This is a genomic window from Enterococcus sp. AZ062 (assembly GCF_051715065.1).
Lineage (GTDB): Bacteria > Bacillota > Bacilli > Lactobacillales > Enterococcaceae > Enterococcus_B > Enterococcus_B mundtii.
The window spans coordinates 800,001-1,722,746 of record NZ_JBIOTB010000001.1; the positions used below are offsets into that span (position 1 = coordinate 800,001).

General features: G+C 38.4%; 852 protein-coding genes, 22 tRNA genes, 4 rRNA genes, 1 other RNA gene, 7 pseudogenes, 6 riboswitches and 2 other annotated features (2 of these 894 running past the window's edge). Of the genes and pseudogenes, 649 read left to right on the top strand and 237 right to left on the bottom strand.

Features of this window, described 5'->3' with window-relative positions; translation table 11 throughout:
- Together rrf (IGJ00_RS03740) and IGJ00_RS03745 are read left to right on the top strand one after the other, a co-directional pair.
- Nucleotides 1-10: ribosomal RNA gene (gene rrf / locus IGJ00_RS03740) — 5S ribosomal RNA — on the top strand (it extends 106 nt beyond the left edge of the window).
- A gap of 12 nt (nucleotides 11-22) precedes the next feature.
- Nucleotides 23-96, top strand: a tRNA-Asn gene (locus IGJ00_RS03745).
- A 131-nt stretch (nucleotides 97-227) separates the two neighbouring features.
- Here the strand turns inward: IGJ00_RS03745 and IGJ00_RS03750 are convergent.
- Nucleotides 228-486 (bottom strand): annotated as a pseudogene (locus tag IGJ00_RS03750) (ISL3 family transposase); the annotation flags it as partial.
- Nucleotides 487-717: 231 nt separating this feature from the next.
- Nucleotides 718-790, bottom strand: a tRNA-Thr gene (locus tag IGJ00_RS03755).
- Between the two features lie 199 nt (nucleotides 791-989).
- On the opposite strand from IGJ00_RS03755, the gene IGJ00_RS03760 reads away from it, so the two are divergent.
- From IGJ00_RS03760 to IGJ00_RS03775, 4 genes are all read left to right on the top strand, one after another.
- Nucleotides 990-1,063, top strand: a tRNA-Asn gene (locus IGJ00_RS03760).
- A gap of 163 nt (nucleotides 1,064-1,226) precedes the next feature.
- Nucleotides 1,227-2,555 (top strand): aminopeptidase C, encoded by a 1,329-nt coding sequence (locus IGJ00_RS03765; RefSeq protein ID WP_023519252.1) that lies wholly within the window; start codon nucleotides 1,227-1,229, stop codon nucleotides 2,553-2,555.
- Nucleotides 2,556-2,731: 176 nt separating this feature from the next.
- Nucleotides 2,732-3,565: a fructosamine kinase family protein gene (locus IGJ00_RS03770; protein ID WP_195273362.1), complete on the top strand. Its 834-nt coding sequence runs from the start codon at nucleotides 2,732-2,734 to the stop codon at nucleotides 3,563-3,565.
- A 14-nt stretch (nucleotides 3,566-3,579) separates the two neighbouring features.
- Nucleotides 3,580-4,329: an acyl-ACP thioesterase domain-containing protein gene (locus tag IGJ00_RS03775; RefSeq protein WP_438844132.1), complete on the top strand. Its 750-nt coding sequence runs from the start codon at nucleotides 3,580-3,582 to the stop codon at nucleotides 4,327-4,329.
- Nucleotides 4,330-4,674: 345 nt separating this feature from the next.
- Here the strand turns inward: IGJ00_RS03775 and IGJ00_RS03780 are convergent, their stop codons facing one another.
- Entirely contained in the window at nucleotides 4,675-5,643 is a 969-nt protein-coding gene (locus IGJ00_RS03780; protein WP_010736088.1) for an asparaginase, read from the bottom strand.
- Nucleotides 5,644-5,786: 143 nt separating this feature from the next.
- Between IGJ00_RS03780 and IGJ00_RS03785 the strand changes: the two genes are divergently transcribed.
- The 14 genes and pseudogenes from IGJ00_RS03785 to IGJ00_RS03850 all read left to right on the top strand — a co-directional run bounded on the left by IGJ00_RS03785 (nucleotide 5,787) and on the right by IGJ00_RS03850 (nucleotide 22,548).
- Complete coding sequence (locus IGJ00_RS03785; RefSeq protein WP_065095652.1) at nucleotides 5,787-6,620, top strand: DUF72 domain-containing protein; 834 nt, start codon at nucleotides 5,787-5,789, stop codon at nucleotides 6,618-6,620.
- 120 nt (nucleotides 6,621-6,740) lie between these two features.
- Nucleotides 6,741-7,580: a Cof-type HAD-IIB family hydrolase gene (locus tag IGJ00_RS03790; protein ID WP_019723569.1), complete on the top strand. Its 840-nt coding sequence runs from the start codon at nucleotides 6,741-6,743 to the stop codon at nucleotides 7,578-7,580.
- A 31-nt stretch (nucleotides 7,581-7,611) separates the two neighbouring features.
- Nucleotides 7,612-8,166, top strand: a complete 555-nt coding sequence (locus IGJ00_RS03795) for an HAD family hydrolase (protein WP_066026447.1) — start codon at nucleotides 7,612-7,614, stop codon at nucleotides 8,164-8,166.
- 203 nt (nucleotides 8,167-8,369) lie between these two features.
- Nucleotides 8,370-10,091 carry a septation ring formation regulator EzrA gene (locus IGJ00_RS03800; protein ID WP_019723567.1) on the top strand — a complete coding sequence of 574 codons (1,722 nt, stop codon included), beginning with the start codon at nucleotides 8,370-8,372 and terminating at the stop codon, nucleotides 10,089-10,091.
- 199 nt (nucleotides 10,092-10,290) lie between these two features.
- The gene (locus IGJ00_RS03805) at nucleotides 10,291-11,433 is read left to right on the top strand and encodes a cysteine desulfurase family protein (protein ID WP_019723566.1); all 1,143 of its coding nucleotides are present in this window, start codon (nucleotides 10,291-10,293) and stop codon (nucleotides 11,431-11,433) included.
- Nucleotides 11,434-11,452: 19 nt separating this feature from the next.
- Nucleotides 11,453-12,664 carry a tRNA uracil 4-sulfurtransferase ThiI gene (thiI, locus tag IGJ00_RS03810; protein WP_066026446.1) on the top strand — a complete coding sequence of 404 codons (1,212 nt, stop codon included), beginning with the start codon at nucleotides 11,453-11,455 and terminating at the stop codon, nucleotides 12,662-12,664.
- 261 nt (nucleotides 12,665-12,925) lie between these two features.
- Nucleotides 12,926-13,579, top strand: a complete 654-nt coding sequence (locus IGJ00_RS03815; protein ID WP_010736081.1) for a redox-sensing transcriptional repressor Rex — start codon at nucleotides 12,926-12,928, stop codon at nucleotides 13,577-13,579.
- 103 nt (nucleotides 13,580-13,682) lie between these two features.
- Nucleotides 13,683-13,895 (top strand) — a binding site (T-box leader).
- 47 nt (nucleotides 13,896-13,942) lie between these two features.
- Nucleotides 13,943-16,588, top strand: a complete 2,646-nt coding sequence (locus IGJ00_RS03820; RefSeq protein WP_438844133.1) for a valine--tRNA ligase — start codon at nucleotides 13,943-13,945, stop codon at nucleotides 16,586-16,588.
- Between the two features lie 121 nt (nucleotides 16,589-16,709).
- A complete protein-coding gene (locus IGJ00_RS03825; RefSeq protein ID WP_142433774.1) occupies nucleotides 16,710-18,023 on the top strand; it encodes a bifunctional folylpolyglutamate synthase/dihydrofolate synthase in 1,314 nt (437 codons plus the stop codon).
- Complete coding sequence (locus IGJ00_RS03830) at nucleotides 18,013-18,666, top strand: HAD family hydrolase (RefSeq protein WP_142433773.1); 654 nt, start codon at nucleotides 18,013-18,015, stop codon at nucleotides 18,664-18,666. Before IGJ00_RS03825 ends, IGJ00_RS03830 begins: the two co-directional genes overlap by 11 nt.
- Nucleotides 18,667-18,729: 63 nt before the next feature.
- Nucleotides 18,730-19,263: pseudogene (radC, locus tag IGJ00_RS03835) on the top strand (RadC family protein); the annotation flags it as partial.
- 754 nt (nucleotides 19,264-20,017) lie between these two features.
- The gene (gene ltrA / locus IGJ00_RS03840; protein ID WP_142433772.1) at nucleotides 20,018-21,937 is read left to right on the top strand and encodes a group II intron reverse transcriptase/maturase; all 1,920 of its coding nucleotides are present in this window, start codon (nucleotides 20,018-20,020) and stop codon (nucleotides 21,935-21,937) included.
- 105 nt (nucleotides 21,938-22,042) lie between these two features.
- Nucleotides 22,043-22,198: pseudogene (locus IGJ00_RS03845) on the top strand (JAB domain-containing protein); the annotation flags it as partial.
- Nucleotides 22,199-22,347: 149 nt separating this feature from the next.
- Nucleotides 22,348-22,548 (top strand): cold-shock protein, encoded by a 201-nt coding sequence (locus IGJ00_RS03850; protein WP_010736076.1) that lies wholly within the window; start codon nucleotides 22,348-22,350, stop codon nucleotides 22,546-22,548.
- Between the two features lie 330 nt (nucleotides 22,549-22,878).
- Here the strand turns inward: IGJ00_RS03850 and rnjA are convergent, their stop codons facing one another.
- Together rnjA and IGJ00_RS03860 are read right to left on the bottom strand one after the other, a co-directional pair.
- Complete coding sequence (rnjA, locus tag IGJ00_RS03855; RefSeq protein WP_010736075.1) at nucleotides 22,879-24,558, bottom strand: ribonuclease J1; 1,680 nt, start codon at nucleotides 24,556-24,558, stop codon at nucleotides 22,879-22,881.
- 1 nt (nucleotide 24,559) lies between these two features.
- Nucleotides 24,560-24,772: a DNA-directed RNA polymerase subunit epsilon gene (locus IGJ00_RS03860; RefSeq protein WP_010736074.1), complete on the bottom strand. Its 213-nt coding sequence runs from the start codon at nucleotides 24,770-24,772 to the stop codon at nucleotides 24,560-24,562.
- Nucleotides 24,773-25,156: 384 nt separating this feature from the next.
- Between IGJ00_RS03860 and efrA the strand changes: the two genes are divergently transcribed.
- The 3 genes from efrA to IGJ00_RS03875 all read left to right on the top strand — a co-directional run bounded on the left by efrA (nucleotide 25,157) and on the right by IGJ00_RS03875 (nucleotide 29,212).
- Nucleotides 25,157-26,887 (top strand): multidrug efflux ABC transporter subunit EfrA, encoded by a 1,731-nt coding sequence (gene efrA, locus IGJ00_RS03865; protein ID WP_010736073.1) that lies wholly within the window; start codon nucleotides 25,157-25,159, stop codon nucleotides 26,885-26,887.
- Nucleotides 26,884-28,644, top strand: coding sequence for a multidrug efflux ABC transporter subunit EfrB (gene efrB, locus IGJ00_RS03870; protein WP_065096102.1), 1,761 nt, complete (start codon nucleotides 26,884-26,886; stop codon nucleotides 28,642-28,644). The genes efrA and efrB overlap by 4 nt, the downstream gene beginning before the upstream one ends.
- 73 nt (nucleotides 28,645-28,717) lie before the next feature.
- Complete coding sequence (locus IGJ00_RS03875; RefSeq protein WP_065096103.1) at nucleotides 28,718-29,212, top strand: gamma carbonic anhydrase family protein; 495 nt, start codon at nucleotides 28,718-28,720, stop codon at nucleotides 29,210-29,212.
- A 77-nt stretch (nucleotides 29,213-29,289) separates the two neighbouring features.
- Here IGJ00_RS03875 and clpP read toward each other — a convergent pair whose 3' ends face one another.
- Nucleotides 29,290-29,883 (bottom strand): ATP-dependent Clp endopeptidase proteolytic subunit ClpP, encoded by a 594-nt coding sequence (gene clpP, locus IGJ00_RS03880; protein ID WP_010736070.1) that lies wholly within the window; start codon nucleotides 29,881-29,883, stop codon nucleotides 29,290-29,292.
- Between the two features lie 243 nt (nucleotides 29,884-30,126).
- Between clpP and IGJ00_RS03885 the strand changes: the two genes are divergently transcribed.
- The 6 genes from IGJ00_RS03885 (at nucleotide 30,127) to glnA (ending at nucleotide 35,567) form a co-directional block, all read left to right on the top strand.
- Nucleotides 30,127-30,591 (top strand): hypothetical protein, encoded by a 465-nt coding sequence (locus tag IGJ00_RS03885; RefSeq protein WP_371740687.1) that lies wholly within the window; start codon nucleotides 30,127-30,129, stop codon nucleotides 30,589-30,591.
- A 134-nt stretch (nucleotides 30,592-30,725) separates the two neighbouring features.
- Nucleotides 30,726-31,460, top strand: a complete 735-nt coding sequence (locus IGJ00_RS03890; protein ID WP_065096104.1) for a glycerophosphodiester phosphodiesterase — start codon at nucleotides 30,726-30,728, stop codon at nucleotides 31,458-31,460.
- 7 nt (nucleotides 31,461-31,467) lie between these two features.
- Nucleotides 31,468-32,391, top strand: coding sequence for a tRNA (adenosine(37)-N6)-dimethylallyltransferase MiaA (gene miaA, locus IGJ00_RS03895; protein ID WP_438844134.1), 924 nt, complete (start codon nucleotides 31,468-31,470; stop codon nucleotides 32,389-32,391).
- Nucleotides 32,388-33,632 carry a GTPase HflX gene (gene hflX, locus IGJ00_RS03900; RefSeq protein WP_071867012.1) on the top strand — a complete coding sequence of 415 codons (1,245 nt, stop codon included), beginning with the start codon at nucleotides 32,388-32,390 and terminating at the stop codon, nucleotides 33,630-33,632. The genes miaA and hflX overlap by 4 nt, the downstream gene beginning before the upstream one ends.
- A gap of 169 nt (nucleotides 33,633-33,801) precedes the next feature.
- The gene (locus tag IGJ00_RS03905) at nucleotides 33,802-34,197 is read left to right on the top strand and encodes a MerR family transcriptional regulator (RefSeq protein WP_010736065.1); all 396 of its coding nucleotides are present in this window, start codon (nucleotides 33,802-33,804) and stop codon (nucleotides 34,195-34,197) included.
- Nucleotides 34,198-34,226: 29 nt separating this feature from the next.
- The gene (gene glnA / locus IGJ00_RS03910; protein WP_010736064.1) at nucleotides 34,227-35,567 is read left to right on the top strand and encodes a type I glutamate--ammonia ligase; all 1,341 of its coding nucleotides are present in this window, start codon (nucleotides 34,227-34,229) and stop codon (nucleotides 35,565-35,567) included.
- Nucleotides 35,568-35,742: 175 nt separating this feature from the next.
- Here glnA and IGJ00_RS03915 read toward each other — a convergent pair whose 3' ends face one another.
- The gene (locus IGJ00_RS03915; RefSeq protein WP_071867011.1) at nucleotides 35,743-36,048 is read right to left on the bottom strand and encodes a DUF898 family protein; all 306 of its coding nucleotides are present in this window, start codon (nucleotides 36,046-36,048) and stop codon (nucleotides 35,743-35,745) included.
- Between the two features lie 361 nt (nucleotides 36,049-36,409).
- On the opposite strand from IGJ00_RS03915, the gene IGJ00_RS03920 reads away from it, so the two are divergent.
- From IGJ00_RS03920 to IGJ00_RS03940, 5 genes are all read left to right on the top strand, one after another.
- On the top strand, nucleotides 36,410-38,020 hold the full coding sequence (locus IGJ00_RS03920; RefSeq protein ID WP_034689095.1) for a CTP synthase: 1,611 nt from the start codon (nucleotides 36,410-36,412) through the stop codon (nucleotides 38,018-38,020).
- Nucleotides 38,021-38,282: 262 nt separating this feature from the next.
- Nucleotides 38,283-39,152, top strand: a complete 870-nt coding sequence (locus tag IGJ00_RS03925) for a class II fructose-bisphosphate aldolase (RefSeq protein WP_010736062.1) — start codon at nucleotides 38,283-38,285, stop codon at nucleotides 39,150-39,152.
- Between the two features lie 173 nt (nucleotides 39,153-39,325).
- Nucleotides 39,326-40,597, top strand: a complete 1,272-nt coding sequence (locus IGJ00_RS03930; protein ID WP_074800108.1) for a UDP-N-acetylglucosamine 1-carboxyvinyltransferase — start codon at nucleotides 39,326-39,328, stop codon at nucleotides 40,595-40,597.
- Complete coding sequence (gene rho, locus IGJ00_RS03935) at nucleotides 40,594-41,889, top strand: transcription termination factor Rho (RefSeq protein ID WP_071867009.1); 1,296 nt, start codon at nucleotides 40,594-40,596, stop codon at nucleotides 41,887-41,889. Before IGJ00_RS03930 ends, rho begins: the two co-directional genes overlap by 4 nt.
- A gap of 96 nt (nucleotides 41,890-41,985) precedes the next feature.
- Nucleotides 41,986-42,249 (top strand): type B 50S ribosomal protein L31, encoded by a 264-nt coding sequence (locus tag IGJ00_RS03940; RefSeq protein ID WP_010736059.1) that lies wholly within the window; start codon nucleotides 41,986-41,988, stop codon nucleotides 42,247-42,249.
- Nucleotides 42,250-42,367: 118 nt separating this feature from the next.
- Here the strand turns inward: IGJ00_RS03940 and IGJ00_RS03945 are convergent, their stop codons facing one another.
- A complete protein-coding gene (locus IGJ00_RS03945) occupies nucleotides 42,368-42,874 on the bottom strand; it encodes a hypothetical protein (protein WP_438844135.1) in 507 nt (168 codons plus the stop codon).
- 692 nt (nucleotides 42,875-43,566) lie between these two features.
- Between IGJ00_RS03945 and IGJ00_RS03950 the strand changes: the two genes are divergently transcribed.
- From IGJ00_RS03950 to IGJ00_RS03960, 3 genes are all read left to right on the top strand, one after another.
- Nucleotides 43,567-44,154 carry a nucleotidyltransferase family protein gene (locus IGJ00_RS03950; protein ID WP_438844136.1) on the top strand — a complete coding sequence of 196 codons (588 nt, stop codon included), beginning with the start codon at nucleotides 43,567-43,569 and terminating at the stop codon, nucleotides 44,152-44,154.
- A gap of 111 nt (nucleotides 44,155-44,265) precedes the next feature.
- Nucleotides 44,266-45,456: an MFS transporter gene (locus tag IGJ00_RS03955; protein ID WP_438844137.1), complete on the top strand. Its 1,191-nt coding sequence runs from the start codon at nucleotides 44,266-44,268 to the stop codon at nucleotides 45,454-45,456.
- 426 nt (nucleotides 45,457-45,882) lie between these two features.
- Entirely contained in the window at nucleotides 45,883-48,102 is a 2,220-nt protein-coding gene (locus tag IGJ00_RS03960) for a M60 family metallopeptidase (RefSeq protein WP_438844138.1), read from the top strand.
- A gap of 139 nt (nucleotides 48,103-48,241) precedes the next feature.
- Here IGJ00_RS03960 and IGJ00_RS03965 read toward each other — a convergent pair whose 3' ends face one another.
- The 5 genes from IGJ00_RS03965 to IGJ00_RS03985 all read right to left on the bottom strand — a co-directional run bounded on the left by IGJ00_RS03965 (nucleotide 48,242) and on the right by IGJ00_RS03985 (nucleotide 53,378).
- Nucleotides 48,242-49,564: a PTS sugar transporter subunit IIC gene (locus IGJ00_RS03965; RefSeq protein WP_019722638.1), complete on the bottom strand. Its 1,323-nt coding sequence runs from the start codon at nucleotides 49,562-49,564 to the stop codon at nucleotides 48,242-48,244.
- Between the two features lie 28 nt (nucleotides 49,565-49,592).
- On the bottom strand, nucleotides 49,593-49,898 hold the full coding sequence (locus tag IGJ00_RS03970) for a hypothetical protein (RefSeq protein WP_438844139.1): 306 nt from the start codon (nucleotides 49,896-49,898) through the stop codon (nucleotides 49,593-49,595).
- A gap of 221 nt (nucleotides 49,899-50,119) precedes the next feature.
- Nucleotides 50,120-50,923, bottom strand: coding sequence for a TPM domain-containing protein (locus tag IGJ00_RS03975; protein ID WP_438844140.1), 804 nt, complete (start codon nucleotides 50,921-50,923; stop codon nucleotides 50,120-50,122).
- Entirely contained in the window at nucleotides 50,920-52,113 is a 1,194-nt protein-coding gene (locus IGJ00_RS03980) for a TFIIB-type zinc ribbon-containing protein (RefSeq protein ID WP_438844141.1), read from the bottom strand. The genes IGJ00_RS03975 and IGJ00_RS03980 overlap by 4 nt, the downstream gene beginning before the upstream one ends.
- A 17-nt stretch (nucleotides 52,114-52,130) precedes the next feature.
- On the bottom strand, nucleotides 52,131-53,378 hold the full coding sequence (locus IGJ00_RS03985) for an SPFH domain-containing protein (protein ID WP_071867001.1): 1,248 nt from the start codon (nucleotides 53,376-53,378) through the stop codon (nucleotides 52,131-52,133).
- A 465-nt stretch (nucleotides 53,379-53,843) separates the two neighbouring features.
- Between IGJ00_RS03985 and dnaX the strand changes: the two genes are divergently transcribed.
- The 10 genes from dnaX to dinB all read left to right on the top strand — a co-directional run bounded on the left by dnaX (nucleotide 53,844) and on the right by dinB (nucleotide 62,066).
- Complete coding sequence (gene dnaX / locus IGJ00_RS03990; RefSeq protein WP_074800128.1) at nucleotides 53,844-55,580, top strand: DNA polymerase III subunit gamma/tau; 1,737 nt, start codon at nucleotides 53,844-53,846, stop codon at nucleotides 55,578-55,580.
- Nucleotides 55,581-55,598: 18 nt separating this feature from the next.
- Nucleotides 55,599-55,910, top strand: a complete 312-nt coding sequence (locus tag IGJ00_RS03995; RefSeq protein WP_010736051.1) for a YbaB/EbfC family nucleoid-associated protein — start codon at nucleotides 55,599-55,601, stop codon at nucleotides 55,908-55,910.
- A gap of 23 nt (nucleotides 55,911-55,933) precedes the next feature.
- Nucleotides 55,934-56,530 carry a recombination mediator RecR gene (gene recR / locus IGJ00_RS04000; protein WP_019722633.1) on the top strand — a complete coding sequence of 199 codons (597 nt, stop codon included), beginning with the start codon at nucleotides 55,934-55,936 and terminating at the stop codon, nucleotides 56,528-56,530.
- 89 nt (nucleotides 56,531-56,619) lie between these two features.
- Complete coding sequence (tmk, locus tag IGJ00_RS04005) at nucleotides 56,620-57,282, top strand: dTMP kinase (RefSeq protein ID WP_071866999.1); 663 nt, start codon at nucleotides 56,620-56,622, stop codon at nucleotides 57,280-57,282.
- Nucleotides 57,279-57,608, top strand: a complete 330-nt coding sequence (locus IGJ00_RS04010) for a cyclic-di-AMP receptor (RefSeq protein WP_010736048.1) — start codon at nucleotides 57,279-57,281, stop codon at nucleotides 57,606-57,608. The genes tmk and IGJ00_RS04010 overlap by 4 nt, the downstream gene beginning before the upstream one ends.
- A gap of 8 nt (nucleotides 57,609-57,616) precedes the next feature.
- Nucleotides 57,617-58,555 carry a DNA polymerase III subunit delta' gene (holB, locus tag IGJ00_RS04015; protein WP_438844142.1) on the top strand — a complete coding sequence of 313 codons (939 nt, stop codon included), beginning with the start codon at nucleotides 57,617-57,619 and terminating at the stop codon, nucleotides 58,553-58,555.
- 39 nt (nucleotides 58,556-58,594) lie between these two features.
- Entirely contained in the window at nucleotides 58,595-59,419 is an 825-nt protein-coding gene (locus IGJ00_RS04020; RefSeq protein WP_071866997.1) for a PSP1 domain-containing protein, read from the top strand.
- Nucleotides 59,412-59,759 (top strand): DNA replication initiation control protein YabA, encoded by a 348-nt coding sequence (locus IGJ00_RS04025; RefSeq protein ID WP_010736045.1) that lies wholly within the window; start codon nucleotides 59,412-59,414, stop codon nucleotides 59,757-59,759. The genes IGJ00_RS04020 and IGJ00_RS04025 overlap by 8 nt, the downstream gene beginning before the upstream one ends.
- A 139-nt stretch (nucleotides 59,760-59,898) precedes the next feature.
- Nucleotides 59,899-60,768: a 16S rRNA (cytidine(1402)-2'-O)-methyltransferase gene (rsmI, locus tag IGJ00_RS04030; protein ID WP_272018098.1), complete on the top strand. Its 870-nt coding sequence runs from the start codon at nucleotides 59,899-59,901 to the stop codon at nucleotides 60,766-60,768.
- 161 nt (nucleotides 60,769-60,929) lie between these two features.
- Nucleotides 60,930-62,066 (top strand): DNA polymerase IV, encoded by a 1,137-nt coding sequence (dinB, locus tag IGJ00_RS04035; RefSeq protein ID WP_177187677.1) that lies wholly within the window; start codon nucleotides 60,930-60,932, stop codon nucleotides 62,064-62,066.
- A 102-nt stretch (nucleotides 62,067-62,168) separates the two neighbouring features.
- Here dinB and nrdG read toward each other — a convergent pair whose 3' ends face one another.
- Both nrdG and nrdD read right to left on the bottom strand, forming a co-directional pair.
- Nucleotides 62,169-62,771 (bottom strand): anaerobic ribonucleoside-triphosphate reductase activating protein, encoded by a 603-nt coding sequence (gene nrdG, locus IGJ00_RS04040; protein WP_071866994.1) that lies wholly within the window; start codon nucleotides 62,769-62,771, stop codon nucleotides 62,169-62,171.
- A gap of 606 nt (nucleotides 62,772-63,377) precedes the next feature.
- Nucleotides 63,378-65,567 carry an anaerobic ribonucleoside-triphosphate reductase gene (nrdD, locus tag IGJ00_RS04045; RefSeq protein WP_019723769.1) on the bottom strand — a complete coding sequence of 730 codons (2,190 nt, stop codon included), beginning with the start codon at nucleotides 65,565-65,567 and terminating at the stop codon, nucleotides 63,378-63,380.
- Nucleotides 65,568-65,889: 322 nt separating this feature from the next.
- On the opposite strand from nrdD, the gene IGJ00_RS04050 reads away from it, so the two are divergent.
- From IGJ00_RS04050 to IGJ00_RS04100, 11 genes are all read left to right on the top strand, one after another.
- Nucleotides 65,890-66,657, top strand: a complete 768-nt coding sequence (locus tag IGJ00_RS04050; RefSeq protein WP_071866992.1) for an ABC transporter ATP-binding protein — start codon at nucleotides 65,890-65,892, stop codon at nucleotides 66,655-66,657.
- Nucleotides 66,647-68,707 (top strand): ABC transporter permease, encoded by a 2,061-nt coding sequence (locus tag IGJ00_RS04055; RefSeq protein WP_074800139.1) that lies wholly within the window; start codon nucleotides 66,647-66,649, stop codon nucleotides 68,705-68,707. The genes IGJ00_RS04050 and IGJ00_RS04055 overlap by 11 nt, the downstream gene beginning before the upstream one ends.
- Before the next feature lie 210 nt (nucleotides 68,708-68,917).
- Nucleotides 68,918-69,067, top strand: coding sequence for a teichoic acid D-Ala incorporation-associated protein DltX (locus IGJ00_RS04060; protein ID WP_010736035.1), 150 nt, complete (start codon nucleotides 68,918-68,920; stop codon nucleotides 69,065-69,067).
- A 10-nt stretch (nucleotides 69,068-69,077) separates the two neighbouring features.
- On the top strand, nucleotides 69,078-70,577 hold the full coding sequence (gene dltA / locus IGJ00_RS04065; RefSeq protein ID WP_065096696.1) for a D-alanine--poly(phosphoribitol) ligase subunit DltA: 1,500 nt from the start codon (nucleotides 69,078-69,080) through the stop codon (nucleotides 70,575-70,577).
- Nucleotides 70,577-71,782 carry a D-alanyl-lipoteichoic acid biosynthesis protein DltB gene (dltB, locus tag IGJ00_RS04070; RefSeq protein ID WP_065096695.1) on the top strand — a complete coding sequence of 402 codons (1,206 nt, stop codon included), beginning with the start codon at nucleotides 70,577-70,579 and terminating at the stop codon, nucleotides 71,780-71,782. Before dltA ends, dltB begins: the two co-directional genes overlap by 1 nt.
- Before the next feature lie 27 nt (nucleotides 71,783-71,809).
- The gene (gene dltC, locus IGJ00_RS04075; RefSeq protein WP_010736032.1) at nucleotides 71,810-72,043 is read left to right on the top strand and encodes a D-alanine--poly(phosphoribitol) ligase subunit DltC; all 234 of its coding nucleotides are present in this window, start codon (nucleotides 71,810-71,812) and stop codon (nucleotides 72,041-72,043) included.
- A 2-nt stretch (nucleotides 72,044-72,045) separates the two neighbouring features.
- Nucleotides 72,046-73,311, top strand: a complete 1,266-nt coding sequence (gene dltD, locus IGJ00_RS04080) for a D-alanyl-lipoteichoic acid biosynthesis protein DltD (protein ID WP_195273372.1) — start codon at nucleotides 72,046-72,048, stop codon at nucleotides 73,309-73,311.
- Nucleotides 73,312-73,532: 221 nt separating this feature from the next.
- Nucleotides 73,533-74,615, top strand: coding sequence for a M42 family metallopeptidase (locus tag IGJ00_RS04085; RefSeq protein WP_065096693.1), 1,083 nt, complete (start codon nucleotides 73,533-73,535; stop codon nucleotides 74,613-74,615).
- Nucleotides 74,615-75,409: a DUF975 family protein gene (locus tag IGJ00_RS04090; RefSeq protein WP_065096692.1), complete on the top strand. Its 795-nt coding sequence runs from the start codon at nucleotides 74,615-74,617 to the stop codon at nucleotides 75,407-75,409. Before IGJ00_RS04085 ends, IGJ00_RS04090 begins: the two co-directional genes overlap by 1 nt.
- Nucleotides 75,410-75,470: 61 nt before the next feature.
- The gene (locus IGJ00_RS04095; RefSeq protein WP_062805527.1) at nucleotides 75,471-76,211 is read left to right on the top strand and encodes an MBL fold metallo-hydrolase; all 741 of its coding nucleotides are present in this window, start codon (nucleotides 75,471-75,473) and stop codon (nucleotides 76,209-76,211) included.
- Between the two features lie 13 nt (nucleotides 76,212-76,224).
- Nucleotides 76,225-77,229, top strand: a complete 1,005-nt coding sequence (locus IGJ00_RS04100) for a lipoate--protein ligase (RefSeq protein ID WP_019723714.1) — start codon at nucleotides 76,225-76,227, stop codon at nucleotides 77,227-77,229.
- A gap of 226 nt (nucleotides 77,230-77,455) precedes the next feature.
- On the opposite strand, the gene IGJ00_RS04105 is transcribed toward IGJ00_RS04100, so the two are convergent.
- A complete protein-coding gene (locus tag IGJ00_RS04105) occupies nucleotides 77,456-79,288 on the bottom strand; it encodes a hypothetical protein (protein ID WP_438844143.1) in 1,833 nt (610 codons plus the stop codon).
- 201 nt (nucleotides 79,289-79,489) lie between these two features.
- On the opposite strand from IGJ00_RS04105, the gene IGJ00_RS04110 reads away from it, so the two are divergent.
- The 3 genes from IGJ00_RS04110 (at nucleotide 79,490) to IGJ00_RS04120 (ending at nucleotide 81,190) form a co-directional block, all read left to right on the top strand.
- Nucleotides 79,490-80,017, top strand: a complete 528-nt coding sequence (locus IGJ00_RS04110) for a signal peptidase I (protein WP_023519280.1) — start codon at nucleotides 79,490-79,492, stop codon at nucleotides 80,015-80,017.
- Between the two features lie 82 nt (nucleotides 80,018-80,099).
- A complete protein-coding gene (locus IGJ00_RS04115) occupies nucleotides 80,100-80,783 on the top strand; it encodes an O-methyltransferase (RefSeq protein ID WP_010736023.1) in 684 nt (227 codons plus the stop codon).
- Between the two features lie 333 nt (nucleotides 80,784-81,116).
- Nucleotides 81,117-81,190: transfer RNA gene (locus IGJ00_RS04120), tRNA-Arg, on the top strand.
- A gap of 116 nt (nucleotides 81,191-81,306) precedes the next feature.
- On the opposite strand, the gene IGJ00_RS04125 is transcribed toward IGJ00_RS04120, so the two are convergent.
- Nucleotides 81,307-81,996, bottom strand: a complete 690-nt coding sequence (locus tag IGJ00_RS04125) for a CPBP family glutamic-type intramembrane protease (protein WP_065096690.1) — start codon at nucleotides 81,994-81,996, stop codon at nucleotides 81,307-81,309.
- 373 nt (nucleotides 81,997-82,369) lie between these two features.
- On the opposite strand from IGJ00_RS04125, the gene IGJ00_RS04130 reads away from it, so the two are divergent.
- A complete protein-coding gene (locus IGJ00_RS04130) occupies nucleotides 82,370-82,720 on the top strand; it encodes a hypothetical protein (RefSeq protein ID WP_065096689.1) in 351 nt (116 codons plus the stop codon).
- A 71-nt stretch (nucleotides 82,721-82,791) separates the two neighbouring features.
- On the opposite strand, the gene IGJ00_RS04135 is transcribed toward IGJ00_RS04130, so the two are convergent.
- Nucleotides 82,792-83,328 (bottom strand): TetR/AcrR family transcriptional regulator, encoded by a 537-nt coding sequence (locus IGJ00_RS04135; protein ID WP_065096688.1) that lies wholly within the window; start codon nucleotides 83,326-83,328, stop codon nucleotides 82,792-82,794.
- Nucleotides 83,329-83,474: 146 nt separating this feature from the next.
- Between IGJ00_RS04135 and IGJ00_RS04140 the strand changes: the two genes are divergently transcribed.
- The 4 genes from IGJ00_RS04140 to IGJ00_RS04155 all read left to right on the top strand — a co-directional run bounded on the left by IGJ00_RS04140 (nucleotide 83,475) and on the right by IGJ00_RS04155 (nucleotide 86,870).
- Complete coding sequence (locus IGJ00_RS04140) at nucleotides 83,475-84,080, top strand: GNAT family N-acetyltransferase (protein WP_438844144.1); 606 nt, start codon at nucleotides 83,475-83,477, stop codon at nucleotides 84,078-84,080.
- Between the two features lie 215 nt (nucleotides 84,081-84,295).
- Complete coding sequence (locus IGJ00_RS04145; protein ID WP_071866976.1) at nucleotides 84,296-84,655, top strand: DUF1304 domain-containing protein; 360 nt, start codon at nucleotides 84,296-84,298, stop codon at nucleotides 84,653-84,655.
- A gap of 123 nt (nucleotides 84,656-84,778) precedes the next feature.
- Entirely contained in the window at nucleotides 84,779-86,413 is a 1,635-nt protein-coding gene (locus tag IGJ00_RS04150; RefSeq protein ID WP_086334415.1) for a SulP family inorganic anion transporter, read from the top strand.
- Between the two features lie 82 nt (nucleotides 86,414-86,495).
- Nucleotides 86,496-86,870 carry a MerR family transcriptional regulator gene (locus IGJ00_RS04155; RefSeq protein WP_010736015.1) on the top strand — a complete coding sequence of 125 codons (375 nt, stop codon included), beginning with the start codon at nucleotides 86,496-86,498 and terminating at the stop codon, nucleotides 86,868-86,870.
- 70 nt (nucleotides 86,871-86,940) lie between these two features.
- Here the strand turns inward: IGJ00_RS04155 and IGJ00_RS04160 are convergent, their stop codons facing one another.
- Nucleotides 86,941-87,585 (bottom strand): uracil-DNA glycosylase, encoded by a 645-nt coding sequence (locus IGJ00_RS04160; RefSeq protein WP_071866973.1) that lies wholly within the window; start codon nucleotides 87,583-87,585, stop codon nucleotides 86,941-86,943.
- A 127-nt stretch (nucleotides 87,586-87,712) separates the two neighbouring features.
- Nucleotides 87,713-87,792: a sequence feature (ribosomal protein L21 leader region), on the top strand.
- A gap of 20 nt (nucleotides 87,793-87,812) precedes the next feature.
- On the opposite strand from IGJ00_RS04160, the gene rplU reads away from it, so the two are divergent.
- From rplU to IGJ00_RS04265, 21 genes are all read left to right on the top strand, one after another.
- A complete protein-coding gene (gene rplU, locus IGJ00_RS04165) occupies nucleotides 87,813-88,121 on the top strand; it encodes a 50S ribosomal protein L21 (RefSeq protein ID WP_019723824.1) in 309 nt (102 codons plus the stop codon).
- Nucleotides 88,122-88,149: 28 nt separating this feature from the next.
- Entirely contained in the window at nucleotides 88,150-88,494 is a 345-nt protein-coding gene (locus IGJ00_RS04170; protein WP_010736012.1) for a ribosomal-processing cysteine protease Prp, read from the top strand.
- Between the two features lie 12 nt (nucleotides 88,495-88,506).
- The gene (gene rpmA, locus IGJ00_RS04175) at nucleotides 88,507-88,800 is read left to right on the top strand and encodes a 50S ribosomal protein L27 (protein WP_010736011.1); all 294 of its coding nucleotides are present in this window, start codon (nucleotides 88,507-88,509) and stop codon (nucleotides 88,798-88,800) included.
- 377 nt (nucleotides 88,801-89,177) lie between these two features.
- Nucleotides 89,178-92,033: a sigma-54-dependent transcriptional regulator gene (locus IGJ00_RS04180; RefSeq protein ID WP_071865917.1), complete on the top strand. Its 2,856-nt coding sequence runs from the start codon at nucleotides 89,178-89,180 to the stop codon at nucleotides 92,031-92,033.
- 163 nt (nucleotides 92,034-92,196) lie between these two features.
- The gene (locus tag IGJ00_RS04185) at nucleotides 92,197-92,688 is read left to right on the top strand and encodes a mannose/fructose/sorbose PTS transporter subunit IIB (RefSeq protein ID WP_066026051.1); all 492 of its coding nucleotides are present in this window, start codon (nucleotides 92,197-92,199) and stop codon (nucleotides 92,686-92,688) included.
- Between the two features lie 100 nt (nucleotides 92,689-92,788).
- The gene (locus IGJ00_RS04190; protein ID WP_071865918.1) at nucleotides 92,789-93,760 is read left to right on the top strand and encodes a mannose/fructose/sorbose PTS transporter subunit IIA; all 972 of its coding nucleotides are present in this window, start codon (nucleotides 92,789-92,791) and stop codon (nucleotides 93,758-93,760) included.
- Between the two features lie 32 nt (nucleotides 93,761-93,792).
- Entirely contained in the window at nucleotides 93,793-94,599 is an 807-nt protein-coding gene (locus IGJ00_RS04195; RefSeq protein ID WP_071865919.1) for a PTS mannose/fructose/sorbose transporter subunit IIC, read from the top strand.
- Between the two features lie 16 nt (nucleotides 94,600-94,615).
- A complete protein-coding gene (locus IGJ00_RS04200; protein WP_019724014.1) occupies nucleotides 94,616-95,530 on the top strand; it encodes a PTS system mannose/fructose/sorbose family transporter subunit IID in 915 nt (304 codons plus the stop codon).
- A gap of 315 nt (nucleotides 95,531-95,845) precedes the next feature.
- Nucleotides 95,846-96,220 carry a DUF956 family protein gene (locus tag IGJ00_RS04205; protein ID WP_071865920.1) on the top strand — a complete coding sequence of 125 codons (375 nt, stop codon included), beginning with the start codon at nucleotides 95,846-95,848 and terminating at the stop codon, nucleotides 96,218-96,220.
- Nucleotides 96,221-96,297: 77 nt separating this feature from the next.
- Complete coding sequence (locus IGJ00_RS04210) at nucleotides 96,298-96,543, top strand: GlsB/YeaQ/YmgE family stress response membrane protein (protein WP_010736004.1); 246 nt, start codon at nucleotides 96,298-96,300, stop codon at nucleotides 96,541-96,543.
- 152 nt (nucleotides 96,544-96,695) lie between these two features.
- A complete protein-coding gene (locus IGJ00_RS04215) occupies nucleotides 96,696-97,760 on the top strand; it encodes a M24 family metallopeptidase (RefSeq protein ID WP_142432944.1) in 1,065 nt (354 codons plus the stop codon).
- A 212-nt stretch (nucleotides 97,761-97,972) separates the two neighbouring features.
- Complete coding sequence (locus IGJ00_RS04220) at nucleotides 97,973-98,398, top strand: Asp23/Gls24 family envelope stress response protein (RefSeq protein ID WP_010736002.1); 426 nt, start codon at nucleotides 97,973-97,975, stop codon at nucleotides 98,396-98,398.
- A complete protein-coding gene (nusB, locus tag IGJ00_RS04225; RefSeq protein ID WP_010736001.1) occupies nucleotides 98,391-98,840 on the top strand; it encodes a transcription antitermination factor NusB in 450 nt (149 codons plus the stop codon). Before IGJ00_RS04220 ends, nusB begins: the two co-directional genes overlap by 8 nt.
- 94 nt (nucleotides 98,841-98,934) lie before the next feature.
- Entirely contained in the window at nucleotides 98,935-99,789 is an 855-nt protein-coding gene (locus IGJ00_RS04230) for a bifunctional methylenetetrahydrofolate dehydrogenase/methenyltetrahydrofolate cyclohydrolase (RefSeq protein ID WP_071865922.1), read from the top strand.
- Complete coding sequence (xseA, locus tag IGJ00_RS04235; RefSeq protein ID WP_071865923.1) at nucleotides 99,786-101,126, top strand: exodeoxyribonuclease VII large subunit; 1,341 nt, start codon at nucleotides 99,786-99,788, stop codon at nucleotides 101,124-101,126. Before IGJ00_RS04230 ends, xseA begins: the two co-directional genes overlap by 4 nt.
- Before the next feature lies 1 nt (nucleotide 101,127).
- The gene (locus IGJ00_RS04240) at nucleotides 101,128-101,355 is read left to right on the top strand and encodes an exodeoxyribonuclease VII small subunit (protein ID WP_010735998.1); all 228 of its coding nucleotides are present in this window, start codon (nucleotides 101,128-101,130) and stop codon (nucleotides 101,353-101,355) included.
- Nucleotides 101,352-102,239 carry a polyprenyl synthetase family protein gene (locus IGJ00_RS04245; protein WP_074800176.1) on the top strand — a complete coding sequence of 296 codons (888 nt, stop codon included), beginning with the start codon at nucleotides 101,352-101,354 and terminating at the stop codon, nucleotides 102,237-102,239. The genes IGJ00_RS04240 and IGJ00_RS04245 overlap by 4 nt, the downstream gene beginning before the upstream one ends.
- Nucleotides 102,240-102,247: 8 nt before the next feature.
- Entirely contained in the window at nucleotides 102,248-103,069 is an 822-nt protein-coding gene (locus tag IGJ00_RS04250) for a TlyA family RNA methyltransferase (protein WP_010735996.1), read from the top strand.
- A gap of 99 nt (nucleotides 103,070-103,168) precedes the next feature.
- Complete coding sequence (locus IGJ00_RS04255) at nucleotides 103,169-103,618, top strand: arginine repressor (RefSeq protein ID WP_010735995.1); 450 nt, start codon at nucleotides 103,169-103,171, stop codon at nucleotides 103,616-103,618.
- 17 nt (nucleotides 103,619-103,635) lie between these two features.
- Complete coding sequence (recN, locus tag IGJ00_RS04260; RefSeq protein WP_071865925.1) at nucleotides 103,636-105,315, top strand: DNA repair protein RecN; 1,680 nt, start codon at nucleotides 103,636-103,638, stop codon at nucleotides 105,313-105,315.
- 856 nt (nucleotides 105,316-106,171) lie between these two features.
- Nucleotides 106,172-108,115 (top strand): hypothetical protein, encoded by a 1,944-nt coding sequence (locus IGJ00_RS04265; RefSeq protein ID WP_272018565.1) that lies wholly within the window; start codon nucleotides 106,172-106,174, stop codon nucleotides 108,113-108,115.
- A gap of 84 nt (nucleotides 108,116-108,199) precedes the next feature.
- Here IGJ00_RS04265 and IGJ00_RS04270 read toward each other — a convergent pair whose 3' ends face one another.
- Together IGJ00_RS04270 and IGJ00_RS04275 are read right to left on the bottom strand one after the other, a co-directional pair.
- The gene (locus IGJ00_RS04270; RefSeq protein ID WP_010735989.1) at nucleotides 108,200-108,316 is read right to left on the bottom strand and encodes a DUF4044 domain-containing protein; all 117 of its coding nucleotides are present in this window, start codon (nucleotides 108,314-108,316) and stop codon (nucleotides 108,200-108,202) included.
- Between the two features lie 71 nt (nucleotides 108,317-108,387).
- A complete protein-coding gene (locus IGJ00_RS04275) occupies nucleotides 108,388-109,344 on the bottom strand; it encodes a magnesium transporter CorA family protein (protein ID WP_010735988.1) in 957 nt (318 codons plus the stop codon).
- A 209-nt stretch (nucleotides 109,345-109,553) separates the two neighbouring features.
- Here IGJ00_RS04275 and IGJ00_RS04280 point away from each other — a divergent pair, with 209 nt between their 5' ends.
- The 17 genes from IGJ00_RS04280 (at nucleotide 109,554) to ileS (ending at nucleotide 127,693) form a co-directional block, all read left to right on the top strand.
- Entirely contained in the window at nucleotides 109,554-109,922 is a 369-nt protein-coding gene (locus tag IGJ00_RS04280; protein ID WP_071865927.1) for a DUF3397 domain-containing protein, read from the top strand.
- Nucleotides 109,923-110,092: 170 nt separating this feature from the next.
- Entirely contained in the window at nucleotides 110,093-110,524 is a 432-nt protein-coding gene (mraZ, locus tag IGJ00_RS04285) for a division/cell wall cluster transcriptional repressor MraZ (RefSeq protein WP_029594184.1), read from the top strand.
- A gap of 21 nt (nucleotides 110,525-110,545) precedes the next feature.
- Nucleotides 110,546-111,505: a 16S rRNA (cytosine(1402)-N(4))-methyltransferase RsmH gene (gene rsmH / locus IGJ00_RS04290; RefSeq protein WP_065095669.1), complete on the top strand. Its 960-nt coding sequence runs from the start codon at nucleotides 110,546-110,548 to the stop codon at nucleotides 111,503-111,505.
- Nucleotides 111,506-111,509: 4 nt separating this feature from the next.
- Nucleotides 111,510-111,908, top strand: a complete 399-nt coding sequence (ftsL, locus tag IGJ00_RS04295; RefSeq protein WP_010735984.1) for a cell division protein FtsL — start codon at nucleotides 111,510-111,512, stop codon at nucleotides 111,906-111,908.
- On the top strand, nucleotides 111,909-114,101 hold the full coding sequence (locus tag IGJ00_RS04300) for a penicillin-binding transpeptidase domain-containing protein (protein ID WP_071865929.1): 2,193 nt from the start codon (nucleotides 111,909-111,911) through the stop codon (nucleotides 114,099-114,101). It begins immediately after the preceding gene.
- Nucleotides 114,102-114,117: 16 nt separating this feature from the next.
- Nucleotides 114,118-115,080, top strand: coding sequence for a phospho-N-acetylmuramoyl-pentapeptide-transferase (gene mraY / locus IGJ00_RS04305; protein ID WP_066026042.1), 963 nt, complete (start codon nucleotides 114,118-114,120; stop codon nucleotides 115,078-115,080).
- 12 nt (nucleotides 115,081-115,092) lie between these two features.
- A complete protein-coding gene (murD, locus tag IGJ00_RS04310; RefSeq protein WP_142432948.1) occupies nucleotides 115,093-116,463 on the top strand; it encodes a UDP-N-acetylmuramoyl-L-alanine--D-glutamate ligase in 1,371 nt (456 codons plus the stop codon).
- Between the two features lie 18 nt (nucleotides 116,464-116,481).
- Nucleotides 116,482-117,570: an undecaprenyldiphospho-muramoylpentapeptide beta-N-acetylglucosaminyltransferase gene (gene murG / locus IGJ00_RS04315; protein WP_071865931.1), complete on the top strand. Its 1,089-nt coding sequence runs from the start codon at nucleotides 116,482-116,484 to the stop codon at nucleotides 117,568-117,570.
- Nucleotides 117,571-117,584: 14 nt separating this feature from the next.
- Nucleotides 117,585-118,757 (top strand): cell division protein FtsQ/DivIB, encoded by a 1,173-nt coding sequence (locus tag IGJ00_RS04320; protein ID WP_115357426.1) that lies wholly within the window; start codon nucleotides 117,585-117,587, stop codon nucleotides 118,755-118,757.
- Between the two features lie 154 nt (nucleotides 118,758-118,911).
- On the top strand, nucleotides 118,912-120,240 hold the full coding sequence (ftsA, locus tag IGJ00_RS04325; RefSeq protein ID WP_019723318.1) for a cell division protein FtsA: 1,329 nt from the start codon (nucleotides 118,912-118,914) through the stop codon (nucleotides 120,238-120,240).
- Between the two features lie 21 nt (nucleotides 120,241-120,261).
- Nucleotides 120,262-121,509 (top strand): cell division protein FtsZ, encoded by a 1,248-nt coding sequence (gene ftsZ, locus IGJ00_RS04330; RefSeq protein ID WP_010735977.1) that lies wholly within the window; start codon nucleotides 120,262-120,264, stop codon nucleotides 121,507-121,509.
- A gap of 15 nt (nucleotides 121,510-121,524) precedes the next feature.
- Entirely contained in the window at nucleotides 121,525-122,211 is a 687-nt protein-coding gene (locus IGJ00_RS04335; RefSeq protein ID WP_071865934.1) for a YggS family pyridoxal phosphate-dependent enzyme, read from the top strand.
- The gene (locus IGJ00_RS04340; protein ID WP_065095674.1) at nucleotides 122,211-122,810 is read left to right on the top strand and encodes a cell division protein SepF; all 600 of its coding nucleotides are present in this window, start codon (nucleotides 122,211-122,213) and stop codon (nucleotides 122,808-122,810) included. The genes IGJ00_RS04335 and IGJ00_RS04340 overlap by 1 nt, the downstream gene beginning before the upstream one ends.
- Before the next feature lie 30 nt (nucleotides 122,811-122,840).
- The gene (locus IGJ00_RS04345) at nucleotides 122,841-123,110 is read left to right on the top strand and encodes a YggT family protein (protein ID WP_071865935.1); all 270 of its coding nucleotides are present in this window, start codon (nucleotides 122,841-122,843) and stop codon (nucleotides 123,108-123,110) included.
- Nucleotides 123,111-123,145: 35 nt separating this feature from the next.
- Nucleotides 123,146-123,928 (top strand): RNA-binding protein, encoded by a 783-nt coding sequence (locus IGJ00_RS04350; protein WP_065095675.1) that lies wholly within the window; start codon nucleotides 123,146-123,148, stop codon nucleotides 123,926-123,928.
- 20 nt (nucleotides 123,929-123,948) lie between these two features.
- Nucleotides 123,949-124,656, top strand: coding sequence for a DivIVA domain-containing protein (locus IGJ00_RS04355; protein ID WP_019722916.1), 708 nt, complete (start codon nucleotides 123,949-123,951; stop codon nucleotides 124,654-124,656).
- Between the two features lie 244 nt (nucleotides 124,657-124,900).
- Nucleotides 124,901-127,693, top strand: a complete 2,793-nt coding sequence (ileS, locus tag IGJ00_RS04360) for an isoleucine--tRNA ligase (RefSeq protein WP_438844145.1) — start codon at nucleotides 124,901-124,903, stop codon at nucleotides 127,691-127,693.
- Nucleotides 127,694-127,784: 91 nt separating this feature from the next.
- Here ileS and zwf read toward each other — a convergent pair whose 3' ends face one another.
- From zwf to IGJ00_RS04375, 3 genes are all read right to left on the bottom strand, one after another.
- Entirely contained in the window at nucleotides 127,785-129,308 is a 1,524-nt protein-coding gene (gene zwf / locus IGJ00_RS04365; protein WP_438844575.1) for a glucose-6-phosphate dehydrogenase, read from the bottom strand.
- Nucleotides 129,309-129,322: 14 nt separating this feature from the next.
- The gene (locus IGJ00_RS04370) at nucleotides 129,323-129,970 is read right to left on the bottom strand and encodes a metal-dependent transcriptional regulator (protein WP_010735969.1); all 648 of its coding nucleotides are present in this window, start codon (nucleotides 129,968-129,970) and stop codon (nucleotides 129,323-129,325) included.
- Between the two features lie 379 nt (nucleotides 129,971-130,349).
- Nucleotides 130,350-130,694 (bottom strand): DUF4828 domain-containing protein, encoded by a 345-nt coding sequence (locus IGJ00_RS04375; RefSeq protein WP_010735968.1) that lies wholly within the window; start codon nucleotides 130,692-130,694, stop codon nucleotides 130,350-130,352.
- 173 nt (nucleotides 130,695-130,867) lie between these two features.
- On the opposite strand from IGJ00_RS04375, the gene sfsA reads away from it, so the two are divergent.
- The 12 genes from sfsA (at nucleotide 130,868) to IGJ00_RS04435 (ending at nucleotide 141,758) form a co-directional block, all read left to right on the top strand.
- Nucleotides 130,868-131,596, top strand: coding sequence for a DNA/RNA nuclease SfsA (sfsA, locus tag IGJ00_RS04380; protein ID WP_438844146.1), 729 nt, complete (start codon nucleotides 130,868-130,870; stop codon nucleotides 131,594-131,596).
- A gap of 15 nt (nucleotides 131,597-131,611) precedes the next feature.
- A complete protein-coding gene (locus IGJ00_RS04385) occupies nucleotides 131,612-132,625 on the top strand; it encodes a Gfo/Idh/MocA family protein (RefSeq protein WP_010735966.1) in 1,014 nt (337 codons plus the stop codon).
- Nucleotides 132,625-133,902: a DEAD/DEAH box helicase gene (locus IGJ00_RS04390; protein ID WP_438844147.1), complete on the top strand. Its 1,278-nt coding sequence runs from the start codon at nucleotides 132,625-132,627 to the stop codon at nucleotides 133,900-133,902. Before IGJ00_RS04385 ends, IGJ00_RS04390 begins: the two co-directional genes overlap by 1 nt.
- A 62-nt stretch (nucleotides 133,903-133,964) precedes the next feature.
- Nucleotides 133,965-136,667, top strand: coding sequence for a sigma 54-interacting transcriptional regulator (locus tag IGJ00_RS04395; RefSeq protein ID WP_071865943.1), 2,703 nt, complete (start codon nucleotides 133,965-133,967; stop codon nucleotides 136,665-136,667).
- Nucleotides 136,668-136,818: 151 nt separating this feature from the next.
- Entirely contained in the window at nucleotides 136,819-137,136 is a 318-nt protein-coding gene (locus tag IGJ00_RS04400) for a PTS sugar transporter subunit IIB (RefSeq protein ID WP_010735963.1), read from the top strand.
- A 26-nt stretch (nucleotides 137,137-137,162) separates the two neighbouring features.
- The gene (locus IGJ00_RS04405; protein ID WP_010735962.1) at nucleotides 137,163-137,483 is read left to right on the top strand and encodes a PTS lactose/cellobiose transporter subunit IIA; all 321 of its coding nucleotides are present in this window, start codon (nucleotides 137,163-137,165) and stop codon (nucleotides 137,481-137,483) included.
- A 109-nt stretch (nucleotides 137,484-137,592) separates the two neighbouring features.
- Nucleotides 137,593-139,053 (top strand): PTS sugar transporter subunit IIC, encoded by a 1,461-nt coding sequence (locus IGJ00_RS04410; RefSeq protein ID WP_074799787.1) that lies wholly within the window; start codon nucleotides 137,593-137,595, stop codon nucleotides 139,051-139,053.
- Nucleotides 139,054-139,161: 108 nt separating this feature from the next.
- A complete protein-coding gene (locus IGJ00_RS04415; protein ID WP_019722908.1) occupies nucleotides 139,162-139,383 on the top strand; it encodes a hypothetical protein in 222 nt (73 codons plus the stop codon).
- A 23-nt stretch (nucleotides 139,384-139,406) separates the two neighbouring features.
- A complete protein-coding gene (locus tag IGJ00_RS04420) occupies nucleotides 139,407-139,589 on the top strand; it encodes a DUF3188 domain-containing protein (protein WP_010735959.1) in 183 nt (60 codons plus the stop codon).
- Nucleotides 139,589-140,002, top strand: a complete 414-nt coding sequence (locus IGJ00_RS04425; protein WP_438844148.1) for a DUF3284 domain-containing protein — start codon at nucleotides 139,589-139,591, stop codon at nucleotides 140,000-140,002. Before IGJ00_RS04420 ends, IGJ00_RS04425 begins: the two co-directional genes overlap by 1 nt.
- A 264-nt stretch (nucleotides 140,003-140,266) precedes the next feature.
- The gene (locus IGJ00_RS04430) at nucleotides 140,267-141,445 is read left to right on the top strand and encodes a GNAT family N-acetyltransferase (protein WP_071865945.1); all 1,179 of its coding nucleotides are present in this window, start codon (nucleotides 140,267-140,269) and stop codon (nucleotides 141,443-141,445) included.
- A 34-nt stretch (nucleotides 141,446-141,479) separates the two neighbouring features.
- Entirely contained in the window at nucleotides 141,480-141,758 is a 279-nt protein-coding gene (locus IGJ00_RS04435; protein ID WP_071865946.1) for a zinc ribbon domain-containing protein, read from the top strand.
- A 295-nt stretch (nucleotides 141,759-142,053) separates the two neighbouring features.
- Here IGJ00_RS04435 and IGJ00_RS04440 read toward each other — a convergent pair.
- Nucleotides 142,054-142,127 (bottom strand) — tRNA-Arg (locus IGJ00_RS04440).
- A 121-nt stretch (nucleotides 142,128-142,248) separates the two neighbouring features.
- Between IGJ00_RS04440 and IGJ00_RS04445 the strand changes: the two genes are divergently transcribed.
- Nucleotides 142,249-142,413: a hypothetical protein gene (locus tag IGJ00_RS04445; protein ID WP_169823209.1), complete on the top strand. Its 165-nt coding sequence runs from the start codon at nucleotides 142,249-142,251 to the stop codon at nucleotides 142,411-142,413.
- Nucleotides 142,414-142,473: 60 nt separating this feature from the next.
- Here the strand turns inward: IGJ00_RS04445 and IGJ00_RS04450 are convergent, their stop codons facing one another.
- Nucleotides 142,474-143,706: an aminopeptidase gene (locus IGJ00_RS04450; protein WP_071865947.1), complete on the bottom strand. Its 1,233-nt coding sequence runs from the start codon at nucleotides 143,704-143,706 to the stop codon at nucleotides 142,474-142,476.
- A gap of 260 nt (nucleotides 143,707-143,966) precedes the next feature.
- Here IGJ00_RS04450 and IGJ00_RS04455 point away from each other — a divergent pair, with 260 nt between their 5' ends.
- Nucleotides 143,967-144,536, top strand: a complete 570-nt coding sequence (locus tag IGJ00_RS04455) for a TetR/AcrR family transcriptional regulator (RefSeq protein ID WP_010735953.1) — start codon at nucleotides 143,967-143,969, stop codon at nucleotides 144,534-144,536.
- Between the two features lie 113 nt (nucleotides 144,537-144,649).
- Here the strand turns inward: IGJ00_RS04455 and IGJ00_RS04460 are convergent, their stop codons facing one another.
- Nucleotides 144,650-145,093, bottom strand: a complete 444-nt coding sequence (locus IGJ00_RS04460) for a flavodoxin (RefSeq protein WP_010735952.1) — start codon at nucleotides 145,091-145,093, stop codon at nucleotides 144,650-144,652.
- Nucleotides 145,094-145,255: 162 nt separating this feature from the next.
- Here IGJ00_RS04460 and map point away from each other — a divergent pair, with 162 nt between their 5' ends.
- The 27 genes from map (at nucleotide 145,256) to IGJ00_RS04595 (ending at nucleotide 176,424) form a co-directional block, all read left to right on the top strand.
- Nucleotides 145,256-146,020, top strand: coding sequence for a type I methionyl aminopeptidase (map, locus tag IGJ00_RS04465; protein ID WP_071865948.1), 765 nt, complete (start codon nucleotides 145,256-145,258; stop codon nucleotides 146,018-146,020).
- A gap of 332 nt (nucleotides 146,021-146,352) precedes the next feature.
- Nucleotides 146,353-147,276, top strand: a complete 924-nt coding sequence (locus IGJ00_RS04470; protein WP_010735950.1) for a YihY/virulence factor BrkB family protein — start codon at nucleotides 146,353-146,355, stop codon at nucleotides 147,274-147,276.
- A gap of 77 nt (nucleotides 147,277-147,353) precedes the next feature.
- On the top strand, nucleotides 147,354-148,484 hold the full coding sequence (locus IGJ00_RS04475) for an MraY family glycosyltransferase (protein WP_071865949.1): 1,131 nt from the start codon (nucleotides 147,354-147,356) through the stop codon (nucleotides 148,482-148,484).
- Nucleotides 148,484-149,284 carry a glycosyltransferase gene (locus IGJ00_RS04480; RefSeq protein WP_142432954.1) on the top strand — a complete coding sequence of 267 codons (801 nt, stop codon included), beginning with the start codon at nucleotides 148,484-148,486 and terminating at the stop codon, nucleotides 149,282-149,284. Before IGJ00_RS04475 ends, IGJ00_RS04480 begins: the two co-directional genes overlap by 1 nt.
- The gene (locus IGJ00_RS04485) at nucleotides 149,284-150,111 is read left to right on the top strand and encodes a glycosyltransferase (RefSeq protein WP_142432955.1); all 828 of its coding nucleotides are present in this window, start codon (nucleotides 149,284-149,286) and stop codon (nucleotides 150,109-150,111) included. The genes IGJ00_RS04480 and IGJ00_RS04485 overlap by 1 nt, the downstream gene beginning before the upstream one ends.
- Before the next feature lie 4 nt (nucleotides 150,112-150,115).
- Nucleotides 150,116-150,826: a glycosyltransferase family 2 protein gene (locus IGJ00_RS04490; RefSeq protein WP_071866072.1), complete on the top strand. Its 711-nt coding sequence runs from the start codon at nucleotides 150,116-150,118 to the stop codon at nucleotides 150,824-150,826.
- Between the two features lie 98 nt (nucleotides 150,827-150,924).
- A complete protein-coding gene (gene rfbA, locus IGJ00_RS04495; RefSeq protein WP_010735945.1) occupies nucleotides 150,925-151,791 on the top strand; it encodes a glucose-1-phosphate thymidylyltransferase RfbA in 867 nt (288 codons plus the stop codon).
- A gap of 13 nt (nucleotides 151,792-151,804) precedes the next feature.
- Complete coding sequence (gene rfbC, locus IGJ00_RS04500; protein WP_010735944.1) at nucleotides 151,805-152,377, top strand: dTDP-4-dehydrorhamnose 3,5-epimerase; 573 nt, start codon at nucleotides 151,805-151,807, stop codon at nucleotides 152,375-152,377.
- A gap of 23 nt (nucleotides 152,378-152,400) precedes the next feature.
- The gene (gene rfbB, locus IGJ00_RS04505) at nucleotides 152,401-153,429 is read left to right on the top strand and encodes a dTDP-glucose 4,6-dehydratase (protein WP_161642157.1); all 1,029 of its coding nucleotides are present in this window, start codon (nucleotides 152,401-152,403) and stop codon (nucleotides 153,427-153,429) included.
- 449 nt (nucleotides 153,430-153,878) lie between these two features.
- The gene (gene rfbD, locus IGJ00_RS04510) at nucleotides 153,879-154,730 is read left to right on the top strand and encodes a dTDP-4-dehydrorhamnose reductase (RefSeq protein WP_142432956.1); all 852 of its coding nucleotides are present in this window, start codon (nucleotides 153,879-153,881) and stop codon (nucleotides 154,728-154,730) included.
- Nucleotides 154,731-154,776: 46 nt separating this feature from the next.
- Nucleotides 154,777-156,792 (top strand): DUF7657 domain-containing protein, encoded by a 2,016-nt coding sequence (locus tag IGJ00_RS04515; RefSeq protein WP_086334433.1) that lies wholly within the window; start codon nucleotides 154,777-154,779, stop codon nucleotides 156,790-156,792.
- Nucleotides 156,793-156,909: 117 nt separating this feature from the next.
- Entirely contained in the window at nucleotides 156,910-158,139 is a 1,230-nt protein-coding gene (locus tag IGJ00_RS04520; RefSeq protein WP_153188051.1) for an EpaQ family protein, read from the top strand.
- Between the two features lie 340 nt (nucleotides 158,140-158,479).
- Complete coding sequence (locus tag IGJ00_RS04525) at nucleotides 158,480-159,286, top strand: ABC transporter permease (protein WP_019722596.1); 807 nt, start codon at nucleotides 158,480-158,482, stop codon at nucleotides 159,284-159,286.
- Between the two features lie 11 nt (nucleotides 159,287-159,297).
- A complete protein-coding gene (locus IGJ00_RS04530; protein WP_010735938.1) occupies nucleotides 159,298-160,518 on the top strand; it encodes an ABC transporter ATP-binding protein in 1,221 nt (406 codons plus the stop codon).
- Entirely contained in the window at nucleotides 160,508-162,094 is a 1,587-nt protein-coding gene (locus tag IGJ00_RS04535; RefSeq protein ID WP_438844149.1) for a class I SAM-dependent methyltransferase, read from the top strand. The genes IGJ00_RS04530 and IGJ00_RS04535 overlap by 11 nt, the downstream gene beginning before the upstream one ends.
- Before the next feature lie 31 nt (nucleotides 162,095-162,125).
- Nucleotides 162,126-164,264, top strand: coding sequence for a glycosyltransferase family 2 protein (locus tag IGJ00_RS04540; RefSeq protein ID WP_438844150.1), 2,139 nt, complete (start codon nucleotides 162,126-162,128; stop codon nucleotides 164,262-164,264).
- Between the two features lie 212 nt (nucleotides 164,265-164,476).
- Nucleotides 164,477-165,868 (top strand): sugar transferase, encoded by a 1,392-nt coding sequence (locus tag IGJ00_RS04545; RefSeq protein WP_115357440.1) that lies wholly within the window; start codon nucleotides 164,477-164,479, stop codon nucleotides 165,866-165,868.
- A gap of 17 nt (nucleotides 165,869-165,885) precedes the next feature.
- Nucleotides 165,886-166,926 carry a glycosyltransferase family 2 protein gene (locus tag IGJ00_RS04550; protein WP_104775517.1) on the top strand — a complete coding sequence of 347 codons (1,041 nt, stop codon included), beginning with the start codon at nucleotides 165,886-165,888 and terminating at the stop codon, nucleotides 166,924-166,926.
- Nucleotides 166,927-166,970: 44 nt separating this feature from the next.
- Nucleotides 166,971-167,687 carry an IspD/TarI family cytidylyltransferase gene (locus tag IGJ00_RS04555; protein WP_010735933.1) on the top strand — a complete coding sequence of 239 codons (717 nt, stop codon included), beginning with the start codon at nucleotides 166,971-166,973 and terminating at the stop codon, nucleotides 167,685-167,687.
- A gap of 13 nt (nucleotides 167,688-167,700) precedes the next feature.
- Nucleotides 167,701-168,759 carry an NAD-dependent epimerase/dehydratase family protein gene (locus IGJ00_RS04560; RefSeq protein WP_115357442.1) on the top strand — a complete coding sequence of 353 codons (1,059 nt, stop codon included), beginning with the start codon at nucleotides 167,701-167,703 and terminating at the stop codon, nucleotides 168,757-168,759.
- Between the two features lie 65 nt (nucleotides 168,760-168,824).
- A complete protein-coding gene (locus IGJ00_RS04565) occupies nucleotides 168,825-169,907 on the top strand; it encodes a glycosyltransferase family 1 protein (protein WP_185953846.1) in 1,083 nt (360 codons plus the stop codon).
- Between the two features lie 12 nt (nucleotides 169,908-169,919).
- Nucleotides 169,920-170,735, top strand: coding sequence for a LicD family protein (locus IGJ00_RS04570; RefSeq protein WP_115357443.1), 816 nt, complete (start codon nucleotides 169,920-169,922; stop codon nucleotides 170,733-170,735).
- 11 nt (nucleotides 170,736-170,746) lie between these two features.
- Nucleotides 170,747-171,730 (top strand): glycosyltransferase, encoded by a 984-nt coding sequence (locus IGJ00_RS04575; protein ID WP_010735929.1) that lies wholly within the window; start codon nucleotides 170,747-170,749, stop codon nucleotides 171,728-171,730.
- A gap of 17 nt (nucleotides 171,731-171,747) precedes the next feature.
- Nucleotides 171,748-172,698, top strand: coding sequence for a hypothetical protein (locus IGJ00_RS04580; protein WP_104775520.1), 951 nt, complete (start codon nucleotides 171,748-171,750; stop codon nucleotides 172,696-172,698).
- A gap of 11 nt (nucleotides 172,699-172,709) precedes the next feature.
- A complete protein-coding gene (locus tag IGJ00_RS04585) occupies nucleotides 172,710-173,771 on the top strand; it encodes an EpsG family protein (RefSeq protein WP_010735927.1) in 1,062 nt (353 codons plus the stop codon).
- A gap of 120 nt (nucleotides 173,772-173,891) precedes the next feature.
- A complete protein-coding gene (locus IGJ00_RS04590; RefSeq protein WP_115357444.1) occupies nucleotides 173,892-175,316 on the top strand; it encodes a lipopolysaccharide biosynthesis protein in 1,425 nt (474 codons plus the stop codon).
- 151 nt (nucleotides 175,317-175,467) lie between these two features.
- Entirely contained in the window at nucleotides 175,468-176,424 is a 957-nt protein-coding gene (locus tag IGJ00_RS04595; protein WP_142432961.1) for an NAD-dependent epimerase/dehydratase family protein, read from the top strand.
- A gap of 114 nt (nucleotides 176,425-176,538) precedes the next feature.
- Here IGJ00_RS04595 and IGJ00_RS04600 read toward each other — a convergent pair whose 3' ends face one another.
- The gene (locus tag IGJ00_RS04600; RefSeq protein WP_071865968.1) at nucleotides 176,539-177,693 is read right to left on the bottom strand and encodes a serine hydrolase domain-containing protein; all 1,155 of its coding nucleotides are present in this window, start codon (nucleotides 177,691-177,693) and stop codon (nucleotides 176,539-176,541) included.
- A gap of 216 nt (nucleotides 177,694-177,909) precedes the next feature.
- On the opposite strand from IGJ00_RS04600, the gene mltG reads away from it, so the two are divergent.
- From mltG to IGJ00_RS04650, 10 genes are all read left to right on the top strand, one after another.
- The gene (mltG, locus tag IGJ00_RS04605) at nucleotides 177,910-179,085 is read left to right on the top strand and encodes an endolytic transglycosylase MltG (RefSeq protein ID WP_066025925.1); all 1,176 of its coding nucleotides are present in this window, start codon (nucleotides 177,910-177,912) and stop codon (nucleotides 179,083-179,085) included.
- Nucleotides 179,086-179,224: 139 nt separating this feature from the next.
- Nucleotides 179,225-179,704, top strand: coding sequence for a transcription elongation factor GreA (gene greA / locus IGJ00_RS04610; RefSeq protein ID WP_010735922.1), 480 nt, complete (start codon nucleotides 179,225-179,227; stop codon nucleotides 179,702-179,704).
- Between the two features lie 180 nt (nucleotides 179,705-179,884).
- The gene (gene liaF / locus IGJ00_RS04615; protein WP_142432962.1) at nucleotides 179,885-180,616 is read left to right on the top strand and encodes a cell wall-active antibiotics response protein LiaF; all 732 of its coding nucleotides are present in this window, start codon (nucleotides 179,885-179,887) and stop codon (nucleotides 180,614-180,616) included.
- On the top strand, nucleotides 180,613-181,686 hold the full coding sequence (gene liaS, locus IGJ00_RS04620; RefSeq protein WP_019723158.1) for a two-component system sensor histidine kinase LiaS: 1,074 nt from the start codon (nucleotides 180,613-180,615) through the stop codon (nucleotides 181,684-181,686). Before liaF ends, liaS begins: the two co-directional genes overlap by 4 nt.
- Nucleotides 181,683-182,315: a response regulator transcription factor gene (locus IGJ00_RS04625; protein ID WP_071865970.1), complete on the top strand. Its 633-nt coding sequence runs from the start codon at nucleotides 181,683-181,685 to the stop codon at nucleotides 182,313-182,315. Before liaS ends, IGJ00_RS04625 begins: the two co-directional genes overlap by 4 nt.
- Before the next feature lie 285 nt (nucleotides 182,316-182,600).
- On the top strand, nucleotides 182,601-185,672 hold the full coding sequence (locus IGJ00_RS04630) for an N-acetylmuramoyl-L-alanine amidase (RefSeq protein ID WP_142432963.1): 3,072 nt from the start codon (nucleotides 182,601-182,603) through the stop codon (nucleotides 185,670-185,672).
- 73 nt (nucleotides 185,673-185,745) lie between these two features.
- A riboswitch (M-box (ykoK) riboswitch) is annotated at nucleotides 185,746-185,921 on the top strand.
- Nucleotides 185,922-186,065: 144 nt separating this feature from the next.
- Nucleotides 186,066-187,457, top strand: coding sequence for a magnesium transporter (gene mgtE / locus IGJ00_RS04635; RefSeq protein ID WP_142432964.1), 1,392 nt, complete (start codon nucleotides 186,066-186,068; stop codon nucleotides 187,455-187,457).
- A gap of 188 nt (nucleotides 187,458-187,645) precedes the next feature.
- Nucleotides 187,646-188,311, top strand: coding sequence for a potassium channel family protein (locus IGJ00_RS04640; protein WP_010735916.1), 666 nt, complete (start codon nucleotides 187,646-187,648; stop codon nucleotides 188,309-188,311).
- A 15-nt stretch (nucleotides 188,312-188,326) separates the two neighbouring features.
- Nucleotides 188,327-188,629: a HesB/YadR/YfhF family protein gene (locus tag IGJ00_RS04645; protein WP_010735915.1), complete on the top strand. Its 303-nt coding sequence runs from the start codon at nucleotides 188,327-188,329 to the stop codon at nucleotides 188,627-188,629.
- Nucleotides 188,630-188,847: 218 nt separating this feature from the next.
- Nucleotides 188,848-189,795: a phosphoglycerate dehydrogenase gene (locus tag IGJ00_RS04650; RefSeq protein WP_071865972.1), complete on the top strand. Its 948-nt coding sequence runs from the start codon at nucleotides 188,848-188,850 to the stop codon at nucleotides 189,793-189,795.
- Nucleotides 189,796-189,860: 65 nt separating this feature from the next.
- Here IGJ00_RS04650 and IGJ00_RS04655 read toward each other — a convergent pair whose 3' ends face one another.
- On the bottom strand, nucleotides 189,861-190,667 hold the full coding sequence (locus tag IGJ00_RS04655; RefSeq protein WP_071865973.1) for a DUF1189 domain-containing protein: 807 nt from the start codon (nucleotides 190,665-190,667) through the stop codon (nucleotides 189,861-189,863).
- 188 nt (nucleotides 190,668-190,855) lie between these two features.
- On the opposite strand from IGJ00_RS04655, the gene IGJ00_RS04660 reads away from it, so the two are divergent.
- From IGJ00_RS04660 to IGJ00_RS04670, 3 genes are all read left to right on the top strand, one after another.
- Complete coding sequence (locus IGJ00_RS04660) at nucleotides 190,856-191,329, top strand: GtrA family protein (protein ID WP_086334450.1); 474 nt, start codon at nucleotides 190,856-190,858, stop codon at nucleotides 191,327-191,329.
- Between the two features lie 80 nt (nucleotides 191,330-191,409).
- Nucleotides 191,410-192,012 (top strand): superoxide dismutase, encoded by a 603-nt coding sequence (locus tag IGJ00_RS04665; protein ID WP_074799770.1) that lies wholly within the window; start codon nucleotides 191,410-191,412, stop codon nucleotides 192,010-192,012.
- A gap of 128 nt (nucleotides 192,013-192,140) precedes the next feature.
- Nucleotides 192,141-192,341, top strand: coding sequence for a cold-shock protein (locus IGJ00_RS04670; protein WP_010735910.1), 201 nt, complete (start codon nucleotides 192,141-192,143; stop codon nucleotides 192,339-192,341).
- 98 nt (nucleotides 192,342-192,439) lie between these two features.
- On the opposite strand, the gene IGJ00_RS04675 is transcribed toward IGJ00_RS04670, so the two are convergent.
- The gene (locus IGJ00_RS04675) at nucleotides 192,440-193,897 is read right to left on the bottom strand and encodes a helix-turn-helix domain-containing protein (protein ID WP_142432965.1); all 1,458 of its coding nucleotides are present in this window, start codon (nucleotides 193,895-193,897) and stop codon (nucleotides 192,440-192,442) included.
- Between the two features lie 516 nt (nucleotides 193,898-194,413).
- Here IGJ00_RS04675 and IGJ00_RS04680 point away from each other — a divergent pair.
- From IGJ00_RS04680 to IGJ00_RS04715, 8 genes are all read left to right on the top strand, one after another.
- Nucleotides 194,414-196,987, top strand: a complete 2,574-nt coding sequence (locus IGJ00_RS04680; RefSeq protein ID WP_438844151.1) for an adhesive domain-containing protein — start codon at nucleotides 194,414-194,416, stop codon at nucleotides 196,985-196,987.
- Between the two features lie 79 nt (nucleotides 196,988-197,066).
- A complete protein-coding gene (locus tag IGJ00_RS04685) occupies nucleotides 197,067-198,740 on the top strand; it encodes a hypothetical protein (RefSeq protein ID WP_142432967.1) in 1,674 nt (557 codons plus the stop codon).
- A gap of 5 nt (nucleotides 198,741-198,745) precedes the next feature.
- Nucleotides 198,746-198,985: a hypothetical protein gene (locus IGJ00_RS04690; protein ID WP_142432968.1), complete on the top strand. Its 240-nt coding sequence runs from the start codon at nucleotides 198,746-198,748 to the stop codon at nucleotides 198,983-198,985.
- A 17-nt stretch (nucleotides 198,986-199,002) separates the two neighbouring features.
- Nucleotides 199,003-200,475, top strand: coding sequence for a Mur ligase family protein (locus IGJ00_RS04695; RefSeq protein WP_142432969.1), 1,473 nt, complete (start codon nucleotides 199,003-199,005; stop codon nucleotides 200,473-200,475).
- A gap of 414 nt (nucleotides 200,476-200,889) precedes the next feature.
- A complete protein-coding gene (locus IGJ00_RS04700) occupies nucleotides 200,890-202,104 on the top strand; it encodes an LCP family glycopolymer transferase (RefSeq protein ID WP_071865976.1) in 1,215 nt (404 codons plus the stop codon).
- A gap of 401 nt (nucleotides 202,105-202,505) precedes the next feature.
- Complete coding sequence (locus tag IGJ00_RS04705; protein ID WP_071865977.1) at nucleotides 202,506-204,260, top strand: carbohydrate-binding protein; 1,755 nt, start codon at nucleotides 202,506-202,508, stop codon at nucleotides 204,258-204,260.
- Between the two features lie 535 nt (nucleotides 204,261-204,795).
- A complete protein-coding gene (locus IGJ00_RS04710; RefSeq protein ID WP_142432970.1) occupies nucleotides 204,796-205,422 on the top strand; it encodes a hypothetical protein in 627 nt (208 codons plus the stop codon).
- A gap of 396 nt (nucleotides 205,423-205,818) precedes the next feature.
- Entirely contained in the window at nucleotides 205,819-206,079 is a 261-nt protein-coding gene (locus IGJ00_RS04715; RefSeq protein WP_074799768.1) for an IS3 family transposase, read from the top strand.
- A gap of 100 nt (nucleotides 206,080-206,179) precedes the next feature.
- On the opposite strand, the gene IGJ00_RS04720 is transcribed toward IGJ00_RS04715, so the two are convergent.
- Nucleotides 206,180-206,662 (bottom strand): TspO/MBR family protein, encoded by a 483-nt coding sequence (locus IGJ00_RS04720; RefSeq protein ID WP_071865980.1) that lies wholly within the window; start codon nucleotides 206,660-206,662, stop codon nucleotides 206,180-206,182.
- Nucleotides 206,663-207,029: 367 nt separating this feature from the next.
- Between IGJ00_RS04720 and IGJ00_RS04725 the strand changes: the two genes are divergently transcribed.
- The 3 genes from IGJ00_RS04725 (at nucleotide 207,030) to IGJ00_RS04735 (ending at nucleotide 210,454) form a co-directional block, all read left to right on the top strand.
- Nucleotides 207,030-208,580: a fibronectin type III domain-containing protein gene (locus tag IGJ00_RS04725; protein ID WP_074799766.1), complete on the top strand. Its 1,551-nt coding sequence runs from the start codon at nucleotides 207,030-207,032 to the stop codon at nucleotides 208,578-208,580.
- Between the two features lie 334 nt (nucleotides 208,581-208,914).
- Nucleotides 208,915-209,523, top strand: coding sequence for a lytic polysaccharide monooxygenase (locus tag IGJ00_RS04730; protein WP_375148118.1), 609 nt, complete (start codon nucleotides 208,915-208,917; stop codon nucleotides 209,521-209,523).
- A gap of 214 nt (nucleotides 209,524-209,737) precedes the next feature.
- Nucleotides 209,738-210,454, top strand: coding sequence for a YcjF family protein (locus IGJ00_RS04735; protein WP_019722749.1), 717 nt, complete (start codon nucleotides 209,738-209,740; stop codon nucleotides 210,452-210,454).
- Nucleotides 210,455-210,568: 114 nt separating this feature from the next.
- Here IGJ00_RS04735 and rlmD read toward each other — a convergent pair whose 3' ends face one another.
- Nucleotides 210,569-211,945, bottom strand: a complete 1,377-nt coding sequence (gene rlmD / locus IGJ00_RS04740) for a 23S rRNA (uracil(1939)-C(5))-methyltransferase RlmD (protein WP_071865984.1) — start codon at nucleotides 211,943-211,945, stop codon at nucleotides 210,569-210,571.
- 105 nt (nucleotides 211,946-212,050) lie between these two features.
- On the opposite strand from rlmD, the gene recX reads away from it, so the two are divergent.
- From recX to ntdP, 3 genes are all read left to right on the top strand, one after another.
- Nucleotides 212,051-212,851, top strand: coding sequence for a recombination regulator RecX (recX, locus tag IGJ00_RS04745; RefSeq protein WP_071865985.1), 801 nt, complete (start codon nucleotides 212,051-212,053; stop codon nucleotides 212,849-212,851).
- Nucleotides 212,844-214,028 (top strand): A/G-specific adenine glycosylase, encoded by a 1,185-nt coding sequence (mutY, locus tag IGJ00_RS04750; RefSeq protein ID WP_071865986.1) that lies wholly within the window; start codon nucleotides 212,844-212,846, stop codon nucleotides 214,026-214,028. Before recX ends, mutY begins: the two co-directional genes overlap by 8 nt.
- Nucleotides 214,029-214,120: 92 nt before the next feature.
- On the top strand, nucleotides 214,121-214,654 hold the full coding sequence (ntdP, locus tag IGJ00_RS04755; RefSeq protein WP_010735893.1) for a nucleoside tri-diphosphate phosphatase: 534 nt from the start codon (nucleotides 214,121-214,123) through the stop codon (nucleotides 214,652-214,654).
- A gap of 60 nt (nucleotides 214,655-214,714) precedes the next feature.
- On the opposite strand, the gene IGJ00_RS04760 is transcribed toward ntdP, so the two are convergent.
- On the bottom strand, nucleotides 214,715-215,149 hold the full coding sequence (locus IGJ00_RS04760; RefSeq protein ID WP_019722746.1) for a GNAT family N-acetyltransferase: 435 nt from the start codon (nucleotides 215,147-215,149) through the stop codon (nucleotides 214,715-214,717).
- Between the two features lie 135 nt (nucleotides 215,150-215,284).
- Here IGJ00_RS04760 and IGJ00_RS04765 point away from each other — a divergent pair, with 135 nt between their 5' ends.
- The 4 genes from IGJ00_RS04765 (at nucleotide 215,285) to IGJ00_RS04780 (ending at nucleotide 220,202) form a co-directional block, all read left to right on the top strand.
- Nucleotides 215,285-216,409, top strand: coding sequence for an AI-2E family transporter (locus IGJ00_RS04765; protein WP_071865987.1), 1,125 nt, complete (start codon nucleotides 215,285-215,287; stop codon nucleotides 216,407-216,409).
- A 126-nt stretch (nucleotides 216,410-216,535) separates the two neighbouring features.
- Entirely contained in the window at nucleotides 216,536-217,912 is a 1,377-nt protein-coding gene (locus IGJ00_RS04770; RefSeq protein ID WP_071865988.1) for a hemolysin family protein, read from the top strand.
- Nucleotides 217,913-218,157: 245 nt separating this feature from the next.
- Entirely contained in the window at nucleotides 218,158-219,738 is a 1,581-nt protein-coding gene (locus IGJ00_RS04775) for a peptide chain release factor 3 (RefSeq protein WP_071865989.1), read from the top strand.
- 242 nt (nucleotides 219,739-219,980) lie between these two features.
- Complete coding sequence (locus IGJ00_RS04780) at nucleotides 219,981-220,202, top strand: flagellar motor switch protein (protein WP_071865990.1); 222 nt, start codon at nucleotides 219,981-219,983, stop codon at nucleotides 220,200-220,202.
- 21 nt (nucleotides 220,203-220,223) lie between these two features.
- Here the strand turns inward: IGJ00_RS04780 and IGJ00_RS04785 are convergent, their stop codons facing one another.
- Nucleotides 220,224-220,544: a DUF1827 family protein gene (locus IGJ00_RS04785; RefSeq protein ID WP_071865991.1), complete on the bottom strand. Its 321-nt coding sequence runs from the start codon at nucleotides 220,542-220,544 to the stop codon at nucleotides 220,224-220,226.
- 194 nt (nucleotides 220,545-220,738) lie between these two features.
- Complete coding sequence (locus IGJ00_RS04790; protein WP_438844152.1) at nucleotides 220,739-222,976, bottom strand: AAA family ATPase; 2,238 nt, start codon at nucleotides 222,974-222,976, stop codon at nucleotides 220,739-220,741.
- Nucleotides 222,977-223,520: 544 nt separating this feature from the next.
- On the opposite strand from IGJ00_RS04790, the gene IGJ00_RS04795 reads away from it, so the two are divergent.
- The 6 genes from IGJ00_RS04795 (at nucleotide 223,521) to IGJ00_RS04820 (ending at nucleotide 229,257) form a co-directional block, all read left to right on the top strand.
- On the top strand, nucleotides 223,521-223,787 hold the full coding sequence (locus tag IGJ00_RS04795; RefSeq protein WP_002287602.1) for a phosphocarrier protein HPr: 267 nt from the start codon (nucleotides 223,521-223,523) through the stop codon (nucleotides 223,785-223,787).
- On the top strand, nucleotides 223,787-225,514 hold the full coding sequence (gene ptsP / locus IGJ00_RS04800) for a phosphoenolpyruvate--protein phosphotransferase (protein ID WP_019723966.1): 1,728 nt from the start codon (nucleotides 223,787-223,789) through the stop codon (nucleotides 225,512-225,514). Before IGJ00_RS04795 ends, ptsP begins: the two co-directional genes overlap by 1 nt.
- A gap of 164 nt (nucleotides 225,515-225,678) precedes the next feature.
- Nucleotides 225,679-226,719 (top strand): glycosyltransferase family 4 protein, encoded by a 1,041-nt coding sequence (locus tag IGJ00_RS04805; protein WP_071865993.1) that lies wholly within the window; start codon nucleotides 225,679-225,681, stop codon nucleotides 226,717-226,719.
- A 23-nt stretch (nucleotides 226,720-226,742) separates the two neighbouring features.
- Nucleotides 226,743-227,966 (top strand): glycosyltransferase family 4 protein, encoded by a 1,224-nt coding sequence (locus IGJ00_RS04810; protein WP_438844153.1) that lies wholly within the window; start codon nucleotides 226,743-226,745, stop codon nucleotides 227,964-227,966.
- An 87-nt stretch (nucleotides 227,967-228,053) separates the two neighbouring features.
- Nucleotides 228,054-228,941, top strand: a complete 888-nt coding sequence (locus IGJ00_RS04815; protein ID WP_438844154.1) for an NAD(P)-dependent oxidoreductase — start codon at nucleotides 228,054-228,056, stop codon at nucleotides 228,939-228,941.
- An 85-nt stretch (nucleotides 228,942-229,026) separates the two neighbouring features.
- The gene (locus tag IGJ00_RS04820) at nucleotides 229,027-229,257 is read left to right on the top strand and encodes a YkuJ family protein (protein WP_010735881.1); all 231 of its coding nucleotides are present in this window, start codon (nucleotides 229,027-229,029) and stop codon (nucleotides 229,255-229,257) included.
- 30 nt (nucleotides 229,258-229,287) lie between these two features.
- Here IGJ00_RS04820 and IGJ00_RS04825 read toward each other — a convergent pair whose 3' ends face one another.
- The gene (locus tag IGJ00_RS04825) at nucleotides 229,288-230,244 is read right to left on the bottom strand and encodes a GIY-YIG nuclease family protein (protein ID WP_074799762.1); all 957 of its coding nucleotides are present in this window, start codon (nucleotides 230,242-230,244) and stop codon (nucleotides 229,288-229,290) included.
- Nucleotides 230,245-230,553: 309 nt separating this feature from the next.
- On the opposite strand from IGJ00_RS04825, the gene fabT reads away from it, so the two are divergent.
- From fabT to IGJ00_RS04960, 27 genes are all read left to right on the top strand, one after another.
- The gene (gene fabT, locus IGJ00_RS04830; protein WP_010735879.1) at nucleotides 230,554-230,994 is read left to right on the top strand and encodes a fatty acid biosynthesis transcriptional regulator FabT; all 441 of its coding nucleotides are present in this window, start codon (nucleotides 230,554-230,556) and stop codon (nucleotides 230,992-230,994) included.
- A gap of 9 nt (nucleotides 230,995-231,003) precedes the next feature.
- Entirely contained in the window at nucleotides 231,004-231,966 is a 963-nt protein-coding gene (locus IGJ00_RS04835) for a beta-ketoacyl-ACP synthase III (protein WP_071865997.1), read from the top strand.
- A gap of 54 nt (nucleotides 231,967-232,020) precedes the next feature.
- Nucleotides 232,021-232,245, top strand: a complete 225-nt coding sequence (locus tag IGJ00_RS04840) for an acyl carrier protein (RefSeq protein WP_034688440.1) — start codon at nucleotides 232,021-232,023, stop codon at nucleotides 232,243-232,245.
- Nucleotides 232,246-232,354: 109 nt separating this feature from the next.
- Entirely contained in the window at nucleotides 232,355-233,275 is a 921-nt protein-coding gene (gene fabD / locus IGJ00_RS04845; protein WP_438844155.1) for an ACP S-malonyltransferase, read from the top strand.
- 10 nt (nucleotides 233,276-233,285) lie between these two features.
- On the top strand, nucleotides 233,286-234,023 hold the full coding sequence (fabG, locus tag IGJ00_RS04850; RefSeq protein WP_071865998.1) for a 3-oxoacyl-[acyl-carrier-protein] reductase: 738 nt from the start codon (nucleotides 233,286-233,288) through the stop codon (nucleotides 234,021-234,023).
- A gap of 12 nt (nucleotides 234,024-234,035) precedes the next feature.
- Nucleotides 234,036-235,271 carry a beta-ketoacyl-ACP synthase II gene (gene fabF / locus IGJ00_RS04855; protein WP_010735874.1) on the top strand — a complete coding sequence of 412 codons (1,236 nt, stop codon included), beginning with the start codon at nucleotides 234,036-234,038 and terminating at the stop codon, nucleotides 235,269-235,271.
- Between the two features lie 2 nt (nucleotides 235,272-235,273).
- Nucleotides 235,274-235,753 (top strand): acetyl-CoA carboxylase biotin carboxyl carrier protein, encoded by a 480-nt coding sequence (gene accB, locus IGJ00_RS04860; RefSeq protein ID WP_438844156.1) that lies wholly within the window; start codon nucleotides 235,274-235,276, stop codon nucleotides 235,751-235,753.
- Between the two features lie 19 nt (nucleotides 235,754-235,772).
- Nucleotides 235,773-236,192, top strand: a complete 420-nt coding sequence (gene fabZ / locus IGJ00_RS04865) for a 3-hydroxyacyl-ACP dehydratase FabZ (RefSeq protein WP_010735872.1) — start codon at nucleotides 235,773-235,775, stop codon at nucleotides 236,190-236,192.
- A gap of 7 nt (nucleotides 236,193-236,199) precedes the next feature.
- A complete protein-coding gene (locus tag IGJ00_RS04870) occupies nucleotides 236,200-237,579 on the top strand; it encodes an acetyl-CoA carboxylase biotin carboxylase subunit (protein ID WP_071866000.1) in 1,380 nt (459 codons plus the stop codon).
- Between the two features lies 1 nt (nucleotide 237,580).
- Nucleotides 237,581-238,450, top strand: a complete 870-nt coding sequence (gene accD, locus IGJ00_RS04875; RefSeq protein ID WP_062805459.1) for an acetyl-CoA carboxylase, carboxyltransferase subunit beta — start codon at nucleotides 237,581-237,583, stop codon at nucleotides 238,448-238,450.
- A complete protein-coding gene (locus IGJ00_RS04880) occupies nucleotides 238,443-239,228 on the top strand; it encodes an acetyl-CoA carboxylase carboxyl transferase subunit alpha (protein WP_438844157.1) in 786 nt (261 codons plus the stop codon). Before accD ends, IGJ00_RS04880 begins: the two co-directional genes overlap by 8 nt.
- A 359-nt stretch (nucleotides 239,229-239,587) precedes the next feature.
- Entirely contained in the window at nucleotides 239,588-239,761 is a 174-nt protein-coding gene (locus IGJ00_RS04885) for a hypothetical protein (RefSeq protein WP_181264994.1), read from the top strand.
- Between the two features lie 468 nt (nucleotides 239,762-240,229).
- Complete coding sequence (locus IGJ00_RS04890; protein WP_066025696.1) at nucleotides 240,230-240,823, top strand: type IV toxin-antitoxin system AbiEi family antitoxin domain-containing protein; 594 nt, start codon at nucleotides 240,230-240,232, stop codon at nucleotides 240,821-240,823.
- Between the two features lie 12 nt (nucleotides 240,824-240,835).
- Nucleotides 240,836-241,693, top strand: coding sequence for a nucleotidyl transferase AbiEii/AbiGii toxin family protein (locus IGJ00_RS04895; protein WP_066025697.1), 858 nt, complete (start codon nucleotides 240,836-240,838; stop codon nucleotides 241,691-241,693).
- Nucleotides 241,694-242,022: 329 nt separating this feature from the next.
- Nucleotides 242,023-242,841, top strand: a complete 819-nt coding sequence (locus IGJ00_RS04900) for a transporter substrate-binding domain-containing protein (RefSeq protein ID WP_071866006.1) — start codon at nucleotides 242,023-242,025, stop codon at nucleotides 242,839-242,841.
- 11 nt (nucleotides 242,842-242,852) lie between these two features.
- Nucleotides 242,853-243,542, top strand: coding sequence for an amino acid ABC transporter permease (locus IGJ00_RS04905; protein ID WP_071866007.1), 690 nt, complete (start codon nucleotides 242,853-242,855; stop codon nucleotides 243,540-243,542).
- A 13-nt stretch (nucleotides 243,543-243,555) separates the two neighbouring features.
- Nucleotides 243,556-244,290 (top strand): amino acid ABC transporter ATP-binding protein, encoded by a 735-nt coding sequence (locus IGJ00_RS04910; RefSeq protein ID WP_071866008.1) that lies wholly within the window; start codon nucleotides 243,556-243,558, stop codon nucleotides 244,288-244,290.
- A 316-nt stretch (nucleotides 244,291-244,606) separates the two neighbouring features.
- On the top strand, nucleotides 244,607-245,134 hold the full coding sequence (locus IGJ00_RS04915) for a YqeG family HAD IIIA-type phosphatase (RefSeq protein ID WP_010735865.1): 528 nt from the start codon (nucleotides 244,607-244,609) through the stop codon (nucleotides 245,132-245,134).
- Nucleotides 245,131-246,240, top strand: a complete 1,110-nt coding sequence (gene yqeH, locus IGJ00_RS04920) for a ribosome biogenesis GTPase YqeH (protein WP_071866009.1) — start codon at nucleotides 245,131-245,133, stop codon at nucleotides 246,238-246,240. Before IGJ00_RS04915 ends, yqeH begins: the two co-directional genes overlap by 4 nt.
- A gap of 15 nt (nucleotides 246,241-246,255) precedes the next feature.
- Nucleotides 246,256-246,567 (top strand): ribosome assembly RNA-binding protein YhbY, encoded by a 312-nt coding sequence (gene yhbY / locus IGJ00_RS04925; RefSeq protein ID WP_019724120.1) that lies wholly within the window; start codon nucleotides 246,256-246,258, stop codon nucleotides 246,565-246,567.
- Between the two features lie 12 nt (nucleotides 246,568-246,579).
- Nucleotides 246,580-247,227, top strand: a complete 648-nt coding sequence (locus IGJ00_RS04930) for a nicotinate-nucleotide adenylyltransferase (RefSeq protein WP_010735862.1) — start codon at nucleotides 246,580-246,582, stop codon at nucleotides 247,225-247,227.
- On the top strand, nucleotides 247,217-247,801 hold the full coding sequence (gene yqeK / locus IGJ00_RS04935) for a bis(5'-nucleosyl)-tetraphosphatase (symmetrical) YqeK (RefSeq protein WP_023519420.1): 585 nt from the start codon (nucleotides 247,217-247,219) through the stop codon (nucleotides 247,799-247,801). Before IGJ00_RS04930 ends, yqeK begins: the two co-directional genes overlap by 11 nt.
- Before the next feature lie 24 nt (nucleotides 247,802-247,825).
- Nucleotides 247,826-248,179, top strand: coding sequence for a ribosome silencing factor (gene rsfS / locus IGJ00_RS04940; protein ID WP_034688417.1), 354 nt, complete (start codon nucleotides 247,826-247,828; stop codon nucleotides 248,177-248,179).
- 1 nt (nucleotide 248,180) lies between these two features.
- Nucleotides 248,181-248,942 (top strand): class I SAM-dependent DNA methyltransferase, encoded by a 762-nt coding sequence (locus tag IGJ00_RS04945; protein WP_066025699.1) that lies wholly within the window; start codon nucleotides 248,181-248,183, stop codon nucleotides 248,940-248,942.
- Between the two features lie 77 nt (nucleotides 248,943-249,019).
- On the top strand, nucleotides 249,020-250,201 hold the full coding sequence (locus tag IGJ00_RS04950) for a nucleotidyltransferase (RefSeq protein ID WP_142432976.1): 1,182 nt from the start codon (nucleotides 249,020-249,022) through the stop codon (nucleotides 250,199-250,201).
- A gap of 98 nt (nucleotides 250,202-250,299) precedes the next feature.
- On the top strand, nucleotides 250,300-251,019 hold the full coding sequence (locus IGJ00_RS04955; protein WP_029594248.1) for a YebC/PmpR family DNA-binding transcriptional regulator: 720 nt from the start codon (nucleotides 250,300-250,302) through the stop codon (nucleotides 251,017-251,019).
- Nucleotides 251,020-251,498: 479 nt separating this feature from the next.
- Nucleotides 251,499-252,137 (top strand): hypothetical protein, encoded by a 639-nt coding sequence (locus IGJ00_RS04960; RefSeq protein ID WP_071866062.1) that lies wholly within the window; start codon nucleotides 251,499-251,501, stop codon nucleotides 252,135-252,137.
- A 199-nt stretch (nucleotides 252,138-252,336) separates the two neighbouring features.
- On the opposite strand, the gene helD is transcribed toward IGJ00_RS04960, so the two are convergent.
- A complete protein-coding gene (gene helD, locus IGJ00_RS04965; protein WP_142432977.1) occupies nucleotides 252,337-254,619 on the bottom strand; it encodes an RNA polymerase recycling motor HelD in 2,283 nt (760 codons plus the stop codon).
- Nucleotides 254,620-254,815: 196 nt separating this feature from the next.
- Between helD and IGJ00_RS04970 the strand changes: the two genes are divergently transcribed.
- The 7 genes from IGJ00_RS04970 to IGJ00_RS05000 all read left to right on the top strand — a co-directional run bounded on the left by IGJ00_RS04970 (nucleotide 254,816) and on the right by IGJ00_RS05000 (nucleotide 264,124).
- Nucleotides 254,816-256,627, top strand: a complete 1,812-nt coding sequence (locus IGJ00_RS04970; protein ID WP_438844158.1) for a heavy metal translocating P-type ATPase — start codon at nucleotides 254,816-254,818, stop codon at nucleotides 256,625-256,627.
- A gap of 110 nt (nucleotides 256,628-256,737) precedes the next feature.
- Nucleotides 256,738-256,917 carry a 2-hydroxymuconate tautomerase gene (locus tag IGJ00_RS04975; protein ID WP_002287649.1) on the top strand — a complete coding sequence of 60 codons (180 nt, stop codon included), beginning with the start codon at nucleotides 256,738-256,740 and terminating at the stop codon, nucleotides 256,915-256,917.
- A 323-nt stretch (nucleotides 256,918-257,240) separates the two neighbouring features.
- Entirely contained in the window at nucleotides 257,241-259,175 is a 1,935-nt protein-coding gene (thrS, locus tag IGJ00_RS04980) for a threonine--tRNA ligase (RefSeq protein ID WP_074799751.1), read from the top strand.
- A 159-nt stretch (nucleotides 259,176-259,334) separates the two neighbouring features.
- Nucleotides 259,335-260,138 (top strand): AraC family transcriptional regulator, encoded by an 804-nt coding sequence (locus tag IGJ00_RS04985; protein ID WP_071866065.1) that lies wholly within the window; start codon nucleotides 259,335-259,337, stop codon nucleotides 260,136-260,138.
- A gap of 42 nt (nucleotides 260,139-260,180) precedes the next feature.
- Nucleotides 260,181-260,585, top strand: coding sequence for a VOC family protein (locus tag IGJ00_RS04990; protein WP_071866066.1), 405 nt, complete (start codon nucleotides 260,181-260,183; stop codon nucleotides 260,583-260,585).
- Between the two features lie 282 nt (nucleotides 260,586-260,867).
- Nucleotides 260,868-261,713 (top strand): MurR/RpiR family transcriptional regulator, encoded by an 846-nt coding sequence (locus tag IGJ00_RS04995; protein WP_034688402.1) that lies wholly within the window; start codon nucleotides 260,868-260,870, stop codon nucleotides 261,711-261,713.
- A 254-nt stretch (nucleotides 261,714-261,967) separates the two neighbouring features.
- Nucleotides 261,968-264,124 (top strand): peptidoglycan D,D-transpeptidase FtsI family protein, encoded by a 2,157-nt coding sequence (locus IGJ00_RS05000; RefSeq protein ID WP_041684181.1) that lies wholly within the window; start codon nucleotides 261,968-261,970, stop codon nucleotides 264,122-264,124.
- Nucleotides 264,125-264,278: 154 nt separating this feature from the next.
- Here the strand turns inward: IGJ00_RS05000 and IGJ00_RS05005 are convergent, their stop codons facing one another.
- Nucleotides 264,279-265,088, bottom strand: coding sequence for a Cof-type HAD-IIB family hydrolase (locus tag IGJ00_RS05005; protein WP_010735846.1), 810 nt, complete (start codon nucleotides 265,086-265,088; stop codon nucleotides 264,279-264,281).
- A gap of 291 nt (nucleotides 265,089-265,379) precedes the next feature.
- Here IGJ00_RS05005 and IGJ00_RS05010 point away from each other — a divergent pair, with 291 nt between their 5' ends.
- A complete protein-coding gene (locus IGJ00_RS05010; protein WP_071866067.1) occupies nucleotides 265,380-266,816 on the top strand; it encodes an NCS2 family permease in 1,437 nt (478 codons plus the stop codon).
- Nucleotides 266,817-266,967: 151 nt separating this feature from the next.
- Nucleotides 266,968-268,164, top strand: a complete 1,197-nt coding sequence (locus IGJ00_RS05015) for a multidrug efflux MFS transporter (protein WP_010735844.1) — start codon at nucleotides 266,968-266,970, stop codon at nucleotides 268,162-268,164.
- A 45-nt stretch (nucleotides 268,165-268,209) separates the two neighbouring features.
- Here IGJ00_RS05015 and IGJ00_RS05020 read toward each other — a convergent pair whose 3' ends face one another.
- The gene (locus IGJ00_RS05020; RefSeq protein ID WP_010735843.1) at nucleotides 268,210-268,404 is read right to left on the bottom strand and encodes a YjzD family protein; all 195 of its coding nucleotides are present in this window, start codon (nucleotides 268,402-268,404) and stop codon (nucleotides 268,210-268,212) included.
- Between the two features lie 222 nt (nucleotides 268,405-268,626).
- Between IGJ00_RS05020 and dnaE the strand changes: the two genes are divergently transcribed.
- From dnaE to pyk, 3 genes are all read left to right on the top strand, one after another.
- The gene (dnaE, locus tag IGJ00_RS05025) at nucleotides 268,627-271,941 is read left to right on the top strand and encodes a DNA polymerase III subunit alpha (protein ID WP_142432979.1); all 3,315 of its coding nucleotides are present in this window, start codon (nucleotides 268,627-268,629) and stop codon (nucleotides 271,939-271,941) included.
- 166 nt (nucleotides 271,942-272,107) lie between these two features.
- The gene (pfkA, locus tag IGJ00_RS05030) at nucleotides 272,108-273,070 is read left to right on the top strand and encodes a 6-phosphofructokinase (RefSeq protein ID WP_034691339.1); all 963 of its coding nucleotides are present in this window, start codon (nucleotides 272,108-272,110) and stop codon (nucleotides 273,068-273,070) included.
- Nucleotides 273,071-273,199: 129 nt separating this feature from the next.
- Nucleotides 273,200-274,984, top strand: a complete 1,785-nt coding sequence (gene pyk, locus IGJ00_RS05035) for a pyruvate kinase (RefSeq protein WP_438844159.1) — start codon at nucleotides 273,200-273,202, stop codon at nucleotides 274,982-274,984.
- A gap of 75 nt (nucleotides 274,985-275,059) precedes the next feature.
- On the opposite strand, the gene IGJ00_RS05040 is transcribed toward pyk, so the two are convergent.
- Nucleotides 275,060-275,950 carry a LysR substrate-binding domain-containing protein gene (locus tag IGJ00_RS05040; protein ID WP_115357469.1) on the bottom strand — a complete coding sequence of 297 codons (891 nt, stop codon included), beginning with the start codon at nucleotides 275,948-275,950 and terminating at the stop codon, nucleotides 275,060-275,062.
- 234 nt (nucleotides 275,951-276,184) lie between these two features.
- Here IGJ00_RS05040 and IGJ00_RS05045 point away from each other — a divergent pair, with 234 nt between their 5' ends.
- From IGJ00_RS05045 to IGJ00_RS05160, 24 genes are all read left to right on the top strand, one after another.
- Nucleotides 276,185-277,150 (top strand): AEC family transporter, encoded by a 966-nt coding sequence (locus tag IGJ00_RS05045; protein ID WP_019723059.1) that lies wholly within the window; start codon nucleotides 276,185-276,187, stop codon nucleotides 277,148-277,150.
- A 175-nt stretch (nucleotides 277,151-277,325) separates the two neighbouring features.
- Nucleotides 277,326-277,895 carry a YceD family protein gene (locus tag IGJ00_RS05050; protein WP_010735837.1) on the top strand — a complete coding sequence of 190 codons (570 nt, stop codon included), beginning with the start codon at nucleotides 277,326-277,328 and terminating at the stop codon, nucleotides 277,893-277,895.
- A 57-nt stretch (nucleotides 277,896-277,952) separates the two neighbouring features.
- Complete coding sequence (gene rpmF, locus IGJ00_RS05055) at nucleotides 277,953-278,132, top strand: 50S ribosomal protein L32 (protein ID WP_010735836.1); 180 nt, start codon at nucleotides 277,953-277,955, stop codon at nucleotides 278,130-278,132.
- A gap of 205 nt (nucleotides 278,133-278,337) precedes the next feature.
- A complete protein-coding gene (gene gndA, locus IGJ00_RS05060) occupies nucleotides 278,338-279,759 on the top strand; it encodes an NADP-dependent phosphogluconate dehydrogenase (RefSeq protein ID WP_142432980.1) in 1,422 nt (473 codons plus the stop codon).
- A 187-nt stretch (nucleotides 279,760-279,946) separates the two neighbouring features.
- On the top strand, nucleotides 279,947-280,633 hold the full coding sequence (locus IGJ00_RS05065; RefSeq protein WP_010735834.1) for a response regulator transcription factor: 687 nt from the start codon (nucleotides 279,947-279,949) through the stop codon (nucleotides 280,631-280,633).
- Nucleotides 280,630-282,132, top strand: coding sequence for a HAMP domain-containing sensor histidine kinase (locus IGJ00_RS05070; protein WP_071866070.1), 1,503 nt, complete (start codon nucleotides 280,630-280,632; stop codon nucleotides 282,130-282,132). Before IGJ00_RS05065 ends, IGJ00_RS05070 begins: the two co-directional genes overlap by 4 nt.
- Before the next feature lie 733 nt (nucleotides 282,133-282,865).
- A 16S ribosomal RNA gene (locus IGJ00_RS05075) occupies nucleotides 282,866-284,426 on the top strand.
- A 230-nt stretch (nucleotides 284,427-284,656) separates the two neighbouring features.
- Nucleotides 284,657-287,571, top strand: a 23S ribosomal RNA gene (locus tag IGJ00_RS05080).
- Between the two features lie 91 nt (nucleotides 287,572-287,662).
- Nucleotides 287,663-287,778 (top strand): 5S ribosomal RNA (rrf, locus tag IGJ00_RS05085).
- Together the 16S, 23S and 5S rRNA genes with 15 tRNA genes alongside form the textbook arrangement of a ribosomal RNA operon.
- 12 nt (nucleotides 287,779-287,790) lie before the next feature.
- A tRNA-Asn gene (locus IGJ00_RS05090) sits at nucleotides 287,791-287,864 on the top strand.
- 39 nt (nucleotides 287,865-287,903) lie between these two features.
- A tRNA-Ser gene (locus tag IGJ00_RS05095) sits at nucleotides 287,904-287,992 on the top strand.
- A gap of 16 nt (nucleotides 287,993-288,008) precedes the next feature.
- Nucleotides 288,009-288,080 (top strand) — tRNA-Glu (locus tag IGJ00_RS05100).
- Between the two features lie 16 nt (nucleotides 288,081-288,096).
- Nucleotides 288,097-288,169: transfer RNA gene (locus tag IGJ00_RS05105), tRNA-Val, on the top strand.
- Nucleotides 288,170-288,178: 9 nt separating this feature from the next.
- Nucleotides 288,179-288,251 (top strand) — tRNA-Asp (locus IGJ00_RS05110).
- Nucleotides 288,252-288,293: 42 nt separating this feature from the next.
- Nucleotides 288,294-288,369, top strand: a tRNA-Phe gene (locus IGJ00_RS05115).
- Nucleotide 288,370: 1 nt separating this feature from the next.
- Nucleotides 288,371-288,451: transfer RNA gene (locus IGJ00_RS05120), tRNA-Tyr, on the top strand.
- A 6-nt stretch (nucleotides 288,452-288,457) separates the two neighbouring features.
- Nucleotides 288,458-288,531 (top strand) — tRNA-Trp (locus tag IGJ00_RS05125).
- A gap of 2 nt (nucleotides 288,532-288,533) precedes the next feature.
- Nucleotides 288,534-288,606 (top strand) — tRNA-His (locus tag IGJ00_RS05130).
- Between the two features lie 10 nt (nucleotides 288,607-288,616).
- Nucleotides 288,617-288,688, top strand: a tRNA-Gln gene (locus tag IGJ00_RS05135).
- A 38-nt stretch (nucleotides 288,689-288,726) separates the two neighbouring features.
- Nucleotides 288,727-288,797: transfer RNA gene (locus IGJ00_RS05140), tRNA-Cys, on the top strand.
- 16 nt (nucleotides 288,798-288,813) lie between these two features.
- Nucleotides 288,814-288,898, top strand: a tRNA-Leu gene (locus IGJ00_RS05145).
- Nucleotides 288,899-288,962: 64 nt separating this feature from the next.
- A tRNA-His gene (locus IGJ00_RS05150) sits at nucleotides 288,963-289,035 on the top strand.
- 9 nt (nucleotides 289,036-289,044) lie between these two features.
- A tRNA-Gln gene (locus tag IGJ00_RS05155) sits at nucleotides 289,045-289,116 on the top strand.
- A 17-nt stretch (nucleotides 289,117-289,133) separates the two neighbouring features.
- Nucleotides 289,134-289,217 (top strand) — tRNA-Leu (locus IGJ00_RS05160).
- A gap of 169 nt (nucleotides 289,218-289,386) precedes the next feature.
- On the opposite strand, the gene IGJ00_RS05165 is transcribed toward IGJ00_RS05160, so the two are convergent.
- A complete protein-coding gene (locus tag IGJ00_RS05165; RefSeq protein WP_071868038.1) occupies nucleotides 289,387-290,898 on the bottom strand; it encodes a helix-turn-helix domain-containing protein in 1,512 nt (503 codons plus the stop codon).
- Nucleotides 290,899-291,491: 593 nt separating this feature from the next.
- On the opposite strand from IGJ00_RS05165, the gene IGJ00_RS05170 reads away from it, so the two are divergent.
- Nucleotides 291,492-292,340 carry a discoidin domain-containing protein gene (locus IGJ00_RS05170; protein WP_142433612.1) on the top strand — a complete coding sequence of 283 codons (849 nt, stop codon included), beginning with the start codon at nucleotides 291,492-291,494 and terminating at the stop codon, nucleotides 292,338-292,340.
- Between the two features lie 3 nt (nucleotides 292,341-292,343).
- Nucleotides 292,344-294,017: a hypothetical protein gene (locus IGJ00_RS05175; protein WP_142433611.1), complete on the top strand. Its 1,674-nt coding sequence runs from the start codon at nucleotides 292,344-292,346 to the stop codon at nucleotides 294,015-294,017.
- 181 nt (nucleotides 294,018-294,198) lie between these two features.
- On the opposite strand, the gene IGJ00_RS05180 is transcribed toward IGJ00_RS05175, so the two are convergent.
- Nucleotides 294,199-295,254, bottom strand: coding sequence for a LacI family DNA-binding transcriptional regulator (locus IGJ00_RS05180; protein WP_066025597.1), 1,056 nt, complete (start codon nucleotides 295,252-295,254; stop codon nucleotides 294,199-294,201).
- A 331-nt stretch (nucleotides 295,255-295,585) separates the two neighbouring features.
- Between IGJ00_RS05180 and IGJ00_RS05185 the strand changes: the two genes are divergently transcribed.
- The 7 genes from IGJ00_RS05185 (at nucleotide 295,586) to IGJ00_RS05215 (ending at nucleotide 302,679) form a co-directional block, all read left to right on the top strand.
- The gene (locus IGJ00_RS05185) at nucleotides 295,586-295,891 is read left to right on the top strand and encodes a hypothetical protein (RefSeq protein WP_181265011.1); all 306 of its coding nucleotides are present in this window, start codon (nucleotides 295,586-295,588) and stop codon (nucleotides 295,889-295,891) included.
- Nucleotides 295,800-297,587 carry a DUF2264 domain-containing protein gene (locus tag IGJ00_RS05190; protein WP_142433610.1) on the top strand — a complete coding sequence of 596 codons (1,788 nt, stop codon included), beginning with the start codon at nucleotides 295,800-295,802 and terminating at the stop codon, nucleotides 297,585-297,587. Before IGJ00_RS05185 ends, IGJ00_RS05190 begins: the two co-directional genes overlap by 92 nt.
- Before the next feature lie 11 nt (nucleotides 297,588-297,598).
- On the top strand, nucleotides 297,599-298,732 hold the full coding sequence (locus IGJ00_RS05195; protein ID WP_142433609.1) for a glycoside hydrolase family 88 protein: 1,134 nt from the start codon (nucleotides 297,599-297,601) through the stop codon (nucleotides 298,730-298,732).
- Between the two features lie 35 nt (nucleotides 298,733-298,767).
- Nucleotides 298,768-300,033, top strand: a complete 1,266-nt coding sequence (locus IGJ00_RS05200) for an ABC transporter substrate-binding protein (RefSeq protein WP_074801828.1) — start codon at nucleotides 298,768-298,770, stop codon at nucleotides 300,031-300,033.
- Between the two features lie 218 nt (nucleotides 300,034-300,251).
- A complete protein-coding gene (locus IGJ00_RS05205) occupies nucleotides 300,252-301,148 on the top strand; it encodes a carbohydrate ABC transporter permease (protein WP_074801831.1) in 897 nt (298 codons plus the stop codon).
- A 13-nt stretch (nucleotides 301,149-301,161) separates the two neighbouring features.
- On the top strand, nucleotides 301,162-301,998 hold the full coding sequence (locus tag IGJ00_RS05210; protein ID WP_074801835.1) for a carbohydrate ABC transporter permease: 837 nt from the start codon (nucleotides 301,162-301,164) through the stop codon (nucleotides 301,996-301,998).
- Nucleotides 301,999-302,010: 12 nt separating this feature from the next.
- Nucleotides 302,011-302,679 carry a DUF624 domain-containing protein gene (locus IGJ00_RS05215; protein ID WP_071868031.1) on the top strand — a complete coding sequence of 223 codons (669 nt, stop codon included), beginning with the start codon at nucleotides 302,011-302,013 and terminating at the stop codon, nucleotides 302,677-302,679.
- A gap of 152 nt (nucleotides 302,680-302,831) precedes the next feature.
- On the opposite strand, the gene IGJ00_RS05220 is transcribed toward IGJ00_RS05215, so the two are convergent.
- Nucleotides 302,832-304,052 carry an MFS transporter gene (locus tag IGJ00_RS05220; protein ID WP_086334473.1) on the bottom strand — a complete coding sequence of 407 codons (1,221 nt, stop codon included), beginning with the start codon at nucleotides 304,050-304,052 and terminating at the stop codon, nucleotides 302,832-302,834.
- Between the two features lie 490 nt (nucleotides 304,053-304,542).
- Here IGJ00_RS05220 and IGJ00_RS05225 point away from each other — a divergent pair, with 490 nt between their 5' ends.
- The 7 genes and pseudogenes from IGJ00_RS05225 to IGJ00_RS05255 all read left to right on the top strand — a co-directional run bounded on the left by IGJ00_RS05225 (nucleotide 304,543) and on the right by IGJ00_RS05255 (nucleotide 308,291).
- A complete protein-coding gene (locus IGJ00_RS05225) occupies nucleotides 304,543-304,920 on the top strand; it encodes a hypothetical protein (RefSeq protein ID WP_071868029.1) in 378 nt (125 codons plus the stop codon).
- Nucleotides 304,917-305,165: pseudogene (locus IGJ00_RS05230) on the top strand (lipase); the annotation flags it as partial. The gene IGJ00_RS05225 and the pseudogene IGJ00_RS05230, both read left to right, overlap by 4 nt.
- Before the next feature lie 25 nt (nucleotides 305,166-305,190).
- The gene (locus IGJ00_RS05235; protein WP_074801841.1) at nucleotides 305,191-305,613 is read left to right on the top strand and encodes a hypothetical protein; all 423 of its coding nucleotides are present in this window, start codon (nucleotides 305,191-305,193) and stop codon (nucleotides 305,611-305,613) included.
- 58 nt (nucleotides 305,614-305,671) lie between these two features.
- On the top strand, nucleotides 305,672-306,073 hold the full coding sequence (locus IGJ00_RS05240) for a hypothetical protein (RefSeq protein WP_074801843.1): 402 nt from the start codon (nucleotides 305,672-305,674) through the stop codon (nucleotides 306,071-306,073).
- Nucleotides 306,070-307,317, top strand: a complete 1,248-nt coding sequence (locus IGJ00_RS05245) for a lipase (RefSeq protein WP_074801846.1) — start codon at nucleotides 306,070-306,072, stop codon at nucleotides 307,315-307,317. Before IGJ00_RS05240 ends, IGJ00_RS05245 begins: the two co-directional genes overlap by 4 nt.
- Nucleotides 307,318-307,326: 9 nt before the next feature.
- A complete protein-coding gene (locus IGJ00_RS05250) occupies nucleotides 307,327-307,632 on the top strand; it encodes a hypothetical protein (RefSeq protein ID WP_074801849.1) in 306 nt (101 codons plus the stop codon).
- Between the two features lie 395 nt (nucleotides 307,633-308,027).
- Nucleotides 308,028-308,291 (top strand): hypothetical protein, encoded by a 264-nt coding sequence (locus IGJ00_RS05255; RefSeq protein ID WP_010735819.1) that lies wholly within the window; start codon nucleotides 308,028-308,030, stop codon nucleotides 308,289-308,291.
- A gap of 207 nt (nucleotides 308,292-308,498) precedes the next feature.
- On the opposite strand, the gene IGJ00_RS05260 is transcribed toward IGJ00_RS05255, so the two are convergent.
- From IGJ00_RS05260 to celB, 4 genes are all read right to left on the bottom strand, one after another.
- The gene (locus IGJ00_RS05260; protein WP_074801852.1) at nucleotides 308,499-309,101 is read right to left on the bottom strand and encodes an alpha/beta hydrolase; all 603 of its coding nucleotides are present in this window, start codon (nucleotides 309,099-309,101) and stop codon (nucleotides 308,499-308,501) included.
- Between the two features lie 20 nt (nucleotides 309,102-309,121).
- On the bottom strand, nucleotides 309,122-310,099 hold the full coding sequence (locus tag IGJ00_RS05265) for a ring-cleaving dioxygenase (RefSeq protein WP_438844160.1): 978 nt from the start codon (nucleotides 310,097-310,099) through the stop codon (nucleotides 309,122-309,124).
- A 251-nt stretch (nucleotides 310,100-310,350) separates the two neighbouring features.
- A complete protein-coding gene (locus tag IGJ00_RS05270) occupies nucleotides 310,351-311,073 on the bottom strand; it encodes a GntR family transcriptional regulator (protein WP_023519447.1) in 723 nt (240 codons plus the stop codon).
- A 303-nt stretch (nucleotides 311,074-311,376) separates the two neighbouring features.
- Nucleotides 311,377-312,648, bottom strand: a complete 1,272-nt coding sequence (gene celB, locus IGJ00_RS05275; protein WP_010735815.1) for a PTS cellobiose transporter subunit IIC — start codon at nucleotides 312,646-312,648, stop codon at nucleotides 311,377-311,379.
- Between the two features lie 153 nt (nucleotides 312,649-312,801).
- Here celB and IGJ00_RS05280 point away from each other — a divergent pair, with 153 nt between their 5' ends.
- The 3 genes from IGJ00_RS05280 to thiD all read left to right on the top strand — a co-directional run bounded on the left by IGJ00_RS05280 (nucleotide 312,802) and on the right by thiD (nucleotide 315,800).
- A complete protein-coding gene (locus IGJ00_RS05280; RefSeq protein WP_071866322.1) occupies nucleotides 312,802-314,199 on the top strand; it encodes a glycoside hydrolase family 1 protein in 1,398 nt (465 codons plus the stop codon).
- 195 nt (nucleotides 314,200-314,394) lie between these two features.
- On the top strand, nucleotides 314,395-314,835 hold the full coding sequence (locus tag IGJ00_RS05285; protein WP_086334483.1) for a universal stress protein: 441 nt from the start codon (nucleotides 314,395-314,397) through the stop codon (nucleotides 314,833-314,835).
- Between the two features lie 149 nt (nucleotides 314,836-314,984).
- Nucleotides 314,985-315,800, top strand: coding sequence for a bifunctional hydroxymethylpyrimidine kinase/phosphomethylpyrimidine kinase (gene thiD / locus IGJ00_RS05290; protein WP_142433608.1), 816 nt, complete (start codon nucleotides 314,985-314,987; stop codon nucleotides 315,798-315,800).
- Between the two features lie 138 nt (nucleotides 315,801-315,938).
- Here the strand turns inward: thiD and IGJ00_RS05295 are convergent, their stop codons facing one another.
- On the bottom strand, nucleotides 315,939-316,376 hold the full coding sequence (locus IGJ00_RS05295) for a hypothetical protein (protein WP_142433607.1): 438 nt from the start codon (nucleotides 316,374-316,376) through the stop codon (nucleotides 315,939-315,941).
- Between the two features lie 108 nt (nucleotides 316,377-316,484).
- Here IGJ00_RS05295 and IGJ00_RS05300 point away from each other — a divergent pair, with 108 nt between their 5' ends.
- From IGJ00_RS05300 to IGJ00_RS05320, 5 genes are read left to right on the top strand one after another with little or no spacing between them, the layout of a single operon-like run.
- The gene (locus IGJ00_RS05300; RefSeq protein ID WP_438844161.1) at nucleotides 316,485-317,267 is read left to right on the top strand and encodes a hypothetical protein; all 783 of its coding nucleotides are present in this window, start codon (nucleotides 316,485-316,487) and stop codon (nucleotides 317,265-317,267) included.
- On the top strand, nucleotides 317,257-318,012 hold the full coding sequence (locus tag IGJ00_RS05305; protein ID WP_104775686.1) for a hypothetical protein: 756 nt from the start codon (nucleotides 317,257-317,259) through the stop codon (nucleotides 318,010-318,012). Before IGJ00_RS05300 ends, IGJ00_RS05305 begins: the two co-directional genes overlap by 11 nt.
- The gene (locus IGJ00_RS05310; RefSeq protein ID WP_438844162.1) at nucleotides 317,991-318,734 is read left to right on the top strand and encodes a hypothetical protein; all 744 of its coding nucleotides are present in this window, start codon (nucleotides 317,991-317,993) and stop codon (nucleotides 318,732-318,734) included. The genes IGJ00_RS05305 and IGJ00_RS05310 overlap by 22 nt, the downstream gene beginning before the upstream one ends.
- 10 nt (nucleotides 318,735-318,744) lie before the next feature.
- Nucleotides 318,745-319,404 carry an ATP-binding cassette domain-containing protein gene (locus tag IGJ00_RS05315; RefSeq protein WP_071866329.1) on the top strand — a complete coding sequence of 220 codons (660 nt, stop codon included), beginning with the start codon at nucleotides 318,745-318,747 and terminating at the stop codon, nucleotides 319,402-319,404.
- Nucleotides 319,391-319,930: a DUF4352 domain-containing protein gene (locus IGJ00_RS05320; protein ID WP_146095542.1), complete on the top strand. Its 540-nt coding sequence runs from the start codon at nucleotides 319,391-319,393 to the stop codon at nucleotides 319,928-319,930. The genes IGJ00_RS05315 and IGJ00_RS05320 overlap by 14 nt, the downstream gene beginning before the upstream one ends.
- A gap of 184 nt (nucleotides 319,931-320,114) precedes the next feature.
- Here IGJ00_RS05320 and cls read toward each other — a convergent pair whose 3' ends face one another.
- A complete protein-coding gene (cls, locus tag IGJ00_RS05325) occupies nucleotides 320,115-321,566 on the bottom strand; it encodes a cardiolipin synthase (protein ID WP_104775683.1) in 1,452 nt (483 codons plus the stop codon).
- A 337-nt stretch (nucleotides 321,567-321,903) separates the two neighbouring features.
- Here cls and IGJ00_RS05330 point away from each other — a divergent pair, with 337 nt between their 5' ends.
- Nucleotides 321,904-324,570, top strand: coding sequence for a cation-translocating P-type ATPase (locus tag IGJ00_RS05330; protein ID WP_438844163.1), 2,667 nt, complete (start codon nucleotides 321,904-321,906; stop codon nucleotides 324,568-324,570).
- 202 nt (nucleotides 324,571-324,772) lie between these two features.
- Nucleotides 324,773-325,495, top strand: a complete 723-nt coding sequence (locus IGJ00_RS05335) for a class I SAM-dependent methyltransferase (RefSeq protein ID WP_074801210.1) — start codon at nucleotides 324,773-324,775, stop codon at nucleotides 325,493-325,495.
- Nucleotides 325,496-325,525: 30 nt separating this feature from the next.
- Here IGJ00_RS05335 and IGJ00_RS05340 read toward each other — a convergent pair whose 3' ends face one another.
- The gene (locus IGJ00_RS05340; protein ID WP_086334489.1) at nucleotides 325,526-326,683 is read right to left on the bottom strand and encodes a hydroxymethylglutaryl-CoA synthase; all 1,158 of its coding nucleotides are present in this window, start codon (nucleotides 326,681-326,683) and stop codon (nucleotides 325,526-325,528) included.
- A gap of 455 nt (nucleotides 326,684-327,138) precedes the next feature.
- Here IGJ00_RS05340 and IGJ00_RS05345 point away from each other — a divergent pair, with 455 nt between their 5' ends.
- The 4 genes from IGJ00_RS05345 to IGJ00_RS05360 all read left to right on the top strand — a co-directional run bounded on the left by IGJ00_RS05345 (nucleotide 327,139) and on the right by IGJ00_RS05360 (nucleotide 334,119).
- A complete protein-coding gene (locus tag IGJ00_RS05345) occupies nucleotides 327,139-329,577 on the top strand; it encodes a hydroxymethylglutaryl-CoA reductase, degradative (protein ID WP_438844164.1) in 2,439 nt (812 codons plus the stop codon).
- 393 nt (nucleotides 329,578-329,970) lie between these two features.
- Nucleotides 329,971-330,138, top strand: a riboswitch (M-box (ykoK) riboswitch).
- A gap of 84 nt (nucleotides 330,139-330,222) precedes the next feature.
- Nucleotides 330,223-331,368: an FtsW/RodA/SpoVE family cell cycle protein gene (locus IGJ00_RS05350; RefSeq protein ID WP_071866336.1), complete on the top strand. Its 1,146-nt coding sequence runs from the start codon at nucleotides 330,223-330,225 to the stop codon at nucleotides 331,366-331,368.
- Entirely contained in the window at nucleotides 331,358-332,497 is a 1,140-nt protein-coding gene (locus IGJ00_RS05355) for an FtsW/RodA/SpoVE family cell cycle protein (protein ID WP_272018471.1), read from the top strand. The genes IGJ00_RS05350 and IGJ00_RS05355 overlap by 11 nt, the downstream gene beginning before the upstream one ends.
- Nucleotides 332,498-332,517: 20 nt before the next feature.
- Entirely contained in the window at nucleotides 332,518-334,119 is a 1,602-nt protein-coding gene (locus IGJ00_RS05360) for a phosphatase PAP2/LCP family protein (protein WP_195513879.1), read from the top strand.
- 122 nt (nucleotides 334,120-334,241) lie between these two features.
- Here the strand turns inward: IGJ00_RS05360 and IGJ00_RS05365 are convergent, their stop codons facing one another.
- The 3 genes from IGJ00_RS05365 to IGJ00_RS05375 all read right to left on the bottom strand — a co-directional run bounded on the left by IGJ00_RS05365 (nucleotide 334,242) and on the right by IGJ00_RS05375 (nucleotide 336,357).
- Complete coding sequence (locus IGJ00_RS05365; protein ID WP_272018473.1) at nucleotides 334,242-334,982, bottom strand: hypothetical protein; 741 nt, start codon at nucleotides 334,980-334,982, stop codon at nucleotides 334,242-334,244.
- 255 nt (nucleotides 334,983-335,237) lie between these two features.
- Nucleotides 335,238-335,483, bottom strand: a complete 246-nt coding sequence (locus IGJ00_RS05370; protein ID WP_071866339.1) for a hypothetical protein — start codon at nucleotides 335,481-335,483, stop codon at nucleotides 335,238-335,240.
- A gap of 22 nt (nucleotides 335,484-335,505) precedes the next feature.
- Nucleotides 335,506-336,357, bottom strand: a complete 852-nt coding sequence (locus IGJ00_RS05375) for an aldo/keto reductase (protein WP_071866340.1) — start codon at nucleotides 336,355-336,357, stop codon at nucleotides 335,506-335,508.
- Between the two features lie 159 nt (nucleotides 336,358-336,516).
- Between IGJ00_RS05375 and IGJ00_RS05380 the strand changes: the two genes are divergently transcribed.
- Nucleotides 336,517-337,521, top strand: a complete 1,005-nt coding sequence (locus tag IGJ00_RS05380; protein WP_142433596.1) for a nucleoid-associated protein — start codon at nucleotides 336,517-336,519, stop codon at nucleotides 337,519-337,521.
- A 130-nt stretch (nucleotides 337,522-337,651) separates the two neighbouring features.
- Here IGJ00_RS05380 and IGJ00_RS05385 read toward each other — a convergent pair whose 3' ends face one another.
- Complete coding sequence (locus IGJ00_RS05385; protein ID WP_438844576.1) at nucleotides 337,652-338,008, bottom strand: YxeA family protein; 357 nt, start codon at nucleotides 338,006-338,008, stop codon at nucleotides 337,652-337,654.
- Nucleotides 338,009-338,249: 241 nt separating this feature from the next.
- Between IGJ00_RS05385 and IGJ00_RS05390 the strand changes: the two genes are divergently transcribed.
- The 3 genes and pseudogenes from IGJ00_RS05390 to IGJ00_RS05400 form a co-directional block, all read left to right on the top strand.
- Nucleotides 338,250-340,133 (top strand): glycosyltransferase family 2 protein, encoded by a 1,884-nt coding sequence (locus IGJ00_RS05390; RefSeq protein ID WP_438844165.1) that lies wholly within the window; start codon nucleotides 338,250-338,252, stop codon nucleotides 340,131-340,133.
- A gap of 407 nt (nucleotides 340,134-340,540) precedes the next feature.
- Nucleotides 340,541-341,728 carry an elongation factor Tu gene (tuf, locus tag IGJ00_RS05395; protein ID WP_019723509.1) on the top strand — a complete coding sequence of 396 codons (1,188 nt, stop codon included), beginning with the start codon at nucleotides 340,541-340,543 and terminating at the stop codon, nucleotides 341,726-341,728.
- Nucleotides 341,729-342,047: 319 nt separating this feature from the next.
- A pseudogene (locus IGJ00_RS05400) lies at nucleotides 342,048-342,437 on the top strand (Fic/DOC family protein); the annotation flags it as partial.
- A 154-nt stretch (nucleotides 342,438-342,591) separates the two neighbouring features.
- Here IGJ00_RS05400 and tnpB read toward each other — a convergent pair.
- The gene (tnpB, locus tag IGJ00_RS05405; RefSeq protein ID WP_071866344.1) at nucleotides 342,592-343,734 is read right to left on the bottom strand and encodes an IS200/IS605 family element RNA-guided endonuclease TnpB; all 1,143 of its coding nucleotides are present in this window, start codon (nucleotides 343,732-343,734) and stop codon (nucleotides 342,592-342,594) included.
- A gap of 16 nt (nucleotides 343,735-343,750) precedes the next feature.
- On the bottom strand, nucleotides 343,751-344,155 hold the full coding sequence (gene tnpA / locus IGJ00_RS05410) for an IS200/IS605 family transposase (protein ID WP_071866345.1): 405 nt from the start codon (nucleotides 344,153-344,155) through the stop codon (nucleotides 343,751-343,753).
- A gap of 163 nt (nucleotides 344,156-344,318) precedes the next feature.
- On the opposite strand from tnpA, the pseudogene IGJ00_RS05415 reads away from it, so the two are divergent.
- Nucleotides 344,319-344,537 (top strand): annotated as a pseudogene (locus IGJ00_RS05415) (protein adenylyltransferase Fic); the annotation flags it as partial.
- A gap of 74 nt (nucleotides 344,538-344,611) precedes the next feature.
- Here IGJ00_RS05415 and mprF read toward each other — a convergent pair.
- On the bottom strand, nucleotides 344,612-347,197 hold the full coding sequence (gene mprF, locus IGJ00_RS05420; RefSeq protein ID WP_195513875.1) for a bifunctional lysylphosphatidylglycerol flippase/synthetase MprF: 2,586 nt from the start codon (nucleotides 347,195-347,197) through the stop codon (nucleotides 344,612-344,614).
- Nucleotides 347,198-347,220: 23 nt separating this feature from the next.
- Nucleotides 347,221-347,937 carry an alpha/beta fold hydrolase gene (locus tag IGJ00_RS05425; RefSeq protein WP_430608359.1) on the bottom strand — a complete coding sequence of 239 codons (717 nt, stop codon included), beginning with the start codon at nucleotides 347,935-347,937 and terminating at the stop codon, nucleotides 347,221-347,223.
- A gap of 210 nt (nucleotides 347,938-348,147) precedes the next feature.
- Between IGJ00_RS05425 and IGJ00_RS05430 the strand changes: the two genes are divergently transcribed.
- From IGJ00_RS05430 to IGJ00_RS05520, 19 genes are all read left to right on the top strand, one after another.
- Nucleotides 348,148-348,777, top strand: a complete 630-nt coding sequence (locus tag IGJ00_RS05430; protein ID WP_104775671.1) for a lysozyme family protein — start codon at nucleotides 348,148-348,150, stop codon at nucleotides 348,775-348,777.
- A 102-nt stretch (nucleotides 348,778-348,879) separates the two neighbouring features.
- Nucleotides 348,880-349,716, top strand: coding sequence for a DUF368 domain-containing protein (locus IGJ00_RS05435; RefSeq protein WP_074801234.1), 837 nt, complete (start codon nucleotides 348,880-348,882; stop codon nucleotides 349,714-349,716).
- Nucleotides 349,717-349,964: 248 nt separating this feature from the next.
- Complete coding sequence (locus IGJ00_RS05440; RefSeq protein ID WP_430608470.1) at nucleotides 349,965-352,334, top strand: cation-translocating P-type ATPase; 2,370 nt, start codon at nucleotides 349,965-349,967, stop codon at nucleotides 352,332-352,334.
- Between the two features lie 168 nt (nucleotides 352,335-352,502).
- Complete coding sequence (gene dnaG / locus IGJ00_RS05445) at nucleotides 352,503-354,344, top strand: DNA primase (protein ID WP_071866349.1); 1,842 nt, start codon at nucleotides 352,503-352,505, stop codon at nucleotides 354,342-354,344.
- 23 nt (nucleotides 354,345-354,367) lie between these two features.
- Nucleotides 354,368-355,477, top strand: coding sequence for an RNA polymerase sigma factor RpoD (rpoD, locus tag IGJ00_RS05450; RefSeq protein WP_010735787.1), 1,110 nt, complete (start codon nucleotides 354,368-354,370; stop codon nucleotides 355,475-355,477).
- A 291-nt stretch (nucleotides 355,478-355,768) separates the two neighbouring features.
- Nucleotides 355,769-357,823 carry a cell division site-positioning protein MapZ family protein gene (locus IGJ00_RS05455; protein WP_438844166.1) on the top strand — a complete coding sequence of 685 codons (2,055 nt, stop codon included), beginning with the start codon at nucleotides 355,769-355,771 and terminating at the stop codon, nucleotides 357,821-357,823.
- 287 nt (nucleotides 357,824-358,110) lie between these two features.
- A complete protein-coding gene (locus IGJ00_RS05460; RefSeq protein WP_071866351.1) occupies nucleotides 358,111-358,974 on the top strand; it encodes a CvfB family protein in 864 nt (287 codons plus the stop codon).
- Between the two features lie 105 nt (nucleotides 358,975-359,079).
- Entirely contained in the window at nucleotides 359,080-359,553 is a 474-nt protein-coding gene (gene fur, locus IGJ00_RS05465; RefSeq protein ID WP_023519469.1) for a ferric iron uptake transcriptional regulator, read from the top strand.
- A 96-nt stretch (nucleotides 359,554-359,649) separates the two neighbouring features.
- Nucleotides 359,650-360,537 carry a site-specific tyrosine recombinase XerD gene (gene xerD / locus IGJ00_RS05470; protein WP_071866352.1) on the top strand — a complete coding sequence of 296 codons (888 nt, stop codon included), beginning with the start codon at nucleotides 359,650-359,652 and terminating at the stop codon, nucleotides 360,535-360,537.
- A 19-nt stretch (nucleotides 360,538-360,556) separates the two neighbouring features.
- Nucleotides 360,557-360,925 (top strand): GNAT family N-acetyltransferase, encoded by a 369-nt coding sequence (locus IGJ00_RS05475; protein ID WP_071866353.1) that lies wholly within the window; start codon nucleotides 360,557-360,559, stop codon nucleotides 360,923-360,925.
- Nucleotides 360,922-361,692 (top strand): segregation/condensation protein A, encoded by a 771-nt coding sequence (locus IGJ00_RS05480; RefSeq protein ID WP_269149416.1) that lies wholly within the window; start codon nucleotides 360,922-360,924, stop codon nucleotides 361,690-361,692. Before IGJ00_RS05475 ends, IGJ00_RS05480 begins: the two co-directional genes overlap by 4 nt.
- Nucleotides 361,676-362,251 carry an SMC-Scp complex subunit ScpB gene (scpB, locus tag IGJ00_RS05485; protein ID WP_074801184.1) on the top strand — a complete coding sequence of 192 codons (576 nt, stop codon included), beginning with the start codon at nucleotides 361,676-361,678 and terminating at the stop codon, nucleotides 362,249-362,251. The genes IGJ00_RS05480 and scpB overlap by 17 nt, the downstream gene beginning before the upstream one ends.
- The gene (locus tag IGJ00_RS05490) at nucleotides 362,251-362,967 is read left to right on the top strand and encodes a pseudouridine synthase (RefSeq protein WP_010735779.1); all 717 of its coding nucleotides are present in this window, start codon (nucleotides 362,251-362,253) and stop codon (nucleotides 362,965-362,967) included. The genes scpB and IGJ00_RS05490 overlap by 1 nt, the downstream gene beginning before the upstream one ends.
- 84 nt (nucleotides 362,968-363,051) lie before the next feature.
- A riboswitch (FMN riboswitch) is annotated at nucleotides 363,052-363,174 on the top strand.
- A gap of 127 nt (nucleotides 363,175-363,301) precedes the next feature.
- A complete protein-coding gene (locus tag IGJ00_RS05495; RefSeq protein ID WP_019723230.1) occupies nucleotides 363,302-363,913 on the top strand; it encodes an ECF transporter S component in 612 nt (203 codons plus the stop codon).
- 553 nt (nucleotides 363,914-364,466) lie between these two features.
- Nucleotides 364,467-365,990 carry a YfcC family protein gene (locus IGJ00_RS05500; RefSeq protein ID WP_065096592.1) on the top strand — a complete coding sequence of 508 codons (1,524 nt, stop codon included), beginning with the start codon at nucleotides 364,467-364,469 and terminating at the stop codon, nucleotides 365,988-365,990.
- Nucleotides 365,991-366,365: 375 nt separating this feature from the next.
- Nucleotides 366,366-367,706 (top strand): M20 family metallopeptidase, encoded by a 1,341-nt coding sequence (locus IGJ00_RS05505; protein WP_430608364.1) that lies wholly within the window; start codon nucleotides 366,366-366,368, stop codon nucleotides 367,704-367,706.
- A gap of 222 nt (nucleotides 367,707-367,928) precedes the next feature.
- Nucleotides 367,929-368,165 (top strand): addiction module antitoxin, encoded by a 237-nt coding sequence (locus tag IGJ00_RS05510; RefSeq protein ID WP_071866356.1) that lies wholly within the window; start codon nucleotides 367,929-367,931, stop codon nucleotides 368,163-368,165.
- A complete protein-coding gene (locus tag IGJ00_RS05515; RefSeq protein WP_071866357.1) occupies nucleotides 368,162-368,569 on the top strand; it encodes a type II toxin-antitoxin system death-on-curing family toxin in 408 nt (135 codons plus the stop codon). The genes IGJ00_RS05510 and IGJ00_RS05515 overlap by 4 nt, the downstream gene beginning before the upstream one ends.
- Nucleotides 368,570-368,848: 279 nt before the next feature.
- Nucleotides 368,849-369,580 carry an alpha/beta hydrolase gene (locus IGJ00_RS05520; RefSeq protein ID WP_430608365.1) on the top strand — a complete coding sequence of 244 codons (732 nt, stop codon included), beginning with the start codon at nucleotides 368,849-368,851 and terminating at the stop codon, nucleotides 369,578-369,580.
- 259 nt (nucleotides 369,581-369,839) lie between these two features.
- On the opposite strand, the gene IGJ00_RS05525 is transcribed toward IGJ00_RS05520, so the two are convergent.
- On the bottom strand, nucleotides 369,840-370,061 hold the full coding sequence (locus IGJ00_RS05525) for a ferredoxin (protein WP_010735774.1): 222 nt from the start codon (nucleotides 370,059-370,061) through the stop codon (nucleotides 369,840-369,842).
- Nucleotides 370,062-370,090: 29 nt separating this feature from the next.
- Between IGJ00_RS05525 and IGJ00_RS05530 the strand changes: the two genes are divergently transcribed.
- From IGJ00_RS05530 to IGJ00_RS05625, 20 genes are all read left to right on the top strand, one after another.
- Entirely contained in the window at nucleotides 370,091-371,110 is a 1,020-nt protein-coding gene (locus tag IGJ00_RS05530) for a helix-turn-helix domain-containing protein (RefSeq protein WP_142433585.1), read from the top strand.
- Entirely contained in the window at nucleotides 371,097-372,488 is a 1,392-nt protein-coding gene (locus tag IGJ00_RS05535; protein ID WP_065096586.1) for a RecQ family ATP-dependent DNA helicase, read from the top strand. The genes IGJ00_RS05530 and IGJ00_RS05535 overlap by 14 nt, the downstream gene beginning before the upstream one ends.
- 84 nt (nucleotides 372,489-372,572) lie before the next feature.
- Nucleotides 372,573-373,208, top strand: a complete 636-nt coding sequence (locus IGJ00_RS05540; protein ID WP_034688017.1) for an SAG1386/EF1546 family surface-associated protein — start codon at nucleotides 372,573-372,575, stop codon at nucleotides 373,206-373,208.
- 126 nt (nucleotides 373,209-373,334) lie between these two features.
- A complete protein-coding gene (gene cmk, locus IGJ00_RS05545) occupies nucleotides 373,335-374,015 on the top strand; it encodes a (d)CMP kinase (protein WP_071866360.1) in 681 nt (226 codons plus the stop codon).
- A gap of 133 nt (nucleotides 374,016-374,148) precedes the next feature.
- Nucleotides 374,149-375,375, top strand: coding sequence for a 30S ribosomal protein S1 (rpsA, locus tag IGJ00_RS05550; protein ID WP_071866361.1), 1,227 nt, complete (start codon nucleotides 374,149-374,151; stop codon nucleotides 375,373-375,375).
- Nucleotides 375,376-375,587: 212 nt separating this feature from the next.
- The gene (der, locus tag IGJ00_RS05555) at nucleotides 375,588-376,898 is read left to right on the top strand and encodes a ribosome biogenesis GTPase Der (protein WP_010735768.1); all 1,311 of its coding nucleotides are present in this window, start codon (nucleotides 375,588-375,590) and stop codon (nucleotides 376,896-376,898) included.
- Between the two features lie 246 nt (nucleotides 376,899-377,144).
- The gene (locus IGJ00_RS05560) at nucleotides 377,145-377,420 is read left to right on the top strand and encodes an HU family DNA-binding protein (RefSeq protein ID WP_002290178.1); all 276 of its coding nucleotides are present in this window, start codon (nucleotides 377,145-377,147) and stop codon (nucleotides 377,418-377,420) included.
- 251 nt (nucleotides 377,421-377,671) lie between these two features.
- Nucleotides 377,672-378,718, top strand: a complete 1,047-nt coding sequence (locus IGJ00_RS05565; protein WP_142433583.1) for a hypothetical protein — start codon at nucleotides 377,672-377,674, stop codon at nucleotides 378,716-378,718.
- Nucleotides 378,719-379,978 carry a tetratricopeptide repeat protein gene (locus IGJ00_RS05570; protein WP_071866363.1) on the top strand — a complete coding sequence of 420 codons (1,260 nt, stop codon included), beginning with the start codon at nucleotides 378,719-378,721 and terminating at the stop codon, nucleotides 379,976-379,978.
- Between the two features lie 5 nt (nucleotides 379,979-379,983).
- Nucleotides 379,984-380,544, top strand: a complete 561-nt coding sequence (locus tag IGJ00_RS05575) for a YpiB family protein (protein WP_071866411.1) — start codon at nucleotides 379,984-379,986, stop codon at nucleotides 380,542-380,544.
- Between the two features lie 728 nt (nucleotides 380,545-381,272).
- A complete protein-coding gene (locus IGJ00_RS05580; protein ID WP_071866365.1) occupies nucleotides 381,273-382,241 on the top strand; it encodes a sensor histidine kinase in 969 nt (322 codons plus the stop codon).
- 13 nt (nucleotides 382,242-382,254) lie between these two features.
- Nucleotides 382,255-382,965, top strand: coding sequence for a LytR/AlgR family response regulator transcription factor (locus tag IGJ00_RS05585; protein ID WP_071866366.1), 711 nt, complete (start codon nucleotides 382,255-382,257; stop codon nucleotides 382,963-382,965).
- Nucleotides 382,966-383,425: 460 nt separating this feature from the next.
- On the top strand, nucleotides 383,426-383,794 hold the full coding sequence (locus tag IGJ00_RS05590) for a DUF7006 family protein (protein ID WP_071866367.1): 369 nt from the start codon (nucleotides 383,426-383,428) through the stop codon (nucleotides 383,792-383,794).
- A gap of 176 nt (nucleotides 383,795-383,970) precedes the next feature.
- A complete protein-coding gene (locus IGJ00_RS05595; RefSeq protein ID WP_157811372.1) occupies nucleotides 383,971-384,120 on the top strand; it encodes a hypothetical protein in 150 nt (49 codons plus the stop codon).
- A gap of 196 nt (nucleotides 384,121-384,316) precedes the next feature.
- Nucleotides 384,317-384,604 carry a hypothetical protein gene (locus IGJ00_RS05600; RefSeq protein ID WP_074801167.1) on the top strand — a complete coding sequence of 96 codons (288 nt, stop codon included), beginning with the start codon at nucleotides 384,317-384,319 and terminating at the stop codon, nucleotides 384,602-384,604.
- Between the two features lie 41 nt (nucleotides 384,605-384,645).
- Entirely contained in the window at nucleotides 384,646-386,820 is a 2,175-nt protein-coding gene (locus IGJ00_RS05605; protein ID WP_108173419.1) for a BspA family leucine-rich repeat surface protein, read from the top strand.
- A gap of 90 nt (nucleotides 386,821-386,910) precedes the next feature.
- A complete protein-coding gene (locus IGJ00_RS05610; protein ID WP_071866371.1) occupies nucleotides 386,911-387,417 on the top strand; it encodes a hypothetical protein in 507 nt (168 codons plus the stop codon).
- A 69-nt stretch (nucleotides 387,418-387,486) separates the two neighbouring features.
- Nucleotides 387,487-388,182, top strand: coding sequence for a hypothetical protein (locus tag IGJ00_RS05615; protein ID WP_071866372.1), 696 nt, complete (start codon nucleotides 387,487-387,489; stop codon nucleotides 388,180-388,182).
- Complete coding sequence (locus IGJ00_RS05620) at nucleotides 388,163-388,510, top strand: LPXTG cell wall anchor domain-containing protein (RefSeq protein WP_375148137.1); 348 nt, start codon at nucleotides 388,163-388,165, stop codon at nucleotides 388,508-388,510. The genes IGJ00_RS05615 and IGJ00_RS05620 overlap by 20 nt, the downstream gene beginning before the upstream one ends.
- Nucleotides 388,511-388,896: 386 nt before the next feature.
- Nucleotides 388,897-389,124 carry a hypothetical protein gene (locus IGJ00_RS05625; RefSeq protein WP_071866374.1) on the top strand — a complete coding sequence of 76 codons (228 nt, stop codon included), beginning with the start codon at nucleotides 388,897-388,899 and terminating at the stop codon, nucleotides 389,122-389,124.
- Between the two features lie 275 nt (nucleotides 389,125-389,399).
- Here IGJ00_RS05625 and IGJ00_RS05630 read toward each other — a convergent pair whose 3' ends face one another.
- Nucleotides 389,400-390,281, bottom strand: coding sequence for a YitT family protein (locus IGJ00_RS05630; protein ID WP_071866375.1), 882 nt, complete (start codon nucleotides 390,279-390,281; stop codon nucleotides 389,400-389,402).
- Between the two features lie 247 nt (nucleotides 390,282-390,528).
- Between IGJ00_RS05630 and IGJ00_RS05635 the strand changes: the two genes are divergently transcribed.
- The 14 genes from IGJ00_RS05635 to lepB all read left to right on the top strand — a co-directional run bounded on the left by IGJ00_RS05635 (nucleotide 390,529) and on the right by lepB (nucleotide 403,496).
- The gene (locus IGJ00_RS05635) at nucleotides 390,529-390,867 is read left to right on the top strand and encodes a nucleotide pyrophosphohydrolase (protein WP_010735763.1); all 339 of its coding nucleotides are present in this window, start codon (nucleotides 390,529-390,531) and stop codon (nucleotides 390,865-390,867) included.
- A gap of 19 nt (nucleotides 390,868-390,886) precedes the next feature.
- Nucleotides 390,887-392,092, top strand: coding sequence for a CCA tRNA nucleotidyltransferase (locus IGJ00_RS05640; RefSeq protein WP_071866376.1), 1,206 nt, complete (start codon nucleotides 390,887-390,889; stop codon nucleotides 392,090-392,092).
- Between the two features lie 265 nt (nucleotides 392,093-392,357).
- Nucleotides 392,358-392,813: a hypothetical protein gene (locus IGJ00_RS05645; RefSeq protein WP_010735761.1), complete on the top strand. Its 456-nt coding sequence runs from the start codon at nucleotides 392,358-392,360 to the stop codon at nucleotides 392,811-392,813.
- A gap of 229 nt (nucleotides 392,814-393,042) precedes the next feature.
- Nucleotides 393,043-393,318 (top strand): hypothetical protein, encoded by a 276-nt coding sequence (locus tag IGJ00_RS05650; protein ID WP_071866377.1) that lies wholly within the window; start codon nucleotides 393,043-393,045, stop codon nucleotides 393,316-393,318.
- 12 nt (nucleotides 393,319-393,330) lie between these two features.
- Nucleotides 393,331-395,427 (top strand): cation:proton antiporter, encoded by a 2,097-nt coding sequence (locus IGJ00_RS05655; protein ID WP_438844167.1) that lies wholly within the window; start codon nucleotides 393,331-393,333, stop codon nucleotides 395,425-395,427.
- Nucleotides 395,428-395,649: 222 nt separating this feature from the next.
- Entirely contained in the window at nucleotides 395,650-397,536 is a 1,887-nt protein-coding gene (locus tag IGJ00_RS05660) for an ABC-F family ATP-binding cassette domain-containing protein (RefSeq protein WP_074801157.1), read from the top strand.
- Between the two features lie 10 nt (nucleotides 397,537-397,546).
- Nucleotides 397,547-398,494: a thymidylate synthase gene (locus IGJ00_RS05665; RefSeq protein ID WP_071866380.1), complete on the top strand. Its 948-nt coding sequence runs from the start codon at nucleotides 397,547-397,549 to the stop codon at nucleotides 398,492-398,494.
- A 14-nt stretch (nucleotides 398,495-398,508) separates the two neighbouring features.
- The gene (locus IGJ00_RS05670) at nucleotides 398,509-399,021 is read left to right on the top strand and encodes a dihydrofolate reductase (protein ID WP_062805396.1); all 513 of its coding nucleotides are present in this window, start codon (nucleotides 398,509-398,511) and stop codon (nucleotides 399,019-399,021) included.
- Between the two features lie 265 nt (nucleotides 399,022-399,286).
- Complete coding sequence (locus IGJ00_RS05675) at nucleotides 399,287-400,129, top strand: DegV family protein (protein WP_071866381.1); 843 nt, start codon at nucleotides 399,287-399,289, stop codon at nucleotides 400,127-400,129.
- 244 nt (nucleotides 400,130-400,373) lie between these two features.
- Entirely contained in the window at nucleotides 400,374-401,270 is an 897-nt protein-coding gene (locus IGJ00_RS05680) for an SGNH/GDSL hydrolase family protein (protein ID WP_074801148.1), read from the top strand.
- On the top strand, nucleotides 401,263-401,919 hold the full coding sequence (locus IGJ00_RS05685; protein ID WP_071866383.1) for a YpmS family protein: 657 nt from the start codon (nucleotides 401,263-401,265) through the stop codon (nucleotides 401,917-401,919). The genes IGJ00_RS05680 and IGJ00_RS05685 overlap by 8 nt, the downstream gene beginning before the upstream one ends.
- 32 nt (nucleotides 401,920-401,951) lie before the next feature.
- Nucleotides 401,952-402,470, top strand: coding sequence for a peptide-methionine (S)-S-oxide reductase MsrA (gene msrA, locus IGJ00_RS05690; protein ID WP_071866384.1), 519 nt, complete (start codon nucleotides 401,952-401,954; stop codon nucleotides 402,468-402,470).
- Nucleotides 402,467-402,694 carry a YozE family protein gene (locus tag IGJ00_RS05695; RefSeq protein ID WP_071866385.1) on the top strand — a complete coding sequence of 76 codons (228 nt, stop codon included), beginning with the start codon at nucleotides 402,467-402,469 and terminating at the stop codon, nucleotides 402,692-402,694. Before msrA ends, IGJ00_RS05695 begins: the two co-directional genes overlap by 4 nt.
- A 250-nt stretch (nucleotides 402,695-402,944) precedes the next feature.
- Nucleotides 402,945-403,496, top strand: a complete 552-nt coding sequence (gene lepB, locus IGJ00_RS05700) for a signal peptidase I (RefSeq protein WP_071866386.1) — start codon at nucleotides 402,945-402,947, stop codon at nucleotides 403,494-403,496.
- Between the two features lie 51 nt (nucleotides 403,497-403,547).
- Here lepB and IGJ00_RS05705 read toward each other — a convergent pair whose 3' ends face one another.
- Nucleotides 403,548-403,946 carry a VOC family protein gene (locus IGJ00_RS05705; RefSeq protein ID WP_071866387.1) on the bottom strand — a complete coding sequence of 133 codons (399 nt, stop codon included), beginning with the start codon at nucleotides 403,944-403,946 and terminating at the stop codon, nucleotides 403,548-403,550.
- Between the two features lie 89 nt (nucleotides 403,947-404,035).
- Nucleotides 404,036-404,503, bottom strand: coding sequence for a hypothetical protein (locus tag IGJ00_RS05710; RefSeq protein ID WP_071866388.1), 468 nt, complete (start codon nucleotides 404,501-404,503; stop codon nucleotides 404,036-404,038).
- A 211-nt stretch (nucleotides 404,504-404,714) separates the two neighbouring features.
- Here IGJ00_RS05710 and IGJ00_RS05715 point away from each other — a divergent pair, with 211 nt between their 5' ends.
- The 12 genes from IGJ00_RS05715 (at nucleotide 404,715) to IGJ00_RS05770 (ending at nucleotide 418,022) form a co-directional block, all read left to right on the top strand.
- Complete coding sequence (locus IGJ00_RS05715; RefSeq protein WP_071866389.1) at nucleotides 404,715-405,359, top strand: helix-turn-helix domain-containing protein; 645 nt, start codon at nucleotides 404,715-404,717, stop codon at nucleotides 405,357-405,359.
- A gap of 773 nt (nucleotides 405,360-406,132) precedes the next feature.
- A complete protein-coding gene (locus IGJ00_RS05720) occupies nucleotides 406,133-406,909 on the top strand; it encodes a phosphotransferase enzyme family protein (protein WP_161642340.1) in 777 nt (258 codons plus the stop codon).
- Nucleotides 406,910-407,029: 120 nt separating this feature from the next.
- Nucleotides 407,030-407,890, top strand: coding sequence for a ribosome biogenesis GTPase YlqF (gene ylqF, locus IGJ00_RS05725; protein WP_074799739.1), 861 nt, complete (start codon nucleotides 407,030-407,032; stop codon nucleotides 407,888-407,890).
- Complete coding sequence (locus IGJ00_RS05730; RefSeq protein ID WP_074799738.1) at nucleotides 407,883-408,650, top strand: ribonuclease HII; 768 nt, start codon at nucleotides 407,883-407,885, stop codon at nucleotides 408,648-408,650. The genes ylqF and IGJ00_RS05730 overlap by 8 nt, the downstream gene beginning before the upstream one ends.
- Before the next feature lie 55 nt (nucleotides 408,651-408,705).
- Entirely contained in the window at nucleotides 408,706-409,563 is an 858-nt protein-coding gene (gene dprA / locus IGJ00_RS05735; protein WP_071866393.1) for a DNA-processing protein DprA, read from the top strand.
- A 126-nt stretch (nucleotides 409,564-409,689) separates the two neighbouring features.
- Nucleotides 409,690-411,768 (top strand): type I DNA topoisomerase, encoded by a 2,079-nt coding sequence (topA, locus tag IGJ00_RS05740; RefSeq protein ID WP_086334565.1) that lies wholly within the window; start codon nucleotides 409,690-409,692, stop codon nucleotides 411,766-411,768.
- Nucleotides 411,769-411,790: 22 nt separating this feature from the next.
- Nucleotides 411,791-413,116 carry an FADH(2)-oxidizing methylenetetrahydrofolate--tRNA-(uracil(54)-C(5))-methyltransferase TrmFO gene (gene trmFO / locus IGJ00_RS05745; protein WP_023519489.1) on the top strand — a complete coding sequence of 442 codons (1,326 nt, stop codon included), beginning with the start codon at nucleotides 411,791-411,793 and terminating at the stop codon, nucleotides 413,114-413,116.
- A gap of 278 nt (nucleotides 413,117-413,394) precedes the next feature.
- The gene (gene xerC / locus IGJ00_RS05750) at nucleotides 413,395-414,291 is read left to right on the top strand and encodes a tyrosine recombinase XerC (RefSeq protein WP_074799737.1); all 897 of its coding nucleotides are present in this window, start codon (nucleotides 413,395-413,397) and stop codon (nucleotides 414,289-414,291) included.
- A gap of 24 nt (nucleotides 414,292-414,315) precedes the next feature.
- On the top strand, nucleotides 414,316-414,864 hold the full coding sequence (hslV, locus tag IGJ00_RS05755; RefSeq protein WP_010735740.1) for an HslVU peptidase proteolytic subunit: 549 nt from the start codon (nucleotides 414,316-414,318) through the stop codon (nucleotides 414,862-414,864).
- 11 nt (nucleotides 414,865-414,875) lie between these two features.
- Nucleotides 414,876-416,273, top strand: a complete 1,398-nt coding sequence (gene hslU, locus IGJ00_RS05760; protein WP_010735739.1) for an ATP-dependent protease ATPase subunit HslU — start codon at nucleotides 414,876-414,878, stop codon at nucleotides 416,271-416,273.
- A gap of 15 nt (nucleotides 416,274-416,288) precedes the next feature.
- Nucleotides 416,289-417,080 carry a GTP-sensing pleiotropic transcriptional regulator CodY gene (codY, locus tag IGJ00_RS05765; protein WP_010735738.1) on the top strand — a complete coding sequence of 264 codons (792 nt, stop codon included), beginning with the start codon at nucleotides 416,289-416,291 and terminating at the stop codon, nucleotides 417,078-417,080.
- Between the two features lie 66 nt (nucleotides 417,081-417,146).
- Nucleotides 417,147-418,022 carry an aldose 1-epimerase family protein gene (locus tag IGJ00_RS05770; RefSeq protein WP_071866394.1) on the top strand — a complete coding sequence of 292 codons (876 nt, stop codon included), beginning with the start codon at nucleotides 417,147-417,149 and terminating at the stop codon, nucleotides 418,020-418,022.
- Between the two features lie 136 nt (nucleotides 418,023-418,158).
- Here the strand turns inward: IGJ00_RS05770 and plsY are convergent, their stop codons facing one another.
- Nucleotides 418,159-418,794 (bottom strand): glycerol-3-phosphate 1-O-acyltransferase PlsY, encoded by a 636-nt coding sequence (gene plsY / locus IGJ00_RS05775; protein WP_071866395.1) that lies wholly within the window; start codon nucleotides 418,792-418,794, stop codon nucleotides 418,159-418,161.
- Between the two features lie 97 nt (nucleotides 418,795-418,891).
- On the opposite strand from plsY, the gene IGJ00_RS05780 reads away from it, so the two are divergent.
- The 7 genes from IGJ00_RS05780 to IGJ00_RS05810 all read left to right on the top strand — a co-directional run bounded on the left by IGJ00_RS05780 (nucleotide 418,892) and on the right by IGJ00_RS05810 (nucleotide 429,519).
- Nucleotides 418,892-419,317: a CoA-binding protein gene (locus IGJ00_RS05780; protein ID WP_086334566.1), complete on the top strand. Its 426-nt coding sequence runs from the start codon at nucleotides 418,892-418,894 to the stop codon at nucleotides 419,315-419,317.
- A gap of 271 nt (nucleotides 419,318-419,588) precedes the next feature.
- Nucleotides 419,589-421,634: a DNA topoisomerase IV subunit B gene (gene parE, locus IGJ00_RS05785; protein ID WP_023519491.1), complete on the top strand. Its 2,046-nt coding sequence runs from the start codon at nucleotides 419,589-419,591 to the stop codon at nucleotides 421,632-421,634.
- 11 nt (nucleotides 421,635-421,645) lie between these two features.
- Nucleotides 421,646-424,096: a DNA topoisomerase IV subunit A gene (gene parC, locus IGJ00_RS05790; RefSeq protein WP_104775644.1), complete on the top strand. Its 2,451-nt coding sequence runs from the start codon at nucleotides 421,646-421,648 to the stop codon at nucleotides 424,094-424,096.
- A gap of 272 nt (nucleotides 424,097-424,368) precedes the next feature.
- A complete protein-coding gene (gene pflB / locus IGJ00_RS05795; RefSeq protein WP_071866397.1) occupies nucleotides 424,369-426,600 on the top strand; it encodes a formate C-acetyltransferase in 2,232 nt (743 codons plus the stop codon).
- Between the two features lie 196 nt (nucleotides 426,601-426,796).
- Nucleotides 426,797-427,558 carry a pyruvate formate-lyase-activating protein gene (pflA, locus tag IGJ00_RS05800; RefSeq protein ID WP_074799734.1) on the top strand — a complete coding sequence of 254 codons (762 nt, stop codon included), beginning with the start codon at nucleotides 426,797-426,799 and terminating at the stop codon, nucleotides 427,556-427,558.
- An 84-nt stretch (nucleotides 427,559-427,642) separates the two neighbouring features.
- On the top strand, nucleotides 427,643-428,569 hold the full coding sequence (locus IGJ00_RS05805) for a manganese-dependent inorganic pyrophosphatase (RefSeq protein ID WP_019724232.1): 927 nt from the start codon (nucleotides 427,643-427,645) through the stop codon (nucleotides 428,567-428,569).
- A gap of 98 nt (nucleotides 428,570-428,667) precedes the next feature.
- Entirely contained in the window at nucleotides 428,668-429,519 is an 852-nt protein-coding gene (locus IGJ00_RS05810) for a DUF1803 domain-containing protein (RefSeq protein ID WP_074799733.1), read from the top strand.
- 164 nt (nucleotides 429,520-429,683) lie between these two features.
- On the opposite strand, the gene IGJ00_RS05815 is transcribed toward IGJ00_RS05810, so the two are convergent.
- The gene (locus IGJ00_RS05815) at nucleotides 429,684-430,295 is read right to left on the bottom strand and encodes a hypothetical protein (protein WP_071866399.1); all 612 of its coding nucleotides are present in this window, start codon (nucleotides 430,293-430,295) and stop codon (nucleotides 429,684-429,686) included.
- Nucleotides 430,296-430,433: 138 nt separating this feature from the next.
- On the bottom strand, nucleotides 430,434-430,982 hold the full coding sequence (locus IGJ00_RS05820; RefSeq protein WP_019724126.1) for a DUF2179 domain-containing protein: 549 nt from the start codon (nucleotides 430,980-430,982) through the stop codon (nucleotides 430,434-430,436).
- A gap of 137 nt (nucleotides 430,983-431,119) precedes the next feature.
- On the opposite strand from IGJ00_RS05820, the gene IGJ00_RS05825 reads away from it, so the two are divergent.
- The 5 genes from IGJ00_RS05825 to IGJ00_RS05845 all read left to right on the top strand — a co-directional run bounded on the left by IGJ00_RS05825 (nucleotide 431,120) and on the right by IGJ00_RS05845 (nucleotide 435,367).
- Nucleotides 431,120-431,506, top strand: a complete 387-nt coding sequence (locus IGJ00_RS05825) for a hypothetical protein (protein WP_071866400.1) — start codon at nucleotides 431,120-431,122, stop codon at nucleotides 431,504-431,506.
- Between the two features lie 8 nt (nucleotides 431,507-431,514).
- Entirely contained in the window at nucleotides 431,515-432,276 is a 762-nt protein-coding gene (locus tag IGJ00_RS05830) for an alpha/beta fold hydrolase (RefSeq protein ID WP_438844168.1), read from the top strand.
- A gap of 160 nt (nucleotides 432,277-432,436) precedes the next feature.
- Nucleotides 432,437-433,405 carry a LacI family DNA-binding transcriptional regulator gene (locus IGJ00_RS05835; protein ID WP_010735724.1) on the top strand — a complete coding sequence of 323 codons (969 nt, stop codon included), beginning with the start codon at nucleotides 432,437-432,439 and terminating at the stop codon, nucleotides 433,403-433,405.
- A 62-nt stretch (nucleotides 433,406-433,467) separates the two neighbouring features.
- Nucleotides 433,468-434,160, top strand: a complete 693-nt coding sequence (locus IGJ00_RS05840) for a hypothetical protein (RefSeq protein WP_142433201.1) — start codon at nucleotides 433,468-433,470, stop codon at nucleotides 434,158-434,160.
- A gap of 151 nt (nucleotides 434,161-434,311) precedes the next feature.
- Nucleotides 434,312-435,367: a zinc-binding alcohol dehydrogenase family protein gene (locus tag IGJ00_RS05845; RefSeq protein WP_086334569.1), complete on the top strand. Its 1,056-nt coding sequence runs from the start codon at nucleotides 434,312-434,314 to the stop codon at nucleotides 435,365-435,367.
- A gap of 79 nt (nucleotides 435,368-435,446) precedes the next feature.
- Here IGJ00_RS05845 and IGJ00_RS05850 read toward each other — a convergent pair whose 3' ends face one another.
- On the bottom strand, nucleotides 435,447-436,112 hold the full coding sequence (locus IGJ00_RS05850) for a YitT family protein (RefSeq protein ID WP_071866403.1): 666 nt from the start codon (nucleotides 436,110-436,112) through the stop codon (nucleotides 435,447-435,449).
- A gap of 511 nt (nucleotides 436,113-436,623) precedes the next feature.
- Between IGJ00_RS05850 and IGJ00_RS05855 the strand changes: the two genes are divergently transcribed.
- From IGJ00_RS05855 to IGJ00_RS05890, 8 genes are all read left to right on the top strand, one after another.
- Entirely contained in the window at nucleotides 436,624-436,839 is a 216-nt protein-coding gene (locus IGJ00_RS05855) for a hypothetical protein (protein ID WP_010735720.1), read from the top strand.
- A 129-nt stretch (nucleotides 436,840-436,968) separates the two neighbouring features.
- Complete coding sequence (locus IGJ00_RS05860) at nucleotides 436,969-438,507, top strand: ABC transporter permease/substrate-binding protein (RefSeq protein ID WP_071866404.1); 1,539 nt, start codon at nucleotides 436,969-436,971, stop codon at nucleotides 438,505-438,507.
- Nucleotides 438,504-439,451 carry an ABC transporter ATP-binding protein gene (locus IGJ00_RS05865; RefSeq protein ID WP_074799730.1) on the top strand — a complete coding sequence of 316 codons (948 nt, stop codon included), beginning with the start codon at nucleotides 438,504-438,506 and terminating at the stop codon, nucleotides 439,449-439,451. The genes IGJ00_RS05860 and IGJ00_RS05865 overlap by 4 nt, the downstream gene beginning before the upstream one ends.
- Nucleotides 439,452-439,864: 413 nt before the next feature.
- Nucleotides 439,865-441,358 carry a helix-turn-helix domain-containing protein gene (locus IGJ00_RS05870; protein ID WP_142433200.1) on the top strand — a complete coding sequence of 498 codons (1,494 nt, stop codon included), beginning with the start codon at nucleotides 439,865-439,867 and terminating at the stop codon, nucleotides 441,356-441,358.
- A 322-nt stretch (nucleotides 441,359-441,680) separates the two neighbouring features.
- A complete protein-coding gene (locus IGJ00_RS05875; protein WP_086334571.1) occupies nucleotides 441,681-443,153 on the top strand; it encodes a helix-turn-helix domain-containing protein in 1,473 nt (490 codons plus the stop codon).
- Between the two features lie 375 nt (nucleotides 443,154-443,528).
- A complete protein-coding gene (locus tag IGJ00_RS05880) occupies nucleotides 443,529-443,867 on the top strand; it encodes an LPXTG cell wall anchor domain-containing protein (RefSeq protein WP_065096554.1) in 339 nt (112 codons plus the stop codon).
- Between the two features lie 41 nt (nucleotides 443,868-443,908).
- On the top strand, nucleotides 443,909-444,511 hold the full coding sequence (locus IGJ00_RS05885; protein WP_071866408.1) for a hypothetical protein: 603 nt from the start codon (nucleotides 443,909-443,911) through the stop codon (nucleotides 444,509-444,511).
- Between the two features lie 98 nt (nucleotides 444,512-444,609).
- Entirely contained in the window at nucleotides 444,610-445,134 is a 525-nt protein-coding gene (locus IGJ00_RS05890; protein ID WP_071866409.1) for a hypothetical protein, read from the top strand.
- Nucleotides 445,135-445,247: 113 nt separating this feature from the next.
- Here IGJ00_RS05890 and IGJ00_RS05895 read toward each other — a convergent pair whose 3' ends face one another.
- Nucleotides 445,248-445,862, bottom strand: coding sequence for a LysM peptidoglycan-binding domain-containing protein (locus IGJ00_RS05895; protein WP_086334572.1), 615 nt, complete (start codon nucleotides 445,860-445,862; stop codon nucleotides 445,248-445,250).
- Nucleotides 445,863-446,262: 400 nt separating this feature from the next.
- Nucleotides 446,263-446,475 carry a DUF378 domain-containing protein gene (locus tag IGJ00_RS05900; protein WP_010735711.1) on the bottom strand — a complete coding sequence of 71 codons (213 nt, stop codon included), beginning with the start codon at nucleotides 446,473-446,475 and terminating at the stop codon, nucleotides 446,263-446,265.
- Nucleotides 446,476-446,685: 210 nt separating this feature from the next.
- Between IGJ00_RS05900 and IGJ00_RS05905 the strand changes: the two genes are divergently transcribed.
- Nucleotides 446,686-447,378, top strand: coding sequence for a DNA-directed RNA polymerase subunit omega (locus IGJ00_RS05905; RefSeq protein ID WP_071867155.1), 693 nt, complete (start codon nucleotides 446,686-446,688; stop codon nucleotides 447,376-447,378).
- Between the two features lie 97 nt (nucleotides 447,379-447,475).
- Nucleotides 447,476-447,751, top strand: a complete 276-nt coding sequence (locus IGJ00_RS05910; RefSeq protein ID WP_019724534.1) for a hypothetical protein — start codon at nucleotides 447,476-447,478, stop codon at nucleotides 447,749-447,751.
- Nucleotides 447,752-447,990: 239 nt separating this feature from the next.
- On the opposite strand, the gene IGJ00_RS05915 is transcribed toward IGJ00_RS05910, so the two are convergent.
- The 4 genes from IGJ00_RS05915 to IGJ00_RS05930 form a co-directional block, all read right to left on the bottom strand.
- Complete coding sequence (locus tag IGJ00_RS05915; protein ID WP_438844169.1) at nucleotides 447,991-449,355, bottom strand: recombinase family protein; 1,365 nt, start codon at nucleotides 449,353-449,355, stop codon at nucleotides 447,991-447,993.
- Nucleotides 449,356-449,474: 119 nt separating this feature from the next.
- Nucleotides 449,475-450,242 carry a LysM peptidoglycan-binding domain-containing protein gene (locus IGJ00_RS05920; protein WP_438844170.1) on the bottom strand — a complete coding sequence of 256 codons (768 nt, stop codon included), beginning with the start codon at nucleotides 450,240-450,242 and terminating at the stop codon, nucleotides 449,475-449,477.
- A 77-nt stretch (nucleotides 450,243-450,319) separates the two neighbouring features.
- Nucleotides 450,320-450,670: an ImmA/IrrE family metallo-endopeptidase gene (locus tag IGJ00_RS05925; protein WP_242695366.1), complete on the bottom strand. Its 351-nt coding sequence runs from the start codon at nucleotides 450,668-450,670 to the stop codon at nucleotides 450,320-450,322.
- Nucleotides 450,671-450,742: 72 nt separating this feature from the next.
- On the bottom strand, nucleotides 450,743-451,054 hold the full coding sequence (locus IGJ00_RS05930) for a helix-turn-helix domain-containing protein (protein WP_077152143.1): 312 nt from the start codon (nucleotides 451,052-451,054) through the stop codon (nucleotides 450,743-450,745).
- A 290-nt stretch (nucleotides 451,055-451,344) separates the two neighbouring features.
- On the opposite strand from IGJ00_RS05930, the gene IGJ00_RS05935 reads away from it, so the two are divergent.
- From IGJ00_RS05935 to IGJ00_RS06230, 60 genes are all read left to right on the top strand, one after another.
- Nucleotides 451,345-451,539 carry a hypothetical protein gene (locus tag IGJ00_RS05935; RefSeq protein ID WP_077152144.1) on the top strand — a complete coding sequence of 65 codons (195 nt, stop codon included), beginning with the start codon at nucleotides 451,345-451,347 and terminating at the stop codon, nucleotides 451,537-451,539.
- Nucleotides 451,540-451,572: 33 nt separating this feature from the next.
- Nucleotides 451,573-451,719: a hypothetical protein gene (locus IGJ00_RS05940; protein ID WP_157799013.1), complete on the top strand. Its 147-nt coding sequence runs from the start codon at nucleotides 451,573-451,575 to the stop codon at nucleotides 451,717-451,719.
- 320 nt (nucleotides 451,720-452,039) lie between these two features.
- The gene (locus IGJ00_RS05945) at nucleotides 452,040-452,795 is read left to right on the top strand and encodes a phage antirepressor KilAC domain-containing protein (protein WP_438844171.1); all 756 of its coding nucleotides are present in this window, start codon (nucleotides 452,040-452,042) and stop codon (nucleotides 452,793-452,795) included.
- Between the two features lie 11 nt (nucleotides 452,796-452,806).
- On the top strand, nucleotides 452,807-452,995 hold the full coding sequence (locus IGJ00_RS05950; RefSeq protein WP_077151697.1) for a hypothetical protein: 189 nt from the start codon (nucleotides 452,807-452,809) through the stop codon (nucleotides 452,993-452,995).
- A 138-nt stretch (nucleotides 452,996-453,133) separates the two neighbouring features.
- The gene (locus IGJ00_RS05955) at nucleotides 453,134-453,265 is read left to right on the top strand and encodes a hypothetical protein (RefSeq protein ID WP_438844172.1); all 132 of its coding nucleotides are present in this window, start codon (nucleotides 453,134-453,136) and stop codon (nucleotides 453,263-453,265) included.
- Nucleotides 453,266-453,490: 225 nt separating this feature from the next.
- Nucleotides 453,491-454,183, top strand: a complete 693-nt coding sequence (locus IGJ00_RS05960) for an ERF family protein (protein WP_438844173.1) — start codon at nucleotides 453,491-453,493, stop codon at nucleotides 454,181-454,183.
- Between the two features lies 1 nt (nucleotide 454,184).
- Nucleotides 454,185-455,069, top strand: a complete 885-nt coding sequence (locus tag IGJ00_RS05965) for a DUF1351 domain-containing protein (protein WP_438844174.1) — start codon at nucleotides 454,185-454,187, stop codon at nucleotides 455,067-455,069.
- A 32-nt stretch (nucleotides 455,070-455,101) separates the two neighbouring features.
- On the top strand, nucleotides 455,102-455,788 hold the full coding sequence (locus IGJ00_RS05970; protein WP_086334522.1) for a putative HNHc nuclease: 687 nt from the start codon (nucleotides 455,102-455,104) through the stop codon (nucleotides 455,786-455,788).
- Between the two features lie 18 nt (nucleotides 455,789-455,806).
- On the top strand, nucleotides 455,807-456,763 hold the full coding sequence (locus IGJ00_RS05975; protein WP_438844175.1) for a phage replisome organizer N-terminal domain-containing protein: 957 nt from the start codon (nucleotides 455,807-455,809) through the stop codon (nucleotides 456,761-456,763).
- Entirely contained in the window at nucleotides 456,753-456,917 is a 165-nt protein-coding gene (locus tag IGJ00_RS05980) for a hypothetical protein (protein ID WP_438844176.1), read from the top strand. Before IGJ00_RS05975 ends, IGJ00_RS05980 begins: the two co-directional genes overlap by 11 nt.
- Nucleotides 456,911-457,231 (top strand): hypothetical protein, encoded by a 321-nt coding sequence (locus IGJ00_RS05985; protein WP_438844177.1) that lies wholly within the window; start codon nucleotides 456,911-456,913, stop codon nucleotides 457,229-457,231. Before IGJ00_RS05980 ends, IGJ00_RS05985 begins: the two co-directional genes overlap by 7 nt.
- Nucleotides 457,218-457,721: a hypothetical protein gene (locus tag IGJ00_RS05990; protein WP_176285272.1), complete on the top strand. Its 504-nt coding sequence runs from the start codon at nucleotides 457,218-457,220 to the stop codon at nucleotides 457,719-457,721. Before IGJ00_RS05985 ends, IGJ00_RS05990 begins: the two co-directional genes overlap by 14 nt.
- A complete protein-coding gene (locus IGJ00_RS05995; protein WP_438844178.1) occupies nucleotides 457,718-458,032 on the top strand; it encodes a hypothetical protein in 315 nt (104 codons plus the stop codon). The genes IGJ00_RS05990 and IGJ00_RS05995 overlap by 4 nt, the downstream gene beginning before the upstream one ends.
- On the top strand, nucleotides 458,029-458,187 hold the full coding sequence (locus tag IGJ00_RS06000; RefSeq protein ID WP_438844179.1) for a hypothetical protein: 159 nt from the start codon (nucleotides 458,029-458,031) through the stop codon (nucleotides 458,185-458,187). The genes IGJ00_RS05995 and IGJ00_RS06000 overlap by 4 nt, the downstream gene beginning before the upstream one ends.
- On the top strand, nucleotides 458,184-458,570 hold the full coding sequence (locus IGJ00_RS06005; RefSeq protein WP_438844180.1) for a hypothetical protein: 387 nt from the start codon (nucleotides 458,184-458,186) through the stop codon (nucleotides 458,568-458,570). The genes IGJ00_RS06000 and IGJ00_RS06005 overlap by 4 nt, the downstream gene beginning before the upstream one ends.
- Nucleotides 458,571-458,582: 12 nt before the next feature.
- Nucleotides 458,583-458,756 carry a hypothetical protein gene (locus IGJ00_RS06010; protein ID WP_438844181.1) on the top strand — a complete coding sequence of 58 codons (174 nt, stop codon included), beginning with the start codon at nucleotides 458,583-458,585 and terminating at the stop codon, nucleotides 458,754-458,756.
- On the top strand, nucleotides 458,753-459,034 hold the full coding sequence (locus IGJ00_RS06015; RefSeq protein WP_438844182.1) for a hypothetical protein: 282 nt from the start codon (nucleotides 458,753-458,755) through the stop codon (nucleotides 459,032-459,034). Before IGJ00_RS06010 ends, IGJ00_RS06015 begins: the two co-directional genes overlap by 4 nt.
- Nucleotides 459,031-459,162, top strand: coding sequence for a hypothetical protein (locus tag IGJ00_RS06020; protein WP_438844183.1), 132 nt, complete (start codon nucleotides 459,031-459,033; stop codon nucleotides 459,160-459,162). The genes IGJ00_RS06015 and IGJ00_RS06020 overlap by 4 nt, the downstream gene beginning before the upstream one ends.
- Nucleotides 459,159-459,557: a YopX family protein gene (locus tag IGJ00_RS06025; protein WP_438844184.1), complete on the top strand. Its 399-nt coding sequence runs from the start codon at nucleotides 459,159-459,161 to the stop codon at nucleotides 459,555-459,557. Before IGJ00_RS06020 ends, IGJ00_RS06025 begins: the two co-directional genes overlap by 4 nt.
- Nucleotides 459,558-460,022, top strand: coding sequence for an SAM-dependent methyltransferase (locus IGJ00_RS06030; RefSeq protein ID WP_438844185.1), 465 nt, complete (start codon nucleotides 459,558-459,560; stop codon nucleotides 460,020-460,022).
- Nucleotides 460,022-460,342 (top strand): hypothetical protein, encoded by a 321-nt coding sequence (locus tag IGJ00_RS06035; RefSeq protein ID WP_438844186.1) that lies wholly within the window; start codon nucleotides 460,022-460,024, stop codon nucleotides 460,340-460,342. Before IGJ00_RS06030 ends, IGJ00_RS06035 begins: the two co-directional genes overlap by 1 nt.
- Entirely contained in the window at nucleotides 460,339-460,671 is a 333-nt protein-coding gene (locus IGJ00_RS06040; RefSeq protein WP_438844187.1) for a hypothetical protein, read from the top strand. The genes IGJ00_RS06035 and IGJ00_RS06040 overlap by 4 nt, the downstream gene beginning before the upstream one ends.
- Nucleotides 460,672-460,686: 15 nt before the next feature.
- Entirely contained in the window at nucleotides 460,687-461,196 is a 510-nt protein-coding gene (locus IGJ00_RS06045) for a DUF1642 domain-containing protein (protein WP_438844188.1), read from the top strand.
- The gene (locus tag IGJ00_RS06050) at nucleotides 461,193-461,534 is read left to right on the top strand and encodes a hypothetical protein (RefSeq protein ID WP_074799454.1); all 342 of its coding nucleotides are present in this window, start codon (nucleotides 461,193-461,195) and stop codon (nucleotides 461,532-461,534) included. The genes IGJ00_RS06045 and IGJ00_RS06050 overlap by 4 nt, the downstream gene beginning before the upstream one ends.
- A 2-nt stretch (nucleotides 461,535-461,536) precedes the next feature.
- Nucleotides 461,537-461,737 carry a hypothetical protein gene (locus IGJ00_RS06055; protein ID WP_074799455.1) on the top strand — a complete coding sequence of 67 codons (201 nt, stop codon included), beginning with the start codon at nucleotides 461,537-461,539 and terminating at the stop codon, nucleotides 461,735-461,737.
- Nucleotides 461,737-462,045 carry a hypothetical protein gene (locus IGJ00_RS06060; RefSeq protein ID WP_074799456.1) on the top strand — a complete coding sequence of 103 codons (309 nt, stop codon included), beginning with the start codon at nucleotides 461,737-461,739 and terminating at the stop codon, nucleotides 462,043-462,045. Before IGJ00_RS06055 ends, IGJ00_RS06060 begins: the two co-directional genes overlap by 1 nt.
- On the top strand, nucleotides 462,042-462,227 hold the full coding sequence (locus IGJ00_RS06065) for a hypothetical protein (RefSeq protein ID WP_077152166.1): 186 nt from the start codon (nucleotides 462,042-462,044) through the stop codon (nucleotides 462,225-462,227). Before IGJ00_RS06060 ends, IGJ00_RS06065 begins: the two co-directional genes overlap by 4 nt.
- Nucleotides 462,227-462,517, top strand: a complete 291-nt coding sequence (locus IGJ00_RS06070) for a hypothetical protein (RefSeq protein WP_074799458.1) — start codon at nucleotides 462,227-462,229, stop codon at nucleotides 462,515-462,517. The genes IGJ00_RS06065 and IGJ00_RS06070 overlap by 1 nt, the downstream gene beginning before the upstream one ends.
- Nucleotides 462,518-463,068: 551 nt before the next feature.
- Nucleotides 463,069-463,536 (top strand): ArpU family phage packaging/lysis transcriptional regulator, encoded by a 468-nt coding sequence (locus IGJ00_RS06075; RefSeq protein ID WP_002343586.1) that lies wholly within the window; start codon nucleotides 463,069-463,071, stop codon nucleotides 463,534-463,536.
- 563 nt (nucleotides 463,537-464,099) lie between these two features.
- Nucleotides 464,100-464,282: a hypothetical protein gene (locus IGJ00_RS06080; protein ID WP_023520218.1), complete on the top strand. Its 183-nt coding sequence runs from the start codon at nucleotides 464,100-464,102 to the stop codon at nucleotides 464,280-464,282.
- Between the two features lie 803 nt (nucleotides 464,283-465,085).
- The gene (locus tag IGJ00_RS06085) at nucleotides 465,086-465,265 is read left to right on the top strand and encodes a hypothetical protein (RefSeq protein ID WP_438844189.1); all 180 of its coding nucleotides are present in this window, start codon (nucleotides 465,086-465,088) and stop codon (nucleotides 465,263-465,265) included.
- The gene (locus IGJ00_RS06090) at nucleotides 465,265-465,492 is read left to right on the top strand and encodes a hypothetical protein (RefSeq protein WP_438844190.1); all 228 of its coding nucleotides are present in this window, start codon (nucleotides 465,265-465,267) and stop codon (nucleotides 465,490-465,492) included. Before IGJ00_RS06085 ends, IGJ00_RS06090 begins: the two co-directional genes overlap by 1 nt.
- Nucleotides 465,489-465,800, top strand: coding sequence for a hypothetical protein (locus tag IGJ00_RS06095; protein WP_438844191.1), 312 nt, complete (start codon nucleotides 465,489-465,491; stop codon nucleotides 465,798-465,800). Before IGJ00_RS06090 ends, IGJ00_RS06095 begins: the two co-directional genes overlap by 4 nt.
- A gap of 67 nt (nucleotides 465,801-465,867) precedes the next feature.
- The gene (locus tag IGJ00_RS06100; protein WP_086334541.1) at nucleotides 465,868-466,269 is read left to right on the top strand and encodes a phBC6A51 family helix-turn-helix protein; all 402 of its coding nucleotides are present in this window, start codon (nucleotides 465,868-465,870) and stop codon (nucleotides 466,267-466,269) included.
- Nucleotides 466,262-467,674: a phage terminase large subunit gene (terL, locus tag IGJ00_RS06105; protein ID WP_438844192.1), complete on the top strand. Its 1,413-nt coding sequence runs from the start codon at nucleotides 466,262-466,264 to the stop codon at nucleotides 467,672-467,674. Before IGJ00_RS06100 ends, terL begins: the two co-directional genes overlap by 8 nt.
- Before the next feature lie 10 nt (nucleotides 467,675-467,684).
- Complete coding sequence (locus IGJ00_RS06110; protein ID WP_438844193.1) at nucleotides 467,685-469,301, top strand: phage portal protein; 1,617 nt, start codon at nucleotides 467,685-467,687, stop codon at nucleotides 469,299-469,301.
- The gene (locus IGJ00_RS06115) at nucleotides 469,273-469,503 is read left to right on the top strand and encodes a hypothetical protein (RefSeq protein WP_438844194.1); all 231 of its coding nucleotides are present in this window, start codon (nucleotides 469,273-469,275) and stop codon (nucleotides 469,501-469,503) included. The genes IGJ00_RS06110 and IGJ00_RS06115 overlap by 29 nt, the downstream gene beginning before the upstream one ends.
- 11 nt (nucleotides 469,504-469,514) lie before the next feature.
- Entirely contained in the window at nucleotides 469,515-470,468 is a 954-nt protein-coding gene (locus IGJ00_RS06120) for a minor capsid protein (protein ID WP_438844195.1), read from the top strand.
- 1 nt (nucleotide 470,469) lies between these two features.
- Nucleotides 470,470-470,739 (top strand): hypothetical protein, encoded by a 270-nt coding sequence (locus IGJ00_RS06125; protein ID WP_104871624.1) that lies wholly within the window; start codon nucleotides 470,470-470,472, stop codon nucleotides 470,737-470,739.
- 283 nt (nucleotides 470,740-471,022) lie between these two features.
- Nucleotides 471,023-471,643: a DUF4355 domain-containing protein gene (locus IGJ00_RS06130; protein WP_347082062.1), complete on the top strand. Its 621-nt coding sequence runs from the start codon at nucleotides 471,023-471,025 to the stop codon at nucleotides 471,641-471,643.
- Between the two features lie 13 nt (nucleotides 471,644-471,656).
- Nucleotides 471,657-472,049: a hypothetical protein gene (locus IGJ00_RS06135; protein ID WP_206855029.1), complete on the top strand. Its 393-nt coding sequence runs from the start codon at nucleotides 471,657-471,659 to the stop codon at nucleotides 472,047-472,049.
- A gap of 14 nt (nucleotides 472,050-472,063) precedes the next feature.
- On the top strand, nucleotides 472,064-473,170 hold the full coding sequence (locus IGJ00_RS06140; RefSeq protein ID WP_438844196.1) for a major capsid protein: 1,107 nt from the start codon (nucleotides 472,064-472,066) through the stop codon (nucleotides 473,168-473,170).
- A 10-nt stretch (nucleotides 473,171-473,180) separates the two neighbouring features.
- Entirely contained in the window at nucleotides 473,181-473,462 is a 282-nt protein-coding gene (locus tag IGJ00_RS06145; protein ID WP_438844197.1) for a hypothetical protein, read from the top strand.
- Nucleotides 473,463-473,501: 39 nt separating this feature from the next.
- Complete coding sequence (locus tag IGJ00_RS06150; protein ID WP_438844198.1) at nucleotides 473,502-473,840, top strand: phage head-tail connector protein; 339 nt, start codon at nucleotides 473,502-473,504, stop codon at nucleotides 473,838-473,840.
- Complete coding sequence (locus tag IGJ00_RS06155; protein ID WP_438844199.1) at nucleotides 473,837-474,166, top strand: hypothetical protein; 330 nt, start codon at nucleotides 473,837-473,839, stop codon at nucleotides 474,164-474,166. The genes IGJ00_RS06150 and IGJ00_RS06155 overlap by 4 nt, the downstream gene beginning before the upstream one ends.
- Complete coding sequence (locus tag IGJ00_RS06160; RefSeq protein WP_438844200.1) at nucleotides 474,159-474,500, top strand: HK97-gp10 family putative phage morphogenesis protein; 342 nt, start codon at nucleotides 474,159-474,161, stop codon at nucleotides 474,498-474,500. The genes IGJ00_RS06155 and IGJ00_RS06160 overlap by 8 nt, the downstream gene beginning before the upstream one ends.
- Nucleotides 474,501-474,896 carry a phage capsid protein gene (locus IGJ00_RS06165; RefSeq protein ID WP_438844201.1) on the top strand — a complete coding sequence of 132 codons (396 nt, stop codon included), beginning with the start codon at nucleotides 474,501-474,503 and terminating at the stop codon, nucleotides 474,894-474,896.
- The gene (locus tag IGJ00_RS06170) at nucleotides 474,897-475,403 is read left to right on the top strand and encodes a phage major tail protein, TP901-1 family (protein ID WP_438844202.1); all 507 of its coding nucleotides are present in this window, start codon (nucleotides 474,897-474,899) and stop codon (nucleotides 475,401-475,403) included.
- Nucleotides 475,404-475,445: 42 nt separating this feature from the next.
- The gene (locus IGJ00_RS06175) at nucleotides 475,446-475,793 is read left to right on the top strand and encodes a tail assembly chaperone (RefSeq protein ID WP_430596333.1); all 348 of its coding nucleotides are present in this window, start codon (nucleotides 475,446-475,448) and stop codon (nucleotides 475,791-475,793) included.
- Between the two features lie 77 nt (nucleotides 475,794-475,870).
- Nucleotides 475,871-476,104: a hypothetical protein gene (locus IGJ00_RS06180; protein ID WP_438844203.1), complete on the top strand. Its 234-nt coding sequence runs from the start codon at nucleotides 475,871-475,873 to the stop codon at nucleotides 476,102-476,104.
- Nucleotides 476,105-476,120: 16 nt separating this feature from the next.
- Nucleotides 476,121-479,051 carry a tape measure protein gene (locus tag IGJ00_RS06185; protein WP_438844204.1) on the top strand — a complete coding sequence of 977 codons (2,931 nt, stop codon included), beginning with the start codon at nucleotides 476,121-476,123 and terminating at the stop codon, nucleotides 479,049-479,051.
- A gap of 9 nt (nucleotides 479,052-479,060) precedes the next feature.
- On the top strand, nucleotides 479,061-479,849 hold the full coding sequence (locus tag IGJ00_RS06190; protein ID WP_438844205.1) for a distal tail protein Dit: 789 nt from the start codon (nucleotides 479,061-479,063) through the stop codon (nucleotides 479,847-479,849).
- Nucleotides 479,846-482,665 (top strand): phage tail spike protein, encoded by a 2,820-nt coding sequence (locus IGJ00_RS06195; protein WP_438844206.1) that lies wholly within the window; start codon nucleotides 479,846-479,848, stop codon nucleotides 482,663-482,665. The genes IGJ00_RS06190 and IGJ00_RS06195 overlap by 4 nt, the downstream gene beginning before the upstream one ends.
- Nucleotides 482,666-482,676: 11 nt before the next feature.
- Nucleotides 482,677-483,720, top strand: coding sequence for a BppU family phage baseplate upper protein (locus tag IGJ00_RS06200; RefSeq protein WP_438844207.1), 1,044 nt, complete (start codon nucleotides 482,677-482,679; stop codon nucleotides 483,718-483,720).
- Nucleotides 483,686-484,780: a metallophosphoesterase gene (locus IGJ00_RS06205; RefSeq protein WP_438844208.1), complete on the top strand. Its 1,095-nt coding sequence runs from the start codon at nucleotides 483,686-483,688 to the stop codon at nucleotides 484,778-484,780. Before IGJ00_RS06200 ends, IGJ00_RS06205 begins: the two co-directional genes overlap by 35 nt.
- A 10-nt stretch (nucleotides 484,781-484,790) precedes the next feature.
- Entirely contained in the window at nucleotides 484,791-487,010 is a 2,220-nt protein-coding gene (locus IGJ00_RS06210) for a BppU family phage baseplate upper protein (RefSeq protein WP_438844209.1), read from the top strand.
- Nucleotides 487,011-487,085: 75 nt separating this feature from the next.
- Complete coding sequence (locus IGJ00_RS06215; protein ID WP_438844210.1) at nucleotides 487,086-487,505, top strand: phage holin family protein; 420 nt, start codon at nucleotides 487,086-487,088, stop codon at nucleotides 487,503-487,505.
- Nucleotides 487,495-487,749 (top strand): DUF5960 family protein, encoded by a 255-nt coding sequence (locus IGJ00_RS06220; RefSeq protein ID WP_207463716.1) that lies wholly within the window; start codon nucleotides 487,495-487,497, stop codon nucleotides 487,747-487,749. The genes IGJ00_RS06215 and IGJ00_RS06220 overlap by 11 nt, the downstream gene beginning before the upstream one ends.
- Complete coding sequence (locus tag IGJ00_RS06225) at nucleotides 487,749-488,741, top strand: N-acetylmuramoyl-L-alanine amidase (protein ID WP_438844211.1); 993 nt, start codon at nucleotides 487,749-487,751, stop codon at nucleotides 488,739-488,741. Before IGJ00_RS06220 ends, IGJ00_RS06225 begins: the two co-directional genes overlap by 1 nt.
- A gap of 65 nt (nucleotides 488,742-488,806) precedes the next feature.
- Nucleotides 488,807-488,880: transfer RNA gene (locus tag IGJ00_RS06230), tRNA-Lys, on the top strand.
- A 72-nt stretch (nucleotides 488,881-488,952) separates the two neighbouring features.
- Here IGJ00_RS06230 and IGJ00_RS06235 read toward each other — a convergent pair.
- On the bottom strand, nucleotides 488,953-489,573 hold the full coding sequence (locus IGJ00_RS06235) for a hypothetical protein (protein ID WP_438844212.1): 621 nt from the start codon (nucleotides 489,571-489,573) through the stop codon (nucleotides 488,953-488,955).
- A gap of 592 nt (nucleotides 489,574-490,165) precedes the next feature.
- Between IGJ00_RS06235 and IGJ00_RS06240 the strand changes: the two genes are divergently transcribed.
- Both IGJ00_RS06240 and IGJ00_RS06245 read left to right on the top strand, forming a co-directional pair.
- A complete protein-coding gene (locus tag IGJ00_RS06240; protein ID WP_023520189.1) occupies nucleotides 490,166-490,312 on the top strand; it encodes a hypothetical protein in 147 nt (48 codons plus the stop codon).
- A 1,260-nt stretch (nucleotides 490,313-491,572) separates the two neighbouring features.
- Nucleotides 491,573-491,908, top strand: coding sequence for a hypothetical protein (locus IGJ00_RS06245; RefSeq protein ID WP_074799475.1), 336 nt, complete (start codon nucleotides 491,573-491,575; stop codon nucleotides 491,906-491,908).
- Between the two features lie 126 nt (nucleotides 491,909-492,034).
- Here IGJ00_RS06245 and IGJ00_RS06250 read toward each other — a convergent pair whose 3' ends face one another.
- The 5 genes from IGJ00_RS06250 to IGJ00_RS06270 all read right to left on the bottom strand — a co-directional run bounded on the left by IGJ00_RS06250 (nucleotide 492,035) and on the right by IGJ00_RS06270 (nucleotide 495,578).
- Nucleotides 492,035-493,327 (bottom strand): D-serine ammonia-lyase, encoded by a 1,293-nt coding sequence (locus tag IGJ00_RS06250; protein ID WP_438844213.1) that lies wholly within the window; start codon nucleotides 493,325-493,327, stop codon nucleotides 492,035-492,037.
- Between the two features lie 47 nt (nucleotides 493,328-493,374).
- Nucleotides 493,375-493,749 carry a hypothetical protein gene (locus tag IGJ00_RS06255; RefSeq protein ID WP_071866059.1) on the bottom strand — a complete coding sequence of 125 codons (375 nt, stop codon included), beginning with the start codon at nucleotides 493,747-493,749 and terminating at the stop codon, nucleotides 493,375-493,377.
- Nucleotides 493,750-494,121: 372 nt separating this feature from the next.
- Nucleotides 494,122-494,427: a DUF5960 family protein gene (locus IGJ00_RS06260; protein WP_071866060.1), complete on the bottom strand. Its 306-nt coding sequence runs from the start codon at nucleotides 494,425-494,427 to the stop codon at nucleotides 494,122-494,124.
- Between the two features lie 94 nt (nucleotides 494,428-494,521).
- Nucleotides 494,522-495,154, bottom strand: coding sequence for an SHOCT domain-containing protein (locus tag IGJ00_RS06265; protein ID WP_081367402.1), 633 nt, complete (start codon nucleotides 495,152-495,154; stop codon nucleotides 494,522-494,524).
- Between the two features lie 340 nt (nucleotides 495,155-495,494).
- A tRNA-Leu gene (locus IGJ00_RS06270) sits at nucleotides 495,495-495,578 on the bottom strand.
- A 116-nt stretch (nucleotides 495,579-495,694) separates the two neighbouring features.
- On the opposite strand from IGJ00_RS06270, the gene IGJ00_RS06275 reads away from it, so the two are divergent.
- The 4 genes from IGJ00_RS06275 to nagA all read left to right on the top strand — a co-directional run bounded on the left by IGJ00_RS06275 (nucleotide 495,695) and on the right by nagA (nucleotide 499,703).
- On the top strand, nucleotides 495,695-495,856 hold the full coding sequence (locus IGJ00_RS06275) for a hypothetical protein (RefSeq protein WP_438844214.1): 162 nt from the start codon (nucleotides 495,695-495,697) through the stop codon (nucleotides 495,854-495,856).
- A gap of 134 nt (nucleotides 495,857-495,990) precedes the next feature.
- Nucleotides 495,991-497,208 (top strand): pyridoxal phosphate-dependent aminotransferase, encoded by a 1,218-nt coding sequence (locus tag IGJ00_RS06280; protein ID WP_019724414.1) that lies wholly within the window; start codon nucleotides 495,991-495,993, stop codon nucleotides 497,206-497,208.
- A gap of 435 nt (nucleotides 497,209-497,643) precedes the next feature.
- On the top strand, nucleotides 497,644-498,480 hold the full coding sequence (locus IGJ00_RS06285; RefSeq protein WP_071867154.1) for a helix-turn-helix domain-containing protein: 837 nt from the start codon (nucleotides 497,644-497,646) through the stop codon (nucleotides 498,478-498,480).
- Between the two features lie 74 nt (nucleotides 498,481-498,554).
- Nucleotides 498,555-499,703, top strand: a complete 1,149-nt coding sequence (gene nagA, locus IGJ00_RS06290; RefSeq protein ID WP_071867153.1) for an N-acetylglucosamine-6-phosphate deacetylase — start codon at nucleotides 498,555-498,557, stop codon at nucleotides 499,701-499,703.
- Between the two features lie 94 nt (nucleotides 499,704-499,797).
- Here the strand turns inward: nagA and IGJ00_RS06295 are convergent, their stop codons facing one another.
- Nucleotides 499,798-500,586, bottom strand: a complete 789-nt coding sequence (locus IGJ00_RS06295) for a MerR family transcriptional regulator (RefSeq protein WP_254905407.1) — start codon at nucleotides 500,584-500,586, stop codon at nucleotides 499,798-499,800.
- 162 nt (nucleotides 500,587-500,748) lie between these two features.
- Here IGJ00_RS06295 and IGJ00_RS06300 point away from each other — a divergent pair, with 162 nt between their 5' ends.
- Nucleotides 500,749-503,340, top strand: coding sequence for an HAD-IC family P-type ATPase (locus IGJ00_RS06300; RefSeq protein ID WP_115357526.1), 2,592 nt, complete (start codon nucleotides 500,749-500,751; stop codon nucleotides 503,338-503,340).
- A 211-nt stretch (nucleotides 503,341-503,551) separates the two neighbouring features.
- On the opposite strand, the gene IGJ00_RS06305 is transcribed toward IGJ00_RS06300, so the two are convergent.
- The 4 genes from IGJ00_RS06305 to IGJ00_RS06320 all read right to left on the bottom strand — a co-directional run bounded on the left by IGJ00_RS06305 (nucleotide 503,552) and on the right by IGJ00_RS06320 (nucleotide 506,511).
- The gene (locus tag IGJ00_RS06305) at nucleotides 503,552-504,424 is read right to left on the bottom strand and encodes an IS3 family transposase (protein WP_142433158.1); all 873 of its coding nucleotides are present in this window, start codon (nucleotides 504,422-504,424) and stop codon (nucleotides 503,552-503,554) included.
- Entirely contained in the window at nucleotides 504,424-505,119 is a 696-nt protein-coding gene (locus tag IGJ00_RS06310; RefSeq protein ID WP_115357196.1) for a helix-turn-helix domain-containing protein, read from the bottom strand. Before IGJ00_RS06310 ends, IGJ00_RS06305 begins: the two co-directional genes overlap by 1 nt.
- A gap of 195 nt (nucleotides 505,120-505,314) precedes the next feature.
- Nucleotides 505,315-505,689 (bottom strand): hypothetical protein, encoded by a 375-nt coding sequence (locus tag IGJ00_RS06315; RefSeq protein WP_074799723.1) that lies wholly within the window; start codon nucleotides 505,687-505,689, stop codon nucleotides 505,315-505,317.
- A 9-nt stretch (nucleotides 505,690-505,698) separates the two neighbouring features.
- The gene (locus tag IGJ00_RS06320) at nucleotides 505,699-506,511 is read right to left on the bottom strand and encodes a DNA/RNA non-specific endonuclease (protein WP_074799722.1); all 813 of its coding nucleotides are present in this window, start codon (nucleotides 506,509-506,511) and stop codon (nucleotides 505,699-505,701) included.
- Between the two features lie 126 nt (nucleotides 506,512-506,637).
- Here IGJ00_RS06320 and IGJ00_RS06325 point away from each other — a divergent pair, with 126 nt between their 5' ends.
- Complete coding sequence (locus IGJ00_RS06325) at nucleotides 506,638-507,162, top strand: NfeD family protein (protein WP_074799721.1); 525 nt, start codon at nucleotides 506,638-506,640, stop codon at nucleotides 507,160-507,162.
- 13 nt (nucleotides 507,163-507,175) lie between these two features.
- Nucleotides 507,176-508,657, top strand: coding sequence for a flotillin family protein (locus tag IGJ00_RS06330; protein WP_438844215.1), 1,482 nt, complete (start codon nucleotides 507,176-507,178; stop codon nucleotides 508,655-508,657).
- A 49-nt stretch (nucleotides 508,658-508,706) separates the two neighbouring features.
- Here the strand turns inward: IGJ00_RS06330 and IGJ00_RS06335 are convergent, their stop codons facing one another.
- Complete coding sequence (locus tag IGJ00_RS06335; protein WP_071867146.1) at nucleotides 508,707-509,303, bottom strand: FUSC family protein; 597 nt, start codon at nucleotides 509,301-509,303, stop codon at nucleotides 508,707-508,709.
- A gap of 109 nt (nucleotides 509,304-509,412) precedes the next feature.
- On the opposite strand from IGJ00_RS06335, the gene IGJ00_RS06340 reads away from it, so the two are divergent.
- Nucleotides 509,413-510,372, top strand: a complete 960-nt coding sequence (locus IGJ00_RS06340) for an aromatic acid exporter family protein (RefSeq protein ID WP_115357529.1) — start codon at nucleotides 509,413-509,415, stop codon at nucleotides 510,370-510,372.
- 64 nt (nucleotides 510,373-510,436) lie between these two features.
- On the opposite strand, the gene IGJ00_RS06345 is transcribed toward IGJ00_RS06340, so the two are convergent.
- On the bottom strand, nucleotides 510,437-511,396 hold the full coding sequence (locus IGJ00_RS06345; protein WP_071867144.1) for a Gfo/Idh/MocA family protein: 960 nt from the start codon (nucleotides 511,394-511,396) through the stop codon (nucleotides 510,437-510,439).
- A gap of 196 nt (nucleotides 511,397-511,592) precedes the next feature.
- Here IGJ00_RS06345 and IGJ00_RS06350 point away from each other — a divergent pair, with 196 nt between their 5' ends.
- The 9 genes from IGJ00_RS06350 to purB all read left to right on the top strand — a co-directional run bounded on the left by IGJ00_RS06350 (nucleotide 511,593) and on the right by purB (nucleotide 519,973).
- Nucleotides 511,593-512,129, top strand: a complete 537-nt coding sequence (locus IGJ00_RS06350) for a hypothetical protein (RefSeq protein ID WP_074799718.1) — start codon at nucleotides 511,593-511,595, stop codon at nucleotides 512,127-512,129.
- A gap of 13 nt (nucleotides 512,130-512,142) precedes the next feature.
- Complete coding sequence (locus IGJ00_RS06355) at nucleotides 512,143-512,943, top strand: M15 family metallopeptidase (protein ID WP_115357530.1); 801 nt, start codon at nucleotides 512,143-512,145, stop codon at nucleotides 512,941-512,943.
- A gap of 9 nt (nucleotides 512,944-512,952) precedes the next feature.
- On the top strand, nucleotides 512,953-513,567 hold the full coding sequence (locus IGJ00_RS06360; protein ID WP_071867141.1) for a glycoside hydrolase family 73 protein: 615 nt from the start codon (nucleotides 512,953-512,955) through the stop codon (nucleotides 513,565-513,567).
- 24 nt (nucleotides 513,568-513,591) lie between these two features.
- On the top strand, nucleotides 513,592-514,269 hold the full coding sequence (locus IGJ00_RS06365; RefSeq protein ID WP_071867140.1) for a hydrolase: 678 nt from the start codon (nucleotides 513,592-513,594) through the stop codon (nucleotides 514,267-514,269).
- 276 nt (nucleotides 514,270-514,545) lie between these two features.
- A riboswitch (purine riboswitch) is annotated at nucleotides 514,546-514,643 on the top strand.
- An 85-nt stretch (nucleotides 514,644-514,728) separates the two neighbouring features.
- Nucleotides 514,729-515,310: a xanthine phosphoribosyltransferase gene (locus IGJ00_RS06370; protein WP_019723458.1), complete on the top strand. Its 582-nt coding sequence runs from the start codon at nucleotides 514,729-514,731 to the stop codon at nucleotides 515,308-515,310.
- A 2-nt stretch (nucleotides 515,311-515,312) separates the two neighbouring features.
- Nucleotides 515,313-516,617 (top strand): nucleobase:cation symporter-2 family protein, encoded by a 1,305-nt coding sequence (locus IGJ00_RS06375; protein ID WP_019723457.1) that lies wholly within the window; start codon nucleotides 515,313-515,315, stop codon nucleotides 516,615-516,617.
- Between the two features lie 441 nt (nucleotides 516,618-517,058).
- Nucleotides 517,059-517,547 carry a 5-(carboxyamino)imidazole ribonucleotide mutase gene (gene purE, locus IGJ00_RS06380; protein ID WP_010735688.1) on the top strand — a complete coding sequence of 163 codons (489 nt, stop codon included), beginning with the start codon at nucleotides 517,059-517,061 and terminating at the stop codon, nucleotides 517,545-517,547.
- Entirely contained in the window at nucleotides 517,540-518,664 is a 1,125-nt protein-coding gene (purK, locus tag IGJ00_RS06385; protein ID WP_179948054.1) for a 5-(carboxyamino)imidazole ribonucleotide synthase, read from the top strand. The genes purE and purK overlap by 8 nt, the downstream gene beginning before the upstream one ends.
- 13 nt (nucleotides 518,665-518,677) lie before the next feature.
- The gene (gene purB / locus IGJ00_RS06390; protein ID WP_074799714.1) at nucleotides 518,678-519,973 is read left to right on the top strand and encodes an adenylosuccinate lyase; all 1,296 of its coding nucleotides are present in this window, start codon (nucleotides 518,678-518,680) and stop codon (nucleotides 519,971-519,973) included.
- Between the two features lie 142 nt (nucleotides 519,974-520,115).
- Here the strand turns inward: purB and IGJ00_RS06395 are convergent, their stop codons facing one another.
- Nucleotides 520,116-520,493 carry a hypothetical protein gene (locus IGJ00_RS06395; protein WP_071867138.1) on the bottom strand — a complete coding sequence of 126 codons (378 nt, stop codon included), beginning with the start codon at nucleotides 520,491-520,493 and terminating at the stop codon, nucleotides 520,116-520,118.
- A gap of 256 nt (nucleotides 520,494-520,749) precedes the next feature.
- Here IGJ00_RS06395 and purC point away from each other — a divergent pair, with 256 nt between their 5' ends.
- The 36 genes from purC to holA all read left to right on the top strand — a co-directional run bounded on the left by purC (nucleotide 520,750) and on the right by holA (nucleotide 567,567).
- Complete coding sequence (gene purC / locus IGJ00_RS06400; RefSeq protein WP_438844216.1) at nucleotides 520,750-521,481, top strand: phosphoribosylaminoimidazolesuccinocarboxamide synthase; 732 nt, start codon at nucleotides 520,750-520,752, stop codon at nucleotides 521,479-521,481.
- A gap of 3 nt (nucleotides 521,482-521,484) precedes the next feature.
- On the top strand, nucleotides 521,485-521,739 hold the full coding sequence (gene purS / locus IGJ00_RS06405; RefSeq protein WP_074799713.1) for a phosphoribosylformylglycinamidine synthase subunit PurS: 255 nt from the start codon (nucleotides 521,485-521,487) through the stop codon (nucleotides 521,737-521,739).
- Between the two features lies 1 nt (nucleotide 521,740).
- Nucleotides 521,741-522,415: a phosphoribosylformylglycinamidine synthase subunit PurQ gene (gene purQ, locus IGJ00_RS06410; RefSeq protein ID WP_019724081.1), complete on the top strand. Its 675-nt coding sequence runs from the start codon at nucleotides 521,741-521,743 to the stop codon at nucleotides 522,413-522,415.
- Complete coding sequence (purL, locus tag IGJ00_RS06415) at nucleotides 522,416-524,638, top strand: phosphoribosylformylglycinamidine synthase subunit PurL (protein WP_272017966.1); 2,223 nt, start codon at nucleotides 522,416-522,418, stop codon at nucleotides 524,636-524,638. It begins immediately after the preceding gene.
- On the top strand, nucleotides 524,623-526,062 hold the full coding sequence (gene purF / locus IGJ00_RS06420; RefSeq protein WP_071867134.1) for an amidophosphoribosyltransferase: 1,440 nt from the start codon (nucleotides 524,623-524,625) through the stop codon (nucleotides 526,060-526,062). The genes purL and purF overlap by 16 nt, the downstream gene beginning before the upstream one ends.
- Before the next feature lie 30 nt (nucleotides 526,063-526,092).
- Nucleotides 526,093-527,136 (top strand): phosphoribosylformylglycinamidine cyclo-ligase, encoded by a 1,044-nt coding sequence (gene purM, locus IGJ00_RS06425; RefSeq protein ID WP_438844217.1) that lies wholly within the window; start codon nucleotides 526,093-526,095, stop codon nucleotides 527,134-527,136.
- On the top strand, nucleotides 527,133-527,711 hold the full coding sequence (gene purN / locus IGJ00_RS06430) for a phosphoribosylglycinamide formyltransferase (protein WP_071867132.1): 579 nt from the start codon (nucleotides 527,133-527,135) through the stop codon (nucleotides 527,709-527,711). The genes purM and purN overlap by 4 nt, the downstream gene beginning before the upstream one ends.
- Nucleotides 527,708-529,240 (top strand): bifunctional phosphoribosylaminoimidazolecarboxamide formyltransferase/IMP cyclohydrolase, encoded by a 1,533-nt coding sequence (gene purH, locus IGJ00_RS06435; RefSeq protein WP_438844218.1) that lies wholly within the window; start codon nucleotides 527,708-527,710, stop codon nucleotides 529,238-529,240. Before purN ends, purH begins: the two co-directional genes overlap by 4 nt.
- Before the next feature lie 15 nt (nucleotides 529,241-529,255).
- Nucleotides 529,256-530,521, top strand: a complete 1,266-nt coding sequence (purD, locus tag IGJ00_RS06440) for a phosphoribosylamine--glycine ligase (RefSeq protein ID WP_071867130.1) — start codon at nucleotides 529,256-529,258, stop codon at nucleotides 530,519-530,521.
- Nucleotides 530,522-530,639: 118 nt separating this feature from the next.
- On the top strand, nucleotides 530,640-531,554 hold the full coding sequence (locus tag IGJ00_RS06445; protein WP_071867129.1) for an aldo/keto reductase: 915 nt from the start codon (nucleotides 530,640-530,642) through the stop codon (nucleotides 531,552-531,554).
- Between the two features lie 105 nt (nucleotides 531,555-531,659).
- A complete protein-coding gene (locus IGJ00_RS06450; RefSeq protein ID WP_438844219.1) occupies nucleotides 531,660-532,781 on the top strand; it encodes a hypothetical protein in 1,122 nt (373 codons plus the stop codon).
- A 239-nt stretch (nucleotides 532,782-533,020) separates the two neighbouring features.
- Entirely contained in the window at nucleotides 533,021-533,998 is a 978-nt protein-coding gene (gene guaC / locus IGJ00_RS06455) for a GMP reductase (protein ID WP_019723828.1), read from the top strand.
- A gap of 111 nt (nucleotides 533,999-534,109) precedes the next feature.
- Nucleotides 534,110-535,546, top strand: coding sequence for a PLP-dependent aminotransferase family protein (locus tag IGJ00_RS06460; protein ID WP_438844220.1), 1,437 nt, complete (start codon nucleotides 534,110-534,112; stop codon nucleotides 535,544-535,546).
- 518 nt (nucleotides 535,547-536,064) lie between these two features.
- On the top strand, nucleotides 536,065-537,174 hold the full coding sequence (gene pdhA, locus IGJ00_RS06465; protein ID WP_010735671.1) for a pyruvate dehydrogenase (acetyl-transferring) E1 component subunit alpha: 1,110 nt from the start codon (nucleotides 536,065-536,067) through the stop codon (nucleotides 537,172-537,174).
- A gap of 2 nt (nucleotides 537,175-537,176) precedes the next feature.
- Complete coding sequence (locus IGJ00_RS06470) at nucleotides 537,177-538,154, top strand: alpha-ketoacid dehydrogenase subunit beta (protein WP_010735670.1); 978 nt, start codon at nucleotides 537,177-537,179, stop codon at nucleotides 538,152-538,154.
- 24 nt (nucleotides 538,155-538,178) lie between these two features.
- The gene (locus IGJ00_RS06475; protein WP_074799703.1) at nucleotides 538,179-539,831 is read left to right on the top strand and encodes a dihydrolipoyllysine-residue acetyltransferase; all 1,653 of its coding nucleotides are present in this window, start codon (nucleotides 538,179-538,181) and stop codon (nucleotides 539,829-539,831) included.
- Between the two features lie 7 nt (nucleotides 539,832-539,838).
- The gene (gene lpdA, locus IGJ00_RS06480) at nucleotides 539,839-541,245 is read left to right on the top strand and encodes a dihydrolipoyl dehydrogenase (RefSeq protein ID WP_010735668.1); all 1,407 of its coding nucleotides are present in this window, start codon (nucleotides 539,839-539,841) and stop codon (nucleotides 541,243-541,245) included.
- A gap of 168 nt (nucleotides 541,246-541,413) precedes the next feature.
- On the top strand, nucleotides 541,414-541,689 hold the full coding sequence (locus tag IGJ00_RS06485; protein WP_019723241.1) for a UPF0223 family protein: 276 nt from the start codon (nucleotides 541,414-541,416) through the stop codon (nucleotides 541,687-541,689).
- Nucleotides 541,690-541,693: 4 nt separating this feature from the next.
- Nucleotides 541,694-542,461, top strand: coding sequence for an inositol monophosphatase family protein (locus tag IGJ00_RS06490; protein WP_074799747.1), 768 nt, complete (start codon nucleotides 541,694-541,696; stop codon nucleotides 542,459-542,461).
- Between the two features lie 345 nt (nucleotides 542,462-542,806).
- Nucleotides 542,807-544,636: a translational GTPase TypA gene (gene typA, locus IGJ00_RS06495; RefSeq protein WP_010735665.1), complete on the top strand. Its 1,830-nt coding sequence runs from the start codon at nucleotides 542,807-542,809 to the stop codon at nucleotides 544,634-544,636.
- A 378-nt stretch (nucleotides 544,637-545,014) separates the two neighbouring features.
- Nucleotides 545,015-550,102 (top strand): LPXTG cell wall anchor domain-containing protein, encoded by a 5,088-nt coding sequence (locus IGJ00_RS06500; protein WP_438844221.1) that lies wholly within the window; start codon nucleotides 545,015-545,017, stop codon nucleotides 550,100-550,102.
- A 435-nt stretch (nucleotides 550,103-550,537) separates the two neighbouring features.
- Nucleotides 550,538-552,325 carry a DNA helicase RecQ gene (recQ, locus tag IGJ00_RS06505; protein WP_071867120.1) on the top strand — a complete coding sequence of 596 codons (1,788 nt, stop codon included), beginning with the start codon at nucleotides 550,538-550,540 and terminating at the stop codon, nucleotides 552,323-552,325.
- An 88-nt stretch (nucleotides 552,326-552,413) separates the two neighbouring features.
- Complete coding sequence (locus IGJ00_RS06510; protein WP_010735661.1) at nucleotides 552,414-552,716, top strand: YlaN family protein; 303 nt, start codon at nucleotides 552,414-552,416, stop codon at nucleotides 552,714-552,716.
- Nucleotides 552,717-552,718: 2 nt separating this feature from the next.
- Complete coding sequence (locus tag IGJ00_RS06515) at nucleotides 552,719-553,885, top strand: FtsW/RodA/SpoVE family cell cycle protein (RefSeq protein WP_071867119.1); 1,167 nt, start codon at nucleotides 552,719-552,721, stop codon at nucleotides 553,883-553,885.
- Between the two features lie 21 nt (nucleotides 553,886-553,906).
- Complete coding sequence (locus tag IGJ00_RS06520) at nucleotides 553,907-557,335, top strand: pyruvate carboxylase (protein WP_071867118.1); 3,429 nt, start codon at nucleotides 553,907-553,909, stop codon at nucleotides 557,333-557,335.
- A gap of 17 nt (nucleotides 557,336-557,352) precedes the next feature.
- A complete protein-coding gene (locus tag IGJ00_RS06525) occupies nucleotides 557,353-558,483 on the top strand; it encodes a CAP-associated domain-containing protein (protein ID WP_074799700.1) in 1,131 nt (376 codons plus the stop codon).
- Nucleotides 558,470-558,901 carry a YlbF family regulator gene (locus tag IGJ00_RS06530; protein WP_071867161.1) on the top strand — a complete coding sequence of 144 codons (432 nt, stop codon included), beginning with the start codon at nucleotides 558,470-558,472 and terminating at the stop codon, nucleotides 558,899-558,901. Before IGJ00_RS06525 ends, IGJ00_RS06530 begins: the two co-directional genes overlap by 14 nt.
- Complete coding sequence (locus tag IGJ00_RS06535) at nucleotides 558,885-559,226, top strand: YlbG family protein (protein WP_034689324.1); 342 nt, start codon at nucleotides 558,885-558,887, stop codon at nucleotides 559,224-559,226. The genes IGJ00_RS06530 and IGJ00_RS06535 overlap by 17 nt, the downstream gene beginning before the upstream one ends.
- 183 nt (nucleotides 559,227-559,409) lie before the next feature.
- Nucleotides 559,410-559,967: a 16S rRNA (guanine(966)-N(2))-methyltransferase RsmD gene (gene rsmD, locus IGJ00_RS06540; RefSeq protein ID WP_115357546.1), complete on the top strand. Its 558-nt coding sequence runs from the start codon at nucleotides 559,410-559,412 to the stop codon at nucleotides 559,965-559,967.
- Nucleotides 559,968-560,459 (top strand): pantetheine-phosphate adenylyltransferase, encoded by a 492-nt coding sequence (gene coaD, locus IGJ00_RS06545; protein ID WP_071867116.1) that lies wholly within the window; start codon nucleotides 559,968-559,970, stop codon nucleotides 560,457-560,459.
- Nucleotides 560,449-561,492 carry a SepM family pheromone-processing serine protease gene (locus IGJ00_RS06550; RefSeq protein ID WP_195514392.1) on the top strand — a complete coding sequence of 348 codons (1,044 nt, stop codon included), beginning with the start codon at nucleotides 560,449-560,451 and terminating at the stop codon, nucleotides 561,490-561,492. The genes coaD and IGJ00_RS06550 overlap by 11 nt, the downstream gene beginning before the upstream one ends.
- Nucleotides 561,493-561,795: 303 nt before the next feature.
- Entirely contained in the window at nucleotides 561,796-562,938 is a 1,143-nt protein-coding gene (locus IGJ00_RS06555; protein WP_229078123.1) for a hypothetical protein, read from the top strand.
- 121 nt (nucleotides 562,939-563,059) lie between these two features.
- Complete coding sequence (locus IGJ00_RS06560; protein WP_071867159.1) at nucleotides 563,060-563,713, top strand: helix-hairpin-helix domain-containing protein; 654 nt, start codon at nucleotides 563,060-563,062, stop codon at nucleotides 563,711-563,713.
- A gap of 19 nt (nucleotides 563,714-563,732) precedes the next feature.
- A complete protein-coding gene (locus IGJ00_RS06565) occupies nucleotides 563,733-564,215 on the top strand; it encodes a ComE operon protein 2 (RefSeq protein ID WP_034689319.1) in 483 nt (160 codons plus the stop codon).
- Nucleotides 564,202-566,484, top strand: coding sequence for a DNA internalization-related competence protein ComEC/Rec2 (locus IGJ00_RS06570; RefSeq protein WP_272018212.1), 2,283 nt, complete (start codon nucleotides 564,202-564,204; stop codon nucleotides 566,482-566,484). Before IGJ00_RS06565 ends, IGJ00_RS06570 begins: the two co-directional genes overlap by 14 nt.
- Nucleotides 566,485-566,520: 36 nt before the next feature.
- The gene (gene holA / locus IGJ00_RS06575) at nucleotides 566,521-567,567 is read left to right on the top strand and encodes a DNA polymerase III subunit delta (protein WP_438844222.1); all 1,047 of its coding nucleotides are present in this window, start codon (nucleotides 566,521-566,523) and stop codon (nucleotides 567,565-567,567) included.
- A gap of 114 nt (nucleotides 567,568-567,681) precedes the next feature.
- Here the strand turns inward: holA and rpsT are convergent, their stop codons facing one another.
- From rpsT to IGJ00_RS06595, 4 genes are all read right to left on the bottom strand, one after another.
- On the bottom strand, nucleotides 567,682-567,936 hold the full coding sequence (gene rpsT, locus IGJ00_RS06580) for a 30S ribosomal protein S20 (protein WP_010735647.1): 255 nt from the start codon (nucleotides 567,934-567,936) through the stop codon (nucleotides 567,682-567,684).
- Between the two features lie 401 nt (nucleotides 567,937-568,337).
- Nucleotides 568,338-568,607 carry a hypothetical protein gene (locus IGJ00_RS06585; RefSeq protein ID WP_010735646.1) on the bottom strand — a complete coding sequence of 90 codons (270 nt, stop codon included), beginning with the start codon at nucleotides 568,605-568,607 and terminating at the stop codon, nucleotides 568,338-568,340.
- Nucleotides 568,608-568,802: 195 nt separating this feature from the next.
- Nucleotides 568,803-568,928: a hypothetical protein gene (locus IGJ00_RS06590; RefSeq protein ID WP_010735645.1), complete on the bottom strand. Its 126-nt coding sequence runs from the start codon at nucleotides 568,926-568,928 to the stop codon at nucleotides 568,803-568,805.
- Between the two features lie 70 nt (nucleotides 568,929-568,998).
- Entirely contained in the window at nucleotides 568,999-569,454 is a 456-nt protein-coding gene (locus IGJ00_RS06595) for a DUF441 domain-containing protein (protein ID WP_010735644.1), read from the bottom strand.
- A gap of 435 nt (nucleotides 569,455-569,889) precedes the next feature.
- Between IGJ00_RS06595 and IGJ00_RS06600 the strand changes: the two genes are divergently transcribed.
- The 6 genes from IGJ00_RS06600 (at nucleotide 569,890) to IGJ00_RS06625 (ending at nucleotide 572,958) form a co-directional block, all read left to right on the top strand.
- Nucleotides 569,890-570,318: a DUF1310 family protein gene (locus IGJ00_RS06600; RefSeq protein ID WP_430604474.1), complete on the top strand. Its 429-nt coding sequence runs from the start codon at nucleotides 569,890-569,892 to the stop codon at nucleotides 570,316-570,318.
- Complete coding sequence (locus IGJ00_RS06605; protein ID WP_430604475.1) at nucleotides 570,305-570,583, top strand: hypothetical protein; 279 nt, start codon at nucleotides 570,305-570,307, stop codon at nucleotides 570,581-570,583. Before IGJ00_RS06600 ends, IGJ00_RS06605 begins: the two co-directional genes overlap by 14 nt.
- Before the next feature lie 130 nt (nucleotides 570,584-570,713).
- Nucleotides 570,714-571,139: a DUF1310 family protein gene (locus IGJ00_RS06610; protein WP_161642383.1), complete on the top strand. Its 426-nt coding sequence runs from the start codon at nucleotides 570,714-570,716 to the stop codon at nucleotides 571,137-571,139.
- Nucleotides 571,129-572,367 (top strand): hypothetical protein, encoded by a 1,239-nt coding sequence (locus IGJ00_RS06615; protein WP_438844223.1) that lies wholly within the window; start codon nucleotides 571,129-571,131, stop codon nucleotides 572,365-572,367. Before IGJ00_RS06610 ends, IGJ00_RS06615 begins: the two co-directional genes overlap by 11 nt.
- 2 nt (nucleotides 572,368-572,369) lie before the next feature.
- Nucleotides 572,370-572,699 carry a hypothetical protein gene (locus IGJ00_RS06620; RefSeq protein ID WP_074799693.1) on the top strand — a complete coding sequence of 110 codons (330 nt, stop codon included), beginning with the start codon at nucleotides 572,370-572,372 and terminating at the stop codon, nucleotides 572,697-572,699.
- 19 nt (nucleotides 572,700-572,718) lie between these two features.
- Nucleotides 572,719-572,958, top strand: a complete 240-nt coding sequence (locus IGJ00_RS06625; protein WP_430604478.1) for a hypothetical protein — start codon at nucleotides 572,719-572,721, stop codon at nucleotides 572,956-572,958.
- Nucleotides 572,959-573,141: 183 nt separating this feature from the next.
- On the opposite strand, the gene IGJ00_RS06630 is transcribed toward IGJ00_RS06625, so the two are convergent.
- Nucleotides 573,142-574,098, bottom strand: coding sequence for a permease prefix domain 1-containing protein (locus IGJ00_RS06630; protein ID WP_430604479.1), 957 nt, complete (start codon nucleotides 574,096-574,098; stop codon nucleotides 573,142-573,144).
- Nucleotides 574,095-574,427: a PadR family transcriptional regulator gene (locus IGJ00_RS06635; RefSeq protein WP_086334599.1), complete on the bottom strand. Its 333-nt coding sequence runs from the start codon at nucleotides 574,425-574,427 to the stop codon at nucleotides 574,095-574,097. Before IGJ00_RS06635 ends, IGJ00_RS06630 begins: the two co-directional genes overlap by 4 nt.
- A 263-nt stretch (nucleotides 574,428-574,690) precedes the next feature.
- On the opposite strand from IGJ00_RS06635, the gene IGJ00_RS06640 reads away from it, so the two are divergent.
- Both IGJ00_RS06640 and abc-f read left to right on the top strand, forming a co-directional pair.
- Nucleotides 574,691-574,825, top strand: a complete 135-nt coding sequence (locus IGJ00_RS06640) for a hypothetical protein (RefSeq protein WP_254905408.1) — start codon at nucleotides 574,691-574,693, stop codon at nucleotides 574,823-574,825.
- 111 nt (nucleotides 574,826-574,936) lie between these two features.
- The gene (gene abc-f / locus IGJ00_RS06645; RefSeq protein WP_161642379.1) at nucleotides 574,937-576,520 is read left to right on the top strand and encodes a ribosomal protection-like ABC-F family protein; all 1,584 of its coding nucleotides are present in this window, start codon (nucleotides 574,937-574,939) and stop codon (nucleotides 576,518-576,520) included.
- Nucleotides 576,521-576,638: 118 nt separating this feature from the next.
- On the opposite strand, the gene IGJ00_RS06650 is transcribed toward abc-f, so the two are convergent.
- From IGJ00_RS06650 to IGJ00_RS06660, 3 genes are all read right to left on the bottom strand, one after another.
- Entirely contained in the window at nucleotides 576,639-577,472 is an 834-nt protein-coding gene (locus IGJ00_RS06650) for an undecaprenyl-diphosphate phosphatase (protein ID WP_071867106.1), read from the bottom strand.
- Between the two features lie 153 nt (nucleotides 577,473-577,625).
- A complete protein-coding gene (locus IGJ00_RS06655) occupies nucleotides 577,626-578,330 on the bottom strand; it encodes a histidine phosphatase family protein (protein WP_019723743.1) in 705 nt (234 codons plus the stop codon).
- A 23-nt stretch (nucleotides 578,331-578,353) separates the two neighbouring features.
- A complete protein-coding gene (locus IGJ00_RS06660; RefSeq protein ID WP_010735633.1) occupies nucleotides 578,354-578,980 on the bottom strand; it encodes an MBL fold metallo-hydrolase in 627 nt (208 codons plus the stop codon).
- Nucleotides 578,981-579,295: 315 nt separating this feature from the next.
- On the opposite strand from IGJ00_RS06660, the gene IGJ00_RS06665 reads away from it, so the two are divergent.
- Nucleotides 579,296-581,644 carry an ATP-dependent DNA helicase gene (locus IGJ00_RS06665; protein WP_438844224.1) on the top strand — a complete coding sequence of 783 codons (2,349 nt, stop codon included), beginning with the start codon at nucleotides 579,296-579,298 and terminating at the stop codon, nucleotides 581,642-581,644.
- A gap of 58 nt (nucleotides 581,645-581,702) precedes the next feature.
- On the opposite strand, the gene IGJ00_RS06670 is transcribed toward IGJ00_RS06665, so the two are convergent.
- Entirely contained in the window at nucleotides 581,703-582,197 is a 495-nt protein-coding gene (locus tag IGJ00_RS06670) for a YajQ family cyclic di-GMP-binding protein (RefSeq protein WP_019723741.1), read from the bottom strand.
- A 174-nt stretch (nucleotides 582,198-582,371) separates the two neighbouring features.
- On the opposite strand from IGJ00_RS06670, the gene IGJ00_RS06675 reads away from it, so the two are divergent.
- The 5 genes from IGJ00_RS06675 (at nucleotide 582,372) to IGJ00_RS06695 (ending at nucleotide 585,775) form a co-directional block, all read left to right on the top strand.
- Nucleotides 582,372-583,301, top strand: a complete 930-nt coding sequence (locus IGJ00_RS06675; RefSeq protein ID WP_071867157.1) for a YitT family protein — start codon at nucleotides 582,372-582,374, stop codon at nucleotides 583,299-583,301.
- Between the two features lie 247 nt (nucleotides 583,302-583,548).
- On the top strand, nucleotides 583,549-583,887 hold the full coding sequence (locus IGJ00_RS06680; RefSeq protein WP_019723739.1) for a metal-sulfur cluster assembly factor: 339 nt from the start codon (nucleotides 583,549-583,551) through the stop codon (nucleotides 583,885-583,887).
- A gap of 324 nt (nucleotides 583,888-584,211) precedes the next feature.
- Nucleotides 584,212-584,637, top strand: a complete 426-nt coding sequence (locus IGJ00_RS06685) for an IS1096 element passenger TnpR family protein (protein ID WP_081308350.1) — start codon at nucleotides 584,212-584,214, stop codon at nucleotides 584,635-584,637.
- A 335-nt stretch (nucleotides 584,638-584,972) separates the two neighbouring features.
- Nucleotides 584,973-585,137: a hypothetical protein gene (locus IGJ00_RS06690; protein WP_019723294.1), complete on the top strand. Its 165-nt coding sequence runs from the start codon at nucleotides 584,973-584,975 to the stop codon at nucleotides 585,135-585,137.
- Nucleotides 585,138-585,361: 224 nt separating this feature from the next.
- Nucleotides 585,362-585,775, top strand: a complete 414-nt coding sequence (locus tag IGJ00_RS06695; protein WP_438844225.1) for a hypothetical protein — start codon at nucleotides 585,362-585,364, stop codon at nucleotides 585,773-585,775.
- Between the two features lie 258 nt (nucleotides 585,776-586,033).
- Here the strand turns inward: IGJ00_RS06695 and IGJ00_RS06700 are convergent, their stop codons facing one another.
- On the bottom strand, nucleotides 586,034-586,537 hold the full coding sequence (locus tag IGJ00_RS06700) for a phosphoribosylanthranilate isomerase (protein ID WP_410301221.1): 504 nt from the start codon (nucleotides 586,535-586,537) through the stop codon (nucleotides 586,034-586,036).
- Between the two features lie 251 nt (nucleotides 586,538-586,788).
- Between IGJ00_RS06700 and IGJ00_RS06705 the strand changes: the two genes are divergently transcribed.
- Genes IGJ00_RS06705 through IGJ00_RS06725 form a run of 5 tightly spaced genes read left to right on the top strand, consistent with a single transcriptional unit; the run spans nucleotide 586,789 to nucleotide 588,563 of the window.
- On the top strand, nucleotides 586,789-587,277 hold the full coding sequence (locus tag IGJ00_RS06705) for an ASCH domain-containing protein (protein ID WP_438844226.1): 489 nt from the start codon (nucleotides 586,789-586,791) through the stop codon (nucleotides 587,275-587,277).
- Complete coding sequence (locus IGJ00_RS06710) at nucleotides 587,267-587,725, top strand: GNAT family N-acetyltransferase (protein ID WP_438844227.1); 459 nt, start codon at nucleotides 587,267-587,269, stop codon at nucleotides 587,723-587,725. The genes IGJ00_RS06705 and IGJ00_RS06710 overlap by 11 nt, the downstream gene beginning before the upstream one ends.
- A gap of 14 nt (nucleotides 587,726-587,739) precedes the next feature.
- Complete coding sequence (locus tag IGJ00_RS06715) at nucleotides 587,740-587,877, top strand: hypothetical protein (protein WP_438844228.1); 138 nt, start codon at nucleotides 587,740-587,742, stop codon at nucleotides 587,875-587,877.
- 23 nt (nucleotides 587,878-587,900) lie between these two features.
- Nucleotides 587,901-588,092: a hypothetical protein gene (locus IGJ00_RS06720; RefSeq protein ID WP_438844229.1), complete on the top strand. Its 192-nt coding sequence runs from the start codon at nucleotides 587,901-587,903 to the stop codon at nucleotides 588,090-588,092.
- 24 nt (nucleotides 588,093-588,116) lie between these two features.
- On the top strand, nucleotides 588,117-588,563 hold the full coding sequence (locus IGJ00_RS06725; RefSeq protein ID WP_438844230.1) for a GNAT family N-acetyltransferase: 447 nt from the start codon (nucleotides 588,117-588,119) through the stop codon (nucleotides 588,561-588,563).
- A gap of 85 nt (nucleotides 588,564-588,648) precedes the next feature.
- On the opposite strand, the gene IGJ00_RS06730 is transcribed toward IGJ00_RS06725, so the two are convergent.
- The gene (locus IGJ00_RS06730) at nucleotides 588,649-589,227 is read right to left on the bottom strand and encodes a helix-turn-helix domain-containing protein (protein WP_074799683.1); all 579 of its coding nucleotides are present in this window, start codon (nucleotides 589,225-589,227) and stop codon (nucleotides 588,649-588,651) included.
- Nucleotides 589,228-589,488: 261 nt separating this feature from the next.
- Here IGJ00_RS06730 and arsC point away from each other — a divergent pair, with 261 nt between their 5' ends.
- Complete coding sequence (gene arsC / locus IGJ00_RS06735) at nucleotides 589,489-589,923, top strand: arsenate reductase (thioredoxin) (RefSeq protein ID WP_438844231.1); 435 nt, start codon at nucleotides 589,489-589,491, stop codon at nucleotides 589,921-589,923.
- Nucleotides 589,924-590,265: 342 nt separating this feature from the next.
- Nucleotides 590,266-590,823: pseudogene (locus tag IGJ00_RS06740) on the top strand (ClbS/DfsB family four-helix bundle protein).
- A 52-nt stretch (nucleotides 590,824-590,875) separates the two neighbouring features.
- On the opposite strand, the gene IGJ00_RS06745 reads toward IGJ00_RS06740, so the two are convergent.
- Entirely contained in the window at nucleotides 590,876-591,490 is a 615-nt protein-coding gene (locus IGJ00_RS06745) for a LysM peptidoglycan-binding domain-containing protein (RefSeq protein WP_074799681.1), read from the bottom strand.
- Between the two features lie 341 nt (nucleotides 591,491-591,831).
- Between IGJ00_RS06745 and IGJ00_RS06750 the strand changes: the two genes are divergently transcribed.
- Entirely contained in the window at nucleotides 591,832-592,266 is a 435-nt protein-coding gene (locus tag IGJ00_RS06750) for a universal stress protein (protein WP_023519554.1), read from the top strand.
- Nucleotides 592,267-592,339: 73 nt separating this feature from the next.
- On the opposite strand, the gene IGJ00_RS06755 is transcribed toward IGJ00_RS06750, so the two are convergent.
- Nucleotides 592,340-592,594, bottom strand: coding sequence for a glucose uptake protein (locus IGJ00_RS06755; RefSeq protein ID WP_438844232.1), 255 nt, complete (start codon nucleotides 592,592-592,594; stop codon nucleotides 592,340-592,342).
- A gap of 170 nt (nucleotides 592,595-592,764) precedes the next feature.
- Between IGJ00_RS06755 and IGJ00_RS06760 the strand changes: the two genes are divergently transcribed.
- Together IGJ00_RS06760 and IGJ00_RS06765 are read left to right on the top strand one after the other, a co-directional pair.
- On the top strand, nucleotides 592,765-593,028 hold the full coding sequence (locus IGJ00_RS06760) for a hypothetical protein (protein WP_071867831.1): 264 nt from the start codon (nucleotides 592,765-592,767) through the stop codon (nucleotides 593,026-593,028).
- Between the two features lie 22 nt (nucleotides 593,029-593,050).
- On the top strand, nucleotides 593,051-593,239 hold the full coding sequence (locus IGJ00_RS06765) for a hypothetical protein (RefSeq protein ID WP_065095892.1): 189 nt from the start codon (nucleotides 593,051-593,053) through the stop codon (nucleotides 593,237-593,239).
- A 156-nt stretch (nucleotides 593,240-593,395) separates the two neighbouring features.
- Here IGJ00_RS06765 and IGJ00_RS06770 read toward each other — a convergent pair whose 3' ends face one another.
- Nucleotides 593,396-593,581 (bottom strand): hypothetical protein, encoded by a 186-nt coding sequence (locus tag IGJ00_RS06770; protein ID WP_071867830.1) that lies wholly within the window; start codon nucleotides 593,579-593,581, stop codon nucleotides 593,396-593,398.
- Between the two features lie 159 nt (nucleotides 593,582-593,740).
- Here IGJ00_RS06770 and IGJ00_RS06775 point away from each other — a divergent pair, with 159 nt between their 5' ends.
- Nucleotides 593,741-594,112: a YxeA family protein gene (locus IGJ00_RS06775; RefSeq protein WP_071867829.1), complete on the top strand. Its 372-nt coding sequence runs from the start codon at nucleotides 593,741-593,743 to the stop codon at nucleotides 594,110-594,112.
- Between the two features lie 92 nt (nucleotides 594,113-594,204).
- Here IGJ00_RS06775 and IGJ00_RS06780 read toward each other — a convergent pair whose 3' ends face one another.
- Together IGJ00_RS06780 and IGJ00_RS06785 are read right to left on the bottom strand one after the other, a co-directional pair.
- On the bottom strand, nucleotides 594,205-594,627 hold the full coding sequence (locus IGJ00_RS06780) for a hypothetical protein (RefSeq protein ID WP_071867828.1): 423 nt from the start codon (nucleotides 594,625-594,627) through the stop codon (nucleotides 594,205-594,207).
- Nucleotides 594,628-594,686: 59 nt separating this feature from the next.
- Nucleotides 594,687-595,436: a C39 family peptidase gene (locus tag IGJ00_RS06785; RefSeq protein WP_086334610.1), complete on the bottom strand. Its 750-nt coding sequence runs from the start codon at nucleotides 595,434-595,436 to the stop codon at nucleotides 594,687-594,689.
- A 272-nt stretch (nucleotides 595,437-595,708) separates the two neighbouring features.
- On the opposite strand from IGJ00_RS06785, the gene IGJ00_RS06790 reads away from it, so the two are divergent.
- Entirely contained in the window at nucleotides 595,709-595,906 is a 198-nt protein-coding gene (locus IGJ00_RS06790) for a hypothetical protein (RefSeq protein ID WP_010735604.1), read from the top strand.
- A gap of 240 nt (nucleotides 595,907-596,146) precedes the next feature.
- Nucleotides 596,147-596,635, top strand: a complete 489-nt coding sequence (locus IGJ00_RS06795) for a hypothetical protein (RefSeq protein ID WP_071867826.1) — start codon at nucleotides 596,147-596,149, stop codon at nucleotides 596,633-596,635.
- 69 nt (nucleotides 596,636-596,704) lie between these two features.
- On the opposite strand, the gene IGJ00_RS06800 is transcribed toward IGJ00_RS06795, so the two are convergent.
- On the bottom strand, nucleotides 596,705-597,301 hold the full coding sequence (locus IGJ00_RS06800) for a nitroreductase family protein (protein ID WP_438844233.1): 597 nt from the start codon (nucleotides 597,299-597,301) through the stop codon (nucleotides 596,705-596,707).
- 372 nt (nucleotides 597,302-597,673) lie between these two features.
- On the opposite strand from IGJ00_RS06800, the gene IGJ00_RS06805 reads away from it, so the two are divergent.
- From IGJ00_RS06805 to pheT, 6 genes are all read left to right on the top strand, one after another.
- Nucleotides 597,674-599,137 (top strand): peptide MFS transporter, encoded by a 1,464-nt coding sequence (locus IGJ00_RS06805; RefSeq protein ID WP_086334611.1) that lies wholly within the window; start codon nucleotides 597,674-597,676, stop codon nucleotides 599,135-599,137.
- 142 nt (nucleotides 599,138-599,279) lie between these two features.
- Nucleotides 599,280-602,810 carry a PD-(D/E)XK nuclease family protein gene (locus IGJ00_RS06810; RefSeq protein ID WP_438844234.1) on the top strand — a complete coding sequence of 1,177 codons (3,531 nt, stop codon included), beginning with the start codon at nucleotides 599,280-599,282 and terminating at the stop codon, nucleotides 602,808-602,810.
- Nucleotides 602,807-606,526 (top strand): helicase-exonuclease AddAB subunit AddA, encoded by a 3,720-nt coding sequence (gene addA / locus IGJ00_RS06815; RefSeq protein WP_438844235.1) that lies wholly within the window; start codon nucleotides 602,807-602,809, stop codon nucleotides 606,524-606,526. The genes IGJ00_RS06810 and addA overlap by 4 nt, the downstream gene beginning before the upstream one ends.
- 66 nt (nucleotides 606,527-606,592) lie before the next feature.
- A complete protein-coding gene (locus IGJ00_RS06820) occupies nucleotides 606,593-606,934 on the top strand; it encodes a winged helix-turn-helix transcriptional regulator (protein ID WP_019724054.1) in 342 nt (113 codons plus the stop codon).
- 308 nt (nucleotides 606,935-607,242) lie between these two features.
- Entirely contained in the window at nucleotides 607,243-608,286 is a 1,044-nt protein-coding gene (gene pheS / locus IGJ00_RS06825; RefSeq protein WP_071867821.1) for a phenylalanine--tRNA ligase subunit alpha, read from the top strand.
- Nucleotides 608,287-608,290: 4 nt separating this feature from the next.
- The gene (gene pheT, locus IGJ00_RS06830) at nucleotides 608,291-610,711 is read left to right on the top strand and encodes a phenylalanine--tRNA ligase subunit beta (RefSeq protein WP_438844236.1); all 2,421 of its coding nucleotides are present in this window, start codon (nucleotides 608,291-608,293) and stop codon (nucleotides 610,709-610,711) included.
- A 70-nt stretch (nucleotides 610,712-610,781) separates the two neighbouring features.
- Here the strand turns inward: pheT and trpS are convergent, their stop codons facing one another.
- Nucleotides 610,782-611,795, bottom strand: coding sequence for a tryptophan--tRNA ligase (gene trpS, locus IGJ00_RS06835; RefSeq protein WP_019724057.1), 1,014 nt, complete (start codon nucleotides 611,793-611,795; stop codon nucleotides 610,782-610,784).
- Between the two features lie 253 nt (nucleotides 611,796-612,048).
- Here trpS and IGJ00_RS06840 point away from each other — a divergent pair, with 253 nt between their 5' ends.
- The 8 genes from IGJ00_RS06840 to cbpB all read left to right on the top strand — a co-directional run bounded on the left by IGJ00_RS06840 (nucleotide 612,049) and on the right by cbpB (nucleotide 618,465).
- The gene (locus tag IGJ00_RS06840; RefSeq protein ID WP_438844237.1) at nucleotides 612,049-612,786 is read left to right on the top strand and encodes an amino acid ABC transporter ATP-binding protein; all 738 of its coding nucleotides are present in this window, start codon (nucleotides 612,049-612,051) and stop codon (nucleotides 612,784-612,786) included.
- Nucleotides 612,787-612,799: 13 nt separating this feature from the next.
- The gene (locus IGJ00_RS06845) at nucleotides 612,800-613,615 is read left to right on the top strand and encodes a transporter substrate-binding domain-containing protein (RefSeq protein WP_019724510.1); all 816 of its coding nucleotides are present in this window, start codon (nucleotides 612,800-612,802) and stop codon (nucleotides 613,613-613,615) included.
- A gap of 12 nt (nucleotides 613,616-613,627) precedes the next feature.
- Nucleotides 613,628-614,275 (top strand): amino acid ABC transporter permease, encoded by a 648-nt coding sequence (locus tag IGJ00_RS06850; RefSeq protein ID WP_438844238.1) that lies wholly within the window; start codon nucleotides 613,628-613,630, stop codon nucleotides 614,273-614,275.
- Between the two features lie 14 nt (nucleotides 614,276-614,289).
- Nucleotides 614,290-614,946 (top strand): amino acid ABC transporter permease, encoded by a 657-nt coding sequence (locus tag IGJ00_RS06855; protein ID WP_010735591.1) that lies wholly within the window; start codon nucleotides 614,290-614,292, stop codon nucleotides 614,944-614,946.
- A gap of 213 nt (nucleotides 614,947-615,159) precedes the next feature.
- Nucleotides 615,160-615,987: a glutamate racemase gene (gene racE / locus IGJ00_RS06860; protein WP_019724592.1), complete on the top strand. Its 828-nt coding sequence runs from the start codon at nucleotides 615,160-615,162 to the stop codon at nucleotides 615,985-615,987.
- The gene (gene rph / locus IGJ00_RS06865) at nucleotides 615,987-617,339 is read left to right on the top strand and encodes a ribonuclease PH (RefSeq protein ID WP_086335223.1); all 1,353 of its coding nucleotides are present in this window, start codon (nucleotides 615,987-615,989) and stop codon (nucleotides 617,337-617,339) included. Before racE ends, rph begins: the two co-directional genes overlap by 1 nt.
- Nucleotides 617,340-617,852: a metallophosphoesterase gene (locus IGJ00_RS06870; protein ID WP_071867816.1), complete on the top strand. Its 513-nt coding sequence runs from the start codon at nucleotides 617,340-617,342 to the stop codon at nucleotides 617,850-617,852.
- Between the two features lie 106 nt (nucleotides 617,853-617,958).
- Nucleotides 617,959-618,465: a cyclic-di-AMP-binding protein CbpB gene (gene cbpB, locus IGJ00_RS06875; protein ID WP_071867815.1), complete on the top strand. Its 507-nt coding sequence runs from the start codon at nucleotides 617,959-617,961 to the stop codon at nucleotides 618,463-618,465.
- A 279-nt stretch (nucleotides 618,466-618,744) separates the two neighbouring features.
- Here cbpB and IGJ00_RS06880 read toward each other — a convergent pair whose 3' ends face one another.
- Entirely contained in the window at nucleotides 618,745-619,662 is a 918-nt protein-coding gene (locus IGJ00_RS06880; RefSeq protein ID WP_010735586.1) for a mechanosensitive ion channel family protein, read from the bottom strand.
- Between the two features lie 177 nt (nucleotides 619,663-619,839).
- Here IGJ00_RS06880 and IGJ00_RS06885 point away from each other — a divergent pair, with 177 nt between their 5' ends.
- Nucleotides 619,840-620,853, top strand: coding sequence for a branched-chain amino acid aminotransferase (locus IGJ00_RS06885; protein WP_071867814.1), 1,014 nt, complete (start codon nucleotides 619,840-619,842; stop codon nucleotides 620,851-620,853).
- A 66-nt stretch (nucleotides 620,854-620,919) separates the two neighbouring features.
- Here IGJ00_RS06885 and fabI read toward each other — a convergent pair whose 3' ends face one another.
- A complete protein-coding gene (fabI, locus tag IGJ00_RS06890; RefSeq protein ID WP_104776853.1) occupies nucleotides 620,920-621,675 on the bottom strand; it encodes an enoyl-ACP reductase FabI in 756 nt (251 codons plus the stop codon).
- A 210-nt stretch (nucleotides 621,676-621,885) separates the two neighbouring features.
- Here fabI and fabZ (IGJ00_RS06895) point away from each other — a divergent pair, with 210 nt between their 5' ends.
- The gene (gene fabZ / locus IGJ00_RS06895) at nucleotides 621,886-622,326 is read left to right on the top strand and encodes a 3-hydroxyacyl-ACP dehydratase FabZ (protein ID WP_010735583.1); all 441 of its coding nucleotides are present in this window, start codon (nucleotides 621,886-621,888) and stop codon (nucleotides 622,324-622,326) included.
- Nucleotides 622,327-622,787: 461 nt separating this feature from the next.
- Here fabZ (IGJ00_RS06895) and IGJ00_RS06900 read toward each other — a convergent pair whose 3' ends face one another.
- Nucleotides 622,788-623,540 carry a peptidylprolyl isomerase gene (locus IGJ00_RS06900; RefSeq protein ID WP_438844239.1) on the bottom strand — a complete coding sequence of 251 codons (753 nt, stop codon included), beginning with the start codon at nucleotides 623,538-623,540 and terminating at the stop codon, nucleotides 622,788-622,790.
- 186 nt (nucleotides 623,541-623,726) lie between these two features.
- On the opposite strand from IGJ00_RS06900, the gene IGJ00_RS06905 reads away from it, so the two are divergent.
- The 9 genes from IGJ00_RS06905 to IGJ00_RS06945 all read left to right on the top strand — a co-directional run bounded on the left by IGJ00_RS06905 (nucleotide 623,727) and on the right by IGJ00_RS06945 (nucleotide 633,705).
- Nucleotides 623,727-624,818 carry a DUF871 domain-containing protein gene (locus IGJ00_RS06905; RefSeq protein WP_071867811.1) on the top strand — a complete coding sequence of 364 codons (1,092 nt, stop codon included), beginning with the start codon at nucleotides 623,727-623,729 and terminating at the stop codon, nucleotides 624,816-624,818.
- 157 nt (nucleotides 624,819-624,975) lie between these two features.
- Nucleotides 624,976-625,908, top strand: a complete 933-nt coding sequence (locus IGJ00_RS06910) for an alpha/beta hydrolase (protein ID WP_071867810.1) — start codon at nucleotides 624,976-624,978, stop codon at nucleotides 625,906-625,908.
- 251 nt (nucleotides 625,909-626,159) lie between these two features.
- On the top strand, nucleotides 626,160-627,473 hold the full coding sequence (gene obgE, locus IGJ00_RS06915; RefSeq protein ID WP_034689254.1) for a GTPase ObgE: 1,314 nt from the start codon (nucleotides 626,160-626,162) through the stop codon (nucleotides 627,471-627,473).
- A gap of 263 nt (nucleotides 627,474-627,736) precedes the next feature.
- Nucleotides 627,737-628,324 (top strand): DUF1269 domain-containing protein, encoded by a 588-nt coding sequence (locus IGJ00_RS06920; protein ID WP_074799742.1) that lies wholly within the window; start codon nucleotides 627,737-627,739, stop codon nucleotides 628,322-628,324.
- A 152-nt stretch (nucleotides 628,325-628,476) separates the two neighbouring features.
- A complete protein-coding gene (gene rnz / locus IGJ00_RS06925) occupies nucleotides 628,477-629,418 on the top strand; it encodes a ribonuclease Z (RefSeq protein WP_071867809.1) in 942 nt (313 codons plus the stop codon).
- On the top strand, nucleotides 629,415-630,203 hold the full coding sequence (locus tag IGJ00_RS06930; protein WP_071867808.1) for an SDR family NAD(P)-dependent oxidoreductase: 789 nt from the start codon (nucleotides 629,415-629,417) through the stop codon (nucleotides 630,201-630,203). Before rnz ends, IGJ00_RS06930 begins: the two co-directional genes overlap by 4 nt.
- A 9-nt stretch (nucleotides 630,204-630,212) precedes the next feature.
- On the top strand, nucleotides 630,213-630,647 hold the full coding sequence (locus IGJ00_RS06935) for a LapA family protein (protein WP_023519574.1): 435 nt from the start codon (nucleotides 630,213-630,215) through the stop codon (nucleotides 630,645-630,647).
- A 233-nt stretch (nucleotides 630,648-630,880) separates the two neighbouring features.
- Nucleotides 630,881-633,178, top strand: coding sequence for a single-stranded-DNA-specific exonuclease RecJ (gene recJ, locus IGJ00_RS06940; RefSeq protein ID WP_438844240.1), 2,298 nt, complete (start codon nucleotides 630,881-630,883; stop codon nucleotides 633,176-633,178).
- A gap of 14 nt (nucleotides 633,179-633,192) precedes the next feature.
- Nucleotides 633,193-633,705: an adenine phosphoribosyltransferase gene (locus tag IGJ00_RS06945; RefSeq protein WP_010735573.1), complete on the top strand. Its 513-nt coding sequence runs from the start codon at nucleotides 633,193-633,195 to the stop codon at nucleotides 633,703-633,705.
- Between the two features lie 202 nt (nucleotides 633,706-633,907).
- On the opposite strand, the gene IGJ00_RS06950 is transcribed toward IGJ00_RS06945, so the two are convergent.
- Together IGJ00_RS06950 and lexA are read right to left on the bottom strand one after the other, a co-directional pair.
- Nucleotides 633,908-634,126 (bottom strand): hypothetical protein, encoded by a 219-nt coding sequence (locus tag IGJ00_RS06950; RefSeq protein WP_023519576.1) that lies wholly within the window; start codon nucleotides 634,124-634,126, stop codon nucleotides 633,908-633,910.
- Nucleotides 634,127-634,303: 177 nt separating this feature from the next.
- A complete protein-coding gene (gene lexA / locus IGJ00_RS06955; RefSeq protein ID WP_010735571.1) occupies nucleotides 634,304-634,927 on the bottom strand; it encodes a transcriptional repressor LexA in 624 nt (207 codons plus the stop codon).
- Nucleotides 634,928-635,078: 151 nt separating this feature from the next.
- Between lexA and IGJ00_RS06960 the strand changes: the two genes are divergently transcribed.
- The 29 genes from IGJ00_RS06960 (at nucleotide 635,079) to IGJ00_RS07100 (ending at nucleotide 673,977) form a co-directional block, all read left to right on the top strand.
- Nucleotides 635,079-635,330 carry a DUF896 family protein gene (locus IGJ00_RS06960; protein ID WP_071867806.1) on the top strand — a complete coding sequence of 84 codons (252 nt, stop codon included), beginning with the start codon at nucleotides 635,079-635,081 and terminating at the stop codon, nucleotides 635,328-635,330.
- 98 nt (nucleotides 635,331-635,428) lie between these two features.
- Nucleotides 635,429-637,423, top strand: coding sequence for a transketolase (gene tkt, locus IGJ00_RS06965; RefSeq protein WP_375148150.1), 1,995 nt, complete (start codon nucleotides 635,429-635,431; stop codon nucleotides 637,421-637,423).
- A gap of 257 nt (nucleotides 637,424-637,680) precedes the next feature.
- Complete coding sequence (locus tag IGJ00_RS06970) at nucleotides 637,681-638,550, top strand: glucosaminidase domain-containing protein (RefSeq protein ID WP_019724201.1); 870 nt, start codon at nucleotides 637,681-637,683, stop codon at nucleotides 638,548-638,550.
- Nucleotides 638,551-638,682: 132 nt separating this feature from the next.
- Complete coding sequence (gene cysK, locus IGJ00_RS06975; RefSeq protein WP_071867954.1) at nucleotides 638,683-639,609, top strand: cysteine synthase A; 927 nt, start codon at nucleotides 638,683-638,685, stop codon at nucleotides 639,607-639,609.
- A gap of 182 nt (nucleotides 639,610-639,791) precedes the next feature.
- A complete protein-coding gene (locus tag IGJ00_RS06980) occupies nucleotides 639,792-640,217 on the top strand; it encodes a Fur family transcriptional regulator (RefSeq protein ID WP_019724202.1) in 426 nt (141 codons plus the stop codon).
- A 373-nt stretch (nucleotides 640,218-640,590) separates the two neighbouring features.
- Entirely contained in the window at nucleotides 640,591-641,943 is a 1,353-nt protein-coding gene (locus IGJ00_RS06985; RefSeq protein ID WP_010735565.1) for an NADH oxidase, read from the top strand.
- A gap of 259 nt (nucleotides 641,944-642,202) precedes the next feature.
- Nucleotides 642,203-642,493, top strand: coding sequence for a DUF5960 family protein (locus IGJ00_RS06990; RefSeq protein ID WP_438844241.1), 291 nt, complete (start codon nucleotides 642,203-642,205; stop codon nucleotides 642,491-642,493).
- A gap of 233 nt (nucleotides 642,494-642,726) precedes the next feature.
- Nucleotides 642,727-643,431 (top strand): DnaD domain-containing protein, encoded by a 705-nt coding sequence (locus IGJ00_RS06995; RefSeq protein WP_438844242.1) that lies wholly within the window; start codon nucleotides 642,727-642,729, stop codon nucleotides 643,429-643,431.
- A gap of 1 nt (nucleotide 643,432) precedes the next feature.
- Complete coding sequence (nth, locus tag IGJ00_RS07000; protein ID WP_074801876.1) at nucleotides 643,433-644,098, top strand: endonuclease III; 666 nt, start codon at nucleotides 643,433-643,435, stop codon at nucleotides 644,096-644,098.
- Nucleotides 644,099-644,496: 398 nt separating this feature from the next.
- Nucleotides 644,497-645,072: a hypothetical protein gene (locus tag IGJ00_RS07005; protein WP_438844243.1), complete on the top strand. Its 576-nt coding sequence runs from the start codon at nucleotides 644,497-644,499 to the stop codon at nucleotides 645,070-645,072.
- A gap of 538 nt (nucleotides 645,073-645,610) precedes the next feature.
- Nucleotides 645,611-647,107: a helix-turn-helix domain-containing protein gene (locus tag IGJ00_RS07010; protein WP_438844244.1), complete on the top strand. Its 1,497-nt coding sequence runs from the start codon at nucleotides 645,611-645,613 to the stop codon at nucleotides 647,105-647,107.
- A gap of 261 nt (nucleotides 647,108-647,368) precedes the next feature.
- Nucleotides 647,369-648,721, top strand: a complete 1,353-nt coding sequence (locus IGJ00_RS07015) for a lytic polysaccharide monooxygenase (RefSeq protein ID WP_438844245.1) — start codon at nucleotides 647,369-647,371, stop codon at nucleotides 648,719-648,721.
- Nucleotides 648,722-649,046: 325 nt separating this feature from the next.
- Nucleotides 649,047-650,507 (top strand): HTH domain-containing protein, encoded by a 1,461-nt coding sequence (locus IGJ00_RS07020; RefSeq protein WP_081367473.1) that lies wholly within the window; start codon nucleotides 649,047-649,049, stop codon nucleotides 650,505-650,507.
- Between the two features lie 35 nt (nucleotides 650,508-650,542).
- The gene (locus IGJ00_RS07025; protein WP_071867948.1) at nucleotides 650,543-652,282 is read left to right on the top strand and encodes a VirD4-like conjugal transfer protein, CD1115 family; all 1,740 of its coding nucleotides are present in this window, start codon (nucleotides 650,543-650,545) and stop codon (nucleotides 652,280-652,282) included.
- Between the two features lie 2 nt (nucleotides 652,283-652,284).
- On the top strand, nucleotides 652,285-652,521 hold the full coding sequence (locus IGJ00_RS07030; RefSeq protein WP_010735554.1) for a hypothetical protein: 237 nt from the start codon (nucleotides 652,285-652,287) through the stop codon (nucleotides 652,519-652,521).
- A 29-nt stretch (nucleotides 652,522-652,550) separates the two neighbouring features.
- Nucleotides 652,551-653,375, top strand: coding sequence for a hypothetical protein (locus IGJ00_RS07035; RefSeq protein ID WP_071867947.1), 825 nt, complete (start codon nucleotides 652,551-652,553; stop codon nucleotides 653,373-653,375).
- A 15-nt stretch (nucleotides 653,376-653,390) separates the two neighbouring features.
- Nucleotides 653,391-653,741, top strand: coding sequence for a PrgI family protein (locus tag IGJ00_RS07040; RefSeq protein ID WP_071867946.1), 351 nt, complete (start codon nucleotides 653,391-653,393; stop codon nucleotides 653,739-653,741).
- The gene (locus IGJ00_RS07045) at nucleotides 653,683-655,992 is read left to right on the top strand and encodes a VirB4-like conjugal transfer ATPase, CD1110 family (protein WP_086334623.1); all 2,310 of its coding nucleotides are present in this window, start codon (nucleotides 653,683-653,685) and stop codon (nucleotides 655,990-655,992) included. Before IGJ00_RS07040 ends, IGJ00_RS07045 begins: the two co-directional genes overlap by 59 nt.
- Nucleotides 655,985-659,284, top strand: coding sequence for a lysozyme family protein (locus tag IGJ00_RS07050; protein WP_438844246.1), 3,300 nt, complete (start codon nucleotides 655,985-655,987; stop codon nucleotides 659,282-659,284). The genes IGJ00_RS07045 and IGJ00_RS07050 overlap by 8 nt, the downstream gene beginning before the upstream one ends.
- A 19-nt stretch (nucleotides 659,285-659,303) precedes the next feature.
- Nucleotides 659,304-660,233: a hypothetical protein gene (locus tag IGJ00_RS07055; protein ID WP_071867944.1), complete on the top strand. Its 930-nt coding sequence runs from the start codon at nucleotides 659,304-659,306 to the stop codon at nucleotides 660,231-660,233.
- A 38-nt stretch (nucleotides 660,234-660,271) separates the two neighbouring features.
- Nucleotides 660,272-664,732: a hypothetical protein gene (locus IGJ00_RS07060; RefSeq protein ID WP_438844247.1), complete on the top strand. Its 4,461-nt coding sequence runs from the start codon at nucleotides 660,272-660,274 to the stop codon at nucleotides 664,730-664,732.
- 20 nt (nucleotides 664,733-664,752) lie between these two features.
- A complete protein-coding gene (locus IGJ00_RS07065) occupies nucleotides 664,753-667,329 on the top strand; it encodes a MucBP domain-containing protein (RefSeq protein WP_438844248.1) in 2,577 nt (858 codons plus the stop codon).
- A 31-nt stretch (nucleotides 667,330-667,360) separates the two neighbouring features.
- Complete coding sequence (locus tag IGJ00_RS07070) at nucleotides 667,361-667,921, top strand: hypothetical protein (protein WP_071867232.1); 561 nt, start codon at nucleotides 667,361-667,363, stop codon at nucleotides 667,919-667,921.
- A gap of 46 nt (nucleotides 667,922-667,967) precedes the next feature.
- Nucleotides 667,968-668,147, top strand: coding sequence for a hypothetical protein (locus IGJ00_RS07075; RefSeq protein WP_071867233.1), 180 nt, complete (start codon nucleotides 667,968-667,970; stop codon nucleotides 668,145-668,147).
- Between the two features lie 67 nt (nucleotides 668,148-668,214).
- Nucleotides 668,215-669,405 carry a hypothetical protein gene (locus tag IGJ00_RS07080; RefSeq protein ID WP_071867234.1) on the top strand — a complete coding sequence of 397 codons (1,191 nt, stop codon included), beginning with the start codon at nucleotides 668,215-668,217 and terminating at the stop codon, nucleotides 669,403-669,405.
- 148 nt (nucleotides 669,406-669,553) lie between these two features.
- A complete protein-coding gene (locus IGJ00_RS07085; protein ID WP_071867235.1) occupies nucleotides 669,554-672,433 on the top strand; it encodes an InlB B-repeat-containing protein in 2,880 nt (959 codons plus the stop codon).
- 54 nt (nucleotides 672,434-672,487) lie between these two features.
- Complete coding sequence (locus IGJ00_RS07090; RefSeq protein WP_071867236.1) at nucleotides 672,488-673,012, top strand: hypothetical protein; 525 nt, start codon at nucleotides 672,488-672,490, stop codon at nucleotides 673,010-673,012.
- Nucleotides 673,013-673,036: 24 nt separating this feature from the next.
- Nucleotides 673,037-673,600 (top strand): hypothetical protein, encoded by a 564-nt coding sequence (locus IGJ00_RS07095; RefSeq protein ID WP_438844249.1) that lies wholly within the window; start codon nucleotides 673,037-673,039, stop codon nucleotides 673,598-673,600.
- A 5-nt stretch (nucleotides 673,601-673,605) separates the two neighbouring features.
- Nucleotides 673,606-673,977 (top strand): LPXTG cell wall anchor domain-containing protein, encoded by a 372-nt coding sequence (locus tag IGJ00_RS07100; protein ID WP_438844250.1) that lies wholly within the window; start codon nucleotides 673,606-673,608, stop codon nucleotides 673,975-673,977.
- Nucleotides 673,978-674,064: 87 nt separating this feature from the next.
- On the opposite strand, the gene IGJ00_RS07105 is transcribed toward IGJ00_RS07100, so the two are convergent.
- Together IGJ00_RS07105 and recU are read right to left on the bottom strand one after the other, a co-directional pair.
- Nucleotides 674,065-676,455: a PBP1A family penicillin-binding protein gene (locus IGJ00_RS07105; protein ID WP_071867239.1), complete on the bottom strand. Its 2,391-nt coding sequence runs from the start codon at nucleotides 676,453-676,455 to the stop codon at nucleotides 674,065-674,067.
- On the bottom strand, nucleotides 676,445-677,086 hold the full coding sequence (gene recU / locus IGJ00_RS07110; RefSeq protein ID WP_071867240.1) for a Holliday junction resolvase RecU: 642 nt from the start codon (nucleotides 677,084-677,086) through the stop codon (nucleotides 676,445-676,447). The genes IGJ00_RS07105 and recU overlap by 11 nt, the downstream gene beginning before the upstream one ends.
- 64 nt (nucleotides 677,087-677,150) lie before the next feature.
- On the opposite strand from recU, the gene IGJ00_RS07115 reads away from it, so the two are divergent.
- From IGJ00_RS07115 to IGJ00_RS07145, 7 genes are all read left to right on the top strand, one after another.
- Nucleotides 677,151-677,690: a DUF1273 domain-containing protein gene (locus IGJ00_RS07115; RefSeq protein WP_010735546.1), complete on the top strand. Its 540-nt coding sequence runs from the start codon at nucleotides 677,151-677,153 to the stop codon at nucleotides 677,688-677,690.
- An 89-nt stretch (nucleotides 677,691-677,779) separates the two neighbouring features.
- On the top strand, nucleotides 677,780-678,193 hold the full coding sequence (gene gpsB, locus IGJ00_RS07120) for a cell division regulator GpsB (protein WP_071867241.1): 414 nt from the start codon (nucleotides 677,780-677,782) through the stop codon (nucleotides 678,191-678,193).
- A gap of 18 nt (nucleotides 678,194-678,211) precedes the next feature.
- Nucleotides 678,212-678,582, top strand: an RNA gene (gene rnpB / locus IGJ00_RS07125) — RNase P RNA component class B.
- A gap of 298 nt (nucleotides 678,583-678,880) precedes the next feature.
- On the top strand, nucleotides 678,881-680,050 hold the full coding sequence (locus IGJ00_RS07130) for a THUMP domain-containing class I SAM-dependent RNA methyltransferase (protein WP_115357591.1): 1,170 nt from the start codon (nucleotides 678,881-678,883) through the stop codon (nucleotides 680,048-680,050).
- An 81-nt stretch (nucleotides 680,051-680,131) separates the two neighbouring features.
- Nucleotides 680,132-680,596: an ASCH domain-containing protein gene (locus IGJ00_RS07135; protein ID WP_071867242.1), complete on the top strand. Its 465-nt coding sequence runs from the start codon at nucleotides 680,132-680,134 to the stop codon at nucleotides 680,594-680,596.
- A 63-nt stretch (nucleotides 680,597-680,659) separates the two neighbouring features.
- Complete coding sequence (locus IGJ00_RS07140) at nucleotides 680,660-682,162, top strand: carboxypeptidase M32 (RefSeq protein ID WP_071867243.1); 1,503 nt, start codon at nucleotides 680,660-680,662, stop codon at nucleotides 682,160-682,162.
- Nucleotides 682,163-682,192: 30 nt separating this feature from the next.
- The gene (locus IGJ00_RS07145; protein ID WP_438844251.1) at nucleotides 682,193-682,867 is read left to right on the top strand and encodes an HD domain-containing protein; all 675 of its coding nucleotides are present in this window, start codon (nucleotides 682,193-682,195) and stop codon (nucleotides 682,865-682,867) included.
- 181 nt (nucleotides 682,868-683,048) lie between these two features.
- Here IGJ00_RS07145 and IGJ00_RS07150 read toward each other — a convergent pair whose 3' ends face one another.
- Nucleotides 683,049-683,375 (bottom strand): hypothetical protein, encoded by a 327-nt coding sequence (locus tag IGJ00_RS07150; RefSeq protein ID WP_019723502.1) that lies wholly within the window; start codon nucleotides 683,373-683,375, stop codon nucleotides 683,049-683,051.
- A 127-nt stretch (nucleotides 683,376-683,502) separates the two neighbouring features.
- On the opposite strand from IGJ00_RS07150, the gene IGJ00_RS07155 reads away from it, so the two are divergent.
- Both IGJ00_RS07155 and IGJ00_RS07160 read left to right on the top strand, forming a co-directional pair.
- Nucleotides 683,503-684,648 carry a VanZ family protein gene (locus IGJ00_RS07155; protein WP_074798930.1) on the top strand — a complete coding sequence of 382 codons (1,146 nt, stop codon included), beginning with the start codon at nucleotides 683,503-683,505 and terminating at the stop codon, nucleotides 684,646-684,648.
- Between the two features lie 75 nt (nucleotides 684,649-684,723).
- Nucleotides 684,724-686,073, top strand: a complete 1,350-nt coding sequence (locus tag IGJ00_RS07160) for a DEAD/DEAH box helicase (protein ID WP_438844252.1) — start codon at nucleotides 684,724-684,726, stop codon at nucleotides 686,071-686,073.
- Nucleotides 686,074-686,182: 109 nt separating this feature from the next.
- On the opposite strand, the gene IGJ00_RS07165 is transcribed toward IGJ00_RS07160, so the two are convergent.
- Nucleotides 686,183-686,611, bottom strand: coding sequence for a GNAT family N-acetyltransferase (locus IGJ00_RS07165; protein ID WP_438844253.1), 429 nt, complete (start codon nucleotides 686,609-686,611; stop codon nucleotides 686,183-686,185).
- Between the two features lie 360 nt (nucleotides 686,612-686,971).
- Between IGJ00_RS07165 and alaS the strand changes: the two genes are divergently transcribed.
- From alaS to IGJ00_RS07185, 4 genes are all read left to right on the top strand, one after another.
- Entirely contained in the window at nucleotides 686,972-689,614 is a 2,643-nt protein-coding gene (alaS, locus tag IGJ00_RS07170) for an alanine--tRNA ligase (protein ID WP_115357597.1), read from the top strand.
- Between the two features lie 167 nt (nucleotides 689,615-689,781).
- A complete protein-coding gene (locus tag IGJ00_RS07175; protein ID WP_071867250.1) occupies nucleotides 689,782-690,378 on the top strand; it encodes an ECF transporter S component in 597 nt (198 codons plus the stop codon).
- Between the two features lie 38 nt (nucleotides 690,379-690,416).
- Nucleotides 690,417-691,556 carry a cation diffusion facilitator family transporter gene (locus tag IGJ00_RS07180; RefSeq protein ID WP_438844254.1) on the top strand — a complete coding sequence of 380 codons (1,140 nt, stop codon included), beginning with the start codon at nucleotides 690,417-690,419 and terminating at the stop codon, nucleotides 691,554-691,556.
- Nucleotides 691,557-692,198: 642 nt separating this feature from the next.
- Nucleotides 692,199-699,692, top strand: coding sequence for a QWxxN domain (locus IGJ00_RS07185; RefSeq protein ID WP_438844255.1), 7,494 nt, complete (start codon nucleotides 692,199-692,201; stop codon nucleotides 699,690-699,692).
- Nucleotides 699,693-699,908: 216 nt separating this feature from the next.
- On the opposite strand, the gene IGJ00_RS07190 is transcribed toward IGJ00_RS07185, so the two are convergent.
- Nucleotides 699,909-700,304 carry a ribonuclease HI family protein gene (locus IGJ00_RS07190; RefSeq protein WP_071867253.1) on the bottom strand — a complete coding sequence of 132 codons (396 nt, stop codon included), beginning with the start codon at nucleotides 700,302-700,304 and terminating at the stop codon, nucleotides 699,909-699,911.
- A 75-nt stretch (nucleotides 700,305-700,379) separates the two neighbouring features.
- On the opposite strand from IGJ00_RS07190, the gene IGJ00_RS07195 reads away from it, so the two are divergent.
- Nucleotides 700,380-700,817, top strand: a complete 438-nt coding sequence (locus tag IGJ00_RS07195; RefSeq protein WP_071867254.1) for an EbsA family protein — start codon at nucleotides 700,380-700,382, stop codon at nucleotides 700,815-700,817.
- Nucleotides 700,818-701,010: 193 nt separating this feature from the next.
- Here IGJ00_RS07195 and IGJ00_RS07200 read toward each other — a convergent pair whose 3' ends face one another.
- The gene (locus IGJ00_RS07200) at nucleotides 701,011-701,217 is read right to left on the bottom strand and encodes a cold-shock protein (RefSeq protein ID WP_071867280.1); all 207 of its coding nucleotides are present in this window, start codon (nucleotides 701,215-701,217) and stop codon (nucleotides 701,011-701,013) included.
- Nucleotides 701,218-701,397: 180 nt separating this feature from the next.
- Here IGJ00_RS07200 and IGJ00_RS07205 point away from each other — a divergent pair, with 180 nt between their 5' ends.
- The 9 genes from IGJ00_RS07205 to IGJ00_RS07245 all read left to right on the top strand — a co-directional run bounded on the left by IGJ00_RS07205 (nucleotide 701,398) and on the right by IGJ00_RS07245 (nucleotide 721,427).
- Nucleotides 701,398-703,068, top strand: a complete 1,671-nt coding sequence (locus tag IGJ00_RS07205; protein ID WP_086334638.1) for a formate--tetrahydrofolate ligase — start codon at nucleotides 701,398-701,400, stop codon at nucleotides 703,066-703,068.
- Nucleotides 703,069-703,318: 250 nt separating this feature from the next.
- Nucleotides 703,319-710,539, top strand: coding sequence for a QWxxN domain (locus IGJ00_RS07210; RefSeq protein ID WP_438844256.1), 7,221 nt, complete (start codon nucleotides 703,319-703,321; stop codon nucleotides 710,537-710,539).
- A gap of 262 nt (nucleotides 710,540-710,801) precedes the next feature.
- Nucleotides 710,802-717,917 carry a QWxxN domain gene (locus IGJ00_RS07215; protein ID WP_438844257.1) on the top strand — a complete coding sequence of 2,372 codons (7,116 nt, stop codon included), beginning with the start codon at nucleotides 710,802-710,804 and terminating at the stop codon, nucleotides 717,915-717,917.
- Nucleotides 717,918-718,212: 295 nt separating this feature from the next.
- The gene (locus IGJ00_RS07220; RefSeq protein ID WP_196768995.1) at nucleotides 718,213-718,407 is read left to right on the top strand and encodes a helix-turn-helix transcriptional regulator; all 195 of its coding nucleotides are present in this window, start codon (nucleotides 718,213-718,215) and stop codon (nucleotides 718,405-718,407) included.
- On the top strand, nucleotides 718,394-718,885 hold the full coding sequence (locus tag IGJ00_RS07225; RefSeq protein ID WP_071867259.1) for a DUF6773 family protein: 492 nt from the start codon (nucleotides 718,394-718,396) through the stop codon (nucleotides 718,883-718,885). The genes IGJ00_RS07220 and IGJ00_RS07225 overlap by 14 nt, the downstream gene beginning before the upstream one ends.
- 96 nt (nucleotides 718,886-718,981) lie before the next feature.
- The gene (locus IGJ00_RS07230) at nucleotides 718,982-719,365 is read left to right on the top strand and encodes a hypothetical protein (protein WP_071867260.1); all 384 of its coding nucleotides are present in this window, start codon (nucleotides 718,982-718,984) and stop codon (nucleotides 719,363-719,365) included.
- A complete protein-coding gene (locus IGJ00_RS07235) occupies nucleotides 719,352-720,050 on the top strand; it encodes a CBS domain-containing protein (RefSeq protein WP_071867261.1) in 699 nt (232 codons plus the stop codon). Before IGJ00_RS07230 ends, IGJ00_RS07235 begins: the two co-directional genes overlap by 14 nt.
- 4 nt (nucleotides 720,051-720,054) lie before the next feature.
- The gene (gene lspA, locus IGJ00_RS07240; protein WP_071867262.1) at nucleotides 720,055-720,519 is read left to right on the top strand and encodes a signal peptidase II; all 465 of its coding nucleotides are present in this window, start codon (nucleotides 720,055-720,057) and stop codon (nucleotides 720,517-720,519) included.
- On the top strand, nucleotides 720,516-721,427 hold the full coding sequence (locus IGJ00_RS07245) for an RluA family pseudouridine synthase (RefSeq protein ID WP_071867263.1): 912 nt from the start codon (nucleotides 720,516-720,518) through the stop codon (nucleotides 721,425-721,427). Before lspA ends, IGJ00_RS07245 begins: the two co-directional genes overlap by 4 nt.
- A gap of 59 nt (nucleotides 721,428-721,486) precedes the next feature.
- Here the strand turns inward: IGJ00_RS07245 and IGJ00_RS07250 are convergent, their stop codons facing one another.
- A complete protein-coding gene (locus tag IGJ00_RS07250; protein WP_256209227.1) occupies nucleotides 721,487-721,609 on the bottom strand; it encodes a hypothetical protein in 123 nt (40 codons plus the stop codon).
- Between the two features lie 58 nt (nucleotides 721,610-721,667).
- Between IGJ00_RS07250 and pyrR the strand changes: the two genes are divergently transcribed.
- The 14 genes from pyrR to IGJ00_RS07320 all read left to right on the top strand — a co-directional run bounded on the left by pyrR (nucleotide 721,668) and on the right by IGJ00_RS07320 (nucleotide 736,799).
- Nucleotides 721,668-722,207, top strand: coding sequence for a bifunctional pyr operon transcriptional regulator/uracil phosphoribosyltransferase PyrR (pyrR, locus tag IGJ00_RS07255; protein WP_029594119.1), 540 nt, complete (start codon nucleotides 721,668-721,670; stop codon nucleotides 722,205-722,207).
- A 14-nt stretch (nucleotides 722,208-722,221) separates the two neighbouring features.
- On the top strand, nucleotides 722,222-723,505 hold the full coding sequence (locus IGJ00_RS07260; RefSeq protein WP_010735517.1) for a solute carrier family 23 protein: 1,284 nt from the start codon (nucleotides 722,222-722,224) through the stop codon (nucleotides 723,503-723,505).
- Between the two features lie 12 nt (nucleotides 723,506-723,517).
- Nucleotides 723,518-724,444 carry an aspartate carbamoyltransferase catalytic subunit gene (locus IGJ00_RS07265; protein ID WP_023519624.1) on the top strand — a complete coding sequence of 309 codons (927 nt, stop codon included), beginning with the start codon at nucleotides 723,518-723,520 and terminating at the stop codon, nucleotides 724,442-724,444.
- Nucleotides 724,445-724,464: 20 nt separating this feature from the next.
- Complete coding sequence (locus IGJ00_RS07270; protein WP_108145820.1) at nucleotides 724,465-725,745, top strand: dihydroorotase; 1,281 nt, start codon at nucleotides 724,465-724,467, stop codon at nucleotides 725,743-725,745.
- Nucleotides 725,746-725,749: 4 nt separating this feature from the next.
- Nucleotides 725,750-726,829: a carbamoyl phosphate synthase small subunit gene (locus IGJ00_RS07275; RefSeq protein ID WP_066025534.1), complete on the top strand. Its 1,080-nt coding sequence runs from the start codon at nucleotides 725,750-725,752 to the stop codon at nucleotides 726,827-726,829.
- The gene (carB, locus tag IGJ00_RS07280) at nucleotides 726,829-730,014 is read left to right on the top strand and encodes a carbamoyl-phosphate synthase large subunit (protein WP_438844258.1); all 3,186 of its coding nucleotides are present in this window, start codon (nucleotides 726,829-726,831) and stop codon (nucleotides 730,012-730,014) included. The genes IGJ00_RS07275 and carB overlap by 1 nt, the downstream gene beginning before the upstream one ends.
- A gap of 86 nt (nucleotides 730,015-730,100) precedes the next feature.
- On the top strand, nucleotides 730,101-730,877 hold the full coding sequence (locus IGJ00_RS07285) for a dihydroorotate dehydrogenase electron transfer subunit (RefSeq protein WP_071867281.1): 777 nt from the start codon (nucleotides 730,101-730,103) through the stop codon (nucleotides 730,875-730,877).
- Complete coding sequence (locus IGJ00_RS07290) at nucleotides 730,874-731,803, top strand: dihydroorotate dehydrogenase (protein ID WP_065095779.1); 930 nt, start codon at nucleotides 730,874-730,876, stop codon at nucleotides 731,801-731,803. The genes IGJ00_RS07285 and IGJ00_RS07290 overlap by 4 nt, the downstream gene beginning before the upstream one ends.
- On the top strand, nucleotides 731,800-732,510 hold the full coding sequence (gene pyrF / locus IGJ00_RS07295; RefSeq protein ID WP_071867267.1) for an orotidine-5'-phosphate decarboxylase: 711 nt from the start codon (nucleotides 731,800-731,802) through the stop codon (nucleotides 732,508-732,510). The genes IGJ00_RS07290 and pyrF overlap by 4 nt, the downstream gene beginning before the upstream one ends.
- Before the next feature lie 3 nt (nucleotides 732,511-732,513).
- Nucleotides 732,514-733,146 (top strand): orotate phosphoribosyltransferase, encoded by a 633-nt coding sequence (gene pyrE, locus IGJ00_RS07300; protein WP_010735509.1) that lies wholly within the window; start codon nucleotides 732,514-732,516, stop codon nucleotides 733,144-733,146.
- Nucleotides 733,147-733,343: 197 nt separating this feature from the next.
- Nucleotides 733,344-733,985, top strand: a complete 642-nt coding sequence (locus IGJ00_RS07305) for a YfbR-like 5'-deoxynucleotidase (RefSeq protein WP_019722833.1) — start codon at nucleotides 733,344-733,346, stop codon at nucleotides 733,983-733,985.
- A 41-nt stretch (nucleotides 733,986-734,026) separates the two neighbouring features.
- Nucleotides 734,027-734,728 carry a carbonic anhydrase family protein gene (locus IGJ00_RS07310; protein WP_071867268.1) on the top strand — a complete coding sequence of 234 codons (702 nt, stop codon included), beginning with the start codon at nucleotides 734,027-734,029 and terminating at the stop codon, nucleotides 734,726-734,728.
- On the top strand, nucleotides 734,725-735,627 hold the full coding sequence (locus IGJ00_RS07315) for a LysR family transcriptional regulator (RefSeq protein ID WP_071867269.1): 903 nt from the start codon (nucleotides 734,725-734,727) through the stop codon (nucleotides 735,625-735,627). The genes IGJ00_RS07310 and IGJ00_RS07315 overlap by 4 nt, the downstream gene beginning before the upstream one ends.
- 236 nt (nucleotides 735,628-735,863) lie before the next feature.
- Entirely contained in the window at nucleotides 735,864-736,799 is a 936-nt protein-coding gene (locus IGJ00_RS07320; RefSeq protein ID WP_438844259.1) for an ETX/MTX2 family pore-forming toxin, read from the top strand.
- A gap of 80 nt (nucleotides 736,800-736,879) precedes the next feature.
- Here IGJ00_RS07320 and efbA read toward each other — a convergent pair whose 3' ends face one another.
- Nucleotides 736,880-738,580, bottom strand: a complete 1,701-nt coding sequence (gene efbA, locus IGJ00_RS07325; protein ID WP_438844260.1) for a fibronectin-binding protein EfbA — start codon at nucleotides 738,578-738,580, stop codon at nucleotides 736,880-736,882.
- 192 nt (nucleotides 738,581-738,772) lie between these two features.
- Between efbA and IGJ00_RS07330 the strand changes: the two genes are divergently transcribed.
- The 12 genes from IGJ00_RS07330 (at nucleotide 738,773) to IGJ00_RS07385 (ending at nucleotide 749,354) form a co-directional block, all read left to right on the top strand.
- Nucleotides 738,773-739,399: a hypothetical protein gene (locus tag IGJ00_RS07330; RefSeq protein ID WP_074798966.1), complete on the top strand. Its 627-nt coding sequence runs from the start codon at nucleotides 738,773-738,775 to the stop codon at nucleotides 739,397-739,399.
- Nucleotides 739,400-739,823: 424 nt separating this feature from the next.
- Entirely contained in the window at nucleotides 739,824-740,849 is a 1,026-nt protein-coding gene (gene trpX / locus IGJ00_RS07335; RefSeq protein WP_023519631.1) for a tryptophan ABC transporter substrate-binding protein, read from the top strand.
- Nucleotides 740,846-741,727: an ABC transporter permease gene (locus IGJ00_RS07340; protein ID WP_019722826.1), complete on the top strand. Its 882-nt coding sequence runs from the start codon at nucleotides 740,846-740,848 to the stop codon at nucleotides 741,725-741,727. Before trpX ends, IGJ00_RS07340 begins: the two co-directional genes overlap by 4 nt.
- A 2-nt stretch (nucleotides 741,728-741,729) precedes the next feature.
- Nucleotides 741,730-742,500 (top strand): ABC transporter ATP-binding protein, encoded by a 771-nt coding sequence (locus IGJ00_RS07345; protein ID WP_065095787.1) that lies wholly within the window; start codon nucleotides 741,730-741,732, stop codon nucleotides 742,498-742,500.
- Between the two features lie 181 nt (nucleotides 742,501-742,681).
- Complete coding sequence (locus IGJ00_RS07350) at nucleotides 742,682-743,542, top strand: shikimate dehydrogenase (RefSeq protein WP_438844261.1); 861 nt, start codon at nucleotides 742,682-742,684, stop codon at nucleotides 743,540-743,542.
- 114 nt (nucleotides 743,543-743,656) lie between these two features.
- Complete coding sequence (locus IGJ00_RS07355; RefSeq protein WP_438844262.1) at nucleotides 743,657-744,805, top strand: LCP family protein; 1,149 nt, start codon at nucleotides 743,657-743,659, stop codon at nucleotides 744,803-744,805.
- 506 nt (nucleotides 744,806-745,311) lie between these two features.
- Complete coding sequence (locus tag IGJ00_RS07360; RefSeq protein WP_438844263.1) at nucleotides 745,312-745,935, top strand: hypothetical protein; 624 nt, start codon at nucleotides 745,312-745,314, stop codon at nucleotides 745,933-745,935.
- A 66-nt stretch (nucleotides 745,936-746,001) separates the two neighbouring features.
- Nucleotides 746,002-746,583, top strand: a complete 582-nt coding sequence (locus IGJ00_RS07365; protein ID WP_438844264.1) for a hypothetical protein — start codon at nucleotides 746,002-746,004, stop codon at nucleotides 746,581-746,583.
- Between the two features lie 142 nt (nucleotides 746,584-746,725).
- A complete protein-coding gene (locus tag IGJ00_RS07370; protein ID WP_438844265.1) occupies nucleotides 746,726-747,346 on the top strand; it encodes a hypothetical protein in 621 nt (206 codons plus the stop codon).
- Between the two features lie 341 nt (nucleotides 747,347-747,687).
- Entirely contained in the window at nucleotides 747,688-748,245 is a 558-nt protein-coding gene (locus IGJ00_RS07375) for a hypothetical protein (RefSeq protein WP_438844266.1), read from the top strand.
- 20 nt (nucleotides 748,246-748,265) lie between these two features.
- Entirely contained in the window at nucleotides 748,266-748,844 is a 579-nt protein-coding gene (locus IGJ00_RS07380) for a hypothetical protein (protein WP_438844267.1), read from the top strand.
- Between the two features lie 54 nt (nucleotides 748,845-748,898).
- Nucleotides 748,899-749,354 carry a hypothetical protein gene (locus tag IGJ00_RS07385; protein ID WP_438844268.1) on the top strand — a complete coding sequence of 152 codons (456 nt, stop codon included), beginning with the start codon at nucleotides 748,899-748,901 and terminating at the stop codon, nucleotides 749,352-749,354.
- On the opposite strand, the gene IGJ00_RS07390 is transcribed toward IGJ00_RS07385, so the two are convergent.
- From IGJ00_RS07390 to IGJ00_RS07400, 3 genes are all read right to left on the bottom strand, one after another.
- Nucleotides 749,332-749,949 carry a hypothetical protein gene (locus tag IGJ00_RS07390; protein WP_438844269.1) on the bottom strand — a complete coding sequence of 206 codons (618 nt, stop codon included), beginning with the start codon at nucleotides 749,947-749,949 and terminating at the stop codon, nucleotides 749,332-749,334. The two genes, IGJ00_RS07385 and IGJ00_RS07390, sit on opposite strands and share 23 nt — an antisense overlap.
- Before the next feature lie 17 nt (nucleotides 749,950-749,966).
- Entirely contained in the window at nucleotides 749,967-750,254 is a 288-nt protein-coding gene (locus IGJ00_RS07395; protein WP_438844270.1) for a hypothetical protein, read from the bottom strand.
- An 80-nt stretch (nucleotides 750,255-750,334) separates the two neighbouring features.
- Nucleotides 750,335-750,583 (bottom strand): hypothetical protein, encoded by a 249-nt coding sequence (locus tag IGJ00_RS07400; RefSeq protein ID WP_438844271.1) that lies wholly within the window; start codon nucleotides 750,581-750,583, stop codon nucleotides 750,335-750,337.
- Between the two features lie 396 nt (nucleotides 750,584-750,979).
- On the opposite strand from IGJ00_RS07400, the gene IGJ00_RS07405 reads away from it, so the two are divergent.
- The gene (locus IGJ00_RS07405; protein ID WP_019722814.1) at nucleotides 750,980-751,546 is read left to right on the top strand and encodes a hypothetical protein; all 567 of its coding nucleotides are present in this window, start codon (nucleotides 750,980-750,982) and stop codon (nucleotides 751,544-751,546) included.
- A 14-nt stretch (nucleotides 751,547-751,560) separates the two neighbouring features.
- Nucleotides 751,561-752,142, top strand: a complete 582-nt coding sequence (locus IGJ00_RS07410; protein WP_019722813.1) for a hypothetical protein — start codon at nucleotides 751,561-751,563, stop codon at nucleotides 752,140-752,142.
- Nucleotides 752,143-752,212: 70 nt separating this feature from the next.
- Here IGJ00_RS07410 and IGJ00_RS07415 read toward each other — a convergent pair whose 3' ends face one another.
- Nucleotides 752,213-754,093, bottom strand: a complete 1,881-nt coding sequence (locus IGJ00_RS07415; RefSeq protein WP_438844272.1) for an RNase A-like domain-containing protein — start codon at nucleotides 754,091-754,093, stop codon at nucleotides 752,213-752,215.
- Between the two features lie 415 nt (nucleotides 754,094-754,508).
- On the opposite strand from IGJ00_RS07415, the gene IGJ00_RS07420 reads away from it, so the two are divergent.
- Together IGJ00_RS07420 and IGJ00_RS07425 are read left to right on the top strand one after the other, a co-directional pair.
- On the top strand, nucleotides 754,509-756,680 hold the full coding sequence (locus tag IGJ00_RS07420) for a DNA topoisomerase 3 (RefSeq protein WP_438844273.1): 2,172 nt from the start codon (nucleotides 754,509-754,511) through the stop codon (nucleotides 756,678-756,680).
- Between the two features lie 76 nt (nucleotides 756,681-756,756).
- A complete protein-coding gene (locus tag IGJ00_RS07425; RefSeq protein WP_010735484.1) occupies nucleotides 756,757-757,071 on the top strand; it encodes a hypothetical protein in 315 nt (104 codons plus the stop codon).
- Nucleotides 757,072-757,108: 37 nt separating this feature from the next.
- On the opposite strand, the gene IGJ00_RS07430 is transcribed toward IGJ00_RS07425, so the two are convergent.
- Entirely contained in the window at nucleotides 757,109-757,597 is a 489-nt protein-coding gene (locus IGJ00_RS07430; protein ID WP_071867032.1) for a GNAT family N-acetyltransferase, read from the bottom strand.
- A gap of 261 nt (nucleotides 757,598-757,858) precedes the next feature.
- On the opposite strand from IGJ00_RS07430, the gene IGJ00_RS07435 reads away from it, so the two are divergent.
- The gene (locus IGJ00_RS07435; RefSeq protein ID WP_438844274.1) at nucleotides 757,859-760,399 is read left to right on the top strand and encodes a cation-translocating P-type ATPase; all 2,541 of its coding nucleotides are present in this window, start codon (nucleotides 757,859-757,861) and stop codon (nucleotides 760,397-760,399) included.
- A 927-nt stretch (nucleotides 760,400-761,326) separates the two neighbouring features.
- On the opposite strand, the gene IGJ00_RS07440 is transcribed toward IGJ00_RS07435, so the two are convergent.
- The 12 genes from IGJ00_RS07440 to IGJ00_RS07495 all read right to left on the bottom strand — a co-directional run bounded on the left by IGJ00_RS07440 (nucleotide 761,327) and on the right by IGJ00_RS07495 (nucleotide 774,395).
- Nucleotides 761,327-762,172, bottom strand: a complete 846-nt coding sequence (locus tag IGJ00_RS07440) for a hypothetical protein (RefSeq protein ID WP_142433043.1) — start codon at nucleotides 762,170-762,172, stop codon at nucleotides 761,327-761,329.
- Between the two features lie 911 nt (nucleotides 762,173-763,083).
- Nucleotides 763,084-764,028, bottom strand: coding sequence for an L-lactate dehydrogenase (locus IGJ00_RS07445; RefSeq protein WP_142433042.1), 945 nt, complete (start codon nucleotides 764,026-764,028; stop codon nucleotides 763,084-763,086).
- 113 nt (nucleotides 764,029-764,141) lie between these two features.
- Complete coding sequence (locus IGJ00_RS07450) at nucleotides 764,142-764,666, bottom strand: hypothetical protein (RefSeq protein WP_142433041.1); 525 nt, start codon at nucleotides 764,664-764,666, stop codon at nucleotides 764,142-764,144.
- The gene (locus tag IGJ00_RS07455; RefSeq protein ID WP_065095801.1) at nucleotides 764,663-765,007 is read right to left on the bottom strand and encodes a hypothetical protein; all 345 of its coding nucleotides are present in this window, start codon (nucleotides 765,005-765,007) and stop codon (nucleotides 764,663-764,665) included. The genes IGJ00_RS07450 and IGJ00_RS07455 overlap by 4 nt, the downstream gene beginning before the upstream one ends.
- 35 nt (nucleotides 765,008-765,042) lie before the next feature.
- Nucleotides 765,043-765,234, bottom strand: a complete 192-nt coding sequence (locus IGJ00_RS07460; RefSeq protein WP_142433040.1) for a hypothetical protein — start codon at nucleotides 765,232-765,234, stop codon at nucleotides 765,043-765,045.
- 162 nt (nucleotides 765,235-765,396) lie between these two features.
- Nucleotides 765,397-765,690, bottom strand: coding sequence for a hypothetical protein (locus IGJ00_RS07465; RefSeq protein ID WP_010735475.1), 294 nt, complete (start codon nucleotides 765,688-765,690; stop codon nucleotides 765,397-765,399).
- Between the two features lie 83 nt (nucleotides 765,691-765,773).
- Complete coding sequence (locus IGJ00_RS07470) at nucleotides 765,774-767,822, bottom strand: beta-galactosidase (RefSeq protein ID WP_142433039.1); 2,049 nt, start codon at nucleotides 767,820-767,822, stop codon at nucleotides 765,774-765,776.
- A 1-nt stretch (nucleotide 767,823) separates the two neighbouring features.
- Complete coding sequence (locus IGJ00_RS07475; RefSeq protein ID WP_438844275.1) at nucleotides 767,824-770,064, bottom strand: alpha-galactosidase; 2,241 nt, start codon at nucleotides 770,062-770,064, stop codon at nucleotides 767,824-767,826.
- A gap of 92 nt (nucleotides 770,065-770,156) precedes the next feature.
- Nucleotides 770,157-770,594 (bottom strand): DUF3284 domain-containing protein, encoded by a 438-nt coding sequence (locus IGJ00_RS07480; RefSeq protein ID WP_438844276.1) that lies wholly within the window; start codon nucleotides 770,592-770,594, stop codon nucleotides 770,157-770,159.
- A 12-nt stretch (nucleotides 770,595-770,606) separates the two neighbouring features.
- On the bottom strand, nucleotides 770,607-771,941 hold the full coding sequence (locus tag IGJ00_RS07485) for a PTS sugar transporter subunit IIC (RefSeq protein ID WP_142433036.1): 1,335 nt from the start codon (nucleotides 771,939-771,941) through the stop codon (nucleotides 770,607-770,609).
- Nucleotides 771,942-772,103: 162 nt separating this feature from the next.
- A complete protein-coding gene (locus IGJ00_RS07490; protein ID WP_086334662.1) occupies nucleotides 772,104-773,141 on the bottom strand; it encodes a LacI family DNA-binding transcriptional regulator in 1,038 nt (345 codons plus the stop codon).
- A 216-nt stretch (nucleotides 773,142-773,357) separates the two neighbouring features.
- Nucleotides 773,358-774,395: a Gfo/Idh/MocA family oxidoreductase gene (locus tag IGJ00_RS07495; protein ID WP_438844277.1), complete on the bottom strand. Its 1,038-nt coding sequence runs from the start codon at nucleotides 774,393-774,395 to the stop codon at nucleotides 773,358-773,360.
- Between the two features lie 212 nt (nucleotides 774,396-774,607).
- Between IGJ00_RS07495 and IGJ00_RS07500 the strand changes: the two genes are divergently transcribed.
- Nucleotides 774,608-775,480, top strand: coding sequence for a MurR/RpiR family transcriptional regulator (locus IGJ00_RS07500; RefSeq protein ID WP_071867043.1), 873 nt, complete (start codon nucleotides 774,608-774,610; stop codon nucleotides 775,478-775,480).
- A gap of 97 nt (nucleotides 775,481-775,577) precedes the next feature.
- On the opposite strand, the gene IGJ00_RS07505 is transcribed toward IGJ00_RS07500, so the two are convergent.
- The 7 genes from IGJ00_RS07505 to IGJ00_RS07535 all read right to left on the bottom strand — a co-directional run bounded on the left by IGJ00_RS07505 (nucleotide 775,578) and on the right by IGJ00_RS07535 (nucleotide 782,340).
- Nucleotides 775,578-776,156: a histidine phosphatase family protein gene (locus tag IGJ00_RS07505; RefSeq protein ID WP_438844278.1), complete on the bottom strand. Its 579-nt coding sequence runs from the start codon at nucleotides 776,154-776,156 to the stop codon at nucleotides 775,578-775,580.
- Between the two features lie 262 nt (nucleotides 776,157-776,418).
- Nucleotides 776,419-777,030 carry a TetR family transcriptional regulator gene (locus IGJ00_RS07510; RefSeq protein ID WP_074798995.1) on the bottom strand — a complete coding sequence of 204 codons (612 nt, stop codon included), beginning with the start codon at nucleotides 777,028-777,030 and terminating at the stop codon, nucleotides 776,419-776,421.
- 18 nt (nucleotides 777,031-777,048) lie between these two features.
- Nucleotides 777,049-777,729, bottom strand: a complete 681-nt coding sequence (locus IGJ00_RS07515) for an ABC transporter ATP-binding protein (protein ID WP_438844279.1) — start codon at nucleotides 777,727-777,729, stop codon at nucleotides 777,049-777,051.
- Nucleotides 777,730-777,736: 7 nt separating this feature from the next.
- Nucleotides 777,737-778,810 (bottom strand): ABC transporter permease, encoded by a 1,074-nt coding sequence (locus IGJ00_RS07520; RefSeq protein WP_071867047.1) that lies wholly within the window; start codon nucleotides 778,808-778,810, stop codon nucleotides 777,737-777,739.
- A gap of 282 nt (nucleotides 778,811-779,092) precedes the next feature.
- Nucleotides 779,093-780,937, bottom strand: a complete 1,845-nt coding sequence (locus IGJ00_RS07525) for a carbohydrate-binding domain-containing protein (protein WP_438844280.1) — start codon at nucleotides 780,935-780,937, stop codon at nucleotides 779,093-779,095.
- Nucleotides 780,938-780,950: 13 nt separating this feature from the next.
- Nucleotides 780,951-781,625 carry a DUF4956 domain-containing protein gene (locus IGJ00_RS07530; protein WP_438844281.1) on the bottom strand — a complete coding sequence of 225 codons (675 nt, stop codon included), beginning with the start codon at nucleotides 781,623-781,625 and terminating at the stop codon, nucleotides 780,951-780,953.
- Complete coding sequence (locus tag IGJ00_RS07535; RefSeq protein WP_071867050.1) at nucleotides 781,615-782,340, bottom strand: polyphosphate polymerase domain-containing protein; 726 nt, start codon at nucleotides 782,338-782,340, stop codon at nucleotides 781,615-781,617. The genes IGJ00_RS07530 and IGJ00_RS07535 overlap by 11 nt, the downstream gene beginning before the upstream one ends.
- Before the next feature lie 141 nt (nucleotides 782,341-782,481).
- Between IGJ00_RS07535 and IGJ00_RS07540 the strand changes: the two genes are divergently transcribed.
- From IGJ00_RS07540 to IGJ00_RS07550, 3 genes are all read left to right on the top strand, one after another.
- Nucleotides 782,482-783,156: a response regulator transcription factor gene (locus IGJ00_RS07540; protein WP_071867051.1), complete on the top strand. Its 675-nt coding sequence runs from the start codon at nucleotides 782,482-782,484 to the stop codon at nucleotides 783,154-783,156.
- Nucleotides 783,157-783,160: 4 nt separating this feature from the next.
- Complete coding sequence (locus tag IGJ00_RS07545; RefSeq protein ID WP_074799000.1) at nucleotides 783,161-784,471, top strand: sensor histidine kinase; 1,311 nt, start codon at nucleotides 783,161-783,163, stop codon at nucleotides 784,469-784,471.
- Nucleotides 784,472-784,720: 249 nt separating this feature from the next.
- Entirely contained in the window at nucleotides 784,721-785,719 is a 999-nt protein-coding gene (locus IGJ00_RS07550) for a tyrosine-type recombinase/integrase (protein WP_086334671.1), read from the top strand.
- A gap of 251 nt (nucleotides 785,720-785,970) precedes the next feature.
- Here IGJ00_RS07550 and IGJ00_RS07555 read toward each other — a convergent pair whose 3' ends face one another.
- The 3 genes from IGJ00_RS07555 to IGJ00_RS07565 all read right to left on the bottom strand — a co-directional run bounded on the left by IGJ00_RS07555 (nucleotide 785,971) and on the right by IGJ00_RS07565 (nucleotide 805,373).
- A complete protein-coding gene (locus IGJ00_RS07555) occupies nucleotides 785,971-795,246 on the bottom strand; it encodes a QWxxN domain (RefSeq protein WP_438844282.1) in 9,276 nt (3,091 codons plus the stop codon).
- Between the two features lie 909 nt (nucleotides 795,247-796,155).
- Nucleotides 796,156-797,766, bottom strand: coding sequence for a hypothetical protein (locus IGJ00_RS07560; protein ID WP_260697498.1), 1,611 nt, complete (start codon nucleotides 797,764-797,766; stop codon nucleotides 796,156-796,158).
- Entirely contained in the window at nucleotides 797,763-805,373 is a 7,611-nt protein-coding gene (locus tag IGJ00_RS07565; protein WP_438844283.1) for a QWxxN domain, read from the bottom strand. Before IGJ00_RS07565 ends, IGJ00_RS07560 begins: the two co-directional genes overlap by 4 nt.
- Nucleotides 805,374-805,875: 502 nt before the next feature.
- Between IGJ00_RS07565 and IGJ00_RS07570 the strand changes: the two genes are divergently transcribed.
- The 4 genes from IGJ00_RS07570 to IGJ00_RS07585 all read left to right on the top strand — a co-directional run bounded on the left by IGJ00_RS07570 (nucleotide 805,876) and on the right by IGJ00_RS07585 (nucleotide 809,439).
- Nucleotides 805,876-807,405: an AMP-binding protein gene (locus IGJ00_RS07570; RefSeq protein WP_438844284.1), complete on the top strand. Its 1,530-nt coding sequence runs from the start codon at nucleotides 805,876-805,878 to the stop codon at nucleotides 807,403-807,405.
- 175 nt (nucleotides 807,406-807,580) lie between these two features.
- Nucleotides 807,581-808,387 (top strand): bifunctional hydroxymethylpyrimidine kinase/phosphomethylpyrimidine kinase, encoded by an 807-nt coding sequence (locus IGJ00_RS07575; RefSeq protein WP_074799005.1) that lies wholly within the window; start codon nucleotides 807,581-807,583, stop codon nucleotides 808,385-808,387.
- A complete protein-coding gene (locus IGJ00_RS07580) occupies nucleotides 808,377-808,874 on the top strand; it encodes an ECF transporter S component (protein WP_115357631.1) in 498 nt (165 codons plus the stop codon). Before IGJ00_RS07575 ends, IGJ00_RS07580 begins: the two co-directional genes overlap by 11 nt.
- 16 nt (nucleotides 808,875-808,890) lie before the next feature.
- Complete coding sequence (locus IGJ00_RS07585) at nucleotides 808,891-809,439, top strand: TIGR01440 family protein (RefSeq protein ID WP_260697501.1); 549 nt, start codon at nucleotides 808,891-808,893, stop codon at nucleotides 809,437-809,439.
- A 65-nt stretch (nucleotides 809,440-809,504) separates the two neighbouring features.
- On the opposite strand, the gene IGJ00_RS07590 is transcribed toward IGJ00_RS07585, so the two are convergent.
- From IGJ00_RS07590 to IGJ00_RS07645, 12 genes are all read right to left on the bottom strand, one after another.
- Entirely contained in the window at nucleotides 809,505-811,145 is a 1,641-nt protein-coding gene (locus tag IGJ00_RS07590) for a glycoside hydrolase family 13 protein (protein ID WP_438844285.1), read from the bottom strand.
- A gap of 179 nt (nucleotides 811,146-811,324) precedes the next feature.
- The gene (locus IGJ00_RS07595; RefSeq protein ID WP_260697503.1) at nucleotides 811,325-813,565 is read right to left on the bottom strand and encodes an AAA family ATPase; all 2,241 of its coding nucleotides are present in this window, start codon (nucleotides 813,563-813,565) and stop codon (nucleotides 811,325-811,327) included.
- A gap of 22 nt (nucleotides 813,566-813,587) precedes the next feature.
- The gene (locus IGJ00_RS07600) at nucleotides 813,588-814,067 is read right to left on the bottom strand and encodes a DUF6530 family protein (protein WP_010735448.1); all 480 of its coding nucleotides are present in this window, start codon (nucleotides 814,065-814,067) and stop codon (nucleotides 813,588-813,590) included.
- Between the two features lie 159 nt (nucleotides 814,068-814,226).
- Complete coding sequence (locus tag IGJ00_RS07605; protein ID WP_019723210.1) at nucleotides 814,227-815,075, bottom strand: DegV family protein; 849 nt, start codon at nucleotides 815,073-815,075, stop codon at nucleotides 814,227-814,229.
- 265 nt (nucleotides 815,076-815,340) lie between these two features.
- A complete protein-coding gene (locus IGJ00_RS07610; protein WP_071867062.1) occupies nucleotides 815,341-816,933 on the bottom strand; it encodes a polysaccharide biosynthesis protein in 1,593 nt (530 codons plus the stop codon).
- A gap of 128 nt (nucleotides 816,934-817,061) precedes the next feature.
- Nucleotides 817,062-817,379 (bottom strand): AzlD domain-containing protein, encoded by a 318-nt coding sequence (locus IGJ00_RS07615; RefSeq protein WP_019723212.1) that lies wholly within the window; start codon nucleotides 817,377-817,379, stop codon nucleotides 817,062-817,064.
- Nucleotides 817,372-818,151 carry an AzlC family ABC transporter permease gene (locus tag IGJ00_RS07620; protein ID WP_438844286.1) on the bottom strand — a complete coding sequence of 260 codons (780 nt, stop codon included), beginning with the start codon at nucleotides 818,149-818,151 and terminating at the stop codon, nucleotides 817,372-817,374. Before IGJ00_RS07620 ends, IGJ00_RS07615 begins: the two co-directional genes overlap by 8 nt.
- Nucleotides 818,152-818,417: 266 nt before the next feature.
- Nucleotides 818,418-819,392 (bottom strand): cation diffusion facilitator family transporter, encoded by a 975-nt coding sequence (locus IGJ00_RS07625; protein ID WP_438844287.1) that lies wholly within the window; start codon nucleotides 819,390-819,392, stop codon nucleotides 818,418-818,420.
- A 30-nt stretch (nucleotides 819,393-819,422) separates the two neighbouring features.
- The gene (locus tag IGJ00_RS07630; protein ID WP_071867066.1) at nucleotides 819,423-819,815 is read right to left on the bottom strand and encodes a DUF4430 domain-containing protein; all 393 of its coding nucleotides are present in this window, start codon (nucleotides 819,813-819,815) and stop codon (nucleotides 819,423-819,425) included.
- A gap of 116 nt (nucleotides 819,816-819,931) precedes the next feature.
- Nucleotides 819,932-821,008 carry a hypothetical protein gene (locus tag IGJ00_RS07635; RefSeq protein ID WP_071867067.1) on the bottom strand — a complete coding sequence of 359 codons (1,077 nt, stop codon included), beginning with the start codon at nucleotides 821,006-821,008 and terminating at the stop codon, nucleotides 819,932-819,934.
- The gene (locus IGJ00_RS07640) at nucleotides 821,008-821,886 is read right to left on the bottom strand and encodes a viral A-type inclusion protein (protein WP_074799012.1); all 879 of its coding nucleotides are present in this window, start codon (nucleotides 821,884-821,886) and stop codon (nucleotides 821,008-821,010) included. The genes IGJ00_RS07635 and IGJ00_RS07640 overlap by 1 nt, the downstream gene beginning before the upstream one ends.
- Nucleotides 821,887-822,077: 191 nt before the next feature.
- Complete coding sequence (locus IGJ00_RS07645) at nucleotides 822,078-822,269, bottom strand: hypothetical protein (RefSeq protein WP_010735437.1); 192 nt, start codon at nucleotides 822,267-822,269, stop codon at nucleotides 822,078-822,080.
- Between the two features lie 159 nt (nucleotides 822,270-822,428).
- Between IGJ00_RS07645 and IGJ00_RS07650 the strand changes: the two genes are divergently transcribed.
- From IGJ00_RS07650 to IGJ00_RS07660, 3 genes are all read left to right on the top strand, one after another.
- On the top strand, nucleotides 822,429-823,931 hold the full coding sequence (locus IGJ00_RS07650) for a DUF1846 domain-containing protein (RefSeq protein WP_074799013.1): 1,503 nt from the start codon (nucleotides 822,429-822,431) through the stop codon (nucleotides 823,929-823,931).
- Between the two features lie 412 nt (nucleotides 823,932-824,343).
- Complete coding sequence (locus IGJ00_RS07655; protein ID WP_065095829.1) at nucleotides 824,344-825,525, top strand: NupC/NupG family nucleoside CNT transporter; 1,182 nt, start codon at nucleotides 824,344-824,346, stop codon at nucleotides 825,523-825,525.
- 169 nt (nucleotides 825,526-825,694) lie between these two features.
- The gene (locus IGJ00_RS07660; RefSeq protein WP_071867071.1) at nucleotides 825,695-826,255 is read left to right on the top strand and encodes a guanylate kinase; all 561 of its coding nucleotides are present in this window, start codon (nucleotides 825,695-825,697) and stop codon (nucleotides 826,253-826,255) included.
- A gap of 30 nt (nucleotides 826,256-826,285) precedes the next feature.
- Here IGJ00_RS07660 and IGJ00_RS07665 read toward each other — a convergent pair whose 3' ends face one another.
- From IGJ00_RS07665 to menB, 18 genes are all read right to left on the bottom strand, one after another.
- The gene (locus IGJ00_RS07665) at nucleotides 826,286-826,792 is read right to left on the bottom strand and encodes a GNAT family N-acetyltransferase (protein ID WP_142433020.1); all 507 of its coding nucleotides are present in this window, start codon (nucleotides 826,790-826,792) and stop codon (nucleotides 826,286-826,288) included.
- 13 nt (nucleotides 826,793-826,805) lie between these two features.
- On the bottom strand, nucleotides 826,806-827,768 hold the full coding sequence (locus IGJ00_RS07670; RefSeq protein ID WP_438844288.1) for a sce7725 family protein: 963 nt from the start codon (nucleotides 827,766-827,768) through the stop codon (nucleotides 826,806-826,808).
- A 9-nt stretch (nucleotides 827,769-827,777) separates the two neighbouring features.
- Nucleotides 827,778-828,467: a hypothetical protein gene (locus IGJ00_RS07675; protein ID WP_066025015.1), complete on the bottom strand. Its 690-nt coding sequence runs from the start codon at nucleotides 828,465-828,467 to the stop codon at nucleotides 827,778-827,780.
- Nucleotides 828,468-828,732: 265 nt separating this feature from the next.
- Entirely contained in the window at nucleotides 828,733-830,190 is a 1,458-nt protein-coding gene (locus tag IGJ00_RS07680) for an amidase (protein WP_438844289.1), read from the bottom strand.
- A 146-nt stretch (nucleotides 830,191-830,336) separates the two neighbouring features.
- The gene (locus IGJ00_RS07685; RefSeq protein WP_066025017.1) at nucleotides 830,337-831,278 is read right to left on the bottom strand and encodes a dihydroorotate oxidase; all 942 of its coding nucleotides are present in this window, start codon (nucleotides 831,276-831,278) and stop codon (nucleotides 830,337-830,339) included.
- Between the two features lie 83 nt (nucleotides 831,279-831,361).
- Nucleotides 831,362-832,003 carry a PepSY domain-containing protein gene (locus tag IGJ00_RS07690; RefSeq protein ID WP_023519688.1) on the bottom strand — a complete coding sequence of 214 codons (642 nt, stop codon included), beginning with the start codon at nucleotides 832,001-832,003 and terminating at the stop codon, nucleotides 831,362-831,364.
- Between the two features lie 180 nt (nucleotides 832,004-832,183).
- A complete protein-coding gene (locus IGJ00_RS07695) occupies nucleotides 832,184-833,350 on the bottom strand; it encodes a class I SAM-dependent methyltransferase (protein WP_438844290.1) in 1,167 nt (388 codons plus the stop codon).
- 176 nt (nucleotides 833,351-833,526) lie between these two features.
- Nucleotides 833,527-834,348, bottom strand: coding sequence for a maltodextrose utilization protein MalA (locus IGJ00_RS07700; protein ID WP_074799020.1), 822 nt, complete (start codon nucleotides 834,346-834,348; stop codon nucleotides 833,527-833,529).
- 12 nt (nucleotides 834,349-834,360) lie between these two features.
- Entirely contained in the window at nucleotides 834,361-835,212 is an 852-nt protein-coding gene (locus IGJ00_RS07705) for a sugar ABC transporter permease (RefSeq protein WP_010735425.1), read from the bottom strand.
- Between the two features lie 2 nt (nucleotides 835,213-835,214).
- Nucleotides 835,215-836,513, bottom strand: coding sequence for a carbohydrate ABC transporter permease (locus IGJ00_RS07710; RefSeq protein WP_010735424.1), 1,299 nt, complete (start codon nucleotides 836,511-836,513; stop codon nucleotides 835,215-835,217).
- A 144-nt stretch (nucleotides 836,514-836,657) separates the two neighbouring features.
- Nucleotides 836,658-837,917: an extracellular solute-binding protein gene (locus IGJ00_RS07715; RefSeq protein WP_115357642.1), complete on the bottom strand. Its 1,260-nt coding sequence runs from the start codon at nucleotides 837,915-837,917 to the stop codon at nucleotides 836,658-836,660.
- Between the two features lie 98 nt (nucleotides 837,918-838,015).
- The gene (locus IGJ00_RS07720; RefSeq protein WP_071867083.1) at nucleotides 838,016-839,782 is read right to left on the bottom strand and encodes a glycoside hydrolase family 13 protein; all 1,767 of its coding nucleotides are present in this window, start codon (nucleotides 839,780-839,782) and stop codon (nucleotides 838,016-838,018) included.
- A gap of 160 nt (nucleotides 839,783-839,942) precedes the next feature.
- Complete coding sequence (menC, locus tag IGJ00_RS07725; protein WP_074799330.1) at nucleotides 839,943-841,055, bottom strand: o-succinylbenzoate synthase; 1,113 nt, start codon at nucleotides 841,053-841,055, stop codon at nucleotides 839,943-839,945.
- Nucleotides 841,046-841,882 (bottom strand): 2-succinyl-6-hydroxy-2,4-cyclohexadiene-1-carboxylate synthase, encoded by an 837-nt coding sequence (gene menH / locus IGJ00_RS07730; RefSeq protein ID WP_142433013.1) that lies wholly within the window; start codon nucleotides 841,880-841,882, stop codon nucleotides 841,046-841,048. The genes menC and menH overlap by 10 nt, the downstream gene beginning before the upstream one ends.
- Nucleotides 841,882-843,594, bottom strand: coding sequence for a 2-succinyl-5-enolpyruvyl-6-hydroxy-3-cyclohexene-1-carboxylic-acid synthase (gene menD / locus IGJ00_RS07735; protein ID WP_438844291.1), 1,713 nt, complete (start codon nucleotides 843,592-843,594; stop codon nucleotides 841,882-841,884). The genes menH and menD overlap by 1 nt, the downstream gene beginning before the upstream one ends.
- Complete coding sequence (locus IGJ00_RS07740) at nucleotides 843,591-844,949, bottom strand: isochorismate synthase (RefSeq protein WP_438844292.1); 1,359 nt, start codon at nucleotides 844,947-844,949, stop codon at nucleotides 843,591-843,593. The genes menD and IGJ00_RS07740 overlap by 4 nt, the downstream gene beginning before the upstream one ends.
- Entirely contained in the window at nucleotides 844,930-846,414 is a 1,485-nt protein-coding gene (menE, locus tag IGJ00_RS07745) for an o-succinylbenzoate--CoA ligase (RefSeq protein ID WP_142433011.1), read from the bottom strand. The genes IGJ00_RS07740 and menE overlap by 20 nt, the downstream gene beginning before the upstream one ends.
- Nucleotides 846,389-847,204 (bottom strand): 1,4-dihydroxy-2-naphthoyl-CoA synthase, encoded by an 816-nt coding sequence (gene menB, locus IGJ00_RS07750; RefSeq protein ID WP_065095843.1) that lies wholly within the window; start codon nucleotides 847,202-847,204, stop codon nucleotides 846,389-846,391. Before menB ends, menE begins: the two co-directional genes overlap by 26 nt.
- Nucleotides 847,205-847,327: 123 nt before the next feature.
- Here menB and IGJ00_RS07755 point away from each other — a divergent pair, with 123 nt between their 5' ends.
- The 5 genes from IGJ00_RS07755 (at nucleotide 847,328) to bsh (ending at nucleotide 850,931) form a co-directional block, all read left to right on the top strand.
- Nucleotides 847,328-847,687 (top strand): PaaI family thioesterase, encoded by a 360-nt coding sequence (locus IGJ00_RS07755; RefSeq protein WP_142433010.1) that lies wholly within the window; start codon nucleotides 847,328-847,330, stop codon nucleotides 847,685-847,687.
- A gap of 234 nt (nucleotides 847,688-847,921) precedes the next feature.
- Nucleotides 847,922-848,770 (top strand): YitT family protein, encoded by an 849-nt coding sequence (locus IGJ00_RS07760; RefSeq protein ID WP_071867088.1) that lies wholly within the window; start codon nucleotides 847,922-847,924, stop codon nucleotides 848,768-848,770.
- A gap of 163 nt (nucleotides 848,771-848,933) precedes the next feature.
- A complete protein-coding gene (locus IGJ00_RS07765) occupies nucleotides 848,934-849,344 on the top strand; it encodes an organic hydroperoxide resistance protein (protein WP_074799053.1) in 411 nt (136 codons plus the stop codon).
- Between the two features lie 55 nt (nucleotides 849,345-849,399).
- Complete coding sequence (locus IGJ00_RS07770) at nucleotides 849,400-849,840, top strand: MarR family winged helix-turn-helix transcriptional regulator (protein WP_142433009.1); 441 nt, start codon at nucleotides 849,400-849,402, stop codon at nucleotides 849,838-849,840.
- A gap of 116 nt (nucleotides 849,841-849,956) precedes the next feature.
- Nucleotides 849,957-850,931 (top strand): choloylglycine hydrolase, encoded by a 975-nt coding sequence (gene bsh / locus IGJ00_RS07775; protein ID WP_142433008.1) that lies wholly within the window; start codon nucleotides 849,957-849,959, stop codon nucleotides 850,929-850,931.
- A gap of 69 nt (nucleotides 850,932-851,000) precedes the next feature.
- Here bsh and IGJ00_RS07780 read toward each other — a convergent pair whose 3' ends face one another.
- Nucleotides 851,001-852,449: an LPXTG cell wall anchor domain-containing protein gene (locus IGJ00_RS07780; RefSeq protein ID WP_438844293.1), complete on the bottom strand. Its 1,449-nt coding sequence runs from the start codon at nucleotides 852,447-852,449 to the stop codon at nucleotides 851,001-851,003.
- A gap of 129 nt (nucleotides 852,450-852,578) precedes the next feature.
- Here IGJ00_RS07780 and IGJ00_RS07785 point away from each other — a divergent pair, with 129 nt between their 5' ends.
- The 4 genes from IGJ00_RS07785 to IGJ00_RS07800 all read left to right on the top strand — a co-directional run bounded on the left by IGJ00_RS07785 (nucleotide 852,579) and on the right by IGJ00_RS07800 (nucleotide 856,522).
- Nucleotides 852,579-854,111: a helix-turn-helix domain-containing protein gene (locus IGJ00_RS07785; RefSeq protein ID WP_086334699.1), complete on the top strand. Its 1,533-nt coding sequence runs from the start codon at nucleotides 852,579-852,581 to the stop codon at nucleotides 854,109-854,111.
- A 136-nt stretch (nucleotides 854,112-854,247) separates the two neighbouring features.
- Nucleotides 854,248-854,598 (top strand): DUF2200 domain-containing protein, encoded by a 351-nt coding sequence (locus IGJ00_RS07790; protein WP_071867413.1) that lies wholly within the window; start codon nucleotides 854,248-854,250, stop codon nucleotides 854,596-854,598.
- 69 nt (nucleotides 854,599-854,667) lie between these two features.
- Nucleotides 854,668-855,195: a DUF308 domain-containing protein gene (locus IGJ00_RS07795; RefSeq protein WP_074799062.1), complete on the top strand. Its 528-nt coding sequence runs from the start codon at nucleotides 854,668-854,670 to the stop codon at nucleotides 855,193-855,195.
- Nucleotides 855,196-855,370: 175 nt separating this feature from the next.
- Entirely contained in the window at nucleotides 855,371-856,522 is a 1,152-nt protein-coding gene (locus IGJ00_RS07800; RefSeq protein ID WP_010735399.1) for a cation:proton antiporter, read from the top strand.
- A 68-nt stretch (nucleotides 856,523-856,590) separates the two neighbouring features.
- Here IGJ00_RS07800 and IGJ00_RS07805 read toward each other — a convergent pair whose 3' ends face one another.
- From IGJ00_RS07805 to IGJ00_RS07830, 6 genes are all read right to left on the bottom strand, one after another.
- Entirely contained in the window at nucleotides 856,591-856,875 is a 285-nt protein-coding gene (locus IGJ00_RS07805) for a hypothetical protein (protein ID WP_086334700.1), read from the bottom strand.
- A gap of 102 nt (nucleotides 856,876-856,977) precedes the next feature.
- Complete coding sequence (gene pbp4, locus IGJ00_RS07810; RefSeq protein ID WP_438844294.1) at nucleotides 856,978-859,011, bottom strand: penicillin-binding protein PBP4(5); 2,034 nt, start codon at nucleotides 859,009-859,011, stop codon at nucleotides 856,978-856,980.
- Between the two features lie 311 nt (nucleotides 859,012-859,322).
- Nucleotides 859,323-860,204 (bottom strand): LCP family protein, encoded by an 882-nt coding sequence (locus IGJ00_RS07815; RefSeq protein WP_142433005.1) that lies wholly within the window; start codon nucleotides 860,202-860,204, stop codon nucleotides 859,323-859,325.
- Nucleotides 860,205-860,267: 63 nt separating this feature from the next.
- Nucleotides 860,268-860,423 (bottom strand): hypothetical protein, encoded by a 156-nt coding sequence (locus IGJ00_RS07820; protein WP_157811373.1) that lies wholly within the window; start codon nucleotides 860,421-860,423, stop codon nucleotides 860,268-860,270.
- A gap of 100 nt (nucleotides 860,424-860,523) precedes the next feature.
- Nucleotides 860,524-860,690, bottom strand: a riboswitch (M-box (ykoK) riboswitch).
- 162 nt (nucleotides 860,691-860,852) lie between these two features.
- Nucleotides 860,853-861,467 (bottom strand): flavin reductase family protein, encoded by a 615-nt coding sequence (locus tag IGJ00_RS07825; RefSeq protein ID WP_142433004.1) that lies wholly within the window; start codon nucleotides 861,465-861,467, stop codon nucleotides 860,853-860,855.
- A 149-nt stretch (nucleotides 861,468-861,616) separates the two neighbouring features.
- Entirely contained in the window at nucleotides 861,617-862,960 is a 1,344-nt protein-coding gene (locus IGJ00_RS07830) for a lytic polysaccharide monooxygenase (RefSeq protein ID WP_438844295.1), read from the bottom strand.
- 439 nt (nucleotides 862,961-863,399) lie between these two features.
- Between IGJ00_RS07830 and IGJ00_RS07835 the strand changes: the two genes are divergently transcribed.
- On the top strand, nucleotides 863,400-864,167 hold the full coding sequence (locus tag IGJ00_RS07835; protein ID WP_074799072.1) for an ankyrin repeat domain-containing protein: 768 nt from the start codon (nucleotides 863,400-863,402) through the stop codon (nucleotides 864,165-864,167).
- A 76-nt stretch (nucleotides 864,168-864,243) separates the two neighbouring features.
- Here IGJ00_RS07835 and IGJ00_RS07840 read toward each other — a convergent pair whose 3' ends face one another.
- The 14 genes from IGJ00_RS07840 to IGJ00_RS07905 all read right to left on the bottom strand — a co-directional run bounded on the left by IGJ00_RS07840 (nucleotide 864,244) and on the right by IGJ00_RS07905 (nucleotide 876,884).
- Nucleotides 864,244-865,797 (bottom strand): bifunctional metallophosphatase/5'-nucleotidase, encoded by a 1,554-nt coding sequence (locus IGJ00_RS07840; protein WP_086334702.1) that lies wholly within the window; start codon nucleotides 865,795-865,797, stop codon nucleotides 864,244-864,246.
- Nucleotides 865,798-865,819: 22 nt separating this feature from the next.
- Complete coding sequence (locus tag IGJ00_RS07845; protein WP_086334703.1) at nucleotides 865,820-867,103, bottom strand: extracellular solute-binding protein; 1,284 nt, start codon at nucleotides 867,101-867,103, stop codon at nucleotides 865,820-865,822.
- Between the two features lie 17 nt (nucleotides 867,104-867,120).
- The gene (locus IGJ00_RS07850; RefSeq protein WP_086334704.1) at nucleotides 867,121-868,401 is read right to left on the bottom strand and encodes an MBL fold metallo-hydrolase; all 1,281 of its coding nucleotides are present in this window, start codon (nucleotides 868,399-868,401) and stop codon (nucleotides 867,121-867,123) included.
- Nucleotides 868,385-869,203: a carbohydrate ABC transporter permease gene (locus IGJ00_RS07855; RefSeq protein WP_086334705.1), complete on the bottom strand. Its 819-nt coding sequence runs from the start codon at nucleotides 869,201-869,203 to the stop codon at nucleotides 868,385-868,387. Before IGJ00_RS07855 ends, IGJ00_RS07850 begins: the two co-directional genes overlap by 17 nt.
- Nucleotides 869,200-870,087, bottom strand: a complete 888-nt coding sequence (locus IGJ00_RS07860; protein WP_086334706.1) for a carbohydrate ABC transporter permease — start codon at nucleotides 870,085-870,087, stop codon at nucleotides 869,200-869,202. Before IGJ00_RS07860 ends, IGJ00_RS07855 begins: the two co-directional genes overlap by 4 nt.
- On the bottom strand, nucleotides 870,087-871,157 hold the full coding sequence (locus tag IGJ00_RS07865) for an ABC transporter ATP-binding protein (protein WP_074799084.1): 1,071 nt from the start codon (nucleotides 871,155-871,157) through the stop codon (nucleotides 870,087-870,089). The genes IGJ00_RS07860 and IGJ00_RS07865 overlap by 1 nt, the downstream gene beginning before the upstream one ends.
- 552 nt (nucleotides 871,158-871,709) lie before the next feature.
- Nucleotides 871,710-871,952 carry a GlsB/YeaQ/YmgE family stress response membrane protein gene (locus tag IGJ00_RS07870; RefSeq protein ID WP_010735387.1) on the bottom strand — a complete coding sequence of 81 codons (243 nt, stop codon included), beginning with the start codon at nucleotides 871,950-871,952 and terminating at the stop codon, nucleotides 871,710-871,712.
- 34 nt (nucleotides 871,953-871,986) lie between these two features.
- The gene (locus IGJ00_RS07875; protein ID WP_019724584.1) at nucleotides 871,987-872,541 is read right to left on the bottom strand and encodes an Asp23/Gls24 family envelope stress response protein; all 555 of its coding nucleotides are present in this window, start codon (nucleotides 872,539-872,541) and stop codon (nucleotides 871,987-871,989) included.
- Nucleotides 872,542-872,553: 12 nt separating this feature from the next.
- A complete protein-coding gene (locus IGJ00_RS07880; protein ID WP_065096371.1) occupies nucleotides 872,554-872,742 on the bottom strand; it encodes a DUF2273 domain-containing protein in 189 nt (62 codons plus the stop codon).
- 12 nt (nucleotides 872,743-872,754) lie between these two features.
- The gene (gene amaP, locus IGJ00_RS07885; RefSeq protein WP_071867427.1) at nucleotides 872,755-873,321 is read right to left on the bottom strand and encodes an alkaline shock response membrane anchor protein AmaP; all 567 of its coding nucleotides are present in this window, start codon (nucleotides 873,319-873,321) and stop codon (nucleotides 872,755-872,757) included.
- A 688-nt stretch (nucleotides 873,322-874,009) separates the two neighbouring features.
- Nucleotides 874,010-874,174, bottom strand: a complete 165-nt coding sequence (locus IGJ00_RS07890) for a cyclic lactone autoinducer peptide (RefSeq protein ID WP_010735382.1) — start codon at nucleotides 874,172-874,174, stop codon at nucleotides 874,010-874,012.
- A gap of 2 nt (nucleotides 874,175-874,176) precedes the next feature.
- On the bottom strand, nucleotides 874,177-874,743 hold the full coding sequence (locus tag IGJ00_RS07895; RefSeq protein WP_086334707.1) for an accessory gene regulator B family protein: 567 nt from the start codon (nucleotides 874,741-874,743) through the stop codon (nucleotides 874,177-874,179).
- Nucleotides 874,744-874,845: 102 nt separating this feature from the next.
- Nucleotides 874,846-875,598 (bottom strand): LytR/AlgR family response regulator transcription factor, encoded by a 753-nt coding sequence (locus IGJ00_RS07900; protein ID WP_071867429.1) that lies wholly within the window; start codon nucleotides 875,596-875,598, stop codon nucleotides 874,846-874,848.
- A gap of 2 nt (nucleotides 875,599-875,600) precedes the next feature.
- Entirely contained in the window at nucleotides 875,601-876,884 is a 1,284-nt protein-coding gene (locus IGJ00_RS07905; RefSeq protein WP_071867430.1) for a GHKL domain-containing protein, read from the bottom strand.
- 585 nt (nucleotides 876,885-877,469) lie between these two features.
- Here IGJ00_RS07905 and IGJ00_RS07910 point away from each other — a divergent pair.
- Together IGJ00_RS07910 and IGJ00_RS07915 are read left to right on the top strand one after the other, a co-directional pair.
- On the top strand, nucleotides 877,470-877,943 hold the full coding sequence (locus tag IGJ00_RS07910; RefSeq protein WP_086334708.1) for a DUF2975 domain-containing protein: 474 nt from the start codon (nucleotides 877,470-877,472) through the stop codon (nucleotides 877,941-877,943).
- An 8-nt stretch (nucleotides 877,944-877,951) separates the two neighbouring features.
- Complete coding sequence (locus IGJ00_RS07915; protein ID WP_019723937.1) at nucleotides 877,952-878,167, top strand: helix-turn-helix domain-containing protein; 216 nt, start codon at nucleotides 877,952-877,954, stop codon at nucleotides 878,165-878,167.
- Between the two features lie 73 nt (nucleotides 878,168-878,240).
- Here IGJ00_RS07915 and IGJ00_RS07920 read toward each other — a convergent pair whose 3' ends face one another.
- The 11 genes from IGJ00_RS07920 to IGJ00_RS07970 form a co-directional block, all read right to left on the bottom strand.
- Nucleotides 878,241-879,677, bottom strand: coding sequence for a helix-turn-helix domain-containing protein (locus IGJ00_RS07920; RefSeq protein ID WP_071867432.1), 1,437 nt, complete (start codon nucleotides 879,675-879,677; stop codon nucleotides 878,241-878,243).
- Between the two features lie 146 nt (nucleotides 879,678-879,823).
- Complete coding sequence (locus IGJ00_RS07925) at nucleotides 879,824-885,010, bottom strand: putative mucin/carbohydrate-binding domain-containing protein (RefSeq protein WP_438844296.1); 5,187 nt, start codon at nucleotides 885,008-885,010, stop codon at nucleotides 879,824-879,826.
- A 480-nt stretch (nucleotides 885,011-885,490) separates the two neighbouring features.
- On the bottom strand, nucleotides 885,491-885,733 hold the full coding sequence (locus tag IGJ00_RS07930; RefSeq protein ID WP_071867434.1) for a GlsB/YeaQ/YmgE family stress response membrane protein: 243 nt from the start codon (nucleotides 885,731-885,733) through the stop codon (nucleotides 885,491-885,493).
- Nucleotides 885,734-885,823: 90 nt separating this feature from the next.
- The gene (locus IGJ00_RS07935) at nucleotides 885,824-886,594 is read right to left on the bottom strand and encodes an Asp23/Gls24 family envelope stress response protein (protein ID WP_071867435.1); all 771 of its coding nucleotides are present in this window, start codon (nucleotides 886,592-886,594) and stop codon (nucleotides 885,824-885,826) included.
- An 11-nt stretch (nucleotides 886,595-886,605) separates the two neighbouring features.
- A complete protein-coding gene (locus tag IGJ00_RS07940) occupies nucleotides 886,606-886,794 on the bottom strand; it encodes a DUF2273 domain-containing protein (RefSeq protein ID WP_010735369.1) in 189 nt (62 codons plus the stop codon).
- A gap of 12 nt (nucleotides 886,795-886,806) precedes the next feature.
- The gene (gene amaP / locus IGJ00_RS07945) at nucleotides 886,807-887,370 is read right to left on the bottom strand and encodes an alkaline shock response membrane anchor protein AmaP (RefSeq protein WP_071867436.1); all 564 of its coding nucleotides are present in this window, start codon (nucleotides 887,368-887,370) and stop codon (nucleotides 886,807-886,809) included.
- Nucleotides 887,371-887,400: 30 nt separating this feature from the next.
- Nucleotides 887,401-888,294 (bottom strand): SDR family oxidoreductase, encoded by an 894-nt coding sequence (locus IGJ00_RS07950; RefSeq protein WP_023519734.1) that lies wholly within the window; start codon nucleotides 888,292-888,294, stop codon nucleotides 887,401-887,403.
- Between the two features lie 64 nt (nucleotides 888,295-888,358).
- Nucleotides 888,359-889,300, bottom strand: a complete 942-nt coding sequence (locus IGJ00_RS07955) for a magnesium transporter CorA family protein (protein WP_071867437.1) — start codon at nucleotides 889,298-889,300, stop codon at nucleotides 888,359-888,361.
- 26 nt (nucleotides 889,301-889,326) lie between these two features.
- A complete protein-coding gene (locus tag IGJ00_RS07960; RefSeq protein WP_071867438.1) occupies nucleotides 889,327-889,677 on the bottom strand; it encodes an iron-sulfur cluster biosynthesis family protein in 351 nt (116 codons plus the stop codon).
- A 44-nt stretch (nucleotides 889,678-889,721) separates the two neighbouring features.
- On the bottom strand, nucleotides 889,722-890,624 hold the full coding sequence (locus IGJ00_RS07965) for a glycosyltransferase family 8 protein (protein WP_071867439.1): 903 nt from the start codon (nucleotides 890,622-890,624) through the stop codon (nucleotides 889,722-889,724).
- Nucleotides 890,617-891,474 carry a glycosyltransferase family 8 protein gene (locus IGJ00_RS07970; RefSeq protein ID WP_071867440.1) on the bottom strand — a complete coding sequence of 286 codons (858 nt, stop codon included), beginning with the start codon at nucleotides 891,472-891,474 and terminating at the stop codon, nucleotides 890,617-890,619. The genes IGJ00_RS07965 and IGJ00_RS07970 overlap by 8 nt, the downstream gene beginning before the upstream one ends.
- A 325-nt stretch (nucleotides 891,475-891,799) precedes the next feature.
- Here IGJ00_RS07970 and IGJ00_RS07975 point away from each other — a divergent pair, with 325 nt between their 5' ends.
- The 5 genes from IGJ00_RS07975 (at nucleotide 891,800) to IGJ00_RS07995 (ending at nucleotide 894,285) form a co-directional block, all read left to right on the top strand.
- The gene (locus IGJ00_RS07975; protein ID WP_071867441.1) at nucleotides 891,800-892,612 is read left to right on the top strand and encodes a Cof-type HAD-IIB family hydrolase; all 813 of its coding nucleotides are present in this window, start codon (nucleotides 891,800-891,802) and stop codon (nucleotides 892,610-892,612) included.
- 13 nt (nucleotides 892,613-892,625) lie between these two features.
- Nucleotides 892,626-893,117 carry an isochorismatase family cysteine hydrolase gene (locus tag IGJ00_RS07980; protein ID WP_071867442.1) on the top strand — a complete coding sequence of 164 codons (492 nt, stop codon included), beginning with the start codon at nucleotides 892,626-892,628 and terminating at the stop codon, nucleotides 893,115-893,117.
- A 235-nt stretch (nucleotides 893,118-893,352) separates the two neighbouring features.
- Complete coding sequence (locus IGJ00_RS07985; RefSeq protein ID WP_071867443.1) at nucleotides 893,353-893,613, top strand: hypothetical protein; 261 nt, start codon at nucleotides 893,353-893,355, stop codon at nucleotides 893,611-893,613.
- Nucleotides 893,614-893,650: 37 nt separating this feature from the next.
- Entirely contained in the window at nucleotides 893,651-893,884 is a 234-nt protein-coding gene (locus IGJ00_RS07990) for a helix-turn-helix domain-containing protein (RefSeq protein WP_438844297.1), read from the top strand.
- Nucleotides 893,885-893,922: 38 nt separating this feature from the next.
- Nucleotides 893,923-894,285, top strand: coding sequence for a TIGR02328 family protein (locus IGJ00_RS07995; protein ID WP_071867445.1), 363 nt, complete (start codon nucleotides 893,923-893,925; stop codon nucleotides 894,283-894,285).
- 122 nt (nucleotides 894,286-894,407) lie between these two features.
- On the opposite strand, the gene IGJ00_RS08000 is transcribed toward IGJ00_RS07995, so the two are convergent.
- Together IGJ00_RS08000 and IGJ00_RS08005 are read right to left on the bottom strand one after the other, a co-directional pair.
- Nucleotides 894,408-894,608 carry a cold-shock protein gene (locus IGJ00_RS08000; RefSeq protein ID WP_010735357.1) on the bottom strand — a complete coding sequence of 67 codons (201 nt, stop codon included), beginning with the start codon at nucleotides 894,606-894,608 and terminating at the stop codon, nucleotides 894,408-894,410.
- Between the two features lie 184 nt (nucleotides 894,609-894,792).
- The gene (locus IGJ00_RS08005) at nucleotides 894,793-895,269 is read right to left on the bottom strand and encodes a flavodoxin family protein (RefSeq protein ID WP_071867446.1); all 477 of its coding nucleotides are present in this window, start codon (nucleotides 895,267-895,269) and stop codon (nucleotides 894,793-894,795) included.
- Between the two features lie 419 nt (nucleotides 895,270-895,688).
- On the opposite strand from IGJ00_RS08005, the gene IGJ00_RS08010 reads away from it, so the two are divergent.
- The gene (locus IGJ00_RS08010; protein ID WP_438844298.1) at nucleotides 895,689-896,369 is read left to right on the top strand and encodes a hypothetical protein; all 681 of its coding nucleotides are present in this window, start codon (nucleotides 895,689-895,691) and stop codon (nucleotides 896,367-896,369) included.
- Between the two features lie 269 nt (nucleotides 896,370-896,638).
- Nucleotides 896,639-896,788 carry a hypothetical protein gene (locus tag IGJ00_RS08015; RefSeq protein WP_010735353.1) on the top strand — a complete coding sequence of 50 codons (150 nt, stop codon included), beginning with the start codon at nucleotides 896,639-896,641 and terminating at the stop codon, nucleotides 896,786-896,788.
- A 741-nt stretch (nucleotides 896,789-897,529) separates the two neighbouring features.
- Here IGJ00_RS08015 and IGJ00_RS08020 read toward each other — a convergent pair.
- Together IGJ00_RS08020 and IGJ00_RS08025 are read right to left on the bottom strand one after the other, a co-directional pair.
- The gene (locus tag IGJ00_RS08020; protein WP_438844299.1) at nucleotides 897,530-900,373 is read right to left on the bottom strand and encodes an endo-beta-N-acetylglucosaminidase; all 2,844 of its coding nucleotides are present in this window, start codon (nucleotides 900,371-900,373) and stop codon (nucleotides 897,530-897,532) included.
- Between the two features lie 337 nt (nucleotides 900,374-900,710).
- Nucleotides 900,711-901,517, bottom strand: a complete 807-nt coding sequence (locus tag IGJ00_RS08025; RefSeq protein WP_438844300.1) for a MerR family transcriptional regulator — start codon at nucleotides 901,515-901,517, stop codon at nucleotides 900,711-900,713.
- A 419-nt stretch (nucleotides 901,518-901,936) separates the two neighbouring features.
- On the opposite strand from IGJ00_RS08025, the gene IGJ00_RS08030 reads away from it, so the two are divergent.
- The gene (locus IGJ00_RS08030) at nucleotides 901,937-902,953 is read left to right on the top strand and encodes a hypothetical protein (protein ID WP_438844301.1); all 1,017 of its coding nucleotides are present in this window, start codon (nucleotides 901,937-901,939) and stop codon (nucleotides 902,951-902,953) included.
- 346 nt (nucleotides 902,954-903,299) lie between these two features.
- Here the strand turns inward: IGJ00_RS08030 and IGJ00_RS08035 are convergent, their stop codons facing one another.
- The 18 genes from IGJ00_RS08035 to IGJ00_RS08120 are packed head-to-tail and all read right to left on the bottom strand — an operon-like array spanning nucleotide 903,300 to nucleotide 918,017.
- Nucleotides 903,300-904,490 carry an acetate/propionate family kinase gene (locus tag IGJ00_RS08035; protein ID WP_272018317.1) on the bottom strand — a complete coding sequence of 397 codons (1,191 nt, stop codon included), beginning with the start codon at nucleotides 904,488-904,490 and terminating at the stop codon, nucleotides 903,300-903,302.
- Nucleotides 904,491-904,514: 24 nt separating this feature from the next.
- Nucleotides 904,515-905,234 (bottom strand): MIP/aquaporin family protein, encoded by a 720-nt coding sequence (locus IGJ00_RS08040; protein ID WP_071867451.1) that lies wholly within the window; start codon nucleotides 905,232-905,234, stop codon nucleotides 904,515-904,517.
- Between the two features lie 14 nt (nucleotides 905,235-905,248).
- A complete protein-coding gene (locus IGJ00_RS08045) occupies nucleotides 905,249-906,364 on the bottom strand; it encodes a 1-propanol dehydrogenase PduQ (RefSeq protein ID WP_438844302.1) in 1,116 nt (371 codons plus the stop codon).
- Nucleotides 906,365-906,375: 11 nt separating this feature from the next.
- Complete coding sequence (locus IGJ00_RS08050) at nucleotides 906,376-907,776, bottom strand: aldehyde dehydrogenase family protein (protein WP_438844303.1); 1,401 nt, start codon at nucleotides 907,774-907,776, stop codon at nucleotides 906,376-906,378.
- Nucleotides 907,776-908,762, bottom strand: coding sequence for a cob(I)yrinic acid a,c-diamide adenosyltransferase (locus IGJ00_RS08055; protein ID WP_086334718.1), 987 nt, complete (start codon nucleotides 908,760-908,762; stop codon nucleotides 907,776-907,778). The genes IGJ00_RS08050 and IGJ00_RS08055 overlap by 1 nt, the downstream gene beginning before the upstream one ends.
- Nucleotides 908,763-908,775: 13 nt before the next feature.
- A complete protein-coding gene (locus IGJ00_RS08060; protein WP_071867455.1) occupies nucleotides 908,776-909,039 on the bottom strand; it encodes a EutN/CcmL family microcompartment protein in 264 nt (87 codons plus the stop codon).
- Nucleotides 909,033-909,518: a PduM family microcompartment protein gene (gene pduM, locus IGJ00_RS08065; RefSeq protein WP_260697535.1), complete on the bottom strand. Its 486-nt coding sequence runs from the start codon at nucleotides 909,516-909,518 to the stop codon at nucleotides 909,033-909,035. Before pduM ends, IGJ00_RS08060 begins: the two co-directional genes overlap by 7 nt.
- Before the next feature lie 9 nt (nucleotides 909,519-909,527).
- Nucleotides 909,528-910,367: an ethanolamine utilization protein EutJ gene (gene eutJ / locus IGJ00_RS08070; protein ID WP_115357683.1), complete on the bottom strand. Its 840-nt coding sequence runs from the start codon at nucleotides 910,365-910,367 to the stop codon at nucleotides 909,528-909,530.
- Nucleotides 910,368-910,383: 16 nt separating this feature from the next.
- The gene (gene pduL, locus IGJ00_RS08075; RefSeq protein WP_074799108.1) at nucleotides 910,384-911,010 is read right to left on the bottom strand and encodes a phosphate propanoyltransferase; all 627 of its coding nucleotides are present in this window, start codon (nucleotides 911,008-911,010) and stop codon (nucleotides 910,384-910,386) included.
- Complete coding sequence (locus IGJ00_RS08080) at nucleotides 911,003-911,284, bottom strand: BMC domain-containing protein (RefSeq protein ID WP_074799110.1); 282 nt, start codon at nucleotides 911,282-911,284, stop codon at nucleotides 911,003-911,005. Before IGJ00_RS08080 ends, pduL begins: the two co-directional genes overlap by 8 nt.
- A 13-nt stretch (nucleotides 911,285-911,297) precedes the next feature.
- Complete coding sequence (locus tag IGJ00_RS08085) at nucleotides 911,298-911,816, bottom strand: BMC domain-containing protein (protein ID WP_115357685.1); 519 nt, start codon at nucleotides 911,814-911,816, stop codon at nucleotides 911,298-911,300.
- Nucleotides 911,813-912,172, bottom strand: coding sequence for a glycerol dehydratase reactivase beta/small subunit family protein (locus tag IGJ00_RS08090; RefSeq protein WP_176285284.1), 360 nt, complete (start codon nucleotides 912,170-912,172; stop codon nucleotides 911,813-911,815). The genes IGJ00_RS08085 and IGJ00_RS08090 overlap by 4 nt, the downstream gene beginning before the upstream one ends.
- Nucleotides 912,165-913,994: a diol dehydratase reactivase subunit alpha gene (locus IGJ00_RS08095; RefSeq protein ID WP_272018321.1), complete on the bottom strand. Its 1,830-nt coding sequence runs from the start codon at nucleotides 913,992-913,994 to the stop codon at nucleotides 912,165-912,167. Before IGJ00_RS08095 ends, IGJ00_RS08090 begins: the two co-directional genes overlap by 8 nt.
- 29 nt (nucleotides 913,995-914,023) lie before the next feature.
- Nucleotides 914,024-914,530 (bottom strand): diol dehydratase small subunit, encoded by a 507-nt coding sequence (locus IGJ00_RS08100; protein WP_086334725.1) that lies wholly within the window; start codon nucleotides 914,528-914,530, stop codon nucleotides 914,024-914,026.
- Between the two features lie 13 nt (nucleotides 914,531-914,543).
- A complete protein-coding gene (locus IGJ00_RS08105) occupies nucleotides 914,544-915,221 on the bottom strand; it encodes a propanediol/glycerol family dehydratase medium subunit (protein WP_074799118.1) in 678 nt (225 codons plus the stop codon).
- A 12-nt stretch (nucleotides 915,222-915,233) separates the two neighbouring features.
- Nucleotides 915,234-916,895, bottom strand: coding sequence for a propanediol/glycerol family dehydratase large subunit (locus IGJ00_RS08110; protein WP_071867465.1), 1,662 nt, complete (start codon nucleotides 916,893-916,895; stop codon nucleotides 915,234-915,236).
- Nucleotides 916,896-916,915: 20 nt separating this feature from the next.
- Complete coding sequence (gene pduB / locus IGJ00_RS08115) at nucleotides 916,916-917,725, bottom strand: propanediol utilization microcompartment protein PduB (protein ID WP_438844304.1); 810 nt, start codon at nucleotides 917,723-917,725, stop codon at nucleotides 916,916-916,918.
- Nucleotides 917,726-917,735: 10 nt separating this feature from the next.
- On the bottom strand, nucleotides 917,736-918,017 hold the full coding sequence (locus tag IGJ00_RS08120) for a BMC domain-containing protein (protein WP_071867467.1): 282 nt from the start codon (nucleotides 918,015-918,017) through the stop codon (nucleotides 917,736-917,738).
- A gap of 280 nt (nucleotides 918,018-918,297) precedes the next feature.
- Between IGJ00_RS08120 and IGJ00_RS08125 the strand changes: the two genes are divergently transcribed.
- Nucleotides 918,298-919,206, top strand: coding sequence for a PocR ligand-binding domain-containing protein (locus IGJ00_RS08125; RefSeq protein ID WP_108173369.1), 909 nt, complete (start codon nucleotides 918,298-918,300; stop codon nucleotides 919,204-919,206).
- A gap of 129 nt (nucleotides 919,207-919,335) precedes the next feature.
- Nucleotides 919,336-919,503: riboswitch (cobalamin riboswitch) on the bottom strand.
- 70 nt (nucleotides 919,504-919,573) lie between these two features.
- Here the strand turns inward: IGJ00_RS08125 and IGJ00_RS08130 are convergent.
- The 8 genes from IGJ00_RS08130 to rpsN form a co-directional block, all read right to left on the bottom strand.
- The gene (locus IGJ00_RS08130) at nucleotides 919,574-920,008 is read right to left on the bottom strand and encodes a EutP/PduV family microcompartment system protein (RefSeq protein ID WP_104871051.1); all 435 of its coding nucleotides are present in this window, start codon (nucleotides 920,006-920,008) and stop codon (nucleotides 919,574-919,576) included.
- Between the two features lie 43 nt (nucleotides 920,009-920,051).
- Nucleotides 920,052-920,402 carry a BMC domain-containing protein gene (locus tag IGJ00_RS08135; protein ID WP_142432987.1) on the bottom strand — a complete coding sequence of 117 codons (351 nt, stop codon included), beginning with the start codon at nucleotides 920,400-920,402 and terminating at the stop codon, nucleotides 920,052-920,054.
- A 268-nt stretch (nucleotides 920,403-920,670) separates the two neighbouring features.
- Nucleotides 920,671-921,105 carry a type II toxin-antitoxin system HicB family antitoxin gene (locus tag IGJ00_RS08140; RefSeq protein WP_071868108.1) on the bottom strand — a complete coding sequence of 145 codons (435 nt, stop codon included), beginning with the start codon at nucleotides 921,103-921,105 and terminating at the stop codon, nucleotides 920,671-920,673.
- Between the two features lie 34 nt (nucleotides 921,106-921,139).
- Entirely contained in the window at nucleotides 921,140-921,325 is a 186-nt protein-coding gene (locus tag IGJ00_RS08145) for a type II toxin-antitoxin system HicA family toxin (protein WP_086334732.1), read from the bottom strand.
- A gap of 262 nt (nucleotides 921,326-921,587) precedes the next feature.
- A complete protein-coding gene (locus IGJ00_RS08150; RefSeq protein WP_086334733.1) occupies nucleotides 921,588-921,995 on the bottom strand; it encodes a NusG domain II-containing protein in 408 nt (135 codons plus the stop codon).
- Between the two features lie 36 nt (nucleotides 921,996-922,031).
- Nucleotides 922,032-922,409, bottom strand: a complete 378-nt coding sequence (locus tag IGJ00_RS08155; RefSeq protein WP_074799133.1) for a hypothetical protein — start codon at nucleotides 922,407-922,409, stop codon at nucleotides 922,032-922,034.
- A 31-nt stretch (nucleotides 922,410-922,440) separates the two neighbouring features.
- Nucleotides 922,441-922,608 (bottom strand): 50S ribosomal protein L32, encoded by a 168-nt coding sequence (gene rpmF, locus IGJ00_RS08160; protein ID WP_071867698.1) that lies wholly within the window; start codon nucleotides 922,606-922,608, stop codon nucleotides 922,441-922,443.
- A 17-nt stretch (nucleotides 922,609-922,625) separates the two neighbouring features.
- Nucleotides 922,626-922,746, bottom strand: partial view of a 30S ribosomal protein S14 gene (rpsN, locus tag IGJ00_RS08165; RefSeq protein WP_065095743.1) — the end only. It continues 149 nt past the right edge of the window; only the last 121 of its 270 coding nucleotides appear in the window; its start codon lies off the right edge, out of view; the stop codon is at nucleotides 922,626-922,628.

The window sequence follows — 922,746 nt, forward strand, 5'->3', positions numbered from 1 at the left end:
GCCGCCACGCTGGTATTATTATTCCGGCATAGCTCAGTTGGTAGTAGCGCATGACTGTTAATCATGATGTCGTAGGTTCGAGTCCTACTGCCGGAGTACTTGAAACACAACAAAATTTGTTGTGTTTTTTTTGTCGTTTTTACATAGAAAATGGCTCTTCGTCAATATGGAAAACGGGGTACGCCTCCTTTAGGGGAGTGAAAAATCTAAGCAATCGATCAATAATAGTTTTTACAGGTATAACGTTGCTTTTTAAGCGTATAATCATTAGCATATGATTGTATTGTTCAAAATGGACAATGATTTCCTTCTTCCCATTTTCACCACAATTGATTTCCCGTTTCCATCTATCACAGTAGAACCACAACTTTTACAGGCACGAGGATCAGGTGAGAGAATAGCATTAATGATCAATGTCTTTTCTTTATGAAAAATCTCATAAGAGAACTCAGTAATCGTCAAATTTTTATCTATTAATCTCAGCATTTTTTGATAGGATCATTCATAGAGCATATCGTCCTCTCAGTTGTTTATTTTGTGGTAATTGAATCATACTAGAGAACGATATGTTTTATTTAAATACATAAAATGCAAATGGGACTGAAGAATCAATTCTGATTCATCAGTCCCATAAATTATAGAGCAAAAGAAAGCAATAAGCTCAAACATCCTGAAGAAATAAAAAAGACAACGTCTAAGTAACGCTGTCTTACAAAAAGCCACTTGACGGGCTTGAACCGTCGACCTCTTCCTTACCATGGAAGCGCTCTACCAGCTGAGCTAAAGCGGCATTTTTACTACCTAAATATGATAACTAATTTATGGTCATTTGTCAATAACTTTTCTCTATGAACAGACGACATTTAAAAGAAATTGAGTTGTTTTTCACAAATATAAAATAACGATGGTTAATTAGTAATTATTTGAAAAATTGAAAAAAAGTATTGCGTTATATGATGAAAATTGATATTATATTTATGTAATTTGATTCCGGCATAGCTCAGTTGGTAGTAGCGCATGACTGTTAATCATGATGTCGTAGGTTCGAGTCCTACTGCCGGAGTACTACACAAAATCCAGAAGAATTCTTCTGGATTTTTTTGTTTTATAATGAGAATAGGTAGATTGAATCGCATGATTGTTCTGAATTTTCAGAATAGCACGTTGTAATTCAAAGGGTTAAAGAGTAAAATGGAGATATATTTTCAATCGGGAAGGATGATTAAATGAACGCAATTACACCAGATATGACAAAAAAATTTGCCGATCAATTTCAAACGAATAAAAAGCAACAAGCCTTACAAAATGCTGTTGTAAAGAATGGGATCACAGCTTCAGCAGAAAATATTGCTTCACATACAAAAAACACACCGGTATTTTCTGTAGATCTAGCGACTGGAAAAGTCTCAAACCAAAAACAATCTGGCCGTTGCTGGATGTTTGCGGCGTTGAATACATTCCGTCACAAATTGTTGAATCAATTCCACTTAAAGGAATTTGAATTATCACAAAATTATACTTTCTTTTGGGATAAATACGAGAAAGCAAACTATTTTTATGAAAATATTCTTGCAACTGGCAATGAAGCATTAGACAGTCGTAAAGTCGCTTTTTTACTGGCTGTTCCCCAACAAGATGGTGGACAATGGGATATGATCGTATCATTATTCCAAAAATATGGTGTCGTACCAAAATCAGTGATGCCAGAAAGCGCGAATAGTTCAAATTCTCGTGATTTGAATAACTACTTGAATAAATTATTGCGTAAAGATGCTGTCAAATTACGTCAATTAGTGGCTGAAGGAAAAACAAATGAAGAGATCCAAGTAGAAAAAGAAAAGATGTTAGCTGGGATCTATCAATTTCTAACAACCTCTTTAGGCACTCCGCCAACTGAATTTGATTTTGAATACCGAGATGAAGAAAAAAATTACCATATCGATCAACAATTGACTCCACAAATGTTTTACGATAAATATATTGGTGTGAATTTAGATGATTATGTAAGTATCATCAATGCACCGACCGCAGACAAACCGTATGATCGCTCTTATACAGTTGAAATGTTAGGGAATGTTGTCGGAGGAAAAGAAGTCAAATACCTTAATGTCGATATGACTACTTTTAAAAATTTAGCAATCGCTCAACTGGAACAAGGAGAATCTGTGTGGTTTGGTTGTGACGTTGGTCAATCTTCTACAAGAGATAGTGGCATCATGGCAACAGATGTTTATGAGATGGATGAATTATTCGATTTAGATTTTTCTATGACGAAAGCAGAACGTTTAGATCATGGCGAAAGCTTGATGACTCACGCGATGGTCCTGACTGGTGTCGATTTAGTTGATGGGAAATCAACGAAATGGAAAGTCGAAAACAGCTGGGGAGAAAAAGTAGGAGATAAAGGGTTCTTTGTGATGAGTGATGAGTGGATGGATGAATATACGTATCAAATTGTTGTCCGCAAAGATTTATTGACGGAAGAACAACTGGCCGCATTTAATGCTGAACCAATTTTATTAGCTCCTTGGGACCCAATGGGGGCATTAGCTTAAGAACAAATCAAAATAGATGCAGAAAACTTTGTAGTTTTCTGTGTCTTTTTTTGTTTATCTCTTGATTTCAGGATTTTATAAATACCTGTGTTATACTTTAAAATGATATAGGAGTTGTTGCGGGTGTACTTGATCGATGAATGATCGATCTTGTGAAATAGCAAGGAGGAGTGAAAATGGATATCCAAGAAGTGTTAACAGAGATTCGTTTAAGTGGTAAGGTGATACCGATTACTGGGGGAGATGTGAATCAAAACTATCGAATTGAAGAACAGCAAAAATCCTATTTTCTAAAAATCCATCCTCATGTGACCAAACGCTTTTTTGAAGCAGAAGTGGATGGTCTGAAAGAACTTGCACCACATGTACGTGTACCTGAAACTTATATGTTAGGCGAAACAAATGAAGGTGCCTATCTATTGATGGAATGGATCGAACCAGGGAAAGGTGATCCTCGAGAACTGGCAAAAGACCTAGTAAAGATCCATCGTTCGACTGCTCCCCAGTTTGGTTTTCGCAAGGACAATTATCTAGGCAGTTTACCACAGCTCAATACATTTGAAGAAGATTGGTGGACCTTCTTTTTCAAAAATCGCTTGGAGGCTCAAATCGACATTGCGGAGAAAAACAATCGATGGAATGAAACACGTGAAAAAGAGTATCAGCGGTTAAAAAAAGAACTACTAAATCGTGACGATCATCGAAAGATTGCGCCTAGCCTCTTGCATGGAGATTTGTGGAGTGGTAATGTTTTCTATGATAAACAAGGAAGACCAGTGTTTATCGATCCAGCAGTTTCTTATGGGAATCGTGAACAAGATATTGCGATGAGTCAGTTGTTCGGTGGCTTTCGTCCTGAATTCCTGGAAGCTTACCAAGAAAGCTGGCCATTGGAAGAGGGCTGGGAGAGTCGTTTACCACTTTATCAACTCTATTACTTGTTGGCGCATCTCAATATGTTTGGAGAGAGTTATGGGACACAGGTCGATCATATATTAATGAAGAAGTAATTGGAGGTTTTCTTTTGGCACAAAAATATACAAAAAAACATGAAGTATCTTATTATGAATGTGATATCAATAAAACAATGACTTTTCCGTCCATGCTAGGTGTGGTCATCAAGACTTCGGAAGAACAAAGTGATCATTTGGGCCTAGGAACCGACTTTGTCAGTAGCTTTGGCTTAACTTGGGTAATCACGAACTATTCGATGAAAATCAATCGCTTGCCTCATGTTGGTGAAAAAATCGCTATTACTACACAAGCGATGCAGTATAATAAATTCTTTTGCTATCGTAATTTTTGGATCCACGATGAAGAAGGAAATGAATTAGTTGAAATCGAATCTGTATTTGTTTTGATGGATCTAGTGAACCGTAAGATGAGTAGCGTGAACGAAGAAATCATTGCACCTTTTGAAAGCGAAAAAATCAAGAAAATCAAACGACAAGAAAAAATCGAGCCAATCGAATCTGGCTTGATGTTGCCATATCGTGTTCGATTTTATGATATTGACAGCAATCAACATGTGAACAATGCGATGTATTTCAACTGGATCATTGATGTTTTAGGTTATGATTTTCTGACAACACATACACCTAAACATGTGTTGATCCGCTTTGATAAAGAGGTTGAATATGGCAATGAGATCGAGAGTCATTATGAACAAACAGTTTCTGGAACAGAGGTAAAAACGAGACATGAGATCAGAATGCAAGAGCAACTTTATTGTGCAGCGAATATCTTATGGGAGAAAAATGAGGAAACAAAATAAATCGAGTGAGACAAGATTGTGACATGTTTTGCTTTGATAAATAAGCGCGAAAAGAGGTTGTGACAGAAGTGTTCAGCTCCGAGAAATAAGCCGAGAAACCCGAAAATTGTTTTTCAAATTTTTGGGTTTCTCGGCTTATTTCCGAAGGAGTTACTTCTGGAACACCGTTTATTCGCTTTTAAGGATAGAAACAAAAATGAATTTTATTTTTGTCTCACTTTCTTTTTCGCGCTTATTTCTAAAGGAGTTTCATTTGGAACTCCGTTTAACAATGATGTGATTGTAGCGTCTATTGAGTTTTCCATATGAAGAGACGAGCAAGCCCTGTATTACTCAATTTGATTTCTATTGTGTCATAAATTTGATCAACTGTTCTTCTGACAAGCCACCGTTAATGGCAATCAAAAGTTTTATTCTAGCTTTTTGGCTATTGATACTATTACAAAAAATAACGCCCATACTTGCGAGTTCTTTTCCGCCACCTTCGTAATCATAGACGGGTTCAGCGATTCCGTTGAAACAACGAGAAACCAAGACTACTGGTATTTTTTGGATCAAGAGTTTCTTTAATGCTGTTAATGCCTGCGGAGGCAGGTTCCCAGCGCCTAAAGCTTCAATGACCAGACCGTCGACTTTCGAATGGGCAAGTGCTTCTAATAAATCACCTTGCATACCCGCATAGGCTTTGACGATTGGGATCGTTCCTTTGACTGATGCGATATCTAGTCTTTGCGCTTCAAGTAATTCTTGCATAAACAATATACGATTTTTAGTGATCAAACCAATTGGTCCTAACGTAGGAGTGCGAAAAGTAGCAACATTAGTCGTGTGGGTTTTAGTGACATAGCGTGCTGAGTGGATCTCATCGTTCATCACGACCAAAACACCTTTGTCTTTTGCTTCATCACAACTTGCTACCCGAATCGCACTTTCAAAATTATATAGACCATCGCTACCTAACTCATTACTTGAACGCATCGCTCCTGTTAAGACGATCGGTAATTTATCACCAATCGTTGAGTCTAGAAAAAATGCTGTTTCTTCCAACGTATCTGTCCCATGCGTGATCACGACACCTTGGATGTCAGAAAGAACGGCTTGATTGATTCTTTCTTTAAGTTGTAACATATGTTTAGGCATGATGTGCGGAGAAGGAAGATTAAAGATATCTTCCATGATCAAATCAACATTTTCTGGAATCGTTACTTCTGCATCTAATAGTGGGTTAGCCACATCTGGACTCACGCCACCTGTTAAAGAATTTTCTTTCATGGCGATTGTGCCGCCTGTGTGTAAGATAAGAATTTTTTTCATTTTCAGAACTTCCTCACGAATAATTTTGCATAGGGTTTCTAGCTTATTGTATACTATATAAAAGAGTTTTGCTATGAATGAATCAAACAGAAAAACTTGGGAACAAAGATAAAATGAATTTAAACGAATGGAAGTGATTCGTCGTGATCAAAATTGGCTTGACTTCATTTAAAGAACATGACAAATTAACAGGAAAAAAGAATAATACTCTTTACGATTATGCGAGTGTCCTTTCATTAGTCGAATTAGATACCGCCTATTATGGTATCCCAAGAAAGTCATCTGTGGAGAAGTGGGTGAATGAAGTACCAGCATCTTTTCGCTTCGTGATGAAAGCTTACCAAGGAATCAGTGGTCAAGGCGACTGGCAGAAGTACTATCAATCAGAAGAAGAGATGATCGAGCATTTTTTAGACGTGATGGCGCCAATGTATGAAGCAGGAAAACTTTTTTGTTTCCTCGTTCAATTTCCCGCTTCGTTCAAGTGTACGAAAGAGAATGTAGCGTATTTAAGAAAACTAAGAAAATGGTTCACCGGCTATCCGATAGCGATCGAGTTACGTGATTATTCTTGGTATAGTGAACAGTTTCTATCTCGAACAAGACAATTTATGACTAAAGCAATGTTTTCCTTAGCAATCATTGATGAACCACAATTATTGAATACGACGATTCCTTTTGATCCTTATGTAACAAATAGGGATTTTACCCTTTTCCGTTTTCATGGAAGAAATGAGCAAGGTTGGCAAGCAAATGATCAGGATTGGCGTAAAAAAAGAACGTTGTATCGCTATTCTGAAGAAGAATTACAGGAATTAGCAGCAGCCATCAAAAAAGTAGATGGTGCAACAAAACATGTTGGGGTGATCTTCAATAATAACTCTGGTGGAGATGCGGCTGAAAATGCTTTGGCATTACAAAAAATCTTAGGGATCGAACCAGATGAGCTTAACCCAAAACAAATCGATTTGTTTTGAAGACCTGGCTGTTGTAACCACTCTATATAAAAAGTAGCAAGCACGCCTTACTAATAAGAAATGAAACTGTTCAACTAGAAATTTTTACTAAATAATAATCGGAAGAGGTGATGGAACGACATGATCAAAGCAGTTTTTTTTGATATCGATGGCACATTAGTCAACAACCAAGCAAAAGCGTTGGCTTCAACTAAAGATGCGATTGATCAACTACAAAAAAAGGGCATATTATGCGGTGTTGCCACTGGGCGCAGCCCTGTAAGAATCAAAGAAGTGATCGATGAACTTGAACTAGACATGTTCGTCGTCTATAATGGTCAATTAGTCTTTGACCGTGATCAAACGATCGTCGACCATCCTTTTGATAAAACAGTATTAGCGGATATCGTCCACTTTTCGGATGCCCATCACCGACAAATCATTTTTGGTGGGCGAGATCAACTAGATGGTTCAACGACAATGATGCTAGGACAATCGATCATCATCAAAAAAATCGTCAATCACTTACCCAAAAAATTCCCTGTACGTCTATTGAAAAAAATCTTGCAAGTGTTCAGTCCCCATCGGCAACGAAAACGATATGAAACATTAGCGATCTTGAACGAGCCGATTTATCAATGTATTTTATTGAGCCAAACATCTGAGCAAGAAAAGCTTGACCAACGATTCCCAGAGTGTTCGTTCCAACGTTCCAATCCTTATACGGTCGATATTATTCCTAAAGGGGGGTCCAAATTGTTAGGAATCCAACAATTTGCGACAAATAAAGGAATTGCATTGTCCGAAATCATGGCGTTTGGGGATCATTACAATGATGTTGAAATGCTAAAAGGAGTTGGAATTGGTGTTGCAATGGGCAATGCGCCAACTGGTGTGAAGCAGCAAGCTGATTTTGTCACGGCTTCGAATGAAGCGGATGGTATTTATAAAGGTTTGAAGCATTTTGGGATAGTTGATTGAATGTGTGTCAGTTAGGAGGACTAGAATCATTATGGAGCCAGAAACACCTTATCAAAAAGTAGAACGATTCCATCGGACGTTCGATCCAAGAATACCAGAGCGACCCACTGCATTTACAAAAAAACATGCCGATGACCGAGCGGGTTTTAAAATCGAAGAGTTAGTTGAATTTGTGGCAGCAGCCAGTGACGGTGATGCAAAAAAATTGCATGATTCCGTCCAATATTTGCATGATGCACTTGATCAAGCAGAAAAAAAGATTCTCACAAAACAAAATTGGGGAGAGGAAAGTCTCGTTGAGCAAGTAGATGCGCTGACTGATTTGCTTTATTTTACGTATGGCTCTTTTTCTTTGCTGGGCGTTGATCCTACGAGGATTTTTGATATTGTCCATCAAGCGAATATGGGAAAACTGTTTCCAGATGGAAAACCTCACTACGATCCTGTTACAAACAAAGTATTGAAGCCAGACAATTGGCAAAAGGATTATGCACCTGAAGAAAGGATCGCAAAGGAAATCAAGGAGCAAATGAAGAAGGCAGAGCGACTAAAGTTTGCCGAAGAAAATTCTTCAACGAGTCTTTGATAAGGACTTCTCATTTTAGTTGGTAGAAAGATAGCAAAAAAGATTTTTTATGTAGGTAGTGTATGACTGAACATAGTATGTTATAATATAAAATAGATGTCTTTTTGCACGAAAGACGTATTTACAATGTTATGCAAATCAGATTCGTCTGATCATAAACAAATAGAGACAGTAGATGCATATTGAAAACGGAGGAACCTTAAATGGGAAATAATGTTATCATCGGGATCGTCATTGCAATCATTATAGTCGCCATTCTGGCTTTTTTGGTTAGTTACGTAATGAAGAAAAAAAACCAAGATCGATTGGACGTCTTAGAAAAACGCAAGGAAGAATTATTCGACTTGCCTGTGATTGAAGAAGTTGACGATGTCAAAAAAATGCATCTAGTGGGGCAAAGCCAAAATACCTTTCGTGAATGGAGTCAAAAATGGAATGACATCTCTACCTCATCATTTGCCGAGTTAGAAAGTCAGATCTTTGAAGTTGAAAATCTCAACGAGAGCTTTAGATTCCTAAAAGGGAAAAAAGCAGTAGAAGAAGCCGAAGCAACCATGAACCAAATGGAAAAAGAAGTTGCGGAGATTCGTGACGGCTTAAAAGAATTGCGTGAAACAGAAGAACGTAATTCCCTAGCTGTTCAACAAGCTTTAGACGTTTATGAGGAACTAAAAGCAACGATCCGAGAAGAAGAACAGCAATACGGTCCAGCTTTACCTGAGTTACAAAAGCAAGTGAAAACGATTGAAAATGAGTTTACACAATTTGTTACGTTAAATACTTCAGGTGATCCAGTTGAAGCCCGTGAAGTGCTGGATAAAGCGGAAAAACACACGTATGAAGTGGATGCGTTAATGAAAAAAATCCCGCCATTATTTGAAGATTTGAATACGACTTTCCCGGCGCAAGTGGAAGAGATCCAAGAGACCTATGACCGCTTAATCAAAGAGGAGTATGTTTTTCCAGAAGAAAACCTGTCTGGCGATATCGAAACGATCAATCGTCGAATCGAACGTTCGTTGATCAATATTGAGAAAACGGAAGTTGAAACTGTTGAATTTGAAAATCGTGAAACGGCTAATCTGATCGATGCATTATACGATATTTTAGAACGTGAGATGGAAGCACAAGTATTTGTGACTAAAAATCAAGCAACGATCGAACAATATATCAAACATGCGACGAAAAACAATCGTCAATTGTTGATCGAATTAGATCATACCGCTCAAAGTTATACATTGAACCATAACGAAATCGGGCGTGTACGTGGTTTCCAAACAGAAGTGGAAGAAATCGAACGTCAAAACGAACAAATCAAACCACAGTTACAACAACATGAAGTGCCTTACTCAGAAGTAAGAACGTTCTATAAGAAAGTCTTCAAAGTATTAGAAGATATTGAAAACCAACAGGTTGAAATCAGCGATTCTTTACACGAACTAAGAAAAGGTGAAAAAGAAGCGCAAGAAAAAATCGACACATTCGAATTTAAATTGCGCAGTCTTAAACGGTTTGTTGAAAAACAACGATTACCAGGTTTGCCAAATGATTATCTAGAGTTTTTCTTTGTGGCAACAGAACGTATCGAAGAATTGAGTACTGTGTTGAATAAAATCAGAGTCAACATGGATGAGGTCGAACGTCTTGTAGCATTATGTGAAGAAGATCTAGAGTTACTCGATAAGAAAACCCACGATCTAGTGGATGCAGCAGCATTAACCGAGCAAATGTTGCAATATGCGAACCGTTACCGTCACACACATGAAGAAGTGAAAGAAGCCATTGAAAAGAGTTATTACTTATTCAATAAAGAATATCACTATCAAGAGGCTTTGGATGAGATCGGCACAGCATTAGAGCGCACAGAACCAGGTGCATTCAAACGAATCGAAGATTTTTACTTCAATCATCCTGATTTAGTATAATCCTGCGATCAAAAAAGACAACACAGGCAAGTGCCGAGTGTTGTCTTTTTTTGGAAGTCATTGATGCGTAACTGTTGGGCAGGGAATACATTGATTCGATCGATTTTTTTATAGAGTCCAACTCGGAGAAAACGCCACTTGAAAGCACAAGGGACAACCGTTATAATAGGTAAGAATTTCAAAAAAAGAAGGTTTAAATATGATATATTTCGATAATAGTGCGACAACACCGATCTATCCGCAAAGTTTGGATGCGTATGTCAAAACAAGTCAACGGATCATCGGGAATCCATCAAGTCTACACGATTTAGGCAATCAGGCGAACCGTCTGCTACAACAAGCGAGAAAACAAATCGCTGAACTGATTGCTGTGTCTCCTGAAGAAGTGTATTTCACGTCAGGTGGAACAGAAGGAAATAACTGGGTGCTTAAAGGAACGATGCTTGAAAAACTAGGTTACGGTAACCACATGATCATATCAGGCGTTGAACATCCTGCTGTCAGTGAAACAGCTGAGCAGTTAAAAAAACTCGGTATCGAAGTGAGTATTGCTCCTGTCGATAAAAGAGGGATCGTCCGCGTAGATGAGTTAAAAAAATTAGTGCGTAAAGAAACGATTTTGGTTTCCGTTATGGCAGTGAATAATGAAGTAGGTGCGATTCAACCAATCAAAGAAATCAGTAGTTTTTTAAATGATTTTCCTAAAATCCATTTCCATGTGGATGCGGTACAAGCGATTGGTAAAGTTCCTTTAGAGGAATGGTTGACTGAACGTGTGGATTTTGCCACTTTTTCTGCCCATAAATTCCACGGGCCTCGTGGTGTTGGTTTTGTTTATTGGAAAAAAGGCCGACGTTTAGCACCGCTGTTCACTGGAGGCGGACAAGAGAAAAATCAACGGAGTGGAACAGAGAATGTGCCGGGGATCGTCGCGATGGCAAAAGCGCTGCGTTTAGCTCTAGATATCAAAGCACAAAAACCAAACCAAACTGCCTATCTTAAACAAGCATTGATTGAAGCTTTACATACGTATGATAAAGTAACGATTTTTTCTGAAGGTGAAGATTACGCACCCCATATTTTGTGTTTTTCATTAAAAGGTATTCGTGGTGAGGTATTGGTCCATGCATTAGAAGAAAAACAAATATTTGTCTCTACGACAAGCGCTTGTTCTTCTAGAAAGCACATGGCAAGTAGTACGCTGCATGCGATGCAAGTACCCAATGATTTAGCTACTTCAGCGATTCGCGTCAGCTTAGATGAAAGCAATACGATGGCAGAAGTCGAACAATTCATGATCATCTTTAAACAGTTGTACAAGAAATTTTCAGTCATCAATTAAGAAACAGAGGAGTGTTTTTGTGAAGTACAGTGAAATCATGGTTCGCTATGGTGAACTTTCAACAAAAGGAAAAAATCGTCGAAGTTTTATTATGCAGTTGGCACAAAATGTCAGACAGGCATTGAGCGATTTTCCTGAAATCAAGATCCACGCAGAGCGTGATCGGATGCATCTACTGTTGAATGGTGTAGACGGAGACTTAGTTATCCCTAAGTTAGCGAAGATATTTGGGATCCAAAACTTTTCACCTAGCGTGCGAGTAGAAAAAGAAGTACAAAGTTTAAAACAAGCGGTTCAGGAAATCATGCAAGAAATCTATACAGGAAAAGAAACATTCAAGATCATTGCAAAACGTAGTGATCATAGCTTTGAATTGGACAGCAATGAACTAAACCAAGCATTAGGAAATGCAGTCATCGATGTTTTTCCGGATATCCAAGTACAAATGAGAAAGCCAGATATTGCGTTGCGTGTGGAAATCCGCCGAGATGGGGCTTATCTTTCCTATGAAACGATCAAAGGAGCTGGCGGTCTGCCTGTCGGTACAAGCGGAAAAGGTATGTTGATGCTTTCTGGAGGGATCGATTCTCCAGTTGCCGGTTATTTTGCCATGAAACGTGGGGTAGAAATTGAAGCTGTCCACTTTGCTAGTCCACCTTACACGAGTGAACAAGCCTTGCAAAAAGCGAAAGACTTAACAGTGAAGCTGACACCCTATGTTGGTAAAATTGAATTTATCGAAGTACCGTTTACAGAAGTGCAAGAAGAGATCAAACGAGTGGTGCCCCAAGGCTACTGGATGACGATCACACGTCGGATGATGCTTCGTTTGACAGATGAGATCCGCCGTATTCGTCATGGACTAGTGATTTTAAATGGTGAATCATTAGGACAGGTGGCTTCCCAAACACTCCAAAGTATGGTGGCAATCAATGAGGTCACGAATACACCGATCATTCGTCCTGTAGCGACGATGGATAAATTAGAGATCATCGAAGTGGCTGAACAAATCGATACGTTTGATTTGTCCATTCAACCATTTGAAGACTGCTGCACGATTTTTGCACCGCCACAGCCTAAGACTCGTCCACGACTAGAAAAAGTGCATCAATACGAAGAACGTTTGGATATCGATGGGATGATCGAACGTGCTTTGGCAGGCTTAAAGATCGAAACGATCCACACAGAAACAGCAAAAGAACAAGTAGAAGAATTTTCTGATTTACTTTAGAAGAATGAATTTGTACTTCTTGTACGAGTCGATCATTCGTAATAAAAGTTCCAGTCTCAAGAAGTAGACAGGTGAAAGAAGTCGAGAAAATTGTTTAGCCTCGAGAAATAAGGCGCCATCCACGGAAATTGTAGGTCAAATTTTTGTGGATAGTGCCTTATTTTTTCTTGTTTTTAAAGGAGTTAAGCTTCCTCCTATTGCGAGGTTCCTTGTTCCATGCTAAACTAAAATTATGTGAAATGATTAACAAGGAGAAACGATATGCGAGAAAAATCAGAAACGTTACCTAAAGCAACAGCGAAACGGTTGCCTTTATATTTACGCTACTTGAACATGTTGAATGATTCTGGTGTGCAGCGGATCAAATCAAATGAATTTAGTGAGATCACACAAGTACCTTCTGCCACGATCCGTAGAGATTTTTCTCATTTAGGGGAATTAGGACGAAGCGGTTATGGGTACGATGTTCCCTATTTGATTGAAGTATTTGATCGAATTTTGAACACAGAAGAAGAAAAAAGAATCGCTTTAGTTGGTTTTGGGAATTTAGGAAAAGCATTGAAACACAATAATTTCAGAAGAAATGCAAATTTGAATATTGTTTGTGTATTTGACAATGATCCAGCCATCGTCGGAAAAGAAATCGAAGGTGTGATGGTTTATCCTATGGATCGCTTTAGTGAAATCGTTGAAAAAGAAGGAATCAAAGTGGCGATATCAACTGTCCCAAGTAAGTATTCACAAGCAGCCATCGACGAAATCGTCAAAGGAGGCATTACTGCGATCTTGAACTTTGCGCCAGATCGTGTCAATGTTCCGCCACATGTCCATATGCAATACATCGATCTGACAACTGAGCTACAGACGTTGATCTATTTTGATGAAAATTATTCGCAAGTCTTTCCTTCCAAGTAAAAACTAAGTGGGAAGATCGCACAAAAATGGAGTCTTTATGTGAATCGAACAGCGATTCGTTAAGAGCTTTTATTGACTTTGGCTACTAACCATTGTAAAATGAGTCAAGATGTTGATCAAGAGGAGTAACTAGTCCGACGTTTAGAGAGAGAGAACGAATGGTGGAACGTTCTTAACGAAAGCTAGTGAAGGTAGCTTGGGAGTTTTTGTCTTGAATCGAGTAGAGATGAACGAGTAGTGATCGTTAACTCACTTTGAGAGGTAATAGGCAACTATTACAAATTAGGTGGTACCGCGTAATTTATACGTCCTAAATACGAAAGTATTTAGGGCGTTTTTTTTATTTCAAAGGAGGAAGACAGTATGACGGAAGAAAAGAATCTATCGACAAAGTATAATCCGCAAGAAGTTGAAGCGGGGCGTTATCAAAACTGGTTAGACGAAGATTTGTTCAAACCTAGTGGCGACAAAAAAGCAAAACCTTATTCAATCGTTATCCCACCTCCCAATGTGACTGGTAAACTCCATTTAGGTCATGCTTGGGATACAACATTGCAAGATATGTTGATTCGTCAAAAAAGAATGCAAGGCTATGATACGTTATGGTTACCAGGGATGGATCATGCAGGGATCGCAACACAAGCAAAAGTAGAAGAAAAATTACGTGAGCAAGGTGTTTCTCGTTATGATCTAGGTCGCGAAAAATTTATTGATCAAGTATGGGAATGGAAAGAAGAATATGCCGGTCATATCCGTGAACAATGGGCAAAAATGGGTTTATCTTTGGATTATAGCCGTGAACGCTTCACCTTAGATGATGGCTTGTCTGAAGCTGTTCGTAAAGTATTCGTTAGCCTATACGAAAAAGAGTTGATCTATCGTGGCGAATACATCATCAATTGGGACCCACAAGCACGCACAGCTCTTTCTGATATCGAAGTGATCCACAAAGAAATCGAAGGTGCCTTTTATCATATGAGCTATGAATTGGCTGATGGTTCAGGTGTGGTGGAAATTGCAACGACTCGTCCAGAAACGATGCTTGGTGATACGGCAATCGCTGTCCATCCAGAAGATGAGCGTTACCAAGCATTGATTGGTAAGAAAGTCATTTTACCACTAGTGAATAAAGAAATACCGATCATAGCAGATGAATATGTCGACATGGAATTTGGAACAGGGGTTGTAAAAATCACGCCCGCACATGACCCAAATGACTTTGAAGTCGGTAACCGTCATGACCTGCCACGAGTGAATGTCATGAATGAAGATGGCACGATGAATGAATTAGCAGGTAAGTATCAAGGAATGGACCGTTTTGCAGCACGTAAAGCGATTGTTGCGGATCTAAAAGAACTTGGTCGTCTGATCAAGATCGAAACGATGATCCACAATGTAGGCCATTCAGAGCGTACAGGGGTAGTTGTTGAACCTCGTTTATCAACACAATGGTTTGTAAAAATGGCACCTTTAGCTGAAAAGGCGATCCAAAATCAAGAAACTGATGATGCAGTTGAGTTTTTCCCACCACGTTTCAACCAAACCTTCTTACGCTGGATGGAAAATGTTCATGACTGGGTAATCTCACGTCAACTATGGTGGGGACATCAGATCCCTGCGTGGTATCATAAGGGAACTGGTGAAATGTACGTGGGCATGGAAGCACCTGCAGACAGTGAAAACTGGTTACAAGATCCCGATGTGTTGGATACTTGGTTCAGTTCAGCGCTATGGCCTTTTTCAACAATGGGCTGGCCTGACGAAGACAATGAAGATTACCAACGTTACTTCCCAACAAGTACATTAGTAACAGGCTATGATATCATCTTTTTCTGGGTAAGCCGAATGATTTTCCAAAGCTTGGAATTTACAGAACGTCGTCCATTTGAGAATGTACTGATTCATGGATTGATTCGTGATGAACAAGGACGCAAGATGAGTAAATCTCTTGGAAACGGGATCGACCCAATGGAAGTCATTGAAAAATACGGTGCTGATGCGTTACGCTGGTTCTTATCGAATGGTTCGGCACCAGGACAAGACGTACGTTTTAGTTACGAAAAAATGGATGCTTCTTGGAACTTCATCAATAAAATCTGGAACGCTTCTCGTTTCGTTATCATGAATGTTGAAGGGATGACCGTAGAAGATATTGATCTTTCAGGTGAGAAAACTGTAGCCGATCGTTGGATTTTGACACGTTTGAATGAAACAATCGCTAAAGTGACTGACTTATTTGAACAATTTGAATTTGGTGAGGCTGGTCGCCAATTGTATAACTTTATCTGGGATGATTTCTGTGACTGGTACATCGAGATGAGTAAAGAAACACTTTACGGTGAGGACGAAGTAGCGAAACAAACGAACCGTAGTATTCTTGTCCATACGTTGGATCAGATCTTACGCTTATTGCATCCGATCATGCCATTTGTTACAGAAGAAATCTGGCAACACATCCCTCATAAAGGAACATCTTTAGTAGTGGCTGATTATCCAGTCGTGCAACCGGAATACGATGATGAAGCAGCTTCAAAAGGGATGGAAGTACTGAAAGAATTGATTCGTTCTGTACGTAATATCCGTTCTGAAGTGAATACACCATTATCAAAACCAATCACGTTACTGATCAAAACAAATGATCCGAAGATCGATCAATTCTTAAATGAAAACACAAGCTATATCGAGCGCTTCTGTAATCCAGAAGAGTTGATGATCTCAAGTGACGTAACTGCACCGGATTTAGCGATGTCAGCGGTCTTGACTGGCGCAGAAATCTTCTTACCTTTAGCAGGGTTGATCAACATTGAAGAAGAAATCCAACGTTTAGAAAAAGAACTAGCAAAATGGACAGGCGAAGTGAAACGTGTACAAGGAAAACTAAGTAATGAGCGTTTTGTATCGAATGCACCGGATGATGTAGTTGAAGCAGAGCGTGCAAAAGAAAAAGATTATTTAGAAAAACAAGCAGCTGTCAATGAACGTATTGCGCAATTAAAATCAATCAAATAAAACGAAAGGGAGAGGTGACGGAAGTTGCCTCTCTTTTTTAAGTAAAAAGAGCTCTTCTGGATTTCATTGTTTCCTACGTAAGCTTTTTTGTTATAATGAAGAGGAATGGGGGGATAGTAACGTGAAAATCGAAGAAGCAATCAATTGGATCCATAGCCGATTACCATTTGGCTCACGTCCTGGATTAGACAGAGTAGAGGCCTTATTAGAGGTAGTCGGACACCCAGAAGAAAAAGTCGAAACGATCCATATTGCAGGGACGAATGGCAAAGGTTCAACAGTGACTTATTTAAGATATTTATTAGAAGAAGCCGGCTTGACAGTCGGAACATTTACCTCCCCATATATCGAATCCTTCAATGAGCGCATTTCGATCAATGGACAAGGCATTCCTGATGAATCATTGATTCGACTAGTAAAGAAATATCAACCGCTAGTTGAGCAGATGGATCAATTTGAAGCAGTAGCTGGCATTACCGAATTTGAAACGTTGACTGCTATGGCATTTGATTATTTCTTGGAAGAACAAGTGGACGTCGCGATCATTGAAGTGGGATTGGGTGGTTTACTCGACTCAACAAACGTAGCGAAACCTTTGTTGACGGGTATCACAACGATTGGTATGGATCATACAGATATTTTGGGCGACACGATCGAAGAAATTGCTGCTCAAAAAGCAGGGATCATCAAACAAAATGTGCCACTGGTCACTGGAAATATCGTACCTGAAGCCTTGGCAGTGATCGAAAAACAAGCAAAATTAAAAAATGCTACACAACACGCATGGGGAGAGGCTTACACAGTCAGTTACAAACATCCGGCAGAAGAGTGGGGCGAAATTTTTTCATTCCAAAATGAGTTTGGCAAAATCCCTAAGTTGACGATCCATATGATCGGGAGACATCAAGTTGAAAATGCGGGTATGGCGATTGAAATGTATCAAATCTATTGTGGAATGATGAATCTTCCATTCCGTGAAAAAGACGTGATCAATGGCTTGAAAAAGGCGCAATGGCCAGGTCGTATGGAACGATTAAGTGAAGAACCCTTAGTGATTTTAGATGGGGCGCATAATACCCATGCGATGGCACGCTTAGTCCAAAATCTTAAACAAGAATTCAAAGGCTATCATGTCCATCTTTTGTTCTCTGCTTTACGAACAAAAGAGGTTGATAAAATGTTACACCAATTACAAGAAGTACCAGATGCAACAATCTACGTCACTACTTTTGATTATCCTAAAGCAATCGAGTTGTCGGATATCCAAGCAACGACTGATGAGAAAGTTACGATTGTTTCAATGTGGCAATTTGGGCTTGCAGAGATCTTGGAGAAGATGACGGCTGAGGATGTTCTTGTAGTGACAGGTTCACTCTATTTTATTTCGGAAGTGCGACGTTTGCTTGTACAGTTGGGAGGAAAAAATGAAAGTTAATGCAGTGATTTTTGATATGGATGGCTTATTATTTGATACAGAGATCGTTTATTATGAGGCATCCCAAACAGTAGCCGATCGGATGGGGTTTCCCTATGACAAAGAGCTTTACTTGCGATTTTTAGGCGTTTCTGATGAAGAAGTTTGGGAGAACTACCATACTATTTTTGCAAGCTTTGGTCGAGAAACTGTCCAAAAATTTATCGACGATTCCTATCAAGAAACGCTTGATCGTTTTGCTTCAGGTCAAGTTGAATTAAAACCAGGTGTTTTAGAATTCTTAAACTTTTTGGAAGAAAAAGATATCCCAAAAGTAGTCGCATCAAGTAATCAGCGACATGTCATTGAACTGTTGCTAGAAAAAAATAATCTACGTCATCGTTTTGATACGATCGTCTCAGCTGAAAATGTCAAACGTGCAAAACCAGATCCAGAAATCTTTTTACATGCCCAGGCGTTTTTAGGTACTGAAAAAGCGGAGACATTGATATTAGAAGATTCACAAAATGGGGTATTAGCAGCGTATGGTGCAGGAATTCCAGTAATCATGGTGCCAGATTTACTAGCGCCTTCTGATGAATTAGCCGCTAAGACAACAGCGATTGTTTCTTCACTTCACGAAGTTCCGGCATTGATCAAATAAAAATAAAATAAATATCCTCCTTTTTCGTATCTTATTTTGAGCGCACGGGAAAGGAGGTTTTTTATGGAAAAAAATTTGCTTCAAACAGTACCCGCTACGTCTCTACCAAGGGAGAGGATGGAGACTTATGGAGAGGATGCGTTATCAGATCAAGAGCTTTTAGCCATTTTGCTTCGGACTGGTCAGCATCCGTATAATGTATTAGAAGTTGCGGGTACGTTATTGAAGAAATTTGGTGGTTTAGCGCTCTTGAGACAAGCAACACTAGCAGAATTAGAAGCGGTTCGTGGGATTGGTCGGGTCAAAGCCTTAGAGATCAAAGCATTGATCGAGCTGGGTCGACGGATACAAGTCGATCAGTTGCGTCAAACGACGACTGTCCATGCGAGTTATGAATTGGCAAAAGAATTGATCCTAGAACTAAAAGATCAAAAACAAGAACATTTAGTTTGCATCTATCTCGATACCAAAAATCAAATCTTACTAAAGAAAACCTTGTTCATCGGGTCATTGGATCAGACAATCGCACATCCACGTGAAGTGTTCCATTACGCAGTCCGCTATTCAGCAGCACGGCTTGTACTTGCTCATAATCATCGTGAGACACGTTCGTAATTGAAAAGATTACGCACGTCCTCTCAGAAATAAGAGAGTCGTGAACTCTTTGCTTGATAGGTGAAATGAAGGAGTAACGTCCTGAAGCGCTTACTCTGATACTCCGACATGCGTCATTTCATATATTGGGAATGAGGTGTGAATCTCGGTGAAGTCGGCTGAAAGATACCGTCTGTTGATTAAAATAGTGAACTGCAACGAAATCTCTCTAGCGGTAGAGGGTGTATCTGATAGGTCGGGAGTCGTTAAACTTGATAAGGTGAGAATGTGGTGAAACACTGACGAACCAGCGAATGAAATATCCATAAGTGGCGAATACCTAGAAATGGGTAAGGCTAACAGTAGGTTAGTTATGTTCCGTGGGCGAGTACCTATGGTGGTTCCGAAAGCTCCATGCACAGTTACAGGCTGTGGAGAGAACATTGGGTAAGAGTTGGCACCTAAGTCAAGACATAAGATAAAGCAAAGGGAACGTGGAAAGCTGTCATCGTGGAGAGAGTATACTCAATGAAGCGATTTTAAGGGGAATCATAAAGAGGAAACTTAAATTTGTGGCAGTGAGAGTGGAGGCACGAGCGAAGAAATTTCTGTAATGGAGATGGAGCAACAGCCTCTAACCGTTAGTTTGATATACTTCAACTCAGTCATAGCAAAGGATTCTGGTATGACTCAAAAGGTCACGTACCTATAAGGAGCGTGATAGACCTTGAAAGAAAGTTTTAAGAAGATCCCTAGAATGAAAAACACACGGTTACGCCATGCGGAATATTATGGTATGACCGAAGTCTTCGATTCAATCTATGAGCGAAGTAATAAGGGCGAAAAATTTAAAAACTTGATGACGATCATCACCTCAACAGATAATATTCTTCTAGCCTATCGAAATATCAAACGTAATAATGGTAGTGCGACACCTGGAATAGATAAGGTGACTATCTACGATATCGAGAAGCTGGATACAGAGGAGTTTGTCAACAAAGTCAGGAAACGTTTCACTCATTACAATCCTCGAAAAGTAAAACGAGTAGAGATTCCCAAGCCGAATGGGAAAACCAGACCACTAGGAATCCCATCAATGTGGGATAGAGTCGCACAACAATGTATCCTACAAGTCCTTGAACCAATCTGTGAACCAAAGTTTTATAAACACAGCTTTGGCTTTCGACCAAACCGTTCAGCAGAAAACGCTGTTTCTACAGCGGCGGGGCGAATTAATCGAGCAAAAATGCAATATGTAGTCGATGTAGACATCAAAGGATTCTTCGATGAAGTCGATCATACAAAATTATTGCGACAGATATGGACATTGGGAATACAAGACAAACAACTACTCGTGATTTTGCGTAAAATGTTAAAAGCACCTATCCAAATGCCTAATGGAGAAACGATCTATCCAACGAAAGGGACACCACAAGGCGGGATTCTTTCCCCGTTGTTGGCAAACATCAATTTGAATGAATTTGATTGGTGGATCGCGAAACAATGGGAAAGTTTCAAGTGTGAAAACATTAATGACTATTACAACGAAAAGGCTGAAAGATGGAATCACCAACATAGATATAAACGGTTGAGAAAAACGTCAACACTAAAAGAAATGTATATAGTCCGTTACGCAGATGACTTTAAAATCTTTACAACTACAAGAGCAAATGCTGAAAAGATTTTTACAGCAAGCAAAATGTGGTTGGAAGAACGGCTAAAACTACCTATCTCTCCAGAAAAATCAAAGATTACAAATCTGAAAAAGAAAAGTAGTGAGTTTCTTGGATTTGAATTGAAAATGGAACGTAAAGGATACGACAGAATGGGACGTAAGAATTATGTTTGCCAATCCCATATTTGTGATAAAGCCAAAAAGAGGATCAAGAAACAGCTCAAAGATCAGATAAAATTGATACAAAAAGCACCAAACGGCAATGATGTTACCCGTCACCTAAACATTTACAATAGTATGGTTATCGGGATTCACAATTATTATCAAATCGCAACACAAGTCAATGCCGATTTGATGCCGATCCAGTATCAATTAACCCAAGTTGAGAAGCACAGATTTAAATACTTGGGAATAAAGAAGACATCAAAATATAAAACTCGTGATAAAGGTATTCGACCGTATCTAAAATCGAAAATGACAAGGTATATTAACGATATACCGATTATACCGATTGGTTTTATAAAGACGAGAACGGCTTTAATGAAGCACAACGGTGTGTGTAAGTATACAGAAGAAGGTAGAAAACTGATTCATAAAAAGCTTCAAGTAGTTTCAGTGCAAGCACTTCAATGGCTTAGAAGCCATCCAGTGATTGGCGAACGAGCAACAATTGAGTTTAACGATAATCGTATTTCTCTATTTGTGACCCAACAAGGAAAATGTGCGGTTACAGGTGAAGAACTGGATGTCATACAAATGCACTGTCACCATAAAATCCCATGGATCAAATCAAAAGATGACCGATACTCTAATCTCGTTTTGATTAGCGATACCATTCATCGATTGATTCACGCAACACGTGAAGACACACTTCTATCTTATTTGCAAGACCTTAACTTGTCGGATTCGGAATTAGAGAAAGTCAATAAATTGCGAGTAGCAGTAGGAAACACAAAAATTTCATTCAGTAATCAATTTAAAACCGGACTGAGACAAACATGAAGTAATGAACTAACGGGGGAACGCCGTGTACGGTGAAAGTCGTACGCACGGTGTGAAGTGGGGGAAAAACTGGCGATAACATCAAAGGTTTACCTATCGCTATCCAGCGGCAACGTTCTTCCGTCCAAGCAAGACATGCGATTGACACGACGCATTCAGGAATGTGGAGAGATGATGGGGATCGAAGTTCTTGACCATCTGATTATTGGCAGCAAACAATACTTTAGTTTGCGTGAAGAAGGATTAATGGAAAAAGAATGATGTAGCTTTCTTGCAAAAAAAAACAACCAAGTGTACAATTATAATGTAATTTTGTTTGGGAATAGAAGTTGAAACATCTGTTGCACCTCTATCGTACACGAGCAATGTTACAATCAAATAAGTGCTTTGGCACGAGGAGGGTATTATTAATGGAAAACGGAACAGTTAAATGGTTCAACGCTGAAAAAGGATTTGGTTTTATCTCACGTGAAGATGGAAGCGACGTATTCGTACATTTTTCAGCAATCCAAGGTGACGGATTCAAAACATTAGAAGAAGGTCAAGCAGTTACTTTTGACGTAGAAGATTCAGATCGTGGCCCACAAGCTACAAACGTTGAAAAAGCGTAATCTATACGAAAATATACTGTTATGAGGCTTGCTTTGTCATGGAGCGAACCAAATAATTGATGACAGAGGTCGAAACCAACGTGTTTCCCTCGAAAAATAAGACGAGACCCACAAAAATTGTTCTTTCACATTTTTGTGGGTCTCGCTTTTTTTTTATAAAAAAACGGGAGTAGGACATTAGTTCTCACCACCTAAAATCGAATAAACGGTGGTAACAGAAGAACCTCTTCGATAAACAAGGCGCCATCCACAAAAAATTGAAGAACAATTTTCGTGGATGGCGCCTTGTTTATCGAGGCTGAACACTTATGTCGCAACCTCGGTTTTAAGTTAGTTTTGATCCGGTGTCATCACCATAGGGATGATCATTGGATGTCTTTCTGTACGATCGAACAAGTAAGGTTGTAATGCACCGACCATCGCTTCTTTTAATTTATGCTCCGAACAGTCGGGGGCATTTAGCACATCACGCAATGCGTGGAACAAAATACGTTGTGCTTCATTGATCATATCCCCTGATTCACGCATATAGACGAAGCCACGAGAAAGGATATCTGGTCCAGCTAGAATCTCTTTTTTCTTGATATCGACAGTTGTCACTGCAAGAACGAGTCCTTCTTCTGAAAGTAAATGACGATCTCGTAAAACAACATTCCCGATATCACCGATTCCACTGCCATCGATATAGACATCGCCAGCGACGAATTTTCCAGCTAAACGAGCAGAATCACTTGTCAATGCTAATACATCACCGTTTTCCATGATAAAACAATTCTCAGCTGGTACACCTGTGTCTTGTGCAAGAGAGGCATGGATCTTCAGCATCCGAAACTCACCATGCACCGGTACAAAATATTTTGGCTTCATCAAGCGAAGCATCAATTTTTGTTCTTCTTGACCACCGTGGCCAGATGTGTGGATATTATTGATTTTTCCATGGATCACTTCAGCGCCAGCTTCAGACAACAAGTTGATCAAATGGTTCACACTTGTTGTATTCCCTGGGATCGGTGAGCTAGAAAAAATCACTGTATCATCTGGCTGGATTTGGATTTGACGATGGGTACCATTCGCAATGCGGCTCAATGCAGCCATTGGTTCACCTTGCGAACCTGTACATAGGATCATTGTTTCATTTGCAGGCAAACGATTGATTTCATGCGCATCGACAAAGGTACCGTCAGGCACTTTGATGTAGCCGAGACGTTGTCCGTTGACGATCGCATTTTCCATACTACGCCCGAAAACAGCAATTTTTCTACCTGTTGCTACAGCGGCTTCCGCTGCTTGTTGTAGACGGAAGATATTAGAAGCAAAGCTGGCAAAAATGATCCGACCTTCGATTTTCTCAAATATTTTCAAAATAGAAAGGCCAATCGTTTTTTCTGATTTCGTAAACGTTGGAATCTCTGCATTGGTACTATCTGAAAGGAGGCAAAGAACGCCTTCTTCTCCGATACGAGCCATTTTATGCAAATTTGCTGGTTCTCCTACAGGTGTAAAATCGAACTTGAAATCTCCAGTAGCCACGATGTTACCAGAAGGTGTTTTGACAACCACACCTAAAGCATCCGGAATACTATGGGTCGTTCGGAAAAAGCTGACGGATGTTTTTCTGAAACGGATCACAGTGTCTTCATTGATTTCATTTAGCACAGCGTCACGAAGTAAGCCATGTTCGTCCAGTTTATTTGTGATCAAAGCTAAAGCTAGAGGGCCAGCGTAGATCGGGATATTTGCTTGCTTTAATAAGTAAGGTATCCCACCAATATGGTCTTCGTGTCCATGAGTGATTACTAATGCTTTGATTTTGTGTATGTTTTGTACGATATAGTTGTAATCAGGAATGACGTAGTCAATGCCAAGCAGTTCATCTTCTGGAAACTTGATTCCAGCGTCGATGATAATGATTTCATCTTGGAATTGTACCCCATACGTATTTTTCCCGATTTCACCTAATCCACCAATCGCAAAGACGCCTGTCTCATTATTTTTGATGGAAAGTTTCATCTTAAAACTCCACTAATGTGAATGCTGGGTTTTCTTTTTCGTATTCTAGATGGTTACCTTCTAGAAGTTGTACGAATTCGATATTGTATGGGGTATTTTCTTCCACTCGTTGGCGTGCTTCAACATCGCTGTTTGCTTCGATGTATAGCGATTGTGTTTCTTCACGTTTTGGGTTACGGATTTTTGACTCTTGATAATAAACTTTGTAAATCATGGTTTATGTCTCCTTTATCTGCTTAAAGCAGTAATTTAGCGTATTTTTTGGACAACACAAAACGAGGGGACAAGCCACCTGTGTTTTTTTATACTTTAAGAAAAATACTTGATTCTCCTTAAAGAGACAAGCCTCGCATTTGCTTATCCAATTGGAATATTTTTTACTCGGATCCTCTGTATGAAACATACAATAGTTAATTGCTATTCTAGCATAAATCAAGAGATAAGTATAGAAAACGGTCACTGTAAAATGAAAAAACGTACGAAGAGAAAATATTTTTCAGAAAAATTTCTTTTTAAAAAATGTAGTGTTCTATAAAGTAGTAGATTGTGCTACTATTGAAAGTAATGGCAAGATAGAATATTTAAAGGAGATGATAAAGTGAAGTTAATGTGGCATTACACCATGCGCTACAAAAAATATTTGGTGTTGAATTTTATTTGTGTGTTCGGTTTTATTCTGATCGAACTAGGTCTACCAACTATTTTAGCACGCATGATCGATGTTGGAATCCTCAACGATGATTTTGACTATGTGAAACAACAAGGACTATTGATGATCGTGATCACTGTGATCGGGATTATAATGAATATATTTTTAGGTTATTTTGGGTCAAGGATCACGACGAATATCGTTGCAGACATTCGTGATGATCTGTTCAAACATATCCAAACGTATTCACATCAAGAATATGAAACACTAGGCGTATCATCATTGATCACTCGTACGACCAATGATGCGTATCAAATCATGTTGTTTCTACAAAATATTTTAAGAATCGGTTTTATGGCACCGATGATGTTTGTTGTTAGTTTGTATATGGTTATGCGAACAAGTCCATCTCTTGGTTTATACGTGATTGGTGCATTGCCATTCTTATTATTAGCTGTTGTTGGGATTGCTAAATTTTCTGAACCTTTATCAAAAATCCAACAAAAGAATTTAGATAGAATCAATAGTATCTTACGTGAAAACCTATCAGGTCTACGCGTTATCCGCGCGTTTGTAAATGAAAAATTCGAAGAAAAAAGATTTGAAAAAGTCAACGAGAACTATGCTTCAAGTTCTAAAAGTCTCTTTCGCTTAATGGCAGTTGCCCAACCTGGCTTTTTCTTTTTATTCAATATCGTGATGATTTTGATTATTTGGAGTGGTACGCTACAAATTGCAGATGGACAGTTGCAAGTAGGGAATCTAATTGCTTTTATTGAATATATTTTCCACGCGTTGTTTTCATTTATGTTGTTTGCGAGTGTGTTTATGATGTATCCGCGCGCAGCAGTCTCTGCTAGTCGTATCCAAGAAGCTTTAAATGCTACTCCTGCTATTGTTGAAGATCCAAATGGCATAGCGGAAACAAAAACGAAAGGCTACATTGAATTTAAAAATGTGACCTTCGCGTACCCTGGACATTCGCAAGAACCAGTGATCCGTAACGTCAGCTTTACTGCTTCACCTGGTGAAACAGTGGCATTTATCGGTAGTACAGGTAGTGGGAAGTCTACATTGATCCAATTGATTCCACGTTTTTATGATGTTACTCATGGAGAGATCCTGATTGACGGTGTAGATGTGCGTAAGTACAAGTTGAGTAAACTAAGACAAAAAATCGGGTTTATTCCACAGAAAGCACTATTGTTTACTGGGACGATCGCTGAAAACTTGAGATACGGAAAAGAAGATGCAACGCAAGAGGAAATGGAACGTGCGGCTGATATTGCGCAGGCGACTGATTTTATTTCTAAAAAAGCGGACGGTTATGATGAACATCTTTCTGAAGGTGGCGCAAACTTCTCAGGTGGGCAGAAACAAAGGTTAGCCATTGCTCGGGCAATCATCCGCCGACCAGAAATCTATATTTTCGATGATAGTTTTTCAGCACTTGATTATCAAACGGATGCAAAACTTCGTGCAAGATTGAAAAAAGAAACAACTGAATCAACCGTATTGATTGTTGCCCAACGTGTGGGTACGATCATGCACGCCGATAAGATCATCGTATTAAATGAAGGAGAAGTAGTAGGTATGGGCACACATCGTGAACTACTAGAAAATTGTCCGATTTATTACGACATTGCCGCTTCTCAATTATCGAAGGAGGAACTAGCATGAAAAAAACCTTCGCTTCTTTTAAACGTTTAGCTCGCTATATCCGTCCTTACCGATTGACGTTTATCTTAGTGCTACTATTTACATTTTTAACGGTGGCTTTCAATGCGGCATTGCCTTATGTCGTCGGGCTTCCAACAACAGAAATCAGCAAAAATCTAGTGAATAATGAGGCAATCAATTTTTCTTATATCATCAACTGTTTGATTTGGATCGCGGTGGTTGGTACAGGTTATAGTATTTCTCAATTGCTTTCTGGGGTATTGATGACAAATGTTGTTCAGAGTGCCATGAAAGACTTGCGTAGAGATATTGAAGAAAAAATCAATCGTTTGCCGGTTTCTTATTTCGATAAAAATCAACAAGGAAATATTTTATCTCGTGTAACGAATGATGTAGATGCAGTTAGTGGTGCCTTGCAACAAGCCTTTATCGGTATTGTCAATGCTATTTTGGGCATCACGATGGCAGCAGCGATGATGTTTTATATCCAACCGGTCATGGCGTTGATTTCAATGATCATGATTCCAGCGTCAATTTGGATATCTAAACGAGTGATCAATGCTTCTCAAAAATATTTCCAAGAAATGCAAAATTCTTTAGGTGAATTAAATGGCTATGTTCAGGAAAACATGACTGGATTCAGTGTGTTAAAAGTATACGGTCGTGAGAAAGAAACATTTGAAGGATTTCATAAGGTCAACCATAGCTTGAAACATTTTGGGTTTCGAGCAGCCTTTATTTCTGGATTGATGATGCCGTTAGTACAATTAACTGCCTACGCTACGTATATCGGTATGGCAGTTTTGGGAAGCTTTTATGTAATTTCTGGAGTCATTGTGGTTGGGCAATTACAAGCCTTTATCCAATATATTTGGCAAATCAGCCAACCAATGGGTAATGTGACGCAATTATCTTCCGTATTGCAAAGTGCATCCGCAGCCACGAAACGGGTATTTGAGATTTTAGATGAACCTGAGGAAAAAGAAAATCAGACCGATGTTCCTTTGCCAGAAACGATCCATGGAAATGTTTCGTTTGAACATGTCGATTTTGCTTATGATCCGAAGAAACCTTTGATCCAAGACTTGAACTTTGAAGTGAAAGCTGGACAAATGGTGGCAGTTGTCGGACCGACGGGCGCTGGGAAAACAACATTGATCAACTTATTGATGCGTTTTTATGATGTGACGCATGGCGCGATCAAAATTGATGGTATTGATACGAAAGCGATGAGCCGAAGTGATGTTCGTTCCATGTTTGGGATGGTACTGCAAGATGCCTGGTTGTACGAAGGAACGATTGCCGACAACATTCGTTTTGGTAAATTAGATGCAACAGATTATGAGATCGTTGATGCAGCGAAAACAGCGAATGTCGATCATTTTATCCGAACGATGCCTGATGGTTATGAAATGGAGATCAATTCAGAAGGAGATAATGTCTCGTTGGGACAAAAACAATTGCTGACGATTGCTCGTGCGGTTGTTTCCGATCCGAAGATATTGATTCTGGATGAGGCGACTAGTTCCGTTGATACGAGACTTGAAGCGTTGATCCAAAAAGCAATGGATAAAGTGATGGAAGGACGAACGAGTTTTGTGATCGCTCACCGTCTATCAACGATCCGTGAAGCCGATCTGATCTTAGTGATGGATCAAGGTCAAATCATTGAAAAAGGAACACATGAAAGTTTATTAGCAAAAGGCGGTTTCTATGAGAAACTTTATAACAGCCAATTTGCTGAAGCAGCGGAATAATGAAAAGCGGGTTTCTAGGGGCGAACAGCCTTCTAGGACCTTTTTTCTTCAATAAATGAAAAGAGGGAAAAAGATGGCAAGGTTTATAGCAGATAATGCAACGGTTATCGGTGATGTAGAATTAGGAGAAGATGTCACAGTTTGGTACCAAGCAGTGGTTCGTGGCGACAGCAATTGGATCAAGATCGGTAAAGGAACCAATATACAAGACGGAACAATCATACACGTTGATCATGATGCACCAGTTGAGATCGCTGAAAATGTCACAGTCGGACACCAATGTATGCTGCATGGTTGTAAAATCGAAAAGGGTGCGTTGATCGGTATGGGAGCGACTGTTTTGAACCATGCAGTCATCGGTGAGAATAGTTTGATCGGAGCAGGCTCACTTGTGACAGAAGGAAAAATCATCCCACCGAATGTTTTAGCTTTTGGTCGACCAGCCAAGGTAATCCGTCCGTTAACAGAAGAAGAAATCCAAAAAAATAAACAGAATATCACACATTATATCGAAATGGGACAAAAACATGCAGATGGATTCTTCAAAGAATGGCAACAATCGTTTTAACACATGTTTTTACAGCAAAAAAAGAAGGTCTGTCATCCAAGGATGAAGGCCTTCTTTTTTTGATCTTGATAGGTTGATTAGCTTAATGAAGCACTGTTTTCCATGACTTCATCGATCAAGCCATATGCTTTGGCTTGTTCAGCAGTCATATAGTTGTCACGATCTGTGTCTTTTTCAATCACTTCGATTGGTTGACCAGTACGTTCCGCTAAGATTTTATTCAAACGTTCGCGGGTTTGTAAGATATGACGTGCAGCGATTTCGATTTCTGTTGCTTGTCCTTGTGCGCCACCAAGTGGTTGGTGGATCATGATTTCAGCATTTGGTAAAGCAAATCGTTTTCCTTTTGTTCCGGCAGTCAATAAGAAACTTCCCATTGAAGCAGCCATCCCCATAACGATTGTTTGGACATCTGCTTTGACAAAATTCATTGTGTCATAGATGGCCATTCCAGCAGTCACAGAACCACCAGGTGAGTTGATATAGATGTAAATGTCTTTTTCAGAATCCTGTGCATCTAGAAATAGCAATTGTGCGATGATTGAGTTTGCTAGATCATCTGTTACTTGTCCACTCAACATGATGATGCGGTCTTTCAATAAACGTGAGTAAATATCGTAGGCTCTTTCCCCACGTGAGGATTGTTCAATAACTGTAGGAATTAAATTCATAATAAGGTTCCTCCTTGATTTGTTTAGAAATAGTGTAACATAAATTGATTTTGATTACCTACAAAGTAGTATACATTTTTGGTCAATAAAGGTCAAATGAAAAAACTTTCCGAGAGCTAGTCTCATAAAGTGAGTTTATGTTATGATAAAAAAGAAATCAATAAGAAGGAGGAACCGTAATTGGTAATTGCTATCACAGGTTTTATCGGTGTATTAGTAGGAGCAATCTTAGTCTACTTAGGGATGGCGATCCAAATGCGTCATCTTGAGAATAAAGAGCAACGTAGACGCGAATTGGAACTGAAAGTCAAAGAAATCGAAACATTGAATCAACTAAATAAAAAAATCAATGAGATTCTCCAAAAGCGTGCGAGCTTGTTGGAAGAATATGTCAGCTTTGATGCTTTTGACGATTGTTATATCACAATCGATGACTTTGCGTATTTGCAATCATTTTCTGCACAAAATAATTTTTATTTACCAAATTATATTTTAGATGAATTATTCCAAAATATCGCTCATCGCAAAGTGATTCTTTCACCGGATGAAACGATGAAGATCGGCGGCTATGCTTACAAAGGTGGGCGTGTCATTTTGGAAAATTTCACAGATAATTTGACCGCAATGATCAATGAGAAAAAATCCCAGTTGAAAAATACAACGAGACAACCAATCGGCTTTTTCTCAAAAGATGATGTGTGGAGCTAAACAAAACATATTGTTTACTCAATGATATGAGAAACTAAACATTTTGATAAAGTAAAAGTTTGGGCACTTACAATGAGTCCAAGCTTTTTCTTTTTTGTTCCTGTGGTAAAATAGGGATGATCGGAGTGAGGACTATGGTACAGATTTATGCACATCGAGGAAGTAAAGGAACCCATCCGGAAAATACATTGCCCGCCTTTTCTGAAGCAGTAAGAGTGGGGGCGGATGGGATCGAGCTAGATGTCCATCTTAGTAAGGACGGTCAACTGATTGTTATCCATGATGAAACCGTTGATCGAACAACCAATGGCAAAGGCCTTGTTCGAGAAAAGACTCTCGAAGAGCTGAAAAAATTGAATGCAGGCAGTTGGTTTAGTAAAGATTTCCCAGCAGCGAAAATCCCTGCGCTAAAAGAAGTACTCTCGCTACTTCTCCAAAAAAATTATCGAGGAACATTGATGATCGAAATCAAAACGGACAAGTATGAGTATGAAGGGATCGAAGCACAAGTATCTGAACTTATGACAAAAAATGAGTGGCCGTTTCGTCATGCTTATTGTAGTTTCAACCTTCGTTCATTAGAACGTTTATCCGTCATCGAACCAGAGGCACAATTGGATCTTTTAATGAGTGATTCAATGAAAAAATTAGATCTAGCTAAGACCTTACCTTTTATTGAAGGTCTTCACCCTAAAGCAACTTGGGCATTTGCGCATCCTCGGGAAATACAGGAGTTTCCAAAGCGTATTCGTCTTTGGACAGTCAATACGACAGAAGAGCTTGAAAGAGGATTAAAGGAACCTGTGGATGCACTCATCACAGACTTTCCTGAACGTGCTTGGTATGTTAAACAATTAATGAAAAAGTAGGAGTCATATGGAAAAAGTATTAGTGATCGTAGGACCCACAGCAGTTGGTAAAACAGCGTTAAGTGTGACACTTGCCCAAAAATTCAACGGCGAGATCATCAGTGGAGATTCCTTACAAATTTATAAACATCTGGATATCGGTACGGCAAAAATCAAGCCAACTGAAAAGATGGGGATCCCTCATCATTTGATTGATGTGATCGAGCCAGACCAGCAGTATTCGGCAGCGGATTTTCAACAGGCAGGTCGCAAGTTGATCAAGGAAATCACCGAAAGAGGACATTTGCCGATCATCGTTGGTGGCACCGGTTTATATATTCAATCGTTATTGTACGATTTTCAATTAGGAGCAAATGAAGAAACGGATGCTACTGTTCGAGAGAAATATGAAAAAATGGCTGAAGAACTAGGAAAAGAAAAACTTTGGGCTTATTTGAATGAACGCGATCCGCTTGCAGCGGGGAAAATCCATTGGAATAATCAGCGAAAAGTGATTCGCGCATTAGAAGTATTTGAGACAACAGGCTATAGTATCATGGCACCGAAAGATAGACCTGAGTGCTTGTATGATTATTATATGATCGGTCTGGATACGGAGCGTGAGTTCCTTTATAGTAGAATCAACCAACGAGTGGATCAAATGCTCACAGAGGGATTGATTGCAGAAGCAAGAAAGGTCTATGAATTAGGGGCGGTTCAAGCCAGTCAAGGGATCGGCTATAAAGAATTCTTTCCTTATTTTGAAGAAAACATCACTCTAGATGAGGCAGTCGAACAAATCAAATTGAACTCTCGGCGCTATGCCAAACGACAACTGACTTGGTTTCGTAATCGCTTGACGGCACATTGGTTCGATCTCTTGAAAAAACCGACAGATCTAGCAGAGATCGAAAATGCCATCGAAGGTTGGCTGAAAGAGGTGAGGACATGAGAGAAGCAAAAGAAAAAGTAATCATTGTTGGTGTGGAAACGGAAGAAAATCAGCGATATTTTGCTGAATCAATGAAAGAATTGGAACAATTGATCGATACAGCAGCTGGTGAAGTCGTATATAGACTCACGCAAAAACGACCGCAAGTGGATCGTCAAACGTTGATCGGTAAAGGAAAGCTTCAAGAATTGACTCAATTAGCAGATGCTTATGAGGCAGATCTTGTCATATTCAACCACGAATTGACTCCGCGTCAAAGTCAGCTGATTACCGATGCGGTAGGGGCGCCGGTCATTGATCGAGTCCAATTGATCTTGGATATCTTTGCGATGCGTGCGCGATCTAAAGAAGGGAAACTGCAAGTCGAATTGGCGCAATTGCAATACCTACTACCTCGTCTCGCTGGACAAGGTGAGTCGCTTTCTCGTCTTGGTGGTGGGATCGGTACAAGGGGACCAGGAGAAACGAAACTGGAAACGGATCGTCGGCATATCCGTAACAAGATCTTAGGCGTAAAAAGAGAGCTAAAAGCAGTGGAGGCCCATCGAGAACGTAATCGGCAAAAAAGACAAAGTAGCGAAGTGTTTCAAATTGGTTTGATCGGTTACACGAATGCGGGTAAATCAACAATCCTTAATTTATTGACGCAAGCTGAATCATATGCGAAAGATCAACTATTTGCCACCCTTGATCCGCTGACGAAAAAATGGCGTTTTGCGGAAGGATTCGAATTGACTGTAACGGATACCGTTGGTTTTATCCAAGATCTGCCCACCCAGTTGATTGATGCGTTCCATTCAACCCTTGAAGAAAGTCAAGGGATGGATCTCTTGCTCCATGTTGTCGATGCAAGTTCTTCTGATCGAATCTTGCAAGAACAAACGGTTTTAAAGTTGATGGATGAGTTAGATATGAAAGAAATGCCTGTATTGACTGTGTATAATAAATCAGACCAGATCGATACAGCAGGGTTTACACCGACTTTATTTCCGAATGTCTTGATTTCTGCTCAGACACAAGAGGGGAAAGAACGCTTGATCGAGGCCATCAAACGGCAGTTGATGGAGTTGATGCTTCCTTATACGAAACTTGTGCCGAGTGACCAAGGACAAACATTAAGTGAGTTGAGACGGCAGACACTTGTATTAGATGAACACTTCATTGAAGAACAAAATAGCTATGAAGTACGTGGGTTTGCGAATAAAAATTCAAAATGGCTAAAAAAAGATGAGTTATTTTAAAAATGAAATAATAAGAAAATACGAGCTTGATCGACTTCATTTAGAAGTGGATCAAGTTTTTTTATAAAAAAAATCGTTCCTTATGTAAGGAAACCTAACATGAGAGGTTGACAGTCTTTTTTGTGATTGGTATACTTTATTCAATTGATAGGACGAAAGGAGACGTCAGATGGGAGAAAAGGAATTACGTCGTTCAATGTCAGTATTTCCAATTGGTACAGTTATGAAACTAACAGACTTGACTGCTCGACAAATCAGGTATTATGAAGAACAGGAATTTGTTCACCCTGAGAGAAGTGAAGGGAATCGACGCATGTATTCACTGAATGATATCGATATTTTATTAGAGATCAAAGACTATCTTTCAGAAGGATTGAATATGGCTGGAATCAAACGGGTCTATGAAATGGCACAGGCGAAAAAACAAGAAGAAAAAAGTAAAAAACCGCTGACCGATCACGACGTTCGTCAAATTTTCCGTGATGAGATATTAGCTCAAGGCGGGTTAGCCAAAACAGGACATTATCAGTCACAAGGCTTGCAACAACGTCAATACTTTGACTGAATGAAATAAAAAAAAGAAAGAGGGATACCATGGTAAAGAAACAAATCACAGGCGAAGAGATTAAACGAATCATTGAGGATGAGAACGTACGCTTTTTACGTTTGATGTTTACAGATATATTAGGAACAATCAAAAATGTTGAAGTTCCAGTGAGTCAAATCGACAAAGTACTTGAGAATAAAATGATGTTTGATGGTTCTTCGATTGAAGGATTTGTCAGAATCGAAGAAAGTGATATGTACTTGTATCCTGATCTTTCTACTTGGATGATTTTCCCATGGGAAAGCGACCACGGCAAAGTGGCGCGCCTGATTTGTGATATTTATAATCCGGACGGTACTCCGTTTGCTGGTGACCCTCGTGGCAATCTGAAACGTTCATTAAATGATATGAAAAAACTTGGCTTTACCTCATTTAATTTAGGACCTGAACCAGAATTCTTCTTGTTCAAATTAGATGAAGATGGTGGCATCACAACGACGTTGAATGACAAAGGTGGTTACTTCGATTTTGCACCAACGGATCTAGGCGAAAATTGCCGTCGAGATATCGTATTGGAATTAGAAAGCTTAGGCTTTGAAGTGGAGGCTTCTCACCATGAAGTGGCTCCTGGACAACACGAGATCGACTTCAAATATGCGGATGTCGTTGATGCTTGTGACAATATCCAAACGTTTAAATTAGTCGTGAAAACCATCGCTCGTAAACATGGCTTGCATGCGACTTTCATGCCAAAACCATTATTCGGGATCAACGGTTCTGGCATGCACTGCAATATGTCTCTATTCAATGAAGATGGAAATGCCTTTTACGATAAAGACGGAGATTTAGAATTAAGTCAAACTGCGTATCATTTCTTAGGTGGCTTATTGAAACATGCGCGCGCGTATACGGCAGTCTGCAATCCAACGGTCAACTCTTATAAACGTTTAGTTCCAGGCTACGAAGCACCTGTTTATGTGGCATGGAGTGGACGTAATCGTTCGCCATTGGTACGTGTACCGGAATCTCGTGGTTTATCCACTCGTTTAGAATTACGTTCTGTCGATCCAGCAGCGAACCCATACCTAGCAATGGCTGTTTTATTACAAGCAGGTTTAGATGGTATCCGAAATGAATTGACACCACCACCGGCTGTTGATCGTAACATCTACGTGATGAACGAAGAAGAACGTGAAGAAGCACAAATCCAAGATCTGCCATCAACGATCCACAATGCCATCAAAGAATTACGCAAAGACAAAGTGATGATCGATGCGTTAGGCAATCATATCTTTGCAAACTTTGTGGAGGCAAAACGTCTGGAATGGGCTGCCTTTAGACAAACCGTTTCTGAATGGGAAAGAGAACAATATTTAGAGCTTTATTGATCTAGTCTGTAGAAAATAATAAAAAATGTAAAATGCCGAATCTATGGAGTAACCATCCATGATTCGGCATTTTTTTATCTACGGAATATGCATTTCTTGTAAGTATATTAATTAGTTTTGCGATGAATTTTAAGGAACTGATTTACTGCTATTTATTTAATATCATATGTAAACATCAATCGATTGTATGTGTGTGTTTCACTCGCCATTGTTCTAATTTAATAGTTAACCAGAAACCATATATTCCTAAAGTAATGAGAGTGAGTAATAACCATTTGATCCAATGACCAAATAATTGCATTGCTGTACCATCGAAATAGAGTCTTTTTCCGTTGATTACAGTATGTTTGATTTTCCAATTATACAAAAAACAAAATCCCCAAGGTGCGCAGATACCTAACGTTAATATGGTGATAAGTGAAGCTAAAATCGATGTACCAATGTAAGTAGCAAGTCCACCATCAAAATAAGATTCTTTCATAAATATTCCTCTTTTCTGGATATATTTTTTAATTCAATATTAATAGTAACATTTTCTGCCTATATTTTCCTAAAATTTCGGTAACATTTCCTATGTTGCCATTTTCCCTCTTACTTTGATCAATTGAATACTAATCAAAGTCTTTTACGAAAGTGAGTGTATCCTTGTTTAGTGAATTTGTTCAATCATAATTGAATACTTGACTTTCGTTTAGATAGCTTGTAATATACACCTTGGGCACCCTTTTAGAGGGTCAGAAGTTTACAGAAATCAACGCTCCCTATTCTTTAGAAGGATAGGGAGCCTTATTTATTTTCTTAGACTTTTCCTGCAGATAAAACAAGAAGGAGTTTTTGAACATATGACAAAATACATTTTTGTGACAGGCGGCGTGGTTTCATCGATTGGTAAAGGGATCGTAGCAGCATCTTTAGGCCGTTTGTTGAAAAATCGTGGATTGAAAGTAACGATCCAAAAATTTGATCCATACATCAACGTGGACCCAGGGACAATGAGTCCATACCAACACGGAGAAGTTTTCGTTACGGATGATGGAGCAGAAACGGATTTGGACTTAGGCCACTACGAACGTTTTATTGACATCAACTTGAACAAATACTCCAATGTGACGACAGGAAAAATTTATTCAGAAGTTTTACGTAAAGAACGTAAAGGGGAGTACTTAGGCGCAACTGTCCAAGTGATTCCGCATATTACGAATGAAATCAAAGAAAAAATCATGCGTGCAGCTAAAATGACTGACTCAGATATCATTATTACAGAGGTCGGCGGCACAGTTGGGGATATTGAATCACTGCCATTCTTAGAAGCGTTGCGTCAAATGAAAGCTGATGTTGGTTCTGATAACGTGATGTATATCCATACAACGTTGATTCCTTATTTAAAAGCGGCTGGTGAAATGAAAACTAAACCAACACAACATAGCGTGAAAGAGTTACGTGGATTAGGTATCCAACCAAATATCTTAGTCGTGCGCACAGAGCAACCTGTATCTCAAGATGTCAAAAATAAATTGGCACAATTTTGTGACGTTGAACCAGAAGCCGTGATCGAATCACCAGACGTAGATACACTATATTCAATCCCGTTATTATTGCAATCACAAGGAATGGATCGGATCGTTTGTGATCATTTGAAGCTCTCAACGCCAGAAGCAGATATGACAGAATGGAAAGCATTAGAAAATCGTGTCTTGAACTTGAAGAAAAAAGTTCGCATTGCTTTAGTAGGGAAATATGTTGAATTACCTGATGCGTATATTTCAGTTGTGGAAGCATTGAAACATTCAGGCTTTGCATTTGATGCAGATATCGAATTGGATTGGGTCAAAGCACATGAATTGACGAGTGAAAATGTGGACGAACGATTGAAAGAGGCAGATGGGATCTTAGTACCAGGTGGTTTTGGTGATCGAGGAATCGAAGGGAAAATCGAAGCCATTCGTTATGCTCGTGAAAATGATGTCCCATTCTTAGGGATTTGTTTAGGGATGCAAATGGCTTGTGTTGAATTTGCTCGCAATGTCGTAGGTCTAGAAGATGCTGCTTCAGCAGAAACAATTCCAGAAACGACAAACAACATCATCGACTTGATGGCAGATCAAGAGAACGTTGAAAATCTTGGTGGAACATTGCGTTTAGGGCTTTACCCATGTAAAGTCAAAAAAGGCACGACTACTGCTACAGCTTATGATGGTGCAGAAGTTGTCCAAGAACGTCACCGTCATCGCTATGAATTCAACAACAAATACCGTCAACAATTTGAAGCACATGGTTTAGTCTTTTCAGGTGTATCTCCAGACAATCGTTTAGTTGAGATCGTTGAGATCACCGAGAAAAAATTCTTTGTTGGATGTCAATTCCATCCAGAATTAATCTCACGTCCGAACCGTCCACAGAAATTGATCAAAGCATTTGTTGGTGCTTCGTTAACGGAACGCGAATCAAAATAAAAAATGCTAGGAATTGATCCGTCAAAATCAGCGGGTGTCAAATTATTAGAATTGTTATTAATAAATATTTTAAATGTTTATAGAGAACCTTTTACCTACGATATTTCAGTGAATTTTATTTATTTAATGAAAAAAGCGTCTTGAAAATTTTCATTTTTATTGATTTTAGTAGAAAACTAGTGAAATGTTTGGTAAAATAGGTTCGTTGGTTAAGGATCATCTTAACAAATTTAGTTTTCACAAAATTTAGGAGGAATTTATTATGCCAGTAGTATCAGGAGCTGAATTTTTACAAGCTGCTCGTAAAGGCGGTTATGCTGTCGGCGGGTTCAACACAAACAACTTAGAATGGACTCAAGCGATCTTAGAAGCAGCTGAAGCTAAAAAAGCACCAGTACTTATCCAAACTTCAATGGGTGCAGCTAAATACATGGGTGGTTACAAAGTATGTAAAGACATGATCACTAATTTAGTTGAATCAATGAACATCACTGTTCCAGTGGCAATCCATTTAGACCATGGTGACTACGATGCAGCATTAGAATGTATCGAAGTTGGCTATACTTCAGTTATGTTCGATGGTTCTCATTTACCATTCGAAGAAAACTTGAAATTAGCTAGAGACGTTGTTGAAAAAGCTCACGCTAAAGGAATCTCAGTTGAGTGTGAAGTTGGTTCAATCGGTGGAGAAGAAGATGGAATCATCGGAACAGGCGAATTAGCAGACATCGAAGAATGTAAACAAATGGTAGCAACAGGTATTGACTACTTAGCATGTGGTATTGGTAACATCCACGGTCAATATCCAGAAAACTGGAGCGGATTAGCATTTGATCACTTACAAGCAATTGCTGATGCTGTAGGTTCAGATGTACCTTTAGTATTACACGGCGGATCTGGTATTCCTCAAGATCAAATCGAAAAAGCTATCTCAATGGGTATTTCTAAAGTAAATGTGAACACTGAATTCCAATTATCATTTGCTGCAGCAACTCGTGAATATATCGAAGCTGGTAAAGACCGCGAAGGTAAAGGATTTGACCCTCGTAAATTATTAGCACCAGGTAAAGCAGCAATCGTTAAAGATGCTGAATCTCATATCGACTGGTTCGGTTCTGCTAACAAAGCATAATCGATTAAAGTTAGATCAAACGAGATAACTGATAGAAGAGAACAATGTGCCGATCCGGCGATTGTTCTCTTTTTTTATTTAAATAAAAGGAACGATACTCGTTTCTTCGTTTCATCTATGATAAAATACAAGCATATGTATAAAATTTGAGGAATAAACAAGGTGGGGAACAAATGAAAAAAATAATCATCGAAGGAAATCGTCCATTGACTGGTGAAGTAACAATCAGTGGTGCTAAAAACAGTGCAGTTGCCTTAATACCAGCAGCGATTTTAGCAGATTCTCCTGTGATCTTGGAAGGTGTACCTGACATTCAAGATGTTCATTCATTGATAGAAATTTTAGAAATCATGGGCGCGACTGTCCGTTTTGAAAACAATGTATTAGAAATCGATCCACGCGGTGTCGTTTCAGTACCGATGCCAAGTGGGAAGATCAATAGCTTGCGTGCTTCTTACTATTTTATGGGCACGTTATTAGCTAAATTTGGCGAAGCAGTTGTTGGTCTACCAGGCGGCTGTTACCTTGGTCCGCGTCCAATCGACCTTCATATCAAAGGATTTGAAGCGTTAGGAGCAAAAGTCACAAATGAACATGGTGCGATGTACCTACGAACAGAAAACAAAACGCTTCATGGAAATCGTGTGTTTATGGATGTGATTTCTGTTGGTGCAACGATCAATATCATGTTAGCCGCAGTGAAAGCAAAAGGACAGACGACGATCGAAAATGCGGCGCGTGAACCTGAAATCATTGATGTTGCGACATTATTGAACAATATGGGTGCCAAGATCCGTGGAGCAGGCACTGACGTGATTCGTATTGAAGGAGTAGAAGAACTGCATGGTTGCCGTCATTTCATGATTCCTGACCGTATCGAAGCAGGGACTTATTTGGCTGTAGCTGCTGCTGCAGGAAATGGTATAAAAATCAAGAATGTGATCTATGAGCATCTTGAAAGTTTTATTGCTAAACTTCAAGAAATCGGTGTGAGCATGAAAATCAGTGAAGATGAGATCGAAGTCTATCCTTCAAAGAATTTAAAAGCCGCGAATGTGATGACTTATCCGTATCCAGGTTTTGCCACAGACTTACAACAACCGTTGACACCGTTATTATTGATGACTACAGGAACAGCTGAAATCATGGACACGATCTATTCCAAAAGAGTGAATCATGTCCCTGAATTAGCACGAATGGGTGCTGATATCTCAGTAGAAGGGAATATGATCATCCTGAATGGGCCGAATAAACTTCATGGCGCGGAGGTCGTTGCCTCAGATTTGCGTGCAGGTGCTTGTTTAGTCATTGCTGGATTGATGGCAGAAGGCACGACAACGATTTATAATGTCGAATATATTTTGCGTGGCTATGATCATATCATCGAGAAATTAACAGCAATTGGAGCAAGTATCAAAATGGTGGAGGAAGTGGAAGCCGAATGAGCGATTATTTGACAATGGCCGAACTGGAAAACAAAACACTAAAAGATGTTTACAGTTATGCAAAAGAATTCAAGATTCCTTATTATAGTAAGATGAACAAAAAGGAATTATCCCTAGCTGTTATTCGAGCTCAGGCTGAAAAACAAGGCTTTTACTATATGGAGGGGATTTTAGATATCGTTGGACAAGACGGCTATGGTTTTTTGCGTCCGATCAACTATGGTCCAAGTGTCGAAGATATTTATATCTCTGCCTCCCAAATTCGTCGCTTCAGTTTAAGAAACGGTGACAAAGTAGCTGGTAAAGCAAGACCGCCTAAAGAATCAGAACGATATTACGGATTGATGCACGTTGAAAGTGTCAACGGGAGAGATCCGGAAGATGCGAAAGAGCGCCCGCATTTCCCAGCATTGACGCCGCTTTATCCGGAGAAGCAACTTCGTTTAGAAACGACACCGCAACAAATCGCAACACGCATGATCGATATTTTCTCGCCGATTGGCTTTGGACAACGTGGGTTGATCGTTGCACCGCCGAAAGCAGGAAAAACATCCATCTTAAAAGAAATCGCTAATGGGATCACTGAAAATCATCCCGAAGTGGAGTTGATCGTTCTATTGATCGACGAAAGACCCGAAGAAGTAACTGATCTTGAGCGTAGTGTCAAAGGGGATGTGGTTTCTTCCACATTTGATCTGCAACCACAAAACCACACGCGGGTTTCTGAATTGGTTTTAGAGCGTGCCATGCGTTTAGTTGAAGATAAACGGGATGTCGTCATCTTGATGGACAGTATCACTCGATTGGCTCGTGCTTATAATCTAGTGGTACCACCAAGTGGTCGTACATTGAGCGGAGGGATCGATCCTGCTGCACTGTACAAACCGAAAAAATTCTTTGGCGCTGCCAGAAATATTGAAGAAGGCGGTAGCTTAACGATTTTGGCTACGGCATTAGTTGATACAGGGAGTCGGATGGATGATGTCATCTACGAAGAATTCAAAGGAACAGGAAACTTAGAATTACAACTCTCTCGTGAACTATCAGAGCGACGTATTTTCCCTGCTATCGACATCAAAAAATCAGGTACTCGTAAAGAAGAGTTATTGATGGATAGTGATCAGCTAGAAGAAATCTGGAAACTCCGTAAGCATATGATTGGCGACTCATTAGAATATACGGAACAATTGATTCGTTTCTTGCGAAAAACTAAAAATAACCAACAATTTTTTAACGATTTCCAAGATGTTTCTTTTGGCAAAAAAAATCCCACAAGAAATTTAAAAAGATAATTGCAAGCTTATAGGAAACATGGTAAGATGTAAATGTTGTAAATCGACAAATCAACTCTGGTTCAGCAAATGAAGCAGGGCAAAGGAGCGAATAGCATGAAAGAAAATATCCATCCAGATTACCATCCAGTCGTATTTTTGGATTCTACAACTGGTTTCAAATTCTTGTCAGGTTCAACAAAAACTTCACAAGAAACAGTTGAATGGGAAGACGGTAATACATACCCAGTCATCCGTGTCGAAGTAACTTCTGACTCACATCCATTCTACACTGGACGTCAAAAATTCACACAAGCAGACGGACGTGTGGACCGTTTCAACAAAAAATACGGTCTCAAAGACGAAAACGCTGCGGAATAATAAAAACATTGTTAAGTCAAGTTTTAGCAGACTATCCCATGAGGATAGTCTGTTTTTTTAAAATTTTTTGTAAATTTCTATGTAAAGCTCATGAACTGGGTATCTATTAAAAAAATCTCTAAATAGTATCGTTAGCCGTTTGATGTATATAATTACTGATTTCTTGAGCTTTCGCAAAATAATAATATGCTTCTGGACTAAATTTTTCAATCTTTCCCATCTTTTTAAAGAGGAAAGCACCGGTTAGTTCAGGCAAAGATTTAGATGAGTCGTAGTGTTCGATAGTTGTATGATTAGATTTTATCAGACAAGCTAAATATGCAGCTTTAGAAGCACTCACCAAAGCTTCTTCTAATATATAGTTTTTGCAAATGATATGAGACTTGTTTCTTCGGATTCCATCTTCTAATTTTAAGAATGTCTCTTTATAACTACTACCACGTCCTCCAATAACACATGCAGTTTTTAGGATATCATCTAAGACGTCATCAGGACTCATGTTACTTAATTCGCGATAGATAAGTTCTTGTTTCGCGCATTTGATGAAAGCGGCTCTTATTTTATCTAAATCATTTGCTTGGTCAAATAAGCTTTCAACGTCAAATAACTGTTTAATAATTTCCATTTCTTTTCCCTTGTTGTAAGGAATACCAGTAGTATTTGGGGCAAACGCAGTTAACTTATCGCCTAGTATGTTTTCGATATCTGGGACGTGAACTTGCTTTGTTTGGTGGTGAAGTAACTACGAAAGGACTATTGATTGGCAGTTCTATTACCTGATTATAGGGAAAGGACTCAAATAAAATATCAAATAATACATAGGATTCTGTACCATCTAATGGTGATGGATAAAAAAACTTAAAATGCTCCTTGGGAATCTCTGTTTGATAACGTGATTGTTCTTCAAATCGGGTAAAGAGAGAACAGGCAATAATTGAAATTTCTGATTTGTTTTAACAAATAATTGGGTGTAAATCAAATTATTACCCTAATATTTGTTTAGTTATCCAGTTTCTAATTTAATAATTTGAACTTATGATAAAATATTCAGTAATAGAATTAGCGAGCCTTCTCTTGAACGTAAAACAAATGTTACTAATCTAATGAAAAAGCATTAAGCTATGAGAATACTTGTTAGTTCAATGATGAAATTATTTGTTTTTTATCCGTACAACTCTATTATAGGATCGCTTTGTTTGCTATTTAATAATCAAACGTGGGAAGCTCTATTGCAGATTGCAACCGCTTCCTGTAAGATTTTATTTAAGAAAATAATCGTTTGAACCGGAACATTATTAAAAAAAGGCGGGAAAAACCATGATAAAAAATGAACTATTGCAGACTCAAAAAGAATCACTCCACGAGATACTAAAACAAGATACTGCTCTTTATCAAATCATCCAAACGGTTTCTAACATGGCGATACCAGAACTATATGTGGGAGCGGGATGTATCGTACAATCCGTTTGGAATCGGCTTTATGGCATGCCGATAGGCTACGGGATAAGCGATGTTGATATTGTTTATTTTGATGAAGAATTAAGCGAAGAAAAAGAGCTGGACACGAGTAAGGAAATTGCAGAGGCAATCGGACATTCAACCTATTCGTTGGATATCATCAACGAGGCAAGGGTCCATCTTTGGTACGAAGAAAGATTTGGCTTTCCGATCCAGGCGTATACTTCTTCAGAAGAAGCCATTTATACATGGCCAACTACAGCTACAGCAATCGCTGTTTCTCTTGATGAGAAGGGACAGTTGCAAGTGTTGTCTCCTTATGGGCTAGATGATGTATTTGAAGGGATCATCCGACCGAATAAAAAAATGATCACAGAAGAAATCTATGATCAGAAAGTTGCAAAATGGATTAAGAAATGGCCAGAGCTCAAAGTCGTTCCTTGGTAGTAACTGCTTTTTAGGAAACTATTTTTGAGGATCGGCCTAAAAGAACTAGGATACAATGAATAGTGACAAACGAATGCTGTTGATTGAATCCACTGATTGAAGGAGAAAAAAATGAAGGATAAAAAAGCTTTTTTGTGTTTGATGTTCGGTCAAGCAGTAGCGAATATTGGTGATACGATCTATACAGTAGCAATCATCAGTGCAGTTTTTTCTTGGACAAATTCAGCATTTGCTTCAGCCGTTGTACCAGTCGTCGTTACAGGAGCAATGATGTTGGCTAGCTTTTTGACACCCTTATTCTCCATGAAAATATCGCTTGATAGAATGTTGAAATGGAGTCAAATAATGAAGACCATTTTTTTGACCGTTCTAGCAGCCTATCTCTCTTATCTGCCTAAACCAATTAACCTAGGCGTGATTTACTTTTTGATTGCTTGTATTGCATTTTTAGATGCATGTGCGGAACCAGTCAGTATGGCACTTATTCCTCGATATATCAAAAAAGATCAGTTGATTCGGGCAAATAGCTTATTTAGCACGATGCTTCAAGTCGTTAATATCGGAAGTTGGGCGGTAGGTGCTTCTCTACTTATCTGGTTTTCTGTTTCTGAGCTAGTTTGGATAGACGTGGGACTATTTTTAGTTTGTTCTGTTTTATTTTTATTTCTACCTAGAGCTGTTGAAAAAGCAGCAAAGCACTCAAAATGGCAAGAGTTGAAAAAAGGTTGGCGATACGTTTGGAGAGAGCCTTTGATACGGATAGTCGTGATCATGGATACAATAGAAGGAATTGCCAATACAGCATGGGCCTCTTCTATTGTGCTGGTTTTTGTATCGGTAGTATTGGAACAACCAGCTAACTGGTGGGGCTATATCAATACTTCTTATTTTATTGGCGCGTTACTCGGAAGTTTGATCGTGATGAAAAGTCCGGCCTTTTTTGATAAAAGTAAAGGAAAAGCAATCGTAGGAGGCTCTTTTTTGGGTGGTGTAGCAACTTTGCTAGTCGTGTTGCTCCCTTATGCGTCATTTGTTTTGCTCTGTACGTTTATGATCGGAATCTTTTTCCAGATAAAAAATATTCCGCAAGCAACGATCATTCAGCAAAAGACTTCAGAAGAAAAGTTACTTTCTGTGTATGCGATATCAGGAGTAATCCATATGGGCACTTTTTCGACTGCGATGCTAGTTATGGGGAAAATTGCTGATCTTTTTGGCGTGAAAGTTGTTTATCTTTGTTCAGGGATACTTCTTATACTCGTGGCGCTCATCGGTCAGTATAAGAAAAATCTATTTGCTTGAAAAAACTAGTATTATTTTAACACGAGATGGGACAGAAGTGTTTAGCCCTGATAAATAAGGTGCCATTGACGAAAAATTGTTCTTCAAATTTTCGTGGATGGTGCCTTATTTCTGAAAGTGTTACTTCTGTTTCCACTGCTTATTCGATTTCAGGTGGTGGGAGAGGATTAATAGCCTAAACATGTTTTTTTATTATTGTGAGAAAATATGGCAAGCGTGTTGTTGTTTATTTATTTTTTACATCATTGTTTGGTAAGGATAGTGGTATAAAAAGCAATTTTATAGGTAATTGTCAGTAGAAACATAAATAAAATAAAAATTTTTTTATTTTTTTCAGATGTGAAGAAAAATTGGTAAATAACACATTCTTGCGGATGTTATAGTTATTTTGTAATAAAAAATGATTTTAGGGGAGTTATTTTAAAAATGAAGAAAAGTTTATTATTTAGCGCTGCACTTTTAGGGATGGTTATGTTTTCTGATGTAACTACCGCAGAGGAAGTTATTCATTCGGGGGATAATGAAAAAGCTACCACTTCTGCAATCGTACAAAACAATCAAAATATTTCTACTAAACTAGAACTCAAACAGAGTGAGAATCTAAATACATATAGATCAACTATTTTAGATAATCCATATGGTCCGAGTACTAATCAATCGACCGGAATATATAAACGTGCGAATGATGTGATCGAGATATACGTAGATGAATCAACTGATCAAACACAACTACCGACGTATACAGTTACTACACCTGCTTTAACGAATTTTTCGGAAGGCTCGGCAAATGGAACACAACTTGTTAAGGGACGTAATGTGATTTCTGGTTCGCAAGTCGGTCTGATCCACATTCGTAATGAATCTGGTCAAACAGCGCAAGGAAAACTAAGTATTGAAATCAAAGGCGGGGTAACGATTCCTCGATTTATTCTTGGTGAAACAACTCAGCAAGAATGGACAAAAATGATTGCCGATAATCCGACAGCAGTAGGCTATGAACTAGTCAGTGACCGTGTGTTAGTGACAGGATCGAATCGAACACTCCAAGATGCAAAGGATCCTGAGACGATTCTTAATGCACATGAGAAAGTCATTACGTTCCATAATCAAACATCTGGTTTAGATGGTAGTTCTGCTGTCCATCGTAAGCCAGTTGGGTTGTTCCAACATTTGCGAGAAACTATCCAGTCTGGCTATTATATGTACGCTTTTTACCAACATACAGCTTATAACAGCACCTCCGATGCAATGAGAGCAGTACTGAATCCTACGACTAGGGGACAATGGGGAATTTGGCATGAACTTGGTCATACCTACCAATTATCACGAATGAATTGGAAAGACTTGACGGAGGTCACAGTAAACATCTATTCTATGCGTGCAGAAAAAGGACTGGGCGTGCGTAGTCGTCTAGAAAGCGATAATCGTTATCCAACTATTTTCAACTATTTGAATGGAACAGGGCAAAAACAATTTGATAGCCAAAACGTTTGGACAAAATTAGGAATGTTCTGGCAATTGGAATTAGCATTTGGTGAAGATTTCTATCCAAACTTACATAAAATGTATCGAAACGAACAACGATCACTGCCGACGGAACAAGACAAACGTCAGTATTTTGTCGTTGCAGCTTCAAAAATCAGTGGTCAAAACTTGCAACCTTTCTTTGAAAAATGGGGCATCCAAGTGACTGCTGAAAGTCGAATCGAAATGGAAAAGCTACCAAGCTTGACTAAAAAAATCTGGGAATACCGAGATGAGATGACAGGTGAAGTAGGGGATATCGATGGTGGTACGAACAATAATGACAAAGAAGCACCGACAATCCCAACAGGTCTTGCAGCGAATGAGGTAACAAGTCATTCTGTTAAATTAGCATGGAACCCATCTTCGGATAACACGAAAGTCAAAGGGTACAATATCTATAGGAACAACGTAAAAGTGGGAACAACGGATAAGCCTGAATATTTAGATGGAAATCTAAAGAGTAACGAAGTATATGTGTATCAGGTGAGCGCTTATGATGAAGCAGGGAACGAATCAGCAAGAACGAGCTTCTTGACGGTCGTTACAAGACAAGAAGAAAAAGATGATGAAGCACCAAGCATCCCAACAGGTTTGACGCAGGGAAGTGTAACGACTAATACCGCGCAGATCATTTGGACTGCTGCGACAGATAATCTACGTGTGGCTGGCTACAATATCTATCGTGACGGTGTAAAAATCAATTCAGTAACAGGTTTGAATTTCACTGATACGAATCTAGCAAGCAATACTAGCTATACTTACCAAGTCAGTGCTTATGATGGAGCAGGTAATGAGTCAGGAAAAAGTCAGGCAGTGACAATCAAGACCAACGAGCAAAATGTTATTCAAGATACTTGGCGCAGTGACCAAATTTACACAGCAGGAGACTTAGTGATTTATAACGGCATCCAATACCGTGCTAAATGGTGGGTCAGAGGAGAACGTCCTGATACATCACAGGCTTGGGAGAAAGTAGATAAAACACAATCAGAAGAATGGGGAGCGAACAAGGCATATTCTGGTGGTGACCAAGTTGTCTACAAAGGAAAGACCTATGAAGCAAAATGGTGGAATACTAATAGCAATCCAGAAACAAGCAGTGTCTGGGTATTGAAGTAATAAGTTAAAACAAATCAGTTTCACTAGAATAAAAAATCAGTAATGAAAAACAGCACCTACTTCTTTCTCTAAGGAAAGTAGGTGCTGTTTTTATGAAATAAAAGAAGTAGACTCAATCTTACTCTAAGTATCTCTCAAATTAGTTAGATAGTGGTGTTTCTTTTGATGTTTCAGTTTCTAAAGCCTGTTCTTTTGCTAATTCATTTTTATCATAAATCTTAACGAATGGATAATACATAAAAATGGAAAGAATGATTAATAAAATGTTCAATACGGCTGCCCGCCAGTCACCACCTGTAGCTAAGTAAGCACCAATAGGACCAGGGAGCGTCCATGGTGCGGTGATGGTAACAGCACTGACTAAGCCTAGTTTAGTCGCAAACCAAGCGATGGTTGCGCAAACCATTGGAGCAAAGATAAACGGAATGATCAGTGTCGGATTCAATACGATCGGTACGCCAAAGATGACTGGCTCATTGATATTGAAAATAGAAGGAGTGATGATTGCCTTACCTAGTTTTGAAGCATATTTTGATTTGGCTGTGAAGGCAAGCAGAATCGCTAAACCGATCGTACAACCTGCGCCGCCGATCCAAACAAACCATTGATAAAAAGGTTCAGCTGCAATATTGGGTAACGCCTCACCAGCAGCTGCTGCAGTTGTATTGGATTCTAAGATCTGCAACCATAAGGGGCGAGCAAGTGAACCAATGATGGATACGCCATGGATACCGAATGCCCAGAAAAAAGTGATTAGAAAAATCAGCAACAATACACTCGGCAACGTATCGGTTGCGCTGATCAAAGGGCTGACAATTTTTGAAACGGCAGTGTGCCAATCAAAGCCGATATAATAGCTGATCGATGCCATGACTAAAATCACGATCAAGGTTGGCGTTAATGCTTCGAAAGAACGTGCAACCGCAGGAGGTACTTGCTCAGGCATTGTGATTTTGAATTTCGATTTATCCGTCAAACGATACACTTCGACTGCAAAAATCGAAGTAATGATTCCGACAAACATCCCACCACCGCCAAGATTGGCCATAGGCAAAACAAAACCAGAAGTGCCAGCAGCTTCCGCAGCCTCAAGAGGAATATTGACAGGGATAAAGGTCAACAAAAAAGCAATCGTAGCGAGTAACCCGCCAGAAACAACATCTAGTTTATAGGTTTTGGCTAAACTGGCACCGATACCAAATGTCGCATATAGAGACATGATATACATGGTCATGCGATAGGGTAATAAAATAGTTGCTGCATTTTCGGACAAGAACTGATAGATCCCCCAACTGGGCGGTAAAGGAGGAAAAGCAATGATCAAGAAAAACGAACCGACGATAATTAGTGGCAATGTAGCGATGATCCCATCACGAATGGCACGTAAATGTCTTTGGTTGGCAATTGTAGCCATTGGACCTGCCAAATAACGCTCAATGATTTCTGTAAACTTTGTTAACATTTCGACACTCCTTTTTTATCGATAGAATTTAGAAGATGATGCCTTGATACAACCATAAGTAAGCGGCGGACATGAGACAGACTGTAGCAATAAGAAATGTTCGGATACATCCTTTAGTAAAGCCTATATTAGTTGAAATAAAATAATAATTGCCAGTGATGACAGCAGCTAAAGAGGGAGGAAGAAAGAGAAAGACCCCCAGTCGAACTTCCCAGTGTAATAAATAGAATAAATAGGGAATGAAGATACCACTCACGATACAAGCAAGAAGCAAGTAACAAGCCGATTTCATCCCAAAATGAATGATTGATGGAGCTGTTTCTTTATTATTCATGGTGCGACCTCCTTTCATTTTTTTGAAACGCTTACATAAGTCAAGTATACATTTATGAAATTAAAAATCAACATATATATCTATTTAACGTAATTTTATTTCTATGACTATTTCAGTATGGGTAAGTGTGTAAGTATTTAATGATAGTATAAAAAAACATGAATCAGATAGAGGGATTCCCTCATAGTCTGATCCATGTTTCGTGTTCTGTTTTCATTGAATTAAAAACTTCGGCCACCGCCGCCAAAGGTACCGCCACCACTCGAATGAGTCGTGCTGCCACCACCACCGCTTCCTGGGGGTGGCGCTTTAGGGATACGACGAGTCGTGACAAAGGAGTTCGTTAAACGATCTGTTTTGTCCGTCAATTTGATGCTTGCCTTTTCACGGAATGGGTATTTATATGTCCCGGATTTCAATTGGTATCGTGAGGCGGTGATCATATAAAAAGCGATGCTTAAGATAGCTGCCAAAGCCACCGCAATCACTATTTCGACGGTAGTCAAAACTTTATACCGAGTGATTTTACCTGTGGCTTCATCTATACGATAATGACCGCCAGGCACTCCTTCATCTACATAAGTAGAAGCTTTGGTCAAATAGGCTTGGGCTGCTGCATAATAGTTTGCATTCGTCATCTGATCATAGACATCATCCAAAATCGAATCGATCCTGCGGTCCGTCAAATAGTCGATCATATTTCCAGAAGTGGAGATATAGATTTCTCGTTGCCCCATATCTAAAAGAAAAACAGAACCATTTTGATCATTTCCTATTGCGGTTCTTAAATAGTTGTCAGCGAAATCTCTCGGTTCTGAACTATTTGAGGTAGTTGTGACGATAAATACTTGTCCTTTGATCTTTTCATTGATTTCTTTCGCTTGTTGGTTCAGTGTGTTGACTTGTTCGCTTGTAAATAAATTCGCGTCGTCATTGATTGTTGGGGTAGCAGCTCCTACGATCGGTGTCCACAGTAAACTAATAGCTAATAAAAAGAAAATGGAGAGACTTTTTTTACTCATCATATCAAATAGCCTCCAATCATAAAGAGGATCGCTAAAACAGTGAATATCCCAAAAGAGGTCAAAGCGAGTTTTTTATGACTGATCGGTAATACACCGCTAACTTTACCCGTTTGGCCATTCATTGCATAATAATAGACTTTCTTGTTAGAATCGTTGCTACGGTAAGTAACAAGCCAGACCGGTAACAAGACATATTCATTTTTTTCGCCAGTGATTTCCGCAGAAGTACGTACTCCGGTCAAAGTAGTATAGCCATTGGCTGTATCTCGCAACAATTTTTCGGAATAATCACGTAACTCATTTTGGATATCTGCTTTGATTGCTTGGTACTCAATGTCACGTTTCTCTGCTTGGAAACCAGCAAGATACTGACTTTTGAATCCGATAGCTTTAGCTAATGGAAATGGTTGGACAGCCTCCACCATTTTTTGTTGTGTATTTTTTGACAAAGCATTTTTTACTAATTCTTTGAAGGAAAGCTTTCCTTCGCGGTGAACCGCATATTGTTTTGTTTCGGTATACTCGATATCACCGACACGCCAGATTCTGACAACTGTCCCGTTGGCTTGTAAAGAACCATCTAGTTCAGCGTCGGTTGCCCAATATGGGAAATAAACGCCAGTTAATTTGTCGATTTGCTCCTGATTGAAAAATGCTTTTGGTACAAACCATTTTTTCTTCGTCCATGCGAGAAACTGTTTGATTGCTTCTTCTTTTTCTACAGCAAAAGGCAGAACTTTATTTGGTAAGAAGTCACCACTTAGTCGTCCGGATAGCACGACTGGATTATGACAGTAGTAACAATAGGTAGCAGCTGTAGTGGCTTCTGTGACGATTTCTGCACCGCAGTTTGGACATAAAAATAGTTCCATGTTGCTTTGTTCGTCAGTAGCCGTCTGTTCAGCTGTTGCCTCTGTATCAGTCATTCCACCAGCATCTGCAAATGCTTGACGTTCTGTTTCATCCATTTGATCGAGCTGTTCTTCTGCTGTAAAGGTGAACTCATCCGTTGCAACTGGTTGATCTTGAGTCCCATTGATGTCGCGGGCCGATTTTTGTTCTTCTTCATATTGACTGACTTCTGCTTCTGTATAAACATTTAAGCAATAATCACAATGAAATTTTTGATCTTTTGGATCGAAGGTCAATGGTCCGCCACAATTGGGGCATTTATGTGTTAAAGCATCCATTCAGGCACCCCTTTCAACTAGTCGAGTGGGATACCTTTGAATGGTTTTCCACAATTTGGACAAAACTTAGGAATTCCATTTGAAAGATCCACTACTTCATGACATTCGCTACATTTCATTTCGAGCTTTGGCTGACTATTCGCTACTGGTTTTGCACCACCACAGTTTGAACAGAATTTACCAGTGTTTTCGGTACCACAGACAGGGCAAGTCCATGTATCATTAGTGCCTTGCGCTGTTTGTTGGTTTTGTTTTTCTTGTTGTTGCTTGATTTGTTCTTGATTATTTTGTGAGGACTGAGCTAAGTAGGAGCCATTGGCATTCATGCCCATTCCCATGCCCATAAAGCCAGTCATTGCACCGGCATCATTTTTACCTGCAGCTTCCATCCCACGAGCAATCGAACCTTGCACATAGCCCTCACGGACACTAGGATCACCTAACATGGCACCTTCATTGCGCATGTTGATGAGTTTGACCGAATCATCTGTGTAAGAGATGCTAGCAACTGCGACAGAAACAATCTCCATCCCACGAAGCTCACGCCAGGAATCGTCTAACGCTGTGCCCATATATTTGCTTAGTTCTAAACTTTTTGATGGGACATAGGAAATACGTTGCCCATCAGCAGACATTTGGTTGATCGCTGATTGAAGAGCAGTCAAAAATTCTGCTAAATATTGTTCATTGATATCTGCAATTTCAACTTGCGTCTTATTTTTAGGAATTGCATTTGTATAGAATAAGATTGGATCGGTGATATGGATAGAGTACGTTCCATGCGCACGTAAGAATAATTCTGCATTATAGAAATTATCAAAGTAATTCAACGGAGCGCTTGTGCCAAATTTGATTCCCTTGATCTCTTGTAGATTGATATAGAATACTTGTTGTTTTTGTGGTGTCACGCCACCAAATTTAAAGCGGTCGAAGGTTTCAGCGATTGCACCTTTCAATGAACCATTGAACATGGAAGGGGCAGCATCATTTTTGATCGTATAATAGCCTTCCTCAGCTGTGTAATCGATGATTTTTCCACCATCTACCAAGAGCATCATCATGTTCGGATAGACATGAACGACTGTGCCATCTGTCAATACATCTTCTGTACCTTTTCGATTGGATCCTCGTTTATCGTCTTTACGTACCTTGACACCTTTTGTCATAACTGTGGTGTCGCTCATATTGTCTGGTTCAATGACTTCGATCCATTGATCTGCTAATCCGCCGCCGATCATGCTAGTTGCTGCTTTAATAAGTCCCATAAAAAGTCCTCCCTGTGAGCAAGTATTTTTTTACTACGTATATGTTTATATTATACCATAGGAGACTGAAAATGCTCTCAGTCGAAAGATGTAGAAAACCAGAGCAACTATTTTCCACGTTCAGCCATACATTTTAGAACTGAACTTTTTTTCAGAATCTGGATAAATACTGTTCAAGACGCAACTCTTTGGACACAGCTCAAAAAAATCAACGATGAAATAGCTATTTTGGATGTTTCTGTCTAATAGTCTAGAGTTTAAGGCTTCTTTCACAACCTAGCCAAACGATGTTCGAAATTGGTATTTAGCCGAAACATCCCAAAATACGAGCAGCTTTTTTGAATGTTAAGACTTATTTCTAAGTGTTGCTCACTTCTGTTACAACCGAATAAAGTATAGTAGTTTTTTTTTGCTAAATCACGTATAATAAAAGTTAGTGAATTTTTCAAAAGAAGGGGGATCCTTATGGCATATCAAGCACTTTATCGTGTGTGGCGTTCACAGCGATTTGAAGATATCGTTGGACAAAAAGCTGTGACACAAACATTGAAAAATGCGATTGTTTCCCATAAAACCTCACATGCCTATTTGTTTACAGGACCAAGAGGGACAGGGAAAACAAGTGCGGCAAAAATATTTGCCAAGGCGATCAATTGCCCAAACAGCAAAGATGGTGAACCTTGTAATCATTGTGAGATGTGTCAGTCGATCACGACTGGGACACAAGAAGATGTCATTGAAATCGATGCGGCAAGTAACAATGGTGTCGAGGAGATCCGTTTCATCAGAGATCGAGCAAATTATGCACCAACAAAAGCCGCTTACAAAATTTATATCATTGATGAAGTCCACATGCTTTCGACTGGAGCGTTCAATGCTTTACTGAAAACACTGGAAGAACCAAAAGAAAGTGTAATTTTTATTTTAGCAACCACTGAACCGCACAAAATCCCTGCAACGATCATCTCTCGAACACAACGTTTTGATTTCAAACGGATCAATGCAGCAGATATTACCGAACATTTAGAATATATCTTGGATCAAACAGAGATTGCTTATGAAGCGCCTGCGTTGACTGTCATCGCACGAGCAGCAGAAGGTGGGATGCGGGATGCGTTAAGTATTCTTGACCAAGCGATTTCTTTCAGTGATGGCACGATCACGTTGGATGATGCGATGCAAGTCACGGGGAGTTTGACGAATGAGATGATGGATGCGTATCTATCCGCTTGTTTTAGCAAAGAGATCCCACAAGCCTTACAAGAATTGAATCAAATTTTAGCGGCAGGAAAAGAATCACGGCGCTTTTTAGAAGATCTGTTGTCTTATTGCCGTGATCTATTGATGTATCAGCAAGCACCAAATCTATTAGAGGAAACCTCACATGTCAAAACAGAAACATTCACGACATTGGCGAAAGAAATACCGGCACAACGCTTGTTTCAAATGATCCAAATTTTGAGCGATACACAAAATGAGGTGCGTTTTACAAATAGCGCGACCATTTATTTAGAGGTTGCCACAGTGAAACTAGCTCAATCTTCAGCAAATGAAAGTCAGCAAGTGCCTAGTGAGATCGATCAGCAACAAGTAAGACAATTGCAACAAGAGATCCAAGAGCTGAAAAAGGAAATCAAAGAAATCAAAAATGGTACGGTGAAAGTCACTGCGAATCAGCAAACGACGCAATCACCTGTTCAGAAAAAACAGCCAAGTACATACCGTATTCCCACGGAACGGGTGTATAATGTACTAAAAGAGGCGACAAGGAAACACTTGAATGAAGTAAAAGAAGTCTGGGATGATCTTTTGATGAGTTTGTCAGTGACCCAGCGAGCGATGCTCAAAGCAAGTGAACCAGTTGCGGCAGGACCTAATGGACTAGTGATTGCTTTTGATTATGAAATCGTCTGTCAGCGCGCAGCTAATGACGAAGAGCTTCAATTAGCGATCCACAACCAACTTAGTCGCATGATCAAAGATTATGCGCCAGAGCCTGTCTATATCACACGGGAAAGTTGGCCCGGTCTAAGAAAAAATTATCTCGTCCAAGCAAAGGATGGAGAAGCCGAAGAATCGTTTGCGTCTGATGATGAATCAGACGAGATCGAATTGCTTCCTCAAGAACAAACAAACCAAGAAAATGTAGTGACGAAAGCTGAAGAACTTTTCGGTTCAGCAGTCACAGTAATCGATGATTAGAAAAGGAGAGCGATACTAATGATGCGCGGAATGGGAAATATGCAAGGGATGATGAAACAAGTCCAAAAAATGCAAAAAGAAATGGGCGAAGCCCAAGAAAAACTAAATGAAACAGAATTTACTGGCAGTTCTACGAATGACTTAGTCAAAGTCGTTTTTACTGGTAATCGTCGAATGAAAGATATCCAGATCAATGATGAAGTAGTTGACCCAGAAGATACAGAAATGCTACAAGATTTGATCGTGATGGCTGTCAATGACGTATTAGAAAAAATCGATACAGAATCAGAAAAAACAATGGGAAAATACACTAAGGGCTTACCCTTTTAAATTTTCCTGAAGGGGAAATGAACATGCAATATCCAGAACCAATTGCCAAACTGATCGACAGTTATATGAGACTTCCAGGTATTGGTCAAAAAACAGCGACAAGACTAGCTTTTTATACGATCGATATGAAGGATGAAGTGGTCAATGAATTTGCCAAAGCTTTATTGAGCGTCAAACGTGATCTACATTTTTGTAGTATTTGCGGAAATATCACAGAAGAAGATCCTTGTGAGATCTGTAAAGATCCATCGAGAGATCGTGGTATCATTTTAGTCGTTGAAGAACCAAAAGATGTCATGGCGATGGAGAAGATGCGTGAGTATCGTGGCTTGTACCATGTGCTACATGGTGTATTGTCACCAATGGAAGGCACGGGTCCAGAAGATATCAATATTCCTCCTCTCTTACAACGCTTGCATGATGCAGAGGTCCAAGAAGTGATCATCGCAACGAATGCGACCACTGAAGGAGAAGCAACTGCAATCTACCTTTCACGATTGATCAAGCCTGCTGGGATCAAAGTCACACGGTTAGCTCATGGCTTATCTGTTGGTTCCGATATCGAATATGCAGATGAGGTGACTTTAATGAAAGCGGTCGAAGGCAGACGTGAACTATGATTTTTTGACACCAGTCTGATCGCGTTAGTTTGATCGACAAAGATTTTCAGATACAATAGAAAAGCAAGAGAAGAGATGGAGGAACAAGTGTGAACGGCTTATTTATTACGATCGAGGGACCTGATGGTGCAGGTAAAACGAGTATCATCAAAGAACTATTTCCTCTTTTACAACAAGTAGCAAAAACAGAGATCATTCAAACTCGAGAACCAGGTGGGATACCAATTGCTGAACAGATTCGTGCAGTGATCCTTGATCCGAAAAATGATCGCATGGACGAGCGAACAGAAAGTTTATTATACGCAGCTGCTCGAAGACAACACTTAGTCGAAAAAGTTTTACCTGCACTTTCGAGTGGGAAAATCGTTTTGTGTGATCGTTTTGTCGATAGTTCGTTGGCCTATCAAGGTGCAGGTCGTCGGATCGGCGTAAACGAGATTGCTGAACTGAATGAATTTGCTACAGAAGGAACGACTCCTGATTTTACTCTTTATCTTGATGTGGATTCTGACACAGGATTACGTCGAATCGCTAAAAATCGCCAGAATCAAATCGATCGCTTAGATTCAGAAGGATTAGAGTTCCACCAGCGTGTCCGTCATGCCTATTTGAAATTGGTAGAGGAGCATCCAGACCGCATCCATAAGATCGATGCAAGAAATAGTTTTGAAGAAGTGTTACAATTGAGTTACCACGCAATTATCAACCAATTTCCACAATATTTTGAAAGTCAGGAAGGTGAACGTAAATGAAAATCATTTTAGCAATCATTCAAGATAAAGATAGCAACCGTTTGTCCAATGAATTGATCGATGCAAACATTCGTGCGACTAAATTATCTTCTACTGGTGGTTTCCTTAAAGCGGGAAACAGTACATTTATCGTTGGTATCGAGGACGATCGCGTCGAAGAAGCATTAGAAATCATCAAAAAAACGTGTGAGTCAAGAAAACAATTTGTTTCTACTCCAGTAACGTTAGATATTTCAATGGACGGTGGCGTTCCTTATCCTGTAGAAGTAGAAGTGGGCGGAGCAACAGTCTTTGTCTTACCAGTTGAAGGATTCCACCATTTCTAGGAGGAACTATGGCTCAAGAAAACATACTTGCGCAAATGCAACCTCTCGTGTATCAACAACTTCAACGAAGTTTTGAGCATGGGCGTCTCGCTCATGCTTATCTTTTTGAAGGTGAAAAAGGTACAGGAAAGCATGAGGTAGGCATTTGGTTAGCACAACATTTATATTGTACGAAGATGAACAACCAACAACCTTGTGGCAGATGCAATAATTGTCAACGGATCCAAAATCAAGAACATCCAGATGTACTCGTTCTTGCACCCGATGGTCAGTCGATCAAGGTCGATCAGATCCGGCGCTTACAGACAGAGTTTAGTCGTAGCGGATATGAATCAAGGAAAAAAGTATTCTTGATCCAGGAAGCAGAAAAAATGAATGCGAGTGCGGCCAATAGTTTATTGAAATTTTTAGAAGAACCACCTGGTGATTTTCTAGCGATTTTAGAAACGGAAGCCATTGGTCGGATCTTACCTACGATCCAATCTCGTTGTCAAACCTTGCATTTCCAAGAATTGTCAAAGGATTCATTGATTAAAAAATTACAAGATCAGCAAATTTCTGCGGAAAAAGCAAAACTTTTGTCATTCTTGACAAACAGTTTAGGAAAAGCAGTTGAAATCTCAGAAGATGAATGGTTTAATGAGGCTAAGGACTTGATTTATCAATGGTTTGTCTACTTGGATAAAAGAGATACACAAGCCTTTATCTATGTCCAAAAACGATTGGTGAAAGTATTTAAAGAAAAAAATCAACAATTTACTGGTTTTTCAATTTTAATGTATTATTATCAGGAAGCTCAAAAACAGGCGATAACATCTGGGGAGTATGGTAAAGTCAAACGGCTGAATCAAACGATTGAACGTATTTTGTTAGCAGAACAAAAACTGCGTAGCAATGTGAGTTTTCAAGCCGTCGCTGAGCAATTTGTATTACAAACGATTTTTTGATTTGTCAATTTATATTTTGCGTAATCAAGGAGGCCACAAATGGTAGAAGTAGTAGGTGTCCGTTATAGAGATGCTGGTCATGTCTATTATTTTACACCCGGAGATTCAGAATATGCATACAATGATAAAGTGTTAGTCGAGTCTCAGCAAACTTTACATATCGCAACGGTTGCTATTCCCAAAAGAGATATTGATCTGGAAGATTTACCTGAAACCATCAATCCCATTTTGCATAAAGCAACAACTGCTGAGCTTAAAAAAAGCAACAAAAATGAAGAAGATGCAAAAAAAGCTTTTTTGATTGCGAAAGAAAAAATTAGAGATCGAAAACTAGAAATGAAAATCGTCCAAGTTGAATATACTTTTGATCGAAGCAAATTGACTTTTTATTTTGCGGCAGATGGACGTATTGATTTTCGTGAATTAGTGAAAGATTTGGCGGCCGTTTTTCGTACAAGGATCGAATTGAAACAAATCGGTGTTCGGGATGAGGCGAAGATGATCGGAAGTATCGGGCCTTGTGGGCGACCACTCTGTTGTTCTTCTTTCTTAGGAGATTTTGTGCCTGTTTCGATCAAAATGGCAAAAGAACAAGGATTATCACTGAACCCAACTAAAATTTCTGGCTTGTGTGGTCGCTTGATGTGCTGTCTACAGTATGAAAGTGAAGCATATGAAGCCGCAAAAAAAGAACTCCCTGACTTTGGGAAAACACTTGAAACTCCTGATGGTAAAGGGAAAGTCGTAGGATTGAATCTGCTTAGTCGCTTAGTTAGTGTGCGACTGAACGGACGGGAGAATCCTGTTGAATATGAATGGGATGAACTAAAAAATTTCATCCAAGTAGGTGAGATGAATGGATAAGAGATCATTATATGATGGGTTGAACCAATTGGAGTCAGAGTTACGAAATACATTGACTGAATTAGTAGAGATGAAACATGCACTGCATGAGATCGTTGAGAAAAATACCACCTTAGAGATGGAAAATCAACGACTACGCGAACATCTTCGTGAATTGAACCAAGTGGCGCAAGCTCCAGCTGAAAATGCCAAACAGGAACTATCAAAATCCCGAATGAATCTTGAAAAGATTTATGAAGAAGGATTTCATGTTTGTTATGATTTGTATGGTTCAAGACGTGAAAATGATGAACCTTGTGCGTTCTGTTTAGAAGTGATCTATCGAGAAAGTGGACGCTAAATCAAAGGATCTAGTGGCTTCTATCACGGTCAACGAATACCGCAAAGCATTCTTGTTTTGCGGTATTCGTCGTTGAACTACCAGGATAAATTTTTTAATTAGAGTAGCTTCCTTTACTCTGTTTGAGAAGGAGAATCATATGTATAACCAAAAGAGCTTTAAAGGAAATCACGTGTTTGGCACACTTTACCTCGTTCCAACACCGATCGGAAATTTGGAGGATATGACTGTTCGCAGTGTGCGCACATTACAAGAAGCGGATTTGATCGCAAGTGAGGATACACGCAATACACAAAAGCTATTGAATCATTTCGAGATCCAAACTGCCCAAAAAAGTTTACACGAACATAATTATAAAGAACGTATTCCTCAATTGATCGACTGGCTAAAAGAAGGAAAATCGATAGCACAAGTGAGTGATGCAGGCATGCCATCTATCAGTGATCCTGGACATGAGCTTGTCGTTGCTTGTATCAAGGAAGATATTCCAGTCGTTGCATTGCCAGGACCTACCGCAGGAATGACTGCATTGATTGCTTCAGGTCTCGTACCGCAGCCATTTTTATTTCATGGTTTTTTACCTAGAAAGAAAAAAGAACAAAAAACAATGTTGGAATCGTTGCGCAATCAAACAGCAACATTGATTTTTTATGAATCACCTTATCGCGTGGCCGCAACGTTGATTAATATGTTAGAAGTGTTCGGTAATCGTCAAGTTGTGCTTTGTCGAGAATTGACGAAGATCCATGAAGAATATTTACGCGGAGACATTGAAGAATTACTTGCTTATTTAGAAAAACAGCCGATCAAGGGAGAATGCTGTTTACTTGTTGAGGGAAGTAACGAAGAGGTCGTACCAAGTGAACAACTTCAAGGTACGTTAAAAGAACAGGTACAACAATTGATTGAGCAAGGAGAAAAAACTAACGTGGCAATCAAAACGATTGCAGTCAAAAACGGAATAAAAAAACAAGAAGTTTATCGTCAGTTCCATGAATTGGATGATTAACTTTTCATGAAAAAAATCGTTCAGAAGATTGCTGTGGTGAACAGTCTTTTGAACGATTTTTTTCTTAGAATCAATTAAGGACGAGGTACAGCTTCTTTGAAAAACTAATCTCCTAACTTGAAAGGGAACAAAAGTTCGTGTATAATGATAGTGGGGTGAGTCTGATGGAATTACAGTTTCCTTTACATAATGATACGTCAAGAAAAATCATCCATATCGATATGGATGCCTTTTTTGCATCCGTTGAAGAACGAGATCACCCTGAACTTCGTGGTAAACCCTTAGTGATCGCCAGACATCCGAGTGATACTGGTGGGCGTGGGGTAGTGACAACAGCTAACTATGAAGCACGTAAGTTCGGTATTCATTCAGCAATGAGTGCCCAAAAAGCCTATGAACTTTGTCCAGAAGCGATTTTCAAACCGGGAGACCACCAAAAATATAGTGCGATATCAAAAGAAGTCAGGGAGATTTTTTATCGCTATACAGACTTAGTCGAACCAGTTAGTATTGATGAAGCTTATTTAGACGTCACGAATAATAAAATCAATTGTAAATCAGCGATCAAGATCGCCCGCATGATCCAACTTGATATTTGGCAAACGGTGCATCTGACTTGTTCGGCTGGTGTCAGCTATAATAAATTTTTAGCGAAACTTGCATCAGATTTTCAAAAACCTAAAGGAATGACGGTCGTCACCCCCGAAGAAGCAGTCGATTTCTTAAAAGCATTACCAATCGAAAAATTTCATGGTGTCGGCAAGAAAACTGTTCCTAAAATGCATGAATTAGGTATTTTTACAGGAGAAGATCTGTATAAATGCAGTGAAATGATGTTGATCCAACAGTTTGGTAAAATGGGGTATTCGTTGTATCGAAAAGTACGAGGTATCCATGATTCGCCGGTCAATGTCACCCGCGAGCGTAAGTCAGTCGGAAAAGAGCATACGTATGGACAACCACTAAGAACAGAAGAAGAAGTTTTAGGTCAATTACGTCAGCTAGCTGAGAAAGTAGAAGAGTCTCTCCGACGTGTTCAGAAACATGGAAAAACAGTTGTCTTGAAGGTCCGTTATACCGATTATTCTACAGTAACGAAGCGAGTGACATTACCAGAATATGTTTATAAAAAAGAAGCGCTGTTTTATCAAGCGAGTCTGATATGGGAAGAGATTTTAGGGATAGAGAAAGGGATTCGTTTATTAGGTATCACACTGACGAATTTAGATCCGATGACTTACGAGAATATTGTGTTGCCTTTGTGGGAAACGCAAGCGATAGAATCAGAAATAGAATAAAGAATGCTCCATCTTAGACTTTGAGACAAAAGCGAAATTCACTTCTGTCTTGGCCTTTTAGATGGAGCATTCTTTATTGTGTTCAAGCAAAACTGAGTGTAGTTAAATCAGTTCTTGTTTTTTTATTTGTTCATATGTTTGCGTAGCATCTGTACATTTTTCCCAGATGACGACTTGTTTTTCAGCAAGCGATCGTTGCACGTCAATGATGCGCTGATTGCTGCTTCCACGAAATTGTAATTTGAAATCTCTTTTTGACCATTCAAAACGGCCATCAACAAGAATATCGATTTTCGAGAGCAGTTCTAGTTTATCTTCCGAATCTTGTAATAATTCATCGAAGGTATAACCGGTCCAAGACCAGATGTCTTTGCTGTGACCAAATTCTTGCCGGATTCGATCGACTACACGTAGGCAAACATTCGTATTCAAAAAAGGTTCACCGCCTAAGAGTGTCAATCCTTGGACGTAATCATTGCGTAGATCAGCCATGATTTGTTCTTCCAGTTCAGCAGTGAATGGTTTGCCGTAACGGAAATTCTGAGCGGCTTTGTTAAAACAACCTTCACAGGCAAATAAACAGCCACTTACATATAAGCTATTACGAACACCTTCGCCATCCACAAAGTTGAACGGTTTATAATCGGCAATATAGTCATGACTATAATCTTGAGCCAGCCATTCTTTAGGTTTAGGATTTCTCATAGTAAAACTTCTTTCATTATAAAATGGTATCCGTTATAAAAAATTCTTGAAGGTCGTAGGAGACATAAGAAAATAGCCAGAAGAAGGGGTACTATCTCTCGTATGACTTGGAGTTGGACGGTTGTCTCACAACCTTATCTACAGTGTTCGAAAGCCAATTCCTACGATAATAAGTCAAAAGATGAAAAAATATAGAAAACTATTTTCCCATCTTCTGTCTTATTACTTGAAGCTGAACGGCTTTCTCACAACCTTATCTACGGTGTTCGAAAAGCTGACCTTCAACATTAAGCTGAAAAATCAAAAAATATGAGAAGCTATTTTCTGATTCCCCATCTTACTGCTCAGGTCAGGACGCTTTTCTCACAACCTCATCCACGGTGTTCAAGAAGCAACACTTCGGTAATAAGTCAAAAAAATCTAAAATGAAACAGCCATTTTTGATTTTTCTGTCTTATTACTCAGTGCTAAACGCTTCTTTCACAACCTTATCTACGGTGTTCGAAAAGCTGACCTTCAACATTAAGCTGAAAAATCAAAAAATATGAGAAGCTATTTTCTGATTTCCCCTCTTACTGCTCAGGTCAGGACGCTTTTCTCACAACCTTACTTCATATGTTTCACGCGTGATGAGATTTCTTTGTGTCTGCCGTGGACCATTGGGCGGGCTTGTGGGTTTCCTAGATAGCCGCATGTTCGTTTGACTACGTCACATGATTTTGGATCGTGATTGCCGCATTCTGGGCATTCAAAGCCACGTTCAGTTGGTTGGAAATCTCCTTCAAAACCACATTGATAGCAATGATCGATCGGCGTATTGGTTCCTAAATAGCCTACTTTGTCATAGGCAAAGTCCCAAACAGCTTCTAATGCCTTAGGGTTTTGTTGCAAGACTGGATATTCACAGTAATGGATAAAGCCACCAGAACAGTATTTTGGATAGTCTTTTTCAAATTCAAGTTTTTCAAATGGCGTTGGATTTTTACGCACATCATAGTGGAAACTATTAGTGTAATATTCTTTATCTGTGATATTTTCAACGATACCGAATTTCTCTGTATCTAAACGACAAAAACGATCAGTCAAGCTTTCACTTGGCGTGGAGTATACGCTGAAGTGATAGCCATATTCATTCCCCCAAGCGTCTGCATTGGCTTTTAGTTTTTTCACGATATCCAGAGTGAAGTCTTTAGCTTCAGCATTATTTTCCCACTCACCGCCAAAGAAAGAAGCAGCGACTTCATAAAGTCCAATGTAGCCTAATGAAACAGTTGCTCGACGATTTTTAAATAATTCGTCTACGGCGTCTGTACGAGATAGTCGTTTACCGAAGGCACCATACATATAAAGGATCGGTGCATTTGCAGGAATCGCTTCTTTACAACGTTCGACACGATAAACTAATGCATCTTTCATGATCGACAAGCGATCTGAAAGTAATTGCCAGAATTTTTCTTGGTCACCATCTGCTTCCAAGGCGATCCGTGGCAAGTTCAATGTAACCACACCTAGATTCATTCTTCCGACATTCACTTCTTCACCGTTCTCGTCTTTCCAACCTTGTAAGAAGGAGCGACAGCCCATTGGTACTTTGAAGCTTCCTGTCAATTCAACGATCTTGTCATAGTTTAGAATATCTGGATACATTCTTTTTGTGGCACATTCTAATGCTAATTGTTTGATGTCGTAGTTTGGATCAGTGGGTTTCAGATTGATTCCGTCTTTTAGTGTAAATATCAATTTAGGGAAGATTGCTGTCCGTTTTTCACTTCCTAATCCATTGATCCGGATTTGTAAAATCGCTTTTTGGATTTCTCGTTCAAACCAATTTTTACCTAGACCGAAGCCAAGTGAAGTAAAAGGCGTTTGTCCGTTGGAAGTGAAAAGTGTATTGATCTCATATTCTAAACTTTGCATGGCATCAAAAATATCTTTTTTTGTTTTGGCTTTTGCATAGGCTTCTTGACGTTCGGGTGTGTCGATCCATTCTTTGGCATCAATTAAATGCTTTTTGTAATTTAATTGTGCAAAAGGAGCAAGCAATTCATCTGTACGATCGGCAGAACATCCGCCATATTGGCTAGATGCAACATTGGCAATGATCTGTGAGATCTGTGCCGTTGCTGTTTGGATCGATTTTGGTGATTCGACTTCTGCATTCCCAATTTTAAATCCGTTGTTCAACATACCTTTGAAGTCGATCAAACAGCAATTTGTCATTGGTGTATACGGATGATAATCGAGATCATGATAATGGATATCGCCTTTTTGATGTGCGTTGGCAATATGCGGCGGGAGTAATTTTAGCCCAATCGATTTCCCAACGATCCCAGCAGTCAAGTCACGCTGTGTATTGAACACATTACTATCCTTGTTCGCATTTTCATTGACAACACTTTGGTCTTTATTGATCAGTTTCTCAATCGAAAAGTTGATGTCTGTTGCCTTACTACGAGCAAAATCACGTTTTGTTCGATAGTGGATATATTCTTCTGCTAAGGCATATTCGTTTTTTTCTAACAAAATATGTTCAACGATATTTTGGATCTCATAGATTTTTACGTTATTTGCGAAGCGATCTTTGATTTCTTTGATCACAAGTTCTGCGATTGATTGGATCTTTTCGTACGTAATAGGAGATAAGGAACCGTGAATTTTCTTTTCTGCTTTGATCAGTGCGGCATTTATTTTCTGTTCATCAAATGGTACCTCGCGTCCGTCGCGTTTGATGACAGTCATTTTTTTAGTTTCAGGCTGTTTTTCTAGTACAGCCATTTCTTGATCTGTTCGTTTCATTTTCTTCAGCTCCTACAAAAATAGTTCTTGTCTATCATAAAACAAATTGAAGAAAGGAGCAACTAATTATCTGCTACATATAGTGTTTTATCGCTGTATAATTGAATGAGTATACTATATATGGTGTATATTATCTTGTGAAAAAAAGTGAAAACGTATGGTATCAGCTTTTGGAAAATACGAATTATTTTTTTTTGAATAAAAAAATTGAATAAAAAAATTTCATGGATAAATTTTTCGAGTGGTCAGGTGACAAAATCAAAAGGGAAAAAAGTGAAAGGATGTGCTACTATTCAATTAAGGATAAAGGTGGAGGATTAGCATGAGTAAAATAATCGAAGTAAAACATCTAAGTAAAAGTTATGGAAGTAGTAAATCACCGGTCAAGGTGTTAGACAATGTTTCTTTTTCAGTTGAAGAAGGAGAGTTTATTGGGATCATGGGGCCAAGTGGGGCTGGAAAAACTACTCTGATGAATATCTTATCAACGATCAATTTACCAACGATGGGTAGTGTGATGATCCAAGGGAATGAAATCACAAAAATGAAAAAACATGAATTGAGTGATTTCAGACGAAAAAAAATTGGCTTTATCTTTCAAACGTTCAATCTTATCGATACATTGAATGGTAAAGATAATATTTTACTTCCTTTGGCTATTGAAAATATGGCAAAAGATGAAATGGACCGAAGAGTTTTACATGTTGCCCAGCTTTTAGGGATCGAAGAATTACTAAAACGTTATCCTGATGAAATGTCAGTTGGACAAAGACAACGGATTGCGGCAGCTAGAGCTTTAGTAGTAGAACCAGAGGTGATCTTCGCAGACGAACCAACGGGATCATTGGATTCAAAATCAGCAACAGAATTGTTGAATTATTTAAAAACAGTCAACGAAGTCGAAAAATCAACGATCTTATTAGTGACACATGATCCTTATACAGCTAGTTATTGCAATCGTATTTTATTTATCAAAGATGGTGTGATTTTTTCAGAAGTGATCCGCCGAGGAACGAGAAAAGAATTCTTTGAAAAAGTCATCGACATGCAGGCGACGATTGGAGGAGGCGGTAAAATCAATGCTTTATAAACTAGCCGCAAAAAGTTTTTTTAAACAATCGAGGGGCTACCTTGTCTATTTCTTCAGTTTGACCTTATCGACGATGATCTATTACTCTTTTAGCGCGATGACCTATGACCAATCACTGATTCGAAGGGCAAGTCAAGATGTTTCGATAGATACTATTTTAAAGCTTGGTAGTTGGATCATTACCGTTGTTTTACTCTTTTTCGTACTCAGTGCTAATCGTTTCTTTCTCAATCGGAGACAAAAAGAAATTGGGATCTATCAATTGTTTGGAATCAGTAAATTCCAGATTTCATCGATCTATGTGTTGGAAACGATGACTATTGGTTTTTTTGCTTGTATGTTAGGTATTTTATTGGGAAGTATTTTTTCAAAATTGTTTCAAATGATTTTAGTACGAATGATGAAGATGGATATTACTAGTCGTTTTTTTATTTCTATCCCGTCCATTGTTGAAACCGTCGTGGTATTTTTTGTGATTCTTTCAGCAGTTTCTCTTTATTCACTATGGAAGATTTGGAGTTATCCCATGAATCGTAGTTTTGGGGAAAGAGAACAAGTGGAAAGTTCAATGTTGCGTATTCGCACAAGGCATCGTTTATTAGGCGTAATCGGTCTATTGATGATTTCTAGTAGCTATTTCGCCGCATGGAACTTTAGAGAAACGATTAGTCAGCTATTTGAAAAAAAGGTAAATCTAGGATTAATGATTGCTTTCCCATTTTCGATATTTTTTGTTTGTTTATTAGGAACCTATCTGTTCTTTTGTTATTCTTTTCGCTTGTTGCTCCATTTGTTGAGCGATTCGAGATTCAAGTATCGAGGAACCAATTTTTTATTGATTGGGAACACACAGATCCATCTTTTAAAAAGTTGGCGAATGAATTCGTTAATCACATTAGTTATCGGTCTATCTTTGGCAATGATCGGAGGGATGACTGGTATATCGACACTCATTGCACATCGTGAAGAGATTGCTGCTCCTGTTTCTTATCAATTAGATACTCAGACGGCAAACAAACTTCGACCGATCTTAGCAGAAGAAAATCAGAAGATCACTGATGAATTCGTTTTTCATTACAAAGTAGTAGGTAGCTATTATGACTTGAGCATTGGTTCGGTATCTGCCGGCAATGAGATCAAGCCAGTCAATTTGATTTCTGAAAAAGAGTATCACGCTTTTCGCAAAATCAAACCTAGTCTGCCAGAAATCAAACTTACAGGAAAAAATCATACAGTCATGTTAGATGCAATAGAATCGATGTTTCGTAATTTTTCTAGTTACGGGAAAAAGATCCATCTACCTGGTCAGCAAGAACTATTGATCCAACAGGTGCTTCCGGGATTTCTGGGAGATGAAGATATGACCTATTATGGACCGACCTTGGTCGTTGATCAAGCGATCTTTGACCGTGTAACTGGATTAGACTTTCAGATCATCAATTGGAATGTAACTGGTGGCAATCAAGAAAAATTGACCGAACGATTAAATGAAGAAGTAGCTACTAATTGGAACCACACGATTTATTATAGTTATGAGATCACCGATCAAGGGATAGTTGGGACGATCCATACCGATGCTTCTAAAGCAGAGGAAAGTGAATACTCAGAAAATAAATTGACAGGTCAAGCTTCACGTTTGAATTATAATGCTCGCTATCCTAGACTGCGTGCCACTGATCGTCAAATTGGAATCAATATCTTTGTTGCCCTTTTTGTGGGGATGATCGTGATCATTGCAACTGGTAGTATCTTGATGGTTCGGCAATTATCCGAAGCTGAAATTGAACGAACCAATTATCAATTGCTGACAAAATTAGGGATTGCTCAACGTAAAACAAATCGGATGATCTATAAACAAAATGCGTTGATGTTTTTTCCACCAATGATTTTGGGCATCACTCATGCTGTATTTGCCATCAATGTGTTTTCTCAATATGTAGAAGGGGCAGACTATTGGTTGGCATACTTTGTTTGTGGCTTATTGATCGTCATTTACCTACTCTTTTACTTTATGACTAGTCGTTTATATTGTCGGATCATTGAGGAATAAGAAAAATAGAGCAAAAAGGGGATCTTATTCTAGCTGAACGAAGGACAGAATCGAGTTGTACGAATTTATTTTCGTACGGCTCTTTTTTTGTTCTCTTTAGTTAGTGACAAAACTGTTAGCTGTAAAGCGCATTCTGTTAGTAAAACAAATGTTTTTTTGTGGATAGAATGAGTAGAATTTGACTAAGGATCTAAATAGGAGGAAAAAGAGATGAAACAATGGTGGCAGCAACCACAGGTTCGATATTGGCGAACTTTTATGCTTCGAACCCTTGTTTATTCGACGATACTATTATTACTCATTTATTTGTATCATTACAAAAATATTCAAGGTGGAACATTTATATATAACGAATTCTAGGAGGGAAACGATGAAGAAAAAAGGAATCGTGGCTGCGATCGATTTTTGGGGAATAGCAGACCCAGATAGAATCGCATATCAGACAGCAGAGGAGCAACACACATATCAAGAACTGAAGCACTCCTCAGATGCATTAGGCTATTACTTAGAGAAGCGTTTGACTACGAAGGGGCCAATCGTCGTGTTCGGCAATCTAGAGTTTGAGATGGTGGTATCATTCTTGGGCGTAGTGAAAGCAGGACATGCGTATCTACCGATTGATGCCCAAACACCGAAGGAACGGATCGAAGCGATTTTACGTGTCGCACAGCCTAGTATGATCATTAGTTTAAGTGACTGGGAGATTGAGACAGATATACCAATCATCCAAAAAGATTGTTTACGCTCGATCATCGCCTCAATAGTTGGTTATCCATTTGAGCATGCAGTGAAAGGTGATGAAAATTTTTATCTTATTTTTACTTCGGGCACCACAGGAGAACCCAAAGGCGTGCAAATCAGTCATGATAACTTGGTGAGCTTTGTCGATTGGGTCTTGCGCGACTTTCCAATCAAAGAGGGACAAGCTTTTTTAGCACAAGCACCTTTTTCTTTTGATTTATCTGTGTTCACTTTGTATCCAGCATTAGTTTCTGGTGGGATCATCAAGCCTTTATTCAAGGAAAACGTCCAAGATTTTCAAAAATTATTTGCTATTTTACCACAATTAAAACTGGATATCTGGGTATCGACTCCTTCGTTTGTCGATATTTGCTTGATGGACGCATCATTTGACGAGGGGCATTTACCAGAGCTGACTACGTTCATTTTCTGTGGCGAGGAATTGACGAAGAAAACGGCGCAAGCGTTACTCGAACGGTTTCCTTCAGCAAAAATTTTCAATACGTATGGGCCGACAGAAGCGACAGTAGCCATTTCTAGTATATTGATCACAAGAGAAGTATTGGCTACGTATGAACGATTACCAATTGGCTATGTCAAGTCCGATACGACCGTATCCATTTTGAAAAATGGCGAAAGTGATCGTGGCGAGATTTTGATTACTGGTCCTAGCGTGTCAAAAGGCTATTTGAACAATCCTGAAAAAACGAAGGAAGTGTTCTTTCAAGTAACTGGGCATCAAAACTATCGAACAGGAGATGCAGGATATTTAGCAGAGGACGGTTTGCTTTTTATTGAAGGAAGAATCGATCAACAGGTGAAATTACATGGCTACCGCATTGAATTAGGTGATATTGAACATGCGTTGCTTAAAGATGAACGAATCAATCAAGCAATCGTTGTTCCCAAATATCAAGGGTCGAAAGTCCAACAATTAGTGGCGTTTGTTGTACTGAACCAAGCGATTCCGGATACTAACTATCAGTTGATACGTTCGATCAAACAAAGGTTGACCGATTTTCTAATGGACTATATGATCCCACAAAAAGTGGCGTTTATTGACCAATTGCCACAAACGAACAATGGGAAAATTGATCGAAAAGCATTGACAGCTGAGGTGAATAGGTGATGAGTCTCCCACATATGATTCCTTATGCGGAGCCGTATTATTTTCTATTACTGAGTTTCGCGTTAGCGCCAATCATTTTTTCTCTACTATTTTTCCAGAAACGTTTAGGAACTTATCAAGTTCTTGTAACTTTCTTTTTCTTGTTCATCAGTTTTGGAGGAACGTATTGGCAACAAGGGCTTGCTTTGATTGGCTATGTGGTCTGGCAAAGTATACTTGTTTGGTGTTATTTCACTTATCGAAAAAAAAGAAATCAGAGTGTATGGTTTTATCTAGCGGTAGTTCTAGCAATTCTACCTTTAGCGATTACGAAAGTCACACCATTTCTAACATCTGGTAAGGGATCACTGCTTAGTTTTCTGGGTATTTCCTATTTAACATTCAAATCGGTACAAATGATCATGGAAATGAGAGACGGTATGATCAAAACCTATCATCCTTACCGTTATATTCAGTTCTTGTTGTTTTTTCCAACCATTTCTTCAGGACCAATCGATCGTTATCGAAGATTTGAAAAAGATCAGCTCCAACCACCAACAAAGGAACAATATCTGGAAATGTTGGAAAAAGGGGTCCATCATTTGTTTATGGGTTTTTTATACAAATTCATCATCGGTCATTATCTCGGACAGGTACTGTTACCCATCGTATCAAAAGGTGCCTTGGCTCATGGCGGAATCTCATGGTGGCTATTGGGTTACATGTATGTCTATAGTTTGTATCTCTTTTTCGATTTTGCTGGCTATAGTTTGTTTGCAGTTGGTACGAGTTATTTGATGGGCTATGATACCCCGATCAATTTCAACAAACCATTTTTAGCTTGGAACATCAAAGAGTTCTGGAATCGTTGGCATATGTCTTTGTCCTTCTGGTTCAGAGATTACGTGTATATGCGGTTGATGTTCTTCTTGATGAAGAAAAAATTGTTCAAGAGTAAGATCGTGACGTCAAATATCGGATACTTTGCATTGTTTCTATTGATGGGTGTCTGGCACGGTTTGACATGGTACTACATTTTGTATGGTATCTATCATGCAACGCTGATTTGTGTGACAGATGCATGGATTCGCTATAAGAAAAAACGGAAGAAAAAACTTCCTTCCAATCGCTTGACCCACGCATTTTCTGTTTTCATGACGTTTCAAGCAGTATGTGCTAGCTTATTGATTTTTTCAGGATTTTTAGATCAACTATTTTTTAAATAAATGACGAGTTTAAAGGAGAGAATAGATATGGAAGAACAAGTTTTAACGATTTTAGCAGAGATTACAGGTACAGATGAAGTGAAAGAAAATAAAGAAATCGATTTGTTTGGTGAAGGTTTATTGGATTCACTAGGGTCTGTTCAATTATTAGTTGAGCTGGATGGACAGCTTGATGTACAAGTTCCTGTATCAGAATTTGATCGGGAAGAATGGGCAACACCAAACAAAATCATTGATCAAGTCAACGAATTGAAGGGATAATGATGAAGAAAAAGCTGTTTGCGATTTTTGGTCCAGTGATACTTGCGTTTATACTGATTGCGATTTTTTTCACTTCATCTTATCGCGTGAATGTAGCTGACCCAGAAATCATTCATAGAGCAGCCAGTTCGATGTCAGACAACGTCTTACGAGGGGATGTAATCAAAAATACAGCTTTTGCTGAAAAACAGTATGTGCCTTTTCTTGGTTCGAGTGAATTGAGTAGGATCAGTCCTTTTCATCCTTCTGTTTTAGCCCAGAAATATCAACGGAGCTACGAACCATTTTTATTAGGTGCCCCTGGGACTCAATCGCTGAGCCAGTTCATGATGATGCGCTCAGCTAGTAAGGATCTCAGAAATAAAAAAGTAGTGGTCATCGTGTCTCCTCAGTGGTTCGTAAAAGACGGGGTGAAGGAAGACTATTTCAGTACCCACTATTCAGAGTTACAGACATTGGATTGGCTGTTTTCAATAAAAAAAGTGACCGCTTCAGATCGCTATTTCGCGCGACGTTTATTAAGTTTTTCAATCGTTTCGAAAGATGAGGACATTACGCGGATTTTAAGTACAGTACAAAAAGGAATCAAACCCAATGATAAAGAATTAGCGGGCTTGGAAGATAAATGGAACATCTTGAAGCGTGAGGATGAATTATTTAGTGGGATTGGTTTGACGGATAAACAAAAACAGATCGATCAAGCGACTAAACCATTACCGACTAGCTATGAAAAAGAACAACTAAATAAGCTCGCTACGCAGATTGGTGCTAGTAAAACTAAGAATAATCCTTTTGCGCTAAAAGATGATTTTTATAATACCCGAATCAAACACCATTTAGCTGAGTTGAAAGACTCACAGAAAGACTGGGATTATCGTTTCTCAAAGGAATATTCTGATTTTCAATTATTATTGCAGCAACTAGCAAATGAACATACTGAAGCATTATTCATTCTTCCGCCAGTGAATGAAAAGTGGAGTGATTATACCGGTTTGTCTCAAGAAATGTTGCAAGGATTTGCTAAAAAAATCAAGTATCAATTAAAGAAACAAGGATTTCAACACATCGCAGATCTAACCAAAATGGCTAGTGTTCCCTACTTTATGGAAGATACGATCCATCTTGGGTGGCAAGGCTGGTTGACTGCAGATCAGTATATCCAACCTTTCCTAGAAGAGAAACAACCTGTGTCTCATTATCAGATGGATGATGCTTTCTATAGTAAGGATTGGCAATTTCAAACCCCAGATACACTACCAGAAAAATAAACGATGCATTGGAACCAAAAGAAAAGACGAATGAAGAAATTCGAGGAATGACCTGTAACGTCCCAATAGAGAGGATGTTATGGGTTATTTTTTAGATGTTAGCAGATTCAAAAGAAGACTGGTGTTATAATATGACTGCATAAATCAAACAAATATGCTGCCCAAAAATCAGTGAACAATGATATAATTCTACTATTAAGTATGGAAAAGAGGGAAAGCGTTTGAATAAAAATGAAGAACAATTATTGATTGATTTAACAACTGCGCGTGGCGTACCAGGAAATGAAGAAGAGGTACGAAAAGTCTATAAAAAATATGCAGAGCAGTTCACAGATGATATTTTTTACGATGGTTTAGGTAGTATCATCGCAAAACATGATTCTGGCAAGGGCCCTAAAGTATTTATCTCCGGACATATGGATGAAGTTGGTTTTATGGTTACAAAGATCACAGATAAAGGATTTATTGAATTTCAAACACTTGGTGGTTGGTGGGGCCAAGTCATGTTGGCACAACAAGTAGAAATCAAGACCCAAGAGGGAAAAATCATCCATGGCGTGATTGGTTCAAAACCACCACATGTCTTGACTGCTGAAGTTCGTAACAAACCTTATGATATCAAAGATATGTTTATTGACATCGGGGCGACAAGCAAAGAAGAAGCGACGGAATGGGGCATTCGTCCTGGTGATATGGTCACTCCTTATATTGGATATCGTCGAATGAATGATGGAAAATTCTTGTTAGCAAAAGCATGGGACAATCGTATTGGGACAGCTGTTTCTTTACGTGTACTTGAAAATCTAGCAAAAGAAGGACATCCGAATGTCTTATTTGCTGGAAGTGATGTACAAGAAGAAGTTGGTTTAAGAGGTGCGCGCACAAGTACTCATTTGGTCGACCCTGACATTGCGATCGCTTTAGATACAGGTACTGCTGGAGATACACCAGGGATGACACCGAAAGAGGCAGATTCAGTTTTAGGTAAAGGACCACAAATCTTGATTTTCGATGCTTCGATGATCCCACATAAAAAATTATTGAATTTTGTGATCCAAGTGGCAGAAGAAATGGCTATTCCATTCCAATATACTGTCATCACCGGTGGGGGAACAGATGCAGGCCAAATGCATGTGTCACGTAATGGTGTGCCATCTATTGCAATCACGGTACCCGTTCGTTATCTGCATTCACATACATCGATCATCCATGAAGAAGATTACTTCAACACAGTGAAGTTAGTTACTGAAGTAGTCAAACGTTTGGATAGTGAAAAAGTAGCAGAAATCAGGAGTTATGAGTAATGAAGAATGTTTCTGAATATCGAAAAAAAGCCCGGGCATCTTTAGAAGGACAGTGGGGGATCAATGCTTGGATCATTTTCCTTTCAGTCTTTATTGGGTTGATCATCCAGCAGCTTTTTGTAGGTATCTTCCCAACAGATAGCACACAGGCAAACATACTCAATTTTTTGCTCCAACACGTATTGATCTTTGCGTTTACTTATGGGGTCTATTATATCTCATTAGTTGTGGTCAGAGGTGGGCGAGCAAAATCCAATCTGTTGTTTGCTGTTTTTCAAAAAGAATATTTTGTACCGATTCTGCTTATCAATCTTTTAAATACCGTATTTAATTGGTTAATCAACGGTATTATACTTTTGCCTAGTTTTTTGATTGGCGGATTCAATACGTATATCAATCTACTTTTTAATGGAAATGCGTCACCGCAAGGGATGATGAATGATTTTACGATTGATCTGAGTTTTGCAGTCTTTACAACTTTACTATTCTTCGTGTCGCTATTTGTGATGACGATCGTTGCAGGATTATTCCAATTTGCTGCTTGGACAAAGTTTGACTATCCGAAACTGACAGTTATCCAAAGTTTGAAATATGCCTGGTTTTTATTGAAAGATCGTATTGGGACCTATCTTCTTCTACAACTTTCATTTATTGGTTGGTATATTCTCGGATTTATTGCGCTGTTCTTTGGTTTACTTTGGGTAATTGCTTATGTCAATGTGTCGATTGCACAATTTTACGAACAAGCTCGTATTGAAAAAGGCAGCCCAATGGAATACTTTCACTTCGAATAAGCAGTTTTTCTTATGAAAATAAGAAATTGTGGTAGCATAAGTTTTTGAGGGGGAATCAGTCATGAAATTAACCGTTTTAGGTTGCTTAGGTGCATATCCTTATAAAAAACAAGGAACGACGAGTTATCTGTTGCAAGCTGATCAATTTAATTTGTTGATTGATGCAGGGAGCGCAACGCTTGTGAAATTGGAAGACCATCTTGATCCGCTTGCTTTAGATGCTGTGATCATCAGCCATTATCATCATGACCATATCGCAGATCTAGGTGTTTTGCAATATGAATGGCAATTGCATCCAAACAGAGATCAGGAAAAGCTATTACCAATCTATGGACATACGAAAGATGCCAGTCATTTTGAACAATTGACGATGCCAGGAGTGTCCCAAGGAGTGGCATATGATCCAACCCAAGAACTTGAAGTCGGACCATTTTCGATCACGTTCTTGGAAACGATTCATCCAGTGGTTTGTTATGCCATGCGTATTGTCGAAAGAGCCACCGGAAAAGTACTTGTTTTTACAGGAGATTCTGGCTATTTAGAGAGTTTTATTCCCTTCGCTAAAGAGGCGGATCTCTTTTTGGCAGACACGTATCTTTTTGCAGGAAATGAGCGACACAAAGCGCATTTCACTTCAAAAGAATCTGGAGAAATCGCAAAAGCGGCAAAAGTCAAAAAACTGGTTTTGACACACTTGCCACAATTCGGTGACCTAACACAATTAGAGAATGAAGCAAAAGAAGCGGCTGGAGAAGAAATCGAAGTTGCTTTAGCTGAAGTCGATAAAGTGTTTGATATATAGGAGGACGAGCAGAATGATTTTTGTACCAAATGAAAACCATGATCCAAGAGTAAATTTAGCAATCGAGACCTTTTTACTCCAAGAGATGCCATTAGAAGAACCAATCTTGCTTTTTTACATCAATGAACCGTCAATCATTATTGGGCGAAATCAAAACACGATCGAAGAAATCAATCGTGAATATGTTGAAGAACATGGCATCCATGTGGTACGTCGTTTAAGCGGTGGTGGAGCAGTATATCATGATTTTGGTAACTTGAATTTCAGTTTCATCATGCCAGATGATGGGGATTCGTTCCGTGACTTTGCGAAGGTGACTAAACCAATCATCCAAGCGTTACACGAATTAGGTATTTCAGGTGCCGAATTAAAAGGACGTAATGACCTGGTAATCGATGGCTTGAAGTTTTCAGGGAATGCTATGTATGCTACAAATGGTCGAATGTTTGCACATGGAACGATCATGTTCGATTCAGACATTGATGAGGTAGTCAATGCGCTGAAAGTGAAAAAAGAAAAAATCGAATCCAAAGGAATCAAATCGATTCGTTCACGAGTTACAAATATCAAACCATTCTTACCTGAGGAAAAACAAGGGATGACAACCGAAGAATTTCGTGAAGACATTCTTTTGAAAATTTTCGGCGTATCTTCAGTAGAAGACGTAAAGACCTATGAATTGACAGAAAAAGATTGGGAAAAAATCAATCAAATTTCTGAGCAGTATTATCGAAATTGGGATTGGAATTATGGAAAATCACCAGATTTCAACTTTTCACGCCAAAAACGCTTTTCGATTGGGTCGATCGAGGTACATCTGAATGTCTCAGAAGGGATAATCGAGGATGTAAAAATCTTCGGCGATTTCTTTGGTCTAGGAGATATCAAAGATGTTGAACAAGTGTTGACAGGGTTAAAATATGACAAATCTACCTTACAAGAAGCAGTTGAAACCATCGATATCAAGAAATACTTTGGTGCGATCGAAGCACAAGATTTATTGGAACTACTGTACTAAATGAGATTGTGACAGAAGCGACTTGATCTGAGCAGTGAGATAGAAAATTGAAAAATATTTTTTTCATATTTTACAATTTGTTAGCTTAATGTTGAAGGTCAGCTTCTGGAACACCGTTTATTTGGTTCTAGGGGATAAGATGACCAATGTCTCATACCCGACAAATCTGTAAGATAACATAAAGGCCTTCAAAAACAGTCTGTTGACTGATTTTGAAGGTCTTTATTTAGCCAGGAGATATATTGATTTTTAAGCGATCGACCCACTTATCTTTTTCTTGGACCAAGGTGCTGCTGTATTTGTCGAGCGTGGTCTGGATCATCATCAAGTCATACTGTTCCTGTCGTATCAATTCTTCTGTCACATGTTTGGAAAAAATATTTTTCTCATAGTGTGTACTGTGCTCACAGTGGATCTGGATGTGAGAATTGATTTCTTGGATCGATAAATAGATTTCTCGATGCAAAGGATTTTCAATGGCTTGTGTTTCGCGAAACGAATGCTCTAAAATATGGATGAGTAATTGTGTGAAATCTTCATCATGGATCGGTAAAGAAGCTGGGATGTGGGTGTGAAAATCAACCTTGATATTCTTTTTAGCAGCGACTTCTTGATATCTAGCCAAAATCAAATTTGTTAGTTGGTGACCTGTCGGAAAAAGAGACAAATCCAATCGTCTTGTTTCGTCTACGATGCGTTTTAAGTAAGTTTTCACTTCGGCTTGTTCATTTGTATCAATCAATTGACTCAGTTCTTCCATTTGTACAACAAAGTTATTTTTTGCTTGATCGATTTGTTGGATCTGTGCTTGGATTTTTGCATAATGTGTTTCGATCAGATCTGTTTTAGTTTGTAAGAAAAGACGTTCTTTATGATAACTATCGATTTTCATGATATTCTCCATGATATTGTACCCGACAATAACAATCAGGAGAATCGCAAATAAGAGCGTGGACCAGTTGATGATCGAATGCCCAATCCCTAAGGCAGTTTGAATATAAAACATACAATGAAAGATAGCGATCAAAACGATCCAAGGACTACATACAGTGAAAAAACGATTTTGTTTATATGCTTCACCGATACTTGCTATAGAAGTAACTAGAGTGCTTACAACACTAACAACACTAGCAAAGGGCATCAATTCAGGTAATTCAAAATCTGAAAATAATGCATAAAGTAAGATGTTGGCAAAAACAAATGTTTGGAAATAGCAGAAATAACCATACCATTTCTGATAGTTTGTCATTTTGGACTGATAGTAAAAAATAATCAGTATAGAAGTCAAGATTGCAAATAAGTGTGAAAAAATCGAATGTACGATTGGTTCAAAAAGAACACCGCTCAAGATATCTTCCGAAATCGATTCAAATCCAAGCACGAAAGAAAATAGGCTCAAAATCAATAATGAACGATCTAATCTATTATGCCTGTAGAGAATATAGCTAGTCCAGATCAACAATCCGATGGCGATAACGAAAGCCAAGATCATCGCGATGACTTGTGGGATCGATTGTGAAAAAATGAAGCTGATCATTGGACTGGTGGTCCCCAAATAAACTTTGGGTGTTAGACCAGCATAATTTTGATAAGGCGAGGAAACAACGATTTTCAACGTCTTGCCTACATAGGGCTCTGGTAGATCGATGATCGATAAAGACAATCCAGGATTGTTTCGTGCGCTTTCTTTGGAGCGACTGTAGAGTAGCGTGTCATCTAATGAGACACTTAACCATTGATGATTGCCTTTGATCAAGAGATTGGCATCCGCCAATTCTTTATGTAGAGTAGTTTCCATTATAAATGGTTCATTCTTGTCGATGGACGGCATGTAGTCGATATGGTTACTGTCGAACTGAAAATAAGGATCGTGCTCGGAATAATAGACCCATGAATCATCAATCTGAGACATTTGTTTATTGTCGATTGGCGTGAAGAGGTAATGAAAAAAATAAGCGATACTTATTATAAATAACGATGCAAATATAATAAGTACGCTCCATTTGATTTTCATAGAGAATGGTATAATTTTATTAAGTCTGTTATTAAAAAGAACCATAGACAAATCTCCTTTAATCAATTATCTAATTCCAGAGTAAACTTTTTTCATTTAACAGTCAATTTTTAGCTATTTTTATCGTTTTTTTTGTTTGCTTGTTTATTTTTTTATAGAGAATCCTCAAACTGAGTATTAATATTGTCAAAAAAATTTCGTTATTATATTATAGATTTAATAAAATGTTTTTTAAGGAGGTTCAATGTGCCTATCTATAAAAAAATAACTTTTTTCAGTTCGATTTCGTTAGTGGTTCTTTTAGCAATCATTTTGTGTGTCGTGCTACTCCCTCGAGTATTTGGGCTGACACCGCATATCATTGATGATCAAGCGATGGCATCGTCTTATGCAGAAGGAAGTCTGATCTATGTACAGAAAAGAAAGACAGATACGATTTTAGTTGGAGATGTGATCACCTACTATGAAAATTCAGGTAAACATATCGTGACAAGAAGGGTCGTTGCTATTGAAGATCAACACCAGTATTTTTACACGAAAGCTGATGGAAAAACGCAAATCGAAGTTGAAGCAGTACGAGATCGTAATATTATTGGCACGCCTATATTCAAGATCCCGTACATAGGGTTATTGTTCTCACGGCATGCGTTCAATTGGATGAAATGGGTATTCCTAGGAATCGCTGTGTGCTTGTCCTCCATTACAGCTTGGCATACCTACCTTGAGCTGAAACAACGTCGAGAGAAAGAAACTGATTTTTTTTCTGACATGTAATAATCATATTTTTATTTACCAGCTTCTCCCTCTTGTCGAAAGATAGGTTTCTTCGTATAATGTTTGGAAGAGGAGGGGAAGTATGCGTAATGAAATGATGCATCGTCCCGTTGTAAAAGAAGAGTTATTGGATTTTATGCGGACAAAACAAAAACAGTTAACTGGAGAATTGGGGAAAGTTGAAGAGGAAGCACATGCGGCGGAAGTGCCGATCATTCCTCATGAGACGGTCGTCTTTTTGCAGTTTTTATTAGGACAGATCAAACCAAAAGAAGTGCTTGAAATTGGAGCTGCGATTGGTTTTTCCTCTAGTTTGATGGCACAAGTCATTGGAAAAGAAGGTCATGTGACGACGATCGATCGCTTTGACGTGATGATCAGAAAAGCGAAAGCAACGTATGAGCGTTTAGAGATGACGGATCGAGTGACATTATTAGAAGGCCAAGCGGCTGATATTTTGCCAACATTGACAGGTCCGTATGACTTTATATTTATGGATAGTGCAAAATCAAAATATATCGAATTCTTGCCTGAATGCCTTCGTGTATTGAAAAAAGGCGGCGTCTTGATGGTTGATGATATTTTTCAAGGAGGGACGATTCTTCTGTCAGATGAAGAGATCCCAAGAGGAAAACGAGCGATCCATCGTAAATTGAATGAATTTCTACGCGTGGTCATGGAACATCCGGATTTGACCTCTACGTTGTTACCTTTGGGTGATGGTGTGATTTTGATCACGAAAGAGGCAGAAACAATCGACTTATAATTGCCAGATTTTTTAGTAAAGATTCAAAAGAATGCTAGCTAAGCTAAGCGAGTAGCTAAGTCAATTTCATTGATAGCAAGGCAGAAGTTGAAAGTAGGAAATCTATCCAATCAAGTTCTGCCTTACTATGTTGAACGAAACAGACTTTCATGTTCTATGTTAAAATGACAAGTCGATCGTAGCAAAAAATTATAATATGAAAATCGTGGCTGTATTTTTATAGTAAAATCTGTAAGAAAAAAGTACGATAAAAATTTTTGTTTCATAAAATAACTATTTTGTATTGACATAAGCTTTCAATTTATCTATAATTATTTTTGTTCCGCTAAAGCTGTCATAGTAGCTCAGCTGGATAGAGCATCCGCCTTCTAAGCGGACGGTCGGGGGTTCGAATCCCTCCTGTGACGTAAAAAACCGTTAGAAACTTTTGTTTCTAGCGGTTTTTTTGTCTCTTGTGCTAAATAAGATTGATTCATCGCTGAGCGTTGAGGGTGTTAACTTGATCGGATAAACAATCGATGGTTCAAATTCCAAAAAGTAAAATGATAAAAAGTAAAATCAAATCATATAAGATATGCGCAAGCATAGGGATCAATAAGTTTTGTGTTTTTAACCAGGCATAGAGAGAAGGGGCATGAGCCAAACCAATAACAAAAATACATTGATAGAGATTTCCATCGTATACGGCATAATGGCTGAGACCAAAAACCAATAGATAAATCGTACTAGCGCCCCAAATAGAAAATTTAGTACGCATAAATGTAGAAAGTAAAAGAAAGATCAAAACAAAAATCGCAGCAATATAAAGTTCTTCTCCAATCAGGCTCACGCTAAGCTGTGATAAATATAGAATTATTCCACCAACGTTTAACCCTTCGTACCAGTTATCTCCACCAGCATTTGCGGCCATGGTTTGATTCAGCAGTTTTCCAGTCAAGATAAAAATATCTGAAAGTAGTGAACCAAGGATAAGGATAAAAGCAATCCAACGCCAATCTCTCTTATTGAGTTTTTTGAATAAAGTGTTTGTGTTGTTCCAACCAATCAGTATGATTAAAGCAAGCGCTCCCCCTATAGGTAAAAAGGTCCAATCTAACCTACCTGAGAAGATCGGATAAGATGTCATCATTCCCCAATCAGCAAAAATTAAAATAATGAGTGCTAAGAGTGACCGCCACAGATTGAATTTGACAGTTTTAAACATTGCGAACATTAAATAACTCCTCCTATAAATAAAATCAACAAAGGGCGATTGTAACATTGAGATGGAATATCGAGAAATAATTTGCTGTCATTTTTAGCGTTTGATTAGAGACATCATAAGTAGATAAAAATGGAATGAATACGAGTACTCAGTAAATTAGCCTTTTTTGACAATAGAATAATTTGCTTATCAAAAGGAAAAAAAGATCTTTTTAATCATTACCTATTTTTTTTGAAGTTTTTTCATTTGGATCAATATAGGGAAAGTAGATATCTATGATAAAATAAAGTAACAACATCAACTGGACGATTAATAAGGACTGATGTTCCTTAGATCGAAAATCGAATGGGTGTATTTCAAGAGAGGATAAAGGGGAGCGCTTATGTTAATCACCAAAAAATGGATGGATCGTTTAACAAGTCCGTATCGAACATCAGGAATGCTTCGCTGTTTAGCGGAATCTCAGAGTTTGGACAGTATCAGTAGTAAAGTGATTTTATTGATCGATGAGACCAAAGTGACGATTTTATTTTTGAATTTTTTTCAAACGAAGGTTATTGATCATCTCACGTATGAACGCACAGCGATCGAAGAGGAACAAGTAACATTAGGTGGCGGTTTATCAGTTATCTGGCGTTTTTCCACTGGCAGTAAACATTGGCGGTTTCGAATCATCAAAAAAATCATCCCTTTAGGTGATGAACAAAGAGAATTTTTGATGCAACTCGAGTAAGGATATCACTTACGAAAAAAAGAAGAACACTAGCAACGATATTGTCGTTGCATAGTCGTTCTTCTTTTTTATTAAAACCGTGTGATGATGTCATCTAAAATAGCAATCAATTCTTCTTTCTCCACGTTTAGATTTCCATTGATCCACTCAGTCAGGACACTGGTAGTGCCGGAAATAGAAAAAAGAACCTCTACTTTAATTTTGATATCTTTCATATCTAATTGTTCTTCGTCCATGATTCTTTTTATCAGGATCTGCGTAAGTTGGACAGAGAGTTCATCATCCATGAAATCATTGAAGAAAAAGTGAAAAACAGCTTTGTTCTCATCTACATGATTGACTAAAGTATGGACGAATCGGCGAAAGTCATATTGCTCTTTGTTGGGGTAAGTTTGATCGAAGATATCTGTCAGTGTACAAATCGATTCTTCAATGATTTTTGAACGCAAATCATAGATATCCTCATAGTGAGTATAAAACGTCCCTCTCCCGATATCTGCTTGTTGTGAAAGCTCCGCAATCGTGATTTTATTGATGGGTTTTTCTTTCGTTAAATCTAAAAAGGCTTGTTTGATTGCGTACTTCGTTCTTTTGCTTCGACGATCCATTTGTATCTCCTTTTTTAGACAGTATCTTTCTAAGTGTTCATTATTGGACAGATGTTGAATCATTGCCTATAGGAAGTCACTTTTTAAGTAATTATAATAAAGTTACGTAAAGAAAGAAAGTTTTGTTTCAAAAGGAGTAGATGGATATGGAAAAATTAACGATTCGTTCAATTGATAGAAAAGACTTAAACAAAGCAAGTGAATTTGCAGCACAAGGGATGAATTTTTCGAGCTATACAGAAAATCCTATTGCACTTTATCTCTATCGTCAGTATGCATTTACAGGCGCATTGATGAAATCAACCGTCACATTAGGTGCGTATCTAGACGGTCAATTTGTCGGCTTTCTTTTTGCTCGCTTCGATGGGGAAACGAAAGTATCTGTTTCATGGGGAAGACGCCTGTTTATCAACGTAGTGGAAAAATTGATGGGATTGACCGGCTATCAAGATGCAATAGGTATTTATGATCAAGCCAATCAAACAATGTATCATGAATTTGCATCTAATCATCCAGAAGGCGAAGTCACTTATTTTGCCGTTGATCCCACATTGAAAGGTAAGCGGATTGGCTCACGCTTGTTAGAAGAAATAGAGAAACGTTATAAAAATAAGCGAATATTTCTCTATACAGACTCTAACTGCAACTACCAATTTTACTTAAAAAAAGGATTCACCATTTTTGGTCGCCAACCAATCGATCTAGGTGGAGGAGAATCAATGACCTGTTACTTACTAAGCACCACCTTATGATCGAAAACTCTAGTGATTAGACGACGTATAACGTTGACTCAGTGATGAGTCGGCGTTTATTTGTATTTTTATACGCTTGATTTGTAAGAGTAAGTTGCAGAAAAAAAACAACAGTTCCTTTATAATCAAAGAGAGATCGTTTTCGTTTGGTCAATCACAGCAATGATCCAGCTAAAAAAACGATCAATCACCGGTTTTAGAAAGGAAGAAAATAGATGACATTATTATCTCAAATTTTAGTTACACTTGTTGCCTTGGAATTTCTTTATATCATGTATATTGAAACTTTTGCGACGGAATCTGCCACAACTAGTCGAGTATTCAACATGCCGAAGGAAGAATTACAACGTCAGTCAGTACAGACTTTATTTAAGAATCAGGGGATCTATAATGGTTTACTTGGTGTGGCATTGGTGTACGGCGCTTATTTTTCAAATGCACCAAAAGAAATCACGGGGCTATTGCTGATCTATATTTTGCTTGTAGCTGCTTATGGTAGCTTGACTAGTGATCGCTTGATCATCGTCAAACAAGGTGGGTTAGCAGCGATTGCACTCATTACGTTATTCTTTTAGGATATAATGGAAAAACAGCTGAAAAAATTATGAAAGTTTGTGAAAAAACTTACTTTAATCAACAAAATATGCTATCCTGTAACGTGCATTTCATCAATTTTTTATGAAAATGGGGTAGTAGTGTTGTTAAAGAATTATATTGGTTTATTGAAAAAAGAATTTTCTGGTTATAATCTTTCGGTATTTCAAAAAGATTTATTGGCAGGTATTACAGTCGCGGCGGTTGCTTTACCACTCGCTTTAGCCTTCGGTGTTTCAAGTGGGGCAGATGCAGCTGCTGGTCTGATCACTGCTGTAATTGCTGGTCTAGTCATTGGTGGTTTATCTGGTGGGTTCTATCAGATTTCTGGTCCCACTGGCGCGATGGCAGCAATTTTGATGTCGATTGCCGCAAAACAAGGAATGCAAGGTGTCTTGCTGGCTACTTTTTTGGCTGGAGTTCTTTTATTTGCTGCGGGTGTCTTGCGATTAGGAACGCTGACTTCATTTATCCCTGCACCTGTCATCACAGGGTTTACCTCTGGTATTGCAATCATTATTGCTTTAGGTCAGATCGATAATTTATTCGGTGTTCATTCAGAAGGGGCCAATGTGATGGAAAAATTGGCTAGTTATCAAAACTTAGGCTTTGAAATTTCTTTGCCAACGATTTTAATGGGAAGTTTGGTCATTATTGGGATGCTGATCTATCCTAAAAAATGGGGGCAAAAGATACCAAGCTCATTGTTGGCAATCATCCTCACAACTACGTTGATGATGATCGTTGATTGGCCAATTGCGACCGTAGGGGAAATTCCCCAAACATTGATCAGTAGTAACCGTTTGGTACTTGGTGATTTTAGTTTGTCAGCGATCCAAACAGTGATTGTACCAGCAATCAGTATTGCACTGTTAGGTATGATCGAAAGTTTGTTGTGTGGTGCCTCGGCAGGCCGAATGGCGAATCGTCAGTTAGATAGTAATCAAGAGTTAGTAGCACAAGGAATTGGTAATCTACTGTTACCATTTTTTGGTGGGATTCCAGCTACAGCAGCCATTGCTCGAACGAGTGTCGCAATCAAATCCGGTGCTCAAACCAGAGTAGCTGGAATGATCCATGCAATCGTATTGTTTCTATCCATGCTTATTTTTGCACCAATCATGTCGAACATTCCGATGCCAGCATTAGCAGGCGTATTGATCGTCACTGCTTGGCGTATGAATGAATGGGAAACAATCAAAGAACTATTCGCTAAAAGATACTGGTCAGCGCTTCTTCTATTTTTCTTGACGATGGGGTGTACAGTGATTTTTGATCTTAGTATTGCGATCGTTATAGGAATTATCAGTGGGTGTGTATTTTTTATTGTTAAGAGTGCAGCCATCACGATTTCAGTAGAGGAAATCGACTGGCAGCGAATGAGTTTGCCGGAAACGAAAAAGTTGGATAATTGGGCAGTTGTTTATATCAGTGGTCCTTTATTCTTCATGTCCGCCGAACGATTGAAAGCGACGTTAACAGAATTAGCAGATAAAGAAGGAATCATTTTTTCAATGCGCGGGGTGCCAAGTATTGATTTGACGGCGCAAAGTTTATTTGAAGAATTTCAAGAAAAAGCTGCTATAAAAGAACAAACGATTATTTACACCTCGTTACAACCAGAAGTGGAAAAGCAATTGCAACATCTTTGGGAAAAACAAAAGACAGAACAACATCTTACGGTGGCTCATGCGCTGGCCTCTTTACACAAACAAACTATGTTAGATAGTGAAATATAGTCAGTTGGTTCGCTAAAAAAATTGTGACTGCCGCCTGTTCTAAGGTAAAATAAGTTTATAGACGTTTGGGAGGTAGGAATGGATGAACATCAAACAAGTGAGTGAAGAAAAAGGAATCTCTGCGGATACGTTACGCTACTATGAACGAATCGGTTTGATCCCACCGGTGAACCGAACAAACGGAGGTATCCGGGATTATACTGAAGAAGACTTACGTTGGGTCGATTTCACCTTATGTATGCGTAGTGCGGGGTTATCGATCGAATCTTTGACTGAATATATTCGTTTATATAGCGCCGGTGATGAAACAATCCTTGCTCGTAGGGATCTTCTTATGGAAGAAAGTGAACAATTGGCAAAAAAAATTGCAGAGATGCAAGCTTGTCAGGAACGTCTCCAAAAGAAAATCGCGCGTTATAACCAAGATTTGGTCAAAGGAGATCCAATCTTAGCTTGATCTAGTCGCTAAAACCTAGAACCAACCAATCGATCATGATTTGTGAGACTGGTTGGTTCTTTTGCTGTCTTTACTTTTTTTCAGCAAGTATTTTTCCAAGTTTTTGCCAATCTTCTAAAATCGTTTCTGTCAGCGTTCGATTATAAAAAATGGCCGCTGGGTGGAAGAGTGGAAGAACACGATACTGTTTAGTGGAAAATTGATAAGCATCATGCGGTGGATTTAACTCTAAGACTGGTCCGGTATATAGTTTCCCGTGATTTTTTGAAATTGTATAGCCATTACCTAATAAACGTTGCAGCCCAATATTGCCTAGCGTGGCAATCAAAGAGGGCTGTATATGTTGTAGTTCGTAATCTAAGATTGGTGCATGAGCAAAAACTTCCGTTTTACTTGGCGTTCGATTCGGATAAACGATCTCTGATTTTTTTGTCCGTCCATTGATGCGTTGGACGATTCGATAAGGACGGCTTCTGACAGCGCTAGTAATATACACTTCATCCCGAGATAACCCGACTGATTTTAGTGCGTTCATCAACTCTTTGCCAGCTTGGCCGCTAAATGGAATGTGATTCTCAATTTCTGTTTTACCTGGGGCTTCGCCAACTAACATCAATTTGGGTCGGATAGGACCTTGTCCAGCGACAAATCCTTCCACACGATGTCCTTGAATACGCCGAGTTGCTTCGTCAATCAAATGTTTTGGGTAATCCATAGTATCAACTCCTATTCTCATCCATTATAGAAAGAAATCGTTCAATTGACGAATGATTGGCAAAATAAAAAAGTTGTTGACTAATATAGTAGGATTTGTTATTCTAGTAATGTTGTAATTGTGGTCTCCACAGCTACAACCGCACAGAATGAGTTTGATTAAGTACAGGACACCCTGTCACTCTGGATGGCGAGTCTAAGTATGAAAATAAGGAGGTGCTTTAAAGCATGTACGCAATTATTAAAACAGGTGGTAAGCAAGTAAAAGTTGAAGTTGGACAAACAATCTACATCGAAAAACTTGACGTTGAAGCAGGCGAAAAGGTTGTATTTGACGAAGTTATTTTAGTAGGTGGCGAAACTACGAAAGTAGGTGCTCCAACCGTTTCTGGTGCAACAGTTGAAGGTACAGTTGAAAAACACGGCAAACAAAAGAAAGTCGTTACTTTCAAATACAAACCTAAAAAACACTCACACCGTAAACAAGGTCACCGTCAACCATACACAAAAGTGGTTATCGACGCGATCAACGCTTAATCTGCGTTTGAGAAAGAAGGCCTAAACAATGATCAAAGGGACATTTAAACGAAATGACGCTGGTCAAATCGTTTCATTTACTTTGACTGGGCACGCTGATGCCGGTCCTTACGGAAGTGATATCGTTTGTGCAGGTGTTTCTGCCTTAGCGATCAGCACTGTCAATGGGATTTCATCATTAGCTGGTTTTGAACCGATTGTTGACATGAATGAAGAAGAAGGCGGCTATTTGTACGTCGAAGTAATTTCACGATTGACACAAGAGCAAAACAATATTGCGGAAATCTTATTGGAGAATCTCCTATTAGGTTTACAATCGATCGAAGCTGAAAACCCAGAATATATCCAAACAAAAACAATTAATGATAAATAGGAGGTGCAGACCATGTTGTTAACAATGAATCTACAATTATTCGCCCACAAAAAAGGTGGCGGTTCTACATCTAACGGCCGTGACTCAGAATCAAAACGTCTAGGTGCAAAACGTGCTGACGGACAAACAGTTACAGGTGGATCAATTCTTTACCGCCAACGCGGAACAAAAATTTATCCAGGTGTGAACGTAGGTATTGGTGGAGATGACACTTTATTTGCTAAAGTTGACGGTGTTGTTCGTTTCGAACGTAAAGGCCGCGACAAAAAACAAGTGTCTGTTTATCCAGTAGCTCAAGAAGCTTAATGAACAGTTGGCTCTATTCCTTGCCTAGCGAGGGATAGAGTTTTTTCATTTTTTCTGAATCACTAATGATTTCCGGCTCAAACAGAGTCAGGCTTTTTTGCGTTGGGAGAATGACTGGCTGTAAAAATAGTTGGTTTACTATTTTCGCTAGTTCTAACTGGAAAAGATATCCCGCAAAGTAAAAAAGAGATAATCGTTTTCTGTTATCTGAAAAAATAGTACACGTTTAGACTTGTCTAAATTGCTTAATAAATAAACAACAAATGTTCTTTTTTGTTTTGAGCGTGTCTTGTTTTCTTTTTGATATAAATAGTTGACGAATAGTGATTAAATCAATAGTATTAGGTTTTAAGGACAAGAGAAGAGGGGCGAAAATATTGGCAAAACGAATTGACCGAATTTATACGTATGTCAAAGAAAAGACCGCTCATTTATCTATAGAAGAAAATGATCAAGGTGTAACGACCCAAGAGATTGCGGAAGTTTTGGGTATCCAGCGTACTAATAGCAGTAAAGATCTCAACAAATTGGTGCGTGAAGGAAAGTTGAAGAAAACCGATGGTCGTCCGGTTCGGTATGTCTATCAAGAAAGTCCAATCATTGAAAAGCCATTATCCAAATACGTACCTAGTTATAAAGAAGAATTGACTCACGTGAAAAAACCGAGTCTTCAAGTAGATACGAAAGATATTTTTGCCAAAATCATTGGAGCGAATGGTAGTATGAAAAACTCAGTGGAACAAGCAAAAGCCGCCATTTTGTATCCTCCCAGAGGGTTGAACTGTTTGATCACTGGACCGACTGGTTCTGGAAAGACTTATTTTGCTCATGCGATGTTTCATTTTGCTAAAACCAACCATGTGGTGGAAGAAGATACAGAGTTGATCGTCTTTAACTGTGCGGACTATGCTAATAACCCTGAATTACTGATGAGTCATCTTTTCGGGTATGTCAAAGGTGCGTTTACAGGTGCGGAAGAAGAGAAAATGGGAATCATTGATCAAGCGGACGGCGGGATGCTTTTCTTGGATGAAATTCATCGACTCCCACCTGAAGGACAAGAAATGATTTTTTATTTTATGGACCATGGTACCTATAGCCGATTGGGTGAAACAACGAAATCTCATGAAGCGAATGTTCGGATCGTCGGTGCAACGACTGAAGATCCAGGTTCGGCACTACTTGAGACATTTGTGCGCCGTATTCCGATCAATATCAAGTTACCTGCTTTTGATCGACGTCCAGCGAATGAAAAAATCGATTTAGTCAAGATCATGATTGCTCACGAAGCGAATCGTACGCAAAGAAAAATTTCTTTAACAGAAGATGTTGTGAAAGCGCTAATAGGCAGTGTTACTTATGGAAACATTGGACAGTTGAAGTCGAATATCCAATTGGTATGTGCGCGAGGATTTCTAAACCATATGAACAAACCTGAAATATCGATTACGATCGATGATTTAACTGAAGGGATTCGTAGTGGGTTGATTCAACTAGCAAGTAATCGAAAAGAGATGGCAGAGTTATCCAAGATACTTGATCCTAAAATCACCGTTTTTCCGAACGATGATGTGATGCAGTTACAGGCAGACTCTTATGAGTTGCCTTATAATCTTTACGACATTATTGGTGATAAAGCTGCTTTGCTCAAGTCAGATGGCTTGGACCAAGAAGCAATCAATCATTTTATCTCAACAGATATCAATATCCATTTAAAGTCATTCTATAAAGATCACGGTTTTTCATTTAATGCAGATAATAAGTTGGCGGAATTTGTCGATCCTAAAATCATTGAAGTAACGAATCAGATTTATCTCATGGTGAAGCAATCTTTGCCATACGAGTTTCAACAAAATTTTATTTATGCGATGAGTCTGCATATCAGTTCTTTTCTAAAACGAATCCATTTAGGAGAAGAACGGCATACGAATGATAATATCCGAGAAATGGCCATTGATTTTCCTGAGGAATACGCACTGGCGAAAGAAGTACGGCAACATATCGAAATGTATTTCCAAGTGGAGATCCCAGAAAGTGAAGATTACTATTTGACTGTATTGCTTGTTTCATTACGAGCCAATCAAGCAAGTGGTCGAATCGGGGTCGTTGTGGCTGCACATGGCAATAGTACCGCAAGCAGTATGGTCCAAGTGGTTCAACAGTTGCTAGATGCGGATAACGTCCGGGCGGTGGATATGCCACTAGACATGGACCCGAAAACTGCTTTAAGTCGGATTGAGCGGAGTGTGCAAGAAGTAGATGAGGGAAGTGGTACGATTCTTCTGGTGGACATGGGTTCGCTCGCGTCTTTCAATGCTCAGATACAGCAAGATACGGGTATCCCTGTCCGAACAGTCGATATGGTCACGACTTCTTTAGTTTTAGAAACAGTACGTAAAGTGTCGGTGCTGGGAACAGATCTTGACTTGCTTTATGAATCCTTGAAGAATTTCCGAGGGTATGCTGAAGTCTCAAGTGGAAATGTTGCAGAAGCGGACGACAAGCAACGAAAAGCCGTAGTGGCCATCTGTGCCTCAGGAGAGGGAACAGCACAGCGAATCAAATCGTTGATCGAGCGTGCAGTCAGTAAAAGACAAGAAGCTCAATTGGAAGTGATTGCTTTGTCTATCGTCGATTTGAAAACTAAGCTACCAAAGATCCAAAAAAATTACCAAATCATTGCGACGACTGGGATCACGGACCCGCATATCGATGCACCATTCATTCCTTTGGAAAGATTTATTGATCAAAACATTGAGGTGATTTTAGATCAATTACTGTTAGAGTCAGAGTTAGATGAAACCGAAGATGTTTTATTAAATGAAGAAACAGCCAAAAGTACATGTGTGTCATTTATCGCAGATAATTTTACATTTATCAATGGAGAAAAGTTAATCGATCCTCTATGGAAATTTGCAGATGGGTTAATGGATTCAGCAAGCATTGATGTAAAAGAATACGGATTTATGATCAACCTTGTTCTACATGCGGCGGGAATGATTGAACGTGTCATCTTAAATGAACCGCTCTCTTTAGAAAATCAAGATAATCGTTCGATTAAAAACGATCCGCTCTATGTTAAAATTGTTAAGCCACTAAATGATTTAGAAGAAAAGATCAAAGTCAAGTTTCCGTTAGAAGAAGTGTATTATCTATTGAAAATGATCACTAACCATTTAGAGAAAAAAGAATACACTAATGAAGATATACACAAAAACGATACACTAAAATAGTGTGTCGTTTTTGTGTATTGTATAAGAAACCATTAAATAAAGCAGTGTATCTTTTAAAAATTGGCACGGTTCTTGCTTTTAATAAAGTGTGCTTAACGGAAATTCTTCCGACAGAAGTGGGGAGATGTTTTGAGTAGTGATTTAATAAAAAGGAGATTTACGAATGGATATTCGATTAGCACGTATAGATGATCGTTTGATCCATGGGCAAGTTGCAACTGTCTGGTCTAAATTGACTGGCGTTGAACGTATCATCGTCATAAGTGACGTAGTAGCGAAAGACAAGTTAAGAAAGTTTCTTTTAAAAGAAGCTGCTCCACCAGGGATCATGGCAAATGTCATCACTGTTGAAAAGATGATCCAGATCTTTGAGAGTGGACTCTTAGCGCGAACGAAAGTGATGCTTTTATTTACTAATCCTAAAGACGTTGAGAAAATTGTCCGAAGTGGTGTCCGAATTGATTCTCTAAATATCGGGGGAATGAGTTTTTCTGAAGGGAAGACCATGATCACAAATTTTGTGTCCGTCGATCAACGAGATATCGAAGCCTTTCATTTTTTGGATGGTCAAGGTGTGGAGTTGGAGATTCGGAAGGTGCCTGCTGATCGGAAAATCTTTTTAATGGAATTACTGACCAAAGCCAAGAAAGCATAAAATTGTTGTTGCGTAACGGTCAAATGTATCTGTTGTCAAAGGCAAGCACTTATTTTTATTTTTGATTTTGTTACAACAAAAAGAAGTAGGAGGTATAAATATGGTAGGGATTATCCTAGCAAGTCATGGGCAATTTGCTGAAGGAATCTTACAGTCGGGTTCAATGATCTTTGGCGAACAAGAAAACGTCAAAGCTGTTGTTTTACAACCGAGTGAAGGTCCAGATGACTTGAGAGCCAAATTAGAAGAAGCAGTCGCTTCCTTCGATAACCAAGACGAAGTCTTATTCTTAGTTGATTTATGGGGCGGAACACCGTTCAATCAATCAAACACATTATTTGAAGAACACAAAGATAAGTGGGCAATCGTAAGTGGTTTGAACTTGCCTATGCTGATTGAAGCATATGCTTCACGTTTTTCAATGGAATCAGCACATGAAATTGCTGCTCATATCATTGAAACAGCAAAAGAAGGCGTGAAAGTCAAACCGGAAGAATTAGAACCAGTAGTAGAAACAAAAGCTGCGGCACAAGAAGCTGCACCTTCAGGAACACCTGGTAAGTTCACTTATGTTTTAGCACGTATTGATTCACGTTTGTTGCATGGACAAGTAGCAACTGCTTGGACAAAAACAACAAATCCAACACGGATCATCGTTGTATCTGATGCTGTAGCAAAAGATGAGTTACGCAAAAAATTGATTCAACAAGCTGCGCCTCCTGGTGTAAAAGCACACGTTGTACCAGTTGAACAAATGATCAAACTTGCAAAAGATGATCAACATTTTGGCGGTCAACGCGCATTGCTATTGTTTGAAAATCCTCAAGATGTCGTACGTGCAGTTGAAGGTGGCGTACCATTAGAAACAGTGAACGTCGGATCAATGGCGCATTCTCCAGGTAAAGTACAACCAAATAAAGTACTTGCTTTCAGTCAAGACGATATTGATTCATTCAATAAATTGAAAGAATCTGGCGTGAAATTCGATGTACGTAAAGTACCGAATGACTCTAAAGGAAATATGGATGAAATTTTGAAAAAAGCGCAAGATGAATTAAAAAATCGTGCTTAATTAATTATCAGAAAAAATGGAGGATTACTATCATGGATTTAAATATTATTCAAGTGATCTTAGTCATCATCGTTGCATTTTTAGCTGGTATGGAAGGAATTCTTGATGAATTTCAATTCCATCAACCAGTTGTTGCATGTACGTTGATCGGCTTAGTAACTGGAAATCTAGTTCCTTGTCTTATCTTGGGTGGTACATTACAAATGATCGCTTTAGGTTGGGCAAATATCGGTGCCGCTGTCGCTCCCGATGCTGCATTGGCATCTGTTGCATCTGCAATTATTTTAGTTTTAGGTGGTCAAGGTTCAGCCGGCGTTTCTTCAGCAATCGCGATTGCTGTGCCACTTGCTGTTGCTGGTTTATTATTAACAATCATTTGTCGTACGATTGCGACAGCGTTTGTTCATTTGATGGATGCTGCTGCAAAAGATGGTAACTTTAGAAAAGTTGAATTATGGCATATCGTTGCTATCTGTATGCAAGGTGTTCGTATTGCGATCCCTGCTGGTTTGATCTTAGCAATCGGTGAAGGTCCAGTAAGAAGCTTACTTGAATCTATGCCTGTTTGGTTGACAGACGGTTTAGCTATCGGTGGTGGAATGGTCGTTGCTGTAGGTTACGCGATGGTTATCAACATGATGGCTACAAAAGAAGTATGGCCATTCTTTGCAATCGGTTTTGTATTGGCAACTGTATCAGAAATCACTCTTATCGGTCTAGGCGCAATCGGTATTGCTTTAGCTCTTATTTACTTGGCACTTTCTAAACAAGGTGGTTCAGGTAACGGCGGAAGCTCAAATACTGGTGACCCACTAGGCGATATCATCGATAACTATTAAAGGAGGCGTTCACGAAATGGCAGAAGAAAGAATTCAATTATCTAAAAAAGATCGTATTTCTGTTTGGTTGCGTTCGACTTTCCTTCAAGGATCATGGAACTACGAACGTATGCAAAATGGTGGTTGGGCATTCTCAATGATCCCAGCGATCAAAAAATTATATAAAACAAAAGAAGACCGTGCGGCTGCGTTGACTCGTCATTTAGAGTTCTTCAACACTCACCCATATGTTGCTTCACCAATTCTAGGGGTGACTCTTGCACTGGAAGAAGAACGTGCAAATGGCGCACCTGTTGATGACGTTGCGATTCAAGGGGTTAAGGTTGGTATGATGGGACCTTTAGCTGGTATCGGTGATCCAGTCTTCTGGTTTACAGTAAGACCGATCCTTGGAGCTCTAGCTGCTTCTCTAGCGATGGCTGGAAATATCTTAGGCCCAATCATTTATTTCGTCGCTTGGAATATCATCCGTATGGCATTTATGTGGTACACACAAGAATTCGGCTATAAAGCGGGTTCTAAAATCACAGAAGATTTATCTGGTGGTTTGTTGCAAGACATTACTAAAGGTGCTTCTATCTTAGGTATGTTCATCTTAGGTTCATTAGTTAACCGTTGGGTATCAATTGGCTTTGCGCCAGTAGTATCAAGCGTTAAACTTGACGAAGGTGCTTACATTGATTGGAGTAGTTTACCTGCAGGTGCGGAAGGTATCAAGAGTGCGTTGGAACAACAAGCAGCTGGACTTTCTCTATCTGACTACAAAGTAACAACATTACAAGACAACTTAGATAGCTTGATCCCTGGATTAGCTGCGTTGTTACTAACATTGTTCTGTATGTGGTTACTGAAGAAAAAAGTTTCACCAATCGTTATCATTCTTGGATTATTCGTAGTGGGTATTGTTTTCCACTTGATCGGATTAATGTAATCTAAGGCAATAAAAGACTAAATAAGCTGTGACAGAAATCGATCATTGATTTTTGTTGCAGCTTTTTTCATAGAATGCGACGAGACTTTACTTCATCTCTCTTCTGATCAAATGGTGGACGATTGTGGAGAACCGTTTGTTAGAGGTAGTATCTATGCTCGAAAAGGCATACTATTTATGATAAGATGTCTTTGATATAGAAGTAAAAAACGCGAAATTAAGAGTAAGGCTAAACTGAACGAATAGCCAAATCATTGAAACGGTACGACTTTTGATTACCGTAACTTTAGATTGATTAGAAATGGAGTGCTTGAAATGGTACAATCGCTGAACACAAAAGTTGACTTAACGATGAATGCGACATCTTATCTAGGTGTGGCAGAATATGGGAAGATCATGATTGGTGACAAAGGTTTTGAATTTTATAATGATCGTGATGCGCGGAAATTCGTCCAGATTCCATGGGAAGAGGTGGATGTCGTGATTGCCTCGGTGATGTTCAAAGGAAAATGGATTCCACGTTTTGCGATTCGCACAAAGAAAAACGGAACCTATTCATTTTCTGCAAAACATCCCAAGGAAGTTTTGCGAGCAATCCGTAAGTATGTTGACCCAAGTCACATGGTTCGCTCTTTAAGTTTGATCGACGTAGTCAAGCGAGGCGTAATCGGTATTTTCAAGCGTAAATGATTTGTAGCTAGCCCTCATCGTTTGCTTGCTATTTATTTCTTATGATAAAATTAAAGAGTAAAGAGGGAGGTTATACGATGAGTTGGTTATGGACATTGATTGTTGGTGCAATCATTGGAGCGATTGCTGGAGCAATCACAAGTAAAGGAAATTCAATGGGATGCATCACAAATATTATTGCTGGTTTGATTGGTTCAACGATCGGTCAAGCGATTTTTGGAAACTGGGGACCAAGCGCTGCTGGTATGGCACTTATTCCATCTATTTTAGGGGCAGTGATCTTAGTTGCAGTTGTCTCATTTTTCTTTGGTAAAAGATCTTAGAAATGAAAGTCTAAAGCGTTTTGACTTGGGTGGAAAGCTCAAGCCAAAACGCTTTGTTCGTTTCTATTGAAGGAATTTATCTTTCCTATGCCTTTAAAAAAGAAAGTTTGCTATAATGATAAAAAGAGTGCAAAGAAAGAAGGAATTTACACATGATGTTACGAGTAGAAAAGTTACGCAAAAAAATGCGAGAAGCGAATCTAGATTCATTTTTAGTGACAAGTCCTTACAATCTCCGCTATTTGACTAATTTTACAGGAACCACTGGGTTAGCGGTCATCACATTAGAGAAAGCCTTCTTTATTACGGACTTCCGTTATACAGAACAAGCAGCTGCGCAAGCGCAAGGTTTTGAGATCATCAAAAATGTTGCACCAATTTTTGAGGAAGTCGCTGATTTGACTCGAAAAGAAGGATTGAAGAATCTAGCGTTTGAAGAACGCACAGTTTCATTTTTAGAGTATTCAGTATTGGAAGAATTACTTGATGCAGAGTTGATCCCAGTTTCTGATATGATCGAAGAATTGCGTGAAGTAAAAGATGCGGACGAACTAGCGGTTATTGAAAAAGCTTGTAGCATCGCTGATATGGCTTATGAACATATCCTTAAAATGATCCAACCAGGGATGACAGAGATCGAGGTCGCGAATCAATTAGATTTCTATATGCGTTCACTAGGTGCATCAGGTGTGTCTTTTGAAACCATCGTGGCAAGTGGTGTTCGTTCAGCAATGCCACACGGAGTGGCTAGCCAAAAGATCATTGAACAAGGGGATTTGATCACGATCGATTTTGGTTGCTACTATGAAGGATACGTTTCTGACATGACACGTACGTTTGCAATCGGCGATCCAGGAGAACAATTGAAAGAAATCTATCAAATCGTTTTAGATGCCCAATTGGCAGTTCTAGAAGCGGCTAAACCTGGAGTGACAGGTATCCAACTTGATGCAGTAGCAAGAGACTACATCAGCAAATACGGTTATGGGGAAGCATTTGGCCACTCCACTGGCCATGGTATCGGCTTAGAGATCCATGAAGGTCCTAATGTATCTGCGCGAGCAGAGAAACCATTTGTTGTGGGTAATGTCATTACGGATGAACCGGGAATCTACTTACCAGGAATCGGTGGTGTCCGGATCGAAGATGACTTATTGATCACTGCTGAAGGAAACCGGGTATTGACTCACTCACCAAAAGAATTGATTATTTTGTGATAATCAGCGTTTTTCAATAAATGTAAATGTCGAAACTCAGACTTTGTTATAGAAAATGGGCTCATTTAATGATACACTATAAGAGAAATCAAGCGATTGTAAACGGCGCGTTTTTTCACGCATGACTGATTTACAGGCGACAGTTTTCCTAGGTACATGACATCGCTTTTGAAGTGAAAGATGTACGTAGGCAAAAGGAGGAATAAATAAAAATGGCAGACGAAAAAAACTTAGTCTTACATGCTAATCAAGATTTAGGAGAAATCGTGATTGCACCAGAAGTGATCGAAGTCATTATCGGTATTGCAGCTTCTAAAGTCGAAGGGGTCTACGGAATGCGTGGGACTTTTGCTAGCAATGTCACAGAATTGCTAGGTCGCGCAGCGCATGGTAAAGGTGTATATTTAGTCAATGACGAAGAAGGTTTGAAAGTTGACTTATATTGTTATTTAGAATATGGCGTATCAGTACCAAAAGTAGCGATGGAAATGCAGGATCGTGTTCACCAAGAAGTACTGTTCATGACCGACATTGCATTAGCTGAAGTCAATATCCATGTCGTAGCAGTTGTACCAGAAAAATTGGAACAACCAGCAATCGATGAACTTTTTGAGGACGAAGAGGAAGAAAATGAATAAAGAGTTATCAAGACACGAGATCCGCGAGATGGCATTACAGGCATTGTTCCCATTAGATTTTAACACTGATCTGACAAAAGAAGATGCAATTTTCAATGCGATCGAGTTGGACCATCAAGAGATGATCAATGAAGAGCAATCAGAATTTGTTCCAGTATATCTAGACACACTAGTTGGTGGCGTCTGTGCAAAAAAAGCATCGTTAGACACGATCATCGAAAAGCATTTAAAGAATAATTGGCGGATCAACCGCATTTCCAAAATGGATCTGATTATTTTAAGAATCGCGATTTTCGAAATGATGTACGTGGATGACGTGCCTGCAACTGTTGCATTGAATGAAGCAATCGAGTTAGCTAAAACATTCAGTGACGACCGTTCACGTAAATTTGTAAATGGTATGTTATCGAATGTGTTAAAAGAATTAGAAGCTGGGGCGTAAGTCCTAGCTTTTTTCTATGATAGTTAGTAAATCTGGTTATGTTACAAGTGGTTTATATGGTAGAATGAAAGCAAAAATATCTGGGAGTGATCGTATGTCAGAATTGATGAATGGAAAAGAATTAGCAGAAAAAATGCAAGCAGAACTTGCGTTAAAAGTAAAAGAGCTTAACGAACGACAGATCAATCCCGGATTAGTTGTTTTATTAGTTGGAGAAAATCCAGCAAGTCAAGTCTATGTTCGTAACAAAGAACGAGTTGCGAATCAATTAGGTATTTATTCAAAAGTAGAGCGTTATAGTCAAACAATCTCCGAAGATGAGCTTCTAAATGAAATTGAAAAATATAACAAGGATCCACGGTTCCATGGAATCCTTGTACAATTGCCTTTACCAAAACATATTGATGAAGAGAAAGTGTTATTAGCAATCGATCCTAAAAAAGATGTTGATGGCTTCCATCCATTGAATCTAGGACGTTTATTTGCAGGAAATCCTGATAAGATCCCTTGTACGCCTTATGGAATCATGAAGATGTTTGAGGCATATGATATTGATTTGACTGGCAAGCGTGCAGTAGTGATCGGTCGCAGTAATATTGTCGGTAAACCCATGGCGCAACTTTTATTGATGGCTGATGCGACGGTCACCATTGCTCATTCAAAAACGAAAGACCTTGCAGCGTTAACTCGTGAAGCAGACATACTCGTAGTGGCTATTGGGCGTGGCCATTTTGTGACAAAAGACTTTGTCAAACCAGGGGCGGTAGTTGTCGATGTGGGGATGAATCGTGATGAGAATGGAAAACTGATCGGGGATGTCAAATTTGATGAAGTCGCTCCTCTTGCAAGCTATATCACGCCTGTCCCTAAAGGAGTAGGTCCAATGACGATCACGATGTTGATGGCACAAACGGTCCAATCAGCTGAAGCAGAGCGAGGAGAGTTATGACGCAAGAATATTTAACAGTTACCACCTTAACCAAATATTTAAAACGAAAATTTGAAGCAGACCCATATCTGGAAAGAGTTTATCTAACTGGTGAAATCTCAAATTTCCGTATGCGAGCGAATGCGCATCAATATTTCAGTTTAAAAGATGATCACGCAAAAATCTCTGCGATCATGTTCAAAGGTGCTTTCCAAAAGTTACGTTTTCAACCAAAAGAGGGCATGAAAGTGTTGGTGATTGGTCGGATCTCCCTTTACGAAGCCAGCGGTTCTTATCAAATTTACGTGGAACATATGGAGCCAGATGGTGTTGGTGCGTTATACCAAGAGCTAGAAGAACGAAAAGAAAAATTGATGAAAGAAGGTCTATTTGCTGGACCTAAAATGGCATTGCCGAGATTTCCAAAACGCATCGCCGTTTTAACAAGTCCTAGTGGTGCGGTCATTCGTGATATTATCACGACGGTCAAACGCCGTTACCCAATCGCGCAACTTGTTTTGTTCCCAACTGTTGTGCAAGGAAACCAAGCAGCAGATGATGTCGTCCGCAATATTCAACGCGTTGAAGCGTTAGGAAATTTTGATACAATGATCATCGGACGTGGTGGTGGTTCGATCGAGGATCTTTGGCCTTTCAACGAAGAACGGGTGGCTCGTGCGATTTATCAAGCAAAAACACCGAGCATCTCTTCTGTCGGTCATGAGACAGATACGACGATTGCTGACTTAGTGGCTGATGTTCGAGCAGCGACACCGACAGCAGCAGCTGAGTTGGCTGTTCCAGTATTATCGGAAGAGTTGATGCGGATCAAGGAAAGACAAGCCCGCTTAGAGCAAGGGTTTTTACGCCAGATCCAACGAAAACAAGAGCGGTTTGCCCGCTCAAGACAATCCTATGTCTTTCGCCAACCTGAACGTCTCTACGAGGGACAAACGATCAAACTAGATCAATTGCGGCAACGCTTGTATCAAGCAACGCAACAAATTTACCATGCAAAAGAAAAACAAACCATGACCTTAAGTCATCAGTTGCAACAAGTTGCACCCATTTATCGAGTGAAATCAGCCAAGCAAGAAACAAGCTACTTAGAAAAACGACTAGAAGAAAAAATGTACCAATATATGCAACAACAGCAACAAAAGTTTCAACAGACGGTTCAATCACTTGATTTACTTAGTCCTTTAAAAATCATGGGTAGAGGGTATAGTTACACCACGTTGCATGATCAAGTGGCAAAAAGTGTCGATGAGATCCAAGTCGGTGATGAGTTAGTCATTCATTATGCAGATGGACAGGTCAAAGGTAAAGTGGAACAGATCAAAAAGGAGACAGAATAAGATGGCAAATCCAACATTTGAAGAATCATTGCAAGAATTAGAAAAAATCGTCATGCAATTAGAGCAAGGAGATGTTCCTTTAGAATCAGCGTTAGATGCGTTTAAAAGAGGGATGGAATTAAGTAAGCAATGTCAAGATACTCTTTCTAAAGCAGAAGAAACCCTCACAAAAATGATGACTGAGACGAATGAAGAGATCACTTTTGACGAGAAAGAGGGGACACAATGAATCTAACCGATTTTTCTGCGACTCACCTTCCTTTGGTAGAAGAAGAAATGGTTTCTTTCATTACGGAATATACTTCGGATGAACGCTTAAAAGAAAGTATGATCTATTCGATCCATGCAGGAGGGAAAAGAATCCGTCCACTTGCTTTATTAGCAACCGTGGCTTCTTTTGATGCCAAGATCGATACTTCAGCTTATCAAGTGGCAGCAGCATTAGAGATGATCCATACGTATTCATTGATCCATGATGATCTTCCAGCAATGGATAACGACGACCTGCGTCGAGGAAAACCAACCAATCATAAAGTCTATGGGGAGGCAATCGCAATTTTAGCAGGGGATGGATTATTGACGGGTGCCTTCCAGTTGATCAGCATGACCCACTTAGCGAACTCACCAAAATTGTTATTATTGCAACAATTGGCTGTTAGTGCTGGGACACAAGGCATGGTTGCAGGACAAGCGGCAGATATCCAAGGAGAAACGAAAGATTTGACGCTAGAAGAACTAGCATTGATCCATGAACGAAAGACTGGACGTTTGATACGTTATGCTTTGCTAGCAGGTGGGATTTTAGCAGAACAACCAGAAGAAGTTTTGTTACAATTGCAACAAATTGCCGCTCATCTTGGGTTAGCTTTTCAGATCCGTGATGATTTATTGGATGTGACTAGTACGACAGAAGCATTAGGAAAAACAGCTGGCAAGGATGAACGAGCGGATAAAAATACGTATCCACGCTTATTAGGGATCGAGCAGACAAGAGCTGCGTTACAACGAGAAATCCATTCCGCCAATAGGATCATTGCCGAGTTAGAACAAGAAGTTTGTTCATTTGATGGAGAGATTCTTCGTCAGTTGGTCAAACGATTTGATGAGAAGTGAGGAAGAGGATGGAAAAAGAACGAGTAGATGTATTAGCCGTCAAACAAGGGCTATTTGAAACAAGGGAACAAGCAAAACGTTCCGTGATGGCAGGATTGATCTATAATGAGAAAAATGAACGTTTTGATAAACCAGGAGAAAAAATCCCCGTTAGTAGTGAATTAAAAGTCAAAGGTAAAAAATTGCCGTATGTTTCTCGTGGTGGGTTGAAACTAGAAAAAGCATTAAAACAATTTGATCTAACAGTCAAAGATAAAGTATTGCTTGATATTGGGGCATCCACAGGAGGGTTTACCGATGCTGCCTTACAAAATGGAGCAAAAATGAGCTATGCCTTAGATGTAGGCTACAATCAGTTAGCATGGAAAATCAGACAAGATCCAAAAGTGGTCGTGATGGAACGTGTCAACTTTCGTTATGCAAAACCTGAAGACTTTGATCAAGGTGTGCCAGAAGTCGCTGTCATTGATGTATCATTCATTTCTTTGAAGCTGATGCTACCGCCATTACATGCAATTTTGAAACCAGAGGGTGAAGTAATTGCATTGATCAAACCACAATTTGAAGCAGGTAGAGAAGCGGTCGGTAAAAATGGTATTGTTCGAGAAGCGACAACCCATCAACAAGTCATCGAACAAATTTTGACTTTTGCCACAGAGCAAGGGTTTGATGTATTAGATCTAAGTTACTCTCCTATTACAGGTGGAGAGGGAAATATTGAATTTTTAGCGCACTTAAAAAAAGTATCAGATAAAGGAACGATCTATGCGAACGTTGATCCAGCTCACATCGTTGAAATGGCTCATGAACAATTCACGCATAAGCGGTAGTCTAGAAATTGACAAAAAAGACTATGAGTTCTTCTTTATTAAGCGCTTAAAATAAGCTATCATTGAAAGAAGAAGGATTGGTGAAGGAGCGGATTGAGCATGAGAAAAAAAGATCGACATCGTTTGATTACTCGATTACTAAATGAACAAGATATACGTAAACAAGAAGAATTTGTTGAAATATTAAAAAATAAAGGGATTTCTGTTACACAAGCAACGATCTCAAGAGATATCAAAGAGCTTAAATTGATCAAAGTTCCCGCAGTTGATGGTGGCTATCGCTATAGTCTGCCTGCTGAAACAAGTGAAGATGTGAGCACAAAGCTAGAAAAACTATTGAAGGACGCATTTGTAGCAGTTGACCAGATGGAAAAATTTGTTATTTTAAAGACTTTACCGGGCAATGCTTCTGCAGCTGCAAATTTAATCGATAAACGTTACAAAAAAGAATTGTTCTCGATCATCAACGATGATGACAATGTGTTGATGATCACACGATTGGAAGAAGATGCTGTTCAATTAAAGAAAGATTTTCTGCATTACCTTTAATCTAAGGAGTGATTGCAATGCTACAAGAAATCAGTATCACCAATTTTGCGATTATTCCTGAATTGCGTTTGTCGTTTCATGAAGGAATGACAGCATTAACAGGAGAAACCGGAGCCGGTAAGTCAATTATTATTGATGCTTTGGGCTTATTAGCAGGTGGTCGTGGATCAAGTGATTATATTCGTCAAGGTGCCGATAAATGTATTCTGGAAGGGTTATTTGAGTGGCCTAAACAAGAAGGTTTTGAAGCGCTGATGGAAGAGTTGGGGATCGAGTCTGATGGCTCGAATCTGATCGTCCGTCGAGATATGTCTTTAGCAGGTAAGAATGTTTGTCGAGTCAATGGACATATCGTGACATTAGCGAATTTGCGACGAGTTGGCAGTTATTTAGTGGATATCCAAGGTCAAAATGAGCATCAGGAATTATTACAACCTGAGTCACATCTTGTGTTACTTGATCGTTTTGGGGACTCGACATTCCAACAGAAAAAAAGAGCGTACCAAGAAGCTTATCAAGCGTATCGTGAACTTGAAAGAAAAGTACGTAAGATCCAACAAAACGAAAAAAATTATGTCCAACGTATTGATATGTTGAATTTCCAACAAGAAGAAATCGCAGCCGCTCAATTAGAAGTTGGTGAAGAAGAAAAACTTCGAGAAGAGCGCGATAAATTAAGTAATTATCAAAAAATCGTCGATGGTTTAGCTACTGCTTATGGGGCGCTTAGTGAAGGTGAACAAAGCAGTCTTGATGGGGTGGGAATGGCTGTTTCCGAGATCCAAAGTATTGCCCATCTTGATTCAGAGTATGAAGCAATTTTTGATAATATCCAGAGTGCCTATTATTTATTGCAAGATGCAGTAGGGGATATGAGCAGGCAAATCGATCTGCTTGAACTGGATGAGAATCGTTTGGAAGAAGTGACGCAACGCATGGAAACGATTCGTCAATTGAAGCGTAAATATGGCGATTCAGTTGAAGCCATCTTAGCCTACTATGAAGAAATCACAGAAGAATTGGATTCATCGGATTTTACAGAAAGTCAACTTGATAAAATGAAGAATGAACTGACCCAAAAAGAAGAGTGGGCGTTTCAATGTGCAGAAGAACTCCATCAAGCAAGAAAAGCGATCGCAAGTGACTTAGAACAGTCGATTCTGCGCGAATTAAAGAGTCTTTATATGGAAAACACCGAATTTGAAGTTCGTTTTTCAACGCAAGCAAATGGACGCTTAGATGAGCAAGGTTTTGATATTGTCGAATTTTATATTACGACAAATCCAGGAGAACCATTGAAGCCACTAGTCAAGGTAGCATCAGGTGGAGAATTGTCACGAGTATTACTTGCTCTGAAAACCATTTTTTCTTCTGAACAAGGTGTGACTAGTATCATTTTTGACGAAGTTGATACTGGTGTTAGTGGCAGAGTGGCACAAGCCATTGCGGATAAGATATTGAAAATATCCAAGTATTCCCAAGTACTTTGTATCACGCATCTCCCTCAAGTGGCTGCTGTAGCGGATTATCAATATTACATTGTAAAAAAAGTCGTCGGCGGAAGAACACAAACATCCGTCTCCGAATTAGCCGCAGCTGAAAGAGAAAATGAAATCGCACGAATGTTAGCGGGGAGTGAAATCACGCCTTTAACGATCGAACACGCCAAAGAGTTGTTACGTTTGGCGAAAAAATAAATAGAAAATAAAAATCACCCTTTGCCTACATTGGCTAGGGTGATTTTATTTTGCTTTTTTAGGGAATAGAGGTAAAAAAACAGTTGAAATCTTTCCCAACAGAAAAAATAATTGGTTATTTTTATATTGTATTTTATTATACTTTTTTTATGATTTTGAGAATGAGATTTTTAAATCCAAAAGCTGTCGATAGTCAATCAATAGTTAATCCGCTTACAAAGGTATATTTTTTTAATCATAAAAAATTTTGGTCAATGATGAAAAGATAAATTCAGTAGTAATGTTTTCCCAGTTTTTGATTATGTTTGAAAAAAAAGCACTACACATAAATTAGTTTAAACGTATGATTATTGAAAATAATTCTTTTTTGAACGCTAAGAACAGATACTTGAGGTTAGTAGGAAAATGATGTCATAAATAGTCTAAAGTATTTCTGTAAATAAACAAGAAATATTATCTGTGTAACTACCACGGATAAAAGATAGGTTTGTAAGAATGTAATAGATCAGTAAATGAATAATACGAATATTCTTAGATCAATAAAAGCTATCATTGATTCGCTTAAAGTATTGTATTAAAAGTATCGTCATATCGTCTATGTAAATGATTCGTTTCCGCTGGTGATTTATTTGTTATAGAAATAGCAAACTCAATGATTATTGTTCGTTGTTTTTGTCCCAATGGTGGTTACGTCGTATTTTTACTCATAGAGAATACCTACAAGAAAGGGAGGAAGGGACAATTCATCTAAAAATTTTTTGTAAATGGGTGATTTAGGAACGTACACTTTTAGAAGTTTTTCTAAGAAAAAGGAATGGAACAAAACAAATACATAAAAATGCGAGGAGTGTAAGATATGCCAGGAATTGATTTCAGAGAAACAGGTGGAAAGTTCATTAATCGAATGCATGACGCTAATAAGACAAATACTCAAAAAGATCTGAATAGATTAGCTATTCGCATGGGGAATGAATCCCTAAATGTGAGAGCAAACCCAATTGTTACTTATCTTTATTATTCGACAGGTATTCTTCAAAATACAACACTACAGCCGATTAATCAAAGGAATGATCGAGTTGCAGGAAATGCGCGCACCTCATTTGGAGAAAGAAATCAAGAAAGTCCTTCGTATGATTTAAATACTAGAGCAAATGCAACTCAAAGCTATCGTAATGTAGTACAGAGAATTCCTCAAGTCAGTATAGATCAAAACGTTCTAGCATCAAATGGGCTAGCTAATGTGACAGGTACGGTTCCTAAACATTTTAATAGTGAGTACGTTCCTAAAAAGGCATTGAAATTTAAACGTAAAGAATCTAGTGAACATAAGGGCAATACATCTCGCAATACAAGTGATGTATTGCAACAATCCCTAAATGGAAGTAGACAGATCAATCCAAGACATCGCCGTGCGCTCTCCAAGGAAGCCTCCTATTTAATTAAGAAAGGCACAAGTGAGCTACATGATCAGAGAGTAAAAATTCTGAATAGTATTCAAAAAGATGAAATGTTTAAGTCTGAAGTAAGATCATCCAACCATGAGCAGACATCCCAAACAAAAGACAATGAGCTAACGAATAATGGGATGACTTCCTGGCAAGAAGAAAAGTTTCACTTGTCACAGGAAGATGTAGATGCAATTAAGAAAGATGCAAGTGGACTACATGATCAGATAGTAAATCATACAAGTAGAATTCAAAAAGATGAGACTTCTTTTGTTTATGAAATCCCTAAGTTTGAAGCAAGACCATCCAAGCTAGATCAGGGAACAGACTCACGTAATCGAACAACCAATATGGAAAATCAGGAAATTTTAAAGGGATTTTTGGATGGATTACAAAAAGCCTATTCATCGCAAACAAAAGATAGTCCAAATTCAGATTTTAGATTGCGAGAAGAAAATGAGCCAACAAGCACTGGAATAGCGTCCTGGCAAAAAGGAAAGAATCACTTGTCACAGGAAGGTGTAGATACAACTCAGAAATCGACGATTGAACTACAGGATAAGGCAATGCAAAGTTTGAAGAGTATTCAAAATGATCACATATCTAAGTTTGAAGCAAGACCATCCAAGCGAAATCAGGGAACAGACTCACGTAATCGGACAACCTATATGGAAAATCAGGGAATGACAAAGAAATTTGTAGAAGGTTTACAGCAAGCCTCTTCATCCCAAACAAAAGATGATCCGAATTCAGAGGTCAGTTTTACAACGCATGGAGGAAAAGAAGTTGACACAGTTAAACTGCGCAATCTCAATGATAATCCTGTATTTGAAGCAAAAAATGTAAGAGGTGAAAACGAAGAAAGCTTGACACACGGTGTAGGAGAAAGTCTAATCAAGTTCAGAGAGCAAGCACAGCTCTATCGTTCTAAGGCTACAATATATCAACAAGCGATTCCTACGCAACCGTCTCAAAATAAATCACAGGATCTGTATAACAGCTTAGCGAATCAAAAAACTATTGATTTAAAAGATACGCCGACAGGTGAATATATTTTAAAAATGATAGAATCATCGGATGGACAGAATTTTCCCGCAGAATTGAAGGATTTTTTGAAAGATTTACAGCAAGCTCCTTCATCCCAGACCAAAGACAGTCCAACTTCAGATTTTAGATTGAGAGAAGAACAGGCGGATCAGTCTACACAGTCAGTGACCAGATTTCAAAATGAAAATAAGAAAAGTTTTGCGATGCTAACAAGTGATGCGAGAGTAAAAAGCCAACATAAAAATATATCGAATCAAGCAAGCCAGCAACCAAGAACAAACAAAAAAGAGGTCAGTTTAAGTATGTAGTAACCAATGTGACAGACTCTTGATGATAATAGCTAATAACAGGAAATGGAGGTTGCGCCAAATTTGGCGCAACCTCCATTATTTTTACATGACACTGATTACAGCAGTTAGAACGACTGAGCCGATTGTCAAAATCAACATTGTCCAAATCACTAATTTTGTGACTTTCGCAAAAGTGCTTGTTTGTTTTTTTTCTCGCATCGTGATTACCTCGATTTATTATTGTTAACTTGATTTTACATGCTTTTCACTGATTCTACAAGAGGGCATCTCTATAAAAACTTACCTTTTTTCAAATAATAAGTAGTCAGAAGTGAAATGATCACGGTCAATAGTATCAACCAAAGAAAAGCATCATCCCTTTCGGCAATTGGTAGTTTAATATTCATACCATAAATACTTCCAATGATTGTTGGAATCGTTAGGATAATCGTTAAAGAAGTTAAAATTTTCATAATATTATTCAAGTTGTTTGAAATGATGGCAGAAAAAGTTTGGTTCATCTGTTCGACAAGCTTCAAGCGGATACGAGCGGTGGTCTTTGCTTGTTCTGTTTCGATGATCACGTCTCTGAGGTGATTCATCATCGCGTGATTATTTTTTACCGATTGGTTCTCGGCTAATTGTTGCAACGCTTCAAGATTCGAGGCAGTCGCTTCTTTGAAATAAACCAAGCTTTTTTGGATATCCATGATTTGATACAATTGTTTATTCTCAGTTGAAACTTTTAGTTGTGTCTCCAACAAATCACATTGTGCAAGTAAGGTAGAGAGATAAGTGTTATAGGACTGAGTGATCTGCCAAAGTAACTGCATAAAAATATTTAGAGTTGTCGAAAGATCGTTTCTTTGAAACGTTTGATGAAAGACTTTTTTCAAAAAAAGTGGTTCGTGATTCGTAATTGTGATAAGCTTCTTTTTGGGCGTGAGAATAATCGAAAACGGATAAGTATCTACTTGGAAATATCCGCTAGGACTAGTTTTTGGAAAAGGGTATTGCAATAATACCAATGCTGGTTTTGTAAGCTTTTCTTGATTAAATTCTTCTACCCGGGAGTTTTCTGCATCGTCTAAGACAGACGTGAGGTAATCTTTAGGTATTTGGAACTGTTTGATCAATTGATTGATTTCTTCTTCTGTTGGTCGCTCGACACAATACCAAATGGTTTCAGCCGTTTCTTCCATTGAATCAACCAATTTCTGGTCTTCAAGTGTGAAATACTTTATCATTGGGAACCTCCTCAATACTTCTTTCTTCTATTATAACCAATTCTTGAAAAGAACACATTGAAAGAGACTACCCACTGATTATCAATCTTGATTTGTCAAAAAACGGCTGCAACAAAATAATAAAACAGTATAAATTTAAACTAAATGAAATCGTTGTGTAAACTAAATCACGTATACTGAACGCAACGATAAAAAAGGAGATTTGTCGAATGGGCAGTTTTTCACCACTTGTATTGTTTTGGTACATCTTTCCGGCAATCGTGATTTTTGGTTGTCAATTTCTAGTAAAAATATTTGCATTGACTCGTCGTTTCAAAGTCAAAGCACCTGATTTAGCCGTTCCTTTTTTGTGGGGAGGCATCCACGCATTGTCTCGTAATACCGCTACGTCTTCATTTTTGCCCTTTTTATTGATCACCATCCTTTTAATGGCAATCTGTATCGCGATATTCCAAGCTTATTACTATGACGAACTTGTGTATTCACGTTATTTCAAAATGACTTGGCGTCTTACTTTTTTGGTGACCTTAGTCATGTATCTCGTTTTGATCGTCCTAAACATCCTTTCGTTTCTCTAATATGGCGCAATCAGGCTGTTAAAAGACTTTAAAAAATCTTTTAGCAGCCTGATTGTTAAAATTTTTTTTACTAATCAAAAAGTTATTCTCAGATTTCCCATAAAAGGTGGTAGAAAGTGGGGGATTGTGGTAGACTGATTTTAGTTAGTGGAGGATTGGGGGTAGTTTCGATGTTAATGGGCGAATTTCGGCATAATATTGATGCAAAAGGTCGCTTGATCGTGCCTTCAAAACTGCGCGAAGAATTAGGCGAACAATTCGTGTTGACTCGTGGATTAGATGGCTGTCTTTTTGGCTATCCGATGAGCGAATGGAACGAATTAGAGTCGAAACTCAATGATATGCCCCTAGCAAAGAAAGACGCTAGAACCTTTGTCCGTTTTTTCTACTCAGCAGCTACAGAATGTGAGTTGGACAAACAAGGACGTATCAACATCCCTAATACATTAAGAAACTACGCAACAATAACGAAAGAGTGTGTCATTGTTGGTGTGTCAAACCGAATCGAAATTTGGGATGAAGCCAAATGGCAAGAATTTTCAGAAGCTGCGGAAGAAAACTTTGATGAAATCGCTGAAAATATGATCGATTTCGGATTATAAGAAATAGGAAGAGGCTGACCAATGACTGAAACATTTCAACACTATACAGTCATGTTAAAAGAAACGGTAGATGGACTTGCAATCAAACCGAACGGAATTTATGTGGACTGTACACTCGGCGGAGCCGGGCATAGCGAATACTTATTAAGCCAACTGAATACAGAGGGTCATCTTTATGCGTTTGATCAAGATCAAATAGCAATCGATCACGCAAAAATCCGCTTGGCTGAGTATGTCGAAAAAGGTATGGTCACTTTTATCAAAGCAAATTTCCGTGAGCTTGAAGAGCGCTTGACTGAATACGTACCTAAGGTCGATGGGATACTTTACGACTTAGGCGTGTCTTCGCCACAATTAGACGAAGCAGAACGTGGATTCAGTTATCATCAAGATGCGCCTTTGGATATGCGAATGGATCAATCGGCACCTTTGTCAGCGTATCATGTGATCAACGAATATCCTTACAACGAATTAGTAAAGATTTTCTTTCGTTATGGAGAAGAAAAGTTTTCAAAACAAATTGCCAGAGAAATTGAACGGGTGAGAAAAGATCATCCGATTGAAACAACAGGGGAATTAGTAGAAATCATCAAACAGGTGATTCCTGCCCCAGCAAGACGAAAAGGCGGTCATCCCGCAAAACGCATTTTTCAAGCTGTGCGAATTGCAGTCAATGATGAGCTAGGTGCGGAGGAAGCCTCCTTAGAACAAGCAATCCGCTTATTGAAGGTCGGTGGCCGGATCAGTGTGATCACTTTCCACTCATTAGAAGATCGGATCGTCAAAAACATGTTCAAAGAATATAGTACGGTCAAAGATTTACCACCCGGGTTGCCGGTCGTACCTGATGAGTTCCAACCTGAATTAAAAGTGATAACGAGAAAACCGATGTTGCCATCTGAAGAAGAATTGGCAGAAAACAATCGTTCTCGTAGTGCAAAATTGCGTATCGCTGAAAAAATACGAGAGAAAGAGGAGTAGAAGAATGGCAGAACTAAAGAAAGTCCAACAATATCCATATGATTTACAAGAAATTGAACTACCAGAGCAACCTCTGCCAGATTCACCCTCAGAGAAAGAAATCGTTCTTCCTCAATCTCCAGCAAAACGCTTGAAGCAAATCTCTATTTTTGAAAAGCTTGCAGTAGTGTGTATTGCTTTTTCTGTCATCGCACTTTGCGTATTAACAGTGATGTTACGAACCAATATCAGTGGTATGGAAAAGCAAATCGGTGCGCTACAGGTTGAATATAATGAAAAAAATCAAGAAAAAATCAGTTTGGAACAAGAGAAAAGTGAACTTTCTCGTACCGAGCGTGTTAAAAAAATCGCAGAAGAAAAAGGGTTGTCAATCAATGACGACAATTTAAGGAAAGTGAAGTAAATGAGTCTTAAAAATAAATTCCGGCGGTTTATGGAAAAGAAAAATCTAAATCCGATGAACAATCGCAAAAAAGTAGGTATCATTTTATTTGCTACGAGTATTGGATTGTTCTTTTTATTTGCCGTTCGTTTTGCATACATCGTGATCGGTGGACATGTGGCTGGCACATCACTAGAAGAAAAAACGAACCAGCTTTATCAAGGTAGTGAAGAGGTCAAGGCAAAACGAGGCACGATTTTTGATCGTAATGGGGTGGCACTAGCAGAAGATGCCACGTCTTACTCGATCAAAGCGATTCTTTCCGAAACATACACGACTGGAAATAAAAAATTATATGCACAAGAAAAAGATTTCGATACACTTGCGGATATTATCAGTAAAAACCTTTCAATGGAAAAAAGTAAAGCCTTGAAGGTGCTACGTGATGGAGCCGAGCAAAATCTCTACCAAGTAGAGTTTGGGAATTATGGACGTAATATCACCCAAGAAACGAAACAAAACATCGAAGCAGAGATGAAAGCAGCTGATGTGACTGGGCTTTATTTCGATAACCATCCTGCACGTATGTATCCTAGTGGGGTATTTTCTTCCCATTTTATTGGCTATGCGGTACCGGATGAAGAAGAAAATGGTTTAGTTGGCCGACTTGGGATCGAATCTGCTTATAATGATATTTTGAGTGGACAAAACGGAAAGATCTACTATCAAAAAGATAATTTCCAAAACCCATTACCAGGTACTGTAGCAGAAGAAGAAAAGGCAACAGACGGTAAAGATGTGTATACGACCCTTGATAGTCGTCTGCAAAGTTACTTAGAAACATTGATGGATCAAGTCAATGAAGAATACCAACCTGAAGAATTGACTGCGATATTGATGGAAGCTAAAACAGGCGAGATCACTGCGATGAGCCAACGCCCGACATTCAATCCTGAGACGATGGAAGGGTTGACTGGTGAAGATGCTGTGTGGCGTAACATCCTTGTACAAGATTCTTATGAACCAGGCTCAACGATCAAAGTCTTCACGACAGCAGCAGCGATCGAAGAAGGTAAATTTGATGAAAATGAATCTTTCCTATCCGGACAGATCAAAGTGGCTGATGCCACGATCAATGACCATGACTTTGGTAAAAAAGGAATACTGACCATGCGTCAAGCTCTTTCATGGTCTAGTAACGTGGGAATGGTAATGCTGGAACAACGTTTAGGTGGCAAGTGGTATAACTATTTGCAAAAACTAGGATTTGGGCAAAGTACTCACTCTGGGTTGGATGATGAAGTTGCGGGTGCTTTACCCACTGCTAATATCGTTGACCAAGCGATGAGTGCGTATGGCCAAGCGATTGGTGTCACGAATTTCCAAATGATGAAAGCTTTCAGCGCGATCGCCAACAACGGGACGATGATCCAACCACGTTATATCAGTAAGATCGTTGATCCAAATACTGGAGAAGAAGTTTCTACTGAAACGGAAGTGTTAGGACAGCCATTTTCGAAAGAAACGACAGAAAAAGTTCGTGAGTATATGCGTGATGTCATAGAAAATGAAAATTACGGGAGTGCTTACGGAGTATATAATGTTCCGGGATACAATATTGCAGCTAAAACAGGAACAGCCCAGATTGCTTCTGATACAGGAGGTTATCTAACAGGTGATACCGCGTATTTGTATTCGATCGTCGAAATGGTACCAGCTGAGGATCCCGAATATGTCCTTTATCTGACAATGAAACATCCTAAGACATATGACCGCACAGCTTTAGCAAAAATTGCGAACCCATTACTGAAACGAGCAATGGATTTCAAAGAAGCTGAAACAGCTACGCCAGAAGAGAAAAAGACGGAAAATATCACTGTCTCTGACTATCGTAATTTGAATCCTGATATTGCCGCTGCTGATGCACAAAAGAGCGGTTTGCAACCAGTAGTCATCGGCGATGGAGACAAGGTAGAAGCGCAATCCACAGCAAATGGGGATGAGCTGATATCGGGAGAAAAATTGATTTTATATAGTGGTGGTACTGCATTGATGCCTGATGTGACAGGCTGGTCAAAGGCAGATATCATGAAATTAGGAAAAATACTTGGTGTCGAAGTGACGTTCCACGGTGATGGTTACTGTACAGAACAAAGCCTCGCACCTTATGAAAAAATATCTGATGAAACATTAAGTTTCCATCTAAAAGAATAATAGGAGAGAAGAGAGCATGGATTTGACACAAACATTAATTCCCATTGCGAGTAGTTGTGCAATGACGATTGCAACAATGCCGTTATTTATTGGTTATTTTCAAATGAAAAAACAAGGCCAAGCCATTCGTGAGGAAGGACCTAAATGGCATAATGTAAAAGCCGGAACTCCAACGATGGGGGGATTGGTGTTTTTAGTCAGTGCGCTCTTGACTGGTATCTGGGTAGGCGCTTGGCAACAACAGTTGACGCCTACTCTTTTCATCCTACTTTTTGTACTTGCCCTATATGGAGCAATTGGTTTTTTAGATGATTTCATCAAAATCTTCAAGAAAAGAAATATGGGATTGAACTCAAAGCAAAAATTGATTGGGCAAATTGTTGGGGGAATCATCTTTTATCTCGTTTATCGTGGTGAAGGATACCCTGGAACACTGAATTTTTTTGGAATTGATCTTCCATTAAGTTGGTTGTACGGATTATTCGCGATTTTCTGGTTAGTTGGCTTTTCCAATGCTGTTAACTTAACAGATGGTATTGATGGCTTAGTAGCTGGATTAGGAAGTATTTCTTTTTTGACCTACGCAGTTATCGCTTGGCACCAACAGCAGTATGATGTCTTAATTATCTGCTTGAGTGTTTTAGGTGGTTTACTAGGGTTTTTCGTCTATAATCGCAAACCTGCCAAAATATTCATGGGGGATGTCGGTTCCTTAGCATTAGGAGGATTATTAGCAGCAATCTCGATCATGCTCAATCAGGAATGGACATTACTATTGATCGGTCTGATGTATGTCATCGAAACAGCTAGCGTGATGTTACAAGTATCTTCTTTCAAATTGACTGGTAAAAGAATCTTTAAAATGTCACCAATCCATCATCATTTCGAGATGAGTGGTTGGTCTGAATGGAAGATAGATACTGTCTTTTGGATAACAAGTGTAATTACTTCGTTGATCACATTGTGGATCGTATGGTAGGAGATGACGAGAATGAAAAAAATAACAACTTATGAAAATAAAAAAGTCCTTGTATTAGGATTAGCAAAAAGTGGATTCAGTGCGGCCAAGTTATTACATGAACTGGGCGCACTTGTCACCGTTAATGATGGAAAACCGTTTGATGAAAATCCTGAAGCGCAAGAATTACTTTCTTTAGGGATCAAAGTAGTGACTGGTAGTCACCCAATTGAATTATTAGATGAAAAATTTTCAATGCTGATCAAAAATCCAGGTATTCCTTACACACATCCATTCGTTGCAAAAGCTCAAGAAATGGGTATTCCGGTAATTACGGAAGTTGAACTGGCTTACGAAGTAGCGGAATGCCCAATTATCGGCATAACAGGCACCAACGGAAAAACGACGACAACAACAATGACTGGGTTATTGTTGAATGCGGGGAAATCAGCAGGTATCACTCGTTTAGCTGGTAATATTGGCTATCCTGCAAGTAGTGTGGCACAAGAAGCAAATCCGGAAGACAAGATTGTTATGGAACTTTCAAGTTTTCAATTGATGGGGATTACTGATCTTCGTCCCCACATTGCAGTGATCACCAATATCTACGAAGCACATATCGACTATCATGGCTCTCGTCCAGCCTACGTCAAAGCTAAATGGCATTTGCAAAAAAACATGACGTCAGAGGATTATCTTGTACTGAATTGGAATCAGAAAGAATTACAGGAACTAAGTAAAAAAACAAAAGCGAAAGTGTTACCTTTTGCGACAGATCAAGTCTTAGAGACAGGTGCTTATTCTTTTGAGGGAGTTATTTATTACGACAAAGAAAAAGTCATGGAAATCTCAGAAATAGGTGTTCCAGGAGCACACAATGTCGAAAATGCGTTAGCAGCTATTACTGTTGCAAAACAATATAATGTCTCAAATGAAGAAATAAAAGAAACATTGAGTCATTTTCATGGCGTACCACATCGTACACAATATGTCGGTGAGGTCCAAGGACGTAAATTTTACAATGATTCGAAAGCCACAAATATCTTAGCGACCAAGATGGCATTAAGCGGATTTCAACCGGAAAAATTGATTCTGATCGCCGGTGGACTTGATCGGGGCAATAGCTTTGATGAACTCATTCCATCACTTGAAGGTGTGAAGGGATTGATCACTTTTGGTGAAACCAAAGAGAAATTGAAGGATGCTGGTGAAAAAGCGGGCATACCAACGATCTGCACCGCAGAGTCTGTGGAAGCTGCGGTTCCTGTAGCTTTAGAAAATAGCGAGCCAGGAGATGTGGTTTTATTATCACCAGCCAATGCAAGTTGGGACCAATATCCTAATTTTGAGATCCGTGGCGATCGCTTTATGGAAGCCGTTAGAAAATTAAAAATAGAAAAGTAGAAACGAGCGATAATAACTATGAAAATTTTGGTAACAGGTGGAGGAACCGGTGGACATATCTATCCCGCGCTAGCCTTCGTCAATTATGTGAAAACACAAGAGCCGAACGCCGAGTTTATGTATGTAGGTGCAAAACGTGGTTTGGAAAACAAAATTGTTCCAACCACTGGGATTCCTTTTCATACCTTAGAGATCCAAGGATTTCAGCGAAAGTTTTCACTAGCTAATGTCAAAACGATCCAATTATTCTTAAAAAGTATCCATCAAGCGAAAAAAATACTAAAAGAATTTCAGCCAGACATCGTGATCGGAACCGGTGGTTATGTTTCTGGAGCAGTTGTGTATGCCTCAGCTAAGTTAGGGATTCCGACAATCATCCATGAACAAAATAGTGTGCCGGGGATGACAAATAAATTTTTGAGTCGTTATGTGGATCGAATCGCGCTTTCTTTTAAAGATGCAGCGACCTTTTTTCCGGAGGACAAATCAGTTTTGATTGGTAACCCGCGAGCACAAGAAGTTGCAGATACGATGAAAACGGATATTCTAAAAAAATTTGATCTTGATCCTGAGAAGAAAACAGTCTTGATTTTTGGAGGAAGCCAAGGGGCATTAAAAATCAACCAAGCTGTTACTTCTTATTTGGATACATTTGAAGCGACGGATTATCAGATCCTTTATGCATCAGGAGAACGTTATTATCAAAGCATTAAGGAAAAGTTAGGAGAAACAAAAGCAAATATCAGTATTCAACCTTACATCAATGAAATGGCAGCGGTGATGGCGGCAAGTGATCTATTGGTCGGACGAGCAGGGGCAACCTCCATTGCTGAGCTGACCGCACTTGGGTTACCTGCGATCCTTATCCCAAGTCCTTATGTGACAAACGATCATCAGACAAAAAACGCGATGAGTCTCGTTCGAGTTGGGGCGGCTAAGATGATTGCGGATGGAGAGTTGGATGGTGATTCGTTGGGTGCCGCGATAAATGAGATCATGACAGATGAAACACTGCAAAAAAGCATGTCAACTGCCTCTAAAACATTAGGTATCCCGGATGCGTCTGAGCGCTTGTACCAACTAGCAAAATCGTTAATCATAGAATAAGGTGGTGGTCATAGATGAGTAAGAAAAAAGAAACAAAAAAAATGCCTGAGAAGTCAAACGATGAAAACTCGCTGACACCTTGGCAAATGGCCAACCGAAAATACTTAGAAGAACATAAAGAAAAAACAGATCATCAGACAGGAACAAGTGAAAAAAGCGAGCATAAAGAAGAACAAAAAGATCCTATTTCTTCTGAAAAAGAAGAATTGCTTGTTGAAGAAGATGATTTATTAGACTATGAAGAAATCGAACATAAGAAAGACGGGGGACCGTATAATGGTTCGTTTATCGATCGCTTGCCTAATTTAAAAAATTATCGAAACAAAGTTTTATACAAAAGGCTGAGTTTAATCATTTCCATTCTTTTGATTCCTTTGTTATTTTTGATTTATTACGTTTCCCCGTTGAGCAAATTAGAGGGTGTTTCTATTTCCGGAAATGAAGTTGTTTCGAAAGAAGAAATATTGAAGGATACGCAATTAGCATTGAATCAACATATTTGGGGACAGTATTGGCAACGCCAAAGTTACATCGATCATTTGAAAAAAGAGCAACCTCGAATAAAATCTGCTACGATCGGTTTTAGTAGTGTCAATACATTTGATCTGTCTGTCACTGAATATAAAGAGATTGCTTTGATTTTAACGGACGGAAAATATAGCCCTGTGATCGAAGATGGAACAGTGTTGGATGAGACCGTTGAAAGTCCAACAAAAAATCTTCCGATCCTAGAAGGATTTACTGACCCAACAAAAATCAAAGATTTAGCAATAGAATATAATAAACTATCTCCAGAGTTACAAAAAGCCATTTCGGAAATCAAATATACGCCACGTAATACGAATCAAAATTTGATCCAGCTGAATATGAACGATGGCAATCAAGTGATCGTCAATATTACTAACTTAGCATCACAAATGAATTTTTATGCGCAAGTAGCTAGTGAAATGGAAGAAAATGGTGTGATCGATATGGAAGTAGGGATTTTTTCTTACCCTTACTCAAATAATAGCGAAGAAGCAGAAGAAGGATCAGAAGAAAGTACAGATGAAAGTGCGCAAAGTGCGGATCAAACTTCTACTCCAGAAACAGGCGTTGATGAGCCTCAAATAAGTGAGAATCAAGACGAAATGAATCCAACGAATGAAAATACGACCCCATCTTCGTCAAGTTTAGATGAAAATTAAGAAAACCACTGTAAAATGTGATAATCTACTTTCTAAAAACTGGTAATTTATGGTAAAATTGGAAACAGTGAATATATCTATAAAGTATATTTTTAAAACGGACGTTATTGGTTCGCATGTATATGGAATAGTTAAGTAGGAGGGAATCCCATTCATGGCAAAAACAGGAATGTACGTAGGCCTTGATATTGGAACGACATCTGTCAAAGTTGTCGTGGCTGAATATATCGACAGCCAAATGAATATTATTGGAGTAGGGAACGCAAAATCAGAAGGGATTAACCGAGGCATCATCGTTGATATCGATAAAACAGTACAAGCGATACAGCGAGCAGTGCGTCAGGCAGAAGAAAAAGCCGGCATTCAAATCAAAAGTGTAAGCGTGGGTCTACCAGCAAACATGCTTGAAGTAGAAAACTGCCAAGGGATGATTGCAGTAAACGGAGATTCAAAAGAAATCACCGATGAAGATGTCCGCAATGTGGCTTCAGCTGCACTGGTTCGTTCAATACCTCCTGAACGTCAAATCGTGTCAATTTTACCACAGGACTTTACGGTAGATGGATTCGAAGGCATCAAAGATCCTCGTGGGATGATCGGTGTCAGATTAGAAATGTATGGTCTATTATTTACAGGACCAAAAACAATCATTCATAACATTCGTAAGTGTGTTGAGAATGCGGGATTGATCGTCAATGAATTAGTGATCACACCTTTAGCGTTGACTGAATCAATTCTTTCAGATGGAGAAAAAGATTTTGGTACAATCGTTATCGATATGGGTGGTGGACAAACAACAACAGCTGTCATGCATGACAAACAGTTGAAATTCACGAGCCTAGATCAAGAAGGTGGCGAATTTGTCACAAAAGATATCTCCATTGTTTTAAATACTTCCTTCAACAATGCAGAAGCATTAAAAATAAATTACGGGGATGCTTATCCAGAACGTACCTCAGAGCAAGAAGAATTTCCGGTAGATGTGATTGGCCAAACAGAACCTGTTCGAGTCGATGAACATTACCTATCAGAAGTGATCTCTGCTCGAATGGAACAAATCTTCAATAAAGCAAAAGAAGCATTAGATCAAATCGAAGCATTAGAGCTGCCTGGTGGTATCGTGTTAACTGGTGGGGCAGCAAGCCTTCCAGGTGTCGTTGATTTGGCACAGGAAATATTTGGCGTAAACGTGAAACTTTATGTACCAAATCAAATGGGTCTAAGAAATCCGGTATTTACAAACGTGATCAGTATCGTTGATTACTCTGCGAATTTAAGTGAAGTATACCAATTAGCTAAAATCGCTGTTATGGGGGAATCAGCACCTGTTCATTATACAACCAATGAGCCGGAAGCTCACACATCTTATGAACAATACGATGTGGCAGAAGAAACAACGTATAACGAAGAACCAGAAGAAAAAAATTCTGGCGAAAACGTAACAAGTAAAATCAAAGGATTTTTTACCAATATATTTGATTAATCATCGTGGGAGGAAAAAAACATGGAATTCTCAATTGATAATAACATCAATGACGGCGCAGTCATCAAAGTAATCGGCGTCGGTGGTGGAGGCGGAAACGCTGTAAACCGTATGATTGAAGAAAACGTTAAAGGTGTTGAGTTTATCACTGCCAACACAGACGTTCAAGCATTAAAAAATTCAAAAGCTGAAACAGTGATCCAATTAGGCCCTAAATACACACGTGGTTTAGGAGCAGGTTCACAACCAGAAGTTGGCCAAAAAGCAGCTGAAGAGAGTGAACAATCTTTACGTGAAGCATTAGAAGGCGCAGACATGATCTTCATCACTGCTGGTATGGGTGGTGGAACTGGTACTGGTGCTGCACCGATCGTTGCTGGAATTGCTAGAGAATTAGGCGCATTGACAGTAGGTGTTGTCACTCGTCCATTTACATTTGAAGGACCAAAACGTGGCCGTTTCGCTGCGGAAGGTATCGCACGTTTGAAAGAAAATGTTGATACATTATTGATTATCTCAAACAACCGTCTTCTTGAAGTCGTTGACAAAAAGACACCAATGCTTGAAGCATTCCGTGAGGCAGATAATGTCTTACGCCAAGGTGTGCAAGGTATCTCTGATCTAATCACTGCACCAGGTTACGTAAACTTGGATTTTGCTGATGTAAAAACAGTCATGGCAAACCAAGGTACTGCTTTGATGGGTATCGGAGTAGCAAGCGGTGAAGAACGCGTGATCGAAGCAACGAAGAAAGCAATCTCTTCTCCATTATTAGAAACATCGATCGATGGGGCAGAACAAGTCCTATTGAACATCACTGGTGGCTTGGATATGACGTTATTCGAAGCACAAGATGCTTCAGATATCGTAGCAAATGCAGCAACTGGCGATGTAAATATCATCTTAGGTACATCGATCAATGAAGAAATGGGCGATGAAATCCGTGTAACGGTCATTGCTACAGGTATTGATGAAACAAAAAAGGAACGAAAGTCTAGTCGTCCAGCTAGACAAACGTCAACTCAAACGCAATCTTCTGCTCAAAGCAATCGATTAGACATGGACCAAGCAAAACCAATTACTGCTGAAGATGAAAGCAGTTTTGGTGATTGGGACATCCGTCGCGAACAAAATGTTCGTCCAAAAGTGGATGAGTCTAATTACGAAACTATTGAGAAAAAAGAATTTGATACATTCAATCGTGAAGAAACAAAAACAAAAGGTGACGACGAATTGAATACACCGCCGTTTTTCCGTCGTAAAAAATAAAAGGAGGAAGAGCACATGATTGCTGACAACTTGCAGAATATCAAGCAAGACATTCAGGATTCGTGTGCTCTTGTTCATCGTGACCCGAAAGAAGTGACATTAGTAGCTGTTACAAAATCTGTAGAATCACTCCAAACTGAAGAATTAATCAATGCTGGAGTCACACATTGTGCAGAAAATCGTGTCGATAAATTGTTGCAAAAAAAACAAGATTTGCTTAAATATTCTGAAGTGAAGTGGCATTTAATTGGTAATTTACAACGCAGAAAGGTAAAATTGATTGTAAATGAAATTGATTACTTTCATGCGTTAGACAGTTTGAAATTAGCAGAAGAAATCCAAAAAAGATTAGAAAAACAATTAGCTTGTTTTGTGGAAGTCAATGTGTCTGGTGAAGTATCGAAACACGGTATCTCACCAGCAGAGCTTCTGCCTTTCTTAGAATCTTTAGCAGCCTATCCAAATATACAGGTAGTGGGACTTATGACTATGGCACCGAAGGACGCTTCTGCTGAACAAATTCGTAAAGTGTTTGAAACGCTGAGAGAATTGCGTGATCTTGCCCAATCAAAACAATACACACATGCACCATGTACCGAACTGAGCATGGGGATGAGCCAAGATTTTCAACTTGCAATTGAAGAAGGAGCTACATTTATCCGTGTAGGAACAGCGCTATTCAAAGACGAGGAGGAAGAATAATGCCACTTTTAAACAGGGGAGCAATTGCTAATTTTTTCGGATTAGCTGATGAAGAAGAGTACGAATACGAAGATTATCCTGAACAACAACAGGTTGCTAAGCAACCAACTAAATCAAACACACAGTATCAACAACATTCTCCAGCTGTTTCACAGCCGATTGAAAAAAAACAACGCCCAACGACGACATCTCGTCCGGTTGGTCGTGAGAATGCGCCGACGAACGAAACAAAAAAAGTCATCGAATTACATCAAACTTCTACAAAAAATACGCAAAAAGACCAACGACAAACGAGACCATCTGTTCAACCTAACACACAGTTAGCAGGAAAAATCACAGTGATGGAACCTCGTGCCTACTCTGAAGCAATGACGATTGCTAAAAGGATCATTGCGGGAGAAGCAACATTAGTCAACTTTCGGTTAGTAGAAGAAAAGCAGGCTCGACGTATCGTGGATTTCCTAACAGGGACAGTCTATGCGTTAGACGGCGATATCAAACGAGTAGGTGATGAGATTTTCCTTTGCACACCAGCTGGTCTGGAAATCGATAGTTCAACGGCTCAATCTTTCGCAGATGGAAGTATGTTTGATCTGTAAAGAGGAGGAGCAAACATTTATATTCTTTTTATGTTACTTAATTTAATTTCACGTGCTGCATACTTTTATAGCATGATCCTAGTAGTCTATGCGTTACTATCTTGGTTTCCAGGAGGGTATCAATCTAGCCTTGGACGTATATTAGCAAAGATTTGTGAACCATATATCAGCCTATTCGATCGTTTGCCTTTAAGATTTGGACCAATGGATTTTACTGTCTTAGCATCAATTGTCATTTTAAATCTTGCTGTCCAAGGATTGCAGCATATCGTTTTATGGATGATTACGTTCGCTATTTAGTGTAGAACAACCAGGGATATATAGGAGGGAATCAAGTGGATACGAATGTGTATCAGCATTTCCGAGTAGATGAACGTCCGTTTATTGACTCTGTCGGAGATTGGATCGAACAGGTCCAAAGTCAGTATGCACCTTATCTGACAGAATTTCTTGATCCAAGACAATGTTACATCTTAGAGACCTTGATTCGCCAAAATAGTGACTTGCGTTTTCAATTATACGGTGGCTATGAGCAAGCAGAACGAAAAAGATGCTTGATTTTCCCAGACTACTATGAACCAGTTGACGATGATTTTGAAATGTCGTTATATGAAATCCATTACCCAAGTAAATTTGCCAGTTTGAGTCATGGAAAGATTTTAGGTACACTAGTTGGCACAGGGATTAAACGTTCTTACTTCGGTGATATTATTTCAGATGATGACCGATGGCAAGTTTTCATTGCAGACGAAATCGATCATTTTGTCGTTAATCAAGTGACTAAAATCGGGAAAGTGGCTGTTCGCTTAGAGGAGATCAATTACACAGATATGATCTTGCCAAAAGACAGCTGGACTCAAGAAAGAGGTACGGTCAGTTCACTTAGACTGGATAGTGTGATTTCGGAAATTTATAATATTTCAAGACAGCGTTCAAAGCAGCTGATCGAATCGGGGAAAGTAAAAGTTAATTGGACAGAAAATACAAAACCGGATTTTTTGCTTGAGTTATTAGATATTGTTTCGATCAGAGGATATGGTAGAATACAAATCCAAGACCTTGAGGGGAAAACAAAGAAAGACAAGTGCAGGGTGTTGTTTGGTGTATTACGTAAATAAAACAAGAAGGTGGTTTACTCATGGCTTTAACTCCATTAGATATTCAAAATAAAACATTCCCAACAAAAATGCGGGGATATAATCAAGACGAAGTAGATGATTTCTTAGATTTAGTTGTTCGTGATTACGAAGAAGTAACACAAAGAAATCGTGAGTTAGAAAAAGCAGTGAAGCATTCAGAAGAAAAACTTGAATACTTCAATGAACTGAAAGATGCGTTGAATCAATCGATTATCGTGGCACAAGATACAGCCGACAAAGTAAAAACAAGCGCAAGTAAAGAATCAGAAGTGATCGTGACTTCTGCACAAAATAAAGCAGACGAAATGGTAGCAAACGCTGAAAAACGCGCACACCAATTAACAACGGATGCAGAAGAAAAAGCCCGCCGTATCTTGACAGATGCGACTGAAAAAGCAAGACAATTGGCTACAGAAACAGAAGATTTGAAAAAGAAAACACGTGTATTCCATCAACGAATCAGCTTGATGTTGGAATCACAACTTGAACAAGTGAAAAGTCCAGAATGGGATGAGATCTTACAACCATTCTCGAGTTATGTAACAGACAGCCATGAAGTAATCAAAGAAGTTTTGGCAAAACAGCTTGACAATGAAATTGAAAGTGATGTACACTCTGAAACAGGAGTATACGAGTCTCCAGTGACTGCTTTTGATACGCAAGCAATCGATCTTTCGATCATTCCTGGAGAATACGAAGAAGAGTAGAACAGAAAAGCATTTTGACATTCTTAAAGCGAGCCAATGACAGTGTAAGATTGGTAAGACCCTGCAAAGTGAAAGATCCTCTACTTGCTTTATTTCTGAACGACAGTAAGAAATAGCGGCTGACCTCGTTATCGGTCTTCGAGAGTTACGATTGTAACTAAATTTGGGTGGTACCACGGCATGTTCGTCCCTAGGATGAACATGCTTTTTTGCGTTCTGTAAACTATAGTTAAGGAGTGTTTGTATGAAAATGAAAGAAACCTTGCAACTAGGAAAAACAAGTTTTCCTATGCGTGGGAATTTGCCGAACCGTGAAGGTGAGTGGCAAAAAGAATGGGAAGAAAATCAAATCTATCAACAAAGACAAGCGTTGAATGAAGGCAAACCAAGCTTTATTCTTCATGATGGTCCTCCGTATGCAAACGGAAATATCCATTTAGGGCATTCTTTAAACAAAATTAGTAAAGATATCATCATCCGTTCAAAATCAATGTCTGGTTTTCGTGCGCCGTACGTTCCTGGCTGGGATACGCATGGTTTACCAATCGAGCAAGTCTTGACGAACAAAGGGATCAAAAGAAAAGAAATGACGATGGCTGAATACTTGGAAAAATGTCGTGAATACGCCCTTTCACAAGTAGACAAACAACGGGAAGACTTTAAACGTTTAGGTGTTGCTGGTGATTGGGAAAATCCTTATGTCACTTTAGATCCTTCCTATGAAGCTGCACAGATCCGTGTGTTTGGTAAAATGGCTGAAAAAGGGTATATCTACAAAGGATTAAAACCAATTTACTGGTCACCATCTAGTGAATCCTCATTAGCTGAAGCTGAAATTGAATATAAAGATGTCAAATCTCCTTCTATCTATGTCGCTTTCACTGTGAAGGATGGCAAAGGTCTTTTGGAAGAAGATACTGCTTTCGTTATTTGGACAACGACACCATGGACATTGCCAGCTAACCAAGGGATTGCTGTAAACCCAACATTTACGTATGTCTTAGTAGAAGCTGATGGTCGCAAATTTGTCGTTGCCAAAGATTTGATGGAAACGGTGCAACAGGCAATTGGCTGGGAAACAGTCGTAGTCTTAAAAGAATTTGCAGGACAAGAGATGGAATACATGACAGCGACACATCCATTCTATGAACGTGAATCTTTAGTGATCTTAGGAGATCACGTGACCTTGGATGCAGGTACTGGATTAGTCCACACCGCACCTGGACATGGGGAAGATGACTATATTGCAGGAAATCGTTACAATTTACCTGTGGTTTCTCCCGTTGATTCTAAAGGTGTATTTACGGATGAAGCACCTGGATTTGAAGGAATCTTTTATGACAAAGCAAATCCAATGATCACGGATCTATTACAAGAAAAAGGTGCCTTGTTGAAATTGGATTTCTTCACCCATAGTTACCCACATGACTGGCGTACTAAAAAACCTGTCATTTATCGTGCAACACCACAATGGTTTGCTTCAATCAATGATTTCCGCCAAAACATTCTTGATGAAGTGGAAAAAGTTGATTGGATCATTCCATGGGGAAAAACACGTCTTTACAATATGGTACGTGATCGCGGCGATTGGGTCATCTCACGCCAACGTGCTTGGGGCGTCCCACTACCAATTTTTTATGCTGAAAATGGCGAAGCGATCATTACACCTGAGACTATTGAACATGTCGCTGAATTATTTGCGGCCCATGGCTCAATCATTTGGTTTGAAAAAGAAGCGAAGGATTTACTGCCTGAAGGCTTTACGCATCCAGGATCACCAAATGGCGAATTTACGAAAGAAACAGATATCATGGACGTCTGGTTTGATTCAGGTTCTTCTCATGAAGCTGTTTTACGTCAACGCCCTGAGTTATCTTTCCCAGCAGATATGTATCTTGAAGGTTCAGATCAATATCGTGGTTGGTTCAATTCAAGTATCACTACAAGTGTAGCGATCAATGGTGTTGCGCCATACAAATCAGTTTTATCCCAAGGCTTCACGTTAGATGGCGAAGGTCGAAAAATGAGTAAATCATTAGGCAATACGATCGTTCCAGATAAAGTGATCAAACAATTTGGTGCGGATATTCTACGTCTATGGGTATCTAGTGTGGACTACGAAGCAGATGTTCGTGTGTCTATGGATATTTTAGGACAAGTTGCTGAAGTTTATCGGAAAATCCGAAATACGATGCGTTTCCTATTAGCAAATACGGATGATTTTGACCCTAAGAAAGATGCAGTAGCGTATGAAGATCGTCGTTCAGTTGATAAATATATGACAGTTCGTTTAAATCAAGTCATCAAAGAAATTCGTGAAGAAGGATATGATAAGTATAACTTTATGCAAATCTATCGCACAGTGATGAATTTCTTAACAGTTGATCTTTCTTCTTTCTATCTTGATTTTGCAAAAGATGTTGTTTATATTGAAGCAGAAAATGATCATCAACGTCGTTGTATGCAAACTGTTTTTTACGAAACAGCTGTTTCATTAACAAAATTACTGACACCGATCATTCCTCACACAACAGAGGAAATCTGGTCATTCTTAAAAGAAGAGGAAGCTTATGTTCAATTAAGTGAGCTACCAGGATATGTTGAATATGCGAACCAAGATGAGTTGTTAGATACATGGGCGGCCTTCATGGATTTCCGTGATAAAGTCTTAAAAGCACTAGAAGAAGCAAGAAATAGTAAATTGATTGGAAAATCATTAGAAGCAAAATTAACGATCTATCCGAATCAACAAGTGAATCAATTATTGACAGCAGTTGCTGCTGACATTCCTCAGTTATTGATCGTCTCACCAGACTACTTTACGATTATGCCAGAAAACACTGAAGCGCCTGAAAATGCTTTAGTCTTTGATGATGTAGCGATTTTAGTCGAAAAAGCAGAAGGTGAAACGTGTGATCGTTGCCGTCAAATCCGTAAAGATGTTGGAACTGATGAAAAATTACCACACTTATGCGGACGTTGCGCACAACTTGTTGAAGAATTCTATCCAGAAGCAGTCGCAGAAGGTTTTGAATAAAAGTTAGTAAAAAACAACCAAACACATTTTGTGTTTGGTTGTTTTTATTACATCAAAGAGTATTTTTAAGCGAATAGCAAATGATTGGTCACTAATCCAATTTACCACGTTCACGGTACCAATGATCTGGTTGCCAGATCCATTCGAACCCGTCTTTTTCTAAAAGCTCGAATGCTGCTTCAGGACCCATAGAACCAGCTTTATAATTCGGGAAATCTGGTTGTACCTGATCCCAAACTTGGCGGATCACGTCAACGATATGCCAAGATTGTGCGACTTCTTCCCAATGAGAGAAGTTGGTGCTATCACCGTTCAATGCATCTAACATAAGCTTTTCATACGCTTCAGGACTATTTTCGACCATTTCAGCACTATTGCGATATTCCAGTTTGATTGGATCGGTGGCGAAGCCTTGACCAACTTTTTTTCCATTTAATGTAAATGAAAAACCTTCTGTTGGTTGAATATAGATAGTCAAAACATTTGGTGGTAACGTTGGATCATTACAAGGTTCGTCGATCGATGTTTTAAATACATTGACAGGTACTTGTTTAAAGACAATATTGATTCGTGTACCTTTTTCAGTAAGACGTTTCCCAGTACGTACATAAAACGGTACGCCAGACCAACGGAAATTATCGATCGTAAATTTTCCAGCAACAAATGTTTCAGTTGTCGATTGTGGATCAACGTTGTCTTCTTCACGGTAGCCTTTGAATGTCTGATCATCTAATTGACCTGCAGCATATTGCCCACGTACAAAATTTTCTAAGACTTCTTTTTTTTCATAAATACGAATAGCTTTTAAAGCTTTGATTTTTTCTGATCTGATTTCTTTTTCGGAAAAGGCAACAGGCGGTTCCATCGCGAGTAATGCTAATACTTGAAGGATATGATTTTGGACCATGTCTTTTAACGCACCGCTGTGGTCATAGTAGCCGCCACGATCTTCGACACCTAAACTTTCACCAAAAGTGATCTGGATGTTGTCGATGTAACGATTGTTCCATTGAGACTCAAAAATATTATTGGCAAAGCGAATCGCAGAGATATTTTGAATCATTTCTTTACCTAAGTAATGGTCGATACGGAAAATATCGTCTTCTGGAAAGGCTTGTCGAATTTTTTCATTCAATTCAAATGCAGAATGGAAATCAGAACCAAAAGGTTTTTCGATAATCAATCGGTTGAAGCCAGTTTCAGTGATGATTTTCTGAGATTTCAAATGTGAAACGATCGTGCCGAAAAATTGAGGAGCCATAGCTAAATAGTACATTCGATTACCATTCAAGTGGTATTTTTCATCTAAACGATCAGATAATTCTTTTAATGTTTGGTAATGAGAAGAATCATTGACATCATGAGATTGGTAATAAAAATGGCTAGCAAATCGTTCGGCTTCTTCGGCAGAAGGATTCAATGTTTCGATTGTTCCTTTAACCACTTTACGATAGTGTTCATCACTCCAAGGACGACGTGCTGTACCGATCACAGCAAAATGTTCGCTCAAGTTGCCCTTTTTGTATAAACGAAAAAGGGAAGGATACAATTTACGTTGTGCTAAATCTCCTGTACCGCCAAATATAGTAAATAATACGTTTTTTTCATTCATTATTTGGGTAATCTCCTTTACAGTTTATCAACAAAAATTGTGCTGGCGGCTTTAAAGCTGACAGGAATTTTTTTAGTTTTATTTTGGATGGTGATTGGTCCTTCATAGGCCGCTACATCAGTAATTTCATAAGTTTCATCAATATTGACATCGATTGTGACTAAATAGTCTAATAATTCCTTTTCATCAAGGACACGAGCAATCCGGATTTTGGTACCGACTGGGTAGGATTCCAGTGTTTGACGACGCTCTTCATGGACAACCTGTTCCTTTTTAGGAATAATGCCTCCATGTGGGCAATGTTTAGGATGATTTAAATAACTTTCTAAATGATCCGCAAGCTGTTCAGAAGTCACATGCTCAAGGACCTCAGCATCGTCATGAACCTCATTCCAGTTGTAATCTAAATGTTCGACTAAAAAAACTTCCCATAATCGATGTTTACGTATCAGGCTACTTGCTTTTATCAGTCCGCTATCAGTCAATTGTACACCTTGGTAAGGAGAGTGTTCGACTAGTTTTTCTTTAACGAGTTTAGAAATCATTTCGCTTACTGAAGCAGGTGACACTGCTAGGCTAGAAACGATTTGTTTATTGTTGACTTTTGTTGTGTCACCGCCTAATTCCAGAATGATTTTTAAATAATCTTCTCGGTTTGGTGTCATATGCGATCATCCTTTCATGGTAAGAAACCATCACTTGTAAGTGTAACAAAAAAAACACAAATTGACTATTTTATGAGAAAAAAATAGGACGGAAATGTCGGTTTTTTTATTTTTCGTATGCCATCGTTTGTCCATCTTTCTAAGTAGTTGTTTGAGATGTATAGTGATCAAATAGCCGCTAATTGAAAAGTACTTTGCTCTTATCATAGCATAATTTGTTCGATCGTTGTGACCTAGAGGAAATTGCATGGATGAAACTTGTAAAACGGGACAAAGGGTTTAGAAAACAGCAATTTTCTAAACCCTTTGTCTCGTTTTTATAAAAAAGAAGTACGTTAATGAAGTGATTGGCAGTGTATCATCTACTAAGCTAGGATAATCATGATTTTTTAGATAATAAATAAGCGGAATCATTTGCTTCATCGTACAGTAACATGTCGTTGTAAGAAAACGTTAGGTAAAAACCGTACTGATCTCTAACTATCAATTTTTCGGAGGTAACTTCGACTAATAGTGTTCCTAAAGAACGGTCATCAAGCCAAAACGAATAATCAGAATGGATGGTCAGTTCATGGTGTGTTTGGCTGGTATCCGTAAATGACCAAGTTCCACAGTATTTATTCAAATGATCGACCTGTGCTTCTTTCTTTTTATGATCGAGTACTTTTTTTCCAGCAAGTGTTGCGATACCGGCAAGTAGGATATAGATGATTCTTTTTTTCATTTTTTTCCACTCCTTTGTCTTTATTTATGATAAAAGCATATTTTGCTTATTGTTCCTTTTCTTATAGTTTACTAAAGAAAGTGCATGATTTCTCTAAGACTTTCGACTGGTTTTTCAAGTGTTTTTAGTAAAAATATGGTAGGATACAGTAGTAGGGAGAAAGGTGATGACTATTGGACTACCAAGATGTTGAAATTGCTTACTTCATTGAACGACCAAATCGCTTTATTGCTTTTTGTTTGAACAAAAAAGGAGAAGTAGTCAAAACTCATGTTAAGAATACAGGTAGAGGCAAAGAGTTGTTGCTTCCTGGTGCAGAGGTGGCGTTAGTACACATTCCTGGAACAAAACGTAAAACTGCCTATGATCTAATTGCTGTAAAAAAAGAGCAGCAGTGGTTCAATATCGATAGTCAGTTACCAAACCGATTAGCGATTGATGGAATTTTAGATGGGACGATCCACTTACCAAATTTAAATGGTGATATTGAGTTCTACAAACGTGAAGTGACCTTTGGAAAGTCTAAATTCGATATTTATTTAGAAACAAGTTGCGGTCAAAAAGCATTTGTAGAGGTCAAAGGGATGACCCTGGAAAACAAAGCAATAGGTGCTTTTCCCGATGCACCGACCATTCGTGGACTTAAACACGTCAATGAATTGATCCGCGCGCATCAAGAAGGCTATGAGACCTATATTCTTTTTATTGCACAATTTGAACACTTGCATCGAGCAACGATCCATGAACAGATGCAACCAGAATTAGCTGCTGCTTTTCGTTTTGCTCAACAAGCAGGTGTTCAAGTAATCGTATATAATTGTCAAGTAACAGAAAAACAAGTGGTATTGAAACAAGCAACCCCATTTGACCTAAATACAGTTTTTGAAGATCCTAATTTATAGAAAGAAGGCGTAAAGATGATCCATTTAGGTATAATCGGTACAAATTGGATTACCCATCAATTTGTTCAAGCAGCATTAGCGACACGTAAGTATGAACTAACAGCTGTTTATTCAAGACATTTAGAAAAAGCGCAACAATTTGGCGCAGAATATGAAGGCGATATCGCATTCGCAACAGATTTAACTGTTTTTTTTGAGTTAGAACACATGGATACGGTCTATATTGCTTCGCCAAATAGTTTGCATTTTCAGCATGCGAAGCAAGCAATTTTGGCAGGAAAAAATGTGATTGTAGAAAAACCGGCATTTAGTACACCAAAAGAAATGGAAGAGATCATTCATTTGGCAAACCAAGAGAAAGTCTTTTTCTTTGAAGCCGCGCGAAATATCCATGAAGCTGGGTTTAAAAAAATTGCAGAATTTTTACCTTTGAAAGATGAGATCATTGGCGCAAATTTCAGCTATATGAAATATTCTTCTCGTTATGATCAAGTATTAGATGGGGAAGAACCGAATATTTTCTCTCCGCGTTTTTCAGGTGGAGCAATGATGGATCTCGGCGTTTACCTTGTCTACGCAGCTGTAGGTTGGTTTGGCAAGCCGCAAGAAGTCCATTATTTCCCTAGAAAAATAGCTACAGGTGTTGATGGATTAGGTTGGGGGATCTTGCGCTATGCTACTTTTGATGTAGCAATCCAACCGGGCAAAATTGGTGATTCATATCTACCTTCCGAGATTTATTTTGATAGTGGAACAGTGATCATGAATGGCGTCAATGCAATTGAGCAAGCAGAGTACCATGATCGTAACCACGAACAAATTGAAAAATTAGAGATCGTAGCTTCTGAAAATCCAATGAGTGAAGAGGCAGAAGATTTTGCGAATGTGATCATGAACCCTAAAGATCCACAATGGGGATTACAGTATGAAGAATGGGTCGAACTTGCACGAAACGTGAATCAAGTCGTTTATGATTTGCGAATCAGTGGTGGGATCGAATTCGATGCAGATAAAGAGGGAACTGAGTAATGACTGATTTTGTAAAACATTTTCCAACTAATTGGCAAAACAAATGGGAAGAAAAAGGGTTCACTGTCCCATCGTTTATCCAACAAGAAGTATTCACTGACTTAAAAGAAGGTAAAAGCTTAATTGCTGTTTCTCCAACCGGTTCAGGTAAGACCTTAGCTTATCTATGGCCGTTACTATTGAATGTGAAAAAAGGAGAGGCAAGTACCCTATTGATCCTTGCTTCTTCGCAAGAATTGGCGATCCAAGTTGCTGAGGTCACCCGTGAATGGGCAAAAGATTTAGCAATCTCTGTCCAATCTGTTGTGGGCGGCGCAAATGTCAAACGCCAAATCGAAGGACTAAAAAAGAAACCGGAAGTATTGGTAGGCACACCAGGTCGTGTATTAGAGTTGATGAAACAAAAAAAAATAAAGGCTCATCAAATCCAAACAATCGTATTTGACGAGGCAGATCAACTTTTTGATGAAGGAAATCGACCATTTATTGATCAAATCATTCATCAAGCGCCAACCGACTACCAATTAGCTTTCTTTTCAGCAACAGCCGATCGTTCCATCCAGCAAATCGAATCATTGACAAAACAATCGCTGAAAGTGGTCGACGTTACTAAAATGGATGATTCAAGGAAAGGACTTAGTCACTATTTTATCCGTGTTCCTGCTCGAAAAACAGAGGACTATCTAAGACGATTAGCGCATGTGGAAGGTTTCCAAGGTCTTGTTTTTTTCAACCAGTTGAGTGAGTTAGGCATGATGGAAGAAAAAATGAGTTATCGAGGAATCCGCGTGGCGAGTTTAGCATCTGACCAAAACAAGCTATTACGCAAAGCGGCATTGACTCAATTCAAAGAAGGCAAAATCAGCATGTTGTTATCAACGGATGTAGCTGCTCGTGGGCTAGATATCGCTGAACTTCCTTATGTTGTTAATGTCGACGTTCCAATGACAGAAGAAACATATTTGCATCGTGCAGGTAGAACTGGTCGAATGGGGCAACAAGGACAAGTCATCACCTTTGTGAATGAACATACACTAAGAGACTTAAAAAAAATTGCTCGACAAACAGAAACAGAACTCACTGAATTATTTATTTATGGGGGAGGCTTACAGACAGAAGCCCCTGAAAAAGCCCCAATAAAAATGCTCCAAAAAAAGAAAGAATTAGGAAAAAAAGAAGCAAGTGAAACAGTAACAAAAAAAGTTGCTTCTTCTCCGAAAACAAAACACAAAAACAAGCATAAAAAAGATAAAAATAAAGGAGCAAGGCGCAAATAAGCGCCTTTTTGTGTTATTATATTGAAAATGGAAACAGGTCGTTTGGTTAAAGGAGAGTTAGCATGAACGAAAGACAGGAAGAAATCTTGGATTTACTTACGGAAAATCATAAAGGATTGACAGCAACAGATGTTGCGAAGCAATTAGAGATTGATCGTAGTAATGCAAGCCGTTATCTAAGTGATTTATATAAAGCGCATTACATCGTGAAAAGCACTGGCAGACCTGTAGTTTATTCTATGCCTCCCAAAAAAACAGCTTCAGATAAAGTTCATGTGGACGCTTCTACACAAGTCACTTTTGAAACCTTAGTAGGGGAGAATGAATCATTAAAAGTAAGTATCCAACAGGCAAAAGCAGCGATTTTATATCCGCCAAGAGGATTGCATACGATTATTTTTGGGGAGACAGGAACTGGAAAATCGATGTTTGCTGAATGTATGTACCATTTTGCAATCGATTCGGAAATGCTTTCTCCAGATGCCCCCTTTATTTCATTTAATTGTGCGGATTATGCGCAAAACCCACAGTTGTTGTTTGGGCATATCTTCGGAATAAAAAAAGGTGCCTATACAGGTGCAACACAAGATAGCCAAGGTTTGATGGCTAAAGCAGATGGGGGGATCTTATTTTTAGATGAGATCCATCGCTTACCTCCAGAAGGGCAAGAGATGCTCTTCACGTTTATCGACAAAGGGGTTTATCGCCCATTAGGGGAGAGCGCACAAGTCCATGAGGCGTCTGTTCAGATCATCGGAGCAACGACAGAATCATCTGAAAGTTTTTTGACGACATTTAACCGCAGGATACCGATGGCAATCACTTTGCCGAATCTGGCCTCTCGGTCATTAGATGAGCGGTATGAAATCATTTCCTTGTTTATCAAGCAAGAAGCCAATCGCTTGAATCAACGGATCGATATTGAAAAAGAAGCGATTTTAGCTTTTATGCTATACGACGCAGAGGGAAATATCGGGCAAGTAAAACGTGACCTGAAATTAGTCTGTGCGAAGTCATTCCTTCATTATCGTATGCACCAAGAAGAAAAATTAGTCATTCGAAAAGAAGAGTTATCCCTGCAAGTCCAAAAAGGATTATTACGAATCAAAGAAGTCCCTGAACGATTAGATCGCTTCATGGATAGTAAGAGTCAATATTTGACGTTTGAGCCAGGATTCGCTGATGTGGTTTGGTCTAGGGACCCAGAAAGAAACATGCAAGTGTACAATGACATTGAAGAAAAGGTGATGTCGCTTTCTGAATCGGGTGGCGAAAATATTGATCTTGAAGCGTTGATCTCGAAAGATGTCGATGCCTATTTTCAAACGTACGTCAAAGAATTGACGAAAAGTACGATTCCTAAAGATTTACTTCCAGAAGACATCTGGCGTTTGACAAATGAGCTATATGATGTCGCTGAGAAACGATTAGATCGAATCTATAACCAAAAAGCACGCTTTGCGTTTGCCTTACATTTGCAAAGTACATTAGATCGTGTCAAAGATGGTCACATGATCGTTCATCCTGACTTGAATAATATACGAAAGAAGTTCAAAAAAGAATTTCAAGTTGCGATCGATTTATCTACGATCATTGAAGAAGATCAACAAGTAGAGATCCCATTTGATGAAATTGGTTTTATCAGTATGTTTTTATCGATCAATCTCGGAGAAAGTGAGCCAGTCAAAGAAAATAAAGTCGACGTGTTAGTCTTGATGCACGGGCGACAAACTGCTTCAAGTATGTTGGAGATGGCACAAGCTTTACTCGGAACAACGATCGGTCAAGCGTTCAATATGCCATTAGAGATGGAAGTTCAATCCATGTATGAAGAAGTATTGAAATATGTAAAAAATCGTCAAAGCAATTTAACAAATGGCTTGATTCTACTGACTGATATGGGTTCACTGAATACATTCAGCGATTTGATCTATGAAGAGACGGGGATACGTACAAAAGCAATCACGATGACCAGTACCATGATCGTCATCGAAGCAATCCGGATGGCAAATGTTGGTAGAAGCTTAGAAGATATCTACCAAAGTATCCAAATGTCTTTTGAATCGATTGTCAAAGATCAATTTAAAATCGAAAAGCAGGAATTGAACGAACGGAAAAAAGCAGTGATCGTAACTTGTTTTACTGGAGAAGGAGTGGCCGCAAAACTGTATCAACGAATCGTACCCGTTATCAATCAGGATAAAGTTGAAGTGATCCAAATGCAGTTTTTGGAACGTGAATCATTTAAACGCCACATTGATGCGTTATTGGAAGAATATGAGATCAAGGCGATTGCCGGAACTGTTGAGGTAGATTATCAAAATATCCCATTCTTTTCTGCCTATGACGTATTCGATGATGAAAAACTCAATACATTGAAACGCATCGCAGATGACGAAGTTCCGACAGCAAAAATTGTTGATTCATTAAAAGACTCATTGAATGCGATATCATCTGTTGAGCGTTTGATCCAAGCTTTGCAAAAAGCGATCCAACAAATCCAAACAGACTTATCGATCATTGTTGAACCAGGTGTGGATACGGGTATCGTGATCCATGTTGCTTTTTTGATTGATGGTCTGATCAAACATGAAAAATTACGTACATTTGATGATTTCCCGATTTTTGCAAAAATGTATCGCTTAGAAATGGATATTGTTCGAACGAATTTGATCGGGATCGAACGTAAATATGGTGTGAAAATCCCGGAACATGAGATTGCTTTTATCACACAAATGTTTATAGAAAATAAAATAAAAAAATGATTGAAATTACACAGTGTACACACTAACGATTAGTGTGTACACTGTGTTTGCTTGATTAGTGTTATGAAAACGCTATTTTAATTGTTTAGTGTTTGGCATGCTTCTTGCATTATAGTTATAGTGTAAAACCAAATTTAAAGGAGTGGAAAAAATGGAGAAAAAAACAATCATGTTAGTATGTTCTGCAGGAATGAGTACAAGTTTATTAGTAACAAAAATGCAAAAAGCAGCAGAAGAAAAAGGAATGGAAGCAGATATCTTTGCGGTTTCAGCTTCAGATGCTGACAATAACCTTGAATCAAAAAATGTAGATGTTCTATTATTAGGTCCACAAGTTCGCTTTATGAAAGCACAATTTGAACAAAAATTAGCGCCAAAAGGAATTCCATTGGATGTTATCAACATGCAAGATTATGGCATGATGAACGGTGCAAAAGTACTTGAGCAAGCTGAAAAATTAATGAAATAATCAAACGTGAAGCTGGAGGTAGAATAGTGGAAGATCAACAAAATCTAGAAGCCATCATGGGATTGATCATGTATGGTGGAAATGCAAAAAGCGATGCAATGGAAGCGATTTCTGCGGCAAAAAAAGGAGATTTTGATTTAGCGGAGCAAAAAATCCGCGATGCTGAAGCCTCTCTGGTAGAAGCACATCATTCACAAACTCAAATGCTCACGCAAGAAGCACAAGGAAATCATATGCAAGTAACGCTGTTGACTGTGCATAGTCAAGATCACTTGATGACATCGATCGCATTTACAGACCTTGCAAAAGAAATCATTGATTTATATCGTAGAACTTACGTTGAATAACTAAAACACTTCTTTTTTGAACGGAAGAAGAAAAAAATTTTTGAACGGATTTTTTTAATTTGATATAAAGAGTCATTCTTTATATAAAAACTTATAGGAGGAAGTAATAATGAATGGATTAACAAGTTGGATGGAAAAATACATCCTTCCAGTTGCCGGCAAAATCGGCGCGCAAAAGCACTTAGTGGCATTGCGTGACGCTTTTATCGGTACGATGCCTGCAACAATGGCTGGATCAGTAGCTGTAATGATCAATGCAATTATTCGTGATTTACCACAGCAATTTATTAGTACGTATGCTGACAGCTTAGCAGCAGACAAAGGTTTTTTTGCCGTATTGAATGTGATCATCGGCATCAATGGGTTCGTCTGGAATGGTACACTAGCAATTGCAGGACTGATTTTTGCCTTTTCATGGGGATATAATTTAGCCCGTGCTTATGGCGTAAATGACTTAGCAGGAGGGATCGTTGGTTTAGCAACACTGATCCAAGGAATCGCTTTTGGCCCGTCATTATCAGCTGCATTGAATGTCAATGTTCCACAAAATGTGGCAGATGCGATCAATGGATCGGAAATCGGGGCAACGATTGCTGACGGCACTCTATCAGTTGGTTTATGGGGATGGTTGAAGCTTGATCATTTAAATGGTAATGCCTACTTCACAGTAATGATCATGGGCGCGATCTCTGTTATCATTTTCTGTAAATTGATGCTTGCTAATATCACGATCAAAATGCCTGACTCAGTACCACCGGCAGTTTCTAAAGCATTTGCAGCAATCCTACCAGCAACGATTTCATTATATGTCATCGCTATCATTAATTATGTTGTTGGACGTGTGGCAGATGGTCAACTGATCATTGATTTAGTACAAAAATATATTGCAGAACCTTTCTTGGGCTTATCACAAGGTCTTGGTGCTGTATTGATCGTTACGATCTTCGTTCAGATTTTCTGGTTCTTTGGTATCCATGGTCCGAACGTATTAGCACCAGTATTAGAAGGTATTTGGGGTCAAGCACAATTGATCAACATCGATATCTTCCAAAAGGGTTACAATGGTAAAACAGGAACACCTGCAGTATTAGATGCGATTGAAGATGGTAAAGCGTACATGTGGGTACGTGGCTCATTTGATGCGTTTGCATGGTTTGGTGGTTCAGGTGGAACAATCGTTCTATTGATTGCTATCTTACTATTATCAAAACGTGCTGACTACTTGACTGTAGCAAAACTATCGATTGGACCTGGTATCTTCAATATCAATGAACCAGTCATGTTTGGTTTACCAATCGTCTTGAATGCAATCATGTTTATTCCATTCTTAGTGGCACCAGTTGTTGCGACAACGATTGGTTGGGTGGCAACTTATCTAGGATTAGTCGCACCGGTATCTCAACAAGTAACGTGGGTCGTTCCACCGTTCTTGCTGTCGTTCCTTGCAACAGGAGCAGACTGGCGGGCACCGATCGTTACATTAGTATGTATGGTCGTGACCTTCCTGATTTGGGCACCATTTGTGATGTCAGCAAATAAAATGGACCCAGCAGCAGGTGAACCGAAATAATCAGTCGAAGTAGGGGCTATGGGCGATGACGATCCGTCAAATCCCTAGCCCTCGCTTCATTCGAGTAAAACTAAAAGTAATCAATAAAAAAAGAAAAGAGGAAAATAAATGATTTCAATCGCTAGTGCTATGCAACAAGATGCAATCAAAGAGTTGTTAGAAGGATACAATGAAGAAGGTGTAACCTTTACTTTCAAAGAAAAACAAGGAATCAAATTATTCTTTGAAACAAGTGCAGAAGATAAAGAAGCAGCTGCCAAAACAGCAAAAGAATTGATCAAAGCCCAACCATGGGGCACAGTATTATATTTCCAAGCAGCAGCAGTCTAAGAAACAAGATAAGGGTGGTTCAAATGATAAAAAATGGATTGTTTTTGTGTAGTATTGGTTCACTGATCATACTATATAGTTTAAATCCGGGAACGCAACAATATGACATTTATAGTATGGTCACTGGATTGTTTTTTGCAGGACTAGGGATTTACTTCTTTTTAAAAGGTAAGAAGAAAGAAGAAGCAAAGGAGAAAAAGAACTAATGGAAATAATTAAAACACTAAATATTCCGGCATCGTTTTTCTATGATAAAGTGATGGATTCTGTTCTTTTCGATGTCCGCAAAGCCACTGGGAAATCAGTGACACGCAAACAATTAAAGAATCTTGAATACGTCAAACAATTCTCTCAAAATAATCGTGCACGCATTATCATTGAGGAAGTCATTGAAAACCAATCTTATAAATTTCGTACCTCAACGACTAAAAATGATTTTGTCGTTCATTATCAAATCAAACCAATTGATGAAAAATCGTGTGAAGTCCACTACACGGAACAAATGGAATCACATGGTATGTTGCAGAAAATGAATGATATGATCTTAGGGACGATGTTGATGTATTTTAAAAAGAGACGTTTTAAAAAGATGCTAGGGATGATTGAAGAATCCTATTAAAAGAGGATTGCAAATCAAACCGTCATTCCAAGAGGATAACTAATGATCAAAATGAGAATAAGTTGTGGAAACAACGTTTGGATCAAAAAAACGAAGCGCTAAAAACCAAAATCGTTTGTTCTATTTTGGCTTTTTAGCGCTATTTTTTTAAATCATTTTTTTATGGCATACTACTTTTTGAAAAGGAATGAAGGTCCGCCTGCTATTCTTATAAAGAAAAAAATAGTACAATTGGTATAGATATTTAAAGGAAGAAGGGGAAGTATGACGAATGTTATAAAAGAATTGGGGAACCAAGCACTAGAAGAAATGTACACTTTAGCAACCTATGCTTTTAATTCACAAGATACAGACGAACGACGTGAACGATTTAAAATGATTGTTGAGAATTCATGGAACTACGGCTTTTTAGATCCAGAGGGCCATTTGACAAGTCAAGTAATGGCCACACCTTTTTCAGTGAATTTCTATGGAAAAAACTACTTGATGGCTGGAATCGGCTACGTTGCTTCCTATCCTGAAGCACGAGGACAGGGCGGTATCAATCGTATCATGGAAAAAATCCTTGAAGACTGTCGAGAAAGAAATGTCACGCTGTCTTATCTAGCACCATTTTCTTATCCTTTTTATCGTCGCTATGGGTATGAACAATTATTTGACCGGATCAGCTATGAACTGGCGAGTCGTGATTTCCCAGCAGTAAAGAAAACGACAGGCTTTATGAAACGGACAACCTTTGAGGAATCGGTGGATGCCATACGATCCATTTATACAAGTATGCCGGAGAGTAGCCGAGGCGGTTTGGTACGAGAAGAATGGTGGTATTCTTACAAGTTCAAGCAACGAAAAGAGAATCATTATGCACTGTATTACGACCGTGAGGGAAATGCTACAGGATATGTCGTTTATAAATTAGCCGCCCCTACTTTTGTAGTCGTCGAAATGGGTTATCTAAATCATGAAGCATTGAAAGGCTTGATGCGTTTTATTGGTTCACATAGTGGCGCATTTGATTCGTTTGAGTATACATGTGGTTTTTCTGGCTATAGCAAAAATTATTTATTGGATAATCCATATGCTAAAACCACGATCACACCTTATATGATGGGGAGAATCGTAGATATTGAGAAATTTATGCAGACTTATCCATTCCAACATGCAATCAATTTTTCTATTCAAGTGACGGAAGATCCGTATGCAAAATGGAACGAAGGATTTTTTGATATTTCTTATGTCGATGGAGTACTTGAGGTGAAGAAAGTCCAACAGACAGAATTACCTGTGGTCAGTGGAACGATTCAAAGTATGACACAATTATTGTTAGGATATCAAACAGTTGAAGCGCTTGATTTCCATGAAAAAATCAAAGTAGAAGGCGTATTGGTGGCTGAACTTAGTCAAGCACTGCCTAGCCAACAACCAATTCTCAATGATTATTTCTGAGTGAAGACAATCAGATGATAGGAGGATCATAGAAATGGAAGAAATGACATATTGTCAAAGTTGTGGGATGCCACTTGATTCAGTTGAGGTTTTAGGGACAAATAAAAACAATAGCAAGAGTGAAGAATATTGCATTTACTGCTACAAAGATGGCGCATTTTTAACTGATTGTACAATGGATGAAATGATTGAAGAGAGTGTCAAGCACATGAGTGAATCAGGCATGCTGAAAGAACAAGGCAAGACAAAGGAAGAAGCGCGTGAATTCATGCATCACTTTTTCCCAGATTTAAAAAGGTGGAAACATCAATAAAGTTTATTCCAATAGCAAAAAATGGATGCTACCTCATAATCGAATAAAATGACTTCGCATAATGTATTTGGTAATAAGTTGAAAAATGGAGTTTTACTTTTGTTGCTATTTTTTTAAAAGAGCAGAAATATAATAGGGGATTGTGACCTATGGCATCTCATGATTCTTAAAACTGAATAAACAGTGTTCATAAGAAATAAGCCCGCCCCCCAAAATACAAGAACCAATTTCTGGGGAGCAGGCTTATTTCTCGGAGCTGAACATCACTATCACAAACTCGTGATAAGTTCTAAGACGTTCCTGACTGGAATCGAACCAGCGACCTATCGCTTAGGAGGCGATCGCTCTATCCTACTGAGCTACAGGAACAAGCATCAATACTATTATTTTAGCGCTTTGAAGGCATACATGCAAGCTGATTTTAGAGCAAAACGTTTCCAATAAAGGAATCCTGAGTGGTAGAATGATGGTGATAAAGGGGGTTTTGATTATGTCTGATAAGCCAAAAGAAGAAGTAATTGCAGAACGTTTAGATGAAGCAAAAAGAGAACGTGAAGAAATTACGAAAGAGGCAATCCACAAACACGAAGAAGAAAAACCTGTAGAAAAAGAAAGTCGCAAATTTACGTTTACTAAAAAAGAAGATTTATTATAAGCATATCTGTGGAATAACAAAAAAAGATCTGGGAATCTCAGATCTTTTTTTGTTTTATTATTACGCCCAGTCGCCATTTCTGAAGATCGGTACGCGTGAGCCATCTTCGCGGATGCCATCAATATCCATTTTATCTGAACCAACCATGAAGTCCACGTGCGTCTGGCTTCGATTCAAGCCTGCAGCTGCCAATTCTTCATCGGTCATTTCTGTTCCACCTTGCACACTAAACGCATAGGCTGAACCAAGTGCTAAATGGTTTGAAGCATTTTCGTCGAATAATGTGTTATAGAAGATGATACCAGATTGTGAAATCGGTGAAGGATCAGGAACTAGAGCAACTTCGCCTAAACGACGTGCACCTTCATCGGTATCTAGTAGTTTTGCTAAGACTTCTTGTCCTTGTTCCGCTGAAAAATCAACGACTTTGCCGTCTTTAAAAGTAAATTTCATTCCAGTAATGGTCGTTCCTGCATAACTTAAAGGTTTCGTACTTGAGATATATCCATCAACGCGATGACTATCAGGTGCTGTGAAGACTTCTTCTGTTGGCATGTTTGCCATGAATTTTTCATCACGAGCATTATAGCTTCCAGCGCCTTCCCACAAGTGATTTTTCGGCAAGCCAATTACGATATCTGTCCCTGGGGCAGTATAATGTAAAGCTGTAAATTGTTCCTTGTTCAATTCTTCTGCTTTTGTCGCTAATTTTTCATCGTGATTTTTCCAAGCAATTACAGGATCAGATTCATAAATGCGTGTCGTTTTGAAAATCTCATCCCACAATGCGTCGACTTGTTCTTCCTCTGGTAGATCAGGGAATACTTTTGCTGCCCACTGTTTCCCAGCAGCTGCGACAACTGTCCAACTTACTTTGTTTGATTGTGTCGCTTTTCTTAGATTCATCAATGCTTTTCCAACTGCTGATTGATAAGTGGCTACACGATCATTGTCGACTCCTGCGAATGCGTCTGGATCAGAAGAAACAACGCTGATTCTGCTCGCACCTTTTTCAATCCAATCATCTGCTTGATCGATTTTATATTGTGGAACTGTAGTGATTCGATCATCTGCTGCGTGAGTCAAGAATTCTTTTTGAATGATATCGTCTGTCCATTGAACGATCACCTCATCTGCGCCTAATTGATAAGCCTCTTTCGTGATCAATCGGGCTAATTCCGCTTGCTCTACATTGATTTGTAAGACTACTGTGTGCCCTTTCGATACATTGACCCCTGTTTCTGCAATTAAACGGGCGTATTTTTTTAAATTAACATTAAAATCAGCTAACATAATTAAATTCCTCCTCATCATATTTTTTGTAATTCCTCATTGTATGATAACATTTTATTAGAAGTGAAACAAATAAACATCTGATAAAATAATCATTTGTTTTTAATTAGAAAACAGAAAAAAGCATTGATATCCGAGTATAATGACAGAAAAATTTGTAAAAAATAAAAAAACAAGTTTTGCTTATTGAAAAAAAATGGTACAATAGTATTAATCAATGGTGGAAGCGTTATAAAAAATTTCAAGGAGATTAGAAAATTATGGCAAGAAAAAAAACGATAACAAAGGAGCAGATTTTGGCAGCCGCCTATGAAGTTGCTGCCAATGAAGGATTTTCAAAATTCACTGCGAGAAACATTGCAAATAAAATGAACTGTTCTACTCAACCAATCTATTTAGAGTTTAAAAATATGGATGATTTGAAACACGCGCTATTTGAGCAAATCTACGATTATCTAAAATACGAAGTCTTTCCTGTAGAACATACCGGCAATACGATTGTCGATCTAGCGTTGAATTACATCCATTTCGCAAATCGTGAAAAGAAATTATATAGCTCGCTTTACTTGGAAGAGTATGGCGGCGGAAGAGAGATGCAAAATTTCTCCTATAATTACTTTATGGACGTAGTGAAAGAAGATCCAAAATACATGGACTTGTCAGATGATAAACTAGTCTCGCTTCACAATGGGACTTGGATCATTGCAACAGGTATCGCAGCTTTGATGTCATCGAATATCATCCATCCGACGGATACACAAATCGAAAAGATGATCCAAGACAGCATCAATGCCATTTTAAGCTTAAAAGATCCGATTGAAGTAGACTGATCTGCTTATTTGAAAAATTGATCGACCCCATTTGATAGTAATGCCTTGATTTACAAAACGTAATGCTTCTAAACAAAAAGAAGGATGTGGTAAACACATCCTTCTTTTTGTGATTAAGATAACATGGATACAAGAGATTTTGCGAACGCTTCAAGATTTTCAATATCTTCTTCCTCAGCGTTTAAATCAACTTTCACACTTTCGGCACCTTTAACAGCACCAGTTTTTGCAAAGGCAGCATCAAAATCGTCCACTGACTTACAAAACTCATCATAGAAAGTATCTCCAGATCCACACACTCCGTAGATTTTTCCAGGCAATTCAAGTTCTTGTAAGTCCTCATAGAAATCAACGATTTCGTCCGGTAGATCACCGTCATCGTATGTATAAGTAGCAACTACGCAAATATCTGCTTCTTGAAAGTCTTCTGCATCTACTTGTGTGCATTCATTGATTTCAACATCGATATCCATATTTTCCAGAGCCTCTGCAACAATATCGGCGATTTCTTCCGTGTTACCAGTCATACTTGCATAAACGATTTTTGCTAAAGCCATAAGGCGCCTCCTAAATTTTAATGAATAGCATTTCAACAACTACCAATTATACCAAAAGTTTGAGAAAAAGGAAGCGAGATTTATAAAGGTACTATGGGATTTGGCTAAATACTTCCTACTATGTTAAAATAAAAAGGATTTGTAAAAAGGAGACGAGAATAGATGATAACATTAAAATCAGCACGTGAGATCGAAGCAATGGCAGAGTCTGGTGCATTATTAGCAGATGTCCATAAAAATCTGCGAGACTTCATTAAACCAGGAGTAACTAGTTGGGATATCGAAGTATTTGTGCGTAATTATATTGAAAGTCATGGCGGAGTCGCTGCCCAAATTGGATTTGAAGGATACGAATATGCGACATGTATCAGCATCAATGATGAGATCTGTCATGGGTTTCCCCGAAAAAAACCACTTAAAAGTGGTGACTTAGTGAAAGTAGATATGTGTATCGACTTAAAAGGCGGAATCTCTGATTCTTGTTGGGCATATGTGGTCGGTGAATCCACACCTGAAATTGATCGATTGATGGAAGTGACAAAAAAAGCACTATATATCGGCATTGAGCAAGCACAAGTTGGTAATCGTATTGGGGATATTGGTCATGCAATCCAAACGTACGTCGAAGGAGAAAATCTAGGAATCGTACGAGACTTTGTTGGACATGGGGTAGGACCAACGATCCATGAAGAACCAACTATTCCTCACTATGGTGAACCTGGCAAAGGGCTAAGATTAAAAGAAGGTATGGTCATTACGATCGAGCCAATGGTCAATACAGGAACATGGAAAATGAAAATGGACCCAAATGGTTGGACAGCGTATACCAGAGATGGTGGGTTATCTTGCCAATATGAACACACATTGGCTATCACTAAAGATGGTCCAAAAATCTTGACTTCTCAAGGTGAGGAAGGAACTTATTAAGTTCTTCTTTCCGTGAACAGTTTTCAAACTGTTTGATTAACTAGAGAAAGTTGTAGATGACTTTCTTCTTCAAATAATGGATAAAAGTTGTAGGAAAGCTAGTAACTAAGATAGTAGGGTGGCAATTGGAAAAATATGTCTATTATTTTCTGGTTTGCCACCCTTTTCCTCAGTGTTATTAGCTTTTTTTTACAACCTAGATAAACGGTGTTCAAGAAGCAACACTTCAATAATAAGTAAAAAAAATCCAAAATGAAAAAGCCATTTTCGATTTTTCTGCCTTATTACTCAGTGTAGACCGCTTCTTTCACAACCTTGAACAGGAGATTACTATGAATATTTTGAATAAAATAAAACAACATAAGAATTTAATGCGTTTTATTGAGACGACGCAAAAGAGGATCGTTGATTCTGAAATGGGAACGACTTCAGTAGTTGTGGCTTATTATTTACTCTTATCTTTGTTTCCATTGATTATTGCGCTTGGAAATATTCTACCGTATCTTCAAATCGATCAAGAAACTGTCTTGACTTATATTCGCCAAGTGATTCCTGAAACGATCTATCAGTTTATTGGACCGGCGGTAAAAAATTTGTTGACACAAAGTTCTGGTAGTTTGTTGTCATTGTCAGCTATTGCAGCTTTATGGTCAGCTAGTCAGAGTATCAATGCATTACAGATTGCCATGAATAAAGCGTATGGAGTTGAAAATAGAGAAAATTTCATCATTGTCCGTTTCTTTTCCTTAATAGTTATCATCTTGTTCATGATTGCGATTAGTGGTGTCACTTTAGTACTTGGATTAGGACAAATGATTTTAGAGGCGATTCAACCGATCTTTAAAATACCTGTAAACTTTATTGACCAATTCCAAACATTGAAATGGCCGATTACTTTGGTGGCATTATTTGTGATCATGTTTATGATTTATTGGATTGTACCAAATGCGCAATTGAAATTTAAAGCAGTGATTCCTGGTGCTGTATTTGCAACGACTGGTTGGATGTTGTTGTCACAAGTTTTTGGGATTTATGCTCGTTATTTTGCAACGCGTGTGAGCGGTTATCAAATCATCGGAAGTTTTATCGTTTTGATGCTTTGGTTAAACTTTGCTGCGACGATCATTATTCTTGGTGGAATCATCAATGCTGTTGTGCAAGAGTACATAACAGGAAACGAAATAAAAGAACGAAGAAGCATCACATCAACATGGCTTGGTAAACTAAAAAATAAATTTTCTCAAAAAAAGAATTAGAAACACGAGTTCTTATTGTAAAATAGCGACAGTGTTTTATAATTATTAATGACTCTTTAAATAAAGTAGGTGCCCGTATGCTGGTTTCTTTTAGTATGGTAATAAGGATTTTTTTGACAATTTTATTGTCTTTGATATTGACCCCCATTTTTAAAATAATTTCAGTACAAACTGGGATGGTCGATAAACCGAATGAACGACGAATAAACAAAGTGCCGATGCCTTCAGCTGGTGGCTTACCTATCTTTGTTTCCTTCGTGATATCTAGTTTGTTTTTGTTCAAAGATATCATCCCTAAATTTTATATTCTACCTATATTATTGGCTGCATCCGTCATCGTGTTGACCGGATTACTTGATGATAAATATGAACTTTCACCTAAGCAAAAAAGTATTGGCATTTTATTAGCGGCTTTGATCGTCTATTTCATCGCTGATATCAGAATCGATTCTTTTACCTTACCATTCTTAGGTTATATCCAATTAGGTTGGCTTAGTTTTCCTGTTACCATTTTTTGGATTTTTGGGATTACTAATGCAGTCAATTTGATTGATGGTTTAGATGGCTTAGCAGCAGGGATATCTTTGATTGGCTTGATGACCATTGGTATTATTGGCTACTTTTTTTTACATGCCTCAACAGTATATATACCTATAGTTATTTTTTGTTTAGTCGCAAGTATCATCGGATTTTTCCCTTATAATTTTTATCCAGCCAAGATTTATTTAGGAGATACAGGTGCACTTTTCTTAGGCTTTATGATGGCGGTTTTATCTTTACAAGGATTAAAGAATGTTACGTTTGTTTCATCGATTTCTTTGTTGATCATCATGGGGGTACCTGTTACAGATACTTTTTTTGCAATCATTCGTAGAAAAGCGAATCGAGTATCATTTTCTACGGCTGATAAGAAGCATTTGCATCATCGATTGCTCGCTTTAGGCTTTACGCATAAAGGAGCTGTTTTGACGATCTACTCCATTGCTTTGATGTTTTCATTTACTGCAATGATCATGAATTATACGGGAAGCCTTGGAACGATCGCTTTGTTCTTAGTGATGCTATTCGCTGCTATTTTATTATTTGAATTGATCGGATTGATCAATGAAAAATACCAATTTATTCTAAAAACATTACGGTTTTTAGGGAATAAAGAATACCGTACACAAGTGATGCAGAAATACTTTAAGAAATGGAAAAGACCTTAATGGAGAACAATAAAAAAATGCCGATTTTAATTAGCATTGTGACAGCAAATAGTAAAAAAATATTCCAGACATTAGATACGATCATTGCGACGATCGGTGAAGAACCGGCAATTGAATTTCAAATTTTTGATAATAACTCGACACCTGAATACCAAGATCGATTACGCGAATATTTAAAATATCCGTTCGTGAATATTTATTTCAATAATGAAAACCGAGGCTTTGGATTTGGTCATAACCATACCTTGCTCCAAAGCGCTGCACAATATGCGGTGATTTTTAATCCAGATATTTTAGTAGATGAGCAGACGGTGATCGACCTGGTTGCGCTCTTAGAAACGCATCCTGAATGTGCGATGTTGGCACCTAAAATCTTGAATGAAGATGGGACGACTCAATACTTGATTAGACAGCGTTTAGCTCTATTCGACTATGTACTACGTTTCATTCCTTTCAAATTTGTCAAAAAAATGTTTGATCGGCGATTGAATCGCTTTGAATGTCGTGATTTACCGGAGGATCGTGATTCTTATGTTCGCATGATTTCTGGTAGTTTTATGGTAGTAGATGTTGCGAAATTTAAATCAATCAATGGGTTTGATACTCGCTACTTTATGTATTTTGAAGATAATGATCTTTGTTTAAGTTTTGAAAAAGCAAACGAAAAAATCCTTTATACGCCACGTTACAGTGTCATCCATCTATATGGAAAAGGAGCACATCGTAATTTCAAGCTTTTTCGAATTTTTTTAAATTCAATGATGAAATTCTTCCATAAGTGGGGGTGGACTTTCTTCTAATGACACCAGAAATAGCAGTAGTGATCGTATTGTATCACCAAAAAATCAGCCAATCGCCTTCTTACGATTATTTAAAAACAGCTACGCAAGCTGGGACAGTGGAGTTAGTTATTTTTGATAATAGTCCTGTTGCACATGCTGATGTGCTTTATTCAGAAAAGAATGTCCATTATCATCATGATCCAGAAAATCCAGGCCTAGCGGTTGCTTACAATTATGCAATTGACCACATTTCTGATACGGTACAGACACTTATAACATTAGATCAGGACACTCAGTTAGGTACTGATTATTTAGAAACCGTAGCCGAACTCACTTGGACAACAGAACGAGTAGCTGCGGTTCCCTTAGTATTTTCTGGTACAAAACAAATCTCTCCGGTGTGGGCAGACCACTATATCAATCGCCACTTCGAAGTGATCGAAGAGCCAGTGGTCACACGTCAGCGGATTATGGCAATCAATTCTGGTGCGGCATTCTCGCTCGCATTTTTAAGAGAGATCAATGGCTATAATACCGTGTTCCCACTCGATTTTTTAGATCATTGGCTTTTTTGGCAAATCAAACAATTAAACAAAGAAATTGTAGTTTTACCCACTATAATGACTCATGATCTCTCAGTATTAGATTATAAAAAAGTCAACGTAACACGCTATCAGTCGATATTGGCTGCTGAGTCGATCTTTTACCAAGAATACGACCGTCAGCATTTAATGCAACATCGGAAGCAGTTAGTATTAAGAATGACAAAGCAATTTTTGACTGTCAAGAATCGTCAAATCTGGCGAATGACTTTACGTTCGTTTGTTGATAATTGGAAGGTGTGAAATGATGCGATCGGTTTGTATAGCAACCTTTAATGGTGGCGCGTATTTAAAAGAACAATTGGATAGTATCTTAAAGCAACTTTCTCCAGAAGATGAAGTGATTATTTCGGATGATGGTTCAGTCGATGATACTTGGTCGATCTTAACAGAATATGCACATAATGATCCACGTATCAAACTTTTTGAAGGTCCTAAACAAGGTTTGATCAAAAATTTTGGCTTTGCGATTGAACAAGCTCAGGGAGACCTGATATTTTTAGCAGATCAAGATGATGTATGGTTAGATGGGAAAGTAGAGAAAATCACACAATACTTTAGCCTTCATCCAAAACAACTAGTAGTTATTTCAGATTTAGTAATCGTAGATAGCCAGTTGAATGAGATCCATTCCTCATACTTTACCTTTAGGAGATCCAAAGAAGGCTGGTTGACGAATTTGATTCGTAGTAACTATATCGGTGCAGGGATGGCTTTTCGCTCTTCATTAAAAGAGACGATCTTACCGATACCTGACAATGTACCGATGCATGACATGTGGATTGGTTTGCTGGCGGGAAATCATGCGGGCTTTATTCGAGAACCCTTGACTCTTTATCGGCGACACGATTTTAATGCAAGTGAAATTGAAACGAAGAGTAGTTGGCGCCAGAAAATCGCTTGGCGGATCCATTTGATCCAAGCACTTATACAGCGGAAATGGAAAAAACATCCCTAAAAGATATTGTTAAATTCTCAAGAAATCCATGACAAATAGCAGGATTGATGAGATAATAACGAAAGTGAAAATTTAAAGAAAAAGGAGCGCTTATATTCATGAAAGGAATCATCCTTGCGGGAGGAAGCGGAACACGCTTGTATCCACTAACAAAGGCAACCTCGAAACAGTTGATGCCAGTCTACGATAAACCAATGATCTATTATCCAATGTCTATTTTGATGTTGGCAGGTATCAAGGAGATATTGATTATTTCAACACCTCAAGATACCCCACGCTTTAAAGAATTATTTGGAAATGGGCATGATCTAGGTATTCACCTTGAATATGCGGTTCAAGAGAGTCCCGATGGCTTAGCTCAAGCTTTTATCATTGGGGAAGAATTTATTGGCGATGATAGTGTTTGCCTTGTTTTAGGAGATAATATCTACTATGGTGGCGGACTATCAAAAATGTTACAACGTGCTGCCTCTAGAGAAAGTGGAGCGACCGTTTTTGGGTATCATGTTAATGATCCGGAACGTTTTGGTGTGGTCGAATTTGATGAAAATATGCAAGCTCTCTCTATTGAAGAGAAACCAACAGAACCAAAATCAAATTATGCTGTCACAGGACTTTATTTCTACGACAACGATGTGATTTCAATTGCAAAAGAAATCAAACCATCTGAGCGTGGTGAATTAGAAATCACTGACGTCAATAAAGCGTATTTAGAAAGAGGAAAACTTTCTGTAGAGATTATGGGACGTGGTTTTGCTTGGTTAGACACAGGCACGCATGAATCTTTACTTGAAGCTTCTACCTTTATTGAAACGATTGAAAAGCGTCAAAACTTAAAAGTTGCTTGTTTAGAAGAGGTGGCTTATCGAATGGGCTATATCGACAAACAACAATTAGCTGTTTTGGCAGAACCACTGAAAAAAAATCAATATGGTCAATACTTATTAAGATTGGCTGCTGAATAAGGAGTTTTTAGTGATGAAAGTGACGGATACTAAATTAACAGATGTTAAAATTATCGAAATGGATGTTTTTGGGGACCATCGTGGTTTCTTTACAGAAAGCTATTCAAAAGCAAAATTTGCGGAACATGGATTAGATTTTGATTTTGTCCAAGACAATCACTCTTTATCTGCTGAAGCGGGAGTGATTCGTGGCTTGCATTTTCAAAAAGGGGCATCCGCTCAAACAAAATTGATCCGTGTCACTTCAGGAGCAGTCTTAGATGTGATCGTCGATATTCGTAAAGGTAGTCCGACCTATGGACAGTGGGAAAGTTATATCTTATCTGAACACAATCATCGTCAATTACTTGTACCTAAGGGATACGCACATGGTTTTGTGACGTTGACACCAAATGTGAATTTCCTTTATAAATGCGATAATTATTATGATGCCGCAGCAGACGGTGGGATCGCATTTGACGATCCAGAGTTAGCGATTGATTGGCCGATCGATCTTTCAAAAGCAATCATGTCTGAAAAAGATCATAATCATCCTACACTGAAAGAATTTGAAGCAGAAAACCCATTTGTTTATGGTGAAATCTAACATTTGATGAGGAGAAATATTAAATGAAAAATATCATTGTTACTGGTGGAGCAGGCTTCATTGGATCAAATTTTGTACATTATGTTGTACAAAACCACCCAGAAGTACATGTGACAGTCTTAGATAAATTAACTTATGCAGGAAACAAAGAAAATCTAGCAGGATTGCCAGCTGATCGTGTGGAGCTGGTTGTCGGAGATATCGCAGATGCAGAATTAGTCGATCGATTAGTGGAAAAAGCAGATGCAGTGGTTCATTATGCTGCTGAATCACATAATGATAATTCACTTAAAGATCCGTTTCCATTTGTACACACGAACATCATTGGTACGTATACATTGCTAGAAGCTTGCCGTAAGTACGATGTTCGTTATCATCATGTTTCTACGGATGAAGTCTATGGTGACCTACCATTACGTGAAGATTTACCAGGTCATGGCGAGGGTGAAGGTGAGAAGTTCACTGCGGAAACACCTTACAACCCGTCCAGCCCCTATTCTTCAACAAAAGCTGGTTCTGATTTATTAGTGAAAGCTTGGGTTCGTTCATTTGGACTAAAGGCGACAATCTCAAATTGTTCCAACAACTACGGACCTTATCAACACATTGAAAAATTCATTCCACGTCAAATCACTAATATTTTAAGTGGTATCCAACCTAAGTTATATGGAGAAGGAAAAAATGTTCGTGATTGGATCCATACGAATGACCACTCTTCTGCCGTATGGTTGATCCTAACCAAAGGAAATATTGGGGAAACCTATTTGATTGGCGCTGATGGCGAGGAAGATAACAAAACCGTGTTGGAAATGATCTTAGAAATGATGGGTCAGCCTAAAGATGCCTATGAACATGTCAAAGATCGTGCTGGCCATGATTTGCGTTATGCGATCGACTCAACCAAGCTTCGTCAAGAACTGGGTTGGCAACCAGAGTTCACTAATTTCCGGGATGGTTTAGCAGAAACCATCAAGTGGTACGAAGAGAACCAAGAATGGTGGAAAAAAGAGAAAGAAGCAGTTGAAGCAGCTTACGCTAAAAATGGGCAATAAGAGGTGAGCAACCAAGCTTCCTCGGACAAGCTGCGTAGATAAGAGTCAAAGACTTCCTCTTATCGGATGTTTTTCTTGCTTGAATAGATAGCTTGAGAGACTCAACCTCTTTTAAATAGTCAATGAAGGGGCACTGCGTTTAACTGACGCTGCCCCTTTTTTCATGAAAAAGTTTTTAAGAGCGCTTGATGGATGCTCATCCTCTCGAAAAGCGAGAACCGATATGGTAGAATAAGCTTGGTTCTTAGAACGTGGTTAGAACATAACTGTTCTGCCGTTGTTTTGGGGTAAGGGGAGAGAAAGATACCGTTATTTTTGTCCAATACTCCGAACAAACAGTTGAATGAATCGTCTTCAAAAGATAAAGCGTTCATTAAAGACAACAAGAAAGCTAATGATATTTTTACAAAAACAATTTAAAAATAAATAAATCAAGGAGCGATTGCGTTATGTTTTTATTAACAGGTGGAAATGGTCAACTTGGTACCGAGTTACGTCATTTATTAGATGAGAAAGGGCTAGATTATGTTTCGACTGACGCCCAAGAACTGGATATCACGGATGCAGAAAAAACAATGACTTATATCACAGACTTAAAGCCTGAAGTCATCTTCCATTGTGCAGCCTATACTGCTGTCGATAAAGCAGAAGACGAAGGAAAAGAATTAGATGAAAAAATCAATGTAGACGGAACGAGAAATGTTGCATTGGCAGCGAAAGCAGTGAATGCGAAATTGATTTATATCAGTACCGATTATGTCTTTGATGGTAAAAAAGAAAATGAAGAATATCTAGAAGATGATGCAACGAATCCATTGAATGAATATGGTCGTACAAAATTACTAGGCGAACAAGCAGTGCAGGAAATTTTAGAAGATTATTATATTATTCGTACGTCATGGGTATTTGGCGTATATGGTCATAACTTTGTTTATACGATGCAACGTTTGGCACAAACCCATGATCGATTAACAGTGGTCAATGACCAATTTGGACGTCCGACATGGACACGCACACTAGCTGAATTTATGGTCTATGTAATCGAAGAAAAAGTACCATATGGTGTCTATCATCTATCAAATGAGAATAGTTGTTCATGGTATGAATTCGCAAAAGAAATCTTAAAAGATACAGCAGTAGAAGTAGCACCTGTTACTTCAGCTGAATATCCACAAAAAGCAACACGTCCACAATATTCAGTGATGAGCCTGAAAAAAACGGAAAATCTTGGTTTTGTTATTCCAACGTGGCAAGAAGCACTTGAACAAATGTTACAAGCTTCTGAAAAATTAAACAAATAAGGTTTTTCCTTAGAAAAAAGAAACAACGAAGAAATTGGAGAATTTTATGGAAAAACAAACAAGAAGTGCAAGGCGAGATAAATCACGACAAACGGAAATAGAACAGACGCATCCATTTTTAGATATCCTATTGAAATTGCGTTATGTGATTGGCTTATTGGTAATCGTTATCGTTGTGACCTTCAACTTGAATGGTAGCTCGATCGGTAGCTGGGATAACTATGTATCTCAAAGAGATGATGGGAAAAAGACGGATGTGATTTTTGGTCAAAATCGAGAAGTTCGTTCAGATGAATGGCTAGTCCAAACGCCTTTTTATTTCTCTCAAGCAGAATCGGGCTATCCGGTCATCAACGAAGATTATTCATTGAATGGTCAAAATATGATCATTGCCTACAATTCGCCAGTGAAAGATATCACTGTTATCGGTAAACCATTTAACTGGGGATTCTTCTTTTTAGGAAGGGATCGAGGATTGTCCTTTTATTGGGCAATGAAACTGGTAGTCATGGTCCTGTTAGGATTTGAACTACTGATGATCTTAACGAAACGAAACAAGCCACTTTCGTTGATCGGTTCATTTGCACTGACCTTCTCACCAGCTGTTCAATGGTGGTTCATGCAACACGTTGGCGATTTGATTTTCTTTACGATTGGTTTAATGGTCGCCTTTTATCATTATTTTTATCAACATGAAAAAAAGTGGCTGCGCGCATTGATGATGTTACTAGTGGTCATATTCGGTCTCGGCTTTATCTTAGTCATCTATCCGGCCCATCAAGTGATGCTCGCCTATCTATTAGTTTTTTATTTTGTCGGTTTACTGGTCTATTACCGCAAAAAAATACAATGGGATTGGTTTGACGCTGTATTGATTACTGCTGCGTTGTTGTTTATTGGTATTGTCATGTGGCATTTTTGGTCAATTTCTAAAGATGCGTTACTCGCCTCTTTGAATACGTTGTATCCTGGGAATAGAGTAAGTACAGGTGGTAAATGGAAATTTAGTGAATTTTTCTATTTCTTAACGAACTGGAAAATCCCATTCGAGGATATCAGTTTCTCAAATAATTCAGAAGTAGCACTATTTTACCATTTCTTCCCAACTGTCTTTTTAGCAAGTCCATTTGTCTTGTTTGGGAAAAAAGACGACGATCAAAAAATTATTGGTCGGATCTTAATGCTCTTTTGTCTATTCGCGATCTTTTGGATCACCATTGGCTTACCTAGAACGATGGCTCAATTGACCTTGTTATCATTTGTCCCGCCATTTCGTGCGATCTTGACTTTCAGCTTTGCGGCATTTCTATTATCGATTTGGTTTATCGCGTACATTTGGAAACACGATGTCATCCCTACGTGGTATAAATTTGTCTTATTGATTGCTAATGCAGGTATCTATTACTATGCGTTACAAGGTTCCAAGATGGAAGGGTATTTCTCTGACCTTGAGCTGATCAGTGTGATTGTTTTGGGAACACTTCTTTTAGCATTTGCATTGTTTCGACAACGCGTATTTTTCTACCTTTCATTTAGTGCATTGATCATTGCTTCTGGCTTCTTTGTGAATCCAGTTGTCCAAGGAACAGGTGCGATTTTTGAAAAAACGTTAGCTAAGGAAATCCAAAAAATCGACCAACAAGATCCAGGTCAAGTATGGTTAACCGAAGATGAGCTCTATAACTTCACACCGGCTTTAGGAGTGAAGGCGTTCAATACGGTCCGCTTTTATCCAGACAAAGCTGCATGGCAATTGATTGATCCAGAAGGGGAATATGAGCGTTTTTACAATCGTTATGCTCATACTAGAGCCTTTATTGCTAAAGAAGATACAGCCTTCAAGCTAGATCGTCCAGACATGTTCTCAGTGACTTTGAATTTTGATGATGCTGAAAAGTTAGGCATCAAATATGTCGTAACCAAGCGTCCTTTAGATGACTATAACCAGCGTAATGAAGCGCAGTTCACTAAATTATATGGACCAGACGACGATGGGCACATGATCTATGAAGTAGCCTATCCAAACTATGCTATTTGGCAAACCCAATCAACAGGTCAATAAAAATTTGTAGTTTGAAGAAGATGTGTGCTAAAAATGGAGATATTGGATCAGCTAGAGACCTTATTGGTTACGCTGATCCAATCATCCATTCTTAAAAAGTATTATTTAGAAGAGGAGGTGGAAACCATTCAAACATTTGTCGAAAAATTCATAAATAAAATGAGTACTGGGATTTTGTTGTTGATGCTGATCGCTCTTTTTTCTGTCTGGACGATCGGTATAGGGACACCAGCTACTTTATTTTTATATGAACATAGCGCACAGTTCGTCACTTTTGGTGTCTTTGTCTTAACAGGACTTAATATCTATAAAGCAAGAGGATTTGACTTTTTTTATCTAGGAGCAGCAGTTGTCATCTTCTGTTTCTATACGTATTTCAGTGGAATACGAGATGGTTCTTTGGCAGGTAACCTGTTGATCCCAATCCTGATTCTGATTGGATTGAGTGTAAAGTGGATCGAATTTGACAAAGTAGATCGAGGGATTTATTTGCTTGTCTTCTCATTTTTCCTTGCTGTTACGGTATATCGAGTATTTACAGAGATTCAAGTACCTGAAGGACAAAGCATATGGAACCAAGATAATAAATTATCCGATATTTGGATCAATACAAATACGATCGGTAGCTCGTTGATGATGCTTGGACTACTGATCAGTGGTTTCGCCAGTTCGTTTGAACGTTGGTATATTCGGATTCTTGGGGTACCAGCGATCGTCGCTGCATTTTTAGGAATCTGGGTATGTCAATCACGCTCGGCATTGATTGCGATCATCATTTTTGCTTTATTAGATATCTGGCCTAAAAGATTCTTTAAATTTATTCGTGCACCTTTTATCGGCTATTTAGCTATTTTTAGTCTGGCGCTACCGATATCCTATTTAGCTGCCACTTCTGAAGAGATCAATCTTTTCACTGGAAGAGAAGGCATATGGCTGAAATTTTATCAAACGATTTCCGAGAGTACGGAGCAACTACTGGTTGGAATGAAGCCTTTTCTTTATTTTCGTGGGGATGAGGTTTTAGGTAATCACAATAGTTATAATTCTATTTTGAATTTATATGGATTGATAGGAATCGCAATTGTAGGGATTTTATTACTTGTTTTTGTTGGAAGACTAACACTGAAAGCAGATTATTCGAATGGACAGCTTACGTTCTTATGGGCATTCATGGCAGTAATGATCCAATCGTTTATGGAAGATACATTGACTTCTTTCCCTTGGGTACCTATCGGCTACTTGTTGTTAGCGATGGCAAGTCATCGTTACGATCAGCCACAGGGTAAGCAAATAAAAATACAAGAGGAAAATCAACTGTCAACTTCAAGACTTGCACGCTATCACTGAATTTGAAAATAAGGGGTGTGAGACAACAGTAACAATCAATTTCGTCTTTCACCTTAGAATCGAATAAATGGTGAGAACAGGAGCAAGCACTTCGGAAACAAGGCTGAACACTTCTGTCTCAACCTCAATCAATAAAATAAAAACGTGGGTAAGCCTTTTTTAGGCAAGCCCACGTTTTTTGCTTCATTGCAATTAAGTATCATCTTTTGTAAAATAGTAACGTTGATAAAAAGTTTACTTAATAGAAAATTAAGAAACAACGAATATCGCAGTCCTTGGCTCAATATGTGGTAAAATGGCTGTTGACTGTAATTAATTGAAACTGCTTGGAGGCACACAAATGTTGAAAGATTTGTTTTTATTTATGAAGGATATCTATCAAAATCGAAAGCTATTACTTCAATTCTCGTTAAACGATTTTAAATCACGTTTTGCGGGTTCATTTTTAGGGATTTTATGGGCGTTCATCAATCCCGTGTTTACGGTTCTCATTTACTGGTTAGTCTTTGGCTTCGGCTTGAAAGCGGCGATGACTGATGGGAAGTATCCGTTTATCGTCTATCTGATCACAGGGATGGTCCCATGGTTCTTTTTCTCAGATGCGTTTACCTCTACAACACTTGTTTTCCGAGAATACACCTATTTAGTGAAAAAAGTGGTATTCAATATCCGTATCTTACCAACAACTAAAATCCTTTCAAACCTGTACTCACATATGTTCTTTATTTTGATTGGTTTAGTCGTAACAATGGGACATGGTATTTTTCCAACGGTCATGTCTTTACAATTGATTTATTATCTATTTTGTATGGTCGCCTTTTTGACCGGATTGACGTGGTTGACCGCCTCGATTCAACCTTTTATACCAGATATCATGCAATTTATCACGATTTTACTACAGCTGATTATGTGGACATTGCCGATTCTTTGGAGTCCAAGTCAATTTAATCCAGCAATCATAAAGATTTTAAAACTAAACCCATTGTATTATGTTGTTCAAGGTTACCGTGAATCCTTCTTAAGTCAAGCTTGGTTCTGGGAACATGGTACTTATACAATCTATTTTTGGGTAGTTACATTAATCATGTTCGTAATCGGTTCCTTAGTGTTCCGTAGATTGAAACCACATTTTTCAGATGTGCTGTAAGGAGTATAGTTATGACAGAATACGCAATTAAATTAAACAACATCACTAAATCATACAATATGTATGCGAAACCGACGGATCGTTTTAGAGAAGCTTTGAATCCGTTCAAGAAATCGTACCATGATGTGTTCTATGCATTGAAAAATATTGATGTAGAGATCAAAAAAGGTGAAATGATCGGTTTTGTCGGTGAAAATGGTTCTGGTAAATCAACGATGCTCAAAATCATTACAGGCGTTTTGACTCCAACAAGTGGAACCATGGAGATCGAAGGAAAGATTTCTGCCTTACTTGAATTGGGTTCAGGTTTTAATCCAGAATATTCTGGATATGAAAATATTTATTTAAATGGAATGGTTCTTGGCTTTTCCCGTGAAGAAGTCGATGCGATGGTGGATGACATCATTGATTTCGCAGATATCGGAGACCACGTTTATCAACCTGTAAAAACTTACTCAAGTGGGATGTTCGTGCGCTTAGCTTTTGCAGTAGCGATCAATGTCAATCCAGATATTCTGATTGTTGATGAGGCACTCGCAGTAGGTGACTTGGAGTTCCAATTGAAATGTATGGAAAAATTTACGGAAATCAAAAATTCTGGGAAGACGATTTTATTTGTTTCCCACGACATCAGCTCGATCCGTCGTTTCTGCGACCGCTCTTACTGGCTAAAAAATGGTGAAGTTGTAGAATTTGGAGATACGATGGATGTGACAACCAATTACGAAAACTTCTTAAAGAAAAAATCAGTAAAAACAGTGGATCGTAACAAAAATCAAGTGGAGCGTTTTGCTGCCCCAGATATCGTCGATGTGTTAAGTGCTGAATTACTAGATGAAAACAAGCAACCGATCGATATGTTAGAACAAGGGGAAGATCTTTATGTAAAGGTCACCTATGAAGTGAAAGATGATACTATCAAAAAACCTGTGTTAGGGATTGCCCTACGAACGGTCGATAATTTCTATGTCTGTGGCTTGAATACTTTACTGGACGATATCACAATTCCTTGGGAAAAAGGAAAAAACGTCTTTTATCTCAAGTATAAGAAGTTAGGCTTACTTGCTGGCGAATACTATTTCGATGTGGCGGTTTTTGAAGAAAATGCCACCGTCCCACTAGTGTATAAAACGAAGTATATGAACTTATTTGTGACGGGTTCTTATATTGGTGAAGGGATCGTGGTCTTGGATCACCAGTGGAAAGAAGGAGATCAAAACAATGAAGTATGATTTCGAGATGGATTTAGATGAACAAAGTAGCGTAGGTAAGATTGTCGGACAAATCAAACCAGGAAGTAAAGTCTTGGAATTTGGTCCTGGCAATGGACGCATGACGAAACATTTGATTGGTGCAAAAAACTGTGAAGTAAGCATCGTTGAACTGGACAAAGAACTATTTGATTACGTCAATGAAATTGCACAAGATGGTTTTTATGGCGACATTGAAAGTTTTGAATGGGCAAAATATTATGCTGGTCAAACATTTGATTATATTTTATTTGCAGATGTCTTGGAACATTTAGTGGATCCTTTGAAGACATTAAAAAAAGTCAGAGAATTTCTAAATGAAGAAGGCGAGATTTTGATTACTTTCCCTAATCTCGTGCATAACTCTGTATTGATTCACCTCTTTAATAACGAATTGCCGTGGGCTTCGTTTGGGCTATTGGATGAAACACATAATTCATTTTATACCCACGAAGGCTTTCAAAAAGTATTTGCAAACGCTGATCTGCACATCAACATTGAAGATTATTTATATCTAGCAGTAGGGGATACTGAATTGAAGTCAGCATATACTGACTTACCAGCAGCAGTTCGTTATGATTTCAAAATGCGCCCATTTGGCGAAGTGTATCAGTATTTCTTTTCATTGAAAAAACACCCAAATGTGGAAGCTAAAATCAATTCACCGCAAAATTCAAATTATGTCAAAATGATGGAAATCATCAAAAAGAGTACGCAAGAAGAAATATTACAGATCCCGTTCAATAATTATACGGGAGAAAACCAAGTATTGACTTTTCCACTGACAGAAGAACCGGCAAGTTTTATTTTTCAATTTGAAAAGCAACCAAGCTACCTTGAGTTCAGTGTTGAAGTAGACGGAGTAAAGCTTGATTTTATCGCATCGAATGCGGTCATCAAAACAGCGACAGACTGTTATATTTTTGATGGATCAGAAGCACCAAGACTAGAATTGACCGATATAAGTGGAGAAACGATCAAAATCTCTTGCCATTATCGATTCATTGGTGAATTACCAGCAACGATGGCTGAAGTCCTTAGAGAAATCAAACCTATGGCTGCTGTTCAAAAAGAACTATCTGCTGAAAACGAGAGATTAACAAAAGAAAACCAGCACTTACAAATAGAGAATAAAGAGCAGACGAAAGTCTTGAAGACTACGACTGATCGATATTTTGACTTGTTGCAACCTAACAATTGGGCAATAAAGCCAAAAGGACGATTGGTGAGACCAAAAGAAACGGCAAAAAAAATCCAAGCCAAAGAACTTTCTCTTTGTGTCGACGAAAAAAATTGGGATCCAGAAACAAAAGTACTCAAAATCATTGGATGGGGAATTTCAAATGCGGAACGTAAACCTTTATCTTATAAGTTGTCTGTAGATCAATCACCATTCTTCGAGGTTCAGCAGATTGAGCGAGCCGAAGTGAATGAAGCCGAAAAACTTCCTCCCCACACAAAAGCTGGTTTTGAGATCCAGATAGCGTGTGAACAAGAAAAATCATTTTTGATCGAATTGATTGCAGAAAATGGGCAGTCTTGGCTAGTTGAAATATAAATAACTTATTAGGTAAAGGAGTACCAAACCAGTGCAAAAAAAAGAAATTGCTGTATTTATCGATAAAATCACTCGTGAGCGGGCGACCGGCGATTTATTGATCGTTGGTTGGGCAATCGATGAAGTAACGAAAGAAATACCGACGATCCAAGTTGAAAAAGAAAATATTATAGCAAAAAATACACCAGTCGTGCGTTTAGATATCAATCATCTCTATGATTTGGACGTAAAGACGCAAAGTGGTTTTAATCTTCGATTATCTGGAAAGATGAAGGGGAAAGCAATTTTAGATTTTCAAACGAAAGATCATCAAAATGGAATAGCCGTCAAATTGAATGGACGCTATCCTTATGATGATGGCATCGAGTCGAGTTTGGAAAAGAAAAAACGATTGTTAAAAAAAGGCTTGAACTATGCTCGGACGCATGGCCTAAAAAAGGCTGTACGTCGTGTGAAAATGGAATTGAAACCAGGTTCCATCGACTATGCGCAATGGATCGCTAAGCATGAACAAATTGACGTTGCAGCACAAAAAACAAAAGCGCAAGCCTTTGCCTATCGTCCATTGATTTCTGTCGTGATGCCAGTTTATAACGTAGAAATCAAATGGCTAGAAAAATGTATCGATTCTGTGATTGCTCAAACATATGACCATTGGGAATTGTGTATCAGTGATGATGCCTCTACCGATCCTAAAATCCATAAATGTTTAGAACGTTATCAGCAAAAAGACCCACGGATCAAAGTTGTCTTTCGTGAAGAAAACGGACATATTAGTTTAGCCACGAACTCTGCACTTGAGATCGCTGAAGGAGAATTCATGGCACTACTTGATAACGACGACGAACTTCCTGTCAATGCATTGTTTGAAGTAGTCAATGTCTTGAATGATCGGCCAGAACTTGATTTGATTTATAGTGATGAAGATAAGATCGATGCTGATGGCAATCGCTTCGATCCTCATTTTAAAGCAGACTGGTCACCTAATACGTTGATGGGAAATAACTATATTTCTCATTTAGGCGTCTATCGATTAAGTATCGTCAAAGAACTAGGTGGCTTCCGAAAAGGCTATGAAGGTTCACAAGATTATGACCTAGTTCTCCGTTTTACAGAAATGATCCCAGCAGATCATATTTATCATATCGATCGTGTCCTTTACCATTGGCGTACGATTCCAGGATCAACAGCTAGTAGTGGTGAAGCTAAAAGTTATATTTACGATTCTGGTGTGAAAGCTTTGACGGATGCATTAGCTCGCAGGAATATCAAAGGGCAAGTGCGTCCAGGAAGAATCTCAGGGTTTTATGAGATCAATTATGATGTCCTACAAGAGGAGCTAGTCAGCGTCATCATCCCAACCAAAAATGGGTATGACGATTTGAAAATGTGTATTGATTCGATCATCGAAAAAACGACCTATCCTAACTACGAGATCATTGTAGCTGATAACGGTAGTACTGATCCTAAGATGCAAAATCTTTTTGACTCCTACAAGGAACAACTGAAAGAACGCTTCATTGTAGAGTTGATCGATATTCCCTTCAACTATTCTCGCATCAATAACCTTGCGGCTGAAAAAGCTAGTGGAAAGTATTACTTATTCCTGAACAATGATACCGAAGTGATTGCTCCTAATTGGATGACAACAATGGTCTCATATGCTCAGTTTGATTCGATCGGCTGTGTTGGCGCCAAACTTTACTATCCAGATGATACGACTCAACATGCGGGTGTACTCGTTGGAATCGGTGGCGTCGCTGGTCATGCGTTGAATAATTATGACCGCACACATTGTGGCTATTTCGGACGATTAGTGATCGATGTCGATTATTTAGCAGTGACTGCCGCTTGTATGATGGTCAAAGCAGATGATTTCAAAGCGGTGGGTGGCTTCGATGAGACATTACAAGTTGCCTTCAATGATGTAGACTTATGTCTTAAAGTCTATGAATTGGGTCGAAACAATGTATATGCTCACCAAGTTGAGCTTTATCACTTTGAGTCAAAATCTCGCGGGTACGAAGATACGCCAGAAAAGCAGAAACGCTTTGCGGGTGAAATCAAAAAAATGCAAGATAAATGGCCCAAATATATCGCACATGATCCTTTCTATAATGACAATTTGACAAAACAAGGAATTGGCGATTTTTCATTACGACCAGATTAACGAGTAGTTGATATACCTTAGGAGAGACTTGGAGAATATTCAAGTTTTACTTAAGGTATATTTTTGTATGCCCCATTTTTATAGCAGAATCAAGCACATGAATCTGTCGTGAAAAACTTTGAATTTAGGTTACAATTTGGTTATTCACTATGTTTTTAAAGTGTGCTATGGTAAGATGATAGAGGTATTATTTTGTGGTTAGGAGTGTATACATGAATAAAAATGGAGAATGGAATGCTGCTCGTCGGATATTCATTATCATGCTGGATGTCTTAGTTTACAATGCAGCGATATATATAAGTTTCTTATTGAAATTTCAAGGAGAAATTCCCACACGGAATTTTGAGACCTTTCAACATTCTGCAGTGTTTATATCTATCATCTTTATCGTCTTGAATATTTTATTAGGGGCATACGTCTTCTATAATCGGATGATCAGTGACATTATATTTGTGACTGTAATAGGGCAAGTATTGATGTCTTTAGGTGTAATGGTGGTGACTTTCGCTGGTCGATGGTTTGCCTTTCCACGGGCAGTTATTCTTTTATCTTTGGTAGTAGGAACAGTTTTACTGAGCTTATACCGTATCTTGGTCTACAAATTATATTTGAAAGTCAGTAGAGACAAGAAAGTAGTGATCGTTGGACTTGAAAAAGATGTTGCTCCAGCAATCCAAAATTTCCAATCTAAAAAAAATAATAAACATAAAGTTGAAGCGGTCGTTATCGATAACTATTATGAAAACATCAAGAAGATGATCGATACGATCGATATCGTCTACTTGTCATCACATATTGAAGAAAATGAAAAAATCAAGATCTATCAATTAGTTACTAAGAAGGAAAAAAAATTATTCTTGAATACGACTTTTGAGAATTTAACAATGATCAATCCAAACATTATGAACTTTGAAGATGAAAGTATCATTGAAGCTTCTGGTTTCAAGATACAACCAGAAGATGAATTGTTCAAACGCTTATTCGATATTATCATCTCCTTTATCTTACTGATCCTTGCATCACCTTTCATGTTGCTTACAGCAATACTAGTCAAAGTGACTTCACCAGGACCAGTGATCTATAAACAAGTCCGTATCACTAAAAATCAAAAAGAATTTTCAATCTATAAATTCCGGTCAATGACAGCGACAGCAGAAGCAAAATCAGGGCCTGTCTTAGCGAAAAGTAATGATGCTCGAGTAACACCGGTCGGTAAATTTATCCGTGCTGTACGTTTTGATGAATTGCCACAGATTTTTAATGTGTTAAAAGGCGATATGTCGATTGTCGGACCACGCCCAGAAAGACCTTTTTTTGTGGATCAATTCAATGCAGAAAATCCTTATTACTATTTGAGACATAATGTCCGTGCAGGCATCACCGGCTATGCCCAAGTTTATGGGAAATATGTTTCTGACTATAACAGCAAGTTACGCTTTGATTTGTTGTATATCAAAAAATATTCGTTAATGATGGATCTAAAGATTTTATTGCAAACGATCAAGATCCTTTTTGATAAAATGTCTTCCCAAGGGTTAGAAGAGGATGAAAATGCCAGCTCATTAAAAGAAATAGATTTTCCCCAAGAAAAAATTTATAGTTGAGTTGGAGGAGCTGAAAAATGAAAAAACCGATTTTCAGTATTATCGTTCCTGTCTATAATGCCGAAGATACGATCGAGCGTTCGATTAATAGATTGCAATCGTTAGAATTTAATGATTATGAAGTAATATTAGTGAATGATGGCTCTACGGATAAAACAGAACAGTTAATCCATCAATTAGTCGACAAAAATCCTAAGTTTCAATGGGTGACAACTAAAAACCAAGGACCAGGATTTGCACGTAATGAGGGGCTCAATCGTGCGAGGGGTGAATACATCCTCTTTTTTGATGCAGATGACACTCCGAATCGAGCAGTATTAAAAGAATATGAACAACTTTTGAAAAAACAACCGAATGCTGATTTGATTGTGAGTTCCTTCATATTTCGAACTATTGATGATGAAAAAGTAATCTCTGAAAAGATAAATCAGGTCACCGAACATCGATATACGAAACGAGAAGAATTTTTGCAAGACATGTACACATTGATGAATCAGCAACTGATGTATGTTGTTTGGAATAAATGCTACCGTAAAGATTTGTTAGAAAAATATAGTGTTCGATTCAAAAATTATAGTAGCTGTGAAGATCGAATTTTTAATTTAGATTATTTTGAATACTGTGATGAGGTCCTAATGAATCCTAGTATTGTTTATACCTATGAATTTCAAGGTGGCAAAGGAATAACAAATAAATATAATAAAAATAAGTTTCAAACATTTGAAGACTTTTATTTACGAGCAAATGAAGTGACAAATAATAATAATAAAGCAGGAATGGCTTCCCTTTTATTAAAAGGAACAACGTCAGTTCTTTTATCGATTGCTGAAACGTATCAGTTAACTAATATTGAAAAGAGACATGCAATAAAAGAAATTTTAAATAGTGATGTAATAAGAGAAGCGCGCTCGATTGCGTGTACTGATTCGATCATTAAAAAATTGACAAAGTTTTATTTCAACCTACCAAGTACAATCGCTTATCATACTATTATTTTTGCAAATAAGATCCAGCGAATTAGCCCGCGATTAATCGCTTTATTAAAAAGAAAATATTAAGTTCTTACAGTTAGTTAAGATCACGAAAAGGAGAAAAACATTTTATGAATATTGCTTTATTAACTGCTTCAGGTACTGGAACTAGAACAGGACAAGATATTCCAAAGCAATTCATCCATGTGAATAATATTCCAATCCTAGTTTATACACTGAAAGCTTTTGAAGAACATCCAGAGATTGATGAAATTTGTGTGGTTATTTTAAAAGGTTGGGAAGAAATGCTGACTGCTTATGCTAAGCAATTCAATATCACAAAACTAAAGTATATTGTTGAAGGTGGTAATTCTGGACAAGAATCAATATATAATGGATTGAAAGAAATCTACAAAAAAAGAGCAAAAGATGATGTTGTATTGATCCATGATGGTAATCGACCTATGGTCAGTGAAAAAATCATCAGTGAGAGTATTGCAGTTTATAAAGAAAATGGAAATGCTGTAGCTGTTATTCCTTGTACAGAAGTTGTTTTCACATTAGAAGAAAAAGGAGAGACAAGTTCAGTAAATTCATTGAATCGAGATCTTTTAGTTCGTACACAAACACCGCACACGTATCAATTGGGTGAAATTATCGAAACCTACCAATTAGCAGAAGAAAAAGGAATTAATGATATGGCAGCTTCATGTCAGTTGATGCAAGTTTTAGGAAAAAAATCTTACTTTTCACCTGGATCAGAGAAAAATTTAAAAATCACTACTCTAGAAGATTTAGAAATTTTTAAAGCATTATTGAATTCAACAAATGATGACTGGATCAAGTAAGGAAGGTAAGAAAATGAATCTATTAGAAAACGAAACTTATCTTTCAAATCTAAAAATGTGTGTTCAAGAAACTACTGATATATTTCAAAAATTCAAAGATAAATCTGTCATGATCACAGGAGCAAGCGGATTGATTTGTTCTGCGGTGGTCGATTTATTGATTATCGCTAATCAAGAACTTGATTTGCAGATGACAGTATATACTCTTGGAAGAAATATCGAAAGATTAAAAACACGTTTTTCTACTTATTCGGCAAGTAAATGCATTGTACCAGTATTGTATGATGCGACGAAAGAGTTCACTTTTACTAATAAGGTAGATTATATTATTCATGGCGCGAGTCATGCGAGTCCTGAACTTTATTCAGAAAAACCTGTAGAGACAATGCAAGGCAATATTTTTGGGCTAAATTCATTATTGGAATTTTCAAAGAAAGAACAAGTTGATAGACTGTTATATGTATCATCAAGTGAAGTCTACGGAGAATTTAGTACAGATAGACCTTTACTTGAATCTGATTATGGTTATATAGACCTATTGAATCCACGCTCTTCTTATTCTATGGGGAAACGTGCAGCTGAAACATTATGTGTTAGTTATTTAAAAGAATACTCAGTCAAGAGTGTAATTGTTCGTCCAGGACATATTTATGGTCCTTCAGCAAAACAAGAAGATAAACGTGTTTCCTCAGCATTTGTTTTAGATGCTTTGAAAGGTAAAAAAATTATTATGAAAAGCACAGGTAGCCAAATAAGATCCTATACTTATAGTCTGGATTGTGCTACTGCCATGCTATATGCACTTGTTAAAGGAAATCCTGGAGAAGCCTACAATATATCCAATCCATGTTCAATTATCAGTATTGCAGAGATGGCTAAAACGATTGCGGAAATTGGGAATGTTGATTTGGAGTTTGATTTGCCTACTGCAGGTGAAGCAAAACAATTCAATCCTATGAATAACTCCAGCTTGAATAGCGAAAAGCTGAGTGCTTTAGGATGGAAAGCATTTTTTGATGCAAAAGATGGATTTAAGAATACTTTGGATATCTTATCAGAAAGTATCTCATAAAAATTCGATACTTTTAACCGTTATAGAGTATTAAATATAGAAAAATAGGTGATCAAGTGAACAAAGTGAAAAGAGTGTTACATTTTCAGGGGAGAATGGGCAAAGGTGGAGCCGAATCCTTCATGATGAATCTATATAGAAGAATCGACCGTCGTAAAGTACAGTTCGATTTTTTGATTTATGATGATTTTGCACATGTGACAGATTATCATGAAGAGATAAAAAAAATGGGTGGAAGAATATTTGTAGTGACTAATCCCAAAAAAAACATCATAAAGTATTGGTTTGAGGTTAGAAAACTTTTAGCAGAACAGCATTTCGATATCGTTCATAATGAAGTGTATTTTGGCGGAGGAATCAACCTGTTATTAGCTAGAAAACGAGGAATAACACAACGAATAGCACATAGTCATGCCACTAGTGACGGAAAATCGTCTAATTTTTTAATGAATTTACTAAGGAAATATTTACATCATTTACTTATTAAAGAAGCAACTGATTTTTTAGCTGTTAGTAAAGAAGCTGGAGATAGCTTATTTCAAGGTCATCCTTATGAGATTATTCATAATGGTATTGATTTATCATTGTATAAGACGGATGAAGATGTACGTGCTGAGAAAAGAGCAGAGCTGGGACTTTCCCCAAATGATTTTGTTATCGGGAATATTGGACGTCTCGAAAAGCAAAAAAATCAAACCTATCTCATTGATATCGTTAGCGAACTATTACAAAAGAAACCAGATGCAAAATTGTTGATTGTTGGAGCGGGTTCGTTGCAAAAAAGTTTAGAGAAACAAATAACTGAATTGAACCTATCAAAAAATGTGTACTTGCTAGGTGAAAGAAATGACATTCCAGAGTTGTTTCAAGCTATGGATGTATTTTGTATGACATCTTTGTACGAAGGTCTTCCAATGGTCGGCTTAGAGGCTCAGGCAAGTAGGAAAAAACTCGTATTATCTAGTACGATTTCTCCAGACACGAAATTGACTCCAAACGTTACTTTTATTGGTCTTGATGAAGCTAAGGCAACTTGGTGTGAAGCAATTTTAAGTCAGCCTTGGAATAATGAAATAACACAAGAATTAATGGAATATGATGTTAGCCATACATTACAACAAATGTTAAAGGTATACAAGGTTTATTAGAGGGAGTAAAAAATGTCTGATTATTTAAGTACAAAAGAAATCCATGAAGGTTTGCTAGATTTATTAAAATTTTTTGATCAGTTTTGTCAAGAACACGATATGACATATTTTTTAGCTGGAGGAACCTTACTAGGGGCCATTAGACATAAAGGTTTTATTCCATGGGATGATGATGCAGACATCATTATGCCAAGAAAAGATTACAATAAACTTATCAGCTTAGCACATAAATTGCCAGATTTTCTAGAAATAAAAGCTTTAGAAATCGATAATAAATGGGAATATGCTTTTACAAAAATAAACGATACACGAACGTATATCGATGATGATTATCGAGTTGCCCAGCATGGATTATTTTTAGATATTTTTCCGATTGATTCTGTACCAGAAAAAACTTTTAGCCAAAAATTTTTAGTAAAAAGAATGAAGTTATTAGATGTTTTTAGAGGTGCAGAGAGTAAGAAAAAGTTTAAACCAGAAGAAAAATTTATTTTTATCAAAAAAATGATTGCTAAGTATGCTAGACGTAAGGGTGCGAATCACTTTGCTAGGAAGATGGATCAACTCGCTAAAATTACGAATGAGCGACAGATTGATTCTAGTTTAAAAGGAGTAAGTGTATCAACAATTTATGGAGTGAGAGAATTTTTGCCATCTAGTACTTTTTCTGAAGCTATCTATGTGGAGTTTGAAGACGCGAAGTTATCGATCCCAAAAAATTACAAAGTTTATTTAGAGAGTCTATATGGAGATTACATGCAATTGCCACCTTTAGAAAAGCAAAAAGGAGATCACTATAAAATAAAAAGACATAAGAAAGAAAAGTAGGTAATATAAATATGAGAGATAAATCTTTTACAGTTTCAGTGATTATGCCGACTTATAATGGTGAAAAAAATATCATTGAACAATTAGAATCAATCAAAAATCAAGAACGTATGCCTGATGAAGTATTATTATGTGATGATGGTTCAACCGATCGCACGGTTGAGATCGTAACTAATTTTATAGAAGAAAACCAATTATCTGGATGGCAGTTGTTGATCAATGAGGTAAACATCGGTTGGAGAGAAAATTTCATCCGCTTGATTCACCAAGCAAAGGGGGATGTGATTTTTTTTAGTGACCAAGATGATATTTGGTACCCGCACAAAATTAAACATATGTCTGAAAAGATTATGTCGGACCCAGAAAATATAAAAGTACTAGTTTCTAATTATGATGAGCTACTTGAAGAAAATGGTGTCTCTTATCCATGTGAAAAGAGAAAGATACCGACAAAACAACCAAATGATTATATTTATTTTTCTAAAAAAAATGTATTTTTAAATCGACCAGGATGGGTTTATGCTTTTCAAAAAGACTTTATTCCGACTTTCGATGAGTTTCTCGAAACATCACTTTATCCAGTTCATGATATGGCGATGTGGTCTACAGGTGTTTTAACAGACAAGTTGTATCTACTAGATGAAAAAACAGGATTATGGCGAAAACATGGAAGTAGTGCCATGCAAATTGAAAATGAAGAAACAGAAAAAACTGCAGAAACTAAGAAAAATATACGTTTAGGAAAACTGGAGTTATTAAAAATTCTAACAGAATCAAATTTGAATTTTGTTCAACGAGTTGATGTGCCAAATAAAGAGTATAAAATAAAAACATTGAAAGCTTTATTAAAGGAATTAGAAACAAGATTAAAGATTATCGAAGAAGATAAACCAATGGCTGTGTTGACATCTTGGAACTCTTATACAGTTTTGCATTCTTTTCTAGCTGATATCTTATACTTTACAAAAAGCAGAGTGAATAAAAAATACCGGTAATTAATGGAGGAAAATACATGTCCAATAATAGTCTGTCGCCTAAAGATATATATTCTTTTTTTAGAGATCATTTAAAAGTATATGTTGTTTCATTTATAGTAAGTTTACTTCTTGTAGGTGGGTTATTCTTCTATTCAAATTATTCTCAAAGTAAGATTGAAAATAATAATCAAATAAATCGTCCATTATTCTCATTTATTTTAGAAAATAGTCAAGGTAACATCATGACTGCTTCAGGGGCTGTAAAACAAGTATTTTTAACTAGTTTACAGGAAAAAAATCAATTTTCAGATGAGACACTTGAAAAATTAAGTGTAGGATACAATGATATCCAAAATACGATTGATGTTCAGTTTACAGATGATGTCCCAGAGCAAGAACAAAAACAAATATCTGAATTATTGCAAAAGGAAATGACTAATAACGAGTTACCATTTTTTGATAATAAAACGTTCTATTATATCAACAAAGATATCCAATTTAATAAAACATTGCCAGCACAAGTGAGTGAAGGAATTAGTACAAAAAAAATCATTTTATTAGTATTAGTAATGATAGTTATTACATTGGGTCTAGGAACTCTTTTAGTAAGTTGGAAAGAGTACAGAACCAAAGTTATCACGCAAAAATTCACACTGGGAAATGATGTTCAAGCGATTGATATCAATTCCTTAGACTTATCAACAGTAGAAGAAAAACTAAATATTATCAATTCACTATTGAATGGCACATCTGAAAATAAATTTTTGGTTTTAGAAGAAAATAATACCATTGATAAAAATAAAATTTCCAAGCATGATGATACAAATATTTATTCAAATTTGAATCATATTATTGAGCCTGTGTCGTTTAAACCAGATGAAATTTTAATTGTTTGTTTTAAGAAAAATACGACAAAAAAATGGTATAGAGAACAATTAGAGATTGCAAAAGCTTTAACTAATATCATTAAAATAATCTATATATAAGGAGAACAGCATTGTACATTTATGTAGGAACATTCGCACTGCTAGCGGTATTGTCAGTTTTGGAATATTTTACTAGAAAAAAAATATTTTTTTATGCTGGTATCGTATTTTTAACGTGTTTAGCAGGTTTTAGATTTTCTACGGGATATGATTTTTCTTCCTATAACAATTTTTTTGATAGGTTAATTAATTGGGATAAAATATTCGATGGTAGTATTGATGCAGAACCTGGATATCTTTTATTAAATTATATCGTACGTGAGCTAGGAATGAATTTTTCAACTTTTATCTTATTATTTTCTATAATAAGCATGTTATTGCTCGCTTATGCACTTAATAATTATTTTCCGGTTCCATCAATTGCACTACTTTATTACTACTCTAGATTTTTTCTAGTACGTGATATGGGGCAAATAAGATCTTCTATTGTGGCTATCATATTCTTATTGGCTTTACCAGCGTTCAAAAAAAGAAATTTAAGAAATATTATTCTACTTTCGTTAGTAGGTTCATTATTTCATATTGTTTCTATTTTTATTATTCCTGCGTATCTTTTCGTACAGATTGTTAAAGAGATCAACGTCCCTAAAGAAATATTTCTGATTTCATCTAGCGCATTTGTAGGAATCATTTTCTTTTTCCCAAATTTATTTAGGTTTATGATTCCAGATCGTTACTATGGTTACTTATCTGGGTACTATGCACAAGGTAGTTGGATTTTTAATCCGGTATTCATAATGCAATTAGTCATACTGATTGGCGCAACTATTTTCGTAAAAAACAACAATACAGTTTTTACAGAAAACTTTAATATAATATTGTCTTTATATTGCTTATCGACGATTCTGTTAGTGTGTTTCGGACCTTTAGCAACAATTGGTGGAAGAATCAGTACAATATTTTCAACAGTAGAAATTTTTATCGTACCCATTGTATTGGAGAAACTTTTTAAAAATAAATTTCTATTCTTAATAACTTTTATTTTGTTCAGCTTCTGTATATTTATTTTGATTTTTATTGTTTCTGGAGCATATAATTCATATGTCCCATACAATACGATATTCTTTAAATAATTAATAGTATTCAATAGATTAGCTTAAATACTACTAAGGTTAATTTGTAAGAAATATAGAGGCACAAGCACTATATATAAGATGGTTTTATTAAATAGTATGACAAAGTAGGTATTAATAATGAATGATAAAGCAAGAAACGTAATGAAAAACTTATACTATACTGTAGCTGCAAATTTTGCTACTTTAGGAATATCAGTGCTATTAAATCTATTTGTGCCAAAACTTTTAGGTGTTACTGAATATAGCTATTGGCAACTTTATGTTTTTTATTCGTCTTATGTAGGTTTTCTACATTTTGGTTGGATTGATGGCATCTACTTAAAAATTGGCGGAGAAGAATATGATCAGTTGAATAAACGAGATTTGGGTACGCAGTTTTGGTATCTAATGATCTTTGAACTATTCTTATCTTTCTTTGTAGCTATATGGGCCTGGTTGTTTCTTCCTCATTCTGAGCAATCAGTCATACTTATCTTAACAGCAATAGTGTCAGTCGTGACGATTATAAAAACATTTGTTTTATATATTTTCCAATCGACGAATCGAATCAAAGAGTATGCACAACTATCAAGAAATGATCGATATCTATATGTTTTATTTATTGCTATTTACTTTTCTTTAGGTGGTAGAAATTTCTTCTGGTTGATTTTATTAGATATCCTTTCTAAATTGTTGGTAACATTATGGGGAATGTCTTTGATTAAAGATATGTTAAATGTCAAATTAATCAATTTACGAGTTTTATTCCCAGAAATATTAGATAATATCAATATTGGTAGTAAATTAATGATTAGTAATATTGCGAGTATGCTGATTATTGGAACAATCCGTTTTTTTGTGCAACAAAAATGGACAATCGAAACATTTGGTAAGTTATCATTCACACTAAGCCTTTCAAATATGTTTTTGACGTTCATCAATGCCATTGGCATTGTTATGTTTCCTTTATTAAGAAGGACGAATAAAGAGAGATTGCCTGAATTGTTTCGAATTCTTAGAGGATTATTTGTCCCATTAACGTACGGATTACTAATATTTTATATTCCTGCAAAAATCATTTTAAGTTTATGGTTACCGGAATATGCAGAAAGTCTTAGGTTTATGGGGATTTTATTCCCAATTGTCATTTATGAAGGAAGAATGTCATTACTGATCAATACGTATCTAAAAACTTTGAGAAAAGAAAAAACGATTTTATTTGTAAATATCATTACGTTAGGAGTAACATTACTTGCGTCTTTATTTGTGATTTTCATTGTTGGAAATTTAGATTTGACTGTTTTACTCATTTTAATTAGTTTGGCCCTACGTTGTAATCTGGCTGAATTTTTCTTATACAAAGATTTGCGATTAACAATAGGTTGGAAGCATGTTATTGAAACATTATTAACTGTGCTATTTATTTTAAGTAACTTACTATTCAATGCATCTTTTACAAGCATGGTTGTATACGTCGTTATTTATATTGTATATCTTGCTTTTATACATCGATCAATTATTGCTAGCTATAAAGATTTTCGTATTTTACTAAAAGAACGTTAATCTAAATTTCTGTATAAAATCATTCATAAAAACGTCTCGTAAAAAATATTTTATTTTCTACGAGACGTTTTCGATTACACTGCATAGTGTTCAATATCTTATCATGGTAAAATAGGTTTATATTTTTTAATAAATAATTGGAGTGAATAAAGTGGATAAAATATTAATTACCGGTGGAGCCGGGTTTATCGGTTCAACATTGGCAAATCATTTAGGAGATCATAACGATATTGTAGTTATTGATGATTTATCAATGGGGAATAGAGAGAATTTAGATCAAACAAAAAAAATCACTTTTATTGAAGGTGATGTCAGTGATAAGCAAAAAATGGAAAAGATTATGCAATCTCACCGATTTGACTATATCTTCCATTTAGCTGCTATAGCTAGTGTTGCTGATTCCGTTGAACGTCCATTGGAAACTCATCGAGTGAATTTTGATAGTGTCTTGATGTTACTTGAGTTGATTCGTAAGTATCAGCCAAATTTAAAGCGTATTGTATTTAGCTCTTCTGCAGCTGTTTATGGAGATGAACCAACACTACCTAAAAAAGAAGAGTCAGTTATTCGACCGTTGACGCCTTATGCTATTGATAAATTTGCCGCTGAACAATATGTACTTGATTATTGCCATTTGTATGATGTGCCAGGAACTGCGGTACGTTTCTTCAACGTATACGGTCCAAATCAAAATCCAAATTCGCCATATAGTGGGGTGATCTCGATTTTAGTGGATCGCTATAAAAAGCAACTTGCTGATGAAAAAGCGTCATTTACTTTATTCGGCGATGGCAGTCAATCAAGAGATTTTGTCTATGTTGAAGATGTTGTGCAAGCTTTATTACTTGTTTCTAAAGAAGAAAAAGCACTAGGGCAACAATTCAATGTTGGAACGGGAAACAGTACAACTTTACTTGAGTTGATCCAGACAATCAATCAGATTCTTGAAGTTGAATTACTGTTAGATTATCAAGAGGAGAGAGTAGGAGATATCCACGACTCTTTAGCTGATATCACTAAGCTTTCAGCACTAGGTTACCAACCTAAACATAGCATACTTGATGGCATGAGAAAATATTTAGCAACAGAAATAAATACGACAAAATAATAAATTTTCTTTATTCAGGAAACAACAGAGAAAACCTTGTATCAAGCCAAATTGCTTATACAAGGTTTTCTTCGTTCTTATTCAATTATCACAGATGACAGGTCAACACATTGCTTATTCATCATTTCCCATCAATTTATAAATCTGATCTCTAAGATCGGTGGCAGTTGTTTTATATTTTTTATCGGCTTGGATATTACTTTCTAGCACAACTGCATCAGAGGTATCTTTTTTCATTGCTAATACCGCATGGAAACGATTGATGTTTCCTTGAGCAAATATTGTATCCCTTCCACTATAGACCCCACCATTATATGGACGCCCACTCAAATTCTTTCCCCATAGAGAAAAAAGTAAATCTTTTGGAATCAATTGCCCTTTTAATACTTTTGTAAAAAATTCATTCAAATCATAGACGGACATACTGATATTCCCAGTTCCTAATTCATTACGTATATCTGTTTCAGATTCAGTCAAAGCTTGATGATAATCATCGTCTGGACTCATTTGATAAGAGACTGCGTGTTCTGAAGTGTTTTTGACTTGGTCATAGAAGGTCGTCTGTTTCAATTGTAAGGGAGTGATGATTTGATCATACACCAACTTTTCGTATGGCTGATGGGTCAATTTCATTAAAATACCTGTTAGTAATGTGAAATTCAATGGTTCATATTTGTAACTTTGATCATTGGTATATTCGAGATGGTCTATGGCAAACTGGATCACCTCTTGGTCATTCATTGGTACGGTCGGAGAAGCTGTTTTTTTCAATCCTGATCGCATATATAATAAATCTTTGATAGTGATTTTATTGCTACCGTTGATTTGGGGATAAAATTTAGCCAGTTTTGTATCTAAAGAAAGTTTCCCTATATCCACTTGTTTTAGAATCAGTAGCGCAGTCATTGCTTTTTGGATCGAACCAATTTGATAATACAGAGATGGAGTATTTGGTTGCTGTGCTTCTTCGTTAGCGTATCCGTAGCCCTTTTCAAGGATCACTCGATTGTTTTTACGAATATAGACAGATCCGACATAATCATTTTTTTGTAACAATTGGTCGATTTGATCGGCAAGGACCTGTTCGTCTTTGGTCAAATCTAGGGAATCGTTTGCCACTTGAATCGAGGCGGATACTCTTGACTGTGCCATTTCATAGGTAGACCAAGTGATGATTCCAATAGTGACGACTAAAATGAATAAGCAGATTTTTTGAGAGAAAGAAAAATGGGAAGCTTGTTTTCTTCTTAAATGTTTCCTTTTGTTCATGTATATCAATCCTTCCTGTCTAAGAGCTTAGTGAATAAATGAAGCAGATTATTGTTATTTAGTAAATAAGAATCATTTTATTTTCTATTTTAAGCCGAAGAGAATCGATTTACTACTTACAATTTTGACATAAGAATTGTTAAAAATAATTCACCTCTGCCTGAATTTCATGTATAATGAATAAAGTTATGAAGTTGATAGTAAGGAGGAGTTGTTTTGTCAGAAAACAAACAACATCCAGATGAGAAGAGACGACGACAAAAGAATGCAACTGATTCGACAGATGTAGTCAGTAAGCGAAAAGACCTACGTAAAAAAGAAGATAAAATCGTAGGAAAAATTATTTTAGTGATTGCGCTTACGTTGCTAATTATTGGATGTGTATTTGGTTTTACGGTCTATCGCTATATCGATAGTGGCTTAAAACCTTTAGACCCAGAGAATGAACAATTGGTTTCGATCGAAATCCCTAGTGGTTCTTCAAATAAGCAAATCGGAGAGATTTTAGAACAAGACCATATCATCAAGAGCGGTATCGTATTTAATTATTATACAAAATTTAAAAATATGACTGGCTTTCAGGCTGGCTTCTACCAATTAGCCCCTAACATGACGTTAGATGAAATCGGTAAAGAGCTCCAAGAAGGTGGAACCTCAGAACCTACAGAAGTGGCAGATGGGAAGATCACGATACCAGAGGGATTTGATGCAGAGCAGATTGCAGAACGAGTAGCAAAAATCACTGGGAAAGATAAGCAGGAATTTTTAGATCTACTAAAAAATGAAGCCTTTTTCACGGAGTTGACTCAAAAATATCCTGATTTATTAGAAAGTGCAGCTAAGGCAGAAAACACCAAGTATCGCTTAGAAGGTTACTTATTCCCAGCGACTTATGATTACTATAAAGATATGTCACTCAAAGATCTAATCATTCAGATGGTCGATAAAACGAATACCGTGTTACAACCATACTTCTCTACGATCAAGCAGCAAAATCATACGGTTCAAGAAATCATGACACTTGCTTCATTGATCGAAAAAGAAGGGGTATCTGAATCAGACCGTAAAAATATTGCCAGAGTTTTCTATAATCGGATTGACATAGGGATGCCATTACAGTCAGATATTTCTATTTTATATGCGTTAGGTGAGCACAAAGAATTTGTCTCTTATGAAGATACGGCAGTCGATTCACCATATAATCTTTATACAAATAAGGGATATGGTCCAGGACCGTTCAATAGCCCGAGTGAAGCAGCTATCCAAGCAGTTGTTGAACCAGCAGAGAATGATTATTATTATTTTGTCGCAGATATCTCTACAGGTGAGGTTTATTTTGCAAAAACATATGAAGAGCATATGGAATTAGTACAAAAATACGTAAATAATTAAAATTGAGCGTTGTCTGTAACTTTATTTATTTTTAGAAAAACATTTACATTTTAGAAAAAGCATGGTAATCTTTTTTGGACTGTAGTCCGTAAAAGATTACCTTTTGCGGTATTCCATAGAAAAAGGAGAAGAGTTATACATGGTAGAAAAAGTATATCCTATGACGCTTGAAGGAAAAGCGAAATTAGAGCAAGAATTAGAAGAATTAAAAACAGTTAAACGGGGAGAAATCATTGAACGAATCAAAATCGCCCGTGGCTTTGGTGATTTATCTGAGAACTCAGAATATGAAGCAGCTAAAGATGAACAAGCTTTCGTAGAAGGACGTATCACGACAATCGAGAATATGATCCGTTTTGCACAAATCATTGACAATGATGGCGTTGATTCGGATGAAGTATCTATTGGTAAAACAGTGACGTTCATTGAGTTACCAGATGGTGAAGAAGAAGAGTATACGATCGTGGGAAGTGCTGAGGCAGATCCTTTCTCAGGAAAGATCTCAAATGATTCCCCGATTGCACAAGCTTTGATCGGCAAATATAAAAATGATGAAGTAACGATTTCAACACCTGGTGGCGATATGCAAGTAAAAATCGTCAAGGTCGCGCAAGCATAAGTTGAAATGTAGACACAGATAATCAATTATTGGTTTGTCTATACAAAAAGGTCTGGGACCATGACACAAAGTCCCAGGCCTTTTACTGTAGAAAGCGATAGTTACATCTAAAGTCCTATAGCATCTCAAAACAAAAATAGGTATGATAAAAAAGAGAATGAAAAGGAAAGGAGAATAGCGATGAATAGCTCTTGGCGCTTTTTTATAGTAGTAGAAGCCTTACTATTGATCTTTGCAGTTTGGCAAATCGTAAATAATGTTGAATTATTACTATTAGTTTTATTTGGTATTTTTAATATCTATCTTGCATTGCGAAAATCACCGAGATCGGGATTTCAAAATTTTCAATTTGTACTAGGTGGACTAGTTATTTTTTTCAGTTTGATCAATAGTCCTGCGCTGTGGGTAATGGCAGTCTTTGCTGTCTTGTTCATTGGTCTTAAAGGTGTAGAGATTTCTGGGATCGATCTAACAAAAAATGCTTTTTGGCGAAAAAAACAAATCATTATGGTTCAAACAGAGCAAGTGAAGTCCCACAATAATGAACGAAAAAAACAACAATTATTCGGTAACCAGCGAATTGGTAATGATGTGTATGAATGGGATAATATCAATATCGCTCTACTTTCAGGAGATACGATCATCGATTTAGGGAACACCTTGTTACCTAAAGACGATAATATCGTTATCGTCAGAAAAGGAATCGGTCGGACACGCATTTTAGTTCCATTAGGGATTGCAATCAGTCTCGAACATGCAACGTTAGTAGGAAATGTACAATTTGAAGAAGAACAATTTGCATTGAAGAACGAGTCGATTAAAATCTATAGTAACGATTACGATGAAAATCCACGTCGTTTAAAAATCATTACGAACACATTACTTGGGGATATTGAGGTGATTCGAGCATGATTGAGAAACTTTCTCGACCGATGCTAGCTATTTATGCTTCGATCGCCTCATTTATTGTCATTTTATTTTCATTTTTTACTTATTTTTACGCAAGTAATCAAACTCATTTTTGGCGTACTTTATTAAGTGCCAGAATTTTATACGTACCATTGATCTTTCACTTATTAGCGATTTCTTCAGGTGTCGGTTTGATTGTTTTTTTGATTGTCTCTCTTTTACAAAAAGCACGTTATGGGAAAATCGAAGAACAATTACGGGCAATTTCTTCCGGTAACTATGAAGCAAAAGTTTTAAATGATTCCTTACCAAGTGCATCTGACGATATATATGTCAAAGAAATTGAAAAAGAAATCACTAAAATCAAAGAAAAAATGATCGAAGTATCAAGTGAACTTCAAATATTGACGAGTCGACCTCAATATGTTGATGGACAAACAAAAGAAGAAATCTTAGAATTAGAAAGACATCGTTTAGCGCGTGAGCTACATGATTCGGTTTCCCAGCAATTATTTGCAGCGATGATGATGATGTCTGCTTTGACGGAACAAGCCGAAAAAAGTGATACGCCTGAAATGTTTCGTAAACAACTAAGAATGGTAGCAGATATCATCAATGCTTCACAATCTGAAATGCGTGCGTTGCTACTACATTTGCGACCAGTCAACCTTGAAGAGAAAAGTTTGAAACAAGGGATTGAGCAATTATTAAAAGAATTAAAAAACAAGATACAAATTGCATTGAAATGGGATATTGAAGATATCACTTTGTCTGATTCGATTGAAGATCATCTCTTTCGGATCGTTCAAGAACTACTTTCAAATACGTTGCGTCATGCAAAAGCAAATGAATTAGAAGTGTATCTGCATAAAATCGATAATAACCTTTTATTACGAGTGATCGATGACGGTACTGGCTTCAATATGAATGAAACAAAAACCGGTAGCTACGGACTAAACAATATCAGAGAACGTGTAGCAGGTATTGGTGGAACAGTAAAAATCATTAGTTTCAAAGGACAAGGGACAAGTGTGGAAATCAAAGTTCCTTTAATAAAGGAGGCGGAAAAATGATAAAAGTATTACTAGTCGATGATCATGAAATGGTACGTTTAGGGGTTTCTTCCTATTTGTCGATCCAAGAAGATATAGAAGTGATCGGAGAAGCAGAAGATGGGCGACAAGGTTACGAAAAAGCCATGGAACTTCGTCCGGACGTGATTCTAATGGATTTAGTCATGGAAGAAATGGACGGGATCGAATCTACAAAAGCAATCCTCAAAGATTGGCCAGAAGCAAAAATCATTATTGTTACGAGTTTTATTGATGATGAGAAAGTATATCCAGCTATTGAAGCTGGCGCAACAGGCTACTTACTTAAAACATCGACGGCCCATGAAATCGCCGATGCGATCCGTGCGACTCAAAGAGGTGAACGAGTGCTTGAACCTGAAGTAACCTCTAAAATGATGGAAAAAATGAGTCGACGTAATGAGCCAATCTTGCACGATGATTTGACGAATCGTGAAAATGAGATTCTTATGTTGATCTCTGAAGGAAAGAGCAATCAAGAAATCGCTGACGAGTTGTTTATTACTTTGAAAACAGTCAAAACACATGTTTCTAATATTTTAGCGAAATTAGAAGTGGAAGATCGTACCCAAGCTGCCATATACGCGTTCAAACATGGATTAGTTAAGTAAGTAGACTTATGACTTATCATCAAAATAGTAAGTACATTTTTACAAAGTAAGTATAGGTTGTGACATAAAATATAACTTATCACTGTTTTCACATTGATAAGAGAAAACAGTACCTTGATCCAAAGCAAAATGTATTATTTTTGCTTTGGATTTATTTGTATATGCTAATTACATTGTTTGTTATTTTGAATTCTTTGTTATCATGTTCTTTTCATTTGGGTCTTTTTATAGTTTAATATATTATAGGACAATATAAGTTCGATTTAAAAAATAAAGGAGAATGTCATGAGAAAAAAATGGATAGGCATGTTATTAAGTTTCTTACTACTGTCAGGCTCGATCACGCCAAGTGTCTACGCAGTATCGATAAACGATAGAACAAATACGTCACAAGAAAGTACTTCGCAAACTAACGAAACTACAGCAACATCTTCTAAAGCCCCTTTGACAGAAAGTACTAATCCCACCACAGAGGAGACCTCAGGACCAACAGAAAACTCTGCAGAAAATTCATCTAAAGATATTCCTGTTGATGAAGTTCATTTCCCAGATCAAAATTTCCGTCAATTATTGATTGAAATGATGGAGGAGAATCATAGTAACGTATTATCCGATGAATTGTTGGCTACAACTGAGTTGGATCTTAGTGGTAAAAATATCAAATCATTGGATGGTATCGAATATTTTAAACAGCTAAAAAAACTGGAAGTTCAAGACAATGAGTTAGAGCAAGTAGATGTTTCAGCTCTTTCAGAGCTAACCTACCTTGATGTTTCCAAAAACAAACTGTCAACAATAGATTTGTCGATGAATGATCATTTGACTTATTTTAACGGGAAAGAACAATTGATTAATGCAGAAGCATCAAAAGTTGATCGTGAATGGGTGATCAATCAAGATAATCTAAAACCAGAATTAGATAAAATCGATATCAACTCAACTAATTGGGAATACAATGGATCCGTTTTTACTACTATGGAACCTTCGGCACTAAATTATAGTTACCAAGTAGAGTTCTCAAAAAAAGCAATTTTAGAAGAAACATCTAATCGTTCACTAGATATCACTGTAGAAGTGAAATTTTTAGAACAAAATAGCGTTGAATCAATTATTCCAAAAGAAGAAAAAATAGAAATGATCCAAGGCGAAACTAAACAACTTGAGTATTCGCTTGTTCCAGAAAATACTGAGATTATTAATCCAACATGGGTATCAGTAGACAATAATATTGTTGAAGTGGATGAAAAGGGTCTGGTGACAGCAAAAGCAATCGGTGAAACAGAAGTCTTATTAAAAGATGGCGAGAGAACATTAGGAAAGTTCAACATCCAAGTAGAAAAAAATAACAATGATTCAATAACCCAAGCGAATCGCCAAGAACAAACGGTGAGCAATCGTGCAGCAGTTTCTAAACCATCCGTCAGTTATCAAACACACGTGCAAACTTACGGTTGGCAAAGTACTGTAGCTGATGGTGCTACTTCAGGTACGATTGGTCAAGGTAAAAGAATTGAAGCCATTAAAATTCAATTACCAAATAATTCATTAAATGGTGATATTGAATATAGTAGTCATGTACGAACGATTGGCTGGCAAAATTATGTGAAAAATGGTGCTACATCAGGAACGACAGATCTTTCTTTACGAATAGAAGCAATTAGGGTTCGCTTGACTGGAGAGATAAGTGAACAATATAGCGTCTATTATCGTGTGCACTCAGCTTATTTTGGTTGGTTAGGTTGGGCAAAAGATGGCGAAGATGCAGGTAGTTCAGGATTTGGTTACCAAATGGAAGCTATCCAGATCCAACTAGTCAAAAAAGGAGAAGTTGCCCCAACTCAGAGCACAGCTTTCTATGACAAAGATAAACTCCCTAATCCTAATGTCAATTACCAGACGCACAGTCAGTCAGTCGGGTGGCAACCCTATCAGTCAAATGGTTCAACTGCTGGAACGATGAATCGTGGATTAAGATTAGAGGCTGTAAAAATAAATGTTTCAGATACACCAATCCCTGGCTCCATTGAATATTCTAGTCATGTGCGTTCCATTGGTTGGCAAAATTATGTGCGAGATGATGCGATTTCTGGAACAACTGATCGTAAACTTCGAACAGAAGCAATTCGAATACGTTTAACTGGTCAGTTAGCAGAACACTATGATGTTTATTATCGTGTGCACTCAGCTTATTTTGGTTGGTTAGGTTGGACAAAAAATAATGGCAATGCAGGAAGTGCAGGATTTGGTTATCAGATGGAAGCTATGGAAGTAAGGCTGGTAGCCAAAGGGCAATCTGGACCAGCAGCTAGTACTGCATTTTATGATAAGGATACAATAAAAAATCCTAATGTTAATTATCAAACGCATAGTCAATCGATTGGTTGGCAAGGTTATCAAATGAATGGTGCAACTGCGGGAACAGTGGGACGTGGCTTTAGATTAGAAGCATTACGAATGAATATCTCTAGCACACCTATTCCAGGAACAATAGAATATAGTACACACGTTCAATCGATTGGCTGGCAAAACTATGTGAATAATAATGCTCTTTCGGGAACAGAGGGTAGAAAATTACGAGCTGAAGCGATAAGGGTGAGATTAACTGGTCAGTTAAGTCAACATTATGATGTCTATTATAGAGTTCACTCTGCGCAACTCGGTTGGTTAGATTGGGCCAGAAACGGTCAAAACGCTGGGACGTCCAATGTAGCATTACAAATGGAAGCTATCCAAGTTGTACTAGTTAAAAAAGGAGCACCAGCGCCAGGACCTACGTCAAACCCGTACCAAACCTCAATCAATCATCTATTTGTAATGGGACATGGTGCAGGAGATCCAGGGGCTTCGTATAACGGTATCAACGAGCGAGACTTTACAAGAAATGAACTTATGCCATATTTACAAAAATGGGCAGGGCGCTTAAAAACAAATCGTATAACCTTTTATGATACAAATGCGGATATGTTCCAAGACACTCGTAGAATGCAGGGTGCGTATACGATTAGTAGTAGTTTTTCTTCGGTAACAGAATTCCATTTAGATGCAGGAGCGATTGGTATTAGTACTGGTGGGCATGTGATTGCGCATCGTAACGGCAACTCGTATACGACACAAAATTATGCCATTGCTAATGTGATCCGCACACATGTAGGTTTATGGGGCTCTGTCCAAAATACCGGTGGTATCAACTTGAGAAGTGATTTATTGAATTTGAATGTACTACATTCACGTGGTATCCCTTATCGACTAGCGGAACTAGGGTTTATCACCAATACTCGTGATGTAGAAAATATTCGTAGAAACATGGATCAAATTGCTAAAGGGATTGTAGAAGGAGTGACAGGAGAAAGATTGTAAAGTAATCATTTCTGTTTTATCAAATATTAATCCTCTTATTGACAAAAACCAATTTTACCTGTAGGGTTTAATTATAAAAACTTGTTAGGTGAGGCTCCTAAAAGAACACAGGCTACTGCCCTCAAACGTCGAGAGACGCCACAGGGTATAACAGGCAACGTCGGCTTAAGGCGTGCTTAACGTAGCTATCTGGATTATATTTCCAGAATTACGTCTTTTAGTGCTAAAGCTCAGACGAGAAGTTCGTTCAGGTAAACACTGGTACCATTTTGATGGGATCTTATGAGACGGCTTCTTTTGGAGGCCGTCTTTTTTATGTACTTCCTGTTTTTCTAAACGAATCCATCCAACAAGTTTATATCGAAAAAACGATGTAACAAAGGAGAATGCGAGATGAGAACATTAAATGATACAAATTACCTAGAAACACAATTGAAGATTCTTAATTATCTTGAGCAAAAAAAACTTGAAGAATTGAAGAACTATTTAGCAACGATCGAGAAAGTGGAATTGATCCAACTATTTGTTACGCTACCTTTAGATAAACAAGTGCTGGTCTTTCGATTATTATCAAAAGACAAAGCCCTCGAAATCTTTGAAACATTTGAACCGTCTGTCCAACAAGATTTGCTTCGTTCGTTTACGGATGATGGAGTGATTGAATTTGTGAATGAGATGGCTCCAGATGATCGGGTAAGGTTGTTTTACGAACTACCAGCAAGTGTAACTAAAAAACTATTGGCAGAGCTTTCTGAAGAAGAGCGAGCAACAACGAATCGATTGATGGGCTATGAACATGAGACGGCTGGGCGGATCATGACGACTGAATTTATTTCAATTAAAAAAGAAATGACTGTTGAAGAAGCACTGCATAAAATCAGAAAATTAGCGAAAGAAATGGAAACAATCTATATTTTGTATGTGACAGATATGGCGAAAAAAATTGAAGGAGTACTATCATTAAAGGATCTAGTCATTGCAGAAAGTGATCAACGGATTGAAGAAATCATGATCAAGCACGTCGCTTATGTAACCACAGATACAGATCAGGAAGAAACTGCACGATTGTTACAAGAGTTAGATTTGATCGCTATTCCTGTCGTGGATAAAGAAACACGACTAGTAGGTATTGTGACAGTGGATGACGCCATCGATGTCTTAGAGCAAGAAACGACCGAGGATATGTTCAATGCTGCTGGTTTAGCAGACGTCGCCTCTGTAGAAGCTGATCGTAGTACAGTACTGATTAACGGCAGTCTTTGGCAAATCTGGAAAGTCCGCTTGCCTTTCTTAGCGATCACATTAGTTGCAGGGATGTTAGCTGGTCTAGTGATCGATGAGTTTGAACAAACGTTAGAATCAGTGGCCGCTGTTGCTATTTTTATTCCTTTGATCATGGATATGGGTGGGAATGTAGGGACGCAATCATCGACGGTTTTTGTTCGCGGATTATCTTTAGGGCACATTGATCTCAACACGTTTATCAAGCACTTTTTGAAAGAAACAGGTATTGGTCTAAGTTTAGGGATTGTTGTAGGTATCGTATCTGGAATAGTCGCTTCTGTGTGGCAAGGAATACCATTGTTAGGTGTAGCTGTGGGGATCTCCTTGGTCTTTGCAATGACCTTAGCTGCTGCCCTTGGTTTTTTGATTCCTTTTATCTTATTGAAATTGAATATTGATCAAGCTGCTGGATCTGCACCGATCATTACCTCGATCAAAGATATTGCTGGGTTATTTATTTACTTTATTTCAGTTAACGTATTCTTAGGCTACCTATTGTAGGAATAATTAGTATATTATAGGCATACCTTTTTAGTAGAAACATCAAGGAATATTCTATGATCTACCAGAGTAGCCCTTCTTTTGATCCTCCATAAAAATTAGGGTTTTCCGTAAAGAAAAGCAGGGTTGCTTTTGTTTTTAGAGTGGCTTTGCTATACTTGAAATGGAATGGAAAAAGGAGGAGAAAAGTGAAACAGAATTTTGCAATCGTAGGACTTGGACGTTTTGGTGGCAGTATCTGTCGTACGTTAGTCGAAGCTGGTCAAGAAGTTTTAGCCATTGATAGCAGTGAAGATCGCGTGAATGAATATATGAATATCGCAACACATGCAGTGGTTGCGAATGCACAAGATGAAATGACTCTACGGTCTTTAGGAATCAGAAATTTTGATCATGTGATCGTAGCAATTGGAGAAGACATCCAAGCAAGTATTTTAGTGACTCTGATGGTCAAAGAAATGGGCGTTCCGAATATCTTAGCGAAAGCACAAAATGAGTATCATGCTCGTGTTCTTGAAAAGATCGGTGCAGATCGCGTGGTCCATCCTGAGAGGGATATGGGGATACGGATCGCACATAATCTTGTTTCTAAAAATATTTTGGATTATTTAGAGCTGTCAGACAAATTTTCGCTTGCTGAGATTCGGGTATCCAACCCTAAGTTCTTTAATAAAACGTTAGCAGAACTAAATTTCAGACAGCGATTTGATTTGACTGTAGTAGCCATCCGGCGTTTCGATCGTTCTGTCGTGGTGTCACCAGCCGCTGACGAGTATGTACGTGAAAATGATAATTTACTTGTTATCGGAGAAACAGAAGATGTAGATATACTTGATGATAAAATGAATCAATAAAAAGGGGCTCATCACATGCAATTAACAATAACGGACAAAGCAAAAGAATGGTTTCAAGCAGAGGTAGATTTACCTGAAAATTATGGTATCCGTTTTTTTGGGAAAGTATATGGCAAAACAGAAGTACATGAGGGATTTTCAATCGGTATGTCTGTGGAGTTACCAGAACGTCCGATGAAACAAGAAACGATCGATGGTCTATTATTCTTTATTGATGAAGCCGATGATTGGTTCTTCAAAGGCTATGATCTGGTTGTTGATTATGATCCACAATTAGAGGAACCAACGTATCATTTCCAAGAAACAGCAGATGTATAAGGTGAGAGATAGTCTTTTATTTTTAGGAAAATAAGCCTGACGAACGAAAAGTAAGTTTTACTTACTTTCGGATTGTTAGGTTTTTTTTTTAGACAGTCAAACGCTGATTCATTTTTACTAGGTTCATTATAGAAAAAAGTCGTTCAAGGTATGAAGTGCATCATACTTCATTCTTTTGAGGGTTTAAGCTAGACTAATAAGTAGAGAGGATGGGTGTGATGACAAAAAAAATAATTTATTCAGTACGTTCGTTTCGTGAAGAATTTATCGAAAAGATCAAAGAAATAGCACCAGAATATTCATTTCAAACGGAAGTAGCATCCGACGAACTTTCTGAAATAGCGATCAGTATCGGTTGGAACGGCGATTATCAAGAAGGTATATTCGCTTCTGATCGCTTAAAGTGGGTCCAATCGATTTCTGCCGGGGTAGATAATCTTCCATTAAACGAATTCGCCGAAAAAGATATCTTACTTTCCAATGCAAGTGGTATCCATGTAGAATCGATCAGTGAGCATGTGATGGGCATTATTTTAGGCTATTCACGTGGATTGTTTCAAGCCCAACGAGCGCAGTTCCATAAAGATTGGCTAGGATCAGAGATCCATTATCAAGCATTGGCAGATCAAAAATTACTAATTATTGGAACTGGACATATTGGAAAAAAATTGGCACAACATGCAGCTGTATTTGGTTTGGAATGTATCGGTATCAACACATCTGGACATCCAGTAGAGGGCTTCAAAGAGACTTATCCATTAGATAAATTAAAAGAAATCTTGCCGAAAGCAACGATTGTGGTGAATATCTTACCTTTGACAGATCAGACAAAAGGATTGTTTGACGCAAAAGTATTTGAAGCTTTTGATAAAGAAGCGCTATTCATCAATGTAGGACGTGGGCCTTCTGTAAAAACATCTGATTTAATAGCTGCGTTAGACGATGGACAACTTGCTTTTGCGGCTTTAGATGTGTTTGAAGAAGAACCATTAGCAAAAGATAGTCCATTATGGGAAAGAGAAGATGTATTGATCACGTCACACATTGCAGGTCAGACACCACATTTCCAAACAAAGTTTATGGATATTTTTCTAAAAAACTTAAAATCCTACGTAGAAAAAACAGAATTAGAAGTAAATGAAATCGATTTGAATGAAGGTTATTAAAGGTTATTAAATGAAAAAGAATCTCTAGAAGAGGTATGTAGTGACTACCTCTCCCAGAGATTCTTTTATTTTGGCAATTGGATTTTTGGCCAGCCTTTGACTGCTTGAGCAAAAATGAATATACCCGCAAATGCAATAAACGCTGTTGTGTCAAAAGTTGGTACAAAAATCATCAGAATCGTTGCAATAACAGTAGGTAATGAAATCGCATAGATCATTGTTTTTAGACAATCGAGAAAAGTTACTTTAGCCAAACGTAATCTTGCGTAAACATAAGCTGCAAAATTGGCCATAAGTAAAGTGATGATCAAATTTAAAAAGCTAGGATAAATGGAAATCAAAAATACTAAAGCTTTGATCCAAAAAGGGATCGTTGCTTCACTTAATGTACTACGTAAGTTTTCACCTGTTAGATTTTTTAAGGTATTATTCGTATACTCAATTTCAAATTGATTGTTGTTCAACAATGCCGAAGTCGTGCCAGTATTCGGTAAAGCTAGAACCAATTTATCCTTTAGCAGACCGACACTTAGGAAATTCCCTATCAAATCTGAAGAGATATCTTCAGGGGTACGTTTTCCTTCGGGATCAAAGGTAAAGATGATCGAATCCGTTTGATAAATAAAACCATCATTTGTTGGCGAATCGATTTGTCCGTCACGAATCTTAAAATCTGGAATTTCAGATGCGATTTTTTGACCATCGGATTTGATCGTGTCTAGCACTTGAAAAATTTGGTAAGAAATAGGTAATGCCATTAGTATACTTAAACATAAAAGATAGACTAATGATTTTCCAAATGATACGTTTTTAGCATTTTTAAGCTCGGTGAATCGAGCAAATGAGCTAATGATTAATTGTTTTGTTGTCATAATTACTCCTTCTGTAGAATTGTCATCACTAGCAATTCTAGCGGAGTATGCTATGAATTACAAGAGTTCTAAAACATTCTCTCACGATAGATAAGGTTATATTCTTATTGTTCATTGTTTTCTAGAGATGAAAATTGTTAGCAGATAGAGTATGATAGGAAAGAATGATAAATAAGGTAGGTAGAAAAATGAAGATTTATGTTCAATTTAAAAGCTATTTAGAAAGTAAAGGGTATTGGGAAGTTTTCATCTATCTATTTTTTGGTGGATTAGCAACGATTGTCAATTTTGTCAGTTATGCAATCGCGCAACAAATCTTCCAGTTATCGATGCCCGTTTCGAATACGATTTCTTGGATTTGTTCTGTTCTGTTTGCATTTGTCACCAATAAGGTATGGGTCTTTCGATCAAAATCTCCTAGTTATACGCATTTGTTTATCGAGTTTGGAAAATTTGTTTTTTACCGAATCGTTTCTTATGGACTAGACATGGGCGCCATGTTCTTGATGATCAAAGGATTGGAAATGAATGATTATGTAGCTAAAATCATTACACAGGTTTTAGTCGTATTGGCAAATTATGTCTTTAGCAAATTATTTATTTTCAATAAGACAGAAATTATCGAAGAGCCAGTAGAAACCAGTAAAAAATTGGAAGACTAGGCATAACAATTGAAGAATTCCCCTCACTTTGTTACTCTTTTAGTGTAAAGAGACCCAACAACTATGAGGAGGAATTTTTTATGACTTACACATTACCAGATCTACCCTATGCATTTGATGCATTAGAACCATATATTGACGAAGAAACGATGCATTTGCATCATGACAAACATCACAATACTTATGTGACAAACTTAAATGCAGCGATCGAAAAATATCCTGAACTAGGTGAAAAAACAATAGAAGAATTGGTTTCAGACATGGATGCTATTCCATCTGACATTCAAACTGCTGTACGTAATAATGGTGGTGGACATGCGAACCATTCATTCTTCTGGAAAATCATGGCACCAAATGCTGGTGGCGAACCAACAGGAGCAATCAAAGACGCAATTAATGAAACATTCGGCGATTTTGCAACATTCAAAGAAGAATTCAAAAAAGCAGCAGCAGGACGTTTCGGTTCTGGCTGGGCTTGGTTAGTACTTGAAGATGGCAAACTTGCCATCACTTCTACTGCCAACCAAGATTCACCATTGATGGAAGGCAAGAAACCTGTTCTAGGTTTAGATGTATGGGAACATGCTTACTACTTGAAATACAAAAATGTACGTCCTGACTACATTGAAGCTTTCTGGAATGTTGTGAATTGGGATGAAGTGAACAAGCATTTCGCAGGATAAAATAGCTTTCTTCCATTTGCCATGCAATTTAGAAAATTAACGGGGCAATGCTTGCGAGCGTTTTCTAAATTCGGTATAATGTTTGTGCAAGGGTTACTTGCAAGAACTTTTTTGGAGGCTATATATTTATGGAACACGGTACAGTAAAATGGTTCAACAATGAAAAAGGATTTGGGTTTATTACAGTAGACGGTGGAGACGATGTATTCGTACATTTCTCAGCAATCCAAGGCGATGGCTTCAAAAGCTTAGAAGAAGGCCAAGAAGTAGAATTTTCTATCGTTGAAGGTGCGCGCGGTCCTCAAGCTGCTGAAGTATCTAAATTATAAGATCATGTTGACGAAAAAAGAAGATACGGCTTGCCGTATCTTCTTTTTGTTTTTTTATTTTCTTTTTCTGGAAAAAATGGTTTTACAAGAAAAGTTAGTTATTTTTGCTTATCACCATACATCATTTCTTTGATTTTTTGGACTAAGTGCTTATTTTCTGAAGCAGAAAGGTCATTGCGGATGGTAATATAAGGAATTTCATCTTCATAACTGATTATTTTGGTGGGGGCTTCAGTTGTACGAATAATCAAGTCAGGATTTAGCAATAATTCATTTGTGAAAAGGACATTCAAATACAAACGTAATTGGTCTTGTAAAACTTTTACATATAATAATTCGATACTTAGTGGATAATCACTTTCTAATTTCACTTTGATCTCTTTATCAAAAAATGTGGGTGGGGCAATGACTAAAAATGCTTCGATCAACGTACTTAATTGAATCCATGGAAAATGTGTTTTTTGCATTTGTTGAGTCCAACCCACCATATTTTGATAGAAATAGGGATAATTTTTTTCGATAAAATCAGTAACTTCTCTTTTTTTGCCAGAAAAAGGACTAAAAAGATAATCATGGATACCGTTTGCATATAATGTTGCATCTAATAGCTTTTTCTTTGATGTGATTTCATTGGTGTTTATCCCAACAGATTTCATGTAACGATAAAACTGATCGCGAAATTCATTAATCGGTGTCGCATTTTTTTTATGAATCTTTGATGCATGAACCATAATATTTTTATTTACGTAAATGTGAGGACGTGTTTGTATCCACAGTAAAATAAAGTTTGACTCAGAAGAAGGTAAGCCATAAACAGAAATAATTGGTTGTAGGATGGTGGTCACCTCAGAAAGACCTTCTAGCATAGGATCTAAAAAGTGAGGAAGTTCAGGTTCAGGAACAGGATATCCTTGCTTGAATCGATTGATATTAACAGCTAATATGAAACACCATTCCATTGTTTTAATTTTGTTCTTTTTTAGTGCGATATTGGTAAAAACTTGTTTTACTGTCGTTAAGATCTTCTGGAAATCAAGCGTTAAAAATGGCCATTCCATCCCTTCATATACTTCCCATAGAAACAAATAAATCGTGTAGCGAATTTGGGTTTCTTTTCCACTGAAAAAAATAGTGCCTCCTCGTGTTTTTATTTTTAAATTGTAATAACTGAAGAAATGATTTACTTGAGCCAACTGCCGTCTGAGAAAGGATTCGCTGATTCCATAATGAGTGGCGAATTCGTAAAGCGTGAAATTTGAATGTAGACAGACGGCTTTCAGTATTTGGAAATTCAACGAATCTTCAAGTATTGCTAGTTTCAGTTGATGAAAGTCATAATTGTCACCAATAAAATGGTAACTAGATCCATCTTTTTTGAACAGATTATTTTGTGATAGAGAACATAGCCGTTCGCAATGATTGAATAAGGAACGTCTATCTATGTGGAGTAGGCTTGAAAGTTTGTCCATTGTCAAAGGTTGATATGACTCGTAACAACTTTTTAAAATAGTCAGTTGTACGTGTATGTTTTTCTCTAATATATTATAGATATTCAATGAGAAACCTCCTTTATAAGTAGAGCAATAATTAGATGAATTATTATAAAATGTTATATTTTTATTCAGAATATAATAATTTTTAATATGTTGAATAGTATATTTGGAAAAAAAAGAATTGCATATCAATTTTTTTTGGTTATTTTATGAGAGGCATAGTACAAGTTTTTTTTAAAAAAATAAATAAATAATAATACTTTACTTGGATAATATTATATGTTATTTGACATTTTAAATAAATTTTTTTGCATAAAATAACGATTACATATTCATTTCCGTGTATTGTCATCAGTTTTCTGATAGTTATTTCAAAATATATCAGAACTTAATGATAGATTTCTTATTTCGACGTTGCTACTATTCAAGATAACTTAAGTTGTAATGAGAAAAATTAAAAAGATATCTTTTTAAATTTTTGGTAAAGGAGTGTCATTCAGGGCAAAGCATATTTATTCGTGTTGATTCAATCTGTGGGGGAGAACAAAAATACATGAATCTGCTTTAGGGGGAAAGGGAATGAAAAAGGATTACAAAAAAAATATGGATCAAAAGGCACGTGCCAAACGGCGATCAAAAAAAACGATATTGATAGGTACGTCGATAGCAGCAGGGGTGATGTTAGGGGTTACTCCGATTTCAATTGCGACACCTTTATTTACCCTTGGCACGCATCAAGCTTATGCGGATGTGGTCAGTGGACAAATATTCAATACTTTGACTACAGCTAATACAAGTGGCACAACAGCTTCAGCTCCTTACCAACTTAGTGGGGCAACTAGAAATGTCGACTTTACGATTTCAGGAGAAAATGGAATCAATGTTAATTTGTTGAATGGGACGAGACGAGCAGTCTTAGTAATCCCAGAAGAAATGCAGGGACTCGTTTCCCCAGCAGGCCCTGGGACTTTTCAAACAGATATATTACTTCCACAAGATGAACTAGCTCCACTGCTGAATGCAGTAAATAGTGCGGTTACTCCTTTAATCACAGCGATTGATACCTTGTTGGGGGCAAATCCATTAGCAAGTGTGAATCTTGCCGAAGTTTACGAGCAATTGAACTTATTACAAAATCTAAGTACGTTGACTTCTGCTGAAGTGCAAATTCCACTGCAAGTACAAGGGGACGAATATATCTATGGTGAACTGGATGGGGCACTTGAAACTGTTGTTAGAGAAGGATTAACAGAAATATTAACTGATTTGAACAATGCCGTTCAGGCGTTACAAGCAACTGGAAATGGGGTTTTAGGAAATGCGGCAGCTGGGATTGTTAATACTGCATTAGCAGCGACTGTAAAACCAGCATTTAACTTAGCATTTGCTACTGTAACAGGACTATTAGGTCCAACTTCTTCTTTGGTTGGTGTTGTAGCAGATGCGAGCGTATTAGGAGGAACAGAAATTACGATCCCGACAACGATCCAAGATCCTAATTATGCTGATTTAGCAAATGCAGGGATCGATTTATCAACTCCTTATGAAGCAGGCTTTGTTGGAACTGTTGTGAAAGCAGATGTGTTGAACCTTAATGTGGGTTCCACTACTGACGGCTATTCACCGATTTTTTACCAAGCAGCCGAAGTAACTGCGCCTTATAATGTTGAAGTTACAGGAAATTCAACAGATGGCTACGAAGTCACAGGGTTAGCCGATCCAAATGCTACAGTGCGGATTTATGATGATGCCAACAATTTGATTGCTGAAGGTCAAGCAGATGGGACAGGAGCATTTACAATACAGATTTCTCAAGATGATGTTGCGCCACTTGATGACATCCGACTAATTGCCTACGATCAAAACGACAATCCAAGTTTACCAACGGCGGCAATTATTCCGGATGATGAAGAGGCAGATGCCGACGCTGACGCCGACGCTGACGCCGATGCCGACGCTGATGCTGATGCCGATGCTGACGCCGACGCCGATGCTGACGCCGATGCCGATGCTGACGCGGATGCCGACGCCGATGCCGACGCCGACGCCGATGCCGATGCTGACGCCGACGCCGATACTGACGCGGATGCCGATGCGGATGCTGACGCTGATGCCGACGCGGATGCTGATGCTGATGCCGATGCTGACGCTGACGCCGACGCGGATGCTGATGCCGATGCTGATGCCGATGCTGACGCCGATGCTGACGCCGATGCTGATGCTGATGCCGATGCCGATGCTGACGCCGACGCCGATGCTGACGCCGATGCTGATGCGGATGCTGATGCCGACGCTGATGCCGACGCCGATGCGGATGCTGATGCCGACGCTGATGCCGACGCAGATGCGGATGCTGACGCCGACGCGGATGCTGATGCCGATGCTGATGCCGACGCTGATGCTGATGCTGACGCGGATGCCGATGCGGATGCTGATGCCGACGCCGATGCTGACGCAGATGCCGACGCAGATGCCGATGCTGATGCCGACGCTGATGCCGATGCCGATGCTGACGCGGATGCTGACGCTGACGCCGACGCGGACGCCGACGCCGATGCGGATGCTGATGCCGACGCCGATGCCGATGCTGATGCTGATGCCGACGCTGACGCTGATGCCGACGCCGATGCTGACGCTGATGCGGATGCTGATGCCGACGCAGATGCCGATGCTGATGCCGATGCCGACGCGGATGCTGACGCGGATGCTGACGCCGATGCTGATGCCGACGCCGATGCTGACGCTGACGCCGATGCCGATGCCGACGCTGACGCAGATGCCGACGCCGATGCTGACGCCGATGCTGACGCGGATGCCGACGCGGATGCCGATGCTGACGCAGATGCCGACGCTGATTCCGACGCAGATGCTGACGGTCGTCTAGATGGGATTGGAAGCAACGGGGGTGGAGCAGGAAATAATTCAGATGGAGATCCAATTGGATTGTTCCTAAGTACCCGTGGAACAAGCAACCAATCTGGTTGGACTTCTGCTAGAAACGGAGTAAATCCTAGTGGTCACCACTCAGCGACACCAAAAATGTATCCTAAAACAGCTGAGCATTCATCTGTTGCCACTTCTTGGTTAGGTGCGATCACAGCACTACTTTCGGGAGTTGGTATCTGGAAATCTAAAAAAAATAAAGAAGATTAATGAACAGGAACTAGAAAATTAGCTATGACAATCGGAAAATTGTCTGCTTGTCATAGCTATTTCTGATAGAGGTGATATGATGCTAGTGCAGACGCGTAATAAACTCTCGATACTTAAAGATATCTTGGATACCACAGGAATGGAAACAGAGAGAAAAACAGCTATCATTACTACTGGTGAAAACAAAGAACGTGGAAAAACAATGGAGTTTTATGGGAAAAACATCTCTCAGCTTTGGAATAATATCGTAACTGCTTATCAAACGAATCAATGGGACAAAAACGCTTATTTAAGAGTGGATCTTGTAACCGAAGAAGAAAAAATCGACTTCGAATTTTTAAACCAAAAATTAAAAAAAATCAAGCGCAATAATTATATAGATTTTAATGTACGATTTGATGGGATAAGGAAACGATCTTTTTTAAAAGAAGAATTAGTAGGAAATGCCATTATCAAACCGGCTAAAACACATATTGTTGGAAAAAATCACCCCAATCTACAAATTGACCCACAGAATTTTCGAGGATATGTGAAACGAAAATATAATCGAGAAGAGGTGGATTTAAGTTACTTAGCGCGTTCAAACGTTTATCTTTTTAAGACAAAAGCTTATTATTTTGAAAACAATCAAGTAATCAAGCTTGAAGATTACGGAAATGGAAATCAGGTGAGAAGGATCACTGAAGAATCTTTGAATGAAGTGACTGACACCGTTATAAAAGAAGGAAGTAAGTATCTAAAAGGGCAGTTAACTGATAATGGACAGTTTATCTACGGCTATTATCCTTGTTATGATCAACTAATCAAGGGCTATAATTCAGTTAGACATTTTTCTTCATTATATGCGTTGATTGAAGCTGCTGAATATTTCTCAGACCATGAAATGTTGCTAGAGGCAGAAAAAGGCCTTGCTTGGGGTATTGAAAACTTAACAACGAATGAACAGGGATATTTTTTGGTCAAAGACTTTTTCAATAAAGAGATTGAATACAAATTAGGTGCCCAAGCAACTGCGATTTTAGCAATCGCAAAATATATCCAAGTATCCGAGGACGGTTTTTATAAAAAGTACTTGAAACAACTTGTTGATACGATTTCTCGGAAATTTCTCTCAATAGACAACCAAACAATCCATGTTCTGGATAAACAATTGGCGGTCAAAGAGCATTTTCGAATCATTTATTATGATGGGGAAGCCTTGTTTTCTTTGTTAAGAGCGTATGAGATTCTTAATGATCCTAAGATTTTTAGTACGTGTGAAATCTTGATGGAACATTTTGTCACGGAGGATTATCAAAAATATCACGACCATTGGTTGAGTTATGCGACAAACGAGATGCTAAAACATAAACAAAAAATTGAGTATTATCGTTTTGGAATCAAAAATGCCCTTGAAAATATCAACTTTATTGAGCAGAGAGACACTGCCTATCCGACAATGCTTGAATTACTTGTGGCAGCGTCCAAAATGATGGGGAAATTGGAACATAGTGAATTAAAAAATGAACTCTTCAATACGCAAAATGATTTCATTGAAGTAAAGGAAAGAATCGATACAGTGATGAAGAAGCGTGTTTCTCATGAAATCAAAACAGGAGTCATGTTTCCAGAATATGCGCTTTTCTTTAAAAAACCAGTTACGATCAATTATGGTTTTTTTGCAAGGCATGATCGTTTTCGTATGCGGATCGATGATGCAGAACATTTTTTGTCTGGGTTGATCAATTATCAAAGTCATTATAAAAAGGAGTGAATAAGATGGTTGCATTTATTCGTTTTGCAGCATTGGCATTGCTTGGGATTTCCTATTTAGGTTATCGTATAAAAAAGAAAAAACATCACCAAACAGAATCGCTAGAGACGGATCTGAGCCAATACGAGAAAAATGAAGAAGGACTTTACCCTTGGGAAGTTGATGCCGATGACTCGCCTAAGCGAATTGATCAAAAAGCAAGAAGATATGTCAATCAAGCAAGACCTAAGCGTGGAAAATGGTAAATAAAGTAGGTGGAAAGATGAATACGATCAAGCAATTACTGAGTGATATCGAAGGTTCATATTTTAAAGAGTATGCTAGTTTGGATCAGGAGATCAATCAACTTGAGTACTTTTCTGGACATCTTAAACGCACGAGAGATTATTCTACAACTGTATTTGTCTGTATAACAAATGAACGGCGTCAATATATCAATCAAATGCGTCCAGTCAAATGGGCGGATGGAAATGAACAAATCAAAGGCAAGGAAAATCAATTTGCTCTGATTGTCACAGAACATCCAATCGAAGACCCTCGTGTGACGACACCGCAATTCATTGTTCAAGATAGTTGGCGTTTCTTATTGGAATTTGCTAATAAAATGCGTCAATCATTCAAAAAACCGGTGATTGCGATTACTGGTTCTGCTGGAAAAACATCTACACGTATGATGATCACTCATGCATTCAAAGAAGAGAAGGTTCTAGAAAATCGAGGAAATCATAATGTGAGATTTGCGATTCCTCTTTATTTAAGTCAGTTAGTCTGGGACTGTGACGTACTGAACCTTGAAGTATCCCTCAATGCGTTGAATACGTATGACACGGGTTCAATGTCTAATCTAATACAACCCGATATAGCAATCGTGACTTCGATAGGTGAAGCACATCTTAGTTCCTTAAAAACAACTAAGAATGTCGCTTACTATAAATCAAAAATCTTTGATGGTTTAAAAAAGAATGGTATGGCAATCATCAACACCGACATGGGCGCTGAAGAGTTAGCTATACTCATTCAAGCAGCCGAAAAGAAAACAACTGAAATTTTTACTTATTCGCTATATGATACAAGTAGAGATGTATATGTCTTGTCCGTTGAACAGAAAAAAGAATTTTGTGAAGTAGGTATCCATTTTTTTGAACAAGAGTTCAAGATCCGTCTCAGTGTTCCATCTTCTGGGATGATTTCCAATGCTTTGGCAACGCTGATAGCCATTTGGAAAATCAAAGGAGATGTTTCAGCTTGTCTTACCACCTTCGAGACATTCAAACCGTTACCTAAAATTTTAGAAAAACATGTTTATCCAAATGAACCTTCTTTTACTTTTATTGATGATACACACAATGCGTCATTACCCTCTATGAAAAATGCAATCAATTACTTTAAAGGGGTACGCCCATTTTATAAAGGAAACTCAATATTGGTTTTAGGACAAATCGCTGATTTAGGAAATGCTGCTGAAGACGTTCATCAACAAGTAATGCAGGAATTAACTGATGTACCAGCAGATTATATTTATGGCTATGGGGAAAATTTCAGAAAATTATTCAATGAAAAAAATAAAAATGATCATAAATATGAATGGTTTGACACGTTACCTGAATTAACAAAAAATATCGAACAGCATTTGACGAATGATAGTATCATTTTGGCAAAGGGTTCAGTCACAGGTAGCGATTTTCATGAAATCGATCGGTATATTCGCCAGATTTCTTTAAAAGAAATGGTATGAGCTTCTGTATATGGAGAGCCACTGGGATGTTGTAACAACATTTACTTGAACAATCATGTACAACCAATAAAAAAAGACGGAGAAAACGGAAAAGTTGTTTCATTTTCGGATTTCTCCGCTTTTTTTTGCTGGAAATGCTTAATAGGAAGGCATAAACAAAGTTAAAAAAACTAGTTTTTTTAATTTATTGAACAAAAAATCATAAAAATCCAATAAAACGTATAAAAAGAATCGCATTCTTTCTTTTCTGTTTATGCGCCCTATGGTATGATAATTAAGAATTTTACAAAAAATACATATAAATCACGAAGATAAACACTATTTTTTAAAGTTTTATTAGGATTAAGTAGTTGGATTGCTGAATGATTGGGTGTATGAGAGAATAATCAAGAATATGTATGATAGAGGTGTAGTATGAAGCGGTGGCAAAAAGTGATATTGACTTTATTGGGAATAATCGTACTTCTCATCGGCGGAGTTTCAGCTTATGGAATCAAGTTTATGGGTGAAGCGAGCCAAACAGTCAATCGGATTTCAAAACAATCTGATCGTGTATCAGCAAAACGTGACGATCGAGTAAGCATTGATGATCAAGAACCCTTTTCAGTATTATTATTAGGATTAGATACAGGAGGCCTTGGACGAACAGAACAAGGGAGATCCGATACGATGATGGTCGTGACCGTCAATCCACAACAAAAGAAATCAACGATCATTAGTTTGGACCGAGATATCTATACGAATATCGTCGGATATGGGACGGTCGATAAGTTGAACCATGCCTATGCATTTGGTGGTGTAGAGATGGCAATGGATTCAATCGAACAATTACTTGATATCCCTATTGACCACTATGTCACGATCAATTTGGATGGTATGAAAGACTTGATCGATGCAGTAGGTGGGATCGAGATCGACAATAAAATCGACTTTACTTTAGATGGCGTCCATGTTCCAGAAGGAAAACAAACAGTTGATGGTGAAAAAGGGTTGGCGTATGCAAGAATGCGTCATGAAGATCCTGAAGGTGACATTGGTCGACAAGCACGTCAACGAGAAGTTGTGACGAAAATCGTCAATAAAGTAGTCAGTCTTGATGGCGTAAGTAATTATCGAAAACTTTTAGATGCGGCAGGCAACAATGTGACTACTGATTTGGATTGGGATGACATGCTAGATATCGCAACAAATTATACCTCTGCTTTCCAAACGATCAAGCAAGACCAACTAAAAGGAAAAGACACGACGATCAATGATGTGTACTACCAAATACTAGGTCAAAATGACTTATTATCGATCCAAAACCAATTGAAAAAACAATTAGAGATCAAACCAAGTGATACGTTGCCTAACTTAAAAAATGATAATGCCTATATGATGTTTTATGATGACTCAGAAAATGGTGATGGAGATTCCACTGCTAATACCACGACCAGTGAGACATCTGAGTATTCACAAGATACGTACAATCAATATGGCACTGATGGGTATGGTCAGCAGTCGGTCTACTCAGAAGACACCTCTCAATACTACGACCCGAATCAGTATAACCAGCAACAATATTATGACCCATACGGCGGTCAGCAAAATGATCAAAGCACAGAAACTTGGACAGGCAATGGCTATTAACAAGTTTTGTTCATATGATTTATCCAATAAATAAAACAAGTAGATATCGAAAATGAAGGATATATCCTTTATTTTCGATATTTTTTGTTTTATTTTATTTTTTATTGCGTTATTTTTCGTTTGTTTTAAATGTTTTTCTTATAACAAAAAACATTTTGGAATCATTGGTGGATTTTTTTGATTGCAGAAATGTCTTAAAAACATTTGTTTATTAGATGTTTTACGCTATTTCAATCAAAATCGAGTAATCTTTTATATTTTGATTTTTATACTCAAAATTAAAAAACACTAATTCTTATTTAAAAATGTTATATTTTTAGTTTTTATTTGTTATGATATCGTTGTGCAAGAGGGAAATACATAGCACGAAATAAAATTGTTGATGGGGGATATACATACTAATGAAAAGAAATGTTCGTCTAAAGAAATTATTGGCTGGTGCTGCATTATGCAGTCTGCTAGTAGCACCGTTGTTTTTGAATGAACAACAAAGTGCAGCAACAGAACAAACAATCAAAACAACACCTGATTTTGGTGTAGGTCAAGGTATTGAATGGCCAGAACAAGTCGTTGCACCATTTGTCGATATGACGGCTTATACGTCAGGTACAGAGTTATCGAATAATGGCGCGTTGAATCTAGCGGCGATCGCAAAGGAAACAGGGCAAAAATTCTTTAATTTAGGATTTATGCAAGCAAAAGGAATCAAAGATGGTAAGATCGATTGGGCGTGGGGCGGATTTGCCGGATTGAGTGAGAACGACAGTGATCAATGGCAATATGAAGGCATTAAAAAAACAATCCGTGAATTAAGAGCGGTCGGTGGAGATGCTGCTGTTTCATTTGGTGGATTGAACACAGGTGCTTTCTGGGAAGTCAGCCATGATGAAGATATGCTTTATGATGCTTATATGGAAGTGGTTCAAGGATATGGCTTTACTCGTGTAGATTTTGACGTGGAAGCAGGGGCGATGGGCTATACAGAAAACTTACTCAATGCGAAAGCAGTCAAACGACTACAAGATACTACAGGAGTGCAAGTAACATTAACATTACCTGTTATGCCGACTGGTTTGATTTCGACTGGACTAGCCGTATTGCAAGCTTATTTAGAAGCGGGTGTCGATTTGACCAATGTCAATATTATGACGATGTGTTATGGTCCGAGTGTCACTGATTATGCACAAGGATCATTAGATGCGGTCGACAATACAATGGTCCAATTGAAGAATCATTATCGCCAATATGCTGGTATCACTTTGACTGATGAAGAAGCTTATGCAAAATTAGGTACAACTCCTTCGATTGGTTTTGAGAACGAACAACATCCATACTTCACGACAGAAATGTTCAATCAAGTTGTCGAACATGCAAGAGAACGTAAAATAGGAATGGTTTCTTATTGGTCGATGAACCGTGATGCAAAAACAGATGGTGGACAAGGGCAAATAAAAAACCAATTTGAATTCTTGAAAGTGAGTGAAGCATTTGCTGAAGGTAATGAGGGCGGCGGAAGCGAAACTCCGGAAGATAAAGAAAAACCATCTGTTCCGACAAATCTTTCTGTTGGGAACATCACAAAAAATAGTGCGCATATCAACTGGACGGCGGCGACTGACAATGACCGTGTGGCAAAATATAACTTGAGATTAGTAGGGAATGGACAAACGATCAATGTTACGACTACTTCTCTTTCATACGCGTTTACAAACTTAAAAGATGATACAGAATATACGGTAGAAATCAATGCAGAAGATCGTTCTGGAAATATTTCGGATACGGCAAAAGTTGCATTCACAACTTTAGCGAATGTAGTAGATCCAGGGGAGCCGGGCGAACCAGGAGAAGCTCCTGCATGGGAGGCGACAAAAGTTTACCTAAGTGGTGATGTTGTTTCTTATAAAGGTGCATTATACCGTGCCAAATATTGGACACAAAACAGTATTCCAAGTGAGTCAGGTTTGTATGGTCCTTGGGAATTGATTTCAGGAACGCCAGAAGGTGGCGATGAGATCGCCGCGTGGGAAGCGAATAAAGTTTATGTACAAGGAAATCGAGTGACGTATAATGGGATCGTTTATGAAGCGCAATATTGGACACAAAACAACAAGCCAAGCGAATCTGGATTGTACGGTCCTTGGAAACAGGTTGGATAAAATACCAATTAATAGTTAATAAAAAAACTACGTGAATTGCTCACGTAGCTTTTTTTATGCTAATAATAAGTCTGTTACACCCAATTTTATATAGTTGAGGTCGGTATTATCGAATAAAGTGAATAAAGAAATTTCCTCTAACTTTAAAAAAGTGTAAACAGGGAAAAGAAATCCGAATTTTTAGACATTATATTTGAATCTCCAAATCATCAGTTGTTTCTAAAGTAAAGGCTATAAAAATCGGACTATTTATATTTTTTGGTTATTATTCATTTTAATTATTTTTTAATCTGAAATAAATGTTTATTGATAATTATTATTTATCTTTAAATGAAATTATATTAAAACCCTATTTAATAACTTTTTTCAGTTTTTCTAAATTAAAAAAACTCTAAATAGGTTAAAATAAGGTTATGTAAAAATTATAAAAAATTCATATTATAAATAAAGATATTACTTTTTTGTTATTTCGTTGCTATGATGGATGTGTGAGATAGCTATCACAAAAAAATAAAATCGCAAGGAGGAATTGCAGATGAAAAAAATTGTTTTATTAATTGGTATGTTCATTTTAGGAGGAGCTTTTTTTACGATAAATGTCAATGCGGAAGCGGATAATTCACATCCTGTAAGTACAAATGGGAATCGACTTCGCTATAATACGCCATATCGTTTAAGAGACAAGAATTTACCTCATCGAAATCCTGTGACATTTGAAGCGTGGACGAGCTATGACTACGCAATATTCGGTCATTATACAAGGCCTGGTTATCGAGGTGGAACGCCGATTATTATTGAAAGCACAACTGGGAAAACGGGATTCATTGATTCAAATGATCCAATAGCTATTCGATCAACGAGTTCAAATTGGGGTGGTTGGGTCTATTGGGATGTGACGAATTCTTATTTAGCTAATTCAGTCTGGTTTACAAACAGACGTGTGCCAATCGGTCATTTAGTTGGGAATTCCCGAGATCGTTCAGTAGGAATCGGTGGTATGACGTTTAGTTCAAATTTAGGGTTTCCGTTGCCTACATATTTGGAGTTGGGTGGATCCGATGCAAATAAGCCTTGGATGACATTTAGAACAGTAACGCAAAATCAGCTTATAATGCCACCTATAAACGTTAGAAGGACACCGTTTTTATTAACTGATGCATAAGGAGTATAGGTCTCGCTGTGTTCTTGAAGTATCACTTGAATGGAAGCGTGTATTGAATAGTAAAAAGCGATGAATTGTTAAGTAATTACATAATAAGTTCGAACTGTTGATCAATAAAAAATAAATATGACAGAAGTGATTAGCTAAAAATGGGCTCTTCGTCAAGTTGTGTTGATGGATCCAATCGAAAATGGTGTACAGACGTAATCAAATTGCACGATGGAGATGGGAAAAAGCCTATTTAAGTGCATTCGTCGATCTCTATGATCGTTCGATTATCTCTTGGGAACTAGGTCATTCAGACAATAATTTACTTGTCGGGAATACGATAAAAAAGCAACGTATAAGAACTCTGGTGTACGACCATTCCCTCATAGTGATCGCGGATTTCAATACATGTCTTATGACTATAAGAAACTTGAAAAAAATATAAGTTCAACAAAAGTATTTCTCGAATGGGGTGTTGTCTGGATAATCAACCGATTGAAACTTTGTTGGGAAACATTTAAAGAGAGAAAGTTTCATCAAGAAAGCTATCAGAGCTTTGAAGAGGAAAAGAAATCTGTAAGTAAATATATGCGGTACTATAATAACTACCGCTATTCGGAATCTTTAAATGCGCTTTCTCGGAAGGGGTTTAGAAAACAAACTGCATGAAAATAGGAATCGAGACACTCGATTCCTATTTTCATGCAGTTTGTTTTTTTCACTGTCTACTTGACGGGAGCCAATTCAACATTTTGCTAGATAGGCTTTATTAATTCAAAATAAAAATCGCGTAATTCAAGATAGATGCAAAAAACACCCATAAATAGTAAGGGATCGTCAACCACATTGCTGTGCGATTGTGCAGCCATAAATGATAGACCAAAGCTGTTAAGAAAATCATTAATAAAGTGATATCGATTGCTGAAATCAAAGTATTTCCAAGGTTGAAGAATAAAGCTGACCATAAAAGGTTGAAGATGAATTGAATAGTAAAGAGCCATAGTAGTTTAGAGCGGTGTTTTTGATTTTGTGTATTTAGAATAAAGTACAAAGAAATGCCTATTAAAATATAGAGGACCGTCCACATAGGACCAAAAATCCAACTAGGTGGTGCAAAAGCTGGGAGTTGTAACGAGTAATAATATCTTCCTGGATTGCCGCTAAGAATGCCAGATAAAAATCCTAGAGCAACGATTCCGATAATGCAAACCCACAAACGATAATCTTTTAATCGATTGATAGTGTATACCATAAAAAAAACTCCTTTCTTTAGACAGTTTAACATAATTATTTATAACACCACCTATTTATGACTTGTAATTTTTTAAGTTATTTTAAAAAATGTTAATATAGCGTACATATTGACCAGAATAAATTAGTAACGGGGTGATTAAATCGTTGTTTAAAGCTATTTTAAGTTGATTTTAAAACGTTGTTGCAATACCGAACATTTTCGTTTTTACTTTTTTATTTAACTATAAAACGGAGATAAAACGATTAAATAACCTTAATTTTTTATTTGTTTTTGTTATATTATTTTGAGTTATCTGATATTATAAAATTTGTAATCGATTACGAACAAGGGAAATGAATTAGTTGAATGGGGAGAGTTTAAAAAAATGAAGAAAAAAAGTATAAAAAGATTATTAGCTGGAGCGGCTTTGTGTAGCTTATTGGTTGCACCGTTGTTTTTAAATGAAGAGCAAGGAGCGGCAACAGAGCAAACAGTTCGCGCAACACCTGATTTTGGTGTAGGTCAAGGGATCGAGTGGCCAGAACAAGTCGTAGCACCATTTGTAGATATCACGGCGTATACTTCAGATGAAGTGCTGTCAAATAAAGGTGCCTTGAATATGGCAGCAATTACTAGAGAAACAGGTCAACGTTTCTTTAATCTAGGGTTTATGCAAGCTAGAGGAATCAAAAATGGTAAACTTGATTGGGCTTGGGGAAGTTTCAATGGTTTAAGTGAAAGTGATAGTGACCAATGGCAATATGAAGGAATCAAGCAATCGATCCGTGAGTTAAGAGAAGTAGGCGGAGATGCAGCTGTGTCATTTGGCGGATTAAATTCTGGTGCCTTCTGGGAAGTAACACAAGATGAAGATATGCTTTATGATGCTTACATGGAAGTAATCCAAGGTTATGGTTTTACACGGATTGACTTTGACGTAGAAGCGGCTGCTATGGGGTACCACGAAAATTTAGCAAATGCGAAAGCAGTAAAACGATTACAAGATGCAACTGGGGTTGATGTGACGTTGACATTACCAGTTATGCCTACAGGATTGATCTCAACAGGATTATCTGTCTTGCAAGCTTATTTAGAAGCGGGTGTTGACTTAACTAACGTGAATATCATGACGATGTGTTATGGATCAAGTGTGACGGACTATGCGCAAGGTTCATTAGATGCGGTAGACAATACAATGGTCCAATTGAAAAATCACTACAAACAATACGCTGGTAAAACATTAACGGATGAGCAAGCTTATGCAAAATTAGGTACGACTCCTTCTGTAGGTTTTGAAAATGAACAACATCCTTACTTTACAACAGATATGTTCAACTTGGTTGTACAACATGCCAAAGAACGCAAAATCGGTATGGTATCATATTGGTCTATGAACCGTGATGCAAAAGTGGACGGCGGACAAGGGCAAGTGAAAAACCAATATGAATTCTTAACTGTCGGTCAAAGTTTTACAGATGGTTCTGAAATGCCTGAAGATACACAAAACCCATCAACACCGACAAATGTAGGTTCAGATTTCATTACGACACAGCGTGCGCGTATCAATTGGACAGCGTCAACGGATAATGACCGCATTGCTCGTTATAATCTTAAATTAACTGGTGCAGGCGAAACAGTATCAGCGACAACGATGGCTGTGTCTCATACCTTTGAAAACTTGAAGAGCAATACGACTTACACAGTTGAAGTGATTGCAGAAGACCGTTCTGGAAATGTTTCGGATGCAGCAACTTATACTTTTACTACGCTTGAAGAATCAGAATCTACTCTACCCGCTTGGGACCCTGCAACAGTTTACTTAGGTGGAGAGCGTGTTACATATGAAGGGCTGATCTATGAAGCGAACTACTGGACGCAAAATGATATTCCAAGTGAATCTGGTCCGTATGGTCCTTGGAAACTTGTAACTAAATAACCTGTATTTTTCATATTACTCCATAAATAAAATGATAAATTGTAAAAAATATTAATAACTTGTATTAAAAAATGATATTTAAGTTATTATTGATATAGATATGTAAAAGAAGAGAGCCTAAAATAAGCTCTCTTCTTTTTATTGAAAAAACAATATGCATAACGAAACATTAAGAAAATATTAAGTGTATAATAAAATTATTTAGGTGATTAACTATCTTTAATGTCAATGAAACCCTATTAAATCAATCTTTAAATCTTTTTTTTGAAATCATTTCAACTAAAATAAAGTTATAAAAGCATAACGTTTGTTTTTATTTTAGAAAACGTTTACAATGAACCTATCAAATATAGGAGGTTCAGTTATGAAAAAGTTTAGTGTTATGATGTTCGTAGGAATTGTTATGTTAGGTTTGTTTGGCTTTGGTACATCTGGTTATGCACATGGTTATGTAACATCTCCAGGGAGTCGTGCCTATTTCGGTACAGCAGCTGCAGGTAATTTGAATCAAAACGTTGGACGCGCACAATGGGAACCACAAAGTATTGAAGCGCCTAAAAATACATTTATCGATGGAAAAATCGCAAGTGCAGGTGTTAGCGGGTTTGAACCATTAGATGAACAGACAGCAAATCGTTGGCATAAAAGTGTAATTAATGCTGGTCCTTTGAATATCACTTGGAACTTAACTGCACAACATCGTACAAGTACTTGGGATTACTATATTACAAAACCAGGTTGGAACCAAAATCAACCTTTGAAATTCAGCGATTTTGAATTGATCACAAAAATCGATGATAAAGCAACAGTTCCACCAAAAACAGTAAATCAAACAATTACTGTTCCTCAAGATAGAAAAGGCTACAACGTGATTTTAGCTGTTTGGAATATTTCAGATACAACAAATGCGTTCTATCAAGTAATTGATGTCAATGTTCAATAGACAAACCTTGAAGAGAAACCTTTTTAACTGATCATATAAAAGAACACCCATGAAGTGACTCTCATTTTCACTTCATGGGTGTTTATTTGTATGTTCGAACCATCTAAAATAAAAAGAGCGAGGTTCGATAATGATCCCATTTTTTGGCGAACTTCAGGTTGTATTGTATGATAGAAATAAGGACACCAAAAGGTAGGGTTACGGAGGAAATCAAATGAAAAAATTTTTACGAAAAAAAAAGAAAAACAAAGAATCGATTGAAGATACTGTAATCGAAAACGAAGAAACAAAAGTAGAAGAAACATTGGAGCAAACGCCTGAGGAACAAAAAGAATTTGCTTCCTTTTTTGCTGAAACAATGAAAAGACTTCCTCAAAAAACATCCGCGGCTATTTTACGAAATTTTGATTCGTCAAAAAGCAAAGCGGAACAAACATTAGCAAAGAGTAAAACACAGTTCGACCGTCTATTTGAAGAATTCTTAAAAGGGGTAGACGAACCCTTACGTAGAAAATGCCATGCAACGATTCATGCGGCCTCTTTGACAGCGGCGATCATCGGTTGTTCACCGATCCCTTTTTCAGATGCTTTTTTACTTGTACCAGTTCAGCTAACGATGATGGGACGTCTCCACAAGTTATTTGGACAATCATGGTCTGAATCATTAGGTAAAAGTGTCTCAAAAGAGTTGATCGTTGTTAGTTTAGGTAGAAGTGCAGTAGGGAATATCATTAAGATCATTCCGGCAGTAGGTACAGTGGCTGGTGCAGCGATCAACGCAACAGTCGCTAGTACGATCACTGAGTCATTAGGTTGGATCACAGTAAAAATGCTGAATGATGGCGAAGATATTTTTGATGATGTCATGTCTTTCAAAGGGCAAGTTCAAACACTTTTTACTTTATTGAAACGAAAAAAACAAATGAAATAAGGTTTGATCAGAAATAATCGGATAAAAAATAAGCATTGACCTCTGAAATAGTTTTGACTATTAAGCAGAGAGAAATGCTTATTTTTTTTAAGGATTCTGGCTGGCGCTATTGAATTATTTTTTTGTTAATTTCACGACGACTTCACAGCGTGCTGTTTGAGGGAACATGTCGACAGACTGTAGATACTCAACGTGAAATACTTTCGCTAATTGGACGAGGTCTCTTGCTAAAGTCGAAACATTGCAAGAAATATAAACTAATTTTTGCGATGGATTTTTTAAAATTGCTTGGATCAACTGCTCATCCAAACCAGTACGTGGCGGATCAACGATGATCCCATCTGGACGAAAGCCTTCATTCAACCACTTTGGTAAGAGCTCTTCCGCCGTTCCCACTTCATAACGAGTATTCTCATATCCTAAACGTTGTGCGTTTTTCTGTGCATCTGCAATGGCTTGGGGGATGGTATCCATTCCGCGTACTTCTTTTGCTTTGTTTGCCACACTCAAACCAATTGTCCCAACACCACAATAAGCATCTACGATCGTTTCTTCTGGTTGGATGGCTAAAGCTTTGATTCCTTCGCCGTATAAGACTTCTGTTTGTTGAGGATTCAACTGGAAAAAGGCACGAGGTGAAAGATCAAAAGTTACTTCATTGATCCGTTCCTCAATGGCTTCTTTTCCCCAAAGGTGTTTTGTTTCGTCACCCATCACAAGAGAGGTTTTTAAAGGCTGCACGTTTTGCATGATCGAAACGACTTCAGGGAGTTGTTGATTGATCTCGCGAATCAGGGCATTTTTTTGTGGGAATTTTTGACTCCTAGTGATAAAAACAACTTGTAGCTCACCTGTCTGTATACCCACTCGGACCATGATCGTGCGGAAAATCCCGCTATCCGCACGTTCATCATAAATCGGTAAATCATATTTATTCAATAAATCGACGACTGTATTCATCACTTTTTGTGTCGCTGGCTCTTGCACTAAACAATCAGTGATCGCTACTAAGTCATGAGAATTGGCTTGATAGAGTCCAGCTTCGATTTTGTCTGTCTGTTTATTTTTCCTCAATTGAAATTGTGCTTTGTTCCGATAACGCCAAGGATCATCCATTCCAATCGTCGGTAAAAGTGGATACTCACGATAACCGGCGGGTTTGAATTTTTCTAAAGCTTGCAAAAGCAAATCTTTTTTGAAATCGAGTTGTGCATGGTACGCTAAATGTTGCAATTGGCAACCACCACATTCATAGTAGACTGGACATGGAGCAGTCACACGGTCACTACTTGTTTTTTTGACTTTAACGAGCTGTCCTTCGGCATAGCGAGGGGTCGCTTTGGTGATCTTCACTAGGACTTCTTCTTTAGGAAGGGCATACGGAACAAAGACGATCATGCGTTTAAAGTAGCCGATTCCTTCTCCGTTGATCCCTAAACGTTTGATTTTTAATGTGATCGTTTGGCCGTTTTTAACAATTGCTTCTGGCATAGGTATCTCCCTTTTTATCATTATGTGGCTATATTCTAACATATTATAGCGAAAGTTGGGGATTTTCTATGTTATGATAGGAATATATGTTCGAGGAGGGATAGTTTGCTTTCTATTGCAAGAATCAGTAAAGGCAAGGGGCCTTTTTATCAGATTGATCTATCAGATGGCGAAACACTACAAGTATCAGAAGATATTTTAGTACGCTATCGTTTATTAAAAGGACAAGAATTGACAGAAGATAAATTAGCTGAAATCAAAAAGAGTACAGGTTATGATTTTGGCTTACAGCAAGCATTGAATTATTTGAGTTATCAACTAAGAACGGAAAAAGAAATTCGGATCTATTTAAAAGACAAAGAAATAGGACAAGAAGACCGTCATAAAATCGTTGAAAAATTAAAAGAATTAGGCCTGATTGACGATCTGACATTTGGTGAAAGTTACGTCCGTACGAATATGCGTTTGAGTGACAAAGGACCAAAAAAATTGGCACAACAAATGCAACAAAAAGGGCTATCACCAGAAGTGATCGAGCAGTCTTTAAGCCAGTATCCATTTGACGAGCAAGTAGAAAATGCGCGACAAACAGCAGAAAAGACTTATGAAAAAAATCGTGCCAAAAGTCAAAAGGATCTATTACGGAATATCCAACAGAAGTTGATGACAAAAGGATTTACCAATGATGTGATCCAAGAAGCGATGCAAACATTACCCCAAGAAACCGATCCAGAAGCTGAATACGAGCTTTTAGTACAACAAGGGGAGAAAATCTGGCGTAAGAATAGTCGCTTTGAACCTCAGAAGAGAAAGATGAAAGTAAAGCAGAGTCTCTATCAAAAAGGCTTTGATTTTGAGATGATCCAGCGCTTTATTTTAGAAAAGGAAGAAGAAGCAAGTGAGTAGAGAATGGGAAAACTGGTCCTTAGAAAAAACAAAAGAATTTCAAGAACGTTTTATTGAATGGTATGAGCTTGAAAAGAGAAATCTCCCTTGGCGTTATAATCAAGACCCTTATCGTATTTGGATATCAGAAATCATGTTGCAACAAACCAGAGTCGATACAGTCATTGATTATTTTTATCGCTTTATGGAGTGGTTCCCAACCATCGAAGCGTTGGCGCAAGCACCTGAAGAAAAACTGTTGAAAGCTTGGGAAGGCTTAGGTTACTACTCGAGGGCCAGAAATATTCAAGCTGCTGCAAAACAAATCATGGAAGATTTTGACGGAAAGATGCCACAAACACCGGAAGAAATCAGTACATTAAAAGGGATCGGTCCTTATACGACAGGGGCAATCGCAAGTATTGCTTTTGGGGTACCTGAACCAGCGATCGATGGAAATGTCATGCGTGTGGTTAGTCGGCTGTTCTGTATTGAAGAAGATATTGCGAAAGCATCAAGTCGCAAAGTATTTGATCAAGCCATGCGGAAAATCATTGACGAAGAGCATCCGGGTGAGTTCAATCAAGCATTGATGGATCTTGGATCAGCAATCTGCACGCCGACCTCGCCTAAATGTGAGGAATGCCCGATCCAAGCTTTTTGTTTAGCAAAAGAAAAAGGGATTCAAACCGCCTATCCTGTCAAAACAAAAAAAGCAAAGCCGCGAGATGTTTATTATGTTTGTGCCGCGATTGAAAACGCAGAAAGTGCTTTTTATTTTGAACAACGAGATCAACAAAAATTACTGGCTGATATGTGGACATTTCCGATGGTAGAAGTAACGAAAGAGGTATACGAAAAACTAGAAACAGACTGGCAACCTAAGAACGAAATCAGTTTATTCGATGAGGTTTTAGTCGCTGAAGATGGTGCTTCAGTATTGCCTTTTGCTCATGCGGACAAAGTCGTATGGCAAAAACGTCACTTAGGGGAAGTGACGCATATCTTCAGTCATTTGAAATGGCATGTTTTATTATTTTATGGTCGGTTGCCTAAGACTGAAAAAGACCTATCTGAGACTGGCAAACAGACGCAGTGGCTGATACCAGAAGCATTTGAACAAGTAGTTTTCCCAAAAGTGCAAATGAAGCTCATCCAGCAGTTGGATAAAAATCGAAACAATAGTAATCCTTTCTAGGCAAAGATGATTTTTATTGCTATAATAATTACGATGTCGGTGTAATGAACACCCCAACACAAAGCACAAAATGTTGCTAAGGAAGGATTGCGATGGGAGTTCCAAAAGAAGGAGAGTTTGTAACGATCCAAAGTTATAAACACGACGGCAAATTGCATCGAACGTGGCGCGATACCATGGTATTGAAAACAAGCGAACATTCAATGATCGGTGTCAATGATCATACTCTTGTAACAGAGTCTGATGGACGACGTTGGGTGACGCGAGAACCAGCGATTGTATACTTTCACAAAAAATACTGGTTCAATGTAATAGCAATGATCAGAGAAAAGGGGGTTTCCTATTATTGTAATCTGGCTTCACCTTTTTTATTAGATGATGAAGCATTAAAATATATTGATTATGACTTAGATATCAAGGTTTTTCCTGATGGCGAGAAGCGCTTGTTAGATGTCGATGAATATGAAATGCATAGTCAAATGATGAATTATCCAAGTGATATTGACTTCATTTTAAAAGAGAACGTGAAGATTTTGGTTGACTGGATCAATAATGGAGATGGCCCATTCTCAGAAGGCTATATTGATATTTGGTATGACCGTTACAAGCAATTGTCGCAAAAGTAAACGAAAACAGTAAGTAAGTGAAGGAATCTTCATCTTGCTTACTGTTTTTACTTGGATGCTTCACAAGTTTTTTTTCATGTTGAGATGTTGGATGCCCGCATCTTCGAAGACTTCACCGTAGGCTTGATAATCAAGCTTCTCGTAAAAAGGAATAGCGGTCAGTTGAGCGCCTAATTTTATCGTATCAAAGCCTTGGTTTTTAGCAAAAGCCTCTGCTTCTCTTAGCAAGACTTGCCCCAAACCTTGTTGACGGTATTCAGCAAGGATCGCCATACGTTGGACTTTTATCTGGCCATTTTCGAGTGGCAGTAAACGAACAGTACCTTGCGCCTCCTGTGCATCTGTATAAAGGACGAAATGGATACAATGTGCCTCATCCTGATCGATTTCTCTCTCAAAGGGAACACCTTGCTCGACAACGAAGACTTGGTTTCTGATACGTACAGCATCGAGATAGATCGGACTCATCGTATCTTTTGTATGAACTACTTTCATCAAACAGCCACCTTTCTTTTCAGTAGTATACTGTAAAGTGATCGGAATGGAAAGTGCATAAAATAAAATCAAAAATAACAGATTTTTTCAAAAGAATGTTATATACTATCATAAAAAAGGAAAGAAGTGAATTATTTGTTCGATAAGTTAAAACAATCAAAGTTGATGTTCTGGTCATTCGAATTGTTGATTTTAGCAACATTGATCTTAGTCTCCTCGAAAATCAGCTTTGTCTTCCAACCAATCGGGACATTCTTCTCCACATTATTTGCACCAGTTTTGATTGCTGGTTTTTTGTATTATATTTTGAATCCAATCGTTGGATTATTGATGAAAACAAAAATAAAACGGATCTGGGCAGTAGCAATCGTACTGTTATTGTTAGTAGCCGCTCTGGTCTGGATCTTGTTAAGTGTCATCCCAAGTTTAGTCCAACAAATTTCTTCTTTGGCCTCGAATACGCCGAACTTTATTCGCCAAGTAGAGACTTGGTTAGCAGAAGTTGCGCAATGGTCCGTATTCAAAGATGTCGATATCAATAAATATTTTGAGCAATTGGATATTTCATATGGCACGATCATCCAACAATTTCTGAGTGGCTTGTCTAATAGCTTAGGTTCGATCGTTGGAACGATTGCTTCAGCGACCATCGTTATTATTACCGCGCCGTTCATCTTGTTTTACATGTTGAAAGATGGCGAAAAACTTGTACCAAACATCAAACGTTTCTTCCCAGAAAAACGAAGAGAGCAAATCGTTGAATTGTTAGGACAGTTGAATAAAACGTTAGCTAATTATATTAGTGGCCAAGCAATTGAATGCTTATTCGTTGGTACATTCACCTTTCTAGGTTATTTTGCATTAGGCGTAGATTACGCCTTCCTTTTCGGAGTAATTGCTGGTTTGACCAACCTCATTCCTTATTTAGGCCCATATTTAGGTTTAGCTCCTGCCTTTTTAGTGACAGTATTCAATGATCCATTCAAAGCATTGCTGTGTTGTGTGGTCGTTTTGATCGTTCAGCAACTAGACGGAAATATCATTTATCCGAATGTCATTGGTAAATCATTGAAGATCCATCCACTAACGATCATTATCGTTCTACTTGTTGCAGGAAACATTGCCGGATTACTTGGGATTTTTCTGGGTGTACCTTTTTATGCGATCTGTAAAACAATCATTTCTTATGTTGTCAAGATCGTAAAAGAAGATAAACAAAACGAGAACAAGAAAAAAATAGCGACGACTCTTGAATCTTAATGATCGAATGGCTATTTTTATTGCAAAGAAAATCGCTTTATGATACCATTTTAACGTGGCTACCTTTAGCCACGTTTTTTTCTTTAAAAAAATAAAAATATAAATGAATAAGGAGAGAATGCGATTATGAATGCTGACCCTGAGAGTCAGTCGCTGTTAGCGCAAATTTTATTATTGATCATTTTGACATTGATCAATGCTTTTTTAGCAGCTTCCGAAATTGCAGTTGTATCGATCAATAAAAATCGGATCGAACAAAAAGCGGAAGAAGGAGATGTTAAATCTAAAAAGCTTTTAAAAATATTGCAGAACCCAAATAACTTCCTATCAACTATCCAAGTAGGAATCACTTTGGTCAATATTTTATCTGGTGCATCTTTAGCTAATACTTTATCCGTAAGATTAGCCCCACTATTAGGTGGCGGTGCCGCAGCAAGAAGTATTGCAAATATTATCGTACTGGCTATTTTGACCTATGTTTCGATTGTTTTTGGAGAATTATACCCGAAAAGGATCGCTTTGAATAAATCAGAAGAGGTAGCGAATTTTACCTCAGGTATGATCCGAATGATTGGTGTCGTAGCGAAACCTTTCGTGTGGCTATTGTCTGCATCTACCAGCTTGTTGGCACGGATAACACCAATGACTTTTGATGATGAAGATTCAAAGATGACCCGCGACGAAATGCGGTATATGCTTGAAAACGAAGGGGTATTGAACAACGAAGAGTTGGAAATGCTTCAAGGTGTCTTTTCCTTAGACACAAAAGTTGCAAGGGAAGTAATGGTTCCTCGAACAGATGCTTTTATGATCGACATTAATGACTCCATTGAAGAAAATGTCAACGAAGTACTATCGGAGAATTACTCAAGAATTCCTGTTTATAATGAAGACAAAGATAAAGTTGTTGGAATTCTTCATACGAAAAATTTATTAAAAGCTGCCCATAAATTTGGGTTTGAACACTTAGAAATCAAAAAAATCATTCAGGAACCACTTTTTGTTCCAGAAACGATTTTTATTGATGATCTATTATATGAAATGAAAAAAACACAAAATCAAATGGCGATCCTGTTAGACGAATATGGGGGAGTCGTAGGTTTAGCGACATTAGAAGACTTACTTGAAGAAATCGTTGGAGAAATCGATGATGAGTCAGACGAAGTAGAAAATCTCTACGAACAAGTCGGTGACTATGAGTATATCATCCAAGGTCGCATGTTGATCGATGAATTTAATGAGGCGTTTGAAAGTAATCTTCACATGAGTGATGTGGATACGATGGCCGGCTATTTGATCACAGCTTTAGGTATGATTCCCGATGAAGGAGAAAAACTTTCATTTGATGTTGAAAATATTACCTTGATTTCTGAAGAAATGGAAGGTTCAAGAGTACTTAAAATTCGTGTGATCTTCCATGATCCAGAAGAAATAGAAGCTGAACCTGAAGAAGAACGTCGCTATTTCAAAAAAGATTTTGAAGATGACGAACCGCGAAGATAAAGCACCTTCGATGATCTTTTAACGAAACAAAGAGCGGATATATCACTTGCTGTATGAAGTGATGTATCTGTTCTTTTTTTGGAGATATCGAATGAAAAGAAAAAGTAAAACTGTTTCGCTTACTTTTTCAAATTGAAGATCCATGCTATACTATTTGAGTTGAAGAAAAGGATAGAGGAACTATCGAATAGTCGAAGGGGTTCTCTTTTATGAAGCAATAGACAAATGAAGAATGGAGTAAATTTATGAACAATCCAGAATTAAAACAGCAAGTGGACAATCGACGCACATTTGCGATCATTTCCCATCCGGATGCGGGGAAAACAACGATCACCGAACAACTGCTTTTATTCGGTGGTGCGATTCGCCAAGCAGGAACGGTCAAAGGGAAGAAAACAGGTAATTTTGCAAAATCTGACTGGATGGAAATCGAAAAACAACGTGGGATTTCTGTTACTAGTTCCGTGATGCAATTTGATTATCACGGTAAAAGAGTCAATATTCTAGACACACCTGGGCATGAAGATTTCTCAGAAGATACGTATCGTACGTTGATGGCTGTCGATAGTGCAGTCATGGTCATAGATAGTGCAAAAGGGATCGAGGCACAAACCAAAAAACTTTTCCAAGTAGTTAAAAGAAGAGGTATCCCTATTTTCACTTTCATCAATAAGTTGGACCGAGATGGTCGAGAACCGCTTGATCTATTAGAAGAATTAGAAGAGTTATTAGATATCGAATCTTGCCCAATGAATTGGCCAATTGGTATGGGTAAAGGATTGGAAGGATTATACGATATCCATCATAACCGAGTAGAATTCTATCGTCCTGAGAATTATCAAGATGAACGCTTAGCTCAATTAGATGAAGAGGGCCACTTGCCAGAAAATCATCCCCTAAGAAATAATTCATTGTACGAGCAAGTATTAGAAGAAGTAGAGCTGTTAAAAGAAGCCGGGGATTCCTTTAATGAAGAAAAAATTGCACGAGGAGAGCAGACGCCAGTATTTTTTGGTTCAGCTTTGACTAATTTCGGTGTTCAGACGTTTTTAGAAACATTCGTTGATTTGGCGCCATCTCCTTACGGACACAAAACCCGTGAAGATCAAGTAGTCAGCCCTTATGAACAAGAGTTTTCTGGTTTCGTCTTTAAGATCCAAGCCAATATGAATCCAGCTCACCGAGATCGTATTGCATTTGTACGGATTTGCTCAGGGACTTTTGAACGTGGAATGGACGTTTCATTGGAACGGACGAACAAAAAATTGAAATTGAGTAATGTCACGCAGTTTATGGCAGATGCCAGAGAAAACGTTGAAAATGCTGTAGCAGGAGATATCATTGGTGTATATGATACCGGAAATTATCAAATCGGCGACACATTATATGAAGGAAAACTAAAAGTAGCTTATGAAGAATTACCTTCATTTACGCCTGAGCTTTTCATGAAAGTAACGGCTAAAAATGTGATGAAACAAAAATCATTCCACAAAGGAATCAATCAATTGGTACAAGAAGGTGCCATCCAATTATATAAAACCTATGTGACTGAAGAATACATCATCGGGGCTGTTGGACAATTGCAATTTGAAGTTTTCCAATATCGGATGTTGAATGAGTACAATGCAGAAGTGATCATGTCGCCAATGGGTAACAAGATTGCTCGTTGGATCGAGCCAGAAGATCTGGATGAGAAAATGAGTTCGAGTCGTAATATCTTAGCGAGAGATCGCTTTGATCAACCGCTATTCTTATTTGAGAACCAGTTTGCAGAGCGTTGGTTTGCTGACAAGTATCCAAACGTAAAATTAAAAAGTTTGATGTAATCAGTGATTCTCGTTACTCGTCAGTTGCTTTATTTTTAACATAAAGCTTAAAAATATTCATTTAGCATATAAAAAAAACAAACACACGGCGATTCATGTTTTCAGTGAATTGTCGTGTGTTTGTTTTGGATTTTAACGTTTTTTTGGTTATTTTGAAAAAATCAATTATAATCAAATAAAAAAATAGATTAGAATATTTTTGCGTATATATATATAAAATAAGCAAAGAAAGTAGGGAACAAATGGAAACAGAAATCGAAAAAAAACAGCGTATTGAAAGAAAAAAAGCAAAAATGCGTCGAGTATGTCAAATGTTGGATATTGAGAACTGGGAAAAAAATGAACGGATCGTCAAAGAAATCCGCTCGATCATCCAAGCGGATCGACCTGTAAAGGGGAGGGAAGTTGGAAATAGGAAAAAGAAAAAAAGGGAATGCCAAGTGCCGTCGACAAAACCCTTTTGATTCATGATTTAGTTTTTATATCTACATAGCAATTGGTGCATCTAAATTTCTTTTTGGAATAGAGATTTCTACTAATCCCGGTAACTCGATCACTTGGATGTCTTCAGGATGGTACTCAGCGTCATGGATTTTTTTTAAGAAGTAGTGTTGGATTTCTTCAATTTCCTTTGGTTGGATATTGCGATTTTCATTCATCAGAACGATTTCGTTGTGCTCAGGAGCTTCTGTATAAATAACGGTTGTATTTCCTGCGGTATACACCTTGACCATATGTGCATCTGTATTTTCCAACTGATTCAAAACTAATCGTGAATGGCTGTTTGTTACATTAACTAGTTTCATGGCGCTCACCTCTCTTATGTATTTAAGAAATAACTTACATTAATTATAATTTTTTTTTAGTAAAATGAACAGCATTTTGTCTTCTTAAATTTGAATGGAAGAGAAAAAATCGTTACTTTCTTTTCCAAAAATAAAAACAAAAGCGGAGAGTGGCAAACTCTCCGCTCGATTTTTACTACCATTCCAATATGGAATTACTCTGTCGATTCGTTGTTTGCTTCTTTGACTAAACGTTCAGGTTTAGACGTAATGACGATTTTGTCGTCTTTATCTAATTTTGCTTTAAGATCTGAGATCGTTGGATGATCAAGATAGAATTCGGCAATGCCGTCTTCAATTTGTTCTTGGATCGTCCGACGTAATGGTCGGGCACCCATTGCTGGATCGTAACCAAGATCAACCAGCTTTTCTTTGACATTCGTAGGAACGTCCACATGTAATTGTTGAGCCGCCAACAATTGGTTGACATCATCAAGCATGAGAGTAACGATCGTCATCAAGTTTTCTTTTGATAAAGCACTGAACTCGATGATTCCATCAAAACGATTCAAGAATTCTGGTGTGAAATAGTTATTCAATTGATTCAAGATAGAACGAGTCACACCTTCACGAGCAGCACCAAAGCCAACATTGGCTTCTACTTTTCCAGTTCCTGCATTACTTGTCATGATGATGATTGTATCTTTGAAGCTGACTGTACGACCTTGCGCATCGGTTAAACGTCCATCATCTAAGATTTGTAGGAACATGTGTAAGACATCTGGATGTGCTTTTTCTACTTCATCAAGCAAAACCAAACTATACGGATTTCTACGTACTTTTTCAGTCAATTGACCAGCTTCTTCATAGCCGACATAGCCTGGAGGAGAACCAATCAATTTTGCGACACTGTGTTTTTCCATGTATTCTGACATATCGAAACGAATCATTGACTCTTCAGATCCAAATAATTCGTAGGCTAGTTGCTTCGCTAATTCTGTCTTACCAACACCAGTAGGACCAACAAATAAGAAAGAACCAATTGGACGGTTTTTCTTACTTAAACCAACTCGATTACGACGAATGGCTTTGGCTACCCGATCAACCGCATTATCTTGCCCAATCACATGTTTTTTCAAGTCGTCTGCTAAGTTTTTCAATTGGGTTTGTTCTTTTTCTTTTAATTCACCAACAGGGATGCCTGTCCGTTGTTCAACGATTTTTTCCATGTCTTTCTCAGAGATCACTGGGATTTCTTCTTCTGAAAGTTGACGTTCTTGCATTTTTTTCAATTTATTGATTTGATCGCGATAATAAGCTGCTTTTTCGAAATCTTCTTCTTTAGAAGCCAACAACTTTTGTTCTTCCGCTTCTTCTAATTTCTTTTCGATCATTTTTGGATCAACGATTTGGATCGTCAAGTTTTTCTTAGATCCTGTTTCATCCAGTAAATCAATGGCTTTATCCGGTAAAAAGCGATCTTGGATATAACGATTGGACAATCTAGCCGCAGCTTCGATCGCAGCATCTGTATATTTGACGTGATGGTAGTCTTCATAGCGCTTTTGCAATCCTTGTAAAATACTGATTGTTTCATCTACAGAAGGTTCATCGACACGAACAGGTTGCATCCGGCGCTCTAACGCAGCATCTTTTTCAATGATTCGGTATTCATTCAATGTTGTTGCCCCAACCATTTGTAATTCGCCACGAGCTAACGCGGGTTTTAGTATATTTCCGGCATCCATGTTACCATCACCAGCTGAACCAGCCCCAACGATTTCATGAACTTCATCTATAAATAAAATGACATTTTCTGCTTGTCTGATTTCTTCAATCAGTTTTTGCATCCGTTCTTCAAATTGTCCTCTGATTCCTGTTCCTTGGACAAGTGAAACAACATCTAAACGAATTACTTCTTTATCTAGTAATTTTTGTGGAACATCGCCATCAACGATTTTTTGAGCGAGTCCTTCAACCACAGCCGTTTTACCGACACCTGGTTCCCCGATCAATACAGGGTTGTTCTTTGTACGGCGATTCAAGATTTCAATCACGCGCTTGATTTCATCATCTCGACCGATGACTGGATCGATTTCACCTTGGCGCGCTTCTTCTGTGATATTGATACCGTATTCGCCTAAAAGACCATCTGAAGCGGGGCCTTGTGGTGGTTGTCCACCATTGAAGTTGTTGTTCCCACCAAATTGAGTAGGGGGAGTTTGTTCATAATTTCCTTGTTGTTGCATTTGACGAGACATCGAACGAAACAGATCGTCCAGACTCCCAAAGCCAAATGGATCATTTTGGGCCATACTTGTTAGACCTCCATTTTGCTGATTTTTGATTTTTTGGTAACAGCTCTGACAATAGTCAAGTTGTGTACGTTGGCCATTGACAGTCGCATACAAGTGAATCGTTGCTTCATTTTTTCCACAGTTTTGACAAAGCATAAAACATTCACGTCCTTTCAAACATTGGTCATTAAGTCTATTTTACATCGCGCCTATCTTTGGGTAAAAGAATAACACTCGATTAACAAACCTTATAAAAGTCATACCTTGTTGACCATTACTGACCATTTAATTTTATTATACTAATTTTTTGAATAGACGCAAGCAATTGATTCTTTTGTTCAGGCAATGTGACAAAACATTTGGGTACGAGTCTCAAGTTGTCGTCGAATCTGTAGGGGAATATAGCTAAAATCTCATGAATGGTTCAACCACTCGACAATCACTGAGGGGCGAGACGGTTTATTAGATATAAAAAAACATGGAATTTATTAAAACAGGAATAATCGTAACTACACATGAAACAGTTCTACAGAATAGTTTACTGGATTTTCTCTCAATTTAAATGAAAACTGTTGTATCTAAGGAAAAAAAATGGTAATCTTTACAGATGAAAGGGTTCATCTGATTAGTTCTATCATGGATTGCTAAAAAAGAAAACCCTCACATAAAAACAACACTCACTTAAAGGAGACCGATTAATATGGAAAAGAAAGAATTTCACGTAGTAGCAGAAACTGGGATCCACGCACGTCCAGCTACACTATTAGTACAAACAGCAAGCAAATTTAACTCTGATGTAAACTTAGAGTATAAAGGTAAATCAGTAAACTTAAAATCTATCATGGGCGTTATGTCTTTAGGTGTAGGTCAAGGTTCTGACGTTACTATCACTGCTGAAGGTGCTGACGAAGCTGACGCTATGGCAGCTATCGTTGAAACAATGAAGAAAGAAGGCTTATCTGAATAATGGTTGAAATGCTAAAAGGGATCGCCGCTAGTGACGGAGTAGCCGTTGCAAAAGCTTACCTGCTAGTTCAACCGGATTTATCATTCAGTAAGACGACAGTTGAGGATACTTCAGCTGAAGAAGCTCGCTTAGATGATGCTTTAGCAAAATCAACTGAAGAATTACAACAAATTCGTGAAAAAGCAGCGCAAAGCTTAGGTGAAGCAGAAGCGCAAGTATTTGACGCACATTTAATGGTTCTTTCAGATCCTGAAATGATAGGTCAAATCAAACAAAACATCAAAGATAACAGTGTAAATGCTGAATCAGCTCTTAAAGAAGTAACGGATATGTATATCGGTATGTTCGAAGCAATGGAAGATAATGCTTACATGCAAGAACGTGCAGCAGATATTCGTGACGTTGCAAAACGTATTTTAGCACATCTTCTAGGTGTGACTTTACCAAACCCTTCAATGATCAATGAAGAAGTTGTTGTCGTGGCGCATGATTTGACACCAAGTGACACTGCTCAATTAGATCGTAACTTCGTAAAAGCTTTTGTAACAGATATCGGTGGACGTACATCGCATTCTGCAATCATGGCTCGTTCTCTTGAAATTCCAGCAATCGTTGGAACAAAAGAAATCACTGCGAAGGTAAAAGAAGGCGTAATGTTAGCTGTTAATGGGATCGAAGGCGATGTAGTCATTGAGCCAACAGCAGAACAAAAAGCCGAATTTGAAAAAATCGGTGCAGATTATGCTGCACAAAAAGCAGAATGGGAAAAACTGAAACATGCTGAGACAGTGACTGCCGATGGCAAACACTTTGAATTAGCAGCCAACATTGGTACACCTAAAGATTTAGTTGGTGTGCACAACAATGGTGGTGAAGCAGTTGGACTTTATCGTACTGAATTCCTTTATATGGATTCACCAGATTTTCCTACTGAAGAAGACCAATACGTTGCTTACAAAGCAGTATTGGAAGGAATGGAAGGAAAACCTGTCGTTGTTCGTACAATGGATATCGGTGGAGATAAAGAATTACCATACTTGCAATTGCCGCATGAAATGAATCCTTTCTTAGGATACCGTGCATTACGTATCAGCTTGTCAGAACAAGGTGACGATATGTTCCGTACGCAAATGCGTGCGTTATTACGTGCCTCTGTACATGGAAACTTGCGTATCATGTTCCCAATGGTTGCTACACTAAAAGAATTCCGTGGTGCAAAAGCAATCTTTGAAGAAGAAAAACAAAAATTAGTAAATGAAGGCATTGAAGTCTCTGATTCGATCCAAGTGGGGATCATGATCGAGATTCCAGCTGCAGCCGTTATTGCGGATAAATTTGCTAAAGAAGTAGACTTCTTCTCAGTAGGAACAAACGACTTGATCCAATACACAATGGCAGCTGACCGTATGAACGAACGTGTTTCATACTTGTACCAACCATACAACCCATCAATTCTACGTTTGATCAAAAACGTCATTGATGCAGCACATGCTGAAGGTAAATGGGCTGGTATGTGTGGAGAAATGGCCGGCGATCAAATGGCTGTTCCTTTACTAGTAGGTATGGGATTAGATGAGTTCTCAATGAGTGCAACATCGATCTTAAAAACACGTAGCTTGATGAAACGTTTAGATACAAGCAAAATGGCGGAACTAGCGGATCGTGCCCTAAATGAGTGCGATACAATGGAAGAAGTCGTAGAACTTGTCAATGAATATCTAGCTTGATTTTCAGAACAGGCACAGTATTTTGCTGTGCCTGTTTTTTTGTCTTCTTGCAATAATAAATAAAATTCCGTTCCAACTTACAAGTTTGTTGGGAAAAAATCGGACTTAAGGTTGAGTGACAGCTTTCACGCTGTGTTATAATATAAGAGTGAGGGGGAACGTAGATGAAGGTATTATTATATTTTGAAAGTGAGAAGATACTTTCTAAGTCCGGCATTGGTCGTGCACTTGATCACCAAAAGCGTGCGCTTAAAGATGTAGGGATCTCCTATACTTTAGATAGTAAAGAAGACTATGATATTTTGCACATCAATACATATGGTATCAATAGTCACAACATGGTCAACAAAGCGCGTAGAAACGGTAAAAAAATTATTTATCATGCGCATTCAACGGAGGAGGATTTTCGTAATTCCTTTATCGGTTCGAATCAATTAGCACCATTTGTAAAAAAATATTTAGTCGGGTTGTATGAAAAGGCAGATTACTTGATTACACCAACTCCATATTCAAAAAAATTGTTACAAAGTTATGGCATCGATTTACCTATTCAATCGATTTCCAATGGGATCGATTTGGAAAAATACCAACCAGACCCTGTCAAAGAACAAAAATTCAGGGAGTACTTCAATCTTTCACCTGATCAAAAAGTGATTATTTGTGTAGGACTGTTCTTTGAAAGAAAAGGAATCATTGATTTTGTTGAAATAGCCAAACAATTACCAGAATATACATTCATCTGGTTTGGTCATGTGCCGATGTACTCGATCCCAAGTAATATCCGAAAAATAGTGAAAGAAGATCATCCCGATAATGTCATTTTTCCAGGCTATATTCGAGGAGAAATCATCGAAGGAGCTTACTCAGGAGCAGATCTGTTCTTTTTCCCTTCTTATGAAGAAACGGAAGGTATTGTGGTACTGGAAGCTTTAGCAAGTAAACAAAATGTGTTAGTACGTGATATTCCAGTCTATGATGGCTGGCTAGAAGACCAAAAAAATTGTTATATGGGGCGAAACAATGAAGAGTTTTCAAAACTCATTCAAAAAATCATTCAACATGAAGTACCTAGTTTAGTTGAATCTGGCTATCAAACGGCTGAAGAACGAAGTATCAAAAGAATTGGTCAACAACTTCAATCCGTTTATCAACAAGTGCTAAAGGCATCCGATTCTTCAGATGAACAAATGCAAGAATCAAAATAAAGGTAGTTTGGAGGCGAAAAAAGATGAAAATCGGCTTTTTTACCGATACCTATTTTCCACAGGTAAGTGGTGTAGCTACATCGATCAAGACATTAAAAGAAGAACTCGAAAAAATGGGACATGACGTATATATATTTACGACAACAGATCCCAATGCAGACAAGTTAGAAAAAGATGTGATTCGTATGCCAAGTGTTCCTTTTGTATCATTCAAAGAACGTCGAGTAGTGGTACGAGGAATGTGGTACGCCTATTTAGTGGCAAAAGAATTAGAGTTAGATCTTATCCATACTCACACTGAGTTTGGAGCGGGTGTTCTTGGCAAGATGGTCGCAAAAAAATTAAAAATCCCATCGATTCATACGTATCACACGATGTATGAAGATTACCTGCATTATATTGCAAAAGGGAAAGTGATTCGACAATCCCATGTCAAATACTTATCTCGTCTATTTGTGAACCATACGACAGGTGTGGTTTGCCCAAGTGAGCGTGTGATCGAGACATTGCGAAGCTATGGGGTGACAGCGCCATTACGAGTGATACCAACAGGGATCGATATCGAAAAATTTAAACGTCCAGAAATCACACAAGAACAAATCAATGAATTACGTACCTCATTAGGAGTAAAAGAAAACGGCTTGATGATTTTATCTTTAAGTCGAATCTCTTATGAAAAAAATATCCAAGCGTTGATCCAAGGGTTTCCAGAAGTCATCAAACACTATCCAGATGCACGACTAATCATAGTCGGAAATGGGCCTTATGTTGAGCAACTAAAAGAACTGATCACGTCGCTGAATTTAGCTGATGTGGTTCAATTTACTGGAGAAGTCGATAACAATGACGTCGCATTCTATTATCGGGCGGCTGATTATTTTGTGTGTGCTTCGACATCGGAAACACAAGGATTGACGTATACAGAAGCAATGGCAGCTGGTACACCATGTGTAGTTGAAGGAAATGATTATTTGAATCGTTTATTTGATCATGCTTCCCTTGGCCGAACATTTGAACGAGATGAAGACTTTGCACCTGCACTTATTGATTATATTGAAAGCAAAGTTGAAAAAAATCCAGAAGTGTTTGAAAAGAAACTTTACGAGATCTCTGCTACTCATTTTGGTCAATCAATGATCGAATTTTATGAAGATATGCTTGTGTATTACAAAGAAGAGATGCGTAAAAAAGAAGAAGAAGCATCCATTGAGCGGATTAAAATTAAATTAAATTCTTTCAAAAAATAAAAAAACAGTGAATAATCCTAAAAAAATCCTTGTTTCTAGCGTATACTAGCATAGAAACAAGGATTTTATCGTTTAGGAGGGCAAAAGATGAAAATTGGTTTTATCGGCACAGGAGTTATGGGAAGCGCGATTGTTCGTCATTTACAAAAAGCTGGCCATGAACTGACTGTTTATAATCGTACGAAAACAAAAGCTGCGCCACTTATGGAAGAAGGAGCAGTATGGGCAGATAGTCCACAAGAAGTAGCTGAGATGAGCCAAGTCATCTTTACAATGGTTGGCTATCCTCAAGATGTGGAAGAAATCTATTATGGTGAGAAAGGCATTTTCCAAGCAGGCGTAAAGGGGAAAACAGTCATAGATTTGACGACAAGTACGCCAACACTTGCTGAAAAAATTGCAACAAGCGCACAAGAGCTTGGAGCAGAAGCCTTGGATGCCCCTGTCTCAGGAGGCGATCTAGGTGCAAAAAATGGCACCTTAACGATCATGGTGGGTGGAAAAGAGAATGTCTACGAGCAAGTATTACCACTATTTCGTGAGTTTGGAACAACATTTACGTTACATGGTTCAGCTGGAAAAGGACAACACACAAAAATGGCAAACCAGATCATGATTGCCGGAACAATGACTGGCATGACAGAGATGCTCGTTTATGCACAGAAAGCTGACTTAGACTTAGAAAAAGTGATTGCGACGCTTTCAGGCGGTAGTGCGGCAAATTGGTCATTGAGTAATTATGCACCTCGTATTTTACAAGAGAATTATACACCAGGATTTTTTGTCAAACATTTTATCAAAGATTTGAAGATTGCTTTAGCCGAAGCAGAAAAAGTAGGGTTGGACTTACTAGCGACCAAAGAAGCCCGAAAGCTATATGAACAGTTAGCAGAAAAGGGTTTCGAGAACGATGGAACGCAAGCATTGATCAAGCTTTGGTGGGAAGATGGTAGACAGCCGAAAAAAAAATCCTAAAAAACTAGTTTTTTTGGAGAAAATCAATGCAAGTCGACGATGCTTTTGATACAATATAACAGAACTAAGAAAAGGAGGACCTCCGATGGCACATTCACAATTAGTCGCAATCATTAAACGACTGGAGGCTATGGTCGAATCAGCAGACAATGAGCTGCAAGTTCGTCGCTTTGAAAAAGAGGGCGTAGAAAAATGCACCGTAACTTATGATAAAGCGACAGAAACATTTGAACTAACTGAAACAGACACACATCAACAATACGAATTCGACAATATCGATATCGTTGCGATGGAGATCTATGATTTGATTCAATAAGATTTCGAGCTAGCTAAAAGAGCCTGGGATTCAACCAATCGGTTGGATTCCAGACTCTTTTTTTGTTTCCTGTTCGTCTTTTGTCAGTTTACGTTGGTAGCTGATCAAGATTTGAACAGGATCGATTTCTTCTTGAGACAGTTGTCGCTTGAGTGACAACCTATTGTCCTTTTCATAATAGAAATGAGGTGCTTGTCCAGGGGCTGTGATCGTTGTGTCAGCCACTTGACCGTACGAAACCAAGAAATGCTTGATCTTGGTCTCATCGCTAGCTAACGGCATGCTCAATGTGATTCTCGGTGTTCGTAAAAATTTTTTTTGTTCTTGTATCCGACCAGTAAAGTACGTGATCAATTCGATATCCCGTTGTAGAATAGCTGCCTTCTCAAAATTAAGCTGTTCAATAAAATGCAATTGTCGTTTTTTTAAATAGCCTAACAATTTTTTGTTTCTTCCTTGCAATAGACCTTGGATCTCTTTCTTTTTTTGTTCAAAGCTCAGTGTCTTCATTTCAGGAAGTTGGACTTGTAACGCCAAATGACTGATTTCAGAAAGCCAAGGCATTTGATAGTTTTCTTCGATGATTCGAAGGATACTAGGCATTTTTTTATAAAGGCGAAAAGGTCCGTAAGTTCTTGCGGTAGGAATATTCGTGAGAAAAAGACCATCGGATTGAATATGTAAATAGTTATAGTTGTCAAAATAATTCATCCGACGATTGTAGATAGGGCGATAGTGTTGGATCAATTGACACTCTAATAATAAGGCATCTAGTTCAGTATCAACGACAACGATCTCAAAATCTGCAATCGAACGAACCAAGCGCAAGACTTTTTTCGAGTGTTGTTTATTTTGATGAAAGTACGTACTTACGCGATTTTTTAAATTTTTAGCTTTACCCACATAAATGATTTTTCCATCGCTATTTTTCATCAAGTAAACACCAGGTAATAAAGGTAGGTTTTTTACTTTCTCTTTTAAGTGCATAAGCGCTCCCCTAATTGAATTTGAACTAAAAAGATTATAACAGATTTAAAAAAATGAACAATAAAAGGGATTATATTTTATAAATAAATTAGAGAGATACTTTGATAATCAAAATATTTTTTTGTTCTTTTATTTTAATTTTTAGAGGTTAAAAGGTTGATATTAAAGCATTTTGTCATAAGTTTAAAATAAAAAAAAATTAATAATGCAAAAAAATCTAGTTAAAAGGTTGCATTTTGAAAAAAGTTAAGATATAGTTTGAACATCAAAAGATTTGATAATCAAACTAATTTTAGTGGATGGTGGAACATGGAACCTGATTTTAATACAGTAAATGATTATCTCGTTAGTGTCTTCAATGATATTTTGACGATCGAAGAATCCGAATTAAAAAAGTCACAATTCAAAGATCTGTCGATTACAGAGATGCATACGATCGAGGCAATCGGTATGTACAAGAAAAAGACAACTTCAGAAGTAGCCAAAGAACTGTCGATTACTGTTGGGACCTTGACCACTGCTATCAACAAGTTAGTTAGGAAAGGCTACGTTGAGCGTATCCGTAGTGAAGACGACCGACGAGTGGTGAAGCTGGGGTTGACCAAAAAAGGTAAGTTACTTTACCGCGTGCATCAGCATTTCCATCGTGAAATGGTCAAAAACATTATGGATGGTATGGCTACCGACGAACAACAAGCTTTGCTGTCTGCATTGAAAAACTTGCATGATTTCTTGCGAGATTACAAGTGAGGAAGTTTAATGGAACAATTTGGAACGATCACAGCAACGGCAAGTTTCTTACCGGAAAAAATCATCACAAACGATGATCTCTCAAAAATGATGGACACTTCGGATGAATGGATTTCAACCCGTACAGGAATCAAAGAGAGACATTGTGTGACCGAGCAGGAGACTTCCGATTTGTGTTACCTCGTTGCCGAAAAATTACTAAAGAAAAAAACACTCGATCCAAAGGAACTCGATTTTATTATCGTTGCTACGATGTCGCCTGATTATACATCGCCTTCTGTAGCAACTTTAGTTCAAGGAAGGATCGGCGCAACCAAAGCAATCGCATTTGATATCAGCGCCGCATGTTCAGGGTTTGTTTATGCTTTGAGTGTTGCAGAGAAACTGATTCGCTGTGGCTCAATGAAAGGTTTAGTAATTGGTGGCGAAACATTATCTAAACTGATCGATTGGACGGATCGTTCAACCGCTGTCTTGTTTGGTGATGGTGCTGGTGGGGTTTTGTTAGAAGCTGGCTCAAATCAAAAATTAGTGAGAGAATCGCTAGCGGCAGATGGTTCGCGTGCGCAATCCCTTACTTCTGGCTATCTACCAAATCGATCGCCTTTATACACGAAAGATTCAGAAGGTTCTTACTATTTAAAAATGGTTGGACGGGATATTTTTGACTTTGCTGTAAGAGACGTTGCGATGAACATCAAGGAACTCATTCAAGACACACCTGTTGATTATCTGCTTTTGCATCAGGCAAACTTACGAATTATCGAAAAGATTGCTCGCAAAGTAAAAATTCCCCAGGAGCAATTTCTAACGAACATGGATAAATATGGCAATACTTCCGCAGCAAGCATCCCGATTCTTTTAGATGAAGCGATAGAAAGCGGAAAAATTACCTTAGGTCAACAACAAAAAGTGGTATTTACAGGTTATGGTGGAGGATTGACATGGGGAAGTATCCTCATGGAACTATAAACTGATAAAAATAAAAAATATAAAATAAAGAAACAATATCGGAGGAATTATCATATGGTATTCGAAAAAATTCAAGAAATCATTGCGGAAGAATTAGGGAAAGACGCAGAAGAAATCAAATTAACGACAAACATCCAAGAAGACCTTGAAGCAGATAGCTTGGATTTATTCCAAATCATCAACGAAATCGAAGATGAATTTGATGTGAAAATCGAAACAGAAGACGGCATCAAAACAGTTCAAGATTTAGTCACTTATGTTGAAAAACAAACTGCATAATCATCAAGATTAGGTTGGGGGCTGGGACATTTTCCGAAAAAGGAATGTCTTAGCCTTTTTTTAAATGAAACAAAAAGCTATCTATCCTGAATATAAATTGGAGACTATGATGAAAACAGCATTTTTATTTAGCGGACAAGGTGCACAATACCAAGGAATGGGTCAAGACCTCTACCATGAACCCATTGTGAAACAGACTTTTGATGAAGCTAGTCAGATCTTGGGCTATGATATGGCGGAGCTTTGTTTTTCAACAAATGAACGTTTGGATCAAACAATCTATACGCAGCCGGCTATTTTGACTGTCAGCATTGCGTTCTATCGTTTGCTGAAAGAACATGGGATCACTCCTCAAGCCGTTTTAGGGCTTAGTTTAGGTGAGTATTCTGCTTTAGTAGCCAGTGGTGGGCTCTCCTTTAGTGAAGCAGTCGCATTGGTCGAAAAAAGAGGCACGTTTATGACAGACGCTGCACCTACCGGTAGTGGGAAAATGGTAGCTGTGATGAACGCACCGGTGGATGTCATCGAGAGCTGTTGTAAGCAGGCGGAAGAAACGGGGATCGTTTCCCCCGCAAATTACAATACACCTCAGCAAATCGTCATCGGAGGGGAAGAAAAAGCAGTGGATCAAGCGGTGGCACTATTACAAGAACAAGGGATCAAACGAATGATTCCACTCAATGTAAGTGGCCCTTTCCATACAGCAATCTTAGAACCTGCTGCTAGACAATTAGCGGAGGAACTAAGCAAGATCGTTTTTTCAGAACCTGAAATACCTGTGATCAGCAACACCACGACAGAGATCATGACGAAAGAAAGAATTCCAGGTTTACTTGAACAACAAGTGATGAAACCCGTTCGTTTTTACGAAAGTATCGAAAAACTTAAAGATTTAGGGATCGATCAAGTGGTCGAAGTCGGGCCCGGTAAAGTATTAAGTGGCTTTATGAAAAAAATCGACAAGTCGATCGCCGTTGCACGTGTGGAGAATCAACAAACATTTGAAGAAACAATCAATCGATTGTCATAGGAGGCAAGTTATGGACGTAACTGGAAAAAATGTATTTATTACAGGCAGTACACGAGGAATCGGTGAAGCGATCGCTTTAGCCTTTGCCAAAGCAGGCGCAAACATCTTTTTAAATGGTCGTGGAGAGATCCCAGCCGAAAAAATCAATGCGATCAAAGCGCATGGGGTTGAATGTGTAGGGATCACAGGTGATATCTCCGATTATGACAAAGCAGGAGAGATGATCAAAGAAGCAGAACAGCAGTTGGGTTCTGTCGATATTTTGGTCAATAATGCGGGAGTTACGAATGATAAACTTGTCCTACGTATGGATGCAGATGATTTCAAAAAATGTTTGGATATCAATCTAACAGGAACTTTCAATATGACACAGCACGTGCTAAAGAAAATGATGAAAAAAAGAGAAGGCGCGATCATCAATCTTTCAAGTGTTTCAGGATTGATCGGTAACTTGGGTCAAGCCAATTATGCAGCAAGTAAAGCAGGGGTTGTCGGTTTCACTAAATCTGTGGCAAGAGAAGTTGCCACACGAGGAATCACATGTAATGTGATTGCTCCGGGGTTTGTCACTACAGATATGACAGATGTATTATCCGAAAAAGTAAGAGAACAAGCAGAAAAACAAATTCCAATGCAACGTTTCGGCCAAGTGGAAGATATTGCGGAAGCCGCATTGTTCTTAGCGAAAAGTTCGTATATCACAGGTCAAGTCATCAATGTTGACGGCGGATTGGTCATGCACGGATAGGGAGGAAAATTTATGAATCGAGTAGTAATTACAGGTTATGGAGTCACTTCACCGATCGGTAATGATGCAGATAGTTTTTTAGCTAGTTTAAAAGCTGGGACAAATGGCATTGCACCGATCACAAAATTTGATGCAACAGACACAGGAATCACTTTAGCAGGTGAAGTGAAAGACTTTCCTTTTGATAAATATTTTGTAAAAAAAGATAGCAAACGTATGGATATGTTTTCAATCTACGGCATTTATGCTGCAATGGAAGCATTGACAATGAGTGGAATTGAAAAAGAAACGATCAACCAAGATCGTTTTGGCGTTATCGTTGGCTCTGGGATCGGTGGGTTACCAACGATCGAAAGCCAAGTCATCCGCATGCACGACAAAGGAGCAAATCGTGTATCACCAATGTTTGTTCCAATGTCGATCGCCAATATGGCAGCTGGTAATATTGCGCTACGTGTAGGGGCGAAAGGAATTTGTACGTCGATCGTGACTGCTTGTGCCAGTGGAACGAATGCCATTGGTGAAGCATTCCGCAACATCAAACATGGTTATTCCGATATCATTCTTGCAGGTGGAACAGAAGCAACGATCTGTGAAATGGGGATCGCCGGATTTGCGGCATTGACTGCTTTGTCAACATCGACAGATCCTGAGCGTGGTTCGATGCCATTTGATGAAGACCGTAATGGCTTTGTCATGGGTGAAGGGGCAGGAGTATTAGTTCTTGAATCACTGGAACATGCACAAGCTCGTGGCGCAAAAATCTATGGTGAAGTTGTGGGTTACGGCTCAAATTGTGATGCTTACCATATGACAGCTCCGACACCAGATGGTTCTGGTGCCTCAAAAGCAATGAAATTGGCGATGGAAGAAGCGGGGATCGATGCTAAAGAAGTGGGCTATATCAATGCACACGGAACAAGTACACCAGCAAATGATCAAGCAGAAGCTAAAGCGATCCAAATCGCTTTAGGAGACTCTTTCAAAGAAACCTATGTCAGCAGTACGAAATCAATGACTGGACACTTATTAGGTGCTGCAGGTGGGATTGAGGCGCTTGCTACTTTGATGGCGTTAGAACATCAGTTTATTCCACCAAACATCAATGTTGAAAAACAAGATCCTGAAATCGATCTGAACGTTGTGATCAATGAAAGTAAACCAGCTGAACTGTCTTATGCCATGAGTAATTCACTAGGATTTGGTGGACATAATGCTGTATTATGTATGAAACGCTGGGAGGAATAATGTTGAAGATCAATGAAATCAAAGAATTAGTCAGTCAATTTGATCAGTCAACTTTAACAGAATTTGACTTGAAAGACGGACAATTTGAATTATATATGAATAAAAATGAAATGAGTCGGGGAATGGGACAAACAGTACCAACAATGAGTCCTTCTGAACCTCAACCTCAACAAGTTGTACCGGCTTTACCAAAAGAAGAAAGCCATTCTATTCAAGCAGAAGCAGTTGCGCCGACAATTGATGGGACTGAAGTGAAATCACCAATCGTTGGAATCGTCTATCTACAACCATCTCCTGACAAGCCAGCATTCAAAAAAGTAGGAGACAAAGTTTCTAAGGGTGAAGTGATCTGTATCATCGAAGCAATGAAATTGATGAACGAAGTAACCAGTGATGTCGATGGTGAGATCGTTGCGATCTTGATCGACAATGAAGAAGTCGTAGAATACGGACAACCACTCTTTATCATCCAACCAAATTAAGCCAAGGAGAACCAGACCTATGAATATACAAGAAATCAAAGAAATCATCCCTCATCGCTATCCGCTGTTGCTGATTGATCGAGTGGAAGAAATCGTCGAAGGTGAACGGATCGTTGCTAAAAAAAATGTGACGATCAATGAACCTTTTTTCCAAGGACATTTTCCAGAAGAACCTGTGATGCCTGGGGTTTTGATCGTAGAAGCGATGGCCCAAGCAGGAGCAGTAGCTCTATTATCATTGGAACAGTTCAAAGGAAAAACTGCTTACTTTGGCGGATTAGATAAAGCGAAGTTTCGTAAAAAAGTGACTCCTGGAGATACGTTGATATTAGAAGTGGAAATCACTAAAATCAAGTCTTCTGCAGGAATAGGCAAAGGAATTGCAAAAGTGGACGGCAAAAAAGTTGCTGAAGCTGAATTAACCTTTATGATTGGATAGGTGAGTTATGTTTTCAAAAGTCTTGATAGCAAATCGCGGCGAAATAGCCGTACGGATCATTCGTGCCTGCCGTGAGCTTGGAATCCAAACCGTTGCGGTCTATTCTGAAGCGGATGCGGAGGCATTACACACACAATTAGCAGATGAAGCCGTCTGCATCGGTCCTGCAAGAGCAACAGATTCCTATTTGAATGTACAAGCAGTTCTAAGTGCAGCCATCGTTACAAAAGCAGAAGCAATCCATCCTGGATTTGGATTCTTATCAGAGAACAGTCGATTTGCTTCGATGTGTGAAGAATGTAATATCGTCTTTATTGGACCTAAAAGCAAAACGATCGATGATATGGGAAATAAAATCAACGCACGTCAGTTGATGCAACAAGCAGATGTTCCTGTGATCCCAGGTAGTGATGGTGTGCTATCGACTGTTGAAGAAGCACTGGAAGTGGCAGAAAAAATTGGCTATCCAGTGATGCTCAAAGCCGCCGCTGGTGGTGGCGGTAAAGGAATCCGCAAAGTCTTGTCAAAAGAAGAATTACCACAACATTTTTCATCCGCCCAACAAGAGGCAGCAGCTGCTTTTGGTAACGATGATATGTATTTGGAAAAAATCATTTATCCCGCAAGACATATTGAAGTGCAAATATTAGGTGATCAATTTGGTCATGTTCTGCATCTAGGTGAACGTGATTGTTCCTTACAACGAAATAATCAAAAAGTCTTAGAAGAATCACCATCTGTTGTGATCTCTGAAGAAAAACGAAATCACTTAGGTGCAGCAGCTGTTAGAGCAGCAAAGGCAGTGAACTATGAAAATGCAGGAACGATCGAATTTTTAATGGATGAATCCGGTGATTTTTATTTTATGGAAATGAACACCCGCATCCAAGTTGAACATCCAGTAACAGAAATGGTCACAAATATCGATCTTGTCAAAAAACAAATCGAGGTTGCGGCCGGACGACCACTAGAGATCCAACAAGAAGATATCATTTTCCAAGGGCATGCGATCGAATGCCGGATCAATGCAGAAAATCCAGCATTTCATTTCGCTCCTTCACCAGGCAAAATCAAGAATTTGTTGCTACCAGCTGGTGGTATGGGATTAAGGGTCGATAGTGCGGTTTATTCAGGTTACACGATTCCCCCTTATTATGATTCAATGATTGCTAAGGTCATCGTACATGGCGATACACGTTTCGATGCGTTGATGAAAATGCAACGGGCATTGAGCGAGATCGTGACAGATGGCGTGATCACGAATGCTGAATTCCAAATGGATCTGATCAGTCACCCTGCAGTGATTGCTGGTGATTACAGTACCGCATTCTTACAAGAAGAGTTTTTACCAAACTGGATTCCCGAGACGGAGATAGGAGACGAATAAGATGGCTTTATTCAAAAAGAAAAAATACATTCGAATCAATCCTAATCGAGAAATCAAGCCAACGAATGCACCATCGGTCCCTGACAATATGTGGGCGAAATGCCCGAATTGTAAACATATCATCTACACAAAAGATATTGGGGAAGAAAAAGTATGTCCACACTGTAGTTATAACTTTAGGATCGGCGCATGGCAGCGATTAGCGTTGATCATTGATGAGAAAAGTTTAGAGGAATGGGATACGGATCTCGTCACGAAAGATCCCCTTGATTTTCCTGATTATCAAGAAAAGATTGGCAAGATGCAAGAAAAGACTGGCTTACATGAAGCAGTTCTAACTGGTCAAGCGACTATTAAAGGTATTCCTTTTGCTATCGGTGTCATGGACCCTAATTTTATCATGGGAAGTATGGGCACGATCGTAGGGGAAAAGATCACACGCTTGTTTGAACGTGCGGCGAGTAAAAAATTACCCGTCGTATTGTTCACTGCTTCAGGGGGCGCCCGGATGCAAGAAGGGATTTTCTCTCTCATGCAAATGGCCAAAATCTCCGCAGCGGTCAAACGTCATAGCAATAAACAGCTATTTTATTTGACTGTCTTAACAGATCCGACGACAGGTGGTGTTACCGCCAGCTTTGCGATGGAAGGGGATATCATCTTAGCTGAACCACAAAGTTTGATCGGCTTTGCTGGCCGCCGAGTGATTGAACAAACGATCAAACAAGAACTACCAGAAGATTTCCAAAAAGCAGAATTTTTACTGGAACATGGCTTTGTGGATCAAATCGTTCCACGAAAAGAACTCAAGGATACGATCCATCAATTACTAGAATTGCATACGCAGAAAGGATGGATCAACCATGAATAAAACTGCTCATGATATCGTCCAACTGGCGCGAGCAAAAGATCGTTGGACAAGTCTTGATTTTTTTGAAACGATTTTTGAAGGCTTCCAAGAGTTTCATGGTGATCGCTTATTTGGTGATGATGAAGCGATTGTCGGAGGTGTGGCAAAACTAGCCGGAAAACCTGTGACCGTCATTGGCATCCAAAAAGGTCGTGACTTACAAGAAAATATTCGCCGGAATTTTGGTTCTCCTCATCCGGAAGGTTATCGTAAAGCACTGCGTTTAATGAAGCAAGCAGAAAAATTCAACCGTCCGGTCATTACGTTGATCAACACTGCTGGTGCCTATTGTGGAATCGGTGCAGAAGAACGTGGTGAAGGGGAAGCGATTGCCCGTAATTTATTAGAAATGTCGGATTTGAAGGTACCAATCATCAGTATCATTATTGGTGAAGGCGGTAGTGGCGGGGCTTTAGCCTTAGCCTTAGCCGATGAAGTCTGGATGTTAGAACAAACGATCTATGCTGTTTTATCACCAGAAGGCTTTGCTTCGATTCTTTGGAAAGACGGCAGCCGAGCAGCCGAAGCCGCTGAATTGATGAAAGTCGCTGCTGGTGAATTATTAGAGTTAGACGTCATCGATCGAGTGATTCCCGAAACATTCAATGGAGAGCATTTAGGCAAAGAAAAAGTTGCGCGTATGATGCAAAAAGCATTGATCGAAAAACTGACCGAACTCTGTAAGAAACCAACCGAAGAATTGATCGAACAACGCTACCAACGTTTTCGTAAATATTAAGAAGATTTTTTGATTTAACTGTAGAGAGTTTACTCTACAGTTTTTTCTGATTTATCATATGAAGGTATAGTAATTGGTTTATGATTTGTATATTTAACGTGATTATATGCATGATTTACTAGTTAAAAAAAGAAATAAATTAGGAAAAACATATATTTTTTTGATAATAACTTGTTTTTATACTTATTTTACGAGTTAAATGATAAAACAAGTAGTTGTATGGGTGGTTAGATAATGTGTTCTAATTTAGATGGACTTTTTATTGTTGATGAAATAATTGCAAATAAAAAAATGAATGATTTTTAACATCTGATTTTACAACCGCAGAACAAGACTTAAAAACGACTGAACTTTTTCAAATGTTTGTTAAAGAAATCAAATATGTAACAGTCGAAGTCAATCAGGAGAAGAAAACGACAACATTAGTCGGAAAGGATTATCGAAAAGAATTATCTTGGATAGATGAAACGGGGAATCGCTTAGCTGACATACATAAGATTGAATATAGTTTTGTGTCAGGGGATGAGGAATAGTTGAGTAAAGGAGTAGCCTAAAAAAATTCCTCTTCTTGCAAAATGATTTTTGAAGAAGAGGAATTTCAGAATAATTTGAACAGAAAGAAGGGGGCACCATCTTTTCCCTGTTCTTTTAATTGATTAAAAATATTTTTCTGTACCAAATCAGGATTCTTGATTTGAAATTTTAAAAGCTGTTGAAACCATAGGCATTTCTTTTTAGTGCTTGGATATTGGCACTTAACTATTCAAGCAGACCCTTTAAATAGTTACAGCGTAAGGCGTTCTTGGTGTGTGCATAAACATGTTAACGTATCTTATCGTCTTGGTATAGCTTTCAGGAAGTTATATTGTCCAGACATTCGTGAAACATTCATTACACACAGTAATCTCCCATTTCTTTTCCGCATAAAGAATGCCTTGTTACAATTACACTATTATGATAAGTTTAATGTAGTGTATTTGTAACGTAAGTGAGGGGATTAGATGCAAGCTAAGTTGAAAGAGTTGTTGCGTATTCGCGATGGAAATTTATCTATGAAGGAAGCTAGAAAATTAGGAATTTCAGCAACTACTGTACAAAGATTGGTGAATCAAGGAATGTTGATGAAAGTTGATCGTGGGTATTATGTAGAGACTGGTCATGGAATCGATGATTTATTTTGTCTTCAGCAACGATTTTCCAGAGGAATATTTTCTCATGAAACGACATTAGATATATATCAACTTTCTACAAACATGCCGAACTTCATTCATTTGACTTTTCCACATGGCTATAATGTGGATCGTTCAATTACAAAAGAGCAACAGTTACAATTTCATTTTGTGAAGAAGGAAGTATACGAGCTAGGGAAAGTAGAGGGAACTTCCTTTCAAGGAAATCCTATTACTATATACGATAAGGAACGTACCCTTTGTGATATTTGGAATCCGAGATATGAAATTGAATACGAAATGAAATTAGAAGCTTTAAAAGAGTACATGAGAGATCCTATGAGAGACCCAAGTAAATTAAGAGATTATATGACAAAACTACATGTAGAAAAAGAAATGAAATATCATATGCAGAGTTTGTATTGATGGAGAGAAAATATGACCCCTACACAATTTACAGCAAAAACAAGAAATCTTGCAAAAAGTATAGGATTAAATGCACAGTTAGTTCAAAGGCATTTTATGATGGATCGCTTAGTTGAACAAATCTCTGAATCGAAGTATAAAAATGACTTTATTTTAAAAGGTGGCTTTCTATTGGGTTCAAAATATGGAATCGATAGAAGAACAACAATTGATATTGATACGACATTTAGAAATAGCAAATTAACTAAAGAAAAATTGAAGAACATCTTTAATGAGCTAACTAGTAAACCTACGAAAGAGGGGATTGTTTTCTCTATTCAAGAGATTAAAGAAACAAGGGAAATTGATTTTTATCCTGGGTTTCAAATTAAATTGATAGCTCATTTAGAAAAAATACGTGTCCCATTTAAATTGGATGTAACAACAGGAGATTCTATTTATCCTGAAGTAGATATACATTATCATCAATTGATGTTTGAAGATAAAAAAGTAGAGATTCCAGCTTATCCAACAGAACAGATTATTGCAGAAAAGCTGAGTGCTACATTTAGCTTTGGGACAGATAATTCGAGATTGAAAGATTACTACGACCTATTTGCCATCCCAAAACTAGAAAATATTGATATGAAAGAGCTATATAAAAGTGTCCGAAATACATTTACAAAACGTGGAGACAATAAACTGTTATCTTTTTATTATGAAAGGGAAATGGAAAAGATCAAAGAGAGCGATTATTTGGAAAAACTATGGGACAAATATCGCTCGGTAAATTCTTTTGCGAATTCTATTTCATTTGCAGATACAGTTAACGGAGTTGCTTATTTAATGCAAAATGTAATCAAAATTGAAAATCAAGAAAGAAAACAATAGTTTACAAGAATTGAACAAATCAAGATGGCAAACGATATTAATTGTGTGATTTAGCGTAAATCAGCGGAACCAATGAGCTTGGTACAGAGGTGTTTGGCCTTGAGAAACAAAGTAAAATAGACTGAAAATCAAATAAAAAAAGCTGAGACTTGGTTCTCGGCTTTTTTCATTTCTTTCCTTGAAACATTAAAATAAATATTCTTTTTTCGTTTATATTATTCATTTTAAGAGCATAAAAACGAATTAAATTAAATAAATATACAAAAAATAGTTTATTTTTGAAATTTCCATGCTATAATGACAGAACAAAATGAATAAGGGGCGAGATAATGAAAAAGATTTCAGGAATTATTTTATTTTTAGTTACAACATTTGCATTAGGAGCGTGTGGTAATGGGGATGCAGCAGAATCAAACGATCAATTGGCAGAAATCAAGGAAAGTGGTGTATTGAAAGTAGCAACATCTGCTGATTATGCGCCGTTTGAATTTCATACGATCGTCGATGGGAAAGATCAAATCGTCGGATCAGACATTGATTTAGCAAATGCCATTGCAGATGAACTTGGTGTGAAACTGGAGCTTTCAGATATGAGTTTCAATACAGTGCTAGCCTCTTTAAAAGAAGGAAAAGTCGATGTAGCGATTTCAGCAATTTCAGCGACCGCAGAACGGAAAGAACAATTTGATTTCACCGATAATTACTATAATCCGCCACAAGTTCTCGTGATCAATAAAAAAGATGAAGACACGTTAACAAGCATTGATCGCTTGGCAGGTAAAAGCTTAGGGGCGCAAAAAGGCTCGATCCAAGAAGCGGTGATCAACGAACAAATCAAAGAAGCTAAAGTAGTCACGATCGATAAAGTACCAAATATGGTGATCGAGATCAATCAAGGTTCGCTGGATGGCATGGTCGTTGAACAAACGATTGCCGAAGCATATATCGCTCAAAATCCCAACTTGATGATTGCAGATATTCCTTTGGAACAATCAGATGATGAAGCTTTTGCTATTGCCTTGCCAAAAGGAAGTACAGAATTACAAGAAGAGTTGAATAAAATTATCAAAAAACTAAGTGATGAGGGAAAAATCGATGAATTCATCAAAAAAAATCATGAACTAGCTGAACAAACAGCGACAGAATAGAGGGACGCAGTGTGAATTTTTCGTTTTTAGATAAGTACTTACCGTATTTTTTATCCGGCGCGGTCGTTACGATCGTCATTTCGATCTTGACAGTCATCTTTGGTACAATGATTGGCCTAGCCATGGCACTGATGAAGCGCTCAAAGATCAAGCCTTTGAATTGGTTAGCTAATAGTTATATCGAATTACTAAGAGGCACACCGATGTTATTGCAGATCATGATCGGATTCATCTTATTGCAACGTTTCTTTCCAGCGGTGGATTGGTCCGTGGGGATTTTAACGATCGACTTAGGGCGTTTGATACCAGGAATCATCGTATTATCACTGAACTCTGGGGCGTATGTTGCTGAAATCATCCGTGGAGGAATTGCGGCTGTTGATATGGGACAAACAGAAGCTTCGTATTCACTAGGCTTACGTCCTGTACAGGCGATGCGTTATGTCATTTTCCCACAAGCGTTGAGAAATATTTTGCCACCATTAGGAAATGAGTTTGTCACGTTGATCAAAGATTCTTCTTTACTGACAGTGATCGGTATCAATGAATTGATGGGATCTGCTCAAATCGTTATCTCAAACTCCTATATCCCATTGGAACCTTATTTTATTGCCGCAGGGTTATACTTCGTTATGACCTTTGTAACATCGCGGTTGTTGAGTAGTTGGGAGAAAAAACTCGGAAAAGGGTATCAACGTTAGGAGAGAATGTCGTATGGAAAAATCAATAGTATCGATCAAACAGCTAAGTAAATCATTTGCAGAAACAGAAGTATTGAAAGGAATTACTACGACCATTTCCGCCGGGGAGGTCGTGGTGATCATCGGTCCTTCAGGTTCAGGAAAAAGTACGTTTCTCCGTTGTTTGAATCTACTCGAATCCCCTACAGCTGGTACGGTGGAGTTTGAGGGAACGGATATCACACACAAGCAACACGATATTTTTAAAACAAGAGAAAAAATGGGCATGGTTTTTCAACAGTTCAATCTATTTCCCAATATGACAGTATTAGAAAATATCACCTTATCACCAATCAAAGTGAAAAAAATGCCTAAGAAAGAAGCCGAGGCGATCGCTTTGGAATTATTGGCAAAAGTTGGCTTGTCAGATAAAGCCACCGCCTATCCTTACTCTTTATCAGGTGGACAGCAGCAACGGATAGCGATTGCCCGAGCGTTGGCAATGCAACCAGACGTCATGTTGTTCGATGAGCCCACTTCGGCACTTGATCCAGAAATGGTGGGTGAAGTACTCTCGGTTATGTTGCAATTGGCACAAGAAGGGATGACGATGGTCATTGTCACTCATGAAATCGGCTTTGCGAAAGAAGTGGGTGATCGAATCATCTTTATGGATCAAGGACAGATCGTGGAAGAGGGGACACCTAGTGAAGTGCTGGAGCGGACGAGCCAGCCTCGGACCATCGATTTTTTGGCCAAAGTACTGTAGTAAAAATTAAGATATAAGGAATGGCGCTCTTTTTCCAACATTACCTATGGATAGTGATTTCAGTTCTTTAGGTTTTTCTAAAATTGTATGAATGATGTTCCAAAAGTAACTCTTTCAGTAATAAGCAACCAACTCCAGAAATAGAAGAATCTATTTTATGAGCTGGTTGCTTATTTTTTGGAGTTGGTTCCTTCTGTTATTCCCTCCATTAAAAGGTTTAATGTATAGAGGTAGTTTTTTTTTAGATTTTACAGTATAATATGGGGTTGAGGAGTACATATCGTGCTCCTTCATTTTTTGCAGATGAGGAGACAACATGTTTTCAAATTATAAACCTACATGGATGGTAGAAGCCGTCTATAAAATTACCCCTGCACAACTGAAAAAACTAGGGATCAAAGCCGTCTTGACGGACCTTGATAATACACTGATTGCTTGGAATAATCCAGATGGAACGGAAGAATTGTTCACTTGGATTTTAGAAATGAGAAATGCGGGCATACCAGTAGTCGTTGTTTCTAACAACAACTCAGAACGCGTAGCTCGTGCAGTTAAAAAATTTGAGCTACTTTATGTTGCAAGAGCGTTGAAGCCTTTGCCAGTGGGAATCAATAAAGCAAAAAAAATGTTGGATCTGGCAGATGAAGAGATCATCATGATCGGTGATCAGATCATGACCGATATTCGTGGCGCGAATAGTGCCGGTATCCGTAGTGTCTTAGTTAAACCAATCATTGAAACTGATAGTTGGAAGACGAAATTCAATCGGTTCTGGGAACGTAAGATCATGAGTTATTTAGTAAAGAAACATCCAGATATGGATTGGCGAGGTGGCATTGAATGAACGAAGAATTGCAATGTATCGGTTGTGGCGTGATGATCCAAACAGAATATCCTGATGAATTAGGCTATACACCAAAAGCAGCACTCGAAAAAGGGTTAGCAACAGGGGATGTTTATTGTCAACGTTGTTTCCGTTTGAGACATTATAATGAGATCCAAGATGTATCATTGACAGATGATGATTTCTTGCGATTACTAAATGAATTAGGACAAAAAGACGCATTGATCGTCAATGTGGTTGATATCTTTGATTTCAACGGCTCACTGATTCCTGGTTTACATCGTTTTGTCGGCAATAATCCTGTTCTTTTGGTAGGAAATAAAGTCGATATTTTACCTAAATCATTGAAAAAATCAAAAATGATCCAATGGATGAATGAGCGTGCCCATGAAGCAGGGCTAAGACCTGTTGAGGTGTTGTTGACAAGCGCAAAAAAAGCACCTGAAATGACAACACTTCTAGAGAAAATCGAAAAATATCGTGAGGGTCGAGATGTATATATCGTTGGTGTGACGAATGTCGGAAAATCGACATTGATCAATCAGATCATCAAAAATACGGCAGGTGTCCAAGAAGTGATCACGACTTCGCAGTTCCCAGGAACAACGTTAGACAAAATCGAGATCCCATTGGATGATGGCCAATTTTTGATCGATACACCAGGAATTATCCATCGTCATCAAATGGCCCACTATTTAGGCAAAAAAGACTTACGTATCATCGCACCGACAAAGGAAATCAAGCCTAAGGTGTATCAGCTGAATGAAGGTCAAACGCTTTTCCTTGGAGGATTAGCTCGATTCGACTTTATCAGTGGCAAACGAGGTTCATTTATTGCTTATGTATCAAATGATGTCAATTTACATCGGACAAAATTAGAAAAAGCCGATGCTTTTTATGAAAAACATGTAGGCGGCTTATTGCAACCACCACGTCCGAATGAAGTCAGTGAATTCCCTGAACTTGTTCGCTTTGAGTTTTCTGTAAAAGAAAAGACAGATATCGTCTTTGCAGGACTAGGCTGGATCACGGTAACGGAACCAGCAGTCATCGCAGGCTGGGCGCCAAAAGGGGTACATGTGTTAAGAAGAAAAGCACTGATTTAAGAAAGAAGGAAAAACATGAGTTTAAGAGGAAAGCAAAAACGATTTTTACGTAGTCAGGCACACCATCTACAACCGATTTTCCAAATCGGTAAAGGTGGGATCAATGAAGCGATGATCGTCCAAATCGAAGAAGCACTTGAAAAAAGAGAATTGATCAAAGTATCATTGTTGCAAAATACAGATGAAATCGCGGAAGATGTGGCACAAGTATTAGAACAAGCCATCGCATGTGAAGTGGTTCAGATCATCGGACGCGTGCTTGTTTTATACAAAGCATCATCTAAAGAGAAATACCAACGGATATCTAAAGAAGTACATGCAATCTAAGGAGTGACGAAGATGAAATCGCAAGCGAAATCCTTTGTTCGACCTCAAGTATTTCCAAAAGAAATGCCCCATCTTTATGAGAAAAGAAAACAGGTGGGGATCTTGGGCGGAACTTTCAATCCTGTGCATCTAGCCCATCTAGTGATGGCAGAACAAGCAGGACAGAATTTAGGACTAGACCATGTCTGTTTAATGCCTTCCTATCAACCACCTCATGTGGATGAAAAGCCAACTATACCGGCAGAACATCGCTTAAACATGCTGGAACTTGCGATCGAAGACAATCCTTTTCTAACGATTGAAACGATTGAAATCGAACGAGGCGGCAAAAGCTATACGTATGACACGATGAAGGCTTTGACTCAAAATAATCCTGATACGGACTACTATTTTATCATCGGCGGTGATATGGTCGAATATTTACCAAAGTGGTACAAAATCGACGAGTTATTGACAATGGTCCACTTTGTCGGTATCCATCGACGTGGGTATCAAGTGGAAACCCCGTATCCTGTGATCTGGGTCGATGTCCCTGAGATTGATCTAAGTTCGACAAAGATTCGTCAAAAAATTCAACAAGGTTGTTCCGTCCGTTATTTGATCCCAGATAAAGTCTTGGATTATATTCAGAAAGAAGGATTGTATCAACATGAATTATAGTACAGATTATACGGCCTATACTCGAGAAATTTTGATGCAAAAAGTCCAAATGAGAATGAGTGAACAGCGCTTCAAACATGTCTTGGGTGTAGAACAAACAGCTGTTGCACTTGCTGAAAGGTATGGTTGCTCGCCAGAAAAAGCGAGTATCGCCGCATTGACACATGATTATGCGAAAGAACGACCAGACGATGAGTTTATCTTATTCATCGAACGTGAGCAACTTGACCCAGAGTTATTAGCTTATGGAAATGCAATTTGGCACGGATTAGTCGGTGCATCATTTGTTGAACGAGAATTAGGCATCACTGATGAGGAGATCTTACAAGCAATCCGTCTCCATACGACAGGAGCTGCTGAGATGTCCTTACTCGATAAAGTCATCTATGTGGCTGACTATATCGAACCAGGACGTTCTTTTCCAGGTGTCAAAGAAGCCCGTGAGATTGCCATGATCGATTTAGATGAAGCAGTTGCATTCGAAACCAAACATACATTAGCACATTTGATTGCGCAAGAAAGCAAAATTTATCCAAAAACAATTGAAACATATAATCATTGGGTGGCAAAATAGCTGACCCATTAGGAGGAAATCATCATCGATAGTAAAGAACAATTAAAAATCGCTGTCCAAGCAGCAGATTCAAAACGTGCAGAAGATATTTTAGCTTTAGACGTCCGTAAAGTGTCGCTATTAGCTGACTACTTTATGATCTGTTCAGCAAACAGTGAACGTCAGATCAATGCCATCGTGGAAGAAATCATTGAAAAAGAAGAAGAAAGCAAATACGAAGTAAAACGCGTAGAAGGAAAAGAAGGCGGCAAATGGATTCTGATCGATCTAGGTGATTTGATCATCCATGTATTCCATGCCCCAGAACGTGGTTTTTATAATTTAGAGAAGTTATGGTCGGATGCGCCACTTGTCGATTTGACTGAATGGTTGGATTAACATGGCCTACGAAACATTTGCCTTTATTTACGATGAAGTCATGGATGACGGGCTTTATGAACAATGGCTCGCATTTTCTAAACGCCATTTGCCTGAAACAACTAAAAACATCCTTGAACTAGCTTGTGGTACAGGAGCATTAGCTGTGGCTTTTGCCAAAGACGGCTACAATGTAACTGGCTTGGATCTATCAGAAGAAATGTTGATGATCGCCAGTCAACGTGCCTATGAAGAAGAAGCAACGGTACAATTTGTTGAAGGGAATATGTTAGATCTATCAGAGAGTGGGCAATACCAAGCCATCACTTGTTTCTCAGATTCTTTGTGCTATATGCAAAACGATCAAGAAGTACAACAAGTATTCGATGAAGTCTATCAGGCATTGGAAGAAAACGGCCGTTTCTTGTTTGATGTCCATTCCGTTTATCAAATCGATCAAGTATTTCCGGAGTATAGTTATCATTACCAAGGAGACGATTTTGCCTTTCTTTGGGACAGTTATACGGGGAAAGAAAAACATAGCATTGAACATTATTTGACATTCTTTGTCGAATCACAAGAAAAAGACGGTACGTTCACACGTGAGGATGAATTACATCAAGAACGTACGTATCCACTAGAAAACTACTTGCGGATGTTAGAGAATAGCGGATTTGCTAAAGTAGAAGTATTCGCTGATTTTACAGACGAAACACCTAACGAAGAATCCAGACGTTGGTTTTTTGTCGCCCAGAAAGAAGAAGGCGAAATCGACGAACTTTAGCAAACAATAAAAAGGAGAGACGGCTGGATCAAAAAGCTTAGTCTCTTCTTTTTTACTAGGCGAAAGGAGAAAAGCGAATGAAAGTATGTGGCATCATTGTTGAATATAATCCCTTTCACAATGGTCATCTTTACCATGTCCAACAAGCACGGGAACGAACCGGTGCCGATGTAGTGATTGCGGTGATGAGTGGCAATTTTTTGCAGCGAGGTGAACCGGCGATTTTAGATAAGTGGCAACGTGCAGAAGTAGCCTTGCAAAACGGAGTGGATCTCGTAGTTGAATTACCAATCGAGTGGGCAGTACAATCTGCTGATTATTTTGCCAAAGGAGCAGTTCAACTGTTGCAAAAATTAAACTGTGACTATTTATGTTTTGGAACAGAAGATGAAGCGACCTTCGATTATCAAGCATTCGGTCAATTTGTTTTGCACCATCAGGATCAAATCACCAAAGCTTTTCAAGAATTACCTGATCAGACAATGAGTTATCCGCAAAAGATGACACAGGTATTCAAACATGTCTACCCAGAAATCTCACTTGACTTTTCTTCACCCAATCATATTCTAGGGTTGAGCTATGCAAAAGAAAATGCTACGTATGAACATCCTATGGAATTAGTTCCGATCAACCGTAAAGGAGCTGGCTACCATGATGAAGACTTATCAGAAGAAACAATAGCCAGTGCCACAGCGATTCGTAAAGCACTAACTGAAAGTCGATCGATTTCTGCAACAGTTCCCTCAGAGACAGAGAGATTTTTAAAGACAGAAAGTTTGCAAACTTGGACATCCTATTGGCCCTTGCTAAAATACCGTCTTCTTTCTTCCACCGTTGACTCGTTGCAAAAAATCTACCAGATGACGGAAGGTTTAGAGATCAGGATGTTAGAAGCGGCAAAGACAGCTAATACATTTTACGAGTTTGTCGAACAAGTCAAAACAAAACGCTATACGTGGACGAGGATCCAGCGCTTGTCATGCTACGTGTTATTAAATATCCAAAAAGAAGAGATGAGAGAGCAACAGATGCAAGAATACATCCATGTGTTGGGCTTTACAACAGCAGGTAGAGCATGTCTCAAAAATAAAAAAACCTTAGCCCTTTTTGCGAAAATCGGCAAAAAAGAAGCGCAAGTGGCAAAACTACTCGTTCGCAGTGATCAAATCTATCGCTTAGGTGGCGAGGTAGCGGAACAAGTATTTGGGCGAAAACCAGTCTTTATCGAAACGATCGAAGAGAAAAAAAGCTTCACATAAACCTGATTCACAAGTATAATGAAACAGGACGTTTTGTGTGTTCCCGCACGAATCAAAAAGAATCTATCTTATATCAAATTAGAAAGCGAAGTGAAACTATGGGACGTAAATGGGCCAATATCGTAGCTAAAAAAACAGCTAAAGATGCAAATAACAGCCGAGTTTATGCGAAGTTCGGAATTGAAATCTATGCAGCAGCAAAATCAGGTGACCCTGACCCACACGCTAACCAAAAACTACGTTTCGTCATTGAACGCGCTAAAACTTACAATGTACCAAAACATATCATCGACCGAGCAATCGAAAAAGCAAAAGGTTCAGGGGATGAAACATACTCTGAATTGCGCTATGAAGGATTTGGACCAAATGGCTCAATGGTGATCGTAGACACATTGACCAACAACGTCAACCGAACAGCCGCTGATGTGCGTGCAGCATTCGGTAAAAACGGCGGAAATATGGGCGTTTCTGGGGCAGTATCTTATATGTTCGACAATACCGCGATTTTTGGTTTTGCCGGTGAAGATGCAGATGAGATCTTAGAATACTTGATGGAAAAGGACATCGATGTACGTGATGTCATGGAAGAAGATGGCCAAATCATCGTTTACGGAGAAGTGCCAGATTTCCACAGTATTCAAGAAGCACTAAAAGAAAAAGGCATCACTGACTTTTCAATTGCGGAGATCCAAATGATCCCTCAAAATGAAGTGACGTTGACTGGCGAAGACTTGGAACAATTCGAAAAAATGATCGATGTATTAGAAGATCTAGAAGATGTCCAACATGTCTTCCATAATGTTGCCTTAGAAGATTAATTGAATAAAGCGGATAGAAGAGGCCATGGCAGAAGTGTTTAGCCTCGAGAAATAAGGCGCCAGCCACGAAAATTGTTTTTCAAATTTTTGTGGCTGGCGCCTTATTTGTGAAGAGATACTTCTGTTCCCGCCGTTTGTTTCGTTTTAAGTGTTGTAAGAGGATGAATGTCCAGACACTTTTTTATTTTCCTAAAAAACAAACAGCCGTTATTCTGTTTGAAAAGCCATTGTCATGTTTTGCTTTTGATCTTTTATTTATCCAACTTTTTCTAGTAAAGGGATTTTTTGTCGATTCTAAAAATGAAGTATAGTCATACGATGTGAAAGAAAGAGAACAAGTACAGAGTAGCTAAATTAAAAATCCTGTGTTATTTGTTACAGTTTTTTTGTGATTTATTATCATTTCTATTTCAACCTGTGTTATTATTAAAGTATCGTGAGTAAACGAATAGTAATTTGATGTAGGCGGGGAAAGAATAATGGAAGCAAAAATTAATCTAGAGCCTTTCGAACGTATTCTAAGCGGTTACCAAAAAGTAGAAGAGTTGGCAGTCAATATCACCGATTGCTCAAAGCTTGCACAAAAATATGCACCTTATGGGGTAGAAGGCTATCGTTTAGGAAACTATATAGGCACAGGCTATTTGAATCGTTACCTAGAATGTATGGTTGATCGCGCGCCCATGCTGATCTATAAAAAAAAATATTTGATTCCATTGCTTTTTCGACGTTCTGACTCAGCATTTCAGTTGTTTGAAGAAGATTATCGAATGGAAGCTTTCTTTTTATTATTGGACTGGAGTCTGAAGCATCAACCAGAAAAGATATTGATTGAGACAAGTCAAAAAGTAGATACGAAAAAAGAAAAAGTCATTGATACAGCTTATTTGGCTTTTCGTGTATCAGAAATATTGGATAGTGGGGGTTACCCGATCAGTAATTTCCAAACAGTCGAACAATTTATGGATTGGAATCGTATTTATCGTCTGATCGATAATGGAGGGATTGGTCGCCATAGTAAAGTATTTGACCCAGAATATCCCGAAAATATCGAAGAATTGCGAATGATCGTCTCACTTGTTCGTTTGAAATACCCAAACACAGATTTGATGTTGTGACCGATAGATGTATAAAAAGAGGCAGAGACAGAAGTGTTTAGCCTCGAGAAATAAGGCGCCAGCCACGAAAATTGTTTTTTCAATTTTTGTGGCTGGCGCCTTATTTTTTGAAGAGGTTACTTCTGTTCTCGCCGTATATTCAGTTTAAAGTGGTGGGAGAGGACTGATTTTCCTGATGCTTTTTATTTTTAATAACGAATCAATCTAAAGCGAGAGACTCATGATTTTCAGTAGCCAATGTTTGTAGAAAAGAAGCGTCTTTCGCTGATGTGAAGAGGATCAATTCATGCATAGCACGCGTACACATCGTATATAAGATTTGTTTGTCATGACCTGAATTAAAATGTGCATCATCGACATTCCATAAAAAGACTCGGTCAAATTCTAATCCTTTTGCTAGATAAGCAGGAAGAAGAATAATTGAACGTTTCATAAAATCAGACTCGTCCGCAATCAATTGGACTTGATCTTTTAGCGAACTAGGCAATTGTTCATAGAGTGCTTCACATTCAGCGATTGTTTTACCAATGATCGCAGTACGCCAATATTTTGCTTGCTCTTTCGTGTCAATGATCGTTTGTTCCAACCAATTGATTTTACTTACAGATGAATCACTTTGGACGATCAACGGTAGGCGACCTTCACGAGCCGTTGTTTCTACAAGATTGTCGTGAGCTAAGAAATGATTGGCAAAATCAGTGATTTGCTTCGTGGAGCGATAGCTCGTCGTCAATTGGAATTGGGTCACTTCTTTCTCTGGGAAAAGCGACTCTAGCGAACCAGTGATCGTCTCGTTCCCAAAAACATTTTGGTTCAGATCCCCACAAAATGTTAGATTGGCAGTTGGATAGATTGATTGCAGCAATGCGACCTGCGAAGGAGCAAAATCTTGCATTTCATCAATGAAAATATACCTTGCCTTTTGTGTGACTGATACAGGATGGATTCGACGCATCAATAGGAAGTACAAGACGGCGTCTTCCTGCGGCAATTCTCTTTTCCGTAAGTTCATTTTGACTTCTTGAAGATGTTCGTTCCAAGAAGTTTCGCTGATTCCATGTGCGGTTAACATCGTTTTAGGAATCGTTTGTAAAAAGTGAAGAAACTGTTTCGGTAAGTTGACGAATTGATAATGTAAAATTCCTCGGTGAACTTTACGGAATCTTTTTTTCACGATTTGATTCGTGAGTTTTTTACGCAATGATTTTTCTTTTTGTTCGGTGTATTCTAAATTTGGATCGGTTGCATATAGTTCTTGAAGTTGTTCTTCTGCAAGTTCTTTGACCCATTTCTGACGGGTTTCATCCTTTTGCAGGCCGCCCAATTTTTTCAATAACTTTGTCTGTAATAAAGATAGACGTTGATGCAATGGAAGTAGTTCATTGGTTTCTTGGTACCATCTTCGGATCGCTTCTTTGGATAGGATCGTTCGACCATTGATTTTCATCTCACGGAACAATGGACCAAAATCAGTGATCGTCTGGATGTAAGTCTCAAGATGATCAACGAAAGTCAATCCGGATTTCAACGTTTTTATCGGGTCATCAGCACCAGAAAGGAAACCGACTTCTTGTTGTTCTTCTTCAGTCAACTCAAATTCAGGAACCAATTGCTGTAAATAATTTTTGAAGGTTTGTGTCGGAACACCACTTTCACCAAGAGATGGTAAAACAGTGGAGATGTAATCAGAAAACAGATGGTTTGGTGAGAACAATAAGACGTTCTCAGCATCCAGCCATTTCCGATTGTGATAAAGGATGAATGCGATACGTTGAAGTAATGCTGAAGTCTTACCGCTTCCAGCAATTCCTTCGATCAGCATCACTTTACTATTGGTGTCACGGATGATGGCATTTTGTGCTTTTTGGATCGTTGAAACGATGTTTTTCATGTGAGCACTTGATGCGTCATCCAAGATTTCTAATAGAAAATCATCATTGATGACTTCAGATGTATCGACCATAGAGACGATTTTTCCTTCAACGATTTTGAACTGTCGTTTCAAGAGAAGTTCGACGTCGATTTTTTCGACATCTGTTTCATAAAAAGCAGGACCGATTTCTCCTTCGTAATACAGGTTAGCGATCGGTGCACGCCAGTCGATCACGATGGTTTCTTCTTCTGTATCTCTCAATGAGGCGATGCCAAGATAGAGAGTTTCTTTTTCCGTCTCTTCTTTGAAATCGATACGAGCAAAGTAAGGACTTTCTTTCATTACTTCTAATGTTTGCAGACGTTTTTGCTGAGATTCTAATGTGTGGTATTTTAAAAGCAATTCTTGTTCATGTTGGCGGTATTCGACCACTGACTCATAAAAAGACTCGTTGGAGCCGCTACGTATTTTGTGATTAGCTGTTTCTTTTGTGGAGTCATTCATTTTTTCAGTCAAGTCGCTTAATTTGCGATTCAATAGGCGTTGTTCAAGTTGGATCATTTGTGTGGTTTCTTCCACATGCTGTTGTTCTAATTGTCTTTCATTCATTGCATCGTTTACTCCTTCCGCCGTAAATAACGAATTAAAAGTATAGCACAGTTTGACTAAAAAAGGTACACAAGTGAGTTAACTAAAAATAAACGTCAAACTACATGAGAGTGATAGTTGTTTTCATTTAGGGGTTTTTAGTTCAAATGGCTTTAGAGAACAGGTATTCTAAATGTGGAGAAAGGAGCTGAATGAAATGACACATTTTAAAAAATTTGCGATGACACTACTGATTGGAGCGGTGGCCCTCATCAGTGAGTTTATGTTCGACCGTCCTCGCCTTGCGTTTATGATCATTGCTATCACCGGTGGTACACTCGCCTTCTTGATGTTTGTCGAAATGATCAAAACGCTACGTTCAGGGAAATATGGGGTCGATATTTTAGCAATTACAGCTATTGTTGCGACATTGCTCGTCAATGAATATTGGGCGAGTTTGATGATTTTGATCATGTTGACAGGTGGCGAAAGTTTGGAAGACTATGCACAAAAAAAAGCAGGTCAGGAATTGCAATCCCTATTAGATAATACGCCAAGAACTGCCCATAAATTGCAAGGAGATCAACAACTGGATGTTGCGGTAGACACACTTGAGATCGGCGATCATCTGGTGATCAAACCAGGGGAAATCGTTCCAGCTGACGGACGAGTGATCATGGGGGAATCTACTTTTGACGAAGCGTCATTGACTGGAGAAGCAAAACCGATGAGCAAGAAAGTCGGTGATGAATTGATGTCCGGTTCGGTCAATGGGGACTCATCTGTCAAAATGGTGGTTGAGAAACGGGCAGAAGATAGCCAGTATCAATTAATTATCAAACTAGTAGAGGAATCGAAAGAAAAACCCGCACGTTTTGTCCGTCTAGCAGATCGTTATGCTGTTCCCTTTACTTTTATCGCTTACTTGATCGGCGGAATCGCTTGGTGGGCCAGTGGTGATCCTGTACGCTTTGCGCAAGTCTTAGTTGTAGCATCGCCATGTCCATTGATTTTGGCTGCACCTGTCGCTCTAGTAGCGGGAATGAGTCGCTCAAGTAAAAGTGGGATTGTTGTCAAGACTGGTACCGCTGTGGAAAAATTAGCAGAGACCAAAACGATTGCTTTTGATAAGACAGGAACGATCACCAAAGGGATACTTGAAGTAACGGGTGTCGCTCCAGTTGATGGGTTTTCAGAAGTGGAATTATTACGTGTGGCGGCGAGTGCGGAACAAGGCTCAGCCCATATCTTGGCCCGTTCCTTAGTTCAAGCAGTTCCCCAATTGTTACCAGTCACTGATTTAAAAGAAATCTCAGGGCAAGGGATTACAGCTACGGTTGATGGCATGCAGGTTAAAGTAGGGAATGCACGCTTTATTGATGTTTCGGAAGCTAAAACAGATACGACTGCGATCTATGTGGCAATTGATGGAAAATATGCCGGAACGATCTACTTCTCAGACACGATCCGTCCAGAAGCAAGTAAAACAATCGCAAACTTGAAAGCTCAAGGCATCACCGACTTACTGATGGTGACTGGGGATGGTCGTACGGTTGCAGAAGCAATTGCCGAGGAAGTTGGCTTGACCGAAGTTCATGCACGTTGTTTACCACAAGATAAATTAACGATTTTAACTAGTATCCCCAAAGAAAAGCGGCCTGTCACGATGGTAGGAGATGGTGTCAATGATGCTCCTGCCTTGACTGTCGCGGATGTAGGCATCGCGATGGGCGCCCATGGCTCAACTGCTGCAAGTGAAAGCGCAGATGTCGTCATTTTAAAGGATGATTTAGAACGAGTGGCAGAAGCAGTGATGATTTCTCGGGAAACGATGAAAGTAGCGAAACAATCTGTTTTGATCGGTATCTTTGTTTGTGTCTTTTTGATGATTGTTGCCAGTACAGGAGTCATTCCAGCGTTGTTTGGCGCGATGCTTCAAGAAGTGGTTGATACAGTTTCCATTTTAAGTGCATTGCGTGCAAAAAAGTCAGCGAAACAAAAACAACATGCCATGATCATACAAAATTAAAGGCAAAATGATAAAAGAGACTTTTCAGCAAAATCTTTTTGCGGTATGATGCAAAGAGAGAAGCAACACTTGATCAATAAAAGAGCAAACCATGAAAGGAAGTTGAGAATATGCCATTCGTACACGTAGAATTAGTCGAAGGACGTAGCCCAGAACAATTAGAGAACATGATGAAAGATATCACCGAGGCTGTCCATAAAAATACGCAAGCACCAAAAGAACACATTCATGTGATTATCAACGAAATGAAAAAAGGCACATATGGTGTCAATGGTGAATGGAAAAAATAAGTGGATTCGAGGCTTGATTTTTTGAAATAATAGTGGTTAAATAAACACATAGATGATTGATGAGAAAGACAACTGAATTTGAGAGTCTTCGATAAGAGAGGAAAACCTAGGCTGAAACTTTTCCAGGAGAAAACCAAAGGATGACCACTTTCGAAACCTTTGTTGAAACAGAGGCGGTCGTACCGTTATCACGCTTGAGGAGTACGTATGTCGTATTCAAAATTAGGTGGAACCACGAATTTTTCGTCCTAGTATCTGTATAGATACTAGGATTTTTTTATTGGTGGCGAAGCTAAAAACAGAAATTTAAAGGAGGAACCCCTATGATAAAAATGACATTTCCTGATGGTGCAGTCAAAGAGTTTGCGCCAGGGATCACTACTGCAGAAATTGCAGAAAGTATTTCTAAAAGTTTAGCAAAGAAAGCCTTGGCTGGAAAAGTGAATGGCGAACTGATCGACTTGAACCGCGGGATCGAAGAGGATGGCTCGATCGAGATCGTGACACCTGATCATGAAGACGCACTTGGTTTGGTTCGTCACTCAAGTGCTCACTTGATGGCACAAGCTATGCGCCGTCTATATCCAAATATCCACTTTGGTGTAGGACCAGCAATCGATTCAGGGTTTTACTACGATACAGACAATGGTGAAAGCCAAGTCAGTGCCGAAGATCTACCAGCGATCGAAGCGGAAATGATGGCAATCGTCAAAGAAAACTTGCCGATCGAACGTCGTGTGTTATCAAAACAAGAAGCATTAGAAATCTTTGCAAGTGATCCTTACAAAGTGGAATTGATCAGTGAATTACCAGAAGACGAAGTAATCACGGCTTACCAACAAGGAGAGTTCATCGACTTATGCCGTGGCCCACATGTCCCTTCAACTGGTCGGATCCAAGTCTTCAAATTATTATCTGTAGCAGGAGCTTACTGGCGTGGAAATTCAAATAACCAAATGATGCAACGTGTTTATGGAACAGCATTTTTTGATAAAAAGGCGTTAAAAGAGTTTATCCAAATGCGCGAAGAAGCTAAAGAAAGAGACCATCGCAAATTAGGAAAAGAATTAGAATTATTCATGGTAGCACCTGAAGTTGGTTCTGGTTTACCTTTCTGGTTACCAAAAGGTGCAACGATCCGTCGTACGATCGAACGTTACATCGTAGACAAAGAAATCAGTTTAGGCTATCAACATGTGTATACACCGATCATGGGGGACGTAGAGTTATACAAAACTTCAGGCCACTGGGATCATTACCAAGAAGATATGTTCCCACCAATGGATATGGGAGATGGCGAGATGCTCGTGCTACGCCCAATGAACTGCCCACATCATATGATGGTCTACAAAAATACGATCCATTCTTACCGTGAGTTACCGATCCGTATCGCAGAACTTGGTATGATGCACCGTTATGAAAAATCAGGTGCGTTGTCTGGATTACAACGTGTACGTGAAATGACATTGAATGACGGACACACATTCGTTCGTCCTGATCAGATCAAAGATGAATTCAAACGTACGCTGGAGTTGATGGTCGCAGTTTACGCTGATTTCAATATTACAGACTATCGCTTCCGTTTAAGTTACCGTGATCCAAACAACACAGACAAATATTTTGACGATGATGCCATGTGGGAGAAAGCACAGATCATGTTAAAAGCTGCGATGGATGAAATGGAACTTGACTATTTCGAAGCGGAAGGAGAAGCAGCCTTCTATGGACCAAAATTAGATGTCCAAGTTAAAACAGCATTGGGAACAGAAGAAACATTATCAACGATCCAATTAGACTTCTTGTTACCAGAACGCTTTGATTTAACTTATGTAGGAGAAGATGGCGAAAATAATCATCGCCCGGTCGTTATCCACCGAGGCATCGTTTCAACAATGGAACGCTTTGTGGCATACTTAACAGAAGTATACAAAGGCGCATTCCCAACTTGGTTGGCACCGATCCAAGCAACGATCATCCCAGTTTCAGTTGATGCTCATTCAGATTACGCTTATGAAATCAAAGAACGTCTACAAATGAAAGGCTTACGTGTAGAAGTCGACGATCGCAATGAAAAAATGGGCTATAAGATCCGTGCTTCACAAACGCAAAAAATCCCATACCAAATCGTAGTTGGGGATAAAGAAGTGGCAGATGCAACAGTCAATATCCGCCGATACGGTAGTAAAGAAACTGCCGTAGAGGACTTGAATATCTTTGTCGATGCGATGGCAGAAGAGGTTCATAATTACAGCCGTTAAGACGAGTTCGTAAGAGAACCAACGCCTAATTTAATAAAAACAGGAAGGACAACAAAGAATTGTTCCTTCCTGTTTTTTTATGAGGCACTCATTACATACGTCAAAACGCTTGATCATGCTAAAATAAAAGTATTAGATAAATAAGGGGGAACGTAGAGAATGTATCAACCGATCCAACCTCATCATCTGTTTCATCAAGCATATGAAGAAAAAATACATTATAAAGAAACGGTTCTCCCAGACTTAGCAGATGTCTTGGTGTGTATGTGGGAGTCTATTTCATTTGACTTTAGCGGTACGGTCAAGGATGTGATCATCGCCGATGGTTGCATTGATTTAATTGTCAATGTCTTGGATCAATCTATTTTTTATACCGGTTCAAGTAAAACGGACTTCAACTTTCTCTCAAGGTTTCCCGAACACTATATTGGTTTTCGCTTAAAGCCAGGCGCTTTTTCTGCCTTAACTGGTCGAGAGGCAACAGCAGCGATGGATCAAGTGTTGTTCATTGAAGAAGTAGATGTTGGGTTTGATACAACCCTTCTTTTTACGCTCACGATTGAAGAAATGAAAGAATCGCTGATCAGCTATTTATCCGGATTAGCCAAATGTATCTCTTCGACGGAATACATTCAGTTATTTGAAAAACTATATATAAAAAAATTAGCTTCCCCACAAGCATTATACGAATATATGAGACTTAGTCCAAGGCATGTCCAACGGCTATTCAAAAAGCATTACGGTCTCACCCCACAATTGGCTCTATCGACCATAAAATTTCATCATAGTTTGACCATTTTATTAAAACAACCTGCCGATCGAAGGGAGCTTGTTGGAAATTATTATGACCAGTCCCATTTTATCAATGAGTTCAAAAAAAATATTGGCCTCACACCCATTGAGTTTGTTAAGTTGAGTGAGCAGCGAAAAATGTCGCTTCTATCCAATACGTTACTAACCTAAGTTGCTACAATAAAACTAACTTAAAAAAGGAGTGGTCAATAGATGAACTTTAATCAGGCAAAAATCGGGTTGTTGATTCAAAAAGATTATGGGGAATGTTATGATTTTTACACAAAAAAATTAGGATTGGTTCCTACATGGGGAGATCGAAAAGGTCCGTATACGTCATTTGCTATGGCAAAAGGAGAACCTAACTGTTTTGATATGACGTTAGCAAAAGAAATGTCTTTGGTCAAAGGGTATATACAGTCTGCTAAAAATGGAATATCTGATACAGTGGTGATCACATTACCTACGAAGGATATCCAAAAGGACTATGCGAAGTTAACCGCCAACGGTGTCACTTTTTTAGGTGAACCTCAGAAAATAGAGGCTTGGGGAGGATTTACCAGTGCCTACTTTAGAGACCCAGAAGGCAATTTGTTTGAACTGAATGATGGATATTAGTTTCTTTTTATATGTTGCTTCTTTCTTTTTTATTTTGTTTTTTATAGCTGGTTCTGTGAAATTCCATAAATGATAAGTCAAAAGAAACCAAGATAAGGGTGTGACATGTTGCCACTTATACCTTGGCTTCTTTTTTTAGCGATTGATTTTTAGGAATAACAGTAATCGGTTGAGCAGGCAGAGAACAAAGGATATTCTCTATTTTCTTGTTTAGTATGAGAATTGTTTGCCTTTGAGTATGATATAATGACATAGACATTTAGAAAAAGGGATGTGTATGAGATGAGCGTAGTGAGTCGCATTGAAAGTATGATGAATGACTATTCTTCTGCCGAAAGAAAACTAGCAGATTATATCGTAACACATGTAGAAAAAATACCAACGATGACAGCCAATGAGCTAGCAGAAGCGGCGGGCCTAAGCGCTCCCACAGTTGTTCGTTTCTCCAAAAAACTTGGCTTTCAAAGTTTAACGGATTTTAAAATCACTATTTCCACCGAACTACAAGCAGGTATCGTGGAAGGATTCAGTGATATTGAACCAAATGAATCATTTTATTCGATCAAACATAAATTAGGGAATAATGCGCAAGTGGCGATCAAAGAAACCGTGGATATTTTAGAAGAAGAGATGATCCAACGTGTCGTTGAGCGTCTGGAAGAAGCACAAACAGTTTATCTATATGGTGTGGGCGCATCTTCTTTAGTGGTTGAGGATATCCTCCAAAAATGGTCACGTGTAGGAAAACCAATCATTTTTGAAAAAGACATCCACGTCTTATTGCCACAATTAGTGAGTAATGAGACCAAAAAAGTCCTATGGCTTGTCTCTAACTCAGGAAACAGCAAAGAAGTGGTGATGATCGGACAGTTAGCCAAAGAAATGGGTATCGATGTTATCGCATTGACTCAATTTGGAAATAACCGATTAAGTAAATTGGCCGATGTCGTTGTCCAGACATCAAGACCAAAAGAAATCACGAACCGAAGTGCAGCAACTAACTCATTATTGGCTCAATTTGCAACGATTGATATCATTTTTTATCTTTATATGGCAAAGAATGAAAAATTAACGGAGAAAGTCACTCAAACCAAAGAAGTGATCAAAAATTATGTCAAACAAAAATGAAATAACAGATGATAGTTTTCCACAATGTCATATTTGTTTCCATTGTTTCACAGTAAAAGAAAACTTTATTTTCAAAAATAACCATATTTTTTAAAGTTTTTTAGAATCCATTTGTGTGATACATTGCTTGTTTGTGAAACAAACTAGTCTTTTTTGGGTCGAGAATTAAAGAATTTCTTGCGGATCAGGATTTTACTTTTTAATTTTGTTTTTTTTAGGTACAATGGAGCCTATAAGTAGGCGAAAAAGAAGGAATGATGAAAAGTTTTATGAAAAAAAATACAAATAATTCTTGGTTAGATCGAATAAAAAAAGGAACACAAGAACCAAAAAATAAAACGTTTCGACGTTCACATGTTCCCTTTCGTTTAAATTTCCTTTTTTTCATTATATTTACGTTGTTCGTGTCATTGATTGCTCGATTAGGTTATTTGCAGATCGTAAACAGTGAGGAACTAGAAGCAAAAGTCAAATCATCTTCGTCTCTAACGGTACAAGTAAGTTCACCCCGAGGCATGATCTATGATGCCACTGGGAAAGCTTTGGTGACAAATCAAGCCAACCAAGCAATCACATTCACGAGAGGCAGAAATATGACAGCGGAGGATTTGCTGAAAACAGCAAATACCTTGACACAGTTGATCGATATGCCAGTGGATGAAAACTTGACTACACGTGATAAGAAGGATTTTTGGTTAGCAGACCCCGATCATTTGAAAGCTGCGACTGAACGCCTATCGGCAAAAGAAAAAAGCTTGAGCACGAGTGAACAATACCAAGCAACTGTAGATAAAGTGACAGATGAGGAAATCAATTTCAATGAGGAACAATTGAAAGCAGCAACGATTTTTAAACGAATGAATAATGCTTATGAATTGAATACAGTTTTCATCAAAAATTCTGGTGTTACAGATCAAGAATTGGCGATTGTGGCAGAACATGCATCAGACCTGCCAGGTGTTTCAACAGGAACTGACTGGGTACGTCAGTATAATGCGGCGGATTCCATCAAGAGTATTCTAGGAAGCGTAACGTCAGAAAAACAAGGCTTACCTGCCGATCAAGTAGAAGAATTCTTGGCAAAAGGCTACTCACGTAATGACCGAGTAGGCCAAAGCTATTTAGAAAAACAATATGAAGATGTCTTGCAAGGAACAAAGACTCAATATGAAATCACTTTAGATAACAATGGAAATGTCATCCAACAAAAAGAGTTGTATGCAGGAGAAAAAGGATCGAATTTGATGTTATCGATCAATGCAGAGTTCCAAGCGAAGGTCGAAGAAATTCTTAGAAACAATTATCAAAAATTAGTCGATAATGGAAAAGCCCAATACTCACCAGGTGCGTATGTAGTCGCGATGAATCCTCAAACGGGTGAAGTATTAGCGATGACGGGTTTCAGCCATGAGCAAGGCTCAAAAGAGTTGACTGAAAATGCCCTTGGTACGATCACGAATGCCTTTGTTCCAGGATCTGTTGTAAAGGCAGGTACGTTAGCCGCCGGTTGGCAAAGTGGCGTGATCAGCGGTAATCAAGTATTAGTAGATGAACCAATTCGATTACAGGGCTCTTCAGAAAAAAGTTCCGTCTTCAATCGTACTGGATCTGTACCGTTGGATGTGGTCCAAGCGTTAGAGCTTTCATCAAATACCTATATGATCAAAGTAGCGTTGAAGATGCTAGGGTTAGAGTACGTACCAAATATGGGCTTACCTAGTCTAAGTGAAGAGGCACAAGCGTATGAACAATTGCGTGACGGCTTTAAACAATTTGGACTTGGAACAGTCACAGGGATCGATTTACCAAATGAGTCTGCGGGGATCTCACACTCTGTTGAATACATGAAGAAATTCAATGCAGACAACGGACAAGACTGGTTCACACCAGGAAACTTTACTGACTTGGCATTTGGCCAGTTCGATACGTATACCCCGATCCAGTTAGCGCAATATGCTGCAACGGTGGCGAACGGTGGAAAAAGAATCCAACCACGCATTGTCAAAGGCATTTACGGAAACGACGAGAATGGTAACTTAGGTGAAGTGAAAAAAGAGATGGAACCAGTTGTCGAAAATACAGTAGACGTGTCTCCTGAAGAGATGGCCCTTTTACGTGAAGGATTCCATCAAGTAGTCCATGGAACAAATAACTACACGACTGCTCGATCATTAGCAGATGCAAAAATGGATCTTTCTGCTAAAACAGGGACAGCCGAAACAGTCGCTGAAGGTCATCCCGATATCGTAACAGTCAATAGTAATATCGTGGCCTACGGACCAACAGAAAATCCTGAGATTGCGGTAAGTGTTGTCTTACCAAACCTGCTAGATGAAAAAGACCATATGAATTCGGTCATAGCCAAAGAGATCATGAATGCTTATTACGATATGTTCATGGCAAACAGATAACAGAGGTCAGAGCAGAAGTATTTAGCCTCAAGAAATAAGGCGTCATCCACAAAGATTTTGTGGATGGCGCCTTATTTTCGAAGAGCTTACTTCTGCTCCCTCTGTTTATTTGGTTTTAAGTGGTGCGAGAGGACGAATGCCCCAGATGGATTTTTTATAATGAAAGTAATTTTTCAAGGTAATTCGCCAAACCGTCTTCTTCATTTGTTTGCTCAGTGACATCGTTGGCTACGCCTTTTAGTTGCTCAGTCCCATTAGCCATTGCCACACCCCAGCCCGCATATTCAAGAAGTTCTAAGTCATTGTGTTCATCACCAAAAGCAATCACATCTTTTTGTTCGATCGATAGATAATTCGCTACTTGATGGATTCCTTTCGCTTTTTCGATCCCTTTTGAAACAATCTCCAGTATCGCCATTGGGCCACCCCAAGTCCTTACATCGACATGCTTCCCAAATTGACGTGTTAGTTCGGCAGAAACTTGTTCAGCATATTGTTTTTCTGTACGTACCAATAAGGACGTAGGGTTAGTTGTTAGATTTCGTGGAGACAGTAGGTTTTCTGGTTTAGGATTTGGTGAAGCAAAGAATTTTGCGTCAAAAAAATCAAAAGTATCGATAAAGAAAGTGTCGCGATTCTCCGCAGCAATAAAATCTAGATTCAATTGATTTTTTTGCGCTAAGATCTCAAAAACAATCTCTTTATTGATCAATGTTTCTTGCTCCCCAGCCCATTGTTGGTTTGGGATATGCACAAGCGCACCGTTAAAGTTGACCATCGGTGTTGTCAATTCTAACTGTTGATAATATTGATAACTCATTCGATAAGGACGTCCGGTTGCAATACTGACATGATGGCCAGCATCAATGGCTTTTCTCAATGTTTCTTGGGTTTTAGAAGTAATGATCGACTCAGGATTCAACGTTGTTCCATCCAAGTCGATCGCAATCAATTTTTTGTTCAATGCTGTCATTCCTTTCAAACAACGATTTGTTTTAGTCTAGCATATTTCAATGAATAAACAAGGTGCAGATCTTTCTGAAAAATAATTGCTTTGAAGCAAAAATAGAAAATAAGAAACGAAATCAACCTAAACACGAACATTAAAAGATTAAAATGGTATTTCATAAAGATTTATGTTGAAAAACGAATGAAATGTCTATATAATTTATAAATGTTCGACGGAAAATTATATTTGGATTTATTTTTACATATTATATAGTCCGTTAGAAAAAATCAGGGAGTGGAAATTTTTATGGAAAAGTTTTTCCAACTAAAGAAAAATAATACAAATGTACCAACAGAAATAATGGCGGGTGTCACGACATTTTTTGCCATGAGTTATATATTATTTGTTAATCCGACGATCTTGTCAGCTGCTGGCATGCCATTTCAGGCAGTCTTTTTAGCGACGATCATTGCTTCGATCATCGGTACTTTAGTTATGGGATTATTTGCTAATGTGCCGTATGCACAAGCCCCTGGAATGGGTTTGAATGCTTTCTTCACGTTTACAGTTGTTTTTGGATTAGGTTATTCTTGGCAAGAAGCATTAGCCATGGTCTTTATTTGTGGGTTGATCAATGTATTTATTACAGTAACAAATATTCGGAAAATGATCATCCATGCCATTCCTGAGAGTTTACAACATGCAATTGGCGGTGGTATCGGAATTTTTGTTGCATACGTTGGGATCAAAAATGCTGGCTTTTTGTCTTTTTCTGCAGATCAATCAGCGATTTCTAGCTCTGTGGTTGACAACGGTCAAGTAACCAACGTGACCATCAATGGTGGCATCGTTCCAGAACTTGCAAACTTCAATAATGCGCCAATCTTATTAGCAGTCATCGGGCTAGTATTGACAGCGATTTTAGTGGTTAAAAATATCCGTGGCGCGATCTTGATCGGGATCGTTGTAACGACGATCATCGGGATTTTGATGGGGGTCGTTGATCTAGGAGCGATCGACTGGGAACAAAATTCTTTGGGGAATTCGATCAATGAACTGGGAACAACCTTTGGTGCGGCATTCGGTGCGGAAGGGATGCAATCATTATTTAGTGATAGCTCTAAGATTCCACAAGTACTGATGACGATCATCGCATTTAGTTTATCCGATACATTTGATACGATCGGAACATTCATCGGTACCGGTAGACGTACAGGAATCTTCTCTAAAGAAGATGAAGAAGCTTTAGAAGACGGTCGAGGATTTAGAACAAAAATGGATAAAGCGTTGTTTGCTGATGCAATCGCCACATCGATCGGTGCGATTTTTGGAACATCGAATACTACGACTTATGTTGAATCGGCAGCTGGAATCGGTGCTGGTGGACGTACAGGTTTGACTTCAGTCGTCGTAGCTGCATTATTTGCTTTGAGTAGTTTATTCTCTCCACTGATTGCTATTGTACCGGCACAAGCGACTGCACCAGCATTGATCTTAGTTGGTGTGATGATGATGGCTTCGTTTGCTGATATCAATTGGTTAGATATGGAAGAAGCATTACCTGCCTTTTTTGCTTCGATCTTCATGGGATTAGCTTACAGCATCTCATACGGAATCGCTGCTGGATTTATCTTCTATACGATCATGAAAGTAGTCAAAGGCAAAACTAGTGAGATTTCATTTGCTTTATGGGTTGTTGATATTTTATTCATCCTCAACTTCGTTATTTTAGCAATCATTTAAATGACAAAAAATAGGGGTAAAGAGTAAGCTAACTCTTTGCTTCTATTTTTTTGGTATTCTTCCTCTTTTGCAAAAACGAACGATACCGGCACATACGTTGCACACACGTACAAAAATAGGTATGATAATAGAGACGAAAGAAGGGTGATAGATGAAGGTTCAATGGAGAAAAAATTTATTCGTAGCTTGGATAGGCTGCTTTTTTACTGGTTCAAGTATCAGTTTAGTCATGCCGTTCATTCCAGTTTACGTCGAACAACTAGGTACACCTAAGGATCAAATTGAATTATTTTCAGGATTAGCGATTTCAGTAACAGCCTTTGCTGCGGCGATCGTTGCGCCTATTTGGGGAAATCTAGCCGATCGAAAAGGACGAAAAATGATGATGATCCGGGCAGCAGCCGGTATGACGATCACTATGGGATCACTAGCTTTTGTCCCAAATGCTTATTGGCTTTTAGTCATGCGTTTCTTTAATGGGATTTTATCTGGATACATACCTAATGCGACAGCGATGATTGCTTCACAAGCGCCTAAAGAGAAAAGTGGTTGGGCGTTAGGCACGCTTTCTACTGGGGCAGTGGCAGGGACGCTGATTGGTCCGTCAATGGGAGGCGCTTTGGCGCAATGGTTCGGAATGGAAAATGTTTTTTTGATTACTGGAGGGTTATTACTGATCACCACGATCTTAACGATTTTCATGGTAAAAGAAGATTTCCAACCGGTAGAGAAAAAAGATATGATCAGTACCAAAGAAGTTTTTGCTAAAATGGATCACTTCTCTGTGTTGGTCGGTTTATTTGTTACTACTCTAATCTTACAATTAGGGATTACCACGATCAGTCCAATCTTGACATTGTACATTCGGGAATTGAGTGGTGATACATCAAATATCTTATTTGTTAGTGGATTGATTGTTTCAGTATCAGGTGTTTCAGCAGTATTTTCTTCTCCAAGACTGGGGAAATTAGGGGATAAGATAGGAAATCAGAAGGTGCTGTTAGCAGGTTTGGTACTTTCGTTTTGTTGTTACTTACCAATGGCATTTGTGACTACGCCCTTACAATTAGGGATCTTACGTTTTATATTAGGTTTTTCGACAGGTGCGTTGATGCCATCAATCAATACATTGATCAGCAAGATCACACCAGAAGAAGGTGTCAGTCGAGTATATAGCTATAACCAAATGTTTACGAACTTTGGTCAAGTACTAGGACCGATGTTAGGTTCGACAGTCGCTCATGCGTACAATTACAGTACAGTGTTTATTGTGACTAGTCTCTTTGTTCTGACGAATATTCTTTTATCACTATTTAATTTTAGAAAAGTACTTCATCAAAAACTATGATCAAGAAAAAAACAGATTGGAGTATTTCTCCAATCTGTTCGGCTTTTATGAATGTGAAGCGGACGAAGTTTCTTTTTTAGGTGTTGCAACAGCGCTGATCAAAATGACGATCAATCCTGCAACCAATGAAATAATAGTCGTCATGGTAAAATCATATGGGCTACTAGACAATGCACCACCGATATAGCCAACCACTTGACCTAAAATGACTGCCCAAAATAATGTGACGATATATCGCATATCAAACACCTCTTTTCTAAGTTCAGTTTACCAGATTTTTTTTGAATGTAAAGGGAGAAACAGGCATTCAACGTCAGTGGATAGTATAAAAAGTATAAATCGTTCGTCGGATGAAAAAGCATGAAGAAAGACGAATACACGTAACCAGTCATACAAGATAACGAGTTGATGTTACGAATATTCCCCTAAAAAGAAAGTGAATGGAAAAGGTGGTATGTAAAAATGTTTCTTCCACAACTTTATACGATCACCTCGTATTCTTTGTTGCAAAGTACGATTCGCATAAACGAATACGTTCGAGAAGCAAAGAAACTAGGCTATCAGACATTAGCAATCACAGATAAGGATGTGCTATCTGGGGCAGCGGAATTTTACCGCATCTGTATGAATGAAAAAATACAACCAATTATTGGACTGAACTTGACCTACCAGTTTCAAGAACGTCATTATGAGTTACTACTCTACGCAAAAGATAGAATCGGCTACCAACAATTGATCAAGCTCTCAAGCAAGAAAATGATCCGAGAAAAAATCGAGCTTCACGAGATCGATGAACTCGATCATTTGCTTGTCGTTTTACCAACCAAAAAATCGATTGCTGATGACTACGGTGTGTCAGCATCATTTGATAGCCATTGGCAAAGCTTGCAAGAAAAAATAGCATCTTCTCATCTTTATGTAGGTGTCACAGAAGAAACGCCCCTAGAAGCTCCAGAATGGCTCGCTTATTTACGAGCAAATCAATTTCAACTTTGTGCAGTACATCCGATTGCTAGTTTGCACCAAGAGGAACTTTTTTCTTTGGAAACAATGAAACATCTGCGTGAAGGAACGCAACTCTCTTTTGATGAAGTACGACAAACGACTCGTGATTCAGCAACAGGTTTTTTACTTCCCGAAGCAGAATTACGACAAAGATTCATAAACGCAGGATTGGAAGAAGCGTTGAACCATGCGCAACAATTAGCTAAAACAGTAACTTTTGAATTTCAGTTCCATCAGAAATTACTACCACATTATCCGGTACCAGAAAATCGAGGTGCAGGAGAGTATTTACAGGAACTTTGTCAGAAGCAATTAGGCAAGCGTGTGGAAAAGATCACTGCAGCTTATCAAGAGCGCTTAGATTATGAACTGTCAGTGATCCACCAGATGGGATTTGATGATTATTTCTTGATCGTTTGGGATGTTATGGCTTTTGCTCATAAAAACAACATCGTTACTGGTGCTGGCCGTGGTTCAGCTGCGGGGTCATTAGTCGCCTATGTGTTGGAGATCACAGATGTAGATCCATTGGAGTACGACTTGCTATTTGAACGTTTTTTGAATCCAGAACGATACACGATGCCAGATATCGATCTAGACATTCCTGATAATCGCAGAGAAGAAGTGCTGATTTATGTTCGTGAGAAATATGGTCAATACCATATGGCACAAATCGCCACGTTTGGAACCATGGCAGCTAAAATGGTGCTAAGAGACGTGGCACGTGTCTTTGGCCTTTCACAAAGCGAAGCAAATCGTTGGTCTAAAGCGATTCCTAATCAATTGAAAATGACGTTGAATGAGGCTTATCGAACTTCTAACAAGCTGGTTGAATTAGTACAAGCGAGTGAAAAAAATCAATTGTTGTTCCATACTGCAAAAATACTTGAAGGTTTGCCAAGACACGTTTCTACTCATGCAGCTGGTGTCGTTTTAAGTGATAAGAATCTACTAGAGTTAGTTCCTTTACAAAAAGGATCAGATGAAGCATATTTGACTCAGTATACAATGAATGATGTCGAAGCTATTGGGTTGTTAAAAATGGATTTTCTTGGATTAAGAAATCTGTCTATTATCGATTACACAGTGAAAGCAATCAAACGTGTCGAAAACAAAGATATCGAGCTCAAAGAAATTCCATTAGATGATCCTAAAACTTTACAGCTTTTCCAACGTGGCGAAACAACAGGGGTCTTTCAATTCGAATCTGCAGGGATTCGGAATGTCCTGCGGAGATTAGGACCAGAAAACATTGAAGACATTGCCGCTGTCAACGCCTTGTATCGTCCTGGACCAATGCAAAATATCGATACATTTATCGCTCGTAAGAAAGGGAAGGAAAGAATCCATTATCCCGACGATTCACTGCAACCGATTTTGAAAAATACGTATGGCGTCATTGTGTATCAGGAACAAATTATGCAGATTGCTTCAACCATGGCTGGATTTTCGCTTGGACAAGCGGATATTTTGAGGCGAGCAATCAGTAAAAAGAAAAAAGACGTGATTGATCAAGAAAGAGATCATTTTGTTCAAGGTGCCAACCAACAAGGGTACAGTAAGGAAAAGGCCAATGAAGTGTACGAATATATCGAACGCTTTGCTAACTATGGGTTCAATCGCTCCCATGCGTTTGCTTACTCCTTTGTTGGCTTTCAAATGGCCTATCTCAAAGTTCATCACCCTGGTGCATTTTTTATGAGTTTGATGAATTCCGTCCGTCACAACACGGCAAAGTTGAAAGAGTATATTGCTGAGGCAAAAAAATATAAAATAAAGCTGACCCCTCCTTCGATCAATCAAAGTTTTTATGGTTTTGAGCTGACGGATAAAGAAACCATCCGTTTTGGATTGACAGCAATCAAAGGTGTTCGTCGAGATTTTGTTGAGGAGATCATTCGTGAACGAAAAGAAGATGGTCCATTCCGTTCTGTTGATCAGTTTCTGATTCGTATCAATAAACGTTGGCTCAAATTGGAGTTGCTACAAACATTAGTTGCATCAGGTGTTTTTGATGAATTAGTAGGAAACCGCAGACAGTTGATGTTGGATCTGGAAGGTAAGATCCAAAACATCTTATATAGTGGTGGTAGTTTAGACCTTTTAGATATCATGGCTTTAAAAGAGGAAGAAGTCGCAGATTATAGCCTCGAAGAGAAGCTTCAATTAGAAGAAGAGCATTTAGGTGTCTATTTATCTGGTCATCCAACGGAAGGGTATGAGCGACTTAAATTAGCAAAAAAAGTCCATTTAGTCACAGAAATCGTACCTAAACAAGCCACAAATGTTTTAGTGATGGTCAAAGAGGTAAGAGAGATCCGTACGAAAAAAGGAGCGTTGATGGCTTTTGTCAGCGGGACAGATAGTAGTGGAGAAATAGCCATTACCGTTTTTCCAGAGCTGTATCGACAAGCGCGTCCATTATTCAAAGAAAATCAAGTGATTTTCATGCAAGGACGTTCAGAAATCAGTAAATACAATCAAGAATTGCAGTTGATTGCAGAAGTAGTCGCTGATCCTGAAGAATTGCAACAGCAGTATCCAGAACAAACGTGTTATTTGAGAATCAGGGAAGAGGCAGATCAACCAGATACGATGAAGCAACTGCAAGAATTGTTCAAAAAATACCCAGGATATATTCCTGTTGTCATGTATCATGAAAAAGACCAACGAAAAGTTGTGTTATCTGAAGCCTTTTGGCTCGATGGTTCAGACAGTCTCAAGAAGCAATTAGCTTACCTTTTAAATGAAGAAAATGTTGTTTTCAAATAACTTACGGTAAAAGATACTATTTGCTTTCATTTTTTTTCATTTTTTTATCAGGAAATCAAGACAAGTGAGCAAAATAATGTTAGAATGTTAGTCGTGGTTAATACAAAGAAGGTTATAAACCTAAGTCTTGCTTAGGATAAAGTAATTTAATGAGGTGAAGATGAATATGAAACGCATCGGAATTTTGACTAGTGGTGGAGATGCTCCTGGGATGAATGCAGCAGTTCGTGCAGTCGTTCGTAAAGGTATATATGAAGGATTGGAAGTTTACGGGATCAATTATGGTTTTGCTGGATTAGTTGCCGGAGATATCCGTCGATTAGATGTTGCAGATGTCGGTGATAAGATCCAACGCGGGGGTACATTCTTATACTCTGCACGTTATCCTGAATTTGCAACAGAAGAAGGACAATTAAAAGGAATCGAACAATTGAAAAAATTCGGTATCGAAGGTCTTGTCGTGATCGGTGGCGATGGTTCTTACCATGGCGCGATGGCTTTGACTAAACGTGGTTTCCCAGCAGTGGGTGTACCAGGTACGATCGATAACGATATTCCAGGAACTGATTTTACGATCGGTTTTGATACAGCAATCAACACAGTATTAGAATCAATCGACCGTATCCGCGACACAGCAACTTCACACGTTCGTACGTTCGTGATCGAAGTAATGGGACGTAATGCTGGAGATATCGCTTTATGGTCAGGTGTTGCTGGTGGAGCGGATGAGATCATCATCCCTGAGCATGATTTTGATATGGCAGTTGTTGCCAAAAAAATCCAAGATGGCCGCGATCGTGGCAAAAAACATTGCTTGATCATTTTGGCAGAAGGCGTAATGGGCGGAAACGAATTTGCAGAAAAATTGTCAGAATATGGCGATTATCATACACGTGTATCGATCTTAGGACACGTTGTACGTGGTGGTTCACCAACTGCACGCGACCGTGTATTAGCAAGTAAATTTGGCGCACATGCTGTTGAATTATTGCAACAAGGAAAAGGTGGTTTGTGTATCGGTATTCGCGACAACGATATCGTTGAGGCTGATATCATCGACACACTAGAAAATAACAAACACCAACCAGATTTATCATTATATGACTTGAACAACTCACTTTCTTTCTAAATAAAGAAAAGTAGTCAGATAAATCAATAGATATATATGGGAGTGGGAAGCAGGTCTTCCCAATATCTAACAGATATTTAAGCTTTGAATGGCTTTAAATAAACAATTTGAATGGGAGAGTTTTGTAAAATGAAAAAAACGAAAATCGTTAGTACATTAGGACCAGCCAGTAATTCAGTAGAAACTATTTCTAAATTGATTGAATCTGGAGCAAATGTCTTCCGCTTCAACTTTTCACATGGTGATCATGAAGAACAATTATCACGTATGGTAATGGTTCGCGAAGCAGTGAAGAAAACTGGTAAAGATGTCGGCATTCTTTTAGATACAAAAGGTGCAGAAATCCGTACAACAGTTCAAGGCACAACTGAAGAAGATTTTGGCCGTGCAGGCTACATCAAATTTGAAGTTGGCGACAAAACACGTATCTCAATGGACCCTGAACATGTAGGTTCAAAAGAAAAAATCGCAGTGACTTATCCAGGTCTTTTTGAAGACGTTCATGTAGGTGGACATATCTTATTCGATGATGGTTTGATCGACATGGAAATCATTGAAAAAGATGAAGCAACACGTGAATTAGTAGTAGAAGTAAAAAATGCAGGTATGCTAGGATCACGTAAAGGTGTTAACGCACCAGGCGTTTCAATCAGCTTGCCAGGTATCACACCAAAAGATGCAGACGATATCCGCTTCGGACTAGATAACGACATCGACTTCATCGCTGCAAGTTTTGTTCGTAAAGCACAAGACGTATTAGATATTCGTGAAATTTTAGAAGAAAAAGACATGACACATGTTCAAATCTTCCCTAAAATCGAATCTCAAGAAGGTATCGACAACATTGATGAAATCATCAAAGTTTCTGATGGTATCATGATTGCTCGTGGAGACATGGGTGTTGAGATCCCTGCTGAATTAGTACCAATGGTTCAAAAACGTATCATCAAAAAATGTAACGCTGCGGGTATCCCAGTAATCACTGCAACACAAATGTTAGAATCAATGCAAGAAAACCCACGTCCAACACGTGCGGAAGCATCTGACGTTGCCAATGCAGTATTTGACGGAACAGACGCAACAATGTTATCAGGTGAATCAGCAAATGGTGACTATCCTGTTGAAGCTGTTGCAACAATGGCTCGTATCGACCAACAAGCTGAATTAGCATTAGCAGAATTAGGTTCATTCCAATTAAATGAATTTGACAAAACTGATGTAACAGAAACAATCGGTCTATCAGTGGCACGTGCTGCGAAAAACTTAGGCGTAAAAACAATCGTTGCTGCAACTGAATCTGGTTATACAGCAAAAATGATTTCTAAATACCGTCCAGATGCTGATATCTTAGCTGTCACATTTGACGAACGCACAAAACGCGGTTTGATGCTTAACTGGGGTGTTTATCCAACAGTTGCAGAAAAACCAACAACAACAGACGAAATGTTTGAATTAGCTGCGAAAAAAGCAGTCGAATTAGGTTTCGCTTCAGAAGGTGACTTGATCTTGATCACTGCTGGTGTACCAGTAGGTGAACGTGGAACAACAAACGTAATGAAGATTCAAATGATTGGTTCAAAATTGCTTGAAGCACAAGGAATTGGTCAACAATCTGTTGTAGCAAACGCTGTAGTTGCTTCATCAGCAGCAGAAGCTATCAAAAAAGCAAAAGATGGTATGGTATTAGTTGTTCCTTCAACTGATAAAGAATTCATGTCTGCAATCGAAAAAGCAGCAGCAGTAGTTGTTGAAGAAGGCGGTTTGACTTCTCACGCAGCAGTTGTGGGAATTGCACAAGATATTCCTGTAATCGTTGGTGCGAAAGATGCAACTTCAACAATCAAAGATGGTGAATTGATCACTGTTGACGCTCGCCGTGGTATCGTTTATCGCGGAGAAACAACAGCAATCTAATCGAAAACAAAATCAAAAAGAGTGTTGAGAGAAATCTCAGCACTCTTTTTTTATCCTGTATTTTGTGTGAGCAAGTTATTTTTGTGTTTTCATAAATTCATGGATGACTTCGATCACGTTTTCATGTAAAACCGTTGGTAACTGCTGTGCGCGAGTGGCTAATGAAATCAAAAACCGTGGTTGAGCAGTATCTGCTAAAGGAATAGCTACAAGATTGTCTTCAGGATGAATCGCGATCTCGGTTAAAAAGCCAATCCCGATATTTTCTCGGATCATGCTTTTCAAAATAGTTAGATCATTACTTTGGTAAACGATCTTAGGTACGATATGCGTTTGCTTAGAAAGCTTCGTAAACGCAGCAGGGTGGACGTAGTGTTCATTTAACAAAACAAACTGATCGTTGACTAGTTCCTTAAAAGAAACGCTTGTACGATCTGCTAGAGGGTGTGAAGGAGAAACAACGATCATAAAGCATTTATCTAACAATGGTTCGACTTCCAGCTTTTGATCGACGATCGGTTGTGTTGATCCAAGAATCGCAATGTCGATCCGTCCTTGATGGATCATGCCATACAGATCACGGGAACCTCCATCGACGATATCGATTTGCCCCATCAATTGGTGCTTGATAAAGTAGCTCGATAATTTTGGGAAATATTCATTACCAATGATAGGCGGCATCCCAAAGCGCAATTTTTTCTTTTGTAACTGAGCAATCTCTGCCTTAGCAAGTGTGATTTCTTGCAAGACTGACTGTGCGTGGATCAATAGTTGCTTACCGGCAGGAGTGATGATCAATTCATGATGGGAACGATCTCTTGTAATAAGGGTAGCACCAATTTCTTTTTCCAAGCGTTGTAAGGCGTAAGTGATCGTTGGTTGACTGACGTCAAAAAACTTAGCTACCTTAGTAAAATTTTTCTGTTTGACGATTTGAACATAATATTCAAGATCTCTCGTATTCATGAATCGATTCGCTCCCTTGACATATAAATAATGTTTATTGTAATCGATAATTTTGACTATAACAAACCTAAAAGACTACACTTAAAAAAGAAATAAGTAATCTACAAGGCTAGTGGCACACAAATCGTCTTTTAGATTAAAACAAAAAACAGAAGAAGCAACATGATTGAGCAGTGTTAGCTCCTATCTACAAATAGATTGCTTCACTAAATGGGTACTGAGGAGATGGAAGAAATGGTATTTTTTCAATCAATTGAAAGTGTGATCAGTATCATCTTGATGATTGGATTAGGCTATGTACTAAAAAGCTTGGGGTGGTTTGATGAACAGTTTGGGGGGAGTATCTCTTCCTTGATCACTAAAGTAGCTTTACCCGCCTCGATTTTCGTTTCAGTTATGAAGAATTTAACTAAAAGCAGTTTGATCGAATTATCTGGAAGTTTGATTTATCCGATCGCTGCAGTGATCATTTCCTACCTGATTGCTTATGTGCTAACAAAATTACTCAAGATACAACCAGGTAGACGGGGGATTTTTATGAATGCAGTGGTGAATGCCAATACGATATTTATTGGCTTGCCACTTAATATTGCCCTTTTTGGCGAAGCCTCTTTACCTTACTTTTTAATTTATTATGTGACAAATACCGTATCGACCTGGGCATTTGGTGTGTTTTTGATCGCTAATGATGACCCGACAAAAGATCGAACAGAAAAGAAAACGAAGCTGAATTGGAAAAAGCTTTTACCAGCGCCTTTATTAGGTTTTATCCTTGCGCTTTTCTTCTTGGTGTTAGAGATCCCTGTACCTGATTTTGTCAATTCAACACTAAATTATGTAGGCGGGATCGTGACGCCATTATCATTGATCTATATCGGAATTGTTTTATACGATGCAGGGTTGAAAAGTATTCGATTTGATCGGGATACGATCGTGGCTTTGATCGGTCGATTTATCTTAGCACCAGCTATATTGATTGGACTGATGGTAATAGGTAAATATGCCTTTGGTGCAGAACTAGCCCCTCTACTGAAACAAACGTTGATCGTACAGTCAGCTACACCTATGCTAGCTGTCTTGCCAATACTTGCAAATGAAGCCCACGGTGATGTGAAGTATGCAACGAATCTTGTCACGACGAGTACCCTACTATTTGTGTTCGTTGTACCTATTTTAATGCAATTGATCCAATACATTTGATATCTGATCAAACAGTGTTAGCTAGCGACAAAGTAAACGCAGAGCGAATAAATCTCACCTAGATGAGAAAAACGCTCTGTGTTTTTTTATGAAGTGTAAGGTGTCAAGAAAATTTCATTGACAACCGACTTTTTGCCCTGTATAATAGCTTTTGTTGCTTAGGAGTGATGAAACTATGAAATGGTCTTTATTGGAATTGAGAAAATACCAAGAGACACCGTTAACTTTTCATGAGACCCTTGACGTAAAAAAGGCTCTTATGAAGCGAGACGATTCAATTTTAGATGTTGCGCCTGTGGAAGTCGAAGGTCTAGTCTCAGTAGATAACAAAGGCTATCTCGTTCATTACACTGCGCAGACGACACTGACTGTTCCGTCCACTCGTTCATTGACACCAGTTGAATTACCAATCAAGCTGTCTGTGGATGAATTGTTTATGACGATGGAACAATACCAACGTAGAGATGTTCAGTTACCTTCAGAAGAGATCCTCTTAATCGAAGGAACGCATCTAGATGTGACAGAGTCGATCGAAGACAACATTTTATTGGCGATTCCGATGCGTGTACTCACAGAAGAAGAAGAGCATTCCACTGAATTACCGAAAGGGAATGATTGGGAAGTGCTATCCGAAGAAGAGTACGAAAAACGCAAAACGGAAGAAGCTGAGACAAAAGTAGATCCTCGTCTTGCAAAACTATCAGAATTTTTTGATTCAGCATCAGAAGAAGATGATAACGCGTAAGATTGGAATATATTGTATCAAATCTTGATACGAGACTTTACAAGGAGGTGTAGCAAAATGGCAGTACCAGCTAGAAGAACATCGAAAGCTAAAAAAGCAAAACGTCGTACTCATTACAAATTGACAATCAAAGGATTGAACGAATGTCCAAACTGTGGTGAAATGAAAAAAAGCCATCACGTATGTGCAAGTTGTGGTTACTACGATGGTAAGGACGTAATGTCTAAAGAAGCTTAATACATTTTATTTAGAAAATGTAAAACCTCAAGGCTAACCATGGAGCCTTGAGGTTTATTTTTTTGATTCTGAAATAACGATTGTATTCGGAATGATAAGAAGTAAGAAACATCATCGATTCGTACTTATTTGGTTTGCAAGTAAGCTATGTTAAGCTATAATGAGAGAGATTAGGGAGAACATCCCATATGTAGGAGGAGTTTATATGTCAAAACAACAAATCGGCGTTGTCGGAATGGCCGTCATGGGTAAAAATCTAGCCCTTAACATTGAAAGCCGCGGCTACTCTGTTGCACTATTCAACCGTACAGGAGCAAAAACAACAGATGTGGTAGAAGAACATCCAGACAAAAACTTCAAAGCAACATACACGATCGAAGAATTTGTTGATTCAATCGAAAAACCACGTCGTATCCTTTTGATGGTCAAAGCAGGACCAGCAACAGATGCAACGATCCAAGAATTATTACCACATTTAGACAAAGGTGATATTTTGATCGATGGCGGGAATACCTTCTTCCAAGATACGATCCGTCGAAATGAAGAATTAGCCAACTCTGGTATCAATTTTATCGGGACTGGTGTTTCAGGTGGAGAAGAAGGTGCGTTGAAAGGACCTTCGATCATGCCTGGTGGACAAAAAGAAGCGTATGAATTAGTTGCACCGATCCTTGAACAAATTTCTGCAAAAGCAGAAGACGGCACCCCTTGTGTAACTTACATTGGTCCAAATGGTGCAGGTCATTATGTCAAAATGGTCCACAATGGGATCGAGTATGGTGATATGCAACTAATTGCCGAATCTTACGACTTGATGAAAAATATTTTAGGTTTATCTGTCGATGAGATGGCTGATATCTTCAAAGAATGGAACGAAGGTGAATTAGATAGCTACTTGATCGAAATCACTGCGGACATTTTGACACGTAAAGACGATGAAGGCACAGGTCAACCGATCGTAGATGTGATCCTTGATGCTGCTGGAAATAAAGGAACAGGGAAATGGACAAGTCAAAGTGCTTTAGACCTTGGTGTACCACTTCCATTGATCACAGAGTCTGTATTTGCTCGTTATATCTCTGCATACAAAAATGAACGTGTACAAGCAAGCAAAATCTTGACACATACGAATGATTTTGAATTCAACGGCGATAAAAAAGAATTTATCGAAAAAATTCGTGAAGCGTTATACTTCAGCAAAATCATGAGCTATGCACAAGGGTTTGCACAGCTACGTGTCGCATCGAAAGACTATGGCTGGGATTTACCATTCGGTGAAATTGCAAAAATCTGGCGCGCCGGCTGTATCATCCGTGCTCGTTTCTTACAAAAAATCACTGATGCCTACGAAAACAATCCTGACATTGAAAATCTATTATTGGATGACTACTTTGTTGAGATCACTAAGAAATACCAACAAGCCGTACGAGAAGTTGTTGCGTTAGCTGTTCAAGCAGGCGTACCGGTACCAACATTCTCTTCAGCGATTGCTTACTTTGATTCATACAGAGCCGAACGTTTGCCTGCAAATATCATCCAAGCACAACGTGATTATTTTGGCGCACACACGTATGAACGTGTTGACAAAGAAGGAATCTTCCATTACTCATGGTATAACGAAGATTAATCAACTTCTTTATTCTTCAACATGCTAAACAAATAAGTAATAAATGAAAGAGCTGAGGTCAATTTATAGAGGGCGACTTCAGCTCTTTTTTAAAATAGTATTCCATGATAAAATGATTATAGATTTTAAATTAACTATTGGTATAATAATGGAGTTTAGAAGCCTAGGAGAGAAAGGACAAAATTGAATGAGTAATATTCTAATCATTGAAGATGAGAAAAACTTAGCCCGATTTGTCGAGTTAGAATTAAAACATGAAGGGTATAATGCTGAAGTACATTACAATGGACGAACAGGTCTGGATGCTGCTTTGAATAATGAGTGGGATGCAATTTTATTAGACTTGATGTTACCTGAATTGAACGGACTTGAAGTTTGTCGTCGCGTACGCCAAGCAAAAAATACACCAATCATCATGATGACTGCGAGAGATTCTGTCATTGATAGAGTTTCTGGTTTAGATCATGGTGCAGATGATTACATCGTCAAACCATTTGCAATCGAAGAATTGTTAGCGCGTCTACGTGCTTTATTGCGCCGCATCGACATCGAAGGAGATAAAAATGTGGCAAAACAAACGACGATCACTTATCGCGACTTAACGATCGAAAAAGAAAATAGAGTCGTACGTCGTGGCAATGAAGTCATTGAATTAACGAAGCGTGAATATGAACTATTACTTACTTTGATGGAAAATGTCAACGTGGTACTTGCACGGGATGTTTTATTAAACAAAGTATGGGGCTACGAAACCGAAGTGGAAACAAACGTAGTGGATGTGTATATTCGTTATCTCCGTAATAAAATCGATGTTCCTGGTGAAGAAAGCTATATTCAAACAGTACGTGGAACTGGTTACGTGATGCGCTCGTGAGCAATTACAATCAAACCGAAAAAAGAGAACTTAAAGGTCCATCCTTGACGATCAAGTGGGCCTTTGCAAGTTCTTTCTTCATATTTGTCGTCTTTACGATTTTTGCAGTGATCACCTATAAATCATCGATCAATCTAATCGTAGCTAAGGAAAGAGCAAATGTCGAACATACCATTTCTGAAGCGGCTTCTCGTTTATCAAATTCAGATGAGGAGTTGACATTGATCAATGCCTATCGAAACTTAACGAACGCTGACCAAACCGGCGGCACTGGAGATGATACCGCGGTCATTGAAGGGAACTTGATGAAAATCGACTCCTTTATTTCTGAACTTGGTCAAGCATCGATGGATCTGTATGTTTATGATCTGGATGAAAAATTGATTTTTAAAACACACGAAAAAAGTCGTTCATTGATTCAAACGACCAGGAAGATCCCAACGATCGTTACTCTAGACGGGAAAACTGGCTTTTTATCGATCCAACCTATTTATTCTAAACAAACAAGAGAAAAAATCGGCTATACTCAAACATTTTATGAACTTTCATCTTTCTATGATATAAGAAATAATCTTTTATTGACTTTGATCGTGCTAGAAATCGTCTCCTTGATACTAAGTAGTATCTTAGGTTTCTTCCTATCTTCCTACTTCTTAAAACCGTTAAAAGTATTACGAGATACGATGGATACGATCCGTAAAGATCCACAATCAGATATTCATATGCCAGAGATTGATACAGATGATGAGTTAGCAGACCTTGCTGAGATCTTCAATGAAATGCTAGATCGTATGCGTCTGTATATCGAACAACAAGAACAATTTGTGGAAGATGTGTCACATGAATTAAGAACACCTGTAGCAATTATTGAAGGGCATCTTAGCTTATTGAATCGTTGGGGGAAAGATGATCCCGAAATTTTAGAAGAATCCCTAACTGCAAGTATGCAAGAAATCAGTCGGATGAAAAGCTTAGTACAAGAAATGTTAGATCTATCACGTGCAGAGCAAGTAGATGTTTATTATGCCAACGAAACGACGAATGCAAAAGAAGTGACTTACCAAGTATTCAATAATTTTAAATTACTTTATCCTGATTATGTTATTACACTGGATGATGACTTAGCTAAAGAAGTAACACTACAAATTTTTAGAAATCATTTTGAACAATTGATTATCATCATTTTAGATAATGCAGTAAAGTATTCAACGACAAGAAAAGAAGTCCATATCTCGATTTCATCCACGCTTAGTGAATTTGAGATCGCGATCCAAGATTTTGGTGAGGGAATACCTGAAGAGGACTTGAAGAAAATATTTAATCGTTTTTATCGTGTAGATAAAGCAAGAGCACGAACAAAAGGTGGAAATGGCTTAGGATTGTCGATTGCCAAACAACTTGTAGAAAGCTATAAAGGCAGAATATTAGCAGAGAGCGTAGTGGGGCAAGGGACGATTTTTAGAATTTTTGTACCAATTGTACGAACAGAAGACAAGTAAAGTGATGACTTTGCTTGTTTTTTTTATGTATTTATCGACAAGCTTCACTAGGTCATTGATTTCTAGGAAGTTCTTACGTAGCCTTTCCCCTAAAAAGAGACGAACTATAATTGTAAAATACTAGAAAAATACAATTAAATAACATCAAAAAACTGTTGATTTTCAAACATTTTATACGAATATTCGCCTTTGAAAATAATCGTTGAAAAAAGCTTTTTTTCTATTGCAATTTTTTTAAGTCCTTGATATATTATTATTTGTTCTGACAAAGCAGTAAGAAACGTCATGATAAATTGTTGAATTTAAATGTTGACGAGGTTTTAATGCTATGTTATAATAACGAAGTCGTTAAAAAATAAGGTGATAAAAACCTTAATATACCAATGAAAAAAGTTGTTGACAAATAACAAGCAAGATGGTATATTAATGAAGTCGCTAAGAAATAACGACAAACAACTTTCTAAGTTAAGAAAGAAAAACTTGTTGACAACTTCTTAAAGAAATGTTAAGATATAAAAGTTGTTAAATAAGAAAGAATAGACCTTTGAAAACTGAACAAAGTAAGACAAACCAAATGTGTAGGGCGTCTTGATTCAATTCAAGACAACAAACATTTTTAACAAGCAAGCAATATGCTAGCAAACAATTGAGCTTAACAAATGAACTATTATGATGTTCGAAAGTAAATTTCGAACTACAGTTCCACATCAGCTTTCGCTGTGAGGAACTAGCATATTATGAGAGTTTGATCCTGGCTCAGGACGAACGCTGGCGGCGTGCCTAATACATGCAAGTCGAACGCTTCTTTTCCCACCGGAGCTTGCTCCACCGGGAAAAGAGGAGTGGCGAACGGGTGAGTAACACGTGGGTAACCTGCCCATCAGAAGGGGATAACACTTGGAAACAGGTGCTAATACCGTATAACAATCGAAACCGCATGGTTTCGTTTTGAAAGGCGCTTTACGGTGCCGCTGATGGATGGACCCGCGGTGCATTAGCTAGTTGGTGAGGTAACGGCTCACCAAGGCCACGATGCATAGCCGACCTGAGAGGGTGATCGGCCACATTGGGACTGAGACACGGCCCAAACTCCTACGGGAGGCAGCAGTAGGGAATCTTCGGCAATGGACGAAAGTCTGACCGAGCAACGCCGCGTGAGTGAAGAAGGTTTTCGGATCGTAAAACTCTGTTGTTAGAGAAGAACAAGGGTGAGAGTAACTGTTCACCCCTTGACGGTATCTAACCAGAAAGCCACGGCTAACTACGTGCCAGCAGCCGCGGTAATACGTAGGTGGCAAGCGTTGTCCGGATTTATTGGGCGTAAAGCGAGCGCAGGCGGTTTCTTAAGTCTGATGTGAAAGCCCCCGGCTCAACCGGGGAGGGTCATTGGAAACTGGGAGACTTGAGTGCAGAAGAGGAGAGTGGAATTCCATGTGTAGCGGTGAAATGCGTAGATATATGGAGGAACACCAGTGGCGAAGGCGGCTCTCTGGTCTGTAACTGACGCTGAGGCTCGAAAGCGTGGGGAGCAAACAGGATTAGATACCCTGGTAGTCCACGCCGTAAACGATGAGTGCTAAGTGTTGGAGGGTTTCCGCCCTTCAGTGCTGCAGCTAACGCATTAAGCACTCCGCCTGGGGAGTACGACCGCAAGGTTGAAACTCAAAGGAATTGACGGGGGCCCGCACAAGCGGTGGAGCATGTGGTTTAATTCGAAGCAACGCGAAGAACCTTACCAGGTCTTGACATCCTTTGACCACTCTAGAGATAGAGCTTCCCCTTCGGGGGCAAAGTGACAGGTGGTGCATGGTTGTCGTCAGCTCGTGTCGTGAGATGTTGGGTTAAGTCCCGCAACGAGCGCAACCCTTATTGTTAGTTGCCATCATTTAGTTGGGCACTCTAGCAAGACTGCCGGTGACAAACCGGAGGAAGGTGGGGATGACGTCAAATCATCATGCCCCTTATGACCTGGGCTACACACGTGCTACAATGGGAAGTACAACGAGTCGCGAAGTCGCGAGGCTAAGCTAATCTCTTAAAGCTTCTCTCAGTTCGGATTGTAGGCTGCAACTCGCCTACATGAAGCCGGAATCGCTAGTAATCGCGGATCAGCACGCCGCGGTGAATACGTTCCCGGGCCTTGTACACACCGCCCGTCACACCACGAGAGTTTGTAACACCCGAAGTCGGTGAGGTAACCTTTTTGGAGCCAGCCGCCTAAGGTGGGATAGATGATTGGGGTGAAGTCGTAACAAGGTAGCCGTATCGGAAGGTGCGGCTGGATCACCTCCTTTCTAAGGAATATTACGGAGACTACACACGTTTGTCGATACTTTGTTCAGTTTTGAGAGGTCTACTCTCAAAATTTTGTTCATTGAAAACTGGATATTGAAGTAAAAATGTAAGTAATACAAACCGAGAACACCGCGTTGAATGAGTTTTTTAATAAGTTCAATTGCTTATTTTTCTTGATTTGACTTCTATCGCTAGAAGAAAGATCAAAACCCAACCGCAAGGTTGATAAGGTTAAGTGAATAAGGGCGCACGGTGGATGCCTTGGCACTAGGAGCCGATGAAGGACGGGACTAACACCGATATGCTTTGGGGAGCTGTACGTAAGCTATGATCCAGAGATTTCCGAATGGGGGAACCCAGCATCTTTTATAGGATGTTACGTATACGTGAATACATAGCGTATACGAGGTAGACGCAGAGAACTGAAACATCTAAGTACCTGCAGGAAGAGAAAGAAAATTCGATTCCCTGAGTAGCGGCGAGCGAAACGGGAAAAGCCCAAACCAATGAGCTTGCTCATTGGGGTTGTAGGACTCCGATATGGTAGTTCTTTCAGATAGTCGAATGACTTGGAAAAGTCAGTCAAAGAGGGTGAAAGCCCCGTAGATGAAATTTGGAAGGCACCTAGGAGGATCCTGAGTACGGCGGAACACGAGGAATTCCGTCGGAATCCGGGAGGACCATCTCCCAAGGCTAAATACTCCCTAGTGACCGATAGTGAACCAGTACCGTGAGGGAAAGGTGAAAAGCACCCCGGAAGGGGAGTGAAATAGAACCTGAAACCGTGTGCCTACAACAAGTCAAAGCCCGTTAATGGGTGATGGCGTGCCTTTTGTAGAATGAACCGGCGAGTTACGATTGCATGCGAGGTTAAGTTGAAGAGACGGAGCCGCAGCGAAAGCGAGTCTGAATAGGGCGTTTGAGTATGTAGTCGTAGACCCGAAACCATGTGATCTACCCATGTCCAGGTTGAAGGTGCGGTAAAACGCACTGGAGGACCGAACCCACGTACGTTGAAAAGTGCGGGGATGAGGTGTGGGTAGCGGAGAAATTCCAAACGAACTTGGAGATAGCTGGTTCTCTCCGAAATAGCTTTAGGGCTAGCCTCGGAATTGAGAATGATGGAGGTAGAGCACTGTTTGGACTAGGGGCCCATCTCGGGTTACCGAATTCAGATAAACTCCGAATGCCATTCATTCATATCCGGGAGTCAGACTGTGAGTGATAAGATCCATAGTCGAAAGGGAAACAGCCCAGACCACCAGCTAAGGTCCCAAAATATATGTTAAGTGGAAAAGGATGTGGGGTTGCACAGACAACTAGGATGTTGGCTTAGAAGCAGCCACCATTTAAAGAGTGCGTAATAGCTCACTAGTCGAGTGACCCTGCGCCGAAAATGTACCGGGGCTAAACATATTACCGAAGCTGTGGAGTACACCTTTAGGTGTATTGGTAGGAGAGCGTTCTAAGGGCGTTGAAGGTAGATCGTGAGGACTGCTGGAGCGCTTAGAAGTGAGAATGCCGGTATGAGTAGCGAAAGACAGGTGAGAATCCTGTCCACCGAATGACTAAGGTTTCCTGGGGAAGGCTCGTCCGCCCAGGGTTAGTCGGGACCTAAGCCGAGGCCGACAGGCGTAGGCGATGGACAACAGGTTGATATTCCTGTACTCGTTGTTTTTGTTTGAGCAATGGAGGGACGCAGGAGGCTAAGGAATGCAGACGATCGGAAATGTCTGTCCAAGCAGTAAGTCTTGATAGGAGTCAAATGCTTCTAACTTTAAGGACAAGCTGTGATGGGGAGGGAAATAATAGTACCGAAGTTCCTGACGTCACACTGCCGAGAAAAGCTTCTAGTGAGAAAACAACGACCCGTACCGCAAACCGACACAGGTAGTCGAGGAGAGAATCCTAAGGTGAGCGAGAGAACTCTCGTTAAGGAACTCGGCAAAATGACCCCGTAACTTCGGGAGAAGGGGTGCTGATCGTCAGATCAGCCGCAGTGAATAGGCCCAAGCGACTGTTTATCAAAAACACAGGTCTCTGCAAAATCGTAAGATGAAGTATAGGGGCTGACGCCTGCCCGGTGCTGGAAGGTTAAGAGGAGTGCTTAGCGTAAGCGAAGGTACGAATTGAAGCCCCAGTAAACGGCGGCCGTAACTATAACGGTCCTAAGGTAGCGAAATTCCTTGTCGGGTAAGTTCCGACCCGCACGAAAGGCGTAACGATTTGGGCACTGTCTCAACGAGAGACTCGGTGAAATTTTAGTACCTGTGAAGATGCAGGTTACCCGCGACAGGACGGAAAGACCCCATGGAGCTTTACTGTAGTTTGATATTGAGTGTCTGTACCGCATGTACAGGATAGGTAGGAGCCGTAGAAGTCGGAACGCTAGTTTCGATGGAGGCGCTGGTGGGATACTACCCCTGCGTTATGGCCACTCTAACCCGCACCACTTATCGTGGTGGGAGACAGTGTCAGATGGGCAGTTTGACTGGGGCGGTCGCCTCCTAAAGAGTAACGGAGGCGCCCAAAGGTTCCCTCAGAATGGTTGGAAATCATTCGAAGAGTGTAAAGGCAGAAGGGAGCTTGACTGCGAGACCTACAAGTCGAGCAGGGACGAAAGTCGGGCTTAGTGATCCGGTGGTTCCGCATGGAAGGGCCATCGCTCAACGGATAAAAGCTACCCTGGGGATAACAGGCTTATCTCCCCCAAGAGTCCACATCGACGGGGAGGTTTGGCACCTCGATGTCGGCTCGTCGCATCCTGGGGCTGTAGTCGGTCCCAAGGGTTGGGCTGTTCGCCCATTAAAGCGGCACGCGAGCTGGGTTCAGAACGTCGTGAGACAGTTCGGTCCCTATCCGTCGCGGGCGTTGGAAATTTGAGAGGAGCTGTCCTTAGTACGAGAGGACCGGGATGGACTTACCGCTGGTGTACCAGTTGTTCTGCCAAGGGCATTGCTGGGTAGCTATGTAGGGAAGGGATAAACGCTGAAAGCATCTAAGTGTGAAGCCCACCTCAAGATGAGATTTCCCATTTCTTTAAGAAAGTAAGATCCCTGAGAGATGATCAGGTAGATAGGTCAGGAGTGGAAGTACAGTGATGTATGGAGCGGACTGATACTAATCGATCGAGGACTTAACCAAAATAAAATGAAAAAACTCGGAGAGTTTCTTACTGATACTTCAAATCCAGTTTTGAGTGAACAAGATTTACTCAAATATAGATAACACCAAGTGTGGTGGCGATGGCGAGAAGGATACACCTGTAACCATGCCGAACACAGAAGTTAAGCTTCTTAGCGCCGATTGTAGTGAGGGGTTGCCCCTTGTGAGAGTAGGACGCCGCCACGCTGGTATTATTATTCCGGCATAGCTCAGTTGGTAGTAGCGCATGACTGTTAATCATGATGTCGTAGGTTCGAGTCCTACTGCCGGAGTTCTCATTTATGAGAAGAGTAATGAGCTTCTTTCACTCTGGAGAGTTGTCCGAGAGGCCGAAGGAGCATGATTGGAAATCATGTAGATGGTGCAAACTGTCTCAAGGGTTCGAATCCCTTACTCTCCGTAATTGATGTTTTACTGGCCCGTTGGTCAAGCGGTTAAGACACCGCCCTTTCACGGCGGTAACACGGGTTCGAATCCCGTACGGGTCATTTAATTGGATACATTGGAGGTTTAGCTCAGCTGGGAGAGCATCTGCCTTACAAGCAGAGGGTCAGCGGTTCGATCCCGTTAACCTCCATAATGATTTGGTTCCGTGGTGTAGGGGTTAACATGCCTGCCTGTCACGCAGGAGATCGCGGGTTCGATTCCCGTCGGGACCGTCATTTCTATTCAATTAAAAAATTAAATAATATATTCTTTATGGCGCGGTAGCTCAGTTGGTAGAGCAACGGATTGAAGCTCCGTGTGTCGGCAGTTCGATTCTGTCCCGCGCCACCATGGAGGAGTAGCGAAGTGGCTAAACGCGACGGACTGTAAATCCGTTCCTTAGGGTTCAGTGGTTCGAATCCACTCTCCTCCATTTTATAGGGGCATAGTTTAAAGGTAGAACAGCGGTCTCCAAAACCGTTAGTGTGGGTTCAATTCCTGCTGCCCCTGCCATGGCGGATGTGGCGAAGTGGTTAACGCATCGGATTGTGGCTCCGACATTCGTGGGTTCGATTCCCATCATTCGCCTTTTTTTCATTGGGGTATAGCCAAGCGGTAAGGCAAGGGACTTTGACTCCCTCATGCGTTGGTTCGAATCCAGCTACCCCAGTCCTATAAATATTAATTTATAGCTTAAAATAGTATAATGGCGGTATAGCCAAGTGGTAAGGCAGAGGTCTGCAAAACCTTCATCACCGGTTCAAATCCGGTTACCGCCTTAGTACTAATTACATTGCCGGCGTGGCGGAATTGGCAGACGCGCTGGACTCAAAATCCAGTGCCCGTTGAGGGCGTGCCGGTTCGACCCCGGCCGCCGGTATTAACTAAGATGACCACATCTTAGTTTTTTATTCGGAAATTAAATAACAAATTATTTTATTATGGCGGATGTGGCGAAGTGGTTAACGCATCGGATTGTGGCTCCGACACTCGTGGGTTCGATTCCCATCATTCGCCCTTTATTATTGGGGTATAGCCAAGCGGTAAGGCAAGGGACTTTGACTCCCTCATGCGTTGGTTCGAATCCAGCTACCCCAGTTTTTATCTATTTATTTGCCGGCGTGGCGGAATTGGCAGACGCGCTGGACTCAAAATCCAGTGATCTCACGATCGTGCCGGTTCGACCCCGGCCGCCGGTATTTTGGCACTAACGTAGTCTATACGTTGGTGCTTTTTTCTTTGTTAGACGTTATCGGCATTGAGGCATATATACGAACGGATAATATACGCCAGGAAAAATACCCATTGAATTATTTGAAATCTCAAAATAATTCAATGGGTATTTTTTATAAATAAATATCCAAGTGATTAAAAATAGCCTGTATAGTTTGTTGTGGAAGTGGCTGAATTTAAATGGGTGATTCTATCCATTAGAAGTGTCCAATCCTCTTGTGTAGGAATATTAGGCAAACGGTGAATCGGACATGGGAAATCTTCGTTCACATGTAGATCATAGTTGCAGATGATCAGGTTGGCTTGATGATCATTGATTTCTTTTTTTGTCACTGGTTGTTCAATCAAAAATTTGACTGAGATTTGTCGCAAGAAGAGTAATTCTGCTTCTTGAATAATATAATCGTCCATCGAGGGGCAACTTTGTAGTGCTACGATGACCCTCAGAGGTTGTTGTGACTTGATCCTTAAAATCGTTGCATGGAACGTGGTTAGGCTAGCTGCTAAGTGATCAAGATGTGTGAACTCAAACATCGGATGGACTTTTAATCGCTCTAAATGCTGAAGCCAAAGGTGAAAAAGCTCTGGGTATTTTTCTTTCATTAAATCAATCAAAGCTACAGAAGTCATTTCATATGACGGGCTCATCTTTGAGAGTAATCTTGTATTGATCAAGAAGGCTTCGATTTTGTCTAAAGCACCATTATCCAGCATCTGTTTTGGAAAAACCTGTAATAAAAAACGTTGGACTGCATCGACCACCACTGCATCTTCTTGACAACGGAAGGCGTAGGTTCGTTCTTCATCTAATCCTTGCCCATTTGAATAAGAAACACAATGTAAAAAAACGAGATACAGCCATAGTGATTCTGATTCAGGAATCGTTAGCTTGAAGAGTGAAGAATAATAGGAGGCAATCAGAGGTTCAATCAGTTGGTAGCCTCGATTTTTTTTGACTAAATCAATGGTGCTAGTGTTAAAGTGACAAAAGTTTTTAGACTGCCCTCTAACTTTAGCAATCGATAACCAAAGCGAAAAACGAAAATGGCTAAAATGCAGGAAAGTTATCCCACTTTTTCGACCATGAGCGATAATTGATTGCGCGTGTTGATTGCTATCAGAATCGATGATTTGACTATCACCAAAGCTTGAATAAAAAGAAAAGAGTAAAAAACGAATATCTTCTTCTTTGCCAATAAAAGTTAGCGGGCCGGTTGCTATCGATATGCGATACTCTTTCAGTACTTCATTCATATGACGAATGATATTGAAAATTGAACTACGAGAGATCATCAAGTGGTCTGATAATTGTTCTGTACTATACGTTTTGTTATGAAGCAATAGGTCCATCATCCGATAAATGGTTGTATCTTTAGCTAGTATAGTAATGACTGAATCGACAGAGATTTCTTGAGGATCTATTTGTAAGAATCCTTGTTCATTGTAAGTAATCTGAAAGTCAATCGTAGGTAAGGAATGATTGATAATATCGATATCTTTTCGTAAAGTTGGTTTTGATGTTCCTAACTTTTGTGATAGATCACTAAGGGTTAAATTTTTACTTTGGTGCGTACGTATAAACTGTAGTAAGTTATACTGTCGTTTGAATTGATTATCTAATTGTAATGTCATAGGTAAATTATTCATGAGAGGAACCTTTCTTTAAGACAAATATAGAATTTGAAAATAAGTACACTTTAGAAGATGAAAATATAGTTATTACTAATAGTGTATTAGTTATTTAAAATTTAATCAATCTTTTTATCATTATTTTCACATTTTTATTTAACTGTTGTCTATGAGCGATGATTCAATTGGCTCTTTTATATATTATCTTTGATAATGCTTATTTTTGAGCGATTAAACTCATTTGTAAATTAGATGAAATATTATTTTAAATAGATAAATCGTTATGTTGAATCTCATTTTAATTAAATTTAATAATGAATGTAATTGATTTTATGTAATTTTAGTTAGTGATAAGAAGTTATTTATTTGTTTAATCTAATCTTATTTTAAATAAAACCTTATTTTATGAATGCAAATATGTAGTGAGATATTCAGTTGGTAAGACTGAGTTTTAGTAGTAGCAAGTTTCATTCTGAATTTATTAGAAATGGAAATAGTATTTCTAACTAAATAACGAAAATTAAATTACTAAATATTTAGTAAAATAAATCGTTTTCTTTTCTTGCCAGTCACGTTATAATAGATAAAAATGATCACTAGGGGGTAGTGAAATGGCGAAGTTAACATTAGCGATTTATGATAAAGAAGGAGTTCCAAGAAAAAGTTTTCAAGGAGAAGAAGAAATAGAAAAAGATTTAGTTGTGACAGCAGAAAATTTTGTGCATTTGTCTATGAGAAAATTTGAGTACCAAGAAGGAGATCAAATCGTTGTCGAAATGGATGAGTCTGGGAGGTACTTATGGGTCAAACTAGATGAAACTTTAGAAAGTTCACTGATCTATCTACCGGGAAATAAATGGACCTATGAAGTTTCATTTCATTCCAATCGTATCAAAGCCAGACCGGAGACTCGTTTTTCTGGGGGACGTCATTATATGAGTGTTCGTTGTGCTTCTGAAGAGGAAGTGAAGATGTATCGTAATTTAGCATTGAATCCGCATGATCAAAAAGAAGAAACCGGTGCGTATCCACATGCGAGTGCAAATGTGGAAACGAGGAATGATGCCACTTTCTTTGCGTGTAATGCGATCGATGGCGTATACGCGAATCATTCTCATGGTTCATACCCATTTCAATCTTGGGGCATCAATCAGCAAGCTGATGCAGCTTTGACGATTGATTTTGGTCGAGAAGTTCAATTGGATAAAGTTGGCTTTACATGGCGAGCAGATTTTCCCCATGATAGTTACTGGACGAACGTGACGATTCAGTTTGATGATGGAACAAGTGAAACGTTTGCGACCGAAAAAACAGCTCAACCACAATATTTTTCATTTAGTGCAAGAAAGACCAAAGCTATTCGCTTTTGTGATCTTATTCAAGCGAATGACCCGTCGCCGTTTCCTGCATTGACGCAAATTGAACTGTGGGGCATGAATGACCAGCCGATGAAAGGATAAGCAATGAAAAAATACTTTTTGATGCAACTGTTGGAAGCCAAAAAAGAGTATCTTACGAATAAAGTAGTTCCTGAGTTGCCAGTATCGGGATATAGAGAGTTTTTGACGACTGGAGAGCGATTGGTTTTTGAGAAGGCTTACTTTGCAAGACGTAAACATGCTACTGTCTTGGCGTTGTCCTTATTGCAAAAAAAAGAAGCCAAAGTAGTTGAAGGGTTAGAACAAGTTTTATGGGAGATCTGCAATGAGTATAGTTGGAGTTTACCAGCTCATTTACCAATTGAAGCGAATCACTTTCGTGTGGATGCACCGACATGGATCGATTTATTTGCAGCTGAGACAGGACAAATGTTAGCAGAGATAGTCAAGCTGTTTGAGAAAGAATTATCTGAGCTCTTGACGTTTCGAATCCGGTCGGAAATCGATCGACGACTCTTCGTTCCTTTTGTAACAAACACATGGCCGTTTGAATCATTTGAAAACAATTGGAGTGCGGTTGTAGGTGGTTCGATTGGTATGGCTGCCTTGGATATACAAGAAAAAGGCGATGAATTACAAGCGGAGATATTGAGGAAGGTAGATCGTTGTATGGCCTCTTATTTACGAAGTTTTGGTATGGATGGCGCATGTGAGGAAGGCGTCAGCTATTGGGCATACGGATTTGGTTATTATATTTATTTTGCAGAAAAGTACCAACAAGTTTATGATGATGACCGCTATCTGTTGGGTGATAAAGTGAAAAAAATCGCGGCTTTCCCTAATGATGTGATGCTCGCTGAAACAGAGGCTATACCGTTTTCCGACTACCACCCAACGGATTTACCAAGTGGATTATTGAGTTTCTGTCAGGAAAGGTTTCATGTCGCAATTCCCGAAGTTGAGAGAATCAATGATTTAGATTTTGATCATTGTTATCGTTTTGCCCCGTTATTACGTAATTTACTCTGGTCAAACCAGCATATTTTGAATGATCAAAACGAAATCATTCATTATTTTGAGGATGTGGCATGGGGCGTTCTTCAATCTCCGAAAGAAAATCTGGTGTTTGCAGCAAAGGGAGGACGAAATGATGAAAGCCATAATCATATAGATATTGGTCATTTCGTATTTGGTACGAGAGAAGACTTATTTCTTACCGATCTTGGGGCGGGAGAATATACAAAAGATTACTTTGATGAAAAAACACGTTATCTTTTCTTAGTGAACGGCGCGCTTGGGCATAGCATACCTATCGTTGCGAACAGTTACCAATTACCTGGAGCTGTTTCAGCGGAAGATACGAGTTTTCAATCAACGAGAACTGGTGGAGTCTTCAAGACCGAATTGGCTTCCACGTATCCTTCGCAGATAGGACTACGCCAGATGGATCGGACAATAGAAGTGGATCGTTCGAAACGACAACTTGTTTTGAGTGATGCATTTACATTCGAAAAAGAAAATCAGTTAGTTATTGAAAATTTTATAACGACAAATCCAGTGGAAGTTATAGGAAAAACGGTATGTATCACAGGAGAAAAAGAAAAGTGTGAGATGTATTTTTCAAAACCTGTGCAGTTGATCAGAGAAAGTTATTTCGATCACTATGGCCAAAAAAATGAAGCTACGCTGATCCAAGCGACTTATCAGTTGCTGAAAGAAGAAACAATCCAGATCGAGATTGTGATCAAAAGTAAATGAGGACACGTGATTATCAGCGATAAGCGTGCGCCTTGTTTAATGGAATAAGGTAGTGACACACACATCCTCGCAAGGGAATAAATGGTGTTTCAGAAGCAATTCCTTCGTAAATAAGCTAGAAAACCCCAAAGTTTTAAAAATTCGGGTTTTCTAGCTTATTTATCGGAAGTTCATCTATCAATCATGAGTTCTTTTTATTTGGTGGGGTAGTTGAGCCACGGACGATTAATTCTGTATCTAATAGGATTCGTTTCGCAATACCCGGGGAGTGGATACGTTCGTGTAAAAGATTGATGCCTGTTTCGCCCATTTCCTCTGTATAAGCTCTGACCGTTGAAAGGGGTGGCGTGATGTAGCGAGAAATTGATAAATCATTGATACCCATCACGCTGATCTGTTTAGGTACTTGGATCTGATGAGCATTCAATGTATGGATGATACCGATAGCAAAAGCATCATTTGCGGCTAAAATGGCAGTCGGTAGATCGTCTTGCCATTGTGCTAAGGCTTTTTCTGTCAGTGATTCACTCGTTTTGACGTCAAGAGAACTATTTTCTTTTACGAAAAAATATTTTTCGTCGAATAGCTGATGATGTTTCATCATATCGATATACGTATTAGTCGTTGGTGTTTTGTAGGTTCGATACCCGTAGAGATTGGCACTTTCTTCTGCACCGATATAGGCAATCTTTTTATGTCCTAAATCTAAGAGATGAGTAAGTGCGACTTCAGTGGCTTGACCAAAATCAGTATTGACACAGTCATAATCGTGAAAAGGAAAATTTGATCCGACGACGCATAGATTTGGCGCAGTAGTATTTAATTCATCAATTTTTTCTTGCGTGAATTTACCGATTGCTAAGATGCCATCGACTGCTTGGATTTGATGTTGTTCGTTTTGGGAAAAGTTAATGACGTGATAGCCAAGTTCTACTGCACGTTTTTCGGCAGCTAAACGAATGGACATGTAATAAATATCTTCCAGTTCTTCGTCACTCGTGCGCCAAGTAATCAAACCAAGGACACCTTTTTTTTTCAACAGTTCATTTGCTGAGTGGGAATTGCCATTTTTTTTTGCCTTCTTTTTATATTTAGTGTAGTTCAGCTTTTCAGCAATTTCGAAAACTTTACGTTTGGTTTCTTCTGTTGCTGAGAGTGTATCATCATAATTTAAAACGCGTGAAACAGTAGAAATCGATACGCCTGCTTCCTTTGCGATGTCGGTGATCGTCGCCATAAGCTACCTCCGGATAATAGACTTTATTAATTATAGTATAGGTAATTTCAGTAAAAAGGCAAGTAAAAATATTTATTTTTTACCAAAAAAAATGTTGACTTTTTACTAATTTTAGGTAAAATTTAGTAAAAGAAAACGATTTCATTAGGAGGGGAGCCAAATCAAACGATTTCTCTTCGGATTACAATTCATTTTTATCGTTAGTTTTTGTACAGGATGTCAAACAAATAGCCGACAACAAGAGAAGGCTTTTGAAAATCAAATCAAAGAAGAAATCCAGCAAAAGGCGCGTGTTTTTACTGAAAAAGAATATCAGTCAGCAGAGGTTCCATTGCATCAGTGGGTAAAAATCGAAGGAAAAATTATACGATCAGATGGTCAAGAACAAATAGAAAAAGGCGATCGCTTTATTCTGAGAAGTGGTTCCAGTGATTACCAAGTATTCAATGAACAAGCAGCATCAATCAATGTGGGCGATGAAGTGATCGTTTACGGAGAATATTATGGGTTTATCAAAGGATTTTTAATTGAAAGGGAGAATATACATGCAACAATTTCGTACAAAAAAACAATGGCAAGAAAATTTTCGCCAGTTAATGGCACCGTTACGTCCTTATTACAAAAATCAACCGGGTAAATTAAAACTAGGAACACATGGCACCGTCTATTCAGAGGCAACAAGAGAAGTTGAAGCATTTTTACGACCACTCTGGGGATTTGGTCCTTATCTGGTCGACGAAGATGATGCTGAATTAGCATCTGATTATCTGAAAGGAATCATTGCAGGGACTGATCCACAGAGTGATGAGTATTGGGGGACAGTAACAGACTATGACCAGTTGATTGTCGAGATGGCTTCAATAAGTACGACGTTACTTTTGAATCCTGAAAAAATCTGGGGACGTTTAACTTCGATGGAACAGACGAACTTGGCAGAATGGTTATTCACAGTGAATTCGCGTAAGATACCTAAAAATAATTGGTATTTTTTCCGTATTTTGGTGAATATCGCATTGAAAAAATGTGGCAAATCCTATTCACAGCAACAAATCGATCAAGATTTTGAAGTGATCGAGCATTTTTACAATGACAATGGTTGGTATTTTGATGGGGCAGATACGCAATATGATTACTACGTCTCATTTGCGATCCATTATTACAGCTTAGTATATGCCCATTTTATGGCAGAGGAAGATCCAGTCCGCACAAAACGGATCAAAGAGCGGGCCGTTCTTTTTGCTCAAACATTTAAATATTGGTTTGATGCTAATGGCGAAGCATTACCTTTTGGTCGTAGCTTGACATACCGCTTTGCCCAAGCGAGCTTTTTCAGTGCCTTGGTGTTCGCGGATGTGGAAGCACTCCCTTGGGGTGAGATCAAAGGGTTGCTTAGTCGTCATTTAGAAAACTGGATGGATAAAGAGATTTTCTCGACAGATGGGCTTCTAACTGTTGGATATCATTATCAAAATCTAGTGTTTGGAGAAGGGTATAACGGACCGGGTTCTCCTTATTGGGCAATGAAGAGTTTTCTCTTATTGGCTGTACCTGATGATCATCCCTATTGGCAAGCAGATATATGTCCACTACAAATTGAAGAAAAGACGCTAGCGTTGCCGGAAAGTAAAAATTTTTACCAATACAATCATTCATTGACGCATCTTCAAGCTTTCCCAGCTGGGCAGTTTGTCAATCAGCAAAGCTTCCCACATGCCAAATATAGTAAATTCGTCTATTCGACACGTTTCGGTTTCAGTGTCCCAAAATCTGATTATTGGTATTACGAAGGTGCTTACGACAGTACGTTAGCTTTGGCAAAAGATGGTCATTATTTCCGTCCGAAAGGGTTAGACCTAGATTTTTCTGTTCTACCTGATCGTATCATCCATGAATGGTCTCCGTGGGAAGACGTCAAAATCCGTTCGACGATCATTCCATTGGAAAACTGTCACGTCAGAGTCCATGAAATTGACACAACTGCTCCTATACAAGCACATGATGGAGGTTTTAGTGTCCCTCTCGAACAGACTTTGCCAAAAGCAGAGGCGTTAAGTATCGAAGCAAAAACAAGTATCGGAATTTCAAAGATCGAGGGCATCATCGGGTATGAAAAAGCGGATGTTGTGCGAACGGAACCAAATACGAATCTCTTTTACCCACGTACGATGTTACCTTTTGTCTCAGCTGAGATCTCCTCAGGCAAACACTTGCTTGTGTCCCTTGTTTCAGGGACTTTACCTGATGAAACAGTGATCCAGCCAGTTATTGAGCAAAAAGGACAAAAATTAATGATCCAACAAAAGAATCAAACGATCGAACTAACGATTAGATAATGGAGGTAGGAATGACACAATTTGATTGGTTGACACATGAAATTGATTTTGTAACTAATAAAGTCAAAAAAAATCTGACACTTTTTCAAGATACCGTACCACCTGCTGCGAGCGTAGACCTTGTCTACGTTCCAGAGGAAAACACGGATTGGACAGCTAGTTTTTGGATAGGGATGCTCTTCCTAGTAAAAGAACTGACGAATGACCAAGCGGTTGATGCAACGATCGAAAAACAATTGGCATCTTTTCGCCAACGCCTTGAAAATGACATTGCGCTTGAAACACATGATATCGGTTTTTTGTACACACTCTCAGCAGTAGCTGATTATCAAGTGAACCGGCGGGAATCTTCAAAAGAATTAGCAATTCAAGCAGCGGATCGGCTGATGAAGCGTTATGACGATAATACACAGATCATTCAAGCTTGGGGAGATTTAGAGGATGAGCACCAACGTGGGCGTATGATCATCGATTGTTTGATGAACTTACCACTTCTGTATTTTGCATCTAATATGACGGGAGAGAGTAGTTATAAAGAAGCTGCCTATGCCCATGCCAAACAAACACAACGTTACATCGTTCGTGATAATTTTACGACATACCATACGTATTATTTTGATCCGAAAACTGGCAAAGCAATCGGTGGTAAGACACAACAAGGGTTTTCAGATGATTCTTGTTGGGCGCGTGGGCAAGCATGGGGAATCTATGGTTTTACACTGAGTTATAATCATACAGGTGATTACACGTTTTTAGAAACAGCAAAAAAACTAGCTGACTATTTCATCGACTGCTTACCAGAAGACACTATCTGTTATTGGGATTTAGTATTTCATGATGGCAGTGGTGAAGAAAGAGACACTTCCGCTGCGGCAATCGCAGTGTGTGGTTTATTGGAACTGGCGAAGCAACTGCCATTAAGCGATCCGAAAAAAGAATATTATCAGACTGTTGCTATCGCAATTATGAAAACGTTATCAACTAATTATACAAGTGTGGATTCGCCACAATCGAACGGCTTGTTACTTGAAGGAGTCTATGACAAAAAATCAAATAAAGGAGTGAAGGAGTGCATGATCTGGGGGGATTACTACTATGTAGAAGCCCTGATAAGACTGAAAAAAGTTTGGTACAGTTACTGGTAAAAAACTAAGATGAAAGAAATGGAGGGAATTGGAATATGAAGTTTTGGAAAAAAAGTTTAGTTGCTGGATTACTTGTTAGTGGGGGGCTATGGTTGGGGGCCTGCGGAAATGAAAACCAAGCACAAGATCAAACGGATGGAATGGTGTTGACGGTCAGTACGTGGAATTATGATACTACGCCAGAATTTGACAAACTTTTTCGGGCATTTGAAAAGGAAAATCCAGGGGTAACGGTGAAACCAGTCGATATTGCTTCAGATGATTATGATACGAAATTGACCACGATGTTAGCCAGCGGAGATTCGACAGACGTGTTGACGATGAAAAATCTCTTGTCTTATTCAAATTATGCATTAAGAGATCAATTGGTGGATCTATCTTCACATATCAACGACTTAGACACGGCTCCTGCTGTAGAGACCTATGAGATGTATGACATTGATGGGAAAACGTATGCACAACCTTATCGTACCGATTTTTGGGTACTTTATTATAACAAAAAGTTATTTGATGAAGCAGGGTTACCTTATCCAGATAATTTGACTTGGGAAGAATACGAAGACTTGGCGAAAAAACTTTCAAAACCAGAAGAGCAAGTATACGGTGCTTACCAACATACTTGGCGCTCGACTGTCCAAGCGATTGCTGCTGCGCAAAATAATAAAAATCTGGTGGAGCCAGATTATGGATTTTTAGGTGCGTACTATGACCGTGTATTGCGGATGCAAGAAGACCAAGCACAGATGGACTTTGGTACAGCTAAATCAACGAATGTGACCTATCAATCTCAATTTGAAAACTCCAAGGCAGCCATGATGTACATGGGTTCTTGGTACATGGGCGCATTATTGACAAATATTGATGCTGGAACAACAGATGTGGAGTGGGGGATTTCTCAAATGCCACAAAATGAAAAAGGAAAGGAAATCCAAACATTTGGGTCACCAACAGCCTTTGCGATCAATAAGAACTCGAAACAACAAGAACTAGCGCAAAAGTTCCTTGATTTTTGTTCGGGTGAAGCGGGAGCTAAAGTGTTAGCAGAAGTAGGTGTAGTACCTTCTTATCGCACAGATGCGATCAATGAGTTGTACTTTAGCCGTAAGGGAATGCCAAATGACGAAGTCTCACAAACAGCTTTCACGCCAGAGAAGATCGCCATTGAGTTTCCAGTGGATGAAAACGGACCAGCTATCGATAAGATTTTACAAGAAGAACATGAACTGATTTTAGTAGGAGACGAAACACCAAAAGAAGCAGTTGGTAATATGGAAAAACGAGTAAAACAAGAAAGTGAATAAAAAGGTGTGAGACGATTTGTCTTGAAGGTGTAAGATTTCTTTCATTTTCATATCAAATAAATAAGGGGGATAAATGATTTTCCTCCGCTATCTTGTCAACTATATGCTGAAGGAGCTGTCTCTACGCCTTCAGTATATAGCTAACAGGAATACCTGTAATTGCCTTTAATGAAAGGGGGAGCGTTAAAAGAACCAATTGGTTTTTTTGACATCAAGCTATGGAAGTAACGAAGTCAGCTTCACGTAAATTAAAACGTAAAAATACGATGATTGCTTGGTCATTTATTGCGCCAAATTTTATTGGATTTTTGATTTTTACTTTAGTACCTGTTGTTTTTTCATTGATTTTAGCCTTTATGAAATGGGATTCCTTTAGTACACCCGAATTTGTTGGTATGCAAAATTTCACTCGCATGTTATCGGATGATACATTTTGGATCTCTCTTAAAAATACCTTTTTGTATACGATCGGTGTTGTTCCGTTGACATTGATTTGTTCATTGGGCTTGGCCATATTGTTGAATCAGAAAATAAGAGGAGTCAAATTTTTTCGGACGGCTTTTTTCTTTCCATATGTCACATCATTAGTGGCAATCGCAGTGGTGTGGAGCATGTTGTTCCATCCCACCATGGGACCGATCAACCAGTTTTTACGTATGGTTATCGAAAATCCCCCAGGTTGGTTGTCTAGTTCAGATTGGGCATTGACAGCGATCATTATCGTTAGTGTCTGGCGAGGGATGGGGTACTACATGATTTTATACTTAGCTGGCTTACAAGGGATCTCGAAAGAATTGTACGAAGCAGCTGCAATGGATGGTGCGAATAAATGGAAACAATTCATCCACATCACCGTGCCTGCATTGCGCCCAACAACCTTTTTTGTAACGATCATGTTGGTTATCAACTGCTTCAAGATTTTTGACCTTGTCCAAGTGATGACCGATGGAGGACCGGGGCGTGCGACTAATGTGTTAGTTTACCAAGTTTATAGTGAAGCGTTCGTAAAATTCAATTTCGGCTATGCTTCAGCGATCGCTATGGTCTTGTTTGTCATCGTCCTTGTGATTACAGTTATCCAGTTTAAATGGAATCAGATCCGAGAGAAAGTGTAAAGGAGGAGAACGGATGAATAATCGATCAGAAAAAAATTCATTTCATAAAATTTTAGTATTTACGTTACTTCTAATTTTTTCACTGCTCACTTTGATCCCTTTTATCTGGATGATCTCTGCCTCATTCAAAACGAACAATGATGTCTTTTCGGTTCCGATCCAATGGATACCTAAAACCTGGCATCCAGAAAACTATTCGGTCATTTGGACACGCATTCCATTATTGACCTTTTTCAAAAATACAGCCATTTTAAGTATCGTGATCACGTTGATCCAGTTATTTACATCAAGCTTTGCTGCTTATGGATTTTCCAAAATGCACTTTAAAGGAAGAAACCTCCTTTTTCTTGCATATATTGGTACGATCGCTGTTCCATGGCAATCTTATATGATCCCACAATTTATCATGATGAGACAATTAGGTTTATCAGATACGTTGCTTTCTTTGATTTTGCTACAAGCATTTAGTGCATTTGGGGTATTTTTATTGAAACAATACTATAGTAGTATTCCCGATTCACTTTGCGAAAGTGCAAGAATTGATGGATTATCCGAATGGGGCATCTATCGCAGGATCATCTTACCATTGACTAAACCAGCTTTGGCTAGTTTGACGATCATCACTTTTGTCAATACATGGAATGACTACATGGGACCTTTTATTTATCTGTCATCTACAGAAAATAAAACGATCCAATTAGGATTAAAAATGTTCGTCGGATTGTATGATACGGAATATGCCTTGATCATGGCAGCGTCTGTGTTGTCTGTTTTACCAGTTGCGATTGTCTTTTTAGCCATGCAAAAATATTTTGTTGAAGGTATTGCTTCTTCTGGGGTCAAAGGATAGAAAGGAAAGGCTATGTTTAAAAAGCAAACATTTGAAACGAATGTTTACATGAAGCTGTTTCGTTTAGCATATAGTTTTCTGGCGGGCAATCTATGCTTATTACTGGTGAATCTCCCATTTTTTTTAGTCGTAGTAACTACTGCGATCGATATCAGGAATAGCCTCATTTTCTTAGGAAGTCTGTTTTTTTTCTTACCTGCCGCCATGACAATTTTTGCCTGGTTTGTTGAGGGAATCCAAGAAAACGAAGTTCCAGTCAAAACTTTTTTTCAATTGTATCGCCGGGCATGGAAAAAAAGTATGTACTTAGGTGGTCCAGGATATCTTGTAATCGTGATCTCTTTTGTCGATATCCTGTTTTTCATGCACCAACCAATCGGAAAATGGCTCATTCCTTTCTTTTTCTTATTGATCATCTTAGCTATTAGTCTGATCGCGAATAACTTTTATCTCCAAGTAAGAAATCCAGAAATCTCCATACGAAAAATCTACCACGTCTCTTTCTATTATGTATTGAAAAAGTGGTACATTAGTTTATTGAATACTATTTTGGTGTTTCTTTTGCTGATCGTGATGGTCGTTAAGCCCCAATTTGGTTTCTTACTCACTCCCTGTTTATTTCTAGGCTTGATTTATTTGAACTGTAAGCAGACCTATCGACATTTAAGTCAAAATCAGTAGACGCTAAAGAATAAAAAATTTGAAAAACAACCAGCCCCCAAAAGTGAGACCAAAAATCTAACTTTTGGGGGCTAATCATTTTGAATAATATTCATTTTGAATAATATTCATTGATCAGTGCCACGAAGATATAGGGGAAAGTTCAATAGATACTAGAATCGAAAGCTTTTTCCAACCAATAGCCATAGGACAAGTGGTATCAGGAACAGCCCGCTTGCAGTCATGATCCAATCAATTGAGATGACATCTGCTAATGGACCTAAAATCAACATCGTAGCCGGTGAAGCAATACTGATTGCCATTGTTACTAAACTCATGACACGCCCCATATGGGCATGATCGGTTTTTGCTTGGAAGAATGAAACCATAGCAGTTCGTGAGATGGGCACAACAAAACCAATTGCTACCATCATGGCGAAATACAGCCAGAAATTTGATGTCAGACCTAACAAAATAAAAGGGATGACCAACAATGAATAGCCTAAAGCAATCGTTTTGATTTTATTTTTGAAACCTCCCCAAGTACTCATCACAGATCCTCCAACTAACATCCCAGCAGCAAAACCAATCTCAATGGCTGATAGCTGCCATAGTCCGTCATGAAAATTACGAGTGATTTGTAAAGGCGCTAAATTTGCAGCAGGTGTAGAAAATATACTGCCCATAAAACCAACAAGGATCAGTGCGAGCAGGATTTTATGAGTACGGAGGTATTTGATACCTGAGTTTATTTCGGATAACACGTTTATTTTATTTGTTTCTTGAGATTTCATTGGGGAAACTGTTACTCGAAAAAACAGCATAGTCACACCGATAACCGCTGTCACAAAGTCGATCATCAATATCATCTCTAAAGGTAAAACTGTCAGTAATGTTGCTGCTAATGCAGGACTTGCAAGCATCATCACAGCTTGGATCGTTTGATCAATGCCGTTGATCCGTACTAAGTGCTTTTCTTTGGCAATTTGTGGAATGAGCGAAGAGACAGCAGGCGTTTGAAATCCTTGACCTACAGAGCGAATGAATATCAGTCCCAATAATAAGAAAAGATTATGCTCCATTTCTTTGTTTATCATCAATAAAATCGCCATGAACAAAGAAGCAAGTGCAACGCAGCTATCAGATAAAATAGCGATTTTTTTTCGGTCGTAATGATCAGCAAGTGCTCCTGCAAAAGGCATGACCAGCACCATTGGTAAGATGCCAATAGCGTTCATCAAACCAACCATCGTTCCTGATTGGGTTGATAATGTGACATGCCAAATAATAGCATACTGTACCAACATCGTTCCGATCATTGAGATGGCTTGCGATGTTAGTAAGTATGCTATGTTCGTTTTCCAATTCTTTTCATCATAAATAATTTTTGACATTTGTATTCTCTCCCTTTTGATATAAATTATGTGCTTAACAATTTATATGCCCAAAAGGGTTTTTCGGAGAATGTGTCCTAATTGCTGTCACGAATTTATCATATCTAAAAAAATTTGTAAAGAACAAATAGGAGGGAAGTACTCATGCAAACGATTATGATACTAAAAAGATCTTTTATTAGGAATGTAATAAATAACAATGTAAAAATGATAGGATGAGTTGCGTAATAAATTGATCTAAGAGATAGTAGTGAAATTGAATCCTTAAATATAAAGATGAATCAACCGCATTGATTTTGGATTTTCCAAAAATGAGCAACTATTAAATAACGATTTATTTTGATGGAGAAGTAGCTGATAAATTGTTTAGAGGATGTTTCTCAGTTTTTCGTTTTTTGATTGTCTTTGACGTATCTATTAAATAGAGAAGCGAAACTTTATTTTTGAAAGGAAAAGAGGGAGAGATGAGAAAACGAACAAACAACTTTTAATGGGTATAGTAGTGCTGATCAGTTTGGTAATGATTGGAATCGGCGGGAAAGTATACATGGATAACAGGGAAGAAAGAAAAGCGCAAGAATTGTTAGCAGTCGAGAAGCAATCGGTCCAAGTATTAAAAAATACATTTGCGGATATTGCAGAAGTTAAATTTGAACGTTCTGCTAAAAATGAAATGACAGGTTCATACACCCTATTTGTAACAATCAAAAATAAAAAAGGGGAACGTGACTCATTTTCTTTTTCTTTTTGGAAAGAGAGAAATGAAATTGGTTCATATATTATCAATAATGTAAATGTTCAAAAAGAAGGGATCACAAAAGAACCGATCCATATCGTATTCTCAAATAATATGGAGGGTAAACTATGACATTTAGTGATAAAGAATATCAAGAATTTAGTGATAAAGTATATCGGTTAGATCAAAATGATGATAAGAAATATGATTCAGATATGACAGAGGGAACTATTTTTAAAATAGATAAAAAATATAAAATTTTAAAGATTCAAGAGAACTTTGGTTCAGATGGCACCTAAGCTATGGCAGTCGCTCCGTTGGATGAAAAAGGGAACGTTGATACTTCCCAAGTAGTGATTTCTTATGCAGGAACAAATATATAAGATATTAAGGATATTGAAAATGAATAAACGAATGAAAAGGCAAATATTAATAGGTATCACAGTAATAATCAGTTTGGTAATAATCAGTTTGGTAATAATCATAATTGGAGGGAAAGCATACATAAATAAGAGAGAAGAAACAAAAGTACAAGAATTGTTAGCAGTAGAGAAACAATCGGTGCAAGTATTAAAAAATACATTTGCGGATATTGGAGAAGTGAAATTTGAAAAAACAGGATATAACAGTGTGACAGTTTCATACAGAAAGGTAGTGACTATGAAAAATTCAAAAGGACAATCCGTCTATTTTGATTTTGGATTTGGAAATCATAGTCAAGAAGTTGATGATTATGGAATTGTAGATAGACATGTACAAATTGAAGGGATAACCTATACCCAAGTAAAAGTAACTTATTCCAACGGTCAGGAGGAAGAGGGATGATTTTGGTAAAATAGTAGTTTGGTGTATTGGCGATAGTCTAAAAGCGAGAGGGATACGAATGAATAAACAACTGTTAATAGGCATCACAGCAATAATCAGTTTGATAATGATCGGAATCGGAGGGAAAGTATACATGGATAAGAGAGAAGAAAGAAAAGTGCAAGAATTATTAATCGCAGAAAGAGAATCGGTCCAAGCTTTGAAGAATATATTTGCGGATATTTTAGAGGTGAAAATGGAAGATGCAGGATATGACAATGTTTCCATGACGGGGGCTTATGGCATGCGCGTTACTCTAACAAATACTAAAGGCCAGTCTGTTTGTTTTTCCTATAGTTTTGGAAACCATAGTCGTGAAATTGGTAGCTATGGAGTTATAGATAGAACAGTACAAGTAAAAGGAATTACTAAAAATAAAGTAAAAGTGATTCATTCCAATGGTAAGGTGGATTATGTATGATAATTACAGATAAAAACTATAATCAAATAAGTGAGCAGGTATACTGGCTAGATCCTAAACATCCTAGATATAATATTGATTTAAAGGAATGGATCATTCAAAATTTCGGTGGGGCTGAATTCAAAATACTAAAACTCCGTGAAAACTCGAAAACAGATGGCATGCAAGCTATGGCAGTCGCTCCGCTGGATGAAAAAGGGAATGTTGATACTTCCCAAGTAGTGATTTCTTATGCAGGAACAAATACATCAGATTTTAAGGATATAGAAACAGATATACGAACGATCGGTGGTTTTTTTGATAAAACAGTTAGTCCGGGTTTTTCTATGACACCTAGTCAAGCACGTGTTTCAGGGCAATTGACGTCAGCAACTGAGTTTGCGAAAGAGGTAAAGAATGAGTATAAAGATGCCGAAATTTCTACAACGGGACATTCATTAGGACAGTATCTAGCCTTGTATGTCGCAGCTGAAAACCAATGGAAAAATGTTGGGTTCAATGGACCAGATCCTTACGAACTATTATCTCCAGAAGCAAAAAAATGGATAAAGGAAAATCCGGGGATGTTGACGAATTATCGTAATCGTGGGGATGAATTGCTTGGCAATCTCATGGGAGATGGAACAGGCGCAGAAATAAAAATAAGCATGGAAATGGGGTTAATGAATCCGTTTGATTATCATGGTTTAGATATTTGGAGGTTTGATAAATACGGAAATCTGATCATTCCAGAGAACGACTATAATACGAAAGCAAGTATACAACAGGAAAAACATAAAGCAATGAGTGATTTTTCAAGTCATTTGGGTACGTTGAAAAAATGGCGTGAGAAGTTTACTGCGAGTGGAGGACATTTATCAGCGAATGAGCGAATTTATTTGAATCATAGTCAAACAAAGGTAGTTGTAGAAACAATGGGACGAAAAACTAAAAGTGCAATGGAAGAAGTCATTCGAATCAATCAGAGTAGTATTGAACGAATCGAAATGAATTGGGCAGAAGAGGTACGAAGAGCGGAACATGCTGCACCTTCTTTAAGTGCTTGGGAAGTAAAAGAAACATTGGCATCTGTTGGCGTGACATGGGAAACACACGTAATGACGCCAAAGGAAAAATGTCAACAAAGAATCCAAAAAGCCAGACGAAAAGGCGAACGCTATGACGAATTGGCGAAAGAAATCAAAAATAAAATCGATGATTTAGTCGCACGAGATCAAGAATTAGCCAATCAACTAAAGGGATGAGGGAAGAAAATGACGATTGAAGAGTTGCAAGCAGACTATCAGAGAAAACGAATCAAACTAGAAGAAGAGGAAGACTTGTTGCGATATTTCAACCGAAAAGGAGAAGAAGTAGTTGAACAATCTGAACAACTGTTAAGGCGAAGTCTAAATGGTTTAGCCCGTGATAACGAACCGTTGATGAGAGCAAGGAAACAATATCAAATTGCAGAAGAGAAATATAAGACAGCATTAAATTCAGAACGACGTCAGTTACATCAACGATTCGATGATTTAGAACGAGAGTATCAAGCGGCTTATCGAAAGTTAAGTCAGTGATAAAAGAGCAATCATTACATAAAAACATACCAACATGTCGTTGAATCGGAACAATCGCACGTATCTTCTGATTGAGGGGAAATCATACCTTTTTACGAGTACAATAAACAGCTAAAAGTTAATTCTGCTTTACTCAATGAAAGTGGAGTTTTGAAATTCGAATTTTCTATATTTGGCAATTTTCTCATATAGATTAGTCTATAAAAATGTATCAATCAGAAGAGGAATTTAAGAATGATTGAGGAGCGCTTTCGTTGGTTATAGCGTAAAGTCTCTCAAAAGTAAGAGGTAGATAAGGAGGAAACTAGTTTGTCAAAATATATAATCTCTATAAATTAGATGTTAGATAACTTTATCTTGAGGAACTAATTATAGATTTTTGGCAACGGGAAGTCATGGATGAATTAGAAGATTTGTTAAATGAATTAAGAAAAACTTTAGAGCGATGGAATGTCCAAACTGTGGGAATTGCCATGCAGGGAAATTTAGCGGCAGAAAAGAAAACGACGGATAAAACCCATAAGGATGCGGTAAAGGAAGCGGAAAATTCATTTTCTAGTAGTCGTGATCAGTTAGAAAATTCTTTAAAAGGAGGATTTGCCAAAAAGGTAATAGAAGTATTCGATGAACAAGAAAAAGAATTGAAAGTGTTTGAATAAGTCAGTGTTATCACAAGAATAATAAGTGTTAGTTTGGCGGGCTGTTCACTCTATGTTTCTTTTTATAATTGATTTATCCGAACCCCAAGCTACCTTGTCTAATAAGTGGAGTTAAAATGTAAAAAAGAACTTGAGAAAACGATTTGTTTTCCCAAGTTCTTTTTCGATGTTGGATGATGGATTTCGTTTCAAAAAACACGCTATGCATTAGTCTATAGTATCAAGCCATTGCTTGGCATGGGTCAACTCATCCATTGTCAATTGATGTCCTTGATCTGTGATTTGTGTTGTTACTTTGGCGCCTCGTGAATCAAATTCGCGAACTAATTGACTAAATGAAGTATTAGAAACGATTGGATCTCCTTCGCCAAAGGATAACCAGACAGAAGTGTCAGGGAGTTCTGATTTTTCCTGATAGTCATCTAAGGACATCGGGTGAAAGAAGAGTCCTTTTTTTAGTTCTGTCTGTTGAGCCAACATGATATGAGCGGCAATATTTGCTCCGTTTGAAAAACCGACAACGATCCAATCAGTTAATGGGATATCTTGTAAGTGACTGATTTCCTTGATTTTATTATATAGGTTTGTAGATTCTTCAGCTAAACTATCATAGTCGAATTGGTTCAAGCCGTTTCTTTTGAAAAAACGATTCAAGCCTTGCTCGTTGATGTTCCCTCTAAAGGATAAAAGAGTACTTTCAGGTGCAAGAAACGCTGCAATTTCCAAAAGTGAGTGCTCATCGCCACCAGTTCCATGAAGTAAAATCAATTTTTTTTGTGTTGCTTTTCCTTGTCTATAAAGATACTTCAAATGACTCACTCCTGTCGTCGTTAATCTACCCGTTTTTGGTTCGCATCACGCGTGTCAAAAGGTCGAACATACGCTTCGATTTCTTTTCTTTTTGCTTCCAATAATGGTGGCAAAGCAAGGATCTCTCCAGCTGTTTCAGCGGGTTCATCTCCAAAGAATCCAGGACCATCAGTGGCTAATTCAAATAAGACATGAGTAGAAGCTAAGAAGTACTCAGATTCAAAGTAAAAGCGATCAACAAATCCAGAGCTAGGCAGGGACGTTTGGTTGATTTTGTTGATCCAAAACTGTAGTGCTTCATGATCAGCGACGCGTAAAGCGAGGTGATGGACATTGCCGTACCCTTCGATGGCTTTGGGTAGATCGGCACGATGTTCGACGATGATACTAGCGCCGTTTCCACCAGCACCGACTTCAAATAAATAAAAATCATCCACTTGTTCGATTTCTTTAAAACCGAGTAAGGCCAGCAATACTGTTCGGATCGGCTCAAGATCACTCACACGTACGATGACCGGACCCAGTCCAGTGATTGCCATGTCTGTTGGTATACTACTGTTTTTCCAAGGGATCCCCGCAGGAACGCCGCTATTTTTTTCATCTGAGATCAATTGATACGCTTGTTCATCGAAATCTTCAAATTCAAGATATTTCTTACCAAAACGTTCTTTGATCTCAGAATGAGTGATTTGGTATTTTTCAAAGCGAGTCAACCAATACTCTAATGCTGTATCGGAAGGAACACGAAAAGAAGTGCGCGCGATCGTGTCCGTTCCTTTCGTTCCTTTTGGCTGGTTGGGAAAATCAAAAAAGGTCATATCTGTACCGGCAGAGCCATGTTCGTCGGTGAAATATAAGTGGTAAGTTTCAATATCATCTTGATTCACTGTCTTTTTGATCAAACGCATGCCTAAAATGTCTGTAAAGAAGTGATAGATTTTTGCTGCGCTAGATGTCATTGCTGTCACATGGTGGACGCCTCTGATTGTTGTATCCATAATTTATCCTCTTTTCTTTTAACTTACAAAAAGTAAGTAAATATTGTTAAAATTAGTATAGGGCGTCACCAAAAATTTTGCAATAAATATGTCTTGCTAGTTGAAACAGAGATTGCTTCTGGAATATTGTTCGCTCGATTTAATGAGTGGGAGAGGTGTAGTCAGCTAAGATGATATAAAAAAGCAACGCTCACGATAGTAAGATCGTAGACGTTGCTTAGATGGAATGACGATAGGAAAAGTCAGAATGCTTATTGATTTCCACGGACATCCAACAGTGAATAGTTACGGACATCAAAGCGATTGCGGCTTGAGGAATACTCGATCGGTTGACCATCTTTTAGATAGACTACTTGCTGGACTTCAAGAACTGGATCGGTCTCTGCACAATTCAAATATTGTTGATCAAACGCAGAGCTTTTATCTGCTGAGATCGCGCGATAGGCTCCAGCAAAATGGACATTGAGTTCTTTGTGCAAATAATCATAGATCGATGATAGGAGATGCTCTTTCTTTAATCCTGGAACAAGTTGCACTGGCATAAAAGTATGTTCTAGAATATACGGTTCATCATCTAAGATACGTAGGCGATGAATATTATACACAGGCTGTTCCGCATCGATCATCAAGCGTTCTTGAATAAAAGCATTAGGAAACTCAACATCGAATTGAATGATCTGACTTGTCAGCGAGCGTTGTCGGCGTTTCATTTGTAAACTTAATCCTTCGTATTCATTAGCTGGAGAAGTATCTTTGTTTAAATAAGGATGGCTTAAAATCTTAGTTCCAGACCCTCTTTGGGAATATACGAGTCCTTCCATGGCTAAGATGTTGATGGCTTTTTTGATCGTCATTCGACTAGCATTGAATTCTTCGACTAGATCCACCTGATTTGGTAAAAAACTATTTGGTGGATATTTTTTTGAACGAATTCGATCTCTTAGGACATTTGCGATTTCTTCATATTTTGGCACGTTTTTCACCTCACTTTGAGTATAACGAAAGATCATAGCGCCGACAACCAATAAAAGCATGAGAAGCGCGGATAGCTTTATCAGAGAATTTATTTTTTAATTTTGGTACAGGAAATAGCTGACTGATATTTTATAGAGGACAGTTGCTCATTGCGATCAATGAAATACCAATTTATGTATGTTTCAAAACTTAAAGAAGCACCCATGAAAATGCAACGAGCAAATTTTCGTGGATGCTTCTTTGATTATTGTTCGTGAATATGATTATTTCAACTTCAAATACTACATTCCTTTAGTATAAGATCAAACAACATCCAAATCAGGTTGTTTATCTAAGATCATCAAGAATGGATACCAGATAACTGCAACGATCACAAAATCGATCACTTGGAGTAAGCCACCTAACCATGAGTTAGTGGCTAAGACACCACTTGCGATGATTGGCACTGTCCATGGAACGGAGACACCAGTTGGCGCTGGTACGATACCTGCTGCCATTACAAGGTAGTTGAACGTTGTTACGACTAATGGTGCGACAACCCAAGGAATCAAAATAGTTGCATTCAATACGATCGGTAAACCAAAAATTGCTGGTTCATTCACGTTGAAGATTCCTGGTGCAAGAGCTAAACGACCGACATCACGATATTGTTTTTTCTTCAAAACAAAGGCCATCAATAGTACAACTGCTAAAGTCATACCTGATCCACCGATTCCGACAGTGAATGTTTCCATAAATGGTTTTGTGATGATGTGTGGCAATTCTTGACCATTTTGGTAAGCTTCTAAGTTATCAAGCATTAAGGTGTTCCAAATCGGGTCCATCACAGAGTTGACAATGATTTGACCATGAAGACCAAAGAACCATAAGAATTGTACAAAGAACAAGGCAATTAAAGTTGCAGGTAAACTACTTCCTAAACCAGTCAATGGTTTTTGGATAACTTCGTAAACCACATCATGCAAGTTTGCGTGGAAGACACCAGTCATTACAGCATTGATGATCAAGAAAACGGTCAAAGTAACAACTGCTGGTATCAACGCCGCAAATGATTTTGTCACAGCGGGTGGCACGCTTGCAGGCATTTTGATCTGCCAACCACGTTTAGTGATTCGGCAGTAGATTTCACCTGCGATGAAAGCTGCGATCATCCCGATGAACATCCCTTTTGCACCTAAGCGATCAAGAGTCAACACACCTGATACTTCTTCGCCACCGACAGTTGTCATGACGAAAGGTGTTAAGATCAAGAAGCTGGCAAATGAGACAGCACCTCCAAAAATACCTTCTACATCATATGATTTAGATAAATAATAGCCAATACCAAAAGTAACAAAGACAGACATGATACTCATTGTTGCATTTTGTCCATTTCCAAATAAGCTAGACAACGTTCCTTTAGTCGCATCACTAAAGAAAGGTAAGTTATTGAAAACGACAACAATCGATCCGAACATTGTTAAAGGAAACGACAACATAAATGCATCCCGTAACACTGTCAAGTAACGATTTTGCCCTAGTAGGTTCGCTAAAGGCATGATTTTCTGAGCAAGTTTATCCATAAAACCGTTCATTTTATTCACCTCTATTATAATTTGCAATCGATTACAAAATGAGTATAACTTCAATTTAGATAAATGTCTAGTCATTTATTTAAAAAGTATTGATTTATTTTTAAGGTTTGGTATGATTACGTTATCAAAAGAAAAATAAGCGAGGGACTAAACATGACAAATTATGTATTTCCAGAAAATTTTTGGTGGGGTTCAGCTGCAAGTGGACCACAAACAGAAGGACGTGTAGCAGGAGATGGAAAAGGAGAAAATATTTGGGATCATTGGTACGACTTGGAGCCTGAGAAGTTTTTCAATCAAGTAGGACCAAGCAAGACTTCTCAAGTCTACACGAAGTATAAAGAGGATGTCGCATTGATGAAAGCTACTGGTCATAATACGTTCCGAACATCGATCCAGTGGAGTCGTTTGCTTCCTAATGGTACAGGGAAAGTAAATGAGCAAGCAGTCACTTTCTATCGTACGTACTTTGAAGAACTGATTGAAAATGGTATTGAACCCTTCGTCAATCTCTTCCATTTTGATATGCCGATGCCTTTACAAGAAAAAGGTGGCTGGTTAGCGAGAGAGACTGTTGATGCTTATGCTGAGTATGCCAAAACATGTTTTGAGTTATTCGGCGATCTTGTGAAGAAATGGTTTACGCACAATGAGCCAATCGTCCCTGTAGAAGGTGGCTATCTTTATCAGTTCCACTATCCAAATCATGTGAACTTCAAAGAAGCAGTTCAAGTGGGTTTCCACGAAAACTTAGCAAGTGCGAAGGCGATTCAGATCTACCATGAAACAGGACAAGATGGGGAGATCGGTATTATCCTGAATTTGACTCCAAGTTATCCACGTGACGAAAATAATGCGGAGGATGTGAAAGCTGCGGCGATTGCGGACGCCTTTTTCAATCGCTCATTCCTTGATCCAGCAGTAAAAGGTGAATTTCCACAAGAGTTGATCGATATCGTCAAAGAATTGGATATCATGCCTGTAATGGAAGAAGGCGATTTGACGATCATCCAAGAAAATAAAGTGGATCTATTAGGAATCAATTACTATCAACCCCGACGGATCAAAGCGAAAGAAACACCGATCGACAAAGATCGTGCGCCGTTACCAGATGATTATTTCGATAACTACGATATGCCGAATAAAAAAATGAATCCTTATCGTGGTTGGGAAATTTATGAGAAAGGTATCTATGATATCTTGACGAATACGAGAGAAAATTATGGCAATATCAAATGCTTTATCTCTGAAAATGGCATGGGTGTCGAAGGGGAAGAGCGCTACGTGAATGAACAAGGCATGATCGAAGATGATTATCGTATCGAGTTTGTGACAGATCATTTGAAATATGTGCATCAAGCCATTCAAGAAGGAACAAATTGTTTAGGGTATCATATGTGGACATGTATGGATAACTGGTCATGGACAAATGCGTATAAAAACCGTTATGGCTTTATCGCAGTCGATCTAGACCAAGATGGGAAACGGACGATCAAAAAATCAGGTCACTGGTTTAAAGAAGTAGCAACAAATAATGGTTTTGATGCTTAACTAACAGCTTAAAAAACGAGTGTTTTATAACTAAATGAATGGGATAAATTATTTTGAAATAAGGCGGTGAATCTAAAAATTAGATTTTCTGCCTTGTTTTTTCTGTTGGAACCATGGGCTTTTGAATCATATCCATAAGAATTGTTCTTCGTTTCTAATCGTGCTACACTAAAAGAAAAGAAGGAGGCGGTTTCAATGGTAGATACGTATAAAAATATTTTAGTAGCAATCGACGGTTCAGAAAAATCAGAAAAAGCATTTATTGAAGCAATCGCAACAGCAAAAAGAAATCAAGCAAAGTTACACATCTTGTATGTAAATGAGGTGTCAGGAAATTATTTTGGTGACTTTGCTTTTGTCACAACAAGTTTACAAGAAGAGTTAGATGAAGTGGCAGACAAACAAATGAAGGAACATCAAAATCTAGCGATCGAAAAAGGTTTGACGGATATTAAAACATATGTGTTATACGGTTATCCCAAAACATTGATCGCAAACTTCAACGAGTCACAAGAACCAATTGACTTGATCGTTATGGGGTCAACTGGGTTAAACGCCGTTGAACGTGCATTGGTTGGTTCAACGACTTCTTATGTGGTAAATCACGCGAAATGCAATGTGTTAGTAGTAAAATAGAAGATGATGTTCGAACTATTTACTTTTAACATATAATTTATCCGTTTTTGAGGATGCTGCATGATTCATTGCGCATCCTTTTTTGTTTTTCAGCAGAAAATGCGGTAGGATAAACAAGACAAACGTATTTCAAATAGGAGATGGATGAAATGGAACAACAATATGTCCAAGTAATGACGATCGCTGGATCAGATAGCGATGGAAGTGCAGGGATGCAAGCAGACTTGCATACGTTTTTTACAAGAAAGGTCTATGGGGTATCTGTTTTGACTGCTTGTGTCGCTGGAAATTCTTATGGAATCGGTGCAAGTGTTCCTTTACCTACGGATTTTATCGATAAAGAATTTGAACTGCTTGCAGATGATTACCAAGTCAAAGCAGCAAAGACTGGGATGTTAGCCGATGCGACATTGATCAATACCGTGGTCAAAAATATTCAACTGTATGATTTTGGTCCCTTAGTCGTTGATCCAGTCATTATGACGAAACATGGGAATCAATTATTGGAAGAAGAAGCGTTGACTACATTAAAAACAGCATTACTGCCATTGGCAGAAGTAGTGACCCCTAATTTTTATGAAGCCGAAAAACTAACTGGTCTCAAATTGAGAACAGAAGAAGACTATGAAAAAGCGGCTAAGATCCTCCAAGAGCTGGGACCCAAAAATGTTCTGATCAAAGGACATCATACTAGTGATTCCAATCAACAAACAGTGAGGGATTATGTTCGTTTAGCTTCAGGAAAAACATTTTGGTTAGAAGCGCCATTTTATGCAACAGATCGCATCAATGGAACAGGTGATTCTTTGTCTGCGTGTATTGCTGCAGAATTAGCAAAAGGAGAAACAGTGGAAGCAGCCATCCGTATTGCGAAACAATATGTCAATCAAGCAATCAAAGAAGAACTTTTTATTGGACATAAATATGGCCCAATCAATCATTGGGCGGCAAGTACGATCGACTAACTGATAGCAAAAATGATTTTAAACAGCACTCCCCTGATAGCTACTAGTGCATCCTAATGGATTCTGGTGGTTCTCAGGGGAGTTTGTTGATTAAGTAGATAACTTTAGAAAAATAAGTAGTTGTTTTTTGAAAAATAGTTAAACACTGTCTGGACTCCAAACGCCAGAGACGTCAAAACCAAATAGATCTCCCGTCTGACCTTTGATTTTTACATTGACACCGTATCCTTGATCTTCATAGGCATAGTTCGGAATAAAGTATTCTGCATTGATTGTCGCAATATCAACAAACCAGGTTTTACTGAAATTACCATTATTCGATTTTACGACACTGGCAGTAAATTGTTGATTCTTTGAACGCGAATTTGCTTTCATATAGGCAGAAGTAGCATTTTCTTTATGACGTACCCCCGTATAAGCGGAACTACCTCCAATACTAGGAGTAAAGGTAAAGTGAAAGGCAGTGTCTGCATTGTTGCTTAGCGTGTTGACCTCATTTGCAAATGAAGGGATTGCAATAATAGAACCTCCTAAAACTCCTAACGAAACTGTTGCATAAAATAACCTTTTTTTCATCTTTTTAACATCCTTTCTTAATTTTTGTGTGTTATTATATGTTTCGTAATAAGTATATCCCATGTTTAAAGAAAGCGCAAACAAAAAAATTTTAGTAGGAGAAGGTTTATGAGAGCAATTCTATATCGTGTGCTAAGAAGACGTCAATTTATTTATATGTTAGCTTTTATGGTAGTTCTAGGTTTATCTTGCTTGTTTACATATGGTATCATTGGGCAATACCCATGGAAGGGAGGGTATGACGAACCGACCAGTCTTTATTCATTGCATATGCTTGTTATTCCGGCAGTAACTTTAATAACGTTTAAGTTTTCTTTTTCGTTGCTTGCAACGATTCCAATCGGGGATATTTTAGCGGAAGATCGCCAGAGTGGTTATATGAAATCGATGGTGTCTCACATCACGTTAAAAAAGTATTTGATCAATCATTTTTTGTTGGCTTTTCTCATTGGTGGGTGCTTAGTGGTTATTCCTGTCCTTGTTAATTTTATTAGCCTCCTGTTTTTTATTCCTGTGACGCCTTTGCATCGATTTTATAGTATGTTTTTGGTCCCTTCTGATGAATTCATGCCCCATTTGTATTATGACCATCCAGGCATCTATTTGTTAGTGCGAAGTGCCTTTCTCTTTTTGTATGGTGGCTGTCTCTCTTTATTTGCTAGTATTTGCGCCTATTTAACACACAATCGTTACCTTGCTATCTTGATTCCAATGTTTTTTGTTTTAGTCAGCGATATGTTGATCAGTGTGTTGCGTGCTGCAAAATATAGTTTGAGTGATCAATTTATTGGTACAGAAAGTTTTCAGTTGACAGGTGTTTTGTTTGTCGTAACTATACTGCTATTTGCAGTCATGACGGTGATCTATGGGGTGAAGAAGAATGAGATTTAAGCAAACCATTTGCTATTATTTGTCGCTTACTTCACATAAGAAAATCTGGGGCTGTTTTTTCATAGGGATGATCTTCAGTTTGGGTAATTTAGTTTATCAGTATTATCAGATGGGACAGCAATACGACGAGTTAGATTTACTGCTTTATGGACCATACGGTATTTTAAATGGAGGAATAAATGGATTTATCAGTTCTATTTATTTGATGATATGGCTGTTTTTTATCCATAGCTTAGATAAAAAAACAGAAGAAAATTTTTACTTATTACATGTTAAAACAAAGTTGAAACTATTGGTGAATAAGGATCTAATCATGGTTTTGAGTCTGATCCTCTACATAATTTTCGTTTTCCTGGGATTTATTTTCGCCTACCTCATCATGTACGCTCTCGTTAAGGGAGAATTGGTGGAGGCAGAGCTAACTTTATTGAATGTTGGTAAGATCGCAGCCATCAAGTACTTACAATTTTTATTTATAGGACATCTTTTTCTCTTATTAAATAGAGTAATTAGAAATTATTTAGTCGTTGTATTAATGGTTATGACAGTATTTATTATAAACTTAGTTGACTCATTTCCGGCTTTTAATCTCGTGTTTATCGTTAATCGACAACAAATAACGGCTCAAGGTACATTTATCGCTTGGCTGGGTTTATTGATTTCTCTGAATCTTTTGCTTTTTGCAGCAAAATATACAGTCACTCTACTAAGGAGGTCCAACCAATGGTGCTTACCTCGATCATGATAGTCACTAGACGGATGATCAGTTTTACCTTTACCTATGGGAAAAAATGGTGGATTTCTACTGGGGTGTTTTTGATAGGTTACCTTTTAGCGATTAAGTATATGTATCCTAGGATCGTTTTTGATGGAGAAAGTATCCTTACTTTCTTGTTTCAAGGTCCTTATCCTATTCATAACTATACAGACTATTTACTTCCTTATCTTTGGCTTTTGTTTCATCTGTTCTCATTGCTATTTGTTTTTTTCCCGATTATTGAATTATTGGAAACACAAAGTATTTTTTTATTGATCCGGATCAAAAGTAGACGTAAATTGGCAATTTCGATTTTTCTTACGATTATAGTGGATTGTTTTGCCTATCTTCTCATTTTTTTCAGCGCACTTTTTTTAATTTTTTATTCCGCTGATTTTTGGTCATTGGCTGTTATACATTATAGCTTTCTATTATTTTCGACGGTTATCTTGCTTAATTTTTTAGCCGTATTCATTTATTTTATTTATTCAAACGGTATCTTCTCGTTATTGATCTGCATGGGCATGCTGGTTGTTGCAAGTCTAGTCAATTTTAAGTTTATGCCTTATAAATATTCATTGATTCTAACTAATGATATTCATTTCTATTTGACCCATCCTACATTATTCGTGGTTTTAGGAATACAGTTGGGATTATTGTTAGGTTATTTGGTTGGTATTTTATTTTTCATTCGTAGGCACATATTTTAGGAGGGTTTCCATGGCATTTTTAGAAATAAAAGAAGTAACCGTTGAAAGAAAAAAACAACGAATCCTTAATGAGGCAACGATTTCAGCTGAGCTTGGTGACGTTGTAGGTTTCATCGGTCAAAATGGTTCGGGTAAAACAATGCTTTTTAAAGCAATTTGTGGCTTTATTCGTCTTTCAAAAGGAAAGATCAAGGTAGGGGAAGAAACAATCGGCAAAGAAGTAGACTTTCCTTCTCATACAGGAATGTTGATTGAAAATCCTGGATTTATTGGTTCGATGACAGGTTTTGACAATTTATATAGCTTGTCGTTATTGACCGATAATGTCAAAAAAGATGAGATTGTTGAACTATTAACACTCGTAGGTTTATTGGATAAACAGAAAGTTAAGGTTACCAACTATTCTTTAGGGATGAAACAGCGTTTAGGAATTGCGCAAGCGTTGATGGGTGATCCGACGATGATCATTTTAGATGAGCCTTTTAATGGGTTGGATAATCAAGGAATTGAATTGTTGATCGAGATTATTGAAGAATTGAAGTTAAGAAATAAGCTAGTCTTGCTGACTAGTCATCGAAACGAAGATTTGCAAAGAGTTTGCACCAAATTTTATCAAGTTGATCGTGGAAGTTTTTCAAGAATTGAGGTATCGAATGATGAGAAAAAGTAAAATTTTCTTTTTTTGTCTGGGCGGTTCAATAATCTTAGCAGTCGCGGCAACTCGTATTATCGAAATCAATCGTGGAGTACCCAAATCATTTGCAATTACCACTTACCATTTGAACGACGTAGTTTCTTTAAATGATTTAGAACTCACTGTTTTAAACTATTCTAAAGGAAAGTCCTATCATTATGATGGTGGGAACCCGATGGACCAATATGAGTTTATGCCTGTGACAGTTGCAGTAAACGTCAAAAATATATCGCCGGATGCCCAGGATTTGGCAATTTTGAAAGAAAGTCGGTTATTTAGTGGCTACAACTATTACAATACAGGTGATGTTGACTTTCCGCAACAGGTACTAGATCCTCAACAGCAAACGACGCTTACATATGTCTACACGGTCGATGCAGAAAAAGTAGAAGAATCCTTTCAATTTGTGTTAACAACTCAAGCGTTACTTCGATTTGATCAAGCAAATTATCATGCTAGTTACAATAAAGGAATCTATAAAGGAGTAGCAATTTACCTATGATCGTTCCAATACAATGGAAATTTTTGAATGGTCTCTTTTTTTCTTAATGCTCGCAAGACGGCTCAACAAAAGAAACTCCCTTAGCAGACTTTAAGAAATCTGCTAAGGGAGTTTCTTTCTTGAAATATCCTATCAATGAAATAAGGTTGTCATTACAACGGTTGATTATTGAAGGAAAAATAGTTTACAAAATCGGTGAGAACAGTCTGGAGATCTGTTGTTTGAACAGCAACCAATTTGACATTTCTTTGACTGTTTCAGTGGTCATCGGGTTGCTTGCTTGTTCATCGAGTGCGAATTGGTCAGCTAATTGTTGCAAGAAAGCTGCATCATAAATGATTGCACTGCTTTCAAAATTCAAGCGATAGCTTCGGATATCTTGGTTGGCTGAGCCGACCATGCAGATCTCATCGTCCATGATCAATGTTTTCGCATGTAAAAAGCCATTTTCATAAACTAAGATTTGTACATTTTCCTTGATCAATTGGCGAGCGTAGTACTGAGTTGCTCGGTAGATGAAAGGATGATCTGGTTTGTTAGGAATCATGATCTTCACCTCAACACCGGAAGCGGCAGCGATTTTCAACGCAGCGATCACACTTTCATCAGGAACTAAATACGGTGTTTGGATCCAGATACGTTTTTTTGCTGAACTGATCAGCTTGATAAAGGATAACTTTATCTGTTCCCGTTCATTGTTCGGTCCGCTAGATACAAGTTGGATCGATGTTTGGTATAGTTGATCCTGATCCTTTTTCTCTACTTTGTAAAAATAATCTAAATGATAGCCAACTTTTTTTTGATCCGGCACAGAGACATTCCAATCCATCAAAAAGCGAAGTTGTAGTAAAGAGGCGGCGGCACCGTAAATACGAATATGTGTATCTCGCCAATAGCCAAATTTTTTGGTGTGATTGACGTATTGATCGGCAATGTTGAAACCACCTGTGTACCCGATCTTACCATCAACAACGATGATTTTCCGATGATCATGATAATTTAGACGAAAGCGTAGAAGTGCCCGTTGCGAAGTGATGAATGTATGGACATGACCGCCATTTTCGACTAACTTTTTAAAATCTTTTGTTTTTGTGCCATGAGAACCAAAGGCATCATAGAGTAAGCGGACTTCGACACCTTCTGCTGCTTTTTTTTCCAATACTTTTAAGATCTGTTGACCGATATTGTCGGTAACAAAAGCATAATATTCGATATGGATGGAGTGCTTGGCTGCTTCGATATCTTTCAGCACAGCAGTTAATTTCTCTTGACCGTCTGTCAGGAGTGTGACGGCGTTTTTTCGAGTGAGTGGCATTTGATTCAAGGATGAAAAGAAATCAACGAAGTGCTGATGATCTTCATTCTGGATGATGGGATCATAATGTTCCAAGGTATCTCCCTTGAAATCTTGGAAATTCTCCAGTTCTCTCAAATCACTCTGACGGAGATGGAATTTTTTCTTGTCGGTCAACCCCCGACCAAAGAAAAGGTAGAGAATAAAACCAAAACCAGGTAAAGCAAATAAAACGAGCAACCATGCCCAGATCGCTGCGACGTCACGAGGTTTGATCAAGATAGTTACAAGTGCAATAAGTGCGTTCAGTACATATAAGAAAGTAATAATGCTTCCTACCACGAGTAAATCCTCCTTTATATAATAACACTAGTATAGCATGAGAAAGGTGAGAAGCCTATTCACAAGAAAACAAAGGTGGAAATTTTTTGAAAATATCATGAGCGATAAGCAAAAGTTGTTGCAATTTAAAAATAAATCATGTAGGATAAAAGTACAGTTGAATATCTCCTTAGGGGAGTAACCGACAACATTTGTTGTGATAATATCAACAGTAAGTTAACCAATTGGTTTTCTGGTATTGTATGAAATGGTGAGACCTAAGACAAATCCGTATTTGTCTTAGGTCTCTTTTTTTTCAGGCGATAGCGGAAACAATAACTAAAATGGGGGATGAAATTTGGAAAACAAGGAACACGCACAATCAACGGTCTACAAAGAATCGATCGACACGTTGATGCAACAAACGCAAAGCTCACCTGATGGGTTGAGTAGTACGCAAGCAAAAGAAAAATTGGAAAGAGATGGCTTGAACCAACTGAAGGAAGCGCCGAAGAAGCCAACTTGGAAACTGTTTCTCGAAACTTTTAAAGATGCGATGGTAATTGTGTTATTAGTTGTTGCATTGATTCAAATGGTGATGGGTGATTATATCGAATTTTTCGTTATCTTTGCCGTGTTGATGTTGAACTCAGTGATCAGTGTGATCCAAACGAAAAAAGCAGAAGGTTCACTTGAAGCATTGAAAAACCTTTCTGCACCAGATGCAAAAGTGATTCGTGACGGAAAAGAAATGACGATTCCAGCGAATGAATTAGTGGTTGGGGATATCGTTTTACTTGATGCAGGTGACTATGTACCGGCAGATGGACGTCTATTAGAAGCTGGTTCATTAAAAGTTGACGAAGGGATGTTGACAGGTGAGTCGACATCAGCAGAAAAAGAAGTAGTAGAAATCACTCAGACTGTGCCGATCGGTGATCGCTTGAATATGGTCTTTAGTGGTACGATCATTACTTACGGTCGTGGAAAATTCTTAGTTACTGCTACAGGAAACAATACAGAAATCGGTGAAGTTGCTGGTTTATTAGAATCAACAACGGAACAAGTGACACCACTACAACGTGGGTTGGATAAATTCAGTAAGAAGTTAAGTTTAGCCATTTTAGGCTTATCATTAGTGATTTTAGGTATCCAGTTATTCCGTATCTACATGGGTGGCGGAACAGGAGATATGACGGCGGATATCGTTAGTGCCATCATGTTTGCAGTTGCGGTTGCCGTAGCAGCGATCCCAGAAGCATTGCAATCGATCGTAACGATCGTCTTATCATTAGGAACAAATAAAATGGCGAAGCGACATGCCATCATACGTAAACTTCCAGCCGTAGAAACATTAGGCTCAACGAGTATCATTTGTACAGATAAAACTGGAACATTGACACAAAACAAAATGACTGTTGTTGACTATTATTTAGCCAATGGAGCAACTGGTGATTTTTCAAATGATCCAAAAAACTGGTCTGTCGATGAACGTCGTTTAGTTGAGATCAGTGTCTTGGCAAATGATGCGTCGATCAGTGAAGATGGTTCAAAATTAGGCGATCCTACAGAAGTAGCTTTCATTGACTTCAGTGAAAAAATGAACCAACCTTATCGTGAGATCCGTCAAACGTATCCAAGACAAGCGGAATTACCATTTGACTCGGATCGAAAATTGATGTCGACAGCACATGAAATCGACAATCAACAATTCTTATTTGTAAAAGGTGGACCTGATATCGTCTTTGGTCGTAGTACAAAAGCGTTGGTAAATGGTGAAGTCGTGCCAATGACAGACGAGTTAAGAAAAAAATTCCAAGAACAAAACGAAGCATTCTCAAATCGCGCATTGCGTGTGTTAGCCTTTGCTTACCGTCCAATCAATAGCTTAGAATTATCATTTGATGATGAAGATGATTTGATTTTAGTCGGTATCATGGCAATGATCGATCCGCCAAGAGAAGAAGTTACACAAGCGGTGAAAGAAGCGAAAAGTGCTGGAATCAAAACGATCATGATCACTGGTGACCATAAAACAACTGCGGTAGCTATTGCAAAAGAAATCGGTATTTTTGCTGAGGGTGACCAAGCGTTGACTGGTACAGAATTAGATGAATTATCAGAAGATCAATTGAATGAAGTATTAGAAAAAGTAACCGTTTATGCGCGTGTATCTCCGGAAAATAAAATCCGTATCGTGCGTGCTTGGCAAACAAAAGGTCATATCTCTGCGATGACGGGTGACGGAGTAAATGATGCACCTGCCTTGAAACAAGCAGATATTGGTATTGCAATGGGTACAGGAACTGACGTAGCCAAAGATGCTGCAGCAATGGTTCTGACAGATGATAATTTCGCATCGATCGTCAGCGCAGTGGAAGTAGGACGTAATGTCTTTGATAATATCAAAAAAGCCATCTCTTACTTGTTCTCAGGAAACTTAGGCGCGATCATCGCGATCATCTTTGCCTTGGTTGCAGATTGGTCAAATCCATTTACAGCTTTACAATTATTGTTCATCAACTTAGTTAACGACTCATTACCAGCAATCGCGTTAGGAACTGAAAAAGCAGAGCCAGCGACAATGAAACGTCCACCAAGAGATCCAAATTCAGGTATCTTTACGGACAAAACATTGATCTCTGTGACATATCGTGGCGTATTGATCGGTATTGCGGTTATTTTTGCTCAATGGTTAGGAATGCAACATTCACCTGAATTTGGCGTGGCGATGTCCTTCACAACGTTGATTTGGTGTCGTACATTGCAAACATTCCCAGCCCGTTCAAATACACAAACAGCGATCCAAGCTGGTTTCTTCTCAAACCGCAGTGTCCTATTAGCAGTTGCTGTATGTAGTGCGCTTTACTGTATTGCGATGATCCCAGGACTAAAAGAAGTCTTCTCGATCCCAGCAGCGTTTGGGTTGACTGAAGTCTTCACTTGTATTGGAATCGCGCTTGTAACGGTTGTATTGATGGAAATCACTAAAATGATTTTGGTACGTGTACAAGGAAACAAATAATTATTAAAGACAAAATAGTTCATCTATCACTTACTAATAACAATAAAATGTGATAGTTTTAAGCCTTTCGAATCAAAAAGAAATCCACGAGAATCGTTTCTTCGATTTTCGTGGATTTTGATTTATACTAAGAAATAAAGCTCATCGTTTCTCTCATAAAAAATTTATTCCGAAAAGTGAAAAAGAAAGGAAAATTATCCAAATGGACAAAGAAGAATGGAATACCTTTGCGAAAGACTATTACGAATCACAAAAAGAATCCAGTACGACGATCGTAGAGGATGTCGTTGCTTATCTAAGAAGCGAGGATTTATTACCAGCTGGCTCATTCGCAGATGTTGCCGGTGGCGCAGGGCGTTATCTGCCGTTAGCAAAAGAAATAGAACAATACGAGTTGATTGATTTTTCAGAAGAAATGCTTGTGTATGCTGAACATGAAGCGCAAGTACTGGGGCTAATTAACTGCCAATTCATTTTGCAAGATTTTACTAATTTTTTACATGAAGAGAAGACTTATGACCTTGTTTTTTCAGCGGCAAATCCTGCCTTGGTTACTTGTGAACAACTGGAAAAATTGCGTAGCAAAGCGACGAAAGCATGTTTGATTCTAAGAGTAGTCGCCTCAGAAGATAATGTCTTCGTACCTCTTGAAAGGCGTTTAGGAATCGAGGTATCTGATCCTCACACATCGCCGGTTATAATGGACCAATTTGAGAAGTATTTGTCAAAGGAACATCTTCCTTATAAGAGACAGGAATTCGCTTATGATTCACAGGAAGAAGTCACGGCTTCATTTTTGCAGGCTTACTATGAAGAAATGCAAGATGATCCACGTTTCCAGTCAGCTCTCCAAGAATTATTTAAAAACAGTGAGACAATTCAGAGTACAAATAAACTGACCTATCGATTATTGACTATTTATTAGTCAACGATCGAGGTCAGTTTTTTGCATTGATTATTTTTCTTTGTAAAAACGAATATCATTTTCAACTTTATAGATCGAATAAGGTAGATCTGAATGATATTCAGCTGTTTCACCATGTCCAGGTAATGTTTCATTGAAGATTTCTTCATATTGATCAACCGTCAATGCTTCACGGTTATCTAACATCGCATGATTCTCTTCTTTGAACAAGAAATTTTGATAGTCTTCTTCTAAATACCCAGTGAAAAACTCACTCACAGCACCAGAACCATAGCTGAATAAACCGATACGGTCACCCGATTTCAATGCTTGAGAGTTTTCTAACAGAGAAATCAACCCTAAATAAAGTGAACCAGTGTATAGATTTCCAATTCGTCGACTATAGGTGATGCCTTCTTCATAACGTGCCATCAAACGTTCTTGCGTTGCTTCATCTGTTTCTTCGATCACACTTTGCAACGCTTTTTTTCCCATTTTTGTGTAAGGGATATGGAAGGTAAGTGCGTCATAATCTGCAAGTGTTCGACCTGTTGTTTCTTTATATCTATTCCAGACTTTTTGGAAAGACTCAATATAGGTAGAGTTGGACAATGGTCCATCTACTACAGGATATTGGCTATAGCTTGGACGCCAAAAATCATAAATATCTTCTGTTAAAAAGACACTGTGGTCTTCAAGAGACAGAATCCGAGGGTTTTGTGTGATCATCATAGCGACCGCACCTACACCTTGCGTCACTTCACCACCACTTGCTAAACCATAGCGGGCGATATCGCTCGCAATCACTAAGACTTTACGATCTGGATGATTTTTGACATATTCTTTTGCCATATGCAAAGCTGCTGTTCCCCCGTAACAAGCTTCTTTTACTTCGAATGAACGAGCAAAAGGTTGAACTTTTAACAAATGATGGATGATCACAGCACTTGCCTTTGATTGGTCGATGCCTGATTCGGTACCTACAATGACCATATCGATTTTCTCACGATCTTCTTCTGTGACGATTTTACTCGCTGCATTTGCTCCTAGCGTGACGATGTCTTCATAAACTTGATTGACAGCCATCTGATCTTGACCGATCCCGATATGGTATTTGGCAGGATCATCTCCACGTCTGTTTGCTAATTCAGTCATATCTAAAAATAAATTAGGAATAAAAAAGGAAAGACGATCAATCCCTATTTTCATTTCAACACCTCTTTACTCATGATAAAAAACTTACTTTATTAAAGTATCACAAAATCGCTAAAAGAAATACAAAAAAGCTAATTTTTAAGGATTTGTAAAAAAATATAGCGCTTTTTTTAAAAGGTGTATGTTATATTTGTATTTCCGGTAAAGAATGGTATATTTTTGTAGGAGATACTTGACAGTTAGAAAATAATCAACTGTCCATCTTTTATACAATTTAATAAGAAGTGTATTTTAATTTTTACGAAACCATTCAGATTGTTCTATCCATTTGATATAGACAAACGTTTTGAAGAATGTCTCGTCGGTTACAGCGTGACGTTTTTCGCAAATATATGAGAAATAAGGAGGGAATCCGTTTGCGCAAAAGATTGTAACACCTATAAATTCGTCGCGTTTTTTATAATACGTAGATGAGTAAATTTATAGACTTTGGCAACGGGTGGCTTAACTTGAAGGAAGTCGTTATTATAGATGCTGCACGAACACCGATTGGAAAGTATCGTGGTAGCTTAAGCAGTTATTCTGCTGTTGAGTTGGGAACATTCATCACAACAGAAATCCTTGAACGAACAGGGATAAACAAAGAAGCAATCAATCAAGTCATTTTTGGAAATGTGCTTCAAGCAGGGAATGGGCAAAATGTTGCACGGCAGATTGCGATCAATAGCGGAATCCCCGTTAGTGTTCCGGCAATGACAATCAATGAAGTCTGTGGATCTGGGATGAAATCAGTGATCCTTGCGCGTCAACAAATCCAACTAGGCGAAGCGGATCTGATCATAGCCGGTGGTGTGGAAAGTATGACTAGAGCGCCGATGATCCAAGTGAGCGATCCAGAAAACGAGAAAATCGAAGAAATCTCAAGTATGGTCAATGATGGATTAACCGATGCATTTTCCAACACTCATATGGGACTGACAGCAGAAAATGTGGCAAAACAATTTGCTGTGACGAGGGCAGAGCAAGATCAATATGCATTGGCTTCACAAGAAAAAGCAGCAAAAGCCAGCGAGTCAGGGATCTTCAAGGAAGAAATCATTCCAATTTCACGTAATGAAGAAGTATTTGCAACGGATGAAGCAGTGCGAGGAAATAGTACATTAGAAAAATTAAGCACCTTACGGACGGTTTTTGCGGAGGACGGCACAGTTACTGCTGGAAATGCTTCACCTTTGAACGATGGTGGCTCTGTACTGATCTTAGCGTCTAAAGACTATGCGATTGCTCATGAATTACCGTATTTAGCTACGATCAAAGGAGTCTCTGAAGTTGGGATCGATCCAAGTATCATGGGGGTAGCTCCAATCAAAGCAATTCATACATTGATGGAGAAAACTGGGCTTTCCTTGGATGACATCGATTTATTTGAAATCAACGAAGCGTTTGCTGCGTCATCGATCGTTGTGAATCGTGAATTGAATCTCCCATCAGAGAAAGTCAATATTTATGGTGGTGCGATTGCGTTAGGCCATCCGATTGGTGCTAGTGGCGCTCGTATCTTGACTACTTTAGGCTATGCGTTAAGAAGGCAGCACCAACGATACGGCGTAGCTTCATTATGTATTGGTGGCGGCCTCGGATTAGCTGTTCTTTTGGAAGCAAATTTGCAAGAAACTGGTGATAACGAAAAAAAAAAGTTTTATGAACTAACGCCAGAACAACGTAGACAGCGATTAGTTCAAGAAAAAGTGGTTTCTCAAGCAGAAGCAACAGGTTTTAAAGAATCTGTTTTAACAGAAGATATCGCCAACCATTTGATTGAAAATCAAATCAGCCAAGTAGAGATCCCATTAGGTGTCGCATTGAATTTTCAAGTGAACGGTCAAAAAAAATGGATTCCTATGGCAACGGAAGAACCTTCAGTAATTGCTGCAGCGAGCAATGGCGCAAAAATATGTGGCGATATCAGCGTTCAGATACCACAACGATTGATGCGTGGGCAAATCGTCTTGACCGGTCGTTGTGATTATCGAAAAATCAAAGAAGTCATTGAAGCAAGAAAACCAGAATTGGTCACTTGTGCAAACGAAAGTTATCCTTCGATCGTCAAGCGTGGTGGAGGCGTTCGAGAAATTTCTACTCGAGAATTTATGGGGAGCGAGCATGCCTATCTTTCACTTGATTTTTTAGTGGATGTCAAAGATGCGATGGGTGCGAATATCATCAACTCGATTTTGGAGGGAGTTGCGGTTCGTATCAAAGAATGGTTCCCTGAAGAAGAAATCTTGTTCAGTATCTTAAGTAATCTGGCGACGGAATCTTTAGCGATCGCGACTTGTATGATTCCTTTTGAGCGATTGGCAAAGGACAAAGAAACGGGTCAGCTGATTGCTGAAAAGATTCGTCAAGCGAGTGAATACGCAAAGTTGGATCCTTATCGGGCAACGACCCACAACAAAGGAATCATGAATGGTATCGAAGCGGTCATCTTAGCTACAGGAAATGATACACGAGCAGCCGCAGCGGCTATTCATGCCTATGCTGCTCGAAATGGTAGTTACCAAGGGTTGACTGACTGGCAAATCAAGGAAAATCATTTGGTAGGGAAATTGACGGTTCCTTTAGCTGTTGCGACAGTAGGGGGCGCTTCCCGCGTCTTACCGAAAGCGAAAGCTTCTTTAGATATGTTAGCAATTGATTCTGCACAAGAATTGGCACAAGTGATTGCAGCTGTTGGTTTAGCACAAAACCTGGCGGCACTGCGTGCACTTGTTAGTGACGGTATTCAAAAAGGACATATGTCCTTACAAGCGAGAGCATTGGCAATCACAGTTGGTGCCAAAGGGGACGAAATCGAGAGAGTTGCCGCAAAGCTTAGGGAATCAGGAACGATCAACCAACAAAGCGCACTAGCTGCCTTAGCAGCTATCCAGGAGAGCAAAAACTAGGAATAATTTGCGAAATAGTCGTAGTAGCTGAGGAAAGGTGACAAATAATTTTCATTATTATAACGTTTCTCTCGAAACACATAAAAAAATACCTATGCTAAGTATGAAGGACCTATAATCTAAAATTTATTTTTTTCATAAATGGTTATCACGTCTTTTTGGCTATTTTCATTTTTTTGTGAAGTTGTATAATATTAAATAAAACGTAACAGACCTTGTAGATTAAAGGTTTTCTGTTACGTTTTTTTACATACTCTGAACTAAAAATTATAGAACGTATATTATTAAATTTTAAAAATAATTTATATAACATTAAAAAAAGCTAAAGTTTTTTAAGCTTATTTGAGGTTCTCTTGTGAATAAATAATCTAACAGGTATACTTTTCCTCAAATAGAATAACTTGTTAGGCGAGACTCCTAAACAAACATAGGCTATTGCGCAGAAACGTCGAAAGACGCCAATGTGTAAAACAGGAATTGTCGGATTAAGGCTCTTCATAAGATAGCTAAGAGAAATCTTTACGTTGTTTAGTGTCAAAACTCACACGATGAGACTGAAAAGCCAATCGTTTTTTTCGTTTGGCTTTTTTTATTCAAGATGGGTAAGTGACGTATCTCCGCTGTAACACAAAGGAGAAATATAGGATGGGTGTAAAAGACATAAGAAAAATAGATTTGTATTTGCTCGTACCATATCTGTTGATCAGTGTAATAGGATTATTGATGATCTATAGTGCGAGTACGTTTCGTTTGATGTCATTCGATCAAAGTACGAATCAACTTTTAGTTCGACAAATGGTATTTGTAGTGCTTAGTTGGGCAATGATTTTTTTCATTTACCGAGTGAAACCTGCATTCATACTCAACCATCGAATCGTAAAAATAATGATGGGGATCGGTATTGTGGGGCTGATCTTGACTAAGGTACCTGGCATTGGTGTCAATATCAGTGGCGCGCAACGATGGATCTCCATTGCAGGTTTTCAATTTCAACCTGCTGAAATTGTCAATGTCGGGATGATTTTTTATTTAGCTTATTATTTTAGAAAACCCAAGCAATCATTGAATGAATTAAAAAAACCCTTTTTTATCATCGCTTTATGTTCTCTGCTGATTTTATTCCAACCAAAAGTAGCTGGTGCGATCTTGTTGATCATCTTAGCTGCAATCATGATCACGACTGTTCAATTACCAGTTCGCTATATTTTATTGTTTTTTGCAGGACTGTTCAGTCTCCTTTTGCTCCTTGGAGGCATCATTTATTTACTAGGCCAAAATGATCTATTACCAAGTATTTTTGCCCATACTTATGATCGCTTGAGTATTGCCTTTAATCCTTTTTTAGATCCTTATGGAAAAGGATTTCAGATGAGCCAATCTTATTATGCAATGTACAACGGTGGGCTTTTTGGATTAGGTCTGGGAAATAGTATTACCAAAAAGGGCTATTTACCAGTAGCTGAGACTGATTTTATTTTTTCGATTATTTTAGAAGAGTTAGGGCTGATCGTAGGATTGCTGATTCTAGCAATGTTGTTTTCGATTATTTTGCGCTTATTTGTCTTGAGTGCGAATGAGCCAAACCAACAAATCGGGTTGATTTATTTGGGAACAGGGATGCTGTTATTGCTACAGACAAGCATCAATATTGCAAGTATCAGTGGCATGATCCCAATGACAGGTATTCCGCTTCCTTTTATTAGTTATGGAGGATCAAGCTATTTGATTTTATCCATGCTTTTGGGCGTTTGCCTGAAACTGTCCTCACGAGGTAAGCAAAATGAAATTTAAATTTAACGAATTCAACTACGCATTATTTTTACCGATTTTTCTATTTTATCTATTAAGTGTCGCTGTGCAATATGGGGCAGCGGTATATGACCAAATCCCAGTCAGAGGTGTCGTTTTCAAACAAATCGTCTTTTGTCTGATGTCCTTAGGGCTGTTGTTAGTCATCCAACGTGTGAAAACAGTTGTTTTTTTGAAATACTCCCCTTATTTTTATGGGTTTTCTCTAGTAGTGATGGCATTACTACATCGTTTTTATGATCCTGCGATGTTTCAAATCACAGGAACAAAACGTTGGCTTAGGATCGGTGGTTTTTCTTTCCAACCATCTGAACTAGTAAAATTGACCTTTATTTTAGTCATCGTTTATCTGACATTGATCTATGAACAAAATGTAAAGCAACGGACTGTCAAATCGGATTTACTTTATGTAGGTAAGATTCTACTCGTTAGCGTGCCGACCTTTTTATTGATGTACATGCAAAAAGATTTTGGAACAAGTTTGGTTTTTGTCATATGCTTGGGGGCATTATTCATGATTGCTGGGGTCCATTGGAAGATCATGACGACAATGACTGCGATTCTAGTTATTCTCGGGGCCATTTTGATTGCTTTAGTCTTTACTGAATACGGACACCAGATTTTATATCGTCTGAATTTTAAGACTTATCAGTTAGATCGAGTACGCGCATGGGTTGATCCATTTGCTTATAGCCAATCGATTGGGTATCAACAATCACAAAGTTTGCTTTCCATCGGGGCAGGTGGGTTTAGTGGAAGGTCTGAAGCAATCAATCCAATTTACGTTCCTGTTCGCGAATCGGATATGGTATTTACGGTGATTGCTGAAACATTTGGCTTTTTAGGAAGTGTTTCTGTGCTCTTTTTATATTTTTATCTTTTTTATCAAATCATTTATAGTGCAATCGAAACAAATAATAAAGGGAATGTATATTTTGCGATTGTCTTCGTATTTGGTTTGTTATTTCAAGTGTTTGAAAATATTGGAGCTACGATCGGTCTACTCCCGTTAACAGGGATTCCTTTACCATTTTTAAGTCAAGGAGGAACCTCTCTCTTGGTTATTGGCTGTGGTTTAGGCATTATTTTAGGATTTAAAAAGTATGAATGAGAAGTAGAAGGGAAGTTATTATGAAACAGATACCAAAAGGAACATTGGTGGTAGCACTCGTATCATTCGTCTTATTGACGACTTTAACCACACTAGTTATGACAGAAAACACCTTATTCAACCAACTCGATTTAGCCATTTATCGACAGGAGCGATTGATCGAACTCCCAGTATTAACAACATTTTTCAGTTATTTTGCAAAGCTAGCAACGATTATTCCTACTTTATTTTTCACAGGATTGCTTGCAATTTTTAGTTGGCGGAAACAGTACCATAAATTAGCCTTTTGGCAAGTCTTAATGGTTTTGACAGTTAGTTTGATTGGTTACGTGATGAAACAAGCTATCCAGCGGACACGACCTGATGTGGAGCAATTGATTCCTAGATCTTCTTACTCTTTTCCAAGTGGTCATTCGATTTTGTCTATGACGCTATTCTTAGTATTTTTGATCACCATGTACATTATCTATCGTGAGAAAAGGGTAAATAAACTAGTATGGGTGGGGGCTCTTTATCCCTTATTGATTGCTAGTTCTAGAATTTATTTGAGAGTACATTATCCTAGCGATATCTTAGCAGGTTTTTTGCTGAGTTTTTCAGTTGTTTTCTTATGCTATAGTCTATTTTTCTCTTTTATCACTGAAAAAACAGTAAGAAAAAAGCACCAACAAAAACGATTATTCACTAGAAAACAAAAGGTTTTATTGTCTATTATGGCATTTCTTTTCTTATTAGTAGGTTCTGCAGTTGCATATGGTGTTCGCTTTTACTACGATGCAAGACAGACAGTGACTTCGATGCAACAACCGCTACAAAGAGAAACCGTTCAGCGGGAAAAAGATACGCCAGTCAGCATTTTAGTTTTAGGTATCGCCAATAATTCAATTAGAAAAACGGACTATCGTGCAAATACAATCATGTTGGTTACATTGAATAATCAAAAGAAAACAACGACGATCACGAGTATTCCTCGAGATTCTTTCGTAGAAATTGCCAATATGGATGGATTGGTCGATAAAATCAACCATGCCCATTCTTACGGTGGTATCGACATGATGGTGGATACGGTTGAACAATATCTTGATATACCGATTCATCACTATGTATCGTTGAATATGGATGGATTAGAAGCGTTGATCGATGCTGTGGGAGGAATCACTGTAAACAATGCGTTTGAATTTACAGCAGAAGATATCCATTATCCAGAAGGAACGCTAGAATTAAATGGTTGGGAAGGATTACAGTATGCGCGCATGCGAGCAGAAGATCCTGAGGATGACTATGGGCGACAGAAAAGGCAAAGGGAAGTCGTCAATATTTTAGTCAATGAGTTCTTATCTGTGAAAAGTTTATTCAATTATCGCCAGCTTTTAGAGGTAGTCGGTGAAAACGGGACAACGGATATGTCCTTAGATGAAATGCTCGGAATGATGAATGAATACCATTCGGCATTATCCAATATCACGAACCATCAGTTGAAAGGTGAACAATATATTGGTGATGGCATCTTGGGAGAAGCAGGGATCTACTATGAGAAGATACCAGATGAGGAACGGATGAGAGTGATGCAGTTGGTGCAAGAGCAATTAGAAACAACAGGGCAGAACGCAGCGCAACAATAGGAACAATCGATCTTCTCTTTTTTACATTTATAAATGATAAAAAAAGCAGTTGAAATGAACGATGATCGTCATTTCAGCTGCTTTTTTAGGTAAAAATCATCACGCAATCTATTTGCTTGCGTTTATCTTTCATTGATCGGTGTAGCGGCAAATTGTTCGATCAATGGCACTAATGTCAATTTCACTTTGTATTTACGTTCTAAAGCTTTTTCGATCGTAAATTCATTGATAGCAGACATAGAGATCTCTGCTAATTTTCGTGTGTCGTCTTTGACTGTTTCATTGATCACTACAGCATCTGCTGTTTTTTCAGCAGTGAACTTCGGATATTCTGCTACTTGTTTTGCAAAATCATCGAAACTCAAAGAATCTGTCGCTGCTTTTTCATCACTTGTTTTCTTGTCAGTTGTTGCTTCTTCACTGACTGATTGAGAAGTTGTCTCAACTTTTTCAACTTCTTTTGTTGGTGTTTCTTTTACGGACGCGTCATTAGTGACTGGTGTCGCCACAGGTTGAGCCGTTGGTTGATCTTTTTTCATGCGTTGATCATTCCAGTAAGAAACGATCTCAATCAATAGGTTGTCACGGAAACGTTCAAAAATCGTTGCTTCACCAGAACGAATACGTTTCAAGACAGCAGTAAAGTTATCGTCGATTGGTACATTGATGCGTGTATCTTCATTTGCTTGTCCTGCTAAGCCAATGATTAAGACTTGACGGTTTTTAGGATCAAGCATGACTTGCAATGGCAGACCATAACGGCGTAAACTTTCTTCTTCCAATGAACGGAATAATTGCGTGCGAATTCCATCTAAAGAAGGACGGAATTGTTTTAATAATTTTTGTTTTTGTTTTTTCTTCATAAATACTCTCCTTCATTCATACCCTTTCGATTATAAGAAAAAAACGAGCAAATGAAAAGGTTTATCAAGAAAAAACTTTTATTACTTCGATGGAAAAACAAAAAATTAAGTGGGATATTCGACTTTTTACATATTCTAAAACCTAATAAACGGTGGGAATAGAAGTCACCTTCTCGGAAATAAGGCTAGATACTTCTGTCCCGACCTCTCAAAAAGGGGAGCAAAAGTCCATTGACTAATGCTCCCCTAATCTAGTTATTTTTTTGGCAATAAGGCAAAGGTGACTAGTTCAGGTGAATAGATGACCTCATGTCCTTGCCATTGCATCGTCATCAATGAATGATCCAAGCGTTTTTTTATTTCCGCAATTTTTTCATCTCTTGACCAATTTCGAGCAGGAAAATGTTGGATTTTTTCTGGGCGGATCAAAAAGATGAAATCTGGATCAAATGTCTGCGTCACTTTTTCAGATAAACGATTTAAGCGGTCCACGGGGTTCATAGAATATCACTATCCTTTACCTTTAAAATTGTGTAGTATCTGGATCTTTTGCTTTGCCAACGACACCATCTAATTGGTCGATCGTCTTCATTTCTTCTTCTGATAGCTCAAAATCAAATAATTCAGTATTCTCCTTGATTCTGCTTGGTGTGACAGATTTTGGTAATGGTAAGAAACCATGTTGTAATGACCAACGTAGCGCTACTTGGGCAACGCTCTTGTTGTGTGTTTCGGCAATCTCTTGCATTTCTGTGACGTCGAAGATTTTACCAGTGCCAAGAGGGCTATATGCTTCAAGGACCATATCATGTTTTTTCGCGTACTCAACTACAGGTGGTTGCAATTCGCCAGGAGCAAGAAATACTTGATTGACCATTGGCATGATTTTTGCTGTTTTTGCAAGTTCATCTAAGTGATGTGGTAAGAAGTTGCTGACACCAATGGCTTTGATTTTGCCAGCTTCGTATAACTCTTCAAACGCACGCCATGTTTCGGCATTCGCTTCTTGCCAATTTTCGCGGAAAGAAACTGGATTAGGCCAATGGATCAAGAAAAGATCCACATAGTCTGTTTGTAATTTTTTTAAAGACTCTTCGAAAGAGGACATTGCTAGATCGTAGCTATGGTTTTCGTTCCAAAGTTTAGTCGTTAAGAAAATCTCTTCTCTTGGAACACCACTTTCTTTGATTGCTTGTCCGACACTTTCTTCGTTTTTGTACCCTTGAGCGGTATCAATATGACGATAACCGGCAGCTAATGCTTCTTTAACTGAGGAAACAGCAACGTCTCCGTCAGGGGTTTGCCAAGTACCGAAACCGACAACAGGGATTTCATAGCCATTTGATAAACGATAAGTAGATGTTAGTGAATTCATACTTTCAGCTCCTTTGATTTTAGTACACTTTAAGTGTAGCTTATTTTCTAAAAAAAGAAATGTATTTTGTTTGTTATAAAATATTTTTTTGTTCGTCCCATTTTGTCGCTGGTATTTTTGTTTGATTTTCCGTAAACTAGAGAAGAAAGGAATGAAACGATGGATATCTATTTAAAACAAGCAATCTTGCATATTATTGATCGAGAAACAGGATCTCCTGTATTTTCACAACAAGAACTGGATCTTACGAAAGATTTCGTCAGGGACTTTCTACAAAAGAAGATCCAAAAAATCTCTTCTGCACAAACTAAAACAGGGCAACTCACTGAAGAAAGCCTATTTTCTCAAAACTTGAAACAGTGTCAAGAAAATTTTGTCGAAGAAAGTGAGCGTTTAGTCCAACGGTGGTTTGACATCTATGCAGAAAGTGAGGAAGCACCTAGTGCAGATGTCTTCGTTGTCTTGTATGAAGTAGACACTGTGATGTATTTAGCTTTATTGAAAGTGAATTATCGTGATGCTTATACTCACTATGTGGAAGCAGATGAAGCCGGTATTGACAACCGTTTGATTTTGAACCGAGCGATCCTTGGCTCAAAATCTCAAAAAGCAGATGAAGCATTAGCAGTCAATCTGACAGACCTGACGTATGAGTTGATTGAAAAACGCTATGAGTTCTCTGGTAAAAAAGAATGGTACTTTTCGGGAAAAGTGATTGAGAGCGTCCCGGCACCTTCTTTGGAAGACAACGTCAAAGTGATAAAAAAAGTGGCGAAACAGTTAGGCAAGAAGTTTGAAGCAGAAGAGTTCGATATCATGGCGGACTTAAAAGAAGCTGTGTATGATACGATCGAAGAAAAAGGTAGATTGGATCATGAAATGATCGCGGAGAAAGTATTCAAAGAAAATATCACTGCCAAGTTAGCATTCCAAGAAGAAGTCAAAGAACAAGGCTTTATTCCAGAAGCACCACCAGTGAAAGAAGTACAAGAAATCTCAGAGAAAAAATTCGGAAAGCAAAAATTCCGTTTATCAAATGGCATTGAATTGATTGTACCAGTAGACGTTTATCGTAACCCGGATCTGATTGAATTTGTCAATAATCCTGATGGCACGATCTCTGTCATGATCAAAAATGTGGATGAAGTATTGAATCGTCTATAGTTTCTTTTAGATGAATCAAAGAAACCAAATAAAAGTGAATAGTAAAAAAGCAGTCAATATCCACGAAGATCGTTTTTCAAGTCTTGTGGGTGTTGACTGCTTTTTTTTGTGTTGTTTTTTGTAAACTGGTTCATTGATCTAATTGATCTAACGCTTTGTCCGGCACTTGAGAAGCTGTTACTTCTTCCCAACTGATGACGCCTTTACGTGAATTGACTTTTAGTCTTAAATAAGCATCCATTTTTAAAGGACGTTCTCTCGCTTCACGTAAAGTGACTGCTTTTTCTTCTCCTTGTGCGTTGTAAGCATTTTGGTCGTATACATAAATAGAAACGTCCATGTCATTGTCTGCTGAGTCAACTTCTTTTTCTCCGTTAGTGGTGATTTTTGTATAATAAGTTTCACCGCCATAGAAATAATCATAAGCGATAAAGCTTCCTCCTAGGAAAATTCCCAATACAATCAATAATGCTATCAATTTTTTTATCATTTTTTTCACCTCGGATACTATTATTCAACAAAATCTATTATTCGTCTATCGAAAGTCCAAAATTTATCGTATTTATATATAATAATGGCATATTCGCCGTTTTATGTATAAAATACTTAAGTTTTCTGTGAGAACATTTTTCAAAGTTGAGCTTACGATAATCGAATTTTAGGAGAGCTAGTTGCTTTGCTTAAAAAAACACAAATTATATAATAATGTTATGAAAGGTGGTATTAAAATGGAACTGTATTATTTAGTTGGTTTGTTTGGTATAATTTTTGGACTTTATGTGTTAGCAAAAAGAAACAATAAGATAAAACCATTCTTTTCCAAATTAACTTTAGCATTTTTGGTTGTATACTTGATCTGGCGTCTTTTCTACACGATCCCAAATGATGGCGTGATATCATTAACTTTCGGTCTTATTTTATATGTGGCAGAATTTATTGGTTTATTTGTGTATGGTTTTTTTATTTACTTGTTTTCTAATAAGTTGTCGAAAGAGTCCGTGAGAGTTCATTACGATGAGGAGCCATTTCAACCAAGTGTAGCAGCGTTTATATGTACGTATAATGAGGATAATAAATTAGTGATCGCGACTGCTTTGGCTGTCAAAGCGTTACGTTATCCAAATAAGAAAATATATATTTGTGATGATGGTCATCGTGAGGAATTGAAAGAACTTGCAGAAAAATACCATATTGGTTATCTGACAAGAGAAGGTAACGAGAACGCAAAGGCAGGAAATATCAACTATGCACTTTCACAAACAAGTAGCGACTTGATTTTGCTTTTAGATGCTGATTTCATCGTTAAGAAAAATATTATTTACGAGGCTATCGATTATTTTAGAAATCCAAAGGTTGCGTTAATTCAATATCCTCAAACTTTTTATAATAAAGATCCCTTCCAATTATTGAGAAAATCATTTTACAATGAACAGGAATTATTTATGCGTTTTTTAGAACCAGCTCTTTCACGTGAAAATGCGTTGATCCATATCGGGACCAACGCTATCATTCGACGCAGTGCTTTAGAGGAGATAGGTGGCGTCCCAACAAAAAGCATTACTGAAGATATGGCAACAGGGATGTTATTGCAAAATGCTGGTTATGAAACGATTTTCATAAATAAAGCTTATGCTTTGGGAATCACGCCTTATACAGCTCGAGAGCTGTCCTCTCAACGGACACGTTGGGCCCAAGGTACAAAGCAAATATTTGACCATTTTAAACCACGTAAATTTAAAGGGTTATCTCGTATGCAAAAATTGTGTTACTATAATTCTTATTTGTACTGGTTTACTTCATTTCAAAAAATCATTTTTTTATTAGCACCAACTCTTTTTATGGTCTTTGATATATTTATTGTTCGAAGTAACAACAATCAGTTATTATTGTTCTTTTTACCACCGTTTGTCATGATTTCTCTTTCGTTTCGGTTGTATGTTCCTAAAATCAGGAATCTTACTACTTCGCATATCTATGATTGTTTTGTCGCGCCGATCCATACTAGAGCATTGATCAAAGAGTTCTTTCATTCGGAAAAAAAATTCAAAGTGACAAAAAAGGAACTTGTTGACAGTCAATCATTTGATTGGCGAACAGTTTTTCCTCACATGTTACTATTTGGTTGGATCGCTTTCGCATCTATCGTTGCATTGTACCGACTTTATCGAGGAGAAGGATATGAAACAGGCTATATTGTGACACTTCTATGGTCAGTGTATAACCTCTATGGATTATTCTATGCGATTTTGATTGGTAAAAATCGAACAATTGAAAGCGACAGTGAAGCATTGAGCATTGTAACAAAGAAACAACTAAGTTATCTATCCCAATCATTTGAGATGTATCAAATGAGTTATAACGGATTTAGACTTCGTTCCCAAAAATTAGTTACTCCTACTTTTACACCTGGGAAAGCTTATTTATTTATGGATGAGAAAGCTGGACTTAGAATCAATTCGATATGTAAAGAAAATCATGGGAGATATGCGACTTTCTCATTTAACAATTTGACACAAGCTTCTGCAGAAGAACTTGCAAGTTACTACAGTGATCAGTTGAATGCAGCAAAACAATTAGAATTCGATATGGAAACCGATACTTTACAAAGTTGAGAGTATGACCATTACTAATAGAAAACGAACGCTGTCAATAATAACAATAGCGTTATGACAGAGGTCGGCACAGAAGTATTTAGGCTCGAGAAATAAGACGACAGTTACGTAAATTGTTCTTCAAATTTTTGTGGCTGCCGTCTTATTTCCGAAGAGTTTACTTCTGTCCCCGCTGTATATTCCCTTTTAGAATATGCGTGAAGACTAATGTCCTACTCACTTTTTATTGAAATAGTGTATCGAAACACTTTAATTGACTTTGACTAATTTTGACGTATAATAGGGTTTGTTCATAACTTACAAAAAGTAAGTGTAGATGATTTTTTTGAGTTTATGCTGAAAAAAATGTTATGGACGATGAGCTGAAATCATTCAGTGCATAAGACTATTTAGGAGGTTTGTTAATTATGGCAAAAGAACATTTTGATAGAAGTAAACCACACGTAAACATCGGAACCATTGGGCACGTTGACCATGGGAAGACCACATTGACTGCTGCAATCACGACAGTATTAGGGAAAAAAGGCTTAGCAAATCCTCAAGATTATGCAAGCATTGATGCAGCTCCAGAAGAACGTGAACGTGGGATCACCATCAACACAGCACACGTAGAATATGAAACAGATAAACGTCACTATGCGCATATCGATGCACCAGGACATGCGGATTATGTGAAGAACATGATCACAGGTGCAGCTCAAATGGACGGTGCGATCTTAGTTGTTTCTGCGACAGACGGACCAATGCCTCAAACTCGCGAGCATATCCTTTTGTCACGTCAAGTTGGTGTAAAATATTTGATTGTATTTTTGAATAAAGTTGATTTGGTCGATGATGAAGAATTGATCGATCTTGTAGAAATGGAAGTTCGTGAATTACTAAATGAATATGGTTTCCCAGGTGATGACACACCCGTCATCAAAGGCTCTGCATTGAAAGCATTGCAAGGTGACCCTGAAGCAGAAGCTGCGATCAATGAATTGATGGAAACAGTGGATGACTATATCCCAACCCCAGAACGTGATACCGACAAACCATTGCTTTTACCAGTTGAAGATGTTTTCTCAATCACTGGTCGCGGCACTGTAGCATCTGGTCGGATCGACCGTGGAGCTGTTCGTGTCGGTGATGAAATCGAGATCATCGGAATCAAACCTGAAACGAAAAAAGCGGTTGTGACAGGGGTAGAGATGTTCCGTAAAACGTTAGATTATGGCGAAGCTGGAGATAACGTAGGAATCTTGTTACGTGGTATTCAAAGAGAAGATATTGAACGTGGCCAAGTGATTGCGAAACCTGGTTCAATCACACCACATACAAAATTCAAAGCGGAAGTCTATGTGTTGACGAAAGAAGAAGGCGGACGTCATACACCGTTCTTCAATAACTACCGCCCACAATTTTATTTCCGCACAACAGATGTAACAGGTACGATTGTGTTGCCAGAAGGAACAGAAATGGTCATGCCTGGTGACAATGTAACAATCGAGGTAGAGTTGATCCATCCAGTGGCAATCGAACAAGGAACAACTTTCTCTATTCGTGAAGGTGGTCGAACTGTCGGTTCAGGAATGGTAACAGAAATCGAAGCGTAAGTATTTTTATAAAAAAAATATAAAACCTGTGGACAAGGTATTTACTTGAATATCTTGTCCAATGGTTGTAATAGAAGTGTTAAGCACCGATAAATAAGCGAGCAAACTCGAAAATTTTTTTATATTTTTGGGTTTCTCGCTTTTTTTTTGTGGGGGAATCTTCGAACAACATTTTATGAGAATTTAGTAGGTGCAATACGACTAGTATCCTTGCTGCTTGTTTCCATCGATTTTTCTTGTTTTACCATGTCTATAAATTAGTTATAATAAATTTATCTGTGTTTCTAAAAACTATGACAAAAAGTTAAGAGGGGATTCAATGATTTTAGAAAATAAGTTAGGCTTGACCAGTCAAGTTGAGTTGGCAAAAGCGGAAGAAAAAATCAGTAAGCAAAAAGCAAAAAAATTATATGATTCTGGAAGAATAGATGAATTAGAAATTGGAACGTTCAAAGGGTTAAGCGAAATCCATGACTATTTGTTTTCTGAAATCTATGATTTTGCTGGGGAAATTCGCTCAGTAAATAGTGCAAAGGGGAATTTTCGGTTTGCGCCGGTCATGTATTTGGAGTATTCTCTAAAAAATATTGACCAAATGCCACAGTCTACTTTTGAAGAAATCATCAAAAAATACGTAGAGATGAACATCGCTCATCCTTTTCGTGAAGGAACCGGTAGGAGTACTAGAATTTGGTTAGATCTCATTGTGAACTACTCACCACTTAGCTAAACCTACCGGTTTTTAACGCTTGAAGTGGGAGCTTCTTGGGAATAGAGCATACTTGATAGTGTATTTCTTTACTAACAGCGGTGTCTCTTATTTGCCAAGCTATCCCCGTAGTTCCTACGGTTCTTGATTTTATCTAAGCTAATTGTTTTATTCGGAGACCTTCGATCAGAATATTGATGCTTGCGTTTATATCACGGTCATGATGAGCATGACAAACCGGACAAGTCCATTCTCGTATTTCGAGCGTTTTCTTGCCATCTTGATGACCACAATCCGAACAGAGTTGACTAGATGGGAACCATTTATCTACTTTGATGATTTCACATCCATACCAGTCAGCTTTGTATTGTAGTTTAGTTACAAAACTAGACCACGATACATCAGAAATACTTTTAGCTAATTTATGATTGCGTAACATACCTTTTGCATTTAAGTCTTCAATACAGATAGTATCGTGATTTTTGATAATCTCTGTACTTAACTTGTTTAGAAAGTCGTTGCGCTGATTCATTACTTTTTCATGTAGCCGCGCTACTTTTCGTTTTTGTTTTTGATAGTTTTTGGCTTCAAAGAGATTGACACCTTTCTTTTTAGCTAATAATGCACGTCTTGACAACTTACGTTGTTCACGTTTTAGTTTCTTTTCCATTTTTGACGTGAACTTATTATTATCAATCTTTTGACCGTCAGAAAGAATGGCAAAATCAGTTATACCAAGATCAATTCCAATAGAAGAATCGTTTTTAGGAAGTTCAACTATTTCTTCTTTACACAACAAAGAAATATGGTAATTACCACTTGGATGACGTGAGATTGTGGCAGATTTGATAATTCCTTTAGGTTGTCTATGGAGTTTAATCTTGACTAAAGACTTCAACTTAGGAACTTTGATGAATTTATTATCAATCAAAGCTACTGTTCCTTTTTGGTTGTTAGTAGTATAGCTTTGTACAGGATTCTTCTTACTTTTGAATCGAGGAAACCCAACGGATTTATCTCTAAAAAAATTCTTATATGCCTTATCTAAATTAAGTTGTGCATTCGCTAGAGCCAGGCTATCTACTTCCTTCAAAAACGGAAATTCTTCCTTATATTGAGCTGGTGTTGGAAAATTCATTTTTATAGAAGAATCATTTTTAGTTTCTTCATAATTTTTCATTCGGTCATCAAGCATTAGATTGTAGACCTTACGGACACAACCAAAAGACTTAGCAAAGAACATTTCCTGCTCTTCTGTTGGATAAATTCTGAATTTATATGCTTTTAGTCGCTCCATAAGACTCACCTACTCTCTATTTGTGGTTATTACCTTGATTCTGAATATACTTTTTGATGACATCAATTGGTGCGCCACCAGTTGTCAACAGGCAGAAACTTTTAGACCAAAACATTTCTTTCCAAAGATATTGTTTTACTCTAGGATAGTCACGCTTTATCAAGCGTGAACTCGCGCTTTTATAAGCGTTGATGAACTTCGTCAGCTCTGTTTTTGGCTGTGCTTTGAACATAATATGAACATGATCTTTATCATGATTCCACTCAACGAGAGTGATGTGATATGACTCTGCAATTCGTACAAAAGTTATTTTAGCAAATTCAGATATTTCATCATCAATCACTTGTCTACGGTATTTAGTTACCAGTACAAGATGATAATAGAGAAGAAACACTGAATGATTATTAGTATCTAGTTCCATTGTTATATCAGCTCATTTCTTATATAGACTGATTATAACATAGTACAAAATAAAAAGGCAATATGCATTACATGTCGGTTTTCGAGTTACCAACGGTAACCCTCATACCGAACGGCATTCATCACCCACCTATAGAGGTTGGGCGACTTCTGCCTGAATTAAGTTAAAATCGGAGCTACAGAAAGTGGTTGACTGGAATCTAATTGATAAGTCTGATTATTTATCTGCAATGGAACGTAGTCCGATCAATGACTTAGAAATCAGCTATTTGATTTCTAACGCGTTGACGGATAAAATTTCCGATCGTGAACTTTATATGAAAGGAATCGATGTGAGTTATTTTTATGAAGGTTATTCTGAATATACCATTGATGATCTCTAACAGAAGGAAAAAAGGTTTGTGAATAAACAAAAAACGCCTGATTTTGACTAAAACAGCAAAATCAGGCGTTTTTTTTATTTACGAAACCATTTTTTTAAGCCATTCAAAGGCTTTGTTTTTTGATCAACGGGCGCATTGTCAATGATCAATAACGTGATCATCACATAAGCGATCCAACTATCTCTTGAATAAAGTGTATAGCGAGATCTCCAATTGGTGGCATATTTATCTTTGTATTCTCTCAACCCTTGAAAAGAATAGAAATGTGAGCCAAATTCATAGACTAGATAAGCAATCCGTTCTTGGATGAAACTTTTTCTTGAAGTCCCAACATTAGACAAAGGAGCCATACCCAAATTGAACCATTGGATATTTTCCTCCTTCATATATTCAAAAAGATGGATGAATAAATAGTCCATGCTGCCAGAAGGGGCAGTCTCTGGATCATAGCGCATCAAATCAATCGTTCCGATCTTATCATTCGTATAAGTCGGCATGATCGAAGTGAAAGCGACCAACTCATCTTGATCGTTTTTGACGACTGCAATCGGTGCTCGCTGTAAATAGTCTTCTGAGAAGAAACCTAATGAGAAGCCTTTTTCTTTGCGACTGCCTAGCCAACGATCAGAAATGGTTTTAAGCTCAGCCATTTGTTGGGAAGAAAATGGTGGTTGAAGTACCTCAAACATGAATCCTTCTCGTTCGATGCGATTCAGTATCGCACGTGTGCCTTTCATTTTTTTCCCAGAAGTCGTGAAGTCGGCTAACGAAACATGGCCTTCTTCGCCCATTTTGATAAAATCATAGCCAAATTCATGAAGAATCATAACCAGTTCTTCGCTCGTTTCATAAAAGACTGGCAAGTAGCATAAGCGATCTGTTTCTGCGATAAACGCTTCGATCGCTTCTGGAAAATCTTCTTTTTTGCCTGAGGGATCGCCCATCACCACACACTTATTGTTATAACTAGCAAATTGTAACAAGACGGTTGCTTCCCCGTCTTTTTCATAGGTAAACATCCGTTTATCTTTCAAAAATATCAGTTGACTATCTGAATTACCGCCGTAAGTTTCTAAAATCGTAGTGGCGACCGCTTCATCTAACTCTTGTCCAACTTGTGCTTTTTTACCTTGGAGATAGTGGACAAATAAAATCATGATAAAGGCTACTGCTAAAATTGCTAGAAAACCAGACAACCAGATTTTTTCTGAAGGAAATAGAAAAAATGAAATAAACCGATGATTACGATGTGGGAAAGTGGGCATATTATAAACACCGATCACGATATATAAAACGGTCAATGCACCTATGATCAACCCATCGATCGTCAACCATTCCCACGAGTAGATCAATTGATCTCTGAACAATTCATTACGTGAAGCGATCACGATACCTAATAGCAATAGTAAGAAAATAATGCCAGTAGTGCTTAGATCATTCAGCCCAACATAAATTAATGAAACAAGGATCAAAAAAATGGTTGGCCAGTACACACGCTTGACTCTGGCTGCGATGCCTCGTCCCATAATAACAAACAAGAAGCCTAGCAATATGCTTGGAAATTGCATAATAAAATGCATCTTTATAGGATTGATATGATGCAACCAACGAAACTCAGTAAATGCTTGCGGGATCGTTGCTGAAAGAACCAACATGATGCCAGAAAAATACATTAAGATCACCAGGATCTTCCGAGCAATCTGGGTCGCTAATTGCTTTGGAATACCAGAGTATCGTTGGTCGATCGATACACCGACATTTTTAAAGAAGAAAACTAATCCAATGAAAAATGGAATAAAGTAATAGAAGATCCGATAAAGCAAGATCCAGATCACAACGGTTTCTTTAGGGATACCTAGAGCTGATAAACCAAAGATCATCATCACATCAAAACTACCGATTTCTCCTGGGATCATTGAGATGATCCCGATAACTGAAGCAGCGATAAATAGAGGGATTGTTTGCCATAGATCGATGGGGATCTCCATCAAATAGCCGACTGCAAGAAAGGTTCCTAAGACACCCGTCCATTCCAATAAGGAAACGAGTAACAATTGCCCTTGGGATTTAATTGAAAGACCACCAACATAGCCTTCTTTTTTGATCGTGGTAAAAATAAAAACGATGGGGAAATACAAACCACCGGCAATCAACCAAATCCAATACTGTTTAAGAAACGGAGCGACAGGAGTAAAGAAGACCATAAAAAACGAGACTAAACTATACAGAGATAAACCCGCCATCAAAAATAAAAATACTTTAGATAAAGCTTGCATGACTTGTTTGCTATCTTTTCTTTGACCGTAGAGTTCGGATCGTAAACCGATACTGACAAAGCCACCAAATCCAGCAATGTTATTAATAGTATTGATCATCCAACTTGTTTCAAATAAATATAATGGCTTTTGCTTTTGATTTAGTAACTTGTTGAAAATCAAATCATATCCAATCATGGGTAGAATAGAAATCAACCCAATCAAAAACATGACACCAATTTTCCAGAGTGGGATCGTGGAAAATGTTTGAGCTAGTTGGTCCGCAGATAACAAAGTACTGATTGTCATCAATTCACGAATAATAATTACTAATACGGAAATCAAAAAAATCGTTTTGATAAGTCTCAAGTGGCTTTTGAACCACTGAATGATTGGCTTGAACAAAAAATCACCTACTATTTTCAAATTTATTTTGTCAAGAAGTCTAAAACTTCTTGATTGAAGCGTTCTGGGTTTTGGCGAGCTAATTGGTGTCCTTGTCCTGTGACGAGAACAAATGAAGCATTAGGGATCGTTTTCGCTAAATAAAGCGAATGTTTCAGTTTGATGACATCTTTTTTACCGACGATGATCAGTGTTGGACAATTGATTTTTTCTAAATGTTCTGTCGTGAGGCCAATATCATGAAGCAATAAATCGATGACCAATAAATGCTGACGTAAATGTGGCTGGAACAGTGCGCGCAACCAAACAAAGAAATAGTGAAAAGCACTGAGTAGTCGTGAGGACCAGAGAACCCCATTCAACCGTGTATTACCCGAATTTAAAATCAAGCGATTGACCCTATCTGGATAATTGCTTGAAAAAACTAAGGCAAGATTGGCTCCATCACTAAATCCCAAGATATTCGCTTGTGGGATTTGTTCCAGCAGCATGACTGTCAATAAATCATCTGCCATCAAACGAAAATTCAATGTTCCCGCTTGATTTGTCGATTGTCCATGCCCACGACTATCGATGAGATAAATCGTAAAGTATTGTTCTAAAACGGGTACTTGTTCTGAAAAGAAATCACCGCTCCCGTCATTTCCATGTAGTAGCAAGAGGGGAAATCCATGTCCACTTTTTTCATAATAGATGTCAGTACCATCTGCCATTTTTGCAAATTTCTTTTCTCTTTTCACATTTATCACCTACTATTTTGAATTATAACGCTCTTTATCTATTTTATAAATCGAAACTCTATAAAACGAACGATCATTTTCGTAAGGTGAAAGCGAAAATGAAACATTCATTTTTTATTAAATTAAATAAGAAAAAACAGAGAAAAAATAGCCAAGAATGAAAAGAAATAGTAAGATAAAAAAAGATGTCAAATAGCTAGGTGGGTTTGGATGAAGAAAAAAAGAAAATCAATCTTCCGTATGATCGTAGGTCTATTTGTCTTCACGATTCTGGCAACGATTCTTTTTCTATTCGGTAGAACATATCAATCGATCAAGCGTGTAGAAAATTATCAGCCACAGATTTCGTCAGCATTAGAAAAGTATCAAATGCAAGAACATGAGAATCTAGTGAAGGCAATCATACTTACTGAATCAAGAGGAAATGGTGTCGATTTGATGCAAAGTTCGGAAAGTGCCTATGGACAGATGGGGGCGATCACGACACAAGAAGGAAGTATTGACCAAGGAGTCAAATACCTCTCAGAGATGATAGCTGAGGCGAAAGCATTAGGTTGCGATCTGGCGACAGCGATCCAAGCGTACAATTTTGGCAAAGACTATATTGCTTACGTCAACGAAAGAGGCGGGAAGAACACGGTCCGTTTAGCCGAAGAGTATTCTAGGGATGTGTTGAGTCCGCTTTTAGGCAATGACAACAAAAAAACCTATCGCTATTGGCGAATCCAGTCATTATTGTATAATGGTGGGTATTTATACCATAATGGTGGTAATATGTTTTATGCTGATGTGGTGAAGATGAACCAACAGTTTCTTGAATGGTATGAAAATATTTTTTAAGCCTGTTGGATCGAACCAACTGCAAATCAAAGCAAGACGAATAATGAATACAATGAATGGAAAGAAGGAGTGCTTGGACGAGTGGAAGAAAATCAAAAAGTAATGGAGAAAAGAGAGAATACAACGAAAGATTGGGGATTAAGATTTTTCAAAGGAATGTTTATCGGCTCAGGCTTTATCTTGCCGGGAGTGAGCGGAGGGGCTTTAGCAGCAGTATTTGGAATGTATGAGCGGCTGATTTCTTTCTTAGCACATATCACTAGAAACTTTAAAGAAAACGTCTTATTCTTTTTACCAGTCGGCCTAGGCGGTGTCACTGGCGTATTCTTGCTGTCTTTTTTAGTCAGTTTTTTACTAGGGGCCTATGAAACAACGATTTTATGGTTCTTTGTGGGATGTATTGCTGGAACGGTGCCCGCTTTATGGAAAGAGTCAGGAAAAAAAGGCCGAAACAATACAGATCTCATTATTATGGTTGTGACATTTATTTTAGGTTATCTTTTCTTGTTATATGGTGCCCGTTTATTTGATGGGCAAGTAGAACAAAATGTCTATACCTGGATGATGGCAGGCGGTTTGATTGGTCTCGGAATGATCGTTCCTGGATTAAGTCCGTCGAATTTTTTAGTTTACATGGGACTGTATAAAGCGATGGCTGATGGCTTTAAAGAAGTGCGTTTAGAAGTGATCATTCCTATTGCAATCGGTGGAATCGTGTGTGTGCTAGGTCTTTCCAAAGTAATGGACTTTATTTTCTCAAAAGCTTATAGCAAATTATTCCATTTTATTCTAGGCATTGTTTTTGCATCCACGATCATGATCATTCCTACAAATTATAGTGGACTTGGCATTTTAGGTATCTTGGCATGTCCAGTGTTATTCGTTGCTGGTGCTGCACTAGGCTGGTGGATGAGCCGTTTAGAAGAGCAGTATAAGTAGAAGAAGCACAAGAAGAAAAGTCACGTGATCGTTGTATTCAATTATCCAAGTTCTTGATAGATGGTTCGAAGAAACGATTCTCTTCTGTGATTTTTCTAGGTGAAGTATATGGTGAGATAGAAAAATAGAAAACAGATCCGCTGTTTTTTGATTTTTCTATCTTTTTTTAAAATAAAAAAAACGAGTTGTTTTTAATCGTAGAAACAGCTAGACTAATTGAAGTGATTATTTTTGAAAGTTGGCGTGATATGGAAATGAAAGAATTAAAGGGACTTACAGAAAATGAAGTGAGTCAAAGACGTGCCTCTGGTCAACAGAATGATTACCAAGAGGATGCTACAAAAAGTACGAAACAAATTTTCAGCGATAATATTTTAACATTATTCAATTTTTTGAACTTAGGAATAGGACTCTGCTTATTACTAGTTGGTGCTTATTCAAACATGGCTTACTTAGCAATTATTTTTGTAAATATCACCATGGGGATCTATCAGGAAATCCATGCGCGTAATCTTGTGCGCCGGTTATCAATCGTTTCACAGGCGGAAGTAACCGTCATTCGTGATGGAAAAGAACAGATGATCGCAACGAAAGAACTAGTTTTAGGCGATCTTGTCAAAATCGGTGCGGGTGAACAGATTCCCTCAGACTTGCAAGTGATCAGTGGTCGGGCAGAGGCAAATGAAGCTTTACTGACCGGTGAATCTGATTTGATCATCAAAGAGTCAGGAGCAGAATTACTGTCAGGTAGTTACCTGACTAGTGGCTCTGTCTTTGCTACAGTTATTCGTGTTGGGGCAGATAATTATGCTGTCCGCTTGACCAACGAAGCAAAAACACACAAGGAAATTCATTCGGAACTTGTGGAATCGATCCGCAAAGTATCTAAGTTTACAAGTTTTGTGATCATTCCTTTAGGGATCATCTTATTCTTGGAAGCTTTGTTCATTCGAAATGCGTCGATCCAACTATCAGTCGTTGCTTCTGCGGCAGCCTTACTGGGAATGTTACCAAAAGGATTAGTGTTATTGATCAGTATCGCATTGACGACTGGTGTAACGAAACTAGCGAAGAAACGAATCTTAGTCCAAGATATGTATTCTATCGAAACACTGGCACATGTAGATACATTATGTCTTGATAAAACAGGGACGATCACCGAAGGAAAAATGAGCATCCAACGAGTCGAACCCTTAAATAAAACCTATGAAAAAATGATTCCAACCATTATGGGAACATATTTAGCTGAAAGTAGCGATAACAATGTCACGATGCGTGCGTTGAGAGAGTATTTCGAGATTTCTAATCGTTACGATGTCGGAGAAAAATTAGCCTTTTCATCTGACCGCAAATGGGGCGCAATGGAATTTCCTGAACTAGGTGTCGTCTATGTCGGGGCTCCGGAACGGTTAGTGGCAGACGATCAGTTGCCGGAAAGTTTAGTGGAAGCCCAGGCCAACGGGTTTCGTGTATTGATGTTAGGTCTTGCTCCCAATCAAACGTTGTCTTCAGGCGATCCTCAAGGGGTTGAACCGATTGCTTTGTTTGAAATCGATGATCCTATCCGTAAGAACGCGCAAGAAACCTTAGCTTATTTGCACGAAGAAGGGGTAGACTTGAAAGTGATTTCTGGAGACAATCCTTTTACGGTGTCAAATATTGCGCGACGTGCTGGTTTGCCCAACTATCAATCGTATGTTGATCTATCTGATTTGACAGAAGAAGCAGAAGTCAGAAAAGCGGCGCATCAATATACAGTTTTTGGGCGAGTGAGTCCGCAACAAAAGAAACTCTTAGTCAACGAACTAAAAGCAAGTGGACGAACAGTTGCAATGACTGGAGATGGCGTAAACGATGTATTGGCTTTGCGTGAAGCTGATTGTAGTATTGCGATGGCAGAAGGAGACGGAGCAACACGACAAATTGCTAATCTTGTCTTGTTAGATTCTGATTTTACGACATTGCCCGAGGTATTGTTTGAGGGACGCCGAGTCGTGAATAACGTAACGAAAGTTTCAGGTATTTTCTTTATTAAAACAATCTATTCATTTATCTTATCGATTTTATGTGCAGTGACGGCTATCGGATTCCCATTTATCCCGATCCAGATCACGTTGATCGATCTTGCTATTGAAGGGTATCCATCTTTCTTCTTATCATTTGAGAATGATAAACGAAAAGTCGATTATCGCTATCTGCCTACTGCGCTAGTCAATGCATTACCTAATGCATTGCTTGTTGCTTTCAATACTGTGGCGATCTACCTGATCGGTCACAACCAAGGTTGGACATCTGGTGAAACAACGACATTGATGTATTATTTATTGATCGGGATCAGCTGTCTGGCAGTGATCAAAGCCTGCTTGCCATTCAATCCATTGCGGATTTTCTTAGCAGTCACCACAGTGGTCGGTATTTATGTCGCTGCGATGCTTTTCCATCATATATTAGAAGTCAATCTTGGGTTAGGAAATACTTGGCCATATTTTGTTGGCTTTATGGGTTTGAATGTGCTATTACGTTTAGCGTATTGGAAATTAGGCATACAAAACAAATTATTGGATAAAGTAAATGCAAATAAAACTCCTCATACTCATGTGGAAGAAAATGTCATATAATCTAGTATCTATCACTTGAAAAAGTATAGGAATATGGTACAATGAAACATGTATAATTGTGTCCTTTAAAATCGCACTGATTTTCGTTAGTGCGATTTTTTACCGGTTATTCTCCTGAAATGTCTTGTCGATGAGTATGAGATATCAACTAATGCAGGGGGTGAGAATATGGCTCAAAGGATCCCTCAAGAGACTATTGAGACGATTCGTAATCAAACGAATATCGTTGAGGTGATTGGGCAATACGTCCAGTTGAAAAAATCTGGGAAGAATTATTTAGGTCTCTGCCCTTTCCATGAAGAACGTACGCCTTCTTTTTCGGTTGCGGAAGATAAGCAGATTTTCCATTGTTTTGGTTGTGGAAAAGGTGGGAATGTCTTTACGTTTCTTCAAGAATTGGAAGGTCTGTCTTTTCCAGAAGCAGTAGTCAAGGTCGCTGATTTAGAACAGATCCAACTCGAAGATCAGTGGCGACAACAAACGTCAACTGCTCAAACCGGAGATTCAGCTACTGGTAAATTGATTGCGGCTCATGAAAAAGCAGTAGAAGTTTATCATCACATGTTGTTGCACACAAAAGTAGGTGAGCCAGCGTTAAATTATTTACTCGAACGCGGTCTGACCACCGAGTTGATCGAAGAATTCAAGATCGGTTTTTCGCCAAATGAACGCTCATTTTTACAACAAGTATTCCAAAATGAAGACTATTCTGAGGAAGTATTCCAGCAGTCCGGCTTGTTTGTGACCCATGATGATGGACGGATGTCGGATCGTTTTTATCAACGGATCATGTTTCCTCTTCGTAATGGTCAAGGTCGGACGATCGGGTTTTCTGGTCGTTACTTGGCTGGTGAACACGATACAAAAGATCAACCAAAATATTTGAACAGTCCTGAAACGGATCTGTTCAACAAAAGACAAGTCTTATTCAACTTAGACAAAGCACGTAGTGAGATCCGCAAGTCGGGTGAAATCTTACTATTCGAAGGGTTTATGGATGTTATCGCTGCATGGCAAGCGGGTGTCAAGACTGGTTTAGCCTCCATGGGAACAAGTCTCACGACTCAACAGATCCAGCAGATGGAAAAACTGACAAAAGAATTAGTGTTTTGTTATGATGGTGACCGTGCGGGAGTAGAAGCTACGAACCGAGGCATCGAGCTATTGCGTCAAAATAGTCGAATGCAATTATCTGTCGTAGCGATCCCAGAAAAACTCGATCCAGATGAGTACTTGAGAAAGTATGGGGAAGATGCTTTTCAAGAATTAGTTTTACACGGACGAGAAACCATTTTTGCTTTTAAATCGCGTTATTTGAAGCAAGAAAAAAATCTGGAAAATGAAAAAGATAAAATTGAATATCTTGAAGCGGTACTAAGTGAATTGAGTAAAGTTGTTTCGCCAATCGAACAAGACATGTATTTAACGCAGTTATCAGCAGAATTTCAGCTGAGTCGAGAAACGATGCAAAAACAAATACGTGATCTGCGCCGAAAGAATCAACCAACCAAGCAAGAACAAGCTCAACCAACGACAGAGCAGGTGTCCGTAAAATCTGGAACGATCAGACAAAAACGTCCACTATCTCAGGTTGAAAAAGCAGAACAAATGCTATTGTATCGCGCGTTCAAAGAACTTGCTGTGCGTAATCTACTCAAGGAACAAGGGGTTCAATTTATTCATGATACTTATGCAGAAATCTATTTTTTATTTGATGCGTTTGTATCTCAAAATGGAGAATTCAAACTTGCGGAGTTTTTAGACTTCTTGCAAGATGAAAATTTAAGGCGGATAGTGGTCGAGATCGAATACATGCGAATGGCGGAAGAAAGTACGCCGCGTGAGATCCAAGACTTACTGAGAGTGATCAGTAAATCGGGCTTAGCTGAAGAAATCATAACAAAAAAACAGATGCAGCAAGAAGCACGACGTACCGGGAACAAACAGTTAGAATTGGAATTGACGATTGAGATCATTAATTTAACGAAACAGTTAAAACAAGCCGAATAGCTACTTAAAGGGGGCCTTCTTTTATGGCAAATGGAACAGATGTTAAAAAATATGAAGCAGCAGTGGCAGCGTTCATTAAAGAAAATAAACCAAAAGGGCAAGTGATTTATGATGATCTATCAAATAAACTTGCGACACCATTCACTTTAAATGCAGATGAGATGGATAAGTTGATCCAAAAAGTAGAGGATGCAGGTATCAGCGTCGTTGACGAAAATGGTGAACCATCGATCCACAGTCTGAAAAGTGCTGAGAAAAAAGCAGAACAAGCTAAAACAGAAGATCTTTCTGCACCAACAGGCGTCAAAATCAATGATCCTGTTCGGATGTACCTCAAAGAAATTGGCCGCGTCTCCCTTTTAACTGCAGAAGAAGAAGTAGCATTAGCATTGAAGATCGAAGAAGGTGACCAGGAAGCGAAACAACGCTTAGCTGAAGCTAACCTTCGTTTAGTTGTAAGTATTGCCAAAAGATATGTGGGTCGTGGAATGCAATTTTTAGATTTGATCCAAGAAGGAAATATGGGATTGATGAAAGCTGTTGAAAAATTTGACTACCGTAAAGGGTTCAAATTTTCTACCTACGCAACTTGGTGGATCCGTCAAGCGATCACACGTGCGATTGCTGACCAAGCCCGCACGATTCGTATTCCAGTGCATATGGTAGAAACCATCAATAAATTGATCCGTATCCAACGTCAATTACTACAAGACTTAGGAAGAGAACCAACGCCTGAAGAAATCGGTGCTGAAATGGATCTTCCTACAGAAAAAGTACGCGAAATCTTAAAAATCGCTCAAGAACCTGTCTCATTAGAAACACCGATCGGTGAAGAAGATGATTCGCATTTAGGTGATTTTATCGAGGACCAAGAAGCAACTAGTCCTGCGGAACATGCAGCGTATGAATTACTGAAAGAGCAATTAGAAGATGTCTTAGATACTTTGACAGATCGTGAAGAAAATGTCTTACGTTTACGTTTTGGCTTAGATGATGGCCGTACACGTACGTTGGAAGAAGTAGGTAAAGTCTTCGGCGTGACTCGTGAACGTATTCGACAAATCGAAGCAAAAGCATTAAGAAAACTTCGCCACCCATCACGCTCAAAACAATTGAAAGATTTCTTGGAATAATCAAGAAATAATTTTTTAAACGAAAAAAACAGATCATTTTTCTTGAATGATAGAAAACCCTCAAAGTAGGAGATCTCTCCAGCTATTGAGGGTTTGTTTTTTATCAAATGATTCAACTGGTTTTCAACAAAGGATCGTTTAAACAGAGTAGTTCATTACGGTCGTTATTTATTTTTTACTGAAGGACTTATTTGTTTTTTTATAAAATCCTTAGGATATCCTATTGGCGTGTGGATTAGATTATGGTAGATTTAATGGTAGCGAAAACCTAGTAAAGGAGCCGATCGCTAAGTGATAAAAAAATGTCCAAAATGTGGATCAGAAAAAATCAAAGATCAATCAAAATGTCCAGAATGTGACTTTGAACCACAACAAGATGAACTAACACAATTACCGCAAACAGATGACAATCAATCGTTAGACGAAACAGCTGAGGAAGTTTATCCAGACAGTATCGTGAATGATCCAATCGAATGGTCAGAACTAAAAGATCTACCGTTGGAATCTGTCATGGAGTTGTTTGACTCAAGTGACACGAGCACTGAGTCAAAGGATGATCAAGTAGATAAAAAAGAAAATACCAATCTTGACAAAGAAAAAACAGAGACAGATCACGCTGCTACCTCTGAGCAAAGAGAAAAAGCGCAGCAGAAAAAACGAGTAGCTGAATTAAAAGAAGCAGTAAACAATGAAGAAGAAAATTCCATTCTAGCTGCTTACATCAAGGCGCATCGTGAAGATACGACTGAAGAACACGCAAAAGAGCTGCTTCGAATGATCGAAACGGCGGCAGCAACGGGTGAGGATTCAGTCGACATTCGTTTGTCGGAAAATACAACGGAGCAAGTTTCTCCTGAAAAATCTCAAGAGGATGCAATAAAAGAGTCACCAGTGGAAAAACCAACAGAAGAAACGATCATTGAAGATACTGTGGTCGAAGATTCTTCAACAAGTACAGAAGAACAAGTAGACGTAATTACAAATATAGAAGAAACTGCCCCAGTTTCTACGGAAGAACCTGTAGAGCCGACTGAACCGATCGAAGAGGAAAGTTCTAAGGTTGAGGGTACGAAAGCTGCTTCAACAGATGCACCGCAACCAAAAGAAGCTCCTGAAACAACTGAACTGGTGGAAACACAGCCGGAACAGACAAAGGTTGAGGAACAAGAAACAAGCAATGCGTCCATCAAAAAAGAAGAATTGCCAAATGATCGAGGATCAAAGAAATCCAAAAAAAGATTATACCTGACGAGTGCGGCAGTGCTTTTACTTGGTGCAGGTGGTTGGATGTATTATGATCATCAGCAAAAAGTCCAAGCAGAAATCGCAGCTGAAACCCAACGTAAACAAGATAAAATGGCTGATTTACAATCAGATTTAGCTGCGTTTTATTTAGATGATGATGAACAGTTCATTCGTACAAGTATGATCAATCAAGACTTGTCAAAATTAAGGGCATCATTGAATGAGGTCAAAGATGAAAAAGGTTATGCAGATCTGGAAAAAACCTTTGAAGATATCCAATCAAAGATCAAACAGATCCAAACGGTCAATGAATGGTTTGTTACACCAGTTATCGCAGATGATCAACTGATCGCAGAACCCAAATTGAAAGCTGACCAAGCAATCCAAAGTTTTGAAACAGAAGATACAGCATTTGGTCAATTGATCGACAAAGCGACAAATGAAGCAACCAAACAGTATCAACAACTTCAAACAGCAAAAGAAAAAACTGCTGTGGTCTATGCAGATGGTCAAGTAAAAGATTCAGCAACGAAAGAGCAGTACGAGACAGCAAAAGTAGAAGTGGCGAAAGTAAAAAATGCAGAATTAGTCAAAGCACTTGCGACTGAATTGGATAAAGTCGATGAAGCTTTGACGAAAAAAGAAGAAGCGAAGAAAGCAGAAGAGGCGAAGAAAGCCGAAGAAGCGAAGAAAGCCGAAGAAGCGAAACAAGCGCAGGCACAGGCTGAAGCACAAGCACAAGCAGAGGCAGCTGCTCAACAAACTGAGTCGACACAGACAACGCCAGCGACAAATTCCGCAAACCGTCCAATCATGGAAACAAGAGCCAGTGATGTCGCAGATGCATCTAATCCTGCTTGGGATTGGGCGCCAGGAGTCAAAGAAAGTGTGATCGCAACAAGTATTGCACGAGGATATATCGTTGAAGGTGGTTATCGATTAGAGAAAGCTCGCATCGAAAACGGTGAAGGTTACTACAACCTTTATGCGACTTCAACTAAATCGTCATTGATGAGTGGCATCGGCGAAAGTGCACTACCATTTTATATCGTCACGATCAATTGTAAAACTGGTTGGTTTGGTGGGAACGGTAGCAACTAGATGATTGTTAGTTTGCTTTAGTATGACATAGAGTTCTATCAACCTAATTTACTATTCCCTCAAAGCGAAACAACAATGGTCCACAAACAATTTTTCTTTCTATCATAACGTCAAGAATAGGCCTTAGAATCCAAAAATATGAGGATATTTTCGGGTTTTATGGCCTATTTCAGTTGAACGCTTGCGTCTCAACCTTTTATAGAGAATCTCTATCCATAAACATGTCGTTATGTTATGATAGCAAAGAAATGTTGGAATACAAAGGCCTTTTAGAAAAGGAGAAAAAGATGAACGAATTATTAGCAAATGTCTTTACCGCAATGGTGATTGACGAAAATGAAAAAAATTATTTTGTCCAGAAAAATGGACAAACTTTCCGTTTAAGTAAAGAGGAAGGGGAGCATACGATCGGCGAAGCAGTCGAAGGGTTTGGTTACCAGAATCAAAAACAAGAAAATCGTTTTACAACGGTGATCCCGAAGAGTCGCATCGGACATTATGCCTTTGGAACAGTCACTTCTTCAAGAAAAGATCTAGGTGTCTTTGTTGATATTGGTTTACCGGATAAAGATTTTGTTGTTTCACTGGATGAGCTACCTACAATGACTGAGTTGTGGCCTAAAAAAGGTGATCAGTTGATGATCGCTTTACGTGTCGACGCGAAAGATCGCATTTGGGGAAGTTTAGCAGAAGAAAGAATCTTCAAATCACTAAGTAAGCAAGGTTCAGAAGAATTGAAAAATAAAAACATCTCAGGAATCGCTTATCGTTTGAAGCTGACGGGAACGTATTTGCTGACGGATGATTTTTATATTGGGTTCATCCATCCTTCAGAACGTTACCGCGAACCACGTTTAGGTGAAAAAGTAGAAGGACGCGTAGTTGGGGCTAGACCTGATGGTGTGTTGAATATCTCTTTGAAACCACGTGCACATGAAACGATTTCTGATGATGCACAAATGATCTTAACGATTTTAGAACGTTCGGCAGATCAACAAATCGCATTCACTGACAAATCAGATCCAGATGAGATCATGCGTGCGTTTGGAATCAGTAAAGGAGCATTTAAGCGTGCGATTGGTAATTTATTGAAACAAGGATTGATCAAACAAGAGGATGGCGTGACGAAATTAGCAAAAAAATCTAATTGAGAATGACTTGCATGTTTTTCTCGTCTAGCTTATAATAATTTTAATCTAGAACGGTTGATTAGATATCTTAATTATAATCATTATAAATTGTTGGGGTTGAGAAAAATGGGCATGAATACAATGTCAGTAATGAAAAAAACAAAACAGCAGCTACATGAATCTGGGTTTAAACTGACCCCACAACGCGAAGCAACCTTGCTCGTCCTCTTAGAGAACGAAAAAGAACACTTGTCAGCAGAAGAAGTTTTCTTTCTAGTCAAAAAGAAAAACTCTGAGATTGGTTTGGCCACCGTTTATCGGACGTTGGAGATTCTAACGGATCTAAAAGTCATCGACAAAGTCAGCTTCAATGATGGTGTGGCTCGGTATGATCTGCGAAAAGAAGGAGCCAAACATTTTCATCATCATCTCCTGTGCTTAGATTGTGGAACGATCGAGGAAGTCGAAGAAGATCTGCTAAGTGAAGTTGAACAAGTGATCGAACAGCGTTACCACTTTTTTGTCAAAGATCATCGTTTGACCTTTCATGGTATCTGCCAAGAATGCTATAATAAGAAAAAAGAAAGAAAGACCGTCTGAATTGATAGACGGCTTTTTCTTTGAAGTGTCTACGAAAAAATAGACTACCGAAACCAAAGGCTATCTGATATGATAAAGAAGCATGAGGTGAGAATGATGGAAGAAGAAATCAATGAATATCTTCGCTATTTAAGTATCGAGCGTGGATTATCGTTCAATACTCGAAAAAGTTATGAACGAGACTTGAATCAATACTTGCACTATCTGAAAGAACACGAGATAACCTCTTGGCAAACAATTGATCGATTTGTCGTCATCCAATACTTAGAAACGTTGCATGCGGAAAATAAGGCTTCTGCAACGATTACACGTATGATCACAAGTTTAAGAAAATTCCATCAATTTTTGCGACAAGAACGGTATACAGAACAAGATCCAATGCAACATATCGAGACACCGAAGAAAGCCCAAAAGTTGCCAAGTACGTTGTCTTTAAAGGAAGTAGAACGACTGATCGAAACACCTGATACATCGAAAAATTTAGGGATCAGAGATCGCGCTATTTTAGAAGTCATGTATGCAACAGGGATGCGTGTGAGTGAGTTAGTCGGACTGAAGTTAGGCGATTTGCACTTGTCTTTAGGGCTGGTCCAAACCTTAGGTAAAGGAGATAAAGAACGAATCATTCCTTTAGGCGATTATGCGATTCAATGGTTAGAACGCTATTTGGATGAGGTTCGTCCTTTACTAGTCAAAAATCCATCTGAAACCCACGTTTTTTTGAATCATCATGGTTCAGGTCTCTCTCGACAAGGAATATGGAAAAATTTAAAACAACTTGTTCGAGAAGCAGGGATCTACAAAGACGTGACCCCTCATACATTGAGGCATAGTTTTGCGACACATTTACTAGAGAATGGGGCGGATTTACGTACCGTTCAAGAACTATTAGGTCATGCAGATATTTCAACGACACAGATCTATACACATATCACGAAAAAAAGAATGACAGATGTCTACAAGCAGCATTTCCCAAGGGCTTAGTTTATAGGATGGTGAGAAAATGTTAACACATTATCGAAAAGAAAACCGAAAAATCGCGATGGGACTATTGAGCTTTCATAAAAAGTTAAATGCAGAATCAAGTTTACTAAAAGAGATCGATACGTATGAATCTGCTGAGGATTATGAACTTTTTTTCTATACACCAGAAGATTCTACAAATATCCAAGGAGTCATTGGTGTTCATTGGAATGATAAAGATCAGATGACGATTCACGATATTTCGTTGAATCCTTCCTACCGGGGGGAGAATATCGGGTTTCAAATGTTGAATGAATTGCAAGCAAAATACCCTGATGTGTTGATCCATCCAACGGATATCACAGAAGCTTATTTAAGTAGATGGATCAAGGAAAATAAGAAAGAGTGAATGATGTGACAGAAATCAATATCAAATTAGATGTCTTTGAAGGTCCATTAGATTTACTCCTTCATCTGATCCAAGATATGTCGATCGATATTTACGATATCCCGATCGCCACTATCACGGAACAATACATGAACTATATCCATACGATGAAGACGCTTGAGTTAGCTGTGGCAGGAGAATATCTCGTCATGGCGGCAACACTGATGGCAATCAAAAGCAAGACTTTATTGCCTATCCAAGAAGTGAGCAATGACGAAGAAGAATTTTGGGAAGAAGATCCTCGTGACGAATTAGTTAATCAGCTGTTAGAATACCGCAAATTCAAATATGCAGCAGAGAAGCTTACTGAAAAGGCAGAAGAACGTAGTTTGTATTTCACAAAAGAACCTTCTGCAATCGATGAGTTATTGGGTCAAGAAAAACCATTGAAGCGTGGACAAGTGAAAAAAATCGATTTATTTCAAGCCATGCAGAAAATTTTAGAACGAAAGAAATTTGCCCAAAAAGAAGAAAAAACGATCGCACCTGATGATGCGACAATCGAAGAACGAATGACATTTATCCAACAGCGCATCGTCTCTCAAAAAAATGGCTGTTTGTTCGAATCTTTTTTTGAAACGCCTTCTAGAAACGAAGTCGTCACAACATTTTTGGCGATCCTCGAATTGATGAAAAATGGACAGATCGTGGCTCAGCAAGAAAAAAATTATGAATCAATCATGCTTTATCCAGCAGTAGGAGATACACAACATGACGAAATTAAGTGAACTTGAAGCAATCTTATTTATAGTAGGAGAAGAAGGGACGACAATCGAAGAATTGAGTGCCTTACTGACCTATACACGAGAAGAAACGACTGCTTTAGTGGCAGAGTTGGCAGCTAGTTATGAAGCAAATGACAACACAGCGTTACATCTTTTTGAAACAGAAAAACAAATCGTGCTGACTACCAAAAAGGAGTTAGCGCCGATCGTCAAAAGATACGCGCAAGGGACATCGAATACCTTGTCACAAGCGGCAGTCGAAACACTAGCAATCATTGCATATAAACAACCGATCACTAGAAGTGAGGTCGAGTTGATTCGTGGTGTTCAAGTTTCTGGCGCGATTCAACGCTTGACTGCACACCAACTGATCGAAGAAAAAGGGCGAGTTGATGGACCAGGTCGCCCGATCCTTTACGGGACCACAAGTCATTTTTTAGATTATTTTGGTCTGAGATCGCTAAATGAGTTACCCGATATTCAAGATATCGAACGTTCACTGGAAGAAGACGCACCCCTTGATTTATTTTTTGATGGCGTGCATGAAGGAGAAAACATATAATGGAAAGATTACAAAAAGTAATTGCTCACGCAGGAATTACCTCTCGCCGTAAAGCCGAAGAATATATTTTGGCTGGTCGAGTAAAAGTAAATGGTCAAGTCGTCAAAGAACTTGGCGTAAAAGTTGGCAAACACGATACAGTGGAAGTCGACCAAGTGCCGATCTATCAAGAAGAATATGGCTACTATTTACTTTATAAGCCAAAAGGCGTCATTTCTGCTGTAGCAGATGACAAGGGCCGGAAAGTAGTGACAGACCTATTACCAATGGTCAAAGAGCGCATCTATCCAGTTGGACGACTAGATTATGATACTTCTGGCATACTTTTATTGACGAATGATGGTGATTTTGCGCAACGATTGACGCATCCAAAGCATGAAGTTGATAAAGTATATGTTGCCAAAGTCAAAGGGATCGCCACTAAGTCAGCGCTGAATCCATTGACAAAAGGAATCAAAATTGAAGGAAAGAAAACGTCACCTGCAAAGTATGCTATTTTATCTGTTGATCCTCATACGAATCATAGTATCGTAGAATTAACGATCCATGAAGGCCGTAACCACCAAGTAAAAAACATGCTACAAGCCGTCGGGTTACCTGTGCAAAAATTAAAACGAGAAAAATATGGCGAATTGACCTTGCAAGGTTTACGTCCTGGTGAGTATCGTGAGCTCAATAAAAAAGAAATCAGTCAGTTATTGAATCAATCAAAATAAATAACTTACTTTTTGTAAGACTAAATACCTTGCTTTTTTGTTATGAAATAAGTATAATAAAATGGTAAACAAAAATTAGATATGGTTCGTCTTCAGGGGCAGGGTGAAATTCCCGACCGGTGGTTATAGTCCACGACCTACTTTTGCGAGTAGCTGAATCGGTGAAATTCCGATACCGACAGTAAAGTCTGGATAAAGAAGATAGAGCTTATTTGGCATACGTATGTACAAATGACTCTAACTCTATTTTCCCCTGCGAAAATAGAGTTTTTTTGTTTGTGTTTACGTGGTTGAATAGTTCGCTGAAGAGGAATCCCAACAGGAGGATTTCAACATGAAGAACACCCGAGTACAAAAAATGGTTGCGGTCGCATTATTTGCTGCAATCGGATTGGTTTTGCAATTTTTCTCATTTCCAATCATGCCAACATTTAGCTTTTTGAAAATCGATTTTAGTGATATCCCAGTTTTGATCAGCATGTTTTTATTTGGTCCGTTAGCGGGGATCGTTACCGCGTTTTTACGTTCGATCTTACATTTGATCATGACCGGTTTTAGTCCGGAGAATCTAGTTGGCGACGTCGCTAGTTTCTTTTCAACAGCGGTCTTTACTTTACCGATTTTCTACATCTTCAAAAGAAACAAATACCAAAAAGGAAAAAATCAAATTTTAGGCGTGATCAGTGGAACACTTGCACTAACCATTTTCATGAGTATTGCGAACTATTTTGTGATCACCCCTCTTTATTTAACATTTTTAGGCCTTAACGCAACCCAAATGTTAGGTATGCCACTGGCAAATTACATTTTGATCGGTATCGTACCTTTTAACTTGATCAAAGGATTTATCGTTAGTGTGGCATTCCTTGTCTTACACGCCAAACTACTGCCTTGGTTGAGCAGAAAACAACACCAGTTAGAAAAACGACATAGCGTGGTAAAATAAAAGTAAACGACTCTTTTTAAAAAACTACGATATATTATAATACAGAAAATACAAGTAAACTTGAAAGTAGTAATTCCTACTTTCAAGTTTTTTTTACTAAAAAGGGCATTTCCAGTTATTTATATAGAGCCTAGATAGTTTTTTTTGGATGATAACAAATGACCAATCATAGGTATTCTTATAGCTAACACATATTTTTTTAAAGTTTTTCTTAATATTTTGTTATGAAAAAAAATTCAATAACCGACATTGTGTAAGCGTTTTATAAATCGTGTCTGAGTATTTTTTGCCTTTTTGTATAAAAATGTATTTTATACGTTTTAACGTGAAATTCTTCTCCTTTTGTTTGTTAGATGGACCTGATATAATAGACGACGGAAACGCTACAATTAGTATGAATAAAGCATTTCAATTAAATAATCAAAGGAGGGACAATAAACGAGGGTTTTGAATAAAATTTATCGAATCTACTAGTTATTATTTTTGTTCTTATCATCTTTTTGATAAAATACCGATGTGTCAAAGATTTTTGAAACAAGAAAGGAAGAAGAAAATGGAACAAACAACGAAGAAGAAATTTCAAATGCCTTCAGCGTACTCGGTCTTATTCATTATTATTGCCATTATCGCTGTACTTACATGGTTCATCCCAGCAGGACACTACAGTGTGGATGAAGCCGGTAATATCATTGCAGGGTCTTACGAAAGAGTCCAACAAAATCCACAAGGACTTTGGGATATCTTTATGGCTCCAGTCAACGGGATGTTGGGTGTACCAGCGGGTGAGTTAACGAAAGAAACACCTGCGGCAATTCCAATTTCATTCTTTATCTTAATTGTTGGTGGTTTCTTAGGAATTATCAATAAAACTGGCGCATTAGATGCTGGGATCGCAACTGTTGTTAAACGCTTCAAAGGGAAAGAAAAAATGTTGATCCCTGTATTGATGCTTTTATTCGCTTTAGGTGGATCAACTTATGGAATGGCGGAAGAAACGATTCCATTTTACGCATTATTGATTCCTGTTATGATGGCCGTTGGTTTTGATACTGTCACAGCAGTAGCCATCGTGTTGGTCGGATCTCAAGTGGGTTGTTTGGCATCAACAGTTAACCCATTTGCGACAGGAGTTGCATCACAAGCCGTTGGTATTTCAATGGGTGAAGGAATTGGGTTACGTTTCTTTATGTTCGTTGTCTTATTAACAATCTCTATTATTTATGTGTATCGCTATGCGTCGAAGATCGAAAAAGATCCAACCAAATCTTTAGTATATAATCAGCGCGAAGAAGACATGAAACACTTTGATATCGAAGCAATCAATCGTCAAGAAATGATCACGAAAAAACAAAAACATGTGAATGTATTGTTCTTCCTTACTTTTGGTATCATGATCATTAGTTTGATTCCGTGGACAACATTGAATGAAAACTTCACTATTTTTGAGTCATTGACAAATTGGTTAACTGGCCTACCTGTAATTGGAACTGTTTTAGGTAAAAACATGTTGCCTCTAGGCGATTGGTATTTCCCTGAAATCACAATGTTATTCTTAGTAATGTCAATCGTTGTGGCAATCACTTTTGGTATGAAAGAATCTGATTTTGTCAAAGAATTCTTAGCAGGTGCTTCAGACTTGATCGGTGTAGCAATCGTTGTCGCTGTTGCCCGTGGGATCCAAGTAGTGATGAACAACGGTCTGATCACAGATACGATCTTACATTGGGGAGAACAAGGATTAAGCTCATTATCATCAAGTGTCTTCTTGATCCTTACATTTATCTTCTATATCCCTATGTCATTCTTGATTCCATCAACTTCTGGCTTAGCAGCTGCTACAATGGGAATCATGGGACCAATGGGAGAATTTGCCGGTGTCGGTAAAGATCTAGTAATCACTGCTTACCAATCAGCATCTGGTTTAGTGAACTTGATCACGCCAACTTCTGCTATCGTAATGGGTGCAATCGCCATTGCCCGCTTTGATATTTCCGTTTGGTGGAAATTCACTGGGAAGTTGATTGCCATCTTATTTGTTGCCATCTGTGTGATCTTAGGTGTAGCAGCAATGTTCTAATTCTAGACAAATGACAGCCAAAGTTCTATGATAAATGAAGAAACACTATCTATTGACTGAATAAAGAGATATGAATCCTTTATTTACCATGTACGATGTATCACTTGTATGTAAGAGATCGTCGGTAGAAATAAGACCTTTGAAAAAACGAGTTACTCTGTTATGAAATGGTGACTGAAGAATCCAGCGCCAAGAAATAAGCGACAAAACCCGAAACTTGGATTTTGGGTTTTGTCGCTTATTTCCGAAGGCGTTGGCTTTTGCACAGAAAATTTCGTAAACAGTGTCCTATTGCACTCGAGCAGATGGACATGTGGATCAAAGTAGTATTTTCTGCCGTCATCTTTTTTTTAAAATAATGAGGAGGCAAAGTTGATGAAACAATTTGTAACAGAACAACATCATGAACAAGCATTAGAATCATTAAGTGAGTTGATCAGAATTCCTTCTGTGTTGGATGAATCTGATTCTGGAGAGGGACATCCTTTTGGGAAAAAAGTTGTAGAAGCTTTAGATAAAGTGTTAGAAATCAGTGAAGGATTAGGTTTCAAAACATTTAAAGATCCCGAAGGCTACTATGGTTATGCAGAAGTAGGCTCAGGAGACGAGTTATTTGGTATCTTATGCCATATGGACGTTGTCCCTGGAGGCGATGAAAAAAACTGGGAATCTAAACCTTTTGAGCCAACGATCAAAGATGGCTGGCTAGTTGGTCGTGGCTCTCAAGACGATAAAGGACCTTCGATTGCTGCGATGTATGCAGTGAAAGCATTGATGGATGCAGGGGTAGAATTTAATACGCGCATTCGTTTCATCTTCGGAACGGACGAAGAAAACCTTTGGCGTTGTTTAGATAAATACAATGAAAAAGAAGAAGGAATCACACAAGGCTTTGCGCCAGATGCAGAATTTCCTTTGATCTATGCAGAAAAAGGCTTGCTACAAGCTTACTTGACAGGTCCTGGCACAAATGAATTTTCTGTAAATGCTGGTGGGGCACTAAATGTAGTGCCGGATTCTGCACCATATTCGGGCGAAAAATTGGCAGAAGTAAAAGCAGCGTTAACGAAACACAACTTCGATTTTGAAGATCAAGGTAACTCGATCACAGTGCTAGGAAAAAGTATCCACGCAAAGGATGCCGCAGAAGGTGTCAATGCGATTTCTCGTTTAGCGATCGCTTTATCTGAAGTTTTTGATTTTGCGCCAATTAAGTTTTTAGGTGAATTAGTCCAAGAAAATGCGACTGGTGAAAAAGTAGTCGGAAAGACTGTTGACGAACAATCTGGTGAGTTGACGATGAACTTCGCTAGTTTAGAAATCACACCTGAGCAAACAAAAATCGGGGTGGACATGCGTATCCCTGTAACCTTCAAAAAAGAGGAACTTGTCGAAAAAATGACAGAAAAAATCAAAGCATACGATTTATCATATGAAGAATTTGATTTCTTGGATTCATTATACGTTCCTTTGGAGAGCGAATTGATCCAAAACTTATTAGGAACGTACCGTGATATCACAGGGGACATGACTGAGCCATTTGTTTCTGGTGGAGCAACCTTTGCCCGTACGATGAACCAATGTGTCGCTTTCGGTGCAATGTTCCCTGATACACCAGACTTCATGCACCAAGCCAATGAACGATGGGAATTAAGCAGCATGTACAAAGCGATGGAAATCTACGCAGAAGCGGTTTATCGCTTGTGTGGAAAGTAAACCATAGTTAGTTAAGAAACGAATAAGATTTATAAAAAATAACCACCACTATTTTGAGAAACTTTGTCAAAGTAGTGGTGGATTTCTTCACCATCTAAACATCCATAATTAAGCAACAAGCGTAATAGCTATTTCACATACTCAGAAATTTGTTGGAATGTAGATACTATGATAATATGTATCTACATATTGAATATATTATAAACAGAAAGGAAAAAATTAATGGATAAAATTCGTAAATACAAAATCAGAAAATCTGGAAATAGTGATGTAACAACAATACCAAATGAAGTAAAAGAGTATATTGGAGTTAAAACTGGAGAGTCCATTAGTTATATATTTGATAAAGATGGGGCAGTTAGGATAGTAAAAGCACAAGAGGAAATTGATATTGATACTATTGTCGACTCTGTGATGAATCAATATGATCAAGCATTGAAAGATTTGGTCGACCTATGATATATTTGACTTCAAAACACATCATAAAGATAAATGCTAAAGTAATTTTAGCATATTCTCAAGGTGAAACAATCGGTATAAAAGATGCAACTGCACTAGATATGGCAATAAATCAACCTGCACAGTCAGTTTTTGGCAGAGATTTGTATCCTACGATATTTGATAAAGCATCTATACTTACAATCAATTTAGCTACAAAGCATCCTTTTCATAATGGTAACAAACGTACAGCATTTGTATCGATGATTACATTTTTGCAAGCGAATGGATATACAACAACTTTTACCCAGCAAGAGGCAGTTAAATTCATTTTAGATATTACTACTAGTAAAAAAGAATTTGATGAATTAAAACGAACTGTCTCGACTTACCTAACTCGGTCAGGAAAAGTTAATCCAAAGTAGTTCCCACATCGATTTTCCAGTTGATTAATCGTTTCCTAGAGTAAATGAGGCGAGTTCATGCACAACAGTGAATACATAAATTGAGTTTAATATAACAATGTAAGAAACCACCACTATTTTGAGAAATTTTGTCAAAGTAGTGGTGGATTTTCATTGTCACTTGTTCCTCCTTACAAAGATATCCAATAATAACATCTTACATAAAATCATTTGCAATTTTACCGTATTTTATTTAGTGTATAAGAGTATCAAATGAAAGTTGACGGAAGGTGATGTTTTTTGAAAATATTCAAAAGAGTCCTGATAGGATTAGTGATCGTACTGGGATTAGGTGCTATCGGAGGTTATTTTTATTGGCAACAAAGTGTGTACGAACCATCGATTCAAGCAGAGCAATCATTTAAACAAGGAATAGATAAAGAGGATTATTTATTATTCGAATCGCAAAAATCGGCGGAACATCCAATGGTGATTTTTTATCCTGGTGCGCTCGTTGAACCAGAAAGTTATAGTATATGGGCAGAACAACTAGCAGAAAATGGCTATACGGTAGCCATTGCTAAAATGCCTTTTGAACTGGCGATCCTGAGTGGCAACAAAGCAGACAAAATCAGAGAGGATTTCAAAGATCAAGATTTTGTGATTGGGGGACATTCTTTAGGTGGCGTGATGGCAAGTCGTTATGCTAATGCAAATCTGGATGACGAACGATTAAAAGGTATTTATTTCATGGCAAGTTATCCGGATGAAAAGGGGACATTGGAAAAAACTGATTTACAGGTCATCAGTATCACCGGAAGTGAAGACAAAGTCATGAACCAAGAAGCAGCTGATGAAGCAAAAGCTTATTTACCTGAACAAACAGAATTTGTTTCCATCGCTGGAGGGAACCACGGCGGATTTGGTAGTTATGGTCATCAAAAAGGTGATGGTGAAGCAACAATCAGTAATGAAGACCAACAAACAGCAATCGTCACGACCATGATGAATTGGCTGAACCAAATCAAGTAAGAGCGTCACTTTTCGGAACGACGAAAAGAAATGATCCGTTTATAATTGAAAATTTCACAAGCTGATCGGCGGATACAGACGTCTCAAAGGAAGCTCCTAGAAAAATAAGGCGTCATCCACAAAAAAATTTAAGAATCATTTTCGTGGATGACGCCTTATCACTTGAGGGGAATACGATTACCTCATCTATTTTTTGTGAGATAGAAAAAACAAGTAGATCATCGGACAGTCCTGCTAAAAGTTAGTTGTAAGAGAGCGGTCAATTTTCTTTTTCCAATAAGATTGCTCGAACCGGACATTTTTGATAAGCTTTGGTTACGTTGGCTTCTTCTAAAGGCTGAACGAATTGTTGATGTGCTTCTGGTTCTTGTGCAAATAAGACGATTCCTTCTTCATCATAATCAAAGATATCAGGCGCCTCGATTTGACATAGACCACATGCAATACAACGTTCAGGAACTAATTTACATAATAATGACATATTCACCATCCTAACGTAAGGGGATTACTATGACTGAGTTTATTTTATCTTTATTTTCTTCAAGTGACAAGTTACGAGCAAGCTCACTCTATCAATTATTAAGTGGCAAGCGTACATCCTCGGTACTACTTTTTGGCTTTTTTCAGCGATTATTAGTTGTTCATGGTTGTTTTCCTTCACTTGAACAAGCAACGTTTGATAAACAGATCCAACAGATGATAGATGAGGGATTATTAAAGTGGGAAGACCGAGAGTTGCAACTGACGAAAAAAGGGGAAATGCGAAGAAAAAAAGAATCCCTCACCGGACTACACTATGATAAGTATGGACGTACAGCTACTACTAGTTGGCGTTTGCTGAAATTCTCTGTACAAGTCGTCTCTCACTTATCCGCCAATGAAACAGCTTATTTACCAGTAGAGACGGGGCCTTTTTATGCGTACCAAGTGAAGAGATGGTTGAAAGAAGCAACGTGTACCAAAACGGAGCTGGTCGCTCAAGTATCAAAGGAACTTTCTACTATTTTTACTCTGATGCCAGACGAACAGGCGAACTTCTTAGCAAACCAATTTTCTGGTAAAAAGCAAACAGGCTTACTCGCGTACCAGCTGACCACTCTTGAAGATGGCGTAGCACAGCAACTATTCCAAGATCAATGTATCCATCGCTTATTAGCGATTATCGAACAGCATTCAGATTTCTTGTTATACGATTTGCTGGCACCGTTGCTAAGACAAAATTATAATCAAAGCATGTTGACGACAAGAGCAATGATTTTATCTGGAGATTCAGTGGATCAGGTGATGAGCAAGCGAGGGTTGAAGAAAGGGACGATCAATGATCATTTGATCGAGTGGGCCATCTTTTTTGATGATTTTCCTTTTGAACGACTGATCCACTCCGAGACAAGAAAATCTTTAGCTTTGTTGGAGCGACCACTTCTTACACTAAGATATAAAGACCTTGAAGAACAAACGATCGATTACGGAGAATTTCGTTTGGTACAAATCGAGACATTTAAAGGAGGGGATAAAAATGGATTTGCTTGATCCATTGAAACAGTATTTTGGTTTTTCCTCTTTTCGCCAAGGACAGGAAGAGATTATTTCCACCTTATTGAATCAGAAAGATGTTTTAGCGATCCTGCCAACTGGTAATGGCAAAAGTTTATGTTATCAGTTGACTGGCTATTTGCAAGATGGGATGGTCTTGATCGTTTCTCCTTTACTCTCTTTGATGGAAGATCAAGTAGGGCAATTGCAAAAACGAGGAGAGAAAAGGGTGGTTGCCTATAATAGCTTACTTACTAGAAGTGAAAAACAGTATGTGTTAGCTCATTTATCCGAATATAAATTTGTCTTTGTCAGTCCCGAGATGTTGCAGCAACCGGAAGTACTTCATGCGCTGAAGCAACAAAAAATTTCGTTGTACGTAGTCGATGAAGCTCATTGTGTCTCACAGTGGGGCATTGATTTTCGACCGGAGTATCAATCTCTCGGAAGAGTCGCAAAAGAATTAGGATCACCAACTACCTTAGCTTTGACGGCAACAGCCACGCGACCGGTACAAGAAGAGATCGAACACATTCTCTTTCGCACAAAACCTGTCATCGTCAAACATTCAGTTAATCGAGAAAATATCTCATTATTTGTCTTTCATACAGATGAAAAAGACCAGCAATTACGTCAGCTGATGGCACAAGCAGACGGGGCAATGATCATTTATTGTGCGACTAAAAAAGAAGTCGAACGTCTTTATCAACTGTTTCGCAAAGACTATGCTGTGGGGTATTATCATGGAGGGCTAGATGCCTCACAACGCCGCCAACTTCAACAACAATTCAGTCAAAATCAACTGCAATTTTTGATTGCGACGAATGCGTTTGGTATGGGGATCGATAAAGCAGACATTCGGTATGTCATCCATTATGATCTACCAGATAGCTTGGAAAATTATATGCAAGAAATTGGTCGAGCAGGCCGAGATCAGCGACCTAGTAGCGCTGTGTTGCTTTACCGACCAGGAGATGAAGGGATCCATTACTTTTTCCAACAATTGTCTAAAGAACAACGCCAGATTTTCGAAGAACATCTGTCAACTGGGCAAACAGAGGCGCCTCAGTTCGATGAGATCCAGCAAAAATGGCTGATGGTAGTAAATGAAATACAAAGTCCTGATACATGGCTTCTGCAATTAAAAAAACAAGAACAAGTGAAAATCAAGCAACTACAACAGATGCTTGCTTATATCCATGAAACGACCTGTAGACGAGAACGTCTGATGGACTATTTCGATGAAACTCTCAAAGAGAAGCCTAAAGACTGCTGTGACCGAGATGGCGCATCATTATTTCTAACTGAAACAGGGCAAATAAGTCCAACCGTAGAAGTAAAAGACTGGCAAACGATTTTACTAAATTTATTTTAAAAAAATGGTGCGAGGTATTTTTTTCGTACAATCAAGATTATCCTATGGTATAATAACTAGGAAAGAATTTAGGAGGTCAATAAGGTGAGTAGAAAAGATAGACATCAATCATCAGAAAATAACGAAACACAAGAACCATGGGAACAACCAATTTACGATACAGAGGATGAAGCATCTTCAAGAAGTACGCAAAGACAGCAAAAGAAAGGGAACACCCTGTTCTTATCACTATTTTTGATTTTATTAGTTTTATGTATTGCGATTCCAGCAGGAGCTTACTTCTGGATCAGAAACGGATCAAGTAACAGTGCTACCGCTGCATCTTCTTCCTCTACGACTTCATCGATCGTAGAAAGTTCGACTGTAGAATCAACTGTAGAATCGACGACAGTTTCTAGTGAACCAACTTCTGATACACAATCAGTTGCTGGAGAAACAACACCCACAAGTGCTGTGACACCAGAAACAACACCATCTTCAACAGTAACAGAACCAGAACAAACAACACCAAGCAGTGTGGCTCCACAAGAAACAACACCTACTTCAACACCAGAGGCAGGCGCAGGTGTTTCAGGTTCAACCACAGTCGTTCAAGCGGGTGAAGGTCCTAGACAAGTAGCAGAACGCGCAGGCATTACAGTCGATCAATTGTTCCAGTTGAACGGAATCGATCCAAACAACTACATGTTATATCCAGGACAAGAACTTAGAGTCCAATAAATGGAGTGAAAAAGATAATACTGAAGAGTTGTTTTTCCTCAGAGTATCTTCATAAAATGTAATTAAATAAGGAGCAGTGGCTTGAGCCACAGCCCCTTTTTTTTGAGAAAAGGGAGTTTATGAAAAATGACACGAATTAGTATCGCAATTGATGGTCCTGCCTCTTCAGGCAAAAGTACGGTAGCTAAAATCATCGCAAATGAATTGAACTACATTTATACAGATACGGGCGCGATGTATCGTGCAGTCACTTACTTGGCAATCAAACATCACATTGCTTTTTCAGATGAAACAGAGTTAGTCGATTTGATCAATAAAAACCCTATTTCATTTGAGCAAATGGCAGATGGACAACATGTCTTTGTAGCTGGGCAAGACGTTACTTCAGATATTCGACAACCAGACGTTACACGAGCGGTCTCTGAAGTAGCTGCGCATTCAAAAGTACGCGAAGCTCTTGTTGCGATCCAGAAAAAAATCGGTGAAGATGGGGGTGTCGTCATGGATGGGCGAGATATCGGTACCGCTGTTTTACCAAAAGCCGAAGTGAAGATTTTCTTGGTAGCCAGCGTATCTGAACGGGCACAAAGACGACACAAAGAAAACCTTGAGAAAAATATTCCGACAGACTTAGAAGAATTGACAAAAGAAATACAAGCACGTGATGAATATGACTCTACTAGAAAAGTTTCACCCCTGAAGCAAGCAGAAGATGCGATACGGATCGATACAACCGGTAAAACGATTCAAGAAGTTGTCCAAGCGATCAAAGAAGTGATTCAACAAAAAGGATATTTTCTTGACTAAATAGAAAAAAAGCGAAGAATCCGACCATTTTAATGGAAAACAAACGAAATCGCTTTATTTTTTTCAAATAATCAATTAAACTATAGGCAGTACCGTAGTTAACGGCAGAATGTTGGTTAGGAGGACAAGTGTTATGACAGAATTTGAACAAAATCAGACAGACCAATCTATGGAAGATGCAATGAATAGCGTTCAAGAAGTGAGCGTTGGCGATGTCGTCAAAGGAGAAGTTTTAGTCATTGAAGACAAACAAGCCATCGTTGGAATCGAAGGAACGGGTGTTGAAGGCGTAGTTCCTGCAAAAGAATTATCTACTTTACCGGTTGAAGATATCAACGAAGTGGTAAAGGTTGGCGATACGTTAGATCTAGTCGTGATCAGCACGATTGGTAAAGACAAAGAAAACGGAAGTTACCTTTTATCAAAACGACGCTTAGATGCGAAAAAAGTTTGGGAGGATATCGAAAAAGATTTCCAAGCTGGAAACATAATCGAAGCACCAGTGACAAATGTAGTTAAAGGTGGTTTAGTTGTCGATGTCGGTGTTCGTGGATTTGTTCCGGCATCAATGGTAGAAGATCATTTTGTCGCTGATTTTTCTGAATACAAAGGAAAAACGATGACATTCAAAATCGTTGAAATCGAACCATCAGAAAATCGCTTGATCCTTTCACACAAAGCAGTCGTTGAAACAGAAAAAGAAGCACAGAAAAAAGAATTACTATCAACTATCCAAGAAAATGACGTGATCGAAGGACGCGTTGCTCGTATCACAGATTTTGGTGCATTTGTTGATTTAGGCGGCATCGATGGATTAGTACACGTTTCTGAGATTTCTCACGGACATGTTGCTAAACCGGGTGATGTTTTAGCTGTTGGTGATGAAGTGAAAGTCAAAGTTCTTTCAATCAATCCAGAACAAGGACGTATCTCATTATCGATCAAAGACACATTGCCTGGACCTTGGACAGATATCGAAACAAAAGCTCCAGTAGGCGCTGTACTTGAAGGTAAAGTGAAACGATTAACTAGCTTTGGTGCCTTTGTTGAAGTATTCCCAACAGTGGAAGGGCTTGTCCACATCTCACAAATCTCACATAAACACATCGCGACACCACATGAAGTGTTGCATGAGGGCGATGATGTCCAAGTGAAAGTTTTAGAAGTCAATCCAGAAGAGCACCGGATTGCATTAAGTATCAAAGCATTAGAAGAAAAACCTGCTTCTGATAAAGAACCAAAAGAAGTTGAGTCTTATGAGTTACCTGAAGAAAACACAGGATTTACAATGGGTGACATCTTAGGCGAAGCCTTAAAAGGGGAAGTAGAAGAAACAGCAACAGATGATTCTGAAAAATAAATGAATGATCGTTCCCGAAGCGCGAATTTACAGCATCAAGGGAAGTTGTACATGTGTAAAACAAGTGGTCTGGGGATTACGTCCCAGACCATTTTCTTTTGTAATAGGTAGTGATCCAGAAAAATACTTGAATGTTCACCGATCTAAGCTTGAAAGTTCGCGAAGTATTCGGTACACTAAGTGAGATTGGAAACATGTGAGGAGGAAAAAATATGGCAAATCCAACAATTGCAATCGTTGGTCGCCCAAACGTCGGTAAGTCGACGATTTTTAACCGTATCGCTGGTGAGCGTATTTCGATTGTCGAAGATACTCCAGGAGTTACTCGTGATCGTATTTATGCTAAAGGGGAATGGTTAGGTCGTGATTTCAGTATTATTGATACTGGTGGGATCGACTTAGGCGATGAACCATTTATGGATCAAATCAAGCACCAAGCAGAAATCGCAATCGATGAAGCAGATGTAATCGTCTGTGTCGTCAGTGGCCGTGAAGGCATCACTGATGCAGATGAAGTCGTAGCAAAAATTTTATATCGTAGCAATAAACCGGTGATCTTAGCCGTTAATAAAGTCGACAATCCTGAAATGAGAAATGATATCTATGAATTTTATGCACTAGGTCTAGGTGATCCCTACCCTGTATCTGGAAGTCATGGATTAGGGATCGGCGACATCTTAGATGAAGCAGTGAAATTCTTTGATGAAGAAGCAGAAGAAGAAGAGGATGATACCATCAAATTCAGTTTGATCGGTCGCCCGAATGTAGGGAAATCTTCCTTGATCAATGCGATCCTAGGTGAAGACCGAGTGATTGTTTCGGACATCGAAGGAACGACGCGTGATGCTATCGATACGCACTTCGTCTCAGAAGACGGTCAAAAATTCATGATGATCGATACAGCTGGTATGAGAAAACGTGGTAAAGTTTATGAAACCACAGAAAAATACAGCGTGATGCGTGCCATGCGTGCGATTGACCGTTCAGACATTGTGTTAATGGTCTTGAACGCAGAAGAAGGCATCCGTGAACAAGATAAACGAGTAGCTGGCTATGCGCATGAAGCTGGCCGTGGTGTGATCATCGTTGTCAATAAATGGGACTTAGTCAAAAAAGAAACGAATACGATGCGTGACTTCGAACAAGAGATCCGTGAAGAATTCCGTTACTTAGACTATGCGCCGATTCTGTTTGTTTCAGCTGTGACCAAACAACGATTAGAACGTTTGCCTGAAATGATCGAAGAAGTGAGTATGAACCAAAACTTACGTGTTTCTTCAGCAGTCTTGAATGATGTGATCATGGATGCCGTAGCAATCAACCCGACACCGACAGATAAAGGTAAACGATTAAAGATTTTCTATGCAACACAAGTCGCAGTCAAACCGCCAACCTTTGTTGTTTTTGTTAATGAAGAAGAATTGATGCATTTCTCTTATGAACGCTTTTTGGAAAATCAAATCAGAAAAGCATTTACGTTTGAAGGAACTTCGATCCGAATTATACCACGTCGAAGAAAATAGGCATTTTACCATAGTAGTCCGTTTTTTTCAAAAAAAATAAGCATATTTTTGTATTACGTTTTTATGACTAAAAAAAGCGGTTAAATAATGCCAAAAACCTTGCTATTAAGCGATTCATATGATATCGTGATAACAGAATATTGAAACTTAATCAATATTTCTTATAAACTTCTGGACCACTCAGAAAGTTTTTAAACTAAAATGATGTTCCTATCATATCTCTTGTTGGAGGAGGTGAATCTATCCATGGCAAATAAAGCAGAATTAATCGAAAAAGTTGCTTCAGCTACAGATTTAACTAAAAAAGACGCAACTGCAGCAGTTGACGCTGTATTTTCAACTATCCAAGATGCTTTAGCTAACGGCGAAAAAGTTCAATTAATCGGTTTTGGTAACTTTGAAGTACGCGAACGCGCGGCTCGTAAAGGACGTAACCCACAAACTGGTGAAGAAATCGAAATCCCAGCTAGCAAAGTACCTGCATTTAAACCAGGTAAAGCATTGAAAGACGCTGTTAAATAAGACAGTTGAAAAAAGCGCTTGTGGCTACGGCTACAGGCGCTTTATTTTTTATATAGATGGATATGGATAAAAGTGGCGGAAAGCAGTAGAAAGGCGACAACCAAATAGTTCAGCAACCGAATGGAACTCTTTACATATCAAATAAAAGAATAGAGTCGATCAAAAAAAGGCATGGGTCCATATACTAGTTTTTCTTATTCTTTTTTTATTTTACTTACTAATGGTAAAATAAAAGAAAAGGGGAGGGCAACATGGAGTTATCCTATCGCTACCAACAAGAAGAAACAACAATCTTTTATGGGGAAACATTTGTCAGTCAGTTGAAAAATGAATCGATTGATCAAGCGATTCTTTTTTTGACGAACCAACGTTATTATGATCTATACGCTGAGAAAATGACACAGTCATTCACGAACAAGTTAGCGATTGATTGGTATATTTGTGGCAATACGCAGTGTAATCAATTGTCTGAATTGCATAGTCTCTTATCCTATGCGAGACGCTATCCCGAAAATCGACCGCTTTTAGTAATAGGTTTTGGCAATGAGGGAATTATGGAGTTGGCGGGCTTCTTTCAAAAACATACGTATCTTCAGACTACACTTTGGTTGATCCCCGTCTCGATCCGCTCCATGGCACGGGCACTGAATCCTCAATGCGAGATATTACACGGGCCTAACGAATCGGCTCTTCAAACGACGAACCTTCCAGAACGAATCATTTATGATCGGACGATCAGTGAAAAGCAAATCGAAGGGAAACAAATCGATTTTTTGATTTTTATCTGTTGCGGGTTAGTCTGTGATCATCCGTTTCTTCAAAATCTTTACAAAAATTATCCGAATCGCGAAAAATTATTCAATCGTCCTTTTGCTGGTATGCTAGAAGAAATCATTTATTTTTATCAAGAAGACGCTGAACAAGTGACAAATTATGGTAAACTATTTGAGCAAGCTTTTTATCTGACTGAAAATAGTCATTTGCTTTCCGCCAGTATGAAAAAATTTTTAGGTATCTTGATGCAACTTATCTGGAATTCAGAAATCAAGTCGCTTTCTTTCCAATTGAAGAATTTTTTTATCTGGCTGCAACATCTAGGTTATCCGATTACTTGGCCTGAAGAGATATCAAAAATGGATTATCTAGAAAATGTGCTGGTTTTAGCGGAAAAGAGCAAAAAAATTCTCGTTTTGGAAAAAATTGGTATAATAGATGGATATCAATTGCCAAACGAACAAGAACTATTGAAAACAATGGCGTCCTATGAAAGGATCGTTCAAGAGATTAGAGGGATTTAGATGATGACAAATAGTGAAAAAATGCTACAAGCATTAGCAGACGAAAATTTGACAGAGGCAAATGAATACTTGGCAAAAGCGCTCCAAGAAGATCCGGCTGATGTGTTACAGGAATTAGGAGAAGAATTATTAGCCATCGGTTTTTTAGAAGAAGCAAAGGCAATTTTTGAGCATCTGCTAACTGTATCGCCTGAAAATGATGAATGGAATATTCCGTTGGCAGAAATTGCGATCGAAGACAATGAGATCGATCAGGCATTTGACTATTTAGAAAAAATCCAGCAAGATAGTGAATACTATCCGCAAGCATTATTAGCAATCGCCGACTTGTATCAAGTAATCGGTATTCCTGAAGTAAGTGAAGCAAAATTGAAAGAAGCCGCAACATTATTACCTGAAGAACCATTGATTCAATTTGCATTAGCTGAATTGTATTTTTCAGTTGACCGCTTTAATGAAGCTTCCGCACTTTACGAAATGTTGTTAGCGAATGGTATAGAAGAAATTTCTAGTATTTCCATGCAAGAACGCTTAGGACAATCGTTGAGTATGCAAGGGGATTTTGAAGCAGCAATCCCACCACTGGAAGCTGCTTTAGCCGAAGAGCGGACAGATGATCGTCTGTTCCAATTAGCGTTCACGAATCTACAATTACATGAGAACGAAAAAGCTATCAATTATTTGCAAGAATTACGGGAATTGAATCCACAGTATCAATCTTTATACCTTTATCTAGGTCAGGCCCTTCAAGAAGAAGAGATGATCGAAGAAGCACAACAAGTCTTAGAAGATGGTATCAAAGAGAACCCATTCCAAGTAGAACTTTATCACTTAGCTTCGGAAAATGCCTTTCGTCTACATGACAAAGAAAAAGCAGAGAAGTTACTACTTGATGCATTGACCGTCGGTGACAAACAAGATGAAACGTTATTGACGTTGAGTAATCTTTACTTGGATCAAGAACGTTATGAAGACGTTGTTCAAACAGTCAACCAAATGGAAGAAGTTGCTAATCCATATGCAGAATGGAACCTCGCTCATGCCTATAATCAATTAGAAGATTTTGCGGTAGCAGCAGTCCATTATGAACAAGCAGCCCATGAATTAGATCATGAACCAGATTTCTTGAAAGAATATGCTTTATTCTTACGTGAAGAGGGTCAATTAGCAAAAACACGAGAATTATTGGAACAATATTTAACTTATGAACCGGGGGATATGGAGGTCTTGTCGCTATTAGATGATTTAACAGAGAGGTGATGAATATGTTGATTGATGTTAAAGAAAAGAAGAATTTCTTAACTTGGATGGTTAACCATGTCTCTTTCAGTCGCAGAGAAGTATTTTGGATTTTGAACTATCTGGCAAATCATGAAGCAATCTTACACAATGTGCGTTTTGTTGAAGGTGCAAACTTAACAAGACGTGGTTTACAGATCACCGATCTTTCATATGAAGGTGAACCGATGAAGCTATTTTTAGATGGAAAGGAATTTACTGATACTGATCAGATCTTCCATGAAATCCGTCTGAACTGGAAAAATCCACTTTATGTCGAATGCCTTTTTGAAAATGCGTGGCAAACGAAAGAATATTTAGCAATCATCGAAGATAATCCGTTAGCCTCATGGGAAGATGCAATCAGTGAAGAATCAACAGAATTAATCGAGCATTATTTCCAAGAAAAAGAGCAAGCAGCAAAACTAAGCATGCTTTACCAACAGATCGATCAGGCATTAGAAGAAGGCGATAAAGATGCGTTTCTTGAACTATCAGATGAAGTGAACCGCATGATCCTTCAAGCGCCACAGAAGAGTAAGAGCTGAGTTTATTAGAAAAATAAATGATAGTAGTGGGTAAGGTATTCTTTGAATACTTTATCCACTGCTTTTATATAATTTAATGAAGCTAAAATGAAGTTTGAATATGGCGTTATGGACTTCTCGTAGGAAGGTTATTTTTTAAGACATCGCTTCATCAATAAATGTAATGTATAATGTAGAGAGGTTTTATATTGAGGATTATTGAGGATTTTTTAAGCAGCTCAAGCATTTTGAGAAAACCAAATCGTTTGAAATGAAAGTATTTTATTTGAAATTGCGTTCCTCGATTGTTCATTCACGAATAATTGCTTTAAAAAGCATACTTCCTAGTTGAATAATATCAGCTGTAAGTAAGCGCTATAATGATTATAGGAGTAATAATCATGGATTTTTTATCTTTTTTATTTTGGGTTATTGAAACTCTCCCTTTAGTTATAGGGATATACATTTTAAGTGAAGGTAGATTAGGTTGGAAGTTAACTAGCTTGATGACTGTTAGCTTTATTCCATTATTTTTTGTGAAAATAACTTTCCCGAAAATTAATGGGTTGAGTATAATACTGTTCATTTTATTCTTTCTGATCAGCTATTATAAGACAAAAAAAATAATCAAAAGTATTTTTATCTGCTCTATTCCAATGGTTTTACAAACGAGTTCGATCTTCCTTGCAGAATTATTGTTATGGCAAATATATGATATAAATAGCATTCAGGAATCTTCACAAATAATAATGGTTACAGTAATCGAAAATTTCCTATCAGCAGCAATTGTCATCATTGGTTCCTTCATCACTAGATTATTTATGAGAAGATATTCGATCGATGATTTATTAGATGGAAAGTATGGAATCCTATTTATATTATTTCCGTTACTTGGGGAAATCATATTTTCAATAAACATTTATTTCATAAAAATTGATGATTTTTTAAATGATGACAGGATTAGAGGAAACATCATCTTATTTACAATTTTTAGCATCGTTCTATTACTCGTTGTGTTCATCCTTTTTAGAGTGATTTTCAATAACTTGAAAATCGAGAATGAACGAAAACAAAACCAGCAACTCAGTATATACATGAAAGAGTTGGAAAAACAAAATGATGAAATTCGAAAGATACGCCATGATTATCTCAATATCATGACAACAATGTCTGGATATTTAGAACAAGAAGATGTAAAAGGATTGCAAGTCTACTTTTCTGATAAAATCAGACCATTGGGAGAAAAAATCGAAAAAAATGATGCACAACTAGGACGTTTGACTTATATAAGAATCCCAGAAATCAAAGCTATTTTAGCAACAAAATTATTGCAAGCACAAAAATCAGAGATTCGTTTGATCGTTGATATAGTTGATCCAGTTGAAAATTTTCATATGGATACACTGAAATTAAGTCGTGCACTTGGAATTATCTTGGATAATGCCATGGAAGCAGCGAAAGAATCCGAGGAACCTCAATTGGATCTATCTTTTGTGGAAAAAAAGAATGAGCATTTTATTCTCGTTAAAAATACGTATCGAGAGACTCCCCCTATACATTTGATCTTTAAACAAGGCTTTTCTACAAAAGGAGAAAATCGAGGGTTAGGATTAAGTAATCTTAGAGAAATCTTCTCTGATTGTGAGAATGTGAGTCTTAATACGTATGTGGACGATGAAAAACATTTTTTCTTTCAAGAAATTTCGATTAACTACTAAAGAGGAGCAACCTATGATAGAAATTTTTATATGTGAAGATGAAAAAGATCAGAGAAGAAAATTAACAAATTTCATCCATGACTATATAAATGCTGAAGGATATGATATGAGGATTTCCTTAGCAACAGACAACCCTCAGGAGATTTTAGCCTATGTAGAAAAACATCAGCCCAGTGGCCTATACTTTATTGATATTGATTTGAATACGACAATCAATGGCTTACAAATGGCTTCAAAAATCAGAGAAAAAGACAAGGATTCGTTTATCGTATTCGTCACTACCCATGTTGAATTGATGCAGTATACGTTCAAACACAAATTAGAAGCATTAGATTTCATCAATAAAGGTGAGTTTAAGGAAATGAGAAAGCAAATCGTTGAGAATATCGATTATGTCCACTCGTACCAAAAATTGGTCAATGAAACTTTGACGTTTAAAATTGAACTGAACAATCGCATTATCACAGAAGAATTGGATAATATCATGTTTTTTGAAACGTCAGGCAATAAACATCGAGTGATCATGCACGCGCAAAATCGGCAAATTGAGTTTTACGGAAGTCTAAATGACATTGAAAAGCAAGTAGATGCCTTTTATCGTTGTCACCGTTCTTTTCTTGTTAATAAAAATAATATTACAGAAATTGATAAAACCAATCGGGAGCTTATCATGAAAAACGGGGAAATCTGTTTAGTTTCTTCCAGAGCAATAAATAAATTGTAAAAGAATAATAACGTATCAATCACTTAGTCAAGCACTTAGGAATTCCTAAGTGCTTGTTTTTGTTGATTTGGTTTCTATTTTTTATGCTTTAGGAAATAACTTTCATTATGGGAAATATCTATCTTAAAATAATAAATTATAAGAAGTTAAAGATAGATCACGTCTGTTAAACTTGAGGAACTAGTACTAGTAAAGGGAGGGAAGAAGATGACAAATTTTATTAGTAGAATCTGGGTGATATTTATAGTATGCGTGTTTTATACAACTTTTTCTGCTTTTGTTTTAGTATCAGCTTTAATTTCTTTGGTAAGCAGTTTTTTTTAGTTTAAGAGGGTGAATATCAATACAAGAAAAGTATACTTCTTAAATCATATAGGTTTGAAAAAATATAAAATAAGGGGAGCGTAACGTCAGACAAGAATAGACTGATTATTTTTATTCTACGTTATGAAGCAAATATATGGATCAACTATCATTTGAAAATTACATAAATTACTATACTGAAATTTTAAATAAGTATAAGGCACTCTATCCTTCGCTATGTCACTATGCAGAGGATAAGTTAGAAGAATTAATTCGATTAATGAATCTGCCAGTAGAAGATACGCTACAATCCGTTTTTTTTAAAGCAATTGCTTTAGATGTAAAAATACAATTGACAGATATCTGGTTAAATGGAGAGCGATTCGGTTATACAGATGAGGAAATCATTCATCTGATCGAAAAAGAATATGTATCTTTTAATCTAGAAATATGCGGATATGAGAGAAAAGGAGTGCCACCATACTCACTGATTTTTATGAGTGAAACATCAGTTAAGAAATTTTAAGTTTGTAGCAACAATGGATTTAGTTTAAATGTCTTATTTAATAAAAAAAGGATGTATTACATGAAAAATTATTAATCGTTTGTAGTGTGCTGTTTCTTCTCTTTGTAGGCTTTCTGATTTTATCTTTTCTATTATTTAGAAATAATCAAGAGGTTGCGATAGCAGAAATCCAGAAGATGGAAATATTAAGGGATCAAGAAAATGATCGTTTTACAGCAAATAAGGAAATGGTCTTAAACACTAAAGAAATGGTGGCCGCTGTCATCTATTTATTAGGGGCTGTCTTGGTTGGGCTAATGATCTATAAACAAAAAAATAAAGGTTAAAGTGTTGTTCAAAAGCTATTGTTTGGATGACCAAGTAATTTTATGAATAAAGTGGAAGATACGTTTAGGATGTCCTGAGCGTATCTTTTTTTTTGTTTAGGAAGACTTCTTCGTTGTTTGTGTAGGTAAGAGAGAATAAATAAAAAATGGTGTTAAGCTTTCAAATGTGAAACGAGCAATGGGGGAGTAATAAAGGATGAAAATTAAAAGATTACAAAATATAGTATTCCTGAGTCTGATGTTTGTTGGGGCATTTTGTTTAAGTTATATCATTGCTTTCCAGCTCGATTATTATCTAGCGATTACTGAAATTTTAGGGATAAAAGGATCAAATGAGAGTAATCATGGAATACTCTTCCACTATTTTGATATGTGGAAAATTATTTGGCTGTTGGCGACAACATATATCACAAGTTTTGGCACTGTCTATGTGATCAGTTATTTGTTGATTATAAGCTACAATAAATGGCAACGTACAAATTAAAACGTTATGTGTAGATGAACTTTCGGAGAGGAGACCGATGAATGATGGATAAGAAGAGAAAAAGCACATATCAGTTTGCAATTATTGGATTCGTACTCATGAATCTTTTACTTTCTAACTTTACACCGATTGTAATGTGTCTGGAAGAAGATTATTCACAAGCTACATTGGATTCCTCAGAAGAAAGTACTACGGATTCATCAGAATCTTTAGATGAAAGTATGCAGTCATCTGAGGAAGAGGAGATCCGTGTAGAAGATTCTACTGAGAGCGTAGAAGAAGGACCTCCGACAAGTTCGACGACAGAAACAAGCGGACTTAATGGTACACAAGAAGAGCAAAAAGATAATACAGATAACACTAAAACATATACACATATAAAAGATGTCCAAAAAGAAAAAGCAGTAAGTGCAAAAGGACAGGTTGGAACTGTTAATTGGGAACTTTATGACGATGGGAAACTAAAAATGACAAGTGGTGGAAAATGGGAATCTAGTAATTTTGATGTTGAAAAATCACCATGGGCTTCTTGGAATGAAAAGATTACTAGTATAGAAATCAGTTCTGAAATTACGGTAGGATCTAGTCTGGCAGGTGCATTTAGAAATTTATATAAATGTAAATCAATAACGGGATTAGATAAATTAATCCTTAGCAGTGTTAATCCAACTAATATGGATAGCACATTTTATGGTCTTAGTGCATTGGAAGAACTAGACTTAACGGGGCTAAATACGAGTAAAGTGACTGATATGTCTGCGATGCTTCTAGGAACTAGTAGTTTAAAGGAATTGAATATTACTGGTTTGGATACTAGTAACGTAACTACGATGTCTGCCATGTTTTATGGTACGGGATTAAGTAGTGACAACTTAGATATCAATGAATTAGACACAGGAAATGTAACAAATATGTCTAGTATGTTTAAGGATGCACGAAATTTAACGAATATAGATTTAAGAAATTTAAATCTTGAAAAGGTGACAAACATGTCTAGTATGTTTCAAGATCAGTATACAGATCAAAATAATGACGGGACTATAGATGAGAGTCAACTGTGTACAGTAAAATTTGGGAAGCTAAGCAATGAAAATATAGACATGAACAGCATGTTTAGACATGCGACGCACCTTGAGCAAGTAGAGTTTTATGAAGCAGATGAAAAAGTTAAAGTATTAAAAATGGCTCATATGTTTATGAATACTAAGAGCTTAACAAATATAGATTTAAGTACATTTGATACGAGTCAAGTAACCGATATGTCTAGCGTGTTTAACAGAGCAAGTAGTTTGACTAGTGTAGATTTAAGTGGATTTGATACTAGCAAAGTAACAAATATGTCTAGTATGTTCAGTGGAGCAAGTAGTTTAGCGAGTGTAGATTTAAGTAACTTTGATACTAACAAAGTAACAAATACGTCTAGTATGTTTAGCGGAGCGAGTAGTTTGACAAGTATAGATTTAAGTAACTTTGATATGAACCATGTAACAGATTTATCTCATATGTTTTTTCAGACAAGTAAATTGGGAAAGATTATTTTAGGACAAAATTTTAGTTTTAATAACAATATGGATGGGAAGCTGCCCCCAGCTTTTAACGGAAAAAATGAGGATTTATGGCAGGCTATTGGAGATGGGGACGAGGACACACCAAATGGGAAAGTCTATTCTAACGGTGAATTAATGACAAATTATGATGGAAATAATATGGCGGGAACATATGTCGCAAGTGGTTACGATCCAAGTATGATGATCTCTGTAGATGTTCCAGAAAAGGTATCGTTTGGCGCAATAACTAGCGAAAAAATTGTTTCAAATAAATTTAATATTGCTAATAATTCGAGATTACCATTGCGAGTTGTTGTTACAGAATATGTTGATACAGATTTTTCTTTCAGCTTGTTTCAATCTTTGAAATTAAAAATTGATGAATATAGTGAAGGAAACGATGTATCGTTAATTGATAAAGGAAACGGCGATATATCTGCTGAAACCACATTATTTAATTTATGTTCAGAACAAAATATTAATGTAATCGACTCGGAAAAAAATGAAGAATTGATACAAAATGGCTGGAGAAATAATTGGAATTTTCAATTTGATGGTGCCATATATGAAGATCAATTTAATGAGAATGACTTGAGGACAGTCAACCATGAATTGAAATTAAAATTTATTCCTTTAACAGCGGATGGTAATAATATATGGGGAAGCTAAGATTATTGGGTCTAGGATCAGCATTCAAAACTTTAATGAATAAAAGTACCGAATCAACGGAAATATATATAACAAATGAGGAGAGAAGCAATGGAGAACAAAAAGTATAAAGATGAAAGTAAAAGAAAGCGCAAGATAATCCTACTGATCATTCTTACAGGATGCTTAGTGATACTTACCATATTGTATTATTCACAAAAAACAAATGAAGTATACTCCAAAGATACTATGCCAGAAATTGTTCAGGGTGACCAAGCAATAGAAAACCTAGATGAAGTGGTACAAGAAACACAAAATATCACTGCATATGCACTGATTAGCATAGAGGCGGATGGACAAACAGGGAAATGGTATTTTTACAATGATAAAGACAATCAAATCGGTCAACAAGCGGTGATCAGATTGGATGACAGTAATAAAATCATATATCAGTCCGGAGTAATAGAGCCAGGAAGTTTTATTGAGAATATTAAATTGTCTGAACCTTTGAAATCTGGAAAATACAAAGCAACAGTTACGATAGAGAGCTATGATCTGGATAAAAAATTACTCAATAGTAGCATGGGTGCAGTTGCGACAATCATTGAAGTAGTATAAGTTAAGCAAATAAAAATAGAGATTAAACATAATGTTTATGATAAATATATAAATTTAGGAGGAGCAAAAATGTTAAAAAAGAATATTTTAATTACATTATTTAGTGGATTACTATTAGGCGCAGGAGGTTTATCAATTAATAGTGCATTGGTTGAAGCAAAAACACATGAACAAAATTCAGAAGCAACTATAGATGTCGAGGGGAAAATTGGTGAAAAGGCAATTAATCCTACTGATCCAATACCGACATTTCCAATAGAGCCAGAGTTAATGATTTCAGTTGATCTGCCTGAACAACTTTTTTTTGGAGCGACAAAAACTGAAAAGATTAGTTCTGCAGATCATAAGATTAAAAATAATTCTTCTTTACCAGTAAGAGTAGAAGTAATCCAATATAGCAATAAGAAAGAGACGGAGGACACTTTTCCATTATTTGAAAATTTATATTTAGTAACACCCAATTACGGTATTGGTGCGGAGCAGATACAACTGATTAGTGAAGGCTCTGCTTCAGCGTTAGAGGCGGTGAATAATGTACTAATGGAATTAAGTGCTGGATCAAATCCAACTAATGTGACTGAAAATGAGATTTTAGAAGACCAATTGGGTTGGAAAAAAGATACAACATTTCAATTTAGCGGGGTAATAGGAAGTATTTTTCCCTTAATCACTGAAGGTATAGTTGCAGAACATGAACTGACCATAAAACTAACGCCACTAACACCTAATGGAGCTAATGTCTGGGATGGAGAGCCTATTGAATAAGATTAGTTTTAAGACAATATTGATTATTGTTTTGGTATGTTTTATAAGCATTATATGCCTCCAACAGCCAGAATCAATCAAGAGCGTTGAACTACCTGTAGAAGGCAAAATCGGGCAAACAATCGAAAATAGTCATAATACAGATGAGACTAAACTAAGCGATGAAGACTTTAGGAAAAAAACGGTCGTCTACGAAAGAAGACTTCCTAAAACAGGAACGAGAACTTCATGGGGGTTATCTGTGTTTGGCGGAATTATTCTCAGTGCATTAATAATCTATAGAATAAAAAATCACTTCATCTTTCACCAAAGAAAATCCAGTGTATGAAGCATTGTGTCGGTTGGAATTTCGATTGATTAAAGATTTTTCAAGCGGTCATCTAATGACTTCTTATAAGAAAAAATGACTAACTTAAGTCTAGGAAATTTGTCTAAAAATAAAAAAATTATTTTGTGGTCTGTGGTCTATGGATACTCGCATCTTTGATATTCATTAATGGATGGACGAACATTGAAACAGCAATGGATCTAAAGGTAAATGAAGAAGCAACTGATTACAGTAAAGGATCTTAAAGCGAATGAATGGATGGCGGAAGGATTGGATGACAAAGTGGGGCATAAGCTGATTGCCTTTTTTCGGATCATGTGTTTACTTTTAATATTGATATAGCTACAGGTAGGTGGAAAGAGATAGATAAAGATTTAGCAAAATCAATGGCAGAAGAAATGGTATTCAAATTTGAATATAGCTTAAAAGGAAATAAATTAATTAGAAAAATTGATGGTAGTGGAGAAGAAATAGAATATAAAGTAGCAAAAGAAGATGACAAGATTCTGTTAGTACCAGTTAAAGAAAGTGAGAATAAGATCACACTTTCCTACAAAGAGAAAGAGACAGACTCTGCTAAGAACTGTTTGTCATTAAGTGGAGATCAAATCTAAGAATATCTGGATAAATAAAAGCTTGTAAATTTACTTTTTGGGGAGTAAATTTACAAGCTTTAAGTACCTTGCGTAATTAATAATTTTTAAGGTAAACTTGTCGAATACTATATATTCGGTTTTAGGAAGCACAAAATAACTAATCACCCAAGTGCTTTGGAATGAACTGAGAATATTTCTAGGTAGAAATGTGCAACTGCTTGATCGCGGAATACACAGAACCACGTTATTCTATATACGTAGAAAGCTTCAGTATCAGGTTGCTTGATTCAAAATCATTCTATCATTTTTTTAAACCGATTCGTTTGTGGTTTGAGATACGTAAAGCCTTCTCCTTCTACTTCATGGACATTTAGAATCGAAAGAAAGGCATGTTCGTCAATTTCATGAATGATCCGTTTTACTTCATTTAATTCCCTGGCACTTACTACCATATAGATCATTTTTTTATCGACACCAGAAAAACCACCTTCTCCGTGCAAGAATGTGACACCACGTTGTAAGCCAGTCATCAATAAAGGCGCAATTTCCTCACTTTTATTTGAGACCACAAGAATCCCTTTGGCAGAGTAGCCGCCATCAAGGATAAAATCGATGACACGACTAAATACATAGGAAGCGATTAACGTGTACATCATCCGCTTCAAATCGATATAAGTTAATGAAGCAAGTAAAACTATCACATCAAAAGCTAAAAGGGAACGTCCCATAGAGATTCCATGATTTTTTTCAAGTATCCGAGCGATGATGTCACTTCCTCCTGTAGTACCTCCCATACGATAAACGATCCCGCTGCCGACTCCGGCAATCAGTCCTGCAAGTAAAGAGACGATCAGTAAATCATGCTCTAAGTTGATTTGTAAGGGAATCCTTTGCCAAATCCATAAGAAGACAGAAAGCGAGACAGTGCCTAAGACAGTATACGCGAGCGCGCGTTTTCCTAATATTTTTCCGCCTAGTAGGATCAATGGAATATTGATCAATAAAGTAGAATAAGCTGGGTCGATATGAAAAAGAGCACGCAAAATCAGGGTAATACCTGAAACTCCACCCTCAGCTAGCTGGTTTGCGATATTCAAATAGACTAGTCCAAAAGCATAAATACTTGTTCCTAAAATAATAAAAAAAACTTCTTTCATTGTTTTCAATGATGTCATCGAATCCCCACTTTCTACTATTGATATGATTCATTATGCAACAAGCGGTAAATCCTAGATATAAACCTAGGGATTAGGAAACTAGTTATTCATTTTTTATAGTTATAGAATAGACCAAGTTGGCTTGATGCTAAGAATTTATTAAGTATACCTAACATAATGTAGCATGTATTCTTTGTTTTCACAATTGCACTTCTTGCGGTTTTGCTGTAAAGTTTTTTAGGAAGAGATGATTGGAGGGTTCTTAATGAAAGAAGAGCGTTCACTAAAAAGTATGCAAGAAGAGGTCGATGCGTACATCCAACAATTTAAAGTTGGGTATTTTTCGCCATTGGCGCAAATGGCACGTCTGACCGAAGAAGTAGGTGAATTGGCACGAGAGGTCAATCATTCATATGGCGAAAAAAGTAAAAAAGCAACAGAACCTAGTAATTCAGTGGCGGAAGAATTAGGCGATGTTCTATTTGTAACGATGATCATGGCAAACTCGTTAGGAATTGATTTGACGACGGTATTTGAAAAAAATATGGAGAAGTTCAATCGAAGGGACCATCATCGTTTTGCCCGAAAAGATGAGGAACAGTGAGAGGATAGAAGGAGTAAAAATGAGACTAAGTGAATTACCGATCGAATATAAAAAAGCAATTCCAGTAATAAGAAAAATCGAGGCAGCTGGATTTGAGGCGTACTTTGTTGGTGGTAGTGTGCGAGACACGTTACTCGGACAAAAAATTCATGATGTAGATATTGCTACTAGTGCGTTTCCAGAAGAAATCAAGCAGTTGTTTCCAAAAACGATCGACATTGGGATCGAACATGGAACGGTTCTCGTCTTGCATGAAGAGGAGCAATATGAGATCACGACATTTCGTACGGAATCGACCTATCAAGATTATCGACGACCCGACAGTGTTTCATTTGTTCGTACACTAGAAGAGGATCTAAAGCGAAGAGATTTTACGATCAACGCTTTTGCTTTGAAAGAAGATGGTGAAATCATCGATTTATTCGACGGCTTGGCTGATTTAGAAAATCACGTCTTACGAGCAGTTGGCCGGCCTTTTGAACGATTTCATGAAGATGCCTTGCGAATGATGCGTGGCCTTCGTTTTGTGAGCCAGTTAGGATTCAAATTAGAAGAAGAAACAGCCAAGGCAATCGAAGACAACCATGCCTTATTGGAGAAAATTTCTATTGAACGAATGAATGTTGAATTTATCAAAATGCTTTTAGGGGATTTTCGTAATCATGGCTTGGTCGCATTTGTTGAAACAAAATGTTACATCTATTGTCCACAATTAAAAGAAGATGGTGAGGCATTACTACGATTTGCCGATTTACCATCTATTCCATTAAAAAAAGAAAGTCAAGCTTGGGCATTGTTGCTCAACCAGCTCGGTCGAGCAGAGCAAGAGGTGGCACCTTTCTTAAAAGCATGGAAATGTTCCAACCAAATGATTCGAGAAGTCCAACGTTTGGTCAAAGGATTGGCGAAGCGACAAGAACGACGATTAACACCATTGGAGATTTATCATCTTGGAAAAGACGCATCGTTGGATGTGGAGGAATTAATGATTTACTTCCAACAAACTCCTGACACAACAACTGTGCTAGACATTTATCACGCACTTCCTATCAAGACAATGAGTGAGTTGTCCATTGATGGAAAGGTGTTATTAGCTACGAGTGAGAAAAAACCAGGTAAATGGGTCAGTGAAGCATTAGCACTTGCGGAGTCAGCGGTAGTGAACGGACTGGTACCGAATGAACAAGCTGCGTTATTAACTTATCTGAAAGAGCAACAAGGGTAGTCAATGAAACCGTGGCAATCACTAATTACGTTTGATTGGCGGGCTATTCATATACTGACATGGCTAAAGTAAGGGCATGAGAGTTATCTATAGAAGCGTTTGGCTTTTTTGTAGCATGTTTTTCATGTCCCTCTTCTCTTTTATAGGAGGATTGTTATCAAAAAAGCTGACAGAAAAGCAAACATGAGAGATGACCGCTTTTGTTGTTTTATGCTAAACTAGTAATGAAACAGAATATAATGCGTCAAAAAAGGAGATTTTTTTAATGAGCAAAGAAATGACAGCGCTAAAATTTTATTTCCGTAACGGCGAAACATGGACGATCAATCGTCGTCACATCGGCGACCTTTGGATCAAACAAATCACAACAAGTTTTGGTCGTATCAATGGAAGCGAATTTATCGAGATCCATCCATGTGCCGGTTTTAAAATCGAGATCTTCCATGAAGGAGATTCAGTAGCTACTCATGATATCAATCTAGGTGGTTTGGAAATGGGTATGTTCAATCGTGCTTTGAAATATGAAGATATTGAACGTATGGAAATCTTGTATCGCAATGGTACACCTGATCTAGTATACTTCCCTTACTTGGACAAAGGAACAGAGGGATTAGATAATCAATATCAATCAACAAAAATCAGTGAAAAAACTGGGAACTTATACATTGTGATCAACCCAGAACAACGTGTTGACGATGTTTATGGCGAATATTTCGAATAAGATCGAATGACGTTAAAAAAATAGCACATGCAAAACTTTTGAATAGGTTTTGCATGTGTTTTTCTTTTGTCTTAATTTTATGATTCCAGTTGATATTTTATAGTGATTGGACTAGAATGAGTTTCTGGGATTGAAACAAACACTTCACTGTAAAAGTAAAAAGGTTTTAGTTGCATTCTTAGAACTTTTTGCTATAATTGGTGCAGTTTGAATATAGGAGATCTTGAAAATGAGAGAGAGTTTTGAAGAACAAAAGAAACGACTGGTTGAACACTATGGTACTTTTTCAATGGAAGATCGTCGTCAAATCTTATGTAAGTTGCGTAAAAGAAATATCTTGATGTATCGTCAATTGGGACGATTGAAACACGAATTGCTCCGTTTAGAATCAAAACGTGTGCAATGTGAGTTAGATGGTCGAGTGACCCAAGCGGAAGTTGTTGAAAACAAAATATTAAAGAAAAAAGAGCAATATTTGAAAGTTCTTGCACAAAATAAAAAATAAAGGGGATCAAGCATGGAATTTGCAGAGTTAGTGATTGTTTTTGCAGTCACGATCACGCTATCCAACATAGCAAGTCGTATCTTGCCGATGATCCCTGCACCACTGATCCAAATATTTCTTGGCGTGATTTTAGGATTGACCGAATGGGGTGAATCCATCAATTTTGAACCTGAATTATTTTTAGTGATGATCATTGCCCCTTTGCTTTTTAGAGAAGGAGAAAAAGCGGATATCGCCTCGATTTTGAAAAATTTCGATACGATATTGTTTCTCGCTTTTGGTGGGGTGATCTTGACTTTGATTGGCGTCGGAGCAACGTTATCGTTTTTGTTACCAAGTGTTCCTTTAGCCGCGTGTTTCGCTTTTGGTGCAGCACTAGGTCCGACAGATGCGGTGGCAGTCAGTTCGCTGTCCAATCGTGTGAACATTCCGAAAAAAGCCATGCATATTTTGGAAGGTGAAGGGTTACTGAATGATGCATCTGGCGTTACAGCCTTCCAATTTGCCTTAGCCGCTTTGATCACTGGAACGTTTTCTGCGGTCAACGCAGGCGTTACATTGATTTTATCAAGTATTGGCGGGGCAGTCGTCGGCTTTTTACTTGTCTGGATGAAAAGAAAAATTATTGGTCTGATTGAGAAAGCGTCGGCACGTGACGTGACAGGCTACTTGTTGATTGAATTGTTGTTGCCTTTCTTAGCATATGTTTTAGCCGAAGTCTTTCATGTTTCAGGAATTATTGCAGCTGTGGTTGCAGGGGTATTACAAGCCTCAGGATTTAAAAAAATCTCAGTCTTTGATGCGGAGTTGTCAACTTTGTCGAATAGTACATGGACAACGATTGCCTTCACATTGAATGCACTGGTATTTATATTTTTAGGAATCGAACTGACACAAGTCTTTACACCTGTTTGGGGTGACGGTTTATATCCGAATAGTTTGTTGCTAATGATTATCTTATTGATTTCGATCATGCTGTTCATCATTCGCTTCGTTTCAATCAGCTTGTTTTATATATTCAAGGGCGGTTTCCAAAGTCTCAAGAAACAACTGAATGAAGTCTTGATCTTAACCTTCGGAGGCGTAAAAGGAACCGTCAGTTTAGCAACTATTTTTATTTTGCCATTTACGATCAACCAAATGGCATTCAATCAACGTTCATTACTCCTGTTTTTGACCGCAGGTGTTATTCTAGTCACGTTGATTATCGGAATCATTGTCTTGCCGATGTTGACTGAAACAGAAGCAGCAGCAACGACTGATTTAAAAGCATTGATGATCTTGGAAGAAGTGATTGAAACACTACGCTTAGAAAAAGAAGCGGAAGAACCAGGATCAAAAGCTTATTTAGCGATAGAAGCGGTGATTGAGACTTACCAAGAAAGAATCAGTGAGCTCTATTTATCTGATTTGAGTGGCGATGAAAAGCAAGAAGTCCAAGAAATCCAAGCATTGATTTTATCGATTGAGCGAGATGGCTTGGATGAAAGATATCGTTCTGGGAAGCTGTCTTCTAATGGCTATCGTTTTTATTCAAGATTCCTGGCTAACTTTGAACAGTCTATCACAAGTCAAATTTTATCATTCATTGGTTTTTGGTTCATCGTAGTACGTCGACTGATGCGGATCATTCTCCATCCAAAAATGTTTTGGCAACGACGGCAAAGTGATCGCCAAACCATGATTTCTGAGAAAGATATTCAAGAAATTCGAGAGACGTATCAAAAGAATACTCAGTTGATCATTGAAAGTTTGGAGAATCTAACGGATGTTTATGATGAATCGATGATTGGATTCTTCATTGAACAACGCAAAGCTCAAGGGATTCGGATGATGAGTGGTAATCTGATTTCCTCTTGGATGATCCAGCAAGATCGTTTATTTACGAAAAAAATGCTAAGAGGTTATTATTTAGAAAGAAAAGTCATTGATGAATATGAAGTAGCAGAAGCAATCACGACTTTTTCTGCAAATCAATACAGAAGAAATATCAACCTGTTGGAGTCCTATACAATGAATCAGCCGACAGATCGCTTTTCATTTCGCTTTGCTTTCCAAGCGAAAGCAAAGAAATTTCAATTGAAACAAGACCAAAAGAGGAAGTTGTGACAAAGCACAGCTCCTCTTTTTTTATGGTGTTGTGACAGAAGTCGTTTAACCTTAATAATTAAGTTTATCCTGGAAGTCAGGTTTGTGAATCCTGGATATTCAGTTATATGAAATGAGAGAATACGTATCTGCAATGCTACCTAAAAAAAAGAATATTCGAAAAAAACTATCTTTTAAACAATTGTTTTATGTTACAATATCCAAGATAAGGGGGGAGTACTGGTGAAAGAGCTAAAAATAACTGACCTCAAAAAAACATATGGAGAAAAAGAATTATTTAATCAGATCTCCTTTTTGATCCATGAACATGATCGCATCGGTTTGATTGGTACTAATGGAACTGGTAAAACAAGTCTTTTGAATATCATTGCTGGACTTGACAGTGGAGATGGTGATCAGCAGACAGTTTTTTATCCGAATGATTACCGTATCGGTTATTTATCACAAACCGATTCATTTTCAGAAAATGATACGGTCTTACAAGCTGTTTTTCAAGGGAATAGTCCATTGATCCAGACTGTACGACTCTATGAGGAAGCCTTGATTGCATTAGCTGAAAATGGCGATGATGAAGCAGTCCAAAAACGCTATGCATTGGCAGAAGAGCGAATGAATAAAGAGGACGCTTGGACGACGGATACAAATGCCAAGATCATTTTGCAAAAATTAGGGATCAGCCAACTAGAAAAGAAAATCGGTGAGCTTTCGGGTGGACAAAAAAAACGTGTGAGCTTAGCACAGGTTTTGATCGATGAACCTGATCTTTTATTACTTGATGAGCCGACAAACCACTTAGATTATGCAGCGATCGAATGGTTGGAATCTTACTTGAAACAATATCGGGGTGCCTTATTGATGGTGACCCATGATCGTTATTTCTTAGATCGTGTCACGAATCGGATCTTTGAACTTGCCTTTGGGAATCTTTATGAATATAAAGGCAATTATGAAGCTTATCTAATTGAAAAAGCCGAGAGAGATCGTGTCGAAGTCGAACAAGAAGAAAAGCGTAAACGCCTGTATAAGCAGGAGCTTTCTTGGATGCGAGCGGGAGTACAAGCTCGTGGGACGAAACAGCAAGCACGTATCAATCGCTTTGAAGATTTAAAAGAAAACGTATATCAAGTCAATCATGATACGGATATCGAACTAAATATCGCGACACAACGTTTAGGTAAAAAAGTGATCGAGATCAAGGATGGCTCGTATTCGATTGAAGGAAAACCTTTGCTCCAACACTTGGATCTATTGATCCAATCAAGAGAGCGTCTAGGAATCACTGGAGAGAACGGTGCTGGAAAGTCAACGTTGTTAAATATCTTAGCAGGGAAATTATCCTTAGATAGTGGCATCTATACGATTGGCGAAACTGTTCGATTAGCTTACTATACACAGGAAAATGAAAAAATGTCTCCGGACAAACGAATGATTGCTTATCTGCAAGAAGCGGCAGAAGAAGTCCAAACGGCGGATGGAACGCAAATCGGTGTCGCCGAACTTTTGGAGCGGTTCTTGTTTCCTAGATTTATGCACGGAACACTGATCCGTAAACTATCTGGTGGGGAAAAGCGTCGTTTATATTTACTCAAATTATTGATCCAGCAACCAAATGTTCTATTGCTGGATGAGCCAACCAATGACTTAGATATCGCTACTTTAACGATCTTGGAAGATTATTTCCGAACCTTCCCTGGAGCGGTGATCACCGTTTCTCATGACCGTTATTTCTTAGATAAGGTAGTTGATAAACTGTTAGTTTTTCTAGGAGATGGCAAACAAGAGCTTTATTATGGCGATATGTCTAGCTATTTAGCCAAACGCAAAGAAGATCAACAGATTCAACCAGAAAAAGTCAAAGTTAAGATAGAAGAAAAAAAATCTGAGCCAAAGAAAAAGCTTTCTTATATGGAACAGAAAGAATGGGCAACAATCGAAGATGAGATTGCGGAACTAGAGAATCGTTTGGATGAATTGCAAGAGGAGATGAACCATCAAGGGGATGATTTCACACGATTGCAAGAATTACAAAAAGAAGTGACCACAACTGAGGAACTGCTGGAAGAAAAAATGTCACGTTGGGAATATTTAAGTGAATGGGCAGATAATTAGGAGGGAAAAGATGGAGCAAGCATATCTTGATCTAGGGAAAAAGTTGTTATCTGAAGGACATGTAAAAGGTGATCGTACGGGAACAGGAACATTTAGTTTATTCGGTTATCAAATGCGATTTGACCTGCAAAAAGGCTTTCCGTTATTGACGACAAAACGTGTACCTTTTGGTTTGATCAAAAGCGAATTATTATGGTTTTTAAAAGGAGATACGAATATCCGTTATCTTTTACAAAATAATAACCATATTTGGGATGAATGGGCATTTGAACGGTATATCAAAAGTGAGGACTATCAAGGACCGGATATGACAGATTTCGGACATCGTAGTTTGACTGATCCAGAATTCAATAAAGTCTATCAAGAAGAAAGCAAGAAATTCTGTGAAAAGATAGTGGCAGATGAAGAATTTGCAGAAAAACATGGAGATCTTGGTCATATTTATGGCTATCAATGGCGTCATTGGGAAACCAAAGAAGGTAGTTTCATCGATCAAATCAAAGAAGTGATCGAAGCTATCAAGCAGACACCTGATTCAAGACGACTGATCGTCTCAGCATGGAATCCAGAAGATGTGCCAAGTATGGCGTTACCTCCTTGCCACACGATGTTTCAATTCTATGTAAATGACAATAAACTAAGTTGTCAGCTGTATCAAAGAAGTGCTGACGTGTTTTTAGGTGTCCCATTCAATATTGCTAGCTATGCTTTATTGACACATCTGATTGCACATGAAACTGGATTGGAAGTTGGTGAATTTATCCATACTTTAGGCGATGCGCATCTTTACTCCAATCACGTAGAGCAAATGAAAGAACAATTGTCTCGTGAAGTTCGTCCATTTCCGAAGCTAGTATTGAATACAGAAAAAAACTCTGTGTTTGATTTTGAAATGGATGATATCAAAGTTGAAGGATATGAGCCGCATCCTTCAATAAAGGCACCTATCGCGGTCTAAGAAAGGATGAGAAAATGTTCGCTGCAATCTGGGCACAAGATGAAAATGGCCTGATCGGAAAAGAAGATAGACTTCCTTGGCATTTGCCGAATGATTTGAAATTTTTTAAGCAAATGACTGAAGCGAATGTATTGATCATGGGACGAAAAACATTTATGGGGATGGGCGGTAAGCCACTACCTAATCGTAAAACGATTGTTTTGACAAGAGACCGTGAGTTTACAGCCGAGGGCGTACTAGTGATGCATGATGTCAATGAAGTATTAGCGTATGAAAAAGAAGCAGATGGAATTTTATTTGTTGCTGGAGGGTCAGCAATCTATGAAGAATTTTTACCTTACTGCACGATTTTGTATCGTACGGTGATCCATCATTCTTTCGAAGGAGATACGTATTTTCCTGCTGTAGACTGGCAAGCATGGTCATTGATCAATATCAGTCCGGGAGAAATAGATGAAAAAAATAGTTATGCACATCAGTTTGAGACGTATAAACGTAAAGAAGAACATACAACCGAAGAGATATAATGTCTCGTTGAACCTATAGATTTAAAGCGGAAGAAACCGAAATGGATTTTTTTATCATTCAGGTTTCTTCCGCTTATTTTGTCGTTCCATCAAAAAAAGTAGAGCAGATAAAGAAAACTGAATAGAATCATGTTATCATAACAAACAATTTATTTTAAACTTGTTTATAACTGAATTTGATGAAAAAACAGAAGTTCTTTGGTATACTGAAAGTGGACCTGCCTGAAAAATGCTAGGCACTTTGTGAAAGAAAGAGTGTGAAATAATGACAAACGTAAAAATAGTAACAGATTCTTCTTGTACAATGGAAAAAGCAGTACGAGATCATTTGAATATTCATGTTATGCCATTATCAATTATGATCGATGGCGTTGTATATCCTGATGACGATCAACTAGGCGGAGAGAAATTCATGGAAATGATGGCTAAATCAAAAGCATTACCTAAAACAAGTCAACCGCCGATCGGCGAATTCATTTCAACGTATGATGAATTAGGCCAAGATGGTAGTGAAGTGATTTCCATCCATATGACGAAAGGGTTAAGTGGAACGGTTGAAGCTGCAAGACAAGCAAGCAACCTAACGAAAACAAACGTCACAGTCATTGATAGTGATACGACTGACCAAGGTTTATCTTTCCAAGTGATTCGTGCGGCTGAAATGGCCAAAGAAGGTAAATCAGCAGAAGAGATCCTTGCTGAAATCGAGAAGATCAAAAATAATACAAAACTTTATATCGGTATCTCCACATTGGATAACTTAGTAAAAGGTGGAAGAATCAGTCGTGCAACTGGTTTACTATCAAGTATGTTGAACATTCGTGTGGTGATGAACTTCGCTCACTCAGAGCTGATTCCTGTGACAAAAGGTCGTGGGAAAAAGACTTTCGACAAGTGGTTCGATAGCTTGAAGAAAGAATTGAAGGCTCTACCGAACGTTCGCCAGATCGGTATCTCACATGCAGGTGCGACAGAGCTTGCTCGAGAGTTTGAAGAAGGCTTGAAACAATTGTTTCCCGATATGGACATCCCAGTATTGCATACAAATCCAGTGATTGCTACCCATACAGGGGAAAATGCTTTTGCAATCATGTATTATACCGATTGATGAATGTCAAATAAGAAATAGAAAGACAGATCATGTGAAGACCAATAGACGTGTTCTTTGTGATCTGTCTTTTTATTCGTTCAAGTGCTACTAGCGTAAGGAAGTGAGGAGGAAAAGACATTTTGAGATGCTCCACTTCCTTTAGCAGATGAGAAACAGCCTCTTTCTTTTTTTCAGAAAAGGGCTATTTTTTTAATCGGAATTTTGGTAATATAAGAAACAATCATGGTCTAGAGGTGAAACAATGAAACGAATGAAACAACAGTGGTTGATTGTTTTGATCCCTTTATTCACTGCAGTTTTTCTCTTTGTCGGACTCTCTTTGAGTGTGCCGAAAGCACAGCCTTTGTTAAAACCGGCAGCGTCGGTTACTTCTGAAAGCAATCAAAAAGAAAAGTTACACTATGTAGCAATTGGCGATTCATTAACTGAAGGAGTAGGCGACCAGACGAAACAAGGTGGTTTTGTTCCGTTAGTCGCAAATGACATAAAAGACAGATATGGTTTGACAGCCATTGAAATTGAAAACTACGGTGTAAATGGCGAACGAAGTGATCAAATATTAAAAAGATTGAAAAAAAATGAAGAAATCCAAAAGAATATCGAAACTGCAGACATTATTACATTGACTGTTGGTGGGAATGATTTAATGAAAGTGATCCAAAATAATCTTTTTGGTATCAGTATTCGTTCATTCAATAAACCAATCAAGAATTATCAAGAAAATGTCCAAGCAATCATTGAAGAGATACGAGGGTTAAATAAAGAGGTACCTATCTATATTTTAGGGATCTACAATCCATTTTATTTGAACTTCCCTGAGATCACAGATATGCAAACGATTGTGGATAACTGGAATGAAGGAACACAGCAAGTAGTAAATGAAGCAGAAAATAGCTATTTTATCCCGATCAATGATCTATTGTACCAAGGATTAAATCAAGAGGTCGGAATTACTGAAGCTTCTGATCAGTCAACTTCTAGTGATAGTTCGAACGGGACGAAAAATAATGTGTTATATGAAGAAGATCATTTTCATCCTAATAACTTAGGCTATCAATTGATGGCTAATGCTGTGAGAGATCAATTGATCGAAACGCATGAAAAATGGCTGGTTAAGGAGGGAAACAAGGATGGATAAACGAAGTTCAACAGTTGAAAAAAACAAAAGGCATAACTATTGGAAATACGCCTTTCTGATTTTATTAGGCCTGATCATTGGTTCGACGATTTTCTTAGGTACGCGGATATTCGCCAATCGTGAACCTGATTTGCCAGAAGTACCAGCGATTACAGAAAGACAAGGCGACCCGGTATTGACGATCAATACTCAAAAAGAAAAAGTCAACCAACTGATCAGCTTTTTCTTGACAGATTTCCAAGAAGGACAAGATATCAAGTATAAATTTTATTTAGAAAATGAAGCATTGCTTAATGGTACGTTTGAAGTGTTAGGATTCCCTATCGACTTTTACTTGTATTTTGATCCGTATGTAATGGAAAATGGCAATGTTCAGTTAAAAGCAAAAAGTCTATCGATCGGTACATTGAATCTGCCGATCAGAGATGTGATGAATATGATCAAGCGAAATTACAAACTACCTGAATGGATCGAGATCAATACAGAGGATTTAACGATCATGTTACGATTAGATCAATTCCGTATGCAAAATGGAATGTACATCAAAGCGGACAAAATTGATTTAGTCAACGACGATATTCGCTTTAGTTTGTATTTACCAAAAGATTCCTCAACGACGGAAGAAACGACCGAATCTAGTACTAATTAAGTGATATCTCGAGAGTAAGGGAGGAATCAATGATGGAACGAGCAATATTTGCAGGAGGATGTTTTTGGTGTATGATCCAGCCTTTTGATACATTACCAGGCATCCATACGATCATGTCCGGTTATACTGGTGGGCATGTACCAAATCCAACGTACGAACAAGTGAAGGCCAAAACAACAGGACATACTGAAGCAGTAGAAATCTTGTATGATCCTGAATTGATCTCATACGAAGCATTACTTGAGCTTTATTGGCAACAAACGGACCCTACAGACGCTTTTGGTCAATTTGAAGATCGAGGCGATAATTACCGACCTGTGATTTTTTATACTACAGAAGAACAACGTCAAAAAGCTGAAAAAAGCAAACAACAACTTGCAGCAAGTGGTCGCTTTATTGATCCTATCGTTACGACGATCGAGCCAGCGGAGACCTTTTATTTAGCAGAAGATGAGCATCAAGATTACTACAAAAAAAATCCTGAGAACTTTGAGCGTAATCATGCGCGTCGTGCAGCATTTATTGCTGCCAATTGGGAGGGAAATCAATGAATCGCAGCTTCTATCACTATCTGATGACTCTTCGTGGAGGGAAATCTTCTGATGCGTTATCAACTTTTGCAACCGAAGCTGGAAAAGATATCCAGTTTCCGAAACATAGTACAAGTTATGAAGAAATTTCTGATTATTTAGAAATGAATGTTGATTATTTGCCCTCTATGGATATCTTTGATACGGCTTGGGATCATTATTTAGAGAATAATCATCTCACCTGATCAATGGGATCTGGTATGAAGAGTATGACTTAAAAAAAGACGAGACAAGTACTGCTTTGGCAATATTTTTGAATAGCCCTATTTGGTAGAGTGATTTTGGACTATTCAATTATTTCTAAAACATAGTACGTTTGTCCGTCTTTTTTCGCACCTATCTGTAAATGATCATTGAACCATTCGCTTTTTCTGTAGTTATTCTATATAATGAGGGTAATAGGTTAAGATTTTACGAGGGATGGATTGATGGGCTTTGACAAAAAAGCAGCTTTATATTGACCGTTTTTGGTTATTTATTAAATTTTTACTTTGTTCCATAGTGATTGCATTTATTTTACGAGGATTTATATTGATCCCAGTACCAGTGGAAGGGAACTCGATGGAGAATGTCCTTAAACAAGGGGATATGGTCGTTATGGAAAAATTCTCTGAAATCAGACGATTTGATGTGGTCGTTTTCCAACTTTCAGATGGAACCATCTATATCAAAAGAGTCATTGGTTTACCGGGAGAAACCATTAGTTATGAAAAGGATCAACTAAAAATCAACGACCAACTAATCGAAGAACCTTATTTAAGTAAAAATATCCGTTCGGACCACGAAAATGCACCTTATACTACCGATTTTACCTTGGAAGAGTTGACAGGATATACAGAATTACCTGAAGATAGCTATTTTGTTTTGGGGGATAATCGCCGTGTGTCAAAAGATAGTCGTTCATTTGGAACAATATCTAGAGATGAAATTTTAGGAAAAGCGAGATTTGTGTATTACCCATTGAATGAAATCAAATGGATCAGATAAAATAAAAGAAGACTCTCCAATAACTATATGTTGGAAAGTCTTCTTTTTTGATTATATTTTCATCCACATTGGTTCCAATGTATTTCCATCAGGATCTTGTACTTCAAGAGAATACATTTCTTCTTCCGGTATTCCCATATCGACTGTATGGTAGCTACCACCATTTTCTTTTGCAATTTCACCAAAACGTTTGACTTCAGCAGCATTTGCTAAACTAAAAGCAATCAGTGCACCGCTCATTTTTTTTGTGTCAGCGATTTCTTTGTCTTTTAAGAATTTTTTGTAAAAGTCATGTGTCAAGAGCATCACCCAAAATGTGTCATCCCAAACCATCGCGCTTGCTTCTTCAGTCGAAAATTCTTTATTTTGTTTGAATCCTAATTTTGTATAGAATTCGACCGAGCGACCAACATCTTGCACAGGGAAATTGACAAAAACCATTGTGTTCATCTTGCTACAGCTCCTTTTTAATTTTCCTCTATCATGCGCTCGTCGGTAAGCGTTGTCAAAGTATTTAACTTGGGGAAGAATTTTTTATTTTATTGGACGTATCCGCTAAAAGTATAATCAACAGTACTATAAAATTCGTAATAAAATCTTGAACTTTGATCTGTCATACTAAGAGTACTAGAAATCGTAGAGCCAGCTGGAACGAAGTGTGTTTTTAAGACGGCATGATTGGCAGAATTTCTCATTCGAATTTCTAAGGTTCCGCGACCTTGATTGTGGAAGGAATAATTATACGTATTTTTTCCTAATATATTGTAGTTAGAATATAAATAATATTTGCCACTATAAGTGCCAGATATTGAACAACGTCCTGACGAAGCTACGTTCCAGTTTGCCGTTGGCACATTGGCTCCTCTGACCAACGAAGGGGTCAAGTTGATTAAACTTGATTCTGTATTTGTGGCTTCAACACTTAATTGATCTGCATCTACTGACTGTTGTGGAATGGACAAACCAAATAATAAGAAAATAGTAGAGAACATAAATAATTTTTTCATAAGTACTCCTTTTTGTTATTTTTTAGTGAACGTTCACCTCTTGATAATAAGTGTTTTGTTTCACATTTTCAATAGCAAGAATCCTTGTTTTACAAGGTGTCACAGATTGTGACATCGAATAATAAGAAATATATCGATTCGTTTCAATAATTCGCTTTTAAGTTCTTTTATGAAATGGTTATAATGAGAGATAGAATAAGGAGGCGATGTTGTGGATTTTGGTAAAATATTAAAAGAAAAAAGGCATCAAGCAGGAATTACACAGGAAGAATTGGCAAAGAGATTAAATGTTAGTCGTTCAGCTATTTCTAATTGGGAAATCGGCAGAAATTACCCAGACATACATACACTAGTGGAAATATCGACAAGCTTAGGTGTGTCTTTAGACGAACTATTGGAAAATTCTACTATGACTGACACGATGATTGATACTACTAAAGAAATTGAGGTGAATCAGAAAAAAAAGCGAGGAAAATTGTTTTTTGTAGTAGCACTGTGTTCGAGTGTTTTAGTCATGTCAATTTTATTTTTTTCATTTTCTAATCAACCGACGATTGTCTTGAATGCAGTTGAAAACGCCCATTCAGAAGATGTAGCGCTCTTTAACAAAGAAGATATCAAAGATATTACTCTCAAAGACAAGAAAATGACTATTCTTTTTACTATACCTAAAGACAGTGAATATGTTGGCTACTATGTCGACGGAAGTAATCAAAAAGGATTTGTAAATCTTGATATATATAAGACTGCTAATTCTGATGTCAATCAGCGGAAATTAGTCCATGATGGACTGATTGAAGTAGATTTAGATATGTTTTCAAAAGTGAATAAAATTAGTGTGAATTATAAAAAATAAAGCGTATTGCAAGAAGTATTCAAAAATAGCTGCATGAGGACAAATGAAGGAGTTCTATCGTTAGTAAAGGTCATTATGGCAAAATAAAAATCTTCTAAAAAACTTTTAGAAATCAGGTGAATCTTCTTGTCAACGAGCTGTATACTTCGAGTCGGATCAGGTTAAAAAAGTAAGCTTCATGGAACGAATCGTTTAGTCGATTGTTTTACGGAGCTTACTTTTTTTCTTTACTATGCAAGTTATTTTTTCTATTGATTTCTTTCTATCATGGGCTGATTGATCGTTTGACTTTTTCAAAAACTGTCTCATGACGTACGTTAAAAGATCGACTAGGAATCAGAAACATGAAGTATTCCTCTTGTGAGTAGATCGGACAAAGTATTTTATCATGATTAAGGTATTCCATCCTCATCAAATATTTTTGTCCATTGTATGATCTGAATAAGCATATTTTGACTTGCAATAAGCACGCCATCAGTCACTTCCTTGATTGCAGCTTCTGTAGTTCACCTTTCTTGAACAAATTCCCCATAAATTAAGCATGGATTTTCTTCTCCAAAGTCTCTCATCCTCTGTCGTTACACTTTCTGAGATAAGAATGAAATGAAGACTTGGATCAATAGTAAATATTTTTAGGAGAGTAAACATTCTCCTTGATTGACTTTAACAGATGGAAACCTGCTTGTTGAATGGATGTCTCTCTTTCTATTTTTTGAACATGAGGTGGAATCAATATGATAAACTGAAGAAAAGAGTTGAAAGTGAGGAGCTAGATGATCGAAAAGAAACCAAAAGGACGAGACGGTGTAGTGATCCAAGAAGAGCAGGTGATTCGTCCTAAGAAAGTCTGGTCGGAGGAGGTCCAAAAATTTTTAAGTTACCTAAGGAACCAAGGTATAACTTATGTGCCAGAACCACTAGGCTATGATGAGAAAGGAAATGAAGTGGTATCTTATCTCGCAGGTGAGGTCTATGATTATCCTTTGCCCCCTCAATTGTTGACGGACAGTGCCATTTGTTCAGCAGGTCGATTGTTAAGAGACTTCCACGACCAGAATCAAGGATACCTTACTTCTTTAAGTGGCACAGAACCGTGGATGCTACATTCATTCGGAGAGCATGAGGTAATGTGTCACAATGATTTTGCGCCATACAACGTGACAACGGAAAATGGTCTAGCCATTGGTATCATTGATTTTGACACGATCACACCAGGACCAAGAATCTGGGATGTAAGTTATGCCGCCTATCGCTGGGTACCTTTAGCGGCAAATCAAGGAGATCCGATCACGGATGAAACGTGTCATCGTTTAAAAAAATTTGTTGAAGCATACAGACTAAATGAGTCTGCGTATCCAGATTTGATCCCCACGATGATCAGACGACTTTCTTATATGATAGATTTCATCACTGACGAAGCAAGTCGCGGAGAAACAAATTTTCAAGCAAATATTCAAGAGGGCCATCTAAAAAAATACGAGCAAGATAGTCAATGGTTGCTCGATAATGAGAAAAAGATTCTTAGAAAGTTGCAAAATGAAGAAACTTGAGAATAAGCCGTTTGATTTTTAGTTTTTTTCTTGTATACTCCTAGAAGTGTAGTTCATTCAAGTACTGTATAAGTAAAAGAGCAAATTTTTAGATTTTAAGTTTTAGAGGAGGAAACACCAATGACTATTCAATGGTTCCCAGGACATATGGCGAAGGCCAGACGTGAAGTTTCAGAAAAGATGAAATATGTTGATATCGTCTTTGAGTTAGTTGATGCACGACTACCTTTGTCTTCACGTAATCCAATGTTAGATCAAATCATCCAACAAAAACCAAGACTTGTTTTATTAAATAAAGCTGATCTAGCTGATCCGCAACAAACGAAATTATGGCAACAATACTTTAGAAATCAAGGACATCAAGCCCTAGCAATCACCGCTCAAGAAAGTAAAGGAATCAAAGCGTTGATCCCTGCGGCAAAAGAAGCACTGAAAGAAAAACGAGAAAGAGACGCAGCTCGTGGCATCAAACCTCGAGCAATCCGCGCGATGGTCCTAGGAATTCCTAATGTAGGGAAATCGACATTGATGAATCGTTTAGTGGGCAAAAAAATTGCACAGACAGGGAATAAGCCTGGGGTAACGAAAGGACAACAATGGCTTCGTTTAGGAAGTGAATTAGAACTATTAGATACACCTGGTATTTTATGGCCTAAGTTTGAAGATGAAGAAATCGGTAAAAAACTAGCCTTGACTGGTGCAATCAAAGACCAATTGGTACACCTTGATGATCTAGCAATTTACGGCTTAGATTTCTTTGCCCGTTACTACCCTAATAAAATCAGCGAACGTTATGGATTATCAATAGAAGAAGAGCAACAAGTTGCACCTGAGTTATTGATGACGATCACGGAACGGAGAGGGTATCGACAAGATTATGACCGTGGGAGCGAGGTAGTTGTTTTTGATATCCGCCAAGGGAAACTAGGTCGCTATACTTTAGATCGTTGTGAAGAAATGGAAGAGACTACTCATGAGTGAATCGATCCAGAGTATCAAAGAAAAACTGAAACAAATCACAACGCTTGATGATCCGATAGTCACACAACTAAGATTAGACACAAGAAAAGGTGTCCAACAAGCATTAGGCTCTTTTGAAAAACGCTTAGCAAAGGAAGCTTTGCTTCGTGAAAAATATGAGACGATGTCCTTCTACGAAAATGAAGGATATGCTCAAGGACATGAAATGATTGCAGGGATCGACGAGGTAGGAAGAGGTCCCTTGGCTGGCCCTGTAGTATCCGCAGCTGTTATTTTACCTAAAGGTGTAGAGATTTACGGATTGAACGATTCCAAGCAATTATCTGAAAAAAAACGTGAAGAACTGTATGAACAGATTCAAGAAAAAGCCCTCTCCATCGGGATTGGTGTGATCGATGAGCAGACGATCGATCGTGTCAATATTTACGAAGCAAGTAAATTAGCGATGTGTGAAGCTGTTAAAGAATTGACACCAGAGCCTACGTATTTATTGATCGATGCGATGACTTTAGATCTGCCGATTGCACAAAATAAACTGATCAAAGGAGATGCTCGTTCAATTTCGATTGCTGCTGCCAGTATCATTGCAAAAGTCTATCGTGACCGTTTGATGAAAGAATACGAGTTACAATATCCTGGCTATGGTTTTGCCAAGAATGCAGGTTATGGAACAAAGGAACACCTCTTAGGATTAGCACAACATGGCATCACGCCAATCCATCGTAAAAGTTTTGCACCAGTCAAACAATATTTATCATAAGTGATGCGCCACTTTTCACGTATCTTATAAAAAAGATTAGAAAAGGTGGCGCTTTATGGTTATATACAATGAATTTATTACAAAGTTGGCATTGGTCAAAGGACTGAGCGGAGAGCAAAAATGGCGTGTGATCCGTCATCTATTGAGTGAAAAGAAAGAATGGTTGTCGGTTGATGATATGTTGACAGTTTCGCACTTCAATCGCTCTAGAGCAAGTTTTTATGACTATTGGAGCCAGATCAACTATACTTGGCGGAATAGAATAGGAGAGAATCCATACATAACTTTTCTTGATCCAATCTACCCTTCACAATTGCTTCATTTGGCAAATCCCCCGATCTTATTATTTTATCGAGGTGATCTTTCGCTGATGAAACGAAAAATGATCGCTGTCGTTGGTGGTAGACAAACATCTGGTTATGCGAGAAAAATCGTAGAGCGAGTGATCACTCCTGTGATTGACCAAGACTATATAGTTGTTAGTGGCTGTGCGAAAGGCGTAGACACTTATGCGCATCAAGTAGCGATCCGCTGTTCAGGCAGAACGATTGCAGTGATCGGTACGGGGATCAATCATAGTTATCCGAAAGAAAATCAGCAGTTGCAACGAGGGATTGCTAGAGATCATCTTTTATTAAGTGAGTTTTTACCAGATGTTGGTCCACAAAAATTTCATTTTCCTATGAGAAATCGTCTGATTGCCGCTTTATCAAGTGGAATCTGTGTGATTGAAGCAAAAGCAAAAAGCGGCTCATTGATCACAGCAGAGCAAGGCTTAGAGATTGGACGTCCGATTTTTTCTGTCCCTGGGAATATTTTGACAGGTCAATCCACTGGTTGTCACCAATTGATCCAAGATGGAGCGATATGTACCTTTTCAGGACAAGATATCCTTAATGAATTGGAATCATAACGATTGATTTATTATTGCTTTCCTTGACAAACGATTTCTGAATGGATATGATAAGCTACGATTTGTAAAAGTCCTTGTAACATATATATAGTAGGAACCCGAAAATGGAAAGGAGTCCATTCAGGAATGGCATATAAATATTTAGTGATCGTAGAATCACCTGCAAAAGCCAAGACGATTGAAAAATATCTTGGCCGTAATTATAAAGTAATGGCTAGTGTAGGACATATTCGTGACTTACCTAAAAGTAAGATGGGGATCGATTTTGAAAATAATTATGAACCGCATTATATCTCGATTCGAGGAAAAGGCGACGTCATCAAAAGTCTAAAAGCAGCGGCAAAAAAAGCGCAAAAAGTTTACCTCGCAAGTGACCCGGATAGAGAAGGGGAAGCAATTGCTTGGCATTTGGCTTATTTGTTAGGCTTGGATCTAAATGATAAGAATCGTGTTGTCTTCAATGAAATCACCAAGGATGCAGTCAAGGCAGCATTTAAAGAGCCACGTACGATCGATGTGGATCTTGTCGATGCGCAACAAGCACGTCGAACGCTTGACCGTATCGTTGGTTATTCGATTAGTCCGATCTTATGGCGTAAAGTAAAAAAAGGCTTGAGTGCTGGTCGAGTCCAATCGATCGCATTGAAAATCATCATTGAACGCGAAAAAGAGATCCGTGATTTTACTCCGGAAGAGTATTGGAGTATTGACGGAAACTTTAAGAAAGAACGTAAGAAGTTCAAAGCAAATTTTTGGGGAGTCGATGGCAAAAAGAAAAAATTGTCTGATGCCGAAACTGTCAAAGAAGTGACTGACCGGATCACTGGTAAAGAGTTTGCCGTGACAAAAGTCGAAAAGAAAGAACGCAAGCGAAATCCTGCGAACCCATTCACGACAAGTAGTTTGCAACAAGAAGCCGCTCGTAAATTGAATTTCAGAACACGTAAAACCATGATGGTGGCGCAACAGTTGTATGAAGGAATCTCACTTGGCAAACAAGGCACGATCGGATTGATCACGTATATGCGTACCGATTCTACACGGATCGCCGATACTGCTAAAGCCGAAGTCGCAATGTTCATCGAAGAAACATACGGAAAAGAATTCTCCAGTCATTCGGAACGTAAAGCAACGAACTCTAAAGGGGCACAAGATGCCCATGAAGCGGTACGTCCAACCAGTGCATTACGTACACCAGATGAGTTGAAACAATACTTGGATAAAGACCAATTGAAATTATATACGTTGATTTGGTCACGATTTGTTGCAAGTCAAATGACACCAGCTGTATTGGATACGATGAAAGTCACGTTGGAACAAAATGATGTAAGATTCATTGCGAATGGCTCAAAAATCAAATTCAAAGGGTTCATGCAAGTGTATGTTGAAGGCCGGGACGATGGGAAAGAAGACAAAGAAAACATTTTGCCAGAGTTAGCAGAAGGCGATACGGTGCAATCTGTCGATATCGAACCGAAACAACATTTCACACAACCGCCTGCACGTTATAGTGAAGCGACGTTGATCCGTGCATTGGAAGAAAATGGGGTAGGTCGTCCCTCGACTTATGCGCCAACGTTAGATACGATCCAACGACGATATTATGTGAAGTTGACACAAAAACGTTTTGAACCAACCGAATTAGGTGAGATCGTCAATTCGTTGATCTGTGAGTTTTTCCCACAAATCGTAGATATCCATTTTACAGCTGAAATGGAAGATGACTTAGACAAAGTCGAAGAAGGGAAAGAAGAATGGATCGAAGTCGTCGATCGTTTTTATAAACCATTTGAAAAAGAATTATCGAATGCCGAAGAAAAAATCGAGAAAATCCAGATCAAAGATGAACCAGCTGGTTTTGATTGTGATTTGTGTGGGCATCCGATGGTGATAAAATTAGGGAAGTATGGTAAATTCTATGCATGTAGTAATTTTCCAGATTGCCGAAACACCAAACCAATCGTCAAGGAAATCGGCGTCACTTGTCCCGTGTGTCATGAAGGACAAGTCATCGAACGTAAATCTAAGAAAAATCGTCTATTCTATGGCTGCTCTCGTTTCCCTGAATGTGAATTCACCTCTTGGGAAAAACCAATCGGCAGAAATTGCCCGAAATGTGACCATTACCTGGTCGAGAAAAAAGTCAAAGGCGGCAAACAAGTGGTTTGTACGAATGGCGATTACGAAGAAGATGTTCAAAAATAAAGAAATGAGAAGAGGTTTTTAGTTGAAAATCGTCAATGTAGTAGGTGCAGGTCTAGCTGGAAGCGAAGCAGCATGGCAAATCGCTCAAGCGGGTGTACCTGTAAAGTTATATGAAATGAGACCAGTTAAGAAGACAGAAGCGCATCATACAGATAATTTCGCTGAATTAGTCTGTTCCAATTCTCTAAGAGGGAATAGTCTGGCGAACGCAGTTGGATTATTGAAAGAAGAAATGCGTCGCTTAGATTCAGTGATCATCCATTCAGCAGATGAAACAGCTGTACCTGCAGGCGGTGCCTTAGCAGTTGACCGCGATTCATTTTCTGAAACCATCACTCGTAAGGTCAAAGAGCATCCTTTAGTTACAGTGGTGAATGAAGAAATCACTGAAATACCAGAAGGAATCACGGTGATAGCTACAGGACCTCTGACTTCTCATCCTTTAGCAGAAAGCATCAAAGCATTCAATGGCTCAGACGGTTTCTATTTCTACGATGCTGCGGCACCGATCGTCGACAAATCAACGATCGATATGGACAAGGTGTATTTAAAATCACGTTATGACAAAGGCGAGGCAGCTTACTTAAACTGTCCGATGACCGAAGAAGAATTTAAAGCTTTCCATGAAGCCTTAGTCAATGCGGAAGTCGCTGAATTAAAATCTTTTGAAAAAGAAAAATATTTTGAAGGTTGTATGCCAATCGAAGTAATGGCGCAACGTGGCTTTAAGACAATGCTATTTGGGCCAATGAAACCAGTCGGCCTAGAAGACCCTAAAACTGGAAAAAGACCTTATGCAGTCATCCAATTAAGACAAGATAATGCAGCCGCTTCTCTTTATAATATCGTTGGTTTCCAGACGCATTTAAAATGGGGCGAACAAAAGCGCGTGTTCCGCATGATCCCAGGATTAGAAAATGCAGAATTTGTCCGCTATGGTGTGATGCATCGCAACAGTTTCATGAATTCACCAGAACTCTTGAAGCCGACTTATCAATCGACCAAACGCGAAGATCTATTTTTTGCAGGACAAATGACGGGTGTAGAGGGCTATGTTGAAAGCGCGGCAAGTGGCTTGCTTGCAGGGATCAACGCTGCTCGCTTAGCGAAAGAATTGGAACCTGTGACGTTGCCACAAGAAACAGCAATGGGAAGTATGGCTTACTACATCACACATGCGGAAGGCAAACATTTCCAACCAATGAATGCAAACTACGGATTATTCCCAGAATTACCTGAACGAATCCGTGATAAAAAATCTCGTTATGAAGCAATTGCACAACGTGCCTTAGCAGCCAATGAAAAAGTGAAGCAAGAAGTCTTGAATAAAGAATTTGCTTCTCGTTAAATGGATGTTATGTAATAAGTCGAAGTGTCTCAGGATGGTGATTGCCATTTTTGAGTACTTCGGCTTATTTCTCGGTTATTGACTGAACTCACGCCAATTTATATAATAACTATGGTTTTTTTAACGTTGGTTCTGGTCAGCTTATCCCTTAATTGTCAAGCAAACGAATTGAATTGTGAACAAACTTAGAAATATTAGTTAAATTCTGACAATTTGTTTGTTTTTTCTCTGGGGCTATGCTAAATTTATTTTGGGATCTAAAGGTAGGTGTAAAAAGAATGAAGCCAACTTTACAAGAAGATTTTTTGCGTTATTTAATCATAGAGCGCGGGTATTCAGAAAAAACCAAATCTGCCTACGAAGAAGATATCAATGATTTTCAGCGATTCTTGGCGGAATCGGGGGAATCTGATCTACTGAAAGTCAGCTATTTGGATGTACGAGTTTATCTAAGCTATCTATCTGATAAGTCATACAGTCGAAATTCGGTGAGTCGGAAAATTGCGAGTTTACGCTCATTTTATCAATACCTTCTTCGTGAAGAAAAAATCGCTGAAAATCCATTTTCGTATGTTCATTTGAAGAAAAAAAATGTTAAACTTCCTCGTTTTTTTTATGAGAATGAGATGCAAAGCTTATTCGAAAGTGTGACAGGGGATAGTCCTTTAGCACTAAGAGATCGGGCATTATTAGAAGTACTTTATGGATCAGGTATCCGTTTGAGTGAATGTAGCCAATTGACGATGTCTGCCATCGATTTAGGCTCAGAGGTGATGTTGATCCATGGAAAAGGAAACAAAGAACGCTATGCGCCGTTGGGTTCATTTGCGCAAGATGCTTTGCAAGAGTATTTTGCCAAAGGGCGCAGCGTCTTAATGACGAAATACCATAAGTCACATGACTATGTCTTCGTGAATCATCATGGAGAACCGATCACACCTACTGGAATCGAATATGTATTAAATCAAATCATAAAAAAGAGTAGTTTGGATAGTGATATCCATCCTCACATGTTACGTCATACTTTTGCGACGCACTTATTGAATAATGGTGCCGATATGCGTACAGTGCAAGAACTTTTAGGTCATGCAAATTTATCAACGACTCAAATCTATGCGCATGTCACAAAAGAAAGCTTACAAAAAAATTATCGCTCTTTCCATCCACGAGCGTGATCACATTATTAGGAGGAAATATCTATGGTAGAATCACAGTTTCATTCAACAACCATTTGTGCAGTTGAAAAAAATGGGAAATTCGCGATGGCAGGTGATGGCCAAGTAACGATGGGCGAATCTGTCGTGATGAAGGGCAGTGCGAGAAAAGTACGTCGCATTTACAACGATGAAGTAGTCGTTGGCTTTGCAGGGAGCGTTGCTGACGCTTTTACTTTAGAAGAAAAATTTGAAGGTAAGCTAAATGAATACAACGGAAATCTCCAACGAGCAGCCGTTGAATTAGCCCAAGAATGGCGTACACAACAGTCGATGCAAAAGCTAGAAGCGATGTTGATCGTGATGAATGACAAAGAAATGTTACTCGTTTCTGGTACAGGTGAAGTGATTACACCGGATGATGGGATCTTAGCCATTGGTTCTGGTGGAAACTTTGCGTTAGCTGCCGCACGAGCAATGAAAAACTATGCACAAAATGAGATGAGTGCAAAAGAGATTGCTGAAAATGCGTTGAATATTGCAGCAGACATCTGCGTCTTTACAAATCACAACATTATTGTAGAAGAATTATAGAGGTGAATGACATGTATGAATTAAAACAAACACCAAAACAAATCGTCAGTGAATTAGATCAATATATCATTGGCCAACAAGCAGCAAAAAAATCAGTGGCAGTTGCCCTTAGAAATCGTTATCGACGTCTTCAATTGGATGAAAAGATGCAACAAGATATCACACCTAAAAATATGTTGATGATCGGGCCAACTGGGGTCGGTAAAACAGAGATCGCTCGTCGTTTGGCAAAAATCGTCAACGCACCTTTTGTTAAGGTTGAAGCAACGAAGTTTACTGAAGTTGGTTACGTGGGACGTGACGTGGAATCGATGGTTCGTGATCTTGTCGAAAATGCAATCCAGATCGTTGAAAAAGATCAGTATCTTCGTGTTCGCCCGCAAGCCAAGAAAAATGCGGAAAAACAATTAGTGAAGATCCTTGTACCAGGTATCAAAAAAGAACAAAAACAATCAAACAACCAGTTTGAGCAAATGATGAATATGTTTAATGCTTCGCAACAACCAGCAGAAACACAAGAAGAAGTAACGGAAGAGATTCGAGTGAATCGTCGCACGGTGTTAGAGCAATTGCAAAAAGGCTTGCTTGACAACCGAGAAGTGACGATCGAAGTTCAAGATCAAAAGAAACCAGCACCGATGATGAACAATGGACTTGAACAAATGGGGATCGATTTGAACGAAACACTTGGTGCGTTGACGCCAAAGAAAAAAATCGAACGAACAGTGACAGTCAAAGAAGCGTTAGAATTATTGATCAAAGAAGAATCGGCAAAATTAGTCAATGATGCGGATATCCACAGTGAGGCAATCAAATTAGCCGAATCAAGCGGCATCATTTTTATTGATGAAATCGATAAAATCACTTCTAAATCGCAACAATCTGGGGAAGTATCAAGAGAAGGTGTCCAAAGAGATATCTTGCCGATCGTTGAAGGTTCACAAGTCAATACAAAATACGGTACCTTACAAACAGACCACATTTTATTTATCGCTTCAGGAGCGTTCCATTTATCAAAACCAAGCGATTTGATTCCTGAATTACAAGGACGTTTCCCAATCCGTGTCGAGTTAGATGACCTAACTGCTGAAGACTTTGTTAAGATCTTGACTGAACCAAACAATGCGTTAGTCAAACAATATATTGCATTGATTGGTACTGAAAATGTGACTGTCACGTTTACTAAAGAAGCAATCGAACGTATTGCACAAATTGCTTATGATGTGAATCGTGATACCGATAATATCGGGGCAAGACGCTTACACACAATATTAGAGAAATTGTTGGAAGACTTGTTATTCGAAGCGCCAGAAATGCAAATGGGAGAAATTACCATTACAGAAGCCTATGTCAATGATAAATTAGGATCAATTGCGGCAAATGAAGATCTAAGTCGCTATATATTATAAAATCGGAGGAAAAAAATGACGGATTTGTTGACGAACACTCGAAAGATAAACAAATTATTACAACAAAAAAATACGTTTGATATGCAGGCGGATTTACCTTACGATAAAATGGCGGTCACTTTAGGTGCTGTTTTAGACAGCAATACGTATATCATTGGCAGTGAAGGGGTTTTACTTGGTTATAATGAACGGCACGATGTGAACAATGATCGTGTGAAAACAATGTTTGTGCAAAAACAATTTCCTGATGCCTACACAGAAACAGTCGATATGATCACGAAAACAGAATCCAATATCCCAATCACAAGCGATATGACGGCATTTCCATTTGAAAGTCGTGAAAAATATCCTTTTGGATTGACGACAGTTGTGCCGATCTTTGGCGCAGGTGAACGCTTAGGGACGATCATTTTAGCAAGAATGGAACAAGCCTTTAACGATGAAGACCTTGTTTTAGCAGAATACGGCGCAACAGTAGTAGGGATGCAGATCCTTTATCAAAAATCACGAGATATCGAAGCGGACGTTCGTAGTACGACCGCTGTCCAAATGGCGATCAATACGTTATCATACAGTGAATTAAAAGCAGTTCAAGCCATTTTTGATGCTTTAGAAGGTAATGAAGGCCGATTGACTGCCTCAAATATTGCGGACAAGATCGGTATTACTCGTTCGGTCATCGTAAATGCCTTACGTAAACTTGAATCAGCTGGAATCATTGAATCCCGCTCTCTGGGAATGAAAGGCACGTATTTAAAAGTATTGAATGCTCGTTTTAAAGATGAGCTGACGAAGCATAGTTATTAAAAGGAAGATTTTTCAGAGGCTTGCTACTCGAAGAAGTGAATGTCTGAGAAAAGATGGAGGATGACGATGACTGTTATTATTCAAAATGATCAGCTGATTGCTGAAATTTCCGAACATGGAGCAGAATTGATCAGTTTGAAATCAAAAGAACATGATCTAGAATATATTTGGCAAGGCGATCCTAAGTATTGGGGAAGACATGCCCCCGTTCTTTTCCCTATTGTTGGACGTTTGAAAAACGATCAATATGTGTACCAAGGAAAAACGTATTCAATGGGTCAACATGGTTTTGCTCGTGATATGGATTTTGAAGTGGTGGAGCACGAACAAGAACGTGCGAAGTTTGTCCTAAAAAGTACCCCTGAAACAAAAGAGAATTATCCGTTTGATTTTGAATTGGTACTTGTTTATGAATTAGGGGGAGACGGGATCACTGTTCATTATCAAGTTGAAAATATTGGGGAAGAAGAGATGTATTTCTCGATTGGCGGTCATCCAGCATTCAATGTGCCATTAGAAGAAGGTTTAACTTTTGAAGACTTTTATTTGGCTTTCTCTCCTAGAAAATCACGTTTGCGTTTACCATTAGCTGGACCGTTCATCGACATGGAACAAAAAACGATTGGACAAACGAATACCAACCTTGCGTTATTTCGGGAGCTGTTTGACCAAGATGCGTTAGTATTTGAAACAAGAGGTTTGAATGCTTACAGTATCCGTAGTGAAAAGTCTAGTCACAGTGTCACCCTCAGTTACAAAGATATGCCTTACGTTGGGATATGGTCGCCATATCCTAAAGAAGCACCATTTGTTTGTATTGAGCCGTGGTTTGGAATCGCAGATACTGTTGATAGTAATGGGCAGTTGAACGAAAAGGCAGGAATCAATCAATTAGGCGCTCACGAATTATTCAAGACGAAATATTCGATCACTGTCAAGTAAACACAAGTCGATTACATGTGTTTTCTTGATCTAGTTCGATGAAACAAACATGCCTTCTGAACAAATGAACGAATTGTTGAGCAATCGATCAGTCATTTGTTTAGAAGGCATTGTTTTTTATCATTCATCAAAAAGATTATTTCTTTTTGCTACTATTCAAACCGAATGGGATTCGGCTTTCTGTTTTATTTTTGATGCGCTTAATATTGTCTTTATGACGGTAAAAAATAAAAGCGGAGACACCACAAGCAATCAACGTCAAAAGTAAATTTGGTTCTGGTAAGATCGCTGGTGCAATGTATGGTAAGAAGATGGTGGATAAAGTGATCAAGACCGCACTGATCATGCTCGTTAAGCTTACCATGCTCGTGCAGTATAAACTGATCACGAAAATTGCTGATGAATAAAGAAAGAACAGTGGATTGAAGCCTAATAACATACCGGCACTTGTCGCCACTGCTTTGCCACCTTTGAACTTAGCAAAGATCGGAAATGTATGTCCTAAGATCGCACAGACACCAAACCATAGCGGATTGACAGAAGAGACATGGAAAATGACGGGTAAGGCAGTAGCTAATGTTCCCTTTAAGATGTCCATGAATAATACCACTGTTCCAGCGGTTTTACCTAAAACACGAAATGTATTGGTCGTTCCCATATTTCCACTACCGTGTTCGCGGATGTCTTTTTTAAAAAAGATTTTACCAACCCATACTCCAGATGGAATGGAACCCAAAAGATATGCTACAATAAACAATAAGATTATTTTCATTTTTTAACCTCTTTCAAGTTGAAACTAATGTATATTTTAGCATGAAAGAATGCTTCAAACAATCGAAAAAATCGAACGATCGAAAGGAGTCATCCACATGTCATTTAAAAATCCAGAACAAGCGAATATCTTTCGCTATCTTCAAGAAGCAAAAACGATCGCGGTCGTTGGTTTAAGTAATAAACCCGAACGGACAAGTTATCAGATCGCACAATTACTACAAGAACATGGCTATCGTATCATTCCAGTCAATCCGGTATTAGCAGGGGAAGAAGTATTGGGCGAAACCGTTGTCGCACAGTTGACAGATATCAATGAACCTATCGATATCGTGGATATTTTCCGCCGTAGTGAGTTTTTACCAGAAGTAGCAGTAGATTTCCTGAAAACAGATGCGAAAGTCTTCTGGGCACAGTTAGGCATTGAAAATGAAGAGGCTACTGAAATGCTCCAAGCAGCTGGAAGAAATGATATCGTCATGGATCGCTGCATCAAGATCGAATTAGCAAAAATGGAACAATAAACAACAGGAGTAACAGAAGCACATATCCTGATACTCAGTGCCACTTTTACTGGTAAATAGGTTAGCTGGGTGATGAAAAAATGTTTTGACCTGTTATCAAAAAAAGAGTAATTGATCGTTACCATGGGCATGCAGAGAGAGAAGAATGAAAAAAGGGGGAGAGTTGGTTGTTTCTTGTAATTCTGACCTTCCCTCTTTTTTTTTGAGGACTTTTCTAGTATGATAAGCGTGGTGCGGTTATATCGCAAGTATTATTGAAGGAGCGTTTGCCTTGGCAAAAAAAATTAAAAATGAATACAATGATGCCTCGATCCAAGTTCTTGAAGGATTAGAAGCAGTAAGAAAACGACCAGGGATGTATATCGGGTCGACTGATAGCCGAGGCTTGCATCATTTAGTCTATGAAATCGTTGATAATGCCGTAGATGAAGCTTTATCAGGCTACGGAAATGAAATCGCTGTGACGATCCACGAGGATAACAGTGTGACTGTTACGGATAGTGGACGTGGTATGCCTGTAGGTATGCATGCTTCAGGGATTCCAACGGTCGAAGTTATTTTCACTGTGCTACATGCCGGTGGTAAATTTGGTCAAGGAGGATATAAAACTTCTGGTGGACTTCATGGTGTAGGTGCCAGTGTCGTCAATGCTTTATCTAAATGGCTGACAGTGACGATCGTCCGAGATGGTATCGAATACCAACAAACATTCAAACAAGGTGGAAAACCAGACGGAACGTTGAAAAAAATTGGCAAAACGAAGAAAGCCAATGGGACGTCTGTTCATTTCTTACCAGATGATAGTATTTTCTCAACCACGAAATTTTCCTATGATACGTTATCTGAACGTTTAAGAGAGTCTGCATTTCTGTTAAAAGGTGTGAAAATCACTTTGACAGATCTAAGAGGTGACGAAACAGTTCAAGAAGTCTTTCATTACGAAGAAGGAATCAAAGAATTCGTTGCGTATTTAAATGAAGAAAAAGATACGTTGACGCCAGTAGTCTATTTCTCTGGTGAAAAAGAAGGAATCGAAGTAGAAGTTGCCTATCAGTATAACGATGGCTATTCTGAAAATGTCCTATCGTTTGTTAACAACGTGCGAACAAAAGATGGTGGGACGCATGAAGTCGGCATGAAAACAGCAATGACCAAAGCCTATAATGAATATGCTCGTAAAGTAGGCTTGTTGAAAGAACGAGACAAGAACCTAGAAGGTAGTGACTTCCGTGAAGGACTTGCGACAGTCTTGTCGATCCGGGTACCTGAACATTTGCTACAATTTGAAGGACAGACAAAAGAAAAACTGGGTACACCGATTGCTCGTTCCGTCGTTGATAATGTCATGAGCGAACAAATGGGCTTCTACTTGCAAGAAAACAGTGAGATGAGCCAAATGCTGATTCGTAAAGCAATCAAAGCGAGAGAAGCACGGGAAGCCGCTCGTAAAGCCAGAGAAGAAAGCCGTAACGGGAAAAAACGTAAAAAGGGCGAATCATTACTTTCTGGAAAATTGACACCTGCACAATCGAGAAACCCTAAGAAAAATGAATTGTATCTTGTCGAAGGAGATTCAGCCGGTGGATCAGCTAAACAAGGGAGAGATCGGAAATTCCAAGCGATATTGCCACTTCGAGGAAAAGTCATCAATACCGAAAAAGCAAAAATGCAAGATATCTTAAAAAATGAAGAAATCAATACGATGATCTATACGATCGGTGCCGGCGTTGGCCCTGAATTTTCACTGGAAGATTGTAACTATGACAAGATCATCATCATGACCGATGCGGATACCGATGGTGCTCATATCCAAGTCTTATTGTTGACATTTTTCTATCGCTACATGAAACCATTGATCGAAGCAGGAAAAGTTTACATTGCTTTACCGCCTCTATATAAAGTGTCCAAAGGCCAAGGAAAAAAACAAGTAGTCGAGTACGCTTGGACCGATGACGAATTAGCTGCAGTCATTAAGACTGTCGGTAAAGGCTATATGTTGCAACGGTACAAAGGTCTTGGGGAGATGAATGCGGAGCAGTTATGGGAAACGACGATGGACCCAACCTCTCGGACCTTGATCCGGGTGAGGATCGATGATGCTGCGCAAGCAGAGCGACGCGTAACCACCTTGATGGGGGATAAAGTCGAACCACGTCGTAAATGGATTGAAAATCATGTCCAATTCAGCTTAGAAGAAGAACGTAGTATTCTAGACAAAAAAGAAGAAACTGAGACTTCCGCGTCTGTTTCTAATGACCTATTAGAAGAAGAACGCGCAGAAGAAAACAAAAATGAACAATCAGTAGAGGTAGAATAGGAGGTCACCTAATGGAAGAACGTCAAGAAATCCAAGAATTAACGTTAGAAGAAGTGATGGGTGACCGCTTCGGACGTTACTCGAAATATATTATTCAAGAACGTGCTTTGCCGGATATCCGTGATGGTCTGAAACCCGTTCAACGTCGTATTTTATTTGCGATGAATAAAGACGGCAATACGTTTGATAAAGGATTCCGTAAATCAGCAAAATCTGTCGGGAATATCATGGGTAATTATCATCCCCACGGTGACAGCAGTATCTATGATGCAATGGTTCGTATGAGCCAGGATTGGAAACTACGAGAAGTACTCGTAGAAATGCACGGAAACAACGGAAGTATGGACGGAGACCCACCAGCGGCAATGCGTTATACAGAAGCACGCTTATCGAAATTGAGCGGCGAGATGCTTGCTGATATCGAAAAAAATACGGTCGACCTTGTGTGGAACTTTGATGACACTGAAAAAGAGCCGACTGTATTACCAGCGAGATACCCCAATCTATTAGTCAATGGATCAACCGGTATCTCTGCGGGCTATGCTACTGAGATACCAACGCATAATCTCGCAGAAGTCATCGATGGAACGGTCTATATGATCGACCATCCACAAGCCAGCTTAGACAAATTGATGGAATTCATTCCAGGTCCTGACTTTCCAACTGGGGGCATTTTACAAGGAAAAGATGAAATCAAGAAAGCTTATGAAACTGGTCGTGGAAAAGTGATCTTACGCTCGAAAACGGCGATTGAATCCATCAAAGGAAACAAGCAACAAATCGTGATCACTGAGATTCCTTACGAAGTGAACAAAGCGACTCTTGTCAAAAAAATGGATGAGATACGCTTGAACAAGAAAATCGATGGGATAGCAGAAGTTCGTGACGAAAGTGATCGTACGGGTCTACAGATCGTTGTGGAATTGAAAAAAGACGCTAACGCTCAAGGAATCTTGAATTATTTATTCAAGAATACCGAATTACAGATCAACTACAACTTCAATATGGTGGCAATCGATCATATGACCCCTCATCAAGTAGGGTTGAAGGATATTTTAAGTAGTTACATCGAGCACCGCAAACAAGTGATCACCAAACGTAGTCAGTTTGACTTGGAGAAAGCGCAAAGAAGACAACATATCGTTGAAGGGCTGATGAAAGCTCTATCGATTTTAGATGAAGTCATTGCAACGATCCGTGAGAGTAAAGATAAAAAAGATGCGAAGCACAATTTAGTCCAAATGTTCCAATTTACAGAAGAACAAGCTGAAGCCATCGTGACGTTACAGCTTTATCGTTTGACGAATACAGACATTACCGAACTACGCCGTGAATCGCAAGAATTGATTGCTCTGATCACTGAATTAAATAAAATCCTTTCAAACGATAAAGAATTATTTTCTGTCATGAAAAAAGAACTACGTGAAGTCAAGAAGAAATATGCTTCTTCTCGCTTGACGATGATCGAAGATGAAATCGAAGAAATCAAAATCGATACACAAGTATTGGTTGCGCAAGAGGATGTCATTGTCAGTGTCACACGTGAAGGCTATGTGAAACGAACAAGCCTTCGTTCCTATAGTGCATCAAAACCAGAAGAAATCGGTATGCGTGAAGGAGATTATCTTCTATACGCTGGGGAACTGAATACGTTAGATCATTTGTTACTGGTCACCAATAAAGCCAATGTGATCTATCGCCCAGTCCACGAACTACCAGATTTGAAATGGAAAGATGCCGGTGAGCATATCTCACAAACGATAGTGAATCTAGCTGTTGATGAATCCATTTTAGCGGTATTCCCCTATCAGAAAATCGATTCCGAAAAGACATTTGTATTTATCAGTAAAAACGGCTTGATCAAACAGACGCGGATGACAGATTTTGAACCATGGCGTACGTATAAGAGTCGTCCATTGAGTGGCATGAAGCTAAAAGCCAGTGAAGATGAATTAGTGGCTGTCTATCTTGAAAAAGAACAAACAGATCGTGATGTTTTCCTTGTTACGCATCAAGGAATGGGCCTACGCTATCCGTTGACTGAAGTGCCAGTTGTTGGAACGAAGGCTGCAGGTGTCAAATCGATCAATTTGAAAGAAGAAGATTATGTCGTTAATGGTTTACTTGTCTTAGCAGAAGGAGATACGCCTATCGTTATCGTCAGCCAGCGTGGGGCAGTAAAACGAATGCTTGCACAAGAAATCAGTCAGACTTCTCGTGCCAAACGAGGTGTGACTGTATTGCGAGAATTGAAGAAACAACCACATCGAGTGATCTATATGTCAGAGGGCCACGCCAAAACGATGACGTTGATCAATCAAAAAGGACAAGAATTACCAATCGATCCGACGGATTATCCAATTGGTGATCGTACATCCAACGGTTCATTTGTTTTAGATGAGAAAAAAGGCGGAGAAGTCCAAATGGTGATTGATTCTCCAACGATGGATATCAAGGAATAACTGTTATAGTTTTTTATGAAATAGCTGGCAACTGTATTATTACAGTTGCCAGCTATTTTTATTTATTAACATAAAATTAAGACTTGCACAAACAAAATATGAATAGATTCACAATAGATAAATACCTATATATCAACTTTAATAACGACTATTATTTTATATTCGCTTTATTTGTTAACAAAAAAACAAGAAAACCCTTGCATTGGAGGTGACATGTGTTATACTTATCACGTAAAAACTGTTACATAAAACAGAAACGGGAGGTCCATACGATGGAACAATGGAATGGATTTAAAGGAACTAAGTGGAAAGAAGGCGTGGATACACGTGACTTTATCCAAAACAACTATACAGAATACCGCGGTGATGACAGCTTTTTAGAAAAACCCACTGAAGCAACAGAAAATTTGTGGGAAAAATTACAAAAATTAAACGATATCCAATTTGAACGTAATGGTGTATATGACATGGATACAGATGTCGTATCAACAATCACTTCTCACGAAGCAGGATACCTAGACAAAGATTTAGAACAAATCGTCGGTCTACAAACTGAAACTCCTTTGAAACAAGCATTCATGCCATTTGGTGGCATCAACATGGCGAATCATGCGTTAACAAGTAACGGCTATGAGCCAAAAGAAGAGTTAACACACATTTTCACAGACTGGAGAAAAACACATAACCAAGGTGTATTCGATGCTTATACAGCAGAAATGCGTGCTGCACGTAAAAACAAGATCATCACTGGACTTCCTGACGCTTACGGACGTGGCCGCATCATCGGTGACTACCGTCGTATCGCATTGTACGGAATCGACTATTTGATGGCTCAAAAGAAAAAAGACCATGACAATACAGGCTACCATACGATGAGTGAAGAGGTCATCCGTCTTCGTGAAGAAATCTCAGAACAATATCGTGCATTAGCTCAAATGAAAGAAATGGCTGCAAAATATGGGTATGACATTTCAAAACCAGCTGCCAACGCAAAAGAAGCCGTTCAATGGTTATACTTTGGTTATCTAGCAGCAATCAAATCTCAAAATGGTGCAGCTATGTCGATCGGACGTATCTCTGCATTCTTAGACATTTATATCCAACGTGATTTAGACAACGGTGTGATCACTGAAAAAGAAGCACAAGAATTGATCGATCATTTAGTAATGAAATTACGTATGGTGAAATTTGCACGTACGCCTGAATACAACCAATTGTTCTCTGGCTTCCCGATCTGGGCAACCTTATCAATCGCTGGTATGGGCTTAGACGGACGTTCATTAGTCACAAAAAATGATTTCCGTATGTTGCACACATTGACAAATATGGGACCTTCCCCAGAACCAAACTTGACTGTTTTATACTCAGAAAACTTACCAGAAGGCTTCAGAACGTATGCAAGTAAAATTGCGATCGAAAGTTCTTCGATCCAATTTGAAAATGATAACTTGCTTCGTGAACAATGGGGTTCAGACGACTGTGCGATCGCATGTTGTGTATCTGGAACTGTTGTTGGTAAAGATATGCAATTCTTCGGTGCTCGCGCAAACTTAGCTAAAGCTTTGTTATATGCGATCAACGGTGGTGTGGATGAAATGACAGGCGCACAAGTAGGTCCTGAGTATCGTCCGATCACAAGCGACACATTAGACTTTGAAGAAGTAAAACACAACTTCATGAACATCATGGACTGGTTAGCTGAGCTTTATGTCAATACGCTAAACATCATCCACTATATGCACGACAAATATTCTTATGAAGCAGCACAATTAGCAGTCATGGATACTGACTTGAAACGTACATTTGCGACAGGTATCGCAGGTATCTCTCACGCAGCAGATAGCTTGTCTGCAATCAAATATGCACAAGTTAAACCAATCCGTAATGAAGAAGGGATCACAGTTGACTTTGAAGTAACTGGTGACTTCCCTAAATATGGTAATGACGATGATCGTGCCGATGAGATCGCTGAATGGATCTTAGAATACTTCATGGGTCAAATCAAACGTCATAAAACTTACCGTAATTCAACTCCGACAACTTCATTATTAACGATCACATCAAATGTCGTTTACGGAAAAAATACAGGGAATACACCTGACGGACGTGAAGCTGGTAAACCTTTAGCACCTGGTGCAAATCCAAGTTATCAAGCAGAACAAAATGGGTTACTTGCAAGCTTGAACTCAACTGCGAAATTCAACTATGCACACGCTCGTGATGGTATCTCTAATACACAAACAATCAACCCTTCTGGTTTAGGGAAAGATGAAGAAACAAGAATCGACAACTTACGTAACGTCTTAGACGGTTATTTCTCAAGAGGAGCATACCACTTGAACGTCAACGTATTCAGTAATGACTTATTGCGTGATGCAATGGAAAACCCAATGAAATATCCAAACTTAACGATCCGTGTTTCTGGATATGCGGTTAAATTCCGTGACTTGACAAGAGAACAACAATTAGACGTATTAATGAGAACGTCACACGACAGAATGTAAGACAATCAATGCAGTGTAATAAGGAAAGGCAAAAGTTCCGCATGAGCTTTTGTCTTCCTTTTTTACAACTATATGAAAAAAGCATATATCTAGTGTTAGAGGCGAGTAGATAGATCTTTTCTTCACAGCGTGTTGAGAAGTCGCAACATTGTCCGTGGCTCATAACGAAAGAAACTAAAGAAAAGAAGTGATTAAAATGGAAGAACAAACTAAAGGCTATGTCCATTCGATTGAAACATTTGGGTCTGTAGATGGACCAGGCGTTCGCTTTGTCGTCTTCATGCAAGGTTGTCGCATGCGTTGTGAATTTTGCCATAACCCAGACACTTGGAATATTGGTGGAGGAAAAGAATATACCGCGGATGCAATTTTAGACCAAGCAGAACGTTACCGTTCTTATTGGGGTAAACAAGGAGGGATCACGATCAGTGGTGGTGAACCTTTATTGCAGATCGATTTCCTAATCGAATTATTCCAAAAGGCGAAAGAACGTGGCATTCATACAACAATCGACACATGTGGAAAACCATTTAGCCATGATGAGCCTTTCTTTTCTCGTTTTGAAGAGTTGATGAACTATACGGACTTACTGTTATTCGATATCAAACATATCGATAACGAAGCACATAAAAAATTAACTCATTGGGGCAATGAAAATATCTTAGAAATGGCTCAGTATCTTTCAGATATCAAGAAACCTGTCTGGATTCGTCATGTGTTAGTCCCAGAACGTAGTGACTATGATGAGTATTTGATCCGCCTTGATGCATTCATCAAAACTCTTGATAATGTCGATCGTGTGGAAATCCTTCCTTATCATACAATGGGTAAATACAAATGGGAAACGCTTGGTTTGACGTATCCATTAGAAGGAATCGAACCACCGACAAAAGAACGAGTAGAAAATGCAAAACGTCTTCTTCATATCGAAGATTATACAAAGTATTTAACCAGATAGACGCGAACGGAAGGAAGATAAGTATTGCTTCTTTCCGTTTTTTTGCTATTATTGAATAGGAGAAAACAAAAAGGAGCGAGTCAAATGTCAAAAGTTTTAGTTTTTGGTCATCAAAATCCTGATACAGATGCAATTGGAGCAGCGATTGCATTTTCATATTTGCAAAATCAATTAGGAGTAAACGCTGAGCCTGTCGCTTTAGGCACGCCAAGTGAAGAAACACAATTTGCACTAGATTACTTCAAATTAGAGGCGCCTCGAGTGATCACATCGATCAAAGAGGAACAAGCAGATGTCATGCTTGTCGATCATAATGAATTCCAACAAAGCGTGGTAGATATTGCGGAAGCGACGATTTTAGCAGTAGTTGACCATCATCGTATCGCCAACTTTGAAACAGCGAATCCATTGTATTATCGTGCTGAACCAGTGGGATGTACAAGTACGATCATTCTAAAATTATTTAAAGAAAATCAAATTGAGATTCCGAAAGAAATCGCTGGAATCATGTTATCAGCAATCATTTCAGATACATTGTTGTTCAAATCACCAACTTCAACAGAAGCAGATCAATTGGCTGCAAAAGAGCTAGTTGAAATCTCTGGTGTGGACTTAGAAGCGTATGGTTTAGACATGTTGAAAGCAGGTACAAATCTAAGTGATAAACCAGCAGAAGTATTACTTGATCTAGATGCGAAAAGTTTCCCTATGGGTGAAGCAAGTGTTCGTATCGCTCAAGTCAATACAGTTGATCTAAATGAAGTAATGGATCGTCAAGCTGAACTTGAAACTGCCATGCAAACAGAGATTGCGACGAATGGTTATGATCTTTTTGTTCTTGTTGTAACAGACATCTTGAACAGCAACTCAGAATTATTGATTGCTGGCGAAAGAAAAGAACAAGTTGAACAAGCTTTTGGCGTGAAGTTAGAAAACAATCGCGCATTTTTACAAGGGGTCGTTTCACGTAAAAAACAAGTGGTACCTCAATTAACAGAAGTTTTCAATTAGGCAATGAGATTGGAAGAAGGGAGTGGGAGTGTAACCAGTTGACTGGGACCTCCCGCTTTTTTCATTCAAGGTGTCACATAGAAAGCAGGTAAACAGACATGCAATATTTTTATTCTTTAGAGAACAAACGAAAACTAATTGAGCATCCGCTCTTCCAACCAATGATCGACTATTTGATCGAACAAGGCTCACAAGAGGTGATTTTACGCCAACTAAAGAAAGCATTTCCTCAAAAGAAAATGGAACACTTTCTTGATCAAATGATCGATAGTGGATTGATCATCCGAGAAAATCGCCGTTACCGCTGTGCTTTTCCGGTCTATGACCAAGGAGATTTCCAAACAGAGATCAAGCAACTGACTAAAGAATTAATCAATGAATTAATGAAACAACCGGAACACCGCAGAAATCTCTTCTTATCAGAAGAAATTTGGGATTTCTGTCATGAAACAACGTCTCCTTATTTTTATGCAACTACTTTTTCAGTCCCTACGATTGTGCGGTTGGAAGCAGGGAATGAGAACTATCGCTTCAGGACGCTCACCCAAGGAGAAGAAGTGGTATCTTTACCAACGTACTTCCATCTTCAAAAACAGCAAACACCGCTATCGGAGCAATTTCAGGCGCTAGGACAGTTGCTTGGCGATGTGAATGAAACCTATTTTTTTGACCAAATAGAAATAATTATCGAACGGATTTGTGAAAACAAATACAAAAAACGCCGTGAGTCGATTTTTCTAGATGCCTTATTATTAGCGAGGGTTGTTGCTCAGGAAGAGCAGTATCGATTACTCCTGCCTATAACAGAGGATAGGAAAGACGCATTGCTACAAAAATATGAACCTTCAACGGAAACGCCGATGCAAGCCGCCTTTATTAAAGAACAAGCGTTAGTCGAAGTCATGGGGCAATTGGATTTAAAATCTTATTCTTATATCAAGAAAATATGACCTCAACAATTGTCGGGGAACCCACCGACTAAACCGAAAAAAAGTGAGAACAGAAGTAACCTCTTCGAAAAATCAGGCAGCATCCACAAAAATTAGAAAAATAATTTTTGTGGATGCTGCCTGATTTCAAGAGGCTAAACACTCCTGTCCAGATCTCATTGGGATCATGCTGTTTTACGAAAATGCCACATCATATAAGCCAAATTCCCAATAAACAAGATATCTAGAATATTACTAGTGATTTGGATATTAGCAGAATTGATCGATGGCGCAAAGGCTAGGATGAATAGTGCTACGAGACTATAGCAAAAACAGAAAAAGGTGCTGGTTTGTATGACCATCGGCATTCTTAATTGCTTGGTGATCAATGAAAAAATAAAGAAAGTAAATATCGTTAAAATCACAACTAAACCGTTAATAATGAAGAAAAAAAGTGAATCTTGATTAAACGTATAGAGCATAGCTGTTAAAAGGTTCAGTGATTTCAGTATTACGAAAATAACGTTTACTTCATTAAATGTATTCATCTTTTTTTTAGCAAAATAGGCGGCGAAACATAACGAGAAGATCAGGCCGCAGAAAGTAGAAAGAATCAAGAATGTTGGGTTGTCAGTCGATTGGTTTAGCTCGGAGTGGTCAAGCAATAACCAGCCAAATGAGTTGCAAGGGATGCTTGAAGTCTTAAAATAAGCATAAAAGAAAAAAAGCAAAGCATTCAAAACGGCAAAAACAGATCCCCAATGTAGATAGGTCGTTGTTTTTTGTTGTATTTCCATAAGTACTCCCATAAATTTAATGATATACAATATAATAACAAAATGATGAGGAATTGTCGATGGTTTTTAATAAAACAAATAAATAGACGATGGTCGGATGAAATAAATTCATCGGATCATCGTTTATTTTTTGTATATTCATTTCACATTGCTTCGGCGTTTGCGCACTTTCTTTGTCCAGAATCCGCCAGAAATATATTTTGGTTCGTAGGAGATAATAAAAGCACGTTCTTCGACTTCTTTGATCAAGCGATAAAGCTCACGTTCACTTTTACGTGGAGATAAAATCTCTAAGACTAACCGTTCACCTTCTAAACCAGTTGCTGACGTTTGTGTCACTCCAAACCCATTTTGTCGAAGAATGATCGGCAAATTTTTATCCTCTGAAGTATTTGCTGGTAGGATCGTCGTTACCATGATATATCCTAGTGCTAATTTATCCTCAATGGCAATCCCAACACTGATCCCAACAGCATAGCCTAACGCGTAAACGAACAAATTCAATGGATTATCTAAGCGGTCTAAAACCAGCGATAAACCAACGATATAAATAGTGATCTCAACCATACTAACTAATGGAGCGATGTAGCGATAGCCTTTCATGGTCAACATAAAGCGTAAGGTATTTAATGTGATGTAAGCGAAATTGATGAAAAAGATCATCGCTAACATTTTTGGATCGAACATAATAAGAACTCCTTTCAGTAGCGTCTATGTTCATCATATCAGAAATAATGCGATTGAAGAAAAGAATAAACGTTTATTACTTTAAAAAAATGATAAAATGATTATAATAGAATTATAAAGAGAGTCAGGTGAGCGCGATGAAGCGAATGAACAGGGTCATTGGAGTCAGTCATATATGTAGTATTTTTCTTAGTATGTATTTAGGGACCCATGCGATCCAACAACCCATTGAAGCGAATTCCTTGTTATTCCCAATCTCACTAACTGATGGGGTAATATTAAGTATTTTTCTTTTTCTAATGGTGTTTATTGGTAATATTTTTGGTAGTGTGGCTAGCTTCTTTAACATGTCGATTTCTCCAGCCTTATCCATAGGATTAGGAATCATAGGAATATTCGCCATGTTATTCTTTGTCAAAAGGATGGATTTTTATACTATTGCATTTGGGCTACTATGCCTTGTACAAGTCATGCTAAGTTTATGGTTGTCTTTACGGTCAACCAATCTAATGAAAATCAGGTGAATCAATCAGTGAATCCAATTATTTTGAAACGAACCATCAAAAACATACCCGTATTAGAAGTTGTCCAAAAAGAGTTGAAGACAGAGAAAATCCCAGTAGTGATCTACTATCATGGTTGGCAGACAAGCAAGGAGCTTGTATTGACTCAAGGTAGAAAACTGGCTAAAAAAGGGATGCGAGTTTTGCTTCCAGATGCGATGAATCATGGCGAGCGTAAACAACCCGTTTCAAAAATTCCTTCCTTTACTTTTTGGAGTAGTATCTACGGGAATCTATTCGAGTTTGATACATTGATCGAACATCTAAAAAAACGTGAACTTCTTTCAGATAAATTAGCTGTGGGTGGTGTGTCAATGGGTGGAATGACCACTTGTGCATTGCTAGCCAAACACCCAGAAATCACTGGCGGAATTTGTTTGATGGGATCACCAGCACCACTTGAATATGGCAATGAAATTTCACGCAGAGCGCAAGAATTTCAATATAAGGTGCCAGATGATTATTTTGACTTGATTTCATGGGTCAACCATTATGATCTATCTTTACAACCAGAAAAACTAGCAGGTCGTCCTTTATTTTTCTGGCATGGTGAAAAAGATGAAAAGATTCCTTTTCGACAAGTGTCTAAATTTGTCGAAAAAAACCAAGATAAGTCTTATGGTAAGGGAATCGTCTTTCGTGCTTCTTCGGAAAAACGTCATATGGTAGAAGTCCCATTGATGGAGGAAGCAGCGGATTTTTTGAGTCAAATGATGGAAATGCCCCAATAGTAAGCAGTATATCTAAATAGGAAAAACGTCTATCAAAAGAGGAAATGATTTTCTCTGAGATAGATTTTTTTTTAGAACAATTTGGGAGCTGCTCTTTTTTAGCACGAATCTTTGCTATAATGACTATAGTTATGTAATTAGGCATGGAAGGGGAGATCTTATGCCAACATTGGCAGATGTAGCGAAACGAGCAAATGTCTCAAAAATGACGGTTTCTCGGGTGATCAATCATCCAGAACAAGTCACTGATGAGCTAAAGGAACTAGTTTTTACCGCCATGGCTGAATTGGATTATCGTCCGAATATTGCAGCAAAAGCGTTAGTTTCAAACCGTTCACAGATCATCAAGTTGTTTATTCTTGAGGAAATCGATACCACGGAACCCTATTATATGAATTTACTTATGGGGATTGCCAAAAGGATTGGTAAAGAGCACTATTCCTTGCAATTAGTGACCAACGATGCTTTTGATGTTGGGTCCTGCGATGGTTATATCATCACTGGCGTGCGTCAAAGAGATTTTGATTGGATCAATCGTCTAGAAAAGCCAGTTGTGTTATTTGGTGAAAATCGTATGGGCTATGATTATGTTGATAGCGATAATCAATACGGAACCGCCAAAGCGACACAATATGCCTTAGAAGTTGGTTATCAAACGGTTGTTTATATCGGCATCGATGAAGCAGAACCTTTTGAACTATCTAGAGAAGCGGGCTATCTAAAAGTGATGGAAGAGGCTGGGCTAACTCCGAAAATGCTGCGTTTTGATAATCATTCCACCACACCAGAAAAATATATCACAGAACATTGGGATGAATTTTCAGATAAAACGTGTTTTGTTTGCAGTTCTGATCGCTTAGCGCTTGGTATTGTTCGTGGCATCACACAAGTTGGTGGGCAGTTACCCGATCAATTTGGCGTCATTGGTTTTGATGGCGTATTTCTTGATCAAATCAGTTCCCCAAAACTGACTACCGTTAAACAAGACATCATTCGTATGGGGGAAGTGTGCGGCGAAATGTTATTAAAGAAAATTACTGAAAAAGGAGCAAGCCAAGGATATCGCCACTTTTTCCCAGAATTGATCATTCGTGAAACGACAAGAAAGTTAAATAAGACTAACGCTTAGCTATAGAAAATAGACGATTTGTGCTATTATAAGAGAAAGTCCACTTAAAAAGGATGGTTTACATGACAGAAATCAAACGAAAACATTTTCGCTTTCCTGCATACGATGATCATATAGGGGTAAAGTTAAAAAATGAAAATAGACGTGTGCTGTTTGACGGGCAAGATGATCTGATGACCGATACAAGCGACAAACCATTGTTCGAACAAATCAATGAATTTCATTTTGAAGATTATTCAAAAAATGAAAAAAATCCTCATTCGACAGTCAATGTTCGGCATGCTTCGACACAAAAAGCAAATCTAGCAAAACATAAACAAAATTTGCCAGACTATAGACAGAGTAAAAAAACACAAACAAAACGAAACAGTCAGACGAATTTCGGCTATACTCGTCATGCCAGTCCTTCAGAGCAAAGACCAACACAGGAAAAAACAAGCCAATCACGAAGTGTATTCAATCGTTCGGGAAGAGAACGTTCTTATTTTGTACCTAAGTACGTACCAGCTTCGATCATTCCTGATCCGAAAAAAAATAAAATCTCTGAAGAAGAATTGCTCGCTTCGATCAAAAAAGAAAAGAATGCATATCTTTTATTTGAAACAGAAAATACACCCTATGATGGAAAAAAAGGTGTAACAATGAACCAAGAGAAAAGTTCAAGTAAGAAAACTCACGGAGTATTAGATCGTTCGTTGGAAGGCCTGATCAATGACCAAGGTAATTCCTTGAAAGGCAATGGTTATTTCCAATAAGTAGTGACTACTCAAGTATGAGAAAAAGTTGTTCCTTCAAACATTCAGACAAATAAGAAACAAGCAGGACTTGTGAAAAAATGTCTGGAGGTTGGAGTGGAACAGCTTTTTTTTGACCGACTATATTATTGCAGTAGAAAGGAATAGTAAAATGATAAATAGACCCTCATCAATGAAAAGGTTTGGTTTTACTTGTGAGACCCCTTATCCGCAATTGATTGAAGAAGATATTATGGTACCAAAACCTGGCGAACACGACTTATTGATCGAAGTTGTAGCACTTTCGATCAATCCTGTAGATACGAAGCGAAGAGAAATCGTCAAAGAAAAAACATTTACCGTACTCGGCTATGATAGCGTGGGTTATGTTCGGGAAATGGGCTCGGCTGTAAAGGATTTCAAGCTAAATGACCGTGTCTATTATGCAGGAACGACTCAACGTGAAGGGAGTCAACAAGAGTATCAAATCGTTGATGCACGGATCGTTGCGAAAGCTCCTAAGAATCTTAGTGACGAAGCCGCTGCTGGGATTCCATTGACTGCACTTACTGCCTATGAATTGCTATTTGAAAAGTTTCAATTAGTTCCTCAAGAAAAAGCGAATGAAGGGAAAGAGCTTTTGGTGATCAATGGGGGAGGTGGTGTTGGTTCGATCATGACGCAACTAGCGAAGTGGACGGGGATGAAAGTGTATGCTACCGCTAGTCCTCAAAATTTTGGATGGCTTGAAAAAAATGGCGTAGACGTTCCAATTGATTACCATCATTCTCTTTATGACCAATTAAAACAAGCTGGGAGCGATGGTGTTGACTATATCGCAGTGTTGTATGATATTGAATCCTACCTACCAGAAATAAAAAAAATCATTCAACCTTTAGGGCATATTGGCATGATCGTCAATACAAAAGAGAAAATCGATTGGAATGAATATAAAAATGATTCAATCAGCTTCCATTGGGAGTATGTTTTCACAAAAACAGATCATAATAAAGAAATCGCAACACAAGGCGCGATCCTAGAGACATTGACAAAGTTATTTGAAGAAAATAAACTTCATAGCCACGTAACAACTGTTTACTCAGATGGTATCAACCGAGCTTCACTTGAACAAGCGATGAAGTTGGTGAGTGAAGGTGGCCAACAAGGAAAAGTCGTTCTGTCGGGTGGGTTCAAAACCAGTGGTTCATTGGATCTACAAGACATCTAGTAAGGATTACTATAAAAAGCAACTACCTTCTCAAAATAGAAGACTATTTGAGAAGGTAGTTGCTTTTTATGATAATGGTTCAATCTATATATGAATCTTCCAGAGGCTCTAATTGATTGACTGTTGGGGATGGAGCTGTGATTTTTTTGAAAGGATTAGCGAAGCGGAAGTACTTCACTTTATTCAATGTATAAGATAAAATTGAGCAACTCAAAAGAGTATAGGCAAAATGCGTAAAATCCAAATACAACAAAGACACAACTAAAATCCCAAACGTGATAACAAATAGACTTTTCCCGATATTCACATGATAATATTTTTCAATTGCTTGATAAACGATATCTGTTCCGCCAGTGCTGCCCCCAAAACGAAAAACTAAGCCACAACCGATTCCCGAAAGAATGCCAGTCATTAGACTATTCACTAAAAGATTTCCAACAGCAAAGTGGACATTTAAATTTTCCCATACATGCAAGAAGAAGACTAGAGAAAATGTTCCGACGATCGTTCGAATAAATGCATGTTTTCCAAAAATAAACAAGGAAATCAGCAATAAAGGTAAATTTATGATCAGTGAGGTGATGGAAGGCGCAAAGCCAAATAAATGATTAAGTAAAAGAGCAATTCCTGTGACACCACCGTCAGCTAATTTTGAAGGGAGATTGATTCCGGTTACCGCTAATCCATAAAGAGCAGCCCCCAAAATAATTCCACATAAGTCTAATAAAAATTTTACTTGTTTCATCTCTAACCTCTTTTCTTTTTGAAAATTTTCAGCAATCTTTATATTACACTGAACGACTGTATAAATTCAATAGGTAAATAGAAAAAAATATACATAATGAAGCATATTTAATTTCGGTCAATCACTCCTAGTAAAACAATCATTTAAATCAAAAATGATTCTCTGTAAAAAGATGTAGTGCATAATTTAGGGGATAAAAAAAGAGTGAATAAAAGAGCGTGATAAATAAAAAAAAATATTTAAAGATAAAAAAACATAAATTATTTTATCAAATTTAACGATTATGATGTTAAAACAACCGATTTTTACTTTTTTGGTCACTGACACACAACTTAAAGTATAATAATTATTGAACAAGCCAGTAAACAAGTATCTCCCCCACGAGATTTTAAAAGTTACTGGCTGTTTTTTTTTGTTCAAAATTCCAACTTCTACTTTACAACGGGAACGATTGTTCGTATAATAAAAGAGCGAACAATTGTTCGGTATAAAATAATAGAGGTGATCAGAGATGCAATCAATGAGACGTTTTGGTGCGATGTTGTTGATTTTATTTTTTGGAATTATTATAGGTAATTATGGGTTACAAACAGCATTATTGATTTTTTTACCTTCGTTTGTATTATGGTTTGTGATGTGGGATGAAAAAAAGTATCGACAAAATGAACGAAAACGCAGGTATGAAGAAACCTTCTATCAACATAGAGCTACGTATGATTCAAAATAACTAAATACAAAAACAAAACTTGCAATCACTTCTCACCATCTAGTCGATTGCAAGTTTTTTTTAAAACAACTTAGTTGGGGATTTACTTCGCTATGTTTATACTTAAAGGAGAACAGAAAGGAAGGTCATATGAATACGTTTATCGAAACGCTCAATGAGAGAAAAGAAGAATTATTCGCAGCAACATTTCAGCACTTATCTATTTCATTGATTGCATTATTGATTGCCGCAGTAATTGCGATCCCACTTGCTATTTGGGCAGTCAACCATAAAAGAATGGCAGAATTTTTGTTACAAGTAACGAGTGTACTGCAAACCATTCCCTCACTTGCACTTTTAGGATTATTGATTCCATTTGTAGGGATCGGCACTTTACCGGCGTTGATCGCCTTGATTTTATATGCCTTATTACCAATATTTCAAAGCACTTATATAGGGTTAGCAGAAATCGATCCATCAATCGAAGAAGCAGCAGTTGCTTTTGGGATGTCTCGTTTTCGAAGATTGATCAAAGTAGAGTTACCCATCGCGCTGCCTGTCATAATCTCAGGTATCCGCACTGCGTTGGTATTGATCATTGGGACAGCAACATTAGCAGCCTTGATCGGTGCAGGCGGGCTAGGAACATTTATCTTGTTAGGGATCGATCGGAATACACCTGTTTTAACTTTGATCGGCGCAATCAGTTCTGCCTTGTTAGCCATTGTTTTCAGTAGCTTGATCCGTCTATTACAACACTTGAAACCTCGTTATACGATGATCACTTTAGGCTTGATTTTGACTTTAGTCGCAGGTGCTTCCATATATCAAACTGGTTTCTTGAAACAAGAGAAAATCACGATTGCCGGTAAGCTTGGTGCAGAACCAGATATATTGATCCAGATGTACAAAGGGTTGATCGAAGAAGAAACCGAAGCGGAAGTCGAATTAAAACCGAATTTCGGCAAAACGAGTTTTTTATTCAGTGCTTTAGAAAACAAACAAATCGATATTTATCCAGAGTTTACTGGAACAGTATTAGAGAGTTTGGTTACAGTTCCTGAATCAGTCAAGGACCAAAAATTAACCAAAGAAGAAACTTATCATGAGGCCAATAAACTGTTAAATGAACAGTTCTCAATGACACTTTTAAGTCCGATGGCTTATCAAAACACATATGCTCTTGCTGTTAAACGTGACTTTGCGGATGAACACCAATTAAAATCAATTTCTGATTTAGCTAAAATCGAGAATCAAATCAAGGCAGGATTCACGTTAGAATTTATCGATCGTGCGGATGGGTACAAAGGGATACAGGAACTTTATCAGTTAGATTTTCCGAGTGTCCAAAGCATGGAACCTAGTTTACGTTATCAAGCAATAAATAATGGCGATGTCAATGTTGTGGATGCCTATTCGACCGACAGTGAACTGAAACAATACGATTTAGTCGTCCTAGAAGATGATCGGGGATTGTTCCCTACGTACCAAGGCGCACCATTGATGAATGAAGATTTTGCCAATGACCATCCAGAAGTCGTGGCTGCTCTAGAGAAACTTAGCGGTAAAATAACTGAGGAACAGATGCAAACGATGAATTATCAAGTAAATGTCGAGAAAAAACAACCAGCTGAAGTGGCAAGACAATTTCTGGTTGACCAAGGGTTAGTGAAGGAGGGTAACAATTGACCGAACTGATTGAATTTAAAAACGTCCAGAAAATCTTTAATGATAAATATGCAATTAGACAATTAGACCTTTCGATCAATGAGGGAGAGATCTTTGTATTGGTAGGTCCTTCGGGAAGTGGCAAGACAACTTCACTAAAAATGATCAATGGGCTGTCTTTACCAAGTGTGGGGGAGGTATATTTCAAAGGTAAATCATTAAAGGACTATAACTTGCAAAAAATGCGTTGGCAAATGGGGTATGTCTTGCAACAGATCGCATTGTTTCCAACGATGACTGTCAAGCAGAATATCGAAGTGATCCCTGAAATGTTAGGCTGGGAAAAACAGAAACGATCCGAGACTTCGGATCAGTTACTGGCAAAAGTTGGTTTAGATCCTGATGTCTATCGTGATCGAATGCCACAAGAATTATCTGGAGGAGAACAACAGCGTGTAGGGATCATTCGGGCACTAGCAGCAAATCCAGAAGTGATCTTGATGGACGAACCTTTCAGTGCATTGGACCCTCTATCAAGAACTTCCTTACAGGAGCTCGTTTTGTCACTTCATAAAGAATTAGGTACGACAATTGTTTTTGTTACCCATAACATGGAAGAAGCAATCAAATTAGGGGATCGGATCGCTGTGATGAAAGAAGGGGTATTGATCCAATGTGATACACCAGAGCGATTATTGATGCATCCTGAAAATGACTTTGTTCGTAGTTTCTTCGAGGAATCGATCCAAGACAATGACCAGACAGTTGAACAACTTATTCTTGCTGGCTTTTTTGAGAAAGAGATCACTGAACAACGAAGAGTGGTTCAGATTGATACACCATTAAAACAATTATTTGCTCAATTAGAAAAAGTCGAAAAAGTCAACATCTACAAGCAAGAAATACCTATTGGAGAGATATCTAGAGAAAATGTCTTTGCATTTTTAAGTGGGAAGCAGATTTGATTCATTTGGATGTTTTAGATATGTGATCCATGAATTATTTAGATAACTACACTAAAGAAGGTATAAATCAATAAAAGTTATTTAAAAACGTATTAGAATAACAAATAAAGAAATGATCGAATAAAGGCATAATTTTTTGGATGCTTTTACTCGATCATTTATCATTACGGATATTATTTAGTCAAAAATTAAAAATATCTCACGTTATCTTCATTTTTCTTGTAGACATAAGGTGATTTATATTTTAAAATTATGATTAAGTAATAGTACATATATTTTTGGGGAAATCTTATTTCAATGATAACTTTAAATAAAAATTGAATAATCATATAAGAAAAAAATGGAAAAATCACAGTCGGGTTGTTATTTTTTTGTTTATTACTGTGCTTTTTTATTAGATTTGGGGGAGTAAAATGAAAGGAATATTAAATAAACAAAGTACCAGGCAATTGGCATTATTAGAATTGCTGTGGGAGAATGAATGGTTGACCGTATCAAAAATTGTTCAAGTCATCGGGGGAGTGGAAAAGACGATACGAACGGATATCAAACATTTGAATGAAATAATCAAACCGCTTAAAATTGAAACATCTTTTAAACATGGTGTTTTCTTGGATAAAACACTCGGAGTCTCAAAGACACATCTTTATTCTTTATTTTTACAAAACTGCATCGAATGTCAGATCATTGAAGAAATTTTTATCAATCCGAATCTTACTAAAGGTGAGTTATGTGATTGCTTGTTTATTTCAGAGACACAGTTGAACCGCTTACTGACCAAGCTAAATTCAGTTTTAGATAAATTTTCGATACAAATCAGTCACGAATTGACGATTGAAGGTTCAGAGATAAATATTCGTAAATTATTTGCTAGTTTGATGTATGAAAAATATCTTTCAGCGGAAACGCTTCTTTTAAAAGAAGAGTTTGAATTAATCGATCGATTGATCCAATGTTTTTATGAGGAAAACATAACGATTATTGAAGCGAATGACCAACATCATTTTTTATTAAATAAAATACATTTAAAAGTACTTGCTGCGCTATATCGATGTAAGCAAGGCGCTTTTATTGAAAAAAAAGCAACTGTGTTTAGCTACAAAACGATTTTGAATGATGAAGAATTAAAACGTAAATGCAAAGAATGCTTTGAAATTAAACTGAACGAAGACGTATTATACAACCTATTTGCCAACTATTGCGAACCTTTTAAAGTGACCGGATCTTGTCAACAGTTAGGTATTTTCCAATCATCCTTACATAGTAAAATTGAACGACTGATCAAAGATTTATCCCAACGATTTAATATTGAGTGTTCCCATAGTGATACATTGATTGCTGACATTTTATGGAGTAGTTTTCGAATCACTGGGCCGACTTTTATATTGAATAATGTGATTGAAGAATTTGTTTTGGAATTAATGGGTGAAAATCAAACGATCATGATTGAATTAAGAGAGTGTTTTGCAGAAATATATGAAGAACTTGAACTTAAAGCATTTGATAAGAAAAATATGGTGTATCAATCGATTTATAGTTTGGTTACGCAGTGGTCTGATTTTAGGATCGAGATGAAAAAGACTCATCAGATCAAAGCCGCATTGATCTTGGATGTACCCATCGGTCATTTGCGTATGTTAAAAGAAGAAATCGAAATGCATTTTAGAAGTACATATTCCGTTGATATCTTGTCACCATTTGATCTGTTTAGCCAATCAAAATTAGAAAAATATGACTGTGTGTTGACAGATGTTTGTACAATCCGAGGGTCCGTCGAACAATCGAGGGTCATTGGTATTCCTCATTATTTCGATAATGAGTTCATTCACAAATTGCATACTTTTATTATAAACAGAAAAGAAAGTATCCAGTTATTTAGAAAAGAACTTGTGATGCAATCTATTTAATAATCCAATTTGTTAGATATGCCTAAACTGGCATATCTTTTCTTGTTCTTAATTAATAAAAATCCAATAAACCATTGGTAAATACTCACTTTGAAAATAGTTGTAAATAGAACAATCACTGAATAAATGAGAATACCTTATCTTTATTCAACTATACCAATTTTTTTAATGATGGAATTATTGATATTTTCAATACATTTCCCTATAAGTTCTATCGTTATTTTACCAAGCAGTCGGTAGATTGAGATTATTTTTAGATAAATCACTATGTTAAAAATAATGTAGACGTTCAATATTTTTTGTTTGGAGAGGTGGAAACGAAATGAGAGAAATCTTAGATGGACGTTTGAAACGTCAGTTGAAGATTTTGGAAATATTATGGGATACTCAGTGGATGACGACAGCTGAATTAGCCGAAATGATCGAAAGCTCAGAAAAAACAACTCGAAATGATCTTTCGCAAATCAATGAGATGATTGCACCACTGACAATTGAAACCTCCTTTAGATCAGGAGTATTGCTAAAGAAAAATCTGAAAACACCGAAAGCATTCATCTATTCAAAAATTTTGAGTAAGAGTTTGGAATATACCTTACTTGAAACACTATTTTTTAGAAAAGTAAGTTCAAAAGATGATCTAAGTGATAGTTTATATATATCTGAAACACAAGTATCACGTATTATTAATCGAATTAATCAAGTCATCAGTAAGTATGATTTTAAAATCAATAATCATCTCGATATTGTAGGTAATGAAGGGAATATTAGAGATTTTTTTTCTGCTTTCTTTGCAGAAAAATATAATTTACCTGAGAATCTAATGAAAATCGATGATATCTCTCTGATCACGGATATCATCGAAGTATTTGTAAAAGAGAATACGATCTGGGCATTAGTCAATAATGACAGCCACTTGTTTTTAGGAAATATGAAATTTCATTTATTTATATGTTTTATTCGTTTAAAGCAAGATTATAAGTTGATATCGGGGAATGTACCGTTTATTTTTCAACATTTCGCAAATGAAACAGAACTTTTAGGACGTATCGATGAAAATTTTGCTGTCCATCTAAGAGAAGAAAATCTCCAACAACTTTTCTATGAGTTTTATCAACCGATTCATCCAACTTTACGATTACAATATTTAAATGTCCAAGTTGATGCAGTAAATCAAAAAAATAAACTTAATCAAGTAATAGAATACTTAGAAAATAAGTTTGGTATAGTTTGTGAAAATCGTGATCAATTGATTCATGATATTTATTGGACAACCATGAATATGGTAAGACCCACCTATATTTTACATAATAAGAAACGAGAATTCTTTCAAAACGTAAAAAGAGACAGTCCCACACTAGTTAAAGATCTAGAAGAACGTTTTTTTGAGATTTATCAGACATTAGGATCTGCATTTCATAGCTATCTAGATGAAATGATCCATCAATCCGTCTTCAAGTTGTTGACTTCCTGGTCAGAGCTATGGGTACAAGTACGGAAGCAAAAGATAAAACTCCATGTCGCACTATTATTAGATAGTTCTTATGATCATATGCGTATGCTCAAAGAGGAAATCAAATTTTATTTTCGACATAATATCAATATAGAGATTCTCAACCCTGCGACAAAAATACAAAATGATTATTTAAAAAAGTTTGATTGTCTTCTGACAGATATATATTCCAATGACTACTTTGAAGTGCCTACTCTTGGGATTTCTAACTATTTAGATGAAGCGATCATTGATAAATTGGTCGAGTACTATCACATCAAAGTGGATGAACTTGCTGAGATTTGATCTACTATACAAAAATCAGTTGGCAATTGTTTCAGGATAGTTATTCGATTCCGCGATATCTTACTCAATTATTTCTTTTGGTGGGAATTATTAAGAAAAGTTCAGACTGGTTGGTTAAAATAATATGTTATTTATTTTTTCTTGGTTTCATATGGACTCTATAATGCTATCTTATCACTGTTATATATGGGGTATTAGTCAATAATTGTAAGTCTTGTTTGTATTTGTTACTAAAATAAATAACTATATATTCTTATTTTATTTACCAAACTGGCGGTAAAACTTGGTTTTAAAAGTGTTGGTTTTTTAAGGATAATTGTTTTGTGGGAATCGTGTCGTTTATATTAGGAGGTGAAGGGTAAGATAAAAAAGACGATGTATTACATGATAGGTGTGTTGCTGTTATGCGTTATGAGCCCAACTGTCTATCATGCTCAACAATCAGAAATACAAACAGTTCATGTCGAAGCAACGATCGGTGATTTAGGTAATAGTTCCGAAAATCAAGACGACACAGGGCAGAGTACCCAAAATGAAGAACAGCAAGCTACAGGTCCAACATCAAACAAAAGTGAAGGTTCTTCCTCTAATTTCCCACAAACTGGGGAACGTTTGACCAATGGAATTGCTTTGATCGGTTTATTGCTTACTCTTTTTTCGATAGGATTGTTTTATACGTTCAATCAAAAAGAAGAACGACTACAAAAAATTTAGTGAAATAATATAGGTTATTTCAGCAAGGAGAGAAATTCAATATGAAGAAGCTAAGTAATTTAGCGATTGTATCTACAATTTTATTAAGTGGTTTGGGACTTGGATCAATGAACGCTGCTGCCAATGATTTGGGATGGATTCCTGGACAACCAGATAATACACCGGGGCAAACGATTAAAGGTGATGACAAAGCCGATGTTCAAGTTTCAGGGTGGATCGGAGAATGGGATCCAGTTGATCCAGAAGATAAACGCTATATCGATATCACGATCCCTACGACTGTAAGATATGCAAATGCGATGGCAGAAGATGGAACCCCTCAACCAGAGATCGTTTCACCATTATATGCAATGACAAATAATTCAACTTCACATAGAGTGATGATCGAAGTAGAAAGTTTTGCGGAGACAAGCTCAACTGGGATCACTCAAGATTTGTTCTTTACACCATTAAATGAAGCAGCGGTTCGTTTGCAAAGTGCTTCTGGACAGTTCTTGGATACTCGTACTTATTTGACAACTATTGGGACAGGCCAAACAAAATCCTTGAAATTTGAAGGAGCAATCACTAGTCCATTCCAACAAGATGTTATTGTGACACCTGCATACACGATGTCATTCCATTTTTCTGCATTGGCTAACTAATCTTAGCAAAGTTGATAAGTATTCCATTACCTAATTTAGTAGAAAGAGTCTGAATGAAAGACTTTTCACTTATAATTTGAGAAAGGAGGTTGAGAAAAATGGCACATAGTAATAATATTGAAAAAAAGAATCATAGTAAAAAGAAGAGAACTTATATCTTGTTTTCTTTGCTACTCGTATGTCTTGTAGCAGGGATTGGCGGATACTTTTATTTTAATCAATCTCCTCCTCAAGTAGTGGCAGGGTTGCCTGATTTAGATGATAATCTGTCAAGATTGAGTAATGAAGATATTTTAAAAGCAATGCAAGATCAAGTGGATAAAGACAAAATGCGTATTCTTTTGAAACATGATATAGAGGTTGATAAAGAAGGAAAAGCGAGTGTCGATGTACGTAATAATGGTCAGAATGCATTCAATATCCAAGTAGAATACTATCTAGCATCCAATAATAAACAATTGTATAAATCAGGATTGATTCCTCCAAACAACCGAATAGACTCTATCCCTTTTGAGAATCTACCTGATGCTGGCAGTCATGATGTTAGAATTTTATACAATATTTATAACGAAGAAAAATTGGTCAATACAACAACGATCGATGGTACAATCAATATTAGTTGATCGCTGATTGAAGTTAACATAAATAAAAAATGGAAGGCTCAGAAAATAGATAATCTATTTTCGAGCCTTCCATTTTTTATTTATTTAGCTTTTAACTCAATGTTAAATCGTTCTTAGTACCAACCGTTAGCTAACCAGAAAGCTTGTGCCGCTTCCCAAGAGCCATAACGAGAGGCAACATATTGTTCTGCTACTCTTTCTTGATTGGCAGCAGAGTAGTCACCGTTCAAGTAAGAAGAGTCTAATTGGTAACGGCCGATATAGCGTCCGTTTGTTGCTGTGTAAGAACCGCTAGATTCTTTTTGTGCGATCCATTCTTTGGCATCGTTCGTACCAGTTGAAACAGCTACTTCAGTAGCAGGTGCTTGTTCCACAACGGGCGCTTCTTCTACTACAGGAGCTTGTTCCACTACAGGTGTTTCCACAACTGGAGCTGTTTCTTGAACAGGTTCTACAGGCGCTTGAGTAGCGACAGGAGCAGCTGCTTGTTCACCAGTAGGAATAGTTAATTCTTGACCTGAAAAAATCAGGTGAATGTTTGAGATTGAGTTCGCTTCGGCAATTGTTTGGATCAAGGAGTTGTCACCAACGTATTTTTGAGAAATCGTTGATAAAGTATCACCTGATTGAACAGTGTAGGCTTCGTCTGCGTGTGCAGAAGTACCCATAAATAATGCAGCGCCGGCGGCCAAAGTTGTTCCAAAAAGAATAGTTTTAAGTGATTTCATGAAAGATCTCCTTCGTATTTTAAAAAGTTATTTTGATTAGCTGTTTTCGCTAACGAGTAATACTTTACCATGATGAGACATTTCATAGGTGATAAAAACGTAACAGTTTATGACAAAGCTACCTTTTTTGTAATATTTAACGAAACATATGTAACCGAAAAACGCTTTCTTTCCTTTAATTAAAAGAATGTATGTTCTCGTTTTTTGATAAGAAAAATTAGTTAAGAAAATATTAAGCGGGCAATAAATATGTTTTTTCTATTGTAGAAGATAAAATGGCTGGATATCAATCAATCATAATAGCTATTCTTAAGTCTATAGACGACAATACGAAGAAGTTAATCAATAAAAAAACATGGAGCAAATGTTTGCCCCATGTTCTAAAAAAATCAAATCCCAATTATTGATGTTCTACACGATTGGAGATCATTGGAAAGAATTTCAAACAATAAATAGCACAAATCCCAACAATAATATATATAGCTTTAGCTAAAATAGTCGTAGAGCCGCCTGCAATCGTCGCAACTAAATCAAATTCTAATAAACCGACTAATAACCAGTTCAATCCTCCAACAATCAACAATGTTAAAGCAATCATATCTAAAGTTTTCATTGAAATTACCCCTTTCCTATATGACATACTATTATTATAAAACAATTAAAGAATTTGTACTAAAATATTGCCTGTAATTTAATTTATAGTCCTTTCATTTCAACGTTTTATAGAATTTGAAAATTAAAAATAGATATGTCTTGACAATAGATAAGTAAAAGATTAGATTTAGCTGGTTATAAAATAATAATATTTATTAAGGAGAAGAACATGAAAAAAAAATGGATGATTACTGGATTGATTGCATTGTTGCTAGGGGGGATTGGTTATACAGGCACACGGTTTGCAGGAGAAGTTTTATTCTGGGGTGGGGAATCTGATATCACTAAGATCAACGAAAATTTAGAAAAACTTGATCAACAGTTAACAAACCATAACCAAAAAATCACTGACTTGAATAGTCAATTAGCAATAAAAAATCAAGATCTTCAAAACATACAAACAAAAGCGCAAGAATACCAAACAAAGATCACTGACTTGGAAACGCAAAAAAGCCAATTGGTTGCTGAACATGCAAATTTACAAAACCAATTAACCAGTAAAGAAAACCAACTAAATGACAAACAAATCGAAATCAACAATAAGATCAATGAAATCACTCAAAAAATAAACGAAATCAACACCCTAAATAGTCAATGGAATACTAGACTCCAAGAGATTCAGGGCAAATATACAGAGATGCAAAGTACTGTCAATCAGTTAAACGAGCAAATCAACCAATTAAATCGAGAAAAAACAAATTTACAAACTGATTTAGCAACCACGAAGAAACAATTAGAAACTATTTCAGCAGAAAATAGTAATTTGAGAAGTTATATCGCACAATTAGAAAAAGCGAGAAACGATGCAAAGCAAACGGCGGAAAAATCTCAACAAATCGTTGATCGCCAAGTGAATAAGTAGACGTTAAAGATACTTTTTTTAGAGTTGTTTTTTCAAGGAAAATCACTTGAAAAACGGAACGTTTGTTCGTATAATGGTGATGAGGGGAGAGATGACAATGGAAAGAAAATATGGCACGGTCTCAAAAATCAGAACGATCAAACTAGGGGAACGACCACTGATCCGTTTTACTTTAGGGTCAGAGAATTGCTTGATTGCTAATCATAGTCTTAATTTTATTGCCGATGTCGATGAAGGAATGAAGATATTTGTGAAAGGCTACTATAATAACCGTAAGCAATTTGTCGTCAAAGACTACACGGTATTAGAAAAACCAAACATTGTTGTCGCTTTTGAAAATAGTCTCTTCCCTAAACAGAAGATCATCAAATGAGAGAACAAAAACAATGTTTGATAGCAATGACGAATGGATTACTCTTATATAGGTAGAAAAAAATGTAAATTGACTCGTTGAACTGCCTTGTTTTTCAAATAAAAACAAAAAAACTCATGGCATAAACCATGAGTTTTACTTATTTATGCAGACGATGGGATTTGAACCCACACGAGCTTGCGCTCACAAGACCCTCAATCTTGCATGTCTGACACTATTCGTTAGTAGGTCTGCATTAATTATAGGAAATTAACTGTAATTTTTTTTGAAGAGTCGAATTTAATATTTTTTATAAATGATCGCCAGAACGTTTTTTGTTCATACATTTCCATATTACTATAGTTTTTTTTAATATTCATACTTAGGAGAGTTTCAAGGTTCTCGATTTTTTGTTTAGTGCTATTTTCTTCAGATGTTAAAGTAAGCTCGCTTAGTTCAGTTAATAATTTTTGCCTATCGTGTTTAAATTCGTTTAAACTGATAACTTCGTTAAGGTAAGCATTTTTTAATCTATCAATTTTCTTTTCTATAGCTTTTTGTTTATACTTATTGTCAGGCAGTTTTTTTTTGACTGATTTTAGTTCATTTATTTCCACGCTGATAAGATCGTCTATATTGTCTAACAAACGTGCTTCTAATACGTGTTCACGTATTGACTTAGTATTCAGACATTTAGGATGTTGGTACGCGTAACGGCAAGAATACATAGATTTAGGAGGGTACTTGATACGTGTGCCATCTTTTCTTTTATTTCCCCAGGCTGATTTTTGACCTGAGTTCATTTTTTTACCGCATTCACCGCATACTAGAATACCTGAGAACAAATACATATTTTTGACATTAGATTTTTGGTTCATGGACAATTGCCGGTTAACAGAAAAAAACAGTTCTTGGTTTATAATAGGTTCGCAAAAATTTTTGTTATCTCTAAACTCTCCTATATATTTTTTATTTCTTAGCATGGAACGAATAGCTTGCATGGTGCGAGATATACCATATTCTTCTAAAAGGAATTTAGCTGTCTTATTTAGGTTAGCATGCTCGTTGTAGTATGCGAATACAGCTTGCGCTATATGCGCTTGATTGTCCGGCTTTAAGCGTTTATCATCTATAGAGTAACCAAGCGGGGTAGAGCCACTTATAACTTCGCCCATTTTCACCTTGTTTGCAAATACAGATTTCATACGCTCGCTTGTCATTTGCGCTTCAAGTTCGGCAAAGCTCATAACTTGATTAATGAATGTTCTCCCATATGCTGTAGTAGTGTCATAGTAAGGTTGAGAAACAGCAATCCAATGGACGTGATTTTTTTCGAGTAATTCCTGTGTATTTAAATAGTGTTTTAACGATCTAAACCAACGATCTAATTTTGTGAATAGAATAATATCAACTAAACCAGAGTCAATATCATTCATTAAGCGCTTAAATTCATCTCGTTCTAGTTTCTGACCGCTTATCCCGTCATCAATATAAATTGAATGAACGATCATATCTTTTTGCGTTTTTACATATTCTTGAAGTGTATCTTGCTGTTCTCTTAAACTATCACCGAATTTTGCTTGTTGATCGCTGGAAACTCGGATGTACAATGCAGCTCTTTTCATAGTGTAATTACTCACTTTCTTTGCTACAATAGACTGTATAGCAAGAGCCTATTGCTAGGTTTTTGATTACTTAACACGTACTTACTTTGGTCAGTGGGACGTGTTTTGTTTTTTTATATTTACTTTATTCTTAGTTCCTGTCCAGGGTAAAGCATGTAGTTGTTTGGATCCATTCCATTCAAATTGAATAATGCATCCATACTTATTCCTGATCTAGTAGCTATATCCTGTGGGCTTTCTCCTGCTTGGACAGTTGTCGTTACAGTAGGCTCAGATGAAGGCGTTGTTTGTGCTTGAGTATCAGGAGAACTAGTTGTTATTCCAGTATGAGCGCTATTTGTTGCTACTGAACTAGCTAGATATTCTCCTATAATTTTTTGTGATTCTTCAGTGTAGATGGTGATTAGTTGATTTACCCATGATTCATAGATAGAATAATCATCAGACAGTGAATAATGTAAATTTGCCATTTGATTAACACCGTCAGTCGAGATTATTGCCAGTTTTTCGACTTTATTGTTAGAAATTGCTGCTAGCCCATCAATTCCACTAGTATTTGTTGATGCTTCATTTCTAAATTCCTGAATTAATCCTGGTGTAGCATTTTGAATCTTAAGTGTATACTCATTTAAGATGGACTGATAGCTAGTTGTATCAGCTGTTTGCGTAGAGTTAATACTACTATCCGATGTTTCTTGCGCCCTTGAGGTAGTAGATGTACTTATGGAACTTTCAGAGGTGGAACTTAAGCTAGTTTTTGTTGAACTTATCTTAGTTTCTTTTGTTGAACTATTTAAAGTTTTGCTTGAATCAGAACGAGTATTAGAGTTACATGCACCTAAAATGAATACTCCTAGAATAGCAAGCCCTAAATATAACTTTTTCATTTTTTATTTCTCCGTTCATATTATAATGTAAGAGGCGAAAAACAGATATATTGCTCGTGATGAAGCATGGACAATTTTTATACAAAATTGCTCATAGTTTCTCGAACACAGTTTTCTAAGTTCCAAGGAATTTGATAGTATTCCATGAATTTTACTGCATTTAGATGCTCTTTTTCAAAATCATATTCGTTTGACCATAGGAACAATAAGATTTCAATAGCAATCTTATTCGCTTCAAACTCAAATTTTCTTCTAGCTGAATCAGTTGCGTTGTAAAATGCAGTCAATTCTTCATGTTTCTTTATACAATGTCCAAGCTCATGCGAAATTTCGAAATCAGAGTTTTTATCAAGCAATTTCTTACTTAACAATATTGCTTTTTCCTCAGATAAATAAAAACCACTTCTTTCCATTTCAATAAAATGCAACTCTAAACCCATGTCAGATACTAAGCTTAATAAATGTCTATTAATGTCACTACACAAAATCATCACATCACTTTACTTTTTTTCGGCAGCTCGCTTTGCAGCTAAAACAGACCTTAAAAATTCTACTTCTTCATCAGTTATATCGCCACCGTCAAAAGCAAAAATTCCATGTTTCTCAGCTAATGATATTTTATCTTCACGACCTAAGAGGTAATCGACAGATACTCCAAAATAGTCGGCAACTTTTTCTAAATCTCTAGCTTTAGGTTCAGTAGTTTTCCATCTATAAAAAAGATTTTCACTAAAACCTAATTCAACAGCAACTTCTTTCATGCTTTTTTGACGTTTTGCAGCTAGTTTTTTTATCCTTTCAAACAGTGTCATATAAGACTTCCCCAATTCTAAACAAATAAAAAGTATACAAAATGTAACTAAAGGGTTGACCGAAGTACACGAATGTATTATTATTTATTTGTAAGTTAATTTGATAGAAAAATAGCAAACTAAAACACACCTTATAGCATAAAGTTTGGCGACCAAGTGCGAATTAAAGGTTTTGTTATAGGCGTATTTATCTATGTCTATATAGTATACGAATGTATAATTTAAGTCAACTTTTTATACAAATTTCTATCAACTTAACTTACATAATTAATGAAACGAGGAGGGAGCACATGTCGAATCTTGATAATGGTCGCGAAGCAATCAAAGCTTTCATGAAGAAAAACAGCATCACTATGGACGATCTAGCTACTGCATATGGGTATACACGAGTTCGTATGCAACAAATTATTGATGGACACTGGAGTGGTCCAAAAGCGAATAAAACTATTTTAGAAATTATTCGTGACTATCGAATTCGAAGGTAGCGAGAAATCGAGTTTAATGATAGGAGGGGAATTATGGCAAAAGAAGACTTAATTATTGTACTAGAAAACAAACCTTCTTCTGAAGCGATTCGACGAGCTTGGTGGGTTATTGCAAAGAGCATTACCCGTAGGACTGGAGTTGTAGTGGAACCTGTATTTAAAGATGATAGTGAGAAATGATATATACAAACCAACCAGAGCATATGATTGCAGGATTTATCAAAAAACGGTAGATAAAGCTGTAAGATAATCGTTCTACTTTGATAATAGGTAATAAATTTTCTGATTACAGAGTAAAAACAATAGCGAACGAGCTAGAAAATTTACGAATACCCGAAATTAAGAATATGAGGATGAGATTTTATAATGACTTGACGTGTCTATTATTGAGTTCATGATCTTTATGCTAGTAAAGATCACCTATTTTAATTTATTACTTGAATCGTTATTTGTAGTGGTACTGATTTTAAATTACTAGTTTGATTTGAAAGGAGAAAATTATGAATACACCACAAATTTTTAATTTCGAACAAAAAGAAGTTCGGACAATTTTAGTAAATGATGAACCATATTTTGTTGGTAAAGACGTTGCGAGTGTTTTGGGTTATTCAAACACTAAAGACGCTTTGTCGCGGCATGTAGATTTGGAAGATAAGATGGGGTCGCGAATCACGACCTCAGGTCAATCAAGAGAGATGACGATCATCAACGAATCAGGGCTATACAGCTTAATACTTAAATCCAAGCTGCCAAGTGCTAGAAAGTTCAAACGATGGGTAACGAGTGAAGTTCTACCAACAATTAGAAAGAACGGTGCATACCTAACCGATCAAAAAGCGTATGAGATTACACACAATCCAAACTCACTAGCAGATTTGCTGTTACAAGCAGGTGAACAACTAAAACAAAAAGATTTGGTTATCCAAGAAATGCAACCTAAAGCATTATTCTCAGATGCAGTAAGAGGTAGCGTTAATTCATGTTTGGTTAAAGAATTAGCCACGATTCTAAAACAAAACGGTATAAATATTGGGCAAAATCGTTTGTTCATTTGGTTAAGAGAGAATGGTTATCTTTGTCGAGACGGACGACGTAAGAATCAACCAACGCAACGTTCTATGGATTTAGGAATTATGGACGTGAGGGAGCATGTACGCACGAATTCTCAAGGTGAGTTAGTGACAAAGTTCACGCCTCTTGTTACTGGTAAAGGACAGCAATACTTTATAAATAAATTTTTGAATGAGGATGTATAGGAGGTAAGTTGATGGCTTATACAGTACAACAAGAACATCAAATCCTCAATCTTATTAGGCTACGTAGAAAAGAATTACAAGATGATCGTGCAGCACTCAGAAAAGCCGATGAGCTTTCAGATAGACAAGCAGAGCTGATTGCGATGGAGCTTGAAGATTTACGAATGTTAGAAATTAAAAATAGGGAGATAAGACTATGAAAAAGACAGACACGCTTTTTATTGGAGCCATCTTAGGTTTACTCGTACTAGTAGCACACTACAGCGTAGTGGGAGGAAGTATTTTTGCAAGTCTAATGGTGTTGATAAACCTATTAGATTCGAAGGAAAGGAGAATGTATGGATCGAAAAGAAGCTTTGAAGAAAGGAAAAATGATTGCTGATAGATGGTGGTATGACAATAAGTCAACTAATTTAAGCAAACAGCTAATCAATAAACAAAAGAAATGGCAGGAAATTAGATGGAACTAAGAGAAAAAATAAAAGAGCATCTATTTTACAGACATGCTTTTTATTGTCCAAAGTGTGGAGAAAAATACAAAAAAAAGTGACTCAGCCGTCCAAAGCAATGAGTCACATACAAAACATATCTAAGGAGATTTTAGCATATGAATAATGAACTTTCCACTTTAGATGAATATTTAACTATTCCTGATTGGGGTAAACCGACTATTAATGAAGTGGAGGATGAAGTAGATGAAGACTAGTGAAGAAACAAATGAGATTTATAAAGGGCTATATCAATTGAAAGGTAAGCTACAACAACCTAAATTCGATGCCTCTGTAAACTATGGAACAAAAAATGGTGGGGAAATGAAATTTGAGTACGCAACACTTAAATCTATTGAATCCGCTATAAGAAATGCTGCTCAAGAGTCTGATAGTGGGATTGATTTTGGTCAAGATGTAGTTACAAGTGATAACCATGTTGCAGTAACAACGTGCGTTTATCATTCAAGCGGTCAGTACATTCTATATGGTCCTTTAGGCTTTCCATGTAATACAAAAAATCCACAATCTTTAGGCAGTGTAATTACTTATGCAAAAAGGTATTCGCTGGCTAGCTCATTTGGAGTTGTCGCAGATGGGGATGATGACGCCAAAATTGGTGTTGATGAGAATGAAAAAATTCAGAATGACAATGATTTAGATTCTGAGTTTAAACAGGCATTTGATGATTATGTTCATCGAATCGCTCAGTTAACTAATCAAGAAAAAGAATTCATAATTGCTACAACGCTAGAAAGAAGCGGTTTTAGTAGCTTTAAACAAATTGACAGAAATTCCTATTCGAAAATCATTGGATTTCTTAAACGCTATGCACTGAAAGCAGAGCAGAAGAAAAAAGAATCGGAAAATCACAATAAACCATCTTGGGAGGATTTATAAAATGAGCAATGAACTATCAACAGAAGTCATCTTTGATGTTAATTATCAACCAAGTGTAATTGAAATTGTTAATGAACATCAATTAGCGAATTTGATCGATGCAACTGTTAAGCGTTTTGAAAATTTGATTTTTAAAGAAGAGGATATTGCAGATGCTAAGAAAGCAAGAGCGGAACTAAATCGAATTTTTGATTTGATAGATTCTAAACGAATAGAAGTGAAGAAGGAGTTTAGTGAACCTCTTGCTGCATTTGAAAAACAAATTAAAGCCTACAGCGATGAGATCAAACTAGCATCTAAAGGTATTGATGACCAAATCAAAGAATTTGAAGCTAAAACAAAGGAAGAACGAAAAACAATTGTTTTGGCATTCATCAAAAAACAAGCAAGTAAGGCTGAGATTGAACCTAATGAAATCAGCCTCCAAAGTAATTGGCTGAATGCTTCAAGTTTTACAGCCAAAAACAATTTAACGAAAAAAATTGAAGAAGAAATAATTTCTGAATGCACAGCAATAAAACAAGAAAAAGAAAACTATGAACAGCAAAAATCGTTGGTTGAAAGCTATGTAAAAGCTTATGGTCTTGAGTCAATGGCTTGGATCTCTTTAATTGATGAAGGACTAACTGCAGCACAGATTTTTCCAAAGATAGATCAAACTGTCAAAGAATTAAGAGAAAAAGAAGAGAAAGAAATAGAAGAGACAGAAAAACAGATCAAACAAACAGCAACGCCAGAAAGAGCTGTGGGAACACCGCAAGAAATAGACACCGATGAACCGAAGTATTCCTTTTCTCTAAATATTACAGGCACTGCTAAACAACTGTCAGTTATCAAACAAACGATTGAAAGCTTAGGTGTAGAGTACTCCGTTGAGATGAATTGATCAACGAATCAGAAGAAAAAGAAGTGATTTAATTGTTTAAACCGCTAATCGATTCATATTCTGCGATATTAAAGCATTTCAAAGGACAAGAAATTAGCGCAACAATCAACGAAGAAGTAAACATCGAACGACTTAAAACGATGTACGAAGGCTATGAAGGTGATCGAATCATTGAAATTCGCTTTATTGATCCACGTCGCTTCACAGCCCAGCAAAGAAATTTCATCTATGCGCTCATAGGCGATATCTTCATCGATACAGGCACACCAATAGATTTCTGGAAGGAATTCTTCTACTTTCGTTTTGAAGGTGTCACAGGGCGAAAAATAAGCCTCAAAGACGAATCGGATACAACTGTAAGTGACGTAAACATCCTAGCAAATATCATCTTAGATTTCATCTTTGAACATCATATTCCATTCAAAGAAGGATATGAAATTTTACCAGCGAATCAAGAATACTACTTCTACAAGTGTATTACGAAAAGAGTCTGTTGTATTTGTGGAAGAACAGGAGCTGACATTGATCACTTCGATAAAGCATTGGGTAGACGGAAACGTAAGAAAATTGATCATTCAGAGTACACGTTCGCAGCACTTTGTAGAATCCATCACACGGAAAAACATCAATTAGGTGTGGCTAATTTTAAAAATAAGTATCAAATCAAAGGGATTAAGTTAAATCAAGAAACGATCAATAAATTAAATATCGGCGGATAAGAAAAAGGTGGTATTGAATTGTCAGACAAACAAAAGAAACGTTATTACTGGCTCAAATTAAAAGAAGATTTTTTTGAAGAAGACACTATCGAATGGTTAGAAGAACAACCTAACGGTAAGGAATATTGCTTATTTTATCTAAAACTCTGTCTTAAATCTTTAAAAACAGAAGGTCTATTAGTTAGGAATGTAGGAAATTTAATGATTCCCTACGATCCTGAATCCTTGGCAAGATTAACAAGTTCAAATGCAGACACAGTGAAAGTAGCTATGGATCTATTCAATAAAATTGGGTTAATAAAAATATTAGATAGTGGAGAAATATATCTCAACCAACTAAGCGAATTAGTAGGTTCAGAAACAGAATATGCAAGACAAAAACGAGTTCAAAGAGCAAGGGAGGACAATGTCCAGAAGCTGTCTGGAAAAGGTCGCCCAGAGTTAGAGAAAGAGTTAGAGAAAGAGTTAGAGAAAGACAAAGACATAGAAAAACAAGATGCTCCTGAATTAAAACAGTATTCGATTCAAATATATTCGTATATTGAAAAAAATGGGTTTGGTAGTCCTTATGGAAATACTATGGGGGATAATATCAATTTTTGGTTAAAAGACTTGGAAGAAGCAGGCCTAACCATTGAGCAAGCAGATGCATGGATGATCCATGGTGTAAATACAGCAATAGAAAATAATAACCGTCGATGGAATTATCTAGAAGGAATCCTTAAGAATCGTTTTAATAAACGACTATTTAGTAAATCTGCCATTGAGGGAGAAGAAGAAATGCGAAAAAGTCAGCAAGTAAAATCTATAAGTCGGAGTTATCAAAAAAATGTCCGTCGTGAGAAATTACCAGAATGGGCCAATAAATCGCAAGAAGAAAAAGAACTTGATCCACAACGAAAAGCAGAAATCGAAGCACGTTTCGAAGCTTACTTGGCACAGAAAGCTCAAGAGGAGAAAGAAGATGACTGTTAACCAACTTATTGCACAACTTGAAATGATGCGTGTCGAAGAGTTAAGACGAAGTTTAGCTTATAACGATGAGTGGCTCAATGCGTTCCATACGGGACGTGAGAGCGCACTAGCACATGTACTAAAAATAATAAAGGAGGCGCAGGAAGAATGTTAGATATGCGAATAGAGGACTATCGGATCACAACTACAAGTGATTGCAAAAATATCGTTCTCTCACGTGTTGTACGTGATGAGTCTGGAAAGATCCAATATACCGAAAGTGCTAAAGGCGAGCAGGAAGAAGCGACTTCATTTGTTGGCTACTATCAAACACTGACTATGTGTTTAAGAGCCATACAGCGTGACTACGTGATGAGAGAAGGTCGTGTGATAAAAAGTATTATCGAGTATAAAAAGTTGCTTGAGCGTATCACCAGACAGTTTGAAGAGGTATGCACAATCGAAGGAGGATCGAATGAGTTTATCTAAGCAAGAAAAACGTTTATATCGAAAAAAGATGATGCAGATAATGAGAGGTCGATCCGTTGAGGATCTAACAGACGAAGAGCTTAAGAAGGTTCAGGTGATACGAGGCTTCATTGATTATGACACGATGGACGACTCACACCCTCTGCAAAAGATGAATTTTGAAACATTCACTTATGAAGATTATAAGAGACTACGAAAAACTGGTTACACTGTCAAAGCCATTAAAGAAGCACTTGGCGTTGGTGGTTCGGTTTGGGCCAAGTGGCGTGAACAAAATATTCCAGATGAAGAAAAAAATCAATATATAAAAAGAAATCAAAAAAGGAAAAGAATCGCCGTATATCACGATGGAAAAATCTTAGTTCAGGGATTATGTGAAGATATCGGTCGGGAGCTAGGCTTGAAGCCCAGCACGATATATATGTATGCGAAAAGGGAAACGACAGACGTTAAGAAGCGAACATTCAAATACTTGGAGGAAGAAAAATGAAAACCATCAAAATTGAAATGACTAGGACTGACAACATAAAAGTTGAACTTGATCCAGAATACTTTAACGAAGAATGGTTCAAAGTATTTAATAAATATTTTTATGAATATGAAACATTAGAAGAAATTGCTGAATATATCTCTTATAACATTGTTCATAATCGATCTAATTTTATTGAGGGGATCGGGATTCCTATGTTCGATGGTAAGAAGCCTTGGGTAAGAGAAGGCGAGGAAATTAATGAACACGTGAATGTCATTTACAACCAATACGATACAGAAGTTGAATATGAGACGGAGGAAGACAAATGACTGATGAAACTCTTAAAGATGAATTAGCAGAGACGCTAGAGGACCACATACTTAATATAGAAAGTGTTCATTTGCTGACTCCAGAGTCCATTAAGTATTTGTATGAATCGTTAGTTTGTGAATTAAAAGAGCTTGTCGAGGAGATTAGCAAATGAAAAAAATAATTATAATCATTGTGACTATAGGAATGGTTTTTAGTTTATCGGCATGTCGTCAAGCTACGAAAGTGTCTCATAACGTAAGCCAAGAAGCAGATAACTTCAATGTAATTCGTCGTGTCGCTGTTATGAACACATTATCTAACACGGTAGAGTTTGAGGTTATTGGAAGAATTTCGGTAAACACTAGTAATTCTGAAAAGCTTGAGATACTAGTCGAAACGGAAGAAGGAGTTTATAAAAAGCATTTAATCAACATGACGCAGTTCAATATGTACGTGATAGAAGATCTTGCAGGCGCTGAAGTGAACCAATACAAATATGAAGTCAACTATATGCCTGAGAGCATTGTACCTTTCACCATTACAGAAAATAAGTAGGAGGGACAATAAATGGATGCACCAAAAGTATTATATTCAGATGCATTAAGAGGTACTCGAAATCAACTAAAGGGTGCAAAAAGAGCATATAAAATACAACCTACGCTCGAAAACGAACGCAGAGTAAAAGCAATTCGTCGTAGATGTTCCATTTATGGTGAGTTACAGAAAGAGGACAGCAAATGAGTGATTTGGCCGAATACTGGAGAGACGTAAAACCCTATCTTAAAGAACGTCGAAAACAGCATGTTAAAAGAATGGGGGATTCAGCTACAAAAAATATTAAAGCGCTGGGATTCGAGTTTACCCATTACCCAAGCAATCACCAATTTTCAATCCATACACATAAGGGGACCATTGACTACTGGGGAACAACAGGAATGTGGATTGAACGTAAAACGAAAAAACGTGGCAAAGGGTTACGTAGTTTAAGAAAGTATCTTGATTTGGAGGACGGCAAATGAAACGAATATCAATTAGTAAAGCCATTCGTCGATTAAGAAGCTATCTATACGCATGCGCTACTGGCGAAGAGCGAAAAGGCATAGAAAAAGCTATTGCTATTTTTGAGAGTATGGAGGACAGCAAATGACACCGAAGTTTCGAGCATGGGATAAGAAAAACAAGTCAATGCATGAAGTTGAATTAATAGATTTTAGCGATAATATAGGCTATTTATCCATAGAAAACGGTAGAGGTGATTGGTACAGCTTTGAAGTCGATACCATACTCATGCAATCTACGGGACTAAAAGATAAAAAAGGTGTGGAGATCTTTGAGGGAGATATTGTAGCGGTCGAAAATCATCCATTTCAAAGAAAAGAAGATAGCGGTGCAGGAATGGAGATCGAGGGAAATTATGTAGTTGGATGGAATCATCACGATTTAACTTGGTGTGTTGGGGAACTATTATTAGCTCGGCTAAAACCCTATGTAAGGGTCATCGGAAATGAATACGAGAATCCAGAGTTATTGGAGGTAAAGTGATTGCCTAAAATATTAGATGCATGCTGCGGTAGTCGTTTGTTCTGGTTCGATAAAGATTGTAGTTTTGCAACTTATATGGATATACGAGAAGAAGAGTACGAGATTCACGGAAAGAGGATCAATGTGAAACCAGATGTTGTAGCTGATTTTAGAGACATGCCTTTTGAAAATAATGTTTACGATTTAGTTGTATTCGATCCACCACATTTGAAATGGGCTGGCCAGAATTCGATTATGAAAGGTCAATACGGACAGTTAGATAAAGAGAACTGGCCAGAAGATATAAAGCGAGGTATGTCCGAATGCATGCGAGTCTTGAAGCCTAGCGGAACATTGATTTTCAAATGGAATGAGAACCAGGTAAAGCTTAAAGATGTGTTGAAAGCAATAGAACCATACAGTCCTTTGTTTGGAAATAAAAGGAGTCAAACTCACTGGTTAGTTTTTACGAAAGAGGAACAGTGATGAATGAACAATTATCGTTCTTAAATTTTTCTACCGATCTAGAGGATTACTTAAAAAATAAAAATGTCACAGTTAGTAAAAAGTTGAGTAAATCCATTAACAGTAAAGGTTACAGAATACTCATGTACAGAGGCAAACAGTTGTGCTACATCGAATTGAAGAAATTTGATGGATTTATAGGATTATCAATACGAGAACCTAGTGACTGGCAAGGTTTATATATTCCATGCTCACCATACGATGCTGATGAAATAATCAATCAAGCTGTAAAAAAATTTATTAAGGAAATAAGTAATTCGGAAAAGGAGAAACAAAAATGAAGACAATTAAACAATTACAAAAAGAAATACATGAGAATGCTGTAAATCATGGTTGGTGGGATGAAGAAAGAGAGTTCGGAACATTGATCGCTTTATGTCATTCAGAACTATCAGAAGCACTAGAAGAATCTAGAAACGGTCACGAGTTAAACGAAACTTACATGGGCGAAAACGGAAAACTTGAAGGTGTACCATCAGAACTGGCTGATGTAGTTATCAGGATCATGGATATGTGTGAAAGATATAAAATTGATCTGCAAGAAATCATTGAACGTAAACATGAGTTTAACAAAAGCAGACCTTACAAGCACGGTGGAAAGAAATTCTAAGAAGGAGGAACAGCGATGAATGAACTAATTGAAAAACTACATGATTTATTAGATAAACAAGAAGATATCAACGTCGTTTTAGGAATTGAAAGAGCAATTGACTTAGTGAAAAGCTCAGCGCCAAATGTACCGCAGGAGCCTGTCGTGCCGGAATTTGTGGCTGAATATTTAAATTATTGCATAGGTCAGGAATGGACTCTTTCAACAGCGTTGAATGCATATGATAACAAGTTAATCGGAACAATGCATCAAGCAGCGATGTGGCTAGATGATACCATGAATCAAAATACATTTGCGCACGCTTGGCTATTTGGCTACGAGGTCGAGAAAGAGCCGTTATATACCGTCAATTTACCCTCTGAAAACGACCGCGCTTTGGCTTGGGATGAGATCAATGAAGCGTTTGTAGTTGTCACTAGATACCTTACAGAACATCGTTACGAGCTTACTGAAAAGGAAATTAAAAGATACGATGAGCGTTATTGGTCGTTTGCTGTACCTGTGGAAGAGGTAGATGAGAGATGAGCGAATTAATAAAGGAGATTGAGCGTCAGTTAGGTTACGACATGATAGAAGAAGGCAACATGACTGCACGTGATGTACTTGAGATTATCAAGAATTTTAAGCAAGCGCAGCTCAACGAGAATCAGCAAAACTTGATCATCTGGATGAAAGAAAATGAATGTGAAACGAATGATCCGCTAGAGTCGATATCAGATTTGTTTTTGAATGGCACACCAAGTAAGTATTTTCCTGATTTACCATTAAGTTGTTTGGAAGCAGCTTACCAAAGTTTAAACAATCAACAAAAAATGGAATTGGTAAGTGAGTATTTAAAACAGTATTCGGAACAGGAGGAATAGGAATGGAAAAAAATAAAAGTTTAATCATATGGAATAAAGACGGATCAACAATGAAATTTGAAAAAGTAACAAATTTTATAGAGGACTGGCAAAGGGATCAAATTTCTTTTGAATATTATGGAATAAGCACTCAAGTGAGACGTGAGGCGAAATTCTACACTAATAATATTGCTGGCTATGCGTTAGAGCAGGTGGAAGCGTGATGGCAACTAAAAAGACATATACAGCTGAAATTACATGTGATGTTTGTAAAAAGAAAGAAATTATTCATGAAGGTGAGTCACGAAGCTTTTTATCTGTTAGTTGTGCTGTTAGAGAAATAGGTTATAGAGACGAGTACGGAAATTTTCACGAAGAAAATACGAAAACATTATTAGTTAAAGATTTAGATTTATGTCCTGAATGCAGAGAGAAAGCTTATGAAAAGATAATTACTAGAATCTCTCAAATGTTTTCTCTAGACTATTATTATTCGTTTTTCAGTAATGAAGAACAGGAGGAAATCCAATGAAAGTAAATGAAGCTTTAGAGTTATTAGAAGATATGCCAGCAGAAGCAATGTTGTATTTTTGGGTAATTTCAAATGGTAAAAAGTGTTTAATGACTCCATCGAAATTCAAATTAAATCCCGATGGAGATAGAGTTGGAATTGAAAGCGAGATAGTTATTGCGATAGATGCAGAGGAGACGTAATGAAACTCAAAGACGAATTTTACACTGATGCTTATGGAATTGGTGGATTGATGATGGATCTACCAACTAAAAATCCTATTAAGCAAGCGGAATCAGAAATTAAAGTTGGCGATATGGTTCGTTGCAAAGCAGAAGAGTTCATTTATCCAATTAGAGGGTATGTAGAACGTGTGTACAATCATTCAGCAGTTATTCGTATTGAGAATACGATGGACTGTGACAAAGAACTAGCAAAGAGCAAAGCGAATATTGCAGTTGCTCGATTAGTGGATATGGAAATCTTACGATAAATACAATATATAGTATGCGAAAATACGTTCCTACAATATATTGTGGATAAAGCTGTGGATACTGTGGATAACAAAAAAACCAACCCTTTCGGTTGGCTAATTACTTTCTTCTGTAAATGATTAAAAGAACAATTATGTAGAAGATAGATGTGATTATTAAACCTATTAAATAGAAATTGAACAAGTAAATAGGATCTGATAATGAATGATATACAATTTTTAAGATAAAGAAAATCGAAGGTAAAGAAGATAGAAGAAGTATGATGTCATATTTTTTCCAATTATGGAAGAATAGGAAAACAACAATAAAAATAAAAAAAGGAATCAAAAACAAAAACATACTCAAATTTATCAAACAACTCACTCCTGTTCCCCCACGATAACGATAATAGCATTTTCCTTTTTTAGAAGAATGAAATTATAAGGATAAAACAGGAAAATATTTCAAATAAAACTTTGAGAAGATTTGTAAACAGAAAAAAGCCGGATTCCTCCGACTTTAATTAATAATTCTGACACAATTATTATATCATAAATGGAGGAATCAATGGATGGTACTTTTCGATGTAAAGAAGTATGAGACACCAGAGGCAAAAGATGTGGATATGGATCGCACAAAACATAATGTTGGCGTTTTTCTTTCAGCATATCTGTCAGCTAGATGTAGGATAGGTCAACCTCGGGAGCCTAAAGTAACAGCATCTTACTCCTTGGTTCCACCTTCTACAGCCAATAATACATTTGAAGCAGAACGAATGATGATTGAGAAAGAGGAAGCACAAGAAGAATTTGAGTACTTGCACAAATTATTTATTCGTGGCTATTCAGCAATTCAGCATCCACATAAACCTGATGTAACGGAAAGACGGAAAAAAATATTCTATGATCGCTATATCAACGGTATGTCTATTTATGTAACTGCTCAAAGAAATAATACGAGCGAGGAATCTGTAAAAGCAGAATCAAACAAAATCATCATTCAATTTGCTTCTTCCTTAGAACTGGTTGCTTTTAAGTAGCCAGTTTTTACACTTTTTATACCCATTTACTACCCAAATGCTTTCCTTTTTATACCTTTTTTATACCAATCAACTACCTAGAAAATGATTTATTATGATAGTGTCGAAAGATTAGGAAACAGGACATCGACAAAAACAATTTGAAGGGAGGAAATCTCCCTCATCGTTGTAATTAAGCTTCGATAGACAGCAACAAATAAACTAAAGGATGTGGGGTTCAGCTCCTACAGATAGTTCATATGTTGCTGTCTATTCTTATTGTGTCGCTGTGGCGGAAGTAGGAGACGCAACGGTCAATGGTGAATAACCTCGTGAGAACCTAGTAATTTCTCGTGTGTGAAATCCCACTCCAGTGACTTTGGGAGGACTTATTTAACACCGGTCAGTGTAATAAGTATCTGACCCATAACAATAGCAACTGAGGCTGTGGTAGGGAAGAGAAGCGGTTGTCAGGCTTGTGTCAGGTTGTTGGATTTGTTTATATCTACAATATGAATATGCTTTACTAATTATCATAAATTGTTTATCCTGTATGAAAAATGTTCTCAGAGGTGAAACGATTTATGTTAGAAACTAGTGAATTGAAAAAAGATGGCATCTACATGGCTAAAGTAGTCGGAGAAAAAGAACTCTATAAAATCAAAATTCGTAATATTTTAGAAAGAACAGCAGTCGTCGAGTTAGTGGACGACAGCAATAAGGTAGCTGTAGTTAAGTTAAAAGATATTAGAGAAGCTGTCCTATAAAGGATAGCTTTTTGTTTTGAGAAAAAAATTTGCCGGTATCAAATCTGGCAGATTGTAGGGCCTATTTATTTATAATTCGAGTTTTGCAACAAAAGCTACAAAATAAAAATTCGTCTGAGGGTCTTTTTAAGCTAATAGAGAGAAGAGCATCATTATGTTCTGTATGATACCCGATAGCAGTGATTTCATCTTTTTGTTTAATACGATGGCAAGTGCATTCGTGAATGACGAATCGATTATTCGATATTTTTAACTTTTTCTTTTTGATCACATAGTAAGGCATTTTACTTACCTCTCTTTTTTACTCTATTATACAGCGAAAGGATAAAAAGTCATGAAAAAGTTAAATCAGATGAATGATTAGAAGGGACAAGGTAAAGACTCGTAAGCAATACAATCTACATTTTTTACAACGTTTGATCAAAGTGTGTTGTCTAGGGAGAACTGTTTACACAAGTCTGCCACTTAGAATGTATGAGATAAACTTGGATGTTACAGAGTCTTGCTACCAATATCTTAGGAGGGAATTATGAAAACGAGGCAAATAATTTGGAGAAAGATTACACGCTAATCCAAGATGCGTCAGAGGCTAATAATCAAATTATATCAAAAAAGCCTATACTAGTTTCCGCTAGTATAGGCAAATGACTATAGTAAAAAACAGTTTACAAAAAACGAGCATTAATGTCTAGTGAAATCATTATTGCCCATTTATAAGAAAATCAAACACACTTCTCTGTGTAGTTACATAAGATCGCTCGTTGAGAGGTCTTTTTTATTTTGTCTTAAGGAGGAATGAACTCATGAAACAATACACTGCTAAAGATTTTGAGGAAATGAAACGATTAAAGAAGGACTTTGAAGAAGTTGGTCAAGGTCAAGTATTTACGATTGGAACTATTCAACGTAGATTACGTTTTGGACAGGAACGAGCTACTGCTCTTTACAATGATTTGATCTCAGATAGAGAGAAGGCCACGTGATGAGAAACTACTGGTACGTATCACTATCTAATAGATATCCACTGCCGAATGAAGGTGATCTAGTTAGAGTCGTCCAATCAGTCCAGATTAAAAAGAAGTATTCCATCATTGAGATGACCAGAGAAGCTAAACCGAAAGAAATTGATAAGTGCAAACTTGTTTATTGTGGTCATGGTTATTGGAAAGATGATTATATCCAACAAAATATAGGGAGGTATTTATCATGAAGAATTTTAATGAAGCAGTTTTAAAAATCAATGTAAGCAAAGAGCTATCAAAAGCTTATAAGAAAGCATTGGAAATTGAGAACGGACGTAAGTGGGTAGAAAATTCAGTGACTATAAATGGAGAAACTACTACTAATGTAAAACCAGTTTGGGGTGGCTGTTATGCGAATGTAGATATCACAGAAAGCAAAGAAGAAGGTAAAGCGGAATTGATCCTCACTTTAGTATCAAGGACTCTGCCGAATTTAAAAGAGGCTGTCAAAAGCTATGAGCGAGATGGATTCGAAGTTATTCAGACTAATTACTAATTTTCAAACCACATGAATTTGGAAATAGTCATTAAGAAAAAGGCTTTTAGAAAGAAGGTGAGATTGCATGACAAAAAATGACAAATACAAACCTACTCCAGCTGAGAAAAAACTATTAGAAGTCTTATTAAATGCTGAAAATGTTGGCAAGTCTGTTCAAGAGTTATGTAATCTCGCTGGTGTAAGTAGAAATAAGTATTATGATGCGATGAAGAAACAAGAATTTGTTGATTTGGTAAATAAGACGACAATGGATCTTATTAAGGGAAAGGCTGCTAATGTCTTGAATGCGGCATATAACTTCGCGCTTACTGAAAAAGGTCACCAAGACAGAAAAATGATTCTTACAATAGCTGGTATCTATGCTGAGAAACAAGAAACTAAGATTACTGGTGATATGAAAGTCAGCAATCCATTTGCTAATCTTTCCGAAGAAGAATTGCGGAAGTTGGCGAGTCGTGATGGATAAAATTGCTTTAGGCGCCAAACTTGAGTTAGCAAAACGATATTTCTTTGATTATTGCCACTTGATTATGCCATCGTTTTATAAGCTAGACAGAGATTACCTTGTTTCTATATGCGGAGAGTTTCAGTCATTCCTTAATGACAATGAACACGATGTGCTTGTGCTTAATATGCCACCTAGACACGGTAAGTCCTTAACACTTGGACGGTTTGTTGAATGGGTATTAGGGAATGATCATAGCAAGAAAATCATGACCGGCTCATATAACGAAACACTATCAACAGTGTTTTCCAAGAATGTGAGAAATACAATTCAAGAAGTAAAAGCCGATAAAGATATGATAGTCTACTCCGATATTTTTGATGCGAGAATCAAATATGGTGATGGAGCTATGAATCTTTGGAGTTTGGAAGATGGATACAATAACTATTTGGCTACATCACCCACAGGTACGGCTACTGGTTTTGGTGCAGATATCATCATCATTGATGACGTTATCAAGAATGCGGATGAAGCTAACAATACTGCGATTTTGGATAAGCACTGGGAATGGTTTGTAAACACCATGCTATCCCGTCTTGAGAGCCAAGGAAAGATCATTATCAACATGACTAGATGGCATAGCAATGATTTGGCAGGTAGAGCGTTAAAGGAATTGCCACTTAGCGGGTATAAAGTTAAGCATATTAACTTTCAAGCATATGATGAAAAAAACGATCGGATGCTTTGCGAAGATGTCCTTTCTTATGAGGATTACCTGCGTAAAGCTAAAACAATGGGTGCCGATATCGCTAGCGCCAACTACCAACAAGAGCCTATCGATATTAAAGGGAGATTGTACGGTGAGTTCAAGACTTATAGCAATAGATCCGCCTATAAGAAGATTTGGCATTATTGCGATACTGCCGATACTGGTAAGGACTACCTTTGTTCGATCGTTTGGGGAGAAACGCTAGATGGCTATCAGGACGTTTTAGACGTCATCTATACTCAACAGCCAATGGAATACACAGAGAGTGCAGTTGCAAATCAGTTGATTAACTTCAAAGTGAATACATCACGTATCGAGCGCAACAACGGCGGTCGGTCTTTTGCTCGTTCTGTAAGAGAGAAAGTAAAAGGAAAATGTGCAACTGCTATTTCCGACTTCTTTCAAAGCACCAATAAAGAAGCGAGAATCTATTCCAATAGTCACTGGATTGAACAATATGTACGAATGCCTAGTGACTGGAGAACAAGATTTCCTGATTACTATAAGGCGATGACTACTTATCAGAAAGAAGGAAAGAACAAACATGATGATGCTCCAGATGCAACAACAGGCATCGCCGAAACAATGAACACGAACACAACAGAAAAAATAGATGTCATGAAGACAATCGACACATTTAGAAAACTAGGATTGTAGAGGTGATAAAGTGGAACAGAATATTCAGCTTTTAAGTGGCAAACGATTTGATGATGAAGCGAACCATGTGTATAAAGTGCCGGTTAATCAATTACCGAAAAGAGAGATGCTGAATCAGCGTACTGGCGAAGTCGAACAGGTAATCGACTTTGAACATGAAGACGTTTGGAAGATGATTGTTGAGTTCATCAAACACCATCGAGCCAAGCAAGTACCAAGGTTGCAGGAACTGAAACGCTATATGTTAGGAGACAACAACATCAATTATCGTCCGAACAAACCAGAAGGTAGATCGGACAATCGCATAGCAAGTGGCTTTGCAGATTTTATCGTCTCATTTAAGTTAGGTGTATTGCTAGGGAACCCATTGAAATACAGTGGGGATCAGGTGATTGCAGAAAAAATCAACACATTTGCTAGTCAATCGAATGAAGACTACCACAATCAGTTGGTGGGTCGAGATATGATTGGATTAGGTAGAGCGTATGAATGGATTGGGCGTGATGAGTACGGTAAGGAAACACTAGCTAAGTTTGACGCAGAACAAACGTTCGTAATCTACGACAACACCAAAGATCGCAACTCATTATGCGCTGTCCATTACTACAAAGAACAGTTTCTAGAAAATTCATGGACGCGAATAGAACTATATTCAAACAGTGGGTTCAATTATTATCTGATCGCCAAAGATGATGACTTAGAAAATGCCACTATTGAAGATGGCGGAATTACTGAGAGTTACTTTGATTCGGTTCAGGTTAATGAATGGATCAACAACGAAGAACGTTTGAGCGATTTTGAGCGTGTACTTGATTCCATAGATGCCTATGATCTTTCTCGCTCTGAGATGGCCAACTTCCAACAAGATTCATCAGAAGCTTACTTGGTGATTAAAGGAAACCCTGATACTGCAGATGATGAACAAGGTGAGAACAGCAAGTTAGAAGTATTCCAAGCTATGATGCGAGCGAGAATGCTTGTTTTAGGCGATAAGAAGATATATGACGGTAATGTAGCAGGCGCTGAACCTGATGCGTATTATCTAAAGAAAGAGTATGACGTTGCCGGAATGGAAGCTAACGATAGTCGTACGGTTGCAGATATCCTTCGCTTCACATCTCTTATTGACTTTACAGACGAGAACATAGGGTCCAACCAGTCAGGCATCGGATTCCGTTTCAAGGGTTGGGGGTCAGACAACGATCGCAAGAATAAAGAGCGTATGGTCAAGAAAGCTATTATGCGCCGTCTACGATTGCTCACTCACTCATGGAGCATCAAAGATGAATTGAATAAACCTCAAGGCTTGATTGATACAGTCAAAGCCTTTTTTGTTTCCGATGAACAGCAACAAGAGCAACTATACAATAAAGTAAACGAAATCCAAATTCAATTTACACCGAATGTTCCGCAATCAGATGAAGAAATCATGAAAGTCATTGCAGGAATGGTTGGCATCGTATCAGATCAAACGTTGTGCGAAATGGCTGAGCGCTTGACTGGTGTTCCGTTTGAAGAAGAACTGAAACGATTGAAGGAACAAGCTGGTTCTGGTGTATTTGATAGTGATAAAGAAACTGATACGGAGGTTGAAGAAGATGAATCTCAAAGAACAGATGATGAATGAGTACCAAAAAAAAGATATTGAAAGGCTAAAAGAGGCTATCGCTGCAACGATGAAAATGGGGAAAACTGAGATGCATTATAGAGCAGATCAAATCAATGATGAGATACGAAAAGAATTTCAAGAGGGTGGTTTTACTGTTGAAGACTATTCTGATGTACATTCAGAAAAAACGGGATTAAAGCTAGTTAGATTTGCATGGTAAGGAGTGATTAAGTGAAATCACAAGATTACTTCATCAAACGTGAGAAAGCTTGGCAACAGCAACAGATTAAAGATGATAAGAAACGCATGAACGAAATCAAGAAGCGCCTGCAATATGCTCAGGATGCGATACAAAAAGAGATAGACGCGCAGTGGGACAGTTTTTCCAACGGGCAGAAAATCACTCGTAGCGAAGCAATGAAGCGTGCTAACGAAATGGATGTAAAAGCATTTGCTCGCAAGGCTAAGAAGTATGTTAAAGAAAAAGACTTCTCTCCGACAGCAAATAAGGAATTAAAGCTATACAATCTTACGATGCGTGTTAATCGATTGGAATTGCTAAAAGCGAATATCGGACTTGAACTGATTGCTATGTTCAACGATATGGATAAGTATTTCTCAGGAGAGCTTACTAGCGCTGGTTTGAAAGAGTTGCAACGTCAAGCAGGAATCTTAGAAATGACGATCGCTAAAAGCGGTTATGCCAAGCTAGTAGAGCAAGTAATCAATAGTTCGTTTCGAGCGGATGGCTTCGCAACGTTTAGCGAACGGCTTTGGATGTACCAAGCAGAGCTGAAAGCTGATTTGGATAAGTTGTTGGTACGTAGTGTGACTTTAGGACGTAATCCTAAACAGTTGGCACCTGAACTAAAGAGATTCCTTACTGAAAAAGGCAGAGAGAATACTCGTTTCAATACTGAGCGTTTGATGGTCACAGAAACGACTAGGGTTCAGATTGGTATCCAAGAGCGAAGCTATCGGGATGCTGATATTACGAAGTACACATTCATTTCTGAACCTACTGCTTGTAAAATATGTTTGCCACTGAACGGAAAAGTATTTGATGTTGATAAAATGGAACCTGGAACAAATGCTGCTCCGATGCATCCATTTTGTAGATGCAGTACAGCACCTTACGTTGATCGTATTGCTTTTGAGAAGATGTTAAAAGAAAGAGGGTTATAAAATGTCTGAACAACTGTTTGTATGCAATAAATGTGGCAATTACACACCGCTAGTACAAAAAAGTGACAGATTACCAGACAATGTAGAGCATCATTACGCTGAATGTCAATCATGTGGGTATCGGTCAACTTTCTTTTATACAAATCCTAAAATCAAAGCTTTGTTGAATAAACAAAAGAACACCCCATTTCTTACGAAGAAGAAAGAACGATTAACCAAGGAAATCAAAAAGCATATGGATGAATTAAGAAATAAAATTGAATCAGAATAAGTATGTGAAAATATTTAAAGCGAAGCCTTAGTCTATTGGGGAAAGGCTTCTTTATTATCGGGGGCTTTGGTAGGTGACAGGCGGCACCTAGGTTCGAATCCTAGCATTCTCGCCCATGTACACCAGAGATAACCGCCTAATTTTAAGCATATAAATTTAGATCGAATAAAGCCTTAGCTTATTAACTAAAGGCTTTTTATTTTTGTCTAAGCATTGAAGACGTTAAAAGCTATGGAAGTGCAAGCATTTATCCACGTTAAAAGATATGGAAGGAGAAGCAAACATGAAGAGTAAATACTTTTTACCAATGAACTTACAATTCTTTGCAGAAGACGACACAACTGATGTAACTCCGGATAATACATCAGATACAACTGTGGATGGCGAAGAAAAAGGCGGTTCAGACCCAATAGAAGCTGACAAAAAATACACTGATGCTGAAGTTGACAAAATCATTGCAGCGAAATTCGCTAAATGGGAAGCAAAGCAACAACAGGAAAAAGACGAAGCTGCAAAACTTGCCGAAATGGACGACAAGGAAAAAGCGGATTACGAGAAGCAACAACTTGAAGCAAAGTTGGCTGAGTACGAACGTAAAGAAGTGCTATCCAAGATGTCGGAACAAGCAAGTGAAATGCTGTCTGAAAAAGGTGCTAAGCCTACAAAGGAGATGCTTCGACTGATTGTCTCAGAAGATGCTGAAACTACGTCAAGCAACGTGAAGACGTATTTAGCTTCTGTTGAAGCGGAACGTGAAGCCATCAAAGCGGAATACGAGCGCAAACTAGGTGGTCGAGTACCTTTAGATGGTGGAACCGGCGGATCGGTACAAGGTGAATACGGCAAGCAATTGGCGAAAAAAGCGACAGTGGAAACGCCAAAGCAAACTTATTTTAAAAATTAGGAGGAACTAACAAATGGAAAAACGAGTTTTTGGTTCAAAAAATCAAATTTTAGCTGATGTAAGTAATTATAAGAGTTTATCAGTAGTAGTTGGAGCAACAGGGGTCACAGCAACAAACGGACAGGGTAAGAAATATATCCCAGCTGGTACGCCAGTCGGTGGTGGTGATCCTTTCACCAACGAGCAAGCAGTTGTGACTGTAACGAACACCGCAGAAGTAGCTGAAGGCACAAAAGGTGTATTAATGCATGACGTTGTATTCGATACAGGTGCTACGACTGCTAATGGTACATTACTATACTTCGGTACAGTCAATGAATTTCGTTTAGAAGATACTTTAACAATTGTAGATGAAGCGAAAGAAGCGTTAGACGGCAAAGTTTACTTTGTTAAACGCAATAAATAAGGGGGAAACGAAGAATGAAAGTGAAAATCCATAAAGAAACATTAATGAAAATGAATTTACAGTACTTTGCAACGCTTAATATCTTTGACCTAGTGCAAGCACCAAACATTGCCACTTATTGGGCAGAACGAGCGAATGAGCAACAGCCTTATCTTGGCGAAGAGTTGTTCCCTGCTGATAAACAACTAGGCATGAAGTTGTCTTGGTTGAAAGGAAAGACTGGATCTCCAGTAGCGTTGCGTCCTTCTGGATTAGACGCTGATGTTATTCCACGTGGGCGTGCCGGATTTGAAGAATTGATCCAAAAAATGATTTTCTTCAAAGAATCTTACTACATTGACGAAGAGTTGCGCCAAGAGTTGAATATGATTAACCAAACAAATAACCCAGCATATCGTGATGTAGTTGTAAATCGTGTATTTGATGATATTACAGACTTGTTGCGTGGTGCTGCAGTACGTCGTGAAATCATGCGTATGGAACTATTAACCACTGGAGCAATCACAATCCAAGAAAATGGACAAGATCATGTAATCAAATATGACTTACCTGAAAACCACATGGGAAATGCTGATGTTGCATGGAGTGATGTGGCGAATGCTGATCCAGTAGAAGATATCGATAAAGCTATTTCTGTATTGAAAGAAGAAGGCGTGAATCCAAGTCGTGCCATTATGAATAGCAAGACTTTCCGCTATTTACGTCAAAATGCAGCGATCAAAGCGACTATTTTAGGGAACAATGCCAATGCGCAAGCGGCTAAATTATCGAAACAAGCTTTGTTGGATTACATTTCAGAAGAATTTAACCTAGAGATCGTTATTTACGATAAAGTTTACACTGATTCAAAGGGCACGAAGAAATTTATCCCAGATAATACGTTTGTTTTATTGCCATCTCAAACATTGGGAAAAACATGGTTTGGTACTACTCCAGAAGAGTCCGACTTGATGTCTAGTCCGAATGTAGCAAATGTATCAGTTGTCGATACTGGTGTAGCTGTTACGACTATGAAGAAAGCTGATCCAGTAAATGTTGAGACAAAAGTTTCTATGATCTCTCTTCCTTCTTTTGAGCAAGCAAATGCTGTGTACATTCTTGAAACAGTTCCAGAAGGGTAGAGTGAAATAAATGGCTAAGTATAAAATTTTGAAAGAATTTAAAGATGTTCATACTAAGGATATCTATAAAAAGGGGGACTTGATCGAGTTTTCAGAGGAACGAGTCTCTGAGATTGAAACTAATCTAGAAAAACACGGTGGTAGGTTCATTGAGAAAGAAGAAAAGAAAATGACTGTCGAAGCAATCAAAGATGAGTTGGATAAGTTAGGCGTTGATTATAAAGATGCCAAAGTAAAGGCGGATTTTGAAAAGTTGTTAGAAGATGCAGAAAGTGAAGACGCTCAAGGTTAGTCATTCGACTAGCCTTTTTATTTTTGAAAGGAGGCAGTCATGAACGAAACCTTAGAAGAAGTGAAACGGTCGCTAGAAGTTGATGATGAAGAACTCGATAAGCAGTTAAATGACTTTATCAAGCGAATTTCAAGCCAGTTATGTGTACGTTTGGGCTTCTTAGAAAGCGTTCCTGCAGCTTTAAACTATATCGTAGTCGAATGTACGATCAAGCGATTTAACCGTAAGGGTAACGAGGGGATGAGCTCGTATGGTCAAGAGGGTGAGTCAATCTCCTACGGAAAACTTTTAGATGAGTTTGAAGATGACATATCAGCATACAAAGAGAAGCAAATAGAGAACAGCATTCCTCGTAGAGGGGTGGCTAGTTTCTTATGAGATATGACACAGAAGTAACTTTCGTTATCGAAAAAGATGGGTTTTATGATCCTGAATTGGGCGAACATGTCGAACCAACTTTAGCAGAAACAGTCAAACTTGCTAATGTTACTGATTTAGGAACTGATCGATCAAAGACTTTGTTTGGAGATATCAAGCAAGGAGCTAAAGTCATTCGCTTGCTTAGACCTTATACAAAAGAATGGGATTACGTTTTAATCTTCAACAAGCTAAGAAGAAAAACGGAGAAGTTCGAGATTATCACTGAGCGTAACCTTCGATTGAAAAATACTTTTATTGTTCAGGAGGTGGCTTTTGGTGGTTAGGAAGAATGTATCTCTTAAAGGTGTTAGCGAGCTAACTAAAAAACTAAAGGCTAATACGAATTTAAAAGATGTAAAGCAGGTTGTTAAGCAGAATACAACGGAATTGACACAAGGAGCACAGCGTAAAGTGGCAGTTGATACCGGTAACTTGAGACGATCAATCAACATGGATTTGAGTGATGGTGGTTTAACAGGGAAGGTGAAGCCGACCGCGGATTATGCACCTTATTTAGAATACGGCACAAGGTTTCAGTCGGCTCAACCATTCATGCGACCAGCTTTCAATAAACAGAAGGCGAAGTTTAAATCAGATATGGATAAGTTGGTGGAGTAGATGAAGACAAGGGAACAATCGATCTTTGATGAAATGTTCAAACGCTCGCTTGCATCGGGTTACCCGACCTATGATTACAAGCCAGCAAGCTCTGCAAGCTATCCTTTTGTTGAATTCGAAGATACTCAAACGCTTCACTCTACTACCAAATCTCATGTCTTGGGAAATGTCGTGATTGTCATTTCTGTATGGGGGTTGCACACAAAGCGAAAACAGGTGTCTGAGATGGTTTCTGCTTTGTTTGAACAAGCGATGCAAGTAAATACATCTGACGTTTATTCTTGGACGTTAGACACCAACGCAAGCGACATACAGACAGTAACAGATACAAGCACAAACACACCGCTCAAACGAGCGATTATCGAATTGAATTTTAGGTTAATAGGAGGAATTTAAATGGCATTAAAAAAAGGTATTGACGTCATTTTGGTCTATCGGGATTTTGAAGAACAAGCTGAAGAAACTGCCAAAACTGTCACTTATCAAACCGAGCATACATTTGGTATGTCACGCAGTACAGATGCTACTGAAACTAAAGATGGCACTGCACAGACTGTAGGGGCAATTGAATATGATTTCAGTTCTACTGCTTTGTATGAACGTGGTAGCAAAACACTCAAAATGCTTTACGATGCATTTATGAATAACAAATTAGTAGAAGCGTGGATCATCGACAAACTCGAACCACAAGAAGGTGACACAGGGAAATTTGCAGCTAAGTATATGCAAGTCTACATCTCAAGCTATGAAGAAACGGCTTCTGCTGAAGATAATGTAGAAGTATCATTGGAATACGCTGTGCAAATGATCCATCAAGATGGTTATGCAACACTAACGACCGAACAACAAAATGAAGTTCAGTACGCATTTACAGACACAACCAAACAAACACCAGAAGGCTAGGCACTCTTAATTGAGTGCTTTTATTTTTAGGAGGATGAATAAATGGAATTAATGATTAACGACAAAGAGTATAGCTTTATTTTTGGATTTGGGTTTATCCGTGAAATGAACCGCAGATATTCCGTTGTAGAACAAGGAATGACAATGAAACTGGGCTTGGATTCAACACTCGTGAATTTCTTTAACGAAGAAATTGAAACATTGATTGAAATGTTAAAAGTAGCAAACGCAACAGAGTCACCACGAGTTGCTGAAAAAGATTTGATTGCTTTGGTTGATGAAATTGGCTCGGATAAACTCTTTAATTTGGTATTGGAAGAATTAAAAAAGTCGGAATTTACAAAGAAAAAAACACTAAAGATCGAAAACAAAATCAAAAACAGCAAATAGAAGAAGATTTTTACACAACTGTCCAAATAAATTGTCTACGTTATCTCGGTATTTCTAACTTTTTAGATATCGACCGAATGACAATGCTGGAATATGAAACAAGGATTATTGCCTATCGTCTTAAGAGGTTAGATGAACAAGAGCTTATACATTACCAAGCATGGGCGAATAGGCAAGTCAAAGCTACTAAAAAACGTGGTAAATACGAGGTTCCTTTATTTGATACCTTCGAAAAATTCTTTAACAAAGAAAAACTTGAAAACAAAGTCTTGGGAAAGGATGAAAAAACACCTAGATTTGTAAACTCCTGAGGAAAGGAGGAAAACTATGGAATCATACAGCCTCGAAGCAATTTTATCCGCTGTCGATAGAAATTTTACATCTACAATGAAGGACGCAGACAACTCGATGGTCGGCCTTAACGATAATACCAAGAAAACAAACACTTCCATCCTCGACATCGCAAAAGGTGTCGGGGTTTTTAAGTTGGTCGATTCGGCAATAGGAATGGTTAAAAATTCTACAGATGGAGCCATTAAGCGATTTGATACCTTAAATCAGTACCCGGTCGTTATGAGAGCATTAGGCTATTCTACCGATGAAGTTGACAAATCTATGAACAAGCTTACTGATGGGATTGACGGTCTGCCTACCTCATTAGATGAAATTGTATCAAGTACTCAACAATTAGCAATTTCAACCGGAAGTTTAGATAAAGGGACAGATACTGCGATTGCATTGAATAATGCGATGCTGGCGAGTGGTTCTTCATCTGCTGATGCAGCTCGTGGGATTGAACAATATCGACAGATGCTTGCGCGAGGAGAAGTGGATATGCAGTCATGGCGTTCGGTTCAGGATACTATGCCAGTAGCTATGGACAAGGTAGCCAAATCTTTTGAAGATAGAGGTGTAACCTCTGTTAATGAGTTATATGATGCTTTGAAAGCAGGCGAAATCATCTTTGATGAGTTTAATGATCGATTGATTGAATTGAATGAAGGTGTTGACGGTTTTGCTGAATTGGCTAAGAAAAACTCAGCTGGAATTCAGACATCCTTTGACAATATCAAGACAGCGGTTGTAAAAGGTTTAGCGAATGTTATAAGGGCAATTGATGACGGATTACAAAATGCCGGTCTAGGATCGATTGCGGAGAACTTCGACAAAATAAAAGATGCAGTAAATGTAGCTTTCAAAGCAATTACAGATAGCATACCACCAGCGATTGATGTTTTAACCAATCTATGGAACACGCTAGATCCTTTTATACCAACTATTTTGGTACTAATTGGATACTTCACAATATTCTCAACTGTCGTGTCAATTCAAAACAAAATTAATACGGTTGCGGATGCATACAAAAAGTGGACGAAGGCGACTGAAGGAGCTACCATAGCACAAAAAATTCTTAATACAGTAATGAAAGCTAACTGGATTGCAATAACTATATCAGCTGTAATTGCATTAGTAGGAGCGTTTATTTATCTGTGGAATACGAGTGACGATTTCCGTAATTTTTGGATTGGTTTATGGGAAAGTATAAAGGAAATAGTTAGTTTTTCTGTAAAAGCAATCCAAAATATTTGGAATGGCATTTCAGAATGGTTCAAACAAGCTTGGAGCGGGACGACTGAATGGTTTAGTGATCTATGGAATGGGATTAAGGATATTTCAGATAAAGCATGGACAACTATACAAAAAGCACCGGAAAACGCTGCGAGTTTTGTCCGAGAAAAATGGAGTGAGCTAACTTCCTTTTTCACCAATTTATGGTCAGATATTACTCAATCGTCGTCTGAAGCATGGGAAAACATAAAGCAAAGCACCTTAAATATAGTTGATGGGATGATTTCCAGCGTCAATAAACAATGGGATAACTTAAAAAATACAGCATCAAGTATTTGGAAAGCAATAGCTGATCAAATTAAAAGCTCACTTGATTTTATATTGAAATATATAGGGCCTTTTGTCTCAAACTTTTCTAAGGTATTTTCTAATATCATCGATGCATTAAAATCAATTTTTGCCGAAGTGAAAAATATTATCTTAAATGCTTTTGAAATTATCAAAGCATTGATTGCTGCACCATTGCTGTTCATTATCAACTTAATTACTGGCGACTTTCAGCAAATGAAAGATGACTTAGACATGATATGGGGAACACTGGTCGAATCGGTACAAAATATTTGGGTGTCGATAAAAAATATATTCACCGTATATATTAGCACCATTGTAAACAGTGCATTACTGTTGTGGGATGGATTCAAACAATCGGTCATTAACATCTGGACTGAGGTTTCTAATCAAGCGAATATTATCTGGAATCAAGTGAAGTCATTCTTCGCCAATTTATGGATAACCATAAAAGACAATGCCGTACAAATGTGGACAGGGCTGAAACAATCAATTGTTCAAACATGGGAAGATACTAAAAATAGGGCAATTGAGATCTGGACAAATCTAAAGACATGGTTCTTTGAAACGATTGATACCATCGTCCGAACGATTATTGATAGTTGGACAGGATTAAAACAAGGTACGATTGATTTATTCAATAATACAGTCGAAGGATCAAAAAATATTTGGAATGCTTTTAAAGAGTGGATAAGTAACTTAGTGACGCAAACAAAGGATGGCGTTGTCCAAGGTTGGGAAAATCTAAAACAAGGGACCATTAACATATTTAATCGTATGGTCAATGGTGTTCAAGAAATCTGGGATAGACTTGTAAATGCTGTTAACGATACCGTTGGAAAAGTTACTGGATTGTTCGACACGCTTAAAGAAATTAATCTGTGGGAAGCTGGAAAAGCAATCATGGATAGCTTTCTAGAAGGGCTACAGAATGCTTGGAAAGCAGTTCAAGATTTTGTTGGCGGAATTGGTGATTGGATTCGAGAAAACAAAGGACCGATACAGTATGATAGAAAACTTTTGATTCCGGCAGGTAATGCGATTATGGAGGGCTTAAACAAAGGTCTCACATCGGGATTTGATGAAGTGCAAAGTACCGTTGAAAGTATGGCTAGTATCATTACGGACACTTTTGATAATTCACCGGAGATTGACTTAGCTTCCAACTTACAAAAAGCCAATAGCAGTATTTCTACTCAGGTCGAACATAATGTGAATATGGGTGGTTCAACTAAACCGGCGATATTTAATGTTAATGTAGGGAAACAATCATTCCGTCATTTTGTCGATGATATCGCGCAAGCGATGGGCGAAGGTGCAGAAATTAATTTAGAATTTTAGGAGGGAAATATGGAGAAATGGGAGAATAAGATGTATGGATTTAATGATACAACGATTAATCGAGAAAATCCTAACCGCTTCCTTCCTACCTCTGCAATGATGTATGACGGAATGTACTTAGAAGATCTTGTGGAAGGGTATCAAACACTGAAGGTTGAAGGGAGAGAGATGTTGTCTCTGGAAATTGAGCAACAAGGGATTCAAATCGGCTCATTTATAACGAATCAATCATTACCGTCTAGGACAATCTCTGTTACGTATAAGTTAGAAGATAACAACCCAGAAAAGCTTCAATTCAAATTCAAAGATTTATTGAATTTTTTGTATCGAACAGAGGATGTGGAGATCAGATTTCGAGATGAAAGTGATTATTACTATTATGGTCGTTACGCAACGGCAGATAAAGTTGCAGGTGATTCTAATTCCATTATATCTATTTTTACCATCTATTGCGCAGATCCGTTAAAGTACACACGAGAAGTTGTAACGGATGGTTATATTGGAAATACGATGCGATTTCCAATAATGCCAACCAAGATAAAGGTTACTTTAGAAAAGAGTAATGCTATAAGAATTACAAATGGGGAACAAACAATTAGTGTGACTAATGCAGCGATAAAACCAGGAGATCAATTAGTATTTGATTTTGCGGATGAAAAACTAATGGTTAACGATGAAGACTGGACATCTGTCATTGATTTAGAATCTGATTTTGAGAATTTTGTTTTGCGACAAGGTCAAAAAGTTGTCTGCAACAATGGAAAACTTAAAGTTTTTTACAGGGGGGCGACAATTTGAGCGAAACAGTCTATTTTTTTGATCATCTACAAAAAATGATTAAAAGAAAAAACAAAAATAAACTAATTGAAGTTACTCAAGAAAAGGAAATAACTAAGGATCAAAGTGAGCTAATGAAAGACGTTCTATATGTAACAGTGGCTTACGATAAAGAAATTGAAGATGCTCGTTTTATGGCGGTTCGTGAAAGCGAATCGTCATTTTCGTTGTATCGAATAATTAAAACAAATGATCCGAAGGAAATGTTGGAATTCACGGGGATTGGGTTTGCGCCTGATGAGCTAGATGGCTATATTATCAGAGATATTAGGCCAAGTGGACAGCCAGTGTCCTTGTTGCTAAATCGGTTAATCGAATTTACTGATAATAATTGGCGTGTTGAATATGTAGCCCCCACATTACCAGCAATCACAACCAATTTTTACTACGTTTCTGTGCGAGAGGCTTTGAAAGAACTACAAACATTCGGTATGGAGTTTTCTTTTCGTTGTTCTCTAAGCTCAGACGGAATTAAAGATAAATGGATTGAAGTGCATAAGCAAATAGGGAAGCATTCGAATATGCGGTTTACTTATGGAAGTAAAGCACTCTCTGTTGTAAAAGAAGTTGACAGAAGCTCAATTGCGACTTCTATTATTGGCAGAGGACGTGGTGAAGAAGTCGGCGATGGTTATGGTCGAAGAATCGAATTTGCAGACATAGAATGGAAAAAATCAAATGGCGCACCTTTAGACAAACCGTTAGGAGAAAATTGGATTGAAGATCCGGAAGCAACTGCAAAATTTGGTATTCCGCAACCTAATGGAACAATGAGGAAACGAGAAACAGTTGTGATTTTCGATGACATTGAAGATCCAACAGTGCTATTACAAAAAACTTATGAGACATTGGTGGATGCTTCCAGACCTTTAGCACAGTTTAAAGCTGAGGTGACAGGAAGTGATGTCATTGGAAATACAGTGACAATTCATAGACATGATCGTAATTATCACTATCGTACTAGAATCTTCAAAGTGAGAATTAACCGTTTAACTGGCCAGACTTCAATTGAATTGGGTGACAATATAACCAAAGATTCACGCAGACAAGCAGCGCAGATTTCGAACAGTATTTCTAATCTGGAATCAAATAAGATGACTTTCTACGAATCAACCGAAATTGGTAAATTTCAAGATGACATCATGCGTGGCGCAGGGAAAAATGGTGGTTCGATCCTTTTGATGAATGGTCAAGAAACTGGTATTTCTGACGGCAGAGAGCCGTATCAGATGGTTTTTATGAATGGTAAAAGTATTGATACATCTGACCATTTTTTAGTTATGAACTCAGATGGAATTGGTTTTATCGAAGGTGATTTCTGGACCGATGAATTCAAAACTGCATGGACGATTGCGGGTGTGTTTAATGCCAATTTTATTCAAGCCGGAAAGATTAGGGCAGATATCTTTGAAACTTCGTTCAATGGCGCTGGCGATCAATTGAAAATGGCTAATGGCATTATCCAAGCCATCAACAATGGCGCAAAAATTATGGAGTTGACAAAAAATGGGATGGAATATTTTTATGAAGGTTCGAAAGTTGGTGGCATGACCACTATCGGCAATCCTTTTCCAGAACTTATTCTTCCAGAGGGACAAAAAATTGAAGGAAATTCAATATTTTTGAGAACTGAAGGAAATAACCGGTTTATTGGATTATCTGCGAGGAACGGAACAGGAATCATCGTTGGGATGAATCAACTATTTATGATTCAGAGAAGGCTAGATATGATAATCGATCAAGTTCAAGTGACTGGTAGATTAGAAGTGAAAGAATTATATGTGAATGGTGTAAAGATAGACAGTAATGGCGGAGGTGGTAGTGGTGGCGGGAATGGCGGTAGTTGGAATGGCCAGTACCCACCAGAAATTACTTCGGATCGTGATAAACGCTATTGGCAAATTTGGGCAATGGCAATCGGTGTAGGATTCACACAACAAGCCGCTGCAGCTCTTTTAGGAAACGCTCAAGGAGAATCTGATGCAAATCCTACTGCTGATGAAGGAAATGGTGCGCCAGGATTCGGTTATGGCGTATGGCAGTGGACAGATAGTACAGGGGCGAGTAGTGGTCGTGTATATATGATCAATTTAATGACTCAAGCAGGAATCACTGAAAATCCTGATACAATCACTGCACAGTTTCAATTGTTGATGTGGCATGCTCCCAATGGTCAATGGATTGCGACCAACGCTTATCCTTATACATGGACACAGTTTATGAACCTTACAGATATCGCGACCGCAACAAGAGCGTTCGAAAAGAATTTTGAGCGACCATTAAATGATCACCCTGAAAGAGTCGGATGGTCAACTAATTGGTACAACAGGTTTAAAGATTTATCTATCCCGCAATCAGCTGGATATATTACGCCAATTAGCGCGCCAGTTCGAGTGACTAGTGAATTTGGTTGGCGAGAAAGCCCTATCACCGGTGCTCAAGAATTCCATAATGGCATTGACTTGGTGAATAACAATCCGAATACACCTATCTTTGCTTCGAGTGAGGGAGAGGTCATTGTTGCTGGGGCCGAATATTTTAGTTGGTACGGTAATTATGTAGTCCTCAGACACTCAGACGGTATTTACACGGGGTACGCTCATTTAAGTCGAGTAGACGTTTCTGTAGGGCAAAAAGTCTCACAAGGGCAACAATTAGGATTAATGGGAACAACTGGACCATCTACTGGAGAACATCTTCACTTTCAATTCATGGATGAATTTTATCCCTCATCCAATGCTCGTTTCCATAATCCACGTAATTATATTAATTTTTAGGAGGGAGAGCCATGCCAAAACATAAAATGGTGTTAAGCACGACTGAACCCAATAATAATATTCCATTAGTTCGGATCATTCAAGATGACAAAAATAGTCATACGTTTGAAGCTGAAATTGTTGAAGACGGACAGTTGTTACAGTTTGAAAACGAAGTGGTCTTTTTTAATGCGGAAATCGGGACTTATAAGGTTCGAGACAGAGTAGACACGGTCTTTTATGATAGTAGTCGTGTATCGTATCAGTTGAATGATGCCTTTTTGCAAAAGGTAGGTGAATTTAACGCATGGTTTAGCTTTGCGAATAGCGATGAACCCGAATCAGATTTATTCAGTACCATGGGTTTTACCTATCGGGTCCTTCCAGGCATCCGAAAAAACATATGGGAAGGAAACTATTTTTGGGATTTACAAGAACTAGTTGATTACTATAAACGGTACAAACACCTTATTGCAGGTATTGTTGAAAACAAAGACTTTAGTGGGCTAATTGATCAACTATCTGAAATTGACGGAAGGACAAATCAACTTGACAATTTCGCCACAGCTTCGAAAATAGATGCGGAGCAAGGGGTAGTTTCAAATAAGTTCATGACGCCTCAACGAGTTACCCAACAAACAAGTGCTCGTTTAGCAACCGATGAAGAAGCAAGATTAGGCGCAAACAGTACTAAATTAATGACTCCTCAAGCAACAAAAGAGTTTTATGATGCAAACATGGTGACAAGACATTTCTCAGTCAACGAGTTATCAAGCGTAAAGTGGGGAGATGCGTATGTAACACGTATAGGTGATTCAGTACAATTTAACGGTTCAGTAGGTACGTTAGACAATGCTATATCTGCAAACAATGCAACATTTTCCCCCTTAAATCTTCCTGAGGGCTTTCGACCTACAACAGAAACAGCTATTGTCAATTATATTCCTGCAAAGTTCGATACAGGTTTTGGTCGAGTGCATACTAACGGAAGAATAGATTTACAAGTTGGCATGGATGGGAGTAGAACGCATTCTTTGACAGGTGCATGGACAACGGCCGACGAATTTCCCAGATGAAGCCGAGAACACGTTGCCTCGGCTTTACTTTGTAGAAGCATTAGAACAGTTACGTGAGAAACTTGATCCTAAATTATTCAATGTAGGTATCGTTACAGACTCACACTTTGATGAAGGAACTTGGCGAACTCAAGCCTATCGATCAATGAAAAATCTGAATAATGTTTTATATATCCAAAATGATTTAGACGCTATTGCCGCTTTAGGCGACAACGTGGATAGCGAACATCGAGACAAATCAATCAATGTCCGGAACTTAGAACGCTACTGTGTACGATATTCGCAAGGAAATAACCCGAATAAGTTTATTATCCGAGGGAATCATGACTCAGGTTCTGCTATTTTAGATTCGAATAATGAAGGAAATAATGTGTTTGAAAAGGATATTATGACTGGTGCAGAGCAGTTGGAAATCTTTAAAAACCATTTAAACCAAGAAGGTAAATTTTATGGGAATGGTCAGTATCATTACAAAGATTTTCATCAGAAAAAAATCAGAATGGTTTTTATTGATATGATCGATAACCCTTTAATTAGAAATCAAAATGGCACATTGAAATATGTTGATCAATGGAGTTATGCCCTGCAAGAAAGACAACTGCAATGGATTGCAGAAGAAGCTTTAGGAACTTTGCCAGATGACTATCATGTGGCAATTTTTAGTCATGTTCCATTGATGCCAGAAACGGTCACGACAGACCCGATAAAAAATGGCGAGCTACTCAAAGCGTTACTCACAGCTTTCATAAACAAAGAAAGTACGCAACTACATTCCAATTTAAGTGATTTTGTCGTTGATTTTTCAGTCGATTTTACACATCGAAAAGAGAGTCATTTAGTTGGTTTATTTGCTGGCCATCGACACGAAGAGTATTTTTATTCCACGAGTGAAATGGGTGGGTATCATTCAACGGTTTTTGATTGTGCATTTGTTCGAGATGATAGCAAATTAGGTTTGGTAGCAGAAGATGCATTTGCTGTGTTAGAAATCGATACAGCTCACCGAAAAGTTCGCATTCTTGGTTTTGGGCGAGCCACTGATCGAGAATACACGTATTAGGAGGGATAAAATGGCGAGAAAAAAAGGAGAAATTGTTGTACCTACAAAACCAGTCAGTCGAGCAACAGAAATCACTCACTTTACTTTTAAGTCTTATGATAAAAATGCTGGTTTATTACAATTTCAAATCAAAAATCAAGATGGTCGTCCAACTGATTTATTTGGGGCAACGGTTCGTCTTTTGATGTTCATTTATTCTGGGGATGAGAAAAAGGAATTTCCTATTTTTGATCATCAAATCATAACTGAAAGTTATCTAGAAGGAATTGTAAAATATCCAATCCCCGACATGTTACTTTCGTATGAAGGAAAAGTGGATGCGAATATTTATATTGATTTTCCTGATGGCAGCCATACGGATAATTTAGCGTTTACATTTTCTATAGAAAAATCAGTAATCGATTGGGATATTCAATTAAATGGCGAATACTATTTCAAGGACTTTCAACAGTTACTTGAACAAGTGAAAGCAGAATCGGCAGGTGTGATTGAAGAACTACTTGGAGACGTGAAAGAAGTTGTTGATCATGCCAATGAACAAATAGTTACTATGAATGAAGAAGTAGAAAAACTTGTCGACAAAGTGAATGAAGCAAGTCAACAAGTCGAGAATCTCGGAAGATTCAAAAGGATGTATTCGAACAGCATTGATTTTGGAGATTATGACTATTCAGGAAATGCCAATCTGTTACCAAAAATCACTGCCGATCATTTTACATTGGGAAATGGAGCTACGGTTGAAGATGGACCAGATGGCGAAATTATTTTCACGTTAGATGGATCTGCACAACTAACTAAATTTAATACAAGCATGCGTTTACCCGCTCTTCAAAACGGAAAGAGGTATACCATCAGCGCTGAGATTATGCTACATGAAGGTTTAGAGGGGGATGTCAGTAATATTAGATTAACTACTAATTATTTGCCTGGAGGACAGGTTATGTTGGCTACAGATAGACCAATACTTACCTCTACTAATAGCTGGCAGACAATCAAAGGTACGCAAATAGTAACTTATGCGACTACACTGCCTCAACAATGGTATGTGGTTTTACAAGATGTTACAGCTTCAAGCCGTATTAAAGGCAAAATCTCTCTTCGAAACATAAAGATAGAAGAAGGATCGATTGCTACACCTTATCAACCCAATCTACTTGTTGAACCGTATCACATTTCCAAGGTTCCATTGAACGAAAATCTAGCAAATAAAGAACAAGCTTTCCCGATAAATAGTCGACAGTATTTAGTATATTCTGCAGAAATGATTGAACCATTTATTGCTAACCAAAAATATACCTTAACTTTGAAAGGGACAAAGCTAGGTCAGCAAGTATTTAGAGTGTATACGACTGGTCCGAATAATACCTCTAACATTGGAGATATGGAAATAGTAGAAGGACTAGCAGATACATGGAGAATCACTTTCACGCCAACATCTGCTAACTTGAATGGAAGTGTTTCCCCTAGTACGTTACAAATCTACCAATTTCCTCAAGCAACAATGGGGCAAGTAACGATTGACTCATTAAAAATAGAAAAAGGTGATATAGCCACTCCGAATATTTCTGAGCATAGATACTTTGGTGAGGGGATTAAAGATAGTAATAATCCAAACGATTACAGCTGGGATATAACTGAGGAATACATTGAAAGACGTATAGCAGATCATATTGATAAAAGCGAGAAAGAGCAAGAAAACTTATTTCTGACAAAAACTGAAGCATCGAAAAGTTTAATGGATTTAACAACTCCTCAAACAGTGGCGGCATTGAAAAAATTTAATGGTGGCTTGCTTTCGAATGGAATCAATGTGGGGGTTGAATATGCAGAGGCAGTAACCACTGACAAATATGATAATCATGGTGCAGTGTATTTAGGCGGTGGCGTATGGCTAACTTGGGAGACGTTGAGCTTTTCAAATCCCTCTGGTTGGGGAAGAGGAAGTACAATTCGTATTGGAAATGATGGTAATTTGGGCTTCACTTATCCTGATGTTCCCAATATTTTTGGTGGGTACGTTTGGATCGGTGGCTCCTGCTTGCCGGATTATACAGATGGCGGATTTGGCGCTTATCATATTACGGTATCGAATAATTTCGATGATGCTCGACAACCAATTGTCCGGTTTATTGATTCGCCGACTACGCCTGTCAAAAGATTAGCAGTCAGGGGCTTTGCGCTAGTCTTTGCGCCAGCACCAACAACAAATAGTAAGGTAGAGGAAAATTGATTTTATATGATTAACTAGGCGCGCTCAAAAGGGGTGCGCTTTTTGTGTTCAACAAATAGAGAGAAGGGTGGAAACATGGTGATTATTGATAATTTAGTTTTGTTGTCAGAGTTTAAAAATTTAGTCAGCAATGTCTATATTCAAATTTTTGTCTGGATTGTTATTGCAGATATTATTACAGGTATTTGTAAAGGAATTGCTGGAAAAGAAGCGAATAGTACAAAGGGGTTAATGGGGGTAGTGAAACATTTGCTAGTTGTGGCTCTTGTGTTGATTGCTTATCCTTATTTAAAAATCATGAATTTTGAAGGTGTTGCCACAGCATTTGTTTTATCCTATATAGCGGTTTATGGGATCTCTGTCATTGAAAATTTGGGACAATTAGGCGTTTATGTGCCGGATTTTGTAAAAGATCGATTTAGCAAGTTGAAAGACTCTACAGAAAAGCAAGAAAGTAAAAAACATAATTTAGGAGGAGAAGAGGATGCGGAATAAAGAAAAATTTCTTACTGACTATAACGAAGTAGTTAAACCAGAAATCCAAAATGACGAGACAGTAGTGGAGGATGCAGCGCATACGTTAAACCATTCTGCTGAACCAGTATTTATTGTTCCAGCAGAATTTACTAAAACTAATAAAGATGAAAAATTTGTTTTCGAACAAAAGGACCGAGAAAAAACAGACAATCCAAATGAAAGTATGTTGGATTGGTTCTACACAGGAAGAGGTGGCAAATAATGACAATTCGATCAAATGGTGGCGGTCATGGCGGACGGCAAAGCGGGAACAACTGGATGGACCCAGGAGCAGTTGGAAATGGTAGACGTGAAGCGGATGTAGTTCGTACGATTACACAAAAAATGCAAGCAATTGCATCTGTAGCTAATACTAGTGATCAATCAGCAACTACAGTGAATCAGAATTTACAAAATCAAGTGAACGCAATGAATTCAGCCGGTAATGGATGGGCAATCACAAATCATTTAAATGCGTTCAATGGACAAGCAACTGGTGCAGAAGTTTGGTATTGGGCAGGAAATGAAGAAGCCCGCAAGAAAGCCGCAGAAGTATCCGCTACAATTGCTAAGGCGCTGGGTATTGTGGATAGAGGAGCGAAAGCAACAACTAGCTTATTCGTTCATAGAAACACGAACAGCGGTGTAAATGTGCTATTAATTGAGTGGTGCTTTATCGATAATGCAAATGACATGCGACGATTAGATCAGAATATGGATCAGGCAATCCGTACGGTGATGAATGTGCTTGGCTACAACACAAGCGGAAGTGGTAGTATTCAAGCGACACCACAGACACATGATCAAATTATTTTAGCAAGCCCACCAAAAACTGTTGGTAATTATGTAGGTAAGCTAGAAGTGTTTAATGAGCTATCTCTTGGTATTTTTCGAATTGGTGCTTGGTTAGTGCCAATCAACGGTGCATCTCATTTAAATCAAGGATATGTCTTCTGGATGGATGCAGACAATCCGAATGTCGAAATTGGTCGTTGTCGGTCAGCGGGCATTATCAGAGATGATGTGAATGCAGCATACGGATTATCTAGTGGTTTACGATTTGGTTTGGATGGCACACTAGATATCCGAAAATTTGTAGGAAAAAGAGTCTTTCCGATGTTGCGACGAACAAACGATCCCAGTGGTAATACGATTAATGGACAAACAGTCGATATTCGATTTCCTGAATATGTATTGACTATTCCTAAGCGATAAATCATAGACAAGTTTCGAAACGCATGAGATAATTTTTATGCCACCTAATCAGGTAGGTGGCATACGTACCCTTAGCTCAGTTGGTCAGAGCAGACGGCTCTTAACCGTCCGGTCGTAGGTTTGAGTCCTACAGGGTACATATAAAAAACCTCGCTCATTTATCGTGAGCGAGGTTTTATGTTCTATAATATAAAATTTATTATTGGACGATTTATTGAATACCGTACTCTATAAAACCTCTTTGTATTTCTCCAGAGGATTTCATATCATTTGGTGTGCTTTGTAAAGCTTCTTCTTCGCTCATGCCTTCATATTGCATTTTATAGGCAACTGGAGACATCCCATATTTATTGATGAATTCTGTCAAAGTTGATGGTTCTGCAGATTGAGCTGCTTGTGTTGCAGCAACCTGTTGTTCAGCTTGAGTAATGATGTTACCAGCATCGTCTAAAGCTAATCCATTTTCGTACAATGCCATTCCAAAAGCTTCCCATTCTTTATCGCTCCAATTCGCTCTTTCAGCAGGCGCAGAATTTAGCGTACGTTGTTTCATTTCTTCATAACTTTCTTCTTGCACGACAGCAGTCGAAGTAGTTGTATTTTGGACAGTAGTTTGAACTGGTTCAGTAGAAGTTGTTTCTTCAATGCTTGTTGTCTCAGTAGTTTGTGTATTTTCAGAGGTTGTTGAACTCAAAGTAGAAGATGTTTGCTTTGTTGACGTCGTTTGTTGCGTAGAAGATGTTTCAATGCTGTCGTCTTTCTTATTTGTTGAACAACTCGACAACATCAGTAGAAATAACCCAGATAAAACTAACCAACTAAACTTTTTCATTTTTATTCCCCATTCCATAATAATTTCCGTTACAAAATTATCATATCAAATGAAATGGTAGCAAGGAAGAATAATATTGAACAAAAAGAAAATCGCCCATCAATCGTGGGAGAGGTCTTTTTTACGTTCTTTAATTAATTGTAGCAACTTGTTTATATTCCGAATCAAGGCCTAACCATTGATAATATAGCGAGTTTTTCTCTGATCAAAAAAGCACATGACTTGAACAATAAATATAAATAATACTTCCAAATAGTCATTGTCAATTTTTTGAAGACTCTTAAATATAAGGAAGCGCAGGTATTAACCAAGTACCCATGATTGCAAAGCCTAAAATTAATAGCGAAAATAGTATATAACATATCTTGAATACGCTCCAATTCGATTGATCAACATCAAGTTTTTTCTGATAAATTATCCAATCGGTTGTAAACCTCGTGAAACTTAAAAAAGTATAGAATAAAAATCAAGAAAAAAATCAACTCAAATCATATAACAATATTTTACAACTTATGGTTAAATTATCTCAAATTTCATATAAAATTCTTAAATCTATCATATTATTTGAATGTATAAGAGGAGGTGCGTGCTATTGAGTATTCTGAAATCAGCAGTGAAGTATAAAGTTGCCAAAAAGGCTACAGATAAAGTAATGGGTGACGGTTTGTTATCAAGCGTTGTTGCTGCAAAAGCAGTGAAGAAAAGTAATCAGCGTAGTAAGCAAAGAACAAAAAAATAAAAATACTAGAAGTCCTGTCCTTAGTTAAACAGGGGATTTTTGTTTTTTAATCGATTGTAGTAATTCGCTCAAATCTTCAATCGGCACCTAACCATTATAAGAGAACAAGCGACAAAAAAAACACATGACTTGAAAAATAAATAAAATCATAGTAATCTAAAAGTGTCCTTGAAACCATTGATTAGGATATTATCATTTGCCCACTTTTCGGAGTGGGTCTTTTTTATGTTTTATAATCTAGCAAAACGCTTGCATTATCATTAGGTTACCCTTAAACTAACTGTAGGCGTGGTTATGAAAAGAGAGTATCGATAGCTAAAACTTTTGGGGAAGTCTATAGCGTGCATATCGATACTCTCTTTACTTATTATAACATACGTAATTTAGACAACAAAGGAATTATACAATTATAACCATACGTTTTTTTTTAATTGCCTACTCTGCGGAGTAGGTCTTTTTTCTATAATAATATAGTTAGTTTTAAAGAATATAAAATGTCAATTTGACTATACGTATATTTTGGATTAGCTTTCTCACTCACATTTGCCAACGGAAATTGACCATTCATTTAAAGAAAAAATAGTAGATAAATGATTGGAAGTGAAAAAATTAGATTTAATAGGAGTAAAAATATTGAATCTGATTTCAAGTTATTTTGTTTAATATTTATTAAGAGCATAACAACTGGAAGCGTGATTGTAAGAACAATTAGAACCAAATATATTTGATTAGCTGTAAAAAATAAAAGATTAGCAGCATATACTGATAAGATATGATAAAAGTTATAGACATGTATTGGCATCGACGGTTCCAATATTCCTACATTAAAAACTAGAAAATCAGCTAGATTGAAAAAAGAAAACAGTGTACCTAATCCGCTGATAAAAAATAAGATGATCGGTGTAGACGAAGTATTTAATCGATTAGCGTTCAATACAATAACCTCCTAATTTTTCTTTATAAAAGTTTAGAGCTAATGAATCATTTCGGATAGCAAAAAAACTAAATTTAGCAAAACTGTTTAAAACAAAAAAATTTCATAAAAAGTTCATATTTTGTAGAGAGATGAATTTGTTTACTTCTGCAAAGTGCTAAATAGAAATATTCTTAATTATTTAAACATATTTATGGATGTTTAAAAAGTAATGTGACAGTAATGTAAGCGTTTCTTATTAATGGTTTAAGCAAATAGGCATCGTTTAATTTATTCTTTTTTATACACTCTAAGTGTACCAAAAAAAAATAATAGGAGTGGTCTATATGAAGAAATTTTTATTAGCATGTTTAGGAATTTTAGCGACAGTTAGTTTTGCAGCGTGTGGTCCTAAAGTCTCAGAAAAGCCAAAGAGCCATTCGCCAAAGCAATCACAACAGATCCCTGGAAAAAAACAAAGTAGTGACACAAATGGTACTAAGAAAAAAGAAAAATCTAATAACAAGAGAAATGAACAGAAGAATAAACAGTCAAGTGATAGTAAAGAAAAGAAGAGCCAAAAAGTAAAACCAAAAAATGAAAGCAATTCTCAAAATAGAAAAAAAACAAATAATACGAACAAAGAATCAAATCATAATAATCTAGCTAATGTAATAAGCTAGATTAGCCTGCGATGATCTAGTAACCCAGCATTGCCGTAAAAAAAGAACATCGATAACTGAGTATTTTTGTTATCGATGTTCTTTTAGCGAGCTTAATGACTTGAACTTGCTGTTATTGTTACATAATTAGAAATTAAGTAAAGACAATCCTTTTTTGTAATATTGAGCCATTTCTTCTTCTGGAACTATATTACCACCCGTTCCCCAAATTATGTGTGTGCCAGACTTTATCCAAGGTTTTTTCAATGCGAATGCTCGATTTATATTCACAAATGATGCAATCCCAGCAGCGGATGAAGGTTCCACATAGATGTTTTCACTATCCGCAAGCAATGTTAGATATTGATATAATCTTTCATCTTGAACAGTAGAAGTAGCATATAAAATCGGTTCTATGATCTTGCCGACTAAATGTGAGGGGCGCCCGACGGCTAATCCATCAGCAGCGGTCTTACCATCAATTGCAATATCTTGCACTGAAATTTTGTCGTGTAATCCTGTGTACAGGCCAAGTAACATGGACGGAGCGTGAGTAGGCTCTACAAAAAATATTTTTACAGCATCACCAAAAATACAGGACAATCCAAAGGCAATTCTACCTGGACTACCACCTACACCACAAGGAAGATGGACATAAAGAGGGTGATCTTCAGATACTTCAATATTTTTTTCTTTTAATTGCGTTTGTAGTCTCAGTGCAGCGACAGAGTATCCTAGAAATAAATCTTTTGAAGCTTCATCATCGATGAAATAACTGTGGGAATTGTTTACTGTTTCTGCTCGCCCTAAAGCAACAGCTTTACTAAAATCACCTTCGTACTCTTTGACAACAACGCCTATTTCTCTCAACAAACGCTTTTTCCAGCTTTTTGCTTCATTAGACATGTGGACAGTCGTCTGAAACCCTAACTTTGCTCCCATGATTCCGACACTAAGTCCTAAATTCCCTGTAGAACCCACAGCGATTGAATAATTAGAAAAAATATTTTTGAATTCATCATTTGCTAGAATAGCATAATTACTATCAATTGTTAGTTTTCCAGAATCCAGCGCAACTTTTTCAGCAAACGTCAAAACTTCATAGATTCCACCTCTGGCTTTAATTGAACCAGATACAGGAAGATTATTGTCACATTTAAAATATAGTTTACTGTTCGTTTCGAAGTGTTCTTTTTCTTTTATTTTATCCAACATGTTAGGAATCTCAACTAATTCTGACTCGATGATACCACCAGTAGCTTTAGTCTCAGGAAAAACTTTAGCAATGTATGGAGCAAACCTTTGTAGCCGTTTAGAAGCGTCTATCACATCATTTATGGTAAAACATGAAATTTTTCTTTCTCCAAAATTTGGATTTATCCAGCAAACTTCTTGATATGATTGCAATGCTCTTAATAAACGATCTGTTTTATTAGTCATTTTGGAACCCTCTTTCTATTTCTTAATTTGTGCTAACAATGGAAGAATTACTGATTCATCCCCCATGCAACGAAGAAATAAAAGAGTGTAGGGAGAGAAAAAAGTAAATTTATTCCTAAAATCCAAATGGAAATCAATTTATTATTATTAGTGAAGATATTGAAAAATAATCCAATAATTGAAAAAATGATAAATAACGAGAGAGATGATAAATAAAGATTGTCGAAAGAAATGTGAAGGATAGATGAAGTAGCAGAAGCAAATTTTTCAAAAAATCCAAACAGAGGGATGTTCGGATCTGCAACACCCATATGAAAGATATAGATACAAGTGATGTGCAATACCGATATAGCTGTGCCAAGAGCACCGATTAGTAATAAAGAGATTGTTTTTAAAGGATTAGCAGATTTGAGTATTGGCATATAAATACCTCCTAATTTTGATACATTTAATTATCTATAAAAAATTTTTTTCAAACCATTTTTTTGTCCAATTTATTCATTACATTTTCGTAAGGAATTAAAAGATAAAAAGGTCTGTATGATTGGAAAGCTTCATTTGAGAGTCACTAGAATTGTTATAGCTTAAGACAATTTACTTATTTCGAAGGTCTTGGTTTTTAATAGGACAGCTACTTTTCAGAGTGATTGCTTTTAAAAAAATAGATACAACCACTGAAAACCAAAACAGTTGAATAATAATTAAAATGATAGTAATCTTATTGTATCACCTAACAACATTGCTTTTTCACAACCCGCTCTTTTCGAGCGTTTTTTTTTTGAACAGGCAGATACTTATGACAATTCGACCTGATCAAAATTTATAAACAAACGTTTCTTAAAATCATACCTACGATGCTGCAATCTTGTATTAGGAACATCTGTGACAATATCGAATAAAAAATATACTTTCATATTATTTTTTGTCTTAGAAGCAGGTAGCATAAAATAGTTTTTATTTGATTCGTATAAGTGGACCAACAGTTTGTTTTCGACAAGTTTGAAATCAATTTCGGATTTCCAGTATTTATATAGTTCTTTTTCAAATTTTTTCTTTGGATCATGAAAGAACCACAACATTACCTCTTTATGGATTATCATTTCTCTCCCCCTTGTTCGATTTTGCGAACTTACGTTCTTCTTGTAAAGCGAACAGAAGGTAAAGAAAAAAGCCTGTTGAACAGGCCCAAAGTTATTAACCTAACAATTCCTTTTTCTTTTCATCAAATTCTTCTTGAGTGATTATTCCGTCGTCAAGAAGGCCTTTGAATTTTCGTAACTCATCGGCATCGCTTCCAGAGGAAAAGGACTCTTTAGTATTTGAAGAAATGATTTGATCTAGTTTAGCTGCTATGTTGTTATAATCTTCCAATGTAGACTTTGTTAAGAAACTGTCTGTTTTAGATTCTGAAATAATAAGCATGTAGTTTTGAGAACGGTTTTTGGTAAGGTGAAGAATAAATCCTAATCGCTTAATAGTATCGAATTCTTTTCCACCAGTCCCAGCTCCAACAACAGCACCAACAGGACCAGCTATAACTCCACCAACTATTGCACGAGTAATGCCGTGATGTTTTCTTATTTTTCCACCTTCAAATATAGGAGTGTAGCTAATTAGTTCATCGTAATTGTATACAGCTTGTGATCTGTTCATTGTAAGAGATTTCTTTATAAAAATTTTACCATGTTTATCATCGAAATACATGTCGCCAACGTTGTAGTCACTATGGTTCTTAAAGTATTCTAGTATTTTTTCATTTTCAGCTTTGCGATTTGCTTTTTCACGTTTCGCCTTTTCTTTATCTGCCTTGCTGCTAAACAAACCCATATCCATTCCTCTTTTCAATAATTTTATAAATTCATTGTATCAGAAATTAAATTTAGAACCTATCGGTATTGAATAATTTCATTTTTTATAAATAGTTCCCAAAATGATATTTATCTTAAATCAACTATTGTCAAGTGGAAAAAGGGTAAGGAGTGTAAAAGGTTATACAATCATATTATGGAGATAACATACATAGAAAAAACTAATTTACTGCAGATTCTATACCCTTATATGATGTTGGATTATTGATATAAACAATGCATATTATATAATAGTAAAGGAAAGTTCTGAGGAAATAAAAAAGTCCGCAAAGTTCGGACACTTTACGAACATAATTATATGCAGATGATGGGACTCGAACCCACACGAGCTTGCGCTCACATGACCCTCAATCATGCTTGTCTGCCAGTTCCAACACATCTGCTTTACAAGCCTACTATAGAATAGTGGCATGTCTGCCGTTCCATCACGTCTGCAAGAAACAACACTTTAATCATAGCGAGTAACGAAATAGATGTCAAGATATGAAAGAGGAAAATCATGAATAAATATGATGGAGAATTTTCCATTTTAGGAATGGTGGCAGGCATGATCATTGGATCAGCATTCGGACAATTGATCATGGGGATATTCTTAGGTGTGATCATTGGGATCGCTATGGATTGGGCAGCAAATCTTTGGAACAATCGAGATGAAAGATAAAAGTAAAAAAAGTTGATTTTCATCTAGGATTTTTTTAAAACGGTGGCAAAAACCAGATGAATGGAGTATGATATGGAAATAAATAGGTATAATCAGAAATTTCTAACTTTTTTGAAACGAGGGATTGGATCACTATGAGAGAATTTGAAAAATCCAACAAATTAGAAGGCGTAAGTTACGATGTCCGGGGACCGGTTCTTGAAGAAGCAGAGCGAATGCAAGAAGAGGGCATCAGTATTTTAAAATTGAATACGGGAAATCCAGCACCATTTGGATTTGAGGCACCAAATGAAGTGATCCGTGATTTGATCATGAATGCTAGAGATTCAGAAGGCTATTCGGATTCAAAAGGGATTTTTTCTGCACGAAAAGCGATTGAACAGTATTGTCAATTGAAAAAATTTCCAAATGTGACGATCAATGATATCTATACTGGTAATGGGGTCAGTGAGCTGATCACGATGTGTATGCAAGGGCTACTGGACAATGGCGATGAAGTATTAGTGCCAATGCCAGATTATCCTTTATGGACAGCTTCTGTTTCTTTGGCTGGAGGAAAACCAGTTCATTATGTATGCGATGAACAAGCCGAATGGTATCCAGATATTGAGGATATCAAATCCAAAGTTACTAGCCGAACAAAGGCAATCGTGATCATCAATCCTAATAACCCAACAGGAGCTTTATATCCGAAAGAGTTATTAGAAGAAATCGTGAAAATCGCACGAGAACATCAATTGATCATTTATTCAGACGAAATCTATGATCGTTTAGTGATGGACGGCTTAGAGCATATCCCGATTGCGACTTTAGCACCTGATCTATTCGTTGTCACATTGAATGGCCTATCTAAATCACATCGTGTGGCGGGATTCCGTGTCGGCTGGATGGTGTTGAGTGGTGACAAATCAAATGTAAAAGGCTATATCGAAGGGTTGAATATGCTTTCCTCTATGCGTCTTTGTTCAAATGTCCTGTCACAACAAATCATCCAAACTGCATTAGGTGGCTACCAAAGTGTGGATGAATTGTTATTGCCAGGTGGACGGATCTACGAACAAAGAGAATACATCTATAATGCAATCAACGATATCCCTGGATTATCAGCAGTTAAACCGAAAGCAGCATTTTATATCTTTCCAAAAATCGATACGAAACGCTTTAATATTACCAATGATGAGCAATTCGTATTAGATTTTCTACACGAGCATAAGATTTTACTGGTTCACGGAGGCGGTTTTAACTGGCCTGATCCAGACCACTTTCGAATCGTTTACTTACCAAAATTAGACGATCTAAAAGTAACGGCGAAAAAAATGCGTGAATTCCTGACAACCTACCAACAAAGATAGGAAATGTCATATTTTGGCTGTTGTGCGTGTGTATTAAGTAGGTAGTTTTAAGCGCAAGCGAGTAACTGACGGGACAAATCAAGATTTTATGAAGTAAGTGAATCACTATAAAAATTGGAGTCAACGATTCTTATAGGCGTTTGCTTACTTCACTAAATCAACCGTTTTTGTCTGGGGTTTATTCTCACTTAACACCTGCAATAACCATTTTCGAGTAATAGCCAACGAGTAGTAAAAACGATGTGATTGGCAAGTTTTTTTATAAAGTAAATACGACTTCACCTAAAAGCCGTCCGGATACCGAGGCGTTTTTTTAATGTCAATTTTTGAAAAATGATTCGTTGCTATTGGACTTTTCTTGAAGTTTACAAAGTAGTCAAGTACAATACATGTAGTCATGCGAATACGCATATTTTTTTTGAGAGGGGGATACTTATGGAAGCATTAGTCGATTCCTTTGGTACGATCATCAAAGAAATCCGAAAAGAACAAAAAATGACTCAACAAATGCTTTCACAAGGCATTTGTTCTCAAAGTGTGCTAAGTAGAATCGAAAATAACGAAGAGTTACCAAATGTATTAGTGATGGCCCAAATCTGTCACAGGCTTGGTGTAACGATCGATTATGTAATGAACTTATCCAAGGACAAGATGCGAGCAGCAACTAGACAGTTTGATCTTCTGGACCTTTACTTTTTAAAAAGAGATTATCGTAAATTAGAACAAGAACTAAAATCAGCGAAGGTGACAGAGAATCTCTATTCAGCTGAGGATTTTCAACGGTATTATTATTATTTAGGTGTTTGTGAATTTACATTAAGGAAAAACCTAGTAAAGGCACTTAGTTACTTGAAAGAAGCATTGACTTACTCTAGCCAAAAAGATCGGACACATGTCTGTGATATCGAGATCCAATTGATCAGCTGTATTGGTAAAGTCTATGGGGTTGCAGGGAGAAGTACAGAAGCAAGATATTATTTAAGTCGTAGTGTCCAACTCTTGCATGATACGATCAACGAGCACAACAAAAGCGAATTGACGCAGATTTTTTATAATTATGGTAGTTTTCTATTTCATCAAGGAGAACGCCAAGCAGCTCTTGAACAAGTGAATCAAGGGATTCGTTGGGCACAAGAAAAAAATAGCTATTATTATTTAAATGATTTATTTATTCTAAAAAGTTTGATCTACAAACAGCAAAATGAACTATCAAAAGCATTGTTTTATGAAGAATTAGCTCAAGCAGTAAAAAAGATTGCTAAAAGTATATAAATGGTGTAGACCATTCTTGACTTCTTTCGTAAATAAGAGTAATTTAAAGGTAGATCATCAAAGGAGAGAATAGAATGAGAACTTATATCTATGCTGACAAATTCTTTTTAGCATCTGGTGTGAAAAACACTGGATATCTTGAAATCACTGATGGGCTTTTTGGCGAATATCTTTCAGAAAAACCAACAGGTGAAGTAACGATCATTGATCAAAGCGGTAAATGGATCGCCCCTGGACTTGTAGACACACATATTCATGGGTTTATGAATCACGATGTTATGGATAATGACGCAGAAGGAATCAAAGCCATGTCAGAAGGCTTATTATCTTGTGGGGTAACTGCCTTTTTACCTACAACATTAACCTCTAGTAAAGAACGTCTAAAAGATGTGGCAGAGACGATTGGAAAAATGTACCATGAAGCTCCTGGCGCTAAAATCAAAGGGATCTATTTTGAAGGACCATTCTTTACAGAAGAGCATAAAGGCGCGCAAAACCCAAGTTATTTTGGCGACCCCGATCTGGCAGTCTTCAATGAATGGCAAGAAGCTTCAGGCGGATTGATCAAAAAAATCGCATTAGCACCAGAACGCGCGGGTGTGGAAGAATTTGTAAAACAAGTAACAGATGAAGGCGTTGTCGTTGCTTTAGGTCATAGTAATGCAACGATCAATGAAGCACAAGCAGCTGTTGAAGCAGGTGCAAGTGTATTTGTTCATGCGTTTAACGGGATGCGCGGCTTGAACCATCGTGAGCCAGGTATGGTCGGCGCGTTATTATCATTGGATCACGTATTTTCTGAGTTGATTTGTGACGGTCACCATGTCCACCCAAATGCAGCACAGATCCTGATGGAAAAAGCAGGACATGAACATGTGGCTTTGATCACGGATTGCATGATGGCTGGTGGGATGCCTGATGGTAACTACAATTTAGGTGAGTTCCCAGTAGTCGTAAAAGATGGAACGGCTCGCTTAGAATCTGGAAATCTAGCTGGAAGTATCCTAAGATTAAAAGAAGCAATCAAAAATGTCGTAGATTGGGGCTTAGCTACACCAGAACAAGCAATCATGATGGCTACGTACGTTCCTGCAGTTAGCTGTAAGATCGACGATACATGTGGAAAGATTGCTAAAGGAAGAGATGCTGATTTCATCGTCTTGAATCCTGACATGACCTTAGATGCCACCTATTTAGATGGTGTTGAACGTTATCATGCGTAAAAAAGCATAAATGAACAGCCAAAAGGAAGAAGCAACTCGTAGCTTTACTCTCTTTTGGCTGTTTTTTTGTGCTGTTTTTTAGATAAATAGTTGGTTACTGGATCAATACTTCTAAGCGTGTAATAAATTCATTCTGGTCATTGGTTTCATGGAAATCTACGAGATAGAGTTCATAAAATGGACTTTTTAATTCTAATTGATGTGTTTGTGCATATTTTTTTATTTCTTGAATGCCTGTGACTTGTTGCTCGTAGGCTCCTTGGTAAGTGTAGGTCAAGTATTTCCCGGATGGTAACGTGGACACCTCGTTGATCAAAGAGGCAGTTTCTGGATAGAAATAAAAGACTTGATAGGCAAAAGGATCTGACTCTTCATGTAAGATACTTCCAAATAAATTTTGATTGTTGGCACTGAGGTGTTTCTCATGCTTTTTATGCAGCTGTTTCAATGCGTAATCGACATCATCGCTAGTCGTCATTTCATCGTCTTTGATTACTTGACGTAACGGATGTTCCATCACGATCGGTTGATTGAATGGAGTATCTTCTACTTCATAGATCAACTGTAAGCGATCATCTAATAAGGAGATTTTTTCTTTTGATTCTGCAATCAAACGATGCAAGGAGTCAATTTCAAATCGTAAAAGTTTTTTTGTTCGATCGATATTTTTATTATTCAGGTATTCGACAATCTCAGGCAAAGAAACATCAAAATATCGCAGATCGCGAATCGTATTTAGTTGTTCTAATTCTTTGTACGAATAATTTCGATAACCGTTATCGTCATAATCTGGTTGGATCAAACCGATTTTTTCATAGTAACGTAAAGTATGTGGGGTAATATCATATAATTTTGCTAATTCATTGATTTTCAATCGATTCACTCCCGTTTGATTTTATTTATACTTTATATCTGTCCCTCATTTTACTATTAGTTGATTCAAAAAAGCGAGTATTTTTAAATTATTTACACGAAATCCTTGACCTTAGAGTTACTCTAACCTGTAAGCTGATTATAGATTAGTCAGTGTTGGAGGAGAAAAAGTATGGAATGGTATAACAAGTCAACGGAAGAAACAATCAAACAAGTTCAAGTCACAGAATATATCACAGAGAGTGATCGGCTGGAACGTCAACAAAAATATGGAAAAAATAAAATGGAAGAAAAAGATCAAACACCAGAATGGCAAAAATTCTTATCTTATTTCCATGATGCGTTGATGTACATCTTATTAGGGGCAGCGATATTGAAAGTAGCAACTGGTGCATTGATGGAAGGTGGCATGATCTTTTTAGTTGTTTTTCTAAATGCGATGATCGGGTACTTCCAAGAACGAAAAGCAGCTTCTTCTTTAGATAGTATCAAAGGATTATTGAGTGATAAAGCAGTGATTTTAGAAGATGGTAAAAAACGAGAGATCGATCCGGCAGACTTGGTTGTTGGCGATCAAGTCGTCTTGACTGCTGGAGATATCGTCCCAGCAGATGTTCGAATCATCGAGTCATTCAATTTACAAGTGGATGAGGCGATTTTAACAGGAGAAACACATTCTGTCAGCAAAACTGTTGAGAGCTTACCTGAAAATACAGAACTAGCTGAACAAGTAAATATGGCTTTTTCGGGCACAAAAGTTGAATCTGGCAATGGATTAGGTGTAGTTGTTGAAGTAGGTTCGAATACTCAAATCGGTAAAATCAGCCATTCTTTATCTACTGTTGAGGAACAAGAAACCCCATTATTGAAGAAAATCAAGGAAATGAATACAAGTATATTTAAAGGAATCAGTGCATTGATTTTGTTAATTGCTCTTGTTTCGTATTTTTATTACGGTATGACATGGGGCTATATTGCTACGGCGATCATTGCTTTGATCGTTTCTTCGATCCCAGAAGGCCTGCCGTCGATTTTAACGATCATTTTGTCGATCGGCGTGAATCGAATGGCAAAGAAGAATGCCATCGTAAAAACATTGCCTACAGTAGAAACCTTAGGTGCGATGACGGTTATTTGTTCAGATAAGACAGGAACATTGACAAAAAATGAAATGTCTTTAGTTCATATAGCGACATTAAATGATTGGTATACGCCTGAAACATTTGCGAAAGTATCGCATACAAAAGTTGAAGAATATTTGTTACAAGCGATGCATAATTGTCAAGAAACACAATTAGCAGATGGGGCTTGTCCTGCAACAGGAAATGCAACAGAACTTGCATTATTACGTTATACAAATACACAAAATGCGATAATCCATTCACCTATTGCCAAAATCCCTTTTGATTCAGCGTATAAATACATGGGGACTGTTCATGAGATCAATGGGAAGAATATCTTGTTCGTAAAAGGTGCACCGGATGTATTGATCGAAAAAGCGGGGCAACAAATGGACGCTAGAGGTATGAGCCAATCGATCGATAAAAAACGTTGGCATAAGAAAAATGAGGAATTAGCGAGTCAAGGGCAACGTGTGTTAGCTTTTGCGATGAAAGAAATCGGCGATAAAGACTTATCTCATGATTCACTAGATGAAGCATTGACGATGATTGGCTTATGCGGCGTGATCGACCCACCAAAAGAGTCAGCGATTGAAGCAGTGAAATCGATGCAACAGGCAGGAATACGTGTCAAAATGATCACAGGCGATCATCCACTGACAGCGAAAGCCATCGCAAAACAACTAGGATTGCAAAATCATCAAACAGCAATCACAGGAAAAGAGCTGAATCAACTGTCAGAGCAACAATGGCAACGAGCAGTAAGTGAAAACGATGTATTTGCGCGAACGACACCAGAACACAAATTGGCAATCGTTTCTTATCTACAAGCGCAAGGTGAAATTGTTGGGATGACCGGTGATGGTGTGAATGATGCACCAGCTTTGAAAAAAGCTGACGTCGGGATTGCTATGGGAATCAAAGGGAGCGATGTCAGTAAGCAAGCAGCAGATATGGTTTTAGTCGATGATAATTTTGAGACGATCGCTTATGCAGTCAAAGAAGGACGTCGGATATTCGACAACTTGAAGAAAACGATTCTCTTTTATTTACCAACATGTTTGGCGCAAGGATTATTGTTACTTTTCTCATTGATCGGAAACTACCCATTACCTTTGACGACTGTGCAAATCTTATGGTTGAATCTAGTTGCTTCGATCACCTTGTCCTATGCTTTAGGATTTGAACGGGCAGAAAAACAAGTGATGAGTCGACGACCACGACCATTGAATGAACGGATTTTGTCACGATATGCGTTGATGCGCATTTTATATGTAGGGATGATCTTAACGATCTTAGGCTTAACTGCGATGGAATATGTCTCAAACGATGCACGTCAGACCGTGTTGATCAATGCAATGGTGTTTGGTCAAGCCTTCTATATGATCAATTGTCGTAGGATTAGCGAATTTAGTTTAGATAGAGGATTATGGAAAAATACAGCATTGTTTTATTCAATTGGGATCATGATCTTGCTTCAAGCCGCGATGATCTGGTTCCCACCATTACGAATGGCTTTAGGAACAAACCTACTATCAAGTACGGAAGTCGTCATCAGTCTTTTACCTGGATTACTTTTATTCTTCTTAGTAGAAATTGAAAAATATGTTTTATCAGCTAGAAGTTACAGGGTAGGTGCTTGATCATTCATATTATTGAAATGAAACATATAAAGATAGCAAAGTAACTAGGTGCTTTTTATTCACACTAAACCCAAGTAACATTGGAAGAGACTAGTTTATAAAATAAGTTAGTAAAAACGCCCGAAATGAGAATGAAGTGCCCCCTGTCAAGTAGACAGTAAAAAAACAAAAATGGTATGAAAACAGGGATCGAGTCACTCGATTCCTGTTTTCATGCAGCTTGCTTTCTAAACTCATTCGGCGAAAGCTCATCCAAGGCTTCCGAATAGCGGTAGTTATTATAATACCGCATATATTCACCTACAGATTTCTTTAAGTCCTCAAAATTCTGGTAGCTTTCTTGATAAAATTTTTCTTCTTTAAAGGTTCCCCAAAAATGTTCAATCGGTTGATTATCTAGACAACGCCCCACTCGGGACATACTTTTGGTGAACTTATATGTTGTTTCAAGTTTCTTATAGTCATAAGACGTGTATTGAAACCCACGATCACTATGAAGTAATGGTCTTACTCCAGAGTTCTTATCCATTGCTTTTTTTATCGTATTCATGACAAGTAAATTATTGTTTGAATGACCTAGCTCCCAAGAGACAATCGAATGATCATAGAGATCGATGATTGCACTTAAATAGGCTTTTCTACCATTTCCATAGCGCAATTCAGTCACGTCTGTACACCATTTCTGATTGGGCTTTTTAGCGACAAATTTACGGTTTAATACATTTTCTGCAACATGTGCTTCCATCGATTTTATATAAGTGGGACGCTTTTTTTTGATGACTGCTTTGATACCAATGGCTTTCATTAATCGATAATAACGATTTCGAGAATACTGTTTCTTTAGTTTTCTGTTAATCTGCATTCGAATTTGCCGATAACCAATTGCTCCTTTTTTGCTGTCATATTTCTTCTTAATCTCTTTCGCCAACTTTCGGTTGGCCATTTCCTTTTTGGAAGGTTGCCATTTCACCCATTTATAGTAGGAAGAGCGGGCAATCCCTGCTAACTGACAGAGCTGAGTGATTGAATAGTTCTTCTCTTCATGAAGAGAAGAACTCGTTTGGTAGAGTTCAACGTTCCTCACTAACGTGAGGGATGGTTTCGCCGCCGAACTTCCTGTAACTTTTTTACGAAATCATTCTCCATTTCTAAATGCTTGTTTCGAGCTTCTAACTCTTTTACTCGTAATTTCAGCCGTTCTTCTTCGGTTAAGAACTCGCTTGATCTGTTTCGACCACGATTGTCTTTTAACGCTTCTTCTCCATATTGTTGGTATTTTTTTACCCAAGAATACACTTGTTGATAGGAAATATCGTATTTTTCAATCGACTGAGCGTAATTCAGCTCATTAGCGATGGTGTATTGAGCGATCTCGATACGCTCTTGATAAGTGGTTTTACGTCCTTTTGTCATGGTTTTGGGTACACTGCCTTTACTTGTAAATTTTAGTGTTTCCCCCTTAGTATAACTTGAAATCCATTTTCTTAAAACGGAGTGTGAAGATATTTGAAATAATAGCGTTGCCTGACGAAGAGACATCTCTTTATTGAGGACAGCTAGAATGGCTTTCTGTTTTTGTTCACGATCATACCGCTTCCAGGTTTTCGCCTCTTTTAACCCCTCGAGCCCCTCCTCGTTATATTTATGAATCCAACTTTCTATCGTCCCATTGGAAAGAGAATATTTCTTCGTGATACTGTTTACGCTACAACGACCACCCATCACCTCTGAAATGATCTGATATTTTTCTTTTGGAGAATATGGACTTCTCTTAGACATACAAAAAACTCCTTATAAAGTAGATTTGGAATTTTGTTTTTTTCCTTGTCTACTTTATAGGGAGCATATCAGAATGATCATTTCGGACGTTTTTTTGTACGATATTTTGTTTCATAAACCTAAACATGCGCGATACGTTTTTTTGTTAAATGTTCAAATATAAGCCCCAGTCTGTCATTGTTAATGCGAGCAACCTTAGTTAGTAGAAAAGTTGAAAAATTCGACAATTGGTTTCGAAGAGTTTGCGTATCTTATTAGTAGATCGGCTAAACTCCCATTAAATCGCTGGATTTCTTCTTTTTGGTGAGAGCGGGGAAACAAACAAACCGTTTTTTCATTTGCTAAGAGATAATCACCATCGATCGTGCGAGCAACCAAGTGCAAGGATGAAAGGAGATTCGCAACATCCGCTTCATCCAGTGAGGTATAATCGATTGTTCGCAGAATACTAGCTTTGAAATGTTGGTAAGAAGGGAAAAACACAAGTTCCTCATAATCGAACAGCTCGTTTTCTTCCAGCCATGCGAGTGTTTCTTCTAATGTACGATGTTGCTTCAATTGTTCAAACAATCGTTTCACCTACTTTTTATTTGGTATCAATACCGTAAAATCAATCGTTGGATTATTGCCTGTTCCTTTTGCCTCTAACTCGACACTTTCAGGGATGAGTTCATCGCCAACATAATGTGGAGTAACACGATAGCGTACAGTTTCACCATGATTCAACGCCTTACGGATTTTTAGTTCATAGTAGTTCATGTAAGGATCGTTGACTGGAAATTGAAACAAAGTAACTAGATTTCTTTCGTCGTCGCCACTACCGCCGAACTGTTTAGCGATCAGATGTCCGCGAGAATGATCATATCTGGGTCCAGAAATAAATCCAGGAGGACGGATGTCACGGTTTGCGCTGGTTCCTGTATTGATCATTGATTTTTCCAATAAGGCATCCGCACCAGTGGGGCGTCCTAATCGATCAAGTTCATGATACTCGATCCAACCTTTGTTTGTTGAGAGTTCAGCCAAATCAAAGGAAGCTGTTCCTAATTCTTGTGGCCCAGGATTGTTTCCAGTCGGTGCTAAGTCTTCTTCTTGGGGTAAGCCGTTGTTTCTTGGTTCAGATGAGTCAGGTATACTACTTGTGGTAGTAGCTTCACTTTTGCTTGTACTTTCGACTGGTTTATCAGAAGATTCCATACTATATGTACGCATGTTTGATTGTTGGTCAGTAGAAACTTCCGGTTCACTATCGATTGAAGCAGTATAACTAGATTCACTGTAATCCCTTGAGATCGGTTGTTCTACATTCACTAGATCCATTCCGATAAAGCCAATTGCGCCAAAAACAACTATAGAGATCAATGTACCCCATAGTTTTTTTAAATTTTTCATTCGTTCACCTCCTTTGTTAGTATAATCCAAAACCAAGCGGACTAAAAGTGAAAACTTTATCCAAAGTAGGTTAATTATATAGGTTAGTATGATATGATAATCTTGTACACAAAGGAGGCGAATGAGATGATAGGAGGAATCGCAATCATCACGATTTACTGGTACGTTTTACTCATATGCGCTGGGGTTGCAGTGTTACTTGTTATTTTTGGAGATGTCTTTGATTTCGATGGACCTATTGATCCGATGCTGATCGTTCCCTGGTTGACTTTTACCAGTTTATTAGGTTATTTAGGTGAATCCTTGACCGAACAGTCCTCGTTAGTGATTTTCGTGATCAGCGCGATTATTGCAACCGTTTTAGTTTTTTTGTTGAATTTTTATATCTTGATGCCGATGAAGCACGCAGAATCGACGCTATCAACTTCTGAAAAAACATTAGAAGGTCAAATCGCGACAGTCGTGACCCCGATACCGATCCAAGGAATGGGAGAAATCCAATTAAAAAGTGTTACTGGTTCAATCAGTCGCCCTGCTTGTTTTTATACGCCCCAAGAGAAAATGATCGGACGTGGCGAAAAAGTTTTGATCATTGAAGTAAGAGACCGTGTTTGTTATGTTACACCGTACGAAAGTATGTTGAAAATGTAAAGGAGTGGAAGAAATGGAAATATCTGGAGTGTTTGTTGCAATTGTTTTAGCAGTGTTGATCGTTTTAATGTTATTGATCGTCTTTGTTGCTAAGTACCAAACGGCAAAGCCTGACGAAGCATTGATCATTAGTGGTAGTTACTTAGGAAGTAAAAATGTCCATGCCGACGAGAGTAACAATAAAATCAAAATCGTCCGCGGTGGAGGTGCATTCGTACTACCAGTTTTCCAACGTTCGAATCGTATCAGTTTATTATCAAGTAAATTAGACGTATCTACCCCAGAAGTTTATACAGAGCAGGGCGTGCCGGTGATGTGTGATGGTACTTCGATCATCAAGATCGGTTCTTCTGTCGAAGAAATTGCGACAGCAGCGGAACAATTTCTAGGAAAAACGCGAGAAGAACTTGAAAATGAAGCACGTGAAGTATTAGAAGGTCATTTGCGGTCGATCCTAGGTTCGATGACAGTAGAAGAAATTTACCAGAATCGTGACAAATTCAGCCAAAGTGTGCAAGAAGTTGCTTCGGTGGATCTAGCAAAAATGGGATTGATCATTGTTTCGTTCACGATCAAAGAAGTCCGTGATAAAAATGGTTATTTGGATTCTTTAGGGAAACCACGGATTGCTCAAGTCAAACGTGATGCAGATATTGCAGAAGCAGAAGCACTTAAAGAAACGCGTATCAAAAAAGCGGAAGCAGAGAAAGAATCTCAAGCCGCAGAATTACAACGCCAAACAGAGATCGCCGAATCTTTAAAAGAAAAAGAATTGAAATTAGCTGCCTATAAACAGGAACAAGATGTGGCACGAGCAAAAGCTGACCAAGCGTATAATTTAGAAAGTGCCAGAGAACAACAACAAGTAATCGAACAAGAGATGCAAGTAAAAGTCGTCGAACGTCAAAAACAAATCGAATTAGAAGAAAAAGAAATCATTCGTCGTGAAAAACAATACGATTCTGAAGTGAAGAAAAAAGCCGATGCGGATCGTTACGCCAAAGAACAAGAAGCCCAAGCGCAAAAAGTCAAAGAAGTGACTGAGGCAGAAGCAGAACAATTTAGAATCGAAGCCTTAGCCCAAGCCCAAGCCAACCAAACTCGTTTAGCTGGACAAGCCGAGGCAGAAGCCACCTTAGCAAAAGGGAAAGCGGAAGCAGAAGCAAAACAAAAAATTGCAGATGCGTTCAAAGAATACGGAGAAGCCGCTGTGCTTAGCATGGTGATCGAAATGTTGCCTCAACTGATGAGTGAAGCGGCACAACCGCTAGGCAATATCGAAAAAATCTCTGTTGTTGACACAGGTAATTCCTCAGGTGAGGCAGGTGGCGCCAATCGAGTGACAAGCTATGCGACAAACTTGTTGTCGACGACACAAGAAACGTTGAAAGAAACAACTGGATTGGACATCAAAGATATCATTGAGAATCTTTCCACTCGTGGAAATTCTAGACAATTGAATGTCTACGAAGGAACAAATGAACCGAAAGAATAACTTAAGAAAGACTCAAAGGATCATGTCCTTTGAGTCTTTTATTGGTTCTCTATTTATTTTCATTTTGCTCACGGATCTGTGCCTTTACTTCTTCCAGATTTTCAAGTAAAGCCTGCTCTTTTTTTCTTAATTCTTCTAAGTCCTCGACAATCTCTTCTTTTTTTTCAACTTCTGGCGGACGCAAGCAAAAATTGATACCGATAGCAATAAATGTCCCGATAAATGTATCGAAAACCCGCTCAATCGCATAGAAGGCTGACTCTCCTTGAGGGATACTTAAAGAGATCAGCAATAATGTTGCAATAGCAGCTATGATCCCAGAATTATTATTGATACCGTCAGATAAGACAATCACAATGATCACTAAAAGTGGGAGAACGATCAGTTCAACTAAAAAATCATTGTGGAAGTAACTTTTTACAAAAAAATAGAAAATACCTAATCCGCCACCAAGTAGATTGCCAATAATACGCGAGCGACCAAAAGAAAAGGTCGTAGTCAAATCTTGGCGCAAGGAAAAAACAGCAGATAGGGCAGCAATCATTGGAATGCCACGATCAAAGAGATGAAAGATCAAAATACATAAGAAAACGGCTAAAGCACTCTTCATTGTACGCATACCAAGTCGAAAGCGTCCAAATTGCATAGTATACTCTCCTTTACGTTCTTTACAATATCATAACTAAACTTACCATGGATTGCTAGTTTTTCATGAACGAATTTAGTATAATTCAATAAAAAGAAAGGAGCCGATCATGCGTATTGGAATGAGAACGGTAAAAACGGTCATCAGTGTATTTGCTTCCATGTTGGTTGCAAACTACTTTTCCTTATTGTTCTGGCCATCTGCCGGTATTATTGCGTTGTTAAGTGTCGGGAATACTCGTCGCTCCACCTTGATGACTGGGATCTATCGAATCGCTGCATTTATTGTCGCTACACTTATTGCCTTTATGTGTTTTACACTTTTGGGCTATCGAATCATCAGTTTCAGTATCTTTCTATTATTTTTTATTCCAATCGCCGTGCGGTTCAAATTGACAGAAGGAATCGTTGTAAACTCAGTCTTGATCACTCATTATCTTAGTGAACAAAGTATGAGTTGGCAATTGATCACAAACGAAGCAGCCTTGATGATCATTGGTGTAGGCTTTGCTTTGTTATCTAATGTCTACATGCCAGATAGTAAAAAACGTTTAAAGGAAAATCAAGTGATCATCGAAGAGCGGTTTCGTCTTCTTTTGAAGAACATGGCAGACTTTTTGCTTTCTGGCGAAGCTTACGAAAATCAAGGGTTATGCAAAGAATTACAAGTTTATATTCGAGAAAGCCAGGCATATGCACGGAATCACCAAGAGAATAACTTGCTTAGACAAAATCAATATTATGAAACCTATTTTTCTATGCGACGGGCTCAGATCAATGTGATCCAAGATATGCAAGAAAATTTAGCTTATATCCAGGACCCAGTGCCTTATAGCGACCATATATACGGCTTGTTGATCTATACAGCTGAGACATTTTCTGAATCAAATGATGGCAAAGAAATATTGACAAGGATCGAAGAGGTCTATGGAATGTATCGTCAAATGCCATTGCCGACTACGCGAAGTGAATTTGAGGATCGTGCGGAATTGTTTCAGTTTTTACAGTCATTCAAAAGTTTTATTGAAATAAAAGTAGAATTTTCTCAGCAGATGATAGTGGATGCGTAAAGGTGAATAAATAAGACGAAGCGATGAGGTGACCATCCTCTGCTTCGTCTTATTCTTATTCTGTTTATCTGTTACTCTTCCAATGCTCTTGCATATCATCTAAAAGTGCAATCACTTCGGTGGTTAAATACAGGGAACGGTTTGGCAGTTCTCCTTCGATCATTTTTACCATATTTTCAATTTCATAATTCATTGCTTGCGCACGATGGCCACTTTCAATCAGTTCTTTTGTACCATCAGTATAAATGATCTCTGCTTGGTCAGCTCTAGGATAATCATTGATTGAGATATACCCATTTTCAAAAGCAACGATTCCGACTTTTGGCATTTTTGCTTGGAAGGTCAGGCTGATCGTAGCTAGTTCATTTTCTTTATTTTGCAAGATCGTTACAGATTGTTCATCAACACCTGTTTTAAATGGAATCATACGAGAGGCGATGACTTCTGGTTGTGAGCTCAAAAAGAATCGAGCAAATGAAACAGCATAGGTTCCAATATCAAGTAATGCCCCACCTGCTAAATCAGGGTTGAAGAAGCGATTGGTCGGATCAGGTTCTTTGTAACTGCCAAAAGGTGCTTGGATCATCTTTAATGCACCTAACTTGCCTGAATCGATCATTGAACGAAGTTGATGATACAAAGGCATGTTGAAAATCGTCATCGCTTCTGCCAAGATCAGCTCTTTTTGTTCCGCTAATTGGATGGCTTGTTGAAGTTCTGCCTTATTCATCGTGATGGCTTTTTCGCATAAGACATGTTTCCCAGCTTCCAAGGCAGGAAGAATGTAGTCGATATGTTGACGATTCGGAACGGCGATATACACGATATCAACTTCAGCATCTTGCAACATATCATGATAATCGCCATACGCTTTTTTGATAGAATGGCGTGTAGCAAAATCCTGTGCTTTTTCCAAAGTTCGTGATGCAACAGCAACCAATTCACTTGATGTTTGATCGAAGTTTTCTGCAAATTCGTTAGCAATCGATCCTAGACCGACAATGCCCCATTGGTATTTTTTCATTTTTCATCTCTCCTTGACGTGGTATATTTAGTGTGAGGGTATTTAGTAGAATACTCTTAGTTTCGCTATTATTATATCAAAAAAAAGATATTCGATTCGTTTGAAGAACTGCTTTCTAAAAAAAGGTGAAAGAAATGTTCTAATAGATGATTTTTTCATTTAATTTAAGTAAAATAATTAGGAGGAGGAGATTGCGATGCATCAAGTATACGTTGATCTTATTATGAGTGTTTTACTCGAACAATTTGAAACAGAAGAAAATTTCTTAGATACTTATCTATTGGTGGATGAAACAACTTGGCAAGCTTGGAAGCGTGGTGAACAAAACTTACCATCCGAGGCCATGCAAAAAGTGAAAAATCTTTTTACGGACTATGAATGGATGTTAACGCAAAAAATTCTACGTCAAACCATTATTTTCCCTGAAAAAAGAAACGTTGCAGTAGCCGAATATAAGCAAATCAAAACACGTATTGCTCAGAAATGGGTAAGTAGTGGCAGTGCGAATGTAGAGTTGCTCCCTTTAAAAAATGATCAAATTGTCAATGGATATCTTGACTTGAAAGTCAGTATTCAATATGATGAGTGGGGTTATGATGACATTTTGAACTTTCGATTACCAGCAGAAGTTCAAAAGCAAATCGAAGGGGAGAAAATCGAGTTGTTAGATTGGGTAAATGAAAGTCTGGAAGAAACTTACGTGAGTGAGAAAGTGGAACCAGAAAGGGAATGAAAGGATTTTTTACGTGAATAAAATTTTAGGCGTTATCTCAGTCGTGATCATGATTGTTGCGATGGGCTATCTGGTTGTTAGTGAGAGTCGGACGGATACGAAAGCTCAAGCTGATAATTCAAAGACAGAACAAACAAACACGACGAGTGCGACAGAAGAAAGTACAGAAAAAGCAACAAAAAAACCAACCTCTAGTGATTTGCCAGATGTTAAGTTGGATGATTGGTCGCTGGTATTGGTAGGACCTGATCACAAAATCGAGACAGAAATCGATGAAGCTAACCAATTGGCTGCGCTAGATAATGGCTATTTGATCGACAAACGTATTAAGGCTGATTATGAAGAACTGGCTAACGCAGCTAAAGCTGCGGGCTTTCCTTTAGTTATGGTATCGGCTTACCGCTCCGTTGCGACACAACAAGAGGTGTTCGTTCAAAATGTCCAACAGGTGATGAGTAGTCAGGGAGTCACTGAAGAAGAGGCGACCGCGATTACGAAAAAAACTATGACAGAACCGGGTTACAGTGAACACCATACAGGTTTAGCTGTGGATGTGGTCGATGAAACATGGTATAACAATTATCCCAATACTGTATTGGATGAAAAATATGGTGACGAACCAGGTGCGAAATGGCTTGCGGACAATGCCTCTAAATATGGCTTTATTATCCGTTACCCAAAAGGTCGAGAAGATATTACAAAAATCACTTATGAACCTTGGCACTTACGTTATGTAGGCAAAGAAAGTGCAGAATATATCACATCAAACGATTTAACGATGGAGGAGTACTTGGACCAACTAAAAGAAAAGTAGGAATAAGAGATGGCAAAAAATAAATGGAAAAAACAAAGGCGTAAAAATAATCGCTGGTTTGCTGTAGTTTTAGGGAGTATGTTGATCATGATGGCTTTTGTTTTTTCTTTGAGAAGTTTGTCATCGCCCTACTCTACGGAAGCACAGCAACAAGAAACACTGACTCATCAGGAATTTATCAACGCATTAGTTCCACATGCGAAAGAACTACAACAAGGCTATGGCGTTTTGCCAAGTATCATTATTGGGCAAGCCATCCTTGAATCTGATTGGGGCAATAGTACGCTTGCCAGTAAATATAAGAACTTGTTTGGAATCAAAGCGTTCGGGAACGAAGAAAAAGTCAATCTGGAAACAAAAGAATATATCAATGAAGAATGGATCACCATCCAAGGAGACTTTCGAGTCTATTCTTCGTGGGAACAATCAATGGATGACCACACGGCTTTATTTGTCAATGGTGTCGATTGGAATCCTGCATTGTATGCGAATGTGATCACTGCGACCAATTATATTGAAGCAGCTCATGCGTTACAGGCGGCAGGATATGCGACAGATCCGACATATGCTGATAAAATCATACATGTGATTGAAACTTACCAGTTAAATCAATACGATCAATAATCAGAAAAGAACGGAAGTGGACGGATGGCAGATTTATTTGTTCCAGAAATAATGACAGAATTACGTAAGGATATCGTGAGAGTCCCAGAGGTCATTATGGAAGCAAGTGGTATTAAAATTTTTGGCAAGTTGATACGTTCGATTATCTTCACCACGGATATTGCGATCATCAGAAACACCAATGCAAATGCGGTGATCGCAGTTTATCCTTTTACACCCCATCCGGCAATTACGAAAAGCATCATTGAAGCAGCGGATATCCCTGTGTTTTCAGGTGTCGGCGGTGGCTTGACACAGGGGATGCGTTCGGCATATATGAGCCTTTTTGCAGAAGCACAAGGATCATTAGGCGTAGTCTTGAATGGTCCAACACCAGTAGAGACTGTCCATGATGTCTGTCAAGTGGTTGATATACCGGTAATCAGTACAGTCACGTCTAAATACTCGGAAATCGACGAGAAATTGGCAGCAGGCATTACGATCATCAATATCAGTGCGGGAAAAGATACAGCAGATACTGTTCGCTTTTTCCGAGCAAAGTATCCAGAATTACCGATTATTGCGACTGGAGGTCCCACGGAAGAAAGCATCAAAGAAACGATTGAAGCTGGCGCCAATGCGATCACCTACACACCACCTAGTAGCGGAGAGTTATTCAGCCGCAAAATGGACAAGTATCGAAAAATCGAGAAAACAAATTGAGTACCAAACGAAAATAAATATCATTCAACCAACCATAGATAATAGTTACCGATACAATCTTGGCTTTAGCAACCTTTTCCTTTATGGGATAGGTTGCTTTATTTCATAAATACTATTTTGTTTGCTAGGATGAAACCATGAGGTTTATCAAGAATAATCCAAAGATAAATCCTTCATGAGAAAAACAAGAAATATAGTTGTAAGTTTCAGAAACAAGTGTTAGACTGTTTTCATCGTTTAAAAATTAAACTATTTTGTTTCTAAAAATATCATTTATCAATCGAATATCGAACAACTTATATATCGTCATAATAAGGATGACAGTTTCTAGCCAGCACCGTAAATGTTGGACTATAAGTGAAAAAGTAGTGAGACATCTTTTTTGCTTATATATGAGCAGTAGAGATGTTTTTTTCTATGTTGAGTGGCATGAATTTAGCAAGAAAAGGAGTAAATAAAGTGAGAGAATTAGTTGAACGTATCAATAAAGATGGACAAGTCTTGGGTGAAGGCGTGTTGAAAGTAGATAGTTTTGTTACCCATCAGGTAGATCCAGTTTTGATGGAACAAATGGGCCAACGTTTTGCGGAAGTATTTAAAGAACAAGGAATCACTAAAGTGGTGACGATTGAAGCTTCTGGCATCGCCCCCGCTTTATTTGCGGCCAAAGAGCTCGGTGTACCGATGATCTTTGCAAGGAAAGCCAAAAGTTTGACGATGGATGAAGAATTATTGACGGCATCCGTTTATTCATTTACAAAACAAGTAACAAGCACGATATCGATTTCTCGTAAATTCTTGTCTTCTGAAGATAAAGTACTGATTATTGATGACTTTTTAGCCAATGGTCAAGCAGCAAAAGGGTTGATCGAATTGTGTCAACAAGCAGGCGCGAGTGTTGAGGGAATCGGGATCGTCATTGAAAAATCCTTCCAAGACGGTCGTCAACTTCTTGAAGAAATGGGCTTAAAAGTGGTCTCACTTGCCCGCGTTGCATCACTTTCTGATGGTCAAGTAGATTTTCTTGAGGAGGATGCGTAAGCGTGGAGAAAGAAACACAAAATGGAAAAGCAGCTGTCTTAGGGTTACAGCATTTATTAGCGATGTATGCGGGAGCAGTCGCTGTACCGTTATTGATCGGTACGGGTTTAGGATTTAATCAAGAACAAATGACTTATCTGATCTCAATCGATATTTTCATGTGTGGATTAGCAACGCTCTTGCAGTTGACTGTCAACCGGTTTTTCGGGATCGGTTTACCAGTTGTTTTAGGTTGTGCGATCCAAGCAGTTGCCCCGTTGATTTTGATTGGTAGTACAGAAGGTGTCGGTGCAATCTATGGCTCGATCATCGCATCAGGGATTTTTGTTGTGCTAGTTGCTGGTTTCTTTTCAAAGATCAAAAAGCTATTTCCACCGATTGTTACTGGAACAGTGATCACAGTGATTGGCTTGACGTTGATTCCAGTAGCTATCGAAAAAATGGGTGGTGGCAGTGCAACTGCTCCAGGTTTTGGTGATTTGACGAATTTACTATTAGCGTTTGTCACGATCCTACTGATCGTTGGTGTGCAATTATTAGGCAAAGGGTTCATTCGATCGATTGCGGTATTGATCGGTTTGATCGGTGGAAGTATCTTAGCTGCCTTTTTAGGTAGAATCGATTTAGGAGCAATTGGACAAGCCCCTGTTTTTCACGTGCCGCAACCTTTTTACTTTGGTAAACCGACATTTGAAATCTGGTCGATCTTATTGATGATCATCATTTCGATGGTAAGCATGGTAGAATCAACAGGCGTCTATTTTGCCTTAGGAGATATCACTGGAAAAAAAGTTGGAGAAGAGCAACTGAAAAAAGGCTATCGAGCAGAAGGGTTAGCCGTCATCTTAGGTGGTATTTTTAACACATTTCCTTATACAGGCTTTTCACAAAATGTCGGATTGGTACAACTTTCAGGAATCAAAACAAGAAAACCAATTTACTTTTCCGCTTTCTTTTTGATCATCTTGGGTTTATTCCCTAAAATCGGCGCAGTGGCTCAAATCATACCTGAACCAGTTCTTGGTGGCGGGATGTTGGTCATGTTTGGAATGGTGGCGATCCAGGGAATCCGGATGTTGTTAGAAGTAGATTTTACAAATGACAAAAATTTATTGATTGCTGCAGTGTCGATTGGTTTTGGTTTAGGCTTCAATCTGATGCCCGAATTATTCAGCCAGTTACCTGAAACAGTTCAAATGTTCACAGGAAACGGGATCGTTATGAGCAGTATCACAGCAATTGTTTTGAACTTAGTTTTTAACGGACTAAAACAAGACGAGAGAATCATTAAAGAAGCATTGAAGTAATAATATAGATCACTTCTATAAATCATAGCTAGTAACTTAATAGGGTAGAGACTTTTTTAGCTTACAGAAATAAGGCACCATCCACGAGATTTGTTTTTCAAATTTTTGTGGATGGTGCCTTATTTTCGAAAAGATTACTTTTGTTCCTGCCTTTTGTTTGGTTTTAGGTGGTGCGAGAAGACGAATGACCCAGACGAATTTTTTATTTGTAGCATAGTCATGAACAGATTCTCCCTACTTTTGGATACATGAAGAAAAAGTGTGATATCCTTAAAAAAAAACAAATGATTTGGATCAGAAAAACTTGATTTCAACAAGTAAAAGTCAATTTGTTAAAGACGAACAATAAACCTTTTTATCTATTTTTCATTCGAATTTATCTTGATTTACAGAGGGGCGATTGATAAAATATAAGTGAATACGAATCGAGAGGAGAAACGAATGGCTGCAAAAATTTCTGTAATAATGGGGAGTATCTCGGATTGGGAAACAATGAAACATGCGTGTGAGATCATTGAAGAATTTGGCGTTTCTTTTGAAAAGAAAGTAGTTTCAGCACATCGAACACCAGATTTGATGTTTTCATATGCAGAAGAAGCTCGAGAAAAAGGTATAAAAGTGATTATTGCAGGTGCGGGAGGAGCAGCTCATTTACCAGGGATGGTTGCTGCAAAGACGACATTACCGGTTATTGGTGTTCCTGTTCAAAGCCGAACATTGAACGGATTGGATTCTTTGCTATCCATTGTCCAAATGCCAGGCGGCGTGCCTGTGGCGACGACAGCGATTGGAAAAGCAGGCGCAATTAATGCTGGTCTACTTGCGATACAGATGCTTTCAATGTATGATTTAGAGTTGGAGGCTGCATTAGCGAAACGACGCGCAATGTCGGTTGAATCTGTAATAGAAAGTAGTGATCAACTTGGTTAAACCATTATTACCAGGCTCGACGATCGGAATCGTCGGTGGTGGACAGTTAGGTCGCATGATGGCGATCAGTGCAAAAGAAATGGGCTTCAAAGTCGGTGTACTTGATCCGATGAATGATTGCCCGGCTGCTCAAGTAGCGGACTGGCACATTGAAAGTTCCTACGATGATACGTTTGCTTTAGAAGAACTTGCAAGACGAACTGAGGTCATCACCTACGAATTTGAGAATGTGAGTGTGGAAGCACTGAATGCGATTTTGCCGATGTCATTTATTCCTCAAGGAACAGATTTATTGGCAATCACGCAAGATCGTCTACTAGAGAAATCATTTTTAGAAACAAATAACATCGTGATCGCTCCACATGCAACGATCGTCAGTCCTACAGATATCCAAGATGCAATCGATGGTATCGGTTATCCTTGTGTCTTGAAAACAACTCGAGGCGGGTATGACGGTAAGGGGCAATATGTACTGAAGAGTCGAGCAGACTTAGCTCCTGCGATGGATCTTTTAAGAGAAGGAACTTGCGTATTAGAAGCTTGGATCCCATTTGAAAAAGAACTATCGATCATGGTCGCAGGCAATGGGCAAGGGCAATATACGACATTCCCAGTTGTTGAAAATATCCACCGTAATAATATTCTCCATGAAACGATTGCGCCAGCAACTGTTTCAGCGGATGTGATCGAAGAGGCAGAAAGAATTGCTAAAGTGATTGCTGAAGCAGTGAGTTTGTCCGGTGTACTGGGCGTCGAAATGTTCTTGACGAAGACTGGTGGATTGTATGTGAATGAATTGGCACCACGTCCACACAATTCAGGCCATTACACCTTAGAAGCATGCGGAATGACACAATTTGATGCGCATATCCGTGGGATTTGCGGTTGGCCTTTACCTAAAAAAGTCCCATTGTTAAGTGATGCAGTCATGGTCAACGTTCTAGGTGAACAACTCTTAGAAAGTTACAATCTGATTGCGAAAAAACAAGATTGGAAATTTCATTTCTATGGCAAGAAACAAGCGAAAAAAGGTCGTAAGATGGGGCACATCACGATTTTGACAGAAGATATCGAGTCGACATTGAAAGAAATCGAAAAAACGAATATTTGGGATTAAAGGAGAATAGTTGATGTTAGAACGTTATACACGACCTGAAATGGGCAATATTTGGACAGAGCAAAATAAATATCAAGCATGGTTAGAAGTTGAAATACTTGCTGATGAAGCTTGGGCAGAATTAGGAGAAATACCTAAAGAAGATGTAGTGAAAATCCGTGAACACGCGTCTTTTGATATCGCTCGTATTTTAGAGATCGAGCAAGCGACACGCCACGATGTCGTTGCTTTTACTCGAGCAGTTTCGGAAACACTTGGCGACGAAAGTAAATGGGTCCATTATGGATTAACAAGTACAGATGTGGTTGATACAGCTTATGGTTACCAAATCAAACAAGCAAATGACATTTTGCGCGAAGATTTGAAACGTTTCACAGCGATCATTGGTGAAAAAGCCAAAGAGCATAAGTATACAGTCATGATGGGACGCACGCATGGTGTGCATGCTGAGCCAACGACTTTCGGCCTAAAATTAGCTACTTGGTATTCTGAAATGAAACGAAACATCGAACGTTTTGAACATGCAGCAAAAGGCGTAGAAGCAGGAAAAATCTCCGGTGCTGTTGGTACGTTTGCGAATATCCCTCCGTTCATTGAAGAATACGTGTGTGAAAAATTAGGCATCCGTCCGCAAGAAGTATCCACGCAAGTCTTACCACGTGATCTACATGCCGAATATTTTGCGACGATGTCATTGATTGCGACCAGTATCGAACGCTTTGCGACTGAGATTCGTGGACTTCAAAAATCTGAAACACGAGAAGTCGAAGAATTTTTTGCCAAAGGACAAAAAGGCTCATCTGCTATGCCACATAAACGCAATCCGATCGGTTCAGAAAATATGGCTGGCTTAGCGCGAGTGATCCGTGGGCATATGATTACCGCTTATGAAAATGTTTCATTATGGCACGAAAGAGATATCTCCCATTCTTCTGCAGAACGGATCATTCTGCCTGATACAACGATTCTACTTGATTACATGTTGAACCGCTTCGGCAATATCGTTAAAAATCTAACGGTATTCCCAGAAAACATGAAACGTAACATGGATGCGACATTTGGCTTGATCTATAGCCAACGCGTTATGTTGAAATTGATCGATAAAGGGATGACAAGAGAAGAAGCCTATGATCTTGTTCAACCTAAGACAGCGTATGCTTGGGATAACCAAGTGTCCTTCCGTCCGTTACTTGAAGAAGACGAAGCGATCACTTCTGTTTTGACACCAGAAGAAATCGCTGAAGCATTTGATTACAACCACCATATGAAAAATGTGGATGTCATTTTTGAACGTGTCGGTTTAGCATAAACTACTCAGCAAGAATGTAGGTTAACAATGTTTCTCGATTGATCGAGGAAAAGACGAACAATCACTAGCTAGAACTATTTTTTTTAATGAAAGAAAAAAAGAACATCCTTCAGACTAACTTCTGAGGGATGTTCTTTTTGGTTTAAGCATAAGCCATTTGATGACCCAAATTGAAATGTTGGGAGTGTAGAAGATTCAATAATGTTTCAACAAATGTATAGCCAAATTCTTGTTGATCGAAGGTCACGAGCAAGCGGTAATGATGCTTGAATAGCTTTTGCTCATGGATTTGTTTGATCACTAGTTCATGGTTGTTTTGGGTTAAGTAATGGAATGTTCGTTTTCGACACTCCGATTGTCGTTTTGCTGCACGACGAAGTTTTCTAAATGTATAAAAACTTCGATCCTTCATACAGGCATCAACATCTTTGATAGCAAGCAGATCATTGTACAAGCGTGATTTTTCTTCAACAGATAAATCGAGTAAAAAGCGTTGGGCAGACATACTTGGATCTTCCATTTAGTTACCTCCTTGAAACCTCTAACTGTTTTCTTTAAATCTACTATATCACCAATTAATAAATGTGTAAACGCTTCTTAGCGAAGAACAACTTTTCTTAATAAAAGTACGAAAGACGAACATTAAGTGTTTTTAATGGTTGAAATGTACACTTTTGTATTGATTTGATTCCTGACCCTTGGTAAAATTTAAAGTGAAAAGACGAACAAATAATGTATGTTTGTAAAACAACGTTAATAAACAAGGAGTCGTAGACATGGAAAAACAGAATTTGCTCTATGAAGGAAAAGCAAAAAGAATGTTTAACACGAATGATGAAACTGTCTTATGGGTGGAGTATTTAGACCAAGTGACTGCCCTCAACGGTGGAATGAAAGACCAGATGCAAGGAAAAGCAGAATTGAACAATCAAATCACAAGTGCTATTTTTGAATACTTATCGAATCAAGGAATAAAAAATCATTTTCTTGAGAAATTGTCAAAAACCGAACAATTGATAAAAAAACGGTCGATCATTCCCTTAGAAGTGGTCGTCAGAAATATTTCAGCTGGAAGTTTTTCAAAACGCCTAGGAGTAGAAGAAGGGCAAGTGCTACCGTCACCAATCGTTGAATTTTACTACAAAAAAGATGAATTAGATGATCCATTCATCAATGATTCACATATTGCTTTCTTAAAGCTAGTAACTCCAGAAGAGATCGCCGAACTAAAAAAACAAGCGTTACTCATCAATGAACAGCTGATCAAACTATTCAAAAAGATCGATTTACAATTAGTCGATTTTAAAGTGGAATTTGGCCGAACGGATATAGGAGAAATCGAATTAGCAGATGAGATTTCCCCGGATACCTGTCGCTTATGGGATATTGCTACAAACAAACATATGGATAAAGATGTCTACCGGCGAAAGATTGGCAACATCATTCCTGTCTATCAAGAAGTGCTCGATCGTTTAAATCAATTATCACTCGAAAATAAAGGAGAATAAATCATGTATTTTGTAAAAGTGTACGTAACATATAAAGACTCAGTATTAGACCCACAAGGAGAGGCAGTTAAAAATGCGGTACATCGTTTAGGCTACGACAACATTGAAGATATTCGTATCGGAAAGTATTTTGAGATCCAAGTCTCTGCAATTGAAGAAGAAGTAGAAGCAACGATCGAAGCGATTTGCGATCGTTTATTAGCAAATGTCAATATGGAAACGTATCGTTATGAAATCAACAAAATGGAGGAAGTTTAGCATGAAATTTGCCGTGATTGTTTTTCCTGGATCGAATTGTGATGCGGACTTGCTTTGGGCGATCCGTGATGTGATGGGCGCAGAAGCAGACTATGTTCGTTATGACGAATCTTCTCTTGAAGGGTATGACGGAGTATTGATCCCTGGCGGATTTTCTTACGGGGATTACTTACGTTGTGGAGCGATTGCTCGTTTCTCCACAATCATGGATGAAGTGATTCGTTTTGCGGAAGAAGGAAAACCTGTTTTTGGTACATGTAATGGATTCCAAGTGTTGACGGAGGCTGGATTGTTACCAGGCGTATTAAGAAGAAATGATTCACTGCGTTTCATCTGTAAGTCAGCGTCATTGAAAGTCAACAATCAAACATCCTTTACTTCAGAGTACGACAAAAATGAGGTGATCCAGTTGCCGGTGGCCCATGGAGAAGGCAATTATTTTTGTGACGAAGAGACGCTTCAAGAACTGATCGACAACAACCAAATCGTGTTTACCTACGAGGGAGAAAATATCAACGGCAGTGTGGCCAACATTGCAGGGATTACAAACAAAGCAGGAAATGTGTTAGGGATGATGCCCCACCCAGAACGAGCAATGGAAGCATTACTTGGCTCAGAAGATGGCAAACGTTTCTTCGCTTCGCTATTGAAGAATTTCGGAAAGGTGACTGCATAAATGAAAACAATGATGGAGCCAACTGCATTAGAAATCAAAGAACAAAAGATTTATACGCAATGGGGACTGACGGATGAAGAATACCGGATGATCGAAGAAGACATCTTAGGTAGGATGCCTAATTATACGGAGACCGGTTTGTTCTCAGTCATGTGGAGTGAACACTGTTCTTACAAAAATTCCAAGCCGATCTTGAGAAAATTTCCAACAAGTGGGCCGAATGTCTTACAAGGGCCTGGTGAAGGTGCGGGCATCGTTGACATTGGAGACGGACAAGCAGTGGTTTTTAAAGCAGAAAGCCACAATCATCCTTCGGCAGTCGAACCTTATGAAGGCGCAGCAACAGGTGTTGGGGGCATTATTCGTGATATTTTCAGTATGGGTGCACGTCCGATTGCTCTACTCGATTCACTGCGTTTTGGTGAATTAGATAATCCTCGTACAAAATACCTTTTAGAAGAAGTTGTTGCTGGTATCGGAGGGTATGGTAATTGTATCGGCGTACCAACGGTTGGTGGTGAGATCGCCTTTGATCCTTGTTATGAAGGAAATCCATTGGTCAATGCGATGTGTGTTGGGTTGATCGACCATAAAGATATCCAAAAAGGACAAGCATCAGGTGTGGGCAATTCGATCATGTATGTGGGTGCTAAGACAGGTCGGGATGGTATCCACGGTGCGACATTTGCCTCCGAAGAATTTAGTCAAGAAGAAGAACAACAACGTTCAGCAGTCCAAGTTGGCGATCCTTTTATGGAGAAATTGTTGTTAGAAGCTTGTTTGGAATTGATTTTTGACCACTCAGACATTCTTGTCGGTATCCAAGATATGGGTGCGGCAGGACTTGTTTCATCTAGTTCAGAAATGGCTTCAAAAGCAGGCTCTGGTTTGGTATTGACCTTGGACGATGTACCTCAGCGTGAATCACAGATGACCCCTTATGAAATGATGTTGTCTGAATCACAAGAACGGATGTTGATCTGTGTGAAGGCAGGATCAGAAGCGCGCGTCCAAGAACTATTCCAAAAATACGATTTAGATGCGGTGACGATCGGAAAAGTAACAGATGATGGTCAGTACCGTTTGTATCATCATGGAAAAGAAGTAGCTAATCTTCCGGTAGATGCCTTAGCAGAAGATGCGCCTGTCTACCAGAAAGAAATGGTTGAACCAGAACGGATGGCAAAATTCCGTGAATTAGGGCAATATCAACCAGTGATCGATGACCCAAATAACGTGTTGCTAGATTTATTGCAACAACCAACGATTGCTTCAAAACGTTCGATCTATGAAACTTACGATTCTCGTGTCCAAACGAATACAGTCGTTGCTCCGGGTAGTGATGCCGCAGTCTTACGTATTCGTGGCACGAAAAAAGCGTTAGCGATGACGACGGATTGTAATGCTCGTTATATTTATCTAGATCCAGAAATTGGTGGTCAGATCGCTGTTGCGGAAGCAGCAAGAAATATCGTCGCGAGTGGTGGACAACCGTTAGCGATCACGGATTGTTTGAACTATGGTTCTCCAGATAAACCAGAAGTATTCTGGGAATTAGCGTACTCAGCTGATGGGATTGCCAAAGCATGTGAAATGTTGGAAACACCCGTGATCTCAGGAAATGTTTCTTTATATAACGAGACAGATGGCCAAGCGATCTATCCAACGCCGATGATCGGTATGGTCGGATTGATCGAAGCGCACGAACATATCACTACCCAAGAGTTCAAACAAGCGGGAGATTTGATCTATGTGATCGGCCAGACGTTTGCAGACTTTAACGGCAGTGAATTACAAAAGATGCAGCTTGGCAGGATCGAAGGAATGGTGGAGCATTTTGATCTAACCACCGAAAAAGAAAACCAAACCTTGGTGTTAGAAGCAATCAAAGCTGGACTGATCCAAAGTGCGCATGACTGTGCAGAGGGTGGGTTAGCGGTGGCTATTGCGGAATCAGCGTTCACCAATGGTTTCGGTGTTTTAACGAGAGTTGATCTGCCAGCTGCTCATCTGTTTTCTGAATCACAATCACGTTTTGTCGTATCAGTAACAAAAGAAAACCAACAAGCCTTTGAAACATTAGCTGGTGAGCGTGTGACACTTCTTGGTCACGTAACGGAAGAAAAACAATTGGTGATACAAGCAAATGATGGAAGTGTTGACTTGGCAGTCGCTTTGGCGAAACAGTCTTGGGAGGAAGCGATCGAATGTCTTATGAAGTAAGAAGTATTAATGAAGAATGTGGAGTGTTCGGTGTTTGGGGGCATCCTCAAGCTGCCAATGTCACTTACTTTGGCTTGCATAGTTTGCAGCATCGTGGGCAAGAAGGCGCTGGCATCGTATCGAATGATGATGGGAAATTATATGGTCACCGTGATCTTGGGCTTCTTTCGGAGGTATTCAAAGATCCAAGAAAACTAGCAGCTTTATCTGGACAAGCAGCGATCGGTCACGTTCGCTATGCTACTGCGGGCAATGGCAGTGTAGATAATATCCAACCTTTTTTATTCAAATTTTACGATCAATCGATTGGGTTGGCTCATAACGGCAATCTGACGAATGCTCGCTCTTTGCGGACGTCTTTAGAAAAAGATGGTGCTATCTTTCATTCAAATTCAGATACAGAGATCTTGATGCATTTGATCCGTCGTAGTAACGAAGAAACATTTTTAGACAGATTAAAGGAAGCCTTAGCTGAGGTAAAAGGCGGGTTTGCCTACTTATTACTGACAGAAGACGCCATGGTTGCGGCACTGGACCCTAATGGTTTTCGCCCATTAGCCATTGGTCAAATGAAAAATGGCGCATATGTCATTACTTCTGAAACCTGTGCGCTGGAAGGAATCGGTGCGCGCTTCGTACGTGATGTCTTGCCAGGAGAAATCGTCATCATCAATGATGATGGCTATACGATCGAACAATACACGACAGATACTCAACTGGCGATTTGTTCGATGGAATATATTTACTTTGCACGTCCGGATTCTGATATTGCAGGGATCAATGTGCATACAGCACGCAAAAATATGGGGAGACGTTTAGCGGCTGAAGCGCCGATCGAAGCAGATATGGTGGTTGGTGTGCCGAATTCTTCGTTGTCAGCAGCCAGTGGGTATGCGGAAGCAAGTGGAATCCCTTATGAGATCGGCTTGGTGAAAAATCAATACGTGGCGCGTACGTTCATTCAACCAACGCCAGAATTAAGAGAACAAGGTGTGCGAATGAAACTTTCAGCGGTTCGAGGAGTTGTTGAAGGAAAAAAAATCATTATGGTCGATGATTCGATCGTTCGCGGCACTACAAGCCGAAGAATCGTCAATCTATTAAAAGAAGCCGGAGCAAAGGAAGTCCATGTACGAATTGCATCTCCACCATTGAAATATCCATGTTTTTATGGGATCGACATCCAAACGAGGAAAGAACTGATCGCAGCGAATCATTCAATCGAAGAAATCAGAGAATGTATCGGTGCAGATTCGTTGGATTTCTTGAGTGAAGAAGGTTTGATTGGCGCAATCGGCCTACAAAAAGATGCCCCTTATTCAGGGTTATGTATGGCTTATTTCAACGGCGATTATCCGACACCGCTATATGACTACGAAGAAAAATACCAAGAATCTTTAAAAGAAAAAGTATCATTTTTTTAAACGGAGCAAATGAAAGGAGCAAGTAATCAAATGAGTAATGCTTATGCAAAAGCGGGTGTGGACGTAGAAGCGGGTTATGAAGTCGTGGATCGCATCAAAAAACATGTGAAGAAAACAGAAAGAATCGGTGTGATGGGGGCATTAGGAGGATTTGGTGGTTGCTTTGACCTTAGTGGATTCCAATTAAAAGAACCTGTCTTAGTTTCCGGAACAGACGGTGTAGGTACTAAGTTAGCTGTAGCTATCGCCGCAGATCGCCATGAAACGATCGGTATCGATTGTGTCGCGATGTGTGTCAATGATATTTTGGCACAAGGGGCAGAACCTTTATACTTTTTAGATTATTTGGCAACAGGTAAAAATGATCCAGAACGTTTAGAAAAAGTCGTAGCAGGCGTTGCCGCTGGCTGTGTTTCAGCAAACATGGCATTGATCGGTGGCGAAACAGCAGAAATGCCAGGCATGTATCAAGGGGACGATTATGATCTGGCAGGCTTTGCGGTAGGGATCGCGGAAAAAGCGCAATTGATTACTGGTCAATCGATCACAACAGGTGATATCTTGCTAGGTTTGCCTTCTAGTGGCATCCATTCCAATGGGTACTCTTTGGTTCGTAAAATCTTTTTTGACCAGCATGGTTTTTCATTAGAAGAAACGATCGAAGGGTTGGATTCCTCTTTGGCAGATGTGTTGCTTGAACCAACAAAAATCTATGTTTCGACTTTATTGCCATTAGTCAAAGAAGAGAAGATCAAAGGTGCCGCACATATTACAGGTGGTGGATTTATTGAGAATATTCCACGGATGTTGCCAGAAAACGTTGCTGCCAGCATCGATCTAGGCACTTGGCCAGTTTTACCGGTCTTCGATTGTTTACAAAAGTATGGTGAGATCCCTGCACATGAAATGTATGAGATCTTTAACATGGGCATTGGAATGGTCATTGCAGTTTCTCCTGAACATGCGAGTGAAATCATTGATCAAATCCGTAAATCTGGCGAAGAAGTCTATCAAATCGGGCAAGTCGTACCTTTTGAGGAGCAAAAAGTCGTGATCGCAGAGGGGAAAAAATGAAGATTGCCGTCTTTGCTTCAGGAAATGGCAGTAACTTTCAAGCGCTGGTCGATTATTTTAAAAAAAACCGACTTTCTGCGACAATCGAGTGGTTGTTTTGTGATCAGCCACATGCCTATGTTTTACAACGGGCAAAAAAAGCGCAAGTTCCGAGCACATGTTTTTCACCGAAAGAGTTTGCATCCAAAACGGAGTACGAACAAGCGATCCTTGAAGAATTAGCAAACCGAGAGATTGATTTGATCGTATTGGCTGGCTATATGCGAATCGTTGGTGAAGGTTTATTGTCTATTTACGAAAATAAAATGATCAATATCCACCCTTCGTTATTACCAAATTTTCCAGGTCTTCATGGGATTCGCGATGCTTTTGAAGCAGGCGTGGAAGAAACAGGTGTGACTGTCCATTATATCGATCGTGGGGTGGATACTGGACCGATCATTCGTCAGGAAAAAGTAGTAATCGAAAAAGAAGATACATTAGCTACATTGGAACAAAAAATCCATCAAATCGAACATCAGATCTTTCCAGAAGTAATCGCAAAAATAGTAAATATGGGAGATGTAAACAAATGACAAGAGCGTTAATAAGTGTTTCAGATAAGACTGGGGTCATTGACTTTGCAAAAGGACTACGTGCTGCCGGTATAGAGATCATTTCCACAGGTGGAACTAAAACAGCTTTGGAAGAAGCAGGAATCGAAACTATTTCTATCGATGAAGTGACTGGTTTTCCTGAGATGATGGATGGCCGAGTAAAAACTTTACATCCAAAAATCCACGGAGGATTATTAGGGCGTCGAGATAGTGAAAGCCATATGGAGGCAATGGAAAAAGAAGCCATCCAACCAATCGATATTGTCTGTGTCAACCTTTATCCATTCAAGGAAACGATCTTAAAACCAGAAACGACCGAAGCAGATGCGATCGAAAATATTGATATCGGTGGACCGAGCATGTTGCGAAGTGCTGCAAAAAACCATGCCTTCGTAACAGCCATCGTTGATCCCCTTGATTATGCGATCGTCTTAGCAGAAATCCAGCAAGAAGGTTACACGACTCTTGCGACGCGCAGAAAACTAGCAGCAAAAGTTTTCCGTCATACGGCGGCTTATGATGCCTTGATCGGACAATATCTCACAGAGGCAGTGGGTGAGAAAGAACCTGAGAATCTAACACTTACCTACACGCGTAAACAAGACCTTCGTTATGGTGAGAATAGCCATCAAGAAGCAGCGTTTTATCAAGCGGCATTACCATCGAGCTACTCGATTGCGTGTGCGGAACAATTGCACGGTAAGGAACTTTCTTTCAATAATATTCGTGATGCGGATGCTGCGTTACGTATTATGAGAGAGTTCACGGAACCAACGGTCGTTGCGCTAAAACATATGAACCCATGTGGTATCGGAAGTGGCGAGACGATTTTCTCTGCGTGGGAAGCAGCTTATGCTGCTGATCCGGTATCGATCTTTGGCGGTATTATCGTATTGAATCGGGAAGTCGATTTGGTTAGTGCACAAGCAATGACCCAATTATTTTTAGAAATCATTATCGCTCCTAGTTACAGTGAAGAGGCGCTAGCTGTACTGAAAACAAAGAAAAATCTCCGTCTGTTGCAAGTCGATTTCTCAAATGTGGAGGGAAATGCTAACGAAATGGTCTCTGTCTTAGGAGGTTTACTGATCCAACAAGATGATCGTGCAATGGAAGAACCCGAAAGTTGGACCGTAGTCACCGCTCGTCAACCCACAAAAGAAGAGCAAGCAGCGATGGCTTTTGCTTGGAAAGCAGTCAAACATGTGAAATCAAATGCGATCGTCGTTGCAAATCAACAGCAAACCCTCGGTATTGGTGCCGGTCAAATGAATCGTGTGGGTTCGGTCAAGCTTGCAATCGAACAAGCTGGTGCTAAAGCCGGAACAGCTGCGCTTGCAAGTGATGCTTACTTCCCGATGGATGACTCTGTCGAATACGCTGCGAATCATGGTATCAAAGCAATCATCCAACCAGGAGGAAGTATCAAAGATCAAGCCTCAATCGATATGGCAAATAAGCATGGTATCACAATGGTATTTACCGGCGTGCGTCATTTTAGACATTAAGAAGGAGCGAATAAAATGAAATGTTTAGTGATTGGCTCGGGCGGACGAGAACATGCAATCAGTAAAAAACTTGCAGCTAGTCCGTTAGTCGAAGCGGTGTATTGCGCACCTGGAAATGCAGGGATGAAAAAAGATGGGATTCGTTTGGTAAATCTTGCTGAAACAGAACATGAAGGATTGATCGAGTTTGTTCGATCTGAAGGAATCGCCTGGACATTTGTAGGTCCAGAGATCCCTCTACTCAATGGGATCGTTGATGATTTTCAAGCGGAAGGATTAGCGATTTTTGGTCCAACTAAAGCAGCTGCCTTGATTGAAGGTTCAAAAAGCTTTGCCAAAGAGTTAATGGCACGTCAAGGTATTCCTACGGCAGAGTCACAAACGTTTAGCCGTTTTGCTGAAGCAAGAAAATATATTGAAGCGAAAGGCGCACCGATCGTTATCAAAGCAGACGGATTAGCTGCTGGTAAAGGGGTCGTTGTGGCAGAAACCCTCGAAGCCGCTGTCGAAGCCGCTTCAGAGATGCTAGAACATAATCGATTTGGTGCTAGTGGGCAACAAATCGTTGTGGAAGAGTTCTTGTCTGGTGAAGAGTTCTCTTTACTTGCTTTTGTCCGAGATACAGAAGTTTATCCCATGGTGATCTCGCAAGATCACAAACGAGCGTATAATGGTGATAGAGGTCCAAATACCGGTGGAATGGGTGCCTATACACCTGTACCACAAATCCCTCAAACCATGGTTGATCAAGCTGTCGAAGAGGTGCTGAAACCCGCAGTGCGAGGAATGAAGGAACTAGGACGTCCGTTTACTGGTATTTTATATGCAGGGTTAATTGCCACAGCAGAAGGACCAAAAGTAATCGAGTTCAATGCTCGGTTTGGTGACCCTGAAACGCAAGTCGTCTTGCCACGACTCAAAAGTGATCTAGCAGAAATCATTGACCGTCTATTATCAGGAAAGGCAGTCGAGTTATCATGGGAGTCAGAAGGGTTTTGCTTAGGGGTAGTCGTTGCTGCGGAAGGTTATCCAGAAAACTACCAAAAAGGCGCCTTACTTCCAGATTTTTCAACTGATCCAGATGTGTCCATCTATTATGCCGGAGTAGAGGAACGAGCAGAAGAATTGGTAGGTGCAGGAGGACGGATCTATTTGGTGGAGGCTAGTGGTCAGACAATCGAGGAAGCGCAAGAAAAAATATACTCGGTTTTAAAAGTCAAGAATACTGATCATACATTCTATCGGACGGATGTCGGCTCAAAAGCCTTGGTACAAAAGTAAAATCTAAATAAAGAAATAAAACTATTTTTTGCTGAATAGGAAAAATAGTTTTATTTTTTTTGAAGCCTTTTCATGGTGATTATGGTAAAATCGAGTTGGTAAGAAAGGATGAGATTTGATGAAAAAGATTCGTTTAGGGACTTCTGACCAGCTCGTATCCTCCGTCATTTTAGGTTGTATGCGGTTGAATGGTTCTGAGCAACCTGAAAAAGTGATTGAAACAGCTTTTGAAAATGGCATCAACTTTTTTGACCATGCGGATATTTACGGTGGTGGGGACTGTGAAACAATTTTTGCTCAAGCGTTAGCAAAAACTTCGCTAAAACGTGATGAATTATTTATCCAAACGAAATGCGGGATCGTACCAGGAAAGATGTTTGATTTCTCAAAAAAACACATCATTCAATCGGTTGAAGATAGCTTGCGTCGATTAGATATGGAATACGTTGATGCCTTGTTACTTCATCGTCCAGACACGCTCGTTGAACCCGAAGAAGTGGCGGAAGCGTTTGATGAGTTGGAACAATCTGGCAAGGTTCGTTTCTTTGGTGTGAGCAATCAAAAGCCAATGCAGATCGAGTTATTGAAAAAATATGTGAAACAGCCGTTACTGGCAAATCAATTACAGTTTGGTCTGAAACATTCCGAAATGATCGATCAGGGAATCCATGTGAACATGACGGATCAAGCAAGTATTGACCATGATGGCAGTATCCTAGATTATTCTCGTTTGCATGAGATGACAATCCAAGCGTGGTCGCCTTATCAATATGGCTTCTTTGAAGGTGTATTCATTGGAAATGAAAAATTTCCGGAATTGAATCAGTCGTTAAACGAACTGGCAGAAAAATATCAGACGACACCAACCGGTTTAGCTTCAGCATGGATCTTACGTCATCCTGCAAATATGCAAGTGATCGCTGGAACGATGAATCTGACAAGGATTGAAGAAATCGCGAAAGCATCAATGATCGATATGACACGAGAAGATTGGTATGCATTGTATCGTGCTGCTGGCAACATTTTGCCATAAAATAAAAGATATCGTTAGCCGACTCTCTGTTTTTTATGAGAAAGAGAGTCGGTTTTTACAAAAATAGAAAAACGATGAACAGTATCGAAGAAAAGAGGAGAATCAATGGATAAACAGTTAAGGAAACTATTACAAGATGAGAGAAAATACTTATACGCCGATTTTAGTACATTACATAAAACGCAACAAAAACTATATAATGAAATCATCAAAGAACAAAATAACTTATTGAATAAATTTCCTGAAAATGGAACACAAGCAAAAAAACTTATCGACCCAATCAATTCTTATGAAAATAAGATCGAAATGTGGGTAGCCAACGCCATGCGGATGGAAAAAATGGAGAAGCATATCCAATCTATTCGATTAAAACTACATGCGGGCTTTTCTCAGCCAAGCAAGGCTTTCGAAAGAATGGGCTATCAGGAAAATTCGGCAAGGATCATGCTTGAAAAACGAAATGAACAGTTTTATTCCAAGGTGTTTCAACAATTGATTTCAAATATTACTTCCTTCCTTGGTCAGAATGTCACTTTCGCCCGTGGTGAAGCAAAGATTCCGCAATCGGTTGATCTAAACCTAAGTAAAAAAACGTTACAAACACGTAAAGATCGTTTGTCAGCTGAATTTAAAGTACTACATAAAGAATCAAATGAATGGAAAAATGATTTGAAAACCTTAACGAAACAAGTGTTGAAGCATCGTGAAGATTTAGAAAATCCTGATTTTCGAATGGATTTTAAAAGAGGCTTGGAATCGCATCATTCCATTGAACATATTGCAGGACCCGTCATCAATTCGATCGAATCACTACATTCAAGTATGTTGAATTACGCAGAAAGTTTGATCCATTTAAATAAAAAAGAGGGAGAACTTTTTGAGACCAGAGCGCAAATCAACGGGAAAGAGCAGTATGTCAATGGGAGTCATACGCTGAAAAGCTTGAATTACCAGCGTGGTCAGGCACTAACTGATCTAAAAGCAATAAGCAAAGAATATTATACTCCTAAAGTGCTGTCAGCGATCGATTATGTACGTGGTCTAGGTGCAGGAGTACTAAGAACAGTTGATGTAGATAAGCATGTACAGACGGACAGAAAACTCCAACAAGTATCTCAGCTAAAAGCACAAGGCTCTTTCGCCGACCGTGCGAATCGTGCGAAAAAAATGGCGGGAGATTTCCAACAAAATCGCCCAACAACAAGCAACCACGAAAAAAGTCGTTAGGAATCATTGTGATTTCACAAACAAATAAGTAAAGTAAAATCAAAAAAAGCGAACATTTTTTTAACGTTCGCTTTTTTTGTACGAAAACTTAATTAAAGGTAAAGTGAAACTTTTTTATAACAAAAAAGCTTGATTTTTTATTGAAATTACGTTAAATTACTTGAGGTGCTAAAAATAAGCACGTAAAAAGCAGATAATGTTCGTGTTTTTTGCGAATATGAAATCGAGAGGACGATATGATGAAAGTATTTGATTACGAAGATATTCAACTGATTCCTAATAAATGTATCGTAAACAGCCGTTCAGAATGTGATACAACTGTGACATTAGGTTCACATACATTTAAAATGCCGGTTGTACCAGCAAATATGCAAACGATCATTGATGAAACGATTGCGGAATTTTTAGCTGAAAATGGTTATTTCTATATCATGCATCGTTTTGAAGAAGAAGCAAGAATCCCATTTATCGAAAAAATGAAAGCAAGAAATTTAATTTCTTCTATTAGTGTAGGCGTGAAAAAGGACGAGTATGCTTTTGTAGAAGAATTAGCAGAAAAATCGCTTGTACCAGATTATATTACAATTGATATTGCCCATGGACATTCAAATGCTGTGATCGCGATGATCCAGCATATCAAAAAGCATTTACCAGATACGTTTGTCATTGCGGGGAACGTAGGGACGCCAGAAGCCGTTCGAGAATTGGAAAACGCTGGAGCAGATGCAACGAAAGTCGGCATTGGCCCAGGAAAAGTATGTATCACAAAAATCAAAACTGGTTTTGGTACTGGTGGTTGGCAATTAGCTGCACTAAGATGGTGCGCGAAAGCTGCCCGTAAACCCATCATTGCTGATGGTGGCATCCGTACGCCTGGAGATGTCGCGAAATCAGTGCGTTTTGGCGCGACGATGGTGATGATCGGCTCATTGTTTGCAGGGCACGAAGAATCACCAGGAGAAACAAAAGTAGAGAACGGCGTCGTTTACAAAGAATATTTTGGATCAGCCTCTGAATTCCAAAAAGGCGAAAAGAAAAATGTTGAAGGTAAGAAAATCTGGATCCAACACAAAGGATCTCTGAAAGATACGTTAGTTGAAATGCAACAAGACTTACAATCTTCGATTTCTTATGCCGGTGGTCGTGACTTAGAATCAATTCGTAAAGTCGATTATGTCATCGTTAAAAACTCTATTTTCAACGGAGATACGATTTAATTTAAAAGATTAGAAGATTGGTAGGAGAAATCTTGCCAATCTTTTTTTGGCATTTTTCTTTCTGTAAAAACTACGTTACAATAGTAGAAAGTAAACAATTGGAGAATCGTTATGTGGACGAAAATAAATAAAGAAAAAGGTTCTGTTTACCAACAAGTTATGGACCAAATCTTGAAGAACATCGAAAATGGACAATTGCAACCAGGAGACAAACTACCCTCGGAAAGACTATTTGCGGATTATTTTGGAGTGAATCGTACGACTGTTGTGCATGCGTTAGATGAATTGCGTGGACTAGGGATATTGGAAAGTCGTCAAGGGAGTGGTCGGTTTATTTCTTCGGTGACTTGGGGTGATTTTTCAGAGCCACGGATCGATTGGCGTCAATTGATCTCTGCAAGATACGATAAGATCGTTGATAGTTACGGAGAAAAAGTCAAAGATGCAAGTCGGAAATCCGATTTTTTAGATTTATATTCAAGTGAAATGCCGCTTGATGTATTACCTAATGTGAAGATGCCCATTTATACATTAGAAGGTATCTTAAAAGAAGAACAAGCCGTTTCCGTGTTTGGGTATCAACCGCTGATGGCGCAGATCAGAGAACGCTTGATCAGAAATAACGGATTTTCGTTTAAAAAAAGTCAATTGCTGATCACGGGTGGGGGACAACAAGCAATCTTTCTGATTTTACAAACGATTTTGTCCGTAGGAGATGCCGTTGCGGTGGAATCCCCAACCTTTTTCTACCGCTTGCCATTGTTTAAAGCACTTGGTACCCGCTTATTCGGTATTCCAATGGATGATCAAGGGATTGATTTAGGGAAATTGGAAGAATCCATTCATAAGCATAAGATCAAAGCGGTCTTAGTCAATCCAAATTTTCAAAATCCGACAGGTACAGTGATGGCAGCTGAACGCCGCCAACGTTTAGTTGCGCTTTGCCGTAAATACCAATTGCCGATCATAGAAGATGATGTGTTTGCAGATCTAGCCTTTTCTCCAGAAAAACAAGCTTCGATCGCTCCGATCCATGTGATTGATCCGGAAAATGTCTTATATGTCGGCTCATTATCGCGTTTGTTAGGGGAAACGACTAAAATTGGTTGGATCGTGGGCCCAACTATTCTGATCCAACGATTGTCCGAGGCACAAAAAATGATGGATGTCTCTTTGAGTATCTTTACACAAATGGCCGCAACTGCTGTTTTTGAATCTTCTTTTGACCAAAACATGGCAAGTCTGTGTCAACGACTAGAAAAGAACAGTCAGCTTTTACGTAGTTGGGTCGATTCGCAAGACTTCTTTCATTTAGCCCCTCTTGCAGGTGGATACTATGGCTGGCTGACTTGGGAGGGTGAAAAGTTCACGAAGGTATTAGCAGAAAGATTATTGCGTGAGGGGTTAGGTGTGGCCCCAGGTTATCTTTTTGGCGAAGACATCGGTTTAAGAATCAACTATAGCCGTATGAGCTCTGATGACCTGCCACTATTCGCTTCACGAATGGACAAATTACAAACATGGTTGGAAGAGAAAGAGAAGCAATAGCAAGAAAAGAAAGAGTAACTTTTGTTATTTTTTCTTTTCTTTTTTATTTTGTGAAGAAATTTGTGGAAAAGTTGACGTATTGCCTGTCAATCAAAAGAAATATGTAGTTGTACAGGCTTATTGTTTGTAAAAAAGCCTATGTTAAGGATAAAATTAAGGTAAGTGATTTGTGTAATCACTCACTATTGAGAAAAAAATTAATACAGTGACTGGTAAAAGGTTGTAACAACTTGAATACAGAAAAGAAACGATTGTTATAAAAGGGGAGAAACATCTCTATGTTTTTTTAGAAAAAATGTAAACCGCTTACTATCTTGTGATTACCTTCACTATTTTAACAGAGATAGGGATTGTTATAATTTTTTTTAATGGTGAAAATTTATGCTTAAAGCTTGTATTTCGGAGGAATACGTGATAATTTATTAGTGAAGCCGGAGAAATAGTGATACAGATATCGTCGCTGTTTCAACCGCGGAATGAAGAGAGTTTCTTATAGATGAGAGAGGAATGTGTGATAAATGGCAAACAAGAAAACACCTATCGACTTCCAAGCGTTGCTTGAAGAAGTCAATTCAGATTTTCCGGTATACCAAGCACTTGATCAAGATGGGAAAGTAGTAAACCCTGATCTTGTTCCAGATTTGACAGATGAAGAGTTAGTAGAATTGATGACTAGCATGGTTTGGTCTCGTGTATTGGATCAACGCTCAACAGCATTGAACCGTCAAGGACGTTTAGGATTTTTTGCTCCTACTGCTGGACAAGAAGCAAGTCAATTAGCTAGTGCATTCGCTTTTGACAAAGAAGATGTACTATTACCAGGTTACCGTGATGTTCCACAATTGATCAAACACGGCTTACCTTTATCTCAAGCATTTCTATGGTCTCGTGGACATGCAGCTGGAAACTTCTACCCAGAAGAATTGAAAGCTCTACCACCACAAATCATCATTGGTGCACAATACGTCCAAGCAGCAGGTGTTGCATTAGGACTTAAAAAACGTAATAAGAAAAATGTTGTTTTCACTTATACAGGTGATGGCGGTTCTTCTCAAGGTGACTTCTATGAAGCAATCAACTTTGCTGGAGCTTACCATGCGAATGCTGTATTCTACATCCAAAACAATGGATTTGCGATTTCAACACCTCGTGAAAAACAAACAGCAGCAAAAACATTAGCGCAAAAAGCAGTAGCAGCTGGTATCCCAGGTATCCAAGTGGATGGTATGGACCCATTAGCTGTATATACTGTTTCAAAAATGGCACGTGACTGGGCAGTTTCTGGTAACGGACCTGTATTGATCGAAACATTGACTTACCGTTACGGTCCACATACATTATCTGGTGATGACCCAACGCGTTACCGTGAAAAAGACGTTGATGATGAATGGCAATTAAAAGATCCATTGATCCGTTTCCGTAAATACCTAACTGAAAAAGGATTATGGAGCGAAGAAAAAGAAGAAGCAGTCATTGAACAAACAAAAGAAGAAATCAAAGCAGCAATTGCTGAAGCAGATAAAGTTCCAAAACAAAAAGTTTCAGATTTCTTGAAAAATATGTTTGAAGAAACACCACAAACAATCAAAGAACAAATTGCAATCTATGAAGCGAAGGAGTCGAAATAACCATGGCACAAAAAACAATGATTCAAGCAATCACAGATGCCTTAGCACTTGAACTTGAAAACGACGAAAACGTACTCGTTTTTGGTGAAGATGTCGGCAAAAACGGAGGCGTATTCCGTGCAACTGAAGGATTGCAAGAAAAGTTCGGTGAAGACCGCGTATTTGACACTCCTTTAGCAGAATCAGGTATTGCCGGATTAGGTTTCGGTTTAGCACTTGAAGGATTTCGTCCTGTCCCTGAAATCCAATTCTTTGGCTTTATTTTTGAAGCAATGGATGAAGTTGTAGCACAAATGGCTCGTACAAGATACCGTATGGGTGGAACAAGAAATATTCCAGTAACGATCCGTTCACCATTTGGTGGTGGTGTTCATACACCTGAATTACACTCAGATAACTTAGAAGGATTGATTGCTCAATCTCCTGGTATCCGTGTAGTGATTCCATCAAACCCATATGATGCAAAAGGATTATTGATTGCTTCTATTAGAAGTAATGACCCTGTTGTTTTCTTGGAGCATATGAAACTTTACCGTTCATTCCGTGAGGAAGTGCCAGATGAAGCGTACGAAGTGCCTTTAGACAAAGCCGCAGTGACTCGTGAAGGAACAGATGTATCGATCATCACTTACGGTGCAATGGTACGTGAAGCCATTAAGGCAGCAGATAATCTTGAAAAAGAAGGTATCTCTGTTGAGATCGTTGACCTACGAACAGTTGCTCCATTAGATGTTGAAACAATCATCAAATCTGTTGAAAAAACAGGACGTGTCGTTGTTGTTCAAGAAGCACAACGTCAAGCAGGCGTAAGCACTCAAGTAATCTCTGAAATCTCTGAACGTGCAATTCTTTCATTAGAAGCACCAATCGGACGCGTTTCTGCACCAGATACTGTTTTCCCATTCGGTCAAGCAGAAAACATCTGGTTGCCAAATGCTTCTGACATCGAAGCAAAAGTAAAAGAAATCGCAGAATTTTAAGGAAAGAAAGGACGTTAAAAACCCATGGCTTACCAATTTAAATTACCTGATATCGGTGAAGGTATCGCAGAAGGTGAAATCGTTAAATGGTTCGTTCAACCAGGCGATACGATCAATGAAGACGATACATTATTAGAAGTACAAAATGACAAATCAGTGGAAGAAATTCCATCTCCAGTGACAGGAACAGTGAAAAGCATCGTTGTTCCAGAAGGTACAGTCGCAAATGTTGGTGACGTATTAGTTGAGATCGATGCACCAGGACATGAAGGAAACGAAGACAGCGGAAGCGAAGGCGTGGCAGCTACTGAGCAAACACCTGAAGCACCTGCTGCTGAACCAACAACAGAAAGTTCATCTGCATCAGCAGAAGCTTCTGAAGGTGGCGTATTCCAATTCAAATTACCTGATATCGGTGAAGGTATCGCAGAAGGTGAAATCGTTAAATGGTTTGTTAAAGCCGGTGACACGATTAATGAAGACGATACATTATTAGAAGTGCAAAATGACAAATCAGTGGAAGAAATTCCATCTCCAGTAACAGGGACTGTGAAAACAATCGTTGTTTCTGAAGGTACAGTCGCAAATGTTGGTGACGTATTGGTTGAGATCGACGCGCCAGGACACAATAGTGCACCTGCAAGCAAACCAGCGGCAGCAACTTCTGATGCAAAAGTGGAAACTTCAGGTTCTTCAAGTATCCCTGAAGCTGCAAACCCAGATAAACGCGTATTAGCAATGCCATCTGTTCGTCAATTCGCTCGCGAAAAAGACGTGGATATCAGCCAAGTTTCTGCAACTGGAAAAGGCGGACGTGTGACAAAAGAAGATATTGAAAACTTCTTATCTGGCGGAGGCGCTCCAGCAGCTGCAAGCAAACCTGCTGAATCAGCTGCACCGACAGAAGCATCTGCTGAAAAACCAGCTGAAACAAAAGCTGCTCCAGCAAAAGCATTCAAATCAAACTTAGGCGATCTAGAAGAACGTGTGGCATTGACACCAACACGTAAAGCAATTGCCAAAGCGATGGTCAACAGCAAACAAACAGCACCTCATGTCACTTTACATGATGAAGTTGAAGTAACAAATCTTTGGGATAACCGTAAGAAATTCAAAGAAGTGGCAGCTGCTAACGGCACGAAATTAACGTTCTTGCCTTACGTTGTCAAAGCATTGACTGCAACAGTCAAAAAATTCCCAATCTTGAATGCGTCAATCGATGATGCAAAACAAGAAATCGTTTATAAAAACTATTACAATATCGGTATCGCAACAGATACAGACCATGGTTTGTATGTGCCAAACGTGAAAGATGCTGACCGTAAAGGAATGTTTGCGATCGCAGACGAAATCAACGAGAAAGCAAAACTTGCACATGATGGCAAACTAGCGGCAGACGATATGCGTAATGGAACGATCACGATCAGTAACATTGGTTCAGTTGGCGGCGGCTGGTTCACACCAGTAATCAACTACCCTGAAGTAGCAATCCTAGGTGTAGGAACAATTGCCCAACAACCAATCGTCAATGCTGAAGGAGAAATCGTTGTTGGCCGTGTGATGAAATTATCATTGAGTTTCGATCACCGAATCGTCGATGGTGCGACAGCACAACAAGCAATGAATAACATCAAACGTTTATTAGCTGATCCAGAGCTATTAATGATGGAAGGATGAGAAACAAATGGTAGTTGGAGATTTTGCTGTTGAATTAGATACAGTTGTAATCGGTGCGGGACCTGGCGGCTATGTCGCTGCCATCCGCGCTGCTGAAATGGGCCAAAAAGTAGCGATCATTGAAAGAGAATATATCGGCGGCGTTTGTTTGAACGTTGGTTGTATTCCTTCTAAAGCGTTGATCGCAGCAGGTCATCATTATCAAGAATCACTTGATTCATCGATGTTTGGTGTAACAAGTGAAAATGTCTCACTTGATTTTACAAAAACACAAGAGTGGAAAGACAACAAAGTAGTGAAAACATTGACTTCAGGTGTCGGCTACTTGTTGAAAAAACACAAAGTTGAAACGATCGAAGGCGAAGCATTCTTCGTAGATGATCATACATTACGTGTGATCCATCCGGATTCTGCTCAAACGTATTCATTCAACCATGCTATCGTTGCAACAGGTTCTCGTCCAATTGAAATCCCTGGATTCAAATTTGGTGGTCGTGTCTTAGATTCTACAGGTGGATTGAGCCTAACAGAAGTTCCTAAGAAATTCGTCATCATCGGCGGCGGGGTAATCGGTGCTGAACTTGGTGCGGCTTACGCAAACTTAGGTTCTGAAGTAACGATCCTTGAAGGTTCACCACAAATTTTACCTACGTATGAAAAAGACTTGGTGAAATTAGTGGAAGATGACTTCAAGAAAAAAGGCGTAACAGTCATTACAAATGCCATGGCTAAAGAATCAATCGACAATGGTGATAGCGTAACTGTAAAATATGCAGTAGACGGAAAAGAAGAATCAGTAACAGCTGACTACGTGATGGTCACTGTTGGACGTCGTCCGAATACTGAAGACATGGGCTTAGAACAAGCTGGTGTTGAAATCGGTGAACGTGGCTTGATCCCAGTTGATAATCAAGGACGTACAAACGTACCTAACATCTTTGCAATCGGCGACATCGTTCCAGGCGCTGCTTTAGCACATAAAGCAAGCTATGAAGCAAAAATCGCCGCAGAAGCAATCTCTGGCAAAAAAGTAGCCGTTGACTACAAAGCTATGCCAGCTGTTGCCTTTACTGATCCTGAATTAGCATCAGTAGGGATGACGATCAAAGAAGCAAAAGAAGCCGGACTAGAAGCAACTGCTTATAAATTCCCATTCTCTGGGAATGGTCGTGCATTATCATTAGGTAAAACAGAAGGCTTTATCCGCTTAGTGACAACCAATGAAGACAATGTCATCATCGGTGCGCAAATCGGTGGAGTTGGAGCGAGTGATATGGTTTCTGAACTTGCTTTGGCAATCGAATCAGGTATGAACGCTGAAGATATCGCGTTGACGATCCATCCACATCCATCTTTAGGTGAGATCACAATGGACGCAGCTGAATTAGCTTTAGGCTTACCGATTCATATTTAATCATTCAACTAAATGCAACTTTCTCTGAAAAGAGAGAGTTGTATTTTTTTATACCCTATATTGCGACTATAAAATTATTATGTAAACTAAAATAGAGCAAAACCACTTGGAAGAAGTCTTCTTTCTATGATAAACTGAAAGGGATGAATAGAATAGGAGATAATATCTATGAATGAGTATCAATATCCATTAGACTTGGACTGGACCACTGAAGAAATGGTCATCGTGATGAACATGTGGGAGGCCCTCGAAAAAGCGAATGAACAAGGGATCAATAATCAGGAATTTCTAACAACCTATCAACAATTCAAAACAGTGATCAAATCGATCGGAGAAGAAAAACGATTAGGACGCGAATTTGAAAAAGCTTCTGGCTATTCGCTATACCGTACTATTCAAGAGGCAAAGAAGAACACCAACAAAATGCTAAAAATGAATGGGTGAGACGATGGAGAAAATGATTGAGGAAATAATTGGCTGGTTGGTAGCAGCAAAAGAAAAGATCCTTCATGCACAAAATGATCAACTAACAGTCGCAGAAAAAACGAATCGTAAAGATCTAGTGACAAACATGGATCGAGAAATCCAAGCATTTCTGATCAATAAAATCCATTCTGCCTATCCTCAAGCAAAAATTTTGGCAGAAGAAGAAGGATACAACAACTTATCTGATTTGAGTGGTCAAGTCTTTATCATTGACCCAATTGATGGTACGTTGAACTTCGTGGTACAAGGAGAAAATTTTTGTATCATGCTTGCTTATTACGAAGATGGAGTGGGACAGCTAGGATTCATTTATGATGTCATGCGAGATGAATTATACTGGGGCGGTAAAACGATCGGTGTTTACAAAAATGATGTGAAATTACCACAACCGCAAGACCTTCCATTAGATAAAGGATTAATAGCAATCAATAGCTATCTCTTCGGTCACGATCGATTCAATATCCATGCGATTGGTGAACAAAGTATCGGCGTTCGGATGTGTGGCTGTGCAGGCTTAGAATTGATTGCGATGTTAAAAGGAAACCACATCGGCTATATCTCTAATCTAAGTCCCTGGGATTACGCAGCTGGCAATGTTCTTTTGGAAGAGTTCGGTATGCGATATAGTGGGTTTTCCGGTGCGCCATTGACTTTCAGTGGCAGAGAATATTATTTAGCCGCAACGCCAACAGCCTATGAGACCATACTTGACATGCTTCAATTGGACTGATTATTTTTCTGAGTTTGAGATATGCCTATCAAATAGCTCTTATAAAATAAGTGGAGGACGATAAAATTGCTTTTTAAGCAACCTAGTCCTTCGCTTATTTGTTTAGTCAAATATAGTATCGGAATATTCATTTGTAGAATATGCTAGTGGAAGAGTTTTGTAATAGCTCCTTTTTTACATAAATTCGGATTTTTCGTGCTGTTTTGATTAGAAAAAGGGCAAATTATTAATTTTCTCGAAAAAATGAAAACATTTCACTATATTTCATGAAAAAAGTTTGGTATAATAAACAGTCGAGTAAAATTGCCCTGTGATAAAGAATCGATAAAAAAGGAGTTACTTAAATTGAATAAAAGAAATGACATCCGTAACGTAGCGATCATCGCCCACGTCGACCACGGAAAAACAACATTAGTTGATGAACTATTAAAACAATCTGACACATTAGACGCCCACACTCAATTACAAGAACGTGCGATGGACTCAAACGCACTTGAACAAGAACGTGGAATCACAATCTTAGCGAAAAATACAGCTGTTGATTATAAAGGGATTCGCGTCAATATCATGGATACACCTGGACACGCGGACTTCGGTGGTGAAGTAGAGCGTATCATGAAAATGGTAGACGGCGTTGTCTTAGTTGTAGATGCTTATGAAGGCACCATGCCTCAAACACGTTTCGTATTGAAAAAGGCTTTAGAGCAACATATCACACCGATCGTTGTTGTAAACAAGATTGACAAACCATCCGCTCGTCCTGAGTATGTGGTAGATGAAGTCTTAGAATTATTTATCGAATTAGGCGCAGACGATGATCAATTGGATTTCCCAGTGATCTACGCATCTGCTTTGAACGGAACATCAAGCTTATCCGATGATCCAGCGGACCAAGAACCAACAATGGCACCGATCTTTGATACAATTGTCGAAGCTATCCCTGCACCAGTTGACAATAGCGATGAACCTTTACAATTCCAAGTATCATTACTTGATTACAACGATTATGTTGGACGTATCGGTATCGGCCGTGTCTTCAGAGGAAAAATCAAAGTTGGTGACCAAGTATCACTGATCAAACTTGATGGCACAGTGAAGAAATTCCGTGTGACAAAATTATTTGGTTTCTTTGGCTTACAACGTTTAGAAATCCAAGAAGCTAAAGCTGGTGACTTGATCGCTGTCTCAGGAATGGAAGATATCTTCGTTGGGGAAACCGTTACACCAGTCGATCATCAAGAAGCATTACCGATTTTGCATATCGATGAACCAACATTACAAATGACTTTCTTAGTCAATAACTCTCCATTTGCTGGACGCGAAGGAAAATACGTGACATCACGTAAAATCGAAGAACGTTTGATGGCAGAATTACAAACAGACGTTTCACTTCGTGTTGAACCAACGAATTCACCAGATGCTTGGACAGTTTCAGGTCGTGGTGAACTTCACTTATCGATCTTGATCGAGAACATGCGTCGTGAAGGTTATGAATTACAAGTATCACGTCCAGAAGTTATCGAAAGAGAAATCGATGGCGTAAAATGTGAACCATTTGAACGTGTTCAAATCGACACACCAGAAGAATACATGGGTAGTGTCATCGAATCATTGAGCCAACGTAAAGGTGAAATGCAAGATATGGTCCATACAGGAAATGGTCAAATTCGTTTGACATTCTTGACACCTGCTCGTGGATTGATCGGTTACTCAACAGAGTTCTTATCAATGACTCGTGGTTACGGAATCATGAACCACACATTTGATCAATACTTGCCAATGCTTCCTGGCCAAATCGGCGGACGTCACCAAGGTGCGTTAGTATCCATCGATACAGGTAAAGCAACCACGTATTCAATCATGAGTATCGAAGAACGTGGTACTGTATTTGTTGAACCAGGAACAGAAGTATACGAAGGTATGATCATCGGTGAAAACAGCCGTGAGAATGACTTGACAGTCAATATCACAAAAGCAAAACAAATGACCAACGTTCGTTCTGCTAACAAAGATCAAACATCAGTCATCAAAAAACCAAAACAATTAACACTTGAAGAATCATTAGAATTCTTGAATGACGATGAATACTGTGAAGTAACTCCAGAAAACATCCGTCTAAGAAAACAAATCTTAGAAAAAAATGCACGTGAAAAAGCATCTAAAAAGAAAAAATAATTATTTTGACCGAATCTTAGAGAGAAATCTCTGAGGTACGGTTTTTTTTGTAACTTTTAAACCGATCAAAGATTATTCTTTTTCCTTGATAAGTAAAGTTAAATAACGCTGTTCTTTCAATTTTTACAAGTTAATATAGAAAAAATGGCGTTATCAAAAAATGATTTTAGTTTTAAACTTAACAAAGTAAAGTTTACCTATATTTATAGACATGGATGGAAGGTGAGACAAAAAAATAAAACAACGCTTCTGATTGAAAGATAAGAAAATAGCCATAACATTTTGAGAAGGAGGAGCGATGTCTTTAGATGAGAGAAATAGATACCATATAAGTAGCAACGCTCCTCCTGACGGGTAAGATCGAAGGAGGAACGTAAGGTGAGTATACGGAGAAAGATAATACATAGTGTTTTAGTGGGTGGTATGTTGTTAGGGAACTTGAATGGAGTGATTGTTCAAAGTGTATCGGCAGTTACTCAAAGAAACAATGAACAAGTAATTAGTAATAAAAAATCTCTAACTAACAATGTGATGGGAACGAAAGAAAATAATACGGTAAGTTCAAACAAAGCTAAAAAAGTAAATGAAAATAATTTGAATACAAGATATTCTGAAGAAGAAGTGAAAAAGATAATTGCAGAAGCTATAGATGATCGATTTGGTTATCTATATTCAGAAGCAATGAAATCCTTTGATCATAATTTTAAAATTGGTGAAGCAATTAAAGTAGAGGGAGATTATAGAACTTGGAATTTTCCAACTGAAGAGCCCTCAATACCTATTCCAGAAAGCTATTTAGTTGGTCAGATTTATTTAATAAACAGGATGACACTGAATCCGGAGTGGACTAGTGAAGGAATTACCAAAAGTGGTAATTGGCATGTCCGTTTTGAATTGAAAGATCGTGGGCAAACTCTTGATAATGCTGGAGCTACGATAACTATGACTAGATTAGCTAATAATCCAGTAAACGGAAATGAGATTCTTGAAAATGTTAGACTTGATCATTTATATTCACTTAGAAGTAATGGCTTTGGTATAGAATTATATAGAATGAATGGTAACGTTTCATTTCTATCTGCTGAACAAGCAATAGGTGATATTAAAGTAACAGTAAAAAATGGACCTCACAATTTAGATGAGGGACAAGACGTTGCAAATTTAAAATTGCTAGATTATCTAGATGTTAGCAATGCGAAAGGAACCGTTTCTGCTAGTTGGGTAGAAAAACCAGACACATCAAAAGTCGGCGAGCAAAAAGGGAAAGTCAAAGTTACTGATTCAGTCACTTCCAGAGAGACAATCGTTGATGTGCCATTCAATGTCAAACCTGGTCCATTACGAATGACAGCTAAATCAGGAAACTTTGAAGTTTATCAATATGATCGCTTACCAGATCCTAAAGACTATTTCGAGGTTCCAAATGCGAACGGAACTTATATCGTCGAATGGTTAAGCAATGTAAATACAAATGTTTCGGGAGTACAAAATTGGCAAGCAAAAGCTACTGCGGAAGATGGGCGAACTGCTGAAGCTTCTGTAACAATCAATGTCAAACCTCATGAAGGTCTGAAGGTCCAATTGAAACCCATTGAAGATCGAGTAATGGGGAATGAGTATCCATCCTTTGCTTCTAATTTTAAGGATTATATTGATTCTGTGACCATGAACGGTGTACCAGTTGCAGTCGATGATTTGGAGTTTGTTGAGGCAGAATCAAGTGAACCCAATTTCACATATACAGGCACGCAGCCAGTTAAGTTGACGGTACAAACACGGCATTCAAACAGTGGTGTGATGATCAAAGGAACCGGAGAAACGACCGTCAATGTTCTTTGGGGACATACGATTTATATGCGATCGGCAACCGGAGCTTCAGCGGGATCATTTTCTTTAAAAACGGATAATTCAGGAAATCCAACAGCCAAAATCGTTTTTGGTACAGGAATTCCTTCAGCAATGAATGTTGCAGTTGGACCTCTATCCTCACCATTTTCATTGTATTACTCATTTGAAGTTTTAAGAGGAAATACAGTTGTTTATAGTCAGGACGTCTCCAATCGTGCCACATTACAACAAATCATGGATCAATTTGGAAACACCTCATCAACGATCGATGTCCGTTACGATGATGTCATTAAGATCTATCATCCAGAACGAACGCCGAATAGTTCAGTCGTGATGATCGATGAAAAAGAAGAGGATTATACCTATGATTCTGAGTATGCATACTATAAGATCACACCGTATGGATTTGATCCGTTTCCGGTATTAGATGCAGAATCTTCGCAAAAAAGCTTTGTACTTGGAGAAAATACCTCTATGATTGAACCAGCCTCTTTATTGAAAAATGTAACCATCAATGGTCGTACAATCGATAGTAAGGATTATACCGTAGAAGCTCTTGTTGATTTTGATACTCATGCGATTGGTGCGAGAAAAATGAATCTAAATGTCACAACGAATGATGGTCTAGCAACGAAAGAATTCGAAGTCGATTATCAAGTCAAATGGGGAAGCACATTTGTATTGAAAGGCTTGGATAATGCAACCGTTGGAGCATTTAGTCTACTGAAAGAAAACGATCAATGGGCATTGCATGCTAGTCCAGGTGTAAGTGGGACGGACTTGAGTCAACCGGTCAATAATCATTTTGGACGAGACACCTACTATGGCATTGAAGTGATCGAAAATATTACCACCAAGTATCAATATAACGTACTAGGGAATCAATCGATTAGAGAAGGAATCGAAGGGTTCAATCAAGGAAAACCTTTGAATGTCAAACAAGGCGACGTCATCAAAGTGTATCATGCAGAACCAACAGGTAATAGTTTATTGATGCAAGATGAATTAGCAAAAGACTTTACGATGGGTTCAAATGATGCCTATTACGAAGTCACAGAACATGGGTTAGAACCGATCCTCGCGATTTCTACGGATACCAAACCACAAGAATTTAGCTTAGGTGATGATGCCACGGGGATTGATGGAACGCAACTGATCAATCAGGTAACGATCAACGGTACCGAGCTAACACCGGATCTATATACAGTGAAACAATTAGGAAACTTCGATACAACCACAGTCGGTCAAAAAGAACTTGCTATCCAATTTGACACGAAAGATGGGGTAGTATCAAAAGTCATCACAGTGCCTTATGAAGTGAAATGGGGCAGAACGATTGTGATGAAATCTAGCACTGGTGGTTCAGCAGGTGTTTTCTCACTGCAAACTACTAATACGACCAGACAATTGAAAATCCATCATGGGTTTGACTCGCCATTAGATGAGCGCTTAGGAAACGATCAAGACCTCTATTATTCAATTGAAGTCTTACGTGGCGAAAGAGTCCAGTATAGTCAAGAAGTCCCAGGTCGTGTCACGCTACAAGACGTCATCAACGGTTTTGGAACTAATGGTACTCAAGCTGTCACTGTCCAGTTAGATGATGTGATCAAAATTTATCACCCGCAAAAATCTCCTGGTAGCTCGGTACTGATGGTCGATGAACTAGAAGAGGACTTCACGTATGGTTCAGATTATGCGTATTACAAAGTAACGACTTATGGTTTTGAAGCAATGCCAGTCATGGAAGTCCATACAGCTAATAAAGCATTTTATCTCGCGCAAGATGTGACTACTGCAGCTGATGCTGAATTAATTGATCGTGTGACGATCAACGGCAAAACAGTTGATCCAGAGGAATACACAATCGAAAGACGTTCAGAAATCGATACGACGACGGTAGGAAATAAAAACGTCGCTATGCGTGTGAAAATGAACGATGGTTTAGCTAGTGTACAAGTTGAACTTCCTTATCAAGTCAAATGGGGAAGTACATTTATTCTGAAAGGTGAAGAAAAAGAAGGGAAAAAAGGTATCGTCGGTTCTTTTAGTCTGCTTGATCAAAATGACCAGTTGGCTATCTATGCCACAAAAGGTGAAGATGAAACAGAACTTAATGCGCCAGTCAATTCTGCTTATGGTCGTAATGCCTATTATCGAATCGATATCCTAGCAGATCCTAAAAATAAAGCCAATAGTTTATTTCCCGATAACATCAAATATACTTATGAAGTGGCAGGTAATCAAACGGTTCGTCAAGCAATCGAAGGGTTCAATAATGGGCAATCATTACCTGTGGAAGAAGGAGACATTTTCCGTGTCTACCATGCAGAAACAGATAACCAGAACTTACTGATGTGGGATGATATCGTCAAAAACTATACAGCTGGGTTGAATTACGCTTATTATGAAGTCAAGAATGGAGAGTTTGAGCCAATTACGATGATCCACGCAGATGTTGCTAGTCAGGAACTTGTCTTAGGTGAAGATACCAGTGAAGTAGACGTGACAACGTTGATTGACAATGTTGCATTTAACGGACAGAGTTTGAACACAGAGCTTTATAAAGTAGAACAAACGGGAGCGTTTGATACGCATACGACAGGAGAAAAAACAGTAACGGTAAAAGTATCAACGGCAGATGGTGTTTCTTCGACTGACATCGAAGTGCCATATGAAGTGAAATGGGGCAGCACGATCCATTTAAAAAATCGTAAAGGTGAAACGGTTGGATCATTTGGACTACTTAAAAACAGCAAACAAATCGAGATCCAATCTGTCCAAGGAACCGATCAAACAGTGTTGAAGAATCGAGTGAATGAATACGATGACACCGAAGTATATTATGGAATCGAAATTCTCAACGAACGTAAGCAAAGCAAATATCAATACGAGGTTCGTGGTACACAAACGATCGAGCAAGCAATTTCACGTTTTAATACTGGTAAATCACTGGCGGTGACCCCAGGTGATATCGTGAAGGTTTATCACGTAGATACTAGTAACAATTTATTGATGGCAGAAGAGAACGAACGAAACTACACCTATGGCAGTAATTACGCTTATTATAAGGTAACAGATTATGGTTTTGAGCCTACAGGTGAGTTAACAGTTGAACCTGCTCAGCCTTCTTTTGCACAAGGCACTGAAAGAGTTGACCTGAAATCGTTAGTAAAAGAAGTTAAAGTCAATGGACGTGTAATACCTAAAAATGTCTATACTGTTTCTTTAGATGGGTCATCTGAAATCGATACAGAAACTATGGGAAGTCGCTTTGTTTCTCTCGATGTCAAAGTGGACCGTAGTTATGGGAGTTTATCTACTCGTACAGAATCTTCCTATGAAATCGTTGAACCTGGCCAAGAAACAACGCCAGGAGAAGAGGACGCTAGTGCAGAAGATGGTACTGGCACATCCAACGACCCAAATGCAGATGGAATTTCAGCAGAGACTGGTTTAGGTGAGGGTTCCGCAGCAGAAGGTGATGAGAGCAAATTGCCACAAACCAATCAAACCATCAATCGAGTACTGCCATATATTGGTGCATGTTTCTTACTAGTAGTAGGATTTGTTTTATGGAAACGAAAAATGTCTAAAAAATCGTTTGATAAACAGTAACCGATAGTTAAAATGACAACGAAGCAGTTGAAAGAGCGAAAGTGATAATTACTTTGGCATCCTTTCAACTGTTTTTTTATGATCACTAAAGGAGTCACGGACAAGAAATATAAAAATAAATCCTATGAGCAAAAAACAAAATTCTCATAATAGGAAGTCAATCATTAGCTGTGGAGAACTTAAAGAAACAAAAAATGAAAGCAAGAATGGCAAGATGAATTTTTTAAAGAACTTTTAAAAGACTCGAAATGCTCTATTTTTAGTTTCACAAACGGTATTTTGTTTCACGGAGTGAGACTTGCTCTTATGAGCAGACAGAAGTAGAATAGATAGTACATGTCAAATGAATCATTGGAGAAAATGCGTAATTAATAGTTAGATGAAAGAAGTAAAACTTGAAAGTGTAAAAACAAACAGAAATCGAGGAGGGCGCATGTGGAGCAGTTATTAAAAAAATATTTTGGATATGAGCTTTTCCGCCCAGGCCAAAAAGAAATCATTGAAAAAATTATGGCTCAAGAAGATGTCTTGGGTATCATGCCGACTGGAAGCGGAAAATCAATATGTTATCAGCTACCTGCGCTAGCCTTGGAAGGGTTGACGATCGTCGTTTCTCCCTTGATCTCTTTGATGAAAGATCAAGTGGATGCTGCGAATCAACTGGGGATTGCTGCTACGTTTATCAATAGTTCATTAGAAGGATATGAAGTGGCACAACGTTTTCGTTCATTAGATGAGGGAAAGTATCAATTGTTATATGTTGCACCAGAACGTTTTATCATGCCTGATTTTATCCAAGCGATGAATCGTTGGTCCGTTCGCTTGATTGCCATTGATGAAGCCCACTGTATCTCGCAATGGGGGCATGATTTTAGACCCAGTTATTTGCAGATGGCAAATATTTTAGAAGGTATTCCTCAGCGTCCGCCCATCGTGGCCTTGACAGCAACTGCTACTGTCCCTGTAGCAACAGATATCAAAAGACTTTTAAAAATCCCTGAAAAGAACCATATTCAAACTGGATTTGCACGAGAAAATCTAAGGTTGCAGGTTATCAAAGATCAAAAAAAAGAACAATATTTGGTCGAGTATTTAAAAGTGAATCAAAATCAATCAGGCATCATTTATGCCGCGACTAGAAAAGAAGTGGATCGACTATATCAGTTGTTGGCGAAATTTGGTTTTTCCGTTGGCAGATACCACGGCGGTATTTCAGAAAGGGAACGGACGGAAATGCAAGAAGCTTTCCTCTATGATCGTATCCAACTATTAGTAGCAACCAACGCTTTTGGAATGGGAATCAATAAAAGTAATATTCGGTTTGTCATTCACTACCAAATACCAGGTTCATTAGAAGCATATTATCAGGAAGCTGGTCGTGCCGGAAGAGATGGCTTACCTAGTGAAGCCATTTTGCTATTTGCGCCACAAGATGTGCAAGTCCAAAAGTTTTTTGTTCAACAATCGCAACGTGAGGAAGCACAAAAACATAAGGAATACGACAAGATCCGAGCCATGACTGAATACGTCCATATCGAATCCTGTCTGCAACAATATATTCTTTCTTACTTTGGAGAAGCAAGCGAGCCTTGTCAGCGTTGTGGCAACTGTCTTGATGATCGTGAACTGGTCGATGTGACCACAGAAACGCAAATGGTTTTGTCTTGTTTGAAACGAATGGGTGAAAACTACGGAAAACAATTACTAATGAAAGTCCTTGCCGGATCAAAAGATCAGAAAATCAAACAGTTTCAGTTTGATCGATTGTCTACGTATGGTCTACTAAGGAATCTGTCACAAAAAAATATATTGCAGTTGATCGACTATCTGATTTCAAGTGGCTACTTACTTGCGGCTAGTGGTGAATACCCTGTTTTGAAAGTCAGCGATCTTGGGGTGCAAGTGCTTATGGGAAAAGTAACTGTACACAAAAAGGAACCCAAAAAAGTGCAACAATTGTCGCATGATGAAACAGATGGTCTATTTGAAGTATTACGCCAGTTACGGACCGATTTAGCTGCTGACGCGGGCGTTCCACCATACGTTGTTTTTTCAGATGCAACACTCAAAGAAATGAGTCGTAATCGTCCAAAAGACCGATTGGCACTTCTCCAAATCAAAGGGGTAGGACAAAGCAAGCTCGATAAGTATGGTGAAATGTTCTTGCAATCAATCCAAAATTTCCAAGAAAGCGCTACGCAAAGTGATAGTGAAAAAACATAAAAAAAAGCCTAGATAAATCTAGGTTCTTGCTCAGTTATTGCGTAAAATATGCTATAATGAATGAACTTAGAAATGGAGGGAAAGGCAAATGGATTCTCTTTCAAAAGAGACGGCACTTAATGTGTTGATTGATGAGGCAGATCGCATCAAGCGTTTGATCCAAAATCAAACAAACAGTCTTTGTATCTCACAATGTAAAGCCTTTGAAGAGGTAGTCGATACACAAATGTATGGATTTTCTCAACAAGTGAGTTTTGCAATACGTGTAGGGATCATTGAAAAAAAAGAAGGGCAACTGATGCTCAGTGAGTTAGAACGTCAATTGAATCACTTATACAATGAAGTTTACCGAGAAAATTATGATAAAAAAGAAAGTGGCAAGGGGGAATAAGCTTGCCGAATAAAGTAAAAAAAAGGCATCTGTTGGATTACAGTATTTTAATTCCATATTTGATTTTATGTATCATCGGATTGATCATGGTTTACAGTTCTACGTCCTACTTGTTATTAGCAAATGGGAGCAATCCAGCGTCATCGGTCATCAATCAGAGTATTTTTTGGGTGCTTAGCTTGATCGTTATTGCACTCCTATACAAAATGAAAATCGGTGTATTGAAAAATCAGCGATTGATCATGGCGGCTATCGCAGTCTTGACGATTTTATTATTGATCGTCTTATTTTTTGGGGAAGAACGAAATGGGGCAAAAGGTTGGCTTGAGATTGCCGGATTTTCTATCCAGCCCGCCGAATACCTAAAAATCATTGCCATCTGGTATCTTTCCTTTACTTTGTCACAGAGACAAATGAGTGTGCAAAAAAACTTCATTGCAACGGTCAAACGACCTTTATTGTTAGTTCTTGCCTTGACTGTGTTAGTGGCAAGTCTACCCGATTTTGGGAATGCAACGGTTATTTTTTTGATCATCATCGTGTTACTCTTAGCTAGCGGCGTCAATTATTTTTACACCTTGATCGTTGGTGTCGGAGGAATCATTTTTAGTGTGATAACAATTTGGTTGATCAACGTGACCCAAGGGAAACTTTTCCCAGGTCGCTTACAATATATCTATCATCGTTTTGAGATTTTTCAAAACCCTTTTTCTGATGAATTGAATAACGGACACCAAATGGTGAATGGTTATTATGCGATGTTCAACGGTGGTCTATTCGGTCGCGGATTAGGGAATAGTATCCAGAAAAAAGGATTTCTACAAGAAGCGCAAACCGACTTTATCTATGCCATCGTAGTAGAAGAATTAGGCGTGATCATGGGTATTTTGATCTTAGCTTTATTGATGTTCATGATCGCCCGTATCATCTTAGTGGGTATCCGCTCAAAAGATCCATTCAATTCTTTGCTATGTATCGGAATCGGTTCGATGTTTCTGATCCAAGTATTTGTCAACCTTGGCGGGATCACTGGGATCATCCCACTGACAGGGATCACATTCCCATTCTTGAGTCAAGGTGGTTCGAGTTTACTGATGCTTTCGATCTGCGTAGGTTTCGTCCTGAATATCAGCGCAGATGAGAAACGTAAGAGTTTAGGTATTTACTAAAATTGACGTAGGAGTGATTCGATGAGAAAAGTTTTGGTAGCTAACAGAGGAGAAATTGCTGTACGGGTATTTCGTGCGTGTACAGAATTAGGGATCCAAACTGTAGGTGTCTATGCAGAAGAAGATGAATATTCCGTTCATCGCTTTAAAGCGGATGAGGCATATCTAGTTGGTAAAGGAAAAAGACCGATAGATGCGTATCTTGATATTGAAGGGATTCTTGAGATTGCTAAGGCTAGTGGAGCAGACGCGATCCATCCCGGCTACGGATTATTATCTGAGAACTTACACTTTGCTACACGTTGTAAAGAAGAAGGCATCACTTTTGTTGGGCCAGAACTACATCATCTTGATATTTTTGGTGACAAGATCAAAGCGAAAACAGCAGCAATCGAAGCTGGTATCGCATCGATCCCTGGGACAGATGGACCAGTAGAGTCAATTGAAGAAGTTTTATCATTTGCTGAACGTCATGGCTATCCAGTAATGATCAAAGCAGCACTAGGCGGTGGCGGTCGTGGGATGCGTGTAGCATATGACGAAAAAGGCGCTCGCGAAGGATATGAACGTGCAAAAAGCGAAGCGAAAGCTGCATTTGGTAGTGATGAAGTCTATGTTGAAAAGTATATCGCTGATCCAAAACACATCGAGGTCCAGATCTTAGGGGATACCCATGGGAACATCATCCATCTATTTGAACGTGATTGTTCGGTCCAACGGCGTCATCAAAAAGTCGTAGAAGTCGCTCCTTGCGTTTCTATGAATGAGCAGCAACGTCAACGTATATGTGATGCCGCTGTCCAATTGATGAAGCATGTGGGATATGTCAATGCAGGAACAGTCGAATTTTTAGTGGAGAATGACGAATTTTATTTTATTGAAGTCAACCCACGTGTTCAAGTGGAACATACGATCACTGAGATGATCACGGATGTCGATATCGTGACGACTCAATTATTGATTGCACAAGGGAAAGATCTGCATAAAGAAATCGGATTGCCACAGCAAAGCGAAATAAAAATCAAAGGTTCAGCCATCCAATGTCGGATCACAACGGAAGACCCATTGAGTAACTTTCTACCAGATACTGGTAAGATCGATACGTATCGCTCACCAGGTGGAATGGGCGTCCGCTTAGATGTAGGAAATGCCTATGCAGGCTACATCGTTACCCCATATTTTGATTCACTTTTAGTAAAAGTTTGTACACATGCGGCTGACTTTGCAACAGCTATCCAAAAAATGGAACGTTGTTTGAGAGAATTCCGTATCCGTGGAGTGAAAACAAATATTCCATTTATGTTGAATGTCATCTTGCATCCAGAATTTCAATCAGGACAAGCCAAAACGACGTTTATCGATAGTACCAATGAATTATTTGATTTCCCACGCTTACGTGACCGTGGAAATAAAACAATGAAATATATCGGAGAAATCACGGTAAATGGTTTTCCTGGTATCGAACGTGGTGAAAAACCATATTACGATGCACCACGTATGCCCAAAGAGCTGATCACTCGCCCAGATTATATCACAGCTAAAAATGTCTTAGACAAAGACGGTGCTTCCGCGTTAGTCGATTGGGTCAAACAACAAGAAAACGTGTTATTGACAGATACCACGTTTAGAGATGCCCATCAAAGCTTATTGGCAACTCGTGTGCGTACAAAAGATTTTAAAGAAATCGCGCGTTTGACTGGTGAAGGACTTCCAGAGTTGTTTTCAAGTGAAATGTGGGGTGGCGCGACGTTTGACGTCGCCTATCGTTTCTTGAATGAGGACCCATGGAAACGCCTGAGAAAGATTCGCTCATTGATGCCGAATACTTTATTGCAAATGCTCTTTAGAGGATCGAATGCTGTCGGTTACTCCAACTATCCAGACAATGTGATCGCTGAATTTATCAAAGAAGCAGCGACACAAGGGATCGATGTCTTCCGGATCTTTGACAGTTTGAACTGGGTACCGCAAATGGAAAAGAGTATCCAAGCCGTTCGTGATACAGGGAAAATTGCAGAAGCGACGATTTGCTACACAGGTGATATCAATGATCCAAGTCGTGCGAAATACAATGTGCAATATTACAAGGACATGGCAAAAGAGCTGGAACAGTTAGGCGCTCATATGATCGCCATCAAAGATATGGCAGGACTGTTGAAACCGCAAGCTGCTTATCGCTTGATCAGTGAATTGAAGGCGACAACGGATCTACCAATCCATTTACACACACATGATACGAGTGGCAATGGCATCATCACTTACTCAGCAGCAACCAAAGCGGGTGTCGATATTGTCGATGTAGCGATGAGTGCGATGAGTGGAAATACTAGCCAACCAAGTATGAGCAGTTTGTATTACGCTTTGGTCAATGGGCCACGTGTACCAGAAATCAATATTGAAAATGCGCAACAGTTGAATCACTACTGGGAAGATGTTCGCATGTATTACAAACCATTTGAGAATGGCTTGAATGCCCCTGAAACTGAAGTTTATATGCACGAGATGCCAGGTGGACAATACTCGAACTTACAACAACAAGCCAAAGCAGTTGGTTTAGGTCATCGTTGGGATGACATCAAAAAAATGTACCACACGGTGAACCTGATGTTTGGCGATATCGTCAAAGTCACGCCTTCTTCTAAAGTTGTAGGCGATATGGCTTTGTTCATGGTCCAAAATGAATTGAGCGAAGAAGACATTTATGAAAAAGGCGAGACCTTGAGTTTTCCGGAATCAGTCGTTACCTTCTTCCAAGGTGAATTAGGCCAACCAGTTGGCGGATTCCCAGAAAAACTCCAAAAGATCATTTTGAAAGGTCGTCCAGCAATCACTGAACGTCCAGGATTGTTCGCTGAAACAGTGGACTTCGAAAAAGTCAAAGCAGAATTAGCTAAAAAGATCGGCTATGAACCAAAACAAGAAGAAGTCTTGAGTTACTTGATGTATCCACAAGTCTTCTTGGATTATCAAACCGCTTATAATCAATTTGGCGATGTCACATTACTGGATACACCGACTTTCTTCCAAGGGATTCGTTTAGGGGAAACGGTCAACGTTCAAATCGAAAAAGGCAAGATCCTGATCATTCGCTTAGACGAGATCGGTGAACCTGATATTGAAGGGAATCGTGTGTTATTCTTTAATTTGAACGGTCAACGAAGAGAAATCACCGTCAAAGATACGTCGATCGTCAGTGCGGTAAAAACTAGACGAAAAGCAGAACCAACAAATCGCGAACAAATCGGTGCGACGATGTCCGGTTCAGTTTTAGACGTCTTGGTGAAAAAAGGCGATACAGTCAAAAGAGGCGATACATTGATGGTCACTGAAGCAATGAAGATGGAAACGGCCATTGAAGCACCATTCGATGGAGAAATAGCACATCTCTATGTTGTTGCTGGCGACCCCATTTCCTCAGGAGATCTATTAATCGAAGTTACAGAAAAATAAGAAAGGAGAGGGAACATTTGAAACGACTAGGTCTATTTATAGCAACACTACTATTCGTCACGTCGGCTTTATATTTGGAGCCAGTAGTGTTCCCTCCCAAACTTGAAACATCCACGCAAGACCAACAACTGATAGGAAATCAAAATCAGGTAACGTCTTGGAAATACCAGGAGCTAAATGCGACTGGCTTTTCTACATATATTGGTCGATCAGTCACCGAATTAGAAGCAGAGATTGGTTCACCTAAAGATCGTTTGACGAGCGGATTCGGCTTTGAGATTAGATATTATCAAGATCCAATTCAACAAATCGTACTTGAAGCAAATATACAAAATGACCGAGTGGAGGCTATCAAAGTTTTAAATGCGAACGCAACTAGTTTGACCCCATTTGCCGTTGGCATGACTATGCAGGATCTGACAGAGATTACAACGATTTTTCCGAACTTCACATTCGAGTATGAAGAGACAGAAGTCGGAATCGAGTTAACTGAAGAAGACATGAATTATCGTCCCTTGATTGCTTTTGACAACGGTACATTTGCGATGCTTTTCTTTGATCAAGACACAGGTGGATTATTTTCAACAGTTTATTTAAACAAGAAAAGCTTATTGAAATTAATGCCTTACCAGGTCTTTGGAGAAGGATTGCCCCACTACGAAATGGAGAGTTCAGCAGACTGGGAAAGTATCAATCAGTCAAGAGAGCGTGTAATCACTCGAGTATTGACGAGATTACGCCAAGAAGCTGAACTGCCTGATTATCATTACTCTCCAGATTTTATGATCCAAACGAATGTACTGTTAACAGACTTTATCGACCAGCCAGAAGAATGGTTGGCAGAAAATCGTTTGGCAGAGTGGCAGATGGCAACACAGACTTCCCAAACGACAGTTAAATTTACGTTGTCAAATGATGAAATCAATCGCTTAGTGGAAAAACGACAATTAGATCAAACAACTGGAATTTTCATGCATCCAATCATTGATCCGACTTTTTCAGTTTTATTGTTATATACTGATCCTTATTATCATGATCGATTCTTGGAAAAAGAACCAACACAGTTAGGCGTTGCGTTTTCGAAAGAAAACATGTTAGTCTTAATGAAGGAAAAAGAGGAGACTAGTGAAAGCAGTGATAATCAATGAGGAGTTGTTTGAACTGGAGGACCAGTGTCATCAGCTTGTTCAAACGATTGTAACAAGTGAAATGATGGAACAATATCTCAAAACTAAAAAAGAGATGGAAACTTCTATCAACGTCAACCAGTTAAAAAATGATTTTATTGTAAGCAGACAAGCATTTGAAGAAATTTCACCTTATGGAAAGTACGTTCCAGAGTTTCGTGAAAAACAACGAACTGTACGACAAGCCAAAAGGCAGTTGGATCTAAATGAAGAAGTAGCTGCTTTTCGAATAAGTGAAACAGAATTACAAAAGATACTAGATTCCATTGGAAAACAACTTGCACATACGATTTCGACGGAGATCAAAATCAGTGCAGGTAGTCCATTTTTTGAAAAAAGTGAAGGGTGCGGAGGAAACTGCCATGGACATAGAAAATAAAGAATTTGAACAAACACATCGGCGAGGGTTAGTCGTGTGGGTATATAGTTTAAAACAATTGAAAAATCTTCGCAAATTTGGTTTAGTGCATTATGTCTCTCGTAAAATGAAGTATGTGATCATGTATTTAAATGAAGACAACTATGAACAAACGGAAGAAAGGATCAAGAAATTACATTTCGTACGAAATGTCGAACGTTCTTATCGACCAGATATCGAAATGAATTTTGCTGAAAAAATCGGTAAAAAGGCGGACACAAAAGAAGAAGGCTTCGAGATCGAAGAATTAAACACAAAGATCCGCTTAGCTGATCACGTTTTCTAGTAAAGAGAGTCTAGCGTTATAGTTAATAAAATCGACGAAAATGAAGAAAATGTGATAAAAAGATTTTGAATAGTTATAAAAAGTTAAATTAAGAAAAAATAGACTTGAGAATTGACGATTTTAGTCGGAATCAAGTCTATTTTTTTGGTATACTAATAACAGTATGTTTCAAGGAGTGAGTAGATGCGAGTAATTTCAGGAGATTACGGCGGTCGCCGTTTAAAAAGTTTAGCAGGGCCAAATACTCGACCGACGTCTGATAAAGTCAAAGAGTCGATATTCAACATGATCGGTCCTTATTTTAATGGAGAGGTCGTTTTGGATCTTTACTCAGGAAGCGGGGGTCTAGCGATCGAAGCTGTTTCCAGAGGCTGTAGCTACGCAATCTGCGTGGAGAAAAACTATCAAGCACTAAAAATAATCAAAGAAAATATTGAAATCACAAAAGAACCGAACAAATTCAATACAATGAAATTAGATGCTGATAAAGCGGTTGAGTCACTGGCGAAAGAAGATCAAAAGATTGATATTCTATTTTTAGATCCACCTTATGCCAAACAAAAAATCGTCGATCAAATTGAACGTATGGAAGAATTGGCTCTTTTTCAGGACGCTGCCTTGATCGTATGCGAAACAGATAAGTCAGTGGAGCTTCCTGAGACAATAGGAAATTTTCAACAAATCAAACAGCAGACCTATGGCATCTCTGCGGTGACCATTTATAGAAAAGAGGAAATATAAATGAGAAGAGCGTTATTTCCAGGGAGTTTCGACCCATTGACTATGGGTCATTTAGACACGATCGAACGAGCTGCGAAGTTGTTTGATGAAGTGATCATCGGTATCTTTATCAATACATCAAAAAAAACATTGTTCACGGCTGAGGAACGCTTGGAATTGATCACACAAGCAGTCGCACACTTAGAAAATGTCCGAGTGATCCACCAAGAGACACAGTTGACAGTGACGACGGCAAAAGAACTAGGTGTTCAAGCGTTGGTTCGAGGTGTTCGTAGCTTCAAAGATTTTGAATATGAACGTGACATTGCGCAAATGAATCATCATTTGAGTCATGAATTGGAGACGGTGCTTTTTATGGCAAAACCAGAGTATAGCCATATCAGCTCAAGTATGCTTAAAGAGGTTCTTTATTTTGGTGGGGACGTGAGCACCTATTTACCTACTGTGATCAACGAAGCATTAGCTAGAAAGCGTGAAAGTGATGCAGAATAAGAAATGGTGGAAAACGTTATCCGTAATCCTTTTAGGCACATTATTAGCAGGCTTTGTCATTGTGCCTTTACCCTATTACGTGGAAGCTCCAGGTGCCACGATCGATCTTAAAGATATGATCACAGTCAATGATCAAGAAGATAAAGAATCAGGCTCTTTCTCTCTCACTTCTGTAGGAATCAGAAGAGCAACAGGATTTGGTGTCGTCTCCGCACTAATGTCAGATTTCAAAGATGTTATCAGTGAAGAAGAGTTGACTGGTGGAGCGACAAATGAAGAATATAATCAGATGCAAAAATATTATATGGAATCCTCACAAAATGCCGCCATTGAGCAAGCCTTGAAACTAGCGAATATTCCTTATACGATGGAATTTAAAGGTGTCTATGTCATGGGCGTCGAAAAAAATTCGAGCTTTTACAAGAAATTATCTGTTGGTGATACAGTCACAAAAGTAGATGGGATGAGTTTCAAGAGTGCGGAAGAATTTATGGAGTACGTGAAAGGACAAGAAGTAGGACAGGTTGTCACAATCACCTTCATCCACGATGGCAAAGAAGAAGAAGCTTCAGGTAAACTGATCGAGTTATCGACAGATAAAAAACCAGGAATCGGGATCACGTTGACCGATCATACAGAAATCGCCACAGACACAGAAGTGGCAATCAATTCTGGTTCAATCGGTGGCCCTTCAGCAGGCTTGATGTTTACTTTGGAGATCTATGAACAGTTGACCCATCAAAACATCCGTAAAGGGAAAAAAATAGCCGGTACAGGTACGATCAATAGTGCAGGTGAAGTGGGACGGATCGGTGGAATCGATAAAAAAGTGGCAAGTGCAGACGAAGCAGGAATGAATATCTTTTTTGCGCCAGATGATACGATTTCTGATGAAGTGAAAAAAGAAAATCCTGATATCAAAACGAATTATGAAGAAGCCAAAGCTGCGGCTAAAAAACTCAATACATCGATGAAGATCGTTCCGGTCAAAACAGTGCAAGATGCCTTAGAGTATCTTGAGAACATGAAATAAACGGTTTCGACTTGAACGTTTTGTACTCATATTTTAAAGCGAGGACAAGACATGTTTAGCCTCAAGAAATAATGCGCCATCCACGAAAATTGTTTTTCAAATTTTTGTGGGTGGCGTATTATTTTTCGAAGAGGTTCCATCTGTTCCCGCCGTTTATTCGGTTTAGGTGGTACGAAAGGGCTAATGTCTCCCTCTTTTTCTTTTTTTTCAATAATTACAAAAAAACGTTTTGTTATTTTGTAGGTAATTTTAAGTAAGTTTGCTACCATATTAAAAAAAGAGTTAGAAAGGGGCAAGAAAAACATGGAACAATCAAGCAATCGCCAATCATCATTCGATATCGGAGAATATTACTCCGAAAAAAAGTATAAAAAAAATTTTGGGCACTTGCGGAAAACAGCAGACTTTAAACGTGTATTAACTGATTTTGACAAACAATTGGAAGAAACGAAAGATCAACTGTCAAAACATCGAAACGGTGTGTTGTGGACCAGGCGCTTACTTGCAGATTTTCGACAGAAAAAGTTGAGTAAAACGGATAGAGTTTTCAATTTTATCCTTAGGCGTAAGAATAAAGAGCCTGAAAAATATGAGAATACACTAAAGGATTTGAACAGTAAATATTTTAAATCAGAATATATTCAATCGATTGTTGATAAAGATGTATGGATTGATCCAAAAGAAATCGTTGATGAAATCAAGCACTTAGCTTCAAGAGCGAAATCTATCCCTACGGCTCGCGGATTGGAACTAAGGGAGCAGCTTCGTGCACAACCTTTAGAGCAAAAAAAATGGCGTCAACCTGAAACAGAAGATGAATTACATTACAGTACCCTATCTTTCCTAGAGGAAGGTAGAGAAAGCGAGAAGTCTCGCAAGGTAATTATCAATAGAAAAGATGACCCTGTCATTTACGCAGTGATCCGACGAGCGAACAATGGGGAGAAAATTTCATTAAATATAGAGGTGTCCCATAATAAAGAGAAACTTATCGAAAAACCTATAGTGGGACACCACAGAAATCCTTCCGTTCATGGCGAGGTAGCATTTACTGGTCATCATGAGCAACAAATCAAACAACCAAGACGGTTATCACCAATTTCAGAGTTGCAAGAAAATAATGGGAGAAAAAATTCATTGAAAGATGAGTTTGAACGACGTGATTCGAAACTTCGAGAAGTAAAATCTGCGATCAATCAAGGCCTTATTTCGTCAAAAGCAATATCTGGAGAGAGCCCTGTGCAATCGGTGAAACAACGAATCTGGGAAATAGAGAACGGATCTGGGAAGTCCGACCGTATGGTTTTTAACAGCCATAATGCCTCTGACAAACGTTCATTTGGCATGACCAAACAAGCAGCAATGAGTAAGTCTGGGGGAAATCGACCACCAGCTCCGCCTTCTCCAAGTTTGAAGCCGAAACCAAGGATAGAACCAACTAGGTAAATCGTGAATATAAAAATAAAAGAAATAATCATTTGAGGCGTATCTAATAGTGAAGGAACATCGCAGTGTAGATGTTTTTTCACTATTTTTTAGAAAGGAAAATGAAATAGAAAGAATACCAATGAAGAAAATAGTTCAAGAAATCTTTGATTCGCCAAAACGCCTCCTTCTATTTTTTATATGCAGTGTATCAGTTAGTATGCTAATAGGAGTGGTCATATACCGTCAGATCGGTCCAACTAAGATCAATGAATCTAGTAACATATCGTTGATAACCGCTACAAGCTCGGATAGTTACCAAAAGACTGCGACAACCGGAACGACGACAAAAGACCCTATCATGTATGTAGACGTGAAAGGCAATGTCAATCGACCTGGAATATACGCCTTTACAGACGAGGAACGTGTCTTTGATATCATTGAAAAAGCAGGAGGACTGACTGCACAAGCTGATGAAAAACAGATCAATTTTGCTGCAAAAGTTTCGGACCAACAAGTGCTTTATATTCCCCAAGTTGGCGAAGAGATGCCTCAGTTCGTAGAGGAAGTAAAGGAAAAAGAGCAGACAGAGGAAAAGAAAGTCAATCTTAATACTGCCAGCCTTGCTGAATTACAGGAGCTTCCGGGAATCGGGGCAATGAAAGCACAAGAGATCATCAACTATCGCGAAGCCAACGGTTCCTTCCAAACAATTGAAAGTTTGAAAGAAATATCGGGATTTGGCGAAAAGACAGTTGAAAAACTGAAAAACTTCGTTACAATTACAATAGAATAAACCAATGAGGTGACAAATTATGAGCAATGAACGAATTCCTTGGGATCAGTATTTTATGGCACAAGCCGTATTATTATCATTAAGGAGTACATGTACACGATTAGAAGTAGGTGCCACATTAGTTAGAGAGAAACGAATCATTGCGGGTGGTTATAACGGCGCAGTGAGTGGGGATGTTCATTGTATCGACGAAGGTTGCTATGTCGTGAATGGTCACTGTTTACGAACGATCCATGCAGAAATGAATGCGTTACTCCAATGTGCAAAACTCGGAGTCCCTACAGAAGGGGCAGAGATCTATGTCACCCATTTTCCATGTTTGGCCTGTACAAAAGCATTGCTTCAAGCGGGAATCAGGAAAATCCATTACTTGCATGATTATCGCAATGACCCTTATGCACAGTCATTGATTACCCAATTAGGTGCATCCGTCCATCAAGTCAATTTAGATATGAAATATTTTGCTAAACTTCAACAAGAATCAACAGGTGAACTTGATTAAACAATTTGGCGAACAAGTTCGTAATTACTTGATTTTACCAGCAATGTCTTCGGTCATTTTATGTTTCGTTTACTATAAGGAGCATGATCTGTCTCGCTTGATCGTTGCTGGTCTTTTTCTTCTGGTTCTATTCAAACACAAGCAAGCGGTGATCTATCTTTGTTGTTTTTGCAGTCTGGCAGTTTGGTTTGCTTGTCTTCGTTCAGAGCTTCCCTCGATTGATCACACAAGAACCACTGAAGAGTTTCTATTGATGACCGATACGATTCAACGGAATGGCGACTGGTTGACTGTAGAAGCACGCAGAATCTCAACGAAACAAAAAGTCCAGCTAAGTTATCAAGCCAAAACAAAAGCAGAAGCACAACAATGGGAGGACTTTCGAGGGTATCCGATCGAACTTCGAGTAACTGGCAGTTATCAGACACCCGGATCGTTGCGCAATCGTTATGCATTTGATACGGCTAATTATCTGAAGGGATCACGAATCAGTGGTCAGTTCCATGGAAAGGATTTTCAAGTCCTGCCTTCTACAAGGGGAGGGGTGACTCGATTTCGTGACCTCCGTGGAAAAGCAATCAATTATGTAAAAAAACGATATCCTAAAAAAATAGGGATGTATATGAACGCGTTGCTTTTCGGTTATCGTGATGCTTCTTTTCGCGAAGCCGAAACAATTTTTAAAGCAACTGGATTACTGCATCTATTCGCAGTTTCTGGGATGCATGTCCATTTTTATTTAGGTTTTTTATATTATGTTTTTCGACGAAGTGGCTGTCCTTTGTCTGTTACGATTCTTCCGCTGACATTGCTTACAGGGATTTATATCCTATTAGCTGGCGGCTCATTTTCAGTGGTTAGAGCAGGCAGTTTCTTTATTTTGAAGCTTGTACTCAAATTGACATCAATCAAACTATCTACGCTGGATTGTTTTTCTTTGAATCTATGGTTGCTTTTATTGTTCGATCCGTTGATCCTGCTTCAAATGGGTGCGCAATTAAGTATATGGATGAGTTTATTATTTATGACATTTTCTCACGCATCAAAAGGTTGGAGCAATCGTTTATTCTACCTATTCCAAACAAGTGCAATCCAATTACCTTTAAGTGCTTGGTATTTCTATGAATGGTCGTTTTTAGGTGGCTTATTCACAACACTAGGCATTCCATTATTCCAATACGTCCTTCTTCCAGGGGTGATCATTCTCTTTTTAGCAGGCAGCATCCTTCCACAGGCCTTATTTGAAATCCTCGAATCTTGTTTGGTTCACTTTGAAGACTTCCTCTCTTATTTTGATTTCTCCACACTGACCATCGGGCAACCCGCTTTTTATTTTGTTATATTGAGTATCATCGTCTTCTTACTCTTGTTTGAGAGCAAAACGATTCTGCCATGGAAAAAAATCATTTATTCATCACTAATCCTCATCAGTTATTTCTTGATACCATTACTTGATGCTTCGACTACGATCACCTTTATCGATGTCGGACAAGGCGATAGTATCCTACTAAAAAGTCCGATGAAACAAGATGTGATTTTAATCGATACTGGGGGCAGATTAAATGTTGAAACAGAAGCGTGGCAGCAACGTATTACTCGTCCTTATGCAGAAAATAATATCGTTCCATATTTAAAAGGACAAGGGATCACCACGATCACAAAACTATTTCTCACACATAACGACACTGATCATATCGGGGAATTGGAAACACTCTCCTCACATTTTACCATCGAAGAAATATACATTGGTTGGGGAGCTGCCACAGAGCCAAAGTTTCGCGAACGATTGATAAAAATTAGTCAGTTAGGAACCAAGATCATAGAAGTCAGGCAAGGGGATCGAATATCTGCCTACTTTGACTTGTACGTCTTGATGCCAAGTAAAAAAGGGCAAGGGAAAAATGAAGATTCAGTGGTTCTTTGGTTCACCTATAAGAAGCAGCGCTTTTTGTTACTGGGTGATTTGGATCAAGAAGGGGAACTCGAGATGTTGAATGCTTACCCAAGGCTAAGGGCGGAGGTCGTGAAATTAGGGCATCATGGGAGTCGTAGTTCGAGTCATCCTTTGTTCTTGGCTGCTTTACAACCGATGATAGGAATTTTATCTAACGGGCTGGACAATCGCTATGGGCATCCACATCCTGAAGTCCTCGACACGTTGGAAAATTTAGAGAGTACTGTTTATCGGACAGATAAAAATGGGGCGATCACTTTTTCTTGGCATCCTATTTGGACAAAAAATGGCCGACTTCAGAAAATGATAGACTAGTAATTTTTGTTTTCTCGTGATAGGATAAATTGGAAAGTGGTGAGAGATGTGAGTATCCAAGTTGAACTACAAAAAATTCGTAAAGAAAAGCTCGCACCTTGTTATCTCGTTTTAGGAACGGAGAAGTTTTTACAAGACCAAGTGCGTACAGAAATCCTTAAGAAAATGCAAATATCAGGAGAAGATGATCTCAATTTTCTGAAATTTGATATGACCCAAGCAACGATCGATGACGTAATCGCTGAAGCAGAAACCTTACCGTTTTTCGGTGATCAACGAGTAGTGTTTGTCGAAAACCCTTATTTTTTGACGGGTGAAAAAAACAACAACAGTCTCGAACAAAACACAGATCTTTTAGTAGACTATTTAAAAGAACCACTCGAATCAACCGTTCTCGTCTTCTTTGCGCCTTATGAAAAACTAGATGAACGAAAAAAAGTCACGAAACAATTGAAGAAAACAGCGATATCGATCAATGTTCAGCAATTGAATGAAAAAGAAGTGCGACAGTATTTATTGAATACATTAGAAAATACACCGCTTACTCTAGATCGTAAAGCAATCGATCTTTTTTTACGATTGACTGATTTAGACTTATCAAAAATGATGGCAGAATTAGATAAATTGATGTTATATGGGCAGAATCAATCAGCCATCTCTGCGAAAGAAATCGAACAATTAGTGCCTAAGACGTTGGAACATAATATCTTTGACATGACACAATATATGCTTTCTGGAGATACGGAACATACCCTGCGATTATTTGAAGATTTAGTCACACAAGGGGAAGAGATCATCAAGATCAATGCGATTTTACTCTCCCAACTACGATTGTATCTCCAAACGAAATTTTTAGTCAAAATCGGGTATCAACAAGCAAATATTGCGGAAACTTTGAAAATCCATCCTTATCGGGTAAAATTGGCGATGCAAGAAGTCAGAAAGTTCGATGAACAAATATTAGTCCAATTGTTCGACCAATTAGTCGAGATGGACTATCAAGTAAAAAGTGGGCAGATCGAAAAGAAATTGAGTTTTCAATTATTTGTGTTTCAGGCAGCTGAAAGATTAAAAAATAAGTAAAAACAGTAGCAACACAAATACACACAGTTTGGTTGGTCATCAGAAGGATCAGCCAAACTGTGTGTATTTGTGTATAGAAAAAGCAAATAAAAAAACCGGCCGTAGCCGATTTCCTTATTTAGCGATTTTTTTGCTTAAACGAGATTTGTCGCGGTTTGCTTTGTTTTTGTGGATAAGACCTTTAGTTTCAGCCATATCGATCGCTTTAACAGCGTCTTTATATAACGCATCTACGTTGTCAGCACCTGAAGCTACAGCATCCTCAAATTTTTTGATTGCAGTACGCATAGCACTAGTTTGAGATGAATTTTTTACATTCGCGTTTTCGCTTGTGCGAACACGTTTGATTGCAGATTCAATGTTTGGCATTTGTTTCACCTCCGATAAGTAAAGTTCTTACGCGTGTTACCGCATAATTCAACATTCATTATTATACCTAATGCGAGCGCGCATTGCAATATCAACATGACAAGTTTTTTTCCTTAACACGTAAGAAATATCAGAGAGAGTGGATTTATGAGAGGTAGAAGAACAAGAAAACAAAAGAAAAAGCGCTGTTGTGGGAGACAACAAGCGCTTAACCAAACGTGGTTTAATTTATCTTGGTAAATAAATAATTGAATGGGATGTTTGGTACTGAAATAGTATATAACAAAGTCAACCGTTTGCAAAGTTTTTTTTGAAAAGGGATACGATTGCTTCAAATCAACGAATCATACCGTTAACATAGATTAGTTATTTTATAACTAATTCGAATGCATGAAAATGAGCTATTCAGGTGTTCCAATGATTTTGATGTATTCGTCGATGTTTTTGATCATCATTCGTTTGATGACTAATTGATTTCGGCGATTCCATTTTCCACTAACTTCCAATACATATTTGTTTAAAGGTAAACGTAAAACATATTTTGCCAAGTAGCGATCTTTAATTAGACAATTGATTACCCGGTCTTCAAGTTGGAGATTCAAACCAGTCAACATCATTGGTTGTTCTTGTAAAACATACGTATCAATCAAAAGACCTTCAAAAGTTTCCACGAGCGTCTTCCTTTCTTCTAAATCAAACATTTCGCACTTCTTATAAAATTTCCTGCATAAAAGAGGTGCACTCACACCTAGTATAACAAAAAAGATGCACCAAGCCAAAAAAAAGCCGAAAGAACTTGAATAATCCAACGATCTGTCAAGTTTTCCGCCTTTTTTTATAAATAGTTGAAAAAATAGTTACGTATATTAAAAATTGGCATCAAAGACGTTTTGGATCAAATCAGGAAATAGTAAGTAGGTCAATCCAATAATCAATAGAACAGCCAATAAAAACCATCCAACAGTCCCAAAGAAATATTTTAGTTTTTGCATATGCGATCACCTCAAAACTAGTATACCACGAACAAAAAAATTATCCTTTTCTCAACCACTAGATGCATCATTATTTATTAAAAGAAAACAATTGGAGAATGCAATAGGCAATCCCAGAAGCAATCACAGGGCCTGCTGCGATCCCTTTTAAGAAAACAACGCCTAAGATCGTTCCAAAAACTAGAGCCACAGTGATTTGTGGATCTGTAGCAATCAAGCCAACGCCTTTAGACGATAAAACAGCAACTAAGCCACCACAGAAGATCGCTACCCAACCCATAGGTGATTTGAACGCATCAAGCAAATCTTTTAGACCAATATCACCTGTAGCAATAGGCACTAAAATCGCCGCAGTAATGATCGTCACGCCAATATTGATTCCTTTCCCTTGGAGCCATGTCAAAAAATCTTTCGATGCAGGAATAAACTTAACAAGTAAAATAAAACCAGTCGCTAACATCAGACTTTGATTTTTAGCAAGGACGGCAACCAGCATGATCAACCCAAGAAATAACCAACTTTCCATCAAAAAACCTCACTTTCTAATTATTCATCATACCATTTTTTTTATATGATGCAAAAGAGTCATTAGTAAAATGTTTGATAGAGCATAGAAGGAACAAAAGGGTGTGAAGAATTAGACGAAAAGATAAAAATGAGAAAAATAGCTACGTTGATGATGTCAAAACATGTTTTTATGAGGTGAAGAATAGAGGGTCTGATTTCTCATGTATACTTGATGTGAAAAAGTAACAGATCAACAATATATAAAAAAGAAAGGGTGAATGTTTGTGATAGTCAGTTGAAATGGCGTAATTAAATAAGAGGAGATGGGAAAAAGAGAAGAAGATTATGTGGCATGTCATTCCATACATTGATTGATCAATTAAACATACATAAAAACTGTGACGTACTGCTTACAACAAAATTATGATAGACATAATAAAAAAGGAGGTCATTTATGAAACGAAAACCGATCAAGAAGCGCCAAATCGTACTGATCATCACTGGCATATGCCTATTATGGATTGGCGGAACAATGTATATGGACCATTTGAAGTTAGAAGAAGAAATGATTCAAGTTGTGAATAGTGAAGAAGCAAAAATCGTTTTGGAGAAAACATTGAAAAATCTGGACTCTAAGGCATTGACATCTGAAGGAGTGATAAAAAAATATAAAATTGATTATAAAAATATCAAGAGAAATCCAATGGGTGGGATTAGTGTACCTCTAATTATAAATGATAATAATAAGTTACTTGTTTTTAATCTACTAGATCGAAATCAGATAAACGGGGAGCTAAGTAAGCTAAAAAATGATATTGTGCGTACTACTTCTGAACTATATGAATTACTAAAAGAAGGAGGGGAAGATAGTGAAGAATACTGAAAAAGAAAAGGTTGGAATAGCCAAGCAACAATATGAAACTTTGCGTTTAAAAGAGCCTTTCTTTAAAAATGAGAATAAAGAGTTCATCGGTTACGTCTCCCATATCAACAGTAAAATCACCGGCGAACAATCCTTTATCATCACCGACAAATATGTTCCGTTGTCAGCACCGCTTAGCGAAAGGGAAAGCGTAAAAGAAGTCACGGTTTTATATCGTGGTTCGTCGTTTGATTCTTCATTAGATGCTGAATTAAGTTGGCGGTAATCAATCTTTTGAAAAATGATTTTTGTCTCCTTTATAGACAGAATATTTGTACATAGAAATAAGTATAGCCTGAAAAAAACTCTTAAAAAAAGAGATAACATAAAATTATTAAAGAAAAAGGAGGTCATTTATGAAGCGAAAACCGATCAAGAAGAGCCAAATCGTACTGATCATCACTGGCATATGCCTATTATGGATTGGAGGAACAATGTATATGGACCATTTGAAGTTAGAAGAAGAAATGATTCAAGTTGTGAATAGTGAAGAAGCAAAAAAAGTTTTGGAAACAGGGCTAAAAAATCTAGATCCTAATGCGTTGACATCTGAAGGAGTAATAAAAAATTATAAAATTGATTATGAAAATATCAAGAGAAATCCAATAGGTGGGATTAGTGTACCCCTAATTATTAATGATAATGATAAGCTACTTATTTCCAACCTCCTAAGTCGCAATTTGGCAAATGGCAAGCTAGGTGAGCTAAAAATTGGTAGCTCAAATACTACCTATGAACTACATGAATTATTGAAAAAAGGAGTGGAAGATAGTGAAGAATAGTGAAGAAGAAAAGGTTGAAATAGCCAAGCAACAATACGAAGCTTTACATCTAAAAGGAGAACTCTTTATAAATACTAATAAAGAGTTCATCGGTTACGTCTCCCACATCAACAGTAAAATCACCGGCGAACAATCCTTTATCATCACCGACAAATATGTTCCGTTGTCAGCACCGCTTAGCGAAAGGAAAAGCGTAAAAGAAGTCACGGTTTTATATCGTGGTTCGTCGTTTGATTCTTCATTAGATGCCAAATTAGATTGGCAGTACAATAATATTTTTACAGCTTTTCAGGTGATCAATGGTGGTGGGGCAGCAGCGATGCCTCAGCTTCAATCTTCTGCGACAACATTACAACAAACATTGGAAGCTTATCCAAATGCTGAATTTAATGTATATGGTCATTCTTTAGGATCAATGAATGCGCAATATGCGTTAGCGAGTATTTCTTCAAGTGATGCGGATCGTGTTTATGGCTATGTGTATCAGGGACCGAATATCTATGAGGTATTAACGCCTGAGCAAAAACGGCAAGCGGATTATTTGACCGAAGAGTATCGTCTTTTGAATTACATTGACTCAAAAGACTTAGTTGCGATTGGTTATGGGGAAGGCAAAAAGGCCGTTGGGCAGATCGTTTATCCACTATCTGAACGGCTGGGCTTGAGACGCACGATCGATCAACATATGTGGGGAGGTTACCAATTTGAGGAAGATGGTGCTTTATTAACAACGAATGGCAGTGGCACTGTATTAGCAGAGTATCAAAGACGATTGAAAAAAAGATCGATTGCTAGTATTAAAGGTGAATGGAGTGGACAAACAGGTGGAATGTCGGCAACTAAAGAAGTTTACCTAGATGCAGTTCAAGCGAAAAGCATTGTTTCAGGAATGAAGACAGTGATTGATGAAAAAATCACTGAACTGATGACGGTCTATCAAACAGGCATCGATCAGGCGAATCAACTGTGGCAAGATACAATCGCTAATGCGCGTTCATATGGAAGCAATCTTACAGAGATGGAACAGCTAGAGGCGTTAGAGCAAGGAGGGGTGACTCGACAACACGTACTAATCGAACCAGTCATCGACTATGAAGCGGCGTTGAATCAACTTCGCTCGATCAAATCAAGTTACGAAGATCTGATCTACCAAATCAATCAGACGATCGATCAGCAAATACAATTGGATAGTGAATTAGCGAGCCAATTCAAGAAAGGAACATTTTAGTGATGGCTAATAATGAGTCGAAAGAAATGAAAAAAATCGAAGAAGATTATTGGCACAAGAAAGATGAATTAGAGAATAAAATAGCGGATCTTGAAGCAGAAAAACGTTCATTTACACGCTACTTAGATCAATTAGGAGAAAAAATCCCTTTGACACAACGAACATTTTCAGACGGAGGAACGATTGATCCTCGTATCGCGTATCGTTTGATCAATGATGCAAGCGAAGAAGGGCAATATCTTGTACGTAAAGCATTATATAGGATTGAAGATGAATTAGCAGAAAATCAGCAAAACTATCAGTCAGCTAAATTAAATCATAAAAATCAATAAATGGAAGGGAAAGATAGCAATGTTTGATGAGCAAATAAAGGGACTAGAAAAAGCATTGATTTCTTGGTTTATTGCTAGTCATAGCCGTGCCAGTTCAGATACAAAGAAGAATACGATCCAAGTCACGCGAGATCTCACGAACCAAGAATTAAAAGATAGAACAAAACAGTATACCGATCGTTTAACTGATGCGGCAAAAGGAGAATGGGTCGATCAGGCAATGAGCGTGGTGAAAGACATAACAAAAGCTTTTAGCTAGAAAACAGAAAAGTCTCTGGGACATTCGACCTCTCACACCACATAAAAAATGCTTAAAAGGTTGGAGCAAAAGCAACCTTTTCGAAAAATAAGGCGCAATCCATAAAAATCTGAAAAACAATTTTCGTGGATTGCGCCTTATTTCTTGAGGCTAAACACTTCTGTCCCGACCGCGATTGAGAAGTTATTTACGTTTCAATCTTTCAAGGAAAAAGTCTTCCAATACACCGCCTAGCACAAAGATGAGCCAAGAGTAAGCCCAGCTTCGGGTCATAAAGGACCAAACCATGTAAACGATGAAAATGCCCGGCCAGTATAAACGTTCAAATAAACGAATCGTTTCCGCTGAGTCGCCATACATATGTTGAGACGCACGTGGTCCTGGCTCGTCTTCATCTGAGATAAAGAACGTGCCTTCTGCCACTTTTGAAAACCAAGTATAGATGATGCTGACATAGACGATAAAGAAGACGCCGAGTGCCACGGAAGCAAAGAAAAGTAATAAAGCGAATCCAATCGGTAAGCCAAAGGCTCTATTCGTCAAGATAGGTGTGACCGAAAGGATACATAAAATGATACCGAAAACTAATCCTACTCGAAAACTTTTCGCATAGGCTTCTGTTTGTTGTCTTGCTTCGATTTTTACTTGCTGTGAATAGGGACGATCATTTAGTTTCTTCTTACTAGCTGAATAGCTCAAACTTGTAGTAATAATCAAACCAACGCCTAAAGCAATCAGAAGAAACATTGCCAGAAAACCGAGAATCTCACTAATACTATTAGCAAAAAATACGAGCATTCCCACAGCTAAGATACAACTAGCAATTCCTGTTGAAAGAAAAAGGGAAAAACGACGAACTTGGTTCCAAAATGAAATCACTTCATCGAGTTCAATCTCGTTTTCCCAGACTTCTTCGTCAAAAGAGGACCGAGAAAGTTCCAATTCTTGGAGGATCTCATCAATAGAACCAAACTCACTGATTACTGCACCAATGGCTTCATGCTCTGATTTTCCTTCTTCTAATAATCCATGATACTGATCTTCCATGATTGCCAATAGGTCTTCTTTGGCTTTTTTTGTTTCAGGTGTATTCGGTACATTTAAAAATAAACTATCTAGATAATCCTTAATGGTTTTCATGTTTCTCCTCCTTGTAGAAAACGGTCAACAACGATTTTCGTTTGCTGCCATTCCTCTTTTTTTTCTTTCAAAATGTTCTCCCCGGCATCGCTGATTCGATAGTACGTCCGTTTCTTTCCATGAGTGACTTCCCCAGGATACGAAAGGATCAGTCCCTGCTTTTCTAAGCGTGTAAAAGCGGAGTACAAAGTGGTTTCCTTAATCGCATACAGCGCATCGGTTCCTTCCCGGATTTGCTTCGAGATCTCGTAACCATAGGAATCTTCCTTGGAAAGAATGGATAAAATGATGGCATCATTGTATCCACGAATTGCATCACTTGATATCACTTGATCGCCTCCTTTTTCAATTACTCCATCTGTCGTAATAATTATAAAACAATTACTACGACAGGTAAAGTAAATTAAATAAATTAGTTAGAATTCAGTCTTAGGTCTGAGTCTGTTTTTTGGAAATCGATTTGCGGAGACAATATCTGTGGAAATGTCACAATGTTTAGACTAGATTTTATTGTTTTCGTTTTCATTTGAGCTTTGATAAGTGATTTGGTACAATTGATATAAATATAGAATGAAAAGGAGGGACATATGTAATGGACAGCTTGACTAAAATAACAGAAGCAGATAATTATTCTAGATATCATATTAGCTTTAGTCATGCAATTATTTTTGTATTTTCTATCCAAGGCATCAGTGCGCTTAAAAATAGAAAAATCAATCAAAAATAAATGACCATTCAATATGTTTATTCCATTTTTAGCTAAGTACCAAATAAATGAAATAACAACAGGTCATGAATTTTTTCATGGCTTTTTTGATTGGTCTTAAGGAGCGAGAAAATGTATATTCAAGCCAATAAGATCAGTAAAAATTATAGTGGAGTACCTCTTTTTGAAAATTTGAGTTGCACACTCAATAAGCAAGACAAAATCGGATTGATCGGACAAAATGGAACTGGGAAAACAACTCTTCTTCAAATGTTGATCGGGTCTGAAGGTGTTGATGAAGGGACAGTTAGTAGGAAAAAAGGGCTGTCGATTGGTTACATTCCACAGAAAATGGAAAATGGCTCAATCGCTACTTTTGACTATGTGTATCAGAGCTTCAAAGACATCCAAGAATTGCAAACACAACTCAATTACTATGAAGAAAAAATGTGTATCGCAACGGAAGATCTGGACCATATCATGAAAGTATATGGTGACTTGCAGCAACGATTTGAGATGATGGGCGGATATGGGTTAGAAGATCGAATCACGAGTGTTTTGAAAGGATTAGATCTTGCAGAACAAATTGAAACACCGCTTGATCAATTAAGTGGAGGCGAACGTATTCGAGTAGAACTAGCCAAAGTATTATTACAAGAAAATGATGTCCTTCTATTAGATGAGCCAACCAATCATCTTGATCTCGACTCCGTACAATGGTTAGAAGAATATCTGAGATTGACAAATTGTGCGTTCCTCGTGATTTCCCATGATCGTGCGTTCCTTGACAATGTAGTCAAAAAAATCATAGAGATCGAGGATGGTCAGATCATCGAATATTCGGGAAATTATAGTCGTTACATGACGTTGAAGAAACAACGGATACAGGAACTTCAAAAAAATCATGAACTTCAGCAAAAAGAAATCAAACGATTGAAAGTAATGATACGACGCTATCGCCAATGGGGGAATGAAGGAGACAACGAAGCATTCTTTAAAAAAGCAAAAGAAATCGAGCGTAGATTAGAAAAAATGATACTGATAAATGCGCCTAAGGACCCCCGCAAAAAACTAACTACAATCAGTCAAGAAGATCTGTCGGGGAAAGAAGTGTTGGTTGCCAAAAATATAAAGAAAACAGTAGGTAAAAAATGTTTGTTTTCAGATAGCTCTTTTATGGTCTATCGTGGTGAGCGGATCGCCCTATTAGGTAAGAATGGTTCTGGTAAATCAACGCTATTGAAAGTAGTGATGGGGGAAATAGGAGTAGATGAAGGGGTTATTAAAACTGGCGCAAGTCTGTCAATTGGCTATTTACCTCAACGCTTAACGTTTGATCAACCAGAACAACGGATATTGAATTATGCTAAATACCTGATACCCGATGAACAGAAAGCACGACAAGTATTAGCGAATTTTGGATTCTTCAGTGGAGATGTCGCTAAAAGGATCAAAGATCTTTCTGGAGGAGAGCAAGTAAGGCTGTACCTCTTGAAACTATTCCAAAAGAAAATCAATGTATTGATCTTAGATGAGCCTACGAATCACTTAGATATCTATGTAAGAGAAGAAATCGAAGAATTATTGTCTACATTTACCGGTACCATTTTAGCAGTTACTCATGATCGCTATTTCTTGCGAAAGAATTTTGATCAGATATTGTTAGTGGAAAATGAAAAAATCGAAAAGCTGTTGTATGAGGATCATTCATTTTAGATCAAAGAAGTATATAAAAAAAGTAGTAAGCTCAGCGATGTGTGAGCTTACTACTATTTTTTTGCTGTTGCGTTTACCAATCATTTAGCTGGTTTGCGATGAGCATATCAATGATCCATTACATTGCGATGAACCAGTAACCGATCAAGATGATCCCTAGAATGATACGATACCAACCGAAAACAGTAAAGTCATTACGTTTCAAGTAGTTGATCAGGAACTTGATCGCAAAAATCGATACGACAAATGAAACGACAGTACCCACTAAAAGAATAACTGTTTCTTCCATTTGGAAACTGTTACCATCAGCAAGGTATTTCACGATCTTTAATCCACTGGCACCAAACATCACTGGAATGCCAAGGAAAAATGAGAACTCAGTTGCAACGAAGCGGGATGCACCAATCAGGATTGCTCCAAGGATCGTAGCGCCGGAGCGTGAAGTCCCTGGGATCAAAGCCAAGACTTGGAAAGCCCCAATCAGAATCGCTGCTTGGAAAGTCAAATCATTCAGGTTTGACCAACGAGGTGTTTTATTTTTGTTTCGCTTTTCAACAATGATAAAGCCGATACCATAAACAATCAAGGCGATCGCTACTGGTAAAAATTTATAAAAATGGGCATCTAACCAATCGTCCAATAATAAACCAATAATAGCTGCTGGCACACAAGCAACAAGTACTTTTGACCATAAAACCCACGTATCTTTTTTCTCGATCGAGGATTTACTAGGCGCAAAAGGGTTCAACTTGTGGAAATACAAAACAACGACGGCTAAGATCGCTCCTAATTGGATCACGACATTGAACATCGACATGAATTGTGAACTCGCATCAAGCTTGATAAATTCATCTGCTAAGATCAAATGTCCTGTACTACTGATTGGCAGCCACTCTGTGATTCCTTCAATGATTCCTAGAATCGCTGCTTTTATGATATTTGCAAAAAACATAAATTCCTTCCTTCCCAATTAAAATACAACATTTAGTATACCGTTCTTTGTTTCCAAAGCCAAATTGTTTCTTTGAGATTAAAACAAAAATAAAGGAGTTCAAAAAAAGTACATTGAAATCAAAAGACTTCAATGCACTTATTCAACGAGTCATCACATAAAGGATTCTCTTGTTTGTTGCTTTCCTTGTTCGATATAGCTTGTGTCATTGACACTTTCAATTGAAAAACGACCATTTTTATAGGTTACTTTTGTGACACTACCATTTAACAATCCAGCACGAACTGGTTGAGAAGGATCGATCAAGCTAAGAAGAAAAGCAATCGTTAGGCCGTGGGAGACGACTAAAACATTGCCACCATTGTTCTTCTCACACTGATGGGCGATATCTTCAAAACCTGACCAGACACGTTCTTTTAATTCGTCATAAGGTTGCGCCCAGCCAGCAGTATCCGTCTCATAGATGGCATTAGCGATTTGTTCAAAGGTAACATCTGTGGTGAACATCTCATCGTATGTTTGAAAATTTAGTACACGAGGAATGACACCCCACATCTCCATATCGTAGCCACCTTCTAGCGAACCAAAACACCATTCACGAATCCGTTTATCAATAAAGTAAGGAATTTCTTTCCCTTTTGTATGTTCGCTTAAAACGATCCGTGCTGTTTCGATTGCTCGACCACTGTCGCTTGAATAGGCGTAAGAAAAATCGATATCTTTTAGACCTTTACCTAAAAAATGGATACCTTCTTGTCCTTGTTTCGTCAATGGTGTGTCACACCAGCCTTGCACACGTTCAATCGTATTGAACATTGTTTTACCATGACGGACGATATACAGGGTTGTTTCACTCATGTTGAACGACCTCCTAAGTTTGATTAAGCGTTAAAAAATGGGTTTGTTTTTTTCTCGTGTTCAATCGTTGTTGGTTCTCCATGGCCAGGATAGACCACAAATTCATTTGGTAGAACAAAAAGCTGTGTCGTGATGCTATAGAGTAACTGCTCTAAATTACCGGTGTAGAGATCGGTGCGTCCGATACTCCCTTTAAAGAGTGCGTCTCCAGATATCACGAAGTCATCGAAAATAAAGCTAACACTACCGGCTGAATGACCAGGTGTTGGAACGACTTCAAATGACATATTCCCAAGACGGTATTGTTTCATTTCAAATTCATATTCCGCAGGAGAAACAATGATATTATCCATATCATCATGGCGACCAAGTCCTGAGAGATTCAAGATGGGATCTCCAAGCCATTCTTGTTCTAGTGGACTGACATAGACAGGGATGTCATAGGTATTTCTCAATGCTTCGACAGCGCCAATGTGGTCGTAATGCGTATGCGTTAGTAAAATAGCGACAGGTTGTTGCTGGGTCTTCTTGATTTGTTCTTGGATCATTTCAGCGTCAGCTCCTGGATCAATGATCAGAAGCGCTTCGTCGTTGTAGACAAGGTAACAGTTTTCCTCGATTGTTCCAGTTTTTAATTGTAAAACATGCATAAAAGGAAACCTCCAACTTTTAAAAATTCTTTCTTCTATCGTTCGATATAAGTATAACGCAAATATGGATCAGAAACAAAAGTGTCTACTTTTATAACATCAGTTATCTGAATTGTCAGATTATATGAAAAGTGTTTAAAAATTTTAAACGGAAGAATAGAAAATTTTCATTGATTTTTCATTTACTCTTGTTACATTGAGTGTATCCAAAAATCCAAATTCTATATCCTATATCCCTGCTTATCCGAGCAGGGTGTTTTTGTTTTTTGCGAAACGGTCTATTTTGCGGTACTCTAATACAAGAAGGAGGCGACCATGGTGAAAAAATCTAAAATCTCCGTCCGTCACTTAGTCGAGTTCATCTTGCGTCGCGGAAGTATCGATAATCGAAAGAAAAGTAATCATACCGCCTTGGAAGGTGCAAAAATCCACCGCAAGCTCCAAAAAGAAGCAGGCGAAGAGTATCAAAAAGAAGTGTTCTTACAAACCAGTGTACAGCTTGATCCTTATGAACTGATCGTTGAAGGACGAGCAGATGGTATCTTCAAAAAAGATGGCGTGTACCACATCGACGAAATTAAAACGTCGGAACCACGCTTTGAAGATTTAGAACCCGAACAAGTCGAATTGTTTTTTCATCAAGCAAGAGTGTATGCCTATATTTATAGTCAAGAAAACAACTTAGAGGAGATCAACCTCCAGCTAACCTATTATCAAACCACAGAAGAAGTGATCACACGGAAAGTGGAACATCAGACGAGAGAACAACTGGAAGTGTTTTTTAAAAAACTGACCGAGGATTACCAAGAGTGGCTGATTTTTCAGGAAAATTGGCGTACGGTACGTAATGCCTCATTGATGGCGCTAAAGTTTCCATACGAAGAGTATCGTAAAGGACAAAGGGAACTGGCAGTTGCTGCCTATAAAACGATCCGGACAAAACAAAAGCTGTTCGCAGAAGCCCCCACTGGTACTGGAAAAACGATCTCTACATTATTTCCAGCCTTAAAGGCGATTGGAGAAGATGAAGGAGAACGTATTTTTTACTTAACCGCGAAAACTATTACGAGACAGGTGGCTGAAGATGCGTTAGCAGCGTTAAAAGATGTTGGGGCTGAGACAAAAAGTGTGACCTTGACAGCGAAAGATAAGATTTGCTTCTTAGATGAGACAACGTGTAATCCCGACCAATGCCCTTATGCAAATGGCTATTATAATCGAATCAACGAGGGGCTATGGGATTTATTGAACCACGAAAACCAGATCACTCGTGAGGTGATTGAGAAATATGCCAAGAAACATACTTTATGCCCATTTGAACTCTCTTTAGATGTCAGCTTATGGTGTGACGTGATCATCGGGGATTATAATTATCTTTTCGACCCAACGGTTTACTTGAGACGATTTTTTGATGAAGAGAAAAATGAAGATCATCTTTTCTTGATCGATGAGGCACACAATTTAGTCAATCGTTCAAGAGAAATGTATTCTGCTGAGTTATCTTATGGAAAAGCACGTAAAGTCTATGGAGAGATCCCGAAGGAATTTAAAAAACTACGTCGTCGATGGAATCGTCTTTTAAAAGCTTTTGATCAGATTCAAGAAATTGCTCTTGAAGAAGGATGGAACTATCATCACCAAAAAGCCCCAGCAGATTCATTGATCAACGCAGGGTTTCAACTCGGTGAATTTATTCAAGAATGGTTGGCTGAATATCCTGAGCATCCGATGCAAGAGCAAATTTTAGGATTTTATTTTGACTTGAATCATTTTTTAAAAATCAGTGAATTCTATGACGATCACTATGAAACAACTGTAGAGAAAAGTTACCATGATTTGATCGTGAAGCAATTTTGCATCGATCCTAGTTTATTTTTAGAACAATCGTTGAATAAAGGGCGGAGTAGCCTTTTGTTTTCCGCGAGTTTTTCACCACTTTCTTATTATCAAGAAACATTAGGGGGCAAAGAGAGTTTAGCGTATCGCTTACCTAGTCCATTCCCAATTGAGAATCAACAAGTACTTATAGCAAGTTATCTTGAAACGACGTATCGCAAAAGAGAGCAGAGTATACCACGTTTAGTAGAAACGATTCAACGTTTCATTCAAGGGAAGACGGGCAATTATATGATTTTCTTTCCTTCCTATCAATATCTGGACCAAGTCGCCGAAGTGTTCAAAGAAACTTACCCTTCGACTCGCACACTTATCCAAGGAACCAAGTTGAATGAGCAAGAACGAGAAGATTTCTTAGCAGAATTTATAGTCGAGCCGCAAGAAACATTAGTCGGCTTTTGTGTACTTGGCGGCATTTTTTCAGAAGGAATCGATCTACGCGGATCACGCTTGATTGGTAGTATGATCGTGGGTGTTGGCTTACCACAAATGAATCATGAGCAAGAGTTGATCAAATCTTACTATGATGAAAAAGAACAGCTAGGTTTTGCTTATGCTTACCAGTTACCAGGAATGAATAAAGTATTGCAAGCAGCTGGGCGAGTAATCAGAGATATGGAAGATCAAGGCATTGTGCTTTTAGCCGATCAACGCTTTGCCTCATCAAATTACCGTAAACTTTTCCCGCCACATTGGCACGAAGCAAAAGAAGTTCGGACAGTTGAGGCATTATCACAAACTATCCATCAGTTTTGGCAAGACCACTAAAAAAGGACGAAGCAAAATGCTTGTCCTTTTTTGATGATATCTCAATAGTACCCATGAACTAACGGTAGTTCGTAAATTGCAATTCGATCGGCAAGTCTAGTTTTCGTAAAAGTGCGATCACTGCTTGGAGGTCATCACGATTCTTACCAGTTACGCGGATCTGGTCTTCTTGGATCTGTGTTTTCACTTTTAGTTTTTCATTTTTGATCGCTGTCGTGATCTTCTTACCATTATCTCGGTCGATCCCATTGACTAGATCAGCAGACTGGCGCGCTTTACCACCTAAAGCGTGTTCCGTTTCAGAAAAGTGGATATTTTTGATTGGCACATTGCGTTTATTCAATTTTCCAAACAAAACATCTTTGATTTGTTCGATTTTAAATTCATCATCACTTAACACAACTAATTTATTTGTATTCTCTAACTTGATCTCAACCGTTGAATCCTTGAAATCGAAACGGTTAGTTAATTCTTTCGTGGTTTGTTGGATTGCATTTTTTACTTCTTCAACAGATACTTCTGAAATGATATCGAAACTTGCATCTTTTGCCATAATGTCCTCCTCGTTCATTCGGTTTTCTTTTATTGTAGCATAGGCTTATTTTTTTTGTGACATCTTTACTAAAATTCTTCTCATTTAAGTAGTCACTATTTTATTTTCTGGAAGAAACTGTTATTCTTACATTTGGAATAAACTTGAAAAGGAGAGGTGCTTGTGAGCAGATTCATGACTGTCTATCAAAGAAACGAAAATCTTAAGAAAATAGTGGTTATCTTGATGACCGGTTTGTCTGCAGCGGTGGCATTGAATTATTTTTTGATTCCAGCCAACGTCTTTTCTGCAGGAATGAACGGGATCGCCCAAATCATTGCTTCACTATTATCTGAATGGGTCCATATAGATGTCGATACTGGAACGTTTATTTTTCTATTAAATATTCCTGTATTTATACTAGGCTTTTTAAAAGTCGGAAAACGCGCAACTGTACTTAGTTTCATCAACGTTGTTTGTGTGTCAGTCATGACGACAGTTTTACCGACAGGACAGGTAACAGATAATATACTGATGAATGCATTAGTCGGTGGTGTTTTACTTGGCGTCGGCGTCGGTATTTCTCTAAAAATGGGTTTTACAACTGGTGGAATGGACATCATTTCATTGGTTCTTTCTCAAACGACAGGGAAAACCGTAGGAAACTATATGCTGATTTTAAACGGCATTATCGTCGTAGCAGCTGGCTTCCTCTTTAATTGGGAAAGTGCTTTGTATACGATCATCTCGATCTATGCAATGACTCAAGTCATCGATGCGATCCATACGAGTCACCAAAAAGTGACCGCCATGATTGTCACAGTGAGACCAGAAGAAGTGACTGCTGAAATTGCGCAACGCATGGTTCGGGGGATGACTCTCTTACCTTCAGTTGGTGGATATTCAAAACGTGAAGGAAAAATGATCATGATGGTTATCACACGTTACGAAATGTATGATCTTGATCAAATCGTCCATGAGATCGACGAAGATGCGTTCATCAATATTTTACCAACGCATTCCGTTTTTGGTCGCTTTGCCAATGAGAACGAACAAAAAATGTATCGTTCAACAGGGGTTCTTCCTGAAATCAAACATGCATCTAAAAAGGCGAAAAGCAAATAAAAAAGGGATAGACAAACAAATCTACCCCCTTGTTTGTCACCTTTGAACCGAATAACTAGTGGAAAAAGAAGTAACTTCTTAGGAACTAAGAGGATCTATAAAAAATTTGAAAAACAATTTGCGTAGCTGTTACCTTAGTTCTTGAAGTGAAAGACTTCTGTCCAGACCTTGCTAGTCAAATGAATATTTACAAACCCCTTAAAAAAAGGTATGATAAACAAAAATTGTGAGAAGGAGAATCCGAAGAATGAGTGAACAAAAATGGTCTGCTGAAGAAGTAGATGAAATCAAAGAGCGAATTCTCACCGCGTTAGAAATGGTGATTGACCCAGAACTAGGAATCGATATCGTGAACCTAGGTTTGATCTATGAAATCGAATTTGACCCTGAAAATGGAGATACCGTTGTTAAAATGACTTTGACAACGATGGGCTGTCCGTTAGCTGATATCTTGACTGAATCGATCCATGATGCACTAAAAGAAGTGCCAGAAGTGTCGAAAGCAGAAGTCAAATTAGTGTGGTACCCCGCTTGGACAACCGATAAAATGAGTCGTTATGCACGAATTGCGCTTGGGATTCGTTAGGTAATTGTTCTTTAGAAGGTAGATCGGATCTGTAATATAACGAATGATGAAGTAAACGTTGAACTCTTTAACCAACTTTTTTGAAAAGTTGATTAAAGAGTTTTTTATTATGAAAAATGTTGGGTTAGTTGAACGATACAGACGAAAATTAGCAAACTTTAATGTAATCGAAAATAAATAAATTAGTACGTTTTCACTCTTACAAACGATATAATAGTTATAGTAGCTATTCTCATGATCAATTTTGATGTAAAAACCTGTACATAGAACGGGTAGGTTGTTAACTTATAAAATTTTTGGTTACTTTAGAAAGGTTGGATTAAAATGATTTCTCAAAAAGACAATCAAGCAATTGTATTTAGTATTTCAATAGGATCAGGTTGTTATCGGCACATTAGTGTGTCAACAGATGAGACACTTGAAGATTTTGCTGAAATTATCTTGGATTCATTTGATTTTATCAATGATCACGCACATGCATTTTTTATGGACAATTCTGCTTGGAGTGGAAATAAATGTTACTACATGGCAGAAGTTGACATGGGACACGAATACCTTCATACCTGTGACTATAAACTTTATCAACTCGGTCTGAAAAAAGGAGATAAATTCAAGTTTGTCTTTGATTTTGGTGATGATTGGAGATTTCAATGCAAAGTGTTACGTGTCATTGAAGATGATGAAGGAGGCTATGAAGTATTAAAAAGTGTGGGAGAACCACCTGAACAATATTTCAATTTTTTTGAGTGATTTCTAATAAACGCCAAAAGAGTGAATATGAGTGATTATGTTTCAAAATCGTTGAATCTTTTTTTGTCTTAGATAGTACTACTATATGAAAGTGAATAAAACAGTTCAAAAAAAATCATTTTGTTTTTTACTAATTATGTGACACTTTTTAGTTTAGAGATAACCAAATTTTAAATGGAAGATGACAGAAATGTTTATCCGATCAATGAAACTCTGCTTAAAATTTTAAGTATCGTTAGGGATAACGTGTGTACTTTGTATGTAACGTATTTAAATTACTGCGAAGAAATAATATAATCTATCATGTAGTTAATAATAATAAGGAGTCGGTATTTATGGCAAACATAAGTTTGGAACGTCCAATTATTTTATCTAATGAAGATGTCAAAATTATTGAAAATACGCATCCTACAAAAAAATTCTATGACTTATTAGAAAAGAAATCTAGTGATCGTATTAGTAACAAGGATCAAGTACCTAATTGGATGAGAAAAAAATAATATGGACTATACTGTGATTTCATTAAGTAAAAAGATCAAAATGCTGGTTGAAGTAATTAAAGAAGAGGAAATTGAGATTGGAAATAAAGCTCTTAGAAAGAAGGTAAGAGAACGCTTTTCGAACTTTGTAGAATCTTCTTTTTTTGTGGAAACAATTCAGAAATGACTGAATTTTAAAACATGATGCCATACAAAAAGAGCTTTATCATGCGACAAGGACGTACTTGATTTTTAAAGACGAAACACAAGAACATCTCTTAGGTTTTTTTACGTTAGCAATCAAAGATTTAGATATTAGCAAGCTTGAAATAAAAGAGAAAAAGAAATTAGTATTTAACGGAAAATCGCCGAGTAAGGTAGGTGTTGCACCGTCTTATTTAATTGCTCATGTCGCAAAGAATGATTATTTTTCTAAAGAATTTCCAGGAGTAAAAATCATTGAAGAAGCTATACTTATTGTTGACGATGTTAGAAGATCAATTGGAGGAAAATTAATAATACTTGATAGTATTTGTATTCCTAAGGTGATGGATTTATATAAACAATTTGGATTTCGTGAAATTGGAGAAACATTTACATCACAAATTGGACAAGAGTTGCAGTTGATGGTGCTTTCAATGCCATACTCATTTGATTGATAAATAAATACGTAGAAATTAATTAAGAGTACATCATTTTTTATGATAGCTTCTCTCTTCTAGACGAATTTTTTTGATTACATATAGCTTGTTTGTTTATCGATATAAAAATAAATCAAAAATAGGATCTTAGACTCTCTTAGCGATTGATTAAAAAATTGATAAGAGAGTCTTTGATTCAATGAATAGACTTGATGCAATACCTAATTAAACATTTTGATTATAAGTAAAAATAACTCAATCTTTTAAAATCACTTATTACGTATTCCCATCTAAGTACTTTTCCAAATACTTGATCTTTGCTAGATCCTTATGATTATTTTTCTCTGCACGGTAACTATCTTTAGCAGAACGTTGATATACTTTCAAATATTGTTCCGCTGTAGGTAAGTAAAAGGAACAGTCGTCGATCCTGATTAGAGATAGTTCATTAAGTGGAATACCTGCAAAGGCGAGAAGACTGTCCATACTGCCAAATTGGATGGTATAAGAATCTTTAGCAAATTCATGTTCGTGTAAATCAACTAGTTGGTAATTCAACGTTTCCATGATTTTTACGATGCTTTGCCAATTGTGCAAGCGATCTTCATCGGGTGCTTCCCAACCACGGGGATCGCCAGGAACATGGATGTCAATGTCTCTTGGTTGCCAGTCGATATCTGTTAAGTAAGACAAGCCTAATGAACCTAGTAGTAGCGGAGTGATCTGTTGCCTGTTTAATTTTTGCGTAATCAATAAAAACTCTTTGAAATAAAGTTCCATGAATTTTCTCCTTTTCTTTGGTTGCATTTATTGTAACAAAGTGGATGTCTAATTTTCCATTTCATCCTGAAAACAAAACTAGATTCTCTCAAAAAGTGAGTCTAGTTTTTTTATTTCTTGTATTCAAGAAGTGAAGTTGGGGAGTAACTATAAATTTAACTGTAGGAGTTGTAAAAAAATGAATGTGAAAGGCTTAGTTTTCCTGTTTTTGGTATACTTGATTTACTATCAATCAGAAAGTTGGTGACAGATTGAACCTAGAAGCACCAAAATATTGGGAAAGCTTTTGCTTAAAAAATGGTGTGTCACAAGCGTCATTATATGAAATTTTTGCTTTTGGAAATACGAAAGAACACGCAGATGAATTAGCAGATTTGGTATTGGAAGGGAAGAAAACAGGGACAAGCTCAGGGTATGAGCTTTACCAAATGGATAACGAACCATTACCTAAAGTTGGTGACTACTCCGTCGTTGTGAATAGCTCTAAAGTACCGATAGGCATTATCCAGACTGTCGAAGTGGTGATCCTACCTTGGAAAGAAATCACCGAAGAACTGGCAGCTACAGAAGGTGAAGGCGACTTATCTCTTATGTATTGGCAAAAGGGACATTACAATTATTTCAAACCTTACTATGAAGAACATGGACTATTGCTCAATGAAGAAACGAAAATCGTCTTTGAACGATTCCAACTTGTTGATCGATATTTGCCGAAAAGTGAGGAAACCAATGCGTATTGATTTAGTAGAAGAAGCAATAGAAAAGAAAAAAATCGTCCAAGAAATCTTGAATGATTTGCCAGAGTGGTTTGGCTTGCCAGATTCGACACAAGAATATGTTGAGGAATGCCAAAAGTATCCATTGTGGGTCTTACAAGAAGCTAGCGAGCCAATAGGGTTCATCAGTTTGAAAGAAACAAGTAAAGCCACCGGTGAGATCTATTGTATGGGGATAAAAAAAGCCTATCATCATCGAGGATTAGGTAAGCGATTACTAGGTGAACTAGAATCCTATGCAAGAGAACATTACCTATTTTTACAAGTGAAAACGGTCGCCGAAGGGCACTACGCTATCTATGATCAGACGATTGGATTCTATCGAAGGATGGGTTTTGTTGAGCTAGAAGTGTTCCCAACCTTATGGGATGAATGGAATCCATGTTTGGTAATGATAAAAAGTCTTAACTAAAAAAGAAAGCGAAGATGGAACTCTCGCACATGACAGTTGTCATTCGTGGTCGTAAATGTTCGACAGAAGTCGTTACGGAGATCTTTGATGCAAAAGAAGTGTATTCGAGTAAGGAAAACAATACTCCTTATTTCCAGAAACATTCTTATTGATCGGTGATGTGTGGGTGGCATTAATGGAAGATAAGCAATCAAAGCTTCCCAAAACCTACAATCATATTGCCTTTGAAATCACTCCGGAACAAATTCCTTTATATAAAGAACAACTTCGTCTTCTAGACATCAAAATTGAAGAAGGACGTTCGCGGGTAGCAGTAGACATCCATGCGGGCAATCTAAATGATCGTTTGAAGAGGTATGAAGAATAACTATAAGTTTTCAGGAGTAATGGGATGATTAAAAAAGTGAAGAAACTAGACCGAGAGATAATGGATCGGCTACTAACTATTTGGTTAACGACCAATATCAAGACACATGATTTTATTGATGAGAAATATTGGTATGAGAAAGAAGCGTTGTTGAAAAAAGAATTGCCAAAAGCAGAAATTTATTATTGTGAAATGAATAGTCAGATTGTTGGTTTTATGGGAATCGTGGACAAATCTTATTTAGCTGGTATTTTTGTAGAGTCAACATATCAAAATAGAAAAATCGGACAAAAACTGATTGAAGCTGCTAAAAAAGAAAAAGAACGAATAAGCTTGCATGTTTATGGTAAGAATAAAGGAGCAATACGATTCTACTTTAGAAATGGCTTTATAAAAGTGGATGAACAAATGGATGAATCGACGGGTGAGAAAGAATACCTTATGATCTGGGAAAACATTAAACAGATCTAATGAGTACAAAAAAATTTGTTTTGGTTCCGATTAACAAAAAACAAGATCGATCCTTGAAGGTTGATCTTGTTTTTTTGCGATATTACTAGCGATTGAATAGCACAAACGGCAGACTTGTGAGTAATGCGATCACCCCACAAATCAATCCAAACAAAAGGACGATTCCTACCTTTTCGATCCGATTTCTAACCTTGTCTCTTTGTTTACGTAGAGGTGCTACTTCTTTGTTTTCCATGAATGCAACGATTTCTTTGTAGGTTTTGATATTCTCTTGTTTTTTGAGTCCCTCGACTTTTATTGCGCCGTACATGCTGACGATCCAAAAGATCAAGGGAAGAGCTAATCGCCAATTACCAGATAAAAACAAGGATGGCCCAATTGAAATCAAAGCAAGGAGCATTGATACGAGCATGACTTTAGTATATTTGTTTATTTCCAGAAGTGTCACATTTTCTTTCATCTTTTCCACATCTCCTTTGACTAATTGATCCAAAGAAACGTCAAACAGGACACTCAGTAACAATAAATTATGAATATCGGGATAGCTACGCTCATTCTCCCAGTTTGAAATCGTTTGTCTTGAAACATATAATTTTTCGGCTAATTCTTCTTGGGATAAAGCTAGCTGTTTACGATATTTTTTTATTTGATGACTCAAGTCCATAGTATCCGCTCCTTCTTATCTCAGTGTGATCGAAGAGGTCAAAATCGACGATCAAAGGTTTTTGTCATTGCCAGATTTAGCATGTAAAAAGTCTTTGACATGCTTTAAAAAGCTGTTTTTTCTGTATTCACTAGTTATTTATTATGTAAATGGCTGATCATTGGTTTATTAAAAATAATACGTTTTTTTTGAATGAACCAACGATCCCTTAAATATATGATATCATAAACTTAATCCTGAAAGGATTAATGGATTGGAGGAATGGTTTTGGAGAAGACAACAAGTGTAGAAAAGAAGAAAGTTTATTTTTTATGTACCGGTAATTCATGCAGAAGTCAGATCGCTGAAGGGTATGGTCATGCATATTTGGAGGAGCAATTTGACGTTCGCAGTGCTGGAGTGGAGACACATGGGTTGAATCCACGTGCCGTAAAAGTGATGGCAGAAGATGGCATCGACATTACGAGTCAAACTTCAGACTTGATTGATCCAGATTATTTTAGCCATGCGGACTTGATCATTACGCTTTGCGGAGATGCGTTAGATAAATGCCCAGTGATTCCTGCTCATATCCGTCATGAACATTGGGATCTAGAAGATCCGGCAAAAGCTACTGGTACAGAAGAAGAGATTTTTGCTGAATTTAGAAAGACCCGCGAAATCATCAAGGAAAAAATAAAGGATATGGCTAACTAAGGGTAAAAAAAACTGTCTATAATGAAGAAATATGTATTATTCTTTTGGTAACGAGAATTCAATGGAGTATTGAACTGAAGAAAAAGGTGCCTTTGCCATTGTCAGCGTATCAAAGCGAGTACCGTTAAATGATTTGATCAAAAAAGTGTATAGTGATAGGCGGTTCTCAGTCAAGACATGGAATGAAGGTCGTTGAATCAAGTGGATAAAGACGAGTAATCATCTAGAATGTATATTCATTCTAGGATATTACTCGTCTTTTTTTTAGAAATCAGGCATACTAGAATTATAGGTAGATTGGAAACGATTTAAAACGTATGTATTTTTAATAAGGAGAAGAATATGAGACCAAAGTCAAAAGAGGAATTATTGATACTCGCAGCTGAAAATTATGAGAAGTTACAGCAGTTGATCGATTCAATACCTGAGGAACAAAGAGAAGTGGCATTTGATTTTGAGGAAGTATTTCTTGAAAAGAAAAAAGAAGCACATTGGCGAAGGGATCAAACGATCAAAGACGTGTTGATCCATTTATACGAGTGGCATTGTTTGCTATTAAAGTGGGTGACTGATAATCAAATGGGAGAAGCGGCGCCTTTTTTACCGGAGCCGTATAATTAGCGAACGACAGCTGAGATGAATCGTGGCTTTACAAAAAAGCACCAGACTACTACGTTGCAGCAAGCAATTGACTGGTTGAAGGAAAGTCATGAAGAAGTGATGATGCTGGCGAAAACCTTCGATGACGATCAGCTGTTCCAAAAAAAACAGTATCCTTGGGTAGGAAATACGACACTTGGTGGTTATTTTGTTTCGGCTACATCGAGTCATTATGATTGGGCGATCAAAAAAATCAAACAAAGTCAAAGGCAAAAACAAAAGGGAACTAACGCGAAATAAGAACAAAAAAATAGGAATCAATAAGATTCCCATTTTTTTAAAATCGCTCTTTTTAGTACCAACCGTTAGCTAACCAGAAAGCTTTTGCAGCGTCCCAAGAGCCATAACGAGAGGCAACATATTGTTCTGCTACTCTTTCTTGATTGGCAGCAGAGTAGTCACCGTTCAAGTAAGAAGAGTCTAATTGGTAACGGCCGATATAGCGTCCGTTTGTTGCTGTGTAAGAACCGCTAGATTCTTTTTGTGCGATCCATTCTTTGGCATCGTTCGTACCAGTTGAAACAGCTACTTCAGTAGCAGGTGCTTGTTCCACAACGGGCGCTTCTTCTACTACAGGAGCTTGTTCCACTACAGGTGTTTCCACAACTGGAGCTGTTTCTTGAACAGGTTCTACAGGCGCTTGAGTAGCGACAGGAGCAGCTGCTTGTTCACCAGTAGGAATAGTTAATTCTTGACCTGAAAAAATCAGGTGAATGTTTGAGATTGAGTTCGCTTCGGCAATTGTTTGGATCAAGGAGTTGTCACCAACGTATTTTTGAGAAATCGTTGATAAAGTATCACCTGATTGAACAGTGTAGGCTTCGTCTGCGTGTGCAGAAGTACCCATAAATAATGCAGCGCCGGCGGCCAAAGTTGTTCCAAAAAGAATAGTTTTAAGTGATTTCATGAAAGATCTCCTTCGTATTTTAAAAAGTTATTTTGATTAGCTGTTTTCGCTAACGAGTAATACTTTACCATGGGATTATATTTCATAGGTGAAAGATACGTAACAGTTTGTGACAAATGCTCCTTTTTTGTAACAAGAATGTGTTTAAATAATGTGCGTTTTAATTAGAAAAACATCATAAATGAAGAATTGTGCGCTTCTGACATTTGTTTTTTATTAGAAAGATTCAAAATAAAAAAATAGAAAATGCTCAATTTTAGTTTGAAAAGCCGAGAAAAAAGTGAATTTTTTATAAAATTTATACGAAGTGATAGAATAAAAGAAACAAGGAGATGGGATGGATGACGAATATGTATAAAAAAATAATGGTAGCGATTGATGGTTCGGAAAAAGCCGAGAAAGCATTTGGCGAGGCTTTAGAATTAGCGAGAGATAACCAAGCAGAATTATTGATCGTTTCAATTATCAATAAAATCGATTTGACACATAGTGCCTATGCGTTCTCAAAAATCTATGCAGAAGAAAAACAAAAAACAGAAGTGGAACTATTGAAGAGAATCAATGATGCCAAAGAATTTGGGATTGAAACGATTCATGCAATTGTGGAGACCGGTGATCCAAGAACATTGATCGCCACTGTCTTACCAAAACAAGAGTCAATTGATTTGATCGTGATGGGGGCAACAGGTAAAGGCTCGATCCAACAAGCGTTAGTAGGGTCGACAGCTTCTTATGTGGTGACTCATGCGCCTTGTAATGTGTTGGTCGTTAAATAGATGCCGATTCCTGATAAGCTACGTTGCTGATTTCCAACGTGGCTTTTTTAGTCGTGAAGAGTAGTACTGGTAACTAAGGATGTTTGTAAAGGTAATAAATCCATAAGATCAATATCGTTAATGAAATAATCAACCCTAGTTCATGTGAAAGTAATTTTGCGGTGGGTTCCCAATGCCGAAGGGAAAATATTTTGTGGGAAAAATAAGCGACTGGTAAAAGTGTCAGCAATACGGAAAATTTCCGCTTCGTCCATTTCGTGTAGTAGATTGCTAAAGTTGTCATAAGAAAAAAAGGAACATAAAAAACCAGTTGTCCCATAGTGTCCATACAATATACGCCTCCAAGAAAAATGAAATACTTAAATAAAAATAACACTTTGTACGTACATGCACAAGGGGGGATGTCATAAAATTTCTTGATTTCAACAAAAAAGTTGTTTTTTTGATTCTGAACGTACTTATTGTTATAATTCTTTTAAAGAAAGGGTGTAATGTTTCATGGACCAAGTTGTTTTAGAAGTTGATCTACATTTAGAAAACGATATCCGTATTTGCTATTATATCGTAAGTAATAGTGTGGAACCGCGAGTTTTAATGAATAAAATCGACGGTATTTTATCAAAAACAGATTTCCATCAATTTAATGATGGGGAAGAGAGTTACTATAGTATTCCAGTGGAAAAGGTAATTTACACGAAAGTGAATGTGCGGAAAGATTTAGATACGAAAGAAATACATGCGCCGATATTCACTGATTATTGAAATAAGCTGGAGGCAATCAAAGATGAATCCCTATGAACAAATGATCCAAGAGTTGATGGATGGAAAAATCCAAAAAATAGAGGTCAAACGTGAGGAAGTCATGGCTTTTCGCGAAGCATGGTTAAAAATTGAGAATCGCAAGTTTATTGTTGGAAAGGCCGAGCTGAATGGCAATGTGACGTATCACTATGATCCAACAAGATTGTACTAAAAGCAGGTTTTGATAAAAGTGTGGCTTTTGCAAATACTCATGATGTTTTAGAGTCGCCAGAACCTTAAAAGATCCCCGACAATCGTTGATTGTCAGGGATCTTTTGTTTCTAAATGTGATATTCTGGCTCGAACCACCTTACGAAAAGATGATTGTTCATTTGAACAGATTTTTGAATTTATCCGTTATTCCTTGAAAATCGACACCTTGGAGAAATTCTTGGGCTTTTTCTTTGTAAGGACCTAATTGTTCTTTATGCTCTTCGAAAAATGTTTTGGCTTCAGTGAAATTGCCACTTTGGACCAGATCTTTGATTTTCTGAAGTATTTCTTCTTTATTCATAATGAAACACATCCTTTCTTTCCTATTATAATAGCAAAAATCTATGAAATTTTATAAAAATAACTTCTGTGCTCAAGTCCGATAAAAAACTCGATCTAGAGACGGATGAATCTGATTTTTTTACAGGCTATACTCAAAGAGTAAAGAGGAGGTAGGAAAATGAAAGTAATCAAAGTATTAGTAGGTGCCGTTGTATTCAGTGGCTTAGCGTTATTTGGCTTAAAGTTTTATACGCAGGGTGCTAGTGGAGAATTGCCAGCAGTTATTGACCAATTGAATCCGTTAGTCACAAAGGGAGAAGTGTATGTCAAAACAAAACAGCCCGATGAAGTCAATTCGTTCGGTACAGCAAAATATATCCAAAAAGCAGTTGATGCAAATGGTAACGAACGCGAGATTGAATTTAATGGGTTATCTGTTTTAAAAAAAGACCGTTACTTGAGATTGACGAATAAAGGCGCTCATGTTGAAACATACGAAGAAATTCCCAAAGAAGAGGTACCTAAAGAAGCATTAGCTATAATTGGTTGATTTTATTTTTATTATGTAAACTAAGTATTGGATTAAAAAATAAGCCTAAGAATAATTGATTAATGACTTAATCATTCGTTCTTAGGTTTATTTTATTTTCTTGCCATGCTCAATTTCAATTGATCGATCCGCCGTTCCAATTTTTTGATCAATCCAGCAGGCAAGCCAATGATTTCTGCGGATGCCAAGACAGAAGAGAGCAACTGATATTCAAGTGCTTCTGCATGGGTTTTACGATAAATGGTGGCTAGACGTTCGATGTACTCAAAATGAGTATAGCCAGTTTGAATGATCAAAAATTTCAACAAATCAATGGCTTTCTCGTAGTCTTGCTCTGAATAATAAGTCAATGCTTGTCGATAAAGTTTGATTTCAAGTAAATCGAGGGAAGCAGGGCTGTATCGGTTCGTCCATTCATTGACTGACACTTTTTTTTGGATATTCCCAGCAGTATCACGGACGAAGATGATTGGGATTTCATTTGGATCCGCCTTTTTATGAATAAATCGTTCCACAGATTCTTGCTCCTTCCATGCGTTGTTAGCTTGAGTATAAGCTATTTTTCTAGGAAATACTAGTTCTTTTCTAAAGTAAGCATTTGTCCGCCCATAGCAGTAAATACTTGCTCAAAGTCATCGATTGGTACCGCACGATTTTTTATGCCATAAGGATCATTGACATAGATCGATTGATCATCGTAGCCAGTTACAACACAGGCATGGACTAATGGCGTGACTTGTACTTCACCGTTTGCAGTCGTCCAAGTCATGAAATCATTTTCTGTCGGCCCTTGAAAATCGATCGTGACAGAAGCCCACACAGGTTTTTCTTCTTTTAATGCATTTTTGATGTCAGTCAAGCTTGCATCCGTTTGCGGTTCGGTATGATAATCGGTTTGTAGGATTTCTTGCGCTAACGTAGCGATTGGTGGAACATAGACACCCATTGCCCAGTCACCACCCCAAATCTCACCAACGAACCCTTCATTTGGATCGCCATGAGTGCCATCAGCATTGAAAACGGGGACATAATTTAGTTCTTCGGCTAATTGATTTTTGGTGGTTTCGTAGCCATAGAAGCGCAGCAGCATCGATAAGGCGGTTACTTCACAGCCATTCTCTAGTGCAGGTTCATCGAATTGATTTTCAAGAGGTACGTCGAGTAGTACTTGTTTTTCTTCGGTTTTGCTTGTCTGCTCTATGTTTTCCTCCGTTATTGATTTCTGATCTTCTAATTGTTTATTTGTAAAGTAAAAGACGCTTGAAATCAACACTAGCGTTGCCCCACCTAGTAGTAATCGTTTTTTACTTTTTTGTTTTGACATGAAAGACTCCTCCAGACTTCTTTCTATTATAATTGTTTTTCTAAAAAAAACTACATGAATCTGCCTGATCAAATGTAAAAAAACAAGGAAAAACAGTCCCAAAAACGATTTTTTTATTATGTTTAGCTGTTAAAATTTGTGAAAACGAAAACAGTACGCTATAATGCGGATAGATCAAATAAGAGTTTGATCAAAACACCACTAACGAAACACACAGATAAAACGAAATGATTTTCTGTGGCAAACTGTTTGAGTAGTTTAGGAGGATTTTGATGACGGAAGAAATGATTAATTTAGGAGAACAATATTCATGTAGGCCCATTGGTTTTACCAAATCAGTTGTTGGAGAAGTTGTTTCAAAAATGACGAATTGCGCCGTAGTCAAAGTTGCCCAATGCGCTATAGAAGATCAAGAATTATTAGAAGAAAAAGCTAGCATGGTAGTAGCTAAATATGATACATTTGAATAAGAAGATATGGACATGCAACATCGAATGATAATGTTGCAGGTCCTTTTAAGGTTATGAAAGGAGCATTGAACACTAAGGTATCAGACAGAAAAAACGAAAATGCCTATTTCATTTTTGAGTTTTTTGGCTTATGACCGAAGTGCTGCTCCTTGAATACCGTTTGTTCAGTTAGAGGGGACATGATTTACCCCTTTGATTTTCTAGTTTCAAGAGTTGAAAATAAAGGTGTGGATCGATAAGATGGTTTCCTTTTTTACAATAGTTCTTTTTTTATTTGTCATCGTCATGTGCTTATTTCTATGGCTTGTACGACGAGAGATCGTTTATAAAACGGTTCGGAATCGCTGGGTCTATTTAGTTGTTCCTTTCCTTGCTGTACTGGTTCTATGGTATACATTGGTTAGTCAACCAACCACTGATGAGTTAGTGAAAGGCATCTTGGCTTCTCTTGTGTTATTGAGTTTCTTGTTAGATAGTCGAGGACTTACTACAGAAGGGCTAGTTTTGAACAGCTTTGACCGCCGTGGAGTGCCATATTCTGAAATCAACAAAGTCGTTCTTTACCAACCAAAAGATTCGAAAGAAGTCAAAATGAATTTTTTCCGGAACGGTTGGCGTGGCCCGTTATTGAAATTTTCTGTCTCATTAGAAGAATTGATTCCTTTTTTAGCAAAACACTTAAATGATGATGCAGAACTTGATATCATGATCGAGCATGAGGATGAATGATCCATTGAAATGACAAAAAAGACAGCTCCTTCTTTTAATAGAGGGAGCTGTCTTTTTGTATTAGTGGAATTAGCCAAACACGCGGAAACGATCAGCATCGTTCATATATTCTTTTTCGCCAGCTGGAGATTCAGGTGAACCAAAGACTAATTGTGCACGTAATTTCCAGTTTGCAGGAATCGACCATTCTTTTGCGACAGCTTCATCGATCACTGGATTGTAATGTTGTAGGTTTGCACCTAAGCCTTCTTCGCTTAATGCCACCCAAGTATTGGCTGTAGCAATACCATTTGATTGTTCTGACCAATCAGGGAAGTTATCTGCATATAATGCAAATTGCTCTTGCAAGTTTTTGATCACATCTGTGTCTTTGAAGAACAAGACAGTACCGTAACCTTTTTTGAAACTAGCTAATTTGTTTTGAGTATTTTGGAAAGCATCAGCAGGTGTCAGTGGACGTAAAGCTTCTTCTGTCATTTCCCATAATTTTTCATGTGCATCGCCAAATAAGATTACTGCACGTGTTGATTGCGCATTGAAAGCAGTAGGGCTTTCTTTGATTGCTTCTTGGATCAATGTTGTTAATTCTTCATTTGATTGTGATACGTTACGGCCTAGATCATAGATCGAACGGCGGTTTTTTAAGATATTTGTAAATTCAGTCATAGATTAGTTCTCCTTTAATTCGCTTTTCTGCGTTTTTTTCTTGATGACAAAACGAAGTATATCATCTTACAAAAAGTAAGTAAAACAAAACGCTCAACAAAATGTAAGAATAGAAAAAAGATGTTCTTTTACATAAAAAATTCGTTACGAGACCGTTTACATACTGAATATACCGACATTTAAGCTTTATGATATGAAGTAGACTATATAATTATTAAAAATAACCTATGTTTTTTCTTATCGTTTTCCCATTAAAATTTTGTTGTATTTATAGAAAATAAGTATATATTTCTTAAATAAATATTTTTACACGGATTTTCGGTAAATATGTGTATTATTTTCTGAAAATTAAAAGAATTGGGGTATGGGAATATGGAAAAACAAGACAAAGGGTTCTTCGGTCAGCCGAAGGGATTGTCTACATTGTTCTTCACAGAGATGTGGGAACGATTCAGTTATTATGGTATGCGCGCCTTACTGATCTATTATATGTACGACACGGTAGCAAATGGTGGACTTGGTTTACCTCGTGCCACAGCGTTGTCGATCATGTCGATCTACGGTTCGTTGATTTATATGTCGAGTATCGTAGGCGGCTGGTTTTCAGATCGTGTGTTAGGAGCCAAAAAAACCGTCTTTATTGGTGGGATCTTCATCATGATCGGTCATGTTGTTTTGGCATTGCCGTTTGGTGTCTCTACTTTATTTATCTCGATGGCACTGATCATCATCGGTACAGCTTTCTTAAAACCAAACGTTTCGGGAATGGTTGGGCATTTGTATACGAAAACCGATTTAAGAAGAGATGCAGGATTTTCGATTTTTTATATGGGTGTCAATTTAGGCGCATTGCTCGCGCCGTTGATCGTCGGTACGATCGGTCAAGAGTATAACTACCATTTAGGTTTCTCATTAGCCGCTATCGGTATGTTCTTCGGGTTGTTGCAATATGTGATCCAAGGACGTAAGACATTGGATGGAGTGGGTATGACACCTCCAAATCCTTTAACACAAGGCGAACGCAAAGGATTTATCCGTAATGTTGTGATTGCATTGATCGTATTTGCTATTATTTTTGGTGGAGCGCAACTGACTGGACATTTGACGATCGATTTCTTTGTTAATACGATCAGTGTCTTAGGAATCGTTTTACCACTTTATTACTTTATCAAAATGTTGACTTCAAAAGATGTTTCAGTGGAAGAAAAACCACGCGTATGGGCATATATCCCGTTATTCTTAGCAGCGATCATCTTTTGGTCATTGCAAGAACAAGGGTCATCGATCCTCGCGCTGTTTGCAAGTGAACGGACACAATCGACTTTGATGGGTGTTCCGATCCAAGCGAGTTGGTATCAATCATTGAACCCGATCTTCATCTTTATTTTGACTCCTGTGTTCGTTACTTTATGGACACGGTTAGGTAAACGTCAACCATCAACTGTAGTGAAGTTCTCACTAGGTTTGTTATTTGCCGGATTGTCCTATCTGTTATTGATGTTGCCGGGGATGTTATATGGAACAGCTGGAAAAGTCAGCCCGCTTTGGCTGATCGGTAGCTTTTTCATTATCGTGATCGCTGAACTTTGCTTATCACCTGTCGGCCTATCAGTGACGACGAAATTGGCGCCTAGAGCCTTCGAATCGCAAACGATTGCGATCTGGTTCTTAGCAGATGCTTCTTCCCAAGCAATCAATGCACAAATCGCTCGTTTCTATACACCAGGAACTGAATCAGCCTACTTTGGGATCATCGGTGTGGTTGCAATCGTCGGTGCAGTGATTTTATTTGCCATCAAAGAACCAATCAAAAAATTAATGGGTTCGATCCACTGATTGGATCAACATCATTTGTCGGAGAGGATAGTCGTCCTGCTCCGGCTTTTTTATTTCCAAAATTTAAACGATAATAGAACAAATGTTCAGCTATCTTTGTTATAATGAAGAGGTATATCAACCAGGAAAAGGAGGCAATAAGGTGTCGTTACAATTTATCTTAGGGAATGGACAAAAAGACCACCGCAAAGCACTGATCGATGAAGCCGCCGCTTGGCTTGAAAAAGATGAAGACAATCAAGTATTTTTCCTTGTACCTAACTATAATAAATTTGAACAAGAGCAAGAATTACTCGCTGAGATGCGAAAAAAAAGCGGAAAAAGCTCATTTAGCACAACGAATATGCAAGTATTCAGTTTCTATCGTTTGGCTTGGTACTTATTACAACAAACCACGTTGCTGACAGGTAGTGAATTGACCGAATCTGGTTCAGCGATGATCCTCCGCCAAATCTTAGAAAAAAAACAAGAAGAATTGACGATATTTCGTGGAGAAATCCGCAAAAAAGGGTTTATCCGTCAGTTACAAGAGCTATATAGCGAACTACAAGTCGGAAAAATTTCCCCTGTTGACCTGTTAACTTCTGTGACAGGAGAATCACCAAAAGAAGAAGACCGACAATTGAAAATGAAGGATCTACAACTGATTTTCTCTGCATTCGAAGAAGAATTAGTCCAACGCGCCCTACAATCTGAAGATGCGCTGACGGTATTAGCGAATTATATGGCGACGCAGGATTATCATAAGATCAAGTTCTTAGTGAGTGGTTTCGCTCGGATCAATGCCCAAGAGTACCAATTGCTGCAAAAAATGATGGAAAAAGGACATCTAGTGGTGGATTTGCTATTGGATCGTCCCTACAAATCCGATCTACCAGATCCGTTGACCTTGTTTTTCAATACAGGGAAGGTCTATTTCCAACTACTTACCGCAGCAAGAGAATTGAATGTTCCTGTCTCTGTCGATCATTATGCACCGAATCGGGAATACCCAAAAGAACTTCAAACCTTACAACAAATGTGGGAAGAAACATCTAGCCAGCAGAAAAGCCAACCTGTGAAACTTGGCGCGCAAGAGACATTACATCTGTGGGAGGCGGAGAATCCAACGGAAGAAGTTCGGCAATTAGCGGTGGAGATCCGACGTTTGGTCAGTCAAGAAGGCTTTCGGTATCGAGATATCCAAGTGTTGACGAAGGATATGACGCTTTATGGAAATCTACTGCGTCCGATTTTTCAAGAGATGGCGATCCCTTTTTATCTGGATGAAGAGCAATTGATGGAAAATCATCCATTGATTGAATGGATCAACAGCTTATTTGCATTGGATCGTTACCAATACCGCTTAAACGATATCATGCGTTTCTTCAAGACAGAGTTGACGATCGGTGCCCCGGCGGAAGAACTGGATCTTGAGACTTGGGAAGTTACTAGAAATCAATTCCGTACGAACTTAGATATTACAGAAAATGTAGCGTTAGCTTACAACTATCAAGGCAATTATTGGCTCCGTGAGAAAGATTGGCAATTTGTTGCCTATGATTTTGAAGCAGAACAGCTAGAAGACGTCAAACAACTGGAAGAGCAATCAAATACGATCCGGAGACTTTTTCGTGACATGGTGCCGGTGTTTTTGAAGAACATCAAAAAATGCCAAACAGGTCAAGAAGCTGTCACTTTGTTTTATCGCTTCTTGATTGAAAGCGGCGTGCAACAACAATTGCTTTTCTGGCGAGACCAAGAAGTGGCACGTGGCGGATTAGCTGCAGCTAGAAATCATGAGCAAACGTGGGGGGCGTTGATGGATCTTTTGGACGAGTATTCATTGATCTACGGAGAAACAGCGTTCGACTGGTCATTATTTCAAGAGATCATCACGAGTGGGCTAGAAAATCTTAGCTATGGGAAAATCCCTACGGCAATCGACCAGGTGAGGATCAACCGCTTGGAACTTGTGCGACCTAATCAAGCAAAAGTAACATTTGCGGTAGGCTTGAATGACCAAGTGTTTCCAGATCGTCATGAAACTAAAGGCTTATTATCGAGCGAAGAACGTGAAGCGTTGAATCAAGGTTTAGGCGAGGATCAATTTTTATTCGATCCAGCAAAAGAAAGTATGTCTTTCGAACCTTTCCAAGCGTATTTAGTCTTTGCTTCGGGAACGGAACGCTTGTACTTGAGCTATGCGCAAAGCTATGATACCAATCGCTTGAAAATGTCTCCGTACTTGAAACGAGTCGTGGACTATCTAAGTGTTCCAGTTGAACCAAAATGTCAGTTGCAATTGACGAGTGAACCAGATTGTTACGTTGGCACTTACCGTAGTGGGATCAATACGATCAATCGGGTCTATCGTTTAGCAAAAGAAGCCAAACAAGCAGTACCCCTTTATTGGCAACAATTAAAAGAGTTAGTTTTACGCTCTGACCAACGAAATTTTGCATTGACGATTTTTGAAAGTCAAGATCATCTGAATGTACCAGTTTCCTTATCAGAAGAGATGGCAGAAGCTCTTTATGGCAAAGAAATCTACACGTCGATCTCACGCATGGAAAACTTTTATAACTGTGAATATAAATACTTTGTCCAGTTTGGTTTGAAGCTGAAAGAACGTAATATCTATGGGTTGACACCAGCTGCTACTGGCGACTTTTATCATGAATCATTGGATCGCTTCTTCAAATTGTTATTCTCGAATCAACTGTCACTTGTGGCGATGTCGGAGAAAGAGCGACAAGAATTTACCGAAAAAGTCTTACAAGAAGTATTTGGTGAATTACGCTTTGAGATTTTAGATAGCTCTGCACGGATGAACTATATTCGTTACCAATTAGGGCAGACGATCCAAAAAGTGGCATGGGCGTTACAAAAACAAAGTAAGAATACGGGCATGAAGCCATTGCAAACAGAGATTTTATTCGGACAGATCGCTGGCGCACGAGGGATTCCAGGATTGGAAATACCTTTAGACAAGGGTGGGAAACTCCACGTTCGTGGAAAAATCGATCGCATCGATGTAGCAACTGAACAAAGTGATACGTGGTTGAGTGTGGTCGATTATAAATCAAGTGGTCGTTCTTTTGATGTGACGGAAGCTTACTACGGCATGGCGATGCAACTATTGACATATCTTGATGTGGCATTGATGGATGCTGTACGATTGACTGGGAAAGCTGCAGTCAAACCAGCAGGCTCCTATTACTTGCATGTGCATAATCCAGTTTTGACGGATACGACTGACGTCGAGAAGAATACGTTGAAGAAATTCAGCTATGACGGTGTTTTTGTCGATGATCCCGGTCTGTTAGAGGTGCTCGATCATTCATTGGAAGCAAAAGAAAGTTCGTTGATCTATCCAGTGAAGAAGAACGCCAAAGACGAGTTACAAAAGGGCAGTTATAGCAAAGAAAAATTCTATACAGAAGAAGAACTTCAATTATTCATGAACCATAATCGTGAGAATATGCGTTTAGCGGGTGAAGCAATCACCTCAGGGGAGATCAAACTAAATCCAGCATACAAAGACAAACAACGGATTGCTTGTGAACACTGTCCGTTCAGAAGTATTTGTACGTTTGATGTCATGCTCAAAGAAAATAATTATCATCGTTTAGAAAAGCTGGATAAAGATGAAGCATTGCGCAGAATACTAAAAAGGAGTGAAGACGAGTGACATCAATTCCTTTAAAACCGGAAAATGAACGTTTCACCGATGAACAATGGCAAGCGATTTTTGACCAAGGCGACAACCTGCTTGTCTCGGCTTCTGCCGGCTCAGGTAAGACGACTGTGTTAGTCCGCCGAGTGATCGAAAAGTTAAAAATGGGTGTCAACATTGATGAGTTGTTGATTGTGACGTTTACAGAAGCGGCAGCAAGAGAAATGAAGGAACGGATCCAAGTAGCGTTGCAAGAAGCGGTCAATAGTGAAAGTGATCCGGTCTGGCAAAAACACTTTACGAAACAGCTTGTTTTACTGCCGACCGCAAATATCTCGACACTCCATGCGTTTTGTTTAACGGTGATCCGTAAATATTACTATTTGATCGATATCGATCCAGTCTTTCGGATGCTGACGGATGAAACGGAAACGATCTTGATGAAAGAAGATGTCTGGGATGAGATCAGAGAACAACTTTATGCAGAAAATCGCGAAGGTTTTTTTCAGCTGACGATGAATTTTTCAAATGATCGCTCAGATGACGGTTTGACTAACCTCGTATTTTCTCTCTATGATTTTGCTCGAGCAAATCCTGATCCGTTGGCTTGGTTGGATCGTTTACCAGAAGCGTATCGGCTAGAAGAGGGATTAGCAGCTTCTGCATTGTATCAAGAACAGATCCGGCCACTTGTCTTAGCTGATCTCCTTCATTGTACGCAGTTATACGAAGAAATGGTCGTTTTGGCACAAGAAGAAGGACTTGAAAAGATGTTTGATCAAGTCTCACAAGAACAAGCAAGTATCCAACAAATCTATGAACGTTTCCTTGGGGATGAGTTGGACGAAGCTTATCAAGCTTTAGAAAACCTGACGTTTTCGACCTTCAAAAGCAGTCGGAAAGCAGAGTTGAAAGAACGTTCTGCTGAAGTCAAAAACTTGCGAGACCGCGCCAAAAAAATCTTACAACAAATTGGCAAAAGCTATTTCCCAGTTTCGCCTGCACAAATCGAAGAGTTGAGTCAAAAAGCATTACCCCTCGTTGAACAAATGACAGCAGTCACAAAGCTTTTCATGGAAGGTTTCAGTGCGCGCAAACGTGAAAAAGGCGTGCTAGATTTCAATGATCTGGAACACTTGGCGTTGCAAATATTGACGAAACAAACAGAGGAAGAGTGGCTACCAAGCGAAGCATCGGATTATTATCGCAGAAAGTTTAAAGAAGTCATGGTCGACGAATACCAAGACGTCAATCAATTGCAAGAAGAATTGCTCTATTGGGTCAGAGAGCCAGATGAGGAGAGAGGCAATCTCTTTATGGTGGGAGATGTCAAACAGTCGATCTACTCCTTCCGTTTAGCAGATCCAACTCTATTTATCAATAAATATGAGAAATTCTCGGAAGAAAATGGGGGACGACGAATCGTCTTAGCTGAAAATTTCCGTTCAAGGCAGGAAGTCTTAGCGTTTACCAACTTGATTTTTGAACAGTTGATGGACCCAACCGTCGGACAAATCGCCTATGATGAAGCGGCTCGGCTGGTTCTAGGTTTTTCTGGATTCCCAGAAAATAAACGATTTGCACCAGAAGTCTTGATCTATGAAAAGGAACAAGAAACGACAGAAATCGAGTTGCCGATAGACGATATGTTGGAAGACAAAACAGAAGGTGAACTCTTGATGACTGGCTTGAAGATCCGTGAATTGATCGATTCAAAATTCATGATCTACGACAAAAAAAGTCAAGAAGAGCGCCCAATCGAATTCAAAGATATCGTGTTATTGACACCAACGAAGAAAAATAATTTGACGATTTTAGAAGTATTCAAAACGTTTGATATTCCGTTGGAACTCAATGATGCCCAAAATTATTTCCAAGCGACAGAAATCAGGATCATGATTTCATTGCTCCAATTGATCGACAATCCTTATCAGGATATCCCATTAGCTTCAGTGTTACGTTCACCAGTCGTGGGCTTGATCGAACCAGAGTTAGCACGTATCCGATTAGCCGATAAGGCACATACTTACTATGATGCAGTCTTAGCTTATCAAAATAATAACCAAGATGAATTAGCGGCTAAATTGCTTCATTTCAATGAGCAATTGGAACAATGGCGAGAGTTAGCGCGGCGTTCTTCGATCACGGACTTATTATGGGAAATCTATTACCAAACAGGGTATTTAGAATATGTCGTTGGGTTGCCAGCTGGTGCACAACGACAAGCGAATCTGTATGCGTTAGTGGATCGTGCCAAAGCTTATGAGCAAAGCTCGTTTCGCGGTCTCTATCAATTTGTACGATTTATTGAGAAAATGCAGGAGAAAGACAAAGACTTGGCGGAACCAGTGATTGCTTCTAGTGACAATGCCGTTCGCGTCATGACCATCCATGCAAGTAAAGGATTAGAGTTCCCCATCGTTTTCTTATTAGATATGACAAAGCAATTCAATCTACAAGACTTGAAAAACCGTTATGCCTTCGAAGAAAAACTAGGTGCGGGCGTGCGCTACATGGAGCCAGACACGCGGGTCTTGTTTGACACATTGCCTTATCAAGCCATCAAATTAGCCAAACAGAAAAAATTGCTTTCCGAAGAAATGCGTAAATTATACGTAGGACTGACTAGAGCAGAGCAAAAATTGTTTATTGTTGGTTCGTACAAAAGCAAAGAAGACACGTTCAAAGCCTGGTCAGAAGCAAGTGAGCAAACCGATGTAGTGTTAGATCCTGTGATTCGCCTGAAAAGTTCGAGTAGCTTGATGAATTGGATCGGTTACAGCTTGATCCGTCATCCTAAAATGACCGAATATTTTCCAGAAGTCACGCCTTTGCCACAGCTGAAACATTCACCGGGAGATTTTACGATCACCTGGATGGATCAACAAGCGATTTTAACCCAACGCCAAGCATTGACAGTCAAAGGAGAGCAAGCAGAAGAACAAAAAGGAGATCAAACACCATTAACGGCTGAGCTACAAGCACGTTTAGCCTTCACTTATCCTTATGAAGCTTCTGCACAAACAACGAGTTATCAATCGGTTTCTGAGATCAAACGACTGTTTGAAGATCCAGACGATTCTCCAGAGGCACGGTTGACTTGGGAAAGCAGTGATAAAAAAGCCTTTGCCCAGCCTTTCAGGTATACGCAAGACCAATTAGCTGAACCACGCTTTGTACAAAAAGAGCGCAAAGTTTCTGCCACAGCTATTGGGACAGCGACACATTTTCTGTTACAAGTCCTACCATTGGAACAGTTGACGAAAGAAAGCATCGAAAACGAATTGACAACCCTCGTCAAAAAACGTTTAGTCGATGAACAAGTAGCGAAACGTGTGCCGATTGATTCGATCTTATGGTTTTATGAATCTACCCTTGGTCGATCACTGATCGAACATCCAGAAAAAGTGAAACGCGAACAACCATTTTCAATGCTTCTACAAGCAGAAAAGGTATTCGATCACTACCCGAATGAAGACGATGAATTATTGATCCATGGGATCGTCGATGGATACCTTGATTTTGGGGAGTACGTGCAGCTTTATGATTTCAAGACTGATTTTATTTTACATCCTGAAAACCCAGAGGAAATCACTAAGGTCATCAGCAAATACCGCGGGCAATTGAACTTATACCAACGTGCATTAAGTGAAGCGCTGAATAAACCCGTTCAAGATGTCTTTTTGGTTTTGTTGCAGGCGAAGAAAATAATAAATCTTAATAAAGAATAAGAAGTGAGCAAACTGGACTTACACTTTGTAAGTAATATGCTATACTCATGAAAAGAGGTGAGTAAGATGGAGCTAACACAGACAGAATTCATTCTGTGTCCCAAATTTGAAAAAACATTCTCGATTTTAGGGAAAAAATGGAATGGATTGATTATCGATGTATTACTCGAAAATGGTCCGCAGCGCTTTGTTGATCTCTCTGCAAAAATCCCGATGGTCAGTGACCGTGTCTTGGTCGAACGATTAAAAGAGCTTGAAAAAGAAAAGATCGTTACCCGTAATTTTTCGTGTAATGAATCCAGTCGTTCAGAATATATGCTGACAGAAAAAGGGGCAGATCTACAAAAAGCGATGGTCCAGTTGCAGCTTTGGAGTGAGAAATGGGTCACACCCGAAGAATGCAGTTGATTTTGCATCAAAAATCTTGTACACTAGTTTTTAGTTGAATAGACAAAAAGAATGTTGACGAAAAAGAGTAGTTTGGCTAAACCAGTATAGGGAGATCTGTCATGGACTGAAAGCAGATCCTGTGTTTGAAAAATGAAGTTCACTTTCCGAGTTCGTCTGAGAGATTTTTCAGACCGGCAGTATATCTGTCGTTATTAAAATGAGTGTACGATCTCGTTGGGATCGTAAATTAGGATGGTAACGCGAAGACCTCGTTCCTTGATAGGAATGAGGTCTTTTTTGTAGTTGAATTTAAAGGAGGAAATCGCATGTCTTTACAAGCACAACTCGAAAGCTTGAAAGAAGCAACGATCGTCAAGATCAAGCAGGCGCAGGATTTGAAAGAACTAAATCAAATCCGTGTCGAAACATTAGGGAAAAAAGGACCGATCACTGAGGTCTTACGAGGAATGAAAGATCTAAGTGCCGAAGAACGTCCGAAAGTGGGAAGCTTTGCCAATGAGATCCGTGATCTATTGACACAAGAAATCGAAGAGAGAAAAGCAGTATTGGAAACCGCTGCAATGAATGAAGCATTAGAAAAAGAAACAATCGATGTCACGCTTCCAGGTCGCTCAGTCAAACAAGGGACACGCCATATCTTGACGCAGATCATGGAAGAAATCGAAGATATTTTTGTCGGCATGGGGTATCAAATCGTTGAAGGATATGAAGTCGAGTCAGACCATTACAACTTTGAACGAATGAATTTACCAAAAGACCATCCAGCGCGTGATATGCAAGATACTTTCTATATCTCAGAAGAAATCTTGATCCGTACGCATACGTCGCCTGTCCAAGCACGTACCATGGAAAAACATGATTTTTCAAAAGGTGCGCTACGCATGATCTCACCAGGAAAAGTTTTCCGACGTGATACGGATGATGCAACACACAGCCATCAATTCCATCAAATCGAAGGATTGGTGATTGACAAGAACGTGACGATGGGTGATCTAAAAGGAACACTTGAAGTCGTGATGAAGAAAATGTTTGGGGAAGATCGCCAAATCCGTTTACGCCCAAGCTATTTCCCATTTACAGAACCATCTGTTGAAGTCGATGTCAGCTGTTTCAAATGCGGTGGTTCAGGCTGTAACGTCTGCAAACACACAGGTTGGATCGAGATCTTAGGTGCTGGTATGGTTCATCCAAATGTCTTGGAAATGTCAGGAATCGATCCTGAAGAATACTCCGGATTTGCTTTTGGACTTGGCCCAGATCGTGTCGCAATGTTACGTTATGGGGTCAACGATATTCGTAATTTCTATCAAAATGACTTGCGCTTCTTAAGTCAGTTCAAGGGGGAGTAAAAGAATGTTAGTATCATATAAATGGCTGAATCAATACGTTGATTTATCAAATGTGACACCGCAAGAACTTGCAGACAAAATGTCCGTCACAGGAATCGAAGTCGAAGGTGTGACTGTACCTGAAGAAGGCTTGAAGAAAATCGTTGTCGGAGAAGTGAAGGAATGTATTCCGCATCCTGATTCGGATCATCTATCGATCTGTCAAGTCGATATCGGCGAAGAGGAATTATCACAAATCGTTTGTGGTGCACCGAATGTCAAAGCAGGAATCAAAGTCATCGTGGCTTTACCAAATTCACGGATTGCGGGCAATGTCAAAATCAAAAAAGGCAAGATGCGCGGACAAGTTTCAAATGGGATGATCTGTGCTTTGCAAGAAATCGGTTATTCTGACAGTGTCGTATCGAAAGAATATTCAGAAGGCATCTACTATTTGCCACAAGAAGCGGTCAATGGGGAACCAGTCTTTTCTTATCTAGATATGGACGATGCCATCATCGAATTATCCATCACACCAAACCGTGCGGATGCACTATCAATGAGAGGTGTGGCGTATGAAGTTGGCGCGATCTATCGCCAAAAACCAACATTCAATGATGAAAAGTTAGTAGAAGTTGAACGTAAAGCTTCAGAAAAAATTGCGGTAAAAGTAGAAGATGAGGAATTGGTACCAGCATACCAAATCCGTATCATTGAAAACGTCAAGATCCAACCGAGTCCACAATGGCTGCAAAATATCTTGATGAACGAAGGAATCCGACCAATCAATAACGTCGTTGATATCACAAACTATATCTTATTATTGTTCGGTCAACCGTTACATGCATTCGACTATGATAAGTTAGGTTCAGAAGAAATCGTGGTACGTCATGCAGCAGAAAAAGAGAACATCGTGACGTTAGATGGTGAAACGCGCACATTGACCTCAGAAGACTTGGTCATCACGAATGGACAAGTGCCAGTCGCCTTAGCTGGGGTAATGGGCGGACAAGACTCAGAGATCACAGAAACAACGACAACCGTTGCGTTAGAATCCGCTTTATTCGATCCCATATCGATTCGCCGCACAGCAAAACGTTTCAATTTACGTAGTGAATCATCTGCGCGCTTTGAAAAAGGTATCAATAAAGGAACCGTTGGCGAAGCAAGCGATGTTGCAGCGGCGATGATCGTTGCTTTAGCAGGAGGAGAAGTGTTACAAGGAGCGGTCAAAGGTTCTGAGTATCAAGCAAAAGAAGTCGAAGTACAGATCACATTGAAGCGCATCAATCAGTACCTTGGCACAACCTTAAATGTCGCTGAAGTAAGTGAGATCTTTGAAGCATTAGGATTCGGCTATCAAGTCGATGGAGAAACTTATACTGTTGTTGTGCCTCCAAGACGTTGGGATATCCAGATCGAAGCAGACATCATCGAAGAAGTGGCACGTATTTATGGGTATGATCGTTTGCCTTCAACGTTACCAAGCGGCGAAACAGTTGCAGGTAGTTTGACACAAGAACAAGCGACAACACGAAAGATCCGTACATTACTTGAAGGCAGTGGTCTAACTGAAGCCATTAGTTATGCACTGACAACGGAAGATAAATCACGTCAATTCGCTTTGAAAGAAACAGCCATCACTCGCTTGGATTGGCCGATGAGTGAAGACCGTTCTGTCTTACGTATGAACTTGATCAGTGGTCTTTTGGATAACGTCCAATATAACACGGCACGTAAAAATGCAGATGTCGCATTTTATGAAGTAGGTCGCGTCTTCTATCAAGAAAACGATCCATTGACTCATCTACCACAAGAAGTCACTCACGTAGCTCTTGCGGTGTCTGGCACATGGGAAGAGAAGAGTTGGCAAAGTAAGCCACAAGCGGTTGATTTCTTTACAGTAAAAGGCATATTAGAGAATGTATTCGAACAACTTTCCATCAATGAGGAAATCACTTATCAAGCATTGATAACGATCGATGAACTTCACCCAGGTCGGACGGCGGCCATTTATTTAGGTGAAACAATGATCGGGTTTGTTGGTCAAGTGCATCCTATGACTGCTAAAGCTTATGATATTCCAGAAACGTATGTGGCAGAGTTTGATTTAGCCACAGTCGTAGAAGCATCACAAAAAGGCATCACTTTCCGACCAGTCACAAAATTCCCAAGTGTGACGCGTGACATTGCCATGTTAGTAGCTGAACAAGTGACGAATCAAGAAATCGTCCGCACGATCCAATCAGCTGCTGGTCGTTTCTTGACAAATGTGGAACTATTCGATGTTTATCAAGGAGCCAATATTGAAGCGGGGCATAAATCAGTTGCCTATACGTTGAGCTTTGAAAATCCCGAAGCAACGTTGACAGATGAGGAAATCAACCAAGCAATGAGCAAGGTTGAAAAGGCGTTGACAGAAACAGTCGATGCAAGTATTCGTTAAACCTTAATAATAGAAGAAAAAACTGGAACAAAAATCATTCAATGATTTTTGTTCCAGCTTTTTTGTGTGATTACTGATTGAAATAATTGATGCCCATTGCCGCTTTCACTTCAGAAAGTGTGGCTGCCGCAACTTTAGCGGCTTCTTCACTACCATGACGTAAGATATCCATCACGGCTTGTGGGTCCTTCGCCAATTCTTCACGACGTGCGCGGATCGGTGCAAACTCTGCTTCTAATACGTCGATCAAGTAACGCTTGATTTTCACGTCACCGAGTCCACCACGACGATAGTGGGCTTTCATCTCTTCGATTGCTTCTTTGTCTGTACCAAAAACATCTAAGTACGTAAAGACCATATTGCCTTCGACTTGTCCTGGATCTTGGACATGGATGTGATTTGGATCGGTATACATACTCATCACTTTTTTCTGTAAAACATCCGCAGGGTCAGAAATGTAGATGCCATTTCCTAATGATTTACTCATTTTTCCGTTGCCATCGATTCCAGGTAAACGGCCCATCCCTTTAGGAGGGAAGACGCCTTTCGGCTCAACCAGCACTTCACCGTAGGTATGATTGAAGCTTTGGACGATCTCTTGCGTTTGTTCCAACATTGGTTTTTGGTCTTCACCAACTGGTACCAAATTAGCTTTGAACGCAGTGATGTCAGCAGCTTGTGAGACAGGGTAGATAAAAAATCCTGTTGGGACACTTTCGCCAAATTTCTTTTGCTCGATCTCTGTTTTTACGGTCGGGTTACGACGCACACGACCAACACTCACTAAGTTTAAGTAATACATTGTCAACTCAGCTAATTCAGGGATCTGCGACTGGATAAACAATGTTGATTTGGCAGGATCTAAACCAACCGATAAGTAATCTAAAGCAACTTCTAATACATTGGAAGACACTTTTTCAGGGTCTTTCGCGTTGTCAGTCAAGGCTTGCATATCTGCGATCATTACGAACAACTGATTGTTCTCATCCGCTTGCATTTCTACACGTTTTTTCAAAGACCCGACATAATGGCCTAAGTGTAGTTTGCCAGTAGGACGGTCTCCTGTTAAAATAATATTTTTCAAAAAAGAACACCTCTTTGTAATTTCTAAGACTAATACTTAATATCTTACCGTTTTTTTGCAGAATTAACAACAGGATAAACCGAAAATCATTGAAAAAATCAATTAGGAAATCGTTATTTATACAAATGGTAAAAGAAAACGGACAAAGGAATTTTCTTGGAAACTTTACAAGTTGCTTCGCTTTCGGATATAATGTGTTCTATTATATATCTTTAAATGAAATCTTACTAAATAATAATGGGAGTGTAATGTTATGACAATGATTAAATTTGATAGCGTGGAAAAGTATTACGGCAAATTCCATGCGTTGAAAAACACCAATCTTGAGTTTGAAAAAGGGGAAGTTGTCGTTGTCATTGGTCCATCAGGATCAGGAAAAAGTACGATGCTTCGCTGTATCAACGGCTTGGAAACAATCACTTCAGGAAAGCTTTTGATCAATGATGTTGATATTCGCGATAAAAACACAAAATTGACGGAGATTAGAAAAAATGTCGGAATGGTCTTTCAACATTTTAATCTTTACCCCAATAAAACAGTTTTAGAAAACATCACATTGGCACCAATCAAAGTATTAAAACAAGATGAGGCAACTGCTGTAAAAAATGCGGAAAAGTTTTTAAAGACAGTCAATATGCTAGATAAAAAAGATTCCTATCCTTCCATGTTATCTGGTGGACAACAACAGCGTGTAGCGATTGCTCGCGGCTTAGCGATGAATCCCGAAATGCTGTTATTTGACGAGCCAACATCTGCCTTGGACCCAGAGATGATCGGCGATGTCTTGGACGTAATGAAAAAATTGGCAAGAGACGGCATGTCAATGATCGTGGTCACCCATGAAATGGGCTTTGCGAAAGAAGTGGCAGATCGTGTCATTTTTATGGCGGACGGACAAGTATTAGAAGATAGTCGCGATGTGCGCAATTTCTTCGATGATCCAAAAGAAGAACGTGCAAAACAATTTATCAGTAAAGTAATCAATCATTGATAGGAGGAACGATATGCGTAAGACAACATTCACTCGTTTATTATTTCTTTTTGGGCTAGTATTTCTAGTATTGAGCGGCTGTAAAGGTAGCAGTTTGGCAGAAAAAGATATTTTGACTCGTAGCAAAGAAACGAACGAGATCATTTGGGGTGTCAAATACGATACACGATTGTTTGGGATGATGGATATCGAAAGCCGCACAGTTCAAGGGTTTGATATCGATATCGCCAAAGCAATCACGAAGAAGATTTTAGGAGAGGACGGAAAAGCAGAGTTTGTCGAAGTCACTTCTAAAACAAGAATCCCATTATTAAAAAATGGGAATATCGATGCAATCATTGCGACGATGACGATTACCGAAGAACGTAAAAAGCAAGTCGATTTCTCTTCTGTTTATTTTGACGCCGGACAATCATTGCTCGTTGAAAAGGGTAGTCCCATCAAAAGTGTGGAGGATCTAAACGCTGAAACGACTGTTTTAGCGGTAAAAGGCTCGACTTCAGCTGCCAACATCAGAGAACATGCACCTGATGCACGGATCTTGGAGTTAGAGAACTATGCCGAAGCATTTACTGCCTTACAATCGGGGCAAGGCGATGCCATGACAACAGATAATGCGATCTTACTAGGAATGGCAGCGGAGAACCCTAGCTATGAATTAGCAGGAGGAACATTTACCGAAGAGCCTTATGGGATTGCAATCAACAAAGGACAAGAAAATTTCTTGGATGCAGTCAACCAAGCATTAGCAGAAATGGTTGAAGACGGCACCTACGATAAGATTTATGAAAAATGGTTCCCAGATACGACTCAGGGAAAAATTGATTAAGGAGGGAATAAAATGAGTGAATTGATACAAACTTATGGGCCAGCCTTCCTTGATGGATTTAAAGTAACGATCCTATCAAGTGTCTTGGCGCTTTTATTCAGTTTGATCATCGGAACGTTGATGGCGATTTTTCAATTGTCACAAAATAAATGGATTCGTGGTTTTGCGAAAGCCTATGTTGAATTTTTTAGGAATATTCCGTTATTGATCATCGTGATGTTCTTCTATGTCGTATTACCACTTTATTGGATCAGCTTTGACGGTTTTCAAGCAGGAACGATCGGGCTGACGATCTATACTTCCGCATTTATTGCAGAAACCGTTCGTTCTGGCATCCAAACTGTGCCAAAAGGTCAAATGGAGGCTGGTCTTTCATCAGGGTTTACTTACTCAGAAACAATGCGTTACATCGTTTTGCCACAGGCATTTAAAATCGTTATCCCACCGTTAGGCAATCAATTTATCAATTTGGTCAAAAATTCGTCGATTTTAGCAATTGTTGCTGGTTTGGATATCATGTATCAAGGGGATTTGATTGCCAGTGAAACCTTCAACACGTTTGATACCTATATCATTGTCGGTTTATTTTACTTGATCATTACCTTACCATTGTCTTATTTGATGGTTTATCTTGAGAAAAAATGGGCAGTTCGTTCATAGAAAGGAGAATCTCAATGGATTTTAGTGGTGCATTTTCATGGATGAATATTCGCTTTTTACTGGAAGGACTAAAAGTAACGATCGAAGTTTCGCTCTTCTCCATCATTTTTAGTTTTCTGATCGGTGGGCTGACAGGTGTTCTTCGTTTTGCGAGTATTCCTTATTTATCAAAAATAGTAGGTTTGATTATCGACATCATTCGTAATCTGCCATTATTGCTTATCATCTTTTTCACTTATTTTGCTTTGCCGCAAATCGGTATCCAAATGAACATCTTTTGGTCAGCAGTTGCAGCATTGACAATTTTTGAATCTGCCATGTTATCAGAGATTTTCCGTGCAGGTTTGAATGCTGTGCCGAAAGGTCAGATGGAAGCAGGGCTTTCCACGGGATTAAGCTATGTGGAAACGATGCGTACGATCATCATGCCACAAGCATTCAAGTCAATGATCCCTGCTATCGTCAGTCAGTTGATCTCGTTGATCAAAGACACTTCTTTAGCGGTGATCATCTCGTTGCCAGAATTGACACACCAAGCGCGGATCGTCTACGGTCAAAATACCAATTATGTCTTACCAATGTTCGTTATGATGACTTTCATGTATTTTGTCGTATGTTACGCACTTTCTTTACTTTCTTCTTACCTAGAAAGAAGAAAGTACAGTTATTAGTAGAAAAAATCGTATTTTAAATGGTAATTAAGAAGGAATCCACGAAATTTTTTAAAAAATTTTTTGTGGATTCCTTCTTACTGTCATCCAAAAATTCCATCGATAGACAAGTAGGATCGCAATGTTGGAAAAGAGCCGGAAAGCAGATTGTAGGACTTGATAATTCACGTCAAAAAGTCCACAATATAGAAGGTAGAATTTTTTTGAAAAAGGATGATTCGATTGACAGATAAACGTCCGATCGGTTTTATTGATTCAGGGGTTGGCGGTCTTACAGTCGTCAAAGAAGCATTGAAGCAATTGCCGAATGAAAACATATTATACGTTGGCGATACCGCGCGCTGCCCATATGGACCAAGACCCGCAGAGCAAGTGATCGCTTATACATGGGAAATGACGAATTATTTAGTTGAAAAAGGCATAAAGATGCTTGTGATTGCCTGTAATACGGCAACTGCGGTCGCATTAGAAGAAATCAAAGCAACACTCTCGATTCCAGTGATCGGTGTGATTTTGCCAGGAACGAGAGCGGCAGTCAAGCAGACGAAAAATCATCGAGTAGGGGTGATTGGAACAATTGGTACCGTCAAAAGTGCTGCTTACGAGACGGCATTATTGGATAAAGCACCCGAACTGAAAGTTACCAGCTTGGCGTGTCCAAAGTTTGTTTCAGTCGTAGAAAGTAAAGAATACCGATCATCAGTCGCTAAAAAAATCGTGGCTCAAACTTTGGCTCCATTAGAATTAAAAGGGATCGATACCTTGATTTTAGGTTGCACTCATTATCCGCTCCTTCGCCCAATCATTCAGAATGTTATGGGGGATAAAGTCATGCTGATCGATTCAGGAGCAGAAACGATTGGCGAAGTTTCGATGTTACTTGACTATTTTGAAATCAGTAATTCACCACAAAATGGCCGAACGCTTTGTCAGTTTTATACGACAGGATCAGCTAAAATGTTCCATGAGATTGCCCAAGATTGGTTAGGATTAAAAGAACTGATCGTTGAATCGATTGATTTAGGAGGAAAAGAGCAATGATGCGTCATGACGGAAGAAATGTCCAAGATTTACGTAAAATCACGATTGAAACAAATGTGCTAAAGCATCCGGAAGGATCAGTTTTGATCAGCTTTGGCGATACGAAAGTGATTTGTGCGGCAACGGTTGAAGAGTCAGTGCCCCCCTTTTTAAAAGGGACTGGTAAAGGATGGGTGACAGCAGAATACAGTATGTTGCCTCGCGCCACGAATACGAGAAATCGTCGTGAAAGCAGCAAAGGTAGGTTAAGTGGACGGACGATGGAGATCCAACGCTTGATCGGTCGTTCGTTGCGTGCGGTCGTCGATCTCGAGAAACTTGGTGAACGTAGTATCATCGTTGATTGTGACGTGATCCAAGCAGACGGTGGCACACGAACAGCAAGTATTACCGGTGCATTTGTGGCTTTAAGATTAGCAATCGAAAAATTATTACAGACAAAAGTGTTAGCGAATGATCCAATCAAAGAACATTTAGCCGCCATCAGTGTAGGGATTTTAGCTGATGGGACATGTGTGACTGATTTGGATTATCACGAAGACGTGGCAGCGGAAGTCGACATGAACTTAGTGATGACGGAATCAGGCAGATTTGTGGAGATCCAAGGCACAGGCGAAGAAGCTACCTTTGATGGTGAACAATTGAACGAAATGCTTGTTTATGGCAAAACAGCGATCGAATCACTGATTTTTGAACAAAAAAATGTTTTGTTGAGCGAATGGTCAGACACTACGCCTGAACCGACAGAAAAAACGATTGTGATTGCTACTCGAAACGCAGGCAAAGCAGAAGAATTCCGTACCTTATTTGCGAAGGAAGGCTATACAGTCAAAACATTGTTCGATTATCCTGAGATACCTGATGTCGAAGAAACAGGTACAACATTTGAAGAAAACGCCCGGTTAAAAGCAGAAACGATTGCTCAAGTATTGAACCAGCCAGTATTGGCGGATGACTCTGGCCTGAAAGTCGATGCGTTAGGTGGCAGACCAGGAGTTTATTCTGCCCGTTTTGCTGGCGAACATAAGAGTGATGCGGCAAATAACGCAAAACTGCTTTTTGAATTAACCGATGTAGCTGATGAAGAACGCACCGCACAATTTCATTGTACGTTGGTTTTTGCTGAACCAAATAAAGAAAGTTTAGTCGTGGAAGCAGAGTGGCCTGGACGAATTGGTCGGATACCTAAAGGCGAAAATGGCTTTGGCTATGACCCTTTGTTCATTCCTGATGGGTACACTCAAACAGCGGCAGAAATCTCAAGTGAAGAAAAAAATAACCATAGTCACCGAGGCATGGCCATGGCAAAACTAAGCCAAGTTTGGCAGGCATGGTTGGAAGGAGTGGAGTAGATGCGCTATTTAGTCGTTAGTGACAATCATGGGGATCGAGCAATCATCAAAGAATTGCTGTCCCAATACCAAAATCAAGTTGATTATTTTTTTCATTGCGGTGATTCAGAACTTGACGCAACAGATGAAGTTTGGGAAACTTATTTCGGTGTACAAGGCAATTGTGATTTCGGCACAGACTTTGAGACTAAACGAGTTGTAGATACTGGGCTTGATCGGGTATATATGACTCACGGCCATTTATCGAATGTCCGCTTTGGTTTGACTCAGTTAGCCCTTGAAGCAAAAGAGCAACACGCAACGATTGCTCTTTTTGGTCACACCCATCAACTAGGGTGTGAATTTGAAGAAGGTATCTTGTTCTTGAATCCAGGAAGCATTTCCCAACCTCGAGGAATGATCCAAATCCCAGCATACGCAATCATCGAGAGTACGAAAGAGACACTTGCTGTCCAGTACTATAATCGATCACACAAAAAAATCGATAACATGGCATTTGAATATAAACGCTGACAAACAAACTCTAATTTTTGCTAAAAATAGAAATGTTTGTATAGATTTTGCATCCGTTTTCGGTAAAATAGAGATATTGAAAGAATTTGAAATGGAGGGCCAATACATGATTGGACCAATTGTAAGAGAGTTATTACTGCAAAATCAAGAGACATTTTTGGTTCCAGCAGAAAACGTGGCAAATGTTATGTATCAACATCCGTTATCGCATGGACTATTAGTTTTATCGAAAGTTGGCTACACTAAAATACCTGTCTTAGGGAAAGATGATCGCTTTGTTGGTCTAGTCAGTCTATCAAATGTTGTCAATAAGATGATGGACCTACAAACAATCAGTATGGAACCATTAGAAGGCCTAACAGTGGCTGATGTAATGGAAACCGATGTACCAACCATTGATGAAAATTGGGAACTAGAAGAAGTTCTTCATTTACTAGTTGATGCTTCGTTCTTGCCAGTCGTCACAGAGGATAAAGTGTTCAAAGGAATCATCACACGAAAAGAGTTACTGAAAGCAGTCAATTACATGGTACACGAATTAGAACGCCAAAATATTGTATCACCTAAAATAGATGTAGATGAATTGAGAGAAAGAATCGATATCGTTAGTTAAAGGTAATTGATCCTACTCACTAAAGATAAAGACATAAAACAAACGAAGCGACGCCCAAAAGTTAGACTATATTTCTAACTTTTGGACGTCGCTTTATTTGTTGTATTAAGGAATGACACGAGTGGTAATAAAGTTTGTCCTGAGAATCAAATACTTTAGTCATTTTAGACATTTTTCTAATGATTAAAAAAAGAGGTCAAACCTAAACACTTCTGTTCATTCGGTTTTAGGTGGTAGGAGAGGGCTAATGTCCCACGCCCAGCGTAGACACTACATAAACTATTTCAACACGATTGGTGTATTTGGGATGCTGTAACCGGCAGCTGTCAGTTCTTTGACATATGAACTCAAAAATTCTTCTTTCAATTCGAACTGTTTACCATTTAAAACGTAACAGATCGTCCGAATCGCAAAGTTGCTGTTGCCGATATCGACCAATCCAAAGATCGATGGCTCAGTTTGTAATTCCTCTTCGTATTTTACAGCTAACGTTTCATTAACTTTTTGAATGATCTCATAGATCTTATCATAGCCTTCTTCCGGAACGATCCGAATATCAAGAACGACTTGCATATTGGAACGAGAGAGGTTACTGATCGTTGTGATACTACGGTTTGGAATGAAGTGAACGGTACCGTCAACACCTTTGAGTTGCAGTGTCCGGATACCAACGGATACCACGGTTCCTTCGATGGTTAGATTCGTTAATTTGACATAGTCGCCAACGTCCATTTGTTGTTCCATGATGATAAAGAAGCCAGTGATCACATCACTCATAAAGCCTTGTGCCCCTAAACCGATGGCTACTCCGGCAATCCCTGCTCCGGCTAATAGTGAACCAATCGGCACACCAATCACGGATAGGATGGCATAAATAAAGAAAAAGCCAATCGTATAATTGAAAATGGTATTTAAAAGACTTTGTAACGTTTTTAAGCGGCTACCGTTAAGAACGGTTTTTTTTGAATATTGTTTAAAAGATTTGTCGATCAAGTATTTACCGATTCGATTGATGAGTCCAAAAAGAATAATCAAAAAAATAAGGAATAATCCTTTTTGGATCATTGTAGAAAAAATCCCATCCCAATCAATATTATTCCAAAAACGTTGGAACGCATTGAGTTGACTGACCGCTTGATCGGTCAAATTTTCTCCGGTTGAGCTTGTTGTTTCTGCTGTTGCAATGAATGAAAACATAAAATCCCCTTTTCTAATTAGTCTCTTTTGTATTGTAACAAGAACAGCATAAAAATCAAAATAAATCATTAGATAAGCTACCAATCACACTTGCAATAACAAGTGGTTAAAATAAACGATGACAAATGGGAGAGATAGTGCTAAAATATTTCAAAACTGACGATTGGTGGTATGAACATGCAAATAGATTGGGATAACTTAGGATTTTCTTACATCAAAACACCTTGGCGATTCGTTGCCAAATGGAAAGATGGAGAGTGGGAAAAAGGCGAATTGACTGAGGATAATTATCTGTCACTTCATGAAGGATCGCCCGCACTTCACTATGGCCAACAGTGCTTTGAAGGATTAAAGGCTTATCGCAGAAAAGATGGAAAGATCAATTTATTCCGTCCAGAGCAAAACAGTCGTCGCTTGAACCAGAGTGCCAGACGTTTATTGATGCCCATGGTTCCAGAAAAAATGTTTGTTGATGCAGTGAAAGAAGTCGTAAAGGCAAATGAATCCTTTGTGCCACCTTATGGTTCAGGAGCAACGTTATATTTACGTCCTTTCCTGATCGGTGTCGGAGAAAACATTGGTGTTCATCCAGCGCCTGAGTATTTGTTTGTGGTTTTCTGTACGCCTGTAGGAGCCTATTTCAAAGGTGGATTGAAACCAACGAACTTTATCGTTTCTGGTTATGACCGAGCTGCTCCGAATGGTACTGGAGCTGCCAAAGTTGGTGGAAACTACGCAGCAAGTTTATTACCAGGGACTGAAGCGAAAGAATTAAATTATTCAGATTGCGTTTACCTAGATCCAGCGACGCACACAAAAATTGAAGAAGTCGGCGCGGCGAATTTCTTTGGTATCACTAAAGACAACCAGTTCATCACACCGCAATCGCCTTCGATTTTACCAAGTATTACGAAGTATTCCTTATTGCAGATTGCAGAAGAACGTTTGGGACTTAAAGCAGTTGAGGGAGATATCTACATCGATCAACTTGATCAATTTGCAGAAGCAGGTGCGTGTGGAACCGCAGCGGTGATTTCACCGATTGGTGGGATCTACTATAAAAATGATTTACATGTCTTTTATAGTGAGACAGAAGTAGGACCAGTAACTAAGCGCTTATATGAAGAATTGACGGGTATCCAATTTGGGGATATCGAAGCACCAGAAGGTTGGATCGAAGTCGTCGAATAATGACTGGCTTTAAAAATAACTACAAAAAAATCAGCTCTCACATTGGAGGGCTGATTTTTTATTGGATCAAGATAAGTGAACACCTTTATCTACGTAAATGATATCACCGATGATCCCGCTAGATAGGGGGCTGATCAAGAAGGCACAAGTATTTCCGACTTCTTCGATCGTCACACCTTGTTGATCGGGGGTGCGTGATTCGGATAACTCGATCAATTTTTGGTAATCCTTCACACCAGTCACTGCTAACGTTTTGATCGCACCAGCAGAGATCCCATTGACACGGATTCCTTTAGGTGAGAATTCAGCGGCTAAGTAGCGAATGGCAGCTTCTAGTGAAGCTTTCGCGATGCCCATCATATTATAGTTAGGGATCGCTCGTTGTGAACCAAGATAAGACATACTTACGATGCCGCTGTTGGGAGCTAAGTACTTTTGGGCATACTTCGATACAGCGATCAATGAATAGCTACTGATGTCTTGTGCTAATTGATAACCATCTCTTGAAATATCAGAAACGTTACCTGAAAGCTCTTCTTTGTTGGCATAAGCAACAGCGTGGACCAAACCATGGATCTCACCGGCATATTCACCAATCGTAGCCATCGCTTTTTCGATGCTCTCATCGCTAGCAACATCACACTCTACAGTGAAGGCATCTTCACCGACTAATTTGACTAGCGATTTCTTCATCCGTTCATTTTGGTACGTATAGATGATCTCAGCGCCTTGTTGCATCATTGCTTCTGCACAACCCCAAGCAATACTGCGTTTATTCGCAACACCCATGATCACGATTTTTTTTCCTTCTAAAAAAGACATATAGACACTCCTTTGATTCAATAAAAGTTTTGTTTGACGATAATATAAGTGCAAAAAAATAACTTCTTGATTTCTTATTATTCAGTAAAATGCTTTGATTGTCAAACTATTTTTTTGATGAATAAAAAATGATTGCCAAATAATCAAGAATATGATACTTTGATAATCAAAGTATTGATTACGGCAATTGCCCGAAAGAAGGAGTAAACTATGTCATACGCATTATCAGCAACGGAAGTAATGGATCTTATTCCAAACCGTTACCCAATTTGTTACATCGATTACGTGGATTCGATCGATTCAGGAAAGAAGATCATTGCAACAAAAAATGTAACGATCAATGAAGATTTTTTCCAAGGTCATTTCCCTGACAATCCTGTCATGCCCGGAGCGTTGATCCTAGAAACCCTTGCACAAGCAGGTTCGATCTTGATTTTAAAATCAGAAGAGTTCCTAGGGAAACGTGCGTATATCGGTGGGATCAACAAAGCAAAATTCCGCCAAAAAGTCGTTCCTGGGGATGTGATGAAGTGTCATTTTGAGATCATCAAAATGAAAGGACCTGTAGGGACTGCGATTTCTGAAGCTTTTGTTGACGATAAAAAAGTGTGTGAATGTGAATTTACATTTATCGTCAATGAGCAAGCATAAAGATAAAAATAAACTTTAGGAACCCATAGAGAGGTTCTAAAAATAGCAATAGATATGGCAATAGGGGAGTGGAAAGTAGCTTTCCGCAAAAAAGAATCATCTTCTGAATAGTTTTCTATTCTTAGATGATCTTTTTTTGTCTATTTAAGACTGTTTTGAAAATGTTAAGTTTTACTAAAGATGAAAATAAAAAAACTATTTTTTAGCGAAAATATAAAAAATAGTTGTAAAGTCCCAGCCATCAAAAGTTTTTTTAGTAAAAAAGGGAGTGGGATATTCGTTCATCTCACCCACCTATAACCGAATAAACGGCGGGAACAAAAAGTAACCTCTTCGAAAATAAGGCGCCATCCACAAAAATTTGAAATACAATTTTCGTGGATGGCGCCTTATTTCTCGAGGCTGAACACTTCTGTCTCCACCTCATTTGATGTTTCAGTAGAAAGTGATCAAATGTGTGTTTATTTTGCTTCCTGTAAGATGTTGATTTTTTCGATCTTCACATCTTCTGTTGGCTTATCTGAGCTATCTGTTTCGACAGCAGCAATCGCATCAACAACGTCCATTCCTTCAACGACTTGACCAAAGACCGTATATTCACCATCTAAACTAGGGTAGCCGCCGTTTTTATAGGCGGCAATAATGGCTTGTGGGTAATCATCTTTCAATAAACCATCATGCATATCATCAGAGTTTTGTACGATGAAGAATTGGCTACCATTACTATTCGGGTCTTGTGTACGAGCCATTGAAAGGGCGCCGCGGATGTTATAAAGTTGGTTTGAGATCTCCGTTTCAAAACCTTCTCCCCAAATACTTTCTCCACCAGTTCCGTTCCCATCAGGATCGCCACCTTGGATCATAAAGTCTTGGATGACACGATGGAAAGTGACGCCATCGTAGTAGCCATCTTTGGCATGAGTCATAAAGTTCTCCACAGCTTTTGGTGCAAGCTCTGGGAATAGTTTGATCTTGATCGTTCCTTTAGTTGTGACCATTTCAACTAGATCTTCGTTATCAGCGACTTCTGTATTCAATTGAGGTAACTCTAAAGAATTTAAATCAATACTTTCTACAGTGCTAGTCTCTGTTGTTTTTTCTGTTGATTCTTTCGTGCTTGAAGAGGCGGTATCTGAACCGTTCGACGTACAACCAGCTGCAAATAATAGCGTTGCAGCCATACTCATAGTTAAAAATAATTTTTTGTGTTTCATAAGTAATTCCTTTCTTTTTTTGTTCGTTGTTATCTTTAATGATAGCAAATTATCAGATAAATACCTACACTTTTTCGAACAATAAGCGAAATTATTTAATAAATAGTAAAAGGTGTAGACCATTTGAAAGCGGTTTGTTATAATGTAAGTGGATACAAAAACGCACATCCAGGAGGGTATCAACACATGGGAAAATTAGGAATTTCAATTTATCCAGAACGTTCAACGTTTGAAAAGGACAAAGAATATTTAGATTTAGCACATAAATACGGATTTAAACGTGTATTCACAAGTTTATTACAAATTGCAGACGATAAAGAAAAAGTCTTAGCAGACTTTAAAAAAGTCGTCGATTATGCCAATCAATTAGAGATGGAAGTCATGGTGGATATCAATCCAGCGTTATTTGAACAGTTAGAGATCTCATATGATGATCTATCGTTCTTCGATGAGATGGGCGCCGACGGCATTCGTTTGGACATTGGATTTACTGGAGCAGAAGAAGCAAAAATGACTCGGAATCCATACAATATCAAAATCGAGATCAACATGAGTTCAGGCACGAATTATGTTGACAATATCATGAGTTATTCGCCGAACACAGATAACTTACTAGGTTCACATAACTTTTACCCTCATCGTTATTCTGGTTTAGGCTATGATCATTTTGTCGCTTGTTCGGAGAAATTCCGCAAATATAATTTGAATACGATGGCATTCGTAAATTCACAAACAGCTGACTTTGGCCCATGGCCGACGCAAGACGGACTTTGCTCATTAGAAGACCATCGTGATCTTGAAATCGCGACGCAAGTCAAACACTTGATGTTGACAGGTTTGATCGATGATATCTCTGTAGGAAATGCTTATGCGAGTGAAGAGGAATTACGTGCAATGTCTGAAGCTTTCTTTGCAAGCTATCCTACATTAAAAGTTGATGTAGCAGAAGATATCACAGAAGATGAACGTATTTGTCTATTCGATAATCTTCATAGTTATCGTGGAGATCGCTCAGAGTATATCTTGCGTTCAACGATGACACGCATCTATTACAAAGACAAACCATTCCCAGCGCATAATACGAAAGATATGACCCGTGGGGATGTATTGATCGATAACGTTGGTTACGGACAATATAAAGGTGAAACACAAATTGCTTTAAAAGAAATGAAGAATGATGGACGAGTGAATGTCGTCGGACGTATCTCAGACGATGAGTTATTCTTACTTGATTTCTTGAAACCATGGTCAAACTTCAAGTTGATCGAAAGTAAATAATTGTGTAATTATAAATATTGAAAAGCCCCGTAAAGCGATCAGAGCTTTACGGGGCTTTTCAATGACGATTATTATTTATTCTAGATTGCATCACACGTCCTCTTTGTTTATACTAATTTTAGACAGTACATCAATGTAAAAGCAAGGAAGGTATAAGATGAAACTTTGGATCAAAATTTTAATCGGCGTGACATTACTCGTGACAGTCGTATTAGTCTTTGCGGGTAATTATTTTTATAACTATGCCGTTGTTCCTTCAGAAAAAGACTTTTTAGAAGGCGATACTCCTGGCACAACAAAAACAAATGAAGAATCGAGTGCACAATCTTGGTTTGCGAATCCTGAAAATCGTAAAGAATGGCAACAGACATCTGCGGATGGATTGAAGTTATCAGCCATTTATCTACCAGCAACAGACAGTCATAAAACAGCGATCGTGGCTCATGGATATATGGGAAATGCGGAAACGATGGCAAATTACGCAAAGATGTTCCATGATCTTGGCTATAACGTATTAGTCCCTGATGCCCGCGGCCACGGAAAAAGCGAAGGGGATTATATCGGCTTTGGCTGGCACGAACGGAAAGATTATGTGAAATGGATCGATCAAGTGCTTGAAACAAACGGTCAATCTGAAGAAATCGTTTTATACGGTATTAGTATGGGGGCAGCTACTGTGATGATGACTAGCGGAGAACCATTGCCTACAAATGTTAAAGCGATCATCGAAGATTGTGGCTATTCCTCTGTTAACGAAGAATTGGCTTATCAGCTTAATGAATTATTTAGCTTACCACCGTTCCCATTGATCCAAGTAACTAGCTTGATGACAAAAATCAGAGCCGGCTATTTCTTTGGAGAAGCTGATGCAATCAAACAATTAGAAAAAAACCAATTACCGATGCTGTTTATCCATGGGGATGCGGATACATTTGTTCCTTACGAAATGTTGGACAAAGTCTACCAAGCGACGAACGGACCAAAAGAAAAATATATCGTCCCAGGAGCAGAGCATGCCAAAGCATATTCGATCGATCCTGAGAATTATCAAAAGACTGTAAGTAGTTTCCTAGAAAAATATGTAAAATAACTGTTGTGACCAAAGTGTTTCTTAAAGAACTTTAAGAACTTTCTTGAAACTTTTGGTCACAACGTTTTATTTTGTCTCCATTCGTTCTTGCAGTAAAATAAAGAAAGAGTCAGGAATTTCCGTGAAACTTTCAGTTTAATGATGGACAAACGGGCCATTCACCGATAAAATAGACAGGACTTGTGTTTATTGTGGAAATTCAGGTAGTCAGTATAGTTAGAATAGATAAAAGGAAATAGGAGGACGATAATATGTCCATGTTTTTAGATCAAGTAACAATCGACGTGAAGGCTGGTAAAGGCGGAGACGGGATGGTTGCGTTTCGTAGAGAAAAATATGTACCTGATGGAGGACCGGCTGGTGGTGATGGCGGTCAAGGAGGCGATGTGATCTTAGTCGTTGATGAAGGCTTACGTACGTTGATGGACTTCCGTTTCAATCGTCACTTTAAGGCTCAGCCCGGTGAAAATGGCATGAGTAAAGGAATGCATGGACGTGGTTCTGATGATACGTATGTCAAAGTCCCTCAAGGAACAACTGTACGTGATGCAGAAACAGGGGCACTCTTAGGAGATTTGATCGAAGATGGTCAGACTTTAGTAGTAGCAAAAGGTGGCCGCGGCGGTCGCGGAAATATCCGTTTTGCTTCTCCAAGAAACCCTGCGCCGGAAATTGCTGAAAACGGCGAACCCGGCCAAGAACGTAAAATCGAATTAGAATTAAAAGTACTAGCAGACGTAGGTCTTGTTGGGTTTCCATCGGTTGGGAAATCGACCTTGCTTTCTGTGATCTCTTCGGCAAGACCAAAAATAGGGGCGTATCACTTTACTACCCTTGTGCCAAATCTAGGGATGGTCACTACAAGTGACGGCCGTAGTTTTGCGGCGGCGGATCTTCCAGGACTGATCGAAGGAGCTTCACAAGGCGTCGGATTAGGCACACAATTTTTGCGTCATATCGAGCGAACTCGTGTCATTTTGCATGTGATCGATATGAGTGGAATGGAAGGGCGCGATCCTTACGAAGATTACTTGGCGATCAACCATGAGTTGTCTTCTCATAACTTGCGCTTGCTAGAACGTCCACAGATCATTGTAGCAAATAAGATGGATATGCCAGATGCAGAAGAAAATCTAGTGAAATTCAAAGAACAACTAAATAAAAACAAAGAAGATGAATTTGCCGATGACATCCCAGTATTCCCGATTTCTGGCGTGACTCGTAAAGGACTGGATGCCTTACTGAATGCGACAGCTGATCTATTGGAAGTAACACCAGAATTCCCATTGTATGAGGAAGAGATCGAAGAAGAAACCGTTCATTATGGCTTCAATCCAGAAGGTCCTGAATTTACGATCGATCGTGAACCAGATGCGACATGGGTATTGTCAGGTGAGAAGATCGAGAAGTTATTCCAAATGACTAACTTTGACCACGATGAAACGGTGATGCGTTTTGCTCGCCAATTACGTGGGATGGGTGTCGATGAAGCCTTGCGTGCCAGAGGTGCAAAAGATGGTGACTTGGTGCGTATTGGTGAGTTTGAGTTTGAATTTGTCGAATAGTATTGGATACACCACATATTTAGGTGACTAGATAGCCGTTCAGTTCCAAGTAGTAAGGCAAAATTTAAGAAAATAATCGTTCATTTTTTGGGTTTTGACTTACTCTCTTAGGAGCAAGCTTTCGTAGAACCTTTAGCGGATTTGAGGAGTTGACGAATGTCAAACTCCTTTTTTTGTATACTGCGTTATTTTTTAAAGGTTTTCCCTTTTATTTTTGTTTATTCCAAGGTACACTAAAAGAAAATGAGAAAGAGGCGATCTCCATGAGCAAACGAGTGATCATATTGAATTTTGAGTTAGAAAGTCAAGCTTACCAAGCATTTTCCGAAATCAAGAAGCTTCACATGACGAGAGCGATCAAAGGCGAACAAATGGCGGTCATCAGCCATCAGTCTAATGGCGCCCATCAATTCAAAATCGAAGACTTCTTAGATTTTACTGGGAACAATAAATCCTCTAAAGGTGGTCTGATCGGAATGCTAGTTGGCGTTTTAGGTGGCCCATTAGGGATCTTGCTAGGATGGTTTGCGGGTGGAATGATTGGTGCGAGCCAAGATGCCAAAGAAATCAAAGATGCACAAACGGTGTTTGATTTTGTCGGGAATAAGATCGGCGAAGGCGCAACAGGTCTGATCTTGATCGCAGAAGAAGAGGACAACCGCCCATTGAACCAACTTGTGATGATGGAATTAGGTGGAGAAATCACTCGATTGGATTATGAAGAAGTAGAACAAGATGTTCAAGATGCTACTGAGGTAGAAAAACATGCAAAAGAAACAGCGCAGAAAAATTGGGATGAAAAGCACAAAAAAACAACCGATAGCTCAGAGGATGCTACACCTTCTGAATAACGATAAAAAGAATGGATGTAAGAATAGTGGTACTTATTCACTCTTTTCATTTATAGGGACAGTCTTCTAAAAAATTATCCTGCGAATTTCAGTTGATTGTCGACTGATTTTACCCTAGAATTAATAAGAATGAATAGAAAGTTAGGTAAATTATGGAACTAGAATTTTTAGGTACAGGCGCAGGGGTTCCTGCTAAACATCGAAATGTCTCAAGTATCGCATTGAAACTTTTGGACGAGCGAAATGAGGTTTGGTTGTTTGATTGTGGGGAAGGCACGCAAATGCAGATTCTACGAACAAATATCCGTCCAAGAAAAATAGAAAAAATATTTATCACTCATCTTCATGGGGATCATATTTTTGGTTTGCCAGGTTTAATCAGTAGTCGCTCTTTTCAGGGTGGCGAAACACCATTAGAAATCTATGGCCCTAAAGGAACGGAAGCATTTGTACGCAATGCGCTGACGATTTCTCAAACAAAACTAGGTTATCCCCTTGTTTTTATTGATTTATCAGAAGATCAAGCTATTTTTGAAGACGCACACTTTTCTGTGTATGCAAAAAAATTAAGCCATGGTATCGATAGCTACGGATATCGGATCGTTGAGCATGATCACAAAGGCGAATTACAAGTGGATAAGCTTAAAGAACTGAATATTCCAGCTGGCCCCATTTATGGAAAACTAAAAAAAGGGGAGACGGTCCAATTAGATAACGGACAGCTCATCAATGGACGTGATTTTGTCGGTCCAGATAAAAAAGGCCGAATCGTGACCATTTTAGGAGACACTCGAAAAACGACCAATTCTGTTATATTAGCAAAAAATGCAGATGTCTTGGTGCATGAAAGTACGTTCAATAAAAACGAGGCAAGAATGGCCCATAACTATTTCCATTCGACGACTCATCAAGCCGCAGAAGTGGCGAAAGAAGCAAATGTCCAAAGATTATTACTGACCCATATCAGTGCGAGATATCTAGGAAAAGCAACACAAGAACTTGAACAAGAAGCACAAGAAATCTTTCCAAATACAAAAGTCATGAAAGATTTTGAGGTTGTGGACGTTCCGTTTCAAGAGGAGGAAAAAAGTTGAATTTAGAAAATAAAGTCGTATTAGTCACTGGTGGCTCTGGTGGTTTAGGTGAACAGATCTGTTATGAAGCAGCAAAACAAGGGGCAATCGTTGTCACATGTGCGAGAAGAATCCAACAAATCGGCGAAGTGAAGGCGGTTTGTCAAGAATTAAGTGGAAAACCAGCATACGCGTATCAACTAGATGTTAGTAATCCTGACAGTGTAGATGAATTGTACGACAAGGTGATGACTGAGGTCGGACGTGTCGATATCTTAGTCAATAATGCTGGATTTGGTATCTTTGAGGATTTCTTATCCTTTGACTTAGGAAAAGCCTACGATATGTTCGAGGTCAATGTCTTGGGGATGATGGTATTGACACAAAAATTTGCGATCGATATGGCAGAAAGACGTCAAGGACATATCATCAATGTGGCATCCATGGCAGGAAAAATGGCGACAGCTAAATCTACGATTTATTCTGCTACTAAATTTGCTGTTCTGGGCTTTTCCAATGCGTTACGTTTAGAGTTGAAACCACTAGGTGTTGCGGTCACGACGGTGAATCCTGGACCAATCGAAACGGAATTTTTTGATAAGGCTGATCCAAGTGGTAGTTATTTGGAAAAAGTCGGTCACTTAGTTTTGGATTCAACTAAATTAGCACAAACGATCGTGCGAGCGATGAAACACCCTAAACGTGAGATCAATCAGCCGGTATTGCTAGAAATCGCGTCTAAATTTTATGCACTTTTCCCAACCATTGGGGATTATTTTGCAGGTGGAATTTTTAATAAAAAGTAGGTGAAGTAAATGAAAAAGCAAGGTAGTGTGATCGTTGGTTTTTTACTTGTACTTGTCATTGTCGTGTTCGCTGTGTTGAACAATCAAAATGTTCCTGTAAGCTTTGGATTTGCTTCTTTTAATGCGCCATTGATTCTAGTGATCATTGGTTCAGCATTGATTGGTGCATTGATTGTATTTTTAACAGCCTTTACGACACTGTGGCAACAGAAGAAACAATTGAAACAACTAACAAAAGAATTAGCAGAGAACCAAGCAGATATCCAAAAGAAAATCGAAGAGGCGACAGAAGAACAACAAAGACAATTTCGTAATGAACGTGCGGAACTTGAAGCGGCCTATCAAGCAGAATTACAAGCAAAGCAAATACAGATCGAACAAATGCAAACACCTTCTGAATCACCTTCTCAAACACCAAAGCAAAGTGTCAATTACTTTGATTGATCAAGGATCACTGTTGATTTTCTAAAAGCAAATAGAAGAAAGTGATAGAAATCACTATCTCAGAAATTATTAGAGGATGTTTTATCCAATTTCTAGCAGGCAACCAAAGTGGGCAAACGAATCTGTTTTGTCTACTTTGGTTTCTTTTAGTTGGATTTGTCAGAATCTATTCTTCTGAAATTCTTTTTTTTAGAGAAGACGTTTGCTATAATGACTAAGTTAGGGGTGAGCATGTGAGACGAGCAAATTTTGATTGGAAGGTCAATGAAACAACACCTTCTGAATCTTTTATCCAAATAATCAAACAGCAGCAATTGTCTCCTTTGATCGGGCAATTACTGTGGCAAAGAGGATACCGAGAGGAAGAAAGTATCCATCAGTTTTTACATCCAAAAGAACAAAAACTCTATGATCCTTATTTGATGTTTGACATGGACAAGGCAATCAGCCGTATCCAAGAAGCGGTGATCAATGGCGAGCAGATCTTAGTTTATGGAGATTACGATGCAGATGGTATCACCAGTGCGACCGTCATGAAAGAAACGTTAGAGTTGCTAGGTGCTCAAGTTGAAGTCTTTTTACCTAATCGATTTGAACATGGGTATGGACCTAATCTAACCGTTTATCAAGAGAAAATAGCTGCAGGTACCCAATTGATCGTGACTGTCGATAATGGTGTAGCAGGACATGAAGCAATTGCTTATGCACAACAGCAGGGAGTAGATGTGATCGTGACAGATCATCATGAGTTGCCTAGTGAATTACCGGCGGCTTATGCAATCATCCATCCCCGCCATCCACAAGGCAATTATCCTTTTGGAGAATTAGCGGGTGTCGGTGTCGCATTTAAAGTAGCGACCGCTTTGTTGGAAGAACCACCAGCAGAATTTTTAGATTTAGTCGCAATTGGAACAATCGCTGACCTTGTCTCTATGACCGATGAGAATCGGACGCTAGTGGCGTTAGGTTTAGAGGCAATTCGTCATACCGAGCGAGTAGGCTTACAGGCACTGTTTGCGAAAAGTAGTGTACGTGCGAATGAAGCGGATGAAACGATGATCGGTTTTTCGATTGCCCCGCGCTTGAATGCCATCGGCCGGATGGGAGACCCTAATCCAGCGGTTGAATTACTAGCCACATTCGACGAAAGTCAAGCTCAGACATTAGCCGAGCAGTTACAAACGGTCAATGAAGAACGTAAAGCGATCGTTGAGCAAATCACCTCAGAAGCATTGGCGATGATCAATGACGAGAACCAGATCCATTTGTTAGCACATCCAGGCTGGCATGAAGGTGTACTAGGGATCGTCGCTGGAAAAATCATGAACCAAACAGGCAAACCGACAATCGTTCTAGGCATCAAAGACCAGACCATTGCAAAAGGATCAGGTCGAAGTATCGAAGCGTTGAATCTTTTCGATATGCTGAATGAGATGCGTGAATTGTTTACATTTTTTGGTGGCCATCACGCAGCAGTCGGATTAACAATGCCAACGGAGAATATCCCTCAGTTACAAGACCGGATGAATGCCTATATAGAAGAAAAGAAAATTGACTTGTCCAAAGGTCCTGTGTTGGCGATCGATGAAATCGTCTCCCCAAAGGATGTAACGGTCGAACAAATCGCTGCATTGAAATTACTGGCACCATTCGGAACAGATAATCCTGTACCTAACTTCTTATTCAAACAGGTTGCTGTCCAAAATGTAAAACGAATCGGTTCGAACCAACAGCACTTGAAGCTTTCTTTAGTGGATGATGATAGTCAATTAGATGCTGTCGCGTTTGGTTTTGGTCCACAAGAAAACGAATTTGTAGATGATTCACTTGATATTGTCGGACAATTATCGATCAATGAATGGAATGGGCGTAAAAAACCGCAGCTGATGGTTTCTGACTTTGCAGTAGAAGGATTGCAAGTATTTGATTGGCGGGCGAAACGTTACCGAACATTAGCAAATGAAATCGAAAGTCCGTTCTATTTAGCGTTTGATGAAGCATCGATCAAAGAACTAAATGAGTCGATACAAAAACACATCATTCTTGGGACAGATAAAGAAATGATTCAATCATGGATTCAGGAAAATGACCCAAAAGCATTAGTAGTGATCGATTGTCCAACGGATCTGACCGACTTGAAAGAGATCTTATCTTTTGGGGCATTTAGTCGAGTTTACTTCTTAGGTATTTCTGTTGATGAAGCATACTTGAACGGTGTAGGAACAAGAGAACAATATGCACGACTCTTCAAATTAATCCATGCGCAAGAACGGATCGATATCCGACATAAATTAGGTGCAATGGCCAACTATTTAAAAATCCCACAAAAATTATTAATTTTTATGATACAGGTGTTTTTTGAGTTGAAGTTTGTTACAATAAACAATGGTGTTTTGGAGAAAGTCGCAGATCCGGCGAGTCATCCTTTGACTGCAAGTGACCGCTATCAGGAGCGACTGAAAAAAATCAAATCAGAGGAATTCTTACTATTAAGTGACATTCCCACAATAAAAAAATGGTTAACAACCTAGGAGGAAACAATAAAGTGGATTTAAAAAATTATATTGCTAGTATTCCTGACTATCCGTCAAAAGGAATTATATTTAGAGATATCTCGCCATTGATGGCTGATGGAGATGCTTATCGTGAAGCAACGAAGCAAATCGTTGATTATGCGAAGGAAAAACGTATCGATATGGTCGTTGGACCAGAAGCGCGCGGATTTATCGTAGGTTGTCCAGTAGCTTATGAATTAGGTGTGGGCTTTGCTCCTGTTCGTAAGAAAGGAAAATTACCTCGTGAAACGATCGAAGTCACTTACGGACTTGAATACGGTACAGATACCTTGACGCTGCACAAAGATGCAATTCAACCAGGACAAAGAGTCTTGATCTGTGATGACTTATTAGCAACAGGTGGAACGATCAAAGCAACAATCGAATTGATCGAAGAACTTGGCGGAGTTGTTGTTGGTTGTGCCTTTTTGATCGAGTTGATGGACTTGCATGGTCGTGACAAAATCGAAGGCTACGACATGATTACTTTGATGGAGTATTAATCAAATAAAATATTGAACAGCCCCCCCCTTCCACAAACGGATGAACCGTTTGCGGAAGGGGGGGTTCGTTGGATGAGTAGCCTCAATTTATTGATGGAACAAATGAGTGCAAGGGTAGGTAGTCAATTTGTCGTTAAAAAAAGCAAACGAGCGATCATCGTTTGCTTGGACGGATTTTTCATAGAAGCGATCTTATTTACTTTTACGAGTGCCTGGAGCTGTAATAGGTTTCGTGATAGAAGGAGTCTTCATGGGATTGACGACGTTGTGATTGACGGTATTTTTTTTCATCCCACAACATAAACCACAATGTAAACAAAGGAACAAAAACCAACAGCGCTGTACGTAGACCAAAATTACCAATAATAATACCTAAAAACAAAACGATCAATACTAAACCAAAACGTCTCATTGATTTCATGATTTTCACCTCTTTATAGAATGCGAACAAAAGTTCGTATCATTAGTATACGAACTTTTGTTCGGTTTGTAAAGAGGGAAGTTCAAAAAGAACAAAGATATCTGCTAAAAGAGGAAAAGACGAGCTTGAGATCATGATCTCAAGCTCGTAAATAAATAACTGAATTTTCTTTTCTTATCAATAAATATGACTACGGTACAGACCAACGACTCGACCTAAGATCGACACCTCATCTAAAATGATCGGTTCCAGTAAATCATTCTCGGGTTGCAAACGGAAATGATCTCTTTCTTTATAGAACCGTTTGCAAGTTGCTTCGTCTTCTGCAGTCATCGCAATAACGATATCACCATTTTGTGCAGTTTCTTGTTTGCGGACAATGACATTATCGCCATCCAATATCCCAGCATTGATCATACTTTCTCCTCGGATCGTCAACATGAACAGACTGCCTTCTTCTGATGAAAGGTTTGGTGGTACTGGAAAGAAGTCAGAAGCTTCCTCAACAGCTAGTATCGGCTCTCCGGCAGTAACAACTCCGAGAACAGGGATCGTTGTTGGGCGAATCCCGATTTTTGATAATCCTTGTTGCGTCAATTCGATGGCACGTGGTTTCGTAGGGTCTCTTTGAATAAAGCCTTTTTTCTCTAATCGGGCAAGATGACCATGGACTGTCGATGTTGAAGAAAGCTGAACAGCTTCTCCGATCTCACGGACAGTCGGTGGATAGCCTTTTTGGGTCACTTGTTCGTGAATATATCGTAAGACTTCGATTTGTCTTGTTTCAGTTTGTCGGGCCACAAGGTACACCTTCTTTCACTTGATAACTAAATAGTACCATAGAAAATACTTGATTTCAAACAAATGTTCGCATTAAAGACTATTGATGTAGTTGTTTTTTTTTCATTTTTTATATAAGATGTAGGAGAAGCAAAAGCGAGGAGGAATAGTTGTGTTATCGCCTGAAAAAATCGAACGTATCAATCAGTTAGCTAAAAAGAAAAAAGCAGAAGGATTGACACCAGCCGAAGTCAAAGAACAAAAGGAATTACGAGAAGCATATCTGACAGCCTTTCGTTCTGGCATGAGACATCATATTGAAGGGATGAAAGTTGTTGATCCCGATGGAAATGATGTCACACCAGAAAAATTGAAAGAAATCCAGAAGAAAAAAGGCCTCCACGACCGAAATAGCAAGTTTTAGTAAAAAAAACTAAAAGTCGTTGCTTTTTTAGAGGAGATACTATAAAATTAGAAGTAGAAATATAGGTAAAAAAAACCTAAATTACAGGAGGGGTTACATTGTTTGATAAAATTGATCAGCTTGGTGTGAATACGATCCGTACATTGAGTGTCGATGCAGTACAAAAAGCAAATTCAGGACATCCGGGGTTACCAATGGGTGCCGCGCCAATGGCTTATGCCCTTTGGACGAAACACTTGAAAGTGAATCCGAAAACTTCTAAAAACTGGGCAGACCGTGACCGTTTTGTCTTATCTGCGGGACATGGTTCAGCGATGTTGTACAGCTTGTTGCACTTAGCAGGGTACCAAGTGACGATTGATGACTTGAAACAATTCCGTCAATGGGATTCAAAAACACCGGGACACCCTGAGGTCAACCATACGGACGGCGTCGAAGCAACGACTGGTCCTTTAGGTCAAGGGATCGCGATGGCTGTGGGGATGGCAATGGCAGAAGCGCATCTAGCTGCGACCTACAACAAAGACCAATTCAACGTCGTTGACCATTATACCTATGCGTTATGTGGCGATGGCGACTTGATGGAAGGCGTGTCTCAAGAAGCAAGTTCGATGGCTGGTCATATGAAACTTGGTAAATTGATCGTTTTATACGATTCAAACGATATTTCTTTAGATGGACCAACCTCAAAAGCCTTCACTGAAAATGTTGGCGCACGGTATGAAGCTTACGGTTGGCAACATCTCTTGGTCAAAGACGGCAATGATTTAGAAGCCATCTCAAAAGCAATTGAAGAAGCGAAAGCCGAAACAGACAAACCGACATTGATCGAAGTGAAAACGGTCATCGGATTTGGTGCACCAAACCAAGGAACTTCTGCGGTCCACGGCGCACCACTTGGCTTAGAAGGCATTCAAAAAGCCAAAGAGATCTATGGTTGGGAATACCCTGACTTTACCGTACCAGAAGAAGTGGCGGAACGCTTCCGTCAAACGATGGTTGAAGAAGGCGAAAAAGCTGAAAATGCTTGGCGTGAGATGTTCGCAGCATACAAAGCAGCGTATCCAGAATTAGCGCAACAATTCGAAGATGCCTTTGCTGGAAAATTACCAGAGAATTGGGATGCAGAGCTTCCAACATACGACGAAGGTGAAAGCCAAGCCAGTCGTGTCTCAAGTAAAGAGATGATCCAAGCATTATCAAAAGCGATCCCAAGTTTCTGGGGTGGTTCTGCCGATCTATCCGGATCAAACAATACGATGGTCACAGCAGACAAAGACTTCACGCCTGAACACTATGAAGGCCGCAACATTTGGTTTGGTGTTCGTGAGTTTGCGATGGCATCAGCGATGAACGGGATCCAATTGCATGGCGGTACCAGGATCTATGGGGGAACATTCTTTGTCTTTGTGGATTACTTGCGACCAGCTGTGCGTTTAGCAGCGATCCAAAACACGCCAGTCATTTATGTCTTGACCCATGACTCTGTGGCAGTTGGTGAAGATGGCCCGACGCATGAACCAGTGGAACAATTGGCTTCGGTTAGAAGTATGCCAGGTGTCCATGTCTTACGTCCGGCGGACGGGAACGAAACTCGTGCGGCATGGAAAGTAGCGATGGAATCCACAGATACGCCAACGATCTTAGTCTTGAGTCGTCAAAATCTACCAGTTCTTCCAACAACGAAAGAAGTGGCGGATGATATGGTTAAAAAAGGTGCTTATGTCTTGTCTCCAGCTAAAGGGGAACAACCAGAAGGAATCTTGATCGCGACAGGTTCAGAAGTGGATCTAGCTGTTAAAGCGCAAAAAGTATTGGCGGAACAAGGAAAAGATGTCTCAGTGGTTTCTATGCCAAGTTTTGATTTGTTTGAACAACAATCCGCGGAATATCAAGAAAGTGTCTTGCCAAAAGCAGTGACGAAACGTGTTGCGATTGAAGCAGCTTCACCATTCGGTTGGGAACGTTATGTGGGTATCGAAGGTCAAACGATCACAATTGATCACTTTGGCGCATCTGCTCCTGGAAACAAAATACTTGAAGAATTTGGTTTTACAGTAGATAATGTAGTCAACGTCTTCAATCAATTATAGACAAATACTGAAAGCAGTTCGATTGGAGTGCTTGGAGATTTTTTCCAAGCCTCCAATTTTCTATTTTTTTAGGTACAAATTAGTAAAAAGGGATAATTGTCGTTACTTTTGTGTTACTTTTTGATTACGTGAAGATTACAAAAAGTAAATAATTGAAGATTCGTTTGAGTTTCAATAAAATAAAACGTATAATTTAAATGATTAAGTTTCGTTTAAGAGGAAGTTTTATTTACTGTTTCATTTGAGGAGGAATTTGAATGCAAGAGCTGAGAACCCGTAGCGCTCGACACCATAGGCCCAAAAGGAAAATGACCATCAATAAAAAAGCCATTGCACCTTTAGTGGGGACAAGCCTATTAGTTGGGCCAATGTTGGTCACAGCAACACCACAAACTGTACGTGCGGATGAGTTAGATGTCGCATCTTCTGCCGATCCGCAAGCATTTATCAATCAAATCGGATGGGCTGCTTCTGAAGTTGCAGCAAGCAATGATTTATATGCGTCTGTCATGATTGCACAAGCATTACTTGAAAGTGCGTATGGTACATCTGGATTATCAAGTGCACCATATTACAACTTATTTGGAGTCAAAGGTAGCGCAGGTCAATCTGTGGTATATATGAATACGCAAGAATATTTGAATGGTCAATGGGTAACGATGAACGAACCTTTCCGTCGCTATTCATCTTATTGGGAGTCATTCCAAGATCATGCGAATGTTTTACGTTCTACTAGTTTTTCGACAGGCGATTATCATTATTCAGGTGTATGGAAAAGTAATACTACCAGCTACTATGATGCAACAGCTTATTTAACTGGACGTTATGCAACAGACCCTAATTACGCATACAAATTAAATGAATTGATCAGCACATATAATCTGACTCGCTTTGATACACCATCAACTGGTTCAACAACAACTAGTACGACAAGTACCACAACGACTAGTACGACAACCTCTACAACGACTACGACAAGTAGTAACCAAACTTATACTGTCGTCTCTGGCGATACACTTTGGGATATTGCTCAAAAATTCGGTATGTCCGTCGATGATCTGATGGCAAAAAATGGCATGACGATGTCAAATTATTCATTATTGGTTGGACAAGAAATCAATGTCTAACTTTATATCAACTTAAAAAAGAGGCATATCAAAAGATGTGTCTCTTTTTTTTACTTCTCCAGTAAGAATCACTCGCAGAAGTACCTTTTTTGTATTATGATTAATAGAGAAGCAAATGAAGGGGGAAAAAACATGACACAGATTTATCAATCGATCACAGAATTGATCGGTAAAACACCTATCGTTCGATTAAATAAAATGGTTCCAGAAGGAGCTGCGGATGTTTTTGTTAAGTTGGAATTCTTCAATCCAGGTGGAAGCGTGAAAGACCGTATTGCCTTGAATATGATTGAAAAAGCAGAACATGATGGGCTATTGAAACCGGGTGATACAATCATTGAACCTACTTCAGGAAACACTGGTATTGGTTTAGCGATGGTCGGTGTAGCAAAAGGATATCATGTGAAACTTGTCATGCCTGAAACGATGAGTATCGAGCGTCGCTTATTGATGAAGGGTTACGGAGCAGAACTAATTTTGACTCCAGGGACAGAAGGCATCAGTGGTTCAATCAAAGAAGCAAAACGTCTAGCGGAAGAAAATGGCTATTTCTTACCTCTGCAATTTGAAAACCCTGCTAATCCATTAGTTCATGAAAAAACGACTGGGCCAGAAATCCAAGCGGCGTTTGGTGTGAATGGGTTGGATGCGTTTGTCGCAGGAATCGGTACTGGTGGAACAATCACCGGTGCGGGACACGAATTAAAACGGATCAATCCAGCGCTTAAGATCGTTGGAGTTGAACCAGCCGAATCTGCCGTTTTAGAAGGCAAAGAACCTGGGCCACACAAAATCCAAGGTATCGGAACAGGTTTTGTCCCGGATACGTTAGATACGAATGTCTATGATCAAGTCTTATCAGTATCTAGTGAGCAAGCAATGATCACAGCTCGCCGTATGGGGCAAGAAGAAGGAATCTTAGTTGGTGTTTCAGGAGGAGCCGCAGTTGAAGCTGCGCTTAATGTAGCTAAAGAACTAGGGGCTGGAAAAAAAGTTCTTGCGATTATTCCTGATAATGGAGAACGTTATTTGTCTACTCCTTTGTATCAGGATATGTAAGTCTACGTGAAAATCTGAATAAAAAGTGTGAAATAATGGTGAAACATCCGTTATTTTACACTTTTTTTGCATAAAATAGGCAAAATTATAAAATTCTTTTCTTTTTCTTTCCATAATATGTAGATTTAAAAAAATAAAAATAGTATGATAATAAAAGAACAATAAGGTGGGGTTTTGTTTATATGGAAAATAAAAAAGTAGAAGCGGCGATCGAGCAGCTGAAAAAAGAAAATATTCGGATTACGCCGCAAAGATACGCAGTTTTAGAGTATCTGATTGAGCATCGTTCACATCCAACGGCAGATGAAATCTACAAGGCGCTTGAGCATCGCTTTCCTAATATGAGTGTTGCTACAGTTTACAATAATTTACGATTGTTCACATCGATCGGGTTTGTTCAAGAAATGAAATATGGTGATGCATCAAGCCGATTTGATTTTAGTTCACAAAGACATTATCATGTGATTTGCCAAAATTGCGAGACAATCGTCGATTTTCATTATCCTGGGCTAGAAGATATTGAAATGGCGGCGGGGCGCTTAACTGATTTTGAAATCCATGATCATCGTTTAGAATTATATGGGCTATGTCCGAATTGCAAAAAATAAATCGTGCGAACATCTGAAACATCGATAAGGTCAAATGACTTTGTTGATGTTTTTTTGTGTTTCATTTGTGACGTGTAGAAAAACATGGAATACCTACTCCTGTGAAACTAAGAGGAAAACACACTAACAATTTTAAGAAAGGTGAAAATATTTATGCAATTTTTTATGCGATTTCGTATTCATTCACAAGCGCAGAGGTGTTAGTTTAAAAATTCACAAAAAGAACGTTTATTTATCAGTGTTTCAAATCGAAAATGCGCAAAATATGATAAGTAAGACCTTGTGAATTCACAAGCATAAAACTGTTGGATACGTTTTAATTTTGCTATAGTAAAAATTGTCAAAGGACAAATCGTTTATCGGAGGGACACACATGAAAGTAGTAGTAATCGGCTGTACCCATGCAGGAACAGCAGCAGTAAAAAGCATCTTAAAAAACAACCCAGAAGCAGATGTTACAGTTTATGAACGTAACGACAATGTTTCATTTTTATCTTGTGGGATCGCATTGTATGTTGGAGGCGTCGTGAAAGACCCAGCAGGCTTGTTCTATTCAAACCCTGAAGAGTTAGCTTCGTTAGGTGCGAAAGTGAAAATGGAACATGATGTCACTGATGTTGACACAGAAAACAAACAAGTCACAGCGAAAGATTTAAAAACTGGCGAAACTGAAACAGTTTCTTATGACAAATTAGTAATGACTACTGGTTCATGGCCAATCATCCCGCCAATCAAAGGGATCGAATCTGAAAATATTCTTTTATGTAAAAACTATAACCAAGCAAACGAAATCATTGCTAAAGCAGAAGAAGCGAAGAAAGTAGTGATCGTTGGTGGTGGTTATATTGGGATCGAATTAGTCGAAGCGTTTGTCGAGTCTGGCAAAGAAGTGACATTGATCGATGGTTTAGATCGTATCTTGAACAAATATCTTGATAAACCATTTACGGATGTGTTAGAAAAAGAATTGGTTGATCGTGGAGTTACTTTAGCTTTAGGTGAAAACGTTTCTGAGTTCATTCCAGATGAGAATGGTAAAGTAAAACAAGTAACTACAGCTAGCCAAACATTTGATGCGGATATGGTTATTTTGTGTGTTGGTTTCAGACCAAATACAAAATTAGTAGAAGGTAAAGTAGAAACATTGCCAAATGGCGCAATCAAAGTAAATGAGTACATGCAAACAAGCAATCCAGATATTTTTGCAGCGGGCGATTCAGCAGTTGTCAATTATAACCCAAGTGGTACGCAAAACTACATTCCTTTAGCAACAAATGCGGTCCGTCAAGGATTGTTAGTAGGAAACAATTTAACAGAGCAAAAAATGGCTTACCGTGGAACACAAGGAACTTCTGGTTTGTACTTATTCGGTTGGACAATCGGTTCAACAGGTGTGACAACAGAAAGTGCCCCAATGAATAACTTGGATGTCCAAGCAACACTATTCGAAGATAACTATCGTCCAGAATTCATGCCAACGACTGAAAAAGTCATGATGGAACTAGTATATGAAAAAGGAACAAATCGTATCGTAGGTGCACAATTCATGTCTAAATACGACATCACTCAATCTGCTAATACGATGTCATTAGCGGTTCAAAATAAAATGACTGTTGAAGACTTAGCTCTTTCTGACTTCTTCTTCCAACCTCATTTTGACCGTCCTTGGAACTACTTGAATCTTCTTGCACAAGCAGCTCTAGGAGAAATCGAGACAGCTCAATAATTTGTCAAAGTGTCATAGAAGAACCATCTGGAAGCAATATTGTTTCCAGTCGGTTCTTTTTTTTGGAACTCAACCGGCTATTTAAAGGTCAAAATTGTTTATTGACACTTTTGTTTTATTTCTCACGAGACAGGAATGGTTTGTTGCAGACTTCACCAGTTGCAATTAGTTGTTTTCCTTTGTTTTTTTTGTCAAAATAATAGATGTAATTAATTTCCAACAAAGCAGATGTAGTGAGTTGGACTAGAGGAGGATCATTATGGAAAAAGAATATTTTGTACAGCAGGATAATTTTATTGAAGATTACAAAAAGGTGACAGGCAGTGAAATGATCGATATTGATTCTTTAGCAGAAGAAGTGATCAATCAATTAAACGAAACCCAAGCAGAAGAATTCGTTTTATCTGGTGATGAAACAAAAGATGGTGAGGATCATCAATTCCCATTTAGTCGACGGATCTATACCGATGAAAATGATGGAACATTGAATACAGAGTATACGTATGAAGGACAACCATACGAGCTACGAACGGATGACGAGGTACAATAATAAACGTTCTATCGATCGTGCGCGTCATTCTCTAAGCTGCTTGTAAAGATATGAGACCTTTTTATAGAGGAGAGCATATCCTAGTACAAGCAGCATTTTCTTCTGATGTATATATATTCCGAAAAGTGAAAAGCAATATAAAAATCACTAAAACATTTTAAAAAAATTCAAATAATCCTTTCTTGCTTCAAATCTTGTTTTTACGTATACTAATTTTAAAGAGAGGGATAATAATGTTGAATTTAGAAAACTATTTAAAAGCTGGTCAAACGATCGTTTCCAATCTTTTGCTTAAAAATTATCATCGTATCGGCCTACAAGCAGATGAATTTTTATTTATATTACAGTTGCATATGGCACAATCAGAAGGTGATTCATTCCCGGATCTGATGAATATTTCCCAGAATATGGGCGTCAAGCAAGAAAAAGTTTTTCAAATTTTGAATCGATTGGTCAGTGGTCATTTCATAGCGATCGAAACGACACTTATTGATGGGCGTAAAGCGGATCGCTATGATTTGACACCAACTTATGTGCATTTAGAAAGATTATTAGAAAAAGACTCTCTAAAGCAAGACGAAGAAGTTCAAGAAAAAACTACACGTTCAGTCTATCAATTATTTGAACAAGAGTTTGGGCGTCCATTATCCTCTATTGAATTCCAACGGATCGGACAGTGGTTGGAAGAGGACCATTATCATCCTGAGATTTTGAAACTAGCTTTACGGGAAGCTGTATTGAATCAAGCGTATAGTTTCAATTATATCGACCGTATCTTATTATCTTGGGAACGGAAAAATTTAAAAACCAAACAGCAAGTAGAAGAAGATCAAAAACGCAGAAAGCAGCAACTGCTTCAAAAAGAAATCGATCAGCCAGCCCAACAAGAAGAGCTGCCAAAAGTATCATTAAAGAATTGGCTGGAAGAATGGGAGTAATATGTTAGGTAAACAACGTACAATGGAAGCTTTTGAGAAAATGTATGAGATGTTTCCAGAAGCGCATGGAGAATTACAACATAAAAATCCTTATGAATTATTGATTGCAGTCATTTTAAGCGCACAAGCGACAGATGTTTCGGTCAACAAGGCAACACCTGCTCTATTTGAAGCTTTTCCAACTCCTGAGGCGTTAGCTAAAGCCCCACTAGAAGAGATCATTCCTAAGATAAAAACAATTGGATTGTATCGAAATAAAGCCAAAAACATCAAAGCATGTGCGCAACAGCTGCTTGATCAGTTTGGAGGACAGGTTCCTCAAACAAGAGAAGAGCTTGTTTCACTACCTGGTGTAGGTAGAAAAACAGCGAATGTCGTGCTTGGAGATGCGTTTGGAGTACCAGCTATAGCAGTCGATACTCACGTAGAACGTGTGACAAAACGATTGAGGATCTGCAAATTGGATGCTTCAGTACAAGAGGTTGAACAAACATTGATGAAAAAGGTACCAGAAGATCTATGGGTAAAAACGCATCATACATTGATTTTCTTTGGGCGGTATCATTGTACTGCTAGAAGCCCACGTTGTGAAGTATGTCCTTTACTGGATATGTGCCAAGATGGGAAAATGCGTATGAAAAACCCTGCCAATAAAAATATAAAATAAGCAAAAAGCGTTGAAACCAATCGCGATGTGTAGTGACCTCAAAAAGTTAGGCTTTTATAGAGTGGAGAAATCCACTCTTTTTTTTTGCAATAAAATAAGGGTAAGCAGCTTTTTGAGAAAGAAGGTGTGTAAGAAAAAAGCTTGTCAATTGTTTATAACATTACAAGAAATTATTCTTGGATACATAGAGATTAATATTCTTGACTAAAAAAATAATAAGTAGCCTTATGAAAATAAAAATAAATCAGTTATTTTATTATGATGTTTTTTAATATGTATATGTTTAAATTAAGTAATTATAACACGTTTAATTTATTTATTTTATTTTAAGTATGTTATATTTTTAGTTTTAAATAAAAGAGTTTTCTGTTAAAATTTAATTATAGAGGAGGAATTATATGATTAAAAAAACATTACTTTTATCAACTTTAGTTTTAACAATGGCTGGATGCGCTACATCTGCCCAAGGAGAAGATACAACTAGTACAACAAATGAGTCACAGAAGGAAACACCGGTCATTACCCTTTCGGATGTAGAAGAAGCACAACAAGAATGGGCAGAGAATATTATTGCGATTGGTAAAGCTAGTTTGGAAAGTGACGAAAAAGCCGAAGAAAAAGCGCTTGAGACACTGGAAAATCTATATGCTTACGATGACGGTCAAGTGCTCTTCAAACCAACGAAAGCTGCGGAAGTACCATTTCGTGGAACAAAAGATGAAGCACTATCTTATTTTGTTGGTGGGGACATCGCAGAAGATGGTGGATTTGCCTTAGAGCCTTGGACAGATATCCGCTTTGATAATCATGATACGATCTTGAACGGTGATACAGCGATTTCTTCAGGTGTCTATTATTTTACTTCTGGGGAAACCAACGAAGAAGTCAAAGTTGAATACACATTTGGTTATATCATGGATGAGGATGGCGACTTAAAAATTCAGTTACATCACTCAAGTGTGCCATTCGGATAAGAAAAGATGTATGGTTAAATCAACAAAATGACTGATTATCCTGCTTGATCTTTTAACACTTCCACCATGTAAGATTGATACATAATGTAGGATAGTCAAACGAATCATCGAAATAAATTATAGGCACTAACTGAAATGATTTTAAGCAATATTTGTCAAGCAACTGGAGGATCAAACGAGGCAACTCGTTGGTTCTTCAGTTTTTTGCTAGGTATCGCATGCAAATAAATCAATAAATTTCTCTTAAATTTATTGGAATAAAATAAATTCAAGAATATAATTATTGGAATTTTATGAAGAAATATTCTAATATTAAATTGTACTTGTTTTTTTATAATAGTTATTTTAGGTTATCACTTAAAAGTGAACGAAGGTTTACACCGTTCTCATGTCAAATAATTACTATAAATCAACAAGTATCTTTTGTTTTCTGAATAGTAAGAATATTTTTGCTATTTAAAAATGACAAGGAAAGATTGAGGTGATGTTATACTATTTGAATTTTACATTTCAACTATAGATTGAGGAGAAAATAAATATGCTGCCAGATAAATTAATATTATTATTCATTACAAAAACACAATTTTTACAAATGAAGGTATTAAAAGAAATGAAACATGGAGCAGTCTCAATAAAAAAGCTGGAAGATGAAATGGATCTAACAAAAAGACAAGCAAGAAAGATACTTCAAAATTTGATGAGAGAATATGGAGAAATCGGATTCTCAAAAAAAACGCACACCTCTTTGATTCTAGATAAAGATGAATTGCGCTGTATGCCACAACTAACCGATACGGAATATCTCGAATTGATCAATATTTTCCAAGAAAGATATTTTGCAGAATCAAATTTATATCAGACATTGTTATATGTGTTGGAAAAAAGGAAATTCAGTGTTTCAGATATTGCAAAATATCTAATCTATAGTGAGTCACATGTATACAAACTTTTAGGAAAGTTGAAAGAATTGTTTCAATTATTAAAAATCGATATTCGATTGATGAAGATCAATGAAACATTGATTGAATTAACAGGTAGTGAATCTACTATACGTATGTTGCATTATCTGGGGATTGCTGTCATTTCAAAAGGAAACTATTGGCTGTTCAAAACGATTACTCAAGAAGAAGTGATCGATTTCCGGTTGTCAATCAACTTTGATCATTACGAAAATTTATCTCCGCTTGGGAAAAAGCGTATCAACTATTTATTAGCGGTCAGTTTGATATCATTGAAAAACGGGTACCAAATCCATGATCTACCCTCAGAACTCGTAGAGCTAGGAGAAACAGTCTATAAGGAGGAGATGGATGCGTGTTTAGAAAAGCTGACTGTCAAAAAGATGATAGATGGAACAAATTCACGAAATGAATGTATCCATTTCGCCTTTCTATCCAACTATTTTGCACAAGATTTAAATAAGAAAGAAGAAAAAGAAGAACTGGGGAGAAAGCTAGGGGAGCTAAAGAAGAATTCGATCGTCACCAAATGTAAAAAATTACTTATGTGCATGATTGATTACTTTCATATACCAGAAACGATTTTTTATCAATTACTCTATTATTTGACAAACAAATTAGTCACTATCCATCATTTGGAATTATATAAATTTATGCCTATATACCATGATGCACTACCAACAAATCGTTATGGGTCCTATATAGAGCGTTGCATCGATAAAAACTTAAAATCTTACCAAAATGAGCCTTCTTACAATCACATCAAAAATAGTTTTGTGCAAGTCATCTTAGGAAGCTTGGTCTCCAACAGTCTTAAATCTGAACATAAAGTTTATGTGGAATTTTTTAACCTTCCAGAATCTAAAAATATAGTCGAAAATGTTATTACACATTACTACAATAATAAACGAATAAAAATCGTAGAATCGTATCATCATGCTGATATCGTTATTTCGGATACCCATGGATACGAAGATAAAGATTTATTTTATTTTAAGCATATCTCAGATAAGGATTCATGGACGAGGTTGGGATCGTATTTTAATAAAGTCATCGTAAATACGTACAAATTTTGACCACCGATTGACTAAATAACATAAACAGATACGATGAATCGAAGTTATTTGCCAAATCTGTTTATCATCTCTTGGTTTAAATGAACAATAACTGAATAATAGTTTTGCTTTTCACAAGATATAAATATCTATATATAAGTATTTATTTGTATGTAATACCCTATATTGTGATTTATCGAACAATATAGGGTTGCTATTTTTAAATAAGTTATTATGCTATAAAAATAATGTAACAAAAAAATATTGGAAGGAAGGTATGATATGAAAAAAAGATTATTGGGTAGTGTGGTATTGGTTTTAAGTCTAGGAGGAATAATTTTTGGTGCGACAAAAGATGTTTCTGCACATGGGTATGTAAGGGAGCCAATTAGTCGAGGATACCAAGGGTCATTAGATGCCCGCACCAACTGGACTGCAGCATTTCAGAAGTATGGGGCAGTGATCAATGAGCCACAATCTTTAGAAGCATTGAAAGGCTTCCCAGCAGCAGGACCAGCGGATGGACGAATTGCTTCTGCAAATGGCGCATTAGGTTTTCAGTTAGATCAACAAACAGCAACTTTATGGACAAAGCAAGATATCAGTACTGGTCCTAATAATTTCACTTGGCATTTTACGGCAAATCACCGGACTGCGAAATATCATTACTACATCACGAAAAATGGTTGGGATCAAAACAAACCACTTGCGAGAGAAGATCTAGAACTATTATCGGAAATCGATGGTGGCGGACAATCTTCTGCGAATATTAGCGCAACGCACACAGTCAATATTCCAGAAGACCGAATGGGGTATCACGTTATTTTAGCAATTTGGGATATTAGTGATACTGCGAATGCCTTTTACAATGTGATTGATGCGAATATCAAAAGTAATGGAGCAATACCAGTCGTACCAAATAAACCAACAAATGTCAGAGCAGTGAATACGACAAAACAGTCAGTTTCACTTTCTTGGGATGCACAAGCAGCTGCTGAAAAATACAATGTGTATCGTGATGGTCAACTGATTACTACAACTTCTGCGAACAACTATCAAGATAATCAATTAACAGCAAATACCACGTACAAGTACGAAATCGAAGCAGTATCGTTTACCGGACAAGTATCTGAAAAAAGTGATGCGCTTCAGGTAACAACGTTAGCAGATAACGAAGTAGAAGTGCCAACAAGACCAGGTAACTTACATTCAATGGGAGAAACAGTGAACTCAATCTCATTGATGTGGAATCCTTCTAGCCACTCTGCAGGAATCAAAACATATGAAATCTATAGAGATGGCCAATTAGTTGGTCAAACTGCAAATACAACTTATCTAGATACTGGATTGAATGCTGGGACTCAGTATGCGTATACAATCAGAGCAGTGAGTAATGATTCTATTCGATCAGAGGACAGCAACCGTTTAGTGATTTCAACAAAAACAAATGAAATTGCGCCACCAAGTGAACATCGTCAATTTGAATTAGGAAGTTTAACTAATCCTGTGTTGTACACAAAAGATGAAATCATCTTCCATGAGGGGAAACTGTATACAACATTAGTGACTCATTTTAATTATGGTGATCCATCTTGGGCGCCAGATAGTGCAGCTAGTTTATTTAGAATTAAATAACTTTTAAAAGTCTTTTAGCCTTTTGGATTATTTTAGGATTCTAATAGAATAACTTTTTTGTAGAAAGCTTAAAAACATCAGAGGGCCATTTATTGTAGATAAATAAAAACAGTGGTATATCGTTATTAATTACGCCTTAGAGAGGCTATACAATTTGTATAGCCTCTTTTTTCTTGTTATCTCTCAAATCTAAGATCTATAAAAAAACTTTAAAAAAACTTCGTCTTCTAAAGAAATTTTTTTCTCTAAGTCGGGAAATACAATACCTCGAAATAAAAAAACATATTGTTTATAGTGAAGTTGTTATGTGAAAGGGGGAAGGTAAGTGGAAGAGATTCTTGAACGATTAATATCGAATGATTACAAAAAACGTGTCGTATTTATCTTGAATACTTTAGAGAGAAGAAAAAATGTGACCGTTCAATATCTTGCAAAAAGTCTCAAAGTAACTAGAAGAACGATTACCAATGATTTAAAAACGATTCAAGATGAATTTTCCGACACAATTGAAATATTGACTTCCTATAAAGGGGTCAGCATGTTTGTATTGAACCATTTTAAGTTATTCGAGAAAAAAAAATCTTATTACATGAATGAAGACTTAGTAAAAGTGACAACAAGTATCCTTACAGGTGAACTGAAGCAGGTGATCGATTGGAGCTGGGAATTACACTACTGTGAGAAAACAGTGATCCAAAAAATGCGAAAGCTAAAGAAAATCTGCCATCAATATGGTTTGAATTTAAAACTTTCACCGGTTGAATTTATAGGGAAAGAAATCAGAATCAGAAAACTGTTTATTGATCTTTACATTAAATCAGCATATCTAGAAATCGAAGATTATTGCCCCTATAAAAATGAAATGGAAGAAATAACCAAAATCGTTTTGGCGTTATGTTCGGATGTTTCCCAATCAATCACAAAGAAAATACTTGCTTTAACTTTTATCCGGTTTGGAAAAGACAAATTATATATCCAGTCGCGATTGTTAGATTGGTTTAGAAACAATCCCTTAACGAATCAATTATTCGTTGAATTTATTCAATTAGATTGTTTCAAGACCTACTCTAAAGAAGTCATTTTTGAAGAATGTTGTTTTATAGCTTGTATGATCCATTTACATGAATGTTATTACACAGAGATTGAAAAACACAATAAAGGATTTGCAGAATACTTTGGTTTTTCTGAGACAGTCAAACATTTGGTTTTAGATCTCAAGAGTGTTCTGGGGAATCGGATCCAAGTTGATAATGAGCAACTGTATTCAATTGTCAATTGCTTTTTATTTCAAGAGAAAATCAAACAGGAACTTGAAATTGATTTTTCATATAACGATGAAGAATCGGCGATACTGATTGATTCAATCAACCGGCGACTATATAAAGAAATGAATACAGTCATCAAAAGAAATAAAGCGATCCAAAAGAATTTCCTGCAAAAAAGGTGTGCTTCATCATTTACTTCTGACTTATTACTTTTCTTATATACGAACAAGGCATGTGAAGTTTTAAGTACAGTAGTTGTTGCATTGAAACGAGGATTTTTAACGGATTTTGCTTTAAATGAAATTATTGAAAGATATCTACACACCAGAGCAAGCATCATGTACCAGGAACAATTGGAAACCATTGAAAATCCACTTGATGTAGATATATTAGTGACAAATATACTACCATTTCCGTATCAAGTTGGTGATAAAACCAAAATGTTTTATCTACCAGAAAAAGCAGATATTGACCGAACGATGGACATCGTTTCAGACTTGCTCGTTACGGATTTTAGATAATAACAAAGATCACTTATGTCGTTTAGGAGGGCAAGTTGAAAAACTCAAAGACTTGGTATTATAAATTACTTTTACTATTTTTATTTCTTGTATTCGCGTATACGGCAAATCGGACCATCCTGATTTACGAGAATTTCCGACAACAGACAGAAGATATCGCACAAGTCTTGGTTCGCACAATCGATCAATTTGGACTAGAAGTCAGTCGCTTTGAGTTTGACTTTAGTTATAGTTTAGCAAGTATTATTGGTACATTGACAATCGTGGGGGGGCTTGCTCTTGGTATCTTGTATCACTCAGGTATGCCGAAACATACAGAGTTTGAATATGGAAGTGCCAGATGGGGCAACAAAAAAGACATCAAGCCGATGATGGATAAAAAAAAAGACAACAATATCATTCTCACAAAAAGTGAATCGCTGTCTATGTCTGGTCGTATGAAGATCACTAAATCTAATAACTTTAATCGGAATAAGAATGTGATCGTAGTAGGAGGAGCCGGGTCAGGTAAAACAAGATTCTATGTGAAACCTAATTTGATGCAACTGCATTCCTCTTATGTCGTCAGTGATTCTAAAGGACTCTTGTTAAGTGAAACAGCAACGATGTTTAAAGAAGCAGGTTATGAAATCAAGGTTTTTGACTTGATCACGCGGGAAAATACAGATTATTATAATCCTTTTACTTACATCCGGACCGAAGACGATATTTTAAAAGTCGTCAACAACTTGATCAAAAATACTTCAGATCCTGAAAAAAAGGGTGGCGATGATTTTTGGGAAAAAGCTGAAACGGCCTTATTGATGGCTACGTTTAGTTATCTTTTACAAGAAGTTGATGAGGAAGATCAAACATTGACGAACGTCGTTGAAATGGTCCGCTTAGCAAACTGTCCAGAGGATGTGCCTGATTATGTTTCCCCACTGGATGTGATTTTCAATGAACTTGAAGAAAAAGATCCTGCCAACTTTGCAGTCGCGCAATACAAAATTTTCAAACTAGCGGGGGATCGCACCGCAAAAAGTATTTTAGTCAGCTTAGGAGTGCGATTATCGCCTTTTGATATTCCGAACATCAAAAAAATCGTGAGTAAAGATACTTTAGCACTTGACACTGTGGGTGACAAAAAAACGATCATCTATATTTTATTATCAGATACAGATACGAGTTTCAATTTCTTAGCAAGTATGTTGTACCAACAATTATTCGATAGTTTAGTGTACAAAGCAGACAATGTCTACAAAGGTCGTCTACCACATCATGTGCGATGTGTCTTAGATGAATTTGCCAATATTGGACAGATTCCAGACTTTGAAAAAGTGATTTCAGTGATTCGAAGTCGCGAGATATCGGTCAATGTGATCTTACAAAACATCAGTCAGCTTAAAAATTTATATAAAGATACTTGGGAAACAATCATCGGGACCAGTGACGTTTTTCTGTATTTAGGTGGAATGGAGTTAAGTACGCATGAGTATATCTCCAAATTACTAGGGAAGAAAACGATCCAGCACAAGAACATCAGTATCACCAAAGGTAGTAATGGGAACTACAGTGAGAACTATCAAAAAATGGGTCGAAATTTATTGGATGTAGATGAAGTGGCGAACCTAAGTGGAACAAAAGCGATTTTGAAGATTCGTGGAATAGTTCCGTTTATATCAGAAAAATATGATATTACCAAACATAAAAATTATAAAAAACTAGGAGATGTGACTCCAGAGAATTGGTACGAACGAAATCAATCACCGAAAAACGAAGAGGAGAATGGATAGAAATGAACAATAATCAACAATTATTACAGGATGTATTTAATTTGATTTCAAGATTTACGATGGTTGGCGGAGGATTATGGATCATTTGGGGAACCGTGATCTTAGCTGGTGCGTTAAAAGATAAAAATGGTCCGCAACTACAACAAGGGATCTGGCAAGTCGTCGGCGGTGCATTGATTTTAGTTGCCGCAGTTTGGTTCGTGACCGCATTTGATGTCGGCTCACTTTTAAGTAGGTAGAAAATTTTTTATAGAAAGAAGGTTAATCAGTGCGCTCAGCGATAATGATGCTATTTGATCGAATGATGGAATATTTGAATGGGGACAATATTGCAGAAACCTTAAGCCGTGGTTTGCAAGATTACATGGCAGATGCCTATCGAGTAGCAGGAATCATCCAACAAACGATCATAGCTCCAGTTGCATTTTCAATACTAGCGATATTCATCTTATTTGAATTTCAAAAAATTTCTTTAAAAGTAGAGAATGCAGGTGGTGCTCCAACTTTGGGATTTGAAATGATCATGAAAGCATTTGTAAAATTTATTATTTGTTATATTGTCATCTTAAGAATCCAAGTGATTCTCGATGCCATTGTCGCATTAGGGGCAATGTTAGCAGGGCAAATAATGGCCCTAAATAGAGATGATTTTTTAAGTTCTTATCGCAATGTAGTCAATTCAGCAGTAAGCAATCTTTCGTGGTGGGAAGTAATGGTCGTATTAATGATTTTTGTTGTTCTATTTTTAGTTTCTTTAGTAGTAGGGGTCTTTATCAATGTCATCGTTTATATAAGATTTTTTGAATTATATATATTCAGTGCGATTGCTCCTATTTCGATGGCGGCATTACCCCATCAAGAGTTTTCATCGATGGCAAAAGGATTTTTCAAGAATTTTGCAGCTTCCTCCTTACATGCTGTAATGATCGCATTAGTATTGACCATTTATCCTTTGATTTTTGTGAATTTCTTAAATAGTCATAGGAGTGGCATGTGGTCGCTGATTTTTGGTTTGACGATTTACATGATTGCTTTGATGTTTGCAATAAATAAGACAAAAGGATGGGCGAAAATGATTGTATCCGCCTCATAGAAAGGAATAAAAGCAATGGCAATTGAAGTCAAAGTCCATAAAGATGTACGTGAATATAAAGAACGGATCGTAGCAGGTATGAGCGTACGACAATTAGGCTTTCTGTCTGTGGCGGTGTTGACTAACATCGTGATCAGTTTTGTGTTTGTGCGCTTTTTTGGTTACTCCATGGACGTGATCAGTTGGCTGATGATTCTCGTTTCAATGCCAATCGTCGCTTTTGGGTGGCTAAAAAAAGAGGGACTGCCTTTTGAACGCTATTTGAAATACTATTTTATTTACCATTTTGATCAAGGAGTAGTTGTTTATGAAGAATCTGATACGTCCCAATTTCATGAAGGTGAACTTCAGGCAAAACAAGAATAAAAAAAATATGCAAGAAGAAAAAAAATCTTTTTTACTTTATGAAGAAATCTATGATAACGGTATTTGTTTAATTACTGAGAATGAATACTCAATAACGATCCATATTGACGATATCAGTTATCAACTTTGTTCCGAAGAACAACGTATGCAGATATTCATTAAATATTGTGAGTTCCTAAATTCTTTGGAAGCTTCCATTGATTACAAAGTCACGTTAGTAAAAAAGAAAAAAACAGTCGAAGAATTGACTCATGTGCTGTTTAAAGAAAAAAATGAACAATATGATGATAAGTACCGCCAAGAAATGAATGACTATCTAACAGCGAAAATCAACGAAAAGAAGAATGCGTTTGAAAAGAAAATTTTTATTACGTTTACTCAAAAACATGAGAATCAGGAATTTGCGGAAAGAGAGTTATTCTTGATTGCCGATCAATTGGATCTATTCGCTCGAAAAATTGGTTCGACCATCCATATTTTAAAAGGGGAAGAACGTAAAGAATTGATCGGTCAAATCATAAATAATGAGAATCATACATTACTACCGAAACAAGTCGATCTCAAATTAGATAAGCGCCTGATCAAGATCGATGACAAACTAAATCAGACCCTCTATTTGAATGGTTACCCTGCCGAACTATCTGATGAATGCTTAACAGGTCTTATGGAGATCGATGAAGAAATCACTCTTACGGTTAGTTGCAGGCCGATACCGATGGCAAGCAGTTTCGACTTAGTAAAGACTAAAATGGCTTACATGGATCAGCAAAAAGTGGATGAACAGCGAAAAGCCTTAAATAGTGGGTACGATTATGACATGCTACCCTATGACCTGACTTATTCCCTGGATGAAGCAAAAGAGCTTTTAGATTCATTACAAAGTAAAAGCCAGAAACTATTTGAAGTAACTGTGTTGATCAATTTCTCCGCAGAGAATCAGGATAACTTAAATAAAATCGCGAGTAAAATCAAGTCGGTAGGGCGAAGATTTGGTTGCACGATCATTGAACTAGCGTATTTACAAAAATTTGCTTTAAATACAATATTACCAATAGGAAAGAATCATGTTCCTTTAAATCGCTTATTGGCAACTTCTGCGGTTTCGGCGTTGATGCCATTTTCGATTTCTGAAATGCTTCATGAGAATGGCAATTATTATGGGATCAATTCTGTGACAAAAAATCTGACGATTCTTGATCGGAAAAAACTAATGGCGCCCAATGGGTTTGTCTTGGGCACACCAGGATCAGGTAAGAGTTTCTCTGTCAAACGGGAAATCGTCAATGTTTTACTGAGAAACGCCAAAGACGAAGTGATCGTCATTGATCCTGAATCAGAATATCAGCATATTTGCTCGGAATTTGATGGTCAAATGGTTCGGTTGGCTGGTAATTCAAACACCTGCATCAATCCGATGGATATCAATAGTAACTATGGCGATGATGCAGACCCGATCGCTTTAAAAACACAGTTTTTGATTTCACTTTGTGAGTTGATCACGGGGGGGATTTTAGGGCTATCTTCCCAACAAAAGACGATCATCGACCGAGTATGCCGAAAAATTTACCAAGAACAGACACAGTTGCCGACATTAAAAGATTTTTATACGGCGCTAAATGCACAGCCAGAAGAAGAGGCAAAGCAATTGGCGATTGAATTGGAACTTTATACAGAAGGTAGTCTAGCGCTATTTTCCAAACAAACGAACGTGGATTTAAATAAACGTTTGGTCATTTTCGACATCAAAGATTTAGGGAAACAACTCAAACCATTCGGAATGTTGGTCGTTTTAGATCAAATTTGGAATCGAATCACATTAAATCGAGAATCAGGAATCCGTACATGGTTATATATAGATGAATTACAGTTGCTCTTTACAAATGAATATTCAGAAAATTATTTCTTTGAATTGTGGAGTAGAGCAAGAAAATGGGGGGCTATACCGACAGGGATCACCCAAAATGTCGAGACGCTATTATTGTCGGATCTAGCCAGAAGAATGCTTTCTAATAGCGATTTCGTTGTCATGTTCAATCAAGCAAAATCTGATCGCTCAGAGTTGACTCGTTTATTCGATATATCGGAAGAGCAGGAAAAGTATGTTTTAAATGGGAGTGAAGGTACTGGTTTGATGGTGTTTGGGGACACGATCATTCCATTTGAAGACCGACTGCCTAAAGAGACGAAACTCTATCAAATCATGACAACTAAACCTGGTGAAGAGGTAAAAACAAAGCAAGATTATGAATGAAACATACGAGGGGAATAAACAAGAAAACAACAAGCAGCAAGATCTGTTATCGATCAAATTGAAACGTGTCAGTACGAAAGAGCAAAAAAAGAAAGCACTGAAAAAACGACTCCGATTCAAAAAACGTCAACAAAAATTAGCGAGAAAAAAAAGAGATAGCTTACAGCTGAAAAATAGAAATATCGTTGATTTCAAACAACATATGGTGAATAGCCAGTCAAGAAAAGAGCCATTAAGTAAAGGCGCAACAAGCAAAAAACCATATGCTAGTCATTTTAAAAAGCGTCATCTTATAACAAATAAAAAAAAGTTAAACAAGATCAATAGTAACAAACAACATAGTACCACAAGAGAAAAGGCCTATTTCATAAAGAATAAACATCGCTCTCCTAAAGAAATCAATCATGCGCTTTTAGGAATAAAAAAAAGACAAACTTCACCCAATCATAGTGGGACGAATCAGCGAAGTCAGCTCTCTACTGAAAAAATCAATAAACAAAAATTAGGATCAAAAAAATTCTATCATAAGAAACAAGAAAAACTAGGTAAAAATGTTCTCAATCTATCTGGCATAAAGAATACACTTACTACGAATAAGCAGACCAGAGCAAAGAAGCTTGAAGAGAAACTATTCGGCATCAAAGACAAACTTGAACGTAAACATCAAGTGTTAAGTAACTCCAACAAAGTTAAACGATTAAAAAAGCAAACAAAAATGCCATCGAAAAAAAAATTCAAACCCAAACTGAAAAAAAATCTGGCACAAACGGCCATAGACACAGTTGGCAGGAACAAAGATGGCGAATTGAATATTCTTGGAGTTCTTTTAGTCTTATTTATTATTCTCAAACTGATCCTCATGTTGTTGTCCGTCAAAGTAATGATGATCTTGGCGGTCGTCATCGTCGTTATCGTCGTGATTATCGCCATCTTTAATTTTATCGCTAGTATATTTACTATAAAAACGGAAGATATGGCATTAGCAGAGGCGTATGAGCATGTCACACTTTTGGATGCCAGAAAGAACAAAGAAGTGCAACAAGTTTTTGAAGATTTTTCAGAAAATTCTGAAATCGAAGAAGTATATTTTGTTGTAAATGGTGTTGCAAGACCAGATAACAATTTTATCTATAGCTCTGATGCAGATACGTACCTCTATTACCTGAATGCAAAATATGAAGATTATAACATCAGTAAACGTATCTCAGCGAGTAGCAATATCTTTGGTGCAACAAGAGTTCGTGGAGAAGTAGAAGGAATCCATGGGTATACCTTTAGTTACACAACGAAAATCGAAACAAGAGAAGTACCAATTATTTATCCTGATGAGACTGATCCAGAAGAGGATGGATCGGAAGACTCTGAAGACGATGATGAATCAGAAGAAGCTGATGGTTCGGAAGAAGACGAGGACTCAGAAGAAGAACCGGATGATTCAGAAGAAGATGAGGACTCGGAAGAAGAAGCAGATGATTCAGAAGAAGATGAGGATCCAGAAGAAGAAGCGGATGATTCGGAAGAAGATGAGGACTTAGAAGAAGCGGATGATTCAGAAGAAGATGAGGACTCAGAAGAAGAACCGGATGATTCAGAAGAAGATGAGGACTTAGAAGAAGCGGATGATTCAGAAGAAGATGAGGACTCAGAAGAAGAAGCGGATGATTCAGAAGAAGATGAGGACTCAGAAGAAGAACCGAATGATTCCGAAGAAAATCAAACGAATGACACTCTAAATGGAGACCAACCCGCTACCCCTCGTAATGAAGAAGATCGTCCAACGCATCGTACGATAAAAGTGGCGTTGATCAATATTGAGATCAAAACAATCAGTCAGTTTATTGATGAAAATTCAGATACGCTGACAGAGGAAGAACTAGATAAGTTTGGACCGATCCAAGAATTGGACCGATTTGAGAATAAAGTATTTTTGCAAAGTCCTTTTGGCATGAACCAAGACGCCATCGTTGTTCAAAAATATGGCTATCGAGGATCAAATGACAGAAATAGACATGATCATATCGAGCTGTTGGCTGAGCCTGGCACGCCTGTCTATGGCATCGATAATTCTGGATCAGGAAGAGTACATGCTGCTGGCAACGATTATGTCACTATCAATACTTCTTTGAGCAAAAGAGTTGTGTTGTCTCCATTAAAAAATGTCCGAGTGAGAAATGGTGAGTGGATAGATGCCGATACAATCGTAGGAGAAACCACAGGGAATTTAAAGGTTGAAGTCATTGAACGTCGAACATTCTGGCCAAACAGACATATTTATCCATCTGCTTATATTTTTGATCTGGAATTTCAATATCCTTCTGAGATAGAAGGATTTACACATCATTCTTCAAGAACGATCTCAGGAAGTCTTAAAAATCCTGGACAAATGATTTTACAATGGGAACATCTTGTTCGAGAAGCTTGTGAAAAGTATGGGATTCCAGAGTATGTCAACATGATTTTGGCAATCATCCAAGTAGAATCCGGTGGTGATGCAGAAAGATTCCCTGATATTATGCAGGCTAGTGAGTCACAAGGTTTGTCTCCTAATACGATTGATGATCCAGAACTATCAATTGATCGAGGAACCCACTATTTTGCCCAATTATTAAGCAAAGCGAGAGACTTACATCTTGATGATCGTGCGGCTCTTCAAGCCTATAACTACGGAGAAGACTTTTTAAACTGGTTAGCAACTACCAATAACCAATATAGCTTCTTTCATGCAGAGTTATATGCAAGAGAAAAAAGCAACAGACAGACTGTTACTTATACCCATCCAGTAGCGTTAGCATATGGATTTTCATGGCGATATGCTTACGGAAATATGTTCTATGTACCTATAGTAACTAACTATCTATGGCTCGAAAACTCAGATTTCCTTGAGACTGCAATCAATGAGATTGGCACGATCCAAGGAGAGAAGTACTGGCGATGGTATGGGTTTGAAGGAAGAGTAGAGTGGTGTGCGATCTTTGTGAGTTGGGTAGCAGATCAAGTAGGGTATCTCAACCAAGAAAAAATAATCAAGTCTGCTAACTGTTTACAAATGATCAACTGGTTAACTGAAAAAGGGAACTATAAGAAAGCTTCAGAGAACTATCATCCACAACCAGGTGATTTGATTTTCTTTGATTGGAATGGAGGTGGTACTGGAAAAGATCACGTTGGGATCGTAGAGTTTACAGATGGTAATATCATCCAGACCGTCGAAGGTAATACTGCTGATAAAGTAGCTAGAAGGACCTATTTTATCAATGATCCAAGCATTTCAGGTTACGGTATTCTTCAATAAAGAGAGAAAGAGATAAACAATGAAACAAATAAAAAATATAGTTGAGTCAAAAGAAGGAAAAAGAATCGTGTTTATAGCTATCGGCATTTTCATCACCATGTTCAGTTTTATTTTTTACTCGCTATTTTTTCATAGCGGTACGAATGAAAACTCGGAAGGTACCGCTAGTAGTAAGCCTTTGTCTGCAAGCGAGCAAAGAAAAGAGGACCTAAATTTAGTAGAAAGAAATGAAGCCTTAGTTTATAGAGGTATTTGGTATTCTGATCGAGCGGATGGCATGGTTTTGGAATTAAAAAATGACGGAACTTATCAAAGTACCAGTTGGCTCACAACGGGTCAGTATCGCTTAGTAGATACAAAGCTTGTTCTGACGGACAAAGAGAAAGAGGAAGTTTCTTTTGAGCTGATGACAAGGTTAGGCGAAACGATTTTCTTTTATGAAGACAATGAAGGGAACACGACCTATTTCTATCCTAGTGTTGCATTGATGGAAAGGGCCAAAGAAATTATTGATTCCAGTGGGGAAGAAATCGATGAGATAATCAGTCAAAAATGGAATGACGTGTTACTTCAAGGTAGTTGGACGGGAACGACGATGAATAGTCAAGTGTTGATTGATTTTACAGAAGACACATTTGTCCAAAGAAAAGTGGAAGACGGAAACGAAATAAGTCGAATTTTTTACTATCGCGTCATTTCTGAAGATATTTCTGAGACGCTATGTGTACTTGAACTATCAGTCACAGATGAAAATTCAGCAGTGATGACATTTGAGGTCACCTTAGAAGAGACACAATTCGGTTATCGCATGCATTCCCTCCCAGGGATGTTTTTATGGGTAAATGATTACGAAAAACCACATCAAGCTGTGCGATTAACTCAAACAGGTATTTTTAGAGAAGAAAATTCATCTTTAGAACAATTACTTGAACATCGCTTGAATGGTTAATCGACTCTAAAAAATTCTTCATTGAATGGAGGAGACCGATGTTTTATAAAAAATTTGAAAACTATCTTAAAGAATATATAAACAAAGATATTTCAGTAAAATCAGTAAAACCTTATGAAGAAAAAGTATTCAATGAGTTTCAAGCAAAAGCAATATTAGATAGCAACCCTGAAACTTTGAGAGAAGAATTCCACTTCGTTCTAGACTTGATTTCTTCAAGAAAAGAAGTGAAGGAAGAAAAGACCAATGATTTAAAACAATCATTTGAAAGAATGCTCCAAGACATTGATCCATCAGAATACAATGCCTTGAGATTCTCGATTTATAAATCGCGGATGATCGTCTTAAAACAAGATATACGTGAGCAAGAAACAAGGACAAAAGATGCGGCACCCACTTTTACGTCAAACACACAGTTACAAGCATCTGACGAATTAGTAAGTCCTAAATTAGTGGCTGAACAAGAAAGAAGATTTGCAGAACAAGCCTCACTCAATAAGAGAGACAACGTAAAGCAAGAAGTTTTATCTAATGAGCAGATCAAAGAGAATGTCTCGATGCACGTAAATTCTGTCCACACGACGAATCAATATACAAAAGAAGAACACCATGAAAGGCTTAAAGTGAGTGATTTAAAAGAACAATTTGAAAAAGAACGTTCTTTTAATAAAGAACCGCATTCAGCTGGAGTACCATCAGGAACAGTCAACAGATTGCGACAATACTATGAAGGTCTGAATCATTCATCAAATGATCATTCACCAGTAGAAAGTCGAAAGTCATCTAGATGGAGAACCCCGCAAACGAACGATTCGCTGAACGTTCAAAATAGGCAAAATCAACCGACAGATCGACGGAGCCAAAGAGATGAAGGAACATCGTCCTATCAAAAGGCTCCTCCATTAAAAGGTACTAGCGAATTTGTGCGTAGAGGAAATGAAAGCACAGTCTATACGAATGAATCATCACCCACAAATAAAGCAGAGCCGGATCAAACCGGCATGACGAACGAAGAATTTCAAAGACGGCGAGATCGATTTGGCAATCTGCCTGGACCAAGTAACGAACCACCAGTCATCGAAAGAACAACTCAAAGAGAACCTGCTAACTACCAGACAGCTACTTATCAAAATCCACCTAGGCAGCAACGAAGTAGTGAGCTAGTGCAAGAAAGTCAAGCTAGTAGGATAGATAACAATGACTCGTTAAGGACAAACAATGCAGAATTGAGTCGAACTGGTAGGGCGAACGAAGAAAATCAAAGATATCGAGATCGATTTGGCAATCTGTCTGGACCAAGTAACGAACCACCAGTCATTGAGAGAACAAATCAAAGAGAACCGGCTAACTACCAGACAGCTACTTATCAAAATCCACCTAGGCAGCAACGAAGTAGTGAGCTAGTGCAAGAAAGTCAAGCTAGTAGGATAGATAACAATGAGTCATTAAGGACAAACAATGCAGAATTGAGTCAAACTGGTAGGGCCGACGAAGAAAATCAAAGCTATCGAGACCGATTTGGCAACCTGCCTGGACCAAGTAACGAACCACCAGTCATCGAAAGAACAACTCAAAGAGAACCGGATAACTACCAGACAGCTGCTTATCAAAATCCACCTAGGCAGCAACGAAGTAGTGAGCTAGTGCAAGAAGCTCAAGCTAGTAGGGTAGATAACAATGACTCATTAAGGACAAACAATGCAGAATTGAGTCAAACTGGTAGGGCTGACGAAGAATTTCAAAATCTTCGTGCTCGATTTGAAAACCTGACTGGTACAAGCAGTGAACCATCACTTTCAAAGAAAAAGAGTCGTGGAGAGAGTGAACATCAAGGAACTTCTTATCATAGAGCTATCACCAGGCATGACAGTAGTGAAAGCGTACGTAAAGTAAACGAAAGCGCAGTTGATACGAATGATTCATCATCTGCAAATAAAATAAAATCGAATCAAACCGGCTTGACGAATGAAGAATTCCAAAACCGTCGCGCTCGATTTGAAAATCCTAGTGTAAAAAGTGATAACCGCCTTGCAACAGAAGCAACGGGTCAAGTGAGGGCAGCGAGAGACCAGTTTGAAAAAGCGAGCAATCTTCCTGACGACCGACCAGTTCCAGAATCCACGGGACGAGTGAGAGCAACGAGGGACCAGTTTGAAAAAGCAAATGCCCATCCTAATGAGAGACCAGTTCCAGAATCCACGGGACGAGTGAGAGCAACGAGGGACCAGTTTGAAAAAGCGAATGCCCATCCAAATGAGCGACCAGTTCCCGAATCCACGGGACGAGTGAGAGCAGCGAGGGACCAGTTTGAAAAAGCGAATGCCCATCCAAATGAGAGACCAGTTCCCGAATCCACGGGACGAGTGAGAGCAGCGAGGGACCAGTTTGAAAAAGCGAATGCCCATCCAAATGAGCGACCAGTTCCCGAATCCACGGGTCGAGTGAGAGCAGCGCGAGACCGGTTTGAAAAAGCGAACGATCATCTTAATGAGCGACCAGTTCCAGAATCCACGGGACAAGTAAAGGCAGTGAGAGACCGGTTCGAAAAAGCGACCGACCTTCCTGACGACCGACCAGCTCCAGAATTAACGGGTCGAGTTGAAGCGATGCGAAGACAGTACGAGTCTAGAACTGGGAGAGAAACTGAAGCTAGTGTCTCTAATGAAACATTCCAGCAACAAAATGGCTTGGCTAATGAAAGATTTCGTCAACGTCGAGACCAATTTAAAAATCCTGCCGTAACAAGTAGTGATGGATCAAAATCGGAAGGAACTGCTATAGCCGATCAGCTAGATCGTAGAAAAGAAACAAGCAACCAACCTACTGTTCACTCTGCTGATCAAACAGGTATCGCTGCTGGCAATACGAAAAAAATCCGTGAATTGTTAGCTGATAAACTCAAATTTAATCCAGTAGAGAAAGTACCACCTGAAACAAATATCCAAACAGCTACTCAAACAGATAGTTCCCATGCACCAGTAGAGGAATCCGCCTCTGACACTCAAAACAGCCAAATGAGAAATCAGATGCGTGAAGGTGGTGAACTGGGATCAACGAAACTGGATGGAACGAGTACAGCAACTCGAGGAATGGATAAAAAGCAGTCGCAAAGCACAGTTGATTCTTTAGATAAAATTGGAATAGACGCGAGTAGTGATACTTTTGGTTTAAATGAGAATGCCTCAGATAAAACGGATAAATCTACTGAGACCGATTCTATGAACGACGATGTAGAATTGCCAGGATCAGAACCGCTTACAGAAAAAAAGAAAATTCACACAAAAAAAAGCCGAGCGATTCAAATCGGAAGATTTTTGTTGAACTTACTACCATTAGCATCTTGGCCGTTGATCAGTATGTGGGTAACTGGCATTTTAGGTATCGTTCCAATTTACTTTGCTATGTATGGACTACCATTAACTCGGTTTATTTACGTGACTATTTTGATTGCCGTTTATGGACCAAAACTCATCAACTATATTCTTAAACTTCGTTCTAGAATACAAACCTATCGCCAGGCAGAACGTAATAGACAGAGAAACTTAGAAGATCGAGTGATTGATCCAAAAGAAAAATCGATTCAAAGAGAAACTGCCGCTCATGAGAAAGAAACAGCAAAAACAAAACAACAGAATCACTCATCAGAAAAAGACAGTCCTGAAAATTCAGAAAAAGACAAATCTGTAAAAGGTTATCTTAAAAGAAATTGGAAATCTCTCGCCATCATCTTTGGTGTTGGGATAGTTGTAGCAGGAATTGGTATCGCACTGACACCAGTAATAGCACCATATATATTTACGATAGCCACCTCAACTCCGTTATTTATGTACAAAGTAACTTCAGTTATTGCAATGGCACTTGGGGTTTCCTTTGGTGTGACTGCCTTGAGTAAAGGACTGCATGCACTACAAAGAAAGTTTTATAAAAAAGAAGATCAAACATTAGAAACGACAACACAAAAAGAAACAATCGAAAAAAATTCTTTAGAGGTAGATAAGAATTTTGATAAAGCCTATGAAAAAGTGGATAAGGATGATCGTGCATCTGCCCATGATAATTCGTCAATAAAAAGTGCTGGATCAAAAGAAGATGGCATAAAACTCGCTAGTAATGAAACGAAGTCAATGGAAAAAAGTCCATATGCATGGGTCTATGGTCAAGAGACAGAAAACAAAACCCCAAATGAATCGAATCGTTCAAGTCGGTCGAATTCGTTCAATACCCATGAAACACTTCATGTGAAAGCGGATATTCATGAACCACCGTCACAGTCATCACGTGAAAACCGTGCGATGAATCAATTAGGTGAAGCCGCAAGACATCGGTTGGATAATACAAAATCTGAAAGAAATCCACAGATTACTGAACAGAATAAGGGAATCAATCGTCAGCCGGCCGTCAAAGAGGCATTTGATTCAATCAAACAAAAAGCAATTTCGAAGAGTAATAATGTCAGTGGCAAGCCCCTACTGAAAGGTCAAATATCTTTTGAAAAATAAAGAATACGGAGAGAGATTCAATGAATAAAATCAAACTAATGAGCATATTTAGCGTCATCTTGTTGCTCTTGCATTTTCCAGTGAGTGTTTATGCTACTTTTAATGATTATATGCTCAATGAGATCCATCAAGGAAAGAGCTTACGTGCATGGTTGTATGACGAAGGAGAAAACGCAATCTCTCAACAAATCAATGCTACACCACAAGTAGATGGTTCTTTGGGGGTTGATGTGGGGGATAGTGTGAGTTTTTCGGTTAATATTCCTACCTACGCCCTGGTGGCAGACCGAGGTGGTTGGATTCCAGCACTGACGGGAGGTAAGAGTGGAAATACGCCTGTCCCCAATTACTTTTATACTCAGATGCGTTATGGAAAGTCACCAAATCTGCCAGGTAATTTTAGCATAGGTGAGGTGACCGCGACAAATCTTCCTTCGGGAGTGACCATTAGCAGGGTAGTTGGCCCGACTACGGGAAATCTTACAAGAGTTGATGTGACAGTTACTAGGTCACAGGTGAGTGCGGCAAATGGCCATACTAACTCAATCAATCTTAACTTGAGTTCGCTTTATTTAGATACATGGGCAATTGATCCAACAACTGCTGATTTTTTTGGAAACAACCCGATTAATGTAGGGGGTATTACACTTACTAATCTTAATTTGGGCACATTGTCACTGCGAACAAAAAATTCAATCAGAGTGAGATATATCGATGAGGAAAGTAATGAACTCCGAGATCCACTGGTAGAACAAATGGAGGTTGGTCAAAACTATGCGTATACACCTCCAGTCATTCCGGGATATACCTTCAGCAGATTATCATCTGGAAGCGCAAGTGCTTCCGGTCAGATGGCAGCTGGTCCGGAAAGACTTGTTGAATTTGTCTATACAAAGAATCCAACGGTGGGCGGAGCGATCACGGTGAACCACGAATTTATCGGTGCTTCAAGTATGAATAGCAGTGAACGATTCACAAACGTGGGGAATGTGGGCGATCGATTTGAATTGACACCTAGAACAGAAGCTGGCTGGCAAGTAAAAGGTGAATTGCCAGAAGTGGTAGTGACAGAACAAGCACAAACGGTGACGATTCAATACGAGCGAAAACCTGGAGGTGCCATCACCGTCAATCATGAATTCATTGGCGATTCTTCTATGAATACGAACGAAGTGATTACAGATGTCGGGAATGTCGGTGATCGTTTTGAAATGACGCCACGAAAAGAAGCGGGTTGGCAAGTAAAAGGTGAGTTGCCAGAAGTGATAGTGACAGAACAAGCACAAACGGTGACGATCCAATACGAGCGAAAACCTGGAGGTGCCATCACCGTCAATCATGAATTCATTGGTGATTCTTCTATGAATACGAACGAAGTGATTACAGATGTCGGGAATGTCGGTGATCGTTTTGAAATGACGCCACGAAAAGAAGCGGGTTGGCAAGTAAAAGGTGAGTTGCCAGAAGTGATAGTGACAGAACAAGCACAAACGGTGACGATCCAATACGAGCGAAAACCTGGAGGTGCCATCACCGTCAATCATGAATTCATTGGCGATTCTTCTATGAATACGAACGAAGTGATTACAGATGTCGGGAATGTTGGTGATCGTTTTGAAATGACGCCACGAAAAGAAGCGGGTTGGCAAGTAAAAGGTGAGTTGCCAGAAGTGATAGTGACAGAACAAGCACAAACGGTGACGATCCAATACGAGCGAAAACCTGGAGGTGCCATCACCGTCAATCATGAATTCATTGGCGATTCTTCTATGAATACGAACGAAGTGATTACAGATGTCGGGAATGTCGGTGATCGTTTTGAATTGACGCCACGAACAGAAGCGGGTTGGCAAGTAAAAGGTGAATTGCCAGAAGTGATAGTGACAGAACAAGCACAAACGGTGACGATCCAATACGAGCGGAAACCTGGAGGTGCCATCACCGTCAATCATGAATTCATTGGCGATTCTTCTATGAATACGAACGAAGTGATTACAGATGTCGGGAATGTCGGTGATCGTTTTGAAATGACGCCACGAAAAGAAGCGGGTTGGCAAGTAAAAGGTGAGTTGCCAGAAGTGATAGTGACAGAACAAGCACAAACGTTAACGATCCAATACGAGCGTAAAGTTGGCGGTCAAGTAGTCGTCAACCACATTTTTGAGGAAGCACCTGAAAAAAATCGAATGGACATTCTACTTGGACGTTGGGGAGAAGCTTTTAAGGCGGAGCCAATGCAAATAGCTGGTTGGGAAGTAAAAGAAACCATCGGCCAACCTACAGGTGTATTTACAGATGAGAAGCAAGAGATAAATTTCATCTATGTTAGGAATGAGGAGCAGCCGATACCAGAGGAAGACAAACCTAATGATAATAAGGATAAGTACCCTGAGACAAAACCGGTGGACCAAACAACTAACAAAAAAACTTCAACTAAAAAGAATGATGGGGTCGCAATCAGAAGAAAAGAAGAGAAGCGTTCGCTACCAAGATTGAATAGTCAAGCAGGTATTTCCTTAACTGTAGTAGGGACGTCAATGGTTGCATTTGTCTTTTGGAAACAACTAAAAAAGCGAACTAAATGTAAAAATAAATGATACCAAACGTTTGATTTAAAGGAGGAGTTCGATGATCACCAATGAACAGCCAGATCCAGAGGTAAAAATGCTACAAAAAACATCCTTGAAAACACCTAAATTTGGTTTTATGGGACTGAAATATTTAGGAAGATTTGTCGTAAAAGTGACGAAGATGATCAAAAATAGAATCACAAAAAAGAAAGAAAAAGAGCAATCACCTTTAGAAGCATCTGCTAATACGACGAAGGCAACTAAAAAACAACCTGTCAAGTTGGAAGCTGCGAAAGAAAAAGCGCCTGTTGTAAAAAATATCGCAACAAAAACCAATCGGAACCTTTTTCAGTTTTTATACAAATTAGGAGCGAACTTCATGAAGTTTGATCTATTAAAGAGTATAAAGACACTCGGTATTGGTGCTACCTCTTCACAACGAAGAATTAAATCAGCCGAAGTCAAAACAGTGAAAGCGGCAAAACAACAATCCGTTGCTAAAATCAAAAAATTGAGCTTTTCCACAGTAAAAAAAGAGGCAATCAGTAAAAGTAATAAAATCAATCAATTATCAAAAAATAATCAGTTAACTAGAAGACCGTCATTGCAAAGATCATAAAGAATTCTCATGATCAATTGGAGGCATCCTGATTGGAGGAGAAAGAATGGAATATGAGCGTATGAGTGATGAACAACGAAGAAACGGTCGCGAAACTAAGCGAATCCAAACAACGAAAAGGATAGAAGAAAACAAGAGAGAGCAAGAACGCGTTTATTTGGAGAGTGTTCGATCGTCAGAGGGATTCAAACGTTCGTTACAAAAGAAAAATAAAAATAAGAAATAAGTCATTTTGTTCATAAATAATATCGCGAAGACAGATAAAGGATTTCTTTAAGAAAGTGGGAATGATAATGGATGAACAACTCATAAAATTAAACCAAAGAATTGCACGCATAAAAGATATCAATGATCCTGAATACGATCGCTTAGTAGCAGAGAGAAATAAGGTGCGACAACAAATCGCTGCGCGGAATGAAAGACAGTCGGCCGCTTCATCCAGTACCTCGAGAGTAACTGAAGTAAAAACTGATCCTAAAAAGATTCAGCAATTAACGGAAAAAATTTCAGAGAAACAAGCGCAAATAAACCGTATCAAAGATATGAGTGATCCCCGCTATGAAAAATTAGAAGCGGAGAAAACACAGTTGATCAGAGAAAGAGAAACTGAACGTCTCAAATCAGCTAAGAGTCATGAACTTACAGACAAAACAGGCATAGCTGGGCAAGCGAATAGGGACTCAACGATCGTCAAAACAGATTTAAAAAATGTCCAAAAAATGATCCACCACGATCTGGATCAACAATTTGAAAAACTATCTAATTTTTTTGAGGAGTATAAATTTCAGTATGATTCATCAAAGGATGAAAAAAACATCAAGGAATTAGGTGAGAATATCGACATGCATAAAAAAAGATATGACCTGAAGATGAAAAATAGTTTTAATGACGCGGGTTTCTATGGCAGGTTTAAGAAAAATGAAAAACAAAGTGAACTAGCACTCGGAAATTTTATCGAAACCTGGAAAGAAGACCAAGGCTACCATCGAGATACTCATTCCGCTATTGAAAAAATCCATGAATTGAAAGAAAAAATTGTAAAAAATCATAATTTAGAGAAATACAGTATGAAAGTCAACACAAAACAAAATGAATTAGCCGAATTACAAAGTAAAAAACAGCGAATCAATTTTTTTAGTAAGTATATTTTTAACCGCGAAAAATATCGTCAATTAAAAAATCAGATCCATGAATTAAAAAACGAATTGAATATTATAGGAGAAGCTCGATCACTAGCTATGAAAGGCGATTTCACAAAAGCAGAGGCTTTATTCAATGTGAGTGAACGCACAGGGACTTCTCATGAAGTGAAGCAGCGAAGACTTACTCAAAAAACGTTATCGCCTTCCTTGGCTACAAGTATTCCTGGTCCTAGTAAACTGCAAAACAAAATGGAAGCAAGCATAAGCAAATCAGCAGAAATCATGCAACGCAAGAGTTCAGAGAAATTGCGTAGTTCTTCCCCTAAAGAGCAACGCGCATAAAAAAAAGTATCTCTAATCGATAAAAATTTTATCGATTAGAGATATCAATGATTAATTGTCTGATGAATAGTCACGTTGTTAATTTATAAGAACTCTAACAAAGAAAGAATATTCGCTTGTTGCAACAGCTAAAAGTTAAGGAGTACCAATGAAAAGCAAAATAAATAGTAAAATAATCATCTTAATGACCGTATTAGTGATTCTTTTGACCCATCTACCTTTTCATTTTGCCTATGGATCAGAAACTAGTGAACCTGCACCCGAAAGCCAAAATGATCCAAGTTTAGGAGTAGAGAGAAATGCAACAATCACATTTGAAACAAGCCCTTCAGAAGGTGGTAGACCTCGTTCTATGCCACATATAACTCCGCCTGGGGGAAGTTTATTATACACTATCAGTGCAAATCCGAACCAAGGGTTTCGTTTTGTTCGATGGGAGCTAATCAACGGATGGAATGCTTCGATAGGCAATCTAAATGCAGAAACAACAAGTCTTAATATCTCTACTGGTGGCCCTATAGGACCACCAGTACATGAGACGATAACGATACGAGCAATATATGAGAGGGTTTACAATTTAACTTTCCAATCTTCTCCAAATGCTGGAGGAAATCCAAGAGCGGATCAAACAATACTGGCACAAGGTGAAACGACCACGATCCATGCCAACGTTTCGAATGGATATCGCTTTGTTCAATGGGAGCCTGTTTCTGGAAACGCGACTATTGCAAACCGAACGAGTCAAAGTACATCCATTACGATGGGGGCAGGAGATTCGTCAATTCGAGCAGTCTACGAACAAATCACCCATAGTGTGAGTGTGCAGGCAAATCCAACGATTGGTGGCAATCCTAGGGTTTCAGCTTCATCCGCTGCCCAAGGAGCAACCATCAATTTGAATGCAAATCCAGCTACCGGTTATCGTTTTGTCAATTGGCAGTTTCGAACCCAAAATGGGGCAACCATAACGAATAGTAATCTGGCGAATACCAGTTTACGAATGGGTACGGGACCTGTGAGCGTCCAAGCCAATTATGAACGCTTGCAACAAGGTAGTGTCGTCGTAAGGTATGTGGACGAAGAGGGTAATGAGTTAGCTCAAAGCGATATTTTAACGGGATTTAGCGGAGAAGCATATCGTACAGAAGCAAAAGAAATCGAAGGGTGGGAATTGCTTGTTAAACCGGAAAATGCAACAGGGGTTTTCACGAATGTGGAGCAAATAGTCACCTATACTTATCGGAAGAACCAGCAGTTATGGGGAACTGTCCCTTGGGAATACGACGAGGCAACGAAAACGATCCATTTGTATGGTGGAATCGCTGGATCGGTCCCAGAAGCGCCATGGAAAAGCCATTCTGAAGTTGAAACGATCATTGTCACCAACGAGGTATTTTTACCGGAAAATAGCGCATCTCTTTTTAACGGGGCAAGACAGTTAGAAAGTATTGAAGGTGTAGGAAACTTTAATACATCTAAGGTAACGAATATGGATGAGATGTTTGCACGTACTTCGGCGCTAAAAGAGCTAGATATTAGTCAATGGGATGTGTCTAATGTAACTAGCATGAGTCACACATTTGCTTGGATGACCAATTTAAGAAAGCTAGATGTCAGTCAATGGGATGTTGGGAATGTGATCGATATGGGGAATTTATTTATGTCTTCCTCTTCGCTAGCTGAATTAGATTTGAGCAATTGGGACACAAGAAATAAAAATATTAGTGGCATGTTCTATCTTGCATTAAGACTTTCATCCCTTAAATTAGGAGAAGAATCAGTTATCGGAAATACCAGCTTACGAACTATCGTTCCTACAGCGGAATATACAGGACGATGGGTGCTTGAAGAAAGTTTGGATAGTTCAGTTCGAACAATCGCTTTTGAGAATTCAAACGAATTTATGGCAAATTACGACGGAAATCATCCAGGAACTTATGTATGGGAACGTTCTCGTCCGGAAGAATTAGTGGCAACATTAGAGCCATTAAGTGACCAATCAACAGCAATCACTGGCTGGATGACAGAAGTAACGGATAGTCGAACAATCACTTACCAAAATACAGCGGGACAAACAGTCAGTGTAACTAAAGAATCACCGAGGATCAAGTGGGGAGATTACCAAGATGCAGATCAACGGATTCGACAGTTTGAGATACCCTTAGCAGAAAATGAGCGTTTAGCAACAGACACACAGGTAACGCTCGCTATTGCTAAACCATCCGTCGAAACAACTGGTGATTTGACGATTGACGAAAAGGTAATCAAAGGGATCGACTACACTGCAAATCACTTTACATTAGAACGTAATAAGTTAGAGGGATTAACCAGTGAAGCAGAACTCCATGAATTGATTCTGAAGGAAAGTCAGGCAACAGCACACGATGTTTTGACACAGGACGATCGCAGTCAGGAAATTAAAATCGTAGCTACGGATTTAACCAAGGATGAAGTGGACGATGGCACGTATTTTTCTACATTTCAAGTAGGGAACAAAGCCTATCAGTTTACAATAGGCATTGATGTTAGTTCGAAGATCCATCATCTAAAAGTTTCCATACCGACGAAAATGGTGTTCGAATCCCTCTACCAAGGCGAGGAAACTAATCGTGAATTTGTTAGTCCAGATTACGAGATACGTAATCATTCAGATCTTTCTGTTGATACGTATGTGAATCAGTTCATTGTTGAAGATGATGCAGGGGTCACCTTGTTAAGGGAGGATGAAAATCCTTTAGATCACGCGCCATTGCAAGAAGGACAACCGAAAAAATTCTCTGATATCAAACAACCACTATTGGAATTACAGTTGATGTCTAATGAAACCAAAATTTCTTTATATGGACGAAGAAGTGAACAACGCTTGGCACAAGTTGCACCATATTCAAGTGTCCCTTTCCATTTGACCGGTCGATTTTATGGGCCATATCCTAAGTGGATCTCGGAAAGTGAAAATGAACAAGGGGGCTATTATCAAGAGTCATTCGTTCCCACCTATCGTATGATTTTACGATTTGTTCCCAGATAGCGGGCATAGATGTACGAGATAAAAGAATGATAATGACTAGGAGACGTTCAACCAATGAGTAAAACAAAACGAAGGAATCAACAAAAGAAACGACGGAAGAACGGCGTCTTATTGTTGTTTGTTTCTTTGTTGGTGATGGCTGTTGCTAGTTGGTATTGGTTTGGTCACAAAGAACCCACTCCAGTTATCAGCGCAGATTTGTTGCCTGAAATCAGTGATGCGAGTGATCAACGGATTTCTGAGCGTGCGCAAGAACTAGCAGATGCAAATTATTTCACCTTGCAGATCAACCCAGAAGCAGTTTTCGAAAATGGCAGAAGTCGTGGATCGATCGAAATCGTCAATCCTGGCACGAATGTTTATCCGATTGCGGTCGATATCACGATCAATGATACGAAAGAAGTGATTTATTCTTCTGGCGCGATTTATCCCAATCAATTGATTGAAGCGGTGTATTTGAAGCGACCTTTAGAAAAAGGAGAATATCCAGCAACAGCGACAGTCAATATCTATGATCCAGAAACCAAAGAAAAACAAGGCGTAACCGAAGCAGAAATCAGCATATTGATAAAAAATTAATCCAATTTAAGTGAGGCTACCTAAATGAAAAAAGCAACAAAATTAGTGTTAAGTATTCTAACAATTACAGGAGTATGTATTAGTGGAGTTACCGCTTCTGCTAGTCCAGTCCAAACCATTGATGGGCGAGAAGGTGCAACTTCTGGAGATATCACTATAAAGGGGATCATCGGTGAATTTGATAATACAAAGCCTGGTCCAAATCCAGAAAATCTCGATCAATGGATCAATGTGACCCTACCGACGACAGCTATTTTCCGGACAACAGAAGAATCTGAGCATAAAAAGATTACTTCTCCGGCTTATCACGTGACGAACCATTCTGCGCTAAGTGTGCGGGCTTCCGTCTCAAATGTGACAGAAGTCAAAGAAATGAGCGAAGTGGATCGACTAACGATCAACACGATCGAATTATTCAACAAAGGAGTTTCGACAGTTACAGCTACGCCTTTATTCACCTTATCTGGTAATGAGGGGAATCATACAGTCGGTAACTTCCAATTTAGTGGGGATACGACACCGAGAAATGCTTCCGTAGAAAGTAATCCGAGCTTTAAACTAGTATTGAATTTTGCAGTAGAGGAATAAAGCGAATGGAAAATCTACTATCAGATAGTACGATGAGGAAGTCTAGAAGTAAAAAATGGCAAGTTTTATCGGTACTACAAATACTTTTTATTATCAGCTTATCCTGTTCAACCATAGTCAAGGCAGAAGAGGTGCACTCCACTCACAATATCAGAGTATCTGGTACGATTGGATCAACTGTTGAAGAAACAAAAGAACCAAATAAGCACCAGACACTAGTCGCTGATCTTTCTGCGATCACTCAAAAAAATCTACCCGAAACAGGAACAGTAGTAAATCAACGAATTGTTTTCTTAGGTTATCTGTTGATTGGTATTTCTGGGGGAGTAGTTTTGTTTTCTAGAAAACGAAACTATTTTATTGAATACTTAAAATGATCGATCTAGTAGGGAAATGAGCGTTGAAAAATGACAGAAAACGAGTAAACAAAAAAGCCATCCGCAGAGGATGGCTTTTTTCTATGGTCAATCACTACTGTTTCTAGACGAAGATCGAGTAGAAGGTGCAGTTCGTGTCCCGCTGTCACCACCAGCAGCATTTGTATCTTCGGAACTTGGCGGCGTAGCAGAGGATTCAGGTGGTGCTTCCTCGCTAGAAGATGCTGGTGGTTCTGTAGAAGGCTCACTACTTGGTTCAGTTGGTTCACTACTTGGTGGCGTTGACTGTTCAGAGCTACTAGGTTCAGTCGTTGAGCTTGTAGAAGTCTCAGGAACAGTTTCGCTCGTTGAAGAATCTGGAACAGGAGTTACAGGGACGACCGCAGATGAAGAAGGAATCGTAGTTGACGGCACCGTAGCGTTTGAATTGCCAGATGATGATGCATTTCTAAAGAATAATTCACCACCAGAACGGTACAGTCCGTTAGGCATCGTCCAATCCGTATTTGTCACATTTGCGGAGACAAATTTCATCAATTCGCGATAAACATCTGAAGCTACATCTGTTCCAGTGGAAGTGATCGGAGTCATTTTATCATTGTATCCCGTCCACACAGAAATGGCATAATTCGGTGTGTAACCAGCAAATAAAATATCTGGATAAACGCCCGTTGAGGTACCTAACTTAGCATATTCCTCGTCCGTATAATTAGATGTTCCTGTTTTACCTGCTTGGATCAACCCTGGGATTGCGGCATTCGTACCGGTTCCGCGAGTAATCGTATCTTTCAAGATGTCAGTAACCATATACGCTGTCTCTTCAGACATCGCTCTTGTTCCTTCTGGTTCAAATGTTTCTTCAGTGCCATCTTGGAAAACGATCCGATTAACGTATTGTGGTTTATAGTAAGTACCACCGTTTGCTAAGGCAGCGTATGCTGCGGCCATTTTTTCAGAAGAAGCACCGTATTTTGTACCATCTTGTTGTTCAGTATTACTTGAAATCGCATTTGACTGATGGATCGTGCTATATTCGATCCCTAAGCTACTCAAGAATTCAGCGACTTTATCTGCGCCAACTTCATTGAAGAGCTTGACTGCCGGGACGTTTCTTGAAAGGTATAACGCTTGGCGCAAGGTGACCATTCCCATGTAACGGTTGTCCCAGTTCGAAACAGGAATAGAAGTTCCTTCATAATTGTAAGGTGCATCGGCGATCAATTTGCCAGTAGAATAGTTCAATTCTTCAAATGCTGGCGCGTAGTCAGTGATCGGTTTCATGGTTGAACCAAAGTCACGAGAGGTATTAACAGCTAAATTATTACCTAAAGCGACATCATCCGGAATATTTCTTCCACCGATCTGCGCGGTGACTTGTCCAGTATTGACATCGATCAACGTTGTGGCAACTTGCATTTGATCATCTGGATATGCAACGTATTGATCTGTATTCACCACATCATATAAGTGTTTTTGGGCATTCAAGTCTAAGTTCGTATAAATATCTAAGCCATCGGTATAGACATTCTTGTCTGTTTTAGCATGGACTTCATTGATGACCTCTTTGACATAATTGTCGACGATCCGTGTATTAGTGTCTTCTTGGGTTAATTCTTGCAACCCATCCGTGATCGGTGTATTGATCGCTGTATCGTACTCTGTTTGAGAGATTTTTTCGTTTTGGAGCATCGTGTACAAGACAGTGTCACGACGTTTTTTTGCTTGCTCTGGAAACTGGTAAGGATCATAAGCTGACGGTGCTTGAGGCATTCCTGCTAAAAGCGCGGTTTGCGGTAAATTCAATTCGCTTAATGTTTTTCCAAAGTAAGATTGAGCCGCTGTTTCCATGCCATAAAGACCGTTAGACATATAGACTTTGTTGACATAGTAGGTCAATATCTCTTGTTTTGATTTCGTTTGTTCCAGTCTGACAGCCATCCAGGCTTCTTGGGCTTTACGTCTGATTGTTTGGTCTTCGGTACTAGTTGAGAAGAAAGAGAGCTTGATCAGCTGCTGAGTCAACGTACTACCACCTTGTAAGCCGCCAGATGTAAAGTTGGATAAGGCGGCACCGATGATCCGAACAGGGTCGACACCGATATGTTTGTAGAATCTTCGGTCTTCGACTGAAACGATCGCATCTTCAAGTGTCTTTGGCAGTTCATTGGCAGAAATTTTTTCCCTTTTTTCCGCCCCAAGATCCTCAAATAGCTCGCCATCTTTCGTATAAAGTTTTGACGAAACTGTTGCATCCAGTTTTTCGTCTGTCAAAGCAGGAGCATCTTTGGCATAAAACCAAAAAAGTCCGACCCCTGCGAGAAAAGCGACACAGATCAAGGAAAGACCAATTAAAAGAATACGTGTGATCAATCCTTTTCGATCTTTTCCAGTGCCTTTTTTCGTTGATTGTTTTCCTCTTTTCTTTGGAGAAGAAGAGGAGGTGCTTCTTTTAGAAGATCTCGTTTGATTAGTTGGCATTCTTTGGTTCTCCTTCATTAGATTCTAAGTACTGGTCGATTGCTTGCAAGTATGGAACACGAGGGGCAAAGCCACTTGGAATCTCGATTCCTAATTCTTCAATCAATGAAAGCGGCAAGGATTTCCTTCCTTGTGTCTGTTGTTCGTGCCAATAGTGGACTAAATGTGTACTATCTAAATAAAAACAACGCTGTAAGGCAGAAAACCATAAAAGGACAAAACAGATTCCTCCTTGTTTTTGACAAGCTTCCATATGTGAGATTTGATGGGGATGAAAATTTTTAAATGGAAATGAAGTTTTGTTTTTTGTCTCTTTTGCTTCAAAATCCAAATAGAAACCTCGATAAACACCGTTATAATCAGTTGTGGAAGCCTGTGTAAAATAAGCTTCTTTAATGACAGCGGCACTACGTCGAGGGTAGTCAACTTTTACGATTTGAACCGGTGTTGGCTTTTTATGGATAACGGCCATTTGATGTGCCAGATAATACTCGTTGCTTTCATTGATGGCTTCTTCAAATCGCATCCCGCGATTGCCAAACTCCGTATTTGGGTTCCTTTTTACTTGTTTTTTTTCTTTGGACGAGGCATCCTTGATATAAGGACGGCCATTTGGATAGCGTAAAACCATGATCGAATCACTCTCCTAGGCCACATTATAGCAAAAAAGCACAGAGAAAGAAAAGGAAACTGGAATGGATACAATAAAAGTAATGTATATCTCTGGTTATCGCAGTTTTGAATTAGGTATATTCAAAGATAATGACCCTAAAATGACAGTTATTAAAAAAGTTTTAAAAAATGAATTGACCCAATTGGTGGAAGAAGGATTGGAATGGGTGATCATCAGCGGTAACTTAGGCGTCGAATTATGGGCAGGTGAAGTCGTCGCTGAAATGAAGACGGATTATCCAGAATTGAAGCTTGGGATCATTTATCCGTTTGCAGAGTTTGGCAATGGCTGGAATGAGAACAATCAGGAAAAGAAAAGGCTGGTAGAACAGCTTTCTGACTATCGTGAGTCGGTGAGTCACCAACCCTATCAATCACCAAGTCAACTAAGAAATCATACCCAATTTATTCTACAACATACGGACGGGACACTATTGATTTATGATCCAGAATATCCTGGAAAAACAGACTATTTTTTTAAGGATGCACAAAAATATCAAGGGAGTCATCCTTATGAGATTCGAACCGTCAGCATGGATGATTTGCAAAATTTTAGTGAATAAAATAATATAGTGTTTGATTTATCAAGTCTTTTCCGATACAATAAAAAAGTAGAAACGTTAATACGTAAATGAGAACTAGAGGTGTAAATATGGCGAATTTGATTTATAGTCCTAAAGACATTTTACAACAAGAATTCAAAACAAAAATGCGCGGATATGATCCGATCGAAGTGGACGAATTCTTAGACAATATTATCAAAGATTATGAGAATTACAGCAAACAACTCCTTGCTTTACAAGAAGAAAACGATAAATTAAGTGCAAAAGTCGCTCAATTGTCGAAAAACCAAGGAGCAGCTCCAAGTCGTGCACAACAAACAGAAACTCCTAAAAGTGCGGCAGTAACGAATTTTGATATTTTAAAACGTTTATCAAATCTTGAACGTGAAGTATTTGGTAAAAAATTAGATGCACAAGCAGGAAATGTACCACCAGTAACACCTAATCCAAACAACTATACATCAACAAATGAACATGACAACGAAGCAACACGTCAGTTTTAAGCAATGAATCGATTTGTGGTTTTCGGGTAATCGCGGTCTGGCTTTGACCAGACTGAGGAAAGTCCATGCTCGCACAGGCTGTGATGCCTGTAGTGTTCGTGCTTAGCGAAAAAATAAGCTAAGGTACTCTTTTAGAGTAACGGCAGGAAAACAAGCTAAGGTTTCGGCTATGCTTCAGTATCCTTGAAAGTGCCACAGTGACGAAGCGAATGAGGAAACTTGTTCGGTGGAACGCGGTAAACCCCTCGAGCGAGCAACCCAAACAACGGTAGGGGCGCTTTTTGTCGGGGAATCAGAACGAGACAAAAGGGCAGTTGATCTGCAGATAGATGGTTACCGCTTTGTTTTTTCTCCCTGGAAAAACAAAGTACAGAACATGGCTTATAGAAAACCACATCTTCAGGGAATAAATCGATAGGCGAATAACAGCCTAAAAAATCAGTACTAAGAATAGCTTTTTTTCTACGTCAGGCCTTTTCACATTGAAAAGATCGGATGTAGGGAATTTAGAAGAGGGTGTGACGGAAGCGCACAGCTCCAAGAATTAAGCAGCAACATACGAAAATAGCTTATCGTATTTTTGGGTGTTGTTGCTTATTTTCTAAGGGCTGCTTCTGCCACACCATTTGTTTGATTATAGAGGACGAAGGTCATCATGCCTCTTTTTTGATTGATAAGGAGAATACAATGGATAAAAATAGAGAATTCAATTTAATAGCGACAGCGGCAAGCGGGCTAGAAGCATTAGTAGGAAAAGAACTTAGAGATCTTGGCATCGAGTGCCAAGTCGAAAATGGTCGTGCGCGTTTCAAAGGAACGATGGAAACGATTGCTACAACAAATCTGTGGTTACGTACAGCAGATCGTATCAAAATCATCGTGGGTGAATTTGATGCCCGTACGTTTGATGAATTATTCGAGCAAGTCAAAGCGTTACCATGGGAAGATTACCTTCCATTAGACGCCTCTTTCCCTGTTGCAGGAAAATCGATCAAATCGACGCTTTATAGTACACCAGACTGTCAAGCCATCACTAAGAAAGCAATTGTTGAAAGACTACGTACGTATTATCATCGTCCGTCTACTGTGCCGTTGACAGAAACCGGCGCACATTTCCAACTAGAAGTTGCTTTACTGAAAGATCATGTGTTAGTGACCCTTGATACGACTGGTCCAAGTTTATTCAAACGCGGTTATCGCTTAGAAAAAGGTGGTGCCCCATTAAAAGAAAATATGGCAGCAGCTTTAGTGATGTTGACGAACTGGCGAAAAGATCGTCCGTTTTATGATCCAGTTTGTGGTTCAGGAACACTGTGTATCGAAGCTGCACTGATCGGTCATAATATCGCCCCTGGTTTCAATCGTGAATTTGTGTGTGAGACGTGGGATTGGTTCGATCCGGCTATCATGGAAAAAGTTCGTGCAGCAGCAGAAGAACAGGCAGATTATGATATCGAATTAGATATCACTGGGTCTGATATCAATGGTCAATTGATCGGTATCGCCAGAGCCAATGCGGAAGAGATCGGTTTAGGCGATTCCATCACCTTCCAACAACGGGCAGTGAAGGACTTCAAAACGGAAAAAGAATACGGCGTGATCGTTGCTAATCCCCCTTATGGTGAACGCTTAGGCGAAGAAGAATCCGTTCGTCGTCTCTACAAAGAAATGGGTGAGGTTTTCCGACCATTGAAAACGTGGAGTAAGTACATCTTGACAAGTGATTTGGCATTTGAAGAATTTTACGGACAAAAAGCAACAAAAAAACGTAAATTATACAATGGTGCATTGCGCACAGATCTGTTCCAATATTGGGGAACTCGTCCACCAAGAAAAGAACGGACTGAAAACGAATAACTAGGATATAAGTATGGACACCTAAAAAACATGGTTGGGACTTTAAGACCTTTGACCCTATGATTTTTGGAGGAATTGAAAATGAATGAACAAGCAAAAAAGTATTGGAAAGAATTTTGGCAAGGTGAACTCCCTCCAACAAATGTTACTGCAGAGCAGTGGGGTTGGGAAGGAACACCGATGGCAGATGAGTTGGCAGACTTGATTTTAAAGGGGATCAAAACGGCGTCATGTTCATCATACGATGAATGCCTGTATTACGATGAAGACCCTTTGTCTAAAATTGGAAGTTATACCATTGTTTTAAATAGTAAAGACGAACCTGTAGGCATCATAAAATATACAGATATGACGATAATGCCGATGAATGAAGTAACAGAAGAAATTGCCCGTGCTGAGGGTGAGGGTGATTTGAGCTATGATTACTGGTATAAAGTTCATAAAAAATTTTTTAGGGAATTAATGCCCCAAATTGGAAAAGAATTTTATGAAGAGATGCCCCTTGCTGTTGAACGGTTTGAATTAATCAACGCAAAGGAAATGTAGTAAATGTAAGTGAGCGATAACTATTGGATAAATGATAACTAGGATAAGTTGGAGGATTTTTGGATGAATGAAAAGGAATTTTTGAAAGAAGTCAAAGAAATCGATTTAATGAGTCAAGCGTTAACAGTATTGGACTGGGATATCCAAACAGGTATGCCAGAAAAATCAAGTGAAGAACGCAGTGAAGTCAACAGTTATTTATATGGGCTATATTTCTCAAAAAAAGTCGGACCGAAAATCGCAGAAGCAATCGAATACTTCTCTGCGCACCCTGACGAGTTGTCTGAAGTCGGAAAAACGGTTTTTGAGAAAGTCAAAGAAGACTATGAATTAGAGCATAAAGTACCGGAAGAATTGATGATTGCATTAACTTCTGCGACTTCTAAAGCCCACACAAAATGGCAAGAATCGCGTGAATCAAACCAATTTGCTGATTTTGAATCCGCGTTATCTGAGAACATCAAGATCACAAAACAGTTGATCCCATATTGGCGTAAAGAGGAGAAAACAGACTATGATGTGCTGTTGAATCAATATGAGCCAGGAATGACTGTAGAGATCTTAGACCAAGTATTTGACCAAGTCAAAGAAGGTATTATATCCATCCGTCAAGCCTTAGTCGAAAAAGGAACAGCACCCGAAACGGATTTCCTCTCACGTAAAATGACGAAGGAACAACAAAAACGCTTTGTAGTCGGTGTGATCAAACAGTTAGGCTATGATTTTTCTAGAGGTCGCTTAGATGACACGATCCATCCATTTATGATCGGGATCAACCGTAATGATGTCCGCATCACGACACGTTGGAATGAAGAGGACTTCAAAATGGCAACGTTTGGAGTGATCCATGAAGCCGGACACGGGATGTATGAACAAAATATTGATGAAAAATATACGTATACACCAGTAGGCGAAGGCACATCAATGGGCATCCATGAGTCGCAATCACTTTTCAATGAAATCATTGTCGGCAGCAACCGCAGTTTCTGGGAAAAGCAGTACCCATTCTTCCAAGAGTGTGCTGAAGGAACCTTTGATGATATTTCTTTTGATGATTTCTATCGTTCATTACAGTATACAAAAGCAAGCTTGATTCGGATCGAAGCAGACAGTTTGACGTATCCATTACACATCATTATACGTTATGAGATCGAAAAAATGATGTTCAATGAAGGGTTAGAAGTTGAGAAATTACCAGAAGTATGGAACCAAAAATATGAAGAGTATTTAGGTATCCGTCCAACAAACGATTTAGAAGGGATCTTGCAAGATGTCCATTGGTCAGGTGCAAGTTTTGGTTACTTCCCATCTTATGCGTTAGGATTCATGTATGCTGCACAATTATTACATGCAATGAAAAAAGATATCGCTGTTGATGAGATTTTAGCTTCTGATGATTACTCACCGATCAAAGAGTGGATGACAGAAAAAATCCATCAGTACGGCGCATCAAGAAAACCAAATCAATTGATCCAAGATGCGACAGGAGAAGCATTGAATCCGCAGTACTTGATCGATTTTATGCGAAAACTTTACTTTAGCGTTTATGGTGTTGAAGAAGTCTAAAAAATTCTCTAATAGAAGGTGAAAGCGGCAGTGGATAAATTAAGTGAAATTGCTAACTACAGCATGGCACAATTGTCTTTGGATCGTTCAGGACATGGTGTGGACCATACGAATCGAGTAGTCGAACTTTCTCGACAAGTCCTTGAGACACTACCGCAAGCCGATTCTTTTATCACGCTGGCAGCGGCATATCTACACGATACGATCGATGATAAAGTGGTCGAAGATGAAGAGCAAGCGAAAGAAGGACTCAGAGTCTTTTTGGCAAACATCGGAGTGGCAGAATCAGAGATTCATCAAATCTTTCATATCATCGAAAATATGTCTTTTTCAAAAAGTTTGTCTGATAACGTCGAATTGTCCTTAGAAGGCAAGATCGTACAGGATGCAGATCGTTTAGAGGCGTTAGGTGCGATGGGTATCTTACGTACAGCATATTATGGAGGACATAAGGGACATCCGATTTTTGACCCAGTTATCCAGCCAATCAATTATACGAACAAACAAGAGTATCGTAAAGGTTCGACAGTCATCAATCATTTTTATGAAAAATTGTTGTTACTGCCAGATCAAATGAATACGGAATTTGCGAAGCAAGAAGCAAAACGACGTGAAGCGTTCATGCGTGAATTTCTAGAGGAGTTCTACAAAGAATGGTTTGTGGGCGATGATTCACTTGATGCACAAACTTGGCGTAACCGATAATTAAATCAAAAGACATGTCTTGACCATTCGTCCTCTTGCGTCATCTAAAATCAAATAGACGGCGGGAACAGAAGGAAGTTCTTCGTAAAATAAGGCGTCATCCACAAAAAGTTGAAAAACAATTTTCGTGGATGACGCCTTATTTTTTGAGGTTAAACACTTCTGGCTTGACCTCGTCTTTCTATTTGTTTTTTTTTCGAATTTGCTTGATCCTCAACAAAGCTCGGAAGATATTCAACAAAAATAATAAAGTAGCAATTCCAATCGGCACCCAGATCAAATAGACAGAATAGCCAAGTTCTGCAGAAAGTTCTGCACTTGAAGTATGTGAAAGCTCAGAGACTGCTTGTTGCCATGTCTGTAAGTTGAAAACAAGCATAAAGCCTGCGATGATCAATAGAATAAAGCCTAAGTAATGGATCGATGTCCGCTTACGAATCAATGCAAAGACTAAATACAGAATAAGTAAAAATGCTGGAACACCAAATACAAAATAAATATTAAGCAAAATGAATCGCCTCCTCATAATAATCATACTTCAATTGATAGGAATTTAAAAATAATTTAGTCATTACTTGCATTCTTTTCACCAATATTGCTAAGATAACTGTATTCAAAGGAGGTCTTTTTGTTTTATGGCAAGTTATATCGAGCCGATTCGTTTTGCGTTGATTGTCTTTCCTTTTCTCGCATTGGCGATTTCTGCTATCTTTTTTATTTATGAATACCGAAAGTATGGAACGTTTCTCCTAACTAGAGCGGTCATTTTATATTCATTTGTCTTTTATCTATTATGTGCTTACTTTTTAGTGATTTTACCTTTACCTACTAAGGAAGCTGTTGCGCAAATGACAGGTCCAAAAATGGAATTACACCTATTTGCGTCTTGGGAGAACTTCAGAGCGAATACAGTCCTCGTCTTGTCCGATCCGAGTACCTATTTACCTGCGATGCGACAAAGTGTTTTTTTAGAGCCATTATTCAATGTCTTTTTACTTTTACCGTTTGGCATCTATTTAAGGTATTATTTCCGACTGTCCTTTGTCAAAACGGTCTTTGCAAGTTTCTGCCTCTCTCTATTTTTTGAGTTGACACAATTAACAGGTCTTTACTTTATCTATCCACGTCCGTATCGATTATTCGATGTCAATGATTTACTAACGAATACATTTGGCGGAATGCTTGGCTATCTTGTGACGCCAATCTTTACGTTTATGTTGCCAACAAGAGCGAGAATGGATGAAGTATCTTATGAAAAAGGCAAGACAGTCTCTTTGACACGCCGTCTGGTTGCCTATTTGATCGATTGGTTTTTCTTATCTATTTGTTCGTCGATCATCGGATTGGTAGCCGGATTATCGTTTGGAAGTAGCGAGTTCACTTCCTACAGTTGGTGGTTGTTCGTGCAAGTCTTTCTCTATTTCATGATCCTTCCTTTCTTAACGAATGGCAGAACACTTGGAAAAAAAATCGTCCGGATCAAGCTAGTTGAAGATGGCAGAGAACGAATCAGATTTCGTGCGTTGTTCATTCGCTATGCGTATCTCTATTTCTTATTTTATGGGCTAGGCTGGTTGAGTCAATTAGTTGGTCCAGTCATCAATCAAGCGACTGGTGTCACACAGATGAGTGCAGTGTTCATTTTCTTATGTACCTTGGTCGCACAGTTCATTTTCGGTCTGAATCTATTCTTATCTTTTATTCGCAAAAAGAGAGTTTTATTCTATGAGAAAGCGAGTCATACTTACACGATCAGTACGATCAAAGATAGAAAAGCCTGACCTTTTCAAGCAAAATAAGCAAATTTATGGTATAATTCCAAAGTCGTGAAAAATACAAAGAGAAGAGGTGTCGAAATGAGTCATTTTAAACAATTCAATTTTCATCCGTTTATCAACGAAGCGTTAGCAGAAAAAGGGTTCCAACAACCAACAGAAGTGCAAGAACGATTGATTCCTTTGATTTTAAAAGGGAAAAATATCATCGGACAATCACAAACTGGTTCAGGAAAAACGCATACGTTTCTTTTGCCTCTATTTCAAAAAATCAATGCCAATAAAGAAGAAGTCCAAGTGGTGATCACAGCACCAAGTCGTGAACTGGCGACACAGATCTATGAAGCTGCTGTTCAAATCGCTAAGTTTTCCGATCCAGAGATTCGCGTATCGAATTTTGTCGGCGGAACAGACAAACAACGTCAATTAAATCGCTTGAATCACCAACAACCGCAAATCGTTGTCGGTACACCAGGGCGTATCCTTGACATGATGAATGAGCAAGCTTTAAAGATCCATACAGCCTTTGCTTTCATCGTGGATGAAGCAGATATGACCTTAGATATGGGATTCCTGAATGAAGTTGATCAAATCGCTAGCCGCTTGCCAGAAAAATTACAATTTTTAGTTTTCTCAGCAACGATTCCAGAAAAATTACGCCCATTCTTGCGTAAATATATGGAAAATCCAATCATCGAAGAAATCAAGCCAAAAGCAGTGATCTCAGAAGATATCGAGAATTGGTTAGTTTCAACAAAAGGAAAAGATAAGAATCAAACGATCTATCAATTACTGACGATCGGGCATCCTTATTTAGCAATCGTCTTTGCAAACACGAAACAACATGTAGATGAAATCGCTGATTACTTGAAAAACCAAGGACTGAAAGTAGCGAAGATCCATGGAGATATCACTCCTCGTGAACGTAAGCGTGTGATGCGCCAAGTGCAAAACTTAGAGTATCAATATGTAGTTGCGACAGACTTAGCTGCTCGTGGTATTGATATCGAAGGTGTTTCTCATGTCATCAATGCGGAGGTTCCAGAAGATCTAGATTTCTTTATCCACCGTGTCGGTCGTACTGGTAGAAATGGCTTAAAAGGAACAGCGATCACTTTATATGCACCAAGTGATGAGCCATTGATCGAAGGCATCGAAAAAATCGGGGTTGTCTTTGAGCCAATGGAAATCAAAAATGGTGAAATCGTTAAAACCTATGACCGTAACCGTCGGACGAAACGAGAAAAATCAAAAGATAGTCTTGACCCAACACTGATTGGTTTAGTCAAAAAGAAAAAGAAAAAAATCAAACCTGGTTACAAGAAAAAAATCGACTGGGCAATTGCGGAGAAAAACAAAAAAGACCGTAAGATCGAAAAACGTCAACAAACGCGTACAGCCAGAAAAAATAAAAAGAATTCCAACAAATAAAAGCAGTCATGAGCGAATCACGCTGCCCTTGACTATCAGCCCCAAAAACCTAAATAGTAAATCTATTTTTGGTTTTGGGGCTGATTTTTTTATGAATAAACAGTTCATATTAGGAGAACTGTTTTCGCATCTGTTGACAAAGGATACCGTCTTCGATCAGTGGGTCTGAGAAACTCTGATAGCCTTGCTTTTTGTAGAAAGGAACGGCGGGGAGCTCTGCAATCAAATAGATTTCTTTAAATGCCTCATTTATTGCTCGTTTTTCTGCCAATTGAAGCATTTCTCTGCCAATCCCACGTTTGCGCCAGTCTTTTGCGACACAAAAACGATCAAATTGGATTTGTTCTTCGCTTTGTTTTTGGTAACGCAAGGTAGCAATTGGCTGTTCGTTATGGATCATGACAAGGTTCGGGTAATAGGCATCCTTACCGTCAAATTCTAAATGAGCAGGTATTTCTTGCTCTAACACGAATACGTCATAACGTAAAACGTAACTGCTGGCTTTTATCCATTCTTCGGTTCCAAAATACGTTTCCATTATTTTGCCTCCTTTTGGATTCTTTCTTGATTATAGCAAGGAAAACGTAGACCGCAAACAATGAAAAATCAAAAAGTAGGATTGACAGCATCGCTAAGAATACGTATACTGATAAAGTACAAAAAGGACATAGTTTGTTTTAGACTGACTCACAGAAAATTCTTTCTCGGCTGAAAAAAGAATAGTCACTGTTCAAACTGCTCCCTTTTTCAATTTGATAGAAATATCAACGCGACTCAGCGTTAACGAGTTTAAGAGGTAATGAGTAAACATCATTGCAATCAAGGTGGTACCGCGAGTTTTCGTCCTTGGCTGTAATGGTGTTTTTTGTCGTTTATTATGTAGAAAGAAGGTAAAACAATGAAAAAATTAAGCAGTGCAGAAGTACGTCAAATGTTTTTAGACTTTTTCCAAGAAAAAGGACATACGATCGAACCTAGTGCTTCACTAGTACCGGTCAATGATCCAACCTTATTATGGATCAACTCAGGAGTGGCGACACTAAAGAAATATTTTGATGGATCTGTTGTACCAGACAATCCAAGAATCACGAATGCGCAAAAATCGATTCGGACGAATGATATCGAAAATGTTGGGAAAACAGCTCGTCATCATACGATGTTTGAAATGTTAGGGAACTTCTCGATCGGCGATTATTTCAAAGAAGAGGCAATCCACTGGGCATGGGAATTTTTAACAAGTCCAAAATGGATGGCGTTTGATCCTGAGAAATTATATGTCACTGTTTATCCAAAAGATACAGAAGCAAAACGTATCTGGCACGAAGAAGTTGGGTTATCTCTTGACCATATCGTGGATGTAGAAGATAACTTTTGGGATATCGGTGCTGGACCATGTGGGCCAGATACAGAGATTTTTTATGATCGTGGCGAAGCCTATAATGACTTGGAAGAAGATGATCCTGAAAACTATCCTGGTGGCGAAAATGAACGTTATCTTGAAATCTGGAACTTAGTATTCTCAGAGTTCAACCACAAACCAGATAATACGTTTGAACCTCTTCCACATAAAAACATTGATACGGGCATGGGCTTAGAACGAATGGTTTCCATCGTTCAAGATGCACCAACCAACTTTGAAACAGATTTATTTATGCCGATCATCCATGCAGTTGAGCAATTGAGCAACAAAGTAAAATACGGTGAGGATGCCTTAACTGATATTTCATATAAAGTAATCGCAGACCATATCCGAGCATTATCTTTTGCGATCGGTGACGGGGCATTGCCTTCAAATGAAGGACGCGGCTATGTGTTGCGCCGTTTGTTGCGTCGAGCAGTCATGCACGGAAAAAAATTAGGGATCGAGCAAGCTTTCTTATACCGTTTAGTGCCTGTTGTTGGCGAAATCATGGAGAGCTACTACCCTGAAGTGTTGGAGCAAAAAGAATTTATCGAAAAAGTCGTTCGTACGGAAGAAGAACGTTTCAATGAAACGATCAATGAAGGTCTTGAGATCTTGAACCAAGTGATCAAAGAGGTAAAACAAGCAAACGGAACAACGCTTGCCGGAAAAGATATCTTTAAACTTTACGATACGTATGGATTCCCAGTCGAATTGACAGAAGAAGTGGCGGAAGATGAAGGATTGAATGTCGATCACGCAGGCTTTGAAACAGAAATGCAGGCGCAACGTGAGCGCGCGCGTGCGGCTCGTAATACAGAAACATCGATGGGGGTTCAATCTGCTTTATTGACAGATATCAAAGTAGACAGCAAATTCATCGGTTATGACCATATTGAATCTGACAGTGAATTACTAGTGATCGTCCAAGACGAAACAATCGTCAGTGAACTATCGGATGGGGAAGCTCAATTGATCTTTGATCAAACACCATTTTATGCTGAAATGGGTGGACAGGTAGCCGATCAAGGTTGGATCATTGATGCAGCTGGTGAAACAGTAGCTAATGTGACCGATGTTCGTAAAGCACCAAATGGACAATTCTTGCATAAAGCAGAAGTCCTTTCTGAAATCAAAGAAGGAAACACCTATCATTTATTGATCGATGAACCAAGACGTAACCGAATCATCAAAAACCATACGGCTACTCACTTATTGCACAAAGCATTAAAAGAAGTATTAGGCGATCATGCCAACCAAGCAGGTTCATTGGTTGCACCAGGCCATTTACGTTTTGACTTCACACATTTTGGGCAGATCACAAGTGAAGAATTGGCGAAAATGGAACAAATCGTGAACGAAAAAATCTGGGAAGCGATTCCTGTCGAAACCATCGAAACAGATATCGACACAGCGAAAAACATGGGCGCAATGGCATTGTTTGGCGAAAAATATGGCAATGAAGTCCGCGTGGTCAATATCGGCGGTTGGTCGATCGAATTATGTGGTGGTACGCATGTCGGTAATACCGAAAACATCGGAATCTTTAAAATCGTTTCTGAATCAGGGATCGGTGCAGGGGTTCGTCGGATCGAAGCGGTGACAAGTAAAGAAGCTTATGAATTGTTGGAAAGCGAAGAACAACAACTAAAAGAAGTTGCGGCAATCGTGAAATCACCACAATTGAAAGAAGTCGTAGCTAAAGCAGAACAATTGCAACAACAAGTAAGAGAACTACAAAAAGAAAATGAACAATTGGCAAGTAAGTTAGCCAACCAACAAGCAGGGGATATTTTCAAAAATCCAGAGACGATCAATGGCAAAACGATCATCACTGCGCAAGTTAAAGTAAAAGATATGAATCAATTGCGTCAATTAGCTGATCAATGGAAACAAAAAGCAGTTTCAGATATTCTTGTCTTGGCAAACGAACAAGAAGGTAAAGTCAGCTTGTTAGCAGCAATGACACCTGAAGCAAATGAAGCAGGCTTAAAAGCCGGCGATTTGATCAAAGCAATCGCACCGAAAGTCGGCGGTGGTGGCGGTGGTCGTCCAGATATGGCGCAAGCAGGTGGAAAAAACCCAGCGGGTATCTCAGACGCATTGACAGAAGCAAAAACATGGTTAGAAAATAAATAGAAGCAAGCGTAGGTTTTTACTACAAATAAATGGCAAGCGAGTTTGGGCTGATTTCCCAAACTCGTTGCTTTATTTTCATTGGCTCAACGGTTATTGCTATGTACACATTTATTGACAAATCAACAAAACGCTATAGGATTAGAGTAAAGCAAACAGGGGGAGATTCAATGAATAGCAAAAACAAAACATTTCGGTTAGTACTTCGTGCCATTTTGTTAGCCATCATTATCGTTCAATCAATGATTCCATGGTTAGGCTTTATTCCATTAGGTTTTATTAGCTTGACGATCATCCATATCACAGTGATCGTAGCGGCCGTAGTATTAGGACCGAAAGATGGCATGTTGATCGGCTTGTTCTGGGGAATTGCGACGATCATCCGTGCCTACGCGATGCCAACTACACCCTTCGATACATTGGTTTTCACCAATCCAATCATCTCAGTTGTACCCAGAGTTTTAGTGGGACTCGTTGCTGGCTTTGTATTCCATTGGTTGTATAAGCGTTCATCGACGATCGTCGTACCGGCTGTTGTAGCTGGAATACTAGGCTCTTTAGTCAATACGGTCCTTGTTTTAGGATTGATGGGCTTATTTTATACGAATGCCACAGCTCAAGCTTATGGTGTCGATGCTTCGGTCTTGTTCAAGACACTTGCTGGGATTGCTGCAATCAATGGGATTCCAGAAGCTATCGGCGCGGGGATCATCACACCATTACTCGCCAAAGCATTATTTGCAGCAACACCTTTAAAACCTGAATGATATAAGACCAGCAATCACAGATAAAAGGAGTCACAAATTTGGCAAAGAAACAAGAAACACTAACAGCAAAAGAACGAACAAAAAAAGCATTGATGGCAGGAGTATGGGGTCTGTTAACTAATGTGATCCTATTCGTTGCGAAATTGATGATCGGACTACTCTCTGGAAGTGTGTCGATCATGGCGGATGCCATCAACAGTTTGTCGGATACCGCTTCTTCTGTTTTGACTTTGATTGGCTTCAAGATCGCGGCAAAACCAGCAGATCAGGAGCATCCTTATGGACACGAACGTTTTGAATATATTAGTGGATTATTCGTGTCTCTCATCATCACGTACGTCGGATTCCAGTTCTTACACTCCTCAATTGAAAAAATCATCGATCCGGAAAATATCGCCCTATCACCGATCATCTTTTTAGTTTTAGTCTTTTCGATTGCTTTAAAAGTTATTCAGGGGCGTATGTACAAGAGAACCGCAAAAATGATCGATTCGGAAACCTTACATGCAACTGCCAAAGACAGTTATAATGATGTATATACGACATTTGCTGTTTTACTCTCAGCTTCTGTCGAATGGTTGACAGGTTGGCGCGTGGATGGCTATATTGGCTTCTTGTTAGCACTTTACATCTTGTACAGCGGCGTAATGATGTTAAGAGAATTCGTGTATGAATTATTAGGTAGCCGTCCCACTGTCGAACAGATCCAGGCGATGGAGGAGCAGCTGAATGGCTATACGAAAATCCTCGGTTATCATGACTTGTTAGTGCATAATTACGGACCAAATCAGCGCTTTGCTTCTGTTCATGTGGAAGTGGATGATCGGCTAGATTTAAATGAAGCGCACAAGATCATGGACATCATCGAAAAAGACTTCAAAAAATCTTTGGGTGTAGAATTAGTCTGTCATCTAGATCCGGTACCAGTTGATAATGAGAATTATCAAGAGATTCTCAATGAGTTGAAAAAAATCATCAATGAGACAGCAGAAGGCTTGAAAATCCATGATTTTCGCATGATCCATAAAGGCCAGATCCTACAATTTGATGTCGTTGTTCCTGAAGGTACACGTTTGTCAGATGAGGAATTAGAGCGCATGATGCGTATCCAAATAGAAAAGAGAGTTGGTGAGTATCATTTGGATATCACCTTTGACCATAACTATTTGCTTTTTTAACACTTTGCTTAAAAAAAGATATGGGCTGTTCTGTCATTCATGTGGACATCTGGCGCCATAAGATTTTAATAAAAGAGTTTGACTTAAATAAAATAAGCAAAAAGCCTGAAAATATTTTTGTATTTTTGGGTTTTTTGCTTATTTTTTAAAGAAGGAATCTGGAATATCGTCACTTTATAGTCGGGAAAGGATAAAGGAGGATTGGACTAGATTTTCAGGTTATTTTTTTCTGAACGAGGGCTTCCTTTTTGATTACATAAAATGAACATAGCTGGTGGCGTCGTAGACGTGCAATAGAAAGTATATTTTAACAGATGTGTATTTTTAAAATTTATATTTCTTTACCAAACAATTTTGAATTCTATGAATAAAAATCAGTTTTTTTTTTCTGTATCAAGAAATAATAGTAGTTGTTGTATAAATACTATCAAGTAATATAAAAATAAATATTTTGTTCCATCAATGATTTTTGAATTTTCAGTATTGACAATAGGAATAATAATGGATGTAGGTTGTGTATTTTAAGAAATAATGAGTTTCAATGATTCTTATCATTCACAAGGTAAAAATTCTTGTTGCAACGTTCAGCTGTTGCTGAAGTCTTGGAAGTCTGTCAATCGAATGAATTGAGGAGTGAATAAGATGCCAATAGAAGATCATCGTAAACCAATAGGAACATTCAATAATAAAAGATATAAAAATTTCAACACAAAAGCCGAACAACGAATGGTCAACTATATTTCTAATCATTCTGGGAAACAACCAACAAGAGAAGGTCTTAAGACGGCGGTTGGAATGCTTTACGCATTCAGTCTGTTTCAAAATTTCAAATTAGAAGAAGAGATGCCAAACAAGCAAAGGGCTGTTCAAGAAGAGCGTGCTATTTTTGAGATGGATACTTTTGTCGTAACAGATGATTGGATCAATCATAAAGACGAAGTAGTCCACTCGTTAACTTCAAGTTCAACGTTCGATGGCGGAAAGACTTCCGATGTATTGAATAAAAACAGTACATATGATGGATTTGAACCCAAGATAAATACGTCAACTCCTTTGGCCGAAGCAGCACAGTTATGGAGTTTAGAGGTTCATAAATTCGTACATGGTCTAGTTGAACTAGAAAATTGCACGACGACAAAAAAAGAAACAATCGGTCGGAAATGGGGATTATGGGAACAACCTCGAAAAGTACAAACTCACTTTAAAACCATATGTAAAGTAGCAACTGCTAAATCTCAAAAGATAAATGAAAAGGACAAAGAGCATTCACCCCTCCTTCAACAATTCTATTTCAAAAAAATCCCCCCAACAAATGCCAGAGACTACTTTGAATTAAAAGATATCGCGGATAAACTTAAAAATGTGTTTGAAGGATTCGCTGATGAATCTCACAACGATAATATTACTAAAAAAAATGAGACAGACAACACAAACGATAACTATTTTCACGATGTGACTGAAGATTATTGGTTCTATGTAGTTGATAGTTTTCGCTCATTTGTTCGCAACACTCTATCGAATCCTAGTGCTGAGGAATCAGAAGGGGAACCTTCTCGTCCATTTGATGAATGGATAAAAGGTAAATCTGAGGGGATACCAAGAGGGCATGAAGAGATTGGTAAAGAGCGAAGAAATAATCATCTGATCGAACATTCTTTTTTTACGCATCCCTTACCTGTCAGGCTGCCATTATCAAATGAAGAAGCCGAACAAATTACAACGACTATCTGGCAATTAACGAGTAGATTTGCCGAAAGTGTTAGCACATTTTTTGATCAGAAAACAAACTTATTTGGTGTCGGTGCCACATCACTTCCTTCTAATCGCATGACACCTGAACCTCTTTCGGAACAGATTCCCAAAATAGGCTTTACTTCTTATGAAGATATCCCTGAGAAAACGGTGGATAAAATCAATCGTATTATCGATACATACTTGAAGAGACAACCTTTTCCAGATGTTGACTTGGAGCCTATGATGCCTTTTTGGTACGATCACGATGTGTATCAACAGCGTGCTAAAACAGATGAGGTCAATGAAGCGGTCAAAGATTTTATGGGGGATCTTTCTATTCAAGACTTGTTTATTCTAATCGATAACTGGGAACAAGATAGATTTGCCTTTCACCTTGTCTTAGAGAAAAGAATCTCTCTTGCGCATCTTATTCTAAAAAAATATGGGGTACCAGATCGTGCATTAACTTATAGAGAAGCCATAGAAATTGTACTTCAGTGGCGAACAAACAATATTTTTAAAGGATTTACATTTATTGAAGTGAGTAGTGTGATGGTTCATTTGACGGCTCCTAAAGTAAATATGAGCAATCTCACGACAACGGCACCACCAGTCTCTGATTTAGATCAAGTAAACAATATCAAAGAAATCCTGAAAAATAATCAGATACCTGAAGGAGTAGTATTTCAAAATTTACCGATCTTTTATTATGAATATGATCTTTTTTTAAATCGAAACAAAACGATTGAGGTAAAAGAACTTCTTCATGAGTTCTTCGAAAAAAATAAAATTGCGATCAAGGAAGAAGCTACAGCTAAAGAAATAATAGATGGTCTCAACGATTTTGTGGAGTCGGGTGGAACTTCTGATTTTTTGGAACAAGAATCAAGAGAACAATTCATCACTTATTATATTATGAAAGCCTATGGGGTAAAAAATATTCGGTTAGGTGATCCCTATTTGCTAACTAAAAAAACAGCTGTGCAACAACAATTGCAAACGAATTTACTATTAGAAGGGTGTACCTACAAAGAAAATACAGAACAAACAGTTCATTATCAATTGTCTGCACCAGAACTCCCCTATACTGAACAGCTTCAAGAACAAAAAAACATTAGTGGGATCATTTATAATGACTTCATAAATGATCAGGCAGCGACTATATCGAATGTTGAACCCATCAAGCCATATTGTTATGATTATCAGATTTTCAATCAACGTGAAAAAACACTAATGGTAAACAGAGAAGTCAGGATTTTTCTTATTGCAAAACAGTTATCACTTGGGTATGTGTCAAACAGTGAATTAGTGAGGAAAATGCAAAGTTGGGTGCTTAGCGCAGGAAACTACGAGGAAACTGTCCAAAGACAAAAAGAGGTAGCAGAACTACTCCTAAAGCATTACGGGATTGAATGGCGATTATTGACTGTCCAGGATGCACGGGTTTGTATTCTTCAATGGGAAGACAATAATGCTCAGTTAAATTACCTTATCAATGAGAGTCAAGAGAGTGAGCTTAGTAATAAAAAAGAGAAGATCAATACATTTCTTAAAGAAAATCACCTACAAAAAAAAGCAGATGATTCCCAAAGTGTTCAGGCAACAAAGCATGTTGAAGATATACATAACCAAAAAGAGGAGACCAAGCGAAGAGTTGCTGATTTTCTCAAAGGACAAGGTAGGAGTTGGAACATGTCTGATTCCAGTGCGTTTGCACAAACAATTACTCATTGGGTGTTGTTAGAGGGGGCGACGATCGAGGTGATTGATCCAGTCAAAATCAAACAATTGGCACAAGTGATTTTGAACGAAAAAAATGATGGAGTCATCTCAGGCGCACATGCCGAGTTAACCTATACAAAATGGTTATTTGAAACATTTGACTTCGACGATCCGTCACTTGAATTGTCAACGCCAACTGATGAAGATGTAATACCTGTCCACATTGATTTAACTGAAAATGAACAAACCGCGGGGGAACCACTAAATCTCAGTGTAGGCAAGGAACAATGGCAGAATAAAAATATACGTGTCCAGTTGAATCAGTTTTTTATTCAACAAGGGGTTGTTCCTTATGATCAATCATCGGAACGAATACTTATATCTATGGGAAAGTGGTTGACACAAGATGGTGTTGGCATGGTATTTATGCCAGATAAATTTCAGGCCATCGCCAAAATCATTCTAAAAGAACTGAAGATGTATGGCGGATCATCAGAAGATAAAATTTCTGCAAAAATTGCTGAAGCTACTGTCATGAGATGGGCGATTGAAAATATATTAAGTGGCTCGGTCGAAGAATACATGATAAGAAAAATTCTCGACTCACCCGATCCATCAAGCTTTACGATTGGACAAGTCAGAAAATTTTTAGAGGTCGATTCGTTAAGAAAAGAGGGTGTTATCAATATCCATAGCCTTGTCGGAAGAGATAGCAGAGAAGAACAAATGTTAAGAAAAGATCAGGTGGTTTTTGAAAAACTATGGATAAAATTTATCGAAAAAATATTACCTAATTATTTTCTTGAGTCTAGCAAATTAGCCGATGATCTATCGATATCTGATTTTGGCTCATTGATGCAACTAGCAGGAGCAAAACTGTTGGCAGATGCTGGTTATTTGTCAGAATTCAGCAATAAAGATGAGATTACACTTGGTAAATTTTTTTGCGATTCTCTTAAAATACAATCCATAAAGCAAATTGAAGGGTTACAATACCTCCTAACCCCAGCTTTACTAGCTACTGCTCAATTAGATCCTGAAGGATTAAGAGAGGCTTTAGAGAATGGTAATCATAAAGTTTATGCCTTACAAAAGTTTATCACTTTCTGGCAAGAAATGACGGAGACAATCGTTGAGAATGAAAAAATACTCTATCATGAGGTGGGGGAATATGAGGACGCAGTTACCAACTGGCGCCGAAAAAAAGCACTGGCAGAAAGTGTGAATAAAGAATGCAACAAACGTTCAGGAAAAAACAGATTATTATTAGACCAAGCATATTTATTAGGCTTACCACCTTGTCCCGATGTTTACCAACCACCAGATCTAGAGGAATGGTACACACAGCTAACGAAAGACGTAGCCGACGCTTTTTTCAAAGTAAATCAGCGATTTATCGGCACCGCTTTAAATGGTTTAGATCAGTCAGAGAAAAATTTTCTATTTTCAAACGAAACACAGATTTATAGTGCAACGGCTGAACTTAGGCATCAGCAACATTACTATGCACCACCAGCTATTGGAGGAATTCCAATAGTCAATTTCGGTGAGCGTGAGAAATGGTTGGATACTAACTTGAATCTAGAAAAAACAGATCTTTTTGCAGCGATCCGTGGAGGGGAAGAACGTTTGTATGCTGTGAAGAGATTGGAACAATATGGGGGATATATTTTTTATCGAGTAGATAAAGATCCGCTATTATATCTTAAATATGGATTGTTTGATCAAAAAGACCTTTGGCGCAATGGTTATAAGCAAAACAGAGAAAAAATCCGAATTGGTAAGAAAGACTTCACATTTTCTACAAAAATCATTCGGGAGCATGAACTAGGACAAGGCTTGGATCAAGCAAGACTGAGTATCGCCATCAGTCAAATACAGCGAGATCATTTCTATCGCCAGCTATATGAGTTTGGAAATGACAAGTCCGTACCTGAACAAATTGGGGATGTGGTCAAACATATTATCCCTTTTTATGATTGTATCGTCGGAATCATTGATGAAAATGTCTCTGATGCGGTCATTTCGTGTACAATTGATGTGGTTTTCTTGATCCCTGTCGTTGGTCAAGTGATGGGACTAAGTACAAATTTTGCCCTGGGGATGGCAAAAGCCGCTGCAGAAAGTGGAGTCAGACACGCTATCCGTAATGGAATGAGATTCACACCAACTCGTTTAGAACTAAAAGCGATTCTTAAAAGTACAGCACACTATGCAGATCCTGGATTTGAGTTAGTCACTGATGGAGCAAAGTTGATACTTAAAGGATTTTCTGAATTGAGAAGTCAATGGTTCATTCCTGCTCATTTGAAACCTTTATTAACGAAGCTAGAAACTTTAACAAAAAAAATACCTCCGTTGCCTGATGATCATGTACGGGCACAGCTGCCTGGAAAGGGCCCCTACAGCATCGTGAGACGTGTGAAAGACTCGTTGTACATGCAGGTGATGAATCTAAAAGATGGTGATATTTTTGGGGGATATTTCACATTACATGGCAGTCAGCTCAGATCTTTTGAAGGGGACTTGTTTTATAATGAGGAGGAGATTCAGCGGATAAACAGGCTCGCACATCAAGTGGATATTTCACAAATATTTGTAGTAGAAAAAAATTTGAACCCCAAAGGATATGGTGAAGGGAAGGTATACACTGTAGAGAAAAATGGAGAAGTCATTGGTTCATTCGTTCAAATGAATCAACAAAAGGTCCCAGTTCAAATCCATGCGATTGAAGGTCATGGCTTACGTTATGACGTATATGAAGGAGAAAAATTGTTTCCTATACGATTTAACGGCGTAGGCTGGTATTTTGAACCGGATACTTCGCCAAGATTAGCGAAAGAAGTCAGCGACTATGTGATCAGTCAACCAGAACAGTTTGAAAGTATAAGTAGCCCCACTACTCTTTCTCCACCCGATGAATATGGCTTGATGCATGCCTCCTCAGGTAGATCTTATATCAAGGTGAACAATCGCTATATTCCATTAATTTTAATCGACCGAGAAAATCAACGATATCATCTTGTTAAGAAAAAAGTAACTAGACCGCTGATCATCTTGAAATTTGATGAGAGACATAACTACTTCCGTGTTGAGACCCCATTAGAAAGAATGATTGCTGAGCCACACCATGCAATCTTAGCGGGTGGGAAGAAAAGTATTCCTAATAAATCAACGAAAAATACAGCTGGAAGTACAAAAGCAAAGCAACCAATTCCACAAGTTGGAAAAGCTGGAACATCTCGCGATACAGAGGATTTAGCAAAGATTGCTAAAATGTTGGAATACCCACCATATTACCAATTACCAGAGTCACTTGGTGTAGCGGACACATTCAATCAATTCAGACAAGCCACCATACTTACTGATCATCCAAAGAAGTTCAGGTATGAGGATGATCAAGTGAAGCTTCCAAGGTTGACTTCTTTTGTTTCAGAATTTGCGAATTTAAGTTCCCGTACTGATGGTATGGCAAAGGCAGCTATGAAGTATGAAATTGCAAGAATACTAGCGAATGATCCCGAGCTTCCTTATCGAATATTTCCTGGTTTTACCTCTGATAAAGTGCCAGAGTACATTGATGAATTCCAAAAAGAAGTAGCTTCGGGAGTCGATGAGGCCGTCACCTATCTCCAAACATTCAAGCAAAAAGCAGAGGAGTGGTTAAAACTTGAAACACTTGCAGAAATAACGCCAGGTCAATATTTGAATCACATGTTAAAGCTAGAAACTAGTGAAAATAAAGAACAAGTAATGAGAGAAGTCATCAAAAGATTACTCCTTATCGCTGATAAAAGCGAACAATTTCTCAACTTATCAAAAGATTTAGGCTATCAAAATATCTGGATCGTCTCTTCCGATTTAGTCTATGACAAAAAAACGAAAAACTATTATACAGCCAAAGTGAAACCTCCTACTACAGTAGCATTTGTCGTAAATGCTGATCCAGAATGTCGGATACTGATCATGGCGGATAAATTCCATATAAAGCCATCAGATAGGCCAGATACTCAAACTAGACCTAGTTTATTTGGAACAGTGATCCATGAAACAACCCATGTTGTATCAAGCACACTGGATTATGCTAGATTTGCAGATCCTCCGAAAGGATTTCAAAGTAGTGGGGAAGATATCAGAAAACGGTTTGACTTTGAATACCTGGACATAACATTCTCTGAGAATTTTGATCTCTTTGTTAGCCATTTGGCTCAAGAATTTGATTTGCCTAAATTAGCACGTAGTGAGGTGGTTAAGCAGCTTTTAGTTGATCCAATGTTAGCTGCTAATTTTCTGCTTTTAGATGCGGAAGTTGTGATGACGATTATTAGAGATCTTGTATTAGATAATGATTTTTTCAATCGCATACGTGTGAAAAGAGTGTTGAATGATGGGCCTTTAATCGATCCTACAATTCTCATGTTTTTTGCGCTGATGCACACGGGAAATTTTTTCATCTTAGAAAAAGAATATGAAATAGAAAAAAACCAAACTAAAGCAGGGAATTCAAGCGAGGATCATAATCACCCAACGCTTCCAACTACTACGAATGTTCGTGAAAAAAGAAGCTTTGCTGCCATCGTCCAACAAGCATCAACAAATAGCAAGGAAGTAAATAGGACGTTAACTTTTTCATTTCCGAATGTAAATAAAAAAGAATTGAATGTGAAAAGTCTTAACTAAAAAGGATACATTCAGAGATCGATAAAAAAGAGGAAAGTCAAACCTAAGAAGAGATCAGAACTGAAGTGTCTAGCCTAGAGAAATAAGACGTCATCCACAAAAATTTGAAGAACAATTTTCGTGGATGGCGCCTTTTTTCCGAAGAGGTTACTTCTGTTCCCGTCGTTTATTCGGGTTTAGAATACGCGAGAGGAGTCATGTTCCACGCACAATATTTTATAATGATTTTTGTAAAGCTTGTCTAGCTAGATTATCTGCGCCTTTATTTTTACTTTCAGGTATCCACTGAAGAATCAACATTGAAAAATCTTTTAATAGACTTTGTATTTTTTCTAAATAGGGCAAGAAATCTTGGTTAGTAGTATGATTTTTATCGATGGTTGATACAAGCACTTTACTATCGGAATAGCAGAGAATGATTTCTTCGGTCATCTGTCTATTCTTTAGAATTTCTAAAGTTTTTAAAAAGACTTCAAACTCGGCTTGATGGTTTGAACCAAAGGATAAAGGGATAGACAACTGTTCTTGTTGATGATCAGCGACTAGTAATATTCCTCCACCGCTAGGTCCAGGGTTGCCTTTTGTTGATGCATCAATGTATACTTTTAACATAAGGAAAAACACGCCCTTCAAAAATTGTCGGTTCGACTTATTATACCATTACAGATAAAGACACGAGGTTGAAGAATGAAAAAAAATATTCGCTGGCAGCCCGAAACGGCACAGTCGATCATTTATTGGTCATCAACATTTATTATTTTATTTTTGAGTTTGATCTTATCGTTAGAAAATACAAGACCTTATTGGAAAAGTAATATTTTAATGGGGGTATTCTTTATTTTCCTTTTGCTAGGGTTACGACGCTCACTAGTTTTAAAAAAAGAGGCAATAAAAATAAAATATGCTGCTTTTTGGAGAGATCGTGAAATACCAATTGATCAAATCAAGGACGTCCATGTACAAAAACGCAAATTATCTTTAACAATTGAAAAAAATAAAGAGCCATTTGTGATTTTTGTAAAAAGAAAGGCGCAAGTAGAATTACTGGACCACTTGAAATATCCTATGAAAAAAACGGTAACGATGCCATCAATACTTAAGAATACGAAAGATGTAGTTGAATAAGATAAAGATTCTGTACGAGTTTAGAGGCACCAGTAAGAATCGAAACAAGAATACTAGGTAGTAGCAGAGAATAGTAACAGAGAGTAGTAACCTGACTAATCTAGTAGTCAGGTAGAAATAATGAAAAGGAATAAAAAATAAAAAAGCTATTCCAATCAACTGGAATAGCTTTTTTTATTTGCTTTGGCTGTGTTTATTCATTGATCTTTTTGACATGGGCCGCCTGAACGCCTCGATTCCCTTCAATAACGGTAAATTCTACCACTTGGTTTTCTTCAAGTGTTTTGAATCCTTCTTCTTCGATTGCAGTAAAATGTACGAAGATCTCTTCTGTTTCATCATAACTAATAAAGCCATATCCTTTTTTGTTATCGAACCATTTCACCATTCCTGTGGTCAAAACACTCACGACCTTTCTATGTCTGATCATAGCCTATATTATAAAGAGAATTAATAGGTACGTCAAATAAATCAAAAATCAGTTTTTTTTGTTTTTTTTTACAATGAAAACAGGTATAATAAGTATAACTTAACAAAAAATAAATATTCGTATATATAGTTCGTGAAAAGGGGCGTTTTGATGAAAAGTGATTTAGAGATTTCACAAGAAACACAGCTAAAACCGATAATTAGAGTTGCGGATAGCATCGGAATCAATGAAGATGATCTAGAATTATATGGGAAATACAAAGCAAAAATAAATTTTACCACAATGAAGAATTTTTCGAAAAAAGAGGATGGTCGCCTCGTTCTGGTAACTTCTATCAATCCCACACCAGCTGGTGAAGGAAAATCAACAGTTACAGTCGGATTAGGTGATGCCTTGAATCAATTAGATAAAAAAGCTGTGATTGCATTACGTGAGCCATCCTTAGGTCCAGTTATGGGAATCAAGGGTGGAGCTACTGGAGGAGGCTACGCGCAAGTATTACCAATGGAAGATATCAATTTGCATTTTACTGGAGATATGCATGCAATCACCTCTGCAAATAATGCACTGTCTGCCTTATTAGATAATCACATCCACCAAGGAAATGAGCTAGGGATCGATCCGCGACGTGTCATTTGGAAGCGTGTCGTGGATTTGAATGATCGTGCATTGCGAAATGTGATCGTTGGATTGGGTGGACCGATTCAGGGGGTTCCAAGAGAAGACGGATTTGATATCACTGTAGCAAGTGAAATCATGGCGATATTGTGTTTAGCTGCTGATTTAGATGATTTAAAAGCTCGATTAGCACGAATCGTTATTGGATATACTTACGATCGTCGGCCTGTAACAGCTGGTGATTTAAAAGCAGAGGGTTCCCTTGCTTTGTTGTTAAAAGATGCGATTAAACCGAATCTCGTGCAAACGATCTATGGTACACCCGCATTTATCCATGGTGGACCGTTTGCAAACATTGCTCATGGTTGTAATAGTGTATTGGCAACTAAAACTGCATTGAAAATTGCTGATTATGTTGTTACTGAAGCTGGTTTTGGTGCAGATTTAGGCGGAGAAAAATTCCTAGATATCAAAGTTCCTAATTTGCAGAAAGCGCCAGATACGATTGTGATCGTAGCGACTGTTCGTGCGTTGAAAATGCACGGGGGACTGGATAAGGCAGAACTACAAACTGAAAATCTTGAGGCTTTACACAAAGGATTTGCTAACTTGAAGCGGCATATTCGTAATATGAGAAGTTACAAGATCCCAGTGATCGTTGCAATCAATGAATTTGTGACTGATACAGAGGCTGAATTAGAGTTACTGAAGGAATTGTGCGAAAAAGAAGGAGTCATAGCAAAACGGGCAAGTGTTTGGGAAAATGGTGCCGAAGGGGGAGTTGAATTAGCAAAAGCAGTTGTAGAATTGATCGATACAAAAGACGCGAATTACGTTCCATTGTATCAATCTAGTGATTCAATCAAATCAAAAGTAAATGCAGTCGTTCAAAAAATCTACGGTGGTAAAGAAGTTTCTTTTAGCAAAAAAGCAGAGAATCAAATCCTTGAGTTTGAGAAAAATGGTTGGTCTGACCTACCGATTTGCATGGCGAAAACCCAGTACTCTTTTTCTGACGATCCAACATTACTAGGTGCACCGGAAGATTTTACGATCACGATCCGTGAATTTGTACCCAAATTGGGTGCAGGATTTTTAGTAGCTTTGACAGGTGATGTGATGACAATGCCAGGATTACCAAAGAAACCAGCCGCATTGAATATGAATGTGACGAATCAGGGAGAGGTAGTCGGTTTATTCTAATCGAAAAATTTTGAAGTAGTCCTAACTAAACTTTTCAATACGAAGGTGTAAAAGCTAAAAAATAGCTGATCTATTTTTAGCTTTTACTCTTTTTTTATACTTATTGATTTATATTTAAATGACAAAAAAGTTCAAGTTTTTATTATTAAAAAAAAACTAGTCACGAGGCTGAACAGACTACCATGTATAATTGTGGCATAAAATCTACCTTTAGGTTTGTATCTCATCAACAAAATAAGGAGAGAGAGTTATGCCAATCGATAATCAAAGTAATCGAAAACGAAATGGTCAATTCAACAATGAAAAGAATAATAAAGAAGATAAGCAGGCTTTTGAAGATGCAGTAAAAGCAATTTCTTCTGGTGTCGGTCATGCCCCTACACCAGAGATTCTTCATTCACCATTGTTATTGTCATTATACGTCTCGAGCATTTTAGGAAATGTGGTCGTGCGAGGTGAGGGACCTAATCAACGACAACCAATACATAATAGTGGCGCTGTTTTTGAAGCAGATACTATTGTTGAAGTGAAGCAACATGCGAATCAAACAGAAGTGCTACATGCGCTAACTTCGCATTCGACAGTGAACAGTACGTTGATCACCCCAGCTTTGACAGAGAATACAACTGCAATTGCTTCTTTGCCTTCACGAGCTTTTCATGATAATACTGCTTATAATTTAACAGATTTTGCTCATCACTGGAGTTTGAACGTACATAAAATAGCACATGGCATTGCAGAAACATATGGTTGCACAACAAATAAGACTATCACAGACCTCACAAAATTATGGGAAGGGTCAACTACTTCTAATCACACACAACTCAAGCATACAAAAGTCCACTTTAAAACCGTTTGTCAGAGTGCGATTGCTGAATCTCATAAGATGAATCAACAACAAATAGATAAACCCGCCGATCTACATCATTTTTCCTTCAAGAAAGGTGTAAGTGATCGTTCAGAACAACAATTTTTATTTGAAGATGCGGCGGAAAAATTGAAAAAAATTTTTCAACAATCATTTAACAAAACAACCAATCAGACGAAGCAACAGACAACAGAAAATGTGAAAAATGATGTTCCTGAGTCAGCTAGTTTCTTTGAGGGTTTAACAGAGGCATTCATTACATTTTTTCATGATTTTGATCAACCAATCTATACAGAAAAACTTGAAAGTTTAAAAGGAGATTCGCTGATCACTCGCTTTTTATCCATGATGGCTCAAAGTATTTCCTATCAAGAAAAAATACCTGATACAGCTAAACCTTCAAATGGTATGAATGTTTCTCATTCTTTTCGAGCGTATGCCTTTTCAAGTGAAGTTCCAACTTTGAATAAGGAAGAGGAAGGATTTGCGACACAATTTTGGATGTTGTTTAGCAAAATGGATGAAACACTAACCAATTTTATAAAAAAGTGGGATCTATTCGTTGTTCGAGGAGCTGAGGGAAGGCCGATCAATGATCCGCGCTTCAATACTAGAGAGGAAAGTGAAGTCGAGACAGTTAAAGATAATCAGCGGGGACAGGGAACAATGAAGAATCCTGGATCTACTAAGATTGAAATAGTGAAAGGAATCATAGAGGATATTGAGCATGATCGAGTCCCAACTAGTCGATACAAAGAGCCTTTACCCAACTTTTTTTACGATAAATATTTATTTCGGAGTAAGAGCGAGACAAAGAATGTAGTAAGAAAGTTGAAAGTCTTTTTGATCAAACAAAAAGCTGTGACTAAAAATGCTAATGATGTGGAAGTGATCAAAGCGCTTGAAAATTGGGTTAGAATCCGTCGTATTAATGATATTTCACAAGACGCTTCCAAAGTCCAATTTGCCGCCTCTCTCATTCGAAAAAACTATGGTTTGAAGAATATCAGAATAGGTGATGCTTTGACGACGACACAACTACAAGCAATCTTTATGCAATTGAAAGTCAATGTGTACTTGGCAAACTATACCTACCAAGAAAAATCGAAACCAATCCAACTATCACCAGCGGAAAAAACGATTGAGGCTTATTATCGAACAGAAATAAATGTGTGCAATCAAATTTTTTCGGACTTCATCAATGATGCTCCTGCTACTGTACCAAAAAAACAGACGATTACTGCAGTTATTTACAATCGCGATCTCTTTAACAATCGAGAGAAAACAGAATCAGTGAATAAAGAATTGATTGATTTTGCACAAAAGCAAGGCTTCATTTTAAAGAATCCTACTGCAAGTGAATTGGTCCGATGGACGCGGATGTGGCTATTGAGATTAGGAAAATATGAAGAGATCGTGAGTCGAGAAGAACTAGTAGCGAAAGAGTTATTGAGAGCATATGGATCAAATATGACACTTGCGGGAACAAACGAGTCACGAGCGGTCATACTCCAATGGGAAAATAATAATGCGCAAGCGGGTTATCGGTATAAAAAAAATCGTATAAATGCGATTGCGCCGGATGCTCGCAAGGATAAATCAGATCAGACCGAGGAACAACAAGTTCAATCTTTCCTTAAAGAAAATCATATCATACCTATGAATGCAACCACTCATGTCAACGAGGAAAATAAACAACAAAAATTCCCTGATGAACCATCAGAAGTCATCGACAAACGAATCTGTCATTTTTTAAAAACAAAGGGTATTGTCTGTGATATATCAAATCCTCAGTTGTTAGCTGACAAGGTATCAAATTGGCTAATGCTTGAGGGTGCTGTTCAAAAAGTGATCGATCCTGTTAAACTAAAGGAACTCGCTCAAACGATACTTAATCAAGAAGACAATGGTCTTATTTCAAATAAGGAAGCAGAATTGACATTTTCAAATTGGTTAGAGAAAAAAATGGCAAAGAAAGAATCTCCTAGTTTACCTGAAAATCAACCGAAAACTGTTAAACCGGTGTCAATAAATGAAGATAACAAATGGAGAAGTCAGCAAGTGATTGATAAAGTGGGACAATACTTACGTCAAAATAATTTGATCACAGGGATGGCAACAAAAGAGGAAGTTCTGAGTGGAATTGGGAAATTGTTTGCACAAAATAATAATAATGGGGAGATAAACCCTGAAAAGGTACAAGCTATAGCAACAGTCATATTGAAAGAGTTGAACTTATATGGTGGAGCAGAGGATGAGTTGATTTCTGACAATGATGCACAAAAAACAGTCATGAAATGGGTCATGGAAAATGTGCTAGGTAGCTCAGTTGAAGAATATGCGACAAAAAAAATCCTTGATCATCCTAATCCTGCTACCTTTACGATTGGTGAGCTTAGAGATTCATTTAAACTGAATGAATTGATTAAGGACAAACGGATCATGCTTAATAAAAAAAGCGATCCTAAAAAGTATAAAGAATTAGAAGCTAATATAAGATCTTTGTGGATTGGTTGTCTGAACTATCTACTCCCTAATTACTTTCTCACATCAAGTGCCTTGTCAGATAATCTGCTGATTTCCGACTATGGTTCATTGTTACAGATTGCAGGCTCAAGAATACTAGTAGCTTCAGGTATTCTTAATAAATTTGAAAAAGAGGAAATTCGTACGTTGGGTGCACTTTTCTTTGAGTCAGTCAGTGAAAAAGGAGTACAGGATATCGAAGAATTAGATCATCTGTTGATACCGGCATTATTCACGACGGCTCAGTTAGATGCGCCGCGATTAAGAATAGCAATGGAGGCGGGTGACTATCGGGAAGTCGCTATTAGTACATTCATAAGCTACTATCAAAGAGGCTACTTTACGGTTATGGTTCACGAAGAAGAATTTAACCGCTTTTACCGAAACTATAAAACAGCTGTCATCAACTTTAGGCGAAAACAAGCATTAGTGGATGAAGTCCTTAAAGAGTGTGAAAGGCTTGGGATAAGAGTGCCTCCCTCGGCAGGAGAAGTATATTTAGCTGGAGGTAATCCTTGTCCAGGACCATGGATTCCGCGTAGTATCGAACCTTGGTATAGAGAGTTAACAAGTGATGTGGCAGAGTCGTATCATCTATTGAACCGAAAATTGATTGGGCTATCTGTCGATTCATTCAATCAGACAGAGTTAGATTTTATGTTTTCTCCTGAAACTCGTGTCTATGAAGGGACGGCTGAGTTTAGAGATGAGGCTGCTCTTGCTTCGAACCCGATTGGATCGATTCCGTCTTTGATGATTGCTAGCAGAAAAGAAAATAGGGATGATTTGATCCTCCCCCTTAAACAGACTGATCTGTTAGTGGCTATTCGGGACAATGAAGTACGCACATATGCATTGAAGCGGTTAGAAAAAGAGGGGGGGTATCGTGTTTATCGTGTTGACCAAGATCCTTTTTTGTTTTTAGAGCATGATTTAATGGACCTAAAATCACTTTGGTGGAAGAAATATAAAAAAGAAGGGGATAAGATTCGGATCGGCGATTATTCTTATTCTTTTATGACACAGATCCACATGGATAAACAATTATCTCATGGGGATGATAGAGAATCGTTATTCAATAATATCAGCACGAAACATAAAGATTTACTGTATCAACAACTATATGACTCAGGAAATGACCAAACGTTAGCTAGTAAAGTGTGGGATACTGTTAGTCATTTCATTCCTTTTTACGATTGCGTAATTGGCATTGTCAATAAGGATGCTGCAAGTGCAGTGCCAAATTGTATCATTGATGCGCTTCTTGTCATTCCTGTATTAGGACAAGTCACTACTATCAATATCCGTTTTGCATTGGGAGCAGCAAGAGTTATTGCAAACAATGGGGTAACGGGATTAATAAAATATAGCGCAAAAGTGCTTCCAAAACTTTCCGATCTGAGAAGTCTTTTGGCAAGTGTCGTGCGGTATATCGACCCAGGTATAGAAGCAGCAATTAATGGCGGACGATTTGTGATCAAGAACTTATTGAAACTTAAAGACCAACCAATTCTTGCGAGAAATATTCATTTTGGACCTGTATTGATAAAACTAGAAAAATTTGAAAAAGAGATACCAGAACCAGTTATATCAAAAATGGGTATCAACGCCCGTTTACCTAGAAATGGTCCGCAAGTTCTTGTAAAAAAAATGAAGAACAGTTTATATGTCAAAGTTTCAGATTTTAAAAAGGGTGAAGTTTATGGGAAATATTTTACTTTAAGAGGAGAACAATTGAGAGAATTTGAAGGTCCAGCAATTTTTTCTCAAAAACAAAAGGAAATCATCAACTCTTTAAAAATAAATATCCAGCCTGATGAGATGTTTATCGAAAAGCAAAATTTTTATCCTAAGGGTTATGGTGAAGGAACGGTCATGGACATATTGAAAAACGGCGAAAGAAAAATGACTGTGATTGAAATGGACGATCAACTTGTTCCTGTTAGAATCCAAACAATCAAAAAATACGGTGTGCGTTATGACGTGTTAGATGGCGATAAGGTATTGCCAGTGAACTTTAATGGTATTGAATGGTATTTCGAACCAGATACATCCCCAATAATTTCGAGACCAGTAAAAATCGAAGTGACGAATCGTATCAATCAGTTTGAGGCCATATGGGATCCAAGCACCCTTTCGGCACCAGATGAAAATGGGCTGATGTGGAGTGCAGAAGGTCGATCCTATATTAAAATCCAGGAACGCTATATTCCTTTAGCGTTGTTAGATAAGGAAAATAACCGATATCATTTAGTGAAAAAAGATATACTTGAGCCAATGACTGTCTTGCGTTTGGATCCTGGAATCGATCAGTTCCGTTTTGAAACTCAATTGGAGAAAAGGGTAGTTGAACATCTGGACGATCTATTACTGGCTGGTGGCTTTGATCAAGGCGCAAGCACTTCCAAAGGTGGAAATGTCCCTGTCAGAGGCCAGCTATCCACTTTAACGCTTAACAATCCTAAATATCCACCATATATGGGGCTGCCTAAAATACCTGAAAAGTGGCCGGAATGGAAGACGCATATGAACGCAATTGAGATAGCTGGTCCCAGTACTGTATCTATAGTGGAAGATAGCCGAGTGGTACTTCCACCACTAACTAAGTTCATACCAGAACCACAAAAACAGATAAGGACAAATGAAGCGCTGACCCTAAAAAAAATCGCGATGGGAATCCAAAGTTGTTTACCCGATGAGTTGAAAAAAAATTTTCGCGTGTATGCTGGTTTAGATGCCGCTAAGATGCCTGAACATCTAAAAGCATTTCGGGACGTAGTTGCAAAAGAATATAATGAAGCACTGACTATCTTAGATCAAGTTATCGAAGAATGTACATATATGCTTAAACTAGAAAAAATAAGTTCCACAAAGAGAGGAATCTATTTATCTAATATGTTTAATGTATATGGCAAACCCGAAGAACAGGCGGTATTAAAAGAAGGAGTCAAAAGGCTTAAGTCAATCGCAGAAAAAAGCAAAGCGTTTCTTAAACAGTCAGCAGATTGGGGATTTAAGAATATTTGGATTGCTTCGACCGATTTACAAAAAGATGCGACTACCAAGGCATTCTATTCATTAAGCAAACAACGTATTTCGCCGTATGGATTTGTGATTAGAAATGATGCTGAAAATCGAATCGTGCTTATCGCTGATTCTTTCAATAAGGACCCTAAGATTTGGCCAGAAGCTGAAATAGCACCACCTGTTTCAGAAACGTTGCTCCATGAAACGACTCATCTTGTTTCAATGACTAATGATATCGTCACGTACGGACCGTCTTACCGTGGATTATTAAAACGTGGGAAAGATGCACAAATAGACTTCATTTCAAAGTATCATACTAATTTCGGAACGGCTAGTTTTATCCAGTTTGTTCAACTGATCGCTGATTATTTAGGATTAGATGGTTTATCAAGGATGGCTGTTTTTCAAAATTTTGGCAAAGATTCTATGTTGTTTGCTAATTATATGCTGACTGATGCGGAAATGGTGGGGACTCTACTAAGAGATGTTGCCTATGGGTATAAGTATGATCAACCGCTATTGCGACCGAAACGCTCTGTGGATGAACCAAGTCAAGAACCCATTCAGGAGCTTGGAAGTGGGAATATACTTATAAGTCTGTCCTTGATGTCAATCGGTGAATTTGGAACTGCAGAAAAAAATATTGGATTGGAAGTGACGAAAGAACCTTCTTTAGGAAGTACTCTTAGTGGAGTAGCTACCACAACAGAATTTTCTGCCATAGTAGGTTCGAAAAAGGCAAGTTCTGCTTCAGCGATAGACGCAAAAATGCCCAATAGTCAATCGCAAAATAGAGAGAGTCCTTCACAACGATCAAGAGTGAAACGAAGTGATTTGAATTTATCGGAAGGGGAGATCAATCAGGGAACATTTCAACCGATACCTGCCCAACAAACAAACTCAGCTCACCCGGTGAGTACCAATCCTGCGGTTCATGATAATTTCTTCGCAAGGATAAATAGAGGAATCAGAAGAAGCCAGACGCTAAATAGAACTTCAACAATTAGACAGAATAAAAGGAAACAGTTTGGAATAAATTTACAAAATTAAGATACTACAATCACGATGTATGAATGCTATTGAAGAGTAAAACGTGCGTTGATAATTTCGATGTGGACGATGGTTATTTAATGATTATTGGCATATATTTAGGTAGAAGTAGTATATTTTTATTCCTAAAATCCGTTCAAATAAATTTAGTTTTACTCAGTCAAGTATTGATTTAATGATGCAAATTTTTGGTTCAGTTGTGCATACAATCTATCTCTTATTGAAATGTGTGCAAAGACCTAATAAATAAAGGAGTTAGAGGATGCCTATCGAACAACATCGAGAAAGAATCGGTCAATTCACCAACAAGTCTCAGAGATATATAACTGACAATGAGCAACGAAGAAACTTGAATTTACTTGCTCAAAGTTTTGGGCATTATCCTGTCGGTAGAGGCGTTTGGTCGTCGACAGGGATACTTTACTTATTAAGTATTGGTCAAAATCTTCGAATATCGGACACAAATTTACCTAATCGACAGCGTGCAGTGCAAGAAACTACTGCAGCGTTTGAAGTGGATACTTTTGTAGGAGCACGACAACAAGGCGCGGAGATCACTTTAGATTCTTTATTGTCAAGTTCTACCGCGAATCCCCAGCGATTTATTCCAATTATGGTGAATAATGCACCTATCCCTACGAGCTCGTTCATTGACGCGGCCCTGCCTTCGAATCCGCTCATCTATTTAGTCGAAAAGGCCCATCAATGGAGCATTGGGATGCACAAAATGGCGCATCGAATGGCGCAAGTAGAAAATTGTACGACTACGAGTGAGATTTTTCATCAAAACCCTCTTGGCTTGTGGAATAGTGCCAATCATACACAAGCTCATTTTAAAACGATTTGTCAGACAGCCATTACAAAATCACAAACAACAAATGAAGAACGGAAAGATATGCCTGCGAACATTCAAAAGTTTTCTTTTAAGAAGCAAGCAATAGAGAAGGAGACACGCACGTTCACTGCCGAAGAAGCAGCTGAAAAAATGAAAACGGTATTCGAATCAACTGTGGAAGAATTCTATCAAACAAATAATGGAAGAACGACAGAAAAGATGAAAAAGCAGAGTATTCCTATTCAAGAGACGCTAGTCATTGATGCTTTTTGGGGAGAACTAACCGAGCTCTTTACGACCTTTTTCGGCAAAGCAGAGAATGCTACTTATACAGAGAAACCACTAGATGATGCTAATGGCTACTCGGCGATGGCTTATTTTGTTGAATGGATGAGCCAAACATTCTCGGTCAATTATTCGACCTATGATACAGTTGATAGCCAAATAAATCAGAATGCGCATATTCCTCTAGCGTCAGTTTTATCTGATCAAACGCAAACTCAAGCTTCAATGAAAGAACCGGCCGTAAAGGAAGTTGAGGCGGGAATCATGGCTCCTTTAAGGGAACTCACCAACAAATTGACAGAAAAACTTGATTACTTTGTAAAAAAATATGATTTTTTAGTCACAAGAGGCGCTGAAGCAGCGCCTACCATTGGTCGAGCAACGTCCGACCAATCTACAACTCTTCATTCTGTGGGAATAAGTCTAGAGGATCAACCATTGTTTCCTTCTAAGGACTCTGAATATGAACAAGTCATTCAAATCACTGAAGCTATTTCTAAAAATAAAAAACCTCCAGGCGCTTTGTCCCCATTACCGAATTTTCATTATGACGTGTTGCTTTCTCAAAGAAGGAATCAAACAGCCCAAGTAAATACTCATTTAAAAGAATTTTTTGTTGATCAGAGTTTACTTGGATCACAGGCAACTGATCTAGAGTTGATTGAAGTTGTTCAAAGATGGGCCGGAATGAATTGGAAAAATGAAGATTCGCTGTACTCCGCTAGAGCACAGTATCTTGCTTATCGAATACTTGAAGGATATGGGATAGAAGATGTACGATTAGGTGACTTCTTATCGGACATAAGATTACAGTCGATCTATAAGCAATGGAAAACGAATACTTTGTTGATTGATTATCTTTTTTTAGAAATCAATCAACAAACGAAGCAGTATCACTTATCACCTGTAGAGACAGCTACAGTGAATCAATTCCAAAATCAAAAAAAAATAAACAATCAAATCTATGCGGATTTTATACATCAGCGGCCACGAAGTGTTTCTAAGGATACAAAAATTCCAGCGATCTATTATCATAAAAATACTTTCAACCTGCGAACAAAAACAGTCGAAGTAAACGATATCGTTCAAAAATTTCTTTATAAGCAACGAATTTATTTGAACAAGCCAACGCCTGCAGGATTAGTTTCTGGGATGCAAAAATGGATTTTAAATGGGAAACTGTACGATGAAATCCTGCAAAGAGAACGAACAGCAGCTACCTTACTTTTGCAAGCCTATGGCATGACAGAGAAAAATTTAATGGTCAATCAGGCAAGAGCGATTTTGCTGCAATGGGAAGACAACAATGCGCAGACCGGTTATACATATAAGAAAATTAAGAAAAAAATTCTGGGCATTGATATCAATAACATCAAAAAGGATCAGGAAAAAGAACGTAAAGAACAAGTGAAACAAAAAACCGAATTGTTTCTTCGTGAAAATAATATAGATACATCCATAAATAATCTGCAACAACCAGAAAAATCACCGGATATGCATTCAACAAATGAGGACGATATGGTACGTCAAAGAGTTGCGACATTTTTATCTGAACAGGGTGTTGCGTGTCATGCATCAAATCAAAATGTACTTGCTGAGACAGTATCACATTGGATTTTACTTGAGGGAGCTACTCAAGACATTATCGATATGGTAAAAGTCAAGCAAATCGCCCAAGTGATCCTCGATGAAAAGGTAGATGGGGTTATTTCAAATGAATATGCTGAAATCACTTTTACAAAATGGTTGTGGGATCTGATTAAAGCGAATGACTCATTATTGACTGTAGTGCCACGATCAGTGAGCAATGAATCGGTAGTTGAAAATAGTACAGTCTCATCTTCTACAGACTTGAACGGGATTACTCTGACAGAATCAACGAATAAAGAAGACAAGGAATCGAAAGAAACAGTAAATAAAGAACAGTGGCGTAGTCCAAAAGTAATGAAACAAGTCGAAGATTTTTTCCGTAACAAAGGACTACTCATTGGCATGGCAACAAAAGAGGATGTATTGAGTGCGATGGGAAGATGGTTCATCGAAGCTGAGAAGGAAACGATTATCATGCCTGAGAAAGTTCAGGCAGTTGCTTCAGTTATCTTAAAAGAACTGAAATTGTATGGTGGTAGTCCAGATGAAATGATCTCTGATTCCAGTGCCGAAAGAACGGTGATGAAGTGGACGTTTGAGAATGTCTTAGGTAGTTCGATTGAAGCCTACATCGCAAAGCAAATCGTTGAAGCCACTGACCCATCAGCCTTTACGATTGGTCAACTAAGAAGCTTGTTTATGTTTGAAGAATTAAAAAAAGCAGGATTGATCAACCTCTCTCAGACACAAGTAGCTTTACAACATGGCATTCGAGCTGAGGATGCAGAGATGTATCTAAAGAAACTTTGGATTTCTTTATCCAATCGAGCATTGCCCCATTACTTACTGAAATCAAGCAATCTTCCAGACAAGTTATTGATTTCTGATTATCATTCGTTGACTCAACTAACAGGTGCGAGCTTAATGGCCGATTTAGGTTTTTCGAAACAGTTCAATCAGACTGAAACACGATTGCTAGGTGAATTTTTCTTAGAAACACTTAGTTTTGAGGGGATCCATCACTTCGAAGAGTTGTCCTTCCTTTTGACACCAGCCTTGCTTACTGTGGCGCAACTAGAACCTGATAAAATGCAAGAAGCGCTAGTGAAGGGAGACTATATCGAAGTAGCACTTACTACATTTATTGGTTATTCGCACAAAGGGTATCTCCAGATGATGAAAACGCAAGCGATTGCTGATGATCTTGTCTTGACGTACCGACAAGCTGTGGTCAACTGGCGACGAAAAGTAGTGTTAGTAGATGAAGTATTAGCAGAGTGCAATCGACTTGGAATAAGGCTTGATTTGGCAGCGAGTCAAGTGTATCTAGCTGGCGGAAACCCGTGTCCCGGTCCATGGATACCACCAGATCTTGAAAGATGGTATACTCGACTGACCAAAGATGTCTCAGACTCTTTTCACTTGCTCAATGAGTTCCTTATCCAACTGTCCATTCAATCGATCGGGGAACAGGAGTTGGATTTTTTATTTTCTCCAGATAGCCGAATTTATCCAGCTTCGGCTCAATTTAAAAGTGAAGTCCGGCAATATCAGTTTCCAATAAATCTACGTTCAGTTCCTCCGCTTTTATTTTATAAACAGGAGGAATTATTGAACTCGACGCTCCATTTGAATCAAACAGATCTGATTGTCGTCATCAAGGGAAATGAAGAGCGCTGGTATGCATTGAAACAAGTAGAAAAAGGGGGATACAATTTTTATCGTGTTGACAAAGATCCATTTTTATTCCTTACCTATGGTCTGATGGATCAAAATGATCTCTGGGATGGGCAATTTCGAAAAAATGGAGATAAGATCCGGATTGGAAAGGAAGATTATTCATTTACCACGAAAGTGTATACTGATAAGGAATTTTCTCTTGGGGATGCGAAACAAACATTAGCCAATCAAATCAGTTTGAAACATAGAGATGCGCTTTATCAACAATTATATGATTCAGGAAATGAACAAACGACCGCTACAAAAGTCTGGAACGTCTTAAAACACGTGATTCCTTTTTATGATTGTGTTGTCGGCATTTCCGAGCAAAATGTCGAAGAAGCGGTACCTAATTGTCTGATTGATGCTGTCTCATTGATTCCTATTCTAGGTCAAGTAACTACTTTCAACATGAGGTTTGCCCTAGGAGTTGCAAAATCCGTCGTTAAAAGTGGGCTGAGTGTTACGCTAAAAACGAGCACGCGCTTTCTTCCGACTCTAACCGAGCTTAGAGGGCTGTTAGTAAATGCTATACGCTATTTAGATCCAGGAGTAGAGTTGCTCTCAGGTGGTGGACGTTTCATTTTGAAACGTTTAGTGGATTTTAGCAATGAACAATTTATAGGGAAAGAATTGAAAGCAGCGTTGACAAAATTAGATGATTTAGGAAGTAAACAGACCGATTGGACAAAAAGTTATGTGACTGCACGCTTTGCCAAGGATGGCCCAGAAGTTCGAGTGAAGCGCATGCCAAATAACTTATATTTAAGGGTAAGTGATCTTAGAAATGGGGATGTTTCTGGGAAGTACTTTACTTTAAGAGGTGATCAGTTGAGAGAATTCGAAGGACCTGCTACCTTTACACCAAGACAAAAGGTAGTGATCCAACGACTTTCAAGAACATTGGATGTTGATCAAGTATTCGTAGAAGAACCTAATTTAAATCCTAAAGCTTATGGAGAAGGGAACGTCTTTACATTCAAAAAAAGAGATGGTCAACGAGTTTCTGTGCTTCAAATGGATGGGCATATGATTCCTGTCGAAATAACTGTGCTCAAAAAGCATGGCGTACGCTACGATGTTTCTGATGGAGAACAGCTGTTACCCGTCAATTTCAATGGGATTGAATGGTATTTTGAACCTCCTACATCGCCAATTGTTATGAAATCTGTAGAAATAGACGTAACGAACCGAATCAATCAATTTGAAGCATTATGGGATCCAAGTATTCTTTCGCCCCCAGATGAACGAGGTTTGATGTGGAACATGGATGGCAGGTCCTACATCAAGATCAATGACCGGTATCTCCCGTTGATCTTATTGGATAAGGAAGTAGATCGGTATCATTTAGTAAAAAAAGATTTCCTTGAAACGATGACTGTTTTAAGGTTTGATCCAATCAATCACTCTTTTAGATTTGAATCTGAGCTAGAAAAACAAACGATTGATATTCAAAATCAAATAAGAAGGACCGGAACAGCTGATAAGTCGCTACCTGGTACTTCAATCGATGCTGCTGGTTCGTCACAAGAGGGAACCGCTCCCTCCCAGCTGTTACCAAACACGCCAGGAAGATGGAAAGAATGGAATGAAATTAGACAAGCAGTGGTAGTGGGCACTGATCCGCTGCCAAGGGTGACTGATAAAAATGTAGAATGTAAAAAATTAACTGCTTTTATCCCAGAACCACAGATCGAGGTTATTTTGGATGAAAAAAGTACGCAAATAGCAATTTCTAAAGGAATTGAAATGATGTATCATTCGCAACCTGTAGATTACCAAGTTTTTTCTGGTTTGGATATTAGCAAGGTACCAGATTATCTTAAACCCTACTTTAAAGAAATGTCAGATGGATTTTTTGAAGCAATCAATTATTTCAAAACTACAAAAGAAAGATGTATCGAGTTGTTGAAGCTACATAACATTGCGGAAACACCGGAAGGTAAGTATGCAGTAGAGATGTTTGACATGTATCTGATTGAAAACCGTGAACCTTATTTAAAAGAAATTTTTAAAAGATTGTTAACTGTAGCGGAAAAAGGCGAGCGCTTTCTACGGCAATCAGCAGATTGGGGATTTAAAAATATTTGGATCGTATCTACTGAATTAGCAAAAAGTGAAACAACGCAGGCATTCTATTCAAAGGTCGAGGCAATTCCGAAAGCATATGCGTTCATATTGAGTCATGATCCGGAATGTCGAATCATATTTATTGCTGATACCAATCATATTGATCCAGATTATATGCCAAAAATGCAGATATCTGTAGATCCAAAAGAAACCCTTATCCATGAAACAACTCATATCGTGGCTATGGCATATGATGTTATTCCAAGTTATCCGTATATGGTGTCGGGGTATTCAAAATCTGGAGTAGATGTTCGCAACCAATATTTTAAAAAATATACAGGTTTTTTCAAAACAAACCAGTTCACTCGCTATGTTGATCAGTTAGCAGATTATCAGCAGTCCCCGACATTATCAGAGGAGGCGGTTATTCTTGCAGAAAAATCTGATGCGATGATGAGTATGAATATTCAAATCCTTGATGCAGAAACTCTAATGATAATGATCAGAGATGTTGCATTAGGAAATCCTTTCAATAAGCGTCCAGTCAATCAACGACCAAAACTTTTGAAACGAGACCTCAGTAATAATCAAAACAAACCAAAAATCAATGGGGAAATGCTTGTCACTCTTGCATTGATGAATTCTGGACAGTTTCATACAGCAGAAAGAAATTCGGAGTTGACAATTACACAAAAACAGTCGGTGAAGACAACTACAAGTCCCTTACCAATTAGCAAGACGAATCAGAACAAGCCCCTACAGAAAAAAACGCGAATAAATAAACTGGTTGGATTTAGCACAAAAATCAGTGGATTTGTGAATGGTGGGCAAGTAAACACCCCTGCAAAAAAAAAGAGCGACTTAAATCTTCAAAAGTAATGGAAACTAGTCAAAGTTAAACACTTTTTGTTGAGCCTCAAAAAACAAGGCGCCATCCACGAAAATTGTTCCTCAAATTTTTATGGATGGCGCCTTGTTTTCCGAAGCGGTGACTTCTGTTCCTGTCGTTTATTCAGAGTTCGGGCGAGAGGGCTAACCAACCAGTCTTTTTGCTATTCCTATTTTACGTTTACGCTTATTTTAGCAATATATATTTTACATTTAGTAATGTATAGTTTACAATATGAGTAAGAGATAAGAATGGAGGTTAGTCATCAAGTTGAAGAACATCCGAATGAAACTCGCACGTTTAGCAAATGATTTAAGCCAAGAAGAATTAGCACAACGTGTTGGGGTGACAAGGCAAACGATTGGATTGATTGAAGCAGGGAAATATAATCCGACACTTAAATTGTGTCAAGCCATCTGCCATGAATTAAATCAAACACTAGATGATCTATTTTGGGAGGATAAAGATGAAAAAGAATAAGCCTAAAGACGAACGTATTGTACAGATCAATAATCAAATACAAAGCGAAGCTTTTTTATTATTATTGGTATTATTAACGACTTCTATCTTTGTAAAGAGCTATCTTTTGGAGCAACCTGTTTCTGAATTGTTGACTGAGTTATTATTGTTAGGAATAGCGTTCATCTATCTATTGATTCGAGGTTCGCTGATTGGTCATGAGCTCATTGATCCATCCAAACATGCAAAGAAATTGCGTGTGTCAGCAGTGATTGTTGCGAGTTTATTTGTTTCCATAGTGACGGGAGTCAGAAATTATACCTTATACCATGATTTATATACTGGTTATTTTGATCCTCATTTTTTAGCCGTTTTAGGGATTACGTTTATATCCTCGGTTTTATTTATGTCTGGCCTAGTATTCTTGGTTTCTTCTGTCAACCGATTTGGACAGAAAAGACTGGAGAGTAAAATAGAGGATGAGAATGAGGAAAAATGACTTCTGAAAAAGATGGCATAAGGATCGATTCATAGGAGATAACAGAGATTCCGCTTGTGTTTTGATAGAGACTAACGCATAATAGGAGGAGCGAAAATGGAAGTGAATGTTACTAGAGATACGGGATTTTACGGAATGGGTAGTCCAATCACATTGCGGGTGGATGGTCGGAAAATCAGTTTGGGGCAAAACCAATCTGTTACTCTAGATGTTGAGCCCCCGTTTCAGATGCAAGTCACCTTTTTTTGGTTGAAAAGTCCAGTCTATACGATAGCAGAACCAACTAAAAATTATCGGATCACGATGAATCTATTACTATTACAGTTGTATCCCTTGCTTTTCTTGTTTACAGGGATCAGTGCTATTGTTATTCAAAGTATCCTTTATAGTTTACTGATCGTCGTCGTAATGATTGGTTTCTTTCTATTTATAAAAAATAAAGCATATGTCATCAAGGAGGCTAGTGATGAAGAATTCTGATCTTTTTTTGAGTAGCTTTAATCGGATCGAAAAATGGATGCAAGAAGAGATGGGGAATCCACGAAATATGGGGTTTACTGAACTCGTTCGTCGTTTAGCACAAAAGCAACACCAAAGTATAAAAAAATATGAGGATGACTTACTACAGTTGGCTCAATTACGTAATGCGATCGTGCATGATCGGATCGCCGTCGATTTTATCATCGCTGAGCCTAATGAATGGGCGACGAAGCGTATCCAAAGAATCGAGCAAGAACTGATTCGCCCAGAAACAGTGTTACCGCGTTTCGCAAAGCATGTGACTGGGTTTGAATGGGACATCCCATTACCTAGTTTATTGGAGACTGTTGCTAAAAAGCGTTATTCTCAGTTCCCGCTTTATCATAAAGGAACATTCAAAGGATTAGTGACGTTGCGTATGTTAGGTTTTTGGTTGGCCAAAGAAAGTCACCATGGTGTGATCGATCTTCAAGGAAAAATAGCTGCCGATCTGATCACACAAGATGGCAAGTACACCAATTATCATTTTGTTTCAGCTCAGACAACGATTGCTGAAGTAGAAAAAATGTTTGGTGAGCAGGGTACGCTTGAAGCTGTGTTGATCACCAAAAACGGCGACCCTAACGGAAATTTATTAGGGATCATCAGACCAAGAGATATTTATCATGAAGTAGAAAAGGAATGATTGTTTGTTAGCGATATATTGGATTATAAGTGCGTTGATCATCGGATTAGATCAATGGGTAAAATGGTTGATCGTCGATAACTTTGCTTTAGGAGAAACGAAATCAGTGATTCCAGGGATCTTGTCCTTGAATCATATCCGTAATTTCGGAGCAGCTTGGAGTTTACTAGAAGGAAAAATGTGGTTTTTTACTGTCGTGACGATCATCGCAGTTGTAGTGATCTTGACGTTGATGATCAAAAATCGCAGCAACGGAAATCGTTGGTTCATGATCGGTCTGACATTGATTCTAGCAGGAGCAATCGGTAACTTTATCGATCGTGTTCGTTTAGGTTATGTGATCGATATGTTCCAAACTGATTTCATGAATTTCCCGATTTTTAATGTGGCAGACATTTCTCTAGTAATCGGTGTGATCTGCGTATTGATTTATATTATTTTAGATGAAAAGGACCAACGAAAAAAATGACACAATTAAAAGCAACTATCAAAGAAGAAAAAGGCCGGATCGATAAAGTTCTGACAGCATTATTTGCGGATCATAGTCGTTCACAAGTCCAACAATGGTTAAAAGACGGTGCCGTTTCCGTAAATGGTGAACCAGTAAAAGCGAATTACAAAGTAAAATCGGCGGATGCGATCATCGTTGAAGTACCAGAGCCTGAAGAACTTGAGATCGTAGCAGAAGACTTACCAATAGAAATCGTCTATGAAGATGACGACGTAGCTGTGGTCAATAAACCACAAGGCATGGTCGTTCATCCTTCTGCTGGTCATGCCCAAGGAACACTAGTCAATGCGTTGATGTACCATATGAAAAATCTTTCATCGATCAATGGCGTGATCCGTCCAGGGATCGTCCATCGAATCGATAAAGACACGTCTGGATTATTGATGATCGCCAAAAATGATCAAGCCCATGAAGCGTTGGCACAGCAATTGAAAGATAAAACTTCCCTAAGAAAATACATTGCTTTAGTCCATGGCGTCATTCCACATGAAAAAGGGACGATCAATGCACCTATCGGCCGCTCAAAAGTCGATCGAAAAATACAAGCCATCCGTGAAGATGGAAAACCAGCTGTGACGCATTTTACTGTACTAGAACGTTTTGAGAATTTTACTTTAGTAGAATTACAATTAGAGACAGGGCGCACGCACCAGATCCGTGTGCATATGAAGTATATCGGTTATCCTTTAGCAGGTGATCCCGTATATGGACCAAAGAAAACTCTCAAAGGCAATGGCCAATTTTTACATGCGAAATTATTAGGTTTCACTCATCCTCAAACAAATGAACGAATGACCTTTGAGGCACCATTGCCAGAAGTTTTTGAAAAAACTTTAGAGAAGTTGAGAAAAGATATTGCTTTTTAAAGTACTTAACGGTATAGTATTAAACAATAAAAGAAAAACTTAATAGAAGTCCTTTAAGTTTAGTCCCGTGAGGCTAAGAAGGGTGTGAGTAAGAATTCCTGTGGTGCGCCATAGCGAGACTTGCTCAATGACGTCGCATACACAAAGCGACCAGTGTAGTAGTATACACTCAGTCTAAACATTCCTCCTGTCCTCTTAGGGCAGGAGTTTTTTTGTGTAAAAAATAGAGGGGGAAAAATGATGCAAGCAAAAGAAGTAGTGGATCAAGTAACGATGAAACGAGCGCTAACACGTATCACTTACGAAATCATCGAAAGAAATCAAAGTATCGAAGAGATCGTTTTAGTCGGAATCAAAACGAGAGGGATCTATATCGCTGCTCGAATTGCCGAACGTCTGAAACAACTCGAAAATATTGAAGTACCTGTAGGAGAACTTGATATCACATTGTATCGTGACGATAAAAAAGAAATCGCTCAAGAACCAGAATTGCATTCTTCAGATATTCCAGTCAGTTTAGAAGGAAAAGAAGTTATCTTGATCGATGATGTGTTATACACAGGACGGACGATCCGCGCTGCAATGGATGCGGTCATGGACTTTGGTCGTCCAAGAAAAATCTCACTAGCGGTTCTAGTTGATCGCGGACACCGAGAATTACCGATCCGCGCAGATTACGTAGGAAAAAATATCCCTACAGCAAAAAAAGAAGAAATCTTAGTAGAGATGCAAGAATTAGATGGACAAGATCGCATCATGATCTTAAACGAGGAAAAGTAGAGGAGTAAGGCAAGATGGCAGAAGAAAAAAAGTTCCACAACGATAGTGTGGTATTAGACATCCATGATCGACCAACCATTGGACACTGGGTGGGATTAAGTTTACAGCATTTATTCACGATGTTCGGTGCAACTGTCTTAGTACCGATCTTAGTCGGAATCGACCCAGGGATTGCCTTGGTCAGTTCAGGATTAGGAACAATCGTTTACTTGATTACAACGAAAGGGAAGATCCCAGCTTATCTAGGCAGTAGTTTCGCGTTCATCGCAGCCATGCAGATGTTGATGAAAACCGACGGCTTCCCGGCGATCGCCCAAGGTGCGATGACGACAGCACTCGTCTATCTGATCGTTGCGTTGATCATCAAGAAAATCGGTTCCGCCTGGTTAGATAAAATCTTGCCACCGATCGTGGTTGGCCCAGTAATCATGGTCATCGGTTTAGGTTTAGCTGCCAATGCAGCAAACAACGCGATGTTCAATCAAGACCATTATGATTTCAAATATCTATCAGTTGCGTTGATCACTTTAGGATTGACGATTTTCTTCAATATGTTTCTACGCGGATTCCTAGGATTGTTACCGATCTTGCTTGGCATCATCTCTGGCTACATCGTCGCTTTACTTTTCGGGATCGTTGACACACAACCAATCATTGACGCACCATGGTTCGCACTACCTAACTTCGAGATTCCATTTGTCCAATATCAACCGAAGTTATATATAGGAGCAATCACCACAATGGCACCGATCGCCTTTGTCACAATGACCGAACACATCGGCCATTTGATGGTCTTGAACAAATTGACGAAACGTAATTTCTTTGAAGATCCAGGCTTACACCGTACATTGACAGGAGATGGCTTGGCTCAGTTAGTGGCAGCTTTCGTTGGTGGACCTCCAGTGACAAGTTATGGTGAAAATATCGGAGTCTTGGCAATCACTCGTGTACACAGCGTGTTCGTGATCGGAGGCGCAGCGGTCTTCGCAGTGATCCTTGGCTTTATTGGCAAACTAAGTGCTTTGATATTAAGTATTCCTGGCCCAGTCATTTCAGGTATCAGTTTCATCCTATTCGGAGTGATTGCGGCAAGCGGGATGAAAATCTTAGTCGAAAACAAAATCGATTTTGATAAAAAGAAAAATCTATTGATTGCTTCAGTCATCTTAGTCGTAGGTATCGGGGGATTAGTCCTAGAAGTCGGGACATTCACTTTATCTGCCATGGCATTAGCAACAGTTTTAGGAATCATTTTAAATCTTATCTTACCAGAAACTTCACGCAGCGAAGAAAATTAAGGAGGACATCGCATGATCATCAAATCAGAACGCATCAGTTTAAAACACTTATTAACGGTAGAGGCATTGACAGACCAAGAAGTAATGGGGTTGATCCGACGAGGACAAGAGTTCAAGCAAGGCGCAACTTGGTCACCACAAAAATCCCAATATTTTGCAACAAACTTGTTCTTTGAAAACAGTACACGAACCCATAAAAGTTTTGATGTAGCAGAAAAGAAACTTGGTCTTGAAGTGATCGAATTTGAAGCAAGTACAAGTTCAGTTACAAAAGGTGAAACATTATACGATACCGTTCTAACGATGTCTGCACTTGGGGTGGATGTAGCTGTTATCCGTCATGGAGATGAAAACTACTATGACGAATTGATCCAAAGTAAAACGATCCAATGCTCGATCATCAATGGCGGTGACGGTAGTGGGCAACATCCAACGCAGTGCTTACTTGATTTGATGACGATCTATGAAGAATTTGGCTATTTCGAAGGCTTGAAAGTGGCGATCGTCGGAGATATCACACATTCTCGTGTCGCAAAATCGAATATGCAGATGTTGAAACGTCTTGGTGCGCAGGTTTTCTTCTCAGGTCCAAGAGAATGGTATGACGATGAATTTGAAGTTTACGGTCATTACTTACCACTAGATGACTTGCTGGATCAAGTCGATGTCATGATGATGTTACGTGTGCAACATGAACGCCACGATGGAAAAGAAAGTTTTTCAAAAGAAGGCTATCATCAAGAGTACGGCTTGACAGTCGAACGCGCTAAAAAAATGCAAAAACATGCAATCATCATGCACCCGGCACCAGTCAATCGAGATGTCGAATTGGCGGATTCACTGGTTGAAGGGTTACAGTCACGGATCATTCAACAAATGAGCAATGGTGTATTTGTCAGAATGGCGATCTTAGAAGCTGTATTAAGTGGAAAAGCATAAACATAAGAGGAGGAAGAAACATGAAAACACTCATTAAAAACGGTCAAATCAATACAAAAAGAAATGAAACAACACCAGCAGAAATTTGGATCGAAGAAGGAAAGATCAAAGCAATCGGTACAGGCTTTCCTGAGGCTGAATTTGATGAAGTGTTTGATGCACAAGGGCAGTTGATCACACCTGGATTAGTGGATGTCCATGTCCATCTGAGAGAGCCTGGCTTTACTTACAAGGAAACGATCGAAGCTGGCACGAAAGCAGCTGCTCGAGGTGGGTTCACCACTGTTTGTGCGATGCCAAATCTTGACCCAGTACCTGATACAGCAGAAAAATTAAAACAAGTCTATGACATCATCAAACGCGATGCTGTCGTCAAAGTATTACAGTATGCACCGATCACTGAGAATCTTCGAAGTGAAGAACTGGTCGATCAAGAAGCATTGATCAATGAAGGCGCATTTGCTTTTACCAATGATGGTGTCGGCGTGCAAACAGCAGGCACGATGTACTTAGCGATGAAAGAAGCTGCAAAAAACAACAAAGCACTCGTTGCTCACACAGAAGATGAATCATTATTATTTGGTGGTGTGATGCACGCAGGAGAAAAAGCAGAAGAGCTAGGGTTGCCAGGTATTTTGAGTGTGACTGAGTCTTCTCAAATTGCTCGTGATCTCCTATTAGCGGAAGCAACAGGCGTTCACTATCATGTCTGCCACGTTTCAACAAAAGAAAGTGTGCGAGTGATCCGCGATGCGAAAAAAGCCGGGATTCACGTGACTGCAGAGGTTTCACCGCATCATCTGATCTTGATCGATGAAGATATCCCAGAAGATTTTGGTTTTTGGAAAATGAATCCACCGTTGAGAGGCAAAGCCGATCGCGAGGCATTGATCGAAGGCTTGCTTGATGGCACGATCGATTGTATTGCCACCGACCATGCCCCACACGGATTAGAAGAAAAAAGTCAAAGTTTCTTGCAATCACCTTTCGGGATCGTTGGAAGTGAAACAGCCTTCCAACTCGTGTATACACATTTTGTTGAAACAGGAAAATTCACACTAGAGCAAGTGATTGACTGGATGGCAGTCAAACCAGCAGCCATTTTTGGTTTGAAAGCTGGCACCTTGACGATCGGCGCACCAGCAGACTTGGCAGTTTACGATATTGCGCACTCTGCAGTAATCGATAAAAAAGATTTCTTATCAAAAGGCGAGAACACACCTTTTGTCGGTTGGGAAATCAAAGGGGAAACATTGATGACATTTGTCAACGGAAAACTTGTTTGGCATAAGGGGGAATAATTGGATGGAACGGTTGCTGATTTTAGAAGATGGCACAGTATTTAAAGGGAAATCATTTGGCGCGACAGCCAATGTGTTTGGAGAAATCGTCTTTACGACAAGTATGACAGGATATCAAGAAACAATCACAGACCAAAGTTTTAATGGACAGATCATTACATTTACGTACCCGATGGTAGGGAATTATGGCGTCAACCGTGATGATTATGAATCGATTGCACCAACGTGTAAAGGTGTAGTGGTCAAAGAGCATGCACGTGTTGCGTCAAATTGGCGTAACCAAATGACCTTAGACGAGTTCTTGAAACAAAAAGGAATCCCTGGTATCTCTGGCATCGATACACGGGCGTTGACACGAAAAATCCGTGAAGTTGGGACGATGAAAGCCAGTATCGTGGATGCAGGCGACACATTTGAACATGCGTTTGACCAACTAAAAGCAACCGTCTTGGCAACGAACCAAGTCCAACAAGTTTCAACCAATAAACCTTATCCTAGCCCAGGAACAGGAAGAAATGTGGCAGTCATTGATTTTGGATTGAAACATAGCATCTTACGTGAATTGAGTAAGCGTGACTGTAATTTAACAGTCTTACCGTACAATACGGATGCGGAAACGATCCTTTCATTATCGCCAGACGGCGTGATGTTGACGAATGGACCAGGGGATCCGAAAGATGTACCAGAAGCGATCGAGATGATCAAACAAATCCAAGGCAAGATCCCGATTTTCGGCATCTGCCTAGGGCATCAACTTTTTGCACTAGCAAATGGTGCAGATACGTACAAAATGAAATTTGGTCACCGTGGACTGAATCATCCTGTGCGTGAAGTTGCAACAGGAAGAATCGATTTTACGTCACAAAACCATGGCTATGCGGTAGATGAACAAACGATCGATCCGGAAAAATTACTTGTCACTCATGTGGAAGTCAATGATGGCACAGTCGAAGGTGTCCGTCACCGTCGCTATCCTGCCTTCAGTGTGCAATTCCATCCAGATGCAGCACCTGGCCCACATGATGCACTACATTTATTTGATGAATTTATGGAAATGATGGACGCTGGAAAGGAGCAATTCTAATGCCAAAACGCACAGATATCAATAAAATCATGGTGATCGGTTCTGGTCCGATCATCATTGGTCAAGCCGCTGAGTTTGACTATGCAGGCACTCAGGCTTGTCTTGCTTTAAAAGAAGAAGGATACGAAGTCGTCTTAGTCAACTCCAATCCAGCAACGATCATGACTGATAAAGAAATCGCCGATCAAGTCTACCTAGAACCAATCACATTAGAATTTGTCTCACGAATTTTGCGAAAAGAACGTCCTGATGCGATCTTACCGACATTAGGTGGGCAAACAGGTTTGAATATGGCGATGGAATTAGCTGAATCAGGAATCTTGGACGAATTAGGCATCGAATTATTAGGGACGAAATTAAGTGCGATCGACCAAGCAGAAGATCGTGACTTGTTCAAAAAGTTGATGGAAGAATTGGATCAACCGATCCCAGAATCAGAAATCGTGACAACGGTGGAAGAAGCAGTCGCCTTTGCCAATAAAATCGGTTACCCGATCATCGTTCGTCCAGCCTTCACATTAGGGGGTACTGGTGGTGGTATGTGTGAGAATGAAGCCGAACTACGACAAATCGCGGAAAATGGCTTGAGTTTGTCGCCTGTTACCCAGTGTTTGATTGAACGTAGTATTGCAGGCTTCAAGGAAATCGAATATGAAGTGATGCGCGACTCTGCCGATAATGCCATCGTTGTCTGCAACATGGAAAATTTCGATCCAGTCGGTATCCATACAGGGGATTCGATCGTCTTTGCACCAAGCCAAACATTAGCAGACCATGAATATCAAATGTTAAGAGATGCATCACTATCGATTATCCGTGCATTGAAAATCGAAGGTGGCTGTAACGTTCAATTAGCATTAGACCCTCATAGTTTCAACTACTATGTCATCGAAGTGAACCCTCGTGTTTCACGCTCCTCTGCTTTAGCAAGTAAAGCGACCGGTTATCCGATCGCAAAATTAGCAGCTAAAATCGCTTTAGGCTTGACCTTGGATGAAATGAAAAATCCAGTAACAGGAACGACTTATGCTGAATTTGAACCCGCATTGGACTATGTAGTAGCAAAAATCCCACGTTGGCCCTTCGACAAATTCGAAAACGGTGAACGTGTCTTAGGCACGCAAATGAAAGCAACCGGCGAAGTAATGGCGATCGGTCGTAACATCGAAGAATCTTTATTAAAAGCGGTTCGTTCATTAGAAATCGGGGCACACCACCTTGAATTGCCTGAACTGAAGACAGTCAGTGAAGAACGTTTGATGGAGAAAATCGTCCGGGCACAAGATGATCGTTTATTCTACTTAGCCGAAGCAATCCGTCGTGGCTATCCGATCCAAGAATTGGCAGACTTGACGAAAATTGATTTATTCTTCTTGGATAAATTGTTGCACATCGTTGAATTAGAAGACGAGCTTTCGGAACAACCGAATCAGTTGGATCTACTTCTTACTGTGAAACAAAATGGCTTCACGGATCGAAAAATTGCGGAATTGTGGAAAACGACGACGGAAGCGATTCGCCAATTACGTACAGAAAAGAACATTCAGCCTGTTTACAAAATGGTCGATACGTGTGCTGCCGAATTTGAATCCCACACACCTTACTTCTATAGTACGTATGAAATCGAAAATGAAAGCCATCGTTCAGAAAAACCGTCTGTTCTAGTACTTGGTTCTGGACCGATCCGTATCGGACAAGGGGTCGAATTTGACTATGCGACAGTTCATTCAGTGAAAGCCATTCAACAAGCAGGCTATGAAGCAATCATCATGAATAGTAATCCTGAAACCGTTTCGACAGATTTCTCGATTTCTGATAAACTTTACTTTGAGCCTTTGACTTTTGAAGATGTGATGAATGTCATCGAGTTGGAACAACCAATCGGTGTCATCGTCCAATTTGGAGGACAAACAGCGATCAATCTAGCTGAACCATTAGCAAAATCAGGTGTAAAAATCCTAGGAACAACGATCGAAGACCTTGATCGTGCGGAGAACCGTGATCTATTCGAACAAGCGTTACAAGAATTAGGGGTGCCTCAGCCGCTAGGAGATACTGCGACAAGTAAAGAAGAAGCTGTGGCAGTCGCAAACAAAATCGGTTATCCAGTGCTCGTTCGTCCAAGCTATGTCTTGGGAGGTCGGGCAATGGAGATCGTCGAGAATCAACGTGACTTAGAAGATTATATGGAACATGCGGTGAAAGCTTCACCAGAACATCCAGTCTTAGTCGACCGTTACTTGATCGGTAGTGAGTGCGAAGTCGATGCGATCTGTGATGGTGAAACCGTCTTGATCCCAGGAATCATGGAACACATTGAACGTGCAGGTGTCCATTCAGGCGATTCGATGGCGGTTTATCCACCACAAGCGCTGTCAGAGGAAATCAAGCAAACAATCGAAGATTACACGATCCGTTTAGCACGAGGGTTGAATTGTATCGGGATGATGAACATCCAATTCGTGATCCACGACAACCAAGTATATGTTATCGAAGTGAACCCACGTGCGAGTCGAACGGTTCCTTTCTTGAGCAAAGTGACGAATATCCCGATGGCACAGATCGCGACAAAAGCCATCTTAGGAGAAAAATTGAAAGACTTAGGCTATGAAGATGGCTTGTACCCTGAAACTGCCAACGTCCATGTCAAAGCGCCAGTCTTCTCATTTACGAAGTTGCATAAAGTGGACACTTATTTAGGACCAGAGATGAAATCGACAGGTGAAGTCATGGGTTCGGATCAAAACTTAGACAAAGCGCTGTATAAAGCGTTCGAAGCATCTGGTTTACGCTTGCCTGATTATGGGGCTGTCTTGTTTACGATCGCCGATGAAACGAAAGAAGAAGCTTTAGGTCTAGCAAAACGCTTTGCAGAAATCGGCTATAGCTTATTGGCAACGAAAAATACTGCAGCGTTCTTTGAACAACACGGACTTGTGGTGACCCCAGTGGCTAAAATTTCTGAAGAAACAAAAGAGAAAAATGTCGTTGACCTGATTCGTGCTGGCAAAGCACAAGTGGTCGTCAATACCATTGATAAAGATCGTGGGAATGCGTCAAAAGATGGTTTTATCATTCGACGTGAAGCAGTAGAGCATGGCACGCCATTGTTTACCTCCCTTGATACCGCGGATGCGATCGTCCGCGTGATGGAATCCCGAGCATTTTCAACACAAGCAATCTAATCATGGAGGGCAATTGCCCTCCTATTTAAAAAATGAAAAAAGCAAAGCAGTCTAGCGAAAAAGTCCCAAAACATAGGAGTGTAGAGATGAAACAAGAAGTAATGAAAATCGTTCACCAACGGCAACTAGCACCACGAATCTATGAAATGACACTGACTGGGGAATTAGTCCAAGAAATGACACGCCCTGGACAATTCCTTCATATTCGCGTACCCCGAGCAGATTTGTTGTTGCGCCGACCAATCAGTATCAACCAGATCGATCAATCACAAAAAACTTGTCGTATCATCTACCGTGTAGAAGGAGACGGAACAAAGCATTTCGCAGAATTGACTGCTGGTGATTCTTTAGACGTCTTAGGACCTTTAGGGAATGGCTTCGATCTTTCAGGATTAACAAAAGAAGATGAGGTCTTCATTGTCGGTGGAGGGATTGGTGTTCCTCCTTTATACGAACTATCGAAACAGCTGAAGGAACGAGGCGTCAAAGCGATTCACTTTCTAGGCTTTGCTTCACAAGAAGTAATGTATTATGAAGAAGAATTTCTAAAACTAGGTGATACAAGGATCGCAACCGATGACGGCACTTATGGACTGCATGGGAATGTCGGTAATCTATTGCTTGCGGCAAAAGATAAGCCTGCTGCTGTTTTTGCATGCGGTTCAAATGGATTACTAAAGACAGTGGAACAGCTTTTCGCCGGTCATCCTAACGTCCAACTGTCATTAGAGTCTCGCATGGCCTGTGGTGTCGGTGCATGTTACGCATGTGTCTGTCATGTCCCAGACGATGAAACAGGAACGAAAAGCTTGAAAGTCTGTGATGAAGGACCGATTTTCCAAGCAGGAGAGGTGATTTTATGAGTAACCCTTTAGCAGTTAAACTTCCAGGCCTAAACTTGAAGAATCCGATCATGCCAGCAAGTGGTTGCTTTGGATTTGGCAAAGAATATGGCAAATACTACGATTTGAACCAACTTGGCGCGATTATGGTAAAGGCGACGACACCTAAAGCGCGCTTTGGTAATCCCACGCCGCGAGTAGCAGAAACACCTTCTGGTATGCTCAACGCGATCGGGTTGCAAAATCCTGGAATGGAAGTGGTCATGGAAAAATCGCTACCTGAATTAGCCACCTATAAAGATTTGCCGATCATAGCAAATGTCGCTGGCGCGTGTGAAGAAGACTATGTTGAAGTCTGTGGCAAGATCGGTGATGCACCGAATGTCCATGCCATCGAACTTAATATCTCGTGTCCAAATGTCAAACACGGCGGAATTGCTTTTGGTACTGACCCAGATGTGGCGTTCCAACTGACACAAGCGGTGAAAAAAGTGGCGAATGTCCCTGTCTATGTCAAATTATCTCCTAATGTTACGGATATCGTTCCAGTGGCACAGGCTATTGAAGCTGGCGGCGCCGATGGGTTTACGATGATCAATACCTTGCTAGGGATGCGTATCGATCTGAAAACTAGAAAACCGATTCTTGCCAATCAAACAGGCGGTCTCTCAGGGCCAGCGATCAAACCGGTGGCTATTCGTTTGATCCATCAAGTGGCAGGTGTCTCTAACTTGCCGATCATTGGAATGGGCGGTGTGCAAACCGTTGATGATGTACTGGAGATGTATATGGCAGGTGCAAGTGCAGTTGCTGTTGGGACAGCCAACTTTACCGACCCTTATATCTGTCCAAAACTGATTGCAGACCTACCAGCGAGAATGAGCGAGTTAGGCATTGAGTCTTTAGAGCAATTGATCAAAGAAGTGAAAGAAGGTAGAAATCAATGAATCAACGACCAATTATTGCTTTAGATTTTTCATCTTGGCAAGAAGTAGAAACCTTTATGCAACGTTTCCCAGAAGACGAAAAGTTATTCGTTAAAATCGGTATGGAGCTCTTTTATCAAGAAGGACCAATCATCGTTCGTTGGTTAAAAGACGCGGGACATGATGTTTTCTTAGATTTGAAATTGCATGATATCCCAAATACCGTAGAAAAAGCGATGCGTGGCTTAGCAAAATTAGGCGTAGACATCACTTGTGTCCATGCTGCCGGCGGTATCCGTATGATGGAAGCGGCGATGCGTGGTTTGACAGATGGCACACCCGAAGGTAAGAAACGACCTTTACTTTTAGCAATCACGCAACTGACTTCAACGAGCGAAGAAGAGATGCACCATGATCAACTGATCGAAGTGCCCCTAGAAGAAAGTGTGATCCACTACGCAGCTTGTGCAAAAGAAGCAGGTTTAGATGGGGTCGTATCTTCAGCACTTGAAGTAGCATCGATCAAAGCAAAAACAGGTGACACATTTACGTGTCTAACCCCTGGCATCCGACCAGAAGGAACAGTTGCTGGTGACCAAACCAGAATCGTGACACCAGCCCGCGCAAAAGAAATCGGCTCAACCTTTATCGTTGTCGGACGACCGATCACACAAGCAGAAGATCCTTATCAAGCCTATCAAACAATCAAAGCAGAATGGAGTCGTTGATCTATGAATATCGAACAAACTATTGCGAAAGACCTTTTAGAAATCGAAGCTGTTTTCTTAAGCCCCAATCAACCATTTACTTGGGCAAGTGGCATCAAAAGCCCCATCTATTGTGACAATCGCATCACGATGAGCTACCCAAAAGTCAGAAAAGAAATCGCTCAAGGATTAGCTGAAAAAATCAAGCAAGAATTTCCAGAAGTCGAAGTGATTGCTGGAACAGCAACTGCAGGAATCCCTCATGCAGCTTGGGTAGCTGAGATCTTAGACTTACCAATGGTCTATATTCGCAGCAAAGCGAAAGCTCATGGCAAAGGGAACCAAATCGAAGGACGGATCTTCGAAGGACAAAAAATGGTGGTCATTGAAGATTTGATCTCAACAGGTGGAAGTGTGCTAGAAGCCGCTGAAGCAGCAAAACGAGAAGGGGCGGATGTTTTAGGTGTTGCAGCTATCTTTACCTACGAGTTGCCAAAAGGAAAAGCTAACTTTGAAGCAGCGGGTCTGCCATTGGTTACTTTGACGAATTATTCTGTGCTGATCGAATTTGCTTTAGAAAACAAAACCATTGACGAAACAGAATTAGCTTTACTAAAAGAATGGAAAAAAGATCCTGAGAATTGGGTAACGGATTAAGTTGAAAAAAGGGCGGGAAAACATTTGTTGTTTCAGCCCTTTTTCTATTTGTGAACTAGCCAAATCCTGACGGTACATAGTAAAAACTAATCTTTTATAAATGAAAACCTCTAAAGATAATAAGCTGAAAATTTGCGAATTCAAGTTATTTAATGATAAGATTATCGGAAAAGTCATCTCAAGGAGGAGGAATCTTTATGGGATTGAATGAATTTATTTTAGGACTAAATAACTTAGAAAGAATCACACGGGCGCCAGGTTTCTTTAAACATACTGAACATACTGTTGCTGCTCATTCCTATCGTGTGGCTTCAATTGCGCAAGTCTTAGGTGATATTGAAGAACTCCATGGGCAACCAATCGATTGGAAACTCTTATATGAAAAAGCTTTGAACCATGATTACACGGAACGTTTTATCGGCGACATCAAAACTCCAGTAAAATATGCAAGTAAAGAATTGCGAGGGATGCTACAGACCGTCGAAGAAAAAATGACGGATGAGTTCATCAATCAAGAAATTCCCGAAGCATTACAAGACGTCTATCGTCGCCGCTTGTTCGAAGGAAAAGACGATACGGTCGAAGGCGAATTGCTAGCTGTATCAGATAAAATCGATTTGTTGTATGAATCATTTGATGAGATCAGTAAAAATAATCCGGAAAAAGTCTATAAAGAGATGTTTATTGAGGCGGTCACAACGATCAAAGGCTTTGACCATCGACCGTCCGTCCAATATTTTTTCAAGGAGATCTTTCCGGAGTTGCTCAATCAAGAATTCTATGGAAAAGAGGATTTCTTAGCAGCTGTTTCAAATATTGTCAAAAAAGAAAAAGAATAGTCGAAGTGCCTTGTAGGTAACTGATTCAGGAGGAATTTTAGTTGAAGAAGAATATGGATGTTGAGTGGGGTTATTCTGGTGAAAGAGGACCGGAACATTGGGCAGAGTTGTGCGATTGGTTTGCAAAAGGAGCCGAATTTGAGTTGCAATCGCCCATTCCTCTAGTTACATGTGAAAAAAGCAGTGACACGAAAGAAACACTGTCTTTTCACTATCAGAAGCAACGCTTCACGGATAAGGAGTTCAAGAACACGATCCATCTTGTGCCATACGATCAAATTAGTTACGTTCTTTTCAATGAAGAGACATACTATTTGACCGACATCCATTTTCACATGCCGTCAGAACACGTCATCAATGGGAAACAAGAAGATATCGAGTTTCACTTTGTCCATACGAACGAACGACAAGAAAACTTAGTGGTTGGTGCGATGTACCATCTATCAAATGATAAGGGTTGGTTATATGATCGCCAAAATGGCGACAAATGGGACCTTGATGCACATGAACATTGGACCGATGCCTCTGTCTTTTTCCCTGAGCAGAAAAGTCATTATCATTACGTTGGTTCATTGACCACTCCCCCAACGAGTGGACCGATCCAATGGTTCGTCATGGATCAAGTCGGTCAATTGAATCGTGATTTTCTGATCCCATTCAAAGGACAATATGCGCAGCCAAATAATCGTCCATTACAACCAGTAAAGGAACGAAAAATTTATTATTACAAGGGGACGAAATGAACATCCAACAATTGAAATATGTCACTGCGGTAGCGAATAATGGAAGTTTTCGAGAAGCAGCAAAAAAATTGTTTGTTTCTCAACCAAGCCTTTCTGCAGCGATCAAAGAATTGGAAAACGAATTAAGTATCACTTTATTTACCCGCACGAATCGAGGTGCCTATCTAACAGAAGAAGGTCAAGCCTTTTTAAAACGGGCGGAACGGATTTTAGTACAATTAGATTCTTTGGAAAACTATTACCAGAAAAGTGAAAAGCGAGAAAGCTTTTCGATTGCTTCACAACACTATGATTTTTTAGGGCCATTGACTGCGCAACTGATCGAGACCTTTAAAGCAGAAGTGAAGCAGTTTCGGATCATGGAAACGACGACAGCAAACGTGATCGAAGAAGTCCAACAGCAGCAAAGCGAGTTAGGTATCCTTTATATGAATGACCATAATCGCACAGGGATCAAGCGTTACTTAGAACAAGGGGAATTGATCGCGCAGTCTTTAGGAACATTTAAGACCCATATCTTTCTTAGACAGCGCCATCCACTTGCCCAGCAAGAAGAAATAAAGGTAGAAGAGCTAGCAGCATTTCCGCAAGTTCGGTTTACACAAGATGGCAATAATTTCCCTTACTTTTATGAAGATCTAATTGAGATCCCTGAACAAGAATCGGTGATCTATACGAGTGATCGTGGCACATTGATGAACATTGTGTTAGAAACAGATGCCTACGCTTCAGGCTCTGGCATCGTGATCGGGGAGATCAAAGAATATTTACGCTTGATTCCATTAGCTGATAGTCCGATGAATGAGTTATATGTCATTTATTCTGGAAAGCAGCCATTAAGTGATATCGCCAAGAAGTTTATCACAAGTATCCAACAGGTGATGAAACAGATGAAGTGAACGTTTAAAATCGAATCAATCCTTTCATTGGAAAAGAAGATGAAGCAAAAGATAAGTCGTGAAATCAGCGAATGTTGATTTCAGGCTTATTTTTTGTTCGTTCAAGTCTGACTGTATTGTTGCAGTAAAGTACATAATGTTACATAGTTAAAAAAATGATTCATACTGTCATTAATAAATCGATTGGGAACGATTTCACCATTGGTTTATCAATAATGATAAAGGGGATCAACAAAATGAAAAAAGTAATAAAATTAATGTTAGGAGTAGTTGGAGCGACGAGTGTAGGACTATTTAAAGGGGAGTCGGTTGCTTGTGCGGATGATTCGCTTCCACAAATCGGAGAAGGGTATTTGAAATCGGTCAATCAAAGCACGATCGATCGCATGAGTACGATGGCCTATGCTTTGTCCTACCAAATGTATCAATGGGGAGATATTGGTGTGAATGAAAGACTCACTGGCAATGAATACAATCCAAAAAATGTGTCCAGTCAATCCTATTCAGTAGGAGTCAATAGTGATATGGGAACGAAACAAACGTCAAAAACTGTGAATACAAGTGTTTTTCATAATCAAACAAATCAAGATCAAACGTTTACCACACCTTCTTATACCGAAACTTATATAGATTCGCTTACGACATCAACCACACATTCTGCAGGTATTTCTACATCAGCGAGTACTGAAATCAGCGTACCAATGTTTGGTTCGGCAAGTATGGGTCTTGAATTAAGTTACAATTTTAGTACAACCACTTCACATACTCGGGAAACACAAAAAGGCTGGACTGTTCCTGGTCAAGCCATCAATGTTCGACCGGGACATACAGTCGAAGTCAATTGGGTGTTTTATACAGGTGAAGCAACAGGATCGGTTGATTTACAAGAACGCATCCGAGCAGATATCCCGTATAAAAAAGACTCTGCTGGGCGTATCCATACATATGGACTTGGAACGGTAGTTGGCGACCGCCAAGTGCTGTCAGATAGTTATTGGGATCGCTACATCACAGAAAGTCGTAATAACTGGAAGAAAGTCGATGCAAATGTGGCAGGACATAAAATTGGTGCTGGTACCTATCGTGTCGATTATGGTTCAGGATTTGTCTTAGAAGCCTTCGATCGAACGACTGGCACAAAAGAAATCATTGCGACAGGCTATCGAATTTAATTTGTCATTCGTATTTTGAACCACAAAAAAACCGATCGTCAGAAGTCATGACTTCTTGACGTCGGTTTTTTTCAGCAAAATCAATCTTTTGTCATTGCTTGGATTTTTTCTTCTTCTGGTGTTACAATAATCGTTTTTTGGTTTTCGTAAATCACATATCCAGGTTTTGCGCCATTCGGTTTGCGGATATGTTTGACTTGCACTAGATCCACAGGCACCTGTGCAGAGTGGCGATATTTGGAGTAATACGCAGCTAGTTCAGCAGCTTCCGTAATGGTTTCATCAGAAGGCTGATCACTCTTGATGATCACATGAGACCCTGGAATGTTTTGCGCGTGCAACCAGTGATCCGTTTTTCTTGCAGTTTTCATGGTTAATTGATCATTTTGCAGATTGTTTTTACCAACTAAGATCTCGGTGCCGTCAGAAGAGAAGTAGCGATCAGGTTGAGAAGGTTTTGCTTTCTTTTGTTTTTTGTTTGTTTTCTTTTTCAAGTAGCCCTCTGCTAATAGCTCTTCTTTGATCACTTCGATATCCATCGGTCCAGCAATCTCCAATTGCGAAAGGACAGATTCAAGGTACTGGATCTCGCTTTTCGCTTCTTCGATTTGTTTCCCGATCAATTTGACCGCATTTTTAAGTTTTTGGTAGCGATGAAAGTACTTTTGCGCATTCTGATTAGGTGTTAAGGCGGGATCAAGAGCAATCCGGATTGGTTGATTCTCTTCATAATAATTCGCTAAGGTCACTTCAGTCGCACCACGAGGAACTTGAGTCATAAAAGTCGTCAATAGTTCGCCATCACGACGAAACTCTTCCGCATTTTCTGAATCAAGCAAGGTCTGCTCGCGCTTTTTCAATTTATTGCGATTACGTTTCAGTTCATTTTCGATTTTACGGATCAGTTCGCCGCCTTGTTGCTTCGCTCGATCTTTTTCCGCTTTTTCTTGGTAAAACGCATCTAATAACGCGCTTAAAGTTGCGTATTCTTGCACTGAATCGGCTTGTTTCGCCAATTCTTGATAAGCAATCGGCGTAAAGTATTCTTTTGTGCCCACTTCATAGTGTGTGGGTGTAGGTTGATCGATTGCAGTAAAGAATTCTTCCCAGACAGCCATTTTTTCATTCGGTCGCTGATTGATCCGTTCGACTAATTCTAATGCAGTATCGTAACCTAATCCTTGAAAGGCTTGTTGTAGTGCTTTGGCATTTGGCTCGATTTTTGATAGACGTTCAAATACTTGTTCTTTTGTTGCTTCAAAAGGATCAAGTACCGCTTGTTCAGGTGGTGCGACATATTCGACACCAGGGAGTAACGAACGATACGTGTTTTGTGAGCTGCCGATATGTTTGATGGCGTCTAATATCTTTTGTGTTTGTTGGTTCACTAAAACGATGGTACTGTGTCGTCCCATCAACTCAACGATCAAAACAATATTTTGTAAGTCACCTAGTTCATCCCGTTTTGAAAAATGGAAGTGGATGACTCGGTCATTTTTGATTTGCTTGATATTTTCTAAAATCGCACCATCTAAATGTTTGCGCAACATCATCACGAAGTTTGGCGGATTTTCTGGATTTTGATAATCGATCTCTGTGATCTGGACACGGGCATAACTTGGATGAGCAGATAACAACAATCGGTGGTTCTTTCCACGAGAACGAATCACCAAAATGATTTCATTTTCATACGGTTGGTGGATCTTTGAGACCCGACCAGATAATAGTGTTTCGCGCAATTCATGGATCATTGCATGGGTAAATACACCATCAAAGGACATGATTCATTCCTCATTTCTATTCATAAGTACACTTATTATAACGAAAAAAGAAAGGAAAGACCAATGGACCGGATGATTTCTTCTGTAAAAGAGAGAATAACGAAAGAATTTACATGAAAAACTAGTGTTTTATTTCGTTCTTTCGCTTGATTTTAGGTATAATTAGAGAAAGGACAGGTGGGGGAAAAGAAGATGCAGCGATTGATGGTAGAAATAAAGGAAAAAATCATAATGAGCTACACGAATTTATCAGAGGATTTTGAACAACATCCTCAAAAATACTTCAGACGGATCGGTCTTCTTCTGAGCTGTTCATTTTTGTTGACGGCTGCAATGTTTTTTTTGCCAAGTAAAATTAAAGAAGCACAGGTGGATTCATTGATTTATTCCTCGATCCATTCCGAAAAGTTACAGCCTTTGCCATTTTCTTCCGCGCATCAAGAGATTACTGATAGTCGAGCCATCTCAGTCATGTTTAGTCTGCCAAAGGGTGAGCTTTACAAACAAGTGATGGATATATTTGAAGATCCGCAACAAAGTAGTGAGTTGAATCGAACGATTTTCTTCTATCCACTCGTTTATGATACCCAAGAATTAGAACAACGGTATGGGATCGAAAAAGATAAAATCACTATTATTTTCTTTGATGGCGGAAAAGAGAGAAATCGCTTAGTCCTTTCTGACCAAAATAAAGAAGAACTTGAGAAAACCTTGGTTCCTGCATTGAATCGATTGCCATTGATCAACATCAAACAACTTGAAAAAGAATTAGCAAACGGCGAACAAGCGGAAGAAACAACAGAGAGTACCTTGGAGTAAGTGTAGCGGAATACTTAGTGATAAATAACAAAAAGTCAAAAAAATAAAAAATTAGTTGACGGATAAATAAAATTCGATTAGACTTAGGATAACACTTAAAGGAAAGGATGGTCCAAGATGAACTTATCAATTCAATTTTTATCAGAACATAAAAATAATTGGCGTAACTGGCGTAGATAAGTTGTATCAAGGGCGAACTTTTTCGTAGATACAACTTTTTAGAGTACAACAATGTACGATTCTAAAGTTTGTATCTATGCTGGACAAGAATTTGACGACCGCATAGATGGCTCTATGCGGTTTTTTGTTGGTAAAAGACAATGACCGTACTAGCGGTGATTGTCTTTTTTTGTTCATTCGCTCGAAGTTACACACGTAGCCGATTTATTTAAAAAAAATACATAACAAAAAAGGGGAAATAAAAATGAAAAATAAACGATTGATCGCAGTAATCGCACTGATACTTATCTATTTGACCGGTACATTTATCTACGAAACGATCAAGGATCAGCCACCTGTTGAAGGAAATCGAACAGGTGATAAGAAAGTTGTTGGGGTCTTACAGTTCGTTAGTCACCCTGCGTTAGATGAAATCTATCGGGGAATCAAAGATGGATTAAAAGAGTCAGGTTTGGAAGAAGGACGAAACCTAGAAATCAATTTCCAAAATGGTCAAGCCGACCAAAGTAAGTTAGCAACCATGAGCCAGCAATTGGTTCAAAATAATCCAGACGTTCTCGTAGGCATTGCGACACCAGCAGCACAAGCCATCGCAAACACCACAAAAGATATCCCGCTTGTCTTGGGCGCAGTGACTGATCCTGTAGGGGCAGGGCTAGTAAAAAGTTTAGAAGCACCAGGGGGCAACATCACAGGAGTTTCTGACCAACCGCCTGTGGAAGCGCAGATCCAGTTAGCGACAGAACTATTACCAAAAGCAAAAACGGTCGGGATTCTTTATGCATCATCAGAAGACAATTCACGTTATCAAGTCAGCCAAGCAGAAGAAGCGGCAAAAGCCAAAGGACTAACACCAGTGAAGTATGCCGTCCCTTCAACGAATGAAATTGCACAAACCGTCCAAGTCATGAGCCAATCAGTTGATTTTATCTATGTTCCTTTAGATAACACGATTGCTAACGCGATGCAAACGGTCATCAAAGAAGCAAATAAAGCAGATATCCCAGTAATTCCTTCTGTCGATACGATGGTCGAACAAGGCGGGTTAGCAACAATCGGGATCAATCAATACGAATTAGGTGTTCAAACAGGAAAAATGGCAGCCGCTTTAGCAAATGGGAAAGAACCAGCCACAACCCCTGTCTATGTATTTGATAAAGGCGATATCATCGTCAATGAAAAACAAGCAGAACTATTAGGCATCACGATTCCTGAATCCATCAAACAAGATGCAAAAGTACTGACAGAGATCAAGGAGGAAGAACAATGATCGTATCCGCAATTTCACAAGGTATGTTATGGGCCATATTAGGTTTAGGGATTTTTATGACTTACCGCATTTTAGATTTCCCTGATATGACAACAGAAGGTTCATTCCCTCTTGGTGGTGCTGTCTGTGTAACAGCGATCACGCATGGCGTGAGTCCATTATTGGCAACGATTCTAGGTGTTTTGGCCGGAATGGCGGCTGGACTTGTTACAGGCTTACTTTATACAAAAGGAAAGATTCCGGTCATCTTAGCCGGTATCTTAGTAATGTCAGGCTTGAACTCAGTCATCTTGTTCGTGATGCGCACACCCAACCTTTCATTGTTGAATCATCCAGTCTTACAAGATGTGTTCCACGCACTACATTTACCAAATTATTTTGACACTGTCTTATTAGGATTATTGTCTCTGGGCTTATTGATCAGCGTGTTGATCTTTTTCTTCAATACAGATCTAGGCCAAGGCTATATTGCCACTGGGGATAATGAGACAATGGCACGTTCATTAGGAATCAAAACCGACCGCATGAAAATCTTAGGTTTGACTTTATCTAATGGAGTGATTGCTTTATCTGGTGCTCTGATCGCTCAAAACGATGGCTATGCGGATGTCAATAAAGGAATCGGCGTGATCGTGATCGGACTAGCTTCGATCATCATCGGGGAAGTCATTTTCCAAGAGTTGACATTGATCGAGCGTTTACTAGCAATCGTTGTCGGAAGCATCATCTATCAACTATTGATTTTAGCTGTTATCAAATTAGGTTTTGATACGACTTATCTGAAATTATTCTCAGCGATCATCTTAGCGGCTTGCCTGATGATCCCACAAGTAAAACAAGCATTGAAATTAAAAACTGGCTTTGAAAAGGAGGTCTAACGATGACAGCTATCTTAACGATCAAAAATGGTAGAAAAGTAGTCAACAATGGGATGCACGAAGAAAAAGTATTATTGGATGATATCCAATTGACTATCAATGAAGGAGACTTTATCACTGTTCTTGGCGGTAATGGGGCGGGTAAAAGTACATTGTTCAATACGATTGCCGGAACATTGCAATTAAGTCAAGGTGGGGTCTATTTCAAAGACCAGCCAATCACTAAGTTGTCAGAAGAAGCACGAGCTTTATTTCTATCACGCGTATTCCAAGACCCGAAAATGGGGACTGCACCACGGATGACCGTTGCAGAAAATCTATTGTTAGCTCAAAAACGTGGCGAGAAACGGACGCTTCGTTTGCGTCAATTGAAAACCCAAAAAGAAGCGTTCTATAAAATATGCCAAGAAGTAGGCAATGGATTAGAGCAACATTTGGATACACCTGCTGGCGAATTGTCAGGGGGGCAACGACAAGCCTTAAGTTTATTGATGGCAACGATCAAAGCGCCAGAATTACTTTTATTAGATGAACATACCGCAGCACTAGATCCTAAGACAGCCAAGCTGCTGATGGAATTGACCAACCAACGCATCACAGAGCAAAAGTTGACATGCTTGATGATCACGCACCGTATGGAAGATGCTTTGAAATATGGGAATCGCTTGATCGTCTTACAAAAAGGTCGGATCGTCAAAGACTTAGCGAAAGAAGAAAAACAAGCATTATCCATGAACGATCTCTTACACTTCTTCGAAGAAGTCATCGATTAGTCATTCGAGAACGCTATCTCCGTTTGACAAGTTTGTTTCCTTCAATTTATACTTGTGATAGCAGGTATAATAACAATCAAAATCAATACGATTCATATCAGAAAAATGATTGATGCCGCTTGTTCCTTCGTAGTTTCTACGAATGGACGCGGCATTTTTAGCGTATTATAGGAGGCGTTCCATGATTTCAGGAAAAACAAGATTAGCAGGGATTTTTGCATCTCCCGTTACCCATAGTTTATCTCCATTGATGCATAATACAGCCTTTCAAGCGCGTTCGATCGATGCTGTTTACTTGGCATTCACAGTCGATCAGTCGAATCTAATGCAGGCGGTTGAAAGCATTCGTACATTCAATATGTTAGGTGTCAATCTTTCCATGCCTAACAAAACAGCAGTTATTCCTTATTTAGATGAATTAAGTCAAGAAGCGCAGTTGATAGGTGCTGTTAATACCATCGTTCAGCAAGACAACCGCTTGATCGGCTACAATACGGATGGCATGGGCTTCATGCGTTCAGTACACGAAGCGGGTGTCGCAATCAAAAACAAAAAAATAATCATGCTAGGTGCAGGTGGCGCAGCGAAAGCAATCGTTGTTCAAGCGGCGTTAGATCAAGCAAAAGAAATCGTTATCTATAAACGGAAGAATGCTACTTTTGCGAGTGTCGTTGCGGATTTTGAGAGAGTTGCGGAACAAACCAACTGTCCCATCATCGTCAAAGATTATGCAGATACTGAACAGTTGAAAAAAGATCTAGAAGATACGGACCTTTTGATCAATGGTACCGATATGGGCATGGGCGCAAAAAAAGAGTTGATGCCAATTGATCCTCAGTTTCTCCATAAGAAAATCGCAGTTTTTGATTTGATTTATTCCCCTAAAGAAACACGCTTTCTAAAAGAAGCCAAAGCAATCGGCTGTCTCACACGAAATGGGCTAGGGATGCTGATGTACCAAGGAGCAATTGCCTTTGAGCTTTGGACAGGCGAGACCATGCCGATTGAAGAGATCCAACCTTTACTCGTTTCAAAGGGATGAAACGAGTGATATCAAAGGATTCGTTAGCTTTTAGTTAAATTTACAACGATCTTACTGTTTTTCATTAAGAAGTATCGTATGATTTTACTGAGTTGAACAAAGGGAGGAAATCAAATGAGTCGGATGGATCGCTATCAGAACATCCATAAAAAAGCAAAACCAATCAAAGAAAAGTCATCGCCGCTATCTTGGCGACGCGCAAGTAAGAAACAAGCGGAGCCTGAAAAGGAAGCAATCCCTTCTTACGCACAAACTTATGAAGAACGTTCAAGTGATTCTCGATACTCAACGCCTTACGAAGAACACGTTCATTCAGAACAACAACCCCAGAAAAAAGGACTCTTTAAAAAGAAACAGCCCAAAGGTCCACGTAAGAAGCGGTCTTGGTGGAAAATCATAGTAGGGATCCTATTCTTTTTATTGGTCTTTTCACTGATTTCATTTTTCGTCGGCAAGTTCGTGGCTGAAAATGATCAGTCACTGGAACCAGCGACTTCAGAAACATTCAACGGCGCCCAATCAACAAGTGGCGCACACAACATTTTGATTTTAGGTAGTGATACAAGGGGTGAAGATGCGGGACGAGCAGATACGATCATGGTTCTCCAATTAGATGGACCAGCTCGTAAACCCAAATTGATCTCATTCATGCGGGATAGCTTCGTGACGATCCCTGGGGTCGGAGACAATAAAATCAATGCAGCTTATGCTTATGGTGGCGCTGAGTTAGTCCGACAGACCTTGTTAGAGAACTTTGGGCTGAACTGTCAATACTACATGAAAGTCGATTTCAAATCGTTTGAAAAAGTGATTGATGCCATGTTCATGAATGGTGTGTCGATCGATGCTGAAAAAGACTTGAATCTAGACGGTGTCGATATCGCTAAAGGCAAACAACGAATGGACGGTCATGTGCTGTTGCAATATGCGCGTTTCCGGATGGATGAAGAAGGCGACTTCGGTCGTGTCCGCAGACAGCAACAAGTAATGGATGCGATTTTTGGACAACTAAAAAATCCATTGAACTTGATCCGTGCGCCATATGCTGCCGGAAAAGCAATCGGTTATACATCCACCGATGTACCAATGACTTTTTTAGTCAGAAACAGTTTCTCTATCTTACGTGGTGCTGGCGGAATCGACCGCTTAAGCGTCCCAGCGGATAATACTTGGAGCTATGGTCAAAGTGATTATGCGGGTAGTATCCTCGTATTAGATAAACAAATGAACCGTGAAAAGATTGAACAATTTTTGAGTAAATGATCGTTGATGTTTTGTTAAAAAGGCTTTTCTGGAGGTGATAACTTCTGGAAAAGTTTTTTTGTGTGGATGTCTTAATTGCTATATAGTGTTTCTTTTTCCAATAGGTCCATTTTATCCTCCTCGCAAAAATCCACTTATTATTCGGATTGAATTTCTTAACAATTTTACATTTTTTATGAGCTTATTTTTTTACTTTTATTTCTTAAAAACATAAATTTTTGTTTCGCAGATACGACTTTAAAAAACAAGATAAATCAATCGGAGGAACTTGTCGATTTCTTTATCATGCGATAATATAATATTAAAAAGATAGTTATTCTACTTAAATAAATATAAAATAACAATAAAAGGTAATTGGGTTTTCTGTTTAATTTTTTAGAGGTTCGAAGGATGATTATGAAATTTAAGTATACGTTTGGTGATCCAAAGATAAATAGGTCTTTTTGTAAAGTATACGAATTATACTTATTGAGTACATACAACATTATTTAGAGGAGAAAAAAGCCATGGAATTATTGGTAAAAGAAACATTAGCATTAGAGGAAAAAAGGGATATACTTTTTCCGTATTACGTTGGTTATACGTTCTTTAAGGAAAGTGATTACCAAGGAAAAATCACCCATAAAGAGGCAATCTTAGCCTATCTACATTATTTAAGTCGTTTAGCAAAAACAAATCTTTGGTCATCAAAAAAACGCAAAGAAACTGGAAAAACTGTTACCCGTGAAATGTATGTAGCGAAATTTCGTGAACTAAATTCTGATTCAATTACTTACACAGAAATTGATCCTACTACGTTAAACTTAGATGGCTACCCCATTGAAGTCAACGAAGAGATGATGGAAGGCACAGAACTGACTGCGGAAGAATTGTTTATGGATGGTGGGGTATATGAAGAAGCTTTTTTTAATGAATTTCATGGTACAAAGTTATCTAAGAAAGAATTTAATCTGGTAAATGAACGTTTCTTTCCTTTAAAAGATAAATTGATCATCTATTCATGGAATTCAGAGTTTACAAATTATTTCAATTATGCGCGTGTGGGCTGGGGCGCCTATCTTTGGAGTGTTTATGATCCTAGAACCCAAATCTTTACGATCATCGAAATTTATTTAGCGGAACAGGGGTAAAATGATAACAAACCTATATTTAGGTTAAACAATTGAATCATTAATCATGTGAATGAGGAGGACAGAATGAAGTTATTAAAAGAAGATACGTATCAATTTAAACAAAAACTCTATTTAAGAAAATTTCCAATCAATGGACTTTTACTCGATTATGTATTTTTTGAAGAAACAGGTTACCGTGGATACTCCAGTCATCGTAAAGCCGCCCTTGAATTTATCAAAGTAATGAATGAAAAAAGAAATATTACAGGTCTTTTATATACAGATTTGCATTATTTTGATCACTTACCCGTAGTATGTAGCCCAATTAGATTGAGTTATGCCGTAAATCCAGAGTTAATGTATGGAAAACGGATAAAGGCAGATGTTTTCTTTTCTGTTGAAAAATTCGCTTCTGGAACCTATCTAAATTGGTATGCCCAGACATTTCTTTATCCACCTTATTCATACAGCGGGAATGAAGAAGATTTTATTTCCTTAAATAATGAACTATTTCCTAAGAAAAATGCGTTAATCATTTATGCTTGGAATAACAATTGGTCGAATTACTTCTCTGCCGGGAGAGAATGGATGGATGCCTTTCTTTGGACGATTTACGATACTGCATCGAACAAGCTGACGGTCGTAGGATCTTCTATGACAGATTGAGTTTAATTAAGATTTTTAAATTTTTATCCTACTTAGTAGGCAAATCCAGTCACAACCATTGTTGATTAACATTTTCAAGAAAAACAATAACTATGACGAAATAGGTATCATGTAATACATAAAACTTCGAGGAGGAAAAGACATGGAATTATTGGTAAAAGAAACATTAGCATTAGAAGAAAAAAGGGATATACTTTTTCCGCATTACGTTGGTTATACGTTCTTTAAGGAAAGTGATTACCAAGGAAAGGTCACCCATAAAGAGGCAATTTTGGCTTACTTAAATTATACAAGTCGCATAATAAGAACAAATCTTTGGTCATCAAAAAAACGCAAAGAAGCTGGAAAAACGGTTACCCGTGAAATGTATGTAGCGAAATTTCGTGAACTAAATTCTGATTCAATTATATACACAGCAATTGATCCTACTACGTTAAACATAGATGGCTACCCCATTGAAGTCAATGAAGAGATGATGGAAGGCATTGAACTTACTGCGGAGGAATTTTTTATGGATGGCGGGGTATATGAGGAAGCTTTTTTTGATGAATTTTATGGTACAAAGTTATCTAAGACAGACTTTAATCTGGTAAATGAACGTTTCTTTCCTTTAAAAGACAAATTAATCATCTATTCATGGAATTCAGAGTTTACAAATTACTTCAACTATCCTAGAGCATGCATCGGTGCCTATTTATGGAGTATTTACGATACGAATACAAAGAGATTTACAGTCATTGATATTTATTTAGGATATGAATAAATTTTAGAACTTAAAAATTATTTCAATTATGCGCATGTGGGCTGGGGCGCCTATCTTTGGAGTGTTTATGATCCTAGAATCCAAATCTTTACGATCATCGACATTTATTTAGCAGAACAGGGGTAAGAGGATAACAAACCTATAAGTAGGTTAAACAATTGAATCATTTAGTAAAAGTAAATAATTGGGTAATAAAAAATAGGGAAACCGAAAACTGATTATTATGAAATGTATGCAGAGAAATTTCATTCATCGGATTTTGACTCAATTTTCAGTGCTTGGTGCTTTATTGACTACATAATAGAAAAGAAATCATCACATAAAAGAAAGGAAAAATCAATTTGAAATTATTAGATGGAGAGACGTATCGATTCCCTTTGACTATGATGGAGAATAATATCCCAATGAAAAATATCCCGATTCTTTTTCTATTCTTTCATGAGAAAGATTACGAGGAAGATAGCAGTCATCAACAAGTAGCAATTCAGCTTGTTAAGTTTGCGAACCAGAAAAAAAGATATCCTATGATTACTTGGAATAAGCAGGAACATTTAGATAACCGAATACAAGAATATACAATAAATCCTACGCGCATGACCGCTCGACGTTTAAGTCACGAGGTTTTTTTCTCAATTTATCGGGAACCTAAAAGACCGTTTATTTCAAATTATGCTTATGCATTCTTCCAGATGTCTTCAAACTATCTCGGAAAAGTAGACCATTTTATTCAAATGAACGATATTCTTTTTCCAGATAAAGAACAACTGATTATTTATGAGTGGAATAATACTTGGTCAGATTATTTTCATTATGGCAGACAGCATAGAGGGGCTTTTATATGGACGATCTATGATCCTAAAAGAAATAAGTTTACAGTGATCAATGCAAGCATTTTATGAGATTAGGAGAAAAATATAATATGGAGTTTTTATTACAGGAAACAGAAGTATTGAACCAAAAATTAGAGGAGAAAGGATTATTTACAAGACGTTTAAATTTAGACTTTGTCTACTTTAAAGAGAAGAATTATCGAAATGTGGAGAGTCATCAACAAGCAGCAATTGAATTTATAAAGGTGATGAACAAAAAAAGACTAGGATACCCATGTGTCCATTTAACAGATTTACATTATTTTGATGATTTACCTATTTTTATTAAGTCTTTGGCTTATCCTTATGCAGTGAACCCAGAGTTGATGTATGCGAAATCATTATTGCCTTCTGCCTTTTTCTCTACTAAATGTGAGAATGGTAAATATGAGTCTTCCTATGCTTATTCCATACTCTCACAGATATATAGACCTCAGCGAGAAGAGATTTTTTTAAAAGCCAATGAGTATCTATTTCCTATGCAAGAGAACCTAATAATCTACCAATGGAACAATGATTGGACAAATTATTTTTCAGTAGGTAGAGAGGAATATGGTGCGTATTTATGGACGATCTATGAGAGGGAAACTGAAAAATTTACAGTGATAGGTGCTTCGATGAGGTACTGAATACTACGTGAAAAATACTATCGAGTACATACAACATTTCTAGAGGAGGGAAAGATGAAATTTTTGGAAAAGGAAACAGATCGATTTGTACTGACTATGGTTGAAAAAAATATCTGTATGAAAGAGCTCGTACTTACTTACGGTTTCTACCATGAAGAAAGTCACAAAGAAGCAGCACTTGCCTTTGTGACAGCAATCAATCAAAAGAGAGGACATACAAAAATTGAGTATACGGATAGAGTAAATTTCCCTGTCAATCTGAGAAAAACTTATTCCATCAATCAACTACTGATGCAAGGGTTTATAATCGAAGGGAATGTTTTCTTTTCTACAGCCTATGATTCGGACAAGAAATATACTTCCGATTATGCCACTGCTTTCTTTAAATTATCTTCATCTTATAAAGGAGAGGAGAAAGATTTTATTCAATTGAACAATCATATCTTTGGAAATAGAGCCAAACTGATTATTTATCAATGGAACAATACTAAGGATTCAAAAATACACTGATTACTGTAAATCGTTTTCTTTTTTCATCGTAAATACTCCACAAATAGGCACCGTAACAATCACGCGCACGATTAAAACGATTGGAGAAGGATGCATCCCACTCGTAGATTTTTAAATGCTCTCTTTCAGGAAAGAATCGTTGATTAAGCACTAAAAATTGTTCTTTACTCACTGTAGTTGTTTGAGTTTCATGGAAAAAGGCTTTTTCATAGGCTCCTCTATTTTTAAATAGACTATCGGGTTTGATTTCTTCTGCCTTCATCATTTTTTTATTTACATAAATTGGGTATGTTTCCCAACCTAAGTAATCAGGATCTCGCTTGATATAGATGAGTGGGTTAGCTTTTATTGAACAGAAATACTCGTTGAATTGTTCTATACTAGCAGGGTTTCCAGTTTTTACTCTGAGGTCTGATGCCCAGTGGTTACATTGGGCGATTCGATGTAAAAACTCTAGATATCCTAGTATAGCTTGCTGATGACTGTGAATTCCTTGATAATATGGTTCATTAAAGAAGCTATAATTAACATAATTTGGTATATTTTCACCATTCCTATCCCGGCATGCTAGTGTTTCTTTTTCTAATAGTTCCATCTATTTGTCTCCTTTTACTAAGGTTCCAAAAGTATACTGATAACTGTAAAACGGTACTTTTTCTCATCATAAATACTCCATAAATATGCACCGAAACAATCACGTGCACGATTATAATGATTGGAAAAGGATGTATCCCACTCGTACACTTTTAATTGGGCTCTTTCAGGAAAGAATTGTTGATTGAGAGCTAAAAATTGCTCTTTAGTTACTTTGATTGTTTGAGTTTCATGGAAAAATGTTTTTTCATAGATTCCTCTATTTTTAAATAGACTATCGGGATTGACTTCTTCTGCCTTCATCATTTTTTTATTGACATAAATTGGGGCTGTTTCCCAACTTAAGTAATCGGGATCTCGATTGATATAAATAAGTGAGGTAGCTTTTATTGAATAGAAATATTCGTTGAATTTCTCTCTGCTGATGGTATCCCAGTTTTCACTCTGAGGTCTGATGCCCAGCGGTTACATTGCACGATGCGATTTAGAAATTCTAGATATCTTAATACGGCTTGCTGGTGACTGTGAATTCCTTGATCATTATTTTCAATAAAGAAGGCATAATTAACATAAATTGGAATATTTTCTCCACTCCTATCCTGGCATGCTAGTGTTTCTTTTTCCAATAACTCCATTTTGTCCTCCGCAAAAAAATCCACTTATTATTCAGATTGAATTTATTAACAATATTACAGTTTTCATGAGCTTATTTTTTACTTTTATTTCTTAAAAACATAAATTTTTGTTTCGCAGATATGACTTTAAAAAAACAAGATAAATAAATCGGGGGAGCTTGTCGATTTATTTATCATGCGATAATATAAACTTATAAAGATGGTTATTCTACTCAAATATATATAAAATAACTATTTAAAAACAATTTTTGGGTTTTCTGTTTAATTTTTTAGAGGTTCGGAGGATGATTATGAAATTTAAGTATACGTTTGGTGGTCCAAAGATAAATAGGTCTTTTTGTAAAGTATAGGAATTATACTTATTGAGTACATACAACATTTCTAGAGGAGGGAAAAATGAAATTTTTAGAAAAGGAAACAAATCGATTTGTTCTGACCATGGTTGAAAAAAATATCTGGATGAAAGATTTAGCAATCAACTATGCGTTTTTCCAAGAAAAGAATAATCAAGGATACGAAAGTCACAAAAAAGCAGCTTTGGCATTTGTTACGTTCCTCAATCAAAGAAGAGGACATGATCAAATTGAGTATACGAATAAACTTGAATTTCCAGTCAATATATTCGCAACCTATTCCATAAACCTCAATTTAATGGAAGCAACAAGAATTCCAGTCGATACTTTTTTTTCTACACATAGCGACTTAGAAGGTCATTATATTTCAGATTATGCCTACGCTTTTTTTAAAATTCCTTTTTTTTATAGAGGAAGTAAGAAAGATTTCATTGAACTGAACAATTACTTGTTTTCCGAGAAGGAAACATTAGTCATTTATCAATGGATCAACACGTGGTCAGATTATTTCGCTTATGGAAAACATTCCGGAAAAGGAGCGTACCTTTGGACGATTTATGATCCAACAAGAAAAAGATTTACGGTATGTGGGGCATCAACATTGAGTTGAATGAGGAGGACAGAATGAAGTTATTAAAAGAAGATACGTATCATTTTAAAAAAAAACTCTATTTAAAAAAATTTCCAATCAATGGACTTTTACTCGATTATGTATTTTTTGAAGAAACAGGTTATCGTGGATACTCCAGTCATCGCAAAGCCGCTCTTGAATTTATCAAAGTAATGAATGAAAAAAGAAATATTCCAGGTCTTCTATATACAGATTTACATTATTTTGATCACTTACCCATACGATGTAGCCCAATTAAGTTGAGTTATGCCGTAAATCCAGAGTTAATGTATGGAAAACAGATGAAGACAGATGTTTTCTTTTCTGTTGAAAAAACAGCTTCTGGAAGCTATTTAAATTGGTATGCACAAACATTTCTTTTCCCACCATATTCATATAGTGGGAACGAAGAAGATTTTATTTCCTTGAATAAATTATTATTCCCTAAGAAAAGTGCGTTGATCATTTATGCTTGGAATAACAATTGGTCGAATTACTTTTCTCCTGGGAGAGAATGGATGGATGCCTTTCTTTGGACGATTTACGATACTGCATCGAATAAACTGACTGTCATAGGATCTTCTATGACAGATTGATTTTAATATTAAAAAAGCACCAATTAAATTTGTAAATAGTCCAATTTAATTGGTGCTTTTTCTACATTAATTATTTAAGAGATTCTATATAGGGATGAGATGTCTTAACATAAAAGTTCCTATTATTTTTTATAAATTTACTTTTCTTTTGGAAACTTACATACCCTTCGTCAATTTGATTATGCTCAATGATTCCTATATTATCTATTTCTTGAAACCCCCAGCCTAAATTTGGCGATAAATTATCTATAGATGTATAAGTTATCATATTATGATTGGGAATGTCATTTATTTTGCCGAGATCTTTATATTTTGAACGATCTTTTTTTCCTGGAATATATCCTTGAGCTCTGGCTGTGGAGAGTCCATAGTTAATTGTTATTATTGCTCCTGAAATATCATGGTAAGTACTCGCCGATTCTAGACCATCCTCAATGATACGATCCATTAGATATGATTTATCTTTTGCGATGTGCCTACCCATAGTATGACCCTTACTACCACCTAAGGCAAAATATTCGTCATAATATAAATCTAACGGAGTATACCAATAATCATCTTCCTCCTCATCATCTTCTGTTAAGGATTCTATAAGATTTGCAATTATTAATGAGGCCGCTAAACTCCACGTTGTGCCCATAGCTCTTTTAACTAAAATATTTTCTGTGCCATCCTCAACTATATCTCCAGTCTCTTCATCCAACACTCCACGTTTTCCATCAATAGTGATTGAATCATCATTCGGTACTGCCTCATCACTATAAGAAAACTCAATCGCTCCAACTAAATGCGATGGAACGGCTTGTTGCGTTTGTGCATAGATAAAGTTCCCAGCGTGATCCAATACAACTGCGGCACCATATAATGTAGCGATCATTCCTGAGGGGTCAAAGTCTAATCCATTGTTGTTTGGAGCTAAGGCTTCGCTTAAACTTTGGCTGATTTGGCTGGTTCGTTCATCATATGCGACAGCCATTTCTTGGGCAGTTTCAATAGCTAAGGCTTTAGAAGGTTCATTGACGACCCCGAATTCAAATGGTGTGGTTGCTTGGACGTAGTCGAGCAATTGTTCTTTTGTTGTGATCTCTGTTAAGAGCGTAGAGATGCTCGTATCAAGCTTGACTTGATAGTTAAAAGGTTCTGGGAAATCATAGCCGTAGTAAGAAGAACCGGTGATGTTCAAGATGGCATCATCTGCACCACGAACGGATTCGCCATACTGGATGCTTTCTAAAACGAAAAACTCATTCTGGGAGAGAGAATCGGCTAGTGCCGTGTTACGTCCGACCACCGCTGCTTGCTCTCGTAGTGTCCAAGGGATGGTGTAGTTGATGTAGCGACGATAGAGTTCAACACGGTCACTGACGCTGAAAGTAAAGATTCCGTGGTCGCTCTCGCCAGTCAAGTACTCACGCATCAACGCATTGCTTGTTACATCTTGTGCGTAGCGGTTTTGTAAGGCTGCGGAGAAATTGTAGGTATTTGTTGTCGAATCGATTCCAGACATTGCAAAAGCGTTCAGTTCATTTTGAGTGGAGGCACTGCTACCGATCGATTCAAATAGGCCGCTGTTTGTTTTCGCTAAATCAGCTGTGGCGACGCCTAAAGAGGCACCGAGTTGATAAAAACCGACACCTAGCCCAATTCCTAGTAATGCAGGGGCAAGGACGGCAGATGCTGCGGTCGAGAGTAAACCGGCGCTAAGTGTACTACCTGATAAACCAGATGCATAAGCAGACATGCTGATTCCATTAAAAACGTTTAAGGCAACTGCTGCATTTTGTGGTTCTGCGGACGAAGGAATCGCTGAGGTGGTATCGATCGGAACGATGGTTTCGTCAGGTTGGGTGATTTCGCCAGCGATCGCTTCTTGGGCGTGGACATCAAGTGGCAAAGTGGCAAAAGGTGCGAGCAACAGACCAACAAGTAATAGGCGATAAAATTTTTTCATTTTTTACTCCTTTTTATCAAATGGCTTGAGTGACTACCAACAGTTCAACTACCAAAAACCTCCTTATTTGTGTCGTAGGTTGCTTAATTATATTTTCCAAAATATAACAACAAACTTCAAGTTTATTTAAAATTATAATTATAAAAAAACTCATTTTTTTATATAGTTATTTTCTCTGCAAATACTAATTATATGTTAAGCCTTGCTGTTCTTTTATCAATGTTTATACCCTTATTTAAAAATAACAGTATGATAATAATAAAAAGATAAATGTTCTTCTTTAGGTGATTATAGTTATTTTTTTGTAACGCTTTTTTCCATTCAACAAAAACATCTTCAATTTTTTCGCTATTCTTTTTGAAAGCCATTTGGTAAACTGTTAAAGGATTCTTATTTTATCAAGAGGAGGGAAAACATGAAAACAGTGATACTTGCTGAAAAGCCTTCTCAAGCAAAAGCGTATGCGGAAACGTTCAAAAAAAGAAAAAAACAGGAAGGTTATTTTGAAGTCAGCGATCCACTATTCACAGGTGAAGTAACGATCACTTACGGGTTTGGTCATTTAGTGGAAATGGTTCCTCCTGGAGAGTATGAAGAACGCTGGGCTAAGTGGTCATTGCCCAACTTGCCGATATTTCCAGATCAGTTCAAATATACGGTCCCTCCAGAGAAGCGGGCCCAATTTGCGATCGTTAAACGACAATTGCAAGCGGCGAATACGATCATTATCGCAACAGATAGTGACCGTGAAGGTGAAGCGATTGCTTGGTCAATCATCCAGCAAGCGAAAGCCTTTACGAAGCAAAAGCAGTACTTACGTTTATGGATCAATTCATTGGAAAAAGAAGCCATCTATCAAGGGTTCAAACAACTGAAACCGGCGGAGCAATTTTATCCAAAATACAAAGAAGCACAAGCACGTCAACATGCGGATTGGCTGATCGGGATGAATGGCAGTCCACTGTATAGTTTGCTGCTGCAACAAAAAGGAATCTCTGGGAGCTTCTCCTTAGGGCGTGTGCAAACACCAACGCTTTATATGATCTACCAGTTACAAGAAGAAATCAGGAAGTTTAAAAAAGAGCCTTATTTCGAAGGAGAAGCGCAGATCAAAAGTCAACATGGGCAGTTTGTCGGTAAAATCGAGCCGAAACAAACCTTTAAGACTGCGAACGAATTAGTTGCTGCGATTGAGGGAAAAGGTGCGCATTTAGGGAAACAACAAGGAACGATCTTACAAGTAACAAAAAAAGAAAAACAACAAAGTAGTCCACGTTTGTTTTCTTTGTCTAGTTTGCAATCGAAAATGAATCAACTGATGAAAGTCAGTGCGAAAGCCACACTTGATGCAGTCCAAGGTTTGTACGAAAGTAAGTTTTTGAGTTATCCTCGAACAGATTCTTTTTACATCACAGAAAGCGAACACCAGTATCTTGTCCAAAATCTTGATCGCTATAAAGCGTTTTTAGGGATCACAGAGGTAGCGACACCAGAAACATTTCCTAAAAAACGATATGTGGATGCAAAAAAAGTCCAAGAGCATCATGCGATCATTCCAACCAAAACGATACCGACGAAGGAACGTTTTGCGAAGCTTTCCCGACTAGAGCAAGCGATCTATTTGCAGGTGATGCGTACGACTTTAGCAATGTTTGCAGAAAATTATCGCTATGAAGAAACCGTGATCCTTACAGGAGTGGAACGATTGCGTTTAAAAAGTGTCGGGAAACGTCCAATTGCAGAAGGCTGGCAACAAATCTTGACCGTAAAAAGCAAGAAAAAATCAGATGGTCAGCTTTTGCCTAAAGTTAGTGAACAAGAGGTAGTGACTGTTGATCTGAGAAGCCTTGAGAAAGAGACGCAACCGCCTAAGCCCTACAATGAGGGAACACTGATCACTGCGATGAAAACCGCAGGAAAGACCTTAGACGATGAAGAAGCGCAAGAGATTCTGAAAGAAGTGGAAGGGATCGGGACGGAAGCTACCCGCGCGAGCATTATTGAAAACTTGAAACAACGGCACTATATCGAAGTCAATAAAAATGATATTCAAGTGACTGCCAAAGGTATCACTTTGTGTAAAGCAGTAGCAGGAGAATCTTTACTGACAAGTGCTGAGATGACGGCGCGGTGGGAAAGTTATTTGAAAAAAATCGGTGAACGACAAGGAACGCCGGAAGTCTTTTTAGAAAATATCAAAAAATTTATTCTGCATTTATTAGAAGTCGTCCCAGAACAAGTAAAAACAGTCGATTTGTCTGAAGAGCAAAGCGGCTTGATGCAAATCGAAGCAATGGAGAAGAAGAATGACCAAGTCGGGCGTTGTCCGAAATGTAAAAAAGGCATTGTGATGTTGTATCCAAAAATCGCGACATGTACGAACAAGGAATGTGATTTTAAATTATGGCCTACGATTGCTAAGAAGAAATTGACCAAAACAAATCTTAGAGAGTTACTCTCAAAAGGAAAGACTAGTAAAGTGGTCAAAGGATTCACTGGTAAAAAAGGAAAGTTTGATGCAGTCCTAATTTTGAAAGAAGATTTAACGATCGGCTTTTCATTTCCTTGGATGGAAAAACAAGAGTAGGTATATATATTCCGAAAAGTTAAAATACCTAAACCAAAAAATACTAAAGTAATAATTATTAGAGGAGTACTTGTACGTGAAAAAAATCAATTCGCTTTTGAATTATGCAATGGGGTTGTTAACGTTGGTTGCGCTATATCAAGCGGTCATCGCATATCCAGAATACGGAACCAAATTATTAGCTATTACAAAACATCCGACTGGCTACTCACCGACGGTCATTTTGACAACTTTGACCGCAGCAGCTAAGAGCGGCACTTACTTGTTGCATACAACGAGTAGTCTACTGAAAAGAAAGAAACAACGGAAACAGTTGCTTTTCGTATTAGCTGCGGCGGGTGTTGTTTATTTCTTACCAGTGATTACTCAATTTATTCAACAGTTCATATAAATAGATAAAAAAAGACGATGATAAGAGAAAAATTTCCTTATTCGCCGTCTTTTTTTAACTCTTTAATATACCAAGCGTCCATCGTGGAGTGTTCAGAACCTGCTAGTGGATCAGCTATCAAGTGAAAGCCGAACTTTTCATACAGTTTACAAGCAGGCTTTAATAAATGCATCGTTTCTAAATAGCATTGACGGTAATGTTGAGTGGCATAAGACAATGCTGTTTCCATCAATTGGTTGGCAATTCCTAAACCTTTTGCTTCTGGGGCTAAGTACAATTTTTGTAATTCACATATCTGCTTTTGCTCGTCGAAAGGTGCGATTCCGATTCCGCCAACTACTTTATTTTCTAATTCCACCACCCAATAAGCAGCACAGGGGAGAGCATGGTAGTAGTCTGTTAAATGGTCTAATTGTGGGTCGAAATAGGCAGTTCCTTCAATCGCTAAATCGAGTGATTCTAGGGAAGTTTGAATAATTTCTTTGATGATTGGATCATCTTGTGGTTTGATTTCTCGTATCAGCATCGGACAAGGCTCCTTTTCTATCGTGTTTATTTATCGTAATACAAATGAACGGAAGGGTCAATTTACTTTGTACTCAGAGGAACATTCTTTTATCAACTTCTCCCTTGACCCATTGCTTGAACTGTGAAATAATAACTTCATAAAAAATTTATGACTTAAGAGCGTTCGCCGGAACGATCTTGTAGGAGTCAGACAAACGAACCGTAGGCTTTAATGGTTCGTTTGCCTGGCTCCTTTTTGTTTTGGGAGGGAATAGGCAGAATGAAAATAGAAAACTTACAGACAGATAGACAAAAAGGATTAACGGAACAAGAAGCAAACGATCGATTAGAATACTACGGTGTAAACTCGATTGACACTCAGTCAACTAAATCTTTTATTGTTTATTTCAAAGAAGCAATGAAAGATGTCTCGATTTTGATTTTACTTGTTGCCACAGGACTATCTACGTTTATTGCTTATCAAACACATCCGGACGATTTTACAGAACCAATTGTCATCTTTTCAATTGTCCTATTAAATCTTTATTTATCGATACGGCAACAAAAAAGTGCGGAAAAATCAATGGATCAACTGAAAAAAATGAGTACGCCATCTAGCCGTGTCTTGAGAGAAAGTTCCGTTAAAGAAATTAACAGCTCTGAGATCGTTCCTGGTGATATCGTACAACTTAAATTGGGTGATCGTGTCCCTGCTGACGCGAAAGTAATTACAAGTACTAATTTCTTTGTTGACGAATCATTTTTGACTGGAGAAAGTGAACCGAGTGAAAAGGACGCTTCTTATCGTGCTAGTGATATTGAAGCATTGAGTGATCGTAAAGACCTAGTATTTTCAGGTTCATTGGTTGTGACAGGTAAAGCAACGATTTTAGTAAAAAAAACTGGTAATGCTACAGAAATCGGAAAAATCTCTCATTTGATCACGAATGAAGGAACGCATGTCGCACCACTGCAAATCAAAATGCAAAGACTGGGTAAAGTACTAGGGATAGTCGCAATCACTGCTGGTTTCTTAGCAATTGTAATTGGTTTAGTACAAGGTTTGAGTGTGGAATCAAGTATCATGACTGCAATTTCAATGGCAGTTGCAGCAATACCAGAAGTATTACCTGTTGTCGTAACCATTTCTCTAGCTGTAGGTATGGGGAATATGGCAGTTAAGAAAACCATTGTTCGGACACCATCAACGGTTGAAACAGTAGGTGGCGTTTCTGTGATTTGCTCAGATAAAACCGGTACGATCACTGAAAACAAAATGTCTGTGAAAAAAATCGCTCCATTAATAGAAATACCTACTCTTTTAGACTTCACTAAAGACAAGGAAAAAAATCTACTTTTGCTGTTTTATCTTGCGAGTGGTTTTTTTGAGAACGAAGGAGGGGGCAATCCAACGGAATTAGCGATTCAAAAAGCTGTAAAAGATCGATTTTCGGAGAAAGAATTACAGGAATCTCTTTATGATTTGAAAAAAATCAAAGAGTTGCCCTTTGATTCAAAAAGAAAACGTATGACTGTCGTCTATCGTATGGGTCAAGAATATTTTTCAGTCACAAAAGGAGCATTCGATCGACTACACTTGGTGAATCTAAACGAAGATTATCAAGCAGAACATGATCAACTTGCTGATCAAGCGTACCGTGTATTAGGGGTAGCTTACAAGGTATTCCAACAATCAATCGAAGAACTATCAGAGGAAAAATTAGAGGAGGAGCTGACATTTGCCGGCTTTATCGGCATTATTGATCCAGCGAGAAAAGAAGCAGCAAAAGCGGTGGAAGTAGCCAAAAAAGCAGGAATTAAAACCGTTATGATCACTGGCGATCATTTATTAACAGCTTCACGTATTGCTAAAGAAGTAGGGATAATGGGAGAAGGAGACCGGGCAATGACAGGGGCAGAACTGAAAAGAATGAGTGATAAACAGTTAGCCGAAACGATCGATATGTATCGAGTGTTTGCTCGAACGTCACCTGAGGACAAGATACGAATCGTTAAAGCTTTTCAACAAAATGACGAAATCGTCGCCATGACGGGGGACGGAGTGAACGACGCTCCGGCATTAAAAGCAGCGGACGTCGGCATTGCTATGGGGAGTGGAACGGAAGTGGCGAAGGAAGCTTCTGACATGGTTTTAGTAGATGATCATTTTGCAACGATCGTCCAAGCGGTAGAAGAGGGGCGAAGAGTGTATCAAAATATCCGTAAATCTCTATATGCCATGTTAGGTTGTAATATTTCAGCTTTAACGATCGTATTGATTTCTTTGATCTTAGGTTGGGGGGCGCCAGTCACAGCGATCCAATTGTTGATCATCAAAGTAGTCGCAGATGGTATCCCTGGTTTTAGTTTAAGTGTCGAACCTGCAGAGGAAAAAAATATGGAAAAACAACCGATCCATAAATACGATAGCATTTTTTCACGAGGATTGACCTTTAAGATTCTTGAAATCTCTGTTGTGTTTACCGTCGTCACTTTATTGGCTATAGTTATTGGTCGTACACAATCAGTAGCGATTGCTGAAACAATGACATTTATTGTCCTAGGGTTATCCACGATCAGCCATATGTATAATTGTCGCAGTGAAGTATCTATTTTACGATTAAAATTTTTTGGCAATCCACTGTTAGTCTTAACTACAGCAATTGGTGCATTGATCATTGTCTTATTAGTGACAATCCCTGTTACACAACATATCTTTGGATTTGTTACGATTGGACTTTCCAACTGGCTATGGGTTCTTGGTTTATCTTTTATTCCAGTAGCCTATATCGAAGTGAAAAAATGGACACATCTGTTTTAAAGAATTAACTGAATGATTTTCTCTTAGTTAAGTTTAATTTTGTTCGTCTGTAGTTTATTTTTCCCGAAGCTACGGACGAACTTTTCTTAAAATGACTTAAAAAAGCGCAAATGATAAAAATAAATACAGATAACAAAAAAACTAGAGAATTATGGGAATTTATGACTAGTATAAGAGGTTAGAACGAGGAATTATAAAGGTAATCATTTTTCATTTATTCTAGTTTACATAATATATATTATACAAAGTAGATTCAAATGAAGTATGAACCGTTATCAACCTGAATTAAACCGAATTTTACCACAAAACCGATTTTTGACTCTTCTGCAAAATTTTAAAATTATTTTGTACTTGATTCGTTTGTTTTCTCTTACTAGTTATACGTTATCCATTTACTAGAAACCAATGATTTTAAATCTATGTTCATCCTAAATCTACAAAAAAATCAGATTGACATTCTTGCATCAGATTTAAGTTGGTCTCAAGAGTTTTTTGTGACTTCGTCAATTTATGTATTTATCATCAACTAATCTATATCAGCCATTCTAATAATATGTTTTGCTAATTTCATATGTTTATTCATAAATCACATATAAACAATCATTTTAACTATCTTTTTCAATTATTATTACTCTAAATAACTTAGCTCACTATGTTCCTTATTTTCCTCGGAAATAACTTTTTTGGTTCTATATATTATCTATAGAAATGCCAGAAATGTCGTAAAATTCTGAGCCGTAATTCTGTTTATTTTGATGAACGTATTTAATTGGATGGGCTTAGTTTTACAAATTTAATCCAAAAAAATAAATCTAAGCTTATAGTAGGCTTAGATTTATTTTTGATGAATTTTTTTTCAATTTGAAATCATTCAGACTATTTGTCTAAAAGCAAAGCATTAGTCTTCACGAGTAGTTTGTTTACAAATTAAAATTCGAATGAATCAACCAATACCGCTGGTACAGTAATTTCTCCACCAATTGCTGAAGTATATGTCATTTCCCCCATTGACATACCTTTAATTGTAATGTAATCATCTTCTAAAATACGATTATCTTGTAATTGATCTTCGCTAATTTCGATTAAAATTAATTGATCATAATTTCCGTCAATTGCAAATCTAAATTGACTATAATCCTCGCCTTTAATAACTTGAATAATTTCTCCGTAGAATTTAACATTTTTACCAATATTTGAATCTGGATTTCTTGCTATATTATCATAAGTAATTCCAGTTTCATATTTATTTTTTTCTGCTTCAGCTTGTGCCGCAGCTTGTCGTTTCTCTTCTTCTTCTTTAGCTATTCTTTCTTCTTCTTCTTTCTTAGCCTTTTCTTCTGCTTCCGCCTTGGCTCTCGCGGCTGCTTCTTCCTCTTTTTTGGCTCTTTCTTCTGCTTCCGTCTTGGCTCTCGCGGCTGCTTCTTCCTCTTTTTTGGCTCTTTCTTCTGCTTCTGCTTTGGCTTTCGCAGCAGCTTCTTCCTCTTGCTTACGTTTCTCTTCTTTTTCTACTTCAGTTAACTCAGGTTTCTTAGAGCTTGATACCGTTGTTTCTTCCACTTCTTTTGACTGAGAACTCAATGAACTTTCGCCTCTCACTTGGGTGGTCGAGTCTTCATCATAAATTGAAAATGCGAACAAACAAAAAGCTGAAAATAGAAATGATGCAATAGCAATCCCCTTAAAAAACCAGTTCTTTTTATTAACAAAAAGTCTCCAAATTCCATACCCCAAAGCAATTGTAACTATCCCAAAAAACACTATAAATCCTGTCATTTTTCTCCGTCCTTTACTAGACAATTAATGATTAAATATCATCTGTTTGTTCGCTATTTTTATTGCTCGGTTGGTATTTCGATGTTTCTTGATATCCTTTATAAACTTTGAGAAGTTACAGAGCTACAACAGTGTAGTACAATTTATTTCCTTCATCGATTATAAATTCTGGATATATTTTATCCCAAATCCCCTTCTCCTTTCTTTAACATTTTAAAACTGATTCGATGATGAAAGATTCAAATTTTTATGGCTTCTTGAGTTACTGCCTAATCTACATAGCAATTAGAAATTTTGAATCTTTCTTTAGCATGTTCGGGCATTAACCTAAATCATTCTACACAATCGCCTCTGCAATAAGAGCAGTAATCTTAAAAACTGAAAGATTATTTATATAATAATACTCTTACCTTCTTCTCTAGTGAAGATGAACACCCAAGTGGATTTTTCTGAGTAGAAGGCTTTGTAATATATAGTCATATCAGTCAAAAAATAACGTTATAAGTGATATTTTTAATTTGATGGCTAACGATTCTATATAACAACAACTAATTACTTTGAATTTTAAGCTCAGCTTCAGTAAACGCCTTTACTTGAGGTCTTATAGTTCATAATATACTATTTTTTACTATGAGTAAACACAGAAACAATATAACCAATCATCAATAGATTACCTTTATCTTTTTGTAAAAGTTATTACAAATAGTTTTTTATTTTCGGCTTGATCAAGGATTAAGATTATTTTCTTAAATTAATTAGAGAAGTCATAAATGTAAATTTTTTTCAAAACTCATTTAATGAAACGATTGTTGTTTATTTTTCTTATTTTATTAAAAAAAACGGGAATAATCGGAAATAATTTTTTACTACTTTCCGATTTTCCCGTCTTTGTGTTTATTTCATTGCTGATGTTAACGTACAGTATCAAGTACTGCTTTTAGTTCGCTAACTGATTGATGGAACATTGCTTTTTCTTGAGGTGTGATCGATAGTTCAATGATTTCTCTTACCCCATTTTCATCAACGATCGATGGCACACCAGTAAAGATATCTTCTTCACCGTATTCGCCATTTAAGTAAGCTGAAACTGGTAGTACAGCTTGTTCATTATTTAGGATGGCTTTGACGATTCGAGTCGTACTCATACCAATACCGTAATAAGTTGCTTTTTTACGGTCAATGATTTCATAAGCTGCATTTTTTACTTTGTCAGCAAGCACGTTTAAATCATTTTCTTCTAAACGATGATCTTTCTCAACGTATTCCATGATTGGTTTACCACCGACTGTAGTATGTGACCAAGCAGCTACTTCTGAATCCCCATGCTCACCTAAGATATAACCATGTACGCTACGTGGATCAACTGCAAGTTTCAAAGCAATCTCTTTTCTGAAACGAGTTGTATCTAAAGTTGTTCCAGTTCCTACCACTCTTGAAGTTGGTAAGCCGGATTCTTGCCATGTTAAGTAAGTTAAAATATCGACTGGGTTTGAAGCAACCACGAAGATACCATCAAAACCTGAAGCCATGACTTCTTTAACGATTTGACGAGTGATTGCTGCATTTGTTTTCACTAGATCTAAGCGAGTTTGACCAGGTTTTTGGTTCACGCCAGCAGTTAAGATCACTAGATTTGCATCTTTACATTCTTCATACGTGCCAGACCATACGGAAACGTTCTTTTCGCCCCATGCCATTCCATCTAGTAAGTCTAAAGCTTCTCCTTCTGCTTTTTCTTGGTTGACATCGATTAAGACAAGTTCATTGGCAACACCTTGATTGATCATCGCATAAGCAATACTTGTACCGACAAATCCTGTACCTACGATTACAACTTTACGACTTGTTTTTTTCATGTCTAACACACCTTTCATCCGTTCTTGTTATTTTCATGAAAATTATAAATCGGTTGTTGTCATTTTTCAATAATATAGAAATTATATATACTATAATAATTTTTTATAGAAAATCAGTAACGTCCATAATCAGATTGTGTTCTTCTCACTCTTGGTATTTCTTTACGAGAAGTTGGCAAGCCTTTAATTGATGGATCATTTATTTTTAATAAAGCAGTCATTTGCGGTGAAAGGTTTGTCACTTTAGATCGTAAAGACATAGGTTCAGATTTTGTTGATTGATCAGCTTGATGTTCATCAGGTAAAGAATTGGTACTGGATTGTCGTGAGATAGGACTAAAATTAGGATCTCCTTCCAAACGAGTAGGAGAAATTTTTAGTTGTAGATCTTCAACGTAGATTCTTGAAGAAGGTTTCTTATACAATGGATCACCAAGTTTAGGAAGCCAGTTTTTTCTTCTTTCACTGCGCTTGAGCTTGTTAGTTAACCGCTCCATTTCATTTTCACCAGTATATTTAGGATAGTTTGCAGCATGATAAGTCGAATAGATGGCTTCGTTGATTCGTTGGAATAGTATTTCCCGATATGTATTTGTATTGAATAATCGATGAAACTGATACAGTATAAAATCCCTCAATCTTCTTGCTCCTCATTCTGGTGCCATGGCTCAAAGACATCTCTTTGTCTACTTGCTCGGGCCTTTTCTTTTTCTATATTGCTCTTCACTCTTTCTTCTTGGACTTTATAAGAAGCCGCAACTTCTTTTTTAAAGTGTCTGCGATCTTTACGAGTCACTCTTTTTATATATTTGAATATTTGCCAAATAATTACGACAAGCAAGTAAACCGTAAAAAAGCCAGAAAAACCAAACTGAATAATAAACGACATAAGAAAAGCAGCAAGTTTACCTGCTTGACTAGCTGATGGAAAATTTTCCTGCTGTTGCGCAATAAATGTTAAAACCCAGTACATGCCCATTTTCTTTTTCCCCCTACTCCTCTTTGTTCCAGTGATTACTTACTCTTTTTATACCGACTTTTGGCGAGTGCTTGTTTAGATGGTTTCTCCATGTTAGGTTTTGCAACCATTTTTACAGAAATAAAAACACACAAAACAATAACAAAACTTGTGATACCGATGATCATAGATGTGTTATTGATAAAATATTTTGTCAATAATTGAATGATGTCTGTTTGACCAACCACTATGTTTCACCTCCTTTAGACATACAATAAGCAATCATAGTTTATAATGAAAGGATGGTCCTAAAAAAACTCTTTTTGACTTATTTTGAAAAAATAGAAAAGAACTTGCATCCGCAAGCCTTCAACATGGCTCATGTGGATACAAGTTCTTTTTTTGATTATTTATTCTTTATGTTTCGTTTTAAAAGCGTCAAATTTTTCTTTCGCTTCTTCTACCACTTCTTCTAGTTCGTCCTTCAAATGATGTTTCTTTGTAGGATGCTCAGACTCTTCTTCCACTGCATTTGAACCAGACATCGCGACTTCTTTTTCTTCACCGGAGTTGGTCCCAGCTAACGCCTCTTCTTTATTTGTTGTTTCACCTGAATTAGTTCCGGCTAACGCAACTTCATCATCTGTTTTAGGCGCCATTGACCCTCTTAAGCGTTTTTCTTTTTCTCCATCATAATTTGTCATGTTCTCGTCCTCCTTGTTGCTCTGTCTCTATCCTACAACAAGAATAAAATAACTGTCAAAACATAAAGGCGTGTTCATTCGTATTAATTTTCTTTCCTTAGAATTTTCACTTCGTAAGGTGCAAACGTTAGTATACCAGTAAGCGTTTGATTTGTTTCGATAGCCAAGTGAGGATCAAGTAACTCAAGTTGTTGCATCTCTTCAGAAAAATTCATTAGAAAGTAATAGCTCTGTGTCCCATCTGTTCGCGATTGAATCGATACTTTTGGATGTGATGCCTTAACGATTCCTTGTTGCAACGCTAATTTTTCGATGATCGGTTGGTAAAACACTTCTAAAAAATCGAGATCGGTACGAGCCGCTAAGTAATAAGCAGTCCCCTTCCCTAAGCGATTTTCAACTAAAGCTGGTGTACCAGTATAAAAGTCCTTTTGGTAAGTAGCCCTCACCTTCCCTGTCGTTTCTTTGACGATACCACAGTAGTCTTTTGTTTGATACGTTTGTTCCTTGTAAAGGATTTGATTGTGTTCACCTGGATAAAGCGTATCAAGCTCTTTTGGCAAGACACCAAAAAGTGTTTGCAATACTTGTGGCCATTCTCCAAGATGTAACCGATCGTGTTCATTGACCATTCCGGTAAAATAGCTACCAATCAAGGTGCCACCTTTTGTCACATATTCTGAGAGTTCAGCCATCGTTTCTTCACGCATCAAATAGAGCATTGGTGCAACGACTAAAGCATAATTAGTGAAGTCTTGATTTGGCGTCAAAATATCAACAGCAATATCTCTTTCCCAAAAGAATCGGTAATGTTCTTGTAGTGTTTGGATATAACGACGAGTTGGACGACCAAAACCACCGCCTCTTTTTAATGCCCAATTGCTTTCCCAGTCAAATAAAATAGCGACTTTTGCCTCTGTTTGTGTACCTTTGATCGAAGACAAAGTGTCTAATCGTTTTCCGTAAGCCGCTACTTCTTGGAAGACTCGATTGTTTTCTGAATTGTCATGTTCGACCACCGCCCCGTGGAATTTTTCGGAATTTCCTAGTGATTGCCGCCATTGAAAATAGAGTGTGCTATCTGACCCATGTGCCAGTTGTTGCATCCCACTGAGCAGATGCATCCCTGGCTTCTTCGCCTTGTTGAATGCGTGCCAATTCACGTAACTAGGCGTCGATTCCATCACGAGAAACGGTTGTTTCTTCAATGAACGATATTGATCGTGGACGTAAGCTGATTTCATGGCGGTCACATGTAAGGATTCGTATGGGTTATGCCAGTCGGGGTAGCTATCCCAACTGACGATATCTACAACTTCAGCAAATCGGGAATAATCAAGACCTTCCAGGGGAATAAAGTCATGCTGGTCATGGCCTTCTGCCATAAAATTGGTCGTTACTGGAATATCTGGTGTGAGTTCTCTGATCGGTTCGATTTCATGTAAAAAGAAATCGATCGTCCGATCAGTCACAAATCGTTTCCAGTCTAAGTCCATGCCATGTACTTTATGTTCTCCAAGAGGCGAAGGTGGTACAACTTGTGACCAACTGGAATAATCATTACTCCAAAATGTCATCCACCAAGCGTCATTCACCGCTTCTAAGGTTTGATATTTTGCTTTGACCCACTCACGCCATTTGGCTGCACAAAGTGGACAGTAGCATTCTCCTGAGTATTCATTACTGATATGCCACAGCAATAATGCCGGATGGTCACCATATCGTTCAGCTAAACGGCGATTGATTTGCTGGACTTTTTCCCGATAAACAGTTGATGTGTAACAATGGTTATGGCGAAAGCCATGATGATGCTTTTGTCCTTGTGCATTCGTTCGATTCACTTCTGGATATTTTTCACTCAACCATTGAGGGCGTCCACCACTTGGTGTGGCTAAAATCACACGTCCTTGACGTTTGTGCATCTCTTCAAATACTTTATCTAACCACTCAAAGTGATAAACCCCTTCTTCTGGTTCTAATGTACTCCATGAAAAGATCCCTACAGTTACGGTATTGACATGTGCTTTATCCATCAACTCAAAATCTTTTTTCAAGATTTCAGGGTGATTCAACCATTGTTCCGGATTATAATCCCCACCATGGAGTAAACGTGTGTCATTATAAGTCTTCACTTCATTTCCTCCTTTCTACAAGATGATAGATGAATGATTGACAGTCTCCTGCAAGTTGGTAAGTGGTATGATTCACTCCATTGAACAAACGTGGTTTTTTCAGACCGACATTCATCAGGAAATGACCGCTAATCGTTTCTTTTTGATTGATTTGATAATAACTATCCTTATTCAGGCATTCTGGAAGTGGTAAATATGCCTTTGCGGCTGGATTGGCACGTGCCGATTTTTGATAATAACCAATGATTGCCTCTGACCGATCGTGACTAAAAACACCCCAGCAAATTTCATTATCAGCAGGATGATTTGGCAAAATCTGGAGAAATTCCCCATGAGTCAGCAAATGACGATGGGCTTTGTAAAAAGTGATCCGGTCACTGATCTGTTGTATTTCATCTTCTGTCAAAGCCAATAGGTCTAATTCGTAGCCTAAAGGGCCAAACATCGCCACATCTTGGCGGAATGCTAAGGAAGTGTCACGTAACACTTGGTGGTTCGGAGAAGCAGAGACATGATTACTAAAGCTAGAAAGGGGATATCCTGCTAATGTTCCGCTAAGAATACTTAATCGTTCCAACCCATCACTAGTATCACTAGGCCAGATTTGCGGACTATAAAATAATATACCTAAATCATATCTCCCTCCACCACCAGCACAACCTTCGATCAAAAGATCAGGAAAGCTTGTCAATAATTTGCCATAAAGCGTGTAGACGCCTTGGACATAGCGATGGAAGAACTCCTGTTGATGAATCCCCTGTTTTTCTAAATAGGCGGAATAGGCTTCAGTAATATTTCGGTTCATATCCCACTTGATATAAGTTAAATTTGTTTCTTCAATGATCTTTGCCATTTGCTCATAGATCTCTTCAACAATGGCCGGATTCGCAAAATCAAGGACATATTGCCCACGTCCCACCGAGATACGTGAATAGGGATGTCTCACTACCCAATCAGGATGTTTTTCCAATAACTGACTATCAGGAGAGATCATTTCAGGTTCGAACCACATGCCGAATTGAAGGCCCATATTTCTGAGCTTTGTTGCAAAGGCAGCCAATCCGTGTGGGAATTTTTGCTTATCTGGCGTCCAGTCACCTAACGAGGACCGATCGTTGTTTCGTTTGCCAAACCAGCCATCGTCTAAGACAAAACATTCCATTCCTAATTTTTTTCCAATGGTCGCAAGCGACAAGAGTTTTTCTTCGGTAAAATCAAAATACGTTGCTTCCCAGTTATTGAACACGATTGGTCTTGGCGTGTTTTGCCATTGACGATCAATCAAATAGTTTTCGATAAAATGCGTAAATTGTTTGGCAAGACCATTCGTACCTGCAGCGCTATACATCAAGACTGCTTCTGGTGTCGTAAAGCTTTCCTTAGGCGCTAATGTCCAAGTAAATTGTGTCGGATGGATACCGATCATCACTCGCGTTTTATCCCATTCATCCACTTCTGCTTGAGCGAGAAAATTACCAGAATAAACGAGATTCATCCCATAGACCTCTCCTTGATCAAGCGTTGAATTTTGATGTTCCAGCCGGATAAAGGGATTATGCTGATGGCTACTTGCACCTTTTAGTGACCCAATCGCTACGACTCCTTGTTCAAGCGGCCGTTTCTTTTCATGTCGTTCTTTTAACCAAGCACCTGAAAAATGAGTGAAATCATACGCTTTGGTAGAAAGATTCAAGACGCCTGAAAGCATGCGATGGATCTGTAAATCTGCCTCAGATTGATTGATCAGCGTCTGACTTTGAACGATGGCGGTGGAATCGCAAAATAATGTGTAATGAAGTATCAGCTCTAACTGACGTTCCTGATCCACTAATCGCAAAGAGAGTGTTTCCGTTTCTTCCTCTTTCCCATAGGCAGCCGGACACTTTAAGTTTCGTTTCTTGCCTTTTTTAGTCGTTGCTTCGACAAAGCGAAAATCGGTGTAGTAAGGCATTTGGTTACTTGAAAGTTCGATCGCTCCTTCTTTGAAATCAGAAGAACCATACACAGGATATGCTTGTGGATGATCGGTCAAGGTAAAGTTAGGGTCATCTTCAAAAAACTTGACTGTTCCAGCAGATTTATTTTGATCTGTGACCAAGTAGTCGATTTCTTCGACAGATAAACCATGTAAAGATTTTCCGTAATAAATTTGCTCGATCTGTCCATTTTGCATGACATGGAGAATAAAGCTAACTTGCGAATTATTCATGTGAAATATGCGATTGTTTAATTGTTCAATCATGGAAGGCAACACCTCTTAATTTTTAGTTAGTAAAACAAACAAGGAATGAAGAGAGCGACGTTTTGTTCCTCCATTCCTTGTTTGTGGAGAAATCAGAGCTTTTGTATCAAATAATTGACTCTTTTAGCTAACTGATGATTGTAAAAGAATTTATAAAATGGCAGGACAAAAAGCAAACTCAGCTGCGTTTTGGCATCAATCAGTTCATTTCTTTCAGAATAATGTAACGTGAACTCCTGCTCATCTTGACGTTTCAGTTGATAGGTTTGAATGATTTTTCCACCGGAGTAATCAGTAGTCATTTCAAGTAGTTCATCTTTGACTAAACGTTGGATCGTCATCGTGCTTTCGACAGTCGCTTGCCCGAGTTTTGTTCGAAGCGCAGTCGTGACGGCTGCTCCTTCTGTCAGCTCGGTAATCGAAGAGTCCTTGCTGTGAAAATAGCTTAATTGTTCTTCCAGTAGTATTTGGTAAAAATGTGCGGGGTGTGTCGGTATTTTCTTTCGGTAGTTCAATGTATCGATCCGCATGGGGTTCACTCCCTACTGTTCTTCTATGGTGATTTTTCCATCCATCAGTTGGTTTTCTTTTTCTTGTTTCACTTGTTGGCGTTCTTCCTTCAAATATTCACGGTCCATTGCAACTAAGAAAGGCACCCAGATCAGTGTCATCACAACTACAGTCACGATTTGTAAAAGTGCGCCGGTGATCGAACCAGTTCCTAACCAACCTGACAGTAAAATCGGCGTCGTCCAGACTACCGTTGCCCCGATTGGACGAGGAACTAAGCCAAAGTAAATCGCAAAGTATGAAATCGTGGTAGAAGCTAGTGGCGCTAAAATCCAAGGAATGAATGCCACTGGGTTCAACACGACGGGCAGGCCAAAAGTCATTGGTTCTGATACATTAAAAATCGCTGGCGCAATGATCGTTTTCATCGTCTTCTTCATACGGATTGAGCGAGCGATAAAGAATGCCATTGTGATCGAAATACCAAGTTGCATTCCTTGATTGACGAAAACGCCCATAAAGGTCGTGTTGATGATATGTGGCAACTGTTCTGCGCCATTTTTATATGCTTCAAAGTTTTCAATTGCTAAAGCACCCATGATTGGATCAATCACTGCATTGACGACTAACGTGCCGTGGATACCGAACCACCAGAAAAGTTGCGTAAAGAAAACAGCGATCAATACAGCGGGTAAAGTTCCACCAAGTCCCATCAAAGGTTGTTGCAACATCTGATAAACGAAATCGACCGCATTGCCCCATGTGGTAAAAGTAAATAAATAGCGGATGATGTTGAATAAAAACAAAGGAGCAGCTCCAGGAATGATGGCCACGAAAGATTCAGCAATCATCGGCGGTACAGATTCTGGCATCTTGATCGTAAACCCTGAGCGACTGATCCGACTATAGATTTCTGTAGCGACGATCGCTGTCAAGATACCCACGAACATCCCTTCAGCACCTAGTTTCGATAAAGGAATAAACGTTCCCATTGTTTCATCGCTCCCAAACGGTAACAGCATGATGAAACAAGAAAGTGAAATGGCACCAGCAAAGATTTGTGGTTGTTTGTAGTGCCCTGCCAATTGATAACCGATCCCAAATACAATAAAAAGTGCTGAAATACTCATTGTCGCATTGCCTACCGGACCAAAAAACTCATTTAAAAAGGTATTGAATGTTTCCGGTAGAAAAGTAGCGAAGCCAAACGTTGTTGGCAAATTTTGGATAATGATCATAATGGAAGCAAACATTGTTGCAGGAAAAGCCATCATAAAACCATCTCGGAGACTGAGTAGATATTTATTATTTGCGATCAGCGTTGCAGCGGGCACCATTTTTTCAGCTAATTTATCGACAAATTTCATGTGTGATAACTCCTTTTATTTAATATGTGCAAACGTTTACTTGGTGAGTATAATTGTTTACTTAATGTTTACACAAGTGATAAAACAAAAAAAGTTCGAGAAAGTGAGATTCTCGAACTTTTTCAAGGGATAAAAAGGGATAAATAGGTAAAATGAGTTAATCTAAAGCGGGATGTCCTGTCCGATGGAATCGCGTAACACAAGTTCACTGCGACAGATCACACGAATCGGCATCGTTCGTTCTTTTAACATGCGTTCCTTCGCTAAGCGTACAGCTAAACGCCCCATTTCTTCTGGGTTTGCCTTGATACTAGCTAAGCTTGGGGTCATGAATTGAGCCATTTCGATATCATCAAAACTCACGACAGCAATATCATCAGGGATTTTTTTATTTGCTTCACTGATTGCTTTATAAACACCTACTGCCATCGGATCACTGGCGACGATAACTGCTGTGGGCGGTGAGGATTGCGCCAATAACTCTTTGCCTAACCGAAGGCCATCTTCAGGTTTCCATTTTCCCTGATAGGTGTTGGCATAGTGTTGCAGGCCATTTAATTTCATCCATTTCAGGTAAGATTCCGCCCGGATCTCCTCTTTGTTTTTATGAACTTCACCGTTTTCAGCTACTTGACTGCTGTAGCCACCGATAAATGCGATGTTTCGATGGCCTTTCTTGTAGAGGACCTCTAAAACTTCCACGGTTTTTTGTTGGAAATCGGTTTGGATACAGTCAAATTCTTCAGAGTTAGAGTAATTATCGACCAAGATCAAGTTGGGATTGATCGTAGCGATTTTTTTCGTTGCTTCAATCGTCATTTCACTGATCATGATCACTGCCCCATATTTTGCTAACTCTTTCCACTCTTTATGGGCATCTCTCATATGAAAAGCACGTATTGTACGAAAGCGCCACTTTGCCGCTTCTTTTTCGATGCCACCACGGATTTTGCGAAAATAGGGATCATCTAATTCTGCCTCTTCTTGATGTCGAACGATCAAGGCGATCGTCATTTCATCTCCTAGACTTCGACTGCCACGTTTATTTTTGTCGACTGAATAGTTTAATTGATTGGCAATTTCAATCACACGTATCCTTGTTTGTTCGTTGATGCTAAATGTGGGGTCTTCATTCAGGATACGGGAAACACTCGCTGCTGAAACCCCAGCGATTTTGGCAATATCACGTATAGATGCCATTTACTCACCTCTTGTTTACTGTTTACTAAATAGTAACAGATGATTAAACAAAAGGCGAATGAAAAATTTAGCATTCATTCTCTGAGGATTTGCTGTTGTTCTGTGTGAATCAGTGGGTAGAATAAACGAAAAAACCGTAAATCACCATTTGGATTTACGGCTCGATTCTTTTATTACTTGGAAAAAAAGTATCCCCTTTTGGATGTAACAACATGTTTAATCTTCGAAGGCACTTTTTGCTTCTTCGATCTGTTGGATACCTGTTTCTAATATTTTCATTTGTAATAACGTTTCTTCATCTTTTACGATTTTTTCTGCGCCATTGATCAACGTTTCGTAGATTCCTTCGTACACGCGGCGATAATCTCCGACTTCAGAAACAACTTTCTCTTCATGATAAGTTCCTTCTTCATCAATGTAGGTCAATACACCATAGTGTTCCGGTTGATCAATCCCAAAGTCAGCATTTTCAGGCATATAGAACATTTTCAAGTGTTCTTCTTGTCGGTCTTTTGTCTGTTTGACAAACATCCCTTTTTTGCCATAGACAACAAAACTAGGACGTTCTTTGATACGGAAGTAACTTGATTTGATCGAAACTTTCATTCGACCGTAGTAAAAGTCTAAGTCAAAGTAATCATTCATTCGACCGATGCCTAGTAATTGACGGACATCGTAATGAATATCATCTGGTTCACCAAAATAAGAAAGGACCTGATCCACTGTATGACAAGCATGGCCATATAAGTAGCTATTGGCAACTGAAAATTCCTTTGTACCCTCTGGGACTTCTGGGCGGAAGTAGTCATAGTGCATTTCCACTTCTAAAATATCACCAAGCTTTCCACTTTCGATCACTTTTTGAACGGTCAAAAAGTCCGAATCAAAGCGGCGGTTTTGATAACATTGGATAAATAGTCCTTTTTCCGCTGCTAAGTCGAATAATTCTTTTGCTTCTTTTGAAGTTTCTGCAAAAGGTTTTTCGACTAATACGTTCTTGCCATTTTCCAAAGCAAGTTTTGCGTATTCTGCATGAAATTGGCTAGGTGTCGTGATGACCACTAATTGGATCTCAGGATCATTCCACAGATCAGACAACTGATCGGTATATTCGATTTCATCAAAAGTCTCCCAAATAGGTGCTGATGGAGAGTAGATTTTTTTGACGTTGATCTTATCTGGTAGTCTTCTTGAGAACGGTAAATGATAGCGATTGGTACTTTTGCCATTGCCTAAATATGCGATTGTTAACATGTCGTTTCCTCCTACTTTCGAATGATTTCTTTTCTTGAGTATAGCGCACAATAGATAAAAGAAAGCCGATTCTAGTTTTTTTGGTAGAAATGTTCAAAGAAATTGAAAGAATGACGATATTTTTGAAAAAGATGTTCAATCTTAGACTAATCTAAAAAGAAGTGGTTATTTTTCTAGTTATTCAGTAAGATAGATTTGGAGGTGTGTGATGGATGCTTATCGAAGAAAAATTAACCCAACAAGAAACATTTACTACAAATGAAAAACGGATCGCCGATTATCTACGTATGAACTTGGAAGCAGCAGTTTATATGACGATTGAAGAGTTGGCAAAGGAGACCTATACCTCCCATTCCGCAATTATCCGCTTCTGTAAAAAAATCGGCTATAGCGGATTTAAAGAATTTCGCTTTGAATTAGGGCGAGAAGTCCACCAACTGGTTGCTCAGTTCAATCAAGTCATCGATCCTAATTTTCCTTTTACCGTTGATGATGATGCGAAGATGATTGCCAAAAAAATGGCGGATCTATCCATTCAAGCCATCAAAAAAGCGCAATTCCAAATGGAAGATCAATCGTTAGAAACCATCGCGACTGTTTTAAACAAAGCAGAGCGCATTTTCTTATTTGCAAAAGGTGATTCGCAAACAACCGCTCGGAAATTCCAAAACAAATTAGTCAAACTAAATAAGTTCTTGATCTTAGCCGAAGAATATAGCGATTCGTCCTGGAATGCAGCTAATTTGACGGAAAATGACTGCGCAATTTTTATTAGCTATAGTGGACGCATCCATCATTACGAACGTATTCTTACCTATCTGGCACATATTGGTGCACCTAGTTTATTAATCACAGGAAATGAACAGTCTGAAATGGCAAAGAAAGCAGCCATGCGGTTGGTCGTGTCCCAAGAAGAGTATGATTTTGCGAAAGTTGCTACATTCTCTTCTCAAATTGCCTTCGACTATGTCTTGAATACCTTGTACTCCTTGATGTATACGCAAAACTACCAAGAAAATTTATTGAATTTGAAAGAAAAACAAGAACTGATCCAAAAAGGCTTGTTAAAGGAATACAAGAAGTAAGCGTTGTAGGAACAAATAAATAGCCCAAAGACTGAATCCTTCGTTTAGTCTTTGGGCTATTAGTATGGGCGTACAGCGCTTCATTTATCAAAATAACTTAAAATTGATGATTGATTGCTTGGATGAATGTAAATTGACGATCGCTATACTCGAATTCTAAAATACAACAATTTGAAAATTTTATCTTGGCTACTTGCTCATAAGGTAACCATTTTTGAATGAATAAATACATGGCACCACCATGGCTAACTGCTAACACGCTTTGGTGCTCTTTTTCCATGATGTCGATCAAGGTCGTGTTCATTCTTTGTTGGAGTTCTTTTGCCGACTCCCCGCCATAAGGAACAAATGAATCACCATAAGAAGTTTCGCCAACTGGTCGTTTAGGATTCAACGCTTCACTTTCTCCTTCAAATCGGCCAAAGTTCCATTCTTTTAATCCTTTACTTCGCTGATATTCTTTTTGTCCGATAATGATTTCTAGCGTATCGGAAGCTCGTTCTTGTGTGGATGAATAATACGCATCAAAGGTGATTTGATTGGTTTCAAAAAAGTCTCTTGCCACCTCTGCTTGTCTGATCCCAGCTTCTGTCAAGGGAGAGTCACAAGCCCCTTGGATTTTCCCTAATTGATTGAACAAGGTTTGACCATGGCGCATGAGATAAAGTTTTTTCATTTAAAGACCTCCTGTCGATTTGAATATGTATCTTCATTATTTAGTATAGTCTCTGGAGTAAACTCCAAGTCAATAGAAAACCTATTTTTTTTCGATGTGGTTGGTATACAAGTTGTCTTGACTTGAAATGAACAATGCTCCAGATGTTTACCATCAAGCTTTAATAATGGTTATTCAGCGACTGTATAAAAAAGAAGCGCCTACTCCCAACATCGGAAAATTCTGGGGAAGTAGTCGCTTCTTTTTTATTTGTAGATTTTATCTAGCTATCAGTCTTGCTTTTTATTCCTATCTCTAGCCATTTGACTTTATAGCGGAAATCCTCCACCAGTTCTTCCGCTGTCCATTGGTTGATCATATAATCTGTCAAAGAATTCATGACAAGAGCCATCACGAAATATAAAAAGCTAATGGCTTCTTCCGTTGTAGCCATGACAATCTGGTTGATTTTCAACAAATCAAGCCATTGTTCAACCATTGATGTGTCACCTTGCTCATTTGAACGCTTCGCTGAACCAAGATCGTTTGCTCGTGTGAGTAATTTGATGGATCGCCAGTAAGAACTCTCTTTACTTAGCTCTCCACACCAAGCGAGATATTCTTCGATTCCTAAGAAAAAATGGTCTCGATTTCGATTGATTGAAGCAATGATATCTCCATGGACTTGGTTGGAGTAGTTTCGGACAGTGAACGTATACGCATCTTCTAAATCCTGAAAATATTTATAGAATGCCCCACGAGACATGCCCATTGCTTCAACGATTTCTGAAACTTTGACTTGGCTGATGTGCTGATCATAAAATTTATCTAATAAAATCTCTAAGATCCATTGCTGTTTTTCTTTGGAAATATTGAAAAATGTTTCTTTTGGCATAAGCACTCTCCTTACTGCTTAAGCTTTAGCTTGTTCTGTTAGGTAACCATCTTCCATACGATAGACACGGTCGCTCCATTGGATCATCCGAGAATCATGCGTGACCATGACGGTCGCTTTTTGCTTCTCATGGGCTTCCTTGACTAACAATTTGACAACTTCATAGGCATGATCGGTATCTAAGCTTGCTGTGGGTTCATCCGCTAAAATCAAGCTTGGATCATTGAATAAAGCCCTCGCAATCGCTACTCGTTGTCTTTCTCCACCGGATAAATCTTTTGGATAACTGTCTTTTAATTCATAGATATCCAATGACTTCAGCAATTCGTCGATTCGCTCATCCCTTGCTTTTTTCTTAGCGACACGATCGACTAAGTAAAACTGTTCTTTGACCTTTAGGAAAGGGATCAAATTTGAACTTTGTAAAATGAAGCCAATTTCTTTAAAGCGTAAGTCTGCTCGTTTTTTTTCATTTAATTCAGAAAACGAATGACCGTTAATGTGGATTTCACCTGAACTAGGTGTTTGGAGTCCACCAGAGATAGTTAAAAATGTACTTTTCCCTGAACCTGAAGGGCCGATGATGCTGACAAATTCTCCTTGTTTCACTGAAAAATTGATTTCTTTTAGTGCAGTCACTTCTGTTCGGTCGTTGCCGAATTTTTTGACGATATTTTTCATTGTCAAGATTTCTTTCATTTTTCTATTACCCTCCTATCGCAATAACTGGATCAACTTTAGCGACTGTCCGAATGGAGAATAGCCCACCGATCATTGCTACGAGTATCAATACCCCACTATATAAAAGCCACTGAGGCCACATGATCGCGAAAGGCATGGCAGCCGGTAAGATCAAACTAGTCAAGAACGCAAGCCCTACTGCGAATGCTACCCCAACCACTCCTACGATGAATGCTTGTGCTAGTAAGGAACGGGCGATAAATGAATTTCTGATCCCTTGTGCTTTCATCACACCGAAAATCGCTGTTTTTTGTAAGGTGATCACATACATAAAGATGCCTACAACTGCTGCAACAACGACGAACAAGAAATAAATCATCGCATTCAATGTCATGTTTTGTGCAGAATAACCTGGTAGACTTTGAATAAAGTCTTCAATCGATAATTTTTGTAATGTTTTTGATGCCCCATCTGATTGAATAGTGGCAGCTTGTTTCGTGACGATGGCATTGATCGGCTTCTTCTCATCAGAAGCAAAAGGCTGATCGCCAAATTTCAACTGTGTCCATGTATCAAGATCTGTATAAACGACCGGACCAACCGTGTAATAAGTTTCAGGGAAGATCCCAACGATCGTTAGTTCTTCATCATAGCTACCGATTTTGATTTTTTCACCAATCGAAAAACCTAGATCTGCCATATTTTTGGAAATAATGATTTCATTTTTTTGTTCGAACATCTCACCGTCTAATAAATCAGGCAATAAAAACGCATCTCTTGTCGTACCGAATACAGTGATATTTTCCTTTTCTTCTGCTTTGACTGCTCCGCTGAATAAGCCAATAGGCGCTTTGTCTTTTGCGTCTACTTGATCTAGATCTTCTCTCGTCAATTGAGAGGCAGCAAAGACTTTATTGGCATCTTCTGACAACACGATTTCTTGTGCTTGCCAGTCAACAATTGCTTTTTTGAACTCTTCGGAGAGTCCACTTGCTAAACCAGTTAACATAAACACGACATAAGCGATCAAGAACATGATCCCAATAATCAGCCCATAACGTAGTTTGGCATAGCGCATTTCCTTTATCGCTAAAAACATTTTTTTGATTCCTCCGTTTCGATTTCTTTATGAGTGACAAAGTGTCACTAGAGAAAAGTATAGCGCTTGTGTATGCTATAAGTCAATTGCTGCGTTTGATGAATTCATTCATAATAATCGTATTTTTAAGAAAAAAGAACACTAGATAGCCATTTTCTAAGTGCCACAAGCGTTTGCTATCTTTTACGAAAGTAGGAATGAACAAAATAATGATCCCCACAATAGCGTTTGTTCGCCCGCTATTGTGGGGATCATTATCCTTCGTTATCTTCTATGATGGAACTAAAAACCTCCTGGACCCATTTGACCAAAGGAAACTGCTTCCCCAGATTGAGAAATCGTCATTGAAGTATCTGTGAAGCTGAACGTGCCTAAATCTTCTGCGTCACTGATTGATAGTTGTTCACTAAAACCATTAGTCAGTTCAGCCTGAGTCGTGCCACCGGTAGCAATCGTATAGGTTTCCCCTACTGTAAGCTGTGGTGATGAGATAACGATTGTTTGATAATTTTTAGCAGGTTGATACGCAATCACTGCTTCACTTTCGGTTGTTTGAAGGCTCATAAGTGTACCTGCTTGTTGGACAGTGTCATAGCTGATTGCTACTGTTGCTTGAGTAGAACTATCACTAACTGTTTGCGCCATCCCATTTGAGCCAGCCGCGACAAATGTCCCACCTGTTAAAGTGAACGTGCCGCCGTAATCCAATGCACCATTGCCACCATTTACGGGACCGTCAATTAGCATTGTACCACCGGACATTTGAATGTTTCCATTGCTGTCTAAACCGTCTCCTTCTGAATTAACGTAGATTGTGCCACCGTTGATCGTGACTTCTTTGCTCTCATCTGCCTCATCCGGTGGGCCACCAAAGCTGTCAGCGCCAAACTGTCCAGTAGTTGTTTCTGTGTCACTGCCACCACCGGCATTGATCCCATCATCAGTGGCAGTGACTGTTATTTCTCCGTCATTGAAGGTGATAACTGCGGATTCAATTCCTTCATAGGATTGCTGGATGTCAATTGTGCCACCGTTAAAGGTCAACTCATTGTCTGTATGGATACCATCATCCCCAGAGTTTAATGTAAGTGTGCCACCTGTTATTTCAGCACTATTATTGGTATGGATACTGTCATCGGCACTATTGATGCTATACGTTCCGCTACTGATCAGTACGTTATTCCCAGCTTTTATCCCTTTGTAACTTTCATTTGTATCTAAGTTCGTGCTATCGGCTCCGTCTGCCGTCTGGATCGTGATATCTGCTCCTTGGCTACGGATGGATGTTTCTGCTTGGATGCCGTCTCTTCCACTGGTTATATTGAAAGTCCCACCGTCTATTGCCACCGCACCTTTTGTTTCATCCTCTGTCCCATTTGCTTGGATACCATCCCCTTCTTCAGTAGTGATCTGATAGCTTCCTCCTTTGATGGATACCGCATCCTTTCCTTTCAATCCGTTGTTCTTCGCATTGATCGTATAGGTTCCGGATATCAAAACTAAGTCATCTTTGCTGCGAATACCGTTGCTATAATTGCCATCGACAGTCAACGCGCCAGTACCATTGATCGTCAAATCTTCTTTACTGTACAATGTGGCATCTGGCTCAGTTTCGTTTTCAGCTAGTGTATATGTCTCTCCATCAGCTAAGTGATTATCGGTGTTGTCTGCCAAAGTCACTATCGCCTTTTCTGTTTGTTGGATATCCACTGCGGGTCCGTTAGAATTGGTGATCGATACACCGTTGAAAATCAGATAGACTTTTTCTTCTTTCGGTACGTTCACGATCAATTGACCGTCAGTCAATGTTCCGCTGATGACATAAGTCCCTCCTTGTGTGATCGTTACTTGTTTATCTGCTACTTCGACACCTTCTCCTGTCACTTCTGTCTCCTCCCCTAATTGGATGTCGATAGCGGAACTTTCGTCATAGCTAGTTGTTAGATCTTCTGTCTCATAATTACCGAACGTCGTTTCTGATTCCGTAGATGTCGTATCTGTCGAGAGATTTGTCACTGTACTTGTATCTGTTTTCTCTGTGCTAGTCTTACCCGAAGAAGCGGAGTTTGCTGAGGAACAGGCTGTTAATAAGAGGCTGGTAGCGATCAATGAATAGAATTTTTTCATGCGAGTTCCTCCTTTATAATTCTTCACGATTCGTGGCTACTTTACCTAGTACGACTGGTAAATTACCATTGCGAACACGTATTTGATCAATGATTTCTTTTTCCTGCTGTTGATTTTTCAAGAGAAGAATATAGCGTAACTCGTACAAGCTTCCCATTGTTGTTGTTCGAACAGAGCTGAGATGATGCGTATACGTATACTCTTCAAAAATATCGGTAAATAATTCAGGGTAGTCCAAATCTTCTGGAATCGTTACCTTCAATTCTCGCTCGGCTACATTATTCTGATTGCCAAAAGGTGAAAGATAAAGCAGTAGTAAAAAGAGCGCGACGATAACTGAGAATAGCACCACGTATGCAACATAGCCCATCCCTGTTGCAATCCCGATACCCATCGACCAAAAAATACTAGTGATCTCTCTTGAACCGCCCGCAACCGAACGAAAGCGAATCAAACTAAAAGCGCCGACGACCGCCAAGCCTGTTCCAAGATTGCCGTTGACCAACATGATGACTGATTGAACCAGTATCGGTAAGACTGCAACAGTCACAACAAAGCTTTTCGTATAGACGTTACGTTGCATATGGATAGTTGCAACTAATAACCCTAAAACTAATGAAGTGGCAATACAAATCAATAATTCTTTAGGTTGAATGGTTGTCCCTGATTCGATCAAGCTAGATAGCATAGTTATTTCCCTCCTTTGTACGAACGAATAAATGTCGCTGATACGTTTCTGCGTATTTTGAAAAACTCCCTTTTCTTAGCTGATAATCGTTCAATAGCTCCACAAACCACAAGGGATACGCCCCTAGCGCTTTCACTTCCATCAATACGCCAATCTCAGGAGCAACCAAAGTTTCTTCCCCTGTGATTGATAGATCCAAATTGGTACTGCGAAAACGGATATTCTGGTCAAACGTCACACGAAAATCTGGATCTGACGTGCCAAATAGCGACATTCGTTCATAGATGATCATTGTCTTAGGCGACAAATCTGGATTTCTTTTGAACAACCAGTTCACTTCCTGTGGGATTTGTTCGTCTTCATTTTTAGGGAAATGTTTTTGATCAAGCCATTGCAGATACTCAGCATAAGTGAGTGGCATTCTTCTTTTATAGACGATGCCGTTGACCTTCTTTTTGATTTCTAGAAAGACCATCGATGTCTCCTTTGGAATACCATAGCTTCTTACTCTAAATTTTTCTTTGTATTTTGGTTTCGTCATAGAATTGGTAATGAAACGATCGTCTGGTGTATCAAAGTACAACGATAAAATGGTATGCAGCCCGTATTCGTCGATCTGCATCTGTTTTTTCAAGTCTTTTAAAAAAGAATGGAACTGTGTCGTTGGGATCAGATATTTTGTTTCTTTGCGTTGGAATACATTTTTTAATTTCATTTTCTTCCTCCTGTCTTATCAAGTGATGTCACCTAGCATACAAAGGTTAGCTTAAATGGAACTTAATCCGAAATTTAAGTTTTGTTTATGCTAATCATGGTAAAATCAAACTATATGGTGAAAACAATAGAGGTGGAATGTATGATTAAGTTATTAGTGGTCGAAGATGATCACGTATTGTCGGATAATATCAAAGAGATCATTTCTGAAATTGGTGAAGTAACTCAAGTCTATGATGGCAGCGAAGGCTTATATGAATTGGAATCTGGTGTTTATGATCTAGCGGTTCTTGATTTGATGATCCCAGAAATGAATGGGTATGAAGTATTAGCGCATCTTCGAAAAAAGAACATCTTGACCCCTGTCCTGATCTTGACAGCTAAAGATGGCTTAGAAGATAAAATTGAAGGATTCGAGCGTGGTGCGGATGACTATTTGACCAAACCATTTTATCGTGAAGAATTACTGATGCGGATCAAAGCATTGTTGAAACGTTCATTAGGTCTTTTCAGTGATCACACGTTAGAATACCAAGGAATCGTCTGTGACCTGCAACAAAATACCGTCGAATACAAGAAACAACTACTTCCGATCCAAGGGAAAGAATTTGAGTTGCTTGTTTATTTCTTGCAAAATAAAGGGATCATTTTGACGAAAGAACAGATTTTCGACCGTATCTGGGGATTTGATTCTGATACTACGATCACTGTCGTAGAAGTCTATATGAGTAATCTTAGAAAGCATCTTCGCGAGACCGGTTTGGATAAAGAAATCAAAACGTTACGTAATGTCGGTTATATTCTACAAGGAGAGTGATGCGATGACAGACAGTATTTTCAACAAACAACGTACGAAACTTTTCGCAGCCAATGTGACAGCTTTTGCTTTGATATTTCTCTTGCTTGGGGGGATCATTCTACAATTATTGAATCAATCTGCCTATCGAGAAACGGATCTAATGTTGAAGAATATCTCGATAAACTCACATATGGTGCAACTAGAGATCGAACGCTACCAACAAGGAGATCCTTTTTTCAACTCTCAGATCCCCCCACGACAAGCGGATTCGTTACCTGAAGGAGATCGTTTCAATACTCAGGTTATTTTATGGTCTGCATCGGGGGAAGTATTGAATAAAGAAACCATTGGTGGGCGTTTTAACCAAATCGAAGAAATCAAATTGGATACTACCCATTTAGATACGATCCAAAATATTGATCTGGCACAAGCTGATCAAGGAACGTCCCTTTATTTTCGTTCAATTACCAAAAAAGCAACAAACCAAGGAGAAGTTGCCTATGTCCAAGTTTTGCAAAATACCAATCAAATCAACTCCTCTCTCGGGACATTCCAAACGATTTTGATCCTTTGTATGATCGTCTTTTGGTTAGGCTCCATTGGCGTCAGCTACTATTTGTCTAAATTAAACATGCGTCCAATCTTAGCATCATGGCGTCGACAAAGAGAATTTGTGGAAAATGCTTCCCATGAATTGCGAACACCATTAACAATCATCCAAAATAGTTTGGAACACCTATTCACTAAACCAAATCATACGATCATCGAAGAATCTGAAAGTATTGCGCAAGCATTGTCTGAAACGAGACGTCTGACTGGTTTAACTTCTGACTTGTTGACCTTAGCTAGAAGCGATTCGAGTCAAGATACGCTTGCAAAACAAGCCTTACAAACAAAAGGTTTTATCGCTGAGCTGACTAAACCGTTCCAAGAGATGGCAACGATCGATCAAAAAGAATTTCTAATAGATAACCATGCTGATATGAGCGTTTTAGTCGATCCGAAAAAACTCCATCAAGTATTAGTTATTTTGCTTGATAACGCACTCAAATACACGAGTAAACACGACCAAATCATTGTGACCTCAATTAGTACGAATAAAGAATGGCTGATCCATGTCAAAAATACTGGTCCTTCGATCAGTGATGAAGACAAAAAACGCATTTTTGATCGGTTTTACCGTGAAGACCAAGCAAGATCGAAAGAAACTGGCGGGTATGGGCTAGGATTAGCGATTGCGAAACAATTGATCGAGCAACATAAGGGGCAATTGACTGTGTCTGATCACCTTCCTATGGGTGTTGATTTTAAGATTCAGTTACCTATCAAATAAATTTTTGTGATATATGACAAAGACACTTTGGAAAATAGCTGCAGCTACATCGAAGTGTCTTTTTTGTTGATTTAGTTTTTAGTATTCAGTGAATGATTGTAGTAAAATGAGGCTAGGATAACCAGTAACAGTTGTCCTTCATTGCTCACCCTAAAAGGCTAATACATTTTGGGAAGCAGACGTAATCTTTGCAGTAAAAACACTAGTTACTGTTACCTTGACCTTGGATAAGAAATGGAGGTTTTTTGCATGGATGTCAAAACAAGAAAACAGATACAAGAAAAGTTGAAACAACGGATGCTCCAGTTACCACCGATCTTCAATGATTTTTTGCAGGCAAACGCAAAAAAATTATCATTAGCTAGTCGCTACGAATATGCAAAAGATTTCCATTTATTTACAGATTACTTACGAAAAACCCATAAGCAGGAAATCAATGATCAGTTGATTATCCAATTGGAAAAACAAGTCTATCTTAATTTTTTGAGTGAAGTTTATCTTCACACGCGAGCTTTCCATACAGCTGCTGCCCAAGAAACGCAACAGCAATTCAAAAATGGTTACTACGGGATCTCCCGTAAGCAATATGCTTTGAATCATTTTCTACGCTTTTTGTATGAAAAAGGCCTTGTTGAAAAAGAGATTTCCTTGTTAGGGGATAGTTTACCAGAAACTACCTCTTCCGCTCCTCGTTATATCGACGCTTCTTTATTAAGTAATTTCGATTCACTTTTCATTCCGGAAAAAGGATTTAATTCCCCACGTGAAGCACTTTTTGAACAAAAAAATCGTGCAAGAAATCTGGCAATCGTAGCTGTTCTTCTCTATTGTGGGTTGAAAATCCATGAAGTCGTTGAATTAAAGTGGAAAAACATTGATTTTAAGAAACAGATTTTAGTCGTTGATCGCAAAGCGAATCGTTTGGAGCGAGTACCTATTCCAAATGAAGCACTCCCGATACTCGCGAATTATGCCAACCAACATAAAAATGGCGCATCTGGTGAATCCTATGTTTTCCGCTCTTCACACGATGAACAAATCTCGCCGCGCACGATTCGCCAAATCCTTGATCGAATCACGGTGTACAAAAATGTATCACCGGAATTGTGTCGGAAAACCTTCCGCTACTATACTGAATTATACTTAGGCGACAAAGATGCAGTGAATTATCTCTGTGGCAATCGCTACGTACGTCCTCACTCATTTGAAGAAATCTACGAGAAAATGCGTGACTTCTCCTATCGCTAAATCGTTCAACGATCTATGGCATGAAAACATCGCATAGAAAGTTAGTTTGTTTCTTCACTTTCTATGCGAACTATTTCTTGTCGATGATTTTATTAACGGGTAGTTAACCTCACTTCAAGTTTTTTAAAACGATCAATTTGATGTTTTATTTTTTTGAAAATGAGGAAAGTATGTCGTAACTGTTCATCCTACTGAGATCTTAATCAGTTGCACTTGACTGATTAAGAAGCGGTTCAATCATAGTGACTAACTTATCTTTGTGATACATTCAAATCACTTCGTTTCATTTTTTTATCGTTGTTCTCTCCTTGTCCAAAGGGATTAAAAGGACTTTGCTTTCGGACTGTTCTTTGTTTTTTCTTCATCTTTTGTTTCCTGATCAATCCAAACGGATCCAAGACATTCCGTTTATTTTCCGTGTTTCCAGTCAAGCCGAATACATTAACGATTTCACTATTCTCTTTTCCTTCGTTTATGATGGTTTCGATTCCTCTTTTTTCTCTATGACCAGTGTCTCTTTCCGGAGTGGCAGTGACTGTTTTATTATTTAGGAGCGTATGGACATTGTCCAATGGAATTTCTATCTCATTCGCCTTATAGTCCCATATTTTTGATAAGGCAATCGCCATCATAAGATATCCATTCCCTAGATCCATGCTTTTTGTTTCTCTTTTTTGTACTTTAGCCCGCGCAAAAGGTAGTCCTTTAACAAGACTGATGATAAGGTTCATTACAGTTTCTGCATCAGTCAATTTAATATTTGCACTTAAAAAAGGATCTGTACCTATGGACACCAAGACACTTTCTGGTGATAGTTCTGGTAAACCAAAACACATCGCTGCCTGCTTGACGAATTCTTGAAATGATGGGGATAGTAAAAGCTTATTTTGATTTTTATTAAATGAATCTCGTATCTCTTCCAGACTGTTCATGAATACTCCTCGAGGGGGTAAGGTGTAACATATCCAATCTTCTGTTCCGGCCATAGTGTGTGTAATTTCATGAATAAAGGTTTCCTTTATACCCGGACGGACTTGTCGATTCAAATCTATTTTTGAATCCATATGAAAAGTATCAGCAAAAATAAGGATGCGACAATTCGGATCATTGCTTAAAACAAATGCATCTGCAAGTGGGCGCGTTGTATATTGAGAAAAATAACTATTGGTGCTTTTTTGAAAAACCAAATCAGTAGAAACTATCCAAATATTTTCAAATTCAAAAGCAGCAGATTGTTCAACGAACTGAAGACCTTTTTTAGCGATATATAATAACCTTTTAACTGCTGCTCGCATGACCTCTTCCTTATTTTCAACGTTCTGTAGTTCAAATAACGGGATAAAAAGTTTGGCTGCATCTGTAGTCTCTATTTTGTCATGACTTAGCCAGAAATCCGCTAATTTTATATAATTTTCGAAGATAGATGCCGTTTCCTGAACTTCCTCTATGAATTTTTTTGCAAACGGTCTGAGAGAAGGCGGAAGCTTACTCTGTTCAAGACCAGAAAAAACTTTGTAGGGAAGCTCGGGCGTTTTAGGTAAATATAGTTGGATGACCTCTGCTAGATCACTTAACAAATTTTTTTCTGCATCTATTCTGACTCGGTTTCTAGGTAGTGGAATAAACCCTTCTAAAGGAGGAAGTTTTACGCTATGATCCACAAATCTGAGTGCATCAATATTAATGTAAGGGATAGCATCTCGAATCATATTCCACTCTTTTTCTCTTCCAGGATTTTTCGGAAAAACAGAGTAGTCTGGTTCTTTGTTTGTACCTGTAGTTTGTGAACTCGATGCGCCAGCTGACGTCCCTGCTTGCGAACTACTTGGTAACTCTTGCGAAGGGATGTCTTTTGCTCCAGATCTTCGGATCGTTTTTTCCAGCTCAAACAGTCGTTTTTCTTCGGAGGTTTCCAAGCGGAAATAATTATTTTCTAAATCAAAGCGTAAAATCCTCAGCAGATCACTCCCGTTTTTCTTCAATAAACCGTAGCGATTTATTTCTGGATTGAGTAATACGGTTGTAACATACTGATCATTGATTTTGAGATAGGATTTTCCTTGAGCATTCCACATCAAACCATTTTCATCTGGTGGTGAAAGCGTACTTGGATCTTTTATCGTTTCTGTTTGTCCCAACTGTTTTGTGATTGTTTCGATTACTTCTTTTGTAACCATCGGTGATGTTAGTGGCTCGAATCCCCACTCGATTCCATTATATTTTACCGGAAATATTTTGTCTCCGTTACATACGTCATAACGGATTCCTTGACCTTCGATAATTGTCGCTCTGACTGGGACTATATGACCGTTTAACTTGATGTAATACTCTGTTGGTAGATCTGTTTTTTTGATTGCTAAGATTGGACCATCTCCGTACCCTCTTGGGTTTAAATTCTTTTCCTCAGAAAAAGATTTATATACAGCAACTGTACTTGTTAAGTGTTTGATTAATTCCTTTTGTTCTGAAGTGAAGGAAATAGGCCCTTCAAAGCGTTTTAACTGATCGCCGTGCAACGTATAATATTGGCCAAAGACATCACCAGTTTCAATATCGGTCACCTGTAAAAACAAATTACCTTTTGTACGCTTGACAAAGATATGTGGTCCATCTTTTGCTAGCTTAGCAAGTAATATCTCTTCTTCTATAAATTTCGCTTTAGATGCACTATCAAATCGTTCTAATTTGCTTAATAGTATTTTCATTTCTGTCGTAACCAGTGAACTGTATTTAAAACTGATCAACCGTTTGATGATCAAATGTCCTCCTCCGACTAACAACTCAAATCCTGGATCGACAGATCGCGCAACGCTTTTCATCAATGCTTTTATGTCAGATATACTAGGAAGAAAATAAGTAGTATTTTTGATTACTAATTTTATTCCCCCTTTCGCTAGCGCTCTAGATGCACCTAGCGCAAATTTCCAATTGAGTGCTGTGACTTGACCAAAAATAGGAATCATCATAACCGCATCAATCGTGCAGGATGTCACCGCTTCATTAACATCTTGATCAATGATACTCACAACACAATCATAAAATGGGATAAAATGTTTGACTATATTCCAGACTTTTTCAGTAACTGTTTTATCATTGCCAAATTCATACATGATATTATAGAGAAAATCACTGTGTTGACGTGCAAGTTGATCAATAAAGGGTTTTGTATCATATCCCTGACATAGCTTTTTATCTTTTTTGATGTCAATGGTAAAGGTAAATAATTTCTTGCCTATTTTAATCCGATCGCCTTCCTTTGTATAGCCTTGTTTCAAAAGATGTTTGTTATTAAACAAACCATACTCAAGGAATAGTAAGGGGTCTCTATCGACGCGATGGATAATATATCCCCCTTCATCTGCCAGTTTTTTTAACGCGTATATTCGTTCTTCCTTTCCGTTATTTGCCACAAATAGATCCGTCTGTTCAAGTTCAAGTATGGTGTCTAACCATGGATCATGTTTGAAAAAGATCATAGGCATTGAACCAGGGGCAGAAGGAGCATAGTAATGTACCTTGTTGTATAATTTGGCAGATGCTAAAAAAACAGTAGTATTCGGAGAAAAGATAAAATGCTGATCTTCCGTATTTAGTGAATATAATGAAAGTTCAATTATTTTTTGATCCAAGTCAAAATAACTATCAGAAATAGCTCTTGTCAAGCTTTTATAGGCGACCTCAATATTGACGGGCGTAAATAGGTGAGGACATGGATTTCCACCACCTAGATAGATTTCGCTCATTCCAATAGAAAAGGTAGCACCAAGTCGCTCACACTCTTGAACGACATCATTTGTTATCGCTTGTTTTCTGCGCCAATGGATGGTTGCTTGTTGATAGGGTATAAATCTTTTTTCTATTTCTTTTTGAATATCAAGACGTATTTTATCTCGTTTGTTCCAATAACCAATAAAGGTTTGCAGCGCATATTCTTTATAGCTTCCTTCTTTCCCTGCTTTGCGTAGTCCTTCTGGATCGAGCTGCGCCGTCGTGATCAATGCGGGGATCAACAGATGATTTAGTTCATCAATTGTTGTGATTCCTTGGGTACTGATCGTTTCACAGAACAGAGCGCCCAACTTGCGAATTTCAGTTTGATCAAATTTCGTACGATAGCCTACGTTTTCAAGTAATTTCGATCCGATCAGCTGTATCACCGATCCAAAATCCGATATCAGTAAATCGTCGGAAATTTCACTCGTCTCAAGGAAATAATTTGGTAGGGTCTTTTGAACAAATAGAATCCAGATTTTTTTTAAAATGCTTAGGGAGTCCTCTGATATTTTCGCATCTGTTTTGGACAAATTGAGCACACCTGCTTTTGCTAATTCATCCACCTCAAATAAGTTTCGTAGTTGCCCAATAGTAAATATCGATGGATCTTGTGCGTCGAGAATATTTTTTGTGACATAAGCTTCGACTGAGTTTTCTAATATCGTTTCAAATATCCATTTGGTCACCGTTAATTCTGCATTTTTTTCACTGATTTTTTCGTCTGCTTCCCCACCATATCGATTCATTTCTTTCAGAATGATTTTTGCTATAGGTTGCGTTTTATCATTCATGAGGACGAACCCTGCGCTATCTTGAGAAAACCATTTGCCGAAAGCGACCAACAATTCTTCTTTACTTGGGTTTCTAGGCAGCAGTTGTTTCTGTTGAAAGAATATTTCGATTTGATTTCTAATATTTTTATCTCGCCAGCGACCATCTTCAGAGATGACGAATGATGGATCGCTTGGAGGAGGTTCCGGTATTCCTTCTATCGGTGGAGCAGCTGTTTCTAGTGTATCCATCGCCCATTTAAGAAATGCTTGATGCGCCTCTTCATCTGAGAGTTCTCGAACTTTAAAGATTCCGACAAAAAGAACTAATAAGTTTCTGACTTTGTTCATATCCACTTTTTCTGTGGATGATCCCTCTTGGAGCGTCCAGTGGGTGGCCACTTTTACTAAGTTATTTTTATCATCGGGACTGCAAGGATGGCCATAGCCAGTTAAAAAATCAGCTACTTTTTGTAATGTTTGTTCAGCCTGTATTGCAGAACTTCCGAATTTATCAATCTCTACATCACTGATTTGTCTCCCACTTTTATTGATGCCATTCTCAGAAATAAATGCTTTGACTTTTTCCTTCATTTCTTGCTTTTTGCTATCCTCATCATTTCCATAGGCAAAATTCAATTGTTTCATATCAAAAGTGAACCCATACTGCGTATTATTATTTGTCCATTGGAGTATCACTGCATAAGCTTTTTCAAGAGTCAAATCTTCCTCATTAATATTGTATGCAGTAAGAATGATGTTGGCTACTTTATACACCCTTCCAACCATAAAATGATATCTTTGCTCAGAGAGTATCCAGTCTTCCACTGCTTTGGTTAAAAAGCGGGATTCTACACGCCTCAATGTGACATTTTTTGTAAGCATGTATTTCCTAACTACCTCATTAACAGACAATGTTTTCCCTCTATTAACAGAGAATGTTCTCTCCATTTTATTAAAAATATTGAGATAATACACATATGGAATGAGTGGTTTTTCATTAGAAATATTGGGCGTCACGCCCTTACTATATAGCCTAAAGATGTGGTCGCTTTCCTGCTTCTGTTGGAATTTACTTAAAACGTATGGTGATTCATCTGGAGATATTTTATAATAGGTTGTTTTTTCATTTATCGTTCGGTAGGTCGCTCCTTCTACTAAAGTATTCAGTTTCCATTGCATATAAATTGCCTGCAATTTTCTTGTTGATAACCGTTCACCTAATCTTATCAGTGGTACATCGTATTCTTTCAAGATCATGTATGCAAAAAAATGCATTTTTTCTGAATCAACACTATTTTCAGTTTGCCAGTTTTTACCTATCCATTTTTCGACTTGCTCAATTAGAATCTCGGGGGTGTCTAGCTTTTCCACGATTCTTTGCTGGATAAGGTAATTTCTTACTTTCTGATTTACATTAGCGGTCCTATTTCGATTTCGATAAATAGAACCAACAAAATAAAAATTTGGCAGATCATGTATTTCGGCTTCTAAAGGTTGCTTGTTATTGATGACTTCTTGCACCACTTTTTTGATTTTTATCAAATCATTTTCCTGATCTGAAGGAATCACTTTCTCCGTCTGATTTGTCGTTGCTGTTTCAGTATACTCAGGAGATTCAAAAAAAGGGATTGTTTTTATGTCTTGAAATTTGGCATCTTGGTAGACATTATTCGCTCGCCATTGTAGGAAAATTGCATTTACTTCTGCATCAGATAATCTTGTCACTGGGCGACTAAGTGTATGAAGTATGACATGGGCAATCTTTCTCCTTCTAATCAGTGATAGAGTCGGACTTTCTTCACTTTCTAATTTAGCCAATTCAATAAAGATATAGCGTATGAGTGATCCTCTCAGTTTGCTAAAACGATTTTCTTCAAGGGATAAAAACTCTTTTACGGATTCATTAATTGTTTCTGTATGATATCGATCTCTAAAAATCTCATATTGAAACCAGAAGGGTGTTAACACGGCATCCATTTTCAAGTTCGTGTACAAGTGCTTTATATCAAGATAGGATATGAGCCGTAATTTTAACTCATGTTCAACGTCCATATTTAGCTCTTCATATGACAATAATGGCGCTTGTAAGCTTTTATCACTTTCATACAAATCGGTACCTGGGATATGTTCGCCTGACCGCTTCTGAATCAAATGATCGGGTTCTTTTTTGAATGTGTAGCCACTAAACGCGTTGTTATAGCGCCACTGTAAAAAAATAGCGATACTTCGTTCCTCTGATAAATTATGTGCAGGTAGTCCATGTTCTTTTAGAATCGTTTTAGCAATTTGTAATCTCCGATCGATAATCGCCGCATTTGAGCCTCCGTTATTGGCAAAATTTTGCAAAACAAGTGAAAAATCATTTGACGCTAGTCTTGATGATCCTTTTAATTCTTCATACTGATCAACAAGTTCCTCGATGATTTGATCATTGACTTTCGCCGTCTCTGCTCTTCGATCAAATAATTCTCGATCAAACCATATCGGGGGCAAAGTCACACCTGATTCCTCAGGTAGAGTCTGATTTTTCAAATAAGCCATGACTATTTTATTTACGACAGCGTGTTCTTCTTGCGAAAGGTCTTTAGAGGAGTTCAAAGATACTTGCGAGCTGATGTCATAAGGCAATAGTTTTTTTTGTGTTGGAGAAGATGATTTTAAGTGTTGTATGTCTGTTAGGCTCAGTTCATTGAACTGGATGTCGCTAAACACATCGTTGTAAATCCACTGAAAGAAAATGGCTATGGCTCGGTCGTCTGAAATGGTGTCATCATTTATGTCGTAGCATTGAAGTATAACTTTAGCGACCTGGCGTCTTTTTTCCAGGATGGCAATACTTGATATGTCTTTATCCACCCACTTTAGTAGAGCGAGGAAAAAGTCTTTGGTAGACAAATCATCGATCAAACAGAAACCAAGGTATTCACACACACGCTCTTTGATCCGATTGGTTGTGACTTCACTTTTCATGCGCTGTTGAAAGACATCTAAGTCGAGCCAAAATGCGTCAATCGATTCGGTTTTTGGTATAGGCAAAGGTTGCCCTTTTGTATACATATCCACTCTTTGGTTAATAAAGGATCGAGTCGTCTGTGTGATTTCTTTCACTGAATTCAGTGGTATTTTACTCGCATCGTATGGGGGCACATCCGCTGAGGCGGAAGGCGTATCGATTCGTTGTGTCACTTGTTCCAATGTGTCTGGAAGTTGAAATTTATAGTTCATGAAGGCATGATTGTTACGTGCTTGTAGAAATATTTTTATTGCTTGGACATCTGTAATTGGCTCATCTTTTACGCCATAAGCCTCTAAAATGACCTGCGCAATTTGTCGTCTTCTTTCTAATACTAGCTCCTGATCACTTGGATTCTTTGAAGTCCCCCAATTATAAAGACCTTGAAACAGTTCTTTTGTGGAGACGCTATTAGAGAAGCAAACGTCATCAGACAAATCGCAAAGTGATTTTCTAATCGTTTCCATTGCCATGCCTACTTTATGTCTCTTTTGAAATAACACTAAATGAAACCAAAAGGGCGTTAATGTTTTCGTAGTGACTGATGGTGAAGGTTCAATATTCACATAGGATTTCAGTACCTTACTGACTATTTTTTGGATTTCAAGAGAAGGTTCGTCTTCCAGATAATTCATTGAAACACTCATACTGGAGGCATAAGGTAAGATAGGAACATTCAGATTATTTTGAGGTGTCGGTAGCGCTTCCGCTCCGGGGAATATCTGAAAGTTGCTCTTTTCAAAGAATTGATCGATCCGTTCATTGAATTTTTTTGCTAAGTCTATCAGCGGGGCTGCGAGATATTCTTCCTCTTCTTCCAATATCGGTGTTTCAGTTGCTTGGCTACTCTTGGGTGTCTGAATTTGGTAGCTTTTAGATGTCTGAGGAAGGTAAGGCACCTCACGGATCTTTCTCTCCTCTTTTGATATCTGCTCAGTTGCGAGATGTTCCGCTGAGAATGTCCGTGCCAAGACTGTGAAAAATTTTGATAAGATACTCTCAGTCGGCACGTCATTTGAACTTGCTGTGTGACTACTATTCTGATATTCGTAAAAAAAAGCAGTAAAGGTATCTGTCAAATTGTCCCAAAAAGATGTTGGCAGAGTCGAATGAGTTTGATTATTTCCACTGTGATTACTTGGTGATCCTGCTAGATTCTTATAATATGAATCTATAACCAGACGAGCGATATTTTTTGCTTTTTTTTGAATTTCCCCTAAAGCGACTCTATTTTTTGCCTCTTTATTTTTAAAGGAAAAATGATGGATTTCTTGTTCATCGTCTTTTGGTTCTTGTCTTAATTTTAAGGATTTTGACACCGCTTCTTGGCAGATCGTATTAAAATGATAAAGTGTGTGATTTTCCTTTTCCCACATTCCTCCCTCAAGTACTGGTTGAGTTGTAACTGTCGTGTTGCATTGATCGATTTTTTCCAAATTATGAATAGTTTTGTGTATCTGCAGTGTCCAATGATGGGTAAATTCAGCTAAAGAAATCGGTTCTTGTAAGGTTGCGTTTTTTATTGAATTAGAAAAGTATTCCGTCGCATGGATCGGTTGTGCTGGTTCAACGAGGGCCGGATTTACACTTGAACGAAAAGAAAGAGAATGGATCGTCGGCTGGTATGTCTTGGTCTGATTCGTTGCGGTCTGATTTACTGGGGGGTGATCCAGCATAATATGATTCTCGTCAGTTTTTACTGGACCAATATCCACATAGGTGTCAGCTTCAAAGGCAGGTCTATTTGTTCGGAGGGCTCTTAGAGGGGTCCCTCTCACAGCCAGAGAATCAGTGATGACTAATAGCTGAAGAAAGAGCATTGGGGACCACCTGATCCGTTCATTTATCTTGGTATTCGCTTGGTTAGAGATAAAATTCGCGGCTTCTTGTCTATCTTTTGGATTCGATCCTTTGTTCAGCTTATTATAATGCATTCCGACAGGTTTACGATATTCTTCGATTGGCATGTTTCCACTCCTTTTTAATTCTATTTATCATTGATATTGGTATACCTTCTATTTAAATTAATCATATATAGAAAATAACTCGTACCAAGTCCTATTTTTTATATAAGAATAAATAATGTTGAATGAACATCTTATTCAACGATCATTTTATATCCGATCCATTAGAAGCACATCATTTAGTCATACAGTTTTTCGTTTTTTTTTACTTGAAAAGTATAGTGGTACAGAACCCATCCTGTGTATCGGCTACTTGTTCCAAATGACGGGATTTCCGATACTAACAAATTATTCTATCCAACATAAAAAGGCGGACTTGGAGACTCCTTTTTTCTCTCTTCTCACGATGAACAAATCTCCCCCAACACGATTCGCCAGATTCTTGAGTGAATCACGTATACAACAATATTTCACCGAAATTGCATCGGACAACCTTCCACTACTAAACTAAATTATACTTAGGAGATAAAGATGCAGTGAATTGTCTCTGCAGCAATCGTTACATTCATTCCCACTCATTTGCTGCTGTCGGTGCAAAGAAGTGTGATTTCTCCTACACTGAAATAAACAAATAATCAAATTAATCGCCTAGCAAGTTGCTTGTGTTATCTGGTTCTATCAACTTGCTAGGTTGATTTTTTATCGACATAAATGGATCTTAGGTCTTCTTTCTTATTATTTTCAGCCTGTGAGGTAGGTACGTTAGCGACATGGGGGGTGTCCCAGATTCTTGCCTACTTACTACTCGGAGCTGTGTATTTCCGTTATAACCTATTTAAAATGGCATTTTTTGGTTTAGACAATCAAGAAGATCTACCTGTTCTTGCTTCCATCATTCTTTTACAACTAGGGTTACTGACCATCTTCTGAGAAAATCATGGTTATTGCCGGATTAACACATTTATTGGAACTTCATCGTTGAGATAGATTCAAATCGCTGCGCTTCATTGATTTATTCTTGCCAGACTTGGACGGATCATAAGGATATTGTTCCTTTTGATTCTTTTTGTACAATCTGAATGGGTTGTAGAAATTTTTTTCCATTTTTTGTTTTGTGATCGCTCCCTGTGTATTGGTAATAGTGCTAGCTGTTTTCCCATAAGTGATTATGGTGTTGATCCCTCTTTTTTCTCTAGGATGTTCTTCACTCACTGGAGCAGAAGTTGTAGTCTTATTATTTTCAATCGTCTGGGTTTGTTCCAGCTGGATTTCTTTCTTATGTGCGGTATAATTCAGGATACTTGATAAGGCAATAGCAAGCATAAGATAACCAGACCCTAGTTGACTATTCGCTATGTCTCTTTTGTTTAGTTTTGCTTTTTCGAACGGTAATCCCTCAGCAAGACTTATAAGTAGGATTGTCACTGTTTCTGCATCAGTCATTTTGATATTTGCTTGTAGAAAAGGATCTGTTTTTAGTGCCTCTCTGACGCTTTCGGGTGATAGACCTGGTAAGTTGAGCTGTTTGGAAATTTGATCAACGAAGTCGTTAAATGGCTTTGATACTATTAGATTAGCCGCATCCTCCTTATATTCATCTAATACTTGTTTGAGACTAAGCATATCCTCACCTATGTCTGGTAAATCAAAGGCTAGCCAATCATCTGTGAGAGATACAAGGTGTGTTATTTCATGGATAAGGGTTTGCTTTACCATAGATTCTGTATCCTTGCCTTCCGCTAGAGCTGGATTTACATGAAAAGAATCTGCTAGAATAATAATTCGAGCCTCTGGATCGTAGCGCAAAACAAAGGCATTTGCTTGTGGCGGGGTGCTATACCGAGAGAGGTATTTTTTTGTTTTTTTTTGGTAAACTAAATTAGTCGATACTGTCAAAATATTATTAAAGCCAAAAGCAGACGATTGTTGAATAAATTGGTTTCCTTTTTCACACACTGATTTGAGTCTGTTGAGCGTTGCTCTCATGATTGCTTCCCTGTTTGCAACACCCTGTAATTCAAAGAATGGAATTAAGAGTTTGGCAGCCTCTGTATCCGCGATATTATCATGACTTAACCACTCGTCCGCTTTTTCTATAAACGTTTGAAAAACTGCTGAAGATTTTTCTACTTCTTCATTAAATTTATTGATAAATGGTTGGAGAAAATTTGGAAATGTAGTTGGATCAAGCCCTGTAAATACGCGATAAAGAAGCGCAGGTTTTTTTGGTAAAAGTAAGTTGATTCCGCCAGTGAGTTCATTTACTAGGCGCTCTTCTTGGTTTGTTAAGACTCGGTTGGGTAGTTCTGGGATAAAAGCAGTCAAAGGTTCAAGTTTGATGCTAAGATCGATCGTTCTAGCGATACTGTCTGCATATGGGACAGTATCTCGTAGTGCATTCCATTCTTTTTCCATTCCAGCTTTTGGTGGAAGAGTGTTATATTCAATATACTGAGGCGTTTTTTTGGGTGGTCCTTCAGCTTGTGAACTTGAAGAAGCGTCTTTTGACGTGCTAGGAATGACTTTTTCTTCGTATTTCTTCCTCTTTCCAGCCGTTAGTATCGCGTTTTTTAGGTCAATCATTTTTTTTCTTCTGGTGTTTCAAAGCGAAATTGATTCATCTCAGGTTCAAAACGTAAAACTGTCATTGGGGCATTCGCATTTTTCTTTACTATAGAATAGCGACTTTCTTCTGCATCAAGTAATTGAATTGGGACATACTGATCCTTGATCTTGATGTAGGCGTTCTTTTGAGCATTCCACATCAATCCGTTTTCATCGGGTGGTGAAAGCGTGGTTGGGTCTTTCAATGTTTCAGACTGATCCAGCTGTTTTTCCAGCGACTCGATGAGTTCTTTTGTCACCGTTTGGGATGAGGGTGGCTCAAACCCCCATTCGATCCCATTATACATTACAGGAAATACTTTATTTCCTTCACACACGTCATAGCGAGTACCTTGACCATCAATCGTCGTCACTCGGACTGGAACGGTCTGTGCATTGATCTTGATATAATACTCAATTGGTTGATCTACTTTTGTGATCGTTAAGATGGTACCCTCACCATACCCTTTTGGATTTAAATTTTTTTCCTCTCCAAACGATTTATAAACAACTACTGAGCTTGTTAACCGTTTAACCAATTCAATTTGTTCAGGGGTTGAAGGAATAGGCCCTTCAAATACTTTCAATTGATCACCATTCAATGTATAGTAGCGACCAAAGACATCACCTGTTTCTATATTTGTCACCTGCAGATACAAGTGACCTTTTTTACGTTTAACAAAGATGTACGGACCATCTTTTGTCAATTTAGCTAAAACCATGTCTTTTTCCATTGATTTAGCCATCTTTGCCCCTTGATATTTTTCTAGTTTTTTTAGTAACAATTTCATTTCTTCTGTAATTAAATGTGTATATTGCAAATTGATCAATCGCTTGATAGCTATTTTTCCGCCGCCCATCAATAACTCAAATCCCGGATCTACGTAACGAGCACTACTTTTCAATAAGAACTTTACATCAGTTATGGTAGGAAGAAAATGAGGAGCATTTTTTATGACTGATTTCATACCACCCGTTGCCATTGCTTTTGCTGTCCCTAAAGCAAATTTTGAAGTCACAGAGGTCACTTGGCCAAGGAAAGGGATCAAGAAAATAGCATCAATGGCACAAGACGTGGCTGCTTCACCTACATTTTGATCAATAATGCCGACGACACAATCATAAAACGGAATAAAGTGTTTAACGATATTCCATACTTTCTCCTTGATGGTTTTATCGTTTCCAAAATCATACAAAAGCTTGTATAGTATATCTTTGTGTAGATGAGCAAAATAATCGATTAACGGTTGATTATCGATTCCTTGACTGAGCTTCTTCTCTTTATTGATCTCAACAGTAAAGGTAAAAAGTTTATCTCCAATGCGAATCTTATCCCCTTCTGCTTGATAACCCTGGCCCCAAACTTTTTTGTTGTTGAATAAACCAAAGTTAAGGTAGAGTAATGGTTTTTTATCCACACGATAGATAATGTAGCCACCTTCATCTGGTAGCTTTTTCAACGCATATAATCGTTCTTCTGTCCCATTTATCGCCACAAATAAATCGGTTTGATCGAGAGAAAGAGTGGTGTCTAACCATGTTTCACGTCGAGCAAAAAAGACGGGAGGCATCACTCCAGGACCAGAGGGAGCGTAATAGTGCACTTTATTTTTTAATTGAGCAGTTGCGCCGTAAATTTGAGTAGTAGGAGAAAATATAAAATCGTATTCTACTAGATTCATCGTATTAAATGAAAATTCAATGATCTTTTGATTAAAGCTGAAATAAGTTTCTGACACCTGTTTTGTCAAGCTTGTATAAGCAACTTCAATATTTACAGGAGTGTATAGACTTGGGCATGGGCTACCTCCGCCTAGGTAGGTTTCCCCTATGCCAAAGGTTGACTGTGCACCAAGCCGTACGCATTCCTGGACGACCTCTTCTGTGATCACTTGTTTTCGTCGCCAGTTGATCATCGCTGCTTGAAAAGTCAAAAATCGCTTTTGGACTTCTTCTTGAAGTTGTAAACTCAGTTCATGCCGCTTTTGCCAATACCCTAGAAAGACTTTTAACGCATAGCCTTTATAATCTCCGGTCTTACCTGCTTCTCGTAATCCTTCTGGATCGAATTGCGCTGTAGCAATCAACGCTGCTATTAAGACATGATTCAATTCGTCCAGAGTTGAAATGCCTTGTACACTAATCGTCTCGCAGAACGCGGCACCTAATTTACGAATCTCAGTTTGATTGAACTGGCTGATGTAGCCTTCATTATCAAGTAATTTCGATCCGACCAGCTGAACCAATGAGCCAAATTCAGAAATCAGTAACTCGTCTGCTAACTGACTCGTCTCAAGAAAATAATTCGGTAATGTTTTTTGAACCAAAAGAATCCACATTTTTTTTAAAAGTATCAAAGATTCTTCTGTTGCATTAGCCGTGCGTAGTTGACCAAATGAGATAGTGCCTGTTTTAAGCATCTCGTCGATCTCAAACAATTTCCTTAGCTGACTGATGGTAAAGACGGATGGATTTGACGAAGCAAGGATATTCTTAGCGACATAGGCTTCGATTGAACAGCCTAATATATTTTCAAAAATCCATTTTGTTACCGTTAATTCTGCATTTTTGTGACTGATTACTTCGCTTGTTTCACCACCATATCGGTTCATGGCTCTTAGAATGACTTTTGCAATCTCTTGGGTTTTGTCAGGCATTAGTGTGATTCCCGCCCCATCTTGTGAAAACCATTTGGCAAAAGCAATCAATATATCCTCTTTTGCTGCTTTATCAGGAAGTAACTTTTTGTCTTGAAAGAAACTTTCGATTTGCTTTCTGATGCTTAGATCACGCCATTCACGGTCTTCTCTAGTACCAAAGGATTGATCGATAGGAGCAGGCGCGGGAGTGATTACTGGTGCAGAAGTTATTGTTGGTGGAGCAGCCATTTCTAAGGTTTCCACGGCCCATTTGACGAATGCTTGTTGCAGCTCATTGTTTGAAAGTCTTTGTGCTTGTCTTGCGCCTAGAATCATTACGACTAATTTTTTGATTTTACCGAAATCAAGTATTTCTTCTGCCGTTCCCTCTTTAAGTGTCCAATAAGATGCCACTCTTACTAAGTTATCTGTATCGTCAGTATCACAAGGATATCCCTCAGAAGTTAAAAAATCAGCTATTTTTTTAAATGTTGCTTCCACTTGTATCGCAGATCTTCCGAATGTATCAATTTCTGCTTGCCCGATTATTTCCGTACTTTGTTCGATGTTGTTTTCAGAAATAAATGCTTTCGCTTTTTCAAGTATTTCTTGATTTTTGCTAGCTTCTTCTGTTCCATAGGCAAAACATATTTTCTGCATATCAAAAGTGAAATCAAACTGCGCATTATTGTTAACCCACTGAAGGATTACCGCATACGCCTTGTTAAGGGTTAAATCCTCTTCATTAACGTTGTATTCTTGCAGAATGATTTTTGCCGCTTTTTTTACACGTTCAACCATGTGATAATAGTTTGGTTCGGAAAGTATCCAGTCTTCCAATGCTTTTGTCAAACCTTCGGTTTCTTGAGGTATGGTCGGGACTTTTTGTGTAAGAAGATAGTTTCTAACCCCTGGATTGACGGAATACGTTTCTTCCTGTTTATCGAAAATATTTTTATAATAGACATATGGAATGATTGGTTTTTCAGTAGAAAGTTCGGAATTATACCCCCTACTAAAGGCTCTATAGATTTGATCACTGTCCTGTTTATGTTGAAAGTTACTGATAACATATGGAGATTCTGGAGGAGATAATTTGTAATAAATCGTTTGTTCATCCGTGTCTTTATATGTGCCACCTTCAAGTAATGTATTCATTTTCCATTGCATATAAATTGCCTGCATTTTTCTTGTTGAAAGGACCTCTCCAAATCTCATAAACTCCACACGATATTCTTCCAAGATCATGTACGTGAGAAATTGCATCTTTCCCGCATCGACACTATTTTCAACTTCCCATTCTTCCCCTACCCATTTGTCCACTTCGTTAATCAATTTCTCAGACGTATCGAGTTCGCCAACAATATTTTGCTGGCGTAGGTATTTCCTAATTTTTTCTTTGACTACATGCGTTCTATAGATATTTTGATAAATTGAAAAAACAAAATAGCAATTCGGGATATTCTGTCTATCTGCCTCCGAGGGTTGCCTATTATTGCTAATTTCTTGCACGATTCTCTTGATTTGTATCAAATCCTTCTCTTGAGATGAAAGAGAAGGATTCACCGTTTGATCCGTAGTTGCTATCTCATCAACTTGTGGGGATTCAAGTAAAGGAATCGTTTTTATATTTTTAAAGTTGGCAGCAATAAACACGTTGTTCGTTCGCCATTGTAAGAAAATCGCATTTACTTCTGCATCCGTCAATTTTGTCGCTGGACGTCTGAGTGTATCAAGTATGACATGTGCGATTTTTCTCCTTCGAATCAATGACTGATCAGGACTTTCTTCACTTTCCAGTGAGGCCAGCTCAATGAAGGTATAGCGTATGACTGAGTCGTTTAATTGACGGAAATCCCCCTCTTCATGAGCCAGATAATCTTTCACAGCCCCATTGATTGTTTCAGTTTGGCTTCGCTCTTCAAAAATGATCGAATGATACCAGAATGGCATTAGTATGACATGTGGTATCAATGTATTGTACAAGTATCTCGTGTCAAGATAGGAGATAGTCCATAATTTTAATTTGTGTTCTACATCTATGTGCAGTTCCTCATATGAAAATAATGGCGCTTGTAAACTTTGAGCAGTTTCATACAATGAAGTTCCTGGGTAGGGATTATCTGTTCTTCCCCCTGTACGTTTTTGGATGAAGTGTTTCTCGCTTTCTTCTTTGAAATTGTAGCCCCTAAAAGCATTGTTATAGCGCCATTGCATAAAAATAGCGATTGCGCGTTCTTCCGATAAGTTATGGGCAGGTAACCCATGCTTATCAAGAATCGTTTTGGCAATTTGAAGTCTCCGCGCAATGATCACCGCATCTGATCGTCCTCTACTAGCAAAATTCTGCAAAACTAGCGAAAAATCATTTGGTGCTAGTTCCGATAATTGGTTTAATTCAACATACTGGCTACTAAGTTCTCTAATAATGAGGCCGTTGACTTTTTCAGTTTCTTCCCTTTTATCAAATAACTCTGAATCAAACCATATCGGAGGTAAAGGCACAGAGGAATTGTCTGGTAAAGGCTGATTCTTCAAATGAGCCATGACTATTTTATTGACGACTGATTGTTCTTCTTCTGAAAGCTCTCTCGTTGATTTTAACGATACTTGCGCGCTGATGTCATAAGGTAAAAGTTTCTTATGCTCTAAATGAACTGATTGGATAGGATGTAGGTCTATTAGATGCTGTTCGGTAAATGGAACATGTTTTAGGGCGTCGTTATGAAGCCATTGGATGAAAATCGCAATCGCACGTTCGTCGGAAATTACCTCATCCTTCAAACCGTAACTTTGAAGGATGAGGTGAGCGATTTGAAGTCTCTTCTCCAGTATGCTAGTACTTGACATCCCTTTACTTCCCCATTTTTGTAAGGTAAGGAAAAAATCTTTGGTCGACAGATCATCAATCAAACATAATCCGAGATATTCACAAACATTCTCTTTCATTTTATTTGTAGCGATTTCAGTTTTGGTACGCTGCTGATAGACATCTAAGTCAAACCACATGGCGTTTATTGGTTCTTTTGGTGGAATAGGTAAAGGCTGATCTTTCATATAGGCATCCATTGTTTGGTCAAAGAAGGCTCGAGTTAGTGCTGATATTGCTACGGCTGAGTTCAGTGGCGTTTGACTAGCATCATAAGGGCGGACATCAGGTAAGGAGGATGAACTAATTGTTTGTTGATTGGCTGTATCCAATGATTTAGGTTCATGAAATGTATAGTACTTAAAGGCATGATTATTTCGCGCTTGTAGAAAGATTTTGACTGCTTCGATATCAGTAATCCCATCTACTTTTACGTCATAAGCTTCTAAAATGAGTTTGGCTATCTTTTGTCTTCTTTCCAGGACTTGTTCGTAATCACTTGGGTCCTTTGAAGTTCCCCATTCCTGAAGCCCACGAAACAATTCTTTTGTGGAAATACTATTCGAGAAACAAACGGCATCGGACAACTCGCAAAGCGATTTTCTGAGGGTATTCATTACTGCATCCACTTTATATCGCTTCTGAAAGAGCACTAGATGAAACCAAAAGGGTGTCAATTGTTTAACAGTTATTGAAAGTGAAGGTTCAATATTCACGTAACGCTTTAGTACCTCATTGACTGTTGCTTTTAGTTCCACAGAAGGTTCTTCTTCCATATAATTCATTAAAACACTCGTACTAGAGGCATAAGGTAAAAAGTGATCAGTCGGATTTTTTTTAGGAATAGGTAACGCTTCTGCTCCAGGAAATATCTGAAAGTTGCTCTTTTCAAAGAATTGATCGATTCGTTCGTTGAATTTTTTTGCTAATTCTAATAATGGCGCTGCGAGATATTCTTCTTCTTCTTCCAAAATCGGTGCCTCAGTTGCTTGGTCGTTCTTGGGTGCCTGATCTTGGTGGCGCATAGATGACTGAGGTTGTTCACTCATGAGTAGAGGAAAATACGCTGCCCCAGCGCCCCTTCTACTTTCTTTTTGAGCATGTTCAGTTGCCAGATGTTCCGCTGAGAATGTCCGTGCTAATACTGTAAAAAACGTTGATAATACGCTCTCAACTGGTGGTTCACCTGAACCAGTCGTGTGACTACTATTCTGGTATTCATGAAAAAAAGAAGTAAAGGTATCCGTTAACTTGTCCCAAAAAGAGGTTGGCAGGAACGGTCTTGTATGATTGTTTTCGCTGTGACTACTTGAAGGTTCCGCGCCATGATCATAGTAAGATGATAGGACCATCCGAGCAATATTTTTTGACTCACGTTGGATTCTACCTAAGTCTACTTTATTCTTTGAATCTTTATTTTTAAAAGAAAAATGGTGGATTTCTTGCTGATCGTCTTTTGCTTGCTCTCTTAATTTTAGTGATTTTGATTTCGCCTCTTCACAGATCGTATTAAAATGATAGAGCGTATGGTTTTTCTTCTCCCATAACCCATAGTCGAGTACGGACATGGGCGTGACAGTGGTATTACACTTATCGATTTCTTCCAGATTATGAATGGTTTTATGTACATGCAGTGTCCAATGGTGTGTAAATGCAGCTAAAGAAACTGGTTCTTGTAAGGTCGTTTTTCTTACTGGATCAGAAAGGTATTTAGAAGCATTGATCGGTTGTGCTGGTTGAACGAGGGTCGTATTGACACTCGAACGAAAAAAGAGTGAATGGATCGTGGTTTGATTCACATTTGTTTCTAATGGACCAATCTCAACTGTGGTATCGGCTTCAAAAGCAGGCCTACTTGTACGAAGTGCTCTTGGGGGGACCCCTCTCATAGCAAAAGAATCAGCAATGACTAATAGTTGAAGGAAAAGTAATGGAGACCATCTAATTTGTTCTGTTAGCTGAGTATTTGCAGTACTAGCGATGAAATTTGCTATTTCTTGCCTTGCATCTGGATTGGACTTTTTATTGCGCTTATTCTCAAATGTACCGACTACTTTACGATGTTCCTCGATTGGCATTTTTTTCGCTCCTTTTCAATACAGCTGATTAATTAAAATGGTATATCTATTATTTTAGATTATCTTGTAGGAAAAATAACTGATTTTAAGTACTATTTTTTTGAAAAAAATAAAAAAATGTCGAAAAAACCCTTTGTTATAAGCTTTTTTATTTATATGTAATAGAAAATTGTTATGTATTAACAAAGCTTCCATTTAATTATCTGAGTGATAAAATATGAAAGGTATAGAAGTCTATGGTATATTTTTGTTCATAAAAATTCATTAGTAGGAGTTTCCCCTCTTAGCAGTTTAAAAAATTGAAAAAGCGATGGGGCAAGTATTTTCTCAAAAGATCCCCTCTTTAAGTCATATCAAGTGGATGTGTAGTTTTTTCCCGGTCTTTCTCTCGATTCGATAGATAACTTTACATCCAGGTTTTTCTGTTATTTAGTTTGAGGATATGCTATCATAAATTAGACTTTGTACATTTATTAACAAATTTATTTATGGAGCGTGAAAGATGGAAACAATCGACTATACCCCACTTAATCTTTATACGAATTTTCAAGAAGCTGCTGAACGCACACCTGATGTCCCAATGATTTTTGATCAGGCATTAGTGGCTTATCCGGAGCTTGGTTTTAAAAGCACTTACAAGCAATGTCATGAATTAGTAGTAACGCGTGCCTATCAACTCGCTAGTTTAGGTGTGACACTTGGTGATAAAATCATGATCTACAAAAGCTCTGCTTTTGATACCTACTTGATGGCCGTTGCTGCGTCTTATCTAGGTGCAGTTCCTGTCATGCCTTCCTATCATTTGCCAACAAGTACCTTAGAAGTATTTGTTGATCGTTTGGAAGATCCTTTTATCTTATTCGACGAAGTGACAAGTGAACGTGTTGCAGGAATCACTAATGGTACAAAGAGCAAACAATTAGCTGTAGCTGATTTGCTCAAACAACCCGCAACTCCTGTGGAACAAAAGAAATTAGATAATGATGAAATCTCTTATATGACTCACACTTCTGGCACGACCGGCATCCCTAAATTGATTTGCCACTCTGCACATTCAATGGGTTGGCGGACAAAGTGGCAAAAAACGGTATTTACTAAGATCGCCGAGAAGAAATTAGTCGCTTTTCATATTTCGCCGGTTCATTCACGATTCAACATCGGCATCTCTTCTCTTATGGCGATGGGCTTTCCGATGATGCCAATCGCAGATCCTCAAGGTGAACATGTAGTGAAACTGTTAGTAGAAAATCCACCAATTGCTTTAGAGACACATCCAAATAACTTTGTTCAGTGGAGTTTCACTGCAAGAGAGCATCCAGAAGCTTTTTCAGGTATTCGCTACTATCACTCTACATTTGATGCCATCAACAATCAAACAATGGAAGTATTCCTTCAAACGTCAGCAACAAAAGAAGCAATCTTTTTGCAAGTCTACGGACAAAGTGAATGTGGACCGATGATTTTGAAAGCTCATACGTTGGAGAGCTTAAAAACAAGTGATGCACGTGATATGGGGGTCGGTCTAGGTGACTTGACCAAAGCAAGAATCGCTGATGAAGAAGGCAATGAATTACCTGCGAACACAGATGGTCACATCCACTTGTTATCAAAAGGTCGCTCATTGACTTATTATAAAGAAGATGCTCGTTTCCAAGAAAATGTGTATGGTGTTTGGTGGGATAGCGGCGACTATGGTTGTATCGACGAAAATGGCCATCTGCATTTGAAAGATCGTCAAGTTGACTTGATCGATACGATCAACAGTACTTTAGCGATCGAAGATTATTTGTTGGATTCATTGGAATTTTTAGCTGAAGTCGTCATCGTTCGCGATAAAGACAATTCACCACAACCAATCATTGCTTTAGCGCCGAATCAAGAGATGGATTGGGATCGTTGGTGGAACCAAGTCCATGAATTGCCACGTTTGAATACACCGATCATTCGTGCTTACGAAGATATTCCAAGAACAGCAACCATGAAAGTCCAACGGTTACAAATTGAAAAGGAATTTAAAGAAGCCAATAAATAATTACTGATCCAGTGGTTCAGGCAAGTACTTTTCCTCTAGTGAGGAAAGTGCTTGTTTTTTTTGTATATAGTTTTCTTTTCCCTCTCCGACTTAAAGTGGCTGACCTGATAATCTGCCAATTGGCTGTTTTTCTTTTTAATGGAACAAGGTATACTCTTTTTGTGGAGGGATGAAAGTGAAGAAAATAGTAACGATTGGCGGCTCTGATCCGTTTGCTGGTGGCGGCATACAGTCCGATCTAAAAACATTTGAAAACCATCATATTTTTGGGATGAGTGCTTTGACCTGTATCGGAATGCTTGACTCAGATGGTTCGTTTATATTAGAGACGATCCCGCCTGAATGGTTAGCCAAGCAGTTAGATTCGATTCAACGTATGACAGATTTAGATGGGATAAAAATTGGCTTATTGCATTCATTGGAAGCCATTGACGTTGTGAAGGATTTCCTTACATATTTTGAGGATATTCCCATTGTGATCGATCCTGTGTTTGCCTTTAAGGAAACATCAAATACCTTGAATCAAGCCTATATGCAAAAAATGATACAGGAGTTATTTCCTTTTGCGGATATATTGACCCCAAATTTGAAAGAAGCCTCCCTGCTCTATGGTCAACCAGTTCAGACATTTCTCCAAATGATCGATTGTGCAAAATATATTCATTCACTTGGTGCTAAGAACGTAGTGATCAAAGGTGGCACTGGGATTATTGGTAATGAAGCACTGGATGTTTTATTCAATGGAAAGGAAACAATTTCCTTTAGGCGAGAAAAGTTAGAAGAACAGACTGTCAACGGTGCAGGATGTACGTTTGCTTCCGCGATTGCTGCAAATCTGGCCTTAGATTATCCTTTGGCAGATGCTGTTGCCCGGAGTAAGGCTTTTGTTTATGACTGTATCTTGAATGGTGTCATGATGAATGACCAAACAGGAAGTGTTTGGTCAAAAGGAAAAGGAGTGGAAATAACGAATGAATACTAAAAAAATTGCGATTTATGCCATGCTGACGGCTTTAACTGTGGGGATCTCTTTGGTCATCTTGATCCCAATACCTGGAACCAACGGATTTGTCACCTTATGTGAAGTCGGCATTTATACCGCAGCTGCCCTTTTTGGTCCGATGGGTGGATTGATCGTTGGTGCAGGAAGTGGCTTGTTTATTGATTTATTATCCGGCTATCCCCAATGGGCGATCTTCTCTTTATTGATCCACGGCTTACAAGGACTGGTTGCTGGCTATTTTGCAGGTAAAGGTTCTGTACGTTGGGGCATAGGGCTATCACTTGGGACGATCATCATGGTGGCAGGCTACTTCTTTGCTAGTTGGTTGCTTTATGACTGGCCAGTCGGTGTCGCATCTTTACCAAGTAATTTGGTCCAAAATATCGTCGGTATCGTGGTGGCGATTCCACTTATAAAGGCATTGATGCGTTTACCTCTACAACAATCAACGGTAAAAAACAAATAAAAGGAATGAATTGAAAATGGAAGTATCAAAAGACAGTTTCAAACAACAATTATCTGAAATAGTTTCTGACGTCCTCGATGAAGCCAATCTTAAAGCTGGCGATCTATTCGTTCTAGGATGCAGTACCAGTGAAATTGTTGGTGGACATATTGGTAAAAACTCAAATGCAGAAATCGGAAAATGGGTCATCGCAACATTGAAAGAACAATTAGACCCTCTTGACATTTCGTTAGCAGTCCAAGGCTGTGAACACCTTAATCGAGCATTAGTCGTCGAACGTCCAGTAGCGGAAAAGAAACAATTTGAGATCGTCTCTGTCATTCCGGCACTCCATGCAGGAGGTGCCTGCTCAGTTGCAGCATTTGAACAATTCAGCGATCCTGTCGAAGTGGAACATGTCGTTGCTCAAGCAGGAATCGACATCGGTGATACTGCGATCGGGATGCACATCAAGCATGTTCAAGTGCCTGTACGTCCTCGTTCTAACACATTAGGTCATGCGCATGTCACTGCTTTACGGTCTCGTCCTAAATACATTGGCGGACCTCGCGCGCAATACGAATAAGAAAAAACTACGAACAAATAAGAGGGTGTTCCCTTTCTTATGTTCGTAGTTTTTTTTCATGTCAGCTAAATTTTTCGATAAAGACGCGCTTCATAGGGGGCGAATGTACCACTTGATTGAAATTCTTGACCGGATTGATTTTCCAATAATACTTCCCAAGTTGTTTCAATTTCCGTTGGTAATGTATAAGTCGCTGCTTCATCAGTCAAGTTGACGATGATCAGATAACGTTCTTCTTCTAGGACTCGTTCGTAGACAAAGAGCTGTTCATTTTCAGGTAGGTATTCGTTGAAACTACCATAAACCAACCCTTTGTTTTCTCGACGTAGAGCAATCATTTTTTTGTAAAAAGATAAAATCGATTCGGGGTCATTGGTTTGATCAGCAACGTTGATCATTTGATGATTCGGATTGACGAGCAACCAAGGGGCAACCTCAGAAAAACCAGCATACAAATGATCATTCCATTGCATCGGTGTACGACTATTATCTCTTGTCGTATTGGCAACGATATCCAATGCTTCTTCTTCAGAACATCCTTCATCAAGCAATTGTTGATAAAGTCTTCTCGAATCTACTGCATCGATCTCATCAATAGAAGAAAATGGCAGATTCGTCATACCGATCTCTTGTCCTTGATAAATAAACGGTGTGCCTTGCAAAAAGAAATACATCATGGCGATTGCTTTTGCAGAAACTTGCCAATATGCAGGAGACGTATCTCCAAAGACAGACACACATCTTGGCACATCATGATTTTCCATATAAAGAGCGTTCCAACCTTTGCCATCCAGTGCTCGTTGCCAAGCGCTCAATGATTGTTTCAAACTCAATACATCTAGATCCCCATCTTTTTCATGTTTCCAGATCGAAATATGGTCAAACTCAAAAATCATATCAAAATAGCCGTTTTCGCCTACCCACTCAGGACCTTCGCTTGCGGATACACCACTCGCTTCTCCTACCGTCATAATATCATATTCATCAAAGACATTTTTTAATTCTGTCAAATGATCTTCGATGCCGGAGACATTTTGAAAAGGAGAAAATGGGTTCTCAGTTGCCTTGACAGAATATTCATCTTTTTTTACATGAGAAATTGCATCTAAGCGGAATCCGTCGATCCCTTTATCTAACCACCAGCGAATCATCGTGAAGAGTTCATCTTTTAGCTTGTCGCTTTCCCAGTTCAAATCAGGCTGCTCTTTCGCAAAAATGTGTAAATAGTATTGACCAGTTTGCTCATCGTATTGCCATGCTGAACCACCAAAGATCGACTGCCATTCATTCGGGGCTTGATCAGGTGTACCATCGACCCAAATGTAGTAATCGCGGTAAGGGTTATCGACCGACTGACGAGATTCAATAAACCATTCATGCTGATCGGAACTATGATTGATGACTAGATCCATGATGATCTTTATCCCCATCTGATGGGCTTCAGCTAATAAAGCATCAAACTCATCCATTGTACCAAACTTCTTGAGAATTGCTTGATAATCGCTGATATCATAGCCGTTATCGACAAATGGGGACTGATAAATAGGATTGATCCAAATAAAGTCGATCCCTAACTCTTTCAAATAGCTAAGTTTTTGGCGAATCCCGTTGATATCACCAATACCGTCGTTGTTGCTATCTTTGAAGCTCGCTGGATAGATTTGATAACCAACTGCTTCTTTCCACCACTTTTCTGTCTGCTTCATGCTTATCCCCCTTTTTTCTTTATTATAGCTCAATTTCAAGCGGTTACATATCTGTTAACGTTAACTTTTTTATGCTAACATCAGGCGGATTAGTGCTTATAATAAATGAAAAAACTCAAAAAAGCGAATGACAAAGACCATGAGTCACTCATCATCTTTGAGATTCGCTTACTATTCATTTATAAATAACGAGAAATCAATTGGATCAATTGTTTGGGAAATGTCGATAAATCGGTAATATCGACAAAGCGACTTGCCCCATAGATTTCTTTGATTTCTTCCTTATCTTGTCCAATTGCCGCAGAAATAAAAACGATACCTTGGCGTTCATATTCAGTCAACACTTCTTGGATATCTTTTTTTGCTTTAGCGCCTGTATAATCAGGTAAAGCTTTAGGTTGGCCATCACTGATGTTGACGATCAGTTTGGTTGTCGCAGGTTGTTCTGTCAGCTTTCCAGCAATCAGACGCAAGACTGCGCCATCACGATTATTTTGTCTTGGCTTCATAGTCACTAATTTCTGTTCCAACCACTCAAATGAATCCGAAAATTCTTTGTAAGAAAAGACAGATGTTTTTTCTCTTGTCGAAACATCTGCTGTATCTCCATAGATCAACAAAGGAATACGTACTTTTTTAGCAAATGCGGCGATAGCAAATGCGGCTTTTTTTGCAGCTATCATGCGGTCTTCACGAACCATCGAACCAGATTCATCGATTCGTAGAGCCACTGCCAAAGAAGGTTGTTCATGAGGGGGATTTTTTTTATCAAATTGCCGTAAATCACCATAAGCTACTCGACTAGCATTAAAACGTTGTCCCTCGTACTTTCCTTTTTGGTAAGTTTCACTTTGTTCATTTTCCAAAAGATCAAGGATTTGCCGACTCAATGAATCCACGATCGGATCGATTTCTTGTCGGATAGTCGCTACTTCAGGATTTATGACAGTAAACTTAGGGCGATGAACGATCATTCCTTCTTTTTCATGGATCGTACCTTTCATCAGCTGCCGCGCTTCTTTGTTGAGTTCACGCTTGAGCTGTTTGTCCAAGGCTTCCATATCTGAAGCTGACATCTCTTGGGATTCATCATCTGCTTGGTTTTGTTGTTGACTTCGTCCTTCGACTTCCTGGCTCCGCTCTTCCGATAAAGGCAACGTGTCAGTCGGAGTTTCTTCTTTCGCCGTTGCTTCTTTTGTCTGTTCTTCTTCTTGCAACACTTCCTCTTTTTCTGAGGGTTGTTCAGCAAGCGATGTTGTTTCTTCTGCCAACTGATCGATTTGACGTTCTATCGCTTCTTCTGCACGAATGGTCCGTCCTTTGATTCGTGGGGATTCGTCTGATAAGTCCCCCCATTTCTTTTGACGAAGTAAGTCTCTCAGTTCATCTAAAAGCCCACTATCAGTTAGTGCAGTCGTCAAAATGTGTAATTCATCTGGATCAGTCGTCAGTTTATATAAGACTTTGGGATAGAGCGATACGAAAATGTCTTGATGTTGTTTCATTGTATTGACCCAATAAAAGTAAGAACGCATACCTGCCACACCTTTGATGGCATTTGCTTTTGCAGTTTCATCTAACAAACGGATCACTTCTGCCATTTTCAATAAAAGTATCGGCTCGTTAACTTGTGTCTTGCTGATAGCACGTTCCACCATGACTGAAAGCTCTGGCAGATCCATTTTCTCAGCATGTTGCATACGATCTCGAAGCGATTCATTCAATGGTCGGTTCCCTTGATAGTTACGATTGGTTGTAATGATGATGATACAGTCTGGGTGTCGTTTGATCACACCAGTAGGTAAGTTCAACAAACCGTTTGTTTCTAAGGCAGAGTTCAAGGCGACAAGGACCGAAGCATCACGTATTACAGTCGGCTCTTGGATTTCTAAAAGATAGCCCTTTTCAATGGCACGAACGATTTCTGACGGATAGTATTTATAGTGGATCGTACTTTCTTGGTTGTTTTCGATTCGTTGCACGAGATCGGCTAATTTCTGTTTTGCCGTGAGTGGATCGACGGAGTAATATTGTTCGATCAACGTCAATACCGCAGCTAATGTATCCGTTTGATAAATAGCGGTCAATAACTCTTGATCCTCTTCTTGGTCTGAATCAATGACAGGTAGTAACGCACCAAAGACATCTGATTTATCCATATCAGCAAAGCATGTTACTTTCGTATAAGGTAACTGCAGATCAAAAGACAAAGCTTTTGCTAATTGCGTTTTCCCAGAACCTGCATCCCCTTCTAATAGCACATTGCTGATTTTCATTTCCGGATCTAGCCAGTTTGCTTTGATTTCAGTTGCAATACGCAGCTCTTCAGCACTTGTTTGATGACTTGTTGGTTTTTTCCAAATCATTTGTTTTTCGATCGGTGTAAACGTTCGTTGATTGGTGAGTGAAAAGTTTTCCATGATTAAACACTTCCTTATAACATTAATACCCTAGATCGTCTAATAGACGTTTCAAGATACGAAAACGTTCACCAAGTAATTCGCCATCTTTTTGTAAAGCATCGTAGTATAACATGATATCTTCATCGATTTTAGGATTTTTTGTGTCCACTTCCACCGTCATCCGGTTTCCTTGCAAACCGATGATATCAACGACAGGATTTTCAGGGTCGTAAAATTTTTCATGGCGGTAGGCATCCTGGAAGTAAACACTTCCTTGCGCCACTAAGATCGCTAAGTCAAGAATACGAGTGATCGGTAATTCTTCTGATTGACGTGACCACTTTTCTCCTGTATGACGCCACACTTTTCCTGAGATATCGACTTTGCCTCGATCATTCCACTGAGCTAATCCTAAAGACAGTCCTTTTGCATCTGTATGCAAGGCATTTCTGCCATCAACTTTATCATAATCTTCAACGACGATCACTGGTTTATGTTTCAAATTTGTTGGTATTTCCATCCTTCTCTACTCCTTTTTAGTAATTTAGTGATTTAGTAAATTACTAGATAATTAAAGATAGTATAAGATAATAAAGTGAGAAATGCAAAAAGAACAGTCCAAGCAAATCATTGCTCAAACTGTTCTTTTATTTTTTTTATTTTTTGCTTTCTGGCATTTTTATTGTGCAGAGATCGCAATACCGATCGCTTTTTCACCCAAGTGACTACCGATCACTGGTCCAAAGTGGCCGATCTCGATTTCTGCTTGTGGGTATTGTTTTTGAAGTTTTGCTTTTTCTTCTTCGGCAACTTCTAAATTGTTTGCATGGATCACATACAATTTTACTGGTGGCTTGATTTCTTCATTTCGTTTGCCAATGATTTGTTCTGCACGGGCAAAAGCTTTTTTGCTTGAACGGATCTTCTCGAATAAAATGATCTTCCCTTCCGAAAAAGTCAGGATCGGTTTGATTTTCAATAGCCCCCCGATCAGCGCAGCACCATTAGTCAAGCGACCTCCACGGACTAAGTTGTTCAAGTCGTCAACGATCAAATAGGCGTATGTATTGTCTCTGATTCGATCGATGTGAGCTAATATGGCTTCAAGTGAATAACCTTTATCATTCAAGTCTAAAGCAGATTCAACCATATGCCCCATTGGCATACTGGTGATTTTCGAATCATAAGGAACAATCGTCATCTCTTTGACGTCGTCTTTCATCGCAAATAATGTATTGACGAATCCAGAGATCCCACTTGATAAGTGTATGCTTAAGATCGTATCATAGCCTTTGGCTTTTAGTTCTTCATATAGTGCCAAAACTTCACCTACAGCAGGTTGGGAAGTTGTTGGAAAATCTTTACTGTTTTTCAATAGTCCGTAATATTCGTCTGCTTCGATGTCAATGCCTTCGTTATAAATTTTTCCATCCAAGATTACAGGGATTGGAATCACATATAAATCAGGATGGTTCTTGATACGTGTTGGCAGGAAAGCTGTACTGTCAGTTACGATTGCTAATTTCATTTATTTAAGTTCCTCGTTTCAAAGAATTTTACCAGTCCTTAATACTATATCATAAGTAAGAAAAGATTTGAACCTTTGTCCGGATTATAGAAAAAGCAACCCATGTTTTTTATTAAAATCTAAGGTTTTTATCACTTTCATCCTTTATAAGAACGAATAAAAGCCAGGACTTGAAAGAATTTTTCTCAAGTCCTGGCTTATTATTTGAAATTAGCGTGCACTCTTAGTTACCTATAGAATCACTGGTGCTTGCCACTTCATCCCTTTATCGTCTGAAATTCTTGACCATTTGCATGGCATTTCTGCCAAATTGGGCAAAGGCAAACGTCAAGCCGCCGACACCACCGATCACCACACAATAAATGACTGCATGCGTTTTTGATGTCATGGATAAGGAAAGACTCAACACGAAGAAAAGAATGCAGCATAGAAGCAACATGGCCATTGTCGAACGAAACGTCTTCAAGAAGAAATGACTGATCTTTGCGAATGGCGAGATGCGGTATTCTTTTGATAAATAAAGATACCCACGAACAAACACAAAAGCAAAAGCCACTGTATTAGATAAACTCATTCCGTATCCGCCAAATAAAGCTAACCCAATCGCTTGGAATACGACTTTTAAAATAATAGCTTCTGTTGTCAGTTTGATCGCAACCAAATGATGATTCAATGATTGGAGCATCGTCGATAAAATCGTAAACAACGAGAAGAACAAGGAAGCTAAAAGTGCCATCTGGAAGTAGCCGACACTCTCTGGATCATAGCCAAAAAACAAGGTGTATAACGGTCCTGCTAATAAGGACATCCCTGCTAGCGAAGGCAAAAGGATCAATAAAGCAATCGAGAAGCTGTCCCCGACTGTTTTTTCAATCTGTAGTCGGTCTTTTTTTCCTAATGTACTTAGGATCGGCAGACTACTGATTGCGACCGTTCCGACCATTGAAATCAAGATCAGTGTCAATTTGTTCGGATTGACTGATGCACGACTAAACAAAAATTCGAGTTGTTGGTCGGCAATTTCCGGTCTGAATAAATGTAAGAATGGTTTCATCGTCACCTGATCGATCATTTGCACGATCGTGATCACCGAACCAACATAGATGAATGGTAAGGTTTCTCGAATGATCGAAACAGACGCAGAACGATTGTCTTTTTGGAAATAGCGACTTGAGATCCAGAAATCTTTTAAACGGAAATAATCGTTTTGCCGTCCGACAACAAACATATGACCAATAGCCGCAAGTCCACCGAAGAAAGAAGCAACAGTACTGATCAATACCGCTTGCACAATCGTGCCATCTGTCAACACACGCAAATAATACGTACCAGCTAAGATCACGATTACACGGATCACCTGTTCAATGATCAAGGAAGTACCGTAAGGGCGAAGATGATTTTTCCCTTGGAAGTAACCGCGCATCGCACTTAATACTGGGATCGCTACTAAGGAAGGACAGAGACTACGAATCGCCAAAATACCGTTATCGACATTCGAGATCGGACTGATTTTCGCCAAAGCGGGAGCAAACAAATACATCAATACGGCAGATATGATCCCGATAACGAACATGATATTGATCGTACTGCGAAAAATGACCCGACAAGCTTGTTCATCTCCATTTTTTGTCGCCACCGCGACTTTTTTTGCTATCGCATTTGGAAACCCAACAGTACCTAACATCAGGAAAAGGCCATATGGTAAATAGCCCACATTATAAAGGGTAGTTGCTAACATGCCATCTTGATTGTTTCCCATCATACTTAACCAAGGAATCAAATAAACGACACCTAAAACTTTACAGAGTAGATTGGCAAAGGTAAGCCAAAATGTCCCTTGCATCAATTTCTTATTCATATGTCAACCTCAACTATCTCTATTAGAATAAACATCTTCCCTATTATAACAAAAAAAACATGGAGGACAACTCGTTGAGGAAAACAAAAAAATAAGCTTCCCAATTTTTTGGAGAAGCTTAAGAAATTCTATAACATTGATAATAAAAACACAGACGCAAGTCCTGTAATGACAGACAACGCCATTGAGCGAGTCTTATAAGCAACACCTGCTACAAATAGCATTGCAACGATTTTGATGTTCCACGCAATATCTAAATGTTCATGCGTGATAAAAACATCTTTGAAGGCTAACGCTGCAAACAAAGCAACTGGTACATATTTCATCCATTCGCTAAACCATTTAGGCACTTTTCGATGTGTGAAATAAAGCATAGGAAAAACTCGTGGAATGTAGGCAACGACAAATAAGCTGATCACCAATAACAACAAGTACCACTCAGTCATGATGTTGCACCTCCTGTTCTGGGAAATGGAACAATGGCTCATTCAAAGGTTGGGTCTCTTTGCTGGATTTCTTTTCTTTTTCCTTCTTGAAGGCTCTTTCTAATACAAAACCCGCCGAAGAAGCAATCAACGTTGCAACGATCAAACCGAAAGTGTTTTGGAAAAGTACCATGAATAAGACACTGAGTATCCCAGAAAAGATCCCTGTGAAGATGAGTAAAGCATTTTTCATTTGCATGATGAACATAAAAATAAACATAGCAGTTAAGGCAAAATGCACCAAATCCGTATCCACTCGGATCACTGATCCAAAAATATTTCCGACCATGTTACTGATCGCCCATGCCCCCATTGAAAACCAATTGACATATAAAGCTTTTCGCTTGTCCCAAGTGGGATCAGTGGAATACTTCAAATAATTGACTGCATAATTTTCGTCATTCAATGATTGAGAAAACACAACTAAAAAGAATCGCTTTTCTTTCTTCATAAAGCCTGAAAGACTCGACCCTAGCAAAATATACCGTAGTTCTAAGAAAAAAACCATCAAAAGTGTAGTTGAAAATGGCGCTTGTGTGGCTAACATAGAGGCAACTAGGAATTGTGCGCCACCAGAAAATACTAAGATAGATAATAGACCAGCTAAGAGTGGATCAAAGCCAACTTGCTGCAGTAAGACTCCGCAAGCTAACCCAACTGGGATATAACTAAGGCAAAGTGGCAACGAAGCATGTAGCGAATCCTGCCAAGGCGCCCGTTTCTGTTTATTCATTAACGATATCTCCTTCAATTTACAACAAATAAATAGCGGACTAATTGTAACATAAATAAATAAAAATGTAGCCGTTTTATCGTTAAACAACATGATATTTTTCTCATTTTCAAAGCACAACTATTAAAAAAAATAAAAATCATCGGAAAATATAAGAGGAAATTCATTTTCCTCCTACTTTTCCGATGATTTTATTCTATATATAAACGAGTTGTTTTTTTGCCATCAAACTTTTTTATAAGTAAAAAATAACACTAGTTTCTAAATTATTTCTCGACATTCTCTATCGTCGTTTCTTGTGTTTTCTTTATTTGCGAATAATTTGGATCATATTTATCTGTTTCAATGTAAATGTAGATTTTTTTATCCTTTAATTGTTCACGGATCGTCCGCTCAATATCATTGATGATCATGTGTACTTGGTATTCTTTGTTTTCATCTAGATCGATTTTTGCCGCAACTAAAATCTCTGTCGGACTTAAGTGCACAGTTTTGATATCAATAACGCGATTCACTTCATTTCGCTCAAAAGCAAATTTGATCTTTTTCAAATCTGTTGTAGTCACGCTCTCGCCAATAATCAAACTATAAAATTCTTTTGCCAGAAAGATAGCAGCACCCATCAATAGAAAGCCGATCAATAGTCCACTGATGGCATCAAAAGCTGCAATCCCTGTCACCATGGTCAATCCGGTGCCGACTAAAGCAAGAACGAGACCAATTACAGCACAGAGATCTTCGGTGAAGATCACGAGGATCTCACTGTGGCGACTTTCACGTAAAAAGCGCATGATTGAAAGGTTTTCAGTGTTCAATTCGCGGATTTCTTTCATCGCGATTCGTAATGAACTCCCTTCTACAGCTAGACCAAATAATAGAATCAGGATGACGATCCAAGGATTACCAACTTCGTGGGCGGGATGGGTAAGTTTTTCAAAAGCTTCCATCACACCTAGCGCGCCCCCACCAAAAAACAACATCATGGCAACAATCGTACTGAAAAAATACTTTGCTCGTCCTTCGCCAAATTGGTGTAATTCGCTTTGACCACGATTCGCACGTTTGTCACCGACTAGTAGTAATACCTGATTGCTACAGTCAACGATACTATGGATACTTTCATTCAACATAGCGGCACTGCCACTGATGGCATAACCGACAAATTTACTAAACGCAACTAAGAGATTAGCACCTAACGCTGCCAATACAGAAAACATTCCGCTCTTCTTCAAATTCTCCATTGCTTTTTCTTCCTTTCATTCTTAACAACATCAAAGAGTATCTAAATTAAAGATGACGGTTTGATTATTTTTTAAAATCGTTTCTTTTGCGCCCATTTTTGTATTTTTACCATCCACACTGAACATCCAATATTTTTTTTCTTCAGTATTTTGGCTCTGGCCATTGATCGAAGTAATAAATCCTTTGTCTTCTTCCACACTAAAGTTTTGTTCCAGCACATCCAGTAGGTTTTCTCCTGTATGGAAAGTCACTTTTTTTACTAAGGTATCGACCCCATCTTCTTGCAAGGTGATAGTTGCTGTTTCATTCGACACCATGGATGACGGTTTTGGATCCGCTTTTTTTGTCTCTTGATCTGTACAACCGGTAAAGAAAAGCAACATCGAACAGACAATGAGCAAACTGGTTCCTATTCTTTTCATTTTACTCCTCCTAAGTATAAAAAAGCCAAGGAGAAACCCGATTCCTTGGCTCTTTTTTCATCGATCATCTGAGTCGATCATTCTGAAATATATATCGCACGATTGCTCTTTTTCCATCAATCTTTGCGAACCATCAAAGGTACTAAAAATTCATAATTGATAAAGAAATCGATCACTGAACGATGATAGTCACCAGAAGAAATCGCTAGATCTGTCCGTGTTGTGTCTTTAAGAGAAATTTGGAGCGACTGTCCTTTATCAAGCAACACCTTATAAGTCGTGTCGTCTAATTTCTCCATATCATACTGTGGATTTTTCATTGTGACAATAAAAATATCATCTAACACTTCTTGCGTGGCTGGAAACTTACTTGCAATATCTAATCTTAGTGGCTTCGTGTTGTCTAACAAGGTTTGATCGACCGTAAAGCCTAATTTACGTGCATAAGCAAATAATTGATTCAATTTGTGATTGAAAATCGTGATCTGACTAGCCGAAAACACTCGTTCAACAGACCAATGACGAATCAATGCTAACACTCGGTCATCATCGATCTCGATCGTCATTTGTTCTGGGGATACTCGCATCAAATTGATGGATTCTACTTGGTATCGTTGGTCGATCGTCGGTAACACAAATGAGAACATCAATTCTTTTTGTGGGGTCAAACTATAATTGATTGAAAAATATCTTGTTTCCCATACATCATATGCTTGTTTGGATAATTCCAAGCCGATATCATTCAATGGTTTTAATATCTCGTAAGCGAAGTATTCGATCAAACTTGTCTTAGCAATGGCAGAAATCGGTGTATCTTCTAACACATAGCGATGATATGCGACCAATAACTCATTGAAATCCGCTTCGATCAAATATTTGCGTAATCGTAAATCAGCTAACTCTTCTTCTGCGGCTGCAATCAAGTCAACGATGTCTTCGTGATCATGTTGTTTACCAGAAAGATATGCTTGATTTTCATTGACCGCTTGCTCGATCGTTGAACGCGCATTATCTGTTTGATTCGTCGAGTTTGGGACGACTTTTTCTTTTTCATGGATTTTGGCTTCTTCGCGAATTTCTTCTACTTCATTCGCCATCTCTTTGTCGGTGCTTGATGCTTCTTCTACTGGCTCGGTCGTTCCATGATTTTCAGCTGTTACTTCTTGTAGGTCTAAATCTTCTTGTTTTGTCATCACTCGTCCCCTCCCTCTTCTACTATTTCAGGGTTTTCACTGCCAAGGTACGACATCAAGAAACGATGGATCGACTGTCTGAAACCTTCCATGTCACCAAAATACTTTTTGATTTGACGTTGTTCTTTTTCAACGATCGCAGCGCGTAACTGGTCCGCTTTTTCTTCATGTAATAAGGTTTGCTTTTGTTTTTGGATTTTTTCTGGTTCTTCGATATAAGGCAACCAACCTAATTTTTCATTTTCGAGTGCTTGTTTCTTTTGTTCTAACGCTTGGATTTCTTCGTCTATTTTTTTACGATTTAAGAATCCTTTCGTATCATCTAACTCAGTGATTTGTCGATCGATCTCTTTGATGGCCTCTTCTAAACGCTCGATCTCTGTTTTTGCAGTGATCACTTTTGCCTCTAACTCATTGATTTTTTTATCAAAATCATGGGTTTGTTGTGTCGCGTAGTTCTCCCATTCCTCATCGATTTGCGGTAATACAAAGATTTCAGGTAAGCTAGCATCGATCCCGATCGTTGCTCGCTCATGAAAATAGGTGCCGATCTGGTAATAACTCATCGTCGGAGAGATGGTCTCTGTGTGTTTCATGAAGGGAAATTCTTGCAAGAAACGGTCATGGATCTTACGCATCAACAGCTGATCGATCTCATGATTTTCATTTGAGCTTTTTTTAAGCTCATCGTTCAAGCGTCCATTGTATAACTGATAGATCGCGGGAATATTCTCCTCGCGGACAGCTTGTTCAAAAGCTTGTAGATCTTCTAATAATTGTGAAAGATTCATACTTGCTTTTTCTTTGATATCGTAAAACGAAGATGCTTCCTCTTGTTCGTTTTCATCATAATGTTCGTTCGTCTGTGGGTCTATCATCTTACTGGCCTCCTCTTGCTTTTGAACGCATCAATTTTCCATCAATTATTCTATGTAATCCAATAGTATCATTTTCTAAGAAAAAAGTGTTACTAAGTATGCGCTGACTTAGAACAAAAATTACTTTTACTCGTATTAATTGAAAGTTAGAAAACATAAAAGAGCGGGTCAGCGATTCCCCGCTCTTAGCTTTATTTTTTGGGTAAATCTCTTGTTGTAAAATGGATGCGTTGGTTTTCATCTCGTGTAAGTAATGTTTCTTCATTTAAGTAAGAGAACTTTAATTCATTTAGTTCACTATCTTCTAGCATATGCTCATATCCTGTAAAAATTGAGCGTATATACTGTTTGTACGCGTTTTTCTTTTTTTGTCTTTTTTTCATAGGACACCTTCCTTATCAAACCTATCATACCAATGAATGCCTTCTGAGACAAGCATGTTTCTTTTGTTTTTTCTTTGAAATTTCTTTATATACTTAATTGATAGTTGACGAAACCTTCAAAAAATGAAAAAATGCGAGAGTAGCTAAGGAGGGAAACAAGTGAAAAAAATTGGTTTTGACTCAGAAAAGTATATCGAAGAGCAATCTGCGTATATTCTTGAACGCGTTCATCATTATGATAAGTTGTATCTAGAATTTGGTGGAAAATTAGTCGATGATAAGCATGCCAAACGTGTCTTACCAGGATTTGAAGAAGATGCTAAAATCAAATTATTGCAAAAGTTGCGTGACCAAGCGGAGATTTTGATTTGTGTGTATGCTGGTGACATCGAGCGGAATAAGATTCGTGGTGATTATGGGATCACATATGATATGGATATCTTGCGCTTGATCGATGAATTGCGAGGATATGGATTATCGATCAATAGTGTAGTGATCACCCGGTATAACGGACAGCCAGCAACTAAAGTATTTATCAATAAATTGGAGCGTCGGAATATCAAAGTCTATAAACACGCTGAAATCGAGGATTATCCGATCAATGTTGAAAAAATCGTTTCAGAGGAGGGTTTCGGCAAGAACGAATACATCGAAACAACGAAACCAATCGTTGTCGTGACAGCTCCTGGTCCAGGTAGTGGGAAATTAGCTACTTGCTTGAACCAACTGTATCACGAAAGCCAAAAAGGCAATGCAGCAGGTTACTCTAAATTTGAGACTTTCCCTGTTTGGAATGTTCCATTGAAACATCCCTTGAACATTGCCTATGAAGCAGCAACAGTCGATTTGAAAGATGTCAATATGATCGATTCTTTTCATTTTGATGCCTATAATAAGGTGGCAGTCAACTACAATCGTGATGTAGAGACTTTCCCAGTCATTAAACGGATCATCGAAAAAATCACTGGTAAGGAATCGGTCTACCAGTCTCCTACTGATATGGGCGTCAACCGCGTAGGCTTCGGTATCACGGATGATGAAGTCGTACAGGAAGCCTCGAAACAAGAGATCATCAGACGCTATTTCCAAACGGCTTGTGACTTTAAAAAAGGTTTGACAGATGAAGATGCCGTCAATCGTATCAAATTGATCATGGAGGAAGTCGGTTTACGTCCCGAAGACCGTAAAGTCGTGACCCCTGCTCATGAGTATGCAAAAACTAGTCAAGCGACTAGTACTGAACCGATGGCAGTGATTGCGATCGAACTTCCTGACCAAGTGATCCTTACCGGTCGGACAAGTCAATTAATGGATGCTTCGGCTGCTGTTGTCTTGAATGCGATCAAATATCTCGCCCACATCTCTGATGACATTCCGTTGTTATCGCCTCTCGTCTTGGAAACGATCCAAGGACTTAAAAGCAAGGCATTGCACTCTTCGATCGATACACTCAATCTCAATGAAGTGTTGATTGCTTTATCAATCAGTGCAGTAACTAATCCAATCGCACAAGTTGCTTATGAAAAATTAGCAGAACTTGAAGGTGCGCAAGCACATTCAACTGTGATGATCAATAAGAATGATGAACAAAACCTGAAACAATTAGGTATCGACATCACTAGTGCGCCTGTTTACCCTTCAGAAAACTTGTATTATCAATAAATAATTCTTCGAAGATGGCTAAGATAGAAAAATAGAAGTTACCTCGAAAAATAAGGTGGTATCCATGAAAATTGCTCAAATTTTTGTGGGTACTCTTTTTTTAGAAGCTGCTTCTATTTCTGACTTTTACAGGTTTCAAAGGAAAATAATAAAGTAAAGGTGTTATTTATCTAACAGGTTCAGGTCATAGTTAGCTAATAAATATAAGTAGATATATATGCCACCACCGTTAAAGTAAATCAATAATTTAGGATTTCCTGATCCACTCCTCCCCATTAAAAGACACCTGTCTTTCCCCTCTCTTCCATGTATACGCTTTAGTCTAAAAATCTCATGAAATTTCTCTCAAAAGATTCGTATTCTTTAAAAATAACATGTAGAATTAAACGGAATTTGGTAAGGAGTGATTTTTTTGAGTCAGTTTATTGGAATAATAGGTTTACTTTTAATTTTTGGGTTAGCGGTTTTGATCAGTAGCGATCGAAAAGCCATCAAACGCAAACCATTGATCATCATGCTCGTGTTGCAATTTGCGTTTGGATTTGTTTTATTACGTACGACTTTTGGTACAGCGGTTGTTGCGATGCTAGCCAAGCTATTTGATCACTTATTGGCATTTGCCGGTGAAGGTGTCAATTTCGTCTTTGGGGGTGTAGCAAACGTTGGAAGTGCCCCATTCTTCTTGAATGTGTTGATGCCAATCGTCTTTATCTCTGCAATTATTGGGATTTTGCGTTACATCAAGATTCTTCCTTTATTTATGAAAGCAGTCGGTTTAGGATTGAGTAAAATCAACGGAATGGGTAAATTAGAATCTTATAATGGTGTTGCTTCAGCAATTTTAGGCCAATCAGAAGTTTTTATCTCCATCAAAAAGGAACTACCTTTCTTGACAGAAAAGCGTCTGTTCTCGATGAGTGTTTCTGCAATGTCAACTGTTTCGATGTCCATCGTGGGTTCCTATATGGCATTGATTGATTCAAAATACGTGATCACTGCTTTAGTGTTGAATCTTTTTGGTGGGTATATTCTTGCTTCGATCGTCAATCCTTATGAGTTAGACGAAAAAGAAGATGAATTAGTGATTGAAGAAGACAAAGAACAAACATTTTTCCAAATGTTAGGCGAATATATTTTAGATGGTTTCCATGTAGCGATCACGGTGGCTGCAATGTTGATCGGTTTTGTTGCTTTGATTGCTATGATCAATGCCTTGTTCAACGGGATTTTTGGGATTACCTTCCAACAGATTTTAGGGTATATTTTTGCGCCATTTGCATTTATCAGTGGGATTCCTTGGAAAGAAGCGGTTGATGCCGGTAGTATCATGGCAACAAAACTAGTGACAAATGAGTTTGTAGCAATGACTGAATTATCGACTGGGACTTTTGAATTTACAGAACGTACCACCGCTATCTTATCAGTCTTCTTAGTATCATTTGCGAACTTCTCTTCAATTGGGATCATTTCAGGGGCAATGAAAGGGTTGAATGAAGAAAAAGGTAATCTTGTAGCAAAACATGGATTGAAAATTTTGTTCACCGCTTCATTAGTCAGCTTTTTAAGCGCAATTGTTACTGGAATACTGGTATAAAGCTATCTTTTATCTAGAGTCTTAAGTATACTGAACTTGGCTGGTTTGGACAGATGACCTGTTTAAATTGGTTAAGTTTTTTTATTTTAAATGACAGATTTCCACTTTTCGGTATATATTAGTTATGTACATGTCTTTGATCATGTAACTATAGAAAGGAATATTTCCTATGAATAAATGTTATGTATTTATTGGGCCTTCTGGTTCCGGAAAGACGACACTAGCTCATGCAATTTTTTCTCCACAACAAAAGATCATTACGTATACGACCCGCCCCCCACGAAAAAATGAAAAAAATCACCTTGATTACCATTTTGTTTCTCAAGAGACCTTTGAAGAAATGATCGCCCATCAGGAATTTGCCGAATGGGATCGGTACGCCGATCACTATTATGGCTCAAGTAAACAAGAGATCTCAACGAAGCTTGCACAGGGTGACTGCTTCACGGTCCTTACAGCCCCAGGTTTTTGGCACTTGTATGAACAATTTGGTCGTTGTATCGTACCTGTCTTCATCACAGTAGCAAAAGAAAAGTTGTATGAACGATTTGTACTTCGCGGAGACTCACCAGATAAAATCAGGCAAAGGCTCGCTCTCTTTGAAAAAGATCAAAAAGAACTTGAAAAATTAACACTTATTCCTACCTTGATCTCATTTGAAAATAATCAGACGTTAGAAATCGAAACAAAAAATTTAAAGCAAGCCATCCATGCAGCGGATCATCGCTGAACAGTTGGCTTGCTTTTGGTTTTGAGCAATTCACAATAATTTTTGATAGGCTTTTCTTTCTCCGTGTGTGAATGGAAATTCAATCATGCCACAATAATGAAAACCTGCCGAGTAAATCGTTTTTTCCATTGGATGATTGGTGGGGAAAGTATCGATCCGAACGTCCTTGATTCCTTGACATGCGGCAACGGTCAATAAATGTTTTAATAATTGTTTGCCAAGTCTTTTTCCTCTTACATTTTGATCAAGAGCAACTCGATGGATGGAAAGATACGGCTCTCTCCCCTCCCAATTTCCTGCAATTGCTGTATAGACCGGATCAATGCCTGCAACAAGCGCCGCAGTGCCAACGATGTCTTCTTCGTCAATCAAGACGAAGCTTTCCTGCCTTTCAATGTCTTCGATGATTCGTTCTTTTGATGGTTTTTGCTCTCCCTGCCATTGAGGCAATCCTTGCTCAGCAAGGTATGCTGCAGCTTGATCGATGATTTGTAGCACTCTCGGCACATCATCTAATGTAGTTTTTCTAAGGTACATATCTCTGCTCCTTTTATTGATCTGTGATCAACTTGTATAGCTGGTCTATTCTTGAACCACTGCGTAACCAGTCTGTCGGATGATCTAAAAGCTGACTAACTAATTCAAGATGATGTAACAATGTCCATTTCTTCAAAACTCCCAGACCCGGGAATTTTTGTTGGCGATACAAGCTGACAAGCTCAAGTAATCCTTCCGTGATATAAATTTGTTGATGGTTCCTCATCAACCAACCGTACATTTTATTGGCTGCTTCCATAAATTTCAATGCTTGATCTTTTGCGGAATCATTGGTATCTGAAATGAAGTGTTTGATTCGCATATTCCCATAAGCATCGACGTATGTAATATGCAAGGCCAACGCTCGACTGGGAAATCCTTTATCGAAGTAACGACTGCCTTCGATCGTAAAATCGGAAAACCCATGATAGCCATCCATTTGAAAGAAAAGATGATCATCGCTAAAAAAATCATCATTTTTTTCTGCATAATTTTCCACATGCCGTCTCGTTTGAAATTGATCACGGACAATGATTTTATTCTTAGGCAATTGCATGCGTAAGCGACTAGAATCAGGAATGAAAAATGTCGCATTAGTTTTGATCAAAGCTTGCCAAATTGCATTTTCTCTAGGTTGATGTTGTCCATCAAAAATAATGAATGGCGGTGGTGATTCAACCATTCTTTCATAATTGCTCGGCGTAATGATCTCTGCCTCTGCTAACGAGCTATCTTCACTGGTCACCCATGTGTGGATCGGTTGATCGAACAGTTTGAACTGACCCACTTGCGGATTCTTTATAATAATCAGCGGATGATTCTTTTTTTGAAACAACTCGACAACATTTTTGAGCGTCGCCGAATCACGTACTGGCTCGATGATTGGCTGAATCTTAGTGGATAAAAGTCCACGATTCAAGCTTTCTTTTAATGCAAGTAAATCAAATTGTTTGCCACGTAAATAAGGATAATACATATACTGTTTTCACTCCAATGGTTCAGTTGGCAGACGACGAATATGACGTTGCTGGCGCAACCAGTCCTGTTCTTGTCGCAAGGCACGATTTTCTTCTTGCAGATCATGGATTGCTTGACTTTCGATTTCTTCGATAAAGCGTTCATAGTAGCGTTCTTTTGAGAAAGGATCTTGCGTTTCTGAGCGTTTTTTTAATTCTTTATACAGCTGGTCTGAAGGGAAATATTTTACTCCCCGTTCCATTTGTTTGGCTTTTCTGACTTCTCTAAACAAAGAAGCCATAAAACGATTTGTCAATGCCTCTTCTGCTACACCTAACTCACGGCGCATTGCTTTTTTTGCAATAATAAAAGTTCCAGGAACAGGCATTTCCTCTTCTAGTGCATACGAACGATAAACTAATACACCAATCTCTGGTGGGATCTCACTTTTGACTTCTTCATATAAATTTTTTGGTAAAACAAAATAATTATAGTGACCGACAAAGGACAATTTAGCAGTTGAGCGAAAATCAGCTTTTGTGACTTTCAATTCATAACAGCGCCATTCTCTTGTTCCGTCAAATTTCATCAGACAACTTAAAGTATCCACGATTCCATGATCCTCAGGCATTGTCACTTCCTCGACCACGATCCCTCCCTGTTCGATACAATAATGATACAACGATGATTCCAGCTCGATCGTTAAAGGAGTTTTCATACACTTCACCTCCGAACATACTTTCGCTTTTTATTCTACCTGAAAAGCCAAGATAATCCAACTACCATTTTATTTTTTTGTATGCTACTTGTCTAACAATAAAAAAAGCAACATAGAAAAGACGAAAAATGCAGCTCAAACATCACATTTTTCGTCTTTTCAATTGCACTCGTGTTTTATTGATCGATCGACTTAACGGTAAATTCTTCTACCTGTTTGCTATTCCGTATTAAAAATCGCACGATTCATTTGTTCTGTTGCTCTCTTACGCTTGCTCGATTTCTGGCGGAAGATAAAACAAACCATGTTTTTCAAATAATTCACCAATCTGAAACAGTAAGTCTTCTCTTCCTCTGGCAGCCATAAACTGAATCCCTAGTGGCAATCCTTCTTCACTAACATGTGTAGGTAGACTGATTGCAGGTTGCCCAGTTAAGTTCGCTAGTTGTGTATAAGGAGTAATCGTCAAGCTCTCTTCAAACATCGCTGACACGACTGCCAACCCTTCATCTGCCGATAAATGAGAGACATCAGCCATCTGCTGGCGAATCGAGTCACTTTGTAAGTCAGCTGCGATTTTAGGCGCAGTATCCGCAGTGGTTGGTGAGAGAAACAAATCAAAGGACTCAAATAAGCTTTCCATCGTGACAGCCGCATGATCCCATACGTGCAATGAATGCACATAGTCTGCTGCAGAAAGTTTTTTACCATATTGCCATAATGTCCATGAGATTGGCTCCAGCTCGTTGCTTTCTATCCCTCGCTGCAACCCATTTTCGATCGACTCGATCATTGCTGCCGTTTCAGCACCATTCATTTGATAATAGGAGTTGATCAATGTACGTCCATCTAAAGGATATGGAATCTCAACGATTTCATGTCCTAATTGTTCTAGAAAATGCAGTGCATTTTGAATAGCAATTTGAGCATCTACACTTACTTTCGAGCCGATCGGTGAATCAACACAGACAGCGATTGTCAACCGTTCCTTCACTGGATGCTGTTGCCAAAATGCTGGTGTGACTTGATAAGGTGCCCCACTATTGATTCCTTGTAGTGCTTGGAACAACGCTTTTGTATCTCTCATGGAAATCGTTAGTCCGAAATCAATTGCCGCTCCTTGCCAGCCTCGCCAAGCATTTGGACCGACTGGCATGGTTCCTCTTGATGGCTTCAAGCCGATCAAGCCAGAAAATGAGGCTGGAATACGGATCGAACCACCCCCGTCACTTGCACCTGCCATCGGAACGATCCCTGCCGCAACTGCCGCTGCAGCTCCGCCACTTGATCCTCCTGGAGAGTATGCCAAGTTCCATGGATTTCGTGCTGGGCCATATAATTGTGGATCGGTAATATTCTTAAAGCCAAATTCAGGCGCATTCGTTTGTCCAAATGGAACTAAACCAGCTTTTTCAACTGCTTGGACATAATTCGAATTTTTAGACGCTCGGTGTTGTTCAAAAATCCGTGAACCAGAAGTTGCTAACCAGCCTTTTTTTTCTTGTCCTAGCATTTTTAAAGGAAATGGGATTCCTGCTAGTAGCGAATCACTCTCCAATTGTGGTTGTTTTCCATTTGATTGGAAATCAAGTGATTCAAGTGTGACAAATGCGTTGATTTCTGGATTGAGCTTTTCGATTTTTCGCTTTGTTTCTGTAAAAAGTTCTTCCGAGCTGAATTGCTTTGTTTTTAAACCATTCGCAAGATATGTTGCATCTTTCATGCTCTCCCTCCTCAGTTACGGTTATTTTCTCATATGACAGAAAAAGCAACAATGTTTACGCCTAGTCTCTTATTCTAAATAGAAAAACACTTGAAGCAGCTGAATGCTTCAAGTGTTCTTCTCTAGTTATAAGAATGAAGGAGGTATTACGACATCGAGCGTAATTTCCCTCTAAATTCGTCGATTGAATGGTAGCCTTTTTCCGCCATGATCGTCTCCAATTCTTTACTGATACGATCAAAAATAGCTACTCCCTCTTTGTGAAGTTCCGTGCCGATCTGTAACATGCTTGCGCCACATAATAAATGTTCAAAAGCATCTTGTCCATTGCGGATACCGCCAGTACCGATGATTTTGATCTCTGGTTTCAAGCGGGTATAAAATGCCCGGACATTCGCTAACGCAGTAGGTTTGATATATTCGCCTCCAAGTCCACCAAAGCCGTCTTTTGGTTTGATGACGACTGTTTCACTCTCAGTATCGATATAAAGGCCATTTCCTACACTGTTGATCGAGTTCACATAGGCGATCGGGTACTGATTCAAGATTTCCGCCATTTGATCAAAGTGGGCGAAATCAAAATAAGGAGGAAGTTTGATTCCCAACGGTTTTGAGAACACTTGAAAGACTTCTTTCAATAAAGCTGCTGTTGCCTCGAAATCGTAAGCTAGCTGCGGTTTTCCTGGAACGTTCGGGCATGAAAGATTCAGCTCAGTGATCCCTTGGTAATCACTTTCTTCGATCAACTTCAACATTTCCAGATTTTCCTCTGCACTCATACCGGCAATCGAGAAAAACAATGGTTGTTCTTGTCCATGCTCTTTCACGTAGGCCAATGCATAATCCAGATAATAGGAAAAACCTAAGTTTGGTAAGCCCATCGAATTGATACTTCCCAGTGGCACATCATAATAACGAGGTTCAGGGTTTCCTGCTCGCTCATTGATGGTACAGCTTTTTGTAATGAACGCCCCCGCATTCGAATGTGCAAGTTCATCTAATTCCGCTGTAGTCATGCAATGGACACCAGAAGCGTTCATCAAGGGATTTTCAAAAGAATGATTTAAGAAAGTAGTCGTTAAGCTCAAGTTATTCTCTCCTTTTAATAAAGCGTTTTTTCTAGTGTATCATTTAAGCGAACAAAATCAACAAAAATTTATCGAAGGTTCGATCAATCATCGATTTCTGAAGACAATACTTCTCCTGTTTGACTATTGATTTTTACATTTGTTGTTTGGTTGCCATTTTTCACTTTGACATCCCAGTAAGTAGTTCCTAATTCTTTATCAAGGTCCCAATCTGTAGCAGTTCCAGCGCCAACTTTTTCAACGGCGATTTTCCCAGCTTCTTCGATCGAGATCAGATTGCTGACATCTAAGCCGTCTTCTGATTTTTTCTTGCCGTTTTGTTCGTCACGATCTAATTGCTCTGGATTCTCTGCCTCAAGTTTTTCGTCCATCGCATTGATTTTCACTGAATATTCGTTTTGATCATCGACACCTTCAATTTTGTAGAAGTAGCTTCCCCAATCACTATCCAGTTCTAAGCTAGTGATTGCTGCATCTGGGTATTTGTTTTGGAATAATTCAATCGCGCGATCTGCAGAAACTTGAATATCAGGGTTTGCTGTTTGTGAAGAGGATGAATCAGTAGAACCAGCGGATGTGCTAGAGTCTTCTGACTTGTTTGTAGAGGTTACAGTTGTTTCTGACGACTGATTGGTCGTACTTGATGGGGTAGTTGTTTGGTTTGGCTGGCACCCCGCCAAAAGTAGTAAAGAAAATAAGCCTGTAAAAATAACTTTGGATTTCATAACAATTCTCCTTTTTATTAGGTATCTATTATCAGTATAACGAAAAGAGTGAATACTGTCAGCCGATACCATGAAAAATCAGTCTACAGTCTGATTTTACAACTAAAAAAGAACCTGTTTTTACGTAAAAAAGTAAAAACAGGTTCTTTTCATTTAAATAAAAAAACAAAACTCAATAAATTATTTTCGATGCATTGGAATTGAATTGTTCCCTGGATGGACTAACAAGTACTGGATCACATCGATATTGCTCGATTCAAAAGATGCGGCACAGGCTTGTAAATAAAGATCCCACATACGATAGAACCGATCACCCATCTCCTGAGTCACCTGCTCTTGAACCGCATGGAAACGTTGCGTCCAATGTTGTAATGTCCATTGGTAATCACGACGTAGACTTTCTAGGTCGATCACTTGTAGATCGTTTTCCGTGATATCCTTAATCAGTTCCGTCACACCAGGTACATAACCGCCAGGGAAAATATATTTATTGATCCACGCATTCGTTGCACCACCTTGTTGTCGGCTGATTCCATGAATCAAAGCAGTTCCTTTAGGTTTCAACAAATCTTTGACTACTTTGAAATATTCAGGTAGATTCTCTGACCCTACGTGTTCGAACATCCCCACACTGGTGATATGATCGAAAGTCTCCCCTTTCAACTCGCGGTAATCCATTAGAAACACACGACATTGGTCTTCTAGATGCTCTTCTTTGATTTTATTGGTGATGAAGTTGTATTGTTCTTCACTGAGAGTAATACCAGTCGCTTTGACATGATATTCTTTTGCAGCAGTAAATAGTAACGTTCCCCAGCCACAACCAATATCCAAGAGGGATTCCCCTTCTTTGATAAATAGCTTATCTAAAATATGATGGACTTTATTGATCTGTGCTTGCTCCAGACTATCTTCTGGGGTTTTGAAATAAGCACAAGAGTACGTCAATGTTGAATCAAGCCATAAGCGATAAAAATCATTTCCTAGGTCATAATGAGCATGGATATCCGCTTTATTTTGTTGCTTTGTGTGTTTCTCTTTTTTTGGTAACCACTTCAGATAATCCTTGCTACGCAAGAAACTATCGGTATGACTGTATGCATCGTTGATCAATGATTGGATATTCCCTTCGATTTCAATGCGATGATCCATATAAGCTTCCCCTAAAGAAAGAGAAGCATTTTTCTTCAACTCTTTGATTGGGATCTCTTCATTGAACGTGATTTTGATTTGTGGAGGGTTATCGGTATCCCCATACTGCTTCGTCGTTCCATCCCAATACGTGACTTCTACTGGAAGTGAAAAAGAGTGCGAAAATAGTTGATGATAAATTGTTTTTTCTAACATAATGATCCTCCTAAAACAAAAATTACACTATTACGTTATACCTATTTCGTCAAAGAATCAACAGATTACAGGTAATAAATAAAAGCTTTTTGAAAATTTCAGAAACACAAAAATAAAGAATGTAAGGAGGAAGACATTTCTGCTTTCCCTCTTACATTCTTCATTTTTTGATTCGATCAGACTTGGATCGCTTTTGAATCTTTGAAGCCAGTTTTAGCGAAAATCCATAGTAACAATAAAACGGCTATGGTCGACTGGATGCCCATCATCAAGACAAAATCAAAATGGATAAAACCGACAAAACCAGCAATTATCGAACTCACACCTAGAACATTCAACATCAAATTTGCGCTCTCTTTAAAGTTTTTTATGGAAGAGAATTTGCTTTTTCTTGTTAGCCATAAAAAGAAGGCAGCGCCGAACAAAATCAAGCCAGTCATGATAAACAATAAAATACCTAACGTCAAACTGTAAGATAAAATGATCATCGGTCGATTACTCGCATAAAATTCATTCTCTAAAAACTGTTCAAACTCTTTAGGACTTGTTATTCTCATAAAATCAAATGAGGAGGGATATGACATATTGTATTCTCGTGTTTGTCCATCCTCTTCTTGACGGATCGTCCAGCTGGTCTCTTCAAAATTGATTGCGGCTCCTCTTTCTGCCATTTCTTCTGGCGTCAGTGCTGTTCCGATGATGACATCGTTTGTTACACTGATGATCTCAGAGTCAGCTGTTAAGCGACCGTTCGTAAGTTGTAGTTCACGTAAGCGTGCCACCCCTTCCTGATCGATCAACGTATTCACCGATAAGAATTGTTCCATCGGGATCGCCGAGACTTGATTCGTATAAAATAAAGTAATCGGCATGACCATAAAAGAAATCAGAAACAGAAAGATCACGATAAATTTTGGCCAAGTGAGTTGTTTTCTACCTAAAAACAACTGTTTTGGACTTCTTAAGCTTGAAAAGTAATTGAGTGGGAATTTATCCATAGCAAACGACTCCTAACCTTTGGTCCCGCCTGATGTCAGTCCGGTCACAAAGTTTTTTTGTAAAAAGAAGAACAATAAACATATTGGTACAGCAATCAAGATCGCTCCCGCCGCAAACAGAGAAACGCGTTGGTTGGTTACATCAGAAATAAAGGTTTGTAATCCAACTGCGACTGTTTGATTTTCAGGCGTACGAAGTAGGAAACGTGCCAACATGAAGTCACCAAATGGACCCATAAATGCCCAAAGTGCTTGGACTGCGATCATTGGTTTGACTAACGGCAAGACGATTTGCAAGAAAATTCTAAAGTGTCCTGCGCCATCCAATTTAGCTGATTCATCTAAATCAATTGGGACTGTATCGAAGTATCCTTTCATCAGCCAAGTGTTCATTGGGATTCCCCCACCGATATAAATCATTGTCAGGAACCAATAACGATCCAATGCACCTAATAGAAAGGCCATAACATAAAAAGCGGTCAATGCTGCCATCGTTGGTACCATTTGGATCACTAGAAAGAACATCAAACTTGATTTTCTTCCGATGAAACGATAACGACTATACGTATAACCGGCAAGTGTCACAACAGTTACTTGAATGACCATCGTTAAAACAGAAATGATCAACGTATTTTTATACCACGTGCCATACAAGGTTTCATTGAATAAGCGAGAAAAATTATTTAAGGTCCAATCACCGGAGAAATCCAAACTAAAAGCAGCAATATTCCCTGGTTTGAAAGCAGTACTAGCTGTGATCAATAACGGATAGATGATAATGATCGACAATAGGATCAAAAACACATAAGTGAAGAAATGCGAAAGTCTCCGTTGGAACTTAGCACTCGTACTAAATTTTTTCATGACTAGTCCTCCATTTTGAACGCATTAGTTTTCTTGAATACCAACAGAGAAACGGCAATGACGATCATCGAAATGATCAGCGTGATCGCAGAAGCCATCGAATACTGTGGCGAGGTCCCCGTGGTCAATTTATAGATCCACGAAATCAAGATATCTGTTGATCCTGCACCACCACCGACACTTCCCGGTCCCCCATTATTGAAGAGGTAGATCATGGAGAAGTTATTGAAGTTCCCTGTATACTGTGTGATGAACGTTGGTGCTGCTACAAGAAAGATTGCTGGCAACGTGATACTTGAGAAGCGCTGCCAAGCATTCGCACCATCGATTTTTGCTGCTTCGTAAAGATCTTCAGAAATCGATTGTAAGATACCTGTGACCATCACATAGATGTAAGGAAAACCTAACCAGCCTTGTATCAAGATGATTGCGACTTTTGTCCAGTTCGGATCAGTTTTCCAAGGAACGGAGGCAATATCTACAAAAGGGATATTATTCAAGAATGGAATGACTTGCGTGTTGATTGCTCCCACACTATCGTTAAAGATGTTCGAAAAACTCATGATCGTGATAAATGCTGGGACTGCCCATGGTAAAAGGAAAATAATTCCAAAAACACGTTTAAATTTGATAAATTTCTGATGCGCAATTACTGCTGTAAATACACCTAACGTGATTTGTAAGGTAGTTGCACAAAGCGTCCAGATGACGGTCCAAGAGAATACGGCAACAAACGTGTTTCGATAAGAACTTAAAAAGAAAATACTGAAGAAGTTTTCTGCTCCCACCCAATCGATCAAACTTGCTGGTGGGATGTGTTGGAAATCATAGTTTGTAAATGCTGTAAATAATGTCACTAAAACCGGAAAGATGATCGTGAAAATCATCAATAGATACGCTGGAAGCGTCAAGAGATAAGGAAAGCCTTCATCACCCACATTATGTATGACTTCCTTCATTGTTCGATTGATCTTTTTCCCTTCTTTTCTCATGACTGCGACACGTTTTGCATCTACTAGATTGATGAAATAAAAAAATAAAAACAAGGCAGTCACAATCAATTGCAAAGTTCCTTGGATCAACATAAATAATGAGTGATCTTCCATTGGTACACTACCTAAAGTAACTAAACCAATTAAGGATTGAAAACCACCTAAAACCATTTGGATGATAAATCCGATAAATAGTGCTAAAAATACTACCCCTTTAAATACTTGACCATTTGCAAATTGACCCAATCCTGGAATGATCGAACGTAACATCGTGCCTTTGACATTGACCGCTGTATCTTCTTGTTGCATGGTGTTGTTCCCCCCTCTTGATACTAAAAACAGGTGCTGTATGTTGAAGCGCCTTTTCTATAAAATCATCTCACGTTCATCAAAGGTAAAACATGGAGCTGAGAAGCAATTTCCTTCACAGCTCCAACCTTTTTGATGATCTAATTAATATTTTTGCTCAATTGCTTCGCTGATCGTCTTCACCGCGTCGTCAGCCGATTCTTTTGGTGTTTTTCTGCCTGAACCAGCATCAAACATCAAGTTTTCTGCGCCTGTCCAAACTTCTGCCATCTCTGGAATATTTGGCATTGCTTGTGCTGTTTCATATTGTTCAATAACTGCAGTCGTCAATTCATCATTTGTGCCTTTTGCTGTTTCACGAGCCGCTTGATTGGCTGGTACTTCGTTGACCATTTCAAAGAATTTTTCTTGGTTTTCTGTATTGGTTACATAATCTAACCATTTTTGAGCCACTTCTTTATTCTTAGAGTAGTTACTTACGACCCAACCTTTTCCTCCACCAAATGGTTGATAAGATTCACCATTATTCAATGTTGGGATTTTTGATACGCCATAATTGATGTCGTTTTCTTGATAAGTTTGTGCTTGCCATGGACCATCAATGATCGCTGCTGTCTTGTTTGACATGAACTGTTGGTTGACAAAGTCGCCAGCACTCTTGATATCTTGCATTCCTTTAGGCCAAACATTTTGGAACCAATCTGTGGCATAGCTAATACCTTCTACTGCTCCTGCATTGTTTAACCCAATTTCAGATGGGTCTGTTCCATCTTCACCAAATACATACCCACCGTAACCAGAAATCAAGCCATATGAATAATAAAAATCAGTCCATTTTGCTAAAAATCCTGTATTCGTTCCTTCTTCAGATTCAAAATTGAAACGTTCATCTTTTGCTAACGCTTCCAAATCTTTGAAAGTTGTCGGTGCAGTGTCAACTAGATCTTTGTTATAGTATAAAACTAGTGTCTCGATAACTGCCGGTGCTCCATAGATTTTATCCTCGTACGTTACTTGAGCTTTATCCGTATCATTGTAATCTGCTTCGTTTCCCAATTTCACTTCTGCCAAATGTCCTTGTTGCCCTAATGCTCCGATCCGGTCATAAGCTGCCATCATGACATCAGGTGCTTTTCCTGCAGGACCATCTAACGCAAGCGATTCTAATTGTTCGAACATGTCTTTTTCGACTAACTTGATTTTTACGTCGTTATCTTCTTCAAATTTTGTTTTGATCTCATTGACATAATCTTTGTAGCCAGAATCGACAGAAATCGTCAATGTTTTTCCATCTTCTTCATTTGCTGCAGTTGAAGAACCGCCATTACCACAGGCAGCAAGTCCCCCGATAAACCCTAAAGATAATGCACCTAACCCGAATTTTTTTAGCAACTGTTTACTCATTTTTTTTCCTCCGATTCTATTCTATTCCTCTTACAATTTGATTATATGTTTACAAAAGCTTGATTTGCAAACGCTTTCTCTATGTTACCGATAACAACTTAACAAAGGATCAAAAATCCATTCGTTTGGACTTCAGCTTTGCCGTCTTTTAAGATGTCACAATTTTGGCTGAATAAAACATCATTTTCTAAATCGACCAAGTACGGTTCTGTTCCTTGATTGAAATAAGCATGAATGGTTTGCTGATCGAGATGACGAGTCAAATGAATTTGTTCGTTTTTATCGTCGACCGATCGCCAAGTCAGATCCCCTTCAATCAACACTTGTTGCACTTGTTTACGCACACAGATCAATTCTTTGACGAACCCCTTCAATTCAAGATCTTGCTGGTCCTTTTCCCAGACCATACATTTTCGACAGTCAGGATCATCATGACCTGTCATGCCGATTTCTGTTCCGTAGTAGATGCAAGGCGCCCCTTTTTGTAAGAACATGAAAGCTAACACTGATTTCATCAGTTCCTTGTCCTCTTTACACAAAGTCAATATTCTTGCTGTATCATGAGAATCCAATAGATTGAATGTTCCTTCATTGACTTGATCACGATATAGCATTTGCTGATGATTCATGCCACTGACCATTTGAGTGGGTGTGATTTTTTTATGGACGAAATAGTCTTTGATCGAATCCATAAAGGCGTAGTTCATCACCGCATGGAATTCATCGCCCTGTAACCAAGCTTGAGAAGAATGCCAGATTTCACCTAAAATATAAATATCAGGTTTGATCGTAGTGACCGCTTCTCTGAATTTCTTCCAAAAATGATGATCCACTTCATTTGCTACATCTAACCGCCATCCATCGATATCAAATTCCTTGACCCAATACGTGGCAATATCTAATAAATAATCTTGTACTTCTTGATTTGCTGTATTGAGCTTAGGCATAAATGGCGTAAATGCAAACGTATCATATGCCAGATTTTCGGCTGTTTCAGGAACATCTGTCATTTGATAGGCATCCACTGGAAATGAATGGATGTGGAACCAGTCTTTGTAGCGGGATTTCTCGCCATTTTCGATCACATCTTGCCATTGTGGTGCATGACTACCCATATGATTGAACACGGCATCCAGCATGATTCGGATTCCTTTATCATGCGCTTTTGTGATTAACTCTTTCAATAACTCTTTATCACCAAATTGTGGATCGACCGCATAATAATCGATCGTGTCATATTTGTGATTCGAGGTTGCTTCAAAAACAGGACAGAAATAAATCCCTGTGATCCCTAAATCAGCTAGGTAATCGAGATGATCGATCACCCCTTGAAGATCTCCGCCAAAGAAATCTTCTCGATCCGGGTCTTTACTTCCCCAAGGCAACGTCCCTTTAGGATCATTTGTTGGATCACCATTCGCAAAGCGTTCAGGAAATATTTGATACCAAATCGTTTGTTTTGCCCATTCAGGTACTTTGAAGCGATCGATTTGTTGAAAATATGGCATACGGAAATAATAGTTTGCATTCGCCAATGTTTCTTCTTGATAAGGGAATATTCCTTGGTCTCCGTAAAAACAATCCATCCCATCAATTCCCACGATGTGAAACCCGTATTGCAATCGTCTAGTATCACTCGTCAACTCGATTTCCCAGTAATCATGAAGAAGTGTACTTAACCCTTTTTTCATTGGTTGTTCTTTTAAATACCAATTTTCTGAGAAAATCGTATATGGATCTCCGCTGATCACAGAAACGTGTTTGACATCATCTTTACTTGTACGTAAGCGAATCCGCATTGTTGTCTCACTGTATAAATAAGCAAATTCACTTTCGGGTCGATGATAAATTGCTGCAGTATTCATTTCAGTCCTCCCTTGTCTTTCAGTTAACAAAAACAACTATAAAAGATAAATAACCGAAAGACAACGCTTACATTCCTGTTATCGGTAACAAGATTTTTATCAAAAAAAAAGATGAATGACACACTGTTTACAAAACACGCGTGATTCATCTTCTTAAATACTATTTAATTCTATATGTTTTTTTATCGTACGCATACTTCAACAACTGCTTTTCTTGCCATGTGACACCAATCCCTGATTGACCAGGAATCATCAAAAGTCCATTTGTGATTCTAGCTTTTGGTTCGACGATATCATCATGGAAATAGCGATCAAAAGCAGACAAGTCTCCTGGAAAAGTAAAGCAATCTTGACTTGCAAAATGCAGATTCATCGCTCGACCGACTCCGGATTCAAACATGCCACCTAACCAAACGAGCAAGTCATTTTCCTGACAAAAATCAACGATCCTTAAAGCCTCAGTGATCCCTCCCACTCTGGGAATCTTTAAATTGATTGCCCGACAACTTCCCAATGCATGAGCTGTTTTTACGTCTTCCAGTGTTCGGATATTCTCATCAAGACAAACAGCTGTTTTGATTTCCTTTTGAAGTATGGCATGGTCAACATAGTCACGAGGGTGAAAAGGTTGTTCGATCATCGCAAGCTTCAAGGCGTCCATTTTCTTGAATAACGGCAGATCGTTGATCGTATAAGCAGAATTTGCATCTGCCATCAATTGGATCTCTGGATATTGCTCACGCAACGCTTGCAGTGGCACTAAGTCATTGCCAGGAGTGATTTTCAACTTGATTCGTTGGTACCCTTGATCAACATAAGTTTTTGCAGTCGCAAGTAAATCTATCGGGTTGTCATGGACACCAATACTGACACCTACGGGAATCGCTGATCGTTCGGCAGAAAACAACTTTTGTAATGGGCGTCCTATTCGACGAGCATAAAGATCCCAAACAGCTGTTTCAACTGCTGATTTTGCCATAAAATTCCCTTGCGTATGCTTGAAAGCTGACCAAATTTCTGAGGGATGCGAGAAGTCAAGTTCGAATAAACAAGGAATCAGCTCTTTTTGTAATACCGATCGACTCATATCAATCGTTTCTTCAATGTAATCTGCTCGTTCAAAAGCGACCAGCTCGCCTATCCCCTGATTCCCTAACTCGTCTTCCACGATCAACAAATCAAAAGCTTTTGTTTCCAATCGACCATAGCTCGTTCTAAAAGGTGTCACTAAGGGTAGTCGCAAACAGTACTGTTGGATGTTGACTATTTTGATGGCGTCCACTCCCTTTCCATTTCATTGATCCAAGTAGTAACAGTTGTTTCAAATAGCCTAGGTTGCTCGATGTGACAACAGTGCCCGCAATCCGCAAGGACCTGGCAACAAAAAATCTCTTTAACATCTGTCATTTGTTTACCGATCTTTTGAAACTTCTCATCCTTTTGACCAACAAGATACAATAGTGGGCATTCGATACTCGCTAAATCTGGCCAATAATTTTTTTGCGCGCCAGTTCCCATATAGTAAAGACTTAATGCTAAACCTAGCTTATTTTGAGCAAGTCGCTCGTTTCTTACTCTGCTTTTTTGTTCCAAGGGTAACGCCTGTTGTGAAGCAAATAGTGGTAACTTCTCCCAATCATCAACAAAATCAATCAGAGGCTCTCTCATTAAACGTAAAGAAAGTTTTCGATCAGCTTTTTTACGACTGTTTCGTTGCTGTTCATCCGCAATCCCGGCAGTTCCACCTTCTAAAATGAGCCCTTTGATTCCTTGTGGTTGTTCGATTGCCCAAGCAAGTGCCACTCGTGCACCCATCGAGTAGCCTAATACATAAAAAGAGGAAATTTCTAATAATGAGACAAAACTTGCCAAATCGGCTACTAATGACGTAAGTTGGTAACGATAAGGATGCAGGTAAACCGCTGTTTTTCCATGACCGATCAAATCAATGGCTAAGTAATTAAACTGAGGATTCTCAAACATGAACGTTTGTGCACTACCGGTAAAGCCATGCAAACAAACAACCGTTGGTTGCTTTGGATCAGTATGCTGTAACCAACGGTAATGGTAAGTAGCAGCTCGAACAGTCTTAACTGGCATCAGCCTATTTCCTCCTGATAACGACGCTTCATCTGTTCCCATAACTGGACAGGTTCTTGTTGTTGCCCTCTAATTTCAATCAATGTCCAATCCCTTTGATTCCGGCTTTTTTCAATCGCTTGCTCAAACTCTTTACTTGAAGTTGGTTGTATATAATGACCATTATATAAATCTGCTACCTTCTCTAATTCTAAATCAAGTGGCGTACCAAACAATGGTTCAAAATCAGTCTCTGGGAGTTGGTTTTGAGGAAGAAAAGAAAAGATTCCCCCACCATTGTTGTTCAATACGATTAAAGTAACAGGTAAGTGATAACGTCGAATTAGCTCCAACGCGTTCATGTCATGAAACAGCGCAAGATCGCCGATCAAGACAAACATCCGCTTGTTCCTTACCAAAGCGATTCCTGCCGCTGTAGAAATCAACCCGTCGATCCCGTTGCCCCCTCGATTTCCGTAGATTGGAAATGATTCTCCAGTACGCGAAGCAAAACGATCAACAAAGCGGATCGCGTTACTATTTGCCAAAAATAAAGCTTCCTCTGATTTTATCGCTTGCAATAACTGGCAACTAGCATTGCTTTCGCTCCATTCATCGATAGACAATTCTTTAGTGATGACTTCTCTCGCTTTTTGATAAGCTCTTTTCCATTGCGCCAACCATTCGTCAGAGGTTGGCGAATTAGGTAGTGCATCCAAAGTTTCCGATACTAGTTTACAGAAATCAAGTACACCGATTTGGATAAAACTTGTTCCTAAATGCAATGGATCACGCCATTCTTCCTCATCGATCAACACATAGTCAGAAATAGCTTCGTGATTTTTTTTTAAATAAAGCATCACATTTTTAGCTACAGGAAGATTACCAAATTGCCAAATGACTTCAGGAGTTTCAGGAACCGGTCCAGAAAAAATCAAATCTGCATGCGGAAGATAGCCATCGCTCATTTGTTGACAAGCACCTAAATTTGCCAAGGGATCACCAATGATTGGCCATTGTAAAGATGTTGCTAAAGTAAGTAACGCTTTTGCCTCATCAGGTGTCAATTCTTTACCGACGATCATCATCCCTTTTTTTGATAACCAAGGAACAAGCTCTGGCATTTGCTTCGACACAATTTGAGTAACCAGTTTTTTGGGATGAAAAGATCCATCAAGAGAAAAAGTTAAATCAGGCAATAAAGGCTCTCTAAAAGGCAAGTTGATTTGAATTGGCCCTGCCGGTACACGCATTGCTTCATAGGCACAATTGGCGCCATGCCAGTAGCTATACCGTATCATTTCCGGAGTGGCTTCAGGAAGTGCTAATTCGATAAACTTTTTGATATGCGAACCAAATAACTTTTGTTGGTCCATCGTTTGTGGCGACCCAACGCCACGTGCTTCTGGTGGACGGTCTGCTGTAAGCACTAGCAAAGGAATGTTTGTTGCTTTTGCTTCACAAACTGCTGGAAAGAAGTTCGCTGCGGCAGTTCCCGACGTACAAAGAACTCCAACTGGTTGCTTTAATGCTTTCGCCATACCTAATGCACAAAATGCCGCAGATCGCTCGTCTACAATCACCGTTGTTTTGATTTCCGGATCTCTATGAAGTAACAAGGCAAGTGGGGTCGATCGTGAACCAGGACTGATGACGACATTTTTAAGCCCGCCTTCTTTCATTCCCTTGATGAAAGCCAATAAATACGCAGTCATTTCTTGTTGTTTAGTCATCCCTTCACTCCTCTAAGCATTGGTTGGAATTTTAGCAATGTTTCTTGGCGCTCTGCCTCGGGGTCAGAATCCGCAACAATGCCACAACCTGCATATAATATTCCTTCGGTTTCAGTCAAGATGCCTGATCGGATGCCTACAGCAAACTCACCGACATCCTCGATCGGGTCCAACCACCCGATTGGTGCCCCGTATAACCCTCTACCGAAAGGTTCATGATCTTTGATCCATTGCAACGCCAGTTCTTTCGGTTCACCACCTAAAGCAGGAGAAGGATGGATCAATTTTACTGCATCGATCAATGAGACTCCCTGCTTACGTTCTCCAGAGAAAGTCATCGCTAAATGCTGAATATCGCGGTTTTTCAATAAACGGCGGGATGAGACAGCGACATCGCCGGCGACAATATTCGCTAATTGATTCTCTAATCGTTGAGCAACAATTCCGTGTTCTTGTGTATTTTTAAAGTCTTTTAAAAGTTCTTTACCGATTTCATCGTCTTCCTGCACAGTCGATCCTCTAGGTGCCGAACCAGCTATCCCAGCAGTCATAAATTGGCTTTTCGTTCCTTGGACCAATCGTTCTGGTGTAGCACCAATGAAAGCATGTTGATCGGATGCTAAAAGAAATAGATAAGTTTGTGGTTGTTGTTCAGATAAACGCTGAAGAATTTGAGTTGTCGACTGGAATGATCCGTGTATTGCCATTTGTCTCGCTAAGACGACCTTTTTAAGCGAAGTTGCTTCGAGTACAATTTCTTTCCTCGCATCCTCTACATTGCGTAAAAAAGCTGGAACTGCCAGCTCTTCTGACGACACAAAGATATTTGCAGATTGTTCTTGTTCTTTGCCTTTTAACAATTCACTAACAAGACTATCTAAATACGAAAAACCTTTTAAAAGACTTCTGATTGTTGCAGCTTCTTTTCTGATTGTCAGAATAACTTGAGTCTTTGAACCTATTCGTTTGAAAAGAATACTTGGTAAAATGAAAAAGCCAGATTCAAGCTTACTCCAAATTTTTTCTTTTAGGTTGTTTGGATCAAATGGAAAACCTCCAAAAAGCAAAGGTCCCCCCTTCTGTCTCGATACGTTTAAAAAACTTTTAGAAAACTCAAGAGAAAATTCTTTGATAGCGCTGGGCATGTCATCATATTCTCTATCAAATAAATTTTCTCCTATTCCTAATAGCTCACAATCCTCATCAGGAGGACACCAATAAAAGCGATCTCCTTTAGATGGGACAAGAGGTAAGAGTTTTTTTACCGTTTGTTTACCAAGCTCGTAGCTATAAGTAAAATAAAGATGATTTTTTAAAAGCTGATCATCGATTGAGCTATCTAATTTGATATTCAATGTAATTCACTCTTTCTTCTGTCATTAAAAGACGTTTGATTGGTTTTCCAGTCGCAGTTTTTGGAATTTCCGAGACACAGTAGATTTTAGTTGGATGCTTGTAACGTGCTAATGGCGCTAATAGCTCTGTGATTTCTCTATCAGTAAGGGGTTCATTCAATCGCACATAAGCGACAGGAGTTTGTCCCCACGTTTCATCCCAAGTGCCTACGACAGCGACCTCTGCAATTTTATTACAAGCTATAAGTACACGCTCGATTTCAACTGGGAAAATATTCTCTCCCCCCGAAATAATACGTTCACTCATGCGACTGACAATATAAAGATAATCCTCTTCATCAAGATACCCCCAATCGCCAGTGTGGAACCAGCCATCCTCTGTCCAAGAATGCGGGTTGACGCGATTCAAGTAATGGTTGATGATCGATGGTCCCTTGACTAAAATCTCTCCCATTTGGTCTGACTTCGTATCTTTTTGGATACGGATCGATACCCCAGACAAAGCTTTACCAGAAGAACCGTTTTTGGCTTCGAATGACTCCGGAGAAAGGGCGACGATCTGTGAACAAGTTTCTGTCATGCCATAAGAAAGCATCACAGGCACCTGTTTTTCCATACATGCTTGCATGACTCGTCCTTCTCCCGGCCCTCCCCCTAATAATACTTTTTTGAATGAGGGAGCATAACCACTTTCTGGCATCAATGGTTCAAGGTCTTTCAACATTTTGCTGACCAAAGAAATATAGTTGCCACTTCCATTTGCTAAAAGTTGATGGACTTGTTGAGGAGAGAATCCCTGCAACAGAATCACTTGGATGCCTAAAGCAAGTGAGCGTAATAAAATAGATAAGCCACTAATGTGATAGAGTGGCACACAGCAGATCCAGCAATCTGAACGGTCCACTTCTAAACTTAGCGCAGTCGCTTGGCTACTCGCATAGTGATTGGCGAATGTTTGCGGTACGCCTTTCGGTTTACCTGTCGTTCCAGAAGTATACATGATTGATGCGATTGCCTCTTCTTGATACCCCTCATCAAACCAATCCTGCGGCTGTACCGCGCGTAATTCCGCAGGATCGGGAAATGAATACCAAGTGATTTGATCGTTGACCGCCAATTTTTTGGCAGAAATAAGAATAGATGTCCCTGCATCTACCATTTGTTCACTGATCTCTTTCGTCGTCAAGCGTGTGTTGACAAACTGGATCTCTTTTCCTAATTCCCATAATGCTAAGATCGATAAATAGCCATCTAGATCATTTTCACAATACAAGGCAACTCGTTCACTCGCTTTGGGTAATAGTCGATGATAATACTCTGCAAAACTCTGAACGTGCGATGCCAACTCGCGAAAAGACAAACATTGGTCGTTCCACTGACAGGCTGGTGCATCTGGATGAAGCATTGTTTGTTTTTGCAACCAGCTATTAGGTTGAGGTTTAAGGGAACTTAGGGAATTGGTCAAAATCAGGTTCTCTTTTTTCTTTAAATGCGTCGCGCCCTTCTTGTGCTTCATCCATGGTGTAATATAAAAGCGTCGCATCCCCTGCCAATTGTTGGATACCTGCTAAGCCATCCGTATCTGCGTTCATTGCCGCTTTAATCATTCGTAGAGCTAGCGGGCTTTTCTTCAACATCTCTTCTGCCCACTCAATCGTCACGTCTTCCACTTGTTCGATTGGTACGACCGTATTGATCCAATTCATTGCCAATGCTTCTTCAGCACTATATTGCTTCGTCATGAACCAAACCTCTTTCGCTTTTTTATGTCCTACGACCCGAGCTAAGTAACCTGAGCCATATCCACCATCGAAGCTACCAACGTTAGGCCCTGTTTGACCAAATTTCGCATTTTCCGCTGCGATTGTGATATCACACACAAGTTGTAAGACATTGCCCCCACCGATCGACCAACCTTTGACCATCGCGATCACTGGTTTAGGAATCACTCGGATCAACCGTTGCAAGTCTAATACATTCAAACGTGGAATTTGGTCTTCACCAACATACCCACCATTTCCTCGAACTTTCTGATCACCACCTGAACAGAATGCTTTGTCACCAGCTCCTGTCAAAATGATAACACCGATATCTTGACGATCACGACTGATTGTAAAAGCTTCAATCATCTCAAAGACTGTTTTTGGTGTAAAAGCATTATGGACCTCTGGGCGATTGATTGTTATCTTAGCAATCTTCCCATATTGTTCAAATAGGATCTCATCGTATTCCTTGATTGTTTTCCATTCTCTCATTTCTATCTCCTCCTAAAATTCATTAGATTTATTATACACAAGAAAAAAGAAAACGTTTGAGTATCTTAAAATAAATTTAGAATTTCTGTTATACTAAAAAAAAAACAAGATTGGAGCATACCTATGGATCTATTACAATATCTTGGAATCGAAATACTATCCGTCAGTTCAAAAGAAGTCCAATTGACTTTAGCAATTGAAGAAAAGCATCACCAACCTTATGGCTATTTGCATGGAGGAATCAATGCTGTATTGATCGAAACGGCTTGTAGCATTGGGGCTAACGAATATTTACAAGCCCCCCACTTTGCTGTAGGGATCGATCTGCAAGTCCAACATTTAAATAAAGCCTCTACAGGTACCTTGAGAGTGGTCGCACATCCTGAGAAAGTCGGGAAAACTATTCACTTTTGGCAGGCAACGGTTTATTTAGATAATGATTTGAAAATCGCCACAGGCCAATGCACTTTGCTGGTCAATTAACTCTTATAAGGAAGATTAAAAAAAGATTGAGCCAGCTCTAAAAATCTCATTCTTTGTTCCATTTCATATTTGTTTTTATATAATGGTATGCACCATTTCGACCTATTATATCTTTTAACTATTCTTTATAAATTTAGGTTTATCTAACTTTCTTTTTCAACTTTGTTAACTTTTATACAAAATTAATGTATAATGAGAATAGTTGGAAATAAATGTATAGTAGGAAGTGGATAAATGAAACACGGTAGAAATATAATTTGGACATACATTAAAATAGTGTTTGCTTTAACTATTTTAGCTATCAGTATCAACATGTTTTTAGGTCCGCATCATATTGCAGCTGGTGGCGTAAGTGGACTTGGTATTTTACTTGAGTCAGCTTTAGGTTTGAACCGAGCAACAGTTATACTGGTTTTGAATATCATCATGTTGATCTTGGCCTTGATTTTTTTAGGCAAGAAACCTTTCTTTAAAGTATTATTTGGTAGTTTAGTCTTCCCAGCGATCATTGAGATCGTCCCAGAGTATATGATCACGCCTGATCGTCTCTTATCAGTCATTTTCGGTAGTGCGATCTTTGCTTTAGGTGTAGCTATCTTATACAAAAATAATTCATCTAGTGGCGGTACCACGATCCCTCCCCTTATCTTCAAAAAATACTTCAATTTAAGTACTTCCATTGGACTTTTATTGACCGATGCTGTCGTTGTTTCGTTAACCTTATTTGTTTTTGGATTTGATGAATTTCTCTATGCGATTCTGTCGATCGTAATTACATCCATCGTGATGAATTACATTGAAACAGGAACAAATCGTCAAAAATCGATCATGGTGCTAAGCGAGAATCATCTTTTAGAAATCCACACACGTTTAAGTCAGGAGATTGGACGAGGGTTCACGATCCTAGAAGCTAGAGGCGGTTATAGTAATCTATCAAAAGAAGTGTTATTGATGGTCGTAACTGACCAAGAATTTTCTAAAGTCAAACCGATAATTGAAGAAATCGATCCGAATGCTTTTGTCATCGTCAATAGTGTAGCAGAAGTCATGGGTAGTGGATTTACGTACCATCCGATCGAATGATGTCCCAATTAAAATGAACAGACCTATTCCTATAAAAAAGTCTACTCTTGGTTTTTATTCATAAATCAGGAGTAGACTTTTTTTCAAAACAAGTTAGTTGCTCTACCTAAATAAATTGTGTACAATTTAATTGTATCAAATATAAAAAGAGGAGTGATTTTTAATGAAAAAAATGTATTCAACAAAAATGATCAATACTGGCGGACGTTCTGGTGAAGTACACAGTCCAGATCACTCATTCGAGCTTAACATTGCAGCTCCAGGTAAACGTGTAGAAGATGCAACAAATCCGGAACAATTGTTTGCCGCTGGCTTTAGTGCATGTTTCAACAGCGCACTAGACTTGATCAAAACACAAAAAAATATTGACGGTGCATCAACAATCAGCGCTCAAGTGTCTCTATATGCAGAAAGTGAAATGAGTTTTGTGTTAGGCGTTGAGATCGAAGGTTCAGTTGAAGGTTTATCACTCGAAGAAACACAAGAATTACTAGAAGCTGCACATAAAGTTTGTCCTTATTCAAAAGCAACAGCTGGCAATATTGAAGTCACTTTGACAGCCGTAGAGAACTAGATTTTTTTAGGAAAAACAAGTATGCTATAAAGTAGCACATTAGGAGGTGGTCTATTTGGAGGAGTTATTACTAAAAAATCAATTATGCTTTCCTTTATATGCCACCTCTAAAGAAATTACTCGTTACTATACGCCCTTGTTGAAGCCATTGGATCTTACTTATACGCAGTATCTTGTTTTACTTGTTTTATGGGAGAGAAAACAAATCACCATGAAGGAATTAGGCCAGATCTTGTGTTTGGATTCAGGAACTTTGACTCCCGTAATAAAGAAATTAACTAGTAAGCAGTATATCACTCGTAAAAGAGCTGATTCAGATGAACGGGTAACTATTCTATCTCTAACTGAACAAGGACTTTTGTTGCAAGAACAAGCAAAAGACATTCCAGAAAAGATCCTTGATTTTTTACCTTTAGATGAAGAAGAATTATCTATGCTACTTTACTTGACTAAAAAAATGCTTAAAAATTTTAATAAAGAACAACACGCTCGGTAATCACATTACCGAGTTTTTTTCGCTTGATTTACCAGTTTATAAGAAAAGAGAATCATTTTATTAGTAATTTTTCCTTTATCGTCTTAATATAGAATTAAACAAAGGAGGTTATTATAATGTGTACATCTATTACTTACACAACAAACAATCATTATTTTGGACGGAATTTGGATTTAGAGATTTCTTATAATGAACAGGTGACGATCACTCCCAGAAATTTCCCTTTTGTTTATCGGAAAGTCCCAAAACAAACATCGCACTATGCAATCATTGGTATGGCAGCAGTTGTTGACAACTACCCCCTCTATTATGATGCAACAAATGAAAAAGGTTTGAGCATGGCTGGCTTAAATTTCCCTGAAAATGCTCATTTCTTTGATGAAAATCCTGAAAAGACAAATATCACCCCGTTTGAATTTATTCCTTGGATACTGAGTCAATGTAAAAACGTGGAAGAAGCTCGTACGTTATTAGCGGATATCAATTTAGTCAACATCAATTTTAGTGAAGAACTACCTTTATCTCCCCTACACTGGCTATTAGCAGATCAAGAAAAATCCATTGTCATTGAATCCGTTGCCGAAGGATTAAAGATTTATGACAACCCAATTGGTGTATTGACGAATAATCCGACTTTTGATTATCAATTATTCAATTTGAATAACTATCGATCAGTGTCGCCAACTACGCCTAAAAATCATTTCTCAGATCAACTTGATTTGTCGGTCTATTCTCGTGGGATGGGCGGCTTAGGTTTGCCTGGGGATCTATCTTCTGCCTCTCGTTTTGTCAAAGTAGCTTTTACAAAATTAAATTCCGTCAAAGCAACGACGGAACAGGAAAGCGTTAGTCAATTCTTCCATATCCTAAAATCGGTCGAACAACAAAAAGGCCTCTGTGATGTTGGAAATGGAAAATTTGAGTATACGATCTATTCTTCTTGTTGCAATGTGGATAAAGGAATCTATTACTACACGACTTACACAAACAGCCAAATCAATGCAGTCGATATGACGAAAGAAGATTTAGATAGTACAGAATTACTCACCTATCCGTTGATTGAAGAAGAACAAATCCATTATGTTAACTGATCAATCATTTTCTACGCAAAAACGCCTTGAAACATTCCGTTTCAAGGCGTTTTTTACCTATTACAATCATTAATTGATTTTTCTAAAAGTAACCATGCTCATTCCTGTGATCAGTAGACCAAACATCCATGTAAAGAAGCGATTGTGCTCTCCCGTTTTAGGTAATTGCTTCGTTGTTTCCTCTGTTGATGTTGCAGAATTCTTATCATTAGCTACTTGATTTAATGAGTGAGCTATTTTTGTCACTGGCAGAATTTCTTTCGCACTTTCAGACGATTTTTTATTTACCAGTACATCTGTCGTACCAACAGATGGAATTGATTGTTTTCGAATTTGAGACAATGGTTTTACTTGCTCAGGTATTGTGATCGTTGGATTGCTGCCTTCAGGGTGGATTTGTGGTTTAATCACTTCTTCACCACCATGTCCACCATTTCCATCTTCCTCGTTATCTCCTTCATAGTTTCCATTGTTCCCCTCTGGTTTATCCGGTTTTGCATCTGGATTCTCATCCGGATTATCTGGTGTCACGTCTGGGTTTTCATCCGGATTATCCGGTGTCACATCGGGATTTTCGTCTGGATTATCTGGTGTTACATCAGGATTTTCATCTGGATTATCCGGTGTCACATCGGGATTTTCGTCTGGGTTATCTGGTGTTACATCAGGATTTCCATCTGGATTATCCGGTGTCACATCGGGATTTTCGTCTGGATTATCCGGTGTAACGTCTGGATTTTCGTCTGGGTTATCTGGTGTCACATCGGGATTTTCGTCTGGGTTATCTGGTGTAACGTCTGGATTTTCGTCTGGGTTATCTGGTGTTACATCTGGGTTTTCATCTGGATTATCCGGTGTTACATCGGGATTTTCGTCTGGGTTATCCGGTGTAACGTCTGGATTTTCGTCTGGGTTATCCGGTGTAACGTCTGGATTTTCGTCTGGGTTATCTGGTGTTACATCTGGGTTTTCATCTGGATTATCTGGTTTAGGATTTGGATTAGGATCTGGATCAGTCACGCCACCTGTTCCTCCCGCTTTTTGTTCAACTGTTTGACGTTGACTATATGGTGTCAAGTGATGTCTATCTCCAGGTTGACCATCTGCCACTTTTACAGAGAATAAAGCAGGTCTACTGATCGGTTGTGTTAATGTAATATTAAACGTAAAAGTTGCTAGTTTATTATTGAATACAAGTGAAGCTGGATCATGTTCGATCTTTAAGGCTGGATCAACGTTTTCAAATCGGACAACAGACTGTAAAATCGGTTGGATATCCCCTGAATAAGTCACCAGTGCCTTCACCGTGATCGTCTCTCCTAGTTTAAGTCTCATAATACCAGAGTTTGCTGAAACATGTTCTTCTAAAAATTTGATTTGATTCACATTTGCCCAGACGGAATGAGAAGCTAGTTGAGCAACATCATTGCTAGGTTGTTCATCTGTCTGTGCAGCTTCGACTGGTACAGAAACACTACTCAGTAAAACTGAAGCAAAGAGAAGACTTAAATATTTCATGAGAATTCCTCCTATTTAATATCATTATCATGTTAAACATAAGATAATATAGATTGATACGGAAGATTTACTGTTTTTTTGTTGAAAATAAAGAAATTTTCAGTAAAATTTTCAACCGGAGGAATTTCAATGCAAACACAAGAAGCAATCAAAAAGTTTTTATTAAAGAAGAAAAATGTAACAAAGCTTGAGATTTTTCTTTTTTTAACAGAGCATCAGTTCTTTATCACCACGCACTATCTAGCGGACCATTTTAAGATGTCTGATTCAAATTTTCTTTTATATCTTCATGAAATCGAACAGGACTTCCATGCTTTGGGCATAAATAATCTTGAAGTAGTGAAAAACAAAAAGTTTGTCAAAATTTCTTTGAACGATGCTGACGTTGCGAAGTGTTATTATGAATTATTTGGTAAATATTGTTTTGAATCAACTAATTTTCAAATCATCGCTGCCTTACTTCGACAAAAAGTCAACTCAATGGTCACGATCAGCCAAATGACAAATTACAGTCCTTCATATCTCTATTCTAAAATGAAAGCAATCAACCAATTTTTAGCTTTATATGGAATCTCCTTCAAGTTTTCAAGTAAAGGAAAAAAAATAATCACTGGTAGTGAAGTTCAAATCCAATATTGTTTTCTAGATGTTTATTGGACTATTTTTGCTAATACGTCCCTTCCCTATCACAAGGAAGAGCCAAAAAAAATCGATTACACACTCCATGTCTTCTTCAAGAAAGAGTTATTGGATGGGATGAATGGTGGCGTCTTGGATAAGTTGTATCTTCTCTTAAAACTTTGCCAGGACAATTTTCCTATGACTTCTTTAGAAAATGTTCAAAAAGAATTAAGTCAGTTTAAGTATATTGATCTTTTGATTGAACCTGATGTGGATATTTTAAATCCTGATTTACCGATTTGTCGGGAACAACGAATCATACTCAATTTATTAGCACGCCTAACGATTTCTCAATTGGATAGTGAAGAGCAAAGTTTGACGCACTATCAAAGACTGTTAGCGATCGATTTTCCTTATTTGATTTATTCCAAGAAATTAGTTGAAGCATTCAGTCAGCGTTTCGCTTTAGAGCTACCTGAAAAACAAAAAAAGTTATATGCACTGTCCTTTACGATCAATAAACTTCACAATACCTTTTTGGATAGCGAACAGCCAAATACGCCTTTACCGACTTTCTTACTTTATAAAGATCAGAAAAACTATGAACACTTAAAAACAGTCGTAGCTGAATTTTATGAGAATTTCCGGCAAGAAAATTGGCATTACTTACCAGATTTTCTAGAAAAAGAAAATATTTCATGGGTAATCGAAGAATTACTCCATTTCTACGACCGTTTCAAAAAGCAACCACCGATCATCATCGGTGTGAATCATACGAAAGACTTTTATATCAGTAAAGATTTAATTGTTAAAATCGAACAAATTTTTTCAAAAGAGGCAATAGTCATCCAACGTTACTATATGGAACAATGCGATATCGTCATTAGTGATTGCCCGCTAAACCAGCTACCTGAGAGTATCAAAAAAATTTATTTGTTAAACGGCATCGTTCGTCCAGATGATTGGAAAAAGATGATTGCTCAGTTAGCTACCTTTATTTTTGAGATCAAACAAGAACGTGACTACGCTGATTTTGATTGATCTTCACAGATACAATTAGTATCATGTAGCATTCTTACTATCTATCCCCTTGTTCACTGAACTTTCATGAGACTTGACACTATAGCTATTCTTTTTGAACAGTTCATTATATAATAATGGAAAAAGGAGCTTCTTTATGACTGAACATCGAATTTTTACTATGCCTTTTTCTTCTGTCTATCCTCTTTATCTAAAAAAAGCAGAACGAAAAAATCGTACAAAAGAGGAAGTTAACCAAATCATTTATTGGTTGACCGGCTATGAACAAACTAAATTAGAAGAACAGATCAAACTGGAAAAGGACTTCAAAACTTTCTTTGCTGAGGCACCGAGATTGAATCCTGACCGAAAATTGATCACTGGCGTCATTTGTGGTGTTAGAGTAGAAAATATTGAAGAGCCATTGATGCAAGAAATTCGTTATTTGGATAAGTTGATCGATGAGTTAGCCAAAGGAAAGAAAATGGAAAAAATCCTTAGAAAATAATGGAATTACTAGTTATTAGTTGGTTTATACATCAATAACCGTTAAAATAAAAAAAAGGAGGTTATAATAATGTATGAACTTATTCGAAGTAATTTTCAAAGACATGCTATTTTACGAGCAGCTATTTATATCATTGCTGGTATCGCCATAGTCATCAACCCAACTGCCGTATTTAATTTTGTCGGCTATCTTATCACAGCTTATTTTGTTTTATTAGGACTGATCAATTTATTTGAAGCCTATAAAAACAAGCAAAAAACAGGTGTTTGGGGATTTGGACTTTTCAGTGCAATTGCTTTTCTGATTTTCGGACTGATCGTGTTCTTATTTGCTTCAGCAATCGTTTCGATCTTGCCAATTCTTTTAGGCTTGATGATTTTAGCAAATGGCGCATTTCAATTGTTCATCAGTTTGAATACAAAATCAAAAGGATGGTCATTATACAGCGTGATTTTACTGATTGGCGGATTGATTTTACTGTTTAATCCATTCCAAAGCTTAATGGTGCTTTTCCAAATCTTTGGCGGTATCTTGATCTTTATGGGGATTTCTGAAATCATCAACTACTTTAAAGTAAGAAATATGTATGTTAATTGATTAGTTATTTAAATTCGAGGTTGGGCTTAATTGCCTGGCCTTTTTTGTTGTACGTTTTCATAAACCCACACAATGGACGATACTACATAAATAACGTTATTTATGTTATCCTGTTTAGGAGGTCATTTGACACGAATAAAATAAATTCTTTTTTGAGAAAGGAAGGATGAAAAGAATGGAATTTATAGGTATTCTCTGTTTGATCTTGCTAGCGACAACCATTGGCTCTCACCTTTCAAGGAGGTTTGGTGTACCTGCGGTGATTGGTCAACTACTCGTTGGCGTCTTGCTTGGTGGTGCCGGCCTGGGATGGGTGCATCCTAATATTCTCGTCCACGATTTTTCAGAAATTGGTGTCATTTTATTGATGTTTTTAGCTGGACTGGAAAGCGATCTTTCTCTTTTGAAAAAATACTTTCGTCCAGGAATGTTCGTTGCTTTATTAGGGATCATACTCCCCGTATTATTTGGTTGGTTGACAGGTGAAATTTTCCAAGTGACTAGGAATGAAGCTATCTTCTTTGGAATCATCCTCGCAGCAACTTCTGTAAGTATCTCTGTTGAGGTATTGAAAGAACTTCATGTAGTCAATACAAAAGAAGGTTCGACTATCTTAGGCGCTTCAGTAGTTGATGACATTCTTGTCGTATTGGTGTTAAGTTTCAGCTTATCATTTTTGACGGGAGAATCTGGCAGCAGCCTCCCTTTACCGCTTCTTTTATTGGAGCAAGTGATTTACTTTATTTTCATATTTTTATTAGTCAAATGGATTGCCCCATTTTTGATGTCACTAGCTGGAAAAATCTATGCCAACTCTGCAATCATCATTGTTTCATTGGTTTTATGTCTAGGTATGTCCTACATTGCTGATTTGATTGGACTAAGTTCAGTCATTGGTGCATTTTTTGCAGGGATCGCGGTAAGTCAAACATCGGTCAAAGAAGAAGTGTATCATAATGTCGAGGCATTAGGTTATGCCGTATTTATCCCAGTCTTTTTTGTCAGTGTTGGACTAGAAGTCGATTTCTCTAACTTTGGAGAACAATTGATTTTTATCTTGATCCTAACAACTGTTGCAGTCTTGACTAAACTTGGTGGTGGTTATCTAGGTGCAAAAGTAGCCGGCTTTTCAACGAATAGTGCCTTTATGGTAGGAGCTGGTATGATCTCACGTGGTGAAATGGCGCTGATCATCTTGCAAATTGGACAACAAAGTCAATTGATTGAAGCAAAATATTATTCTCCACTTGTGATCGTGATCTTATTAAGTACCTTGATCTCTCCATTGATTCTTAAATATTTTACAAGAAAAGTGTATCATGGGTGATTCGTTCTCAGATAAATAGAGCCTTTCTACTAGATTTCTCGAATCTAATAGAAAGGCTCTATTTTTGATCAAATAATATGCTCTTTGCTCTCGTTCCATAACTCTTCTGGCGAGTAATAATCATTTTCATTCAGAACAAGAGTGCCATCTGGTTGAATTTCAATAGTCGATCCTACCCAGGTTGTTTGTGAAGCCAATAAACTATTCTTTCTTTTGCCATTTTTCATCGAAAAAGCTTCTGCATGTTCTTTTGCTAAATGTGATTTTAAATATCTCGTTTCCCCATTATCAAATTTAATCTTCAACATGCTTGCAGCCATTTCCGCTTTTACTGCTTTTGGAACATCAGTCATCTTATCTCCTCCTCTTGTTATTTACACTCGTTTCTATAGACTAGTGTATCACTGCAAGAGAGAAAAAACTAATTATTTTGTATCCGATTTCAAACTCTGTATTTATTGGTAAGTTTGATTCAAATACTGCAATAAAGCAGGCGCTCGATTAGTAGCAGAATCGCCTTCTTCTCTGTTTTCTAACATGCTGATCACTAAGTAGCCATTTGTTTCAGGATTGATTGCATACAGGAAACTGTTTTCTTGTCCTTTTTCATCCTGCTTTTCTTTGATTTCAGCTGTTCCTGTTTTTGCGGCAAGCGGAATGCCTAGAGCAGCTAAAGAGTGTGCAGTTCCATTAGGGTCTTGGACGACATCGATTAGATCTGGCAAAATCGTTTGAACACTCGATTCACTAATCACATTTTTCTTATCTTTTGTTTCCTGATCCATGACTAATCGTGGATAAACTAAACTGCCATTATTTGCAAAAACACTATACATCGCAGCTTGTTGGATCGGGTTGATCAACAATTGTCCCTGACCATAGCCAGTATCTGCCAACAGAATCTCCGAATTGAATGAGTCTTCATTTGAGATTTGCGCAGGATCCATTTGGATCGGTAAATCTAGCTCTTCACCGAAAATGAATTGATTCAGTCCTTTTCTAAAGGCTTCTTCCCCCATTTTCAATGTTTCTTGTGCCATATAGATATTATCAGAATAAACTAAAGCATTTTTCAAGTTCACTTGTGGTACATCACTGACACGTGTCACTTGGTAAGAACCCCAAGAGCTATCTTTTTGCCACTTCAATCCATTGATCGTTAATATTTCATCTGGATTCAATGTCCCATTATCTAAGCCGATGGCTGCGGTGATCATTTTAAATGTTGAACCCGGAGCATAACCTGTTGCAAAACGGCTAATAAACGGACGATTGGGATCTTCTTCATAAGCTTTGTAATCGTCCTGTGAAATACCATTCGTCATTTTATTTGGATCATAGCTAGGTGAACTGACAAGTGCCAACAAATCTCCAGTTTTAGGGGCTGTCGCCACAGTAGAACCTGGTTTTCCATCTAGACTGTCGAATGCCGTTTTTTGTGCATTGGCATCGATCGTCAACTGGATATCCTGTCCATTTTTCACTTCATGTTGGAGTAAGACAGCTTTTTCATTTCCTTCTTCATCTGTCACACTTAACTTTCCACCGTTCGTTCCTCTTAATTCTTTGTCGTAGGCCATCTCTAAACCCGAACGCCCGATTTTTCCTGTGCTACTCAACTCAGGATTTTTCTCAATATCTTCTGCGGTGATATCTCCTACGTAGCCAATCAATTGAGCAGCGGCTTCTCCTAGTGGATAATAACGACCGGCAACTTCTTGGATCGTTGCTCCACTTGGAAGTTCTGGTGTTTCCCCTTCAATGATCTTTAAAGGAACAAAGTAATCGGGTTGGACCCAAGCTTGAGAAATCGCCTGTTCAATACTGGCTTCAGTCAAATCGAAGGCTTCAGCGATTGCTTTGATATTTGTTGTTTTTTCCTCACCCTCACCTAATTTTGCAGGTACGACACCTAATTGTTTTAATTTTCCGGTCGTGGCTAAGGGCTGTTTATTGCGGTCCAAGATTTCACCGCGAGACGCTATGTCTGTGCTTAAGCTGACTTTATCTTGCCCTTCCATTTGCGGAAAAATCAAATTTGGTTGCCAATTGATTTTGGTTTGATCTCCTTCTTGCGACAAAGTTCCTTCGTATGCTAAGTCTTTCAATTCACCTAGCGTTGTATTCATTTTAGCTTTATACGTAAACTCATACGTATCATTCTCTTTTTTCGTCACGGATAAGTTTGAGAGTTTGATCCCTCTGATTTCTGCTGCACCATAAATATTTTGATATTTCTCTAAAATATCTTGTTCAGTAAGATTACTACCGTTTTCTACTTGAAGTGATTTCACCGCTTCTTCATAATTTTCCTGGTTCAGAGAGTCGATAAATCCTTCAATCGTTTTTTCTCCAGCTTTTACCGCTTGTTGTTCCTGGACGTGTTGATAATAAAAGAAGCCACCACCAGCTGCTGCAAGCAAGACGACGATTCCCGCTCCAATATAGATGCCGGTCGATTTTTTCTTTTGTCTGTCACTCCTCTTCATGTTTTGAATACCTCTCTTTATTAAAAGTACGAATCAAAGATATTCTAACACATGGAAGGGGAAATAGAATAGCAGCCCAAATGATTCTTAATCAGTACTGTTCTTATATTAACTTTATTTTAATCAAAAATAGAGAGTGGGACATTTGCCCTCTCGCATTTGATAAAATCGAATAAACGGTGGGGACAGATGTAACTTCATAGGAAATAAGGCACCATCCATAAAAATTTGAGGAACAATTTTCGTGGATGGTGCCTTATTTATTGAGGCTAAACACTTATGCCTCGATCTCTATCAATATAGTCATTTAGTTATTTATCTAAAAACTCGTGTATCGCTTGTTGATTTTTAGTTAAGTCGATTTCCAAGACACTACCAGCTGGTGTATTATCATTGAAGTCCCAACTTTTATCAACGGGCACGGATAGTGTATCGATTTTCTTCTCGTCATTTAGGAAATCTAACCCACAATCTAACAGAACACTTTCCGGTAGATTTGTTTGGATACTACCTAAAAGTTTACCGATCGCCTTAGGTAATTTGATGATCGATGTGACATCTTTCAATTGACTGGCTACCGCCTCAACAACTTGTTGTTGTCTACGGATACGTCCAAAATCACCTTCTTCATCTTCACGAAAACGAGCATATTGTAGCAAGGTATTTCCGTCCATCGTTTGCTTTCCTTTTTTGATAGCTACCCCATCTAAATCTAAATCTTTTTCTGCATCGATCGTTACGCCATCTGGAAACAATTCATCGATACAATCAATAAAATCTTGAAACGTAATACTTGCATAATAAGGGGTCTCCAACTTGAAATTTTCTTGTAAGGTTTGGTTCAATAAGTCGATACCACCATAAGAATAGGCAGCGTTGATCTTATTCATTCCATAACTAGGAATAGAGACGTAAGAATCTCTCATGATAGAAATCAATTTGGCTTGTTTGGTCTTTTGATCATATTGGGCGACCATCAAAGAATCTGAACGGCCATTTTCTTCTTTTGATCGTGCATCAGAACCTATCAATGCCACATTGATGATCGATGGGACATCTTGTGCATTGACTTTCTCAACTGTTGCAGATTGTTTCACTGATGAGAACCCTTGAATAAATTCAAAAGAAAAAAAGCCAATGACCATTGCAAGTACTAACAAGATACTTAATACGATTTTTTGAAATGGTTTCATTCAGTTGACCCTTCCTTTCAAACTCTTCTACTTGAAACGTGTAGCTTTGTCTATTATGATGAGTCAAGTAAAGAGTTTATTCTCTTTCATGTCTTTCGGTCGATTGAGCTGCAACTCGTCGACCTTTTTTGTTTGTCTATCTGGTTTATTTCGTGCAGCATTCTTTGTAGTGATATGAATACCTCTGTTGATAAAATCAAATAGCTTGTTCCAGCGCATCCCCTTTCTTCTCCAGACACAAGTTAGGCAAGGCGAGCAAAAAAGGGAAGGAAAGCATAAGAAAAGGTCAGAAACCTTTTCGAACAAGATTTCTGACCTAGCATCATCTCATCGTCCGAGTTTTAGCACTATACAACGTAAAGAACGTATTCTTAGCTATTGGAAAAAGCCTTAATCCGACAATTCCTGTTTGACCCATTGGCGTCTTTCGACGTTTCTGGGCAATAGCCTATGTTTGTATAGGAGCCTCACCTAACAAGGTTAGTACTTATTTGATTTTCACAAAATTTATCATATTCCTCTTCGCATCGATAATCAATAAAATAAAGAATAAAATAACTAAATTAAACTTTATTTAATAAATATGAGGATATCATTTGATCCATAAATCATTTTTACGTTAGAAAAAACTGCGTTATCGACGTACATTTATTCCGGACGTAACAAGCGAATGATCTCACCTAACTTGCCGTAGTCGTTTCCTGCTAAGCGGCTGATTGGTTGTAACTGTTTCGGATCAATATAGCCTGTTTGTTCATCATAAACAGCTTCACTTATTTGATAAGTAGAAATTTGCAGTAAAAATAAATCAGCGGTCGTTTCTTGTTTTTTTTTGATCGGCACGTGTTGGTATAGTGTCGTTTCAAAGGCAATACTTGCTTCATTGATCCTTGGGACGCTGATAGTATCTGATTCGGAAGTAGTGAAAGAAGTCAACGTCAATTCACTTTCTTCGCTCGATAAGCTAGCAGCTGTCTGATTAGCATCTACCAGAATTCTTTCGTCTAGAACATGGATCACTGCTTCTTTTGTATCGATAAGATGTTTTGCCGTATCTTTCCACTCCCCATTTTTTCTTTGGATAGCTAAAGAAAGAATCGGTGGATTTGAACTAACAATATTGAAGTAACTAAATGGTGCTACATTGGTCACTCCTTGTGAAGATTTTGTTGCAACCACTGCCACCGGACGAGGGATAACTGAACCGATCAATAGTTTATAATTTTCTCTTTCTGTTAAGTCTGAAGGTACTCGTTTGAACATTTCTTTTCCTACTTTCTGGTTGAATGACCATTTCTGATGATAATCATGGTATCGAACAATCTAAAGCATTGTCAACTAAACGTTCTTACTACTAGCTTTTTTGATACAAAAACACCCAGTGCAGTTAGATGCACTGAGTGTGAATTTGATTATTTCAAGCGGAATAATGTCGGCGCTTGATTTGGAGACCATGTTACATCACCAAAGTTAAAATGTGTTACAAGGGTTGTGTATACTCGTCCTTGGAAGCTTACTTCTTCGTTTGCAGTATAAAGTTCCGGTGAAGACATAGAACCTAATCTCCATTCACGGACACCTTCGATTGTTTCATCTTGTTTCGTTGTCACTAATAGAGTGTTACTTGCGTCTGAAACTTCGTCTGTAGTACTGATTGCACGTACCACGTATGAATAGGTTGTACCAGAAGCTAAGTTCTTATCTGTGTAACTCGTAGATGGTGTTGAAGCCACTAACTGACCATTACGATAAATATCATATTGTTTGATTCCTTGTGTATGTGTTGAAGCTCCCCACATCAATGATACGCTTGAAGTCGTTTCACCCATTGAATGTAAGTTTTTAGGAGCAGTTGGTTTTTCTTCCGCAGTTGTCGCTCTAGTTGTTACTGAAATCGTTGTTTTGTCAGATGTCAATCCAGTTTGGCTAACTGCTTCGATCTCATAGTTGTAGGTTGTTTCTTCATTTAGTCCTGCATCTTTAAATTCTGGATCATTTGTATTGCCAACTAATTCACCGTCACGGTAAACGTTATATGATACAGTATTTGCTTGTCCATTCCATGCTAATTCTACAGAAGAAGCAGTCACATTTTCAGCACGTACATTTTGAGGAGCCTGAGGTTTCACAGGAATAGCTGAATCACCTTTTACATCCACGTCAATCACGTTATAGAATGCATTAGCTGTGTCCGCTACATCCCAAACAGCTAAAATCACATGGTAACCTAAACGATCACTTGGTACGTTGATTGCGTGTGGTGTCGTTGATGCTGGTGTTCCATTATGGTTGATTGTACCGATCAATTCAAAATCAGAACGTTCCAATTTATCATTTGGGTTCCAGTCAGCTTTCGTCATATAATAATGCCATTTTGTCGTCGCATGTCCGACAGTATAGCGCCATGTAAATAAATTCGCACCTTGGTTGATTCCTTGTTTTGTCCATAAAGTTGAGGTTTGTTGATCAAGATTGAAATCACCAAGCGAACCACCTGCTGATGCAATTTGTCCATCGGCTGGTCCAGCTTGTGGGTATCCTTTTAATGCTTCTAAAGATTGAGGTTCGTTGATAACAGCCCCATATTTTTGAAAAGCAGCAGTCCAGTTTGAATTTCTGTCTAAATGTCCTTGATACCCACGACTGATAGGAGACTGTACATATCCATGTGCAGATGCTTCATTCCCACCAATTGCTAAGCTTGCTCCAAATAAAATACTTGAGCATAAAATGGTTCCTAAAATTTGTTTTTTCATGTTTCCCTCCATAATTAACGATTAATATAGATAACTCCAGATTTTTCAAAAAAATTCTATTATGTATTTGCTTTTGTTATCTTAAATTAAGAATAACAGACAGATATGATTAAATCTAACCGGTTATTACCGCAAGCAAGGTAATAATAAATTACAAAAAAAATGTTAAAACACCGTACAAAATGTTGTATAAACAAGATTTTATGGACGTATTTTAGTAATAGATATTCCAAAAAAATATTACTTGTTTCTATTCTTAATTTTTTTATTATAAATTAACAAAGTTTGAATGATTCAATTTTCGTTATTTCTTATTTGTAAAAAAAACTATAACTCTAGCTATAATAACATCTATCCCCTTGCTCTTTTGCTGGTGTAAGTTCATTCATTTGCGGTATCAATTGCTTCATCATATGATGATACAAAGGGGGGTGTATGTATGAGCGCTTGGCTGATCTTACCCTTTGCAGTTTTACTGTTTTCATTAACGAGTTGTGAAGAGCCACAGCAGATGACCGTTCCTGATCAAACGAAAAGGACCACTTCTACTATCGAGCAAACAACCACTGAACAAACCGATCATTTAATTGAAGAAACGGAGGAATCGCTTATGAGTTACCCATCTGGCAGTTTATTAGCCGCAGTTGAAGACAACGATCGAAAGAAAGTTGAGGATATTCTAAAAACAGAGTATTCAATCGATGAACAAAATGACAAAGGTGAGACACCTTTACTGATTGCCACCCATCATGATTTTGTTGAAATCGCCAAACTTCTGATCGATCATGGTGCGTCGATCGACATCCAGGATACGATCCAAGACAGCCCTTACCTTTACGCTGCCGCACAAGGAAAAACAGAGATTCTATCTTATATGTTGGAACATCGTGAACCAAATCAAGCAATTGTCAATCGTTTTGGCGGTAATGCCTTGATTCCAGCAGCTGAAAAAGGCCATTTAGATAATGTGAAACTTCTATTAACCGACGCACGTGTGGACATCGACCATCAAAATAATTATGGTTATACCGCGTTGATTGAAGCAGTTGCTTTACGAGATGGGTCTGAAATCTATCAACAAATCGTTAAAGAACTGTTGAATCATGGCGCAAACAAAACATTACGTGACAATCAAGGGAAAACTGCGGAAGATTATGCTAGAGAACTGGGATATACTAAAATATTGGCACAACTAACTCAATCATAAAATAAATATAAGCGCTGAAAAATCTCCCTAAAATGCGATGTACACGCATTCGAGGGAGATTTTCATGCTAATATTTTTATTTGCCGATCACGTTGAAATTATGATTCACTTTTGCATCAATCACTTTTTTTCGTTTGAGATAGTCGGCAATCAATTCGGTCATGTCGATTGGACATTCTTTTACGATCTTCTCCGCTGAAAACATCTTATAATTACCACCACCTACTGCTCGATATTGATTGATCACCACTTCTAGTGATTTATCTAAGGGAATTGGCTCTCCTGCTTTTTCAAAGCGTGTCACACGATGACCGATTGGTTGATTTAAATCAATCGTGTAATTTATACCTTCATACATATCATAGTTATAATATTGAGGCTTGGACTGGATATACTTTGGGTCAAACGTAATTCCTTCATCGGTTGCCATTAAGTAACCAGCTGTTTGTTCGAGCGCTGCTTTCAGTTCTTGTCCAGTCACACGTACAACAGCCAGAGTATTCGGGTAAATATAATTCGTAAGAATATGACGCATGCTGACAGATTGTGGGAATCCCGTCACTTCATTATTGAATAAGGCTGTTCCTGAAATCTCTGCTCCAGTTGCATCCATCTGTATTCGATTGATCAGTTCAATATATGGATGCTCATTGACTCTTGCTGCCATAGGATCAACAATCCGTAGATTGCCCAGCACTTCTCCCACTGGTTGGTCTAGCCACATATCTAATGCTTTAGAAACCGGTTCAATTTGTTTAAGGATTATAGGATCTGGAGAAGCCTCTTTCGTTGGATAAAGTTTACACGAGTGATCCAAGACGACAAACTTGTTGTCTTGTTTTTTGACAGTTAGTTGGATTGCTCCTACAAAAGCCCCACGATACCCTGGCTGGATCACAGGTACACCATTGACGATTTCAGCAAGCTCACGATGTTGATGCCCTGTGACTAACGCATCGATCCCAGGCACTTCTTGTAACAACCGACTGGCTTCATTTTCACCGGTCAATGCTTCAGTCGGCTCGTTTGTTGTTAAATCTCTTTCAAAACCGCCATGGTATGCGACGACGACTAAGTCTGCTAACTCACGTAATAAAGGTACGTATTTTTTGGCGGTTTCAACAGCCGACACAAAATGAAGATCCTTGATTGTTCCAGGGTTTTCCCAGTTGGGGATATACTGAGTCACGAGTCCCAAAACAGCCACTTTGATCCCTTGTTTCTCAATGATCTGATACGGAGGTAAAACCGATTCCTGTTGATTCTTCCTCAACATATTGGCTACGACTATTGGGAAATCATAGGATTGGATTGCTTCATTCAAATAGGACCAGCCATAATTGAATTCATGATTGCCTAACACACCAACATCATAGTTCATGCTGTTTAGAAGCTTCGTTAACGTCGAGACAGAATACTCCGATTGTTTTGCAACAAAATAACTAAGTGGCGAACCTTGGATAAAGTCACCGTTCTCAATCATGAATACCGGACCGCTTACTGCCTGTCTTAATTCCTTCAGTTTTCCGGCTACTTTCGCCACGCCAAATGGTTGTTCTAAGTCACTGGCATAATTCGTCGGCAGAATGTAACCGTGCATGTCACTTGTTGCAAGGATTGTCACTTCCATTATCTCATCCTCTCAGTCGTTTTTATTGATTCCAAGCGTCTTCTAACTGGGGTACTGAATCTGAGATCAATTGATCTGTATCTTGATTCGTATTAGCTAATATATTTTCCATGATCGTACGCATTTCATTGAACGCATTGTCACTATTCTCCACTACTGGAATCGAGAACAATTCTTTAGTTGCACCCTCTAACTGTCGTGGTACTTTTGTTTCAGATGAATTTTTGTAGTCATCACTTTCTAATACTGATTCGATCGTTGGCATATAGCCAGTCATGGTTGCCCAATACAACTGGTTTTCTGGCTCTGATAAGAATTTCATATATAAAAATGCTGCTGTCCGTTCTTCTGGTGTGGCACTACTGAACATATAAAGATCCGTTCCTTGTTGTAAATTGATTTTTTCAGGACGTGGAGCAACATCATACGTAAATACACCTTCCGTATCTTTCTTTACATAGCCTTCCCCTGCAATCGAACCAATAAACATCGCTACCTTTTGATTGGCAAACGGACCAGATAAATAGTTGTCCGATCCTGCGATCCGGAAGTACCCATCTTTGACACCCTCCGCGTAGTAGTTGATCAATTCTTTGGATTCGTCACTAGTCAAATCTGTCTCTTTGTCAAATTCGACTCCTTTGTTTTCCATACCGATCGTATAATAGTTGTTCAAAGAATCGAATCCGGCTCCTACCACTTCGCCATTCGTTGCTTCATAAATCGTTTTTGATGCTTCTTTTAGTTCATCTAATGTCGTGGGCACAGGGACATCATATTTTTCCAACATATCTTTATTATAAAAGAGCATTTCAGTTGATTTATTAAAAGGAATACCATACTGGACATCATCGATCTTGGCGCCATCCATCAAAGAGGTGCGAATCTCTTCTTGGTCTTGCCATCCAATCGTGTCATTATCGATCAAAGGTTGTAGATCGACGAGCATCTCATCTTGAGCCGCGTTATATAACCAACCAGGATATGCCTGAGTGATTGTTGGAAGATCTCCTGCTGATGGAAGAGTAGCATTGATCTTTGCTTGTAGATCAGAATATTGGGCTTGATTTTGTAATTCGACTTTGATAGTTGGGTTTGCTTTGACAAAATCATCGGTCATTTTTTGTAACGCTGTTTCTTGCGCACCATTCATTGCGTGCCAAAAAGTGATCGTCGTCTCTTCTGTTAGCTCAGTGACGATTTCTTCACTAGATGAAGAGGCATTCGAGCCAGTGTTCCCGCAAGCGCCTAAAGTCATTACAGCTGCTGATGCTACCAAAAACTTACTAATAGTTGTCCATTTCATTTTTCATTTTCCTCCGATTATAGTTGAATGGTTTCGCCTCTTTTTACTAATACTCTGCTTCCATATGGATTGTGCATACTCTCAGGTTTTAAAGTATGGATGGGAACCAACATAGCTGGTTTTATCCGATCGATGATTTCAGCTAGATCCGCAGGTTTTGCATGACCTGATAATGATAACTGCTTAAACTCCACTTGTTGCTTTTCAAATGCTCCTCTAAAAATCGCGTACTGGGGATCAAACTCGCCTAATGGTTGGGCATCACTGTGTATATACAGACCTCCTTTTTGTAATGAATCAACCTCACCAACAAATTGCCAGAAATAATCCGTCGAATCTGCTAATAAAGTTTCGTAAGAATACTCAAGTCGGGGGTCTAATGTACCGATCCGCTCTTTCTTCTCAGCGTAGTAATAAGGGACTTCTCGTTTTGCGACTTTTTGTAAGAGTAAAGCCATTTCTGCTTCGACAACTACTCGTCGTGGGGAAGCATCAATCAAAGCTTCCCAGCGTTTGATATTGGCTGGATAAAAATTGAAAGTCAATTGACGATTCTCGTTTTCTTGGATCATCTTCACTAGTTGCTCCGTCAACGCTCGTTCACTGTCTGGTGATGCCTCATTTTTCTTCTCTTTTTCCGGGAAACTAATGCTGACTCCTTCAAGCATCAATACATCGACCTTCTGTGCCACTTCACAGAATTTCTCTGTCAAATGTCGATCAAATCCATGAAGTCGAAGATCACCAGAATAAGCAATCAAAGCAGTTGGTGTCTCGATAAGAAAGGCTGCCGCACCATACGTATCATGATCTACAGGAAACAAACGAATCATCAATTCGCCGATGTGAAGATCCTGACAAGGCGCAATCGTTTTGATCGTTCGTGTATTTCCTTCTATATAAGGTGAAGGCAGCAAGAATGTTCCGTTACGATTTAAGCTTTCCAATAAAACTTTGGTTGGTTCCAATGTATACAATGGGATTTCTGGATCAAGATAATTGATCATTTTTGTGTGATCCAAGTGAACATGCGATAAAAATACGGCGGTATTTACAAACTTAGAATCCCTCTTGCGTGTGGTCAATCGCGGATCATAAATATCAATTGCTGGAATAAATCCCACATCTAGTAAAGTCGATAGCTCTTCATTTGGTAAGTTGATTTCAGGGTGATATTCTGTTCCAAAGTCAAAAAAGATTCTATCGTCGCCGTATGCAACTTCAATGACTGTCCCACCAATCGTCAAGAGCCCACTGTGAAAGGTAATGCTGGTTTTTTGATTAGCCTTTGATCCCATTTTTTGCCACTCCTCGGATGATTTCTTTTCTAAAAATAAAGTAAATAAGCACGATTGGTAATACGGTTAAAGTAGCTGCTGCTAATTGTAAGTGAACGTCACTGCCACTTTCGCTCGTAAATGCAGATAAGCCATTGTTCAATAATCGAAATTTTTTGTCATTTGTGACCAATAACGGCCATAAAAAGGAGTTCCAACTCGAAATGAAAGTCAAAATCCCTACTGTGACCAGTGCTGGCTTGGACATCGGAATAAGGATCTTTTTGATATATTCCATATCAGAAGCTCCATCGATCTTAGCTGCTTGATAAAAGGAACGCGAAATACTTTTCAAGTAATTAGTCAAATAATAAATATAAAAAATACTCGTCAAAAACGGCAAGATCAAAGCTGTATAAGAGTTCAATAAGCCTAAACGTGCGATTGTATTATAATTCGTAAATATGATCGACTCGTATGGAATCATCAACAAAGAAATCAATCCTACCATCACTACTTTCTTGTAACGAAATTCCAAAGTTGCTAAGGCAAATGCTGCAAACAGTGAAGTAAGAACGGTTGCCAATGTGGTCACTAACGATACAAATAAAGTGTTGATGAAGTATTGGATAAATGGCGCTTTTTCGAATACTGTCAAATAATTCACCCATTGAAAGGAATCAGGTATAACAGTTGGTGGAATACTTGTCGCTTCCCGATATGTCATCAATCCACCAAGTATCATATAGATAAATGGAAACACCGTAATGATTCCTAGGAGTGTCAAAAATAAGAGTGAGAGCAATGTAACGATTTTTTTCATCTTTTTCTCCCCACCTTCTTCAAAATCAACTGTTGGAAAAAAGTAATACTTAGAATAAGCAAGAATAAAACAAGTGTTGCTGCCATAGCTAGACCTGGTCTACCTGCAACATGGAACTTATCATAAATGTAAAATACTGCGGTCATCGCACTTTTAGCAATCCCAGCTTGACCACCAAATAGTGCGTAAACCTGCGTATAGATTTTAAACGCACCAATCAAATTGACTGTTAAGAGGAACGTGAGTGTAGGAAGTAATTGTGGCAAAGTGATCTTCACAAAAATCTCCCATTCATTTGCGCCAAACATCTTCGCGATTTTGTAATGCTCTTTCTCGATGTTACGGAATCCCGCTAATAATATGATAATATTGAAAGCTAAACTCGTCCAAATGCCAAAGAGGATCAAAGTAGGCATACTCATTGATACACTATCTAACCAATTCACTCGTGGGAGCCCAAAAAATTCAAGTAAGTAATTGATGAGCCCGTATGATCCGTTGAAAAAATAGCGAAAAACAATACCGATCGCAATTGTACTCGTGACATAAGGCATAAAAAAAATCGCTTCAAAAAATGACTTGTACTTTACTTTTTCAAAAATCACCCACGCAATCGCCAGTGAAAGAATCAAAGCAATTGGTACGACGGTAAAACTGTAGAACGCAGTATTTTTCAACGCGCGGAAAAATACTGGATCACTAAGCAAACGTTGATAATTCTCAACTCCTGCAAATCGAGGATTGATCAATGTCCCTTTTTGAAAGCTCATAAAAAAAGCCCGAAAAAGCGGATAAATATTGAATACAAAAATTGCAAGTAATGCTGGAAGTAAAAAATACCAAGCTTTTAATTGATTTTCAGAATTATAATTTTTCTTTCCCATCAATAGATCCTCTCTCCATCAAAGCTAAATAGGAACACTTTGTGATAAGCTAAGTCAAACGTAACCGTAGTTCCTTCAGTGATCTCATTTTCCACCCCTACGATTGACTTTACTCGCTCTCCTGCAAGTTCAAAGTGTAAAATTCGTTCACGACCAATCAACTCAACACTTTGAATCTTCCCTTTTAAAGGACCACTATCGCTTGGTAAAATATCTTCAGGACGCATGCCTAAGTAATATTTCCCATTTGTGATCGATTTTTTGAAACGTTTTTCGATAAAATGAGTGAGTGGTAAATCAAATGACGCATGTTTGATCCCATCATCGACAACTTCAATTGGTAAAAAATTAATGATTGGATTACCGATGAACTTTGCAACGAATAAATTTTCTGGCTCTAAATAGAGATTTTGAGGATCATCTTCTTGCTGTATCTTGCCATCTTCTAACAAGATGATTTTGTCACTGATCGATAAAGCTTCTTCTTGATCATGGGTGACAAAAATCGTTGTGATCCCCACTTCTTTCACTAACCTGCGAATCTCTTCACGGATCTTCAAGCGTAATCGAGCATCCAGATTACTTAAAGGTTCATCCAATAATAGGACTTCTGGTTCTTGTACTAACGCTCTCGTGATAGCTACTCGTTGTTGTTGCCCACCAGATAAAGTTCCAGGTTTCTTATTCTGTAACTCTTTGATATTGGTTAATTCCATATATTTTTCAGCAATCGCTTTAGCATCACCTTTTTTCTTTTTATTATCCCCAACTAATAATGGAAACATGATGTTCTCTAAAACAGTCATATGTGGATACAATGCGTAATTTTGAAATACGAATCCGATATTTCGATCTTTGGGCTCCGTTTTTATGACTGACTCCCCCTTAAAACGAATATCACCATCTGTCGGTTGTAACAGTCCTGCGATGAGGTTCAACATTGTCGATTTACCACAACCACTAGGACCTAAAAGACAAACAAGTTCCCCTTTTTCTATCGTAAAATCCACTTGCTTCAATGCTTCAAAGCCATTATCAAAAGTTTTTTGTAATCCGATCACTTCAATCATAAGTGACCCTCCACTCTTCCATATATTTTTATGACAGCTGTTTTCTTTCTATATCTTCATCTTAACGTTCGAATATTTAGATTACATATATTATATGTAAATATCTTGAAAATATTCTCAACTCCTTGTTTTTATGGTTGTTTTTTGGTAAAAATTGAAATCAATGTTATAAAATGATACTTATGAAAACTATTCATATAATATTTCAATAAAAGGATAACAAAGAAAAAAGCTTTATCTATAGCAACATTTAACGTTAAGACAAGAAATAACAGTTGTCTAACAGTTAAACCTCAAAGATTGCTATGGATAAAACATTTTGTTATTTTTTTAATATCAAAAAAATATAGTTTACATATTATTTTTATGGGCAACACAGCGATTCAAATTAATCAATCGATTGAAACACACAAACAATGGATGTTCGAAAATATGTACAAATAAACCGACCACAAAGAGTAAGTACAAAAACTACTCTTTGTGGTCGGTTAGAATGTTTAGTCGATCTATTACTTAATCTCAAATCTTTCAATCTGAGTAAGCGCCCTTTGCTTAAAGTTTACGTGCAAAGAATGAAACGATCAATACTAAAATGATTGCTCCGATAAGTGATGGTACGATTGCCATTCCACCGATCACTGGACCCCAAGTACCTAAAAGTGCTTGACCAATAGCTGATCCAACTAGACCTGCGATTACATTCGCAATGATGCCCATTGAAGAACCTTTATTTGTGATTGCTCCTGCAATTGCTCCGATAATACCACCAACGATTAATGACCAAATAAATCCCATAATTATTTCCTCCTAAAATTCTAAAAAATTAAGTTTATTGTACGCGTGGTTCATTGTTTTCTTTTACTTTTTGCGCACCTTTGCCAACAGCTGATTTTGCTTTGTCAGTTTGTTTTGAAGCAAATTGACCAGTTGATTTTGCTGCATCAGTTACTTTATCTTGAACTGTTTCTTGATCTTTTTCGTATTCTGCTTGTGTTTTGATGTCAACAACATTTACATTGACTTCGATCACATCAAGATGAGTCATTTCATTCACTTCTGTACTGATCAATTCTTTGATTTGATCGTAAATGTTTTCGATATCTTTGCCATATTCAACAACTACATCTAAATCAACAGCCACTTGTTTTTTACCAACTTCTGCATTGATTCCAGCAGTCACGTTGTCTGTATTGACTAATTTTTCAGCAATGTTTGAGAAAAATCCACCATCAAGAGTCAACAAACCGTCAACATCTTTCAATGCGTAACCAATGATTTTTTGAATGACTTTGTCTTCATAAGTCAATTCACCTTTTGCTGCAGTGTCAGCAACTGGATTTGTACCTGTAGTAGTGTTCACGTTTTTGAAATCTTTGTTTTCCATATTAAATTCCTCCTATGATTTGAAATATTCATCTAATAATCTTGTTTCTTTTAAATAAAAACCAATACCCACACCAATAGCGGTCATGATCAATATTAAAAGAGTTTTGAAAAATCCAACTGTTAACCATAAAACGGCTAATAGTAAGCCAAGACCCCCAAAGATAATAGGGAGCTTATATAGTGAAAAGAATTCTTTCATTTGTGTGCCCTCCTATTCTACTCGTGAGTGCTGGTTGTCTTCATGTTCTTTTTCATCTTGATAACTACTATAATTGACAGCTACTTTGATCTCTTGTTCTGAACCAAGGACATTGGCAACTTGCTCTCTCACTTCTTGCATCAACATTTCTGTTTTACCAATAAGAGAAGAAGTACGTTTTAGATCGCCTTTTACATGAATATTGATTTTCTGTTTTGTTGATCGTACTTTGACTTTTGGTGATTGAATGAATTCTTCTTCGTGTAGATACGAACGAGTCAGTCCTTCAATGGCTTTTTTATCCAACGTCAATTTTCCATCTTTGTGCTTTAATACGAAGGTTCCTTTCGATTTTGGATAGAAAAGAACAAATAATAAGATGAGAACGACAACAATTGCAAATACGACTGCAGCCCAGAAAATATATTGTTGCATATAATAATTTGTTATCGTAAAAAAGCGAAAACGTTCCAATTGTTCAGGTAAGACATATGGTGCATTAACTAGAGCGATGATCAAAAGTACTGAAAGTAAAATTATGCTTACAATTACACCGATGATCTTTACCCCCTTATTCATTTTCCACCTCCTAAGTATCTTATTTTTTATTTTCAACACATGACCAACAAGTATATCGCTTGAGGAACCTATAGGAATACCTACTTTAAGTAAGCGCTACCAAAAAGTGCAGGCTCAAAATAACTTTGGTACTCTCCCCTGTATAGAAATCTTAAATAACAGTAACAATTATTATATAACTTCTATTGTTTCTTGCTGGCTATACTACAAGAATAGTATTCAAGATTAAAAATTGCAAAGATAATGCTCATTTATATTACAAAATAAAAAATAAAAATGACAAAATACAGCGAGAACCGATAATTTCCCGCTTTCAAACCAAATGTTTTAATCTTTTATTATAAAGGATGATACCCTTTTCAAAAATCATTGAAATATTTTATAATAAGTTGAAGAAAAATGTTAGAATAATAGTAATTTGATTTAGTTAAGCTATTATTCTTAGAAAGAGGTGTCACATGTTAAAAAAATCCATATACGCATTTATAATAACGATTATTTATTTGATTGTTTCCAATGCTGGCAATCTATTTTTTGGGGTGTCAAAAGAATTTAGCTGGACAACTACGTTGTGGGAATCATTATTTTTCTTTTTATTCGTTCTCTTACTACAAAATTATCGAAAGAAATGAATTGACATTTACAAAAAAAAAGCAATTTAGATTTTTTCTAAATTGCTTTTTTATTTTTATTTATTCATTTCATTTTTTAATGCTTCTGGCATTTTTGGTTCGTAGATAACGAATGTGCAATCCGCACCGATCGTTCCCATTGCATAAGTTGCGATAGCAATCGCCATTGTTGAGATAACCTGCATCATTTGTAATTTCTTTGTTTTTAGACTTGTTAACATATTTACTCTACCCCTTTATTTTTAATAAACATCAACAATGTAGCAATTGCTAGACCTAACAAGAGATATGTACGAATACTGTCACTAGGTAAAAGCACGCCGATCGTTGTGATGAACAGAATGATAAAGACCGTTTTTCTTAATCGGAAAGGTCCTTTTGCTTGATTGATCGTTCGCTCTTTTACGAGTATTCCTAAGCCAACAAATAGAATTCCGAGAACAAACAAAGGACGAGTCAATTCAAAACCAATCGAAGCGGTGATCCAAGGCAAAACAACCAAGAACAGCACACTAAGTATTGTACAAACTGCACTATTACTTGCATGAAATCCTTTCGTTGTCAAACGAACTGAGATGAATACAAGGTGTGTGATGAACACTGCTCCCACAATGTGTAAGAGAAACGCAATCCCATACATCACGATCATCTTGAACAGATCAACAAATAGGATCGATAACCCATATTCCATCTTTGCTTGTTCAATCGGTGAAAGGCCTAATTGTGAAGCGAAATGTCCACTTATTTTCTTTGATAATTTTTCCTCTATTGAAATGTACTCTTCAGTCATCTTTCACGCTCCTTCGCAGTTTATTATACCTATTTTACTAATCTATAGATTATTTTATCAAAAGTGTTTCTAATTTTGTCAAAAGTGCAAAAATCGATGCATTTATGCTTTGGGTGAAAACTCATTTTCAAAGCGAGTGACTAATTTTTTTAAATACCTGGTAGAGACTAAACATTCTTCCCCATTCGTCATGATCACTTTTCGCTCTTTCTTATTGATTTCTGCTATGTTTGCCAAATTGACGACAAACGATTGGTGACAACGACACAAAGAATCACTTAATTTTTCGATTTCTTTGATTTTCCCCGCATACTCAATCATGCGATTGTCCAAGTGTACGATCAGTTTATGTGGTGTTGGACTTGAACTAAAAAAGAGAATTTCATCAACATATAATTTTACATCGACGGCACCGCTTTTTAGCCAGATCTGTTCTCTAGTAGACAACGCAGTATTCATATATCGTTCAATCGCAATATCAATACAACTGATGATTTTTTGTTGCAATTGTTCTTCATTATCTTTGATTATATAATCCAACGCCTCTACCTTATAAAGAAAAGTAAGATAGACAAAATCGGTGTACGTCGTAACAAAAATGATTTTGGCTGTTGGATCATACAGTCGGATCTGCTTACCTAGTTCTACGCCATTGATATCTGAATTTAAATCGATATCTAAAAAATAGATACCCTCTGTTTTGTTAGTTGATACATAAGATAAAATATCATACGGGTTATCTGCAGCTAGTTGGAACTCAACATCATAATCCATCATCATTACGTAATTTTTAATAATGTTGGTGATGCGGTTACGATGGATCTCTTCATCATCACAAATAAAAATTTTTAACATACTTACCCCTCTACCTCACATATAGTTATGATTTGTATAAACTTATCATCTTGGATCTTTGTATCTAAAAACACATTTGCATTCAACTGGACTAGCTCATCCAGATTTGTCAAACCTATCCCAGAATTACCGGGTTTTGTTGTAAAACTTGCTTTCTTTAAATCATGTAATTTAGGCAAATCACTTGGACAGTTATTGATCAACATAAAGGTACAGTCTTTATGGTCTGCCACGATTGCTAGTTCGATCTCTGGATGTTCAAGTTCTTCTGAGGCTTCAATTGCATTATCCAAAATGATCCCCAGCATTCTTACGAGTACCATCGTAGACACTTCCACATGATTGACCACCTCAGGCACAGAAATGCTCACATGTATCCCTTTCTGGTGTGCCATATATAACTTGCTCATGATCACACTTTTGATTTCTCGGATTTTTATATTCGAAATCGAAGACATCCTGAAAATTTCTTGATCAAAAATCGAACCTGTCGCCTTGATACTATTTCTAAAATAATCCTTTAGTCCTGCTAGATCTTCAGTTTCGATGTACTCTTCTAATGAAATAAGAATGTTTTTGTAATCGTGTTTAAATTTTAGAATCTCTAGATAATTTTTTTCAGCTTGTTCACTGTATTCGATCAAGTAACTCATTTGGCGTTTTTGTTCTCTATTTTCATATTCCGTTCTTTTTATGAAAATAAAAGAAAAACAAATGATTGCTGACAACAGCCCATACAATATCATGAATAGCTCATGTGCATCGATCAAATAAATGCGCAAATTAGGAAATCTTTCTATGACCACTAGACTAAAATAGACACAAATCGTCGCTGTCGCAATGACTCCGCTGATTTTCATCGTCAAGAGATCTTTGTAGCACTTTTCTAATAACCGTGTTTTGAAAATATATGCAAAGAAGAAAAAAAGAAGGGTTCCTAAAATCACAGTTAATCTTATATTTAGAACCAAGTGAAGAATCGTATAACTGAAATTGATGATATAATCGGAAAAAATATATAAACAGAATGTGACAGAAGGGATAAATAGCGCAATATAAATATTTCGCCGGAAGTAATAAGTTACGGCACATAAACTAGCCCATAAAACTGCAGTTGCAAAAACATTGATCACAAAATAAAGTGCCATATAGCAAATGATTCCAATGATCGACAAAATGACGTAATACCGATTTTTTAAATGCGTATCCAAATAGCTAGTCACCCAAAAGATGCAAGCCGTTTGAACGATGACAATCAACAAGCTTTCCAGCGTGTCTAAATTCACAAAATGTCCCCCTAATTTAAGTAAGTCCTCACGTACACAACAAACCAAAAACAACAAAGAATTGCTTCATTAAACTATTTTTTTAAAACAAAGCCTAAGTTCTTCATTTTATGTATCTTTCGATAACAAAAACGTTTTAATCCTTTTCAACAAAAAAGATTGTAGCACATTTCACTAGTCTTTTGGATTACATGTTGATTAATAAACTGCGTAGAACTTTTCATTTTTTCGGTACAGCCAATGTTTTTTTCTGAAAGTTATAGTCTATTTACATCTATAGCATGTTGTGTTATAATAGATTTATTACGGATCATATGTTATACGACATCTTAATTTGTTTTTATGAAATTTAATCCCACTGGCGTAACTAAAGGGTTACAAGGATGTATTAGTGGTTAGGGAATACATTGTTTAAATGAGAAAGAGTTAATATAGAGTAATCGCCTCTTTAGAGGTTTTAAGTAACACAAATGCTTCGTTAGATTGCCTTTTCTTCGGGAAAGGCAATCGTTCAGCCATTTATTTATCGAAAAACGATAAATAATAATTGAATATCAATATATATTTATTTAAGGAGTTAAACAAATGAAAATACATTCATTATTTTTAAAAACAACTACTATCGGAGTATGTGTTGTTTTCGGTCTATTTGGTCTATTATTCGGCACTCAGTTATTAACCAATGAATCAAACACCCTCTTTGATTGGCAAACCATTCTTATGATTTTAGTCATTTTCACTACTCTGCTATCAGGTATAATCATTGGTGGCATCATTTTTAAATTATTAACAATCGTATCTAAAGACCAGACATTTTCAAAGCATTCCCATCGTTTAGTTAGCTATATCCGGAAAGTAATGATTTTCTTATCACTCAGTGCTTTTGGTATTTTACCAAAATTCTACCAAATGGCAGATGCGGATGACGCTCCTGGATTGATGCTATTAGGCCTTGCACTGGTTTTCTTACCTTTTGCAGGGTTAGTATTAATGAATGTCTTGATCAAAATATTGGAAGAAGCAATTCGTTTGAAGAAAAATGACGAATTGACAGTGTGAGGTGCGAGATGGCGATCATTGTTAATTTAGACGTGATGTTAGCAAAACGGAAAATGTCAGTAACTGAACTAAGTGAGAAAGTTGGCATAACCATGGCTAATCTTTCAATATTGAAAACTGGAAAAGCAAAGGCGATCCGCTTCACTACGTTAGATAAAATCTGTGAAGTTTTAAATTGTCAACCAGGTGACCTTCTTGTCTTTGAAAAAGATAAAGAAATCTAACTATTTCAGCTATTATAAAAATGCAAGCCCCATAATCTCAAGATTTGGAGGACTTGCATTTTTTTATTCGTTATCAAGCAAGCAATTCTTGATAAAAGTTTATCAGATTATGTATCTCCCTTGTTTTAGGGAAAACGGAGATACCGAATATAGGGATATTATATGTTTTATCAATCGTAATATTTGAAATAATACAATCAAAATTCTCATAATTAATTAGATCCTGAGATAATACTTTATTGTTTTTCACGACAAATTCATATTGATTGCCCAACTGGTGTTCTAGCTTGCTGAGCAAATAGTCGTCATATTTAAGGGTAGAATTGGTTATGACTAATGCACGAACATGTTTATTATCTTCGAATTTTTTTATTAGATCTGGCCAGTACAATAATATTTCTGTAAATACAGTTGTCGCAAATTCTTCGAAATCATTTAGTAGAATATTATGCGTATGGACGTAATGTTTTAACTTATTCCATAATCGAAGTTGGATTTTATTCATTTCTGAGTGAGTGTTTTTTAAAAAAAGTGAGTGCTTTTGGTAATTTATGGAAAATGGCACCGTATTTTGTTGTAATAAAATAGTGATCTTGTGGAAGATCTTTGTTTTGTCTTCGCATACAATTCCATATTTCTCTTCCACCTCTTTGATGAAGCTATCTAATGCAAGTATAATGGGATTTTTTTGATTCAAAGTATCTATATCGAATAATTGGAAAATAAACGGTTGATCGAATATAAACCGTGCCAAGTGCTCATTAATCAATTCGTTCTTCTTAGGTAGGTGCAATTGCTTAGTTGTTAATATTTCGTACTTGAATTTCTTTGTTTTTTTACTGTTTGAAACTAGCGCACTATCATTTTGGAGCAATAGTATACGGCTCGCAATCCAAAAATGAAATATTTTTTTCTCTTGTGGCTCCAAACTAATCAGCGTTTGTTGCAAGTTATTTTCTTCAACAAACTCCTGTGCTAGTTGAGTAACAATCAACCGAAAAGTCGCAGGGAAAGCATCCTCAAAATAATGATATTTTTCCATTAAGAACTGTACAGTCATTTCAGTAATGATTTGGTCGTTACCAACAAGCTTAATCAATGCTTGTACTTTCAGATCAAAACTTTGTAACATCGGATTGATTTTATCGACAATTCGTCGCAAGGTACTTTCAGAAATAAATAAATAGTCTGCTAATTCTAGATAATTCTTAAACTTATGTAATAATATAGCTTCTAAGTAACGATATTCGATCGACTCTTGCTTGATCACTTGATAAATATAATCTTCTGTTACATGAGGTAGAATTGTTGCTTTAACCCCTTCTTCTCGTGTCATTTGAATGGTAATATCACTGGCATAAGAGTTAAGATCAAGTAAGTCATTCCTCAAAGTTTTTGCTGAACAACCAAGTAAATTTTCTAAGTCGTTAAAACGATAGGTATTGCCTTCAAATAAGTACTCTAGTAATTTCAATTGTCTTTTTAATTTTTTTGACAAAATTTTCAACATTTCTATTCACCTCACTAACAAATAAAAAACACTCAAATTTGGGTCTCCCCTCCTTTGAGTGTTTCCCTTATTTAATTTTAGTGGTCTTTTTTCTTCTCTAAAAACTATTTTTTCTCCAATGGATAAAAAGTGGATAAAAAGTTGTTTTATTCATTTGACTCTTCTTCCACCTCGTCAGTAGATCGTTTTTTCCAAAAGAAGATGCCGCCAACCAATGTCAGTAATATGGTACCCAATACAGAGAGAAGCGTGTTTCTAGTGGCATTTGTTTGTGGTAAGTTGCCTGTTGCTTCTTGATCACTTCCATCATTTGGTCCACTTTCTCCGTTCTCGCCGGTATCACTTCCAGTCCCCTCTTCACCAGCAGCACCTGGAGTATCTTCTGCACCTTGTTCAACCACTGAGTATCTTCCTTCAGCACTTGTTGTAAAACCACCATGTGCTTCATTGACTTGGATGTCTAAACCAACAACATTGTTACTTCCAAGTGCAGATGTATCGATTTGTGAATCTTCTTGTAACTGAACCGTATAAGAATTGGCTGGAATTTCGCGACCATTTACTCTTACTGTTTCAACCATAGATTTCGGATCGACTCTTTCTGTGCCAATCGCAATAGAAGCTACTCGTGTTCGAACATCTAACTCCCCTGTTGGCTCAAAGCCATATTCTGTCACATTATAAACAGCAAACTGTCCTCCATAAGTGAAGTTTCTTTCTTGTTCTTCATGCATCAAGATATTGTTGTTCGCATCTTGGTGGAAGACCTTGACAACATCTCCTTCAACTACTGGAAAGGCACTTCCACTATTGAACCGTGAAATAGCTTGTTGGATCGTTTGTGTTCCACGAACTTCATATTGATATTTCGACCGTCCATCTTGGCCGATGATTTCGATTCCATAATACACATTATTGTCGTCCACTTGCGTTACTCGATTATTTAAAATCGTACGATCCGAACCTTGAATGGATTGAATCTCGATTTGGCGACCACTTTTCACTAAACCAAATGAACCTACTGTCTCATTTTGACGATTCTTTAAATGGATCGTGCTACCCCATTTGACTTCATAAGGCACTTCAATATCTGTTGCGGTTACACCATCTGCTGTGGATACACGAACGGTCACTGATTTTTGACCAGCTGTTTGTGTATCGAACGCATCGATTTGTTCCACATTATATAACGAACTAGATAATTGGTGTCCGTTAAAGCGGACTTCATTGATCAGCTTTGTTGCATCTAATTCACTTGCATCTTCACCTAAAACCAAGCTTTGATTTTGTTTTTCTGCATGGATCATAGTGATTGGTTCAAACTCACCGTTTTGGATTCGGTAATGGGCATAATTAGATCCCGCCGTAAAGTTTCTGACCAAGTTATCACGCATCAACAAGTTACGATTTTCTGTTTCCGCATGATAAACTTTGAAAATATCCCCTTCATTTACTTCTAACGGTTGCCCATTATTAAAGCCTTGGATTGCTTGTCTGATCGTCATATGTCCTGTCACTTCATAGCTGTATTTGATATTATCAGGAAATAGGCGACTTTCTGGCTGCTCTGGATCAGCTAAAATTTCGATTCGATAATACGTATCACGACCAAAAACATTATTCACCGCATTGTTTAAAATCGTTCCTTCCTCGCCTTGAGTGGCGTGGATTTTTGATAGCCCATCTTGCTCGACGATACTGAATGCCCCAACTGTTGCATTTTCTAAGCCCTTCAATAAGAATGTACTACCCCACTTCACTTCATAAGGAATCTCCAGCTCCACGGAGGCTAGACCGTCCTTCATAGCCATTCTCAAACGAACTTCTCGTTTACCAATGGTTGAAGTATCGAAATCAGATAAGCGCTCGATCGTATAGGTATCTTCTGCCACAGGTTCTCCATTGATCGTCACGCTATCTAATAATTCTTCCAATTCAAAGTTGGTTGTATCTTGCGCTAAAACAAGTTCCTTATTTGCTGTATGAGCATCCATTACTGCCATTGGTTCAAATCCGTATGCGGTTACCTCATAGTAAGCATAAGAAGAATTATGAGTAAAGTCTTTTTCTTCCTCATTAACAAATAACACTGAACTTCCTTCTGAACGTTGCGGATGATAAATTTTGATGATATCTCCAAATTGAACGGTTACCGCGCGATTGGTTCCAAAATTATCCATCACTTGTTGTAGCGTTGCTCGTCCTGGCATATCTTGAGAATAAATTGTACGATCGCCACGAATGATCTCCATTGAGTAATACAAGGAAGAGTTTGGACTCAACTGCTCATTTAACGGTGAATCAATCCCCGGGAACATCGTTAACTGACGCACCGAATTATTACTTCCTGGTCTTAAAGAGAAAGCTCCTGCCGCACCGCCATTGGCTGAACGCATCACAATCGTATTCCCCCACTTGACTTCATAAGGGACAGTGATTTCTTTTGAAACTAATCCATCTCTTGTTTCAAATTGGATGCGTAAATCTTTCTTACCAGCAGTAGATGTATCAAATTCTTCTAATTGAGTCACTGTATATAGACTCGGTGCTAATTCGAACCCATTGACTGTGATATGATCGATCAGATTTGCTCCATTGATGCCTGCTGTACTATCGCCTAAAGTAAATTCTTGTGGTGAAGATTCTGCAGCCACGGTAATGATTGGTTCTAACCCATTATCTGTCACTTCGTAATAAGCATAATTTGAACCAATCGTGTAATCACGAACTAATTCGTCTTGCATGAGCAAGTTTCGCCCTTGCGAAGCACCTTGAGGATCTGCATGGTAAACTTTGATCACATTGCCTTTTTCAACTGGTAAAGGCTGTCCATTATTGAAGCCATTGATCGCATCTCTGATCGAGGAGTTACCTGCTACTTCATATGTAAAATTCGAGCTAGTTCCTCCCATGATCTCGATCGAATAATATGTATCGCGACCAAAGTGATTGTTGACTGGATTGGCAAGGTTCGTACCACTTACGCCTTGAGATGCATGGAGTGCCAATTGTCCGTCTTCTTTAAGCAAACTAAACGCACCAACCGTTGCTTCATTCAATCCTCTTAACACAAAAGTATGGCCCCAATTCACACCGTATTCTACTTCCATTTCATTCGAGGCAAGACCATCATTCATATTTAGTCTTAGACGCATATTACGTGTGCCGATCGTACTCGTGTCAAAATCAATCAGTGATTCTACTGTATATTGGCTATTATCAATTCTTCGACCATTGATCGTCACATTATCGATCAATGAGCTAGGATCAATGTTGGAGGTGTTTTCACCTAATGCAAAGTTTTTTTGTGAAGCTTGCGCTTCCATGACCGGAGCAGGTCTAAAACCAGAAGAGGTGACTTCGTAGTATGCATATTCTGTGTCATAGGTAAAATCATGCTCTTCTTCATTCATCATCAAAACTGAGCTGTTGGCTGTTCGTTCCGGATGATGGATACGAATTACATCGCCCAATTGGACATTGAAAATATTGTCTGTGTTACCAAATTGATCCATGATTTGTTGTAGAGTCGTACGATTCGACATCTCTTGATTGTAGATTACATTGTTATTACGCATAATTTGGATCGAATAGTATGTAGAAAAAGGAGAAGTTAATCGTCCTACAGAAGCGTCCATGTCTGTTGCTAAGCCATTAGTAATTCTTAGAGGAATATTATTAGAATCTGAATTACTTAATAATAATGAAAATGCCCCAGCTGATTGACCGTTGATCGATCTCATCAAAATTGTGTTATCCCAACGCACGTTAACAGTAGTTTCAATTGTTCCTGTGGTTCTCACGTTTACGTCTGGTCGTTGTCCTTCAACAGTTAATCTTAATTGATGTTCACCAACTGTTTGATAATCTGGCTCAAATGATTCTGAAGCAACCAATCTAAGAGAATCGATATCTAGTGGTGTTCCTCTAAAAGATGCAGATTTGATTAAATCTCTGAATGCATTACTATTCAATAAAGATCTTGTATTACCTAGCTGTTGAGCTCTGATTGGATGTAACTCAATCATTATTCCTTGGTCTGGTATTACTTCAGCATTCACAGAAGCTGTTGCTTCTCTGCCATCTTGTGTACGAACTCGCGCTTGCCATACGAAGGAACCTGGGGTCGCTGTACTCGTCGGAGTAATCCATGACAACTGATAGGAACCTTGATAATTGACGTCAAAAAGTTCATCCAAAGCTGGTACTGGATCATTTTGATAAACTTGTATTTGATCTTCTTTTGTAGTAATCAATGGTAGGACTTCCATATCAAAAGTCACGATTACTGGAGGTCTGCCAGTTTGATCCCTGACTTCTATGCGTACTTGTTGCTTACCTATTCTGTTCGTATCTGGTTCCGTTAACCATCGGTAACTGACATCTCCACGAGAATTCACTACGTTTACATAGCTTTCAGGATCGGGAACTGTCTCCCCATGGCTAAGTGTATGTGTACCTGGCTTGACATTCGCACGTAGATCACCAATATCCGTAGTTGAAAAATCAAATTTAAACTCCGTCGCAATTCTTACCGTACTCCAAGCTTCATTCCAGGGTTCAATATACCAATAATAAGAATACGGAAATCTCTCTACATCAAATATTTCTTCTTGAGGTGGAGCTACTCTTAGACGAGTGAATACAACATTTATTTCTCCAATATTCAAATTTTGAGCTGTAGAACTTTCCGTAGGGGTGATTTCCATTCGCCAATTTCCACTACGTGAAATGGCGTTGATCCTGAAAACTCTTCTTGGTGCAGAATCCCCATTCGCCCTTAATGGGCTCAGATTATTGATTGTTACTCCTGGTGTACTCACACTAGAGGAATAATAAAAAATAGGTGTCACGTTTCTAAATATCATTGTGTCATTAACACTTAAATTATCATTGTCTGTATTGAATTGTTCATTGATCCCTTTTTGCATCTCATTAACTAAAAACTCACCTAAACGAATTGAATTAGTACTAGGAGCAACTAGGATACTATCTGGAACGTCTATCGCATATCTAGGATTTAATAATCGTTCCAAAATTCGTTCTTGTTCTTCTTTTGATTCTTTCTCTGATACCGTGCGAGAATTTGTTTCTTCTTTATTTGATGTACTATCTGTTGTTCTACTGGCGTTTTTATTTACCTTTTTACTATCTTCAGTGTTTTCTATCGCCTTCTCAGAGTCATCATTTTTTTGCCTATTACTAACTTGTCTATTTTGACTCATTCCTAAATTATTGAATGCAGTCACTGCCTGAACAACTGTTCCATTAAGATTACCTAAAGTCAATCCTAGGATCAAAGCACTGTTCAACAGTTTTTTTCTTGTTCTCAAATCATTACCTCCCTATTCTCAAACAACAAGAGAAAAAACATTTCGTCTGTTTCATTCTCTGTTGGTAGTCATTTATTTACCTTCAAAGGATGTTCGTAGTATCTCAAATGACTCTTTTATTAAAAACGTTATGTATTTTCCGTTTCTTAATCGTCTTTTTACTATTCACTCCTTTTTCAAATCATTTAGAAAAGCATCGAAAAGCTTTACTTATTCAAGCTTATCGGTCATCCTCATCTTGTGTAACGCCATTTTTTCCCTTTCGATTGGGAGTAATTGAAAGGAGGTTTTTTGTGAGAAAATAATCTTTTGCTTATCTACTTGATAAAACGCCGAAAGGACAACAAAAAAGAAGGATCTTTACTTCGTTGAACAAGTCAACTTGTAAAGATCCTTCAATCAAATAACTGTTAATTGAATGTTACCGATTATTTCAAAGTAGAAGAATTTTTGCATTCATCGCAAATTTCTTCTTTATTCTTATAATTTACGTGCAAAGAATGACACGATCAATACTAAGACGATCGCACCGATCAATGAAGGAACGATTGCCATACCACCAATTACTGGTCCCCATGATCCTAGCACTGCTTGCCCGATTGCTGAACCAACAAGTCCTGCAATGACGTTTGCAATGATACCCATTGAAGAACCCTTATTTGTGATTGCTCCTGCAATTGCTCCGATAACTCCACCTACGATTAATGACCAAATAAAACCCATCTGTATTTCCTCCTATAGTGTCTAGCCGATTTTTTCAATGCGACATCTTATTTATTTTAATTAAAAGTTTTTTTGACTCACCAAGATACTTTATTGTACTCTTGGTTCGTTATTTTCTTTTACTTTTTCCGTTCCTTTGTTTGCTGCATGTTTTGCTTTGTCTGTTTGTTCTGACGCAAATTCTCCAGTTGCTTTTGCAGCATCTGTCACTTTATCTTGAACAGTGACTTGGTCTTGTTCAAATTCTTCTTTTGATTTGATATCTGTGACATTGACATTCACTTCGATGACATCTAAATGTGTCATATTCGCTACTTCTTCACTGATGATCTCTTTCATTTGTTTAAAGATATCTTCAATGTCCTTGCCATATTCAACGACAATCGACATATCAACAGCCACTTGTTTTTTTCCAACTTCTGTTTCGATGCCTGCTGTTTCATTGTCCGTATTGACTAATTTACCAGCAACATTTGAGAAAAAGCCTCCATCTACTGTTAATAGTCCGTCGATACGTTCTAATGCGATCGCAATAATTTTTTGAATGACTTTGTCATCATAAGTTACTTCACCGTTCATTGATTCTTCACTGCCCTTCACTTCGTTTGTCTGTTTACTTGCCTCATGAGTTGGAGTATGCACACCTGGATTTTTTGCTTCATGATGTGGATGATCATGGTGTTCTTTTTGATCATGCGCTACTTTTTCTTCTACATGTGGCACCACTGGATCTGGATGTGCAGATACCGGTGCTGTTTTATTTTTTTCATCCTTGATCCCTTGCGCTTGATTTGGCGTTGTTGGATCTGGATGTGCTGATTTCGGTGTATTTCCGTTTGTATTTGTATGATTGTTTTCCATGTTAAAGCCTCCTAAGATTTAAAGTAATGTTCTAAAATTCCGGTTCTTTTTAAATACATGCCGATGGCTACGCCAAGTGCAACCATGATCACGATCAGCAATGTTTTAAAAAATCCGACAGCTACTAGCAAAATAGCTAATATCAATCCAAGCGCGCCACAAATAATTGGGAGCTTGTATGTCGAAAAGATCTCGTTCATTTTCTCTCCCCCTTACTGTACTCGTGAGTGTTCAACTCTTTTTGATTGTGGTGAATCAAAACCGGTATAATTGATCAGGACATTCACTGGTTCATCTGTGCCGATGATTTGTTTTACATCGCGCTCAATGTCTGTCATTAGTGCTCCTGTTTTACCGATTAATGATGACGTACGTTTCAACTCACCTTTTACTTTTACGTCAATTTTATTTTTTGTTGCTTTGATCGTTACTTTTGGGGAAGAAACAAAGTCTTCTTTCGTCAATCGTGAACGAACCATTCCTTCGATTGCTTTTTTATCTAATGTTAACTCTCCATCACCTTTTTTTAATAAGAATGACCGGTAAGTTTTTGGGTAGAATAATAAGACTAGAATCAATATCAACGTCAACACAGCAAACGCTGCGGTTACCCAAAAGACATATTGTTGTACGTAAAAGTTAGTTAATGATAAAAAGCGAAATTCTTCTAACTTAAACGGCAATGGATACACTGAGCTTAGCAACATTGCAAATATTAAAACAGACAGCAGAAGGATCAGTAAGATCGCTCCTATCGTTTTGGCTCCTTTGTTCATTTTCTCGCCCTCCTAGCTTCTAGTCACTGATTATAGATTGATAGCTTCTCCACCAGTGATACCGTAAATCTGTGCTGTGACATAGCTTGCTTTGTTGGATGCAAGAAAGACATAAACAGGTGCTAACTCAGCTGGTTGACCTGCACGTTCCAACAATGCTTGTTGACCAAACTCAGGTAGATCTTCTTTTGGTTGACCTGCATCTAGTTGTAATGGTGTCCAAATTGGTCCTGGTGCTACGCCGTTGACACGAATTCCTTTTGGTGCTAATTGTTTTGCTAAACCAATGGTAAAGTTTGCAATCGAAGCTTTAGTCGCTGCATAATCTAACAAGTGTTCACTTGGATTGAATGCTTGGACAGAAGTCGTTGTAAGGATTGCTCCTCCTGCTGGAATATGTGGAATTGCTTCTTTCACAAGTGCAAACATTGCGATGATATTTACAGCGAAAGTATCTTTTACTTGTTCTAATGGGATTTCTGCAATTGAAGGAGACGAAATTTGTTGCGCCGCATTCAGAACAAGTGTGTCTAATCCACCAAATGCATCCACTGTTTTTTGGATGATTTCTTTTGGTGCAGCTTCATCTCGCAAATCATAAGGTAATAGTAATGCTTTACGTCCAGCTTCCTCGATATAATGGGCCACTTGTTGCGCGTCTTCTTCCTCACCTGGGAAAAATTGAATGGCTACATCTGCGCCTTCTCGTGCAAAGGCAATGGCAGCGGCACGTCCAATACCAGAGTCTGCACCTGTGATCAAGACACGTCGATTTGCTAATTGCTCCGTACCTTTATAACTTTCTTCACCGCAATCAGGCACTGGTTTCATATCCTTTTGCAAAGCCGGAGTTTCTTGATCCTGTTTTGGAAATTCTTCTGTGTGGTATAGTTTTCTTGGGTCGATTAAATTTGGTTCTGTCATGTTGATCCTCCTAATTTTTAGTCATAACTGACGTTATAAATTTGGGCATAAAAGCCCATATTAATTATTTTGTGTAATCTTTTCTAAATAAATGATACCCTAGCGCAGCAGCCGCAAGGATTGATCCTCCTAATACTAAAAGAAAACCAGTTGCTGAATCTTCTCCTGGTAATCCACCGGTATTCATTCCCCAAATACCAGCGATCATCGCAGGTACAGAGATGATCAATGCGGTAGAATCCAGATATTTCATCAGATGATTCAAATTGTTGTCCATCATTCCATTGAACAGATCGCCGATACTTTCTAACAGATCGCGATAAATCAGAATCATCTTCTCTGTTTGGCGTTGCCTTAAACGAACGTCATAAAGAAGCTGTTCGTCATTGACACGTTCTTTGAATTCAGGTGTTTCCCACAATAGTTCCATTGTCTCTTTTTGATCCCGCAACGTATGATCGATGTAAACAATGTCTCTTTCTAAATCAGCTTGCTTGTATAGCTCTTCATTTTCTGTCGTTTTTCGAGCTTCTTGATCTAACGCATCAATACGCGTTTTCATTTCACGAAGTTCTTTGACAAAATGGGTATAGATATCTAATGCCGCATAAACAATCACTTTTTCGAAAGAATCGATTTTATTACCATGATGTTCAATCAGCCGATCGATAAAATTGGTTTTTTCGTCCCGACAAGTAATCAATAAGTCATTTGATATGACGAACGACAATGGCGTCAGGCGACGTTCGATTTTTTCTTTTTCACTTGAAAGGTTGAGCAGTACTAAGGAAATCGGGTTGTTCAAACTTGTTCCTGATAGATGTTCAAGCCGTGAGACCTCTTCTGGATAAGTCATACCGACAAAAATATCTTCAGGAAGCTGATAGGTTCGAGTAACCTGTTCGATTTCCTCAGTATCGCTCGTATCAATAACAAGCCAATTAAAATGTTCTTCATCTGCGGCTATTACTTTCTTGTTTTCATCAATCAAGTAATATTCCAGCATGGTGAATCGTCCTTTCCAGTATGCAATCAACTAAAGAAACAATTAGTTAGTTTGATATTATGATCTAGTACAGCAATCTCATTTTCTAATGAGAAACTGTTCAATACATGATCATAATCCATCGTCAAATATTTGCCTAAATAGCATTGTTCACTTTGTGATGTATAGATTTCTAGCGAAGGATGATTGATTTTTGTGACGTATAGTCCAAATTCAGTAACAAAAGGGATAATTTGGAAAAAGCTACCTTTCGCACAAGCTCCTTTGTCTCTAAGAAAAGGATCTTTACTATTGATCAATGCAAGTGCTAATTTTGATTGTTCGCCTGCTTTTTCCTTCAAGATGTCCATCGCATTTCTTGTCAGTGTGATTTCCATATCGATCATCTCCTCTATATAATAGTAAGTTTTTCTATTATCGATCAATGACTCAATTCTGTATTTCGTTTAACACGAGCGTACATTGGATATTTAGGGAATGATTTAACACAACGAAAAGCGGTCATATTTGCATACTTTTCATAGTATTTTTTACTAGCACCTTTAAAATCTTCACTCCATGGTTTGATGTGTCCAGAGTAATGGATGATATAAGGCTTACGACGTGCTTCTTCGTACTCTTTTTCTCCTTCAGCTGTTGGATGTTGTTTTGCTTTCGCCATGATGTAACCTTGTGCATTCCATTTTGGATGCAAAGCAATCCAACGATCGTGTAAGATAGCATTCAATGCATCTTGGTCATGGAATCGAAGTTTTTCTGGATTTTCTTCAATGAAGTTAAGAACTTTTTTCGTGATATTTTGTTCTAACCATTTTTCAACATTGATCAGCATCAAGCCTGAGTTAAAGTAACGCATTGAGTCTGCTTCGATCTCCATTTTTTCAAGACGTTGGTGGAAACCAGCATCTTCAACTGCTGCCATGACTGCGCCGTTAAACTCTAAATCCCATAGTTTGCTGACATCGTTCAACGCGATCATGTCACAATCCATATAAAGGACACGTTCCACATTTTTCCCTCTAAACAACTCAGGGATTGCAATACGATAGTATGCTGTTTCAGGAATACGATCACTTGTTACTAAGTTTTTGAAGAATTTTTTATTGATTTTCAAAAATTCTACATCTGTATTCATTCGTGAATTCTTCACTGAATAACGTAAAAGATTTTTACTTTCTAATTCAATATCATCATCAACCACATAGAATCGTACAAACACTTTTGGGTCACTATTTTCTAAAATCGACACGAACAGTGCTGCTAGATGAGGCACAAATTTTGTATTACAACTAGAGACAACTGCTACTTCTTTTCTTCTATTCATTTACCTCGCCTACTTTCATTAATACGCTATGCGCTAGATTTTTTAGATAGATTTGTGTATAAGGATGATCCTCCAATGTATTCCAAGGTTTATCATGCCCTGTGAAATGAACGATTGAAGGAGCTTCATTTCCACTCTTATATAACTCTTCATATTTTTTATCTGGAGCTGGGTGTCGTTCAAAAATCAACGAACATTGCATGTTCCATTTTGGATGAAGTTGTTCCCAATCTCCATATAAGACACCATTCAATGCGTCTTGGTCATGATAGATAATCTGATCACCATTTTCTTTTAGGAATTGGATCGTTTTATCTGTAATGTCTTTTTCAATCCATTGATCAATATCGATCACCATAACACCTGAGTTAAAATAATATTCTTCTGAATCGATCCCTAGGCGCTTCAACGCTTTCGTTTGTCCTGGATCAATTACTGCCCCAATTGTTTTACCGTTCAATGATTCATCATATAATGCAACAATATCATCTAATACTAAAACATCTGCATCTAGATACAACACTTTTTTATAATTGTATTTTGCTAAGATCTTAGGTAGAGAAATTCGTAAATACGCAGTTGTTGTAATGTGGTCACTGACTAAGAAATCTTCATATACATCTTTCTCCACTGTCAAGAATTGGATGCTTGCATGTTCTGAGTGTTGTGCAACTGTCTGACGCAATCCTTCTTTACTATATTCTGATAGGCCATCATCAATCACATAAAAATATATATGTCTCATCTTATTCGCATTTTCCAGTGCCGTTGCAATCATTACGCTTAGATAAGGAGCATAATTTTCATCTGAAGCAGTCACAACCGGTACAGTCCCATACTTAATCTCCATCAAAATCACTCCTTTTTTTAATCTTTTTCTAACCTGTTCTACATCTACAATATGCCTACTTTTTCCTGAAAGCAAAAGATATGCTTTGTTTTTTATGAATATTACCCTAAATTTGACCTTTTTTATGAAAATGAAAACGAAAACATTAAGATTGTTATGCTTTTTTATACAGCGGTCTTAACCATTTACTTACTAATATCCTTTTCACCCTTTATGAAAAATCTTTTTTGAAAAAATTCAAAGAGTTAAAGCATTTTATTTTTATTTTAGAAGTTTCTCATTTAAGCTATTGGTGAAAGAAAAAAGACTAAGGGAGCGTAAAAAGATGAAATTAGCAGCAATCGATCTAGACGGGACCTTGCTTGATTCCCAAGGAGTTGTCCCACAAGAAAATATTCGAGCATTAAAAGCATTCTCCTCTAATGGAGGAATCGTAACGATCGCTACAGGAAGAAATAGTATTTCTGCAAAGGATGTCTTTGCACAATTAGGAGTTAGTGGCTATTTGATTTCTTCTAACGGTGCATTAATTTCGGAAATGAAAGACGGCAAGATCGATCATGTATTAAGACGCTCAAAAATTGAAGTACCTATACTAAAAAAGGCCTTTTATTTAGCAAAAGAAGCAAAAATATCGATCATCGCAAGCCGAGAAACACAAGATGACCAAATCACTTTTAACGAAAATGCCTTAGTAAAAGACGACCCTTATTATCAACACTTTAACTTGCAAAATCATTCTTTCGATGAGATCACAGCACAGTTGGACGATCCTTCATTGAGCTATTTGAAACTGGCACTGACGGATAAAAATGAGGAAAAACTAAAAAAAATCCAAGTAGAGTTGGAGAAAGAAGGAATTGATTCTGTCTTTTCAGACCCACATTTCCTGGAAATCACTCCTAGAAATATTACAAAGGCACACTCTCTCTTATTCCTAACTGAGTACTTAGGTTTATCTTCAGAAGACGTCATGGCGTTTGGTGATCAAGAAAATGATTTGGCAATGCTTGAGTTCAGTGGATTAAGCGTGGCTATGGGCAATGCGCAAGAACATGTGAAGGATTTAGCAGATGAAGTGACAGAAACTAATGACGAAGCCGGTGTCGCAAACTTTTTGAATGATCACTTTTTATAAGGAGAGATGATAGATGTTAGTGGTTATCGATATGCAAAATCATATTTTAGATCCAACTAGTGAATTTTATTTAGAAGATGGTGAAGCATTAGTTGAACGTGTAAACACACGCTTAAACCAAGCACGTGCAGCGAATGAATACGTACTATTCACTCGAGATATCCCTATCGAACGGAAAGATGAGGCAGAGAGTGAAGATCTTAAAATCATTCCCGCTCTCTCCCCTCTATCAGATGAGCGTGAAATCAAAAAATACTACTTCACTCTGCCTCCAGAAATATTAACAGAGATCAAACATTCACTTTTTGAACGTAAAGAAGAACAAAAAACAATTGAAGTAGTTGGGATCGAAACGAATTTGTGTGTCTTATCCAACACGATTGCTTTACAAAGCGCCTTTCCAGAAGCTGACTTTATCATTGATTCGTCACTAGTCAGCAGTCGTAATCATGAGCCACAAGCACTTAAACTTCTAAAAGACTTTAATGTTTATGTTAAAGAGTAAATGGTCGAAACCAATCGAAAAGCATAAAAAAGGTGGAATGAAGGTTCCACCTTTTTTTATTTTTTTCAAATGATACGTCTACAGAAAAATCATGTTTTTTATCGAAATATTTGTTCAGAATCGTATAACATGCTATCTTTTATTTAGTGAATATAAATCTAGTATATTCTCAAATAGAATAACTCAAAACACAATTTATGCACGAATAAAATATAGCTATGGGAGTTTATTTATTATGCTGGAATTGAGCCGACTTGCTTTTATTTTTCCTGTTTTTATCTTTGTACCGATCGTTTTTTCATTTATCAAATGGACAAAAGAACGAAAAAAAATCGCTTTGGCTAGTTTTCCTGCGATCTATTTTATGTACAAAGTATTAAATTATCAGTTTTTCGAACCCTTCCAGATCTTCACGTTTAATTTAGTTGGGTTCATTTTCTCCATACTCTTTGTCATTGGGTATTTATTTTATCTAAACAGAAAAAATAAACGTTAACTCACATAGATAATTATTTAGAGAAAGGTGAGGTAAAATGACCATTGAAGAAGCGATTTTACTGGATACACTGCATTGCCGTTTAAACTTCCTCAAAGATAAAAAGCATTTAACTACACCACAGGTTGCTGAAAAAGTGAACTTACCGATTGAGACATATAAAAGCTATGAAGATGGAAAAAATATACCTAGTATTATCGAATTAATCTTTATCGCAGATTTTTACGACACGACCATCGATTATTTGATTGGTCGAATGGAAGCATCCTAAACACTCAATTCACTGTTTTAGAAAGAAGGAAATTCTATATGCGCTTATGGCATCAAAGCCTCTTGCAATCACTTCCACGCCAACAATTATTAGGACAACATCGCGAATGTTGTGCTCTGAGAGGCAATGGTTGGGGACGAAAACATGCAACTGTCGATTACGTTTTTACACATTCGCCTTATAAATTATTTCAATATCATTTGTTAGTAATGGAAGAAATGAAGAAACAGAATTATAAACCTGGTGAAGAATGGTTTGATCCCTTGTATCGTGGGAAGATCTGCGAACCTTATCCTACCCTTTCCCCTATCGAATGGACCTCACCCCTTTATCCAGAACATGATCAGATCTACTTAGCCGAATGCGTGGCAAACTTAGAACAGAAAGGGATCATCTTATAAACAAGTAATAACTCATGGCTCTATCAAACCTCTCGATTACTGAATCGAGAGGCTTTTATTGAAATTAGACACAAAAAAACTGCTCTTTCATAAGAAAGAGCAGTAAGATATCAATCGTTTGATTATGCTTTAACGATGTTGATTGCTTGAGGGCCACGTTGTCCATCTTCAACATCAAAAGTCACAGCTTGACCTTCGTCTAATGTTTTGAAACCGTCACCTTGGATAGCTGAAAAATGAGCGAATACGTCATTTCCATCTTCACCAGTGATAAATCCAAAACCTTTGTCTGCGTTAAACCATTTTACTGTACCGTTATTCATGTATATTTCCTCCTGATACGTATCAACGTACGTTTATAGTGCAATAAATATTTGATAGGCAAAAGGAGTCTTATAATGTTTAACTTATAGCTCAAATTACGTTTCAAAATAGATTACTTTTATACTATAGCATGCCCTTTCATAAAACACAACTATAAACCCTCGGTACTTTCAATTTCTCTATTTATCTCATTTGTTTGATTCGTTCATTAGATGAAGCAATGTCTTTCTTTTGATAAATCATCCCTAACTCCTGCATCAAAAAACGCTCACTCACATTTGACAACATTTGTCTAATTCCGCTGATAGCTTCTTCTGCAGCAGATCCTTGAACAAACCAGAAAACAGATTTTTGATACAAAGGAGCCTCTGGTGTGTCTAACCCATACTCAAATAGATCCGTCCAGCGATCAATAAATGTTTTTAACAGACCGGTCACATCCCACCAGTAGATAGGTGTACCAATCACCAAGACGTCAGCTTGTTTGATTACTCCCATGACTTTGTCAAATTCATCCTCTTCGGTCATCTGTCCTAACTGATTGATCGAATAATCAACTAAATGCAGGACCGTATAGTCGATATCTTTTAAGATTTTTTCTCCCCATTTAACGGTCATCCCCTCTTTGTTCGGGCTTGCATTAATAAACAAAATGCGCATATTATCTCCTCATCTACCCAGTTTTTCATCCTCACTCTTTTTTTCATATGAACTCTTGGTTAATTTTTATATTCAAACGATTATGATATCAAAACGATACTTTTCTTCATCAAATATAACATTTTTTACATTAAAAAAACAAATATTAAAAAAATCATCATCCATTAAAACTCTCTGTTATTATGTTCATCTTAATGATAAAATAAAGTTTGTTTGTTATTATTTCTTTATATAATTATAACGTTGCGCTTTCTTGTACTACTATTCTTTTTTGATTTATCTACACTCTCTAACTGGCTTTCGTCGGTTCGATTCCGACATAGAGAATACGGTCAAGCGCCGTAAATAAAACCAATCGCTTTTATTAGGGGGAGCTTTGTATGAAAGCGATCTATTTTTTGTAGAAACAGGAGGAAAAAATGAATTTATTGTTGTTATTGTTAGGATTAATCAGTTTGATACTTGGTCTCCATCTATTTAGCCGATTAAGTAAAAGAAATGGAAAAACTTGGCAGCGCCATCTCATTTTATTTAGTGCTTTATTCGGTTTACTACTAATCAGTAGCGCTTGCGGATCTGGTACCAATCAAGCGTCAAAAGCAGATACTGCTACTTCGGAAACCACTTCAACATCCAGTGAAGATAAAGCCCAACGAGAAGCGGTTGAAAAAAAAGAATTAGAAGAGAAAAAGAAAGAAGAAAAATTAGCAGCTGAGAAAAAAGCACAAGAAGAACAAGCGAAACGTGAAGCAGAAAAGAAAGCACAAGAAGAACAAGCGAAACGTGAAGCGGAAAATAAAGCGCAAGAAGAACAAGCAAAACTTGAAGCAGAACAGGCAGCACAAGCACAGGCAGCGGAACAAGCGCGTATCGCTGAACAAGCTCGTGTAGCCGCTGAACAAGCAGAAGCCCAACGCGTGGCACAAGAACAAGCAGCCGCAGCTCAAGCGCAACAAGCACAAGCGAATGAAGCACAAGTCTTAGTTACCAGAACTGGAGCAAAGTACCATACGCATAAGTGTGGTAACGGTGACTACTATCCTGCGACAATGAGTGAAGCATTGGCACGCGGATTGACCCCTTGCGAAAAATGTTACTAAAATAATTTATGCAGTATACGAGATCGCTACCGATCTCGTATACTGCTTTTTTCTTATCAACTTTATAATTTAGTGTACATCTTCTTATCCTTTCTTTTCATTTAAATAATCCAATTTTTTTGTGTCAATGTTGCCCTTTAAATAATAATCATTATTATTTAATAAAAATACAGTTGATTCAATTCAACTATCTGTGCTATAATAGTTATGGAATTTCGTTATCAACGTATCGTTGCCTTTCAACAGAACAATAAGAAAGGAGAATGACTATGACATTCTATAACAAAGAATTACAATATCGTGTCACTCTTAATACCGATTTAAATCTTTTCGTCGTGTTCGACAAAGAAGATAGCAATCGTGTAGCGACTGGTGTAACGATCGAACAAGCAGTGCAAGAACTTAAAAAATCCGCATAGGAGTGAAAACCTCGAATGGACGATTGCAACTCTAGTTCACAATAAGACACCTACTTGAAAGATCAAAGTAGGTGTCTTAAATTTTATATGCGTGACGAAACTCTTCTCTTATTTTACATATGATGATCGGATGATCCTAGCTTATTCTTAAGAATATTCTTTTTTAAATTATTCGATCCTATTTTCAGCAACTGGAATAATGACCTTATTGGCACTAATCTTCAACTAATCCTTACAATCTTTTTTGCTTTATGCTAAAATTTCTTTTTCAAGATAAAAAAATATTTTTGTCTTTAGAAGCCGTTTACAAGGAGGTTTAGAAATGAAAACAGCGACAGTTCACTCTTCACGTGATAGAAAAAATGGCTGTCTCCATGTTTTCAATTTGATATGGAAAAGAATCTAACCGTATGGACTTTACTATTATGTTTGATCATTGGATTAGCTTTATTACTTTTTAATGTGATTAGTTGGACAACATACTTTGTTGTAGTATTGATTATTGCTGGATTGACGTTCTATGAAAAAAAACGACGTTCCAACCTTAATAAATAAAACTCGTTTGATTATGTAAAGGCAACGAAAACTGCATTAGAAATATAGTTAAAAATAAGCGCCACCTCTCGAAAATCATTTTTATGGTTTCGAAAAGGGTGACGCTTATTTTATAATGAAGTGGATCTCAATTATATTAAATGATAGAACTGATGGGATGACAAATACGCTTTTTATACCACCAAGCTATTGTAATAATTCTGGCAATCCAAATACTTCAAATCCATAGATTCTTGCTGCAGTGTCTGATCCTTGTGTTGGTTTGTCAATACGTAATCGGACATATCGTGCAGATTGTACCGCAAAAGTCTCGACCGAGCTACTCGCCGTATTATTGGTAGTTTTGGCGACTTCTTTATATATCTCTCCATCTTCACTTAGTTCGATCACATATGCTTTTGTATTCATATCAGGACTTTCTCCACCTGCTTGCGCATGGTCTATACGAACTTCACTAATGGTTTGAACATGCCCTAAATCAAGTGTCAATTCTTGTGGCGGCGTACCCGTTGCACACCACTTAGTCGTCAAGTCGCCATCTATTGCAAAATGAGGTGCTTCCGCTTCATTGGTGTAAGAAGAAGCGGTCGCTTTCGCGTCTCGTGATAACAGCGGCAACTCCGTTGGTACTTTATCAGAAATTGTGATCAAACCGACTTTTTCGACAGATGTCTCCCCTGCTTGATTGCTTGCCGTTAATTTGACTTTATAAACACCTTCTTTGTGGTAAGTGACAACTGGCGAATTTTCATGACTTGTCGTAATATCCCCACCTTCAAATTCCCAAGTAACCGTTTCGGTATTTAAAGATGACGTGTTTGTAAAAGTAATCGCTGACCCTGGAGCGGCTAACGTTCTTGAAGCAGTAAAATTAGCTCTCGGCACTTTATTATCCGGCCAATCAAAAGAAACGGTCTCTGAAGGTTCACCTTGATTACCCAGCGCATCAACAGGCACGACAATCAATTTTGTTTGCGTGGTGTCTAAGGTTCGTTCAAGGGCATTGATATAATGATTCATAGCTGGTGTTGCTCCTAAGAAAGATTTTGAGTTATCAGGATTCAACCGGTAGATCTCATAATAGCTTGCTTGACTCTTCGTCTCATCCCAAGCAAGTCGTATGCCAGCGTATCGCCCTTCTTCTTCATCAAATGCAACATCTTCAAGCGTCAGTTCCGAAACTTTTGTGGTTGGAAGTTCCTTTCCCTCTGTCAGTGCTAATTGACCCAAGTGTAGCGCGTAATCGGACTGAGTCTCTGAAGAAGCAAGCTGATAAGAGAGTGTGTTGATTTTTTCTCCTGCCAACCGACTGACATCATAGCTGACAGTCGTCCAATCCCGACCGATTGGTACACTTGCCGAGATGATTTCTTTTCGTCCGTCAGCCATTTCTAAAACTAAGTCAAGTTGGCTCATGCTCGTTGCTTTTGCCGTTGTTGTGATAGAAGTTTTATCGGAAATGATTCCATCCATTCGATATAGTTTGATTGTACTTGATGCCTCGTTCACCATACTCCCTTTAAGAAGCAAAGAATTCCCGCCACGAAACGCCTCATCATAATCCATCTCAACTGCTAATTGATTTTCTCCTTGATGTTCAAAGATCCAACGATACGTTGGCATCACGTCTTGCATACTGCGATTATTCCACTGTAGATTAGATACTTTTTTTCCATTAATGAAGTAACTATACCCATTTCCCACACTAAAATTCGTTACAAAAGGTATGCTGGTAATAGCGCTCTGCTCTACTGCATACGTAGAGATCCCAGGCCATTCTTTTTCTATAGGTGCCTTCCCTTTCGTTGGATCACCTTGTTCATTGACCCAAAAACGCATTTCACGACGTTGAAAATCAGCAGGATCACTTGCTGATGTGTAGGTCCAACTCGGGACATACAGTCCTAATGAAGTATAAGGAGTGCCAGTTTCATCTGTGAATAGCCGCCAGTTCACAGGGGTATCATACCCATTTTGTTGGACATCGATTCCCGCATATAATTGATAAGGATCGATCCCTAATTCATTGGCTTTCTTCTTTGAAGCTTTCAATAATTCTTGACTCGCTAAACGATCGGTATTCCACCAAAAATTCAAAAACATGCTATCAGCTACAGGATTCATTTCCGCATCGACTAAAAACGCTTGGTTTTTATCTGTCAACGCATTTTGCCAATCCATCTTCCCTTCCGAAGTCATCGAATCGTACCACATGATTTCTAAAGCTGCTGCTTTTTGCTTGAATTGTTTGATGAATTCTTGCATCAAATCCGCATGTTCTTTACTCAATCCTCCTGCTGTATTTGCCCCTTCTACCTTTTTTTGATTGTTTGCATCATCAAAACTTGTGACTAGTGTGTCCGTTTCCTGATTGATAAACCAGCCATCAAACCCATATCGAGTAGCTACTTCGATCAATTGATCAACTAAAGGAAAGGTACCGTCCTCATCTTTTTGCAAGAATGTATCCAACCATTCGATTTTACCGCCATGAGCGGACTGCGGAAAGAAAACTGTCCCTAATACTGGCACACCATTTTTATGGGCCGCATCAATGACATCAGGACTTGGCGGTACAATGATCCCTTCACCAGACGAACCACCCCAATACACAAGTTGGTCGATATATTGCCAATTGGAAAATACATTGGCATCAAAAGTATTGATACCTCTAGGCGCATTCCCACTTGTACTGCTATTCATGATCGACAAAGCGACCACTTTCATTTCTGGTGTTTGCGTGTCATTTGAAGTTGTCAGTGCCTTTTTATCGATCCGTTTTGCTAAAGGTACTTTACTGACGTTATAAGGTGCATCCGGATCTTTAGAAAATTCCCATTCTAACAATTCTTCAGGAAACCAGTAAGACGATTCCGGCTGATTATCCATTCCTCGTTGGTAAGTTGCTGCTTCTGTTTCTTTGTAATCAAACGTTTTAGTCTCTGCGTGATACGTTGTCCCACTACCAATTGCGCTTGCTATTACTACTGCACAAAAGAGTCCGACTGCTACTTTTTTCTTATTCTTCATCTCCGCTCCCCCTAAATTTAATTGATACACAAAAATGATAACGCTTTCTTAAACATGGGTATATGAACAAAGCATAGAACTTTCACAACAAATTATAGGTAACATGAATAAAAAACTGATTTTGATCGTCGATCGAAATCAGTTTTTGTATTGTTGATTCGCTATTATGCCGTTTTACGATAGATTTTATTTGAAACCCTCACGAAACCAATCAACTATAATAAAACTTGTATTGTAGGTCAGCATGATTAGTTACTTCAATGGTATTACCTTTATTCATGGAGATAGTTACTTCAACATTTGACTTTTCGTCGTTTGTTCATTGATGACGGATTTGTCAATCATTCATTCCATCACTGAAAACACGAATCTCATAAACGATTTCTTCTAATGTTCCAGTGGAAGCTTCTGCTTCAATCGCAAGAACTGCCGATTTTTTTTCAAAGATTTCTGGAAATAACTCTGGAAGGCGCTCACCGTAACTTTTAGGACTAAATCGGCATACGTATTCTCCACTAGGTAAAATCTTGATATTGTTACCGACATTTTTTGTAGGCTTGATCTCTATATACATATACTGCTGCACGTCTTTATCAATAAATTCATAGAGAATGCCAAAATCATATAAAGGCTCATAATCCGCTTCCATTGAGCGATCAAACAAATGGGCTGCTTCTGTATAAAGAGTCTTTTTGTTATCAGTCGGTTGGTAAGGAAAAACATATAAGTACTTTTCTGACAATTGACGAATATGTTGCTTTTTAGAATGTCTGTATTTTTTTAATAATTTGATTTCCTCTTTGACCTCTTGCATCCCTTTTAAGTTTTGTTGAAGTAACTCGATTTTTTGCTTCATCAATTCTTCACTATATGATAAAAAAGATAGATAATCGATGGAATTATTTGGATCACTAAAGCGATGCAGTTCTTTTAATGGTAAACCAATCTCTACACATGCTTGAATCAGCTCGACCGCGCTCACTTGGGCTAAGGAATAATAGCGATAGCCAGAATCTGGATTGATGTATACCGGCAACAACACTCCGACTTGTTCATAATATCTTAACGATTTAATATTGACACCGGTTATTTTCGCCATTTCCCCGATACTCAACAATTCACTTCTTTTGTCCTTTTCTCTCATTGCAATTCTCCTACATACTAAATATTGCTCCAGTATCAAGTGCTTAGATATTGATTATACCATAGGTAATCTTTTAACTTTACATTTCATTGTTATTTTTTAATGTAAAATTATTTAACAAGCTTCTATTTTTCAAATATATTTAACATCAAAAAATCCTAAACAACAATAATTTCACACTACTTTACATATTCTCCATTTTTTTAAAGTATAAAAAACCAACGTAATATTATCACGTCTTGTATTATTCATTAGATAAAGATATAATATTAGTGTGTTTTCGATGAAGCGACAAAAAATTAGATACAAAAGCTCGTTCATCACAAATTGAATACGTTTTCTAACCGCACCTTGTGTTAACCATTTTTGGTAACTACTACATTTACATAGTAGTGAAAATAATTTTTTGGGGAAAAAAAATGAAAAAAATCGTTAGTCGTTCCGTGTTATTGTTCGTTCTACTATTTCTAGCTGCCTGTGGAAAGCAAGTCAGTGTTGATGACCTGAAAGCCAATGATTGGCTGATTGAAGAATTGGAGGAAGTAGACATGATTGCCTCTTTCTCAAATCATGTGGTATCGTTTCGCATTGATCCTTCTTCTTACCAATCGACCGCTACCAATGAATGGGAAGCCTTGGGTGAAGAATTTGCGAAAAGCATGCTTGAAGAATTTCAACATAAGTTTGAATACACGTTAGAAGGAAATATCATGACCTGGGAAAACGACGGGGAAACAGGCAAGTATACAGTAACAAAAGAAGATAAAAATATTATTCTCACACCTACCAAAGATAACGAGGAAGATAAAAAAATTGTTCTGAAGCCATATGATAAAAGTAAAACAGCAACATCTTCTACTTCTTCAGACAGCTCCACAACTGATAAAGACGCAACAGATGATTCATCTCTCGTAGATATCACTGATAACTCAACTGAACTAAGCGGCTCGGATGACGCGTCAGGTGATTCTGCTTTTGGCAAACGCTCAAACCCTGTGCCCCTCGACAACCCGATCACGTTCGACACTGTTTATTATGATGACGAATATGAAGAAATCAATACAAATATTTCCTTAACCATCAGTAACGTTGTCCGTGGTGAAGAAGCGTATAATTATATGATCAGCATGGATGAGTACAATGAACCAGCACCAGAAGGAAAAGAATGGGTAGTTTTTGATGCAGAGCTAACTGTCAATAAAGGGAGCCAAGATGAGCCATATCGCGCTTTTTCTAGATTCGTACCAGTTAGTTCAACTGGTGAAGAAGTCAATCAGGAAAGCTATAGCTACTTAGGCAACGAAGAATTTGGGAACAAAGATTTGTACGAAGGTGGTACGGACAAAGGCAAAGTTGCATTGCTCGTTCCGATTGGGGACGATACGCTTATTGAATTTAATGATTTTACAAATAGGATTTTTTTCAAATTACAGTAACCTTTGAAAAGCAGCAAGAAAACGTACTAGCGAGCATTAAAAATCATCGCCAGCTGACAGTAGCAGACTAGTCAAGATATGCTTATAAGGGCTACACTCCTAGAAATAACTATAGTCCGATCCAACTAGTTTTTACTTGACATCAGAGAAAAAGGACCCATCTAAATCAATACGTAGATGGGTCCTTTTGTCTCACTATTGGTTGTCATCTGCTGAAAACTTTTAATGGTCTTTTCCACTACTTGTAAAACAAATGTATCAGCTTTAAAACGCATTCTAAAAGCTTTTTAAAGTCTTTTAGAATGCGTTTTACATCATGTATTCATAAGGAGGTTGATCGACTATTTTATTTCGAAATCAATTGATTCGTCTCACGGACAATCATACGTTCTTCATTCGTCGGTACAATCATGACAGCCACTCGACCATTTTCTTGACTGACAATTGCTTGTCTTGTATTGTTTCTTTCTTCGTCAACAGTTATGCCAAACAATGACAATCCTTCACAAGATAGTTGACGAATGATTGGCGAGTTCTCTCCGATGCCAGCCGTGAAAATCAACACATCAAGTCCGCCTAGTTCAGCAGCGTAAGCACCGATCATTTGTTTTACGCGACCACAAAACATGTTCATTGCTAAAACCGCTTTTGGATCGCCCTGCTCAAAAGCTTCTTCGATGTCACGAGCATCACTACTGATGCCAGAAACTCCTTTGAATCCTGAGTCTTGGTTCATCATCTGCTCGATTTCTGCGAAGCTCATCTGTTTTTCTCTGCCTAGATAGGTCACGATGGAAGGATCGATATCGCCACAGCGAGTACCCATCATAATACCTGCTAAAGGAGTGAATCCCATACTAGTGATAACAGACCGGCCATTCTTGATCCCGCAAATACTCCCCCCATTCCCTAAATGACAGGAAATGATTTTTAAATCCTCAAGCTTTTTACCTAAAGACTTGGCAGCTTCCGTCGCCACAAATTGATGACTTGTCCCATGAAATCCGAAACGGCGAATTCCCGCTTCCTCATATAATTTATAAGGAATTGGATAAAGATAGTTTTCTTCTGGCATTGTTTGGTGGAATGACGTATCGAAAACAGCCACTTGCGGACAAGCTGGCAAATTATTTTTGAACGCTTCGATCCCCATGATGTTGATTGGGTTGTGCAACGGTGCTAAATGAGAAAGCGATTTGATTTTTGTCAATGATTCATCCTCAACGATACAGGACCCTTTGAAGAATTCTCCACCATGAGCGACACGATGGCCGACACCAGTGATTTCTGACAAATCAGCAACGATTTTTTCTTCCAATAAAAAATCTAGTAAATACTTGACTGCATCTTCATGTGTCTCACCTTTAACTGAGCGACTGCTTTTACCACCGTCTAAAGAGTACGTCAAATCCATGGAGCTTGCTAACCCGATTCGTTCGAACAATCCCTTGGCGATCATTTTTTCTTCAGGAAACTCATAGACTTGAAACTTTAACGAAGAACTTCCTGAATTGATTGCAATAATTAATTCTTTCAATGCTTTACCCCTCAATCTAATCTTTTACAGAATGTTTACTAAAAGCACAGCAATCGTTGCACCAACGATCGGGCCTACTAATGGTACCCATGCGTATTTCCAGTTATAGTCAGTGTTTTTATTTGGTAATGGCATCAATGTATACATCAAACGCGGACCAAGGTCACGCGCTGGATTGATCGCGTAGCCTGTTGTCGAACCAAATGAAAATGAAATCCCTACTAGCAAGAACAATGCAACAACTGGTTGAAATCCTCCTGGGAAGTCTCCCGCTGGAAGTAACAATAAGGTGAAGATAAATGCAAATGTTGCAATGATCTCACTGATGACATTCGCAATAGGCGCGTCGATTGCTGGACCTGTAGCAAAGATGCCTACGGAGTTTCCTTCATCTGGTCCGGTTTCTTTAAAGTGAGCCATAAATGAGATTGCAGCGATCAATGCACCTAAAAAAGCACCTGCAAATTGCGCTAAAACAAATGGTACAACCATATTCCATTCAAAAAGTCCGCCAATCGCAAAAGCAATCGAAACCGCAGGATTCAAATGACCTGGCGATCCAAAGTAGCCCGCAGAATAAATCCCTAACATCACGGCAACACCCCAGCCAAACGCAACTAATACCCAATTGGCCCCAACTGCTTTGGCCAAAGTCTTCTTCAAGTTGATGCTACAACCAACACCACAACCGAAAAGTGTTAAGACTAACGTTCCAATAAATTCACCTAATACTGTATTATCCATTTTTGTACCCCTTTTCAAACGATTTTATGATAGATTTCTTTTAGTTTTGTACGATCAAACGAGATTGGATTCGATTGGAAAGTAAAATCGTTCATCGCATTGTCAGCTACTTGTTCCGCTGCTCTGATCGCTGTTGATTCTTCGATGTTCCATTCGGCCAATGTTGCTGGCACCACAGAATCTTTACTCAATCGCTTGATGGCATCTACTAATTTGATCACAGCCACTTCGTCTGAAAGACCGTTCGTACATAATTTAAGTTTTCTTGACACATCAGCGTATAAAGACTTTGCCGTCCAATCTTTGGCATTCGCTAAAACGACATGTGGTAACAACATCGCATTTGCTAAACCATGAGGAACTTTGAAAAGCGCGCCGACTTGATGTGCTAAAGCATGGCAAACACCTAAACCAGCATTGTCAAAAGCCACTCCAGCAAGTGTTGCTGCTTCGTGCATTTGGATGCGTGCATCTTCATTTTGGCCATTTTTGACACACTCAACTAAATTCGAAAAGACAAGCGTGATTGCTTTTTCTGCAAGCGCAGAAGAATAATTTGTTCGACCTTTTGCGACCAATGCTTCTAAGGCATGAGTCAAGACATCCAAACCACTGTATGCCGTGATCGAAGGTGGGCTTGTCATCACAAAATCAATGGATAAGATTGCTTCGTCAGGAATCAACTCTTCAGCAAATATCGGATATTTGATTTTGTTTGCCGTATCGGTGATCACAGCTGCACTGGTCACTTCAGATCCAGTACCACTCGTTGTTGGGATCGCAACAAAATAATTGATTGATTGCTTTGCTACCTTCTGATAGAAATAGATAATCCCTTTTGCCGTGTCTAACGCTGAACCACCGCCAATTGCGGTCACAACTGTTGGCTCAGCTTGCAAAGCCATTTGCATGCCTGTTACCACTTTTTCAATCGGCGGATCTGGCACGATCTCCGTAAAAATGATCACGCGATTTTTTTGTTCTAGATATGCAATCATTTCACGTACTTTTTGATTGCTTTTCAAAAAAGGATCAAAAACGAACAAGACAGTTTCGTCTGAAAAACGTTCGAACCTTTTAACGATGTCCGTTGTTACAGCTACTTTTGTTTTCATTGACCATTGATTCAAACTGTTTCCTCCTAACGAATCGAAAATCCGTCCGTTAATACACAACGACGTTTTCTAGCAAAATTTCTAGCAGTCGTCGTACACTCGCCGGTTGGTGTTGCAATCGTGAATGTGGTTGGACCTTCGCCACCAAATCCTAATCCTGCAAATGAAGAGCCATTTTTTACAAAGATCGAGGTTTGGAATTTCTTCGCTGCAAGGTTCAATCGTTGAATATTTTGGGAGTGCATCGTTGCTGTATGGTGGCATTTATTTTCGATTCCTAATGCTGTCGGTAATGCTTCATCAAAATCTTTTACAGTCACGATCGGTAAGATCGGCATCAACATTTCTTTGACAACAAATGGATGATCTTTCTCTGTTTTCATGATGATCACTCGAATGTCCGCTGATACATGTACACCTACGGCGGCTAAGATCTCGCTCGCGTTTTTACCGACAAACTGTCGGTTAGGCGCACCATTTTCCGCAATCATCTGATCGATCAATCGTTGAATGATTTGTTCATCACCTATATAATAAGCCCCTTGTTTTTCCATTTGTAAAATCAAGTAGTCAACAACTTGTTCGACAGCAACGACACTTTTCTCTGCCGTACATAAAATATTATTATCAAAAGATGCACCCAAGACAATATCTGCCGCTGCCTTATCAAGATCGGCGGTTTCATCAACAAGTGAAGGTGGATTGCCTTCTCCAGCAGCAATCGTTTTCTTACCACTCTTCATTGCTTGTCTCACCACACCAGGACCGCCTGTGATCACTAATAGTGAAATGTCTGGATGGGACATCATCTCTTGAGCAGCTTCAATCGAAGGTTTTTCGATCGTTACAACCAAGTTATGGATGCCACAGCTTTGATAAATCAATTCATTCAATTTTGAAACGACCCAGCCAGAAATGCGCTTCGCGCCTGGATGGACACTGAAATAAATAGCATTGCCTGCTGCAATCATTCCGATTGCGTTACAGATCAACGTTTCTGCCGGATTAGTACTTGGTGTCACCGCACCGATCACGCCATACGGAGATAACTCATAAAGGGTCATTCCGTTGTCACCAGTGACCGCTTCAGTAATAAGATCTTCGACACCTGGTGTCTTGTTGATCGCAAGAGTCAATTTTTGGATCTTATCTTCATATCTTCCCATTTTCGTTTCTTCCACTGTTTCACGAGCAATTGTTTCGATATGAGGTGTCATTCCAGTACGAATCGCAGCAATGATTGCTCTTCGTTGTTCCAATGACAAGTCATCTAAACGATCTTGTGCTACTTTTGCTGCGGCAACTGCTGCAGCAACCGTTGGAAAAATCCCGACGGAAGAAGTTGCAACTGTTGCGGTAGTCGGTTCTTCTAAAAGGATTCCTTGAATCACTTTCAAGATTTGTTCTTTTAATTGTTCTTCGCCCATCATGCTCGCTCCTTAAACTTTTCAATTCCTTTTGTTGCAATTGCCCTATCTTGATCTGGACTACCACCGCTCACACCAATACCACCAACAATGTTTCCTTGCCCATCTTTGAGAAGGAATCCACCACCAAAGGTCACAAGCTTTCCATCACTTAATGTTTCTAATTGGAAAAGCGGCTGGTTTGGTTGTACCAACTCCGTTAGTTCGTGGGTGTCAGCTTTCATTGAGACCGTTGTATAAGCCTTTTTGATTGCCATACTTTCACTCACAATCAGTGCATCGTCCATTCGATAGAATTGTTTCAAAGCCCCGTTTTTATCAACGATTGCAATAGAAACCGGTACGCTCAAACAATTCGCATGATCGATACACGCGTGAACGATCTCTTCAAAATCAAGTTTGATCTTTGGTTGTTGCACCCGTTCTTGATAACGACGGATGATTTGATTAAGCAGCACTTCTTGTTCCTGTTCATGATCTGCTTCACGGGCAAAAGAGTACAGACAATCAGATAAACGGTTGGCAAACTTGCTGAGTTCTGAACGGACTTCTTCGTTTTCCATAAAGCGATCAAGAACACGTTCCCCACGACGGCAAACCGTCCGAGCAACATGCAACTGCGCCCCTGCTAGACTTTTTCCAGGCAAAATAAATTCATGGATTTCTGGTAGTTTTGCTGTTTTTTCATCGATCCAGATTTCCAATTGATGAATATCTTCCGCAGAGATCAAGTCGCTTTTATGCGCTAATTTATCCTTTTTCGTTGCTGTCGCTAATTCTGCGTTCATCTGAAAAAGTTTATTTTGCACCCAGTCAAGCGCTTGTTGGCTTTCTGGATTTTTCAACATTTTTTGTGCCAAGCTGATTTGCGCACAGCACTCGTCAAACGTTCCATAGACTTCTACTCGTAAACTTGCTTTTTTTACTCGTGTTCCGTCAAAAAGGCTCGTCATTCCTTGATCACCAGTTTTTGTATAGATCGGCATTCTTTTCACTTCCTTACATATCAAACGTATCGATGATGCCAACAATCGCACAATCCACCGCTTCTGATGGCTCCGAGAATAAATGTCTCGCTGAACTACCGCTATTTAACAGAACATAATCACCAATTCCAGCACCTACCGTATCAGCTGCCACTTGTTGAAAACGTACTGCCTCTTTTTGAGCATTTATCGGTTGCACGATCATTAATTTTTTGCCTACAAGAGAGGAATCTTTTTGAGTAGAAACAACGCTACCAATAATTTTTCCCATTAACATTGCGATCCGCTCCTTTTACAGATAGTCATCTGTTTTTCCTGAATTTTTTCTTGCGCCAATAATGTAAAGTATTGATTCGTTGAAAGTATCAACGCTGCTTGATTCGGTAAAACAGCCACTTGCTTGTAAGTGATATACCGATTTGAAAAGGCATAACATGGTTTTTCAGCAACTGTAAAAACTTCGACGTTATAATGGAAGATTTCTACAGGTATCAAAGTCAGATCCGAAAAAGAGCATTGAAATCTAAGCTCACAACCGTAGTCCAAGCTACGAAATAGCCATCGTACGAATGGGTCGTTCTCATTTTTTGTTGCAAATTTCGTTAAAAAGAAGCAGTCGCAATTTTTGACATAGATATATTTATTCGACAAAAAAGGGCTGATCGAATCCGTTTGAACGGAATCAGTTGATACGAACAATGTACTTTTTTCTCTTTTTATTAGCCAACCCACTACTTTTTGAACAATATCTTCCATACGAAACTCCTATTCCACAATGACTTTTGAGGCCATCGCTATGCCGATCGGTGTAACGAATTGCGGATGAACAGGTTTCAATACTTTCTTACCAATGACGCTACTCATTTCTTCTTCAAACTGTGAAAAATAGGCAGCCCCGCCGACAACAAAAATCGGCTCGATTGGATGTTCATCTAGCATTTTTTTGGCGATGGTCGCCATTTTTTGGATCACTGGACGACAAATCGTAAAATTTTCTGCTTCATTTTTGGGATTTCTCTTTATTTTTTCTGCGTCATCTATATCTACGCTATGATAACCGGCGATCACTAGAGTCATATGTGTACCACCAGTTGGTTCATCATCAACGAAGGCAACTTCTCCATTTTTAAGGACACTGATCCCCGTCGTACCGCCCCCGATATCAATGACCGCCCCATCTGTAATATCAAGTGTCAAGGCAGCCGCTGATGGTTCATCCACTAACTGGTCGATTTCCATGCCGGCACTTTCAATGACGTTTGCCACGACTTTTTTGTTGTTGCCGATCGTTCCTGGGGGGATAGCCCCGGAAGCTGCTTTAAGTGCAAACCCTAAAGCGGCTTCCGCTTCTTCCCTTAATACTTCAACGATCTTTACTGCTTTTTGATAATCAACGACCAAGCCATCACGTATCACTTTGGCTTCTTTGAACGAACCGAACAATGGTTGATTGTCAGCATCTAAGACAACTAAGACGATCGAAGCTGTGCCCAGATCCACACCAACCTTATAGCCATCGGCCGCTTTGTGACCAGTTGGCACAAAAGAATGGACGATTTGATTGAAAGATTCTAGTAACTCATTGCCTTTCTCAATTCCTTGCATCTTTTGCTCCTTCTGATCAACGAATGATCCTTGCTCTAGTTTCGGTAGTGACATTGGCCGCATTGGCTTCATCTGTATCGATGTGCATTTCCATGATAAATTTTTCGTGCGGGCGTAGCGCAACCTCATGATAGACAGTTCCTCGTTCGCCAGATAAAATTTCGACTGAAACGCTCTCATCCTTATGCAGATCCAAACGTTTCATATCTTCATGATTCAAATGGATGTGACGTTGTGCGATGATTGTAGCTGGGATCGTAATTGAAGCAGCTTCGGTCATCAAAGTGATTTCTACTGCTTCATCAAGATCACCAGAAAGTTTGATTGGTGGATTGATCCCTAATAGACGTGCATCTGTTTTTGATACTTCTACTTGTGAGCGATTGCGGAACGGACCCAGAATCCGCACTCTTTCGATCTTTCCTTTTGGACCGATCAACGTCACCGTTTGTTTTGCCGCAAATTCACCTGGTTGCTTTAAATCACGCAATTTTTCGATGGATTGTCCTGGGAAAAGTTGTTCAAAGTGAGCAGGTGTCAAATGGATATGACGATTAGAGATACCAATCGGAAAGGTTTGATCAAGATCTGCGATCACCTTCCGAACGATTTCTTTCAACTCAGCTTTTGAAAAATCAAGCATTGTTTTGACCTGCTAATAGTTTGTTCACATCATGATGAGGGCGAGGGATCACGTGTACAGAAACCACTTCACCTACACGCTCAGCTGCGGCAGAACCTGCATCTGTCGCTGCTTTGACCGCACCAACATCTCCACGAACCATGATCGTTACTAAACCAGAACCGATTTTCTCCGTTCCGATCAATTGTACGTTTGCGGCTTTCACCATTGCATCAGCTGCCTCGACAGCCCCTACTAAACCTTTTGTTTCGATCATTCCTAATGCGTCATTCATTTATGTGTTCCTCCTAGTTTTTCTTATTTTTTTTGGTTGCAGTTTTATTTCCTTTTTTTGAAGAATCTTTTGACTTTTTTTCTTTGCTTGCCACTTCATCAGTGCTAAGTGAAGTAGGTTCTTTCTTATCTTCCTTGATAACAGGTACATTTTCACTCTTCACTGGTGTGGTTTTGTCTAATGAGGATTCTTGCTTCGTTGCTGTTTCCTCGATATCAATGACACGTTGCTCTGCTTGTAGGGAATCATGTTGCGCTTCTTTTGAAGAAAAGACATCAAGGATATTGTCTCCTGGTCTTGGTATAACTAGAGAAGAGACGTAAGCATCCAGACCAATGGCAGCTGACTTCGCTGCATCGATCGCTGCTTTGACCGCCCCGACATCCCCTTGGATCATCACGGTCATCCAGCCAAAACCTTTTGTTTTTTCTATACTCAAAAGTTCAATATTTGCGGATTTCACCATGATATCAGAAAGGTTGATGGCACTGGCTAATCCTGTTGATTCGATCATTCCGATTGCTTGATTCATTGTTTCACCTCCAATAATTCCAAGGATTTTAATGGAATACCTTTGACGATTCGAGCAGCATTACTTCCTAGATTTCTCAAGATCGCAGAAGGGACAATTGAAACATGCTCCACCACTTGATAAGGTTTCTCTTTTTTCAAGCTTTTATGATGTATGCAAAGAGTGTCCCTGCTCCCACCAATACCTACTTGTAAAGGAGAAGCTAAAGCCGCTTCATACGCCGCTTGTGCTGCATCCTCAAACATTTTTGCTTCTAGCTTATACGGAATGCTTTCTTCTTCTATCCCATAGAGTAAGGAAGTCAAGATTTCTTCGTCTATTCCATCTACGTAGATGATGATCGACGGTCTATCCATGTTCATTCCTCCTCAAATGTGAAAGGATCAACCCAGTGGCAACCGCATTTCTAGGACCTTCACACGCACGGACATTTCCTTGTCCAGCAACTAACCCATAGTGAGATAACGCATCTGTCACGATTTGGGGAATCTCAAAATCAAGTGCTGATCCTCCAACGATCACAACAAAAGGAATATCACGGATGTTGCCAGTTGGACTTACTCGTTTCAATGCTCGAATCGTGTTTGTTACAAATACTCGTTTTTTCGCTGTCTGTCTAACCAATTTGATTTTTTCGATCGAAAGATCAAGTGGAATTGGAATGAGACCCTCTGGTTTGACAACGACAACTTTCGCAAATAAATGAGGATCTAACGGTTCCTCAAAGAATTGCACACTACCGTCTTCATGTCGGATATAAAAGATGTTCTCTACTTTTGCCAAAGGATACTTTTTGATATCTTCTGCCAAGTAAATATCGTCGATCCCTAACTCCGACTTGATCAATAATGTCACCATATCTCCTGCACCAGCCAAATGTGTAGCAGAAATCGCTTGTTCCCCAATGATCGACGCATCAGTTGAACCAGCACCTAAGTCCAAAATAGCTAAAGGTGTGCTTGTACCAGGTGTCGTCAAGGCGCCTAAAATAGCCGCTTCTGCTTCTGCTCCGCCAATTTCAACAGGTGTTTTCAAATCTTCTTCAATGGATTGTGCGATTTTCGACATTTGCAAATGATCCGATTTGACCATCGAAGCAATCCCTACTGCTTGCTCCATCGAGAACTCACCGGCAACACCACCTTTGACCTCTATAGGAACAAAAGTATCGACTGCCAGTAAGTCTTGGATGAAAATTTCTGCGAGGGGGCGTTCCGTTAAATTCGCCATCGTTAGTCGAACTTTTTCGAGCATCCCACCGACATTGGTTCCTGACTCACCAGTCACATTGTCGATTTCTGCAAACGAACTCACCGCAGTCATGATATCTTCTGCACCAGCAGAGATTTCAACGATCTTGCGACGATTGCCACCTGTAATCTCAATACTTCCTGCCGGGATCACTCGTGCTTGTACATCCCCTTGAGGTGTCTTGATCACAACGGCAGAACGATTACCAATCAACGCACGAGCCATAGGAACGATACTTTTCGTTGCTTCTGAATCCAGTTCAAAAACTGTCGCAATACCATATGGATTCGATAATTGAGCAACCCCTTGACCGGCAGGCGCTACTTCTACCGCAGCTAACATGCCTAGTGGGATTTTTTCAATATAAGCAACTTCGTCTATGATCGGGATCTTATGGGTCAAACGATTATTGACTAAAACCCCATCATCACTTTGAAGAATCGCACCTGTGACCCGAATGTTACTTTCAACGATTTGGTTGATCCATTTTGCCGCCTGATCAAATTCGATTTCTTTTTCAACGACGACGACATAGTCATCATCGCTGAATTTTTTTTGGACTAATTCTGATAATTTGATCGTTTTTCCTACGCCTAAGCCATGACCGCCAGGCGTTTTTGGGTTATGACCGATCATCGTCGATTCGGTGATGATCGTTTCAGTGATCATCTCCATCGCCACGTCACCAATGACAGGCGTTGCCTCGTTGATACGGATCAAATCGATATCAGAGATCGTAAGGTCATTTTTAGTGCAAGCTTCATTGATTGCTTTATAGATCCCAAAGAGATTCTTCTTCGTTCCTTTGATCCCCGTTGTTTCAGTAATAGCCGATTGTAGAAAATGAACCTGATCATTCGTATCGATCTCTGCAAGTGCGATCTCCGTTGAGGAATTTCCAATATCAATACCTATAATACGTTTCATGCACATTCCTCCCGATAACTGGCGATCCTTTAATTATCCCCTTTGAGCTTCTTACGTGTTTCATAATGTTCACTTGCTTCACGGAAATAAGCAGCAGAGATTTTCGCATGGTATTTCGTTTCTAATTCGTCGGCAATATCTAACAATTCTTGTTTACTTGAGCGATACGGACGTAACGCATTGTACATTGCTAAGACACGCTCATCAGGAACCGCCGTCAATTCTGCGGCACGATCGAAGTTAGAAGAAATCGTCTTGCGTCCTGCACTATGAGCAATTTCACCTTGCGCTTTTAAGATCGATGGTGTGATCTTCAAGTCTTCTGGCGTTAAAGAACCGTTCAATACATTAGCTAATGTGATATCTTCTAACGTTTTGCCTGTTTTTGTTTTCACCCAGTCTGGATGTTTGACAGCAATTGGGTAATCAGCAGTCGTCGCTTGGGCGCCATTCGCAACTTCAGTTGCCCCAGTCGGTTTATTATTCATATCTTGTAAGATATTTCTTACCAAGCTTTCTAATGTCTGTTCGTTCATCTGTTTCACCTCGTTATAATGTTACAGCAATTTCTTCTGCTGGTTTCCCAATGACAACATGCTTTGTTTCTTTGATGTGAAGTAAAGCAGATTGTGCTTGGTATTTCGGACGTGCCATTTGGTCATTCATCATCGGCACTGGATTTGGTGATTCGCCTTTTGCATATTTCGCAGCGTTCTTACCGATTGCACGATACGTTTCCAGCGTGATCAGTGGCGCTTGCGGGAATAATTCAAGATTTGACAATGGTTGTAGATCTTTTTGGTGAATGATCGCCGTTCCTTTTGATTGGATCGACACGCAAATTCCTGAACCTGAAAGCTTATCTCCCTCAACTGCGACAAATGCCACATCAGATGAACGGAAAACTTTGACTACACGGGCTTTCAACCCTTCTTCTTCGATTCCTGCAATCACTTGTTTCAAGATATCTTTATGGCTCACACCAATGATATTCGTTGTTTGAGATGTTGCGAATGCAGGTCCAACTGCAATAACCACTTCGTCTTGTGCATTGCCAGGTTGTGCGACACCGATTGAACGGAACCAAGATTCAGAATTGTTGTCTGTCGCTACAGCCGTCGACGGTGTACTTTTGAACGCAACTGTTTGTTCACTTTTCGTTGTATCCATTTCAGTCAAGACTTCTTGAATGATCGATCTTAGTAAATTTTCGTTGATTTCTGCCATTTCATACTCCTCCTATATATCCTGCGGGTTGATTGCGTTAGGAATTGCTTTCACTTTTTCCCACTCTGAGCCATCTAAACGGTGTCCAGTTCCTGGTCCAGCATAGTCATTTTTATCATTGACAGCAGAAATGACATTCCAATCTTTATCAAAGATAGAAGAAGTTTGTAAAAAGTCTCCGGCAACGCGTTGTTTCAATAGATTCAATACACTGACCGCCACATCTTCAAAGCCTGTTTTAGATAATGCTTTGACTAGATCTAAACCAGTTGCTCCACTAGCCAACAACTCTTCTGCACCTTTGATATCTTGAACCATATCACGAGCAGGCATGTCATCAGAACCACGAGCATAAGTCGCCGCTTCTACTTCTTCGTCTGTGATCGTTGGTAACCCTAACTCTGCAAACAGTGCTTGCATCGCTTTCGCTGCTTTATTACGAACTTTGATCACTTCTGCTTCTTTGACTGGTCGTAAACCACCATCCACACGAAGGTCACGTTGTAAAATGTTGTAATCGTCGAAATCATCTGCATCAAAGTTTGAACCCGCAAACATATTGTCGTAATTCGGAGTCGCAGAGTAGCCAGAAGAGATATAGTCAGTCCCTGGTAAGAATTGCATCAACAAACGAGCTGTTCGACGGATATCTGAGTGAGAGAATGTTTGGTCATTTCCAGAGGCCACTTCAAGGTCAAGCAACATAGCAATCAAGTTTTCCGCTAAGACCGCACGAATCCCTGATGGCACCGCACCTGGAATACCGATACAACTGATCGAACCATTTTGTAACCCTTGAACACCCGCTGCTTTTGTCAGATAAATACATCTAGTTTCCAAGTACAACATCGATTTGCCTTCTGCATAACCCATTTGTACTTCTGAACCAGTCCCAGAAGTGAAACGCATCTTCAAGCCGCGAGACGCATAACATGAAGCAAGGAATCCTTTCGACCAAGGCGTATCATCGCCATCGGTAAATACTTTCTCTGTTCCATAAACTGAGATCGTTTCAGCATAAGCTGTGAATCCTCTCATACCAAGATCAAGTTCAGTTGCTTCTTCCAATGAACACTGTGTCAACACCCCTGGACGTCCAACTTGTGAACCAATCATGATCGAGATGGCATTAAATGGTGCATAACGTGCAACCGCAACTGTTGTTTCTTGCTCATCAAACCCACGTAAAGCACCTTCAGCGGCATCCGCAGCAATCTGCACTGGGTTGTCGCGTAAGTTTGTTACGTGAGATTGGGTGGTAGGACGACGGCGAGCACGCATTTTTTGCACAGCCATCATCATTTCAACCACGTTCATGTAGCCAACCACTTCATTGATTTTTGCCGGTGTAGCAGAAGTCGTCAATTGGATGATTTCTTCACGACAAATGTTCGGATCAACGATTTTATTCGCTAATTCTTTCGATGACATTTGCATGACTTCTTCCGCACGAGTGATGTCGATGCCATACTGTGCGATATAAGCATCGATCAAATCAAAGTCTTCTTTTGCTTTCCCATCTAATTCAACGACCTCACCCGCAACGATCTTGATGCTTGGTTTTGGATCATTAGGACTTTGCATGGCAATCAGACCTTCGTCTATCCACTCATCAACAAATCCATCCTGGTTCACTGGTCTTTTTGATAATTCTTCAAATCGTTTCGATTTCATCTATTTACTCACTCTCCAATTTAAATATATGATGGCTGATCATTTGTTGGCTCACTACCTAATGTCGCTAATAGTTTGATACCGATTTCGCGAGCAGAAATAACAGCCTGACGGACAGCCCCTGAATCACCACTAAATGTCATCGTGACTTCATTTGAGAAATTCTGTCCATTTTGTGGAGTCGCATAGCTGACCACTTCAATATTCGCCGCCTTCATGGCTGTATCTGCCATCACTACACCGATTGCAGCTGGTGCACCAACGATCAAACCAAATGATTTGCCGATTGGAGTTCCAAATACTTTGTTACACGCATAACTTGCTCTGGCAGTGTATTGACATTCAATGTGGCCTGCTTCATTCGCATACACATCTCCGAACGTGCGAGTATCCACTTCTTTTAACGTCACTTCTACCGCTCGTTTAACATCCGAAACATCATCCCCACCAAAAATGATAAGCGAGCCATGACCAGCGCCACCTTTAGTATCTCTTGGCATTTCGATCGAGATGACTTCTGTGTTTGTTGCTTTGACTGCTTCATCTGCCGCTAAAATATGCGGTCCAGCACCGGTACGAGCACCTACGATACCAATCGATCGATATTTTTTCTCTAATTTCATCGTATCCAATAAGGCTGAATCAACATTTGCGATCACTAAACCAATAGTATCCCCAAATGCTGATGCACCGACAAATTCTGTTAATCCACAATATTTTTCAATCATTTTGCTTGTTCCTCCCGATGTAGTTTCCTTTGTTTCATTCGATTCGATTTTATTCAAAACTTTTTTCAAGATTTCTTCTATTGCTGCATTGCTTTCAACCATTTAAATCACCTCAGTCAGTTAAATTTGGGAGTACTCTCTCAACCTCAGAGTGAGGGCGTGGAATCACATAATTTGAAACAACTTCTCCCACAGAACTAGCTGCTGTCACGCCAGCGTCAACTGCGGCTTTTACTGCACCTACATCTCCTCTGACCATTACAGTGACTAAACCTGAACCGATTTTTTCAGTACCGATCAGCGTTACATTTGCCGCCTTCACCATCGCATCTGCTGCTTCGATCGATCCAATCAAACCGCGAGTTTCAATCATGCCTAAAGCTTCTTGACCCATTGTCATACCTCCTAATTTTAGTAGCGCTTACAAAAACTATCATAATAAAAAAAGATGGGAAATAATTGCCCCATCTTTTTTGTACCTATTGAGATAATAATAATAATTTGCTGTGAATAAAAAAAGAAAACACGACAAATAGGCTTAAATTTAAATAATTCAAGCCAAATAATCTATCAAATTCTTGTCATTTGATAGTCAAAATTGTGGTATTTGTGATGTTTTATACAATAACCTTTGTTTTTCTGTTAAAATAAGTGCCATGAAAGGGGGCTGTTGCATGATTCAAGGTCATCCAAAAGGAATTCATTCAGATAGACTAACAAAGATATTGGAAGAATTTGCATTAGCAGTCGATTATGGCGCTGTTTTAGTTGATATTCACGGCAAAGAAACGTCAAATCTATTTAATTTTTCTCCTTTTTGCCAAAATATGCGAGCAAATCCACAATTCAAACATCTCTGTCAAAAGTGTGATGCTTACGGTGGTTTAGAAGCATCAAAGACTGGAAAACCACACATTTATCAATGCCATGCTGGATTGACGGATATCTCATTGCCTTTGATCCATGATCGACAACTGCACGGTTTTGCACTTTTTGGGCAAGTAAAAGTATCAGATATTGAAGATCATCAAATCGACCGCATTCATCCATCCATCACGAATTGGAAAGAGCATGCGGAGTTGAGGCATGCACGTAATAAGGTACGCGTAGTGAACAGAAAACAGGTCACGGCTGCCGCCTCACTTTTCGAAACGATTGCTCAACATTATGAGAAAGAAGAAAACCATCCTAGAGATCGAATCAAATTCAATATCAAAACAGCTGAACATAAACCGATTAAGTCTAAAAACAAACGAATCGACTCCGACCATGGAGAAATCAATAAAGCAATCGAATATATCAATAAAAATCTCTCTCGCAATATTACCTTAGATGAAGTGGCAAATCATGTCTATTTGAGTCATTATTATTTCAGCAGACTCTTCAAAAAAGAATTAGGCATCAGTTTTGTCAACTACCTTAATAAACAGAGAATCGAACAAGCAAAAGAATTATTACGCCAAACCAATTTAAGCGTTCAAAAAATTGCTTATCGCATCGGTTATACCCAACCGAGCTATTTCTGTAAGTTATTCAAAAAAGAGACCGGAACAACTCCTGCTTCCTTTCGAAGAACGAGCTGATCCACTGAAAGACAGTTGTCCGACTGTCTTTTTGTTTAATAAAAAAATGAAGTGTCTTCGAAAAAACACTTCACTAAACAAACCGTTCAATAGGAATCGGTTTGGCTCGCAAAGTAATTTTCCCAATAAAATCACTTTCACATCATGTAAGGTATCCTGACTTTGCTTCATCCTACTACCTCGCCTTCCCGTAAGTGGCTAAATTGAGGGGTCGTCTGCATATACAGTAAAAAGGGTCTGTCAAGGATTCGCACCTTGTTCCCTTCACATCATGTGCTCATATTTTATTATTTTCAATTATACATTAATTCACAATCGCGGTCAATAGATAACGGAAACGATTTATTTTAAAAATTGTTTTTGGTTTTTATCCATTCGTAGACAAGTGTTTCTCTAACTCATCTAAACCAAAACCTGTTATCGTAGAAACTTCAAATATCTTAGAAGCACCGGCTAACTCCAATAATTCACGGGCTTTTGCTAGCGTCTGCTGATCTGCTAAATCGACTTTGGAAATCACACCGATCACTTCTTTGTTGAATCTCGATGAAAAATAAGGTGGAAAATAGTTTTGTGCACTTGTAATATCTTGAACGAATGCCACTACCTCCGCCTCGATCGAAGCACTGACTAACGCATTGTAGTAAAATTGATTCTCCATAAACTCACCAGGTGTATCGATGGAATCATCGAGATAGTACACTTGTTGAGTCTTGTGATAAGAAATGTCTTTCTTTTGTAGCCACTGTGACAATGTAGTCTTACCGCTACCTGTTTGTCCGATAAAAATCACTCGACGCATCTCTTCACCTATCGTCTCTCATAAATAAATAACTACCAATCATTTAGGTTTTTGTAATGTTAGGCGTATCAAACCCCAAAACCGTACTCATTGTTTGGATGACTTGTTGCAACGCATATTCAACAGAAGATACCTCACCAGTGAAAACGACTGATCCACTAAAGCGATCCATGAAACCAATCGCCACATCTCCAGATTTTTTGGCAATATCTGCCCCAATGATCGATGCCTCACTCGGTGTGATCGTCAAAATACCGATCGCATTACTTGCTTCACTTAATCCAAGTTTTGTAAAAACTTCACGATCTGCATTTGGGATGATATGCGCGAGTGTGACCTGTTTACCAGGAACGTATTCTTGGATCGTTCGTTCGATTTTTCTTTCATTTGCCATTTGTTTGCCACCACCTACAATCTGATAATAACTATATTCTAGCATAGATGAATAAAAGGATTTTGCCTTTGATCCAGTGGAGTAACAAATATTTGCGGCTTGGTATAATTTATTGCGCGATCAAAAAACTGCTATTCTCAACTTTTTCAAAGCTGACAATAGCAGTTTTCTTTTACTTAATAGATGTGATAATCAGACTTTCCTTCTTGTTCAACGGTTATCACTAGTCGATGAGGCAAACAGATACTAGTCTGTCCAGGTTCTTTTCTTATCTATTATTTTTCTCTGAATGAAGAATATCATCCGCTTTATCTGCAATGGATTCTGTTAAAAGGACTGAAAAATTTATCCCCGCACGTTTGCCTAACGTATCGGCCCATCGTGGTATCGTTAAAGTCTTTTTGACAAGTTCTGTATCCTTTAGATATTTAGCAACATCTACACGAATCAATGTCGTAAAGGAATCTTTTTCAGCAAAGACTTCTTTGATCGGCGTCGGCTCTGGTATTTGCTCTTCGTGCTCAATATAGTCCGCTAGAACCATACCTAATACCTCTTGTGCCATAGCAATTCCATAAGAGATATCATCTTCATTGATTCCTGTATAAGCACCCTGAATATCAGGAAATTCAATGAAGTAACCGCCACCTTCTTCGGGTTTAAAAATAGCAGGATATGTTTTTGCTAAAGGTTCGCTTAACATTTCAGTCAATCCCTTCTTGTAATCAAATGCGAGATTATTTCGATCCCGCATCCTTCAAAATTTTTTGCTCAAGTCCTCGGCCTAGATCTTGATTGGCATGAACAGGGACAGTAATTCTAACGCCATCTTTATAAAGGTGATGATGAGAGCCTTCCTGCCTTCGCTCAATCCAGCCATTCTTCTTCAATAACCGAAGCATTTCTTTTCCTGTAAGCGGCATTCTGCACGATACCTCCTTACAAAAACAACTATAGCACGTGCCAACACGTATGTAAAGGTGAGGCTATATTTTTAACGAGCGATTTTTCTTGGTTGATAAATTCTAAATTTTGAAATCATTTAAATAGCTCATGCCATCTTCTTTAATTTTTAAATACATATTTTTTAATGTATGATCATATCCGATTGTACCCTGTTACTCTGGAGAAAAAAAACTACCACCATCAACTTTCTACAAGCTGACAATAGCAGTTTTCTTTTACTTAATAGATGTGATAATCAGACTTTCCTTCTTGTTCAATGGTTATCACTAGTCGATGAGGCAAACAGATACTAGTCTGTCCAGGTTCCGAGATCCAACCTGTTCTTACAGCGATTTGATCGGGGCTATTATCTTCTTTGACTCTGATCTTACCTTCTTGGATTTCGATAATATTGTATTGGGTATCAGATGGATGGTAAGTCACCATCTTGTTACTGATTTCATCTAAATCAAAACGTTCGACTTCTTTTCCGTCGATTTTGACTATCGCATACTTCACGCTATTTTCAGTTTCTGCATTATCAAATGACAAAGCAAAAACAATTGTCGGAGCGAAAGAAGCAACTACCAGAACAAAAATAATGATGATATCCCAAGGTTTTATACCTGATTTACGAAAGTTGTGCATATAGATTGTCCTTTTGGCTTTTCTTATTCTATCCTTTTACCGATCTTCTAAATAGATGTTGATTTGTTGTTCGTCATCATAATCCAGTTGATCCGTTTCAAGCATTTCCATTAATTCTATTTTCAAGTCTACAGGAATCTCCCAGAAGCCGTCAATAGATTTGAACAAATCGGCATCATACTTTTGAAAAATAGGATAAATGTCCAAAAATTCTTCAAAGGATAAGTTTTGTTTTTCGTAATAGTCTTTGACAAAGCCTTGCTCTATCGCATGTTCTGTAGGAAGGCCAGTTTCTGTAATCAGTTTCTTATCGACCATCGCACGATAGAATTCTCCTTTGTCTACAGGTTCGTTTTCCGTTTCCGAATAATATTTGATTCCTTGTTCGACCAATGGCGGATAAATAATTTCCATTTCTTGCAGCCTCCTTGCATCGTCCAATCGATTATTCTGTCACTTTCCGTCCTTTATAATAACCTTTTAAGGAGACGTGATGACTTCGACGATAATCACCAGTCACCTCGTCAAAAGAAATCTCTGGTTTCGTCAAACCTTGGTGTGTTCGTCGTAAACGTTTTTTTGCTTTCGATGTTTTTCTTGCTGGTACTGCCATGACTTTTTCCTCCTATTTTACCAACTTGCTTTTTTAACTCCTGGGATCAATCCTTGATGCGCCAGTTCTCTAAATGTGATTCGAGACATACCAAATTTTCTCATGTAGCCACGAGGACGTCCGTCTGTCTGATCTCTC

Bases quoted from the DNA above. Each gene is read 5' to 3' on its own strand.
- IGJ00_RS05165 (WP_071868038.1), bottom strand. From the start codon at position 290,898: ATGAATAATTTACCTATGACATTACAATTAGATAATCAATTCAAACGA.
- tnpB (WP_071866344.1), bottom strand. From the start codon at position 343,734: ATGGAGCGACTAAAAGCATATAAATTCAGAATTTATCCAACAGAAGAG.
- IGJ00_RS06660 (WP_010735633.1), bottom strand. From the start codon at position 578,980: ATGCATGTTTTACAATTAAAAACTGGAACAATCGAGGAAAACTGTTAC.
- IGJ00_RS03985 (WP_071867001.1), bottom strand. From the start codon at position 53,378: ATGGGACTTATTAAAGCAGCAACTAGCATGATCGGCGGCGGATTAGCA.
- fur (WP_023519469.1), top strand. From the start codon at position 359,080: ATGGGCATGAATACAATGTCAGTAATGAAAAAAACAAAACAGCAGCTA.
- IGJ00_RS07060 (WP_438844247.1), top strand. From the start codon at position 660,272: ATGTTTTATAAAAAATTTGAAAACTATCTTAAAGAATATATAAACAAA.
- IGJ00_RS07455 (WP_065095801.1), bottom strand. From the start codon at position 765,007: ATGGGCATGTACTGGGTTTTAACATTTATTGCGCAACAGCAGGAAAAT.
- IGJ00_RS05810 (WP_074799733.1), top strand. From the start codon at position 428,668: ATGCAATATTTTTATTCTTTAGAGAACAAACGAAAACTAATTGAGCAT.
- IGJ00_RS07410 (WP_019722813.1), top strand. From the start codon at position 751,561: ATGAAGTTATTAAAAGAAGATACGTATCATTTTAAAAAAAAACTCTAT.
- IGJ00_RS07555 (WP_438844282.1), bottom strand. From the start codon at position 795,246: ATGCCAATCGAAGAATATCGTAAACCTGTCGGAATGCATTATAATAAG.
- IGJ00_RS04685 (WP_142432967.1), top strand. From the start codon at position 197,067: ATGCTAGTGCAGACGCGTAATAAACTCTCGATACTTAAAGATATCTTG.
- IGJ00_RS04600 (WP_071865968.1), bottom strand. From the start codon at position 177,693: ATGAACAAAAGGAAACATTTAAGAAGAAAACAAGCTTCCCATTTTTCT.
- IGJ00_RS05350 (WP_071866336.1), top strand. From the start codon at position 330,223: ATGGGTGTAAAAGACATAAGAAAAATAGATTTGTATTTGCTCGTACCA.
- IGJ00_RS06335 (WP_071867146.1), bottom strand. From the start codon at position 509,303: ATGCAATTTGGACGCTTTCGACTTGGTATGCGTACAATGAAGAGTGCT.
- dnaG (WP_071866349.1), top strand. From the start codon at position 352,503: ATGGCTCAAAGGATCCCTCAAGAGACTATTGAGACGATTCGTAATCAA.
- IGJ00_RS06590 (WP_010735645.1), bottom strand. From the start codon at position 568,928: ATGCAAAAACTAAAATATTTCTTTGGGACTGTTGGATGGTTTTTATTG.
- IGJ00_RS07540 (WP_071867051.1), top strand. From the start codon at position 782,482: ATGATTAAGTTATTAGTGGTCGAAGATGATCACGTATTGTCGGATAAT.
- IGJ00_RS06770 (WP_071867830.1), bottom strand. From the start codon at position 593,581: ATGAATAAAGAAGAAATACTTCAGAAAATCAAAGATCTGGTCCAAAGT.
- IGJ00_RS07435 (WP_438844274.1), top strand. From the start codon at position 757,859: ATGAAAATAGAAAACTTACAGACAGATAGACAAAAAGGATTAACGGAA.
- IGJ00_RS05880 (WP_065096554.1), top strand. From the start codon at position 443,529: ATGTATTACATGATAGGTGTGTTGCTGTTATGCGTTATGAGCCCAACT.
- IGJ00_RS05710 (WP_071866388.1), bottom strand. From the start codon at position 404,503: ATGAAAAAATTATTTATGTTCTCTACTATTTTCTTATTATTTGGTTTG.
- IGJ00_RS05175 (WP_142433611.1), top strand. From the start codon at position 292,344: ATGAAAAAATACTTTTTGATGCAACTGTTGGAAGCCAAAAAAGAGTAT.
- IGJ00_RS07500 (WP_071867043.1), top strand. From the start codon at position 774,608: ATGCTTATCGAAGAAAAATTAACCCAACAAGAAACATTTACTACAAAT.
- IGJ00_RS07835 (WP_074799072.1), top strand. From the start codon at position 863,400: ATGAGCGCTTGGCTGATCTTACCCTTTGCAGTTTTACTGTTTTCATTA.
- efrB (WP_065096102.1), top strand. From the start codon at position 26,884: ATGAAAAAAACCTTCGCTTCTTTTAAACGTTTAGCTCGCTATATCCGT.
- IGJ00_RS05920 (WP_438844170.1), bottom strand. From the start codon at position 450,242: ATGAAAAAGTTATATTTAGGGCTTGCTATTCTAGGAGTATTCATTTTA.
- IGJ00_RS05850 (WP_071866403.1), bottom strand. From the start codon at position 436,112: ATGAAACAAGTAAAATTTTTATTAGACTTATGTGGAATTATTTTGGGG.
- IGJ00_RS03830 (WP_142433773.1), top strand. From the start codon at position 18,013: ATGAAAGTTAATGCAGTGATTTTTGATATGGATGGCTTATTATTTGAT.
- liaS (WP_019723158.1), top strand. From the start codon at position 180,613: ATGATTGAGAAACTTTCTCGACCGATGCTAGCTATTTATGCTTCGATC.
- IGJ00_RS08010 (WP_438844298.1), top strand. From the start codon at position 895,689: ATGAATTTATTGTTGTTATTGTTAGGATTAATCAGTTTGATACTTGGT.
- IGJ00_RS05240 (WP_074801843.1), top strand. From the start codon at position 305,672: ATGAATAAACAACTGTTAATAGGCATCACAGCAATAATCAGTTTGATA.
- IGJ00_RS07585 (WP_260697501.1), top strand. From the start codon at position 808,891: ATGGAAGTATCAAAAGACAGTTTCAAACAACAATTATCTGAAATAGTT.
- gpsB (WP_071867241.1), top strand. From the start codon at position 677,780: ATGGCGAATTTGATTTATAGTCCTAAAGACATTTTACAACAAGAATTC.
- IGJ00_RS04970 (WP_438844158.1), top strand. From the start codon at position 254,816: ATGACACATTTTAAAAAATTTGCGATGACACTACTGATTGGAGCGGTG.
- IGJ00_RS06900 (WP_438844239.1), bottom strand. From the start codon at position 623,540: ATGAAACACAAAAAATTATTTTTAACTATGAGTATGGCTGCAACGCTA.
- rfbC (WP_010735944.1), top strand. From the start codon at position 151,805: ATGAAAGTGACGGATACTAAATTAACAGATGTTAAAATTATCGAAATG.
- fabI (WP_104776853.1), bottom strand. From the start codon at position 621,675: ATGTCTTTTTTAGAAGGAAAAAAAATCGTGATCATGGGTGTTGCGAAT.
- pduM (WP_260697535.1), bottom strand. From the start codon at position 909,518: ATGGAAGATATTGTTCAAAAAGTAGTGGGTTGGCTAATAAAAAGAGAA.
- IGJ00_RS04515 (WP_086334433.1), top strand. From the start codon at position 154,777: ATGGAAAAACAAACAAGAAGTGCAAGGCGAGATAAATCACGACAAACG.
- IGJ00_RS07825 (WP_142433004.1), bottom strand. From the start codon at position 861,467: ATGTTCAAACGAGTACCTTCAGACTTAACAGAAAGAGAAAATTATAAA.
- IGJ00_RS07445 (WP_142433042.1), bottom strand. From the start codon at position 764,028: ATGAAAAAAACAAGTCGTAAAGTTGTAATCGTAGGTACAGGATTTGTC.
- IGJ00_RS05370 (WP_071866339.1), bottom strand. From the start codon at position 335,483: ATGAACCCCGTGGACCGCTTAAATCGTTTATCTGAAAAAGTGACGCAG.
- IGJ00_RS05575 (WP_071866411.1), top strand. From the start codon at position 379,984: ATGTTGATTGATGTTAAAGAAAAGAAGAATTTCTTAACTTGGATGGTT.
- IGJ00_RS07700 (WP_074799020.1), bottom strand. From the start codon at position 834,348: ATGGATAAATTCCCACTCAATTACTTTTCAAGCTTAAGAAGTCCAAAA.
- IGJ00_RS05490 (WP_010735779.1), top strand. From the start codon at position 362,251: ATGGAAAGATTACAAAAAGTAATTGCTCACGCAGGAATTACCTCTCGC.
- IGJ00_RS04525 (WP_019722596.1), top strand. From the start codon at position 158,480: ATGTTGAAAGATTTGTTTTTATTTATGAAGGATATCTATCAAAATCGA.
- IGJ00_RS04670 (WP_010735910.1), top strand. From the start codon at position 192,141: ATGGAACACGGTACAGTAAAATGGTTCAACAATGAAAAAGGATTTGGG.
- IGJ00_RS06655 (WP_019723743.1), bottom strand. From the start codon at position 578,330: ATGAGTGAAACAACCCTGTATATCGTCCGTCATGGTAAAACAATGTTC.
- IGJ00_RS05265 (WP_438844160.1), bottom strand. From the start codon at position 310,099: ATGGATACAACAATCAGAGGCGTCCACCATGTGACAGCAATGACATCT.
- IGJ00_RS05610 (WP_071866371.1), top strand. From the start codon at position 386,911: ATGGAGAACAAAAAGTATAAAGATGAAAGTAAAAGAAAGCGCAAGATA.
- IGJ00_RS07085 (WP_071867235.1), top strand. From the start codon at position 669,554: ATGAAAAGCAAAATAAATAGTAAAATAATCATCTTAATGACCGTATTA.
- IGJ00_RS05255 (WP_010735819.1), top strand. From the start codon at position 308,028: ATGGATGAATTAGAAGATTTGTTAAATGAATTAAGAAAAACTTTAGAG.
- IGJ00_RS06190 (WP_438844205.1), top strand. From the start codon at position 479,061: ATGGAGAAATGGGAGAATAAGATGTATGGATTTAATGATACAACGATT.
- IGJ00_RS06040 (WP_438844187.1), top strand. From the start codon at position 460,339: ATGAAGACAATTAAACAATTACAAAAAGAAATACATGAGAATGCTGTA.
- IGJ00_RS04025 (WP_010736045.1), top strand. From the start codon at position 59,412: ATGGATAAGAGATCATTATATGATGGGTTGAACCAATTGGAGTCAGAG.
- IGJ00_RS05440 (WP_430608470.1), top strand. From the start codon at position 349,965: ATGGAAATGAAAGAATTAAAGGGACTTACAGAAAATGAAGTGAGTCAA.
- IGJ00_RS07830 (WP_438844295.1), bottom strand. From the start codon at position 862,960: ATGAAAAAACAAATTTTAGGAACCATTTTATGCTCAAGTATTTTATTT.
- pyrE (WP_010735509.1), top strand. From the start codon at position 732,514: ATGAATATCGAACAAACTATTGCGAAAGACCTTTTAGAAATCGAAGCT.
- IGJ00_RS08150 (WP_086334733.1), bottom strand. From the start codon at position 921,995: ATGCACAACTTTCGTAAATCAGGTATAAAACCTTGGGATATCATCATT.
- purB (WP_074799714.1), top strand. From the start codon at position 518,678: ATGTTAGAACGTTATACACGACCTGAAATGGGCAATATTTGGACAGAG.
- IGJ00_RS05430 (WP_104775671.1), top strand. From the start codon at position 348,148: ATGAAGAAAAAAAGAAAATCAATCTTCCGTATGATCGTAGGTCTATTT.
- IGJ00_RS07665 (WP_142433020.1), bottom strand. From the start codon at position 826,792: ATGTACCTTAGAAAAACTACATTAGATGATGTGCCGAGAGTGCTACAA.
- IGJ00_RS07880 (WP_065096371.1), bottom strand. From the start codon at position 872,742: ATGAAAGAATTCTTTTCACTATATAAGCTCCCTATTATCTTTGGGGGT.
- rnjA (WP_010736075.1), bottom strand. From the start codon at position 24,558: ATGAAACTTTCCATCAAAAATAATGAGACAGGCGTCTTTGCGATTGGT.
- IGJ00_RS04055 (WP_074800139.1), top strand. From the start codon at position 66,647: ATGCTTTATAAACTAGCCGCAAAAAGTTTTTTTAAACAATCGAGGGGC.
- dltC (WP_010736032.1), top strand. From the start codon at position 71,810: ATGGAAGAACAAGTTTTAACGATTTTAGCAGAGATTACAGGTACAGAT.
- IGJ00_RS07270 (WP_108145820.1), top strand. From the start codon at position 724,465: ATGAAAACACTCATTAAAAACGGTCAAATCAATACAAAAAGAAATGAA.
- IGJ00_RS05300 (WP_438844161.1), top strand. From the start codon at position 316,485: ATGAGAGCAATTCTATATCGTGTGCTAAGAAGACGTCAATTTATTTAT.
- IGJ00_RS07695 (WP_438844290.1), bottom strand. From the start codon at position 833,350: ATGTTAGAAAAAACAATTTATCATCAACTATTTTCGCACTCTTTTTCA.
- IGJ00_RS03905 (WP_010736065.1), top strand. From the start codon at position 33,802: ATGGGAGAAAAGGAATTACGTCGTTCAATGTCAGTATTTCCAATTGGT.
- IGJ00_RS07505 (WP_438844278.1), bottom strand. From the start codon at position 776,156: ATGAAAAAACTTTATCTCATGCGCCATGGTCAAACCTTGTTCAATCAA.
- thrS (WP_074799751.1), top strand. From the start codon at position 257,241: ATGATAAAAATGACATTTCCTGATGGTGCAGTCAAAGAGTTTGCGCCA.
- IGJ00_RS07930 (WP_071867434.1), bottom strand. From the start codon at position 885,733: ATGGGTTTTATTTGGTCATTAATCGTAGGTGGAGTTATCGGAGCAATT.
- IGJ00_RS07135 (WP_071867242.1), top strand. From the start codon at position 680,132: ATGAATGAACAAGCAAAAAAGTATTGGAAAGAATTTTGGCAAGGTGAA.
- IGJ00_RS06050 (WP_074799454.1), top strand. From the start codon at position 461,193: ATGAGCGAATTAATAAAGGAGATTGAGCGTCAGTTAGGTTACGACATG.
- IGJ00_RS05835 (WP_010735724.1), top strand. From the start codon at position 432,437: ATGCCAACATTGGCAGATGTAGCGAAACGAGCAAATGTCTCAAAAATG.
- IGJ00_RS06790 (WP_010735604.1), top strand. From the start codon at position 595,709: ATGACGGAAGAAATGATTAATTTAGGAGAACAATATTCATGTAGGCCC.
- IGJ00_RS04245 (WP_074800176.1), top strand. From the start codon at position 101,352: ATGAATCTAACCGATTTTTCTGCGACTCACCTTCCTTTGGTAGAAGAA.
- IGJ00_RS04485 (WP_142432955.1), top strand. From the start codon at position 149,284: ATGACACCAGAAATAGCAGTAGTGATCGTATTGTATCACCAAAAAATC.
- IGJ00_RS03885 (WP_371740687.1), top strand. From the start codon at position 30,127: ATGGCGATCCAAATGCGTCATCTTGAGAATAAAGAGCAACGTAGACGC.
- IGJ00_RS08140 (WP_071868108.1), bottom strand. From the start codon at position 921,105: ATGTTAAGCGAACCTTTAGCAAAAACATATCCTGCTATTTTTAAACCC.
- hflX (WP_071867012.1), top strand. From the start codon at position 32,388: ATGAGAGAAGCAAAAGAAAAAGTAATCATTGTTGGTGTGGAAACGGAA.
- IGJ00_RS04735 (WP_019722749.1), top strand. From the start codon at position 209,738: ATGAAAAAATTTTTACGAAAAAAAAAGAAAAACAAAGAATCGATTGAA.
- msrA (WP_071866384.1), top strand. From the start codon at position 401,952: ATGGAACGAGCAATATTTGCAGGAGGATGTTTTTGGTGTATGATCCAG.
- IGJ00_RS06155 (WP_438844199.1), top strand. From the start codon at position 473,837: ATGAGATATGACACAGAAGTAACTTTCGTTATCGAAAAAGATGGGTTT.
- IGJ00_RS07980 (WP_071867442.1), top strand. From the start codon at position 892,626: ATGTTAGTGGTTATCGATATGCAAAATCATATTTTAGATCCAACTAGT.
- IGJ00_RS04580 (WP_104775520.1), top strand. From the start codon at position 171,748: ATGTCCAATAATAGTCTGTCGCCTAAAGATATATATTCTTTTTTTAGA.
- IGJ00_RS06080 (WP_023520218.1), top strand. From the start codon at position 464,100: ATGTTAGAAACTAGTGAATTGAAAAAAGATGGCATCTACATGGCTAAA.
- IGJ00_RS06485 (WP_019723241.1), top strand. From the start codon at position 541,414: ATGAATGAGTATCAATATCCATTAGACTTGGACTGGACCACTGAAGAA.
- rplU (WP_019723824.1), top strand. From the start codon at position 87,813: ATGTACGCAATTATTAAAACAGGTGGTAAGCAAGTAAAAGTTGAAGTT.
- tnpA (WP_071866345.1), bottom strand. From the start codon at position 344,155: ATGGAACTAGATACTAATAATCATTCAGTGTTTCTTCTCTATTATCAT.
- IGJ00_RS04340 (WP_065095674.1), top strand. From the start codon at position 122,211: ATGCCACTTTTAAACAGGGGAGCAATTGCTAATTTTTTCGGATTAGCT.
- rfbD (WP_142432956.1), top strand. From the start codon at position 153,879: ATGTTTTTATTAACAGGTGGAAATGGTCAACTTGGTACCGAGTTACGT.
- IGJ00_RS07710 (WP_010735424.1), bottom strand. From the start codon at position 836,513: ATGCAACAAGAAGATACAGCGGTCAATGTCAAAGGCACGATGTTACGT.
- hslU (WP_010735739.1), top strand. From the start codon at position 414,876: ATGTATGAATTAAAACAAACACCAAAACAAATCGTCAGTGAATTAGAT.
- IGJ00_RS05360 (WP_195513879.1), top strand. From the start codon at position 332,518: ATGAAACAGATACCAAAAGGAACATTGGTGGTAGCACTCGTATCATTC.
- IGJ00_RS04185 (WP_066026051.1), top strand. From the start codon at position 92,197: ATGGATATTCGATTAGCACGTATAGATGATCGTTTGATCCATGGGCAA.
- IGJ00_RS03790 (WP_019723569.1), top strand. From the start codon at position 6,741: ATGATCAAAGCAGTTTTTTTTGATATCGATGGCACATTAGTCAACAAC.
- IGJ00_RS05170 (WP_142433612.1), top strand. From the start codon at position 291,492: ATGGCGAAGTTAACATTAGCGATTTATGATAAAGAAGGAGTTCCAAGA.
- IGJ00_RS04345 (WP_071865935.1), top strand. From the start codon at position 122,841: ATGTTACTTAATTTAATTTCACGTGCTGCATACTTTTATAGCATGATC.
- der (WP_010735768.1), top strand. From the start codon at position 375,588: ATGGCAAATCCAACAATTGCAATCGTTGGTCGCCCAAACGTCGGTAAG.
- IGJ00_RS05870 (WP_142433200.1), top strand. From the start codon at position 439,865: ATGAAAGGAATATTAAATAAACAAAGTACCAGGCAATTGGCATTATTA.
- IGJ00_RS07075 (WP_071867233.1), top strand. From the start codon at position 667,968: ATGGAATATGAGCGTATGAGTGATGAACAACGAAGAAACGGTCGCGAA.
- IGJ00_RS04880 (WP_438844157.1), top strand. From the start codon at position 238,443: ATGAATAAAACTGCTCATGATATCGTCCAACTGGCGCGAGCAAAAGAT.
- rlmD (WP_071865984.1), bottom strand. From the start codon at position 211,945: ATGCCAGAAGCAATTGTTAAAAACGGCCAAACGATCACATTAAAAATC.
- IGJ00_RS06880 (WP_010735586.1), bottom strand. From the start codon at position 619,662: ATGTTTTCATTCATTGCAACAGCAGAAACAACAAGCTCAACCGGAGAA.
- IGJ00_RS05720 (WP_161642340.1), top strand. From the start codon at position 406,133: ATGATCGAAAAGAAACCAAAAGGACGAGACGGTGTAGTGATCCAAGAA.
- IGJ00_RS05015 (WP_010735844.1), top strand. From the start codon at position 266,968: ATGAAGGTTCAATGGAGAAAAAATTTATTCGTAGCTTGGATAGGCTGC.
- rfbB (WP_161642157.1), top strand. From the start codon at position 152,401: ATGAAAAATATCATTGTTACTGGTGGAGCAGGCTTCATTGGATCAAAT.
- IGJ00_RS03980 (WP_438844141.1), bottom strand. From the start codon at position 52,113: ATGGATGCTTTAACACATAAATGCCCCAATTGTGGCGGACCATTGACC.
- IGJ00_RS05000 (WP_041684181.1), top strand. From the start codon at position 261,968: ATGATGAAAAGTTTTATGAAAAAAAATACAAATAATTCTTGGTTAGAT.
- IGJ00_RS06055 (WP_074799455.1), top strand. From the start codon at position 461,537: ATGGAAAAAAATAAAAGTTTAATCATATGGAATAAAGACGGATCAACA.
- IGJ00_RS04250 (WP_010735996.1), top strand. From the start codon at position 102,248: ATGGAAAAAGAACGAGTAGATGTATTAGCCGTCAAACAAGGGCTATTT.
- IGJ00_RS07050 (WP_438844246.1), top strand. From the start codon at position 655,985: ATGAATGAAACATACGAGGGGAATAAACAAGAAAACAACAAGCAGCAA.
- IGJ00_RS04690 (WP_142432968.1), top strand. From the start codon at position 198,746: ATGGTTGCATTTATTCGTTTTGCAGCATTGGCATTGCTTGGGATTTCC.
- IGJ00_RS06870 (WP_071867816.1), top strand. From the start codon at position 617,340: ATGCGCTATTTAGTCGTTAGTGACAATCATGGGGATCGAGCAATCATC.
- IGJ00_RS08120 (WP_071867467.1), bottom strand. From the start codon at position 918,017: ATGGGTCAAGAAGCTTTAGGCATGATTGAAACTCGCGGTTTGATTGGA.
- IGJ00_RS06360 (WP_071867141.1), top strand. From the start codon at position 512,953: ATGGCAAAAAATAAATGGAAAAAACAAAGGCGTAAAAATAATCGCTGG.
- IGJ00_RS06535 (WP_034689324.1), top strand. From the start codon at position 558,885: ATGGACATAGAAAATAAAGAATTTGAACAAACACATCGGCGAGGGTTA.
- IGJ00_RS04220 (WP_010736002.1), top strand. From the start codon at position 97,973: ATGGCAGACGAAAAAAACTTAGTCTTACATGCTAATCAAGATTTAGGA.
- amaP (WP_071867427.1), bottom strand. From the start codon at position 873,321: ATGAATAAGGGGGTAAAGATCATCGGTGTAATTGTAAGCATAATTTTA.
- alaS (WP_115357597.1), top strand. From the start codon at position 686,972: ATGAAAAAATTAAGCAGTGCAGAAGTACGTCAAATGTTTTTAGACTTT.
- IGJ00_RS05365 (WP_272018473.1), bottom strand. From the start codon at position 334,982: ATGAAGAAAAAACAAAAACAAAAATTATTAAAACAATTCCGTCCTTCT.
- IGJ00_RS06280 (WP_019724414.1), top strand. From the start codon at position 495,991: ATGAGAGAATTTGAAAAATCCAACAAATTAGAAGGCGTAAGTTACGAT.
- IGJ00_RS06980 (WP_019724202.1), top strand. From the start codon at position 639,792: ATGGAAAATAAAAAAGTAGAAGCGGCGATCGAGCAGCTGAAAAAAGAA.
- dprA (WP_071866393.1), top strand. From the start codon at position 408,706: ATGGTTATATACAATGAATTTATTACAAAGTTGGCATTGGTCAAAGGA.
- yqeK (WP_023519420.1), top strand. From the start codon at position 247,217: ATGAATTATAGTACAGATTATACGGCCTATACTCGAGAAATTTTGATG.
- rpmF (WP_071867698.1), bottom strand. From the start codon at position 922,608: ATGGCAGTACCAGCAAGAAAAACATCGAAAGCAAAAAAACGTTTACGA.
- IGJ00_RS06145 (WP_438844197.1), top strand. From the start codon at position 473,181: ATGGCTAAGTATAAAATTTTGAAAGAATTTAAAGATGTTCATACTAAG.
- IGJ00_RS05890 (WP_071866409.1), top strand. From the start codon at position 444,610: ATGGCACATAGTAATAATATTGAAAAAAAGAATCATAGTAAAAAGAAG.
- IGJ00_RS04155 (WP_010736015.1), top strand. From the start codon at position 86,496: ATGAACATCAAACAAGTGAGTGAAGAAAAAGGAATCTCTGCGGATACG.
- IGJ00_RS07865 (WP_074799084.1), bottom strand. From the start codon at position 871,157: ATGATTGAAGTGATCGGATTACAAAAAACTTTTGATAATGGCTTTGAA.
- IGJ00_RS07660 (WP_071867071.1), top strand. From the start codon at position 825,695: ATGAATAAATGTTATGTATTTATTGGGCCTTCTGGTTCCGGAAAGACG.
- IGJ00_RS03940 (WP_010736059.1), top strand. From the start codon at position 41,986: ATGAAAGAAAATATCCATCCAGATTACCATCCAGTCGTATTTTTGGAT.
- IGJ00_RS07080 (WP_071867234.1), top strand. From the start codon at position 668,215: ATGGATGAACAACTCATAAAATTAAACCAAAGAATTGCACGCATAAAA.
- IGJ00_RS05860 (WP_071866404.1), top strand. From the start codon at position 436,969: ATGAATACGTTTATCGAAACGCTCAATGAGAGAAAAGAAGAATTATTC.
- bsh (WP_142433008.1), top strand. From the start codon at position 849,957: ATGTGTACATCTATTACTTACACAACAAACAATCATTATTTTGGACGG.
- IGJ00_RS06255 (WP_071866059.1), bottom strand. From the start codon at position 493,749: ATGCCAATACTCAAATCTGCTAATCCTTTAAAAACAATCTCTTTATTA.
- IGJ00_RS04390 (WP_438844147.1), top strand. From the start codon at position 132,625: ATGACTGATTTTGTAAAACATTTTCCAACTAATTGGCAAAACAAATGG.
- cmk (WP_071866360.1), top strand. From the start codon at position 373,335: ATGACACGAATTAGTATCGCAATTGATGGTCCTGCCTCTTCAGGCAAA.
- IGJ00_RS07320 (WP_438844259.1), top strand. From the start codon at position 735,864: ATGAAAAAAGTAATAAAATTAATGTTAGGAGTAGTTGGAGCGACGAGT.
- IGJ00_RS06245 (WP_074799475.1), top strand. From the start codon at position 491,573: ATGAAGAAATTTTTATTAGCATGTTTAGGAATTTTAGCGACAGTTAGT.
- IGJ00_RS07690 (WP_023519688.1), bottom strand. From the start codon at position 832,003: ATGAAATCCAAAGTTATTTTTACAGGCTTATTTTCTTTACTACTTTTG.
- IGJ00_RS07160 (WP_438844252.1), top strand. From the start codon at position 684,724: ATGAGTCATTTTAAACAATTCAATTTTCATCCGTTTATCAACGAAGCG.
- IGJ00_RS05930 (WP_077152143.1), bottom strand. From the start codon at position 451,054: ATGACACTGTTTGAAAGGATAAAAAAACTAGCTGCAAAACGTCAAAAA.
- IGJ00_RS07010 (WP_438844244.1), top strand. From the start codon at position 645,611: ATGCTGCCAGATAAATTAATATTATTATTCATTACAAAAACACAATTT.
- IGJ00_RS07045 (WP_086334623.1), top strand. From the start codon at position 653,683: ATGAAGAATCTGATACGTCCCAATTTCATGAAGGTGAACTTCAGGCAA.
- clpP (WP_010736070.1), bottom strand. From the start codon at position 29,883: ATGAATTTAATTCCTACAGTTATTGAACAATCCTCACGTGGGGAAAGA.
- IGJ00_RS07935 (WP_071867435.1), bottom strand. From the start codon at position 886,594: ATGGAAAACAATCATACAAATACAAACGGAAATACACCGAAATCAGCA.
- IGJ00_RS03860 (WP_010736074.1), bottom strand. From the start codon at position 24,772: ATGATTTACAAAGTTTATTATCAAGAGTCAAAAATCCGTAACCCAAAA.
- IGJ00_RS05280 (WP_071866322.1), top strand. From the start codon at position 312,802: ATGACAAATTATGTATTTCCAGAAAATTTTTGGTGGGGTTCAGCTGCA.
- IGJ00_RS05655 (WP_438844167.1), top strand. From the start codon at position 393,331: ATGGAATTTGCAGAGTTAGTGATTGTTTTTGCAGTCACGATCACGCTA.
- IGJ00_RS04460 (WP_010735952.1), bottom strand. From the start codon at position 145,093: ATGGCTTTAGCAAAAATCGTTTATGCAAGTATGACTGGTAACACGGAA.
- IGJ00_RS07265 (WP_023519624.1), top strand. From the start codon at position 723,518: ATGATCATCAAATCAGAACGCATCAGTTTAAAACACTTATTAACGGTA.
- ylqF (WP_074799739.1), top strand. From the start codon at position 407,030: ATGACTATTCAATGGTTCCCAGGACATATGGCGAAGGCCAGACGTGAA.
- IGJ00_RS07850 (WP_086334704.1), bottom strand. From the start codon at position 868,401: ATGGGATCAAAGGCTAATCAAAAAACCAGCATTACCTTTCACAGTGGG.
- IGJ00_RS07305 (WP_019722833.1), top strand. From the start codon at position 733,344: ATGGGATTGAATGAATTTATTTTAGGACTAAATAACTTAGAAAGAATC.
- IGJ00_RS06920 (WP_074799742.1), top strand. From the start codon at position 627,737: ATGAGCAAACGAGTGATCATATTGAATTTTGAGTTAGAAAGTCAAGCT.
- IGJ00_RS07290 (WP_065095779.1), top strand. From the start codon at position 730,874: ATGAGTAACCCTTTAGCAGTTAAACTTCCAGGCCTAAACTTGAAGAAT.
- pyrF (WP_071867267.1), top strand. From the start codon at position 731,800: ATGAATCAACGACCAATTATTGCTTTAGATTTTTCATCTTGGCAAGAA.
- nrdD (WP_019723769.1), bottom strand. From the start codon at position 65,567: ATGAAACGAACAGATCAAGAAATGGCTGTACTAGAAAAACAGCCTGAA.
- celB (WP_010735815.1), bottom strand. From the start codon at position 312,648: ATGAACGGTTTTATGGATAAACTTGCTCAGAAAATCATGCCTTTAGCG.
- IGJ00_RS03890 (WP_065096104.1), top strand. From the start codon at position 30,726: ATGGTACAGATTTATGCACATCGAGGAAGTAAAGGAACCCATCCGGAA.
- rpmA (WP_010736011.1), top strand. From the start codon at position 88,507: ATGTTGTTAACAATGAATCTACAATTATTCGCCCACAAAAAAGGTGGC.
- IGJ00_RS03950 (WP_438844136.1), top strand. From the start codon at position 43,567: ATGATAAAAAATGAACTATTGCAGACTCAAAAAGAATCACTCCACGAG.
- IGJ00_RS07530 (WP_438844281.1), bottom strand. From the start codon at position 781,625: ATGCTATCTAGCTTGATCGAATCAGGGACAACCATTCAACCTAAAGAA.
- IGJ00_RS07100 (WP_438844250.1), top strand. From the start codon at position 673,606: ATGGAAAATCTACTATCAGATAGTACGATGAGGAAGTCTAGAAGTAAA.
- IGJ00_RS04480 (WP_142432954.1), top strand. From the start codon at position 148,484: ATGGAGAACAATAAAAAAATGCCGATTTTAATTAGCATTGTGACAGCA.
- IGJ00_RS06175 (WP_430596333.1), top strand. From the start codon at position 475,446: ATGGAATTAATGATTAACGACAAAGAGTATAGCTTTATTTTTGGATTT.
- rfbA (WP_010735945.1), top strand. From the start codon at position 150,925: ATGAAAGGAATCATCCTTGCGGGAGGAAGCGGAACACGCTTGTATCCA.
- IGJ00_RS06165 (WP_438844201.1), top strand. From the start codon at position 474,501: ATGAAGACAAGGGAACAATCGATCTTTGATGAAATGTTCAAACGCTCG.
- IGJ00_RS06565 (WP_034689319.1), top strand. From the start codon at position 563,733: ATGAGCAATGAACGAATTCCTTGGGATCAGTATTTTATGGCACAAGCC.
- IGJ00_RS04885 (WP_181264994.1), top strand. From the start codon at position 239,588: ATGTTTGTTAAAGAAATCAAATATGTAACAGTCGAAGTCAATCAGGAG.
- ftsA (WP_019723318.1), top strand. From the start codon at position 118,912: ATGGCAAAAACAGGAATGTACGTAGGCCTTGATATTGGAACGACATCT.
- IGJ00_RS03945 (WP_438844135.1), bottom strand. From the start codon at position 42,874: ATGGAAATTATTAAACAGTTATTTGACGTTGAAAGCTTATTTGACCAA.
- IGJ00_RS07015 (WP_438844245.1), top strand. From the start codon at position 647,369: ATGAAAAAAAGATTATTGGGTAGTGTGGTATTGGTTTTAAGTCTAGGA.
- IGJ00_RS07870 (WP_010735387.1), bottom strand. From the start codon at position 871,952: ATGGGATTTATTTGGTCATTAATCGTTGGTGGTATTATCGGAGCAATT.
- IGJ00_RS06765 (WP_065095892.1), top strand. From the start codon at position 593,051: ATGAATCCCTATGAACAAATGATCCAAGAGTTGATGGATGGAAAAATC.
- IGJ00_RS06995 (WP_438844242.1), top strand. From the start codon at position 642,727: ATGTTGAATTTAGAAAACTATTTAAAAGCTGGTCAAACGATCGTTTCC.
- IGJ00_RS05235 (WP_074801841.1), top strand. From the start codon at position 305,191: ATGAATAAACGAATGAAAAGGCAAATATTAATAGGTATCACAGTAATA.
- IGJ00_RS07915 (WP_019723937.1), top strand. From the start codon at position 877,952: ATGGCGATCATTGTTAATTTAGACGTGATGTTAGCAAAACGGAAAATG.
- IGJ00_RS03800 (WP_019723567.1), top strand. From the start codon at position 8,370: ATGGGAAATAATGTTATCATCGGGATCGTCATTGCAATCATTATAGTC.
- IGJ00_RS04435 (WP_071865946.1), top strand. From the start codon at position 141,480: ATGGAAGAAATGACATATTGTCAAAGTTGTGGGATGCCACTTGATTCA.
- IGJ00_RS07760 (WP_071867088.1), top strand. From the start codon at position 847,922: ATGAAACACGGTAGAAATATAATTTGGACATACATTAAAATAGTGTTT.
- IGJ00_RS05320 (WP_146095542.1), top strand. From the start codon at position 319,391: ATGAGAAAAAGTAAAATTTTCTTTTTTTGTCTGGGCGGTTCAATAATC.
- IGJ00_RS04535 (WP_438844149.1), top strand. From the start codon at position 160,508: ATGAAGTATGATTTCGAGATGGATTTAGATGAACAAAGTAGCGTAGGT.
- IGJ00_RS07210 (WP_438844256.1), top strand. From the start codon at position 703,319: ATGCCAATCGATAATCAAAGTAATCGAAAACGAAATGGTCAATTCAAC.
- IGJ00_RS04105 (WP_438844143.1), bottom strand. From the start codon at position 79,288: ATGGTTCTTTTTAATAACAGACTTAATAAAATTATACCATTCTCTATG.
- holB (WP_438844142.1), top strand. From the start codon at position 57,617: ATGGCTCAAGAAAACATACTTGCGCAAATGCAACCTCTCGTGTATCAA.
- nrdG (WP_071866994.1), bottom strand. From the start codon at position 62,771: ATGAGAAATCCTAAACCTAAAGAATGGCTGGCTCAAGATTATAGTCAT.
- IGJ00_RS03970 (WP_438844139.1), bottom strand. From the start codon at position 49,898: ATGAATAATAAAGAAACAGCTCCATCAATCATTCATTTTGGGATGAAA.
- IGJ00_RS04145 (WP_071866976.1), top strand. From the start codon at position 84,296: ATGACATTATTATCTCAAATTTTAGTTACACTTGTTGCCTTGGAATTT.
- cbpB (WP_071867815.1), top strand. From the start codon at position 617,959: ATGATTGGACCAATTGTAAGAGAGTTATTACTGCAAAATCAAGAGACA.
- IGJ00_RS06015 (WP_438844182.1), top strand. From the start codon at position 458,753: ATGAGTGATTTGGCCGAATACTGGAGAGACGTAAAACCCTATCTTAAA.
- nagA (WP_071867153.1), top strand. From the start codon at position 498,555: ATGAGAACTTATATCTATGCTGACAAATTCTTTTTAGCATCTGGTGTG.
- ileS (WP_438844145.1), top strand. From the start codon at position 124,901: ATGAAAATGAAAGAAACCTTGCAACTAGGAAAAACAAGTTTTCCTATG.
- topA (WP_086334565.1), top strand. From the start codon at position 409,690: ATGGCATATAAATATTTAGTGATCGTAGAATCACCTGCAAAAGCCAAG.
- fabZ (WP_010735872.1), top strand. From the start codon at position 235,773: ATGAATATACAAGAAATCAAAGAAATCATCCCTCATCGCTATCCGCTG.
- IGJ00_RS08135 (WP_142432987.1), bottom strand. From the start codon at position 920,402: ATGGCAAATGAAAGAAAAATCGAACGAACGATCCAAGAATACGTTCCT.
- IGJ00_RS07355 (WP_438844262.1), top strand. From the start codon at position 743,657: ATGAGTCGGATGGATCGCTATCAGAACATCCATAAAAAAGCAAAACCA.
- IGJ00_RS04400 (WP_010735963.1), top strand. From the start codon at position 136,819: ATGGAGAAAAAAACAATCATGTTAGTATGTTCTGCAGGAATGAGTACA.
- IGJ00_RS06140 (WP_438844196.1), top strand. From the start codon at position 472,064: ATGAAAGTGAAAATCCATAAAGAAACATTAATGAAAATGAATTTACAG.
- IGJ00_RS07340 (WP_019722826.1), top strand. From the start codon at position 740,846: ATGATCGTATCCGCAATTTCACAAGGTATGTTATGGGCCATATTAGGT.
- IGJ00_RS05705 (WP_071866387.1), bottom strand. From the start codon at position 403,946: ATGAACACAATGGTTTTTGTCAATTTCCCTGTGCAAGATGTTGGTCGC.
- IGJ00_RS03975 (WP_438844140.1), bottom strand. From the start codon at position 50,923: ATGATGAGTAAAAAAAGTCTCTCCATTTTCTTTTTATTAGCTATTAGT.
- IGJ00_RS04420 (WP_010735959.1), top strand. From the start codon at position 139,407: ATGATAAAAAATGGATTGTTTTTGTGTAGTATTGGTTCACTGATCATA.
- fabD (WP_438844155.1), top strand. From the start codon at position 232,355: ATGAAAACAGCATTTTTATTTAGCGGACAAGGTGCACAATACCAAGGA.
- pheS (WP_071867821.1), top strand. From the start codon at position 607,243: ATGTCTTTACAAGCACAACTCGAAAGCTTGAAAGAAGCAACGATCGTC.
- IGJ00_RS07635 (WP_071867067.1), bottom strand. From the start codon at position 821,008: ATGACAAAACAAGAAGATTTAGACCTACAAGAAGTAACAGCTGAAAAT.
- IGJ00_RS04725 (WP_074799766.1), top strand. From the start codon at position 207,030: ATGAAGAAAAAAAGTATAAAAAGATTATTAGCTGGAGCGGCTTTGTGT.
- pfkA (WP_034691339.1), top strand. From the start codon at position 272,108: ATGAAACGCATCGGAATTTTGACTAGTGGTGGAGATGCTCCTGGGATG.
- IGJ00_RS07545 (WP_074799000.1), top strand. From the start codon at position 783,161: ATGACAGACAGTATTTTCAACAAACAACGTACGAAACTTTTCGCAGCC.
- IGJ00_RS07855 (WP_086334705.1), bottom strand. From the start codon at position 869,203: ATGAAAAAAATCGTTACATTGCTCTCACTCTTATTTTTGACACTCCTA.
- IGJ00_RS06795 (WP_071867826.1), top strand. From the start codon at position 596,147: ATGGTTTCCTTTTTTACAATAGTTCTTTTTTTATTTGTCATCGTCATG.
- IGJ00_RS05780 (WP_086334566.1), top strand. From the start codon at position 418,892: ATGTCATTTAAAAATCCAGAACAAGCGAATATCTTTCGCTATCTTCAA.
- IGJ00_RS07225 (WP_071867259.1), top strand. From the start codon at position 718,394: ATGAAAAAGAATAAGCCTAAAGACGAACGTATTGTACAGATCAATAAT.
- IGJ00_RS04415 (WP_019722908.1), top strand. From the start codon at position 139,162: ATGATTTCAATCGCTAGTGCTATGCAACAAGATGCAATCAAAGAGTTG.
- IGJ00_RS06075 (WP_002343586.1), top strand. From the start codon at position 463,069: ATGGTACTTTTCGATGTAAAGAAGTATGAGACACCAGAGGCAAAAGAT.
- IGJ00_RS06850 (WP_438844238.1), top strand. From the start codon at position 613,628: ATGAGTGAATTGATACAAACTTATGGGCCAGCCTTCCTTGATGGATTT.
- IGJ00_RS04475 (WP_071865949.1), top strand. From the start codon at position 147,354: ATGCTGGTTTCTTTTAGTATGGTAATAAGGATTTTTTTGACAATTTTA.
- rpmF (WP_010735836.1), top strand. From the start codon at position 277,953: ATGGCAGTACCAGCTAGAAGAACATCGAAAGCTAAAAAAGCAAAACGT.
- purM (WP_438844217.1), top strand. From the start codon at position 526,093: ATGAGTAATGCTTATGCAAAAGCGGGTGTGGACGTAGAAGCGGGTTAT.
- IGJ00_RS07565 (WP_438844283.1), bottom strand. From the start codon at position 805,373: ATGCCAATCGAGGAACATCGTAAAGTAGTCGGTACATTTGAGAATAAG.
- IGJ00_RS05620 (WP_375148137.1), top strand. From the start codon at position 388,163: ATGGAGAGCCTATTGAATAAGATTAGTTTTAAGACAATATTGATTATT.
- IGJ00_RS04910 (WP_071866008.1), top strand. From the start codon at position 243,556: ATGGAAAAATCAATAGTATCGATCAAACAGCTAAGTAAATCATTTGCA.
- IGJ00_RS07275 (WP_066025534.1), top strand. From the start codon at position 725,750: ATGGAACGGTTGCTGATTTTAGAAGATGGCACAGTATTTAAAGGGAAA.
- recU (WP_071867240.1), bottom strand. From the start codon at position 677,086: ATGGTTTTACGCTATCCAAATGGCCGTCCTTATATCAAGGATGCCTCG.
- IGJ00_RS06680 (WP_019723739.1), top strand. From the start codon at position 583,549: ATGAGTGAACAAAAATGGTCTGCTGAAGAAGTAGATGAAATCAAAGAG.
- ftsL (WP_010735984.1), top strand. From the start codon at position 111,510: ATGGCAGAACTAAAGAAAGTCCAACAATATCCATATGATTTACAAGAA.
- IGJ00_RS07720 (WP_071867083.1), bottom strand. From the start codon at position 839,782: ATGAATACTGCAGCAATTTATCATCGACCCGAAAGTGAATTTGCTTAT.
- IGJ00_RS06970 (WP_019724201.1), top strand. From the start codon at position 637,681: ATGCAAGAGCTGAGAACCCGTAGCGCTCGACACCATAGGCCCAAAAGG.
- IGJ00_RS04820 (WP_010735881.1), top strand. From the start codon at position 229,027: ATGGCACATTCACAATTAGTCGCAATCATTAAACGACTGGAGGCTATG.
- IGJ00_RS04835 (WP_071865997.1), top strand. From the start codon at position 231,004: ATGGAACAATTTGGAACGATCACAGCAACGGCAAGTTTCTTACCGGAA.
- IGJ00_RS07510 (WP_074798995.1), bottom strand. From the start codon at position 777,030: ATGCCAAAAGAAACATTTTTCAATATTTCCAAAGAAAAACAGCAATGG.
- IGJ00_RS06215 (WP_438844210.1), top strand. From the start codon at position 487,086: ATGGTGATTATTGATAATTTAGTTTTGTTGTCAGAGTTTAAAAATTTA.
- IGJ00_RS08090 (WP_176285284.1), bottom strand. From the start codon at position 912,172: ATGGATAGACCGTCGATCATCATCTACGTAGATGGAATAGACGAAGAA.
- IGJ00_RS04140 (WP_438844144.1), top strand. From the start codon at position 83,475: ATGGAAAAATTAACGATTCGTTCAATTGATAGAAAAGACTTAAACAAA.
- IGJ00_RS07960 (WP_071867438.1), bottom strand. From the start codon at position 889,677: ATGGAAATCACACTGACAAGAAATGCGATGGACATCTTGAAGGAAAAA.
- IGJ00_RS06285 (WP_071867154.1), top strand. From the start codon at position 497,644: ATGGAAGCATTAGTCGATTCCTTTGGTACGATCATCAAAGAAATCCGA.
- IGJ00_RS08130 (WP_104871051.1), bottom strand. From the start codon at position 920,008: ATGCGTCGAGTGATTTTTATCGGACAAACAGGTAGCGGTAAGACTACA.
- dnaX (WP_074800128.1), top strand. From the start codon at position 53,844: ATGGCATATCAAGCACTTTATCGTGTGTGGCGTTCACAGCGATTTGAA.
- IGJ00_RS06730 (WP_074799683.1), bottom strand. From the start codon at position 589,227: ATGGACTTGAGTCATCAAATAAAAAAATATCGTAAACAGCTAGCTTTA.
- IGJ00_RS05685 (WP_071866383.1), top strand. From the start codon at position 401,263: ATGGATAAACGAAGTTCAACAGTTGAAAAAAACAAAAGGCATAACTAT.
- IGJ00_RS05495 (WP_019723230.1), top strand. From the start codon at position 363,302: ATGAAGAACACCCGAGTACAAAAAATGGTTGCGGTCGCATTATTTGCT.
- IGJ00_RS06185 (WP_438844204.1), top strand. From the start codon at position 476,121: ATGGAATCATACAGCCTCGAAGCAATTTTATCCGCTGTCGATAGAAAT.
- IGJ00_RS06520 (WP_071867118.1), top strand. From the start codon at position 553,907: ATGAGAAAAGTTTTGGTAGCTAACAGAGGAGAAATTGCTGTACGGGTA.
- IGJ00_RS07030 (WP_010735554.1), top strand. From the start codon at position 652,285: ATGAACAATAATCAACAATTATTACAGGATGTATTTAATTTGATTTCA.
- IGJ00_RS06855 (WP_010735591.1), top strand. From the start codon at position 614,290: ATGGATTTTAGTGGTGCATTTTCATGGATGAATATTCGCTTTTTACTG.
- IGJ00_RS04575 (WP_010735929.1), top strand. From the start codon at position 170,747: ATGAGAGATAAATCTTTTACAGTTTCAGTGATTATGCCGACTTATAAT.
- IGJ00_RS07260 (WP_010735517.1), top strand. From the start codon at position 722,222: ATGGCAGAAGAAAAAAAGTTCCACAACGATAGTGTGGTATTAGACATC.
- IGJ00_RS06115 (WP_438844194.1), top strand. From the start codon at position 469,273: ATGAATCTCAAAGAACAGATGATGAATGAGTACCAAAAAAAAGATATT.
- IGJ00_RS04355 (WP_019722916.1), top strand. From the start codon at position 123,949: ATGGCTTTAACTCCATTAGATATTCAAAATAAAACATTCCCAACAAAA.
- IGJ00_RS06840 (WP_438844237.1), top strand. From the start codon at position 612,049: ATGACAATGATTAAATTTGATAGCGTGGAAAAGTATTACGGCAAATTC.
- IGJ00_RS05825 (WP_071866400.1), top strand. From the start codon at position 431,120: ATGAAGCGAATGAACAGGGTCATTGGAGTCAGTCATATATGTAGTATT.
- IGJ00_RS04255 (WP_010735995.1), top strand. From the start codon at position 103,169: ATGAGAAAAAAAGATCGACATCGTTTGATTACTCGATTACTAAATGAA.
- IGJ00_RS07350 (WP_438844261.1), top strand. From the start codon at position 742,682: ATGATTTCAGGAAAAACAAGATTAGCAGGGATTTTTGCATCTCCCGTT.
- IGJ00_RS06745 (WP_074799681.1), bottom strand. From the start codon at position 591,490: ATGAAATCACTTAAAACTATTCTTTTTGGAACAACTTTGGCCGCCGGC.
- IGJ00_RS05955 (WP_438844172.1), top strand. From the start codon at position 453,134: ATGGATCGAAAAGAAGCTTTGAAGAAAGGAAAAATGATTGCTGATAGA.
- IGJ00_RS06170 (WP_438844202.1), top strand. From the start codon at position 474,897: ATGGCATTAAAAAAAGGTATTGACGTCATTTTGGTCTATCGGGATTTT.
- IGJ00_RS07570 (WP_438844284.1), top strand. From the start codon at position 805,876: ATGGAAACAATCGACTATACCCCACTTAATCTTTATACGAATTTTCAA.
- IGJ00_RS06805 (WP_086334611.1), top strand. From the start codon at position 597,674: ATGGAAAAACAAGACAAAGGGTTCTTCGGTCAGCCGAAGGGATTGTCT.
- IGJ00_RS04135 (WP_065096688.1), bottom strand. From the start codon at position 83,328: ATGGATCGTCGAAGCAAAAGAACGAAGTACGCAATCAAACAAGCCTTT.
- IGJ00_RS05460 (WP_071866351.1), top strand. From the start codon at position 358,111: ATGAACGAATTATTAGCAAATGTCTTTACCGCAATGGTGATTGACGAA.
- IGJ00_RS03995 (WP_010736051.1), top strand. From the start codon at position 55,599: ATGATGCGCGGAATGGGAAATATGCAAGGGATGATGAAACAAGTCCAA.
- IGJ00_RS04915 (WP_010735865.1), top strand. From the start codon at position 244,607: ATGTTTTCAAATTATAAACCTACATGGATGGTAGAAGCCGTCTATAAA.
- menH (WP_142433013.1), bottom strand. From the start codon at position 841,882: ATGCCAGTTAAGACTGTTCGAGCTGCTACTTACCATTACCGTTGGTTA.
- IGJ00_RS04700 (WP_071865976.1), top strand. From the start codon at position 200,890: ATGAAGCGGTGGCAAAAAGTGATATTGACTTTATTGGGAATAATCGTA.
- parC (WP_104775644.1), top strand. From the start codon at position 421,646: ATGGAAGAACGTCAAGAAATCCAAGAATTAACGTTAGAAGAAGTGATG.
- IGJ00_RS06935 (WP_023519574.1), top strand. From the start codon at position 630,213: ATGAAAAAGCAAGGTAGTGTGATCGTTGGTTTTTTACTTGTACTTGTC.
- IGJ00_RS04170 (WP_010736012.1), top strand. From the start codon at position 88,150: ATGATCAAAGGGACATTTAAACGAAATGACGCTGGTCAAATCGTTTCA.
- IGJ00_RS05190 (WP_142433610.1), top strand. From the start codon at position 295,800: ATGCAACAATTTCGTACAAAAAAACAATGGCAAGAAAATTTTCGCCAG.
- IGJ00_RS06700 (WP_410301221.1), bottom strand. From the start codon at position 586,537: ATGGAACTTTATTTCAAAGAGTTTTTATTGATTACGCAAAAATTAAAC.
- IGJ00_RS08005 (WP_071867446.1), bottom strand. From the start codon at position 895,269: ATGCGCATTTTGTTTATTAATGCAAGCCCGAACAAAGAGGGGATGACC.
- IGJ00_RS04270 (WP_010735989.1), bottom strand. From the start codon at position 108,316: ATGCGAGAAAAAAAACAAACAAGCACTTTTGCGAAAGTCACAAAATTA.
- IGJ00_RS07790 (WP_071867413.1), top strand. From the start codon at position 854,248: ATGACTGAACATCGAATTTTTACTATGCCTTTTTCTTCTGTCTATCCT.
- IGJ00_RS05895 (WP_086334572.1), bottom strand. From the start codon at position 445,862: ATGAAATCACTTAAAACTATTCTTTTTGGAACAACTTTGGCCGCCGGC.
- IGJ00_RS04530 (WP_010735938.1), top strand. From the start codon at position 159,298: ATGACAGAATACGCAATTAAATTAAACAACATCACTAAATCATACAAT.
- IGJ00_RS07370 (WP_438844265.1), top strand. From the start codon at position 746,726: ATGGAATTATTGGTAAAAGAAACATTAGCATTAGAAGAAAAAAGGGAT.
- purS (WP_074799713.1), top strand. From the start codon at position 521,485: ATGTATTTTGTAAAAGTGTACGTAACATATAAAGACTCAGTATTAGAC.
- IGJ00_RS06690 (WP_019723294.1), top strand. From the start codon at position 584,973: ATGGCAAACATAAGTTTGGAACGTCCAATTATTTTATCTAATGAAGAT.
- IGJ00_RS05960 (WP_438844173.1), top strand. From the start codon at position 453,491: ATGAAGACTAGTGAAGAAACAAATGAGATTTATAAAGGGCTATATCAA.
- IGJ00_RS04995 (WP_034688402.1), top strand. From the start codon at position 260,868: ATGAGCGTAGTGAGTCGCATTGAAAGTATGATGAATGACTATTCTTCT.
- IGJ00_RS06445 (WP_071867129.1), top strand. From the start codon at position 530,640: ATGAAAAAGATTCGTTTAGGGACTTCTGACCAGCTCGTATCCTCCGTC.
- IGJ00_RS06020 (WP_438844183.1), top strand. From the start codon at position 459,031: ATGAAACGAATATCAATTAGTAAAGCCATTCGTCGATTAAGAAGCTAT.
- IGJ00_RS04660 (WP_086334450.1), top strand. From the start codon at position 190,856: ATGAAGATTTATGTTCAATTTAAAAGCTATTTAGAAAGTAAAGGGTAT.
- IGJ00_RS04205 (WP_071865920.1), top strand. From the start codon at position 95,846: ATGGTACAATCGCTGAACACAAAAGTTGACTTAACGATGAATGCGACA.
- IGJ00_RS07190 (WP_071867253.1), bottom strand. From the start codon at position 700,304: ATGTTAAAAGTATACATTGATGCATCAACAAAAGGCAACCCTGGACCT.
- IGJ00_RS06460 (WP_438844220.1), top strand. From the start codon at position 534,110: ATGTGGACGAAAATAAATAAAGAAAAAGGTTCTGTTTACCAACAAGTT.
- IGJ00_RS05875 (WP_086334571.1), top strand. From the start codon at position 441,681: ATGAGAGAAATCTTAGATGGACGTTTGAAACGTCAGTTGAAGATTTTG.
- fabZ (WP_010735583.1), top strand. From the start codon at position 621,886: ATGTCATACGCATTATCAGCAACGGAAGTAATGGATCTTATTCCAAAC.
- mraZ (WP_029594184.1), top strand. From the start codon at position 110,093: ATGTTAATGGGCGAATTTCGGCATAATATTGATGCAAAAGGTCGCTTG.
- IGJ00_RS07795 (WP_074799062.1), top strand. From the start codon at position 854,668: ATGTATGAACTTATTCGAAGTAATTTTCAAAGACATGCTATTTTACGA.
- IGJ00_RS05020 (WP_010735843.1), bottom strand. From the start codon at position 268,404: ATGCGATATATCGTCACATTATTTTGGGCAGTCATTTTAGGTCAAGTG.
- IGJ00_RS07645 (WP_010735437.1), bottom strand. From the start codon at position 822,269: ATGAAAAAAAGACAAAAAAAGAAAAACGCGTACAAACAGTATATACGC.
- IGJ00_RS08105 (WP_074799118.1), bottom strand. From the start codon at position 915,221: ATGGCAGAAATCAACGAAAATTTACTAAGATCGATCATTCAAGAAGTC.
- IGJ00_RS07580 (WP_115357631.1), top strand. From the start codon at position 808,377: ATGAATACTAAAAAAATTGCGATTTATGCCATGCTGACGGCTTTAACT.
- IGJ00_RS07245 (WP_071867263.1), top strand. From the start codon at position 720,516: ATGACACAATTAAAAGCAACTATCAAAGAAGAAAAAGGCCGGATCGAT.
- obgE (WP_034689254.1), top strand. From the start codon at position 626,160: ATGTCCATGTTTTTAGATCAAGTAACAATCGACGTGAAGGCTGGTAAA.
- IGJ00_RS07285 (WP_071867281.1), top strand. From the start codon at position 730,101: ATGAAACAAGAAGTAATGAAAATCGTTCACCAACGGCAACTAGCACCA.
- IGJ00_RS06340 (WP_115357529.1), top strand. From the start codon at position 509,413: ATGCGTATTGGAATGAGAACGGTAAAAACGGTCATCAGTGTATTTGCT.
- IGJ00_RS06100 (WP_086334541.1), top strand. From the start codon at position 465,868: ATGACAAAAAATGACAAATACAAACCTACTCCAGCTGAGAAAAAACTA.
- IGJ00_RS07095 (WP_438844249.1), top strand. From the start codon at position 673,037: ATGAAAAAAGCAACAAAATTAGTGTTAAGTATTCTAACAATTACAGGA.
- IGJ00_RS08015 (WP_010735353.1), top strand. From the start codon at position 896,639: ATGACATTCTATAACAAAGAATTACAATATCGTGTCACTCTTAATACC.
- IGJ00_RS05500 (WP_065096592.1), top strand. From the start codon at position 364,467: ATGGAACAAACAACGAAGAAGAAATTTCAAATGCCTTCAGCGTACTCG.
- IGJ00_RS05560 (WP_002290178.1), top strand. From the start codon at position 377,145: ATGGCAAATAAAGCAGAATTAATCGAAAAAGTTGCTTCAGCTACAGAT.
- IGJ00_RS04060 (WP_010736035.1), top strand. From the start codon at position 68,918: ATGAAACAATGGTGGCAGCAACCACAGGTTCGATATTGGCGAACTTTT.
- IGJ00_RS04720 (WP_071865980.1), bottom strand. From the start codon at position 206,662: ATGGTATACACTATCAATCGATTAAAAGATTATCGTTTGTGGGTTTGC.
- IGJ00_RS04555 (WP_010735933.1), top strand. From the start codon at position 166,971: ATGAATATTGCTTTATTAACTGCTTCAGGTACTGGAACTAGAACAGGA.
- IGJ00_RS06135 (WP_206855029.1), top strand. From the start codon at position 471,657: ATGGAAAAACGAGTTTTTGGTTCAAAAAATCAAATTTTAGCTGATGTA.
- IGJ00_RS04455 (WP_010735953.1), top strand. From the start codon at position 143,967: ATGGCAAGAAAAAAAACGATAACAAAGGAGCAGATTTTGGCAGCCGCC.
- IGJ00_RS04665 (WP_074799770.1), top strand. From the start codon at position 191,410: ATGACTTACACATTACCAGATCTACCCTATGCATTTGATGCATTAGAA.
- IGJ00_RS06470 (WP_010735670.1), top strand. From the start codon at position 537,177: ATGGCACAAAAAACAATGATTCAAGCAATCACAGATGCCTTAGCACTT.
- IGJ00_RS05940 (WP_157799013.1), top strand. From the start codon at position 451,573: ATGGCAAAAGAAGACTTAATTATTGTACTAGAAAACAAACCTTCTTCT.
- IGJ00_RS04990 (WP_071866066.1), top strand. From the start codon at position 260,181: ATGAACTTTAATCAGGCAAAAATCGGGTTGTTGATTCAAAAAGATTAT.
- IGJ00_RS05680 (WP_074801148.1), top strand. From the start codon at position 400,374: ATGAAACGAATGAAACAACAGTGGTTGATTGTTTTGATCCCTTTATTC.
- lpdA (WP_010735668.1), top strand. From the start codon at position 539,839: ATGGTAGTTGGAGATTTTGCTGTTGAATTAGATACAGTTGTAATCGGT.
- IGJ00_RS07195 (WP_071867254.1), top strand. From the start codon at position 700,380: ATGAAAAAAAATATTCGCTGGCAGCCCGAAACGGCACAGTCGATCATT.
- IGJ00_RS07895 (WP_086334707.1), bottom strand. From the start codon at position 874,743: ATGACTGAAGAGTACATTTCAATAGAGGAAAAATTATCAAAGAAAATA.
- IGJ00_RS07995 (WP_071867445.1), top strand. From the start codon at position 893,923: ATGCGCTTATGGCATCAAAGCCTCTTGCAATCACTTCCACGCCAACAA.
- IGJ00_RS05510 (WP_071866356.1), top strand. From the start codon at position 367,929: ATGGATAAAATTCGTAAATACAAAATCAGAAAATCTGGAAATAGTGAT.
- IGJ00_RS06905 (WP_071867811.1), top strand. From the start codon at position 623,727: ATGGGAAAATTAGGAATTTCAATTTATCCAGAACGTTCAACGTTTGAA.
- IGJ00_RS06260 (WP_071866060.1), bottom strand. From the start codon at position 494,427: ATGATAATCCATAAAGAGGTAATGTTGTGGTTCTTTCATGATCCAAAG.
- IGJ00_RS05505 (WP_430608364.1), top strand. From the start codon at position 366,366: ATGAAACAATTTGTAACAGAACAACATCATGAACAAGCATTAGAATCA.
- IGJ00_RS06475 (WP_074799703.1), top strand. From the start codon at position 538,179: ATGGCTTACCAATTTAAATTACCTGATATCGGTGAAGGTATCGCAGAA.
- IGJ00_RS04550 (WP_104775517.1), top strand. From the start codon at position 165,886: ATGAAAAAACCGATTTTCAGTATTATCGTTCCTGTCTATAATGCCGAA.
- IGJ00_RS04545 (WP_115357440.1), top strand. From the start codon at position 164,477: ATGAATAAAAATGGAGAATGGAATGCTGCTCGTCGGATATTCATTATC.
- IGJ00_RS05640 (WP_071866376.1), top strand. From the start codon at position 390,887: ATGAGACTAAGTGAATTACCGATCGAATATAAAAAAGCAATTCCAGTA.
- yhbY (WP_019724120.1), top strand. From the start codon at position 246,256: ATGAGTTTAAGAGGAAAGCAAAAACGATTTTTACGTAGTCAGGCACAC.
- IGJ00_RS04645 (WP_010735915.1), top strand. From the start codon at position 188,327: ATGCAATTAACAATAACGGACAAAGCAAAAGAATGGTTTCAAGCAGAG.
- IGJ00_RS06715 (WP_438844228.1), top strand. From the start codon at position 587,740: ATGGAACTCTCGCACATGACAGTTGTCATTCGTGGTCGTAAATGTTCG.
- IGJ00_RS05250 (WP_074801849.1), top strand. From the start codon at position 307,327: ATGACGATTGAAGAGTTGCAAGCAGACTATCAGAGAAAACGAATCAAA.
- IGJ00_RS07430 (WP_071867032.1), bottom strand. From the start codon at position 757,597: ATGCTGATACGAGAAATCAAACCACAAGATGATCCAATCATCAAAGAA.
- IGJ00_RS04195 (WP_071865919.1), top strand. From the start codon at position 93,793: ATGGATTTAAATATTATTCAAGTGATCTTAGTCATCATCGTTGCATTT.
- pdhA (WP_010735671.1), top strand. From the start codon at position 536,065: ATGGCAAACAAGAAAACACCTATCGACTTCCAAGCGTTGCTTGAAGAA.
- recR (WP_019722633.1), top strand. From the start codon at position 55,934: ATGCAATATCCAGAACCAATTGCCAAACTGATCGACAGTTATATGAGA.
- helD (WP_142432977.1), bottom strand. From the start codon at position 254,619: ATGAATGAAAGACAATTAGAACAACAGCATGTGGAAGAAACCACACAA.
- IGJ00_RS06350 (WP_074799718.1), top strand. From the start codon at position 511,593: ATGCATCAAGTATACGTTGATCTTATTATGAGTGTTTTACTCGAACAA.
- IGJ00_RS06710 (WP_438844227.1), top strand. From the start codon at position 587,267: ATGCGTATTGATTTAGTAGAAGAAGCAATAGAAAAGAAAAAAATCGTC.
- IGJ00_RS04960 (WP_071866062.1), top strand. From the start codon at position 251,499: ATGGAAGCAAAAATTAATCTAGAGCCTTTCGAACGTATTCTAAGCGGT.
- IGJ00_RS04815 (WP_438844154.1), top strand. From the start codon at position 228,054: ATGAAAATTGGTTTTATCGGCACAGGAGTTATGGGAAGCGCGATTGTT.
- IGJ00_RS07315 (WP_071867269.1), top strand. From the start codon at position 734,725: ATGAACATCCAACAATTGAAATATGTCACTGCGGTAGCGAATAATGGA.
- dltA (WP_065096696.1), top strand. From the start codon at position 69,078: ATGAAGAAAAAAGGAATCGTGGCTGCGATCGATTTTTGGGGAATAGCA.
- IGJ00_RS06095 (WP_438844191.1), top strand. From the start codon at position 465,489: ATGAAGAATTTTAATGAAGCAGTTTTAAAAATCAATGTAAGCAAAGAG.
- IGJ00_RS08125 (WP_108173369.1), top strand. From the start codon at position 918,298: ATGATTCAAGGTCATCCAAAAGGAATTCATTCAGATAGACTAACAAAG.
- fabF (WP_010735874.1), top strand. From the start codon at position 234,036: ATGAATCGAGTAGTAATTACAGGTTATGGAGTCACTTCACCGATCGGT.
- IGJ00_RS08155 (WP_074799133.1), bottom strand. From the start codon at position 922,409: ATGGAAATTATTTATCCGCCATTGGTCGAACAAGGAATCAAATATTAT.
- IGJ00_RS04680 (WP_438844151.1), top strand. From the start codon at position 194,414: ATGAAAAAGGATTACAAAAAAAATATGGATCAAAAGGCACGTGCCAAA.
- IGJ00_RS07550 (WP_086334671.1), top strand. From the start codon at position 784,721: ATGGATGTCAAAACAAGAAAACAGATACAAGAAAAGTTGAAACAACGG.
- map (WP_071865948.1), top strand. From the start codon at position 145,256: ATGATAACATTAAAATCAGCACGTGAGATCGAAGCAATGGCAGAGTCT.
- IGJ00_RS05615 (WP_071866372.1), top strand. From the start codon at position 387,487: ATGTTAAAAAAGAATATTTTAATTACATTATTTAGTGGATTACTATTA.
- IGJ00_RS04945 (WP_066025699.1), top strand. From the start codon at position 248,181: ATGGCCTACGAAACATTTGCCTTTATTTACGATGAAGTCATGGATGAC.
- IGJ00_RS04570 (WP_115357443.1), top strand. From the start codon at position 169,920: ATGTCTGATTATTTAAGTACAAAAGAAATCCATGAAGGTTTGCTAGAT.
- IGJ00_RS07875 (WP_019724584.1), bottom strand. From the start codon at position 872,541: ATGGAAAACAAAGATTTCAAAAACGTGAACACTACTACAGGTACAAAT.
- IGJ00_RS06990 (WP_438844241.1), top strand. From the start codon at position 642,203: ATGGAAAAAGAATATTTTGTACAGCAGGATAATTTTATTGAAGATTAC.
- IGJ00_RS07055 (WP_071867944.1), top strand. From the start codon at position 659,304: ATGAAACAAATAAAAAATATAGTTGAGTCAAAAGAAGGAAAAAGAATC.
- IGJ00_RS06640 (WP_254905408.1), top strand. From the start codon at position 574,691: ATGGACAGCTTGACTAAAATAACAGAAGCAGATAATTATTCTAGATAT.
- ltrA (WP_142433772.1), top strand. From the start codon at position 20,018: ATGAAAAACACACGGTTACGCCATGCGGAATATTATGGTATGACCGAA.
- IGJ00_RS04630 (WP_142432963.1), top strand. From the start codon at position 182,601: ATGAGAAAAAAATGGATAGGCATGTTATTAAGTTTCTTACTACTGTCA.
- IGJ00_RS05245 (WP_074801846.1), top strand. From the start codon at position 306,070: ATGATAATTACAGATAAAAACTATAATCAAATAAGTGAGCAGGTATAC.
- IGJ00_RS04240 (WP_010735998.1), top strand. From the start codon at position 101,128: ATGGCAAATCCAACATTTGAAGAATCATTGCAAGAATTAGAAAAAATC.
- ftsZ (WP_010735977.1), top strand. From the start codon at position 120,262: ATGGAATTCTCAATTGATAATAACATCAATGACGGCGCAGTCATCAAA.
- IGJ00_RS08020 (WP_438844299.1), bottom strand. From the start codon at position 900,373: ATGAAGAATAAGAAAAAAGTAGCAGTCGGACTCTTTTGTGCAGTAGTA.
- IGJ00_RS07560 (WP_260697498.1), bottom strand. From the start codon at position 797,766: ATGATTGACCTAAAAAACGCGATACTAACGGCTGGAAAGAGGAAGAAA.
- IGJ00_RS04100 (WP_019723714.1), top strand. From the start codon at position 76,225: ATGATTTTTGTACCAAATGAAAACCATGATCCAAGAGTAAATTTAGCA.
- IGJ00_RS06035 (WP_438844186.1), top strand. From the start codon at position 460,022: ATGAATGAACAATTATCGTTCTTAAATTTTTCTACCGATCTAGAGGAT.
- IGJ00_RS06365 (WP_071867140.1), top strand. From the start codon at position 513,592: ATGGCAGATTTATTTGTTCCAGAAATAATGACAGAATTACGTAAGGAT.
- IGJ00_RS06005 (WP_438844180.1), top strand. From the start codon at position 458,184: ATGAAAAAAATAATTATAATCATTGTGACTATAGGAATGGTTTTTAGT.
- IGJ00_RS04930 (WP_010735862.1), top strand. From the start codon at position 246,580: ATGAAATCGCAAGCGAAATCCTTTGTTCGACCTCAAGTATTTCCAAAA.
- IGJ00_RS04300 (WP_071865929.1), top strand. From the start codon at position 111,909: ATGAGTCTTAAAAATAAATTCCGGCGGTTTATGGAAAAGAAAAATCTA.
- IGJ00_RS07910 (WP_086334708.1), top strand. From the start codon at position 877,470: ATGAAAATACATTCATTATTTTTAAAAACAACTACTATCGGAGTATGT.
- IGJ00_RS05195 (WP_142433609.1), top strand. From the start codon at position 297,599: ATGACACAATTTGATTGGTTGACACATGAAATTGATTTTGTAACTAAT.
- IGJ00_RS05585 (WP_071866366.1), top strand. From the start codon at position 382,255: ATGATAGAAATTTTTATATGTGAAGATGAAAAAGATCAGAGAAGAAAA.
- IGJ00_RS06630 (WP_430604479.1), bottom strand. From the start codon at position 574,098: ATGAAAACCATTAAGGATTATCTAGATAGTTTATTTTTAAATGTACCG.
- IGJ00_RS04470 (WP_010735950.1), top strand. From the start codon at position 146,353: ATGAATATTTTGAATAAAATAAAACAACATAAGAATTTAATGCGTTTT.
- IGJ00_RS05855 (WP_010735720.1), top strand. From the start codon at position 436,624: ATGCAATCAATGAGACGTTTTGGTGCGATGTTGTTGATTTTATTTTTT.
- greA (WP_010735922.1), top strand. From the start codon at position 179,225: ATGGTAGAAAAAGTATATCCTATGACGCTTGAAGGAAAAGCGAAATTA.
- IGJ00_RS04780 (WP_071865990.1), top strand. From the start codon at position 219,981: ATGGAAACAGAAATCGAAAAAAAACAGCGTATTGAAAGAAAAAAAGCA.
- IGJ00_RS05285 (WP_086334483.1), top strand. From the start codon at position 314,395: ATGGTAGATACGTATAAAAATATTTTAGTAGCAATCGACGGTTCAGAA.
- IGJ00_RS07420 (WP_438844273.1), top strand. From the start codon at position 754,509: ATGAAAACAGTGATACTTGCTGAAAAGCCTTCTCAAGCAAAAGCGTAT.
- IGJ00_RS07395 (WP_438844270.1), bottom strand. From the start codon at position 750,254: ATGATGAAGGCAGAAGAAGTCAATCCCGATAGTCTATTTAAAAATAGA.
- purL (WP_272017966.1), top strand. From the start codon at position 522,416: ATGAAAACAATGATGGAGCCAACTGCATTAGAAATCAAAGAACAAAAG.
- IGJ00_RS04010 (WP_010736048.1), top strand. From the start codon at position 57,279: ATGAAAATCATTTTAGCAATCATTCAAGATAAAGATAGCAACCGTTTG.
- IGJ00_RS05375 (WP_071866340.1), bottom strand. From the start codon at position 336,357: ATGAATTCACTAACATCTACTTATCGTTTATCAAATGGCTATGAAATC.
- IGJ00_RS06265 (WP_081367402.1), bottom strand. From the start codon at position 495,154: ATGGGTTTGTTTAGCAGCAAGGCAGATAAAGAAAAGGCGAAACGTGAA.
- IGJ00_RS06950 (WP_023519576.1), bottom strand. From the start codon at position 634,126: ATGAAATCAATGAGACGTTTTGGTTTAGTATTGATCGTTTTGTTTTTA.
- IGJ00_RS05340 (WP_086334489.1), bottom strand. From the start codon at position 326,683: ATGAAAATAGGGATTGATCGTCTTTCCTTTTTTATTCCTAATTTATTT.
- recN (WP_071865925.1), top strand. From the start codon at position 103,636: ATGCTACAAGAAATCAGTATCACCAATTTTGCGATTATTCCTGAATTG.
- IGJ00_RS05515 (WP_071866357.1), top strand. From the start codon at position 368,162: ATGATATATTTGACTTCAAAACACATCATAAAGATAAATGCTAAAGTA.
- IGJ00_RS05390 (WP_438844165.1), top strand. From the start codon at position 338,250: ATGGAACTGTATTATTTAGTTGGTTTGTTTGGTATAATTTTTGGACTT.
- IGJ00_RS04210 (WP_010736004.1), top strand. From the start codon at position 96,298: ATGAGTTGGTTATGGACATTGATTGTTGGTGCAATCATTGGAGCGATT.
- IGJ00_RS06820 (WP_019724054.1), top strand. From the start codon at position 606,593: ATGGAGCTAACACAGACAGAATTCATTCTGTGTCCCAAATTTGAAAAA.
- pduB (WP_438844304.1), bottom strand. From the start codon at position 917,725: ATGGTTGAAAGCAATGCAGCAATAGAAGAAATCTTGAAAAAAGTTTTG.
- carB (WP_438844258.1), top strand. From the start codon at position 726,829: ATGCCAAAACGCACAGATATCAATAAAATCATGGTGATCGGTTCTGGT.
- IGJ00_RS04190 (WP_071865918.1), top strand. From the start codon at position 92,789: ATGGTAGGGATTATCCTAGCAAGTCATGGGCAATTTGCTGAAGGAATC.
- IGJ00_RS07465 (WP_010735475.1), bottom strand. From the start codon at position 765,690: ATGACAAATTATGATGGAGAAAAAGAAAAACGCTTAAGAGGGTCAATG.
- rpsT (WP_010735647.1), bottom strand. From the start codon at position 567,936: ATGCCAAACATTGAATCTGCAATCAAACGTGTTCGCACAAGCGAAAAC.
- IGJ00_RS07940 (WP_010735369.1), bottom strand. From the start codon at position 886,794: ATGAACGAGATCTTTTCGACATACAAGCTCCCAATTATTTGTGGCGCG.
- pheT (WP_438844236.1), top strand. From the start codon at position 608,291: ATGTTAGTATCATATAAATGGCTGAATCAATACGTTGATTTATCAAAT.
- IGJ00_RS05605 (WP_108173419.1), top strand. From the start codon at position 384,646: ATGATGGATAAGAAGAGAAAAAGCACATATCAGTTTGCAATTATTGGA.
- IGJ00_RS03815 (WP_010736081.1), top strand. From the start codon at position 12,926: ATGCGAGAAAAATCAGAAACGTTACCTAAAGCAACAGCGAAACGGTTG.
- IGJ00_RS07815 (WP_142433005.1), bottom strand. From the start codon at position 860,204: ATGAAACCATTTCAAAAAATCGTATTAAGTATCTTGTTAGTACTTGCA.
- IGJ00_RS07920 (WP_071867432.1), bottom strand. From the start codon at position 879,677: ATGTTGAAAATTTTGTCAAAAAAATTAAAAAGACAATTGAAATTACTA.
- IGJ00_RS04445 (WP_169823209.1), top strand. From the start codon at position 142,249: ATGTCTGATAAGCCAAAAGAAGAAGTAATTGCAGAACGTTTAGATGAA.
- IGJ00_RS05980 (WP_438844176.1), top strand. From the start codon at position 456,753: ATGACTGTTAACCAACTTATTGCACAACTTGAAATGATGCGTGTCGAA.
- IGJ00_RS04490 (WP_071866072.1), top strand. From the start codon at position 150,116: ATGCGATCGGTTTGTATAGCAACCTTTAATGGTGGCGCGTATTTAAAA.
- IGJ00_RS04050 (WP_071866992.1), top strand. From the start codon at position 65,890: ATGAGTAAAATAATCGAAGTAAAACATCTAAGTAAAAGTTATGGAAGT.
- IGJ00_RS03850 (WP_010736076.1), top strand. From the start codon at position 22,348: ATGGAAAACGGAACAGTTAAATGGTTCAACGCTGAAAAAGGATTTGGT.
- IGJ00_RS07950 (WP_023519734.1), bottom strand. From the start codon at position 888,294: ATGACAGAACCAAATTTAATCGACCCAAGAAAACTATACCACACAGAA.
- IGJ00_RS07780 (WP_438844293.1), bottom strand. From the start codon at position 852,449: ATGAAATATTTAAGTCTTCTCTTTGCTTCAGTTTTACTGAGTAGTGTT.
- IGJ00_RS04770 (WP_071865988.1), top strand. From the start codon at position 216,536: ATGAATGCTGACCCTGAGAGTCAGTCGCTGTTAGCGCAAATTTTATTA.
- IGJ00_RS04230 (WP_071865922.1), top strand. From the start codon at position 98,935: ATGTCAGAATTGATGAATGGAAAAGAATTAGCAGAAAAAATGCAAGCA.
- IGJ00_RS05040 (WP_115357469.1), bottom strand. From the start codon at position 275,950: ATGAATACGAGAGATCTTGAATATTATGTTCAAATCGTCAAACAGAAA.
- IGJ00_RS03765 (WP_023519252.1), top strand. From the start codon at position 1,227: ATGAACGCAATTACACCAGATATGACAAAAAAATTTGCCGATCAATTT.
- IGJ00_RS05645 (WP_010735761.1), top strand. From the start codon at position 392,358: ATGAGCAAAGAAATGACAGCGCTAAAATTTTATTTCCGTAACGGCGAA.
- glnA (WP_010736064.1), top strand. From the start codon at position 34,227: ATGGTAAAGAAACAAATCACAGGCGAAGAGATTAAACGAATCATTGAG.
- pflB (WP_071866397.1), top strand. From the start codon at position 424,369: ATGGAACAATGGAATGGATTTAAAGGAACTAAGTGGAAAGAAGGCGTG.
- rsmD (WP_115357546.1), top strand. From the start codon at position 559,410: ATGCGAGTAATTTCAGGAGATTACGGCGGTCGCCGTTTAAAAAGTTTA.
- IGJ00_RS06675 (WP_071867157.1), top strand. From the start codon at position 582,372: ATGACTGTCTATCAAAGAAACGAAAATCTTAAGAAAATAGTGGTTATC.
- IGJ00_RS07525 (WP_438844280.1), bottom strand. From the start codon at position 780,937: ATGAAAAAATTCTATTCATTGATCGCTACCAGCCTCTTATTAACAGCC.
- IGJ00_RS06685 (WP_081308350.1), top strand. From the start codon at position 584,212: ATGATTTCTCAAAAAGACAATCAAGCAATTGTATTTAGTATTTCAATA.
- IGJ00_RS06555 (WP_229078123.1), top strand. From the start codon at position 561,796: ATGGAACAATCAAGCAATCGCCAATCATCATTCGATATCGGAGAATAT.
- IGJ00_RS07105 (WP_071867239.1), bottom strand. From the start codon at position 676,455: ATGCCAACTAATCAAACGAGATCTTCTAAAAGAAGCACCTCCTCTTCT.
- IGJ00_RS05050 (WP_010735837.1), top strand. From the start codon at position 277,326: ATGAAATGGTCTTTATTGGAATTGAGAAAATACCAAGAGACACCGTTA.
- purN (WP_071867132.1), top strand. From the start codon at position 527,133: ATGAAGATTGCCGTCTTTGCTTCAGGAAATGGCAGTAACTTTCAAGCG.
- IGJ00_RS05995 (WP_438844178.1), top strand. From the start codon at position 457,718: ATGAAAACCATCAAAATTGAAATGACTAGGACTGACAACATAAAAGTT.
- rsmI (WP_272018098.1), top strand. From the start codon at position 59,899: ATGTATAACCAAAAGAGCTTTAAAGGAAATCACGTGTTTGGCACACTT.
- IGJ00_RS08025 (WP_438844300.1), bottom strand. From the start codon at position 901,517: ATGAGAGAAAAGGACAAAAGAAGTGAATTGTTGAGTATCGGGGAAATG.
- IGJ00_RS07595 (WP_260697503.1), bottom strand. From the start codon at position 813,565: ATGGAAAACTTTTCACTCACCAATCAACGAACGTTTACACCGATCGAA.
- IGJ00_RS07490 (WP_086334662.1), bottom strand. From the start codon at position 773,141: ATGGCATCTATACGTGATATTGCCAAAATCGCTGGGGTTTCAGCAGCG.
- IGJ00_RS07090 (WP_071867236.1), top strand. From the start codon at position 672,488: ATGAGTAAAACAAAACGAAGGAATCAACAAAAGAAACGACGGAAGAAC.
- pyrR (WP_029594119.1), top strand. From the start codon at position 721,668: ATGCAAGCAAAAGAAGTAGTGGATCAAGTAACGATGAAACGAGCGCTA.
- IGJ00_RS06985 (WP_010735565.1), top strand. From the start codon at position 640,591: ATGAAAGTAGTAGTAATCGGCTGTACCCATGCAGGAACAGCAGCAGTA.
- IGJ00_RS06045 (WP_438844188.1), top strand. From the start codon at position 460,687: ATGAATGAACTAATTGAAAAACTACATGATTTATTAGATAAACAAGAA.
- IGJ00_RS03930 (WP_074800108.1), top strand. From the start codon at position 39,326: ATGAAAAAAATAATCATCGAAGGAAATCGTCCATTGACTGGTGAAGTA.
- IGJ00_RS07715 (WP_115357642.1), bottom strand. From the start codon at position 837,917: ATGAGTAAACAGTTGCTAAAAAAATTCGGGTTAGGTGCATTATCTTTA.
- IGJ00_RS06760 (WP_071867831.1), top strand. From the start codon at position 592,765: ATGGACCAAGTTGTTTTAGAAGTTGATCTACATTTAGAAAACGATATC.
- IGJ00_RS07705 (WP_010735425.1), bottom strand. From the start codon at position 835,212: ATGAAAAAATTTAGTACGAGTGCTAAGTTCCAACGGAGACTTTCGCAT.
- miaA (WP_438844134.1), top strand. From the start codon at position 31,468: ATGGAAAAAGTATTAGTGATCGTAGGACCCACAGCAGTTGGTAAAACA.
- dltD (WP_195273372.1), top strand. From the start codon at position 72,046: ATGAAGAAAAAGCTGTTTGCGATTTTTGGTCCAGTGATACTTGCGTTT.
- IGJ00_RS04840 (WP_034688440.1), top strand. From the start codon at position 232,021: ATGGTATTCGAAAAAATTCAAGAAATCATTGCGGAAGAATTAGGGAAA.
- IGJ00_RS06310 (WP_115357196.1), bottom strand. From the start codon at position 505,119: ATGTCTAAGAGAAGTCCATATTCTCCAAAAGAAAAATATCAGATCATT.
- IGJ00_RS08110 (WP_071867465.1), bottom strand. From the start codon at position 916,895: ATGAAATCGAAACGATTTGAAGAATTATCAAAAAGACCAGTGAACCAG.
- IGJ00_RS05010 (WP_071866067.1), top strand. From the start codon at position 265,380: ATGGAAAAGTTTTTCCAACTAAAGAAAAATAATACAAATGTACCAACA.
- IGJ00_RS05665 (WP_071866380.1), top strand. From the start codon at position 397,547: ATGGAGCAAGCATATCTTGATCTAGGGAAAAAGTTGTTATCTGAAGGA.
- purC (WP_438844216.1), top strand. From the start codon at position 520,750: ATGGAAAAACAGAATTTGCTCTATGAAGGAAAAGCAAAAAGAATGTTT.
- IGJ00_RS04775 (WP_071865989.1), top strand. From the start codon at position 218,158: ATGAACAATCCAGAATTAAAACAGCAAGTGGACAATCGACGCACATTT.
- IGJ00_RS08100 (WP_086334725.1), bottom strand. From the start codon at position 914,530: ATGAACGAACAGACATTAGAAAGCTTGGTAAGAAATATCTTACAAGAT.
- thiD (WP_142433608.1), top strand. From the start codon at position 314,985: ATGGAACAACAATATGTCCAAGTAATGACGATCGCTGGATCAGATAGC.
- IGJ00_RS04710 (WP_142432970.1), top strand. From the start codon at position 204,796: ATGAAAAAAATTGTTTTATTAATTGGTATGTTCATTTTAGGAGGAGCT.
- IGJ00_RS07600 (WP_010735448.1), bottom strand. From the start codon at position 814,067: ATGGAAATACCAACAAATTTGAAACATAAACCAGTGATCGTCGTTGAA.
- ntdP (WP_010735893.1), top strand. From the start codon at position 214,121: ATGGGAGTTCCAAAAGAAGGAGAGTTTGTAACGATCCAAAGTTATAAA.
- IGJ00_RS05310 (WP_438844162.1), top strand. From the start codon at position 317,991: ATGGTGCTTACCTCGATCATGATAGTCACTAGACGGATGATCAGTTTT.
- IGJ00_RS04395 (WP_071865943.1), top strand. From the start codon at position 133,965: ATGAACGAAAGACAGGAAGAAATCTTGGATTTACTTACGGAAAATCAT.
- IGJ00_RS04090 (WP_065096692.1), top strand. From the start codon at position 74,615: ATGAAGAATGTTTCTGAATATCGAAAAAAAGCCCGGGCATCTTTAGAA.
- IGJ00_RS07990 (WP_438844297.1), top strand. From the start codon at position 893,651: ATGACCATTGAAGAAGCGATTTTACTGGATACACTGCATTGCCGTTTA.
- mraY (WP_066026042.1), top strand. From the start codon at position 114,118: ATGGATTTGACACAAACATTAATTCCCATTGCGAGTAGTTGTGCAATG.
- IGJ00_RS07900 (WP_071867429.1), bottom strand. From the start codon at position 875,598: ATGTTAAAAATTTTTATTTGTGATGATGAAGAGATCCATCGTAACCGC.
- IGJ00_RS04375 (WP_010735968.1), bottom strand. From the start codon at position 130,694: ATGAAAAAAAGAATCATCTATATCCTACTTGCCGGTATCGCAACACTT.
- cysK (WP_071867954.1), top strand. From the start codon at position 638,683: ATGACACAGATTTATCAATCGATCACAGAATTGATCGGTAAAACACCT.
- IGJ00_RS05845 (WP_086334569.1), top strand. From the start codon at position 434,312: ATGATAAATAGACCCTCATCAATGAAAAGGTTTGGTTTTACTTGTGAG.
- IGJ00_RS06395 (WP_071867138.1), bottom strand. From the start codon at position 520,493: ATGGAAGATCCAAGTATGTCTGCCCAACGCTTTTTACTCGATTTATCT.
- IGJ00_RS07615 (WP_019723212.1), bottom strand. From the start codon at position 817,379: ATGACTGAGTGGTACTTGTTGTTATTGGTGATCAGCTTATTTGTCGTT.
- IGJ00_RS04895 (WP_066025697.1), top strand. From the start codon at position 240,836: ATGACCCCTACACAATTTACAGCAAAAACAAGAAATCTTGCAAAAAGT.
- IGJ00_RS06720 (WP_438844229.1), top strand. From the start codon at position 587,901: ATGGAAGATAAGCAATCAAAGCTTCCCAAAACCTACAATCATATTGCC.
- IGJ00_RS07605 (WP_019723210.1), bottom strand. From the start codon at position 815,075: ATGAAATTAGCAATCGTAACTGACAGTACAGCTTTCCTGCCAACACGT.
- IGJ00_RS07215 (WP_438844257.1), top strand. From the start codon at position 710,802: ATGCCTATCGAACAACATCGAGAAAGAATCGGTCAATTCACCAACAAG.
- IGJ00_RS05905 (WP_071867155.1), top strand. From the start codon at position 446,686: ATGAAAAAAAAATGGATGATTACTGGATTGATTGCATTGTTGCTAGGG.
- rpsA (WP_071866361.1), top strand. From the start codon at position 374,149: ATGACAGAATTTGAACAAAATCAGACAGACCAATCTATGGAAGATGCA.
- IGJ00_RS04280 (WP_071865927.1), top strand. From the start codon at position 109,554: ATGGGCAGTTTTTCACCACTTGTATTGTTTTGGTACATCTTTCCGGCA.
- IGJ00_RS04795 (WP_002287602.1), top strand. From the start codon at position 223,521: ATGGAAAAGAAAGAATTTCACGTAGTAGCAGAAACTGGGATCCACGCA.
- IGJ00_RS04320 (WP_115357426.1), top strand. From the start codon at position 117,585: ATGAGTAAGAAAAAAGAAACAAAAAAAATGCCTGAGAAGTCAAACGAT.
- IGJ00_RS06560 (WP_071867159.1), top strand. From the start codon at position 563,060: ATGAAGAAAATAGTTCAAGAAATCTTTGATTCGCCAAAACGCCTCCTT.
- IGJ00_RS07365 (WP_438844264.1), top strand. From the start codon at position 746,002: ATGAAGTTATTAAAAGAAGATACGTATCAATTTAAACAAAAACTCTAT.
- IGJ00_RS04020 (WP_071866997.1), top strand. From the start codon at position 58,595: ATGGTAGAAGTAGTAGGTGTCCGTTATAGAGATGCTGGTCATGTCTAT.
- IGJ00_RS07520 (WP_071867047.1), bottom strand. From the start codon at position 778,810: ATGTTTTTAGCGATAAAGGAAATGCGCTATGCCAAACTACGTTATGGG.
- IGJ00_RS06665 (WP_438844224.1), top strand. From the start codon at position 579,296: ATGGTGAAAAAATCTAAAATCTCCGTCCGTCACTTAGTCGAGTTCATC.
- IGJ00_RS04265 (WP_272018565.1), top strand. From the start codon at position 106,172: ATGCCAGGAATTGATTTCAGAGAAACAGGTGGAAAGTTCATTAATCGA.
- IGJ00_RS05525 (WP_010735774.1), bottom strand. From the start codon at position 370,061: ATGTCATTATTATGTAAATTAGTTCCTGAACGTTGTATTGCATGTGGT.
- IGJ00_RS06610 (WP_161642383.1), top strand. From the start codon at position 570,714: ATGAAGCGAAAACCGATCAAGAAGAGCCAAATCGTACTGATCATCACT.
- IGJ00_RS05820 (WP_019724126.1), bottom strand. From the start codon at position 430,982: ATGTTCGATCCAAAAATGTTAGCGATGATCTTTTTCATCAATTTCGCT.
- IGJ00_RS05650 (WP_071866377.1), top strand. From the start codon at position 393,043: ATGAGAGAGAGTTTTGAAGAACAAAAGAAACGACTGGTTGAACACTAT.
- IGJ00_RS07115 (WP_010735546.1), top strand. From the start codon at position 677,151: ATGGATACAATAAAAGTAATGTATATCTCTGGTTATCGCAGTTTTGAA.
- IGJ00_RS08000 (WP_010735357.1), bottom strand. From the start codon at position 894,608: ATGAATAACGGTACAGTAAAATGGTTTAACGCAGACAAAGGTTTTGGA.
- IGJ00_RS04705 (WP_071865977.1), top strand. From the start codon at position 202,506: ATGAAAAGAAATGTTCGTCTAAAGAAATTATTGGCTGGTGCTGCATTA.
- IGJ00_RS07535 (WP_071867050.1), bottom strand. From the start codon at position 782,340: ATGAAATTAAAAAATGTATTCCAACGCAAAGAAACAAAATATCTGATC.
- IGJ00_RS06750 (WP_023519554.1), top strand. From the start codon at position 591,832: ATGACGAATATGTATAAAAAAATAATGGTAGCGATTGATGGTTCGGAA.
- IGJ00_RS05530 (WP_142433585.1), top strand. From the start codon at position 370,091: ATGACTGAGTTTATTTTATCTTTATTTTCTTCAAGTGACAAGTTACGA.
- IGJ00_RS07765 (WP_074799053.1), top strand. From the start codon at position 848,934: ATGAAAAAAATGTATTCAACAAAAATGATCAATACTGGCGGACGTTCT.
- IGJ00_RS07400 (WP_438844271.1), bottom strand. From the start codon at position 750,583: ATGGAGTTATTGGAAAAAGAAACACTAGCATGCCAGGATAGGAGTGGA.
- IGJ00_RS07970 (WP_071867440.1), bottom strand. From the start codon at position 891,474: ATGGAGATTAAGTATGGGACTGTACCGGTTGTGACTGCTTCAGATGAA.
- codY (WP_010735738.1), top strand. From the start codon at position 416,289: ATGACGGATTTGTTGACGAACACTCGAAAGATAAACAAATTATTACAA.
- IGJ00_RS05215 (WP_071868031.1), top strand. From the start codon at position 302,011: ATGTTTAAAAAGCAAACATTTGAAACGAATGTTTACATGAAGCTGTTT.
- IGJ00_RS05670 (WP_062805396.1), top strand. From the start codon at position 398,509: ATGTTCGCTGCAATCTGGGCACAAGATGAAAATGGCCTGATCGGAAAA.
- IGJ00_RS06330 (WP_438844215.1), top strand. From the start codon at position 507,176: ATGGAAATATCTGGAGTGTTTGTTGCAATTGTTTTAGCAGTGTTGATC.
- IGJ00_RS06070 (WP_074799458.1), top strand. From the start codon at position 462,227: ATGAAACTCAAAGACGAATTTTACACTGATGCTTATGGAATTGGTGGA.
- IGJ00_RS05595 (WP_157811372.1), top strand. From the start codon at position 383,971: ATGGAAATATTAAGGGATCAAGAAAATGATCGTTTTACAGCAAATAAG.
- fabT (WP_010735879.1), top strand. From the start codon at position 230,554: ATGGAACCTGATTTTAATACAGTAAATGATTATCTCGTTAGTGTCTTC.
- IGJ00_RS07845 (WP_086334703.1), bottom strand. From the start codon at position 867,103: ATGAAATGGACAACTATTAGTAAGTTTTTGGTAGCATCAGCAGCTGTA.
- IGJ00_RS07220 (WP_196768995.1), top strand. From the start codon at position 718,213: ATGAAACTCGCACGTTTAGCAAATGATTTAAGCCAAGAAGAATTAGCA.
- IGJ00_RS07955 (WP_071867437.1), bottom strand. From the start codon at position 889,300: ATGCTGGAATATTACTTGATTGATGAAAACAAGAAAGTAATAGCCGCA.
- IGJ00_RS06650 (WP_071867106.1), bottom strand. From the start codon at position 577,472: ATGTTTTTTGCAAATATCATAAAAGCAGCGATTCTAGGAATCATTGAA.
- tuf (WP_019723509.1), top strand. From the start codon at position 340,541: ATGGCAAAAGAACATTTTGATAGAAGTAAACCACACGTAAACATCGGA.
- IGJ00_RS04370 (WP_010735969.1), bottom strand. From the start codon at position 129,970: ATGACACCAAACCGAGAAGATTATTTAAAAATCATTCTGGAATTAGGC.
- IGJ00_RS04125 (WP_065096690.1), bottom strand. From the start codon at position 81,996: ATGTTCGCAATGTTTAAAACTGTCAAATTCAATCTGTGGCGGTCACTC.
- IGJ00_RS04785 (WP_071865991.1), bottom strand. From the start codon at position 220,544: ATGAAACTAGTTAATGTAACAAACAGCCATTCACGATTAGTTTTGAAT.
- IGJ00_RS06325 (WP_074799721.1), top strand. From the start codon at position 506,638: ATGATAGGAGGAATCGCAATCATCACGATTTACTGGTACGTTTTACTC.
- pyk (WP_438844159.1), top strand. From the start codon at position 273,200: ATGAAAAAAACGAAAATCGTTAGTACATTAGGACCAGCCAGTAATTCA.
- IGJ00_RS08085 (WP_115357685.1), bottom strand. From the start codon at position 911,816: ATGAATCAAGCAATCGGAATGATCGAATCAACAGGATTAGCCAGTGCC.
- IGJ00_RS06785 (WP_086334610.1), bottom strand. From the start codon at position 595,436: ATGTCAAAACAAAAAAGTAAAAAACGATTACTACTAGGTGGGGCAACG.
- IGJ00_RS07165 (WP_438844253.1), bottom strand. From the start codon at position 686,611: ATGGAAACGTATTTTGGAACCGAAGAATGGATAAAAGCCAGCAGTTAC.
- IGJ00_RS07985 (WP_071867443.1), top strand. From the start codon at position 893,353: ATGCTGGAATTGAGCCGACTTGCTTTTATTTTTCCTGTTTTTATCTTT.
- arsC (WP_438844231.1), top strand. From the start codon at position 589,489: ATGGTTTTGGAGAAGACAACAAGTGTAGAAAAGAAGAAAGTTTATTTT.
- nusB (WP_010736001.1), top strand. From the start codon at position 98,391: ATGAATAAAGAGTTATCAAGACACGAGATCCGCGAGATGGCATTACAG.
- IGJ00_RS05380 (WP_142433596.1), top strand. From the start codon at position 336,517: ATGGATATCTATTTAAAACAAGCAATCTTGCATATTATTGATCGAGAA.
- IGJ00_RS07405 (WP_019722814.1), top strand. From the start codon at position 750,980: ATGAAATTTTTAGAAAAGGAAACAAATCGATTTGTTCTGACCATGGTT.
- IGJ00_RS06150 (WP_438844198.1), top strand. From the start codon at position 473,502: ATGAACGAAACCTTAGAAGAAGTGAAACGGTCGCTAGAAGTTGATGAT.
- IGJ00_RS04790 (WP_438844152.1), bottom strand. From the start codon at position 222,976: ATGCTTTGTCAAAACTGTGGAAAAAATGAAGCAACGATTCACTTGTAT.
- pflA (WP_074799734.1), top strand. From the start codon at position 426,797: ATGGAAGAACAAACTAAAGGCTATGTCCATTCGATTGAAACATTTGGG.
- IGJ00_RS03955 (WP_438844137.1), top strand. From the start codon at position 44,266: ATGAAGGATAAAAAAGCTTTTTTGTGTTTGATGTTCGGTCAAGCAGTA.
- IGJ00_RS04425 (WP_438844148.1), top strand. From the start codon at position 139,589: ATGGAAATAATTAAAACACTAAATATTCCGGCATCGTTTTTCTATGAT.
- IGJ00_RS04590 (WP_115357444.1), top strand. From the start codon at position 173,892: ATGAATGATAAAGCAAGAAACGTAATGAAAAACTTATACTATACTGTA.
- IGJ00_RS03925 (WP_010736062.1), top strand. From the start codon at position 38,283: ATGCCAGTAGTATCAGGAGCTGAATTTTTACAAGCTGCTCGTAAAGGC.
- terL (WP_438844192.1), top strand. From the start codon at position 466,262: ATGGATAAAATTGCTTTAGGCGCCAAACTTGAGTTAGCAAAACGATAT.
- IGJ00_RS07620 (WP_438844286.1), bottom strand. From the start codon at position 818,151: ATGAATAAACAGAAACGGGCGCCTTGGCAGGATTCGCTACATGCTTCG.
- IGJ00_RS07230 (WP_071867260.1), top strand. From the start codon at position 718,982: ATGGAAGTGAATGTTACTAGAGATACGGGATTTTACGGAATGGGTAGT.
- IGJ00_RS05535 (WP_065096586.1), top strand. From the start codon at position 371,097: ATGGATTTGCTTGATCCATTGAAACAGTATTTTGGTTTTTCCTCTTTT.
- IGJ00_RS04410 (WP_074799787.1), top strand. From the start codon at position 137,593: ATGAATGGATTAACAAGTTGGATGGAAAAATACATCCTTCCAGTTGCC.
- IGJ00_RS06845 (WP_019724510.1), top strand. From the start codon at position 612,800: ATGCGTAAGACAACATTCACTCGTTTATTATTTCTTTTTGGGCTAGTA.
- IGJ00_RS04695 (WP_142432969.1), top strand. From the start codon at position 199,003: ATGAATACGATCAAGCAATTACTGAGTGATATCGAAGGTTCATATTTT.
- IGJ00_RS06125 (WP_104871624.1), top strand. From the start codon at position 470,470: ATGTCTGAACAACTGTTTGTATGCAATAAATGTGGCAATTACACACCG.
- IGJ00_RS06595 (WP_010735644.1), bottom strand. From the start codon at position 569,454: ATGGAAAGTTGGTTATTTCTTGGGTTGATCATGCTGGTTGCCGTCCTT.
- IGJ00_RS05840 (WP_142433201.1), top strand. From the start codon at position 433,468: ATGACAGAAATCAAACGAAAACATTTTCGCTTTCCTGCATACGATGAT.
- IGJ00_RS05210 (WP_074801835.1), top strand. From the start codon at position 301,162: ATGAATAATCGATCAGAAAAAAATTCATTTCATAAAATTTTAGTATTT.
- IGJ00_RS05910 (WP_019724534.1), top strand. From the start codon at position 447,476: ATGGAAAGAAAATATGGCACGGTCTCAAAAATCAGAACGATCAAACTA.
- IGJ00_RS04115 (WP_010736023.1), top strand. From the start codon at position 80,100: ATGCGTAATGAAATGATGCATCGTCCCGTTGTAAAAGAAGAGTTATTG.
- IGJ00_RS04870 (WP_071866000.1), top strand. From the start codon at position 236,200: ATGTTTTCAAAAGTCTTGATAGCAAATCGCGGCGAAATAGCCGTACGG.
- IGJ00_RS04975 (WP_002287649.1), top strand. From the start codon at position 256,738: ATGCCATTCGTACACGTAGAATTAGTCGAAGGACGTAGCCCAGAACAA.
- IGJ00_RS05675 (WP_071866381.1), top strand. From the start codon at position 399,287: ATGACAAACGTAAAAATAGTAACAGATTCTTCTTGTACAATGGAAAAA.
- IGJ00_RS04335 (WP_071865934.1), top strand. From the start codon at position 121,525: ATGATTGCTGACAACTTGCAGAATATCAAGCAAGACATTCAGGATTCG.
- IGJ00_RS04560 (WP_115357442.1), top strand. From the start codon at position 167,701: ATGAATCTATTAGAAAACGAAACTTATCTTTCAAATCTAAAAATGTGT.
- IGJ00_RS05565 (WP_142433583.1), top strand. From the start codon at position 377,672: ATGGAGTTATCCTATCGCTACCAACAAGAAGAAACAACAATCTTTTAT.
- IGJ00_RS07515 (WP_438844279.1), bottom strand. From the start codon at position 777,729: ATGAAAGAAATCTTGACAATGAAAAATATCGTCAAAAAATTCGGCAAC.
- amaP (WP_071867436.1), bottom strand. From the start codon at position 887,370: ATGAACAAAGGAGCCAAAACGATAGGAGCGATCTTACTGATCCTTCTG.
- IGJ00_RS04730 (WP_375148118.1), top strand. From the start codon at position 208,915: ATGAACCTATCAAATATAGGAGGTTCAGTTATGAAAAAGTTTAGTGTT.
- IGJ00_RS06180 (WP_438844203.1), top strand. From the start codon at position 475,871: ATGACAATGCTGGAATATGAAACAAGGATTATTGCCTATCGTCTTAAG.
- IGJ00_RS07610 (WP_071867062.1), bottom strand. From the start codon at position 816,933: ATGAATAAGAAATTGATGCAAGGGACATTTTGGCTTACCTTTGCCAAT.
- IGJ00_RS04625 (WP_071865970.1), top strand. From the start codon at position 181,683: ATGATAAAAGTATTACTAGTCGATGATCATGAAATGGTACGTTTAGGG.
- IGJ00_RS05475 (WP_071866353.1), top strand. From the start codon at position 360,557: ATGTTAACACATTATCGAAAAGAAAACCGAAAAATCGCGATGGGACTA.
- IGJ00_RS05295 (WP_142433607.1), bottom strand. From the start codon at position 316,376: ATGAAAAAAAGGTTATTTTATGCAACAGTTTCGTTAGGAGTTTTAGGA.
- IGJ00_RS05200 (WP_074801828.1), top strand. From the start codon at position 298,768: ATGAAGTTTTGGAAAAAAAGTTTAGTTGCTGGATTACTTGTTAGTGGG.
- IGJ00_RS04890 (WP_066025696.1), top strand. From the start codon at position 240,230: ATGCAAGCTAAGTTGAAAGAGTTGTTGCGTATTCGCGATGGAAATTTA.
- IGJ00_RS06670 (WP_019723741.1), bottom strand. From the start codon at position 582,197: ATGGCAAAAGATGCAAGTTTCGATATCATTTCAGAAGTATCTGTTGAA.
- IGJ00_RS05305 (WP_104775686.1), top strand. From the start codon at position 317,257: ATGAGATTTAAGCAAACCATTTGCTATTATTTGTCGCTTACTTCACAT.
- IGJ00_RS04715 (WP_074799768.1), top strand. From the start codon at position 205,819: ATGTCTTATGACTATAAGAAACTTGAAAAAAATATAAGTTCAACAAAA.
- IGJ00_RS05730 (WP_074799738.1), top strand. From the start codon at position 407,883: ATGAGTGAATCGATCCAGAGTATCAAAGAAAAACTGAAACAAATCACA.
- IGJ00_RS07040 (WP_071867946.1), top strand. From the start codon at position 653,391: ATGGCAATTGAAGTCAAAGTCCATAAAGATGTACGTGAATATAAAGAA.
- IGJ00_RS07360 (WP_438844263.1), top strand. From the start codon at position 745,312: ATGGAATTATTGGTAAAAGAAACATTAGCATTAGAGGAAAAAAGGGAT.
- IGJ00_RS05225 (WP_071868029.1), top strand. From the start codon at position 304,543: ATGGGTATAGTAGTGCTGATCAGTTTGGTAATGATTGGAATCGGCGGG.
- IGJ00_RS07860 (WP_086334706.1), bottom strand. From the start codon at position 870,087: ATGGGAAAGAAAAATTATAATTCTGAAAATCAATTAAAAGCTTGGTAT.
- IGJ00_RS06775 (WP_071867829.1), top strand. From the start codon at position 593,741: ATGAAAGTAATCAAAGTATTAGTAGGTGCCGTTGTATTCAGTGGCTTA.
- IGJ00_RS04825 (WP_074799762.1), bottom strand. From the start codon at position 230,244: ATGCACTTAAAAGAGAAAGTAAAAAACCTACCTTTATTACCTGGTGTT.
- IGJ00_RS04215 (WP_142432944.1), top strand. From the start codon at position 96,696: ATGATGTTACGAGTAGAAAAGTTACGCAAAAAAATGCGAGAAGCGAAT.
- liaF (WP_142432962.1), top strand. From the start codon at position 179,885: ATGAATAGCTCTTGGCGCTTTTTTATAGTAGTAGAAGCCTTACTATTG.
- IGJ00_RS04450 (WP_071865947.1), bottom strand. From the start codon at position 143,706: ATGTTAGCTGATTTTAATGTTAATTTAAAAAAATACGCCCGTTTAATT.
- IGJ00_RS04805 (WP_071865993.1), top strand. From the start codon at position 225,679: ATGAAGGTATTATTATATTTTGAAAGTGAGAAGATACTTTCTAAGTCC.
- racE (WP_019724592.1), top strand. From the start codon at position 615,160: ATGATTCGATTGACAGATAAACGTCCGATCGGTTTTATTGATTCAGGG.
- IGJ00_RS06490 (WP_074799747.1), top strand. From the start codon at position 541,694: ATGGAGAAAATGATTGAGGAAATAATTGGCTGGTTGGTAGCAGCAAAA.
- IGJ00_RS05770 (WP_071866394.1), top strand. From the start codon at position 417,147: ATGACTGTTATTATTCAAAATGATCAGCTGATTGCTGAAATTTCCGAA.
- IGJ00_RS04130 (WP_065096689.1), top strand. From the start codon at position 82,370: ATGTTAATCACCAAAAAATGGATGGATCGTTTAACAAGTCCGTATCGA.
- IGJ00_RS05180 (WP_066025597.1), bottom strand. From the start codon at position 295,254: ATGGCGACGATCACCGACATCGCAAAGGAAGCAGGCGTATCGATTTCT.
- IGJ00_RS07175 (WP_071867250.1), top strand. From the start codon at position 689,782: ATGAATAGCAAAAACAAAACATTTCGGTTAGTACTTCGTGCCATTTTG.
- rsmH (WP_065095669.1), top strand. From the start codon at position 110,546: ATGACTGAAACATTTCAACACTATACAGTCATGTTAAAAGAAACGGTA.
- IGJ00_RS03960 (WP_438844138.1), top strand. From the start codon at position 45,883: ATGAAGAAAAGTTTATTATTTAGCGCTGCACTTTTAGGGATGGTTATG.
- murD (WP_142432948.1), top strand. From the start codon at position 115,093: ATGAAAAAAATAACAACTTATGAAAATAAAAAAGTCCTTGTATTAGGA.
- IGJ00_RS07495 (WP_438844277.1), bottom strand. From the start codon at position 774,395: ATGTTAACAATCGCATATTTAGGCAATGGCAAAAGTACCAATCGCTAT.
- IGJ00_RS04950 (WP_142432976.1), top strand. From the start codon at position 249,020: ATGAAAGTATGTGGCATCATTGTTGAATATAATCCCTTTCACAATGGT.
- hslV (WP_010735740.1), top strand. From the start codon at position 414,316: ATGGTAGAATCACAGTTTCATTCAACAACCATTTGTGCAGTTGAAAAA.
- IGJ00_RS03805 (WP_019723566.1), top strand. From the start codon at position 10,291: ATGATATATTTCGATAATAGTGCGACAACACCGATCTATCCGCAAAGT.
- efbA (WP_438844260.1), bottom strand. From the start codon at position 738,580: ATGTCCTTTGATGGTGTATTTACCCATGCAATGATCCATGAATTGCGC.
- IGJ00_RS06345 (WP_071867144.1), bottom strand. From the start codon at position 511,396: ATGAAAAAATACCAATGGGGCATTGTCGGTCTAGGATCGATTGCTAAC.
- IGJ00_RS04385 (WP_010735966.1), top strand. From the start codon at position 131,612: ATGATCCATTTAGGTATAATCGGTACAAATTGGATTACCCATCAATTT.
- IGJ00_RS07415 (WP_438844272.1), bottom strand. From the start codon at position 754,093: ATGAAAAAATTTTATCGCCTATTACTTGTTGGTCTGTTGCTCGCACCT.
- IGJ00_RS07625 (WP_438844287.1), bottom strand. From the start codon at position 819,392: ATGGAGAATTTGAAGAAGAGCGGAATGTTTTCTGTATTGGCAGCGTTA.
- IGJ00_RS05220 (WP_086334473.1), bottom strand. From the start codon at position 304,052: ATGTCAAAAATTATTTATGATGAAAAGAATTGGAAAACGAACATAGCA.
- IGJ00_RS06620 (WP_074799693.1), top strand. From the start codon at position 572,370: ATGGCTAATAATGAGTCGAAAGAAATGAAAAAAATCGAAGAAGATTAT.
- IGJ00_RS05805 (WP_019724232.1), top strand. From the start codon at position 427,643: ATGTCAAAAGTTTTAGTTTTTGGTCATCAAAATCCTGATACAGATGCA.
- pbp4 (WP_438844294.1), bottom strand. From the start codon at position 859,011: ATGAAGAGGAGTGACAGACAAAAGAAAAAATCGACCGGCATCTATATT.
- IGJ00_RS07820 (WP_157811373.1), bottom strand. From the start codon at position 860,423: ATGCGCTGGAACAAGCTATTTGATTTTATCAACAGAGGTATTCATATC.
- IGJ00_RS04985 (WP_071866065.1), top strand. From the start codon at position 259,335: ATGTATCAACCGATCCAACCTCATCATCTGTTTCATCAAGCATATGAA.
- IGJ00_RS06510 (WP_010735661.1), top strand. From the start codon at position 552,414: ATGGATTCTCTTTCAAAAGAGACGGCACTTAATGTGTTGATTGATGAG.
- IGJ00_RS03875 (WP_065096103.1), top strand. From the start codon at position 28,718: ATGGCAAGGTTTATAGCAGATAATGCAACGGTTATCGGTGATGTAGAA.
- IGJ00_RS06210 (WP_438844209.1), top strand. From the start codon at position 484,791: ATGGCGAGAAAAAAAGGAGAAATTGTTGTACCTACAAAACCAGTCAGT.
- IGJ00_RS07155 (WP_074798930.1), top strand. From the start codon at position 683,503: ATGGCAAGTTATATCGAGCCGATTCGTTTTGCGTTGATTGTCTTTCCT.
- IGJ00_RS06130 (WP_347082062.1), top strand. From the start codon at position 471,023: ATGAAGAGTAAATACTTTTTACCAATGAACTTACAATTCTTTGCAGAA.
- IGJ00_RS07480 (WP_438844276.1), bottom strand. From the start codon at position 770,594: ATGCGGATCGATACATTGAACTACCGAAAGAAAATACCGACACACCCC.
- IGJ00_RS03820 (WP_438844133.1), top strand. From the start codon at position 13,943: ATGACGGAAGAAAAGAATCTATCGACAAAGTATAATCCGCAAGAAGTT.
- IGJ00_RS04955 (WP_029594248.1), top strand. From the start codon at position 250,300: ATGGGACGTAAATGGGCCAATATCGTAGCTAAAAAAACAGCTAAAGAT.
- IGJ00_RS06225 (WP_438844211.1), top strand. From the start codon at position 487,749: ATGACAATTCGATCAAATGGTGGCGGTCATGGCGGACGGCAAAGCGGG.
- IGJ00_RS08040 (WP_071867451.1), bottom strand. From the start codon at position 905,234: ATGGATAATACAGTATTAGGTGAATTTATTGGAACGTTAGTCTTAACA.
- IGJ00_RS05990 (WP_176285272.1), top strand. From the start codon at position 457,218: ATGAGTTTATCTAAGCAAGAAAAACGTTTATATCGAAAAAAGATGATG.
- IGJ00_RS05045 (WP_019723059.1), top strand. From the start codon at position 276,185: ATGGTATTTTTTCAATCAATTGAAAGTGTGATCAGTATCATCTTGATG.
- IGJ00_RS06885 (WP_071867814.1), top strand. From the start codon at position 619,840: ATGCAAATAGATTGGGATAACTTAGGATTTTCTTACATCAAAACACCT.
- IGJ00_RS05600 (WP_074801167.1), top strand. From the start codon at position 384,317: ATGAAAATTAAAAGATTACAAAATATAGTATTCCTGAGTCTGATGTTT.
- IGJ00_RS07185 (WP_438844255.1), top strand. From the start codon at position 692,199: ATGCCAATAGAAGATCATCGTAAACCAATAGGAACATTCAATAATAAA.
- IGJ00_RS04095 (WP_062805527.1), top strand. From the start codon at position 75,471: ATGAAATTAACCGTTTTAGGTTGCTTAGGTGCATATCCTTATAAAAAA.
- IGJ00_RS08030 (WP_438844301.1), top strand. From the start codon at position 901,937: ATGAAAAAAATCGTTAGTCGTTCCGTGTTATTGTTCGTTCTACTATTT.
- rnz (WP_071867809.1), top strand. From the start codon at position 628,477: ATGGAACTAGAATTTTTAGGTACAGGCGCAGGGGTTCCTGCTAAACAT.
- menB (WP_065095843.1), bottom strand. From the start codon at position 847,204: ATGAGAGAATGGAAAACAATCAAGGAATACGATGAGATCCTATTTGAA.
- IGJ00_RS08060 (WP_071867455.1), bottom strand. From the start codon at position 909,039: ATGTTAATGGGAAAAATTATTGGTAGCGTTGTTTCTACTCAAAAAGAT.
- mgtE (WP_142432964.1), top strand. From the start codon at position 186,066: ATGAGAACATTAAATGATACAAATTACCTAGAAACACAATTGAAGATT.
- IGJ00_RS06725 (WP_438844230.1), top strand. From the start codon at position 588,117: ATGATTAAAAAAGTGAAGAAACTAGACCGAGAGATAATGGATCGGCTA.
- IGJ00_RS05435 (WP_074801234.1), top strand. From the start codon at position 348,880: ATGGAGAAAAGAGAGAATACAACGAAAGATTGGGGATTAAGATTTTTC.
- IGJ00_RS05950 (WP_077151697.1), top strand. From the start codon at position 452,807: ATGGCTTATACAGTACAACAAGAACATCAAATCCTCAATCTTATTAGG.
- IGJ00_RS03780 (WP_010736088.1), bottom strand. From the start codon at position 5,643: ATGAAAAAAATTCTTATCTTACACACAGGCGGCACAATCGCCATGAAA.
- IGJ00_RS05590 (WP_071866367.1), top strand. From the start codon at position 383,426: ATGGATCAACTATCATTTGAAAATTACATAAATTACTATACTGAAATT.
- IGJ00_RS04200 (WP_019724014.1), top strand. From the start codon at position 94,616: ATGGCAGAAGAAAGAATTCAATTATCTAAAAAAGATCGTATTTCTGTT.
- IGJ00_RS07680 (WP_438844289.1), bottom strand. From the start codon at position 830,190: ATGAAAGATGCAACATATCTTGCGAATGGTTTAAAAACAAAGCAATTC.
- rho (WP_071867009.1), top strand. From the start codon at position 40,594: ATGAGCGATTATTTGACAATGGCCGAACTGGAAAACAAAACACTAAAA.
- trpX (WP_023519631.1), top strand. From the start codon at position 739,824: ATGAAAAATAAACGATTGATCGCAGTAATCGCACTGATACTTATCTAT.
- IGJ00_RS08095 (WP_272018321.1), bottom strand. From the start codon at position 913,994: ATGAAACGTATTATAGGTATTGATATTGGAAATTCCTCAACGGAGATC.
- IGJ00_RS04160 (WP_071866973.1), bottom strand. From the start codon at position 87,585: ATGGATTACCCAAAACATTTGATTGACGAAGCAACTCGGCGTATTCAA.
- IGJ00_RS06800 (WP_438844233.1), bottom strand. From the start codon at position 597,301: ATGACTGAATTTACAAATATCTTAAAAAACCGCCGTTCGATCTATGAT.
- pduL (WP_074799108.1), bottom strand. From the start codon at position 911,010: ATGCTTGATTTTTCAAAAGCTGAGTTGAAAGAAATCGTTCGGAAGGTG.
- IGJ00_RS03920 (WP_034689095.1), top strand. From the start codon at position 36,410: ATGACAAAATACATTTTTGTGACAGGCGGCGTGGTTTCATCGATTGGT.
- IGJ00_RS06235 (WP_438844212.1), bottom strand. From the start codon at position 489,573: ATGAAAAAGTTTAGTTGGTTAGTTTTATCTGGGTTATTTCTACTGATG.
- xerD (WP_071866352.1), top strand. From the start codon at position 359,650: ATGGAAGAAGAAATCAATGAATATCTTCGCTATTTAAGTATCGAGCGT.
- IGJ00_RS08055 (WP_086334718.1), bottom strand. From the start codon at position 908,762: ATGCCGATCTATACAAAAACTGGTGATCAAGGAATGACGAGCCTTTTT.
- IGJ00_RS07130 (WP_115357591.1), top strand. From the start codon at position 678,881: ATGGATAAAAATAGAGAATTCAATTTAATAGCGACAGCGGCAAGCGGG.
- IGJ00_RS06200 (WP_438844207.1), top strand. From the start codon at position 482,677: ATGCCAAAACATAAAATGGTGTTAAGCACGACTGAACCCAATAATAAT.
- purH (WP_438844218.1), top strand. From the start codon at position 527,708: ATGACAAGAGCGTTAATAAGTGTTTCAGATAAGACTGGGGTCATTGAC.
- IGJ00_RS05335 (WP_074801210.1), top strand. From the start codon at position 324,773: ATGGACAAAGAAGAATGGAATACCTTTGCGAAAGACTATTACGAATCA.
- menD (WP_438844291.1), bottom strand. From the start codon at position 843,594: ATGACTAAACAACAAGAAATGACTGCGTATTTATTGGCTTTCATCAAG.
- murG (WP_071865931.1), top strand. From the start codon at position 116,482: ATGAAAATTTTGGTAACAGGTGGAGGAACCGGTGGACATATCTATCCC.
- IGJ00_RS04430 (WP_071865945.1), top strand. From the start codon at position 140,267: ATGACGAATGTTATAAAAGAATTGGGGAACCAAGCACTAGAAGAAATG.
- accD (WP_062805459.1), top strand. From the start codon at position 237,581: ATGGCTTTATTCAAAAAGAAAAAATACATTCGAATCAATCCTAATCGA.
- IGJ00_RS06450 (WP_438844219.1), top strand. From the start codon at position 531,660: ATGGATAAACAGTTAAGGAAACTATTACAAGATGAGAGAAAATACTTA.
- purF (WP_071867134.1), top strand. From the start codon at position 524,623: ATGTCTTATGAAGTAAGAAGTATTAATGAAGAATGTGGAGTGTTCGGT.
- IGJ00_RS04760 (WP_019722746.1), bottom strand. From the start codon at position 215,149: ATGAAAGTAGTTCATACAAAAGATACGATGAGTCCGATCTATCTCGAT.
- IGJ00_RS05885 (WP_071866408.1), top strand. From the start codon at position 443,909: ATGAAGAAGCTAAGTAATTTAGCGATTGTATCTACAATTTTATTAAGT.
- IGJ00_RS08080 (WP_074799110.1), bottom strand. From the start codon at position 911,284: ATGAATGACGCATTAGGAATGATCGAAACAAAAGGTTTAGTAGGGGCT.
- purE (WP_010735688.1), top strand. From the start codon at position 517,059: ATGGCTGCAAAAATTTCTGTAATAATGGGGAGTATCTCGGATTGGGAA.
- dltB (WP_065096695.1), top strand. From the start codon at position 70,577: ATGAGTCTCCCACATATGATTCCTTATGCGGAGCCGTATTATTTTCTA.
- IGJ00_RS05625 (WP_071866374.1), top strand. From the start codon at position 388,897: ATGGCAGAAGAAATGGTATTCAAATTTGAATATAGCTTAAAAGGAAAT.
- IGJ00_RS06910 (WP_071867810.1), top strand. From the start codon at position 624,976: ATGAAACTTTGGATCAAAATTTTAATCGGCGTGACATTACTCGTGACA.
- IGJ00_RS05065 (WP_010735834.1), top strand. From the start codon at position 279,947: ATGAGTAATATTCTAATCATTGAAGATGAGAAAAACTTAGCCCGATTT.
- IGJ00_RS04655 (WP_071865973.1), bottom strand. From the start codon at position 190,667: ATGACAACAAAACAATTAATCATTAGCTCATTTGCTCGATTCACCGAG.
- IGJ00_RS07475 (WP_438844275.1), bottom strand. From the start codon at position 770,064: ATGATTGAACAATTAAACAATCGCATATTTCACATGAATAATTCGCAA.
- IGJ00_RS04900 (WP_071866006.1), top strand. From the start codon at position 242,023: ATGAAAAAGATTTCAGGAATTATTTTATTTTTAGTTACAACATTTGCA.
- IGJ00_RS04275 (WP_010735988.1), bottom strand. From the start codon at position 109,344: ATGATAAAGTATTTCACACTTGAAGACCAGAAATTGGTTGATTCAATG.
- IGJ00_RS03915 (WP_071867011.1), bottom strand. From the start codon at position 36,048: ATGAAAGAATCTTATTTTGATGGTGGACTTGCTACTTACATTGGTACA.
- IGJ00_RS05355 (WP_272018471.1), top strand. From the start codon at position 331,358: ATGAAATTTAAATTTAACGAATTCAACTACGCATTATTTTTACCGATT.
- IGJ00_RS03965 (WP_019722638.1), bottom strand. From the start codon at position 49,564: ATGTTAACAAAGTTTACAGAAATCATTGAGCGTTATTTGGCAGGTCCA.
- purD (WP_071867130.1), top strand. From the start codon at position 529,256: ATGAAATGTTTAGTGATTGGCTCGGGCGGACGAGAACATGCAATCAGT.
- IGJ00_RS07785 (WP_086334699.1), top strand. From the start codon at position 852,579: ATGCAAACACAAGAAGCAATCAAAAAGTTTTTATTAAAGAAGAAAAAT.
- IGJ00_RS07640 (WP_074799012.1), bottom strand. From the start codon at position 821,886: ATGATAGACCCACAGACGAACGAACATTATGATGAAAACGAACAAGAG.
- IGJ00_RS05205 (WP_074801831.1), top strand. From the start codon at position 300,252: ATGGAAGTAACGAAGTCAGCTTCACGTAAATTAAAACGTAAAAATACG.
- IGJ00_RS06000 (WP_438844179.1), top strand. From the start codon at position 458,029: ATGACTGATGAAACTCTTAAAGATGAATTAGCAGAGACGCTAGAGGAC.
- ptsP (WP_019723966.1), top strand. From the start codon at position 223,787: ATGGTTGAAATGCTAAAAGGGATCGCCGCTAGTGACGGAGTAGCCGTT.
- IGJ00_RS06085 (WP_438844189.1), top strand. From the start codon at position 465,086: ATGAAACAATACACTGCTAAAGATTTTGAGGAAATGAAACGATTAAAG.
- rpoD (WP_010735787.1), top strand. From the start codon at position 354,368: ATGGCAAATGGAACAGATGTTAAAAAATATGAAGCAGCAGTGGCAGCG.
- IGJ00_RS08145 (WP_086334732.1), bottom strand. From the start codon at position 921,325: ATGCCGCTTACAGGAAAAGAAATGCTTCGGTTATTGAAGAAGAATGGC.
- IGJ00_RS05630 (WP_071866375.1), bottom strand. From the start codon at position 390,281: ATGACATCATTGAAAACAATGAAAGAAGTTTTTTTTATTATTTTAGGA.
- guaC (WP_019723828.1), top strand. From the start codon at position 533,021: ATGAAAGTATTTGATTACGAAGATATTCAACTGATTCCTAATAAATGT.
- IGJ00_RS06250 (WP_438844213.1), bottom strand. From the start codon at position 493,327: ATGACTAATAAAACAGATCGTTTATTAAGAGCATTGCAATCATATCAA.
- IGJ00_RS07065 (WP_438844248.1), top strand. From the start codon at position 664,753: ATGAATAAAATCAAACTAATGAGCATATTTAGCGTCATCTTGTTGCTC.
- gndA (WP_142432980.1), top strand. From the start codon at position 278,338: ATGTCAAAACAACAAATCGGCGTTGTCGGAATGGCCGTCATGGGTAAA.
- fabG (WP_071865998.1), top strand. From the start codon at position 233,286: ATGGACGTAACTGGAAAAAATGTATTTATTACAGGCAGTACACGAGGA.
- IGJ00_RS07205 (WP_086334638.1), top strand. From the start codon at position 701,398: ATGAAAAGTGATTTAGAGATTTCACAAGAAACACAGCTAAAACCGATA.
- IGJ00_RS05580 (WP_071866365.1), top strand. From the start codon at position 381,273: ATGGTTACAGTAATCGAAAATTTCCTATCAGCAGCAATTGTCATCATT.
- IGJ00_RS07235 (WP_071867261.1), top strand. From the start codon at position 719,352: ATGAAGAATTCTGATCTTTTTTTGAGTAGCTTTAATCGGATCGAAAAA.
- IGJ00_RS07630 (WP_071867066.1), bottom strand. From the start codon at position 819,815: ATGAAAAGAATAGGAACCAGTTTGCTCATTGTCTGTTCGATGTTGCTT.
- IGJ00_RS03770 (WP_195273362.1), top strand. From the start codon at position 2,732: ATGGATATCCAAGAAGTGTTAACAGAGATTCGTTTAAGTGGTAAGGTG.
- IGJ00_RS04650 (WP_071865972.1), top strand. From the start codon at position 188,848: ATGACAAAAAAAATAATTTATTCAGTACGTTCGTTTCGTGAAGAATTT.
- plsY (WP_071866395.1), bottom strand. From the start codon at position 418,794: ATGAAAATAATCTTATTGTTTATTGTAGCATATCTTTTGGGTTCCATT.
- IGJ00_RS05570 (WP_071866363.1), top strand. From the start codon at position 378,719: ATGATGACAAATAGTGAAAAAATGCTACAAGCATTAGCAGACGAAAAT.
- IGJ00_RS07965 (WP_071867439.1), bottom strand. From the start codon at position 890,624: ATGAATAGAAGAAAAGAAGTAGCAGTTGTCTCTAGTTGTAATACAAAA.
- IGJ00_RS06060 (WP_074799456.1), top strand. From the start codon at position 461,737: ATGGCAACTAAAAAGACATATACAGCTGAAATTACATGTGATGTTTGT.
- IGJ00_RS07070 (WP_071867232.1), top strand. From the start codon at position 667,361: ATGATCACCAATGAACAGCCAGATCCAGAGGTAAAAATGCTACAAAAA.
- IGJ00_RS06300 (WP_115357526.1), top strand. From the start codon at position 500,749: ATGGAATGGTATAACAAGTCAACGGAAGAAACAATCAAACAAGTTCAA.
- IGJ00_RS07800 (WP_010735399.1), top strand. From the start codon at position 855,371: ATGGAATTTATAGGTATTCTCTGTTTGATCTTGCTAGCGACAACCATT.
- IGJ00_RS05935 (WP_077152144.1), top strand. From the start codon at position 451,345: ATGTCGAATCTTGATAATGGTCGCGAAGCAATCAAAGCTTTCATGAAG.
- IGJ00_RS06275 (WP_438844214.1), top strand. From the start codon at position 495,695: ATGAATAAATATGATGGAGAATTTTCCATTTTAGGAATGGTGGCAGGC.
- IGJ00_RS07380 (WP_438844267.1), top strand. From the start codon at position 748,266: ATGGAGTTTTTATTACAGGAAACAGAAGTATTGAACCAAAAATTAGAG.
- rph (WP_086335223.1), top strand. From the start codon at position 615,987: ATGCGTCATGACGGAAGAAATGTCCAAGATTTACGTAAAATCACGATT.
- IGJ00_RS05695 (WP_071866385.1), top strand. From the start codon at position 402,467: ATGAATCGCAGCTTCTATCACTATCTGATGACTCTTCGTGGAGGGAAA.
- IGJ00_RS06220 (WP_207463716.1), top strand. From the start codon at position 487,495: ATGCGGAATAAAGAAAAATTTCTTACTGACTATAACGAAGTAGTTAAA.
- IGJ00_RS07670 (WP_438844288.1), bottom strand. From the start codon at position 827,768: ATGTATTATCCTTATTTACGTGGCAAACAATTTGATTTACTTGCATTA.
- xerC (WP_074799737.1), top strand. From the start codon at position 413,395: ATGAAGCCAACTTTACAAGAAGATTTTTTGCGTTATTTAATCATAGAG.
- IGJ00_RS06065 (WP_077152166.1), top strand. From the start codon at position 462,042: ATGAAAGTAAATGAAGCTTTAGAGTTATTAGAAGATATGCCAGCAGAA.
- IGJ00_RS08050 (WP_438844303.1), bottom strand. From the start codon at position 907,776: ATGGGCGAAGAACAATTAAAAGAACAAATCTTGAAAGTGATTCAAGGA.
- IGJ00_RS03795 (WP_066026447.1), top strand. From the start codon at position 7,612: ATGGAGCCAGAAACACCTTATCAAAAAGTAGAACGATTCCATCGGACG.
- IGJ00_RS05985 (WP_438844177.1), top strand. From the start codon at position 456,911: ATGTTAGATATGCGAATAGAGGACTATCGGATCACAACTACAAGTGAT.
- IGJ00_RS06025 (WP_438844184.1), top strand. From the start codon at position 459,159: ATGACACCGAAGTTTCGAGCATGGGATAAGAAAAACAAGTCAATGCAT.
- IGJ00_RS07440 (WP_142433043.1), bottom strand. From the start codon at position 762,172: ATGACAGGATTTATAGTGTTTTTTGGGATAGTTACAATTGCTTTGGGG.
- IGJ00_RS05915 (WP_438844169.1), bottom strand. From the start codon at position 449,355: ATGAAAAGAGCTGCATTGTACATCCGAGTTTCCAGCGATCAACAAGCA.
- IGJ00_RS07590 (WP_438844285.1), bottom strand. From the start codon at position 811,145: ATGAAGCAGACAGAAAAGTGGTGGAAAGAAGCAGTTGGTTATCAAATC.
- IGJ00_RS07330 (WP_074798966.1), top strand. From the start codon at position 738,773: ATGCAGCGATTGATGGTAGAAATAAAGGAAAAAATCATAATGAGCTAC.
- IGJ00_RS06550 (WP_195514392.1), top strand. From the start codon at position 560,449: ATGCAGAATAAGAAATGGTGGAAAACGTTATCCGTAATCCTTTTAGGC.
- IGJ00_RS07385 (WP_438844268.1), top strand. From the start codon at position 748,899: ATGAAATTTTTGGAAAAGGAAACAGATCGATTTGTACTGACTATGGTT.
- IGJ00_RS07140 (WP_071867243.1), top strand. From the start codon at position 680,660: ATGAATGAAAAGGAATTTTTGAAAGAAGTCAAAGAAATCGATTTAATG.
- IGJ00_RS06600 (WP_430604474.1), top strand. From the start codon at position 569,890: ATGAAACGAAAACCGATCAAGAAGCGCCAAATCGTACTGATCATCACT.
- IGJ00_RS07675 (WP_066025015.1), bottom strand. From the start codon at position 828,467: ATGAAAACTCCTTTAACGATCGAGCTGGAATCATCGTTGTATCATTAT.
- IGJ00_RS07975 (WP_071867441.1), top strand. From the start codon at position 891,800: ATGAAATTAGCAGCAATCGATCTAGACGGGACCTTGCTTGATTCCCAA.
- eutJ (WP_115357683.1), bottom strand. From the start codon at position 910,367: ATGCAAGGAATTGAGAAAGGCAATGAGTTACTAGAATCTTTCAATCAA.
- IGJ00_RS06090 (WP_438844190.1), top strand. From the start codon at position 465,265: ATGAGAAACTACTGGTACGTATCACTATCTAATAGATATCCACTGCCG.
- IGJ00_RS05965 (WP_438844174.1), top strand. From the start codon at position 454,185: ATGAGCAATGAACTATCAACAGAAGTCATCTTTGATGTTAATTATCAA.
- purQ (WP_019724081.1), top strand. From the start codon at position 521,741: ATGAAATTTGCCGTGATTGTTTTTCCTGGATCGAATTGTGATGCGGAC.
- IGJ00_RS05315 (WP_071866329.1), top strand. From the start codon at position 318,745: ATGGCATTTTTAGAAATAAAAGAAGTAACCGTTGAAAGAAAAAAACAA.
- IGJ00_RS05900 (WP_010735711.1), bottom strand. From the start codon at position 446,475: ATGAAAACTTTAGATATGATTGCTTTAACATTGTTGATTGTTGGAGGA.
- IGJ00_RS04810 (WP_438844153.1), top strand. From the start codon at position 226,743: ATGAAAATCGGCTTTTTTACCGATACCTATTTTCCACAGGTAAGTGGT.
- coaD (WP_071867116.1), top strand. From the start codon at position 559,968: ATGAGAAGAGCGTTATTTCCAGGGAGTTTCGACCCATTGACTATGGGT.
- IGJ00_RS07840 (WP_086334702.1), bottom strand. From the start codon at position 865,797: ATGGAAGTGACAATCCTTGCAACAAGTGACATGCACGGTTACATTCTG.
- IGJ00_RS06320 (WP_074799722.1), bottom strand. From the start codon at position 506,511: ATGAAAAATTTAAAAAAACTATGGGGTACATTGATCTCTATAGTTGTT.
- IGJ00_RS05815 (WP_071866399.1), bottom strand. From the start codon at position 430,295: ATGGAAATACAACAAAAAACAACGACCTATCTACATTGGGGATCTGTT.
- dnaE (WP_142432979.1), top strand. From the start codon at position 268,627: ATGTTTCTTCCACAACTTTATACGATCACCTCGTATTCTTTGTTGCAA.
- IGJ00_RS07005 (WP_438844243.1), top strand. From the start codon at position 644,497: ATGATTAAAAAAACATTACTTTTATCAACTTTAGTTTTAACAATGGCT.
- abc-f (WP_161642379.1), top strand. From the start codon at position 574,937: ATGTATATTCAAGCCAATAAGATCAGTAAAAATTATAGTGGAGTACCT.
- IGJ00_RS07250 (WP_256209227.1), bottom strand. From the start codon at position 721,609: ATGTTTAGACTGAGTGTATACTACTACACTGGTCGCTTTGTGTATGCG.
- IGJ00_RS07390 (WP_438844269.1), bottom strand. From the start codon at position 749,949: ATGGAACTATTAGAAAAAGAAACACTAGCATGCCGGGATAGGAATGGT.
- IGJ00_RS06010 (WP_438844181.1), top strand. From the start codon at position 458,583: ATGGATGCACCAAAAGTATTATATTCAGATGCATTAAGAGGTACTCGA.
- xseA (WP_071865923.1), top strand. From the start codon at position 99,786: ATGACGCAAGAATATTTAACAGTTACCACCTTAACCAAATATTTAAAA.
- IGJ00_RS05945 (WP_438844171.1), top strand. From the start codon at position 452,040: ATGAATACACCACAAATTTTTAATTTCGAACAAAAAGAAGTTCGGACA.
- IGJ00_RS06625 (WP_430604478.1), top strand. From the start codon at position 572,719: ATGTTTGATGAGCAAATAAAGGGACTAGAAAAAGCATTGATTTCTTGG.
- yqeH (WP_071866009.1), top strand. From the start codon at position 245,131: ATGAACGAAGAATTGCAATGTATCGGTTGTGGCGTGATGATCCAAACA.
- IGJ00_RS07805 (WP_086334700.1), bottom strand. From the start codon at position 856,875: ATGACTGATGTTCCAAAAGCAGTAAAAGCGGAAATGGCTGCAAGCATG.
- nth (WP_074801876.1), top strand. From the start codon at position 643,433: ATGTTAGGTAAACAACGTACAATGGAAGCTTTTGAGAAAATGTATGAG.
- IGJ00_RS07890 (WP_010735382.1), bottom strand. From the start codon at position 874,174: ATGTTAACAAGTCTAAAAACAAAGAAATTACAAATGATGCAGGTTATC.
- IGJ00_RS07345 (WP_065095787.1), top strand. From the start codon at position 741,730: ATGACAGCTATCTTAACGATCAAAAATGGTAGAAAAGTAGTCAACAAT.
- IGJ00_RS06755 (WP_438844232.1), bottom strand. From the start codon at position 592,594: ATGGACACTATGGGACAACTGGTTTTTTATGTTCCTTTTTTTCTTATG.
- scpB (WP_074801184.1), top strand. From the start codon at position 361,676: ATGACGAAATTAAGTGAACTTGAAGCAATCTTATTTATAGTAGGAGAA.
- IGJ00_RS05635 (WP_010735763.1), top strand. From the start codon at position 390,529: ATGAAAGAAGAGCGTTCACTAAAAAGTATGCAAGAAGAGGTCGATGCG.
- IGJ00_RS07485 (WP_142433036.1), bottom strand. From the start codon at position 771,941: ATGAAATTTGTCGATAAATTAGCTGAAAAAATGGTGCCCGCTGCAACG.
- IGJ00_RS07755 (WP_142433010.1), top strand. From the start codon at position 847,328: ATGGATCTATTACAATATCTTGGAATCGAAATACTATCCGTCAGTTCA.